This window comes from Shewanella violacea DSS12 (assembly GCF_000091325.1).
GTDB lineage: Bacteria > Pseudomonadota > Gammaproteobacteria > Enterobacterales > Shewanellaceae > Shewanella > Shewanella violacea.
The window spans coordinates 865073-1787818 of record NC_014012.1 but is presented as its reverse complement, the minus strand read 5'-3'; the positions used below and the strand labels follow the sequence as shown (position 1 = coordinate 1787818).

General features: G+C 44.2%; 744 protein-coding genes, 24 tRNA genes, 1 other RNA gene, 18 pseudogenes, 2 riboswitches and 1 other annotated feature (2 of these 790 only partly in view). Of the genes and pseudogenes, 315 read left to right on the top strand and 472 right to left on the bottom strand.

Features of this window, described 5'->3' with window-relative positions; genetic code table 11:
* The 3 genes from SVI_RS07315 to SVI_RS07305 form a co-directional block, all read left to right on the top strand.
* A protein-coding gene (locus SVI_RS07315) for a lipopolysaccharide biosynthesis protein (protein ID WP_041419771.1) crosses the window boundary here: on the top strand, window positions 1–373 show its 3' end. 1163 nt of this gene lie to the left of the window's left edge; 373 of the gene's 1536 nt are visible here — the last part of the coding sequence; its start codon lies beyond the left edge, outside the window; the stop codon is at window positions 371–373.
* Window positions 374–458: 85 nt separating this feature from the next.
* Window positions 459–1691: a glycosyltransferase family 4 protein gene (locus SVI_RS07310; RefSeq protein WP_013050830.1), complete on the top strand. Its 1233-nt coding sequence runs from the start codon at window positions 459–461 to the stop codon at window positions 1689–1691.
* A complete protein-coding gene (locus SVI_RS07305) occupies window positions 1688–2482 on the top strand; it encodes an OmpA family protein (protein ID WP_013050829.1) in 795 nt (264 codons plus the stop codon). Before SVI_RS07310 ends, SVI_RS07305 begins: the two co-directional genes overlap by 4 nt.
* A 21-nt stretch (window positions 2483–2503) precedes the next feature.
* Here the strand turns inward: SVI_RS07305 and sstT are convergent, their stop codons facing one another.
* The 8 genes and pseudogenes from sstT to SVI_RS07275 all read right to left on the bottom strand — a co-directional run bounded on the left by sstT (window position 2504) and on the right by SVI_RS07275 (window position 10214).
* A complete protein-coding gene (gene sstT / locus SVI_RS07300; protein ID WP_013050828.1) occupies window positions 2504–3736 on the bottom strand; it encodes a serine/threonine transporter SstT in 1233 nt (410 codons plus the stop codon).
* A 188-nt stretch (window positions 3737–3924) separates the two neighbouring features.
* On the bottom strand, window positions 3925–4821 hold the full coding sequence (locus SVI_RS07295) for a chemotaxis protein CheV (protein WP_041419770.1): 897 nt from the start codon (window positions 4819–4821) through the stop codon (window positions 3925–3927).
* A gap of 864 nt (window positions 4822–5685) precedes the next feature.
* A pseudogene (locus tag SVI_RS21880) lies at window positions 5686–5808 on the bottom strand (protein phosphatase); the annotation flags it as partial.
* Between the two features lie 25 nt (window positions 5809–5833).
* A pseudogene (locus SVI_RS21405) lies at window positions 5834–5956 on the bottom strand (protein phosphatase); the annotation flags it as partial.
* 131 nt (window positions 5957–6087) lie between these two features.
* The gene (locus SVI_RS07290; RefSeq protein ID WP_013050826.1) at window positions 6088–6558 is read right to left on the bottom strand and encodes a dual specificity protein phosphatase family protein; all 471 of its coding nucleotides are present in this window, start codon (window positions 6556–6558) and stop codon (window positions 6088–6090) included.
* Between the two features lie 113 nt (window positions 6559–6671).
* Window positions 6672–7967: a DEAD/DEAH box helicase gene (locus SVI_RS07285; RefSeq protein ID WP_013050825.1), complete on the bottom strand. Its 1296-nt coding sequence runs from the start codon at window positions 7965–7967 to the stop codon at window positions 6672–6674.
* Window positions 7968–8130: 163 nt separating this feature from the next.
* Window positions 8131–8688, bottom strand: coding sequence for a methylated-DNA--[protein]-cysteine S-methyltransferase (locus SVI_RS07280; RefSeq protein WP_408005166.1), 558 nt, complete (start codon window positions 8686–8688; stop codon window positions 8131–8133).
* Window positions 8685–10214: a DNA-3-methyladenine glycosylase 2 family protein gene (locus tag SVI_RS07275; protein ID WP_013050823.1), complete on the bottom strand. Its 1530-nt coding sequence runs from the start codon at window positions 10212–10214 to the stop codon at window positions 8685–8687. Before SVI_RS07275 ends, SVI_RS07280 begins: the two co-directional genes overlap by 4 nt.
* 168 nt (window positions 10215–10382) lie before the next feature.
* Here SVI_RS07275 and SVI_RS07270 point away from each other — a divergent pair, with 168 nt between their 5' ends.
* Entirely contained in the window at window positions 10383–12212 is a 1830-nt protein-coding gene (locus tag SVI_RS07270; protein ID WP_013050822.1) for an ABC transporter ATP-binding protein, read from the top strand.
* Window positions 12213–12666: 454 nt separating this feature from the next.
* Here SVI_RS07270 and SVI_RS07265 read toward each other — a convergent pair.
* The 11 genes from SVI_RS07265 to gltX all read right to left on the bottom strand — a co-directional run bounded on the left by SVI_RS07265 (window position 12667) and on the right by gltX (window position 16657).
* Window positions 12667–12742 (bottom strand) — tRNA-Ala (locus SVI_RS07265).
* Window positions 12743–12782: 40 nt separating this feature from the next.
* Window positions 12783–12858, bottom strand: a tRNA-Glu gene (locus tag SVI_RS07260).
* A gap of 152 nt (window positions 12859–13010) precedes the next feature.
* Window positions 13011–13086: transfer RNA gene (locus SVI_RS07255), tRNA-Glu, on the bottom strand.
* A 152-nt stretch (window positions 13087–13238) separates the two neighbouring features.
* A tRNA-Glu gene (locus SVI_RS07250) sits at window positions 13239–13314 on the bottom strand.
* A 142-nt stretch (window positions 13315–13456) separates the two neighbouring features.
* Window positions 13457–13532: transfer RNA gene (locus tag SVI_RS07245), tRNA-Glu, on the bottom strand.
* A gap of 304 nt (window positions 13533–13836) precedes the next feature.
* Window positions 13837–13912 (bottom strand) — tRNA-Glu (locus SVI_RS07240).
* Window positions 13913–14064: 152 nt separating this feature from the next.
* Window positions 14065–14140: transfer RNA gene (locus SVI_RS07235), tRNA-Glu, on the bottom strand.
* Window positions 14141–14443: 303 nt separating this feature from the next.
* Window positions 14444–14519 (bottom strand) — tRNA-Glu (locus SVI_RS07230).
* 153 nt (window positions 14520–14672) lie between these two features.
* A tRNA-Glu gene (locus SVI_RS07225) sits at window positions 14673–14748 on the bottom strand.
* A gap of 313 nt (window positions 14749–15061) precedes the next feature.
* Window positions 15062–15137, bottom strand: a tRNA-Ala gene (locus SVI_RS07220).
* 110 nt (window positions 15138–15247) lie between these two features.
* Window positions 15248–16657 carry a glutamate--tRNA ligase gene (gltX, locus tag SVI_RS07215; RefSeq protein WP_041419768.1) on the bottom strand — a complete coding sequence of 470 codons (1410 nt, stop codon included), beginning with the start codon at window positions 16655–16657 and terminating at the stop codon, window positions 15248–15250.
* Window positions 16658–17170: 513 nt separating this feature from the next.
* Between gltX and SVI_RS07210 the strand changes: the two genes are divergently transcribed.
* The 10 genes from SVI_RS07210 (at window position 17171) to SVI_RS07165 (ending at window position 20029) form a co-directional block, all read left to right on the top strand.
* Window positions 17171–17246: transfer RNA gene (locus SVI_RS07210), tRNA-Val, on the top strand.
* Window positions 17247–17291: 45 nt separating this feature from the next.
* Window positions 17292–17367, top strand: a tRNA-Val gene (locus tag SVI_RS07205).
* Between the two features lie 62 nt (window positions 17368–17429).
* Window positions 17430–17505 (top strand) — tRNA-Val (locus tag SVI_RS07200).
* 62 nt (window positions 17506–17567) lie between these two features.
* A tRNA-Val gene (locus tag SVI_RS07195) sits at window positions 17568–17643 on the top strand.
* A 63-nt stretch (window positions 17644–17706) separates the two neighbouring features.
* Window positions 17707–17782 (top strand) — tRNA-Val (locus tag SVI_RS07190).
* 63 nt (window positions 17783–17845) lie between these two features.
* A tRNA-Val gene (locus SVI_RS07185) sits at window positions 17846–17921 on the top strand.
* Window positions 17922–17984: 63 nt separating this feature from the next.
* A tRNA-Val gene (locus SVI_RS07180) sits at window positions 17985–18060 on the top strand.
* Window positions 18061–18123: 63 nt separating this feature from the next.
* Window positions 18124–18199 (top strand) — tRNA-Val (locus SVI_RS07175).
* A gap of 220 nt (window positions 18200–18419) precedes the next feature.
* Window positions 18420–18647: a hypothetical protein gene (locus SVI_RS07170; RefSeq protein ID WP_013050820.1), complete on the top strand. Its 228-nt coding sequence runs from the start codon at window positions 18420–18422 to the stop codon at window positions 18645–18647.
* Window positions 18648–18745: 98 nt separating this feature from the next.
* Window positions 18746–20029, top strand: coding sequence for an MFS transporter (locus SVI_RS07165; protein WP_013050819.1), 1284 nt, complete (start codon window positions 18746–18748; stop codon window positions 20027–20029).
* A 13-nt stretch (window positions 20030–20042) separates the two neighbouring features.
* On the opposite strand, the gene SVI_RS07160 is transcribed toward SVI_RS07165, so the two are convergent.
* Window positions 20043–21278: an MFS transporter gene (locus SVI_RS07160; protein WP_013050818.1), complete on the bottom strand. Its 1236-nt coding sequence runs from the start codon at window positions 21276–21278 to the stop codon at window positions 20043–20045.
* A 100-nt stretch (window positions 21279–21378) separates the two neighbouring features.
* Here SVI_RS07160 and SVI_RS07155 point away from each other — a divergent pair, with 100 nt between their 5' ends.
* Both SVI_RS07155 and SVI_RS07150 read left to right on the top strand, forming a co-directional pair.
* Complete coding sequence (locus SVI_RS07155; protein WP_041419767.1) at window positions 21379–22266, top strand: LysR family transcriptional regulator; 888 nt, start codon at window positions 21379–21381, stop codon at window positions 22264–22266.
* Between the two features lie 106 nt (window positions 22267–22372).
* Window positions 22373–22714 carry an FKBP-type peptidyl-prolyl cis-trans isomerase gene (locus SVI_RS07150; protein WP_013050816.1) on the top strand — a complete coding sequence of 114 codons (342 nt, stop codon included), beginning with the start codon at window positions 22373–22375 and terminating at the stop codon, window positions 22712–22714.
* Between the two features lie 99 nt (window positions 22715–22813).
* Here SVI_RS07150 and maiA read toward each other — a convergent pair whose 3' ends face one another.
* The 5 genes from maiA to phhA form a co-directional block, all read right to left on the bottom strand.
* Entirely contained in the window at window positions 22814–23467 is a 654-nt protein-coding gene (gene maiA, locus SVI_RS07145; protein WP_041420256.1) for a maleylacetoacetate isomerase, read from the bottom strand.
* 97 nt (window positions 23468–23564) lie between these two features.
* Window positions 23565–24551: a fumarylacetoacetate hydrolase family protein gene (locus tag SVI_RS07140; protein WP_013050814.1), complete on the bottom strand. Its 987-nt coding sequence runs from the start codon at window positions 24549–24551 to the stop codon at window positions 23565–23567.
* A 251-nt stretch (window positions 24552–24802) separates the two neighbouring features.
* A complete protein-coding gene (tyrR, locus tag SVI_RS07135; RefSeq protein WP_013050813.1) occupies window positions 24803–26341 on the bottom strand; it encodes a transcriptional regulator TyrR in 1539 nt (512 codons plus the stop codon).
* Window positions 26342–26570: 229 nt separating this feature from the next.
* Entirely contained in the window at window positions 26571–26909 is a 339-nt protein-coding gene (locus SVI_RS07130) for a 4a-hydroxytetrahydrobiopterin dehydratase (RefSeq protein WP_013050812.1), read from the bottom strand.
* Window positions 26910–26982: 73 nt separating this feature from the next.
* Window positions 26983–27780 carry a phenylalanine 4-monooxygenase gene (phhA, locus tag SVI_RS07125; RefSeq protein ID WP_013050811.1) on the bottom strand — a complete coding sequence of 266 codons (798 nt, stop codon included), beginning with the start codon at window positions 27778–27780 and terminating at the stop codon, window positions 26983–26985.
* A 363-nt stretch (window positions 27781–28143) separates the two neighbouring features.
* Here phhA and galU (SVI_RS07120) point away from each other — a divergent pair, with 363 nt between their 5' ends.
* The 4 genes from galU (SVI_RS07120) (at window position 28144) to SVI_RS07105 (ending at window position 31202) form a co-directional block, all read left to right on the top strand.
* Window positions 28144–29067 carry a UTP--glucose-1-phosphate uridylyltransferase GalU gene (galU, locus tag SVI_RS07120; RefSeq protein WP_013050810.1) on the top strand — a complete coding sequence of 308 codons (924 nt, stop codon included), beginning with the start codon at window positions 28144–28146 and terminating at the stop codon, window positions 29065–29067.
* Window positions 29064–30077 (top strand): UDP-glucose 4-epimerase GalE, encoded by a 1014-nt coding sequence (galE, locus tag SVI_RS07115; RefSeq protein ID WP_013050809.1) that lies wholly within the window; start codon window positions 29064–29066, stop codon window positions 30075–30077. The genes galU (SVI_RS07120) and galE overlap by 4 nt, the downstream gene beginning before the upstream one ends.
* A gap of 85 nt (window positions 30078–30162) precedes the next feature.
* Window positions 30163–30648, top strand: a complete 486-nt coding sequence (napF, locus tag SVI_RS07110; protein ID WP_013050808.1) for a ferredoxin-type protein NapF — start codon at window positions 30163–30165, stop codon at window positions 30646–30648.
* Between the two features lie 134 nt (window positions 30649–30782).
* A complete protein-coding gene (locus SVI_RS07105; protein WP_013050807.1) occupies window positions 30783–31202 on the top strand; it encodes a bactofilin family protein in 420 nt (139 codons plus the stop codon).
* 93 nt (window positions 31203–31295) lie between these two features.
* Here the strand turns inward: SVI_RS07105 and SVI_RS07100 are convergent, their stop codons facing one another.
* From SVI_RS07100 to fucP, 4 genes are all read right to left on the bottom strand, one after another.
* Entirely contained in the window at window positions 31296–31973 is a 678-nt protein-coding gene (locus tag SVI_RS07100; protein WP_013050806.1) for a DUF2982 domain-containing protein, read from the bottom strand.
* Window positions 31974–32111: 138 nt separating this feature from the next.
* On the bottom strand, window positions 32112–32855 hold the full coding sequence (locus SVI_RS07095) for a YdcF family protein (RefSeq protein ID WP_013050805.1): 744 nt from the start codon (window positions 32853–32855) through the stop codon (window positions 32112–32114).
* Between the two features lie 73 nt (window positions 32856–32928).
* Entirely contained in the window at window positions 32929–33825 is an 897-nt protein-coding gene (gene mak, locus SVI_RS07090; RefSeq protein ID WP_013050804.1) for a fructokinase, read from the bottom strand.
* Between the two features lie 651 nt (window positions 33826–34476).
* On the bottom strand, window positions 34477–35763 hold the full coding sequence (fucP, locus tag SVI_RS07085) for an L-fucose:H+ symporter permease (RefSeq protein ID WP_013050803.1): 1287 nt from the start codon (window positions 35761–35763) through the stop codon (window positions 34477–34479).
* 287 nt (window positions 35764–36050) lie between these two features.
* On the opposite strand from fucP, the gene SVI_RS07080 reads away from it, so the two are divergent.
* The 7 genes from SVI_RS07080 to SVI_RS07050 all read left to right on the top strand — a co-directional run bounded on the left by SVI_RS07080 (window position 36051) and on the right by SVI_RS07050 (window position 48465).
* Window positions 36051–37379 (top strand): GH1 family beta-glucosidase, encoded by a 1329-nt coding sequence (locus tag SVI_RS07080; protein WP_013050802.1) that lies wholly within the window; start codon window positions 36051–36053, stop codon window positions 37377–37379.
* 24 nt (window positions 37380–37403) lie between these two features.
* Complete coding sequence (locus SVI_RS07075) at window positions 37404–38939, top strand: MFS transporter (RefSeq protein WP_041419765.1); 1536 nt, start codon at window positions 37404–37406, stop codon at window positions 38937–38939.
* A gap of 156 nt (window positions 38940–39095) precedes the next feature.
* Window positions 39096–40094, top strand: a complete 999-nt coding sequence (locus SVI_RS07070; protein WP_013050800.1) for a LacI family DNA-binding transcriptional regulator — start codon at window positions 39096–39098, stop codon at window positions 40092–40094.
* A 464-nt stretch (window positions 40095–40558) separates the two neighbouring features.
* The gene (locus SVI_RS07065; RefSeq protein ID WP_041420254.1) at window positions 40559–43525 is read left to right on the top strand and encodes a TonB-dependent receptor; all 2967 of its coding nucleotides are present in this window, start codon (window positions 40559–40561) and stop codon (window positions 43523–43525) included.
* A gap of 151 nt (window positions 43526–43676) precedes the next feature.
* Window positions 43677–45218, top strand: a complete 1542-nt coding sequence (locus SVI_RS07060; RefSeq protein ID WP_013050798.1) for a tryptophan halogenase family protein — start codon at window positions 43677–43679, stop codon at window positions 45216–45218.
* Between the two features lie 27 nt (window positions 45219–45245).
* On the top strand, window positions 45246–46748 hold the full coding sequence (locus tag SVI_RS07055) for a tryptophan halogenase family protein (RefSeq protein ID WP_041420253.1): 1503 nt from the start codon (window positions 45246–45248) through the stop codon (window positions 46746–46748).
* 250 nt (window positions 46749–46998) lie between these two features.
* Window positions 46999–48465, top strand: a complete 1467-nt coding sequence (locus SVI_RS07050) for a capsule assembly Wzi family protein (protein ID WP_013050796.1) — start codon at window positions 46999–47001, stop codon at window positions 48463–48465.
* A 59-nt stretch (window positions 48466–48524) separates the two neighbouring features.
* Here the strand turns inward: SVI_RS07050 and SVI_RS07045 are convergent, their stop codons facing one another.
* From SVI_RS07045 to SVI_RS07035, 3 genes are all read right to left on the bottom strand, one after another.
* Window positions 48525–50084, bottom strand: a complete 1560-nt coding sequence (locus SVI_RS07045; RefSeq protein ID WP_013050795.1) for a sigma-54-dependent transcriptional regulator — start codon at window positions 50082–50084, stop codon at window positions 48525–48527.
* 134 nt (window positions 50085–50218) lie between these two features.
* Entirely contained in the window at window positions 50219–53842 is a 3624-nt protein-coding gene (locus SVI_RS07040) for a PAS domain S-box protein (RefSeq protein WP_041419764.1), read from the bottom strand.
* 48 nt (window positions 53843–53890) lie between these two features.
* Window positions 53891–54769: a phosphate/phosphite/phosphonate ABC transporter substrate-binding protein gene (locus tag SVI_RS07035; RefSeq protein ID WP_013050793.1), complete on the bottom strand. Its 879-nt coding sequence runs from the start codon at window positions 54767–54769 to the stop codon at window positions 53891–53893.
* Between the two features lie 314 nt (window positions 54770–55083).
* On the opposite strand from SVI_RS07035, the gene SVI_RS07030 reads away from it, so the two are divergent.
* The 9 genes from SVI_RS07030 (at window position 55084) to SVI_RS06985 (ending at window position 66386) form a co-directional block, all read left to right on the top strand.
* Window positions 55084–56394: a SpoIIE family protein phosphatase gene (locus SVI_RS07030; protein WP_231847778.1), complete on the top strand. Its 1311-nt coding sequence runs from the start codon at window positions 55084–55086 to the stop codon at window positions 56392–56394.
* Between the two features lie 120 nt (window positions 56395–56514).
* Window positions 56515–56907: an ATP-binding protein gene (locus SVI_RS07025; RefSeq protein ID WP_013050790.1), complete on the top strand. Its 393-nt coding sequence runs from the start codon at window positions 56515–56517 to the stop codon at window positions 56905–56907.
* Window positions 56908–57315: 408 nt separating this feature from the next.
* On the top strand, window positions 57316–57657 hold the full coding sequence (locus tag SVI_RS07020; protein WP_013050789.1) for an STAS domain-containing protein: 342 nt from the start codon (window positions 57316–57318) through the stop codon (window positions 57655–57657).
* Between the two features lie 87 nt (window positions 57658–57744).
* Complete coding sequence (locus SVI_RS07015; protein WP_013050788.1) at window positions 57745–57963, top strand: hypothetical protein; 219 nt, start codon at window positions 57745–57747, stop codon at window positions 57961–57963.
* A 381-nt stretch (window positions 57964–58344) separates the two neighbouring features.
* A complete protein-coding gene (locus SVI_RS20695) occupies window positions 58345–59937 on the top strand; it encodes an oligosaccharide flippase family protein (protein WP_013050787.1) in 1593 nt (530 codons plus the stop codon).
* Window positions 59927–60970, top strand: coding sequence for a glycosyltransferase family 2 protein (locus SVI_RS07000; protein ID WP_013050786.1), 1044 nt, complete (start codon window positions 59927–59929; stop codon window positions 60968–60970). The genes SVI_RS20695 and SVI_RS07000 overlap by 11 nt, the downstream gene beginning before the upstream one ends.
* Before the next feature lie 297 nt (window positions 60971–61267).
* A complete protein-coding gene (locus SVI_RS06995; RefSeq protein ID WP_041419763.1) occupies window positions 61268–63379 on the top strand; it encodes a WecB/TagA/CpsF family glycosyltransferase in 2112 nt (703 codons plus the stop codon).
* 142 nt (window positions 63380–63521) lie between these two features.
* Window positions 63522–64934, top strand: a complete 1413-nt coding sequence (locus tag SVI_RS06990) for a nucleotidyltransferase family protein (protein WP_013050784.1) — start codon at window positions 63522–63524, stop codon at window positions 64932–64934.
* A 66-nt stretch (window positions 64935–65000) separates the two neighbouring features.
* Window positions 65001–66386, top strand: coding sequence for a CDP-glycerol glycerophosphotransferase family protein (locus SVI_RS06985; RefSeq protein WP_013050783.1), 1386 nt, complete (start codon window positions 65001–65003; stop codon window positions 66384–66386).
* A 603-nt stretch (window positions 66387–66989) separates the two neighbouring features.
* Here the strand turns inward: SVI_RS06985 and SVI_RS06980 are convergent.
* The 32 genes and pseudogenes from SVI_RS06980 to SVI_RS06840 all read right to left on the bottom strand — a co-directional run bounded on the left by SVI_RS06980 (window position 66990) and on the right by SVI_RS06840 (window position 100243).
* Window positions 66990–67946, bottom strand: coding sequence for a DHHA1 domain-containing protein (locus SVI_RS06980; protein WP_013050782.1), 957 nt, complete (start codon window positions 67944–67946; stop codon window positions 66990–66992).
* Window positions 67947–68074: 128 nt separating this feature from the next.
* A complete protein-coding gene (gene cysC, locus SVI_RS06975; RefSeq protein WP_041419762.1) occupies window positions 68075–68716 on the bottom strand; it encodes an adenylyl-sulfate kinase in 642 nt (213 codons plus the stop codon).
* Between the two features lie 139 nt (window positions 68717–68855).
* Entirely contained in the window at window positions 68856–70583 is a 1728-nt protein-coding gene (locus tag SVI_RS06970; protein ID WP_013050780.1) for an SLC13 family permease, read from the bottom strand.
* Between the two features lie 142 nt (window positions 70584–70725).
* Complete coding sequence (gene cysN / locus SVI_RS06965; RefSeq protein ID WP_013050779.1) at window positions 70726–72144, bottom strand: sulfate adenylyltransferase subunit CysN; 1419 nt, start codon at window positions 72142–72144, stop codon at window positions 70726–70728.
* Window positions 72145–72255: 111 nt separating this feature from the next.
* On the bottom strand, window positions 72256–72594 hold the full coding sequence (locus tag SVI_RS06960; RefSeq protein WP_041419761.1) for a four helix bundle protein: 339 nt from the start codon (window positions 72592–72594) through the stop codon (window positions 72256–72258).
* A 114-nt stretch (window positions 72595–72708) separates the two neighbouring features.
* The gene (cysD, locus tag SVI_RS06955; RefSeq protein ID WP_041419760.1) at window positions 72709–73614 is read right to left on the bottom strand and encodes a sulfate adenylyltransferase subunit CysD; all 906 of its coding nucleotides are present in this window, start codon (window positions 73612–73614) and stop codon (window positions 72709–72711) included.
* Between the two features lie 572 nt (window positions 73615–74186).
* Entirely contained in the window at window positions 74187–75080 is an 894-nt protein-coding gene (galU, locus tag SVI_RS06950; RefSeq protein ID WP_013050776.1) for a UTP--glucose-1-phosphate uridylyltransferase GalU, read from the bottom strand.
* Window positions 75081–75159: 79 nt separating this feature from the next.
* Window positions 75160–77103 carry a nucleoside-diphosphate sugar epimerase/dehydratase gene (locus tag SVI_RS06945; RefSeq protein ID WP_041419759.1) on the bottom strand — a complete coding sequence of 648 codons (1944 nt, stop codon included), beginning with the start codon at window positions 77101–77103 and terminating at the stop codon, window positions 75160–75162.
* A gap of 494 nt (window positions 77104–77597) precedes the next feature.
* Window positions 77598–78764 (bottom strand): nucleotide sugar dehydrogenase, encoded by a 1167-nt coding sequence (locus tag SVI_RS06940; protein ID WP_013050774.1) that lies wholly within the window; start codon window positions 78762–78764, stop codon window positions 77598–77600.
* Window positions 78765–78773: 9 nt separating this feature from the next.
* Window positions 78774–79778: an NAD-dependent epimerase gene (locus SVI_RS06935; RefSeq protein WP_013050773.1), complete on the bottom strand. Its 1005-nt coding sequence runs from the start codon at window positions 79776–79778 to the stop codon at window positions 78774–78776.
* A gap of 156 nt (window positions 79779–79934) precedes the next feature.
* Entirely contained in the window at window positions 79935–80366 is a 432-nt protein-coding gene (locus tag SVI_RS21875) for a polysaccharide biosynthesis protein (RefSeq protein ID WP_331370563.1), read from the bottom strand.
* A gap of 62 nt (window positions 80367–80428) precedes the next feature.
* Window positions 80429–80610, bottom strand: a pseudogene (locus SVI_RS22065) (polysaccharide biosynthesis protein).
* A gap of 10 nt (window positions 80611–80620) precedes the next feature.
* On the bottom strand, window positions 80621–80746 hold the full coding sequence (locus SVI_RS21995; protein WP_269453342.1) for a polysaccharide biosynthesis protein: 126 nt from the start codon (window positions 80744–80746) through the stop codon (window positions 80621–80623).
* Between the two features lie 110 nt (window positions 80747–80856).
* The gene (locus SVI_RS21990) at window positions 80857–80970 is read right to left on the bottom strand and encodes a polysaccharide biosynthesis protein (RefSeq protein WP_013050771.1); all 114 of its coding nucleotides are present in this window, start codon (window positions 80968–80970) and stop codon (window positions 80857–80859) included.
* Between the two features lie 558 nt (window positions 80971–81528).
* Entirely contained in the window at window positions 81529–82089 is a 561-nt protein-coding gene (locus SVI_RS06925) for a sugar transferase (RefSeq protein ID WP_013050770.1), read from the bottom strand.
* 6 nt (window positions 82090–82095) lie between these two features.
* Window positions 82096–83013 carry an NAD-dependent epimerase/dehydratase family protein gene (locus tag SVI_RS06920; RefSeq protein WP_013050769.1) on the bottom strand — a complete coding sequence of 306 codons (918 nt, stop codon included), beginning with the start codon at window positions 83011–83013 and terminating at the stop codon, window positions 82096–82098.
* Window positions 83010–83777, bottom strand: coding sequence for a glycosyltransferase family 2 protein (locus SVI_RS06915; RefSeq protein ID WP_013050768.1), 768 nt, complete (start codon window positions 83775–83777; stop codon window positions 83010–83012). Before SVI_RS06915 ends, SVI_RS06920 begins: the two co-directional genes overlap by 4 nt.
* A 54-nt stretch (window positions 83778–83831) precedes the next feature.
* On the bottom strand, window positions 83832–84725 hold the full coding sequence (locus SVI_RS06910; RefSeq protein ID WP_013050767.1) for a glycosyltransferase: 894 nt from the start codon (window positions 84723–84725) through the stop codon (window positions 83832–83834).
* Window positions 84726–84796: 71 nt separating this feature from the next.
* Window positions 84797–86563: an acyltransferase family protein gene (locus SVI_RS20685; RefSeq protein ID WP_013050766.1), complete on the bottom strand. Its 1767-nt coding sequence runs from the start codon at window positions 86561–86563 to the stop codon at window positions 84797–84799.
* Between the two features lie 249 nt (window positions 86564–86812).
* A complete protein-coding gene (locus SVI_RS06900) occupies window positions 86813–88015 on the bottom strand; it encodes a hypothetical protein (protein ID WP_013050765.1) in 1203 nt (400 codons plus the stop codon).
* Window positions 88016–88120: 105 nt separating this feature from the next.
* On the bottom strand, window positions 88121–89299 hold the full coding sequence (locus SVI_RS06895) for a glycosyltransferase (protein WP_013050764.1): 1179 nt from the start codon (window positions 89297–89299) through the stop codon (window positions 88121–88123).
* A gap of 235 nt (window positions 89300–89534) precedes the next feature.
* Complete coding sequence (locus SVI_RS06890) at window positions 89535–90638, bottom strand: DegT/DnrJ/EryC1/StrS family aminotransferase (protein ID WP_013050763.1); 1104 nt, start codon at window positions 90636–90638, stop codon at window positions 89535–89537.
* Window positions 90635–91084, bottom strand: coding sequence for an acyltransferase (locus SVI_RS06885; RefSeq protein ID WP_013050762.1), 450 nt, complete (start codon window positions 91082–91084; stop codon window positions 90635–90637). Before SVI_RS06885 ends, SVI_RS06890 begins: the two co-directional genes overlap by 4 nt.
* Window positions 91074–91481 (bottom strand): sugar 3,4-ketoisomerase, encoded by a 408-nt coding sequence (locus SVI_RS06880; RefSeq protein ID WP_013050761.1) that lies wholly within the window; start codon window positions 91479–91481, stop codon window positions 91074–91076. Before SVI_RS06880 ends, SVI_RS06885 begins: the two co-directional genes overlap by 11 nt.
* A complete protein-coding gene (rfbA, locus tag SVI_RS06875) occupies window positions 91478–92350 on the bottom strand; it encodes a glucose-1-phosphate thymidylyltransferase RfbA (protein WP_013050760.1) in 873 nt (290 codons plus the stop codon). Before rfbA ends, SVI_RS06880 begins: the two co-directional genes overlap by 4 nt.
* Before the next feature lie 2 nt (window positions 92351–92352).
* Window positions 92353–93399, bottom strand: a complete 1047-nt coding sequence (gene rfbB, locus SVI_RS06870) for a dTDP-glucose 4,6-dehydratase (RefSeq protein WP_013050759.1) — start codon at window positions 93397–93399, stop codon at window positions 92353–92355.
* Between the two features lie 4 nt (window positions 93400–93403).
* Window positions 93404–94366 carry a GDP-L-fucose synthase gene (gene fcl / locus SVI_RS06865; protein WP_013050758.1) on the bottom strand — a complete coding sequence of 321 codons (963 nt, stop codon included), beginning with the start codon at window positions 94364–94366 and terminating at the stop codon, window positions 93404–93406.
* Window positions 94367–94368: 2 nt separating this feature from the next.
* Window positions 94369–95487 carry a GDP-mannose 4,6-dehydratase gene (gene gmd, locus SVI_RS06860; protein ID WP_013050757.1) on the bottom strand — a complete coding sequence of 373 codons (1119 nt, stop codon included), beginning with the start codon at window positions 95485–95487 and terminating at the stop codon, window positions 94369–94371.
* A 450-nt stretch (window positions 95488–95937) separates the two neighbouring features.
* Window positions 95938–96942: a GDP-mannose 4,6-dehydratase gene (locus SVI_RS06855; protein ID WP_013050756.1), complete on the bottom strand. Its 1005-nt coding sequence runs from the start codon at window positions 96940–96942 to the stop codon at window positions 95938–95940.
* Window positions 96935–98098: a glycosyltransferase gene (locus tag SVI_RS06850; RefSeq protein ID WP_041419758.1), complete on the bottom strand. Its 1164-nt coding sequence runs from the start codon at window positions 98096–98098 to the stop codon at window positions 96935–96937. Before SVI_RS06850 ends, SVI_RS06855 begins: the two co-directional genes overlap by 8 nt.
* A 99-nt stretch (window positions 98099–98197) precedes the next feature.
* Window positions 98198–98953 (bottom strand): glycosyltransferase family 2 protein, encoded by a 756-nt coding sequence (locus tag SVI_RS06845; protein ID WP_013050754.1) that lies wholly within the window; start codon window positions 98951–98953, stop codon window positions 98198–98200.
* 45 nt (window positions 98954–98998) lie between these two features.
* The gene (locus SVI_RS06840; protein WP_013050753.1) at window positions 98999–100243 is read right to left on the bottom strand and encodes an oligosaccharide flippase family protein; all 1245 of its coding nucleotides are present in this window, start codon (window positions 100241–100243) and stop codon (window positions 98999–99001) included.
* Window positions 100244–100590: 347 nt separating this feature from the next.
* Here SVI_RS06840 and SVI_RS21030 point away from each other — a divergent pair.
* Window positions 100591–101798: pseudogene (locus tag SVI_RS21030) on the top strand (DUF6444 domain-containing protein); the annotation flags it as partial.
* Between the two features lie 57 nt (window positions 101799–101855).
* Here the strand turns inward: SVI_RS21030 and gmd (SVI_RS06830) are convergent.
* From gmd (SVI_RS06830) to rfaH, 8 genes and pseudogenes are all read right to left on the bottom strand, one after another.
* Window positions 101856–102983: a GDP-mannose 4,6-dehydratase gene (gmd, locus tag SVI_RS06830; protein ID WP_013050750.1), complete on the bottom strand. Its 1128-nt coding sequence runs from the start codon at window positions 102981–102983 to the stop codon at window positions 101856–101858.
* 81 nt (window positions 102984–103064) lie between these two features.
* Window positions 103065–104489: a phosphomannomutase gene (locus tag SVI_RS06825; RefSeq protein WP_013050749.1), complete on the bottom strand. Its 1425-nt coding sequence runs from the start codon at window positions 104487–104489 to the stop codon at window positions 103065–103067.
* Between the two features lie 9 nt (window positions 104490–104498).
* On the bottom strand, window positions 104499–105899 hold the full coding sequence (locus SVI_RS06820) for a mannose-1-phosphate guanylyltransferase/mannose-6-phosphate isomerase (RefSeq protein ID WP_013050748.1): 1401 nt from the start codon (window positions 105897–105899) through the stop codon (window positions 104499–104501).
* 2 nt (window positions 105900–105901) lie between these two features.
* On the bottom strand, window positions 105902–106393 hold the full coding sequence (locus SVI_RS06815) for a GDP-mannose mannosyl hydrolase (RefSeq protein ID WP_013050747.1): 492 nt from the start codon (window positions 106391–106393) through the stop codon (window positions 105902–105904).
* Window positions 106394–106479: 86 nt separating this feature from the next.
* Window positions 106480–107439, bottom strand: coding sequence for a Wzz/FepE/Etk N-terminal domain-containing protein (locus SVI_RS06810; RefSeq protein ID WP_013050746.1), 960 nt, complete (start codon window positions 107437–107439; stop codon window positions 106480–106482).
* 90 nt (window positions 107440–107529) lie between these two features.
* Window positions 107530–107906: pseudogene (locus SVI_RS06805) on the bottom strand (four helix bundle protein).
* A gap of 170 nt (window positions 107907–108076) precedes the next feature.
* The gene (locus SVI_RS06800; protein ID WP_013050745.1) at window positions 108077–110836 is read right to left on the bottom strand and encodes an SLBB domain-containing protein; all 2760 of its coding nucleotides are present in this window, start codon (window positions 110834–110836) and stop codon (window positions 108077–108079) included.
* Window positions 110837–112023: 1187 nt separating this feature from the next.
* On the bottom strand, window positions 112024–112566 hold the full coding sequence (gene rfaH / locus SVI_RS06795; RefSeq protein WP_013050743.1) for a transcription/translation regulatory transformer protein RfaH: 543 nt from the start codon (window positions 112564–112566) through the stop codon (window positions 112024–112026).
* Between the two features lie 606 nt (window positions 112567–113172).
* Here rfaH and SVI_RS06790 point away from each other — a divergent pair.
* Window positions 113173–114681 (top strand): peptide MFS transporter, encoded by a 1509-nt coding sequence (locus SVI_RS06790; RefSeq protein WP_041419757.1) that lies wholly within the window; start codon window positions 113173–113175, stop codon window positions 114679–114681.
* Window positions 114682–115061: 380 nt separating this feature from the next.
* Here the strand turns inward: SVI_RS06790 and SVI_RS06785 are convergent, their stop codons facing one another.
* Together SVI_RS06785 and SVI_RS06780 are read right to left on the bottom strand one after the other, a co-directional pair.
* The gene (locus tag SVI_RS06785) at window positions 115062–116165 is read right to left on the bottom strand and encodes a response regulator (RefSeq protein ID WP_013050741.1); all 1104 of its coding nucleotides are present in this window, start codon (window positions 116163–116165) and stop codon (window positions 115062–115064) included.
* Window positions 116166–116221: 56 nt separating this feature from the next.
* Window positions 116222–117100, bottom strand: coding sequence for an MlaA family lipoprotein (locus SVI_RS06780; RefSeq protein WP_041419756.1), 879 nt, complete (start codon window positions 117098–117100; stop codon window positions 116222–116224).
* A 486-nt stretch (window positions 117101–117586) separates the two neighbouring features.
* Between SVI_RS06780 and SVI_RS06775 the strand changes: the two genes are divergently transcribed.
* Both SVI_RS06775 and SVI_RS06770 read left to right on the top strand, forming a co-directional pair.
* Window positions 117587–119707, top strand: a complete 2121-nt coding sequence (locus SVI_RS06775; RefSeq protein ID WP_041419755.1) for a hypothetical protein — start codon at window positions 117587–117589, stop codon at window positions 119705–119707.
* 34 nt (window positions 119708–119741) lie between these two features.
* Window positions 119742–120086, top strand: coding sequence for an EscU/YscU/HrcU family type III secretion system export apparatus switch protein (locus SVI_RS06770; protein WP_013050738.1), 345 nt, complete (start codon window positions 119742–119744; stop codon window positions 120084–120086).
* A 43-nt stretch (window positions 120087–120129) separates the two neighbouring features.
* Here the strand turns inward: SVI_RS06770 and SVI_RS06765 are convergent, their stop codons facing one another.
* From SVI_RS06765 to SVI_RS06515, 51 genes are all read right to left on the bottom strand, one after another.
* Window positions 120130–120534, bottom strand: a complete 405-nt coding sequence (locus SVI_RS06765; RefSeq protein WP_013050737.1) for a DUF2802 domain-containing protein — start codon at window positions 120532–120534, stop codon at window positions 120130–120132.
* A 70-nt stretch (window positions 120535–120604) separates the two neighbouring features.
* Entirely contained in the window at window positions 120605–121090 is a 486-nt protein-coding gene (locus SVI_RS06760; protein WP_041420245.1) for a chemotaxis protein CheW, read from the bottom strand.
* 7 nt (window positions 121091–121097) lie between these two features.
* Window positions 121098–122045, bottom strand: coding sequence for a chemotaxis protein CheW (locus tag SVI_RS06755; RefSeq protein ID WP_013050735.1), 948 nt, complete (start codon window positions 122043–122045; stop codon window positions 121098–121100).
* Window positions 122029–122820, bottom strand: coding sequence for a ParA family protein (locus tag SVI_RS06750; RefSeq protein ID WP_013050734.1), 792 nt, complete (start codon window positions 122818–122820; stop codon window positions 122029–122031). Before SVI_RS06750 ends, SVI_RS06755 begins: the two co-directional genes overlap by 17 nt.
* A 38-nt stretch (window positions 122821–122858) precedes the next feature.
* Window positions 122859–123440 (bottom strand): hypothetical protein, encoded by a 582-nt coding sequence (locus tag SVI_RS06745; protein WP_013050733.1) that lies wholly within the window; start codon window positions 123438–123440, stop codon window positions 122859–122861.
* A complete protein-coding gene (locus tag SVI_RS06740) occupies window positions 123433–124554 on the bottom strand; it encodes a protein-glutamate methylesterase/protein-glutamine glutaminase (protein ID WP_013050732.1) in 1122 nt (373 codons plus the stop codon). The genes SVI_RS06745 and SVI_RS06740 overlap by 8 nt, the downstream gene beginning before the upstream one ends.
* A gap of 26 nt (window positions 124555–124580) precedes the next feature.
* Window positions 124581–126740 carry a chemotaxis protein CheA gene (locus SVI_RS06735; protein WP_013050731.1) on the bottom strand — a complete coding sequence of 720 codons (2160 nt, stop codon included), beginning with the start codon at window positions 126738–126740 and terminating at the stop codon, window positions 124581–124583.
* A 15-nt stretch (window positions 126741–126755) separates the two neighbouring features.
* Entirely contained in the window at window positions 126756–127493 is a 738-nt protein-coding gene (locus SVI_RS06730) for a protein phosphatase CheZ (protein WP_041419754.1), read from the bottom strand.
* A gap of 13 nt (window positions 127494–127506) precedes the next feature.
* The gene (cheY, locus tag SVI_RS06725; protein ID WP_012324268.1) at window positions 127507–127890 is read right to left on the bottom strand and encodes a chemotaxis response regulator CheY; all 384 of its coding nucleotides are present in this window, start codon (window positions 127888–127890) and stop codon (window positions 127507–127509) included.
* 41 nt (window positions 127891–127931) lie between these two features.
* Window positions 127932–128651, bottom strand: a complete 720-nt coding sequence (locus tag SVI_RS06720) for an RNA polymerase sigma factor FliA (protein ID WP_013050729.1) — start codon at window positions 128649–128651, stop codon at window positions 127932–127934.
* Complete coding sequence (locus tag SVI_RS06715; protein ID WP_041420244.1) at window positions 128644–129525, bottom strand: MinD/ParA family protein; 882 nt, start codon at window positions 129523–129525, stop codon at window positions 128644–128646. The genes SVI_RS06720 and SVI_RS06715 overlap by 8 nt, the downstream gene beginning before the upstream one ends.
* A gap of 4 nt (window positions 129526–129529) precedes the next feature.
* Entirely contained in the window at window positions 129530–130924 is a 1395-nt protein-coding gene (gene flhF, locus SVI_RS06710) for a flagellar biosynthesis protein FlhF (protein WP_013050727.1), read from the bottom strand.
* A gap of 11 nt (window positions 130925–130935) precedes the next feature.
* The gene (gene flhA / locus SVI_RS06705) at window positions 130936–133035 is read right to left on the bottom strand and encodes a flagellar biosynthesis protein FlhA (protein WP_013050726.1); all 2100 of its coding nucleotides are present in this window, start codon (window positions 133033–133035) and stop codon (window positions 130936–130938) included.
* A 296-nt stretch (window positions 133036–133331) separates the two neighbouring features.
* Window positions 133332–134465 (bottom strand): flagellar biosynthesis protein FlhB, encoded by a 1134-nt coding sequence (gene flhB / locus SVI_RS06700; protein WP_013050725.1) that lies wholly within the window; start codon window positions 134463–134465, stop codon window positions 133332–133334.
* 48 nt (window positions 134466–134513) lie between these two features.
* On the bottom strand, window positions 134514–135311 hold the full coding sequence (gene fliR, locus SVI_RS06695) for a flagellar biosynthetic protein FliR (protein WP_013050724.1): 798 nt from the start codon (window positions 135309–135311) through the stop codon (window positions 134514–134516).
* 54 nt (window positions 135312–135365) lie between these two features.
* Window positions 135366–135635 carry a flagellar biosynthesis protein FliQ gene (gene fliQ, locus SVI_RS06690; RefSeq protein ID WP_005499500.1) on the bottom strand — a complete coding sequence of 90 codons (270 nt, stop codon included), beginning with the start codon at window positions 135633–135635 and terminating at the stop codon, window positions 135366–135368.
* 8 nt (window positions 135636–135643) lie between these two features.
* Window positions 135644–136390 carry a flagellar type III secretion system pore protein FliP gene (fliP, locus tag SVI_RS06685; protein WP_013050723.1) on the bottom strand — a complete coding sequence of 249 codons (747 nt, stop codon included), beginning with the start codon at window positions 136388–136390 and terminating at the stop codon, window positions 135644–135646.
* A 2-nt stretch (window positions 136391–136392) separates the two neighbouring features.
* Window positions 136393–136764 carry a flagellar biosynthetic protein FliO gene (gene fliO / locus SVI_RS06680; protein ID WP_013050722.1) on the bottom strand — a complete coding sequence of 124 codons (372 nt, stop codon included), beginning with the start codon at window positions 136762–136764 and terminating at the stop codon, window positions 136393–136395.
* A 7-nt stretch (window positions 136765–136771) separates the two neighbouring features.
* Window positions 136772–137155, bottom strand: a complete 384-nt coding sequence (gene fliN, locus SVI_RS06675) for a flagellar motor switch protein FliN (RefSeq protein WP_013050721.1) — start codon at window positions 137153–137155, stop codon at window positions 136772–136774.
* A gap of 68 nt (window positions 137156–137223) precedes the next feature.
* A complete protein-coding gene (fliM, locus tag SVI_RS06670) occupies window positions 137224–138255 on the bottom strand; it encodes a flagellar motor switch protein FliM (RefSeq protein WP_013050720.1) in 1032 nt (343 codons plus the stop codon).
* A 113-nt stretch (window positions 138256–138368) separates the two neighbouring features.
* Window positions 138369–138890, bottom strand: coding sequence for a flagellar basal body-associated protein FliL (gene fliL / locus SVI_RS06665; protein WP_013050719.1), 522 nt, complete (start codon window positions 138888–138890; stop codon window positions 138369–138371).
* 103 nt (window positions 138891–138993) lie between these two features.
* Complete coding sequence (locus tag SVI_RS06660; protein ID WP_157608662.1) at window positions 138994–140697, bottom strand: flagellar hook-length control protein FliK; 1704 nt, start codon at window positions 140695–140697, stop codon at window positions 138994–138996.
* A 202-nt stretch (window positions 140698–140899) separates the two neighbouring features.
* Window positions 140900–141349 carry a flagellar export protein FliJ gene (gene fliJ, locus SVI_RS06655; RefSeq protein ID WP_013050717.1) on the bottom strand — a complete coding sequence of 150 codons (450 nt, stop codon included), beginning with the start codon at window positions 141347–141349 and terminating at the stop codon, window positions 140900–140902.
* A gap of 65 nt (window positions 141350–141414) precedes the next feature.
* Window positions 141415–142755 (bottom strand): flagellar protein export ATPase FliI, encoded by a 1341-nt coding sequence (fliI, locus tag SVI_RS06650; protein ID WP_013050716.1) that lies wholly within the window; start codon window positions 142753–142755, stop codon window positions 141415–141417.
* Window positions 142724–143794 (bottom strand): flagellar assembly protein FliH, encoded by a 1071-nt coding sequence (gene fliH / locus SVI_RS06645; protein ID WP_013050715.1) that lies wholly within the window; start codon window positions 143792–143794, stop codon window positions 142724–142726. The genes fliI and fliH overlap by 32 nt, the downstream gene beginning before the upstream one ends.
* Window positions 143794–144831 carry a flagellar motor switch protein FliG gene (gene fliG, locus SVI_RS06640; RefSeq protein ID WP_013050714.1) on the bottom strand — a complete coding sequence of 346 codons (1038 nt, stop codon included), beginning with the start codon at window positions 144829–144831 and terminating at the stop codon, window positions 143794–143796. The genes fliH and fliG overlap by 1 nt, the downstream gene beginning before the upstream one ends.
* The gene (fliF, locus tag SVI_RS06635) at window positions 144821–146524 is read right to left on the bottom strand and encodes a flagellar basal-body MS-ring/collar protein FliF (RefSeq protein WP_041419753.1); all 1704 of its coding nucleotides are present in this window, start codon (window positions 146522–146524) and stop codon (window positions 144821–144823) included. The genes fliG and fliF overlap by 11 nt, the downstream gene beginning before the upstream one ends.
* A gap of 67 nt (window positions 146525–146591) precedes the next feature.
* Window positions 146592–146936: a flagellar hook-basal body complex protein FliE gene (gene fliE, locus SVI_RS06630; protein ID WP_013050712.1), complete on the bottom strand. Its 345-nt coding sequence runs from the start codon at window positions 146934–146936 to the stop codon at window positions 146592–146594.
* Between the two features lie 219 nt (window positions 146937–147155).
* Window positions 147156–148517, bottom strand: a complete 1362-nt coding sequence (locus SVI_RS06625) for a sigma-54-dependent transcriptional regulator (RefSeq protein WP_013050711.1) — start codon at window positions 148515–148517, stop codon at window positions 147156–147158.
* Between the two features lie 3 nt (window positions 148518–148520).
* Complete coding sequence (locus SVI_RS06620; protein WP_013050710.1) at window positions 148521–149630, bottom strand: sensor histidine kinase; 1110 nt, start codon at window positions 149628–149630, stop codon at window positions 148521–148523.
* Window positions 149631–149823: 193 nt separating this feature from the next.
* Window positions 149824–151257: a sigma-54 dependent transcriptional regulator gene (locus SVI_RS06615; protein WP_041419752.1), complete on the bottom strand. Its 1434-nt coding sequence runs from the start codon at window positions 151255–151257 to the stop codon at window positions 149824–149826.
* A 285-nt stretch (window positions 151258–151542) separates the two neighbouring features.
* Complete coding sequence (fliS, locus tag SVI_RS06610; protein ID WP_013050708.1) at window positions 151543–151953, bottom strand: flagellar export chaperone FliS; 411 nt, start codon at window positions 151951–151953, stop codon at window positions 151543–151545.
* Window positions 151954–151959: 6 nt separating this feature from the next.
* Window positions 151960–152280 (bottom strand): hypothetical protein, encoded by a 321-nt coding sequence (locus SVI_RS06605; protein WP_013050707.1) that lies wholly within the window; start codon window positions 152278–152280, stop codon window positions 151960–151962.
* Window positions 152281–152337: 57 nt separating this feature from the next.
* A complete protein-coding gene (gene fliD / locus SVI_RS06600; protein WP_013050706.1) occupies window positions 152338–153699 on the bottom strand; it encodes a flagellar filament capping protein FliD in 1362 nt (453 codons plus the stop codon).
* Between the two features lie 72 nt (window positions 153700–153771).
* A complete protein-coding gene (locus tag SVI_RS06595) occupies window positions 153772–154158 on the bottom strand; it encodes a flagellar protein FlaG (protein ID WP_013050705.1) in 387 nt (128 codons plus the stop codon).
* Between the two features lie 227 nt (window positions 154159–154385).
* Window positions 154386–155831, bottom strand: coding sequence for a flagellin (locus tag SVI_RS06590; RefSeq protein ID WP_013050704.1), 1446 nt, complete (start codon window positions 155829–155831; stop codon window positions 154386–154388).
* A gap of 393 nt (window positions 155832–156224) precedes the next feature.
* Complete coding sequence (locus SVI_RS06585; protein WP_013050703.1) at window positions 156225–157673, bottom strand: flagellin; 1449 nt, start codon at window positions 157671–157673, stop codon at window positions 156225–156227.
* A 136-nt stretch (window positions 157674–157809) separates the two neighbouring features.
* Window positions 157810–159024 (bottom strand): flagellar hook-associated protein FlgL, encoded by a 1215-nt coding sequence (gene flgL / locus SVI_RS06580; protein WP_013050702.1) that lies wholly within the window; start codon window positions 159022–159024, stop codon window positions 157810–157812.
* Between the two features lie 11 nt (window positions 159025–159035).
* Window positions 159036–160952 (bottom strand): flagellar hook-associated protein FlgK, encoded by a 1917-nt coding sequence (flgK, locus tag SVI_RS06575; protein ID WP_013050701.1) that lies wholly within the window; start codon window positions 160950–160952, stop codon window positions 159036–159038.
* A gap of 88 nt (window positions 160953–161040) precedes the next feature.
* Window positions 161041–162048, bottom strand: coding sequence for a flagellar assembly peptidoglycan hydrolase FlgJ (gene flgJ / locus SVI_RS06570; RefSeq protein WP_041419751.1), 1008 nt, complete (start codon window positions 162046–162048; stop codon window positions 161041–161043).
* A 210-nt stretch (window positions 162049–162258) separates the two neighbouring features.
* Window positions 162259–163350 carry a flagellar basal body P-ring protein FlgI gene (locus tag SVI_RS06565; protein ID WP_013050699.1) on the bottom strand — a complete coding sequence of 364 codons (1092 nt, stop codon included), beginning with the start codon at window positions 163348–163350 and terminating at the stop codon, window positions 162259–162261.
* 40 nt (window positions 163351–163390) lie between these two features.
* A complete protein-coding gene (gene flgH / locus SVI_RS06560; RefSeq protein WP_013050698.1) occupies window positions 163391–164077 on the bottom strand; it encodes a flagellar basal body L-ring protein FlgH in 687 nt (228 codons plus the stop codon).
* 10 nt (window positions 164078–164087) lie between these two features.
* The gene (gene flgG / locus SVI_RS06555) at window positions 164088–164876 is read right to left on the bottom strand and encodes a flagellar basal-body rod protein FlgG (protein ID WP_013050697.1); all 789 of its coding nucleotides are present in this window, start codon (window positions 164874–164876) and stop codon (window positions 164088–164090) included.
* A gap of 10 nt (window positions 164877–164886) precedes the next feature.
* Window positions 164887–165630 carry a flagellar basal-body rod protein FlgF gene (flgF, locus tag SVI_RS06550; protein ID WP_013050696.1) on the bottom strand — a complete coding sequence of 248 codons (744 nt, stop codon included), beginning with the start codon at window positions 165628–165630 and terminating at the stop codon, window positions 164887–164889.
* A gap of 185 nt (window positions 165631–165815) precedes the next feature.
* Window positions 165816–167177 (bottom strand): flagellar hook protein FlgE, encoded by a 1362-nt coding sequence (gene flgE / locus SVI_RS06545; RefSeq protein ID WP_013050695.1) that lies wholly within the window; start codon window positions 167175–167177, stop codon window positions 165816–165818.
* Between the two features lie 220 nt (window positions 167178–167397).
* Window positions 167398–168762 (bottom strand): flagellar hook protein FlgE, encoded by a 1365-nt coding sequence (gene flgE, locus SVI_RS06540; protein ID WP_013050694.1) that lies wholly within the window; start codon window positions 168760–168762, stop codon window positions 167398–167400.
* 316 nt (window positions 168763–169078) lie between these two features.
* Window positions 169079–169870 (bottom strand): flagellar hook assembly protein FlgD, encoded by a 792-nt coding sequence (flgD, locus tag SVI_RS06535; protein WP_041419750.1) that lies wholly within the window; start codon window positions 169868–169870, stop codon window positions 169079–169081.
* 13 nt (window positions 169871–169883) lie between these two features.
* Window positions 169884–170300, bottom strand: a complete 417-nt coding sequence (flgC, locus tag SVI_RS06530; protein WP_013050692.1) for a flagellar basal body rod protein FlgC — start codon at window positions 170298–170300, stop codon at window positions 169884–169886.
* A gap of 2 nt (window positions 170301–170302) precedes the next feature.
* A complete protein-coding gene (gene flgB, locus SVI_RS06525; RefSeq protein WP_013050691.1) occupies window positions 170303–170701 on the bottom strand; it encodes a flagellar basal body rod protein FlgB in 399 nt (132 codons plus the stop codon).
* A gap of 321 nt (window positions 170702–171022) precedes the next feature.
* A complete protein-coding gene (locus SVI_RS06520) occupies window positions 171023–171862 on the bottom strand; it encodes a CheR family methyltransferase (RefSeq protein ID WP_172634456.1) in 840 nt (279 codons plus the stop codon).
* A 134-nt stretch (window positions 171863–171996) separates the two neighbouring features.
* Window positions 171997–172917, bottom strand: coding sequence for a chemotaxis protein CheV (locus SVI_RS06515; protein WP_013050689.1), 921 nt, complete (start codon window positions 172915–172917; stop codon window positions 171997–171999).
* A gap of 222 nt (window positions 172918–173139) precedes the next feature.
* On the opposite strand from SVI_RS06515, the gene flgA reads away from it, so the two are divergent.
* The 3 genes from flgA to SVI_RS06500 all read left to right on the top strand — a co-directional run bounded on the left by flgA (window position 173140) and on the right by SVI_RS06500 (window position 174681).
* Entirely contained in the window at window positions 173140–173844 is a 705-nt protein-coding gene (gene flgA / locus SVI_RS06510; RefSeq protein WP_013050688.1) for a flagellar basal body P-ring formation chaperone FlgA, read from the top strand.
* A gap of 84 nt (window positions 173845–173928) precedes the next feature.
* Window positions 173929–174249: a flagellar biosynthesis anti-sigma factor FlgM gene (flgM, locus tag SVI_RS06505; RefSeq protein ID WP_041419749.1), complete on the top strand. Its 321-nt coding sequence runs from the start codon at window positions 173929–173931 to the stop codon at window positions 174247–174249.
* Window positions 174250–174255: 6 nt separating this feature from the next.
* Window positions 174256–174681: a flagella synthesis protein FlgN gene (locus tag SVI_RS06500; RefSeq protein ID WP_013050686.1), complete on the top strand. Its 426-nt coding sequence runs from the start codon at window positions 174256–174258 to the stop codon at window positions 174679–174681.
* Between the two features lie 595 nt (window positions 174682–175276).
* Here the strand turns inward: SVI_RS06500 and SVI_RS06495 are convergent.
* Together SVI_RS06495 and SVI_RS06490 are read right to left on the bottom strand one after the other, a co-directional pair.
* Complete coding sequence (locus tag SVI_RS06495; protein ID WP_013050685.1) at window positions 175277–175723, bottom strand: LPP20 family lipoprotein; 447 nt, start codon at window positions 175721–175723, stop codon at window positions 175277–175279.
* Window positions 175720–176349 (bottom strand): FlgO family outer membrane protein, encoded by a 630-nt coding sequence (locus tag SVI_RS06490; RefSeq protein WP_013050684.1) that lies wholly within the window; start codon window positions 176347–176349, stop codon window positions 175720–175722. Before SVI_RS06490 ends, SVI_RS06495 begins: the two co-directional genes overlap by 4 nt.
* 599 nt (window positions 176350–176948) lie before the next feature.
* Here SVI_RS06490 and SVI_RS06485 point away from each other — a divergent pair.
* The 3 genes from SVI_RS06485 to SVI_RS06475 all read left to right on the top strand — a co-directional run bounded on the left by SVI_RS06485 (window position 176949) and on the right by SVI_RS06475 (window position 179560).
* A complete protein-coding gene (locus tag SVI_RS06485; protein ID WP_013050682.1) occupies window positions 176949–178109 on the top strand; it encodes a flagellar assembly protein FlgT in 1161 nt (386 codons plus the stop codon).
* Window positions 178110–178218: 109 nt separating this feature from the next.
* Window positions 178219–178294, top strand: a tRNA-Arg gene (locus tag SVI_RS06480).
* Between the two features lie 435 nt (window positions 178295–178729).
* Window positions 178730–179560 carry a sterol desaturase family protein gene (locus SVI_RS06475; RefSeq protein WP_013050681.1) on the top strand — a complete coding sequence of 277 codons (831 nt, stop codon included), beginning with the start codon at window positions 178730–178732 and terminating at the stop codon, window positions 179558–179560.
* Window positions 179561–180747: 1187 nt separating this feature from the next.
* Here the strand turns inward: SVI_RS06475 and SVI_RS06465 are convergent.
* Both SVI_RS06465 and SVI_RS06460 read right to left on the bottom strand, forming a co-directional pair.
* On the bottom strand, window positions 180748–182880 hold the full coding sequence (locus SVI_RS06465) for a TonB-dependent siderophore receptor (RefSeq protein ID WP_013050678.1): 2133 nt from the start codon (window positions 182878–182880) through the stop codon (window positions 180748–180750).
* A gap of 734 nt (window positions 182881–183614) precedes the next feature.
* A complete protein-coding gene (locus SVI_RS06460) occupies window positions 183615–184436 on the bottom strand; it encodes an HNH endonuclease (RefSeq protein WP_013050677.1) in 822 nt (273 codons plus the stop codon).
* Window positions 184437–184924: 488 nt separating this feature from the next.
* Here SVI_RS06460 and SVI_RS06455 point away from each other — a divergent pair, with 488 nt between their 5' ends.
* Complete coding sequence (locus SVI_RS06455) at window positions 184925–185404, top strand: DUF2947 domain-containing protein (RefSeq protein WP_013050676.1); 480 nt, start codon at window positions 184925–184927, stop codon at window positions 185402–185404.
* 61 nt (window positions 185405–185465) lie between these two features.
* A complete protein-coding gene (locus tag SVI_RS06450; RefSeq protein ID WP_013050675.1) occupies window positions 185466–186059 on the top strand; it encodes a chalcone isomerase family protein in 594 nt (197 codons plus the stop codon).
* A gap of 61 nt (window positions 186060–186120) precedes the next feature.
* Here the strand turns inward: SVI_RS06450 and SVI_RS06445 are convergent, their stop codons facing one another.
* Complete coding sequence (locus tag SVI_RS06445) at window positions 186121–186744, bottom strand: TetR/AcrR family transcriptional regulator (protein ID WP_041419748.1); 624 nt, start codon at window positions 186742–186744, stop codon at window positions 186121–186123.
* Window positions 186745–186887: 143 nt separating this feature from the next.
* Here SVI_RS06445 and SVI_RS06440 point away from each other — a divergent pair, with 143 nt between their 5' ends.
* Both SVI_RS06440 and SVI_RS06435 read left to right on the top strand, forming a co-directional pair.
* Window positions 186888–188015 carry an efflux RND transporter periplasmic adaptor subunit gene (locus SVI_RS06440; protein WP_013050673.1) on the top strand — a complete coding sequence of 376 codons (1128 nt, stop codon included), beginning with the start codon at window positions 186888–186890 and terminating at the stop codon, window positions 188013–188015.
* Between the two features lie 5 nt (window positions 188016–188020).
* Complete coding sequence (locus SVI_RS06435) at window positions 188021–191110, top strand: efflux RND transporter permease subunit (RefSeq protein WP_013050672.1); 3090 nt, start codon at window positions 188021–188023, stop codon at window positions 191108–191110.
* A 201-nt stretch (window positions 191111–191311) separates the two neighbouring features.
* Here SVI_RS06435 and cydX read toward each other — a convergent pair whose 3' ends face one another.
* The 4 genes from cydX to purL all read right to left on the bottom strand — a co-directional run bounded on the left by cydX (window position 191312) and on the right by purL (window position 199268).
* On the bottom strand, window positions 191312–191428 hold the full coding sequence (cydX, locus tag SVI_RS20890; RefSeq protein WP_013050671.1) for a cytochrome bd-I oxidase subunit CydX: 117 nt from the start codon (window positions 191426–191428) through the stop codon (window positions 191312–191314).
* Window positions 191429–191443: 15 nt separating this feature from the next.
* On the bottom strand, window positions 191444–192583 hold the full coding sequence (gene cydB, locus SVI_RS06425; protein WP_013050670.1) for a cytochrome d ubiquinol oxidase subunit II: 1140 nt from the start codon (window positions 192581–192583) through the stop codon (window positions 191444–191446).
* Window positions 192584–192597: 14 nt separating this feature from the next.
* Entirely contained in the window at window positions 192598–194154 is a 1557-nt protein-coding gene (locus SVI_RS06420; protein WP_013050669.1) for a cytochrome ubiquinol oxidase subunit I, read from the bottom strand.
* A 1232-nt stretch (window positions 194155–195386) separates the two neighbouring features.
* Window positions 195387–199268, bottom strand: coding sequence for a phosphoribosylformylglycinamidine synthase (gene purL / locus SVI_RS06415; protein WP_013050668.1), 3882 nt, complete (start codon window positions 199266–199268; stop codon window positions 195387–195389).
* A 314-nt stretch (window positions 199269–199582) separates the two neighbouring features.
* Here purL and mltF point away from each other — a divergent pair, with 314 nt between their 5' ends.
* The gene (gene mltF / locus SVI_RS06410; protein WP_013050667.1) at window positions 199583–201025 is read left to right on the top strand and encodes a membrane-bound lytic murein transglycosylase MltF; all 1443 of its coding nucleotides are present in this window, start codon (window positions 199583–199585) and stop codon (window positions 201023–201025) included.
* Window positions 201026–201269: 244 nt separating this feature from the next.
* Here mltF and tadA read toward each other — a convergent pair whose 3' ends face one another.
* From tadA to guaB, 3 genes are all read right to left on the bottom strand, one after another.
* The gene (tadA, locus tag SVI_RS06405) at window positions 201270–201758 is read right to left on the bottom strand and encodes a tRNA adenosine(34) deaminase TadA (protein ID WP_041420242.1); all 489 of its coding nucleotides are present in this window, start codon (window positions 201756–201758) and stop codon (window positions 201270–201272) included.
* 164 nt (window positions 201759–201922) lie between these two features.
* Window positions 201923–203500, bottom strand: coding sequence for a glutamine-hydrolyzing GMP synthase (gene guaA / locus SVI_RS06400; RefSeq protein ID WP_013050665.1), 1578 nt, complete (start codon window positions 203498–203500; stop codon window positions 201923–201925).
* Between the two features lie 145 nt (window positions 203501–203645).
* A complete protein-coding gene (guaB, locus tag SVI_RS06395; protein ID WP_013050664.1) occupies window positions 203646–205118 on the bottom strand; it encodes an IMP dehydrogenase in 1473 nt (490 codons plus the stop codon).
* A gap of 118 nt (window positions 205119–205236) precedes the next feature.
* Here guaB and xseA point away from each other — a divergent pair, with 118 nt between their 5' ends.
* Complete coding sequence (gene xseA / locus SVI_RS21870) at window positions 205237–206196, top strand: exodeoxyribonuclease VII large subunit (protein ID WP_013050663.1); 960 nt, start codon at window positions 205237–205239, stop codon at window positions 206194–206196.
* Window positions 206120–206566, top strand: a complete 447-nt coding sequence (locus SVI_RS21865) for an exodeoxyribonuclease VII large subunit (protein WP_408005165.1) — start codon at window positions 206120–206122, stop codon at window positions 206564–206566. Before xseA ends, SVI_RS21865 begins: the two co-directional genes overlap by 77 nt.
* Window positions 206567–208429: 1863 nt before the next feature.
* Here the strand turns inward: SVI_RS21865 and der are convergent.
* From der to SVI_RS06350, 8 genes are all read right to left on the bottom strand, one after another.
* Window positions 208430–209902, bottom strand: coding sequence for a ribosome biogenesis GTPase Der (gene der, locus SVI_RS06385; RefSeq protein ID WP_013050660.1), 1473 nt, complete (start codon window positions 209900–209902; stop codon window positions 208430–208432).
* A 220-nt stretch (window positions 209903–210122) separates the two neighbouring features.
* Window positions 210123–211310: an outer membrane protein assembly factor BamB gene (gene bamB / locus SVI_RS06380; protein ID WP_013050659.1), complete on the bottom strand. Its 1188-nt coding sequence runs from the start codon at window positions 211308–211310 to the stop codon at window positions 210123–210125.
* Between the two features lie 10 nt (window positions 211311–211320).
* Window positions 211321–211941, bottom strand: a complete 621-nt coding sequence (locus SVI_RS06375) for a YfgM family protein (protein WP_013050658.1) — start codon at window positions 211939–211941, stop codon at window positions 211321–211323.
* A gap of 13 nt (window positions 211942–211954) precedes the next feature.
* Complete coding sequence (gene hisS / locus SVI_RS06370; RefSeq protein WP_013050657.1) at window positions 211955–213229, bottom strand: histidine--tRNA ligase; 1275 nt, start codon at window positions 213227–213229, stop codon at window positions 211955–211957.
* A gap of 430 nt (window positions 213230–213659) precedes the next feature.
* On the bottom strand, window positions 213660–214775 hold the full coding sequence (gene ispG / locus SVI_RS06365) for a flavodoxin-dependent (E)-4-hydroxy-3-methylbut-2-enyl-diphosphate synthase (protein WP_013050656.1): 1116 nt from the start codon (window positions 214773–214775) through the stop codon (window positions 213660–213662).
* 121 nt (window positions 214776–214896) lie between these two features.
* Complete coding sequence (locus SVI_RS06360; protein WP_013050655.1) at window positions 214897–215916, bottom strand: RodZ domain-containing protein; 1020 nt, start codon at window positions 215914–215916, stop codon at window positions 214897–214899.
* Entirely contained in the window at window positions 215916–216704 is a 789-nt protein-coding gene (gene pilW, locus SVI_RS06355) for a type IV pilus biogenesis/stability protein PilW (protein ID WP_041419747.1), read from the bottom strand. The genes SVI_RS06360 and pilW overlap by 1 nt, the downstream gene beginning before the upstream one ends.
* A 32-nt stretch (window positions 216705–216736) precedes the next feature.
* Window positions 216737–217858, bottom strand: coding sequence for a bifunctional tRNA (adenosine(37)-C2)-methyltransferase TrmG/ribosomal RNA large subunit methyltransferase RlmN (locus SVI_RS06350; protein WP_041419746.1), 1122 nt, complete (start codon window positions 217856–217858; stop codon window positions 216737–216739).
* Window positions 217859–218322: 464 nt separating this feature from the next.
* Here SVI_RS06350 and SVI_RS06345 point away from each other — a divergent pair, with 464 nt between their 5' ends.
* Together SVI_RS06345 and SVI_RS06340 are read left to right on the top strand one after the other, a co-directional pair.
* Window positions 218323–219420: a CNNM domain-containing protein gene (locus SVI_RS06345; protein WP_013050652.1), complete on the top strand. Its 1098-nt coding sequence runs from the start codon at window positions 218323–218325 to the stop codon at window positions 219418–219420.
* A 114-nt stretch (window positions 219421–219534) separates the two neighbouring features.
* Window positions 219535–221283 (top strand): bifunctional metallophosphatase/5'-nucleotidase, encoded by a 1749-nt coding sequence (locus SVI_RS06340; RefSeq protein ID WP_041419745.1) that lies wholly within the window; start codon window positions 219535–219537, stop codon window positions 221281–221283.
* 135 nt (window positions 221284–221418) lie between these two features.
* On the opposite strand, the gene SVI_RS06335 is transcribed toward SVI_RS06340, so the two are convergent.
* From SVI_RS06335 to SVI_RS06325, 3 genes are all read right to left on the bottom strand, one after another.
* Window positions 221419–221916 carry a GNAT family N-acetyltransferase gene (locus SVI_RS06335; RefSeq protein WP_013050650.1) on the bottom strand — a complete coding sequence of 166 codons (498 nt, stop codon included), beginning with the start codon at window positions 221914–221916 and terminating at the stop codon, window positions 221419–221421.
* Window positions 221917–222056: 140 nt separating this feature from the next.
* Window positions 222057–222359 carry a hypothetical protein gene (locus SVI_RS06330; protein WP_013050649.1) on the bottom strand — a complete coding sequence of 101 codons (303 nt, stop codon included), beginning with the start codon at window positions 222357–222359 and terminating at the stop codon, window positions 222057–222059.
* A gap of 150 nt (window positions 222360–222509) precedes the next feature.
* Window positions 222510–222731, bottom strand: a complete 222-nt coding sequence (locus tag SVI_RS06325; protein WP_013050648.1) for a DUF3820 family protein — start codon at window positions 222729–222731, stop codon at window positions 222510–222512.
* Window positions 222732–223347: 616 nt separating this feature from the next.
* On the opposite strand from SVI_RS06325, the gene SVI_RS06320 reads away from it, so the two are divergent.
* The 4 genes from SVI_RS06320 to SVI_RS06305 all read left to right on the top strand — a co-directional run bounded on the left by SVI_RS06320 (window position 223348) and on the right by SVI_RS06305 (window position 226306).
* The gene (locus tag SVI_RS06320; RefSeq protein WP_013050647.1) at window positions 223348–224100 is read left to right on the top strand and encodes an AAA family ATPase; all 753 of its coding nucleotides are present in this window, start codon (window positions 223348–223350) and stop codon (window positions 224098–224100) included.
* Window positions 224060–224551: a hypothetical protein gene (locus tag SVI_RS06315; RefSeq protein ID WP_013050646.1), complete on the top strand. Its 492-nt coding sequence runs from the start codon at window positions 224060–224062 to the stop codon at window positions 224549–224551. The genes SVI_RS06320 and SVI_RS06315 overlap by 41 nt, the downstream gene beginning before the upstream one ends.
* A 188-nt stretch (window positions 224552–224739) precedes the next feature.
* The gene (locus SVI_RS06310; protein WP_013050645.1) at window positions 224740–225564 is read left to right on the top strand and encodes a M90 family metallopeptidase; all 825 of its coding nucleotides are present in this window, start codon (window positions 224740–224742) and stop codon (window positions 225562–225564) included.
* Window positions 225565–225712: 148 nt separating this feature from the next.
* A complete protein-coding gene (locus SVI_RS06305) occupies window positions 225713–226306 on the top strand; it encodes a nuclear transport factor 2 family protein (RefSeq protein ID WP_013050644.1) in 594 nt (197 codons plus the stop codon).
* An 83-nt stretch (window positions 226307–226389) separates the two neighbouring features.
* Here SVI_RS06305 and SVI_RS06300 read toward each other — a convergent pair whose 3' ends face one another.
* From SVI_RS06300 to SVI_RS06285, 4 genes are all read right to left on the bottom strand, one after another.
* Window positions 226390–227793, bottom strand: a complete 1404-nt coding sequence (locus tag SVI_RS06300; protein ID WP_157608821.1) for an HDOD domain-containing protein — start codon at window positions 227791–227793, stop codon at window positions 226390–226392.
* A gap of 1468 nt (window positions 227794–229261) precedes the next feature.
* A complete protein-coding gene (locus tag SVI_RS20680) occupies window positions 229262–231142 on the bottom strand; it encodes a tetratricopeptide repeat-containing diguanylate cyclase (protein WP_231847777.1) in 1881 nt (626 codons plus the stop codon).
* 60 nt (window positions 231143–231202) lie between these two features.
* A complete protein-coding gene (locus SVI_RS06290; RefSeq protein WP_013050641.1) occupies window positions 231203–231412 on the bottom strand; it encodes a hypothetical protein in 210 nt (69 codons plus the stop codon).
* Window positions 231413–231533: 121 nt separating this feature from the next.
* Window positions 231534–232355 (bottom strand): SAM-dependent methyltransferase, encoded by an 822-nt coding sequence (locus SVI_RS06285; protein ID WP_013050640.1) that lies wholly within the window; start codon window positions 232353–232355, stop codon window positions 231534–231536.
* 479 nt (window positions 232356–232834) lie between these two features.
* On the opposite strand from SVI_RS06285, the gene SVI_RS06280 reads away from it, so the two are divergent.
* A complete protein-coding gene (locus SVI_RS06280) occupies window positions 232835–233350 on the top strand; it encodes an outer membrane protein assembly factor BamE (RefSeq protein ID WP_041420239.1) in 516 nt (171 codons plus the stop codon).
* Between the two features lie 72 nt (window positions 233351–233422).
* Here the strand turns inward: SVI_RS06280 and SVI_RS06275 are convergent, their stop codons facing one another.
* Both SVI_RS06275 and SVI_RS06270 read right to left on the bottom strand, forming a co-directional pair.
* Window positions 233423–233755 carry an RnfH family protein gene (locus SVI_RS06275; protein WP_013050637.1) on the bottom strand — a complete coding sequence of 111 codons (333 nt, stop codon included), beginning with the start codon at window positions 233753–233755 and terminating at the stop codon, window positions 233423–233425.
* A gap of 74 nt (window positions 233756–233829) precedes the next feature.
* Window positions 233830–234261, bottom strand: a complete 432-nt coding sequence (locus tag SVI_RS06270) for an SRPBCC family protein (protein WP_013050636.1) — start codon at window positions 234259–234261, stop codon at window positions 233830–233832.
* A gap of 299 nt (window positions 234262–234560) precedes the next feature.
* Between SVI_RS06270 and smpB the strand changes: the two genes are divergently transcribed.
* Together smpB and ssrA are read left to right on the top strand one after the other, a co-directional pair.
* Window positions 234561–235058 (top strand): SsrA-binding protein SmpB, encoded by a 498-nt coding sequence (gene smpB, locus SVI_RS06265; protein WP_013050634.1) that lies wholly within the window; start codon window positions 234561–234563, stop codon window positions 235056–235058.
* Between the two features lie 181 nt (window positions 235059–235239).
* Window positions 235240–235594, top strand: a transfer-messenger RNA (tmRNA) gene (gene ssrA, locus SVI_RS20885).
* 826 nt (window positions 235595–236420) lie between these two features.
* On the opposite strand, the gene SVI_RS06255 is transcribed toward ssrA, so the two are convergent.
* The 9 genes and pseudogenes from SVI_RS06255 to SVI_RS06215 form a co-directional block, all read right to left on the bottom strand.
* On the bottom strand, window positions 236421–237398 hold the full coding sequence (locus SVI_RS06255; RefSeq protein WP_013050632.1) for a transposase: 978 nt from the start codon (window positions 237396–237398) through the stop codon (window positions 236421–236423).
* A gap of 71 nt (window positions 237399–237469) precedes the next feature.
* Window positions 237470–237736: pseudogene (locus tag SVI_RS06250) on the bottom strand (hypothetical protein); the annotation flags it as partial.
* Window positions 237737–237807: 71 nt separating this feature from the next.
* Window positions 237808–238074 (bottom strand): annotated as a pseudogene (locus tag SVI_RS06245) (hypothetical protein); the annotation flags it as partial.
* Window positions 238075–238146: 72 nt separating this feature from the next.
* Window positions 238147–238554, bottom strand: coding sequence for a hypothetical protein (locus SVI_RS06240; RefSeq protein WP_013050630.1), 408 nt, complete (start codon window positions 238552–238554; stop codon window positions 238147–238149).
* On the bottom strand, window positions 238551–238745 hold the full coding sequence (mads1, locus tag SVI_RS06235; protein ID WP_013050629.1) for a methylation-associated defense system helix-turn-helix domain-containing protein MAD1: 195 nt from the start codon (window positions 238743–238745) through the stop codon (window positions 238551–238553). Before mads1 ends, SVI_RS06240 begins: the two co-directional genes overlap by 4 nt.
* A gap of 215 nt (window positions 238746–238960) precedes the next feature.
* Complete coding sequence (locus SVI_RS06230; protein ID WP_013050628.1) at window positions 238961–239494, bottom strand: HEPN domain-containing protein; 534 nt, start codon at window positions 239492–239494, stop codon at window positions 238961–238963.
* Between the two features lie 16 nt (window positions 239495–239510).
* Window positions 239511–241091: a VWA domain-containing protein gene (locus SVI_RS06225; RefSeq protein ID WP_041419743.1), complete on the bottom strand. Its 1581-nt coding sequence runs from the start codon at window positions 241089–241091 to the stop codon at window positions 239511–239513.
* A complete protein-coding gene (locus SVI_RS06220; protein WP_013050626.1) occupies window positions 241084–242613 on the bottom strand; it encodes an AAA family ATPase in 1530 nt (509 codons plus the stop codon). The genes SVI_RS06225 and SVI_RS06220 overlap by 8 nt, the downstream gene beginning before the upstream one ends.
* A gap of 90 nt (window positions 242614–242703) precedes the next feature.
* Window positions 242704–244179, bottom strand: a complete 1476-nt coding sequence (locus SVI_RS06215; protein ID WP_013050625.1) for a sigma-54 interaction domain-containing protein — start codon at window positions 244177–244179, stop codon at window positions 242704–242706.
* A 480-nt stretch (window positions 244180–244659) separates the two neighbouring features.
* Here SVI_RS06215 and SVI_RS06210 point away from each other — a divergent pair, with 480 nt between their 5' ends.
* Together SVI_RS06210 and ftsZ are read left to right on the top strand one after the other, a co-directional pair.
* Window positions 244660–245667: a helix-turn-helix transcriptional regulator gene (locus SVI_RS06210; RefSeq protein WP_013050624.1), complete on the top strand. Its 1008-nt coding sequence runs from the start codon at window positions 244660–244662 to the stop codon at window positions 245665–245667.
* Between the two features lie 53 nt (window positions 245668–245720).
* On the top strand, window positions 245721–246866 hold the full coding sequence (gene ftsZ, locus SVI_RS06205; RefSeq protein WP_013050623.1) for a cell division protein FtsZ: 1146 nt from the start codon (window positions 245721–245723) through the stop codon (window positions 246864–246866).
* Window positions 246867–247320: 454 nt separating this feature from the next.
* Here ftsZ and SVI_RS06200 read toward each other — a convergent pair whose 3' ends face one another.
* Complete coding sequence (locus SVI_RS06200; RefSeq protein ID WP_013050622.1) at window positions 247321–247509, bottom strand: AlpA family transcriptional regulator; 189 nt, start codon at window positions 247507–247509, stop codon at window positions 247321–247323.
* A 132-nt stretch (window positions 247510–247641) separates the two neighbouring features.
* Here SVI_RS06200 and radC point away from each other — a divergent pair, with 132 nt between their 5' ends.
* The 4 genes and pseudogenes from radC to SVI_RS06180 all read left to right on the top strand — a co-directional run bounded on the left by radC (window position 247642) and on the right by SVI_RS06180 (window position 250490).
* Window positions 247642–248118: a RadC family protein gene (gene radC, locus SVI_RS06195; protein ID WP_013050621.1), complete on the top strand. Its 477-nt coding sequence runs from the start codon at window positions 247642–247644 to the stop codon at window positions 248116–248118.
* Window positions 248119–248274: 156 nt separating this feature from the next.
* On the top strand, window positions 248275–248688 hold the full coding sequence (locus tag SVI_RS06190; protein ID WP_013050620.1) for a DUF2787 domain-containing protein: 414 nt from the start codon (window positions 248275–248277) through the stop codon (window positions 248686–248688).
* 149 nt (window positions 248689–248837) lie between these two features.
* A pseudogene (locus tag SVI_RS06185) lies at window positions 248838–249095 on the top strand (site-specific integrase); the annotation flags it as partial.
* An 834-nt stretch (window positions 249096–249929) separates the two neighbouring features.
* The gene (locus SVI_RS06180; protein ID WP_013050618.1) at window positions 249930–250490 is read left to right on the top strand and encodes a CBS domain-containing protein; all 561 of its coding nucleotides are present in this window, start codon (window positions 249930–249932) and stop codon (window positions 250488–250490) included.
* 128 nt (window positions 250491–250618) lie between these two features.
* On the opposite strand, the gene SVI_RS06175 is transcribed toward SVI_RS06180, so the two are convergent.
* On the bottom strand, window positions 250619–251005 hold the full coding sequence (locus SVI_RS06175) for a DoxX family protein (protein ID WP_013050617.1): 387 nt from the start codon (window positions 251003–251005) through the stop codon (window positions 250619–250621).
* Between the two features lie 132 nt (window positions 251006–251137).
* Complete coding sequence (locus tag SVI_RS06170; protein ID WP_013050616.1) at window positions 251138–251560, bottom strand: organic hydroperoxide resistance protein; 423 nt, start codon at window positions 251558–251560, stop codon at window positions 251138–251140.
* Between the two features lie 366 nt (window positions 251561–251926).
* On the opposite strand from SVI_RS06170, the gene SVI_RS06165 reads away from it, so the two are divergent.
* Both SVI_RS06165 and SVI_RS06160 read left to right on the top strand, forming a co-directional pair.
* Window positions 251927–252388: a hypothetical protein gene (locus tag SVI_RS06165; protein ID WP_013050615.1), complete on the top strand. Its 462-nt coding sequence runs from the start codon at window positions 251927–251929 to the stop codon at window positions 252386–252388.
* 235 nt (window positions 252389–252623) lie between these two features.
* A complete protein-coding gene (locus tag SVI_RS06160; RefSeq protein ID WP_013050614.1) occupies window positions 252624–253634 on the top strand; it encodes a lipid A deacylase LpxR family protein in 1011 nt (336 codons plus the stop codon).
* Window positions 253635–253707: 73 nt separating this feature from the next.
* On the opposite strand, the gene SVI_RS06155 is transcribed toward SVI_RS06160, so the two are convergent.
* From SVI_RS06155 to SVI_RS06140, 4 genes are read right to left on the bottom strand one after another with little or no spacing between them, the layout of a single operon-like run.
* Entirely contained in the window at window positions 253708–254862 is a 1155-nt protein-coding gene (locus SVI_RS06155; protein WP_041419742.1) for a response regulator, read from the bottom strand.
* A gap of 28 nt (window positions 254863–254890) precedes the next feature.
* Window positions 254891–255811: a diguanylate cyclase gene (locus SVI_RS06150; RefSeq protein ID WP_013050612.1), complete on the bottom strand. Its 921-nt coding sequence runs from the start codon at window positions 255809–255811 to the stop codon at window positions 254891–254893.
* The gene (locus SVI_RS06145) at window positions 255804–260252 is read right to left on the bottom strand and encodes a response regulator (protein WP_041419741.1); all 4449 of its coding nucleotides are present in this window, start codon (window positions 260250–260252) and stop codon (window positions 255804–255806) included. The genes SVI_RS06150 and SVI_RS06145 overlap by 8 nt, the downstream gene beginning before the upstream one ends.
* Window positions 260253–260265: 13 nt before the next feature.
* Entirely contained in the window at window positions 260266–261417 is a 1152-nt protein-coding gene (locus SVI_RS06140; protein WP_013050610.1) for an ABC transporter substrate-binding protein, read from the bottom strand.
* A 342-nt stretch (window positions 261418–261759) separates the two neighbouring features.
* Here SVI_RS06140 and SVI_RS06135 point away from each other — a divergent pair, with 342 nt between their 5' ends.
* The 3 genes and pseudogenes from SVI_RS06135 to SVI_RS06125 all read left to right on the top strand — a co-directional run bounded on the left by SVI_RS06135 (window position 261760) and on the right by SVI_RS06125 (window position 265882).
* The gene (locus SVI_RS06135) at window positions 261760–263901 is read left to right on the top strand and encodes an LruC domain-containing protein (RefSeq protein WP_013050609.1); all 2142 of its coding nucleotides are present in this window, start codon (window positions 261760–261762) and stop codon (window positions 263899–263901) included.
* Between the two features lie 44 nt (window positions 263902–263945).
* Window positions 263946–264434, top strand: coding sequence for a hypothetical protein (locus SVI_RS06130; protein ID WP_013050608.1), 489 nt, complete (start codon window positions 263946–263948; stop codon window positions 264432–264434).
* A 146-nt stretch (window positions 264435–264580) separates the two neighbouring features.
* Window positions 264581–265882: pseudogene (locus tag SVI_RS06125) on the top strand (IS4-like element ISShvi2 family transposase).
* A gap of 175 nt (window positions 265883–266057) precedes the next feature.
* On the opposite strand, the gene SVI_RS06120 reads toward SVI_RS06125, so the two are convergent.
* The 3 genes from SVI_RS06120 to SVI_RS06110 form a co-directional block, all read right to left on the bottom strand.
* Complete coding sequence (locus SVI_RS06120) at window positions 266058–267656, bottom strand: PepSY-associated TM helix domain-containing protein (RefSeq protein WP_013050604.1); 1599 nt, start codon at window positions 267654–267656, stop codon at window positions 266058–266060.
* Between the two features lie 65 nt (window positions 267657–267721).
* Entirely contained in the window at window positions 267722–267973 is a 252-nt protein-coding gene (locus tag SVI_RS06115; RefSeq protein WP_041419740.1) for a hypothetical protein, read from the bottom strand.
* Entirely contained in the window at window positions 267963–268286 is a 324-nt protein-coding gene (locus SVI_RS06110; protein ID WP_013050603.1) for a hypothetical protein, read from the bottom strand. Before SVI_RS06110 ends, SVI_RS06115 begins: the two co-directional genes overlap by 11 nt.
* A 242-nt stretch (window positions 268287–268528) precedes the next feature.
* On the opposite strand from SVI_RS06110, the gene SVI_RS06105 reads away from it, so the two are divergent.
* The 4 genes from SVI_RS06105 (at window position 268529) to SVI_RS06090 (ending at window position 274914) form a co-directional block, all read left to right on the top strand.
* Window positions 268529–270847 (top strand): TonB-dependent receptor, encoded by a 2319-nt coding sequence (locus tag SVI_RS06105; RefSeq protein ID WP_231847776.1) that lies wholly within the window; start codon window positions 268529–268531, stop codon window positions 270845–270847.
* 271 nt (window positions 270848–271118) lie between these two features.
* Window positions 271119–271841 carry a substrate-binding periplasmic protein gene (locus SVI_RS06100; protein WP_013050601.1) on the top strand — a complete coding sequence of 241 codons (723 nt, stop codon included), beginning with the start codon at window positions 271119–271121 and terminating at the stop codon, window positions 271839–271841.
* Window positions 271842–272089: 248 nt separating this feature from the next.
* The gene (locus tag SVI_RS06095; RefSeq protein WP_013050600.1) at window positions 272090–274327 is read left to right on the top strand and encodes an acyl-CoA dehydrogenase; all 2238 of its coding nucleotides are present in this window, start codon (window positions 272090–272092) and stop codon (window positions 274325–274327) included.
* Window positions 274328–274590: 263 nt separating this feature from the next.
* A complete protein-coding gene (locus tag SVI_RS06090; RefSeq protein ID WP_013050598.1) occupies window positions 274591–274914 on the top strand; it encodes a YecR-like lipofamily protein in 324 nt (107 codons plus the stop codon).
* Window positions 274915–274961: 47 nt separating this feature from the next.
* On the opposite strand, the gene SVI_RS06085 is transcribed toward SVI_RS06090, so the two are convergent.
* Together SVI_RS06085 and SVI_RS06080 are read right to left on the bottom strand one after the other, a co-directional pair.
* Window positions 274962–275969 (bottom strand): sensor domain-containing diguanylate cyclase, encoded by a 1008-nt coding sequence (locus tag SVI_RS06085; RefSeq protein WP_013050597.1) that lies wholly within the window; start codon window positions 275967–275969, stop codon window positions 274962–274964.
* 378 nt (window positions 275970–276347) lie between these two features.
* The gene (locus SVI_RS06080; protein ID WP_041419739.1) at window positions 276348–276698 is read right to left on the bottom strand and encodes a winged helix-turn-helix transcriptional regulator; all 351 of its coding nucleotides are present in this window, start codon (window positions 276696–276698) and stop codon (window positions 276348–276350) included.
* A 184-nt stretch (window positions 276699–276882) separates the two neighbouring features.
* On the opposite strand from SVI_RS06080, the gene SVI_RS06075 reads away from it, so the two are divergent.
* Together SVI_RS06075 and SVI_RS06070 are read left to right on the top strand one after the other, a co-directional pair.
* Window positions 276883–277650 carry an SDR family NAD(P)-dependent oxidoreductase gene (locus SVI_RS06075; RefSeq protein WP_041420237.1) on the top strand — a complete coding sequence of 256 codons (768 nt, stop codon included), beginning with the start codon at window positions 276883–276885 and terminating at the stop codon, window positions 277648–277650.
* A 61-nt stretch (window positions 277651–277711) separates the two neighbouring features.
* Window positions 277712–278383, top strand: a complete 672-nt coding sequence (locus SVI_RS06070; protein ID WP_041419738.1) for a cupin domain-containing protein — start codon at window positions 277712–277714, stop codon at window positions 278381–278383.
* A gap of 46 nt (window positions 278384–278429) precedes the next feature.
* Here the strand turns inward: SVI_RS06070 and rsmS are convergent, their stop codons facing one another.
* A complete protein-coding gene (gene rsmS / locus SVI_RS06065; RefSeq protein ID WP_013050593.1) occupies window positions 278430–278648 on the bottom strand; it encodes a pleiotropic regulatory protein RsmS in 219 nt (72 codons plus the stop codon).
* A gap of 316 nt (window positions 278649–278964) precedes the next feature.
* Here rsmS and SVI_RS06060 point away from each other — a divergent pair, with 316 nt between their 5' ends.
* From SVI_RS06060 to SVI_RS06050, 3 genes are all read left to right on the top strand, one after another.
* The gene (locus SVI_RS06060; protein ID WP_013050591.1) at window positions 278965–279216 is read left to right on the top strand and encodes a hypothetical protein; all 252 of its coding nucleotides are present in this window, start codon (window positions 278965–278967) and stop codon (window positions 279214–279216) included.
* Window positions 279217–279364: 148 nt separating this feature from the next.
* Window positions 279365–280075: a tRNA (adenine(22)-N(1))-methyltransferase gene (locus SVI_RS06055; protein WP_013050590.1), complete on the top strand. Its 711-nt coding sequence runs from the start codon at window positions 279365–279367 to the stop codon at window positions 280073–280075.
* 39 nt (window positions 280076–280114) lie between these two features.
* On the top strand, window positions 280115–280630 hold the full coding sequence (locus SVI_RS06050; RefSeq protein ID WP_013050589.1) for an NUDIX hydrolase: 516 nt from the start codon (window positions 280115–280117) through the stop codon (window positions 280628–280630).
* Window positions 280631–280699: 69 nt separating this feature from the next.
* Here SVI_RS06050 and SVI_RS21860 read toward each other — a convergent pair.
* The 4 genes and pseudogenes from SVI_RS21860 to SVI_RS06040 form a co-directional block, all read right to left on the bottom strand.
* Window positions 280700–281005 (bottom strand): annotated as a pseudogene (locus SVI_RS21860) (sodium/glutamate symporter).
* Between the two features lie 24 nt (window positions 281006–281029).
* Complete coding sequence (locus SVI_RS21855) at window positions 281030–281191, bottom strand: hypothetical protein (protein WP_231847775.1); 162 nt, start codon at window positions 281189–281191, stop codon at window positions 281030–281032.
* A gap of 68 nt (window positions 281192–281259) precedes the next feature.
* Window positions 281260–281669 (bottom strand): annotated as a pseudogene (locus SVI_RS21850) (sodium/glutamate symporter).
* 372 nt (window positions 281670–282041) lie between these two features.
* Window positions 282042–282476 carry a hypothetical protein gene (locus tag SVI_RS06040; RefSeq protein WP_013050582.1) on the bottom strand — a complete coding sequence of 145 codons (435 nt, stop codon included), beginning with the start codon at window positions 282474–282476 and terminating at the stop codon, window positions 282042–282044.
* A gap of 104 nt (window positions 282477–282580) precedes the next feature.
* Here SVI_RS06040 and SVI_RS21400 point away from each other — a divergent pair, with 104 nt between their 5' ends.
* On the top strand, window positions 282581–282820 hold the full coding sequence (locus tag SVI_RS21400; protein ID WP_157608661.1) for a hypothetical protein: 240 nt from the start codon (window positions 282581–282583) through the stop codon (window positions 282818–282820).
* A gap of 271 nt (window positions 282821–283091) precedes the next feature.
* On the opposite strand, the gene SVI_RS06035 is transcribed toward SVI_RS21400, so the two are convergent.
* The 5 genes from SVI_RS06035 to SVI_RS20880 all read right to left on the bottom strand — a co-directional run bounded on the left by SVI_RS06035 (window position 283092) and on the right by SVI_RS20880 (window position 287378).
* Window positions 283092–284384, bottom strand: coding sequence for a dicarboxylate/amino acid:cation symporter (locus SVI_RS06035; protein WP_013050579.1), 1293 nt, complete (start codon window positions 284382–284384; stop codon window positions 283092–283094).
* A 685-nt stretch (window positions 284385–285069) separates the two neighbouring features.
* On the bottom strand, window positions 285070–285525 hold the full coding sequence (locus SVI_RS06030; protein WP_013050577.1) for a YaiI/YqxD family protein: 456 nt from the start codon (window positions 285523–285525) through the stop codon (window positions 285070–285072).
* Window positions 285526–285764: 239 nt separating this feature from the next.
* Window positions 285765–286343, bottom strand: coding sequence for a PhnA domain-containing protein (locus SVI_RS06025; RefSeq protein WP_013050576.1), 579 nt, complete (start codon window positions 286341–286343; stop codon window positions 285765–285767).
* A 250-nt stretch (window positions 286344–286593) separates the two neighbouring features.
* Window positions 286594–286947 carry a group I truncated hemoglobin gene (locus SVI_RS06020; protein WP_013050575.1) on the bottom strand — a complete coding sequence of 118 codons (354 nt, stop codon included), beginning with the start codon at window positions 286945–286947 and terminating at the stop codon, window positions 286594–286596.
* Between the two features lie 254 nt (window positions 286948–287201).
* Window positions 287202–287378 (bottom strand): carbon storage regulator, encoded by a 177-nt coding sequence (locus tag SVI_RS20880; protein ID WP_013050574.1) that lies wholly within the window; start codon window positions 287376–287378, stop codon window positions 287202–287204.
* A 339-nt stretch (window positions 287379–287717) separates the two neighbouring features.
* Between SVI_RS20880 and SVI_RS06015 the strand changes: the two genes are divergently transcribed.
* A complete protein-coding gene (locus SVI_RS06015) occupies window positions 287718–288350 on the top strand; it encodes an NAD(P)H-dependent oxidoreductase (protein WP_013050573.1) in 633 nt (210 codons plus the stop codon).
* 21 nt (window positions 288351–288371) lie between these two features.
* Window positions 288372–290294, top strand: coding sequence for a monovalent cation:proton antiporter-2 (CPA2) family protein (locus SVI_RS06010; RefSeq protein WP_013050572.1), 1923 nt, complete (start codon window positions 288372–288374; stop codon window positions 290292–290294).
* A 152-nt stretch (window positions 290295–290446) separates the two neighbouring features.
* On the opposite strand, the gene SVI_RS06005 is transcribed toward SVI_RS06010, so the two are convergent.
* Window positions 290447–291355 (bottom strand): LysR family transcriptional regulator, encoded by a 909-nt coding sequence (locus SVI_RS06005; protein WP_013050571.1) that lies wholly within the window; start codon window positions 291353–291355, stop codon window positions 290447–290449.
* A 101-nt stretch (window positions 291356–291456) separates the two neighbouring features.
* Here SVI_RS06005 and SVI_RS06000 point away from each other — a divergent pair, with 101 nt between their 5' ends.
* A complete protein-coding gene (locus tag SVI_RS06000) occupies window positions 291457–292593 on the top strand; it encodes an alkene reductase (RefSeq protein ID WP_013050570.1) in 1137 nt (378 codons plus the stop codon).
* Between the two features lie 235 nt (window positions 292594–292828).
* Here the strand turns inward: SVI_RS06000 and SVI_RS05995 are convergent, their stop codons facing one another.
* Window positions 292829–294865 (bottom strand): oxidoreductase, encoded by a 2037-nt coding sequence (locus SVI_RS05995; RefSeq protein WP_041419735.1) that lies wholly within the window; start codon window positions 294863–294865, stop codon window positions 292829–292831.
* Between the two features lie 297 nt (window positions 294866–295162).
* Here SVI_RS05995 and SVI_RS05990 point away from each other — a divergent pair, with 297 nt between their 5' ends.
* The 12 genes from SVI_RS05990 to SVI_RS05935 all read left to right on the top strand — a co-directional run bounded on the left by SVI_RS05990 (window position 295163) and on the right by SVI_RS05935 (window position 305701).
* Window positions 295163–296206 carry a helix-turn-helix domain-containing protein gene (locus SVI_RS05990; protein ID WP_049791035.1) on the top strand — a complete coding sequence of 348 codons (1044 nt, stop codon included), beginning with the start codon at window positions 295163–295165 and terminating at the stop codon, window positions 296204–296206.
* Window positions 296207–296397: 191 nt separating this feature from the next.
* Complete coding sequence (locus SVI_RS05985) at window positions 296398–296796, top strand: MerR family transcriptional regulator (RefSeq protein ID WP_013050566.1); 399 nt, start codon at window positions 296398–296400, stop codon at window positions 296794–296796.
* A gap of 144 nt (window positions 296797–296940) precedes the next feature.
* Window positions 296941–298110, top strand: a complete 1170-nt coding sequence (locus tag SVI_RS05980; RefSeq protein WP_013050565.1) for an isovaleryl-CoA dehydrogenase — start codon at window positions 296941–296943, stop codon at window positions 298108–298110.
* Between the two features lie 79 nt (window positions 298111–298189).
* Complete coding sequence (locus SVI_RS05975; RefSeq protein WP_013050564.1) at window positions 298190–299797, top strand: carboxyl transferase domain-containing protein; 1608 nt, start codon at window positions 298190–298192, stop codon at window positions 299795–299797.
* 57 nt (window positions 299798–299854) lie between these two features.
* Entirely contained in the window at window positions 299855–300694 is an 840-nt protein-coding gene (locus SVI_RS05970; protein ID WP_013050563.1) for an enoyl-CoA hydratase-related protein, read from the top strand.
* Window positions 300694–302811, top strand: a complete 2118-nt coding sequence (locus SVI_RS05965) for an acetyl-CoA carboxylase biotin carboxylase subunit (RefSeq protein WP_013050562.1) — start codon at window positions 300694–300696, stop codon at window positions 302809–302811. Before SVI_RS05970 ends, SVI_RS05965 begins: the two co-directional genes overlap by 1 nt.
* A 2-nt stretch (window positions 302812–302813) precedes the next feature.
* Window positions 302814–302960 (top strand): 3-methylcrotonoyl-CoA carboxylase subunit alpha, encoded by a 147-nt coding sequence (locus tag SVI_RS05960; protein WP_013050561.1) that lies wholly within the window; start codon window positions 302814–302816, stop codon window positions 302958–302960.
* A 2-nt stretch (window positions 302961–302962) separates the two neighbouring features.
* Window positions 302963–303112, top strand: coding sequence for a 3-methylcrotonoyl-CoA carboxylase subunit alpha (locus tag SVI_RS05955; RefSeq protein WP_013050560.1), 150 nt, complete (start codon window positions 302963–302965; stop codon window positions 303110–303112).
* A 2-nt stretch (window positions 303113–303114) separates the two neighbouring features.
* Entirely contained in the window at window positions 303115–303273 is a 159-nt protein-coding gene (locus SVI_RS05950) for a 3-methylcrotonoyl-CoA carboxylase subunit alpha (protein ID WP_013050559.1), read from the top strand.
* Window position 303274: 1 nt separating this feature from the next.
* A complete protein-coding gene (locus tag SVI_RS05945) occupies window positions 303275–304165 on the top strand; it encodes a hydroxymethylglutaryl-CoA lyase (protein WP_013050558.1) in 891 nt (296 codons plus the stop codon).
* A gap of 148 nt (window positions 304166–304313) precedes the next feature.
* Window positions 304314–305027, top strand: coding sequence for a CoA transferase subunit A (locus tag SVI_RS05940; protein WP_013050557.1), 714 nt, complete (start codon window positions 304314–304316; stop codon window positions 305025–305027).
* Window positions 305028–305044: 17 nt separating this feature from the next.
* Window positions 305045–305701 carry a 3-oxoacid CoA-transferase subunit B gene (locus tag SVI_RS05935; RefSeq protein WP_013050556.1) on the top strand — a complete coding sequence of 219 codons (657 nt, stop codon included), beginning with the start codon at window positions 305045–305047 and terminating at the stop codon, window positions 305699–305701.
* Window positions 305702–305787: 86 nt separating this feature from the next.
* Here the strand turns inward: SVI_RS05935 and SVI_RS05930 are convergent, their stop codons facing one another.
* Entirely contained in the window at window positions 305788–306318 is a 531-nt protein-coding gene (locus SVI_RS05930) for a TlpA family protein disulfide reductase (protein WP_013050555.1), read from the bottom strand.
* 235 nt (window positions 306319–306553) lie between these two features.
* Here SVI_RS05930 and SVI_RS05925 point away from each other — a divergent pair, with 235 nt between their 5' ends.
* Entirely contained in the window at window positions 306554–306988 is a 435-nt protein-coding gene (locus SVI_RS05925) for a hypothetical protein (RefSeq protein WP_013050554.1), read from the top strand.
* A gap of 43 nt (window positions 306989–307031) precedes the next feature.
* Here SVI_RS05925 and SVI_RS05920 read toward each other — a convergent pair whose 3' ends face one another.
* The 4 genes from SVI_RS05920 to SVI_RS05905 all read right to left on the bottom strand — a co-directional run bounded on the left by SVI_RS05920 (window position 307032) and on the right by SVI_RS05905 (window position 311560).
* On the bottom strand, window positions 307032–307610 hold the full coding sequence (locus tag SVI_RS05920) for a thymidine kinase (RefSeq protein ID WP_013050553.1): 579 nt from the start codon (window positions 307608–307610) through the stop codon (window positions 307032–307034).
* Window positions 307611–307820: 210 nt separating this feature from the next.
* Window positions 307821–309389, bottom strand: coding sequence for a Na+/H+ antiporter NhaC family protein (locus SVI_RS05915; RefSeq protein WP_013050552.1), 1569 nt, complete (start codon window positions 309387–309389; stop codon window positions 307821–307823).
* A gap of 78 nt (window positions 309390–309467) precedes the next feature.
* Window positions 309468–309686, bottom strand: a riboswitch (Lysine riboswitch).
* 201 nt (window positions 309687–309887) lie between these two features.
* Window positions 309888–310811: an electron transfer flavoprotein subunit alpha/FixB family protein gene (locus SVI_RS05910; protein ID WP_013050551.1), complete on the bottom strand. Its 924-nt coding sequence runs from the start codon at window positions 310809–310811 to the stop codon at window positions 309888–309890.
* Window positions 310811–311560, bottom strand: coding sequence for an electron transfer flavoprotein subunit beta/FixA family protein (locus SVI_RS05905; RefSeq protein ID WP_013050550.1), 750 nt, complete (start codon window positions 311558–311560; stop codon window positions 310811–310813). Before SVI_RS05905 ends, SVI_RS05910 begins: the two co-directional genes overlap by 1 nt.
* A gap of 305 nt (window positions 311561–311865) precedes the next feature.
* Here SVI_RS05905 and SVI_RS05900 point away from each other — a divergent pair, with 305 nt between their 5' ends.
* A complete protein-coding gene (locus SVI_RS05900; RefSeq protein ID WP_013050549.1) occupies window positions 311866–312258 on the top strand; it encodes an H-NS histone family protein in 393 nt (130 codons plus the stop codon).
* A 1321-nt stretch (window positions 312259–313579) separates the two neighbouring features.
* Here the strand turns inward: SVI_RS05900 and SVI_RS21985 are convergent.
* Window positions 313580–313714, bottom strand: coding sequence for a hypothetical protein (locus SVI_RS21985; RefSeq protein ID WP_013050545.1), 135 nt, complete (start codon window positions 313712–313714; stop codon window positions 313580–313582).
* Window positions 313715–313809: 95 nt separating this feature from the next.
* Between SVI_RS21985 and rcsF the strand changes: the two genes are divergently transcribed.
* The 3 genes from rcsF to SVI_RS05885 are packed head-to-tail and all read left to right on the top strand — an operon-like array spanning window position 313810 to window position 315619.
* Window positions 313810–314196, top strand: a complete 387-nt coding sequence (gene rcsF, locus SVI_RS05895; protein WP_013050544.1) for an Rcs stress response system protein RcsF — start codon at window positions 313810–313812, stop codon at window positions 314194–314196.
* A gap of 40 nt (window positions 314197–314236) precedes the next feature.
* Window positions 314237–314989: a tRNA (N6-threonylcarbamoyladenosine(37)-N6)-methyltransferase TrmO gene (tsaA, locus tag SVI_RS05890; protein WP_013050543.1), complete on the top strand. Its 753-nt coding sequence runs from the start codon at window positions 314237–314239 to the stop codon at window positions 314987–314989.
* A 15-nt stretch (window positions 314990–315004) separates the two neighbouring features.
* A complete protein-coding gene (locus SVI_RS05885) occupies window positions 315005–315619 on the top strand; it encodes an acyltransferase (RefSeq protein ID WP_041419734.1) in 615 nt (204 codons plus the stop codon).
* 357 nt (window positions 315620–315976) lie between these two features.
* On the opposite strand, the gene SVI_RS05880 is transcribed toward SVI_RS05885, so the two are convergent.
* Entirely contained in the window at window positions 315977–317218 is a 1242-nt protein-coding gene (locus SVI_RS05880; protein WP_013050541.1) for an acyltransferase family protein, read from the bottom strand.
* Window positions 317219–317462: 244 nt separating this feature from the next.
* On the bottom strand, window positions 317463–317987 hold the full coding sequence (locus SVI_RS05875) for a GNAT family N-acetyltransferase (RefSeq protein ID WP_041419733.1): 525 nt from the start codon (window positions 317985–317987) through the stop codon (window positions 317463–317465).
* A gap of 1032 nt (window positions 317988–319019) precedes the next feature.
* Here SVI_RS05875 and SVI_RS05870 point away from each other — a divergent pair.
* Both SVI_RS05870 and SVI_RS05865 read left to right on the top strand, forming a co-directional pair.
* Window positions 319020–320729: a proline--tRNA ligase gene (locus tag SVI_RS05870; RefSeq protein ID WP_013050538.1), complete on the top strand. Its 1710-nt coding sequence runs from the start codon at window positions 319020–319022 to the stop codon at window positions 320727–320729.
* A gap of 172 nt (window positions 320730–320901) precedes the next feature.
* Window positions 320902–322041 (top strand): patatin-like phospholipase family protein, encoded by a 1140-nt coding sequence (locus tag SVI_RS05865; RefSeq protein ID WP_013050537.1) that lies wholly within the window; start codon window positions 320902–320904, stop codon window positions 322039–322041.
* Window positions 322042–322114: 73 nt separating this feature from the next.
* On the opposite strand, the gene SVI_RS05860 is transcribed toward SVI_RS05865, so the two are convergent.
* From SVI_RS05860 to SVI_RS05850, 3 genes are all read right to left on the bottom strand, one after another.
* Window positions 322115–322612 (bottom strand): C40 family peptidase, encoded by a 498-nt coding sequence (locus SVI_RS05860; protein ID WP_083779889.1) that lies wholly within the window; start codon window positions 322610–322612, stop codon window positions 322115–322117.
* 134 nt (window positions 322613–322746) lie between these two features.
* Complete coding sequence (locus SVI_RS05855) at window positions 322747–323451, bottom strand: SGNH/GDSL hydrolase family protein (protein WP_013050535.1); 705 nt, start codon at window positions 323449–323451, stop codon at window positions 322747–322749.
* An 82-nt stretch (window positions 323452–323533) separates the two neighbouring features.
* A complete protein-coding gene (locus tag SVI_RS05850) occupies window positions 323534–325483 on the bottom strand; it encodes a monovalent cation:proton antiporter family protein (protein ID WP_013050534.1) in 1950 nt (649 codons plus the stop codon).
* Between the two features lie 184 nt (window positions 325484–325667).
* On the opposite strand from SVI_RS05850, the gene dgcS reads away from it, so the two are divergent.
* Window positions 325668–326549, top strand: coding sequence for a diguanylate cyclase DgcS (gene dgcS / locus SVI_RS05845; protein ID WP_041420232.1), 882 nt, complete (start codon window positions 325668–325670; stop codon window positions 326547–326549).
* 660 nt (window positions 326550–327209) lie between these two features.
* Here the strand turns inward: dgcS and tilS are convergent.
* From tilS to rpsB, 17 genes and pseudogenes are all read right to left on the bottom strand, one after another.
* Window positions 327210–328613, bottom strand: coding sequence for a tRNA lysidine(34) synthetase TilS (gene tilS / locus SVI_RS05840; RefSeq protein WP_013050531.1), 1404 nt, complete (start codon window positions 328611–328613; stop codon window positions 327210–327212).
* Window positions 328614–332087 (bottom strand): DNA polymerase III subunit alpha, encoded by a 3474-nt coding sequence (gene dnaE / locus SVI_RS05835; RefSeq protein WP_013050530.1) that lies wholly within the window; start codon window positions 332085–332087, stop codon window positions 328614–328616.
* Between the two features lie 121 nt (window positions 332088–332208).
* Window positions 332209–332865 (bottom strand): ribonuclease HII, encoded by a 657-nt coding sequence (rnhB, locus tag SVI_RS05830; RefSeq protein WP_013050529.1) that lies wholly within the window; start codon window positions 332863–332865, stop codon window positions 332209–332211.
* Window positions 332866–332906: 41 nt separating this feature from the next.
* Window positions 332907–334052: a lipid-A-disaccharide synthase gene (lpxB, locus tag SVI_RS05825; protein WP_013050528.1), complete on the bottom strand. Its 1146-nt coding sequence runs from the start codon at window positions 334050–334052 to the stop codon at window positions 332907–332909.
* Window positions 334053–334126: 74 nt separating this feature from the next.
* A complete protein-coding gene (gene lpxA, locus SVI_RS05820; protein WP_013050527.1) occupies window positions 334127–334894 on the bottom strand; it encodes an acyl-ACP--UDP-N-acetylglucosamine O-acyltransferase in 768 nt (255 codons plus the stop codon).
* On the bottom strand, window positions 334891–335349 hold the full coding sequence (gene fabZ, locus SVI_RS05815; RefSeq protein ID WP_013050526.1) for a 3-hydroxyacyl-ACP dehydratase FabZ: 459 nt from the start codon (window positions 335347–335349) through the stop codon (window positions 334891–334893). Before fabZ ends, lpxA begins: the two co-directional genes overlap by 4 nt.
* A 28-nt stretch (window positions 335350–335377) precedes the next feature.
* Window positions 335378–336403, bottom strand: coding sequence for a UDP-3-O-(3-hydroxymyristoyl)glucosamine N-acyltransferase (gene lpxD, locus SVI_RS05810; protein ID WP_013050525.1), 1026 nt, complete (start codon window positions 336401–336403; stop codon window positions 335378–335380).
* Window positions 336404–336422: 19 nt separating this feature from the next.
* Complete coding sequence (locus SVI_RS05805) at window positions 336423–336917, bottom strand: OmpH family outer membrane protein (protein ID WP_041420231.1); 495 nt, start codon at window positions 336915–336917, stop codon at window positions 336423–336425.
* Between the two features lie 66 nt (window positions 336918–336983).
* Window positions 336984–339467, bottom strand: a complete 2484-nt coding sequence (gene bamA / locus SVI_RS05800) for an outer membrane protein assembly factor BamA (RefSeq protein ID WP_013050523.1) — start codon at window positions 339465–339467, stop codon at window positions 336984–336986.
* Between the two features lie 31 nt (window positions 339468–339498).
* Window positions 339499–340864 (bottom strand): annotated as a pseudogene (gene rseP / locus SVI_RS05795) (sigma E protease regulator RseP).
* An 18-nt stretch (window positions 340865–340882) separates the two neighbouring features.
* A complete protein-coding gene (gene ispC, locus SVI_RS05790) occupies window positions 340883–342070 on the bottom strand; it encodes a 1-deoxy-D-xylulose-5-phosphate reductoisomerase (protein WP_013050520.1) in 1188 nt (395 codons plus the stop codon).
* 4 nt (window positions 342071–342074) lie between these two features.
* A complete protein-coding gene (locus tag SVI_RS05785; protein ID WP_013050519.1) occupies window positions 342075–342932 on the bottom strand; it encodes a phosphatidate cytidylyltransferase in 858 nt (285 codons plus the stop codon).
* A gap of 19 nt (window positions 342933–342951) precedes the next feature.
* Window positions 342952–343746 carry an isoprenyl transferase gene (locus SVI_RS05780; protein WP_013050518.1) on the bottom strand — a complete coding sequence of 265 codons (795 nt, stop codon included), beginning with the start codon at window positions 343744–343746 and terminating at the stop codon, window positions 342952–342954.
* A 79-nt stretch (window positions 343747–343825) separates the two neighbouring features.
* Window positions 343826–344383: a ribosome recycling factor gene (gene frr, locus SVI_RS05775; protein WP_013050517.1), complete on the bottom strand. Its 558-nt coding sequence runs from the start codon at window positions 344381–344383 to the stop codon at window positions 343826–343828.
* Between the two features lie 98 nt (window positions 344384–344481).
* Complete coding sequence (pyrH, locus tag SVI_RS05770) at window positions 344482–345222, bottom strand: UMP kinase (protein ID WP_013050516.1); 741 nt, start codon at window positions 345220–345222, stop codon at window positions 344482–344484.
* Between the two features lie 88 nt (window positions 345223–345310).
* The gene (gene tsf / locus SVI_RS05765; RefSeq protein WP_013050515.1) at window positions 345311–346159 is read right to left on the bottom strand and encodes a translation elongation factor Ts; all 849 of its coding nucleotides are present in this window, start codon (window positions 346157–346159) and stop codon (window positions 345311–345313) included.
* 116 nt (window positions 346160–346275) lie between these two features.
* The gene (gene rpsB, locus SVI_RS05760; protein ID WP_013050514.1) at window positions 346276–347004 is read right to left on the bottom strand and encodes a 30S ribosomal protein S2; all 729 of its coding nucleotides are present in this window, start codon (window positions 347002–347004) and stop codon (window positions 346276–346278) included.
* A 338-nt stretch (window positions 347005–347342) separates the two neighbouring features.
* Between rpsB and map the strand changes: the two genes are divergently transcribed.
* The 5 genes from map to SVI_RS05735 all read left to right on the top strand — a co-directional run bounded on the left by map (window position 347343) and on the right by SVI_RS05735 (window position 353016).
* Window positions 347343–348140 (top strand): type I methionyl aminopeptidase, encoded by a 798-nt coding sequence (gene map, locus SVI_RS05755; protein WP_013050513.1) that lies wholly within the window; start codon window positions 347343–347345, stop codon window positions 348138–348140.
* Window positions 348141–348237: 97 nt separating this feature from the next.
* Window positions 348238–350811, top strand: coding sequence for a bifunctional uridylyltransferase/uridylyl-removing protein GlnD (glnD, locus tag SVI_RS05750; RefSeq protein WP_172634455.1), 2574 nt, complete (start codon window positions 348238–348240; stop codon window positions 350809–350811).
* A gap of 67 nt (window positions 350812–350878) precedes the next feature.
* Window positions 350879–351703, top strand: a complete 825-nt coding sequence (gene dapD / locus SVI_RS05745) for a 2,3,4,5-tetrahydropyridine-2,6-dicarboxylate N-succinyltransferase (protein ID WP_013050511.1) — start codon at window positions 350879–350881, stop codon at window positions 351701–351703.
* Between the two features lie 241 nt (window positions 351704–351944).
* The gene (locus SVI_RS05740; RefSeq protein ID WP_013050510.1) at window positions 351945–352289 is read left to right on the top strand and encodes a DUF3718 domain-containing protein; all 345 of its coding nucleotides are present in this window, start codon (window positions 351945–351947) and stop codon (window positions 352287–352289) included.
* A 382-nt stretch (window positions 352290–352671) separates the two neighbouring features.
* On the top strand, window positions 352672–353016 hold the full coding sequence (locus SVI_RS05735) for a DUF3718 domain-containing protein (protein ID WP_013050509.1): 345 nt from the start codon (window positions 352672–352674) through the stop codon (window positions 353014–353016).
* A gap of 70 nt (window positions 353017–353086) precedes the next feature.
* Here SVI_RS05735 and purU read toward each other — a convergent pair whose 3' ends face one another.
* Both purU and SVI_RS05725 read right to left on the bottom strand, forming a co-directional pair.
* Entirely contained in the window at window positions 353087–353920 is an 834-nt protein-coding gene (gene purU / locus SVI_RS05730) for a formyltetrahydrofolate deformylase (protein ID WP_013050508.1), read from the bottom strand.
* 192 nt (window positions 353921–354112) lie between these two features.
* Window positions 354113–354577 (bottom strand): flavodoxin, encoded by a 465-nt coding sequence (locus tag SVI_RS05725; RefSeq protein WP_013050507.1) that lies wholly within the window; start codon window positions 354575–354577, stop codon window positions 354113–354115.
* Between the two features lie 100 nt (window positions 354578–354677).
* Here SVI_RS05725 and SVI_RS05720 point away from each other — a divergent pair, with 100 nt between their 5' ends.
* Window positions 354678–354863: a hypothetical protein gene (locus SVI_RS05720; RefSeq protein ID WP_041419732.1), complete on the top strand. Its 186-nt coding sequence runs from the start codon at window positions 354678–354680 to the stop codon at window positions 354861–354863.
* Here SVI_RS05720 and truC read toward each other — a convergent pair.
* Both truC and SVI_RS05710 read right to left on the bottom strand, forming a co-directional pair.
* A complete protein-coding gene (gene truC, locus SVI_RS05715; protein ID WP_041420230.1) occupies window positions 354860–355678 on the bottom strand; it encodes a tRNA pseudouridine(65) synthase TruC in 819 nt (272 codons plus the stop codon). The two genes, SVI_RS05720 and truC, sit on opposite strands and share 4 nt — an antisense overlap.
* Window positions 355679–355700: 22 nt before the next feature.
* Entirely contained in the window at window positions 355701–356021 is a 321-nt protein-coding gene (locus SVI_RS05710) for a YqcC family protein (protein WP_041419731.1), read from the bottom strand.
* Between the two features lie 160 nt (window positions 356022–356181).
* Between SVI_RS05710 and SVI_RS05705 the strand changes: the two genes are divergently transcribed.
* The 3 genes from SVI_RS05705 (at window position 356182) to SVI_RS21395 (ending at window position 358620) form a co-directional block, all read left to right on the top strand.
* Window positions 356182–357195: a DUF3549 family protein gene (locus SVI_RS05705; protein WP_013050504.1), complete on the top strand. Its 1014-nt coding sequence runs from the start codon at window positions 356182–356184 to the stop codon at window positions 357193–357195.
* Window positions 357192–357581 (top strand): DUF3301 domain-containing protein, encoded by a 390-nt coding sequence (locus tag SVI_RS05700; RefSeq protein WP_041419730.1) that lies wholly within the window; start codon window positions 357192–357194, stop codon window positions 357579–357581. The genes SVI_RS05705 and SVI_RS05700 overlap by 4 nt, the downstream gene beginning before the upstream one ends.
* A gap of 178 nt (window positions 357582–357759) precedes the next feature.
* Window positions 357760–358620: a hypothetical protein gene (locus SVI_RS21395; protein ID WP_157608660.1), complete on the top strand. Its 861-nt coding sequence runs from the start codon at window positions 357760–357762 to the stop codon at window positions 358618–358620.
* Window positions 358621–360165: 1545 nt separating this feature from the next.
* Here the strand turns inward: SVI_RS21395 and SVI_RS05690 are convergent.
* The gene (locus tag SVI_RS05690; RefSeq protein WP_013050499.1) at window positions 360166–360810 is read right to left on the bottom strand and encodes a GNAT family N-acetyltransferase; all 645 of its coding nucleotides are present in this window, start codon (window positions 360808–360810) and stop codon (window positions 360166–360168) included.
* 163 nt (window positions 360811–360973) lie between these two features.
* Between SVI_RS05690 and SVI_RS05685 the strand changes: the two genes are divergently transcribed.
* On the top strand, window positions 360974–361201 hold the full coding sequence (locus tag SVI_RS05685; RefSeq protein ID WP_013050498.1) for a DUF2789 domain-containing protein: 228 nt from the start codon (window positions 360974–360976) through the stop codon (window positions 361199–361201).
* Window positions 361202–361207: 6 nt separating this feature from the next.
* Here SVI_RS05685 and SVI_RS05680 read toward each other — a convergent pair whose 3' ends face one another.
* Window positions 361208–361585: a DUF3192 domain-containing protein gene (locus tag SVI_RS05680; protein WP_049791158.1), complete on the bottom strand. Its 378-nt coding sequence runs from the start codon at window positions 361583–361585 to the stop codon at window positions 361208–361210.
* Between the two features lie 149 nt (window positions 361586–361734).
* On the opposite strand from SVI_RS05680, the gene SVI_RS05675 reads away from it, so the two are divergent.
* A complete protein-coding gene (locus SVI_RS05675; RefSeq protein WP_013050496.1) occupies window positions 361735–362064 on the top strand; it encodes a hypothetical protein in 330 nt (109 codons plus the stop codon).
* The gene (locus tag SVI_RS05670; protein WP_013050495.1) at window positions 362064–362837 is read left to right on the top strand and encodes a Zn-ribbon-containing protein; all 774 of its coding nucleotides are present in this window, start codon (window positions 362064–362066) and stop codon (window positions 362835–362837) included. The genes SVI_RS05675 and SVI_RS05670 overlap by 1 nt, the downstream gene beginning before the upstream one ends.
* 49 nt (window positions 362838–362886) lie before the next feature.
* Here SVI_RS05670 and syd read toward each other — a convergent pair whose 3' ends face one another.
* The gene (gene syd / locus SVI_RS05665) at window positions 362887–363552 is read right to left on the bottom strand and encodes a SecY-interacting protein (RefSeq protein WP_013050494.1); all 666 of its coding nucleotides are present in this window, start codon (window positions 363550–363552) and stop codon (window positions 362887–362889) included.
* 60 nt (window positions 363553–363612) lie between these two features.
* Here syd and queF point away from each other — a divergent pair, with 60 nt between their 5' ends.
* Window positions 363613–364470, top strand: a complete 858-nt coding sequence (gene queF, locus SVI_RS05660; RefSeq protein ID WP_013050493.1) for an NADPH-dependent 7-cyano-7-deazaguanine reductase QueF — start codon at window positions 363613–363615, stop codon at window positions 364468–364470.
* Between the two features lie 251 nt (window positions 364471–364721).
* Here queF and SVI_RS05655 read toward each other — a convergent pair whose 3' ends face one another.
* On the bottom strand, window positions 364722–365639 hold the full coding sequence (locus SVI_RS05655; protein WP_013050492.1) for a LysR family transcriptional regulator: 918 nt from the start codon (window positions 365637–365639) through the stop codon (window positions 364722–364724).
* A gap of 181 nt (window positions 365640–365820) precedes the next feature.
* On the opposite strand from SVI_RS05655, the gene SVI_RS05650 reads away from it, so the two are divergent.
* Complete coding sequence (locus SVI_RS05650; RefSeq protein WP_041419728.1) at window positions 365821–367857, top strand: alkyl/aryl-sulfatase; 2037 nt, start codon at window positions 365821–365823, stop codon at window positions 367855–367857.
* A 281-nt stretch (window positions 367858–368138) separates the two neighbouring features.
* Window positions 368139–369329: an alginate export family protein gene (locus SVI_RS05640; RefSeq protein WP_013050489.1), complete on the top strand. Its 1191-nt coding sequence runs from the start codon at window positions 368139–368141 to the stop codon at window positions 369327–369329.
* Window positions 369330–369394: 65 nt separating this feature from the next.
* Here the strand turns inward: SVI_RS05640 and SVI_RS05635 are convergent, their stop codons facing one another.
* From SVI_RS05635 to fusA, 3 genes are all read right to left on the bottom strand, one after another.
* On the bottom strand, window positions 369395–370294 hold the full coding sequence (locus tag SVI_RS05635) for a 4'-phosphopantetheinyl transferase family protein (RefSeq protein WP_013050488.1): 900 nt from the start codon (window positions 370292–370294) through the stop codon (window positions 369395–369397).
* 135 nt (window positions 370295–370429) lie between these two features.
* Entirely contained in the window at window positions 370430–370609 is a 180-nt protein-coding gene (locus SVI_RS05630) for a CCGSCS motif protein (RefSeq protein WP_013050487.1), read from the bottom strand.
* A 548-nt stretch (window positions 370610–371157) separates the two neighbouring features.
* Window positions 371158–373236 carry an elongation factor G gene (gene fusA / locus SVI_RS05625; protein ID WP_013050486.1) on the bottom strand — a complete coding sequence of 693 codons (2079 nt, stop codon included), beginning with the start codon at window positions 373234–373236 and terminating at the stop codon, window positions 371158–371160.
* A 388-nt stretch (window positions 373237–373624) separates the two neighbouring features.
* Here fusA and SVI_RS05620 point away from each other — a divergent pair, with 388 nt between their 5' ends.
* The 6 genes from SVI_RS05620 to SVI_RS05595 all read left to right on the top strand — a co-directional run bounded on the left by SVI_RS05620 (window position 373625) and on the right by SVI_RS05595 (window position 394189).
* Window positions 373625–374485 carry a transcriptional regulator gene (locus SVI_RS05620; protein WP_041419726.1) on the top strand — a complete coding sequence of 287 codons (861 nt, stop codon included), beginning with the start codon at window positions 373625–373627 and terminating at the stop codon, window positions 374483–374485.
* Complete coding sequence (locus SVI_RS05615; RefSeq protein ID WP_013050484.1) at window positions 374485–382710, top strand: type I polyketide synthase; 8226 nt, start codon at window positions 374485–374487, stop codon at window positions 382708–382710. The genes SVI_RS05620 and SVI_RS05615 overlap by 1 nt, the downstream gene beginning before the upstream one ends.
* Window positions 382710–384983 (top strand): PfaB family protein, encoded by a 2274-nt coding sequence (locus SVI_RS05610; protein WP_013050483.1) that lies wholly within the window; start codon window positions 382710–382712, stop codon window positions 384981–384983. The genes SVI_RS05615 and SVI_RS05610 overlap by 1 nt, the downstream gene beginning before the upstream one ends.
* Window positions 384983–390799: a hotdog fold thioesterase gene (locus tag SVI_RS05605; RefSeq protein ID WP_013050482.1), complete on the top strand. Its 5817-nt coding sequence runs from the start codon at window positions 384983–384985 to the stop codon at window positions 390797–390799. The genes SVI_RS05610 and SVI_RS05605 overlap by 1 nt, the downstream gene beginning before the upstream one ends.
* A 140-nt stretch (window positions 390800–390939) precedes the next feature.
* Window positions 390940–392568 (top strand): eicosapentaenoate synthase subunit PfaD, encoded by a 1629-nt coding sequence (gene pfaD / locus SVI_RS05600; RefSeq protein ID WP_041419725.1) that lies wholly within the window; start codon window positions 390940–390942, stop codon window positions 392566–392568.
* 529 nt (window positions 392569–393097) lie between these two features.
* Window positions 393098–394189, top strand: a complete 1092-nt coding sequence (locus tag SVI_RS05595) for a S1 family peptidase (protein WP_013050480.1) — start codon at window positions 393098–393100, stop codon at window positions 394187–394189.
* Between the two features lie 268 nt (window positions 394190–394457).
* Here SVI_RS05595 and SVI_RS05590 read toward each other — a convergent pair.
* From SVI_RS05590 to SVI_RS21975, 3 genes and pseudogenes are all read right to left on the bottom strand, one after another.
* Window positions 394458–395583: pseudogene (locus SVI_RS05590) on the bottom strand (IS91 family transposase).
* Window positions 395580–395975 carry a tyrosine-type recombinase/integrase gene (locus tag SVI_RS21980; protein WP_269453341.1) on the bottom strand — a complete coding sequence of 132 codons (396 nt, stop codon included), beginning with the start codon at window positions 395973–395975 and terminating at the stop codon, window positions 395580–395582. Before SVI_RS21980 ends, SVI_RS05590 begins: the two are co-directional and overlap by 4 nt.
* A 16-nt stretch (window positions 395976–395991) precedes the next feature.
* Window positions 395992–396519 (bottom strand): tyrosine-type recombinase/integrase, encoded by a 528-nt coding sequence (locus SVI_RS21975; protein WP_013050477.1) that lies wholly within the window; start codon window positions 396517–396519, stop codon window positions 395992–395994.
* Between the two features lie 376 nt (window positions 396520–396895).
* On the opposite strand from SVI_RS21975, the gene SVI_RS05580 reads away from it, so the two are divergent.
* On the top strand, window positions 396896–397249 hold the full coding sequence (locus tag SVI_RS05580; RefSeq protein WP_013050476.1) for a hypothetical protein: 354 nt from the start codon (window positions 396896–396898) through the stop codon (window positions 397247–397249).
* Between the two features lie 136 nt (window positions 397250–397385).
* Entirely contained in the window at window positions 397386–397958 is a 573-nt protein-coding gene (locus tag SVI_RS05575) for a hypothetical protein (protein ID WP_013050475.1), read from the top strand.
* Window positions 397959–398196: 238 nt separating this feature from the next.
* On the opposite strand, the gene SVI_RS05570 is transcribed toward SVI_RS05575, so the two are convergent.
* Window positions 398197–399177, bottom strand: coding sequence for a transposase (locus SVI_RS05570; protein ID WP_013050474.1), 981 nt, complete (start codon window positions 399175–399177; stop codon window positions 398197–398199).
* Between the two features lie 362 nt (window positions 399178–399539).
* A complete protein-coding gene (locus SVI_RS05565) occupies window positions 399540–399761 on the bottom strand; it encodes a cold shock domain-containing protein (protein ID WP_013050473.1) in 222 nt (73 codons plus the stop codon).
* A gap of 670 nt (window positions 399762–400431) precedes the next feature.
* Here SVI_RS05565 and SVI_RS05560 point away from each other — a divergent pair.
* Window positions 400432–400638, top strand: coding sequence for a cold-shock protein (locus SVI_RS05560; RefSeq protein WP_013050472.1), 207 nt, complete (start codon window positions 400432–400434; stop codon window positions 400636–400638).
* 358 nt (window positions 400639–400996) lie between these two features.
* On the opposite strand, the gene SVI_RS05550 is transcribed toward SVI_RS05560, so the two are convergent.
* From SVI_RS05550 to SVI_RS05535, 4 genes are all read right to left on the bottom strand, one after another.
* On the bottom strand, window positions 400997–401428 hold the full coding sequence (locus tag SVI_RS05550) for a GNAT family N-acetyltransferase (RefSeq protein WP_013050470.1): 432 nt from the start codon (window positions 401426–401428) through the stop codon (window positions 400997–400999).
* A 331-nt stretch (window positions 401429–401759) separates the two neighbouring features.
* Window positions 401760–402317, bottom strand: coding sequence for a hypothetical protein (locus tag SVI_RS05545; protein ID WP_013050469.1), 558 nt, complete (start codon window positions 402315–402317; stop codon window positions 401760–401762).
* A gap of 380 nt (window positions 402318–402697) precedes the next feature.
* Window positions 402698–405004 carry a penicillin acylase family protein gene (locus SVI_RS05540; RefSeq protein ID WP_041419724.1) on the bottom strand — a complete coding sequence of 769 codons (2307 nt, stop codon included), beginning with the start codon at window positions 405002–405004 and terminating at the stop codon, window positions 402698–402700.
* 142 nt (window positions 405005–405146) lie between these two features.
* On the bottom strand, window positions 405147–405413 hold the full coding sequence (locus SVI_RS05535) for a hypothetical protein (RefSeq protein WP_013050467.1): 267 nt from the start codon (window positions 405411–405413) through the stop codon (window positions 405147–405149).
* Between the two features lie 198 nt (window positions 405414–405611).
* Here SVI_RS05535 and SVI_RS21840 point away from each other — a divergent pair, with 198 nt between their 5' ends.
* Complete coding sequence (locus SVI_RS21840) at window positions 405612–405863, top strand: Zn-ribbon motif protein (protein WP_041419723.1); 252 nt, start codon at window positions 405612–405614, stop codon at window positions 405861–405863.
* Window positions 405864–405881: 18 nt separating this feature from the next.
* On the opposite strand, the gene SVI_RS20675 is transcribed toward SVI_RS21840, so the two are convergent.
* Both SVI_RS20675 and SVI_RS05520 read right to left on the bottom strand, forming a co-directional pair.
* Window positions 405882–407087: a tetratricopeptide repeat protein gene (locus SVI_RS20675; protein ID WP_013050465.1), complete on the bottom strand. Its 1206-nt coding sequence runs from the start codon at window positions 407085–407087 to the stop codon at window positions 405882–405884.
* Between the two features lie 122 nt (window positions 407088–407209).
* Complete coding sequence (locus tag SVI_RS05520; protein WP_013050464.1) at window positions 407210–408109, bottom strand: LysR family transcriptional regulator; 900 nt, start codon at window positions 408107–408109, stop codon at window positions 407210–407212.
* A gap of 145 nt (window positions 408110–408254) precedes the next feature.
* Here SVI_RS05520 and SVI_RS05515 point away from each other — a divergent pair, with 145 nt between their 5' ends.
* Complete coding sequence (locus SVI_RS05515) at window positions 408255–408689, top strand: carboxymuconolactone decarboxylase family protein (protein ID WP_013050463.1); 435 nt, start codon at window positions 408255–408257, stop codon at window positions 408687–408689.
* Here the strand turns inward: SVI_RS05515 and SVI_RS05510 are convergent.
* The 3 genes from SVI_RS05510 to SVI_RS20670 all read right to left on the bottom strand — a co-directional run bounded on the left by SVI_RS05510 (window position 408664) and on the right by SVI_RS20670 (window position 414123).
* Window positions 408664–410016 carry an amidohydrolase gene (locus SVI_RS05510; RefSeq protein WP_013050462.1) on the bottom strand — a complete coding sequence of 451 codons (1353 nt, stop codon included), beginning with the start codon at window positions 410014–410016 and terminating at the stop codon, window positions 408664–408666. The genes SVI_RS05515 and SVI_RS05510 overlap by 26 nt on opposite strands.
* 222 nt (window positions 410017–410238) lie before the next feature.
* Window positions 410239–412701 (bottom strand): TonB-dependent receptor, encoded by a 2463-nt coding sequence (locus SVI_RS05505; RefSeq protein ID WP_013050461.1) that lies wholly within the window; start codon window positions 412699–412701, stop codon window positions 410239–410241.
* A 372-nt stretch (window positions 412702–413073) separates the two neighbouring features.
* Window positions 413074–414123, bottom strand: a complete 1050-nt coding sequence (locus SVI_RS20670) for a choice-of-anchor H family protein (protein ID WP_013050459.1) — start codon at window positions 414121–414123, stop codon at window positions 413074–413076.
* 297 nt (window positions 414124–414420) lie between these two features.
* Here SVI_RS20670 and SVI_RS21835 point away from each other — a divergent pair, with 297 nt between their 5' ends.
* Genes SVI_RS21835 through SVI_RS05485 form a run of 3 tightly spaced genes read left to right on the top strand, consistent with a single transcriptional unit; the run spans window position 414421 to window position 416918 of the window.
* Entirely contained in the window at window positions 414421–414786 is a 366-nt protein-coding gene (locus SVI_RS21835; RefSeq protein ID WP_013050458.1) for a PepSY domain-containing protein, read from the top strand.
* A 46-nt stretch (window positions 414787–414832) separates the two neighbouring features.
* The gene (locus tag SVI_RS05490) at window positions 414833–415546 is read left to right on the top strand and encodes a response regulator transcription factor (RefSeq protein ID WP_013050457.1); all 714 of its coding nucleotides are present in this window, start codon (window positions 414833–414835) and stop codon (window positions 415544–415546) included.
* Window positions 415536–416918: an ATP-binding protein gene (locus SVI_RS05485; RefSeq protein ID WP_013050456.1), complete on the top strand. Its 1383-nt coding sequence runs from the start codon at window positions 415536–415538 to the stop codon at window positions 416916–416918. Before SVI_RS05490 ends, SVI_RS05485 begins: the two co-directional genes overlap by 11 nt.
* Before the next feature lie 91 nt (window positions 416919–417009).
* Here SVI_RS05485 and SVI_RS05480 read toward each other — a convergent pair whose 3' ends face one another.
* The 4 genes from SVI_RS05480 to SVI_RS05465 all read right to left on the bottom strand — a co-directional run bounded on the left by SVI_RS05480 (window position 417010) and on the right by SVI_RS05465 (window position 425583).
* The gene (locus SVI_RS05480; RefSeq protein WP_013050455.1) at window positions 417010–417324 is read right to left on the bottom strand and encodes a TapY2 family type IVa secretion system protein; all 315 of its coding nucleotides are present in this window, start codon (window positions 417322–417324) and stop codon (window positions 417010–417012) included.
* A 61-nt stretch (window positions 417325–417385) separates the two neighbouring features.
* Window positions 417386–421018 (bottom strand): pilus assembly protein, encoded by a 3633-nt coding sequence (locus tag SVI_RS05475; protein WP_041419722.1) that lies wholly within the window; start codon window positions 421016–421018, stop codon window positions 417386–417388.
* 354 nt (window positions 421019–421372) lie between these two features.
* A complete protein-coding gene (locus SVI_RS05470) occupies window positions 421373–424474 on the bottom strand; it encodes a multidrug efflux RND transporter permease subunit (protein WP_013050453.1) in 3102 nt (1033 codons plus the stop codon).
* Window positions 424474–425583 carry an efflux RND transporter periplasmic adaptor subunit gene (locus tag SVI_RS05465; protein WP_013050452.1) on the bottom strand — a complete coding sequence of 370 codons (1110 nt, stop codon included), beginning with the start codon at window positions 425581–425583 and terminating at the stop codon, window positions 424474–424476. The genes SVI_RS05470 and SVI_RS05465 overlap by 1 nt, the downstream gene beginning before the upstream one ends.
* 345 nt (window positions 425584–425928) lie before the next feature.
* On the opposite strand from SVI_RS05465, the gene SVI_RS05460 reads away from it, so the two are divergent.
* On the top strand, window positions 425929–426438 hold the full coding sequence (locus tag SVI_RS05460; RefSeq protein WP_041420225.1) for a GNAT family N-acetyltransferase: 510 nt from the start codon (window positions 425929–425931) through the stop codon (window positions 426436–426438).
* Between the two features lie 255 nt (window positions 426439–426693).
* Here SVI_RS05460 and SVI_RS05455 read toward each other — a convergent pair whose 3' ends face one another.
* From SVI_RS05455 to SVI_RS05450, 3 genes are read right to left on the bottom strand one after another with little or no spacing between them, the layout of a single operon-like run.
* Window positions 426694–427758, bottom strand: a complete 1065-nt coding sequence (locus SVI_RS05455; protein ID WP_013050449.1) for a DUF2955 domain-containing protein — start codon at window positions 427756–427758, stop codon at window positions 426694–426696.
* Window positions 427759–427781: 23 nt separating this feature from the next.
* Window positions 427782–427931, bottom strand: coding sequence for a hypothetical protein (locus SVI_RS21685; protein WP_013050448.1), 150 nt, complete (start codon window positions 427929–427931; stop codon window positions 427782–427784).
* A 43-nt stretch (window positions 427932–427974) separates the two neighbouring features.
* Complete coding sequence (locus SVI_RS05450; protein WP_013050447.1) at window positions 427975–429042, bottom strand: HlyD family secretion protein; 1068 nt, start codon at window positions 429040–429042, stop codon at window positions 427975–427977.
* Window positions 429043–429175: 133 nt separating this feature from the next.
* On the opposite strand from SVI_RS05450, the gene SVI_RS05445 reads away from it, so the two are divergent.
* Both SVI_RS05445 and SVI_RS05440 read left to right on the top strand, forming a co-directional pair.
* On the top strand, window positions 429176–430042 hold the full coding sequence (locus tag SVI_RS05445; RefSeq protein ID WP_013050446.1) for a LysR family transcriptional regulator: 867 nt from the start codon (window positions 429176–429178) through the stop codon (window positions 430040–430042).
* A gap of 101 nt (window positions 430043–430143) precedes the next feature.
* Window positions 430144–430623 carry a LabA-like NYN domain-containing protein gene (locus SVI_RS05440; protein WP_013050445.1) on the top strand — a complete coding sequence of 160 codons (480 nt, stop codon included), beginning with the start codon at window positions 430144–430146 and terminating at the stop codon, window positions 430621–430623.
* A 402-nt stretch (window positions 430624–431025) separates the two neighbouring features.
* Here SVI_RS05440 and SVI_RS05435 read toward each other — a convergent pair whose 3' ends face one another.
* Window positions 431026–432810 carry a M1 family metallopeptidase gene (locus SVI_RS05435; protein WP_013050444.1) on the bottom strand — a complete coding sequence of 595 codons (1785 nt, stop codon included), beginning with the start codon at window positions 432808–432810 and terminating at the stop codon, window positions 431026–431028.
* Between the two features lie 226 nt (window positions 432811–433036).
* Between SVI_RS05435 and SVI_RS05430 the strand changes: the two genes are divergently transcribed.
* The 3 genes from SVI_RS05430 (at window position 433037) to SVI_RS21380 (ending at window position 436087) form a co-directional block, all read left to right on the top strand.
* Window positions 433037–433927, top strand: a complete 891-nt coding sequence (locus tag SVI_RS05430) for a collagenase (protein WP_041419721.1) — start codon at window positions 433037–433039, stop codon at window positions 433925–433927.
* A gap of 1851 nt (window positions 433928–435778) precedes the next feature.
* Window positions 435779–435916 carry a hypothetical protein gene (locus SVI_RS21385; protein WP_013050439.1) on the top strand — a complete coding sequence of 46 codons (138 nt, stop codon included), beginning with the start codon at window positions 435779–435781 and terminating at the stop codon, window positions 435914–435916.
* Between the two features lie 21 nt (window positions 435917–435937).
* Window positions 435938–436087, top strand: coding sequence for a hypothetical protein (locus SVI_RS21380; protein WP_013050438.1), 150 nt, complete (start codon window positions 435938–435940; stop codon window positions 436085–436087).
* A gap of 137 nt (window positions 436088–436224) precedes the next feature.
* Here SVI_RS21380 and SVI_RS05415 read toward each other — a convergent pair whose 3' ends face one another.
* Window positions 436225–437508, bottom strand: coding sequence for an insecticidal delta-endotoxin Cry8Ea1 family protein (locus SVI_RS05415; RefSeq protein WP_013050437.1), 1284 nt, complete (start codon window positions 437506–437508; stop codon window positions 436225–436227).
* Window positions 437509–437565: 57 nt separating this feature from the next.
* The gene (locus SVI_RS05410) at window positions 437566–437910 is read right to left on the bottom strand and encodes a hypothetical protein (RefSeq protein WP_013050436.1); all 345 of its coding nucleotides are present in this window, start codon (window positions 437908–437910) and stop codon (window positions 437566–437568) included.
* 192 nt (window positions 437911–438102) lie between these two features.
* Here SVI_RS05410 and SVI_RS22055 point away from each other — a divergent pair.
* Window positions 438103–438203 (top strand): annotated as a pseudogene (locus SVI_RS22055) (IS6 family transposase); the annotation flags it as partial.
* A gap of 146 nt (window positions 438204–438349) precedes the next feature.
* Here the strand turns inward: SVI_RS22055 and SVI_RS05400 are convergent.
* The 5 genes from SVI_RS05400 to SVI_RS05380 all read right to left on the bottom strand — a co-directional run bounded on the left by SVI_RS05400 (window position 438350) and on the right by SVI_RS05380 (window position 444818).
* The gene (locus SVI_RS05400; protein WP_013050435.1) at window positions 438350–439810 is read right to left on the bottom strand and encodes a hypothetical protein; all 1461 of its coding nucleotides are present in this window, start codon (window positions 439808–439810) and stop codon (window positions 438350–438352) included.
* Window positions 439811–440107: 297 nt separating this feature from the next.
* Entirely contained in the window at window positions 440108–441079 is a 972-nt protein-coding gene (locus SVI_RS05395) for a PstS family phosphate ABC transporter substrate-binding protein (protein ID WP_013050434.1), read from the bottom strand.
* A 504-nt stretch (window positions 441080–441583) separates the two neighbouring features.
* A complete protein-coding gene (gene phoR, locus SVI_RS05390) occupies window positions 441584–442891 on the bottom strand; it encodes a phosphate regulon sensor histidine kinase PhoR (RefSeq protein ID WP_013050433.1) in 1308 nt (435 codons plus the stop codon).
* A gap of 82 nt (window positions 442892–442973) precedes the next feature.
* The gene (gene phoB / locus SVI_RS05385) at window positions 442974–443663 is read right to left on the bottom strand and encodes a phosphate regulon transcriptional regulator PhoB (protein ID WP_013050432.1); all 690 of its coding nucleotides are present in this window, start codon (window positions 443661–443663) and stop codon (window positions 442974–442976) included.
* Window positions 443664–443855: 192 nt separating this feature from the next.
* Window positions 443856–444818, bottom strand: a complete 963-nt coding sequence (locus tag SVI_RS05380) for a porin (RefSeq protein WP_041419719.1) — start codon at window positions 444816–444818, stop codon at window positions 443856–443858.
* Window positions 444819–445111: 293 nt separating this feature from the next.
* Here SVI_RS05380 and rdgC point away from each other — a divergent pair, with 293 nt between their 5' ends.
* Complete coding sequence (gene rdgC / locus SVI_RS05375) at window positions 445112–446023, top strand: recombination-associated protein RdgC (RefSeq protein WP_013050429.1); 912 nt, start codon at window positions 445112–445114, stop codon at window positions 446021–446023.
* Between the two features lie 75 nt (window positions 446024–446098).
* On the opposite strand, the gene SVI_RS05370 is transcribed toward rdgC, so the two are convergent.
* Complete coding sequence (locus tag SVI_RS05370; RefSeq protein WP_041419718.1) at window positions 446099–447904, bottom strand: M61 family metallopeptidase; 1806 nt, start codon at window positions 447902–447904, stop codon at window positions 446099–446101.
* 168 nt (window positions 447905–448072) lie between these two features.
* Here SVI_RS05370 and SVI_RS05365 point away from each other — a divergent pair, with 168 nt between their 5' ends.
* The 5 genes from SVI_RS05365 to SVI_RS05345 all read left to right on the top strand — a co-directional run bounded on the left by SVI_RS05365 (window position 448073) and on the right by SVI_RS05345 (window position 454811).
* Window positions 448073–450229 carry a tetratricopeptide repeat protein gene (locus tag SVI_RS05365; protein WP_013050427.1) on the top strand — a complete coding sequence of 719 codons (2157 nt, stop codon included), beginning with the start codon at window positions 448073–448075 and terminating at the stop codon, window positions 450227–450229.
* Window positions 450230–450376: 147 nt separating this feature from the next.
* Complete coding sequence (locus tag SVI_RS05360; protein WP_013050426.1) at window positions 450377–451933, top strand: GGDEF domain-containing protein; 1557 nt, start codon at window positions 450377–450379, stop codon at window positions 451931–451933.
* A 102-nt stretch (window positions 451934–452035) separates the two neighbouring features.
* Window positions 452036–453388: a nucleotide 5'-monophosphate nucleosidase PpnN gene (ppnN, locus tag SVI_RS05355; RefSeq protein ID WP_013050425.1), complete on the top strand. Its 1353-nt coding sequence runs from the start codon at window positions 452036–452038 to the stop codon at window positions 453386–453388.
* A gap of 103 nt (window positions 453389–453491) precedes the next feature.
* Window positions 453492–454250, top strand: coding sequence for a flap endonuclease Xni (gene xni, locus SVI_RS05350; RefSeq protein ID WP_013050424.1), 759 nt, complete (start codon window positions 453492–453494; stop codon window positions 454248–454250).
* A gap of 174 nt (window positions 454251–454424) precedes the next feature.
* The gene (locus SVI_RS05345) at window positions 454425–454811 is read left to right on the top strand and encodes a DUF3192 domain-containing protein (RefSeq protein ID WP_013050423.1); all 387 of its coding nucleotides are present in this window, start codon (window positions 454425–454427) and stop codon (window positions 454809–454811) included.
* 117 nt (window positions 454812–454928) lie between these two features.
* On the opposite strand, the gene SVI_RS05340 is transcribed toward SVI_RS05345, so the two are convergent.
* The 8 genes from SVI_RS05340 to SVI_RS05305 form a co-directional block, all read right to left on the bottom strand.
* On the bottom strand, window positions 454929–455162 hold the full coding sequence (locus SVI_RS05340; protein ID WP_013050422.1) for a hypothetical protein: 234 nt from the start codon (window positions 455160–455162) through the stop codon (window positions 454929–454931).
* Between the two features lie 177 nt (window positions 455163–455339).
* A complete protein-coding gene (rimJ, locus tag SVI_RS05335; RefSeq protein ID WP_013050421.1) occupies window positions 455340–455939 on the bottom strand; it encodes a ribosomal protein S5-alanine N-acetyltransferase in 600 nt (199 codons plus the stop codon).
* A 38-nt stretch (window positions 455940–455977) separates the two neighbouring features.
* Entirely contained in the window at window positions 455978–456724 is a 747-nt protein-coding gene (locus SVI_RS05330) for an SDR family oxidoreductase (RefSeq protein WP_013050420.1), read from the bottom strand.
* An 85-nt stretch (window positions 456725–456809) separates the two neighbouring features.
* Window positions 456810–457100 (bottom strand): antibiotic biosynthesis monooxygenase family protein, encoded by a 291-nt coding sequence (locus SVI_RS05325; RefSeq protein ID WP_013050419.1) that lies wholly within the window; start codon window positions 457098–457100, stop codon window positions 456810–456812.
* A 93-nt stretch (window positions 457101–457193) separates the two neighbouring features.
* A complete protein-coding gene (locus SVI_RS05320) occupies window positions 457194–457658 on the bottom strand; it encodes a methyltransferase family protein (protein ID WP_041419717.1) in 465 nt (154 codons plus the stop codon).
* A 97-nt stretch (window positions 457659–457755) separates the two neighbouring features.
* Entirely contained in the window at window positions 457756–458418 is a 663-nt protein-coding gene (locus tag SVI_RS05315; protein WP_013050417.1) for a MarC family protein, read from the bottom strand.
* Between the two features lie 77 nt (window positions 458419–458495).
* Window positions 458496–459164 carry a glutathione S-transferase family protein gene (locus tag SVI_RS05310; RefSeq protein ID WP_013050416.1) on the bottom strand — a complete coding sequence of 223 codons (669 nt, stop codon included), beginning with the start codon at window positions 459162–459164 and terminating at the stop codon, window positions 458496–458498.
* Between the two features lie 81 nt (window positions 459165–459245).
* Window positions 459246–462056 (bottom strand): S9 family peptidase, encoded by a 2811-nt coding sequence (locus SVI_RS05305; RefSeq protein WP_041419716.1) that lies wholly within the window; start codon window positions 462054–462056, stop codon window positions 459246–459248.
* A gap of 313 nt (window positions 462057–462369) precedes the next feature.
* On the opposite strand from SVI_RS05305, the gene SVI_RS05300 reads away from it, so the two are divergent.
* Complete coding sequence (locus SVI_RS05300) at window positions 462370–463377, top strand: isocitrate dehydrogenase (protein WP_041419715.1); 1008 nt, start codon at window positions 462370–462372, stop codon at window positions 463375–463377.
* A gap of 72 nt (window positions 463378–463449) precedes the next feature.
* Here SVI_RS05300 and rlmM read toward each other — a convergent pair whose 3' ends face one another.
* The 4 genes from rlmM to SVI_RS05280 form a co-directional block, all read right to left on the bottom strand.
* The gene (gene rlmM / locus SVI_RS05295; protein WP_013050413.1) at window positions 463450–464532 is read right to left on the bottom strand and encodes a 23S rRNA (cytidine(2498)-2'-O)-methyltransferase RlmM; all 1083 of its coding nucleotides are present in this window, start codon (window positions 464530–464532) and stop codon (window positions 463450–463452) included.
* A 194-nt stretch (window positions 464533–464726) separates the two neighbouring features.
* The gene (locus SVI_RS05290) at window positions 464727–465116 is read right to left on the bottom strand and encodes a DUF423 domain-containing protein (protein ID WP_013050412.1); all 390 of its coding nucleotides are present in this window, start codon (window positions 465114–465116) and stop codon (window positions 464727–464729) included.
* Complete coding sequence (locus SVI_RS05285) at window positions 465109–465834, bottom strand: alpha/beta fold hydrolase (protein WP_408005171.1); 726 nt, start codon at window positions 465832–465834, stop codon at window positions 465109–465111. The genes SVI_RS05290 and SVI_RS05285 overlap by 8 nt, the downstream gene beginning before the upstream one ends.
* A gap of 121 nt (window positions 465835–465955) precedes the next feature.
* Window positions 465956–466867 carry a transcriptional regulator GcvA gene (locus SVI_RS05280; RefSeq protein ID WP_013050410.1) on the bottom strand — a complete coding sequence of 304 codons (912 nt, stop codon included), beginning with the start codon at window positions 466865–466867 and terminating at the stop codon, window positions 465956–465958.
* 182 nt (window positions 466868–467049) lie between these two features.
* Here SVI_RS05280 and SVI_RS05275 point away from each other — a divergent pair, with 182 nt between their 5' ends.
* On the top strand, window positions 467050–467277 hold the full coding sequence (locus SVI_RS05275) for a hypothetical protein (RefSeq protein WP_013050409.1): 228 nt from the start codon (window positions 467050–467052) through the stop codon (window positions 467275–467277).
* 253 nt (window positions 467278–467530) lie between these two features.
* The gene (locus tag SVI_RS05270; RefSeq protein ID WP_172634429.1) at window positions 467531–468280 is read left to right on the top strand and encodes a GGDEF domain-containing protein; all 750 of its coding nucleotides are present in this window, start codon (window positions 467531–467533) and stop codon (window positions 468278–468280) included.
* Window positions 468281–468466: 186 nt separating this feature from the next.
* Here SVI_RS05270 and thiI read toward each other — a convergent pair whose 3' ends face one another.
* The 3 genes from thiI to pomA all read right to left on the bottom strand — a co-directional run bounded on the left by thiI (window position 468467) and on the right by pomA (window position 471971).
* The gene (thiI, locus tag SVI_RS05265) at window positions 468467–469921 is read right to left on the bottom strand and encodes a tRNA uracil 4-sulfurtransferase ThiI (RefSeq protein ID WP_013050407.1); all 1455 of its coding nucleotides are present in this window, start codon (window positions 469919–469921) and stop codon (window positions 468467–468469) included.
* Window positions 469922–470221: 300 nt separating this feature from the next.
* Window positions 470222–471199 carry a flagellar motor protein MotB gene (locus tag SVI_RS05260; protein ID WP_013050406.1) on the bottom strand — a complete coding sequence of 326 codons (978 nt, stop codon included), beginning with the start codon at window positions 471197–471199 and terminating at the stop codon, window positions 470222–470224.
* A gap of 4 nt (window positions 471200–471203) precedes the next feature.
* Complete coding sequence (gene pomA / locus SVI_RS05255; protein WP_013050405.1) at window positions 471204–471971, bottom strand: flagellar motor protein PomA; 768 nt, start codon at window positions 471969–471971, stop codon at window positions 471204–471206.
* A 342-nt stretch (window positions 471972–472313) separates the two neighbouring features.
* Here pomA and xseB point away from each other — a divergent pair, with 342 nt between their 5' ends.
* From xseB to dxs, 3 genes are read left to right on the top strand one after another with little or no spacing between them, the layout of a single operon-like run.
* Window positions 472314–472553 carry an exodeoxyribonuclease VII small subunit gene (gene xseB, locus SVI_RS05250; RefSeq protein ID WP_013050403.1) on the top strand — a complete coding sequence of 80 codons (240 nt, stop codon included), beginning with the start codon at window positions 472314–472316 and terminating at the stop codon, window positions 472551–472553.
* Window positions 472554–473435, top strand: coding sequence for a (2E,6E)-farnesyl diphosphate synthase (gene ispA / locus SVI_RS05245; RefSeq protein ID WP_013050402.1), 882 nt, complete (start codon window positions 472554–472556; stop codon window positions 473433–473435). It abuts the gene before it with no gap.
* 21 nt (window positions 473436–473456) lie between these two features.
* Window positions 473457–475322, top strand: coding sequence for a 1-deoxy-D-xylulose-5-phosphate synthase (gene dxs / locus SVI_RS05240; protein ID WP_013050401.1), 1866 nt, complete (start codon window positions 473457–473459; stop codon window positions 475320–475322).
* 151 nt (window positions 475323–475473) lie between these two features.
* Here the strand turns inward: dxs and grpE are convergent, their stop codons facing one another.
* Window positions 475474–476103, bottom strand: a complete 630-nt coding sequence (gene grpE, locus SVI_RS05235; protein ID WP_013050400.1) for a nucleotide exchange factor GrpE — start codon at window positions 476101–476103, stop codon at window positions 475474–475476.
* Window positions 476104–476245: 142 nt separating this feature from the next.
* Between grpE and nadK the strand changes: the two genes are divergently transcribed.
* Window positions 476246–477124 (top strand): NAD(+) kinase, encoded by an 879-nt coding sequence (gene nadK, locus SVI_RS05230; RefSeq protein ID WP_013050399.1) that lies wholly within the window; start codon window positions 476246–476248, stop codon window positions 477122–477124.
* A 250-nt stretch (window positions 477125–477374) separates the two neighbouring features.
* Here the strand turns inward: nadK and SVI_RS05225 are convergent, their stop codons facing one another.
* Window positions 477375–478106: a DUF599 domain-containing protein gene (locus SVI_RS05225; RefSeq protein ID WP_013050398.1), complete on the bottom strand. Its 732-nt coding sequence runs from the start codon at window positions 478104–478106 to the stop codon at window positions 477375–477377.
* A 221-nt stretch (window positions 478107–478327) separates the two neighbouring features.
* On the opposite strand from SVI_RS05225, the gene SVI_RS05220 reads away from it, so the two are divergent.
* Both SVI_RS05220 and SVI_RS05215 read left to right on the top strand, forming a co-directional pair.
* Window positions 478328–479926, top strand: coding sequence for a S41 family peptidase (locus tag SVI_RS05220; protein ID WP_013050397.1), 1599 nt, complete (start codon window positions 478328–478330; stop codon window positions 479924–479926).
* 91 nt (window positions 479927–480017) lie between these two features.
* Window positions 480018–480398: a hypothetical protein gene (locus SVI_RS05215; protein WP_013050396.1), complete on the top strand. Its 381-nt coding sequence runs from the start codon at window positions 480018–480020 to the stop codon at window positions 480396–480398.
* Between the two features lie 76 nt (window positions 480399–480474).
* Here SVI_RS05215 and SVI_RS05210 read toward each other — a convergent pair whose 3' ends face one another.
* The 18 genes from SVI_RS05210 to SVI_RS05125 all read right to left on the bottom strand — a co-directional run bounded on the left by SVI_RS05210 (window position 480475) and on the right by SVI_RS05125 (window position 499970).
* Window positions 480475–480882 carry a protein-disulfide reductase DsbD domain-containing protein gene (locus SVI_RS05210; protein WP_013050395.1) on the bottom strand — a complete coding sequence of 136 codons (408 nt, stop codon included), beginning with the start codon at window positions 480880–480882 and terminating at the stop codon, window positions 480475–480477.
* Window positions 480879–481760, bottom strand: coding sequence for an FAD:protein FMN transferase (locus SVI_RS05205; RefSeq protein WP_041419714.1), 882 nt, complete (start codon window positions 481758–481760; stop codon window positions 480879–480881). Before SVI_RS05205 ends, SVI_RS05210 begins: the two co-directional genes overlap by 4 nt.
* Window positions 481750–483000: a DUF3570 domain-containing protein gene (locus tag SVI_RS05200; RefSeq protein ID WP_013050393.1), complete on the bottom strand. Its 1251-nt coding sequence runs from the start codon at window positions 482998–483000 to the stop codon at window positions 481750–481752. Before SVI_RS05200 ends, SVI_RS05205 begins: the two co-directional genes overlap by 11 nt.
* Before the next feature lie 32 nt (window positions 483001–483032).
* Window positions 483033–483731, bottom strand: a complete 699-nt coding sequence (locus SVI_RS20660) for a DUF4266 domain-containing protein (protein ID WP_197532051.1) — start codon at window positions 483729–483731, stop codon at window positions 483033–483035.
* A gap of 320 nt (window positions 483732–484051) precedes the next feature.
* A complete protein-coding gene (locus SVI_RS05190; protein ID WP_013050391.1) occupies window positions 484052–484525 on the bottom strand; it encodes a TlpA family protein disulfide reductase in 474 nt (157 codons plus the stop codon).
* A 73-nt stretch (window positions 484526–484598) separates the two neighbouring features.
* Window positions 484599–485816, bottom strand: a complete 1218-nt coding sequence (locus SVI_RS05185) for a TadE/TadG family type IV pilus assembly protein (protein WP_013050390.1) — start codon at window positions 485814–485816, stop codon at window positions 484599–484601.
* The gene (gene tadF, locus SVI_RS05180; RefSeq protein WP_013050389.1) at window positions 485809–486387 is read right to left on the bottom strand and encodes a tight adherence pilus pseudopilin TadF; all 579 of its coding nucleotides are present in this window, start codon (window positions 486385–486387) and stop codon (window positions 485809–485811) included. Before tadF ends, SVI_RS05185 begins: the two co-directional genes overlap by 8 nt.
* Before the next feature lie 4 nt (window positions 486388–486391).
* Complete coding sequence (locus SVI_RS05175; protein WP_013050388.1) at window positions 486392–486829, bottom strand: TadE/TadG family type IV pilus assembly protein; 438 nt, start codon at window positions 486827–486829, stop codon at window positions 486392–486394.
* Window positions 486826–487584, bottom strand: coding sequence for a tetratricopeptide repeat protein (locus SVI_RS05170; RefSeq protein ID WP_013050387.1), 759 nt, complete (start codon window positions 487582–487584; stop codon window positions 486826–486828). The genes SVI_RS05175 and SVI_RS05170 overlap by 4 nt, the downstream gene beginning before the upstream one ends.
* Window positions 487585–487678: 94 nt before the next feature.
* Window positions 487679–488560 carry a type II secretion system F family protein gene (locus SVI_RS05165; protein ID WP_013050386.1) on the bottom strand — a complete coding sequence of 294 codons (882 nt, stop codon included), beginning with the start codon at window positions 488558–488560 and terminating at the stop codon, window positions 487679–487681.
* On the bottom strand, window positions 488557–489489 hold the full coding sequence (locus SVI_RS05160) for a type II secretion system F family protein (protein ID WP_041419711.1): 933 nt from the start codon (window positions 489487–489489) through the stop codon (window positions 488557–488559). Before SVI_RS05160 ends, SVI_RS05165 begins: the two co-directional genes overlap by 4 nt.
* Window positions 489489–490835 (bottom strand): CpaF family protein, encoded by a 1347-nt coding sequence (locus SVI_RS05155; RefSeq protein ID WP_041419710.1) that lies wholly within the window; start codon window positions 490833–490835, stop codon window positions 489489–489491. Before SVI_RS05155 ends, SVI_RS05160 begins: the two co-directional genes overlap by 1 nt.
* Window positions 490835–491689 carry an AAA family ATPase gene (locus SVI_RS05150; protein ID WP_013050383.1) on the bottom strand — a complete coding sequence of 285 codons (855 nt, stop codon included), beginning with the start codon at window positions 491687–491689 and terminating at the stop codon, window positions 490835–490837. The genes SVI_RS05155 and SVI_RS05150 overlap by 1 nt, the downstream gene beginning before the upstream one ends.
* Window positions 491690–491913: 224 nt before the next feature.
* Window positions 491914–492540: a CpaD family pilus assembly lipoprotein gene (locus SVI_RS05145; RefSeq protein WP_013050382.1), complete on the bottom strand. Its 627-nt coding sequence runs from the start codon at window positions 492538–492540 to the stop codon at window positions 491914–491916.
* 8 nt (window positions 492541–492548) lie between these two features.
* Window positions 492549–493949: a type II and III secretion system protein family protein gene (locus SVI_RS05140; protein WP_041419709.1), complete on the bottom strand. Its 1401-nt coding sequence runs from the start codon at window positions 493947–493949 to the stop codon at window positions 492549–492551.
* Entirely contained in the window at window positions 493942–494808 is an 867-nt protein-coding gene (gene cpaB / locus SVI_RS05135) for a Flp pilus assembly protein CpaB (RefSeq protein WP_013050380.1), read from the bottom strand. Before cpaB ends, SVI_RS05140 begins: the two co-directional genes overlap by 8 nt.
* A 56-nt stretch (window positions 494809–494864) precedes the next feature.
* Window positions 494865–495047: a Flp family type IVb pilin gene (locus SVI_RS05130; RefSeq protein ID WP_013050379.1), complete on the bottom strand. Its 183-nt coding sequence runs from the start codon at window positions 495045–495047 to the stop codon at window positions 494865–494867.
* Between the two features lie 54 nt (window positions 495048–495101).
* Window positions 495102–499970, bottom strand: a complete 4869-nt coding sequence (locus SVI_RS05125; RefSeq protein WP_013050378.1) for a hypothetical protein — start codon at window positions 499968–499970, stop codon at window positions 495102–495104.
* A gap of 197 nt (window positions 499971–500167) precedes the next feature.
* On the opposite strand from SVI_RS05125, the gene SVI_RS05120 reads away from it, so the two are divergent.
* From SVI_RS05120 to SVI_RS05110, 3 genes are all read left to right on the top strand, one after another.
* Window positions 500168–502225 carry a hypothetical protein gene (locus SVI_RS05120; protein WP_013050377.1) on the top strand — a complete coding sequence of 686 codons (2058 nt, stop codon included), beginning with the start codon at window positions 500168–500170 and terminating at the stop codon, window positions 502223–502225.
* 523 nt (window positions 502226–502748) lie between these two features.
* Window positions 502749–504995: a M43 family zinc metalloprotease gene (locus SVI_RS20655; protein ID WP_049791031.1), complete on the top strand. Its 2247-nt coding sequence runs from the start codon at window positions 502749–502751 to the stop codon at window positions 504993–504995.
* Between the two features lie 350 nt (window positions 504996–505345).
* The gene (locus tag SVI_RS05110; protein ID WP_013050375.1) at window positions 505346–508408 is read left to right on the top strand and encodes a PKD domain-containing protein; all 3063 of its coding nucleotides are present in this window, start codon (window positions 505346–505348) and stop codon (window positions 508406–508408) included.
* 120 nt (window positions 508409–508528) lie between these two features.
* Here the strand turns inward: SVI_RS05110 and SVI_RS05105 are convergent, their stop codons facing one another.
* From SVI_RS05105 to SVI_RS21015, 3 genes are all read right to left on the bottom strand, one after another.
* A complete protein-coding gene (locus SVI_RS05105; RefSeq protein ID WP_041419708.1) occupies window positions 508529–509932 on the bottom strand; it encodes a sugar MFS transporter in 1404 nt (467 codons plus the stop codon).
* 393 nt (window positions 509933–510325) lie between these two features.
* Window positions 510326–510643 carry a N(4)-acetylcytidine aminohydrolase gene (gene yqfB, locus SVI_RS05100; RefSeq protein WP_013050373.1) on the bottom strand — a complete coding sequence of 106 codons (318 nt, stop codon included), beginning with the start codon at window positions 510641–510643 and terminating at the stop codon, window positions 510326–510328.
* A 94-nt stretch (window positions 510644–510737) separates the two neighbouring features.
* A complete protein-coding gene (locus SVI_RS21015) occupies window positions 510738–510971 on the bottom strand; it encodes a DUF3955 domain-containing protein (protein ID WP_083779884.1) in 234 nt (77 codons plus the stop codon).
* A gap of 277 nt (window positions 510972–511248) precedes the next feature.
* Between SVI_RS21015 and SVI_RS05090 the strand changes: the two genes are divergently transcribed.
* The 3 genes from SVI_RS05090 (at window position 511249) to SVI_RS05085 (ending at window position 516531) form a co-directional block, all read left to right on the top strand.
* A complete protein-coding gene (locus SVI_RS05090; protein ID WP_013050371.1) occupies window positions 511249–512628 on the top strand; it encodes an RsmB/NOP family class I SAM-dependent RNA methyltransferase in 1380 nt (459 codons plus the stop codon).
* Between the two features lie 213 nt (window positions 512629–512841).
* Complete coding sequence (locus SVI_RS21680) at window positions 512842–513012, top strand: hypothetical protein (protein WP_013050370.1); 171 nt, start codon at window positions 512842–512844, stop codon at window positions 513010–513012.
* A gap of 366 nt (window positions 513013–513378) precedes the next feature.
* Window positions 513379–516531: an NAD(P)-binding protein gene (locus SVI_RS05085; protein ID WP_013050369.1), complete on the top strand. Its 3153-nt coding sequence runs from the start codon at window positions 513379–513381 to the stop codon at window positions 516529–516531.
* A 73-nt stretch (window positions 516532–516604) separates the two neighbouring features.
* On the opposite strand, the gene SVI_RS05080 is transcribed toward SVI_RS05085, so the two are convergent.
* The gene (locus SVI_RS05080; RefSeq protein ID WP_013050368.1) at window positions 516605–518272 is read right to left on the bottom strand and encodes a GGDEF domain-containing protein; all 1668 of its coding nucleotides are present in this window, start codon (window positions 518270–518272) and stop codon (window positions 516605–516607) included.
* 703 nt (window positions 518273–518975) lie between these two features.
* On the opposite strand from SVI_RS05080, the gene SVI_RS05075 reads away from it, so the two are divergent.
* Window positions 518976–519458 carry a glutathione peroxidase gene (locus tag SVI_RS05075; protein WP_013050366.1) on the top strand — a complete coding sequence of 161 codons (483 nt, stop codon included), beginning with the start codon at window positions 518976–518978 and terminating at the stop codon, window positions 519456–519458.
* A 2385-nt stretch (window positions 519459–521843) separates the two neighbouring features.
* Here the strand turns inward: SVI_RS05075 and SVI_RS05070 are convergent.
* A complete protein-coding gene (locus SVI_RS05070) occupies window positions 521844–526073 on the bottom strand; it encodes a collagenase (RefSeq protein ID WP_013050364.1) in 4230 nt (1409 codons plus the stop codon).
* Between the two features lie 497 nt (window positions 526074–526570).
* Here SVI_RS05070 and SVI_RS05065 point away from each other — a divergent pair, with 497 nt between their 5' ends.
* Entirely contained in the window at window positions 526571–527050 is a 480-nt protein-coding gene (locus SVI_RS05065) for an aminoacyl-tRNA deacylase (RefSeq protein WP_013050362.1), read from the top strand.
* A 61-nt stretch (window positions 527051–527111) separates the two neighbouring features.
* Here the strand turns inward: SVI_RS05065 and SVI_RS05060 are convergent, their stop codons facing one another.
* The 6 genes from SVI_RS05060 to malQ all read right to left on the bottom strand — a co-directional run bounded on the left by SVI_RS05060 (window position 527112) and on the right by malQ (window position 539891).
* Window positions 527112–528920: a glycogen synthase gene (locus SVI_RS05060; RefSeq protein WP_013050361.1), complete on the bottom strand. Its 1809-nt coding sequence runs from the start codon at window positions 528918–528920 to the stop codon at window positions 527112–527114.
* 51 nt (window positions 528921–528971) lie between these two features.
* Entirely contained in the window at window positions 528972–530240 is a 1269-nt protein-coding gene (gene glgC / locus SVI_RS05055) for a glucose-1-phosphate adenylyltransferase (RefSeq protein WP_013050360.1), read from the bottom strand.
* A gap of 184 nt (window positions 530241–530424) precedes the next feature.
* Window positions 530425–532926 (bottom strand): glycogen/starch/alpha-glucan phosphorylase, encoded by a 2502-nt coding sequence (locus SVI_RS05050; RefSeq protein WP_013050358.1) that lies wholly within the window; start codon window positions 532924–532926, stop codon window positions 530425–530427.
* Complete coding sequence (glgX, locus tag SVI_RS05045) at window positions 532916–535054, bottom strand: glycogen debranching protein GlgX (RefSeq protein WP_049791030.1); 2139 nt, start codon at window positions 535052–535054, stop codon at window positions 532916–532918. The genes SVI_RS05050 and glgX overlap by 11 nt, the downstream gene beginning before the upstream one ends.
* A complete protein-coding gene (gene glgB / locus SVI_RS05040; RefSeq protein WP_013050356.1) occupies window positions 535041–537374 on the bottom strand; it encodes a 1,4-alpha-glucan branching protein GlgB in 2334 nt (777 codons plus the stop codon). Before glgB ends, glgX begins: the two co-directional genes overlap by 14 nt.
* Before the next feature lie 123 nt (window positions 537375–537497).
* Entirely contained in the window at window positions 537498–539891 is a 2394-nt protein-coding gene (malQ, locus tag SVI_RS05035) for a 4-alpha-glucanotransferase (protein ID WP_013050355.1), read from the bottom strand.
* A gap of 1202 nt (window positions 539892–541093) precedes the next feature.
* Between malQ and yiaY the strand changes: the two genes are divergently transcribed.
* The gene (gene yiaY, locus SVI_RS05030) at window positions 541094–542242 is read left to right on the top strand and encodes an L-threonine dehydrogenase (RefSeq protein WP_013050353.1); all 1149 of its coding nucleotides are present in this window, start codon (window positions 541094–541096) and stop codon (window positions 542240–542242) included.
* A gap of 200 nt (window positions 542243–542442) precedes the next feature.
* On the opposite strand, the gene brnQ (SVI_RS05025) is transcribed toward yiaY, so the two are convergent.
* The 4 genes from brnQ (SVI_RS05025) to SVI_RS05010 form a co-directional block, all read right to left on the bottom strand.
* On the bottom strand, window positions 542443–543762 hold the full coding sequence (gene brnQ / locus SVI_RS05025; RefSeq protein ID WP_013050352.1) for a branched-chain amino acid transport system II carrier protein: 1320 nt from the start codon (window positions 543760–543762) through the stop codon (window positions 542443–542445).
* Window positions 543763–544330: 568 nt separating this feature from the next.
* Window positions 544331–546370: a cation:proton antiporter gene (locus SVI_RS05020; RefSeq protein ID WP_231847773.1), complete on the bottom strand. Its 2040-nt coding sequence runs from the start codon at window positions 546368–546370 to the stop codon at window positions 544331–544333.
* A gap of 155 nt (window positions 546371–546525) precedes the next feature.
* Window positions 546526–549648: an efflux RND transporter permease subunit gene (locus SVI_RS05015; protein ID WP_013050348.1), complete on the bottom strand. Its 3123-nt coding sequence runs from the start codon at window positions 549646–549648 to the stop codon at window positions 546526–546528.
* A gap of 9 nt (window positions 549649–549657) precedes the next feature.
* The gene (locus SVI_RS05010) at window positions 549658–550836 is read right to left on the bottom strand and encodes an efflux RND transporter periplasmic adaptor subunit (protein ID WP_013050347.1); all 1179 of its coding nucleotides are present in this window, start codon (window positions 550834–550836) and stop codon (window positions 549658–549660) included.
* Between the two features lie 507 nt (window positions 550837–551343).
* Here SVI_RS05010 and SVI_RS05005 point away from each other — a divergent pair.
* The 3 genes from SVI_RS05005 to SVI_RS04995 all read left to right on the top strand — a co-directional run bounded on the left by SVI_RS05005 (window position 551344) and on the right by SVI_RS04995 (window position 553001).
* Window positions 551344–551706, top strand: coding sequence for a hypothetical protein (locus SVI_RS05005; protein ID WP_013050346.1), 363 nt, complete (start codon window positions 551344–551346; stop codon window positions 551704–551706).
* Window positions 551707–551902: 196 nt separating this feature from the next.
* Window positions 551903–552121, top strand: a complete 219-nt coding sequence (locus tag SVI_RS05000) for a hypothetical protein (RefSeq protein ID WP_013050345.1) — start codon at window positions 551903–551905, stop codon at window positions 552119–552121.
* A gap of 73 nt (window positions 552122–552194) precedes the next feature.
* The gene (locus tag SVI_RS04995) at window positions 552195–553001 is read left to right on the top strand and encodes a phosphate/phosphite/phosphonate ABC transporter substrate-binding protein (RefSeq protein ID WP_013050344.1); all 807 of its coding nucleotides are present in this window, start codon (window positions 552195–552197) and stop codon (window positions 552999–553001) included.
* 321 nt (window positions 553002–553322) lie between these two features.
* On the opposite strand, the gene SVI_RS04990 is transcribed toward SVI_RS04995, so the two are convergent.
* Window positions 553323–554762, bottom strand: coding sequence for a BCCT family transporter (locus SVI_RS04990; protein WP_041419703.1), 1440 nt, complete (start codon window positions 554760–554762; stop codon window positions 553323–553325).
* A gap of 558 nt (window positions 554763–555320) precedes the next feature.
* Here SVI_RS04990 and SVI_RS04985 point away from each other — a divergent pair.
* The 3 genes from SVI_RS04985 to SVI_RS04975 all read left to right on the top strand — a co-directional run bounded on the left by SVI_RS04985 (window position 555321) and on the right by SVI_RS04975 (window position 559392).
* Complete coding sequence (locus tag SVI_RS04985) at window positions 555321–556826, top strand: alkaline phosphatase (RefSeq protein WP_041419702.1); 1506 nt, start codon at window positions 555321–555323, stop codon at window positions 556824–556826.
* A gap of 27 nt (window positions 556827–556853) precedes the next feature.
* A complete protein-coding gene (locus SVI_RS04980; protein WP_013050341.1) occupies window positions 556854–558485 on the top strand; it encodes an alkaline phosphatase in 1632 nt (543 codons plus the stop codon).
* A 79-nt stretch (window positions 558486–558564) separates the two neighbouring features.
* Window positions 558565–559392 (top strand): hypothetical protein, encoded by an 828-nt coding sequence (locus SVI_RS04975; protein WP_013050340.1) that lies wholly within the window; start codon window positions 558565–558567, stop codon window positions 559390–559392.
* A gap of 137 nt (window positions 559393–559529) precedes the next feature.
* Here the strand turns inward: SVI_RS04975 and ltaE are convergent, their stop codons facing one another.
* The gene (gene ltaE, locus SVI_RS04970; RefSeq protein ID WP_013050339.1) at window positions 559530–560540 is read right to left on the bottom strand and encodes a low-specificity L-threonine aldolase; all 1011 of its coding nucleotides are present in this window, start codon (window positions 560538–560540) and stop codon (window positions 559530–559532) included.
* A 370-nt stretch (window positions 560541–560910) separates the two neighbouring features.
* On the opposite strand from ltaE, the gene SVI_RS04965 reads away from it, so the two are divergent.
* Entirely contained in the window at window positions 560911–561543 is a 633-nt protein-coding gene (locus SVI_RS04965; protein WP_013050338.1) for a trimeric intracellular cation channel family protein, read from the top strand.
* Window positions 561544–561823: 280 nt separating this feature from the next.
* Here SVI_RS04965 and SVI_RS04960 read toward each other — a convergent pair whose 3' ends face one another.
* The 4 genes from SVI_RS04960 to SVI_RS04945 form a co-directional block, all read right to left on the bottom strand.
* Complete coding sequence (locus SVI_RS04960) at window positions 561824–562699, bottom strand: mechanosensitive ion channel family protein (RefSeq protein ID WP_041419700.1); 876 nt, start codon at window positions 562697–562699, stop codon at window positions 561824–561826.
* A 149-nt stretch (window positions 562700–562848) separates the two neighbouring features.
* Window positions 562849–563418, bottom strand: a complete 570-nt coding sequence (locus SVI_RS04955; RefSeq protein WP_041419699.1) for an OmpA family protein — start codon at window positions 563416–563418, stop codon at window positions 562849–562851.
* 761 nt (window positions 563419–564179) lie between these two features.
* A complete protein-coding gene (locus tag SVI_RS04950; protein ID WP_013050334.1) occupies window positions 564180–564635 on the bottom strand; it encodes a DUF924 family protein in 456 nt (151 codons plus the stop codon).
* Between the two features lie 225 nt (window positions 564636–564860).
* Window positions 564861–565421 (bottom strand): DUF4136 domain-containing protein, encoded by a 561-nt coding sequence (locus SVI_RS04945; protein ID WP_041419698.1) that lies wholly within the window; start codon window positions 565419–565421, stop codon window positions 564861–564863.
* A 192-nt stretch (window positions 565422–565613) separates the two neighbouring features.
* Between SVI_RS04945 and SVI_RS04940 the strand changes: the two genes are divergently transcribed.
* The 4 genes from SVI_RS04940 to ruvX all read left to right on the top strand — a co-directional run bounded on the left by SVI_RS04940 (window position 565614) and on the right by ruvX (window position 567550).
* Complete coding sequence (locus SVI_RS04940; protein ID WP_013050332.1) at window positions 565614–565931, top strand: hypothetical protein; 318 nt, start codon at window positions 565614–565616, stop codon at window positions 565929–565931.
* 178 nt (window positions 565932–566109) lie between these two features.
* A complete protein-coding gene (yciH, locus tag SVI_RS04935) occupies window positions 566110–566439 on the top strand; it encodes a stress response translation initiation inhibitor YciH (protein ID WP_013050331.1) in 330 nt (109 codons plus the stop codon).
* A gap of 81 nt (window positions 566440–566520) precedes the next feature.
* Window positions 566521–567081, top strand: coding sequence for a YqgE/AlgH family protein (locus SVI_RS04930; protein ID WP_013050330.1), 561 nt, complete (start codon window positions 566521–566523; stop codon window positions 567079–567081).
* A gap of 46 nt (window positions 567082–567127) precedes the next feature.
* Entirely contained in the window at window positions 567128–567550 is a 423-nt protein-coding gene (gene ruvX, locus SVI_RS04925; RefSeq protein ID WP_013050329.1) for a Holliday junction resolvase RuvX, read from the top strand.
* Window positions 567551–567947: 397 nt separating this feature from the next.
* On the opposite strand, the gene SVI_RS04920 is transcribed toward ruvX, so the two are convergent.
* From SVI_RS04920 to SVI_RS04910, 3 genes are all read right to left on the bottom strand, one after another.
* Window positions 567948–569024, bottom strand: a complete 1077-nt coding sequence (locus SVI_RS04920) for a porin (RefSeq protein ID WP_231847772.1) — start codon at window positions 569022–569024, stop codon at window positions 567948–567950.
* A gap of 203 nt (window positions 569025–569227) precedes the next feature.
* On the bottom strand, window positions 569228–570340 hold the full coding sequence (locus SVI_RS04915; protein ID WP_013050327.1) for a PilT/PilU family type 4a pilus ATPase: 1113 nt from the start codon (window positions 570338–570340) through the stop codon (window positions 569228–569230).
* Between the two features lie 23 nt (window positions 570341–570363).
* Window positions 570364–571401 carry a type IV pilus twitching motility protein PilT gene (locus SVI_RS04910; protein WP_013050326.1) on the bottom strand — a complete coding sequence of 346 codons (1038 nt, stop codon included), beginning with the start codon at window positions 571399–571401 and terminating at the stop codon, window positions 570364–570366.
* A 36-nt stretch (window positions 571402–571437) separates the two neighbouring features.
* On the opposite strand from SVI_RS04910, the gene SVI_RS04905 reads away from it, so the two are divergent.
* From SVI_RS04905 to SVI_RS04870, 8 genes are all read left to right on the top strand, one after another.
* Window positions 571438–572133, top strand: coding sequence for a YggS family pyridoxal phosphate-dependent enzyme (locus tag SVI_RS04905; protein WP_013050325.1), 696 nt, complete (start codon window positions 571438–571440; stop codon window positions 572131–572133).
* 139 nt (window positions 572134–572272) lie between these two features.
* Window positions 572273–573091: a pyrroline-5-carboxylate reductase gene (proC, locus tag SVI_RS04900; protein WP_013050324.1), complete on the top strand. Its 819-nt coding sequence runs from the start codon at window positions 572273–572275 to the stop codon at window positions 573089–573091.
* 75 nt (window positions 573092–573166) lie between these two features.
* Window positions 573167–573715 carry a YggT family protein gene (locus SVI_RS04895; RefSeq protein WP_013050323.1) on the top strand — a complete coding sequence of 183 codons (549 nt, stop codon included), beginning with the start codon at window positions 573167–573169 and terminating at the stop codon, window positions 573713–573715.
* A gap of 6 nt (window positions 573716–573721) precedes the next feature.
* Complete coding sequence (yggU, locus tag SVI_RS04890) at window positions 573722–574024, top strand: DUF167 family protein YggU (protein WP_013050322.1); 303 nt, start codon at window positions 573722–573724, stop codon at window positions 574022–574024.
* Window positions 574025–574174: 150 nt separating this feature from the next.
* Window positions 574175–574609 carry a DUF4426 domain-containing protein gene (locus tag SVI_RS04885; RefSeq protein WP_013050321.1) on the top strand — a complete coding sequence of 145 codons (435 nt, stop codon included), beginning with the start codon at window positions 574175–574177 and terminating at the stop codon, window positions 574607–574609.
* 150 nt (window positions 574610–574759) lie between these two features.
* Window positions 574760–575362, top strand: coding sequence for an RdgB/HAM1 family non-canonical purine NTP pyrophosphatase (gene rdgB / locus SVI_RS04880; RefSeq protein WP_013050320.1), 603 nt, complete (start codon window positions 574760–574762; stop codon window positions 575360–575362).
* Window positions 575362–576498 carry a radical SAM family heme chaperone HemW gene (hemW, locus tag SVI_RS04875; protein ID WP_013050319.1) on the top strand — a complete coding sequence of 379 codons (1137 nt, stop codon included), beginning with the start codon at window positions 575362–575364 and terminating at the stop codon, window positions 576496–576498. The genes rdgB and hemW overlap by 1 nt, the downstream gene beginning before the upstream one ends.
* A gap of 286 nt (window positions 576499–576784) precedes the next feature.
* Window positions 576785–578629, top strand: coding sequence for a DUF885 domain-containing protein (locus tag SVI_RS04870; RefSeq protein ID WP_013050318.1), 1845 nt, complete (start codon window positions 576785–576787; stop codon window positions 578627–578629).
* A gap of 623 nt (window positions 578630–579252) precedes the next feature.
* On the opposite strand, the gene SVI_RS04865 is transcribed toward SVI_RS04870, so the two are convergent.
* The 5 genes from SVI_RS04865 to trmB all read right to left on the bottom strand — a co-directional run bounded on the left by SVI_RS04865 (window position 579253) and on the right by trmB (window position 583753).
* Window positions 579253–580194 carry a LysR family transcriptional regulator gene (locus SVI_RS04865; RefSeq protein WP_013050317.1) on the bottom strand — a complete coding sequence of 314 codons (942 nt, stop codon included), beginning with the start codon at window positions 580192–580194 and terminating at the stop codon, window positions 579253–579255.
* Between the two features lie 402 nt (window positions 580195–580596).
* Window positions 580597–581430: a YggN family protein gene (locus tag SVI_RS04860; protein ID WP_041419697.1), complete on the bottom strand. Its 834-nt coding sequence runs from the start codon at window positions 581428–581430 to the stop codon at window positions 580597–580599.
* A gap of 279 nt (window positions 581431–581709) precedes the next feature.
* The gene (gene glsB, locus SVI_RS04855; RefSeq protein ID WP_041419696.1) at window positions 581710–582624 is read right to left on the bottom strand and encodes a glutaminase B; all 915 of its coding nucleotides are present in this window, start codon (window positions 582622–582624) and stop codon (window positions 581710–581712) included.
* Complete coding sequence (locus SVI_RS04850) at window positions 582624–582947, bottom strand: YggL family protein (protein WP_041419695.1); 324 nt, start codon at window positions 582945–582947, stop codon at window positions 582624–582626. Before SVI_RS04850 ends, glsB begins: the two co-directional genes overlap by 1 nt.
* Before the next feature lie 89 nt (window positions 582948–583036).
* Window positions 583037–583753 carry a tRNA (guanosine(46)-N7)-methyltransferase TrmB gene (trmB, locus tag SVI_RS04845; protein WP_013050313.1) on the bottom strand — a complete coding sequence of 239 codons (717 nt, stop codon included), beginning with the start codon at window positions 583751–583753 and terminating at the stop codon, window positions 583037–583039.
* Window positions 583754–584047: 294 nt separating this feature from the next.
* On the opposite strand from trmB, the gene mutY reads away from it, so the two are divergent.
* Both mutY and SVI_RS04835 read left to right on the top strand, forming a co-directional pair.
* The gene (gene mutY, locus SVI_RS04840; protein ID WP_013050312.1) at window positions 584048–585133 is read left to right on the top strand and encodes an A/G-specific adenine glycosylase; all 1086 of its coding nucleotides are present in this window, start codon (window positions 584048–584050) and stop codon (window positions 585131–585133) included.
* A gap of 2 nt (window positions 585134–585135) precedes the next feature.
* Window positions 585136–585414 (top strand): oxidative damage protection protein, encoded by a 279-nt coding sequence (locus tag SVI_RS04835; protein ID WP_013050311.1) that lies wholly within the window; start codon window positions 585136–585138, stop codon window positions 585412–585414.
* 61 nt (window positions 585415–585475) lie between these two features.
* On the opposite strand, the gene SVI_RS04830 is transcribed toward SVI_RS04835, so the two are convergent.
* Both SVI_RS04830 and SVI_RS04825 read right to left on the bottom strand, forming a co-directional pair.
* Window positions 585476–586066 (bottom strand): YceI family protein, encoded by a 591-nt coding sequence (locus SVI_RS04830; RefSeq protein ID WP_013050310.1) that lies wholly within the window; start codon window positions 586064–586066, stop codon window positions 585476–585478.
* Window positions 586067–586138: 72 nt separating this feature from the next.
* Window positions 586139–586687, bottom strand: a complete 549-nt coding sequence (locus SVI_RS04825) for a cytochrome b (protein ID WP_013050309.1) — start codon at window positions 586685–586687, stop codon at window positions 586139–586141.
* 448 nt (window positions 586688–587135) lie between these two features.
* On the opposite strand from SVI_RS04825, the gene SVI_RS04820 reads away from it, so the two are divergent.
* From SVI_RS04820 to SVI_RS04805, 4 genes are all read left to right on the top strand, one after another.
* Window positions 587136–587211 (top strand) — tRNA-Phe (locus tag SVI_RS04820).
* A gap of 85 nt (window positions 587212–587296) precedes the next feature.
* Window positions 587297–587372: transfer RNA gene (locus SVI_RS04815), tRNA-Thr, on the top strand.
* Window positions 587373–588174: 802 nt separating this feature from the next.
* Window positions 588175–588250: transfer RNA gene (locus tag SVI_RS04810), tRNA-Phe, on the top strand.
* 36 nt (window positions 588251–588286) lie between these two features.
* Window positions 588287–588362: transfer RNA gene (locus tag SVI_RS04805), tRNA-Thr, on the top strand.
* 680 nt (window positions 588363–589042) lie between these two features.
* Here the strand turns inward: SVI_RS04805 and nagX are convergent.
* From nagX to SVI_RS04785, 4 genes are all read right to left on the bottom strand, one after another.
* Window positions 589043–590179 carry a transmembrane glucosamine N-acetyltransferase NagX gene (nagX, locus tag SVI_RS04800; protein ID WP_013050307.1) on the bottom strand — a complete coding sequence of 379 codons (1137 nt, stop codon included), beginning with the start codon at window positions 590177–590179 and terminating at the stop codon, window positions 589043–589045.
* Window positions 590180–590288: 109 nt separating this feature from the next.
* The gene (nagA, locus tag SVI_RS04795) at window positions 590289–591422 is read right to left on the bottom strand and encodes an N-acetylglucosamine-6-phosphate deacetylase (RefSeq protein ID WP_013050306.1); all 1134 of its coding nucleotides are present in this window, start codon (window positions 591420–591422) and stop codon (window positions 590289–590291) included.
* The gene (nagK, locus tag SVI_RS04790) at window positions 591419–592321 is read right to left on the bottom strand and encodes an N-acetylglucosamine kinase (protein WP_041419694.1); all 903 of its coding nucleotides are present in this window, start codon (window positions 592319–592321) and stop codon (window positions 591419–591421) included. Before nagK ends, nagA begins: the two co-directional genes overlap by 4 nt.
* A 224-nt stretch (window positions 592322–592545) precedes the next feature.
* Window positions 592546–595212, bottom strand: coding sequence for a family 20 glycosylhydrolase (locus tag SVI_RS04785; RefSeq protein ID WP_041419693.1), 2667 nt, complete (start codon window positions 595210–595212; stop codon window positions 592546–592548).
* A 783-nt stretch (window positions 595213–595995) separates the two neighbouring features.
* On the opposite strand from SVI_RS04785, the gene SVI_RS04780 reads away from it, so the two are divergent.
* Window positions 595996–596706, top strand: a complete 711-nt coding sequence (locus SVI_RS04780; RefSeq protein ID WP_013050303.1) for a DUF6445 family protein — start codon at window positions 595996–595998, stop codon at window positions 596704–596706.
* A gap of 83 nt (window positions 596707–596789) precedes the next feature.
* A complete protein-coding gene (locus tag SVI_RS04775) occupies window positions 596790–597503 on the top strand; it encodes a SapC family protein (protein WP_013050302.1) in 714 nt (237 codons plus the stop codon).
* Window positions 597504–597606: 103 nt separating this feature from the next.
* Here the strand turns inward: SVI_RS04775 and SVI_RS04770 are convergent, their stop codons facing one another.
* Entirely contained in the window at window positions 597607–599139 is a 1533-nt protein-coding gene (locus SVI_RS04770) for a tryptophan halogenase family protein (protein WP_013050301.1), read from the bottom strand.
* Between the two features lie 131 nt (window positions 599140–599270).
* On the bottom strand, window positions 599271–601928 hold the full coding sequence (locus SVI_RS04765; RefSeq protein WP_013050300.1) for a TonB-dependent receptor: 2658 nt from the start codon (window positions 601926–601928) through the stop codon (window positions 599271–599273).
* Between the two features lie 430 nt (window positions 601929–602358).
* Here SVI_RS04765 and SVI_RS04760 point away from each other — a divergent pair, with 430 nt between their 5' ends.
* Entirely contained in the window at window positions 602359–603372 is a 1014-nt protein-coding gene (locus tag SVI_RS04760) for a LacI family DNA-binding transcriptional regulator (protein ID WP_013050297.1), read from the top strand.
* A 108-nt stretch (window positions 603373–603480) separates the two neighbouring features.
* On the opposite strand, the gene SVI_RS04755 is transcribed toward SVI_RS04760, so the two are convergent.
* Entirely contained in the window at window positions 603481–603819 is a 339-nt protein-coding gene (locus SVI_RS04755; protein ID WP_041419692.1) for a P-II family nitrogen regulator, read from the bottom strand.
* Between the two features lie 257 nt (window positions 603820–604076).
* Here SVI_RS04755 and SVI_RS04750 point away from each other — a divergent pair, with 257 nt between their 5' ends.
* Together SVI_RS04750 and SVI_RS04745 are read left to right on the top strand one after the other, a co-directional pair.
* Entirely contained in the window at window positions 604077–604586 is a 510-nt protein-coding gene (locus tag SVI_RS04750; RefSeq protein ID WP_013050295.1) for a GspH/FimT family pseudopilin, read from the top strand.
* A gap of 164 nt (window positions 604587–604750) precedes the next feature.
* Window positions 604751–605257, top strand: a complete 507-nt coding sequence (locus SVI_RS04745; protein ID WP_013050294.1) for a GspH/FimT family pseudopilin — start codon at window positions 604751–604753, stop codon at window positions 605255–605257.
* Window positions 605258–605358: 101 nt separating this feature from the next.
* Here the strand turns inward: SVI_RS04745 and SVI_RS04740 are convergent, their stop codons facing one another.
* From SVI_RS04740 to murJ, 12 genes are all read right to left on the bottom strand, one after another.
* Window positions 605359–605679: a TapY2 family type IVa secretion system protein gene (locus SVI_RS04740; RefSeq protein ID WP_013050293.1), complete on the bottom strand. Its 321-nt coding sequence runs from the start codon at window positions 605677–605679 to the stop codon at window positions 605359–605361.
* Window positions 605676–606083 (bottom strand): type IV pilin protein, encoded by a 408-nt coding sequence (locus SVI_RS04735; RefSeq protein WP_013050292.1) that lies wholly within the window; start codon window positions 606081–606083, stop codon window positions 605676–605678. The genes SVI_RS04740 and SVI_RS04735 overlap by 4 nt, the downstream gene beginning before the upstream one ends.
* A gap of 9 nt (window positions 606084–606092) precedes the next feature.
* On the bottom strand, window positions 606093–609680 hold the full coding sequence (locus tag SVI_RS04730; RefSeq protein ID WP_013050291.1) for a pilus assembly protein: 3588 nt from the start codon (window positions 609678–609680) through the stop codon (window positions 606093–606095).
* Between the two features lie 2 nt (window positions 609681–609682).
* A complete protein-coding gene (locus SVI_RS04725) occupies window positions 609683–610114 on the bottom strand; it encodes a pilus assembly PilX family protein (protein WP_013050290.1) in 432 nt (143 codons plus the stop codon).
* Between the two features lie 9 nt (window positions 610115–610123).
* Complete coding sequence (locus SVI_RS04720; protein WP_013050289.1) at window positions 610124–611107, bottom strand: PilW family protein; 984 nt, start codon at window positions 611105–611107, stop codon at window positions 610124–610126.
* A gap of 13 nt (window positions 611108–611120) precedes the next feature.
* On the bottom strand, window positions 611121–611687 hold the full coding sequence (gene pilV, locus SVI_RS04715; RefSeq protein WP_041419691.1) for a type IV pilus modification protein PilV: 567 nt from the start codon (window positions 611685–611687) through the stop codon (window positions 611121–611123).
* A gap of 242 nt (window positions 611688–611929) precedes the next feature.
* A complete protein-coding gene (ispH, locus tag SVI_RS04710) occupies window positions 611930–612859 on the bottom strand; it encodes a 4-hydroxy-3-methylbut-2-enyl diphosphate reductase (RefSeq protein ID WP_172634453.1) in 930 nt (309 codons plus the stop codon).
* Between the two features lie 21 nt (window positions 612860–612880).
* Window positions 612881–613303: an FKBP-type peptidyl-prolyl cis-trans isomerase gene (gene fkpB, locus SVI_RS04705; RefSeq protein ID WP_013050286.1), complete on the bottom strand. Its 423-nt coding sequence runs from the start codon at window positions 613301–613303 to the stop codon at window positions 612881–612883.
* Window positions 613304–613308: 5 nt separating this feature from the next.
* Window positions 613309–613839 carry a signal peptidase II gene (gene lspA / locus SVI_RS04700; RefSeq protein WP_041419690.1) on the bottom strand — a complete coding sequence of 177 codons (531 nt, stop codon included), beginning with the start codon at window positions 613837–613839 and terminating at the stop codon, window positions 613309–613311.
* Window positions 613840–613975: 136 nt separating this feature from the next.
* Window positions 613976–616798, bottom strand: coding sequence for an isoleucine--tRNA ligase (ileS, locus tag SVI_RS04695; RefSeq protein WP_013050284.1), 2823 nt, complete (start codon window positions 616796–616798; stop codon window positions 613976–613978).
* 31 nt (window positions 616799–616829) lie between these two features.
* Window positions 616830–617765 (bottom strand): bifunctional riboflavin kinase/FAD synthetase, encoded by a 936-nt coding sequence (ribF, locus tag SVI_RS04690; RefSeq protein WP_013050283.1) that lies wholly within the window; start codon window positions 617763–617765, stop codon window positions 616830–616832.
* Window positions 617766–618379: 614 nt separating this feature from the next.
* A complete protein-coding gene (murJ, locus tag SVI_RS04685) occupies window positions 618380–619939 on the bottom strand; it encodes a murein biosynthesis integral membrane protein MurJ (RefSeq protein ID WP_013050282.1) in 1560 nt (519 codons plus the stop codon).
* Between the two features lie 248 nt (window positions 619940–620187).
* On the opposite strand from murJ, the gene rpsT reads away from it, so the two are divergent.
* The gene (gene rpsT / locus SVI_RS04680) at window positions 620188–620454 is read left to right on the top strand and encodes a 30S ribosomal protein S20 (protein ID WP_013050281.1); all 267 of its coding nucleotides are present in this window, start codon (window positions 620188–620190) and stop codon (window positions 620452–620454) included.
* A gap of 131 nt (window positions 620455–620585) precedes the next feature.
* Here the strand turns inward: rpsT and SVI_RS04675 are convergent, their stop codons facing one another.
* On the bottom strand, window positions 620586–620882 hold the full coding sequence (locus SVI_RS04675) for an ArsR/SmtB family transcription factor (protein WP_013050280.1): 297 nt from the start codon (window positions 620880–620882) through the stop codon (window positions 620586–620588).
* Window positions 620883–621017: 135 nt separating this feature from the next.
* Between SVI_RS04675 and SVI_RS04670 the strand changes: the two genes are divergently transcribed.
* Together SVI_RS04670 and SVI_RS04665 are read left to right on the top strand one after the other, a co-directional pair.
* Window positions 621018–622421 (top strand): M20/M25/M40 family metallo-hydrolase, encoded by a 1404-nt coding sequence (locus SVI_RS04670; protein ID WP_013050279.1) that lies wholly within the window; start codon window positions 621018–621020, stop codon window positions 622419–622421.
* A 1007-nt stretch (window positions 622422–623428) separates the two neighbouring features.
* Window positions 623429–626299 carry an ankyrin repeat domain-containing protein gene (locus SVI_RS04665; RefSeq protein ID WP_041419689.1) on the top strand — a complete coding sequence of 957 codons (2871 nt, stop codon included), beginning with the start codon at window positions 623429–623431 and terminating at the stop codon, window positions 626297–626299.
* 1073 nt (window positions 626300–627372) lie between these two features.
* Here the strand turns inward: SVI_RS04665 and SVI_RS04660 are convergent.
* Window positions 627373–627987, bottom strand: coding sequence for a TerC family protein (locus tag SVI_RS04660; RefSeq protein WP_269453344.1), 615 nt, complete (start codon window positions 627985–627987; stop codon window positions 627373–627375).
* A gap of 118 nt (window positions 627988–628105) precedes the next feature.
* Between SVI_RS04660 and SVI_RS21825 the strand changes: the two are divergent.
* A pseudogene (locus SVI_RS21825) lies at window positions 628106–628253 on the top strand (transposase); the annotation flags it as partial.
* An 87-nt stretch (window positions 628254–628340) separates the two neighbouring features.
* Here SVI_RS21825 and SVI_RS04655 read toward each other — a convergent pair.
* Window positions 628341–628838, bottom strand: coding sequence for a VF530 family protein (locus SVI_RS04655; protein WP_013050275.1), 498 nt, complete (start codon window positions 628836–628838; stop codon window positions 628341–628343).
* A 143-nt stretch (window positions 628839–628981) separates the two neighbouring features.
* On the opposite strand from SVI_RS04655, the gene SVI_RS21740 reads away from it, so the two are divergent.
* A complete protein-coding gene (locus SVI_RS21740) occupies window positions 628982–629119 on the top strand; it encodes an ATP-binding protein (RefSeq protein ID WP_269453340.1) in 138 nt (45 codons plus the stop codon).
* Between the two features lie 638 nt (window positions 629120–629757).
* Here SVI_RS21740 and yaaA read toward each other — a convergent pair.
* Both yaaA and SVI_RS04645 read right to left on the bottom strand, forming a co-directional pair.
* Window positions 629758–630534: a peroxide stress protein YaaA gene (gene yaaA, locus SVI_RS04650; RefSeq protein ID WP_013050273.1), complete on the bottom strand. Its 777-nt coding sequence runs from the start codon at window positions 630532–630534 to the stop codon at window positions 629758–629760.
* Between the two features lie 123 nt (window positions 630535–630657).
* Entirely contained in the window at window positions 630658–632100 is a 1443-nt protein-coding gene (locus tag SVI_RS04645) for an alanine/glycine:cation symporter family protein (protein WP_013050272.1), read from the bottom strand.
* A 426-nt stretch (window positions 632101–632526) separates the two neighbouring features.
* Here SVI_RS04645 and SVI_RS04640 point away from each other — a divergent pair, with 426 nt between their 5' ends.
* The 5 genes from SVI_RS04640 to SVI_RS04620 all read left to right on the top strand — a co-directional run bounded on the left by SVI_RS04640 (window position 632527) and on the right by SVI_RS04620 (window position 639659).
* Window positions 632527–634893, top strand: coding sequence for a phosphoketolase family protein (locus SVI_RS04640; protein ID WP_041419688.1), 2367 nt, complete (start codon window positions 632527–632529; stop codon window positions 634891–634893).
* A 253-nt stretch (window positions 634894–635146) separates the two neighbouring features.
* Complete coding sequence (locus SVI_RS04635) at window positions 635147–636247, top strand: OmpA family protein (protein WP_041419687.1); 1101 nt, start codon at window positions 635147–635149, stop codon at window positions 636245–636247.
* Window positions 636248–636630: 383 nt separating this feature from the next.
* On the top strand, window positions 636631–637587 hold the full coding sequence (gene tal, locus SVI_RS04630; protein ID WP_013050268.1) for a transaldolase: 957 nt from the start codon (window positions 636631–636633) through the stop codon (window positions 637585–637587).
* A gap of 13 nt (window positions 637588–637600) precedes the next feature.
* Window positions 637601–639238: a glucose-6-phosphate isomerase gene (pgi, locus tag SVI_RS04625; RefSeq protein WP_013050267.1), complete on the top strand. Its 1638-nt coding sequence runs from the start codon at window positions 637601–637603 to the stop codon at window positions 639236–639238.
* A gap of 235 nt (window positions 639239–639473) precedes the next feature.
* Window positions 639474–639659, top strand: a complete 186-nt coding sequence (locus SVI_RS04620) for a DUF3545 family protein (protein ID WP_013050266.1) — start codon at window positions 639474–639476, stop codon at window positions 639657–639659.
* 418 nt (window positions 639660–640077) lie between these two features.
* On the opposite strand, the gene SVI_RS04615 is transcribed toward SVI_RS04620, so the two are convergent.
* From SVI_RS04615 to SVI_RS04605, 3 genes are all read right to left on the bottom strand, one after another.
* A complete protein-coding gene (locus SVI_RS04615; RefSeq protein ID WP_041419686.1) occupies window positions 640078–640614 on the bottom strand; it encodes a hemerythrin domain-containing protein in 537 nt (178 codons plus the stop codon).
* Window positions 640615–640771: 157 nt separating this feature from the next.
* The gene (locus SVI_RS04610; protein WP_013050264.1) at window positions 640772–641869 is read right to left on the bottom strand and encodes a response regulator transcription factor; all 1098 of its coding nucleotides are present in this window, start codon (window positions 641867–641869) and stop codon (window positions 640772–640774) included.
* 371 nt (window positions 641870–642240) lie between these two features.
* A complete protein-coding gene (locus tag SVI_RS04605; RefSeq protein ID WP_013050261.1) occupies window positions 642241–644277 on the bottom strand; it encodes a hybrid sensor histidine kinase/response regulator in 2037 nt (678 codons plus the stop codon).
* Between the two features lie 168 nt (window positions 644278–644445).
* On the opposite strand from SVI_RS04605, the gene nfo reads away from it, so the two are divergent.
* A complete protein-coding gene (nfo, locus tag SVI_RS04600; RefSeq protein ID WP_013050260.1) occupies window positions 644446–645303 on the top strand; it encodes a deoxyribonuclease IV in 858 nt (285 codons plus the stop codon).
* A 69-nt stretch (window positions 645304–645372) separates the two neighbouring features.
* On the opposite strand, the gene thrC is transcribed toward nfo, so the two are convergent.
* The 3 genes and pseudogenes from thrC to thrA all read right to left on the bottom strand — a co-directional run bounded on the left by thrC (window position 645373) and on the right by thrA (window position 650277).
* On the bottom strand, window positions 645373–646653 hold the full coding sequence (gene thrC, locus SVI_RS04595; RefSeq protein WP_013050259.1) for a threonine synthase: 1281 nt from the start codon (window positions 646651–646653) through the stop codon (window positions 645373–645375).
* 39 nt (window positions 646654–646692) lie between these two features.
* Window positions 646693–647720, bottom strand: a pseudogene (thrB, locus tag SVI_RS04590) (homoserine kinase).
* Between the two features lie 91 nt (window positions 647721–647811).
* Complete coding sequence (gene thrA / locus SVI_RS04585; protein ID WP_013050257.1) at window positions 647812–650277, bottom strand: bifunctional aspartate kinase/homoserine dehydrogenase I; 2466 nt, start codon at window positions 650275–650277, stop codon at window positions 647812–647814.
* Window positions 650278–650991: 714 nt separating this feature from the next.
* Here thrA and slyD point away from each other — a divergent pair.
* The gene (slyD, locus tag SVI_RS04580) at window positions 650992–651648 is read left to right on the top strand and encodes a peptidylprolyl isomerase (RefSeq protein ID WP_013050255.1); all 657 of its coding nucleotides are present in this window, start codon (window positions 650992–650994) and stop codon (window positions 651646–651648) included.
* 159 nt (window positions 651649–651807) lie between these two features.
* A complete protein-coding gene (locus SVI_RS04575) occupies window positions 651808–652194 on the top strand; it encodes a hypothetical protein (protein ID WP_013050254.1) in 387 nt (128 codons plus the stop codon).
* A 329-nt stretch (window positions 652195–652523) separates the two neighbouring features.
* Here SVI_RS04575 and trpR read toward each other — a convergent pair whose 3' ends face one another.
* Entirely contained in the window at window positions 652524–652802 is a 279-nt protein-coding gene (gene trpR / locus SVI_RS04570; RefSeq protein ID WP_041419685.1) for a trp operon repressor, read from the bottom strand.
* A gap of 230 nt (window positions 652803–653032) precedes the next feature.
* Between trpR and SVI_RS04565 the strand changes: the two genes are divergently transcribed.
* On the top strand, window positions 653033–653494 hold the full coding sequence (locus SVI_RS04565; RefSeq protein ID WP_041419684.1) for a c-type cytochrome: 462 nt from the start codon (window positions 653033–653035) through the stop codon (window positions 653492–653494).
* Window positions 653495–653604: 110 nt separating this feature from the next.
* On the opposite strand, the gene SVI_RS04560 is transcribed toward SVI_RS04565, so the two are convergent.
* Window positions 653605–654273 carry a cytochrome b/b6 domain-containing protein gene (locus SVI_RS04560; protein ID WP_013050251.1) on the bottom strand — a complete coding sequence of 223 codons (669 nt, stop codon included), beginning with the start codon at window positions 654271–654273 and terminating at the stop codon, window positions 653605–653607.
* Between the two features lie 302 nt (window positions 654274–654575).
* On the opposite strand from SVI_RS04560, the gene hpf reads away from it, so the two are divergent.
* Both hpf and SVI_RS04550 read left to right on the top strand, forming a co-directional pair.
* The gene (gene hpf, locus SVI_RS04555) at window positions 654576–654938 is read left to right on the top strand and encodes a ribosome hibernation-promoting factor, HPF/YfiA family (RefSeq protein ID WP_013050250.1); all 363 of its coding nucleotides are present in this window, start codon (window positions 654576–654578) and stop codon (window positions 654936–654938) included.
* A gap of 1099 nt (window positions 654939–656037) precedes the next feature.
* Window positions 656038–656153: a sequence feature (Phe leader region), on the top strand.
* 33 nt (window positions 656154–656186) lie between these two features.
* Window positions 656187–658169 carry a chorismate mutase gene (locus SVI_RS04550; protein WP_013050247.1) on the top strand — a complete coding sequence of 661 codons (1983 nt, stop codon included), beginning with the start codon at window positions 656187–656189 and terminating at the stop codon, window positions 658167–658169.
* Between the two features lie 70 nt (window positions 658170–658239).
* Here the strand turns inward: SVI_RS04550 and SVI_RS04545 are convergent, their stop codons facing one another.
* The 10 genes from SVI_RS04545 to ffh all read right to left on the bottom strand — a co-directional run bounded on the left by SVI_RS04545 (window position 658240) and on the right by ffh (window position 668592).
* Complete coding sequence (locus SVI_RS04545) at window positions 658240–658575, bottom strand: hypothetical protein (protein WP_013050246.1); 336 nt, start codon at window positions 658573–658575, stop codon at window positions 658240–658242.
* Window positions 658576–658727: 152 nt separating this feature from the next.
* On the bottom strand, window positions 658728–659831 hold the full coding sequence (locus tag SVI_RS04540; RefSeq protein ID WP_041419683.1) for a hybrid-cluster NAD(P)-dependent oxidoreductase: 1104 nt from the start codon (window positions 659829–659831) through the stop codon (window positions 658728–658730).
* Between the two features lie 74 nt (window positions 659832–659905).
* Entirely contained in the window at window positions 659906–661564 is a 1659-nt protein-coding gene (hcp, locus tag SVI_RS04535; RefSeq protein ID WP_013050244.1) for a hydroxylamine reductase, read from the bottom strand.
* A gap of 349 nt (window positions 661565–661913) precedes the next feature.
* Window positions 661914–663053, bottom strand: a complete 1140-nt coding sequence (tyrA, locus tag SVI_RS04530) for a bifunctional chorismate mutase/prephenate dehydrogenase (protein ID WP_013050243.1) — start codon at window positions 663051–663053, stop codon at window positions 661914–661916.
* 74 nt (window positions 663054–663127) lie between these two features.
* Window positions 663128–664219, bottom strand: a complete 1092-nt coding sequence (locus SVI_RS04525; RefSeq protein ID WP_013050242.1) for a 3-deoxy-7-phosphoheptulonate synthase — start codon at window positions 664217–664219, stop codon at window positions 663128–663130.
* Between the two features lie 747 nt (window positions 664220–664966).
* Window positions 664967–665320, bottom strand: coding sequence for a 50S ribosomal protein L19 (rplS, locus tag SVI_RS04520; protein ID WP_013050241.1), 354 nt, complete (start codon window positions 665318–665320; stop codon window positions 664967–664969).
* A gap of 35 nt (window positions 665321–665355) precedes the next feature.
* Complete coding sequence (gene trmD / locus SVI_RS04515; RefSeq protein ID WP_013050240.1) at window positions 665356–666102, bottom strand: tRNA (guanosine(37)-N1)-methyltransferase TrmD; 747 nt, start codon at window positions 666100–666102, stop codon at window positions 665356–665358.
* Window positions 666103–666117: 15 nt separating this feature from the next.
* Window positions 666118–666648: a ribosome maturation factor RimM gene (gene rimM, locus SVI_RS04510; RefSeq protein ID WP_041419682.1), complete on the bottom strand. Its 531-nt coding sequence runs from the start codon at window positions 666646–666648 to the stop codon at window positions 666118–666120.
* Between the two features lie 20 nt (window positions 666649–666668).
* Complete coding sequence (rpsP, locus tag SVI_RS04505; protein ID WP_013050238.1) at window positions 666669–666920, bottom strand: 30S ribosomal protein S16; 252 nt, start codon at window positions 666918–666920, stop codon at window positions 666669–666671.
* 298 nt (window positions 666921–667218) lie between these two features.
* Window positions 667219–668592: a signal recognition particle protein gene (gene ffh, locus SVI_RS04500; protein WP_013050237.1), complete on the bottom strand. Its 1374-nt coding sequence runs from the start codon at window positions 668590–668592 to the stop codon at window positions 667219–667221.
* A 305-nt stretch (window positions 668593–668897) separates the two neighbouring features.
* On the opposite strand from ffh, the gene SVI_RS04495 reads away from it, so the two are divergent.
* The 4 genes and pseudogenes from SVI_RS04495 (at window position 668898) to SVI_RS04485 (ending at window position 673172) form a co-directional block, all read left to right on the top strand.
* Window positions 668898–669686 carry a cytochrome C assembly family protein gene (locus tag SVI_RS04495; RefSeq protein WP_013050236.1) on the top strand — a complete coding sequence of 263 codons (789 nt, stop codon included), beginning with the start codon at window positions 668898–668900 and terminating at the stop codon, window positions 669684–669686.
* 214 nt (window positions 669687–669900) lie between these two features.
* Window positions 669901–671184 (top strand): HlyC/CorC family transporter, encoded by a 1284-nt coding sequence (locus tag SVI_RS04490; RefSeq protein WP_013050234.1) that lies wholly within the window; start codon window positions 669901–669903, stop codon window positions 671182–671184.
* 620 nt (window positions 671185–671804) lie between these two features.
* Window positions 671805–672135, top strand: a pseudogene (locus SVI_RS22050) (IS5/IS1182 family transposase); the annotation flags it as partial.
* Between the two features lie 158 nt (window positions 672136–672293).
* Window positions 672294–673172: a LysR substrate-binding domain-containing protein gene (locus SVI_RS04485; RefSeq protein WP_013050233.1), complete on the top strand. Its 879-nt coding sequence runs from the start codon at window positions 672294–672296 to the stop codon at window positions 673170–673172.
* Between the two features lie 37 nt (window positions 673173–673209).
* On the opposite strand, the gene SVI_RS04480 is transcribed toward SVI_RS04485, so the two are convergent.
* Window positions 673210–674832 (bottom strand): MFS transporter, encoded by a 1623-nt coding sequence (locus SVI_RS04480; protein WP_041419681.1) that lies wholly within the window; start codon window positions 674830–674832, stop codon window positions 673210–673212.
* Window positions 674833–674884: 52 nt separating this feature from the next.
* Window positions 674885–676597 carry an amidohydrolase gene (locus tag SVI_RS04475; protein WP_013050231.1) on the bottom strand — a complete coding sequence of 571 codons (1713 nt, stop codon included), beginning with the start codon at window positions 676595–676597 and terminating at the stop codon, window positions 674885–674887.
* A gap of 353 nt (window positions 676598–676950) precedes the next feature.
* Here SVI_RS04475 and SVI_RS04470 point away from each other — a divergent pair, with 353 nt between their 5' ends.
* Window positions 676951–677901, top strand: a complete 951-nt coding sequence (locus SVI_RS04470) for an MBL fold metallo-hydrolase (protein WP_041419680.1) — start codon at window positions 676951–676953, stop codon at window positions 677899–677901.
* A gap of 198 nt (window positions 677902–678099) precedes the next feature.
* Here SVI_RS04470 and SVI_RS04465 read toward each other — a convergent pair whose 3' ends face one another.
* The 4 genes from SVI_RS04465 to SVI_RS04450 form a co-directional block, all read right to left on the bottom strand.
* Window positions 678100–678645: an Mpo1 family 2-hydroxy fatty acid dioxygenase gene (locus SVI_RS04465; RefSeq protein ID WP_013050229.1), complete on the bottom strand. Its 546-nt coding sequence runs from the start codon at window positions 678643–678645 to the stop codon at window positions 678100–678102.
* Between the two features lie 677 nt (window positions 678646–679322).
* Window positions 679323–686126: a calcium-binding protein gene (locus tag SVI_RS21970; protein ID WP_013050228.1), complete on the bottom strand. Its 6804-nt coding sequence runs from the start codon at window positions 686124–686126 to the stop codon at window positions 679323–679325.
* Between the two features lie 39 nt (window positions 686127–686165).
* Window positions 686166–687575, bottom strand: coding sequence for an HlyD family type I secretion periplasmic adaptor subunit (locus tag SVI_RS04455; protein WP_013050227.1), 1410 nt, complete (start codon window positions 687573–687575; stop codon window positions 686166–686168).
* Window positions 687572–689881, bottom strand: coding sequence for a type I secretion system permease/ATPase (locus SVI_RS04450; protein WP_013050226.1), 2310 nt, complete (start codon window positions 689879–689881; stop codon window positions 687572–687574). Before SVI_RS04450 ends, SVI_RS04455 begins: the two co-directional genes overlap by 4 nt.
* A 963-nt stretch (window positions 689882–690844) precedes the next feature.
* Here SVI_RS04450 and SVI_RS04440 point away from each other — a divergent pair.
* Window positions 690845–692779 (top strand): B12-binding domain-containing radical SAM protein, encoded by a 1935-nt coding sequence (locus SVI_RS04440; RefSeq protein WP_041419678.1) that lies wholly within the window; start codon window positions 690845–690847, stop codon window positions 692777–692779.
* Window positions 692780–693726: 947 nt separating this feature from the next.
* Here SVI_RS04440 and acpS read toward each other — a convergent pair.
* The 11 genes from acpS to rpoE form a co-directional block, all read right to left on the bottom strand.
* Window positions 693727–694125: a holo-ACP synthase gene (gene acpS, locus SVI_RS04435; RefSeq protein WP_013050224.1), complete on the bottom strand. Its 399-nt coding sequence runs from the start codon at window positions 694123–694125 to the stop codon at window positions 693727–693729.
* 142 nt (window positions 694126–694267) lie between these two features.
* Entirely contained in the window at window positions 694268–695005 is a 738-nt protein-coding gene (gene pdxJ / locus SVI_RS04430) for a pyridoxine 5'-phosphate synthase (RefSeq protein ID WP_013050223.1), read from the bottom strand.
* Window positions 695006–695322: 317 nt separating this feature from the next.
* Window positions 695323–696015, bottom strand: a complete 693-nt coding sequence (recO, locus tag SVI_RS04425) for a DNA repair protein RecO (protein ID WP_013050222.1) — start codon at window positions 696013–696015, stop codon at window positions 695323–695325.
* 202 nt (window positions 696016–696217) lie between these two features.
* The gene (era, locus tag SVI_RS04420; RefSeq protein ID WP_013050221.1) at window positions 696218–697225 is read right to left on the bottom strand and encodes a GTPase Era; all 1008 of its coding nucleotides are present in this window, start codon (window positions 697223–697225) and stop codon (window positions 696218–696220) included.
* Window positions 697222–697899: a ribonuclease III gene (gene rnc, locus SVI_RS04415; RefSeq protein WP_013050220.1), complete on the bottom strand. Its 678-nt coding sequence runs from the start codon at window positions 697897–697899 to the stop codon at window positions 697222–697224. Before rnc ends, era begins: the two co-directional genes overlap by 4 nt.
* A complete protein-coding gene (gene lepB, locus SVI_RS04410; RefSeq protein WP_013050219.1) occupies window positions 697900–698817 on the bottom strand; it encodes a signal peptidase I in 918 nt (305 codons plus the stop codon).
* Window positions 698818–698972: 155 nt separating this feature from the next.
* Window positions 698973–700763 (bottom strand): translation elongation factor 4, encoded by a 1791-nt coding sequence (gene lepA, locus SVI_RS04405; protein ID WP_013050218.1) that lies wholly within the window; start codon window positions 700761–700763, stop codon window positions 698973–698975.
* 146 nt (window positions 700764–700909) lie between these two features.
* Window positions 700910–701365, bottom strand: a complete 456-nt coding sequence (locus tag SVI_RS04400; RefSeq protein ID WP_013050217.1) for a SoxR reducing system RseC family protein — start codon at window positions 701363–701365, stop codon at window positions 700910–700912.
* A 54-nt stretch (window positions 701366–701419) separates the two neighbouring features.
* The gene (locus SVI_RS04395; RefSeq protein WP_013050216.1) at window positions 701420–702352 is read right to left on the bottom strand and encodes a MucB/RseB C-terminal domain-containing protein; all 933 of its coding nucleotides are present in this window, start codon (window positions 702350–702352) and stop codon (window positions 701420–701422) included.
* A gap of 31 nt (window positions 702353–702383) precedes the next feature.
* Window positions 702384–702995, bottom strand: coding sequence for a sigma-E factor negative regulatory protein (locus SVI_RS04390; RefSeq protein WP_013050215.1), 612 nt, complete (start codon window positions 702993–702995; stop codon window positions 702384–702386).
* A gap of 51 nt (window positions 702996–703046) precedes the next feature.
* The gene (gene rpoE / locus SVI_RS04385) at window positions 703047–703625 is read right to left on the bottom strand and encodes an RNA polymerase sigma factor RpoE (protein ID WP_013050214.1); all 579 of its coding nucleotides are present in this window, start codon (window positions 703623–703625) and stop codon (window positions 703047–703049) included.
* A 200-nt stretch (window positions 703626–703825) separates the two neighbouring features.
* On the opposite strand from rpoE, the gene nadB reads away from it, so the two are divergent.
* Window positions 703826–705439, top strand: coding sequence for an L-aspartate oxidase (gene nadB, locus SVI_RS04380; RefSeq protein WP_013050213.1), 1614 nt, complete (start codon window positions 703826–703828; stop codon window positions 705437–705439).
* A 5-nt stretch (window positions 705440–705444) separates the two neighbouring features.
* On the opposite strand, the gene SVI_RS04375 is transcribed toward nadB, so the two are convergent.
* The 9 genes from SVI_RS04375 to rppH all read right to left on the bottom strand — a co-directional run bounded on the left by SVI_RS04375 (window position 705445) and on the right by rppH (window position 713864).
* Window positions 705445–705903: a protein YgfX gene (locus tag SVI_RS04375; RefSeq protein ID WP_041419677.1), complete on the bottom strand. Its 459-nt coding sequence runs from the start codon at window positions 705901–705903 to the stop codon at window positions 705445–705447.
* Complete coding sequence (locus SVI_RS04370; protein WP_041419676.1) at window positions 705884–706123, bottom strand: FAD assembly factor SdhE; 240 nt, start codon at window positions 706121–706123, stop codon at window positions 705884–705886. Before SVI_RS04370 ends, SVI_RS04375 begins: the two co-directional genes overlap by 20 nt.
* Before the next feature lie 161 nt (window positions 706124–706284).
* Window positions 706285–707196 (bottom strand): transcriptional activator NhaR, encoded by a 912-nt coding sequence (nhaR, locus tag SVI_RS04365; RefSeq protein ID WP_013050210.1) that lies wholly within the window; start codon window positions 707194–707196, stop codon window positions 706285–706287.
* 52 nt (window positions 707197–707248) lie between these two features.
* Window positions 707249–707632 carry a hypothetical protein gene (locus SVI_RS04360; RefSeq protein WP_013050209.1) on the bottom strand — a complete coding sequence of 128 codons (384 nt, stop codon included), beginning with the start codon at window positions 707630–707632 and terminating at the stop codon, window positions 707249–707251.
* Window positions 707633–707660: 28 nt separating this feature from the next.
* Window positions 707661–708842 (bottom strand): Na+/H+ antiporter NhaA, encoded by a 1182-nt coding sequence (nhaA, locus tag SVI_RS04355; RefSeq protein ID WP_013050208.1) that lies wholly within the window; start codon window positions 708840–708842, stop codon window positions 707661–707663.
* A gap of 320 nt (window positions 708843–709162) precedes the next feature.
* Window positions 709163–710014, bottom strand: a complete 852-nt coding sequence (locus SVI_RS04350) for a thymidylate synthase (protein ID WP_013050207.1) — start codon at window positions 710012–710014, stop codon at window positions 709163–709165.
* A 99-nt stretch (window positions 710015–710113) separates the two neighbouring features.
* Window positions 710114–710917, bottom strand: coding sequence for a sulfite exporter TauE/SafE family protein (locus SVI_RS04345; RefSeq protein ID WP_041419675.1), 804 nt, complete (start codon window positions 710915–710917; stop codon window positions 710114–710116).
* A gap of 116 nt (window positions 710918–711033) precedes the next feature.
* A complete protein-coding gene (gene ptsP / locus SVI_RS04340) occupies window positions 711034–713259 on the bottom strand; it encodes a phosphoenolpyruvate--protein phosphotransferase (protein ID WP_013050205.1) in 2226 nt (741 codons plus the stop codon).
* 68 nt (window positions 713260–713327) lie between these two features.
* Window positions 713328–713864 (bottom strand): RNA pyrophosphohydrolase, encoded by a 537-nt coding sequence (rppH, locus tag SVI_RS04335; protein ID WP_041419674.1) that lies wholly within the window; start codon window positions 713862–713864, stop codon window positions 713328–713330.
* 700 nt (window positions 713865–714564) lie between these two features.
* Here rppH and mutH point away from each other — a divergent pair.
* Both mutH and SVI_RS04325 read left to right on the top strand, forming a co-directional pair.
* Window positions 714565–715239: a DNA mismatch repair endonuclease MutH gene (gene mutH, locus SVI_RS04330; RefSeq protein ID WP_013050203.1), complete on the top strand. Its 675-nt coding sequence runs from the start codon at window positions 714565–714567 to the stop codon at window positions 715237–715239.
* Between the two features lie 120 nt (window positions 715240–715359).
* The gene (locus tag SVI_RS04325) at window positions 715360–716439 is read left to right on the top strand and encodes an adenylate/guanylate cyclase domain-containing protein (protein ID WP_041419673.1); all 1080 of its coding nucleotides are present in this window, start codon (window positions 715360–715362) and stop codon (window positions 716437–716439) included.
* Between the two features lie 133 nt (window positions 716440–716572).
* Here SVI_RS04325 and oxyR read toward each other — a convergent pair whose 3' ends face one another.
* The 3 genes from oxyR to SVI_RS04310 all read right to left on the bottom strand — a co-directional run bounded on the left by oxyR (window position 716573) and on the right by SVI_RS04310 (window position 719840).
* The gene (oxyR, locus tag SVI_RS04320) at window positions 716573–717490 is read right to left on the bottom strand and encodes a hydrogen peroxide-inducible genes transcriptional activator OxyR (protein ID WP_013050201.1); all 918 of its coding nucleotides are present in this window, start codon (window positions 717488–717490) and stop codon (window positions 716573–716575) included.
* Window positions 717491–718375: 885 nt separating this feature from the next.
* Window positions 718376–718741, bottom strand: coding sequence for an Hpt domain-containing protein (locus SVI_RS04315; protein WP_013050199.1), 366 nt, complete (start codon window positions 718739–718741; stop codon window positions 718376–718378).
* 148 nt (window positions 718742–718889) lie between these two features.
* Entirely contained in the window at window positions 718890–719840 is a 951-nt protein-coding gene (locus SVI_RS04310) for a TIGR01212 family radical SAM protein (protein WP_013050198.1), read from the bottom strand.
* Window positions 719841–720366: 526 nt separating this feature from the next.
* Between SVI_RS04310 and gltB the strand changes: the two genes are divergently transcribed.
* From gltB to SVI_RS04270, 8 genes are all read left to right on the top strand, one after another.
* Window positions 720367–724815, top strand: a complete 4449-nt coding sequence (gene gltB / locus SVI_RS04305) for a glutamate synthase large subunit (protein WP_041419672.1) — start codon at window positions 720367–720369, stop codon at window positions 724813–724815.
* A gap of 100 nt (window positions 724816–724915) precedes the next feature.
* Window positions 724916–726322 (top strand): FAD-dependent oxidoreductase, encoded by a 1407-nt coding sequence (locus tag SVI_RS04300; protein ID WP_013050196.1) that lies wholly within the window; start codon window positions 724916–724918, stop codon window positions 726320–726322.
* 445 nt (window positions 726323–726767) lie between these two features.
* Window positions 726768–727460 (top strand): 5'-methylthioadenosine/S-adenosylhomocysteine nucleosidase, encoded by a 693-nt coding sequence (gene mtnN, locus SVI_RS04295; protein ID WP_013050194.1) that lies wholly within the window; start codon window positions 726768–726770, stop codon window positions 727458–727460.
* A gap of 54 nt (window positions 727461–727514) precedes the next feature.
* Window positions 727515–728498, top strand: a complete 984-nt coding sequence (locus tag SVI_RS04290) for a cobalamin biosynthesis protein CobD/CbiB (RefSeq protein WP_041419671.1) — start codon at window positions 727515–727517, stop codon at window positions 728496–728498.
* 96 nt (window positions 728499–728594) lie between these two features.
* The gene (locus tag SVI_RS04285) at window positions 728595–728972 is read left to right on the top strand and encodes a DUF2721 domain-containing protein (protein ID WP_041420209.1); all 378 of its coding nucleotides are present in this window, start codon (window positions 728595–728597) and stop codon (window positions 728970–728972) included.
* Window positions 728969–729598 carry a trimeric intracellular cation channel family protein gene (locus SVI_RS04280; protein ID WP_013050191.1) on the top strand — a complete coding sequence of 210 codons (630 nt, stop codon included), beginning with the start codon at window positions 728969–728971 and terminating at the stop codon, window positions 729596–729598. Before SVI_RS04285 ends, SVI_RS04280 begins: the two co-directional genes overlap by 4 nt.
* A 2-nt stretch (window positions 729599–729600) precedes the next feature.
* Window positions 729601–730083: a nuclear transport factor 2 family protein gene (locus SVI_RS04275; RefSeq protein WP_013050190.1), complete on the top strand. Its 483-nt coding sequence runs from the start codon at window positions 729601–729603 to the stop codon at window positions 730081–730083.
* Between the two features lie 257 nt (window positions 730084–730340).
* On the top strand, window positions 730341–731975 hold the full coding sequence (locus SVI_RS04270) for a peptide MFS transporter (RefSeq protein WP_013050189.1): 1635 nt from the start codon (window positions 730341–730343) through the stop codon (window positions 731973–731975).
* Window positions 731976–732102: 127 nt separating this feature from the next.
* Here SVI_RS04270 and tyrS read toward each other — a convergent pair whose 3' ends face one another.
* On the bottom strand, window positions 732103–733299 hold the full coding sequence (tyrS, locus tag SVI_RS04265) for a tyrosine--tRNA ligase (protein ID WP_013050188.1): 1197 nt from the start codon (window positions 733297–733299) through the stop codon (window positions 732103–732105).
* 136 nt (window positions 733300–733435) lie between these two features.
* On the opposite strand from tyrS, the gene SVI_RS04260 reads away from it, so the two are divergent.
* The 5 genes from SVI_RS04260 (at window position 733436) to SVI_RS04240 (ending at window position 738200) form a co-directional block, all read left to right on the top strand.
* Entirely contained in the window at window positions 733436–734851 is a 1416-nt protein-coding gene (locus SVI_RS04260; protein ID WP_041419670.1) for a peptidoglycan DD-metalloendopeptidase family protein, read from the top strand.
* 101 nt (window positions 734852–734952) lie between these two features.
* Window positions 734953–736074 (top strand): anhydro-N-acetylmuramic acid kinase, encoded by a 1122-nt coding sequence (locus SVI_RS04255; RefSeq protein ID WP_013050186.1) that lies wholly within the window; start codon window positions 734953–734955, stop codon window positions 736072–736074.
* Between the two features lie 317 nt (window positions 736075–736391).
* Entirely contained in the window at window positions 736392–737090 is a 699-nt protein-coding gene (gene aqpZ, locus SVI_RS04250; RefSeq protein ID WP_041419669.1) for an aquaporin Z, read from the top strand.
* A gap of 172 nt (window positions 737091–737262) precedes the next feature.
* Window positions 737263–737634 (top strand): DUF2750 domain-containing protein, encoded by a 372-nt coding sequence (locus SVI_RS04245; protein ID WP_013050184.1) that lies wholly within the window; start codon window positions 737263–737265, stop codon window positions 737632–737634.
* A 131-nt stretch (window positions 737635–737765) separates the two neighbouring features.
* Window positions 737766–738200, top strand: a complete 435-nt coding sequence (locus SVI_RS04240) for a hypothetical protein (RefSeq protein ID WP_041420208.1) — start codon at window positions 737766–737768, stop codon at window positions 738198–738200.
* An 82-nt stretch (window positions 738201–738282) separates the two neighbouring features.
* Here the strand turns inward: SVI_RS04240 and erpA are convergent, their stop codons facing one another.
* Together erpA and SVI_RS04230 are read right to left on the bottom strand one after the other, a co-directional pair.
* The gene (gene erpA / locus SVI_RS04235; RefSeq protein ID WP_041419668.1) at window positions 738283–738654 is read right to left on the bottom strand and encodes an iron-sulfur cluster insertion protein ErpA; all 372 of its coding nucleotides are present in this window, start codon (window positions 738652–738654) and stop codon (window positions 738283–738285) included.
* Window positions 738655–738835: 181 nt separating this feature from the next.
* Window positions 738836–739498: a DUF6776 family protein gene (locus tag SVI_RS04230; RefSeq protein WP_013050181.1), complete on the bottom strand. Its 663-nt coding sequence runs from the start codon at window positions 739496–739498 to the stop codon at window positions 738836–738838.
* A gap of 87 nt (window positions 739499–739585) precedes the next feature.
* Between SVI_RS04230 and SVI_RS04225 the strand changes: the two genes are divergently transcribed.
* The 3 genes from SVI_RS04225 (at window position 739586) to hemL (ending at window position 743975) form a co-directional block, all read left to right on the top strand.
* Window positions 739586–741295, top strand: a complete 1710-nt coding sequence (locus SVI_RS04225) for a chloride channel protein (protein ID WP_013050180.1) — start codon at window positions 739586–739588, stop codon at window positions 741293–741295.
* Window positions 741296–741641: 346 nt separating this feature from the next.
* The gene (locus tag SVI_RS04220) at window positions 741642–742661 is read left to right on the top strand and encodes an aspartate carbamoyltransferase (RefSeq protein ID WP_013050178.1); all 1020 of its coding nucleotides are present in this window, start codon (window positions 741642–741644) and stop codon (window positions 742659–742661) included.
* A gap of 27 nt (window positions 742662–742688) precedes the next feature.
* On the top strand, window positions 742689–743975 hold the full coding sequence (hemL, locus tag SVI_RS04215) for a glutamate-1-semialdehyde 2,1-aminomutase (RefSeq protein ID WP_013050177.1): 1287 nt from the start codon (window positions 742689–742691) through the stop codon (window positions 743973–743975).
* Between the two features lie 416 nt (window positions 743976–744391).
* Here the strand turns inward: hemL and SVI_RS04210 are convergent, their stop codons facing one another.
* Entirely contained in the window at window positions 744392–744592 is a 201-nt protein-coding gene (locus SVI_RS04210) for a hypothetical protein (protein WP_041419667.1), read from the bottom strand.
* Between the two features lie 556 nt (window positions 744593–745148).
* On the opposite strand from SVI_RS04210, the gene nhaD reads away from it, so the two are divergent.
* Entirely contained in the window at window positions 745149–746396 is a 1248-nt protein-coding gene (gene nhaD / locus SVI_RS04205; RefSeq protein WP_013050175.1) for a sodium:proton antiporter NhaD, read from the top strand.
* Window positions 746397–746527: 131 nt separating this feature from the next.
* Here the strand turns inward: nhaD and SVI_RS04200 are convergent, their stop codons facing one another.
* Both SVI_RS04200 and SVI_RS04195 read right to left on the bottom strand, forming a co-directional pair.
* On the bottom strand, window positions 746528–747508 hold the full coding sequence (locus SVI_RS04200) for a general secretion pathway protein GspB (protein ID WP_013050174.1): 981 nt from the start codon (window positions 747506–747508) through the stop codon (window positions 746528–746530).
* On the bottom strand, window positions 747508–749103 hold the full coding sequence (locus SVI_RS04195) for an ExeA family protein (protein ID WP_013050173.1): 1596 nt from the start codon (window positions 749101–749103) through the stop codon (window positions 747508–747510). The genes SVI_RS04200 and SVI_RS04195 overlap by 1 nt, the downstream gene beginning before the upstream one ends.
* Before the next feature lie 229 nt (window positions 749104–749332).
* On the opposite strand from SVI_RS04195, the gene SVI_RS04190 reads away from it, so the two are divergent.
* Complete coding sequence (locus SVI_RS04190) at window positions 749333–750574, top strand: multifunctional CCA addition/repair protein (RefSeq protein WP_013050172.1); 1242 nt, start codon at window positions 749333–749335, stop codon at window positions 750572–750574.
* Window positions 750575–750795: 221 nt separating this feature from the next.
* Window positions 750796–751062 (top strand): Lpp/OprI family alanine-zipper lipoprotein, encoded by a 267-nt coding sequence (locus tag SVI_RS04185; protein ID WP_013050171.1) that lies wholly within the window; start codon window positions 750796–750798, stop codon window positions 751060–751062.
* A gap of 277 nt (window positions 751063–751339) precedes the next feature.
* On the opposite strand, the gene SVI_RS04180 is transcribed toward SVI_RS04185, so the two are convergent.
* The 5 genes from SVI_RS04180 to folB form a co-directional block, all read right to left on the bottom strand.
* Window positions 751340–752263 carry a L,D-transpeptidase family protein gene (locus tag SVI_RS04180; protein ID WP_013050170.1) on the bottom strand — a complete coding sequence of 308 codons (924 nt, stop codon included), beginning with the start codon at window positions 752261–752263 and terminating at the stop codon, window positions 751340–751342.
* 218 nt (window positions 752264–752481) lie between these two features.
* Window positions 752482–753438, bottom strand: a complete 957-nt coding sequence (locus SVI_RS04175; protein WP_013050169.1) for a putative RNA methyltransferase — start codon at window positions 753436–753438, stop codon at window positions 752482–752484.
* Between the two features lie 63 nt (window positions 753439–753501).
* Window positions 753502–754302 (bottom strand): undecaprenyl-diphosphate phosphatase, encoded by an 801-nt coding sequence (locus tag SVI_RS04170; protein WP_013050168.1) that lies wholly within the window; start codon window positions 754300–754302, stop codon window positions 753502–753504.
* 68 nt (window positions 754303–754370) lie between these two features.
* Window positions 754371–754901: a 2-amino-4-hydroxy-6-hydroxymethyldihydropteridine diphosphokinase gene (gene folK / locus SVI_RS04165; RefSeq protein ID WP_013050167.1), complete on the bottom strand. Its 531-nt coding sequence runs from the start codon at window positions 754899–754901 to the stop codon at window positions 754371–754373.
* Window positions 754902–755255 carry a dihydroneopterin aldolase gene (gene folB / locus SVI_RS04160; protein WP_013050166.1) on the bottom strand — a complete coding sequence of 118 codons (354 nt, stop codon included), beginning with the start codon at window positions 755253–755255 and terminating at the stop codon, window positions 754902–754904.
* Window positions 755256–755539: 284 nt separating this feature from the next.
* Here folB and plsY point away from each other — a divergent pair, with 284 nt between their 5' ends.
* A complete protein-coding gene (gene plsY / locus SVI_RS04155) occupies window positions 755540–756148 on the top strand; it encodes a glycerol-3-phosphate 1-O-acyltransferase PlsY (protein WP_013050165.1) in 609 nt (202 codons plus the stop codon).
* A 104-nt stretch (window positions 756149–756252) separates the two neighbouring features.
* Here plsY and tsaD read toward each other — a convergent pair whose 3' ends face one another.
* A complete protein-coding gene (tsaD, locus tag SVI_RS04150) occupies window positions 756253–757266 on the bottom strand; it encodes a tRNA (adenosine(37)-N6)-threonylcarbamoyltransferase complex transferase subunit TsaD (protein ID WP_013050164.1) in 1014 nt (337 codons plus the stop codon).
* A 318-nt stretch (window positions 757267–757584) separates the two neighbouring features.
* Here tsaD and rpsU point away from each other — a divergent pair, with 318 nt between their 5' ends.
* From rpsU to SVI_RS20875, 11 genes are all read left to right on the top strand, one after another.
* On the top strand, window positions 757585–757800 hold the full coding sequence (gene rpsU, locus SVI_RS04145; protein WP_013050163.1) for a 30S ribosomal protein S21: 216 nt from the start codon (window positions 757585–757587) through the stop codon (window positions 757798–757800).
* Between the two features lie 6 nt (window positions 757801–757806).
* Window positions 757807–758250, top strand: a complete 444-nt coding sequence (locus tag SVI_RS04140) for a GatB/YqeY domain-containing protein (RefSeq protein WP_013050162.1) — start codon at window positions 757807–757809, stop codon at window positions 758248–758250.
* A gap of 103 nt (window positions 758251–758353) precedes the next feature.
* On the top strand, window positions 758354–760081 hold the full coding sequence (dnaG, locus tag SVI_RS04135; protein ID WP_013050161.1) for a DNA primase: 1728 nt from the start codon (window positions 758354–758356) through the stop codon (window positions 760079–760081).
* Between the two features lie 128 nt (window positions 760082–760209).
* A complete protein-coding gene (gene rpoD / locus SVI_RS04130; RefSeq protein ID WP_013050160.1) occupies window positions 760210–762054 on the top strand; it encodes an RNA polymerase sigma factor RpoD in 1845 nt (614 codons plus the stop codon).
* Between the two features lie 509 nt (window positions 762055–762563).
* Window positions 762564–762640 (top strand) — tRNA-Ile (locus SVI_RS04125).
* Between the two features lie 1490 nt (window positions 762641–764130).
* Window positions 764131–766341, top strand: coding sequence for a glycoside hydrolase family 6 protein (locus tag SVI_RS04120; protein ID WP_013050158.1), 2211 nt, complete (start codon window positions 764131–764133; stop codon window positions 766339–766341).
* A gap of 158 nt (window positions 766342–766499) precedes the next feature.
* Window positions 766500–768620, top strand: coding sequence for a cellulase family glycosylhydrolase (locus tag SVI_RS04115; protein ID WP_013050157.1), 2121 nt, complete (start codon window positions 766500–766502; stop codon window positions 768618–768620).
* 184 nt (window positions 768621–768804) lie between these two features.
* Window positions 768805–772941 carry a cellulose binding domain-containing protein gene (locus SVI_RS04110; protein WP_013050156.1) on the top strand — a complete coding sequence of 1379 codons (4137 nt, stop codon included), beginning with the start codon at window positions 768805–768807 and terminating at the stop codon, window positions 772939–772941.
* A 205-nt stretch (window positions 772942–773146) separates the two neighbouring features.
* Entirely contained in the window at window positions 773147–774331 is a 1185-nt protein-coding gene (locus SVI_RS04105; protein WP_013050155.1) for a TolB family protein, read from the top strand.
* A gap of 63 nt (window positions 774332–774394) precedes the next feature.
* Window positions 774395–774907, top strand: a complete 513-nt coding sequence (locus SVI_RS04100; RefSeq protein ID WP_013050154.1) for a helix-turn-helix domain-containing protein — start codon at window positions 774395–774397, stop codon at window positions 774905–774907.
* 149 nt (window positions 774908–775056) lie between these two features.
* The gene (locus SVI_RS20875; protein ID WP_013050153.1) at window positions 775057–777537 is read left to right on the top strand and encodes a glycoside hydrolase family 6 protein; all 2481 of its coding nucleotides are present in this window, start codon (window positions 775057–775059) and stop codon (window positions 777535–777537) included.
* Between the two features lie 262 nt (window positions 777538–777799).
* Here the strand turns inward: SVI_RS20875 and SVI_RS04090 are convergent, their stop codons facing one another.
* Entirely contained in the window at window positions 777800–780469 is a 2670-nt protein-coding gene (locus SVI_RS04090; RefSeq protein ID WP_157608657.1) for a DUF5666 domain-containing protein, read from the bottom strand.
* A gap of 504 nt (window positions 780470–780973) precedes the next feature.
* A complete protein-coding gene (locus SVI_RS04085; protein ID WP_013050150.1) occupies window positions 780974–781159 on the bottom strand; it encodes a hypothetical protein in 186 nt (61 codons plus the stop codon).
* A 205-nt stretch (window positions 781160–781364) separates the two neighbouring features.
* Here SVI_RS04085 and SVI_RS04080 point away from each other — a divergent pair, with 205 nt between their 5' ends.
* On the top strand, window positions 781365–781712 hold the full coding sequence (locus SVI_RS04080) for a DUF3634 family protein (RefSeq protein ID WP_013050149.1): 348 nt from the start codon (window positions 781365–781367) through the stop codon (window positions 781710–781712).
* Window positions 781713–781766: 54 nt separating this feature from the next.
* Here SVI_RS04080 and SVI_RS04075 read toward each other — a convergent pair whose 3' ends face one another.
* Complete coding sequence (locus SVI_RS04075) at window positions 781767–781949, bottom strand: hypothetical protein (RefSeq protein ID WP_013050148.1); 183 nt, start codon at window positions 781947–781949, stop codon at window positions 781767–781769.
* Between the two features lie 4 nt (window positions 781950–781953).
* A complete protein-coding gene (locus SVI_RS04070; protein WP_013050147.1) occupies window positions 781954–782910 on the bottom strand; it encodes a DUF368 domain-containing protein in 957 nt (318 codons plus the stop codon).
* A gap of 295 nt (window positions 782911–783205) precedes the next feature.
* Between SVI_RS04070 and SVI_RS04065 the strand changes: the two genes are divergently transcribed.
* From SVI_RS04065 to SVI_RS04050, 4 genes are all read left to right on the top strand, one after another.
* Window positions 783206–783682 (top strand): hotdog fold domain-containing protein, encoded by a 477-nt coding sequence (locus SVI_RS04065; RefSeq protein ID WP_013050146.1) that lies wholly within the window; start codon window positions 783206–783208, stop codon window positions 783680–783682.
* Window positions 783683–783947: 265 nt separating this feature from the next.
* On the top strand, window positions 783948–784430 hold the full coding sequence (locus SVI_RS04060; protein WP_013050144.1) for a membrane protein: 483 nt from the start codon (window positions 783948–783950) through the stop codon (window positions 784428–784430).
* A gap of 148 nt (window positions 784431–784578) precedes the next feature.
* Window positions 784579–786045 carry a hypothetical protein gene (locus SVI_RS04055; RefSeq protein ID WP_013050143.1) on the top strand — a complete coding sequence of 489 codons (1467 nt, stop codon included), beginning with the start codon at window positions 784579–784581 and terminating at the stop codon, window positions 786043–786045.
* Between the two features lie 46 nt (window positions 786046–786091).
* Window positions 786092–786472 (top strand): DUF1294 domain-containing protein, encoded by a 381-nt coding sequence (locus SVI_RS04050; RefSeq protein WP_041419664.1) that lies wholly within the window; start codon window positions 786092–786094, stop codon window positions 786470–786472.
* A 58-nt stretch (window positions 786473–786530) separates the two neighbouring features.
* On the opposite strand, the gene SVI_RS04045 is transcribed toward SVI_RS04050, so the two are convergent.
* Window positions 786531–791525, bottom strand: coding sequence for an Ig-like domain-containing protein (locus SVI_RS04045; RefSeq protein ID WP_157608656.1), 4995 nt, complete (start codon window positions 791523–791525; stop codon window positions 786531–786533).
* A gap of 429 nt (window positions 791526–791954) precedes the next feature.
* Between SVI_RS04045 and SVI_RS04040 the strand changes: the two genes are divergently transcribed.
* The gene (locus tag SVI_RS04040) at window positions 791955–792425 is read left to right on the top strand and encodes an FKBP-type peptidyl-prolyl cis-trans isomerase (RefSeq protein WP_013050140.1); all 471 of its coding nucleotides are present in this window, start codon (window positions 791955–791957) and stop codon (window positions 792423–792425) included.
* 162 nt (window positions 792426–792587) lie between these two features.
* Here the strand turns inward: SVI_RS04040 and SVI_RS04035 are convergent, their stop codons facing one another.
* The 5 genes from SVI_RS04035 to SVI_RS04015 form a co-directional block, all read right to left on the bottom strand.
* Window positions 792588–794288: a glycoside hydrolase family 19 protein gene (locus tag SVI_RS04035; protein WP_013050139.1), complete on the bottom strand. Its 1701-nt coding sequence runs from the start codon at window positions 794286–794288 to the stop codon at window positions 792588–792590.
* Window positions 794289–794442: 154 nt separating this feature from the next.
* Entirely contained in the window at window positions 794443–797034 is a 2592-nt protein-coding gene (locus tag SVI_RS04030; protein WP_013050138.1) for a glycosyl hydrolase family 18 protein, read from the bottom strand.
* A 146-nt stretch (window positions 797035–797180) separates the two neighbouring features.
* A riboswitch (cyclic di-GMP riboswitch) is annotated at window positions 797181–797300 on the bottom strand.
* Window positions 797301–797622: 322 nt separating this feature from the next.
* Window positions 797623–798840: a M24 family metallopeptidase gene (locus SVI_RS04025; protein ID WP_013050136.1), complete on the bottom strand. Its 1218-nt coding sequence runs from the start codon at window positions 798838–798840 to the stop codon at window positions 797623–797625.
* Between the two features lie 474 nt (window positions 798841–799314).
* Complete coding sequence (locus SVI_RS04020) at window positions 799315–800091, bottom strand: ROK family protein (RefSeq protein WP_041419663.1); 777 nt, start codon at window positions 800089–800091, stop codon at window positions 799315–799317.
* An 83-nt stretch (window positions 800092–800174) separates the two neighbouring features.
* Entirely contained in the window at window positions 800175–801383 is a 1209-nt protein-coding gene (locus tag SVI_RS04015; protein WP_013050134.1) for an MFS transporter, read from the bottom strand.
* Between the two features lie 271 nt (window positions 801384–801654).
* Here SVI_RS04015 and SVI_RS04010 point away from each other — a divergent pair, with 271 nt between their 5' ends.
* A complete protein-coding gene (locus SVI_RS04010; protein WP_013050133.1) occupies window positions 801655–803442 on the top strand; it encodes an aminopeptidase P family protein in 1788 nt (595 codons plus the stop codon).
* A gap of 59 nt (window positions 803443–803501) precedes the next feature.
* On the opposite strand, the gene SVI_RS04005 is transcribed toward SVI_RS04010, so the two are convergent.
* Entirely contained in the window at window positions 803502–804788 is a 1287-nt protein-coding gene (locus tag SVI_RS04005; protein ID WP_157608655.1) for an EAL domain-containing response regulator, read from the bottom strand.
* Window positions 804789–805267: 479 nt separating this feature from the next.
* Here SVI_RS04005 and SVI_RS04000 point away from each other — a divergent pair, with 479 nt between their 5' ends.
* Both SVI_RS04000 and SVI_RS03995 read left to right on the top strand, forming a co-directional pair.
* The gene (locus SVI_RS04000) at window positions 805268–806575 is read left to right on the top strand and encodes a DEAD/DEAH box helicase (RefSeq protein ID WP_013050130.1); all 1308 of its coding nucleotides are present in this window, start codon (window positions 805268–805270) and stop codon (window positions 806573–806575) included.
* Window positions 806576–806596: 21 nt separating this feature from the next.
* A complete protein-coding gene (locus SVI_RS03995) occupies window positions 806597–807223 on the top strand; it encodes a DUF2913 family protein (protein WP_041419662.1) in 627 nt (208 codons plus the stop codon).
* A gap of 91 nt (window positions 807224–807314) precedes the next feature.
* On the opposite strand, the gene SVI_RS03990 is transcribed toward SVI_RS03995, so the two are convergent.
* The gene (locus SVI_RS03990; protein WP_013050128.1) at window positions 807315–807947 is read right to left on the bottom strand and encodes an OB-fold-containig protein; all 633 of its coding nucleotides are present in this window, start codon (window positions 807945–807947) and stop codon (window positions 807315–807317) included.
* 211 nt (window positions 807948–808158) lie between these two features.
* Here SVI_RS03990 and SVI_RS03985 point away from each other — a divergent pair, with 211 nt between their 5' ends.
* The 4 genes from SVI_RS03985 to SVI_RS03970 all read left to right on the top strand — a co-directional run bounded on the left by SVI_RS03985 (window position 808159) and on the right by SVI_RS03970 (window position 811083).
* The gene (locus SVI_RS03985) at window positions 808159–809649 is read left to right on the top strand and encodes a carboxypeptidase M32 (protein ID WP_013050126.1); all 1491 of its coding nucleotides are present in this window, start codon (window positions 808159–808161) and stop codon (window positions 809647–809649) included.
* Between the two features lie 40 nt (window positions 809650–809689).
* Window positions 809690–810169: a GNAT family N-acetyltransferase gene (locus SVI_RS03980; protein ID WP_041419660.1), complete on the top strand. Its 480-nt coding sequence runs from the start codon at window positions 809690–809692 to the stop codon at window positions 810167–810169.
* Between the two features lie 84 nt (window positions 810170–810253).
* Complete coding sequence (locus SVI_RS03975; RefSeq protein ID WP_013050124.1) at window positions 810254–810508, top strand: DUF2960 domain-containing protein; 255 nt, start codon at window positions 810254–810256, stop codon at window positions 810506–810508.
* Window positions 810509–810573: 65 nt separating this feature from the next.
* Window positions 810574–811083 (top strand): RDD family protein, encoded by a 510-nt coding sequence (locus tag SVI_RS03970; RefSeq protein WP_013050123.1) that lies wholly within the window; start codon window positions 810574–810576, stop codon window positions 811081–811083.
* Window positions 811084–811662: 579 nt separating this feature from the next.
* Here SVI_RS03970 and lptG read toward each other — a convergent pair.
* Complete coding sequence (gene lptG, locus SVI_RS03965; RefSeq protein ID WP_013050122.1) at window positions 811663–812721, bottom strand: LPS export ABC transporter permease LptG; 1059 nt, start codon at window positions 812719–812721, stop codon at window positions 811663–811665.
* Window positions 812718–813830 (bottom strand): LPS export ABC transporter permease LptF, encoded by a 1113-nt coding sequence (gene lptF / locus SVI_RS03960; RefSeq protein WP_013050121.1) that lies wholly within the window; start codon window positions 813828–813830, stop codon window positions 812718–812720. The genes lptG and lptF overlap by 4 nt, the downstream gene beginning before the upstream one ends.
* A gap of 233 nt (window positions 813831–814063) precedes the next feature.
* Here lptF and pepA point away from each other — a divergent pair, with 233 nt between their 5' ends.
* Both pepA and SVI_RS03950 read left to right on the top strand, forming a co-directional pair.
* On the top strand, window positions 814064–815572 hold the full coding sequence (pepA, locus tag SVI_RS03955; protein ID WP_013050120.1) for a leucyl aminopeptidase: 1509 nt from the start codon (window positions 814064–814066) through the stop codon (window positions 815570–815572).
* Window positions 815573–815726: 154 nt separating this feature from the next.
* Window positions 815727–816371 carry a LysE family translocator gene (locus SVI_RS03950; protein ID WP_013050119.1) on the top strand — a complete coding sequence of 215 codons (645 nt, stop codon included), beginning with the start codon at window positions 815727–815729 and terminating at the stop codon, window positions 816369–816371.
* Window positions 816372–816412: 41 nt separating this feature from the next.
* On the opposite strand, the gene SVI_RS03945 is transcribed toward SVI_RS03950, so the two are convergent.
* Both SVI_RS03945 and SVI_RS03940 read right to left on the bottom strand, forming a co-directional pair.
* Window positions 816413–816928: a VOC family protein gene (locus SVI_RS03945; protein ID WP_013050118.1), complete on the bottom strand. Its 516-nt coding sequence runs from the start codon at window positions 816926–816928 to the stop codon at window positions 816413–816415.
* A gap of 189 nt (window positions 816929–817117) precedes the next feature.
* Window positions 817118–817510, bottom strand: coding sequence for a DCC1-like thiol-disulfide oxidoreductase family protein (locus tag SVI_RS03940; protein WP_041419658.1), 393 nt, complete (start codon window positions 817508–817510; stop codon window positions 817118–817120).
* 685 nt (window positions 817511–818195) lie between these two features.
* On the opposite strand from SVI_RS03940, the gene SVI_RS03935 reads away from it, so the two are divergent.
* The 4 genes from SVI_RS03935 to SVI_RS03920 all read left to right on the top strand — a co-directional run bounded on the left by SVI_RS03935 (window position 818196) and on the right by SVI_RS03920 (window position 825882).
* Window positions 818196–821387, top strand: coding sequence for an FG-GAP repeat protein (locus SVI_RS03935; protein WP_013050115.1), 3192 nt, complete (start codon window positions 818196–818198; stop codon window positions 821385–821387).
* Window positions 821388–821852: 465 nt separating this feature from the next.
* Window positions 821853–822056, top strand: a complete 204-nt coding sequence (locus SVI_RS03930; RefSeq protein WP_013050114.1) for a hypothetical protein — start codon at window positions 821853–821855, stop codon at window positions 822054–822056.
* A gap of 424 nt (window positions 822057–822480) precedes the next feature.
* Window positions 822481–822951 carry a DNA polymerase III subunit chi gene (locus tag SVI_RS03925; protein ID WP_013050112.1) on the top strand — a complete coding sequence of 157 codons (471 nt, stop codon included), beginning with the start codon at window positions 822481–822483 and terminating at the stop codon, window positions 822949–822951.
* A gap of 15 nt (window positions 822952–822966) precedes the next feature.
* On the top strand, window positions 822967–825882 hold the full coding sequence (locus SVI_RS03920) for a valine--tRNA ligase (RefSeq protein WP_013050111.1): 2916 nt from the start codon (window positions 822967–822969) through the stop codon (window positions 825880–825882).
* Window positions 825883–826097: 215 nt separating this feature from the next.
* On the opposite strand, the gene amrS is transcribed toward SVI_RS03920, so the two are convergent.
* Window positions 826098–827210 carry an AmmeMemoRadiSam system radical SAM enzyme gene (gene amrS, locus SVI_RS03915; RefSeq protein WP_013050110.1) on the bottom strand — a complete coding sequence of 371 codons (1113 nt, stop codon included), beginning with the start codon at window positions 827208–827210 and terminating at the stop codon, window positions 826098–826100.
* A gap of 66 nt (window positions 827211–827276) precedes the next feature.
* On the opposite strand from amrS, the gene amrB reads away from it, so the two are divergent.
* The 3 genes from amrB (at window position 827277) to SVI_RS03900 (ending at window position 830617) form a co-directional block, all read left to right on the top strand.
* On the top strand, window positions 827277–828092 hold the full coding sequence (gene amrB / locus SVI_RS03910) for an AmmeMemoRadiSam system protein B (protein ID WP_013050109.1): 816 nt from the start codon (window positions 827277–827279) through the stop codon (window positions 828090–828092).
* Window positions 828070–828681, top strand: a complete 612-nt coding sequence (amrA, locus tag SVI_RS03905; RefSeq protein WP_013050108.1) for an AmmeMemoRadiSam system protein A — start codon at window positions 828070–828072, stop codon at window positions 828679–828681. The genes amrB and amrA overlap by 23 nt, the downstream gene beginning before the upstream one ends.
* A 403-nt stretch (window positions 828682–829084) precedes the next feature.
* Window positions 829085–830617: an MFS transporter gene (locus SVI_RS03900; RefSeq protein ID WP_013050106.1), complete on the top strand. Its 1533-nt coding sequence runs from the start codon at window positions 829085–829087 to the stop codon at window positions 830615–830617.
* Window positions 830618–830797: 180 nt separating this feature from the next.
* Here the strand turns inward: SVI_RS03900 and SVI_RS03895 are convergent, their stop codons facing one another.
* The 3 genes from SVI_RS03895 to SVI_RS03885 all read right to left on the bottom strand — a co-directional run bounded on the left by SVI_RS03895 (window position 830798) and on the right by SVI_RS03885 (window position 833272).
* Entirely contained in the window at window positions 830798–831367 is a 570-nt protein-coding gene (locus SVI_RS03895) for an acetate uptake transporter (RefSeq protein WP_013050105.1), read from the bottom strand.
* Between the two features lie 549 nt (window positions 831368–831916).
* The gene (locus tag SVI_RS03890) at window positions 831917–832627 is read right to left on the bottom strand and encodes a pseudouridine synthase (RefSeq protein ID WP_013050104.1); all 711 of its coding nucleotides are present in this window, start codon (window positions 832625–832627) and stop codon (window positions 831917–831919) included.
* Window positions 832628–833272 (bottom strand): helix-turn-helix transcriptional regulator, encoded by a 645-nt coding sequence (locus SVI_RS03885; RefSeq protein ID WP_013050103.1) that lies wholly within the window; start codon window positions 833270–833272, stop codon window positions 832628–832630. It lies immediately after the preceding gene.
* 142 nt (window positions 833273–833414) lie between these two features.
* Here SVI_RS03885 and SVI_RS03880 point away from each other — a divergent pair, with 142 nt between their 5' ends.
* Entirely contained in the window at window positions 833415–834035 is a 621-nt protein-coding gene (locus SVI_RS03880) for an NADPH-dependent FMN reductase (protein WP_013050102.1), read from the top strand.
* 338 nt (window positions 834036–834373) lie between these two features.
* Here the strand turns inward: SVI_RS03880 and SVI_RS03875 are convergent, their stop codons facing one another.
* The 3 genes from SVI_RS03875 to SVI_RS03865 all read right to left on the bottom strand — a co-directional run bounded on the left by SVI_RS03875 (window position 834374) and on the right by SVI_RS03865 (window position 835582).
* Entirely contained in the window at window positions 834374–834622 is a 249-nt protein-coding gene (locus SVI_RS03875; RefSeq protein ID WP_013050101.1) for a hypothetical protein, read from the bottom strand.
* A gap of 152 nt (window positions 834623–834774) precedes the next feature.
* Window positions 834775–835110, bottom strand: a complete 336-nt coding sequence (locus tag SVI_RS03870) for a DUF1971 domain-containing protein (protein WP_013050100.1) — start codon at window positions 835108–835110, stop codon at window positions 834775–834777.
* Between the two features lie 166 nt (window positions 835111–835276).
* On the bottom strand, window positions 835277–835582 hold the full coding sequence (locus SVI_RS03865) for a DUF1971 domain-containing protein (RefSeq protein ID WP_013050099.1): 306 nt from the start codon (window positions 835580–835582) through the stop codon (window positions 835277–835279).
* A gap of 129 nt (window positions 835583–835711) precedes the next feature.
* Between SVI_RS03865 and SVI_RS03860 the strand changes: the two genes are divergently transcribed.
* On the top strand, window positions 835712–836185 hold the full coding sequence (locus SVI_RS03860) for a hypothetical protein (RefSeq protein WP_013050098.1): 474 nt from the start codon (window positions 835712–835714) through the stop codon (window positions 836183–836185).
* Here SVI_RS03860 and SVI_RS03855 read toward each other — a convergent pair.
* From SVI_RS03855 to SVI_RS03840, 4 genes are all read right to left on the bottom strand, one after another.
* Complete coding sequence (locus SVI_RS03855; protein WP_013050097.1) at window positions 836180–836692, bottom strand: GNAT family N-acetyltransferase; 513 nt, start codon at window positions 836690–836692, stop codon at window positions 836180–836182. The genes SVI_RS03860 and SVI_RS03855 overlap by 6 nt on opposite strands.
* A gap of 116 nt (window positions 836693–836808) precedes the next feature.
* Window positions 836809–837915 (bottom strand): ACP S-malonyltransferase, encoded by a 1107-nt coding sequence (locus SVI_RS03850; protein WP_049791028.1) that lies wholly within the window; start codon window positions 837913–837915, stop codon window positions 836809–836811.
* Between the two features lies 1 nt (window position 837916).
* Window positions 837917–840166 (bottom strand): dehydrogenase E1 component subunit alpha/beta, encoded by a 2250-nt coding sequence (locus SVI_RS03845; protein WP_041419657.1) that lies wholly within the window; start codon window positions 840164–840166, stop codon window positions 837917–837919.
* A 61-nt stretch (window positions 840167–840227) separates the two neighbouring features.
* Window positions 840228–841403, bottom strand: a complete 1176-nt coding sequence (locus SVI_RS03840) for an acyl-CoA dehydrogenase (RefSeq protein ID WP_013050094.1) — start codon at window positions 841401–841403, stop codon at window positions 840228–840230.
* Window positions 841404–841566: 163 nt separating this feature from the next.
* Between SVI_RS03840 and SVI_RS03835 the strand changes: the two genes are divergently transcribed.
* The 5 genes from SVI_RS03835 (at window position 841567) to SVI_RS03815 (ending at window position 845945) form a co-directional block, all read left to right on the top strand.
* The gene (locus tag SVI_RS03835; RefSeq protein ID WP_013050093.1) at window positions 841567–842406 is read left to right on the top strand and encodes a LysR family transcriptional regulator; all 840 of its coding nucleotides are present in this window, start codon (window positions 841567–841569) and stop codon (window positions 842404–842406) included.
* Window positions 842407–842624: 218 nt separating this feature from the next.
* Window positions 842625–843506, top strand: a complete 882-nt coding sequence (locus SVI_RS03830) for a MipA/OmpV family protein (protein WP_013050092.1) — start codon at window positions 842625–842627, stop codon at window positions 843504–843506.
* 53 nt (window positions 843507–843559) lie between these two features.
* A complete protein-coding gene (locus tag SVI_RS03825) occupies window positions 843560–843937 on the top strand; it encodes a DUF3019 domain-containing protein (protein ID WP_041420203.1) in 378 nt (125 codons plus the stop codon).
* Window positions 843937–844650 (top strand): response regulator, encoded by a 714-nt coding sequence (locus SVI_RS03820; RefSeq protein ID WP_013050090.1) that lies wholly within the window; start codon window positions 843937–843939, stop codon window positions 844648–844650. The genes SVI_RS03825 and SVI_RS03820 overlap by 1 nt, the downstream gene beginning before the upstream one ends.
* A 17-nt stretch (window positions 844651–844667) precedes the next feature.
* Window positions 844668–845945: an ATP-binding protein gene (locus SVI_RS03815; protein WP_013050089.1), complete on the top strand. Its 1278-nt coding sequence runs from the start codon at window positions 844668–844670 to the stop codon at window positions 845943–845945.
* 13 nt (window positions 845946–845958) lie between these two features.
* On the opposite strand, the gene SVI_RS03810 is transcribed toward SVI_RS03815, so the two are convergent.
* A complete protein-coding gene (locus SVI_RS03810) occupies window positions 845959–846270 on the bottom strand; it encodes a DUF1289 domain-containing protein (protein WP_041419656.1) in 312 nt (103 codons plus the stop codon).
* A 261-nt stretch (window positions 846271–846531) separates the two neighbouring features.
* On the opposite strand from SVI_RS03810, the gene SVI_RS03805 reads away from it, so the two are divergent.
* On the top strand, window positions 846532–847101 hold the full coding sequence (locus tag SVI_RS03805) for a type II secretion system protein (RefSeq protein ID WP_013050087.1): 570 nt from the start codon (window positions 846532–846534) through the stop codon (window positions 847099–847101).
* A gap of 353 nt (window positions 847102–847454) precedes the next feature.
* On the opposite strand, the gene SVI_RS03800 is transcribed toward SVI_RS03805, so the two are convergent.
* The 4 genes from SVI_RS03800 to SVI_RS03785 form a co-directional block, all read right to left on the bottom strand.
* Entirely contained in the window at window positions 847455–848426 is a 972-nt protein-coding gene (locus tag SVI_RS03800) for a D-2-hydroxyacid dehydrogenase (RefSeq protein WP_041419655.1), read from the bottom strand.
* Between the two features lie 250 nt (window positions 848427–848676).
* Window positions 848677–849456, bottom strand: coding sequence for a co-chaperone DjlA (gene djlA, locus SVI_RS03795; RefSeq protein ID WP_013050085.1), 780 nt, complete (start codon window positions 849454–849456; stop codon window positions 848677–848679).
* 64 nt (window positions 849457–849520) lie between these two features.
* A complete protein-coding gene (gene murU, locus SVI_RS03790; protein ID WP_013050084.1) occupies window positions 849521–850207 on the bottom strand; it encodes an N-acetylmuramate alpha-1-phosphate uridylyltransferase MurU in 687 nt (228 codons plus the stop codon).
* Window positions 850204–851223, bottom strand: a complete 1020-nt coding sequence (locus SVI_RS03785; RefSeq protein ID WP_041419654.1) for an aminoglycoside phosphotransferase family protein — start codon at window positions 851221–851223, stop codon at window positions 850204–850206. Before SVI_RS03785 ends, murU begins: the two co-directional genes overlap by 4 nt.
* Window positions 851224–851376: 153 nt before the next feature.
* Here SVI_RS03785 and lptD point away from each other — a divergent pair, with 153 nt between their 5' ends.
* The 7 genes from lptD to SVI_RS03750 all read left to right on the top strand — a co-directional run bounded on the left by lptD (window position 851377) and on the right by SVI_RS03750 (window position 860450).
* Window positions 851377–853704: an LPS assembly protein LptD gene (gene lptD / locus SVI_RS03780; RefSeq protein WP_041419653.1), complete on the top strand. Its 2328-nt coding sequence runs from the start codon at window positions 851377–851379 to the stop codon at window positions 853702–853704.
* 124 nt (window positions 853705–853828) lie between these two features.
* Window positions 853829–855133, top strand: a complete 1305-nt coding sequence (gene surA / locus SVI_RS03775; protein ID WP_013050081.1) for a peptidylprolyl isomerase SurA — start codon at window positions 853829–853831, stop codon at window positions 855131–855133.
* Between the two features lie 5 nt (window positions 855134–855138).
* Window positions 855139–856125 carry a 4-hydroxythreonine-4-phosphate dehydrogenase PdxA gene (gene pdxA / locus SVI_RS03770; RefSeq protein WP_013050080.1) on the top strand — a complete coding sequence of 329 codons (987 nt, stop codon included), beginning with the start codon at window positions 855139–855141 and terminating at the stop codon, window positions 856123–856125.
* 11 nt (window positions 856126–856136) lie between these two features.
* Window positions 856137–856955, top strand: coding sequence for a 16S rRNA (adenine(1518)-N(6)/adenine(1519)-N(6))-dimethyltransferase RsmA (rsmA, locus tag SVI_RS03765; RefSeq protein ID WP_013050079.1), 819 nt, complete (start codon window positions 856137–856139; stop codon window positions 856953–856955).
* A gap of 98 nt (window positions 856956–857053) precedes the next feature.
* Window positions 857054–857434, top strand: coding sequence for a Co2+/Mg2+ efflux protein ApaG (gene apaG, locus SVI_RS03760; RefSeq protein WP_013050078.1), 381 nt, complete (start codon window positions 857054–857056; stop codon window positions 857432–857434).
* Window positions 857435–857453: 19 nt separating this feature from the next.
* A complete protein-coding gene (locus SVI_RS03755; RefSeq protein ID WP_013050077.1) occupies window positions 857454–858278 on the top strand; it encodes a symmetrical bis(5'-nucleosyl)-tetraphosphatase in 825 nt (274 codons plus the stop codon).
* Window positions 858279–858422: 144 nt separating this feature from the next.
* Window positions 858423–860450: a methyl-accepting chemotaxis protein gene (locus SVI_RS03750; protein WP_013050076.1), complete on the top strand. Its 2028-nt coding sequence runs from the start codon at window positions 858423–858425 to the stop codon at window positions 860448–860450.
* 596 nt (window positions 860451–861046) lie between these two features.
* On the opposite strand, the gene SVI_RS03745 is transcribed toward SVI_RS03750, so the two are convergent.
* The 7 genes from SVI_RS03745 to rplU all read right to left on the bottom strand — a co-directional run bounded on the left by SVI_RS03745 (window position 861047) and on the right by rplU (window position 865230).
* Entirely contained in the window at window positions 861047–861436 is a 390-nt protein-coding gene (locus SVI_RS03745; RefSeq protein WP_041419652.1) for a DUF3718 domain-containing protein, read from the bottom strand.
* Between the two features lie 92 nt (window positions 861437–861528).
* Window positions 861529–862011, bottom strand: a complete 483-nt coding sequence (folA, locus tag SVI_RS03740; protein WP_041419651.1) for a type 3 dihydrofolate reductase — start codon at window positions 862009–862011, stop codon at window positions 861529–861531.
* A 32-nt stretch (window positions 862012–862043) separates the two neighbouring features.
* Complete coding sequence (locus SVI_RS03735; RefSeq protein WP_041420202.1) at window positions 862044–862514, bottom strand: threonine/serine exporter family protein; 471 nt, start codon at window positions 862512–862514, stop codon at window positions 862044–862046.
* An 8-nt stretch (window positions 862515–862522) separates the two neighbouring features.
* A complete protein-coding gene (locus SVI_RS03730) occupies window positions 862523–863284 on the bottom strand; it encodes a threonine/serine exporter family protein (RefSeq protein WP_013050072.1) in 762 nt (253 codons plus the stop codon).
* A gap of 62 nt (window positions 863285–863346) precedes the next feature.
* Window positions 863347–864510 (bottom strand): Obg family GTPase CgtA, encoded by a 1164-nt coding sequence (gene cgtA, locus SVI_RS03725; protein WP_013050071.1) that lies wholly within the window; start codon window positions 864508–864510, stop codon window positions 863347–863349.
* Window positions 864511–864648: 138 nt separating this feature from the next.
* Window positions 864649–864903, bottom strand: coding sequence for a 50S ribosomal protein L27 (rpmA, locus tag SVI_RS03720; RefSeq protein WP_012141302.1), 255 nt, complete (start codon window positions 864901–864903; stop codon window positions 864649–864651).
* 15 nt (window positions 864904–864918) lie between these two features.
* Complete coding sequence (gene rplU, locus SVI_RS03715; protein WP_005497144.1) at window positions 864919–865230, bottom strand: 50S ribosomal protein L21; 312 nt, start codon at window positions 865228–865230, stop codon at window positions 864919–864921.
* 276 nt (window positions 865231–865506) lie between these two features.
* On the opposite strand from rplU, the gene ispB reads away from it, so the two are divergent.
* Complete coding sequence (ispB, locus tag SVI_RS03710) at window positions 865507–866478, top strand: octaprenyl diphosphate synthase (RefSeq protein ID WP_013050069.1); 972 nt, start codon at window positions 865507–865509, stop codon at window positions 866476–866478.
* 120 nt (window positions 866479–866598) lie between these two features.
* Here ispB and mdh read toward each other — a convergent pair whose 3' ends face one another.
* Window positions 866599–867534, bottom strand: coding sequence for a malate dehydrogenase (gene mdh / locus SVI_RS03705; RefSeq protein ID WP_013050068.1), 936 nt, complete (start codon window positions 867532–867534; stop codon window positions 866599–866601).
* Window positions 867535–867884: 350 nt separating this feature from the next.
* Between mdh and argR the strand changes: the two are divergent.
* Window positions 867885–868356: pseudogene (argR, locus tag SVI_RS03700) on the top strand (transcriptional regulator ArgR).
* Window positions 868357–868566: 210 nt separating this feature from the next.
* Complete coding sequence (locus tag SVI_RS03695) at window positions 868567–869034, top strand: cupin domain-containing protein (RefSeq protein WP_013050066.1); 468 nt, start codon at window positions 868567–868569, stop codon at window positions 869032–869034.
* 79 nt (window positions 869035–869113) lie between these two features.
* On the opposite strand, the gene SVI_RS03690 is transcribed toward SVI_RS03695, so the two are convergent.
* The 7 genes from SVI_RS03690 to SVI_RS03660 form a co-directional block, all read right to left on the bottom strand.
* On the bottom strand, window positions 869114–870052 hold the full coding sequence (locus SVI_RS03690) for a Dyp-type peroxidase (RefSeq protein ID WP_041419649.1): 939 nt from the start codon (window positions 870050–870052) through the stop codon (window positions 869114–869116).
* A gap of 132 nt (window positions 870053–870184) precedes the next feature.
* A complete protein-coding gene (locus tag SVI_RS03685; protein ID WP_013050064.1) occupies window positions 870185–871213 on the bottom strand; it encodes an ABC transporter ATP-binding protein in 1029 nt (342 codons plus the stop codon).
* Between the two features lie 65 nt (window positions 871214–871278).
* Window positions 871279–872910 (bottom strand): ABC transporter permease, encoded by a 1632-nt coding sequence (locus tag SVI_RS03680; RefSeq protein ID WP_013050063.1) that lies wholly within the window; start codon window positions 872908–872910, stop codon window positions 871279–871281.
* 151 nt (window positions 872911–873061) lie between these two features.
* A complete protein-coding gene (locus SVI_RS03675; RefSeq protein ID WP_013050062.1) occupies window positions 873062–874069 on the bottom strand; it encodes a Fe(3+) ABC transporter substrate-binding protein in 1008 nt (335 codons plus the stop codon).
* Between the two features lie 256 nt (window positions 874070–874325).
* Window positions 874326–874922 (bottom strand): glutathione S-transferase, encoded by a 597-nt coding sequence (locus SVI_RS03670; RefSeq protein ID WP_013050061.1) that lies wholly within the window; start codon window positions 874920–874922, stop codon window positions 874326–874328.
* Window positions 874923–874982: 60 nt separating this feature from the next.
* Complete coding sequence (locus SVI_RS03665) at window positions 874983–875732, bottom strand: ferredoxin--NADP reductase (RefSeq protein WP_013050060.1); 750 nt, start codon at window positions 875730–875732, stop codon at window positions 874983–874985.
* Window positions 875733–875859: 127 nt separating this feature from the next.
* The gene (locus SVI_RS03660) at window positions 875860–876495 is read right to left on the bottom strand and encodes a DUF5610 domain-containing protein (protein WP_013050059.1); all 636 of its coding nucleotides are present in this window, start codon (window positions 876493–876495) and stop codon (window positions 875860–875862) included.
* 624 nt (window positions 876496–877119) lie between these two features.
* Here SVI_RS03660 and SVI_RS03655 point away from each other — a divergent pair.
* Window positions 877120–877323 (top strand): hypothetical protein, encoded by a 204-nt coding sequence (locus tag SVI_RS03655; RefSeq protein WP_041419648.1) that lies wholly within the window; start codon window positions 877120–877122, stop codon window positions 877321–877323.
* A 113-nt stretch (window positions 877324–877436) separates the two neighbouring features.
* Here SVI_RS03655 and SVI_RS03650 read toward each other — a convergent pair whose 3' ends face one another.
* Together SVI_RS03650 and SVI_RS03645 are read right to left on the bottom strand one after the other, a co-directional pair.
* Entirely contained in the window at window positions 877437–877634 is a 198-nt protein-coding gene (locus SVI_RS03650) for a hypothetical protein (protein ID WP_013050055.1), read from the bottom strand.
* A 176-nt stretch (window positions 877635–877810) separates the two neighbouring features.
* Complete coding sequence (locus SVI_RS03645; protein ID WP_013050054.1) at window positions 877811–879580, bottom strand: ABCB family ABC transporter ATP-binding protein/permease; 1770 nt, start codon at window positions 879578–879580, stop codon at window positions 877811–877813.
* Between the two features lie 418 nt (window positions 879581–879998).
* Between SVI_RS03645 and SVI_RS21360 the strand changes: the two genes are divergently transcribed.
* Window positions 879999–880175: a hypothetical protein gene (locus SVI_RS21360; RefSeq protein ID WP_013050053.1), complete on the top strand. Its 177-nt coding sequence runs from the start codon at window positions 879999–880001 to the stop codon at window positions 880173–880175.
* Window positions 880176–880355: 180 nt separating this feature from the next.
* Here the strand turns inward: SVI_RS21360 and aroG are convergent, their stop codons facing one another.
* A complete protein-coding gene (gene aroG, locus SVI_RS03640) occupies window positions 880356–881411 on the bottom strand; it encodes a 3-deoxy-7-phosphoheptulonate synthase AroG (protein ID WP_013050052.1) in 1056 nt (351 codons plus the stop codon).
* A gap of 635 nt (window positions 881412–882046) precedes the next feature.
* On the opposite strand from aroG, the gene SVI_RS03635 reads away from it, so the two are divergent.
* Both SVI_RS03635 and SVI_RS03630 read left to right on the top strand, forming a co-directional pair.
* Window positions 882047–882919, top strand: a complete 873-nt coding sequence (locus SVI_RS03635) for a lipase family protein (RefSeq protein WP_013050051.1) — start codon at window positions 882047–882049, stop codon at window positions 882917–882919.
* Window positions 882920–882928: 9 nt separating this feature from the next.
* Window positions 882929–884221, top strand: a complete 1293-nt coding sequence (locus tag SVI_RS03630) for a DUF4785 domain-containing protein (RefSeq protein WP_013050050.1) — start codon at window positions 882929–882931, stop codon at window positions 884219–884221.
* Window positions 884222–884396: 175 nt separating this feature from the next.
* Here SVI_RS03630 and SVI_RS03625 read toward each other — a convergent pair whose 3' ends face one another.
* The 3 genes from SVI_RS03625 to SVI_RS03615 form a co-directional block, all read right to left on the bottom strand.
* Complete coding sequence (locus SVI_RS03625; RefSeq protein ID WP_013050049.1) at window positions 884397–884768, bottom strand: hypothetical protein; 372 nt, start codon at window positions 884766–884768, stop codon at window positions 884397–884399.
* 139 nt (window positions 884769–884907) lie between these two features.
* A complete protein-coding gene (locus SVI_RS03620) occupies window positions 884908–886158 on the bottom strand; it encodes an ammonium transporter (RefSeq protein ID WP_041419647.1) in 1251 nt (416 codons plus the stop codon).
* A gap of 12 nt (window positions 886159–886170) precedes the next feature.
* The gene (locus SVI_RS03615) at window positions 886171–886509 is read right to left on the bottom strand and encodes a P-II family nitrogen regulator (protein WP_041419646.1); all 339 of its coding nucleotides are present in this window, start codon (window positions 886507–886509) and stop codon (window positions 886171–886173) included.
* Window positions 886510–887098: 589 nt separating this feature from the next.
* On the opposite strand from SVI_RS03615, the gene narQ reads away from it, so the two are divergent.
* Together narQ and SVI_RS03600 are read left to right on the top strand one after the other, a co-directional pair.
* A complete protein-coding gene (narQ, locus tag SVI_RS03605) occupies window positions 887099–888802 on the top strand; it encodes a nitrate/nitrite two-component system sensor histidine kinase NarQ (protein ID WP_013050046.1) in 1704 nt (567 codons plus the stop codon).
* A 42-nt stretch (window positions 888803–888844) separates the two neighbouring features.
* Entirely contained in the window at window positions 888845–889474 is a 630-nt protein-coding gene (locus tag SVI_RS03600) for a response regulator (protein ID WP_013050045.1), read from the top strand.
* 89 nt (window positions 889475–889563) lie between these two features.
* On the opposite strand, the gene SVI_RS03595 is transcribed toward SVI_RS03600, so the two are convergent.
* Both SVI_RS03595 and fkpA read right to left on the bottom strand, forming a co-directional pair.
* Window positions 889564–889938 carry a YacL family protein gene (locus SVI_RS03595; protein ID WP_013050044.1) on the bottom strand — a complete coding sequence of 125 codons (375 nt, stop codon included), beginning with the start codon at window positions 889936–889938 and terminating at the stop codon, window positions 889564–889566.
* A gap of 151 nt (window positions 889939–890089) precedes the next feature.
* A complete protein-coding gene (gene fkpA / locus SVI_RS03590) occupies window positions 890090–890878 on the bottom strand; it encodes an FKBP-type peptidyl-prolyl cis-trans isomerase (protein ID WP_013050043.1) in 789 nt (262 codons plus the stop codon).
* Window positions 890879–891047: 169 nt separating this feature from the next.
* Here fkpA and SVI_RS03585 point away from each other — a divergent pair, with 169 nt between their 5' ends.
* From SVI_RS03585 to SVI_RS03560, 6 genes are all read left to right on the top strand, one after another.
* Window positions 891048–892019 carry a WD40 repeat domain-containing protein gene (locus SVI_RS03585; RefSeq protein ID WP_013050042.1) on the top strand — a complete coding sequence of 324 codons (972 nt, stop codon included), beginning with the start codon at window positions 891048–891050 and terminating at the stop codon, window positions 892017–892019.
* A gap of 8 nt (window positions 892020–892027) precedes the next feature.
* Window positions 892028–892237 carry a SlyX family protein gene (locus tag SVI_RS03580; protein ID WP_013050041.1) on the top strand — a complete coding sequence of 70 codons (210 nt, stop codon included), beginning with the start codon at window positions 892028–892030 and terminating at the stop codon, window positions 892235–892237.
* Window positions 892238–892373: 136 nt separating this feature from the next.
* A complete protein-coding gene (locus SVI_RS03575) occupies window positions 892374–893741 on the top strand; it encodes a COG3014 family protein (protein ID WP_013050040.1) in 1368 nt (455 codons plus the stop codon).
* 22 nt (window positions 893742–893763) lie between these two features.
* On the top strand, window positions 893764–894357 hold the full coding sequence (gene lpoB, locus SVI_RS03570) for a penicillin-binding protein activator LpoB (protein ID WP_013050039.1): 594 nt from the start codon (window positions 893764–893766) through the stop codon (window positions 894355–894357).
* Window positions 894358–894522: 165 nt separating this feature from the next.
* Window positions 894523–897147, top strand: a complete 2625-nt coding sequence (locus SVI_RS03565) for an ERAP1-like C-terminal domain-containing protein (RefSeq protein ID WP_013050038.1) — start codon at window positions 894523–894525, stop codon at window positions 897145–897147.
* Window positions 897148–897391: 244 nt separating this feature from the next.
* Entirely contained in the window at window positions 897392–897604 is a 213-nt protein-coding gene (locus tag SVI_RS03560; RefSeq protein ID WP_013050037.1) for a hypothetical protein, read from the top strand.
* A 109-nt stretch (window positions 897605–897713) separates the two neighbouring features.
* Here SVI_RS03560 and SVI_RS03555 read toward each other — a convergent pair whose 3' ends face one another.
* The 3 genes from SVI_RS03555 to SVI_RS03545 form a co-directional block, all read right to left on the bottom strand.
* Complete coding sequence (locus SVI_RS03555; protein WP_013050036.1) at window positions 897714–898280, bottom strand: phosphoribosyltransferase; 567 nt, start codon at window positions 898278–898280, stop codon at window positions 897714–897716.
* A gap of 320 nt (window positions 898281–898600) precedes the next feature.
* Window positions 898601–899308 (bottom strand): LrgB family protein, encoded by a 708-nt coding sequence (locus SVI_RS03550; protein ID WP_013050035.1) that lies wholly within the window; start codon window positions 899306–899308, stop codon window positions 898601–898603.
* A 3-nt stretch (window positions 899309–899311) separates the two neighbouring features.
* Window positions 899312–899713, bottom strand: a complete 402-nt coding sequence (locus SVI_RS03545) for a CidA/LrgA family protein (protein WP_013050034.1) — start codon at window positions 899711–899713, stop codon at window positions 899312–899314.
* Window positions 899714–899916: 203 nt separating this feature from the next.
* Between SVI_RS03545 and SVI_RS03540 the strand changes: the two genes are divergently transcribed.
* Window positions 899917–900804, top strand: coding sequence for a LysR substrate-binding domain-containing protein (locus SVI_RS03540; protein ID WP_013050033.1), 888 nt, complete (start codon window positions 899917–899919; stop codon window positions 900802–900804).
* A 263-nt stretch (window positions 900805–901067) separates the two neighbouring features.
* Here SVI_RS03540 and SVI_RS03535 read toward each other — a convergent pair whose 3' ends face one another.
* The gene (locus SVI_RS03535; protein ID WP_041419642.1) at window positions 901068–901694 is read right to left on the bottom strand and encodes a peptidylprolyl isomerase; all 627 of its coding nucleotides are present in this window, start codon (window positions 901692–901694) and stop codon (window positions 901068–901070) included.
* 179 nt (window positions 901695–901873) lie between these two features.
* The gene (locus SVI_RS03530; protein ID WP_013050030.1) at window positions 901874–902827 is read right to left on the bottom strand and encodes a DUF808 domain-containing protein; all 954 of its coding nucleotides are present in this window, start codon (window positions 902825–902827) and stop codon (window positions 901874–901876) included.
* A gap of 437 nt (window positions 902828–903264) precedes the next feature.
* Between SVI_RS03530 and rpiA the strand changes: the two genes are divergently transcribed.
* Entirely contained in the window at window positions 903265–903921 is a 657-nt protein-coding gene (rpiA, locus tag SVI_RS03525) for a ribose-5-phosphate isomerase RpiA (protein WP_013050029.1), read from the top strand.
* Window positions 903922–904908: 987 nt separating this feature from the next.
* Window positions 904909–905151, top strand: a complete 243-nt coding sequence (locus SVI_RS03520; protein ID WP_157608653.1) for a hypothetical protein — start codon at window positions 904909–904911, stop codon at window positions 905149–905151.
* Window positions 905152–905632: 481 nt separating this feature from the next.
* Here SVI_RS03520 and SVI_RS03515 read toward each other — a convergent pair whose 3' ends face one another.
* Entirely contained in the window at window positions 905633–905965 is a 333-nt protein-coding gene (locus SVI_RS03515) for a PBPRA1643 family SWIM/SEC-C metal-binding motif protein (protein ID WP_013050025.1), read from the bottom strand.
* Between the two features lie 344 nt (window positions 905966–906309).
* Between SVI_RS03515 and SVI_RS03510 the strand changes: the two genes are divergently transcribed.
* Entirely contained in the window at window positions 906310–906618 is a 309-nt protein-coding gene (locus SVI_RS03510) for a hypothetical protein (protein ID WP_231847771.1), read from the top strand.
* A 420-nt stretch (window positions 906619–907038) separates the two neighbouring features.
* Here the strand turns inward: SVI_RS03510 and SVI_RS03505 are convergent, their stop codons facing one another.
* Window positions 907039–909396, bottom strand: a complete 2358-nt coding sequence (locus SVI_RS03505; protein ID WP_041419641.1) for a winged helix-turn-helix domain-containing protein — start codon at window positions 909394–909396, stop codon at window positions 907039–907041.
* Window positions 909397–909636: 240 nt separating this feature from the next.
* Here SVI_RS03505 and SVI_RS03500 point away from each other — a divergent pair, with 240 nt between their 5' ends.
* From SVI_RS03500 to SVI_RS03490, 3 genes are read left to right on the top strand one after another with little or no spacing between them, the layout of a single operon-like run.
* A complete protein-coding gene (locus SVI_RS03500) occupies window positions 909637–910317 on the top strand; it encodes a cytochrome c biogenesis protein CcdA (RefSeq protein ID WP_157608652.1) in 681 nt (226 codons plus the stop codon).
* A gap of 22 nt (window positions 910318–910339) precedes the next feature.
* Window positions 910340–910900 (top strand): TlpA family protein disulfide reductase, encoded by a 561-nt coding sequence (locus tag SVI_RS20645; protein WP_013050021.1) that lies wholly within the window; start codon window positions 910340–910342, stop codon window positions 910898–910900.
* Window positions 910901–910912: 12 nt separating this feature from the next.
* Window positions 910913–911935, top strand: coding sequence for a peroxiredoxin family protein (locus SVI_RS03490; protein ID WP_041419640.1), 1023 nt, complete (start codon window positions 910913–910915; stop codon window positions 911933–911935).
* A gap of 637 nt (window positions 911936–912572) precedes the next feature.
* On the opposite strand, the gene SVI_RS03485 is transcribed toward SVI_RS03490, so the two are convergent.
* Window positions 912573–913550, bottom strand: a complete 978-nt coding sequence (locus SVI_RS03485; protein WP_013050019.1) for a transposase — start codon at window positions 913548–913550, stop codon at window positions 912573–912575.
* Window positions 913551–913708: 158 nt separating this feature from the next.
* Here SVI_RS03485 and SVI_RS03480 point away from each other — a divergent pair, with 158 nt between their 5' ends.
* Complete coding sequence (locus tag SVI_RS03480; protein WP_013050018.1) at window positions 913709–914077, top strand: hypothetical protein; 369 nt, start codon at window positions 913709–913711, stop codon at window positions 914075–914077.
* A 91-nt stretch (window positions 914078–914168) separates the two neighbouring features.
* Window positions 914169–914588: a hypothetical protein gene (locus tag SVI_RS03475; protein WP_041419639.1), complete on the top strand. Its 420-nt coding sequence runs from the start codon at window positions 914169–914171 to the stop codon at window positions 914586–914588.
* Window positions 914589–915173: 585 nt separating this feature from the next.
* Here the strand turns inward: SVI_RS03475 and recJ are convergent.
* From recJ to brnQ (SVI_RS03455), 4 genes are all read right to left on the bottom strand, one after another.
* Window positions 915174–916898, bottom strand: coding sequence for a single-stranded-DNA-specific exonuclease RecJ (gene recJ, locus SVI_RS03470; protein ID WP_013050016.1), 1725 nt, complete (start codon window positions 916896–916898; stop codon window positions 915174–915176).
* Between the two features lie 265 nt (window positions 916899–917163).
* Window positions 917164–917901, bottom strand: coding sequence for a bifunctional protein-disulfide isomerase/oxidoreductase DsbC (gene dsbC / locus SVI_RS03465; protein WP_041419638.1), 738 nt, complete (start codon window positions 917899–917901; stop codon window positions 917164–917166).
* 507 nt (window positions 917902–918408) lie between these two features.
* Window positions 918409–919326 (bottom strand): site-specific tyrosine recombinase XerD, encoded by a 918-nt coding sequence (xerD, locus tag SVI_RS03460; RefSeq protein WP_013050013.1) that lies wholly within the window; start codon window positions 919324–919326, stop codon window positions 918409–918411.
* A 176-nt stretch (window positions 919327–919502) separates the two neighbouring features.
* On the bottom strand, window positions 919503–920834 hold the full coding sequence (gene brnQ / locus SVI_RS03455) for a branched-chain amino acid transport system II carrier protein (protein WP_013050012.1): 1332 nt from the start codon (window positions 920832–920834) through the stop codon (window positions 919503–919505).
* Between the two features lie 484 nt (window positions 920835–921318).
* Between brnQ (SVI_RS03455) and SVI_RS03450 the strand changes: the two genes are divergently transcribed.
* Both SVI_RS03450 and srmB read left to right on the top strand, forming a co-directional pair.
* The gene (locus SVI_RS03450; protein ID WP_041419637.1) at window positions 921319–922050 is read left to right on the top strand and encodes a tRNA1(Val) (adenine(37)-N6)-methyltransferase; all 732 of its coding nucleotides are present in this window, start codon (window positions 921319–921321) and stop codon (window positions 922048–922050) included.
* Between the two features lie 116 nt (window positions 922051–922166).
* A protein-coding gene (gene srmB / locus SVI_RS03445) for an ATP-dependent RNA helicase SrmB (RefSeq protein WP_013050010.1) crosses the window boundary here: on the top strand, window positions 922167–922746 show its start. The gene runs 647 nt beyond the window's last position; the window shows 580 of its 1227 coding nt (coding positions 1–580); the start codon lies at window positions 922167–922169; the stop codon falls past the right edge of the window.

Sequence of the window (922746 nt, the reverse complement as noted above, 5' to 3'; positions counted from 1 at the left end):
ATTAAGCTGCCTCTTGATACAGACACTTGGCATCTTAGGGGTCGCTCTGGGTACCTTAATTCCCAATCTAGTGTTAGCCATCTTCGTCAGTATTCCCATGGCAAGTAAATTTACTCAAACATCCAAGTGGCAAGCCTACAAACCACTCCTAATCACAGGCCTTACTATTGGCCTACCATTCGCCTCTGGATTGCTATTGCTTGAGCAAGTGTCACAGGGATATAACTCACTGCTGCAGATCCTTGCTATTAGTGTGCTCAGCGTGATCCCGGCACTATTTTCAGCCTACCATTTTTATCTATCCGCCAGTGAGCGCCATCATTTAAAGCACCTTTTAAAGTCGATAAAACACAACAGGCAACTGAAACTGTAAAAAGAGCCATTAGATGACTAGTATTTAGTATCTAACAAGCTGTTAGATAAGTGATATTTAACATAGAGTTTTTGGGAGAAGGGATATGACTAAAGAGACCATTATCAATATACCCCGCAGATTTGTAAAAGATGAATGGGGCGGCACAGAAACTGTGATAACTGAAACCGCACATTGGCTCAAGGCTAGTGGCTATCAGCTTGAAAATGTAACCACTTTGGCATTATCCGACAATAAACAAGAATGTATTTTCGGCATTCCGGTCAAACGTTTTGACTATAGCTACACTCGTTTGGGGCTATCAAAGAAGCATCGACTCTTGCTCGACAAGCGTGGTGGAAACATGTTCTCACTCCCCTTGTTTTTTTACCTTCTCTTCAGTAAAAATATCCGCGTTATCCACCTACATACCATGGGCCGACTGGGAGCCTTGGCGCGCATAGCTGCACGGATAAAAGGTATCCCCTACGTCGTCAGCATTCATGGCGGATATTTAGCCCTGCCCAAAGAGCAACTTGACGATATGATGCAGCCCCTAAAAGGCAGTTTTAACTGGGGTAAACCCTTCGACCTCTTAGTACAAAGCACTAAGGTGATCGAAGGCGCAGATGCGGTTATTTGCGTTGGAGAAAATGAACGGGAAAAGATAGCGAAGAAATATCCCCAAAAAAAGGTGGTCTATCTGCCCAATGGCGTCGATCAGCAAAGATTTTCCTCCGGTGACGCATCCGCATTTATCAGCAAATACAATTTCATGGAAACCGACAAGATAATCTTGTGCGTCAGTAGCTTCACCCCGCAAAAAAACCAGATCACATTACTTAAGGCGTTCACCAAAGCACACCAGCACTCTCCCCAATTAAAACTGGTTTTCATTGGGGTTATCTATGATCGAGACTACTTTGAGCGTCTGCAGAGGTTAACCAAGGAGCAAGGGCTAGAGCAAGCAGTCAGCTTTATCACCAATGTTAAATTTGATGACCCTAGTTTAGCCAATGCCTATGCCGCCGCCGAACTGTTTGTATTACCTAGCCTCTATGAACCCTTCGGCATTGTGATACTAGAGGCTTGGGCATCTGGCACACCGGCCCTTTGTGGCAATGTAGGAGGCTTGCCTTCCTTCGTAAAAGATGGTGAAAACGGGCTGTTTTTTGACGTCGAGTCTGAGGACTGTCTTCACCAGAAAATGAACCAGATCTTACAAGACAAGGAACTCTATCACTACATCCAAAAACGTGCCCTAAAAGCGGTCAAAAACTATTCATGGCAAGCCATCACTAAGCGTCTAACTAGACTTTATGATGAAATAGCATCATGAAATATCAGCCAATACTCATGGTGATACTCATGCTAGTTACAGCCTGTGGCTCAATAGGTTCTAGAGAGGTTCCCAAAGGCAGCGAAAGCAAACTGCTCACCATAGAGACCAAACCAACCAAGGCAGCCATTTACAAAGATGGTCGTTATATTGGTAATTCCCCCCTACGAGTCTGGCTTTGGCACGGCGCCCCTACCAGCAATCAGATAATCGCGGTGCCATTGTACAAACATCAGTTCGTCCAGCTTCAGAGCCTACGCATCCCGACCATACCTACTAGGCTGACCTTCTATATGACTGAACCAAGTGCCCATGAATATGATTTTTCAGCTAAATCGACACAGAGCAAACCAGAGCTGCAGCCGAGTCCCTATTTAAAACGCTTACAGCTATTTTTCGACTTAGACCAAGATCAACTAAACATCAGTGAAACACAGCGCCTAACTGTTTGGTTAAGCCAGTTCAAGTCAAATCCTGACAGGATAGAGCTACACGCTTATGCCGATGAAACTGGCTCCCAGGAATACAATAAATCCTTGAGCCATCGCCGATCACAGGCCATTAGCCAATGTTTACAGCGCTTAGCTATCAAGCCTAAAGAATTACTGGTGATTTATCACGGCGAGCGGGTGTCTTTTAGTCAGGCACAACAATTACCTAGGCAAAGGGATCGCCTGGTTGAGCTACTGGTTTTCTATCAAGAGAATGATATTAACCATGCTAGCGAAAATAATACCGACGATAACAAAAAAGCTCCCGGGTTGGTGAACCCGGGAGCTTTCGATAATTAAACTTCAATCTGATTGAACAGATTATTCAGCCAATTTTTTCTGTTTCATGTCGGCAGCTTCACAAGCTGCAGCGGTGAAGATCACATCGGTAGAGCTATTCAAGCCCGTCTCTGCAGAATCCTGAATAACACCGATTATAAAGCCTACTGCAACGACCTGCATGGCCACATCATTGGAAATACCAAATAGGCTACACGCCAATGGAATAAGCAGTAAAGAGCCGCCAGCCACACCGGATGCCCCACAGGCTGAAACCGCTGCTACCACACTCAAAAGAATGGCAGTCAATATATCAACCTGAATACCCATGGTATGAACCGCTGCTAAGGTTAGTACTGTGATAGTAATAGCAGCGCCGCCCATGTTGATGGTGGCACCTAAGGGAATTGATACTGAGTAAGTATCTTCATGGAGCTTTAACTTCTCACACAGCGCCATGTTAACCGGAATGTTGGCCGCACTGGAACGGGTGAAAAAGGCGGTAACACCACTCTCTCGTAAGCAAGTCAGTACTAGCGGATATGGGTTACGACGGATCTTGATAAACACTATGATGGGGTTAACCACCAATGCGATAATCGCCATAGAGCCAAGTAATACTGCTAACAACTGGGCATAACCAGCCATCGCAGATAATCCTGTTTCAGCAAATGTCGCCGCTACCAGTCCAAAAATACCGATAGGAGCTAAGCGAATGATGAAACGTACCATCTCGGAGATACCATGGCTCACATCGGCAAAGACTTGCTTAGTCGAATCACTGGCGTGATGCAGTGCTAGGCCAAGACCTACGCCCCAGGCCAAGATACCGATGTAATTTCCTGTGATTAAAGCATTGACTGGGTTATCTACAACCTTAAACAGCAGAGTATGGATAACCTCACCAATACCTTCAGGTGGGGTCGCACCCTGAACACCCGCGGCCAACACAAGTGTCGTTGGAAAAGCGAAGCTCATAAATACGGCCGTAAGTGCAGCGGTAAACGTACCCAAAAGATACAAAACCACAATGGGTTTCATATTCGTTTTAGCATTTTTCTTCTGGTTGGCAATAGAAGCTGCCACTAAAATAAAGACTAAGATTGGTGCGATAGCTTTCAATGCACCGACGAAGAGACCACCTAAAAAGGCGACACTATGGGCGGCACTTTCTGAGAATGTCGCCACTAAAATACCGGCGATAATTCCAAATAAAATTTGCAGCACTAAGCTGCCGTTAACAATTCTAGCTAACAGAGAGCGATTTTCTTTCATTGGTAGACCTGTCTATTATTATATTTTATTGCTTATGCACAATCAGGGCGCATAGATTTAACAAACCTTAACCTTACCTGATTGCTCTTCCTTCCCGAGGGTTGTATCTAAACGGCCATCTCATGTCTAGTAATACAGTATAAACCGACGACTATATTACCCTATGGCAGCATAATAATAACAGAACACTATACATTAGCATTTTGTTGTTCAGCGCCTCGTAGCATGGCACTTATCAACTCATGGGCATCAAATTTTGTTAAGGCTTCGTTAGCACCAACTTGATGAGCTTGGCTCACACTAATTTCGCTGGACAATGAAGTGTGCAGTATGATGTAGGCTTGAGCTAAAGCTGGCGTATTTTTCACTTCAAATGCCAGCTCATATCCATCTAAACCAGGCATCTCAATATCACTCACTAACAGCTGTATTGGCTTACCATCATTCGCGGCCTGCTCCATGATAGCTAAGGCATCTCGCCCATCAGACGTTACCTGATAGGGAATATTGATACTGTCGAGTGCATCGGATAATTGTTTACGCGCAACATGAGAGTCATCAACCAACAAGATATTGAGAGGCTTAAGCTTCTCACGTTGAACATCGGTTAAAATGGCTCGAGTAGTTTCTGGGCTAGCAGGAAATACTTTAGAAAGCAGTAGCTCGACATCGAGTAATTGAACTAACTGATTGTCGAACTTAGTCACCCCAGTTAAATAAGCATTTTTGCCTAAGTTATTTGGAGGAGACTCGATATCTCGCCAATTACATTCAATGATCTTATCTATGCCGCGTACGAGAAAACCTATGACCATACGCTGACAGTCAGTGATAATAATATAACTTTTCGACAATTCCTCTTGGGTTATGGGGGCGTAACCAACAGCGGACGCCATATCGATAACCGGTATGGTATTTCCTCTGATAGTAGCAGCACCCATGATAGTTGGATGAGAGTGAGGAATTGCACTCAGGGGTGTATAGGGGACAAGTTCGCGGATTTTAAGTGTACCAAGCGCAAAAAGTTGTGTCTGTGATAGACGAAAAAGCAATAAGCCTTGTGATTGACTGGCTTTACTCTTCATTAGCATACCGAATTGAAAATAAATTTATGGATTAAGTCTAATCTATCATAGTGTAAAAGGGATGGCACCAAGCAAAATCCCCCCATAAAGCTGAGATTCGAAGGAAAACACTGTTATCAAGCCCCTATTTCGCAGAAAACACGTCATGGGTTCGCCGTGACGATAAGCTCCTCAGTCTCAATGGAGCCTTTTGGCTATTACACCGGATTGGCTAGCCTGAATAATATTCCAGATAACTACCATATAACTACCAGATAACTATCAGAGTCCGCATTACTCAAAATTCATTATGGTGATCGGTACTCCTATTGTCAGGCCTGATTAAGACTGACCTAGAAATATAGCCATCTAATTCGATAATCCGCTTGATAACGCCTGCTTGAAGGGCTTAGATTTGAAGGGCTTGTATAGGAGGTGTGACACATATTGAATGTGAAATCGTCTATAGAATAAGACTATAGAATTAAGACTATAATTTACTTTTTATCGACTAACTCTAGAGCGCAACGACTGACAGGCAACAAGCAGACAACAGAAAATAACACTGATACTAGCCTCAATAGGGTATATCTCAGACAATCCTAGTTCCTGTAGCTCTACTCACAGGTTTATTATTTAATCCTGTAATGCATAGAGCACATCCAAGATAAACTGAGCCCAATACCTCTGCACTAAAGGCGATATCTCTGATGACATGTAAGAGAGCTACGCCCTTCTGTCTTTTCCGGCTGATTTATTATTTAATCCTGTAATGCATAGAGCACATCCAAGATAAACTAAGTCCATACTTCTGCGCTAAAGGCGATATCTCTGATGACATGTAAGAGAGCTACGCCCTTCTGTCTTTTCCGGCTGATTTATTATTTAATCCTGTAATGCATAAAGCACATCAAAGGCAAATTGTTCCCATCCCTCTGCGCTAAAGGCGATATCTCTGACGGCAGCAACCTGACTCAGATTAACAACATGTAAGGGAGCGGCACAGTTCTGTCTTTTCCGGCTGATTTATTACTTAATCCTGTAATGCATAAAGCACATCAAAGGCAAATTGATCCCACCCCTCTGCGCTAAAGGCGATATCTCTGACGGCACCAACCTGACTCAGATTAACAACATGTAAGGGAGCGGCACCGTTTTACTTAATCCTGTAATGCATAGAGCACATCAAAGGCAAACTGATCCCATCCCTCTGCGCTCAAGGCGATATCTCTGACGGCACCAACCTGACTCAGATTAACAACATGTAAGGGAGCGGCACCCTTTTACTTAATCCTGTAATGCATAGAGCACATCGAAGGCAAATTGATCCCATCCCTCTGCGCTAAAGGCGATATCTCTGACGGCACGAACCTGACTGACGGCATGTAAGGGAGCTGCACCGTTTTCCATCAAGTAATAAGCCATAATCAACGCCGTTCTGTCTTTTCCAGAACGACAATGAATTAATACAGGGAGGTTTTTTTCTTCGCAGTCACGAATGAAGGTTAACGCCTTAGGTAGTTGCTCAACACACAGAGCCAAATCTTCTTCCTTTGGAGGGATGTTGCTTGAAAATGGAATACAAGCATAAGATAAGTCAGCGTCGATAAAAGCTTGGGGGTCACATTCTTCTCCGCCATTAACAGACAGGACAGCACCAATACCCGAACTCTTTATTTCCTTTAAATCCCAAGCTTCCTTGTTAGGCCCACTGCGTCCAGCAATTTTGTCTTCAATTAACCAAAATAGATGCTGCATAACCTTTATACCACTCTTATTTATATTGGAATAAACGGTACTTATGCTAAAAAAATCATAGCAGTAACCAGTACCGTCAAATATATAATTATATTAGCTAGCCATTAACACGGCTATTTCTTGGTCCAGAATTCGGTATTCGCTTTAGGCAACTTCTTACGTTTTTTCTTACCCATTCCCTCGGGAGCAGCCATAGATTTAATCTCTCTTGAAGGACAATCTAAGGGCGCCTCATCATCGGCTTCGAAACCTTCGACTTGTTCACGGTCTAACTTGATTTTATTTTTCTTCTCGATGAGCTTAAAATGCTGATATTCATCATGAGATATGAGTGACAAGGCCAAGCCTGCTTCACCTGCACGACCACTCCGGCCAATACGATGCATATAGTCAACTGGGCTTCTGGGCAGCTCATAGTTAATGACCACAGGTAATTTTTCGATATCTATGCCTCGAGCAGCGATATCGGTGGCGATTAACACATGAGTCTCACCATTTTTAAACGCCTCTAGTACCTTAGTTCTTGCACCCTGAGACTTATCACTGTGAAATATTTGCGCCGCAATCCCAGCCTTGGCCAACTTCTGCTCAAGACGATTACAGGTGTTTTTTGCACTGGCAAACACTAACACCTGACGCCAGTTATTCTCTTTAATCAGGTGGGCCAACAGGGCTGTCTTACGAGTACGATTAACCGTATAGACCTGTTGTTTAAGTGTAGATTGCTCTTCACTCTGAATTTGAATTTCGACCGGCGACGATAATAACTTATCGGTAAGGGTTTTAACCTCTTCGGGAAATGTAGCTGAAAACAGCAAGGTCTGCTTATGCTTAGGCAGCAAGGCAAGCACTTGATTTAACTCTTCGGTGAAACCTAGGCTCAACATGCGATCGGCTTCATCAAGCACTAATGTTTTCACATCATCAAGCTTAATGGCGTTACTCGAAATAAGATCGAGTAATCGACCAGGAGTCGCAACCAGAACATCAGCGCCCCCTCTCATGGCTAACATTTGGGTATTAGCCGACACGCCACCAAATACAGCCTCTATTTTCAATCTTGGCTTAATCAATTGTCCGTAGCTCTTAAAGCTATCAGCAACCTGTTGAGCAAGTTCTCGGGTCGGCACTAAAACAAGTCCACAGACTTGATTTCCTTTAGAAACCTTAGCGCTACTTTTCGCTAGTTTCTGCAGCATAGGCAAAGCAAAAGCTGCTGTTTTACCTGAGCCTGTAATAGCGCCAGCCAGTAGATCTCTACCCAATAAAACGGCTGGAATCGCTTTCCCTTGGACTAAAGTGGGATTGAGATACTCGAGTAAGGTTAAACGTTTTAGCAGTTCCGGGATTAACCCAAGTTGTTCGAAGGTCGTTTCAGGCTTAGCTTGTGAAGAGAGTTCTTGGGTCATAAGGATGGACAGATCCGTAAAAAGAGGACAATATTAAATATGGCCCATATTCTACGCTAGATCAGCAGGGAAAGCTTTTATTTTGATTTTAACCCTTGAGGTCTTTTACCCCTAAGACCTATGAGGCCATCCAGAGCAGAAGAAAACTCAAATAAACGGGTCATTAAACCAGCTTAAAGTCTGTACAGCGTTCCAATTTAAGCAGAGATTTTTTCATCTCGAGACCATAGGCATAACCGGTTAAACTGCCATCCTTTCCAATCACTCTATGGCATGGGATGATGATGGCAATAGAGTTAGCGCCATTCGCCGCCCCGACCGCTCTCACGGCCTTAGGCCTGTTTATCTGGTTAGCAATATCGGCATAACAACAAGTAGTACCGTAATCGAGTGCTAACAAGGCTTGCCACACGGCTTTTTGAAACTCGGTCCCCTTAGGTGCTAAAGGAACCGAAAAGTGCTGTCGCTGGCCGGCAAAGTACTCCTTTAGCTCACGTTCAGCCTGTATTAAATAAGTAGAAGCTTGTTGATTTAACTCTGTCGACTCACTCATCTCCAGCTTAGCTGCAACTAAACTTAAATGTGATAAACCAAATTGATTGGCCTTAATATAAATCTCCCCTAGCTGAGTCGTCACGGTTTTAGCCATAATGGTATCTGAGGTAATTGGCGAGCCTTTATCTATATCGACAAATCCTGCAACATCCGTTAATTGCTTCATGCTAGGTTCCATAATTGAAACGTTAAGTAACTTCCCCAGGGTGAAGCTTGCTCGGTGAGCATATCTGTTAGCTGACTATACTCTACTCGGGTTAACGTCTTTGTTTGCTTATCATGGGGAACGGGGTCTACGCCTTGTTGATACAGAGATAATACCTTTTTCTTAACCACTAGATCGGAACACAATAAGATATCAGGATCGCTTAGGCCGCGCATCTTGGCATAGGCTAACGTCCATGGACCTATGCCTTTAATAGATAGCCAGTCATCGACAGCACCGTCAGGATGCTCACTGACAAATAATCCCAGAGCTTTCAGTGCTGCTTTCCGCGCTCCCGGCATTTTAAGCTCATCCAGAGACGCTGCAGCAATGACTTCAGGCCTAGGGAAAAGTATCATTTTCTTACCGGAAATCGTGACATTTTCACCATAAGCTTTAACCAGTGTATTTAACAGTGCGCTAGCTTGAATGATGCTCACCTGCTGACCGAGAACGGCACGGCAGCCCGCTTCAAAAACAGACCAAGTGCCAGGTAACCTTAGGCCGCTAATCATACCTTGGGTCATGATGGCGGTCGCGCCTATAAGGTTTTCAATCTTATCAATATCAGCATCCAAATCTAGCAATCTACGGATTTGCATGGTGATATCTTTTAAACTGGCAAGATGGTCACTCGAAGCCAGATAAATATTGATCTTAAAGCCATTTTTGTCTACTAGATGGTTTACCTCGAAATATCCTTTCGCCTCACCCAACTGGAAGCTTCTTCCATAACCCTCACCACCGAGATCCCACTCCATTTTGTCAACCATACGCAGCCGATAAAAAGCCAACTGACGAGCCCAATTCAAAGGCGGCCTGTAGGAAAAAAACAGAGATAGCATCACACCTTGGGTTATCAGTTCAGGCTTATCAGTCCCCTTTCCAACTTGAGTCTTCTTCTGAGTCGTTTTTCTAAGGGCGGTAGGCGTGAGTCTTAACGTTTGTTTAAATGATTCATTGAATCGCCTGACACTGTTAAATCCTGATGCAAACGCAACTTGAGTGACGCTTAAATTTGTCTGATGTAGCAGCTGTTTAGCGAACATTAAATCACGAAATTGAGCATACTTTTTAGGAGACGTACCAAAATTGTCACTAAAGACCTGCCTGAGATAACGGCTAGAAATGCCCAACCTAGCCGATAGGGCCTCTATGTCTATAGCATCATTTCCAGAGAGCACACCAGCTTCTATCAAGGTAAGTGCTCGCTCTAACGTCGTGCGAGTACCTTTCCAGGCACTAGAGTTTGGGGCACTGTCAGGGCGACAACGAAGACACGGCCTTAGCCCTGCTAAGGATGCACTAACCGCTGAATCAAAATAACGAACATTCTCCTCCTTCGGAGCCACTGCAGGACAAATTGGTCGACAAAAAATACCGGTAGTAAGAACCCCGATAAAAAATTTGCCGTCGAATCGCGGATCCCGGGACAACCTGGCTTTTCTACAAGATTCATTGGATAACTTAGACATAAGCTTCGACATATTCGTGCTAACTATAAGAGTAAATCCTTATAAGCACTTTACTGAATATTTGGGCCGTGAACTAGCGGAAAACGGAACTGAATACAAAAAAGGCAAAGTGAAGTCAAAGTGATCGATTTGAGATATGCTAGCGACAGATATAAATAATTCATTATGGTTGAGTAACAGATGTTTAAACGATTCGAGTCATGGGTTGACCCTCTCCCCGCTGCGGAGCCCGAGCAGCCTCCTCAAGGGATATATGCATTTTGCCGTCATTACACCAAAGGATTTGAACGCCCGCTGATATTAATGTCCATCATTACTGCCATTCTAGCCATATTAGAGGTCTCATTATTCGGCTTCATGGGCCAGCTTGTCGACTTATTGATAGCCAATGACCCTGATACCTTGTTTGAAAATGAAGGCATCAAGCTGATCGGCATGACGGTATTAGTCTTAGTGGTGATCCCCTCGTTAGTCCTGTTACATGCACTCATTGTTTATCAAGGACTCCTGGGGAACTACCCCATGTCCATCAGATGGTTAGCCCATAGATATTTACTAAAACAGAGTGTTTCTTTCTATCAAAATGATTTTGCGGGTCGTATCGCCACTAAGGTGATGCAAACGTCTTTAGCAGTCAGAGAAACCGTGACTAAACTTTTGGATGTACTTGTGTACATCTTAGTTTATTTCACCTCTATGCTGGTTATGATAGCCAATGCAGATCTACGATTAATGCTACCTATGTTGATCTGGTTAGGCTTGTATATCGGCCTGCAGTTCCGATTTTTACCTCGATTGAAGCAAGTATCCACCGAACAGGCCGATGCTCGTTCAAATATGACTGGTCGCCTCGTCGACAGCTATACCAATATCACCACAGTGAAACTGTTTTCCCACACCCAGAAAGAAGCCGAATACGCCAAAGGCAGCATGCAGACGTTTCTGGATACCGTGTATAGACAGATGCGACTCGTTACAGGTATCAATGTCAGTGTGCAGATCATCAACTACCTGCTCGCATTTGCCATAGCAGCCGTGTCAATCTGGTTATGGACAACGAGTGCTATTACAGTAGGCGCTATTGCCATAGCCATTAGCCTAGCCTTAAGGTTGAATGGCATGTCCCAGTGGATCATGTGGGAAATAAGTTCCTTGTTCGAGAATATAGGCACAGTTACCGACGGTATGAACACCTTGTCACAGCCGACCGAGATTCAAGATTTAAAAGATGCACCAAAAATCAGTGTTGAAAAAGGCGCCATCGACTTCACCGAAGTCAGCTTTCACTATGGTGAGAATAGCGGTGTCATCGAAAAACTAAACTTAAAGATTAAAGCCGGTGAGAAAGTTGGGCTAGTGGGTCGCTCTGGCGCTGGAAAATCAACATTAGTCAACCTCTTGATGCGCTTCTACGATGTTGAAAAAGGCACTATCGAAATCGACAAACAGAATATTAAACATGTTCAACAAGACTCTCTGCGCGCCAACATAGGCATGGTCACCCAAGATACGTCATTGCTACACAGATCTATTCGAGAAAATATTCTCTATGGAAAGCCTGATGCCAGTGAAGAGGAACTAAAGAGTGCAATAAAAAGTGCACAAGCCTATGACTTCATCCAAAGCCTGACGGATGCAGAAGGGAATTTAGGCCTAGATGCTCAAGTGGGTGAACGAGGTGTCAAACTCTCAGGCGGACAGAGACAACGCATCGCCATCGCAAGAGTGCTTCTCAAGAATGCACCTATCTTGCTACTGGATGAGGCAACATCGGCACTAGACTCGGAAGTAGAAGCCGCGATACAAGAAAGCTTATACCAGCTTATGGAGGGAAAGACTGTGATAGCCATTGCCCATAGACTATCCACCATAGCTGCAATGGATAGATTAATTGTCTTAGATGAAGGTAATATTGTTGAGGAAGGCACCCATCAAGAACTGATAAACGCTGGCGGTATATATGCCCAACTATGGGCGCATCAGACTGGTGGCTTCTTAGGCCTAGATTAATTACTTTCCGTAATTAGAAGATGAAAGCCATCATTGAGATGGCTTTTTTTATGCTTTGGATTTCGTAGATTCAAGATGGGCTAATGCCTGGCGGCATATATCTCTGCACATTGAGCAGAATGTAAACTAGTGACATAGATACTATCGATTGCAACTATGATTGAAACTATGATTAAAACTAGATGATATTCTCGACTCAGGCACCCAGCCTACCCCACCTATACCGTTTGATATTAGGCGCCACCTAACTCATATAGCGAAAACATGAACCCTAGCTTTATCAATGCTTAGCTTGCTGCTTAATTCACTTGAAGGACGCTTGTACACAAAAGGAAATAGCAATCCCAGTAAGAAGCGCTTACACCGAATAAATCATGAAAATCAGATACAAAAAAACCACCTTTCGGTGGTTTAGATGTTTGTCCAATCTTACTCGATATGAACAAGGTAAATATGGTGGAGCCTAGCGGGATCGAACCGCTGACCTCAACACTGCCAGTGTTGCGCTCTCCCAGCTGAGCTAAGGCCCCATTTCATGCACTGGAATATAAGCATGAAACTTTGAAAAATTGGTATCCCCAAGGGGATTCGAACCCCTGTTACCGCCGTGAAAGGGCGGTGTCCTAGGCCTCTAGACGATGGGGACCCGGACTTTTATTGTTTAGACTCTATAAAATTAAAGAGCTTATAGGCTAGAACTCAAAGGCGTGAGTTAAAGCGGTACATTGCGATTTACTGGCTCGTTAGAGAGCGAATCTTTCACATTTAACCGAAATATTTATCAATTAAAAATAAATTTGGTATCCCCAAGGGGATTCGAACCCCTGTTACCGCCGTGAAAGGGCGGTGTCCTAGGCCTCTAGACGATGGGGACCCGGACTTTTATTGTTTAGACTCTATAAAATTAAAGAGCTTATAGGCTAGAACTCAAAGGCGTGAGTTAAAGCGGTACATTGCGACTCACTGGCTCGTTAGAGAGTGAATCTTTCACATTTAACCGAAATATTTATCAGTTAAAAATAAATTTGGTATCCCCAAGGGGATTCGAACCCCTGTTACCGCCGTGAAAGGGCGGTGTCCTAGGCCTCTAGACGATGGGGACCCTGGACTTTTATTGTTTAGACTCTATAAAATTAAAGAGCTTATAGGCTAGAACTCAAAGGCGTGAGTTAAAGCGGTACATTTAACCCAAACTGGGTTCTTTTCAAGAATTCGTGACAACAAGTCAAAAAAACAAGAAAAATTGGTATCCCCAAGGGGATTCGAACCCCTGTTACCGCCGTGAAAGGGCGGTGTCCTAGGCCTCTAGACGATGGGGACCCTGGACATTCATTCTTTAAACTCTACAAATAAAGAGTTGTCTATAAGTTCAATTCCGAAGGCTATGGATTCGAACCTCTGTTACCGCCGTACTTCCTATAAGAAACCACTGCGCGGTGTCCTAGTCTTACTCCCTCTAGACGATGGGGACCCTGGACTTTTATTGTTTAGACTCTATAAAATTAAAGAGCTTATAGGCTAGAACTCAAAGGCGAGAGTTAAAGCGGTACATTGCGACTCACTGGCTCGTTAGAGAGTGAATCTTTCACATTTAACCGAAATATTTATCAGTTAAAAATAAATTTGGTATCCCCAAGGGGATTCGAACCCCTGTTACCGCCGTGAAAGGGCGGTGTCCTAGGCCTCTAGACGATGGGGACCCTGGACTTTTATTGTTTAGACTCTATAAAACTAAAGAGCTTATAGGCTAGAACTCAAAGGCGTGAGTTAAAGCGGTACATTGCGACTCACTGGCTCGTTAGAGAGTGAATCTTTCACATTTAACCGAATAAACATCAGTTAAAAATAAATTTGGTATCCCCAAGGGGATTCGAACCCCTGTTACCGCCGTGAAAGGGCGGTGTCCTAGGCCTCTAGACGATGGGGACCCTGGACATTCATTCTTTAAACTCTACAAATAAAGAGTTGTCTATAAGTTCAATTCCGAAGGCTATGGATTCGAACCTCTGTTACCGCCGTACTTTCTATAAGAAACCACTGCGCGGTGTCCTAGTCTTACTCCCTCTAGACGATGGGGACCCGGACTTTTATTGTTTAGACTCTATAAAATTAAAGAGCTTATAGGCTAGAACTCAAAGGCGTGAGTTAAAGCGGTACATTGCGATTTACTGGCTCGTTAGAGAGTGAATCTTTCACATTTAACCGAAATATTTATCAGTTAAAAATAAATTTGGTATCCCCAAGGGGATTCGAACCCCTGTTACCGCCGTGAAAGGGCGGTGTCCTAGGCCTCTAGACGATGGGGACCCTGGACTTTTATTGTTTAGACTCTATAAAACTAAAGAGCTTATAGGCTAGAACTCAAAGGCGTGAGTTAAAGCGTTACATTGCGATTCACTGGCTCGTTAGAGAGTAAATCTTTCACATTTAACCGAAACATTTATCAGTTAAAAATAAATTTGGTATCCCCAAGGGGATTCGAACCCCTGTTACCGCCGTGAAAGGGCGGTGTCCTAGGCCTCTAGACGATGGGGACCCTGGACATTCATTCTTTATAAACTCTACAAATAAAGAGTTGTCTATTAGCTCAAATCCGAAGGCTATGGATTCGAACCCCACTCTCAATTAAGAGAGCGCCGTACTCTTTAACAAACAAGAACGCGGTGTCCTAGTCTTGTTCCCTCTAGACAATGGGGACCCGGACATTCATTGTTTAAACTCTACAAACAAAGAGTTGCCTATAAGTTTGAATCCAAAGGCTAAGGATACATACCTTACCTACTCACTCCCACTAGACTCTGGGGTAGGCTCTTATTGTTTAGACTCTATTAAGAAGAGTGTTCGTTAGATGGTGGAGCCTAGCGGGATCGAACCGCTGACCTCAACACTGCCAGTGTTGCGCTCTCCCAGCTGAGCTAAGGCCCCTCACTAACGTTTAACATTACACTTTTGAGTCGCTACTAAGCTTTTGCTTCATTGTGTCTCAAGTGCGTGGCGCATTCTATGCAGCGCACCCAAAAGTGTCAACTCGTTTTTTAGGAATTTATTCTATTTGCTACAAATTCAATCGCTTTGGAGATTCTTTGTTCGCAACGGGCCTTTCCAACTAAGAATAAGGTCAAATCAACAGCAGGTGACATGCCCGCTCCTGTAACCGCGACACGTAAAGGCATACCTACTTTGCCCATTCCTACCTCTAATTCACTAGCTGTATCTTCAATTGCTTGATGAATACCTTCTAAAGTCCACTCATTTAGCTCAGCCAACTTCTTTTGAACCAGTTGTAATGGCTCCATAGCAACACCTCTAAGGTGCTTCTTAGCTGCTGTCGCATCAAACTCGGCAAAATCTTCAAAGAAGTAACGACTCGATGCAGCCATCTCCTTCAATGTCTTGGCACGTTCAGACAAAGCCGTCACGACATCGGGTAAGGCAGGGCCATTACTGGTATCGATATTTTGATCTGTCATATGCCACTCTAATTGCTTGGCGACATCAACAGGATCAAGATTTTTGATGTAGTGTTGATTCAACCAAATCAATTTATCGGTATTAAATGCTGAAGCGGCTTTATTGATATCTTCTAACTTAAAGAGTTGCTTCATCTCTTCTATAGAGAAGATCTCTTGATCGCCATGTGACCAGCCTAAACGCACTAGATAGTTAAGCAGCGCTTCAGGCAAGAAGCCATCATCACGATACTGCATTACACCAACTGCACCATGGCGCTTAGAAAGCTTGGCACCATCATCACCTAGAATCATAGCAACGTGTGCATATTCAGGAATTGGAGCACCTAACGCTTTAAGAATATTGATTTGACGAGGAGTGTTATTAATATGGTCTTCACCTCGTACTACACAAGTGATCCCCATATCCCAATCATCTACTACGACACAGAAGTTATAAGTAGGCGTACCTTCTGTACGTGCAATGATAAGATCATCGAGCTCAGCATTGGCGATTTCAATTCGACCACGAACATGATCGTCAAAAACTACCGTTCCCTCTGTCGGGTTTTTAAATCGGATAACAAAAGGCTCATCCGTATTGCGAGGAGCAAGATCACGACAACAAGCATCATACTTTTGACTCAAGCCTTTCTCAGCCTGTTCTTCACGCATCTTCTCGATACGGTCACGTGAACAGTAACATTTGTAAGCACTGCCCTTTTCTAACATTTGAGCAATGATCTCATTATATCGATCAAAACGTTTTGTCTGGTAAAAAGGCCCCTGCTCCCAATTAAGCCCTAACCACTCCATTCCATCAAGAATTGCCTGGCATGCTTCCGGTGTAGAACGTTCAATATCGGTATCTTCAATACGAAGAACGAACTCACCACTATTGGCACGAGCATATAGCCATGAATAAAGAGCAGTACGAGCACCACCAACATGTAAAAAACCGGTAGGACTTGGAGCAAAACGCGTCTTAGTTGTCATAATGGACACTAACCTATATAGAAAAGCCTAAATTCTAGACTGTACCAATGAATGTGGCGCATATTCTAACAGCCTCGAGAAATTACCAACAGCTAAGAAGCTTATTACTTACCTAGATTATTTCGTTCACTTGCCTCTGGGTATTATTTTGTCCGAGTGTTTCATTACACTTCTAGGTTAGATGTCTATATAGGGGAATAGCTTTTATATTCTCCTATATAGAGATGAGAACACTCGACTCGATAAAAATTCAAATCATCATTATCTAGGCCAACATCCAAGCAGCGAGTTAATCTTGATCACATTCTACGGAATGAAGTATATGTATTTACTCCTTCCCTCCCAAACTAGCAAGAAGCTAACCGCTGGTTATTTGAATGATTTATCTACATAATAAGCTCGTCTTGGATAACAATGCATCAGGCCGTGCAAAATAACACCGCATAAGCGTTTTTATCTAAAAAACCGTTGACACTAAACCGTTCCCCCCTATAATACGGCCCCACACAGCGAGGTCGATTAGCTCAGCTGGGAGAGCACCTCCCTTACAAGGAGGGGGTCACTGGTTCGAGCCCAGTATCGACCACCATATTTCAATTTTAATTGAAATAACTGTGTAGTATAGAAAGTCCCAGGTCGATTAGCTCAGCTGGGAGAGCACCTCCCTTACAAGGAGGGGGTCACTGGTTCGAGCCCAGTATCGACCACCATTTTCTTATCGCTTATTTAGTAATAAGTTTTAAGAAAATAAACAGTAAAAATGAAAATCCCAGGTCGATTAGCTCAGCTGGGAGAGCACCTCCCTTACAAGGAGGGGGTCACTGGTTCGAGCCCAGTATCGACCACCATTTTCTTACCGCTTATTTAGTAATAAGCTTTAAGAAAATACACAGTAAAAATGAAAGTCCCAGGTCGATTAGCTCAGCTGGGAGAGCACCTCCCTTACAAGGAGGGGGTCACTGGTTCGAGCCCAGTATCGACCACCATTTTCTTACCGCTTATATTAGTAATAAGTTTTAAGAAAATAAACAGTAAAAATGAAAGTCCCAGGTCGATTAGCTCAGCTGGGAGAGCACCTCCCTTACAAGGAGGGGGTCACTGGTTCGAGCCCAGTATCGACCACCATTTTCTTACCGCTTATTTAGTAATAAGTTTTTAAGAAAATACACAGTAAAAATGAAAGTCCCAGGTCGATTAGCTCAGCTGGGAGAGCACCTCCCTTACAAGGAGGGGGTCACTGGTTCGAGCCCAGTATCGACCACCATTTTCTTACCGCTTATTTAGTAATAAGTTTTTAAGAAAATACACAGTAAAAATGAAAGTCCCAGGTCGATTAGCTCAGCTGGGAGAGCACCTCCCTTACAAGGAGGGGGTCACTGGTTCGAGCCCAGTATCGACCACCATTTTCTTACCGCTTATTTAGTAATAAGTTTTTAAGAAAATACACAGTAAAAATGAAAGTCCCAGGTCGATTAGCTCAGCTGGGAGAGCACCTCCCTTACAAGGAGGGGGTCACTGGTTCGAGCCCAGTATCGACCACCATTTCAGCCCTTCTCAACAATTATCCCCAAAATAGAACACGTAAAAACCAATCTAATTATTGCCTTTCCGACCCTCATAAGTTTCAACATATTTCAACGACCTCTATTTATCGAATAACACAGCGAGTTGCTATAACATTTACCAATATAAAAGCCTTTAAAGCTCCATTCAGCCTGACTTCAACTATTCTTCAGATATAACATAAATTGAGATCTATCCTATGGCAGATGTCAGTCAATCCGCCTCCCTGAGCAGCATAGCAGCTTACCTTAAGCTAACTCATAATTGTGATGAAGCCTCTGCATTAGTTGAAGCCAAGGAAGTCATGCATAATCTCGTAACCATGAGACAAAAGGGCTTCATTACCGGCTGGTATTTCGATGAGCATGGTCACCTTGAGCTACTCCCGAGTGATGCAATCTCGAAACAAATTAATCCACAAAAATAACTAATCCTGACAATCCCCCCCCAGTTAAGTAAAGCAACTGCTTTACTTAATCTTTTTTTGATGTAATAGTAAACAAAATCAGCAAGGCAGCTATCGAAATGAGTCAATTTACGGACAAGCAGACCCAGCATCAAGGGATTAATTCAGGCTCAAATAACGAGAAAGCAGGCGCAAATAGAATCCTCTCAGTTACTTTACTGGTGACATTGATCAGTGTTGCCGGCATAGCACTCCCCTATCCGATATTAGCTCCCCTGTTTGCAGCAGGGACCTCACCGCTAACTCAATTCTTAAATCTACCTTCAGAATTGCTGTTAGGCATAGTATTAGGGATTTACCCGCTGGGAATTATCATAGGTAGTAGCATTATTGGCGCAATATCTGATAATTACGGCCGTAAAAAAATCTTAAGTCTAACCCTGTTAGGCAGTGCCTTCGGCTATAGCTTAACGGCTTTTTCCGCCGCTTCTGAAAACTTTTTACTCTTCTGCATCTCGCGTTTACTGACTGGATTATGTGAAGGCAATATCTCAATCGCCCGTGCGATTGCAGCCGATCTTCATCCCATAATAGACAAGACGCGTAGCTTTTCTCTTATAAGCTCTATGGGGTATGGCGGGTATCTACTCGGTCCCTTAGCTGGGGGCTACCTGGTTATGGCTGGCATAGATATGGTTTTCTGGGTAGCAGCACTCGCGTGCCTTACCTGTGCGCTAATGAGTCATATCTTGCTACCTAAGAGCTTAAATAAACCCGACAAACATGCCGAGACAGGATCAAGTCTTTCTCTACTAGCTCAACCAGATCTGAGACGCTTCTTCCTGCTCTATCTGTTTTTGACCATGGGCGTCAATCTATACTATGAGTATTATCCCTTGCACTTGGTGAGAGAGTTTGGCTATCAGCCTATCGATATCAGTTGGGCAACCGTATTTCTAACTACATGTATGATCTTAACGAGTGTATTTATCAATCCCATCATACAAAGAAGACTAGATCATCCTCATGCAAGCCTATTAGGAATAATCCTTTTCGGCTCAGCTCTTGGCGCATTACCCTTCTTTATCGATCAAGGCTATTTGATCACATTTGCCTTAATGGGGGCCGGTATCGCCATTTACAACGGCTTTCTCCCCTCTTACCTTTCTCATTCCTACGAGAACCGGGCTCAAGGCAAGTTGATGGGCATGCTAGTGACCATTTTCTGCTTAGGTAACTTGCTGGCAGCCTTGATAGGCGGTCTGGTATCCATGTTTGATGTTAGATGGGCGCTATTTTTGGGTGCATCAATTAGCTTCACTGCCGCGATTATTTTCTACCATGGACACTTTAAGGCAAAAATTTGGCCCTTTGCAGGCAAGCAAGTTGAGCCATCACGATAACGAACTTGGCAAATCAGCTACTGCTAGCATGAGCTGGCACTGTCATAGATTCGTTGTTAGTTAATCTCAATAAAACCAGGCTCAAGAGCGCCATGATCAAACTTGAGCCTAGCACCACGCCTCCCCACCCCCAATGATGCCAAAATGGCATCAACAAGGGTCCGCCCAAGGCGGCTCCCAGGTAATAACTACATAAATACAACGATGTAGCCTTGGCTCTGTGACACTTTGCCCTGTGGGTTACCCAGGCATTACAGCCACTGTGGATAAGGAAAAATCCGAATGCAGTCACCAAGAAACCTAAACAGATAAACACGCCTGTATCGACCAAGGTCAACAAGGACCCCAAAAACATCAGCAACAGAGATAATCGAAACAGAGTCCTGCGTCCGAAACGCTTAATCAAATGACTGGAATGATAAGACGCCCAGGTACCGCTCAGATAACAGAGGAAAATAAGGGTCACCTCGAAACGGCCCAAACTAAACGGCGCCGACATAAGATGAAGTTGAATGAAACTGAATTGATTCACCATGACTAAAAAGGCCAGGCCGCCAACCAGATAAATTTGCCTGAGTTTGGCATCACGCAGATGGACCAGAAAGCCATTAAGATCTTTAGCTCTGAATACCCTTTGTCTCACTCTGGGCCTGTCTGGTTTTTTGAACTGAGTCCTAGGCAGCAGATAATGCACCATGACCACACCGACTATCGAGATAGCTAAAATAACCATAATCACCTGCTGCCAGTGCAAGTGTAATGACAGGGCGCCACCTATTAGACGTCCTGAGATCCCACCGATACTATTCGCTGCGATATAAACTCCCCCCGCCTTTAGCATTGACGCTTGACTCAGCTCGTCCTTAAAGTAGGCCATGGCAATAGCGGGAACGGCCGCTATCAAGACTCCCTGCAACAAACGTAAGCATACGAGAACTGAAAAGTCTGCCACAAAAATCATCAGAACATCGGTCAACAACAGCAGATATAAGCTAATCATTAATGGCGGCTTACGCCCGACCCTGTCGGATAACCAAGCATAAAATAGCAGTGAAAATGCCATGGCAAAGCTGGTGACCGAGAGTAATAAGGTCGAGTGACTGATATCGACATCGAACGTCTCGGCAATCAAGGGCAAGATACCTTGGACTAAATAAAGATTGATATAGACAACAACCGAGGCAATAGACAACCCCCAGATAAGCCTTATCTCTTTATTTTTATTATTGCTGTTATCAGTTAAACACATAGGCCATACCTGTCGATGATCGAACTCCATAGACATAGGTTAGCACCGAGGTTAACATGACAATAATATATTAAAACAATCAAAGTCATTGATTTTTATTATGGATATACGTCAACTTAAACACCTTGATGCCCTGGCTAAAACAGCCAGCTTCACTAAGGCGGCGCAGAGCCTGAATATGGCCCAGCCTGCCTTAAGCCAAAGTATCAAACGCCTTGAGAGCTCCTTAGGCGTCACTTTGGTGAACAGGGCAAGATCTGGAAAGGGAGGTAACAAACAGCTCAGTCTCACCGCAGAAGGTAAAGCACTGCACCAACATGCCCTATTGATCATCAAGCAGCTGAAACAAGCTGAGGCCCACATCAAATCAATGGCAAACTTGACTAAGGGAGAGGTCAGGATCGGCGTGCCAGGTATGCTTGGCTCCTTCTACCTCCCCTCCCGTCTGATGGCATTTCGCCATCAATATCCAGATTTAAAACTGTCTCTGTTCGAAGGTGGAACCCGGGACTCGCTCAAGATGCTTGCCCGTGAAGAGGTAGATATCGCCATCATCACAGCCCAAGATCTTAGCCCTGAATTTGAAAGCCACCTGTTGCTAAGGGAGCAGATGGTGGTCGCCATAGGGCCTGAGCATCCCCTGGCAGAACAGCAAAGTATCAGCTTAGAGGCCTTCTTCGAACATGATCTGGTGATGTTTAAACCTGGCTACTTTCACCGGGAATGGCTATTAGCCCAAGCTAAATCATTGGGAGCCAAAGCCAATATTGCCTTCGAAACTAACCTTATAAACCTCATTAAGCAGGTAGTCACACAAGGATTTGCTATCACCAGCGTGCTAGAGATGGTGATCAACGACAAGGATGACATTCTGGCGAAGCCCTTTCAGCCTCAGGTATTTCTCGATCTGCATATTGCCTGGAAGAAACAACGCCCTATTAGTCAGGCAGACAGAGCCTTCGTCGATTTCTTGATGAAAAACAGGTGATGCTTAGTCTAAATTTATAGGCGTGATAATACCTATTGGTATAAGCTCACCGTAACATAGCCAGGATGAAGTACTTATACCGATTGGTATTAACCGAGACGAACTGATGAATAGTGAATTACAAGTAACAGACATAAAAATTGGTGACGGAAAAGAGCTGGTCAAAGGCGCCTTGATCACCACCCAATATGAAGGTTTTTTGCAAGATGGGACTAAATTTGACTCATCCTACGACAAGGGTAAGGCATTTCAATGTGTGATAGGCACGGGCCGAGTGATCAAGGGCTGGGATATCGGCCTAATGGGGATGAAAGTCGGCGGTAAGCGTAAGCTCTTTGTCCCGGCTCATCTCGCCTATGGAGAGCGTCAGATTGGTTCAATGATCCCAGCTAATTCTGCTCTATCTTTCGAGATTGAACTATTAGAAGTACTCACTCGAGATGACTAGCGCTAATTAATAATTTTATTTAAGAGTCAGTTCCATCTGACTCTTAAATAAATTAGATTAAATAATTCATCATGTTACACACTAATAGGCTAGCCTAAGTTAGACGGCATCAAATTGATTCTCTGGCATGGCTTGGATAAATGCATCCAGTTGATTACAATTTTCAGTGATACGTAAAATATGAGGATAGCGGGCCAAATCCACCTTGAAGCGATGGGCGTTATATACCTGTGGAATTAAACAGAGATCCACAAACGTCACACTATCACCGAAGCAGAAACGTCCGGCATGCTTTTCGAGTTGTTGCTCCAATGCACCAAACCCCTCATGGATCCAGTGATGATACCAGCCAGATTTAGCTTCATCGGTCATACCAAGCTCGCCAGCCAAATACTGCAGCACCTTAAGATTGTTGAGCGGGTGAATTTCACAAGCAACAGATAATGCCAGAGAACGTACTTGTGCCTTAGATTGGCTGTCTTTAGGAAGCAGAGCACTCTGTGGATAACACTCTTCCAGATACTCGAGAATAGCCATTGATTGAGACAACACCAACTCATTGCCGCTGTCATCTATATCGACTAAGGTCGGCACTAACTCCTGGGGATTTAGCTTTGCATAGTCGGCCTTATGCTGCTCACCGCCATCTTTCACCAAGTGCACTGATAACAAGTCGGCATCGAGTCCTTTAAGGTTCAAGGCAATTCGGACTCTATATGCGGCGCTCGAACGCCAGTATCCGTATAGTTTCAACATCATACATCCTTAAAAATCAGGGCTTAAAATCTAGATTTAAAAAAATGGGGCTAATCCAATTGAATTAGCCCCCTTCTACCGCATATTTTTAAAATTAGCCTTTATACTCGACGACTTGCTGATCGATTGAGCCGAAAATAGTCTGCTCATTATCATCGAGCATCTCGATACGCACCCGATCGCCAAACTTCATAAAAGAGGTGGATGGTTTACCATGAGCAATGGTTTCTAGCATGCGCGTCTCGGCCAAACAGCTAGAACCTGCCGAGCGGTCATAGTTAGAGATGGTACCCGAACCTATAATGGCACCAGCGCCTAAAGGTCTGGTCATGGCAACATGTGACACCAACTGGCTGAAGTTGAATGTCATGTCGACGCCAGCATTAGGCCGACCGAACAGCTCATTGTTTAAATATGTGACCAGTGGCAGATGCACTTTCGAATCTTCCCAACGAGCACCAAGCTCATCTGGCGTTACCGCCACAGGAGAGAAACTACTCGATGGCTTGGCCTGAAAGAAACCGAAGCCCTTCGCCAGCTCGCCAGGGATCAAGTTACGCAGAGACACATCGTTGACTAACATCAGCAGCTTGATGTGCTTCTGAGCAGAATCAGCAGACACGCCCATGGGTACATCATCGGTAATAACGGCAATTTCGGACTCAAAATCTATGCCCCACTCTTCACTCGCCAATGGAATATCGGCTTTAGGCGCGATAAAGCAATCAGAGCCGCCTTGATAGACCAAAGGATTGGTCCAGAATGTCTCCGGCATCTCAGCGCCACGAGCCTTACGAACCAGCTCGACGTGATTAACATAAGCACTGCCATCGGCCCATTGAAAAGCACGGGGCAGAGGAGATAAGCACTGGGCTTCATCGAAAGCGACAGCATTATCGATCAGTCCATCGTTTAACGCTTCATATAGCTCTTGCAGTTGTGGTTGCAGCAGCTCCCAGGCATCAATTAGCTGCTGCATAGTGTGAGCAATGGCAGGCACTGCCACAGTTTTAGAAAGATCTTTACTCACTAACATCAACTGGCCATCACGACGACCATTGTTATAACTGGCTAACTTCATACCCGCTCCTATCCTAAATCTGTACCCAACCAAGTTCTTAACTCAGTTGAGTATCATGTCTATTGTAATAATGACTGTATAAGTACCTTAAGCATAGCCAGATAGGAATAGCGTGACCTAAATCACATGAGGCTCAACACGCCCCTATTCCGTAAAGATATCATTACAGTTTCTATTTCCAGCTAAAATAGGCACTTTCCCCCCCAATCATGATAAAAAACTTGTTACTGCTTGGTAATAAGCTTTTACCTCTATTTTTGCTTGCTGATCTTATACTCTCTGAGCTTATTGGCGATGGCAGTGTGTGAAACCCCTAGCTTCTTAGCCAGCTGACGCGTGCTTGGATAAGCCGGATAGAGTCGCCTTAGCAGACTGGATTCGAACTGTTTCATCGCCTGATCTAAGCTTCCCTCAAATTGATGGTCAAAATAGCCGAATCCTTCCGCATAGGAAGGTAATTTCAGATGATCCACCGATAATTCGGCTGAGCCATCCCACATAGACACGGCCCTGAAGATGGCATTCTTCAGCTGACGGACATTACCCGGCCACGCATAGTTGAGTAGGTGTTCCCGGCATTTGGCCGAAATACGTCTGATTGGAATGGACAGCTGTTGGCTATAGTGCTCGAGGAACATCTCGGTAAGTGGGATCACATCTATCTTGCGCTCACGCAATGATGGCATATGAAAACTCAACACATGGATCCGATAAAAGAGATCTTCTCGAAACTCACCGCTCTGACACAACTCAGCCAAATTCTTCTGAGTCGAGCAGATGATCCTAACATCGGCCCTCACCTCATTGTCGCCACCTAATCGTCTAAACGTTCCGTCTTGGAGTAGGCGCAACAACTTAACCTGCGCCGATTTAGACATCTCGGCAATCTCATCGAGAAAAACAGTGCCCCCCTTGCCCTCTTCGAAGAAGCCTCTCTTCACCACAATGCCGTTACTGACAAAACCAAACAACTCCTCTTCGGCAGCGCTGTCAGGGAGAGCTGCACAGTTGATGGCGATAAAGGGATGCTCTCTGCGCATACTGGCATCGTGACATGCTCTGGCCATCAGCTCTTTGCCCGTTCCCGTTTCCCCGGTGATCAACAAGGGCGCATCGAGTTGAGCCATACGACGAGCCTGAACCAGCACCTCTTTCATCTTGTCGCTGGTCACAAGCACATTTTCAAACCCCACTGTATGGCTCTGTAATGCGTTAAACTGTTTGCCCACCCGTGCAGGTGATTTTAACGAAACGACAGCACCAGCAAGAATACTCTTATCACTCTCATCAGGCAGATAGATGGGCAGCATCTCGGCTAGATATTCATGTTGCCCTATGTTGACTCGAGTCGCCTGAGCCAGCACTAAGCTCTCACTGAGCCAACGGCTAAAGTTAAACCCCTGAACCCAATGATTGAGCGGTTCATCTATGATCTCATGTTCAGCCATGCCCACTGTCATGAGTGCTGATTCATTAACTATCCGCACACGACCTTTCACATCGATTGAAAACACTGAGTCGGGCAATGTCTTAAGCAAGGTTTTTAAGGCGTAATGCTCCTGCTCCGATGGCATAAAAGACACGGTTCGGACATCATGAACCCCCTCCACTTTTCTGATCAGGGGCAATAGCTCACTGAGCACATCAAAATTGACTTCAGCGAACTGGAGGTAGAGGAAACCTTGGTTACTGGCATCTATCGCAATAAGATTGATACCGTATCCTTCTAAAATCATCAAAATGTCTTTGGCCAGACCGACCCGGTCCATGCAACATACTTCGAGGCGCATACTGTCAAGTTTCCCTTTTTTAGTAGTATTATTTTTGGGATGTTTTCGTGCACTAAGTGTAAAAAGCCCGAATATATTTAGCATTCCAACCAAGCTCAGTAACACTCAATCAAGCTCTTATACGTTAGAAGGTTATGATAAATGTGGCAAGTCTTGTTTACAGGCCTAGGGGCTAGGTTGAAAAGAACAGCAGGCTAGTAATCTAACCTGCTGATTATATGTGTTAAAGTTAACCTATCAAGTGGTCGGTTTTCGCCGCCATGATGAAATCATTCTTGTGCAGGCCCTTAACAGAATGAGACCACCAGGTCACAGTGACCTTGCCCCACTCGGTCAAAATCCCCGGATGATGAAACTCTTCCTCAGCCAATTCAGCAAGTTCATTGGTGAATACCATGGCAAGTTTAAAGTTTTTGAACTTGTAGACACGTTCTAACTGCATCACGCCATCGCGTACTTCAACTCCCCAATCGGGGATCATTCTTATCAGCTCAGCAAGTTCACTGTCTGAGACTTTAGGCGCATCGGCCTGACACGCTTCACACTTCATTTCCGATAACTTGGACATTATTCTTCCTTTTTATTTAATCATCTTAAGTTAAGTGACAAATGTGACACTTACTTAATGGAACTGCTATTACTTAGCCGGCTTTGGTTTTCAACTCATAAAGAGGGGCAAACATACCTAATCTTTTAGCTTCGGCTACCGCTCCCATGATATCCATCTCAACAATCTCATCGAGAAACGATAAGCCATCTACGGCGTAATAGACAGGTTGCATGATATCGATGCGATAAGGTGTTCTTAGCACATCGACTAGATTAAAAGGTCTAATTTGTGGCTCAGGTCCCATGGCATATAAGGTTTCTCCAGGAGAGCTCAATATGCCACCACCATAGATAGACAAGGAGTTATCTGGATTACGGATCAGGCCAAACTCGACGGTGAACCAGTACAAACGAGCCAGTAATACTCTATCTTCCTTGCTGGCCGACAGACCCAAGTTGCCGTAGGCATGGGAAAACTTGGCGAACGACTCATTAGTTAGCAGGGGACAATGACCAAAAACCTCATGAAAAATATCTGGTTCTCTTAAATAATCAAATTCATCTTTACTGCGGATAAAGGTTGCAACAGGAAACTCTCTATTAGCCAGCAGCTCAAAGAAGCGCTCAAAAGAGATCAATGCTGGTACGGCAGCCGTTTTCCACCCCGTCATAGCTAACAATACCTTATCGATATCCTTAAGCTGTGGAATAATATTGTCCGATAAACCCAGATCCTTCAGACCTTGCTGATACTCGCTGCAGGCATATTCAGATAAATTTCCTAGCTGTCTCGAATACAAGGCTTGCCAGATATCGTGTTCTGGTTGAGGGTAATCTATGTGGCCATCGGCATCCGGCGAGCGAGCCTTATACTGTGTATTTTTACTCATGTCATTTATATTACTCATTATGGTTTCATTATCCATAGTCGATCAATCGAGCTTTTTTGTTAACTCCCTCACACTTTATTCTTTGTCTAAATTAGCACCGAGTTTGTAATAATTTCGTTACAATCATAAGTTATGTTCAATAAGCAACTATAATTAAAGGAATTAAAACGTATAATTAACTTTACACACTGTCACGCGGAATCACTTTAACTTCTAAGTAGGCTATTAACATGGCTTTTCCTGGTCAGTTTATTAAAATAGATCAATGATACTGTAATTATCCGTCACGAAACTCGTGATAGGCGACTAAACTCAGTACTTTGAACTCGTTTAGCGACCGCATGGGGCAACTTAAGGAAAGAGATGAAACAAGCGCAAATACGTAAAGCTGTGATCCCGGTAGCGGGACTAGGAACAAGGATGCTTCCTGCGACTAAGGCCATTCCAAAAGAGATGCTACCCGTCGTCGATAAGCCGCTTATTCAATATGTTGTCAATGAAGCCATCGCCGCGGGTATCAATGAAATTGTCCTAGTTACCCATGCCAGTAAAGATCCCATCGAGAATCATTTCGATACCAGTTTCGAGCTCGAAGCTCAACTAGAGAAACGAGTAAAACGCCAACTATTAGCCGAGGTGCAATCTATCTGTCCCCCCGGTGTTACTGTGATCAGCGTAAGACAATCCCAGGCCAAAGGTTTAGGCCATGCCATTTTATGCGCGAAGCCTGTGGTGGGAGATGAGCCCTTTGCCGTGCTCTTGCCCGATGTTATCGTAGATGAAGCCAGCTGCGATCTGAGAAAAGATAATCTGGCAGAGATGGTTAACCTGTTCAACCAGAGCAATGTCGGCCAGATCATGGTTGAAGGCGTACCCTTCAACCAAGTCCATCAATACGGCATTGCCGACGTCAATGGCAATAAACTAAGACCCGGTGATTCAGCACCTTTAGCTCAGTTGGTAGAGAAACCAAGCATAGAAGAGGCTCCATCGAACCTAGCCATCGTTGGACGTTACATCTTACCCGCAGATATTTGGTCATTACTGGCCAAGACCCCTGCGGGAGCAGGTGATGAAATTCAGCTCACAGATGCCATCGCCATGATGATGGAAAAGCAGACGGTAAATGCTTATTATATGAAGGGAAAGAGCCACGATTGCGGCAACAAGCTGGGATATATGCAAGCCAACATAGAGCATGCCCTACGTCATAAAGAGATAGGTCAAGATTTCAAACAGTACCTAACAAAATTAGTCTCAGAATTCATCGAGGAAAAACAGTCATGACCATATTAGTCACAGGTGGCGCGGGTTATATCGGTAGCCATACAGTGGTAGAGCTGTTAAATGCAGGACAAGACGTGGTTATCGTCGACAACTTAGTTAACTCTAGTATCGAGGCCTTGCATAGAGTAGAAGAGATCACCGGAAAATCTGTCACATTTTATCAAGGTGATGTACTCAATAAAGCCTTCCTGCAGAAGGTGTTCAGCGATCACGAAATTCAATCAGTGATTCATTTCGCTGGGCTCAAAGCCGTTGGTGAATCTGTGGCCCAGCCATTACGCTACTATGAGAACAATGTCACAGGTACTTTAGTGCTTTGCGAAGTCATGGCGGCTAATAATGTCAAAAATCTAGTCTTTAGCTCTTCGGCCACGGTTTACGGTGATCCTGCCAGCTTACCTATCACCGAAGACTTCCCCACTGGGGCGACGAATCCTTATGGTCAATCTAAGTTGATGGTCGAACATATATTACAAGATCTATATCATTCAGACCCAAGCTGGAACATTGCCAGACTGCGCTATTTCAACCCAGTCGGTGCCCATAAGAGTGGTCGTATCGGTGAAGACCCTAATGATATCCCCAATAACCTGATGCCATTTATCGCTCAGGTGGCTGTAGGGAAACGTGAGAAGCTCAGCGTGTTCGGTGACGACTATGACACCCATGATGGCACTGGAGTTCGCGACTATATACATGTGGTCGACTTGGCCATAGGTCATCTGAAGGCGTTAGATAAACTCAACACACAGTCTGGACTGGTTACCTATAATTTAGGCACGGGAAAGGGTTACAGCGTCATCGACATGGTCAAAGCATTCGAAAAAGCTTGCGGTAAATCCATCAATTATCAAATTGTTCCACGCCGTCTAGGTGATATTGCTGCTTGTTATGCGGACCCGAAGAAGGCCCTGAGCGAATTAAACTGGCAAGCGACCCATAACTTGGAAGACATGGCCAGTAGCAGCTGGCACTGGCAATCGAGTAATCCTAACGGTTATGGTCAATAGACTCACTTAAGCCAATAGACTAGGTCCTAGCCTTATGTAAGCGAGTTCTAGGACCTTAGTATTTCACTTTATTAAGCAGTATCAAATGAGCAATATTAATCAGAGCAGACGTCGACTCTTTAGTCGTAAAAAATCCAGTGCTATTCGGCCACCATGGAGTAATACAGATATCGAATTTACCGATATCTGTACCCGCTGTGATAAATGTATCCAGGTTTGTGAGACACAGATTATTATCCGTGGTGATGGTGGCTTTCCTGAGATTAGCTTTGCCGATGACGAGTGTACCTTCTGTAAGAAGTGCGCCCAGGTTTGCCCCGAGCCAATATTTATCGATACCGAGCAAGCCCCCTGGGAATTAAAGGCTGTGGTACAGGAATCTTGCCTGGCGTATGAAGGAGTCTGGTGCCAAAGCTGTAAAGATGCCTGCGATGAGCGTGCCATTAGCTTTAAATTAGCAATCGGCCAAGCTCCAAAACCTGAAATAAACACAGACCTATGCACCGGCTGCGGTGCCTGCGCTGCTCCCTGCCCTACAAATGCCATCAAATTACAGTCTCCAAATCAATAAAGAGATCTATTACTTTATTTTATACAAATAAGCGACAGCCAAAAAAATGACTTCAGAGTGCCAAATATTAGTGGTTTGTTTACTGTTAATATAAGGTTAACATAAGCTTATTCATGACCTATTTGTAGAGCATTATGTTCGGAAATAAGAAAAATAACACAGGACTGACCTTCGTGGCTCAAGGTACTAAACTCTCAGGTGAGAGTCACTTTGCCGGAGAAGCACTCATAGGTGGTGAAGTGTATGGAAAAGTAAGCTCAACAGGAAAAATCACCATAGAAATTGATGGTTATCTTGACGGAGAAGTTAACTGCGAAGAGCTGAAAGTCGCAGGCAATTTCAAGGGTCAACTTAAGTGTAAAAAACTCAATATCACCAGTACAGGTACAGTTGAAGGTGAAATAGCCTGTGAGTCTATGGAAATATTTGAAGGGGGTCAGTTTATCGGTATGCGAGTAAGAGAGGATGTCGCCTTATTGAACACAGTCCCATTAGATCAAGAGTGTCACACTGAGCCTAAATCAGACCTGCAAGGTGAGCTGCAAGTTAATTGATAATAAGCAATAACGGGTATCTAGTTACTCATTCATATCTGTAATAAATATGGTTTCAGGCGCCTTACTATGGCGCCATCTCCAGCGACAAGTCTAGTCTAGACTCTGTCTTACCTTTAACAGGTATTCTCTGAGCAGTTTAACAAACTCGTCTGCGGATCTGTCTAGACAATCTATAGGAATATAGAGATGAAACCCCATGTTTTTACTTAACATTTCACATCTGTGTCCAAACATAGCCTGTACACCTTTATAGCGTTCATCATTGACCACTAATGGAGTAAACTCAGAGTTCATATAGGCTTCTAACTCAATTAAGTCTTCATCCAAGGTGACCGCAGACATCAAGAGTGGCCGCTGCTCGGTTAACAGGCCTGTGGCCAGTCGACCGGGTATAATATCCAAAACTGGGTTAATTTTTTTAAGCTTGATACCTATGTAAGGTAATTCAATCGACTCAAAACCATCGAGTCCACGGGGAATATCTATTCTCTGTATATTATCCCAATGAATGACAATACTGCCGCGTCTATGGTGATACTTAAGCCCTTGATGATTAAGCTCTAGACTAACTTCAGGCTCGAGAATTTTGGACACCCCAAGTACCAAAGATATCACCCCTAATGAGAAGCAGAGCATTCCAGGGGCAAACATGGCTGTAGAGGACAGAAACAAGCCTATACCTATTATCAGTATAATCGCGCCCACTAAGGTCAAGGTTCTGCTATTACGTTTAAAATTTGAGTTTATCTGTACGGCTTCAATATCCAAGAATCATCCTAAAAATCTCATTACTGCTGTGGGGATTGCCTTGCTTGTTTGGCACAAAAAGTACATCGAGACTATTTTGTTAGCTTATCTATTAGCTTTAATCTGGAGGCTCGGTGACCCAATAATTTATATTATTATCTAGTCACTTTTATATTTAAGCTTAAACCAGAGCCTACCTACATATTCATGAATGGCACGCTGAGATGAAAGTAAGTTATTTGCATCTAGCTGCCACCAATAACCTTGTCTGGTGATAAAGTCTGTAGGTGCCGCTTGCGGACGTAAACCTTGGCTATGAAAGATGGCCATAGATCTTGGCATATGGCTAGCTGAGGTGACGAGTCTAAATGGATAGTTACCCACATCCCATTTAAAATATTGGGCTTCTTCTATGGTGTCTTTAGCTAATGGGAAAGTGATAATACGTTCTTTAGGGATCCCAAACTGTAAGGCGGCCTCGGCCATGATTTTAGCATGGGGTGTTTTAGAGGCACTGCCCCCCCAGCCACTGACAATCAGTTTACAATCTTTGCCAAGTTTATATTGACGTACACCTTCGGTTAATCTAGCCAAAGCTGTAGTCGATAACTTGTGAACAGCCCCCCCGGGAACTGCATCATCATGACCACTTCCGAGTACCATGACTAAACAGTCGGCACTAATCGCCTTATTATTGACTTTATATTGATTTTCGAGAGAAGCGGTTAATAGATTGCTGCCCACAGAGCTACTCAGAAAAACCAGAATAACCATGGCAACTGCCAATACTGAGCGAACCAGTTTACGGTTTCTCAGCATCAGGATGCAAAATAGCAATAATAGAACAACCAAAGGGATTGGCATAAAGAGTTGAGAAATTACTTTTTTAAACCAAAACATCATGTTGCCAGCCCGATTAACCTAATTTCGGGCTAGTCTAACATAAGTTATCGGCTATTTTTATCAAAGCCTAGTATCACCATAACCAAGCGGCACCTCGCACTCCAGATGAACAACCATAAAGATTCTGCACCACAGGAGTTCGACACTCACCACCCACCACGTATTTGGCTAATATTTTGGGTAGTTTAGGATAGATGGCATCGATATTAGACATGCCGCCTCCTAACACAACCACATCAGGATCGAGTGTGTTAATCACATGAGCCAGAGATCTGGCCAATCTGTCGATGTAGCGCTCAAACGTTGCTAGGGCTCGAGCATCACCGGCATCGACCAACTCCATTATCTCTGAGCCTTTAGTCACCTTGCCTCCGGCCTGGTTATAGTCACGCACAAAGCCAGTACCAGAAATGAAGGTCTCGATGCAATCGTGATTACCACAGAAGCATGAAGTGGAATTAAACTCCTCTTGAGACATCCATGGCAGTGGATTATGACCCCACTCTCCACCTATCCCATTGCCACCACTGTGTACCCGACCATTGATGGCAATACCACCGCCACAGCCTGTGCCTATGATGACGCCAAAGACCACCCCTTTGCCGGCACCAGCACCAGCACCGTCAACGGCTTCTGAGACGGCGAAACAGTTAGCGTCATTAGCGACCCTGACTTCACGATTCAATCGCTGCCCCAGGTCAACGTCCAGAGGCTTGCCATTAATCCAGGTGGAATTTGCATTCTTGACTAGGCCAGAAAAAGGCGAGATAACCCCAGGGATCCCAACACCGACACTTCCCGTCATGCCTAAACTAGTTTCGGCTTCCTCCACTAGACTCACGATTGTATCTAGTGTGGCCTCATAAACGCGCGGAGTCGGCAAACGTTTACGAAATAGCTCTTTTCCATCAGCATCTAAAGCTACAATTTCAATTTTGGTTCCACCAAGGTCTACGCCCATTCGCAACATCTGTCTTACTCCACTATCAACTCATATTTAATATTGAATATTTAAACTTAACCGGCACCCGCACCTTTCTTTCAAATATAGTAACCATGCCAGTACACATTTAATAAACCTAGTAACATTTTTGTAATGGATTATCGGAAAAACGCTACTAAATCCACAACTTAAAGATAACCACTTTAGTGTACTACATTCATATGCACTATTGTCCAATCTTTAGCTATAGATTCCGATTTTCGGAAGCGATATCGAATAATACCCCCACAATTAGAAAAAAATTAGCACTTTTATCCCAAAGGATAAATCCATGTGCTCTCGCTCCAACCTCAAAAGCTGTTAATAAAAAATTCCTTTTTTTCAGCACAAGCAACTCAGTAAAAGTGAGTCTCTTCTATTTTAATGAAAATAATGCAGTCTATTCCCCCTCATCAATCTTCTGCGACCATTGCAACTATTGAACCAAAGACCCTATCGATAGCCGCAACCATAGTTGTCTCTGCCGTAATTGCAGCCACATGTTCGCTAGTAACTGGATTATTGACGGCTCCCAGTCCTCTATTGCGAACAAAAAACTAAGCATCTATGACATGGTTATGGCTATGGTTATGGTTCTAAGGCTGCCAACATGGTAGAAATACTCAGCCATCAAGTGAATCACCTACATAAACTTGCTACATTTTCCCGGCTAATTAACTGGCTCCCCACCAAGCCATAAAAAGCAATATATGCAAAACAGAGTACTGGTAATAAGAATGAAATCTGAATCCCAGCCAAATCGGCGATGACACCTTGTAAAACGGGGATAATTGCACCTCCTACGATAGCAAGACACAAGATGCCAGAACCTCGGCTGGTATGCTGTTTAAGGCCTCTGAGCGCTAAGGTAAATATACTAGGGAACATAATTGAATTGCATAATCCCACTAAGATGATGGCCCACAGCGCTATCATCCCAGATGAGAAAGTGGCGACGAGTACAAGTGCTCCAGCGCAGATGGCATTAAAACCTAAAACTTTACCCGCCGAGATTTTCTGCATGACTAAGGAGCCAATGAAGCGGCCAATCATGGCCCCTGCCCAGTAGTAAGTCACATATTTAGCCGCCTCAATCTCTTCGAGTCCGGCAATACTATCCATGGCAGCAAAATTTATCAGTAAACTGCCTATGCCAACTTCAGCCCCAACATAGACGAAGATAGCAATAGCACCTAATACCAAATTCCTGGACTGCCAGGGAGAACCTGGTGACTTGGTCCTCGTTTGCTCCTGGCCACTTTCGACCTTGGGCAGTTTTAATAAAGCAAAAATAAGCGCCATTAAAAACAGCGCTGTAGCCAATATAAGATAAGGTGTTTGTACCGCTAGAGCCTGATTTTGGCTATGTTGAACCACAGCTTCACTCTTGGACATCGAAGATAAGATGAGCCAACCACCAAAAATCGGAGCTAAGGTTGCCCCTAAAGAGTTGAATGCCTGAGTCATAGTCAATCTGGAAGAAGCCGTTTTGGACTCTCCCAGTACACTCACATAGGGATTAGCCGAGACCTGTAACAGGGTGATGCCCGCCGCTAAGACAAACAAAGCAGTTAAAAAAGCATAATAAGAACCCGTTGTGGCTATCGGATAAAATGCCAAAGCCCCGACTCCGGCAATAATCAATCCAAACACTATGCCTTTTTGATAGCCTATCTTGCTTACCAAAACCCCGGCAGGTATGGAAACGATAAAATAAGCGCCGAAGAAGCAAAATTGTATCAACATGGCTTGGGTATAACTGAGTTCGAACATCCCCTTAAGATAGGGGATTAAAATATCATTTAAGCTAGTGATCAAACCCCAGATAAAAAATAGCGAAGTCAAACAGGTCAACGAGAAATGATAATTTTTCCTCTCACCTATTATGCCCGTCTCTTTTTCCGATGTTGAAGGTATTGCAACCATACATATCCCCTGATTAATTTAGTCATTTACTGATAGGAGCATTGTGTCTTCAATATATTGTGGGCTTTACAGCACACAGGAATACAAGTGTTAACAGCATCAAACAAATATATTGATTTTTAACACTCAACCCTCTATGTTGATGTAAGCGCTTTCATTTATAACATACTTATAACGAATTGCAATTTTTTTGAACGATTACCTAAGCGATTTCAATCAAGGTTGCCAATACACGCGGCAGTACAAGTTACTGCCTTACTTAAATTTAATACATGTTGATTACTGTGATGAAAATACAATTACCTAAGAACTCTGCGATGTTATCGACCCAATTTACTTACGGTGTCGCAACCGCTTCATTCCAAATTGAGGGAAGTGCAGATTCCCGACTGACTAATATTTGGGACACTTTTTGTAAAAAAACAGGCACCATTATCGATCAATCGGATGGGTTAATCGCCTGTGACCATGTCAATCTATGGGAGCAAGATATTGATCTTATCAATAGTCTAAATGTCGACGCCTACCGATTATCGATATCTTGGGGCCGAGTGATGAATCGAGACGCCAGCCTGAATGAGCAAGGCGTAAATTTTTATATCAAGCTATTAGATAAATTAAACCAGCTTAATATCAAAGTTTTCGTCACCCTTTATCACTGGGATCTCCCTCAATACATAGAGGATAACGGCGGCTGGTTAAATCGTGAAACGGCCTATCTGTTTCGTGATTATGCCGACAAAATATCCACAGCTTTCGGTAACAGGGTCTACTCCTACGCCACGCTCAATGAGCCATTTTGTAGTGCTTATTTAGGTTATGAAGTGGGTGTTCATGCACCGGGTATTGCAAATGCAAAGGCCGGCAGAACCGCAGCCCACCATCTACTGTTAGCCCATGGCTTAGCGATGAAGGTGTTGCAGATAAATAGCCCCGACTCACTTAACGGAATCGTACTCAATTTCACCCCTTGCTATGCAAACAGCGAAGATGCGGCGGATCTTGCTGCCACCAAATACGCCGATGACTATATGAATCAATGGTATATAAAACCTATTCTGGATGGCGCTTATCCAGACCTACTGGAATCTCTCCCCATAGATGTCAGGCCTGATATCCATGATGGCGACTTAGACATCATCTCCCAGCCATTAGATTTCCTCGGTGTAAACTATTACACCCGTCTGATCTATAAGGCTAATGAACAAGACATATTCGAACAAGTGCCTAACGATACGGCCTTACATACAGACATAGGATGGGAGATCTACCCCAGAGGCTTAACGGAACTGCTTACCTCGTTAAATATGACCTACAAACTCCCGCCTGTGTATATCACAGAGAACGGCGCCGCCATGGCTGATAAGCTAACAGATGGAGAAGTAAGAGATAAAGACAGGATCAATTACTATCAAGACCATCTCAGAGCCGTTAATTTAGCCATAGAGCAAGGCGTCGACATTCGAGGATACTTTGCCTGGAGCTTGATGGACAATTTTGAATGGGCTGAGGGATATCTTAAGCGTTTCGGTATCGTCTATGTCGATTATGAAACTCAAAAACGAACAATTAAATCCAGCGGTTTAGCGTATAGAGATCTCATCAGCAACCGATAAAGATAATAATAAGTGGAGCCAGTAATGAGTAAACTCTTAATTAAAGAAAAATTGGGTTATGCCATGGGCGATGCTGCCGCCAACTTAGTTTGGCGAGGCGCCTTGGCTTATTTAGCCGTATTTTATACTGACACATTTGGTTTAACCGCAGCGGCTGCGGCCATGCTATTTTTAGTCGTGCGTTTATCCGATGGTGTCACCGACATAATTATGGGCATGGTTGCCGACCGTACATCTACCCGATGGGGCAAGTTCCGCCCCTGGATCTTATGGTCCACCCCTTTTCTGGCACTATTTATGGTCTTATGTTTCACGACCCCAGATTTGAATCCACAAAATAAATTGATCTATGCCTATGTCACTTATATAGGTTTAACCTTGGCTTATACCCTCAATAATGTCCCCTATTCCGCGTTAATGGGCGTAATGACAGCCAGCGACACCGAACGAACCAGTTTATCGGGGTTTCGTTTCGCCGGCGCATTCGGTGGTGGACTGTTAGTGATGGGCTTTCTACCTGATTTAGTCGCCTATTTTGGCGCTGGTGACGATGCTAAAGGTTACCAATACTCCATGTATCTGTTTGCTGGTCTATTGATCGTCTTAATGTTGATCACCTTTACCACCACCAAGGAGAGAGTGACCCCGGCGCTTGATACAAGCAATAATTTGGGCTCTGAGATTAAAGATCTGCTCAAGAACCTGCCATTTATCATCATGCCATTACTCGCGATGACCCTGTTTTTCTATTATAGGGATCTGCCTAGCGGAATATTTTTCGTGCTAGTAATGACTGGCATGTGGGCCTTAATCAAACGATTAATCAACAACACCTCGGATGATATCAGCCGAACCCAACGTGATATGATCGATCTGCTGACGAATAAGCCATGGTTAATCCTGTTAGGCATAGGTTTTTTAACTATGATGTTTAACGGTATTAAATACGGAGCTATCGCTTACTACTTTAAATATCAGATCGGTGATGAACTCATGGCCGGAAAATATTTTATCGCCCTGCTGCTGGTTTCAATCTTAGGCGCATTATCGACAGGCTATCTGTCTAAAAAATTAGGTAAACGTAATCTATTTATCACAGCATTATTACTCAGTGGCTCGTTAACGGCCGGATTTTACTGGGTACCTAAGGGCAATATAACCGCAATTTTCACTCTAGGTTGTGCCGCCGAATTCTTTGCAGCCATGATGCCAACCCTATTTTTTACCATGTTGGGAGACTCCGCCGACTATTCAGAATGGAAGAATGGTCGCCGTGCTACCGGACTCATCTACTCGGCGGGAACCTTCGTTCAAAAGACAGGAGGTGGATTTGCCGGAGCTCTGGTACTCGTGGTACTAGCCAGTTACGGATATAGCGGTATGGATAAAACCACCATAGAAGCATCTCTGCCCGCGATGCAACTACTCATGAGTTGGATCCCAGCCATATTTGCGTTTATCGGTGCGGCATTAATGGTGTTTTATCCCCTTAGCTGTAAACAAAATCAGGTTATAGGTGATGCACTCAATGACCGTAGACTGAACCAGTCCCTAGGGTAAAATGTAAATAAATAAACACAAGGCTAACTAACTTTTGAAGATTTGATAATTAATCCTCAATGATCGGGTATAAATATCTGCTAAAACTTTGGTAAATTAGCAAGGTAAAGAATAAGATAGCAACAAATAATCATGAAAGCACAACAAGGTAAAAATATGGCAACAATTTATGATGTCTCTGTGCTAGCTGGAGTGTCATTAGCCACTGTCTCCAGAGTAATGAATAAAAATACTAAGGTGAGCGAAAAAACCGAGAACAAGGTGCTCGATGCCATGAAGCAGCTCGATTACAGGCCGAACGCTATCGCACAATCTCTCGCCTCTAGTCGCTCTAATAGTATCGGAGTACTGGTTTCTGAACTCCACGGTCCCTTCTATGGTGCCATGATGAGTGGTATAGAAGCTGAGCTACGTACCGCAAAGAAACATGTCATCATTGCAGCTGGTCACAGCGATGAAGAGAGTGAAAAAGAGGGTATCGAATTTTTAATCGATCGCCGTTGTGATGCGCTCATATTACATGTAGAGGCGGTCTCAGATGAATATTTGATTGAGTTGAGTCAAGGCTCAACACCGATAGTACTCATTAACCGCTACATTGCAGAACTTAAAGACTCATGCATCTATTTAGATAACCAGTTAGGTGGCTACCTGGCAACCAAGGCCATGATTGAATCGGGCCACACGGCGCTGGCCTATATTTCAGGCCCCTTCTGGAAGGTCGATACCCAAGCTCGGTTAGCGGGTTACAAACAGGCATTAGCCGAATCAGGTTTAGAGTTTGATCCCTCTCTGGTTTATGAGGGAGATTACTTGGAAACAGGTGGCAGCCGAGGATTTCAAGCCTTGATGAAAGCAGAGCGATCATTTACCGCGCTTGTATGTGCTAACGATGAGATGGCCGCAGGAGCCATGGATGCCGCCAGACAGCTCAATGTAGAGATACCTTCCCAAGTCTCCATTGTGGGCTTCGATAATATAATTTTAGCCAATTATATCTATCCTAAACTCTCAACAATCAATTACCCGATAGCAGAGATGGGACATATGGCGGCTCGATGGGTTTTAAGAAATACCTATAAAAATAAATCGTTATCGATTAAAAATATGTTTAACCCTGCATTGATACTAAGAGATTCCATAAGCTCACTTTAATCGACTCCACAAGCGGTATTTTACATGCCGCGCTCCAATACTTACCAGCTCCTACAGCCTGACTTGCCTCCCCACCCGTGCTAACGTCCTTGACCCTTGTGAAAGACTCTTTTCTAGCATCAAGCTAGCTTGCTGAGCCAAATAGTTTACCTATAGCCAGTCATCTGTATCCCCACAAAACAACAATAAATCCAAGTCACATAATCTCAGCACCACCGAATCAAGGCAATAAAACAACAGACTCATAGATTAGGTATCCATATAAAACCACCACCTTGTTAAAATAAAGTAACACAAGTGTTGACTACTAACTTCGATTACCCTAGCCTTGTGTAAGCGCTTACAAATTTGAACTACGAACCACTCCTTCTTTTTTTAAGCCGTTTTGAAAGCGCTTACATTAACCTAATAAAACTAAATTAATAATCATAACTATGATTCAATAATTCCCGGGGAAGATGGATATGCAACATAAAAAATTTAAGAAAACAGCATTAGCTACTAGCCTATCACTTGCAATAAGTGCCACTGCACTCACGCCTGTATATGCAGCCGAAGAACAAGAAATTGAAGTCATCGCTGTAACAGGTATTCGTGGTAGTTTAGTCAAGTCTACTGACCTGAAAAGAAGTGCTAGCGGTGTTGTTGACGCCATTACCGCTGAAGATATTGGTAAGTTCCCAGATTCTAACTTAGCTGAATCTCTGCAACGCATCACAGGTGTGTCTATAGACCGCAATAACGGTGAAGGCAGTCAGGTCACGATTCGTGGTTTCGGCCCACAATACAACATGGTAACCCTAAACGGCCGTGCGATGCCTGGTGCCGGCGACGGTAGTAGCCGAGCATTTGACTTTGCAAACCTTGCATCTGAGAGTGTTAGCGCCGTTGAAGTATACAAAACAGGTAAGGCCAACATAGCGTCAGGTGGGATTGGCGGCACCATTAACATTATCACCAGAAAGCCATTAAGCGATCCGGGACTCAAAGTCAGTATAGGTGCTAAGGCATTATACGACACCACCAACCGTGTGGGTGATGATATAACACCCGAGCTGTCGGGTCTCCTCAGCTGGACTGATGATAGTGAGATGTTTGGTATCTCATTGACTGCCAGTCATCAGGTGCGTCACAACGCAGCAGTAGGAGCATTTGTTTCTGACTGGCGTACTTCAGCTTGGGATGGAACAGTACCTAATACCCCAACCACAGCTCAAGATGGCGATAAGATTGTACTCAACAATCCACCTGCAATGGGTCAGCTTCACGCCCTGCCCTCAGATATTCGCTACACAGTAGCTGATAGAGAACGCACCCGTGATAATGCGCAATTAACCCTGCAGTTTAGGCCTATTGATGCCTTTACTGCGACCTTAGATTACACTTACTCTCAGCTAGAAACCATAGAGCACAGGGCTGAGCAATCTATCTGGATGGATTCGTTTAAAACCGACTTCACTTTCGATAACGAGACAGTAAAAACGCCGATTATTCATAGTGAAGATAGACGTTGGCAGGACCCTAGAGATTTAGGCTTAGCACTGCAAGAAGGCAACACCCTTAATGAGAATAACTCTATCGGCTTGAATTTGAGCTATGACGTCTCCGATGACTTCAAGCTAAGCTTAGATGTCCATGACTCGAAAGCCAAGCGAAGCCCGAACGCTGCATATGGTAGCTGGATCAATGTGGGCCTTGGTGCCAACGTTGTTGCAGGTCAAACTGGTATTTTTAATGGTGGACTACCATTAATGCAGGTTGATTTTAATGACTCGACCCGCCCAGGCTTAAATACTAATGGTGTCCTGGATGCGGGAGATGTCGGTACATCTATGTTAGATAGAGATGAGTACTCACATGAGACCGATATCACCCAAATTCGTCTGGACGGTTCATACGAGTTTGATAATGGCGGCATCGATTTTGGTATCGAGTCACGTTCCATGTCGAGTCATACGGTCCAGAGAGATCTCATGACCGAGATGGGCGGTTGGGGTATTTCCAATCCTGGTGAGCTACCTGACGGTTACCTCTCTCCGATTGATTTTGCCAACGAATTTGATGACTACAGCACTGCAGGAGGCTGGACTCAGGGCTTTACCGGTAGCGCATCTGAAGTGGGCGCATGGGCAGCTGATAAATATGGCTTTGACTTTGGTAGCATAGATGCCATCTCCACCGATAGCTTGATTAAAGAAGATATCAATGCGGCTTATGTGCAGCTCGACCTGTCCGGTGACTTAGGTGATATGCCGTACAATGTCGTTATTGGTCTTCGTTATGAAAGAACCGACATCACTTCGACTTCTAATACGGCAATACCGACTGCCGTACATTGGGACAGTAACAACGACTTCTCAGTTCAACAAGGCGCTATCACAGACAGTAATCCCGTCTCAATTGATTCAAGTTACAGTCATTTATTACCTAACTTAGATTTTGATATCGAAGTCATTGACGATGTGGTTGCACGCTTTTCATATAGTAAAACAATTTCACGTCCATCATACAATGACTTAAGCGCGGCAGTTATAGGTCTAGGTGGACCTACGGCACCATCTATATTGGCAGGCTCTCTACCTGGTGGCGCGTCGAGTGGTAACCCTGCACTCGTTCCTTTCGAATCTGATAACTTTGATGTCTCAGCAGAATGGTATTTCGATGATGCAAGTTATGCCTCTATCGGATACTACGAGAAGCGTGTAAGCAACTTCATCGGTAATGAGCCTGAAGTCAAGAATCAGTACGGTTTAAGAGATCCCAGTAACGGCCCTCGAGCGGCTCAAGCTATTGCAGACTTAGAAGCATTAGGTGAGTCGGTAACCGATACCACACTGTTTTCTATGGTCGCGGCTAATGACTTAGGGGTCGCTTATGGCTCTCAGACTAACGAGTGGTTTGAAAACAACTACACGGCTATCGCCAACAATGATGATCCCTTGATGGATTTTGAAACCAGTGCACCAGTCAACAATCAAGAGGCCAAAATCAATGGTTTTGAGCTTGCTGTACAGCACTTCTTCGGCGATACAGGTTTTGGTGCTCAGGCGAACTACACTACTGTCAATGGCGATGTAGGTTATGATATTACGGCGGACCCAGGAGAAGCTCAATTTGCCCTGTTTGGCTTGAGTGATACGGCTAACTTGGTGTTAATGTATGAGAACTTTGGTTTTCAAACTCGTATAGCCTATAACTGGCGCGATGAGTTCTTGTCTGGCATTAATGGCCAAGATCCAGTATTTACAGAAGCACATCAACAGATTGACCTCACTATCTCTTATGAAGTATTTGAGAACTTCAACGTTTCACTCGATGGTATCAATATTACCGGTGAAGGCTTCCGTTCTCATGCCCGCAGTGGTGCTCAGCTATGGAACCTAGAGCAAGGTGGAGCACGTTACAGCTTAGGTGCTCGTTATACTTTCTAATTAATGTGTAAAAGAGCTTAAAAAGTGTCAACCGATGCCGCTGAGTCATTTGATTCGGCGGCATATTATCTCCCTGAGTTTGTCGAGTCTTTGTAAAAGCGTTTTCTTCGATAAAGCGTTTTTAGAAATACTCAAAAAGTAGGCTGAAATTATGATGCATGCCATAAAAGAAGTGACTATTGTTGGTGGTGGAGCAGCGGGCTGGTTAACTGCAGCAGTCATTGCCGCCGAGCATATTTCTCACCTTAGGGATTCTATTCATGTCACATTAATAGAATCCCCCGAAGTCAGCTCAATCGGCGTAGGTGAAGGTACTTGGCCTTCAATGCGATCGACTCTAGAAAAGATAGGCATCAGCGAATCTGAGTTTATGCTTTGTTGTGATGCCTCTTTTAAACAAGGATCCAAGTTTGTGGCTTGGAAAAACGGTCATCACACAGATAGCTATTACCATCCTTTCATGGCCCCCCAAGGCTATGGTCAAGCCAACTTGCATCACGCTTGGCAAGAATATCACCCCGATGACACATTTGCCCATATCACCTGTGTACAGGCGAGTATTTGCGATGCCGGACGAGCCCCGAAGCAGTTGGGAACGCCGCAATATGCCGCAGTAACAAATTACGGCTACCATCTGGATGCAGCTAAGTTTGCAAAACTATTGATGCAACACTGCACGGCAAAATTAGGTGTGAAGCATATTGTGGATCACATGACTGATATCATCTCCGCCGAGAATGGCGATATTGCCCAGATCTGTACCAGAAAATCTGGCAAAATCAGTGGTGACCTATTTATCGACTGTACTGGTATGTCGTCTTTATTGTTAGGCAAACATTTCAATATTCCCTTTATCGAAAAACGTCATATTCTGTTTAATGACACCGCCATGGCACTGCACGTCCCCTACGAAGATGACAATATACAGATTGCCTCGACAACACTATCTACGGCTCAAACTTGTGGCTGGATTTGGGATATAGGACTCCCCTCCAGACGAGGCGTTGGATATACCTACTCCAGTAGCCATACCTGTGACCAGCAGGTTCAAGACGATTTAATTACTTATATCGCTAAGTCCATAGGACAAAAACGAGCGGAGCAGTTGAGTCCAAGAAAAATCAGCTTTACCCCAGGTCATAGAGAAAAATTTTGGCATAGGAACTGTGTTGCGGTCGGAATGGCATCGGGCTTTATCGAACCATTAGAGGCCTCGGCACTGGCATTAATTGAATTGTCAGCCAGCATGATCAGTGAGCACTTGCCCGTAAACCGTGAGCAGATGGAGATCACAGCGAAGCGTTATAATGAACGCTTTCGATATCGCTGGTCACGAGTCATCGACTTTCTCAAACTCCACTATGTCATCAGCGAACGTCAAGATTCACAATATTGGCACGATAATCGAGATCAACAGACCATCACGGCATCTTTAAAAGAGCAGCTTGCACTGTGGAAATACCAGCCACCGAATCGTCATGATCTGATGCAAAATGAAGAGATTTTTCCATCTGCCAGCTACCAATACGTATTGTACGGCATGGGGTTTAACACACATATAAGCAAGGCGAAGATGTCCGACAAGGTAGAATTTGCCCGGCAGTGTTTCGGTGAAGTAAGCCAAAACAAAGCAAAATATATCGAAGGACTGCCCTCAAACCGTGACCTTATAAAAGCAATTAAACAGGGTTAACATATACAAGGAGCGATGATGAATAGCATGACTAACTCAAATAAAAAAGTGCAAAAAATCGTGATTGCCGGTGGCGGCTCAGCAGGCTGGATGACCGCGGCAGCGTTATCAAAACTACTGGGGAAAAATCTGGATATTTGTCTCATCGAGTCAGAAGAGATAGGCCGAATTGGAGTGGGTGAAGCCACCATTCCTCCCATCCGCGTATTTAACCAATTACTTGGTATCGATGAACAAGATTTTATGCGCAGTGTACAAGGCACATTTAAATTGGGCATAGAGTTTACCAACTGGGGTGCACTAGGTGATGACTATATACACTCTTTTGGCACAACAGGAAAAGAGTGCTGGGCAGCTGAGTTTCAACATTTTTGGCTTAAGGGAAAACAACAAGGATTAACCGCCGAGTTTGGTGATTACTGTGTCGAACTCCAAGCCGCTCGAGCAGGTAAATTCTTCAGTTCTAAAGACTCGTCTCTTAACTATGCTTACCATATAGATGCGGGGCTCTACGCCAAGTACTTACATGATTTATCGATTAAACATGGTGTACAACATATCGAAGGGATCATAGATGATGTCAGCATTGATGCCCAAAACGGTCACATTACCTCAGTCACACTCAAGGATGGCCAATTAATCAAAGGCGATCTCTTTATCGACTGCACCGGATTTAGTGCCAGATTGATTGAGGGAGCACTCAATACCGGATTTGAAAGCTATAGTCATCTGCTTCCCTGTGATGCAGCAGTCGCGGTACAGACAGAGAAATCCGCTGAGCCCAGACCTTACACACAATCCATGGCCAGAGACTCTGGCTGGCAATGGCGCATACCTCTGCAACATAGAGTGGGAAATGGTTTGGTCTATTGCAGCCGCTTCATATCCGATAAGGATGCCATAGCGAGTCTGATGAACAATCTGGAATCCCCAGCAATTACAGAGCCAAGAGTATTCAAATACAAAACTGGCAGACGCTTGAAAGGCTGGAACAAAAACTGTGTGGCCATTGGGCTTGCAAGCGGTTTTGTCGAGCCAGTAGAGTCAACGGCCCTACACATGATCATGTCTTCCATACTCAGATTGATGAAGCTGTTCCCACATGATGCAATAAGCCATGCCAATATCAACGAGTATAACAAACAGACCAAGGAGGAGATGGAGCGCATTCGGGATTTTATCATATTGCATTATAAAGCCACCAGCAGAGACGACACTGCTTTCTGGCGATACTGCCAAAATATGGAGATCCCCGCGACCTTATCTCACCGAATCGAGCTGTTTAAAGACACAGCCTGTGTCTGCCTGACTGAAACTGAGCTGTTTAGAATCGATTCCTGGACCCAGGTAATGCTAGGTCAAGGCATAATACCAAAGCACTATCATCAGATCGTCGATAATATGAGTGATACCGAGCTAAAACGATTTCTTGCGGGCCTTAAACAAATGGTTGATAAGCAGGTAACGCAGATGCCCTACCACCAGCAATTTATCGACCAATACAGTAAGTCAGTGCCAATAACAGAGTAAGCCCAAAACGCATTCCATGGCCCATGGCTTATTAAATCCAAATCAAAGTATGCCTGTTATGGGTGGCATACTTTAATTAATAAGATCTTACTCACAAGAGTAAAACAAGCTTAAATCACAAGTTACACTGAATATACAGATGTAAAAGCATTGCGATACAATCATTAAATTTTCCACTGATATTCTTCACTATACTGTCATGAAACACTTAAATCACTTAGAATCCCCGTCAATGACATAAGGGATCACCATGAAACTCAAAATATTATCTGGATTACTATTTCTTACATGTGCATCGGCACAAGCCGCCTGGTGGGTTGAACCCGATAATCTTGCCCTAAGAGCCGATATTCAATTGCTAGCCGATACCGGTATTATTCTGCAGCCTGTGACGACTTACCCCTTGATGTGGGCGGGATTGAAACAGGATATGGATAAGGCCGAAGTTAACAATTTATCGCCAATGCAAGCCAGTGCCTATGACCGTGTCATCGTCGCCTATAACAAAGATCATCAAACCTTTAATAGCGAAATTAAGCTAACCGCAGCCACAGATAATGCCCGTTTTTTAGGCTTCGGTAATGACTATCGAGATAAAGGTGAAACGACAATCAATGCCGAAGTCACCAAAGATTGGTTCAGCGGCCGAGTTTCTGCTAGTTATCATCACGATGCAATCGATGGTAACAGTGCTCGTTTAGATAATAGTTTCGTCGCCGTTATGTTAGGCAACTGGATAGTCAGCGCTGGCGCCCAGCAAAAGTACTGGGGACCGGGTTGGGATACGGGTCTTCTTCAAACAACCAATGCCAGACCTATGCCTGGGGTAACCTTCAGCCGCAATAACAGCCAAGCATTTGAAACACCTTGGCTAAACTGGATAGGCCCCTGGACCTTGACCACAGGCTTCAGCCAGATGGAGAGTGATCGTTATGTACCCGAAGCCAAACATTGGGGGGCTCGCGGTACACTCAGGCCAATTTCTAAACTGGAAGTCGGTTTTTCCTGGGCCATGCAGTGGGGCGGAGAAGGTTATGGTAACAGCCTAGGTGACTGGTGGGATGGCCTGTTTAACGGCGGTGAAAATGAAGCTGATCTTGAAAATGGTCAGGAAAATATGTTAGCTGGCTATGATTTTCGCTGGTCCGACACTGCCTTCGGTATCCCCTATGGCATCTACTACGAACGTACCCATGAAGATTATCATAACGGTAAACACAAGCTAATCAACGCCGCAAACATGGGTGGTATCGACTTTGTGTTAGCCGATATCAACACACGTATTTTTATCGAATATGCCGACACTAAGGTTTCTTGTGGCACCGACCCACAGATTTATAATTGTCTCTATGAGCATGGCTTCTATAAAGATGGTTACCGCTACTATGGCAAGAGTCTGGGCAGCACCTATGATAATGACTCTGAGACTCTGGTTATTGGCGGTATCACACAATTAGGCAGCGGCCAGAGTATCACCAATAAGTTACGTTGGTTAAGGCTCAACACTGACGGTAATGACACCCCTAATCCCGAAGGTGGCAACCCAGTATCGCCAGGTGAATATGAGCGCATGTATCAGTTCGATACCAGCTACCACAGACCCTTCTATGAAGGCACGCTAAAAGTCGGGGGCACCTTAGGCTATAGCGAATATGTCACCAGTGGTGGAAATGATTGGGACACGACTATTTACGCAGGCTGGGAAAGAAGCTTTTAAGTAATACCTTAAAGCGGCTAGACAATTTTTCTTACTGTCTAGCTGCTTAGTTTTAATGGTTAGGAACTCACTCCCTCTTTCTCTTTCTCCATCTCATCCCAACTCTGTCGCTTACGATAAATAGTCGAAGCACTGATATCTAACATAGCAGCCGCTTTGGGGACATTACCATTGCAGTGCTCAATGGCCGCTTCTATGGTTTGTTTCTCTGATAACCACAAGGGAATAATATCTTGGCTCTGAGTCAGTAATGTGTCTAACTCTTGGTTAGCTATACGCTCTCCCACATTGCTCTGACCATATTCATCACCAGAAAATGCATTAACATGAGTCGGCTTGGCAGACGATTCGTTTTGACGCCCAGATCCCTCTTGTCTACTAATATCTGCAGTTGGAATAAGGCTTATGGGTGTCACCGATTGAGTACTTGGCCTTTTAGATTCTAGCAATTGACGGGGTAACATATCGCAGTCAATTACATCCGATGAATTAAGTACAACCATCTGTCTGATAACATTTTGCAGTTGACGCACATTTCCCGGCCAATGATAAGCCTGTAATATTTTTTTCGCGTCACTAGTGAAACTTTTAAACAGCTTACCTTCCTCGGCGTTATATTCTTTTAAGAATTTTTGAGCCAGTAACATCACATCTTTTCCACGCACTCTTAACGCGGGCAGCTCAATGGGGATCACGTGTAATCGATAGAATAGATCTTCTCTAAATCTCCCCAATTTCACCTCATCCCAAGGGATCCGGTTAGTCGCACTGACAAAACGCACATCGACTTTCTCCTCCTTGGTACCACCAACTCTTTGAAAGATCCCCGTTTGAATAAAACGCAAAAACTTACTTTGGAGCTCAAGGTCCATCTCACATACTTCATCTAAAAAAAGTGTTCCTCCATGTGCACGGGTAGCTGCACCATCTCGGTTAGCTATGGCTCCGGTAAAAGCACCTTTGGTGTGACCAAAAATCTCACTCTCAATCAGATCTTTAGGAATTGAGGCACAGTTGAGTGCAATAAAAGGTTTATCACGGCGATTACCAGCATGATGAATAGCCTGAGCACAGACCTCTTTACCTGTGCCACTTTCTCCGATGATAAAAGCCGAAGCCTTGCTATTGGCGACACAATCTATGGTCTTATATACGGTCTGCATCGCAAGGGATTCACCGATAAATCCCATATAGTTGGCCTTAGGTAAACTGTTCTCATAATTGGCGACTAAATTCACAAGCTGCCTCTGTTTCAGTGCATTACGGACCGTGATAGAGAGACGCTTAGCATCGAATGGCTTAATAATAAAATCGAATGCACCAGACTTCATCGACTCGACCGCCAGATCTATGGTGCCATGTGCGGTGATCATGATAACCGTCGTATCAGGATATTGAGCTTGAACTTTTTGCAGTATATCCATGCCTGACATGTCGGGTAGTTTAATATCCAGCACCAGTAAATCAGGCTGCCAAGTCATCAATTCGGTTAACGCATCTTCCCCATGATTCACATGGGTGACTTTGGCACCTTCGGAGCGGAGATACTCGGTATACAGTGCCCCCAAAGACATGCTGTCTTCAACGAGTAAAACGGTAAATGAGTGCTTAATTTCCATATTTTCTTTACCTATTTATTTACCTAAAGTTTTACCCATGTTCCTATCGATAATCAGGACCCTAAGTAAGCAGCTATGCATCTAAATGAGACATCTAACATTAGACTTCAAAGATCGACTGTCTAGTTACCAAATTAAGCAGCGAAACGCTCCCTGAAGGCTTTTATGGTCTGCTCTCCAATCTCTTGCACTTCCAGCATGTAAGACTCAACCTCTTTTTGATCTTTATCCCGGGCACTTTTCTCCAGGCATTTAGCCACTTCATAAAGGGCTTGAGCGCCAAAACTACCAGAGCTACTTTTCAAGGTATGAGCCTGATCATCAATCTCGTTAAAGTTCATCGACAACTTTAATGATTCCAATGTTTTTAAACGATCATAGGTCTCTTGAAGATAAACATTAAACATGCCCTTCATAGACTCTTTTCCAAGGGCATCGACCAGATCAGACAGAACCAGTTCATCGAATAATCTGTCCCCTATGACCGCTTGTTTATCTATCTTTTGTGGATTATCAGTTTTCGCATTCATGATATCGTCTATCGTGGACTCTTTAATCAAGCTTAATTCCTGAACACCCACTTCACAAGATTTGTCAGTACTTATCTCTTTTAATACAGTCTCTTTTAATACAGTCTCTTTTAATACAGTCTCTTTTGACAGACTCTGTTTACTTTGCAGGTCAAGCTCTTCCAAGCAAGGCAGCCAATTATTGATAGCCTTCACTAGCTCAACCTGATTAACCGGTTTCGCCACAAAGTCTTTCATCCCGGCATTGAGGCAAGATTCAACATCCTCTTTCGACACATTGGCCGTCATGGCTAATATCACAGTATCGGGCTGAGCGAGTAATATTGCTCGGGTTGCCTCAACACCATCCATTTCAGGCATGCGCATATCCATCAATATCAAGCCATAGTCATGTTCGGCTGACATTTTAACCGCCTCTTTGCCGTTATGGGCGAATTCTACTTCGAATCCTGATTTAGCTAACATGGCCCCGGCTATGACGCGATTTGAAGGGCTGTCTTCGGCCAATAATAGACGCTTATTCCTCAGTGTCAGCTCAGGTAATAGAGTCTCGACCTCACTGATATCTAATTCATCTGGGCTAGCACCACTGAGTAGACCTAACAACATCTCACGACTCAAGGGCTTATTGATCACCTGCTCTAAGCCAATATCGGCCAAGACCACAGGCATTTCAGGACTCAAGCCCGACATCAGCGCGGCAATTAAGCCATCTTCAAAAAGGAAATCGCGCTTAAATTGATTCGATAAGTTTAAGCTGAGCTGAGATAAACTAGTGTCATCTATCAGTATAAGATTAAACCTGCCTTTCACATCTTCGATTTTAAAAATATCCGTCACCTGGCTTACATTGACGGTCTGCACCCCATATTGACTGTACTGTTTCCTAACCAAGTGAGAAAAGGTCTTATCGGGATGCACCAGTAAGACTCTGGCATGTGCTGGAATATGAGTAAGGCAAGTGCCTCTTTGCTCCTCTAGTTGTAAACGTACATTGAACCTGAAACAACTACCATGGCCCAGACGACTACTTAGCTCTATCTCCCCCCCCATCATGATGATTAACTCGGAACAAATGGCTAAGCCTAACCCGGTACCTTTATAGTTGGTATTATGTTGATCATGGACCTGACTAAACTCTTTAAACAGTTTCTTCTGCGCTGGCAGGCTGATGCCTATGCCTTCATCTGTGACTGCGCAGTGAAGTTGAACCTCTTGGTGATGGCTGTCCGGGATCCACATCTCTACAGAAACACAGCCACCGCTGGAGAATTTAATCGCATTATCCACAAGATTATGAAGTACCTGACGCAATCTCTGGGCATCCCCCTTGACCAGTTCTGGTACATTTCGATTAATAAATGTCGCTAAGTTGACGCCTTTTTCATTGGCTTTTGGCGCTAGAATTTGCATCACCTGAGCCACCATTTTGGCTGGGGAGAAACTCATGTTTTCCAATACCATCTGTCCCGCTTCTATCTTGGAAAAATCTAGAATATCGTTGATAGTGCTCAGTAGAGCTGTACCGGCTTCTTTGGCGGTATGCGCATAGATACGTTGATCTTTATTGAGTTTAGAGTCCAGCATTAGCTCTACTCCACCCAAGACGGCATTCAAGGGAGAACGGATTTCATGACTCATGGTGGCAAGGAATCTCGATTTAGCCTTACTGCCAAGTTCAGCCTGTTTCTTAGCCTGTTTTAACTCAGTCTCATACTGCATACGCTCTGAAACATCATGTAAAAAAGCGGTGAGTAAGATCTCATCGCCAAGTTGTACCGGGATCATCTTCATTTCAACCGGAAAGTTGGTCCCATCGGCCCTAATAGACATGAGTTCTACGCTCTTCTTTATGGCTGGACCACAACCGGTTTTCCTGAACGTTTCCAGCCCTTCCTTGAAGGCCTTCTTCTCGATATCGACAAATATCAGGTCCTCTAGAATCTCACCCAGAGCTTGCTCACGGCTATGGCCAAACAAATGACTCGCCGCTTCATTAAATTCTTGAATACGTCCGGTAATATCTATGGTAATCAGCGCATCTTGGCTTGCCTCGAGTGTCGCGAGCAGAATAGACTCGGTCCGTTTAGCCTCCGCCTCTTTACGTTTAATATCACTTAAGTCTTTCACTAAGCCCAGTAACATGATGTCGCCATCAATTAGCATCTTAGAGACTGACAGGTCGATAGGAAAAAGCTTACCATTCTTATGTTGTGCCACCAGCTCCCTGCCTCTTCCTTGTAGCACCCCTCTTTTTGAGTTAATAAAGCGCATCAGAAAATCATGCTGCATATGTCGCTCATGACTCGGCATAAAAATGGATACATTATGGCCAATCAAGTCATTGTTGTCATAACCAAAAAGTTGGCCCACGGCTGGGTTAACCTGCACTATGAGTCCTTGGGTATCTATGATGATAAACCCATCCACGGCGGCTTCTAAAATAGTACTGAGGCGAATGTTGGCACTTTCAAGCTCGTGAGTATTCATCTCAATTTTTTCAATCATACGATTGAATGCCCGGGTAGTTTGGCCTATTTCATCATCGGTATTCACAGGGATCTGAACCCCAGTTTCTCCCTTGAGTATTCTTTTAGATGCCCGTTTCAACTCACTCAAATTCTTGGTCAAGTAACTACCCAATAACCAAGAAAAAAGCGCCACTAACAACATCTCTAACCCAGCAATCGAGCTAAACCGTGTGGTAGCGCTGGCTAAGAATTGATCGAACTCATTAGTACTGATCCCCAGTTCGACACGACCGAACATAAAGCCTGACTCAATAATATCGGCCTGCACATCCAGCACACCATCCTCTATGCCGATAAAACTGGCCCCCGCCTTAGATAGCGCCTCTTTATGGGGGGATAATGAGTCTTGTTTATCTAGCACTCCCGATGCGAGCCCAGTTAACTTTTGAACACTGGCAGAGGTAAGCACTTGCTCACCCGCTCTCACGAGCAAGTCATTACGATCATAAATTTCCACATATAACACCTGAGTATTATCCAATAGCTCGTTGGATAACTCCTGCAAGGTGGAGACATCTGTGCTGATCACCGCATCTTTAGCCGCTGCAGCAAATAGCAGCACTATTGAACGTGCACGTTTTTCTATTTCTGCTTGATTGGAGCTCTTGAGATAATCGACACTGGTATAAACCAGTAGCATCAAAAGCACGCCTTCAATTAACGCTATGCCTAATACCGTTTTAAGTCTAAACGTCATTAGTAACCTCCCTCTTATCACTAAATAATAGCAATAAGGGACCCTTGATTATTCTTCATTGTTCTCTAGGGGCTTAGAAAAATCCCCTAGACCTAAGGCTCTCACATCATCCCAATCACGACTAGTGGCGGCTTCGAAAGGCTTAAATCCAAGTCCTTCCAGTAACGCAGCTCCTGCTTGAGTCGAAGAAAGTTGGGTGAATTTTTCGGTTAATTCTTCTTTGATAGCAAGAGAAACTCTAGGATGAATAGCCACTGCATGGGGTGTATATCCTGGGGTGACCCAGAGCACTCGCAGCTGGCTGGTAACCTCTTTATCCATGGTTTTAAAGGTTCTCTTGACCCCTCCTCCACCAGCCACTAACCCTTGGGCTACGGCTAGATAAACAGAATCATGTGAGCCAACATACTTAATTTGATTATCGATGCCTTTTATCTTCAAGTTAGCTCTGGGCAACACGCTGGCGGCGAACGCAGCACGAGCCGGAAAGGCCAGTAGTTCCCCATTAAGATCTGACAATGACTGGGCTGTCGATATTTTCTGAACAACAATAATCCCTTTTATTTTCTTACCTTTCTCTTTTACCAGAGCCTGATAACCGGGGGATTCGTTAAATACAGTAAAATGATAGGGATTCATATAAGCAATATCGTACTCCCCCTTGGCCAAGCGCTTCTCAAAGGTGGGAATATCGGGGGCTGTCGCAAAATGCAATTGATAATTTGCATTTTGCGACAAGGCTGCCAGTAAGGGAGACCATTTTCTTGCGAGCATACTGGCGGCTTGTTGCGGCACCACACCAAAAGTGAGAGTCGATAGCTCTGTCACTGTGTGTTTTGTATCAGCTGCTTGCGTCGTGAAACACCACAAAAAAAACAAGACTATAGGGTAGAACAGATACGTGTTGAGACATTGTGATATTTTCATTATGCATATCCTTACCAGCAACTACCTTAGATACTGGAGCAAAGCCTATGCCAAATTTCAACCGGATTAATCATAAGTGAATCAAAGTCCACATCAAAAAATTTGGCGACAACATCCTTTTCCACAATTAAAGCCGTTAATTAAATATGTATGACTCTTTTGCATTTTGCAATTTTTACCTTTGCAGATATTGAGCAATCATCATCTCAAATATTACTTTTTATATATTAACAACAGCATAGGATTATAAGCTTAGGCAATGGCACAAAGATTGCCTTTATTTTGGTACCATATATAAGCTAATGAGTCTGATTATGACTTCAAGTGCTACACATGGAATGTCCACAGCTGCAGTCCCGTTTCGATTAGACACACTTTCAGTCTTACTGGTTGAAGATACTAAGAGCGAGCGCGACTTTATTGTCAAGCTACTGCAGAACATGGGAATGGACGTTACTAGCTGTGCCAGCGGCGAGGAAGCAATCGAGTTATATCAAAGCCAGATGCCAGATATTGTGATCAGTGACTGGCGTATGCCAGGTTTAACGGGTCCCCAGTTATGCCAACGACTTAAAAAGACACAGATCCCGCCATATATCATTCTATTAACCGCCAACAATCAGGCAAAACACATGGTAGAAGGCATTGAATCTGGTGCCGATGACTTTCTCACCAAACCCTTTATACCTAGTATATTGAAGGTAAGGCTGCTAGCTGCGGCCCGCATAGTTAAGATGCAACAACACCTGACCGATAAGAACATAGCGCTCAACACCGCCCTATCCAAGGAGCAAGCTTACTTAGCACAGGTTCAAAAAGATTTAGATAGCGCCGCCAGACTACAGGGATCATTGCTACCGACATCGAGCAAGCTTATCAATCAATGGAGCCTAGCAGCCAGGTTTCAACCGGCACAAGATCTCGCAGGCGACATATTCCAATGCTTTAGTATCGACGACTCTCATTTAGGTTTCTATCTGCTCGATGTCACCGGACACGGCATTGCAGCCTCGATGCAAAGTTTTACATTAGCCCAGAGGCTCAGCTGTAAGAGTTGTCACTGGGACAGCTTAGATCCTGCATTAATTGTGACTGAGCTTAATGCAGACTTTGAGGATCCTGAAAATGCCGGCCGCTTCGCCACATTGATTCTGGGAATCGCCAATACTGACAGCGGCCAAGTAAGAATGACCATAGCGGGACACCCACAGCCAATCTTACTCGATAACGATAGCGCGACCATGATGAGTCTGGACTCAGGTTTGCCCCTGGGAATCGACAATCAATTTCAATATCAATACAACTCCTTCTTCTTAAGTAGTAACCAACACCTGATGCTGTATTCAGACGGTTTATATGAGTGCCAACACCCCAACTTTGGCCAATTTGGCCAACAGAGGCTAGTCAAGACCTGCTCAGATGCACACCAATTATCACCGGAGGATTTGTTGCACCATCTCAGTCACGCCCTCGAACTCTGGCAGCAAAATTCACCTCAGGATGATATATCAATGATGATAATTTCTACCGCAAACCTAGATACATCAGAAATGGACATAGCTCAGTATCCTGCTGAGAATGAAATGACTATCCAACCAATTTTTCAAGATTCTAGCCCAACATAATATAAGGATAAATTATCAATATAAATTAATCATGACTCAGCTGTATCTATAAAACCTTGAAATATGATCTCAATCCGAACATTTGATATGAAAAAGTTAGCCAGGCTAGTTGGAGGCAATATGAATAGCATGCAATTAAATCTATCTCAAAAAATCTGGAGCAGTAAGCTCTTATGTGCAGAGCTTGAGCTGTTTTTGCAGCAAAACAGCGTGCTTACCCAGCAGAGATTTAAAATCATAACCTGCATTCTTGAGGCATTATCCAACGTCTTAGAGCACACTGATAGCCGTCTGGAGGAGGTCGTGGTGATTCTGCATTGCAATCAAGAGGTCATCACCATAGATCTGCTCGATAATTCACCCTACACCCCCATAGACGATCAGGTAGATTGCCCCTCTCCCTTCTCTATCTCGGGAAGAGGCTTGTGGATCATACAGAACTGGATGGATCAGATGAAGTTTCAAGCATCAGTTGCAGGCACTCACCTCAGGTTGAGCCTATTGAGAAGCTAGTCTCTTCTCTTTTGTCGGAAGGCTTTAGCACTCTATGTTCAGCAAGCCTCCCGACTATAATCGAGCCCACAAAAAACACACTATCTGTTGGTGGCGCTTTAAGTGCAAGATTATCAGATAAGCATCTCGACTAGCATAGGCCCCATAATTTCAAGCCTTTCAAACAATCACCTTATCTATGGTCCCAAAATAAAATCAAACAGCCATCTCGCCCATAGAAAAGTAAAGGTATCCAGCTTTGCAAATTGCAAAGCAAATCATCTAAGAACAAGATATTTAGTTTTCTATCCTGACACAAAGATAACTTTTAAGTGAAAATTCAATTGGTTAATACTTGGCCCGACTTGTGCTTTATTAAGTTATTAAGTATCCATCATAAACAAGATGATTCTTTTAAAGGAGCTAGATATGAAATTCTCTCCCTTGGCACTGGAAAACGCATGCTTAGTCACCTTACCTAAAGAGATGATTATGGCTCAGACCCCCACACTCAGAGCCGCGATTTCACGTCAAATTGAAACCGGCAGTACCAAGCTGGTGATGGATCTGCATCAGGTGGAATATATTGACTCCAGCGGCCTGTCTATTCTGGTCTCGGCACACAAGCTCACCCAGAAACATTCAGGAGAAGTGATTTTACTATCACCTTCGGCTGGCGTACGCGCCCTGATAGAGCTCACACGATTACATCATGTGTTCACTATTTTTGAAGATAGAGAGGCGGCAATCGAACATATATGTAGCCAATAGCGATAGACAAAAATTAAACACAAGCAATGAGAGCAAATTAAATTAAGAGTTAACACTTAAGAATAATAGAATATCGAGGAGCTAATTATGGAAGAATTAGATGGCGATACACTCAAGAGACTCATTGTATTTCTCTTGCTGAACCTGGCAGCCGTCGTCAGTTTAGTCATGCTCGATAATGAAGATAGAAACCTGTGTACAAACAAAAACGACACAGTAATAAGTCAGCTAAGCTCCACCGAGTCAATGAATACTAGAACCTGTCTCTACTATGGTGGGCGTACCCTTCATGAGAGAAAAAGATAGGTCAATCCTGGAACATATATCATCAAACAAAGCCTCTCCTGGCTCTCCTGAGCAACATTTAACGGGAGTAAAAACAAGCCTCGACACATAAACTATTCAATCTCAGCAGATACGGCCCCTAATGTGCTTTGTGCTTTGTGCTTTGTGCTTTGTGCTTTGCATTTTGCAAAAGCAGCCAGCCCTGGTCCGCAAACGAGTAAATATTTGCAAACAGCGAAATATTATCGACTACAGACTGATAGGGGAGACAAACCAAAAGACAAAATAAAAGTTAAGTTTCAAACTCTTACGTGAACACCTTACAGCTGGCATTGATTATGTATAGATCTACATAGACAAACCTATTTAGATTTAGTTTATCTCTATATTGAGGATAACTCGATGCCTACACTTGACCATGCCCATCAGGAAAGCAGAAATGGCTTCAGTAAGAGTCTTTTCTCGTTTGGTTCGGCACAAGTGCTGGGACGGGTCATTAGGTTTGCATCTAGCATCATCTTAGCTCGTCTGCTTACACCTGAAGTCTTCGGTGAAGTTGCCATCATACTTACATGTTTCGAACTCATCAGTGCCCCGATCAGACGCGTCACTTCAGTTTCTCTGCTAAAAATGGATAATAAAACCTTTCATACAGCCCTGCCTATCGCGAATAAGATAAATTGGTTCACCGCGATTATTGCATTTGTTGCCATGAGCTTACTCAGCTGGCCTCTCGCATTATTCCTTCAGGATCAAACCTTGATCTTGCCTATGATACTCATGGCAACAAGCTATTTATTAACTCCCTTCGGCATGCTTCATGCGACTTCTAACCTAAGAAACAAATTGCCTGTAGTCAGTCGAGCCCTTCTGTGGCAAACCATAGCCAATGGTGTACTCACGGCCAGTTTAGCTTTGCTCGGTTTGGGGATCTGGGCCATTATCATACCTAAGGTAATAGTGATCCTTATATGGGTCGGGATCCACAGGTATCATACCCCCTTAGTTTATGGCTCAGACTCCCAGCGTCCTCCGGCCGAGCACTTTTATTTCCCAAATAGCGCTATCAATACACACTCAGGAATAGAAACCCTAAAAGTGTCACATCAGGTAGCCTGCCTGCCAATAATTGAAGACGAAACAGGGCAAGACGATATAAAAAACCTCGCTATAAGCATAAGACTCATCGCTAATTTGAGGGTTTCAGAAGAGATAAAAAAGATCACTCACAAACTCACCGAGCGCCGAGAACCAACAAATGAGATATTTAATTTTGGGACTCATATTAGTTTACATGATCTGAGTATTGCCCTAAGAAACAACCTAGATTACCTACTTGTGGGATTTTTTCTCGGACTAGAAGCACTAGGAGTTTACTTTTTTGCCGTTACAGCCAGCTTAGGGCTCTGTAGTGCTATTGTGCAGGGATATTCGAGTGATATTAAACCTGATGTCTACACTAATAAAGATGGCGATAGATACATAAGCACCAAAAGCGAAATTAAAAGTCGTTACTGGTACTCCCTTTCGCAGCTCCTCAAAATCACAGTTCCGATAATAGTGCTACAAGTTGTTTTTGCATCTGCCTACCTGCCTTTTGTCTATGGCGAGCATTGGATCCATGCCGGAGCATTTCCCATATTTATTATTTTTAGCTTATGCGCTCTTATTAAACCTTATAGTGAAGCCGCTAGTCAGTTATTGACCAATCTAGATATGCAAGGAGTTGACCTTAAATTCAATCTGGGTTTCGCCTTGTTATTAGTCCTCACTATTGGATTTTTCAGCCAATGGGGACTAAAAGAAGTGGCCTTAGGTGTCTTCCTCATTCAACTGATCACCACACTGACTGTCACTTACTACGCGCAGTCTTTCTTTTTAAAATCAAATATACACACCAACAAAAATTGCAGTAGTTCAAATAATAAAGAAACACTTGATACAAATAAAAATACCGCAAAAGAATTTGAACCGGAGCTTCCCCATGACGCCTAGAGTTTCGGTAATTATGCCTATCTACAATGTGCAGCATTTCGTCAAGAGTGCCATTAATTCTGTATTGATGCAGTCATTTACCAACTTCGAACTGATCCTAGTTAATGACGGCTCTACAGACAGAAGCTTAGAGATATGTCATTCAATACATGACCACAGAATTAGCATCATTAATCATACAGAGAATCAAGGTTTGGCCGCAGCAAGAAACACAGGTATTCGTCATGCCATAGGCAGATATATCGCCTTTCTCAATTCTGATGATATGTGGCATCCGGCTAAGCTCAAGATGCATGTGGAACACTTAACTCAATCACCTAAAGTTGGGATCAGCTTTTCTCGCTCCAGCTTTATGGATCATAGAGGCAGATTAATTCACTTTTATCAGATGCCGCAGCTGACAGGGATCACTGCGGCTAACTTACTGTGCCGCAATCCTGTAGGCAATGGCTCGGCTCCTGTTATCCGTCGTGAAGCACTCAACGACATTCGTTTTCAGGCACTAAACCATAACGAAAATTACACCTGTTACTTCGATGAGCGCTTCCGTCAATCTGAAGACATTGAATGTTGGCTCAGAATTGTAGCGACCACTGAATGGAAGATGGAGGGGATCCCCGCTCCTCTTACCTTTTACCGGCTCAACCAACAAGGCGTATCATCAAATATCATGCAACAGCTCTCCTCTTGGGAAATGATGATCGATAAAGCGAAACAATTCGCGCCAAAGCTATTAAGGCAACATGAGCAAGATGCAAGGGCTTACCAACTCAGGTATCTCGCGAGGCAAGCGATACGAAGTGGTCAAGGTAAGAATGCGATTAAGCTAATTCATCGCGCCTTGAGGATATCTCCATCGATATTAATGGATGAAACCAGTAGAACATGTGTCACCTTAACTGCGGCTTACCTGCTCTGGCTGCTACCTTCGGCTCTCTATAAAGTCTTTGAGAATATGGGCCAATATTTTATGGGCCATGTTCAAAAAAATCGAATAGGTAAAGATGGGGTTAAATCATCTTTAATCTCATAATTCATCTAGTAGATCACCAATTTCCAAAGCGCTTTGCGCATTGCAACCTCTCCACGCAAACTGCAAGGCGTCACTCCCCCACAAGAAGTAAATAAGACTAACCATATGTAATAAAATGAAAAAATACATTTTAAAACATGGCCTGAGCTATGCATTATTTAATAATGAATCAAGATAGATTAATAAATAGCCAAGTATTGATTGATAGTACTGCGCAATAAATGCTGAAGCAGGTAATGAAGACTCAAGTTCCGTTCATATCTAGTATTCTAAGCCATAAAGAATAAGGCAGATATCATGCTCTCAGAGACACAAGTTGAAGCCAAAAGTATCTATGACAACGCCATTAGGGCGGTCGATATATCAATGGCTTTATTACTCATTCTTGCTGCCGCTCCAGTGCTAATTCTAAAATATCTCTATCGCAGGTATCGATATGGCGCTGCCATTGAACGAGTTAGCATCTATGGTGCCAGCGGGCAAACGATAGGCTTATATCAATTTACAGGAGAAGGTATTTGCTGTCATTGGCCTCACTTATTTAACTTGCTGAAGGGAGAGCTCTCACTGGTAGGTAGCGAGTTTGAGTTTGATTTCAGATCGAATACCAGTATGACACTGGTAAATGAAACTCAGAAAATTCAAAAATATCAATCGCAATTTAAACCCGGAATACTCACCTTTAAACAGATGTACCTAAGAGTCGGCCTCAATTTCGAAAGCCAAGGGGCTGAAGTGTCCAAGGCACAGAAAAACCCTCAGAGTTATTTATTGGCAGCATTAAGGATCTTACTGACTAAAGTATTTATCACTAAAAAATCAGATACTTCCCTAGCTAAAATCCCCCTACTAGGCCTTAAACTAGATAATTTAACCATGAACGACATGCTGGAAAACATAGTTCAGCAGGCATTAACTCACCAACAAGCTAGACTCAATCCCCTCTCGGTAGATAAGCCCATAAACATGCTGCAATATGCGTTCGTAAATGCCGATTGTTTAAACATAAGTGCTAAAGACCCTAGCTATCTCAGATGTTTACGAGCGAGTTGCCATATGGTGTTTGCCGATGGTTCAGGAATACGCTTGGCGAGTCAATGGAAGGGCTACTCACCTAAAGATAACCTTAATGGCACTGACATGTTTCCTAGATTATGTGAACGGCTATCAAATGAAAGACTATCACTTTTTCTTCTCGGTGGTGAACCCGGTGTTGCCGATAAAACCGCCGAAAATATCCAGAGAAAATACCCTAATTTACAGATAGCAGGAACACACCATGGTTTCTTAACCACGCCTCAGCTTAATCAGGCTGTAATAAATCAAATAAACGACTCAGGAACCAGTGTATTACTGGTGGCCATGGGAGTTCCTCAACAGGAGATCTGGCTTGAGGCCCATCGAGATAAACTCAAAATTGGCGTCGGGATAGGAGTCGGTGGATTATTCGACTTTTACTCAGGAAACATCAAGCGAGCCCCCTTATGGGTGAGGCAACTAGGTATGGAGTGGATATGCCGACTCACAGAGGAACCCGCAAGAATGTGGAAGCGTTATATTTTAGGCAACCCACTCTTCTTGTATCGTGTTTTACTCGAAGTTTGTACGGATAAGCAGATAAGCGCTAATTCTATCAAAACACAGGGTGACCAAGCTTATTCAACCCGTGACTTTCAGAGGGAACCTGAGCTCAGAATAAAACCTGAGGAAACACAATTAAACGGCAAACTAGTTAACTTAACTAACCATCAAGTGCAGAACAAACTGGCAATAAGCCGCTGTAAGCGAAGGTTGGCGCAATTAAGACTTAACTCAAGATTGAAGCGGGGAGTCGATCTCTTCGGCGCAACCATACTTATTATCTTGTTACTACCTGTGTTTTTTACCATCTCGGTTCTCATACGCCTGGAATCTAAAGGGCCGGTTTTTTTTAGTCAGCAAAGAGCGGGAAAAAATAATGCCCTCTTCACCATGTGGAAGTTTCGCTCCATGTACCAAGATGCCGAAATGCGTCTCAGCAGACTGCAATCCACCAACGAGATGCCTGGAGGCGTCCTGTTTAAGATGAAAAAAGATCCCAGAATCACCTTAGTTGGTAGGCTGATCAGAAAGATGTCCATAGATGAACTCCCTCAACTTTGGAATGTCATCTGCGGAGACATGTCACTGGTGGGTCCAAGACCGGCACTGATATCTGAAGTGAAACAATATAGTCTCCACGACAGGAGACGATTAACTATTAAGCCAGGTATCACCTGTATCTGGCAAGTCAGTGGCCGCTCCGATATTCCCTTTGAGCAACAGGTTGAACTGGATGTTGACTATATATATCAACAATCTTTTATTACCGATATCTGGCTACTGATTAAAACCATACCCGCAGTCATTTTGGCCCGTGGAGCTTATTAATAACCGAAATGATTCATATGAGTAATAGTACTAAATCACATAAAGCACTGAGGTAATAAGGTCTACAACCCGAACCAAAATAGAGCACTAATATGGTAGTCAAGAAACTAATAACACAGACTTTTATCCGGGAGCCTAGCAGATGCAAGCCATTATTTTCGCAAATAGAACTGGCGATGAATTAGCCCCTCTAAATAGCCATTACTGCCCGGCCCTGCTTCCCATTGGGAATAAGGCTGTGATCGAATATACCTTAGAGGATATTGTCAAATCAGGTATTAGCCAAATAAAGCTAATCGTCTCCTCTCAAGCTAAAGAGATTGAACAGTATTTAGGTCGTGGTGAGAAATGGGGCCTGGAAATAGACTACTTCTTGAGTAAGCCACAGGAAGAGACAGGCCTAATTTTAAAACGCTTATCACTTGTAGATGATGAAAACTATCTACTGGTACGAGGCGATATTTTTCGTTCACCGTCTATTTCCCAGTTTATTGATTTCTCAATGGATTTTTCCGATGACTTTGTTCAAGCTAAGATGGCTAATCAAAATGCAGGCATGATGCTACTTCCCGCAGCACTGCCCTATATTGCCGATATAGACTGGCCTTTTTCTCCACACTTTGACAGCACCAGCGTAGTGACATTAGTCCTACATGGGCGCTGCTTTATGCTAGATAACTTTCGCTCTTACATGGACGCAAACTTAAGCCTAGCAACGAATGAGCTTCCATCACTCTCTCCTACAGATCGTAGTTATCTATCGGCAAACCCACAACAGGATTTTTATGTTGGTGCTAAAGCACATACCGGGCCCTTAAATCGACAAGATGGTTGGGGGATCATAGGTGAAAATAGTAGAATTGAAGATAATGTGCAGCTGAAGGAATGCATAGTGATCGGGAGTAACTGCCTGATTGATAAAGAGTCGATTCTAGAAAATAGCCTCATTCTCCCCAATACCTATGTGGGTGAGAAATTAGAAGTAAGAAATAGCATTCTATGTAAAAACTTACTGATCAACCTGCAGATATCTGGAGTTATTCAGATAAATGATCAAGCATTGATTGGTGCAAACGAGAGCCTAGCAAAACCTGGAGATAATAAAACAGGCTCTATAACCAAAGGCCTGCTATTCATTATACTGATATTGAGTTTACCCTTGTGGCCCTTCTTGTCGTTATATTCATCCATCAGAAATGCCTTTATTAAACAGGCTGAGCACTCGACTATCTCTGACACCTTTATCGATAATCTTGGGCTAACGTTTCAGGCTTGGAGATGGAATATTCCCGGAGCCATCATAGCCAGATTACCCCAGTTATATCATGTGTTAACCGGCAGGCTAGATCTTTTTGGTGACTCGCCGGAAGCAAGATATGCCACAGGAAAAGAGCTGCGTCGACTAGGAGTATTAGGACCGGTGCAGTTACTCCTTGACCGTACAGCTCCCGAGGAAGAAAGGCAATTGCTAGAGATCGAATTCGATGCAGATCCCAGAGCCACAAAATATCTACATCTGCTCTGGCGTGCTTTCGAGTACAAACACAAATTTTAAATCCTAACTCGTAGCTCGTAGCTCGTAGCTCGTAGCTCGTAGCTCAACAAGAATAGGAGAAGCCTGATGAAGTCCGTTATATTTTTACTATTAAGAAAAGCCATCTATTACATTTCGGGCCTATGTCCAAGATCCACTAAAGCCGTAATGGGAAGTTATCAGGGCAGGTTTTCCGATAATGCCAAATACCTCTACCTACACTGGCAAGAGACTGATTTTATTCGAGCCATATGGATAAGCGGTGACAACAAGCTAGTTAAGCAACTCAGACTTGATGGCTTTGAAGCCTATCATCGCAGAAGCATAGGAGGAATATTCCACTGCTTAACTGCCAAGTACTACTTATACAACTGCTACATAGGCGACATTAGCCAATACTTGGCCAAAGGTGCCGTCAAGGTTAACCTCTGGCATGGCTCGCCACTCAATAAAATACAATTCGATATCACCTCAGGTCCACTAGCAGTGACTTACCATGCAACAAGCTTAAAAACCAAGCTCTTCAATTCCTTAAAGTATCACCAAGCGTACATTAAACCCGATATCATGTTCAGTCCCAGCCCAGTGATGGATGCACTCTTCTCATCGGCGTTTAGACTGCCCATTTCTCAAATCCATCGAAGTGGAAATCCAAGGACCGACTACTACAGACGGTATCCTGAGAAAAAGCAGTCTATTGCGCAATTATTTAACCACCAATATAAGCAAGTGATCCTCTACCGCCCGACTTGGATAGCCCCCCCATTTAGCACCGAGATAACAGCTGAAAAAGAAACAGGGCTAAATACTGAGGAAAGCAAAGAAGCAAGTAAGAGTTCCATTGATATATTCGACTGGCAGTCTCTCTCTACTCAGCTACAAGAAAATAATCAGCTGTTTTTGATCCGCTTTCATCCTAATCAAGCCCATCTGGCTCAACAGCTTGATAGCTATGCCAATATCATAGATATTTCTCATTGGCAGGATATCTATAATATTTTTCATGAGGTTGATCTACTGATCACAGATAAGTCATCTTTGTGTATCGATTTCCTGCTCTATCAAACACCCACAGTTTTTTACACCTACTCTAATATTAGAGAAGACCAAGCCTCAGAAATAGTAGCCTCAACGAGAGCCTTAATAACAGAGACACAAGCCGGTCATATTAAAAGTGATAACTATAACCATGGCTATGACTATGTAGATAATTTACCCCTGTTTGGCATAGGGCAATCAAACACAATCGAGAAATTCGAAGACTTGCTCATTAAACTGAGAACCTATGATAGCTTCTATATCTCTGCCAACGAGAGCCGAGAATACAAGCAACTGACTCAATTATTCTGGCCGGAACAAGCCTGTGACGCCTTTGATACCATAGAGAAACGGATAGGGAATATATCGAATAAGATCCAGGTTAACCAGGAGGGATATAGACCTACTCCTTCACACCATAGACACACGCTTTAGCCGTGACACCTTATATGGCGGTTCTTCAATAGAGAGTGATTACCCACTTTTATCTAAGTGGGTAAGACAGGTAATAGGCAAATGCATAGGTGCTAGATTCAGTAGCACTGGATTAAGTAGCACTGGAGTTAGTCACTGACTCTGAGTCCATAACAGGGGTAACCTATCACTAAAGGTTATCAGCTAAAACTAAGGCACCACCTACGTGGAAAATCTTCAGCTATGATAAAGGCTTAGGCTTAGCTAAAGCCATAAGGCAGAGCTTAATGGCCATATTCAACAATATCTCCATTAAGCAGCGACTTACAACAAGACACGAACGACACGAACGACACGAAAAAATACCAGAATAGCCTTCTACTGATCAGTAAAATATCTGTTATTCCGGCTCGTATCAGGATAGATATTGAATAGAGTACAGGTTTATCATAAAAAACGAGTAAATACTTACTCACGTCAGGAGTCTTAATAAACAGCCTAGACCCTGGACTACCGACTAAAATAAAACCTTGTCATACTTAGCTTACATCTGAAAGTTAACATCAAATAGAAACTATAGCTTAACTTGATCTGTTTTCAGGTTAAGTCAGACCGAAAGGCAGCTTAAGTATAAAACTCTTCTACCGTTTTAATAAACCTAGCCAGTTCGGTCTTAGCTAATGCATTGATCCCTGCGGCAGCAGCCCTGCCACCGCCGGTATCGAATTGGCTACAAATGTCACCAGCTCCCAGCTTATTGTTTAATGGTGCTCGTAAAGATACTGTGTAGGTACCATCATTATTATCGGTTAACACCCCATGGGCAGAATCAGGCGCTTGGTTAGCCAGATAATTACCGTACACACCACTAATACGTCTCGCCCAAGCGCTATTGGGTAATTCAAAAACAGATAAAGGAACACTTCGATGGCTAGGCTCTATAACCAATGCCTTGTCCATATCTTGTCTATATGCGCTTTTAAGCTGATAGAAAGGTGAATCAGAATCGGCTATCACATCGAAAGGGTTAGGATACTTGAGCAAGGCTAGATACAAATTTGCGGGATGAAAATGAAGGTCTTGAGTTTTACTGCCGTAGCCATTGTAATTAATCAAGGTGCCCAGCTCATTCAACTGCTCAGCTTGGTCCTTAGACAAACCAGCTTTTTCAGCTAATTGTTCAGCTTTAGCAATAAGGTTATCACCGAAAGCTGCCGTGATAGCCCAAAGATGGAATTGCCCCTCTAAAAGCTGATCAATTATCAATGCAGTACAAGTATTGGCATCTAAATCTATATGGGCCTGCAAATGTTGATCTTGAGGTATATCACCGCATCTATGATGATCGGCGTAATACACACTTGCACCGACCTCGAGAGCATCTAACAGAGCGTATCGATTCTTCTCCATAGATATATCGAGTACAGTAAGTCTATCTCCAGACTTCACATTCACTTTCTCCAGTAACTGAATGTCACGTTTAACGCCTGTCACTAACTCACTCTCAATAGGGTTCGCCAATCTAAGCTGCAATAGAGAGATGATGCCATCTGCATCACCATTGAAGATATCGTAGTTCATTCACACCCTTTCGATTCTATTGTATTTCTCAGTAGGAGCGTGCTTTAGCCTAGATGAATTAAACATTCTCACGACGAAAGCCAGTCACACACTTTAACTGCAGATTAGTAATATTTATCAGCCTCTTCTTAGCTCGAAACTGCTTTTAAATAACCATAACTTTTAAGATAGTCTATCACTTGCTTCGCACATGCTTCGACAGACTGCTCAGCGGTCTTAATGTGTATCTCTGCACTCACAGGTAATTCATAGGCGGAATCAATGCCGGTGAAGTTCTTAATCTCCCCCGCGCGGGCTTTCTTATATAAACCTTTTGGGTCTCTTAGCTCACATATTGAAATCGGTGTATCGATAAAAATCTCAACAAACTCCCCAGCCTTTAATTGATTTCTAACCAGCTCTCTATCAGCCTGGAAAGGTGAAATAAAGGCGGTAGAAACTAGCTGGCCGGCATCAACAAATAGCTTAGACACCTCACCTATGCGGCGAATATTCTCGATCCTGTCTTGGTCTGAAAAACCAAGATCACCGTTTAATCCATGGCGAACATTATCACCATCGAGCAAGTAGGTTTTACAGCCTATATCATGGAGCATTTTGTCAACCGCATTGGCCAGGGTAGATTTTCCTGAGCCACTCAGGCCAGTAAACCACAGCACAGCTGGGCGGTGGCCATTACTCTCTACTCGCTCAATATGAGATACACTCGCCTGATGCCAAACGATGTCAGATGATTTTTCTTCAGTTTCAACTGTCTTATAAGGTGACATTAACAATCCTTGAATCTTTTATGCTAAGAGCTAAAAATATAAATTTCGTATTTAAACAATGACTTTCTATTGTTTATGTAATCTTGTACTCGCAACTCGAGACTTTCTTAGCTCTAGCCTTAACTCGCAACGGCTTTCATTAAAACGGGAAAAATACAGGTACGGCCATTAGCACTATGACGCCGTATGTCAGACTCACCGGCAATCCTACTTTTATAAAGTCGATTATTCGATAATTTCCTGCGTTATACACCATCAAGTTAGTCTGATAACCATAAGGACTGATGAAACTACCACTCGCCGCAAAAGCCACCGTCATAACAAAAGGTAATATGTCGACGCCAAAACCTAAAGCGATACTGTAGGCGATAGGAAACATTAACGCAGCAGCGGCATTATTGGTAATAAGCTCAGTCATCAACCAAGTCGCGACATAAACCAATATTAGAGCCAGATAGAGGTGATCTTTATCCGTTGTGCTATTCACCCAGTGAGCCACTAAATCAACGACGCCGGTATTAACTAATGCATGTGAAAGTAAGATGGCCGTAGAGACAATTAACCAAATATCGACGGGAAAACGCCTCACGACTTCATTCACATTGAGGCATTTACTAAAGATAAGTACCCCTAGGAGGAGAAGCATACCTTGCAGCATCTCTATTACACCTGTTGCGGCAAGTGCTATGGTAAATACAAAGCCGCCAATGGAAAGCCATGCCTTAGCACCATTGATGCGAACCTCTGGCTCAACACCACTAATAACAATAAAGTTTTTACTAATATTCCTGCGGCTTTTAAAGTCTTCACCTACGGCTAGGATTAAAAAATCTCCCGCCTTAATGACTACCTCACCCAGCTTGCCTGATATCTCTTCCCCGTCGCGGCGAATCGCCACAACTGCAGCATCGAACAATGCCCTAAAGCCTGAGCCTTTCAGTGTTTTATCTATTAATACACTTTCTTGCTTTATCACCACTTCTGTTAAATTTGAGTCCAGTAGGCCATTTTTCTCGGCAAACATCTCCAAACCCGAAAATTGACTCAACTGCATCATCTTAGTGATATCACCACTGAAGATGAGCCTGTCATTAAGCAGCAAGACTTCTGTCGGTGTGACTGGACTTATCAAGCGTCCGTCCCGCACGACTTCGACCAAAAATAGCGATTCAAGATGCCTAAGACCATTATCTTCAACCGAACGACCTATGAGTTCTGAGCCAGCGATAACTTTAGCATCGATAAAATAGCCCCTAGAACAGGTCTCTTTATGTTCTATATTGGGCAGCCAACGAGAAGCTAGTCTTAAAACCAGGCCGCAGCCTACTACCAACATAATACCTACGGCAGTAAACGAAAAGAAACTGAGTGACTTACTTGTGGCATCGATATAAAGGCTGTTGACTATCAAGTTGGTGGAAGTGCCAATAAGGGTGAGTGTTCCCCCTAAGATAGCGGCGTAGGAAAGAGGCAATAACAGTTTACTGGCAACATGATGTGGATTATTACGAATTGGCGATAATAAGGTCGCGACCACGGCCGTGTTATTAAGCATGGCCGAGCTTAATGCCGTAACTCCGAACAGTCTTATCCAGGTTGAATTGTAACTGCTCACTATCACCTTGGAAGCAATCACTCTGAGCAAGCGAGTTTTCTCTAAGGCGAAGGAGCATAAGATCAATAGGACCAGAGTCACCAAACCCGGATTGGACATACTCGACAGTAACTGCTCTCGAGAAACTAGATTAAGTCCGACCAAGACTAACAGAGCCACACCGAACACCACTGCTGGACGGCTCTGATAACGAATAAGCCCGGCAATAGTCGCGACAAATATTCCTATGGTTAAATATGCATCTAGAGACATAGATTCCTAATACTATGAACAACAAGCGGTAAGATATAAGCTGTAAGTTTTAAGCGATAAGTTGCTGGCAGTGAATCTAAAGTGAACAGTATTTAAGCTCTTTTTTACTTGTAACTTAAAACTGTTCACTTACCACTGATCTTTATCCCTTAGTAATATCCTTGGTTTCCCAATGTGGGAAATGCTTACGGACCAAGGCATTCATCTCTAATTCAAACTCTGAATAGCTATGCTTAGGCGATTGCTTAGATGAAAGTGCCTCGATAGGATTACGGATCATCCCAGCACCTACTGTCACATTTGTCAGGCGATCTATGATAATAAAAGCCCCCGTCGCCCGATTTACATCGTAGGCATCAAATTGAATAGGTGCAGTTACTGCAAAATTACAATTACCTATCTCATTTAATTCGAGTTGCTGTGCAGTTTTCTGCTCTAGTGTATTAACATCAACTCGATAATTAATAGCATCGGCATATCCATAGACAGATTTACTACCAACTTTAATGGCATATTCACGGTCCACACATAGAGGCGCTTCCGTCATCCAAACCACGTCAGCTTCGAAGTTACTGAGTGAATGTGGCTTATCGTGGGGACGGACTAACATGTCACCGCGGCTCACATCTATCTCATCTTCCAGAGTCAAGGTAACCGCTTCACCGGCGGACGCTTTATGCAACTCGCCATCAAAGGTCACGATTGACTTAATACGGGTCTCTTTATTAGATGGCAAAGCTACTATGGTATCACCCACTCGGACTTCACCCGAAGCAACAGTTCCGCAAAACCCTCTAAAATCTAGGTTGGGTCGGTTAACATATTGCACCTGAAAACGCAGAGAATCATTCTTATCTTGCTCGACAGAAACCGTATTAAGCAACTTGAGTAAAGTAGACCCTGGATACCAGGTCATATTCGCGCTTTCGTTAACCACGTTATCGCCCTTCAGCGCAGAGATAGGCACAAACCTAACATCTGAGAATGACAGGTTTTTAGCAAATTCACGGTATTCTTTCTTAATGTTCTGGTAAACGCCTTGATCGTAATCCACCGCATCCATCTTATTGATGGCGATGATGACATGCTTGATACCTAACTGAGAACAGATAAAGCTATGACGTCGAGTCTGCACTTGAACACCGTGACGAGCATCGATCAATATAATCGCTAAATCACAAGTGGAGGCCCCCGTAGCCATGTTACGCGTATACTGCTCATGACCCGGTGTATCGGCGATGATAAACTTACGCTGTTCAGTAGTGAAATAACGATAGGCCACATCTATGGTAATGCCCTGCTCTCGCTCAGACTGTAATCCATCGACTAGCAGTGCTAAGTCGAAAGACTCATCGGTAGTATTGAAGCGTTTTGAGTCTTTAACAATCGCAGCCATCTGATCTTCGAAGATCATCTTGCTATCAAACAGCAAACGACCGATTAAGGTAGACTTGCCATCATCGACACTGCCACAGGTTAACACTCGCAGCATATCTTTGTTTTCGTGGACTTTTAGATACTCTTCAATGTCTGAAGCAATTAAATTCGAACTTGTGGTCATACATACTCCATAGCAAAGACAAAGGAAATCTGATTAAGTTATAAGTGGTCAGTTTTAAGCCATAAGTAAAGAGGTTGACTAGAACTGACTCTGCTTATAAATTACTCTGCCTTAAATAATTTTGTTTTTTAAACTATTAATCATCGCCGATAACTCTCTAGTCTCAACAAGCCACTCATGGCCTTGTTGCTTGGGGAGATAACCAATATCGATGCCAATGTAAATTTGTGTCCTAGCTTCAGACAGCGAAGGTCTAGCTATATCTAAAAAACGTTTCTGTTCTTTAATGCTATCTCTGCTCATACCTTCGGCAATATTACTTGGCACCGAAAGTCCTGATCTAGTCAATTGGTCTCTAAAACCAAAATCTTTTAACGATGCTGTTGCTTTATAAATCTCAGCAGAAAGTCTCGCAGAGCGTTTCCATACATCTAAATTTTCAAAATTCATCATACATTCCTTGTATTTGACTTAAGACTCATATTTGGAATATTCAGACTTTCAGCTCTACACTTGTGCTTACAGCTTAAAACTTACGTCTTACAACTTATATCTAGCTTCCGGCTAGAAATACCCTTCCATCTTCTTCTTTTCCATGGAGCCGGAGGAGTCATTATCTATCACTCGGCCCTGACGCTCGGAGGTAGTACACAGCAACATCTCTTGAATGATCTCAGGTAAGCTAGTGGCTTCAGACTCCACAGCACCTGTTAGGGGGTAACAACCTAAGGTTCTGAATCTAACCATCTTCTCTTGAACCACTTCGCCTTCCTCGATAGGCATACGCTCATCGTCGACCATGATTAACGTACCGTCACGTTCAACAACTGGACGTGTTTTCGCTAGGTAAAGCGAGGGAATTTCGATGCCTTCAAGGTAGATGTACTGCCAAATATCCAGCTCAGTCCAATTCGACAGTGGGAAAACACGAATACTCTCGCCCTTGTCGACCTTACCGTTATAAATGTTCCATAACTCAGGACGCTGATTCTTAGGATCCCACCTGTGCTTACTGTCACGGAAGGAATAAACACGCTCTTTAGCGCGAGATTTTTCCTCATCACGGCGAGCACCACCAAAAGCGGCATCGAATCCATGCATGTCCAGCGCCTGCTTGAGGCCTTCAGTTTTCATAATATCAGTATGCTTGGCACTACCATGAGTAAACGGACCTACACCCATCTCGATACCTCTAGGGTTCTTATGGACAATCAGCTCGAAACCATGCTTCTTTGCCATCTTATCCCTAAACTCAATCATCTCCTTAAACTTCCAGTTCGTATCCACATGCATCAAAGGAAACGGGATCTTGCCAGGATAAAACGCTTTACGCGCCAGGTGCAGTAATACCGATGAGTCCTTACCGACTGAGTAAAGCATTACAGGATTATCAAACTCTGCGGCAACTTCACGCATAATTTGAATCGATTCAGCTTCAAGCTGTTTAAGATGAGTTAGATGTGTAGACATATCGACTTCCGCGTAAACCCTAATCAAACCCAGTTAACGACCACTATCTAAATAGTCTACCGATAACCAGAAGTATTTAACTTAAGAAGATAATAACAGCCCAGAAAAGGATTAGAAGTTATAAAAATCGTTTATCTATATCAAAATGAAATAAGAAGTGCAGAAACGATGTTTAATACAGGGTGGGAATAACTAAGATATTGAGGGAAGAGACGAGGGCTATCGTGGGCTATAGCAAGAGAGAGTAAGACAATACCAGGCTATTAGCTCTAAACGATGTGAAAGCTTGGGTGTAAACTGAGAACATTAATGTAGGGCTGTATAGCCAAGACAAGGATGAATCACCACATCAAAAGCTCAGTGCCAGTGCTCTACAACATCTTAAGTGACCTCCCCCATGAAATACATATGAATTATAGAAGCTGACCAGCTTAGAAGCAGCTTACTCGAAACTAAATATTGTGGCTGATAGTAAACTAACGGTGCTCTAAACCCTCAAAAACAAAAAGCCCGCTCTAAATAAATAGAAGCGGGCTTTAATTTATTTTTCAGTTAAAATTTATAGCTCAAAACTAAACTGAATCCTTAGCTAAGATTTTCTCCAACTGAACTCTAAACTCAGTGCCTAATTTTTCATTTCTTAGACCATACTTTACAAACGCAGTCATATAGCCAAGCTTATCACCACAATCATGGGCCTGACCTGTCATATGAAACGCTTCTACAGTATCGGATTCTATCAACATATCGATAGCATCCGTAAGTTGGATTTCATCCCCTGCACCCGCCGGAGTTCTTGCTAGTAGCTCCCAGATTTTTTCAGACAAGACATAACGACCTACAACGGCTAGGTTTGATGGTGTCTCATCTAGTGAAGGTTTCTCAACCATTTTAGAGATAGCCGTTGACTCACCAGCACAAAGCCTAGCACCATCACAATCGGCGATACCATACTTACTTACGTCTTCATCGGGAACGGGTGAAACCATGATCTGACTAGCCAAAGTAGCTTTGTAACGAGCAATCATGGCCGCTAGATTCTCACTGCTTTGGTTGGCTGTATATTCATCTAAAATAACATCGGGTAAAACCACAGCAAAAGGATTATTACCTATGCATGGTTTTGCACACAAGACGGCATGCCCTAACCCTTTAGCTTCACCTTGACGCACATGCATTATGGTTACGTCTTTTGGGCAGATAGCCTGTACTTCTTCCAGTAACTGGCGCTTGACTCGCTTCTCAAGCGTAGACTCGAGTTCATAAGAAGTATCAAAATGGTTCTCAATGGCATTTTTACTAGCATGGGTGACTAAAACTATCTCTTTAACCCCAGCCTTTACACATTCGTCGACAATATATTGAATTAAAGGCTTATCGACTAAAGGCAACATCTCTTTCGGAATGGCTTTGGTGGCGGGTAGCATACGAGTACCAAGCCCAGCGACAGGAATAACAACTTTCATAAAACCAAACCTTTTCAAACACATACTTAAAAAAAAGGCTCCTTATGATACAAAGGAGCCGTTAATATTGAATAATAGATTAAGAAACTAAAGAAATAACCTTGCCATTATTCACTTCTTGATTTTTCTGCTCGTTTTTAACTTTCCAAACTAGATCGCAAATACCATCAGTGGGATTGAAACCTGTTGGTGACTTGAGCAATATGTCACGAATCAACTCATGGTTAAACTCATGACATGCCATATCTAGTTTACTAAGAATGAGTTCCAACTCTTCCCAAGAAAGATAAGCTTCATTAGCAGTCATGATCCGCTCATGATCCGTACCAGTAACATCATCACCAATCAAGAGCTCTTCGTAGAGCTTCTCACCAGGCCTTAACCCTGTAAACACAATTTCGATATCCCCAGCCGGATTAATAGAATCTCTAACTTCAAAGCCACTTAAGCGGATCATCTTAGATGCTAAGTCAACAATCTTAACCGACTCGCCCATATCAAGGACAAATACGTCCCCACCTTTACCCATTGCACCAGCTTGAATCACTAGCTGAGAAGCTTCAGGGATAGTCATAAAGAAACGAGTTATTTCGGGATGAGTAACAGTCACTGGACCACCTGCGGCGATTTGTTTTCTGAACAATGGGACAACAGAGCCTGATGAGCCTAAAACATTACCAAAACGTACCATACAGAAGCGCGTAGAGTGATTCTCTTTCGACAAAGCCTGTAAAGACAGCTCTGCCATGCGTTTCGTTGTCCCCATGACATTTGTAGGTCTCACAGCCTTATCTGTAGAAATCAATACGAATGTTTCTACTTTGGCTGCAATAGCTGCTCTGGCAGTATACATGGTGCCAAATACGTTGTTACGAACTCCTTCTACAACATTATGCTCGACTAACGGCACGTGTTTATAGGCTGCGGCATGGTATACAGTTTGAACCTTGAAAGAGTCCATAACAGCAAATACACGATTTTCACGTTGTACAGAGCCAAGCATAGGTAAGATTTCTACCTCTAAGCCACTTTCCTTAGCACTAGCTGATAGCTCTTTTTCGATGGAATAGAGACCAAATTCAGATAACTCGAATAACACTAGCTTCTTAGGTTTCTGTTTTAAAATTTGACGACATAGCTCAGAGCCGATGGAACCACCCGCCCCAGTAACCATAACAACTTTGTCGAAGATATTGTCAGCAAGTAAATCTTGTCTAGGAGCTACAGCATCACGCCCAAGGAGATCATCAATTTCAACTTCTTTAATGTCGCTGTAGAGCTTATTCCCACTAACAAGATCCGCCATGGCAGGTAATGTTAGAACTTGAACAGCTAGAGGCTCTAAAGACAATAAAATTTCTTTCCTACGTAGACGTGAAGCACTGGGTATAGCCAACAGCACTTTAGTCGCTTGCTTTTGCTTAATCAATTTCCGTATTATCGAAGGTGAATGAACATGGACCCCCTGTATAACACTTCCATGAGTCGAGTCGTCATCATCGACAAATGCAAAAGGGTAGTATTCATGACTCTGCATAAGTGCGGTAACCAGTTGGCGACCACTTACACCCGCTCCATAAATAATGACGGGTTCACCTTCCTTCTTCATACCCGAGCCTACAACTGCGCGTATGATTCCTCTTGAGCCACCTATAAGCACGAGAGCAAATGCTGCGTATATAATAGGGACAGTTCTTGGTAGACCAAGATCTGCTAAGTAGGAGATAAACACTAAGCTGACTGTCGAAATCAAAACACCAATAAATATAGCAGTTAAAGCCTGTAAACTCAGATATCTAAGCACTGCTCGATACAGCCCTAATTTAGTAAAAGCCAAAATACTAATGGGGCTAACAAGTGCAATCAAAAACCAATATCCAGTATTAGTAATAGAATCAGTAGTATCGGTACGTACCATTACCGCTAGCCAAAACGAAAAAGCTAAACAGACAGCATCAATTCCAACACTGACAAGGCGTTTATAGGTGCGATCTAAAGAAAAGAAAACTTGCAAAAAATCCATTTTCCGCTCCGAACTAAAAAGGCTCAACATTTCAAATACAACTCAAGTTTTGATTTAATAGGGCATAGAGGAAGAATGATAGCACAAAATATTAAGCTCTCCTTAGATTCCAAGGATAATCGACACATAGAAACAGAACTGAGACATAACCCCCCCAGATAACCAACAACCAATGATTTATCAATACACTGAACCCACAGTTCAAAGGGGCATGGAGCCGAGTGTTGTCACGAATACCAAAGATATCGTTCACCCTTCTATGAAAAAATGATAACCATTTATAAGCAGTTAAATATTAAGGTGAGACTTACCAAACACTTACTAAGTTTGATAGATGATAGCTGCTTAAGTGTAAAACCGTAGTCAAAATAGTTAGCAGCTACGTAGCAACGCCTCCGATTACAACTAAGAATTAAACATTGCAAATTAACAGAATGAGTAACGCCAGAGGTAAGTTTAACCAGTCACGAATGAGGTTGCCAGAAAATTGACTACTAATCCGAACCAAACAAATCCCGTGTATATACTTTGTAGGCGACATCATTAATCTCATCCACCATACGGTTAGATACAATAACATCAGAGATAGACTTAAATTCACTCAGGTCAGATATGACCCTAGAGTGGAAGAACACAGCTTCATCCAGAACTGGCTCATACACAACGACTTCGATTCCCTTTGCTTTTATTCTTTTCATAATCCCTTGCACTGAAGAAGCACGGAAATTATCTGAGCCAGATTTCATTATGAGGCGATATATGCCAACAACTTTTGGGTTCTTGCTAATTATAGAGTCAGCGATAAAATCTTTACGGGTAGAGTTAGCATCAACAATCGCACTAATTAAACTGTTAGGCACATCCACATAGTTAGCTTTAAGTTGTTTAGTATCTTTAGGTAAACAATAACCCCCATATCCGAAAGATGGATTATTGTAATGGGAACCGATTCGCGGGTCTAAGCCCACTCCCTCAATAATTTGACGAGTATCTAGGCTGTGAGTCTCAGCATAAGTGTCTAACTCATTAAAATATGCTACTCGCATGGCAAGGTACGTATTTGAAAATAGCTTAATGGCTTCTGCTTCAGTTGAATCGGTAAATAATATATCAATATTTTCTTTTACTGCACCTTCAACTAATAAACCTGCAAATACTTTAGCTCGCTCACTTTGTTCACCTACAATAATGCGTGATGGATAAAGATTGTCGTGTAACGCACGACCTTCACGCAAAAATTCAGGTGAAAACAGTATATTGTCACAACCGAATTCTTCTCTGACCGACTTCGTAAAACCAACGGGTACCGTTGATTTTATAATCATCACAGCTAGTGGATTAATTTCCAACACGTCTTTAATCACTGCTTCAACAGAATCAGTATTAAAAAAATTTGTTTCGGGATCATAATCGGTAGGAGTTGCGATAATGACAAATTCAGCATTTTTATAAGCATCCACTTTATCAAGTGTAGCTTTTATATTTAACACCTTATTTGCAAGATAATCTTCTATTTCAACATCAACCACCGTTGATTTTTTAGCGTTAATTAACGCTACTTTGTCAGCAATAATATCAACTGCAACTACTTCATTGTGTTGCGCTAATAAAACAGCATTTGATAGGCCAACATAGCCCGTACCCGCAATTGCAATTTTCATTTACTCAGCCTATACCTTATAAAAATCTTTATACCAACTCACTAACTTAGCAACGCCTTCAGCCACACCAACTTTTGGTTTATAACCTGTTACTTCAAATAAATCTTGCGTGTCAGCATAAGTTTGATAAACATCACCAGCTTGCATACCACGGAAATTCTTTTTAGCCTCAATACCCAACTCAGTTTCAATCGCTTCAATAAATTTCATTAAATTGATTGGGCTACCATGACCAATATTATAAATACTATATGGAGCGGAACTTGAGGCAGGTGAACCATCTTCAACTTTCCAAGTATCATCTCGAGTAGGTATTACATCAACAATGCGAATTACACCTTCAACAATATCATCGATGTAAGTAAAGTCGCGCCACATATCACCATTATTATTAATATCGATAGTTTCACCTGATAATATCTTTTTAGTAAAGATATAAGGAGCCATATCCGGACGCCCCCATGGGCCATATACAGTAAAGAATCGCAAGCCAGTCGTTGGAATATCATACAAATGAGAATAAGAGTGAGCCATCAACTCATTAGACTTTTTAGTGGCCGCATATAGCGATATAGGGTGATCTACTGTATCAGATGTTGAGAATGGCACTTTACTATTAAGGCCATAAACCGAACTTGAAGAGGCGTAAACCAAGTGCTTAACTTTAGTATTTCGACAACCTTCTAAAATATTGAGGTGACCGATTAAATTAGAATCAGCATAAGCCATAGGGTTCTCTATCGAGTAGCGAACACCAGCTTGTGCAGCTAGATGGATAACACGATCAAACTGATGCTCAGTAAATAAAGTGGCCATAGCTGCTCTATCTGCTAAATCATTTTTTATAAATTTAAAGTTTTTATGCTCAGCACGTTTTAAACGAGAATTTTTTAAATTAGTATCATAATAATCATTAACATTATCGATCCCAATGACTTTATGTCCTTGCTCTGTCAGTCGTTCCACAACACATGATCCAATAAAACCGGCTACACCTGTTACAAGATACTTCATTTTATTCCTTAATACTTTTAAATACACATTTTACCATCTATGAACTATTGTAATGACGTAATACATTAACACCACAGAATAGATAGGAAAATTCAAGTTAATTACTCTTCGAACCTCACGGACACGGACAGATTTTCCGTTTATTAAAAACTTAACTCACCTATTGCTTAGCCTTCCAAACCAGATCACCAATGCCATCTGTTGGGTGAACCCTGCAGGTACAGATAAAAGTATTCCCCTGATTGCTTCATGATCAAACGAATGACAAGCAGCATCTAATTTATCTAAAATCAATTTATATTCGCTGTATGGTAAAAACCTCTCATTTACGCGCATAATACGCTCATGCTCACAGCCCTTCACATCATCACCAATTAATAACTCTTCAAACAACTTTCCGCCAGGGCGTAAAGCAGTAAACTTAGTTTTTATATCACCAAGAGGGTACTCTTGTGATTTAACCTCCAAACCAGAAATCTTGATTAAGTTTGCCGTTAAATCAACAATACAAACACATGGGAAGTCTTGCCCATATCTAACAAAAACATCCCCACCTTTGCCCATTGCCCCAGCCTGAATCACCAGAATGCAGCTTCCGGAATGGTCATTAAAAAACGAGTGATGTCAGTGTGAGTGATAGTAACATGATCTCACTGTGCAATTTGACGCTTAAAGAGTGGAAAAACCGAACAAAAAGAGCCTAATACATTACCAAAACGTACCATAAAAAACGGGTATTGTGTTTTTCTGTAGCTAAAAAATGTAACGAGAGTTCACCCATACGTTTAGTTGTGCCCATTACATTAGTTGGGCGTACTGCTGTGGAGATCAAAACAAATGCTCTACTTTCGCTTCGATTGCTGCAAGTGCAGTGTAATAGGTACCAAAAACATTGTTACGCTCCCCCCGCCCTCAACCTCATTATATTCAACAATAGGAACATGCTTATAGGCAGCCGCATGATACAACGTTTGTACTTTAAAGGTTTTAGCACCATTTCAAGAAGGTTTTGTCTTTGTACAGAGACATAATACTGGCAATATTTGTAAGTTTAATTACTAATTACTAAGCTCTTTCTCTATTTGATACAGGAAAATTCAGATAACTCAAATAGAATGAGAGAGCTAGGTTTTTTCACTAGAGTTTGTCGATATAACTCAGAACCAATAGAGCCTTCCACACCTGTAACCATTACCACTTTATCTTTAATATTTGGACCTAAATCTCAGATTTAGCAGGACGGGGGATCCCGCCCAAGCAGTTCTTCAATTGGAACATCACGCAACTGTTCAATCGTTGTACTGCAATTTTACAGCTCTTCAAAGTGCGCCATATAATACTTCAACAGTAAAGTCAGCCGATGAATAAATTATTTTCATAAACTGTTAAACCATTAACAACATTTGTAAAAATCTTATTATCATCATCAATAAAAGCAACAGTGTGCAATTAGTCTCCTTGGCACAACAGATTAAACAGTTGGCGACCAGACTCCCCAGTACCATAAATAAGCGCGCGCTCTTTATTACGACTTTTTCTCAGATACTGAAATACGTACCAATAACGTGCGCCACCAAAGAGCAACTGCAAATATGTAGTATAAATAATAGCTACAGAGATAAACACAAAATCAGCAAAAAACTAATAAACATGAGGGATAGATAAAAGAGTCATTTAAGTTTACAGTCCTTCAGCTAGAAAGAGAAAAGCCCTGCATAAATACAAGGCAATAATTAATAAAATCGGTGAATTAACTGACAGCATCACCAGAGCCACTACCCGTAGCTGTTTGGATTATATATTTAAAATAATTTTTAATTGTTAATGATTTAATCATTTTAAGATCTGTTTCTGCTAATAGCTTAGGGGTAGACATATCAATGTTATTCACTTGCGCCAACCCAGTAATCCCTGGTAATACTTCATAGACACCACGACTATCACGCTCTTGTATTAATTCTTCTTGATTAAACAAATTAGGTCTAGGACCAACAAAACTCATTTCACCTTTTAACACATTGATGAGTTGAGGCAATTCATCAACTTTTGTTTTACGAAGAAATCCCCCTAATTTAGTGATAGAAGCTGTATTTGCGAGATGACTGGCGACTGATTTTGTACCAACAGACATAGTCCTAAATTTAATCAGGTTAAATGGTTTTTTATTTTTACCTACCCGTTGCTGAATAAATATAGGCGAGCCCGTATCAAAATAACCGATGATGGTAACAACAAGTAGAATAGGAAAGGTAATGATTAAGCCAAAGAAAGCCATTAAAAAGTCGAGTGTGCGAATAAAAGTATGGTTCATAAATATTTATATTTTCCTAGTTAACCGACTAAGCGTGTCAGCCATAGTAAAAGGGGGTGTCCAATCAAGCAATGTTTTAGCCTTGTTTGTGTTAACCTGTAGGTCCCCAATTAATTGATCAATTTGAGCCTTTCTACTGGTAATTTTCCCTATCAAATTAAAGATATAATTTGGTATTGGAACTTGTAATAGACCGGTATGTAAACCTTTAGCAATTTCGTTAGTAAATTCTTTTATAGAAACATCAACACCATCTGAAATGCAAAAAACTTCATTTTTAGCTTTAGGGTGTTCTAGACAAACAGAAATAAAATCAGCTAAATTATCTACTGAAATAAAACTCCGCTTATTATCACATAAAGCAAAAGGCAATATAGGTACTTTATTTACTAAACTAGCAAGCTTATCGAAATTCCCTGGAGCACCTTTTCCATAAACTAATACAGGACGAATAATAATAACTTCAAGATCTGTTTCCTCAGCTATTTTCAGCAGTGCATTTTCAGCATCAAGCTTCGATTGTGCGTATTCCGAGTGTGGCAATACATTAGAATGCTCATCAAATGGTTTAGCATTATTTGTATCATTACCCAACACTCCGATTGAACTGATAAAAACAAAGCGCTTCACCCCCATCTTAACGGCCTGCTGGGCAAGATTAATGGTACCTTTAACATTCACTTCATTAATGTAGTCAGGATCATTTGATTTATTATGAGCTACAGCAGCAAGATGTACTATTGCGTTTACATTTTGTAAACATTGCTCCCAATTACTATTATTATTGATATTAACGCGACATAGGTTATCGGCAGACGCAATAACGCCTTGTCTACCGTGCCTTATAATCGAGTGTTTATGTTCGAGATATTGACTGAGAATATTGCCAATAAAACCACTTGAACCAGTGACTAATATTTTCATGATGGAGCCTTAACAAACCATCGTGTAGAAAGAGTTAGTAACTTATAGGGAAGCTTTAGCATTACGAAGAATATATTAGAATAAATGCCATTTTCTTTACAAGCCCTAACAATCTCAAAGTTTTGATGTACCCGCCATAACAAACCACTAGAGCTTATTCCTCCCTCTCGCATTTTCACAGAGATAATAGGTAATCTAATTGATTTAATTCCCTTACTCATAAACCTTGTTAATAGTTCAAAATCGGCAGCTACACGATAATTAGTTTTATACCCTCCAAATTCGTCATAACACCTTTTACGTACATAAAAAGTAGGGTGTGGTAGCATTAATCCAAATTTAATCATTCTTTTACTAAAAATTTTAGAGCTATACAATCTTGTTGGTTTATTTAAATCATATTCAGATACATAAATAAGATCAGAGTATACCGCGTCTATATTATCCCCATCAAAGCCGGCAACAATTTTATCTATTACATATTTATCGGCTAACACATCATCTGAATTTAAAATTCCAACTATATCTCCTGTCGCTAAAGAGATACCTTTGTTCATAGCATCATAAAGACCATTATCTTTTTCACTTAGATGGATAGCTACAGTATCACTATATTTACTGACTATTTGATTCGTCTTATCTTTAGATAAGCCATCAATGACGATATGTTCGATATTAGAATATATTTGTGACTTGATAGACTTTAATGTGTCTTCTATAGTTTTTTCTGAATTAAAACAAACAGTGATTATTGAAACTTTCATATGGTTTTCTCAATTTGATAAATAAATGCTAATGATCAATGGTTAATGTATTTATCAAATAATATTTAACAATCTAAGTAGTTTGGTAAAATAGTATCTTGAAGCTCTGTAAAGGCTAAGAATGATAAAACAAAAGTTATTACTTCCCAAAAGTTTAATTAAAAGCAAATCGAGCTTATGGCTCATCAGAAAAAACTTTTTAGCACCAGAGAATAAAGGTGCATTTTTAATATTGGACAATGCTACTTGCTTGCTTATCAACAAACGTTTTTTGATACCACTTCTACTGGCATTTCCAGAATGTACTCTGTACTTTGCAAGAGGTTGATTAATGAAGGTTAGATGACCTCCAGCTAACAGCCTAAGGTAAAAATCACGATCTTCAGTCAATAGTGTTTCATCGTATAAACCGACTGAGTTATATAATGATTTCTTGATTAACAAAACAGGCCCGGCAATTGCCCAATTATAAACACATTCATTCACAATATCATCTTGTAACTTATTGAGATTGCCTCGGTATAAATGAGAAATACTACTTGAGTCAGTTACCTTGGAATACTCATCTATCGTGAATGAATCAGAGATAACAGCACTTTCTCTTTTATTTGCCAAGAAATGATACCTAGCAGATAAACTATCACTCGTTAAAACATCATCACTAGCACACAGGCTTATATACTCGCCAGAAGTAAGCTGAATTAATTTATTTAATGTTCGGCATACTCCTTTATTTTCCTGTTCAAAAAAAGAAATATTGGCATCAGGATTATTTGAAACCCACTCTTTAATAACTTCTACAGAGTTATCACTAGAACCATCGTCACATATAATTATTTCAACATTAGGATAATCTTGATTTATTAAAGATTTCAAGCACTCTGCGATATAATTAGCATGGTTATACACGGGTACTATTACACTAATTAATGGGACTTCTTGATTCATTTATACTCTCTAATGTTTAATTTAAGCTTACTATTGTTTGATTGCGCCTTTTGAGTCAACAAGATAAAATATTATAATATAATATTTTTAAGTTTCGTTGTTTTTAAAATACGTTTCCCTAAAAACAAGGCGCCATCTTTAGTTATATGATCAGTATCAAAACTAATAAACCGATGATCATCAGTAAAAATTCGTGTTTTATTTTTTTCTCTAAATAATTCCAGCAGATTAATATAATTATCAGCGAATATATTGGACTCAATTTTATCGGCATAAATATTACTTTTATTTATCTCAACCATATAATTTTTTGAACTATCCCAATTAATTTGCTTTATGAAGTTATTGTTAAAACCAAAGTTCTTGGTTCCTACATAATAATAATTACCATTTGAGTATTTATCCATTTCGTTTTTACTTTCGATCGCACTAGCCTTTAAAGTAGAAGGGGCTATTATTTTATTAGCCATTCCTGAAGATGACACTAAAATTGTCACGTCGGCATGGCTTAATAGGTTTCTCGATAAACTTATATCGTTATTGTAATTAGCAAGGTAAATGACTTCATATCCATCTGTTGCATCATTCTCTTTTAGCGCATTATAAATATCTCTCGCAAAAGAGTTCCCTATAATTAACATCTTTTGACCATCAGATTCGAAATTGTGTTTAGCTAAAGAATATGGTCTATCTGCATAAGCTTGAGGGTTTACTCCGTATGAATACTTACTGAATACATAATATTGCTGCATTCCATAAGATTTATTGAGAAAAAGTCCTAGAGATATAAAAGACATAAAACAAAGTGCAATTAGACTATAAAACACTTTATTTGACACTACCTTTTTATTCCTGAACGGTGATTCTACGAATCGCCAAGATAAGTAACCTAATGGGATTGAAAGTAATGCCCACATCAATTGCTTATAAGATCCAACCTGTCCTTCAGTCGCTAACCTTATAAAGGATAATATAGGCTGGTGTAATAAATAAATACTATAGCTTGATAATCCAATAATAATTATTAATTTTGTACTAAGAATTTTGTAAATTATGCTATTAGGTTTAGTAAAAGCGATAACCATTAGCGTCCCTAAAACTGGTGCTAAATTAATAATGGCTGAGTTATTTGATAATATATATGGGTTGTAATACGAATATAAAATAAAAAACAAACCTATTATTGACATCGCATCGTTTTTAGTTGTCACTCGCTCTTTCATGTACATCGCGAGTAATGAACCCGCACAAAGCTCCCAAAATCTAGTGATGATCATTAAAAAATTAAATTCTTTATTTTCAATTAAATAGCTTGATAAAAAACTAATAATGAAAAATAGAATTACAGTAACTTTGAGACACTTTTGTTTTTTCAAAAGCAAGATAAAAATTATGGGAAGTATAAAATAGTATTGTTCTTCAACCGCTAAAGACCATGTGTGGTATAAAGGTTTGAATTCGCTAGCTAAGCTCCAATAACCTGATGTTAAATAGAGTAGTATATTATTTGCGGCAAATGAAGTTGAAACTAAAGATTGACCGAAATTTTTCAGATCGTAAGGAAGCATAAATACAAACGAAAAGACCGTTGTTATAAGTAGAGTGAGAATTAAAGGAGGTAAGATTCTTCTTGCCCGCTTATCATAAAAACTTAATAACGAAAAACTATCACTTTTTTGGCTTTTAATGATATTTGCCGTAATTAGAAAACCACTAATGACAAAAAAAACATCAACTCCTAAAAATCCACCGTTAAATCCAATAACCCCTGCATGAAAAAAAATAACAGGTAAGACCGCTATAGCCCTAAGACCGTTTATATCATTTCTAAATTTCATTCTAGCTCTTACTTTATGATTAAATGTTAGCTTTAGAGGGTACATAAACTCATGTATTAAAAACAACGCCCCCCAACAACCTAAATTTAAAAACTGTTATCAGCAGTTTTTAATCTAGTTTCTACAATGTTCTTCTGATCGTATATTCAACAGTCATACTTCAAGCAATAAAAAATTGAAGGTATGAAAATATGCCATTACCTTTATCCCCTACGAAAGCAACTCTAAAATATCTATATTAATAGAGATTTATAAAAGTAGATTTTTAACCTTTATTTTTGACAAGATATAAATCGGGAGCCAATAAAACATACAAATAAAACACAACATCCCCAAACTGCCGTATAACCCTTCTCTGATAATTAAACGGATAAAAATTATTAATAAGCAGACCATAACTAATTTTTCAACCATGCTGAGTTTGGCAACAAAGTGATAAAAAAATACCAATAACCCAGCAAATAAAGGAATCGTGATAAATAAATATTGATAGCCATAATATAAGATTGCTATTAAAAAATTAGACCCTAAACCATACCCTCGGCCAATATCTTTAGCCATATAGGAACCGCCATAAACATACCCCTCATTTATATAACTTCTAAACGGTTGCAATATTCCTTGAAAGAAAATAGCAGCTCTATTATCCCAACTTCCTACGCCTATGAAACTATCATTGCCAATATACAATGGCAATGTAAGATACGTTTCTCGGAACTCACCCAAGGCACTTATATACCAAGGAATATCTCCAACAGAAGTACCAGTAGGCATTCGAAGAACACCGAGCACTAACATTCCAGCTAGCAATAAAAAACCAGGGATTGCATATAGACGCTTACGGCTAATACAGAACGTTATGACAACGGGTAAAAGAACAATTAGTGCGATTGTCCTACTGCCGTTCATTAAATCTAGAGCCACAATAATTAAGTTTGGTAAAAACACCAGATAGTTTCGAGTACTTGCAAACATATATATCGACACAGGTATTAGCAGGTATGCGATACTTTTTAATTTATACGGGTCATCCTGCTCAAAATCATATATAAATGCATTCAATAACACCCCTGATTGAATAGATTTATATAGCGCAAAACAGGTATATATACATATTACAAACCAAAGAATTTTAATAAATACCCCCGTAGTCTGTTCAACATTATCTGTCTCTGAAGCGAGGCGATAAGAAGGGTAAAAATAATATAACGTACATAAAAACATAAAAAAGTTAAATACTAATAACTGCGCAAAAAAGATAGAATCTTTATCTATGCCCCAGCTGAAGTACAAATCAATTTCAAAGATAAAAAAAGCAGGGATAATTAAGTATAATATTGAACAAAAAACAGCCCAAAAAAATGGATTTAATAGCACGCGATAATTAGAAAGCCTGATATCTCTTAAAATAAGGACAATACCAACTAAAAATATAAACCAAGTTAGAAACACTTTTATTCCTTTGTATAAAATACATAGATAAAGAATATTTACGCACAAGAAGTAGTACTGATAACTAAATATAGATGAAAGCTATCCTCTCAGAGAATAGCTACTCTATCTATTATATTCACTGTAATCCGCTAACAATTTATTGATATGTGATTCAATATTTGTTTCAAATTTATCCAACGTATACCTTTCCCTAATAGCGGTATTAGCTGATATTGCCATCTGCTGTAATACGTCTTCTGGCATAGTATCAATACTTATCATGGTATCAATAACAGACTCTTTATTGAGCTTAATGTTAAAACCGAAATCTTCAATATCAAAGCCACATTCAGCAGTTACAATGGGAATCATTGCACCATTGCCGACAGCAGTAATAATTGCAGTTGCAGTGCCTTCAGAGCAAGAAGGAAGAATAACAAAACCACATTGCATAGCAATTTTTTTAAACGAATCAGATAAAACGTTTACAAAACCATGTATAATTACATTACTAGGAGGGTTGATCGTTCGAAGTATTTTCTCTTCAGCAGCAGTATAACCGCATACATGTAAAGTCCAATCGGGTTTAGCACGAAAAGCCTCTATTGCAATGTCAAGTCCTTTATGTAACAAACCATAACTGCCAAACCATAACGCATGTTTTTTAGCCTCATTCATATTTTTATTTTCAACAAAACACTCATTATCAGTTTCTTTAATAAATGTTGGATCCAACGGAAAAACAACTTTCGCGCCATTTTCTATGAATGTTTCCCGGGTGGTTTCATTACCAATACAAATAACATAGTCGGCCATAGTGGCGGCTAAGCCCCAACGGTAATCATTAATTCGTGCAGATCTTAGAGCTGAAACTTTATGAATTTTATAAAAATCAACAACTCTTGACAATGAAGAGTTACTACACTGCCACGGATGAGAGCCTGTACCATAATAAATAACGGTTGCATTCACATTACTTTCGACAGCCTGGTACATTGGAATGCCCTCGCCAAAAATAACTTCATATTCCTCTAGGCAAGCAGAATGTTTACGATCATTATTTATGATATCGACCTGATACCCCAAACGATCAAAAATAGTCGCAATTAACTTTGATTCTTGGTAATTGGAATGTGATGTATAATTACTCTTATTAAAATGGTACGTGCTATAAGAGAACAGCATCTTTTTTTTATAATTTGTGCCAAAGTAGTTATATATAGGCCGTTGAAAAGCCATTTCATAAATTTTCTTTATTAATTTAATTTTTTTTAGTTTTTGTTTGATCTTATTAAGGTTCATAGTTCGCCATCGTTAAGCTGAAAATCATGATAATAATTTATTTACATCTGAGTTTTTCGACAACCATCCATATTCACAAACAAACAAACAAACAAACAAACAAACAAAAGGATATTATCTATAAAAGGCTTATATTTCAGTTGACGTAGTTAAATTATTTATGGTGAGTTGGATATTATGAATAGCCCTAGATTAAATCCAGCGCTATATTATTATATTTAATTTCTGCTATTGATTATTCAAAGCCGTTGATAGTCTCAATGATATAATTAACATCATCAATACTCATTGTTGGGTCAATTGGTAATGATAAAACAGTATCGTGTAACTTTTCGGTCAAGGGCAATTCAGCATGCGATATTTTTCCGCTGTAAGCATCTTGATTATGAGGAGCTATAGGATAATGTATAATAGTCTCAATACCAGCATCTAATAAGTACCGAGATAACTCATTTCGTTTAAATGATTTTATTACAAACAAATGCCAGACATGCCCTTCTTGCTTTTCTACTTTTGGTAAAATAATCGCGGGGTTAGAGATACCATCAAGATAAGTATTTGCTATTTTTCTACGCGCGGTGATTTGCCCTGATAAATGCTTTAGTTTTACACTTAGCATAGCGGCTTGAATTTCATCTAAACGACTATTAACACCTTGATACGTATTCTCGTATCGTTTGTATGAACCATAATTACCTAACGCCCTTATAGTTTTCGCTAGTACCTCATTGCTTGTTGTTACTGCTCCAGCATCGCCAAGCGCCCCAAGATTCTTCCCGGGATAAAAACTAAAAGCTCCTGCATGGCCCCAACTTCCCGCTTTTTTTCCATCGATAATAGCACCATGTGCTTGTGCACAGTCCTCTAATACCAGTAAATTATACTCATCGGCGATCACCATGAGTTCAGCCATTGGCGAAAGCTGTCCATATAAATGAACGGGTAAAATCACTTTAGTTTTTCTCGTAATTGCTTTTCTTACAACCTCAGGGCATAAGTTAAATGTTAACTCATTGGCTTCAACTAATACGGGAATGAGATTATTCTCTGTAATCGCTAACACAGAGGCAATATAAGTATTTGCCTGTACTATAACTTCGTCACCATCGTTTAGTTTCCCAAGCTCTTTCCAAGCGCGTAACGTGAGGGTTAATGCATCAAGGCCATTAGCAACGCCGACAGAAAAGTCAGTGTCACAATAGTTTGCAAAATCATTTTCAAAAGTCTTTAGCTCCTGCCCCATAAGGTACCACCCTGAATCTATGACCCTTGAGCATGCTTCTTTTAAATCATCACTATACTGAGCATTAATTTTTTTCAAATTTAAAAATGGTATCATTTTATTATTTCTCTAGCTGGGTTACCAACAACAGTAGAATGTGGTTTTACATCTTTTATCACAACAGCGCCAGCACCAACCATAGAAAACTCACCAATTGTCACACCGGGAAGAATAGTTGCATTCGCTCCAATTGAAGCATTATTTTTAACAACAGTTGTTAGAAATTCATCAGGATATTGCTTTGATCGAGGTGATTTGTCATTAGTAAAAGTAACATTAGGACCAATGAATACATTGTCTTCTATGATTATACCATCCCATATCTGCACACCACTCTTAATAGTGACGTTATTACCAATAACTACGTTATTTTCAATTAAACAATGTGAGCAAACATTACAGTTATGACCAATAACAGCATTAGGTAATACCACGCAAAATTGCCAAATATTTGTGCCTTCACCAATACTTTTTGACTGTACATCAGATAAGTTATGAATCATAGCTAGCTATTTTTATAAATTCTTGATAATCACGTATATAGTCCGCTTCGTCATAAAAAGATGAAGCTAAAACCATCAAAACACAATCTTCACTAAAGTCATGCATTTCACGCCACTTCATCGAGTTTATATATAATCCTTTAAAAGGTGAATTAAGTATAACATCTTCTCTTATATTGCCATCGTCAAGAATAATTTTACAACTCCCCTTAACGCAAATGGCTACTTGCTGTAAATTTTTATGCGCATGAAAACCACGCGACACAGAAGATTCTGTACCAAAAATATAGTAAACACGTTTAATATCAAACGGAATGTCTTTATTTCCTTCAAGCGAAACAAGGTCACCTCGTTCATCACCTAACGATTTGAAATCAATTATTTTTATTAGACTCATTTGTTTTCATTCGCCAAAGCCATCAAATACTGGCCATAACTATTTTTCATCATAGGTTTCGCTAATTCACTTATTTTCTCAGAACTTAACCAACCATTGTTAAAAGCAATCTCTTCTAAACAGGCAATTTTGTATCCTTGTCTACGCTCAATAGTCTCCACAAACATAGCCGAGTCTAGTAGAGTTTCGTGTGTTCCTGTATCTAACCAAGCAAATCCTCGACCAAGTAACTCAACATTTAATAAACCCTTCTCCAAATAAACTTGATTAATACTAGTAATCTCAAGTTCACCTCGGACTGATGGTTTTACGTTTTTGGCTATATCAATAACACTATTACTGTAGAAGTAAAGCCCTGTAACAGCATAGTTTGACTTAGGTTTCAATGGTTTCTCTTCAATTGAAAGAGCCTTCATATTATCATCAAAATCAACAACACCAAAGCGTTCCGGATCTTGTACTTGATAGCCAAAAACTGTAGCGCCTTCGGTTAGTGAAGCAGCTTTTTGTAACATTGGAGAAAAGCCTTGCCCCCAAAAAAGGTTATCACCAAGTACTAAGCAAACCGAATCATCGCCAATAAACGCTTCTCCGATAATAAATGCTTGCGCTAAACCATCAGGGCTATGCTGTATTTCATAACTTAAATTAATACCAAAATCTCTGCCATTACCTAATAAACGAATAAATCCATCTTGATCTTCAGGTGTTGTAATAATTAAAATATCTCTAATACCTGCAAGCATTAATACCGATAATGGATAATAGATCATCGGTTTATCATATACAGGTAACAACTGCTTTGAGACACCTTTTGTAATCGGATACAAACGCGTACCTGAGCCACCCGCTAATACAATACCTTTCATTATTAAACTCCTAAACGCTCACGATTATAAGATCCGTCTTGAACATGTTGGCACCAAGTTTTATTTTCAAGATACCATTCGACTGTTTTTCTTAAACCTGTTTCAAAAGTTTCAATAGGGGTCCAATCCAGCTCTTTTTCAATTTTACTTGCATCAATGGCATAACGCATATCATGCCCTGGCCGGTCTTTTACAAAAGTTATTTGCTCTTTATAGTCCGTTTGTTGTGGCACTAACTCATTTAATATATCACAAATAGTTTCAACTACTTCAATATTCCGTTTTTCGTTATGACCGCCAACATTATAAGTTTCGCCAATGTTCCCTTCTGTTACCACTTTATATAATGCGCGAGCATGATCTTCCACATATAACCAGTCACGAATTTGCTCCCCTTTGCCATAAATAGGCAAAAGTTTTCCTTCTAATGCATTAAGAATAACTAATGGGATAAGCTTTTCAGGAAAATGATAAGGTCCATAATTGTTTGAACAATTGGTAATAATCGTCGGTAAGCCATATGTGCGCAACCAAGTTCGAACCAAATGGTCACTAGATGCTTTTGATGCAGAGTATGGACTACTTGGCTCATAAGAGGTGTTTTCAGTGAATAGATCTGTTGTACCTTCTAAATCACCATAAACTTCATCGGTAGATATGTGATGAAAACGGAAAGCTGATTTTTGTTGCTCATCTAATGTTAACCAATATTGGCGAGTTGCTTCTAATAATTGATAAGTACCAACAATATTGGTTTCGATAAAAGCAGCGGGGCCGTCAATAGAGCGGTCAACATGAGATTCCGCGGCCAAATGCATTAACGCATCAGGTTTATGTTCAGAAAAAACACGTTCTAATTCAGTTCTATTACAAATATCAACTTGTTCGAAAACATAACGTTCTGAATTTGATACTTCTAATAATGATTCTAAATTACCTGCGTAGGTTAGTTTATCAAGGTTGATAACTGAATCATTAGTATTTTTTATAATATGACGAATAACAGCAGAGCCAATAAAGCCAGCACCACCTGTAACTAAGATTTTCATTCAACTAACCTCTAAACTTATTTTGATTGTCAACGAACCACTGATAAGCTAAATTCAAACCTTTTTCTAACTCAACAGAATATTGCCAACCTAAAGATTTCAACCTATCTACGTTCATTAATTTTCTTGGTGCACCATCTGGCTTTGTTGAATCAAAACTAATGCTACCTTTAAACCCGACAACTTTAGCAACTGTCTCAACTAGCTCTCTAATTGTACAATCAACACCAGTGCCGACATTGATATGGCTAAGCATCGGCTCTGTATTTTCATCATACATACTTTTATCTAAATTCATCACATGAATAGATGCATCCGCCATATCATCAACATATAAAAACTCACGCATAGGTTTACCACTACCCCATGCTATTACTTCACTGTCATTGTTTAACGTTGCTTCGTGGAAACGACGTAATAAAGCAGGAATAACATGCGAATTTTCTGGGTGAAAGTTATCGTGCGGGCCATACAAGTTGGTTGGCATAACACTGCGATAGTTCCGACCGTATTGACGATTGTAAGATTCGCACAATTTAATACCTGCAATTTTGGCTACTGCATAGGGTTCATTGGTAGGTTCCAATGTACCGGTTAACAGCACCGATTCATCCATTGGCTGCTGAGCAAGTCTTGGGTAGATACAAGATGACCCAAGAAACAGTAAATCTTGTACGTTCGCATTGTGCGCGGCACTAATAACATTACTTTGAACCATCAGATTTTCATAAATAAAATCCGCAGGATAAGTATTATTTCCCATAATACCACCAACTTTCGCCGCGGCTAAATACACTTGGTCAATTGATTCAGTGTCAAAAAATGCATTCACAGCGGCTTGATTGGTTAAATCAAGTTCGCTGCGGGTTCTCAACACAAGCTCAACATCACCTTTCGCCTCAAGTTGGCGCACGATTGCTGAACCAACCATACCGCGATGACCTGCTACATAGATACGTTTAGTCATGATTAGCTTTCTTTTGTTACTGAAACAGAATAACCGTGCGCTTTCAGTAATGCGTGACGTTTTGCTTTTTCTAGGTCGTTTTCAACCATTTCAGCACACATTTCTTCAACGGTAATTTTTGGTACCCAGCCTAATTTTTCTTTTGCTTTTGATGGGTCACCAAGCAGTGTTTCTACTTCAGCAGGACGGAAATAACGTGTGTCGACTTTAACAATAACATCTCCTACTGATACACCTCTGGCTTTATCACCAGTTATTTCCACAACTGTTGCGATTTCATTCATTCCTGCGCCTGTAAATTCAAGTTCGATACCTACATTCTGCGCTGACATGCGTACAAATTCACGCACCGAGATTTGTTTACCTGTTGCAATAACGAAGTCATCCGCTACATCTTGTTGTAACATCATCCACTGCATGCGTACATAGTCTTTAGCGTGACCCCAGTCACGTAATGCATCCATGTTACCTAGGTATAAGCACTGCTCTAAGCCTTGTGAGATATTGGTAATTGCCCGGGTTATTTTCCGTGTAACAAACGTTTCCCCACGACGTGGCGATTCATGGTTAAATAGAATTCCGTTGCACGCATACATACCATAAGATTCACGATAGTTTACTACAATCCAGTATGCATACATCTTTGCTACTGCATACGGTGAGCGTGGGTGAAATGGCGTTGTTTCACGTTGTGGCGTTTCTTGTACTTCACCGTAAAGCTCAGATGTTGACGCTTGATAGAATTTAGTTTTTTTCTCAAGCCCTAAAAACCGAATCGCTTCAAGTAAACGTAATGTCCCCATTGCATCTACATCCGCTGTATATTCAGGGCATTCAAATGAAACTGCAACGTGGGACTGGGCACCTAAATTGTAGACTTCATCAGGCTGTACGTCTTTAAGGATACGTGTCAGGTTAGATGAATCCGTTAAATCGCCATAATGTAAGAAAAACTTTTGATTTATTTCATGGTTATCTTGATATATATGGTCAACACGTTCAGTGTTTAATGAAGATGCACGACGTTTAATGCCGTGGACTTCATAACCTTTTTCTAATAATAATTCTGCTAGATATGAGCCATCTTGACCCGTAATCCCCGTAATTAAAGCCTTTTTCATACGCTAACTACCTTTTAAAACTGAGTTCTGAAAAATACATATTAAACCGCTAAACTGAATAAATGATATTTTTTCAAAAAAAATAAATCACATTAAAAACAACAGTACTTATACTGTTTGAACTAAATATTAGAAAGTGTCAAAAAAGCAAACTTAAATTCAATGACTATAACTTTACAAATCGAAACAAAAGAAACTCAGCCAATTAATGAGAGCATGGTTAAGTCAATATTATACCTAAAAAAGGAACTTGAATTTAGCAGGGAATAAAGGTGGACTTTACATTTTCTACAGTTATCTACACACTTGATGTTAACCGTTTAGTTATCATTTTTAGCTTGTATATACATGGTAGAAAAGATACAGATTACTTATAAACGTTAGTCAACAATCTGCTTGTATCTTAATAAAAAACAGAATCCCCACTAGTATATATTCATCAGAACAACTCTATTTGAGGTCAAAATCAACCATCAACTTGCATAACTCTTGAAGGGTAACAGTGCTCTGCCAGCCTAGCTTATTTTTGGCTTTTGATGAATCACCAATAAGATTGGTTTTTTCTTTTTCTCGATAGAAGTCTTTATTGACTCGAACTAATAGCTTTTCATTTTCATCGACACCTACTTCATTTATCCCTTCACCTCTCCAATAAACCCTAACCCCTGTGCTACTAAATGATAGGGTAATAAAATCTCTCACGCTACTTTCAATGCCTGTAGAAAATATATATTCATCACTAATCTTATGTTGCATAGCAGACCAAATGCCAAACACATATTCTTCAGCAAAGCCCCAATCTCTCACAGAATCAAGATTACCAATTTCTAATATCGTTTCATTGCCTTTTGCTATTTCAGCAACCGTTGATGTTATCTTTCTTGTTACAAATCGGTTATCGCGTAATGGTGACTCATGATTATACAAAATCCCTGTTACTATAAACATAGAATGCAATGAACGATATGTATCTAGCATTTGATGAGCATAAGATTTTGCTAGTCCATAAGGGTTTCTTGGTTGTAAAAGTGTTTTTTCGGTTTGTGGGCTTTCATATGAATCACCAAAAATTTCCGAACTAGATGCTTGGAAAAACTTAGACTTAAGTCTTAAGCTTCTAATTGCCTCTGCAAAAAAGATAGGAGTAGATGCTGTAACCATATGTAACAATAAAGGATTATTATGAGAATCGGCAACAAAACTGTATGCGGCAAAATTATATATTTCATCGGGTTCAATTTCTGCTAACAACTGCCTTATAAGTTCATAGTGGCTGATATCACAACTTAAAAGCACTAAATTGGGATGTTCATGCACATTTAACAGCTTTAACCTCGATACACTTTTAGCATTTCCTTTACCAATGCCATAAACTTTGTACCCCTTGGATAAAAGCAACTTACACAGATAAGCACCGTCTTGCCCATTAATCCCAGTAATTAAAGCTTTAAGCATATTCGTCTCTTATTTCAAAAATATAATGCACTATATCATCCAGTTGCATCTGATTACTTCCCTTCAAATCTTCGACAACTTGAAATCCATTTTCAATGATTTTTTCTCTTAGGGATTGTTCATTGACCAAAGTTAGAATTCTAGTTTTTAACTCACTTATAGAAAGAGGGTTAAAATAAATTGCCGCATCCTTACAAACTTCATGGACACTCGTATTCGATGATGCGAGAACTGGAGTTCCGTATTCCATTGCCTTTATTGGTGGGTAGCCATAGCCTTCATTTAAAGTCGAATATATAAATGCGTAAGCATTTGAAAAATAATCATTCAACTTTGTCTCTTCTACATAACCTTCGAAAATAAACTTATCACGATTGACGACATGTTTAGAAAAATCTACCTCACCACAACCTAAAACAACTACGTTTTGTTCTAACTTTTGTTCACTAAATAGTTGATCTAAAGCAATAATACTTCTGTAGTTGTTTTTTATCCATCTATTAGCACTAACAAGTAAAAAATAATCACGAGACTTCAAGCTTTCTTTTATAGATGTTTTATCGAAGTTATATGGACATCTAAAAACGACTATATTTTCTGAATTAAGTTCAGGATAATGGGCTAACATACTATACTTTGAATGTATTGAGTCAGTAATAATCTCAAAATTACTCTTATACAACAACTTTGCAAAAGATTTTTTTGCATTTTCTTTTCTAGACGATCTACTTTTAACTAAATTTCCAACAAATGATCGTAATTGTGATTTCTTACTCAACTTATAGATATATTCAAATTTGTCGGTTGGGCACTCTACACTTCTTATTCCATGTACTGTTCCAACAAATCGCTTTCCATGAAGTTCTAAGCTGTCATATTCATATGGTAAAGCTGAATACAAAGTCTGAATGTCATCTCGTTCTAATAGTTCAGAAATATCTTTGTGAGATTCAATAGCGATTAGCTCTACGTTAGCACTAGTACATTTATGAAATATACTCTTATCTAGTTCTCTTTTTGCATCGTAAAAACACACTAATCTTTTAGAGAACTTTAACGCTGCATAAAAAACAAATTTAGCATACTCTCCACCACCGTGAACTGGTGACTCTGATGAGCTTTGTGTTGAGGTCAAATCAAAAAGGACCTTATTCATAATATTCAATACCCTAAACCTTTCAAAAATCAGTACATTAATCAATTAGTCTTTGATGTGATTATTGCCAGAAATTGCATTATGCAAAGTAATAATTTGCTACGTTTCAATAAACAAAATAAATCTTTTAAGAATTTTCTTGAAAAATGTTGAAACTAGTCCATCGTGTTTTCTAATAAAAAATAAATCATTATAGCCATTTTTCCTAATTGCATTAATTGCCAGTTCTTCTTGCTTACTAGCATTTAAGACTGAGATTGAATTTTCGTGTTTTTTCAAAAAATACAATTCATCTTCAGACCAATTCATACAGAAGCCAAGCTTTAACAATCTCAACCACAACTCATAATCTTGCCCAAACTTCCAATCTTCATCATATCTATTTTCTTTAAATATTAATGCTTTTCCGAAAACTGTACCATGAGTCAAGACATTACCGAAAATAAGTTGCCTTGCAGTGATTTTTTTATTAAGCATATGCCTTTTTGGCATTGCATTTAATCCATCGTAAGCTTGACAAAAAACCAGATCTGAACCTGTTACAGTCAAAAACTCCAATTGTGTCTCAATTCTATTTTTATAACTGTAGTCATCTGCATCTTGTCTACAAATGTATTCCCCTGTTGCAATATCAATAGCTTCATTCAAAGACTTTGTAAGGCCTTTATTTTCACGATTGATAAGAACCAATCGAGGGTCATTAAATTTATTTATTATGCTCAGAGTTCCATCTGTAGAACCATCATTTATAACAATCAACTCTAAGTTATTATAAGATTGTTCAAGAATAGATTTTATTGCTTTCTCAATAAAGTCTTCTGCATTATATGCAGATAATAGCACTGATACTTTCATTACTGTTTTGTTTCCAATTCAACATACTTAGTTAGAGATAATCCTCTAAAATATCCAATGTGATTTATCATGTTTTATACATATATATATTCTGTATAACAATTCAAATATTAGAGTGCCTACTAATACATAACTTAAATTATCGATATTAACCATTTCGAAAATAACTAGTGTACTTATTAATAACATATAAACTAAATTAGAGTACCAAAGATTTTTAGCATATTCCTTAGTTAACCCTGATGTTATTAAAACCCCTAGCCCTATCATATAGCAGGTAGACCTAATAAAAATAATTGGTAATACTATAAACGCGATATCTTTCATTGATGTAATAAATGCAAAATCAAATTGAGATAACCGTAAAAAACCGAAAATCTCTCCAGAATAAAACACTACAATATAGCCAAAAACTGTAACTATTAATGCGATAAGAGATAATCTAAACAAGGATGACTTGAACTCAGATACATTCATCCTCTGAGACATGTGAGGAAAAAAAGCCTGAGTGTAATTTGAAAAAAAACCTGATATTATATTAATAAGTTTAAGTACTAAATCGTATGCAGCTACTTCTGTATAGCCAATATATGATCCAATTAGAATAACATTAGATCTGTCTTTAATAACCGATGATAATGAAGCATAAAAGATGACTTGTGACTCAGAAACCTCTCTCCTTATTCTAGTCAAATTTGGTTTGACGTAATTTAATCCCTCCTTCCCATTAATTAATACTATAAATGATATAATGGAAAAAACTAAAGGGATAACCGATATAATCGCAGCATATAATATATAATCTTGCTCTTTTTGCACTAAAAAATAAATCAGAAAAAGCATGACCACTCGATTAACTGCCGTTAATGTAGTTATGATCCCCATAGTTTGTCGCCCATGGTAATACCACTGTGGTACAAAAACATCATACAAGGGTATTAATAAGACAAAAAACACTAACTTCAAATCATATTGATAATAATCAAATATTAGAAATAAAATGTTTACACAAATAAGATAAGTAGCAATTTTAAAGTGAAATATATCCCAAAATAAAATATTTGGTTTTCCCACTTCATTATTAGCAATTTTTTTTGTGCTCGTAATATTAAAACCAAAATTAACCACAACCGTAATGTAAAAAGCGAACGTTTGATAAAAAACAACTTTCCCCAGTAATTCACTTCCAATTCGAGAGACTACTAAAGGGTATATAAAGATTGGAAATCCAACCATCATAATATTAAATAAAGAAAGGTATGTGAAATTTTTTAGGACTACGTTTTTCATATTTACTCTGAGCGATGCTGTTTCTAGATCTTATTAAAAAGCAATATACTTTTGTTGATAAAAACTCAAGATCCGTCAAATAAACTAGATCTATTTTCATTTTAAAAAATCTAGTGCCGTCTGTTGATTCGTTAACCTTAAACTTTTAATCACAAAGAGAACTGAATAAGAAAACAAAGAGGATTAACTTTAAAAACCTCTTTATCACATATTCAATTTAAGCGAATTACCTCATTATGTATCTTTGTGTAACCATTCACCAACCCCTTACTGGCATGATCAATTGATGATCGATCAAGTTTGATTATATAGCTATTGAATGATCTTTTTGCCATGTAAAAGGCTTCATGAAAAAGAAAAATCAATTCGCAACAGAGCCGCCTACGGCTGCTGAACTTGTTGAAAACAAAGCAAACTGACTCATTCAAGAACTGTGGGAAAAAGTTACATGAATATGAAGACCGCCTAACATTGAGCTCTAGAAAATCATCCAAGTCACCATCCTCTGCCTCCCCTGTGGATAAGGCCGAGAGCAAAAAAACTCAAACGCCTTGTAGTGGAAATAAGGTTGGCGCTCAACCTGGACACTCGGGGCATAAAAGACCATTAGCGGAACTCAGCGCAACCGATGAGCAAGTCGCTTGCTTACCCGATTCATGTTGCTCTGATTGTGGTGGCGAGGTCATTGCCAACCCGGCTCCAAGCTATCGTCATCAGGTGTTTGAACGACCTAAACCTACACTTGATATCACCGAATACCAGTTATTTTACGGGCGTTGTCAGCAGTGCAACACAGTGAGCAAAGGAGCCTTACCTGTAGTGTCTCCCGAGGTCAGATGGGCCACGATTACTCAGTTACGTGGCTATGCTCAGTGGCTTGTATCACCTGAATGTACGTAAAATTCAACGTTTACTGCAAGTCATGTCTCTACCGGTCTGATTTCTGAAGCGCAAGGGCGAGTCAGTAGCATGCTGACGCCGACGCACCAAGTCTTGCATCAACACATAAAAAAAAGCGTCATTAGTTCATGTTAAAGAGACGATGCACTATCGTAATGGTGAAGAGCATACCCAACGATTGTCGTGAGTGACCAATGTCCCAGCTACAACTGGATTGATCCCGAACAGCATCAATTTTTCCTTGCCCATGTGCAACGTAATTTACAACAAATGGCCGATTATTCAGGGAGGGGGCATACCGCGAGTATCGGCAATCGACTGGTATTACTATTCAAGTCCGTATTTCGCACTCAACATAGATATGAAGCCGGTGAAGTTGACGAAATAATGTGGCGTCGGCGAATGCAACGACTAAAGCGCAGTATTAAGCGCTTCACCCAGGCACACCTTTGACCAATAACGAAGCTGAGCGTTGTTTGCGTAGCGCGTGATAATGCGCAAGATCTGCTATGGCACCAGCTCGGATAGAGGTGAAAAGTTTCGCTCCCGCATATTGTCAGTCGTTGAAACATGCAAGAAGCGCAAGTTATCCCCGATAACAGTGATCATCACTATCATCGCGGGCGTGATTGGTAAATGCGACTACCCAGATGTTGGGCAGTCAATCCCCCTCTGGTTAATGCTTACGTCTCTTTGTGATGGATGTTTTTTACTAACTTTCAACCGTCACAGTTATATTGTAACCGTGCTCTTTCAAAATCGCGTGTTGTTTAGCTTTATTTAAGTCATTTTCTACCATTTCGGCACACATTTCTTCAACAGTTATCTGTGGAACCCAACCAAGTTTTTCTTTTGCTTTTGTTGGATCACCTAATAGAGTTTCAACTTCTGCGGGACGGAAGTAACGTGGATCAACTTTAACAATCACATCACCTACTTTTAATGCTGGTGCATCATTCCCTGTAATGGCAGTTATCGTGGCAACTTCATCAAGTCCTTCACCTGTGAACTCAAGTTCAATACCTGCTTCTTTTGCTGATAATGTAACAAATTCGCGTACAGAAATTTGCTTGCCTGTTGCAATAACAAAATCATCAGCAGTTTCTTGTTGTAACATCATCCATTGCATACGCACATAATCTTTTGCATGACCCCAGTCACGCAGAGCATCCATATTACCTAGAAACAAACATTTCTCTAACCCTTGTGAAATATTTGCTATTGCACGGGTAATTTTACGTGTTACAAAGGTTTCACCACGTCGAGGCGACTCATGGTTAAATAAAATTCCATTACAGGCATACATACCATAAGACTCGCGATAATTTACTACTATCCAGTAGGCGTACATTTTAGCAACAGCATAAGGTGAGCGCGGGTGAAATGGTGTTGTTTCTTTTTGTGGAATCTCTTGTACTTCACCATATAGCTCTGAAGTAGATGCTTGGTAGAATTTTGTTTTCTTTTCTAGTCCTAAGAAGCGAATAGCTTCTAATAGACGAAGTGTGCCCATTGCATCAACATCCGCGGTATATTCAGGGCACTCAAAGGAAACTGCTACATGCGATTGCGCACCTAAGTTATAAACCTCATCAGGCTGCACTTCCTTTAAGATGCGGGTTAGGTTTGAACTATCTGTTAAATCACCATAATGCAAGAAAAACTTTTGATTTTCCTGATGACTATCTTGGTATATATGATCAACACGCTCGGTATTCAATGAAGATGCACGGCGTTTAATTCCATGAACCTCATATCCTTTTTCAAGTAAAAGCTCTGCAAGGTAAGAACCATCTTGACCAGTAACACCGGTAATTAACGCAACTTTATTTTTTGACATTTTTAAACCATACTTTAAATTCTATACAGTAAGTTATTAGTCATTAGAGACCACTAACTCTTCGTTATACTTCTAAAACTATTAAATGTTTATTATCGCGTTCTCAACACAAAGTTTGGCAGTCTGAAAACTATCAGCTTCTGCATAAAATCGCAGTTCAGGGGCATTCCCTGATGGCCTTAGATGAATAATACGTCCATCAGTAAACATAATCCTTAGACCATCAGTTCCATCTACATTTTTAATTTCTGCATAATCAAAACCAAGTCGCTGCAATAGCGCCTCAGGCGACCGATTGCCGTCAGCTATAATCGCTTGGCTTTTTTCTATTGCAAAATTCTGTATTCGGTCACTGTAGGTATAACGCTGTGGTAAAGCATTAACTAATTCGGATATAGTACAACTCTTAGCTGCAGCTAGTAACATTAACACTGGTAGTACTGCATCACGCGTAGGTAAAGCTTTTAACGGTTTACCATTAACTTGCACTTCACTAGCCAGTAAGAAGCCACCGTTAGCTTCAAAACCAGCAATCGACTTAAACTTGTTGGATAAACGTAAAAACTCTGCGATGACATAAGGAGAGCCTATTTTTGTACGTTCAACATGAATAAACTTACCACTAAGCTCAATCGCAGTATTACAACTAACAGGTACCACAAGGGCTTCTATATTAAGTGCTGCAGCAGTTAACAAACCGAGAATATCACCACGTAGCCAAATTCCATTTTCGTCAGCGACTAATGGTCGGTCACCATCACCATCGGTTGAAAAAATAGCATCGAGGTTATGTTTTTTGGACCAATTGACCGCTTTCTTATGATCTTCTTCGGATACAGCTTCGGTATCAATTGGCACAAATTGGTCACTACGCTCTAAGGCGATAACTTCTGCACCAAGTTGTTCAAAGATACGATAGTAAAGATCGCGACCGGCACTCGAATGTTCATAAATGCCAATACGTTTTCCTGCAAGCCAAGGAGTGTCAAATAAAGAGGTATAACGAATTATATACTCTTCTGAGGCTCGCTTATGTACAGCTAACTCAGCTAACTCGGCTAACTCGGTAAATTGAACCTTCTCATTTATGATGCCCTGTTCATCAGCTTTACTGATTTCACCATCCGGCCGGTAAAACTTAAGGCCGTTACGATCAAATGGGATATGGCTCCCAGTTACCATAATGGCAGGCATCACATCTTCTTGGGCTGCATAAGCCAAAGCTGGTGTTGGTACAACACCGTAATACACAACATCAATATTTATTTGATTTAACGCACCAGCACATGCTTGTGCCATCGCATAGCTGCTGGGACGGTTATCTATCGCAATTGCTACGGTTTTAAAATTAAAGTCACGTTTCATAGCGGTGATAAATGCAACTGTAAATGCTGCACATACGATAGGGGTAAATTGAGTGACTAACCCTCTCGCACCACTCGTGCCAAAGACTACTCCACTTTTAGCAATGATTTTTGAACTGATTAGCATTGATTTAGTTACCATAATTTGCACCTATGCTCGACCGTATCTGTCTTCAAAGCGTACAATGTCATCTTCACCAAGATAAGAACCTGACTGGACTTCAATCATTTCTAACGGTAATCTCCCAGGGTTTTCTAAAGCATGGATCACACCTATAGGTATATAGGTAGATTCATTCTCGGTCACTAAAAATGTTTTGTCACCATTAGTCACCTTAGCAGTGCCTGATACCACTATCCAATGCTCGGCTCTGTGATGGTGCATTTGGATCGAAAGTTTCTCACCAGGATTGACCGTTATACGTTTAACTTGATAACGGGTACCATTATCGATTGAATCATATTTCCCCCAAGGTCTATAAACCTCGCGGTGGATCTTAAACTCACTACGTCCTTGAACTTTCAATTGCTCAACGATTTTTTTAACTTCCTGCACTTTATCTTTTGTTGCAACTAACAATGCATCTTTGGTATCAACAATCACTATGTTATCTAAACCAACAGTTGCAATTAGTCGTTCTCCACCATGTATAAAGGTGTTTTTTGTATCATGTAAAATAGTATCACCTGAAACGGCATTACCATCTTTGCATTTGTCATTGACTTCCCATAAAGCAGACCAAGCGCCGATATCATTCCAGCCAGCATCTAAAGGAACAACAACAGCATCGGTTGTTTTTTCCATTACCGCGTAATCAACAGAGTCATCAGGACAAACCTCGAACTCTGCTGTATCTACACGTATAAAGTCATTATCCTCGGTGGGGTTTTTCAATGCTTTTTGGCATGCTAAAAATATATCAGGGCTAAATTTCTCTAATTCTTGTAAGTAACGGCTTGCTTTAATCAAAAACATGCCACTATTCCAGTAGAATTCCCCACTTTGTAAATATTGCTGTGCTGTTTCTAAATCTGGTTTTTCAACAAATTGTGCTACAGAGTAGCTTTCATTATCGCTAATAGCATCACCACGCTTGATGTAACCATAACCTGTATGTGCTTGTGTCGGCACAATACCAAAGGTAACTAATTTACCCTGCTCAGCTAAAGGTGTCGCTTGTTTAACTGCATCAATAAATGCTTTTTGATCCTCAATAACATGATCAGCTGCAAGCACAAGTAATAAAGGATTACTTTTTTCACTCACCATAGCAGCAAGTGCTATAGCTGGTGCCGTATTTCGGCCAAAAGGCTCTAAAATTATTGAGCCTGTCTCTTCAATTATACGCAACTGTTCAGCCACAATAAATCTGTGTTCTTCATTACAAATAACTAGGGGCGCTGTGACATCTAAGCCTGTTAAACGTGAAACAGTCTGTTGCAGCATCGTCTGCTCACCCGTTAAGGCTAAAAACTGTTTAGGATATAATGTGCGACTTAGGGGCCATAAGCGGGAACCTGAGCCACCTGCCATAATTACTGGAGTGATCATTTTTAGCTTTCCAATTTGTTAAATTTGTTCTGTAACTCGATTGCTTGCTTATGTTCTTGAAAGTACCATTTTGTATGAATATGAACCCTCTCATGCTTAAGTAATTCACCTAAGTTAAACCACTTATAATCAGCATGCTGCTCGTTAGGTAAGGTAGAAATAACACCTGAATATCTAATTTTATAAGCTAAAACGACATAATGGGTTGTACTGTCATCACCAGAAAAACTGTCTTCATAAAAGTGTTGGTATACACCTTTAAAATTAACTACTGTGTCAGTTAATCCTAACTCAATATCCAATAATCGGATAAAGGCCTCTTCAATAGATTCATCTTTTAGTACCCGACCACCAGGTACAAACCAGTAGTCTTTTGCAGGCCTGTTTATACGTTTACCCAGTAATATTTGCTCACAGTCATTCATGACCATGAAATCAATCGAAACTAATGGCGTTGATGACACAATAGTTTTAAATAACTCAAGTGGTAACATAGTATCTGCACAAGCTCATTTTATATTTACAACCTACTATTACCTAGATCTCAGCAATAATAGACATTAGCAACAGCGTGTAATATCTAAGCAGGCTTACGGATAAAGTAACGAATTAACACTAACATTACTGCTAACATACCACCTAGCAATGTGCCTAACACACATATTAGTGCTCGCTTAGGCCCAGCCTTTTCTTCTGGTACTAACGCTGGATCGATTGTCTTAAACACATATTCATCACGTACTTCAGCGAACATAATCGTTTTTGCTTGCTCTTCGATGAGTTTGTAAAGTATAGAACGAATATCGGCTACATTAGTAAGCGCAATCTGCTTATTTAAAAACTCACTACTTCTATTCGCTTCAACCACATCACGTTCTTTCATTACGCTATTAATGTCTTCAATCAACCAAGTCACCCACTGCTGGGCAACTGCAGGAGACAAATGCTCTACTGATACAGTTACCATGCCAGTATCTTTCGCTTTATTAACAGAGATAATCTTAATGAACTCTTTATAGGCTTCTTGCATAGATGGTTTTGGCTTAAACGGCGCTTTAACTTCACGCACCCAGGTATTAGAACTTAGGCTATATAAGTCTTGATTGTAGGTGATGCTATTATCGCTCATGTTCCATTTATCAGCAGCCATCAAGTCTGGAAGGATCTTGTGATTTTGAATAAACTGACTGGTAAACTGACGTGACTGCATCACTTCAATGGCCATTTTGGTCTTGTCGATCCCGCCACCACCCAGGTTAATCCCCGCCATGCTGGCAAGCCCACCAAACTGGCCAGCTAAGGCACTTAAACCGCCACTTTGCTTTTCTGTAATTGGCGCTAAAAGAGCCTCAGATTTATATATGTTAGGCTGATTAATGGCATAAATTACGGAGCCGAGAGCGAAAATAGCTGTGATGGCTATGATTAGCCATTTGTCTTGCCAGATGACAGCGAAGAGTTCGCGGAGATCGATTTCATCTTCGTTCGTTGTTTGAGCGAACTGTGCATCGGGATTATTCTGTTGTATTTGTTTGTTCATATAGTCTTCAGATTCTAGATTCTAGGACGCTTCGCGGCTAGATCGCTACGCTGCTATAAAGGCGGAAAGCAAAAGCCCCACCAACTTAAACTAATCAATGTTGTAATCAGCGTTATCTTCTCTTATCTGTGATTCCTTGTTTTTAATTAGAGAACCTAGGATTTTTGCGAGCTCTTTGGCTTCTTTTACCATTTCCATTGAGGAATTCTTTTCTAGATAGCCGATTTCAATTCCGATGTATAACTGGGTTACCAACTCACCTAGCGAGCCTTTGGCGTAATACAGGAAACGTATTTTTTCTTTAGCCGTTTCTCGCTCCTCGCCCTCAGCTATGTTTGAAGGTACCGAAAGGCCTGAGCGCGTGATTTGATCTTTGAAGCCCCAGTTTTGTACTTTTCTGTAACCTGATAAATCCTACAGGATAATCTTGAGGCTCTTTTCCAAACATCCAGTTGTTCGAATCTCATATGCTACTCCTTAGCTTTGAAGCAGAGCGGCCTTCGGCCTGCTAGTACAGCCTACGGCTGGCAAGAGCGCTGCGCTTCTAGATTCTATACAAGCTAAAAAGCAGGTCGTAACTTCGTCACGACTAGAGTAGCCTTCAGCCGTGAGCTTGCGAACGCCCTAGCCTTCTTTTTTAAAGATTAGCCACAGTAGCAAATGTAACTGCTGTGTTCGCTAGTATTTGAGTCACTTGAGTCCAGAGAGAGATATTATCTTTATACTCAGTATCAAGCGGTACGATGATGGTGTCCCCTGGTTGTAGGTCATCTTCATTACTGAACCACATTGAGTTACTTGGGATCATAACTGAACCATTTGCCTTGATAACGTAGGTTCTATCATCATCAGCACGTTCTCTTACACCACCAGACATCTCAAGATACTGATCAAGTGTTAAGCCTTTCTTATATCTGTGAGTCGCAGCATGTTGTACCTCTCCCATAACTGCAATGGTCTGCTTGGTAGAAGGAATATAAAGCACATCTGAATCTTCAAGCTGTAGGTCTGCTTGTTCGATACCGATTGAAATGGCAGACAGGTCTACAACCAGACGTCCAACAGCTTTGATCTTTTCTAAATCATTCAACATCAACTGAGCATCGCCATAATTAATCACATTGCCGTCTTTAGAGACACCACGAATCGCAATATCACGTCGAAGTTGATCTGCAAGCTTCTTAATTTCTAACTGCTCTTGTAAACGAACGGACTCGCGTACAAATACCGATGATGGTAGGTACGCATATTCGGTAAAGCCGCCTGCGCGTTTCAGCACTTCTTTAAGTGTTTCACCGCGACGTATGTTGTAAACCCCAGGGAAGCGAACTTCACCGCGAATCTCGACAGATTTATTCTCTTGCCACTCTGGCGTGGTCATAACAGTTAAGATGTCACGGCCCTTCAACATCACATTTGCAACGATATTTCCCTGTATTGCACTTTTCAGATCTATATTTACATGATTAATATTCGAACCAGCATTATTTATGACTGTACTGGTAAGTTCAGCCCTAGTGGTATAAGCACCTTCTTTCAGACCTCCACCGGCCTTAATCAGATCATTGACTCTGGCATTAACCGCTAAAGGGTATATCCCAGGATGACGCACTTTACCGTTCACAGCCACAACCATTACGCCTTTACCAGCACGGCCCTGACTACTCAGCTTAGTCACGACTGGATAGAGAAGCTCTCCTCTATTCATCACGCCACTTAACTTGATCAAGTCTTTGTCATCGAAGAGATTCATCAACATCTTGTTGACTTCACTTTTTATTGCGGCTGTTTCATCATCTTCATGTGTCTCTTTATCGATGACGACTCCACCTAATTCAGTACGAGGTTCCAATCCATGTCTTTGCAACTGTGAAAAACCGGCATTGAATATGTCATTACCAATCAGTGAATCACCCGTTAATTCTGTTACCTTGTCTACTCTCTCTTTTACGAGTTTATTCAATTCATAACGATTTTGAGCTTCATCACTAAAATTAAAGAAAATAACCTTATCTCGTGATTTTAAGAATAGATCTTCTGAAGGCGCTTTATCACTAATTGCAAGACCCGGCGCAAACTGATGAATTTCGACATCACCATAGTCATTAATTTCACGAACGATAATGGCGTAATCGAGATCTGCAGTGGCTTGTAAATCTCCCCATATTGAAGGCACGAGATCACTTATTTTTTGGCCTTGGTACCATTGATACTTACCAGGTCGAACTACGGCACCAATAACAGTAATGGCACTTTCGTACCGGTTCGATGCACTCTTGATTCTGACAACATCTCCGGATTGAGCTTTAGTTGCTTTTCCACTCTGAGTTGTTAAGTCTAAATTAGTGACCGTTTTTAAGCCTTTGCTATTGAAACGCTCAACACTGCTGCTTCTTGGATATGCCCCAGGCTTTAAACCTGCTGCCATAGAGATGATGTCACCTATGGTTTCATGCTTCTTCAGCTCATAGATAGCGGGTCGACGAACTTCACCAGTCACACTAACCAGTCCACCCACAGATGGGATAAACACCACATCACCAGAACGTAAACGCCTATCACCTGAAGCATCTCCCCTCATGAGTAAATCATAAAGGTCCATGGTAGCGATAAGTTTGCCATTGCGCTTTAACTTAATGTTACGCAGTGAACCGATCTCGTTTACACCACCGGAAACGAACAAAGCTTGTGTAATACTAGATAGACTCGAAACGGTATATGAACCAGGTTTGTAAGCATCACCAGCCACAAATATTCGAATTGAACGAAGCTCACCCATGGTGATATTAGACTCAATCCCGATCATCTGATGCTTAATTCTGGTCGTTAGCTGTTTTTTAAGTTCAGCAAAATTTAAACCTGCGACATTGATGGGACCAAGTTCAGGGAATTGAATGACACCTTCCCTATTGATAACTAAATCATACTCTTTGTTATCCTTACCATAGAGCTGAACTTTGATGTTATCTCCAGGCCCTACCATATATTCACTCGGTACAGGAACATCGGATACAGGTGCAAACGTAGTCGGTTCACCCCGAAAGAGATCATAACCAAAGCGCTTTAACTCTGTTTTAGCCTTATCTTCATCAAAATTGAGCTTAGCTTTTTTATCTTTATCACTTTCTTTAACTAAGATTGGTTTGCCATTTTCATCAAATTGTTGCCTTTCATTGACTAATTGTGGATTTTCAAGCTGATTCTGCTGATTAGCACTACCACTTATCATCGACGGATCTATGCCGTATTGCTTAGCGAGCCTTTGCTGCTCTGAAACTGGAAGTTGTTTGAACTGTTCCATCATCTGCGGAGACGGTATTACAGCTTGCGCCTGTGTGCTCAACAATACGAGTGCACTTATGCCCGCAATGATTATTTTTTTGGTTTTGTGTAACACCGGTGTTCTCCATGAAGATAATGTGGATTTAAGTAATGAGGTTCAAACACTTGGATAATTTTCAACTTCATTTAGTCAGCCCTAGGGCCAGCGGAAGTAGTTTGACATTGTTACAAAAGGTGGCCTTCTACACGAATATAGAATAGTGGCATAAGCCAGATAATGCGTTGAAAGGTCTTTGATATTGCTTTCATAGTGCGGTTTATTCGCACACACTTGCCTTTCAGATACGCTAACGGTCCTGATGGTCGCAGAGCTCTGTCTCTCTCGCTAAAAGGATGAAACATTTCATCACTTTGCCTTTTAGGCACGCTACCGCCCATGGATTGCGGCTTCCAAAGTGCCCTACGCCTTAGCGTAAATTCAAATTTTGTATTGAGCTGGAGCCGTTAAGAAACAAACTAGACCTAGCTATCACTTACCGGCCACTTACTTAGTCGCTCTCCCGCTCCATTGCTTAAAAGTGCTTAAAAGTGCTTAAAAGTGCTTAATCTACTGTGCTGCACTGACTGTTCAAAGCCGCTACAGATAAATAAAACTTCCAAGACTCTTTAATTGTGTTCCTGATTGAGACAAACAAGAATCAAATTAAGCGGCATATTGTACTCGATTTCCTACATCATTGCTGCTCATTATTACGGCATGCATGTACCGCTGAAGGATTTTACAATGGTAAGTCATTTAAATCACACCTAATCACCAAGCCGCCAACTAAAAGCAACAATTAACTCACACAAACAAGGACTCCAGCTTTACCAAGTTCGATGCTAACTTCAAAATTGACAAGATTGATTGCTATCTATGGCAGATCTCTTACACATAAAATGGGAAAAAACTATGGGAGAGCAAGAATCACGGCTTAGCCGGTGAAATCTAAAGCGAGGTTAAAGTGAGGATGGTTCATGCCTGGAAAACCCAAGACTCTAGTGATGAAGTCTGTAGCTTTGGTTTTAGTTTTAGTTTTAGAGCAGTAAGGGACTAAATTGTTGAGGCTAAAGCCCCTTTACAACCTTACTACAGACGATTATGCATAGGTGAGTATTATATGATAATTAACAGAATATCAGATTCATGGAATTGAATGATTTTCTGTTAATAGATGTCTAATGAAGTTTTCTCAGGTTTATAGGATAAGGTTAACGAATTGGAGCTAACGCCCCAATTGCATTTTCTTAAAGCCCTCCGGCTTAAATTGGTTTGATGATTCTTTTTGAAACGCTAACCCGCTTCTGTTGGCCCATGATGTCAAATAATACGTGGCAACGTTTATCACCATTTTTCTCTTCAAAGATGCCTTCTAATTCAGCGAATGGACCTTCTGTGAAACGTATTTTCTCACCTGGTGAAAACTCAACCTCTGTTGCTGGTAACTCTTGGGCATCTGCTCCTTCGAGCTTTAACTCAGGAAGAAGCTCGGATAGCAGTTTATGCTCACGCATCTTGATGCTGTGGATAATACTGTCATCAACCGTGGTCATTAATTCTTTACAACCAACGATACGCCCCACACCTCGGGTTGAATGAATACGTGCAACACTGGTTATTTGGGGATCGAAATAGATGAACAGGTAACCAGGGAATAAAGGTATACGTTTGACTATTATTTGTCCCTTCACTCTCTTCTCTTCACCGATTGTCGGTAAATACGTTTCTATTTCTTGAAGAGTTAGGTTATGTACGGCTCTAGCTTCACCGCGGGGTTTACAATAAAGGAGGTACCAAGCTTTCATTTTATTTCTTTACTCTACTCATATCCAGCGACACTAAGTTTCCAGACATAGATCCCATAAGGATAGAAAATGGTATCAAAATTATATCCTGAGTAAAAGCGAAAAAAGATAAGAAGTAGTCTATTTGAACAAGGATAACGATTCTGCTTAATAGACACTCACTATTAAAGTAAAGATAAGATGGTGCTAATAGAACTTAGATGCAGTGCTTAAGCAGAAAGGCTCAATGGCTCAAAGATTAACCACCATAGAAGTAATAATTCAAAAGAATCTATGCAGCCCACTCTTGTACATTTCAATAATGAACCTGCAATGTATTTTTACACTGTTTCTTGTTTAAATACTCGGCATTCAAGCCTGCAAAATTGACATAGGCAATAAGAAAAGGGTATATAAGGTAGGTTTCGTAGAATTTATAGTCCCAAATATTAAAATATAACAATAGCCTGTAACTTAATCGTTACCAATTGCGACCTGTAAGATACAACTTATCATGGACTTACCTTGATATTGCGGCGCGATGTTACAAGGCTGTAAAAAACAATAATAACTTTTCTGTGGTGACACTTGTCCCGCAGGCAATCACAAGCGAAGGTGGAAGACTTAATGAGCATAACAAAACCCCAAGGGACGATGTTCGGGCATCCGAAGGGATTGTTCCTGTTGTTTACAACAGAGTTATGGGAACGATTCAGTTATTACTCAATGCGTGCCATTTTGGTACTGTATTTGGTAGATAAGGTACAAAGTCAAGGTGGTCATGGTCTAGGTTGGACAAGTGCCGATGCTATCTCACTCTATGGTACTTTCACTGGTCTAGTTTATTTAACTCCTCTCATTGGCGGCTGGTTAGCCGACGCTTATCTAGGTCAACGTCGCTCCATCATGATTGGTGGCGCTTTGATGGCAATAGGTCAGTTTACTCTTGCGGCTCCACACAGTTGGATGCCAGGTTCTGAAACTTTAGTTTTCTATATTGGTCTAGGGACGCTAATCATAGGTAACGGCCTGTTTAAGCCAAACATCTCAACTATGGTAGGTGACCTTTACGAAGAAGGTGATCATCGTCGTGATGGTGCATTCACTATCTTCTACATGGGTATCAACGTAGGTGCAGCACTGGCAGGATTTGTTGTTGCTTGGGCTTACACTTCTTTCGGTCAGACCGTTATCTTTGAAGGCCAAGAAGTTTTTATCAATAACTGGCAAGCAGGTTTCTTCTGCGCCGGTGTTGGTATGATTTGTTCTCTAATCATACAATTCTTTTTCGCACAAAAACTATTGGGCGATATAGGTAAATACCCAGCAGCCCAGTTGGCAAAAGACAAAGCGGAAAAGACAGGTCAAGTAGCTAAACAGCCATTGACTAAAATCGAGCGTGATCGCATCAAGGTGATCATGGTTATGGGTCTTTTCACTATTATCTTCTGGGCGGGCTTCGAACAAGCCGGCGGTCTACTCAACCTGTTTACCAATGAATTTACTGACCGCAACATTGGCAGCTTCGAAGTACCTACGACCTGGTTCCAGTCTCTTAACGCCATGTTTATTGTTATCTTCGCGCCAGTTATCGCATCTATCTGGATTCGTTTAGGTAAGAATGAGCCTAACTCTCCGGTGAAATTTGCTCTGGGTCTTGTGCTACTTGGTATTGGTTTCCTATTCATGATAGGCGCAGTACTTGAGATGGGCGGTAATCCTGATGCTAAGTCAAGCATGTGGTGGTTAGTCGGTGCATACTTCTTCCATACCATGGGTGAACTTTGTTTATCGCCTATCGGTCTTTCCATGGTAACTAAGCTTGCTCCACTGCGTATCGCATCTCTTATGATGGGTGCATGGTTCCTATTCGTCGCCGCTGCAAACAAGATAGGCGGGTTTATAGGTTCATTCATCGGTCACGATGGACCGAAAGAAGAGCAACTTGCTAACGCTATGTCGATCTTCGCCGGAATCGCTATAACATCTGCAATTTCTGGTGTCATCCTCTACTTTATGGCAGATAAGCTAGTAAGCTGGATGCACGGCGCTGAAGGCTCCCATGTTCATACTGAAGAGGAAGCCCTCGAAGAAGAGATGGCTGTCACAGCAGATCATGAAGGCATAAAGCATTAATTAACCTTGTAGCTGATAACATGATTCATATAAACGCCCTTGAGAAATCAACGGGCGTTTTTTATTGGGAAAATAAATGGCGGCTAAAGCCTTGAAAAGATGCGATTAAGGGTAATACCTACTTTTAAAGTCGTTAGCCGGTTTATCCCTTACAAACCTAAGCAGAGATTCAAAGTTAAACTTTAGTGAGAAATGTGGCTGACAGGCTTGAGGTCATTGGCTAATATAGTTCTACTCCCAATATTAGCCATCCAGAACTTGTTCCGGGGCCTCCTCAGGATCACCTAATAGCTAAATTCTACAGCGGGTAAAGAATGACTAGGTCATTTGGCTCCAACAGCTAAAGCTATAAGCAAAATCTCAGCATTCTAGAACCTTCTTTAAAAAGACACCTGCATATATCCGCCTGTGGGGATTTCAGTATCGTAGGCCAAGCCGTGAAATTGATTATCTAACAACATACGTTTGTGTTCGGGCTTGCTTGAGGCGATACAGAGCTGCTCTCCAGGCATTAATGTACGGAATTGGGCACTAGGGTGTCCCCAATTAAGAATGCCTAACTGGAGGGAGTCTGGGAGGGCTAAAGGGGTTAATCCTTGTTGATTACGGATATAACAGCGCAGACCATTACCGGCTTGGGCTATAGATGCTCTATATTGAGTCAACTCGACAACTACGTAGACAATGTCGATACAGATATCTAACCCTGACTTAGTCATACGCTCATTAAGATAACTCAGCATATTGTAGGGTTGGATAATGGCTTGAGTCGTACCATTTCTATATAACTTTAATTTTTGATTAACGAAGCTCTTGAGTAAAACACTGGCAAATGCCGCCCGATTATCTTGAGGATGAAAGTGGGCCATATACATGACAAGGTGTTTATCGCCAACATTCACAGTATCGATAAAGTAAGCACTAACCTCGTCAGATTTATATAAGCTATAGTCAACTTTAGCGCTCACATAGTTGATCTGAGAGGGGGGGAATAGTTGCTGCTGAACATTCTTGGCAGCTTGTTCATTTTGCTCTAATAGGGCCAAATTATCCTGAAGTTCTTGGTAGGAGAGCTCTTCTAAATCTGCCAAATTTACTTCTTTAGAGTCACCAGATTCTAAGCATTGCTTAATGGCATTTTCAATCAAAAAAAGATCGGATACAGGCTTTACCAGATAATCACTGGCACCTAGGCGTAATGCTTCTACCACATCGGCTATCACTTGATTACCTGAGATCACGATTGAGGGGATGTCGGGGTTAAGCTCAGACATCATCTTCAGCATATCTAAGCCCCCCATGTTGGGCATACTCAGATCGGCAAGCACAATATCGAATGTAAACTGCTTGAATTTATCCAGTCCCTGTTCGCCATCATTCGCCTCGATGACCTTTGCCCCTTTACTCGTCAGGAAGCTGGCGACGATTCGACGAAAAACCGGATCGTCTTCCACAAGTAATATATCTAACTCATCTAACCCCATCTATGATCCTTTTAGAAGGCTCAGGCTACTGCATCGAGTAGTTGTTAGAGTCTTCTTTAATCTAACTCCTGCATATATTCATCAAGCAAGTCATCTTCATCTTGTTCCACAGGAACGTCACCATCATATACTTTATAATCCATATGTTGAAAATAAGCTTCTTTAACGAAAGTATATGGGTCCAATGCATTATCAACTAAGCGTTCTTGATCGATTGCAGCGGCTCTTTTATGCAGATTTTCAAGTCCCCATTTGACGAGGGATTGCCACATTGTAAGCTCTGATAATGGAAAGTATAGATCATCGACCCAGTCTGAGGCGAGTTCACGAGTCACATAAGGGCCGATAAAAGGGGCCATAAAATATGGACCGTTAGGAACCCCATAATAACCAAGCACTTCATTAAACTCATCTTGTTTACGTGGCAATCCCATCATATCAGCCACATCGATAATACCTAACAAGCCTAGTGTCGTATTGATAGTGAAACGACCACCGGCATTGGCAGCCCATACCCACTTTCCCTGTAAGGTGTTATTGACTAAGGCACTGGGTTCATCGAAATTTTGAACAAAGTTATTGATCCCAGTTTTTACCGGTCGTGGGATATAGTCGTTGTAACCATGGGCAACGGGTCGATAAAAGTACCGGTCCAGAAACAGATAGTTAAAGTCCCACATGGCTCGGTTAAAACCCTCAATCGGGTCTCTATCATCATCATAAAGGACAAGGACCTCAGCTTGTTGCTCCTGCTCCCCTCGCTTTTCTATAGCTTGAGCCAGATCTTGAACGGACTGAACTTGAGACGAGTCAACTAGCAATGTTTCATATTGCACACTCTTGGCTTGCTGCTCGGTGACTAATTCCGCCGCAAACACTGATCCAAGGTTCAAACCAAGTACTACAACGATTGATGTTATCCATTTAAACTTCATATTTCTCTCTTCGATAATGCAGCCGAATCCTTTTCAGCTATTACTCATACACTCTTTACACTTTTACTCATATTCTTTTGAAATCATAAGGTTTAGTATAAAAACTTTAGAAATTGTTACTATCAAAACTGTACACTCAAGCGCTTCTTATAGAGGCTATTCGTCTCAAACAAGGAGTCTTGGTACAAAGTTCAATAGTACTAGGCGGAGTTCTTGTCGCTTTCCTTTTCAATGAACTCTGTCACTTGACACTTTTTGAGCCACACTCATTATATAGCGTTAATATGCTCAGATTCGACATAAAGCTAAAGACACATCAATATATGTCGATAACCAGATGTGACCCGTAATATTATCTAGAACACTAACTAGACTAGTGAGTATGATTCTAGTTTACAAGAGCGCTAAGGATACTTAGCAATGAAAATAGATCCAACTTAAATTTTTTTAAAAATGTAAGTTTCAATGATAAGTTTGGGAGTTGTCATGTCAGACCCATTTAGTTCACTGCCTAAAGGAGGAGCAACGCAATCAAAGTCCCAAGTCGAAGCCCTACAAATTCAATCCAAACAAGATTCATCACTCCAGTCCTCCCACAGCCAAACACTGCGCCCACCTGAAGTGCAGACAGTAGCAACTCCGACTCAAACTTACATAAAACCAACTGCAACAGACATATTGAGTCTAGCGCTAAAACCAGCCTCCATACAATTTTCATCTAAGACTGATCACCTCTCTATAGAGGGTAATAGATTTATCGTATCCTTTTTATCCATAGCCAAAAGACAGCTAGCCGCTATCGCAACAAGTTACCAGCTAGTCGCCAACCAAGAAGTGCTAGATTTACAATCTATAGTGACAACAAGCAGTAAAGCGTCCAACACTATACCACTTGATTTAGAGGGATTCGGCACAAGTACTGCAACTAGCGGTTCATCGGATATCAATGCCAGACAAGCAGCAAGATCAGAAAGTAAGCTTACTCTGAATCAGATTAACAGCATATTATTCGCTTTGGGCAAGTCCACTAGTATCCTACTACCTAAAGCACTTAAGCTACGATTAAATCAACAAGGCTTAGATATCCAACAGATGAAAGTCTTGAGTAGCAGGTCACAGGGCTACCCATTACCTATGGCGCAGTTAAGTGATAACAAGCTTAGATTTTCAAATGGAACCAGTGTGCCGATTTCAAACATAACAGCAGCTGAGCTCGCTAATAACGGCCAATTAAGTCAAAACAAGCAAGGACAGTTAAACGTCATCCCAAGCATTCATTACCAAAACAATTACTGGTTACTGACATTAAAGCCCGTTATCGATGAACTAGAGGTAAAATTAACGCCTGAGGGCTCGAAACTGCCCATAACACCAATCAAGGGGGAGCAAGTTTTACTGGCTAAGCCTGAAATAGGTAACATCTATTCACAGCTTTTTAAAGTGTTAAGCCAGGTTTCTATGGACAGTGGGCAAGCTATAGGAAAATCGAATCCAACTCCTGAGCTGCAGGCTGGATTGAAGAGTAACCACTCACAGACATTCCCCCTTACTGACAGCAAAGAGCAAGTATCGGTAAAAAAAACCAACGAGCAAGTCAATAAAGCACTAGGTCAAGAGTTAAGTAAAAATCTAGGTAAAGAATCAGCTCAACTCCCAACAAGTAAAGAGAGCCTTAAGCCTATTGAGCTAAATACCAAGGCTTACTCCAATCACATAAAAATAGGTAAATCAGCACCAGATACTTTACAGCCTCCAACACCAAACACTATGCAGGAGTCACTTCAAAAAACCTACGGGAAAGTCAGCGGAGAAAAAGTTACCGCCGAACTTACAGCTAAGTCTGCAAACAGTCTCTTAGCTAAGTTAACCAAGTTACTGCCTCAGCTTCGGCCTTTATCCCTCAATGCCTTAGCTTTACCGAGTGCAGTCAAAGATGAGCTCTCAGGGATAGCGAGTCTTCACACTCAAATATTGCCTCAATCTATGACGAGTAGCAGCTTGTCGCATATGAGCTCAATAGGTCTTCTTTTCCAATTACTCCTAGGGGTTAAGTCTGGCAATGTAGGCGGCAACACAGACAAACTCAGCCAGCCGGCGCAAAAGTATTTACACAAGCTACAAGCTCAATTAGGGGGGAGTACAGCATTACTCAATTTGTTAGACAAGGTAGGAACAACGGAGTCACTAGGAAAACTATTCTCAAACTTGAGTCTTTATTCTCAGGCCAGTAGTGACACAAGTACTCAGGTCAATTGGTATTTCACACTGCCCTACTCACTCAATCAACATCAAGAAGAGTTAGAAGGACAATTTAGTAAACACAAAGATGATGATGACCCTAAGATGAATAACTGGCACCTCCAGCTTAAATTTAATCTAACTACTGGGCCACTACTAATACAGGCTCAGGTTAAAGACAACAAAATAAATATGACCTTCAATGGCAGTAATGACACTCTGTTAAAGAAGATAGATGCACTATTACCGCCGTTAATGAATAAGCTAGCCGATATTGGCTTCACGCCTAATAGAATTGAGACAAAGCTGACCAAAGTACCCGCGACCTTATTACCGGGTGAACATTTTTTAGTTAAGATCAAAGCCTAATTAACAATAATATCCAATAGGAGTCTAAGAAATAATGACTGGCGATAAGGAAAAACCAATAGAAGATGGCGCAGATACAACCAGAAATGAACGAGAAGCGGTAGCCTTAAGTTATGACGGCCAACAGGCTCCAATGATCACAGCCACAGGCAAGGGAGCTGTTGCCGATGAAATCATCGCACTAGCCAAAGAAGCCGGCGTACTTATACATAAAGATGCTCACCTAAGCGATTTTTTACAACGATTGGAAATCGGTGATGAGATCCCAAAAGAATTATATCTTTTAATCGCCGAGTTGATCGCGTTCGCGTATACATTGGATGGTAAGTTTCCCGAGCAATGGAACAACATGCATCAGAAAATTATAGAAGAGGCTTAAAAAGGTTCCTAATACCTAAACTCCAGATACTAGGAACGGATTATTAGCCTTTCCCATGTAAGCGAATGATGAGTTCAGCTTCGGCTTTGGGCAGCTCACACTCTTGAATCAATTCATCTATGCTGGCCCCTAGATCAACCATCTTCATCGCTCTCGAATAAAGTCGTGCCTGAGGGTCTTGTTGGTTCACTTCGTCAAGTCTAGCGTCTTGTTTAGATGTGCGCTTTTCAAGCTCCAGCATTCGGCGCCCAACACCGATTGTGCCACTTCTTAACTCTTGTAATTCACGCTTAACAGTTTCACGCTGACGATCGTTTTCTTTCATAAGTAAGGTTAATGCGTCAACTTTTACACGCAACTTGCTCGTTTGCTTCTGTTGATACAAGACAAGACCAAGACATGCAATCACGTATACTAAAGCTGCTATTAAAATTCCATCATTGATCATGAACGAGACTCTTAAATAAGGTAGGATTTTCCCAATTCCTAGGGGCTAGAAATTGGGAAAGTAATAGGCATTAAACTTGTGACACTTCCATCCACTCTTCATCTGATAAAAGTTTGTCAAGATCAACCAAAATAAGTAATTCATTATCTCGGTTACTGACACCTTGGATAAATTTAGCACTCTCTTCCGTGCCGACATTAGGAGCATTATCAATTTCAGAAGCGCGTAAATACACCACTTCGGCCACACTATCAACTAGAATGCCTATCACTTGCTTTTCGGCTTCTATGATAACAATTCTGGTTGAATCATCCACATCGTCCGAAGACAATCCAAAACGTGAACGAGTGTCGATCACTGTGACGACATTCCCCCTGAGATTGATGATACCAAGCACATAACTCGGCGCTCCGGGCACAGGTGCAATATCGGTATATCTTAATACTTCCTGAACCTGCATCACATTGATGCCGTATGTCTCGTTATCGAGTCTAAAGGTTACCCACTGCAACACTTCATCATCTTTATTTACTGCTACTTTATTTGCGTCTGACATATCTACCTCAACCAACAGGGTCTTGACTACTTAAACCTGAGTTTAATAATTCTATAAGCGCATGTACATGTAAAATGCCACACATCTGCTCTCTTACTACTCCAGCCAACCAAGGACGCTTACCTAGATTACTTCGCCAATTGACCGCTGATTTCTTAATTTTTACCGAATTGACCAGTGATTCACAAGTCAATCCCCAATTACTATCTTCTAATAATACGACATATTGATAATTAACAGTTTCAGCTAAATTACTATCATACTTTTCTGGCATGACCCAGGCACAAGTATCAACGACATTCAGCTGTGTTCCCCTGTGAGTTTGCACACCTTTATACCAATCGGGTCGCCCCATAATATGATTGAGCCGCTCTAACTTAACAATGCCACCTAAACTAACCAAGGGCACAGCTAAAGTTAATCCCGCTACCTTAAAGAATAGTACCTGAAACTCATCATCGAGGCTTTCAAGCAGATCTTTTGTAACTTTGGGCGGAGTCACTGCAACTTGCTGCTGAATCGCTATATCTTGGTTAACTTCAAGCTCATTTTCAACCACTATGGCTTGCTTACTCTTAATCTCGACAACAGGCTTAAGGTCTACCAGTTTCTCTTTCTGGCTCACCTTAACCTTAACCTGACTTTTAGTTTTTGGCTTAACTTTTTCCTTGAGTACTGGTGCAAGTAACTGCTCTAAGGCCTGCTTATCTAGCTGGGGCTCAATCTCTTTCAACTTAGGCTTAGTTAATGTTGAAGATCTAGTTCTTCGCTCTACAACCTTGGCTAATCTAGGAACAATGCCATCTTGACTAGAAGAAGCTGAGACAGTCTTTACATTAATCTCAATCGCCCCTAGTTTTGCAACACCTCCTTGCTCAGTCTCAGCTTGCTCTTCAACTTCTGTAAGTAAAATATTAAAATAATCGGATACAGCTTTATCAACTAAGCTTGTCATGAGATAACGCCTCAACAAGCAGATAATCTAGTAACCTTTCATATGCTTTCACCCCTCGACTATGGGCAGCATAATGTGATGCAGGAAGATGGGCCAAACTGGCATCCCTAAATTTAGTATCTATTGGAACAACATCCGGCCATAGGTGTTCACCATAATCTGCCCCTAAATGCTGAAGTGCTAAGGAGGAGGCTCTGGTACGCCTATCGTACATGGTCGGGACTACGGTAAAACTGTATTTTGTCTTCTTAGAACGTCCCATCAAGAGCATGGTTTTTATCATGCGATCCAGTCCCTTAATCGCAAGAAACTCAGTTTGTACTGGGACTATAATATGTTCACTGGCCGCGAGAGCATTGACCATTAATACCCCTAAGACAGGCGGACAATCTATCAAGGCTATATCATACTCATCTTCAACCTGAACTAAGGCCTTCTTTAAAATGAGTCCCATGCCTTCTTGATGGCCGAGGGAACGATCTAATGTAGCTAATGCCATGGTCGATGGAAGAAGATCTATCCCCTGTACAGCCGTAGAAATTATATGTTGTTTAACTCTCTGTGCATTTAACTCTTTGTAAGCTAAAAAAACATTATAGAGGGAGCCTGGTACTTCTTCAGAATCGATCCCTAAATAATATCCAAGTGAAGCATGGGGATCAGTATCAACCATAAGTACACGTTGGCCACGCTTGGCAAGAGAACCGGCCAGACTTGCAACCGTAGTTGTTTTTCCAACTCCGCCTTTTTGGTTTGCAATTGTCCAGATTTTCAAAAAAATCCCCTAACATTTACTGATATTGATATATGATTTTAATTATTATCGCGCGTTGTCACTCTAATTCCACCATGAGGTAGACTAATAATCTTAACGCCATCTTTATCGACTGAAAGTGTCGCTCCCTTAGCTACGGTTACGGCTATATTCGATAACGTCTCATCAGATTCATTTGTACTTAAATCATTGGCGATCGAATTAAGTCTTGGGCCAACTTGTTCATCAGGTATCTTGGCCAGAAATTTAGGCACCGACAATTGAGTGTTCCTCTCGATTTCTAACGCTAGAGGCGAGGCTTCTGAATGAAGCTCTTCCACCTTGGTAGAGCTAACTCCGGGACCAACTTCTAGTGTAACCTTCTCGCCTGGTTTGACCTGAGACAATAATGCTTGAGTCGCTTTTGGGTGCTGTGCCATCCAGGAAGCTACAGCTTGTGCTTGCTCATCGGGTACCATAAGGAGCACCTGACTCTGTTGCAAACGCGTAACTTCTAATTGTAAAAGCTTATTCTTATGACGAGTATCCAGATAAAGGGCACTTGAAACAAATACAGCAAGAATGAGCAGAAAAATAATCGGCAAAAGGAAAGTGCTTAGCTTTCTCTTTAAATTAGCCATTACCGGACTCACGAAGAATTGCATCCGCCATATCTTCTAGACCGATGGAATGAGTCGACAGACCAGCAGCAGCTACCGCTTGTGGCATGCCATAGACCACACAACTCGCCTCATCTTGAGCCCAGATAGTTGCTCCTGCGCTTTTGAGCATACGTGCACCTTCTCTGCCGTCTGCTCCCATACCTGTTAACACTACGGCTAAGGTGTCTCTTCCGGCAATTTTTGACGCTGAGGCAAAAGTGATATCGACGCTGGGCTTATAATTCATATCGGCACTACCAGCTAGCACTTTAATTCTACCGTGTACTCCACCTCTTTCTAACATCATCTGCTTTCCGCCTGGCGCGAGATAAGCAGTTCCTGGTTTTAATTGGTCGCCAGATTCGGCTTCTTTGACTTCAATTTTACATAATCCATTCAACCTACTGGCAAACGCAGGGGTAAATGCCGCAGGCATATGCTGAATGAGTAAAATAGGGTGAGGATAATTGGCAGGTAATTTAGTTAAAATTCTCTGCAAAGCCACAGGTCCGCCAGTCGAGGTACCAATCAGTAGCAATCTATACTTTTTACCAGTTGCACGAATTAGAGTAGTCGTTCTAAGGCTAGTAGCAGTTTCCCTACCTGTTCGAGAGGATGGGGATAAGCCACTAGTCAATTTAGCTTTTGCACTAGGAGCACTCGGTGCACTTGTTCGAGTTAGCGGTCTATATATACGCCGACGACCTAAGGCTTTTATGCGTTGCTGCAGCAACAAAACCGCATCTTCTTTATTGGTTGCGATATCTTCGAAACGTTTAGGCAAAAAGTCTAAAGCACCGGCTTCTAAGGCATCCAGAGTCGCTTTTGCACCATCATGAGTTAATGATGAAAACATAATAATTGGTGTTGGATTCTTGGCCATTATCTCACGCACAGCTGTGATGCCGTCCATGACAGGCATCTCGATATCCATGGTGATCACTTGAGGCTTAAGTTCCGCCACTAACTTAACTGCATCAGCTCCGTTTACAGCTGTGCCTACCACCTCTAAATCAGGATCTTTATTCACTATATCACTGACTCTTCGACGAAAAAAACTAGAGTCATCGACTACGAGAACTTTAATGGCCATTTAAATTCCTATACCGCTTATTTTATTTATTTTTTTGCATAATGCTTAAGTAAACCAGGTACATCTAAGATCAATGCAATACCACCATCTGATGTTATGGTAGCCCCGGCCATACCTGGTGTGCCATGTAACATGGTACCAAGAGGTTTGATCACGACTTCTTCCTGACCAATCAATGAATCCACAACGAAGCCAATTTGTTTGGTACCTAACTGAACAATAACTACGTGACCATAAGCCTTATCACCGTGCTTCAAACTCGATGGTACTCGACTCAACCAATGCTCAAGATAAAACAGCGGTACAGCCTTCTGTCTTACGATAACGGTAAGTTGACCATCGACGATATTGGTTTTAGTCAAATCGAGATGGAATATTTCACTGACACTCGATAGTGGTAATGCGAACACTTGAGTTGCTACTTCAACCATCAAGGTAGGCATGATAGCTAAGGTTAAGGGCACCTTAATCTCTAATATAGTCCCTTTACCTTTTAAAGAATCGATATGGATAGTCCCGTTGAGCTGAGCAATACGGGTTTTAACTACATCCATGCCGACACCACGGCCAGAAATATCAGAAATTTCAACTTTAGTGGAAAAACCAGGAGCGAAGATGAGGTTATAAGCCTCTTGATCAGACATTCTAGCAGCCGCTTCTTCGTCGAGCACACCACGAGTTATGGCGATCTCTTTCAATTTATCGGGATCCATGCCTGCACCATCATCCTCGATTTTAAGCAGGATATGATCGCCTTCCTGGCTCGCAGACAGTGTTATCGTACCCGTTCTGGATTTGCCACTGGCTTCACGGTCCGCCGGCATCTCGATACCATGATCGACTGAGTTCCGCACTAAGTGAACCAGAGGGTCGGCTAGTGCCTCAACTAAATTCTTATCTAGATCTGTTTCCTCACCAATCATGGTGAGAGTAATGTCTTTATTCAAACTACGAGCGAGATCTCTCACAACACGTGGGAAGCGACCAAAAACTTTCTTGATAGGTTGCATGCGGGTCTTCATCACCGCGCCCTGCAGATCTGCAGTTACTAAGTCAAGATTAGCTAATGCCTTGGACATCTCTTCATCATCTCGAGAGATACCTAAACTCAGTAAGCGGTTACGCACCAACACGAGTTCGCCAACCATGTTCATGATCTGATCGAGTCTAGCCGTATCGACACGTACTGTTGTTTCTGCCTGAGGCATGTTAGCTGGCGCTGATTTAGCGACCTTTTTCTTCTCTGGCACAACGGGTTTAACTACAGATTTAGTCGTTACGGGTGCAGCCGTTGGAGCCACTGACTTAGCCACAGGCACAACTTTTTGGGCCACTGGTGAAGGAGCTTCTGTGCCCCCACCAGGTCCGCCACCTGCCCCATGAAGTTCATCGAGCAGTTTTTCAAATTCGTCATCAGATATATCATTAGAATCTACAGCTGGGGAAACATCAGCAGCAATTGTGCTCGATGATTTTTCCTTAAAATTACCAGAACCGTGTAATTCATCGAGTAAAGATTCGAACTCATCGTCAGTGATATCATCGGATTGGCTCGAAGTCGGCGTGCTGATTGCAGCTTGCTTAGTTACAGATGGGCTATTACCGCCACCATGTAATGCATCTAACAGCGCTTCAAACTCATCATCGTTGATCTCGTCTATCCCGCCTTCACCGGCAATACTCGATATCTGCTGAGGAGCGGAATCAAACAATTCAATACCAGAGTCATCGGCAAGTGGGGTCTCATCAAATAGTTCGATTGAAGCCTCGCTTGGTGCAGCTGAACCAGGAAGTGGAGAACCTGAGCTCAGTAACTTCAAATTAGCCAACAGGGTAGCATCGGCAGGTTCTTGCTGCTGCCCAGCCTGAGTCTGAGCAAACATGGCGTTGATAGCATCAACTGCCTGTAAAATAATATCCATCAACTCGGCGGATACATCACGTTTGCCGGTTCGCAGCAGATCGAAGGTGTTTTCAGCTTCATGGCAAACATCTACCATTGGAGTCAAACTAAGAAATCCCGCACCACCTTTTACAGTGTGAAAACCTCGAAAAATTGCATTAAGCAACTCCGAATCATCAGGGTTATTTTCTAAAGTGACTAACTGTTCAGACAAAAGCTCTAAAATCTCACCAGCTTCGATCAAAAAGTCTTGCAGTATCTCTTCATCAACATCGAATGACATTAATATGACTCCTAATTAAAAACCCAAACTCGACAGCAGATCATCAACTTCATCTTGACCTGCGACGACATCGTCACGTTGTTCAGCGTTCATGATCGGCCCTTCGGCCTCAACACTACTATCGATGATTGTCGGATTTTCACTGACGGGTTGTTCACCAAATACCGTCAGCATCGAGACTAAATTATTTTCTACTTCACGAACGAGATCGATAACCCTTTTTATCATCTGCCCAGTCAAATCTTGAAAATCTTGGGCAAGTAATATTTGGTTTAACAGTTCTTTCAAACGGATAGAATCTAATTCACTTCGCTCGACAAATTGTTGAACCTTGTGACACAAGGGTTTAAATTCGCTGAGCTCAATTTCACGCCTCATGAGTCGATCCCATGCAGGCTTTACAGATTGAATATTAGCCGAAAGAGCATTGGCCAGGGGAAGACATTCTTCAACTGCGTCCATGGTTTTATTAGCAGCTTGCTCAGTCATATCTATGACATAAGTCAACCGCTCTTTGGCATCCGGAATCTCAGTACTCGTTAGCTCAACCAGGCGATCATCAATTTGAAAATCGACAATCGCACTATGAAGCTGACGAGTGAGTCTTCCGACCTCTTCAAAAAGGTCCTTTTGAATCGGTGCAGCTATGTCTCTAATTAAATCGTCAGCGAGTAATTGTTCGCCTTGAGTCAGCAAGTCTACCAATTTATTTGCCTGCTCTAACGAAATTAGCCCTGAAGTATTCACCTGCATATCACAACCTTGGTTAACCGAGTCGTTCGAAGATTTTGTCTAACTTCTCTTTCAATGTCGCTGCCGTGAAAGGTTTGACAACATAACCATTAACCCCGGCCTGAGCCGCGGCAATAATCTGTTCCCTCTTTGCCTCTGCAGTTACCATCAACACAGGGATATTTTTCAATTCATCATCGGCACGAATCGCTTTTAAAAGATCGATGCCTTGCATACCCGGCATATTCCAGTCGGTCACAACAAAGTCAAAATCTCCTTTCTGTAACATAGGTAGTGCTGTCGAACCGTCATCAGCTTCCTGGGTGTTGTTAAAACCCAAGTCTCTTAACAAGTTCTTGATGATACGTCTCATTGTCGAGAAATCGTCAACAACGAGAATCTTCATATTCTTGTCCAAAGTTTCCTCCGCGGAGCTCTTAATTATTGCTCATGTAATCGTTATTTTTTTGTCCAATGCTTAAGTTTAGCTTTTAGTCTAAGCATTGCCTGACTTAAAATCTGGCTAACCCGTGACTCACTAACCTCAAGAATGGCCCCTATTTCTTTTAAATTTAAAGCTTCATCGTAATAAAGCGACAAAACCAGTCCATCTCTTTCTGGCAATAACTTAATTGCTGCAACTAAGGCTAAATGAAACTCACCTTCTGCAATCGACTCAAATGTATCGTCATTAACCCCGTTATCGTGACTAATAACATCGACCGATACACCTAAATCTTCAATGCCAATTACTTTCCCTACCGAAACATCATTTAAAATATGATGATATTCATTTAAGGTCATGTCCAATCTTTGGGCTATCTCGGCATCTTTGGCATCTCTACCAAGCTCCTGCTCAAGCTCATCAATAACCTGGGCGACTCGTCTCTGGTTTCTATGGACAGATCTAGGTACCCAATCCCCACGACGAATCTCATCAAGCATAGATCCGCGAATTCTTATGCCCGCGAATGTTTCAAACTTAGCCCCTTTGTTACCATCAAATTTTGACGATGCTTCCAATAACCCCATCATACCAGCCTGTAGTAAATCATCGATTTGCACAGAGGCTGGTAAACGAGCGAGTAAATGGTGAGCTATTTTTTTCACAAGCGGTGCGTATTGTTCAACGATTAAAGCTTTATTATCTAAACAAGTATACGCAGAGGCTTTACTCACTCGCTCTATCCTCTTGATACTCAGTACGCTGTACTAAACGTTCAACAAAGAACTCTAGATGGCCTCCTGGTTGCTGTGGTATAGGCCAACTAATTACCTTGTTAGCCAAACCATGATAAGCAATTGTTGCCGGAGACTTTGGATACGCTTCAACTATTAATTTCTGCTTGCGTACCGACTTGCGTAAGTTTTCATCAAATGGAATGGTAGCAACTAATTCTAATGCAACATCCAAGAAACGATCGGTAACTTTACTAAGCTTAGCAAAGAGTTCCATCCCTTCCCGTAAACTTCGCACCATATTGGCAACTATTTTAAAACGAAAGACCCCATGTTGCCTACTCAGTATCTTAATTAATGCATAAGCATCGGTAATTGATGTAGGTTCGTCGCAAACCACCACTAATACATCTTGTGAGGCTCTCGAAAAACTCAATACCATATCTGAAATACCGGCAGCGGTATCGACAATGAGTATGTCGAACTGTGTTCGCATCTCGCTGAATGCCCTGATTAGCCCTGCATGTTGAGCCGCTGACAATTCAACCATAGCTTGGGTACCTGAAGTGGCAGGAATGATTCCAATCCCCTTAGGTCCACGCACTATGATATCGTCTAGCTCAGACTCGCCAGATAAGACATGGGATAAGTTGCGTTCTGCGCGTATGCCGAGCATGACATCCACGTTTGCCAGACCTAAGTCGGCATCCAGGACGAGTACACGTTTACCTTTTTCAGCTAACGCAACTGCGGTATTGATGGCAACACTGGTTTTACCCACGCCCCCCTTACCACCCGATACGGCGATTACTTTTACTTTTTCGTTATAAGGTTGATTCATCATACGTAAACCACTTGCTTGATCCCGATTCATTGCTTTATTCAAATGCATAGGCCCTTTCATCTGACCGTTCATTATTTCTGACTGCTGGTTTATTATCTAATACCGACAGAGCTTTGTTTGCTAGCTCGAATGTATCGGCCACTTTCATATCTTCTGGAACTCTTTGCCCATCAGTCACATAACTTAATGGTAACCCACTTTGTATCAAAACACTCAAAGCTGGGGCTAGGGAAACTGATTCATCTAATTTAGTGAGTATCGCACCTGATAAGGGGATACGACTAAATTGTGTCACCGCTTCTTCTAAAACTCTTCTCTGCCCTGTTGATGACAGTACCAGATAACTGCGAATAGGCAATCTGCTATTTGCTGCTAAATTATCAAGCTGCTGGAACAGGCGCATGTCTCTTTGGCCCATTCCTGCCGTATCTATCAATACTAGCTTGCGATTACGGAACTGATAAAGTATTTGTTCCAACTCATTAAGGTCATGAGCTTGCTTAACCGGGCATCCCATTATTTTTCCATAGGTGGCCAATTGCTCAAAGGCGCCGATGCGATAATGATCCGTTGTAATTAAAGCGACATGCTCAGCGCCGTGATGTGCTGCATATCTGGCGGCTAATTTAGCCAGTGTTGTTGTTTTTCCAACACCTGTCGGTCCGACAAACGCTACCACCCCACCCTGGCGAACGATATCATCACCTTGATTATCCAACATATTGGCTAGGCTGCGAGGCAATGCTCTGACCAAATCAGCAGGCGTATAATGCTCACTCAATTCGGAAAGTTTCTTTGACACAGCAGGTGAGAACTCTGCATCCAGTAACTTGCTCTCTAGCATGGCGCCAACGGGATCGACCCGACTTTTCTGCTCACTCATCAGAGCCGTAACTTGATGGGTTAACAAGCTTCTCAAAGATGCCAGCTCTTCACGCATCATCTCAAGTTCAGGGCTAGGTTTCCCCTTTGCCTCATGTGAGGGCTTATTTGAATAATGCTGCCTCTCCATAGGCGACGCTTTAGCCTGTGACGGAGGAGCCTGCAAACCTTTTGCCCATTCGGGCATATCCAATTCATCACTCGAATGCTCAGAGACTTGTCGTTCAACCCGACTCTGCTGTCTCTCTAGCAATGCCTGAAGTGAATCTGCCGCAGGTGCCGGCTTTACTTTAGCTTCTGCGCGAATAGGTCTCTTTAAACCCAGAGAAATTCTCTCTTCAGCCAAGTCCATAAAAGTGGCTGATGATGCAGGTCTTTCAGCCTGTAAGGCCTTAGGTTTCGGCTCATCATAATCCACGGCAGCGACGATCTCGATTCCACCTGTGACCTTTTTGTTCGACATTATCACGGCATCCGAGCCTAAGGTCTCTTTGACCTGAGCCAATGCCGTTCGCATATCTTTTGCTAAGAAACGTTTAATTTTCACTTATATGCCCTCTACTGACCTACAGCAGAAACAATTCGAATTTGCTTCTCATCGGGAACTTCCTGATAGGAAATAACCCTTAGGTTAGGAATCGTGTGCTTTACAAATCGAGAGAGAGTCGAACGTAACATACCCGATGTCAATAATATTGCTGGTTGCCCCACCATCTCTTGCCTTTGTGCTGCGTCTTCTAAAGACTTTTGCATCCGCTCAGCCAAGCTAGGTTCGATGTTGGGCCCTTCTCCTCCCGTCGCTTGCATTGACTGATGCAACATTTGTTCCAACTCTGGCGCCAAAGTAATGACGGGTATTTCCGTTTCAGGCCCGCTGATCTCCTGCACTATCATACGTTTCAGTGAAATGCGTACGGCAGCGGTCAAGACTTCCGTATCTGTACTCTTGGGACCATATTCAAGCAATGTCTGTACTATGGTCTTAAGATCGCGAATCGATACGCCTTCGTTAAGTAAGTTTTGCATGACTTTAACAACGGTTCCCAGGGACATAACATCGGGTATGAAGCCATCGACTAACTTAGGAGAATGTTTAGCCAACATATCCATAAGCTGCTGTACTTCTTCATAACCGAGCAGCTTAGCCGCATTATTGGTTAATAGCTGGCTCAAGTGAGTAGCCACTACCGTCGCAGCATCCACCACGGTATAACCTAAGGTTTGCGCATGCTCCCTCATTTCCGGGGCTATCCAAACTGCTTCTAAACCAAAAGCGGGATCTTTCGTCTCTATGCCATCGAGTTTGCCATATACCTGGCCTGGGTTGATGGCCAGTTCACAATCATGTCTTATTTCGGCTTCGCCAGACGCCACCCCCATCAAGGAGATACGATAGGTATTAGGAGAGAGATCTAAGTTATCTCGAATATGCACAGCAGGCACCAGAAATCCAAGTTCTTGAGATAACTTCTTACGTACCCCTTTAATCCTGCCAAGTAACTCTCCGCCCTGACCTTTATCGACCAGAGGAATAAGTCGAAATCCGACTTCTAACCCTATAGTATCAACATGCTGCACATCATCCCAACTGAGTTCTTTAGGTTTACCTGCAGCCTTATCTACAGCAGGCTTCTTCGCAAGTTCCAGGGATTCCTCATGCTCTTTCTCTCGTTTTTTATATAAGAAGTAGGCCACTGAACCGACAACCAATGCCAGAGAAATAAAGGCAAAATGTGGCATACCTGGCACTATACCCATGATAAACAAGACACCGGCAGCAATCGCTATTGACCTAGGGTTGTCAAGCATCTGAGACATCATCATCTGGCCCATATCGCCGGACTCGTTCTGACGTGTCACCATCAATGCTGCAGCAATTGAGAGTAAAAGGCCTGGGATCTGAGCTACCAAGCCATCACCTATGGTTAGCAGAGTATAGATCTCCACCGCAGTAGAGAAATCCAGACCATGCTGCACCATACCGATAACGAATCCTCCAAGGATATTGATCACCATGATCATGATCCCGGCAATCGCATCGCCTTTAACAAATTTAGATGCACCGTCCATTGCCCCGTAAAAATCGGCTTCCTTGGTCACTTCCGCGCGCCTTTCTCTTGCCTGCTCCTGGTTCAATACGCCGGCATTCAAATCGGCATCGATAGCCATCTGTTTACCAGGCATTGCGTCTAAGGTAAAGCGAGCACTAACTTCTGCTATCCGCCCAGCACCTTTGGTAACAACGGCGAAGTTAATGATGATAAGGATTAAGAATACTACTAAGCCAACGGCATAGTTTCCGCCTATCACAACCGATCCAAATGACTCAATCACTTTACCGGCAGCATCACCACCGTTGTGTCCTTCGAGTAAGACCACCCGAGTCGATGCCACATTGAGGGCAAGACGCAGTAGAGTCGCTATTAGTAATACACTGGGGAAAGCGGCAAAATCTAATGGTCTGTCAGTATAAATAGCGACCAGCAATACGACTAAAGCCAAGGCAATATTAAATGAGAACAGAATATCCAGCAGAAATGGTGGCATAGGCAAAATAATCATGCCTAACGCAGCGAGAACAAATAAAGGAGTCCCTATACCTTTGAAACTAGAAGGCTTTATTTGTTTAAGTTGACCAAGTTTTGCTTTAACATCCATTCAAAAAATCCAAACTTTTGACATCTAGCTCTAATCAAGCAATTTTAAAGCCAAGTTGTGCAAATTACTCCCATCACCAACAACTAAGTTATCAATGTGGTACTTAATATTATCAAGTTTGCACTATACCGTTATATTGCCGTTAAATGAATGACTTGTGATTTAACTGAGTGAATTTTCATCAAAAATAGTATATTAAGACGCACATTTACACTATTACATCGAAAAATACGCTTACACTATTAAAGGATAAGACTAAGGGCCGTCAAAATTTAGTGGAACATGACCGACTTAAACTAATATTTCAAATCATCCGGTATGGGCTGTTTTACTGGAATGGTGGTTGGTCTTCGGCCTCCATGTCGCTGATATTGGCGTAACTGAAACACATAAGCTAAAACCTGAGCCACGGCAGTAAATAATCCCTCAGGGATCTCTTGATCTATTTTAGTCGTATGATAAATAGCGCGAGCTAAAGGTGGGGCCGAAACAATAGCTATCTCGTGTTCACGGGCTATCTCTCTAATTTTAAAAGCAACCTCATCGACACCTTTGGCCAATACATAAGGAGCCGTCGACTTCATGGCATCATACTTTACCGCCACCGCATAGTGCTCTGGATTGACAACGATAACATCGGCATTTGGAACTTCTGACATCATACGTTTCTGCGCGATTTCCCTTTGCATCTGTCTTATCTTGCCTTTCACCTCAGGTTTACCTTCGGTGTCCTTATATTCGTCTTTGACTTCCTGCTTGGTCATCTTGAGTTGTTTATTGTGATTCCAGACCTGAAATGGCACATCGATAACCACGATGAGAATGGTTGAGGAGCACAGTAAGATAAACATCCACACCAGTAGATCCAGTGCATGGTAAACATTTCCGGGAAGATGGTCCCGAGATAAGGCTAAAATTTCATCAAAGAAAAAACTTAAAAGAAAGTATGCTGATAATGCGACAACCAAAAATTTAGCGATACCTTTGGTCAATTCCACTAAGGCCTGAACACCGAACATTCTTTTAAACCCCGCCATAGGATTCATTTTATCGGTTTTCGGCATAAAGGCTTTTGTTGAGAAGGTTATTCCGCCTAATACGATATTGCCGATGAAGGCCACCAAAGCGATGAGTAACATCAGGCTAGCCATAGGAAAGGCAAGCTCTCGTCCTATCATGCTCCAAATCAAAACCATCTGATTGGTGTCAAAAACTTGTTCCCTGTCCATGGTAAACAAGGTTGTCATTATGGTGACTAAACTCCCCGCAATACTGGGGCCTACCATGGCAAAACCTACTGCTGCCGACACTAACACCGCCGAGGTTCCTAGCTCTTTGGAGCGAGCAACCTGACCTTTCTCCCTTGCTTGTTCTAATCGCCTGGGGGTTGCCTCTTCGGTTTTCTCTTGGCTACTGTCATTTTCAGCCATGAACTAGCACTCCCTTAGATAGGCTCTGCAACCCGTTAAGTTGAAACATCAAAAAGCCCCATCGGTATTACACTGAAGTTTTAGTATATCGCAAAGCAGCAGTTGAGCTGAGGTCCACACTTCATTGAAGTGCTCCATTATCGGTGTCAAGGTTAACCACAAGATAACTAAACCACTCACCATGGTTACAGGGAAACCTATGGCGAAAATATTCAGTTGAGGAGAAGCTCGGGTCATGACTCCAAAGGACAGGTTGATCAGCAAAAGCGCAACGATAGGCGTGATCGACATGGTCAATGCCGCACCAAACATGTAGCCACCCCAATCTGCCAACATTCTATAACTTGTGATACTAAGCCCTTGATCTGATATGGGAATAGTCTCGAAACTCATGACTAGCATACGGATCATAACCAGGTGACCATCGACAGCGAGGAAGATCATGGTGGTTAGCAACAAAAATAAGTTACCTATCACGGGAGTTTGCTGACCGGAAGAAGGATCCACCATAGAAGCAAAACCTAAACTTGTCTGCATACCTATGATTTGACCCGTAAGCACGAAGGTTTGCATAACGAGTAAGGTTACAAACCCCATGGCTATGCCGATAAGTAGCTGTTGTAAGGTGATAAACATCGCAGACGCGGCAAATAGCTCTACATTTTCAACCGGAGGTAAAACTGGCACTATGGCGAAGGTAATTGCCATAGATAATAATGCTCTGACTCTGACAGGTGTGGTATTAGCCCCGAAAACGGCCATCACCATAAACATACTGGACACCCTAAACAATGGCCACATATATGAGGCTATCGTGTCCATTATGGTCGTCATTAGAATATCCATGCGGCTACCCCTGTTGAGTCGTCATGTTTGTCATGCTAATTACTTTTGCCCTCGTCATCCAATGACCTGGGGGATCATATTGACCATCTGTACGAAAAATTCCATCATGGTTTGAATTAAGGTATGACCCAGAAACATCAAAGCGAACAAGGTAGTTAACAAACGAGGCAGGAAACTTAAGGTTTGCTCGTTAATCGAGGTAGCTGCCTGAAATACCGCCACGACTAATCCGATAACAAGCCCAGGAACTATGATCAGTGACACGATTGTCACTATGACAGAGAGGGCCTCCCGGAAGATATCGACCAAAGATTCAGGATTCATAAACCCACCTAGATACCGAAGCTATTGGCAAGAGTTCCCATTACTAGGCTCCAGCCATCGACGAGCACAAACAACATGATCTTAAAGGGCAGTGAGACGATCATAGGAGATAACATCATCATACCCATTGCCATCAAGATACTGGCCACCACAAGATCTAACACCAGGAAAGGCACAAATAACATAAAACCTATCTGAAACGCAGTCTTTAACTCGCTGGTGATAAATGAGGGAATTAATACGCTCATAGGAACATCTTCGGGTGAATCTATATTCTGATATCCCGAAATTTCGATGAATGTGTCGAGATCTGTTAACCGGGTTTGGGCTAGCATAAAGGTTTTAATCGGTTCTTTGCCTATATTGAAAGCCTGCTCAATATCCATGGTTTCAGCAATATAAGGCTTAACGGCTTCATCATAAATTTTATCAAAAACTGGCGCCATGATGAAGAAGGTCATAAACATACTTATACCAATAAGCACTTGGTTCGACGGCGTTTGTTGTAAACCGATTGCTTGTCTTAGAATAGACAAGACCACTATGATGCGAGTGAATGAGGTCAGCATGATAATCATGGCTGGCAGAAAGCTCATTGCTGTCATTAACAGCAATATCTGCATAGTCACAGAGTACTGAGTGCCACCATCTGGAGTAGTGGTCACAGTCAAGGCTGGTAAGACTCCATCTAGGGCAAATGCGGCCGGAGAGATAAGCAATAAACTCAAGATAATTGAAAACGACAATCTCTTCATAATTATTTCATCTTTGCTTGGCGTAATCGTTCAGCAAAAGACTCGGTCTCTATACTGACAGGCACGTCTAATTTATCTATGACGTGTATTTGCTGGGAAGTTACCCCGAGTAAGTATTGCTGGCCGCCCACTTCGAGCAATACCACCTTCTCTTTCTGTCCCAATGGCATCACAGCCAATGTTTTTAACACACTATGACTAGACGGCGCTAAATTTAATCGCTTAACTATATAAGCCAGCACGAAGATGATGGCAAGCACGACGATTAGCCCGCCTAACATATTAGTCATGGTCGACATTGCAGAGCTCTTGTCCGCAGTTGAAGCGACTGTTGGAACGGCCGCTAGTCCACTTGCAAATAGTGAGTTAATCATATCAACCTTATTTCAACTTCTTAATGCGCTCGGTTTGACTAATAACGTCCGTCAGGCGAATACCAAATTTATCGTTCACCACCACCACCTCACCATGAGCAATCAAGGTGCCATTGACCATCACATCCAGAGGCTCACCGGCAACCCGGTCTAACTCAACCACCGAACCTTGGTTTAGTTGAAGTAAATTACGAATGCTGATGAAGCTACGGCCTACTTCCATGGATATGGTGACAGGGATATCCATAATGGTATCGAGTTTTACCGAATCTTCGGCATTTAAGGCCTGGCCTTCATCATTTAGCTCATCAAACTCGACAGCCTGGGCTTCCTCAATTGCTTGCTCGGCCATTGCATCAGCCCAATCGTCACCTGTATCTTCTGTACTCATTGTTATTACCTTAACTACTTAATTCAGCTTAATATCTTAACCAACTCGTTGCTTGGCTAAATTAGGATTTATAAATCAGAAATCTCTCTACCTTTACTCTTGCGCGTCACTAATTGCAGTTCAGACTTTACAGTTTCTGGTCGTGGTATTTTTTCAGTGATCCGCAAGGCTAAATTGTCTCTGGTCTTGCCTAACTTGCACCGATAAGTCGGTAGGTCTTCGACTCTTAAAACAATATGCTCAGGCAGTTCAACCGGAATAATGTCACCGGCTTTAAATTCCATCACATCTTTTAGCGTGATTTGTTGTTCCACTATGGTTGCATCTATACCCACATCAATATCCATGATCTCGTCCTTCAATGCCAGAGACCAGCGCATATCAGTATCTTGAGTATCACTCTGCACACCGGCATCGAGTAGTTCACGTATTGGCTCAATCATGGAATATGGCATGGTGATGTGAAAATCACCACCACCACCATCCACTTCGATATGGAAAGAGCTGACGACCACCACTTCTGTTGGGCTCACTATATTCGCCATGGCCGGATTAACTTCTGAATCAAGATACTCAAACTCGACATCCATTACGGGTGCCCAGGCATCTTTATAGTCTTCAAAAATGATTTTTAGCAATAATTGAACAATGCGTCTTTCTGTTGGTGTGAATTCTCGACCTTCAATTTTGGCATGAAAACGTCCATCTCCGCCAAAGAAGTTATCCACTAAAATGAAGACTAATCTTGCCTCCATAGTGATTAGCCCAGTTCCTTTAAGCGGACTAAACCTCACCATATTCAGGCTAGTAGGAACAAACAGTGTGTGAACATATTCACCAAATTTAAGCATCTGCACGCCATTGATAGAAACTTCAGCAGCTCGGCGCATCATATTAAACATACTGATGCGCAAATGTCTGGCAAACCTTTCATTGACGATCTCTAGGGTCGGCATTCTTCCGCGAACAATACGATCTTGAGAAGAAAAGTCATAGGAGCGGGCATCAATATCCCCCTCTTCAATATCATCATCATCATCGACGTCATCTACACCGTGCAGTAACGCATCAATTTCGTCTTGGCTTAATAGATCACTCACAATAACGCCTTTTTAAACAAAAATAGGGAAAGTCGCTAACTCATACAAGACTGACTTGATACCTAGCTAGCATAAAATCAACAGCTAAAAAATTTATGGGTTAGGTTCATGCACTACTGCATAACGAAACCGGTAAACAGGACTTTCTCCACAATTTTACGCCCAGTCACAGGTAGCAGCGTATTCTGAACATTGAGTAATGCCAATTGACGCATCTCGTCTTTGCCAGCAAGGGTACTTAGCTTTTGAACATCGGCACTGCTAAACGTCGTCAGTAGTGCGTCTTCAATCAAGGGAATGTGTTTCTTAATGAGTACATCATCGTCAGCACCACGTACCATCAACTGCACTTTTATCTCTACCAGTCTAGAGCGATTAGCCCCCGGAAGGTTAAACAGAAATGGTCTTGGCATGCCTACATAGAAGGCTTCCCCTGTATTCATAGGCTCTTGGATTTCTTCGGCGCCATCTAGATCTTCACTGTCTGTAGGGCTATCACTTGTCCCCATAAAAAACCACAAAGCCCCGGCTATAATAAGCACTAACACTAGGCCAATAACACCGAACACAATCAATTTACTCTTACTTTTCGGTTGTTCATTTTCTTCTAGTTCTAAGGATTCTTCTTCGGCCATTGGATTTCCCTTTAAGGCTTAAATCTGCTGCTATGTTTCTATAATAGACCAAAGGTTAATTCCTTTGCCCATCAAGGATCTAGTTTTGCTATAGATTACCTTCTTATGCGTAATAATCTATACCAGAACGATAACTAGATGCCTGATTTGAGCCTAAAAGTGACTCATCTGCAGATATTTCATCCAGTTCCGGATCATATGCCTCTTGTGAGTGGCCCGAATGCTCCGCTTCACCTTGATCTTTTCCCGAGTCACGCTGAGAAACTTGGCTATCTGTGAGTTCCAATCCCTGCTCGGCTAACATCTCTCTCAACCTGGGTAATGCTTGCTCAACTAAGTCTCTGGTCTGATGCTGGACGACATGAAACTGCACTTGAGTCTGATCCCCCTGAACCTGAATTCTAACCATTAATGACCCTAGCTCTGGTGGGTCCAATCTGATTTCTGCATGTTGGATACCTTGACTCACCATAGTCACAAGCTGCTGCTTCATCACTGGAGCGAAACGCTGGATCATCTCCTGCATCTGGCTCTGAGTGTCATTATTCTGTCTTAATACCAACTGAAACTGAGGAACCTCAGGTTTGCTCTGCGGTGTTGCGCCTATCTGCATCCCAGGTAAGGTTTTAATGTCTAGGCCTGGGGTGGATGTCGTGTCACTTTGAGTCGATGACAGCTCAACATTGGCCTTCAAGGGATTAAGCTGGACTGATAATTCAGCCCCTTTTAGTAGTTGCTCAGCTTTTGCGTTCGCTTCAACAGGCAGCTTAGTGCTCCCTTGTTGTTTAGCTGCCTCATCCACCTGAGAGTTTTCACCTAAAATGTGACTAAACTGCTTATCTTTATCTTGCTGTGTATGACTTTTCATGGAGGTTAACACATCAAGCCCTACACCTTGTTGGGACTGAGCCAGTTTACCTGCATCCTTAATTTCAGATGTCTTATCAGTGGCTTGAGCTTCGAACAATGGCGACATGCTCAGCGGCGGTGTCTGACCTAGATTGTGGCTTTCACGGCTCTCTTCGCTCTGCGCTCCAACGAGATCTACTGGGCGGTCTGGATTTGTCACTGTCGCGATAAGCTGAATGAGATTTTCAGGTGGTAAAAGTGTTAATTCAACCTCAGACAAACCAGATTCTTGCATCAGCTTATCTATAAGGTTTTTATCCAGAGGTAACTGGGTCTTAGGAACATTGAGCTGATTATCGGCTTCAATGCCTTGTGCGTAGGCATCAATAGCTTGAGCATCAGAGTCAATCACTAGAGTCTCTAAATTGATAACAGGTGTCGCCTGTGATCCTTCCAGACTCTGCTCTTCTGCATTAACAGCCTCAGGCGAGACTATTTCACCTGGGACACTTAGCGCTAATTTACTAGCCTCATCCGACACACTTAGCAAGTAATCATCTAATCTTGAATGCTCTATGGTTTTTTCATTGTCCTTTGACGGCAAGATATCGCCGCTAATATTGAAGCTATCACTGGCATCAAGCTCATTGGCCCAGTTTATCTGGGCCAAGACATGACTAACCTCAATAGCCTCTCCATCGACACTGGCCTCACTCTCGACTTTACCGATATCGATAGCTGTAGCAGAGCTTTCTTTAACCGACGTAACTTCAACATTGACATTTTTAGCACGATTTGACTCATTAACTTGAGTGCTAGCTTGTTCTAAAGCCACAGAAAAATCATTATTTTCAGATGATTGAGTACGACTCTTATCACCTTGTTTTATCCCCCCAACAGATAAGTTTTCGGAAGAGTGTTCTTTATTCCCTAAGGGTATATTCGTCATTTTCTGCATTAAGCCTCCAACAAGGCTGATGTTCAATCAAGATAAGCGCGATTTTTAAGAGTAATCAGTGACGTCAGAACTATCTCGTCAAAACGGCTTCGTCAAAATAGTGACTAAAAGAATGAAATGGCCACAAGTCATCACTAAACTAAGCAATAAATGCGCCAACATACAAGGCTCAAATAGAGACAAGCTTAAATCAAACCCCTTGTTACCTTTGACGCCTTTTTCGATAAAATTGTTGTGACGCAAACTCATCCGCCATCTTTTGTTCTAGCTTCAACTCTTCTTGCCTGGCCTTCTGGGCTTTATGTTCCAATAGCAATTCAACAGCCTTACGTTTTTGTTGTTTCTCTTGCCAATACTCTTGTCTATGAACTCTCTGAGTATCTGCGTCGGCGACCGAGGTTAGCTGCTTGGTAATAGCTTCGTCTACTTGGCGTACAAATTGATGAAATTGATGATAATAACTGGCACTGATAGTCTTACCATGATGGCTCTCCATCTGTTTCATATAGTCTAAGCGATAGTTGCGCAGCGCCTCGAGTTGGCTCTGGCACTTTTGAAATGCTAATTGAGCCGATTTCAACTGCAGTGCCGCCTGCTCTTCAGCTTCGCTAGTCAGTTTTAATACAGTAAGAAGAGGATCTTTCTTAGCCATTGATACTCCAGAAAAAAAGAAGGTCCTAGTTCCTAGAATCTAAGACCTAAAAACCTAGAAATTGATCACACCTTACACTGAGCACTTAACTGAGAAAGCATCAGGTGGCAAGAATCAAAACTGAGTGACTCCTTCATCTTTTGCCTTAAAAATGCATTCATCGCTGGTTGAAGCCGTATCGCATTATCAATTCTAGGGTCGCTGCCCTGAGTGTATGCCCCGATGGAGATAAGATCTTTGTTCTGTTGAAACAGAGAATATACTTGCTTAACACGTCGCATCGACTCCAAATGCTCTGTGCTGATCACCATAGGTGCGACACGGCTAATCGAGGCTTCGACATCAATTGCAGGATAATGGCCTGAATCGGCTAATGATCTCGACAAGACTATGTGTCCGTCAAGAATTGCTCTTGCCGCATCGGCAATGGGATCTTGAAGATCATCACCTTCGGTTAATACGGTATAAAACGCTGTAATAGAGCCCTGACCCGGACCACCATTACCTGCTCTTTCAACCAATTTAGGTAACTTAGCAAACACCGAAGGCGGATAGCCTTTCGTCGCGGGAGGCTCACCGACTGCCAGTGCTATTTCCCGTTGAGCCTGAGCATAACGAGTCAAGCTATCCATAAGCAGCAATACGTTATAGCCTAGGTCTCTAAAGTATTCTGCAATTCTTGTGGATGTTTCACAGGCCCGAAGACGCATAAGTGGAGAAGTATCGGCGGGGGCTGCCACCACCACAGAGCGAGCACGCCCCTCTTCCCCAAGGATCTCTTCGATAAACTCTTTAACTTCTCGGCCTCGCTCTCCCACTAAGCCCACAACTATTATGTCGGCGGTAGTGCCTCGCGTCATCATGCCAAGTAGCACGCTCTTACCCACGCCGGAACCAGCAAACAGCCCCATCCTCTGACCTTTGCCCACAGTTAACATGGCATTTATCGCCCTAACCCCTACATCTAAAGGTTCAGTGATCGCTCTTCGGGCTAAAGGGTTGATGGTAGGTGAATGTCTTGGCGCTTTTTGATCGGTTTGTAATCGGCCTAAATTATCTAGGGGTTGACCATTGCCATCGAGCACCCGGCCTAATAATGAAAGACCGACATTGAGTCCGGTTTGCTCACCTAGAGGGGTAACCTTGGCGCCGGGCAGTACGCCTCTGAGCTCTTCAATAGGCATTAAATAGAGGATATTATCATCGAAACCTATCACCTCGGCGACCAAGTCTCCGACCAAGGTTTCTATGCTACATAAGCTGCCGATCGGGGCCCGACAACCTGTGGCTTCGAGTGTTAACCCTACCACTCGGATCAACTGTCCACTGGCCTCAGCCAGAAATGGATGAACTTTATCATGTTGCTGTCTGATTTTATTCAGTAGCAGGCTTTGGCGATTGCTCATCTTGTTTTACGCCTTCTGAATCTTTAGATGCTGTAACGTGTGGTTCATTTTGCTTCAGTGTGTCTTCTTGTCCACTAGGCTCACTCTTTACGGTGCCAGCTGATGCCGCTTCCTCAGATTGTGGAGCCACTGAGCCATTATTTTCTTGATATGAATGCTGAGCCTCAGATTCTGTATCTGTTTCATCAGTCAAATTCTGCTTAACTTGTGGGCTTGTGTGAGACGGTAAGGCCTGCTGTTGCTGCTCTTGGGATTGATTGAGATGTTGAAGATGATGAGTCATCTCCTCTAAAACTGTAGTGATCCTATGTTCGAGTCGCATATCGACACTACTTCTCTGACTGTTTATCACACAATCACCAGGTGCCAGACTCGGATCAGACTCCAATTCCCATCGATTTTTTTCTAACTGACTTGCGCTATATAATTCTTGAACCAAATTATAATCATCGGGATGCAAGCGAATACTTATCCCTTGCTCCTTCAACGGCAGCGAATCTACCCCTAGCCTCAGTGCGGCTAATACATGCTCTGGATGAGTTTTCAAATCGTTACCTATGACGGCGCGGGCTAATTTCATCGTTAATGAGACTAATTCTTGCTCAATCTCGGTATCTAGCAAGGCTAAGGGTTTTTCAAATTGTTCCAACAAGGACTCAAATCGTGAAACTAAGACTTTGGCTTGCTCGAGTCCTTCACTAAGACCTTGCTCAATCCCCTGTTTCAGCCCCTCTTCATGGCCTTGTTTCAAGCCTTCTAACCGGCCACTTTCTACGCCAGTCTGAAAACCTTCCTCTTTTCCCTGAGCAAAACCTTCCTGCTCGGCTTGCTCACGTATCTCTTCAATTTCAATCAGTGTGGGGGGTAAAATGGATTGAGCTTCTTCCACATCAATTTTCTGCGCCGTTCTACGGCCGAACAAATTAGACACATCTTCGGCTGCTGCAACGGTAACATCTGGGATTTGCCAATGAGTGAACTCGGTCTCGGATGGACCAGACTCATTCTCTATGGGTTTACCTTCACTATCTGGTTTCATTATAAGAACTCTTCACCACCGCCACCGCCTAACATTATCTCACCGCTATCACTTAAACGCCTGGCAATAGACAAGATCTCTTTTTGAGCCACTTCGACTTCGCTGATCCTAATGGGTCCCATGGCTTCTAAGTCATCACTTAACAACTCAGCTGCGCGCTTAGACATATTACCCAAAATCTTATCTTTGAGTGCATCATCGGCCCCCTTAAGTGCCTTCATCAGCACGTCTTGCTGAATCTCGCGAAGCAGTACTTGAATGCCTATGTCATCTACATCACTCAAGTTTTCAAATACAAACATAAGATCTTGTATCTGTTGTGCCATCTCTTCATCTGACTCTCTCATGGTCTCCATGAGCTGACTCTCAACACCTGTATCAAGGTAGTTCATTATGTTAGCAGCCGCTTTCAAGCCACCCATTTTAGCCGCCTGAGCACCACCTTGTCCTGCGAACTGTTTCTCCATGATGTCGTTTAATTCCTGGAGTGCTGCTGGTTGAACCTCTTCTAAATTGGCGATACGCATCATAAGATCTAGGCGAGTATTCTCTGGGGCTTGGGCAAAAATTTCTGCAGCCTGATCGGGCTCAAGATAGGACAGTACAATAGTTTGGATCTGCGGATGCTCATTTTGTATTATGGTCGCCACTTGGCGTGGATCCATCCATTTAAGGGAATCTAGCCCCTTAGCACCACTGCCCATGATGATCTGTTCGATCAAATTACCTGCCTTGTCTTCACCTAAGGCAGCCGTTAAGGCCTTGCGAACAAACTCTTCACTGTTAAAGCCAATAGATGAGTACTTTTGAACTTCGTCAAGAAACAGCTTATGGACACCTATGACTTTCTCCTGACCAAAATCACTCATGGCAGCCATGGCCATGCCGACCTTCTGAACTTGCTTAGGCTCCAGATGTTTTAAAATTGACGCAGCATCCGCTTCACTAAGGCTTAGAAGTAATATTGCCGTTTTCTCAGTGCCGCTCAGCTCGTCAACATTGCCAGATTTGACGTCACTCTCTGAATTATTGCTCATCTTGTTGTAACCAACCTTTTATCACCTGGGTAGATAACTCAGGTTCATTTGCGACTAATGCTCTAATTGCTTTAATCATATCATCATCTTTATGAAGATCCGGTATCAAAATCGAACCGTCATCAGCATAGCTATACTCAGCTTCTGGACGATTGAGCATTCCCAAGGTATCCGATGCAAATTGATCTTCGATCTCAGCCAGTTCATCACCAAATTTAGGCTCATCGGGAATATTGGCGCTATCGGGATAGATAAGACGTTTGAGCATAGGCCTGACGATAAACAGAATTAATGCAAGAATAATCATCCCACCCACACCCAGTTTTAGTGCTCGCCAGAACCAAGGTTGCTCCCACAACTCTGGAGCAGGGGCTTCTTCCAGAAGCTGATCCATGAAGGGAACGGTCACCACTTCAAGCACATCACCACGTTGAGTACTAAAACCTACGGCGCCTTCTAACAAGCGGCGAATATTCGATAACTCGAGTTCGGTTCTTGGCACTCGATTAATTTGACCATCTTCTCCGGCTGCACCGCTTTTATAATCCACCGCAACAGAAACACTGACACGTCTTACCGTACCAACCTGCTGTCTGGTATGGCTGATGGTCGTATCGAGCTCAAAGTTTCTAGTGGCTTCTCTATGGGATGAGCCGCGACTTGCTGAACTTGTCTCTTCAGCATTTAACGCATCCTGTGGAATATCGCTCTCCATAGGCGGCTGATTAGATAAGGCTCCAGGGATCCCTGATGCACTACCGCCATCCGAGTTATTCTCCACGGTCATTTCACTTCTAAGGGCCGGAAGGTCTGGGTTGTAGCGCTTTGATGTTTGCTCTACTGCGGTAAAGTCCATGGTGACATCGACTTGAGAGGTAAAATTCTCAGGCCCTAGAATCGGCATTAGAATCGATTGAACCTTAGTCCTGTATTCCACCTCTTTTTGCTGTACTAATTCTAACTCTCGTCTTGCCCTTGCCGACACTGCATCTTGGCTACCTGAGTTTAATAACCGGCCATTTGAATCAGTGACAGTTACACGAGTGGGGATTAAGCCTTGAACGGCAGAAGCGACTATATCGACCACGGCATCGACTTCTTCTTGGCCCAGCCCGCCTCGACGAACATTGAGTACCACAGTTGCGCTGGGTTTAGCGCGATTTCTGGAGAAGACATTCTCTTTAGGGATAGCCAGAATAACCTTAGCTCGACTGATACTTCTGAGCTCTTCAATTGCCCTAGCCAAGTTCAACTCTTGGCTGTGTTTGAGTCTGGCCTGCTCCATTCTCTGGCTCACACCGAAACCACTGTCTTGACTCAAGTAATCATTTTGACTCGAAGCACTGTCGATACCTTCTCGGCTCAATAACAACTTAACAGCCTGGTACTGATCTTCAGGTACCTTGATAACATCTACATTTATCTGATAATTGATCTTATTTTTATCTAAGACGTCCAATACCTTGACCATCTCTTGGGTATCCATTTGTCCCAGAGGTCTGTATTCCGGCTCTTGAGCCCAAAGCATGATAAATACAGCTAAGGCCAAACAGATCGCTAGCGCGAGTATCATGGTGATCTGACGCAACATATCGACCCCGCCAAACATACCAGAGCCACCAGATTTATTTTCTTCCTGGACCCCACCCGCTAGCTGATCATTTGCCAACGTAGACTCAGAACCTACTACCATGTCTGTGCTCAAAATTGATACCCGTTTATTCTATTAATTATTGTAATGCTTAGCATGTGGGCCGTAACTAGACAGGCATGCTCATAATTTCTTTATAAGCTTCAACTAACTTATTTCTAACCTGCACAGTCGCTTCGAATGCAACACTGGCCTTTTCTCTGGCGATTACGGTATCAGAAAGTGTCACTCTGGTATCCCCCATGTCCAGACGGCTGGCCAATGAACCAGAATTTGCCTGAAGCTCACCGACGGTGCCTATAGCCTGGGACAGAAGCTGGCCAAAATCGCTGCCTGAAGTATTACTGACTTGCTGGGTGATCGGTGAACTGAAACCGGAATTGAATCCAGAAGGCTTTATTTCACCACTAAGAGACTGCATCTCTTGTAATAATGAGTTGGCTCCAATCTGCATATCTTTCTCCCCATCGTCCCACAGAATACCCTAAGTGACGAATAGTTGACGAAGTTAACTGTTAGTTAATGACATGCAAAAGTTCTGCCAAGTATTGATGAAAGCGGAGGGGGAGTAAGTCGTGAACACGATATCGAGTAATAAGCCATATCAGTTAAACAGACTTAAGATGGGGAAGTTCCTAGGACCTGTGATCTCGGACCTAGGAAGAGGTTTGTTCTATGCAGGTATCTCTATGCCCATGTCTCTCATTTTGGCCATCTTATATCTTAGGGTTCTGGCACTGATCCCTAGTTTTTCGGCAACGAGCTTTCTACTGCCCTGACACATATTCAGCGTTTCAAGAATAATCACATGCTCCTGCGCTTTAAGCTCATCACCTAATGCATCGAGTTCAGCCGGTTTATTTACTGATTGTAATTGCTGCTCTACAGGCTCATGACTAATAAGAGCCTCCTGAGTATCGAGAACAATATCAGAGCCGGTAATCTGCGCACCACAGGTCAAGATTAAGGCGCGCTGTATCACATTATCCAGCTCCCTCACATTGCCTGGCCATCTGTGAGTCAACAAGCGTCTACAGGCTGTCTCATCTAAGGTTGGGATCGGTATGAGTCCAGATTGAGCACCATGGCGCGCCAATAGATGACGTGCCAGAGGCAAAATATCTGCTGGTCTCTGGCTCAATGACGGCCAAACCAGTGGAAATACATTAATTCGATAATAGAGATCTTCGCGAAATTCCCCTGACGCGACCACAGCTTTCAGATCGCGATTGGATGTTGCCAAGATTCTAATGTCTAACTTTATGCTTTTACGCCCTCCAAGCCGCTCAACTTCCCTTTCCTGTAATACCCTCAACAATTTTGCTTGTAGGCTTAAATCCAATTCGGTGATTTCATCTAGTAATATAGTCCCTCCCTGTGCTTGCTCAAACTTACCCGGGCAAGCTTGATATGCACCAGTAAAGGCTCCCTTCTCGTAGCCAAAGAGGGTGGCTTCCAACATATTTTCAGGTATAGCGGCACAATTTATCGCGATAAAAGGGCCATTTTCACGAGCGCTATGTTGGTGAATATATCGAGCTAGTACCTCTTTACCTGAGCCACTCGGTCCCATGATCATCACTGATGCATCCGATGAAGCCACCTTTTTAGCCAGATTTAACAAGGCGAGGCTTTTTTCATCGGCGACGATTGGCATATTCTGCACAAGCTTAGGCTTCAGATAACGAGAGACCTGATTCAGCAATACCTCTGGAGCGAAGGGTTTAGCGAGATAATCTACCGCACCAAGTTTTATGGCATTAACGGCATTATCTATGGTTGCATAAGCTGTCATCAAAAGTACGGGGAGCTGAGCTTGATTCTGCTTAAGATAGTTAAGCAGACCTATGCCGCCTATCCCCTGCATCTGTACATCGCTTATGACAAGATCGAAAGATTCGGCTTTAAGTTTAATAATCGCATCTTCCGCCGAGCAAACATCGACACATTCATATTGCGCCAGCAGCAAGGTATCTACTAGCGCTTCCCTGAGTGGATGGTCATCTTCAACCAGCAATAATTTACCTTCAGACATGGTTTATCCCTCCGCTGCGGATACTGAATTAGTCATAGAAATTGTCGTTCCAGGCTGCACCGGCGAATTTTTTAATTTAGGAAAATATAAAGATGCCTTACACCCTTTGCCCTTTTCGCAACGCAATTGAATTTTGCCACCATGATTGGCTACAACAGATTGAACTACCGCAAGGCCAAGACCTGTACCTTGAGGCTTAGTGGTAAAGAAAGGCTCGAGTACTTTCTGTTGCATCTCTTTATCTAAACCTTTGCCGTTATCAGTGATATGTATCTGGATCTGACTCTCAGTTTCACTCCCTCTTAGCTCCACAAGTGTCGCACCGGCTTCTATGCTATTGATCACCAAATTATTAATCGCAGAACTTAAGGCTCCAGAATTAGCCAGAAAATCACTCATAGAATCATCAACTCTGACTAATTTACACAGGTGTTGCTCAGCAATGGGCTCACAATTGGCCATCACATTATCTAAAATATTTGTAACCCGCTGAGCCTCTCCTTGATCTTGCCCTCTGCCCTTAGCCATCAACAACATATCATTGACCTGATGTTCTAACTCATTGAGCCTATCCACTAGCTTAGTTTGAAAGCGAGCTCTCGATTGCGCCGATATTTTCGGGCTCGCCAAATTCGAAGCATAGAGTAGTGCAGCGGTTAACGGAGTTCTCACTTGATGTGCCAGTGTTGCAACCATTTTCCCCAACGCCGACAAGCGCTGTAGATGTGATATATTTTTCTGCAGCAAACGAGTTTCGGTAAGATCAGTGATCACAATTAACTGACCAGGCTCTGGGGTTAGAGGAGTAATGGCCAACTTTACCCGGCGACCATTCTTAAGCGAGACTTCGTGACCATCATCATCTTGAGGCGAGAAAGCACGATTGATTATCTGCAGCCATTTAAGCCCCTCTAAGGGTAAACCTAACAGCTCTACTGCTACCGGATTCGCTTCGGTAACCAGGCCATCTCCATTGATGATGATTATCCCCGATGGCATCGCCTGCAGAATATGCTCCATACGATTCGACATATTGGCAGCTGGCGCTGTATCCAGCCATTTAGGCGAACCTGGATTCAAACTATTAAGTTGTAATTGAGGACTTACGGACATATCGACTCCGTCAAAAAATTGCTGCTAACGGGGATAATGCACGAATTGGGCCAAATGATAAAAATGGGGCTAGTTACTAGGTGCGAGGACGTTCGCTGATCCACTAGAGGATAATAGACGCCAGCAAAGCTGGCAATTTGAAATAAGGGGGATGGCGCTAGTTCCTAGGGGCCTAGGAACTAGAAACTTCTAATTAATCTTTACCCATGCCGTATTTACGCATCTTCTCGACTAAGGTTGTACGCCTGATCCCCAACATTTCTGCTGCCCGGGCAACGACACTATCTTGCTGATCCAGTGCTTGTCTGATCATATCGATCTCAAGTTCAGCCAGAAGGTCTTTCAAGTTAACCCCTTCAGGAGGAAGTTCACTGGGAAAGCGAGTTTCAGGGATCTCTATTGACTCTTCATCACTGAAGATAGCAGCCAAGGCATCGCGTTCCTGTTCTTCCTCACTGATCTCGACACAGTATTCAGGCACATCAATATGGCGATACTTATGAGGCAAATCGTTAACGTCGACCAAGCCACCAGGATAAAGAATAGTGAGTCGCTCAACTAAATTGGAAAGCTCTCTGACATTCCCTGACCACTTGTGCTCTTTAAGAGACTCGATTGCTCGCTGGGTAAATCTAACCTTGCCACGGCCTTCATTGTAGACCCGGCTCACCAGCTCTTGTAAGAGCAAAGGAATATCATCTTTTCTTTCACATAGTGCAGGCATTTCGATGGGGAATACATTGAGTCGGTAGTAGAGATCTTCTCTAAACTTCCCATCAGAAATCATCAATTCCAAGTCTCTATGGGTCGCAGCGACGACACGAACGTCGGCCTTGATAGGCTTACTGCCACCGACGCGTTCGAACTCTCGCTCTTGAAGAACACGGAGTAGTTTGACCTGCATCTGCAATGGCATATCGCCAATTTCATCTAAGAAAAGGGTGCCCTTTTCGGCAAGTTCAAAGCGACCTTTTCTGGCACTGATAGCACCGGTAAAAGAGCCCTTCTCATGGCCAAATAATTCACTCTCTAATAGCTCGGCAGGAATAGCGCCACAGTTAATCGGAATGAAGGGACCGTCGCGCCTATCGGAAATATAATGAATATTTCTTGCAACGACCTCTTTGCCTGTACCAGATTGGCCCAGAACCAAGACGGTAGCCTCAGAAGGAGCAACCTGGCTAATCAAATGCCGAACTTGAGCTATCCCCTCACTTCGACCCACCATGCTTCTAAATAGCTTAGTTTGATTAATACTGGTAGGTGTTTCATGACGTCTCGCCTGGCCAAAGACCTGACAAAAATGCAGTAATTCTGTTAGTTGAGGATAATTTAGAGGTTCTTCAATGAAACCAAGGATATTGGAGGCATTGACGCCGTCATGCTCGCCCAGCAATAAAATTGGCTGCCAAGGCAATTTCCCAGCAAGAGATTGAAGTAACTCTTTAGACTGTGAGTCAGCAGCGATAACCAAGGCCCGGTATCGAGTCGTCTTGAGTCGTAGTTCGAGTTTATCAATTGCGACTAACTCAACTTGTTCACCCAAAAACTCAAATACACATGATAAGCGATTAATTCGCTCAGACTGGTTACCGACAAGTAGAATTCGTTGATCTGTTAGCATCATTCAAAAAGCCGTAAAGCGCTCGTTATTAGCATTAATTATTAGTGTTTGTTGCTTAAAAGCGATGTAGTGTTTCCATTACAAATTTTAACAAAATCACTACCATGAGGAATAGTGTATTATCAGCCAGCTATTAGCAAGTCTCTGAATGCATTTAATGCTTAACTGGATAGATATTCATTGAACTTGTATGATTCTAGCTGAAAAAATAAACGAAACCATAACGATTTGTCAATTAATTGACCAAAGCCAATTAATTGGGGCTACGCGCCCCAAATCAAAATAGAATTAAACAGCCTCGGTATGAGAGACGATATGATGTTGCTCAACGGGGATGGCGTCCCAGCCTTCTTTAATTGTTCGCAATATACTAGTAACATCATCTAACGCTTGCACATCATTATTTATATTAGCTTCAGAGAGGCGGCGCAGCATAAAATCATACAGAGCACTCACATTACCTATCATCTCTCCACCAGCATCCATATTAAGGCTGCTATTAAGACCATTAATGATACCTATGGCCTTACCTATATTGAGCCCTTTATTTGCAATATCAGTATTCTCTATCGCATAGCGACTCTGGGCTATTCTTTGCAGCGCACCTTCAAACATCATCTGAATAATTCTATGAGGTGAAGCTACCGCAATTTCGTTATCTAATGATACTTTACGGTATGACTGTAATGACCTTCTCATAAAAACCTACCTATTTGAATCTATAGTCTTATATACATTAATTTGACGTTGACTTTGTTTGCCACTGTGTAACAAATTTTGCCTATGTCGCATGACTTTACTTGCTTGTAACTTATATTTCTGTGTCAGAGTTAACTGCTGCTCAAGATACTCTCTATCATCAAATTCATTATCTGCAACTAAGAGTTCGAGCAATTTTTGACGCTGACCAAATAAACCTTGCAAGTCTGATACCAGTTCATCACCAGTCTCATCATTAACATCAATTTCATCGAGATGAAGTAAACTTGAAGATAATGCTTCGTTTACTCTATTGAGTTCTTTCATTGAGCCTTCTCTTCGATAATAAGCAAAAAATAATAAACAATTTAATGACTATACGCTCTATGTTTTCTTCACCACTCCAGGCAAAGAATCCAACCTTGATTGCAACATACTGCTCTGAGCATTTAGCTGTCCCACGATGGCATCCATGGCATTGAACTGTTTAAATAACCTATTTTCATAGGCCTTCATTTTCAAAGCTAATCGTTCTCTGTTTTCCTGTATTCTTTCTAACTGGTTATCTAAAGTTTCATCACGGCCATCTAAAATACCATCAGATTTAACATAACCATCGATTAAACTATCCAAACTCGAGGCCAGCCCTGTATTCTCTGCACTGAACATCTCTTTAATCTGGCCGAAGTTTGCCGTTAACGCTTCATCTAACTTATCACTATCAACTTCTAATAACCCTTCACGAGTCGTAGTTATCCCAATGGTGCCTAAGGTAATATCGCCATCACTCGTGCTGTATACCCCAGTCAAGGCTCCACGCAGTTGACTCTGTATGGTACGAATGATCGAGTCACCTTGAAGTATTCCTGCTTGCTTAGTATCAGGATCATAACTCGACATCTCCTTCACAGATGTCATCAGGTCATTATAGGAACTGACTAGCGCGTTAATCCCTGCTTTTACCGAACCCGTATTAAGCTCTATGGTGAGTTGAGTGGTTTTAGTCGGATCCGCTTCTTTAAGAGTGAGTGTGGCACCGGTTATTGCGTTTGAGATGGTATTGGAGCTGGAAGTTACCGTTAAGCCATCGAGTTTTATGATGGAATCCTTGGCCGTCTGAACCTCAGTCATAGTGAAAGTATCACTGAGTGGCGTGCCTGGACCTACATCCGTAGCTGCGACACTAATTTGATTGGCTATACCTGTACTGGTAGATGTGAGTACCAGCTTAGCCCCTTGGTCGTCATTAATGATCGTTGCCGAGACGCCAACATTATCTGCGGCGCTGTTTATCTTTTCGACTAAGGATGTTAAGGAGTCGGTGGCATCGGCTGCAATATCGAAGCTGTTACCGTCGACCGTAAAGGTTAGTGTCCCCTCACCGATGGCCGCGCTGGCATCAGCTGATGCTATGCTACTGACTTTCTGACTTTGAGCCAACTGCTCAACTACTAGACTATAGCTACCCGCTATCGCGGTCTCATCAACGGTGGCGGTTAAAAAATCGTTGTTAGATAGTTTTACCTTGTTACTGATAAAAGATTCAGGCTTTGAGAGAAAGTCTAGCTTAGACTGAAACTCAGACATGGCACTCTTGAGTGCCCCAATGGCAGAAATCTCGGCATTAATCTTGCCTTCATCGGCATTAAATTGAGCCTGTTTTGGCGTATTCTCGGCGCCGACTAGCGCCGACACTATGCCATTGATATCCATTCCTGAACCGATACCGACTGCAGTTAATCCCATGGGAACCTCTATCACTCATCCTGAAAGCCATAAGCTAAACAGTGTACAAAACACACTAACGTCAAAAAAACATCATGCTTCAGTTTTCATCAGCATTCCGGATACTTCAAACAATTTCTGTGCCAACTCTAATGCTTCTTCGGTAGGGATCTGACGAATCGTCTCCCCCGAGTCCATGTCCATCACATTGACCACTGACACCCCGGAACTATCATCGACTCTAAATGCTAAGCCTTTCTTCATCAACGACATGGTATCACTGAGTTCGGCAACCGCTTCCTGTAATTTCTCTGGGTTATCCTCCTTGGTCAACTCAGAAGATTCACTGCCCTCTTCAACGGCTTTCACCAAGGCTCTAGGCTCAACTTCTGTGGCCTCTGGAGTCGTCGCTTTCAGTGGGACTAGCACTTCACTCTTAACACTTGTGGCATTCGATGGATTCACTAAATTAATATTCATCGCCTATAACCTCCTCTGGTTTATAAATCCCTTTTTTAAACCTGCTCCAAACTTGATTTACAAACCTTATTTAGAAACTTTATTTACATACCTTAGTTTCACATTAACTATAAACAAAAGGGAAGATTCAATTTAGAATCTCCCCTCCTTGGTTACTCTAATGAGTTCCCGCTACAAACCTACTTGTATCTCTAACTATAGCGTTTACTCATACACTAAAGTAACGATTAAAGTAGAGATAAAGCTACTTGTGGTAACTGGTTAGCCTGAGCTAGCATGGCTGACGATGTCTGCGACAGAATCTGCTGCTTAGTCATCTCTGCCGTTTCTTTAGCGAAATCGACATCCTGAATACGACTACGAGCATCTGCCACGTTAGTCTGTACATTACTCAAGTTACTGATGGTAAAGCTCATACGGTTTTGTATCGCACCTAAGTCGGCACGATTCGAATCGATACCTGCAATTGCTGAATCGATAATAGCCAATGCGCTTTGCGCACCTGCGGCATCACTAATATCGACTGTTGATATCGCTGATAGTATTGAGCCTGTTCCACCTAACATCTCTGCAGCTGTGGCACCTGTAATGGTATGATTAGTCGCACTATTTGTTGTCACGTTACCAGAAACAATTACATCGGCGGTCGCCGTAACTGCTGCAGTTGTGGCCCCAGCTTCATCTTTACCGGCAATAGTAAACGCAGCCACTGCAGTACCTGACACAGCATAACCAGATACAGCGATGTTATCTCCATTTTCATTGACTAATGCAACATTAGCACCATCAAGTGTTGCACTAACACCAATACTGCTTGAACCAGCATTTATCTGGTCAACCATATCTTGAGCTGAAGTTGCATTCGTAATTGATAATGAACTTGTTCCAGCTGCCCCTCCAACATCTAAACTGAAACTGATCGAGTTTGTACCTGCAGCAGGAGTGAAGACTAATTCAGCTTCAGTGCGTGATGTTGCACTGACTCCCGTTCCCTCAGTACCATTAATCGCAGCAGCATATTCTGCTGCTGAAGAGTTAACACCAATAGTGGCTGTATCAGTTGCACCGTTACCCGTTACAGTAATAGTATCTGCAGTAATTGCATTCACAGTACCAGCAACGGCTAAACCTGACCCAGTACCTGAACCAGATATCTGGTTACTACCTATCGAGGTTGACGAGACGTTTTTAAGCGTTACTGCAATGGTTTGATTTGCATCGGAACCAACTTGAAAGTTTTGAGTACCGTAACTTCCATCAAGAAGATTCTGTCCACCAAATGAGGTCGTTTCAGCGATACGGGTCAATTCATTTTGTAGTGAAGCGATCTCTTTCTGCATAGAAGCACGATCATCTGATGAGTTTGAACCGTTAGCAGACTGTAGTGACAGGTCACGCATACGTTGAAGAATGTTGGTCGACTCGCCCATGGCGCCTTCTGCGGTTTGCGCAATAGAGATACCATCGTTAGCATTACGCATAGCAACATCGAGGCCGTTAATCTGACTGGTCATACGATTCGAAATCTGTAGACCCGCCGCATCATCCTTTGCACTGTTAATACGAAGACCTGAAGCTAATCGCTCCATCGAAGTACTTAAATTACTCTGGGCACCATTAAGGTTGCTCTGTGCCTTCATAGATGTGACGTTCGTGTTTACTGAAATAGCCATAATTTGTTCCTCTTTATACCTGACTTTTAGACTATGCCTGTCTGCGTTAAGCCAGGCGGATCTTTCGGTTACAATGTATTTAACGGCAGCACTATTTTTTACTTTAGAAAAATTTTAAAAAAATTTGCATAGTGTTAGAGAGGCATGAACAAAAAGTGGATGAAAGGAAGAGAGGAAAGCTGCTATAAGTTGTAAGTGACGAGCTAAAAACATGACAAAGAAGACAGCGAGTGTCGAGATAAGGCAAAAGGCAAAAGGATAATCTTAGAAGTGATATGTTTCTTCCTAGCTCGAGTCTAATTCAAAAACAAAAAACACTTAATCCTCATCGAGAATTAAGTGTTTTATAAATCTAAGCGCTAATCCTAGGGACATTACCCTAAGTTACGCCTCTTAACCTAGTAGCGATAATGCTACCTGAGGTAACTGGTTAGCCTGGGCTAACATGGCTGAGGAGGTTTGAGATAGGATCTGTTGTTTAGTCATCTCTGCAGTCTCCTTAGCGAAATCCACGTCCTGAATACGACTCCGAGCATCAGCTACGTTAGTCTGCACGTTTCCTAGGTTACTAATCGTAAAGCTCATACGATTTTGCACAGCACCTAAATCGGCACGGTTAGAATCAATCCCTGTAATAGCCGAATCGATAATAGCCAGTGCGCTTTGCGCACCTGCGGCATCACTAATATCAACCGTTGAAATAGCAGCCAAAATAGATCCGGTGCCACCTAACATTTCAGCTGAAGTAGCTCCTGTAACAGTATGATTTGTTGAACTATTGGTTGTGACATTACCAGTTACAATCACATCCGCAGTCGCCGTAACGGCTGCAGTTGCAGTACTAGTTTCATCTTTACCCGCAATAGTAAATGCTGTTACAGCTGTACCCGAAACAGAGTAACCTGACATGCCAATGTTATCACCGTTTTCATTGACTAAAGAAACATTACCGCCATCAAGTGTGGCTCTTACACCAATACTGCTAGAGCCAGCATTAATCTGGTCAACCATATCTTGAGCCGATGTAGCATTGGTAACCGCCAATGTACTTGTTCCTGCGGCTCCTCCAACATCTAAATTAAAACTGACAGAGTTTGTACCTGCAGCAGGCGTATAAACTAGTTCAGCCTCCGTACGTGCAGTTGCACTGACTCCCGTCCCCTCTGTACCATTAATCGCTGCAGCATATTCTCCTGCTGAAGAGTTAATACCGATAGTCGCTGTATCCGTTGCACCATTACCCGTTACAGTGACGGTATCAGCAGTCATTGCATTCACAGTACCAGCAACGGCTAAACCTGATTTAGTACCTGAACCGGATATTTGGTTACTACCAATCGCTGTGGCGGAAACGTTTTTAAGTGTTACTGCAATGGTTTGGTTTGCATCAGATCCAACTTGAAAGTTTTGAGTACCGTAACTACCATCAAGAAGATTCTGACCACCAAAAGAAGTCGTCTCAGCAATCCGAGTTAGCTCGACTTGTAAAGCCGATAGCTCCTTCTGCATAGCCGATCTGTCTGTATCTGAGTTCGAACCGTTAGCAGCCTGCAAAGACAAGTCACGCATCCGCTGTAAAATATTTGTCGACTCTCCCATTGCACCTTCAGCGGTCTGGGCAATCGAGATACCATCATTGGCATTACGCATAGCCACATCGAGTCCATTAATCTGACTAGTCATACGATTGGAGATAGCCAATCCTGCAGCATCATCTTTGGCACTGTTAATGCGTAAACCAGAAGATAAACGCTCCATGGACGTTTGTAGGTTACTGTTGGCACCATTAAGGTTGCCCTGTGCTTTCATGGATGTCACGTTGGTATTAACGGTAATAGCCATCTTGAGTTCCTCTTTATGTTTTACTGCCAAGGCTCAAGCCTGGCTATATGTTGTTAATCTTTAATTCTCATGTTTCGAACGTTCAGTCTTAGCCCCTTGATAGACCGTCGACTGTGGTTACTCGTGTTGATTACCTTTATATGTAATCAAATAATGTGGTCGACCCCACTCTGCTAAACAGAGTCGATACTGCATTTAACGCTAATTGCTGTTTTTCAAACTCTGTGATTGCTGAGGCATAATCTAAATCTTCCAACAATGACAGAGCTGAACTGTTGACTAACTTTTCATCTGCGTGGCTCGACTGATAACTCTCTACACGTTTTAAGTCGTTACCTGCGATACCCCTGTCAAAATCTATTTGTTTTGTACCACTAGCCATATTATCCAATAACTGTGCCAACTCAGCACTTCCCTGAGGCGTGTTAACCTTATTAGGGTCTTCGATGAGACTTATAGCCTGATTAATGGTGTCAAAAATACTGACTTCGGTTTGCGGTGACATGGTGAAAGAATCCCCTGGGACTGGGGTTCCATCGACTTTCACTTCGATACCATTAAAACTGACTGGGTTGGTTGGGTCGAAGTTAGCCACCACCACTTGTGATGTAGCAGCCGAATCAAAAACTTCTAAATTAACGCCACCGACGCCATTATCGGTAAAGGTAAAGGTATATCCTTCAGGAGCCACTGGTACATGGGCGCCTGGTGTGACTATCTTGGCACTTTCTACACTAAATTCACCTACTTGGGCTGGCAGATAATTGACACTAAAGTCACCTATGGCATTCGCTGCGTTCATAAAGACACTATCACCCGGCAAGTTTGTGCCGACTGTCACTCCGGATGCCACAACCGCTTGCCTCACGCCACTGTCACCGCTGTAAACTATGTTTCCTGCGGTGTCGAATGCGAAAGGCTGGGTAGATGTTTGATTACCCGAAAAGATATATTTTCCTGATTCATCTCTTGAATTCGCAATAGATAAAAGCTCTTCGAGACTCGACCTCATCTCATTGGCGATAGTCACTCGGTCGATATCGGTCAAGCTACCATTCACGCCCCTTAACACTTGATCCTTAATTGAACTGACCAGGCTTTCCGCGCTGCCAAGCTTACTTTCAGCGACGGCCAAGTGACCCGTTGCATAATCAATGTTTTTGATAAACTGATTAACCAAGGCGTTTTGCTGGTACAAATTATCTATACCTATGGCTGCAACAGGATCGTCTCCAGCCGTATTGACCCTTTTACCACTGGATAATTGATCCAAGACCTTACTGGTTGCTGATTGTTTATCCAGCACACTTGTGATGCTTTGATTGAACATTTGAGCAGTAGAAATTCTCATATCAGCCTCCTTTATCTAACCGCGTTAAATAGCGTTTCAAAGATTTCATTCGCCGTGGTCATTATTCGCGCAGAGGCCTGATAGGCCTGTTGAAAGCGCATCAGATTGGCGGCTTCTTCATCTAAATTAACTCCAGATTCACTCTGCACTCGGGTATAAGCCTGTTGATATACTGATTGGGCCGTTCCAACCGCTATCTCGGCTGCTTTAGCCTTACCACCCACCGAGAGTTTTGTGCCCTCATAAACATCTGCGAGGGTCGAACCACCAGCATTCATCAACTTGGCTTCACTCAATTTCGCCATGGTGACAGCATTGGTGTTATCACCAGGTCCAAATGAGAGATCGAACGTAAATCTATCTGTCGCCCCAGCAGTAGTTGCCACATCGAAGGTAAAACCATGTGCACTGATTAAAGGCGGGGTATATGCAGCGGGAGCACCAAGGGATGTGCCATTAACATCGAAGACTTCAAACATACTCGTCGTGGTATTAATCTCGAAAGTCAGTTCAGAACCTGTAACGGGGAAATTGATATCGGTGCGATCATCTATACTCACCATCTCTACTTGAGTGTTACCAGAGTTCGCAGCATCAGAGGTTATCTTAGGCGCCGCGGCAGCAATGCCCTTACCGTCGGTCATCATCACAGAAATACCTGCAGCGGCGCCGGATGATGGACGGATCTCAAACTTATCCCCATCGGCCAAAATGCCAGAATCTATATGTACGGTGAAACCATTAGCCCCATCAAGCTGAGTGCCATTTAAGGTTAGTGGGGTGATTGTGCCGGTTACTGTGTCTTTCAACTCATAAGTGGCCGGAGCGGTATACTTCAACTCAAAACTATTGCCCGACAGAAGACCTACATCATCAATATTGACTCTTAGGTTAGCCGAGCCAGCATTGGAACCGAATTCTCCGACTCGCCCAATGGTCATTGACGGATCGTTAATATCTTTAAATATGTTCTGGCCCATCTCACCATTAAGATCGAAACCTTGGGCATTGGCTTGATTGAATGCGTCTGCCACTCCTAAACTGAGTTGGCCCAATTCGAGTTCTGACGGAATAAGTGTTTCATCACGAAATGTAAATAGCGCCCCCAACTGACCGCCCATCTTTATCGGATCTATAACATGGCTCTGGACGCCAACATTAGCAACGACTCTCAATTCGCCCGGATGTGGGTCTCCCGCCGTAGTGTCCAGAGACATAGCAATCTCACCGGATACCAACATCACAGCGCCACCTAACATGATGCTTTTAGCCCCTGTGTCCAGTGGGATCACATTGACTTGAGCGTATTGGCTCAGTTCCTGAATCAATGCATCTTGCTTATCTAACAATTGAGAATCTTCACCCTGAGACTTCATCAACTCTTGGTTTACTAGACCCAGCTCTTTACTGATCTCGTTAATTCTGTCTGTGATACCGGCGATTTGATCATTGGTCTGTTTCATTTGGCCATCTAGGTGCTTCTGCATCTGATTCAGGCTATCCGCCAGTTGCCCTGCCGAACCTAGCACAGTGCCACGTATGCCCATATCATCAGGCAAATCAGCCAAACTGTTTAAACCGGCAAAAAAATCATTCAGGCCCTGCGGTATAGACTTACCAATTTGTGAAAACAATTGATCAAGTTCACTCATCTTAGTTTGAGTCGTCTGGGCTCCGCTGACCCCAGTTTGACCTATCCTAAGCTCGCGAGCGGCATATTCGTTATAGATACGTTTTACATCTGAAATATAAGTTCCAGCACCGTAAAAACTGTCACCAAAACGCTGAGATTCTAGGCTTGACTGTTCGGCAACTTGTCTGTGATATCCCTGGGTATTAGCGTTAGCGATATTATTACTGGTCACAGCAAGCTGGGACTGAGACGCCAAGACACCAGTGCGGGCAATATTCAAAAGGTCCATAGACATTACACTCTACTCCTATCTATTCGCGGCTCGCCTTGCTGCATATCTTGCTGCAAAAAGGAAACATCAGATGTCTTACCAATCAAGATCATTACCTTCCTCCCATAGATGGCAGACTAAGATTTGACTTGATAGATTCCATCACCTTAATCACTTTATCGGCATAGTTAGGATCCGTTGCATAACCGGCATCTTGTAAGGCCTGGATAAATTCGTTGGGGTTTGCGGCTTTCTTCATCGCTGCTTGATATCTAGGACCGTTTGAAATAAAGCTGACAAAGTCGTCAAAACTTTGCTTTATATCTTGGTAGACACGGAAATCGGATTTTTGCTGTACCGCAATGCCTTGTTCGAACTCGAGCGTACTCACTAGGGCCTTATCACCCTGCCAACGTTTATCAGCCTTGATGTTAAAAAGGTTGTTACTGGATTCGCCTCGAGCCCCTTTTATCATTTTCTGACCCCAGCCGGTTTCCAGAGCCGATTGTGCAATCAAAACTTCGGGCTTAGTGCCTAGAGCCTGTGCCGCTTTTTCTGCATATGGGTAGAGCTTAGCGACAAAGTCATCTTTATCTGTGAAGGTCATTTCCGCCGGTCTGATTTGAGATGGCAAACTCTTGCCTGTCAAAATACTGTCTAGAGGATTCTGGGGCTTAGCATCTGAGCTGGTCATTGTATTGCTTACTTCAACTGACCTTGTTGCCCGGTTCATCACATGTGATTTAATAGAGTCTTGAGATAAGTCAGACTGCATCCCCCCTCTTAGGACTGATGCTGGGGTGACCTTGCTGGTTTCCGGAGACAGTTGCTGCATCATCAGGTCGGCGAGACCCAACATGCCCTTTTCAGATAAGTTAACCGACATCTGCTGATCATGCATTTGCTCATAAAATTTGGTGTATTCGCTGTTCATCGGGCTATCGGATTCAAACACGGCATTGGCAGAGCGCATGCTTTTCATCAGCATCTGCACGAAAATCCCTTCGAATTGTTGTGCAACCTCCTTCAAAGCTGCCTTATCATCTTTCAGGGCCTTGGCTCTTAACGAGTCAAGTCCTCCGATGTCTAAAAAGTGTGATGAATTTGACAGCTTTTCCATAAAAGTTCCCGGTTGTGCCGACAATAAACAGACGGTATTTACTTTATGTAGCAAGGCACATGCCACATCACCTGATGATTGAGTTTTAATAGAGGGGATAAAATGAATTTATGGGGGAATAGTTAATAAAGAGAAAGTGTTAGGACCTATAAATAGGCCCTAACAGAACGACGTTACAGTGATTAAAGGCTAACAAAATCCAGCTGATGATTAGATGATGATAAGTTCACCGTGGAGTGCTCCGGCCACCTTTAAGGCTTCCAAAATAGCCAGCACATCTGAGGGAGCCGCGCCTACTAAGTTGACGGCCCGGACCAGTTCATCCAATGTGGTACCCGGACTAAACAAAAACATACGCCTGTCTGACTCATTAACATCAATTGTACTGTCTGTAGTCACCACAGTTTGACCACCAGCTAAGGCATTTGGCTGTGATACCTGAGTCGCTTCGGCGATTGTGACCGTTAAGCCACCATGGGTCACGGCCGCGGCTAATAGACGTACATTTTTGCCCACCACTATGGTCCCGGTACGTGAGTTAACGATGACTTTCGCTGATTCATCTGCAGGTTCAACTTGAATATTTTCTAATGTTGCCAGAAATGAGACTCGCTGAGACACATCTCTTGGCGCACTCACCTGTACAGAAGCCGCATCTAAGGGTCTCGCCATGCCAGGGCCCAGGAGCTCATTAATGGCATCTGCTAATCGTTTAGCCGTTGAAAAATCGGCGCGGCGAAGATTAAATGTAAGGTAATCGCCACTAGAAAAAGGGGTTGCTACAGCACGTTCTATGATAGCGCCATTTGGAATTCGGCCAACCGTAGGGGTATTTCGAATGACTTTTGAGCCATCTAAACCTTCTGCACTGAAACCACTAACCACCATACTGCCCTGGGCAATAGCATAGACATTGCCATCAACTCCCTTGAGGAAAGTCTGGATTAAGGTTCCCCCCCGTAGACTCTTGGCTTCACCTAGACTCGATACCGTAACATCGAGAGTTTGCCCAGGTTTAATAAAAGGCGGCATATCCGCATGAACCGCGACCACGGCGATATTCTTTATTTTGGGGCGAAAGTTATCGGGCAAATTAATGCCAAAGTTCTTCAGCATAGTCTTAAATGTCTGTTCGGTGTAACGCGTCTTCTCACCCGTGCCCGGCAAACCGACGACCATACCATAGCCTATCAGTTGGTTATGGCGCACACCTTGAACATTAGCAATGTCTTTTATTCTTTGTGCCTGGCTTGGGCCAGCGACAAAAAACAACAATAAAAGGTAGATAAATTTATATTTCATAACGTTAATTCCTTAATTACTACTAGGTTCCATGCCGGCCTTAGAAAGGCCACCAACTTCCCATAAAGAATGAACTTAGCCATCCAACCTTTTGCACATCGGCAAAAGTGCCTGTACCACTATATTGAATACGAGCGTTAGCGACTCGAGTCGAGTCTATGGTGTTGTCCGGACGTATATCTTGTGAGCGTACTAGCCCAGTCAAGCGCACGAATTCATCACCATTGTTGATGCTGATCCATTTCTCCCCTCGAATGACTAAGTTGCCATTATTGAGTACCTGCATCACGTTGGCTGAAATGCTGCCGCTTAAACTATTACTCTGATCCGCATCAGACTCACGCTTGGTATTCATGCTGTCTTTGTATCTTAGGTCTAGGGCTTGACCGCTTATGCTAATATTGCCGCTACCGACATAGATGGGATCCAGCGTTAAATCTGTCCCCTTCTTGATCTCATTACTGGCACTCTTCTTCGCTTGAGTCTGCTCCATCAGAATAACTGTGATGATGTCGCCGACTTTAAGTGCCTTAATATCTGAATAGAGACTAGATGCCTGACTGGCCTGATACATAGATCCTGTGGCGACGATTTTAGTCGCTGGTGCTTCAGGATATACAGGAGCGTAATAGGGATCATCAGGGATAGGCTTGTGAGCACTGGTCGAGTTACACCCGCTCAACAAGAAACCAAGTAATAATACGAATAATGAACCTTGATTACTCATAGCCTTGCCTCTACAGATTCTGATTGACGTAAGACAGCATCTGATCGACAGCCGAGATAACTTTTGAGTTCATCTCATAGATGCGTTGGCTCTCAATAAGATTCACCAATTCTTCGGTTACGTTAACATTCGAAGTCTCAAGTGCACCTTGTCGAATGGCGCCCATGCCATCGAGTGAAGCTGTTCCCTGAATAGGTGTGCCACTGGCACCCGTCTCCAGGTATAAATTCTGTCCCATAGGGTCTAATCCGCTTGGATTAATGAAATCAGACATACTCAACTGACCCACGACTTGGTTTTCTATGGTTCCAGGGGTCTTAACCGATACTTCACCTTCGGCAGACACGGTAATACTGGTAGCATTATCTGGGATAGTTATTGCTGGTTGCACCACATAGCCTGAGCCTGAAGTCACCATTTGCCCTGTGTCATCTAAGGTAAATTGACCATTGCGGGTATAGGCCGCTGTACCATCAGGAAGTTGTATCTCAAAAAATCCCGGACCTTCAATCATCATATCCAGGGAGTTATCGGTTGTTAGCATGTTCCCTTGGGTAAACACCTTCTGAGTAGCAACAACCTTAGTACCCGCACCTATGTTTAATCCATTGGGTAACTTGGTATTTGATGCACTGATGCCGCCGGCTTGGTTAACCGTTTGATAAAGGAGATCTTCAAAAACAGCACGGCTCTTCTTATAACCAATCGTGCTTGCGTTAGCCACGTTGTTCGAGATCACCGAGATATCTGTTTGCTGAGCATCTAAGCCTGTCTTACTAATCCATAACGCGGGATGCATAATATTACTCCTAGCTAATACGCATTAATGAAGAGGAGGCTTTATCCATCTCTTCTGCTGTTTTCATCATTTTGACCTGCATCTCAAATTGACGCTGTATATCAATAAGTGCCACCATCTCTGAGACGGCATTGACGTTACTGCCTTCCACAGCACCACTTTCTATTGTAATAAAAGCATCCGCAGGGGCATTGTCACCGGATATCAACCTGAACAAGCCGTCTTCCCCTCGCATCAAATTTTGATTACCTGGATTGACTAACTTGATACGGCCGACGACTTCAATCACTTCCGCCGTAGAGCCTAAAGGTCTGACAGAGATGATGCCATCTTGAGAGATTGATACCTTCTCGATAGGCAGTGGCAACACAATCGGGCCTGAATCACCCATGATGGGATTTCCGCGGTCGTTACGCAGTAGGCCGGTAGTGTCAAAACTTAAACTGCCGGAACGCGTGTATGCCTCACCACCATCGGCGCTCTGCACCGCAATCCAGCCATCACCTTTGACGGCAATATCGAGATCTCTTCCTGTGGTCTTGATTGGTCCCGCAGCAAAATCAGCTGATGGGCTTTCAGTCATAGCAAATACCCTTGTAGGCAATCCTTCACCAAAAGCTTGCATCGAGCGAGCTTGCTCCATATCCGCCTTGAAACCATCGGTATTGGCATTGGCTAAGTTATTTGCGCGCACAGCCAGGGAATTCATATTTTGCTTTGCGCCGCTCATGGCAACGTAGAGTAATTTATCCACTGGTGTTCTCCGTCAATCTTTTGCTAATTACTTTCTATATAAGATTAAAAGCAAACATCGTGCCAATGCAGAAACAACTTGTTGGCACTTAGGAAAAAGGGTAGTAAGTCGAAATGGAGAGAGAAACGGAAAGGCATTGCCGTGCGGCAATGCCTTTATTGCTTTAACTATGGATATCGCGCGAATTAGCGGATCTGTAATATGGTCTGCTGCAAAGTATTATTGACTTCCAGTGTTCTTGAGTTGGCCTGGAAATTACGTTGAGCTGAGATAAGATCCACCAGCTCTGTGGTCAAGTCTACATTTGACTGCTCTAAGGCAGATGAACGTATACTGCCGAATGTACCAGTATTAGCTTCACCAGCCAGTGCCAGTCCCGAGTCTTGGCTAGCCTTCCAGGAAGTGTTGCCTACCTGAGTCAGGCCTTGTTCATTGGCGAAACGCGCCAGTGCAACCCGAGCCAAAGCGACTGTCGTGCCATTACTGTAACTTGCATTGATCAAACCATCGGCGCCAACTTCGACATTGGTGAGACGGCCCACTGTGGTGCCATCCTGGTTTAACTCAGTAACTTCAAACGTCGAGGCGTATTGAGTCGGGTTATTAAAGTCTATGGTCAGGGTTTGCGTACCATCGGTACCAGGACCCAGCACCCCAGCGCCGCCTACCCCTAACGCTTGTGTTTTGATTGTGGCTGGATCACTAGTCGTGTATGAACCTATATCGTTAAACTTGATCACCGCGCCCTTCCAACCGCCGGCGGTTACAGCAGTACCTGTACCATCAGGGGCACCATCTGCATTGGTATCCGTTTGATAGCTGCCTGCCGCGCCATCTAGATCAACTTGTTTGCCATCAACCGCATAGAAGGCAACCCAGTTACTCTCACCGGTATAAGCCGCATTAGGTGGACGCACGAAATAGGTGGTCATAATATGCGGCTCACCCAAGGAGTCATACATGGTAACAGCGGTGGAATTGTTATAGGTATCGCGATCGTTAGGGTCGAACAAGGCTGGATCTAATGTAGAGTCAGCGGCATTAAGATTCATCTGAATGCCGATGTTTTCTGTCTTCTGCGGGCTACCTGCGGTATCTGGAATAGTAACTGGTTTAGTCGTAGTCAGACTCACAGATGTCGAGTTGCCATCTTTGTCTACGGGAAACGTTTGTAAAAAGTTTCCTTGAGAATCAACTAAATAATTACTTGAATCCACTTTAAACGCACCTGCACGGGTAAAAGATTGCTCCTTTCCACTGAGATCCGAAGAGGTCACAAAAAAACCACCACCATTAATGGCCATATCCAAAGCATTATTTGTAAACTGCATACTGCCTTGATGAAATTGCTGAGCCACTTGGCTGGTGGTAACTCCGCCGCCAACGGCAGTCTTACTGTTAGAAAAAATAGAATTTGCGTAGACATCGGAAAACTCAGCTCGAGACTCTTTAAAGCCTATACTGTTAACGTTTGCTATGTTATTTGCAGTGGTGTTTAGATCTTTTTGAGCAGCAGCAATTCCACTCAACGCGATATTAAATGACATGGTTTACCTATATTCAATCGATTACAGCAGGTGGAATGCTAAATACCACCAAAATTCAATTCATAACAACAGGCAATGGGAGTATCTCCCATCGGTATTCTAATTTTTACGTTTTTTGTCTAATGTTTTCCTGATTTAACCAGCGTACTGAGAGCCTGATTGCATAAAAGCATTGCCCTTCGGCAATGCTTTTATCTCCACAGAGAGGATATCTAGCTTATTAGCGGATCTGCAATATGGTCTGTTGCAAGGTATTATTGACTTCCAGTGTCCTTGAGTTGGCCTGGAAGTTACGTTGAGCTGAGATAAGGTCCACCAGTTCAGTGGTCAAATCTACATTCGATTGCTCAAGTGCAGACGAACGAATACTACCGAAGGTACCACTATTGGCTTCACCTGCCAGTGCCAATCCAGAATCCAGGCTCGCCCTCCAGGAAGTATTACCCACCTGAGTCAAACCTTGTTCATTGGCGAAACGCGCCAGGGCAACCCGAGCCAGAGCGACTGTCGAGCCATTACTGTAACTGGCATTGATCAAACCATCGGCGCCGACTTCGACATTAGTAAGACGGCCCACAGTGGTACCATCCTGATTTAACTCGGTCACCTCGAACGTCGAAGCATATTGAGTCGGATTATTAAAGTCTATGGTCAATGTTTGTGTGCCATCAGTACCTGGGCCCAAGACTCCGGCACCTGCAACCCCCAACTGCACAGTTAGGATAGGGTCAGGATCGGTAGTGGTATGTGCACCGGTATCATTAAACTTGATCACAGCGCCTTTCCAGCCGCCGGCATTAACCGCAGGTGTATTTAGCACATCTGCCACACCATCGCCGGTAGTATCTTGATCGAATACACCTGCAGGACCTGCTAAATCAACTTGTTGACCGTCTATGGCATAGAAGGCAGCCCAGTTACTCTCGCCGGTATAAGCCGCATTTGGTGGACGCACAAAATAGGTAGTCAAAATATGCGGCTCACCCAAGGAGTCATACATGGTCACAGCGGTGGAATTGTTATAAGTATCTCGATCGTTAGGATCGAACAAGGCTGGATCTAACGTGGCATCGGCGGCATTAAGATTCATCTGAATGTTAATATTTTCCGTCTTCTTTGGGCTACCCGCAGTATCAGGTATTCTAACTGGCTTAGTCGTAGTTAAACTGACAGATGTGGAGTTGCCATCCTTATCGACAGGAAATGTCTGCAGATAATTACCTTGGGAGTCAACCAGGTAGTCGGCAGAGTTGACTTTAAATGCCCCTGCTCGGGTGAAAGAGTGATCTTTAGCTTCGAGCTCTGATGACGTCACGAAGAATCCACCACCATTGATGGCCATATCCAGCGCATTATTAGTAAACTGTAAGCTACCTTGGTGAAATTGCTGAGCGACCTGACTGGTAGTAACACCGCCACCCACAGCCGTTTTACTGTTAGCAAAGATGGAGTTCGCGTACACATCGGCAAACTCAGCACGGGATTCTTTAAAGCCGATGCTATTAACGTTGGCTATATTATTTGCCGTGGTATTTAGATCTTTCTGCGCAGCTGCGATACCACTCAATGCAATGTTAAACGACATAATTCACCTCGATTCAATTCACTACTTCAGTCAATGTAGCCCACCACCGACACTTCAATTCATAATTGCAGGTAGGAGATATTCACCCAGTTAAAATTCATTATTTCAACCAATGTAACCCACCACAAACACTTCAATTTCAATTTATTACTTCAGTCAATGTAGCCTACCACCGACACTTAGATTCATAATTTCAGTCAATGTAACCAACCACAGACATTCAATTTTTCACTATGGACAAGAAGATATTTACCCGGCTCTAATTCATGATTGAAGCTCACAGGCTTATTTTCCCCCGCAAGCCCAGAGAGCAAGATCACACCTCAGAAACTGCCAAGACATCGCCGAGTTTAATGCCACCTATACCACGTAAATTCAAGATTGAACCGGTAGATGCAGTACCTAGAGAGACGCTGGTAACATGAGCATAAGTAGAAACGGCAAGTTCTTCACTCTGACCATCGACTCTGCCACTGGCTTTAATCGAATAATTTCCGCTTGGCATAGCATCGCCATTTTTGTCCAATCCATCCCAGGACACATCGACATTACCGCCTTGACTACCATCGACCTCAAAAGTCTTGATCAGTTGCCCTTTGTCATCTTCGATACGTACGACTATGATCTCGATAGCCTCAGGCGTACTCACCACTCCCTTAAGTACAGGGTCTTCCACCGAAAGATGGCCGGTATCCGATGGGATCAATACTTTCTGTCCCACAAGACCTGAAGCTTGCAAAGCCTGACTTGAAGTCATAACTGTATTAAGATTGATAATCTCGTCATTGAGATTACTAATACCGTCAACGGTAGAAAATGCTGCCATTTGCGCAATCATCTGATCGTTATCGACGGGTTTAAATGGGTCTTGCATCGACAACTGTTGACTCAAGAGAGAGAAGAAATCCTCTTGGCTCAGTCCTTGACTATTCGCCTCTGGTATCGATTTTTCTTCAGGCAAACGAATTGCGTCAAGAAACGGATTCCCCGTTGTCGATGTCTGCTCAGTTGCGGCCGATGTCACTTGTTTAGATGGCGCTGCTGACTGAGTCGACGTTTGAGACTGTCCACCAAGGGGTGCATTATTAAGTTGGTTAATGAGGCTCACTTCTTACCTCCTTTTATTTGCCAATTCTGAGTGTTTGCTGAAGCATAGACTTTGCCGCTTCAGCCACCTGAACATTCATTTGATAAGATCTGGATGCCGAAATCATATTCGCCATCTCCTCCATTACATTGACGTTAGGTTTATAGATGAAGCCATCGCCATCAGCCATTGGATGATTTGGAGAGTACTCTTTCAACAAGGGCGCATCGCTTTCTACGATACCTTTCACCTTAACTGAAGGTGATGATTGCTGCTGATAGCTGGCTTTGGCCATCTCGGCTTCAAAAATCGGATGACGAGCACGGTAGGTCTTATCAACACTACTCGAAACAGAATCGGCATTGGCAATATTACTCGCTGTGGTATTCAATCTTATCGATTGAGCCGACATTCCAGAACCTGCAACATTAAAGATATTAAATAAACTCATGATTAATCTCCTCTTATTGCTTTCTTCAGACCAGAAAACTTGCCATCAAGAAAGCCGAGTGACATCTGGTATTCGAGTGCATTTTGCATAAATTCTGATTGTTCTTTTTGCATATCAACCGTATTACCATCACCAGTATCAGGCTGATTTGGCACTCTATATCCATAGTTTTGTTGCGATAACGCTTCCAGATCAAAGTGTCGACTATCACTGCTACTCATAGCCAAACCACCTTGTCTACTGGATGCGGCTTGTAATGCCTTATCAAAGTTGACATCACGAGCCTTATAATGGGGAGTATCGGCATTGGCAATATTAGATGCGATAACTTCAGCACGTTGGGCTCTGATCCCGAGTGTGTATTGATGCACACCCAATGCATTATCAAAATTAATCGCCATAAAATTGCCTCCAAAACTCGATGTCATAAATAAAGCAATACTTGTGCCATAAAAAAAGGTGGCGGCGTATTCGACAAGATTACTTAGCAGTAAGCCACTGACAGTCTAATGAAAATGAACACTGAACAGGCAAGCTACCAATACTGACAAGTTCAACTATCTCGGCATGATAAAGTTTTCGCTTGGTTAGAAGTGGCCCTGCATAGCAATAAGAGCCAAGGCTTTGGCGTCTTAGTAGGCGAGTAGATAAACATATGAAGAGTGGTGCGGATAACGACATCATACTAGACTGCCTGCGATAAACGCAGGCAATCCAAAGAGTTAAGTTTTCTTCTGGTAATAGATACCTGGGTTACATCTGATCATATCAAATTCTTCGGTTAAGCCAGCAATCGACTCGGAAGCACCAAGAAAGAGTATGCCTTTGGGGTTCAAAGCGGCAGCAAATTGCCGCAATATCTTTGCCTTTGCCTCCGGCGCAAAGTAGATCAACACATTACGACAGAAAATGATGTCAAATTTCCCTAGTAATGTATAACTTTCAAGCAAGTTATGGGCTCTAAAGTTAATGAACTTTTTCACGTTATCTTTAATGACCATAGTCCCAGCATCCGTAGAATCAAAAAACTGACGCTTTCTCTGATCTGACAAGCCACGGCCTAAGGCTAGATTATCGTAATCGCCACCCTTACACTTATCTAGCATAGAGGGTGACAAGTCTGTGGCTAAAATTGATGCACTTCCAGGCAAGGTACCAGGGCGTTTCTGCTGATACTCTAAGATTGTCATAGCTAAAGAGTAAGGTTCTTGACCCGACGAACAAGCCGCCGACCAAATCTTAAGTGGACGTCCCAGCTTAGAGTACTCAGGTAAAAGCACATTCGATAGTAGCTCGAAAGGATAACGATCTCGGAACCACAAGGTTTCGTTGGTCGTCATGGCATCTATAACTGAAGCCCTAAGCTGACGCTCTGTGGGTTTCATTGAACGCCTAACGACTTCAGAAAGCGATGGCAGGTCATACTGGCCCATCAAAGGCGCCAACCTGCTGCGTACAAGATACTGCTTATTATCGCCCAGCACTATACCGCTGTGTTGCTCCAGGAATAATCTAAATTGTGTGTATTCGGTTTCAGCGAGTGATTTATTTGGCACCTTGATATCCTAATATCAAAAAAACAGCTATAGGGTTTAAACTAGACTCAGCATAACGAGATTCAATTTTAGCGCAGCTTATACATGAGCGAGTCATAATATACAAGATTAATATCCCCCCAAGGCTCTACTCATAATCATTATAGACTCAAATGCTTATTAACAGCTGCCGCAAGTTCATCTGGATTAAATTTGGCAATAAAATCATTTGCACCGACTTTCTCGACCATAGCTTGGTTAAATACCCCGCTTAAAGACGTATGCAGCACAACTTTAATGTTCTTCAACTTAGGGTTGTCTCTAATCTCTGCAGTTAAAGTGTAGCCGTCCATTTCTGGCATCTCAATGTCTGAGATAATAAGAGGGATCTCGGTCGATACATCGTCCATTTCGGCACCGATTGCTACTAGTTTTTCCAGTGCTTCTCTGCCATCTTTGGCGGTATCTATCTGCAAACCTAATGAAACTAATGCCCTAATGATCTGTTTACGGGCCACTGCTGAGTCATCAATAACCATAATATGGAAATGTTTTTCCCTGTCTAAGGTCAGCTGCTCATCGGCTTCTTTACTTATCTCAGTTTTAACCGGCGAAATCTCATCGAGGATCTTCTCCACATCGAGTATTTCAACCAACTCACCTTCAATCTCAGTCACTGCCGTGAGGTATGAGAACTTTCCAGCCCCCTTTGGCGGTGGTAAAATGGCTTCCCAATTCATATTAATGATCCGCTCAACCGAACAGACCAAGAAGCCTTGCACACTCCTGTTGTACTCAGAAATGATAATGAAACAATTCTCAGTGCTTTCAACCGGACGACCGCCAGTAGCCGCACTCAAATCGATTACCGAAATTGTTTTACCACGGATATGAGCAACCCCTTTCACATTGGGGTTCAACTTAGGCAGGCTGGTTAGAGGAGGACATTGAAGAACTTCTTTTACTTTAAAAACATTGATACCAAACCTTTGACGACCATTGAGTTTAAATAGCAATAACTCTAAACGGTTCTGACCGACTAACTGTGTTCGTTTGTTCACTGACTCAAGAATGCTTGACATAATGCGCTTGCCTTGTCGTCTTTTAAATGTCACCTAAAACTCATGGCTTTACGAGTACTAGGCATACTAATTGCTTACTTACTAACAAGTGTTAAATATCTCACAACTTGACCCTTTATCGTCAAGTTTATGGCGCCTTAAGTTTATTATAAGAAAAGGCGAAATTTTCGGTCACTAAGAAAGTATAGGTGTAATCTAGCTCATCAAGCTAGTCTATTCATTATGAAAGTAAAATATGTCCTCTTTTCTTTGATGTTTTTGTCAAATCACGCTTTAAGCACACAAGCTGCAATTGTGCCTACTCTATCGGCCATATCTCAATTAGCTATAGGGGTTGTCGAAGAAAAAATTGATGTTGCAGACCATGCAAGAGTAAACATTACCCCGCAAAGTCTAGATACACGGCTTAAGCCACCATTGTGCTTTCCACCAGTAAAAGCAGAATTGGCTAGTAATAGAGCGATTAAACGCAATAACACCATAAAAATAACCTGCAAAAGTCCACAACTTGATTACCCATGGCAGATTTTCATCTCAGTGAGAGTCGATATTCTCTATCCAGTTGTGGTCGCCAGACAGACATTGGGCCCAGGAGATTTAATCGCAAAAGGCGACATCGTCATCAAATATGTCGAGCAAACCCTTTTAAGAGGTCAGCAATTCAACAATCTTGCTGAGGTAGTTGGTACTAGGGTGAAAAGAAGAACGCCTGCTAACCAACCTATATTCAGTAATAATCTCTGCTTCGTTTGTAAAGGTGATTCAGTCTCAATTTTTGCACGCACAGATAACTTCGAAATAAAAACCGTTGGAGAAGCGCTGCAGGATGGGAATTTAGGTGATAGAATTCGTATTAAGAATACCTATTCCCATAAGACTGTCGATGCGAGAGTCATAGATGTTGGCAAGGTCGAAGTCAGAATGTAAGTTTTCTTGAATTTTATTAAAGCTCAGGGAAACACTGCCGATATACCATTATGTTCTTTTATTTTTTGATTGTTGGAGCCGAATATGGCTATTGATATTAAGCAAGTAAACACAGCAGTAAACACTCACATTGGCAAGTCCCCTGCACATAAGGGCAGTGAAAAAACCAATGATGACGCCGTCAACTCTCTGAGCACACCACCCAAGAGTGACTCAGTGTCTTTGACATCTCAGGCACAACAACTACAAAGCACTCAAGCCAAAATGAATGATATTCCAGAAATTAATGAACAGAAAGTTCAAGAAATAAAGCTGGCAATCGCAGAAGGCCGCTATAAGATTGATCCTGAAAAACTGGCGACTAACATAGCTCAGTTTGAAAATGACTTAAAGGGGATGAACTAGTAATTTATGAGTCAGATAAACGACATCGTCGAACTTCAGTTCGAGCTGCTTAACAAGCTAAAAGTAATCATCAAAGATGAGACAACTGCCTTGACCAATCAAGATGCAGATAGTCTACTTTCCTTGGCAAGCGCCAAAGCTGGATTACTCGATGAGCTAAAACGCAAAGATGAAGCTTTATCTCTCCATGCTGATAAGGCCTTACTCATCAGTGATGTACACTTGTCTGCTCGAGTCACATCGGCCAAAAACCTGCTGGATGAATGCAAACAATTGAACAGTGAAAACTCCAGCCTGATAGAACTGAATATCGCAAGCATGAATCGATTTTCCCAGGCCCTGCAAGTTAGCCGCAATGCCTCTAGTTTAACCTATAACGGCAAGGGTAAGACCTCGACGATATCTACCTTAGGCAATGATATACAAGCCTAACTGTCTCTTGGTGCCCCAGGCATAGCGCTCCCCCTTCCCTATAGTCTACAAAGGCTCAAAATTGCGCTGAGACTCTAAGCTCGAACCCCACCAGCTAAGTAAACATGTCATAACCCCATAATGACCAGGCGACTCCTAGACCGGACTCAGAGTGCTAAACTCCAAACACTGTCACTGCCATGTCTTAGACGTGTTCAAAAGATTCAAAGGGTTCAAATTAAGTTAAGCCTAATCCCCTTATATTGAAACGCTCATTAGCTAAACAGTGCATAAACTAGATAATCGAGAAGTACATTAGCTAGGCTGTTGATTAATTAGACCGCTCGTTAATTGGAAGCCTATAAATTGGAAGCCTATAAATTGGAAGCCTATTAATTAGAAGTTCATTAACTAGAGGTCCATTAGCCAGATTATGCCAAGAAGTCATCAAAGAAAGCCAGCCACTGGTTTATGGACCAAACTATAGAGTGAGCTAGGAGTGAGCTGCCAAAGAAAGCCATAAACAAAATCGGCTAAGGGTGAGAGAGGAATGTGGGATAGATAAGACAATCGAAGACAGAAAAACTGGTAATTTCCTGTCTCCAACTAAGAATACTTAAAAGTAAGTGATCTCTTTTATTTTTTGCGGTCTATTTTGCTGTTGATACAAGGCCCATACCAAGGAAAAATCTAACTCTAGTTCAGTCACATAATGATCCCCAGCAGGATAACTCTTTACCACCTTAGCACCACGTATCACTCCAGATACCGAAGCTTGAATGCTATCACTAGATAACATCCAGTCATTGACACTACTGCTTGCTGACAACTGCTGGCCAAACACCTGTTCGGCCAATTCTCTGTATGCAGCAATTTTAGAGGCTTGCATCGCCATTACCACTTTTTGTGCTTGAGACTGGGCAGGCTGAGTATCTAATGGTGCATAGCCTATTGCCGTTAATTTAGGAAAGCTATCAGGAGCCTGGGTTTCCCACTCTATATACCTGTCCTGTGACGCACAGCCTGAGATAAACATTAAGGTTAGGATTAGCCATTTTTTCATTGTGAACCACCTATGACTTGAACTTGCTGCAATCCTCTAACGGGATCTCTGTATAACAAACCATCTCGTGAGGTGATGGTCTCCGATGCTTTCAGGTAGCCAGGTAATTCACTGATATTAAATGCTCCCTGTGATGCCGAAACCACGCGATTATTGGTAATATTCACTATCCTGGAATTAACCACTATCCCTTTAGTATTCATACTCAGAGTCGACACCACAACATGCTCCACAGCGATTCCTGAAGGTAACTTCTTCCAATCTCGAGTCAGGAGAAAGTCTCCTTGGGGAGTCACCCTGATATTGTCACCCACATTGATATCCACCAAGTTAAACTGACGCCCATGTAAGGCGGCAATTAAACCTTGTTGTAGCTGTAATCCAAACGCATTTGTCTGATTAAATGAGTCTAACAAGACTGGGGTTGCAACCAGCAGAGGCTGATCACTCCTGAGTTCGTCATTTTGCTCAACCAGCTCTCTGACAATTTGCTCAGATAAATGATTCATGGCCGATGTGGACGGCAACTGATTGCCTCGTTCAAGGTTATCTGTTGACTGGTCTTCACCGCTATTTGCACACGCACTCAAGAGTAACGCGGCAATAAATACTAGTGTCTTACGCATACTTAATTCCCGGATGATCACGTAAACCTCAATTATCTGACTCATGCATCAGACTCGAGTCTTTAACTATTTTAAAAATGCCAATATCACCATTGTCTGCCGGACAATGTGTATCTAAGTGCCATTGACCAGCAGGATAGAATCTATGACTCAAGGTAAGATTCAAGCAAATATTACGCCATCATTATTCAAGTCAGAAATACACTAGAGATATGTTTTACCTAATAGAGGTTTATCGGCGTAATAATACAAAGCTAAAGCTGAGTTATTGCACACAGAGCAAGATATGATACACGCCGACTTAGGCACAAGCTTAGTACAGCCTCTAGCCCGGTTCTCAACCAGGTTGTGGCATATTAATTGCTTATTTAATTAATAACGCTTTAATCGTTATTAATTAGTGTTACCAGCAAGATAATGGGCAGATTGAGCTAACGAGTGTCAGAAATGCGACACTTACCATTTCAAATCATCTGTATTAACCCATTATTTAAACCCATGAGCTAAGCCCATAAGTTCAGCCCATGAGTTAAACCCGTTTTTTAAGTCGATAGTCTACTTGGAGAACGCCATCATAGATTTGGAAGTGGACACCTAACATGAAAATTATCCTCGCAATAATTTTGCTCAGTTTTATCACTTATTCTTCAAGTATCAGCGCTGCATGGATAGTGGTCAAAGGTCAGGCAAATATTGTCGACGGTAACATAAGCAAAGCCCGGGAAGATGCCATAGAGCAGGCATTAACCTATGCCACACTAAAAAATGGTGCCAACTTCACCAGCACTCAAAAAGTCCTCAATGGACAACTGGTGCAAGACAGTTTCTCTCTCACAAACCAGGCCCAAGCTAACAGAGTGGAGTTAGTCAACGAGCTCATAGAGGGCCAAAAACTGACCGTAATGCTCCGAGTCGATGTCATGGAATCAAAAGGCTTACAATGTGATAGCCAGCAACTAAAAGCCGCCATACTAGTGCCTCAGTTTTTAATTCAAGATAGGGCTCAATTACGCTACGGTAATATCGGTTTTTTTGAAAAAGACCTATCCCAGCGATTAGGTGATGCACTGCAAGCCCAGTCACTGACCAGCTTTGTACATATCCATGCCGACGAACGTTTAGATGTCGAACAAGCACTCGTGGATATACGAGGATACCGCCTACCAAGCTGGCTCAGCGAAATCACCGATAGCCAATATGTGCTTTTACCTGAGATTATCGATATATCGACCGATCCAGCCGAAAGCCAGATGTTAGGCCTATGGCACAGTGATCCCATTCGTCAATTTCACATCAGGCTATCCCTCTATCATGGGATCAGTGGCGAACAGATATGGAGCCAGTCATACATCACCTCCTCTCCTTGGGAATTTGAACGCCAAGAAACCGTCCTCTCGAATCATCACAGGTTTTGGGCTTCAGCCTATGGCAAGAGTATCGATAAGGTCTTAGCCAATGTGGTGGAAGATATAGATAGCAGCTTGAGCTGCCGCCCGGTATTAGGACAAATCATCGCTAAGCAGCATGACAGAGTCATTTTAAACTTAGGCCGACGCCACGGCATCCGAGTCGGCGATAAGTTTCAGTTAGTACTGCAACAAAACTTCACCGACCGTTTCGATAAAATGCGCGCAGTCGCGGGGAAAAGTCCTGCAGAAATTAGAATTGACCAAGTCACCGAAAAAACTGCCACGGCAATTCTAGTGGATAGAAATGCCTCTTATAACGTGCAAATTAATGACTTGGCGATAAAAATGTAGCCAAAAATATAAATTAATGACTTGAATCGCATGATAAACAAGCAATTGAACTCATTAGCTTTTCATCGCCTCTTTTCATTGAGGCGAAAATCAGTATAATCACAGGCGTCTCCTTATAGCTCAACAGGATAGAGCAGTCGCCTCCTAAGCGATCGATCGGGGTTCGAGTCCCTGTGGGGAGACCATAATTTATCAAGTGTCACTGACACTTGATCAGCAGTTCTTTTCTTGCCTATCTAGCTTTATTGTTCCCTATTCGTTTTCCTTAATTAGATTACTTCAGCTTTACCTATAGCCTGCGGCTCGCAAAATGTTCCCTCTTTATTTTTAGACTGTTCTTCGAGGCGTTATAAAGCCTTCTCTGACCGTTAGGAAAACATCCTGAATCTGATACCCTCAGCCGCATCTAATCTGGTTAATGTTTACTTTAGAGGTTGAATTTCGACTCTGTAGAAATCCCTTGATTAACAACGCGCCCCCCCTCCCTAATTTACAAGTGCTCATAGCAAACTGGCGCGTGGCAACTTAGCTTCAACATTCCCACAACCTTGTTAACGCCTCAGCTTATATGGTTAAATGGATGGATAGCTTCAAATTTAAAAAAAGGTTAGGAATGATCAATGACAGATGAGCTCTTCAGTATATTGGCCAGTATAGTCACCGCCCTTCAGAGCTTAAGTCTTCCTACAGTACTTTTTTGCTTGCTTGCCTACCTTGTAAAGGGAAAGTCTGCACTAACAGCCTTTCGTACATGTTTACCTAATAGTATTTTTAATATTAGTATCATGTGTTTTAACTTAGTTTTAATTTCATTCACTTTTACTAATCTTGGGTGGTTGTACTCAATAAACGTTGTTGAGGCCTTTTCACAATTTTGGGAGTCTCTTCCAGAATGGCTGGTTATACTCTCCGCTGTTTTTTGTGGTGACTTTATAGGTTATTGGCGACATAGACTTGAACACTCTCGTATGCTCTGGCCTTCACATGCTATGCATCATTCAGACACTAATATGAGTTGGCTTACCCTGCAAAGGTTCCATCCGTTTAACCGTGTGACGACCACTATAATTGATGCTGGTTTATTAATATCCCTAGGATTCCCCCCTTATTCTCTAGTAGCCAATAGTTTAGTACGCCACTATTACGGCTATTTTATTCATGCTGACCTGCCGTGGAATTATGGTGCATGGAATAAAGTATTTGTATCACCAGTAATGCACCAATGGCATCATGCTAATGAACCTGCGGCTTACAATACTAACTTTGCGACTGTATTTTCTGTCTTTGATCGTGCTTTTGGCACTTATAGAGTACCAAGTCTTTGTAATATACCTTTAGGAATTTCTTACAATGTTGGAGGTAATATTTTTGGTCAATTACTTTACCCATTAAAGCTAAGCTCTTACTTTAAAAAATTTAAAAAAACACAAACTAAATCAATCGATACTTAATGCAGAAAACAGCTCTCCTTCTCTGAAAGCTGATCTATCTCAGCTCTTTACACAAGCATTTACACTAGCAGTCACAGAATATTAGTAACCTATCGACCTCCGCTCCTTGAACATCAGTTGATAATACAAGAACAACTCAGCTGTGGTGATGCCAAGCTCTGCCCTACTCCTCTATCCGAGATGGCTCACCATCTAAGTGAGCATAGGTACTGGCGTTGATGATGGCTCTTGCTAACTCTTGTTTAGACCTCAGCTCTGCCTAACGACAGATGGCTATGACCTCATGGTTTACAGGTGGTTTGTATTCTGAAATAAAACCTTACCGCCACGCATCACACACCTACTGGCAATGGTTTGTCTCAAGTCATGGGCTATCAAGAGGGCTAGGAGAAATCAGCAGTGCTTAATCGTTCCCAACGGCAAGCTATTTTGATAGTGACAAAGCCAAATGTGAGGCAGTTTTAGAATTTTATAAATCGAAAGGGGATAGTGGGATGCAATGTTTAGATGAGCTCATTCCAGGTTCAAATATAATCATCAAAAACACATTCAACATGGGAAATAAGTACATCATTTAGATCTCGAAAAAAGAGGCTGTACTCGTTAACGTGCCATCTAATATCGAGTCTGGTTACGAAATCTGACTCATTAAGTTGTATAAAGGCGCAAGGCGATAGTGAGCTGGTAACTGAAAATCAAGGTGGCAAGTAATGGTCTTGCCGCCGTAACAGTGCCGATTAGTAAGCGTTTACTTTCGCTGCTTACTTCAGATTCTGATTGTCTGATTGTCTGATTGTCTGATTGTGGTTGTCTGGTTGTCTTTCTGGGCTTGTTTATTGGGCTGGGTTGTTGAGCTGTCTTAAGCACGCCACTGCACCCTGGCTGGTAGTGAGCGTTTACTTTCGCCGCTTGTATTAGATTACTAACGTCTTGTTAGGTCTGTGTCTTGTTAAGGTCGGCGTCTTGTTGGGCTCAGCAGATAGAGGCTAGGCATCAGCCAATATAAAATCCCTCACTAATAGTGAAATCCCCCTCTGAATGGCCTAAGCTCCTTGATTACCAAAGCTCCTTGATTGCCAGGCGCCTTGGTGAGGCAAAGCGCCTTGGCGGGGAAAATGCTAATTTAACTGGGTAGTTTAAAACAGAACAATCTCTGCCCTAGCCTACCCAGTGAGTTATCCCTTACATTAAAACTGATAGGTACCAGTTAATATGTAGTTCCTTCCACGACCAAATTCTTTACCGCTATAATCTCCACCCGTTACATAGTCTTCATCGAGTATATTATTAATTTTAAATTGTAATTTTACATCATGATCTTCACTTACATTCATGCGATATATGGCACCAAAATCTAATAGTGTATAAGCCTCATTTTTATCTTCTTCATTCTTATTATCACCATAACTGTCGCCGGTATAATAAACGCCAAGATTGAGATCTAATTTATTTGTCAGTGCATAATTGACCCAAGCATTTGCTTTGAAGTGAGGGATGTCTGTGGGGTGAACACCTATTTTTTCAGGTTGATCTTCATATTTTGCATCTATATAAGCAGCGCCTGCAGATAGGGTGACAAGTGGATGTATCCGCCCCGTTAAATTAATATCAATACCATTATGAATTTCTGAACCTTGTTGCTGTGTAATTCTATCAATACTTGAATCATCTGGATCGACATAAGGCTTAGTGGTTATAGATATGTTTTCTTTTTTAATTTGAAATATAGAAGTTGTTAACAAGGCCTCACTCATTTTATACTTAAAGCCAACTTCATATAATAAACCCATTTCAGGATCTCGTTCCATACCATCATTAGCATCTGTAATACTATCTACAGGATCCTTAGGTTGAAATGACTCCGAATAGGTAGTGTAAATCGTAGTGTTATCTGTAGGGTGATACATTATTGATAAGTTAGGCAATACATTTGTGTAGGTTCTGTCCTCTCCTTTGCCTAGTTCAGCATCTTCCTTAGACTTATGTTTTACGTAAATATCGTATCGGGCACCCACAAGAATTTCCCATTGATCATTAAACGTAATTAAGTCTTGAGTATAAATACCATACGTTTCACGGTCATATTGATTACTGCTTTCTGGTGATGGGTAATCTGTGGGTATTCCTGGAATGCCTGTATTTGGGTTTATGTTTGCTTCTACAATCGCACCATAACTACTTCTACGCTTATATGAATGATCAACTAAATTAGACCCTACCAATAAACGATGCTGTATATTTCCCGTTTCAAATTCTCCAGTAAGATCAAAACTGGCTGTGTTTACATTATAGCTATTATGACGATTACCAGCTGAAATCATATAACTGCCATCACTTTGAATTGATTCAGCTTTAGGCGATCCCGTTTGAGCATCATTTTTCATATCAAGATGATGAGCACTAGCAGAAAATTTCCAATCCGAATCAAAGAAGTGCACAAGTTTCAAGCCATAGCTAGTCTCGTCTTTATTGTTGACGCTCCATGGTTGGTCCCAAATTACGTCTTTATTGACCAGTAAATTGCCTTTCTCATCGAATATAGCTCCGGAATCGTTAAATCCATTCTGCTCTTTATCATCAAATCTAAGGGATATCATAGTATCATCGCTCAGATCAGCATCAATCATAACAGCGAACAGATTTCGTGTTGTCGTTGGGCTATTACCGTCTTTATAGTGCCTCCATGAATCTTGCGATTGTTTAGATGCTATTACACGGGCACGAATTTTATCTGTTAGAGGCCCAGTTACATCCAGCACAGAACGATAAAAATTATCAGCGCCTATATCTTGAGTCATAGATACATGATTTTGATACATGGGCTTTTTAGTTATCATATTAATTAAGCCCCCGGGTGCAGATTGACCATAAAGAAGACCGGCAGGACCGGTAAGGACTTCTACACTTTCGTACATCTCAACGGGTTCTTGAATTAATGAATACTTCTGTTCACCATCCCTTAAATAACCCTCGTTTGTAGATAGTTCAAAACCACGAATAGAAAATGCTTCATGTCCATCGGATTCCATTATGGATTGTGTACTTGATGCATTCTTTAATACTGTACTGAGAGACGTTGCTTGCTGATCTTCAATTAATTTCTTATCAATGGTAAGTATGGCTCGAGGAGTTTCTAACTGTGAAAGTGCCATTTTAGATGCTGAGGTCGTTTCTTCATTCTGGTAATTAGAACGATAAGCATGAACTTCGATAACTTCCATGGCAGCTGTATCGTTAACTTCTATTGAATCTGCTGCGTAAGATAGGTGAGGATATATTGCCGCAATGATAAGAGATAATTTAAAAGTCTTGTTTTCCATTTGTCGCTCATTAAGTATGGTTTTGAATCGAAATAGTAACGATTATCGTTATCGAATTATAATTGTAATAAAATTAAGGTTCAAGTAGATACAAATATAAGCACGCACTCTTTGAACTCGATCGATATTCATCACTTAAATCAAGATCAACATCTAAATTAACGTAAAAACACGACGCGCGTCACGCGCAATTATTAAAAGAAGATGCATTGTGATTATTAAGAAAACAAGGGGATAGCGTCCCCAAGCGGTAGATGCACTCGATATCTATGCAAACCAGCTTTTTAATAGAAAAACATACTTAATAGCCAGAAACTTGCTGGGGCCTCAAATAAAAAAGCATGATTTTTCGCTCTCAGAAACAAGTTACACAGCTTAGGGGAGAACATTTAGCTGTATCGGTACCGCTTTGATAACACAGTAATTGGGCGTTTGTGGTTAGTTTTAATATGAGTGGTTAGTTTAAAACATGAGGGACTACTGAAATCTTGCCCATTGTTCGCAAGAGTCATGGAAACAAGATATTGAAGAATAAATTAGGAATTAGCGATTAGCGATTAGCGATTAGCGATTAGCACCATGACGCCGACATATTAGGCTTATAGATTTAACACCAAGCAAGGATGAGAAATAACAAAGTCGCTGCCCACTGGGGGTTGAACAGAAAAATAGGACAGCACTTGGAAAAATGTCTGTCCTATAAATTTACTCTAAAAACGTGCTAAAAATTTAGCCTAAAGGGTATTTATTTCATTTAGTTGAGCAAATATTTTCTGGTGAAAAGACAGGTAATCCTCAAATTTTTCAAGGTCGGCTGACTTCATTTTGCTAGTCGCCAGTGCATCCCTTTCATTTATTCCCAATTGCGTCATCAAAGATTTATCCAACTGGCTACTAAATTTGACTCTGTATTCCATACCGACTTTATTGAAGGTGATCAGATGTCTGTCAAAAAGCTTATCTATATGCGCGCACAACAAAATGCCATTTGCACCATCCAGCCTTTCATTAGTGTCAATACAGTTGCGCCAGGATTTTATATGGGAAGCTATAAGCATCTCATTGACTGGGGTTAGCGTTAATGCACAAGAGTCACTGCCCCAAACTTGGATCACATTTTGTCGAAACTTACCTTGGCCTATGCGAGCATTTATCTCTTGTCGCTTCTCTGAATCAGACAGAGGAGAAGCGAGCACTTCAATGATATCTTCGGTTATATCGCCATCATTGATAACGGTATCTTTATCGATACAAAAAGCCATTAAATCTTCAAATGATGTGCTGGCTTTTCTATCTTTGTCTGAAACCGTTACTGAAATATGGTTATATTTTAATTTCTTGCCCATCGAATCACCAAGGCTGCAACTAGGGTTTCTTTTATCATGCTCAAAATGTGCCCTCTGGCCGTCTTTCCCTTGCTTCATTAACTTAATAGACCCATGGCATTCTGGGCATCGACGTACAACATTATTGTTTCCATGAAGCGATTCAACAAGTATTAAACGCCAATCACCACAAATAAGCGCTTCACATATAGAGTTTGTCAGCTTTAACATATCATTCCTTATCGTTTTAATTTTTACTTACACTTACATTAAGCCGCTCTCGTCTTTCCTCCCCTGAGAACTCTTCTATCTCTACTAGTTCTAAGGATCTGTAACTTACCTATCTTCGACTCTTGAGCGGCAGTGTCAAGTAACTAAACACTCGTCCTGGCAATCTAAGCCCTAATTCTATGTTTTAGTACAGTATCTTACTGCACATAGATACTGCAGTGATACTCCTGTGTTACTGGCTATTGTTAGCTCATACCCATAAGCTGCTGGCTATAACCTAACAGCTTATGGGTAACAACGGCCTAAAGTCCTAGACTTAAATCCTGTGACATCCCAGTAACGACTGACCCAACAAGCAAATATCAGACAATCAACACGCATAATTTTCCTTTGGTTCTTGGAAGCGATTTAATAATCCTGTCCAAGTCTGTATAATCGCGGAATTCAATTTAAATTAATTCTGACCATATATGGGTCTGGAGAGTCGTTTGGCACATACCTACATCCCCCTAGAGCAATACCAACGTAAATGGATCTTTAACCATAAAGATCTGCCTGTAACCGATGAAGATAAAGCGTTTATCAAGCCGCTGGATCAGAAAGGGGCGATGGAAGTTTGGAACAAGTGGATCAGTAACCGTAGCAGTTGTACGGAACAGTTCTCTAAAGGCGACTGGGCCGCTAAAGCCGATGCCTGGATAGAAACCGATGACTGGCAGAGTACTTGGGACAGTGAAGAAGCTGCACTACCTGAGATATTTGCCGCCCATTTCGATTGGACCGATAATACTCCCGTCTATTTCTGTTATGAGAAGTATCAGGTTATCGAGACTCGCTGGGATGTGTTTGTACGCAATTGGAAATGCTTTCTCTTCTTCGATGACGGGCCACTGCTAATCTCCACCAAACACAAGCAAGCGGCACTGTTCAACCAAGAGGGTCAATATCAGATTGGCCATAGAGGTTGATGAGCCGACTTTAAACCAGGCCCAGATCCCATAAGCAAATAACAACTAGATAAGAGATTATATGAAGTCCTTCAGTGATTCTTTAACTAAAGCCGCACTAGGCACACTTATGAGTGCCGTCATTGTCAGCGCTGCTTTGAGCAGTCAGGTCAATGCCCGTGAAATATCCGACATAAATGTCGCCGAACAAATTGTTATCAATGATAACCAGCTTCAGCTTAACGGTGCCGGTGTGCGCAGTAAGTTTTTTATCGATCTTTATGTGGGAAGTTTATACCTAACCTCACCTTCCCATGACTTGGCTAATGTCTTAGCCGCCGAGGAGTCTGCGGTTCGATTAAATATCACCTCGGGAATGATCACCTCAGAAAAAATGCATGATGCCATTATAGAAGGCTTCGATGATGCGACCGATGGTAATACCCAAGAAATCCAAGTACAAATAGACGCATTTATGGCCCTGTTTAGCGAGGAGATAATAAAGGGCGACCAGTTTACCTTAGTGACCAGTAAAAGCTCAGGCGTCACAGCCTATAAAAATGAAGTCCCACAGGACACGATTAAAGGCGAAGCATTTAGACAGGCCCTGTTGAAAATTTGGCTGGGTGACAGCCCTGCACAGAATAGCCTCAAAGAAGAGATGTTAGGCAAATAGTAATTGCTTACTAATACCAGGCTTAATTTTAGGGCTCAGGCCCTAGAATTAAGCGATTAGTCTAGGCTTTATAAGCCTTCAAAAACATTGTTATACAACCTGTTAAATAGCTAGCACGTCCCTCTATCAGATCATCTGCGTTTAAACCTAACTCTAGCTTTAATCTCATCTCACCATACATCATCAGACACAGACGAACCGCACAGCTGCGACAATCGTCAAATTGATAAACACCAATTTTTTGTACGTCTTCAAAATAATCGCTCAACAAGCTGAGCAAATGCTCTGGTCCTGCATCAAAAAATAGTGCCGATATACTCGGATGGGTTTCCGATTGAGCCACACAGGTAGTAAATACAGTCAGGGCTTCTGGACTGACAATCAAGTCACCAAAATACTCAGCAAAGGAAGTCAGGGCCACTTCAGGCTGACTGGGATCGATAAACACCTCCTCGGCCAAGCGATGAACCACACATTTTGACTCTATCGATGCGACAAATAATTCATCTTTACTGCCAAAGTGTGAATACACAGTCTGCTTCGACACTCCTGCCAACTTAGCCACCTCATCCATACTGGTGCAGGGGAATCCTTGACCACAAAAAAGTTCGATAGCCGCCTCGAGTATTTGCAAACGCTTTTGCTCGCTTCGGCTTAAATTTACATCTGGAGTAATCGATTCCATGGACAAGTCTCTTTTAACAAAGATTTATAATTTGGACACATTTAATCACAAAGTAGACTAGACAGTCTAGTTCCTTATAAATAGACTAGACAGTCTAGTTTAACGTTTTTGCAACTCGTGATTAACCAAGGAAGTGTGTCAGGATGAGTATTTTAACAGTTATCTCCAACTCGAGAGTTTCAATAAGCCTAGTGTTTACCGTTTTTCTTTCAGCCTGCCAGGGTGAGGTAACCCAGCATGCTGCCGAGCCCATAGTGCAAACTGTGACTAGCGCCACGCTTACCCTGTCCCCCTCTTATCATCATACTCAAGAATTTACCGGTACGATTAAAGCAGGCAACACCACAGGCATAGGATTTGAATTAGCAGGAAAAATTAAACATATTGCCGTGGACAGTGGCGACTCGGTTCATTTCGGCCAATTGCTGGCTCAATTAGACACTCGATTGCTCGAAGCCCAGCGAGATGAACTCAATGCTAGCGTGTTACAAAATAGCGCCGATCTGCAACTGGCAAAGAGCACCTTAAACAGAAGTCTGGAACTGAAGAAACAAGGATACACCTCAGAGCAAACCTTAGATGAACTCAAAGGCCAGCTCAACAGCCTTATTGCCGGCCAAAAAAGACTCAAGGCCGCCGTGTATGCCAATGGGTTAAGAATAGAAAAATCATCCCTGCTCGCGCCTTTCGATGGTGTGATCAGCAAAAGAAGCGTCAACTTAGGTGAAGTCATTGCCTTAGGAAAAGCCATCTTCACCTTAGTCGAGCACAATAATCCTCAAGCCATCATAGGGGTGCCGGTTAATGTGGCACTGCATCTGAGTCCGAAACAGAAGGTATCACTGCGGGTAGCCAATACCCATTATTGGGCCTTCATAGAAGGCATAGGCGCCGAGGTCAATTCAGTGACCCGAACCGTGCCTATACGCCTGTCTTTACCGAAAGATTCCAAGGTGATCAATGGTGAGATAGCCTATCTGTCCTATGAAAAAGAGATCAATCAAGCAGGTTTTTGGGTGCCGATTTCGGCGCTAACAGATGGCGTACGGGGTCTTTGGAATCTGTATGTACTGAGTTCAGAACTACACCAAGATAATCGTGAAACCTTCAACATAGAGCGAAGGGACATAGAGATCCTGTATACCAAGAATGAGATGGCCTTCATTCGAGGCGCGGTTCATGTGGATGAGGCTTATATCGATAAAGGCCTGCATAAGTTAGTCGCAGGCCAACGTGTTAAACCCACATCTACTGCTACGGCTGCGAGGTAAACAAGATGGTTAAAGCTTTAGTAGAGAATGGACGCTTAGCAAGCTTATTTATTGCCCTCTTGATTGTGGCCGGCTTAGGCGCGATATCTAGCTTACCCCGCATGGAAGACCCAGATATTACCAACCGCTTCGCCTCGGTCATCACTCAATATCCTGGAGCATCTGCCGAGCGAGTCGAGGCATTAGTCACCGAAGTGTTGGAAAATCGCCTGCGCAGGCTAGAAGAGCTTAAATTAATTCAATCCACATCCAGGCCGGGTATTTCGGTTATTCAACTCGAACTTAAAGACAGTGTCCAAGATACAGATCCTGTGTGGTCCAGGGCGCGAAATCTTATCGCCGATGCCAAACCTGTATTGCCTGGCGCCGCACAAAACCCACTACTAGACGATCAAATTGGCTATGCAAGTACCGCAATTTTAGGTCTGGTGTGGAAAGGCGGCGGTGAAATTCGTACCGACATGCTTAACCGCTACGCTAAAGAGTTGCAGAGTAAGCTCAGGCTGCTCAGCGGTACAGATTTCGTCAAGCTATATGGTGCCCCTACCGAAGAGGTATTGGTACAGCTCGATGGCAACAAGGTCAATCAGCTTAAACTCACCCCGGCATCCATAGCCCGTATTCTCAGTAACGCCGATACTAAGGTGTCTGCCGGTGAGATTAATAACAATAACTTCAGAGCCCTGATTGAAGTATCTGGAGAGCTCGACTCACTCTCGAGGATCCGCCGAGTGCCGTTAAAAGTGGATGAACAGGGTCAGATTATCCGCTTGGGCGATATCGCGACCATCAAGAAACAAGCTAAGACCCCAGCCAATTCCATCGCCCTTATAGAGCAAGAACAAGGTGTGATGGTGGCAGCCCGCATGCTCAATAATACCCGGGTAGATCTCTGGTTGGCTAAAGTCAGAGTCGAAGTTGAAGCGCTACAGGCATCGGTTCCGGCCAATATCGAGATACAATGGCTATTCGATCAGGAGAGTTATACCAGTGACAGACTCGGCGGTCTGGTGGGCAGTCTGCTGTTAGGTTTCGTTATTATTCTGCTGGTCTTGATGCTGACTTTAGGTTTGCGCAATGCGCTTATCGTGTCTCTGTCTCTGCCACTCACCGCGTTATTCACCTTAACTTGCATGAAGTACGTAGGCCTGCCTATCCATCAAATGTCAGTCACAGGATTGGTGGTAGCCCTGGGGATCATGGTGGATAATGCCATTGTCATCGTCGATGCCATCGCCCAGCGAAGACAACAGGGCTTATCAAGAGTCGAGGCGGTCAGTGCTACACTCAAACACCTTTGGTTACCTCTAGGCGGCTCAACCATCACCACCATGCTCGCCTTCGCCCCTATCGTGCTTATGCCTGGCGCTGCCGGAGAGTTTGTCGGTGGTATCGCCATCTCTGTCATGTTTGCCCTGCTTGGGTCATACATCATCTCCCACACCTTGATAGCCGGCTTAGCGGGCCGTTTTGGTGTCGATGGCACTCAAGATAAATGGTATCAAACAGGCATAAGCTTGCCACAAGTGAGCAAGCTGTTTAACGCTTCACTCACCATGGCACTCAAGCGGCCTTTGCTATCTGGCTTATTAATTGGGATCTTACCCATCACAGGCTTCATTGCTGCGGGTCAGATGACAGAACAATTTTTCCCGCCCTCGGACCGGGACATGTTCCAAATTGAAGTTTATCTCCCCCCCCATGCGAGCGTGGCGAGTACTCGTCGTCTGGTTGAACAAATGGATCAGCAGCTAAGAGAGACTCAGGGCGTGACCCGTATAGATTGGATCATAGGCGGCAATACGCCTTCTTTCTATTACAATCTACTTCAACGCCAACAAGGCGCCAGCAATTACGCTCAGGCCATGGTCAAAGTCGAAGACTTCGACACCGCCAACCGCCTCATACCTGAGTTGCAACAAGCCCTAGATCTCGCCAACCCAGAGGCGCAGATATTAGTCAGAAAGTTAGAGCAAGGTCCTCCCTTCAATGCCCCGGTTGAACTAAGAGTATTTGGCCCCAACCTAGATCAACTCAGGCTGATAGGTGATGAAGTCAGGCGTATCTTGAGCGATACCCCAGATGTGATACACACACGGGCCACCTTGAGCGCTGGAGCCCCAAAAATATGGTTCCAGATCAATGAAGATGCCAGCATGATGAGCGGCCTTAATTTGACTGAGATTGCCGAGCAAATCCAGATGGCCACAACCGGCATCAATGGCGGCAGCATCTTAGAGCAAACTGAATCGATACCCGTAAGAGTCAGGCTACAAGACAGTACCCGGGAGCAACAGACTAAGCTGTCTGAGATCAACCTGGTATCCTCTTCTGGCACAGGCATCCCCTTATCGGCCCTCGCCGAAAGCCAGATCCAAGTCAGTCGCGGCGCGATTCCTCGCCGTGATGGTCAGAGGGTCAATACCATAGAAGCCTATATTGTCAGCGGCGTGCTGCCTCAGCAGGTACTCGATGATGCCAAGGCGCGAATTGACGAGCTTAGCTTGCCAGCGGGCTATCATATTGAAGTCGGTGGTGAGAGTGCTAAACGAAATGAGGCCGTAGGCAACCTACTGTCTAATTTAGTCTTGGTCGTTACCTTACTGTTAGCAACTGTGGTGCTGTCATTTAACTCATTCAGGCTAACGGCCATTATTCTGTTTAGTGCGATGCAGTCGGCGGGGCTTGGTTTACTGGCAGTCTATCTGTTCGGTTACCCCTTTGGCTTCACCGTGATCATCGGATTATTGGGACTGATGGGACTAGCCATTAATGCGGCTATCGTCATCCTGGCGGAGCTTGAAGATCAGAGTGATGCCAGAGAAGGCAATATAGACACAATAGTCAGGGTGGTATCTGGTTGTGGTCGTCATATCGGCTCCACCACTATCACTACCATAGGTGGCTTCCTGCCCTTGATTATCGCCGGTGGCGGTTTCTGGCCCCCCTTCGCTATCGCAATTGCCGGAGGTACCTTACTCACCACCTTACTCTCGCTTATCTGGGTACCAACCATGTATAAGCTAGTGATGAAGCCTAGGCATAAAAAAGATAAAGTTGTGCAAGATAAAGAACTTATGGCCAGTCACAACTAGCATCAACATAGGGAGGAGCATAGAAATCTGCTCCTCCATTTGATTATTTTAACGCCTAGCCTCACCCTCAAACCTCCACTTCAATCCCCAACCCCTCAAACCCTCAAACCCTCAAACCCTCAAACCCTCAAAGCTAGATAATAAAAAGCCCCGCACCTTTCTCAAGGGCGGGGCTTTATTATCGACTAGAGCGATAAATAATTAATCTTTTTGCTCTGTATCTCTATCCATGTTCTCGGTGGTCTCAAGCCAAAGGCCGTTGACTATCGCGAATGAACACGCCAGCAATACTCCAAGCATCCAAGTTAAATACCACATAGAATAAGCTCCTTATTAGTAAAGTGACGTCTTGTTGTCTTCGATGAAACTGCGAGATAAACGTCCGAACATCTTATAGTAAGTAAAGATTGTGTAAGATAACACTATCGGAACAAAGATTATCGCAGCCCAAGTCATTACAGTTAGCGACTTCTCACTTGCAGTGGCATCCCACATGGTCAAACTCACGTTTGGATCCAAAGACGAAGGCATTACAAATGGGAACATAGCTGAGCCACAGGTCAAGATAATTGCGGCAACACCTATAGAACTGAAGAAGAAAGCAAAACCAGAACGATTCAAGCGACTTGATAATATCACTAGTAGCGGCATCAAGAGTCCCAGTACAGGGAACATCATAGTCACAGGATACTTATCATAGTTAGTCAACCAAGCGCCAGCTTCCACAGCAACCGTCTTAATGGTTGGATCTGAAACCCCATAAGTATCGAGAACAGAGGTGATCACATATCCGTCAATACCATTGACCAGCCAGATACCTGCTGCACCAAAAAAGATAAACAGTAGGAAGGCTAGCACCTGAGCTGCATTCGCGGCACGGGCTCTCAACTCACTCTCAGTCTTCATTTGTAGCCAAGTAGCGCCCTGCAACATAAACATGCTAACGCAGACAAGACCCGCCAAAATACCGAAAGGGTTCAACAAGCCGAAGAAGCCACCATGGTAAGTCGCACGTAGATACTCATCGAAGTTGAATGGTACACCTTGAAGCAAGTTACCAAATGCAACACCTATGATCAGCGGCGGTACGAAGCCACCGATAAACAGTGCCCAATCCCATGCTGAACGCCATCTTGGATCTTCAATTTTAGAACGATAATCGAAGCCAACTGGTCTAAGGTACAAGGCAAATAGCACCAACATCATGGCCACATAGAATCCCGAAAACGAGACGCCATATACCATAGGCCAAGCGGCAAACAGTGCACCACCTGCAGTGATTAGCCATACCTGGTTACCGTCCCAATGTGGGGCTATGGTATTAATCATGATACGACGTTCTGTGTCATCCTTACCTAAGATAGGCAAGAGTGCACCAACTCCCATATCGAAACCATCGGTAACGGCAAAACCGATCAAGAGGAAGCCTATCAGCGCCCACCAGATAAATCTTAACATTTCATAATCAAACATAATCAGATCTCCTTTCAGGCGTCCAGATTTTCAAAGTGATAACGGCCAGTCTTCAGGCTACTGGGTCCCATGCGAGCAAACTTAATCATCAAATAAGCTTCAATCACCAGTAACACAGTATAGAAGGTCAAAATCGAGATGATACTGAACCAAAGATCACCAACGCTCACACTCGATGCAGACATGAAGGTCGGCAGTACTTCCGAAATGGTCCAAGGTTGGCGACCATATTCTGACACAAACCAGCCACACTCGATGGCAATCCAAGGTAGAGGCAAGCTATACAGCGCTGCTTTCAGGACCCAAGGTTTCTCTTCGATACGATGACGTGTGCTCTGCCAAAACGCTGCAGCAAACACTAATAGCATAATCATTCCCGAGCCCACCATGATCCGGAAGGTCCAGAACATAGGTGCAACGTTTGGAATTGAGTCTTTAGCCGCTGCGACTATCTGCTCTTCTGTCGCATCGACTACCTTGTCGGTGTAACGTTTGAGCAAGAATCCGTAACCAAGATCAACTTTAGCTTCTTCGAAAGCTGCACGTAGTTCAGGAGTTTCATTGCCATGACGCAATTCGGTCAGCATGGCATAAGCCTTGATACCATTGCGAATACGTATCTCATGGTCAGCAATCAGATCATGTATACCTGTGACTTGTTCATCTAAAGAACGCGTGGCTATGATACCCATTGCAAACGGGATCTTAATCGCATAGTCCGTTTCCATGGTTTCCTGATTAGGGAAGCCAATCGCGGTAAATGAAGCCGGGGCTGGTTCTGTATGCCACTCCGCTTCGATTGCAGCCAGTTTAACTTTCTGCACTTCACCGACTTTATAGCCTGATTCATCACCAAGCACGATAACGGAGATAATAGATGCTAATCCGAAACTCGCCGCAATGGCGAATGAACGGCGAGCAAACGGCAGGTCGCGTTTTTTAAGGATATAGTAAGAACTGATAGCCAAGACGAACATGGCACCAGCAACATACCCAGATGCAACTGTATGAACAAACTTAACTTGAGCAACCGGGTTAAATAGTACATCTCCCCAACTGGTCATCTCCATACGCATGGTTTCGTAGTTAAAGACTGAGCCTACCGGATGCTGCATCCAGCCATTGGCAATCAAGATCCATAACGCCGACATATTAGAGCCAAAGGCAACTAACCAGGTGACCGCCAGATGCTGACGCTTACTGAACCTATCCCAGCCGAAGAAAAACATACCAACGAGAGTGGATTCAAGGAAGAAAGCCATCAAGCCTTCGATAGCCAAAGGTGCGCCGAAAATATCCCCAACATAATGAGAATAATAGGCCCAGTTGGTACCAAACTGGAACTCCATGGCAAGACCTGTAGTCACGCCTAAAGCAAAGTTAATACCGAACAACTTACCCCAAAACTTGGTCATATCTTTGTAGATCTGTTTACCAGTCATCACATAGAGTGACTCCATGATAGCCAGCAAGAAAGCGAGACCCAAAGTTAAGGGAACAAACAAGAAGTGATACATAGCTGTCATCGCAAACTGAAAGCGAGATAGCTCAACAACCTCTTCTAAAATCATTAGTGACTCCTTAGGTGGTGCATTCATCCGCCATGATTAGATCCCCATCAATCATAGTAGATGCCTATTTAGGAATTTTTATATTTACGCATTAACTCACACGCAAAAGCGGCTAAACATCATTTTATTATAAATTAGTCGAGTTAACGGACCCAAAGGCCGACTCAACCAAGTTCGAAGTGACGCGAATCACAACATGCTCTTTATCTGTGATACAAAGTGAAGCAAATGTACTATTAAAAAGTCACTAAATATTTATTATCAACAACTTAGTCATTGCCACATCTCTTTCCCACTTTTAATTTATACCATTCACAATTGATTCAAATCAATCAAACACTCAGCTTAACATGGGTTTTGTGGGTAAGGACACAGTTCGGCCTACACCAAGGTTGACGAGCCAGAAATACCATGTTAGGAGACTGTATATCCCTGAGATTAAAAACACATATTTCACTGATTTAATATAAAAGCGTTAACCATTACAAATAAACTACATAAAATAGAGTTTAGACATAAGTATCTCTACCTTTAAAAATCACTCACCACAATCACCCCAAGTGTAACTCATTGTTTTAAGGCGGAAAAAACAAGGTGGCAACTTAAATCACTCCAAACCCATAACATCAACCATTAGTTTAACTAATCCCAACAATAAATTTTTCTAGTTTGATACCTTAGTTATGTGAGTTTACTATAGCCCTGTGTTTAGGAGAAAGCAGACTAATCCGGTGAAGTAGCCCGGCGAAGCTGAAATCTACGCACATCAATTAAACTTACTGTGTAGAGATATGAATATGAAAAATTTTTTGAATCGTTTAGCAAAAAACTACAAGCGTGTTTTTGTTGAGCTTTATACTGCAAGAGAACTGTAAACTGGTTTTCTAAAACTGTTTTGCTTGAAGTTTTGTTAGCGCAAAACGGCCACTTAATTCATAGAGTTAAGTGGCTTTTTGCTATCTGCGGCTAGCATACTCATAGATATCGAACATGTCACACCTTAAATTAACAATAGCTTATATAAGGTACATCCCCCGCCCGTTCAGCTGCTAAACTATTGAGTCTATTCCCTGCTCTTTTAATCTTACAACTTGGTAAGATGACTAAACGCCAATGTTTACCTAATACTAATCTGTATAAAGGTGTGATTATTTACAAAAAAAAAGAGCACTGATAATTTCAGTACTCTTTCCATTCTATGGCCTGTTTAGTCTATGACTAAAGCTAGTTACTTAGCCTAATTTAACCCGCGCATTTCTGAACATTCTCATCCAAGGGCTATCTTCTCCCCATGCATCAGGATGCCAAGAGTTCGCTACGGTTCTAAACACACGCTCAGGATGAGGCATCATGATGGTCACACGACCATCTGTGCTACAGATCCCAGATAGAGCATTTGGCGAGCCGTTAGGATTCTGAGGGTACTTGGTGGCTATCTCACCTTGACCATTCACATATCTCAAGGCAATGGTGCCCGAGGTCTCGGCCAGTGCCATAGCTTCAGGCGTGGCAAACTCGGCGCGACCTTCACCATGTGATACTGCAATTGGCATACGAGAACCTTGCATGCCTTCGAAGAAGATAGATGGATTCTTCTGTATCTCTACTAAGCTGACACGTGCCTCGAAACGCTCGGAACGGTTACGTACAAAACGTGGCCAATGTTCGGTGCCTGGAATGATCTCTTTCAGTGTGGATAACATCTGACAACCATTACATACACCCAGAGAGAAACTGTCTTCACGCTGGAAGAACTGAGTAAACTGCTCACGAGCACGCTCATTAAACAAGATTGACTTAGCCCAGCCTTCGCCAGCACCCAGCACGTCACCATAAGAGAAGCCGCCACAAGCCGCTAGGCCCTGGAACTCATCTAAGGTTACGCGACCACTGAGAATGTCACTCATGTGAACATCACGACTCTCAAAACCTGCTCTGTCGAAGGCTGCTGCCATCTCCAGATGCGAGTTGACCCCTTGCTCTCGCAAGATAGCCATCTTAGGTGCAACGCCTTTCAAGATAAACGGCGCGGCAACATCTTGGCTTGGGTCAAATTTAAGATCCACTGTCAAACCAGGCTCGCTCGCATCATGCTTAAGCTTGAACTCTTCATCGGCACACTCAGGGTTATCCCTAAGTGACTGCATCTGATGCGTAGTCTCGGCCCAAATAGTCCTTAGCTCAGTACGTGACTCGACCAATATGGCTCTGTCACCATCATTGATAGTGATAGTATCGTCAGCCGTTAAGCTGCCAATAACATGACATGCAACACCCGCGGCATTGAACTTAGCAATGATGGCTTCGCTGTGTGCGCTGCTAACCTGAATGACACCACCAAGCTCTTCGTTAAAGAGTCGCTCAATATCTGTGCCGTCAACATCTGCAAGGTCGATATTCAGACCTGTGTTACCGGCGAACGCCATTTCAACTAAGGTAGTAAATAGACCACCATCGCTGCGGTCGTGATAGGCAATAACATCACGACTTGCAACTAGCGGCTGAATCACTTCGAAGAAACCACGCAGCAAACTCGAGTCTTTCAGATCCGGCGCACTATCGCCAAGCACACTATATACTTGCGCAAGACATGAACCACCGAGACGATTATTGCCAGCGCTCAAGTCAATCAATAACAGCTCAGTGTCACCTTTATCGGTGCGCAGCTCAGGCGTCACAGTGTTACGAATATCCTGTACGGCACCGAAAGCGGTGATCACCAGCGACATAGGAGAGGTCACCGACTTATCGACGCCTTGATCTTGCCATGCTGTCTTCATCGACATCGAGTCTTTACCGACTGGAATAGTCAAATCTAGCTCAGGACACAGCTCCTCACCTATGGCTTTAACAGCTTCATAGAGACCAGCATCTTCGCCCGGGTGACCCGCTGCAGACATCCAGTTGGCTGACAACTTGATACGCTTGAATGAGCCAATATCTGTACCGGCTATATTCATGATTGACTCGGCAACAGCCATACGTGCAGATGCACCAAAGTCCAGAAGTGCAAGCGGAGTACGCTCACCCAGAGACATGGCTTCACCGGTATATGAATCGTAACTCGCAGCTGTAACGGCACAATCGGCAACCGGTACCTGCCAAGGACCAACCATCTGGTCACGATTGACAAGACCTGTCACACTTCTATCACCGATAGTGATAAGGAAGGTCTTCTCGGCAACAGTTGGCAGTCTAAGGATACGACGAACGGCATCTTTAATTTCAATCTTACTCTGGTCTACAGCCGGAGACTCGGCTTTGGCACTGACCACATCGCGGCTCATCTTAGGTGCTTTACCTAATAAGACCTCTAATGGAAGATCGATAGGCTTATCACCGAAATGCTCATCACTCATTGATAGATGACGCTCTTCAGTTGCCACACCAACAACAGAGTAAGGCGCACGTTCACGTTTACAGATAGCGGTGAAGGTATCGAGATCCTCTGGCGCCACAGACATCACGTAACGCTCTTGAGATTCATTACACCAGATCTCAAGCGGGCTCATACCAGGCTCATCCGATGGCACATTCCTTAATTCGAATTTTCCACCACGCTCGCCATCGTTGACCAGCTCAGGGAAGGCATTTGATAGACCACCCGCGCCCACATCATGGATAAATTGAATCGGGTTTTTATCACCCATCTGCCAACAACGGTCGATAACTTCCTGACAACGACGCTCCATCTCTGGGTTTTCACGCTGAACCGAAGCAAAGTCGAGATCTTCGTTAGACTCACCGGATGTCATCGAAGAGGCTGCGCCGCCACCAAGACCGATATTCATCGCGGGACCACCAAGTACTATCAGCTTAGCGCCAACGGTGATCTCACCTTTCTGTACATGTTCACCACGAATATTGCCCAAACCACCGGCAAGCATGATCGGCTTATGATAACCGCGCACTTCGACGCCGTTATGGCTGCTAACTTCCTGCTCATAAGTACGGAAATAACCTAACAGAGCCGGACGACCAAATTCATTGTTAAATGCCGCACCGCCCAATGGGCCTTCGGTCATGATATCTAGAGCTGTCACGATACGATCAGGCTTACCGTAATCGGCTTCCCAAGGTTGAACGAAACCGGGGATCTTAAGGTTAGATACGCTAAAACCAGTCAAACCCGCTTTTGGCTTAGAACCTCGACCGGTCGCCCCTTCATCACGGATCTCACCACCAGAACCAGTAGCTGCACCTGGGTATGGGCTGATAGCCGTTGGATGGTTATGGGTTTCAACCTTTATCAGGATATGCATAGGCTCGGTGTGATAACTATAAACACCATCATCTTCTGGAAAGAAGCGACCCGCGGGATAACCTTCAAACACAGCTGCGTTATCTTTATAGGCAGAAAGCACACCATCTGGGGTAACAGCGAAGGTATTCTTAATCATCTTGAACAATGATTTTGGCTGTACTTCACCATCGATTGTCCAATCGGCATTGAAGATTTTATGACGACAGTGTTCTGAGTTTGCCTGGGCAAACATCATCAACTCTACATCATTTGGGTTACGGCCCAATTTAACGAAGTTTTCGACTAAGTAATCTATCTCATCGCTCGCTAAGGCCAAACCTAGCTGTGTGTTGGCAAGCTCAAGCGCACTACGACCTTCGCCTAATATATCAATGCTATTGACAACTGCAGGCTCAGTGCGCACAAAAAGTACTGTCGCCTGGTCGAATTCAGCAAGAATGACTTCAACCATACGGTCATGCAAGAGTGCAGTTAATGCCTGTTCCTGCTCGGTCGTTAGTGCGTCTGATTCTACGTAGTAAGCAATACCACGCTCTAAACGCTTAACTTTATTGAGACCACAGTTATGGGCAATGTCGGTAGCCTTAGAAGACCAAGGAGAAATTGTGCCAGGGCGTGGTGTGACAAAATGAAGTGTACCTTGTGGTGCATGGGCTTCGATAGCCGGACCATAGGTGAGGAGTTTTGCAAGTTGCTGGGTCTCACTCTCGTCGAGAGACTCAGTTAAATCTGCTAAATGTATGTACTCAGCATAGATGTCAGAAACAGGAAGCGAGGCAGTTTTGCATGCTTCCATTAACTTTTGAACTCTAAACGCTGATAAAGCTGGGGCTCCGCGGATGATCTCCATCACGTCATTTCACCTTATAAATTATAATTGCAGGGTCAGAACTGGCGCCATTATAGGGAAATATGACAGACAAATCACCCGTAGTATCTGGCGAAAACAGTGTTTCCTATAACGAAAAATAGCTCAGTATAAATCTTGTTCTCTGGGGACCTAGAAACGGGAAATAATCGACAATATCACCCATAATCTTAACTAATAACTCACCTTATCTTGATGCTTTTACATACAAAAAATACTGTTTTTATTCAGTTTGCGAGCTCTATGATATAATCACCGGCTATGCCCACGAAATCGACGATATAATTTAACGAGATATGAAAAGAATTCTGTTTGTTTTACTTACACTTACTCTACTGGCTGGCTGCCAGAAAGTAACTGTGGAACAAACAGAAGTGATGCCAAAGGCAGCTGTTAAAACAAGATTAAATGTCGGCACCCTCTATGGTTCACAAACCTTCGTCATCACAGGACAGGGAAAAGCAGGTTTTGATTTTGAAATGGCTTCGCGTTTCGCCGACTTTCTGCAACTCGATTTAGAGATGAAACCTTACCCCAACATAGCCGAACTTTATACTGCACTCAATAAAGGCGAAATCGACTTCATTGCGGCAGGCCTTGCAGACACACAGAACCGACGGGAGATGTTTCGTCTAGGCCCCCCACTCTACCGTGTCGATCAAGTTTTAGTTTATAAGCAAGGCACCAAGAAGCCAAAAGACATTGCTCATTTAAAAGGCAACATCAGAGTCGTCACAGATTCTTCTTTCGTTGAGACGTTATCGAAATTACAGAACCTCTATCCAGATCTTCTCTGGGATCAGGAAAAAGATAAAGACATCGAAGAATTGATGGCCATGATAGCCAGGGGCGACATAACCTATACCATAGCCAATTCAACTACATTAGATATCAACCGCAGATTTATGCCAGAGCTACGCGCCGGTCCTGTTTTAAAGAAGAAACAAGCCATAGTTTGGTTACTGCCCCCAAATAATAGCGACCAGTTGATGAGCGATCTCTTGTCCTTCTGGCATAAAGAGAAAAATACTGGCACCTTGGCACATCTTAACGAGAAGTATTTTGCTCATGTAAAGCGCTTCGATTATGTTGATACCCGCGCATTTCTGCGGGCCATTGATAACAAATTGCCGAAATACAAAGACAAATTCCAATTCTATGCCAATGGTATAGATTGGCGTAAGCTTGCAGCAACCGCTTATCAGGAGTCTCACTGGAACCCTAATGCACGCTCTCCTACCGGTGTCAGGGGACTGATGATGTTAACCTTGCCTACGGCAAAACAGGTAGGGATAGACAACAGACTAGATCCTGAACAGAGCATCCAGGGAGGCGCTAAATATCTCAATAATATTTTAAATCGCTTACCTGACTCTATTCCGGAAAATCAGCGTATGTGGTTTGCCTTAGCATCCTATAATATCGGCTATGGCCATGTGGAAGACGCACGTAAGCTAGCCCAATCTATGGGACTCAACCCCAGTGCATGGAGAGACCTTAAAGAAGTGCTTCCATTACTGCAGAAACGTAAATACTATGAGCAAACTCGATATGGTTATGCTCGTGGCAACGAAGCGGTTCATTATGTTGACAGCATTCGCCGCTACTATGACACTTTAGTATGGGTAGATAATCAGAATAAAATGATAGAAGATGAAAAAAATCGAACCAAAGGGACTCAAGTCGTCGAGCGCTCCAATGATGAAAATCCTGAAATATCAGGAGCACAACCTCAGTAAGTTAAGCAGGCTAAGTTAAGCATTGAGTTATAGACACTAGACGTAGGCAGCAATAAAGGATACCAGGGGAATATAATGAAAAAACAAAAATTGAGACTTAGCTCTACCAGACGCAGAACACAGCAGAAATCCAAACATCTACGTATCTTAAACCGCCATAAGATGTTCTTTTCGTTTATCCAGCCAGCGGAATAATGACCGTGTTTACCCTTGTCAGAATAGGTAAACACTTAAGCTTAATCGCCTATAATTTGCTTTTCTCTGCCTCAAGCCTTTTCTCTAGCTTCCTCTGCTCTTTCTTCTCTTTGCGGCGACGCCTGAAAAACTGACTCAACTGTTCACTGCATTCATCGGCTAACACCCCGTCGCTAACCTGCAGCTGATGATTAAAATCTGGGTGTCTCACCAGGTCGATCACGGTTCCTGCAGCCCCTGTTTTCTCATCTTTTGCACCAAAAACTAGGCGTGCAATACGAGAATGGACCATAGCGCCGGCGCACATGGCGCATGGCTCTAAGGTGACGTAGAGAGTGGTGTCTAGTAGACGATAATTTTCGGTCACCTTGCCAGCCTGACGCAAACACTGCATCTCGGCATGGGCCGAAGGATCATGTAACCCAATACAGTAATTAAAACCCGCACTGATGACCTGTCCATGTTTAACTAATACGGCCCCAACAGGCACCTCACCAACCGCTTCGGCTTTATGAGCCATCTCCATCGCCATTGACATAAAGTGTTGATCTAATGCCAACTGTGAATCGTCGCCATCAGGCTGCTCTTGCGTATCTTGTTTTTGCTCAGACAAGGGAAATTCCACCAGGTAATAAGTAACGTCCTTTTTCAAGGAACAAAAAAGGCGCCGAAGCGCCTTTCTATTTTACACCTAAGTGTAAATTATTCCCATTCGATAGTTGCAGGTGGCTTACCCGAAATATCGTAAACAACTCGTGAGATACCATCGATTTCATTGATGATACGGTTAGACACTAGGCCTAAAAAGTCATAAGGAAGATGAGCCCAATTGGCCGTCATGAAGTCAATGGTTTCCACTGCACGCAATGAAACCACCCAGTCATATTTACGGCCATCGCCCATCACCCCAACAGAGCGTACTGGTAGGAACACAGTAAATGCTTGGCTGACCTTGTTATAAAGGTCGGCTTTATGCAACTCTTCAATAAAGATAGCATCGGCAAGACGTAGCAGATCACAGAACTCTTTCTTTACTTCACCAAGTACGCGAACACCTAGACCCGGTCCAGGAAATGGATGACGGTAAAGCATGTCGTATGGCAGACCCAGTTCAAGACCTATCTTACGCACTTCATCTTTAAACAATTCACGCAGTGGCTCAACAAGGCCTAGATCCATATCATCAGGCAGTCCGCCTACGTTATGGTGTGACTTGATCACATGAGCTTTACCCGTGGCACTACCGGCAGACTCAATAACATCTGGATAAATGGTTCCTTGAGCAAGCCATTTAGCGTTAGCACATTTCTTAGACTCTTCATCGAATATCTCGACAAACACACGGCCAATAATCTTACGCTTGGCTTCTGGTTCAGCCTCACCTTTCATGGCATCGAGGAAACGGTTTTCAGCATTCACATGAATTATCTTCAATCCAAAGTGATCACCAAACATATCCATCACTTGCTCGGCTTCATTGAGACGCAGCAGACCGTTATCGACGAATACACAGGTTAGCTTGTCACCGATAGCGCGGTGCAGCAACATGGCAACAACCGATGAATCGACGCCGCCTGACAGACCTAAGATGACTTCATCATCACCAATCTGTTGCTTAAGACTAGCAATCGCATTCTCAATGATGGAAGCTGACTTCCAGTTTGCTTCACATTGACAAATATCTAATGCGAAGTGTTCAAGCATACGCTTGCCCTGACGGGTATGAGTCACTTCAGGGTGGAACTGCACACCGTAGAACTTTTTATCTTCATTTGCCATAGCAGCAAACGGACAAGTATCAGTCTTGGCAACGCTGACGAATCCTTCAGGGATTTCAGAAACCTTATCGCCGTGGCTCATCCACACATCTAGAAGTGGCTTGCCAGTTTCACTGACTGCGTCTTCTATGCTCTTAAACAGAGCCGAATTGGTTTGAACCTCTACCTGAGCGTAACCAAATTCACCTTCGCCAACACCTTGAATTACCTTGCCACCAAGCTGCTCAGACATGGTCTGCATACCGTAGCAGATCCCAAGTACTGGAACGCCTGCATTGAAGACGTATTCAGGTGCACGGGGGGAATCTTTCTCTGTAACACTCTCAGGGCCACCGGCCAGGATAATACCGTTTGGAGCAAAACCTTTAATCTGCTCTTCACTCACATCCCAAGCCCATAGCTCACAGTAAACGCCTATCTCACGAATACGACGGGCGATGAGTTGAGTGTACTGAGATCCAAAATCTAAGATCAGTATCTTATGCTCATGAATATTGCTCATGGGGAACCTTTATTTGTTTATCTAATTTTCGGTATCAATCTTAATTTAACACTAGTTAACTAAACTAAGATCGGCATAAATGGGGGCCTGGTATTAAAACTGGCGACTCTCGCCGCCCGTTTCTAAACCAAGGTACAAAACTAAGTTATGAACCTCGGCTGTAGTTAGGTGCTTCTTTGCTGATAGTCACATCATGTACATGGGACTCGCCCATGCCAGCAGAAGTGATCTTCACAAACTCGGCTTTTTCATTCAGCTCTTTAATCGTACCGCAACCTGTCAAACCCATACATGAACGTAGACCGCCCATATACTGGTGAATGATCTCTTTAAGTTTGCCCTTATAAGCAACGCGGCCTTCAATACCTTCTGGCACTAACTTATCGGCAGCATTGTCACTCTGGAAGTAACGGTCCGATGAACCTTGTGTTTGGTTCATGGCACCCAAAGAACCCATACCTCGGTATGACTTATAGGTACGGCCATTGTGTAGTTCAGTCTCGCCCGGCGCTTCATCGGTGCCGGCAAACATAGAACCTGCCATGATGCATGAAGCACCAGCGGCTAAGGCTTTAGCCAGATCACCTGAGAAACGGATACCGCCATCGGCAATGACAGGAATATCTAAATGCTTAATGGCTTCGGCTGCATCGGAAACGGCGGTGATCTGAGGAACACCCACACCGGTAACGATTCGAGTAGTACAGATAGATCCAGGACCGATACCCACCTTGACGGCGTTCACACCAGCTTCAACCAGTGCCAATGCACCTTCGGCTGTCGCCACGTTGCCACCAACAATCTGTAGATCAGGGTATTTAGCACGAGTGTCACGAATGCGCTGAAGTACGCCTTCTGAATGACCATGTGATGAATCAATTAGCAGAACGTCAACACCAGCAATAACCAGTGCATCGACACGCAGTTCGTTACCAGGGCCTGCACCAACTGCAGCGCCAACGCGAAGGCGGCCTAGCTCATCTTTACAGGCATTAGGTTTTTGTTCGGCTTTTTGGAAATCTTTTACTGTGATAAGACCCTTAAGCTTAAAGTTAGCATCGACAACCAGAACTTTCTCAACTCTATGAGAGTGCATCAATTTCTGTACTTCATCCAGCTTAGTGCCTTCAGCTACAGTAACCAAACGATCTTTAGGTGTCATAACCTGATCGACGGTACGGGTCCAGTCAGTGATAAAGCGTACATCACGGCCTGTGATGATACCGACAAGCTCATTGGCATCATTGACAACCGGATAACCGGCGAAGCCATTCTTCTTAGTCAGAATCTTAAGGTCGGCCAGTGTCGTAGTAGGTGTTACGGTCACAGGTTGTTGAACAATACCTGCTTCGTAAATCTTAACTTGACGGACTTCTTCGGCCTGTTGCTCAATGGTCATATTTTTATGAATAAAACCTAAACCACCTTCCTGTGCGATGGCAATAGCCAAACGAGCTTCAGTCACGGTATCCATGGCTGCAGACACAATAGGTGTGTTGAGTTCTATTTTATTAGTAAGACGAGTCTTGAGAACGGCGGTATTAGGGAGTACGGTCGAGTGTGCAGGAACAAGTAACACATCATCAAAAGTGAGCGCTTCTTTTTTTAAACGTAGCATGGCAACATCCCCAAAATAGAGTGAGTTTCTAGTGAAATATTGCGGCGAGATTATACCTTGCATATTGGCCTTGGTAAATGGAAAATAGTAAAAAAGTGCCCTTAGCTGCGAAATCTCTATGAAAACACCAAAAAATAATGTTTATACCGTTTCACGCCTCAACGGAGAAGTTCGTCAACTTCTGGAAGGCGAGCTGGGTAAAATATGGCTAAATGCCGAAATTTCAAACTTCGCAGCCCCAGGTTCCGGACATTGGTACCTGACCCTCAAAGATAACCAGGCACAAGTTCGCTGTGCCATGTTCAAGGGGCGCAACCGCTCTGTGACCTTCAAACCCATTAACGGTCAACAAGTACTGGTTAAAGGTTCCATCAGTGTCTATGAACCCAGAGGCGACTACCAACTCATCATAGAGTCCATGCTCCCAGCGGGAGACGGTCTGCTTGCTCAGCAATATGAAGCACTGAAGATGAAGCTGGCGGCTGAAGGCTTATTTGCAGCCGACACCAAACGCCCTATCCCATCCAATATTCAGAAGATAGGCGTCATCACCTCGGCCACGGGAGCAGCCCTTAAAGATGTACTCCATGTGTTAGCCAGACGTGACCCATCTATCGAAGTGGTGATCTACCCGACACAGGTACAGGGAGAACCTGCTGTTCAACAAATTTGTAACGCCATAGCTATGGCTAACGCCAGACAGGAAGTCGACGTACTCTTGCTGACCCGAGGCGGTGGTTCCCTCGAAGACCTCTGGTGTTTCAATAGTGAAGAGCTTGCCCATGAAATTTACAATAGTGCTCTGCCTATTATATCAGCTGTGGGCCACGAGATAGACACCACCATCAGTGATTATGTCGCCGATATGAGAGCCCCAACTCCTTCGGCTGGCGCCGAGCTGCTGTCTAAAGATGCCGAAAACAAGGGGGGAGAAACTCGAGTTATTTATCGCAAGGCTCAAACAGAGTTGGCAGCATTATCAGCTCAAAGCCAACAGCCGCATGAATACCTTAACCCATCGTTTGCAACGACAAGATCCCAACCGCCGTCTGCAGCAATATGGCCAGAGCTTCGATGAGATGCAATTTAGACTCGATGCCGCAATCGACAAGAAACTTACCAGCTTGGCACTTAAACAGCAGCAATTGAGCCATCGCTTAAATCAGCAATCGCCTGCAAATAAGCTCGAATTAGAGAGCCAAAGACTCAGCTATTTAACCTCGAGGCTAAAGGACTCTATCAAAGAGAAATTAGCCAGCAGCGAGAGCAGCCTAAGCGTCAGTGCTCATCAGCTACAGACCGTAAGCCCGTTAGCCACACTTAGCCGAGGTTACAGCATCACTCAAGACTCAAAGGGTAAGGTGTTACTGAAAGCCTCAGACGTTAGCGTCGGGGATATGCTAACGACTCGATTACTCGAGGGAGAGGTTCAATCAAAAGTGGTGTAATAACTTATCGGATAACAAGTTACTGAAATATCTGTTGTGGGTTCATTGGGCTGGCTTAGGTATTTTGGTGTCATCTGGTAAGCATAGCTTCATTGGTATCTATAGCTTGCAGCAGGCTTAAGTGAAAACGCTTCTGCGACACGGTGAGTGAAGCCTAGCTTCTAGCTAACGAACGAGAAGCAGGATGCTGAACTGGCTTTTAGATAGGACATCATTCAAGCACAATCCCTGTGGGTTCAGCGGTTTCCAACAACTTCCATGTTTAACGGCCAGTTCGATATCCCTATCTCTCGCTCAGAGAGTTTCACAATGTGATACTTCACCCTGATACCGAAGGTCACAGCCGCGTTCACACCAGCTATGGCTTCAAAAAAGGTGCTGCTTCGATTTGAGTTTATTGGCTAATAACTCACTTTGGGACATCCATTGGCTAGAGCACTCGCTCTAGCTCTACTCAAAAGGCATATTAAAAACGGAACAAAGCGATTCACCACGGAGCACACTGAGGGACACGAAGAAAGGCAATAACTAAATTCTTTGCAGATCGTCATCTTATCCCAGTGTTCTTCGTGGAAGAAAAGCGCTTCGTGGTGATAAAACATTTAGTTTAAAGATGTGCCTGTCCGATCTTTTCTATCTTTTGCTGTCCTATCTTTTGCTAACCCTTGAGGTTTTAATTAGCAAGGGGATGGCAATCAGGTTAGTGGTAACGCCCCAATAAGAGGCTTTAAATTGTTGGCTAATATGTAAAGTGAAGGGGAACTAAGCAAACTGTTACGAATACGTTTGATGGCCTTGTTATAGCCACAGTCTCCAAATTACACCAAGTGAGCAGAGACATACTCCCGATAAAGAAAGCCATTGTTGGACTCTTGGATTACCTACCGTAGGGATTCCTTCTGATTTTAAAATATCAGTTAAAGGTGAGAAGAACAATTTAGGTATTAAACCTGCACTTAACAGCATAAGAAATACTCCAATCGTCATCACTAGTTCTCTCATAATGAATTCGACAATCAGAAAGTCATAGATCCCAGTAACTAAAATTAAAGTCGCAAAACTAACACATAACACTAAAACTGTTTTTTCTTTAACAGGTAGGTGATTCAATACGAAACTCTCCATGTTGCATATAATATTTGTACACACGCATTACGCGTTTATCAAGTTAGACCAGCCAAGCTGCATACTTACAAGCATCTAATTTATGAACTCTTTCAATGATGAGTCCAAACACACCTTCTGGAAAAACGAGAATGCCAACTTTTTTGCCTCGTAGCTCTTACAGAACTAGCATACGATTTTTTAATCGCTTGAATCTACGCTGTTTTTCATTATCTCTCAATAGCAAATCGTGAACTGAATATGTAAATTCGGTAGATATACGCAAAAAGCCAATAATACAGTGTATAAACACAGGTTAACTAAAGAGTTGTCGCTAAACCTACAAAGGCATCGGAACGAATAAGGCCAAACTTTCTTGTGATTCGACTAGCCTACATGCGGCTGCAAGCGATAGATAACGAATGAAGGTACGACCTTCAATGACATATTCCAACAGTAAAGGTCACTGGATTCCGGCTAAAAATATCTGCCGGAATGACGAAAAGTAACGACCAAAACAAAATGAACCAAAGTAAAAATGTAATCAGCCTTCATTCGAAGGCACCAAAGTCCATATACAAATCCCCTCCTACTACATCCATATAGTCCGGGGATAAGTATATCCATATGCAAATCCCCTCCTTCACCATCCCTGGCGATCACGGATAAGCATCTCCATATGCAAAAGAAGCCAGTTAAAATGAATTAACTGGCTTCTTATCATTTAAATCCTAGGAACTATAAGCTAGTCCCTAAAACCTATTTCTTATCATTATCTCTGATGTGACTCATCATGCGCTTGCGACGGCGCTCCTGACTCACGGTAAGCCTCTTAGTGTGCAAGCCTTCAAACGGGTTAGCACCGTCTTGGAAGCGCACCTGAATAGGCGTACCCATAACTTTAAGCGAACGACGATAGTAGTTCATCATGTAACGCTTATAGGAATCCGGAAGTTTCTTAACCTGATTACCATGAACCACCACGATTGGTGGGTTGTAACCACCGGCATGGGCATATTTAAGCTTAACGCGGCGACCATTAACCAAAGGTGGCTGGTGATCGTCTTGCGCCATCTGCATGATGCGTGTCAGCATAGACGTACTTACGCGGCGCGTAGCACTGTCATAAGCTTCTTCTACCGACTCATAAAGATGACCAACACCAGTACCATGAAGTGCTGAGATAAAGTGAATGCGAGCAAAATCGATGAAGCCTAGGCGACGATCCAGTTCACTCTTAACTCTGTCTTTAATTTCTTGATTGATACCGTCCCACTTGTTGACGGCAATGACCAAAGCGCGACCAGCGTTAAGGGCGAAGCCCAACAAACCAAGATCTTGCTCTGCAATACCTTCACGGGCGTCGATGATCAATAGCACCACATTACAGTCTTCGATTGCTTTAAGTGTCTTAATGACAGAAAATTTCTCGACTGTCTCATGGACTTTACTGCGGCGACGAACACCAGCAGTATCGATAAGCACGTATTCACGCCCTTCTCGCTCCATAGGGATATAGATACTATCTCGAGTGGTTCCCGGCGAGTCATATACGACCACACGCTCTTCACCCAAGATACGGTTAATCAAGGTAGACTTACCAACGTTAGGCTTACCGATAATCGCAAGCTTTATCGGTAGATCCTGAAGACGCTTCTGCTCGGCTTCGGCTTCTTCTTCGCTGTACTCTCTTTCCTCAACCTCTATATCACCTTCATCATTACGATGCAGGCCGAGCGCCTCGGCATAAGGAGCCAGGGCATACTCAATCATGTTGGTTACGCCGCGTCCCTGTGATGCAGCCATTTGATAGACCTCACCCAGGCCTAAGGCCCAAAACTCGGCACAGGCAGAGTCGGCATCTATACCATCTACCTTGTTGGCAACTACAAAAGTAGTCTTATCACGTCGACGAAGATGATCGGCAATCGCATGGTCGGCAGCTGTTAAGCCCGCTCTGGCATCGGTGAGAAACAGAACCACATCCGCTTCTTCAATCGCGGCTAAGGACTGTTCGGCCATATGAACTTCTATGCCCTCTTCGGTGCCATCGATACCACCGGTATCGACTACGATAAACTCATAGCCTGATAGGGAAGCGCGACCATATTTACGATCCCGAGTTAGCCCTGGAAAGTCGGCAACCAAAGCATCTCTGGTGCGGGTAAGGCGATTAAATAGGGTCGACTTACCGACATTGGGTCGCCCAACAAGGGCCACAACTGGAATCATTTTTTTGCCTCTAATCTACTGTTTTCAAATCTATAAAATATCAATAAGTCGGATCTTGATCTATTTAAGACTAGATCAAGCCGATACTACATATTGCTTATTGTGTTTAATGTGAGGTTTTTATATAAAGTGTTTTCGACAAACTCTTTAATACTAATCACTTAAACACAAAAAGCCCCCAGAACAACTTCCGGGGGCTAAATATCAATTCAGATAAAGCTTACGGAAGCGTTATTCTAGCAACTTTTCCGCCGCGAGTCTGAACATAAATGCTATCACCGACAACCAAGGGCTGACTATATAAGCCAGAACTGTCCACTTCGACGCGGCCAACGACTTCTCCGGTCGACTTATCTATGAAGTGCAGGTAACCCTCAAAGTCACCAACAACAAGATAACCTTTAAAGACGGCTGGAGAGGTTAAATTACGATTAGTTAATTCAATATTGCTCCAAGTCTCTAAACCATTACGTTTGTCTACTGAATAGATACGGCTATGGTCATCTACTAGAAACAGGTTCACACCTGAATCAGCTAATTCATGGAAACTTGAATACTTACGCGACCAAACAATACGTCCGGTTCTAAGCTCCATTGAAACTAAATTACCGTTAAAGCTAACTGCATATAGGTTTTTACCAACGACCAAGGGCTGCATATCAACATCGGACATACGGGTAAACTCATTACCACCTTTTGGCGTGTAAATAGCTTGTTCCCAGGCAGCCTGACCATTGTTTTTGATCACTACGGCAATCTTGCCGTCGGCAGTACCTACGAAGAAACCACCGGCTTCGTAGTTAGCTGAACCTGTACCGCGAAGAGTCAAAGTCGGCAGCTTAGACTTATAAGTCCATAACTTTTCACCATCTTCGATTTTAAATGCTTCTAAACTTCCTGAGCTAGTATTGACCACTACTATGTCTTCAGCAACCGTTGGGGCTGAAAGTAGCTCACCACTGGCTAAGGCAGACCATACTTTTTCACCAGTTTCTGCATCTAAGGCACCGAGTAGACCACTTTCACCGCCGATAAAGACCATGTCTCTGGCGACTGTGACTCCAGCGGCTAGTTTAGCGCCTTTGTTCTTGGCCAAGATATTATCTTTAAATGCCGAGCTAAAATCTTTGCTCCAAACCTTAGCTCCAGTCTCTTCATCGAAGGCGACGACTTGACCATATCTATCAGCAACGTAAATCTTGTCATACCTGGCTGCCGGACGAAGGCGTGAATAATAATCACCGACACCGCTACCAACAGTCGCACTCCAGCTTACTTCAGGAAATACGCTTGCTTCGATACTAGGCAGTGGGCTTATTGGCTCTTCTTCAACATCGCTAGATGAACAGGCAGATAACAAACCTATGCTCAGACTACATGCGACTAGTGTTTTGCACCAAGACTTCATGGGCGTTTCCTTATGCCTTGTTCAAATTGTCTAATTTCATCTGTAGCGCAGGGCTTGCACTCGTGCCACCGTTTTTAACGGCGGCCTGATAAGCAGCTTTAGCTTGCTCGTCATCCCCTTTACGCACCAGAAAATCACCTTTAAGCTCGTCTCTCTGTGCCGTGAAGGCTGGATCTGAGACCTGGCTTAAGGTAGTTATAGCCGTTGCGATTTGGCCTTGCTCCGCTTGAACGCGTGCTAAGCGCATGGTCGCAACCATGACTAGACCCTTATCCGGTGCAGAGGCAACGACGCTTTTCAGTGTCGCTTCCGCTTTTTCTAGATCACCGGCTTCAACAGCCGCTTTGGCCACAATCAGCTCAAGCAGTGACTGATAACCTTTCTGGCTGTGATCTTTAGCAAAATTTTCTGCCGCGGTTAACATACCGTTATCAGAAATATTGCTGGCACTCACAGCCTGGAAGGCTTCAGATGCCAACTCGGCTTGTGTAATTTGGTGATCGGAATAATAGTTCCAGCCAAATAAACCACCTAGACCAACTACGGCACCTACAGCGATAGACGATCCATAATCTTTCCAAAACTGTTTGATAGCATCTACTTGTTGTTCTTCTGTGCTATAAATTTCCACGTAATCTTCCTCTTTAAATCAGTTCCGCGATATAAGTTGCTAATCCGTCACGAGCAACTAAAGCTTGTTCTTTCTTTTCACGCAGATATTTAACCGCGACTTGGTTACTGGCCAGTTCATCTTCACCGATAACTAAGGCGATGAGTGCACCACTCTTATCTGCGCGTTTCATCTGTTTCTTGAAGTTTCCACCACCACAATGGCTCATCACTCTCAAACCAGGTAACTCGGTGCGAAGTGCCTGGGCGATTTTAATCGCTTCAACTTTACTCGCATCGCCCATGGCGGTGACATATACATCGACAGTAGCAGGAATATCATCAGTCAGCTCCAGCGTCTCTAACATCAAGACTATGCGCTCTAGACCCATAGCAAAACCGACAGCTGGGGTGTTTTTACCGCCTAACTGTTCGACCAATCCGTCATAACGACCACCGGCAAGCACGGTACCCTGAGAGCCCAAACTTGTCGTTACCCACTCAAAAACGGTGCGATTATAATAATCTAAACCACGAACTAAACGTGGGTTAATGACGTATTTGATGCCAACCGCGTCTAAGAGTTCACATAAATGTGAAAAATGTGCACGAGTTTCTTCGCCAAGATAATCCATCAACTCAGGTGCATCAACTAGAAGTGCTTGTACCTCTGGGTTCTTTGTATCCAACACGCGCAGCGGATTGGTATACATACGGCGCTGACTTTCTTCATCAAGCTGCTCTTTAAACTGCTCAAGATAAGCAATTAGCGCTTCACGATATGTGGCACGCTCGGCAGGATCGCCTAAAGTGTTTAACTCTAGAGTCACATGGTCTGTGATCCCCAGCTTCTCCCACAGGCGAGCAGAAAGCATCAGAACTTCAGCATCTACATCCGCTGTTCCAATGCCATAAACTTCGACACCAAACTGATTAAATTGACGGTAACGCCCTTTCTGTGGTCGCTCATGCCTAAACATAGGACCCATATACCAAAGGCGTTGCTCTTGGTTATAAAGTAAACCGTGTTGATTACCCGCACGTACGGTTGAGGCTGTGCCTTCAGGACGTAGGGTTAAGCTGTCACCGTTTCTGTCATCAAAGGTATACATCTCTTTTTCGACAATATCGGTGACTTCACCAATCGAACGCTTAAAAAGGTCTGTACTCTCAACGATGGGAGTACGGATCTCACTATACCCGTAGGCACTCACAGTTTCACGGAGTACAGCTTCTAGTTTTTGCCATAGAGGGCTTTGGGTAGGCAGAATATCGTTCATTCCGCGAATCGCTTGGATCTGTTTTGCCACGATATAGACTCGTCCGATTTAGCTAAAAAAAATTAAAAATGCCCCGCAGTATATCTTGCAGGGCAGTATAATACCAATTCGATTAAATTTATGACCTATTCAGAGCTTTCTCAGGGCTTTAAATTCAAGGCACATTGTTGAAGAAATGGTTATTCCCTTTTGAGACAGTGCAACGCAGAAGTGGAAGCACTGAGAAGCTCACCTAGTGCGGGTTTAAAAACACTTTATGCTGCGCAAGTGGCTCTCGATATAGAATAACTATTAGCTTCAATCCCCTTACTTGCCTGCAGCGTTTTTAATTCCCGCTGAATGATCACTTATTTAAAAGAGTTGGTATTTTCAAACTCAAAACTGTTAATTTGCAAACAGTTCTCGACAAAGAAAGCAGACTTGGCTTTAAACCAAACGGATTATGCTTAAATTGCAGTACTTATTTGCTGAGATCTTTGGCTGGAATTCTGTCGTTAATCATAGAGGCTTTAGCTCGAATCTTGGCTTCCAAAGAGTCGACTATGTTGTCATTATCGAAACGCTCTTTCTGTCTCACACCAGCATTGAAATAACCACTCTTGCGATGACCGCCCGTCAGACCTATGTCTGATACCAGAGCTTCACCCGGGCCGTTTACCACACAACCTATGATAGACACATCCATGGGCGTGACGATATCTTCTAAACGTCGTTCAAGCTCATTCACTGTAGCGATAACATCGAACTCTTGACGCGAGCATGACGGGCACGCAATGAAGTTGATACCACGGGAACGAATACGCAATGATTTCAAGATGTCGAAACCGACCTTGATCTCTTCGATAGGATCGGCGGCCAAGGAGATACGTAAGGTATCACCTATGCCTTCGGCTAATAGCATGCCTAGGCCGACGGCAGATTTTACCGAACCGGCTCTGGCACCACCGGCTTCGGTGATCCCCAAGTGAAGAGGTTGTACGATTTGTTTAGCCAGTAAACGATAGGCTTCCACGGCTAAGAACACATCGGAAGCTTTGACACTGACTTTAAACTGATCGAAATTGAGTCTATCTAAGATATCCACATGACGCATAGCGGATTCTAGCAAGGCTGCCGGCGTCGGCTCCTTGTACTTATCCATCAAGTCTTTTTCTAACGAACCGCCATTGATACCTATGCGGATAGGAATATTCTTGTCCCGTGCACACTCGACAACACTGCGAATACGCTCTTCGTTGCCTATATTACCCGGATTAATACGCAGACAATCTACGCCATATTCTGCCACTTGAAGTGCGATACGATAATCGAAATGAATATCGGCAATCAAAGGGATATTAGTTTGCTGTTTAATCAACTTAAACGCTTCGGCGGCATCCATGGTAGGCACCGAAACACGCACTATATCGGCGCCGACATTTTCAAGAGCATTGATCTGAGCCACCGTAGCTGCAACATCAGTCGTTCGAGTATTGGTCATCGACTGAACAGCTATTGGCGCACCATCACCTATGGGAACATTTCCAACATAGATACGGGTAGAAGCACGTCTTATTATCGGGTTTTCGTTGTACATCTTATTTACTCTATATCCTGTTTATCGCATTCAGCGGCAAGTTTAACCCTAGTCATTAGATTAAATAACATCTGAGAAAAAGATGATTATTGAATCATTACGCCTAGGGTAAAAATACGATTCAGCCAGCTAAAGGAAGGGTTAATCGAGCCACTCGTCCACGAGGGAAAGTAGCCAAGCTTACGGTTTTACCGTTGAGCTTTATGCTCACAGCTTGTGGGGCACCTAAGGTTAATTTAAATGGCGTTTTGCCAGAAATATTAAGCAGTTCACCCGCTTTTTTAAGATCGTTAACTAGCACTTTACCCGTGGCATCTGTCACGTTGAGCCAGCAATCAGCGGAAAAACTCAAAATGAGTGCAGCTTGATTGGCTGACAGGGTAACAGGCTGAGTAACTGGTTTAGCTTGTGCCTCAGTCTCATCAATAATTAATGAACTTGGCTTAGGCGCGTCATTTAGCTCAGGTGTAGGTGTAGGTGTAGAAATGCTCTCACTAATCTCAGCAGCCTGTGTATCTATTGAGGACGTATTGCCACTTAAGGCATCATTTACATGTTCAATTAAGTCATCACTGATGTTTTCGATACCAGTAGCGGCATTACTAGTGCCAGCATCGAGAGAAATGTTGGCACTTAGGTTTGAATCAATTTGTGAGTCTGCTAGTTCTTCGACGCTAGGCTTAGAAATGTCGAGAGATGAGAGCGTATCTGACTTCTGCACCCACCATAACACTAGCAGTGCCAATAAAATGAAGGCGATCAAGTAAGTGGCAAACATGAGTCTGCCATCCAGTGTCTGTCGCGTCGTTTTACGGGAAAAACTTTGCATTTCAGGATCTGGATCTTGGTGAATTTGATTATTCAAGCAACGTAAAATAGCCTTTTCATCGGCTTGAACTATGCGGGCAAAGTTTTTTACATAACCTTTCACATAGGTGGGAGATGCAATCTGATCAAAATTATCTGCTTCGATATCTTTAACGATACAGGGTCTAAGTTTCAGTTGCCCGGCAATATCGGCAACACTGGCTCCCATGTTTTCACGGGATTGTCTTAACAGTGACCCTATCGTTTCGCTATCGAGTCTATCCTGGTGTGTATCTGCTTCATCCTTTAGCATATTGATTTGTTTATTAGTCATTATTGCATACTAGCTCGATACTGTTTGGCTTCGACCGATGCAGGAAATTTAGCTAAGAGTAAAATACCAAATTTCCTTGCTGCATTTAGATCATTTAAGCCTTGTTCAATTTTTATTCCCAACGTCAAACTCTCGGCTGACTCTGCAATAACTCTGTGATAGCTAAGGAGTTGAGTACGTGCTTTGAGGTAGTCACCCGTATCGACGTTGATCTCGGTTAATTCAATTAAAGACACTTGTCTTCTTGGATCATATTTAAGCGCCATTCTAAAATATTTCTGCGCTTTCTCAAGGTTTCCAGCCTTACGGCTACAGATACCTAGGTTTTCATAACTCGCTGAAGCACGGGTATATTTAGGCAGTTTTATCGCCTTAAGAAACACCTTCTCTGATTCTTCATACTTTTTCTGCTGACACAGAAACACACCGAAGTTGTTCATACCATCACCGGTCGCATCAGTACTTACGATAGCCTTTCGATAATAAGTCTCGGCAATATCCAGCTCACCTACGAACTGGTAATAATGCGCCATAGAGACATTGACGGCTTCGATGTTAGGCGCAAATTTCAGCGCCTTATTCAAGTTAAACTTAGCTTGGGCGCTATTGCCTCTCTGTAAATACGTGAGGCCGAGCTGCGCTCGCTGTTTGGCGGCCGCAACATTATCAAAAGTTCTCTCGGCAACAGGTATGTCAGTGCCTGTGTATACCCGCTCAGACACACAGCCAGTCAACAAGCTTGTAGACAAGATGAGTAACGGGGTAAGTCTTAGCAATCCTTGCATCATTAGCAAGCCTATCTACCTAAATATTCAGAGAGTTAGTTTATTGTGACTGATATTTGGTTCTCTTGCATGCGTTTTTTCGCTAAACGCTTGGTTCTATCTCGAATATCGCCCGCCAACTGTCCACAGGCAGCATCGATATCGTCTCCACGAGTCTTTCTCACTATGACTGTGAAGCCATATTCCATCAAGACTTTAGAGAAACGATCGATACGAGAATTAGAAGAACGACCGTATGGAGAACCAGGATATGGATTAAATGGAATTAGATTAATCTTACATGGGGTGTCTTTCATCAGTTTAGCCAGCTCATGGGCCTGATCTGTGCTGTCGTTAATGTGATCTAACATCACATACTCTACAGTGACACGACCTCGGTTAGCATTAGACTTAGCGATATAACGACGAATAGCGGCTAAGAACTCCTCAAGAGGATACTTCTTATTAACCGGCACTAAGACATCACGTAATTCATCATTGGCTGCATGAATACTCACAGCAAGAGCAACATCTATGGCATCACCAAGTATATCTAAGGCTGGAACAACACCCGAAGTAGACAAGGTCACGCGCCTTTTAGACAAGCTGAAACCAAAATCATCTAGCATGATATCCATAGCCGGAATCACGTTTTTAAGATTTAACAGAGGTTCGCCCATGCCCATCATCACCACATTAGTGATTGGGCGTTCGCCGGTGTCTTTGATGAAACCGATAAAATCGGCAACACGCCACACTTGACCGATAATTTCAGAGACAGTCAAATTACGGTTGAATCCTTGCTGAGCCGTCGAACAGAAGGTGCATTCCAGCGCACAACCAACTTGTGAAGACACACACAGAGTGGCTCTATCACCTTCGGGGATATACACGGTCTCAACTTCCTGACCATCACCTACATTGATGGCAAATTTAATCGTGCCGTCTTCTGACTTCTGATAACTGGATATTTGCGGCGCGGTAATTTCACAACGCGCGGCAAGTTTAGCCCTCAGTCCCTTATTGATATTAGTCATAAGTTCGAAGTCACTGACGCCAAAATGATAAATCCACTTCATCAGCTGATCCGCACGGAACGGCTTCTCACCCATATCGGTGAATAATGCTCTCAATCCTTTACGATCCAGATCCAATAAATTGATCTTCTTTTCACTCATTTTGACTAACCTCAACACTTAACGGGTCTAATACCTGCCACAGGGCGGCGAATTATACAGATTTGTGCGTATATTAGATAGAGCCTGTTGGCCTTTACTCTTTTTACTCATTGAGTAAACCAGAGCTTGTGCGGTCTTACTAACGACTGCGACTTAAGCCTTACCCACGCTCTAGTTTTCATCCAATCCTAGATAAACCATCTATAACACACTAACCAGATGTTAATTAAGGGCGGTGGATATTTAATCCCTAAAGATAAATATGTCCTAATGTCTCCCAAAGTTTTCAATTCAGGCATATCGCAAATGACCCCTTATCGACTCTAACTAGCCTAGCCTTAACTGGGTCGATGTCTAAATTTCACCCCCTGATCCCATCTAGCGCATGCATCAGCCTTGTAGTGATTGAGGGTTATGATAGAATTCATATGGGCTAATATCGGTCCGTCAATGTAATTCCCTAAATGATCACCCTCATTACTATTGTAGCTGTCGCTATTGGAGTCTCCTTCCTTTGTAGTGTTTTCGAAGCGGTTCTGCTTTCAGTCACGCCTAGCTATGTTGCATATTTATCTCAATCTAATCCGGAAGCCGCTAAAAGACTGGGACGTCAGAAAGAAAATGTAGAGTCGCCTCTGGTTTCAATCCTGACCCTAAACACCATAGCCCACACTGTAGGTGCGGCTGTTGCCGGTGCCCAGGCCGCTAAAGTATTTGGTGATGATATGCTCGGTGTATTTTCCGCTGTGCTTACCTTCTTAATCCTGTTCTTCTCAGAGATCATCCCTAAGACCCTAGGCGCAAATCATTGGCGTAAGCTAGCCCCTAGTGTTTCGGTCGCCCTATTGTGGATGGAACGTTTCACTAAGCCGCTTATTTGGATGTCCAGCCAGGTCACCCGCCTTCTGGGCAAAGGTGATAACGGTCAGTATATCCGTCAAGAGATGAGTGCAATGGCTAAGATAGGTCATGAATCTGGTGAACTGGACGAGCAAGAATCTAAAATTTTGACCCAGATGCTGTCGGTGAAAGAGATGCCAGTGACCGCGATCATGACCCCAAGAACCGTCATGTTTAGCTTGCCGACCTCGCTATCAAATAAAGAGTTTGCATTACGTCACAAGGCCACACCGTTTAGCCGAATCCCTATTTTTGATAAAGATCCCGATGATGTCATAGGTTTTATTAATCGAAACGATATCTTGCTGGAAGAACGTAATTCGCCTCAGGCGCCTATTGGTGACTTAAAGCATAATCTGGTTATCGTGCCTGAAACGGCTAAGGTTTTACCCTTGTTTCAGCTGTTAATTAAACGCAATAGCAAGATAGCCATGGTCGTCAACGAGTACGGTACAGGTGAAGGTATTGTGACTCTGGAAGATATCATTGAGTCCCTGTTAGGACTCGAGATCGTCGACAGTAATGACCCAGTCACCGACATGCAACAACTCGCCCGTAAATTATGGGAGAAACGCATGATAGATAAAGGCATACGCCTCTCCGATAACGGTGAGTTCGACTCTTATCTGCAGACGCCAAAGAATAGATCATCCAAGAATTAGTTTGAGTGATCACGCTCTGTTACAAAACCGAAAAAGGGAAACATAAGTTTCCCTTTTTGGTCTCATGGATTCGATGATAGTATCGTCCCCCGAATGAAATACAGAAATGATGCAATGCCCCAGACATACACGCTTAAACTTGCCCACATCAATGACACTCACTCTCACTTCGACCCCAGTCGTGTAAAATTTTCATTGACCAATGCCGGGAAAAAGTTCGATGTATACAGTCACACTGGTGGTTACGCGCGCATCCAGCACCAATTAAATCAAGCAAAAATCCAGGCACAGCAGGCTAATCAAGATTATATCTTCCTCCATGGCGGTGATAGTTTTCAGGGGACCCTGTATTTTCGCCAGTTCAAAGGCGTAGCCAATGCCCATCTGTTGAACCAGCTCAGACCCGATGCCATGGTACTGGGCAATCATGAAATAGATGCGGGTAACGCTCCGGTATTGGCCTTTCTCAACAACATCAACTTCCCACTGCTGGCCGGTAATATGGACTTGAGCCGAGAAGATGCTGCTAAGGAGAGCCCAATGAGTGGTCATCCTCGCCTGCTCGACTATGATAGCCAGACTGGCAGGGCCAAGGTGTTAATAAAGCAGCTTAGTGATAAGCCTCTGGCGATTGTCGGTATCACCTTAGATCAGATGGCAGATATTGCACGACCGGATCCTGACACCTATTTTGTCAATGCCATCGAGACCACAAAAAAAACCGTTGAACACCTTAAAGCTCAAGGTGTCGACCATATCATAGTCCTGAGTCATCTTGGGCTAGATCAAGATAGGTTACTTGCCGACGCTGTGGATGGGATTAGTCTTATCGTGGGCGGTCATAGCCATACTCTACAGGGGGATTTCAAACCCTTTGGCTTGAGTGCCATCTCTTATGGAGAACGAGTCAACAACACGCCGATACTGCATGCGGGTAAACATGCCGAAACCTTAGGTCTGGCGGACATTGAATTTAATTCTACAGGCCAAGTCACTCGCCTCGAAGGCCACAACTATTTCATGTTAGATGAGCAATTTATTCTCGAGTCAGCCCAAGGGGTAACCGCTGAAGATTTTATTGCCATCCGCGCTCAGCTTGAGCAGCATCCAGGGATTCTCTGGCACCAGCAAGACCCACAGATAGTCCAGATTATCGCATCTGAGTATCGGCCGGCCATAGCCGCAATGGACAAACAGGTGTTGGGCTTTATCCCCAGAGATCTCGTTCATACACGTTTACCCAGTAAAGCCCTGCCACACGGCAGTGAAATAGCACCTTGGGTCAGTAAAAGTATCTACCATGAGACGAAGCGCATACACCCAGATGTCGATTTTGCCCTGCATAATGCCGGCGGTGTGCGTCAATCTTTGAGTAAGGGAGAGCTGACCTTAGCCGATGTTGTTGGCCGCTTATTGCCCTTCGATCTGCCATTAGTTAAATATCGTATCTTAGGCCTATACCTGTTTGAAACCTTAGAATCGGCAATTAACTCGGCAACAAACAACAGCGTCACAGGCACAGGTGCAGGCAGTTTCCCCTACACCTATGGACTTAAATATTGTTACGACGGCAGAAAGCCACAAGGAAAACGTATCCTGACCCTTGAGATAATGTGCCCGAATAGCCCTCAAGAGAAGTGGCTAGTCATAGATAAAGAGCAACATTATGTCGGAGTATCTTCGGCCTATACGGCCTCGGGAAAGGAGGGATATCACCCTCTACTTAAAGCACAGTGGCAACGTCCTCTCGAGGAGCTAACTCTGCCCAACGCCTTTATCCGTTTCATGAAACGTGAGCGAAGTCTTGAGCAGACATTATCGCCTCATGTGAGTTATACCAGTCACAGAGAAGCGAAAAAATAACGACACGGATAGCGAGTTAAGCCAGTACGAATACCATAGAAAATCAGTCTGCATGCAGCACAACCTAAGCCTGGCACAGACGCTTAGGTCGGCTTATAAATAAGCCTGTTCATTTAGCATTGTTTTCCACTGAATCTATAGAGACTTGCTCATCAAGAAACCCATGATCACCTGGCCAAGTTTTTCCTGATAACTTCTATGTTTAACCTTAAAGCCATAGGATAGGAAGACTTCCTTAGACAAGATAGATGCATCCACACTCAACTCAGGGTAGCCTCGATCTTTAGCCCACAGCTCAAGTCCCTCATAGAGAGCCCGTGCTAATCCATTACCCTGATGCTCAGGATGCACATACAGACTATCTATATATCCCAGACTATAAAATCTCGTTTCTAGATTAATAAATCCACAACACTTAGGCCTCCCCGCTACGATTTGGCTCGTATCCACCACAATCCAGGCTCGTGAACGCGACAAACGTTTATGCCAATGATAGGAAGATCTCGGTTTAGCCGACCAGGCGGCCTTGTGTGCTGGGCTGTATTGCAGATCATCGATAGCGTGTATGGCCTCATGGAAGATTTGACTAACACTAAGGGCATAAGCAGCCTGATAGGGGATCACTGAGTACATTAGGCAAGGACTGATATTATAAGAGGAAGATAAGGGTATTTTGCATCAGGATTGGAATAAGATAAACATAAAAAATAGTGGCGATCACCAGAGTAATCGAGCCAACATTCTCAAAACGGTATTCGTTAGGCTAAGGCTATTTATTTCTTATCGATACGTCCTACGAACAGTAGCTCTTCGAAGGTGTGATCTAATGTCTTACAGGTAAAGTCATTCATCCACATCTGTTCTTGAACCACAACCTTATCACCTTTCTTAATGTCGACCTGAGGTCCCGCAGCCCAGATGGTCTTATCAGACTCTTGGATCTGGATATAAGTATAGCCGCCGCCATTCATGGTCTGTAACACTGTGCCTTGATGTACGATATCTGCTGCCCACGCATTGGAAATGCCAAGTCCGAGAGTGGCAGCTGCTGCCAATTTACATAATTTAGCTATCATTGCAGGTTCTTTTATTTCTACGTCTTGGCCTCATTAAAACATAGAGAAACTAATAAATCTCTACTGAAAATCACGAAACTCGTCGCCAAAATTCAAGTTTTAGAGCAAGATCTCACAATAGAACAATCTTGTGATTTTGAGGAAGTTTGCTTATCTGCGAGCTGTATCTAACAGAGGTTCTAGCATCTCTTCCAAGCCATTAAGTTTAATTTCATACATTAAGGCTAACTGCTCACCGAGCTTGCCTTGAGGAAAGCCTTTGGAGTGAAACCAAACCAGATATGGCTCAGGTAACTCGAGTAATTTTCTGCCGGTATACTTACCAAAGGGCATTTTCTGATTAATAGCATCGAGTAGCATCTGTTCATTCATCTTTTGGAGCCTGAGTCATCTTGGAAAAGAGCTTTGCAGGATAACGAACAGGTTGTAAATCGCAAGGGAATAACACACCTTCAGCATAAATGTGTCTATCAAAGACACTGAAACCATAATTATCACCCCCTAGAAGTATTAATCATTCATAACAAATTCGAATAAATAAATCATTATCAGTTGATAATGGGAATATACAGGCGCAGTAATACATGCATAAATATTCAGTCACAGAAGCATATTTCAAGTCTAACAGCACTAAAGCCTAGAAAAAAACCGTAACCAACTGATAACATTCCAATATACCTATCCATCGCCATGCCAGCAAATGCCACGTCAAAATCCAATCGGATTCACTGTTCTGTCAAATATATGTCGCAACCTATGTTTTTAATTAATAGCATAAAACGTCAAAAAATCATGATGTTGACGAGGTTTTAAATAGTCACTAGATTAATATTAACGCTAGCAGCAAGCAGTAAGATGAAGCGCTATCTACTCGTTCAACTTAAATACGAACTAAATATAAAAGCCAGCGTAAGACAGGCACTAAGTGACACTGTGTAACAAATTTTAGGCGACTAATTTTAGGTGACTAAAATATAAGGGGAAACAAATGATCATATTAGTCGGAGGCGAGAAAGGCGGTAGTGGCAAAAGCTGCTTAGCTCAAAATATCGCTGTATTTTTAACTGCCGAGTGTGGTGCATCCATCATAATGGTTGACTGTGATCCACAGCGCACCACATCTGATTGGATCCAGGCAAGAAACAATAACCCGGATCTCCCCAGCATCAACTGTGTGCAACTCTATGGCAAGATACGTAATGACTTACTTAGCCTGGAGCAACACTATGACTTCGTGATCGTCGACTGTGGTGGGCAAGATAACTTGGCCCTACGTGCCACCATGTCAGTGGCTTCACATGTGCTTATGCCACTTAGGCCCAAACGCCGGGATTTGAAAACGGTGAGCCATATGGATGACATAGTCGCGACCTGTATGATGATCAATCCCAAGATGCGTGCCTCCTTCGTGATCACTCAATGTCCTAGCCTGCCTAATCAGTCAAACCGTATCTTAGAAGCCAAAGAAGTGTGTCGAACATATGATATCAATGTACTAGATGCCATTACTTATAGCCGTAACATTTATGATGACAGCGAAGAATCAGGCTTATCTGTGATAGAGATAGAGCCTCAGGGTAAAGCAGCCAATGAGATGCGCGGCATCGCCTGCGAAATGCTGCAAGCCAAGAATGCCACCGAAATCAGAAACCGCATCGCGGCAAAACATTTGAACAAGATTAACTCCATGAGGGATGAGTATGGGTCTGGCCGATCTCAAGAAAAACTCTACGCAGTCTAACTCAGCGGGTAGCGATAAAAAGAGACCTATACAAATATCTCTCGATGCCCTGATTGATGACTTTATCGATGATGCCAGCTTGTATGCGGCGGGTCACAATACCAACGACCCAACCATGGAAGACATCATGGATCTAGCAGCTAGATTTACTGTTCCAGATTCGATTCCTATGCAATCAAAACCTGTACGTTCTGAAGCTAAAAAGTTCAAATCGGCACAGCCAAAGAAGCAAAGGAGTCCCAATAAAACAGCACTCAAATTAGATAAAGGCGATGAACCATACAGGAAAGCCACCTTTACCTTGAGTGAATCGGCTATCTCTCATCTTGCTGAAATAGCCAGTGGCTGTGATGTTGCTAAATCTAAACTCATACGTTTTCTCATTGAACATCACTATTCACTCAATGAGAGTGAACGTAAACAAAAGGAAGCTTATATTATAGCCGATTAGTGACCCTGTTTAACCGTTTCTCCCAACCTTAGCTGACAGCTTTCTTTTCCCAAAGAGTACTTTCCGGGCTGTCGGCATTTTTTCTTTGTTGTTTATCCCATCAATAAATTCAATCTATGATTGAAAATCGCACTATTCACCCCTATTTAATATATTAGATATCAGGAACAGATAAATATAAGGTAATTATGCTCGCCATATTTCTCGTTAGCTTAATCTCATTGGTCGCCATAGGCTGGATTGTCTCTCGCAACTGGCGTATAGCTCATAGTCGCCAGCGGATCACACAAGCGCCCTTTCCCAGAGCATGGCGAGAGATCCTCAAGAGACGTATGCCCTACTTTCGCTCTCTGCCCACAGATCTGCAATTACAGCTTAAGAAGCATATCCAGGTCTTCCTGTCTGAAAAAGAGTTTGTCGGTTGCGATGGCATCATTATCGATGATGAGGTGCGTGTCACCATAGCGGCACAGGCCTGCTTGCTACTACTGAATAGAACTACCGACTACTATCCGAAACTCAAACAGATCTTAGTCTACCCTTCGGTATTTTTTGTCAATAATCAGGAACACAGAAGTGGTGGTGTAGTGAGTGATCGCCAACGCCTACTATCCGGTGAGTCCTGGCAAAATGGCAAGGTCGTCTTATCTTGGCAGACGGCTCAAGCTGATGCTGCTAACCCGGTTGATGGTAGCAATGTGGTCATACATGAGTTTGCACATCAGCTGGATCAGGAAGATGGCAACGCCAACGGCGCTCCCATATTAGATAGAGTGAGTGATTACTCAGCCTGGTCTAAAATACTCAGCCAGGAATTTGAAACCCTGCAACGTAGCGCCGAGCAAGATATCCCTTCACTCTTTAGTTATTATGGAGCCACTAACCCAGCCGAGTTTTTTGCGGTGATCACCGAGGTGTTCTTCGAGCGACCCGATGACTTCTATCAATATCACCGAGAACTCTATCAAGAACTCAGCCTGTTTTTTAAATTAGATCCAGTGAATTGGCATTGAACCAAAGTTTTAAGTTTTAAGTTTGATATGACCCTCGTCTTTCCGGCATGCTTTTGGGCTGAATCCTGTTTAATCTGGTAAGACTAAAACAGAAGTCCGAATAATAATACTTGAATAATAAAGCTAAAATAATAACAAAGAGGTCACCATGGCAAGACTAGAAAATACACTCATTCAAGCTAAGAATGACAATAGATCCATTTCGGTATCGTCAGCTAACACATTATTTAAGGCATCGGTTATAGCATTAACCGTTATAGCCAGTGCTAGCTTAGTAACAGTCCAAGCCTATGCAGCTCAAGTAACGGCTCCTCAGTTAACAAAAGACAACACCAGTAAACCTTTCCCTAAAGCGGCTGCTGTATTAGACAAGCTACATCAAGCGGCCACACAAGCCGATTGGGACACCTATTTCAGTCTGTACTTGCCAGCAGCGATATTTATCGGCACCGATGCCACTGAGCATTGGAGCATGGCAGAATTTGAAGGCTACGCCCGCCCGACAAAAGGCTGGGAGTACACAGCTAAAAGCCGGATGTTTGTGTCGATTAAAACTCAAAACAATGACCCAGTATTGATGTTCGATGAGCTACTCGACAGTGCCTCCTACGGTATTGCTCGTGGAACTGGCACTCTCATCCAGACAGAAAGCGGCTGGAAAATTGCCCAGTATCACCTAAGTTTTCCCATCCCTAATGAGATAGCTAAAGAGATAACGGCAAGGATTAAGTCAGAGAAGTAGATAAAAGAAGGTTCGAGGGATGAGTTCCTAGGAACTAGTCCCTCGAACCTAGGAACTCGTACTGCGTAAATTGATGCTCGAGCCTAATGCCCCATAGATGCAGAGAGACAGACATTGGCAAGTTGCGCGAAGTGAGTGAAATTATCAAACTCTATCAGAGTCAATTTACGCTCAGAGGTCGCGCGGTCCGCATAGATCATACCTATCACTTTTTGATCTATCACCAAGGGAGCGATCATGAAGCCTGTTGCTGATGTTTTGCTTTTCAGATCTGGATCCATATACAGTCGCCATTTGGGGGAGCTTGGATCGTCGACAAACATGGCCTGCTTGTGTTCGATACTGTCACAGAATAGGCATTGAGGCTGTTCTAGCGTGATAATAAACTCTGTCTTCATCTGCTCAGCCCCTTCGCCTAATGCAATACGTGGCTGCAGCCGCTTACGATTAGGGGATAACAATAAGACACCACAACGGTCCACACCGACTCCATCTAACAGACCCTCTAACGTGGTGGTGATCACCTTATTAAAGTCAGATTTGTTTATGGCACAATCCGTCAGCTCACGTAACTTCTTCAACTGTAACATCATGTTCGGCATACGAACCAAGGGCTCATTTATTTCGGTAAGCAAATCTTTCTTAAGATGCATGGGATTAGGCAGATGCTCTATAAGCACCTTAGCGCCATAGGCCTCGGCTAATTTTTTCGTAGCCTTGCTACAGCGAACCATGCGAAGCTTTAGTTCATCAACCTCTATGTTCAACATTTTTGCAGCTTGCATTAGCCTAAGTTGTAAATCTTCAGGCGCCGGGTTTTCCTGGGCCAAGAGCTCACTGATTTGATTAGCCAGGTAAATACTGCGGATCTCTGGAGTACGCTCATCGGGATTACTAAGAGACTTAAGTAACACATCTCCCAGTCCCCAACTGCGTGCGATACCCAAAGACAGCTTATTGAAGGAAGTACCTAACATCTCACGAATGATGCCTTTCTCTTGTTTGATATCACCACACTGCAGTATCGCGGCATCAAGCTCAACCGCCTCATCACAGCCTGTACTCCAAAAAGCGCTTTCACCTAAGTGATACAGTAAGGATGCGATAAATACCTCCTCCTGCAACTCTTCATCATGATCTCTGAGCATCATCTTGGCTAACATTGCCGCCTGAAAAGCACGCGCCATCAACTTAATAAGTCTTTGATATACGGGCTCAGACAAGCCTTTTGATTCTAGTAAGCTACTGAGTAATTTAGCGGTAATACAGATATTACGTATGGTATCGAAACCTAACACTACGGTAGCACGACTCACGGTCGTCACCTGGTTCTGGCTTTTATTGTACGTGGCACTATTTGCCACTCTTAATATTCGAGAGGTCAATGCATTATCGTGCATCACGCTCTTCCCCAGTAATCCAAGGGAAGAGACGTCGTCTTTTGCCAACTTCTCCAGTGTTTTAACTGTAGAGCATAATGCCGGCATCTCCTGATCGCTTATGCGCTTAGTCCAGTAATCGACTCCTTTCGATTTAACCTGAATTTGACTCTGTGTTTGGGAATTCAAATCGCTCTCTTCTTATAAATTCTTATAAAGGATTGAAATAAGCTTTTACCTACTTCTAAAGTATAGGCACAAAAACTTATAACACAGTTAACACAAATAACATCAATAAACATAACCTATCTTGAGTAAAACACCGAAACTGTATAATTTACAATCGACTAGTCTCATTTATTGCCTATCCAATAACTACATCTTCTAGCTGTTGAGATTGGGGTAATACCATTCAAGACCAATCGGCATAAGAGATATAAATAGCTGATGGAAGAAACACATAGATGATGGCTAAATAACAGGTAAAAAAATGCGGCTCGATTGAGCCGCAAACACAAGCAAACACTGTCGTAGCAATGTTATTGTTTAAAGTATTAATCTTGCATAAAGTTGAATAAAAAACCCATGCACCACGTAGGAATACTGCACGGGGACAACCGCTGTAAAGCAGCAAACTGTAATAGTTAAATCCCCAGCTAAACTGGTTTTAAAATCCTATTCAAGTAAGTTTGAAAAATCACAAGGTCATCTGCTGTAGTGATATTCACCAACAAGGCAACCGCTTTATGCTAATGCCCTCACCGAATATAAAAGCATAATTCGTAATAAAACCTACTAACAAAAAAGGTCATTTGCAATGCTAAGCAAGTGCACACTCAAACCTCTGACTAAATAAAAGTGACTGCTAACAATCAACTAAACCATCCACCAATAAGACTTAAGTAGATGTAATTTATAGATATTAAAATCATAAAAAAGAAGACAGCTCGCAAAGTGATTAAGTGGTCTGAAAAATTGACCACAGACCCAACCCGGCAATAAATTACGTAATAATATTCCACTAAGTAACAATTCAGATACACCAACAACTAAGACTCTAAAAATACAAAAATCATCTCCTGTTTTAGATCAGCCAATAAGGAAAAAGTAGATCTATAATTATTTCAATACTTTATATTCATCTCCAAGAGACTATGAATTAAACGTTTGTTTTAATTTGACGTTTACGAAAACGTTAATACAACAAGCTGGCATCCGAGCAGCCGGTAGCAAGCGCTGACTTTTGTTTGTCGATCAACAAGGTAAAAAACATTGGTTAAATCGGAAAAAAACTTATAAAAACATTAAAAAATGCTCAAATTCTAGAGAACTAGAAGCTAGGAAGATGGAAGCGAGAAAGCTGGGAGACATTGAGGCTGTAAGGCTGTAAGGCTGTAAGGCTGTAAGGCTGTAAGGCTGTAAGGCTGTAAGGCTGTAAGGCTGTAAGGCTGTAAGGCTGTAAGGCAAAAGTGTCTCAATGCCCTATCGCCTTAAAAGCGCTTTCTATCAAATCCTATTTTATTGTGAAATTAAGCTGCAAACCCGAGCCGTTAATCCAAGCCATGAAGCTAAACCACTAACCGAATGCCATCTTACTCTTTTGATACCCTGAACGACTCAGCTCAATTTCGGGCCTATAAGCAGTGACACAGTTACGCCCTAGCTCTTTAGAGTGATACATGGCGATATCGGCTCTATGTAGCAAGGGATCTAAGCTCAAATCATCTTCACCACTGCTTGTGACACCAAAGCTTGCCGTTATTGCAAAGCTGTGACCTGAAAACTTGGTTTCTATGGACTCAATAATGCGACGATACTCCTCAGCCATGGCATTGGCTTTAGCTTCGTCAGTATCAGGCAGAAACAGGGCAAACTCCTCACCGCCGAAACGTGCAAAAATGTCATCGCTTCGACTGGCTTTATTGATCATATCCGCCACCTTCTTTAACACCCAATCTCCGGTGCCGTGACCATAGTTATCATTGATGCGCTTAAAGAAATCCAGGTCGAACATGATGACACTAAACATTTCTCTCTTCGAAGCAGCCTTGATAAAACTGTTCTCGGCAATATTCTGCGCCGTACCGCGATTGAAGATCCCCGTCAATGCATCGTGCTGAGCTAACATTTTATATTTACGCTTCTGCATGGCCATCACTGCAGCGAAAATGGCTAAGATAATTAGGCCACCGAAAATCAGCGTATTCATCATGCGCTCATTACTACGTTGTAATTCAGTCAAAGCAGCTTTAGCCGTATAGAGTTCACGGTCTTTGTTGAGATAACGAATTTGGCGTTCTTTCTCAAGATAATCGAGTTTACTTGTCTCGAAGGCAATAATTTTACTTTGGGTTTCGCCCAATATTTTTGAATAATGTTCTTGATAGAGCTTTAAGTACTCTAGTGCTTTATCATTTTGGCCTAGCTGTTCACTTAACTCTGCTAAGGGTTTATATATTTTAGATAGCAATTGACTATCATCAATCGTTAACCCTATATCCAAAGCTTTGTTGAGTAAGCCAACTCCAAGATGAAGCCGACTATCATGCACTTCGATTTTGGCAAGTAAAAGATATGCCTCAGCCATATCCAATGGATAAGGGATCGATGATGATAAATCTAATGCATATTTGATTAAGCTCTTAGCCTGAAAAAAAGACTCTCTATTAATTAAAATCTTTGCTTGGCCGAGAGTTGCGCCAGCCATAACCATTTTCTCATTAGCAGCTTCACAGAATACAAAGGCATTTTGATATAGAGTTTCGACCTCTGACCATCTATTTTGTGAGGAGCCATACACATCAGAAAAACTCTCTGCATAGTTGAAAGAAATAAAACATTTATCTCTTTCTATCAATACCTTATCGAATTCACTATAAATAATATTGGCATAATTCAGAGCTTCTCTCTTCATCTGTACTTCACCAAACAATTCAACTGCCAACCTATATCCGGATATTTCACTTTCAATATCATCAATGTCAGTTAATAGGGGGAGTAACTCTCGTAGTGTTTGAAAAGACTTGGAAAATTCATTATTAAAAGAGTATGTATTCGCAAGTAAACCAAGCATTCTTGTTCGATAAAAGCTTAACTTAGTGGAAGGAAAAGTTTTTAAGTTAAAAACTAATAAATCAATTGCCTTATCAACATTATCATTCATACCTAAAGAGTGTGCTTGAAGCAATATCGTTCGATACTTTTGCTCTTCACTCATGGTCTCTGATATCGAGTCTATTTCTTTAAGTGAATCTACAACAAATTGAGGGTCTTGAGTTCTCTTCCCCTCCATTATTGTCAAAAAATCATCCAATTCATCTAACTCTAAGCTCTGAACTGGTAACGGCAGTACTATAGAAAAAAATGATAATAGCAGGACTTTTCTAAAAAATAGGCTCAGCTTTATTAACAATTTTCTCAAGAGGTAACATCCTAATTGGAATATTAAAAAAACCACTTTTCATGCTATTTATGAAAAATAATTACATAATAATAAATACTAAACTAAGCTTGCTATTTATTTTTTGGAATTATAGATATACTTACTAAAAGCTCTCTTATCACCAGTTATATCAGTCAGGCTCTTCTCATCACCTGATCGCATAGCTGTTTTCTCTTTATCATTAAGCCCAGCCTCTTCCATCACCTGCTCAGGATTTTCAAGGTATTTAGCCTTTAACTTTGCATCTGAACTTAGGTTTTCTAACAGATCATTTAACTTTGACATTAACTCGGTCCTTTTAGGTGATTAGGGTACTGTTTGTTTATTATTTATAGCGATATTTCACCGCTACCTAACTTTTTTTGAACTTTTAACAAGTGATTACGACTGACTCTATAAAAATTTCTTATCCTAAATCTGCTTCGGTGATGCCTAACTTGGCCAAAATCTCATGATTGACCTCAAGCTTTCTAGACGGCGGAATAAGCAAGGTGGTAATAGCAGTCAAGCGAGCGAAAGGCAGATTTTTCAAAGGTAACTTATCAATTCTAGCTTGCTGTATCGGTAGATTGGGCGCTTCATAGAGGATGATTTCATGCTCGAGTGGATACCATTGATTAAGCTGTTCCACCAAGACTTGTAAACGATCCGATGAAGTATGGAACTCGGTCAAGGTATGCTCACCAGCTATACCTATCTGCCACAATAAAAGGTGTGTCGTTGGGTCCGGTGTGTGTTTGTAAAACATAAACTGACTGGCTTCGAAACTTTGATGACCAGAATTTCCAGGATCTATACCTAAGTCGGCCCACAAACAGGCCTCAGCCGAAATTCCCGGTTCCATCTTAGCGATGTAACCCTCTTCTCTAGCAATCTCTATGGCAAAGTGAGATACACAAGCAAATACCCCAGGGTGACCGTAGAGTGCACAAACTACTTTTTTGCCATCACGAACAGCATTTAGAATAGCTTGCACCATCTGGTCATAAGTATCACGACGGCTCTTAATTTCATCGCCCTGGGCATAGTAAGGCTGCAGACTGCGTACATCACTATTGAGGGTTTCCAGCCAACGCTGTGCAAACCCGTCTGGCACTAACGAAAACACCACATCGGCATTTTCTATATAACTCTTACTGAGGACACTGATCTGACCGGCGAGATTTAGGCCGGTACCGACACAAACCAGGCTACCTTGACGGCATATACTATTTTTCGGCGTCGGCATTACTTGATTCCCTTAAGATAGCGCACCCACTTGGACACATTCTCGTAACTTATTCGTTACTTTGCAAGTGCTTATTGCTAAGTGTTACAAAGTTAATTGAATTAATGTCTTGCAGGAAAACCAAGCCATTACAAAAACAAGCCAGGAAAAACGGTTAACATTAGCTAGCGTTTTAAACGCTAAAGCATCTTGGTTAGACGACGTTTCCTCCCTGACACAGAAAAAGATCACCCACAGAACCCCACATTTTATCTAGCCGAGTTTTGTACTATTTTCACAGCCGTTTTTTTATATAATAACGAGACTAAAAACGAATAATGTTAACTTTCGGAACCAATCACTAAGCTTATGGTCGAATCTGGTAGCCCTGCCAAGTGACGGGCTAACTTAAATTAACCGAATAATGTTCCATCAACTCTTGTCACAACAGGTTGTGCTTGGGTATGATGACCGATAGATTTTATGAAGTAGCGTATTCAATGACAATTAAAAAGAAGAGTCTTACCCTTTTGGGCGCCGCTGCGCTCACGTTATCTGTGACAGGATGTAGCGTATTTGACTGGTTGATCTATAAACCGGATATACCACAAGGTAACTACATGGAAACTCAACAGGTAGAGAAACTACGTATTGAGATGACCAAGGAACAAGTTGAATACATACTAGGTCGACCAGTATTACGTGACAGCTTTGCCAATAATACCTGGTATTACGTGTATCACTATAAGAGTGGACGTGATGCAAGCGTCATACACAAAGAGCTGATTATTCACTTTGAAAATGACATGCTGACTAAAGTTGTGGGTGATTACGATCTTGCGAAAGATTTTAATACCCCCTTAGATCAGAGCCGTCTGCCTGACGCCATTATGCTAGGCACTGATGCTAAAACGGATAACGCTGAAGAGCCTATGATCCCAGAGCAGCGTCCCGACGTTAAGCCATTAGTAGAAGAGAAAGATTCTGAGTCTCAAGCTGAGCAGAAATTTGAATAGCAGACGTTTAGTCGTCGATATTTAAATAGAGCAAATCCAGTTCCTAGAGCCTAGCTCTAGGAACTCGTTTATTTATATCTTGCCACCGGTGATCTTATTTATCCTGCCTTCATCTTTAGCTTTTTCAGCACGGCGTCTTCGCACATCTTTAGGATCGGCAATCAAGGGACGATAAATCTCTACTCTCTGGCCCGGCACTAAAACTTCGTCATGCTTTACTGCACGGCTAAAAATCCCCAGTTTGACCGCTTCAAGATCAATTTCAGGAAAATAAGTCTGCATGCCACTCAATTCGACCGCTTCAATGCAGCTTGTACCCGGCGTCACTTTTATCTGAATACGTTTTTGCTGTGTGGGTAAAGCATAAATAACCTCTACCACGAAATCTTCCTGCTCTATGTTCATCAATTTATCTCTTTCACAATACACATCAAGCTAAAATCCAGTGACTTATATCTGGAAACTCGCGACTGAAGCGACTATCGATAGATCACTTTCGCTCTACCGGTAAACGCCGTCACCATAGAAGACATCAAGTCTTTAAACACCTTGCCGAACGCCAACTCTACGATGGAATTTGAGAACTCAAAGTTTAACTCGAAATCTATCTTGCAGGCATCTTCGGTCAATTCGGTGAAGCGCCACTCGCCGAGCAAATGTTTGAAAGGGCCATTTTCTAAAGAAAGCTGAATACTCTTGCCCGGAATGACCTGATTACGGGTAGTGAAGGTTTTACTAATACCGGCTTTAGACACATCGACAGATGCAAGCATAGTCTCGCCATCAAACTCGAGTACCTTACCGCCAACACAACCGGGCAGAAACTCTTTATAGGATTCAACATCATTGACGATTTCATACATCTGCATGGCACTAAAGCGCACTAACACACTGCGGGATATTTTGGGCATTCTACTCTTTACCTGAAACAGTTTATCTCAACAACTTGATAAAACCAGTTACCGAAACCAATCACCCGAACCAAGTTATAGGTGATCACTAATGACAGGATTTTAACACGATCAGAGAAAAACGCATATTTAGCTGTTTCTAAAATTAGCCCCATCAAAGCACTGCGCCGCAAATTTTCCCTCTAAGCTGGCCTAACCTGTTCAAAAAACATGCAAACCCGCTTTATTCTGCAGAAAATATTGAATAATTCGTTAGCAGCAATTCCAAAAAACTTGTCCCTGCGTATAATAGCCAGCCTATGGCTAAGAAAAATGCAAAAAACTCAAAAAACTCCTCCGCATCGATTGCACGTAATAAACGCGCAACCTTCGACTATAAATTCGAAGAGAAGATGGAAGCAGGTCTGTCCCTTATGGGATGGGAAGTTAAGTCTATTCGTATGGGCAAGGTTAACTTGTCTGAAAGCTATGTATTTATGAGAGACGGCGAAGCCTTTCTCTTCGGTTGTACTATAGCGCCATTGAATACCGCATCAACCCATGTAGTCTGTGATCCTATGCGCTCGCGTAAACTTCTGCTCAAACGAAAAGAGCTAGATAAGTTACAAGGGCTAGTTGATCGTAAGGGCTACTCTATCGTACCAATCTCTATGTATTGGCAGAAAGGTGCCTGGGTAAAAATTGAGATAGGTCTAGGTAAAGGTAAGAAAGAACACGATAAGCGTGACGATACCAAAGATCGTGAATGGCAGATTGAAAAAGCTCGAACAATGAAAAAAGCCGTACGTGGTGAATAACTAACAAGCTGTAAGTGTTATTAGCGGCAAGTTATAGCTTACAAACTATGACTAAAGCATGAAAAACGTTCAATCAAACACTAAAACACAGCAAAACGTACGGATAACGAACAAACGATATAACGAGTTGCAAAACACGCTTGGTAATCTAGTGGCAACGCGTTACAATCAGATTGTACTTGGGGGCGATTCTGGATTCGACAAGATTCTCGAAACCCTGGGAGCATGCCGAGGGGAGGTTGGCCTCGTAAAAAGCCTCACTGTTATAGTTGCTAACGACTCTAACTACTCTCTAGCAGCTTAGGCTAGCTAGCCATCTTGCCGAAACTTCTCAAATGGGTTTGGTTTATAGATGGTCATCTTACATTTGATAGCGAGGGAACCACGTTCAGGGGTGAACCGCGAAATAGTACTGAACTCGCCAATTGCAATCCTGTCTTTCGGAGTGTACTTGGTTAATTAAAAGAGAGACTAAGCATGTAGCGCCTTGGATGTAGGCTTTTTGGACGCGGGTTCGAGCCCCGCCGCCTCCACCAAATACTAAGAAAGGCCAACCTTAACGGGTTGGCCTTTTTTTATGGGTTTAATTAAAGAGGTTCGATCCCACATCGACCCTTCACCAATTACTTAGCCTTTATTAGTGACTTTCCTATTTAATTTCAATCTATTACACACTCTCGATCAGCTTTGACGTTCTCCTTTAACTAATACTTTGTCACATTCCAAATGGTAGAAAATGGCAAAATAGCGGCAAAGTGGCGACAACGGAATTGATGGATAATCTTGAATTGGTCGTGCAATGGCCAAACCTGACATTCTTAACCGTGGGTTAGAGCCCATGCCTACCCTCCCCTAATTCAGACAATGCCCTAACGCACCTTCAACATATTTGGTGTAAACACGACTAAATTCTCTAAGTTGCCTGTGCGGCAGTGAACCACGATATTCAATCCCAACTCGATGCCATAGATTTCTAAGCTGCCTGTGCGGCAGTGAACATGTTCATTACTGGCATTGTTGAACCCTCTGATTTCTAAGCTGCCTGTGCGGCAGTGAACCTGATAGTGCACTGAACATAGCCTTTATCATTTTTCTAAGCTGCCTGTGCGGCAGTGAACATGATGATGCGCAAGATAAATCAGGCCACCCACAATAAATCAACAACATAACCGGGCTAAGACCAGCTCTCTACTCATCAGATAGAAAACTTAGCCATTACTGAAGAATGCCACCTTCAATCTACTTATAAATGTTAAACATGGGGGGATTCTAGCGAAAAACACGAATTTCTGGCAGGGGTTGTTAACCCAAGGTTTTGAAGGGCTTATGTTTAACGAACAGTAAGCTAGCTAAATCAGGCTATCAGCCATCTTCTAAATACCGACAACACTTAGCAAAATGACGGCGCCGTTTCTGTAGATGTTCGCAGTAATTTGTAAGCTCTTGAGTGGTGCCAACTGGCCCATGAAATATCTTACCAAACTCAGAGGTGAGTTTTATCCAATTACCCGTTGATATATTCAATGTTTTTAGAATCTTAGATGAACTGACGGAGATACTGCCACGTTTATCTTCACGAAGTATTCGACCCATTTCATCCACTAGTTGTAGATAATCTTGTAATGAAAAGTTAATCCCTTTTGGCTGGTTAAACCGTTCACCTCCAATAAAGGGAACCAAGGACTGAGGTTGCTCGCCAATAAGTGCTGCCTTTATACGGGCTTGGATACTGGTATAGTCTGATTTGTCTGGCGTTTGCGCCATCTTGGCTCGAATAGGATTCAAGTCAACGTAAGCCATACAGGTCAAAACCGCAGCTTCATCCAGCAGCGCTTGGGACTTAAACCGCCCCTCCCAGAACCGACCTGTGCACTTATCTTCTTTGTTGGCCATTCGAGCAATAGGCTCATTTAAGCACCTCATAAACCAGGATATATCACTTAATCGGCTTCTGTAATCGGCAATTGAATGTCTTAATTGTGATAGATTTAGTTCTTCAACCAGCTCACCTTTGGCAAATCTTTGTGTCAGCTCAGTCCCCTTAAACAGCTGATGCCACTGCTCGACGACCTCTCTATCAGTCCAGCTATTTGCTAACTCAATATCTATCCTCAGCACCAGGTGAAGATGGTTACTCATGACGACATAAGCCGCTATATCAATGGCAAAAATGTCAGCTAGCTTAAGCAACTGAGACTCAACCCAATCTCGTCGATGTTCGTAGGATTGCCCTGTATTGGGGTCGACTCCAGTCAACCAGGCTTTACGCACACATCTTGAGACTGTGTGGTACCACGGCGTATCTTCAATGCTAATTTGAGTTCTTCTGGGACGCGGCATGACATCTCCTACTTCAGTAATGCTTAAAGTTTAGTAAGAGGATGCAATGTTCGCAATTAACTGTGGGTGGCTCTATTTAACTGGCTATTTGCTAACTCAATATCTATCCTCAGCACCAGGTGAAGATGGTTACTCATGACGACATAAGCCGCTATATCAATGGCAAAAATGTCAGCTAGCTTAAGCAACTGAGACTCAACCCAATCTCGTCGATGTTCGTAGGATTGCCCTGTATTGGGGTCGACTCCAGTCAACCAGGCTTTACGCACACATCTTGAGACTGTGTGGTACCACGGCGTATCTTCAATGCTAATTTGAGTTCTTCTGGGACGCGGCATGACATCTCCTACTTCAGTAATGCTTAAAGTTTAGTAAGAGGATGCAATGTTCGCAATTAACTGTGGGTGGCTCTATTTAACTGGCTATTTGCTAACTCAATATCTATCCTCAGCACCAGGTGAAGATGGTTACTCATGACGACATAAGCCGCTATATCAATGGCAAAAATGTCAGCTAGCTTAAGCAACTGAGACTCAACCCAATCTCGTCGATGTTCGTAGGATTGCCCTGTATTGGGGTCGACTCCAGTCAACCAGGCTTTACGCACACATCTTGAGACTGTGTGGTACCACGGCGTATCTTCAATGCTAATTTGAGTTCTTCTGGGACGCGGCATGACATCTCCTACTTCAGTAATGCTTAAAGTTTAGTAAGAGGATGCAATGTTCGCAATTAACTGTGGGTGGCTCTATTTAACTGTCTGGCGACTTAAGTGTTCACCTGCTTCTAACCCCAAAATAACTGGTACAGACCCTCTAAGAATAGGATCGCGTGCTACTGCAAGCTGCAAGGCTAAGACCGGTTGTGCTTTTTCATCAAGCTCCCACCATTGTCTGAGTACATTAAACAGTGGCACATCTAAATCTAATGAATATAGATCAACTAAATGGCGGAAGGTGAGCTTGCGTGACTTCTCCGTTGGTTTATGGAGGATATTAAAATCAACAATATCTTTTTCAAAATCTACTTGAGTTGCATTCTCAGAGCAAGACAAAAACAGCAATGACAACTCTTCGATCATCATACTTCGCGCAGAATGTGCGCCATTTTTACCAAACTTAAAGCCCAGACTAACTAGGTTATCTTCACTAGTCATTTTGAAGACTCTCCGTTTACTTTAGTTTTGTTATCTTCAATCCACGCTTCTAAGTCTTCACGTTTAAAGCGCCAACTGCCACCGACTTTAAAGCCTGGAAGCTTGCCTTCACTGGCTAAGCGGTAAGCTGTTTTATCGGTCAGCTTCAAGTAAGCCGCCACTTCTTTTAGGGTCAGGATTTGATCTGTCATTTATGTCTAGATGCTCTGAACATTCTCTTAGTCGTTAAATGAGAGAATACGGGAAAATTAGGGAGTCTTCAATGACTCAATAAAAATCAGATTTGACTTTACAAGTCAACAACATAACCCTAATTAACCACGTTCTAACCAGGTCAACATTCATTCGGCAACAATGGGCTCATAACGAACTATAAATATTGATTTACAGTTCGTTTAGAGCGGTTCTAAACACCATCCAAAGCCGAATTGGTTGTTTCAACGAGCTTTTTAAAAAATGTCAGACACTTATTCATATCTTGGCGATTTACTAGATGAGCGGCTTGTTTATCACTTACCGAACGGTGAACGGCCTCACCTCTTTTCTTAATCCATTGGTTTAATTTCGATTTAACCTGTTCAGCATCGCCATCAATCCAAGTCCATGCTTCTGTAACATCCAGATGTAGATAGCGTTCAAACATCCCCTTGGTATTTTTCGAATTGGGAGTATGAAAATACCTCAGTTCCCTTTCTAAGGTAGATGTAATGAAACTTGCTACTTTTGAACCTTCCAGAGTCCGTAAATCAGCGGTTAGTCGCTCCTCAATAATATCTTCAACGTAGGTTTCCCAAGCCGTCAAAGTCATGATCAACGCTGCACGCTTGAGTTCTTCAGGCTCTCTTTCTCGACCTTCTATTTGATTTAGTTGGTCATAGGCCTGCAAAATACGTTCTGAGTCCTGAATTGCATTTTCAAAATTATCTTTAGCTTTCGACACTAGTACTCCTTTACCTTTAATGTTTGTTATTTTGAAGATATAACCAGCTTGAAAACTGATGCAAAGGTTCACAGATTTTGTCCATAGGTGACAAACTCCCTCCAATGACGACACCGTGAACGCTCATTGCCCGCTGCTCTTTCCGATGTTTAATTTTCCTTGAAAGACCTGACGACACTGAAAACTCGCCATCACTAACCAAAAGAATATCAGCCCGCAGCCATTGCTTCTCATCACTTCTTTCTAACGCCATATTGAGTGGACCTTCGACGTCAGTGCCTCCACCAAATGACATAGACAAAAATAGGATCATCTGCTCCAGTCCAGCTTTATCTGGTGTGAGCTCCATTTCTTTGACCTCCCCCTTGCTGCCGAACAAATAAACAAAGCATGCTCGTTTTTCTTTTTTTGCAACACTGATGCATTGCAGCACAAGTGCCTTAGCAACATTCTCCGGTGTTCCACTCATTGAGCCTGAAGTATCTAGACACACGATCATTGGGCCACGGTTTCTATTAAGCTTTTTACCAGCCTTGCTTTCTTTGAATTCTTGCTCTTGTTCGGTAACTTCAGTTATTAGCTCTGTACCTTCAACGGCATAACTCAGCAAAGCATGCTCTGCTCTTCGTACATGCCATAACTTTTTCAGTACTGGGTGGCCGAAAAAAGCAGCTTCTTGTGGCAACATGCGACTAATAGAATCTGATCTGGTAATTCCCTTAGTCTCCATCGGCACTAAGGGAGTGATAACTTCAACTTCATGCCTAAAGGTCACGCTCATGCGTGAAATAATTTCTTCAATGATTGGATCCCCTTCGGTATCTTTCATTCTCCCCAAGGTTTCAATTACTTCACGCAGCTGAGGTATTTGCTTAACTATCTTTTGTAACCTAACTAAATTCATCCAACCGTGGCTTTGAAATATTCCTTGAGAGAGGTCCCAACCAAGGCCTGTTACCAGCCCTAAATCAGTAAAAACACCTTCTAGCTCTTGCCATATTTCACGCCTTTGTGACCAAATGTCAGGAAGCTCAAATAGTTGTCCACCAGCACCAGTTGCTAGCTGTATCCAGGCATTGAGCTCAGCTTTAACTTTAATATCTAGACGTTGAGCATCATTGAGTGCTAAAAATTTTTTCTTTTTGGTAGAACTACGTTTCTTTTGAATTGCTTCTAGTTCTAGTCGTAATTGTTCTATGGCCTTGTTTTCCGCAATGATCGCCATCTGCTGCGATATTGCCAATGCCTGGAGTTGTGCTCCTTCAAGTTTAATCAGCAAATCAGTAAGCAAGGCATCAGTCACTATTGGGTTGTTTTTACAATAACGCGCAATTCCTGAAGCCTTTATTGAGGTGATTATCTGCTGTTGTATCACCTCTGGTAGCCATGGGCATGGAAGAGAAAGCTCTTCTGCAGTCAGCAGCTGCGTACGAAGCAATGCAATAGACTGACAACGACTAGTTAAGTCACCACCTGGTAAAGTGACTACCGCAGGCATAAGCTCTTTCGGCAATAAATCAATGGCAGAAAACTGCTGGTCAAACTGCGCCAACAAGCCGACTTTATGTTTCGCCATTGTTGGTTTAGGTTCACTCACAAAGCTCACCTTCTAAAGCTGTATCTTCAGCTACATCTGAATCGATATATATTGACTCATCTTCTTTCGGTAACGCAGTAAAACCAACTTCTAATTTATTTATCTTAGACAGCTGTTTTTGAGTGTGTGAACGTGCATTTTCAAGGCTGGCTGTGATCTGTGGTAGTAATGTCTTATCTAGCCAAATGTGGTCATTAAATGTTGCATTCGCAGAATCCAATTGATTATTCAAAGCATCAATATGTGATTGAGCTGTATTTTTTAACTCACCAACTTCCTGCAATCGACCTTGAATATGAGATTTAGAATAATGTACAGACTCTGTTGTTGCCTTAAATGATACTTCAATAATAACGGGATCATTGGACCCACTATATCCATTTGTTTTTTCAACAGTTTCTTTGTTGTAGTGTTTGTCTACATAAATCAAATTCCCACTGCTATCAGTCTTTTGTACTTCCCCCGAAGACTTAATCGTTTCATTGCCTTTATCATTGATAAATAGAGGTCGGCCTTTAGCGTCTTGTTTTTGCCTTTGTTGCGATTTATCAGCTTGTAATTTGTTATCCCAAATAGATACCAAGCTTGTTAAACGTTCATGAGAAAACTCACCATTTATAGCAACAGCTTGTTCGTAAACCTCTTTTAACCCTTGTAGTTCTTCTGGCTTATTCCAGAGGCAATGAGGCAAAATCCATGCATCATAATTACTGACCTCTGTCATTCCAGTTGTAAATGCTGACACTTTCATTAGCTTAATAACTTTTCGCCAGCGACGATCTGAAACATAGATATCTTCTCGCTGCAAATGCTCTCTAAACGCCTTACATAGCACAATGACTGAAGGATTTAGGAGCACCTTTTCAGAGAGTTGCTGAACTTCAGCTAGATCTTCTAACTTTAGGCGAACTTCAAGCTCTGGATCGCAAGTTGAACCCGACAACATCAACAAATCTTGAAAACTCTCGTTTGATACTGGTGCAACAAAACTACGCAGCATAAATCGATCATAAAGTGCGGAAAGCTCTTCCCCTTCAGGCAGTTCGTTACTAGCTGCCACGACTGAAATAAGCGGAACCTTGTATCTACGGTTACCATTATCAAACTCACGTTCATTCAATAATGTCAGTAGGCTATTTAAAATGGCACTATTGGCTTTAAATATTTCATCGATAAAAGCAACTGACGCTTCAGGCAAATAACCACTGGTTAACCGTTTGTATTTATCATCTTCAAGGGCCTGAATAGATAAAGGGCCATATAGCTCCTCTGGTACAGAGAAACGCGTTAACAAACGCTCAAAGTAGCTAGCCTCGACAAAAACACTTTTTAAACGCTTAGCCAATTCACTTTTTGCGGTACCTGGTGGCCCGATTAACAGAACATGCTCACCGGCTAGCGCAGCTAATAGCATTAGCTTTACTTGCTCATTTCGCTCAAGCAACCCCTTGTTCATTTCATCTATTAAGCGAACTATTTTTTCTTTACGTGATAAAAGGGCGATTGATGTTAGATTGTTCAAAATTATGTCCTTATTTTGAGTGACAGTCCCGATACAACTTCAGGAATGAACCAGTAATAGCTAGATTCATGCCAATGTATAGCGCACTGTTTATATCCCTAGTTTTTTCAGCCGATTACTCAATGTTTGGTGATTGTTGTAACCAAGTAATTTTGCTACTTTACTTTTGTTGCCATCAGCTTGTTCAAGTGCTTTGACAATATAATGGCTCTCAACCTCAGATAAAATATCATTTATATCAAAATCTTGTTGTATATCCCTATCTAAAAGAGATTCTTGTTTACCTTCCATAATAAACAAGGCTTGTCGCATTTCAGCCTCGTCAATACAATCGGAACTAGACCACAATGCTGCTCTTAATAGAGTCGCCTTTAATTCTCGAATATTGCCAGGCCATTTATGCTGTTTGATAATTTCTTTTGCGAGATGGGAAATATTTTTACCTTGTAGTACTGGGTGCTCTTTCACCACAGTCTGCATTAACGAGTCAACCAAAAAGTCTAAGTCACCTTGTCGTAATCTTAATGGGGGTAACTGTAATACGCCTATTGCAACCCGATAAAACAAGTCTTCACGAAACCGACCATGAGCAACTTCGGAAATCAAATTTTTATTGGTTGCTGTAATTAACCGAAAGTTACTGCTTTGCTCATCTGAATCTCCAAGACGAGTATATTTGCCATCCTGAAGCACTCTGAGCAACCTTACCTGCACTGCAGGTTCCAGCTCTCCAAACTCATCTAGAAATAAAGTCCCATTATGGGCCTGCTCAAATACACCTGCTTTGTCAGAAACGGCCCCAGTGAATGCCCCACGTTTATGACCAAATAGTATTGAGTCGATAAGCTCTGAGGGGAAAGCACCACAGTTTACAGCAATAAAAGGCTTGTCTTTGCGGACACTGGCATTGTGTATTGCTCTAGCAAACATCTCCTTACCAGTGCCACTTTCGCCACAAATCAGCACTGGCACTTCTTGTTGTGCCAAAATTTGTGCTTGGTACTTGAGTGTTTGAATATCTGTTCCATTGGTGATGATGTCATCAAAAGCTGAATCAATGGGAGCTTCTAGTTGGGCGAGATTATTTAGTTCGGACTGGTTTAGTTGAGTGACTGCAGGAACATATTCAGCATATAGTTTAAAAGGGATCTTAACGGCTTCAACTCCCTGCTCCTTTGAGGCTTGATAGAAAGTACAAGGGAAACGCGTTTTACCAAGCAAAACCCAAATGGCCTGCATCGCGGGGGTACCAGGACTTAACAAAATACTTAAATCTGATTCGGGATGTACAACATCTTTCAATAATTGCTCTGCAGCAATATAAATATCCTCGTAATCTATTGGGGAGGAAAGATTGGCTTTTCGAGTATTGATTTTGCATTTCACCCGTTCTGACAGAAGGGATACATACGGTCTTACTTCATCGTCGCTATAGTTATAGATGAGTTCAATACCATCAAATTTTGCTGATTTAATCGTTGCCCAAATAGGACCAGTCATCTGGCCTTCAGGCATATTTAGGTCATTTCCACCAATCCAACTGACTAATAATCTTTGTTTGTTCATCCCTAAACCTATTTTTATCTAACTATGACTATGACTGCGTCTAGTGTCATTTATATAGAACCACCGAATATCCAGGTTATCTACAACACAACAATCTTACTAAAATAAAGCATGCTCATTTAAAAAACAACATATGCATCAATATACTTACAACACATTATGAACTTGTTCAATTATGCATATCTTTCTATGTACGTAGAAACTGTTGAACGTACAAAGCCAGTGCACTCGATTACTTCTTTGATGTCTGATTAGTTCCCCTGGAACTTCCCACTTACATGTTTATAAAAAGCCATTTCATCGACATATCGGCAGCCTATTAGTCTCTTATGTCGATATCATCGACATAAGAGACTTAATAATGACAATCATCAATGCATCGATTAAACATCAGATTATTATAATGAAAGCTCCTTGTGCGTCAGATTTTGTCGCAGGTTAGTATTATGCTAATGGCATAGAGAATGGAGAGAGCCTTCAATGCAAATCAATATCCAGCGCCAAATTGCCATGCTTGAGCAAATACCCCGTCACCCAAGCCGTATTACTGCTAATGACGTTACTGATAGGCTACAAAATCGTGACTATGACGTAGGGCTAAGAACGGTTCAGAGAGAATTAAAAGCCATGCACGACATGGGACTTTTTGGACTGGTACTTGATGATAGAAGCAAACCTTTTGGATGGTCTATTGCCGCGTGTTGGCGTGGCCTTAACCTAACATTGATGGATAACCATATGGCATTGGCGTTTCACACGCTAAAGCACAGTGCTAGCGAGTTGCTCCCTCCTCAAAGCCTCAAGCAGCTAACACCCTATTTTGAACGTGCAGATCAAGTATTAGGAAGCGATCCTGATAACCCTTGGTTGTACTGGGCGTGCCGCGTAGCTCAGTTACCTAAGCCCTTTCCTTTTATCATTGCAGAGCAAGATCCACAGATATTTGAAACAGTTCAATATGCACTGCTTCACAAGCGCCAGATGGCCTGCCAAATAAAAAGGGTTATCAAAGGGGAAAGCTATTGGATTGATTACAGTCCTATAAACCCTGAAGGCATACAGATATCAGATGGTGTCGCGCTCCTAACGTTTACCATTGGCAAATTTGATTCAAAACTTTATGCCAAATCCATAGATTTATTACGTAACGTGCGTTTACTCGATACCCCATCAATCACTCGAAGTGATTTAGATATTGCTCGAAGTCAAAATAAAAGCGCATCGGAGTTAATTGACATTGAGTTACTGTTTTCTCCATCAGCAAACTTTATCATGCGAAATGCCAAGCTGAGTGAAAATCAAAGCGTCCAGCAATTGGAAGATGGCCGCTATCGCGTCAATGCCAGAGTTAGAGACTCCTCAGGATTAAGAACGTTTTTGTGGAATATGGCTGACAATGTAGAAGTAGTGGCACCACTCAAATTAAGAACCCATTTCATTCGGTTACTCAACAAGGTAAATGCTCGGTATCAAAATACTGCGACTTAGGTTGTCGCAACCATAGGTTACGCTTCGGACTATAACTTCAAGGAGATGAACCTATGTTTGATCTACTCACAGAAAATAACCAAACACCTCGCATAGCCGTTTTCGGCGTAGGGGGCTGTGGATGCAATACCATCAATCAGCTCAGTCAGTCTCCTTTAAATGACAACGCACAACTTATTGCCGTCAACACTGACGCACAGTCATTAGCAGCCTCCCAATGTAATACTCGCTTGCAGATCGGCTTAGAAGCTACGAAAGGCCTAGGAGCGGGTGCTAATCCCCAAAAAGGTCATGAAGCTGCACAAGAATCTGAAGCGCAGATCAAAGAGCTCATAGCCTTAGCCGACATCATATTTATCACCGGTGGCATGGGAGGTGGTACAGGCACTGGAGCCATTCCCTTTATAGCCTCTGTAGCTGCAGAATTGAATAAACCTTTAGTCGCAGTAGTCACCACCCCTTTCTGCTTTGAAGGGCATCAAAGAAATCAGCTGGCAAACACTGGCGTTGAACAATTAATGCAGCATGCTAATGCCGTGATAGTACTGCCCAACGATAAATTAGCTGAAACATTAGATAAAAAAATAACCCTGGTTAACGCCTTCTTTGAAAGTAACCGTATTCTACAAGATGTATTGCTCGGGCTGACAACGACCATCAGTCAATCAGGGCTTATTAATATAGACTTGAATGACTTCATCGCTGTTGTTAGTCATCAAGGTCGTGCGGCTATGGGAGTTGCGAAACAAGTGAAGGGGGAGGATTTACAACTTACCATCAACAATGCACTTAAAAACCCATTGCTAGAAGAGGTTGATCTTACTCATGCAAAAGGCGCGATTGTTAGTGTTATGGCAACTGAAGATATTGAACTCAGCCAATATAATAATATTGGTACAACCTTGAATCAGCAGTTAGACCCGAGCGCTTTGGTGATTATAGGGTTAACTATTGTGCCAGAGCTTGATTGCGATCTTGAGCTAATGATCATTGCAACGGGCATTCAAGCACCTGTAGTTAGTTCAGCAGTACAGGTGGACGCTGCCACATTACCGCCCCCCAAAGACCGATTCGCCTCATTAGACTTGTTGAATATACATGACTTATTAAATGAGAAGTCTGGTGACAGTCGTAATGATCTCCACTATCAATCCGAACTCGATATTCCCACTTATACTCGTCAAAAACAGCTTAACTAAAGGATGTTTTAGAAACCATCACAACTATCGTTTCATTTACAACATGAGTTGAGCGTGTAGAAATTTATGGCTGTCATCACCAATACAAATACGGTCCTAACTAATTTCAGATATATATCATCACTATGCTGTAACCCATTAACGGCACAGCAAAGCAGCTAGTGGACGCAATGCCACCAGCTGCTTTTTACTTTTATTGATTCATTAAGGAGGCATTCTGCCTATAGCGTTTATTGCTGGCTTCGCTGTTGGAGTTGGACTCTATCAAGCATTGAAGGAGTCAAACTATGTTTAGCTTTGTTAGGTACAGTCCTATCGCAGAGCTGTTCTTGTTAGGTGTCATCGCTGGATACCAATGGGCAGCAGAGACTGACTGTTAGCGTGCACTTGTACGAGTTCATGGAGGGCTTGTCGGTCCTCCATTTATGCCGCAACTACATTACGAACTAACTGACTAACTCTGCTCATCTCGCTCTTCAATCTTCGATAGTATCCACTCCTGCACTTCACTTTCTACCCAAGCCACGGCTCTAGCACCCAAAGACACAGACTTAGGGAAGCAACCTTCTTCAAGGTACTTATAGATTGTCGAACGCGCTAAGCCTGTGCTACTCATCACTTCATGTAATTTAATCAGTCTCATTGTGAATTCCTCATGTTTAATTCACAAGATGTGCAGCACTGGTAAAAATTTATTGAGTCGAGTCCAAACCAAACTTTTTCAGATATGTATCACTCCTGTGCATAAGCAACTAACTGATTAAAGGAGATCTTTATGCACAATAAATCTAATGCCAATAAAGCCTCACACTGGCCGACTACTGCCATTCAAATCCTTGAGAGCGCCGCTAACATCATTGCAGAGAAACTTAACCATCAAGACGTATACACCGACCCTCAGACCACTAAAGACTTTCTGACATACAAGCTAGGCGGTTATGAAAGGGAGGTATTTGGCGTGATGATGTTAAACAGCCAGCATCAACTGATTGAGTTTCGAGAGCTGTTCTTTGGCACGATTGACGCCGCAAGTGTTTACCCAAGAGAAGTAGTGAAAGCGGTTTTAGAGGTGAATGCTGCGGCAGTGATATTTTCTCACAACCATCCTTCAGGGGAATCTGAACCGTCACAGGCTGACAAACTGATTACGAAGAAGTTAACCGATGCATTGGGACTTATCGATGTGCGAGTCCTGGACCATATCGTTATCGGCGCAACACCGACATCGTTTGCAGAAAAAGGTTTGCTGTAAGTTCAAGCCCTAGTATCACACTCGCTAACCTCTGATCTCATTCGATCACTGCACTTACCTCTGTACAACCCACTATTAATCCCACCAGCAATGGCAAGGGAGTAAGAGCGCTAACTCTACTCCCTGCTTTGCATGGCCTTTAAAATGGAAAACACGATGAAAATTACACTGAAAAGACCTCAAACACCGGCAATGCCTAGTGAGCTATATACGCTAATTAACCAAGTTTTGATGACTGCTGAGCCTAAAAGCTCAAATGCAATAACCTTAAATTTCAGAGATCCTGAATATTCTGCTGAAGCTGGTGGGTTTCACCCAGTAGAGATCCGCCTAGAGAAACAAGATGCTCATTGGCGCATGGTGTATATGACTGACTTTGCCTTCCATGGTTATCCTATACCCGAGCTAATCAAGGACATTGATATCTGCTTCAATAGCAATCAAGTCTACAGCTCTCTGTGTGGCTGGATGTGCCCTCAAGAGTGTAAAGAGCTCATCAAACTGTTTATTGAAAACTTCATCAGTTACCACTCGATGGATGTGTATCAAGTGCGCGTGTCACATGATTAAAGCAGCTCTCAAACCCAAGTTCCCATATTGGTAAAACGGGAACCTGCAAACCCAGGCTACATGCGGTTCTACTATCCCCGGCTCTCTGAAGGTCTCAATTCAACGATATACATAAAAAAAAGGAATTTAGCATGACAGAAGCCCAATAAATCAATAAGTTAGACACAATCAATCTCATTAGTCATCTGCTTGAAATTCGATACAGTAAGCAGATGGCGGACATATGGAACATCGGATTAAACCTCGCTTTACGTATTTCAGATCTACTATCGATTAAGTTTAGCGATCTTCAGCAAGATAGGTTAATCATCCATGAAACTAAAACCGGCAAGTTAGCCAATATCAAACTGAACGCAAAAGCCATTGAGGCTATTTATAAGATCAAAGTCAGCCATCCAAACCGCATCGACCCTCCACCGATTACTAACAAAAGCCAACCACTTCTCATAACAAGAATGGTTGGCTTTTTTTTATGGCTATTCTTATTGCCTGATATTCATTTTGGGGAGTGTTTTACATCACAATAAAAAAGCCTGCTATCAAGCAGGCCCGTACACTAAGAGGATTAAAAAATTAGTGTAAAACAAGGTCGAAGTAGGTGAAAAGCGCGTCGGGGGCTAGCTATTACAGGGTTATGCTACATCCCTCGCTGACCGTACTGTAAGCCCAGAAACTAACACGGTTGCTACTCATAGATATGACATCAAAACTTACAAAACTAATCACTACCTATGATACGCCTTTCACTCTTGAGTATAGTCAAAAATTGGCCCCTATTGAGTTTAAGATAAAATAAATCTCAGTTATTCCTATGGGAATATGTATCTAAATACACAGGTCACCTTCCCTTACTTATATCTCTTTCTAAGCATCTATTTTTTCTGATTATTACTGATTCTTAAAAATGGATCAGCCATTGATGATTTCCTACTGTCACGCTAATGCTAACTTCAACTGCAAGAGTATTTGACCTCCGAATACCCCCTTACCTGAAGAGCTTAGATCAAACTCGCTACAAAATTAACATTTTACATCAATAGGTTACAAAAATTAATTGTTATTAATGTGATTGACCTACTTGCATTACTTAGATTAACTTGATAGGCAAGAGCTTACTTCTGAGACTCAATGCTAGAGGCCCTTTCATCTAATTGATGATCATCAGGCCTGGCACACATACAGAAGTTTGACCTCCCCAACAAAACTAAGCCTAAACCTTCGCAGTTTAAGGAGTCATAAATATGAGAAATTTAGACCTATTCAGTACCGCCGAAATCGATCACCTTCTCTGGTCATCTGATGAGGATATTACTAAGTTAAATTCACCAGCCCTATCTATCTTCACTGACTTCGATCATTTTCCGCCTATGGTCATAGATTCATCGGCCCATGCTCTCGAAGCTTTGAGCATCATGGATAAGACCCATGGATTTATGCGTCTTGTGGTAGATAAAAATAATAGCTTCTTAGGTATCATCACTAAGCACAGACTGCTTCACAGAAAGATGGTCAAGTTAGCCAACAAGTTTGGTTCTAGCTTGGATGAGCTCTTAGTTACCGATATGATGATCCCAAGAGATCAGTTAATGGCACTGGATTATGAGCAGATAGCCACCGCCAATGTCAGTGATGTGGTCAGGGCTTTACAGCAGAATGGTTTACATCATATTTTGGTCATTGACCATCAGCAGCATCACATTAGAGGCTTGATCTCTGCCAATGATGTAGCACGAAAGCTCAGAGTACCCATTGATATTGAGCAGCCACCATCGTTTATGCATATTTTCAAGACTGCTATTTAATACTGATCACTATCGATTGCTATAGGCTTACGCTTCTTTCAAGACCAGCACCTGTATCAATCGTTAGTCCCCTCGAACTGTTGCCCTGTCTGTAGCTTCTACCCAGTCTTAAAACAGTAAACCCAGCTTTACTCTGCCTTGGCTTCATGCTTCGATGAGTGGCCTGCTAACACCAATAAACCTGCCAGAATACCTAGATTTTTGATGAAGTTTTGCATCTCATGCGCTCCCTCTATACCGGTATAGTTCCAGAAATCGTGTAAGCTGAAATTGATAATAACCACGAGACCCGCAAGCATCAGAGACACATATACTGTGTATCTATTGGCTATTAATGCCAGAGCTGCGAGTATCTCAAATACCCCAGCTGTCGCCAGTAATAGAGGGATCATCTGCATATTATGCTCTGCCATCAGTGCCACATGCATATCCCAACTCACAAACTTCATTATCCCAGGTAATAAGAAGTAGAGGGCTAACAATACTCTGCCACTGGTGATTAATGCTAGATTCATAAGGATTTTCCTCTGCTGTTATTCATCGCGTTTACTCTGTTTATAAGGTTAGTCTAGTGCCTACTGGATAGTACTCGTATTAGTACTAAGCTAACTGTCCCTTGACAGATTAGCCTAGTCATTCACAAGCTGTTATAGCTTGTGATCATTGACCGTCAAGGCCACGTCTATGTTACCTCTGACTGCATTTGAGTAAGGGCACACCTGATGTGCACTCTTCACTAATTGCTCTGCTTGCTCTTGAGCTAGTTCAAGTGTCACAGATAATGCGACACTTAATCCAAATCCGCCCTCTTCTCGAACGCCAATAGCGACTGTAGCCGTAACAGGGGCTTGGCTTAATGTAAGTTTCGTTTCACGTGCGACATGCAAAATAGCATTAGAAAAACAGGCACTGTAACCAGCCGCAAACAGTTGCTCAGGATTGGTAGACTCTCCACTGCCACCCATCTCTTTTGGATAACTGAGTGATAGGTTTAACTTGCCATCGTCTGTTGCTACCTTGCCGTTACGACCTGCGCTTGCTGTTGCTTTAGTTTGATAAATTGCTTTCATGATTAGCCTCTGCTTTCTATTAATTCTTTGGTTGAGTGCTTTGCTAAGTACTTAAGTTTAGTGTTTAGGTTTTGCACTCAGGTATTAGTGCGCTTATATTGGTGCACTTATATTGGTGCGCTTGCATGAGTTATTGGATCACTATTTCAGTTGACCGACTCAATTAGGTTGCGCGCAACTCAAGTTAAAGCGACTCTATCAGATGACAATGCATAGCACAACTAGATTGCGCGCAACTTATATTATTTAAACCCTATCTTAGTTAAATATAACTAAGTCCTCTGCTATCAAGCAGTCAAATTCAGCAAGAATTAAGCTAGCTAACGTTAATATACTCATGAACTTAACTCATTTCTGGAGCGAGTCATGATTAAACCCATCTTAGGTTTAGCTTTATCGGTGTTATCTGCCAGTATCTTTGCCGGTGAGCTCGGCAGGAGTGAATGGACCCATCAGAAAAACTCTGACAATGCAGCTGTCATCGCCACCTATGGTTATCAAAAGATGAAAGTAATAGATGCAGGTTTAGGCAAGGCCACAATCATTTTTACCCATGTTAATGACCGCGAATACTGCGGTGGTCAAGACGCCCTTTTCAGTCCAATTAATGTCAACATCTATGTTGAGCTCGAGATGAATAGTCAAATGACTAGCTTGGCACTCCCAGGCTTAATTGGTTGCCATGATGGCGTGTCTTTCGCCCAGATAAAAGACTCAGAAAGCATGCCGTTCATCGCTATGATGTACGATGCACAGAGGGTACTTTTTCATAAGCAAAGCTACTCATTAAAGGGATTCGAACGCGCGGTGAAAAAGGTCATAGACTAAATTATTTTAATCACCATAGCGGCGACGAACACAAGATACACATTGGCTAATACAAAGCGTCACATTTATTTGTTTGTTGTATGTGACAACCTTTGTTTATGCTGTTCAATAACCTAGTTCACACCTGCCTAGTTTAGTATGTTCGGTGAGTGCAACACTGAACTAGACTCTACGGTCATGTGTCTTCTAAGGAGACCATTGACGAAGGTAAAAATCTTTCAGCTAGGAGCTGAATTTGTACTCTCGATTTTATCTAACCAGTATTTTCTCCTCTGGCTTAGCTGCTAGTTTAGTCCTGAGTACGCCAGTTACTCATGCAGGCCAATGGCATATCCAACTCGATAATGACATCATCTTTGGTGATGATGGAAACTATACTAATGCCATCATTATTGGTTGGGAGAGCATGGCTCAAAGCCAGCTTTCTTATGCTCCTATACCAGCTCAATGGCTTGGGGAATTCACCTTTTTACAAGCCGAGGCTGAATATGCTTGGGGCTGGAAAGTCACCCAACAGATGTGGACACCAGGCATGATTGAAGTCGAGGCAACACAAGCTGAAGATCGACCTTATGCTGGCTACCTAGCATTTGAAGCTCATACAGCAACCTATTCAGCTCGATTAACGCAAAAAAACTGGTTGTCATTTGGGGTTGTTGGTCCGGCATCGGCAAATGAGCAAGTTCAATCCTTTGTGCACAAGGTCACGGGCTCATCCAATCCTCAAGGCTGGCAATATCAAGTCGGGAATCAAGTGACAATACAAGTGGCTTACGAGGTAGATGCCCTTGTAAGTAGAGGCACAGCATTCAATAGCCGATTTTTAGGTGAAACCCAGTGGGATCTTAGTGGCTTTAGTCATACACAATTAGGTAACTTTCGCAGCCAAACTGATCTGGGATTAACCTTAAGATGGGGCAATGAACTGGCCAAGTCATTCGGACGCTTGAGTCAACATCAGGGTCAATATGGCAATCTATCCGCCACAACTAAAAGCAGTAGTTTAATGCTCTATAGTCGAGCCTACCTAGGTTATCGCTTTAACGATCTCACTCTCGATGGTTCTGTGCCCTATGATCCCCAAATCGAACTAGAAAGTAGACAGGCTGGCATCAATAGCGGCATTATCTGGGCTCATCCAGCTTGGTCTCTTGCCTGGACATTTAATGCCTATACCAAGGAATATCAAAGTGACACAGACAAATGGCATGGCTATGCTTCGTTAGTGGTCAGTTGGAATTTATAATGAATAGTCTCAATTAAAATATTAGCCTCAGAGAAGATTCAATAAGGCTCGCGACTTATATGTGGCAGGCTGATTAAGATAGATCGCCTTTTGACGGCTCGTTGAGTGTATTGAAGAAGTCATATAAGCTTTCGAGAATAGCACCTAGCTCACCACTCACCACTTGTGTCTGTCCCTGAGTCTCCTGCAATTGCAAGGATGTTTGATCTGCCAAGGCCATCAACTTTTTCTCTTGATCTTCCTCTAATCCCAGGCCAAACAACATGCCTTCTAACTCGGACACCATGCCATGCATTATTCCTTGGGAGTTTTTGTCATGTTCGAAAAGTCGAGTTGTAGTCTTCTTTATCTGTTGCTCAGCCACCGAGATGACTTGAGTAAAGATCTGCTGACGCTGCTCTAGCATCATATTACGGCTCTTGATATTAGCAAGTTGTGCATTGGCTATATCCATCAACACAGCTAGATGGTCCCTAAAACGACCACAACGATTCTCATCATCTAGGGGCATATCTTTGATTAACAGCACTATGTGTGGGTCTCGAATGACGGTACGAATGCCGACACTTAGAATCCGTTCATGATGTACCACGAATCGAGTCAAGACTTCCGCCTCTATACTTTCTTCATTACAGCCGATATAGGCCACAGAACCTGTATCGACTCGAGCCACCGAGTTAATGCCAAAACTTGAGAGGATATTGATAATGCCATGGCCCACTCCCTGTGCATCCTTAATTGATTGGACATCTTTAATAAATTGCACTACTTGCCCAAGTTCACTACTGACTGTCATCGCTTCCATGGCAACACTCATGGCCTCGGTCGCACTCGCCTTAGCTGCACTCATTATTTGACGCTGAGCTAAGCAATGAGCGACCTTGGCAAACAAGATCTCTGGCTCGACAGGCTTAACAATATAATCATCGGCGCCAGCTTCATATCCTGCGAGGCGCTCCTCAAAAGAGTCCAGAGCCGACACAAAAATAATCGGTAGACTCTCAGATTGATACATCTTCCTTAAATTGACACAGACCTCATAACCCGAAATACCTGGCATGTTGACATCGAGTAAGATGAGATCAGGTATAGCCTTAGCCACCTCGATGAGACACATATCACCACTCGCCACCTCAGTCACACAGTAGTCATCCTCAAGCATTGCCCTGAGCATCAAACGACAATCGGCAGTATCATCTACTACCAGTATATTTACATTATTTATCATGATTAATCCCATCGAGTAAATGAATGAATCAGACTGTTTTTTTATCTAAATGAAGCACGTTATACTCATCTTCAGCGGCAACAACTCGGTTACGACCCAAGTCTTTAGCCTGATAGACAGCGGCGTCGGCACGAGAGAGTAACTCGACAAATGTTTGCTCATGCTTCATTAACTGAGCCACACCAAAACTTGCTGTCACAGCTATCCCCATCGGCTCTAACGCTTCAATTTGTGCTCTTAAGGATTCGGCCTTCTCGACAGCAGACTTGAGTGAGCAATGTTCCAGCAACACCACAAACTCCTCACCGCCGAAACGGGCCACAACATCTTCCCTTCGATTACCTGTCTTGAGTATGTCGGCTATAGCCTTGAGGACCCGATCGCCAACATGATGGCCAAATTGATCATTGATATGCTTGAAAAAATCAATATCTATCATAAGCACAGAGAGGTCATTGCCATGTCTATCGACATAAGCCAACTTACTCGCCGCCGATTCGATTAAAAAGTGACGATTGTATAGTTTAGTCAGTTGGTCATGGAGCGCCATATTGCGAAGCTGATCACTTTGATGCTTAAGCTTTATCTGGGTGGAGACCCTAGCCGTCACTATCGCGGGACGAATGGGTTTAGCTATGTAGTCGACCGCACCAAGTTTCAAGCCAAACTCCTCATCTTCATCTGAGTCTCGCCCTGTGACAAAAATAATCGGAATATGTTTAGTATTGGGGTTTTCTTTAAGCTGACGGCAGACTTCATAGCCATCCATCTCAGGCATGATGACATCCAGTAAAATCAGATCCGGATAGGGTGAATGTTGCGCGAGTTCTAAGCAACGTTGACCATTCATGGCTATTTTTAATCGGTAATCATGCTTTAAACATCCAGCTAACAGCTGAATATTCGTCCGTGTATCATCCACCAGTAAAATCGTTGCCTGCTCAGCCATTGACTATCCCCTTAGATGGACTCGCGCCAATATCGACAAGATAGATGGAGAGTTCACTCAAACATGCACTGGCTTGCTCATGGTCAAAATCAGCTAACAGTTGCAATAAGTGATCAAACTTATATTGTAACTCGGGTCGTTCACTGGCTCTCTTAAGGTGGCCAAAGTCGTCTACGTCTATATAGCTACCTTCACTGAGTTTTTCTGAGATATCCGCTAAGCTTTCTGAAATTAACAGGTCACTTGCACGCTCCGGCGGGACATCTTCTCCCAAGGACTCATCATGCTGTTTGACCAATGAAATCAAGTCTTCATATCTAAGCTGTAACTCAGGGATCTCGGCTCGAATCTTATCTAGCTCACCCTCTTTTGCCGCTTGCTCTATCGTCGCCGCACAAGCCTGAAGTTTACTGCCACCAAGGTTTGCCGAGACACCTTTTATGGTGTGGGAGACGTGACGCAGTTGATCCATATCTCCGGCTTCATTGGCCTGCAACAGAGACTCGATACGCTTAGGCATATCCTCCAAAAAAAGATCCGCTATGGCATTAAACAGCGACTCTTTTCCCATGGAACGTTTTAATAATGCCCCCTTATCCCATATAGACTTATCGACCTTTATGGACTCTTCTGCTTGCTTATGATCCTTGGCACTGATATCGGACACAGGATCTGTATTAAGGTTTGATTTAATACTTGGTACAGGATCTGATGCCTCGCCTGATCCCTCTGGGTCTAAGTGCTTAGGCTCAAGGTCGTCAGACCCAGCTTGAGGAAGCCAATGCATTAGACTGGAGAATAACTTATCTGGATCTATGGGTTTTGGCAGATAATCATTCATCCCTGAATCTATGCACTTCTCTCTATCTCCCATCATGGCATTCGCCGTCATAGCGACTATGATGATGTCTTTATTCACTTCACCCGCGTTGCCGGCGCGGATTTCACGGGTGGCTTGATAACCATCCATTTCTGGCATCAAGCAATCCATCAAGACCAGATCGAAAGGATCACCGACTATGTTCTTCAGTTTATTCAGTGCCTGTAGCCCATTCTCGGCAACCACCACATCTAAGTCAAAATCTTCTAAAATCCCCACCGCCACTAATTGATTAACGTAGTTATCCTCGACTAAAAGAACACGGGCATCATGAGACCAGCTCGGCTTCTTGGGTTCGTCTTCTTGATGATGTAACGCCTGTAGATAATGGTGGGTCACCAGAGGGCGGGCCTTTTGCAGTGCCTCTCCGCCTTCGGCGACGACATTGAGCGCATCGAATAGATCTGAAGTTGTGGTTGGTTTAGGGAAATAGCCACTGAATCCGAGTTTAGCGAAGAAGCTAGCATCCCCCATCTGAGACATAGAAGTCATCATTACTAGCTTGATTGGCGAGAATCTGGCATCGGCTTTTAGTTTCTGCCCTAGCTCGGCGCCGTCCATCTCTGCCATCTGCATGTCTAAGAAGGCGACATCAAATTTAGGACTGCCAGGCTCACTCTCTCTTCTCGCGCATATATCCAGGGCTTCCTGGCCGCTGCAAGCCTCAACCACAGTCGCTCCCCATAGCTCTAGTTGCTCGCGGATCACTTCTCGATTAGTGGCATTGTCATCGACCACCAGCAAGGTTAACTGGTTAATATCGACCTTAGGGATCACTAAGGTCGACCTCTCACTTTTTCCCAGTAAGACCTTAATTTCGAAACAACTGCCTATCCCATAAACACTGCTCACTGAAACATCACCACCCATCAAGCGCGATATTTTCTTTACTATGGCAAGCCCCAGCCCAGTACCACCATATTTTCTGGTAGTCGATGCGTCCACCTGGCTAAATGATTTGAATAAACCATCAATTTTATCTGCAGGTATACCTATGCCCGTATCTGATACAGAACAGATTAGCCACCATTTACCCTCATGAGCTGGCTTAAGCTCGGCTCTAACAACCACCTCACCTTGCTTAGTAAACTTGATAGCATTACCAGTTAAGTTAGTGATCGCTTGTCGCAGCCTACCTGGGTCTCCGGTAACCATAGATTGTTCGACCCCTTTAAGGTCTAAAATCAGTTCTAGTTTTTTATTTTGAGCCTGATGAGCTATGCCTTCGGCAAAGTCGCCTAGCATTCCTCTCAAGTTGAAATCTATCTGTTCCAGCTCTAATTTACCGGCATCTATTTTCGAATAATCTAAGATATCGTTAATAAGCGAAAGTAAAGACTGGGCACTAGACTGAGCGATACTGACCCGACGGTTTTGATACTCGGTCAACTTAGAGTTAGACAAGAGACCCAACATACCTATGACACCATTCATTGGGGTGCGGATCTCATGGCTCATGCTGGCTAAAAACTCACTCTTTGCCTTAGTGGCTAACTCGGCTTCCTCTTTCGCCTGCAGCAAAGCATTTTGATTTTCGGTGCGTTCGGTAATGTCTCTAAAACTCCAGACTCGGCCAAAGTACTCACCATCGACTTCCATAGGGGATGATGCGCGCTCGAAGACTCGTCCATCTATCAAAGCTATGGTATCAAATGCCTCTAACTCCCGATCCTCATAGATCTCTTCCACACGTTTGAGGAAGGTCTCAGGCTTTTTCAGCAGAACCTTAATCTGTTTTAATATGACTCTATCGTTAACCCCTTTATCCAGTAACTCTTTAGCGACTCCCCAAAGATGTGAAAACTGGCAGTTAGTCCTTAATATCTCTCCGTCAATACTGGTCACCAAGATGCCATTATCGGTGGATTCCAGGGTGGCATTCATCAGAGACAATGCCTCTTTAACCGCTATTTCGGTTCGTTTCCTCTCGGTAATATCGGCTCGAATGGCGATATAACTTTTAGGTAAATTCCGAGTATCTTTTAGGGCCATAATGGTTGTATCGACCCAGTAGATCTCACCACGTTTATTGCGATTACAGATCTCGCCATGCCATACCTTGCCTTTAGATACTGTCCGATACATCTCAGAAAAAAATTCACTAGGATGAAAGCCTGAATTAAGGATACGGTGATTCTGGCCAATCAAGTCATCGACTTTATAACCGCTGATCTCAGAAAATTTATCATTAGCGTAAGTGATGGTTCCCTTCAAGTCAGTCACTGCAACAATCGCATGCTGATCTAAGGCAAACTTGTGCTCCTCCAGAGAATCCAGCGCCTCCATGACCTGGCTATTAGCCTCTAACAGTGCCTCCTCGTGGCGTGCTTTAGCGTCTAGCATGTGATTGAAGGCTCTGGCTAACTGGCTAATCTCATTTTTTCCTTTAACATCAACCCGAGTTAGTTTTTCTCCTGCGGCAACTTTACGGCTGGCCTGGGCAAGTTTAAACACTGGCCGGGTGATCTTACGTGCAATAAAGACCGAGGCGAGTAACACACCCATCGCGGTCAAAAGTACTAATAACAGGGTGACTTTTCCCAGCCAATTACTGGCTTGTAACGTCTCCTCACTGTCTATCTCGCTGATCAATAACCATTCTATGTTGGCCAGGTTAACCGTATGGTATAGCCCTATCACCTCTTTACCGGAAGGACCAATATATTCATAGGCTATGCTCTTTTTTCCATCGGTGCCATCGGTGCCATCATTAGCCCCTCTCCCCTGCCAGGCAATAAAGGGGCGAGTATTAATTTGTCTCTGTAATACCTGCTCCCAATTATCCTTTATTGGCGTTCTCAGAATGCCATCTTGACCTATGATGTAATGGGTTAATGAACTGGCGTCTGATATTGTCGAGTGCAGCATATTAAAAATATTATCGAACTTTAATTCGATGACATAGGCCCCGATAGGACCGCCAAATTCATCGAGAATAGGGGCAGAGATGAAACCTGTGATTTGACCTTGACTCAATGGGCTCCTCTCTAAACCAGAAAAGTTTGCCAAACCTGAGTCCATGGTCACTTTTAAACTTTGAGTAAACTGCGAGTCGATTAAATTAGCCGAGAAGACATTTTTACCTTTAGCATCATTACTAACCACTGAGTAAAGAATGTCGCCGTCGAGATCAATCAAGAATATATCGCTGATATAATCATATTGGCGGCTTAATACAATTAGGTCATTTTGCTGGCCATCGACTCGTTTAGTCCAATCGTAACTCGTCACATATTCACTAGCAGATTTACCACTGGACTCCTTGCCCTCAGAGAGCGAACTCAGAATTAATCCCGCATTGATTGACTCAGCTTCGACGTTAAGATCGACCATACGATAATTAAACCAGCTCTCGATAGACTGCACACTCAGCAGTGAAGACTGAGTTAACTCCTCTTCTGCGGCATCGACCAGACTCTGCTTGGCTTGCTGATAACTGAACCAGGCGACTATGGTTAATGGCAGCAAGGATAATATCAAAAACCACATAGTCAGGTTAAAGCTCAATGAACTTAACTTGTTTACCGTATTTATCGGCGCCTGTGTGAATTCATGTTCCATCGGTTCTCTCACTCTAGCGGGACAATTGGGCCTGACTCAGCCCATTAAAGCCATTGCGACTAAAACCTTCGTCAGCAAAGTCTTCGATATCGATAGCATTTTTGATGATGCCTCCCTCAACCGCCAGATCCATGATCAATTTCAACCCTGGTTTATCCACATCAAGATTTTGATAATTAATCACTCTTAGATCGGGATCCAGACTGGCAATAATGGCTTCTCGGGTATGGGCCGGTATATGCTTACGCACTATGTTAACTATCTGCTCTAGTGCTTCACCGCCTTGAGCACGAGCAACCTCTATGTCCTCTCCGGCCTTATGGATATAAGCCATCACTTCATTGACAGCTTTACGCTTATCTTTAATCGCAGCATCTGTCGCCAAGGCGATACATTCCACATGACCATGCTCCCAAGGCATGACATCTTTTGAATACCAGGCCACATGACCAAACCCTCCCGTCTCAACCACATCGGCCCAAGGTAATGACTGCTCAAATGCGGCAGCTTGTGCTCTATTACTCTTACTCTTAATAAAACTTGGTGATTTAGGCGGCGCAACAGCAATCGCTAACACCTGGGTACCTGAATTGGGTGTTAGACTCATGGTGACCCCATGCTCTTTAAGGTAGCGATACAAGACAACAGTATGAGTCGCCAACAGATGAGGCATGCCTATTTCAGTTGCACGACCCGTCGACTCGTATGCTTGTTTCAATGCCTTGGCGACCTTATCGTCCGGCTTTCTTTCATGCCTAACAGCAGCAAGCTTGACCTGCTCATTGAGCAGATCATTAATCGCCAGTGCGCTCCCATCTCTATGCATCAAGCCTATCCATCTGAAATGCGGTTTCTCGCTAAACATATCCATGGCCAATGGACTCATCACATAGGCCATATCGACTTCCCCGGACTGAAAATAGGCACGCAAAAGATCCCAGTTTTTCATCTGCTCTAGCTGATAATCGGCGAATTGCATCTCTTTACGATAACGCTCATAGGCCACCAAAGATGCATAATGGTCAGCAAGAGGAATATACAGTGCCTTAATCACTTTTTTATCGGCAGAATGAGCACTAGCTGACACGGCCAAGACAAAAAATAGGGTAATAACAAATGCTAAATAGGTAATTAATCGATGTGGCGAACGAACACTCGCTGACATGTGTCTCTCCTTGACTCGTGATGATACGCACTGCACAGCAGTACTCACAGAGCTTAGTAGAGCATCAGCAGCTTTTCACTAAGGAAGTGATAAAAAAATCAACTTGAAAAACATTCAACTAGTGAGTAGACAGTTTTTGGGCTTTCTGACCGTTAAACATCAAAATTCAACACTATGGGATAGGTAAATGTGAGTATAAAGCCCATTTCAACTTATGCAGTTTGAGTTGCACATTGCAAAACCGAATAAACAACAAATAATAACCAATTTAAAATCAATCAGTTAATCAATGGCACGGCTCATGCACTTCATAGTGAAACCAGTTTCATATAGGGACTAACTATGAAATTTCTCTCCCCTCTCTTTTTCGTCACCATTTTATCTATCTTTGCTTGGGATGGTATAACTGCTGAATTTGAGTCATGTCCGACTCAGGCTTTTATCATACAAACTCCCTCTTCTGTTCCCATTGCATACGGCGTCGAATTAGCAACAGGCAGCTATGTGATACTTTCAAACGACATGAAGCGACTCTCATCCTATAACGGTGTTGGCTTTAACTATCACGATAACTATATCTATGGCTGGGACTATGAAGCCAGCACCTTAGGTAAAACTGGTGATGATTATGTGATTACGCCTCTGAGCGTGACTAAAGATGTCGATGCGGCGGCGGCAGGCAACTTCTTTGTCGGCGATGTCGCCATCAATGAGAATGTCTGGTACGGATATAGAAAAAATAAGGGCCTGTTTAAAATCCCCTTAGATGACCCCAATAACTACACTATGACGCTCGTTGCCGGGAGTACGGTTAACGCAACCTATAACATTACCGACTTCGCCTTTCATCCCAGTGATGGTTACCTCTACGCCGTCACTAATGGATATAGTGCCAGCCTACTTCGCATCGACCCATTTGACGCCTCCGCCACCAATCTCGGTGTAGTCGTCGTCTCAACGGGCTCAAAATTTACCTTTGGTGCACAGTTCTTCGATCCCGACGGCGTGCTTTACCTGAGCAACAATAGCGACGGTAAGATCTATCGCCTCAATGTTAATGATTCAAACCCCTTAGCCGATATTTTTGCTTACGGCCCTTCCTCATCGAGTAATGATGGTGCCCGCTGCGCCTTGGCAGAAGTGCCAGTGGGAGAAAATGTAGATTTTGGTGATGCTCCTGATAGCTATGGCACTTATATGGCATCTAATGGCGCCAGACACTCCATCATAGATGACTTCTATCTAGGCTCCACTGTCGACGGGGAAGCGAGTGGTTACCCAGCCCCATTGTCAGACGATTACAGTGACGGCATGGATGATGAAGATGGCATCAGTTTCCCTACTGGTTTTGAAATAGGTGAATCCGCCGTCATTCTCGCCACCGCAACAGGCAGTGGCGGCTTTCTCAACGCTTGGTTTGACTGGAATAGAGATGGAGTTTTTGACAGTGACGAGCAGGCTATCATAGGCCAGGCCCTTTCACCCGGCAGTAACAGTGTCAATTTAGAGGTGCCTACATGGGGAAAAACTGGTCAAACATGGGCTAGATTTCGCTTCAGTAGTCTGGCCGATATTGGCCCAACAGGTGGAGCCGGAGATGGAGAGGTCGAAGACTATCAAGTCACCATGACTGAAAGCGGCGTCACCATTAACTACTACCCGTCATCTTCAACTTTTACCTCTATCATTTATGAAGATCTCTATCCAACTCAAGAAGATTACGACATGAATGATGTTATTTTCCACTTAAGACTCATTGAATACGTCAAATATGGTCGAGTCAGACGAGTTGAGTTTTTAGCAAAACTTGCCGCGGCGGGCGCCTTTTATCACAACGGTTTTGGTATCCAACTGCCAGGAATAGCCATGAGTAACATCAAGGAAAATACTATCGAATGGAGTATCGATGGTCTTGGACAGAGTGCTTCTCCCCTGGAAAGCGGTCAAACTTACGGGGTATTTATTCTTGCTCAGGACCTATGGGATTATATTACTCTGGCTACAGGCTGTGAGTTTCTTCGATCGGAAGCGGGCTGCGGAACTAGCTACCAAACCACTTGGAATATGGTTATTCCCTTCGTAAATGCGATACCTGAAGCACAAATGCCAGACTTTCCCTATGACCCTTTTATCTTTGCCACCCCAGGAACCGATCATGGCCAAGCGGCAAAAATGGTCCTTGGCGAGCATCCTGGACGTAAACTCGAGATCCACCTTAAAAATAAAGCGCCTACAGATAAATTTGCTACCGCCTATTTTGGTTCCAGAGAAGATACCTCAGATCCCAGTCAAGGTCTTTATTTCCTTAACAAATTTGGTATGAGTTGGGCACTAGAAGTACCTACCAGCTGGAAGCATCCACTAGAAAGGCAACGTTTAGACGCTTGCTATCCTGAGTTTATCGACTTCGCGGCGGATAATAGCGGTAACACTAACCCTAATTGGTATCTCAACCCTATTTCGACACTCATATTCCAAGATTAGTGCAACTTAAATGATAACAATAACCCAGACCATGGAAAGAGGAGATGAATATGATAAATGTAAAACGTTTTCTATTGCTGCTTATTTTCAGCATGCTATCTGCCTGTGGAGGCGGAGAAGATGACTCAGCAGTAACAGCAACAAACACACCGCCGACGGTAACGCCAGCAGTTACACCAGAGGTAACAGCCACTCCGGTGCCGACGTCATTAGATGATCTGAACATTGATCCTGATAATATCATGGAGAGCGTTTTTCAACTTGCCATAGATATCAATATCGACTCAAGCAAGCGAGCCTATTTCTCACTCTGCGATGAGTTTAGCGGCAGTAATACGAGTTACTCGGTAAACTTTGAGTCCTGCCAATTCCGAGGCCCCCTAGATAAAGGTAAGCTCACCACTAATATCAGGGTGGCTAATCACCAGGATAAATTGATAGGCGTTCTCTGGTTTTATGATGCCGTAGATCCACAATATCAAATTTGGCAGTATGACACTGAGCTTGAACAACAGGTGCTGAGCATAAATTAGCCCAGCCTCACGTTTTAAATGTGACCTAAAAACAAAAAACGCAGCCAGATGGCTGTAATGCCGATCATTTAGTGATTTATCGATCGGTTGACTGATTTTCTAGATGCTTCAGAATCCGAGTCCTATCTCTAGGCCTCGGATTTTTTATGCAAGTTTCTCAAGCTTTTGACATGATCAACCAACTCAAACCTCATCAAGTTGAAACTCTCGCAGATTTACTCCCTCTGGAACTGATAGAGGAAGCGTATTCATTGACTGAAACTGTCACGCTTAGAAAACGTAAATTAACCTTAGAGTCAATGGCTTGGCTTCTTATCGGTATGGCTATCTATAACGATAAGTCGATGGCTCATATCGTTAATATGCTAGACATCGTTGATAGGGAGGGCAAGCCATTTGTTGCTCCGAGCGCATTAACTCAACGACGCAAAGATTTGGGTGAAGCGGCAATGAAAGCACTGTTTGAGTGCACTCAAGTTCACTGGAATCGTGAAGCCCTGCACCCAAGTTGGAATGGACGATGTTACTCGGAGTCGATGGGGTAGTGTGGCGGACAGAAGATACTCCAGATAACGCAGAAGCCTTCTCTCGACAAAAAGATACTCAATATCCTCAAGTTCGTATGGTCTGCCAAATGGAATTAAGTAGTCATCTTATTACCGCTAGTGCTTTCGATGATTACGCCGTTAATGAGATGATTTTGGCCGAAAAGCTCATCGACTCGACACCGGATCATAGCCTAACACTGTTTGACCGAGGATTTTATTCACTGGGGCTACTTCATCAGTGGCAAACCACGGGTAACGAGCGACACTGGTTGATCCCTTTGAAAAAAAATGTCCAATATGAGGTGGTTCGTAGCTTGGGGCGCAACGATAAAATCGTCCAATTAAAAAGCAATCCACATGCCAGAAAACGATGGCCAAAGCTGCCTTATGAACTGGAAGTTAGGTTAATAAGTCGAAAGATTAATGGCAAGGAATACTCGGTTTTGACATCAATGATAGATCCCATGCGTTATCCAGTTACAGACATAGCTGACTTATACGTGCATCGATGGGAAATAGAATTAGGTTATCGAGAGCAGAAACAATACATGCTAGGTAATCGTTTAACGTTGAGAAGTCGACTGCCAGAGCTTGTAAAACAGGAGTTGTGGGGGGATCTTACTCACCTACAATCTAGTGCGTTATCAGATGGTGAAAATGTGTCATAAACTCAAAGGGGATTATCTCCCTTATCAATTGAGTTTTAATGGTTCTTTGGCTCATATTTTGAGGCTATTAGTGGGTTTGCCTTACTCGACACCAGGTGCTATTCCTCGTCAGCTTAAATACTTCTACGACATGGCAGAGAGCCTGATTTTAGAACCTCGACGAACTCGGTCTTACCCTAGGATGGTCAAGCGCAGACCACAGAAATATGCCAGAAATAAAAAATGCCAGTAAGCTTAACTTACCGGCATTAGCCAGATGGCTGCGCTTTTTATTAGGAAAAAGTATGACGAGGAACGTTTAAGCTTAATGAGATGAGCTTAACGAGATAAGCCTAATTAGATGAACCTAATTTCTTAGGTTATCAATTGGTTAATCCCTCATCAATTAGGCTCTTATTTGATGATGATTATAAACTTGAGTCAGAGGCGAGCTCAGCTTCAGTGCTTAGGTTTAAATCCGAACTAGGTAGATCTGACTTTCGCTTAGCAAATAAAGAATAAGCGACGCTAACAAACAAAATCACAGTGACAGCCAAGCCAATCTCTACCCCAGCAACAGCGAGGAAACCCGCTTTGAACACTGTCACTATCTGTTCATGGAAAAGCACCCAATCGGCCAATATGGTGATGACTAAGACACCAGCTGTGGCCATAAGCGAAATAAACAACATCCTGCGCTTATTTGACACCAAGCAGGCCAAGATAAAATAGAGTCCAAGACTGGTGACGAAACTGGCAATCATTAAGTCTTCCCGCCCAGCCAATCCCAGCGGCAACACGCGCTCGAACAAGAATGCGATTGCGGTGGCAAATATGACTCCCATGGTCGAGCCTAGCGTCATACTATTCACGATTGCGATACTCTTGGAGGAGGATTGTCTCTGCTGCATCCGCTTCTCAGCCCAGAGCAAGTTACCACTGACTATAAGCACACACACGCCCATGCCTAATAATAAATAGATAAGTCTAAGATCTGTGCCGGCATAGTCACCAAAATGCAGCGTCGTGAGTACAATTCGCCCGGTCGTCATAGTATTAGGCGATTCAGGTGTTGTTGAAAATAAGCTTTCACCGTCATCGAGGGCAAACACCTGCTCAACAGGGCTAACAAATTTCCCCGACTCACTGCCGAAAATGTGCAGCAGTGCACTCTTGTCGCCATAGTTATAGGCGCGTAAGACTCTGGGAGCCTGACCAAAAGATTCAACATACTGATCCACTAGCTTATCAACTTCTGCACTGGTATCCAGCGGCTTATCTAACCACTCTGGCATCTGCTGGGTATAACCGGCATCAATCAAGAGTGCCTGTTGATCACCTTTATATAAGACTAAGGCGAAGGCTATCTGATAGATGACAGCTAAGTTAAAGATCAAGCCTGTGATGGCATACATCAAGGTAAAAGGCAGTGTCATCACACCGACCACATTATGCATGGTCAGCAACTGATCTCGTTTTCCTTCCTGAGTTCGATAGAGGAAGAATTGCTTTATTAATTTGCGGGCATGGATAAAGATCCCCGACACCAGCGCGAATAAGAAAAATAGGGTCACGAAACCTATGATATAGCTGCCATAGGGAATATTAAGATTGTAATGCAGCTGGTAGATAAACTCGGCCAGATAAAAATCATCCACATTTGCCACGACCTCACCAGACACTGGGTCCATCAGGAGTGACACATAATCGATATCCGTCGTCGCATCTTCGGGTAAGACGATATCCACATAGACTTTGTAGAATGGCATCTCATCAGTGGGAGACACTAACGTCAAATGCTCCTTGGCATTGAAGGGACGATCTTTAATCGCCAACTTCATTATCTCACTGGGAGACAGTACCTCGCCTTGGGCTGGAGTATGGTGGGGCAACACAGACCAGAGGTATATTTCACTGCGAAATAAACTTATGGAACCCATAAAAAACACGATAAATAGCAAGCCAGAGATGATTAATCCCAGCCAACTGTGAGCCTCGGTTAAACGCTTTAAAAATTGTTTATTCATAATGATTTATATCTAATTAGTGATAATTATTTGCTTACTTTCAGTTGAACTTAGTTGAACTCAATTCAACTGAAGAAATACAGAGTGTTGAAGCCAACCGATACCAGTAGTAAACCACCGCAACGACGCCATGCGTGCCAGCCAGAATCACTGGCATAACACCAGATCATGGCACTAATCCAGAGTGGAAAAGCCATCAATAATCCGAGAAATAATCGAGTGTCTACGTCCAATGGCAGCAGATGGTTGAGATTGAGCATCACAGAAATAGAGATCAGACAGCCACCGAATATGGCGGCGAAGGTTTTAGGCCACATGTTGACCTCCTAACTGAACCAGAGCTAACCAAAAAACCAAGTTGAAACAGCTAAAGGGAGCTAACTTAGCCTTAACATGCCCAAGTTGTAGCACTAGGCTAAGCCAGATCAACATGGTCAAGGCTAATACCAAAAGAGCCGCAGAAATTGAGTTATAGGCCTCCATGAACAACCAAGTACTGGCCATTAAGCTAGAGACAAAAATAGAGATGGAAAAAACCTTCATCATAGGTTTATCCAGTAAATCTTGATGTTTACTGGATAGGAATGCCGTTAAACATCCACACCAGAGTACTACAATTGCTAGGCTCATTTTAATACATGCAAATAGTTATCATTCAGATAACCAGCAAGCCTACCACCTTTCATGGGGGTTTCAGCAAAATTTACATTAGCAAGCAGCCATCTGTTAGCTAGCACTCAATTTCAAAGATCTTAGAGATAGTTAGTGTAAATACTCTTACCAAGGATTTAACCCCGTGCTAACATCTGCCGCAATTTTTACAATAATGATTCTCATTCGTATAACTATATTTCGAAATGCAGACAGGACCCATGATGAAACAAAACGCAATAACACTCGCTATTCGCACTAGCATACTCTGCTCACTCATGCTTCCAGGCATGGCTAATGCCGATGACCAAGCCATAGAAAGAATCATGGTGACAGGTCAGAAAGTAGACAGGACACTACAAGAAACTACCGCCAGTGTCGCTGTGATCACCAGCAAGCAGATCGAAGATCAGAATATCAACGATCTTTATGATGCACTCGAGCGTACTCCAAACGTTAACGGTGACCTTCGCAATGGCTTTAGCATACGTGGCATAGATGCTTATAACGTTTCAGGTGGCGGCTCGAGCAACTTAGCCTCCCTGTATATTGATGGTGCCGTCATGCCCTTCGATATAATTCGTCAAGGCGGTTTCTCAACTTGGGATGTCAGCCAGATAGAAATTCTGCGTGGTCCTCAATCAACCCTTCAGGGACGTAACTCCTTGGCTGGCGCAATCATAATGCGTACGGTGGACCCAAGCTTCGAATGGGAAGGTAAGGCCAGACTCGGTGTGGGCGAATACGGCCAACGGGAATATGCGGCAGCCATAGGCGGTGAGGTTATCGAAGATGAAGTTGCCTTCAGAGCCAGCGCCGATAAAAATGATTTTGACGGATATATCGACAATACGTTCACTGGAGAGACGGCGGATCACAACGATAATGAAACCTACCGCTTAAAACTCAAGTATCAGCCATCTAGTTTTCAAGATTTTTATGCTCAAATAGGCTATACCAAGAATAAAACAAACTTAGGCATACGAGGTACCAGTACCTTAGCAGCAGATGGCAGCAAGTTAGCAGATCCTTTCGCTCACCGACAAGTATCTCTCGATCTAGCCAGTTTTACCTTCACCGATATGGATATATACACCTTAGAGCTCAACTATGACATCAACGACATCTGGACAGCTTCCGCCGTCAGCACTTACTCCACCGTCGAAGCTGGTTTTAGCTGGGACGATGATGCTACCTCTGAGCCAACGGCAGCTCGATTCTGGAATAATCAGGAAGATACTTTCAGTCAGGAAGTAAAATTTGTCTTCGATACCGAACAATTTTCCGGTGTAATTGGCGGCTTCTATGCAAATCAGGAGAATGAAATTACCTCCCATGGCCAGCGATATATCTCCTTCCAAAGACTAGGTGTACCAGCATTGCTAGTCACTTCTCCAGATGATGGAGGTTTAGGCCTGCCACAATCTCTTGCGGACATGGTATTAGGCCTATACGCCGATGTGGATCCTGTGCTTATCTATAATGAAGCATTAACCAAGCAAAGCGTGACTAACTTAGCCCTGTACGGCGACGCCGTTTATAAGATCAATGATAGTTGGGATATCTTTGCCGGTTTCCGTTTCGATCGTGAAAAACAGGAAAATGAATCCGATGGTGATGTGTCCATCAGCAACGCTTATCTGATGCCGGACCCAAGCAACCCAGCATTCGACCCTATGACCAGTGCGCTAGTTGCTGGCATCAATCAAAAACTGCTGGGTTTTGCCAGCAGTGCCTCGGGAGTTGAACCCTTACTTGATGCTTCATTCAATGCCTTCCTGCCAAAACTCGGTGCCAGTTATCATTGGAACAGCGATATCACCACCAGCTTTACGGTACAACAAGGCTATCGCTCTGGTGGCGTAGGGACTAACACAGCAAGAAATACCACACATACCTTCGAACCCGAATATACCTGGAACTATGAACTGGCATTTCGCTCGGTCTGGTTAGAGGGCAGCTTAAGTGCTAACGCCAACATCTTCTATGTCGACTGGCAAGATCAACAGGTAAATGTACAGTTCTCCTCTAACAGCTTTGACAGTGAAACCCGTAATGCCGGTAGCTCTACGGTGCAAGGTTTCGAAGCTGAGTTTTTCTACCAGATTGACAGTGATTGGAATGTCTATGGCGGTCTGGGTTATGCCAAAACTGAGTTTAATGAGTTTAAAATTGTACTGCCTACCGTCACTTATGATCTATCCGGTAACAGCTTCGAAGATGCTCCCGAATGGACAGCTAACTTAGGTTCCACCTATCGCAGTGATGCTGGTTTTTTCGCTAACTTAAACGTCAGCTATGCAGGTGAATCATCGGGTATCAATAATCCTGCAGCTGCTGGGCTTGATCATTTACCAATGAACGATGAAAGAATCTTAGTCAACGCCCGTGTCGGCTATGAATGGGATAGTTTCTCCATCTATGCCTTAGGCACTAACATCTTAGACAATGAATATATGTCATTAGTGGATGTTGGCTATAATTTTCAAACATTGAGTGCGCCAAGACAACTTACCCTGAGAGTCGAAGCTCAGTTCTAACCAGAATAAGTAAGCTAATGATTAAACTTATATAAATTAATGATTAAATTTAGATAAACTAAATGAGCAGCAAGGGCTGCTCATTTTTATTTCTGGGTCAGAACTTCATTCACGAGTGTACTCCCTAGTACTCATCTCTCCTCTTAGACAAGACCTTTAACCACGACTAAAGTTTACTTAGGGCTAGATTCGGCCACCTTAATAATTAAATGTCTCAATCAAGTCTTAGTGTTGCCAGACTTAACTCAAGATATATCAACCGAGTAATACAATGAGTTCATCTCGAGTCATTCCATTTCTATTGATGCTTATAGGTATAATCGCAAACTTCAGCGCAGCAACAGAATTACATTTCGTGTCCATCGAAAAACTAGTCGAACAAGAGGTTGGCAGAGTCATTATCCCCGAGATTTATAATAAACTGGGTATAAAAATCACCATAGCACCAATGCCGGGAAAGCGCGCTCAGCAGATGGCTAACTCAGGTGCCATAGATGGTGAGATTATGAGGATATACAGCTACGGCGACGAAACCCTCAATACCATACGCATACCCACCCCTTACTATTATTTAGAGACCATGGCTTTTATCAGACAAGGTAGTAACGTTGTCATCCATAGCAGTGAAGACTTAAAAAAATATCGACTTGCTAAAGTGAGAGGCGTTAAGCATACCAACAAGATAACCCTCAATATGATAAATGTTCATGACGTTGATAGCACTGAACAGATGATGCAATTTCTGAATTCGGGCCATGTAGACGTCGCACTCACTAATACCTTAGATGGGGTAAAAATTATAGAAAAGCTTGGTCTGAGTAATATCAGGCCTATCGATAAACCATTGGCAGTACTCGACCTTTACCATTACATTCACAAGAAACATGAACACTTGGTGCCCAAAGTAAATGTCATTATCATTCAGATGAAGCTAAATGGAGAGATGCGAAACTTAATCAAAGATGCTGAACTCTATGTCATTGAAAATCTGTGATATGGCTTACCGGTACATTAAAACCAAGCAAACCAATCCTTTTACTCATTCTGCTCAGTAAAAATTAGACCTACATAGAAATAATTTACATTCAGCGCACACATGTAAGCCAATGAAAAGTCGACTATAAATGTCATATCAATCGAGCAATTCAAACACACGTTTAAATTACTTGTTTTGAGTTATTGATCTAAGTCTGATTTTATGTAGTAATGTGATCTGAATTTCTGGTCGGATGAGAGAAGAAAATGAGTCTAAGAACCCAATTAAAAAAAATAATGCCGAGCATTTCTACCACAGAGCAAGAGGCACTCGATGCCGGCGATGTATGGTTAGAAGGATCGATCTTTCAAGGCAAACCTGACTTCTCTGCATTAAGAGATATTCCGGTTGCAAAATTAACCGCCGATGAACAAGCCTTCCTCGATGGTCCTGTGACTAGCCTGATAGAGATGATCGATGACTTTGCTATTCAGGGTGATAAACATATACCCGATCACATTCTTAGCTATCTGAAACAGAACAAATTCTTCTCACTGATCATTCCAAAATCCTACGGCGGACTCGAATTTAGCCCCTACGCTAACTCAACGATTGTCGCCACCATAGCGGGCAAGAGCTCAGCAGTTGCGGTAACCGTTATGGTGCCTAACTCTTTGGGTCCTGGTGAGCTATTGATGCATTATGGTACCAGTGATCAAAGAGACTATTGGCTACCACGTCTAGCCAAGGGGCTCGAAATTCCTTGTTTTGCCCTGACCAGCCCAGAAGCTGGTTCTGATGCCGGTGGTATTCCAGATGTCGGCATAGTGACCATGGGTGAGTTCGAAGGAAAGCAGGTACTTGGCCTCTCTATCACCTGGGATAAGCGCTATATCACCTTAGCCCCTATCGCCACAGTGCTTGGACTGGCCTTCAAGGTTCAAGATCCCAAGGGTCTGCTTGGTGGCAAGGAAAACCTTGGCATTACCTGTGCGCTGATCCCTAAGTCTCATCCTGGTGTGCAACTGGGCAACCGTCACGATCCTATGGGCGTTAACTTCTATAACGGCACCACACGTGGCGAAAACATATTTATCCCTATGGATTTCATCATAGGTGGCCAGGCTAATATAGGCCGAGGTTGGTCTATGCTAGTGGCCTGTCTTGGCGCGGGTCGCGGTATATCTTTACCAGCCCTTGGCGCAGCAGTAAGCCAATGCTCATTCAAGTCTTCCGCAGAATATGCCGCCGTACGTGAGCAATTTGGATTATCCATTGGCAAGTTTGAAGGTATTCAAGAGAAACTGGCAGACATTGCCGGTAAGACTTACCTGCAAGAATCCATGCGAGTACTCACCACAGAAGGCCTTGGCATCGGCCTTAAGCCTTCAGTGGTTACTGCAATCGCGAAATATCATATGACTGAACTTGGCCGAGACATACTCAACTCAGCCATGGACATTCAGGCCGGTAAAGCCATTCAGCGTGGTCCACAGAATACTTTAGCCTCGGCTTATTTTGCCCAGCCTATCGCAATCACAGTGGAAGGCGCCAACATTCTTACCCGTAACCTGATGATCTTCGGACAAGGCGTGATGCGCTGTCATCCACATATGCAGAGCATGGTTGAGGCGATTCATAGTGATCATAAGAATGCCGATAAGGTGTTTAACAGCATATTCCGTAAAACCTTAGGTTACAGCGTCAACAACAGTTTGCGTGCATTCCGTTTAGGCCTACTGCCATTTACGGCCTCTTCAAGCTCGAAACTACCTGAGGTCGCGACATACGAGAAAGCAGTCAACAAGCTGGCTTCTAAACTGGCTGTATATGCCGACTTCTCGCTACTGGTACTGGGCGGGAAACTCAAGCAAGCCGAGATGTTATCGGCACGCCTAGGCGATGTGATGAGCTATCTCTACGCCGCCATGGCATCGATTCGTTATTACGAGCAGAAACTGCCTAGTGAGCAAAGAGCACAAGCGGCTCCTTACTTTCACTATGCCACTCGCTGGTCATTGTGTAAGGCTGAAGAAGCATTGCTTGCCTTCTTGGAGAACTTCCCATCATCGGCAACACGTAAGTTGATGCGTGTATTGACTGTGACCTTCTCGGCTAAGATGCCCAAGGTGAATGATAACTTAGTCAGAGAGCTTGCCGAGCAGGCCCAGCTTAATACCGAGTTTAAGAAGAACCTGACTCACTTGATTAAGCCTGTTGTCGGTGATGGTAACTACATCAACGAGCAAGCCTATCTGGCTAAGCTGGATTGTCTCGAGTTACTGGCTAAGGTCAAAAAAGGGCTTAAGAGCCGTGAATTCAAATCAGGAATTCGCTTCCCTATCACACTGGATAATGCCCTTGCTGCTAAAGTTATCAACGCCACTGAGCACAAGCAATTACAGAGTTACAACCTCAAGCGTGAGCGCGCTATCCGCGTCGATGAGTTCGATTTTAATATGAACTTAATTAGTGAAAAAGCAGATCTTAAAATAGCTAACTAGGTCTAGTTCTCACCATATAACGAAAAAATGCAGCCACTTGGCTGCATTTTTTTTATTTAAAATTGAGCATTAAGGCGTTAAAGATGTTACCCACATGATAACTAAGATGGTGCGCCTTGTGGCTTTTGAACGATATTTAGACAAACACACTTCATTTACTATTTTCAATGTGATCTTAAGCAAGTCATTGACTATGATGCCTAAAGCTAGAAGGAAGAACAGACAAGTCAAAAAGCCAACTTAACGGTAGTAATCAATAACTTATGAACAAACAACTAAAGAAGACACTGGTAATTGCAATCATAGCCCTGACGATGTCGGCATGTACATCCATGAAAACCATGGAGGCAACAGGCGGTAGCCTAGCCGATGGCATCATAGAGCTCTCCTATACCTACAACCAATACGAAACATCTCAATTCGATGAACAAGATGCACTAAAAACGGCATCGAAAAGATGTAAAGCCTGGGGCTTCAAAAAAGCGGACCCATTCAGCGGTGAACGAATCAGCTGCCGAGATAAGATAGGCTCAAGATGTGATGTGTATTTAGTCACCAAGAAGTATCAATGCATTGGTAAAAGCTAAATAAGCAAGAAGTCTTAATCTATTGGTAAAGGCTAAATGAGCAAGAATTAACTAACCAGTTTGGTTAGTTCAAATGCGAGAGGGTCATTCTGTTGCCAAAAGGAATAATCATGTTTGCCCCTCTGCTTCACTCGATACATGGCCCTATCTGCATGCTCACAAATAGCAATAAAGGGCTCTGAACAATCGAATAAACTGATACCTATGCTTAAGCCTAATTTAACTTCACAGGAATCTATGTAAACGGGTCTGCGATAGTGATCCAAAATGCTTTTAGCCAAGTTCACCAACACCTCTTTATTAATGTCGGTATGTAATATCACGAACTCATCCCCCCCGAAGCGAGCGAGCTGAGCTAAGTCTCCCGCCTTATCCTTAAGTGTCTGTGCCACGTCCATTAACACCAGATCCCCGAGCCGGTGACCATATCTATCGTTAATTTGCTTAAAACCATCGAGATCGATGAAGAAAAGTGCACCGCCAATGCTTGGCTGACTAACTTGTTGAGCATAAAAAGCTTGCTCTAGCGCCTTGCGATTGAGCAGATGAGTGAGAGGGTCACAGTGAGCTAGCTGGGCTAAATCAAGTTCGTAGCATTTCTCTTGGGTAATATCGATATGAGTCCCCATAATGCGAACCGGCCTAGATTCAGCATCATATTCGACGATGCGTCCTCTGTCTGATACCCAACTAACGCTACCATCTTTATGGATCATCCGGTAGATAGCTTGATAAGACTCAGTCTTGCCCGATACATGATCTTCAAACGCGGCGAGTACCCAATCTCTGTCTTCTGGGTGAAGTTTTTCTTTCCAGCTATCTACATGAGCCGACAGCTCTTGCTCCGAATAACCCAGCATGTGCCCCCAGTCTCGATTAAAGATGGTCAGTTTCCCGCTGGGAATATGCTGCTGCCAGAGACATAAGCCTGTACCATCTAAAGCTGCGCTTAACTTCTCCTCGATGCTTATATTCTGCCTTGTCAGCTCGATATTTTCATCTTGCAGCGCCTTTATCTTATCCTGAAATTTGCTGATTTTATTGTCTGCACACATATCCCTTGCATCCCTGACTGACTATTTTTCTGAGGTCCTATCTATGAGCTTAACGGAATAGCATGCTGTAATAAAGAGAGACGAGTCACGCTTTATTCGTCGTGTAGAAACCTACTAACGATATAGCTAAAAGTCTTAGTCATAACTGGAATACCTATCACCAAATACAGGCTTGCCTATATAAAGCTGTACAGGAAAGTGAGCTCGTCAGCGTATTGGTTGCAGACTCATCCAAGGCGAATGAATCCGGGAATTCCACTCTACTGCTTAAGTTAACCACAGGTGAACTTAAGCGTATGGTGAAGGTTAAAATAGGCAATATAAGAGTGGCAGTGCTAAGTTCATCGATTTGAACTCAGCAGTTTAACGGTGCAAATATTATTGCGCCTCTATCTCTTGTTGAAGCTCCTTAAGCGCATCCAAAATTGTCATAAACTTATTTCCGAAAGTCGTTACGTGATACTCCACTCGCGGAGGGATCTCCGGATAGCTAATTTTCGCTAATATCCCGAATTCGACATTACGCTTTAGGCATTGATTGAGCACCTTAGTGGTTAACCCCTCAACGTGGCGTACCATCTCACCGGGACGATTGATATCTTGAGCCAAGAGTTGGAATACGGTCAGAGACCATTTACAGCCAACTATGGTTTCGACCATACGTGTGCTTTCACTGGGGCTAACGACTCGGGGCTGTAAATTTGAAATTTCTTTTTCTTTTAAAGTCATAAAGATGTACCAAAAAGTACCTAGCTAACCTAATTGTACTTACTTTTATAATCTATCGATGAGCCATAAGATTATCACATCAAACGGCTAAAAACGCCGACCAAATAAGTAATCAACGAATAATCGACAAGGATTTATTATGACTGGTATAAAGACTCATTCTTCAAACTCATTTTCTTCAAATCTGAATTTTTCACATTCTGGCATAGCGCTTATTATTGGCGGCTCCAGCGGCATGGGCTTTGAATCAGCCAAACAGCTACTAGCGGCTAATATTCAAGTGGTTATTGTGGGTAATAATGCGCCTAAGTTAGCAAACGCCGTTGGCGAGCTCAGTGAGTTTGGCAAGGTATCTAGCTTACAAGCAGATCTGTCTCAAACAGGCCAAGTGCAACGCATCATAGACTTTATTGAGTTAGCTTCAACTAACATAGGTTATCTGGTCAATGCCGCCGGCTATTTCAACCCCAAGCCATTCATTGAGCACAGCGAGAGCGATTATGAAATCTATATGGGTCTGAATAAAGCCACCTTTATGATATCTCAAGCCGCAGTTAAGAACATGATGAAAAATGACGGTGGCAACATAGTCAACATAGGATCCATGTGGGCAAAGCAAGCGGTAAAAGCGACGCCCTCTTCAGCCTATTCCATGGCCAAAGCAGGATTACATGCCTTGACGCAACATATGGCCATGGAGCTAGCTGACGCTAATATCAGGGTCAATGCCGTTTCTCCTGCCGTGGTCAAGACACCTATCTATCAGTCCTTTATTGCACCTGAGCAAATGGATGAAGCCTTAGCAGGTTTTAATGAATTCCATCCAATCGGCAGGATAGGCACACCAACAGATGTTGCCAATGCCATTAGTTTTTTACTTTCTGATGCATCCAGCTGGGTTACAGGTGCCATCTGGGATGTCGATGGTGGCGTGATGGCTGGCCGTAATTAATCGAGTTTAGAGTTTAGAGCAAACATTCATCAGCATTTCGGGATCAACAAGGGGCCTTATTATGAATCCTTTACTAAATATAAATCTGAATATGGATTTTTCACAGCGAGTCGTTATCGACAGCAATGATATGGACTGGATCCCCAGCCCCCTTGAAGGAGTTGCCCGTAAACCTCTGGCAAGAGAGAACCAAGAGAGCGGCCATGCCACCAGCATAGTTGTTTATCAGCCGGGTTCACATTTCAGTGCTCATAGTCACCCAATGGGTGAAGAGATATTGGTGTTGCAAGGCACCTTTTCAGATGAAAATGGCGACTACCCGGCCGGGACTTACATTCGTAATCCGCCAGGCAGCAGCCATAGCCCCTTTAGCACCGATGGATGCACAATTTTTGTCAAACTTAACCAATTTGATATTCAAGATACTCAACAAGTGCGCGTCGATACCAAGTCAAATCTATGGCATCAAGGTATTGGAGGGCTCGAGGTCATGTCGTTGCATGATTTTGAAGGACAGCACACGGCGCTGGTGAAATGGCCTGCTGGTGAGGTTTTTCAACCCCATAGTCACTTTGGCGGCGAAGAGATACTGGTATTATCGGGACAGTTTGAAGATGAGCACGGCACATATCCGGCAAATACCTGGATACGCAGTCCGCATCTGAGCGAACATTATCCCTTCGTGAAACAGGAAACGGTTATTTTAGTCAAGCTGGGACACCTGCTGGTTTAACTCTATCTTAGGAATATGACCTAACACACAAACCTAGGTCTGTGTGTTAACTTGCAGCTTTACCTAATTTAGACATAAGGTCGGCTTTGACTATCTCGATGGCCGATAGCGCGACTTCCGCTTCTATCTGATGACTTTCGAAGAGATAGATAAGATCCACGGCCAATTTAATGTCCTCAGCAGCGTTATCCAGAGAAGAAGGGCATTCTAGCTCTGTATCGTTTACTGAGACCTTCTCTGATCCGGGTTTATTTGGCTTAGACATCTTGTTATCTGGAGTTGGTCGAATATTGGTTGATATTGTAGATATTTCTTATGAGAGCCACAAGCTTACTTTGTATCCCGATTTTCAACTTCTAACAAACACTATCAGCAAGCCCCAAGCTGCTCACTGCCCCTTGAGACCCGTTATCCAGCCCTGTAAATCTTGCTCTCCCTACAACTTTTCGCCTCGTATTCACTTCACCCCATAAAAAAATAACAAGAGATGCCTTATCCCGACGATTAAGTCTTTAGTGTTTGCCCCAGCAAAGATATAATCGGCAATAGATAACAAAGAAGACTAACTTAGATGGCGAATAATGAGCGAAACTAGCCCAGGCAAGACACAGAAACTCGATTTCTCAGCAATTAATAAGACCACAGCCAAATCATTTAATGCACAGAAGAACATGATTAAACGTATCTTCAAAGGCAATACGGTCTTGTGTGAGACCTGTAATCAGCCTCTCAAGCTTATAGTGCCTACAGAGAAACAGCAGACAGGAACCTATGGTGTCTTCTGTAAGAAGGGTTGTACTGATATTGAGTTAGAGCTAAATATGGTGCTTTAAGGCAACAAATACTCTTGCTAAAGCCTTCTCTATGGAGGCTTTAACACTCCCAGCCCATGTATAACCCTGTCTAAGCTTCACGGATCATTTCTACAAAACGGTATTTGAAGCTAGAATCCCCCCGATTGAGTACCAACGAGAACCTTCTGTGAAATTAAGCCAACGCCTAAGCCTGATAGATAAGATGGTAGACGGAGAATATGATCACATCTGGGATTGCTGCTGCGATCATGGCTTATTAGGTACTCGCCTCTTGAAACGAGGGGCCGCCAAGACCATCCACTTTGTCGATGTGGTTGAAGACTTGATGTTAGCACTTGAGTCTAAGTTACAAAGATTTTCTCCGGCTAACATTCAACAAGCTAAGCCCAGATGGCAGGTTCACTATCTCGACGTCGCCAAGCTCCCCCTTGCACAATATGGCCATAGCCAGCGACACCTGATCATCATAGCCGGTATCGGCGGCGATCTGCTTATCGAGTTAGTCAGTAAAATTTTGACTGATTATCCCGACAAAAAACTGGAGTTTATCCTCTGCCCAGTACATCACAACTACAAGGTGAGAAGCCAAGTATCCAAGCTCAAACTCGGCTTAGTCCATGAGTGCTTAATCAAAGAGAACAAGCGGTTCTATGAAGTCATGCATCTATCGACTCTAAGCTCGACACCTGTCTCCCTTGTTGGCTCACAGATGTGGGACCTTTCCAGAGATGACGACAGATATTATCTGACTAAGACATTAGCCCACTATCGACGCATGCAGCAAAATGCACCAACAAACGATGCTGAGATTGAACAGATCATTTCACAATACCAAGCAGTGAATGAATTAAGCATACAGCACAAGCTCCACGGCTAAGCCCTTGCCAACAATACTAAGATCATCTAGAGAAAAATTATGCGCCATTTAACAAGCACCACTCACCCGAAACTGAGTTCTCTCGAAGGAAAAACCTTCCATAGAAAAGCCGCCCGCGGCATCATTCTCGACGGTGAAAACATTCTTATGCTTTATACGGAGCGCTATCATGATTACAGCATTCCAGGTGGGGGAATAGATGCAGGGGAAGCCATCGAAACGGGTCTACTCAGAGAACTCGAAGAAGAGACAGGCGCTCAACATATCGAAATTATCGGTGAATTTGGTATCTACGAAGAATTCAGACCTTGGTACAAAGAAGATTTTGACATAATACACATGGAGTCATATTGCTATGTATGCAATATTCACCCCGAACTCGGTGCCACGAAACTGGAAGAACACGAAATTCAAAATGGCATGACCCCTGTGTGGCTCAACATATTTGAGGCAATTAAACACAACGAGCACACCATAGCCAACAGTCCCAAAAAAGGCATGTCTATCGAACGAGAGACCTACCTACTCAAGCGCATTGTCGAAGAGCTGTTATAAGCATTAACAGATAGACACTTAAGCGACACACTCAAACAATAAAAAGGAGCCTAAGTTCCTTTTTTATTGTCAGTTAACTGCCGCCTCATAATCTTTGCCCATCAGCCTAAATACTATAAATACAGTGAATAGAATCGACAGCAATACCTGCAACGTCATCACTACAGAGATATAAGCCAGGCTACCTTAGAGCTCCCAGATTTTCAGGCTCATCAAGGCCATGGTTAAGAACATGCCTAGACAGATATCTTGAATGAGTGATAAGCCTCTGGAAGCATCCTCGACATAACTTCTATCTTTCTCTTTGTCACGGTTGAGATAAACTCTGCCTAGATTACCAATAATAATACCCGCTAACAGACAAGCAACGAACATAGGCAGCTTAAGCCCAGCCTCTTGTCATCCGATGTCGATAAAGTAACCCACAATCAAGGTCACGTTTAACCATAACCAGGCGCGTAACACCCCAAAATAATCGACTTTTATATGATTGCGGTTATTATGGCTAGCACCGATATCTAAGTTAGTATCCAGATTAGGCTTCACATTATGGCGATTCATCAAATAAGCGGCAATGGACCACCAATGACATAAGCGGCAATAAGGCCTAATGTATTGGATGCTATACCTCACTCACTGGCATTAGGTATGCCTAGCTCCTCCACGAAGGTGGGTGTCCAAACCATGGCCGTGCCAACGCCACCGATTAGGGAGACAGAGCGAGACATCAAACCCGCTTTAGGATCTAAACCAAACAGAGTCGCAACACTGACCCCATAAAGTTTTGCAAGAAGATAAAAATTCTCGAAAGCACTAACAAGATGAGCAGCGGTTTACCGCCTTTTAGCAAGGTCACAATATCGGCCTTAAGCCCTATACCAGCAAAGAAATAGAGCAGTAGGATATCTCGGACATCCAGGTTAAATTCAATCTGGATACCAAAAGCATAATAGAGCCCCCCCACAATAGTCGCACAAGCAAAGCCTCCAGCCACGGGTTCTGGAATACTGTATTTTCGTAACAACTCATAGCGAGAGATGATAGTTTTACCTATAAACAGTGCAATAATGGCTAAGATAAACGATACAAAACCTTTAATTTCAATAACTTGTAGTTAAACCTATTTCTCTTCCTCCAAAAAACAAACAGATTGCTTTACATTCCATCAACACCAAATAAAAAGTTCATCATGAATGGGAAAGATGAATATAGGGAAAGAAGGCTGAATAAAAGTGAAATCAAAAAGATAAAAGAATTAATGGCTCAGATTTTCAGCACCAGCAAATAATATTGTGGACCTAATAAATGCAGACTATGCATTATTTCAGGGTGTAAATCTGTAGAATGAAGGTCTTGTTATTACCACTAAGCCTTTAAAAACTGTAAGAGACATGAAGAATCAGCATCAGCATTATTGGCGGGTATAAATCTGCAGGATGGGTGACTTGTTATTGCCAAATAAGAGTGTCATTGAGATGCTTTCTCCTCGTTTAAATTTCTGCTTATAGGTATGGGGAGAGAGACGCCTGCCATCTCCCATGAGCGCCATAACCTGATCACTTTTAAAGATTCGGCTACCCGATGATTGATTTTCCAGCGTCACTACGGCGCGACGATCGCCTTTTTCATTACTCATCAACACGTAATTGACCACAATAAATTCACTAATTTTGGGCTGTATATCACCGTCATTGGTGAATTTAAGCTCAACATCATTAGAGACGATTCTGTCGACACTAAAAACATCACTAGCAGTCTCATCATGAGCTGTATCGTTGGCGGAAGCGCTATTAAAACCAACCAATGCAGTGAGCAATAATAGGCTTTTTGTTAATTGACCGGACAAGTTAATCTCCTGTTTAAATGAAATATAAAAATTTATGCTGAGTCTTAAAGATAAAGCCTTAAGTGCTTCCACAGATTTTTAAACCGACATATTGACGATAAGCCATGGGTCATCAAATGCCTGAATCCTGGTTGCATCACCACTTTAGTCTTATAGTCACCATACAAAACCAAGACTCGGCGAGTGTATTGATAGGCTCTAAGATGTCGACAAACTCATGCACCAAGGGAGACTCCATCTCGCCTCTCGCTCGATTTGTGCTAACTGCATCTTTTCGACATTGCATCTTCCATAATGCCCGCTTAAAAGATCTAAATTCATTGAGTTCACAGACTCTAGCGTAAATTACCGTCTCCTGAAATACATAAGCCAAATACAAGTGTAAGCAAGGGCATTAATTAACAAGCTAATTCAGCTAGCTCACGTTACACCTCAGAAAGAAAACAATCACACAGATCTGTTTACATTCTGCCTAAGTATAAGCTGCACTATCACTATCACTAAAAAGGTTAATCATTGTCAGGTTCGGTGACCTCGTGGTCTTGCTCAGGGGAAATTAATCGCCAAGTTTCTCTTAAACCTAGAATGACAACACTATCACTATCACTAAAAAGGTTAATCATTGTCAGGTTCGGTGACCTCGTGGTCTTGCTCAGGGGAGAGCACCCAAGACTCTCCCTCGGTTCGCGCAATGATCACAGTGCCGCAGGCGTCGCTATAGACATTCACAGCGGTTCGCATCATATCCAAGATCCTATCAGTAACTAAGAGCAGGCCAATCGCCTCGAGTGGCAGGCCTATGGCGGCTAAAATTACGGTAATAGCCACTAAGCTTGCCGCTGGGATCCCTGCGACTCCAATAGACGTTAATAACGCCACGAGAACTATGGTGAACTGGGTTACTAGTCCGAGCTCCAAACCATATGCCTGAGCGATAAACATGGCTGCGACGCACTCATACAAAGCCGTACCATCCATATTCACCGTAGCGCCTAAGGGCAACACGAAACTGGCAGTCTTATGTGATACTCCGGCGCGCTTTTTCACGCACTCCATAGTCAGAGGTAGAGTGGCAGATGATGAAGCGGTAGAGAATGCCATCAACATGGCTGGCGACATCACAGATAACTGCTTTAGCGGACTCACCCCCCCAACAAATTTAAGCAAGAGTGGTAAAGCCACGAATGCATGTAACGCTAATGCCGTTATCACAGTCAACAGAAAAACCAGCATAGGAGCGAAGGCATTGAAGCCTGTGGCACTCACGGTTTTAGCGATTAATGCAAAGATACCGATAGGGGCAAACTTGAGGACAAACTGAGTGATAAGCACCATGGTCTTAGACACTCCCTTCCAAAAGTCTCGCAGCACCTCTCCCCTGCGTCCTTCCACACGGCCCATAAAGAAGCCAAACAAGAGGCTAAAGAAGATAAGCCCCAACATCTGTCCCTCTGCCGCTGCGGCGACTATATTGGTGGGGATCATACGGATAAATATCTCAATCAAGTCTTTACTGCCTCTGCCTTCGACTTTCATCAGAGTCGACTCGAGTTCGGCGCTATCGGCGTGCAGGTTTAACAGTTCACCTGCAGGCGCACCATCGATAATGCCTGGGCTGGTGATATTAACGACCGTGAGTCCAATCAAGATGGCAATGAGACTCGTGGTGGCATAATAACCCAAGGTCTTAAGCCCCAAGCGACCCAGATTATCTCCCTGGTTGAGGCTAGCCATACTGGAGATAATCGATGCCATGATTAAGGGCACTATCACCATCTTAAGAGCATTAAGAAACAGGGTGCCGAAAAAGCCATAGACTTGATAAATTTGACTGCTGGGAGGGGTAAGCAAGCCAATAAAAATGGCTATAACAATCGCTATCATTATCTGCCAATGAAGTTTCATCATTACACCTCAACGAATAAGCATGGTAACTACCCTACAAATACTAGTAAAACCCAGAGGAATTATCTAAATAAGGCCATAAATTAGTATGGTTTCGATGACAATAGTCTTTGCAACAGACTGAGTGATATCCCTTAGGGGTAGAGGCTGCATGCCAATCAGGCATTAAAATAATACGCTATCACAGCCACAGGCTAATGATGCGATGCCAGATGGCATCTTAAAGACCAGAGACAATATTGAATCAGAAAAGGCATTGAACGAGGAATATATTGAACAAGTAGACGATATCGAATCAGGAAAGCATTGAACGAGGAATATATTGAACAAATAAATAGTGCGAATACGTGAATATGCTGGGACACAAAGCTGAGGCGAACCTATGAGGATAAGTTCACTCTAAGGCCTATTTCCATTCCGAAAATTGCGGCCACACCCACTGAAAACAGTTGAACAGGGGTTATGCTCGCTAATTGTGATAAGGATTACGGCGACTTGCCAGTGTAGTTTATGGCCTTACTTTATTTTGGCCCTATTTTATCATGGGCCTACTTTATCATGGGCCTTGCTTCATACTTCCTGTAAATGGCACCAAGCATTTGGGCTATATCTCGGCCGATATATTTAACCAGTTTCACCGTTTAGATAAGCCCATTAAAAGAACCAAGAGCAAGCCAGTCTCAATGATTTAATCAGGTTTATGATGTTTAGTGATAAATCTATCCAGCTGATTGGCAAATGCTTGGCGATCACTCTGGCCCAAGGCTGCGGGGCCGCCGGTTTGCACACCACTGGAACGCATGGTGTCCATGAAGTCTCGCATATTCAAAATAGCCTTAATATTTTGATCCGTATAAAGCTCACCACGAGGATTAAGCGCCACGCCGCCTTTATCTATCACTTCCGATGCCAAGGGGATATCAGCTGTGATCACCAGGTCTCCGGCATCGAGACGCTTAACTATCTCATCATCGGCTACATCGAAACCCGATGAGACGATCACCATCTTTATAAAACGTGACGGTGGAATACGCATAGAATGGTTAGCCACCAGAGTCACTTCCACTTTAGCTCTATCGGCCGCCCTAAACAGCGTCTCTTTTATCACGCCGGGACAAGCATCGGCATCAACCCAAATTTTCATATTGTTCCAATCGTTATTTATATTAGTAAGGTCAATTTAATTTTTGACCGCTAGCTATAGTGTGCAGCTGATTTCAATGATTCTAAACAAACATATCATCAGTTTCTAGCATAACGGCTTAAAGGTATCAGCTTCAAAGCTTAATCCTGTTAAAAAATATAAACCAAACAATAAAGCCAGGGCTATCTTATGGATAACCCTGGCTTCTAATCTTTAGCAATAAACTCTACTGCTGGAGTTTACTCTTCGCTTAGCGGCACTTTCTTAACATAACAAGTTAAAATAACGATACGAGTACCGTTAACACGCCCTTCGATGTGCTCAGGGTTATTTGTCAGTGAGATGCCACGAACCGTAGTACCACGCTTAGCGGTAAAGGTGGTGCCTTTCACGTTAAGATCTTTGATGATCACTACGTTATCACCGGCTTCGATAATGGCGCCGTTGCTGTCTCTATGAGGCACGAAATCTTCGTCAACCTCTTCGATGCCTGCATCGCCCCATGCCTGCATGTCATCATCCAGATAAAGCATATCCAGTAGATCACGTGCCCATGCTTCTTCGCTAATTTGCTTAAGCATACGGTAAGCCATCACCTGCACGGCAGGAACCTGACTCCACATGCTGTCATTAAGACAACGCCAGTGGTTCATGTCTATGGTGCTACGGTCTTGGATCTGACCAGTACAAGTATCACAGATCATGATACGCGCATCGCCGTATCCTTTTGAGTCTGGAAGCTCATAGGACGCTAATTTTGATTCGCTACTACACAGCTCACATTTGTTGTCACAGCGCTTTAATAGTTCTCTAGTCATCTCGATCTCTTAAATCAAACATCTACACAATAATGGCCGCACTATAGCACAGAGTCCTAAAGTGAAAAAGACAGTGAGGCTTAAGCTTAGAGGCAGCGCATGTTTCAGAGTGATCGCCCTCAGATTAAACGGGGTTTCTACTCGCTTAATCTAACCAAGTCACCGCAATAAATACCAAGCAATATAAGATCAAAAACGCAGCCAGTTGGCTGCGTAGATAAAAAGATGAACAAAGATTGTTAATCTAAGATTAGGCGCCGATAATCTCTCCCTTGAGCGAATAGGCTATCATCAAGAGCTCTTGCTTCTCTTGTGATCCCACCTCGTTCTTATCCAGTGCCACCATGATGTCATCAATTACGGCTAAGTATTCCACCTCGTTGATATTCATGCATCGATGAGCTTCCGGCATAGATTTACCCGTGTAGTCCTGTGGGCCGCCAGTACCGGCACACAAAAACTCGGTCACCATCTTGATCACTTGCTCTCTGTTACTGTCCTTATAACGACTAGCCACGGTTGGGTTTGTCGCATGGGTATCGAAAATATCTGCCGCAATCCGTGCGATTTTGTTCTCCCCTCCAAGACGATCATAAAGACTCATAACACACCTCGTATTGATTAAACTTAATGGCTCATTAAGTCTAGTAGAAAGGAGTGTGGATGGATAAAAACTCACGACATTTTATGGGGAGAAGATTTACAGTCATAAGTTAAACAGAGCTTAGTAAGCACCCAGCAAACTGGCCTAAGAGATGTGATCTCGTAAACTCAACTCAACTGAACTGATTCAACGCAACTAATTAAACGAAACTGGTCCAGCTTATTCAAAAAGAGGCTAGATACACAGAGGCTAACTCAATCACCTAACTCCAAGATCTCACTTCGATAGATATCAACCGAACCATCGGCAATGATGCCAATGCGGTTATCGGCATAAACATTGATCTCTATATCTTGAAGTTTGTGGCCGTTTTCATCATAGATATTGGTGATAGTGATCGATGAATTAGGCTTTCTGGTGAGAATAAGCATAAAACCTCCATGTTAAAATATAGCTCTCAGAGCAATATACCCACTAGGTTTAGCAATGAAGTTTAATTTTAGCAAATACCACATTGCCATGACGCAACATAGTGGCAATTTATTTCAATCAGATAATTGAAAATGATCACTGGGATGACTCACACCTGCAGTGCAAAATAAATCAACCAAAGTCTAGACTCAGCCTTTTAAAATAGCAGCCATGATAAGAGAGCGAGATGGGGCCTATAAGTACTGGCGATAACCAAGATAAGCTAACGAGTTATGTCAGCGTATTAACTTATGATAACTTAGCCAGCAGTACCTGTTATCCCTCCACAAGGACAAGTTATGCCAGAGGAAAGAAAGAAAATCTTAGTGCTATTCGCACATCCATCTCAGGAGCGTTCCGAGGTCAACAAGCTGCTATTTAAAGCCAGCCAAGAACACAGTGATGTCACTGCCATAGATCTTTATCGTGAGTACCCAACTTTTCACATCAATATCGACAGAGAGCAGCAACGCTTACTTGACCATCAGGTGATCATTTTCCTATTTCCTCTGCATTGGTACTCGACGCCAGCCATCCTGAAACAATGGCAAGATCTGGTGCTCGAATATGGCTTCGCCTATGGCGCAGATGGCGTAGCCTTAAAGGGCAAAACATTTTTTTGTGCAACCACAGCTGGCGGTAACGAAAAAGCCTATCAGGGTGATGGCTATAATCACTTCACCATTCGAGAGCTGCTATACCCCATAGAGCAAACCGCCAATTTAACCGGTATGCACTATCTGGCTCCCTTCGTGCTGTTTAGCAGCCGTAATGCCAGCGAAGAGGGAAGAATTCCCGGCCATATTGACGCATTTAATGCTTTGCTAACCTCCTTAGCGACAAACACTCTGGACCTCTCTCACGCAGCCTCCTTGCCCGTGCTTAATCAGGCACATGTGCACCAGAGTGAGCAAGCATCTCAAACACTTTAGCCTAAGGTAAGGTAACTTTTTATGACAGCGTATTTTATTCAAGCCTTTATCTACCTGTGCGCCGCCGTGATTGCCGTGCCCCTGGCCAAACGCTTTGGGCTAGGTTCGGTACTGGGTTATCTCATCGCCGGTGTGGTGATAGGCCCTATCGTTGGTCTGGTCGGTAGCGAAACCAACACACTGCAGCATTTCGCCGAATTTGGCGTAGTCATGATGCTTTTCTTAGTGGGCCTCGAACTCGAGCCGCGCATGCTGTGGGATATGCGCAATAAACTCATGGGACTTGGAGGGCTACAAATAGGATTAACCACGGCCGTTATCATGGCAGCTGGTATTCACTTCGGTCTGGGCTGGAGCGTCGCCTTCACGGTTGGTCTCATCTTCGCCCTGTCATCCACAGCTATCGTGTTACAAACATTCAGCGAGAAAAACCTCTCCAAGACTGAGGGCGGTAAGAATGCCTTCTCGGTGCTGCTATTTCAGGATATTGCCGTGATCCCCATGCTGGCACTCATCCCATTACTTGCCCTACCTGAATTGGTGGAAAAAGCCCAGACCTTAGTTAGCCTAGCGGCTGAGCACAATGAGGAGCTATCACTGGTGGCCGAACTACCAGGTTGGGCCTACGGCATCACAGTATTACTCGCCATTTCTTCAGTGGTCGTTGGCGGACATTATCTGAGTCGCCCACTGTTTCGCTATGTAGCCAGCTCAGGCCTGAGAGAGATATTCACCGCCACAGCACTCATGTTAGTCATAGGCATTGCAGCCCTGATGAGTCTGGTTGGCCTCTCTCCTGCCCTAGGCACCTTCTTAGCCGGTGTCGTACTGGCAAACAGCGAGTTCCGCCACCAACTAGAGTCCAATATTGAACCTTTCAAGGGACTCTTATTAGGGTTATTTTTTATCACGGTTGGCGCTGGGATCGATTTTGGCGTGCTGGCCAGCAACATTGGCCCGGTTCTGGGCATCACAGCCGGCGTCATGCTAGTCAAAGCGCTAATTTTATTAGTGCTTGCCTTCATCTTCCGCATAAAGAACAGTGACCGCTGGCTATTTGCTCTGAGTCTGGCTCAGGCCGGTGAGTTTGGCTTCGTGCTCCTTAGCTACACGGTACAGAATCATGTCATCCCAACAGATCTGGCTCAGATGCTCTCCCTCGTCGTCGCCCTGTCTATGTTCCTCACCCCAGGCTTGTTCATCTTCTTCGACAAGGTGATCTTACCCAGATACGAGGAGAGCGAAAACAAACCCGAGGCCGATGAAATAACCGAAAGAGGCACAGTGATCATAGCCGGAATTGGCCGCTTCGGTCAGATGGTCAACCGCTTTCTTGTCGCCAATAAAATCAAGACTGTGGTGCTGGATCAATCTGTCGATCAGGTGGCCAACCTAAGAAAAATCAATGTCAAAAGCTTCTATGGTGATGCCACCCAGCCTGACCTACTCCACACCGCAGGTATAGAAGATGCCAGCATGCTGGTCATTGCCATAGACAACAATGAGCGCGCCGTTGAGCTGACAAAATACATCAAGCGCACCTATCCTAAGGTGATGATTTTCGCTCGCGCCTTCGATAGAGGGCATCACTTCGAGCTCAAGCATGCGGGCGCCGACTTTATCGTCAGCGAAACCTATCACTCGGCACTGGAGCTAGGCAAAGAGGCACTGATAGCCCTTGGGGTTCACCCCTTTAAGGCCGAACAAAAGAAGGCCACCCTGCGTGAGCTCGAGTTATGCTACAAGGATTCACTCTATGAGATGTGGAAGGAAAACAGCGAAGACAGTAAGTACAGCACACACTACAGAAATCTGTTTATCGAGTTGGAAACTGCCATAGCAAAAGCCATGAAGAGTGAACACTTAGATGAACAAGCCAGAGTTGAGCGTGGCTGGACCCCGCCCCCCAAGGATTACCAAAAACATATGAACCAGAACAAATAAACCATATAGATTTTAAACTTGGCTGGACAAGCATCACAGCCAAAGATTACCAAAAACATATGAATGAGAATGAAGAATGAGATCCTAGGAACTAGGAACTTAACCCTTTTTTATTCCTGCCACCATGACTTCTTCACGCACAAGGTGACCGATTAGCCGGCCACCTTGAGTCGTTCCGTCAGGAAGTCGACGAATACCTTGACCCGATTCACCGCCTTACTCTCCTTGCTGTAAACCGCGAAGATACCGTTATCGAACGTAGTCGAGGTCACCTCAAAATCTGGCAGTAGCTGTATCAGGGCGCCGGACTCTATCTCAGCTTGTATGCCCCATACTGGCTGAATGATGATACCTGCGCCATCTAGGGCACACTGTTTCAGGATATCGGCATTATTGCTGGTCAACACGCTGTCTTTCAGTGGAATACGATAGGATTTGCCCTGTTTTCTCAAGGTCCAACTGTGATAGGGAGTAGAGAAGTTAAACGACAACATGGCATGCTCCCGTAAATCTTCGGGCTTAATCACTTCAGCATGTCTGGCCAGGTATTCGGGAGAGGCCGCCATGGCAAAACTGTGGGGACCCAGCCGCCTGGCGATAAGGTTAGAGTCTTTAAGACGACTCAGACGTACCGCCACATCGAATCCCTCCTCCACCAGCTTAGTCATGCCATCATCGCACTGCATCACCACCCTGAGATCCGGATACAAGGCCAGAAACTCAGGTAACAGAGGCGCCAGATGCAGCTGACTGAACCACCAGGGCACTGATACCTTCAATGTTCCATGGGGAGTGACATTCTCGGCACTTAGCTCGGCTGCCAGATTTTCCATCTCCATGATCAAACCACTGGCGCGTCCATAGAGTATCTCTCCCGCAGGTGAGAGTTGTACATGGCGTGTGGTACGAGTAAATAGGGACACATTGAGCTGGCTCTCTAGCTGAGCTATCTGGCGTGACACAGATGAGTTGGCCATATTGAGCTTTCGAGCCGCCTTAGCGAAGCTGTTGGCCTCGGCAACCGCCATAAAGCTTCTTAGATTAGGAAGTTTATCCAGCATATTATTTCGTTTATTCGAATAGTTATTTCGAAGTTTAGTTATTTTTCAGCATTAATAGAAGTCTTATATTAGCCGAAGAACAGAGTAATCAAGGCTAACTTATGAAATATCCCGCACTATTTGACACAGCAACACTGGGCTCACTGACCTTAGAAAATCGTATCGTGCTCCCCCCACTGACCCGCTCCCGCAGCAGTCAGCCAGGTAACATAGCCAACGAACTGATGGCTAAATACTATAGCCAAAGATCCGGTGCCGGTTTTATGATCACCGAAGGCACTCAAATAGAGCCCAGAGGTCAGGGCTATGCCTGGACTCCTGGCATTCACTCCCCCGAGCAAGTCGAGGGCTGGCGTAAGGTTACCCAAGCCATACATGATCAAGGTAAGGTGATTTTCGCTCAGCTCTGGCATGTAGGCCGAGTATCCCACACCAGTTTACAGCCGGGCAATGCCGCGCCAATAGCTCCCTCGGCGGGCAAGGCTGACACGGTCAGCGTGTTTATCGAGACAGGCCCTGGAGAAGGTGCATTAGCTGAGCCTTCACCGGCCCGAGCACTTTCTACCCAGGAGGTTAAGGAGCTGGTTCAGCTCTACAAACAAGCCGCAGTCAACGCTAAAGATGCGGGCTTTGACGGCATAGAGATACACAGTGCCAATGGTTATCTGGTAAACCAGTTTATCTCAGATAAGAGTAATTTCAGGCAAGATGAATACGGCGGATCATTAGAGAATAGACTGCGTTTCCTGAAGGAAATTGTCGAGGCTGTGACCCAGGTATTCAGTCCGGAAAGAGTCGGAGTACGTTTCGCGCCTATGTTCGAGACCACACAAGAAGACCGTATCTATCTTGGCCTATTAGAAGATGATCCCCACACCACCTATGTGACGGCAATCAAGATGCTGGAGCAGGCTAAACTAGGCTATCTGTCTCTTGCAGAAGCCGATTGGGACAATGCACCTGAACTGCCCGACAGTTTCAGACAGGCAGTGAGAGACAGCTTTTCTGGACTCATCATCTACGCCGGACGTTACACCCCAGAACGTGGCCAACGGCTATTGGAGAAGAACTTGGGTGACTTGATTGCCTTCGGTCGTCCCTTCATTGCCAACCCAGACCTGCCTGAGCGGATCCGTCATGATCTTCCCCTCAATGCTGTAGACCCTACGACCATGTATGGCGGCACTGACTTGGGTTACACGGATTATCCTACTGCAGACATGCCTCAGACAAACTAAGCCCATCTGAAATTAACAACAGACTCGGGGTCACCGGTAAAGACCAAGATGATATTTAGGCCATAGACTTGGTTCTCGATTTCAACTCATCACCCGATATCGGCTGCTGTTTCTCTTGGTTGTTTTAATACCAATCGGTATAAGCTGGTTTATCCCCAGACATGAAAAAGGCCTAGCCAATATGGCTAAGCCTTTTTTCCTGTCATCCTTACCTAACTAGGTAAGAAGAGAGAGCTTAGAGAGAGCGAGCGACTTCATAACCGTCCCAAATGGCGGTCATTATGGTACGAGCCTGCTGGCTATCACCTATGTTGAACACTTCATCTACATCCAACTCGTTGGCAAGTTCATCGAACAAGCCATGTTCCGCCTTATAGCCCATGGCCAAGACCACATGATCCGATTCAAGTTCCTGAAGCTCAGCCCCATCGGCAGCTTGTGCACTGTGCATCATGATGCCTGTATCTGTGATGAAATCTAGATAAGTCGAAGTCTTCACATCGACATTCTCGAATTCCAACAGCTCTTTGAGCATCTGGTAGTTAGCAAAACAGGTTTTATGTGGACCGCCAATGAGGTCGTCACTGGCTTCGATTAGGGTCACAGATTTGCCTCTCTGGGCCATCCATAATGCCGCTTCGGAGCCTACCAAACCGCCGCCGATGACGGTTAGCTTGTCGCCGGTGATAAGCTCAGGATTCATCAACATCTTCTCGGCTGTCATCACATGTGGCTTATCAGCCCCTTTCAACCAAGCAGGCTGAGTCGGACGAGAACCAGTAGCGAAGATGACCACATCTGCGTTTTCCGCTTCGATATTCTCTTTAGTGGCCAGAGTATTCATGCGAACCTCGACGGCCTTTCTTTCCATTTCACCACTGTACCAGACGACAAGCTGCTTATCGTCATGCTTAAACGGAGGCTGACCACCTGGGATCACATTGCCGCCAAGCTCAGAAGCCTTCTCCATCAAGATTACGCTATGACCACGCTCGGATGCGATACGCGCCGCTTCCATGCCGCCGACGCCGCCGCCGATCACGACAACTTTCTTTGGCTTGAACGCAGGGGTAAGTGCATACTCCTCCTCGCGACCACAACTTGGGTTTACCGCACAAGAGATATTACCCACTTCGGCCATACGGCCCAGACAACCTAAGTGACAAGAGAGACAAGGACGAACTTCTTCGAAGCGTCCGCGACGTATCTTGTTAACCACTTCAGGGTCTGCAAGTAGAGGACGTCCCATGGAGATGCCATCACAGATGCCATTTTCAACCGCATGTGAAGCCAAGTCTGGATTTTCCATGCGGCCAGCCATAAGCACTGGGATATCGACTACTTCCGATACTGCTTTACAGTAAGGCTTGTACATACCTGGCTGGAAATAGTTCGGTGGATGGTTCCAATACCAAGAATCATAGGTACCAGCATCGACATTAAGGGCATCATAACCCGCATCTTGCAGATACTTAGCCGCTTTAAGGCCTTCTTCCATATCGCGGCCCACTTCTTCAGCTTCTTCGCCTGGGAGTATCCCCTGGCCATAGGCTTTCATGTTGCCTTTAACTGAGTAGCGCAGCGATACAGGGAAATGCTTACCACATACAGCCTTAATCCCTTCGACTATCTCGACAGCGAAGCGATAACGGTTCTCGAAGCTGCCACCATATTCATCCGTGCGCTTATTGAAAAACTTCATGGTGAACTGATCTAACAGATAACCTTCGTGGACAGCGTGGATCTCAACCCCATCGAAGCCCGCTTTTTGAGCGATAGCTGCAGACTCGACAAACTTAGAGATAAAGTACTTAACTTCTTCCGTAGTCAGCTCCCTATGCTCAATGCTGGGATCGAAACGGTTAGGTGCAGCCGATGGTGCAATGCTCTTATCAAGAGGAGTAAAGCCTGGGATACAAGAGCGGCCCCAACCAGCAGTGAGCTGAGCGAAAATCTTAGTGCCATAGCTGTGAATGCGTTCGGTCATCTCACGGGCGCTGCGAACATAAGCCACGGGATTAACGGTAGGACAAGGCAGTGAAGGCATAGGGAACTGCTCTAGCTCATTCTCCACCATCTGAACCCCAGTGATGATGAGGCCAACGCCCCCTCTAGCACGAGCGATATAGTAATCCTGTCCGCGCTTATTATAAGCGCCATCACCGTCTACACACCCTAGAGTGCCCATGGGTGCCATAGAATAGCGGTTTTTAAGTTTTAGTTGACCAATTTGCATTGATTCAAAAAGTACTCTATGTTCTTGTTTCAACATAGTAAACTCCAAAAAGTTGTTGTGGCTTGACCAGAAAATCGATTAACTAACTGGTCTGTTCATCTGACTTAAGCCAACAAACGAGTTAATTAATTGTTTTGCTTAGGTCTATTAAAGCAAGCGAACTATTACATGATTTTACATTTCTGGCCAAAGGTCCGACCATTATGGCCAAGTCAGAAAACTATGACATAGATCCTGAATACACCCCCTAGTCACCAAATCTGGTAAATAGTATGCAACAAGTTGATATGGAACTGATATAGTGAAGCCTGCTAAAGTTGCCTAATAATACAGATGAAAATTGATCCGAATCGAGTGATACATAAAGGTTGGTTAACCTTATTTTTAGATAATTTAGATGAACTCGAACTGGGGGATATTACCGAGTTAGAGCGCTCCATGAGGGATACTCTGGCTCTGGCCGATGATAATCACTTCTACATAGAAACCAAGAAGATGAAACACTTCATCTATGAGATCTATGAGTCTTTAGGTTCCGGGCTATTTTTCACCCAGGTGGCCGACAATATCTCGCCCCTCACTTTTGGCAACTACTCCCTGGTGTTATGGACCTCCCCCACTGTGAGGGAGATGTTAGAAAACCTGTGTGAGTACTCCATCTTCTTGGGTTCAACCACCCGCATGAAGCTAATCGAGAACAGTCAAGGTGATCTCGAGATCCTCTTCATCACCAATGAGACGTTAAACATCCAGCCTCTCACCTACCTAGGTCAGGCTTATTTCGTCTCTCTTATCATTAAGTTACTGTTAAAGCTTTGCCCACAAATGGCTAACACCATTAAGTTAAAGGTCCATGACTTCCCCTTCGATAACAAGCAAGTATTTAACTTTGAGAAACAATTAAACTGTGTCCTCAGCCTAAATTCACCCATCATGAAGATCATCATCAGTCAGCACTTTTTGAATTTCCCCATCGCCACCAGCGACCCAGATATCTATCCCTCTCTGGTGCTAATACTAAAAAATTGGGTAGTTAAGATCCAATCTGAGGATATCTTGCTGCGTATCTACGATGTTTTTGAGCAGTTCCCTCGCCTATCGGATGCCAGCAATCAGAAAGTGGCCGATGGACTTATGATGAGTGTCAGGACACTAAACAGAAGATTATCGGAGATCAATACCAGCTACCGAAATGTGGTGGAGAAATACAAACTGGAAAAGGCCCTCTTCTTGCTGAAACAGCAAAGAGTCAATATGACAGAGATCGCCTTTCAGCTTGGCTTCGCCGATCTGAGTAGCTTCTCCCGAGCATTTAAACGTTGGACTGGGCTATCGCCGTCAAACGTACATTCCAAGCAAAGAAAGCCATTAGCCTGATAAGATAAACACAAGATATAAATAATGCTTCCCCAAAATAGCTAGTGCTATAACGTGCCAGATAATCTGACTGGCACATTTCCTTGACATGCTTTTACTGCTTTTATTCACCTGACAAAATGGCCATTACCTTTACCTTTACGTAAACTTCATATATCGTTCTGGAAAAGTTAAATATTATGGTGTTTTTTATGACTGAAAATCAGAGCCCCCAGACAAATTACTCTATTAGCGATCTCTCCAAAGAATTTGATATTACCACTCGTAGTATCCGTTTCTATGAAGATCAGGGCTTACTTAAGCCTAAGCGTCGTGGGCAAACTCGCATCTATGTCCTAAAAGATAGGGTGCGTCTCAAACTGATCCTCAGAGGCAAACGCCTGGGATTCTCCCTCGCCGAAACCCGCCGCCTATTCGAACTCTACGATGCAGATAAGAACAGCAGCTCACAACTTCAAACCATGTTAGATCTGGTCGAAGACAAGAAATCATCCCTGCAGCAACAGATGGATGACATCAAGGTTGTCTTGATGGAACTAAACTCCGCCGAACAGCAATGTAGATCCGCGCTGGCACTACAAGAAAAATAACTAGCAACAATGATAAACAAAAGCTGCCAACCAGATTTAAGCACTAACATTTCAAGCTAAAGTTACAAGATAAAGTGACTAATAAAAGATAAGCAATAATAAAAATCTACTCATTAAAGATTAAAAATTGACAGGACACTAGCAATGACTCAACTCTACTCATCTCTCAATTTTGGCCTAGGCGAAGATATCGACATGCTGCGTGATGCGGTGCAGAACTTTGCCGCCAATGAAATAGCCCCCATCGCAGCAAAGACAGATTCAGACAACGAATTCCCTAATGAACTCTGGCCGGTATTGGGAGATATGGGTCTGCTGGGTGTAACAGTATCTGAAGAATATGGCGGCGCTGACATGGGTTATCTGGCTCATGTGGTCGCCATGGAAGAGATTTCACGCGCATCAGCTTCCATTGGTCTAAGCTACGGCGCCCACTCTAATCTGTGTGTTAACCAAATTAACCGTAACGGTAATGCCGAGCAAAAAGCCAAATACCTGCCTAAATTGGTCACAGGTGAGCATGTTGGCGCCCTTGCCATGAGTGAGCCAAATGCAGGCTCGGATGTGGTATCCATGAAGCTGCACGCTCGTAAAGAGGGTGACAGATACATCTTAAACGGCAACAAGATGTGGATCACCAACGGTCCTGACGCTCAAACTTATGTCATCTACGCTAAGACAGATCTCGACAAGGGTGCCCACGGCATCACGGCTTTTATTGTCGACCGAGACTCTAAGGGCTTTAGCACGGCGCAGAAACTCGACAAATTAGGCATGCGAGGCTCTAACACCTGTGAGCTGGTTTTCCAGGATTGCGAAGTGCCGGCAGAAAACATACTCGGTGGCCTGAACAACGGTATAAAAGTATTGATGAGCGGCCTGGATTACGAACGTGTGGTGCTATCCGGTGGTCCCCTGGGAATAATGAACGCCTGTATGGATATCGTCATTCCTTATGTTCATGAGCGTGAGCAATTCGGCAAGTCCATCGGACAATTCCAGCTGGTACAGGGCAAGCTTGCCGACATGTATACCGGCATGAACGCGGCTAAGTCTTATATCTACAATGTGGCCAAATCTTGCGACCGAGGCGAAACCACACGTAAAGATGCCGCCGGTGCCATCCTCTACTCCGCCGAGCTCGCCACTAAGATGGCACTGGATGCGATTCAGCTGCTAGGCGGTAACGGTTACGTCAACGAATATGCTACGGGCCGACTCCTGCGTGATGCCAAGCTCTATGAAATTGGCGCCGGTACCTCGGAGATCCGCCGCATGTTAATCGGCCGCGAGCTGTTCAACGAATCTAAGTAGCTCAGCCCACACAGAGGCGATACCAGTATTCATCTGGCATCGTCATTTGACCTCAGTTTTGCTCAAAAGGATTGAAACCGTGACGCAACTTAGCAGTCGTATAAATTCCCGCAGCGATGAATTCAAGGCAAAACATGACGACATGCTAGCCCTGGTTCAAGATCTTAAACTCAAGCTGCAACAGATTGAACAGGGCGGCGGCGAAGTAGCCCGTCAGCGCCATCTCTCCCGGGGGAAGCTGTTACCCAGACAAAGGGTCGAGAAGCTACTAGATCCCGGCTCGCCGTTTCTTGAACTCTCCCAGTTCGCCGCCTATGAATTATATGAAGATGTCATTCCTGCTGCAGGCGTTATTGCCGGAATAGGCCGAGTCAGCGGTATCGAATGCATGATCATCGCCAACGATGCCACGGTAAAAGGCGGCACTTATTACCCTGTCACGGTTAAGAAACACTTGCGAGCCCAAGAGATTGCCAGTCGCTGTCATCTGCCTTGTATCTATCTGGTAGATTCAGGCGGCGCCTACCTGCCCCGCCAAGATGAAGTCTTCCCAGACAGAGACCATTTCGGTCGCATCTTCTACAACCAGGCACAAATGTCAGCCAAAGGCATTCCTCAAATTGCCGTGGTCATGGGCTTATGTACCGCAGGTGGCGCCTATGTGCCAGCTATGGCAGATGAGTCAATTATCGTCAAAGAGCAAGGCACCATCTTCCTCGCCGGACCACCTCTGGTAAAGGCGGCAACCGGTGAAGAGGTCACGGCTGAAGAGCTAGGCGGCGCCGAGGTACACACTAAGATCTCTGGGGTTGCCGATCACTTGGCGCAAAACGATGACCATGCATTAGAGCTGGCACGTAAAGCCGTGACTCGTTTGAATCACCAGAAGACAATTGCAGCCCAACTCAGCCCGGTAAAACCGCCTAAATTCGATATCAATGAGCTCTACGGCATAGTCGGCACAGATTTAAAAAAGCCATACGATGTCAGGGAAGTGATTGCCCGTGTGGTCGATGACTCAGATTTCGATGAGTTTAAAGCCAACTACGGTAACACCTTAGTCTGTGGCTTCGCCCGTATTCACGGTTATCCCATAGGTATCATTGCTAACAACGGCATACTCTTCTCTGAGTCCGCCCAGAAAGGCGCCCACTTTATAGAGCTTTGTTGTCAACGCAAGATCCCTCTCCTGTTCCTGCAAAATATTACTGGCTTTATGGTGGGGAAAAAGTACGAGCATGAAGGCATAGCCAAACACGGTGCCAAGATGGTTATGGCAGTGTCTTGTGCCAATGTGCCTAAATTTACCGTCATCATAGGTGGCAGTTATGGCGCGGGTAACTACGGCATGTGTGGCCGTGCATTCGAACCTACCATGATGTGGATGTGGCCCAACGCACGCATATCTGTGATGGGCGGCGAGCAGGCAGCAGGCGTGTTAGCCACGGTGAAACGTGATGGTTTAGCCCGTAAAGGGGTCCAATGGTCAGATGATGAAGAGCAAAAGTTCCGCGCGCCTATCGTCGAGCAATACGACAAAGAGGGTCACCCCTACCATGCCAGCGCCCGCTTGTGGGATGACGGCATTATCGACCCGGCACAAACCCGGGATGTGGTGGGTTTAGCTTTATCTGCCGCGCTCAATGCGCCGATAGAAGAGACCAAATTTGGTGTCTTTCGTATGTAATGGCCTTGGCCATCCTGACCGATAAAGCGGTATTGACTAAGCTGTGAGTGCTGAACCATGACGACACAATTGATAGAAAATTTTAAATACGTTTCATGCCAACTGAGTAATGGCGTGGGACAGATGGTCCTCAACCGAGCCGAAAAGCATAATGCCTTCGATGAGGTGATGATCGCTGAGATGATCCAGACCCTCGAGCATTTTGCTCACAATGACGAATGTCAGGTACTGGTACTGAAAGCCAATGGCAAAAACTTCAGTGCAGGCGCCGATCTCGATTGGATGCGTAAGCAGGCCAAGATGGATTTCGAGCAAAACTTGGCTGATGCCAATGAGCTTGCCAAGCTGATGTCGACCTTAGATAAATTTCCCAAACCCACCATTGCCTTAGTCCAGGGGGCTGCATTTGGTGGCGCATTAGGGCTTATCTGTTGTTGTGATATCGCCATCGCCAATGAGCGAGCCAGTTTTTGCTTAAGTGAAGTGAAACTCGGACTCATCCCGGCGGTTATCAGCCCTTATGTCGTACGCGCCATGGGTCAACGTGCCTCGCGTCGCTACATGTTAACAGCCGAGAGATTTACTGCCGAAAAGGCACGGGATCTACAAGTCATTCACGAGATTAATGACGATCTCGAGGCCGCCGCCAAGCCTATTATCCAAGCCTTGCTCGCTAACAGCCCGCAAGGCATGGCATGGGTAAAAACCTTGCTATCTCGCCTCGAAGATGGCGTTATCGATGACGCGACTCTAAGTTATACCAGTGAACGAATCGCCAAAATTCGGGTATCAAATGAAGGCCAGGAAGGCTTAAATGCCTTCTTCGACAAGCGCAAGCCAAACTGGATCAGCGCTCAAAACGATTCAAAAAATATCAGTGCGCAAGGAGCCAAATAATGTTTAGCCAATCCTTAATAAAAAAACTATTAATTGCTAACCGTGGTGAAATCGCCTGTCGTATCATCAAAACAGCCAAGGCTATGGGCGTTCGCACCGTGGCTTTATACAGCGACGCCGACGTTCATGCCCGCCATGTGGCATTAGCCGATGAGTCTTTTTACTTAGGTGGCAGCGCGCCGGCAGACTCTTATCTTAAAGCCGATCTCATCATAGACATCGCCAAGAAGTCTGGCGCACAAGCCATACACCCGGGATACGGTTTCCTGTCTGAGAATGCCGAGTTTGCCCGAAAATGTGAGCAAGCCGGCATCATATTCGTCGGCCCTACAGCCGATGCCATCGACTCCATGGGCAGCAAGAGCGCCGCAAAAGATATCATGGGGGCAGCAAACGTCCCCCTAGTGCCTGGTTATCATGGTGATGCCCAAGATGATGCTCTACTCGTCAAGGAAGCCAACAAGATGGGTTTCCCCTTACTGATTAAGGCTACCTATGGCGGTGGCGGTAAAGGCATGCGTATCGTCGAGAGTAGCGCTGAAGTATTGGAAAATATTCACTCAGCCAGACGTGAAGCCAGCTCCTCTTTCGGTAACGACAAGCTCCTGATGGAGCGTTATCTGCGCCAACCTCGTCATGTAGAAGTACAAGTCTTCGCCGACAACTATGGCAACTGCATCTATTTATCAGATCGCGACTGTTCAATTCAGCGTCGTCATCAGAAAGTCGTCGAAGAAGCGCCAGCCCCAGGCCTAAGTGACGAACTCAGAGCCGAGATGGGTGAAGCGGCTGTCGCGGCGGCCAAAGCCATCGATTATCGCGGCGCAGGCACCATAGAATTTCTACTGGATACCGATAACAGCTTCTATTTTATGGAGATGAATACTCGTCTACAGGTTGAGCATCCTGTGACTGAGATGGTTACAGGCCAAGACTTAGTAAAATGGCAGTTGATGATAGCCAGCGGTAGTCACTTACCCTTGAAACAAGATGAAGTGCGTATTCACGGCCACTCATTCGAAGTGCGTATCTACGCCGAAGATCCGCAAAATGATTTCCTACCCGCCAGTGGAAAACTTAACTTCCTCCGTGAACCTGAGCAGAGTAAGTTTGTAAGAATCGACTCGGGCATTCGTGAAAACGATGTGATCAGTAACTTCTACGATCCTATGATCTCTAAGCTTATCGTGTGGGATGAGACTCGCCCACGAGCATTGCAACGTATGGTCCACTCTCTGGAGTCATATCAAATCAGCGGCTTGAAACACAATATCGAGTTTTTGGCTAACATCACCGAGCATAAAGCCTTCAGAGATGCCAATTTCAGCACCGACTTTATCGAACGCTACGGCGATGAGCTTATCGGCCGTAGCCCCCTTCTGTCACAAGAGTCGGCGTCAAATCATGAGCAAAATGCCTTAGCCTTAGCGGCGCTATACCAACTCTGTGCCCGTAAAGTCGCCGCTAAAGAATCTGCGGTGAACAGTCATGATCCTTACTCGCCTTGGGGAACTGTGAGTGGATTTAGGCTCAATAGCAGCAGTACCCACCAGGTCTCACTGCTAGATGATAAGCATCAAGTTCACCATCTAGCAGTCAGTGAAGTGATGATTGCCGGTCAGTCTGTCTATCAAGTTCAAATCGATGACAAGGCTTATGTATTAAAGGGCGATCTCATCGATGAAATGCTTCACGCTGAGATTGCTGTTAAAGACGAGCATGACAAGACTTCAGCTATCAAGGCATCTGGTCATAAAGTGAAAGTGCCTGTCAGCCAGGTTGAACAAGACTTCACCCTCTTTATCAATGCCACCAGCTATCATTATCGCGCCATTCAGACTGAGCTTGTTGAAGAGCAAGAGTGTCTCGCAGATAAGCTCAAGGCGCCGATGAATGGCACCATCGTGACTCATCTGGTCACTAAAGGTGATGCCGTGACAGCGGGTCAAGGCCTGATGGTGATGGAAGCGATGAAGATGGAATATACAATTGAATCACCCTTTGATGGTCTAGTGTCAGCCTTCTTCTTCGAACCCGGCGAGCTAGTCACAGACGGCACTATATTAGTAGAAGTCGAGCCTGCTGCCTCAGAAGAAAAAGCTGAAGGGAAAGCATGAAGATGACTCATGTAATAGACGCCATAGAATCACCCTTTGATGGTCTAGTATCAGCCTTCTTCTTCGAACCCGGCGAGCTAGTCACAGACGGCACTATATTAGTAGAAGTCGAGCCCCTAGAGCCTACTGAGACTGAAGGGAAAGCATGAAGATGACTCATGTAATAAACGCCATAGAATCACCCTTTGATGGTCTAGTTAGTGCGTTCTTCTTCGAGCCAGGCGAGCTAGTCACAGATGGCACCATATTAGTAGAAGTCGAACCAGCTGCCTCAGAAGAAAAAGCTGAAGGGAAAGCATGAAGATGACTCATGTAATAGACGCCATAGAATCACCCTTTGATGGTCTAGTGTCAGCCTTCTTCTTCGAACCCGGCGAGCTAGTCACAGACGGCACTATATTAGTAGAAGTCGAGCCTGCTGCCTCAGAAGAAAAAGCTGAAGGAAACGAGGATAAGAAATAAGATGCTGCCAAAACAAGTCTCTATTTTTGAAGTCGGTGCCCGCGATGGCCTGCAAAACGAAAAGCCCGTATCGACTCAAGATAAAATTGTCTTGATACAAGACCTAGCCAAAGCAGGCATTAAACGTATCGAAGCGGCGAGTTTCGTGTCACCCAAGTGGGTGCCGCAGATGGCCGACTCTGGTGAAGTATTGCGCAATATCAAGCGTGCAGTGGATGTGACCTATAGTGCGCTGACTCCGAATATGAAAGGCCTGGAACTTGCACTTGACGCCAAAGCCGACGAAGTTGCCATCTTTGGCGCGGCGTCAGAAAGCTTCTCTCAACGGAATATTAACTGCTCAATCCAAGAGTCCATCGCTCGCTTTGAGCCACTGATGGAGCGAGCTAAGGCCGAAAATATTCGGGTTCGAGGCTATGTGTCCTGCGTCTTAGGTTGCCCCTATGAAGGTGAGATTGATGTGAGTGAAGTGGCTCGCGTGTCTGAAATTCTTTACAAAATGGGCTGCTATGAAATATCACTCGGTGACACCATAGGCGTTGGCACGCCAAATAATGCCCGTAAAATGGTGCAAGCAGTCAGCCAAGTCGTGCCGGTGGATAAACTCGCACTGCACTTTCATGATACCTATGGACAAGCACTGGCGAATATTCTGGCCTGCCTTGAGACCGGCGTCAGTGTCGTCGACTCATCGGTAGCCGGCTTAGGTGGATGTCCCTATGCTAAAGGTGCATCGGGTAACTTAGCCAGCGAAGATCTGGTCTATATGTTACATGGGCTCGGAATAGACACAGGCATAGATCTAAGCTTGCTTGCCCAGGCTGGTAACACCATAAGCCAGGCCCTTGGCAGACAGACGGGCTCTAAAGTTGCACAAGCCTTAACCAGTTAAGAGCCATCAGCGAATAAAAAGCCAAGATGTAAGAGATATAACCGATACTGCATCTTAACTATTAGCTTACTAGCCTGAACCTGCTAATAATCTAGGTTCTCGGTAAACAGAATTAACACTCGACCCTTCTACAAAGGAGATAAGAATAATGGCAGGACTGAATAAAGTCGTACATAGCTATGAAGAAGCCCTTAAGGGTCTTTCCAATGACATGACTGTGATGGTTGGCGGATTTGGCCTTTGCGGTATCCCCGAAGGCTTGATCTCACATATGGTCAAAACTGGTGTAACTGGATTGACGGCCATCTCTAATAACGCCGGAGTCGATGATTTCGGCTTAGGCTTACTGCTCAAGAGCCGCCAAATCGATACCATGATAGCCTCCTATGTCGGTGAAAATGCCACCTTCGAGAAGCAGATGTTATCCGGCGAACTCAATGTTATCTTGACCCCCCAGGGCACACTCGCCGAGAAAATTCGTGCCGGCGGCGCAGGCATCCCCGCCTTCTTCACCGCGACGGGTTACGGAACCCCCATTGCTGAAGGCAAGGAGACCCGTGAGATAGACGGTCGCCATTACGTACTCGAACCCTCACTCACGGCAGATTTTGCCTTAATTCGCGCCTGGAAAGCCGATACCATGGGTAATTTAGTGTTTCGCAAAACCGCCGCTAACTTCAACCCCATGATGGCTACAGCAGGTAAAATTACCGTGGTTGAAGCCGAATATATCGTTGAGCCCGGCGAATTAGACCCAGATCATATCCACACCCCAGGGATTTACGTTAATCGTGTCATCCAAGCCACATTCGAAAAACGCATCGAGCAGCGTACCGTAAAGCCATCGACAGCTGAAGCATAAGCAGGAGGGAGAAGATAATGGCATTAACAAGAGATCAACTCGCACAACGTGTAGCAGCAGAGCTAAAAGATGGTTATTACGTTAATTTAGGCATAGGTATTCCAACCTTAGTGGCTAACTATATCCCCAAGGGAATTGACGTGATGCTGCAGTCGGAAAATGGTCTGCTCGGCATGGGAGAGTTCCCTACAGAAGAGACCATAGATGCCGATCTTATCAACGCAGGTAAGCAAACTGTCACCGCCGTCGACGGTGCTTCATTCTTCTCATCGGCCGAAAGTTTTGCCATGATCCGTGGCGGTCATGTAGATCTTACCGTACTCGGCGCCTTCGAGGTTGATGAACAAGGCTCTATTGCCTCCTGGATGATCCCAGGCAAGCTCATCAAGGGCATGGGCGGCGCTATGGATTTAGTGGCTGGCGCCGATAATATTATCGTCACCATGATGCATGCCGACAAGCGCGGAAACTCTAAACTGCTGACTAAGTGTGAACTGCCGTTAACTGGCTTTGGCTGCATCAAGCGAGTACTCACTGATCTGGCCTTTATGGAGATTAAAGACGGTGCCTTCCACCTGCTAGAGCGTGCTCCGGGTGTCTCAGTCGAAGAGATAGTTGAGAAGACAGCGGGTAAGTTAGTTGTGCCTGAGCATGTACCTGAGATGAGCCTCTAAGCTACATAGATACTGTCTACTGAGCCCCATAATTATGGGGCTTTTTATTGCCTATCTCTGAATCAAAACACAAGCAAAAATAATGGCTAATCTTGCAGAATAAACTCAGTAGCATCTTTCAATTTTTGACTATTAGGATCTGAGATATTAGTCAGCCAGACAATTTCCCCGCGGCGATTGATAAAGACAGTCGTCGGGGTGCCGGCAACACCGTAAGCCTTAGCGGCACTTTCCCCTTGCACTAAGGTTGGGAACTGAATGCCCCGCTCCATTAACGTCAGGGCGGGATCCGCTCCCTCATCTTCATTAAAACTTATTCCTAAGATCTGCAAGTCGCTATCACTGTAGTCCACACGTAACTTATCCAGTCCTGGCTGTAGTTTCTTACAATAAGGGCACCAGGTTGCCCAGAAGTGGATGATAATCGGCTTACCCTTATATTCTGACCACTGATGAACCTTGCCCTGAGGATCGACTAATGCGAACTTAGGTGCCAGTTTCACATCCTCGCTGAACTCTAATGAATTTACTTCTGGGTTAATGAAAACAAAGGTGATTAAACCCAAAATAGTAAGAAGCACTGTCGCTAAACCAAAAGCCTTGATGCCAAATTTCATTTGAATATATTCTCCCTAAATAATATCAATCGGTATAAGCCTGTAAACCATCACCGAAGGAAAACCGGCTACTGGCTGTTCAAGTAATTAACTCACCAGCAGTTAATTCATAGCTATAGACCGACTACTTGGCTATTAACATTCAGTCAAAATGAAATATGTTCGGCAGATAAAATGAAATTATTATGGGCTGTGCACTATCTTTGTTTATGAGCTATACAATGAAATTAACAATATGCAGCCGACATTTCCGAAGAATAGAGAGCACATATTCCAAATCACCGCCGTCTTTAGCATGGTATTTGCGCTGGTGGGATTTAGCTACAACGTCTGGCGAATGGAGGTCAGCGAATACAACTCAACAATGCGCTCGGCAAGCTTTGAGCTCTTGCTACAATTATCTGAGCTGGAAGGGATCATCTATGCCGCCTATTACGATAATGATCCCCTTGCAGGTAATCCGCGAAAAGGTTGGATTAAAGTGAACCTAATTGCAGACTTAAGCATGATCACAGAAGCTCAATTGCAGCAAGCGACTCAACAACTAAAACAAGCATGGCAGTTACATTGGGATTCGATCGACGATGACGAAACGAGTGTCAACGAGGTGATAGCAAGAATTGATGATACGAGGGAGCAGGTAAGACTGTTACTATTAAAATTGGAATAATGACAGATCCTAGGCACTCGAACCTAAGATCTTCTAATCTAATTTAATCCCACAAAAACTCTCTGAAGTGCTTGCGGCAAACTGATTCATAGCTCTCATTGCCACCTATGGCGACCTGTTCCCCCTCACGCATGGGTTTGCCCTCATCGTCTAATCTCAGCACCATGTTCGCTTTACGGCCGCAATGACAAATGGTTTTGAGCTCGACCAGTTTATCTGACCAGGCCAGCAGATATTGGCTACCGGTAAATAGCTCTCCCTGGAAATCAGTTTTCAGACCATAACAGAGTACAGGAATATCCAATATGTCGACGACATAGGTCAGCTGCTTAACTTGCTGTTTACTCAAAAACTGAGATTCATCGATAAGAATACAATGCAGTTTCTGTTCTTCATGAGCCATAGCTATCATCTTGGCAATATCATTATTGCTACCAAATACCTGCGCATCGGTTTCGATACCAATTCGTGAAGACACTTTACCCACACCGTATCTGTCATCGATTGAAGCCGTCATCACTAAGGTGTTCATGCCTCGCTCGCGATAATTATATGAAGACTGCAAGAGAGAAGTAGACTTACCGGCATTCATCGCCGAATAATAAAAATAGAGCTGTGCCAAACTGATATTCCTTATACGTGAATTCGGCTACAGCTTAACAATTTTTATAGTGAAAATCATGTGCCAACGCCCCATTCAGGCCAATACAAACTCATTTTGATAACGAGCCACTCGATCACTGCTGATTTTCAGACAAAAAAATACCGCTCAATTGAGCGGTATTTCACTGGTTAGTCATCACTTAGGCTAGCAAAGACATAGCCCAAATTACTAGCCAGTGGCCTGGGTAGATTTAACCTTCAAGATTAAGACACTAATCAAGAATAAAATACTACAGGTAACCAGTCCAGCTGTCAGAGACTCGGTAAAGCCTAGTACGATATAGCCCCCAAGACTGATCCCAGCAACGATTAAGGCATAGGGCAGTTGAGTGATCACATGATCGATATGATGACAGTTGGCTCCCGTGGAGGAGAGGATTGTCGTATCGGATATAGGTGAACAATGATCACCAAATACCGCGCCGGCAAGCACAGCTGCAAGCATAGGTAGCATCATGTTGGTATGGGTTCCCATGGCCATATCAGCGGCAATGGGTAGCATGATACCGAAAGTACCCCAACTACTTCCTGTAGAGAAAGCCGTCACACCCGCCAGAACAAATAAGACTGCAGGTAATAAGGCAAAAGGAATATTGCCCGATGCCAGACTCGCCATGTACTTTCCTGTCTCTACTTGACCAATCACGCCGGCAATCGTCCAGGCGAATAGTAAGATATAGATGGCGGGCACCATAGAGCGTGCACCAGCAACTAGGCCTTTAATAAGGTATGACTTATCTAAGCCTTGCATCAAGACGAAGGCCAGAGTCGCAACAAAACCGACCAGGGCACCGAAGAACAGAGATGAGGCAACATCGGTATGTTCAAACGCACCAAGAATACTGAATGCTTTTCCGCTGGCCGCTAAAGCGTCCCCACCACTACTCACCATGAAATAGAAGGTCGCAAAGACCAGCACAATAATGGGCAGGAATAATCCAAGGATCTTACCGTTTTCAGCCTCAGGCAGATCTGAGTTAGCACCGGGTGGTAACCCTTTTGCCTCATCATATAAATTGCCTTTTTGTGCATTTAGCTCATGTTGGCGCATGGGACCGACATTGAGATCCATGAAAGCGACACAAAGCAGAAGTAACAGTGAAAATATGGCATAGAAATTCATTGGGATCATCTGAACAAAGATACTCAGATGCCCTGTATCTGCGAAACCATGGGCTGTTAAAATACCGCCGATCAAGGCGATGATATAGGCGCCCCAACTCGACACGGGAGAAATCACGCAGATTGGTGCTGCTGTCGAGTCTAGAATATAGGCTAACTTACTGCGGGAGATATAATATCTGTCTGTCAGAGGTCTGGCGACACTACCAACCACTAAGCTGTTGAAGTAATCGTCGATAAAGATCACGCAACCTAAGAACATGGTCAGTAATTTTGCATCTCGCTTACTCTTAATACGCGTTTTGGACCAATCGGCAAAGGCATTAGCCGCACCGCTCACGGTAATAAGGGCCGTGATCATCCCTAATAGCACCAAGAAGCCTAGAAGGTACATGTTCCACGTATTGAGGGCACCATCATCCCAGAATAGGCTGACAACTTGATCACCTAAATATTGACCCGTTCCCATGAATGAGAAATCATTTATCAATACAGCACCGAGTACTATTCCCAACCCCAAGGAGAGCAATACCCGACGAGTAACAATCGCCATCAGAATCGCAACCGCTGGAGGCAGCAATGAAAGCGCCGAATCGGCATAACTTAAAATCGTCATTTGATTATATTCTTAATTTTTAGTTCGAATGGAGGCTGCTGAACTGGTGGGATATTGGCGATATCTGAAAACACCTGTCCTATCAGTAGCGCTCCATAGTAATACCATTTATTAATAGGTATAAAATCTTCTTATCATCCGGATAAGAGACACTATGGCAGTGCTGTACCTATTCGATACAGCCCCAGTAGTAAACCGTGATATGCATTACTACTTCGGCATCAAACCCTTTCATGATAGATAAGCGGTATCACCCTGACTATCACTACTGATTTTTAATGCACCTCTACTTCTCAGGACGCTTATCATGTGTCGAATTCGAGTACAAAAGCTAGGTACTAGATTCAAGCCAGCATGAAAACGTAAAGTTAATATAAACATAAGCGGCTTTAAGGATTCTACCCCAAAGCCGCCCACCGTGACCAAGGTCACACTTATTTAGCCTGAATCAGAATAATTAACTCAGATTTTACACTTTAACAGCATCTCGTTAGCAATCTAGAGCAGATCCGTTAGCTCAGGAACCGCATCAAACAGATCCGCTTCCAAACCGTAATCGGCAATCTGGAAGATAGGCGCTTCGGGATCCTTGTTGATAGCAACAATCACTTTAGAATCTTTCATCCCAGCCAGATGCTGGATTGCACCGGAAATACCCACAGCGATATATAAGTCTGGCGCCACTATCTTCCCGGTTTGACCCACTTGCAGATCGTTAGATACGAAACCTGCATCAACTGCCGCTCGCGAAGCACCCAGTGCACCGCCTAGTTTATCTGCCAGCTTTTCTAAGATAGCGAAATTCTCACCATTCCCTAACCCACGACCACCCGAGACTACGACCGAAGCCGCACCGAGTTCGGGTCGCTCAGATTTTGATAGGCTCTGAGACACAAACTGAGTCACTGAATCGAATACTTTATCTATAATGACAACATCTGCCGCACCATCATTGCTTACGGCATCGAACGCACTTGTACGTACGGTTAGTACCTTCTTAGCATCATGGCTCTGAACCGTGGCTAATGCATTACCTGCATATATTGGACGAACGAAGGTATCAGAACTCACGACTTCAACCACTTCCGATAACTGAGCCACATCGAGCAGCGCCGATACCCGTGGCAATGTGTCTTTACCTTGGCTAGTGGCTGCAGCCAGGATGTGTTCATAATCATCGGCAAGATCCAGAATAAGCTGTGCCACATTATCGGCGAAGCCGTTGGCATATTGCGCCGACTGTGCAACTAAAACATGTCTGACTCCAGAAAGTAGCTTGGCGGCATCTACCACTGCAGCGCATTCATCACCGGCAATCAAGACATCGACATCTCCACCTATGGCTTGAGCACAAGCGACAACCTTGGCGGTGTCCAGCTTTAAGCTGGCATTATCATGTTCTGCTAATACTAAAATTGCCATTAGATCACCTTCGCTTCATTCTTTAACTTATCGGCCAGTTCTGCAACGCTCGCCACCATAACACCTGCCTTACGCTTAGCCGGTGGAGTCACTTTCAATACTGTTTGATGTTGCTTCAGGCTAACGCCGAGATCATCAATAGCAAGGGTCTCTAATGGCTTACGCTTCGCTTTCATTATATTAGGTAACTTGGCGTATCTAGGGACATTTAAACGCAAATCAACCGTCACTACCGCTGGTAATGGAATAGAAATACTCTGCAGGCCGCCGTCGACTTCACGTGTCACCGCAAGACAATCCCCTTCGACTTTAACTTCTGAAGCAAATGTCGCCTGAGGCATATTAGCCAATGCCGCCAACATCTGCCCAGTCTGATTATTATCACCATCGATAGTTTGCTTACCTAAAATGATAAGTTGTGCCTGTTCTTTTTCCTGAACTGCATTAAGCAGCTTAGCAATAGATAAAGGTACTAACGCCTCTTCAGTTTCGATATGAATACCACGGTCGGCTCCCAGAGCCATAGCCGTACGTAGCTGTTCTTGTGCCGCCTTAGGCCCCACTGTAACAACTACAATTTCAGACACCACGCCAGCTTCTTTTAAGCGCACGGCTTCTTCTACGGCAATCTCACAAAAAGGGTTAATCGCCATTTTCAAGTTAGCGGTATCGACATCGGTATTGTCAGCATTTACTCTGACTTTAACATTAGCATCGACAACGCGCTTAACAGGCACCAATACTTTCATAGGGCTTCCTTCTTACGTCTTATTAGAGGCTTGAGTATAGGTTAACACCTACACAAAGTGGAACCACTTTACGTGCTGTTAACATTAACGTCAACAGGGATTCAAACGACCGTTTGTATCTTTTTTGATACATCTATTTTTATGGTAATTTTTAACCTAAAAAAAATAAAAACAAATAGGATATAATATGAGTCCATATATAATTAACCAACAAATTTAAAATAACATTTGAAACTTGTTCTAATAATTCCTATTATAAGTCTGATGATTTAATCATGAACTTAATATAAATGGACCAAATAATTATGAGCGACTTTCTTGAAATACTAACTCATGGCCGCCGTTTTAAAGCCGCAGTTAAAGAACTATCAATTGAAGATTTACAAGAACTGGCAGTAAAACTTGATAAAGTTATCTCAGAAAGAAGCTCTCAAGTCGAAGCTGAAGCAGAAGCTACAGCAGAAAGAAATGCCAAGATAGATGAGATCCGTAAACAGATGGAAGCTGTAGGACTATCTATTGATGATCTAGGTGCATCTACGGTTAAGCCTGCACCTAAGAAGCGTGCTCCACGTCCAGCTAAATATACTATCGACGTGAATGGTGAAGCAGTCAACTGGACTGGCCAAGGCCGCATGCCAACAGTATTTAAAAGTCAGCTAGACCAGGGTCGTTCTATGGATGATTTCCTTATCTAAACCACTTCTATCAAACAGAAGTAGTATATTAGACCGGCTTATGCCGGTTTTTTTGTATTTAAAATTAACGTTTACCCTATGACCAATAACTATCGGCACTCGATAATTAATTTGCAATTAATATAAGCTATTCCATGTATCGCCATTCAATTGCTTATGTCTAAAGCCATCATAATATACATAATGACATTATTTCTATTAGAGAACTGTAAGCATGAGATAACAGGCAAGCTACTGATAAATCCAAATAATCGACAAGACAATAATCTAGTGTTCCATGATAATGCCCAGTAGTAATTGCCGGATCACGGATTAAAACAATATGATTTAGCAGTTGTTAAGAATAATTAAGTACCTATGATTTCACTCGATATTGATCTGAATCAATATGTTACCAGTCAGGCTTTATCATTCCTTTTACCTACTATAGCATCGGATTTAAAAATCAAAAAAATGAAGTGATACTTACTCTATATGAAGTAGAGCTTATAGGCTGAAACTCATTTAATGGATAATCCATTATGTAAATCTTGGTTCAATTAGCTATCTCAAAATAAATATGATGCTAATATTTGGACAAATAATGGGTTTTACAGTATTCAATCTTGTCATATAGACGGCATGTTTCATGAGCAATGGGCGATATTATGTACCCTGTTCAGGCAGGTGATTTCTTAACATTCGATAAAGGTTTCCCAAAACATCATCCAAGTTTATCCAAGTTATCAATGGAGATTATGCCTGTTATTAGACAAACATTCGCCGATGCCAATTGATATAAATAAAATGAAGGCCAGCCATGTAAAGAGCTGAACCCAGTTGTTTGAATCAAGTTGTTTGAATCAAGCAGTCCATTCACATCTATGGTCAAGATTGACAATGAATAGATTATTTTCGATACGAATCTTTATACCACAACCTGAGTCCTACGCTTATTAAATAAGCATGACACGGTACAACATTAACAAACACTTATATAGATTGAAGCCTTTTTGGCCTCTGTTGACCAAGATTGGGTCATATTTTAAAATAACCAGAAACGCCAGAACCCGATAGAGAAGCCTCCTCTCTAACTAAGCAATACTATTCAAACCAGTTATTATAGAAGTGGAATAGCCGTAATTATCCACAGGCCGCGGACACGGCCAGACTTATGGCCCCTCTAAACAGCAGCTCTGAGAGGTATTAGTCTTATGCCATATAGAGTATAGAGCCGAGCCCTAAGCTAAAAGGTTAATTTGCACAGTGTCTAAAGGCGATATTTTAGCCCCCTGGGAGACCAATAAAGCAAAATGCTATATCGATGACCTAGAGATATATCTCAATAATCGTCAACAACCGCTTTATCAAAAGAAGCTAAAGCGCTAGAATTCCTCTCGATACTTGGCTCATAAAAACAAACCTTTTTATAAGCCAAAGCTATTTCAATACTTAACTCTCTAGCTAAATGCTGCATACCTTACTCTATGTTGATTAAGTGCTGAGAAGTGAATCCCAATATAACAAATATGAGTACGTCATAAACAGTACTCTTAATAACAGGCCTGAATAATGAAGACCCTATTAATCTCTGCCCTAGTTTTACTGCTTAGCGCCTGTGCCGGCGAATATCAATTTAACAGTAACCTCAACGGAGAGGCCATCGACGATTATTTCAGGGCATCGGATGTCACCCTCTATGATAATGTTAAAGCACCTAAACTTCCTTATGAGATCATAGGCCTAGTCGAAGGCGGAACCTGTCAGGAACAAGCCAATGATGCACCGGCTTCTATAAGCGAAGCACGCACACTCGCCCGCAGAGCTGCCGCTGATAAAGGGGCTAACGGTTTGATTATCAAGAAGTGCCTAGTGCTAAAAGAGCAAGATCAAGGTTGTTTCAGTCACGCCATCTGTGTCGGCCAGGCAATAAAAACACCAGAAGCTAATAAGCAGTAATCTTGTTAAATATTTAACCTCCATTTTAAAGTAGTCATAAATGAGCTTTAGTAGTCAAATTCAAGCCGTGGCGTACTGCCGTACGCCCTATAAACAAAAATTTGGGATCCCCAGACAACCGGGACTCGTCAACGCTGCCCGCGGTTTTGTCGAGCTTCAGGCCCCCTACAATGATATCGATACAGTCAGAGGCTTGGAACAATACTCTCATCTTTGGTTGATATTTTGCTTCCATGAGAATCTCGCCCAGGGATGGAAAAACACGGTTCGCCCTCCCCGCTTAGGTGGCAACGAAAAAATGGGGGTGTTCGCGACTCGATCCACCTTCCGCCCCAACGGTTTAGGTCAGTCAGTGGTTAAACTACATAAAGTCCACCAGCGCAAAGGTTATCTGGCTTTAGAAATATCGGGAATGGATCTCCTCGATGGCACGCCCATCATAGATATCAAACCCTATATTCCCTTCTCCGATTCGGTTCCTGAAGCATTAGGCGGTATCGCCCACGAAGCACCAGAACTTGCCAAGGTAGAATTTAGTCAGAGTGCTAAGCAGCAACTAGCAAGCTATGAAGGACTCGAGCAATATCAGCACCTCGAAGAACTCATCATAGGTGTTCTTGCCCAAGATCCTCGCCCCGCCTATAAGAAAGCTAAGGCCGACCCTAAGATCTATCAAGTCGCTCTTTATGATTTAGATATTCTCTGGCGCGTTATCGAAGATTCTAATGAAAGTAATAGTGATAATGAAAACACCATTATTGTGCAAGAAATTAAGACAGGGATCAGTGTTTAACTGTTCACATCATTGATGACACAAGACGACTATCAAGCTCAGCATAAGAAACGCATGTCTTACATGCCCTGGCTCTATTTCAATCTCAAAGCCAAGTTACTGACTTGGGCCAAACCTTGGCAGCTGCAAGTACAAGCGAATTTGATAGCCTTAGAGACTGTCACCATAGGCGATAATTGCTTTATCGCCCCTGAGGCAAACCTGTTTGCCGAGCCAAACCGAGGCATCACTATCGGTGATCTATGCATGATAGCCGCCGACAGTTTCCTCCATGGCCCAATAATCATGGGCAATGAGGTAGCAATAAACCATGGCTGCTCTTTCGATGGTGGCAGTGCTGGCATCACTATCGGCTCTCAGACCCGCATCGCCAATAACGTCACCATCTATGCCTTCAACCATGGCATGGCTCCAGATACCCCTATCTATCAGCAAAACTCAGTGTCTAAAGGCGTGATCATAGGCAAGGATGTGTGGATAGGCGCTCAAGCCGCCATAGTCGATGGCGTTACCATAGGTGATTGTGCCGTGATCGGCATGAATGCCACCGTCACTAAAGATGTCCCCGCTTATGCCATCGTTGCCGGCAATCCAGCTAAGGTGATTGGAGATAGAAGAGACAAGGTATAGAGATACACAGATTTAACCTATTCATTGGCCATCTGTTCTGGCTCATTAAAATAGAGTTGTGAAAACCATAGCTAGATTTCAATCTACTGCCCGCCGCCGAGTTATATAAGAAAATACCAATGCCATGACCATATGGCCAATAATCTTACAAACAGCATTCTCTATAGTTCAAAGCGGATTTATACCCACAAGATAAACCAGAGCCTAACCCTAGTGACATTTATGAAGCCACGTTCTCTTCAGTGGCAGTTACCCACTAGTGAGTAAAAGTTAACAGCCTCAAGTCTATTGATGAAACAAAATCCAGTCATATATGGCTGGATTTTCTTTGGCAGTGTGTCACTGAATTATCTTTTATCAGAAGAGGCGCTTTAGTTTTAAGAAGTGGCGTTCATAACAATGGTAAGAGATCCAGGCCATAACGACTGAAATAGATGCCGTTAGCAACATTCTGACCGGGGCATCTATCAGCATTGACCCACCAATGGGATTAAATAACTCCCCATGGATAGGGCTTCCATCGGCCCTCAGCTCGGCATTTATCCATTTCTGCATTAAAAACCACACAAGCATGTGATACAAGTAGATGCCGTAAGAGTACTTGCCAAACCATCGAAAAATCGAGGACTGGATAAGCATTTTTAGCGGTGAGTCTTGATTTCGCAATACAGAAGCCAGTAACCCCGCAAAGCCCAGTGCAATTAAACTATATCCCAGCACTGAAAAAATGGAATTATGCCGGCCAGGAAATACCAGTTGAAATATGATCACTGCAGGCAAACACAGCCAAAGACCTGTGAATGCGAAACGGTCCCAAACCTCAGGTCTAAATGCTGTTGATCTAGCGTAGACCGCAAGCCCGGCTCCGATCATTAAACTATCAACCCGGCATATGGAAGCCATATAAGTCGCATCAACCCAGTTATCTAAGGTGCTCACCAGCAACAGCCTTAACAGCACAATACATAAGATAATGCCAATAATTGAGCCCTGTAATCTTTTCCAAAATACAAACACAACCAAGGGCCAAACCAGGTAAAATTGCTCCTCAACTGCCAGACTCCAGACTAGCCCCAAAAACTCCGGTGGTTTGTCTGCTAGCCTAAGTTCATCCATGCCAATAACATCGATAATAAGCGGTTCATTCAACATCCATATATAATTAGAACCGTAAAATATATACCAAAATATATCCTTACCAGCCTGATCCAGTGATACTTCTTTTAAGTTCATATCATTCAAGATGTAGGGAATAACAAGGAAACATATCAAGAGGAATAAATAGTAGAGCGGAAATATCCTCAGTGATCTCCTTATTATAAAATTACGAAAGTAATGCCTTCGATGGCGAGTCTCCAAAAGAATGCCCGTGATAAGAAAACCGCTTAACACAAAAAATAAATCGACCCCAATCCAACTTATATGACTTGTCCTGGTAATTATCGTTGTTAGTGAGGTACTCCATTCCCAAGGCCATAGGTGATGAAATAAAACTAACAGTATAGCAATACCTCTAAGGCCATCTAATGTAGGGTTATAGCCAAGGTAACTGATGTGATCATCGGCATTATCTGAGTTTAAATTTTGCCCAGCTTCCATACCAAAGATCTCCAGCCGAATAGTCTAAGTACTTAAAGATATGTTTTTCAGACACTCACTTCTAGTACAAAGCACTTTACGTGCCAGAGATTTAATTCAACATAATCAATGGATAATAGATATTAGCTAATATATCTGTTGATGCGTTCTCAATTTGAGATGCATTCTAGGGATAACTTATCTGGGTGCAGCTATCGCTATCCTGACACAGGCAGCATGCCTGATGGCACTGATAGCACTTATTTTATGGGCATTTGAGCTCATATGTCTCCACTTTAGACAGCAAGCCGTCTCGGCTCTCCCTATCGATACAAGCCAACAGCTTCATACCGTTTTTGGCCATGACTCTTCCAGAAGCTGGGTTACTTGCTAAATGCTCGGCATTGAGGAGAGTGATGCCTAGCTTACCAAAAGAAAAATCTATCAGCGCAGCAACAGCTTCTGAGCAGTAGCCGCTTCCCCAGAAAGGCACGCCAAACCAATAGCCGAGTTCGGCTTTTCTTCCGCTAATTTGCACCAGACTTACCGTGCCCAATAATCGACCAGTATCTTTCCCCGTGACGGCATAAATTAATCCAGAGCCTTCCAACCACCTTGGAGCATGGCTTGATATCCAGCCTCTAGCCATATCTAAGGTATAAGGATATGGAATATTCAGGGTTGGGCCTGAAACCTTAGGGTCTCCAGCCAAATGGGCAACTTGCTCGGCATCAGATGATTTAAACGGACGTAAGATGAGTCTCTCAGTTTCCAACACTATTTGTTCCATAACTAACCTCACTACTTAATCCTGATGATTTACCAATAGCGTAATAAACCTAATCGCCTGTAATACCAATCGGTATAAGCTAGCCTATGGCGAGAAAATATAAAATACTCATAGCAATTAAAGTCAAACTATCTTGTAGCCCAACGAGTGCAGATACGGCTGCGAGCTTCCAAAACAAGGCCAAAAATGTTCCATGCATTTTTCGGCAAAGCCCACAGGGTATCCTTACCTAAAAGCCAGTTCAGCATCCTGCTTCTCAAAATAAAGAGTGCACATCATCCCCAACAAAGCTAAATCGAAGAAGCTGATTTATAGGTATAAATGAGCACGAGGTCTTCGATTTCAGGGATGAAATCGCAGAGCGCCCAGGGAAGGGTTCACAGCGTGCCGAGAGATTATTTGCACATATGCTCACCGCAGGTGATAGATAACAATGAAGCTAAAAGTTATCACCACACAACCAAATACCAAACCAGCCAAATGAAACCACAACAAAAATGTCATCCAGCTTCATTCGAAGCCAGTTCACTTTGGGGCAGAAACGAGTTACAAACTAGAATTTAAGCGACTTACAAAACTCAAATCGAAGAGAAGATAAACGGCTGTGGCTGCGAGCTTCCAAAACAAGGCCAAAAATGTTCCATGCATTTTTCGGCTAAGCCCACAGGATATCCTTACCTAAAAGCCAGTTTAGCATCCTGCTTCTCAAAATAAAGAGTGCACATAATCCCCAACAAAGCTAAATCGAAGAATCTGATTTATAGGTGTAAATGAGCACGAGGTCTTCGATTTCAGGGATGAAATCGCAGAGCGCCCAGGGAGGGGTTCACAGCGTGCCGAGAGATTATTTGCACATAAGCTCACCGCAGGTGATAGATAACAATGAAGCTAAAAACTCCAAACACACATATCAATACCCACAATCCAAACGAAATGTAATAGCCCTTCATTAGAAGGGCCAATTACTTGGTAGACAGAAACCCCACAGATGATAAAATGTCGACCTATTTATTTCTGAACTGGATATCGGTAATGCGCGTAAGCAAGTACCTGCTTTCAACACAAAAAGAGACCCCTGCAGATGCAGAGGTGGTCAGTCATCAATTAATGTTACGTGCGGGCATGGTTCGCCGTAACGCTTCTGGGCTATACAGCTGGTTACCAACGGGACTTAGAGTTCTACGTAAGGTAGAGGCTATCGTCCGCGAAGAGATGAACAAGGCAGGTGCAGTAGAGATCTTAATGCCTATGGTTCAGCCGGCAGACCTTTGGATTGAGACGGGTCGTTGGGAAAAATTTGGCCCCGAGCTGCTGCGCTTCCAAGATCGTCACAACCGTGACTTCGTATTGGGCCCGACCCACGAAGAAGTCATCACCGACATCATACGTAAAGAGATCAACTCCTATAAGCAGCTACCTCTGACCCTATATCAGATCCAGACCAAGTTCCGTGATGAGGTTCGTCCTCGCTTCGGTGTGATGCGTTCTCGTGAATTCTTGATGAAAGATGCCTACTCTTTCCATCTTGATCAAGAGTCTATGGATGTCACTTACGATGCTATGTTCCAGGCTTATAACAACATATTCGAGCGTATGGGCCTGTCTTTCCGCCCAGTTTTAGCTGACACAGGCTCTATCGGTGGCAGCATGTCTCATGAGTTCCACGTCTTGGCCGATAGCGGTGAAGATTTGATTGCTTACTCTACCGAGAGCGATTACGCCGCGAATATCGAAAAAGCAGAAGCACCTATGCCTACGGATACTCGTGGAGCAGCGACCCAAGAGATGACTCTGGTCGATACGCCTAATGCTAAGACAATAGCTGAACTCGTCGAGCAACACGATATTGCCATCGAGAAGACAGTGAAGACCTTGATAGTTAAGGGCGCAACTGAAGAAGCACCTTTAGTAGCTATCGTGGTTCGTGGCGACCATGATCTCAACGAAGTTAAGGCTGAGAAGATTGAAGCCGTACTGGCTCCATTTGAATTTGCCGATGAAGCCGATATCCGCAAGGCGATTGGTACAGGACCTGGTTCTATTGGCCCTGTTGGCCTGAATATTCCTGTGTATATCGATCACAGCGTTAATGTGATGAGTGATTTTGGCGCCGGTGCTAACCAAGACAACAAGCATTATTTCGGTATCAACTGGGAGCGCGATCTGCCTCAGGCGGAAGCTGCCGATCTGCGTAACATCATCGAAGGTGAGCCAAGCCCTTGTGGCAAAGGCACTATCGCCCTGCTTCGCGGTATCGAAGTGGGTCATATCTTCCAGCTAGGGACTAACTACTCTGAATCTATGCATGCCAATGTACTGGATCAAAATGGTAAGTCTAAGACCCTTCTTATGGGTTGTTATGGTGTGGGTGTGAGCCGTATAGTGGCTGCAGCAATTGAGCAGAACCATGACGATCGCGGCATCATCTGGCCAAAAGCCATTGCGCCGTTCACCGTAGGTATCTTGCCGATGAACATGCATAAGTCTCATCGTGTTAAAGATATTGCCGAGAAGCTGTATCAAGATCTGAATGATGCGGGCATCGAAGTCTTGTTTGACGATCGTAAAGAGCGTCCAGGCGTGATGTTTGCCGACATGGAACTTGTGGGTCTGCCACATGTTGTCGTTATCGGCGATCGCAATATCGATAATGGCGTGTTCGAATATAAGAACCGCCGCACTGGAGAGAAGCAGGAGATCCCATTCGATCAACTGCTCGACTTCCTTAAATCTGCAGAGTAATAGCCAGCAATTAAACCGCTAGCTTGACTTATTATCGACACCAGACGCGCACTCCATCGGAGGGCGCGTTTTTTTATGGACGGTTCTTAGAAACCTGTCGAGTAATTATAATCCATTAATCTGCTTGATTTTATTCCACATTAGAGTCTTTAATTAAAGCAGTGACTCATTAATGGAGAATCATTTGCCAGAAAAAATAGCGATTGTGCTCGGCGGCGGCGGCGCGAGGGCGGCATATCAGGTAGGTGTGCTCAAGGCCATAGTACAATTTTACCCGCGTAATCACGGTATCCCCTTCAAGATAATCTGCGGCACCTCAGCCGGGGCCATCAATGGCACCTCTATCGCCACCCATGCATCATGCTTTCATCTGGGGGTGCGAAAACTCGAATGGGTATGGCGTAATTTCCGCACCGATAAAATATATAAGTCTTCGGCCAGGGGGATTCTGGGACACTTGTGTAAGATGCTTCTTATGAGCCTGCAAGATGACAGGATCAACACCAATGCGGGCAGCCTGTTTAACAGCGACCCTCTACGAGACATGCTCAATCAGCTTATTAATTTCGTTCGCATCGACAGAAATATAGCCAGCGGTGCCCTAAGCGCCTTGAGCATAGACGTCTCTTGTTATAACACATCTAGATCGGTCACCTTCTTCCAGGGGAGTCATGATATTGCAGACTGGCATAGGGACAGGCGTAGTGGCCAACGCACTCAGCTCAACACAGACCATCTGCTCGCCAGTTCGGCTATCCCACTTATCTTTCCATCGATTAAGCTCAACCAGGGCTATTACGGCGACGGTTCAGTGCATCAACTCGCGCCCTTGAGCAGCCCAATTCATCTTGGGGCCAAAAAAATCTTGGTGATAAACTTAGAGAGCCCCCACAAGCAGCAGCCCCAGGAGTTAGCCCATCATCCTAAGGCAGCGACGATTACCGGTCATCTGCTCGATACCATCTTCTCAGATACGTTAAATAGTGATTTAGAGCGTTTAGAGAGGATCAACGCCACACTCGAGTTGATCCCTAAGGAGAAGAGAGAGTCGCTGCCCCTGACCAAGATAGAAACTTTAGTCATCAAGCCGAGTGAAGACTTGAGCCAGCTGGCATCCTATTACTATAAGGAAATGCCCATGGCAGTAAAAGCTATGCTCAGGCCTATCGGCATAAAACAAGATACCGACTCGAGTATTGTCTCCTACCTACTATTCGAACAGTCCTACTGCAGCGCCCTTATTGACTTAGGTTATCAAGATGCCATGTGTCAGATAGATGAGCTTCGTGACTTTTTTGAGATAAGCCAATAAGGGTTATTCATTGCAACTAGAGGTATTTAAGACATATCTAAGAGATAGCTGTCATAGCGCTACCCAGCATAAATTAATTAAGGCCAGGCATACTAATCACAGCCAAGAATCGCTTTGGGTAACCACTTTTGTAGTAGTCAGTCTCTGTCACACCAAAATGTTTTTTCGAAGAGGAGCTATGTAAGAAGGTTAACGTGTGCTCACCCACCCCTGTGATGATCCCCGCATGGCCAGGTTTTTTTATCCTAGGGTTGGTACCGGTAAACACGATCAAGTCTCCCACCTTAGCCTGCTTGATGGAGACCTTATGACCAAATAGCTTTGGATACTGGCTGGTTGTTCGAGGGATAGCGATGGAATAATGATTATAAACATATTGTAGATAACCAGAACAATCGAATCCTTTCGGTGAAGCTCCGCCCCACTGATAAGTCACGCCTTTAAATTGCCTGGCAAACTCTATGATATCCGACTGCACTCGGCTGTTCTTTGCGGCATATACATTCGATATACCCGAGAACAATGTGAGTACTAATAAAGAGATACAAACCCATGATATTTTGAAACGCATGCTAGACCTTAGACTGGTGATAAAATGATGATGATCACGAAAGCCTGCATGATAAATAGTCTAATTAAAATTGCAATTTTTTAAGCCCAAATAGCGATACACCACACATATTAAGCATCTTTCATTTGCGCCTTTTATGGGGTGCGCCTATGGATAATATCGGCAGCCACATCTCCCCACAGCTTATATATCTTAGTCCCGGGATGAAAACCATCACAAGCCATATCAGATACACTTGGAGCCAAAGGTATATTGATAAGCTCACAGTGCGTGTCATCAGAGATAAGAGTGGCAAGTTTACGATTGAACTCCTTAGCCCTTTGACCCAAGAACCAACTCAGAGGTTGAGGAAATGCAGGGAAGGCCCCCATAGGAGGCACACTGGTAAGTAGAATATGTTTAACTAAAAATTTGGATTTCAATAATTTGACCAATTGTAATTGCTGCCCCTGCCATCCCCAAGAGCTTAATGGACTCAGCAGGTCATTGACGCCTAAGGAGATCAACACCACATCATATTCTGTTGCCGGTAGCGACTCGAGTATGGTGATCAAATCTAAAGTTTTATAACCTGACTTCGCCAAGAGGCTCCAGTCGAGCCGAAACCGTTTCGACAATATATTGGTTAAACGACCACAGAGCGCCTCATCTTGAGTCTCAACCCCAACCCCGGCAGCCGCCGAATCGCCAATAACCAGCAGCCTTAATGGTGTGCCGTCGCCGAGACAACCACTGCGCCCACCGGATGCTTCTGGCAGTACTTGAGTCACATTTCGTACATGGCGCCCCTGTATAAAGAACAAGGGAGCCAGCAGTACCAAGATGAAATAGTGAAACATGAAAGCTTCTCCGGTTTAATCACGCTTTAAGATGCAAGAGCACTTGGCCTGAGACACTAAAAGCTGCCACATTCTTTTCAATTTAGCCTTGCAGTAGATAAATTTCGGCTTTCTCGATCCGTCTGGGCTTACCCAGAAGAATCAAGGTATCCCCTGAGCGTATGCTCCAATCGAGTGCTGGACTCTCTACTTCAGCCCCGTTGCGCCTCACAGCCCTGAGTTCTACTCTGAGCTTCTCCCAAGGAATTTCAGCCAGAGTCATACCTATAGCATTGGCCCCCTTAGGCAGAGCCACTGCGTGAAGGTGCTCTAGGGTGAAGTCAGTCTCGGAGCCAGAGAAGAAGCCATGAAGATACTTGTAATGGTTACGACGCTCATACTCTAAACGCTTCAATATGCGAGTAAGCGGCACGCCGCACTGATATAAGACCTGAGAGACCAACATTAAGCTGCCCTCTAATGTTTCTGGGATAACCTGACTGGCCCCCGCTTTTTCGAGCTCTTCCATGCCAGAGTCGTCGCGGGTGCGCACTAAAATTTTAGCCTCGGGTGCCAGTTGACGACAAAGAGGCAACACCTCTTCCAGGATTCGGCTGCTGCTGAAGGTCAATACGATTAACTTAGCCTCCCTGATTTTGGCCTGTTTGAGTATGCTCCTTTTACACACATCGCCAAAATACACAGGTTCACCGGCCTTACGCGCTTCAGATACTCGAGTCGGATCTAAGTCGAGCACTAAGAAGGGCACAGCCTCTGTCTTCATAAAGCGGGCGATTGTCTGTCCAACTCGGCCATAACCTAAGATCAATACCAGATCATTTTGATGCTCAATTTTGGGTTCTATGGCTAAGCTTGTCTCTCCCTTAGACTTAATCCCCTGCAGCCTGCGAGCGATATCAAGACTATGGCGCACCAGCCAGGGGGCTATGGCCATAGATAATACCGCCACCATAACCAGTTTAGTACTGAGCTCAATATCAAGCAGTTCATAGTTCACTGCCAGTGCCAGAACCACAAAACTAAATTCACCCACCTGAGCCAGACTCAAAGCCGTAGCGACCGAGATCCTAAATGACTCTTTCGCCAGCCTGAGTAAGGCAAATACCACTAGGGCTTTACCCAGTATCACGGCGATCAAAATAATTAAAATTTGCCACCAGAACTGGAGTACCAAGGAGAAATCGATCAACATGCCGATAGAGATGAAGAACAAGCCCATCAAGAGGTCCCTAAAAGGACGAATATCAGCTTCTAACTGCCGCTTATATTGGCTTTCTCCTAACAACATACCCGCCATAAATGCGCCTAGGGCCATAGATAAGCCAAGCCATTGGGTTAATGCACCTGTCAGTAAGGCCACCACTAGCGTCGATAGCATAAACAGTTCATTTGATCGTGAGCGAGCCACCTCATCGAATAATCTGGGTAAGCCCCACTTACCGAACGCCATCAGGGCGATAAAGGCTAATACCCCTTCAGCCAGAGCATAACCTATCCCTTGTAGCGATAAGGTCTCACCGCCAGAAGCGAGTAGAGGCAGCAAGATTAACAAGGGAACAACTGCTAGGTCTTGAAATAACAGCACACTGACAGACAACTCACCATGGCGGCGCCTGAGCCAACCTTGCTCGTTGAGTAGCTTAAGCACTATGGCAGTCGACGAGAGCGCAATTGCCGAGCCCACAACCAATGACTCCACCAGGCTCAGGGAACTGAGTAAGGAAATACTGCCAGCCAACAAGGTAGTCACCACAACTTGAGCACTACCGAGTCCAAATACCGTACGTCTCATGGCCCAGAGTCTTGGCAGTGAGAACTCTAAGCCCAGACTAAACATCAGCAAGACGACACCTAGCTCCGCCACCGATTGCATCTGATGCTGGCTAAACCAATTGAAACCTGAAGGACCACTGATCACCCCAGTAACCAGATACGCCAAAATAGCGGGTAAGCCTACCCGCTTAAGTAAGGCTATTGAGATGATAGCGATGACAAGCATCGACAGAACCTGGATAAGAAAACTGTGTTCCATTCTAAATTCAAACTCCGAGTCAAAAAACTGGCATGGGTTTTATTTCACTAATACTGAAAGATTAACTGAATGACAAATAAAGACAAATTTAATTAACATTATTTTAGGCATGGTTTTTGCTAGTAATATTACATGAGCGAGGTGAATTAACCTCAGCAGTACAGGTATTGATGGAGCACTCATGATGAACTTAGGACTAGCGGCAGACTTTTATTCTGATGAAACAAGATATCTGCCTGAATTACTCGACTCTCAGAGTCGGGAGCCAGATCTGGTACAGATCATTCAGCAGCTACATGAAAGTTTAGATCCTAGGACAGTCTTTGCCTGTTTCGGCAAGATCATGGGTCAACACTTGCCTATCCTTGGTATAAAGTTGAGATATAACAAATACCAGTTTACTTGGGGCCGACACCAAGGGCTTTCCATCAAGCAGCAATTGGTACACCAAGGTAATACCGCGCAGCTCGAATACAGCTTAGCCGCTCCTTTGCTGCCTTCACAAGCAAAACAATTACAATTACTGCAAACCTTAGTGATATTACCCTTGTTTAATGCCACTCAATTTCAAGAAATGTCGCAACAGGCAATGTATGACTCACTCACTAGACTGGGCAATCGTCATTACTATATAGAGAGTCTTAAGAAAGCCATTGCAACATCGACGCGACACGATAATCCATTGTCGATTGTGATTTTAGATCTGGATAATTTTAAGATGCTAAATGATGTACACGGACATCATTTTGGCGACACTGTACTTTCAGAGTTTGGCCAGCTGCTCACTAAAGCCATCCGAAATACAGATCAGGCATTTCGTGTGGGTGGTGATGAATTTGTTGTCGTGGTTCGCGGCGATCTGGCAGCTGCCGAAATTTTATGTAGGCGAGTATTGCAAGCCATGTCTGGATTGCCACTGTTTGAGAAACATCAAGTGCAAGCCAGCCTAGGTTTCTCCCAATGGAAGAGTGATGAAACTGCCTGTTCATTGTATGAGAGAGCCGATAAAGCGCTATATAGAGCGAAAGCTGCCGGCCGAAGATGTTATAGAGCTGACTTGAGTTAATTCTGTAATGAAACAGATGTAGAACCCTTAACCAATAAATAACTGAACAGAGCGAAAGCCGCTGGCCGAAGATGTTATAGAGCTGACTTGAGTTAATGCTGTAATGAAACAGATGTAGAACCCTTAACCAATAAATAACTGAACAGAGCGAAAGCTGCCGGCCGAAGATGTTATAGAGCTGACTTGAGTTAATTCTGTAATGAAACAGATGTAGAACCCTTAACCAACAAATAACTGAACAGAGCTAAAGCTGCCGGCCGAAGATGTTATAGAGCTGACTTGAGTTAATTCGATAATGAAACAGATGTAGAACCCTTAGCCAATAAATAACTGCACAGAGCTAAAGCCGCTGGCCGAAGATGTTATAGAGCTGACTTGAGTTAATTCTGTAATGAAACAGACGTAGAACCCTTAGCCAATAAATAACTGAACAGAGCGAAAGCCGCCGGCCGAAGATGTTATAGAGCTGACTTGAGTTAATTCTGTAATGAAACAGATGTAGAACCCTTAGCCAATAAATAACTGAACAGAGCTAGAGCTAAAGCCACTGGCCCTAAATGTTATAGAGCCGACTTGAGTTAATTCGATAATGAAAAAGATGCGGAATGCTTAAGCCAATAATGAAGCTAGACTTAGCTAATACCATTGGTAATGTATGTATTAAACCTGATGTGAAGTGAACACGAGTCCAAGTTCATCTTGTTCACACAAGAATCTGGTTTCTATCCAATAACCCACGACGCACACCAGTTGCTCGTCGTAAAAAATACAGGGCACTCTTTCTCTTTCCCATGGGGGAATACCATACTCCTGCCATAATTTTTTCAGCTCTCTAGCTTTGGCCCTATTCACAGGATGACATCGGGTACTTCCCTTCACCGAAAAACGTATGCTAACAAGCTGGGTACTATCAGGAAGACGCACTCTATCTGAACTGTTCTGCTTAGTTATCGAAAGCCTTTTATGCTTTGATAGGGAGAGACTAACCTCTGCACCTTGATCTAATAAACTGCTGCCATCGACCTCAATACATTTGTGAAGCGGTAACTCACATTTTTCATCTATTACCGATCCAAGATAAGCACGCCCCTGATAGCGCCTAATCAACAAGTCTCCCAGTCTAAGTTCGACCTTGGCATCTTGTCTTGCCGTCAGTAATTGAGACAATGATTGGGCTAATTGAGTCTGGGATGGTGGAGCAAAACCAAGCTGCTCTATAAATCCTCTGAAGAGCAATGATTGCCAGTTGTCACTCTGCAACCCGAGAAGCCCTAAGTCGAGTGAATAACGCCCCTGACTGAATGAGATAAAAGCGGGTAAGCGTTCACTCACCTCATCATCGATAACTGCTTGCTGCTGAGCGCATAACAATGCACTACGACTCGCAGTGGTCGCTATGGCGCCCCAACGGGCTTTGAGTCTTGGGATGATCTCTAAGCGTAAAAAGTTTCGGTCATACTTGTCATCACTATTACTTTCATCGTTAATGTGAACAAGTCCAACAGCGCTGGCTTTCGCCTCAATCTGCTCACGACTAATAGATAAAAGAGGTCTAATTAGTTGCTTATCTTTGCCAAATACCTGAGAACTTCCCATAGCCGATAGCCCTTTGGGGCCTAGGCCTCGCTTTAATGCCAGTAGCACAGTTTCGAGCTGATCATCCAGGTGGTGTGCGGTCAATAAGGCATCTCCAGGTGCCATCTGAGATTTAATCGCATTATAACGTGCGTTTCTCGCTTCGGCCTCGACGCTCTTACGCGGACCTGTATCCACCACCACGCGTTTGATGCTGATAGGGAGTCCATAAACAGTGGCTCTAGACTCACAATGACCAACCCAAGCATCGGCATTATCACTCAAGCCATGATGAACGTGAACCAGCAAGTAACGGTACTCATGGTGCTGACGAGCAAACTCAGACAAGCCTAGTGCTAACAGCTCGGAATCAACGCCGCCACTGTAAGCTAGGACTAACTTAGCCCCGGGCTTAATCCCTGAGGACTCAACACTATCAGCAATTAAATTGGCGACATCTAAGTCGTTTTTTATCCTATCTAGGGACATTTAGAACAAGATCCTCACCTTGCCAGCTCCGGTTAAGGTTTCCAGCGCCAGCATGAGCTCATCTGTCGGATTCACTCTCCAGTTATCCCCTAGCTTAAGCTGCGCCTTAGCCTGTGGTTGGGCATAATTGACTATGATGGGTACTGAGCCCTTTTTCCACGGCTCCACCACTTGCTTGAAACTATCTAACCAAGTTTCATCAATTGAGTCACTGTCGATATCAACCTCTAGGGCACTGGCGAAATGATTACGCGCCTCTCCCATATCTATGATGTTTCGGGCAGTCATACGATTGCCACCGGAGAAATCATCGAAACTGACCTCACCTTCGATAATCAAGATGCGATCTTTTTCCAGTAGGTGGTTAAACTTCTCAAATGCCTCGGTAAATAGCATCACCTCCAGGCGAGCACTCTTATCGTCCAGAGTCACTAGCCCCATCTTAGACCCACGCTTGGTCATCATCACTCGCGTCGCAATAACCAGGCCGGCGGCTTTCATTGTCTTGCCACGCTCTGTTGGATGTACATCCTTGAGTCGACCCGATGTGTAATGCTTCAGCTCTTTGAGATACTGATTTATCGGGTGACCTGTGAGGTAAAGACCTAAGGTTTCACGCTCCCCCTCAAGCCAGATCTTATCGGGCCAAGGAGTACACTGCACAAATTGTTGCTTGATATCTTCGGTATCGCTATTGAGCAAACCAAACATATCATGCTGGCCGATGGCCTCAGCCTTGGCATTTTGATCCGCGGCGCGTACGGCTGCGGGTAAAGTCGCCATCATGGCGGCGCGATGAGGCCCTAAGCTATCCAAGGCTCCGGCGCAGATAAGTTTTTCCATGATGCGCTTATTTAACTTTTTAAGGTCTACCCGCGCACAGAAATCGAACAGATCTTTGAAAGGACCATCCTTACGCGCGGCCAGTATCGACTCAACTGGGCCATCACCCACTCCCTTGATGGCGCCGATACCGTAGACAATCTTGCCCTCTTCATCGACATTGAATTTTAGCAAACCCTTGTTAACATCCGGTGGCAACAGAGGTTGACCCATACGTTCACATTCATCCACCAAGATGACTATCTTATCGGTATTATCCATATCGGCAGACATTACCGCCGCCATAAACTCGGCCGGATAATGGGTCTTTAGCCAGAGTGTCTGATAGGAAACCAGTGCATAGGCTGCCGAGTGAGACTTGTTAAATCCGTAACCGGCAAATTTCTCCACCAGATCGAAAATTTTCATCGACAGTTCGCCGTCGATACCATTATTGATGGCGCCCTCTTCGAAGGTACCACGCTGCTTGGCCATCTCTTCGGGTTTCTTCTTACCCATGGCTCGACGCAGCATATCCGCGCCACCAAGTGAGTAGCCCGCGAGCACCTGGGCTATCTGCATCACCTGCTCTTGATAGAGAATAATGCCGTAGGTGGGTTCGAGTACCCACTTGAGAGACTCATGTTGATACTCGGCATCGGGAAAAGAGACTTCTTCTCGACCGTGCTTACGTTCAATAAAGTTATCTACCATGCCGGACTGAAGTGGACCCGGACGGAACAAGGCCACCAGAGCAATCATATCTTCGAAGCTATCCGGTTGCAGACGCTTGATCAAATCTTTCATACCACGAGATTCCAACTGGAATACCGCCGTAGTCTCGTAACGCTGTAGCAGCTTGAAACTCTTTTTATCATCCAGGGGTATCGACTCGATACGCACAGGCTCTTTACCCAACGCCTTACGTTTGGGATTGATCATCTGCAATGCCCAGTCGATGATGGTCAAGGTTCTCAGTCCCAAGAAGTCAAACTTGACCAGGCCCGCAGTCTCAACATCATTCTTATCGAATTGAGTAACCGGGTTTTTCCCTTCGGAGTCACAGTAGATGGGAGCAAAATCGGTAATTTTGGTCGGCGATATCACCACGCCCCCCGCATGCTTACCCGCGTTACGCGTGACACCTTCTAATATTCGACACATGTCGATAAGATCTTTTACTTCCTCATCACCATCGTAAGACTCCTGTAGAGCAGGCTCTACTTCGAAGGCTTTAGCCAGAGTCATACCAGGCTCGGCTGGCACCATCTTAGAGATACGGTCAACAAAGCCATAGGGATGGCCCAATACTCGGCCCACATCTCGTATAACGGCCTTAGCAGCCATGGTACCGAAGGTGATGATCTGAGAAACAGCATCACGGCCATAGAGCTCGGCTACATGGTCGATAACTTCATCTCGTCTGTCCATGCAGAAATCGATATCGAAATCCGGCATAGAAACACGTTCTGGGTTGAGGAAACGCTCGAACAGGAGTTCATATTCCAGCGGGTCGAGATCGGTGATCTTGAGGGCATAGGCCACTAAGGACCCTGCTCCAGATCCACGACCCGGACCGATTGGAATATCCTGATCTTTTCCCCACTGAATAAATTCCATCACGATGAGAAAGTAGCCAGGGAAGCCCATCTGGTTAATCACCTTAAGTTCTATATCCAGACGTTCATCGTATGCAGGACGCTTCTGTGCCCTGACCTCTGGATCGGGAAATAGAAATTCTAAGCGATTCTCCAAGCCATCTTCCGACACCTTCACCAGGAAATCTTCGATGCTTAGTTCACCCGTTGGGAAGTTAGGCAGAAAATACTCACCCAAACGCACTGTCACACTACAGCGCTTGGCTATCTCTACTGTGTTGGCAATGGCTTCGGGAATGTCTTCAAACAGCGCACACATCTCTTCGCTGCTCTTAAAATACTGTTGATCACTGTATTTCTTCGGACGACGTGGGTCGGCTAAAGTGAAACCGTCTGAAATAGCGACACGGATCTCATGGGCATCGAAGAATTCTGGACTATTAAACACCACCTGATTGGTTGCCACCACAGGCAAACCTTTCTCTTGTGCCAGCTCCACAGCCAGATGAAGATAAGTCTCCTCATCGGGTCGGCCAGTACGTAAAAGTTCCAGATAGTAACGATCGGGAAAATGAGTCTGATAAAATTCGACTAATGAATCGACTTGCGGCTTATTACCCTTTAACAGCGCCCTACCGACATCTCCATGACGTCCGCCCGAGAGTAGTAGTAATCCATTACTGTATTTAATCAGCCACTCTTGATCGATAACAGCCCTATCGTTTATATGACCCCTCAGGTAAGCGTCACTGATTAATAAAGTTAAATTCAAATATCCGTCATTATCCATGGCTATCACAGTGACCGAACATAAATCTTTATCGAACCCGGGAACTCTTACCCAAAAATCGGCACCTATGATGGGCTTAACACCCGCACCATGGCAGGCACCATAAAATTTAACTAGCCCACATAGGTTGGTCTGATCGGTTAACGCGACTGCTGGCATGCCAAGTTCTGTCACCTTAGCTAAGATAGGCTTCACTTTGGCCAGGCCATCAGACATGGAATAATCGCTGTGAACGCGTAGATGCACAAAACTGGGATCAGACATATTTTTGAGTACTTACATTAGTAAAAAAATTAGTAAAAAAGGGAAGGTGAAAGCCTGAGAAAGATTAACAGACTCAAACAAACCAAGCCAGAGTGATTGGTTAGAGCAGCAAAATGTGTTCCTAGATACTAGTTTCCAGTTCCTTTGCTAACCTTTCTCTCACTGGGCGGAAGCTTTTTCTATGTTCTGCTAGCACACCATGTTGCTCTAAGGCTTGAAAATGGGCCTTAGTTGGATAGCCTTTATGTTTGGCGAATCCATATTGAGGATGTTCCATATCGAGCAATTCCATCTCTCTGTCACGGATAACCTTAGCTATGATTGAGGCCGCACTGATACCAGCAATCAGACCATCGCCTTTCACTATTGCATGAGCCTCTATGGCAAGTTCTGTGTTGTCGCCATGATGAAAAATGGGGGTCCGGTTGCCATCGACTAACACTTTCACAGGTTTAATCTCTAACCCGGCAACAGCCCTTTGCATGGCTAACATGGTGGCATGCAAAATATTAAGCTCATCAATCTCTTCCGGCGAAGCATGACCCACACTAATAGACAAAGCCTTCTCATGGATCTCGGTGAACAGAGCCTCACGTTTCTTCTCGCTCAACTTCTTAGAATCATTAAGCCCTAGGATAGGATTGTTAGGATCCAAAATCACCGCAGCTGTCACTACATTGCCAACCAAGGGCCCACGACCAACCTCGTCGACACCGGCGTATAATCCCACAGCCAAACTGTCAATCTGCTCGGGAGTAATACCTTTAAATATTGCCATGCTTAATACCTGTTAACTGAGAGCTAAAACTGAAAAATACACTAATGAGAGATGAGCTTAACCACAGCTTCTGCGGCGCGAGCGCTGGCATTACACCTCAACTGTGTATGGAGTTCGAGAAATTTATTCTTAAGTGGAGTGAAATCCCCGTCCAATGTTTCAGACACCGCGGCTGCAATCAGCTCAGGAGTACAGTCTTCTTGAATGAGCTCAGTCACCAAATCCTCTCCGGCAAGCAGGTTAGGTAGAGAAAACTTGTCAATCAGCATCAAGGACTTGGCAATGCGATAAGTGATAGGGCTAACACGATAAGCGACAACCATGGGCCTTTTGACTAGCATGGCTTCCAGCGTTGCAGTCCCCGACGCCAACAAGATACAGTCACTGGCGGCCATCACCTCTCTCGAGTGTCCTTCCAGGATATGGATTTCAAGATCTGGGGCATATGTTTTAAGCGCCTCTTCAAACTGAGCTCGACGCTTAGCATTCACAACCGGTGTCACGAAACGAATGTCCGGATATTGCTGCTTGATTAGCTTAGCCGCACGAACGAAAGGCTCGGCTAACTGTTTAAGCTCGCCGCCACGAGAACCGGGTAAAACAGCCAGATACTCGGCATTAAGATCTAAGCCCAAGGCCCTGCGAGCCTCAAGTTTATCACTAATAAGTGGAATATCATCCGCTAAGGTGTGGCCCACGAATGTACACGGCACTTGATGTTTATCGTAAAACGCTTTTTCAAAAGGCAATAATGACAACACCATATCCGTCGCCTTGGCAATTTTGAAAATGCGTTTCGGTCGCCAAGCCCATACCGAAGGGCTGACATAATGCACCGTCTTTATGCCCCGCTGCTTTAGCTTAAGTTCGAGACCGATATTAAAATCTGGCGCATCTATGCCGATGAAACAATCGGGGCTAATAGCACAAATTTCATCAATCAAAGTTTTGCGAACTTTCAATAATCTAGGCAGACGAGACAGGACTTCAACTATGCCCATCACGGCAAGTTCTTCATAGGAGAACATAGATTCAAAGCCCAAGGCTTCCATACGAGGTCCACCAATACCGATAAATCGTGCATTGGGATAGCATTCTTGTAGCGCCTTGATTAAACCAGCACCTAAAATATCACCGGAGATCTCTCCAGCAACCATAGCAAATATCATCTGTTTGTTGTCGCTCATAGGATGGGGATCTTAAAATAGTAACGAATGGGGAATAGTGAGCCCGTAGTAATACGGGCTCTGGTCAGGCAGGTCTAGCGGATGATGCCACGATTGGAATTAGAGACAAAATCAATCATAAATTTAACTTGTTCATCATCAGACTCTGCCGATAACGCAGTGATAGCCTCATCGACTGTCAAACCTTTACGGTAGAGTGTCTTATAAGCCCGTCTAACCGCTATCTGGCTCTCTTTCGAGAAACCACGGCGTTTCATGCCTTCGCTGTTCAATCCACGAGGTATACCAGGTTGACCCGATGCCATCACGAAAGGTGGCACGTCTTGCAGGATCAATGAGTAACCTGCAGTAAACGCATGAGCACCAATGCGAACAAATTGATGAACACCTGTGAGGCCACCTAATATGGCCCAATCACCAACATGTACATGACCAGCAATAGAAGCGTTATTAGACATGATCACATTGTCACCGACTACACAATCGTGGGCAATATGCACATAAGCCATGAATAAGTTGTTTGACCCTATACGAGTCTCGCCCTTATCTTGAGTCGTGCCTCTATGTATGGTCACAGATTCACGAACGACGTTATTATCGCCCATGATGAGTCGCGTTGCTTCACCTGCATACTTCTTGTCTTGGCAATCTTCACCGACTGATGCAAATTGAAAGATCTTATTACCTTTGCCTATGACTGTTGGGCCTTTGACAACGACATGAGAGCTTAACCAACAATCATCACCAATTTCTACATCGGCACCGATATAGGTCCAGGGACCTATGGTGACATTATTACCAATTTTGGCATCAGGATGTACAAACGCTAATTTATCTATCACTTTTTAATCTCTCTACGAGCACACATGATTTGTGCCGAGCATACTAGCTCACCATCAACTCGAACTTCACCAGTAAACACCCCGATCCCGCGGCGTTCTTTAACTAACTTAACTTCAAAGTGTAGCTGATCACCAGGTTCAACCACACGCTTAAAACGCGCCTTATCTATGCCGGCGAAGTAATAAAGAGACTCCTCTGCCGCAGCTTCCATAGATTTATAAGCCAGCAGACCAGTTGCTTGGGCCATGGCTTCTAAGATCAAAACACCAGGCATCACAGGCTGAACCGGGAAGTGTCCCTGAAAGAAAGGTTCATTGATTGTGACGTTCTTTATCGCGTGGAGAGACTCACCAGGAGTATAGTCCAAAACCCGATCGATCAATAAGAATGGATATCTATGGGGAAGAGAATTCATTATCTCTTTGATATCCATGGTATTTAATTCATTTGACACACATTTTCCTTAGGCTGCCGCTCGGCAGTTAATTTTCTGTTTGACTCGATTTTTCAAGCTTTTTAACGCGTTGAAAAAGCTCATCTAACTGTCTAAATCTTACGGTATTCCTGCGCCATAACTTATTATTCATGGCAACAGTTGTGGATGTGTACACACCTGGCTCACGGATAATGCTGGTGACATTAGTGCCACCTGAGATATGAGTACCATCAACGATGCTGATATGACCCGCAACGGCACTATTTCCACCTATGATGCAGTACTTACCGATGTGTGTGCTGCCCGCAATCGTTGAGTTGCCAGCAATAGCCGTGTTTTCACCGATTATATCGTTATGGGCTATCTGTACCTGATTATCCAGTATCACACCGTCATGTATCTGAGTATGCTCGATAGCACCACGATCCACCGTAGTACTGGCACCGATCTCGACTCGATTGCCAATACGAACGCCGCCTGTTTGGGGGATCTTAATCCAGATTCCACGCTCATTGGCGTAACCGAAGCCATCGGCTCCAATGACAGCAGCCGAATGTATAATGCAATCTTGCCCAAGGTGTACATCATGATACAGGGTGACATTCGCCCAGAGGCGAGTGCCTGAACCTATGATACAGTCTTGACCAATGACACAACCTGGGCCGATTTGAACGTTTTCTGAAAGAATAACGTTTTCACCGATCACCACATTAGCGCCTATGGCAACTCCTTCGGCTAGCTTAGCCGAAGTAGGAATGACCGCAGAGTCATGTATGCCAATGGCTGCTTTGGGTGTGGTATCCAGCAGCTGTGCAACACGAGCAAAGCCTACATAGGGATCGGTTAAAACCAGAGCATTACCGGTAAAACCTTCGAGCTCTTGAGGAGAAATAAGCACGGCGCTAGCCTGAGTCTTCTCCAACTGAGCTCGATATTTAGCATTAGCTAAAAAAGTAAGCTGACCTTGGGCCGCATTCTCCAGGGTTGCGACACTGGATATCTCCAGTGCCTCATCGCCTTGAATCTCAGCGCCTAATATTAAAGCCAGCTGTTTAAGGGTATAGCTTTTCATTGATGATTAGCCTTTACCATTAACCTTTGCTAAGTGCTTTAACTACTTTTGCACTGATATCAGATGTTGGTTTAACATAGATAACTGCACCGCGCTGAAGCACTAGGTCATAGTTCTCTTTCAATGCAATAGCATTGATTGCCTTCTGAACTTTAGCCAATAATTTATTCTGCTCTTCACCTTGGCGACGACGCATATCTTCGTCTAAAGCCTTGCCCTTTAGCTGGAGTTTAGATTTGATCGACTCCATCTTACGTACCATTTCAGTTTTCTGAGACTTGCTCATCAAGGCACCATCACGTTGCTGCTTCTCAAGCATGCCACGAAGCTCTTCCTGCATTTTTTGCACGTTGGCAACACGATCACCAAATTCGGCCTTCAGAGTCTTACTAACTTGCTCTCGCTGAGGTAATTGTTGAAAAACTGACTGCATATCAACTACTGCAATCTTCTCAGCATGTGCCGCAATAGGTGCAGCAATAAGAACCAATACTGTCATTGCGCGATTAAAAATCTTTTTCACTATAAACTCCATTATCAGCAAAGCTTGCCGATTTATCTGTATATTAACTATTTTAAGTTAGAAAGTTTTACCAATGTTGAACGAGAAGATTTCAGTTTCGTCATCTTCGTATTCTTTAACAGGCCAAGCTAAACTAAATACCATAGGTCCCATGGGTGATAACCATTGCACACTCATGCCTGCCGAGGCGCGAATTCTGCTCGCGTCAGAATAATCCGCAAGTTTATCAAATTCATGGGCAGGAAGGTATTTATATGAATCATAATCAAACTCAGTATCCCACACGTTGCCCGCATCGAAGAAGAAGCTGGTACGCACTGAGTTAGAGTAAGCCTCATCCAAGAAAGGTGTCGGCACTATCACTTCAAAACTGGCTGTTGCAATCGCATTACCACCGATAGAGCGACCGTCATTGACCTGGACCTGATTTGGATCACCCGGTAAATAACAACCATCGCCAGTCGCATCCGGAGTACAAGGTTCTAGACCACGACTCAAGTAGAACGAGCGCGGACCGACCGAATTAGACTTGAAACCACGTAGCGAACTGCTTCCGCCTGAATAATAGTTTTCCCAAAAAGGTAAGATCTGGTCATTATCGTTAAATTGTCCATAACCATTACCATAGCCCAAACGAGCTTTAGTTAACACGACCCACTTGTGGTTACGACTAAGAGGGAAATAGAAACTAGTATCAAAATCTGCCTTGAAATATTGCAGATCAGAACCTGGTATCGTTACCTTAGTACTTAAACGCTGAGACGAGCCATCGGATGGGAATGTACCACGGTTCAATGTACTGCGAGACCAACCAAGATTGAGCTCGAAGTTATTAAAGGCCAGATCTGAATCTGGATGGTCCGCATCACGATAAATGTCATAAAACCTGAGCGCCTGCTCATAGGCCGAAATTTCCGAGATAGTATTATGTCGGAAACCTACTCCACCGTTAATACGGTTATATTCGTTAATCGGGAATCCCGAATTAAGTGCGATACCGTAAGAGCTGTTCTGATATCTCTCTAGGTTAGCTTCATGAGCATCGAACTCATTCCAGTAAATACTGCCGCCTAAGCTGACACCATCTTTAGTGAAATATGGATCGGTAAAGGACAAGTTCACATTCTTAGAATACTTGTTGGTATTTAGATTGATACCTGCCTGATTACCGGTTCCTAGGAAGTTGCTCTGCTGTACACCAAACTGCAGGCTCATACCAGACTCAGTACCATAACCCACACCGGCATTGAAAGAACCCGAAGGTTGTTCCTTCACCTTAAAATCAATATCGACCAAATCATCTGTGCCAGGAACCTGTAAAGTTTCCGTGTCCACAGTTTCAAAGAAACCAAGACGATTCAGACGTGCTTTCGACTGCTCTACTTGAGCCGAGTTAAGCCAAGCACCTTCCATCTGGCGCAGTTCGCGACGCAAAACTTCATCTTTAGTAACTTGGTTACCAGAAAAATTAATGTTACGCACATAGACACGTTTACCCGGCTGAATACTGACAGTGAGACTGACTTCTTTAGTCTCATCATTAATTTCAGGGTAAGTCTTAACTTCAGGGTAAGCGTAACCGAAACGACCTAAGTACTTGCCATACATCTCTTCGGCAAACGTAACATCGGCGCCATTATAAGTGTCACCAGCCTTGATAGGCAGAATCGCCTTCATCACTTTCTCGCGTCCCATGAGGTCGCCAGTTAGGTTAACGTCTTTAACTGTGTACTTTTCACCCTCGTCGACATTGATGGTGATATACAAGCCTTTACGATCCGGAGTCATGGCCACTTGGGTTGAAGTGACATCGAAACGAATATAACCGCGGTTATGATAAAAGGTCTTTACTGTCTCGAGATCCGCCTGAAGCTTCTGCTTCTGATAACGACGCTCACCAAACAGGTCCCACCAAGCGACATAATCTTTAAGTTCCAGCATGCCAATCAACTCGGCATCTGTGATAACTTTATTACCGACTACGTTAATCTGCTTGATTTCAGCGGCCAAACCTTCGGTAAAGTTGAATTTCAACTCGACACGATTACGAGGTAAATTGACGACTTCGGCTTCTACTTTAGCGCCGTATTTACCGACACCGTAATAGAAATCTTGTAGGCTTTTTTCGATACCGGCGAGCATGGTTCTATCTAGCGACTCACCTACCTTCACCCCAGAGCCGTCTAAGCTCTCTTGTAGCTGCTCATCCTTGATGTCCTTGTTACCTTCGAAGGTAACTGAACTGATCGTTGGACGCTCTTTGACGGTGACAACTAGAACACCGCCATCGCGACGGACTTCGATATGTTCGAAGTTTGTCGAGGCATACAAGCTTTTGATCGCTTGTTGAAGTTTAAGTTCATCGACAGTATCGCCTACCTTGACTGGAATAGTCAGTAAGGCAGCGCCAAGAGCTACGCGTTGTAGACCTTGAACTTGAATATCTGTGACTTCAAAAGGCTGGAATGTTTCTGCCCAACCGTTCCCTGATAAAGACGCACCGACTAATACCATCGAGGCAAAAAGTTTATTAAATCTCATAGAGCACTTCTAATTATGTGTGTGTCCCTGCTCAGAGTCGGGAGAAATCGTTAAAAAGCGCGATGCTCATCAACATAAGCAGCATAGCTGCCCCAAATCTGAATCCTATTTCCTGTACCTTTTCTGGTACAGGTCTTCCTGTGATCACTTCTATGAAGTAATACAACAAGTGTCCCCCATCAAGCACGGGCAAAGGCAGTAAATTAATAATACCTAAGTTAACGCTGATTAATGCGAGGAAACCTAAAAAGTAAACTAAACCATAGTTAGCACTGTTACCAGCACCTTGGGCTATGGAAATTGGTCCACTTAAATTCTTAACTGACAGATCGCCTGTGATCAGCTTACCCATCATCTTAAAGCTGACAGAGATAAGTTGCCACGTTTTATCTGCTGCCACGCCAAATGAATCGATGAAACCATATTCCAGCTGTAGTTTCATGTTTTCTGGCCAATCGGCTTGAGTCGGCGCAACACCGATAACACCTTCGATTTGACCTTGGGCCCCCTTACGTTCACTTGGGGTCACTTTTAATTGAAACTGTTCACCTGCCCGTCTGATCGTAATTGACAAGGTCTTGTTGGCCGATGCTTTAATCTTACTGACAAAATCGTTCCACTCACCATAGGGCGCACCATTAACGGCGACTAAGGTATCTCCTACCTCTAGGCCTGCAGCAGCGGCGGCGCCATCTGGGGTCACTAATCCTAAAACAGGGAGTATTCGGGTCTATAAAAATCGAGTCCCAATGAAGCGATAGGCGACTCTTTGTCCGGATCGAACTCCCAGGATTTAGTATCTAATGTATATTTTTACCAAGTGCTCCATCGGCACTCGTCTTTAGAGGAGCTAAGGTGATATCTATCTTTGACTCACCAATCTCACTAACCAAGGCATAAGTCACCTCTTCCCAGTTACGAACTCGATTACCTTCCACCGACGTTATCAACATAGGTTCATGAATTTGAATCTGCGCCGCAGGTGAGTCCATGCGTGTTGCGTCTATAACGGGCTTGAGTGCAGGTACGCCAATAAGGTACATGAAATAGAGCGCCACTATGGCAAAAATGAAGTTAGCGATTGGCCCTGCTGCAACGATGGCGATACGTTGCCAAACACTTTTACGATTAAATGCTTGATCCTTTAACTCTTCAGGCACCTCGTCCACGCGTTCATCAAGCATCTTGACATAGCCGCCTAGAGGGATCATGGCTAACACATATTCGGTGCCATCCTTACCGACTCTTCGCCATATCGCCTTACCGAAGCCGATTGAAAACCGCTCAACTTTAACCCCACAACGCCTAGCCACCCAAAAGTGACCATATTCATGTGCAGCAATTAATATGCCTAATGCAATAACGAAGGAACCTAAGTTCCATAGAAAGTCGATCATTTCCATCCTTTGAGCTAGTTAAATCTTTGCTATTAACTCTAAAGCAAATCTGCGTGTTTGTGTATCTAAGGCGATGATATCATCCAAACTTGTTAAAGAGGACATAGACACCTTGTTTAAACATGTTTCATTTATTTTAGCTATATCAGTAAACTTTAACTTATTTTCCAAAAAGGCAGCAACCGATATTTCATTTGCTGCATTTAACACTGTCGTCGCTTCCTGGCCTTGCTTACAAGCCTCAATGGCAAGAGAAAGACAGGGGAATCGTTCGAAATCAGGTTCAAGAAAGCTTAACTGTCCGACTTTGAAAAAGTCTAAAGGTTCAACTCCGGAGTTAATTCTTTCGGGATAAGACATGCAATGAGCGATAGGTGTGCGCATATCTGGGTTACCCAATTGAGCTAAAACTGAGCCATCTCGGTACTGAACCATAGAGTGGATAACGCTCTGGGGGTGTATGACAACCTTAAGCTGGTCTGGAGTGGTATTAAATAACCAACGGGCCTCAATATATTCAAGCCCCTTATTCATCATGGTGGCCGAATCGACGGATATCTTACGACCCATAGACCAATTAGGATGTTTACAAGCCTGCGCCGGTGTCATGGTACTAAGAGAATCCAGAGGAGAAGTGAGAAAAGGCCCCCCTGAACCTGTCAGTAAAATATGAGATACTCCTGCACCTTCTAGGTCGCAGTAACCAATATTTTTCTGTATTGATTCAGGCAAAGATTGAAATATCGCATTATGCTCGCTATCTACAGGCAGCACCTGCGACCCGGAGGCCTTCATAGCGTCGATAAACAAGCTGCCAGACATCACCAAGGACTCTTTATTCGCTAATAGCACTCGCTTCCCCGCTTTAACAGCGGCAAGTGTCGGCAGCAAACCCGCGGCGCCAACAATGGCAGCCATAACGGTATCAACACAGGCTGAACTGACCAGATCATCTAGTTCAGCTGCTCCCGTTGTGATTTCAACCCCAGAGTTTACTGGTAAACGCTGGCGCAATAGCATGGCAGCATCGGCATCTACCATATGAGCAATTGACGGCTTGTGCTCTATACACAGAGCCAACATCTTATCCACATTAGTATTTGCCACCAAGGCATATATGCAATACGCCTCAGGGTTGTTGCCAATGACACTCAAGGTGCTAGCACCTATGGATCCCGTTGCGCCGAGTATGACCATTTTTTGCATTAGGTTACATCCAAAATGCGATATAGATAAGGGTAAACACAGGTAATGCAGCTGTAAGACTGTCTATTCTGTCGAGTATACCGCCGTGTCCGGGTAAAATAGTACCCGAGTCTTTAATGTCGGCAACGCGCTTAAACATACTCTCAGACAAGTCACCCACCGCCGAAACTAGGGCGATAAATAAGGTCACTGCTATGACTAAGCCAAGCTCTTGTTCTGGTGAAACCAGCATGACTCCCATCACAATAACCATGCTAGTAATTAAACCACCGACCAGACCTTCGATAGTTTTAGCTGGGCTCACGTTAGGCATCAACTTAGTACGCCCTAAGGCTTTACCCGCAAAGTATGCTCCGGTATCGGTGGACCAAACCACAAGCATAACCAAGAAGACTAAGATCCCACCATAATAAGGGTCAGCTTCAGAACTGAGTCCCTTAAGTGAAATCAAGGCTGCAAAACAAGGAATGAGTGTAAGCTGTCCAAACATCGACTTAAACATATGGCTCTTTTGCCACAAAGCCGAACTCTTGGGAAAAGAGATCACTAATAAGAAAGAGATAGCCCACCATAAGGCACCAATCAAGATGATAGCCAGGTAGATAGGATGCAGATGACCTTTGAACCAAAGTTCGTCGCTAGGAACAAACAGGTTGAGTGCGATTAATAGCGCACCTATGGTGATGGTAAAACTCCACTGTGTTATTTGACAGCGCTTATCGATGATCTGTCCCCATTCCTTGGCTGCAATCAGAAATACCGGTACCAATGCCCAGGCAAAATATTCTGTGGGAAGCAAAAACACAGCTCCCAAAACCAAGGGAATTAACCAAATTGCCGTTATTATTCGTTGTTTTAGCAAAAAAAAACCCTCAAAAAAATTATGATTCGGACTGCATAGTCTCAACTTGGCAACCAGTGAGGCCGAATCTTCGTTGGCGAGATGCAAAAATAGCAACTGCCTGTTTAAATGCATTTTCATCAAAATCTGGCCATAGAGTGTCGGTAAAAACCAACTCAGCATAGGCTGCCTGCCAGAGGATGAAATTACTGATACGATAGTCTCCACCAGTGCGTATCATTAAATCAACTTCGGCTTGGTTTTGCATGCATAAATGCTGACTTAGGGCCTCTTCAGTGAACTGACTGCTGTTCATTTCACCTGTTTCGACCTTTTTAGCCAGAGCCTGCGCCGCTTGCATGATATCCCAACGCCCGCCATAGTTAGCCGCGACATTGAGTACTAAACCTGTATTGCCAGCCGTTTTCTCTTCAGCTGCTGAAATTTGTTTCTGTAGGCGTTCAGAAAAACGACTGATGTCACCGATAATATTGAGTCTGACTCCATTTTTATGCAGCAACTTTATTTCACGTTGCAACACAGTAAAGAAGAGCCCCATCAAGAAAGAGACCTCTTTATCGGGACGACGCCAGTTTTCACTGGAAAATGCAAATAAGGTTAACGACTCGATCCCGATCTCTCTGGCGGTACTCACAGCTCGCCTGACGGCTTTTACTCCCGCCTTGTGTCCCATAATTCTGGGTTTCCCCTGTGCCTGGGCCCAACGTCCGTTACCATCCATAATGATAGCGACGTGTTTAGGCTTAGACTGTTTAACAAGTTCTGTGATCTCTTCGGCAGAGAATTCAGAACCAGACTGGGAATCGATTGACATCTATTACAACCCTTAAAAAAGCAAACGCCGTGTAGTATACCGCTACACGGCGTCTGAACTCTAGTTTCTTAGTCCTAGATTAGACTTCCATCAACTCTGCTTCTTTTGCAGACAAAAGTTCATCAATCTGCTTAATATGAGCATCGGTGAATTTCTGTATTTCGTCTTCGGTGCGGTGTACATCATCTTCAGTACACTCTTTCTCTTTCTCTAAGGCTTTAATTTCAGAGTTAGCATCACGACGCACGTTACGAACAGAGATTCGGCTGTTTTCAGCTTCGGCGCGAACAACCTTAATAAGGTCTTTACGACGCTCTTCTGTCAATGAAGGAAGTGGAATGCGGATCACTGCACCGGCAGACATAGGATTTAGACCTAGATCTGAACTCATAATAGCTTTCTCTACCGCTTGGATCATAGTGGCATCGAACACAGAAACAGCCAGAGTACGTGAATCTTCGATAGTCACGTTACCCACTTGCTTAAGTGGTGTCATTGAACCGTAATAAGAAACTTTAATTGAATCTAAAAGGCTAGGATGTGCACGGCCTGTACGGACCTTAGCCATCTGAGTCTTAGTGGCTTCTATACATTTAGCCATACGTGTTTGAGCATCTGTTTTGATTTCGTTTATCACGTTATATATCCTTTAAATGAGGCACTAAATTCTTAGTAATAGGACTAGCCAGTCACACTAAGCCGGTAACTTTTTGCTGACTGGATATTACAATAATTTTAATTATTTGTTGTCATTGATTTGATCATTGTACCTTCCCGCTCACCCATAATCACTCGACGTAGGGCACCAGGCTTGTTCATGTTAAATACCAATATAGGCATGTTGTGATCTCTCGCCATAGTAAATGCAGCAAGATCCATCACTTTTAATTCTTTCTCCAGAATTTCATCGTAACCCATTTCTTCATACATTACTGCATCAGGGTTCTTCACTGGATCATCTGAGTAGACGCCATCTACCTTAGTGCCTTTGATCACAACTTCGGCTTCAATTTCAATACCGCGCAGACAAGCTGCCGAATCAGTTGTGCAGAAAGGGTTGCCTGTACCAGCGGCAAAAATGACCACTCGACCGGACTTTAGCAAACTAATGGCTTCGGCCCAATTATAATCATCGCAGACACCTTTAAGCGGGATAGCAGACATCAAACGAGCATTGACATAAGCACGATGTAGAGCATCACGCATCGCCAAACCATTCATTACAGTGGCTAGCATACCCATGTGATCGCCCACGACGCGGTTCATGCCCGCTTGTGCAAGCCCCTCACCACGGAATAAGTTACCACCACCGATAACGACACCTACCTGAAGGCCGAGCTCAACCAGTTCTTTAATCTCCTGAGCCATGCGATCTAAGACTTTAGGATCGATACCAAAGCCTTCTTCGCCCATTAAGGCTTCACCACTGAGTTTGAGAAGAATACGTCGAAATGCAGGTTTAGGATTCGTGCTCATTTTTATAGTCCCGATTGATGCCGATAGGTAAAATAATACAATAAGACCGCAGCAGTGCCGCGGTCTTAGGAGTGCTTACAACAGGAGATTAAGCCTTAGTAGCAGCTATGGTAGCAGCAACTTCAGCAGCAAAATCTTCTTCTTTCTTCGCGATACCTTCGCCAACTTCTAAACGAACGAAGCCTGAAACAGTAGCGCCTTTCTCTTTAAGAATTGCACCAACAGTTTTCTTAGGTTCCATGATGTAAGCTTGACCAGTAAGAGAGATCTCACCAGTGAACTTCTTCATTCTACCGAAAACCATTTTCTCTGCAATTTCTGCAGGCTTGCCTTCGTTCATAGCGATTTCGATCTGAAGTGCTTTTTCTTTTTCCACTAGCTCAGCTGGAACATCTTCAGGGTTAACGAATTCAGGCTTAGAAGCAGCAATGTGCATTGCTACGTGCTTTAGTGTTTCTTCATCAGCTTCACCGGCTACAACAACACCGATACGCTCACCGTGACGGTAAGAAGCAAGGTTTGCACCTTCAATGTACTCAACGCGACGAACATTGATGTTTTCACCGATTTTAGTCACTAGTGCAACACGAGTGTCTTCGAATTGTGCTTTCAACTCTTCGATAGATACTTTAGATGCAGCAGCAACGTCTAGTACTGAATTAGCAAATGCTAGGAAGCTTGCGTCTTTTGCAACGAAGTCTGTTTGACAGTTAACTTCTAAAAGCGCAGCGAAACCTTCGCCATTTTTAATCAGGATAGTACCTTCAGCAGCTATGTTACCTGCTTTTTTAGCAGCTTTAGCAGCACCGCTCTTACGCATGTTATCAATCGCTAGTTCGATGTCACCATCAGTTTCAACTAACGCTTTCTTACAATCCATCATGCCAGCGCCAGTGCGTTGACGAAGTTCTTTAACTTGGGCAGCAGTAATTGCCATTGTTAAATCCTCTACAGATAATTCTACAAATTCAATAGATAGAAAACAGGGGCCTTAAGGCCCCTGTTTACCTATCATGTATCTTGGTTAATAAGGGATGAAAATCATCGACCCTATTATTCGGCTTCTACGAAACCGTCTTGCTCAGCTTGAACAGCAAGATCTTGACCACGGCCAGATTTAGCGGCTGCAGCAACAGACTCAGTGTACAAACGAATAGAGCGCATTGCATCATCATTACCAGGAATGATGTAGTTGATACCGTCTGGTGAAGAGTTAGTATCAACAATAGCAACAACTGGGATACCCAGGTTGTTAGCTTCTTTAACAGCGATATGCTCGTGATCTGCACCTATGATGAAAAGAACGTCAGGCAAACCGCCCATGTTCTTAATACCACCAAGAGACTTGTCTAATTTCGCAAGCTCACGAGTACGCATCAAAGCTTCTTTCTTAGTAAGCTTGTCAAAAGTACCGTCTACAGACTGGCTTTCAAGGTCTTTAAGACGCTTGATTGATTGACGAACTGTTTTCCAGTTAGTCAACATGCCGCCTAACCAGCGGTGATCAACATAGTACTGGTCACAAGAAATCGCAGACTCTTTGATTGCTTCGCTTGCAGCACGCTTAGTACCAACAAAAAGAACCTTACCTTTCTTTGAAGCAACGTTGCTGATGAAAGCAAGCGCTTCATTGAACATAGGCACAGTGTGCTCTAGGTTGATGATGTGAACACCATTACGGGCACCGAAGATGAAAGGCTTCATCTTTGGGTTCCAGTAACGAGTCTGGTGACCGAAGTGAACACCGGCTTTAAGCATGTCGCGCATTGAAACTGTAGTCATTTTATTACCTTAAATTATTTGGGGGTTAGACCTCCACGCATCCCATATCTTCGACCTCTACAGGCACCCCGAAGAATGTGTCGATACGTGTGTGATTTAGTATTTAATTAATAGCCATGTATAATGGCCGCCAGCCTAACTCTACATCTTAGTTTTTTGCTAGAATCACTATTACATTGAATAGTGAGTATCTTCACACCACCAAAGATGAGATTAGAGTCAAACATAACGGCGCGCTTTATACCATATTAGGACCGAGAACACAAATTTTCCCAGTGTTTTCCTCTGATAAAATGCGTACCTAAACCCTCATATAATGAGACACGAGAGATAGCTAAATGAGTATAGTGATAAAGACTGCCGAAGAGATAGAAAAAATGCGTGCTGCTGGCAAGCTGGCTGCCGAAGTCTTAGAGATGGTGGGCCCCTTCATTAAAGCTGGCGTCACCACAAATGAGCTTGATGATATCTGTGCCAAATTTACCCAAGACAATGGTGCGATATCGGCCCCTCTCAATTATCATGGCTACCCCAAGTCTATCTGCACCTCTATCAATGAGGTGGTCTGCCATGGTATCCCCAGCGACCGAGCCTTGAAAGATGGTGACATCATCAATATCGACATTACCGTGATCAAAGACGGTTTCCATGGCGATACGTCTAAGATGTTTTTAATTGGTGAGGCCAACCCTAAAGATTTGCGTTTGTGCCGTATCGCTCAAGAAAGCTTATATGCCAGCATACGTAAGGTTCGCCCGGGTATGAAATTGGGTGAAATTGGCACTATAGTCGAGAAGTTTATCAAGACCAAGAAAAGCGGTCTGGTAAAATACACCATAGTTAAAGATTATTGTGGTCACGGCATAGGTGCTGGTTTTCACGAAGAGCCTCAGGTCATGCATTACAAAAATAACGATAAAACCGTATTGAGACCCGGCATGTGTTTCACTATTGAACCCATGATAAATGCCGGTCGTCATGCTTGTATCTTAGATAAGGATGACAACTGGACTGTCACCACTGCCGATGGTAAGAATTCTGCCCAATGGGAACATACCTTACTCATCACCAAGACTGGTGTTGAAGTCCTGACTCTGCGCTCAGAGGAAGATTTCCCAAGAATTATCAATCACTGATAACTATCAAGCTCTTCAGTAAAAGTACCAATTAAATTAATTGGTACTTTTTGTTTGCTCAAATAGCTAGTTTGGGGATTAAGGGAATTCTATGACCATTGAATCGGCTCAAATTGCCAAGGTGGCACTGTTCGATCAAAATGATGAACTACTGACTCGCTTCCGTAACAAAGACCCCATCAAACAACTCGTCGCTCAACGTAGTCAGTTTGTCGATTCGATACTGCAACAAGAGTGGCAGAGCCACGGTCTCGACAAATTCGCCATCGCACTCATTGCCGTTGGCGGATATGGACGAGCCGAGTTGCACCCTCATTCCGATGTTGACCTACTTTTTCTAATCGAATCAGATTTATGTCCCGAATCGGAAGCTGCTCTCAGTCAATATATCGCCTTTCTATGGGATGCTGGTCTAGAAGTAGGACATAGTGTACGAAGTGTGGCACAAACCTTAGAGCAAGGTCGCCATGATGTCACTGTGGTGACTAACTTGTTAGAAGCCAGATTATTATGCGGCCCTATGGCGCTATATCAATCTCTATACCTGAGTATTCGCCGAGATAATTTTTGGCCGGCCAGTGATTTTTTTATCGCCAAACGAGACGAGCAGATTGCCCGTCATGCTAGGGCTAGCGCATTCGATCTAGAACCTAACCTTAAGACTTGCCCTGGGGGACTTAGAGACATACATACTGTCGCTTGGGTGGCAATGAGGCACTTCGATGCAGCCAAGGCTGAAGACCTAGTCGAACACGGTTTTCTCGACAAAGATGAGCTGGAGGAGCTGCTGGAATGCCAGTATTTCCTGTGGGAACTCAGGTTTGCCCTGCATCTCATATCTGGCAGAGATGAAAACCGACTCTTATTCGACCTTCAACGCCAAGTCGCCGATCTTATGGGCTACGAAGACTCAACCCAGCTCGGTGTCGAGCAGATGATGAAACGCTACTATCGCACAGTCAGACGTGTGATGGAGCTTAACCAGATGCTATTACAACTGTTTAAGCGTGCCACGCTTGGCCATACCAAGGCTCTGGAAATAAAGAAGATAGATAGTGATTATCAACTACGCGGCACCTATATCGAATCCTTGACCTCAGATATTTTCACGCAGCCCGTAGAAATCATGAAGCTTTTTCTTCTTGTGGCAAAAAACTCTAACATCAAGGGAATATATGCACCGACATTGAGAAGCCTGCGCAGCTCCAGACGTCAGCAATCCCAACCCCTGATGAACCATGCCGATTGTAGAGAAGTTTTTTTAGAGATACTCAGACACCCCAGAGGCATTGCATCTCTGTCTTTGATGCATCGTCACGGTGTATTATCAGCCTACCTGCCAGCATGGCGAAATATCGAAGGGCAGATGCAGTTCGATCTCTTTCATGCCTATACGGTCGATGAACATACTCATAGGCTACTACAGAACATAGAACGCTTCTCTCACCCCCAGCAGAAAGAGGAGTTTCCTCTAGGTTCAGTGCTGATCAATCAACTCCCCAAGAAAGGCTTACTGGTTTTAGCCGCTATCTTTCACGATATTGCTAAAGGGAGAGGCGGCGATCACAGTAAATTAGGCGCCGTAGATGCGAGGGACTTCTGTAAATTTCACGGCCTCAATGATCACGATGGAAGACTCGTTTCCTGGCTGGTCGAAAACCATCTGGTGATGTCGATCACGGCTCAACGTCGTGATATTTCCGATCCCGATGTGGTAGCCGAATTTGCCGATAAAGTCCGTGATGCGGTTCACCTCAGCTATCTTTACTGCCTTACTGTGGCCGATATCTGTGCCACCAATGAGAAAACATGGAACAACTGGAAAGGCTCTTTGCTGCGGGATCTCTACTTTTCCACCCAGAGGGTGTTAGCCAGAGGCAAAGAAAAACCCGTCGACATTAGGGCTCGAGTTAGGGAACATCAAGCTAAAGCCAAGAAAGAGCTGCTCAGACGAGGCATTAAAGAGAAAAGTTTGGATGCCTTATGGCAAAGATTTAAAGCCGATTACTTTCTCCGTCATCAGCCAAATCAGATAGCTTGGCACTCAGAAGCGATCATTAAGCACAAACATGATGAACCCTTAGTCCTGCTCTCCAAGCACACTACCAGAGGCGGCACCGAGCTGTTTGTCTATGGGCAGGATAAACCTAAACTGTTTGCCACTGTGATGACCTTGCTCGACAATAAAAATATCAATGTACATGATGCTAGCATCATGACCTCAAAAGATAATTATGCGCTGGATTCTTTTGTCATTTTAGAGCAGGATGGGAGCCCTGTTGCGCAGATAGCTCGCATTCAAGGGATTAAAAAGGCACTGGTGAAAGCCCTTAGTGGTGACACACCTAAATTACCTAAATTTAAGAAGCTCCCTCGTAAAATGAAGCAATTTAAGGTTTGGACTCAGGTGAGTTTCTTGCCATCGCGCCGTCATGGAACCAGTATGATGGAGCTGATAACCTTAGATACTCCTGGTTTATTAGCCAAAGTCGGCGATATATTATATCGCTGTAACATTAAGCTGATGGCCGCGAAGATTACTACCATAGGCGAGCGTGCAGAGGACTTTTTCATGCTACAAAACGCCGATGGAGAACACTTGAGTCAGATCCAACAGGCGGAGCTAAGCGAAAACTTAACCCAAGCTCTCGACCGACCACAACAGAATTAACTCAAGAATATAAATATTCACTTTTATTAACACAATATTCACTTATTAACTTATTTTGGAGAAGTAAATGGAGGCTTTACGCCAACGCATAGAGGCGGCTTTTGAAGCTCGCGCAGAGATCAGCCCTAGCACAGTAGATGCAAGTATACGTGCAGATGTTGAACGTGTGATTAACATGCTTGATAAAGGTGAAGTCAGAGTCGCTGAGAAGATTGATGGCCAATGGCACGTACACCAGTGGTTGAAGAAAGCCGTATTGCTCTCATTTAGAATTTTCGATAACGCAGTTATCGATGGCGGAGAGACTAAGTACTTCGATAAAGTCCCAATGAAATTTGCCGATTATGACGAAGCTCGCTTCAAAGAAGAAGCTATCCGTGTCGTGCCACCTGCAACAGTACGTAAAGGCTCTTTCATCGGCAAGAATACCGTATTGATGCCTTCTTACGTCAACCTAGGCGCCTATGTTGGTGAAGGCACTATGGTCGATACCTGGGCCACAGTCGGTTCATGTGCTCAGATTGGCAAGAATGTCCACCTATCTGGCGGCGTGGGTATTGGAGGGGTATTAGAGCCATTACAAGCGGGTCCAACTATCATCGAAGATAACTGTTTCATCGGTGCACGCTCGGAAGTGGTTGAAGGCGTAATCGTCGAAGAAGGCAGCGTGATCTCTATGGGTGTCTACCTGGGTCAGAGCACACGTATCTATGATCGTGAAACTGGCGAGGTCCACTATGGACGGGTCCCAGCGGGTTCTGTTGTAGTATCGGGTACCTTACCTTCAAAATGTGGCAAATATAACCTATACGCAGCCATCATAGTTAAGAAAGTCGATGCCAAGACTCGCGGTAAAGTCGGTATCAATGAACTACTGAGAATTGTTGACTAGAACTAGCCCGTTTACTCTGCTAGTCACCTTTGCAGATAGATAAGATTACGATCCTAAAAATCCCACTTTTGGTGGGATTTTTTATGCCATATGCTCTCAAAACACAAATTGTTACTCAGGGAAACACTCTGTTTCCGAAACCACATTTTGATACATTTATCTGTATATACCTTACGGCAAACCTAGCAGAAACCAGCTTAAATCATAACAAGCCCAAAGAAAAAGACGCTAGGATTAATCCATGAAAAAACTACTCGTTATCGCAGTATTTGCACTGTCTCCAATGGCATTTTCTGTTTCGGCTGCCATGTCGACTCATATGGAAAACACTCTTGTGGCCGTATGTAAAGCCGGCGCCAGCAATAGCCTCTATAAATTTAGAGATACTATGAAGAGCTACCGAATTAACAAGCAAAGAATTTTTCCACGTTTAGTCTGTAATGGTGAAAGCTTCCATCAATTTGCTTTGAGCCATGGGGCAGATAAAACCGCAGGTAAGATCTCCCCCTATATTAGAGGCACAGTGACAATTAAAGATATTGCAATGACCTATAGTTCGGATGAAATAATGGCGGTTAACTATTAACGTTAATATTTTATATCAATTCTATTTTAAAGAGCCTTTACTGGCTCTTTTTATTACTCATTATAAATGAGTCTCACCTAAAAACTATTAATGCAATAACTTTATAAACCCAACTAACCAGAGTATTAAATCAAAAACAACTAATTGTGAAAATATCGTAACTGTCATATATAACAATATAGAATTACAAATAACCAAAAGTAATCATTGAGAATTATTTGTAACCTTATGAAACCTCCTGAATCACTATTTATATTTGGATACACTTAGATACAAATGCAATACAGATATATCCATAAATATCCGCTTTAATATACCAATCAAACATAACAAGTGAATTGTTCAAGTATTCCCCCTCCCCCCGTAACGCTAGGAGCGAAAGATGAAAAAAGTAATGACACTGACGGTATTGATATTTACTTCACTTGCATTCAATGCAACTGCCGCAATGGATCCAAATATAGAACAGACGCTTATAAAGGTCTGCAAGACAGCAATGTCAGATAATATATATAAATTCAATAAAACCATGATGGAAAATAAAATCAACAAACGCAGAATATTTCCAAGGTTAGTCTGCAATGGCGAAAGTTTTCATGAGTTTGCCATTTCCAATGGCGCTAATCGTATCGCAAAAAAAATAGCCCCTTTTGTTAAAGGAGAAACATCAATAACAGATTTAGTAATGAATAACACAAGCCCTAAAGTATTACCCGTGACTTTTTAAAACCCCATTTAATATTGGCTAATAATTTAAAGGCGCTGCTGCGCCTTTAAACTCTATGTGACAATGTAATTTAAAATACCACTGTTTTATTTCCATACACGATAACTTCTTCATGTAATACCAGCTGCAGTGCCTTACTCAATACACTCTTCTCTACATCGCGTCCGTTCTTAGCTAAGTCTTCGGCACTAAAACTATGATCAACAGGTATAACATCTTGTTTGATGATGGGGCCTTCATCTAAACAGTTATTCACAAAATGCGCCGTTGCACCAATGATTTTCACCCCTCTCTCCCAAGCTTGACGATAGGGTGAAGCACCAATAAACGCTGGCAGAAACGAATGATGAATATTGATGATGCGATTAGGATACCTCTCAACAAACTCCGGGGTTAAAATCCGCATAAACTTAGCCAGCACAACATAATCAGGAGCATATTTTTCAATCAGGTCATTGATAATAGCCTCATGATCTAGGCGGGTGATATCTTGATGGGGAATAAAATGAAATGGAATATTAAACTTATCGGCTAGAGGTTTGAGAGTCTCATAATTTCCAATTATCCCAGCTATTTCAACATCGAGCCCACCATAGTAAGCCTTCATTAAAATATCACCGAGACAATGGGCCTCTTTAGTCACCATGATCACAATACGCTTCTTACCTAAACTCACCAGTTTAACATGGCTCGAATGAGGCAGGACTTGATTCAAGTCAGATAAGATCAGTGAGTCATCAAACACGCCTTCAAGCTCAGTCCGCATAAAGAAGCGTCCCTGAGCATTGTCGACAAACTCACTATTTTTAACGATATTGAGTTGATGCTTAAAGCAAACCCCAGTTATCTTAGCAATGAGGCCCTGCGCATCGGCACAATCCGTTATCAAGACTTTTCTTTCCATCATTACCCCTTTAAATCCTAAGCTAATTTATAAATCTAAAGTCAATATTAAGTATTCTCATGGAGGTCGGTAGCGCTAACCTGAACTTATTGAGTTTGTCTGATTTATTTAGGCTGGGCCCTAATACGAATCAAACATACCTTCAAATCTAAGATGTTATCTTCACAGTTCAAAGGCATTGATTATGCTTTTTTAGGCAAGGATTTCCGTATCTATTAATGCGTTCCAACCTTGCAGCCATGCCTTGGCTTCAACTTCAGGTTCCATTGTTTCACATGCATCGATTTTCAACACTTCACCTATGCGTTTAGCGCCACATTCTGTAAGCAGTTCATCAAACTTAACCCCAGCGCCACAAAAAGTATCATAACTGGAATCGCCTAAGGCTATCACCCCATATTTCAATTCAGGCATATAGGGCGCTGTTGTTTTCAAATGTTCAAACCAGGGCTGTATATCTTCCGGCACGTCACCTTGACCCGTGGTGGAACAAATCACTAATAACAGCTCATCTTGTGGAGGAACAAAACTGTCTAGTTGATCATGCATCAAAAGCGACACTTGCCTCCCCTCTCCCTTAAGTACTCCAAAGAGGGTCTCGGCAACAAACTGCGCGTTTCCATAGACGGTCCCAAAAACCAAATTCACTTTTTTCATGTTTCAGATCGCCCTAGGTTTAAATTAGTTTTATACTTCAAACATACTTTATTGATAGCTTCATGCCAACTTATTAGCTTGAATCTTCAAGGGCCTTAAGATGCACCACTCCAGCAGACGTAAGCACATAAAGCATATTCACCGCTCTGCGCATATCAGGCGCATGCGTTATTTCACATCACAACAGACTACAAACGCCCTTCCTTATAGCCTTACTGAACATGTCCAAGAAGGCGATCTCACCACACCTGATGATCTAGTGCTCCCCGTGGATAAAACTGGCTAAGCTAACAAATATGAAGTGCCTGATCCCAAGGCCTCTTCGTCCCAACCTAAACCCTTGAATAGGTCGAACCATTGCTGCTCTAACTCAGTTTCAATAATCATACGCTCTCCCGTTCTGGGGTGATTGAAAGTGAGTTGCTTGGCAATAAGCCAAAGCCTGTTTACCGAAAAATGCTCCCTGAAAAACTTATTCTGCTTACCATCACCGTGTGTTGTATCACCTAGTATTGGGTGTCTAAGATGCGCCATATGACGTCTCAACTGATGCTTACGCCCAGTATGAGGACTTAGCTTTACCAGAGCATAACGACTGGAAGCATAACGACCCGAAGTAAAAGGGATCTCTGTATTTAGCAATGGTTGGTAACTGGTCACTGCATCTTGAGCCGGTTTATCCTGATTTACATCTTTATCACCCAAATCATCGAGCTCTACCTTCAATGGATAATCTAAGGTAGCCGCTTCGTGCATATTGCCCCGTACGATAGCGAGATAATGCTTTTCAATGGTCTTATCTGCAAATTGCACGCATAACGCATTTGCCATTTCACAGCTCTTAGCAAATAGCAATACTCCAGAGGTTGGCCTATCGAGTCGGTGAACTGGAAACACATGGCAACCGACTTTATCTCGGGTTAATTGCATCGCAAAAAAACGTTCTCTACGCGCCAAGTAGGACCTGTGAACGAGTAAGCCCGCAGGTTTATGAATCGCAACTATGTCATCATCTTCAAATAAAATTTCAATCTCAGGAGGCGTCTCTTCAATCGTCTCTTCGCCAACCAGATTATCGTCTGTGAGTTTACACTGAGTCATATCACTCACTTGTTTGTCTTCTTTATCTTGCTTCACTGAGGAGTTTATCCAATTCATCAAAAATGTTTATTAATGTGTGCCGCTCTTTTATATCATTCCATACATGATGTGCCATAGGCGCAACGGCGATATTGCTGGGTAACACTTGCCTATCGGCAATCAAAGCACGCATTTTAGGAAGAAAAATAAACTGCACCCAGTTTTCAAAAGCCATGGACTCACAGCTAAAAGGAGAGGTATCGGCCATGGCTTCTACTGAGGGTGCTTGTGGGCTCCATAAAGAACGGCGTTTTAATTCTGCTTCTAACTCTTCTAGCTTCTGGGTCGTTTTTAAATACAACACGTAATAACCTTACTCTTAGCAGTAAGTCGGCCTTAGGCCGAACAATGTCCGCTTCTCTATTTTGAGGCCTGTTTATTTAGCCGACAATAATACCATCTCAACCCACTTCACCCTATACTAGTCGCCATTAGATTATGGATCTCAATGTTACGGCAGAAAAATGACAGAAATCACCACCCTTAGCCAGTTTTTATCGACAGCAAATACTCAGTTTCAAGTCTATGATATGGGCAGAAGAGTGCAGAGCATAGATATGCTGGCATTTAACCAATTCGAGAACCTGGCATCTCCTTATCCCTACCCAATTCAGGGACATGCTCAGTTTGCAATCGTATTTTGGGATGCGAGCCAGCAACATTATATCTGGTTTCTAAAATTACCATTAGATGAACGCGGATTACTTTCCCCCGCACCCAGAACCCAATTCATCAAGATGATAGTAGAAGCTTTAGGCCGAGATCCAACTAAAGACTTAACCGAAGCTGAGCAACAGAAACTCGCCAATCATCCTTTCGCTTTTACACCATCGGCAGAAAAACTAGCAGTGTTTAATGCCCTAGTGAGAAAGCAGCTCAATGGTAAAGCCTCTGCTCAATACGAGTATGCGTATCAATATCTCTCCGGACAAGTCGCTGCCGATAAGTGGCAACAAGTCGGTCTACAAGGGATTGCCGATATCAGTGTGAGAGCTAACGAGCTCGATCATCAAGAGCAACTTATTAATAGCTTTGACCACAGCTCGATTGAAGTTCAAATTGCCTTATGCCAATGTTTAGAGCATCTCACTCTCAACAAGAGCCTTGCCGACAGAGTTTTTGAACAACTTCTAAATACCGATAAGCAGAATAAGCTCTATTTTTTACGTGCATTAGCATCGAATCAAGAATTAACCCAGCAAGCAATTTCACATATCCAGGAGCAAGGTATACTCGATGCAGAAGCCTTGATCACCATAGCGGCTAGAAATTGGACTGTACTCAAACATGATCACACCCGCACTATTTTCTTAGAAGCTCTGGCGGGTCAAGAGCAACATTTCTTCAATCAAATTTTTGCCGATATTGTTGCGATACCAAGTTTGCGAACACAGATCCTCGCTGAACTACGTAATCCAAATAGAAGCCCACGATTAGCATCGGCTATCGGTGGATTATTTAAGGTCATAAAATCATGATGACAGATTTTTTACTTATCGTTGCGCTCGTTGTCGTTGCTGCATTTTTTTGGCAATTAAGACAGATGGCGGAAATCAGTCGTCTATTTGCCCAAAGAGAATGCCATAAACAAAAAGTACAGCTACTTGCCATTGCTATGGAGTCGGCTAGGCCCAGTCTAGGTGGCAGTAGCGGACTCACATGGAAGGCTAAATATATCCTGGAGTTTAGTACCGATGGTATCAATCAGTACCAAGCTCAAATATGGATGCATGGTAAAAAGGTGCAGAAGGTTCAGTGGCCCATTTTCCCAGAACCTGAATGGCTCGATGCTCCAGAATCTCGTGGGTCGGTAGGCGGAAGCTGTGGCTCTCGAGGCAGCTGTAATACAGGTAAGTGTAAATAGCTGTAAGGCTGTAAGGCTGTAAGGCTGTAAGGCTGTAAGGTAAGCATCACACCAAAACCAATAAAAAGAAAAGCGCGACTTCTGCAAGCCGCGCTTCTTGTCTCTTTTGTTAAGCTATCCTGCTATTTATTGTGCTCCCTGCACCATCCATGCGTTCAATGTGCTCCTTGCATCATCCGTGAATTCCCTTTTTATTCCCTGTATCAGCGGATATAAATATCCACTGTTACTTCTCCATTTACTCGGTAATCCATTAACCGAGATAACTCATTCCTTGAGTGTGTCCTTAAAATCCATCCTTGTAGCTCCATCTTTATTCCATTTACCCGATAATCCATTAACCGGGCTGACTCAATCCATGAGCGTGTCCTTAAAATCCATCCTTGTAGTTCCATCTTTATTCCATTTACCCGATAATCCATTAACCGGGCTGACTCAATCCATGAGCGTGTCCTTTAAATCCATCCTTGTAGCTCCATCTTTATTCCATTTACCCGATAATCCATTAACCGGGCTGACTCATTCCTTGAGTGTGTCCTTTAAATCCATCCTTGTAGTTCCATCTTTATTCCATTTACCCGATAATCCATTAATCAGGCTGACTCATTCCATGAGCGTGTCCCTAAAATCCATCCTTGAAGATCCATCTTTATTCCATTTACCCGATAATCCATTAATCAGGCTGACTCATTCCTTGAGTGTGTCCTTAAAATCCATCCTTGTAGCTCCATCTTTATTCCATTTACCCGATAATCCATTAACCGGGCTGACTCATTCCTTGAGTGTGTCCTTTAAATCCATCCTTGTAGATCCATCTTTATTCCATTTACCCGATAATCCATTAACCGGGCTGACTCATTCCTTGAGTGTGTCCTTTAAATCCATCCTTGTAGATCCATCTTTATTCCATTTACCCGATAATCCATTAACCGGGCTGACTCATTCCATGAACGTGTCCTTAAAAGCCTTCCTTGTTGATTCCTTTCAGTACATTCCCTGTATGCAGTCCTCCAGACTACAAACTTTCCATCCTGGATAATTCTTCCTGTTGAATGGGATACTCAATCCTAGAGCGTCTCATCCATGATTGATTCCCTTCTGCGACCTTCCTCTGTCGCTATTGATCTTCCTGATCAGGATATCCATTCACTTTATACATTTCCTTGTACGAGTTAAATTTTAGGTGATCTTGATAATTGTAATGGTCAAATACTAAGCGCTAGGATTGAAAGCAACTAAGATTAATCACTCTCAAATAATATAACTCATTGTTTTAAAAGAGTTCACTAACGTTATCAGGGCATAATTAGGACGACATAATTCTCATGTCCTACGCTCTTGTGAGATATCTCTTACACAAACTGAAGCAAATAAAGATAAAGAGAAAAATGTTTGTGATGCCATATCTGTACATCATCTCAAATATCAACTTGACTCATGATCCACGCAAAAAATAAAGGGCACACCATTAGGCGTGCCCGATACTTAATACTATTTAGCAATCCTGCTAACTTAAATGCTCCCTGCATCATCCTTGATTGTCTAGCTTCCTTTCTCTTCCCTGGGTCCTTTCATTTCCCTGTCGCAATCCAAGTCATAGACTCAAGATCGCAACTAAATCCTTTTTCCTGAATATCCCTATATCAGAACCACCTAATCCTTAGGTTATCCAAATGCATCCAGCCACACCTAGTGTTAACTCAACATCCCTTTAGATCTTGCATCCCTTTATTTGGTCATCCATATACCAAATCAGACTCAATCCTTGAGTGTATCCTTCTCTCATTCCGAGAGTTATCCTTTAATCTATCCATGATATCGACATTCAAAACTAGACCAATTATTCACTTTGAAATGTGAGCGGTATAACCGCTATTCTGGCTATTAAATTGCTAATTAAATCCCTTAACAGCTATCTAATAACAGATTCGATTTCATCCTGAAATCTCTACATTCATTGTTATTAACTTAATAAGAATGATAATCGCAATAACAGTTATATACTCGAGCCATAATAAAAAATAATTCGCACTCATAAATACAACAAGCACAATCACTCCGTAACTGATTGATTTAAAACCTATAATCAACAACTCCTTTATAGAGAGTCTAATATGTACAACTTTATCCCACATAGATGTAAGAGATATCTCACAGAGGCCTTAGTCAAAATTCACTTCACATAATTAGATTATTTGTGAAGTAAACTGAGGACAGAGCGAAGGGGTAATGACTCAAGTAAGTAAAACCAGAAACTCTAGTGGTCAGTAAAAATAAGCCATTGAGAATTACTGCAGAAAGACCTAGACAGAGGATGAGTTCGAAGGATGAGTTCGAAGGATAAAATGATTCAAGCAAGTGAAACCAGAGGCTAGTTGTCAGTACAAAATAAACAATTTATGATTACTTCTAAAAAAACTCAAACAGAGAATAGGCAGCACCTAGGATGCTGCTTATATAATGTGAAATTCGATAAAATGGATCTTTACTCCGCAAGATAAAAATATAAGACTCTTGAAACGATCGGTATTCATTAGGCTCCGCCCCACTCTTAAGCTCCCTACAAACATTGTTCTACTTTAGCTTACTTATTATCTTGCCCACGATAAAACAGTAACTCCCCCTCAACTTTACCAATAAAGAGAGTCTCTAGAACAGAGAAACCATGTTGGCTGAATAAGTGAACATGTTTATGCTCACTGGCAAAAACACCAACACCATCCATTTCTGGCTGTTCATCACACCAACTCAAAACCGCTTGTACTAACTGACTACCCAAGCCTTTTTTCTGTTCTATGGGCGACACAGCAATAAATTGCAAAATGCCACAATTCGGACTAGGCAAGTGCTCTAATAAACAGGTTTCTTTTTTTATCAAGGCTTGTGTCGATTGCCAACCAGTACTGATAAGCATCTTTAGCCGCCAATGCCAATACCGTGACTCCCCAAGAGGCAGTAGCTGAGACACAATGCAGGCAACCCCAAGCATTCGCTCCCCCTCAAATAAGCCAATTAACGTCTGCTCTTGTTGCCATAATTCATTTAACTCCTCTCTGATAGCCCCTCTAAGCTTTTGCTCATACATGGCAAGATCACCAGAGTGGAACGATTCAATAAAAAAAGGGTCGTCGTGATACGCGTTGTAAAGAATCGAAGCCGCCACTCGAAGATCTTCAGCTGTCAGGTATACCGCTCGATAGCTTTCTAATATTTGATTATCTGTTGCCATAGCTTTAAGTTACCTCTTGAGCGAAATCAACTAGCCTCCAATGTAGCAAGCAAGTTAAAGCGTGTAAATATTAATAACAATTCACTATTTATCCATCAAAATCACCAAGTTTGATCCATACTAATATTTAAGCCACCAGTGCTATGCAATAGGAAGCCAATATATGGACACTACACCTCAAGATCTTAGTCATCTTTTTGATCAGCTAGGATTAGATAATAGCGAACAGAGTATCGCCACATTTATTGCGAACCATACGGTACCGGCAAACGTTCTGCTCTGTCAGGCTGATTTTTGGAATGATTCCCAGAAGAGTTTTTTAAAAGAATCAATTGAAGAGGATGCCCAATGGTCTGAGTTAATCGATCATTTAGACACCCAACTTAGGTAGTGAAGTTTAGAATGAGATATTTTTGTAGGCCATATTGCCCCAGCCTATAACGGCATTATTGCTAATAACCACAGGAGTACATTCATCTTTTGTGGTTTTTCCATCGCCCTTGATACGCTGTGTACGATAAAAAAGCACATGAACCTCTTTGTCTTTCTCAATATAAGCTTCATTAAAATCGGCTCTGCCCATCAAAACAGTCACTTGTTCTCTTGTCATACCCAGACTCAAACTAGCCAGACTCACACGGTTTAAATCTTGAGTTTCTTCCCAACCTTCTTGACCATGCCACCCAGATTCGCCGTCACCAATATTGAGTACGCAGCCAGATAAGCTTAAACTTGTGACTCCAATAAATGCCAAACCAATTAAATTTGTTTTCACTATGACTTCCAGTTTCTTTATTATAGATGCTTGTAGATAAAGCAAAGAGTAGGCCAACTTGAAATACACTTGTAGATCAATTGTATAAACAAATCGACAAACAAGTTAATTGGTCATATTTACTAAATAGCTGAGATAATTAACCAAGTATGAACCCACTAGAACAAGTATTGGCCGCGGCAAAATTACTAATGATTTCGGGAAAGAAACCTAGCCTGGCACTGATCAAAACAAAACTTGGCAACGGTATACCTATGCCAATACTGATCCAGGGGCTGCAGCAGTTTAAAGCAATGGACACCGACTCAGTAGAGAAAATCCCGAGTCTTAATGAATTGCACACAGCAGCAATTCTTGATGAAGATAATTCCGAATTTAACCAATTAAAAACAGAACTGGCTCAATTAAAACAGGCCTACCAAAATCTTAATACACGGTTAGAGAAACTTGAAAACGATAAATCTAAGGCGCAAAAATAATGCATGTGGTTGAATTAAGATTCGAATGTTTTGACAACACCACCATTACCGCAGCCGAAAAAACAATTAATGGTTTACTCGAAGCCTATAGGGCCAATGGTCAAGTTTTAGGCCGAGAATTCGCCGTGGCATTCAAGGATGGAGAGTTCAGAGTCAGGCTATTGATGCCAGAGAAAAGCAGTTTAGCGAAACGATTTAATAGCCCATGGGTTGAGCGTGCGCTCTGCGAGCTAACGGATGCTAAATTGTTAGCTCCTAGAGAGAAATACATAGGCCAAGATATCAATTCAGAAGTCAGCAGCTCTGAAACACCCAGCTGGCAACTGGTTTATACCAGCTATGTACACATGTGCTCTCCGGTACGAAACGGTGATACCTTACAGCCAATCCCACTCTATCAGCTGCCGGCAACCTACAATGGCGATCATAAACGCATCATTCGCTGGCAAACGGAATGGCAAGCCTGTGACGAATTGCAAATGGCAGCAGCAACTAAAGCCGAGTTTGCAGCATTAGAGGAGTTAACTTCTACGTCGAGTGATCTATTTCGCCGAGGCTGGGATCTAAGAGGTCGCATCGAATACTTAACCAAAATTCCAACCTACTATTACCTCTACCGCGTTGGCGGAGATAATCTAACCAGCGAGAAAGCTCGCCCCTGCCCTCGCTGCGGTAATAAAGATTGGCTACTGGATGAAGCATTATTAGACATGTTCCACTTCCGTTGTGACAAGTGCCGAATAGTGTCAAATATCTCTTGGGATCATCTTTAGAAAAAGCTACGAGTTCCTAGGGTCCTAGGAACTCGTCCATAATATCTTGTTACTTGCCACGCAGGTTGCGCCACATCAACTTAATTCGATTCCAGATCCCAGGATGATCCAACTCAGGCATAGACTCCTCGATATGAAGCTCTGGAGGCGCAACCCTGGGAGTGAGCTGGCTAATGAACTCATTTAGGCTGTCTGCTAATTTTTCAGATGGTGCCTCACCTGGGATCTCAATCCAGACGCTGCCATCGCTAATATCTACTGTCAGCATATTATCACCGTCACCTAACACGCCGATAAACCAGGTAGGTGCTTGCTTTAATTTCTTCTTCATCATCAAGTGGCCAATAATATTCTGCTGCAAATATTCGAAATCTGTCTGATTCCACACCTGTAGCAGCTCCCCTTGCCCCCATTCACAATTAAACAGTAGAGGTGCTGAGAAATATTCGCCAAAAAACGCATCTATGTCAGGGCCGAACTCAAGCTCCAAGGCAGTCTCAATATTAGAAAAAGATCCAGGTTCTGGCCTAGTTACCGGCTTCCAACATACAGAGACTTCCTCATCCGACTCATGGTAATTACTGGGTTCATACTCACCCTCAATACAAGTAGATCCTTCGCCTCTAGGGTAGTAACGTGGCAACTCACCTAGCTTTTCGAAATAGGCAAGCTGATATATTTTAAATAAATTATCTAAAGCAGGTAAAGAAGACACTTAGCAGAAGTCCAAATTTTGAGTATAATATGCGTCTATTTTGACATGGAATATCTATTGATGACACAAGTTCATGATCCCTATACGGATGCCGAAGCACTCCGCGACTTAACACTGGGTAAAGCGACGGGCTATCAGGCCGAGTATGACGCATCTTTACTTCAAGGGGTCCCGCGTAAACTGAATCGTGATGCAATCAAACTCAATGAAAGTTTACCTTTTCATGGCACAGATATTTGGACAGGTTATGAACTGTCTTGGCTCAATGCCAAGGGCAAGCCAGTCGTTGCTATAGCCGAGTTCCACCTTAGCTTCGATAGTGAGAACTTAATTGAATCTAAGTCATTCAAGCTCTATCTCAATAGTTTCAATCAAACCAAATTCGACAATATAGAGCAAGTAAAGACCACCTTGACCCAAGATTTGTCAAAGTGCGCAGTCGGTGAGATCAGCGTTAAAATATTTGAACCTAAACAGTTCGCTAGCCAACGAATAGTTGAACTTCCAGGAACCTGTATCGACGATCTTGATATAGAAGTTGATGACTACAATTTTAACCCTCTATATCTTGAAAACAGTACGGATGAGAAAGCGGTCGTTGCCGAAACGCTTAACTCTAACCTGCTTAAATCTAATTGCTTAATCACCTCTCAGCCCGATTGGGGCAGTGTGATGATCCGCTATCAGGGTCCCAAAATAGATAGAGAAAAGCTACTCAGGTATCTGATCTCATTCCGCCAGCACAATGAGTTTCATGAGCAGTGTATCGAGCGTATTTTTGTCGATCTGAAACGTTTCTGCAATTGCACAAAACTCACCGTATACGCCCGCTATACACGACGTGGCGGTTTAGATATCAACCCCTATCGTAGTGACTTTGAAAATCCCCCCGAGAGTCACCGTTTAGCCAGACAATAAACTGAGAATATTAAGATTCTAATAGTAAAAAGATGAGCCATTGCTCATCTTTTTATTTTCTAGCATCGATTAAAAACTTGGTAAGCAACGAACAAAACTAGAGATAATATGAAAGCGTTTAGTGGTATTTATCACTAAAAGTTAAGCAAAGCATGCTATTAAGCGGCTTATGCTGTGCCCATATTTATCCTCACCTTCAAGGCCACAATCTCACTTGAGATGACAAGGGCAATCATTATATTGAGTTAATTTCAATTGGATGCCATAGACTCAAACAAGGTTAATAAGGTATCTCTTAGCCAAATATTAGCTGGGTTGCGGGTTAATTTACTGCTCCACACCATATTATATATGACAGGGTTTACCTCAAAGGGCAGTGGCAGCACCTGCAGACCAAACATCTCAGCATACTGTTTTGCATAGGAGTTGGATGACAGAGTAATAGCATCGCTTTTTGAGGCTGTTGCCAGCATGGCGAGTAACGATGCTTGCTCCGAATACATATCCCTTACGGGTAGCACCTCGTCAGTAAGCAGATCAATCACACTCAAGTTAGCCCGCTTCATATTAAGAACAATATGTCTCTCAGCAAAGTATTGCTCACGGGTAATAGAACCAGATATTCTCGGATGCCCTTTTCTTATTACGCAGACAATTTTATCGGCCATCACCTCCTGACTCGTAAAAGATGCGAGAGCAGGCTTAATCATATCTATCGCTAAATCTACCCTTTCAAGTTGAAGATCCAGTTGTAATTGCTGCTCCTGCACAGGCGTCTCTCGAAATATCAGATTGATACCCGTTGATTTCAGCAGTTGTTCTGCAGCCCGATGTAATAAGCCAATCATGGTTTCATTAGCGTAGATATAAAACGTGCGTTGACTGGATTTTGGGTCAAATCTATCTAAGCCCAACAAAGTCTGTTCAATGTCTGCAAGGGGTCCTGCAAACTGCTCATACAGAGTTAATGCTGCCGAGGTAGGTTTAACACCGCGCCCGATACGAATAAATAGTTCCTCCCCCACAGTTCGTTTAAGGCGGGCAATAGCATTGCTCACCGATGACTGAGTCAAATCTAGCTCCTCAGCTGCACGGCTGAAAGAAGCAGTTCTACATACAGTAACAAATACGCGTAAGAGATTGAGATCGAACTGTTTTTGTTGTGGCATATCATTCCATTATAGGTCTATAAACTAAGCGGTAATATTTACAATATAAATATTAACTTCAAAGTTAACCCTAATTATTTATTGATTCAAGCTCTATAGACTAAGCCCATCAGTTAGAAACACTCCAGTTGCTGAGATAGATAAGGCAACTGACACCAGCTTACCTTGATAGGGGACACCTATGAAAACATCACTGCTCACTATATCAATCGTTACAGCACTGTCACTAAATGCCTTCCCAATGTATGTTCAGGCTGCGCAGCATGACCATGTTCATGGAGATCTCAATGTTAATGGCAAGGCAGCAACTAGAGCGACTCTTAATGCTAATAAAGCATTTTCAGCTACTCTGGATTGGGACAACAAGCAAGCATTTGAAAATAATCAGCGCGGCCTTATTGCACCTCTAGACAGGGCTTCTGCGGCAATCATGTTCGATGATTATGAGTTTATCGATCAACAGAGCGTCGCAGACACAGTGAACCCATCTCTGTATCGTCAAGCCCAGGTAAACATGACAGCAGCTGGCCTATATAAAGTTCGCGAAGGGATCTATCAGGTTCGAGGCACAGACCTATCAAACATCACCTTTATCCGCTCCGACAGCGGCTGGATTGTCTACGATGTATTGCTAACTAAAGAAGCTGCTAAGACCTCAACAGACTTCTTCTTTAGCAAGGTACCAGAAGGAAAGGAGCTACCCATTGTAGCCATGATCTACTCCCACTCCCATGCAGATCACTTCGGTGGTGCACGTGCAATCCAGGAGATGTTCCCCAAAGTGAAGGTCTATGGCGCAAAAGGGATCACAAAAGAGACTATCGATGAAAATGTACTTGCTGGTAATGCAATGTCTCGCCGTACTGCCTACCAATACGGGGCTACTTTAGGTGCAAACGATCACGGTATTGTCGATGCAGGCCTAGGTAAGGCGCTTTCTAAAGGTGAGATCACCTATGTTATTCCAGATTATGAACTAAACCATAAAGGCAAGTTTGAAACCATAAAGATTGATGGCCTAGAAATGGTGTTTATCGATACTGCCGGCACGGAAGCGCCAGCAGGCATGGCCACCTACATTCCAAGTATGAAAGCCCTATGGAGTGGGGAGATGATGTATCACGGCATGCATAATATCTATACCCTGCGCGGTGCTAAAGTACGTGACTCGCTTAAATGGTCAAAAGATATTAACGAAATGATCAACGCCTGGGGTGGTGAAATTACGACACTATTTGGTTCACACTCATCACCAATCTGGGGGAATGAGCAGATTAATGATTTTATGAAACTTCAACGCGATAATTATGGTTTCGTGCATAACCAGTCGCTACGCCTAGCGAATCAAGGCGTGGTGATGCAAGATATCGGTGATGAGATAGTAAAAGTACTGCCTGAGTCGATTCAACAAGCTTGGCACACCAATGGCTATCATGGCTCTTACAGCCACAATGCCCGTGCGGTTTACAACATGTATTTGGGTTACTTCGACATGAACCCTGCAAACCTAAACCCGCTGCAAACCAAGCCAGAATCGGTTAAATTTGTTGAATATATGGGCGGCGCAGACGCAGTTGTTAGCAAAGCACAAGTTGACTTTAAACAAGGTGAATATCGTTTTGTGGCAACTGTGCTAAATAAGCTTGTAATGGCTGAGCCTGATAACAAACAAGCGCGTACTCTACTTGCCGATACCTATGAGCAACTTGGCTATCAATCAGAAACCATGGGCTGGCGTAATACCTATCTAACGGGGGCACAAGAGTTGAGAGTCGGCAGCTTACCTGGTACACCTAAAAGTGCTTCTGACGATATCATTGCCGAGATGTCCATCACCAACCTGCTAGATTTTATGGCGGTAAAAGTGGACTCGAGTATTGCTCAGCATACGCCATTTACCATAAATATTGTCATATCAGATCTAAACGAAATTCACTTTGTGGAGATGTCCAACGGTAACCTTAACAATGGATTAGTTACTAAAGTTAAAGCTGCAGACGCCACTTTGACTGTGAATAAGTCTGATATAACACAGATACTACTGGGTAAAACAACACTTGCAGCCCTAACAAAGGCAGGGAAAGCTACAATCCAAGGTGATGTAAAGGTACTTGAGAAGCTCAAAGCGGCCTCGATTGAATTTGACACGAATTTTGAGATTGTGCCTCGTCCAGCCAAAGGCGATGAAGTTGATGCGCACTTTTACCAACAGCACTAAATAACTCAGGTATAGAAATCTGGTTCCTATACCTGTAAAAGGGGCTCTATGAGTCCCTTTTTCCTCTTAAGCAAGTTCACCTTCTCTCCTTCTCGATTTCAATAACCAAATCAAAATATTACTTTCAGGCTAGGTATTTTTAGGTATTCCAAGTTGATCTGCATCACACTTATTGCCCCTAGAACAAAAATCCTCGAATAACTTTGTTTTAGATCAAACAACTCATATAGATTCACATCTATAACAGTCACAAAGCAATAATAAAACATAAAGGCCACACAATGAAAATTCATGCACTTACCTTAGCCGTTTTAGCTTCTCTTTCAGCCTCTGCTGTTGCAGCCGACAGCATAGACCCCTTAAAGAAAGCTTTTATCGACGATTCAAAAATTAATCTAGAGTTCCGTTTACGCTACGAAGATGTCGATGTAGATACACTCGATGATCAGCATCAAACCACATTACGTACTCGTTTAACCTATCAAACTGGTGATATCTACAAGCTGTTTGCACTGACTGAAATCGATGATGTACGCTCTACCGATAATGAAACACTCATAGGCGATTATGAATACACTCAGATCAATCAGGCATTCATCGGCTATCGAGGCCCGGCTGAAACATTAGTCAAATATGGTCGTCAGCGGATATTACTGGATAATCAAAGATTCGTCGGTGGCGTAGGCTTCCGTCAGAATGAGCAAACTTATGACGCCTTCTCGGTCACCAATACCGCCATTGAAAATCTCACCGCTTACTATTCTTATATAAATAACGTAAACCGTATCTTCTCTGAAGACTCAGGCAAAGATGAGCATAAGAATGAAACCAACCTGCTTAACATAAACTATAAAGCCAGTGAGATGGCCAATATCACTGGCTATGTCTACCTGATTGATAACATAGACGTTGCCGCCTTCTCAAGCGACACTTACGGTATTCGAGCAACAGGAAAACTCAAACTTGATGCCATCAAGCTCAGCTATGAAGCAGAATATGCTCAGCAGTCTGAGGGCGGGGATAACCCCACAAGTTATAGCGCTAATTATTACAAGTTAGGTGCAGGAATTGGTTTCGAAGGCTTAGGTGCCAAAATAGGTTACGAAGTCTTAGGCTCAGATGACGGCAAGGCTGGTTTTATCACACCACTGGCAACACTGCATGCCTTCAATGGCTGGACAGATAAATTTCTCTTTGGCGGCATGGGAAACTGGGAGAAGGGTCTCGTAGATGCCCATGTGATACTCACAGCAAAAGTTGCTGGGCTAAAACTACTGGCCAAGTACCAAAAGTTTGATTCTGACTACGGTGATATCGATATGGGTAAAGAATGGGGCATAGCGGCAACCTATCCATTTGCTAAGCACTATGATGTCGGCGTGAAATATGCCAGTTTCAGTGGTGCAGACGAGGGTTACGGCTTCTCCAATGATACTGACAAGCTATGGTTAACATTGCAGGCTAAATACTAAGACAAATAACTAGATTAAGAGCAGAACTGACAATAGTCATTCTGCTCTTTTTATTTATCACAAACTTAAAAAGTACTTGATACCAGTTTAGCTAAATTGATTCTATGGGTCACTACACTTAGGCTATCAACTGGGCCTACACTCACGGCAAATCGATAATCTTGATTAAGGTTTCCAAACAAGACAGACCAGGAATCTAGAGATTTTATCGACTCACCACGCTGAAGATTAAGCCCTATCCCCTCAAACAAGTTCAAGATTTTAGCCGACTCACCTTCGATGTTAGCAGCTAACTCTTTTGCCTTCATCTTGGTAAAGTCGAAGCTAAAAGATTTTAGTGACAGGGCCAAACCCAATCCCTTTGCCTTAATATAAGATTCTTTGAGTGCCCACAGGTCGAAGAAGCGATCTCTGTGCTTGTCCTCGGGCAAACTAAGTAATGCATCTGACTCATTTTGAGTGAAGTAATTATTCAAAATAGGATAAATATTAGTACTTTGCCGATAACGCTCAATATCCACACCTAATTCTAATACAGGTTCACCCTGTGCTTGTTTAATCACGGCTACCAACATCCAACCGCCGCTATGGCTGATATTAAACTCGATGCCAGTCTTTGCTCTTTGCTCATCAATTAAACGAGGCTTACCTTTAGTACCGTACTCGAAACGCCATTCCCAGGGGCTAATATCTTCACTCTGGTTCTCACAATGCACATGACTATTGCTCGCTATGGAACCATTGGCAACTTGAGACAATATGCCTCTAAGGTAACCACGAACCATCAGACCTTTATCCCGATCCGAAAGCTGAATATAACGCGACACCTTAGTCAGCTCATCTTCGGGTAGCCAACGTCTAATCGAGTCAGCCTGTTCAAATGTTAAAAGTTCATGTTCGAGTGGACAGAAAAAAAGACTAAGTTTCCCTAGGCTTAACGCCTTGGGTGAAATGACTGGGCTCAAACTAGCTCCGAAACAGAGGAATAAACTTCAGCGATATTATCAAAGGAAAAGCGGGAGAGATACTAAAAAGCCTCGAGAAATCGAGGCTTTTTTTATGTTAATGTTTGTCTCGATGAACACTAATACCTCTCGGTATTATGAACATGAACCGCAGCACACGCCGGGTTCACCGTGTTTAGGCTTCTTGTCTGCCTCAATATCTGTATTCGCTTGCTCTGAGTCTTGCTGCAAACTTTGAATAGACTCAAGCTCAGTTTGGGGACTTTTTTCTGCCACATTTTTCTTTTTGAAAAAACTAACACCTGCTATAGCCATTGTGATCTCCTCTTTAAACATTCATATTTTATGCATGTTATTAGCTCCGACTATTGTAGCCAAATATATAACGCTGTTTGTGAGTAAGTTCTCAAATAATGAATAGTATTAGATTCCGGATTAACGCCAAGCGAGCTTTAGTAAAGTTAATGTCCTTAAAGCAGCCTTGAGCAATAACTTGAACAGTAAGCTTGAGCGATAAGATAGTCGCGAGAACAAGACCAAGCGAAGAGAGCTGTGAGTAAAACTCCTAGACTAAAATCCTCTCATGATGACAGCATGATTTTCACGCCTGACGGCGGTTACTTATAGCGCCTAGCTAAAAGCTTAACCCCATAACCAAATCTTACTACACACCACAGGTACATCAGGTTTTGCCATAGCATCTATCACATAAGGGCTGTCACCTCGATAACCAGCTCTTCAATAAGCTATAACAGCAGGAATAAGAGCAAGGTTAAAGCCAGTATGCACCGTATCACGCATAGGAGCCCTCAGAGGTATCCATAAGGAAAATAGACAACCCTGAACTAAGTAAATAAAATAAACTAAGCTATCGACTTAAGCTCACTGATGAGATTATTTTGGATATGTTCAGGAATAATTTCGTAACGAATAAAGGCCATGGAGAATTGACCATCACCGCCAGTCATAGACTTAAGCCGTGTTGAATAATCATCGACTGAGGCTAAAGGCGCCTCGACGCTCACCTCTATTTTCTGTTCACTTATTGCATTTGTGCCGCATACCATGCCACGACGTGCACTGATATCGCCGGTAATGTCCCCCACTTGCTCAGCCGCGACACATATTTGCATCTCGACTATGGGTTCTAGAATAACTGGAGCCGCCTGACTAACGGCATCGATAAAGGCTCTCTTACCCGCCATGACGAAGGCTATCTCTTTAGAGTCGACACTATGGTGCTTGCCATCGAGCAGACTCACCCTGATATCTTGCATGGGAAAGCCTGCTAACCCCCCACTTAACATGGCTTCTTTTATCCCCCTCTCTACCGCAGGAATATATTGACCCGGAACCGAGCCACCCACCACTTTACTGACAAACTCAAAACCTGTGCCTCGTGGTAAAGGTTCAACCAAGATCTCCACTTCGCCAAATTGACCCGAACCGCCAGATTGTTTCTTATGACGATAGCGTATCTTTGCACTGGTAGTGACTGTCTCTCGGTAAGCGACTGCAGGTTTTTCTGTATCCATATCCACATGAAATAGCTCATGGGCTTTTTCCATAGCGATTTGTAAATGAAGCTCACCTTGGCCCTGTAATACTGTCTGCCCCTCGGCATCCTTACTGCCTAAGCTAGAGTGACCTAAACTAAGACTGGGATCTTCTACCACCAACTTATGTAGTACCTCAGCAATCTTATGTTCATCGCCCCGACGCTTAGGGCTAACCGCCAAGCCAAAAATAGGTTGAGGAAATTTCATTTCAGGCAAGTGAAATTGGTCCTCATCGTGGCTATCGTGAAGCACGGCTCCAACCTCGAGTTCATCTATCTTAGCCAGTGCAATGATGTCTCCCGGCACAGCGCGTGGTACACCAAGATGTTTATCCCCTTGAAGTTTAAATAGATGAGTAATTTTAACTGGCTTGCGCCCCTCACCGATATAGAGCTTCATGCCGATATTGATGCTTCCTTGATGAATTTTTATCACGGCGATGCGGCCAAAAAAGGGATCGATAGAGACGCTAAATACATGGGCTAAAACATGACGATTCGCGCTCGGTGTCACATCTACAGGCTTCATAGCATCACCAAACCCACAGAAAAATTGAGGCGGATTGGCCTCTAATGGGTTGGGCATCAGCTTAGTAATCACCTCAAGCAGTGAATCTATGCCTACGTCCGTTTCTGCGCTGGTGAAACAGACTGGCACTAGGTGACCCATCCTCAACGCCGTTTCTAATGGTTCGTGAAGCTGCTCTGGGGTCAAGAGCTCCCCCTGCTCCAGATAAAGCTCCATTAGGGCTTCATCTTCCTCTAATACGGTATCAACAAGCTCATCACGCGCCGCAAGCGCCGAGTGAAACAGCGACTCAATGCCACTTTCACCCGCCTGCTCATTCCCGCAGCGTAAATAACAATCCACCACAGCATCTAAACTCGCTGTGGGCAAGTTAACTGGCAGACATCCAGTGCCAAACTTGGCTTGTATATCGGTAACTAGCTCAGGTAATTTTTCTTGGTTGCCATCGATATGATTGATGGCAATCAAGACCACTTTTCCTTGAGTTCTGGCCGCCTCGAATGCTCTATGGGTCAAGGTTTCTATACCAATTCCGGCATTAATGACTAAGAGAACCGACTCCACACCGGGCAGGGGTAATAAGGCTCTTCCAAACAGGTCAGGTAATCCTGGAGTATCGATAAGGTTGATATGATGGTGATTAAAATCCAGGTTTAAGAAGGAAGGTTCGAGACTGTGGCGGTGGGCTTGTTCTTGGGCTGTGAAATCAGCATGATTTGTGCCCTTATCCACCCTGCCCTTTTGGCTTATCGCCTTGGCCCGATAGAGTAAGGCCTCGATCAGAGTCGATTTTCCCGCCCCTGTGTGTCCAAGCACCGCAAGATTGCGGATCTGCTCGGTGATAAACTCCGCCATAACAAGCCCTCTTGAGCTGCCTTCAAACAAAGGTTAACCCAAAGTAAAATACGTGAACGTTAAAAATCAATCCTGCTTAATAGTTAATTGTAAGTATAAACCTTAGTTAATGCTGGTTATTTGACCTAGATCAGGTTTCGTTTTGAACATGACTTGTACTGTATATGTAAGAAAATATGAACGTATGGTACAGATGTACGCTCAAACTGGTCGGAAGAGACATTATTAAGTCCCAGGTGATTGTGTTGCCCCCTTAGGTCATGTAATCTGCTGCTCCATTAGCTACAAATTGCTTTAAAAAACGCGAAGACAGGGAACTCCTGCAGGGAACCTCAGTCTTAAAATCGCATTAGTCCCAATAGATTATTAACGGAAACCCGCTAATTTAATGGTAGAGCAAGCTCAAAAACATCTTCTTACTGAAGAAACAAATCCGCTTAAGCGTACGCGAAGTGCAACTGAAGCACGGCACCGTAATGCAACAACGACACCAGAGATGAGACGATTCATACAAGGATCAGACTTTTCTGTGACTCAACTTGCCAAAGTGTTGAACATCAGCGAAGCCACAGTGCGTAAATGGCGTAAACGCGATTCTGTCGAAAATACCCCTAACACTCCCCACCATCTCAACACCACACTCACTCCATTGCAGGAGTATGTCGTGGTTGGTCTCAGGTACCAACTAAAGACACCTTTGGACAAACTTCTCAAAGTAACGCAGAAGTTTATCAACCCCAATGTGTCACGTTCGGGATTAGCCCGTTGCCTGAAACGATATGGAGTCTCCAAGGTAGGTAGTATCGAGAGCCCTTTAGTACCCGAGCGTTACTTCAATCAGTTACCTGTTATTCAGGGAAGTAACATTGAAACCTACACTCTGCATTCGGATACCTTGGCCAAGACCATAGCCGATGATGATCAAACCTGCGTGGTTCAGGTTGTGTCACTAACCATACCGCCACAACTAACTAACGAGGAGCCCAGTTCGATACTGCTCGGCATAGACCCGAGTAGTGACTGGATATACTTAGATATTTACCAAGATGGCAATACCCACGCCACCAACCGATACATAGCCTATGTGTTAAAACACGGGCCGTTTCATCTGCGTAAGTTGCTTGTTCGCAACTACCATACCTTTTTACAGCGTTTTCCTGGTGCCAGACTCAGTCATGGGCATGTCACAAAAAACGTTGAGACTAACAACAAGACGCCTGATAATCAGGCACCCAGTGGAGACTCATAATGAGCCAGACCTCTAAACCTTCAAAGAAGCCTTTAGCGAGCGACAAAAAATCAGCACCTGAGTCAGTACAAGACTTGAAAGCCGATAAGCGCCTAAACAAACGTCTCAAAGATATGCCCATTGCCATAGTAGGCATGGCAAGCATCTTTGCTAACTCTCGCTACCTGAATAAATTCTGGGACTTGATCAGCGAAAAAATCGATGCCATTACAGATATGCCATCGACTCATTGGCAGCCAGAAGATTATTACGATGCAAACAAGAGCACGCCAGATAAGACTTATTGTAAGCGTGGTGGCTTCCTGCCTGATGTTGACTTCAACCCAATGGAATTTGGCCTGCCGCCAAATATCCTAGAGTTGACTGATACATCACAGCTGCTCTCTTTGATCGTTGCTAAAGAAGTGTTAGCCGATGCTAATCTTCCTGAAGGTTATGACAGAGATAAAATTGGTATCACACTGGGTGTGGGTGGCGGACAGAAGATCAGCCACAGCTTAACAGCCCGTCTTCAGTACCCTGTACTCAAGAAAGTATTCAAAAATAGTGGTATCAGCGACACAGATAGTGAGATGCTGATCAAGAAATTCCAAGACCAGTATATCCACTGGGAAGAAAACTCATTCCCAGGTTCTCTTGGTAATGTGATTTCCGGTCGTATCGCCAACCGTTTCGACTTAGGTGGCATGAACTGTGTCGTCGATGCAGCTTGTGCAGGCTCATTAGCCGCTATGCGTATGGCTGTCAGTGAATTGGTCGATGGCCGCTCAGATATGATGATCACAGGTGGCGTGTGTACCGATAACTCACCCTCTATGTACATGAGTTTCTCTAAGACACCAGCATTTACCACCAACGAAACCATTCAGCCATTCGACATTGACTCGAAAGGCATGATGATAGGTGAAGGCATCGGCATGATAGCCTTGAAGCGTTTGGAAGATGCCGAGCGTGACGGTGACCGAATCTACTCGGTGATTAAAGGCATTGGCTCATCATCAGATGGTAAGTTCAAGTCTATCTATGCACCTCGCCCTGAAGGTCAAGCAAAAGCCCTCAACCGCGCCTATGACGACGCAGGTTTTGCGCCTCACACTCTAGGCCTTATCGAAGCTCATGGTACAGGCACAGCTGCCGGTGACGCCGCTGAATTTGCAGGTCTTTGCTCGGTATTTAGCCAAGGTAACGACACTAAGCAGCATATCGCTCTTGGTTCGGTAAAATCTCAAATTGGTCACACTAAATCTACTGCAGGTACTGCTGGCTTAATCAAGGCATCACTTGCACTGCATCATAAAGTTCTGCCTGCCACAATCAACATCAGTGAGCCAAGTCCTAAACTGGATATCGAAAACTCACCATTTTACCTGAACACAGAGACTCGTCCTTGGCTACCACGCGCCGATGGCACACCGCGCCGCGCGGGTATCAGCTCATTTGGTTTCGGTGGTACTAACTTCCACTTCGTATTAGAAGAGTACACCAAAGAGCATCAGCGTAATGACAGCGAAAAATCTAAATATCGTCAACGTCAGGTGGCTCAAAGCTTCCTAGTCAGTGCAGCGTCAAAAGATGCCCTCATTAGCGAGCTAAACACCTTAGCAGCGGCTACGGCTAACGCCGATTTCATCCTTAATAAAGCAGCAGCTGATTATGCTCTGCGTAAACTAGACACAAACGCGCCTCGCCTTGGTCTGGTTGCTAATAGTAAGGAAGAGTTAGCCACACTGATTAAGCAAGCAGTCGCTAAACTCACTGAGAACAGTGATGACACTTGGCAACTACCTGGTGGCACCAGCTACCGCACCAAAGGTGTTGAAGGTAAAGTAGCCGCACTATTCGCAGGCCAAGGTTCACAATACCTCAATATGGGTCGCGACCTTGCCTGTTATTATCCTGAAATGCGTCAGCAATTTGTGACTGCCGATAAAGTCTTTGCCGCCAATAATAAGCAGCCACTTTCACAGACGCTTTATCCAAGGCCTGTGTTTAATAAAGACGATCTAAAGGCTCAAGAAGCGATACTGACCAACACCGCCAATGCACAAAGTGCCATCGGCGCCATCTCTATGGGTCAATATGAGCTATTCACCGCCGCTGGTTTCAGTGCCGATATGGTAGCAGGACATAGCTTCGGTGAACTAAGTGCACTATGTGCAGCCGGTGTTATCTCGAGCTATGATTACTACCAGCTCGCGTTTGCCCGTGGTGATGCCATGGCAACCAAAGCTGAGCCGAAAAAAGGTGAAACAGAAGCTGACACAGGCGCTATGTTCGCTATCATTACTAAGTCTGCAGCAGATCTTGAAGCCGTTGAAGCCACTATCGCCAAGTTCGATGGGGTTAAAGTCGCTAACTACAATGCACCGACTCAGTCTGTGATTGCAGGTCCAACTGTATCTACCGGCGAAGCGGCTAAGGCCCTTAGCGAACTTGGATATAAAGCGATTAATCTACCAGTATCAGGCGCTTTCCACACTGAACTTGTTGGTCACGCTCAAGCACCATTTGCTAACGCCATTGACGCAGCTAAGTTTAATAAGCCAAAGCGTGCACTCTACTCAAATGCAACCGGTGAGCTTTATGACACCAACGCAGGCAAGATTAAGGCTTCATTTAAGAAGCATATGCTGCAATCTGTACGCTTTACCGCTGAACTAGAAGCCATGTATGCCGCTGGTGCCCGTGTATTTGTTGAGTTCGGTCCAAAGAACATACTGCAGAAGCTGGTAGTCGGTACCCTTACCGATAAAGCGCTGGCGAATAAGAGTGAGCTTTGCACTATCTCTATCAATCCAAGCCCTAAGGGTGATAGCGACCTACAGCTTAAGCAAGCTGCAGTTCAGATGGCTGTTGCGGGTATCAAGCTTGATAATATCGATCCATATCAAGCCGATATAGCAGCGCCTGCTAAAGCATCTCCGATGAATATCACCCTAAATGCTGTCAACCATATCAGTAAGTCGACCCGCGCTAAGATGGCTAAGTCCTTAGAGACTGGCACTGTGACTAGCACGACGATTATTGAAGAAAAGATCGTAGAAAAAGTGGTTGAGAAGATAGTTGAAGTAGAAAAGGTCATTGAAAAAGTGATTGAAGTTGAAAAGATTGTTGAGCTTGTATCTCAGCAGCCTGGCAACGCACACCTAAATCATATCTCAGCCAATGCCGAACCAGTTCAAGAGAGTCGAGTAGTGTCTAAAAATTCCAAGCCATTAGTAGTCGTTAATAGCAGCGATGCCTTAACTCACTTCTTTGCCGCGCAGCAGCAAGCTGCCGAGCTTCATCAACAGTTCCTGGAGATCCCCCAGCAATACGGTGATACCTTCACGACCTTGATGACAGAGCAGACTAAGTTAGCCAGTGCCGGTATCGCGATTCCAGAGAGCCTACAACGCTCTATGGAACAGTTTCACCAGCTACAAGCACAGACATTACTCAGCCACACACAATTTCTTGAGATGCAAGCAGGAAGCAATACAGCAGCACTCAGCATGCTTAATGGTGCGCCGGCAGTTATTACAACTCAAGTCCCACTCCAGACGGCAACAGCCCTGAGCGCACCAGTTGCAGCTCAGCCGACTCCTGTCGTCGCACAAGTTACTGCACCAGTGCAAACACCGGCGCCTGTCGTCGCGGCACCTAAACCTGCGGCAATAGTTGCTCCAGTACAAGCGCCAAAGGCAACACCGACTATTAGTCATCAAGCCGCTCCAGTACAGGCAGCAGTTGTACCTGTTGCCCCCTCTGGATTAAGCGCAGCGAAAGTTCAAGCTACCATGCTCGAAGTGGTTGCCGAAAAGACTGGCTACCCAACTGAGATGCTAGAGCTTGAGATGGATATGGAAGCCGATTTAGGTATCGACTCTATTAAGCGTGTCGAAATCTTAGGTACGGTGCAAGATGAGCTACCAGGACTTCCTGAACTTAGCCCGGAAGACTTAGCCGAGTGTAGAACACTAGGTGAAATCGTTGCCTACATGAATAGTAAACTTCCTTCAGGAAGTTCAACGACTCAAGCAACAAGTGCCGCTGCTGCCCTTTCACAAACCGCTGAGGGCTCACTCTCTACAGGTCTTAGCGCGCAAGAAGTACAAGCCACTATGATGTCTGTTGTTGCTGATAAAACTGGCTACCCAACTGAGATGCTTGAACTTGAGATGGATATGGAGGCGGACCTAGGTATCGACTCTATCAAGCGTGTTGAAATTTTAGGAACAGTTCAAGACGAGCTTCCAGGTCTTCCTGAGCTAAATCCTGAAGACTTAGCCGAGTGTCGTACACTGGGCGAAATCGTTGCCTATATGAACTCTAAGCTACCTTCGACTAATACAAGTGCTGCTCCTCAAGTAAGTGCTTCTCCTGTAGCGAATGGTCTTTCATCAGAGAAAGTACAAGCCACTATGATGTCTGTTGTTGCTGAGAAGACAGGCTATCCAACTGAGATGCTTGAACTTGAGATGGATATGGAGGCGGACCTAGGTATCGACTCTATCAAGCGAGTTGAAATTTTAGGTACAGTTCAAGACGAGCTTCCAGGTCTTCCTGAGCTAAATCCTGAAGATCTTGCCGAGTGTCGTACACTGGGCGAAATCGTTGCCTATATGAACTCTAAGCTACCTTCGACTAATACAAGTGCCGCTCCTCAAGTAAGTGCTTCTCCTGTAGCGAATGGTCTTTCATCAGAGAAAGTACAGGCAACTATGATGTCAGTGGTTGCCGACAAGACTGGTTACCCAACTGAGATGCTTGAGCTAAGCATGGATATGGAAGCAGACCTAGGTATCGACTCTATTAAACGAGTTGAAATTCTTGGTACTGTTCAAGACGAGCTACCGGGTCTTCCTGAGCTAAATCCTGAAGATCTTGCCGAGTGTCGTACATTGGGCGAAATCGTTACATACATGAACTCTAAGTTGCCAGCAGCTAATAGCGCCGCGGCGGCTCCTCAAGCCGTAGCTGCTACAAGCGAACTCTCTGCTGAGACAGCCTTGAGCGCGCAAGAAGTTCAAGCAACTATGATGTCAGTGGTTGCCGACAAGACTGGCTACCCAACTGAGATGCTTGAGCTAAGCATGGATATGGAAGCTGACCTAGGTATCGACTCTATTAAACGAGTTGAAATTCTTGGTACTGTTCAAGATGAGCTACCGGGTCTTCCTGAGCTAAATCCTGAAGATCTTGCCGAGTGTCGTACACTGGGTGAAATCGTTGCCTACATGAACTCTCAACTGGCTGAAGGCTCCAAGCTTCCAGCTGAAGGCGCCGCTCCTCAAGCCGTAGTTGCTACAAGCGAACTCTCCGCTGAGACAGCCTTGAGCGCGCAAGTAGTTCAGTCTACTATGATGTCTGTGGTTGCCGACAAGACTGGTTACCCAACAGAGATGCTAGAACTCAGCATGGATATGGAAGCCGATCTAGGTATCGACTCTATCAAGCGTGTAGAAATTCTAGGTACGGTTCAAGATGAACTACCTAGCCTACCTGAGCTAAACCCTGAAGATCTTGCCGAATGTAAAACCTTAGGTGAAATCGTTGCATACATGAACTCAAAGCTGGCCAATACTGGAGCTGTATCAACAAAACCTGCACCAGTCTCAGCCCAGCCTACTGAAGAATTACCACCTCATAGCGAGGTAGCGCTAAAAAAGCTTAATGCGGCGGACACGATTAAAGACTGTTTCGCCGCAGACGCAAGCCTAGTGATCACAGATGATGGTCATAACGCCGGCGTGTTAGCAGAGAAACTGACTAAACAAGGTCTAAAAGTTGCTGTTATTCGTCTTGCAAAAGGCGGCGCTCAATCACCACTTAATAGCGATGTCGCAAGCTTCCAGGCCAAGAGTACTGATGAAGCGGGTATTCGCGCCGTTATTGGTCAAATTGAGCAGCAGCTAGGTAAAATTGGTGGCTTTATTCACCTACAACCAGAAGCCAATAGCAAGAACAAAACTGATGCCGTTAACCTGAACAGTGAAAGCTTTACTCATGTTAGCCAAGCATTCCTTTGGGCTAAGCTACTTCAGCCAACGCTTACGGCGTCAAGTGATAAGCGCCGCAGCTTTATCACAGTGAGCCGTATCGATGGCGGCTTCGGTTACTTAGACACACAAGCTCTGAAAGATGCCGAGCTAAACCAAGCGGCTCTGGCAGGCTTAACTAAGACACTCAGCCATGAGTGGCCTACTGTCTTCTGTCGTGCTCTGGATGTCGCCTCGAATCTAGATGCGACTCACCTTGCAGATGCCATTACCAACGAGCTATTCGATAGCGTGACTAACTTGGCAGAAGTTGGCTTGTCCCTGGACAAAAAAGGCAATGTGACTCGTGCTACCTTAGTTGCTGGTGATGCAGCCGATAAAACAGCAAAATGTGAACTAAACAGTGCAGATACCATACTGGTAACCGGTGGAGCTAAAGGCGTGACCTTCGAATGCGCCCTGGCCCTGGCTAAACGCACTCAGTCTCACTTTATTTTAGCGGGACGTAGTGAACTACAGGCTATCCCTCAGTGGGCAGAAAATAAGCAAATTAGTGAGCTAAAACCTGCAGCCATTGCTCACATCATCTCTACGGGACAGAAGCCAACACCTAAGCAGGTCGAATCCTTAGTGTGGACAGTTAAAAGCTCAATGGAGATAAACACAGCGCTTGAGGCTTTTGCCCAAGTAGGTGCGAGTGCCGAGTATGTCAGCATGGATGTCACTGATACGGCTGCTATCAACAAGGCCCTAACGGGAAAGGCTAACGCTATTACCGGTCTTATCCATGGTGCAGGTGTACTTGCCGACAAGCATATCGAAGACAAGACAATCGAAGAGCTAGGACGCGTCTATGGCACTAAGGTTAATGGTCTAAAAGCGGTATTGTCAGTACTGGATGCAAGCAAGATTAAATTGCTTGCCATGTTCTCGTCTGCAGCTGGCTTCTACGGCAACACAGGTCAAAGCGACTACGCCATGTCTAACGATATCCTCAACAAGGCGGCGCTGCAGTTCACTGGGCGTAACCCGCAAGCTAAAGTGATGAGCTTTAACTGGGGTCCTTGGGATGGCGGCATGGTTAATCCAGCACTGAAGAAGATGTTTACCGACCGTGGTGTGTACGTAATCCCACTCAAGGCTGGCGCCGAGTTATTTGCCACCCAACTGCTGAGTGAGACTGGCGTACAATTGCTGGTTGGCACTTCGATGCAGGGCGGCGGCGACTCTCAATCAAAAATCGCTGATGGCTCTGCTACAGAAGGTTCTTCTGTAAAAAAGCTTAATGCGGGTGAGGTGCAACTTGCACAACATCCGCAGCGCCTTGCGACCAAGGGTCCGCTAACGCCTCTGACGTTAACAAGAACCTTAAACCCTAATGCTATGGTCTTTATTCAAGACCACCGCATTAGCGGTAATCCAGTGCTCCCAACAGTGTGCGCTATTGCGTGGATGCGCGAAGCTGCAAGCGAAATGCTCGGGTCTCGCGTTAAAGTTCTCGATTATAAGCTGCTTAAAGGGATCATCTTCGACAACGATGATGTTCAAGAAATAAAACTTGAACTGACACCTATCGAAGCACTCAACCAAGAGCCTTCAACGGCACTTGGAAACAGTGAGCCTTCAGCGGCTCTTAAAATGAGCGCGATGATCACCTGTCAGGGACGTCCGCAATACAAGGCGACGCTCGTCAGTGATGAGTCCATCGAACTGCCACAAGCTAAGCGATTTACCGATACCGGTGAGTGTATCGCTACTGCGAGTGAGCTTTATAGCAACGGAACCTTGTTCCACGGGCCACGTTTGCAAGGTATCGAGAAGGTATTCCAGTTTGATGATTCAGGACTGTTAGCTAGCTGTCGACTGCCACATGTGAGTGATGAAGATTGCGGCCATTTTGTTGCCACGACTCATCTTGGCGGCAGCCAGCCTTTTGCCGAAGACTTACTTCTACAAGCCATGCTTGTTTGGGCAAGACTCAAGTACGGTGCGGCCAGTCTGCCATCTGCTATCGGTGAGTTTATCTCCAACAAACCTATGGCCTTCGGTGAGTCTGGGATTATCGAGCTTGAAGTGATTAAAACCAATTCTCGTTCACTACTGGCTAATGTTGCACTTTACCATGAAAATGGCGAGCTCAGCGCTATGATGAAGGGGGCAAAAGTCACCGTCAGTAAGAGCCTGAATAATGCCTTCTTGGCGGAGCCCTCTGCGGCTCTTGATAAAGAGAATGAGGCTAAATAGTGAACCAAACGCTTAATGCTGCACAGCAACAAGCGCCTCAAAAAGTAGCGATGCCACTGCGCATCGCGCTTTTAGTGCTGCCGTCGACAAAACTGTCTTACGATAGTCCGTCGGCTAATCCACTCGAGGTGCTACTGCCTGAGCTATATCAATCTGGACTGCTCTCTTCTAAAAAGGGGGCTTCTAAAGAGGGTACTTCGGAGCAGATTGTTAACATTGAAGTCGATGACTTCGAGGCTAACCTCAAGGCCACTATTCAAGCTATCGATGAGGGCAAGCTGGTTCAATTATCGACATCAAGCCAGTCCCTGTTGATGATGCCGTCACTCAAAGCGGCGCAGCTGAGAATACATCCCCATGCCCAGCTTGCTGCGATACAGCAAGGTAATACCGGTGTACAGCAGACAATGGCACTCGCACTGGCTCAGGCTAAGCGAGATAGTGCCACTGTCAGTAAGATAGAGAATTTACATGATCTGGACAGCCAGCAGAAATTTGCAGCGGTTCACCAGTTAATCACTGAGCTTGCTTCTCGAACCTCAATTCGTAATGAGGTCAATGAGGGGGTCGAACTCGGGCCTAAACAGGCCAAGAGTCACTACTGGTTTACCCCAAATCATCAAGCAAGAGTCACTGCGGTCAACTTCTCTCATTCGGTTAACAATATTGCAGCTGACAAACAAGCCAATACCAGCTTTATTATTACCCAAGGTACCGGCTTTATTGCACCAAAATCCATTGTCGACGATAAGCGCTTACAGTTTGTACTATCCGGTGATACTCAAACTCAGCTATTAACCGCGCTTCACGGTCTCAACCAAGCACTTCAGGCTAAACCAGGCTCTGTACTCTCTGTGATGAGAGATAATCTTATCGCATTCGAGCAGACCAACGCCTGTTACGCCATTACATTACAAGCAAGTTCAGTTGCGGCTATGCAACTTGAGCTCAGCGCCATGATTGAAGCATTGCCTAAGGTCATGAGTCAGGATGGTCAGAACAGCTCTCAATATAAGACACCAGCTGGCAGTTACTTCACTGCAAAGCCCTTGGGCAATGTTGAGACTGCGGGTCTTACCTTCGTTTATCCGGGTGTAGGTACCGTTTATGCTGATATGTTTAGCGAACTACACAGATACTTCCCATCACTCTATTCACGACTAGAACGTGAAGGCGATTTGAAGTCTATGTTGCAAGCCGATGACATCTATCACTTAGATGCTAAGGTTGCCCCAGCCATGCCCTTAGGCGATCTGGCTATTGCCGGTGTTGGCAGCAGCTATCTGCTCACTCAACTCTTGATGCAAGAGTTCAATATCACCCCAGATTTTGCCCTAGGTTATTCCATGGGAGAAGCTTCCATGTGGGCCAGCCTAGGTGTGTGGAATGACCCCCACGCCTTGATTGAGAAGACTCAACACGATCCACTATTTACCTCTGCGATTTCAGGCCAACTAACCGCCGTGCGTAAAGCGTGGCAGTTAAGCAATGACGACGCAGACATAGTCTGGAATAGCTTCGTTGTTCGCAGTCCCAGCGAGCCAATTGAGACCCTGCTTCCTGAATTCCCCCGCGCATATCTTGCCATTATTCAGGGAGATACCTGTGTGATAGCAGGTTGTGAAACTCAATGCCGTGAGCTACTGACCAAGATGAAGAAGCGTGGTATAGCCGCTAACCGAGTGACCGCCATGCACACGTCACCGGCAATGGAAGAGCACGGCAATGTGATTGAGTTTTATACTCAACCACTGCGTGAGGAATTACCACAAGATATCAAATTTATCAGTGCTGCTAGCCTACTAGCTGGTGACAGGCGCGATAAGGCCGTCAACGAGGCAGGCGTTATTGATAGCACTATGATTGCCAAGTCTATCGCAGATACCTTCTGTAATACCTTGAACTTTACCGCGCTGATCCATAGCGCTCAACGACAAGGCGCTAAGCTATTTGTCGAGCTGGGCGCCGACAGACAAAACAGCACCCTGATCGACAAGATAGCCAAGCTCGACAGAAGCTGCGGGGCAGAAGCCAGCAGCTACTCATGCTGCACAGTACCCGTTAACGCCAAAGGCGGTGATGACATCACTAGCCTACTAAAAGCACTGGGACAACTTATCAGTCATAGAGTGCCGTTATCACTACAGCCTCTCATCGATGGACTCAACCGAGAGATTGCGCTCCTTGAGCTGAACTCAAGGGGTCAAACGACTCTGGATGGCAGCATCTCCAGTGAGCCCGATGCAAACAAATTACTCAAAGGGGAAGTCTAATGTCTTTACAGGGCAAACCTTCAAGCAAGCAGAGAAAAATCGCCATAGTGGGTCTAGCCACCCTCTACCCCGATGCCAAGAGTCCACAGGAATTTTGGCAAAACTTGCTCGATAAGCGAGACTCTCGCAGCATATTAACCAATGAGAAGCTTGGCGCTAACACCCAAGATTATCAGGGTGTTCAAGGGCAATCAGACCGCTTCTATTGTAACAAGGGCGGCTATATTGAGAACTTCAGCTTCGATGCCACAGGTTATAAACTATCAAGCGAGAGTCTGACAGGCCTAGATAACAGCTTCCTTTGGGCGCTAGATACCAGCCGAAAAGCACTCTTGGATGCTGGGATAACCTTAAACAGTACCTCTTTAGCACGTACGGGTATCATCATGGGCGCCTTGTCATTCCCGACAACCCGCTCCAATGATCTGTTTTTGCCTATCTATCACAGTGCCGTTGAAAAGGCATTGCAAGATAAGCTAGGCAACAATGGCTTTAAGCTAAACCCAACCAATGCCCATACTGATAGAGCCCGCAGCGAAACCGTCATCGATAATGCCAATGGTGCTATCGCTCACAACACTTCAAAAATTGTTGCCGATGCCTTAGGTTTAGGCGGTGCGCAACTCAGCCTAGATGCGGCATGTGCCAGCTCAGTCTATTCTTTAAAACTCGCCTGTGATTATCTCACCGCGGGCAAAGCCGATGTGATGTTAGCCGGCGCTGTTTCTGGCGCCGATCCTTTCTTCATCAACATGGGCTTCTCCATCTTCCATGCCTACCCGGACCATGGCTTTTCAGTTCCCTTCGACAGTGACAGCAAAGGCTTGTTCGCCGGTGAAGGTGCTGGCGTCATGGTGCTCAAACGTTTAGATGATGCCGAGCGTGATGGTGATAAAATTTATGCCGTCGTCAGTGGCGTCGGCTTGTCCAACGACGGTAAAGGCCAGTTTGTACTCAGCCCTAACCCTAAGGGACAAGTTAAAGCCTTTGAGCGTGCCTATGCAGCCAGTGATATCGAGCCTAAAGATATCGAAGTGATCGAGTGTCACGCCACAGGCACACCACTGGGTGACAAGATTGAGCTCACGTCCATGGAGACCTTCTTCGAAGACAAGCTTGCTGGCACCAACGCGCCGCTAATTGGCTCGGCTAAGTCTAACTTGGCCCACCTGCTCACCGCCGCTGGCATGCCTGGGATCATGAAGATGATCTTCGCCATGAAAGAGGGCGCATTGCCACCGAGTATCAATATCAGCGATGCCATCGAATCACCTAAGGGTCTATTTGGCACCAAGACTTTACCTAACCAGGTGCAGCCTTGGCCGGTAAAATCAGGCAACAAACTGCGCCATGCTGGCGTATCTGTATTCGGTTTCGGTGGCTGTAATGCTCACCTGTTGCTGGAATCCTACTCATTTCAACAAGCAGCTTCAGGGATATCGGCTCCAATAGCAGCAGAACCTGAAGCGATGAAGATTATTGGTCTGGCTTCTCATTTCGGCCCACTGAGCAGTATTAATAAGCTCAGTGATGCAATTGCATCAGATACTAATGGTTTTATTTCTCTGCCGAAGCAGCGTTGGAAAGGCCTAGAGAAGCATCCAGAGATACTGGCAGAATTTGGTCTTAGTGCAGCGCCTAAGGGAGCCTATATCGACAGCTTCGAACTAGACTTTCTGCGCTTCAAACTGCCGCCAAACGAAGATGACCGTTTGATCTCACAACAGCTTATGCTGATGAAAGTGACCGATGAAGCAATCCGTGATGCCAAGCTAAAGCCGGGACAAAAAGTCGCCGTGTTAGTTGCCATGGAAACCGAGCTTGAACTGCACCAGTTCCGCGGCCGGGTAAACTTACACACTCAGCTGCAAGAGAGCCTAACAGCCATAGGTGTCACCCTTAGTGATGATGAATACTTAGCTCTTGAAGCTATCACCATGGATAGTGTGCTCGATGCGGCTAAGCTCAATCAGTACACCAGCTTTATCGGCAATATCATGGCCTCGCGTATCGCCTCACTTTGGGACTTCGATGGTCCGGCGTTTACCATCTCAGCCGCAGAGCAATCTGTCAGCCGCTGTATCGATGTGGCGCAAAATATGATGGCCAGTGAAGCACTAGATGCTGTGGTCATCGCCTCAGTGGACCTTTCCGGTAGTTTCGAGCAGGTGATACTGAAAAACAGTGTCGAACCAGTCTCCTTTGATCCGGTCACAAACACCGGCTGGAATGTGGGTGAAGGTGCCGGTGCACTGGTACTTGTCCCTGATACAGCTAACAGCAATGACAGCACTGCTTATGATCAAACTTATGGCCAGATTAGTGCCCTCGCCTTTGGCAAAGCAAACCAATCGAATCTTGTCACCGATAAGTTACTGACCCAAGCCGGCGCAGATATCAACACGATTAAGGTCGTTGAAACCAATATAGCACCAGGAAGTTCACCAGCAACATCTGTCGCTTCGCTAAGTGCATTTCCTAATGCCATTGGCACCAGCGCTGATAATCGCCTTGGACACTGCTTCGCCGCGGCGGGAATGGCAGGTCTGCTCCATGGCCTACTAAGCCTGTCCAAACAGAGCAATACTGGTAGCGCACTGGTAATAAACATCAATGAAGATCAACAATCTCAATTGCTACTGAGCCAAACGGCGAATGAAAATAGTGCGCTTAAATCACGCCTAAGCTCTGAGCTCAAGTCTGATGCCAAGCATCAACTGCTCAAGCAAGTGACCTTAGGTGGCCGCGATATCTATCAGCATATCGTCGATACACCACTAGCAAGCTTACCTTCGATTCAAAGTAAACTTGCCCAGGCCAAGGTTTCATCTGTGGTTAAGCTGCACAAATCATTGATAACGCGCTCCTCTCAAACAAGAGTGCAAACAGCATCCGCACAAGTTCAGTTACAAGCAGCGCCTGTGAGCCCTACTCCAGTATTAGGTACCCCTATGAAAACTAAAACGATTAACACTACCTTAGTTAACACTCAGGCACTAACAACGCCAAGTACACCAATTGATGTATCCCAAGGCGACTTAGCTGCATTCCAACATAACCAGCAGCTCACGCAGCAAGCTCATCAGGCTTTTTTAAAGAGCCGTTCTGTTGGCATGAAAGTGGCCGACGCATTACTCAAGCAGCAGCTTGCTCAGGCATCAGGTCAGCCAGTGACGGCGCCTTTGATGCAAGTTCAACAGCCGATATCTGCTTTAGCCCCTCTAGTTGAAGAACTAAAGCCGGATCACGCTAACGTAGCGCCATATATAGCGCCGACGCCTGAACTTAAGCCATGTATCTGGAACTATGCCGACTTGGTTGAATACGCCGAGGGTAATATCGCCAAGGTATTTGGTTCAGATTACGCCATCATAGACGGCTACTCCCGTCGTGTGCGCCTACCAACCACAGATTATCTGCTGGTATCTAGGGTGACTAAACTCGACGCGACCATGAATAAGTATAAGCCTTGCTCTATGACCACAGAGTATGACATTCCGCTTGATGCACCTTACTTAGTAGATGGTCAGATCCCTTGGGCCGTAGCGGTAGAATCAGGTCAGTGTGACTTGATGCTGATTAGCTATCTAGGTATCGATTTTGAGAACAAGGGCGAGCGTGTTTATCGTCTGCTAGATTGTACCCTCACCTTCCTGGGCGACTTGCCTCGTGGCGGCGACACCCTAAGATATGACATTAAGATCAATAACTATGCCCGTAACGGCGATACCTTGTTGTTCTTCTTCTCTTATGAGTGTTTCGTTGGCGATACCATGGTCCTTAAGATGGATGGTGGTTGTGCAGGCTTCTTCACCGATGAAGAGCTGGCCGACGGTAAGGGCGTGATTCACACCGAAGATGAAATAAAGGCTCGTAATCTAGCATTCTCTAACAGGGGAAGGCAGACCTTTAACCCATTGCTAGATTGCCCTAAAACCAGCTTCAGCTATGGCGATATCCACAAGCTACTCAATGCAGATATTGCCGCTTGTTTCGGACCTAGCCATGCAGGCGCATCTCAACCATCGCTTTGCTTCGCGTCAGAAAAATTCCTGATGATCGAACAGATCAGCAAGGTCGACCGCACTGGTGGCAGCTGGGGCCTAGGTCTTATCGAAGGCCATAAGCAACTAGAACCGAATCATTGGTACTTCCCGTGTCACTTCCAAGGTGACGAAGTGATGGCAGGTTCTCTAATGGCCGAAGGTTGTGGTCAATTATTGCAGTTCTACATGCTGCATCTTGGCATGCACACTCAAACCAAGAATGGCCGTTTCCAGCCACTGGCAGATGCCTCACAGCAGGTACGTTGTCGCGGTCAGGTATTGCCTCAATCTGGTGTGCTTACTTATCGTATGGAAATAACCGAAATCGGTTTCAGCCCTCGCCCTTACGCTAAAGCCAATATCGATATCATACTCAATGGTAAGACAGTGGTGGACTTCAAGAACCTAGGAGTCATGATTAAGGAAGAAGATGAGTGTGTTCGTTACCCTGAGCTGATTAGTGCAACGACATTAACTACCACACCAGCTTCTGGCAACACAGCTAAGATGGTTCGTCCTAACGCCCCCTTAATGGCGCAAATTCCGGATCTGACTAAGGCTCCTAACAAGGGCGTTATCCCTATTCAGCACGTCGAGGCACCTGTCACTCCAGATTATCCTAACCGTGTACCTGATACTGTGCCGTTTACCCCTTATCACATGTTTGAATTTGCTACCGGTAACATAGAAAACTGTTTCGGCCCCGAGTTCTCCATCTATCGCGGCATGATCCCACCACGCACGCCTTGTGGCGATCTGCAGGTGACGACTCGCGTGATTGAAGTTAATGGTAAGCGCGGCGAATTTAAGAAGCCTTCATCCTGTATCGCCGAATACGAAGTCCCAAGTGATGCCTGGTATTTTGATAAGAACAGCCATGAAGCCAGCATGCCGTACTCGATATTGATGGAAATATCTTTGCAGCCAAATGGTTTTATCTCGGGCTACATGGGCACCACACTTGGCTTCCCAGGCTTAGAGCTTTTCTTCCGTAACTTAGACGGTAACGGCAAGATGCTAAGAAATGTCGACCTACGCGGTAAGACAATTCGTAACGACTCTCGTCTGCTGTCTACCGTTATGGCTGGCACTAACATCATCCAGAGCTTCAGCTTCGAGCTGAGCACAGATGGCGTACCTTTCTACGAAGGTAAGGCGGTATTTGGTTACTTCAAGGGCGATGCCCTAAAAGACCAGCTTGGACTGGACAATGGCAAGGTTACTCAGCCCTGGCATGTCGCTAAAGGCATAGCGGCTGATTATACCGTCAACCTACTCGACAAGAGCAGCCGTCACTTTAATGCCCCAGAAGGTCAGCCACACTACCGCTTAGCCGGTGGACAGCTGAACTTTATCGACAAGGTTGAAATAGTCGATAATGGCGGCACTCAAGGTCTTGGTTATCTCTTTGCTGAGCGCACTATCGACCCGAGTGACTGGTTCTTCCAGTTCCACTTCCATCAAGATCCGGTTATGCCAGGTTCTCTTGGTGTTGAAGCCATCATAGAAACCATGCAGACTTACGCCATCACTAAAGATTTGGGCGCAGGATTTAAAAATCCTAAGTTTGGTCAGATTTTATCAGACATCAAGTGGAAGTATCGTGGACAGATCAACCCACTGAACAAGCAGATGTCTATGGATGTCAGCATTACCTCGATTAAAGATGTCGATGGTAAGAAAATCATCACAGGTGACGCAAGCCTGAGTAAAGATGGTCTGCGTATTTACCAAGTGTTTGATATCGCCATCTGTATAGAAGAAGCCTAAAAGCTAGGCTTTTTTGCTTGAGTTAATGGCTAGAGGGCGAGCTCTTTAGCCATTAAAATCTTACGAATTAGAGATGAGCAGCTATAAAAGCTGCTCGACATTGAATTAAAAAGATAAAATTAAAGGAATCTAGAAAAATAATGAATCCTATTACAACCAATGAAAAGCTTTCTCCTTGGCCTTGGTCGGTTACCGATGCCAACCTCAGTTTCGATGTCAATACCATGGAGCGACACCTGAAAGATTTCAGCCGTGGCTGTTATGTGGTTAACCACAGTGAGAAAGGTGTCGGTATCGCACAAGATGCGGCCTTAGCCTCAGAGCAAGGCGCAAATAGCAATGCACACCCAGTTAGCGCATTTGCACCAGCTTTAGGCACAGAAAGCTTAGGTGACAGTAACTTCCGCCGCGTACACGGAGTGAAATACGCTTACTATGCTGGCGCTATGGCCAACGGCATCTCATCTGAAGAGCTCGTCATTGCCTTGGGCAAAGCTGGTATCTTATGTTCATTTGGTGCAGCGGGTCTTATTCCAAGCCGCGTAGAAGCCGCTATTAATCGTATCCAGGCCGCCCTACCGAACGGCCCTTACATGTTTAATCTTATTCATAGCCCAAGTGAGCCAGCACTAGAGCGTGGCAGTGTCGAGCTATTTATCAAGTATAAGGTTCGTACCGTTGAAGCCTCAGCATTCTTGGGGCTAACACCTCAAATCGTCTACTACCGCGCAGCAGGCCTTAGCCGTGATAGCCATGGCAATATCGTTATCGCCAATAAGGTTATCGCGAAAGTCAGCCGCACTGAAGTCGCTGAGAAGTTCATGATGCCAGCCCCGACCAAGATGCTACAAAAATTGGTCGATGACGGCTCTATCACCCCAGAGCAGATGGAGCTAGCACAACTGGTTCCTATGAGCGATGACATCACAGCCGAAGCAGACTCAGGTGGACATACTGATAACCGTCCATTAGTGACACTCCTGCCGACAATTCTGGCATTGAAAGAAGAGATCCAAGCCAAGTACCAATACAACACGCCTCTTCGCGTCGGTTGTGGCGGCGGTGTAGGAACACCAGATGCGGCTCTCGCTACCTTCAACATGGGCGCAGCCTATATCGTTACAGGCTCAGTAAACCAAGCCTGTGTCGAAGCCGGTGCCAGTGAACACACTCGCAAGCTGCTGGCGAACACTGAAATGGCAGATGTAGCCATGGCACCCGCTGCCGATATGTTCGAAATGGGCGTCAAGCTACAAGTAGTTAAGCGTGGCACGCTTTTCCCTATGCGAGCCAACAAGCTCTACGAACTCTACACCCGTTATGACTCTATCGAGGCCATTCCGAAAGATGAGCGTGAGAAGTTAGAGAAGCAAGTGTTCCGTTCATCTCTTGATGAGATCTGGGCTGGCACAGTGGCACATTTTAATGAACGAGACCCTAAGCAGATCGAGCGCGCCGAGGGCAATCCTAAGCGTAAAATGGCACTCATCTTCCGCTGGTACTTGGGGCTTTCTAGCCGCTGGTCAAACTCAGGCGAAGTCGGCCGTGAGATGGATTATCAAATCTGGGCAGGTCCAGCACTTGGCGCCTTTAACCAGTGGGCTAAAGGCAGCTACTTAGATAACTACCAGGACCGTAATGCGGTCGATATAGCCAAACACCTGATGTATGGCGCAGCTTACCTTAACCGAGTAAACAACCTGACTTCACAAGGGGTTAAGTTACCGACTCAGTTACTACGCTGGAAGCCAACTCAGAGAATGGCTTAAAAGCAGCGACGAGCTGCGAGTAAAAAGTCAGCCTTGAGCGGCTCTTATAAATAGACAGCCTTGAGCGGCTTGTTTTAAGAGCCAGGAAAAATCAAAAGCCCCCAGCACTCTAGGTTCAATCTAGAGTGCTGGGGGCTTTTTTGTTTAGGGAGATTAATTGCCTATTACAAAGCATCTAATGGGCTAACGGTTCCCGCATAATGTTGACCTAATACATGAGTATAGATCTGGGTGGTATTAATATCACTATTCACGCTTTGCCATTGCTGCATGTAACGAAGTTGTGTAAATTCAGTAAGATAATCCTGTAAAAAAAGACTGTGCAGCCTTGAACAGCATAGATAACCGGAAAGCAAAGTGTGCAACAGAGTTTTATCCGAAGGTGTATTGGATACAACTTGCCACAAATCAAGATAATACTATGTTTACACTATGATTTTTCACACTTAATAACGCACACTTTCTCAAGAGGCATTGGCGAAACACGCTTGCCGTATATTAAAATGTTAGGCATTTAAAATAGGTATTTATGGCATTCGAAGATAAGAAAACAGATATACAAAAGCTTTATGCACAATATGCGGGAGCTGTTGCATACGTAACGGTCGAAGATGATGAACAGAATGAAGGTATTGGTTCTGCATTTCATATAGGTGATGGAATATTCGTAACAGCCAAGCATGTTATTGATAATAAAAAAATTCTTGAAGTTGCTACCACCAAAAGAATTGAATTAACCCAAGAAACTATTGATGAAGAAAAAGAGCCTGAGATCATAATTATTGAACCTAAAGTTCATAATATTATAGAAGGACCCTTTGTAAATGAGAATGAAGATATTTCAGTTTTCAAGGTTGATTTAGAGAACGACTTTTTTCCTAGTGTACAACTTGGTTCACATACATCACACGAAATTACAGACAGTCAGTTTGTTTTAGCTAATGTTTTAGTAATTGGTTATCCACCGATCCCTTTTACAAACACACCAAATCAGGTAGTTGCCAGTGGACAAGTTAACGCTGTTATTGATGTAAGGCATTCTGACTATGTACATTTTGTTCTTTCAACAATGGCGCGTGGTGGCTTTAGTGGAGGAGTCGTACTATCTGAGTCAGGGTTTGCATTAGGTCTTGTTACAGAAAGCTTGGGAACTGGCGAGTCTTTGGTTGAAACTGGATACATGAGCATATTATCCATTGACTCAGCTATTGAATTAGCAGTTAAACATTTCGATTTTAATCTACAAAAATACGGAATCTACAGAGACCAAGACTCTTTGATTGAAGTTAAAATGGTAAATGAATCATTGGGGCGCTTGAACTCACGACTTTTTAATGCATGTGTATATGTATACGATGATGATAGAGATGTCTTTATGGAATTTATATGTGACGATCAGGAGCTACTTCACCCTGCTTACGAAATATTTAATTCGGTCACACCAATACATATAGATGAATCAATGTCTAAAGATAACCTTTTGTTTACTCAGCCATCTGACAATCCACCTGCAACGTTATTGGTAACCGCTGCTGAAGCGGTGCGTGACTTTTTTATGAAATCCGACTATCACGAGCTATCAACAAAAAGAAATTCTTGGCAAATTCGAGACAAAGCCTAACGTATAAGGATAGGCCGCGCGCAGCCGCGTCCTTATCCCAAGTGTTGAACAAGCCCCAGCTTACTAGAAGCGATACCTTTATATAGTAAATAGTGGCGCGAGAGTTCACGCTGGTTTTGGTGGATTATCTTAAGTGACACTTTTAACTAGTCACAGCGATCCCTTAGCATTGCTAGCTAATTGAATTGCTCAATAATATTAATACCTTAACACCTCCTCATTTGTGACTTGCTCTGTACCTTAAGTCTTAACTTTATCTGCCTTCTGCTTAAACAGTGGCGTTAGGCTCCCTTGTTATCTGCATGATAAAACTTGTCGGTCGTGCATGCTTATTCCCATGACCCCCCATAAAGCACATCGGCTGATGGCAGCAGGGGCAAGTTCGTATCGCTACAGCTCGTTTTACCTTTGCTACTAACGGAAATACCGCGCCTGCAACAGCCAGCATGAGCTGGATCTGTTGTCTAAGTTGGCTGCAATTCTCTCTTAACAATCCACAATCTCTGACCCGTCGCAATCCTTTGGGTAACACGTGTTGCAGCACTAACCATAGAAACTTCACTGTGGGTAATGTGCGCACTTTATTTGTCTGAGTTTGACTGTCTAGATAGTCGAAGCTGATGTGGCCATCGATGTCGCTGATGATATTCTTGTCAAGTAATACGCCACGGTAGAGATAACGTGACAGCCTCTTATTACAAAAAGTCAGCGCAGGTAGCCCTTTGCCGACATGCAGACAGTCAACGACCCATTTGTTGGGAACTGATGCTGGTAGTTGGATATCCAGTTTATGTGTCAGGTGTTCTAGTAACCGTGCTCGCCACACTGTGGCAAGGTTGAAGGCGTTGAACAGGTACTTGCCTTTGCTCTTGCGCCACTGTTTTTTGTCTTTGTTAAAGCTGCCTGCAGGGATTATGAAGTGGATGTGGGGATGAAAATCACGCCGCCTGTTATGGGTATGCAATACGCCCGTAAAGCCAATGTCACCGCCCAGTTTATTTGAACGCGCCGCAAAGTCTTTAAGCACACTGGCTGCCACCGAGAACATGGCTTGGTACATCGACTCTGGTTGATGTTTTGCAATGATACGAAGCTCAAAAGGCAAAGTAAAAGTGACCATATAGTATTCAACAGGGAGTAGTTTAGCTTGCTGTTTAGCGAGCCAATCTTGCGTGGTGTAGTGCTGACATTGTGGGCAACTGCGATGGCCGCATGAAAGCGGAAAGTCTGCGGTATGAGTGCATATACTGGCAAGCCCACTGACTGGTTCGCTCAGTATTAGTGCGGCAACTGAGCATGGAGTTGATGGCTTGGCGCATCGTAGTAGTGAGCTGTGATTGATACGCTTGATTAAACGCATCAAGATGGTGACGTAAAATGTCGACGAGCTTCATGCGCCACACTCCCATTTCAACACCAAGCAATCTGCAAGTTGGTTAATCGCTTCGACGGTGTTTTTACGAGTAATTTGGGTCAGTCTGGTGTAACGAGCGGTAGTGTTAAGGCTGTTATGGCCAAGCAAACTCTGTACCGAACGCAAGTCTAATCCTTGTTCGAGCAGATGTGTGGCATAGCTATGACGCAGGTTGTGAGGGCTGATAGATTTGTGAATATTGCACTCGGCAATCACCCGCTTTAGCGCTTTTTGAATGCCGCCTTTGTCTATCAATGAGTCAGGCTTGCCATCTTTTCCAGGAAACAGATAACGAGGATGGTGATGGGGTTTCCAGTAATAACGTAAAGCCTGCAAGGTACGTTTTGGCAGAGGAACCAATCTTTTATTCACATGGATGTGATGTATGTCATTTTTGCAGGAGCAAAAAATGGCCTTTACCGCCTTTAGCATCACGAATATGGACTTGCATCATTTGTGAATCGATATCGCCAACACGCAATGAAATCGCTTCCCCAAGCCGCAACCCCATGCTGTACAAGGTCAAAAAGCAGACCTGATAATGCAGTTGGCGGGTGAGACTAATCACGATAGCGACTTCTGCTGGAGTCAGAATATCGGGCAAGCGCTGCACTTGGGGCGGCTTGACGATGTTGAGCCACTCCCAGCTGTGGTTAAGCACGTAACGATAAAAAAACTGTAAGCCATTACGGTCTAACTTCACGGTGCTCCAAGAGTGTGAATCGATTAAAGAAGCAAAATAGCGCTTCAAATCATCGGTTGTGAGATTATCGGGACAGCAGTCAAAGAATGCTGCAATACGCCTTACAGCACGACTGTATGCGTCGATGGTTGCGGGTCGCTTGCCTTGCAGGGTTAAGTTGGTAAGATGTTGTTCATAAAGAAAATCAAAGCGTTGTTGTTCGGATGTGTTCATGACAATACTCCTAGTATTAATGGCCTAACAAGACCTGCACTAGTAAGTATTTAGGATGAGAGGATAGAGATAGTTTTATCTTTCTGCCGCATAGCGGCTTCGTTCAACAAGCCAATTAAGCGGGACTAAAAACAGTTTGCTCGGTTCCGGTTCCGCTTTCGCTTCACATTTTAGCAAACTATTAACAGCCTCTTATTGGGGCGTTAGGTTAATTGACGCAGTTGGTCACCTCTGTTATATTTCTCCTGTCACTGCTCTGTGGTGGCACAGCTTTTCACGGCTGGAGGAGAATCCAACTCAAAGTGCTAACAACTCATTCAAATTTAATACATTTGTTTTGTCTGTTATAAAAGGGTTCACGGGCAAGGAGAAACATATGTATATTTTACAAAATAAATCCCAACTTAACTCTTTCGTTAATTCAATTCGTGACCAATCATTAGTATCGTTTAGGTTTTCACCCAAACCAACAAAGCTCAAAGAGCTAGTTTCACGTTGTTTAGGTTTTAACACTTATGCAGGGATAATTTCAAACCTACCTATAGATATGGAAGAGTTCGATTATACTTTTCCAAAGCTTTTATCTGATGTATTAATGGCACAGCCTTATGGTTTAAGAGTTGACTATAAGACTATGAAAATCATCTACGACAATGCCATTGAAAATTGTGCGTATTGGGACGATGAGCGAGCACTTATGTCACTTCATATGGCAACTTTTGGGATGTAATTAACCTAACAAGTTGCTTAAAAATAACAGTTGGCCATCGTTTCTCGATTATAGCCAACCATTATTTTCCGCTTGGCAAGGCGTTATAAGTATCATCGAAATTAGGCGTTAGAATCTAGAGTAAAGGATTATCAAATTGAACTACGAAAAACGAATTATATCTGCAATTGAAAAAACAAAAGAGTTAGGCCTTGAGTTAAGTTTTAGTCCTTATCCTTTCACAAAACCTTTAAGCCATGAAGAGAAGCGACAAGCGTTACAGCTTTGTGTAGATGTTCTATATTCTAAGGGCTACCGACAATCATCAGATCTTGCGAGTAATTGCACTCCCGTACATCTAGATATGCAACACTTTCTAAAAAGTGAACTCAATTTAGATAGCTACATTACGATAGGTGACAGGTATTGGGATGATTATGTTTACTGTGAAATGTCGTATGAAAATATTAAATGTGAATTAAATAGCCCTGATTTTAATAACCCAATCAAGGCTCATGTATGGTTAACACTCTCCGATGGAACTATTTTAGATTGCACGGCAGAAGCTCACGCAGATTTATTGTATAAGCGTGGTGAACATCCAATTGAAAAATGCCTAATGCTAGTAGAAGCTAGTAATATCGAGAATGCTAAATCAGGCTATCATCGTCCTTATTTAATTGGAGCCGACTTCTTACAAAAGGCTGGTGTTTGCGGAAAATTAACCTAGCGAAAATTAACCTCAATTAACCTAGAATTAACCTAGCCACCCATTCTTAATTTATCCAACTCGAAGCTATAAAATTCCAGCCTCACTCTCACTAACTCAACATGATTTACGTCTTAAGTAGCTCCAGCTGAGGTTTATGGCTCTAGATGCCTCAATATCAGTCCAAAATCCGAGAAACACGCAGCAAGAATGCCGAACTTAAGTTCGGTTTGCCATTTCCATTAAAATAGATGTGTAACTAGGCGCTATCTAGCCATCGATGACAGTTAGCCGCCCCTTGCCGGCGCTTTCTATCTAAGTGTTCGCAGTAGGCATCTAACTCTTGAAGGGTTCCTACTGGACCTTTAAATAGTCGGCTGAATTCAGTGGTGAGTTTTAGCCAATTCGCTTGAGGAATGTTGAGTCTATCGAGTATCAGTTGTGATGTCTGGCTAATGGCACCACGCTTGTCGTCTCTAATAATACGCCCAGTATCATCAACCAGTTGTAAGTAATCTTTAGCACTGAACATCAGTCCTTTTGGCATATCCTTGCGTTCATTACCCACAAATGGCAGTAGTGACTTAGGTTGCTCTCCATTACAAGCTGCAGTTATACGTCGCTGAATGCTGGTGAAGTCTGAGGTTTCAGGTGTTGCGGCCATCTTGGCGCGGATTGGATTGAGGTCTACATAAGCCATGCAGGCCAGAACAGCGGCCTCATCCAGTAAGGCTTGGGACTTGAACCTCCCCTCCCAAAATCTCCCTGTACAGTTATCTTCCTTGTTCGCCTGTCTCGCAATGGGTTCATTGAGGCAGCGCATAAACCAAGATATATCACTTAATCGACTTCGGTATTGAGCAATTGAATGCTTTAAGGGTTTAACTTCAAAGCTTTCAACTAACTCCCCCTTAGCAAACTTCTGCGTAATTTCAGTCCCTTTAAACAGCTGATGCCAATGCGCTACCACTTCTTTATCTGTCCAGCTATTAGCCTCAAAAATATCAACCCTAAGCACTAAATGCAGGTGGTTAGACATAACAGCATAAGCCGCCACATCTATCGCAAAAATTTGAGCTAGTTCAAGTATCCTAGACTCAACCCATTCACGCCGATGCTCGTATGACTTGCCTGAGTATCTATCGACTCCCGTAAGCCACGCCATGCGAATACATCTAGAAATACAGTGGTAGAAAGGCGTGTCTTCAATGCTCATCAATGTGCTTCTTGGTCTGGCCATAGCAACCTCAATCCTACAGAGAGAACTTAAGCTTAGTCAGAGCTGAATTATCCATCAATAATTATGGGTGGCCATGTTATTCGATTTTGAATAAAAAAATATGCATTTCATCAAAGTAAAGGAGAAGTATCAGTTTTAGAGAGATATGTACTACAGATTGTCTAATGCCGTTCTGGAGCCTTCACAGAAAAAATCTCGTTAAGGAGTGAACTTAACGAGAAAAATAGTTGATGATACTGTTTTAATGCTTGTAGTTTACAACAGAGATTCGAATTTATGATTAAAGCCAGCACTCGACTTTATAGCTCCTACCCTTGAATGCCTATTTATGGGTTTTACTGTTAAATCGTATCCATTTAAACCTAATTCACTGACATCTCATCAGCTGGTGTTATAGCCAATGCATGCATGCCTTTAGGACCAGCTTCTACCTTATATTCGACAGTTTGACCCGCCACCAGAGTCCGGTAACCTTCCATCTGTATAGCTGAATAGTGGGCAAATACATCCTCACCACCAGCACCTGGACAGATAAACCCAAAGCCTTTGGTGTTGTTAAACCACTTAACCGTTCCTTTCATCATGCTTAGAATCCTTCCATCTTAATTCGATGACCTTAATATAAAACTTGAATCGCTATCTAATCCATCCAGTTTTGTTGCCACAACGTCGAGAAATTAATAACGAACAAAGGTCATCGACTTGCTAAATCAATGGAATGATCATACGTGAACTACACGTATCACGGCACTGTTCAAAGGGGCAGTATCTCAACTATAAAAAATAAAATATCTGCTTTATATCGGTCCCATTAACTCCCTTACATAAGCTGATTTTATTCAGCTTATGTAAGGGGCAAACAACCAGGACATCCATTATTATTCTAAGCAAGATAGCCCATCTAGATACGATCCTCGATTTTTCAATCCGCACACTTACACACCAAACGATACTCAAACAGTCTGTTATGAGTGACAATCTAGGGTGTCTTGGTTGTTCTTAGTTGTTACTTGGTTGTTCTACTGGCTGTCTCGAAAAAAGAAGGCCTCAATCCTATAGAGAGAATTTAAGCTTAGTCAGCTCTAAAAATAATCAATAATTATGGGTGGCCATGTTATTTTGGAGGCTAGCACCTCAAAGGGAGTTATTTTGTCTATGTACGAGTCATCAAAACTCGTGTATTTCATGTTTGGCAGTTATACTACATAGGCAAAATATTGCGATCAATTAACATTTTTAACCAAAGAGAATTATATGAGTAAAGGTACAGTAAAGTGGTTCAATGCTGATAAAGGTTTCGGATTTATTACACCAGAAGATGGCAGCAAAGATCTTTTTGTTCACCATTCAGAGATTCAAAGTGGTGGCGATTACGCAACACTAAATGACGGTCAAGCAGTTGAATATGAAGTTGGTCAAGGTCAAAAAGGACCTTGCGCTAATAAAGTTGTCGCTGTTTAGTCATTAGCACACAATAAGTTATTCAATCGGATAATTTACAGTTGGCTTATTCGCTTCGCCGATTATAGCCAACTGAATATCGCCGTTTAATACGGCGTTTTCTGAGTCAGCTTCCGCTTCAACCTTTTCCATAAAAATCGATTCCGGCTGAAATACCGTTTTATCTTGCACCATACTAGGTAAGAGAGAAGCCAAACGCACAATAAAAAGCCAACAGTCAAGCCGATACAAACGTGAACCCTTTCAGCATCCATTTCCCCTGTAAACCTAGCACCTCATTAGAGGCTAAAAATAGTTGGTTAAAATAAGCGATGAAGCAGAATTCAGCAACTGCATTTAATCCCTGCTTAAGAAATTGCTATAACGCTGTTTGATAGATATTTGGCTTATAAATTTCCATGAATGCATCAGGTTTACTTAATGATGAAAAACCAAATTGATCATACAAACCATGAGCATTAGATGTAGCAAGAGTAAAACGCCTTACACTTTTAACACTCTCGTGATTTAAAACGGCTTCCATAAGTAGCTTTGAAACACCTTGCCCACGAAATTTTGGCCACACAATAACATCCACCAAATTAGCAAAAGTTGCATGGTCTGTGATGATGCGACTAAAACCAATTTGATTTTTATCTATATATGCACCAATACATATTGAGTTTTCAATAGATTTGCAGACAAGCTGGTAGCTTATATTTTTTGCCCAAGTGCTTTCATTACAAAGAAATAGATGGATTTTTCTAACATCAAGATAGGATTTATTATCACTTAACTCTATCGGTCTCACATGCCCTCCTTGAGCTTTATAACGCTTTATATGGCGCGCAGCTTGCCGCATTATAGCCAACTAGATTAACTAGACCACCCATAGTTAAATAGTGATTGAATCAAATATTATAGATATTGAAAGCAACTATCTTGAACAATAAATAATAATGCATGCTCACGTAAACTTACCATTTTAGTAACTTATCAGTATGGTTTCATTGAATCAACAAGCATGGTGGCAGGGACAAACGAGAATTTAGATATTGGGGTATTTTTCAGGTTAGATCCTAACCAGGAGAATCAACAGCTGACGGTTAGCCGTAGACGTTTGATAGCAATAAAAATTCGGCTCAACCCGCTAACTGGGAAGTATCTAGCTCATTGGCTGCAATGGCCCTGAAGTGGAGTCCTCCTTGCGCGACACCTATCACCATGTTGCAGCTTGCCGGGGATTGGTCTATTTTCTCACATCTATTAAGCTCTAACTGATAGTCTTGATTTCGAATCGCTTGAGCGAAATCGGGGCAATTCACAGGAGTTTCTTCAATTTCTTTGAAGCAGAGTTTTTGCCTATACTCTTCGCCCTTTTCACCTTCTTGGCCTGCTACAAGATATTCCCAATCGTCTCCCCAGGAGTCAATTTGAAAGGTGTATTCCACACCATGAATATTCACTTTTATTTTTGGTCCGACTTTAATGCCATAATCCAGATGGTTAACAGCATAGACCCTGAGATAACAAGCAGAGTCTTTCTTTTCAACTCCATTCATTCCGGCCACCTCTTTTACACTCGTTGCCGGTTTAGCTTTTACTTCTGTGACGGTATCTAATTGAAAGGTCACATCTTCCTGACATCCGTTCAAGAATATAGCAATCAAGGCTAGTCCTGTAACTCTGAAAAGTGTCATTAAAATGCCCCTTGTAATTATTTGTATCGCAGCATATCAGAGTTATAGGCAAAGACTTTAGATATTTCACTCGCTTACAAATAAGCACCTTCAACATATAACTCTAATTAAAGCCCAGTGCTCAGTGAATAAATCCGCAAAACAAATAATCAAGAGGTGCTAACTCCAAACAAACCTCAAGCTGAAGCGAAATAAGCCAAACCCACCCCACAAAAATAAACTACTACTTAATGAGTATTAAGACATCTAGCTAATAGTTTGTAAATGACCTGAAACAACAACAAACAAACTAGTAAAAGAAAAGACCAATCAATAGTGAAGTGCACACAGGCAGAAAACCAAGAGAGAGGCTCCTCTTGGTTTACGTACCTCTTTTACGTTTAATTGACTGCTTGAATAGTTATCTTATGCAAGATATTACCAGGCAGCAGAGGCGTTGACTCATGGTTAGCATATTCATCGAAGCCTGCACGATAATAATCGGATAAGGGATGACCTGACTGACCGCCAGGTATCACCATGATGGCTTGAGACTCGAGCCCAGGTTGCACGATGAAACGTTGAGATGCACCAAAAGAACTCCTTTGCACCGCAGGCATAAAGCTATCACCAAAGCCTGTCACTGTTGGCATGTCCAGCAAGGTGCTTAACAGCGGCATCTGTTTACTGAAGGGATGCTGTATTCTGAGGGCATTGACCTTGCCCCAGTTCAGGGAGTCTAGGGCGCCGTTATCACTGTGTTTATCTAATAACTCTTGAGTCGAGTCAGCATAGGCCTGAATGGCAAACTTATTCCAATTCAAAAACGGCTCGGGAAGCCAAGAGCTAGGCTCATCTTCCAGTAGCTGCCACATGGCAGGTTCCAAATAACGCTTAATAGGAGATAGAGAAACGTTTATCTGTTTTAAACCTGTCTCTATTGGGGCAAAACTGGCATCGAGTAACTTAGCCCTGAAACTACGAACTAAGGTATAGCCAACAGAATCAGCACAGGCACATGCCTGCCAATCCCTGATAAATTGAATATCTTTGGCAAACCGAACCGGCTCATCTGACAGCAGGTTAATCAGATAATCATGCCAAGGCGTTAGAAATTTAGCCTTGTTGTCTAACTGCAATCGATAAAAATCCTGCTCGGTAAACTGCTCAGATTCGAATAAACGGTCACGGATCTGCTGGCTTCTGGCACCTAGGGCATAGCCTCCATCGCCAAAGCGGCTGAATTCCTCTGCCGATATAACACGAGAGTTGGCTGACCACAGCCGTCCATGCTCAGGATTCAGTACTTGTGGTAGCTCTGTCTCATCTATGCCCCACAAGACACCTTGAAAGGAGTCAGGAGATTGCGCCACATTCGCTGGGTTAGTCCTGGAGGGTACAGCTCCGGCGGGCTTCCAGGCGGCGTTACCTTTACTGTCGACTAACATCAAGTTTTGTATCGGGATCCCAAATGACGTCGCCAGTGCTAATCCCTCTTGCACATTCGATATTGTCTCTAATCCCAGCAGTTCCATATCGACGGCATAATCTTGGTGTGCCACCCAAGCAAGCGCATAATCTTGTCCGTTAACACGCTTAACCGGGCCAAATTTAGATAATAGCAGCGGATATTTGATACTCGATAAAGACCCCGGGAGCTTGATTACTTCTATCTCTGTGGTTAACAGCTCGTTCTCATCGATTGCTATCCAGTCAGCTGTATCTATATAGGCATTGGTAAATCCCCAGGCGACCTTGTTATTTGTGCCCACAACAATGGCCGGAGCGCCGGGTAAGGAGACACCTGTCACTTGTATAGTCTCACCTGTAGCTGATGGATAATTCAATTGAGCACGGTACCAGATGATAGGTACCCCAAACGACAGATGCATATCGTCGGACAACATGGCTCGGCCACTCATGGTTAAGGCGCCAGTTACCGCCCAGTTATTGCTGCCGATATCAATAGGTTCCTCAATAGTGCTCATCAGAGCCGTCGCTAGCAATTGAGGTTCAAGCTCTGGCGTTAATATATCTTCTATGGGGAGAATACTTGAATCTAGCGCCGCCTGATAAGGGCTATTTTGTGTCACGAAAGCTAACATCTGCTCGCCATAAAGGCGTTTAATCTGAGTCAGAGCCATGTCTCGCTTTGGGGTGTTACCTTGCAGATCCAGGTACATGCTAAAGATAACCAGCAAGCTATCCGCGGGTTGCCACTTTTGAGGGCTGGTCCCAGTGAGCAGATACTCGAAAGAACTCAGGTTTTGCTCTGCTACCGCCGCGTTAACACCATTAGCATAGGTCTGTAATAGCAGCTTTTGTTTGGGGTCCATCTTAGCGACTGTCTTTTCGGCACGCTTTCTTAGTTGATGAAAGCGACGAGACTTATCTAACTTAAGCGCCTTTTTACCGAAGATCTCAGCGAGCTCTCCAGCCGAGTTACGTCTAAGTAAGTCCATCTGAAAAAATCTATCTTGTCCGTGTGCAAAACCCAGAGCATAAGCCACATCTTGACGATTTTGACCATGAATGATCACAGTCCCTAATCTGTCTCTTTCTATGGTAACGGATTCAAATAGATGGCCACTGCGAAACTGCCCAGATAACTTAGGTAAACTCAGATGCAGTCCAAAATAGGCTGTAGAGAGAAAAATGAAAATCAAAGAGAGGGTCGAAACTAGGAGTATTTTTATTATTTTAGTCATCAAGTATCGTCATAATATCCAATATCATGACGATAATTATAACCTAAGTTACACTAATGTTAACTAAAACAATCCAGTAATAGAATAATTGCACCAGCAATGTATAAACAAACATGAAGCAGCATTTAGCCTTGCATAAAGCTTACATGCATTGAGCCAGTGCCCCCTTCTTCGTCGCCGCCATCACACAGCCTCTTTCACTATCTGTCGCCGCCTTACAATCCGCCATCAAGCTCTTATAATCTGGCGCCATACTGCCAAGCACCTTCTTAGCGTGCTTAACCACCTCACTACACTTTCCAACCGGAACGGGATCATAGTTAGTACAGCCACTAAGCATAAGAAACAGCATAAGGGTAAAGAACAAGGCTACACGGTTAATTTTATCAAGAGTTGAGAACTTAGGCATAATGCTTCCTTAATCGCTAGATTTGAGTAGCTAGCCTTTTCTTATATAAAGTAAGAAAATATAACGAAAAACCTACTTAAAAAGGCACTTAGAAATAGTAGAAGAGAATTGTAAGTTTTGCACACTTTGTATTAGCGCTTTACTCGACTAGAATAGCCGCTTCTAACAATGAAATTATCAATAAACAAGTCTACAAACATGGCAAAACCCAATAAGAAAGGCCCCACTCGCACTGTCGATATCTTCTGTGCTAAATGTAAAACCCAGCTATTTAAGTATCGTAAGGGTGGCAAAGGCTCTTTAGTAAAGTGCTTCAAGGAACGAATCGTCGACGACTTAACTAAAATACCCTGCACCTGCCCAAATTGTGGACAAGAGTTCGCTAGGGATACTTTAGTTCGAGGCACGCCGGCGTTTAAGATGATAGGTGGCAAGGTAACCTTTAAATAGACGTTAATCTGGGTTTTGTCACCTTATTCTTTGCAGCTTATTCTCAAATTTAGACTGTAATTTTAACGTCTTACCGCGTAAGCCAGGAAGGTTTCTTTGAATGATTATGTCTAGTGACAATTTTGTTAGTCGGTAGGCTTTGGAGTAATTAAGGTCCAAAAACTCAAGCTCTGCCAAACTATTCTGACCTTGTACTTGGCCATATGGACATTTGATTTTTTGATGATAATAAATAGATTTTTTAAATTGATACCTAGCTGCAGCATATCGATTTAGCCTTTGGTTAACATGACCAGAAAGCTCAAAAATATAGGCTAAATAAAGCCAATCCTTTTCTTTTGCCGCATCCTGCTTTGCTATCGAAAGTAGGGGTAACGCACGCTCAACTTCATTTTTACCAACAAAGTTATTAGCTAAAGATAATCTCAACCTAGCTAATTCACCAATATTTCCCTGTGTCTTTGCTTGCTCAATAGCTAAAGTTAATAGCTCATGGGCTAAGATAAAATCTCGGTTCTCTGTTAATAGGTTTGCAAGGAGTCGCTTAGCAGTGACATTGTCAGGTTCAGCCATTGATGCTCGTTCCAGATAGGTTCTTGCGACATTTAGTTTTCCAGACTGTAACAAGTCCAGTGCCCTGACGATATCCGGGTTTACGAACCTTGAATCATTAACGGTATTTATACTTACTTGATTCGCACCTGTTTTGAGATTTATCAAATTTGAAAGCTGTAAAAACAATTCCTCAACATCCGTGCCTACTAAGTGACCACTATCCATAACCTGTTTTTGATGTAAACGATAGGCAAGCTGGCTCCGTGCAGAATCGACAAACACCTCTGCCTCTATGATGAGGGATGCACCTGAAACCTCAAAGATTGTCTGCATATCCTCAATAGTTAAATCATCCTTTGAAACTGAAGCTCGATTCATTATCTCAATAACATCTTCAGCTTGTAGCACAATATACCGCTCAGAAGATCCCAGTCGATGGATTAATTTGTCCATTTCACCATAAACACTCCATTGAGTATCTACAGATTCCACTGCTGTTTTCGCTGTAGCTTTCACCGGCAGAACCAAGATAGAGCCAGCCTCTAAAGATGATTTTTTGCTGTTCTGCATATATATATAAATAAATCCAATAACTAAAGTAAGGAATAAAGTGAATAAAACATAAAAATGCCGCTTGATTAACTTGGATAAACTTACATTGGCAACCATTAATATTCCTTTATCTAATCTTTGGCGATAAACAATAATCTATTAGTAATTGAAGCCATCGCAAACCATAGAATGAGAAACTGTCAGCTAATAAGATATACACATACAAGCCACTAGGTCAATTAACGCACCCTTGTTAATTTATTAACCATAAAGTCTAAAAATGCTCTGATATGCGGCTTAGGATATTGAGCATCTTTGTAAATAGCATAAATTTCACCACTACCATTCTCCCTATGATTTACCGTCCAATCAGGCAAAATGGCTACTAGGTCTTTACTCTCAAGGTAAGGTTTTACCATCCACTCAGATAACAGGAGTACACCGCAACCTTTGAGTGCCGCGATTAGCAAGGGGGAGCCTCCTTTAGATATCAAATTGCCCGTAACAGAGACCTTTCGCTTGCTTTTCCCCTTGTTGAAATACCAATGATTCCTCTGCCTCTCTTGGCTGATGAGTAAGCAGTTATGCTCACCTAGATCACTGGGCTGTGTGATCGTTTTATGCTGCTCTACATAGATAGGTGATGCCGTTAACAAGGTACGATTTTCCAGTAATTTCCTAGCCTTTAAACCACTATCTTGGGGAACACCGATACGAATGGCCAGATCCACATTATCGCTATGAAGATCCACCAGCTTATTGTCTAGGTCTAAATCAACTTGCACATCTGGGTACATCTGCAAAAACTCAGGAATAATCGGCGCCAGACATAGGTTGCCAAAGCTTTCGAACACAGAGATCCTTAACAAGCCTTGGGGAGTATCTTGGGCCCCCCGCATCTCAGCCAGCAAGATATCGGCATCTTCAACTAACTTGCCTGACTGTTTGTAAAAATAACTCCCCTCTTCGGTTAAGATTAGCTGACGAGTACTCCGCTTAAATAGTGTTGTTTTAAGCTGAGCTTCAAGACTATCGATATTGCGGGCGATTGAAGATGGTGCCATATGCAAGACCTGAGCAGCCTGAGAAAAACTTCCCGAATCCACAACCTGATGAAACACCTTAATCTGTTCTAACATTTCCTATGCCTCAGTATCTCCAAAATCAGCTTTGCGTTTTACGCAAAGCTGTTTAAGTTTATACGTGTATTCAGTTAATAGTTAGAATTATGCACAATTATGTCATCCCAATAAAGCCGATTTAAACCTCAATAAAGGACAAAAGATGACAAAACGTATCGATATAGCAAAAACACAGCCAGCCGCATTAACTGCCATGATGTCTGTCGAAAATTATCTAGCAGAAACTAAACTATCGTCAACACTAAAAGAGCTAATCAAGATCCGCGCATCCATGATTAATCAGTGCGCTTATTGCATTCAAATGCATACACAAGAGGCTTTGAAAGCTGGCATATCACCACAGAAGTTATTTGCTGTATCGGCCTGGAAAGAATCTCCCCTGTTTGATGCTACTGAGCGGGCGGTACTCGCCCTCACCGATGAACTCACCCACGTTTCACAAGCGGGTCTAACCGACAGCACGTATCAAGCCGGTCTCGAGTTATTAGGTGAAGATCAGATAGCTCAAGTGATAATGCAGGTCATAATGATCAACGCCTGGAACCGTTTTGCTATCGCGACCAAGATGAAGCATTAAACAGATCCATGGCACTTCGGCTCATGGCTCTTACGCCTGTGCTGATAGTCAAAGGGTAGTCGGGGGCAAACTTGCTTGAGTGAAGTGATGGCAAACGTTCCCCGGACACCTTACTGGCTTGATACAGTTTAGGCTCTACGGCGCCAAGCCAGAAGATGGTGATGGGACGCTTCTGGGGAGTGAGGCCATAGAGGCCAAAATCTTCACCTGCCATCACAGGCTCAGATTTAACCACATTAGCCTTACCTATTTCGCCCTCGATACTGGCTTGAACTGAGCTGGCTAATTGAGGGTTATTGTAAGTAGAAGGTATCGTCTCATCTTGATGAACATAGACCACAGGCATTAAACTATCGGGCAGGCCTGCACTCATGGCTATGCCTTTGGTCATGCGCTTAATGGCTGCAATCTGTTGCTGACGAACTTGCGGGTTATAAGATCTTAGGGTGAGCTGAAGTTTCACTTCATTGGATATAATGTTGTGCTTAGCGCCCCCATGAATAGAACCCACAGTGATCACATTTGGCTCAAGGGGTGAGATTTCTCGACTCGCTATGGTCTGCAGCGCCATCACAGTGCGGGCCGCAAGCACCACAGGGTCGATAGTCATATGGGGATAGGCGCCATGGCCTCCCTTGCCTTTAATGGTGATATCCACCGAGTCGACATTAGCCAAAGCATAACCCGGCGCTATGGCCACTTTCCCCGCAGGAAGCGATGCACTGACATGCAGACCGAGAACATAGTCAGGTGTTGGAAATTCAGTGAATAAACCTTGTGCTAACATGGCTTTGGCGCCGCCGCCTACCTCTTCTGCAGGTTGTGCCACCATCATCAAGGTACCCTGCCAATCACTCTTATGCTTCACCAGCTGCTCAGCAGTGCCGATTAAACTGGTCATATGAATATCATGGCCACAGCCATGCATGATGCCAACCGATTGATGCTCGGCATCTGTTGTGGTCACTATGGATGCATAAGGTTTTCCGGTCTGCTCTATGATTGGCAAGCCATCGATATCGGCACGGATCATCACAGTGGGGCCATCGCCATTTTTAAATATACCTACCACGCCATAACCGCCGTAATTATCCGTCACCTCAAAACCCAGCGCTAAAAGCTCCTTCGCCATCCTCTTCCCCGTCGCCTTCTCTTGATAAGAAAGCTCAGGATGTTGATGCAGATGCAAATAAAGCTTCTCGAGTTTAGGCAGGGCTTTGCTGACAGATAGTGCTAATGATGAGTCAAGGCTGTTTGCATGAACCGCTAGCGGGCTCGTCATCATAAATACCAAGGCCAGTGACAGGCATATTTTAGTGAGTTTCATCGGCTGCTTCTTTTTATTTATGGAAAATTTAACAATCAAGACACATAAGCTAGCACAAAAAAATTAATAATCTGCACTGAATCGAAACAGCTAGATTGAAATAGAAGAATTGAAACAATCTAAATGCCACTAGCAAAAAGCGCAGCCCCAAGGCTGCGCTTTCAAAACACTCTACAAACTGCTAGCTCGTAATTCGTAATTTCGTAATTCGAAGCTTACGCCTTACAACTGATAATTAAAGGTCAGCTTGGCATTACGCTCTTCACCAGGCATGCCACCGAGGAACATGGCCTTGCTGTAGTACGTCTCATTGAACAGGTTGTTGACGTTCAACTGTAGCTTCCAGTTATCGGCCTGATAGCTGATGGCCGAATCGAATACCGTATAACTTGGCACATGACCATCGGGAATACCAAATGAGCTTGAGTTCGTGCTGCGATCGTCGACGTATTTTGCACCTAAGCTGATATCAATCGGGCTAGAAAGTGAGAACATATCGGCACCATAGGTGACCCAAGCACTGGCTGTCACATAAGGCACGCCCTTTTGACGAGTATCATAGCTGCTGCGATTGGGATCTTTCTTATCACGTGCATCCTGATAAACACCGTTAACGTTGATCATCCACTGCTCATTGAGGTGAGCATTCATGTCTAACTCTACACCTGTGGTCTCTTCCTTACCGTCATAGAAGCTTTTCGGTACATTTGGTCCTGAAACACCTTCTTCATAATCAGGGTTTGAGTATTGCAGATTAGTGCGTGAACTCTTAAAGAACACCAAGGAGGTCAACATCTGATCATCAAATGCCTTAATACGCATGCCTAGGTCATCACTGATAGACTCAGAATCCAGTCTATCCGAACCATCACCTTCAACACCGCCTAACATGCTATAAGCCGTACGGCCTTTGGAATGATTGACGAAAAATGACAGGTCATCGGTCGGCATATAGGTAACACCTAAGTTATAGGTAATGCCATTATCTGTGGTATCCGCTTCAGGCGTTGGCTCGGCGGCGCTGGCACGATATCTTTTATCGACACCGAAGTGCTCATAGCTTTGTTTAATCTCGTTAAACGCAACACCGACTCGTGTGGTAAAGCCATAGCCGAAATAGCCGACATGCTGTAGGCCTACGCCCCAGGCACTCACCTTCTTGTTGTAGTTACTGGTCATCAGAGGGTCGTGATCTTCAAAAGAGCCTTCAGCCCAATTTGGATTACGAATATCGTAGATGTAAGGCAATTGCCCCTGATAGATGACATCACCGGCCTTGTTCTTTATGACCTTATCGGCATCGTAAATTGAGTACTGTTTGAAACGAATATCACGGTCTTCGAAGTTCGCATTAACTAACAGCTCGTTATCTATGCCTGCCAATTCGAAGTCATATCTCAAGTCGGCGAAATACTGCCAAGAAGTCTCATCGGCCGAGACCTGACGATACTCCTGACGGCGAGCCGCAAACGGGTAGAGTACACCGTCTTCAAGCAGTGGCGCACGAGGGTCAGCATTGATGGTGCCCCTGCGATCCCAATATACATAGTTATATGCGCCAGTTTGACGGGCAAAACCTGAGCTATAATCACGATATTGCAGCTGCTGGTTGAGAAATAGATTCTCATTGAGGTAGATATTATGAGTCAGCTTAAATCTCAGCTCGTCACCTTGGTTATCTTTGGCCATTGGCGAGATAATCCCGTTATGACCAAATTCATAGGGGGTTAAACCATCACTATCGGCCAAAGAGTCGGCTAGTTGCTTACGTTGCTCATCGGTAAGTTGAATACCTTTGCCTTCTGGGTCATTGATTAAATCTTCCCAACTGGCTTCTCCGGCAGTTTTCCCGCCGACAGACTCAGCATTATAGATTCGAATTGGATGACCAATGGAATCGACTGCGATGGCATCCTTGATATAAGAAGCCGACAACATCAAGTCCTGGCTGTCATCGAACACATATTTAATTGACGTATAGACTTCATCGCGATCGGTACCTATATCACGATAGCCGTCACTGCGAGCCGTTTTAGCAACAAGACGATAAGCTAGCTTGTCAGTCAAGCCGCCCGTGCTATCGATACTTAGCGCATAGGAATCCCATTGACCCAGCTCGACACCTATATCGTGGCGACTCTCAAATTCAGGCTTCTTCTCGATAAGGTTAATCACGCCACCAGCGCTACCCATACCATACAAACCTGTCGCAGGGCCTTTGAGCACTTCTACCGATTCAACATTAGTCAGAGAGCGTGTTGGATTGAAGGTGTTACCAAGTCCTGCGCCGCCATACATACCGTCATAGGTATAGTTAGCACCTAGTCCGCGGATCACTAAATTATCACCAATACCATAGTTGTTACCCGCCTGAGTCACGCCACTGATATTGCGCACCAGATCTTGCAAATTATTCACGCCTTGAGCATTGATCAGCTCTTCATCGACGATAACTACGGCCGCTGGTGTTTCCATTAACGACATATCTGACTTGGTCGCTAGACCCGAATTCATGACCACTTGGTTTTGTCTTCCATAGACAGTGATACGCTCTACATCCTTGTTTTCCAGCTCTTCTGCTTGCACTTTTTCTGGCACTTTAACCTGCTCATTAGCAGAAAGAAGTCCAGGAAAAAAACTAGATGCACAAGCGACAGCAAGTAGTGAAAAACGAAATTGTTGCATCGATATTATCTCCCATTAGTATTATGGGCGGAATGATAATGATTATTGATAGCATTACAACAAATACATCGCATACCCGTGCAAAAAAAGTGACATTGACACCCATTTACGCAAACATCTTAATAATTTTCACATAACGAGCACCGATAGCATTAACGATGTGCTTATAAATCACTCAACGGCTTATAGACTTATAGATAAGTTAGCTGGGATGGGGGTTGGGCCATGCATTATCTTCATCGAATAAATAGGCGGCAATAACACTTCCAACCTCAATAAATTCCTGACATAAAAGCTAGGCATTAAAAGGCCAAACTCAAATATCCATTTCACTTTGGCCTACTATTCACTAATGAACCCAACAGACACCAATCAATATTTACATTTTTTTCTTCTCAGACTGGCAATAATCCCCAATCCCAATAGAGATAACAGTGAAATAGCGCCGCCGCCATAACCTTCACTACTAGAATCTCCACCATCTATATACACCTCATCGCGATCACTACTCTCCAGGGGTAAGGCATAGAGATTGTCGGTATCGTTTGAGCTTATCGTGGCGACAATATCGTCGAAACCTACTTCATAGAGGTCGATAAGCACATCGTAATAATCGGTGTAATATCCATAATGCAGGCTAGTTAATACTTCATAATCATCATCGCTAGACTCACCCACGATAGAGAATACATCGGTGGAGTCATAATGCACCCAAGGGCCCCCATCTCGGCTCAAATAGATCTCTGCGTAGACATCGGCGACCTCGACCGCATCGAGTCCGTACACATCTGCATCAAAAGTCACACTAAAGGTTTGATAAAAACCGTCACCGTCATCATCGACGAATAAGCGACTGCTAGCTTCATAGATTGAAAATTCATGGTAAATGGGATTAGAAAAGGCCTTGGGCACAGTCGACTGAGCATCATCAGCTACTGTTTTCATCCCATTTTTTTGCAGAGAATACTTAGCAGAGATATCACCACTCTTATGCTCGCTAATCACCTGTTCGCGAGTCTTTATGTCCATAGGATTAAAACTGCTTGGCTTAAGCGTAATCATTTTTTTCTCTAGCCAAGCTAATCTTGGACTTGGTTGCGACGATAACAGAGCATTTTCATCTGCAATCATTCCAACTTGTGCATCTAACTCATTGTCACTCATAGCGCTTAGTGAAGGGGTTTGCCCACCGACAGAGAACACCCCTTGAGTAGAGCGAGTATCTGAGCTATTTATCGCTTCTTCGCTTGCATAGGCACTTAGGTTAAATGTGATACAAGCCCCTACAAGCAGAGTTAATAGGGATATTCGTTTGCTGCAGCTAAGCTTAGATTTACTCGCTGAACTTGCCCCAACTCCTGTCTCTATGATTAGGCCAGTTATCGCTTTAGCATGATTATTGTTCACATTATGATTCATCATCAGAACCTCTTTATTACCTTGGTTAAGGTCATTAAAGACGATTTAAGGTGAACATAAGCTGAACGTTAAAAATGCATAAGGTAAAATTTCGAGGTGATCGCCCTCAGGCTCTGTCATATCAAGCATTGTCATCTTGGGTTCATGTTAGCTGGGTTATAAGAGTAAGGTCACCTTTAGCCTCTGAACTGACGAGTTCATCTGTTTGTTTGCTTAGACTGACTGTTTAAAACTTGTGTCTTAAGAATGGGATATTTACACTGATAACGAATAAAGGCATTTTAACATCGGACATACTCAATGAAATTGGCTTCAAGCTTAACATTAGCTTTAATCACATCGGCTTGTTTACTGTTCCCACTGCAGGGCAGTGCCACGAGTGTGACTAATCTATCTAGGGTTTCAGCTTTAAGCTCTATCAATGCGGTTAGCTTAAGTTCGATGAGCATGGCTGCTCACGCTAAAAAGTCTCCTCAAAAGTTAAAAGTCACTAGCTCTCAACAAGCTATTCAATTAGTGAAACGTCAATATCCAGGCAAGGTACTCAAGGTGCAATCGATCAAAATCCAGGGCAGTCCAGCTTACCGGGTCAAGTTATTATCCAGCTCTGGCGCGGTATTTTATGTGTCCGTCGACGCCAGAACCGGCAGTGTGCGTAGAAACTAATTTCAACCTGAAAAGTGATCACTACAAATTTTACAGAGATAAGCCAATGCGAATATTGTTAGTTGAAGATGACTTAGAACTACAAAAAAACTTAAAGCAGCACCTGCTCGATGCTAACTTTACCTTGGATGTGGCCAGTGATGGCGAAGATGGTTTATTTCAGGGCTGTGAGCATAACTATGATGCCGGGATCATAGATGTGGGCTTACCTAAGCTTAACGGTATTGAACTTATCACCAGGCTCAGAGAGCAAGAGGTAGACTTTCCTATCTTGATCTTAACCGCCCGTGATAGCTGGCAAGATAAGGTAGCAGGCTTAGATGCTGGCGCCGATGATTACCTGACTAAGCCTTTCCACCCTCAAGAGCTGATAGCCCGCCTCAATGCCTTAATACGTCGCTCGGCAGGTAAAGCCAGCCCACTGGTCCACAATGGACCTTTCAGCATAAATACCAGTACCCTAGAGGTAAAAAAGTCCGGTCACTTGATGAGTTTAAGCAGCTCGGAATACAAGCTATTTGAATTTTTTATGCTGCACCTGGGGGAAGTTAAATCTAAGACTGTACTGATTGAGCATATATACGATCAAGACTTCGACTTAGACTCTAATGTGATAGAGGTGTTTATTCGCCGGTTGCGTAAGAAGCTAGATCCTGACAACCAGCTGGGCCTGATAGAAACATTGAGGGGACAAGGTTATCGTTTAATACCACTGGCTCGCTGCGAGCAAGGCACCGAAGATAAGCCAGATGCTAGATAAGCTGTCAAACCTAATGAATTCACTCAAGGCGCGCCTGATTATCAGCGCTCTCTTGTTGATCCTTGTCTTACTGCCCTTGATTGGTTTTACCCTGAACGATGCATTCAAGCAGCAGGTCTCGGCATCGGCAAAAAATGAATTGAAAGCCTATCTCTACTCAATTTTAGCCGTGACTGAAGTGGATAACGGCCAACTTATGATGCCCGAATCTTTAGCGGAGAATCAATTTAATGTGATTCAATCGGGTCTATTTGCACTCATTTCAACTGCAAATCCTGTTAATAAAAAAAACAGAGTCACTTGGCAATCCAACTCATTTCTAGGGCTAGATTTACCCGATAATTTGCCACAACCTGAGATAGGTAAAAGTGAGTTTAAGCAGCTAGAGATTGATGGTAAGCCCCATATTATCTATAGCTACAGCGCCAGTTTTCAGCGTAATCTCATATCTGCTGATGGCCAGAGTGTTGACAATGTCGCCTTCCCAATCACGGTACACATCATTAAAGATCAGCTCGATTACCAGAACCAGATAGATCTCTTCAGTAAACGTCTTTGGAGCTGGTTACTGATCTTGATGGTTTTCCTTGTTTTAGTTCAGCTAGCTTGGCTGCTTTGGACCCTCAAGCCCTTGGCTCAGTTTACGCGAGAACTTAATGAGATAGAGCAAGGCAAGGCCATGGAGCTCAAGGCAAAATATCCCAATGAGCTACAAGCTGTAGCGAAACAACTCAACACCTTGCTCAATACCGAGCAGCGCCAGCGAAAACGTTACCGCAATGCCCTGGCTGATCTGGCCCATAGTTTAAAAACTCCACTGGCGGTGATTCAAAGCCAGAAAGATCTCAGCCAGAGTTCCTTCGAGCAGACTAATATCATCAGCCGCATCATTAGCTATCAACTCAAACGAGCCCAGACTGCAGCGGGCGCCTCCTGGCACTTAGGCATTAATGTCGTATCCGTGTCTGATAAATTAGTCAGAACCTTGCCAAAAATATATCGCGAACCTCAGATAGAGATAAGCACAAGTGTCGATGAACTGTGTATTTTCAAGGGTGACGAGGCCGATTTAACCGAAATTTTAGGTAACTTACTCGACAATGCCTGCAAAGCTGCAAAGGCCCGAGTACACCTGAGCGTCTCCATGGAAGACGCCAAACTCTGCATTAACATAGAGGATGATGGCCCGGGAGTATCACAGGAACTGGAAAGTGAAATATTCGAACGTGGTATACGTGCCGACTCCTACCAACAGGGACACGGTATAGGACTGGCCATAGTGCGTGACTTGGTGGACAGTTATCAAGGCCAACTTTCTGTGTCCCGTTCAGATGCCTTGGGCGGCGCCAAATTTAGCCTGTGTTTCAGTTAATCTGGGCTAATCCCTGCAAGATAAAATAGCATCACTTGTCAGTAAAAACTGAGCAAGTCATTTCCAAACAAGTGATGCTATTACTGATTATTTAGCCCTGACCCACCATCTCTTCATCTATGACTCGTGCTTGGGAGGAATTAAATCTCTCGGAAAACCTGACACACTCGAGTACGTCTTTAACATACAGAGGTATCCCAGAATAAAATCCCAAATCAGCTAATTTAGTTCCCGGAAGTTGAGCCATATACTTATCGGCTCGACTCGGAAACCAAGAGAATCGTAACAAGCGATCTCCCTGGTTTGTCATCAGATGGCACTTATACTCTTCACGACTTTCCTGGGCCAAAGTAGCACTGGAGCACAACATCATGACTAATACGGCTATAATAATTTTACTATTCACGGTCAATTCCCACACTTAACAAGTTTCATAGATAACTAAGCTCATGCTTAAAATCAGTTAATTAATGCTGAAAGTAATATATTTTACTTGCTCTTAACCCACCACCAACGCAATTAAGATCTCCAGGCTCACAGCCAGCTTGTGTCTTTTCATTAGGTACCGCATTGCCAATACCTATCAGATAGATATTGCTTGGCGGATGATTTCCATCGACATCTGCATCTCTAGGAGGAATGATCATTTGCGGAGTATCGGGCACAGAATCGTTAATCTTTCGATATTCAAAATCACGCTGTCCCTTGTGTAGATCGAAATTGTATAAGTAGCCCTTACCGGAAATTAAGCATTGATCACTATTTACTAAGCTGCCAGGTACATAAGACGTGAAAAATACCCGTCCATTGATGATGGTCGCTGAGGATAAGTTTTTCTCTCCACGGCGACTAAAGTCATAATACCAACCACGGGTTTTTCCAAATGAAAGGTGTTCAGCTTTCGATTTAGGCTCTGCAGCGCTGACATCGTATAAGTTGGCCAAAGTTAATGGCTCAGGTATTTTGACCTTAGTATTACCCGACTTAAAAGACGTTAATGCGACATTTCTATCTTGCAGGGTAAAAAACATATCGGCACGAGACAGATCCGAAGGCATGGCTCTATGACCACTGCCCACAACTACAGCGTCATAGGGGATATTCTGATAGGTAATAGTGGTTTTGGTAGCGCCATTAACATTATATTCAACCTCAGAGATATTATTAAACATAGTCTGGGCCACTACGGGACCTGAGAAGAAGCGGCGATTTGACGATAATGAGCCCCCACCTAAGCTAGCAAATTTAAATGCCGACCAAGTCGATTTATCTGAGGTGGCCAGATCCATACGCCATACATTCCCTCCCGTATCTGTGGCATAGATACGATCGGTTTTACCATCATCATTAGCATCTAAGACAGCTACTGAACTTGGAATACTATCAATTATGCCTGGGATTTGAGTACCACTAGAAGTGCCTACGCCAAAGTGATGAATAAGCTCACCGTCTTGTGCATTAACAATAAACACGCCACGTCCCTTAGTATCCACACTGCCAATGCTGGCACTGTCTTTTCCTGCAGGGGAATATCCTGCACCAAAAATCAATACCGGCTGCTCACCACTTTCGCCTTGAATCGTTGTCACTACTGGCGTTGACCAAGACTGGCCTAACTCAGACATGCCTTCGGAATTTGAATCTATTTTCCACATAAATTCAGGTGAATCAGGATCACTGATATCTATGGCGTAATAACTGCCTCCGCCTCGACGCATGCCAAAGAATACCCAAGCCGTCTCAATCCCTGAATCATCCATTTTTGTATAAGCAACTGGGCTAGCGTCTATGCCATAAACTGAATGAACACCGGTAGGAACATTGGCCCTTAAGATTTTAAGATTAGGTAGTAGTTCATAAGGAATAAATGCCCAAGACTCTGATACTTCTGCGCCTGCATCTTTAAACATATGAAAGAAACCGTGGTTAGTCCCAACCATGACCCTAATATCTGGATTAGCCTTATCACCAAAGTTTAACGCTAAAGGTTTCGAATGCAGCGCATCCCCCATGATATCGGTACGCCAATTTGATTTAGGAGTCGAGATTTTTTTTTGATTTTTATCATTATCGACATCTAAGCCTCTAGTCCATGAAAACAATGACGCTAGCTGAGATTCTTCCACCCCCATGTAGCTAGCTAACGAGTCCCTACCTCCTGCAAAATCAGCGGCTTCACTCTTAGTTAATATTGTCATTTCCGAAGACAAATTACTGTAAAGGGTTCGAGAACGTGCATGCTGCATAGCTGAAAGCACGCCGCCTTTAATCACTTCATTACCATCTCCGCCTGCATCGCATACTGACTTAGGTGTCCAATATGAACAGGCTTCGGCCTTAATATTGCCATCACCACCTATGGCATTTTTTCCATTCTGGTCGATAATATCGCCACTTCCGGTCACCTTGAACTTCTTTATGTTACCTGTCCAACGTGGACCCTTATTAGGAAGAAACATCGAATAATATGCATACTCAAAAGACTGGGTTCGATTAAAGTTATTACTCGCCACCGCAGGTGAAGTAAAGCTGGCATTTTTTTCGAGGATTTTATTTACTGCTTGCTGCAAAGACCCTTGTAACAACTTGGCATTGGTGGCATCGAAGTAACTCCCCCCACCAACCGCTGCGGTTTTCTTTAACAATGAGGCAGCACTAGCTGCTCCTTCACTAAAACCTATGGTGAATGTTGATACATGTTGGACCCCAGGCTCTTTAGGGTTTACATCATGGTTATTCATCCAACTGGACATGGCACTTAGATAGCTAACTGGGTAAGCAGTATGCTTATCGACCCCACCAGTCAAAGATTGAATCGCATGATTAGCAGCGCTATCCACGGTCGGCTCACCATCTGTGATATAGACAATATAGGCTTTATCTTGACATTTTTTAAGTGGTGAACTGTATACACCAGCATCGAGGATATCTGGGTCTAGAGGCGAATTTCGATTTGATTTGTAAATTCCTCGGTACCTGCCCCAACGGTCATAAGAGATATAATCGCTATCGTCATCACCAAACAGTACCGATTGCCCAGAGAAGTATCGATAGGCTTCGTACAAGGTTTCACACAATGGCGTGTTTTGTGCGTAAGTAATACTTTGTACACTCGTCAGCAGATCTATTTTTCCTTTTGACGACATGTTCTTTATGCCAGAAATAATCCGTCCGCCATCGCGTTGATTATCCCCAGGCCCGTTCATATTGAAAATCGACAAACCAAAGTCGACGCCCGGTGTGGTCAAGATCACATTTTTAATCGCATCTTTGGCCAGTTCGAGTCGTGTCTTAGTGACCTTATTTTTGACCCCATGCTCCCAACGCAAATAATCTTCGGTGTAAACAGTAATGACTCGACCTGTACCAAATCCAGTTAACGCCGCTTTGTCTGTCGCATTTCGTTTAGTCTTAGAGTTTGAACTAGCACTTGCTACAGTATAATTAATAAGGGAAGAAGGAGTACCTAAACTATCGACGGGAAGTCCTGGGTCTGCACCCGCGGCATTGCGCCACTTACTATCCTGGATATCTTCAAAACAATCGATTGCCAAGGCATTGTTAGCATTGGATCCGGTGATTTCTTTCCATGTTCCATTAGAACCGGCGAAGCGGTACTCACGAAAGAAACCGGTAAATACACCGTATTTGTTGAGATATTGCCATGAACTTTGGCAGCCGTTTATGGCCCCTGAAAATTGGCGTTTTTCATCAGCATTATCCGGGTTAGGTAAATTAGCTTTATTGGTCGGACCTCGGCTGTAATACAACTTACCAGTCTTAGCGAAATTACCCACTTTTAGCCCTCCCGCTCCTTTCACATAAGGCGCATCGACATCATAGACTCTTGCCCCCATGCTGCCAGAATTATCAAAAATAATTAGCATCTGAGGACGCGCACCTGTACGTGCAGTAGACTCGAAGACATAGAGCTGAGTATCATCTGCAAAAGAGAAGAAAGGTGCAGCAGATATGGCCAAAACGATACCGAAAAATAGGCCGAAACTATGATTTTTTAGTGAGATAATTTTAGCTAAAGGCAAAACTTGCCCTTGAGATTTAACTGCATTAACAATGAATGCAAAACAGAAATTAATCATGGTTGTTGTTTTCTTAAATGTTGGTAACAGCAAATCGACTAATACAAACAAGTCAATTTATTCCCCTAGAACACGACCTATACTCAGCGGATAACGCCACTCAATAAGTCCTAAGTCGTACAAGAGGAGCATTTAACACTTAAGAAACAGTTATTACAATAGGTAACACCTGATAATAACTATATTTACATTATTTATGTTCAACAATATTAAATACATCAGCAGATAATACCAATCGGTATAAACCTTAGAACCGATAAATTAGACCTTAGTAAATAAAAAAGTCAGCAAGCTTACGCTTACTGACTTTGAATATAGAGCTAATACCAAACGGTATTAGCAGACTGCCAAAGCTTAATCCCTCACAGCTTGAGCCTTAATGGCTTGTTCTAGCTGGGCCTCTACAAAACCGGGTGAAGTGGTTTTCGCCGAAATTAATCGATACATGGCCGGAATAACCAAAAGAGTCACGAACGTGGCGAATGCCATCCCGAAGAAGACCACAGTCCCCACGGCAATACGGCTTTCAGAACCCGCTCCCGTTGACATGATCAAGGGAACGGCACCCACTAATGTTGTGAATGCCGTCATCAGGATAGGACGTAAACGGCGCGCCGAAGCATCGATAATCGCCTGCTCTATCTCAAGCCCCTTATCACGTAGTTGGTTGGCAAATTCTACGATCAAGATGCCATTCTTGGTCACCATGCCGATCAACATGATCATGCCTATCTGACTGTAGATGTTCAGCCCTTGCCCAGTTAGGTAAAGGCCTAGAAAACCACCGAAGACGCCCATAGGTACAGTAAACATCACCACCATAGGATTGATAAAGCTTTCAAACTGAGCGGCTAACACTAGGTAAGCCACTAACAGAGCCAGTCCAAATATCACAAGTACACTAGACTGGTTCTCTTTAAAGTCTTTCGACTCGCCTGTATAGTTCACCGAGATATCACTGGGTAAGAGCTCTATGGCTTTGGAGTCGAGAAAATCTAAGGCTTGGCCTAAGGTATAACCTTCACCTAAATTGGCCTTAAGAGTGATGGATTTCTGCTTATCCGTATGACTCAATTTTTGGGCCGAGGCTACCTCTTCGATATGGGTTATCGAATCCAGTGTGATCAAGTCACCTTTACTCGAACGCATGTAGATCTGACTCAAGTCCGCCATGCTATTGAAGCTATTCTCATCGCCTCTAAGATAAACATCATACTCTTCACCGCGATCGACAAATGTGGTCTCACTGCGCCCTCCAAGCATCACCTCTAAGGTTTCTGAAACCTCGGCTACACTGATCCCAAGCTCAGCGGCGCGCTGCCTATCGACGCTCACCACCAGCTCAGGGGTTGTCTCAGAATAATCGAGATCGGCCCCCTCCAGCATAGGGCTGTGAATGGCTTCTTCCTTAAGAATTTCGGCCCACTTGAACAGCTCCTTGTAATCAGAACCGCCGATCACAAACTGCACCGGCTCACTGGATTGCCCCCTGAAGCCTGGCAACATGGGGCGAACCATCACATCAGGGATCCCCTCCAGGCTTTTAGCGACAATTGCCAACGCTTGTTGAGCATTAATATCCCTATGTTCCCAGTCTTCGAGCTGCATGATGACGAAACCCGTCTGATCGCCGGCCCGGCCACCAAATGCAGGCGCCTGCACGCTGAAAGACTTGATCACCCCTTGACCTAAGAGCGGTATTAGCTTGCTTTCAACAATATCCATGTTAGCCGTCATGCGATTATAACTGGTGCCTTCAGCCCCCTTAACGAAGGCAAAGATCACCCCTCTATCTTCCTGGGGTGCCAGCTGAGATGGCACCACTTGCATCAGGGCGGCGCTGCCGACAATACACAAGATGATCACCACAGGCGCGGCAAACCTAAATTGAATAGCCTTGACCACTGTGAGTCGATAGGCACCTTCTAGCTTATTAAGCTTAGAATCGACCCAGACATTGAAACGATTGGGTTTAACATTCGCTTTAAGCATCTTGCTGGCGAGCACAGGCGTTAACGTTAGCGCCACGATAGATGAAAAGATAACTGACATAGCCAGCATAACGGAGAACTCGGTAAACAAGCGTCCAACCATGCCTTCCATGAAACAGATTGGCAGAAAAACCATCACCAGCACCGCCGTGGTAGCAACGACCGCAAACCCCACTTCCCGTGTGCCGTTATAAGCGGCCAACAGAGGAGGTTCACCTTTCTCGATATGATGGAAGATATTCTCCACCACAACGATGGCATCATCCACTACTAGGCCGATAGACAGAATCAAGGCCATCAGGGTAAGCAAGTTAATCGAGAAACCAAAGATATTAGCGGCAATAAATGCCGAGATAAGCGAAACCGGTACGGTAACGGCAGGGATAAGTGTTGCTCTCGCCTGACCGATAAAAATATACAGCACCAGGACAACCAGTCCACCTGTGAGCAATAGCGTGCTATAGACTTCACTAATTGAGCGGTCGATAAATACCGTGGAGTCGTAATCCACCACAAGCTGAGTCCCTTCGGGCAGAAACTGCTGAATGCGCTCGACCTCGATATGGGCAGCCTTTGCCACCTTTAATGGATTAGCATCGGACTGAGCTATGATGCCTAAACTTAAGTTTGGTACCCCATCACTCTTAAATGTAGAGTTTTCATTCTCGGCGCCAACGAAAACCGAGGCGACATCTTTAAGATAAATCGGCGTGCCATCACTGGCGGTTCGAACCACTAAGTAATCAAAATCTTCTGGATTATTGTAGAGCCTGGCCGTACGCACTGTCATCACAGTGGTGTCGTTTCTGACCTCACCGCCCGGTGTTTCGATATTTTCGGCCTTTAAGCTGGCAATGATATCTGCGGTAGTGACATTACGCCCTGCCATCAACTCTGGTTTGAGCTGCACATACATCACCTTGTAAAGCCCGCCGGAGATACTCACCGAGCTCACCCCAGTGATCAAACTAAACCTGTCTTCCAACACCCTCTTGGCATAGTCAGTCAGCTGGGTTCTATCCATCACAGACGAGCTAAGATTGATATAAATTGAAGGTTCACCTGAGCCATTGTCCTTGGAGACGATTGGATCATTTGCCTCGTCGGGCAAACGGCGCTGGGCACGTGCTACCGCATCACGAACATCACTCACCCCTTCGGTAAGATCCCAGTCGAGATCGAAGCTAATGGTGATCCGCGACATGCCGTTACGGGTAACGGAAGTTATTTCATCGATACCACTTATGCCTGTGAGTTCATCTTCCAGCGCTGTGGTGATCTGGCTCTCCATGATCGTCGCCGAAGCGCCATCATAGGTGGTCATCACAGTCACAACTGGACTTTCCACATCGGGCATTTCACGTATCGCCAACTTAGAGAAGGAAACGGCGCCAAATACACACAAAAGCAGGCTTAACACGATAGCAACGACTGGGCGTTTAACCGAGATATCAGAGATCAACATTAACTTCTGTCTCCCTGGGGCTCACCTAAGGTATGTCCTGCAGTGATAGACTCATCCTGGTTTGAAAGCTCATCTACTCTCAAGCCGTCACGCATATTGACTAAACCTTGGACTACGATGCGATCACCCACGCTGAGTCCATCTGTGATAATGACTTCATCTTGAATTCGCGCCCCTAGAGTCACTTGAATTCGTTTGGCTAACTGATCTTCACCAACCCCATACACAAATCGCTTGGTACCAGAATATTCAATGGCTTGTACCGGGATAACAGGTTCTGATACGGCAGGAAAACTCAGACTCGCCGACATCATCATGCCAGGCTTTAGTTTATGATCCGTATTATCGAATTTGACCCGTACCTTAAGATTAAGGGTCTCCTGATTAATACGAGAGTCGATAGCCATTACGTGACCGGTAAAGGCACTATCGGGCCAGGCTCTGCTGGTCGCTGTGACCGTCATACCGACACTCAACATAGAGAGATAATTTTCAGGTACTTGCAAGTCGACGCGCATAGATGAGAGGTCATCGAGGGAAAGCAGCTCACTTCCAGCCGTCACCATGGCTCCGAGGCTGAAATCCAGTAAGCCAGCTGTGCCTGAAAATGGCGCCTTAATATAGTTAAATTCCAGTTCGGCCTTAGCCGACCCGAGTCTGGCGGTTGCAATATCAACACTGGCTCTTTGTGCATCGATCTCAGTCTGGGTGATGGCGTTGCGATCAATAAGCTTGAGATATTCTTTTAGCTTACGTTGTTCATCCTTAAGGTAAGCCTTAGCCTCTGACACACTAGCCTGAGGCTTAGCATCTTCGAGTTGGATGAGCAGCTGACCGGCATGGACCTCTTGGTTCGCGGTCACATGAATCACTTTTATCTTACCCGCGACTTCAGGGGAAATATAAACTGATTTATCCGCCTGCAACTTGCCTACTAAGGAGATAGTTTGAGATAACTGATGCTGTTCGACAACACCAGTAACCACTGGTACTACACGCGGCGCACGAGCCGACTTATCATTAGGTTTGTGCGCCTGAGTCAAGCTACTGAACGAAGCGACAAGGGCTATCACGATAAGAATGGGGATCAACAGCAGACTTTTTTTCATTGATGATTTATCTTTTAATACCAAGGGTGGTGAATTGCCACTATTTTAAAGAAAAACTAGCCTTCATAGGGTAAAGCTTTGTAAAGCACCGCAAATTTCTAGTGTTTATTAGACAATATCTTGTAACAGGCCATGACTGGAAACGATTCTGTAACTAGGGGCAAACCAAAGCCACACAAGTAAACACCGCCAGACACAAGTTATCCCCATTAAACACATGACTAAATAATCAATGCAGCCAATCTAAACTCCCTTTATCTCTTGAGTGAAGGCTAATGGCAATTGGTATAAACTGCTTCGATAATCCACACCGCCAAGATGCTTGGCACCTATGAGACATACAAATTGCAATTAATTTGGCTAGACAATCAAAATCGCAGAGGCGTCTATGGCTTTTACCGCAGTTACATGCCCTACGCACGTATTAGTCGAAAAGAGCAGATAGCCTTATTGATAAATGATGTTGAAACTTTGTCTCCAGACTCTGGCATCAAAGCAAAACAGATAAATGATGATCAGCACACTTGTCACTATGACTCAGACATCAAAGCTAAGCAGATTATTGCAGCTATTAGGCTTAGGCCTATCGGAGAATTTAACTTACTGATAGGTATGCTGGTACATCCGGACCACAGAGGCAAAGGCATAGGTCATCAAGTCTTGAATGGAATAGCAGATAAACTGCTATCAAACGAAACCTATCTGTTTGCTCTGCCACACTTGGTGGGATTTTACCAAAATCATGGATTTAGCCAAGATATCCAAGCCCCAAATGATATCCAACAGCTTTTTGATAAATACACCAGCCAAGATAAAGACTTAGTAATGATGGGCTATATCCAGATAAACAATTAAATTCGATGATTTAATTGTTTATCTGGCAGTGTGCTGGCCTTGGTTAGCTAAACAAGCGAGTCGATTATTTAACTTTTCTCTTGCTCTAATACAGAAACAGCTTCTTGTCCCGGTTCTTGTCCTAATACAGGTACTGATACAGAACACAGCCAAGGCATCGCCTTGATCAACTTATAAGCCAACCAGATCATCACAGAAGTGGCGACAACAGCGACCAGAATTGGCTAGGTTTGGATAAATAATAGAGTCGATTATTTAACTTTTCTCTTGCTCTAATACAGAAACAGCTTCTTGTCCCGGTTCTTGTCCTAATACAGGTACTGATACCGAACACAACCAAGGCATCGCCTTGATCAACTTATAAGCCAACCAGATCATCACAGAAGTGGCGACAACAGCGACCAAAATAGAGCTAGTTCGATAAATGATGGCGAAGAAGGCGTCTTGCTGTCCAGGCACTAAAGTTTTAGTCAAAGGAATCGTCAGCGCCGAGATGGCTGAGAAACCTATTCCCGCCCATACAGCATCCTTAGCTAACCAGCGACAGAAGATCCCCGCGGCGATGGCATATGACAAAATATAGAGTACAGGGTTATCGGACATATTATAGAGCACTAGTTGAATGGCCATGCCAGCCATACAACCGGCCACTGTGCCTATGATGCGAATTTTTGCCGCCATTGCGGAGCCCACCAGCGTCATAGGAGCCAGTATGACCAAGATACTCGCCTGGGCCGATAGGGAGTCATTCAGGTTAGCCACCTGAAAAACGATAAACGCCGCCATAGCGACCAACCACCCCAAGGCAGTTTGTTCCAATATGGCTTGGGGATCTCTATCTTGTGCTTGTACGCTCATTGTGGGCTTATCAACTACCGGATCAGGGAAACAATAAAAAGCCAGACCACAGATAGGCACAGTCATTAGAGTGGCAATCCAGATCCCTACAATGAAGTTTTCTAAATCGAATGCTTGGTAGCTACCGAAATTGAGAAATATAGAACCTATCAACAGGCCTATGTAACCAAATAAGTAGGTCGACTTACTCCGCATAGCAAAGCACTTGAAGAGTAGCATTATACCAACGGCTATTAGCATCAGCACTGGGTAAGGCTGCAAAAATCCGATGATTAGGCTCACCTGAATACCCACCCATAATACACTCAATATAAACTGAACAAATAATCCGGTATTCCATCTATTCAGATTCACTAAGACAAACACAGGAAACAAGGCCATAAACATGGCATTTGACCACCCAAGGAGTGTACTTATGGTAACGCCCAACACACAGGCAAACCAGATCCTTAATGGTTTCATCTTACCTCCAAAAAATACTCAGTCTAAAACAGAAAATAAACCATAGTGATAGCGCGAATAAACAGGGCTTCAACAGGTTCAAAAACAGCAGCAAGCAGCAGAGTAACGCTGACTCCCTGGATCACACGGGTCGTAGTTTCTCTTTTAACTGGCTTACTTTTTGATGGTGACATCCTAGTTACCTTTTTACTCGTTCCAGTCTAAATTGATCCGTGATCAATACACATAATGGAATAGACTCACCATGCGTATAAGTAGTCCACCAAAGAAATTAAACACTATATTATCGGTTGGGTAAATAACAACCGTTGCACGAGAACCGACAAATAAATTATCTGGCAGTTGAGTGTCAGGCTTGAAGTTAACCCTGACTCTCTGGGCATCACGAACCCAACGATTACTGGTCACGACCGATGACAGCTGACCATTAGCAACTTGCTGAGCCGATGCCACACCAAAATCACGACTGGACACCTCTAAGGTCAAGATTTCCCCGGGAATGCCATCGAAGGTGACTTCAGCTTCCATGCCAGGTTTCAGCATGGAAGTGGCCTTCTCTCTGAAATCGGCGGTGATCCACAGAGAATCCGTAGGAATAAATGTGAGAAGAGGCTGGTTAGTGCTGGCAAAACTGCCTTTATGTAGTTGTAGATTAGTTACCACACCGTCACTGGGCGCTTTTATCAGAGTGTGTGAGAAATCTAACTTAGCTTGAGCTAAACTCGTCTCTGCCGAGTGTACTAGGCTACTGTCCCCCTCACCACCGCCAAGCTGAGTCTCGATGGCCTTGAGCTGGGCCTTAGCTGCAACTAGTTTCGCCGAGCTTTCATCTCTCAGTGTTCTGGTCGAATCAAGCTGAGACTCAGAAACTGCACCAGTAGTCGACAACTTAGATATTCTTTGATAATCCCTAAGGGCATTGTCAGCTGCTGCGGTACTTGTGGTTATGTTCGCTTTCGCCGCTGCGGCTTGAGCATAAAGTGACGACTCGCCCTCGATGGCCTGCTTTAAATTCAACTCAGCCATAGTAACTGCTAACTTAAACTTACGGTCATCTATGCTGAACAACTGGTCTCCAGACTTAACCAGCTGGTTATTGATGACATCCACTTGGGTTATATAGCCCGAAACTTCAGGGGCTAATTGCACGACAAAGCCCTGTACCCGACTCTCTGTCGTCATTGGAGCATAGCGATCGGCCATAACCAAATAGAGGAAAGTCACCACGAACATGATGATCAGCACCGTCATCCAACGTCTGAATTTTTTCTCTGCAAGCTCCATACTATCTCCTTTTCATCTTAGCAGACCATTATATACTACTAGTTTTGTTACAAATAGCCTGTATCATAGGCCATAAGCGTCCTAAAAGTAGGACGGTACATCACATAGCCAGCAATAGCTTATGGATTAACAGATGCCAAGCTTCGACGATATCAATTTATTTGTGCAAACAGTACGACATCAAGGGATAAGTTCAGCCGCAAAGGCCAATGGATTACAGCGATCCAAGGTTAGTAGGCGCTTACAAGAACTAGAAAAACAGCTAGGCTACCAGCTACTCATCCGCACGACCCGCAACATAGAACTGACTGAACGTGGACGATGGTTATTTGAACAAGTGGACGCTCCCCTCAACAAATTAAACGAAGCGATTAACTTGATGCAGACTGAGCGAATGGAACCTCAGGGAAAAATGCGCCTGGCCATCCCTCCCGCTCTCGGCATGACAGAAATATTTTCTAACGTTATCGAGGATTACGTCAATCAATATCCTGATGTAAGGCTAGAAGTAGAACATCAGAAACAAGCTATCGATTTGAGAAGAACCGATACGGATCTACAGATCCTGCCAAGTTACATAGGCACATTACACGATGACTATGTTCAACAGCACTTACTCTATTTGAGATTTTGCATGGTCGCATCCAAAAGTTATCTGAGTCAGTTTGGTACGCCTAAGCAGGTCTGTGACTTAGGGTCTCATCAACTATTGGCGAGTCGCTATAACAGAAGCCTACTACCGACAGATTTCGAGTATCACCTTTACAGCGATGACCTACTGCTGCTCATCAGGCTGGCAAAATTAGGCAAAGGAGTAGCGCTATTACCCAGGTTACTGGTGGAAAAAGATCTACAAGACGCTAGCTTGATTGAAATCTTAGACCAAAAGAGTTTTACCCAACTTAAACTCACCTTGATCTATCCATCTCAACCTTACTTGCCAGAGAAGACCCGAGCCATGGTTAAGCTATTGAGAGAGTCCTTAAAGCAAGATACATGATGTCTTAAAATAATTAGCGCAAAGGGTCCATGACTCACTTGTGCTGCCATAGATAAATGAGTAAGAATGTGGTCCACACATAATCCATAGCGAAGCTAAGTATGACCAACAAAAAAATAGCCATCTTCGTCGATGTACAGAATATTTACTACACCTGCCGTCAGGCCTATGGCCGCCAGTTTAATTACCGCAAGTTATGGCAGCACATTATCCACGAAGGCGATATTGTCTCGGCTACGGCCTATGCGATTCACAAAGGCGATGATGGTCAGCTTAAATTTCAAGATGCACTCAAACACATAGGCTTCGATATTAAGCTAAAACCGTTTATTCAACGCAGCGATGGGTCGGCAAAAGGCGATTGGGACGTGGGAATTGCCATCGATGTGATGGAAGCAGCTACGGAAGTTGATACTATCATCCTACTCTCGGGTGATGGTGATTTCGACTTACTCATGCTCAAGGTTTATCAAAAATATGGAGTCGACACCCAAGTTTATGGTGTGCCAGCACTCACAGCCAAGTCTCTTATCGATGCCAGCTGTAAATTTATTGAAATCGATGAGGCTTTACTGCTGTAACTCTTGGACGATTGGAAGTTGGAAGTTGGAAGTTGGAAGTTGGAAGTTGGAAGGTTTAAGAAAAACAGTAAAAAACAAAAACAAAACTTTAAATCTATAAAACAATGAGTTAACGATTAACATTAATGCTTGAGCATCATGAAATTTGAATAAATAGATTTATTTATGATCTCTGGTGAACTTTCCACGAGATAGTGACTCTGATTATAGGTAGCAAGCTAAAGTGTAATTTTTTTCATATTTTCATCATGGTTCATCACCTCCCTTTAGAGAACTCACTGAGCTCTCAACTGTAAGGTAAGTTCATCTGCTAGCGCTTAGTACTTACCATTGCAGAACTTATTCTATTAAGAATGTTTGGCACCTCCTTGAGGTGCCATTTTTTTTGCTTTCAATCACTCACTACAAACAAATACTCTTGTCTAACTGAACCACAATCGATGGATGATAGCCTAGTCTCGCCTGGCTATATATTTGCTTCACCTCTTGGTCATAGCCGGCAATTTGTAATTCTAAATAGAGCGGCCTGACAAACTTACCGCGACCAATACGAATAAGATACTCACTCAATGCGGGTAACACAGGGTCATAATGATTACGGATCGCGACCTTAAACCAATCACAGGCAATTTCGGCATTAGTCGATTGAGTCAGATTAAAGCATTCATCCAACTCCATCAGCTGCTCTTGACTCAGAGCCTCAGGCAATGAATTTAAGAAGTACTGCCAATGATGAACCCGCCAGCTATCTGTCTCTAACAAGCTTGCTTGTGTGCCATTTAGCCAAGAATCGATAGCAGCTTCGACTTTATCTAAACTGTTTGATACTGGTGGAGTAAACCAGTCAGGCATACCACAGCCATAGACCCACTCCAGCAGCTCAGCCTCGCTGAGCTTATCACCATGTTCTACAATCAGTGTCTGCTTGGCATATTCGATAAAGGTTTCCGTGGTTATCGCCTCGAATGCAAAGTGCTGCACATAGGTATAGAGAAACTTATCGAAAGCCTCACGACCCAAGCGACGCTCGAGATCATGGACAAACATCGACGCCTTATCATAAGTGAAACGATCGAAGGCCTCATTAGGATCTTGAGTCTGCACATTGGCCGGCAAGTTCTGCTTGGCAAGCTCTGTGCTTGCCAGCTCCTCTTTCAAGCGGCCATATTCTAATACCACTTCCAGTTCAGCTTGCTCTTTACCAAACACAGCCTCGACGATACGGTTAGTAAAATAAGTGGTAAACCCCTCATTAAGCCAGAGATCACGCCAGGTGGCATTGCTGACAAGGTTGCCAGTCCAAGAGTGAGCCAGTTCATGAGCCACGGTAGACACCAGACTCTTGTCTCCTGCGATCAGGGTCGGCGTAATAAATGCCAAGCGTGGGTTTTCCATGCCACCAAAGGGGAAACTAGGTGGTAAAACTATCATGTCATAACGCCCCCAAGGATAAGGCCCCAGCAGAGACTCGGCGATTTCTACCATTTTCTCGGTATCTTCAAACTCTTTGACCGCCGCGGCTAATATTTCGGGCTCGGCATAGACCCCAGTGCGTTGGCCTATGTTACCAAAAGCCAGATCACCCACAGCTATGGCCAAGAGATGAGTCGGCATAGGCTTCTCCATGGAGAAAAAGAACTCCCCGTCCAGACTCGCAGTTGCATCATTCATGGCGCTCATCACTGCTCGCATGCCAACGGGCACCTTAACATTCGCTTCGAAAGTAATGCGGGCCTTAGGGCTATCTTGCAAGGGGATCCAGCTTCTGGCATTAACCGGTTGAGATTGGCTAAATAGAAATGGCAAAGACTTACCACTTGTCTGCTCTGGCGTTAGCCATTGCAGACCTTGGGCATTGGGTGAGGTCTGATAATGCAACTTCACACTTGGCGTCTGGTTCACCAAAGAGATATTGAGCCTCTCACCTAAAATTGGATCTTGTTTATCTAGACAAAAATCCAAAGACTCACCCTTGTCATCTTCGACGCTAAGAATGGTGAGGTCTCGAAGATCTAACCACAAATGACGACAACGAGTATCGATATAATCCAGCGCTAATTCGGCAACACCCGCTAACCGCTTAGCTTCAAAATCGACATCGAGTTCTAATGTTAAATGCTTGACTCGAATTTCATCTACATTGGCAAATGAATGATAGTCACGATTGTTATCCCATTGGTTTGACACTAGATTTTCCTTTTTAGCAAATACGAATTAACTGCAATCTCAAATATAAACAGCCTGACACATGTAAATTACGTTCAACTGGCCTTGTCCTAGGTAACGAACACCATGAATTATAATGATTATCTTAACCACAGCCGCTTAACATGTCATTGCAATTGACTTCATTTAACTTAGATGAAACACTTGGGAATATTGTATACAAAAAGACATATTGAGGAAACACGCCGTGAAAACATTTAAGCTGTTGTCATTAACGGGCCTGCTCAGTCTGAGCGCCTGTCATTCATCGGTTCAAGAAGATCCAGAAAGTCTAGCCGCGGTCTTATCTCAAAATTATGCCTGTAGTGACACCATAGTCATACGCTCACAAGCCCTAACAGAAGAACAGATAGCCGATGCTTGTAAGCTCATGGGCAAACAAGAAGCTAGATTTCATCAGCTATTTGGCACTGAAGGTAAGCCTGTTGATAACGACAACAACATGAGTATGCGCGCCAACGTCTATCATTCTCGTGAAGATTACACTAAGTATGTAACTGCTCACTTCGATGTACCCAGCGATAATGGCGGCATGTTCCTCGAAGGCTTACCTGGTCAAGCAGGCAATCAGGCAGAATTTGTCGCCTACGAGAAGAAGGGACAGATTTGGAATTTAGCCCATGAATATGTGCATTATCTCGATGGCCACTTCAACTTATATGGTGATTTTTGTGCCTCACTGCACGACTCTCATAGTGCACCTGAATACTGCCCTAAGCCTGCCCCACTCCTACCTTACTTAATTTGGTGGAGCGAAGGATTAGGTGAATATATCGCTCAAGGAGATGATAACCAAGCCGCCATCGACTTAGCGGCAAAATCTCTATTAGACAATACCAGTTACCCCTTGAGTGAGCTGTTTAATACCGGCTACGAGAAAAATGGTGGCACCGACAGAGTCTATCGTTGGGGATATTTATCGGTTCGCTTCATGATGGAAAACCACAAGGATAAAATTGATACCATGCTCACCTTCACCCGCAAGGGAGACTATCCAAGGTATCAAGCTCTGGTAAATCAATGGGGCACGAGTATGGACGATGAATTCAAGGCCTGGTTGGTTAAACTCAGCAGTTAATCTTGTTGGTTTTAAAAGCTTAATCAAATTGGAATATTAGTTGAATAAACTTGGTTGAAGACACTTTATTGGAAATATTTTTTAGTTTTTCCAATAAAAAATGAACTATCCGGATAAATGGGACTCTGATTATATGAACCGAATTTTTGGCTTCTGTTTAAGCTTAAATTGAAGCTGTTTTCATTGTTCATCATAACTCCCTTTTAGATAGTTTCTAGCGCGACTGTCACCCTATTCCAAATTTGGAACATGTAGCGACCTGATTAGGTCGCTTTTTTTTGTTTAAATTTTAAATGAAACGCTAAAGAGTTAAGAAGCTTATCCTAGGAACTTGTATTAAAAACCAAGATCAAAAAAGGCCTCATCTGAGGCTTGCTGTAAGCTTGTAAGTTATTGATTTATATTGGCACCATAGTTTTGGCGTCCACGCATTGACCACACGTAACCGTTAGCAAAATAAAAAACCGCCTTAACTGGCGGTTTTTTTGCTTTATGACAGCATCATTTAAAACTGTTAGCAGCTCTTTCAAAATGTCAGTATCCATCTCAATACCAATAAACCGACGACCTAGCTTTAATACACCTTCCCCGTAGAGTCGCTTTCCATAAAGCAATCAAGCACCACCTCATTTCGCTGTAATTATATGCTCGAGCATCGGTGCTAGCTTCTGACATGGGGGTGTTCGCGCCCATTTCAGCGAAAAGTCCATAGTTAGCCTGTAGACCTTGATACAACTGGGCTACATAGCATCGGCACATATTAAATGGCTACCATCGGACACTATTCGTCCGTTAACTGGTCAGCTATTACACTTACGGGGTAAGTCGAGATACGTGTAAAAACAGGTCGTAAGCGTCTAAAATGTCGCTCTATCCCTTGCCTTCCTAGGTTTTAGGTCTTCTTGATTAAATTCAGAAAACCGTTACGTTCTATTGGTTGATGTATGGTACATGGGGCAATCTACACCTAACGATTACAGAGGGACCAATACCTTCCGAGTCACTAAGATGACCTCGCATAAACATAAGACACTAGGGCGATGGCTTGAACTCATAGAACTCATAAGCACAGTCACAACTCATTGCGAGTTTATGACCAGCGATGCAGAATATGCAGCGTTGTTGTTTTCGAAGAGAAGCATGATGAGTGACTTATTCATGAAGTGAACAGACTGTTCGCTTCATGTCGGTTTGTGGGCAAGCCTCGTTGCGAGAGACTGGTCCTACAGTTTCTCCTCACTCTAATCTGTCTCACTTTTGCTTTCTAGCAGAAGTGCCGGAGGTTGATCATTGAATACGCCAGTGTTTTCAACGCGTAGTGCAGATGACTTAGCCGTTCAAAACGAAGTAAGAGTCGCTTAAATTTGTCTTCCCAGGCGAAAACTCGCTCGGTTGTGGTGCCATCGCCATGGATAATACTGGTGTCTAGGAGGACTGATTTATGCAACTGTAACACTGTACCTTCAAAGATCCGGTCAAATAAATTATGAGCCTCCCAGAATCTAAAGCGCCGATATACTCTGGTGTAATGGATCTCTGGATCACCCATTTCATCCTTTTCAATCGGGAGCATTGATCACTGACAACCGGTGTGTAGGAATCGGAGGATGTAATTGAATATTTTGTAGTCACTCAGTTTAGTTGGAGGTCCGTATTTAGGTTGTTCGGGCAAGTGCTGTAAGATAAATAGAGTAAAGGATTCTAATGATAAAGAGGTCGGTATCGTCTGCCATTGCTGGTTTTTTCGATTTTTGGGCATTAGTAGCTTTGTCTTCAGACAAAACGAGAAGCTTACAGCAATCCCTTAATCCTTAAGGTTTCCAGAAAAATTAGATCAATTTATAATCCGCAATGAGTTGGACGTCAGCCTTGTTCTTCATTAAGTACAAGGCTGAATTGGAAGCGGGAGATGTGATTAAATGTTTAACTCTTTACGATGAAGATAATTATCAACGCCGAGCTAAGTTTGCTCAAGCGCGTGCTCGTTAGACTAAAACTTGAGCCTTTTTCATGAATAAAGCCCCTAAGTTGCAATTCCCTCCAGATATATCTGTAGAGCGACAAGGTAAAACTTATGTCATTTTTCGTGTTGGAGTCGGTGAGATCGGCGGCATTGTACTGAGTGAAACCGCACAAGGTGATACTCAACTTCAACCCTAGCTTAAAGTTGAGTTAGACAGCAAGTACATACGATGAAACGAACTATTGAATAAGTTTTTTACCGCTTTTGTACTTAGACCCACTTTGCGACAGAATCACATTTATTGCGGGAGAGCCCGTAGTACGCCTATTAAATACTATTCTTCTTCGTACTGCTTAGGAATGCATGAAACGCTAACACATGAAATTTTATCTGAAGAACCTTCATCAACAAAAATTGCAGCAATAGTATGATTATCAAAACCTAATAGTTGTGTATCACCGCTTTGTTCACCAACTGACATTGTGCGTCCATCAGTTAATGTGAATTTGATGTAATTAATTGCATATGTATCACCTTGAACGACTTTTACGGTATCTACAAATTCACCATCAAGTGAAATGCTAACAGGATTAGATGTTTTAACACCCATATCGTAAACATCACCATTTTCATAAGTGATTTTAAGGCAACCGACACGACGATAACTATTAATTTCTACACTATCCCAACCCTCAATTTTAACTATCTTGTTTCTATGTCCATCAACCATAACAGGTAACAAAGGCGGGCCAACTTCAACAGCTGTTGCCATCCTTGTCATGTTAGGCGTTAAAACACCGACCTCAACAGAATAAGATACAGATGTACTTATAATTGAAAAATCAAGTGATTTACGTGATTGTATTTCAGACCAGATTTCAATGTGTTCAAATCCATTTAAAGCACAAAAAGCACGAGATCCCATAACTTCATTATATATGTTTTCACTATTAGCATTACTGTAAGAGTCAGAATCAGACCACTTAGCATATTTTTCTATATATTTTTTAACATCTTTATAAATTTCATCTATGTTTCTACTACATTTATCTATATCAGCACTATCAAGTCCAAAGTTAGCTTTATTATCTAAACCAAATGCCAAATATGATAATTGCAAACCAACAGTAATAGATAACAGTGGCATTGTTGCATAAGCTATAAATTCAGAGCCTTCACTTTCAAATTTAAACTGTTCTTCCAATCCAATTATATAATTTGAAATTAAGTTTATATAATCATCTTTTGCAGCTGCAAACCCGTAATTTTCTATAGTTCTATTAATATCGGCTATTTTATCACCGAGTGAATTTACAATTCCGTTTAATATATCGTTTATAGTATGAAGTGTAGCTTCATCAATCATTGATTGAATTTCATTTCTTTCCATTTCCCATAAGTTTTGTAAAGATTCACCTGATGCTCCAGTAGGCCATAATATTTTAACAAGTGTAGATAAAATACTTCCAACATAAGGTATTTTTTTAAGTCCAATAGTCAAAGCGACTTTAAATGCATAAGCATGATCATGGTAAAAATCATCTAATGTATAACGACCACTACTTTTTAATTCTATGTTGTTTTTCTTTTCCATTGTTACGATATATTCATTATTCATTTTAGATTCCTATAAAAATAACGGGGAAATTCCCGTTATTAACTATCATTTAAAATTTTAGTATTCGCAATTCCCGAACGCTGTTGATTCTTTTTTGTTATAAGCAATGATTCGCTGATAATAAAAAGCATTTGACGGATGAGCAATATAAACAGGCTTACCATCAGGTGGGATTATTGTTGTAGATGCACATTGCCATCCACCAAATGGTGGAGCCCATTCATAGTGAACTTCCATTTCTTCACGACCTGTATTTATAACCGTAATATTCACACCAATTTCTGGAATGATTGGCGTATTTTTTTCATACATCACATATCCGTCGTTTGGTGCAACTTTAAAATTAGCTGTATAACGAACATCAGCAGGATTAACACCTATTTTTACTTCTAAATCACTCATAATTATAATTTCCATCTTTTTAAAGTGTGGGGAGCTCAAATGCTTACCTATCACTACATAACGGTGAATTTAGGGCTATGTTGCAATGGATAACACTTAGCCCGAAAGTGCCTTAGGTGATCGGGCAGGTTTATTGATAACGTGCTTTTCTCGACCTGTAACGTAAAAAAAAGTGATTTATGCTTAATTACAAAAAAGTTAATAGTCGCTACTGTGGTTTTAAAGTACACAATTGCGCCTGGTCAAGCATCCAAGGTTTTGAGTCATTACGAATGCTAAATAAAGAACAATGGCTTGAGCTCATAGAACTTCACAAGCAAAGCCAATTAACGATTGTTGATTTTTGGGCATGGTTCAAAAAAAGCGTGTTTTAGTGAACACTAGGCACTCGTCATCCTGCCAAGAACTGGCATAGAAATCATTAGATTGTTGAACCAGCTTAAGCGGCTAGAGCTAGCCGCTTAAAACGAGTGAAACCTAGCATCTCCAACCAATGTTGATGGCTTGAGCCACTCAAAACTTCAGCTGGCGTTTTACCTTGCATGTAGTCGTGCAGGCTTCTGAGAAACACCTGGTGATTCAGATAAAACCGGATGAGATCCAGACTCTCTGAGGTGATCTGCTTGCGAGCATCGAGATAGGGGCGGAGTCTGCTATTAAAATTCTCAATCATCGAGCTGCACCGTGGGGTTGCTGCGAGCACATTCAGCACCTCATCCTCGATCTGTTCGTACAGTTTTCCCAGGCGTGAGGCCAGTGCATCGGCTTTATTATGGTAACTGAGCGTCTGGATATCGTATCGGACCACGTAGCACACATCCCTAACATCTTGTTCGGAGATACTGTAGCGAGACGCGATTTGCTGAAACTCGCGGTTTAACACATGGCTTGCAGCAAGAAGTCCTACCTTCTGATGAATAAGAGAGCCTATAAATGCTTTTATCCGGGGTGAGAGAGCTGCAACAGTAGACAGCTCGGCCAGGACGAAATCAAACAGCATTTCCCTATCCATAGGGTTACAGCCGGCTAGCTGAAGAATATCGTACTGTAGCCAACAACCGAGAGTGGTGACATGACGATATAAATATTCAGCCTGAATCACCTCCCTGCTGCCACGGGCCAACTTAGCTGAGAAGGTATTCCCTTTACTTTTTAACTTCGCTCTCTCCATTTGCTCAAGCAATTTAATTTGGCGAGTGACGGCTGACTCCTTTTGGTTTTTTAGATACCTGATGAGCTCTTTACAGGATTTAATCAGATGGAAATGATCAAACCGAAGCTCAGTGTCTGGTAGCACATCCTTAAATGCCTTGATCATTCCAGTGCCGTGGTCACTGATGTTTACCATAGGCTGAAAGCCTTGTTCCATCAGGTCAAGAAGATGAATAGTCCAGGTGTCGGCATCACGACAATCCTCACGAGTCAAACTTGCACAGTAGCGGCTTCTCACATCAACAACGGCCAGATGGGGTTTGTTACGATGATAGATTTCATCAGAGGCACTGTGTTTGATTGAACTCAACGAATAGAGAGCATTGTTTGCTGCTGCGCTTCGGCAGGCCTGGTCGTGGATATTGAAGATGGTGCCAATGCTCATTTCAGTGTCAAACAGGTCCCGTAGAAACAGTTGCGCATCCCGATAGCTGCCCTTGCAGATAAGCAGAATTCCCAGAACAATCTGGTGAAGGAAAGCCTTATTGACTGGCAGGTAGAATAGAACGGTGTCTTCTTGTTCAGATATCATAAAGGCATCATCGAGCGCCGCCAGTGCCCGGAGTCTCTGGGCGTAGACCGTGTTCCTGCAGACGCGATGATGTTCCGCTATGTGAGAAATGTTATTTCCGGAGATGGCTTGCTGGCCGATTGACTTCTGACATTCTGGGGATAGGCGCTTTTGCATCTACTGCTCTTGAGCTGCTCAATAAAGGTGGTAGCTCAGAATTTTAGCTTGATGCTTGTAAGCAAACCACTCTGGATTTGCCTCATGCGAAGTCTAATTGAATGACAAAAGTGTTCACTTGATTTGAACCATGCCCACAATTTGACACGAAAGGACTGTTTAGAATTGGTTAGGATGCAACAGAAACACACCTAACCACTTGTTTTAAATGGTAACACGTTGTTTGTTAAAAGCTTTAAAAGGCCTCATCTGAGGCCTTTTGAACATTATTAGTCTAGCAATATCGAGTTTGTAGACTTACAGGCGAATGCCCGCTTTGGCTAAATCTTTGGCTGTCACACTGCGTGGTAGTGGCACATAACCATCTTTCTCAACAATTTGCTGACCTTGCTTAGACAGTGCAAACTTCAAGAATTCACGGTCCATTGGGGATAGGTCTTTGTTCGGATGCTTGTTCACATAAACATAAAGATAACGTGATAGTGGGTAAGTGCCGCTTGCCGCATTAGCCGCATTAGCTTCGATATACTTAGTGCCCTTCTTCGCAATGGCCACCGCTCTCACGCCTGCAGTCTTGTAGCCTATGCCTGAGTAACCTATGGCATTGAGTGACTGAGACACCGACTGTACTACAGACGCAGAACCTGGCTGCTCATTCACGTTCGCTTTAAAGTCACCTTTACACAGGGCTTTCTTCTTGAAGTAACCATAAGTACCCGATACTGAGTTACGACCATAAAGCTGCACATCACGAGCCGCCCAACTAGATTCCAGACCGAGATCCCCCCAACGCTTAACATCACTGCCGCCACACTTATGTGTCGCCGAGAAAATGTCATCAATCTGTTGGATGCTCAGACCTTTAATTGGGTTATCTTTATGAACAAATACCGCTAAGGCATCGATAGCGACACGAATTGCCGTAGGCTGATAGCCATAATGCTTCTCGAACGCTTCAATTTCATTCGGCTTCATCTTACGGCTCATAGGACCGAATTGAGAAGTCCCTTCAGTGAGCGCTGGAGGTGCAGTAGAAGAACCAGCCGCTTGAATTTGGATGTTCACGTTAGGATAAATTTCTTTAAACTCTTCGGCCCAAAGCGTCATCATGTTAGCCAGAGTATCTGAACCTACGGAAGATAGGTTACCCGATACGCCGCTTGTTTTTTCATAGTTAGGTAGTGACGGATCGATTGCAGCGATTGATGCTGCAGAAAATACACTAGCGGCTGTTAAACTAACCGCGCCTATAAGCTGTTTCAGTTTCATTCTTTGCTCCAGTGTTAAGCGTACTTGCTCATTAATTGAGTTAACATTAATACCAATCTCACTAAAATAGGTGCTCAGTTCAGAGCCACTCAGGCCTTTCAATTCAAGACGCATAGATAAAAAAATGGTTACTCCCTTTTAAATCAATGCAACGCAGAAGTGGAATGCCTGAGAGGCTCACATAGTGCGGGTTTCAAAGCCCTTTATGCTGTGTTAGATGCTTTCAATATAGAATAACTATTAGCTTCAAGCATCCGCCTTGCCTATAGCACTTTGAACTCCCGCTGAAAGAGCATATATTTAGTAGGATTGATATAAGTTGCTGCCAGTATCTGTTTCTCTGATGACAAGTCTATTACTCTGGCGTGACACTTAGATGACAATGTGCATTTTAAGTGAATTTTTAATGTCTATTTAAGCGATATATCTTAGTGGCCTTTTTACCCTGAGCAGAAATCAAAAAAGCAGACTCAAGGTCTGCTTTGATGTGAACCCATCATATCCTTAATCGGATTGATGAGTGCCTTCGATGAGATTAGTCGGAATAACGAAGCTAAATGTACTGCCCTTACCAAGTTCACTGTCAATCATTAACTCACTCTGATGGTTGCTCAAAGCATGTTTAGTGATGGCCAGGCCTAATCCCGTGCCCCCTCGTTGACGGGTTCTGGCACTGTCTACTCGATAGAAACGCTCGGTGAGCCGGCCAATATGCTGGGGCGCTATACCGTCACCACTGTCGGTGACGCTAAACAGGCCGCCTGTAGCGACTCGCTGCCAACATATGCTTATTTGACCACCCGGTTCTGTATATCGAATCGCATTAGAGATGAGGTTAGAGCAAGCACTCCTGAGTTCAATCTCATTGCCATAGAGATGATAGTTGGCCTCACAATCAAAAATCAGATTGTATTCACCCTGAGAAAGCGCATTTGCCTCCTCTTTTAATACCTCGATCATATGGTCCATATTAATAATATTGCTTAAATTCAATTCAACAGAATCTTCTATTCTAGATAAGACTAAGAGTTGTTCGACCATAGAGCGCATGCGATTGGTTTGTTGCTGCATCTGCTCCATGGCCTTAATATTTGGCGAACCAGGTTCGGCCATGGCCTGCATCATCTCCAGATAACCTTGCAGTACTGTGAGTGGAGTTTTAAGTTCGTGGGATACGTTAGCGACAAAATCTTTGCGCATTCCCTCAAGCTGCCTCACCCGGGTGATATCTCTGGCAATAAGCAGGAACTGCCCGGTGCCATATCCCATGATACGGATCTCCAGGATGTGCCCCTCTGAAAGTGGTGATGCCAACTCGAATGGCTCTTGATAGGCGGCTTTCTTGAGGTATTGAGCAAAGTCAGGGTGACGAATTAAGTTATCAATTCTTTGGCCATTATCCAGTGGCCAGACAAAACCCAATAACAGCTGGGCCAGCTTGTTACACCAGATGATGTTGTGCTCAGAATCTAACACCACGGCAGCATCCGGAAGCGCCTCAGCCCCTTGCCTGAAGCGGCCAAGCAGAAATGCTAACTGGGAGACACGTTTACGGTTTTTGCCCTGAAGGCGATAGATACCGTTGAAGACCCCTTCCCAACTACCACGACCATTGGGCGGTGTTAACCGTCGGTCACGCCATAACCAAAAATTGAGTCTCGAGAGTTGACGATAATGCCAGAACAGCAATGCCACAGTGCCGATCAGCAGAACCCAGACAACCTCGCCCAGGAGCAGACCAAGAATAAAACATAACACCAGATAAGTTACTAACCGTGATAGCAGTCGATAACCGGAATAAGAATCAAACATAGAAATCGCATCGAAACCATAGGTAAGAGACGGGCACAAGATAACCTAAATTAGATCTCGTGCCTAACGCTTTCAAGCTAAGTTAGAGTCTCGTTGAGAATCGGTAACCCGCACCGCGAACCGTCTGAATTAAACGATCGTGTTCAGATGGCTCAATCGCCTTACGTAAGCGCCTTATATGCACATCAACCGTTCTATCTTCTACATAGACATTGGTGCCCCAAACGTTATCGAGTAACTGCTCACGACTGTAGACTCGCTCAGGATGAGTCATAAAGAAGTGCAGTAACCTGAATTCTGTCGGCCCCATTTCCAATACCTGATCCCCGACGGTCACTCTGTGACTGACTGGATCCAACATAAGCCCCTGAACATCTATAGGCTCTTCTAGACTGGTCGGTGAACTGCGACGTAACACAGCCTTAATTCTAGCCACTAGCTCTTTTGGAGAGAATGGCTTAGTCATGTAGTCATCGGCGCCGACTTCTAGGCCACGAACCTTATCTTCCTCTTCACCACGCGCGGTAAGCATGATGATAGGGATCTGACGAGTAAACTCATCTTGGCGCAAGCGCTTAGCCAGCTGAATGCCACTGCCACCTGGAAACATCCAGTCTAATAAAATAAGATCGGGATAGGGCTCCGATATCATATTTATTGCCGAATCAAAATCTTCAGCTGATGTCGTGTTAAAACCATGTTGATCTAGAACAAATGCCAGCATCTCTCTGATAGCCGACTCGTCTTCAACAATTAATATCTTAGCTGTCATATACAATCTTCTGTTAGTGAATGTTCACGCATCATTATTGGTCATTTTTATTACAAAATTATGATCGGCTAAACTTATATTGTCATAAAGTGCAGATTATTGTCATAAAACCTATGGTACTGGGTTAAATGACAGCACAAAAAAAGGAGACTTAAGCCTCCTTCTTGTTACTTTGTTCTTTAATTAGAACAATTAGAACTTATGTTCGATACCTAGACCGAGAAATTTGTCATCGTTTTCAACTTTCTCGTAGGAACGGTTGGTATAGAATGCCATAAGCTTAGTCGGTTTACCTAGCTTGTAATCGGCACCAACACTCCATGAATCACCTTTATTTTCCATATCTTGATACTGAGTTTTCAATATCAAGGCATCGATAGTATAAGCCGCACTCAATAGGTAACCTGTGTAGCTGTCACCATCGAAAGAATTGACGACATCATTTTCTTTGTCGTAAACATAAACCTTTTCTTCCTGTTGATACATGGCACCAAGTTTAAATCCGGCTATCTTGCCCTGAACCGTTGCACGAGCGACTTCATAACCTTTAACGTCTGAGTCATAGGCGATAGAGGCATAGACAGGTGACTTTTTAAGACCCTTGTCGCCATACATGGCAGCCAAACTGTAACCGTCTTGCGTTAACTGGTCATCGTCACCACTTGCCGCATAAGTCACACCGAACTTAAACCCACTCATTGATGGTGTGATATACGTGGCGGTCTGTGCAATGCGGTTTTCACCCTTAAACAGTTTTTTGATATCGCCGGACAGGTCATTGAACAGGTCGACTTTACCTTGGGACTTTTTAAGCATGGTATCGTTACGGCCCACAGCGATTGAGCCGAAGCCGCCTCTGAGACCCACAAATTGATTACGAGCCTTGAAATTCTCTTTCACGTCATCGCCGGTATCAACTTCATACTCGATAGTATAAAAAGCTTCTAATGAACTACTGAGCTCGAACGCACCTTTCACACCAAAACGTGATGCATTACTTTGAATCGTAGTCTCAGTCTCACCATTAACATCATTAGACTGAGCCGTGATATTCAACTTACCGTAGACAGTGAGAGGATCTGCCGCATGTGCAGAAGCTAGAGTGGCAGTAGCGAGCGCAGAAGCGAGTAAAGTTTTACAAAAAACGTTCATCATTTTAATCCTTTCGACGTATCTGTTCGTCTTAGTTATTGGTTTGGACGGACGAAATACTGCAACGTTTCTGTTGCAGTTTTATTTCAATCTAGATCAGTTTTCATAAAAAACCAGAAATTGAGGAAAAAAATAAAAATAAATCCCATATACATCAAGGGATACAGAGCGACAAAAATGAATGTGACAATTTGATGAATTATGCTGGTTAGCGCCCTATTCATAAGTGTTTACAGGTTTACCCGGGACTGACAATGTCTTACACTGCGGCTTCATTTTTTGATTGAGCGCTTATTATGTGGTTTAAAAACCTGACTGTTTATCGTTTTAATAAACCTTTCTCTGTTGACACTGAAGCTCTTGAAAAGTCATTGGAAGACTTCACTTTCTCCCCATGCTCAAGTCAAGACATCAGCAAATTTGGTTTCTCTAATGCTCTGGGTAAAAAAGGCCAGACTCTGGTTCACAGTGCCAGCAATAGACACCTTATCTGTGCCACCAAAGAGGAAAAAATCCTTCCTTCACAAGTGGTAAAAGAAGCTTTAGAAGATAAAGTGGCTCAGATCGAAGCCGAAGAAGATCGCAAACTCGCTAAGAAAGAGAAAGACGCACTAAAAGATGAGATAGTCATCACCTTATTGCCACGCGCCTTCTCTAGACGTAGTCAAATTCGAGCCTTGATCATCCCAGAGATTGAGATGATCTTAGTCGATAGCTCGAGCGCGGCTAAGTCTGAAGAGTTTTTGGCTCTGTTACGTAAAGCCATGGGTTCACTGCCGATCATCCCTCTGAGTTTTAAGGCACCTATCGAGAGTCAATTAACCGATTGGGTTAAGACTAACTCGACCCCGGCACCTTTCGAGATGCAAGATGAAGCTGAATTTAAGTCAGACTCAGATGAAGGTGGTATCGTCCGCTTTAAACAACAAGATTTGACCGAAGCTGAAGTCTTGGCCCATATCGAAGTCGGTAAGCAAGTTCATAAGCTAGCGCTACATTTCGGCCAATCGATTGCTTTCTTATTGCAATCAGATGCTGGCATCAAGCGCCTCAAGTTCTCTGAAGAGTTTAGAGCCGGCAATGATGAAGTAGGTACCGAAGATCCTATGGCCAGACTCGATGCCGATTTTGCCTTGATGGGAAGCGAGCTTATCGCCTTGATGAACTCACTGGTAGAAGTATTAGGCGGACTGGAAGAGAGTATCTAACTCTCTTTCATTCTGATTTAAAAAAGCCCCTGGCAACAAAAATTGTCAGGGGCTTTTTTAATTGCCAATTAAAGTTTAACTATCCGATTTTAACTCGCCCTTATTATCGAAAGGCCAATCGATACCCAACCAGGCTTTAAAGAAGGCTTTCTGACCTCGGCTTGGTTTATCCACACTCAACACCTGCAACTTGTCAGTCTGTTGCTCACCCATTTTCAGCGTTACCTGTTTGAGACGATCATCACTGAATAAGCTCACCACAACTTGATCCCCCGCCTTAAAGTCTTTGATTCTAGACTCAAAACTTTTGCTGGATACTTTCAGGCCATCGATAGCAACGATTTCATCTCCAAGCACTATACCCGCATTCCAAGCTGGTCCATCACGCAGGACTTCAGAAAGTATCAGTGAGTCATCACTCAACTTCATACCTGTATAGGCAGTAGCTTTCGAATCATCCCCATAACCTGGCTTTAAACCCACATTTTCTAGTAAAGAGGTGAAATCCAGACTCATAGGTGAATTAACATGAGTCTGCCACCACTGCTGATAATCTTCGCCTGACAGGTCTTGTAAGATCTGTTTTACATCGGAAACGGAATAACCCACCGGGAGTTTATGCTGATTGTAGAGGGCCTTATGAACATCACGATAGGAGTGGTCGAGATCTGTGTCATTAAGCAATGAAAAATCCAGGGCCAGGGATGCGAAATAGCCTTCAGAATAAATATTGGCACTCTGGTTAACCGCATAATCCCCCCCCGTGCTCGCCCATTTGCTGACACTTGCCTCTTGTACTGATTGAACTTCACGTCCAGGCGTCTTCTCACTCCGAGCGATTCGTTTCGCTAGGTCTTCAAAAAACTCTTTAGGGGTGATAACTCCGGCTCTGAGTAACAACTGGCTTTGAAAATAACTCGTCGAACCTTCGGCAATCCATAACAGCTCAGACATGTTCTCTTTCTGATAGTCATAGGGCACTAAGCCTTGTGGCCTATATGCCTTCACGTTCCAGGTATGAATAAACTCGTGGGAAGCGGTTTTAATGAAACCTAAATAATCTTCTCTCTCACGATAACTGAAACGAGGACGCTGAATTATAGTCGAGTTAAGATGCTCAGTTGCACCTCGAGCACCACTGGTAGCATGCACCATGTAGACATAACGCTCAAACGGGTATCCATCCCAGATAGCCCCAACCTGACCACTGAGTTTCGAAAGGTCTGTCACTATCTGCTCTATGTCATAGTTCCCCTCTCCCCAAATGACCAATTCATAGTCCCTACCATCGGTGGAAAATGCTCTGTGGTGACTGATGCCGGTCTCAATTGGAGAGTCCACCAGCACATCATAATTGTTGGCCACAAACGAATGAGGTTTTCCTCCAGACTCCATACCTGAATAGCTTTGCCATTCATTTGGCACGGCCAATTCGACCTTGACCTTCTGGCCCTTAAACTCTGGGCTATATACCAAGCTACCACTGGCATCCAAGAAAGCATGAGTCCCGTCTATATGACCAACCCTTTGACCCAATTGATTAGCATATAGCTGATAAGTCACAGTGACGGACGTTGGCTGTTCAAGCTCAACCGTCCACTCTCCGCTCGCAGTCCGTGTATAGGGTAAGCTGTTACCCGCTTCATCTTTTACACTAAAATATCGAATACCATCGGCCAAAGGTAAGACTTGATACTTACCTGTACGCCACACAGGAAGGTTGATTTTTAGCTCTGTGGTTGCAGACTCGGGAAAATCAACCTCGACCTTGGCCAGATGATGCTGAGAGTCTGTGAGGTCGATGCGATAACTAACGTCTGCCAAAGCCCATGAAGAAATAAACGCACTTAAGGTTAAAATTGATAAAGGGACAGGTTTCACTCTTGATTCCTTCTGTTATGATTGTTATTTATTTTTATAATAAGATCGAGAGTATATCTCTATTTCGAAGACTAGGCATCACTAAAAATCATGCCTCTTCGGGTCTGTTTTGAAACATTACAACCACTGACATAATGTCTATTAAAAAAAGCAAGGTGTCTGTTTTATATGCGTATTATCTTTGTACTTGTGATATTCACTCTGGTTTTAGCCGCCCCTTCGACTTACGCTCAAGATCATATCGCCCTTGAAATTAAGTTCAAAGAATCACCCATTGAATTGTTACATGATTTACAGGCCTCCATCAGCTTACCCATAAAAGCCACTAGTCTCTCAGCTTTTGAACGAGTAGCCAGTGACCAAGGTTATAAACTCGATGAGTTAAAACAAAAGTTGCAACTGCTCACACGACTCTATCTCAGCAGCTATGTGAAAGAGCAAAATAAATACCGCAAAACTGAAGAGTTATTGTCACTCCTCAAGGTGATCAGTACCACAGCCTACGATGAAAGCTATCTGCAAGTATTAAGTGGAAGATACATAGCCAGGAGTCGACATGATTATCAGCAAGCACTGCCCTATTATGACCAAGCTCTGGCTCTGTTAGAGAGCGAGACAAATCTGCAGACTCAACTGTTAAAACAACTGATACATTTTCATATTGGCAGCCTACATCGTATCTTACATCAGGATAAGCCAGCCCTGATGCACCTGAAACTCTATAGAGAGTCGACCTATCAGCTGGGGAATGATTACTTAATTGCCCATGCCGAAGCCACTTTAGGCGCTTTCTATAATATGCGCGGGCAATTTTCTTTGGCCTTACAACATTACAGCGAAGCACTTAAACTCTCAAATCACCAGAAAAAACCTTTTTTCAAGGCCGATTTACAGCTACAACTGGCACGGGTATATCGAGACCTAGAGTCCTGGGATCAAGCCATCCAGTATGCACATGATGCAGATAAAGGCTTTAAGGCCCTCAATATGGATCGATTACGCGCTCATTGCATGACTGTAATCGCTATGGTTCATGCCAATCAAAGCGACTGGAATAAGGCTATTGATTACTATCTCAATGCCCAGCAGCTCATTTACAAAGATCAAAATATGCTTGCTCAGGCGTTAAACTATCATAATTTAGGCGAAGCCTATTTTCAAAACGGCAACACCAAAACCTCTTTTGAATTTCTGTTTAAATCCAATGCCATTTTTCTATCTAAAAAAAGTAACCATTATCTTGTGTTTAATGATCTCTTGATTGCCCAAGTTGCCACAGCGGATAAAAATTGGCGACTGGCAGTAAAGCATGGCAACTTAGCCTTAATGAATGCCCAGAAGCTCGAACTGAAAGGAGAGCAGATAGAGGCATTACAATATCTGTCTCAGGCATATAGAAACCTTAAACAGAATGATAAAGCCTTTGGGACACTGGATAAGCTTATTGCCCTAAACTTGTCCATGCCAGAAACACAAAATACTCCCAGCTATGACACCTCATCGGTACTTGCCGAACAAAAATTAAAACTTGAAGTCAATAAGATTCAGGGTGAGAAAGAGACACTCAGATCTCAGTTAGCACGCTCGAGACTGCTGTTGATTACCTCTATTATTTTGGTGTGCTTAATATCACTCATAGGGGTAAACCAATGGCGAAGAAAAAGCCTATTAGCAGTTAAGTTATCTGAGGCAGAAGATAACGGCATTATCGAGCCAGTGAGTGGTTTACCTGGTTATAAAGGCTTCATCGAAGAGCTTGAGTCTCCCTACAAGGACACACCTTGTACCCTTGCATTGATTTCTCTAACGGGCCAATTAAACGCGGATATCAAGCAAGGTTTTCAGTGCAATAACAACATGAACAAAATTCAGCTCCAAGCCTTAGATAGCGATTTTTCAGGCAGTGTTTACCTTGTCAGGCCAGGACTATTTATTCTGTGTTTAACTGAGGAGATCACCCCAGATGAATTATTGCAAAGGTGCCGTAACACCATAGATAAAGATTATGGAGACACTTGTATACATATGGGCATCCTGCCACTTCCTCTATTGATGGACCCGGACATTAGACTGTCGCCCCAGATTCACTTTGGCGCGGCACAGATGACCCTGGCGGCCGCCTTGAGCCTAGGGCAGGAAGCAGATTACTATGTTTCCATTAAGGCATTAAACTTTGCCCCATCGGCTATCTTCACAACGCCTCTATATTTACACTTGGAAAAAGGCATAATGCGCGGATTATTGAAGGTCAATACCAATGGCGACAAGAAAGACATTCTCTGGCCCAGATGGAAAAGCCATGAACATCTGGATGTAACAGAGTGAATCTAATCAAAATCATTAATATATCGCGTTATATTAAAATGAGATTTGCACTCCAAAGGGATTGCTATAACATTAGTACTACTAATTTACATTCAAAATACTATTTTTCATTTTTTGCCTTGAACTTGAAAAAGTAGGAAACGGTTAATGAAGGATTCGATGGCAAACACTTCTCAGCTCAGTTTATTAAAACAAAAACTTCATACTGCTAGAGTCGCACTCGATAGCATAAACGAAGATAGAAATGATAAGTTGAAAATACTACTGCAGTTTATTGGCCATCTGAGTCTTGCTTGTAAAGGGCAAAATCTTGAACTCGATAACAAACTTGCTAAATTAAGACATCATTTTACTAATTTCGAGACTGTCGAAGAATCACTGCCTGAATTAGTTGAAGTTGAACAACTTCTTAAACAACAATATAACCATGTCATGGTTCAACTCGAAGACAGTAGAGCCAGCTTATCTAGGGTCATCAGACAGATACAAAGAGTCCAATCTGTACCCGATAAGGTCAAGAAAGAGATTAATTACTTCAAAAAAGATCTCACTAAGCCTTTCCATACTTTCTGGGATTATATCCCCAAAATCGAGAAGCTAGTTGGCTTCTACGAAAGCATATTGGAAGAACAGCTGGCACAGGGTGATAAATTTGTCGTGCTACCTAAGCACCGTCAGTTGGCCCATGAACTTGCTCAAATGATCTCAGAAATTGAATTTCGAAAAGATCAGCGGGATCGAATATTCGCACTCAAAGAAGAACTCTCTAACGATATTGAAGTAGACAGCCTTATCGAAGCCTATCAGACTGTGCTTTCTCTGTTACTGGACAATATTGCCAGAGATAAATCTGCTTCCCAGGAGTTTCTCTTTGCCTTAAATGACGCCCTATCGGCAGTCAGAGAAGTGGTGAGCGACTCCTACAACGACAATCAACGCAGCTTTCAACTCAAGAAGCAGCTTAATCGTGAAATTAATACCTGTGTCGATAACGTCGGTGAGGCCATCATAGATATCGATGATATTCACAGTCTAAAGTCTCGAGTCACAGAACAGTTGGCCTCAATTAGAGCGGCTCTAGGACGTAAAGAAGCCTTAGAGGAACGTGAGCAGGCCCTGCTTCGCAAGTCTATGGAAGCCATGCGCAAAGAGCTTAGCAGCCTGAGTAAGGAAGCCAATACCTTTAAGGAACGACTATTTGAGCAGCAGAAACTCAACTTACTCGATACCTTGACCCAGCTGCCTAACCGAGCCGCACTCGAAGAGAGAATGGAGCTGGAATTTCGTAATTATCAGCGTCATAAACAACCACTCTGGGTCGCTGTGGCCGATATCGATCATTTTAAAACCATTAACGATAGTTTTGGCCACAGTACCGGGGATAAAACACTTCAAGTCATCGCCATGGCGCTGAAAAACTCACTGCGTGATACTGAATTTGTTGCCCGCTATGGTGGTGAAGAATTTGTGCTGATTATTCCTGATGTTAACGCCACAGATATTGCACAACTTTTGAACAGAGTAAGAGAGAAAGTAAAAAGTATTCCTTTTAAGTTTAAAAATCAGAGAATTACAGTTACAGTGTCTATAGGTGCAGCACAGATTATTAATAACGAGCTCATCAATGAAACCTTTGATAGAGCCGACGCAGCACTGTATCGAGCAAAACATGAAAGCAGAGACAGAGTGATCATTGACGTGTAGCCTACACCCGTAAGACTCTTAGATATTTTGATAGGCTGGCACCAAATTTAACGGTGTCATAAATACACATCATTGCACTCCCGTCACAGCTAAGGAGTTACTATGATTGTAAAAGTCAGCCCTAAAGGAAGCATGGATCAGCTTTCGCAAATGGAAGTCGATCGTCTAAAACAGAGTGCTAAAAGCGAACTCTATCAACTTTACCGCAACTGTTCATTGGCCGTGCTCGCATCAGGCCTACTGAGCGATAACGCCGAAAACCTTTTCGAGCAATTCAATGATTTCAACATTAATGTCCTACGCCGAGAGCGCGGTATTAAGATTGAATTGACCAACCCCCCCGAAGCCGCATTTGTCGATGGCAAGATAATCAGAGGTCTTCAGGAACACCTGTTTTCCGTGCTAAGAGATATCGTTTATATCAGCGATAAATACGAAAACCTTAAAGATATCAACCTGACCAATTCTAGCCATATCACCAACGTCGTCTTCGATATTTTACGTAATGGCCAGGTTATTCCATTGGAAGATCCCAATGTCGTCGTATGCTGGGGTGGTCACAGCATTAATGCCATCGAGTACCAGTACACTCGAGAAGTGGGCTATGAGCTTGGTTTAAGAGAGATGAACATATGTACCGGTTGTGGTCCCGGCGCCATGGAAGGTCCCATGAAAGGAGCGACCATAGGTCACGCAAAGCAACGCATATCACAAGCAAGATATGTGGGACTCACAGAACCTAGTATTATCGCCGCCGAACCCCCGAATCAAATCGTCAACGAGCTAGTGATCCTTCCCGATATAGAGAAGCGTTTAGAAGCCTTCGTCCGTTTAGGTCATGGCATAGTTATTTTCCCTGGGGGAGCCGGCACCGCCGAAGAGTTGCTCTATCTACTCGGGATTCTACTCAATAAAGATAACCAAGGCATGCCCTTCCCCTTGGTACTTACCGGCCCTAAAGAGAGCGCCGATTATTTTATCAAGATCGATGAGTTTATCGGAGCCACCTTAGGTGAGGAAGCTCAGAGTAAATACGAAATTGTCATCGATGACCCGGTGCGAGTCGCCAGAATTATGAGCCACGGTATGGATCTGGTCAAAGAGCACCGAAAAAATACCGGTGACTCCTACCAATATAATTGGTCACTGAAAATTGAACCCGAATTTCAGCTGCCTTTCAATCCCACTCATGAGATGATGAGCAATCTCAACCTGTATTTTCAGGATAACAAGGCGGAACTTGCCGCTAATCTGCGCAGGGCGTTTTCAGGCATAGTCGCGGGGAATGTGAAGATGGAGACCATCAAGAGTGTTAAGAAACATGGGCCCTTCGAAATAAAAGGCGACCCTAAGCTTATGGCTATGATGGATACTCTGCTGAGCGCATTCGTTAAACAACAGAGAATGAAATTGCCAGGTAGCGAATATGTCCCTTGCTACAAGATAGATAATTAAACAAGACCAAGCATACCAAGGTCTGAATTATGGCCAAGCAAGCTGTGAGTAATACCAGCTTGCTGAGCCAGCTTTACCTCACAACCAAGCGATAAAACAACAGATGAACACTTTTTTAATTATTGACGGCTTAAATCTGGTCCGTCGAATTCATGCAGCGCAACCCAATGAGAACGATACTAACGGACTCGATAACAGGGTAGCTTCGGCCTGTAATAAGTTACTCAAATACCACCAGCCTACCCATGTGGCAATAGTCTGGGACGGCAAGGAAATCTCATGGCGAAAGCAGCTGTTCGAAGATTATAAAAAAGGGCGAAAGCCCATGCCTGAGGCGCTATCTGAGTACTTACCAGGTTTAAAGCTGCATCTTGCTAAAATACATGTGAATTCTCTGGATGCTGCCTCCGAGGCCGACGATGTCATTGCCACCTTAGCCAGCAAACTCGCCACCAGTGGCGGTGAAGCCATCATAGTCTCGACGGATAAAGGCTTCACTCAGCTCAATCATCCTAAGATCAAAAGATGGGATCACTTCAACAAGGCCTATCTGACAGTAGAAGAACGCGAGCAGAAACTGGGGGTTCAACACTCACAGTTTATCGATTATCTGGCCTTAGCCGGAGACAGCGGTAATAAGATACCGGGTGTTCCGGGTATCGGTCCGAAATCAGCCGTAGAGTTATTAAAGATATTTCGCTCTCTAGCCAATATTTATTCTTCTATCGATGAAGTGGGAGCTAAACAGGCTAAGAAGCTCGAAGAGGGAAAACAGATGGCTAGGCTTAGTTACAAGCTGGTTCAGCTGCAACTTGATATGCCCTTAAAGGCTAATCTTAGCCAATTTAGATTGCCACAGTAAGCAGTAGTCGCGAAATCCACATAAGATATGATTAGACAGAAGGCACCAACTTGTAAACATTAAGTTACCATCTTGCTGTTTACCTTGTGAGATGAAGTGGGTATCTTATAGGGCTGCATAGGTATAATTTATCTGTGTTATCCCGTTATTATGTATCAAGGACCTAGCTCGCAGATGAAATCTAAAGTTCCAGTCATTATCGGCTCTATTTTTGCTGCCTACACCGCCTTTGTCGCTGTCGTGGTTCTCGTCTATGAACCGACACCCGATGAGATGCACTGGGAAGACAGGCAGGCTTACAACAATGCACAACTAGCCGATATCATCATAGGCCAGAGCTTGTCAGACATAAAGCAGCGAATGGGCAAGGCGGATTTTTCGGAAGCGAAAGTGACTGGTGATGATGCATTGCAGGTACTCTTTTATCGTACTCACCATGCTCAATCCGATGGGAAAACAACCAGAGACGAATGCACCCCGCTGTTATTTAAGAATCAACAACTGATCGCCTGGGGATCTGATACTTATGATCAATATCTTGCGGCAAGCATAGGTAGCTAAATTTACAATAGATCTGTTTCTTATACTGATTGCTATAAGAAACAGGCTAGCAATTAAATACCCCTTGGTATTCACCGATAACTAGCCTAGTTCGACTTACCCTGTGCCTAGAGAAGCTTAGTATGTCACTCGTGCCTCTTGACGCAAGACTTCTCGCTTGGCTTCAGCTTCACGGCGTAACACTTCAATCGTTTTCCTTGCATCCGTATTTGATGTTTGTAGGCGCTTTTCTTCTCCCTGATTAAAAGCTTCCCATTCAGCCTCTCCTTCTAATGGCACTACTGCGTATAAACCCGCCGAAAATGTAGCTAACAAAAATAGAACATGACTCTTCAAGATTAACTTTTTCATTTAAAGCTCCTTTTTAATGAAATGGCTTAATGCCAATCAATGTAGATGGTCCTATTTAAGAAAATACATTTGATAAAATGTAACAAACAGATATGACAGTAGCGAGTCCCCTGAGTCTTAATAAAGACTATGTATTAATAAAGACTATGCATTAATAAAGACTATGTATAAATTACCTCAGCTAAAATCTGCGGGGTTAAGCTTAGATGTCAAAATGTGATCTTGCCACTGTCCTGCTATCTGCAAATAAGATTTAGCCAGACCTTCGGTTTCAAAACCTAGGCTAGCTAAAAGCTTGCCACTGGGTTTATTTTCCGGGATGTAATTGGCCATGATCCTATGCAATCCATGCTCTTTAAACATGTAATCTATTGCGGCAGACAAAATTTCCCCCATCAAGCCCTGGCCTAGATACTTTTCGGCAATGGAATAGCCTAAGTTGCATGCCTGAAATGGGCCTCTGACGACATTAGAAAAATTACACACACCAATAATCTCTTTGCAAGCGGTCACATTCTCCTCACCATGCTCAGGCACAGATTCATCTCCCAAGAAAGCAACAAAATGAACCGCTCCGCCATTGGCAAACAGCTCATTACTGGCCTGTAAGCGTTTCCTTACGGAAAATTCGCTGAAGTATTCCTTGCCTCTAAGGGGCTCCCAAGGAGAGAGGTGCTCGCGATTGTCTCGATAATAATCCCGCAATACTTGGTGATCATAATGCTGCAGCAAGGTCAGCATACATCTGGCTGTTTTTATTCGAGGGACGATTATCATTAAATATAAATCCTCATTTTTACTCGGAATGCTATAACTTATCTGCCACCAGCAAGATCCATAAAGGTGCCGGTCACATAGGAAGCTTCGTCTGATAGCAACCAGGCTATTGCGGCAGCAACCTCTTCCGGCTCTCCACCTCTGCCCATTGGGATCATAGGCGCGAGGCGCTTCACTCTATCTGGCTCGCCCCCATCGGCATGCATACCAGTATTGATAAATCCAGGCCTGACACAATTAACTCGAATACTATCATTGGCCACCTCGACTGAGAGGCCTCTAGTCAAGGTATCGATAGCGCCTTTAGATGCCGCATAATCGACATATTCACCTGGAGCACCTATTCTGGATGCCGCCGAGGAGACATTCACGATCGCACCACCGTATCCTCCAGCGGAAATAGACATACGTCTCACCGCTTCTCGGCAACAGAGAAAATAGCTGGTGACATTATTACTCAGTATCTTATTAATCCGCTCAGCTGTCATATCAGCCACTTTCATCTGGGGCATCAAGATACCGGCATTATTAACTAGGGCCGTGATCCTACCCAGTTCACGATCTAAGGTGTTGAACAGCTCAACAACCTCAGCCTCAATGGAAACATCCGCCTGCAGTGCTAGAGCCTGACAACCTTTAGCTTGTAATTCAGATACCAGCTGCTGGGCAGCTGGCTTATTTTGTTTATAGTTAACCCCGATTGCATATCCATGATCCGCCAAATATCTCGCAGTCGCTGCGCCAATTCCGCGTCCACCACCTGTGATCAATGCTACTTTTTTCATGCTGCTCTCCTTGGTTAACCAAAAATTCGTGAAAGTTAAAATAAAAACTCAGGCTAACAAGTTAAACTGATAAGTCATTTATTACTTAAAATACCTTCTGATAATGTTCGACCTCAGGGAAAGGCTCATAGAAATGATGCAGTGAGGCGCACCACTCTCGGTATTCAGGCGAGCCCCTAAAATCATGGGTATGGTCTTCAAGAGCCTGCCAGTTAACCAAAAGAATATAACGAGTCTCTTTTTCCAGGCATTTTTGTAACTGATGAGAAATATAGCCTTTCATCCCTGCTATTATTTTTTGAGCCTGCTCAAAAGCGGCCTCGAAATCTTGGGTTAAATGAGGTTTTACATCTAGTATTGCCACTTCCAATATCATGGTTAATTCCTTTGCTAGCTAAGCTATAGACCGTTTTATAAACAGGTTTATTTTAAAATGCACTCTAATGACAAGAGATGATATCTAGAGCATCTATAGCCAACGCCTGACGCGACTTAGATATGCCAAGTATTCATCAGCAAACTTTTCAGTCAAATAAGCTTCCTCCGCTCGAATAGCCAGAAAATAGACAGCAATACATGACGGGAACACACTCAGCATCAACCAGACATGACTGAAAAATAGGCCTAAGCCCAAAGGAATTGTACAAAATGCCAGATAAATAGGATTACGTGAGTAGGCGTAGATGCCTGTGGTGATAATTGTAGAAGTGGATTTCCAGGGTTCTATATTGGTGTTAACCCGCTTAAACAGCATAGCTAAATACAATAAAGCCATGACTCCCAAAATGGTTATAGCCAGGCCTGAGTATGCTAATGCCAGTGGAAAGTGGATATCAAGGGGGCAGAGCCAGTCGAGTCCAAGAGCACATAAAATAAAGAAGATAAACACCAAGGGAGGCGGTATACGCACCCCAGCACCTCTAGAATCATCCATCTATGGCATCCTTATTTTAAGTTAAATTATCGACTTAGCTGAATGAAATCTAACTCAGGTAAACTGCCGAAGTTAAAGTTAATATCATCAAGGTATGTTAAATACCAAAGGCGCCTTTAATGCCCTCTATCGCCATCTGTGTTCCTATGACGGCGAGGATAAGGCCCATCATTCGGGTAATCGCCCCGAGGGCTGCGCTACCTAAATAACTCACCAATTTTCCACCCGAAATAAAGAAGCCATAGGTGATAAGGCACAGAACGCCAAAAGCCCCTATGGTGATCACCATCTCCCCTATGCCCCCTGTTGCCGAAAAACTCATGGCTGTGGCAATCGTTCCTGGTCCAGCAAGAATAGGCAGAGCCAATGGCGATACCGCTATGCTTAGAGCAGCCTCTCGAGCCTGAGCTTTATCGCTGGCATTTTCCTTGCTCTCACGTAATTGTTGGTGATCGGGATGATGCACACTGGAGTTATTTCCCTGCAGCATATGAAAACCTATCAAGAACACCAGTAAGCCCCCGGTGATCCTAAACGCAGATAGCGATATTCCAAATAGGGTGAAGATATACTGACCGGCGAGCGAGAAAAGTGTGATGATGACAAAAGCCAAAAACAGGGCTCTAAATGCGATGGCTTTGGTGGTTTTCTCATCTTCTTCAGAGGTTAAACTTAGAAAAATTGGCACATTAGCTATGGGATTCATTATGGCGAAAAAACCCATAAATACCGTGCCCATGTGTAACCAAACTCCGTCCATATTGTTATATCCTTAACCCAGAGATAAATGATAGACAGCAATGAATTTTGCTTGTCTAGATGCCTGATAAAACCTTCCTAAAAATTAGCTGCCGCCTTCGCGAGTAACTCTTGATACTGAGCCAAATTAAAACCTTCCACTTGGCATACTCTTTTCACTGCTTTTCGCTTTATCAACTGACTCAAGTATCGATTTAAATGAGTAAAATCTTGAGGGGGCTTAGAGATCTCGTCCCCCCATATTGATAGCATCAGTAGCAAGTAATCACAAACACTAAGGGTTTCACCCAGCAAATAATCTTTGCCTACTAATGCCTGGTCCAACACATTAAAAATGTCAGATATACGTACTTGTTGATTTTGCTTCAATGCCGATATAGCAGACTCACCATTCACATACTTTTCTGGATAAAAGTACACCATGAGTTCAGTCTGTAAGCTAGAACTTAGATACATTAAGTATTGATAAAACTTAGGATAGTCTTCACTCCTAGTGTCGGGAACTAGGTTAGAAGCAGGGCACTGGGCTGATATATGCAAACAAATAGCTGCGCTCTCATGTAGAACCAGCTCACCATCAATTAATGTTGGGATACGTCCTGTGGGATTTAATTGCAGATATGCTGGGGACTTTTGCTGATTACGTCGACGGTCGACCAATATAAGCTCATGGTCAAGTTCTAGCTCACATAAAACCAAGTGAGCAAGCATGCTGGCATTGAGTGGGTAGTAATATAGCTGGTACATAAACTTAAATCCTTATAAGCCTATGACAGAAAGCCGAGTCAATACTCGGCTTTCTGTCATTAATTACACATGAAGTTATAACTAGTCCGCTTGCTTATACTCGGTATAAGCCTCACCTTGAGTCAACCAACTCGGAGCCGGTTTACCCTTAAGGTAATGATCGAAATACTCCATCATACGCATACTATAATCTAACTTGTTAGGATACTTCTTAAGATGATGCGGCTCATCCTCATACTGCAGGAACACCACATCTTTACCGGCGCGGCGCATCGCCAGATAGAGCTCGATACCTTGCTCCCAAGGCACTGCATCGTCCCTATCCCCAAACATGATCATCATAGGCGTCTCGATACGCTCGGCGTAGAATACCGGTGAGTTTTCGATATACTTCTGCGGTGCACGAAACAGACTCTCACCGATACGGCTCTGGCCGGTTTCATACTGGAACTGACGCGCTAAGCCACTACCTAGACGTATACCGCTATAGGCACTGGTCATATTTGAAACCGGAGCACCTGAGACGGCAGCCTTAAAAATGTGAGTCTGAGTCACGGCAAATGCCGCTTGATAACCTCCCCATGAATGGCCCTGAATACCTATGGCATCGGGATCACCAATCCCCATCTCAATAATCTTCTGCACACCAGAGGTTAATGCCTGCACAGAGGTCGCTCCAGGATAGCCAACTTCGAATCTGATATCTGGCAGGAAGATGGCGTAACCATTATCGGCATACCAGGCAAAGTTAGGCCTATGATTGATCTTCATCTGCGGGAAGGCATGTAGTCTGTCACTCATAAAGCGATAGAAATACACCAGCACTGGATAACGCTGGCCTTCGACATAGTCAGTGGGCTTAATAAGCACACCGTCCAAAGGCTGACCATCACCATTAGTCCAATGGACTAACTCAGACTTGCTCCAGTTAAACTGACGTTTCTGCACATCTAAGTCTGTCTGCTTATTGGCCTTTTGCGGCGTTAAATGTTCACTAGTATAAAGGTCTGGAAACAGGTCATAGCGCTCTTTAGAGAAAACCATAGTTTCAGCATTTTTGCTCCGTGCTAGGGTCTTAAGTTTGTAATCCCCCTCCATCAAGGTTTTTACCCCCGCAACCCCTATGGTTGAAACATAATATCCGTCACCTTTGGTTCTGTCGTTATAACCATGAAGTAAGACTTGCTGATCTATGGCTAGCACATTGGGATGATTCTTATCGTCGATTAAACCTGTGACCCGATATTGAATACCTTGCTTGCGTCCCTTGCCGGCTGTGAGTTTAAATGCCTCTCGTGACTGAGTATTCACCTGCCAGATGTCATATTTATCGTACACTAGGAAGCCTGCATCGCCTTTCAGCCAAGGGCCGAAACCATATCCAGGTGCATTGGATGGATAGTCATGATCTTCATCGGCAAATGACACCTTCAAGTCTTTGGTCAGATTAGTACGTCTATCTGCCGAGATTTGATACAGGTAGACATTACCTTGTTGAAAGTAAGTCACATAACGCTGGTTCGGCGAAAGAATGGGATCTTCACCGCTCGGCTGCTGAGTTAATACTAGCGTTTTGCGACCGGTATTGAGATCGATCAGATAATAATCCCGATAGAAACCAGCCCAAGTGATCATCTTACGATAGGGAATGTCGGAGCTTGCCAACACGAAACGAGTCTGCTCTTCAAGCTCCACATCCGGCACTGTTTCATCGGCCAGCTGGACTAAGTTGTTGCTATTAAGGTGCAGTACCGCAAGATAAGTACGTTTCTGCTCCTTGTCATATTCTTTGACTTCGTTAGGCTTAATGCGCGCATCGTCACCGTGCCATATTCGTAGTTTTCGCTGCCCAGTGACAATTGACTCGTCAAACAAATCTTCTTGCTTGTCAATTTTAGCCAGCGCTAACTGCTGACTCACTTGAGGCACACGTCCGAAGAACAGACGCTGGCTATCTTCGGAAAATCTCAACTGAGTATAACGATTAAGTTTCCACAACTTCGATGTCGGCGTGGCTTTAACCTCTGAGGTTTGTATATTAAACAGTGACAAATTATAGGGACGCCCGTATGGCGCAACATCGGCGGCGCCATGAGTAAAACCTATATATTTACCATCGTCACTTAGGGATACATGACCAATTTGTTGATCGTTATATTGGCGCACTAGCTCTCTGGTATTATGACTAAGCTTAAACAGGATTAACTGATGAACCTTAGCCTCAGAGTTATTGCTAGCGACGACTAGGTGCTTGCCGCTCCTATCGAAATAATAATCGGTGACATGAGCCACTTTCTGAGTGGTACCATTTTTCAGTACCACAAGCTCAAATGGGGACCCCTTATCAAACTTATCGACTTTGACCTCTTCACCACTATCCGCGGCAGCCGGATCGCCTTGCTCTTTCTTGTCTGACTGTTCTTCTTTTTCTTCGAACCAAATAGCCAAATGACTAGCTGACTGGTTAAATTCAAACTTTTTCACCCGCTCAAAACGTGTCTCTTTACCCGTTTTAGTATCGAGTAACACCATGGCAGATTTAAGTTTTTTCTTTTCTTGCTTAGATGCTTTCTCAAATTCAAGCAGAGGTGTCTTCACACTAAAGGCCACAAAACGGCCATCGGCGCTAACCTTGGGCTTAGAACCGCCATCGACACTGAAGGTTTTATTCGACGTTAAACTTTTCACCAAACCATGACTGTCGCCACGATCGGGAGACACCTCTACGGCCAGGGTGGTCCCTGAATCCGAAACCACTGGCTTCTTCAGTGATTCGAAATGCATGATGTCATTGGGGCTTATTCCTGAATGAGCAGCCGCCATGGCATAATCACCAATGGTGAGTAAGCTCGTCGTTAGGAATAGCAAAGATGCAATTGGTAGTGACTTCAAAGTCTTCCTCATTTTTCTTATGGTGTTAACGATTTTTAAATTTTAATTGGTTTTTTTATTATATTTTTTTCTAGAAATACTAGACTAAAGTCGTCTTTTTTAACCTTTAACGATCAAACACAGTCGTCAGCTAGATATAATGCAAGCTACACTATATAAAAAAGCGTGATATTGCTCACTATTTTCTGTGAAAATTGTTTAAAAGTGTTTAAAATAAAGATGTAAACAATAAGAAATAATTCCAAGTCGTAACCCCTCCGTATAGAGAGGGGTCAGACAGTAGCAGTAACGACCAACCGTGGAAGGACTCTCCATGTCAAAAAGAATGATAACCGTGATCCCTGGTGATGGGATTGGACCTAGTATTATCGACGCAGCCATTAAGATCCTCGATAAAGCAGGTTGTGACTTCGAATACGAATTTACCGATGCGGGTTTAATTGCACTAGAAAAGCATGGGGAATTACTCCCTCAGCGCACTCTTGATATGATCGAGAAGAACAAGATCACCCTTAAAGGTCCGTTAACGACGCCTGTCGGTGAAGGTTTTACCTCAATCAATGTGACCTTGCGTAAGAAGTTTTCTCTTTACGCCAATATCCGCCCAGTCGTATCTTTTAAAGGTACTCAGGCGCGTTATGAGAACATAGATATCATCACGGTACGTGAAAATACCGAAGGTATGTATTCTGGTCTAGGCCAGACAGTTTCAGAAGATGGTTCAACAGCCGAAGCGACCAGCATCATCACTCGTAAGGGTGCAGAGCAGATCACAGTATTTGCTTACGAGCTTGCTCGTAAAGAAAATCGCAAGAAAGTGACCATAGTTCATAAAGCTAACATCATGAAGTCAACTTCGGGCCTATTCCTGAAAGTCGCTCGTGAAGTGAGCCTACGTTACCCCGATATCACCACAGAAGAGATGATAGTCGATGCAACGTGTATGAAGCTGGTTATGAACCCAGAAATCTTCGACGTTATTGTTACCACTAACTTATTTGGTGACATTCTGTCAGATCTTTGTGCTGGTCTGGTTGGCGGCCTAGGTATGGCTCCGGGTGCTAACATAGGTAAAGATGCGGCTATTTTTGAGGCTGTACATGGTAGTGCACCAGATATTGCTGGTAAGAACTTAGCTAACCCTACCTCGGTTATCTTGGCATCTATCCAGATGCTTGAATATCTGGGCATGGCAGACAAGGCTGAAAAAATTCGTGCAGCTGTCACTGCGGTTATCGCCGAAGGCGACCGCACCACACGTGATTTAGGTGGTACTCATGGTACGACTGATTTCACTCAAGCTGTGATAGACCGTCTGTAACTGAACTTAAGTTTAAGATACAAAAAAGCCCCAGGATTCACATCCTGGGGCTTTTTTATGATACTTATTCGATTAGAAACCTTTGGTAGGATTTAGCCACAAGTGAACTGTCACCTCATCACGATCGTGATAGAGATGCTTACAAGAAAGCTCAAAATCCTTGACGTCATTTTCCTTTAAGATCTCTGCCATGGTAGCCAGAATGATGGAAACATCTTTATACCTGCTCTTCATCGGCAGCTTAAGGTTGAAAATAGCTTCTTTAAACCAGCCATTGATCGCCCAAGCTTCGATAAGTTCAGCGACTCGTGAAGGCTTCTCAATCATGTCACACACCAACCAATAAATGTTCTTTCTCGGTGGTTCGAAACGGAAACCATCGGCTTGGTAATGTTTAACTTGGCCTGTATCCATTAACCCTTGATCCATTGCCCCGTTATCAACGGCCGCTACAAACATGCCGCGACGCACAAGTTGATAGGTCCAGCCACCAGGGCAAGCCCCCAAATCAACCGAATGCATGCCACTGGTTAAGCGAGTCTCATGTTCATCTTTAGGAATAAAGTGAATAAAGGCTTCATCAAGTTTCAACGTAGAGCGGCTAGGCGCTTCCGATGCCATCTTGAGCCTAGGGATGCCACAAGCGTAGGGCGAGCTATTATTACTCAAAGAAAATCCAACATAGGCCGTTCCAGGAGCCACGAAACAGACGTGGATAATAGGACGTTTAGGGTTTTCTTTTTCGAGTAAGGTGCCCGCTTTCTTCAATCTTTGTCTTAAGGGAACTGTAAACTTACGACAGAAAGTCGACAGCTCTTTCGCTTCGTTGGTATCTGGCGTCTCAACCCTCAACTCACCCGCATAATTGATTTTTGACAAGGCTTCGATGATGGGTGAGATTCTGTCTTGTTCCGGTAGATTCTTCAGCAACTCGGCAGCAGCAAACATCTGCCTGGCAAAGATCAAAGAGTTTAATTTGATCTTCTGCACCAAAATATCTGCGTCTCCAGCCTTGAAGCACTGAAAAATTACATAGGCATCATTTTTATTGGTTTTTACGAAACCACCAATATCGAGCTCTGCGGCGCGGTGTTGTATCTCTGCAGCACAATCTTTCTCATAGCCTGCACGACAAAACAAAAATAGGTTAATCATCTAGATTCCTGAAGCTAGCCAATACTGACTTTTCAATATTGATTTTTGCGAATATTAAGTCGACGCGAATATTAAATCGGCATGTTTAAACAAAAATGGCGACCATATTCATAATGGCCGCCATTCTACACTGTCTAAGTTATTCGGCCAACTCTGACGCTAGAGCATCAACAGCGGCCATATCTTAAAATGGTTTAATCGTTCAGTTCGACGACTCTGTTACGCCACACAGCCAAAGCAATGAATAACCAGCCCAAGAGCAGACAGAAACCACCGATAGGCGTGATCGGGGCGGTCCATTTAGCCCCCAGTATCGCATAGACATAGAGAGAGCCCGAGAACAAGACTATGCCACCGATAAACAGATAACCTGCCCAATCGATCAATCTAGAGGGTAGCCAATGTCCCGCAAAGGCCACAGCTATCAAGGCGAAGGTATGATAAAACTGGTATTCCACCCCTAAGTTAAAAATAGCAATCATCTCAGGCGTGGCGATCTGTTTTAAGCCATGTGCACCAAAGGCGCCGAAAGCCACCGACATGAAGCCGCTCAAAGCCGCCAATAATAGAAAACCTTTACGCATCTAGCCCCCTGATAAAATCGATACTATGAGAAATTGCAGCATTAAGGTTAGCCTCTTGAGTGGTACCAGAGGACTTCCTTGGTTTAAAACTATGATCGCCATCGGTTAACCAATGCAACCTAGTTTTCTCCATCACGGGCCAGAGTTCCACTTGCCCTTTACCACCAAACTTATCTCTCTCCCCTTGAATCACACACACAGGCGCCTGACACTCTTCGATAGGCGCGAGTCTTGGCTCGCCGCCTTTGAGTGGAATAAAGGGGTAACCTAAGCAGATCACACCATCAACTGGCGTATCGGCCGCAAGAATAGCCGCCATACGCCCACCCATGGATTTCCCCATCAAGATAATTCGTTTAGGCGAGTACTCTGCCCTGATAGCTTTGATGTGGATATTAAAATCTTTGAGTATCTTGGGGGCGCGATCCGGTGGACGACGTTTACCATCTAAGACATTGGCTCGCATATAGGGAAAATTGAATCTCAGTACACCTATGCCATGCTCGGCGCCTTTGTCCAAGAGTCCTTTCACCATATCTTGCATATAATCACTGTGCATATTAGCGCCAGCGCCATGGGTAAAAATAATTAAAGTGTCATGGGGAGACCCATCGAGGACACATTCACTCTCTAACAAGTCTGCAGTTTCTAAAGGCGACTGAATCAGAAAATATTGACTCTTTATTATCGCTTCATCTAGGGGTAATTTATTAACCACTTCATCTTGATTCGATTTATTAACCTGGGCACATTGACTCACTACGGGCACTTCATCTTGATTCGATTTATTAACCTGGGCACATTGACTCACTACGGGCACTTCATCTTGATTCGATTTATTAACCTGGGAGCAGTTCACTACGTGACTCCTCTTCAAACATATCTAACATCCACTCGCGAAATGCCGCTATCTTACCTACCTCGGCATGATTCTGCTGGCAAACCAAATAATATGCGTTTTTACTGACTAAAACTTCGGGGAAAGGACACACTAACCTGCCCGCCTTAATATCGGGACGAGCCAGTACGCTGTACCCTAAGGCCACACCTTGTCCATGAGCCGCTGCTTGCAATACCAAGGAAGAATGACTAAATATGGGCCCTTGGTTCACATTAATATCATTAATCCCGCATTGTCTAAACCAAGCTTGCCAATCATGGCGGTTCATATCGTGCAATAAGGTATGATGCTTAAGGTCACTTGGCTTATCTAAAGGCTTAGGACCATTCAACAACATAGGTGAGCAAACCGGGATCAACACCTCATTTTTGAGCTTATCGGCACGTAAACCGGCCCAATTCCCCTGACCATAATAGATAGCTACATCCACGTCATCTGCAAATGGACCGGCATCATTATCCACAGCCTTGATTCTGACATCGATATCAGGATTGTTCTCGCTGAATTTGGCTAATCTTGGCACTAACCATTGAATGGCAAAACTAGGAGACATGCTCACTGTGAGCGATCCTATGGCACTTCTTGCCAATAACCTATCGGTAGCATCGGCTAGTTGGACGAAGATGTCTTTAATGTCGAGAAAATAGCCTTGACCTTCTTCAGTTAACAGTAAAGAACGGTTCTTGCGGCGAAATAACTTTAAACTTAAAAACTCTTCTAAAGCCTTAATCTGATGACTCACTGCTGCTTGGGTCACAAACAATTCTTCGGCGGCGCGAGTAAAGCTGAGATGCCTAGCTGCGGCCTCAAATGCTTTCACCGCGTTAAGTGGAGGTAAGCGTCTTGACATAGTGATCAGGATCTCGTTTTTTGATTAGTTTTTCTAATCCGTATTGTTACATTTTATCGTTTGTAAAGAAACGCGTTTTTGGTTAAATTTTACGCCAACGAAAAGACAATAGTTAGACAGCCTCTACGACGTAATTAGGGTGTGTCTGACAACACTAATGACCCGCCCGGAGGCGTCTTATTATGATAAAGCTTAAAACTGTTCTTGTACTCGCCCTACTCACGATAGCGACTAGCGTCAGTGCTGATGAGCTAAACATAGACACAATAGATCTTCACGCCGCCATAGCCGCAGACCTTGCTGAAGGCATGGAGATGATGCAGCAGAACCTGAATGAAGACATAAACACTATGCTTATAGCCACAGAGCAGGCAACTGACACTACAGCCAATGTAACACATTCTGAGTAACCTTTTGAACTAAGCCAGTCGTAAACTGATTAGGCTCTAGGTGCTAGATTCCAGAAGCCGCATAGCTTGCTACACACCAGCTAATGCGGCTTTTTCGTCTTCGATTTTCGTCACAGAAACTCATCGATTGGCCTGGCTGCAACTTTAGTTCAATTTACAATATAATCCTTTTTATTCTTTAAAATCATTACCAATCCTAGGTTTAACAAGGCAAACTATTCTTTCCTATTCCTAAAAGTAGTAGGCAATGACCATGCCTCATCTCGAGTACTTCAATCGACCTTCACTGCTCAAAGATACCTTCGTCCTATTAATCGTTAACCTTTTTTTGCTGCTGTTATTCATTAATTTCGACGTCTTAGAGTGGGCCTATCAATTTTCCAGACAACACGAAGCCTGGGAGCTAGATGAAATAATCCCTTTGGGAGTGAGCCTGGCCATCAGCTTAGTCATTTTCAGCTATCGCCGTATTGTAGAGCTTGGGGAATTAACCCATACGTTCGAGCGACTCTCCATGAGAGATCCACTGACAAATTTACTCAATAGACGCGCCGGACAAGTCAAACTCATCTCCTACCAGCAGAAAGCCAAAGCTAATAACAATAATTATCTACTGATTCAAATGGATTTAGACCAGTTCAGTAAGGTTAACCGTCTCTATGGCACCAATATCGGTGATGAAATCCTTATCGCTACAGCCAGATTTTTAGAACAGAGCCTGCCCGAAACTAGCCTGATTATCCGTTGGCTCGATGATAAATTTCTGATCCTACTTCCCTATATTTCGGAAGAATCTTTTGAACTGCCCCATAAGCTCTGCACAAGGTTCGATGGGCAATTGCTAGGGCGCTCATACCCAGTAACCTGCAGCATAGGTATTAGTGTCTGGTCAGTGGGAGAAGATCTGGATGATGCACTCTATAATGTCGAGGAGGCATTAATTGGGGCTAAACAGGCGGGAGGTAATAGAGTAAATAGCATTAATACAGGCAAGACAGCTTGAAACTAGCTATTGATAGCTATCAATATAAAAATGTGACCGCCCTGTGGATATTTAATGACTCTAAAAAAAGAAAAACCGCAGCTTATTACAATCTGTATAAGATGCGGTTTCTAGTTTATTTGTCAGTGACAAAAATATGGACGACTAATATGGCCCTGTCACAGGATAATAATCCTGACTCTGGGCTTATGGACGATATACCTTTACGTTCTCATAGCCTTGCTCTTGAAGATAAAGCGCTTGCAGCTTACTCATGACGCCACGATCACAATAGAGCAGATAGGTCTTATCTTTAGCTAAATCGGCAAATTGTGTCGACAGTCTAAAGAAAGGAATAGTTTTAATTTCAACACCATCCACCTTGAGTGGAGCTCGCTCCTCCTCTTCCGGCGATCTGACGTCGATGATAACTTCACTGGAATCGACTGAGTTCACGGTTTTTGTTTGCGCTATCTGCTCATCAACACTCTTGGCTATCTCGCGTATGTCGATGATCACTGCAGCATCGATAACACGCTCGATAAGATCTTCAGAGAATTTAAGCTCTTCGGCTTCGATCTTGGCAAGGACAGCCTTCACCGTAGGTTTTTGTGAGATAACGCCACAGTACTCAGGAATAGATTTAGATAAATCTTCAGTGCCAATCACACGGCTGAGATTGATGATATCTTGCTTATCCATGGCAATTAAGGGACGAAGGATAAGTTGTTCGGTACAGCGGTCGATGACATTGAGGTTAGTCAAAGTTTGGCTAGACACTTGCCCCATAGCTTCACCAGTAACCAGGGCCTGAATCCCCATTTTATTGGCGATTTTAGTGGCCGCACGCATCATCATACGCTTGAGAATAACGCCCATCTGACCGTTATCAATTTTTTCCAGAATTTCAGTCACCACAGGATCGAACGGCACCGAGATAAACTTCACCTTGTGTGACTCACCATACTTCTGCCACAGATGATAAGCCACTTGCTTAACACCTATCTCATGTTGGTCGCCACCTAGGTTGAAGAAACAGTAATGGGTTCTGGAACCACGCTTGATGAACTGATAACTAGAGACACCGGAATCGAAACCACCAGAAATGAGTGAAAGCACATCTTCCTGAGTCGCCATAGGAAAGCCGCCCAGACCAGGAATACGCTTAACAACCAGATAAAGATTCTCTCTGTCGATCTCTAAGTTGATCGTCATATCGGGATTCTTGAGTTTAACGCCCTTAGCCTCGGTGAACTGATTTAAGCCGCCACCCACATAACGTTCAACTTCAATTGACTTGAAATCATGGTTACCCACACGTTTAGCACGAACACAGAATGTCTTACCCGCAAGATCGTCCTTATATAAGGCCAATGTCTGCTGGTAGATATCATCCATCGACTCGAACGTGCTCTCATTGACCTGCAGTATATGGGCAATACCCGGAATGCAGGATAAACGCTCCCCAAATGCATCAATCAGATCGGGTCTATCGCTTGGTACCATCACCATGATTTTATCCCATTCGCGCTTAACCTTGGCAGTCTCATCGACTTTCTTAAGTACGTTACGGATATTGGTTTCAAGCATTTTGGTAAAACGCATTCTTACCGGTTTGCTTTTCATCATGATTTCGGGGAACAATTTTACGATAAATTTCATCAGGATCTTCCGGGGGGGTAAAGCCATTAAATAATATTGGGCGGTATTATACCAGTTCCATTAAGTAAGTGCTCATTCAGCGATCATAAATTTAATGGAATTGGTATTACACCAAGAAGCGAGAGAGATTGCCTATGTTGAATTCACAGTGTTAGTAGACTGCCGAAGAGATAAAAGTAGAGGTAGAAAAGAAAGAGTTAAAGGATGGAATAAATACATGAAAGAAAAAAGGAAGTGCAGCAGCACTTCCTTTTGTTGAACTGCCCCCTTGTTGAACTAGGGCTTTAAATAATAAGTGACTTATTGCCCAACCAGTATCTCATCAGAATACTTAGGTTTTCCTTGCTCGATGGCAATCTCCACCCGACGGTTTCGAGACCGATTACTCGCCGAATCGTTGTCGACTAAAGGAGCTGAATTGGCCATGCCAACCACTTTCATCCTATTTTGTTCGAAGCCTTTCACCTTTATCAGTTCATGGGCGACGGCAACTGCACGCTTACTCGACAAATCCCAGTTAGAGCTATAAAGCTCGTTGCTGATATGCATGTCATCGGTATGACCCGACACTGTCACGATCCCCGGAATATCTCTGAGTAGTTCGCCAACCCGGCGGACCACAGGCTTAAACCTAGGCTGCAAGAAGCCAGAACCGGAAGAAAACGCACCCTTTTCGCGGATCCGAATGATTATCTGTTGCCCGAGAGACTCAATCTCAATCGCCCCATCGACAATCTCTTTATTGAGTTCCATAGCCATCTTTTTCACTTGATCATTGATATTTTCCTGAGCGGCGGCCTGAGCCTTAGACTCCTCCTCAGCCTTAGCCTTAGATTCTGACTCGGCTTTAGATTCAGCCTTAGCTTCGTCTTGCTCTTGCGCCGTCGCCGAGGCTTCACCGCCACGTTGCTCACCACGTTGCTGCTGCACACCACCAGCGCTGTCATCATCACCAGCCTGGTATTCCAGTATAGGTTCTGTCATCTCGTTGGTTTGCTGGTTAATTATTTCGATAGGTGTGGGCTCGGGACGCCCGGGTCTGAACTCAAGAGCAATGACCGAGGTTCCCTTGGGAATGTCTTTGACTTCGACTTTGTTTTGCACCCCGAAGGCATATTTCATCGAGCCTGCAATCTGCTTAAATTTCATCACATCCATCTCAGAGAATGAAAGCAGAAGGATGAAGAAACACATCAGCAGTGACATGAGGTCGGCGAAGGTTGCCAACCACAAAGGTGCTCCCGGTGGAGGACACTCACATTTAGCCTTCTTAGCCATCAGGCTATTCCCCGTCCGTCGTATCTATCTGTCGCTGCTTCTCTGAGAGGTAGTTCTTTAAGAATCCTTCTATCACTCTCGGATTTTGCCCATCCTGAATCGCGAGCACCGCATCCATGATCAGGTTACGATTAAGCATCTCCTCAGCCATGCGCAGTCCCAGCTTACCCGCAATTGGTATCGCAACCATGTTCGCTATCATCGCACCATAGAGGGTAGTTAACAGTGCAACCGCCATCGCTGGACCAATTGACTTAGGGTCATCCATATTCGACAACATACCCACTAGCCCAACCAAGGTGCCGATCATTCCCATGGCAGGGGCGACATCACCGATGGCCGTAAAAATACTAATCCCCATCTTATGACGCTCTTCTGTGAGTGCAATATCCTTCTCCAGCGCGTCTCGTACTACATCGCCGTCGTGTCCATCGACTAACATGTCGACCGCTTTTTGCATGAAGGTATTAGTGATCTCGGCTTCTTCTAAGGCTAGGAAGCCTCCTTTTCGAGCAGCATCGGCCATGGTCACTGATTGCTCGATGAGTTCATCAGGCTTATCAATCTTAAAGATAAATGCCTTAACGCCAATTTTCACTGAGCCCAAAAACTGTTTAAGGTTATATTTCATCATTACAACAAAAAACGTACCGCATATTACAATCAACACAGAAGCGGTATCGATAAAAATACCAACACCACCACTCGTGGCCATCGCCCCTATGATAAATCCAAATGCACCGATAAGTCCGATCAGGGTCGCTAAATCCACAACTGCTCCTCAAATGAAGCTGATTCCAGAGACAAAGCTCAGATCAGCATGAAATTGGTAATAAATGCTCAATATGCGCCAATTTACATCGGCACGATCACAGGTTGAAAATGATGCAATTAGAGTCTAATTGTAACGATTATCAATTGAGCCGTTACGGCAAAATAAAAATACCTTACCTTCCATTATCGGACAGCTTACACGCAAGTTTAGCTTCAAATTCAATTTTTTATAAAAAAACCTCCTGAAACCGCACTATTGCACAAAATTACGGCAGCAAGATTTGACCCTTGCAGCTGCCTGCGATACCTTGTCTCACGCTAATTTCTAGGAGTCCTTGTCGTGGCTAAAAAACCTGAAAATCTCACATTTGAAGAATCCCTTACCGAGCTGGAATCCATAGTTTCCGATCTTGAACAGGGAGATGTGTCACTCGACGATGCCCTAAAACAGTTTGAGCGAGGCATAAAGCTGGTTCGTAACAGTCAAGGGAAGTTGGAACAAGCCCAGCAAAAAGTATCTATATTGATGCAAGAGGATGAAAATGCCTCCCTAACTCCCTTTGCCTCAGAGGGAGAATAAGTGTTAATCGATACGATCACTCGATACCAGCAACGTGTCGATAGCCAGCTAGAAAAGATCATTGATGCTCAGACAATCACAGATCCTAAACTCCTTGCCGCGATTAAGCACGGTGCCTTGCTTGGTGGTAAACGCATACGACCATTCTTGGTTTACGCTATCGGCGATATGCTTAACATCCCACTGAAAAAGCTTGATTCATGTGCCGCAGCAATTGAATGTGTCCATGCATATTCTCTTATCCATGACGATCTTCCGGCCATGGATGATGATGCCCTTCGCCGCGGACAGCCTACGGTTCATGTCGCCTTCGATGAGGCCACGGCGATTTTAGCCGGAGATGCACTGCAAGCCCTAGGGTTTGAGATCATATGTGAGCCCATAGACGGAATAGAGCCTAGTCAAAATTTAGCCATGGTACGTGCCTTGGCCAAGGCTTCAGGCTATTCGGGCATGTGTGGCGGCCAAGCTATGGATTTGAACGCCACGGATAAACAAATAGACTTAGCCACCCTTACCAAACTGCACAAATTAAAAACCGGCGCCCTGATACGTTGCGCCGTCGAACTGCCTATGATTGCGGCGCAAGTTTCCCCTGAAGAACAGACACTTTTGCTGGAATTTGCCGATACCATAGGCTTAGCATTTCAGGTCCAAGACGATGTATTGGATATAATCTCCAGTACTGAGGAACTTGGGAAACCACAAGGTTCTGATTGCGAATCAAACAAAAGCACCTACCCTAGACTACTTGGATTAGCCGGCGCACAGGCCACAGCCAAGAGTTTGATTGAGGATGCTCTATCAGCGCTGACAAAATTGCCATACAATAGTCAGCTAATTGCCGAATTCGCCCGTTACATTATAGAGCGAAGAGTTTAATAAAAGAGACAATGTATCTCGATGAGTTTGGATATTTCCCAATACCCTGTGCTTGCACAGGCTAATACCCCAGATGAGCTAAGACAGCTCCCTCAAACCTTGTTGCCACAATTGGCTGACGAGTTAAGAAGCTTTCTGCTTAAATCTGTGGGTAGATCTAGTGGTCACTTCGCTTCCGGACTTGGTACTGTTGAGCTCACTGTGGCCCTTCATTACGTCTATAATACACCCTTCGATCGTCTGATCTGGGATGTAGGCCACCAGGCTTACCCTCACAAAATCTTGACCGGACGCCGTGACAAAATGCATACCATACGTCAAAAAGGAGGGATTCATCCTTTCCCATGGCGTGAAGAGAGTGAGTACGATACCTTCAGTGTCGGTCACTCGGGTACATCTATCAGTGCAGCACTGGCTATGGCCATTGCCGCAGAAAAAGAGCAAGCCGGACGAAAAGTGGTTTCTGTCATAGGTGATGGTGCCATGACAGGGGGAATGGTATTTGAAGCCATGAACCACGCCGGTGACCTTCACAATGACATGCTAGTTGTGCTTAACGATAACGAGATGTCAATCTCTGAGAATGTAGGCGCACTCAATAATCATTTGGCCCAACTGATGTCTGGCCGACTGTACACCACGATTAGAGAAGGCAGTAAGAAGGTTCTCAAGGGCATGCCTGTCATCAAAGAGATGGCAAAACGCACCGAAGAGCACCTCAAGGGCATGGTTGTTCCCGGCACCATGTTTGAAGAACTCGGCTTCAACTATATCGGCCCTATCGATGGCCACGATGTAGATGCCCTGGTCGAGACCATGCGCAATATGCGTAATCTATCCGGACCACAAATATTGCATATCATGACCAAGAAAGGTCGTGGTTATGAACCTGCAGAAAAAGATCCAATCGGCTGGCACGCCGTGCCTAAGTTCGATCCATCGACGTTCGAGAAGCCTACATCTAAACCCGCTAATCCAACCTTTTCACAGGTATTTGGTAAGTGGCTTTGTGATATATCGGAAAAAGATGACAAGGTACTCGGCATCACACCCGCTATGCGTGAAGGTTCAGGTATGGTGGAATTTTCTCAGCGATTCCCTAAGCAGTATTTCGATGCGGCTATCGCCGAACAACACGCTGTTACTCTCGCAGCAGGCTTTGCCTGTGAGGGACTCAAGCCTGTTGTCGCTATCTACTCGACGTTCCTCCAACGAGGTTACGATCAACTGATACACGATGTTGCATTGCAGAAACTCCCAGTGCTGTTTGCTATAGACCGTGGTGGCATAGTGGGTGCCGATGGCCCTACCCATCAGGGCGCCTTCGATTTGAGCTTTATGCGCGCCATACCAAACATGGTAATAATGGCACCATCCGATGAGAATGAGTGTCGTCAGATGCTCTACACTGGTTACTGCTACAAAGACGGTCCTACCGCAGTGCGTTACCCTAGAGGAAGCGCCACGGGTGAGCCACAAGTGGAAGAGATGACGGCCCTGCCAATCGGTAAAGGGTTAATCAAACGAGAAGGCGCTAAAATAGCCATACTCAACTTCGGTACACTCTTAGATTGTTGCTTGGTAGCCGCCGAATCTCTCGATGCCACAGTCGCCGATATGCGCTTCGTTAAACCTCTAGATATTGAGCTGGTCAAACGGCTTAGCGAAAGCCATGATCTATTGGTAACAGTAGAAGAAAACGCTATCATGGGCGGCGCTGGATCTGGAGTTTTAGAAGAACTACAACGATTGAAACGCCCTATGCCTGTGTTGCAAATAGGCTTACCGGATGAGTTTATTAAGCATGGCGAACAGAAAGAGATCTTAACCGAACTTAAGCTGGACAGTGCGGGAATTCTTGAGCAGATACAAGAATATCTTAAATAAGCTTGATTGATATCTTGAAATCAAAAAAGACTGCAATTGCAGTCTTTTTTGTATATGGATGTACTTATCCCCGGAGGCCATGGAAGGCCTAAGAGGGGATTTTATTTCTAGAGACTAGGAACTAGGGTCTAGTTCCTAGAAACTTCCAACCTTAAGCCTTGGTATCTACAGAACCAGCGCCTTGAGACACCATCACCATAGCAGGACGCAATAGACGGTCATTCAAGATGTAACCTTTCTGCATGACCATCATTACCGTATTCGCCGGAAAATCAGGGCTAGGCTGCATGCCGATAGCCTGGTGATGCTCTGGGTTGAATGTTTCACCCTGTGGATTGACGATCTTAAGACCAAACTTATCCACGGTAGAGATAAAACTCTTAAGTGTCAGCTCAACGCCTTCATAGATAACCTTAGTCTCTTCGGCTTCTGCATCAGTTCCATCAAGCGCACGCTCCATGTTATCGATCACAGGCAGTAGCTCATTGGCGAACTTCTCCAGAGCGAACTTACGTGCCTTCTCAACATCTTGAGCTGCACGGCGACGAATATTAGCTTCAGAAGCCGCGGCGCGAGTCACTGAGTCTAGCTGCTCTTTGATTTTAGCTTGAGACTCGGCGAGTGCCTGCTCTAACTCTTCAATGCGAAAATTGGCTTGGGTCAGCTCATCCACCAAACTGGCTTCATCAGTGCTTGTCACAGCTTCATCGGCAGTAAGGATTTCACCCTCTACTACAGTATCGACTTGTTCTTGTTCTGCTTTACTCGATTCGTTGCTCATTGTTACTCCAGCTAAAATGCTTTGTTTCTGCATGCTCTGGGCATATACTCAATTAACTTGAAAATGCTCGATTCCGCATACACAAGTTGTTTGAACATATTATGGGGATCAAATTACCGGATTCAAGGCCTAGCAGATAATTATGCCTAAAACATTTCAAACTATTGGCCTGATTGGCAAGCCTAATCATCACGGCACCAACCTAACCCTAAAACGCTTACACCATTGGCTGTCTATGCAAGGCTTTGATATTTTGGTGGAAGAAAGAGTAGCGGCAGAGATAGGCCCACATTGTGAATCAGTCGATCTACTGGAACTTGGTGAGCGATGCGATTTAGCCATAGTCGTTGGCGGCGATGGCAATATGTTAGGTGCCGCTCGCGTACTCGCCCGTTTCAATATTGGCGTTATCGGCGTCAACCGAGGTAACCTGGGATTTCTCACTGACCTTGCTCCCGATTCTTTCGAGAACGCCTTAAGCGAAGTGCTCGATGGCAGCTTCGAAACTGAGTTTCGTTTCTTGCTAGAAGCCGAGGTTCATCGCCATGGCCATATGAAGTCCAGTAATACTGCCGTTAACGAAGCGGTATTACATCCGGGTAAAGTGGCTCATATGATAGAGTTTGAGGTCTATATCGATGATGTCTTCATGTACAGTCAACGTGCCGATGGCATGATAGTGTCGACACCGACCGGATCCACAGCCTATTCACTTTCCGCTGGCGGCGCCATACTGACGCCCAACCTAGAAGCCTTAATATTAGTGCCCATGTTTCCCCATACGCTTTCTTGCCGCCCCATAGTGGTCGATGCTTGTAGCAAGATAAAGTTGGTTGTTTCACCGGACAATGGTGATAATTTAGAGGTGAGCTGTGATGGACATGTAACCTTACCAGTCCTTCCCGGTGATGAGATATTAATAAAACGCAGTCATGAGCGACTCAGGCTGATACACCCCAAGGGTCACAACTACTTCCATGTACTGAGAAGTAAATTGGGCTGGGGAAGTAAGCTGTTTTAATTATTCCAGCAAATAAATAGGCATACACGGATAACAAGGCTACTGCAGTGATAGTGAGATCTTATGATTAAATCATCATGCTCTAGACAAATTTAGCTACTGCCTATTTAGCTGCTGCCTATTTATATACTGCGAGGGCTGGGAATCACCAGCCCAACTTAAACTCTGCATTACCGTTCAGTTATTGATGTGCAAACACCCGATAACTATGCCTGTCTAAATTCATTTATCCATTTATCCAGCATAGATATTAGCCACCGGAAGATATCTGCCCTTGTTTATTTTCTTCATCCAATATGAGCATAGCAGTCGTTATAGCCTTCACGGCTCTGGAGTTAAACTCCCGAGCATACAAGGTATAAACCACAAATAAACTGGCGACTATAAATAACACAGGATGAAAGAACCAACACAAGACGGCCATGGAAAAATAGTAGGACCTTAGGCCATAATTATAGGTATGTGCGGCCTGATCTTGCACTATTGCCATCTGTTTAGCATAACTGCGCAGGTTTTTATTTTTACCTTGCAGATCTATGGGGGCCGCGCCCACCATCACATTGAGAAAACCATATTGTCGCATGGACCAGGTAAACTGAAAGAAGGCCATCACGAAGATGAAGGTCAATAAAACCAGTTTAATTTGAATTAACATGTGCACTGGATTGGCAGCATAAGGAATGGTTGCTATCACAGCCTCTAAACGCTCGACCTGGGCAAAAAGGGTCAATACACCGGCGAGTACCAGCATAGTGGTGCTGGCGAAAAAGGTGATGTTACGTTCGAGATTAGCCAGTAGTGCCACTTCACCGACGCGGATCTCACGAGAGATCAGCTCGTTCATCCAGTAGATCCTGTGTTGATGCAGACAGCGGGCAATGCAGTTCGTGCTCTTTGCCCTGACTTTGGCGAACCAGGTATAACCTATCCAGCAGGTGGAGAAGCAGACAAAAGCGAAGATATCGAGAAGATAGGCAGACATAGTAACCTTGTTCGTATATTAACCACCTAGCCTAGTGTTCGGCTAAATGACTGATTGGTTAATTACTTATTATGCATCAGAAAAGTACAATCTTCTAAACTTGTCGTACAAGAGTAATAAAAGTATCGTTTCGGTTTCGTTTTATCTCCTACAATTGCCCGCAAATAACAGATATGATACATAACAGCCACATATAGAAACAAAATAATAAAGGATTATTTATGTCGTTAGTCACGGGGAAAGCATTCCCACTTCTCTTAAGTCTAGGTCTTATCACTCTCGGCGCCTGCTCCGGTGGTGGTAGTATTGGTGCTAGCTCGAACACATCGGGTACCACTGGCGATACAGGTACAGGTACAGGTACAAATTCTAGCACTTGGGTGGCGGGAGACTTCGCCCCCTACGCCGATTTCGCTCAGCAATGCGTCGCCAATCAATCTGGATCTGAATTAACCGAGAAATTATGGCTACGTTCATGGAGCGACGATACCTACCTCTGGTATAACGAGATCTTAGATCAAGACCCGGCCCCTTTCACCGTAGCGGCATATTTTGCTCAGTTAAAGACCACACAGCTTTCGCCCACAGGCAATGACAAGGATAAGTTCCACTTCTCCATGCCTACATCTGAGTGGGAACAGCTAAACCAATCTGGTGCGGCCCTGGGATACGGAGCCAGTTTTCATATACAAGCTCAGGCGGCTAACGTCGACCGTAAGATCACTGTCGCCTATACAGAACCTAATTCACCAGCGACTGCAGCTAACCTGGCTAGGGGCGCCGTGGTATTAGAGATAGATGGCGTGAATGTCAAAGATGCTAGCGACGAAGCCAGTATCAAGGTGCTCAATGACGGTTTATTTCCTACGACTTCTGGTAAACAAACACGCTTCACCCTGCTGGATTTAGGCGCCAGTCAAAGCCGGGAAGTAACCCTGACCGCACAGACTCTAGTCTCGACACCGGTACAGAAGGTCAAAACAATACCGACAGCGACAGGTAAGGTTGGCTATCTGCAGTTTAATTCTCACATTGCCACCGCCGAGCGGGGACTTTTCGATGCGGTCAAGAACCTAGAGGAGCAAGGCATAAATGATCTGGTGCTCGACCTCAGATATAACGGCGGCGGCTTATTGGCTATGGCCAGTCAACTGGGATATATGATTGCCGGCCAACAAGCCACCAGCAACAAGATATTTGAAACCAGCACCTTCAATGATAAATATCCCAATACCGATCCGGTTACAGGACAGCCACTGACGCCACTGCCGTTTATCGATGAGACTATAGGTTTCAACACCTCTCTTCTCGGTGCCGGACAGGCTCTGCCCAGCCTAAATTTATCTCGCCTGTTTGTGCTCACCACAGCAAACACCTGCTCCGCCAGTGAGGCGCTAATGAATAGCCTCAAGGGCATAGATATAGAGGTGATACAGATAGGCTCCACCACCTGTGGCAAACCCTATGGTTTCTACCCCACTCCTAACTGTGGCACTACTTATTTCACCGTGCAGTTCAGGGGTGAAAATAACAAGGGATTCGGCGATTACTCAGACGGTTTCATGCCCAGCACTAGCCCAACTCTGGACAGCGAAATAACTGGCTGTAGCCTGAGTGATGATTTTGGCCACGCCCTTGGGGATACCGATGAACGCCTGCTCAGTGCGGCGCTCTATTATCGCGATAATGATATGTGTCCAGTCGTGGCGTCTGGAATGGCTAAAGTCAGAGCCGCTATCCCCTTCCTCGACACAGGCTTTATCATCCAGGACACCAGGAATCAAAATGTGTTATTCAATAACCGTATCCTGACTCGATAAATAAAGACTAGGACGCTGAAATAGCAATTTTATCATCAGCGTCCTCAAGCTATTTATGCAACCAAATGGATGAAGAGCAAGAGAGGAAAAGATGAAACTTAGATACCTAACTGCCGCTATTATTCTTGCCACAGGATGCTCCCTGCAAGCCGAGGATGAGATGGCTCTAGAGGCAAAGCCGGCTGTGATCACAGCTCCCTCACGGATAAGTAACCAGGAACTGCAACTCGCTATCGGCAAACTGCTTAACTCACCACGAGTGCGCATAGCCACAGACGCCTTCACCCGCAGCAGTCGATTATCGATTCAGAGGGCACCGCATATGGATCCAAAAGGTAACATGATCATGGGGCGAAGCCTCGAGATGCCAGTCATGATCCAGCTAATGATCTCGGCTAATACCTGTTATGTTCGCGATGAGAAAAGCGGCCTTAGCCTGCCACTGCCAGAGACTCAATGTCAGGCGGAATAGTACCGACAAATTTGTTAGTTCAGGTTAAAAAACGCGGCTCTAGGCCGCGTTTTCTATCTCTGGCTAAGCCTAAAAATCATAAGGTCTGTAAGGCTACAGACTTAGTTTGGGGCATATAACATAGCCCATCGTCGGCGCAGCCCTGAAAACGCACCTTGGCTTTGCCTGTGCCTTCGAAGGGAACCCGCACTGTCAGAGGTTTTCGAAACACCCCCACCTGACCAAAATAGGGGTCTTGCTTCTGCTGCGCCGTGACAGAGAATATAGGCTCACCTAAGGTCAATTCCGGCGACGCCGACTTGAACGTCAGCCGCTTCTGGTAGAGATAATACCCGGGAGCGGTATCGAAGCTTATGATCAACTCATTTCCGGCCACACTTTGGCTGTAAGGGAAAGCCTGCTGCACAGATAGAAACTCTTTTTGAGTTTGCGCCTGGGCGAACACGCTAACCATAAGGCAAGATATGATAAATAACAGTCTCATGATTGGATAAACTCCGCGTCTTGATGAAGGGTTAACTTGTCGTCGATAAAGGCAAAACCTATCGAGTCTGGTACATCTAGAGTCGGCTTTATGGTTAGTGCCGTACTGTATATTCCCGCCTCTAAAGCTGTGTCCGCGACCACAGTAGATGACAGCACCTGAGGATGCACCCCGCCCTTGGCTAATATATGTGACGTCTGGCCATCACTAAACTGGTAATGACGTTGATAATGAGCCGAGGTGGTGAGTGCCTGATTATTCAGGGGCAAGGAGAACAAAGGTTTTTGGCTGTCTTTAGGGTTGAGTACGGCCACAACAAACGGACTGCCATCAAGCTTTTGACCAAAGGTGCGAATGTCACCACCAAAATTAATCAAGGCCCCGGTGACGCCAGCGGCTTTCACTAAATCCACCGCCTGATCTATGCTGTATTCCTTGATAACCCCGCCTAAATCAAACCGAGTCAGGCAATGAGAAAAACACAGGTTCATTCCCTCAAGCGACCAGGCATTGAGCCCCATATAGGGCTCAATGCTAAGATATAACGCCTCCCGGCTCAGATCTGGCTGATTGGCCTCAAGGTATTTAAGGCTACCGATAGTGATATCGAAGATACCTTGGGTAGCCATGCTGTACTCACGTACCTGCCTTAGAATCGTCCATGTCTCATGGTCGAGTTCCACCTTGCTACTGCGACGAGTATTAACCTGCCGACTTAGCCAGGAGTCCTTGTCATGGAAGTTATATTTAGCTTCCAGTCGCCGGGTATTGTCCTCGATAGCCACAGCCAGAGGCTTAGCATCATCGGCGAACAAGATGATTTCACAGGGAACCGTCATGGCGGTGAAACGATGAACATAAGCAGGTTTAGAACTCATAGGTCGCCCCAACTACCCACCATTGACTCTCATAGCCATTATTCCTGTCATAGTAGGCTGCCAAAGCATTGAGACGCAGTCGTTTAGTCGCCTGTACACTGACTCCAAGCTCATAGGCATTGGCATCGAAATCCCCCAGACGCAGATCCGATGTGGCGTAACCCGTAGCCGCAAATGAAGGGTCAACGGAATCAGGATCGACGAAGAAGTCTGCCGCGGTCTGAGTGTACCAAAAATAGCCAGGGGTCAATGTCAGCCAATCAAGCAATTCGATACTCAGTTTACCGCCAATTTGATGGGAGGTGACGCCCCAATCATCGGTAAAATACTTGTAACGGGGGCGAATAACCACAGATGAGCCCAAGCTATAGAAGGCCTGAATATTGATCCCGCCGGATAGTCGTTTATCGGGCCGGGTATCTTGGCCCAGAAAGACCTCATCGTCTGCTATCGCGCCATTATTATCTATGTCTATCTCACGCAACACGGTCAAATAATGATTGCTCAAATACCCGGACTTATATCCGGAAAAAAGCGTAAATGTGGCATAAAAGTTTGCGGTAAAAATCTGAGAGAAGCCAAGTTCAATATCGCTGTTAAAGATATCTTGCCACTCTTGGGTGTTACCGAAGTCCTTATATTCCTCAAATGCTAAGGTCTTATCGAACAGTAAGGAGCCTCCTATGGTATAGGAGCGGTTCTTGCGACTGTCGGCATAGATGAGCACCTGACCATTGATGCCCATGCTTTCATAATCTTCCTCTTGGGAGTAATTAACTCCCAGGCTCCACTCATCACGCTTCTTGTCTCTGTAAGTCAAATTAGCGCTGCTAGAGTAGCGAATATCTTCGAGCTCATAGGCCTGCACCGCATAGGCATCCCGATAAGGGTCATAACCAGCACGGATCACCTCTGTGGTTTGATCTTGTGCCAACTGAGTTTTCTTGGCTCGATTGACTAGGTCCTGATTGCCCGATACTGGAGTTGTCGGCCCCCAGGCAGGAGATGCTCCTGAAACCGTGTCATAACCCAACTCGGCGGTCAGGGTCCAATCCAGACCGAAATTTTTCTCCATGGATAGGAGATTGTCGCCAGCCTTAATCTTATCGCCGTACTCCTCGAAGTTCATGTGATGAATCGAAATATGATCCGCCGCCTCTACCTGAGCAGGGAGGGATAATGCGCCTAAGCCAGAGGCTGCTACGCCGCTTAGGATTGTCAGTGCTAATTTTTTACTCATTGGTATTCTTATCTAAATTTAAGTCATTGATACTAGTTACAACCACAGCCGCCGCCACCGACGCCACTGCCACCCACAGAACCTTGCTTGTAGGAGAAAACCTTCTCCGAGAAGCGGTCAAACTCAGGCACCACACCGCCAGGCTTCATCGCCTTCTGCGCCAATGTGCCTTTCTCCCAGGGCTTTACCGGATCGATCCCCAGCCACTCATCGATAAATGACAACATGGACTCATCATCTTCCGCTTTGGCCACCTCAATCTCTGATACCTTCTCAGAGGAGAGAGTAGAAGAAAGAGTCGGAGACACTGACTGTGAAACAGTTGGCGAAATAGGCGGTGAAACAGTTGGCGAAACAGTCGCTGCTATATCAGGGCCGAACCAGATATCCTTCACTACTACTTCAGGGGCTGACAAGACTAGGCTTGGCCTCTTAGGAGTGACTAGCTCGACATTGCGTCGCAGGCCGGTGACAACGCCCTGGCTGGAATACACGGAAGAGGACACACTGCTGGACTCATGATAACGACCATTGGCGCTGACCCTCTCTGGTATCGAGCCTGGTATAGAGGCTTGCAGAGTCCCTGAGTCAATAGTGTGATTCAGTTTCTTAGTGTTAATCTCAGACGAATTGTCGCCCCCATCCAAGCCAGTCAAATCGATCTCAAATGTTGCCGACGCACCGAATGACACGCTCAAGAGAGCGGATATTAGGCTTAAGTTATATTTCATTTTTGTGTTCATTTTTCTCGTATATGTGCTCTTCATTACTTGCTTCATTCGGCTAAATCCAAAGACCTGATATCCTCGATGATCACTTGTCTGATGTTATTCATATTGCTCGTATCTCGACTTTTTATTCGAGCCTTCATTCGGCTAAATCCAAAGACCTGATATCCTCGATGATCACTTGTCTGATGTTATTCATATTGTTCGTATCTCGACTTTTTATTCGAGCCTTCATTCGGCTAAGTCCAAAGACCTGATATCCTCGATGATCACTTGTCTGATGTTATTCATATTGCTCGTATCTCGACTTTTTATTCGAGCCTTCATTCGGCTAAATCCAAAGACCTGATATCGTCAATGATCACTTGGCGAATGTTATTGATAGCCCCAAATCTCACCTTGAGAACCTTGCCTTGGTAGACGTAATATAGGGCGGGCATACCTGTAGGCTGAAAGTCTGTGACCAGCACTTGCTGCGGATCGGCTACCACTCGAAAAGTCAGGCCTAACTCCCGCTGGAATGCCAGTCCCACCTCGACTTCTTCATCGACATCGACGCCGACTATGCTTACTCCTCGCCCGGCTAACTGACGAGATAAGGTCTCAACCTCCGGCAGTTCTTCACGGCATGACACACACCACTGGGCAAAAAAATCAATTATGGTCAGTTCATTAGGATTGAGACCTAACTCCTGCTGAGCCTTAGATGAAAGCAGCTCTCCCTGCTGATAGCCGAACGCCGATGGTGAAAGCGTTGTAAACACTAAAGAAACGATCACGGCCCATTTTTTAAACATAAACACCTCTGATAAAACGAATTATTTTTATTCAAGCATCCACAGATGTGAATGCCATTCTAGCTTCTAGCTTCTAGGCTCCCAGCTCCTCCCGTAATACTAAACTTGCCTTAGTATCTGTCTGCAGCGCCTCACGAAAGAAGGCTTCAAGCTCCTGGGTATTTTGTGCGTCATACACCTTGCCTTTATCACCTGCGCACTCCCTGAATTGCTGCAGACGGCGATCGCTGACCCCAAAGCCGATAAAGCTCATCTCTATATGATGTTTATCCTGGATGACTCGGCACAGACCTTGTTCAATCAGATCATCCAGATGAAAGCCCTGATCAGCGCCATCGGTAAACAACACCAGACGCTGTATCAGTGCTGGCGACTCAACAGGGGGGATCTGCCACTCCTCTTGCCACTGAGGCAACAAGGTGCGCACGCCCCAGATTAAGCCTTGATAGGAGGAAGTTGTGCCACTGGTGACTAGGGCATCAACCCTCTGTTTCACTAGGTTGAGATCTTGGGTCAGGGGCAAGATAGTCGCATCCATGCTGCAGGCATCTAGCCATTGGCTGGCAAATACTGATTTGATGTTCAGGTTAGCGGCAGGCTCTGCGAGATCGTCCACAGTTCTGGCATAATCCACCGAGTGTTGACCATAACTCAGGCCATCGACGCAGGTGACCTTGGCCGCAGATTTTGGCATCCAGGGAGCATTGAGCACACCGACGCCAGTCTCGAAGGGCACCAGAGAGAATCTCACCCCACCGACTTCATTAGGATCTTGCTGCCTAATCTCTTCGAGAGCACCATTGATAATAAGTTTCAACTGAGGTAACTGAGCCGACATGGAACTAGATATATCCAATACCAGTGCGAGATCCATGGGTAAGGGCGTCGAGTTGATCACCAAGTGTGAAGTCGCACCAGTATCTGAGGAGAGGGATACATGTGTACGCGCCGATTCAGGAAGCAGCGCCATCATGGTCGGATTGAAGCGATAAGTCGCCTCGATACTGCAGCGATTTTTACCGTCGATGGATACCAGCGCCTCGCCGTCATGAACCACAAAGCCGGGACGATAATAATCTAAGATCCCCACAAGCAGGTCTTGATCGGCCCGCTGTGAATAACCGCAGGCGAGAGATGCCGCATCCGATGCCTGACCTGCCCGAGTCACAGTCAAGAGATACATGGCCAATAAGATACTGACGGCGATCATAGTCAAGATGAAAGGTAAACAGATCACAAACATCAGGGAGATATCCCCACGTTGGCGATACTGGTTTAATGATTTATTCATAGTGCCTCCCGATCAGCAAAGAAGAGCTCTTATAATAATCACGGGTGAAATCGTCAAAATTCACGATTCCCAGCACGCCATTGACAGATTTAACGTCTGTAAGACACACGGTCACCTGAAACAGCTCTGCGCGCTTGCCTAAATTGAATCCCTCCACACCGCCCTTAGGCGATAAGTCGGCCAGACCCGTTAACCTGGTATGACCCTGACATTCGCTGCCAGACTGAAAGCCATACCAGTGTTCGCTATTTTTCTCTCCCAGAAACTTAAGCTGCTCCAGCTCGATACCGACTTGGGAATCACCATCACTGCTGATGCCGTCTAAGTGGCGCTTAGCTAGTATCAGTAGATCATCGGCTAACTTCTGGGTGATCGCCTGCTTATCTGTCACCCATGGCTGCTTCAAGGGCTCGACACTGACCACAGTCACCAGTGAATAGGACAAGCGGTCCAACTTGGCCTTAGTCAGCAGAGCATGATTAACGCTAAACACAAATAGGACCAGAGCCGCCATCACTAAGACGATCACTGGCAAGGTGATAACACTGATCCCCTGCTGATATTTACCCATGAAATTAACGCCTCTCATGGGCCACCAACACGGTTCGCTCAAACTTATTGATGCCGCTGGCATCACCCATACCTTCAATAAATAACATCTGATAGTCATAAGTAAGCCGATATTCACCGTACATCTGCCCCCTATAATCTGAATCGTATTGGTTCAGGACTAAGGCCTCAAGATCCTCATAATAACGACCCTCAAGTTGCATTTTGCCATTGTTAAATAGTGGCCAATCCTGCTCGTCGATCTCTTGTCTCAACAACTGCAGAATATCTTGCTTAGCATTCATCCTGACCACCTGTCTGGCCGCCGTAGACAGGGCCGCATCGAGCAGATTTGCCGTCAACATGAAACGGCATAGCTCGACCACCAAGAGTAATAGGATGAAGAAAGGCAGCATGGTCAGGGTGAATTCCAAAGTTTGGCTCCCCTCTTGCTTCGACTTCACTGTCCCTTTCCTTGCCATTGACCATAGAAATCCAGATTACGCTCTAGCTCCGCCTTAGTCAGATCCTGTCTGGCTATGGCCTTGGCCGCCTCTAAATCGCCTTTCATCGCGAAGGCCAAGGCCAAATTTTGACGCACCTTGGCCGTGCTTTTACCCCGCAAATATGTAGGATAGATAACATCTATGCCCAGCTGTGGCTTGTCATCGAGTATCCAGGCCAGGGCTAAGTTATTGCGATATTCCAGACTGCTGGGGTCGATATTAAGCGCCGCCTGAAACGCGCCTCTAGCCTCTTGGTAATCCTGATGCAGGGCATAACACACACCCAAGCTGTTATGGGTCACAGCGTCACCGGGTAACAAAGAGCTTGCCAGCTCCAGGGAAATCAAAGCCTGGGGCGTATCACCTGAGGCAAGCTGAGCCCGGCCAATCTCTCGCTGGATCTCTCCCCGGCTAGCATAGCCAGCCTCGCGGTTGATTCGACTCGCCTTGTTAAGTTGATGCAATGCCACCTCATACTCACCGCTCAGGTTATAGGCACTTCCCAGCAGATAGAGCAGCTCTACATCTTGAGGAGCTTGCCCTAACAATGCTTGATAGATCTCTATGGCACTCCCGGGCCGGCCATTCGTCATTGCCACTTCGGCCAGCAGGCGATCATTGACCTTTAGCTGCTCGGCTGAGAGTGAAACTGAGCCAGAGGACCCACAGGCCATAAGCTGGCTTAGCAGGAATAAAAATATTAAACGCTTCATAGTTCACCTATCGAACAGGTATTAAGAGCTTCATTGACCTTGAACGGCTCAGTTGATGAGCCGTAGATAGCATGAGCAGTTAAAATTAAATATTTCATAGTTCACCTATGGATGTCATAAGTTCAATGATTGTCGGCGCCACGATAAGGACGACCACAGGTATCATGACCAATACCACGAGTGGCATGGACATCTTGGCGGGGATCTTGCCGACCTTTTCTTCCAACGCCAGATACTGGTGCTGGCGGCTATCCGAGGCGATAAGGCGCATGCTCTTAGCGATGGGACTGCCGTACTTTTCCGCCTGAGACAGGGCGATAACCATATTTTCAATCTCTATGATGCCAGTACGAAGGGCCAGATTTTTTAATGCCTGGGGACGGGAATCGAGCAGACGCAGTTCGGCTTCGGTGATCAACCACTCACGGGACAGCTCGGGAGAGAAGTTCACCATCTCTTGACCTACCCGGCCAAATACCGCCTCCAGAGTAAGGCCTGACTCGACACACACCACCATAAGATCCAGTGCATCTGGGGTCGCGCCGGCAATACGAGAAGAGACAAGCCGCGCCCTGAATTTGACCCAATGCTCCACTCCGATCCCGCCGATAACGGCAAAAACCACACCTTTTGCCAAGATAATCTTGTCGAGACTGAAGCCTGAATATGCCATCCAGCCAATGAAACAGCTTATCGCCACCAATAACTTGGCCACCACAAAGAGGCTGGCAGCATGGTCAGAATAGAATCCAGCTCTGAGCAACAAGGCCTTGATATCATCGCTGACCCTGATCTTAGATTTGAGCTGGTTATTGTTATTGTTCTGGGGCTTGGAAAACGCTATAGCCCCCCGTTCCACAAGCTGTAAACGCGCAACTACCCCATCCCTCTGCCGTGCCTTAACACTGCAGAGCAAGGCTAAGGTGCCCCCGGCGAGCAATAACATAAACGACACCCATAAGGATAAAGTCATCATGGGCGCACCTTAGTCAGCATATTGATGATGCCAAGTCCCAGGGCTATGCTGGACACCACATACACCAAAACATGGTGCCCAGTTTGCGTGTTTGTAAGCACGGCGAAGGAGGTAGGATTTTTGAAGAACATGATACTAATCAGAATTAAAGGTAAGCTGGCTAAGATCAGCGCCGTCATTCTTGGCTCTGCAGTCAGACTCTTAATTTTCATCTTGATCGCGCCATTATCGTGCAAGGTTCGGCCCAGGCTATGGAGCACTTCCCTCAGTTGACCACCGTTCTCCTGATTTAAGATGAGTGCCACGGTGAAGAAATGAAAACTGGCATAGGGCAAACGATAACAAGCCTGTTCCAAAGTCTGTTTTAGGCTTATGCCTATGGCTAACCTGTCACGGATAAGCTCAAATTCACGACCTAGGAAACCTTGCTGATACTCAGATACCTGGGCTATAGCCTGGGGCACTGAGATGCCGGCCGCCACGGCGCGGGAGATCTGACCCAGCACCTGTGGAAAGGCGTGATCGAACTGCTTCATCTGCATAGAACGCATCAACCAAAAGAAGCCTAAGAAGCCCATAGTCGGCACCAATAACACCAAAGTCAGGCGCACATAAGTAGGCAGGAAACCACTCATGAACCAGCTGGTGATAGCCGACGCCATCAGCCCCATATAAAGTAAGCTTTTCCCCTTGAGCCCGAATAGGTTATCGATACGAGACTCCAGCCTTCTGAGCCAACGCAGCCAAGGACTCACTTCCTGTTCCCAACCAAAGAGTGACTTAGACACAGATTTATCCTGTGTCTTAGCCTTAGTCACACTCAACAGACGCCTTCGAGTCTGACGACGCTGGCCAATGTAATACCAAGAGGAGACAGCACTGACCATCAGGCTCAATCCCAGGAGAAGAATGGCACACAGAGCAAACATCAATTCACTCCCATCACTTGCTTGAGCCTGGAATCTAGCTGGTAGTATCTGGCTTTCTCGATAAATTTAGGCACCTTGTGTGCACACAAGAATTGCCCCAATACATTGCCTTGACTGTCCTGTCCCTGATAATCGAAGCGAAACAGATCATGGGTAAGATATTGATCTCCTTCCAGGCCAACCAGTTCGGTGATATGGGTCACCCGGCGTCGACCATCCCGCATTCTTTCTATCTGCACTATGATATCTATGGTTGAGGCGACCTGACGACGCAGGGCCGCTGGAGGCAGGTTGACTTCCGCCATCAACAACATGTTTTCCAGACGGATCAGCGCATCGGACGGCGAGTTGGCGTGCAAGGTACACATGGAACCATCATGGCCAGTGTTCATCGCCTGCATCATGTCAAATGCTTCGGCGCCACGCACCTCACCGAGGATGATGCGATCCGGACGCATACGCAGGGCGTTCTTCAACAAACGACGCTGATCGACGGCCTCCAGACCTTCGGAACTGGCTGGGCGCGTCTCGATACGTATGACATGGGGCTGTGCCAGTTTTAATTCTGCCGCGTCTTCTATGGTAATGATCCGCTCCTCGGGGGAGAAACCAAACGACATGGCATTGAGCAAGGTAGTCTTACCCGCACCCGTGCCGCCGGAGATCAACACATTCACCCGGCAGCGGGCTATGATATCCAGCAAGGTCACCATATCCGCCGACATAGCCCCAAGTTCGGCTAGCTGACTCAAGCTGCGCTTGTTATGGCTGAATTTACGAATCGAAATACAGGTGCCATCCAGGGCCAGAGGGGGAATGAGCACGTTAACCCGGCTACCATCTGGCAAGCGGGCATCGACCATAGGGTTAGTCTCGTCAATCCTGCGACCGATGCGGCTCACGATACGCCGAGCCAGATTGAGCACATGCTCCTCATCACGAAAGCTTATCTCCGCCGATTTGAGCTTACCTTTATGCTCGATAAACACTTCCTTGTAGCCGTTGACCATAATATCGGTAATATCGGGATCATCGATCAACACCTGCAGGGGTCCTAGGCCTAACATCTCGTCCACCAGGCGCAGCATGATCTGCTTCTGCTCCTGGCCTCCCATGGGCAGTTGATGACGCTGGGCTATATCGCCCACCGCCTCGAAAGTTCGAGTCTCAAGCTCTTCACGGGAGAGTTGCACCACTACCGCAGGTTCGATGGCGAGCATCACCTCACTGTGGATCAATGTAAATCGACTCTGCTGGCGCTCCGAGTCTTTGACCGACTCACTCATAGCTACCGAACCAGTGCGAGGCGACAGGCTCTGATGAGCCGATGTTTTTCGTCCGAACATCAAGCTCTCCTGAACCAAAGTTTCAAGCGGCTAGTAGGAGCAAGCTGTTCACCTGTCACTCTGGCAGCGAGTTGCTTAAACACCCTACCGAGTCGGCCGTTATCATCGGCGACATGGCTTCCCAATGTCGCACTGGATAACATCTTCTCTGGGCTAAAAGGGATCACCAGATCGACACTCTGACCCAGAGCTTGATTAACATCGGCTAAGGAGATCAATGAGGCCTTCTCTGGCTTAGTATGATTGAGGATCAGAATCGTTTGTTGATCATGATCTGTCGCCAGCTGAGTCAATAATTGATTGGTATGACGGATTGAAGCCAAAGTCGGCTCTATGATGACGATGCGAATGTCTGCGCTACAAATAGCCTCGAAACCAACACTGTCACGCAGACAGAAAGACGGTATATCCCAGATCAGATAATCAGTCTGTTGCTGACAAAATTGTGACGTTGCTTCAAAGGCCGCCGAGTCGGGCCAAAACTCTTGGGCCAACTGCTGACTATAGCCAGTAAAAACATGCAGTTTCTCCGCGGCCTTCACTCCGCTACGCTCGAACACTATGGGTTCCAGACGCTCGGGATACTGCAACATCTCGGTGAGCCTATTATTGGCACTGATATTGAGATGTAGATCTAAGTCGCCACTGACAAAATCCAGATCGGCGCAGGCGACCCGCTTGTCGAGTTGCTGTGATAACACCCAGGCAAGATTCGCGGCGATACAGGTGCTACCCGCTCCGCCTTTGGCGCTGGCAACTAAGATACGTTTACCCAGCTCCCCCGATGCGACCCGATATTGTGAATAATCGGTCTGAGAGCCAGTTTCTTGAATTTTGTAAATACTTGAAGTCATCTAGAGTAGGCCTTTAAACTCATGTTGAGAGATAGCATAAATAGTTTCGTGAACACCGGATAAGACGCCGGAGATAATGAGCTCATGACTCCAGTGTTTTTAGTCGATATAGTCATAATTAGTTACCTGAATTAATTACCTGAACCGCCAGATAGCGCATCTGATGATAATGAGCTGAAGACTCCAGTGTTTTTAGTCGATATAGTCATAATTAGTTACCTGAATTAGTTACCTGAACCGCCAGATAGTGCACCTGAGATTGGTGAAGACTCTCTCAATGGGGCATTGGGTTGGGCATAATATGCATCCAGCGTCGACACAGCCTTGCGGCCCTCGGTCGCAGACAAGGTCTCGCCCACGACGAGATCGCGCGGATTGGCCACCATCTGAGCTAAGGCACTGGCATTGGCGCAGCCAAAGTTGGCCGAACGTTTAAAACTATTGAGAATAGTCTTAGGCTCTTTGCCCGCATCACAATGGCGAACTAAGGTGCGATATGACTCGACCACCAGAGTCAGATCTTCAGAGGTGCTAGCAGACTCCCTCTTAAGTGTCCGTATCTGCGAGGGATATATGTTTCTAAGGTGCATCAAGTCACGTACAGAAGTCAGCACCTTCTCTCCCCGTAAAGAATGCGTTTCGATACGAACCCTGAGGTTGGCAGGATCGCCCCTGCGCAGTAGAAACTCTTCCAATGCCGCCCTATCTTCGCCATCGAGTGTCTCTGCGAGTAACCGCAGAGAAAATACATGGGTCACCGCTTCGATAGCGATATTGGGCTGACGTTGTATGGGATCGCCGGAGCAAGCAAAAAGCAGACTGCTAAGCAGTAATAAAATAATTAAGCGCATGACTCACCTCAGTAATAAAATCCGTTGTCGCCAAGCAGACGCAGCTGACGATTATCGTTCGGGTTAACTTGCGTATCTGTCGAGGGGTTCACTCCACTACGGGGCCAAGCCAACAGACGCTCCACATCGCTCATAGGAATGAGCCCATCTGTCGGTAGAGGCAATGAATCTCCACGTGTGGGTTCGACCAGATAGACAGTGGCTATGATGATCAGCTCAGTCTCTTCACGCTTAAACTCATTGGAGCGGAATAAGGCTCCGAGAATGGGGATATCGCCAATCCAAGGCATCTTTTGCATCTGCTCAATGTCGGTGGATTGCAATAGGCCGCCGAGAGCGAAACTCTGGCCACTGGCCAGCTCTATGGTGGTCGATGCTTTACGAGTCATAAATACCGGAAATGATGAGTCTCCCATCACCACATTGGTGCTTTGAGATATGGTGCTGACCTCAGGCTCTATCTGCAGGCTGATGCGATTGGGACTCAAGACGGTAGGTTTAAAATCCAAACGCACACCGAAGGGCTTGTATTCTATGCTGACGGTATCGCCATAAATCAGGGGAATGGGCACCTCTCCACCCACCAAGAAGGAAGCCTTCTCACCACTTATAGCCGTCAGGTTTGGCTCGGCTAACACAGTTATCATGCCATTGGTCGCTAACGCGTCGACCATGACCGAAAGCTTGCTAAAACCAAGACCATCGCTGAAGGCGAACTTGCCGGTGCCAAATCCCTGGGAGCCCCACTTAATACCGAGTTTATTTGATACATTGCGTGATACCTCGGCGATCCTCACTCTCAGGTTGACCTGAGTCGACATGGTGATCTCCAGCTGATTGATCAGCTCACCTTTACTGCCTGTACCCGATTGAGACTCTTGCCCGCCGCCATTTTGACCTTGTTGCTTAGAGCCTTTTGCCTGACCCGATGATTTCCCGCCCTGCTGCTTGCCTTTCGAGGACTGAGGTTGGGAGACATAACCTTCAGACAGACGAACTATCTTCTCCGCCATGGTTGGTGTCGGCACCCGGCCCTTGAGAAAAAGTTTTCCTGCGATAGATTCGGCGCTGACTAAGGCGTCAGGGAACTCACTGCGGATCAAGCCGTTGAGCTCAGTGACGTTGTGACTGACCTTAACGCTTGCCGAATAGATGACATTCTCATCGGCATCGAGTACGTAAAGGGAGGTGGTGCCGGCACGCTTACCAAATACCATGATCTTGGTATTGGTCAATGCCTGATAATCGGCGATGGTATTACTGGATATAAAAATTGATTTGGCCGTTTTAGGCAGTTGCACCAATTCTGCTTTATTTAAGGTCACGGCTAAGGTCATATTTAATGAATCAGCTTGTGATGCCCCACAAAATAACAAGACACACACAAAGGAAATAATTACTTTAATCACTCTTGTCCCCAGTTTTATTTAGTACACGCTTTTCATCGGCTCTGAATTCAACTAAGCCGATATTAGGTTGGACACGTTTAATATCGGGAAATATATCGGCGATATTTATTTGGTCTTGGCTATTGGCTTCATCAACTGAGTCATTATTACTACGCAACACTAGCGTCAATATGCCTAACTGATTGGCTAAAATTATTCTGTTGGCCTGCTTTGGCAATACTTCTAATGTCACCGCACTGTCATCGGGAATAAAGCCTTTATACTCCTTCTGCGCCGCTATATATTGTTCGACTTTGACCGCATGATTGAAGGCAAGAACACGAACATTCCTCGCTATGGTTTTCACATACAAACTCTGAGTATCATTACCTCGGGTGCGAAGCTCCTGCTCCTGAGAGGCTAATAATAAGACATCGACAAAATCCCCTGGGCCCACTAAGCCTGAGTTTGCTGTCACCTGATCCACAGGCACAGAAACCGCTCGATATCCGGGACGAAGAGACACAGACAAGAAGCCGCCCTCCTCAGGCTTAAGAAAGTCCGACAGACTCATGATATGTCCCGCAGTAAACGAGCTCACAAGCACTGAGTCATTGAACTTGAGGATGTCGAACTTATCCCTATCTATGTAATCCACTAAGTTGGTCAGTTGATCTTCATTCAAAGCTTGCCATTCGAATAAAGAAGCACTGAATCGCTGGCCGGATTTAATTAGCTGCTTAGCCACGAGAATTTCGTGTCTTACATTCTCAGTTTTTATATTTATCTGCTTCTGGGGCGCAGAAATACTCAGGTATAGGCCTATAAGGCCAGCCAGAGATATAAAAACCGAGAAATACATTAAACGTTTTACTGTCATTATGAGTATTTCTATTTAGAGAAGATGGAGCTGTTCCATCTATTTAAAGATTAAACTTATGAATCATCCTGAATCGTTTCCAGCTTGGAAACTATGGTCTCGTAGGCTGCATCTATGGCCTTAGTCAACTTGCCATCTTGGCCCAAGAAACTAAACATAATAAGAGACATGGCTGCCGCCAATATTGCATATTCAATTGCGGCTGCGCCGCGCTGTTTTTTCTTCATAGTGTTCATCATATTTTTTATTCCTATGGTGTTAATGGGCTTGAATTAATATTCGATATACCCTAGTTATTTGCCGCGTAAGCGATACAGAGAGGAAATGGTGTTATAGCCCCCCTCATAGGTCACATATGTCTCGCTTCCATCTAGTTTTAGGCATCTCTTTCTTTTGCCGGAATAACCTAAACTTGATTCATCCGATGAAACATAACAGGCTAGTTTATTGTAATTAGCACTCACTTCATTATTGATAAATACTGATTTATCATATGGATAAAGAGTATTTACTTCAGCGAAGCTTGGTATTGCCCATGTGGTCAGACCGCACAGTGAAGCGGTATTAACCTCATCAAGAATCCCTGCAAGATCATTGAATTTTTTAAACCTTGCACCGCCTTTATCATCGAATAACTGCCAGTAATTGCCACTAGTCTTGTCTCGAGCGCACTTGGCATCAGCCAACACCAAGGTCACCGAGCCATTCATATCGATCAATTCATAGGGAGATATTTCACTGACAAAGCGGCTGATAAAAATCTTGCCATCGAGCTCAGCAACAGATTTGTCGAAAAAATCCTTGCTGGAGCCATAATTGTTAGCGGTTTTAAAGGTGAAAGCCTGCTGCTTGGCTCCGTCACTGGCATGGGCCTTACTTAGCCAATAAAAGAAACGTTTGCCGCCGCTGTACTTATCATATTCATCGGTTAAGGCCAGATGATGGGGAAACACACTGGTGTCTATGGTTCTAGAATAACTGCTACCTGAGGTGGCTAAGGTTTCTGTCTGGGTCAGGCCTGGTACCTGCCAATCGCTATGCCCGCAGTAGTTGGCATCATTGCGGCGTTGCAATAGTCCACTGGTGCCCATTACGTTCGACTCTGTATTAGTGCCATCATCGAATGGCAAGTTATCTAAGCCCCCTGGCAAACCATCACCCAGCAAGGTCCAGATCCTAGAATAATTAGCAAATCGATTGTCAGATACACAACGCCAGCCTTGGGCGAAGCTGGTATTGCTCGGCAAATAGTCACCGTTAATATCCAGCTTACTGAAATGGGTGCCGATCACGGCATCAGCCACGGGCACGGTATAACCCTCGCTCTTAGCGCGTGTTAAGGCCTGCATTGCTGTCGTTTGCGCCCATGTCACATCTGCGCCGGACTCGAGTGAATTTAAGCGTGCAAGCAAGATATTGAGCTCAGTATTGATGGCATCACTGAGCCCTCCAGAGTCAACCGCTTGGGTTAACTCCATATGGATCACATGGAAATCTTTCAGGCTCAGCTGTAACTGATGAATAGCTTGATACAGCTCAAGTGCCGCGCCGTGCAATACCTGACCATTGTCTCCGGCTATGGAGTTCACCTTGTCGGTCACATCGTGCAGATTGGTTGCCAAAACCAACAGATAATTAAGGGCATTAAGCGCCTTTATCGAAGCCTGAGTTCGGTTCAGTAGCAGGCTAGACGCCGTCTTCTGCGCCTGCAGTTCAGCCAAGTTAGATTGTAATTCTGCCAGGTTTGCACTCGTCGTAGTGGGACGATTTTTTATGATCAGATCCACATAGAGTCCATATGCCACATATGCTTCATCGAGCTCAGTTGTCAGTGCCATCGCCTCTACGTTCAAGGCTTGTATATCCAGCTGAATCTTCTCCACATCATTCAGCACAGGAGCAGCTTTAGCCATCTCGGTTAGCAAGCTGGCATTTAAGCTGATTTCTCTGGTCTCTAAGCTATTCACCCGAGTCACGGCATCACTGCTAATAACTAATAGTTGCGCCATCACCTCACTGGTCTGTGCCATTTTCCAATAAGGGTAATATTGTGAGCCCATGGTGCCTGGCGTCGTGATAGCACCAGAGTTATAAACCACATAATCTGAACCTGACTTAGCCCAGAAAGAGCCATTGCCTTTACTCATGTTCACAGGCTTACGACTGCCCGAACTGCTTATGCCTGTCGATGCCATCACCAGTGACTCAGGGGCGGCGTCCCATCCACTTAGGCCACAAACCGAATTAAGATTAATAGCGGCCAGTTCGTCCACAAGCTCTGCCCTGTCTATATAGCTTCTTAGATTTTCCCAATAGCTGGGCTCGCCCTCGCCATTGGCATCAAACTGTGCCCAGCACACTTGGTTGGTATCGAAACGATATTGATTACTGCCATTGTAAGACTCGGAAATCGTCACCACCTTCCCAACTGACAGCATGGGGACAAATTCCATGGCGACAAAATCTCCGCTGGCACCTGTGGCATCCATGGTTTTTCCTGGCGGATTAACTTCTCCGGTCTTGGCGTTGCCACGTACTCGGATCTGTAACTGATCTTTTGCATAGGCCTGTGGACCCATGTGTTGCGGGTTACTGCTTACACCAGTCCAGCTCAGACCAGCATCTTGGCTATATTCATAATGTGAGGCCTGGCTAAAGCCTGGAACCCAGTTCCACGAGAGGCCATTGGTGATTGTGCCACCGCTGACATTGACAATTTGAGGATTGCTAGGTGCTTCGGCTTGTACCCCAGCGATAAAATCTGCGGTACTGACAAGTGCCTTACCCGCAGGCATACCATTAAGCGCATTAGCTTTGACGCGAACCTGAACCTGGCCGGCAGCGAGACTGACATCCCCCAGCAGCAAGGGCTTCTCACTGACAAGCAACCAACTAGTGCCGCCATTGACAGAAAACTCATAGTCACTCGGGCGGGGGAATTCCATTACAGTCTGCCAATCGAAACTGTTAAGATTATCGTCCTGCAGTGGGTTTATCGGTGCATCTGGCTGAGATGGCTTGACCGTATAGCCCAAGACATTGACCAAGGGTAAACCGGGATCTCGGCCCGTTAAGGCATCTCCCTTCACCCGGACCTGAACTTCACCGGCCTGATAAACATTATCAAGCAACAACTGATAGGGATTAGCATTGGCTGTTTTCCAGTCCTGAGCCGGCGTCTTGATTTCATAGGCCGTGACTTGCTCAAACCCAGATGTCCATTGCCAACCTAAGGTATCGAGAGCATCATCGCTAACCGGTTGAGTAGGCGCGCTGGGAGTAACAGGTTTAAGTGTAAAGGCGGCCTCAGAGCAGAGTATTGATCCCGTTACATGATTGCCAACGGCATTGGCCATGACTCGTACACAAACCTGACCAATGGCAAACTCACCATCGTCGATCACCGCAGGTTTAGTATTGACCCCACCCCAGGTTTGCCCTGCATCGGTTGAGATCTCATAATGTGCCGCGGATTCAAAGCCCGGCACATAAGCCCAATCGAAGCTGTCTGCAATGTCATCTACGACACCATTAAGCGCCGCTACAGGCTTGCCTAACTCTTGGGTGAACCCTTGAGTTATCACAGCAGAAATACCTGCAGGCATACCATTGCTGGCATTCGCTGGCACACGTATTTTTATGGTGTTAGCTGGATATTCTCTATTACCGACGAACTCTGGATTACTGCTCGCCTGACGCCAAGAGGCGTCCAAATAAATCTCATAGTCAGCCACCAGGGGAAATGCCGCCAATGGCTGCCAACTAAAGCTGTCATGGTCATCATTGACTGTGAGAACAGTTGGCGCTGTGGGGCGAGCTGGAGTCACAGTGAACGGGCTCATCGAAGAGATGATATGACCGGCCGGACTATTGAGGCTGGCTCCCGCGATTAACCTTAGCTGCACAGCACCTGCGGCGATAGCGAGATCCTCAACCAGCTGAGGCTTAGCCGTTATCGGCTGCCAATTGACTCCCCTATTCAGTGAGTATTCATAGGAGGCATAATCTGTGTGCTCAGGAACCAACTGCCAGTCGAAACTATTAGTCGCATCATTGATTATCAGGCTAGCTGGCGCCGAGGGCGTAAGTACTCGAGTAAATACCTTGTCTGACAGCACAGGTAAGCCTGCCTGACGACCTAGATTTTCATCGGCGCGGATCCTAACTTGAATCTCGCCAACCCCATAGGCATCTAAGCCAACATAGAGGGGCATGGCACTAGCCGCTTGCCAAGTTTTACCGCTATCGAGTGAATATTCATAATCATTTATATGGGTGAAATGACCTACCCAGCTCCATGAAAACGTGTCGGATTCATCATTGACCACGCCAGACTTAGGCGCCTTAGGTATGATAACCACCCGATTATTTAAGATCTCATTTGGTGACAGCAGCACGTCCGCAACATGCTCACGAACAATTTCATCCATGGCCTGAGGGTTATTGGTTCCCACCAATTTATCTGTCCGACTTTTAAGCCCGGAGAGATCCAGCAAGACCATTTTGGCTCTGGTGCCCTGACGAGCTATGATTCTGCCAATCCCCTTCTCCACCGAGGCCTGCTCACCGGCCTGCATGATCTTGGTCAGGCCCTGAGCCAGCAGGTGTAATTCCTTATCTGTCCTTTCCTGACCAGCAAGATAATCTGACATCAAGATATCTGCATCTATAGCCAGCAATTGCGCCAGCACTTGCTTAGCCGTCTCAAAATTTGTGCCTCTCTGTTCGGCTATTGTGCTGATCAGGCTGGTAAATGGTGTCACCAGTGCGGCTTGAGTCGCCGGGGCTGACAGCACGAATGCCTTGTCGATTTTCTTATGGGGATGATCCATGTCTATGGTCTGATTAGGGATAGCCTCGACAATCACAGAGTAACGACTCAAGTTTATGTCGGTTACCGCCAAGGTATATTCACCGCTCGCTCCGGTCAGTACGCTTTCACCATCATGGCTGTCACAATACAAGTTGCGGTTGAGATCGATACACACCCGGGCATCTTTCAAATAGCCGTCCAGCGCCACACCCGTCAAAGTATTTTTCGGGATCACGGGATCCACCGTCGATACAAGTTTACTGTCTGGCTCCGAGCCGCCACAGGCGACTAAGAAAGACGTTAAAACGAATGTTATCGCCAAAGATGATGGCTGACTTCTGAACACCATTGAAATAGACCCTTACGCAGATTATTTTTCAACCAAATAACATTGGCTTTACATTTTCGGCGAATAATAATGTGAATGAGATCCATTATCAATATCATTTGGCGTTTTATTCTGTTAATTTACGCCACTTTGATTAGATCGACTGCTTTTTCGGCGCTTAACGATCTTTTATTTCGATATATGACGATGTTAATATTATGAGCGAATGTTTAAAAATATCTAAAATTGCTTTGTTGATTGCCAGTTGTACCTTGATGACGGCTTGCGGCGGCGAGGATGACGGTACAAGTACCCAAGGTGAAAATCATTATCTCTATGGAGAAATGCCCGTTTGCCAGGATGTGGATCTTAATGGGAAATGCGGCGTTCTTGAACAGAGCGTCACCAATCTTGAAAGCCTGACGGCGAGTGGGACTGGGCCATTTTTGATCGACTCGAATGGCTACTTTCTCACCGCCAATAGTGAGGCTAAACTCGTCAGTCCATTTACGACTCTGATCCAAAACGAGGTGCAATTTAACCCTATCGTTTCGGGAAACTCAGATCTGGCAAAAGTGTATTTACAGAAGATATTCGGGGATAAATATAATATTAATTTCGTCGACCTAGATGTTATTCACGGACCCGAACATGAAACTGCACAATTAATAGCTTCTTTCCGACATGCCATCTCATTATCCGGTGATTCAGACTATTTAAAAATAGCCGCAGCCGTGGATAAAATGGTGACAAATAGAACATTTGATATAAGGGCATTACTCAGCCAAACAGATCTTGATGCCAGCTTCGTGAATTTAAATAATCAGTATCTCTTGTCTGGCTCATATCCACTCAGTTCACTGGTATCGCCAAAATCGATCACCATGAATGAGAACACAGGTCTCTTGTTGGCACTAACTTCAGACGACAAGCTGCTACAGATCAATACCGGCACAGGCGCATATTCATCGTTTCCCGCCACCTCGACACTGGCTTCTCCTCAGAGAAGCGCTTTGCTCAAGGACTCAGATCATGATGATGACGATGACGATGACGACCATGATGATGACGATGATGATGATCATTGTGAATATGGTATCTGTACTGACCCGGGTAATACTCAAGTCACCTCCAGCCTTACGTTTGCCGCTCAGGGCCTGAGTAATAAACAAGCCTATTTAATTTATCAGCCAACCCCCTACGGCGATAATTCAATCAGCAATACTTGTAACGCCTCCGGGGATAACGGCATCTATCTGTCTGAGATAGGCAAGAGCACTAAATCCACCAGCCCCACAGGCATGAAGAAACAATTTGTTATCGACAGCTATAGCGGCGCATCGGGGACGGGTCCCATAGTGATCGAGAAGCCAGTTCTCCCGGTATCTGAAGCTGAATGTTTCAACAACCATATCAATTGGTTAACTCCTATTTACAGCAAGAAACGAGTGGTTGCAGTATTCACCAATGGTTCGGGATATACCTCAGAGCTGAAGTTGTTGGACAGCGAAACCTTAGTGGCAAGCAGTCAGGTCTATAACCTGAATACCGCCACGCCAGGCCTGGTACTCAGTAAACAGGAATCTGAGCTTTTGGTCACTCAAGGCAGCTATGGTCAAAGCATGATCTTAGATAGCGAGACTCTGGCCCCAAAGCACTATATCGATAATGCGGATATTTATGACGCCTGCTTCGTCAATGATGATCGCGAGCTCCTGATAAGCGATGGTACAACTCGTGTATCTTGGCTCGATACACGCTCCTCATATCAGCCTATCGCCAGCCTGGAACTCGACAGTAGAGTCAAGCGTCTAGTGTCAGATCCCGAAGGAAGATACAGTTCGGTACTGACGGCTAACCGTGTCTATCTACTCGATAATGCCGAGCGGAAAATCATCAAGTCGATGCCCTATGATAAGGCCAATCCATACGGCATGAGCATGCTCACAGACAAGATCATCATCTCTCGCTATGGGGCCATAGATTATATTCAATTCGCTAATCTTGTTGGCTCATCGATAAAGGTCGGCTATCAGATGCTCTCACGGGATCTGGTGACTCTCTGGCTAAATAATTCCCAAGCAGGCCTGCACTCCACGACCTTAGCGCATGTGTTAAGCACTAACGGCGAGAGCCAAGCTATTAGCCGTCAGTTTGAGGATATAGATATCGAGTGGTTACCAACCAATGCCACCACGGCGGCCCAGGTGCAACAGGTGAAACTAACCGGTTATTATCGCGGCGAGCGCATCAGTTTGTACAAGGTATTGAAATAAAGATCACCTGCAAGCCATAAAGACCTCAGCCCGAGTGCAGCAAAAGTGCGGCGCTCGGGCTGAATTTGCCAAGAGTTCTATATCTTTCCTTCCTGCCTTTTAAATTTGATCCAGCCACAGGTATCTGTATCGACTTAATCCAGATTCAGTTAGTAAGTGAATTCAGATATTTAAAAACATCATTAATTAAAATTTTCTATGGCTAGTTTTTGCAATTGTTTATATCGACAATGAATTAGTACCTATTGATCAATAGCATGAGCTTAGGTCGACCATGATTCCTAACATAATTTTACTTATCCCTAATACAAATCCCATGAACATATGTTAATTTTATATTGATTTTGAATTCAATATAAAATATAAAAACACCAGTTTCATTCAAATATTATAAATGCCGTTTCTATTGGTCAGTCGTATTTGTTTAATCGGTCGTGATAAGTAATTTGATCTTGCTGTAAGTATATTTTTTAATTTTGAGTGTTCTATTAACCCTGGTCCTAGATAAATAGGAAATATGAACATGTTAAAAAAACAACTAATAACAGTAATAGGTTTAACCGGCATGACAATCTGTATGTCATCGGTATATGCAACACCACAGGCTCCCGTCGGTTGTGGCACTGAATCCGCTATGGAGCGGCTCTATAAACTCAATCCCAGTTCACTACAGGAGGCTAAATCTCTTGAGCAAATGACCTTAGGGAATAATCATGCTATCCGCTCGACGGCGGCCAGCTCTCCCTCGGCTCAACTGGTTACCAGCCCAACCTATGTTATCCCCACGGTTTTCCATGTCTACGGCACCTCATTTAATGGCAAGTCGGTTGACGACTCCATCATCATAGATGCCCTGCTAAAAACCAATGAAGACTTTCAAGGCTTGACCTCGGATTTCAATGAGATAATTCCTGAGTTTTCCGGAGTTAAAGACACCCTGAATATCGAGTTCAGACTGGCTAAAATTGACCCCTATGGCAATGCCACTTCGGGTATTGTTTACCATGCCAATGCCTGTGGTGCGGGAAACTACAGTGATACCAATGTCGCCAATGATAATTGGGACAACTACAAGTACATGAATGTCTACATTCAAAATGATCTCTACTGTGATGGCACTACCAATAACTCAGGGGTCGCCTGGTATCCCGATACCTCTATGTCCAATGCGGGTATTGCTCGTGTCGCCTATAACGGTGCCTATCTTGGCCTGAATACCAGCGAGAACTTTCGCTCGGTATTAACCCATGAGTTTGGCCATTATCTAAACTTGATCCACACCTTCGAGGGAAGCTGTAGAAAACCGAATGAAAACAAATGCTCATCCACAGGTGATCAAGTGTGTGACACGCCTCAAGTGGACCACAGCAGCCTAGGTTCGGCAGCGAACTGCATGGGACAAGTTACAAACTGGCAAAACTTTATGAACTACTCCAGTCAGTATGCCAACTTCACCTACAACCAGGTGTCTCGCTCGACCAATGCCATCAATAGTGCGGCCCGAAACACCCTCTGGACTCAGGCCAACCTTGTCGCCACGGGTACAGATAATAGTGGCGGAGGCACTAACCAGAGTCCGATTTCCGTAGTCAATGGACCCTATTCGGGCCTAGCCAACTCAAGCATTACCTTCAACAGCGGTGGCTCATACGATCCCGATGGCAACATCAATAGTTACAGCTGGAATTTTGGAGATGGCAAGCAGAGCAATCTGGCAAATCCGAGCCATAGCTACACAGCCCCCGGAAACTATACCGTCACACTCACAGTGACCGACAATCAGGGCAGCTCGGCGAGCTCCTCGACTTCGGCTGATATTACCGGTGGCAGCACAGGGGGAAATGAACTCCTCAATGCCAGCCCAAGATATGGACTCAGTGCGAATACCGGTCAGTACCTGCACTACTTTATCGACCTGCCTGCAGGCGCGAGTAACTTACAGGTAAATATCAGCGGTGGTAGCGGCGATGCAGATCTGTACACACGTTTCAACGCAGAGCCCACAGATTCGAGCTATAACTGTCGTCCATACGCCAGTGGCAACAACGAGAGCTGCAGTGAGCCAAGCCCTTCTGCCGGACGCTGGTATGTCAGCATCAAGTCCTATAGCGCATTTGCCGATTTAACCTTAGAGGCCAGCTTCACTAGCGGTGGTGCTAACTCGGCGCCAGTTCCTGTGATCAATGGCCCCTATAACGGCACCACAGGCAATGGAGTAAACTTCAGCAGTGCAGGTTCTAATGATCCCGATGGCAACATCACGGCATACCAGTGGAGTTTCGGTGACGGTACAAGCAGTAGCCAAGCCAGCCCCAGTCACACTTACAGTGCTCAGGGCACCTATTCAGTCAGCCTCTCGGTGACTGATGATGCCGGTGCGACTGCCAGCTCGACAACCACGGCGACTATCTCGGGCGGCTCAGTCCCAGGAGGAATAACCGATGCCTGCGCCACTCAAAGTCCAATAGATTACATCAGCTTAGATAGCGGTGTTCCAGTTTGTGTCACATCCGGGACTGGCGGTGTACTCTACTTCTATTTTTATAATGAAGCGGCGACATCGGCCAAGATAACCACCGAGCACGGCTCTGGTGATGCCACTCTCTATTACCGTGCCAGCAATTGGCCAACGGCCTCACAATACGATGCCCTCTCGGCTAATCCAGATAACAGCGAGAGTATCTCCATCAACAATCTGGCTGTTGGCTGGAATTATATAATGATAAATGGCAGTCATTCTGGCATGAGCATACAAGTAGACACTCAGTAAAATTTAAGTAGGCCCATAAAAACGCAGCTTATGGCTGCGCTTTATTTAAGCAATATAATCAATACGTTACCTATCAACCGCTAGCAAAATCCAAGCTCTATTATTAACCTGCCAGCTCTTATATCTGCTTGCTTCACGACTCCCCAGGCTCTGACTCCTAGACTCAGGTTCCTAAATTCAGGTTCCTAGACTCAAGCCCCCCACCGAAGGTGTCTCTTTGGCTACCTGAGTTAACAAAAAATCCTGATTTAGTTCATAGAACATGTGTAGCTTGATTAATCTTATTACTGGCACTTTTCTCTGCCCTGCTACACTTAGTTTAACTATCGGTCGCTTAAAAAGGAACGGTAATGGACTACTCATATAGACTCGTTAGGCTTGCGCTATTAAGTTTTTCCTTATCCGCTATAGGGTTATCTGGGGTCGATGCTAACGCAGCCAACCCCGAGCTAAAATCGGCCAATCAAAGCATTGAATCCTCTGCTGGACATAGAACTTTTCCCTCAGTTCTACTGCCTGAGCCCGCTAACGGTGAACATGCCATAGGGCTATTAGGTTCAAAACTGCCCGATCTTGCCTCCTGGTATGGAATGAGTACCGCACAACTCGCCAAGATGATAAGAGAAGACACCAGTGTCTGGTTAGATAAGCGCGGCCGCATCTTCTACGTAGAAATGGAAGAACCTACAGAGCAAAGCATCACAGAGCCTTTGACTACACCGGAAACAGCCCTTAACCAAGAACAAACCTTCAAACTACACAGCAAGCCTGGAGCCCCAAGAAGCATACTGCTGGATTTTGACGGTCACACCACCATAGGAACGGCTTGGAACAATAGTTATGGCACCCCCATTGTTTCTCCCGCCTACAATACAGAAGGTGTTCCCGAAACTTTTACTCAAATCGAGCTAGATAGAATTTACCTGATGTGGCGACAGGTCGCCGAAGATTTTGCCCCCTTCAATGTCGATGTCACGACTGAAGACCTCACAAACCCAGCAGACCTTGCTATCGATCCCATTGCCCGTGACACCTTTGAAGACCTACTCTTTGGTACTCGAGTGGTGATAACCCAAAATACCTTCTCTAACTGTGGCTGTGGTGGTTTTGCCTATCTTAGGGTATTCGATGATTACGGAGCCAATACCAATTACTACAAGCCAGCCTTCGTGTTTAACTCCAGCGTAGTCGGCGCCGGCGAAGCCATTACTCACGAGGCGGGTCATAACCTGGGGCTTAACCATGACGGACAAACCAATGGAACTGGCTACTATACAGGCCATGGCTCAGGAGCAACCGGTTGGGCGCCAATTATGGGAGTGGGTTATTATCAGCAGTTGGTACAGTGGAGCATGAACACCTATCCTCTGGCTAATCAGCCTCAAAATGACATTCAGCTCATTCAAGACTATGGTGCTCCCTTGATGACTGATGATCATGTCGATGATATGAGTATTGTCAACGACGTGACGGCCATGACTATCACAAGCAATGGCGCCACAGACCAACTCAATGGCTTTGGTATTATTCATCTGGGATCAGATCAAGATATGTTCAAGTTCGATGCTAACCTTGGTAACTACAGCATCTCAGTTCAAACCGATGACGTCAGTCCCAACTTAGACATAGAGGCCAGTCTCTATGATAGTAATGGTGTTTTACTGCAAACAGACAACCTCTCAGAGGTTTTATCTGCATCACTTAATGGTAGCTTCGCCAGCGCAGGAACCTATTTCTTAAAAATCGATGGTGTAGGAAAGGGAGACCCTCTCGATAAAGGCTATCCGGATTACGGCAGCCTAGGCCAATACATAATATCCGCAACGGTTCAGAGCGTCTCAAACCTTCAAGGCCCAACGGCTCATATCGGCGCCCCGAGTTATTTGCCAGATTATGCCCCCGTATCAGTGTCATTTACGAGTACAGGCTCGGAAGATGATGGCACCATTGTGAGTTATGACTGGCTATTCGGTGACGGAACGGGAATGACAACCACAGATCCTGTCGATGATCCGGTTCATGAGTACCTGGCCCCAGGGGAATATACCGCCAGCTTAACCGTCACAGATAATACAGGCTTAAGTGACCAAGATTCGATTGCTGTGTCTGTGATAAATCGAGCGCCAATTGCGGTCATAGCAGGAGATCCACTTACGGGACAGGCACCACTGCAAGTTGCTTTCGACAGTACCGGGTCGCAAGATGATGATCCCCAAAGCAGTATCAGCTTCGATTGGGACTTTGGCGATGGAGCGAGTTCGACTCAGGCTACACCAAGCCACCTTTATAGTGCAGCTGGTAACTATACTGCGACACTTACTGTCATCGACAACTTAGGCGCAAGTGATTCAAAATATATAGATATTAACGTCGAGACACCTCCCTTTATCAACCAAATCGCTTATGGTGAAATATTTACCGCAGGTTCAGTGAATGGCAACTACCAAGATTCGGCCTTAGGTAGCGACGCAAGTCAGACAATTACGGAGCGTCAATCCGGTGGTAAGAAACAGAACCGATATAGTTACCTGACTCATACCTGGTTGTTCAGCATAGCATCGGGAAACTTAGTGGAGATACATCTGGATGCCAGCATGTCCAGTCCACCCGATTTACCCACCTTACCCGACGATCAAATAATACTGTCTTACTCGGTCGACAATGGAGCCTCTTTCTCCAATTTTGCCACACTCTCAAATAGTGATAATGGCCATTACAGCGCTACCTTGCCCCAAGATGTGAGCGGAGAAGTCAGAGTAAAAGCCGAAGATAGCGACCAGAGTGCCGGCAATAACACCTGGTTCGACAGCATTACTATCGCTAACCTCTATATTCGCTCGGAAACAGATTCTAGCCTAACTCCCCCCAGTGCTCCCACAGGACTGAGCACCAGCTCGGTCTCTTCAAGCCAGATAAATCTAACTTGGCTTGATAATTCAACCGATGAGTCCAGCTTCAATATTGAGCGCTCATTAAATGGGACTAGCTGGACACAGGTGCAGACACTAGCCGCCGAGACCACCAGCTATAACGACACAGGTCTATCTGCCGACACACTATTTTACTATCGAGTTTACGCATCTAACGGTGCAGGTAACTCATTAATGTCGAATATAGCTACTCATTCCACTCAGCCAGCCAGTGATTTCAACTTGTCGGCTTCAGGTTATAAGTACAAAGGAGTTAAACATATAGAGCTTTACTGGCAAGAATATCAAACTGTCGATATTGTTTTGGATGAAGTACTTAGCCAAGGCCTTACGGGTATATCAGGCGCTGACACCGCAGGAGAATACTACTATGACCTAAATACTGGGCTCAAAGGCGGTAGCAGTCATTCGGTACAAGTCTGTGAGAGCGGTACGAGTAATTGCTCTGATACCTTGAATATAGAAGCCTTCCCTTCACTGTAATGAGCCATGATTAAACCTCTATCATCGGCCCATAAAAAAACGCAGCTCATGGCTGCGTTTTTCATTAGAAGTAATGGTTTAGAGTCACCTCTTATTCACTGGCTTGTAACAGAGTTAATCTTAGCTGCTAGTCATAGAAAGCTGATCACCCTTGGCTTCACTCACCTTATTACTCTGGCCAGCCTTATAGCCTATAAAGGCAAAGAAAAGAATATAGACATAACAAAGTGCACAGAGAACAAAACTCCACTTGTAGCCGATAGAGTCAGCCAAATAGCCCTGGAGTGGTGGCAAGATACCGCCACCGACTATCATGGTGCACAGCAGGCCAGAAGCTTTAGGAGTGAACGCGCCTAAGTTAGCAATTGATAAGGGGAAAATCGCCGGCCACATGACCGAATGACACAAACCACACAGAATAAGGAACAGGGCGGCTAACGGCACTTCTATGGCTGCCATGTCGCTAAATAATACGGGAATGGCCACGGTATTTTCCAGTGCGAAGGGCATAAAGCTACACAGGATAAGTGCTAACGCCGCTACTGTGACTATCTGCAATAGATATTGTGTACGGATCTTCTGACACACCACGAAGCCAATCAAACGGCCAACCATGGTACTGCCCCAGTAATAAGCCAGCAGAGGCACTGCCTGTTCGTGTCCAAGGCCGCCCATCTCAGGTGTTGCCAGATACAACATCAAAATCGAGCCGATAGAGACTTCGACGCCCACATAACAGAAGATACCGCCGGCACCATACATCAAGTGCTTATGGTCGAAAAAGGATCCCTTTACCTGGCTACCGGTCGCGGATGTGCTGACCTTGTCTATTTTCGGCAGTCGGGTGAAATAGATAAGTACCGCGATACCTATAATAGCCACGGCTTGCACCAAATAAGGAATTTGAACCGCTGCAGCCTTGGCGATAATATATTCACCATGAGAGGCAAAGTCTATCTCTTGTACGCTGGATAAGATCACCGCGCCGCCAACAATCGGCCCAATAGTCGTCGCAAAGGAGTTGAAACTGCCACCTAAGTTCATCCTCGCAGATCCGGTCTGATCCGGTCCAACTTTGACGATAAGAGGATTAAGGGCAACTTGCAAGAATGCTACCCCGGTAGCCAAAACGAAGAGCGCAAACAAGACTGCCATGTATTCCATGTAGTGAGCGGCGGGAATAAACAATAGATAGCCGACGCCCATGATAGCTAATGCCAGGACTAGAGAGCGCTTGTAACCTATTTTCTCCATCACTAAGCCTGCGGGAATAGCCCAGATGGCGAATGCGATAAAGAAGGCCGACTGCACAAACATGGCTTCCATGTTTGACAGCTGATGAATCTCCCGCATCACAGGGATAAGAATATCGTTCAATACTGTGGTGAAACCAATTATGAAATAGAGCACAACCAGTAACACCATTGCTCCCTTATATTGAGAGGCGACAAACACACTGCCAACTCCAGACTTACTATCTTGTGACTGAGAGCCTGAGCTCGTCATAGGGGTTCCGCCAGCCATATTCTTATCCTTAGATTATTATTTTATTTTTCTGATATCCCCCTGATAAAACCGACACTAAGCCAGTTACACACAAGTAAACATCTCGCTAACAATTGGATATCAATCATACACCGTTTACACTAACGCCTAGTGACAGCGCTGTCAATTACCTAAATTAGGCTTATTAACCGGTATCTGTCAGGCAATAGGAACACATGATAATTGCCTAGACTTGCTCCTTTATTGCCCTGCTCAATACAAAGAAACACAAAAATAGTGCAAGAATAAGCTGGCCCAATAAGGAGATAGGCATAGTGACACCGGCGTTATCTGACTTGAGCTATGTGGAACTGGCCCAACAGATTAAAAATATGCTGACTGAATAAGCCATTTTTTGATTCTTTAGCCCAGTTAGACCAGCTTATAGGAGATGACGTAAAGTTGTTCTGTGTTTGGGTAAACCTTACTTATTATCTGCTTCAATTTTGGCAGTGGCAGATATTCTTGCTCAGCGTGGAACTCGTTGATCTCGCTAAATAGAATAGGCTCTACCGATTCAATTTCGATATCACAGACCTTAATATTGGTTTCTAAGGTAAACACCTCAACCTGAGTACCCGGCACATAATGACACTCAGACTCATCCCTAATGGTGATGGTCTTCTTTCCTGATGCGACAAAGGGGCTGAGCATTTCAAAGAAGCTGATGCTTGTTGGTACGTCTTTCATTAATCAATCCAAATTATCTATTTTGTTATTTCGACTAACTTTAGTCAGCAATTTTACTCATGACTTTTCCTTCACTAAAACGGTATTGCCCGCTTCAATGGTCACCACATTTTTTCTTAACCAAGAATCTACCAATAAAGACCAGCAAGATGATGATTAGTCCCAGACATACACTGAAAGACCCCAAGGGCATAAACAAGCTTTCATGCAGGAATCCTTTCTCATCAACATATTGATAGAAAGTATTTTCCAGCAAGAGAAAAACACATCCTAAAACTAACAATAGGACAGATACAATAATCGCCTTTTTTCCGAGTTTATGACTCACTTGAGCTCACTAAATGGATGTGAATTTACCCGCAATTCTAAAGCTGAGAAGAAAATGGAGCAAGCAATAGATGACAATACAGCTTCGACCTTCAAGCACACTACCAATACCAACAAGCGATTTAAAAAATCTAACCACCTTGATTCGAAGCAGGCACACATCTGTTATAATTCGCCCAGATAAATACCATCCTAGATAACTACCCATGGGCGACGCCTTGAACATAAGCCATTCTGAACCAACATCTGATTCGACATCTGATGAGCACCTCTCAATCGTGACATTTCTTAACGAGATCAAAGCGACCTCTTTTGAAGCCATGAACGCCGAGACTCCGGCGCAAAAGCGTGCACTTAGCTATGCCAATACCATACTTCAATTATTTACTCAGATAATGGCAAAGAAGCAGCCGGCGGATCGCATTGTGGGTGAGTACTTTAGAGTCAATAAGAAGCATGGCTCTAAAGATAGACGTGTCATTCGTGAGAGTTTGTTTGCCCTATTTCGTTGGTGGGGATGGTTAAACAAGTTTTCCACTAGTACTGGTACTAGCACAGCAAATACAGGCACCCAAGCTTGGTTCACCATGCTGACACTTAATGCCCGTCTGGAATCTCATTCATGGGAGCCGTTTATTGCCGCCTGGACAGGCTTTTCAGGCCAGGGGAAAAACCTCACTCTCGAAGCTGGATCTGCTCTAGAAAATGTATCGGAAAAATGTGATTGGCTCACTCGTCAGTTCCCGACTATCTCTTTCACCACAGATGACTTAGTACCCGCTTGGTTCTGGCAGACTTGTCCTATCCAAGATGCCGAGCAGCGCTTGGCTATGGTCCAGGCCCTCTCTTCTCGCCCACCTATCTGGGCCAGAGTGCAAAATATCGAAACTAATGAGGCTATAGAGAAGCTAGCAAAATTAGATATCACCACCACGGCCAGTGAGTATTTTAGTGATAGCATCAGCCTGGGCCACAAGAGCATCAATCTTAACGGCCTGTCACTATATCGCGAAGGCGAGCTTGAGATACAAGACTTAGGCTCACAAGTTGTCGGCCAAGTCTGTAACCCAAGTCCAAATGATAACTGGTGGGATACCTGCAGCGGTGCAGGCGGTAAGAGCCTACAATTGAGATCTTTGATGTTAGCCAAGGACAAACAAGCCACAGGCACTATCATCGCCTCAGATGTGCGTCGTAAGCCATTAGAAGAACTAGCCAAGCGCGCTAAACGTGCAGGTTTTAAAGGCATCACAGCTTCTCCCTGGAAGTCTGATGATCTGCCCGTGGCTCATAATCACTTCGATGGCGTGCTGGTCGATGCTCCCTGTAGTTGCACAGGTACCTGGCGTCGTAATCCGGATATGCGCTGGATAGATGCTATTGAAACGGTTCTGGATAAACCTGGCCTACAGCTGGATATTCTCAGCCGCTCCAGTCAGGCAGTTAAAGCCGGGGCCACCTTGGTATATGCCACCTGTTCACTGTCCCCCTTAGAGAATGAAGATGTGGTCAATGCCTTCTTGGCTAAGCACACGGATTTTTCTCTGGAAGTCACCACACATCCGTTTACCGGTATAGAGGCGAGTATGCATCTTATTTTGCCATATCAAGCCGATACCGATGGCATGTTCGTCGCTCGAATGAAAAGAAGCAGCTAACCCCCAAAAAGCACTAGCAAATCTAAGAATATAGAGACGACCTTATGGTCGTCTTTTTATTGCCCTAGGTTTATCGACTCCTGTATTTCAACATAGGTAACTATTTCAATATTTATAGTGAGGACTCGAAACCTTGTCATCTTCCTGTCATCTGCCTTTCCTAGAATCTGCTTTATACCAAGTGTATTAAACACAAATAATTCGGATATTAAGATGTCAAATTTCTACGATAGTGATGATCGACTCTGGGATAGCCAAATAGACAGTGATAGTGACAAGCAAGAAGGTCAAGGTAAGCATAAGAGCAAGCGAGATAAACACAGGCGCAGAGAGTTATTGGATCTAAAGCGTCAACAAGGTAATTCACAACCCGAGCATTACTAAGCTCAGAGCAAGCTGTAATACCGCTAAGTTTGAATAGCTGTAAGGCAGCCCTTACTTAAAAAACTCAAGTTGGATTCCGCCCAAAATCATACCGGAATAATACATATCTTGTGCCACTCCAGTCTTATGGTTTTGTTAACCTAATCTTGTGCTTTCCTGCCTTATGCTTCTCTTAAATCCTTAGCCAAGTTTGATGATTCGATTACTCCCTATTAATTATTTGTATAAATATTTGAATAATCCCCAAAATCTTCATAGTCTTATCGTTTACCTTTGCGCAAACACATGAAAACATCCTCAAGACAACCAAGTAACACCCATCACAAATGCGCTTCACGACTTCTATGCCACAAAAGGAAATAGGCCATGGAACAACTTCGACCTGACTTTATCTATCCCCCTGGCTCCATGTTGATGCACTCGCCACTCGTGCTCAACAGGGCCGACATGTATGGTTTCTTCATGAAAGGGAAAGAGCAAAACTTACAAAAATCCATCGATACTTGCCTTAATCAGGTGGCGGGTAGCAAGATGTACTTTAAGGTGCTTTCACCTTATATCTTAACCAGCTTCACCCGGATCGATAAGGCCTATTCAGCGAACCCTCAAGACAGGGAGAAAGGCTGGATTCAGGAAACGGATATTATCACTTGGGTCATGATTGGCAGGCAAGAAAGTGCCGACAGTGATGACATCAGTCATCTGTATTTTCATCCCTTATTCACCTTCGTCAATGATGCCATGGCCCTCATCAATGGCCGCGAGCTATTCGGTTACCCCAAATACATGTGTGAGTATGAGATGCCTAAGCCAGGTGAGGCCCTCACTAAACTCAGCCTCTCGGTAAAGAGCTTCAAAACCTTCTCTCCCGAGACGGAACTGGCATTTCATCCCTTATTAACGGTAGATTGTGAAGCACAAGAGGAAGACCAGCTCACCACATTCGAGGCCATCACTAAGACTTGGAAGCTGTTTAAAGATCAGACCGATTTTATTCCTGAACTCGACAAACTAGGTGAAGAACAGCTATTTAGCTTGCTGTTCAAACCCGCTATCGATCAAGTTTTTCTCAAGCAATTACCGGACTCAGCCGGAGAAAAGGCTGTGTATCAGGCGATAACAGCCTCACCCGCTAAGGTGAATAAAGTCCATTCGTTATCATTGCTGGAAAATGATCTATTAGCCACAGTGTACGACAATGCCAGCTTCCCATTGAAAGAGGCATTGGGCGTCGAATTGGGTGAGCAACATGTGCTGCTCCCCTATCACGTCAATTTTGACTTCGAAGTGCCAGAGGGAGAGGTATTAGTCGATAACTCGGTACTTAAGAAAGAGAAGATTGCCATACTCGGCGGCGGAGTAGCCGCTATGTCGGCGGCCATGTGCCTCACCGAGCAGCCAGGTTGGCAGAACAATTACGAGATAGATGTCTATCAACTAGGTTGGCGCATTGGCGGCAAAGGTGCCAGCGGGCGTAACGCCGAGCAAGGCCAGCGAATCGAAGAACACGGTCTGCATATCTGGTTTGGTTTTTATCAAAATGCCTTTAGCCTGATGCGCAAAGCCTATGAAGAACTCGACCGACCAGCCGATGCACCACTGGCGACCTTCTTAGATGCCTTCAAGCCCCATAGCTATATAGTGCTACAGGAAGATGTTGGCGGAGATTCAGATAGCTGGCCCATAGAGTTCCCACTCAGAGATGGACTCCCGGGAGACGGTACGGAGATCTTAACCCTGTGGAAAGTGGTCAAGGCAGCCTTTAGCTGGATAAGAGGCTGGCTCAAGGAGATGGATGACCTACTCGATGAAGCCGAGAAAGAGACGGCTAAACCCGTACATTGGTTTAGCGAAGACTGGTTTGAACGCCTTAAAGACAGGATAGAAGACTCCATTGAAGACACCATAGAGGACACAAAAGAGAGCTTGGCATCACTTGGCGACTCTATCGAATGTCATCTGAATCAGTTAATCGGTCGCGAATGTGATGAACACGTCCACAGCCCAGATGAGGAAGATGAAGGCTTTATCGAGTCCGCCGTCGACAGTTTTCGCGCGCGTTTAGAGGAGAGCTTTTCCGAGAAATTAGAGACTAATGATGAGCTTCGCAGGCTGTATATCGCCTCAGATCTTGGCCTAACCATACTCAAGGGCATGTTCGCCGATGGCGTGTTTAAGCATGGCTTCGATGTTATCAACGATTATGATTACCGTGAGTGGCTAACAAAACACGGTGCGAATCAGAAATTTACAGTGGATTCCGCGCCAGTAAGGAGCTTCTACGATCTGGTCTTCGCCTATGAGAAAGGCAATTTCGATAAACCTAATCTGGAGGCGGGCACCATCATACGATCCATGCTGCGGATAGCTCTGTGTTATCAAGGTGGCGTGATGTGGAAGATGCAGGCAGGCATGGGGGATGTGGTGTTTACCCCCTACTATGAAGTCCTCAAGCGCCGCGGGGTGAACTTCCACTACTTCAACCAAGTGGATAATCTGGTTTGTAATAACGGCACCATTGAAGCCATCGAAATAACCGAGCAGGTTAAACTCAAGCAGGGGCTGGAAAGCTATAACCCTCTAGTCGATGTCAAAGGATTGGATTGCTGGCCAAGTGCGCCACTTTATGAGCAGCTAGATACTGAGCAAGCTCAGCTACTCAAAGATAATAACATCAACCTGGAACACTTCTGGAGTAACTGGGGAGCGGTTTATCAAGACAAATTCGGTAAGCCATTACCGACAAAGAAATTGCTCAAAGGACAGGATTTTGACCGGGTCATATTCGGCTTATCCATAGGTTCGGTACCCCATGTCGCGGCTGAAGTCATGGCCCAGAGCGAGCCATTAACTAAGGCTGTCAACAAGGTCAAGACTGTGGCCACTCAAGCCTATCAAGTCTGGCTCAATGAAGATCTGGATGGCATGGGCTGGAAATACACACCAGAGAGTGGTGAGCAACCTGTACTATCAGGCTTCACCGAACCCTTTGATACTTGGGCCTCTATGGATCAGTTACTCGATAAGGAGGACTGGCAAGGGGTACAACCTAAAAATTCCAGCTACTTCTGTTCGGCGCTGCCGGTAGAGCATTACCCTCCTCGCTCAGATATTGAGTTTCCAGAACTTAAGGCAAACCAAGCCAAAGAGGGCGCTATAGGTCAGCTCAACAATCAGATCCACAAGCTGTGGACTAATGTGGGTGAGGAGTTCCCTTGGCAGTGGTTACACCTGGGCGATGAAGCTAGCGAAGCCACTCAGGGGCAAGCCAGGTTTGATAAGCAATATTGGCGCGTGAATATCGATCCCTCCGAGCAATATGTGATGTCGGTTAAGGGCAGCAGTAAATACCGTATAGATACCGACGGCACAGGCATAGATAACCTCTATGTGACTGGCGACTGGATAAACACAGGCATCAACGCCAGCTGTGTCGAAGCCGCAACCATGGCAGGCATGCACACCTCAAAAGCTATCTGCGGCTATCCTAAGGTGATTAAAGGAGAAAAGGACTTTTAGTCGTTACAATTCCAATGGGGTTAATACATAAAATCCTGGCAGTGAAAGCTGCCAGGATTTTTATCTCGAAAAATTAAATGAAGTCCAAGTTATTGGATTCATCCTCCATGACTTGCCTCAAATGTGCCTGTTTCTCACGGCGTTTATCTGTCTTAGCTTTATACATATTTCTATCTGCGGCTCTCAACCAGTCACTGGCATCCTTCACCGCTGTATTCAACGCATATCCATAACTTATACCTGTCTTTCGATAGCCTTCTTTCGCAAATTCATTGGAGACTTGCTCCAGTTGAACCAGAACAGACTGAGTCTGTTCTACCGAGAGTAAAATGACAAAATTATCTCCCCCGATCCTAAATAACTTAACTCTTTCATGAGCTTCACAGATAAGTTGAAGCTGTTTAGCGGCAAACTTGAGTAAACAATCTCCCTCATGATGACCTAAGGTATGGTTCACCTGAGTGATACCATCGATATCCAACAAGATGAGGTGTTCATCCCGCTTAACCTCAATGCCAAACGGCTGAGTTTGTAAGTATTCGTCGAAAGCGTGTCGATTTTGTAGCTGTGTCAGCCCATCTTGACGGGCTTTCTCCCAGGCAATGCCCAATGTCTTGATGTAGGTCTGCCTCTCCTCAGACAATAACTTGATCTTATTTGCCAGTGCTAAAGACAGTAAGAGTGCATCTGCGGTTCCCCCGATGAGGGTGGCGAGTTCTGCATATTCGATAAAATCCGGTGTCAGGCCTAAATTACCCGGAAGAATAATCACGGCTGGCAGTAATAAACAGGTAAAAGCAAAGATGAAATAACGGGCTGGAGCGAAACCTTTGATCAGGCAGACGTTACCACAAGTGATCGCTAAGCCAATCCACAACATGATTAACACTGAGGCTATGAGTGCGGTGTAGGAGACCAGGTAAATACTGGTAGGCAGTGCCAAAATACAGACCCACATCAAATACTTACTTAGACGCCACAGCTTAGGTGAATACTCAGGAAGCTGAAGAAAGTGTTTATAGAACAATATATTAAAAATTGGAAGACTAATAAAAAATAGATGGTGTATCTCTAGGTTATGGTAATTCCACATATGCGCAGGTATATGAAATGTCACAGCCCAACCAAAAAAGTATGCCAATACATAGAGGCCATAATAAAGAAAGGCACGATCCTTAATAGAAAAGAAAATCAGCAAGTTATAGCAGGCAATGAAGAAGAGTCCGCCTAGGCATAACATCACAGCCATGGCTTCAAAATCTGAACTTTTCTTGTGTTCTAACAGAGGTTTGAGCTCCACCTTAGGCACAGAAGAAAAGTAGCGACTCTCCAGTTTTACTATAAGCCAATATTCCACACCATAGTTAAGCTCAACTTCCCGGCCATAATCAAACAAAAACTCGTAAGGGGCATAGTAGCCACTGTGAGAGTGTTGTTTACTGCCATCGTCACCAATCACCCAATAATCCAAAGATTCAACGATAGAGTTTCTGACACTGATCACCCATTTAGTCTCTCTGTCGTACATCAATGTAGGCATCACCAGCCAGTAACTACCACCAGTCAAACTGATGCTGTCAGCTTTTTCCAGTGTCGCCATCCAAGGGAGTACATCGGCATGTTGAGAGGGTTGTTTTTGCTCAGCTTTAGCATGAAACAGAAAAGATTGGTCGATTGAGGTAACAGCTACAGCTGTTTGGCTAAACAAGATGAGTAGTAACAAGAGAGTTCTTTGGATCATAGCATTCAGCCTTTTATCTAATTATTCATTGACCTTAGGTCAACTACAAACTGCTAGCCTCTATCTGACTCCCCCCTGATCCTTGGAGGCAATCATGGCCACAAACTATTAACACAAGTTGCAATTTTATTTACACATCGGGCATTATTCAATATAAATCATAGAAAATATGAAGATAGTTCATTTCCCGTCGAATAATTAGCCAAATTTGGTACTTTTAAAGCAAGACACTGGTTATAACAGGATTTAATCTAAGGAGCTGACAGAGCCATGGGGGAATAAAGGTGAACCTGCCCTCCGATGGCTGCAGTGATCCTATACAAGTTCAAGCGTCACTAAAGATTAGTTTAGACTATTTTTACGGTAACAATGAGGTATCGAAGTAAACCCTAGTGGATGTGATAATAAGCAAAATAATAACAAGCCAAATAAAACATCAGTCTCAAGCATTTGTTATACCTAGGCTATTGCCCATATAAAAACGACTAAGAAACAGACTTAGCCACAGGGCAGAGAAACCAGAATAAAAGTCGAGAGATTCCAATTAGCATACTCAAGATGAATACTGGTGTTTGGAGATTGGATTTGAGCATGCTAGTAGCGACAACACACAAGCAGGACAACAAAATAATTGCGCGCAATCAACTTGCTCGAAATTTTAATTACTGCTAGATTAACTTAAACCTTCAGGAGAGTTTCAAACATGACATCTATCTATGACTTTTCGGTAAATGATATTCAAGGAAAACCGCTATCCCTATCCGAGTATAAAGATAAGGTGATATTAATAGTCAACACGGCGAGTGCATGTGGCTTTACCCCTCAATATAAAGGGCTACAGGCACTCTATGAAAAATACGGTCCAGATAATTTCGTCATCCTTGGGTTTCCCTGTAACCAATTCGGCGCTCAGGAAACTGGCAACGAGAGTGAAATATCTTCATTTTGTGAGCTGAACTTCGGCGTAAGCTTCCCCCTCTTTGAGAAGATAGAGGTCAATGGTCCAGAGGCTCATCCTCTCTATGAGTACCTAAAATCCGAGGCTAAAGGTATTTTGGGCAGTCAGGGGATCAAATGGAATTTCACCAAATTCTTAGTTGATAGCCAAGGAAAGGTGTTAACCAGATTCGGTTCTACCACTAAGCCTGAAGCGATAGATAAAGAGATAAATAGTTTACTCGACTAATCAACAAGATAGATTCGACTATAAATAAAAACACAAATAACTGTCCATTTTTTGAACTTATTCATTTTTAGGGTATCAAAGAACATGAACACGAAAAAAGTTTTCATGTTCATCATTCTCCCTGGGACTTCTAGCGCGGTCCCCTTGATCTTAAATGATCATCAGGCAGCCCCATCTTGATAAAAGACAGGTGTTGCCCTTTTTTTTGCTTTATTTTTATCCAGCCTTGTAAAAGGTGCTCCCTAGGGGAGAATAAAATGACTCTACGGCTTTAAAAGTTAACCTTTTCTAAATTAATCACTCATACCTAGTGAACCAATTTAATTTGATTTTGTGACTAAGCAATCCGGTCGAAATTCAATCAAATCTTTTTCAATGTACATCATCTCCTTTTAGATACTTCTTGCGTATCTAGCGGGAACATAGAAAGCAATTGCTAGTGCTAACGTTATCATGGTTTCTAATATGAGATAGTTATAGCTCTCCTAGCTTAATACGAGCTGGGATTGACATTTTTTATCTGGTTTTCGCTCAAGATAAAGCCATATTCCCGCTAACTCAGGATGAATAACAAAATAATCTGAATTTATTTTATTATTCGATGAACTAATCAGCCTTAGTGCACTCTTACTATATGTAGCGAGTGCTGCATGTTTTCATCATGGTTCATCACCTCCCCTTAGGACGCTCATTTGAGCCTCCAAATGAAGAGTTAAATTGTGTGCTAGCGCTAAACAGTTTAATTATTCACATACAGATTCTTTATAAGAACTCTTATGGCTCCCCTTATTTAAGGTGGGCCATTTTTTATCTGTTTTTCACTCAAGGTAAAGCCCACTCCCACTACCTAAGGGTAAATAATAAAATAATTTGAATTTATTTTGTTATTCGATGAACTAATCAGCCTTAGTGCACTCTTACTATATGTAGCGAGTGCTGCATGTTTTCATCATGGTTCATCACCTCCCCTTAGGACGCTCATTTGAGCCTCCAAATGAAGAGTTAAATTGTGTGCTAGCGCTAAACAGTTTAATTATTCACATACAGATTCTTTATAAGAACTCTTATGGCTCCCCTTATTTAAGGTGGGCCATTTTTTTATCTTGTTTTCGCTCAAGATAAAACCCACCCCCAATATCTCAGGGTAAATAACAAAATAATCTGAATTTATTTTGTTATTCGATGAACTAATCAGCCTTAGTGCACTCTTACTATATGTAGCGAGTGCTGCATGTTTTCATCATGGTTCATCACCTCCCCTTAGGACGCTCATTTGAGCCTCCAAATGAAGAGTTAAATTGTGTGCTAGCGCTAAACAGTTTAATTATTCACATACAGATTCTTTATAAGAACTCTTATGGCTCCCCTTATTTAAGGTGGGCCATTTTTTTATCTTGTTTTCGCTCAAGATAAAACCCACCCCCAATATCTCAGGGTAAATAACAAAATAATCTGAATTTATTTTGTTATTCGATGAACTAATCAGCCTTAGTGCACTCTTACTATATGTAGCGAGTGCTGCATGTTTTCATCATGGTTCATCACCTCCCCTTAGGACGCTCATTTGAGCCTCCAAATGAAGAGTTAAATTGTGTGCTAGCGCTAAACAGTTTAATTATTCACATACAGATTCTTTATAAGAACTCTTATGGCTCCCCTTATTTAAGGTGGGCCATTTTTTTATCTGTTTTTCACTCAAGGTAAAGCCCACTCCCACTACCTAAGGGTAAATAATAAAATAATTTGAATTTATTTTGTTATTCGATGAACTAATCAGCTTTAGTGCACTCTTACTATATGTAGCGAGTGCTGCATGTTTTCATCATGGTTCATCACCTCCCCTTAGGACGCTCATTTGAGCCTCCAAATGAAGAGTTAAATTGTGTGCTAGCGCTAAACAGTTTAATTATTCACATACAGATTCTTTATAAGAACTCTTATGGCTCCCCTTATTTAAGGTGGGCCATTTTTTATCTGTTTTTCACTCAAGGTAAAGCCCACTCCCACTACCTAAGGGTAAATAATAAAATAATTTGAATTTATTTTGTTATTCGATGAACTAATCAGCTTTAGTGCACTCTTACTATATGTAGCGAGTGCTGCATGTTTTCATCATGGTTCATCACCTCCCCTTAGGACGCTCATTTGAGCCTCCAAATGAAGAGTTAAATTGTGTGCTAGCGCTAAACAGTTTAATTATTCACATACAGATTCTTTATAAGAACTCTTATGGCTCCCCTTATTTAAGGTGGGCCATTTTTTTATCTGTTTTAATTAGCTTATCGTTTACCAAAAAGCAACACATATAAAAACGGGCCTTAGTTACCTAAGGCCCGTTTATTTTATTAGCAAACTAGATAAGTCCCCTACAATAGCGACTCAATGCTATTTAAGTGTGACCTTTAGCGTCACATCTTCGCTACTAGGCATACTTTGTACCGAAATATAGTACCAGCCCGTCTTAGGTTGATTCACTGTCACACTCTCTATGGTGCCAGGATTAGCTGATGCGCCAGTGTTACTGATCACATCAGGCCAGTTCTCACCAACATATAACTCCAACTCTCCAACGCCATGTCCGGTTTCAGCCGTTAAGCTCTGAGTGCCGGCAGGCACATCTATGTAGAAAGATGAACGACCATTTTTGACACAGATAGCGACACCGTCACTGATACTGCCATAATCTTGCACAGTTTGAGTGACACATGTATCGGCTAATGCACTAGGCAGCTCTGGTTCAACAGGAGGAAGCACAGGAGGCTCAACCGGCGTTGTACCTGGGTCAGTTAAACTCACCTTAACGGTAACACCTGAATAGCTAGTGCCTGTGTCTATTCCAATATAACGCCAGCCACTATTAGCCACTACATGTAGGCTCTCACTGTTACCGCTTAGCTCAGACTTAGATTGCGCATTAGTCGATGATGCCCAAGTATCTGCATTAAAGTAGATGTTTGCATCTCCCTCACCACCTTGTGTGGTGATGTAAAGGTCGGTGTTATCCGCATCCACATAAACATAGAAACTGCCTTTTCCGCCGCTGATACACTCTTCTTTTTCAAGGGTCAACTGGCCAGAGGTGATAGTGGCAACACCACAACTCTGCACAACACCATTGTTAGGATCGTTCGGATATGCATCGGCATTATTACCTATGCCATCACCGTCACTGTCCAGAGTTTCTGTGGCATCGAAAGGGAAGGCATCGGCGTTATCACCCACTCCATCTCCATCGCTGTCCAAAGTTTCCGTAGCATCGTTGGGGAAAGCATCGGCATTATTACCTACTCCATCACCGTCGCTGTCCAGAGTTTCCGTGGCATCGTTGGGGAAAGCATCGGCATTATCACCTACTCCATCACCGTCCGTATCAACAGATTCTGTTGGATCATTGGGGAAAGCATCTTGTGAATCTATGACGCCATCACCATCAGTGTCCACAGGTGAAGTTCCACCAGTAACAAGCTCCTCAGTGATTAGGTAATCGTTACTGACACCTTCTTCAGACATCACAGCTACGCCTAAACACTGGCCAGCTGTATTGGTAATTGCCGCACGGCGATTACCAAACCATTTCCATGTCGTAAGACTATCGTATGTTTCGCCAGTAGCTAGAGTAGTGAAGCCAAAGCTTTCACTCAGCTTGCCGGTTTCATTGTCTACGCGGTAGATTCGAACAGGTGTGCTGCTGTTATTGATAAAGGAGAAATCAGCTTCGAACGGACCCGTAAGATGCTTATTCATCAGATCACAACTGCCTATGGTATTGGCAGCAGGAATAGCTTCAGGCGCCGCCGCATTGACAATTGTGCTGGCGTCGATAATGAAATCGGCAGTGGCATTGTTTAGCACGCCCACACTTAAACAGTTCAAGCGTGCATCGGCTAGCATGATGCGACGATCGCCAAACCAGATATCAGATGTGTAGCTCTCACCTTTATTGAGGGTACCGTAACCAAAATCAAACCCAGTTGCCGCACTGGCATACTTAGGCTTGCCCGTCAGGTTGTCGACCCTGAACAGACGAACCGGATAATCTGTGGTGTTGGTGATGGTAAAGCTGTGTGACTCGGCCTTAATCATGTGAGGCCTAGCTAGCTCACAGCTACCCAGCATATTTGGCGCAGGAATGGCCTCAGGCACCACATCTTTTACTAGGCCTGCATCGATAGTGAAGCTGTTCTGAACCGGTTCCATCACGGCAACCCCTAAACAGTTCATGGCATTATCGGTCAGCATCAAGCGATCGCCTTCACTCCAGCTAGCGGCTGTGTAGCTTTCACCTAGGTTTAATGTCTTATAGTTCTTGGCAAAGTTTGCCGTGCCCTTGTTGTTATCTATCCAAAACAGAGACACTGGCGTATCTGTGGTATTGGTGACCGTATATTCTGTCTTACTCGCATCCACCTTACGCACATATTGCTGAGCTAAGGCGCAACTGCCTATTGTATCCGCAGCCGGAATCGCTGCAGTGGCAGGTGCCAGAGTTGCAGAGTTTGCTAACACGAAAGCTTCGAAACCAGCTTCTGTGCGAGAGGCTACACCTTTGAGCACTTCTATATAGGCGGCGTTATCACCGGCTTGCAATGCCGCTGTGATCGAGGCGATTTCATTGGGATGCTGTTCTCCCAGATAGCGCATAGCAAAATAGCCCCATTGATATAAGTCATCATACTCATAGGACATAAATAGCAGGTTATAAAGAGGCGGAATCGTTTCGCCCTTCAAGGCATTGAGAGTACGAGTATGCTCGGCGCCGTTAGCCATATACTCGGCCATCCCCTCAGACCAGGAAACGTTATAATCGAATGAACCATAAGATCCAGCCTTGATGTAGCGACCATCGAGATAGTGAACAAACTCATGTCTCAAGTTATAGATCTGATCGATATACTGACAAGATGTTCCCACCCAAGAATCCGGACACTGCATGGCGATAAAGCGCGCCTGGTTACCGACATTCTCCGGCGTACCTTCGAGGTACATACCACCGTTATCTGTGCTTATTCCGAAGAACTCAGGCGCATATTTCTCGTAATCTTCAGGACTGGCAAACGCCACCACTTCGATGACATCGTTCAGATCACCTGTGACAGGCACGCCGCCAGTATTGAAGAAGCTATGGAACTCAGTCTCTTGCAAGGCAATATCGGCACAAGACTGGGTTAAGGTTGCCTGACTAATACTTGCTTGGGCGCGAATAACCACTTTATCAGTACACTGATGGCGTACGGTTAAGATATCTTCCTCTTTCGGTGGCACAACACAGCTACCAAACAAGGGATCACTCACCTCACACAGACGACCAGCTGACTTTAAGTAGTTCTTAGTGACTATGGTCTCAGTGGTCTCAACCGAGATAACCTGAATCACCTTGCCGTGGACCTCTAAGATAGTGCTATCGAAACGCGCCTTGGCCTCTTCAGTGGCTATGCTGGATATTTTACCCAGAGCGATAAAGGTATGGGGTAAGATCCATTTTCTATCGGCTTCAGTGGACCATTTCATATCCAGTGAGGTTTCCCCCAGAAAGGCGAATGAGCGCAGCACTGAGAGTACGTCCAGCATATTGCTGTTATAAGCAGATTTTACCGGTGCATCACCATAGTAGGCAGCAGAGCCAATGGCCCCTAAGAGTGCCATTGTCGCATCACCGGCATTGGTGGCGCCAAATGGGTTTGTCTGAGTAGAATAATATTGAATTGTCGCTAACAGATGTGGCAGTTGGTTCTTAAAGTAAGTTGCACCAGCGCCGCGCTCAAAGTTATTCAGCGCCTTGGCATAACCTTCCTGAATAACGCCGCCATCTGTGCTCAAGAAGCCTGTCATACTCGCGACAGCTTGAAGTGCAATGCTCAGCTTAGCAGCCTCGGCATCAGACATAGCAGGCGCGTAATACTTATATGAGCCCAAGAAGTAGAGCAGTTGATTGAGATCTGGGTCACTCAGATCGTCAGTGCTTGCAAGGTAGTGAACCGCATCGCTCACATCATCAATAGGGTCATTTACGCCACTGGCAATGGCTTCAAAATCGCTGTAAGTCGCGGCCAAGATAGTAGCAATCACACTGGCGTATTGTGCTTTCGATGAAATAGATGACACAGGGAGGTCGACAACAATATTCGTGTCGAAAACAATATAGTCACCCATAGGAGGTGGAATATCGCCACCAGTCACAGTCACTTGCAGTGTCGTTTCTTGTATGTTGCCGTTAATCTTGAAATAACGTGCTCCGGCCCGGGACACGAAAGAGATTGACTCATTATTGGTGCCGGCTGTGGCACTGGTCAGCTCCGCATTGCCACTCCAGTCATTGCCATCATAAAGGACGATATCGGCATCACTGCCACTGAACGTTCCACCGGATGTGGTGATGGTGACATTACTATTTTCATAGGGCACATTCACATATAAATAGTGACCATAATCGGTAATACAGTGTATCTGATTAGCCGACACTTCACCTTGTCGCTCTAAGGTTTTGGTGCCACACATCTCTGCGGCTTGCACTGGGCTAGAGTAGAATGCACCTAAGTTGAGGGAGAGTAAAATAGCGCTAGCTATAATAGATTTTTTAGCAGATATATTCTTTTTTGGTTTTATTATATTGTTCATCAGGTTTACCTTATGTAACGGCGCCAGCTTATCGCTGGGCATACTAGTCATCTAAGTAAAAAGACACTTTAGATCTAAGATTCGACACATAAATATTCCTTCAACTGCACACATCAAGGTGGGCAGGTGTCCTTAATCGTCCATCTCTATTTTTTTTATTTTCTCTTCTGCCTTACCAAGCAGTCGCTTTGTTAATGAAATGTTTCATATCCTTTTTACTGTATATTGCATGCAAAAATCAAGGGCTAGGGAATATTAATAATGTCTAAACTTGAAGGTGGGGGGATTTTTTATGACGTCAATAAGAAAATAAAACATATGTATCAGATAGATAAGGCATACAGAAAATCACGCAAACAAGATTAATTAATTACGTAAAGACTCAATTTATATCTGATTGAGCAAGTTAATTTCATTCGAACTCAAGTTTAAATCTGCAATTTAGCCTCTGGACTATAATTACTACTAACGTCATATCGGCTTCAAGAGGCAACAAAATGGCTATTTCTACCCGATTAAATGAATATTTGCAGGATAATGAAGTGAACTATGATCTTGTCTCTCATCCCCATAGTTTTAATTCCTTGAGCTCGGCCATCGCGGCTCAGGTATCACCGGCTCAATTGGCAAAGGCGGTGATCTTAGAAGATCATGAAGGACGTAAGATGATGGCAGTGTTACCCGCTAACCATAAAATCAGCCTAGGGGCACTGGGGGATAAACTCAATCGGGACCTACACCTGATGAAGGAGCAGGCTGTCTATCAAATATTTAATGACTGTGAGAATGGGGCTATTCCCCCCTTAGGAGGCGCTTACAACTTAGAAGCGGTTTATGACGATCTCTTAGTGGAGGCTAAAGATGTCTATTTTGAGGCCGGAGACCATAGCAGCTTAGTCCATATGAGCCGAAAAGATTTCGTCAAACTGATCAAAGATGCTAAACACTTAAGGTTCAGTCATCAAAATATACATTAGATTTGGCAGGAGAAAAATTTAGCCAGTTAATTTAACTCGAAGAATTAACTGGCTAGTTGGATTAAGAAAAACCATAGAGGTCTTGCTTATACCTTAGCGCTGATCTTGCCCAGTCGAACCTCTGTTCACTGGCTAATACTTCCATATTTAGCCACTTGTCACTGTTATATTCCCCGAGAACATCGGCAAAACGCCCCAATAGATTCTCAGCTTTTCCAGCAAGACTATCACCAAAAAACAAATAACCGGTCTCATTGTCGGCCACAGTATCTCGCAAGCCCCCCACTCCATGAACCAGGCAAATTTGCCCCGCCTTCATCGCCAACATCTGACTTATTCCACAAGGCTCAAAAGAGCTTGGCATCATAAAGAGATCGCCATTTAGATACAGGGCATCGGATACAGCCTCATCATAGCCATTGAGGAATATGAAATTAGCGTACCTGGAAGCTATAGCACTAAAATCACTGGCTATTTTAGCGTCTCCGCTGCCTAACATGATGAATATCCCCTCTGGATGCTCCAAAGCTAGAGCCTGTAATATTGACTCTAACACTGAGACTCGCTGGCCATTAGCCAGCAAGACTCTCTGGCGCAAAATAAGCACCTTCTGATCCGTCAGCCTACCCACTGAAGTGACTAGCATGCTTGGCTCAGTCTGAGGATATGTTAACTGCTTGTCTACTGACTGCAGTCTTGATAAATGCACACCTTTTGACAGCCAGGCGCGCCTCAAGAGTCCTGAAATTCGCGTCAGGGCTATCAGATCACAACTGGCAACCCACTGCTTATCTCCCTGCCAGCCCATGAGCGCTGACTCCATCAGTTCCAACAGCCCGAGCCAGGTATCATTTTTCCCAAGCCTGTATTGATCTTGTTTATTGCCAGCCTCCTGAATGCTCGCTATCTTCTTAGCAGATGCACCACTAATCCCCTTATCTCTAAGCTTATCTCTGACACTGGCTTTATCGCTCTCCTTAACACCTGTAGCATCGGCAAGATCATCGTAGACACAGGCGTTTAATATCCCCACCAGGGCACCTGAGTCTTGTTTACGCAGCAAATCTGCCTCCAAGCCTTCACCGCCAAAGAAACCGGCATCATGATCTGAGGGTTTCAATACTTCATCGGCATAGGTAGGTGATACCAAATGTACCTTAGCGCACAGATTAATCCCCACTCTCATGGGATTGATGCACTGGGGATAGCGAGGATCTATCACAGTTTCTAGCTGCTCAGGGGATAACTTTTCCAGTAAATCCGGAAACCAGGCACTCAGGGAAGAGGAGTCATATCTGAGTGGGCGTATGCCCTGTATGGCCAGATTGTGTATGGTATAGACACAGGGAATGGCCGATAGTTTTTTAAAGTTTTCATCAAACTGACTCAAGAGAGCAAACATGGCGCTGTGCCAGTCATGGAGATGTATCAGCTCTGGCATAGGCAACAAGTTATCCTTGATCGCCGTTGCAACACTCAGACAAAACAGAGCAAACTTGTTGGCATCCTCGGCGAAGGGCCGCTCGTCACAACCTTGGCTATAGATCTCCTGGGTTTTCCCATTCGACTCTCCATTCGACTCTCCGCCCTGAGTCTCTATGAAGTAGATCACCGCGGCCTCGACTTCAGGGTGAGGAATGCTCAACAGAGAAACACTCTTGCAGCTACCGTTAAAACTGACATTAAATTCAGCCAGTTTAGTGGCGTTAACCGAGCCTGCGAGAAAACCATAACTTGGCATAATCACATCGGCAATCACATCTTGCTGAGCTAAAGCGGCGGGGAGGTCGCGAATAACATCCGCCACACCTCCCACTTTAGCTCTAGGTATAGAGCCATTTTCGGCGGCTAACATCAATACTCGTTTCAATGTTCTTTCCTCATTCCGTTCAAAGTAAAGTGCAGAATCAAGTAGGGAGATTCACTCATAACCTACGGGCAGGCCCAACATGTCTCTTGTCACTAACACCACACCCTTTTCCGAGACCCTAAAGCCTCTTTTTCTATCGTGATCATGGTCATAGCCAATTACAGTCCCCTCGGGAATGATGCAACCACGATCTAGGATGGCATTCTTAATCTTACAATGTCGCTGCACCACCACATCGGGCAGAATCACCGCGCCTTCGACCAGTGAATAAGAGCAGACTCGCACCTCATTAAACAATACACTGCGGCGCACCGTCGCCCCTGAGATGATGCAGCCACCAGACACGATAGAATCTAAGGTCATGCCTCGCCTATCATCATCATCGAAGACAAACTTTGCCGGCGGAAGTTGCTCCTGATAGGTCCAGATAGGCCACTTGGCATCGTATAGATTTAACGGCGGTGTCGGCGTCAACAGTTCCATATTGGCCTGCCAAAATGAATCCAGAGACCCTACATCACGCCAATAAGCTTTTTGGTCATTAAAATCACTGCAAAATGGATAGGCAAAAACATTATGCTCTTGAATAATCGCAGGGATAATATCTTTACCAAAATCTCGCTCAGAGCTTTCATTCTTGGCATCTTTTTTTAGCTGCTCAAACAGAAACTCAGTGTTAAAAACATAATTGCCCATGGAGGCTAAACAAGTTTCCGGATTATCGGGCAGATGTTTAGGCACTTCAGGCTTCTCTTCGAAGCCTAAAATGCGCTGGTTCTCATCGACCTGAACCACACCAAAGGCACCAGCGGCCTCGGCTACCGGCACCTCGAAACAGGAAACTGTCATGTCCGCCCCAGACTCGGCATGGGCGGCGAGTATTCCGGCATAATCCATACGATAGACATGATCCCCAGATAAAATCATCACGTATTTAGGCATCTCTTGACGAATAATATCCATATTTTGAAACACTGCATCGGCCGTGCCTTGATACCAGCTCTCCGAGAAGCGCTGAGATGCAGGTAAGATCTCCACCGACTCGCCAAGCTCCTTCTTAAAGTGTCCCCAGCCTCGCATGATATGACGAATCAGCGAATGAGATTTATATTGAGTCACCACGCCCACACGGCGGATCCCTGAGTTGATACAGTTTGATAGGGGAAAATCGATAATCCTAAACTTACCTCCGAAATAGAGCGAAGGTTTCGCGCGCCACGCTGTTAGCTCATGTAGACGGGAACCTCGGCCCCCGGCTAAGATAATTGCATAGGTATCACGGGTTATATTACTGATATAACGTGGACTCGAATTAGGCATCTGTACTCGCTCCTTGAGATTCATTGCTTAAAGTTAATTGGCTATCAAAGATCAACGTTGGCTGTATTAAGTTAATGTTTCCGACTTCAGGGTACATCATGATTAAGTCCTCCATATTTCATTAGGCTAACTTGAAGATATACTTGGTACTTAACTGGAAAACGGGGGGGCTTGTTGTTCATCATTAAGCTTTCCATATTTCATCCCGGTATGCTGCTATGGTTACATCACTCGAGAAACGGCCACTGCATGCTGTATTGCGAATACTCATTTTTGTCCAATTCTCGGGGTCTTGATAGGCGCTAGCGGCTCGCAGTTGAGCTTGTCGATAGGATTCAAAATCCGCCGCCGTCATCCAAGGATCTGATGGCGACTTGATACTTTCTATGATGGGGTCGAAAATACCGGGTTCCAGTAGATTAAAGTGGCCACTTTCCAGCAGTTTCATCACTTGTTTTAGCGCTGGAGAATCGTTAATAAATTGGCTTGCTTGGTAATCTTCTTGCAGTGAATGGACTTGGTTGGCATTTAAACCAAACAGGAAGAAGTTCTCCTCACCCACCTCTTCGAGCATCTCAATATTGGCACCGTCTAAGGTGCCGATAGTCAGTGCACCATTCATCATAAATTTCATATTGCCCGTACCCGACGCTTCTTTACCTGCTGTGGAGATTTGTTGAGACAAATCGGTTGCCGGACAGATTTTTTCCATTGCTGTGACATTGTAATTTGGTAAGAAGGCAAACCTGAGATAAGGCGTGATTTGAGGATCAGAATTGACCATATGGGCGACATTGCTGGCAAGCTTGATTAACAGTTTAGCCATGGAGTAACCCGGCGCAGCTTTACCACCAATCAAGACGCACCTGGGAACTAACCCATCTGTATTACCTTGGAGGATCTCATGGTATAGGTGGATGACATGGAGTATGTTGAGCAGCTGACGCTTATATTCATGAATGCGCTTAACCTGCACATCGAACATCATTTCAGGGTTAAATTCGACGCCGCATTCTTTGGCTATCATCAAGCTGAGTTCACGCTTATTAGCCAGCTTAACCTCACGCCACTCATTAATCAGCGCCTTATCTTCGGTGAAAGCACTCAGGGAATGTAAGTGCTGCAGGTCCCCAACCCACTGGTCTCCCAAGCGTTTTGTCAGTAGAGCCGCCAGTCTAGGGTTACAGTGTGCCAACCAACGTCTAGGGGTTACGCCATTGGTCTTGTTATTAAATTTTTCTGGCCAAAGCTCATAGAAGTCTTTAAATAAACCCGATGTCAGTAATTGAGTATGCAAACCTGCGACGCCATTGACCGAAAAGCTAGCAACAATGGCCAGATAGGCCATACGTACATGGGGTTCACTGCCCTCTTCGATGATCGACATCTTGGCCAACATGTCACCATCACCTGGCCAGTGGTGGGCCACATCTTCCAGATATCGCCCATTGATCTCATAGATGATCTCTAGCACTCTGGGGAGCATCTGCTCAAACATGCGCACAGGCCAACGCTCTAACGCCTCGGGTAACAAAGTATGATTGGTATAGGCCATGATGTTAGTGGTTATTTTCCAGGCTTGATCCCATTCCAGCGCGTAATGGTCCACCAGCAAACGCATCAACTCAGGTACAGCCACACTAGGATGAGTGTCATTAAGCTGCATAACATTGGCTTTAGCGAAATCGCTAAAATCGGTGCCATTTTGCTTTACCCAGTTATTAAGCAGGTCTTGCAGACTCGCCGAAGACAAGAAGTATTGCTGCCTTAGCCTAAGCTCCTTGCCGTTCTCACTGGCATCGTTGGGATAGAGCACCATAGTGATCTGTTCTGCCAGGTTTTTTCTGGCAACGGCTTCGGTATAGTCTCCCTGATTAAACTCAGTTAAATCAAAATCATCTGTGGCTTCAGACTTCCACAATCTCAGGGTATTAATACGGCCATTGCGGTAACCAGGTATCGGCATATCATAGGCAACCGCCTTTACATCTTGTGTATCCACCCAAGTGACGTGCCGTCTGCCCTGTTTATCGATATAGCTTTCTGTATGGCCAAAGAAGGGCACTGTGACATTATGATTGGGCACCCTGACCTCCCAAGGATTACCATCTTTAAGCCAGCGGTCTGGCCCCTCTACCTGATAGCCATCGACAATTCTCTGGGCAAACATGCCGTACTCATAACGGATCCCATAGCCTGTCACCGCGATATCTAAGCTGGCACAGCTATCGAGAAAACAGGCTGCGAGTCGCCCTAGGCCTCCATTTCCGAGGCCAGCATCCTGCTCTAAACTTTCCAGCGACTCTAAATCCACCGCATATTGACTCAAGGCTTCGCGACTCTCGTCGGTCAATTGCAGATTCAGCAAGGCATTGCCCAGTGCGCGTCCCATCAAGAACTCTAGGGACAGATAGGCGACCTGCTTAGTCTGATATTGGCAGTCTTTAGCTCGGGTCTGACGCCATTTATCCAGCATCAGCTCTTTCACGCTACTTGCTAGGGCATGAAATAGATCGTGCTGAGCATACTCTTCCTGGCCCAGACCATTATTCATATAACGACTCAAGGAAGCCGACAATGAATCACTAGGTTCGCAATTCTGCTGGAATTTAACGTCATCCTTAAGTGGCTTATCCGATGGCTTAGCTTTGGATACTCCTTGGCGCTTAGGGGTACTAACACTCATAAACAGGCTCCTTAAATTCGGCATAAAACAACATCAAACTTCTGTCTTGCAGGCGATATATCGGGTTTAAATCCTTAGAAAGTGACACAGACTCAGAATTTAATTCACTATCTTGAGTGTGTAATAGGCAGCGCCAGGGAGACAGGTTATCAAGCTCAGGCAAACAAAAATCCAGACTCTTCTCATCTGTGTTAAGCATCAAGAGGAGTGCCTGGCGACAGCCCTTTTTCGCCTCAAGTTCACCCGTTATCACCAGGCTCAGACTTCGAGTCTGGGCCTCGCTCCACTGAGACTTGGTCATCACTCCACCTTGGCGACAAAACCAATCTAGCCCGGGAGCATCCACATTGGCGCCCTCATGTATGTATTTATGATGACAAAGCAGAGGGAAACGTTTTCTGAGGTGAATTAACTTCTGGGTAAACTGCAGCTGTGTATTGCTGCCGATATCTTGTTGCCACTCACGCCAACTCAGGGGATTGTCCTGACAATAAGCATTATTATTGCCCAACAGTGAGTGACCGACTTCGTCTCCGGCCAGCAACATGGGCACGCCTTGGGACAGAAACAGAGTCGTGAGTATGTTGCGGCACTGCCTTGCTCTTAGCCTATTAATATCGGCATCATCCGTGACACCTTCGACACCATAATTATGACTGAAGTTTTCCTGGTGACCGTCGCGATTGTCTTCGCCATTGGCCTGGTTGTGTCTCAGGCTGTAACTAACAAGATCCATCAAGGAGAAGCCGTCGTGGCTGGTGACGAAGTTAATACTGGCGGCTGGCGGCCTGCCTGAATGTTCAAATAGATCACTGGAGCCATGAAAACGTCTGGCAAACTCAGGTAAGATCCCAGCATCCCCACGCCAGAAGCGGCGAATGGTATCGCGATACCTGTCGTTCCATTCGCTCCAGCCCATGGGGAATTGCCCCAACTGATAGCCACCTGGGCCTATGTCCCAAGGCTCGGCAATCAAACGTACCTGATTCAGCACAGGATCTTGAGCTAAGGCATCGAAGAAACCTGAACCTGTATCGAAGCCATGAATTTCACGGCCCATACAAGTGGCTAAATCGAAACGAAAACCATCGACCCCCATCACTTCGACCCAATAACGCAGCGAATCCATCACCAATTGGAGTACATTAGGATGGGCAATATTGAGGGTGTTACCGCAGCCGGTATCATTGATGTAATACCTAGGTTCACTGGGACTCAAACGGTAATAACTTAGATTGTCTATGCCCCTGAAACTGTAGGTCGGCCCGAGACGATTGCCCTCGGCGGTGTGGTTATAAACCACATCTAAGATCACTTCGATGCCTGCCTTATGAAATTCAGTCACCATATGACGAAATTCAAGCACATCATCACCACTCAAATAGCTCTGATGAGGGGCAAAAAAACCTATGCTGTTATAGCCCCAATAGTTACTCAGTAGCTTCTGTTGCAGGAAAGGCTCATGGAAGAAACTCTGCACCGGCATAAGCTCGACACTGGTGATGCCCAGATCGGTGAGATAAGTTATCGACTCAGGGCTACCAAGCCCGGCGAAGGTGCCTCTATGGTGTTTGACAATATCTGGGTGCAGTTGAGTAAAGCCTTTGACGTGCAGTTCATAGATGATGCTGCGCCTCAGAGACAGAGGCATCTCATCTTGGCTATCACTTTTTTTCACCGGGAGCACAGGTCCAAGCTGACGATGGTCGACCACACGACACTTTGGCATACTGGCTGCATTGTCAGTCGTGTCAAAGGAGAGATCTTGCTCGCTATCTTCGAGTATATAACTGTAATGGCATGGGTTATCACGGCACTCACCCACCAATTGCTTAGCATAGGGGTCGAGCAGGAGTTTATTGGCATTGAACCTATGCCCAGATAGCGGCTGAAATAAACCGTCGACGCGATAACCATATAACAGACCTTCTCTCGCCCCTTCAAGATATCCATGCCAGATATGTTGCGACTTTTTAGGCAAGATAAAACGTCCTATCTCGTCATTCCCATGCTCATCGAAGATACACAGAGTGACCTGAGTGGCATGGGCCGAGAATAGGGCAAAGTTGACCCCAAGATCATCGATACTCGCCCCTAATGGATAAGGCTTACCGTTAGTTAGCTTCATCTGACTCACCGAACAGCTCTAAGCCTATGGCTGAGTTACTGGCTAAGTGAGACGGCGATAAGACTAAACACCCCAGAGGCGGTACTGTGATCTGGCCACTATTAGTCATATTTTGATATGGAGTATCCTCGGCGAATATCACCCCGGCATTACCCTGCCCACTGCCACCATAATGCTCACTATCGCTGTTGAGTAGCTCTCGATACTCGCAGCCTTGTGGCAAGCCTATGCGAAAACCATGATGAACTTCAGGTGTCATATTGACGATAAATATCAAGTGTTCGCCTTCGGCCTCACCATAGCGGATAAAGCTAAACACACTCGCCTGGTGATTATCGCAATCGAGCCATTGAAACTTATCTGCCCGGGTATCTTGGCAATACAATGAGGGCTGACTTAGATACAGGTGATTAAGATCTTTCACCCAAGCCTGCAGCCCTTGATGGGGGGCATACTGCAGCAGATGCCAATCTAAACTGCGCTCATGACTCCACTCGTCTCTTTGGCCAAATTCATTGCCCATAAACAGGAGTTTCTTACCTGGATGTCCCCACATAAAGCCGAAATATGCCCGCAGACAGGCAAACTTCTGCCAATCATCGCCGGGCACCTTATGTAGCAATGACCCTTTACCGTGAACCACCTCATCGTGACTCAAAGACAGGATAAATTGCTCGCTGAAACAGTACATCAAGCTAAAGGTCAGCTCGTTGTGATGATGACTCCGGTGAATTGGATCTCGGCCCAGATAGCGCAAGCTATCGTTCATCCAGCCCATGTTCCACTTGAAGCCAAAACCTAAGCCAGATTCATCGACTCGCTTGGTCACCCCTGGCCAGGCGGTAGACTCTTCGGCAATCATGACGATTCCCGGAAATGCCTGATATAAACGTTGATTAAGACTCTGGAGGAAGCTAATAGCCTCCAGATTTTCTCGCCCCCCCTCTACATTGGGGAGCCACTGCCCCGGCTCACGGCTGTAATCTAGGTATAACATGGAGGAAACGGCATCGATACGCAGGCCATCGAAATGGAACTCATCGAGCCAATAGCAAGCATTACTCAGCAGATAGCTTTGCACTTCGCCGCGACCATAGTTATAGATCAAGGTATCCCAGTCAGGATGCTCGCCTCGTCTGGGATCTTGATGCTCATACAGGCTAGTGCCATCGAACTGAATTAGGCCATGGGGGTCTTTGGGAAAGTGCGCTGCAACCCAGTCCAGTACCACGGCCAATCCCGCCTTATGACAGGCATCGATAAATGCTTTTAACCCTGTGGCATCACCAAATCTATGGCTAGGCGCGTACAGGCCAACTGGCTGATAACCCCAAGAGCCATCGAAGGGATATTCACTGATGGGCATCAGCTGTAGATGGGTAAACCCCATCTCTTTCACATAAGGAATAAGCTGCTCGATGAGGTCTTGATAATTCAAAAACTGCTCGCCCTCATCCCCCTTACGTCGCCATGAAGCGAGATGAACTTCATAGGTAGAGATTGGCTGATGATGCCATTGCTGCGTTTTACGATACTCAAGCCACTGTTTATCTTTCCAATTATAATTGTTCTTAAGGGGAACCAAGGAAGCATTACCCGGCGCGGCTTGCATGGCTTTAGCGTAGGGATCCGATTTTTCTATACACTCCCCATGCTCAGATATCAGCTCAAATTTATAATGTGCTTGCTCATTAACATCGGGAATAAATATCTCCCATATGCCATTGGCTAAGTGTTGGCGCATCACATGCCGAGTCCCATCCCAATGGTTAAAGTCTCCTACAACAGACACGCGTCTGGCATTGGGGGCCCATACACAAAAATTCACCCCCTCGACTCCTTGGTTCTGCTGCCAATTAGCCCCCAACAGATGATAGGCCTGCTCTAAGCGTCCCTCAGCAAATAAGTAAGCATCGTCTTGATTTAACAAGCTTGGAAACTGATAAGGGTCGATGATCTCTTCGACGCTCAAGGGGTATTCGACCCGCAACTTATACAGGAAAGGTTTCACCCTTCGGCCAATCACCCCAGCAAACAGACCGGTTTCATTGACCCGTTCCAGGCTTGCAAGCTTGCGTCCATCACTCAGGCTGAGTACATCTACATTCAGGGCGCCTGGTAATAAACAGCGAACCAGCAACTGCTTCTTCACCTGAGTCACTTTAGTTTCGGCTTGCTTGCCTTTGGTGCTTTTTGTCGGCGTATCCTTTGGGCTTTCCTGTATATGCATGCCTAACAGAGAAAACACATCGAAATATTCACCATTAAGCAGCGCCATATCGTCGCCGTGATGAAAGTGGGGGGCATTTTGAGTCATCATTTATCTTCCATTAAAGTTAAAATTTGTCAGACTAATCTGCTGTGACGCCGTAAAATTACTGCAAATACATTCCGGCTCAGCCTTAGCCCGTGCAGACATAGAAGCTTAAGCTTCCTAGCCTGCTTATTTTCTCGCCGCCCTTATCCGCTCTAACAGGTTATTCACCTGGCTAGATTCTTTTATAGCCGAGAGGCTAATAGGCAAACGTCGCTGCCAATTGGGATACTCTTGCCAGGTTCCAGGAATATTCACACTGTGTATTTCGCCAATAAGATCGCTAAGCTGCACACTAAATAGGGCCGAATGACTCAGGGCTGATGCACTTATCCAGGCCTCAAGTAACGCCTCATACTCGAGACTGTCCACTGCGGATTTGTCGATACATTCAAGACTCACAAGCAAGCTGAGCAACTGTTGTTTCTCAAGTTCACGGCCGTTTAAGGCATCCCCCAAGGCTGCATCATTGTCGATAAGCTCCAGCTGACGTCTCAGGTGCAGATCACTGGCGGACCACCACGCGGCTAAGTTAGGCACATCGTGATTTGCCAGCATCATTAAACTGTCTTGTTTATGCTCACCTGGACTCATAAAACCTTTGCTGTGCTTACAAAAATAGAACAGCTGGTTAGAATAGATGCCCGAAGATCTCAGGCGCAGATCCATCTCGGGAGGAACCAGACCGAGATCTTCTCCTATGATGCAACACTGGGCTCGCCAGCTTTCAAGACATAGGATGGCGAAGAGGCTGTCTACTGGATAATACACATAGGCTCCCTGACCGAGATCCTCATCCAAGGGGCACCACCATATTCTCAGCAAAGACATCACGTGATCGATTCTCAATGCACCACAGTGGCGCATATTGCCCCTCACTATTGAAATAACATGTTGAAAATTATCTTTTTTCATTGAAATTGGGTCTAAGGGAGCCAGGCCCCAATTTTGTCCTTGAGGTGCAAATGGATCCGCTGGGGCGCCAATACTGGCATCGAGGCAAAATTGCGATGGGTTTTGCCTGACTTCGACTCCTCCTGGGCTAGCGCCCACAGCGAGATCCCGTATCAGGCCTAATGACATCCCGGCTTGTTTGGCATTAGTCTGACAGGCACAGATTTGCTCTTCGGCAACAAACTGTAAAAATCGATAGAAGTCGAGATTCTTGGGTAATTCATCCCCAGCTTTAGCCGACTCGGCCAGGACAAATTGAGTCAGTGCTTCCCCCTCCCTGAGCACAAAATCATCGAATTCCTGCCTCCTGACCGATGAACTCTTGGTATCTGACAGACTAAACACTTGATACAAAATGATAAAAGCTCGATATTTAATCAGAGTCAATTGGGGGAAATCCAACCAATTATCGATATTGATGGATCGCCTCAGAGCCTCAAATTCATCTGACTGCAACCTAAACTTTGCTTGGGCATACTCAGGAACAGCTTGGATATGAATATAGAGAGGATTAATTCTGCGCCTGTCACTGGGGCTATAGGGGCTCACCTGTTCTGGCTCAGCGATATCTAAGGCATGTAGTGGGTTGAGCTGAATAAAATCTCCCCCATGCTCGGCCACCCAGTCGATAATTTCAGTCAAGTTACCAAAATCTCCAATACCCCACTGATTATCACTGCGCAGGGAGTAGAGCTGAATACTGAGTCCCCAAGGCCGAGTATTAGTATTAGTATTAGTATTAGTCGTCGAGACACTGGTTTTATCTGAAGCTATCTCTGAATTTATGTCTGAACCTGTATCTGTATCTGAATTTATGTCTAAATCTACATCTGAACTTATGTCTAAATCTATATCTGAATTTATGTCTAAATCTGTATCTGAACTTATGTCTAAATCTGTATCTGAATTTATGTCTGAATCTGTATCTGAGTTTATGTCTGAGAGCCTAAATGCTTGTCTTGGGGCCATCATGACGATACCTGAATACCTGTATTTCCCCGCGATCAATTCGGCGCTGTGATAGCCTAGACCTAATCGCTGATTCTTTGCCTCAATCACATCAGAAGAATCAAGTTTCGACTCGACACACTCTGTAGCAGTATCAGTATCAGTATCAGTAGCCAGCTTGGCATCTTCTGAACCGGCTGGTATTAACTTCAGCAGAGATAAGCGATAGTGTAAATATTGAGTCTTGCCTATGTGGTAATCACCGACTATCTGCATATCGGCCGGAAGCAGCCTAAGACAGAATAAGCAGTCCGATTCACTCAAGATCCTCAGCGTCAATTCACCTTGATAATCATAGGGCAGATACAGACTAATCTCAGGATCGTCAAGATAGCTATGCTGAAAACCATGAAGCCCCACGGTCCATGGCTCGGCATCGAGTTCATGAATACGCCTATCCAGATACTTGGCATCGATTCCACCTCGAGTATCGGCTAATTTATCCAGCATGCACCGCAATACCCCCTCTCTGTCCTGAACTGGGATACGGATATTCTGGCCACTAAAATTGATAAACTCGGCACCGACGCCCTGCAGATACAGTAACTTCTCCAGCCCCATATTCGTCGTCCTTATACAAGATAAACATACCAATACTCAGTGGCATTCACGGCAACAGAAAATACCAGAGTGAGGTATATTCATGTCAAACAGATGACAAAGAGTGTTTAAAAATCCAAATTAAAATAAAGTAGATAACTTGAGGTTTGTATATAGTAAATAACTACTATTTAATAAAAAACATTATAAACCTTGGGAATCACAAACCCTGAAACCAGAAAACAACAAAATAACAAAATAACAAAACAACTTCGCAATAAAAATAAAGGTTAATTAAAACGACCAAATCATACAAGATGTTTTAATATCATTACTTAATCAAGTCAATGCAAACAGTAAAAAACCATATAGACAATATCTAACTTACACGTACCGCCATCTAATACAAATTCCAATAAACACCATGACCTAGACACGCAATGAGTTGAAAACAATAAATAAAATATCAATGGCATACATTAACAAAAAAACCACAACCAAAATAAAACCTATAGATTCAAAGGCATATACAGTTAATGAATAAGCTATAATTAAAATAGAATTAATCCCCTATCTGGTTATAACTAGAGAAACATTAAAGAATAAAATATATTATTCAGATTTAAACTGGAGTAATACCAAGCGCGCAAATTGTATTTTATATACGAATATCATTTAAACCCAGGTTATTGGATTCAGAATGCAAGTTAATCATGAATAATACTGGCTAAAAACTTTTAGTCTCAGGTAACACTAAAGAAATCAACAGTTAAATCAACAATGAAATTAACAAGCGGAATTCACATCCCTTAATCGATAATACATGTGTTTCATATTATTCATTAGTCGTAGTAATTAATAACCTAAATAAACCTGAATAAACCTGAATAAACCTGAATAAACCTAAATAAACCTAAATAAACCTGAATAAATCTGAATGAATCTGAATATTCCAATCATGATGAGTTAAATGAATCGACTACCACTGGTTCGAGGGCAAGATGGACCCTAAGACTTTTCTCCTCTTGCTGCTATGTATGTCTGACTAAATCCTACCTCTGTCATAAATTTACAGATTTAGTTACCGACCTCTAAGTTTCGGATAAACATTCTATTTCTGTGTAACGTTTTTAGAGCTGGCTCACACCTTTACCCAAACAAGATTGATAACTTGGTTATCAAGAAAAACAACAATTTTAACATTAGAGTGTAAAGGTGATTTTATGACTGCTAAATTTTTCATCCCATCTGTCAATGTATTAGGCAAGGGCGCCGTCGACGAAGCCATAGGTGATATCAAAACATTAGGGTTTCAGCGCGCACTACTTGTTACCGATAAACAGTTAGTAGAAATTGGTTTAGTCGGCCAAATTGCAGATAAATTAGCTACCGCTGGGATAGTGACGACCATCTTCGATGGCGTGCAGCCCAACCCAACTTCTGGCAATGTCGAAGCTGGCCTTAAACTACTCAAACGCGATAATTGCGACTTTGTCGTCTCTCTAGGTGGTGGCTCTCCACATGATTGTGCCAAAGGTATCGCTCTGGTCGCGACCAATGGCGGCAACATCAAGGACTATGAAGGCCTGGACATGTCAGCCAAGCCCCAGCTGCCACTGGTTGCCATCAATACCACAGCTGGCACGGCAAGCGAGATGACACGTTTCTGTATCATCACGGATGAGTCCCGCCATATTAAGATGGCAATCGTGGATAAACACACCACGCCTATTTTATCCGTCAATGACCCGGAATTGATGCTGGCGAAACCTGCAGGACTCACAGCTGCAACTGGTATGGATGCATTGACTCACGCCATCGAAGCCTATGTGTCTATTGCCGCAAACCCCATCACTGACGCCTGCGCCATCAAGGCCATAGAGCTGATAAAGGCTAACCTAATCGAAGCGGTCGACAACGGTCAAAATATCGATGCCCGTGACCAGATGGCTTATGCCCAGTTCTTGGCAGGCATGGCATTTAATAACGCCAGCCTAGGCTATGTCCATGCCATGGCTCACCAACTTGGCGGATTTTACGATCTTCCACACGGCGTATGTAATGCCATCTTGCTACCACATGTTCAGCAGTACAATGCGCAAGTCGCAGCGCCACAGCTCAAAGATGTGGCCAAGGCTATGGGCGTCGATGTCGCCAATATGAGTGATGAGCAAGGTGCTAGCGCCGCCATTGATGCAATCAAGGTTCTAGCTGCTGCGGTTAAAATTCCTGAAAATTTGACCAAGCTAGGTGTCAAAGCCCAAGATATTCCGACCTTAGCCGATAATGCTCTGAAAGATGCCTGTGGTTTCACCAACCCTAAGCAGGCAACTCATGCAGAGATTTGTCAGATCTTCACTAATGCGCTCTAGGGCTAGAGTATGACTCTCCTATAGCCAAGGCTATACACTTGTTATAAGTGCTGACGGTTAGCTTTCCCCTCCAAAAAACAGCAAATAAAAAGGCCCGCTTACTTAAGTAAGCGGGCCTTTTTATATCATGATAATGAGTTATCCCCATCCGCTAAGTCACACGTCCACAATGACTAGTTCACAGGGCTAATTCACAGAGACTAATCGACTGGTTCGACACATGCTCTCTGTTTCTGGCTCCATCTGAGTTTGGTACTCTGGGCCAGACTAATGATGATCACCAACAAACAAGGCAGAAACCAGCTCCCATGGGCATCATAAAGTGGAATATAATTCTGTAAGCTCTGCTGCAGCACCTCAGGCATTTTCCCTAGGATATTAATTCCATCCAAACTACCAAAAATCAGCGCAATCAAGAAAACAGAGACAAAGGTGAACGAGACTGACTGTTTATTTGGCAGTACCAGTGAGGCCATCACTAGAGCGATAGCTACAGGACAAAGAATCAAGATCACAGGTAAACTGACGGCTAAGATTTGCTCTAGACCAAAGTTGGCAATACATCCCGTTAGCACCACAACAATCACGGCAACCACAGGAAATGACACCCCAAAAGCCTGTTTATAATATTCTGCACTGGCATTGGTTAACCCTACGGTAGTAGTAAGACACGCCATTATAATGATGGCCGCAAGCAACCACTGGCCATACACCCCAAACTGGTTTTGGATATAATGAACCAATATCTCTCCGCCATTAGTGGCGCCAGCGGCTACGGTTGCAGAGGTGGCACCGACATAACCCATGGCAATATAGCAGGCCGACATCAGCACAGCATAAATACAAGCCACTTTAAACGCTACCTTAGCCACCTCATCCCGAGAGCCACAGCCTTTCGCCTCGATAGCACGTATGATGACCCAACCGAAACCAACGGCTGCGATGGCATCCATGGTCATATAGCCTTGAATCAGCCCATGGGTCACAGGCAAAGTAAGATAATCTGCAGTTGGAACCTGAGGTACCCCGGGAGGATAGACAAAGGCCACAAATGCCAGTATGAGTAACATCAAGATCAACACAGGAGTCATGACCTTACCGATATAGTCAACCAGACGACCTGGCTGAAACGCTAATACCAGAGTCAGAGCCGAGAACACCACAGAAAACAACATCAGATGATCGCCTGTAACGAAGGGTTTAACTCCCATTTCATAGGCAACGGTGACTGCTCTGGGCATGCCAAAAGCCGGACCGATAACGGTAAATAGCAATACCCAGAAAGCGCCGGCTAACCAACCAGGCAGAGGCCTAGTTAGATGTTGAGAACTGCCGATTTTACCTAATACGATTAAAGTGAAGGCAGGCAGCCCCACTGAGGTAAGTAAAAAACCGACCATAGCGGGCACAAGTTGAGTCCCAGCTTCCAGCCCTAGTAGTGGCGGAAAAATAAGATTTCCAGCCCCTAAAAATAAGGCGAACGTCATCAGGCCTATGGCGAGTATATCGAGTGTTTTCAATGGACATGTCCTGTATTTTTATAATAAAACGTCAGGTCAAGCTGTTGAATATGAGAAAGGAAATTTCACAGAATCCATCAGCCTGGCTGACGGAAATCCGCCAGCCTAGTTAATAATCACTAAGGTAATGGCGATAATGTTAGGAGTTGCACGCTCGAAATTGGCCGACTCTACCACATAAGCAGTAAGCTGTTGCTTAGTGTTAAAAGTCATCGCAAGCTCCAATTCAAATATAAACGGCAGGTTTTTACCTTAATATAAATTATCACACCTGTATACTGCATTCCCAAACTAGATAGATTTACGGTCCATTACAAATCTAAATAGATAAGTATAACCAACTGATTTAAAATAAATATTCGTACATAAACACAAGCTAAACTAGCTCATTAACTCCAGCTTAGCTATTGTCACACCCTACAACCGCAAGTTAAACCGAAAGCCGAGTGGTTAACCCCTAGTCAACAACAGAGTAAGCCATGGTTACACCTAAGTTAACAAGAAGACTATTAAACTGCAGTCAATACACGGTATACAAGATGACTCAGCAGACTCACTCATACACGAATCAACTGAGTCGTTTCTTGCTCTCATGCATCTTGAGCTCTACCTCTTCGATAAGCTTCTCGGCATCGACCTCGGAGATCATGCCCTCATGAGTCAACTCTTGAATCTTCTTCCGCTCGGTATTGAGCAATATTCTTAAGGCCAGATAAGACTCTACCCGCTCCACCAGATGAGGCGAGTCCTTACGAAAATCATTCAAGGTTTTATCGGCGAATTGGTTAACCAAACTGACCTGCTCCAAGGCTTTTTCCAACTGGCTAGCCTCTAAAGACAGACTAGGAGCAAGTTCAAGAATATAAGCACTCGCCTCAAACAAGCCTCTGGCACTCTCGAAAGTGATCACATGCTGCTTATAACTCGCCCCTCGAGCATAGACTCCTATGATGGGTATATTTGCACACTGACTCGCCCATTTAGGGATCTGCCAATGCTTGGCAATGAAGGGTCTGGGCCAAATTTGCGGCGTCCCATCTAGTGCCTTCTCTATTGCGCCGATTAAGATGTGGGTCGCATCTTGGCTTAATAGCCCTTTGGCAAATTGGTTCCAATAAAATTGCCGCTCAGATTCCAGCAGTTTCCTTTGGTACTCCACCTGAGTATCTATGCTTTCTTCCTCTTTATAGGGCGTAGCTATGGTGACTATATTACGATCTACCACCGTCCAATTAACCGCCTTCAAATGTTCATCCTGTTTAAGGTCCTCTCTTACCTTGGCAATTTCATCGGAGATCTTATGCTGCACCTTAGCAAAGGTCTTCTGCTTGGCCTTGGGCAACTTGTCCAGTCCAAGTTTTGCCATCACAAAACGCATACTCGAGCCGTTTACCACTATGGTGAGGACCACAATACCTGCGGTGAGAAACAGCACCTGATCACGCAGCTGAATGTCTAGGGATTCGGTAGTTGCCACGATTAAAGCCAATGCTAATGACACCGCCCCGCGCAAGCCCCCCCATATCAGGACGATTGATTTTTCCTTGGTCAAGCCTATGCCGATTCTGGCTAGTATCGGCATGAAACCGACGATCACCATGGTCCTAATGACCAAGATCCCAGCAAAAATCACCACTAAGTATTGCCAATTAGCGAGGTCGGTGAGTCCTAAGCGAGTCGATATAACTAGGCCTACTAAGATAAATATCAAAGTATTAAACAGATAAGACAAGGTGTGCCAGAAGTGGTGTAGATGCTCCATCACCTCGGGAGAGAAACGCGTTCGACCAGGTCCTGCATAGATGAGTGCCAGGGTGACCACACTCACCACTCCCGATGCATGAAACACATGCTCAGACAGATAAAAAACCAGATAGGGCAAGACTAAGGTCAGTGCAATTTCAATTAAGCTGTCATTAAACAAAGAGCCGATAAACATCAGGCTGATTGCCGCGACCACTGCACCGACAAGCACGCCTACTGAGACAACCCGAGTAAATTCGCCTACCACATGCATAAAACTAAGCTCAACCTGTGCCTGAGTTGCTAGCCCCAAAAATAAGGTAAACAAGACGATGGCAGTACCATCATTGAGTAATGACTCACCTTCGATCAGCGTTTGCAGCCGGGCTCGGGAGCACAGCTCTTTGAGCAAGGACACCACAGCTACCGGGTCCGTAGCACTGACAATTGCACCAAACATCAAGGCTGTACCCACCGACCAGTGCCAAGGTAAAACGCTGAGGCTTAACAAGGCGGTGATCCCTGTACAGAGCACCATGCCCGGGATGGCCAACAAGGCGATCTGAGAGAACATGCGCTTAAACAAATGAACTTCTAACGAGAAAGCCGACTCGAACACCAGAGCTGGCAAAAAAATAAACATGATAAGGTTGGCATCTAGCTGACTGGCAAGCAGAAAGGATGATTTAAGTTCATGGAGAAACGGGGTTTGAACTTCATAATCCAACACAGAGCCAATCAAGATCCCCAAGACTAGTAGGGCCACAGAATATGGGATTGCCGTATTTTTCAATAGCCTGCGTAACAAGATCCCTAATATTATCGCCACCACAAAAAATACTAACAGCTGTAAGGTCATTTGCATATGCATCACCTAGGCATTAGTACCGTCTATTAAAAGTAGCTCTATATCATCAATTAATCACCCTATTCACAAGAATAGACAAACCACAAAAAAGGCTCAGGATTTGAATCCTGAGCCCCTTGGCTTATCTAGTTTCAGTTTATAACTAGGCTGGCTTATTCGGCCTTTGCCGCCTTAGCTTTAAACTTCTCCCGCATCGTCTGCATCATCACATAGAAGACGGGAACTAACAGGGTTCCAACGATAGTGGCCGCCAACATACCGCCAAACACCGAGTAACCTAAGGCGCGTCGGCTTCCGGCACCAGCACCTGTGGCGATAATCAGAGGTAGGACCCCAAGTAAGAAGGAGAAGGCTGTCATCAATACCGCACGGAATCTCAATTTTGCAGCCGTCTCACCCGCCTCAAGAATACTCTTGCCCTCTTCGCGCAGCTGCTTGGCAAACTCCACGATCAAGATGGCGTTTTTACACGCCAGACCGATCAAGAGCACCAGACCTATCTGTGCATAGAGGTTTAGGTCTGAGCCCACCAACCAGATGTTGAGGAAAGCCCCCAATATCGCAATAGGCACCGCCAGAATAACCGCGAAGGGTATGGTCCAGCTTTCATATTGAGCCACCAAAAATAGATAGGTAAACACCAGCGCTAGGCCAAAAATCAAGGGCGCTAAGTTACCCGCCTTGATCTCTTGGTATGTCTGGCCGGTCCACTCGTAGCTATAACCCGCAGGCAGAGTCTCGTTAGCCGCACGTTCCATGGCTTTAATGGCATCACCTGAGCTGAAACCAGCTGCGGGGAAACCATTGATGGTGGTCGAGCTAAACATGTTGTATGAGGTCATCACATCAGGACCTAATATCGGCGTCACTGTCACCAGTGTGCTCAGAGGGATCATCTCCCCAGTGTTCGAGCGCACATAGAAACGCGAGATATCTTGCTCTGAATTACGGAACTCTCCCTCGGCCTGCAAGATCACTCTATATACTTTGCCATAACGGTTGAAATCGTTGACGTACATAGAGCCCAGCATGGTCTGCATGGTTGAGAAAATCTCGTTGAGAGAGATGCCTAATGCCTTAGCCTTATCTCTGTCTACATCCACATACATCTGCGGCACATCGGCACGAAAGTTACTGAACGACATGGCGATTTCAGGCTGTTCATTGGCTTTCATGATCAAGGCTCGCATCACAGATGCTAGCTCCTGGGGCGTTCGTCCTTGAGTATCCTGCAACACAAACTCGAAGCCACCGACACTGCCCACACCTGGGATAGGCGGCAATGAGAATGCCATGGCTTTCACCGAAGGATTAGCCGCATACTTAGCCTGTAACTTAGCCACTATCGCAGCCTCGACCATATCCGGTGTATCTCGTTCCTCCCAGCTAGACAGAGTCACGATCATCAAGCCACCATTAGAGGCAACAGAACCTGACAAAATACTAAAACCACTGGCATGGATCACATTCTCGACCCCAGGCTCGGCTAGTGTTAATTCGACCAGATCTTTCATCACAGCTTCGGTGCGGTTAAGTGAAGCACCGTCAGGCAGTTGAATATCCACCATGAAGGCCTTCTTATCTTCCATGGGCACGAACCCAGATGGCAAGATATTAGCGATACCTCCAGTTACGGCGAGCAGACAAACATACACAACTAAGACTAAGGAAAGCTTACGAGTCAGGGATGACACTAACTTCATGTACTTACCTGTCACTCGGGTAAAGTACTTATTGAAGGTGGCATGGAAACCGCTTGTATGCTCTTTAGGTCTTCTCAGTAATGAGGCACACAGAGCCGGACTCAAGGTTAATGCGTTTACCGATGAGATCAGCACCGAGATACATATGGTCACGGAGAACTGAGCGTACATCTGCCCTGTGATCCCTGGCATTACTGCCGTTGGTGCAAACACAGCGAGCAAGACTAATGTGGTGGCAATAATCGGTCCAGTCACCTCTTTCATCGCCTTAGAGGTCGCTTCTTTGGGTGATAAACCCTCATCTTGCATCAGGCGGGTGACGTTCTCCACCACCACAATCGCATCATCGACCACAATACCAATGGCCAAGATCAAAGCGAACAGAGATACCGTATTGATACTCATGCCAAAAACCAGCAAGAAGGCAAAGGTACCGATAAGTGACACAGGAATTGCAATAGCAGGGACCAGAGTCGAACGTACATCTTGCAAGAAGATAAACACCACGAAGACCACTAGGGCTATGGAGATAAACAGGGTTTGCACTACCTCCTTGATCGAAGTTTCGACAAACTCGGTGGTGTCATAGAGAACTTCATAATGCAGATCTTTGGGAAAATGCTTTGACAGTTTTTCCATCTCGGCCTTAACTGCCGCCCCAACCTCTAATGCATTAGCATCCGGTGATTGATAGACAGCAATAATGGCTGAAGGCTTATTGTTGAGTCGACCTTGTGCATCATAGGTCTGAGAGCCAAGTTCAACACGAGCCACATCGCCGACGATGACTTTAGAGCCATCATTATTGGCGCGGATCATCACTTCGCGAAATTCTTGGGGATCCTTCAAACGTCCTTTGGTTTGCAGCGTGTATTGAAACTGCTGCTCCGGATCCACTGGTGCAGCGCCGATACGACCCGCGGCGACCTGAATATTTTGCTCCTGTAATGAGGCGATGACATCAGATGCCGTGACCCCAAGGCTCGCCATCTTATCTGGGTCCAGCCAGATACGCATGGCGTAGTCCAGCGCACCAATCACCTGAACTTTAGACACACCATTTTGACGCGCTAAAGAGTCGGTGATATTCAGTCCAGCATAGTTAGTAATAAACAGGGAGTCGAAGCTATCATTGGGGGATACTAGGTTCACCACCATCAAGATATTCGGGCTCTGTTTCTCCACTTTTACGCCCTGGCGTTGTACTTCTATCGGTAGCCTTGGCATTGCCTGTTGCACACGATTTTGTACTTTCACCTGAGCCATGTCGGCATCTGTGCCCACATCGAAGGTCACACTCAAGGAGTAGCTACCATCGTTGGAACTTTTAGACTCCATGTAAAGCATGTCTTCGACGCCGTTCACTTCCGCTTCCAACGGCTGAGCTATGGTATCTCTGACGATATTGGCACTGGCACCGGCATAATTGGTCGACACATTGATTTGAGGTGGCGCTATCTCAGGAAATTCCGACACCGACAAGATAGGAATAGAGATTAGACCCACAAGTGTCAGTACCGTCGAAATTACGAAGGCAAATTTAGGCCTGTTGATAAAAAAATCACTGATCATGACATAGTCCTAGTTAACATCGTTATTAGCCGGAGCCGACTGAGAGTCTTGAAATGGCACTAGCTCTTGCTCCACAGCCTTAACCTTGATACCCGGACGAATCTTCTGTAAGCCATCAACTACGATACGCTCTCCATCTTCTAGACCGCTAAGCACGCGCCAATTGATACCGAATCGTTCGCCAAGTTTAACGATGCGTTTCTCTACTTCATCTTGCTCATTGAGCACCATAACGAAGCGTCCTTGTTGATCTTCCTGTACTGCGGCTTGAGGAATGAGTAAGGCTTGCTCTTTGATGGGAGATTCAATTATCAGAGTCACAAATAGGCCAGGAAGCATCAACTTAGCCTCATTCTTGAAGCTTGCTCTGATGGGCAAGGTTCCCGTCGCCGCATCGACCTTATTGTTGATGAAATCGATATAACCCGTCTCATTAAACATGGTGCCATTAGGCAGACGTAGGCTTATCACGATATCTGAGATCTCTACCTTACGTTTAGCGGCCTGTGAAAATTGCTGTTGAGCCGAGATGAGCTTCTTCTCTGCAACCTTAAAGTTAACCCACATAGGTTGTAGCTGAACTAGATTGGCCATCTCTGAATTTGGCGTGATGATATCACCGATACTGACCTTAGCATTACTGATGCGACCCGAAATAGGCGCATAAACCTGGGTATAGCTAAGCTGTAATTCGGCTCCTTGTACCGCGGCTTCGGCTTGTACCACACCGGCTGCAGTGGTGAGCTTACGAGAGGTCAACTCATCCATATCCTGCGCACTGATCATGCCATCTGGAAGCAGTTTTCTGCCACGTTTCCAATTCATGACAGCTACATCTCTCGATGCTAAAGCCTGCTTAAGCACAGCTTTTTGCTGAGCTAACTTGGAAATATAATTGGCAGGGTCAATCTCAAATAACAGGTCGCCGGCTTTGACGTCATCCCCCTCAATAAACGCACGCTTGAGTAATTGGCCCTGGATTTGAGACTTGATGGTGACATCTTCCGATGCCCTAGTACGGCCAACTATCACAGACTTAGACTGAATTTCTTTAGTCGTAGCCGTATTAACTATCACGCTGGGAAGCATTGGGGCTTGGGGCGCCGGAGCCTCCCCACAAGCCGAGAGTTGTGCAGCTATGATAAAAAGCGCACACCACTTTAAAATTGAAACGGTTTTGGCCAGCATTTAAGCCTCCGGTAGAGTAGAGATATTTAATTTTTATCGGGAAATTATAAGCAGGTAAGTGCAGCAATAATAGTTATTTACAACTTTTATTCATTTACGCTACATTTAGTTCATCACCAAGTGTTATCTCACCTGCCACTTTGCAAACTGAGTAACATTTAGCCGTACATATGTATCCACATATTCAGGATGCAGATACCTGTCACATTAAATACCTGCTCATCACCATGGAATGATGGCGCAGAAGCACACACGGATACTCGATTAGCTGTTGCTTTATTAACCGAAGACGAAGCAGGAGAGATAAATAGTTAAAAAATGAGATCTAGCACAAGGTTAACTGGGTTTGAGTCATGCTAAAAAAGAATAACAGCAAGTTTACTATTTTCATTAAGATGAGAAAGACTTGGGATAGTAAACTTATATGAGTAAAGACGAATAAATGTTGACCGATCAGAAAAGCAATGTCTATGATGGCATTAGTATTCGCAATCAAGTAGGTAATATATGACAGCTATCTCACATGTATACAACTATACCGTTCGATGCCCACACATTAAAGATCCTGCCCACCCTACAACCTGGGAAAACCATATTGAGTTTAATCAATCCTGCGAAATTGGATTAAGCCGAATCACAAAATGGCACGGCCGCTCAGGCAATCGTATCTTCGAGCTGGACGGATTCGTCGTTAGAGAAGCTGAGGCAGAGGGCGCCTATTTCTCGATGCAAAATAAACGAATGAAAGATGATGGCCATGTACTGGTGACCTTCAAAATCTTCATGGATGAGTTGACGAAAGACACCTCAGTACAAGAGATCATGCAGCACCTGATTGCAGATTTTGATAAAAAAGTAGCTAAACTCTAGTCTAAAGCCCCATATGTGAGCTCAAAACTGCCTCTTTTATGAGGCAGTGCACGTTTTACGACTTTAATACGTAATAATTCCCCTATTCCCCATAAAATACCTGTGCCTTGTGTCCATTATAAGCGACTTGCAATCTCTTTCAGTCAATGGCCTAAACCGCTAAAATAGTCTGAACCTTTAACTTTGAGTATTTAAAATGAAATTATCTCTAATAGCACTCGCCATTTTTATCGGACTTACTGGCTGTGCCGACCTAAAAGATGCGGGGCGTACCTTAGGTCAAACCACCAAAGATGTTACTACTCAGATAGGTCATGCAACAAGAGATACAACTAAAGCTATAGGTCATGCATCCCGTGATGCGGTTAAATCGGTAAAAGAAGACTTAAGTGATCAAGGTGAAAATAATCAATAAGCATTAAGCATTTCGCGTTGGGGCCTAGACCTCACATTTATCCCAGACTATAGCTCTCAGCCAGAATAGAAAAATGAACACATTGAAACTTACCTCCTGTATGGCCCCTAATACCGATAAATTTGTAAAATCTTTGGCTGAATATCTGGCTAATAGATTAAACATCCAGATAGAAGCTTGCCTGGATATTTCCTGGCAGGAGCGCGAGGAAGGCTTCGATGCCGGCGATATCGACATATGTTGGATCTGCGGACTTCCCTATATCTGGAAGGTCGACAAACCAATTTCTCAGGTTGAATTGCTGGCGACACCAGTATTAAAGGGCAAGCGTTACCGTAATACAGCTGTCTACTATTCTGATGTAGTAGTGCATATGGACAGCCCTATTCGCAACTTTGCCGATCTCGAAGGCAAGCGCTGGTCCTATAATGAACCTCTATCTCACTCTGGCACTTATGTGGTACGTGATCATTTAGCTAAAATGGGTAAAGATTATCGATATTTTGGCAAGGTTGTCGAATCAGGCGCCCATCAGAACTCGATTAAAATGATCTTAGACAAACAGATAGACGCCTCAGCCATCGATAGCTGGGTACTAGAATTAGAGCTTAAAAAACACCCAGAACTCGCGTCAAAGTTACGTATAATAGATACCCTTGGACCCAGCAGTTTTCCGCCCTGGATGATATCTAAACATGTCCCGGTAGAATTTCGCAGACGCATTAAACATCTCTTAGTAGAGATGCACCATGATCCTGTTGGCCGAAGTATATTGGACAAGGTGGAGATCTCACATTTCGCCGCTACCGAAGACAAGGACTATGATCCTATCCGGAAAATGGCCCAGAGCGCCGAGAAAATAGAGTGGGCCGAAATTTAAGCCAAGATACAGAGCCTATGTTTCATCAGCTCTTTCATCATGAAAGAGCTGATCAAGTAAGATTAGCGTAAAGGTGAATCTGGACAGCAAATATATCTCTAGCCCAGCCTAGTTACATCTAAGTCCTATGACTTATGACTTATGACTTTTAGCTTATGGCTTATGGCTTATGTTTGATCAGCTCTTTAATCATGATGCCCGCCTGAGCGAGTAAAATAAGTGTAAAGAGGAATTTGGACACCAAATATCTCTCTAGCCCAGTCTAGTTACATCTATGACTTATGACTTTTAGCTTATAGCCTATGACTTATGGCTTATGGCTTATGGCTTATGTTTAATCAACTCTTTCACCATGATGCCCGCCTGAGCCAGTAAAATAAGTGTAAAAGGCAGCGCGCCAAATATCGCGATCTGTTTATTCAGATCGATATTATTCTTTAATACCAGAGCCGTGGTGATCGACACTAGCACTAAGATCCACATCAATTTAGATTTCATAGTCTGACTTCCCGTCATCATGCTGGTGACATAGATAGCCGAATCTGCACTGGTTATCACAAATGTGATCAAGAGTAAGATGGCGCTATAGGTCAGAATTTGTCCAAAAGCCAAGTTATCGAAAAAGGTGAACAGGCCTAAGGTAAAATCTCTATCGGTTGCCTGTACAACATCAGGCAAGATACTCATGTCGAATACACTGCCGCCAAAGGTACTAAACCAGACAATGGAAGTCATGGTTGGTATGAGTATGGTGCACAGCAGATATTGACGTATGGTACGGCCACGACTGATTCGGGCGATAAAGGGACCGACAAAAGGTGCCCATGCAATCCACCAGACAAAATAGATGATGCTCCAACCTTCACTCCATTGGCGAGATGCCATATCGATAGAGAAAGAGACTGACGGTAATAGTTGCAGATAACTTAGCGTCGAAGTGACCACAGTCGTCGCAACTGATAGAGGGTCAACCAGAGCTATCACCGCCACCAGCATAACCACGACTAACAATAGGTTAAACAGACTCATCCTCTTAATCCCTTTATCCAACCCCATGGTCGATGACAGGGTGAAGGCTAAAGTGATGGCCACTAGCAGGCCTAGCCGAAAACTAACCCCGCCTATATCTGAGCCAATACTTTGCTCCACTCCACTCTGAACTAAGGCTATGGTGTTAGCTAGGGTCCCCGCTACTCCGAAGATCACCGCCACCACAGCCAGAAGATCAAACAGCTGATAGCGGCTGGACTCAGGCTTATCAGTGAAGCTGGCCGAAATGGTCATAGGTCTGGACTTATTAAAGGCAAACCACGCCATCACCAAGCCTGAGATAGCATATAGGCTCCATGCATGTAAGCCCCAATGGAAATAGGTTAAGGCCAGGGCGCTATCTTTACCAATATCAGCCACAGGCACAAATGCAGGTGGATGGGCATAGTGGACAATAGGCTCGGCCACGCCCCAAAAGATAAGCCCCGACCCCATACCTGCGGCAAATAACATGGATGTCCAGCTGACAAAGCCAAATTCGGGTTTGGCATCTTCACCTAGCTTAATTTTCCCCCAGGGACTCAGGGCGATAGCCAGAGATAAGATCACAAATAGAGAGGGAATGATGATGAAGGCTAATCCAAATTCATGGATGACGTAACCAGTAAGCCCTGCAACCCAAGATATTGCCGTTTCAGGAAATATGAGGAAGGCCGCGGCCGCGATACAACAGCTGATAAGGGCTACTGACTCCCGACTCAATTGACTCATTAGGTTTCGAATGGAATGGTTAAGTGTGTTCATAAGACTGACAGGGCTTTAGTATCCGGCGTATCAACAAATGCCGGAAGGCATGAATTAGCCCGCTAGCCTAACACACTCACGGATAAAATGGCTAAGCCTATACAAAGACCCTCATACTTTCAGTCTCTTAAGCATACTTGTCTCAGGCTGTATTGGCTCCTATGCCATAGGGAATTGGCAAGCCTTACTCCTTGACGTTACAAACATTCCTCTATCTATATAGACCAGAGAAAGCCAAGTCACCTTGCTCCTCACCTCACAAGCCAAGGTTATCGAGCTGAGTCTGCGCTGACTTCCTCCGACAAAAGTTAATACCGCGCATACAACCTCAACAACAACAACAACAACAACAACAACAACAACACCAACAACAACAGCAACAACAGCAAGCAACAGCAAGCAACAGCAATAACAACGGCGAGTAACAAAACCTACACATTACCTACCCATTTCTGTCATGGAAATCACAGACAATCATCGCGTCTAAAAAATGAAATCCCAACATATCTCAATAAAATAAGGGTGATGATAGTGATTAATATGAAAAATATAGCTGCACTCATGTCATGCAGTTTAGTGACTATGGCGGCCAACGCCGCGGTTTTACCTGCCACGCAAACTGACAGTCTATGGTTCAAAACCAGTGCACAAGTCGTCGGCGATAAAACCCAGCAAACCAACAAGAGCCAAGCCAAAAATGTCATTCTTTTTGTCGGTGACGGCATGGGGGTTTCGACACTCACGGCGGCACGTATCTATCAAGGTCAGCAGATCCAAGACAATGACGGCGGTGAAGAAAACTTTCTCAGTTTCGAGAAGTTTCCTTACACGGCCCTAGTTAAAACCTATAACACCAACCAGCAGACCCCAGACTCGGCCGGCACCATGACAGCCATGGCCACAGGAGTTAAGTCTAAAGCTGGGGTGTTATCAGTCTCAGATGCCAGCCTTCGCGGTAACTGCTTATCATCTAAGGGCAACGAGTTAATTACCCTGGTCGACTTAGCCAATGCCAAGGGATTATCTACTGGCGTTATTAGCACGGCTCGTATCACACATGCGACTCCGGCTGCGACCTATGCAGCAACACCTGAGCGAAACTGGGAAGCCGACAGCCAGCTGCCGGCTGAAGCGGTAGCAAACGAGTGTAAAGACATAGCCTATCAGCTAGTGATGCGCGACGAGGCTGACGCTTTGAGTGTGGCATTGGGGGGCGGACGCCGTAATTTCATTCCTGATACTCTGACCGACGGTGAGAATAAAACCGGTCGTCGCAGTGATGGCGTGGATCTCACTCAGGCCTGGACCGAAAACTTCACTAATGCCGCCTATGTGTGGGATAAAGCAGGTTTCGATGCCATAGATACCAGCACCACAGATCATCTGCTTGGCCTGTTTAATTCATCACATATGGAATATGAGGCTGATCGTTTAGGTGATACAGCAGGTGAGCCCTCACTCACAGAGATGACTACCAAGTCCATCGAGATCCTTAACAAGAATGAGCAAGGCTACTTGCTTATCGTCGAGTCGGGCCGAATCGATCACGCTCACCATGCGGGTAATGCCCATCGTGCCCTAGTGGACACTGTTGAGTTCTCCAATGCGGTAAAAGCTGCATTTGAAAATACCAATCCCGATGACACCTTAATCATGGTAACCGCAGATCACAGCCATGTATTCACCATTGCCGGTTACCCAGAGCGTGGTAATCCCATCTTAGGTCTGGTCCATAACGTAGGTGGTGACTTAGCCATAGCGGATGATGGCAAGCCATATACAACCTTAGGCTACACCAATGGCCCCGGCGCCGTTATCGGTCAGCGTGATGACCTTTCATCGGTCGATACACAGCAGAAAGATTTTATGCAGCAGTCATTAGTGCCATTAAACAGTGAAACCCATGCGGGTGAAGATATCAGCCTTCATGCCACCGGCCCCGGCTCTCATCTGGCTCAAGGTGTTATCGAGCAAAATGTGATCTTTCATATCATCAACCAGGCGCAATCGCTTGGCGGCACTAAATACTAATCAAACAGTACTCATCAGGAGCAAATCATGAATAACAAATTTCTCGTACTGTCGATGGCAGCAATTTTAGGTTTAGCAGCGTGTGGTAGCGATAGTGACAATGGTACCAACGGCGAAAGTGGTGCCCCAGGCAATGACGGTAGCCATGGTGAAAACGGTAAGGATTGGACTGCTGTCAACCAATGGTACATAGACGGCCAACGTCGTGTGACTCAAGCCAGTGAATTAGAAGTTAATAACCAGGTCGGCGCGGCTAAGAACATTATCCTTTTCGTCGGTGACGGTATGGGGGTTTCTACTGTGACAGCGGCTCGAATATTAGAGGGTCAACTTAAAGGTAAGACGGGTGAGGAAAACTCTCTTTCCTTCGAGACCTTGCCTTATCTTGGCCTGGCTAAGACCTACAATGTCGATGGTCAGACACCTGATTCGGCCGGCACCATGACAGCCATGGTCACGGGAGTTAAAACTGATGTCGGCGTGCTTTCACAGGCAGAGGGCGTGACTCGCGGAAATTGTGCCTCGACTCAGGGACAAAACCTGATGACCTCTATCGAGCTTGCTTCTATCGCTGGCATGTCCACCGGGGTCATATCTACCGCGCGTATCACCCATGCAACTCCTGCCGCGACCTATGCTCATTCACCGGAGCGCAACTGGGAAAGTGATGCAGATTTAACGGCTGAAGCCGTGACCAAGGGCTGTAAAGATATTGCGGCTCAACTGCTGGATTACAGCTATGGCTCAGGTATCAACGTGGTGATGGGCGGTGGTCGCCGCGCATTTATCCCTAATACTATGACAGATCCTGAAGGTAAGACGGGTAAACGACTCGATGGCCGTGACTTAACATCTGAGTGGACCGCTAAATATGCCAACTCAGCTTATGTTGCCGACAGAGACAGCTTCTTAGCATTGGACCCTGCAACCACAGACCATGCCCTTGGCCTGTTTAATTCATCTCATATGGAATACGACTACGACCGTACGACAGACGGCGCAACTGGCGAGCCATCCCTAGCCGAGATGACGGCCAAGTCTATCGACATTCTCAAGAAGAATGATAAAGGCTTCGTGCTTATCATAGAAGCTGGACGTATCGACCATGCCCACCATGCTGGCAATGCGGCAAGAGCGCTACATGACACCATAGCCTTGTCTGAAGCCGTGCGCGTCGCCATGGAAAAGACCTCCAGCAAGGATACTCTACTTGTGGTTACCGCAGATCACAGCCATGTATTCACCATTGCCGGTTACCCAACCCGAGGCAACCCTATTCTAGGCTTGGTGAAGGGCAATGATTCCAGCGGTATCTCAGCTGTCACCAATTCAACCGATGCTAATGGCATGCCTTACACCACAGTAGGCTACACCAATGGCCGCGGTTATGGAGCTTTGGAAACTGGCGGTGATGAGCGCTATGGCCTGCCAATTGCGACCGGTCGTTTCGACCTCAATTATGTGGATACTCAGAACGCAGGATTCCATCAAGAAGCCTTAGTACCATTACAGTCTGAGACCCATGCTGGTGAAGATGTGGGGATTTTTGCCAGCGGACCCGGCGCACACTTAGTGCAGGGGACTGTGGAGCAAAACCATATTTTCCATGTGATAAACCACGCCGCTAACTTAGTCGCTAAAGCCGAAGCGGCTCTATAAGTTTATCAGGCCGTCTAATCTTATCCCCATCAGTATGACTTAGACGGTCTTCACTAAAACAATTAAAAGCACAGGAGTTATGATGAAGTATGCTTTGCTTAGCGCAGCCCTAGTAGTCGGTTTTGTTCACACAGTATCGGCTCATTCAACAGCGAGTCATGCCACTGCAGCTAACCTATCTACAGCGAGTCAATCGACACAAGTTCAGCCAGCCTTGAGTGTCGAGCTAGCTAACAAGGCGCAGCGGGTTTGCGACGGCGTATCACCGAGCCAGCTCAGCGCAACTTATGTGATATTCAAGGGAGATGACTCGAGTAAGTTAAGTCATGAACTGCAACTGACACGCTACCAAGATACGGTTATCTACCAGAGGTCGCCGCAAACCTTCGAGGCGTGGCGGCGCAGCGGCGAATATGTTCGCTATTTCCCAATGGATAAACGCTCTGTGAGTTATCGCCCCGGCGATCTTTTATCCCTCAATATCAGCTACGATTTAGCACAAGTCTTTCATCTCGTCTCACCAGAAATACGCTCCAAGCTTAAGCAAACCGATGATATCCAGCACACTTGCCTGACAGTTGAGAGTTTTAGTGGTAAACAAGCAGGCCAAGAGGTGAACCTGCAGTGGGCTAGATCACTCGAGCTACCCTATCGCCTCACGATTGGTGAAAGTGAGCAAGTACTCACCTATCAACTTACCCAGGTAAAGCCTGTCACACCGGCAGATTTTAAGACCTTGACGACTGGGTTCAAAGATATCGATTTTGCCGATGTGGGTGACAATGAGTCAGATCCATTTATCGCCAAGATGATCACTCAAGGTTTCATTCAACACGGTAGCTCAGGGGTTTATACCAGTGACGGTCAACTGGTATCTGGCAATGGTCATAGCGGCCACTCTCACTAACGATACGTAATGAAGCGCTAACAATAGCAATACCTAGCCTTAATATGCTTGGTATTAAGTCAGTGAAAAACAAAAAAGTCTGCTTAAGCAGACTTTTTAATGAGCAGATTACACTCTAATGAGTCACTATCAGAGCATTAAGCCAGCAAGCCTTTTAGTTTAGCAATAAAGGTATCGATATCGGCTCGGCTGATATCGGCATGGGTCACTAGCCTCAAAGTTGAGCCTGGGCTGATTAATATCCCCTGAGACTTAAGCTCAGTCGCGATATGCTGAATGTCTAGGTCTTGCTTCACCTCAGCAAACAGCATATTGGTTTGCACCAGCTTAGGATCTATCTCAAATTCATCAAGCTCAGACAAACACTCGGCTAAGTAGCGCGCGTTATCATGGTCGATAGACAGACGTTCGACTTGATCTGTGATAGCAAGTTTGGCCGCCGCGGCTAAAATACCGGCTTGGCGCATACCACCGCCAAGCATCTTGCGCCAGCGTCTGGCTTTATGAATTAAGCGCTCATCACCTAAGAGCAAGGAGCCTACCGGAGCACACAAACCTTTAGAGAGACAAATAGAAACTGAATCAAAATATTGGGTAATGTCACTGATAGCAATATTTTGCGCAACGGCCGCATTAGCGACACGAGCACCATCTAAGTGAATTTTCAGCTTGTTGTCGAATGCCAAAGTTTGCGCTTGTGCCAAATAGGCCTGGGGCAAGACCTTACCACCTATGGTGTTCTCGAGACTGAGTAATTGAGTGTGGGCAAAATGGACATCATCAGGCTTAATTGCTGCCTGAATATCAGTGAGCAAGATACTGCCGTCTGCTTGGTTAGTCAGAGGTTGAGGCTGGATGCTGCCAAGTACCGCTGCGCCGCCTCCTTCAAACTTGTAGTTATGCGCCTGCTGACCACAAATATACTCATCACCACGTTCACAATGAGCCATCAAGGCCAATAAGTTTGCTTGAGTACCCGATGAGGTGAATAAGGCAGCATCGAAGCCATACATCTCGGCGGCCATGGCCTCTAAACTGTTTACCGTAGGATCATCACCATAAACATCATCCCCTACTTCGGCATTGGCTATCGCCTCGCGCATTGCTGTCGTTGGCTTGGTTACTGTATCACTGCGAAAATCGATCATCTTAGCCCCTGTTTATGATTTCGAGTCATGAATACTACTCCCTGAACATAATCAGTTCCAGTATTTACCCACCAAATATCAAACCATTATCCCCTTAAATAAAGTCTGCAATTACCCCTCATTTAATAGTCAGATAACCAATCAAAATGCATACAAGTCATTAACAATACATCTAAACTAGAGTAAATATGAAATTGAACAAATTAGGATTACTATTACTAAACCAAATTAACAGCAATAGAAGGAATAAAGGCGATAACATTAAAATTAACAATTAGAAAAACTAATCACTAAATACAATATTAATACCTACTAGTTATGCTTTTTGTCTGGCAGAATTCGCCTCCTTTTATTCAGTATGAATCTTATTATGCAAGAAGCTCAATTTATCAGCCTACTCTGGCTCATTGGTATCATTGCCGAGGCGATGACAGGTGCCCTCTGTGCAGGCAAGAAGCAGATGGATCTCTTCGGGGTTGTTATCATAGGCTGTGCCACGGCTATCGGTGGCGGTACCTTGCGAGACATGATGTTGGGGAACTACCCCTTGATCTGGGTGGAGAATGTTCATTACCTTATCGCCATCGCATTGGCTTCATTGCTCACCGTGGTTATCGCTCCTGTGATGCGCTATCTGTCTAAGCTATTCCTAGCCATAGATGCCTTAGGTTTGGCGGTATTTTCAATTATTGGTGCTAAGAAGACACTAGCGCTTGGATTTGGCCCGGAAGTTGCCGTTGTCATGGGTCTGGTAACTGGTGTTTTTGGTGGCGTTATTCGTGACATCTTGTGTAATCAAATGCCGCTGATCTTCAAGAAAGAACTCTATGCCTTGGTCGCCCTGCTCACTGCCGCACTCTATATTAGCCTCAAGTCATACGGAATCAGTGAATGGGCTAATTTAGCCATCTGCCTACCATTTGGTTTCGGCTTAAGAATGTTAGCGATAAGGTTTCAGTGGGGCATGCCAAAATTTGATTATCAATATGGTGAGGTACATTAGGCCCTAGATTCCTAGTTCCTAGTATCTGAGGGGCATAAATGTTCCTGACACAAACACCACACCTATCCATCCATGGGGTGTGGCATAAGTGTTCCAGACACAGCGAAGATTTATACCCGTCCCTGGTAAATATTCATAAGTGTTCCAGACACAGAAAAGGTCGGCAAATGCCGACCTTTTTAAACTTTTAACTATCTAACTTTTAGCTATCTAAAGCAGCAGTCTCACTCAGTGCGCTAGCATCTGAGCGAGACCTAGGCTATCACTACTGAGTGATAGCTTAAGCGGCTGCAGAAGATGCGGCTGCCACAGGAGTCTCTTTCAAGTAAAGATCCATCTGCGGGTATGGGATAGCGATATTAGCTTCATCCAGTGCAATTTTAATCTGCTCTAGAATTTCGAAATGTGCAGGCCAGTAATCGCTGCCCTTAACCCATGGACGAACCACGAAGTTAACCGATGAATCGGCAAGCTCAGACAATGCGATAGTGAAAGCAGGATCTTTCAGTACATATTGGTTATTCTCGAGAACGCGTGTAAGTACCTTCTTAGTTTCCAGAATATTTGCATCATAAGAGACACCAATAACTAAATCGATACGACGAGTATCCATCGCAGAATAGTTAATAATTGTACCGTCCATCATGGCTGAGTTTGGCGCAATGATAAGTTTATTATCAGGTGTAAGTAGTTTAGTTGAGAAAATAGTGATCTCATTAACTGTACCCGCAATACCGGCAGCTTCAACATAATCACCGACACGACATGGGCGGAACATTACCATCAAGACGCCTGAAGCGAAGTTAGACAGTGAACCTTGTAGCGCTAGGCCTACAGCTAGACCAGCCGCACCAATAACAGCAACTAATGATGCTGTCTGTATGCCAATTTGTCCAAGTGTTGCCACTATGGTAAACACAAGTACTACTGACCAAGCCATATTTCCGACAAACGAAACAATAGTTAGATCTACATTGCGTTTGGTCATCAATTTAGTAGACAATTTCTTAGCAAGATTGGCAAAATATCTACCAATAATAAATATGCCGATTGCAAAAACAAGCTTCATGCCGTAGGTTAAGATCAGCTCAGGTGCTTGCTTGATCCAAATCTCCAATTGAGGTGCTTGCTGCATTAAACCTTCCAAGTTTTCCATTAAATACTCCCTAAAAATTCTCAAACAAATGTTTGAGTTAACAAGATTCAAATCTAACATAGAAAAAAAACTCATATAAATATGAGTCCTTAATCTGAGGTTCTATTCAAATCCAAATTCTAAACGGCTACATTAAGCCTGCTATTTCGCTAGTGATTTAGCTCCACCAAAAAATTAACCCGTCGATTCAAGGTTCTACCTCCTGGTGTATCATTGGTACCGATTGGAGAGCGAGTTCCCATCCCTCTCACGATAAAGCGCCCCGGTTCGAAACCATAATCTTCGACTAGGATACGCATAACACTTTTAGCCCTAGCCTCGGATAACCTTTGGTTAGCCTCTAAGTTTCCAATGGAGTCAGTATGTCCAATGAGACATAAATCAACGTCATTTAGCTGTAAAAACTGTTTTATTTGAGCCAGGACCTGCCATTGTGAATAGCTCACCTCAGCCTTAGCAAACTCAAAATTTAAAGTTAAATCATCGGCCTCGATACAAGTATCTGGATAAATCTGCTTATCCGTCGTGGTTAAGCATATCGGCTTAAAGAGTCGACTTTTATCACAGCCTGAAGCATCAACGAGCACATCTTTAGATGTATTCGGACAGGCATCCTTGATATCCGGCACCCCATCTTGATCTCTGTCATTCCAAGCAAATGTTGCTGGACTGATAACTAACCCAGTAAAAAATAATAAAGTAAGCCAAAACCTATTCATCGTTTGTAACCTATAGAGGCATAAGTGCCATAGTTTGTATCTAAAGCTTATATAGCTCATCAAACCCAGATGTACAATGCTAAACGATTATCCTCTCGAACGCGGTATTTTATATCCTTCTACAAATTTCGCAAACACTTAGCGCTATAAACTTTAAGCGAGTCACGAAAATCCAGTATTTTATAAAGACCGATACAGGCAGTAATCCCCACAAATACGCTAATAGACATGATTAAAAACAAGGATGTAAAGCCTAAGATATCGATTTTAAATCCATAGGAAAGCTTGATTATGATCTATTGACTCCCTCAAGCAGCCATGAGCAATCTCCACCTCTAAACTGACTGATTGACTTAAAAAACATAGATGGCAGAGACTGAATACTAAGTAATTATGCTCTTAAGCTTCACCATATATCTGATATGCGGATAATTATTATGATTACTTGAATTGGCTAGGTCTGGATTTACTTGGGTCTTCTGTGACGTCATCATGCCAGGAGGTAATAGGTAATAGGTAATAGGTAATAGGTAATAGAATACCAATCGGTCTAAAGGTGTGGTCACTCAGCGAGAGTTTGAAGACTTAGGCTGGACGGCTAACCTAGATGTCATTCAGCACTCGGGTTCTAAAAGTGAAGTCGACACAGGACAAGAAAGGTGGTTAAAGCCGAGGTTAGCACTAGTCTCTAGTGATTAAGACTAAAGAAGCCGGCTCATATAAATTCACTTCAGCTTTTAAGCAGAATGATGAAAAGAGTCTCAAGAGGTAGAACTAATCGAAGCCTCTGCATACCAATTCGCCCAAGCCGGCCTGTGAATCGATTCGACTTGAGACTGCATGCCTTCGAGGAGACGCAATAGTAGTTGGCGATCTTGGCTATTACCTGAATAAAATAGCGGATCGTAGAAGCAGCGGCGCTGAATGGGTTCCAATTGAGTATCTAGGCCCAACTCGACGCCTTCAATGCACAGAAATCTAGCTTTAGGATGTAGGTCGATAGCCTCTTTATCATTTAAAAGGTGTGCTACAGGCCCCATGAGCAAGATGAGTGCCATTCGACCAGGAGGAGTACGCTGCCACTCTTCGAGTTCACCCAATTTTACTCTTTTCAACAGAACTGACCATTCAGACAGAGTCTTTTTACAAAGAGACTCAGTTTCAACACCTTGCCCCTTGGCGTATGCGTCAAACCATTCCTTTAAAAACTGCTCCACCTTGTGCTACTCGCTTAGTGTCTGCCAAATATAGAACCTGAGAGTACCACCCTATGTAAAATTGATAAGCTCGACTTTAGTCTAATCAAGCACAAGCTTAGTGACAAATTAAGCGAAAAAAAGCAAAAAAAAACGCTCCTGCCGGAACGCCTTTCATCTTGTGCTTTCTAATAGCAATTGGTATTAGAAGCTAGTTAGTATCTAATATTGGCCGTAGCAGGAATACTAGTTAGCTTCAGGCTTAGGCGGATAATTAACTAACATCTCAGATATTGCATGATTGACCACTTCGATACGCTCCTCAGGAGTATTATGATCGCGTATGGTGTCGGCAACAGAGCCACGCCAGATAAGCTTACCCGTTTCGCGATTCACCATGTCTAAGATCAAAGTACCGACTTCATATTCACGAACCGTAGTCTGAGTATTCATGCTGCCGCTGTATCCCCATCTTGAGCCGTAATATGGGTTATAACCATAGTTAGTGCTGAAGTTATCGACGTTGATTTTTTTATCAACCTTAGTCAGATAATTAACTAAGATATCGGCTGTGGCCGCATCGGTAAGGGAGATACCCTTCGCCGCAAGTTGAATATCAACGGCAGTGCGAACACGCTGGTCCATCAAACCATCCAGGTGATATGAGGTGTCTTTAGTCTTTTTCACGATCCAAGCGTAGGTCTTAACATCGCTAAAATTTGCTGCTGGATCATAATCCGAACTCGTTTTAAGGGTGCTACAGGCACTAAGTGCCAGTGCAACCAAACCAACTATAACCTTCTTCATTTTGACTCCATCAGATATACATCTTGTAAAATTCATTCTATGATTTCAGCTTACATAGCAATTTCATGATCTACAACTCAAATTTAGTCTAAATTAGCATATCGTTCAGCTTGACTTAAGATACCAGCTTAATGATAATGATTATCAATTAAGTCTATTCGCAATCTTTAATTCTGAGTAATGGAGTCTCTTATGTTTTGGTTTATCGGTGCCTTCCTCGTCGGGAGTGCTGTCTTTCTTTTCGCTCCCAAACAAGCATCTATACAATCGGAGCAAGCTTCAAGCAGAAAGAGCCCTGGACATATCAGCCTATTTATCTTGCCCGTTATTATTTTGGCCTGGTTACTCTTTACATTAATCGACGGGCATAACAGCAACTATGGAGCGGCGGCAATAAGCTTAGTGTTAACCTCTTGTGCCGTTGCTCATCCAAAATTTCATAAATTTATTATCCCTTGCGCCTCTGTCACCGCGGTTTCACTGCTTGCTGGCATCATTCTGGCTAGCTAGTCACTTGCATAAAAGCCATATCCCTCCCCCAAATATATGATAATGATTTAGCTAGCCTTCTTAGGCTCAGCCATGTCCAATTCTAGGTAAACCTCAAAGACTTAATAAGTTATAAAGCTGCCATAAAATTATTCAGTTTGTTAAACTCTAATTATCATCAGTTATTTAATAGTCGCCCATGAGAAAAGATCCAAACGTATCCCTGGTCTATAGCACAGATGTAGGCCGCATATCTCCCGAAGCTGAGATCAAAGACATCCCCACTGGAGATGGCATAGTTCGTATCCATAAAGACAGTAAAGGGCGCAAAGGCAAAGGGGTTTCTGTTATCAAGGGCTTGAGCTTAAATGAGAAAGACCTAAAAGCCTTGGCACAGAAAATAAAGAAACAGTGCGGCTGTGGTGGTACGGTGAAAGAATTCAATATTGAAGTCCAAACCGACAACAGAGAGCTGCTCAAGACATTACTGGAAAAGCTCAATTATACGGTTAAGCTAGCCGGCGGTTAGCAGACTATATAGTCCAGATATTATAGTCCAGATATACAAGGCTAGTTGTTTATCTCTATCCCTCTTCCGTGGAGCCTATGAATGGAAAGTTTACAAAACCACTTCTTAATTGCCATGCCATCACTCGAAGACACCTTTTTCGAGCGTGCGGTGATCTATGTTTGTGAGCATGATATGAAGGGCGCTATGGGGATCATGATCAATAGACCCTTGGGCATTGAAGTCGATGAGTTGCTGCAACAGATGGAACTCGATGATGACCCAGAACTCGTCTCCTCCCTTGCCGCCAAAGTCCTGATCGGCGGTCCAGTGAATCCCGAGCGAGGATTTGTCCTGCACACACCACAAGACATTTGGAACAATAGCCAATCGCTGACTGATGAGTTAATGCTAACGACCTCCAGAGATGTGTTATCGGCCCTAGGCAGTAAAGATGCTCCTAAACAATTTATCGTCGCTTTAGGCTATGCGGGCTGGAGCCGAGATCAACTGGAGCAAGAGCTAGCAGATAATATCTGGCTCTCAATCCCTGCAAGTACTGAGCTACTCTTCGATGTTGAGCATGAGGAGCGTTGGCAAAAAGCGACAGAATCTTTAGGCTTCGATATATGGCAACTGTCTAATCAATCAGGACATGCGTAGACTCATCTGAGTCTGAATTATTCACATAATAAATAAGAAATACTTCATGAGTTCAATTACTGTTTTAGGCTTTGATTACGGCACTAAAAGCATTGGCATCGCCATAGGTCAATCACTCACAGGCACAGCCAATCCTATTGGTTCAATAAAAGCTGTCGATGGTATCCCTAAATGGGAAGAGATTGGCATGCTTATCGAGGAGTGGCAGCCTGATATGGTCGTCGTTGGCCTACCTTTGAATATGGATGGCACCGAGCAAGAGATAACCCAGAGAGCGAAGAAGTTTGCCAATCGCATCAAGGGTAGATTCGGTGTAAAGATAGCGACCCAAGATGAGCGTCTAACGACCGCCGATGCCAAGGCTAGACTGTTTGAACTCGGTGGGTATAAGGCCTTAACTAAGGGACAGGTCGATGCCATGTCGGCAGTCTTGATCATAGAAAGCTATTTCGAAACTATGTACGACTAGCCTTTTATTGAGGCTCTATAAAGTCACAGAATCATAAAATAACGCCAGTCTTGATCATAGAAAGCTATTTCGAAACTATGTACGACTAGTCTTTTTATTCAGGCGCTATAAAGCCACAGAATAATAAAATAACGCCAGTCTTGATCATAGAAAGCTTTTTCGAAACTATGTACGACTAGTCTTTTTATTCAGGCGCTATAAAGCCACAGAATAATAAAATAACGGCCAGTGAAGTCATCTCCACTGGCCGTTATTTTTTCAAAGTTATAATTCAAAGTTATAGTTCAAAGCTATAGTTCAAAGTTATAGTTCAAAGTTATAGTTCAAAGTTATAGTTCAAAGTTATAGTTCAAAATTATGACTCAAGGCTATGATGCTAATCCTAGACGTTAGACATTTAGAAATAGAGGCCGATATTGATGTTCAGGCGTGAACTCCATTCAGTCTCCCCCTGGGAAATGCCAACACCAGGCCCATTGATAAACCACATGTTGTTACCGGCAATCCAATCCACATAAGAGTAAAACTTTCCAGCTGTGATGGCGCAACCGGTCACATTCTGAATCGAATCCTCTAAGCCTTTACCCGATGCGAACACCTGACTAAAATCGTTATAACAATTAAGATTGCTAATCGGTCCCCATTCCACATCTATGCTACGAGAGAAGTTCAAGGTAAGCACATCAGCCGATGAGGCTATCTCAAACGGATAGGCGAAGGCCGACAAGGCGATACGCTCCCTATCAGGCATATCGTACTCATAATACATGTACTGCAACTGCCCTTGCCATTTAGCCCAGTCGACTTGCCAGTGAAAAGATGCCGCATATCCATCTGTATCTTCACCCGCTACCTGAGAATTTACTGTGTGCAAATAATCTAACTTGGAATATTGTAAAGAAGCGCCAATCTTGTGTTTGATGTTATCCGTCGTTAAGTCTCGCTCGATACGAGCATTGAGCTGCCCCGACTCTTCATAGGGAGAATCTTGGGTATTAGCGACATCGAAGGAATATCTGTCGTATCTGGCGCCATCTGCATATTCATCATTGAAGAAATAAGCGAGATCTAAACGCCAAGTGTTATCGGCATATTTCCAGTGTATGCCCGCGTCATAGTCATCTTCGAAGCCGAGATAATAGTTAGCACTAAACCAAAATGAATGGGCACCGTAAGGAAGCAAGCCAAAAGGAACCTGAGTCACTCCAATCTGAATACTCTGCTCTTCATTGAACTTGTAGCCCGCATAGGCGTGATGAATGACGTCAATATCCTCGTACCAACGATACTGAGCCGAGGCAAAAAGACCATCATCCTTATAATTAACATCGACGCGAAACAGCTCAAACTCCAACTTGGAATCGTTGGCGTAATCCTTCCAGCCATAATTCACCCGTATGGCTCCACCGAGATCCAGCTCATCGGTCACTTTGACCGCATTCGCTGAAAATGCAACCAAGATGGATAAACACATTACTACTAATCCTTTAAGCACAATCATGACACTCCTATGTCTTTAGTATGAAAACTATTCTCCAAGTTTAATCAGAGAATGATAATTTCGCGAACCTGTATTCAATAAAATAAAAAAGGCCAGAGAATAAACGCTCTGACCTCCTTGAGAGTCCATTAAATGGACTCTCGTATAGATGACTGATTCAGCTAGATGATTAATCACTAATCTAAATCCAGTGTCACTCCTTCCATAAAGCCTGAACCCGATTGCTCTGAGCTCTGCAGCTTAATCATCAACCTTAAATCGTTTGGAGAATCCGCATGATGTAAGGCATCGGCATAACTAATCTCATTAGAAGTATATAGCGTCAACAAGGCCTGATCGAAGGTCTGCATCCCTTGCTCATTAGACTTAGCCATGGTCTCCTTGAGCGAATGCAGCTCATTTTTAGCGATCAAGCTACTAATACGAGGCGTATTAATCAGAATCTCAATGGCCGCACGTCGCCCTTTACCGTCCATGGTCGGCACTAACTGTTGAGCTACAATTCCCCTTAAGTTTAACGAAAGGTCGAATAGTAGCTGCTGATGCTTACTCTCCGGCACTAAGTTCATGATACGGTCCAACGCCTGGTTAGCATTGTTTGCGTGCAAGGTCGCCATACATAGGTGACCCGTTTCGGCAAACGCTAGGGCAAACTCCATGGTCTCTTGAGTTCGAATTTCACCGATTAAGATCACATCAGGCGCTTGGCGTAATGAACTTTTAAGCGCGGCATCGAATGACTCGGTATCTATGCCCACTTCTCGCTGGGTAATGATACATTTTCTGTGCTCGTGAACAAATTCAACCGGATCTTCGATAGTTAAAATATGGCCACGAGAGTTAGCATTTCGATAGCCCACCAGTGCAGCCAAGGATGTTGACTTACCCGTACCGGTTCCGCCTACCATGATGATGAGTCCACGTTTGCTCATCACCAGATCTTTGAGGATCACTGGCAATTTTAGATCATCGACATCGGGGATCTGAGTCTCGATACGACGCATGACACAACCCGATGCTTCTCTCTGCCAAAAGGCACTGACACGAAAACGTCCCAAATCCGGCAAGGCAAATGCAAAATTACACTCACGAGTCTGATGAAACTCCTTCTTCTGCTCATCGCTCATCAAGGACTCGACAAAATCCAGTGACTGAGCCGGAGAGAATGAGGTTTCACTCAATGGTGTGAGCTCACCATCTATTTTGGCACTCGGGGGGAAACCCGCAGTAATAAATAGATCCGAGGCCTTGCGGTCTATCATAGTTTTTAAGAAAGGACGAACATCCATAATAAAACCTTAGCGATTAACCATTAAAATTTTGTCTGCTTATTGGCACTCTTGTGCTGAGCATCTTCACGACTGATCTGACCCCGGTTGACCAAGGTCTGCAGGCATTGATCTAATGTCTGCATGCCATGAGACATACCTGTCTGAATCGCAGAATACATCTGCGCCACTTTATCCTCACGGATAAGGTTCCTGATCGCCGGTGTTCCCATCATGATCTCATGGGCCGCCACTCGCCCTCCTCCCACTTTTTTAATTAGGGTCTGCGATATTACCGCCTGTAACGATTCAGATAGCATGGTTCTAACCATGCCCTTCTCGCCTTCGGGGAAAACATCGACCACACGGTCAATTGTTTTTGCCGCTGAGGTGGTGTGTAGAGTACCGAAAACCAAGTGACCGGTCTCAGCTGCTGTCATCGCCAGCCTGATGGTTTCAAGATCTCGCATCTCACCCACCAAGATAACATCGGGATCTTCACGCAGCGCGCTTCGTAAAGCCGCATTAAAACTGTGAGTATGACGGTGAACCTCACGCTGGTTTATCAGACATTGCTTACTCTGATGCACAAATTCGATAGGGTCTTCGATGGTGAGAATGTGTTCGTGACGACTCTCGTTGATATAATCAACCATGGCCGCCAATGTGGTACTCTTTCCCGAGCCTGTAGGACCGGTTACCAAGACTAAGCCACGTGGGAAGCTGGATATTTTCTTGAAGATCTCCGGTGCGCCAAGCTGCTCTAAACTCAGAATATCACTGGGAATGGTACGAAATACCGCCGCGGCTCCTCGTGCCTGATTGAAAGCGTTGACTCGAAAACGCGCTAAATTTGGTACCTCGAAGGAAAAATCTATCTCTAAATGCTCTTCGTAATCTTTACGCTGCTTATCATTCATGATGTCATAGACGAGTCCATGCACCCCTTGATGATCTAAAGCGGGTAAATTGATCTTTCTGACTTCGCCATCAACACGTATCATAGGCGAAACGCCCGCTGAAAGGTGTAGATCTGACGCTTTGTGCTTTACACTAAAGGCAAGTAACTCTGTGATTTCCATAGTATGGGATATCCATTCAACCAAAAAACTTACATCATGACAACAATAGCAGACAGACTGGCTAACGCCCAGCATCGAATCGAACAAGCGGCGCAAATTTCTTCACGAAATGCCAATGAAATTCAATTACTAGCAGTAAGTAAAACTAAACCGAATTCGGATATCTTAGCCGCCTATACGGCAGGCCAAAGACGATTTGGTGAAAACTATGTACAGGAAGGTGAGTCTAAGGTTAACGCCCTGAAGGACTGCTGCCCCGAAATAGAATGGCACTTCATCGGCCCCTTACAATCAAATAAGACTAAAATCATCGCCAGCCACTTCCATTGGATGCACACGGTTTCTCGTGAAAAGATAGCATCTAGGCTTAACGAGCAACGTCCAAAAGAGATGCCACCACTGAACATCTGCATCCAAATCAATATCAGTGGCGAAGCCAGTAAATCCGGCGCAACACCGGAGGAACTTGAATCACTGGCGAGTAAAATCGAGCAGATGCCCAATTTAATCCTCCGGGGTTTGATGGCCATCCCCACCGCGACATCGGATAAACAGTTACAAACAGATGAGTTCCAACAGCTACAAACTTTATATCAAGAACTCAAATCACTTTATCCCCGAGTGGATACGCTTTCCATGGGGATGAGCAATGATTTAGAACAGGCCATTGCACAAGGTTCAACCATGGTTAGAATTGGTAGTGCAATTTTCGGTGAAAGAGACAAGCCCTAACCAATAGCCTTGTTTTAACAGTACTAAGCCCAAATGTTAGTCATAACTGACTAACAACGAATTCATGACAATATTTTTGTCATCTGAAATAACGGCCTCAACGGAAGAGGCACAAATATAGAAAATTATGAGAAGTATCATGGCTGAAAAAAAATTATGCTTTATCGGTGCGGGTAATATGACTCGCAGCATCGCTACCGGACTTGTCAACAACGGCTACCCAGCCTCATTGATACATGCCACTAACCCTAGTGCACCTAAGTTAGCTGGGTTACAAAAATCACTGAATATCGCCACATCTCATGATAATTTAGCCGCTGCGAAACAGGCTGATGTTATCGTACTCAGTGTCAAACCACACTTTATGCAAGAGGTTTGCGAGCAGTTAAGTACTTTAGACCTGAGCAAAAAACTCATCATCACCATAGCAGCGGGTATTCCAGCTAAACGTTATGGCGATTATTTTGGACAAGAGATAAAACTTATTCGTACTATGCCTAATACGCCGACTCAAATAGGGGTTGGCATGACAGGCTTATATGCAGGGGATGAAATATCATCTGAGCAAAAAGCCCTCTGTGAAAAATTGATGTTGAGCGGCGGCGAAGTCGTTTGGGTTGACAGTGAGTCCGAGCTCGATCAGGTTATCGCATTATCCGGTAGCTCGCCGGCCTATTTTTTCCTCTTCATGGAAGCTATGATCGACAATGCTAAAGCATCGGGAATGGATGAAGAGAAAGCAAGGCAACTGGTTCAGCAAGCGGCATTAGGCGCGGCGCAAATGGTCAAGCAAAATCCAGAATTGACCACGGCTCAACTGAGAGCCAATGTAACCTCCAAGGGTGGCACTACGGCTCAAGCTGTCGCCGCTCTCGAAGCCGGTAACTTAAGGGGCATAGTCAAACAAGCCATGGATGATTGTGTGGCCCGAGCTCAAGAGATGGCCAAGCAATATTAAAGCTCTTAAGCCAAGCAGTTAAAGCGACATTAAACCCTATATGAATTTTGATTCAATATAAAATAGAGAAAATACATGAATGCACTCAGTTTCTTAGTTAACACAGTTTTCGACCTGTATCTGATGATTGTGATTATTCGCATCTGGCTTCAGCTCGCTAAAGCAGACTTCTATAACCCCTTTAGTCAGTTTATCGTCAAGGCCACACACCCAATTGTAGCCCCTATGCGTCGTGTCTTACCTTCCATGGGAGGTTTAGATACAGCCTCACTAGTATTGGCTTTTATGGTTGTAGTGGCAAAATTTGTGGTTTTGAGCCTAATCGCTGGCGCCGCAATTAATTTACCTACAATCTTATTAATATCTTTGGTTTCAGTATTTAAGCAGGCAGGTGTCTTGCTGTTCTGGATGTTGATTATCCGTGCTGTCTTAAGCTGGGTTAGCCAAGGCCATAACCCAATAGAAATGGTTATGGGTCAATTAACTGAACCACTACTGTCACCAATTCGCCGCATGCTTCCCCAGATGGGTGGCTTAGATCTCTCTTTATTGGTGATGATGATCATTCTCAATTTTGTCAACATGCTCTTAGCTCAATATGTACCATTTTGGGCTAACGTCTAGGCCATGATGCTGCCTGTATCTATGCAGCAGGACTCCCTGCTGCTAAACCTTTATATCCAGCCTAAGGCCAGCCGAGATAAAATTATCGGCGTCCACGGTAATGAGCTTAAAATAGCCATAACAGCGCCGCCTGTAGATGGAAAAGCCAATGCTCACCTAACCAAGTTTCTCTCAAAGGCGTTTAAAGTCCCTAAGGGAGACATAATTATTCACAAAGGAGAGTTAGGTCGACATAAGCAAGTAGAAATATTAACGCCTAGAGTTATCCCAGAGCAAATAGCAGATCTACTCGATACTAGAAGCTGTTAAGCTGCCTAAGTGATAGAAAAATGCAGCCATTAAATTTTGTAAATGGATAAATAGAACGAAGCGAGCCATAGGCTAAACACCTATACTCAAATATATGATAACCATAACAGTTACCGCTAATAGTCAGTTCATTACCGCAGGAGCAGCCTCATGTTTAGAGCAATTTTATCTGTACTCATACTTACCTTAGTCTTCGTTGGCAACGTGTCAGCAGAGCAGAAACAGAAAGTTGGCAACTATGATATTCACTACGTGGCCCTAAGCAGTACATTTTTAACCCCTAGCATAGCTAAGTCCTATGGCATCAAGCGCAGTAGCTATATAGGCATAGTCAACATTTCGGTGCTAGACACTAGCCAAGAAGGCAATCCACCAGTATCTGTTGAGATTTCAGGAATTGCCAACAATCTACTCGACGCTCGAATAGACCTGAAATTTAGAGAGATCCGTGAAGGCAAGGCTATCTATTATATTGCCGAAGTCCCCTTTCGAGATGATCAGGAGATAAATTTCCTGGTCGCCATAAAATATGGCAAGAAACTTCATACCCAATTGAAGTTTAAACAAAAGTTTTATGTCGAGTGATCTTGAAGCTTTATCATAAATCTCGAGAACTAAAAGCAGCGGCTTTTAGTTCTTAACCCTCTGCTTAAATTGCATCAATATCTGCTATCGTTTCCCCTCCTCCTTAGTTATCATGGCGCCCAATCAACAAATCCCATATAAAGGTCTCTAATGGATAAGTTCGTTCTCGCCAGTGGCAATAAAGGTAAACTCAAAGAGTTTTCTGAAATCTTCTCAGCATTCGGCGTTGAGGTACTTCCTCAGAGTCAATTCAATGTAGAAGAGGTCCCTGAAACCGGAACAACTTTCGTTGAAAACTCCATCATAAAAGCGCGTCATGCCGCCGAGATTACCGGACTCGCATCAATTGCCGATGACTCGGGTCTTGAGGTTGACCTTCTTGATGGCGCTCCAGGGATCTACTCAGCCAGATACGGCGGAGATAATGCTGGGGAGAAAGATAACTACATTAAGTTATTAGACACTCTAAAAACCAATATGGAAGGCAGAACCGCCCGCTTTCAATGCGTCTTGGTCTATATGCGCCACGCAAAAGATCCGACGCCAATTATTGCTCAGGCATCATGGGAAGGAAAAATTGCCTTCGCAGCGACTGGGGATAACGGCCATGGTTACGACCCTATCTTTATACCTAATGAGCATAACTGCTCAGCGGCCGAGTTAGATAGCGAAGAGAAGAATCGCCTTAGCCACAGAGGAAAGGCGATGAAGCTATTGATCCATGCCATGAAGCAAAAAGGTATGATTATTTAATGTTAACTCTGCCGCCATTAAGCTTGTATATTCATATTCCTTGGTGTGTACAGAAGTGTCCCTATTGTGACTTCAATTCCCATGGTCAGAATGGTGAACTACCACAGCAAGAATATGTCGATGCCTTACTTGCCGATCTGAGAAACGATCTTCACTATGTGCAGGAACGTGAGATACACACCATATTTATCGGTGGCGGCACGCCTTCACTGTTCGATGCGGCTCAAATCGAAAGACTGCTCACGGGAGTCAATCAGATGATCCCCTTCAGTGAGCAGATAGAAATAACCATGGAAGCCAATCCTGGTACCTTAGAGCATGACGACTTCGAGGCATATTCTAATGCCGGTGTTACTCGTCTATCTATTGGTGTTCAAAGCTTCTCAACAGACAAGCTGAATCTATTAGGCCGTATACACGGTAAAGATGAGGCCGAAGTTGCGGCGAGAAAAGCCCAGAGCTCAGGTTATCGCAGTTTCAATTTGGATCTGATGCATGGCCTTCCCAACCAAAGTTTCGAAGAGGCTATGGCTGATATAGACACGGCAGCAGAACTGGCTCCCCCTCACCTGTCTTGGTATCAGCTAACCATAGAGCAAAATACCTTGTTTCACTCTAAGCCCCCTCAGTTACCCGATGATGAAGCCCTGTGGCACATCTATGAGCAAGGGCAGAAAAAATTAGCCGATCTAGGTTACGAGCAATATGAGATCTCGGCATACGCGAAACCCGGTTTTCAATGCCAACATAATATCAATTACTGGCAATTTGGCGATTACCTTGGCATTGGCTGTGGCGCTCATGGCAAGGTGACTCTCCTAGAACAGAACCAGATATTACGCACAGTAAAGATAAAACACCCAAAGGGCTATCTAGCAGCCGATGAGTACACTTTTGACACCGTAGAGGTGACTGAAGATGAACGTCCGCTGGAATACCTAATGAATCGTTTCCGTCTTATGTCGGCGATACCTAAGACTGAATTTGAGCAAAGAACTGGCTTATCTCATCGGGTGATTGCTCAAGGCATAGAGAAAGCCAAGCAAAAAACCTTATTAACTGAAAATGAGACTCATTGGGAATTAACCGCTAAAGGTAAGATGTTCGTAAACGAACTCTTATCCCAGTTTTGTTAACCGGCTCTAAGTTAACAAATTGCTTGTATCAGGCTTAGACTCACTAAGCCTGATACGTTAGCGTTATATACTCAGATTTGATTTGCTGGGGCTTGGTTTGCTGAGGCTTGTTTGCCGAGGGTATAGTCAAAATCGAGATACTCTTAAAAACTTGCTATTTTTAAGGGCTAACTGTTTGAATTAGCCGATCAGACACATTTACTAACACTTAGATCAAAACATTAACGATTAGCTTTATTAGGATTGAACCTTACGTTTTAACAATCCATAACAATAAGACTAATTCATGCCTATAAAAACTAAAACTAGCTTACTAGCCATAACATTAGCCAGCCTTATCGGCAGCAGCGCAATAGCAGCCCCATCTCAAGTTCCATTACTTAGCCCTAGCGAACCCTTAGCCTACAAGGCCCAGAGCGAGTCAGAAAAAGCCAATGCACTTTTTGAAGCCATATTTATGGAAAATGTGATGGCTAGCCCTATCTCCCAGACACATTTAGGCATTAAAACCGATTATGGTAAGTGGGACGAGCGCGGTGAAGAAGCCGATGCTCGAGGCTTGGCCCGTACACAGAAACACCTTATGCAACTGAGTGGATTAGATCAGAGTAAACTCGATAGCCAAACCAATCTTAGCTACATACTGCTAAAGCAAAAACTTGAGCAAGAAGTTAACGATTACCAATGGCGCTATCATAATTATCCAGTTAACCAGATGTATGGTGGCCACTCTATGGTCGCTTCCTTCTTGATTAACCAACATCAGATCACAGATATCTCCGACGCAAAGGCTTATATCAGTCGCCTCAATGGTGTACCTAAATATCTACAGCAGCTTGAAGATGCTTTAGATATTCGAGCTCAAAAAAGCATAATCGCGCCTAAGTTTGTTTTCCCTCACGTGCTGTCAGACAGTAAAAATATCATCACAGGTCGGCCGTTCGATTCTGGAGAAGATAGTGCCCTTTGGGCTGATTTCCAGCGTAAGCTAACCAGCTTAGATATAGATGACAATGACAGGGAGCAGCTGTTAAAAGATGCTAAGCAAGCATTACTAACCAAAGTCCAGCCTGCATATGTTCAATTAATTAGTTACATCACAGAGCTAGAGACCAAGGCCGATACACGCAACGGTGTGTGGAAGTTCCCTCAAGGCGAAGCCTACTACAATAATGCTCTTGCTCGCACAACTACCACAGATATGACAGCAAGTGAGATCCATGAACTTGGCATTAGCGAAGTTGCCCGAATCCATGGTGAGATGCGTAACATCATGAAGAAGGTTGGCTTTAAGGGCGACTTACAAGACTTCTTTAAGTTTATGCGCGAAGACAAGCAGTTTTATTATCCCCCTACAGATGATGGGCGCGAGGCTTACTTAAATGATGCGATTGCACTCATAGATACCATGTCTTCACGACTGGATGAGGTGTTTAACGTCAAACCTAAAGCACCTATGATAGTAAAACGTGTTGAGGCATTCAGAGAGAAATCTGCCGGTAAGGCTTTCTATAACCAGCCTTCACCGGATGGCACTAGACCCGGAACCTATTACGCTAACTTATACGATATGAAGGCCATGCCTAAATACCAGATGGAAGCCCTCGCATACCATGAAGGAACCCCGGGTCACCATATGCAGATAGCCATAGCCCAAGAACTTGAAGGGGTGCCTAAGTTCCGTAAGTTTGGCGGCTACACGGCCTACATAGAAGGCTGGGGCTTGTATAGTGAGTACTTCCCCAAAGAGATGGGACTCTATGCAGATCCTTACTCAGATTTTGGCCGACTCGCCATGGAGCTATGGCGCTCTTGCCGCCTAGTGGTAGACACAGGTATACACGCTAAGAAATGGACCCGTGAACAGTCTATAACTTACTATGTCGACAACACTCCCAATGCCAAATCAGATGTTGTCAAAATGGTTGAGCGCCATATCGTCATGCCATCTCAAGCAACGGCTTACAAGGTGGGTATGCTGAAGATTCTCGACTTGAGAGAGAAGGCGAAAAAATCTCTGGGCGATAAGTTCGATATCCGAGAGTTCCACACCTTAGTGCTGCAAAATGGTCCACTTCCTCTGGACATACTCGCAGATCAGGTTGATCTTTGGGTATCTCAGAAAAGCTAATCCTATTCCTATATGAAAGGGGCTGCTCAAACCAGCCCACTTTAAATATTGGCATATAGAAAGTGCTACTTTCTCACAGACAACAAAAAGCCACATTGATTAAATGTGGCTTTTTGTTGTCTCTATTCTGTACTTCTTACCCTAACTTATAATTAGTCAGTAGTAAGCTTGTAGGGTACAGAGAGACGAATCTCTTTCTAGTTGAAAAGTACCCCAGCAACTAGGCTGGGGTAAACCAAAACTAGGATGATGGTTTTAAGGCTGACATTGTTTTAGTTCTTAAAGCTCTGTCAGCATCGATTCGGAACTGCTGTAACGCTAATCTGTATAAGTTTAGTAAGAGGGGTCATTCTTAATAAACCTATAGAATTCAGATTATCCCGTATCAACTGCCTCCAATTGTATTGATTTGAGAACAAACCGCAAGAAGAATACGATGTAAGCATTAGCAAATGATCATCTACGAACTAGAAGTCTGACCAGATTAAAACCCAAAGCACTGATAATCAAAGAAAATATTCACCAGAGACAAAACCAGTGACCAAGAGTACCGAAATCAGAACAATGTTTCCTAAATACTTAGTAAATCCATTCAAGTTTTGAATGGATTATGGTCTCAAAAATCACTTTCTTTTGGCGTACAATTCAGTGTAAGGGGCATCCCAATATGGCGGTGAACCAATATGTCCCTTAATGAAATCGATAAAGGCACTGACCTTAGGTGCCAAGTGTTTCCTTCTTGGGTATACAGCTTGAAGAGGCAGATGATGAGTTAGCTGCCAATCTTGAAGCAAGGGCACTAAGGTTCCCTTCTCTACTTCATCCTCAAGCAGGTAACTGGCAAGATAAACCACACCTAGCCCGCTGATCGCAGCAGATTTCAAGGCCGGGGCATTGTCTACTCTAAAGTTACCCGAGACACCTATCTCACAGTAATCTTCACCCTGTTTAAACTGCCACACACTATGTTCGTGCCACTCGCCATGATAGACCAAACAATTATGATCAACTAACTGCTCTGGACGATCGGGCTGGCCGTGTTTCTCTATATATGATGGAGAAGCAGCAAGCAAGAACTGGCACTTCATAAGAGGTCTAGCAACCATACCTAAGGGCAGTTGCTCTGACATGGTCAACAGCAGATCAAGTCCTTCACTGACGACATCGACTTTATGATCTAACAAGCTAATTTGTAACTCTAACTCAGGATGAGTAGCCATAAAATCAGGTAAGGCAGGAATGATATGCATGGTACCGAATGACTGAGATATTCCAACCTTTAACACACCACGAGTGGCATCATTTAGATTATGAACACTCGCAATGGCTTGATCGGCATCCCTAAGTAACTCTTCACCTTGTGCGTACAGGAGTTGTCCTGCCTCAGTTAAACTTAGGCTCCGGGTGGTGCGCTGAATTAACTGCACACCTAATTTATGTTCAAGATCGGCTACTTGAGTACTTACTTTGGATTTAGAAATCCCCAACTTTCTTGCTGCGGAACTAAAGCTGCCAGCTCTGGCAACATGAGTAAATATTGCGATAGGTTCCAATAGTTCTAACATGTAAATCGCCTTAAGGTGTTTACGACACTAACGAATACTTACACTAAAGATTAGAGTCTGAATTTTTTGAAAATCTTAACAATCATTAAAAACAGTAACTTATAAAGTGGAAGTACACTAGAGTAGAGTCCAATATCTGAACCACTCAATAATTGAGGGCCAGTTTGTTATTATTTTTTGTAAGTATACCAAAGATTTGCGCCTTAACTCTAATACCTAATCGATAATGTTTATTCATAAAGGCTAAATTTGATTGAAATGCTAGCAAGTAAGGATTAATAACAAGAGGCTAAACAGAGAAAAACCCCTGTATTCAATTTAAATACAAGGGTGTTGCGAATATGGGAGGGGCAACAGGGTCCAAGGTTTCAAGCTATGGCTTCACAGCTCATAAAAACGATACTATTCGAGCAATTCCACTTTAGGCGCATCTATGAGTGGGTATTTTTCCAACTCAGGAACGGCGATTCTGAGTTGCTGCTCAAGAGCAATCAAGTTTTGAAATTTATCACACATTTTGTCAGCTCTAGACTCAAGTTCTTGTGCTTGAGCCTCCATCTGCAACTCTATATCTTGACCCACATTTTCCATTTTTTGGCCAAAGGATTGCATTTTCTGTTCAAATGAATCGCCATCACCGGAAAGCATCTCGCTGCCTAAATTCATCATCATGGTACCGATGGAGTTTTTGACTAATTGCTCAACTTCTTGCTCAAAATCTTCACCAAAAGTATCTTCCAAAGAAGATTCGGTAGAACCTAGATAGAACTTATCGCCATTTTGGTAGGCAAGTTTCTCGACTCTCTGCTGGAACCCATCCATCATCTCATCAAGTTTGGCACCTGCTGCGTCACCCAGTAGCGGGGTTAATGCCATACTCGCCGCAGTCGATGCGATACCAACCGCATCATGAACCAGAGCGATAACTTCCGGAACCTGAGTCGACACTTGGTCTGAATACTGACTCAAGAGTTTCTCTTGTCTGGCATTCAAGGGCACCTGCTCGCCTTGAACATATAGCTTACCCATCTCGATGCGATACACTTCTTTGCCTGCATCACTTATCGACAATAACTTAGGCTCAACTGTGATGTCATAGTTGAGTGCAACCTCACAATGGCTATTGTCACTGGAATATGAAGCCGATGAATGCTCTTCGTGAGCAGAAACTGAGGTGATTGTTCCGCTAACGAGTAAGACCGTACTGATCCCAATAGAAGTGGCTAATTTTCTCATCAAATTTATCCTTAATTTAAATGCTCTTTCGGCAATGGCTTAATATCAGTTGCGATACACTTACTGATATCGGCAATAACGCTTATGACATAGAACAAAGCACAAGCTGTGCCAACAATGTAATCAGTTGATAATATTATAAAATAATATATTTAAAGGAAAATGTATGAAGATGGGAATAGTGAATAAAACCAGTAGTTGGTTAATTCACTAAATTGAATTAACCATAAATAGCTTGGCGATAAGATAATAAATTTACACTAGAGCTGTGATCAGCACCTAGAAAATAGAACGACCCAGTCTTTGACACAGCTCTTCGAGCGCGGCAGTACCTGCCAGAGAATTACCATTAAGATCTAGCTCGGGAGACCAGACACACACGGCCATATCACCAGGGATAACGGCAATGATCCCGCCGCCGACACCACTCTTACCAGGCATACCGACTCGATAAGCAAATTCGCCGGCACCATCGTATAGTCCCGAGGTGGCTAATAATGCATTCATCTGCCGAGTTTGTACCGGAGAGAGTAACTGAGAACCATCTAAACATTTACCCTTATTAGCCAGGTACAAGATGGCTTTTGACAGATCGGCACAGTTCATTCGTATGGCACAATAATGAAAGTAGCTTTGCAGAACCGTATCAACATCGTTGTTAAAGTTGCCAAAAGACTTCATCAAGTAAGCAATAGCCGCATTTCTTGCGCTATGTTCGTACTCAGAAGCAGCCACGACTCTATCTGAAATGAGTTTTGGATTGGTACTCAGCTCACGAATGAGTTCGAGCATCCTATGCTTAGGTGCACCTAATCGAGCTTGTAGCAGGTCCGCAATGACGAGTGCGCCCGCATTAATAAAGGGATTTCTAGGGAGACCTTGCTCTAATTCAACCTGAACCAGTGAGTTAAAGGACTGCCCCGAAGGCTCCTTACCAACCCGAGACCAGATCTCTTGCTCTTCATAGAGAGTTAACGCTAATGTCAGGCTAAATACTTTGGAGATACTTTGAATTGAAAAAGGTTCCAGATAATCTCCGGCACCTATAGTTGTACCATCGATACTGGTGACTGCGATGCCAATTTTATTAGGATTAACCTTCGCCAATTCTGGGATATAGTCAGCCACTTTACCTTGGCCTAGCAGGGGCCGAACTTTATCGACCACCTGCTCGAGTAATGCCAATTCGGGCACTAACTCCACCAAATATCGTAAAGTTCGCTAACCACTACGTCTGATACCACTTGTCCCTTCCAAAAATCAGTAACGGCAGTACGATCATCTTCGCTGCACTTACCAATAGTTTGAGTGGCTATGATACCTTCCCACTGCTTATGACCACCGCCGTGGAAGCCTAAGTCGCGAGGCTCTATCACCTGATCGATAAACTGATCCACGATAGTATCAATCTGTTCCTCAGATACAGACTCATCGAAAGTCCAGTTAACGTCGAAACCTAACTCTTGAAATTCATCTACACGTAATTTTTTTCGTAAACGACGACTGCGTGTTGCCATGGTAATTTCCACCTTTATTTAAATAACTTATAAAAAATAATTTTCATTGAGAGTATTGATTGGACTCTACCGCTCAATACTCAGAAACATTAATCGATACGCTCGAACATAATATCCCAGACACCGTGGCCTAATCTGTGACCTCTGGCCTCAAACTTAGTCAATGGACGATGCTCTGGACGCTTAATAACGTCACCTGTAGTCGATTGGTTTTTATAACCTTCAGCAGCGTCCAAAACCTCGAGCATATGCTCGCTATAGTTTTCCCAATCTGTTGCTAGGTGAAAAACCCCACCAATTTTTAACGTACGACGGATCAGCTGCGCAAAATCAGGCTGAACGATACGACGTTTATGATGGCGCTTCTTATGCCAAGGATCTGGAAAGAAGAGCTGCACCCGAGCCAAGGAGCCGGCAACTATGCTGTTTTCTAATACTTCTACAGCGTCATGATGAAAAATCCGTAGATTCGTCACACCAGCTTCTGCAGCATCGGATAAACAGGCGCCAACACCAGGTTTATGAACTTCTATGCCGATAAAATTGAGTTCAGGTGAGGCTTTAGCCATCTCAACAAGAGAAGCCCCCATGCCAAAACCTATCTCAAGTACGGTATCAGCCTCACGGCCAAATACCTGAACCAGATCCAGAGGCTCTGGCGAGTAATCTAGCCCCATTGATGGCCATTGCTGTTCCATCGCGGTAGCCTGACCTTTAGTCAATCGGCCTTCTCTTAATACAAAGCTTCTTACTTTGCGAAGGTACTTACCTTCTTCATTAAATTCCGCGGTTGTCACGTCGCTCATTTTCGCCCTCTGTCTGGCTAGATTAATTAGAAAAGAAGGGCATTATCCAAAGATTCTAAGTCAGTGCAAGCCTTAGTTACCCTAATTGGCCTACTATAATTCGGCAAAGTATACCAAAATTATCAGAGGCTGCGAATTCCCAGCTCTTTCTCTTAGCTAGAAGACGAGATAAATCATAAATACACGACAAACTCGACTTGTTTAAATATGCCTTGATAGATAGACTGCCTCCATAAAAACTATGTTAATAACTTATCTTTCTTACTTCTGATTTGTAATAAAATAATGACCAATATGTCTTCTGTCGCCATCAGCAATACCAGCCACGCCTCTTTTTCTTCCCGTATCATTAATTGGTATGAACAATTTGGTCGTAAACACCTTCCATGGCAGCAAGACAAGACCCCCTACAAGGTCTGGGTGTCTGAAATCATGCTACAGCAGACCCAAGTCAGCACAGTTATTCCCTATTACCTTAAATTTATGGACCGCTTTCCCACCATAGACTCCCTAGCCGATGCACCTCAAGATGAGGTTTTGCACTACTGGACAGGACTCGGCTACTACGCACGGGCACGTAACTTACACAAGTCGGCTCAACTCATCCGTGATGAACATGATTCAACATTCCCCAGGGATTTTGAAGATGTATTGTCACTGCCAGGTATAGGTCGTTCTACTGCGGGGGCCGTGTTATCACTTGCACTTGCACAGCACCATGCCATCTTAGATGGGAATGTGAAGAGGGTATTAGCACGTCATGGAGCTATCGATGGCTGGCCAGGGAAGAAACCTGTCGAAAACAAGCTTTGGGATCTTACAGAGAAACTAACCCCGAACTTAGATGTTCAAAAATACAACCAAGCCATGATGGATATTGGTGCCTCAATCTGTTCTCGATCTAGGCCTATTTGTAGTGACTGCCCTGTCGCTATCGACTGCCAGGCTCAACTCAGTGGCCGCCAGTCAGAATACCCAGGCAAGAAGCCTAAAAAGGTAATACCGGAAAAAAATGCCTACATGTTGGTGCAAGTTAAAGGTGATGAAGTCATCTTAGAAAAAAGACCTCCAGCAGGGATCTGGGGAGGACTCTGGTGCTTCCCCCAATTTTCCACACGAGAAGAACTAGATGAGTATCTGATAACAAAAGGATTAGCAGTTTTTGAAGAGGAAATATTACCCGGATTTAGACATACCTTCAGTCATTTCCATCTAGATATCAGCCCTATACTGGTCTCTGTGGAAGGCTTTAGCGATAACCTGGTAATGGAAGATAAGCCCTCACTCTGGTATAACTTACCCCATCCACCAAAAGTTGGTTTAGCTGCGGCGACCGAACGCATTCTCGCCAGCTTAGGTTCTGTATTAATTAAGGAGTAATCATGGCTCGCACCGTTAACTGTGTCTATCTGAAGAAAGAATCAGAAGGCCTTGGATTTCAACTGTACCCAGGTGAGCTTGGAAAGCGTATTTTCGATAATGTCAGTAAAGAAGCTTGGGCATTGTGGCAATCTAAACAGACCATGTTGATCAATGAAAAGAAACTGAACATGATGAATGTTGATGACCGAAAGTTTCTTGAAGAGCAAATGATCAACTTCTTATTTGAAGGTAAAGACGTCGAAATTGAAGGCTTCGTACCGGAAAAAGACAACGACTAGATACCAAACACACTAAGCGCCGTAAGGCGCTTTTTTGTTTACTCACTTATATAAAGAAAGATTACTGCCTTATACCTTCAACGACTATTGCTAGCTGAACATGTGATGAGGCTGGCCCCAAGTCCATTTTTATATCGTAATCTTTCAAGGCAAACTCTGCGGTACCACTAAAGCCGGCACGATAGCCCCCCCAAGGGTCTTGCCCTTCACCAATAGTTTTTGCTTGTATCGTCATAGGTTTAGTCACACCATTAAGCGTAAAGTCCCCCTTAAGTAAAAAATTACCCTCGCCCTTATCTACAATCGAGCTCGAATTAAAACTCGCCTCTGGGAACTTAGAGGTATTTAAAAAATCAGGGCTGCGCAGATGCTTGTCTCGCTCTGCATGGTTGGAATCAAGACTGGCGGTCTTGATGGTTACATTCACATGACCATCTGCTAGTTTTTTGCTGTCGAAACTGAAATCTCCCTCAAAATGATTGAAGCGCCCCACCACGAAGCTATAACCTAGGTGACTCACCTTAAAGTCGATTGAAGCATGTGCCCCCTTAGTGTCGATGACGTAATCGGTGGCCGATACGGCACCACTCATAAGTAAAGCTCCTGCCAAAGCAGTCGTTAAAATCGCTTTTGATAATATTGTCTTCTTCATGAATTTATCTTCCTTTAAAGTTTTAAGCTTCTGTCTTTGAGCTTTTGTTTATAAAATTGTGTTTATCATTTTCTATTTGAAAACCGTGATCATGCGTACCAGTGTTGAATCTTTATCAAAAAAGTGGTGTTTTAATGCACCCAAGATATGGATGACAAGGAGTCCTATCAGACTGTAAGCGGCAAACTGATGAAATAAACCGGCTATATCGGCCTGATTATCGAACAAGTCACCGACTCCGGGAACTTCAAACAAATTGAACACACTTATCCCTCGCCCATCAGCCGTGGAGATCAGATATCCACTGCACATGATCAAAATCAGTAGCAAGTAGATAGCACTATGGGCAAGATGACCGGCGGTAACCTCCCAAGATTTGTGCTCACTCAGTGGTGCAGGCTTAGGATTAGTAAACTTCCAAGCAAGTCTTGAAATCGTTAAAACAAACAATAATATGCCAACACTTTTATGTAGATCAGGAGCCGTTTTATACCAGCTACTGTAATAGGTTAATTCAACCATCCATATCCCAGCGGCAAATAGACCTATGACAGCGATTGCCGATATCCAGTGAGCCAATATGGCTATGACCCCATAGGATTTTTCTGTGTTACGAAACATGACACACCTTATGATTAACTAATGACTCACAGCATACGTTCTATTTTTAAAACTAAAACCGCTAAAAGTAGGCTCTATAGTTCGATTTTTTAGAACCTTATATTCATTTTATTGTTTATTAAGTCATTTAAAGGCCGCTCAGACCAATTAATAATGGTAATCATTTGTAAATAGAACTATTCAAACAGCACAAAGGCACGTTTTTGTGAAATGGTGAGATGATGGGAATACTGCAGAGCAATAGATCGCGATAGTGGAGAAATAAAGACCGGCACTGCACACTAACTAACCGAACAGTAGCTTTATGACAAAATAGCACTTGCAGGCTGAAAGGCTGCGCTATAAGATACGCCCACTTCGAACGAACTAGGTATAACAACCTAATTTTAACTAAGTTTAAACTTAAGTTGAAATTCATTTGAAGTAGATAGCTAACACTTAGTTAGTTGCCCGAATAGCTCAGTCGGTAGAGCAGAGGATTGAAAATCCTCGTGTCCCTGGTTCGATTCCGGGTTCGGGCACCAACATTTAGCCGGCATAGCTCTTTATTAGAGTTGTGACTGGTAATCAAATAGATTGCTCCCGAGTTAATCTTTTGATAAAAAATACGCCGGCATAGCTCAGTTGGTAGAGCAACTGACTTGTAATCAGTAGGTCCCGAGTTCGACTCTTGGTGCCGGCACCATATACGACGAAGCCACTCTTTTGAGTGGCTTTTTTGTATCTGAAATTTATAGTTTTATTCAACCCAATGAATCAGTAGGTTACCTTCACCTGAGCTTCAACTCTTGATGTTGGCACTATACAGTTAAAAAGCCTCGACATTGTTCGGGGCTTTTTAATGCCTGAAATTTATAGTTATATTCAATCCAATGAATCAGTAGGTTACTTACACCGGAGCTTCGACTCTTGGTGCCGGCACCATATACGACGAAGCCACTCTTTTGAGTGGCTTTTTTGTATCTGAAATTTGTGAATAGATAAATTAAACAGCAAGCCAGCATAGCTTAGTTGGTAGAGCAAGTGACTTACTGGCTAAATTTCAGCCATATACCAACAGCAGCTCCTCTTGCTGCCAGCACCACCTGTGTATAATCAAAAGCAGCCAGCATAGTAGGCTATCAGTTACTTAAGCAGCTTAAGTAACTAACTTACTCAGTCTAAGAGCAGCTGATCTTGGTATTTTAAAAGGCCCCATTGGTTATATTCAATAACTAAAAGCAAGTCCCCCTTAATGAGTGAACTTAAAATAGTCTTTTTATTGCTCAACACGGGGATTAAGACAGCTTTTTAAGCCTAAAATACAGCCTCAACTAGATAGATTGTTCAGTTTTTGACAGCTTAAACTAGTTTGCCAAGAAACTGCTTGCACAGCTAATAACATCGCTATATTATACGCGCACTCCAAACGAGATAGGACTTCAAACTCCTTATTTGAACTTAGGTTTAAAATTCATTTGAAGTAGATGACTAACACTTAGTTAGTTGCCCGAATAGCTCAGTCGGTAGAGCAGAGGATTGAAAATCCTCGTGTCCCTGGTTCGATTCCGGGTTCGGGCACCAACATTATATTAATAGTCTAAGACTGTTAAAGCATAAGCCGGCATAGCTCAGTTGGTAGAGCAACTGACTTGTAATCAGTAGGTCCCGAGTTCGACTCTTGGTGCCGGCACCATACAATTAAAAAGCCTCGACATTGTTCGGGGCTTTTTAATGCCTGAAATTTATAGTTATATTCAATCCAATGAATCAGTAGGTTACATTCACCGTTGCTTCGACTCCTGGTGACGGCACCATCTTCACTCTTTAATATAAAGTGAAGAACAAGCAAGCCACTTTAATTAGTGGCTTTTTTGTATCTGAAATTTATAGTTTTATTCAACCCAATAAATCAGTAGGTTACCTTCACCTGAGCTTCAACTCTTGATGTTGGCACTATACAGTTAGAAAGCCTCGACATTGCTCGGGGCTTTTTTATATCTGGAATTTATGAATAGATAAATTAAACAGCAAGCCAGCATAGCTCAGTTGGTAGAACAAGTGACTTACTCACTAAACCTCAGCAATATACCAGCAGCAGTAGGCTCCCTTCGGCAGTATTGAGTAACAGAGAGCAAAGCCGACTCTTGGTGCTGGTACCATCTTCACTCTTTCATCAAAAGTGAAGCACAAAAAAAGCCACGTTAATTACGTGGCTTTTTATACCTAAAACTCTCAAGTTGAAACAAGTAACAGCTTAAGAGGCTATAGCTCAGTTAGTAGAGCTGCTGACATACTTATTCCAAGAGCCGCTGTGGCTCCTAAGTCTACCAAGTCACTGATTAGGAGTAGGATAGACTTTATTATGAAGTACCCTTAAACCTTGATAAAGATGTCTCGTTTATACATCCAATACAATACTAGCCACTGTACGAGCAGCAGAGCAATGACGCCGATTAAGGGCTGAGCCGCGACCGAGAAGTAATTAACCACACCGCCGAACAGGCTCTGGGCAGTATACTTCCAGTTAACTAAACTGGATGCCAAATAGATGATGATGGCATTACAACCGATAACCACAAATGGAAATGCTATCTTTTGCCATTTAAGCACATCTACCAGGGCATAAAAAATGGCTAGCAATATGATGCTCCATCCTGTGGTCACAAGTACGAAGGAACTGGTCCAGAGATCTTTATTCACAGGAATAATTAAATTAACCCACCAGCCTAAGGCCAGAATAAAAGCTCCACTAAGTAGCAAGCAAACCACTTTAGCCCACTCTCCTTGCTTGTGTTCCTTAACGATAAAATGACCAACAAACACTCCAGCCATGGCATTGGCAACAGCGGGAATCGTTGACAGGATGCCTTCAGGATCTAAAGGCCTATTCTGATAAGTGATCCCCGGCAGAAAATGTGTATCAACATAAGCGTTAATAGTCCCTTGCGGGGTAAACACACCTCCTACCCCACCTGGAAATGGCATAAATAACTGTAATAGCCCATAAGCTATCAATATCCCTAAAGTAACAAACACTTGGGTTCTAAAGCTGGTATGCCAGACTAACATGGCAGCAAAAAACCAGGCGAAAGCAATACGCCCCAGCACACTGGCATATCTCACTTCATCTATAGCAACTGGTGCACCTGTACCCCAGCCATGGTTATAGAGCACACCAAAGAAGAGTAGTAAGAAGAGTCGTTTCACTGAATGCTTATAGAGTGGCATTCTCTGGGCAATCGGAAGCTTGTCTAAACGTTTAGGAGATAGGCCTAGAGCGACACCTGAGAGGAAGATAAATAGAGGAAATATCAGGTCATAGAAAGTAAAGCCATGCCATTGGCTATGATGCATCTGAGCATCGGCCCATTGCCACCCTTGCCAACTGCTCCAGGCCAACAAACCGGCAAAGAGGGCTTCACCGCCTAGAATCCAGAACATATCGAAGCCCCTTAGAGCATCGAGGGACATCAACCTGCGTTTAGGTGCTTTAGTAAGACTCGCTTCCATTACGACTTCCCTATATTTATCGTTATTATTATTCTTATGCTGTTATCTTCATATCCTAGATAACATAAAGCCCCAGACAGATGACTAGGGCTTTATGTAAATTGCTATGTTAGACCTTAAAAACAGATCTACCACCTATAAATGTCTGCTGTACTTTAAGCTCATCGTTTAGCACTACTAGATCGGCTCGGCTACCAAGACTGATTTGTCCCTGGCTTTTATCTAAACCTAAATACTCAGCAGGATACAAGGACCCCATGCGGATTGCTTCACCCAAAGGTAAACCTAACATATTGACTGTATTTCTAACGGCGCCCGCCATGTCTAATACACAGCCGGCAAGCTCACCTGTCACGGCGTTTAATCTATCGCCTTGACGTATGACTTGAGTGCCAAAGAGTTCGAAACTCGCTTCCTCTTCAAGACCTACAGGTGGCATAGCATCTGTGACTAGCATCACCTTGCCTCTTGGCTTAGCGTAAATTGCTACCCTAGCCGCAGCTGAGTGTACATGATGACCATCGACGATGAGTCCACACCAGGCATCTCGACTCTCGATTGCAGCGCCTACCATACCCGGCTCACGGGAGCCAAAGCTGGACATGGCATTAAATAGGTGAGTAAAACCTGTGGCACCGGCATCTAATGCCGCGACTACAGTCTCATAATCTGCATTTGAATGGCCTAAACAGACTCTGACATCGGCAGCAACTAAGGCTTTAATCACATCCACCGAAACATTTTCAGGGGCTAAGGTGACCATTTTTAATCCCAGATCATCACGGCTGAATATCTCAAGTTCGGCATCAGATATACGACGAATATGACATTGAGGATGAACGCCTTTCTTAGGAATAGACAGATGTGGGCCTTCAAAATGCACCCCTAAAACCCCGGCACTGCCTTTAACCAATGAAGCGGCTACCGCATCCGCCGCTCGGCTCATGACATCTACATCGTCGGTAATTAATGTAGGTAAGAAGCCTGTAGTACCAAACTTGGCATGAGCACTGCCGATAGTTTCTATGCATTCGACTGAGGCGCCAGTATTAAATAGTGCACCACCACCGCCATTGACCTGAACATCGATAAATCCCGGAACCAAGGTTCCCTCTATTTTAAATTCTTTTGCACCAGCGACACTATCCAGAGCAAGAATATGGCCATCTTCTATAGTGATGGCCAGATCACGATGAAACTGTTCACCATCGAATACTCGCTCAGCGATTATTGTCTGCTTCATGTCTTATTGTTCCTAAACTTTTGACGCGCAAAATAGGTAGCCCCAAGCTCAGGAGGCGCTAAAGTTGGTGACAGCTTAGCGATGACATCTTTATCTAACCATGGAGCTAAGGGCTCAGCCAATCCACCTATCATAGAAAATCGCGGCGGGTTCACCTCGAAGAGTTTACGAGCCAGCTCACTGATATAGGCTGCTCCTTCCTTAACGATTTTTTTAGCCACATGATCTTGCTCATTTGCACATTCAAGCACGGTTCTAGCCAGCTTGGCATAAACACTGGAAGTTTGACCAGCCAAGCATTCAACTATTCCCATGGCGTTATGAGCTTTGAAATGATTGAGAATACGTTCGGTTAAAATAGTATGTTCCGCAAAACCATCGAGATGCAACAAGGCTTGCTCGGCCGCCTTTAATCCTAACCAGGCGCCACTGCCTTTGTCGCCGAGTGCAAAACCATGACCACCAAGGTACAGATGCTTGTCACCCACATGAGCATATCCGCAGGATCCTGTCCCCGTTATGATCACCGCACCTTCGCCACCGCGATGTGCGCCGATACAAGCGGTATGCAGATCCGTGGTGACAAACATATCGGCAAAGGGGTGATCCCAGCTAACAATATCTTGATAAAACTTGGGGATATTCACCCCGGCGAGACCAAGTCCGGCAACCAGTACCTTACTATCGCTTAAGCTCATACCTGCATCTTTTAACGCTAGCTCGGTGGACATCTGAATGGATTCAAATGTCTGTGATAAACCGTGAAGTGGATTTGCACGTCCAGCTACACCAGTACCAATTACACCGTCTTCGCTAGAGTAAATTGTTGCCCTGCATTTACTGCCGCCACCATCAATACCTATAAACAACGATTTCTCCTTCGTCTGGTTCACTTTCATACAGACCTCATTCACAGTTTTATCCAAGGCTTAGCGCTACTCGCAGATGCCTGCTCACTGACCAAGTTAACATCATGTTACAACACAAGTGACAGCGCTGTCATTAGTTTCATTTAGGCTAAGAGCAATAGTATTAACTAAAGCCAAGTTAAAGTACCAAAACGGTAAAAATAGACTGGCTGCATTTATTGGTCACATGCAGCCACAAATATCACCTCCCCCCTTTATCTTACGATTAAGGAACGGCCTTTCCTCTTACCATCGGCCGCTACGGCCCTGACTTCTACTTGACCAGAGATAGCGACAGGAGAATGATAAACAAGCCACTCACCCCCCTTAAGTCGATATTCAACGGTCAGACCCGGGTAGATAAGATTCGTTAGCAGCTTTCCATCATGTATATGAGCACCAACAGTGGGTACCCGATATTCGATGCCAGCCATATCGAGTTTAAGTAACTCTTTTTGCCCCAGAGTATTAGCTAATACAGCCCACTGGCTAGCCTGCTCATTGCGCATCTCTTGGGTAAAGTAGCCGCTAGTGTGATTATAAACAGCCCCTTTATATTGATAGGGCACTTCCCAGCTCGCCTTATGCCAGGCTTTCTCAGCCAAGATAAGTAGACGTGGAAAAGTCATATATTCAACCACGGAATCGCTTCTGAGTGTTTCACTCCAGATCTGCCCCTGAAGCCCGGAAAAAGACATCCCTTGCTTCATTGGGCCACTGACTAGCTTACCTGCTTCATCTCGTTTCTCAGTGTCGTCGGCTTCGAAGGGCTCACCTTGAATATCGGTCCACTGTTCGGCATTGGCCGGCAAGTTGTCAGGCATAAAACCATATAACTTACGCTCGTTGGTGTTACGACTCGCCCAGTAATATCCATGCTCTTTAGGATCAGCCTCATAGGGAAAATCAAAATAAAGCATCTCAGGCATACCCAATACTGCGTCCCAACCTAAATTGGCTTGCTGATGCGCGCGGCGAAACCCCTTGTGTGAGATAACATCCCATACATTGGTTTGGGAGGCTTTCGGCATGTTCTGTGGACGGGTATGGCTCATACCATCACTCCAACCCGCAGGCTCTATACCTTTATCATGCAAGGTATTCGATACACGCTCGATAAAATAGGCACCAAATTCATCGCTTGTGGTCACGCCTTGATTATTTTTGGCAAGAAACGCCTTACAAATTGGAGAGTCTAACCAGGCACCGGCAGTTTCATCGGCACCAATATGATAGACAGATAGAGGCTGACCCGCTTGTTGATGCAATTTAGCAATCTCGTCGATTACCTTATCGACGAAGTGAAAGGTCGACTCCATACACACGTTAAGGGTGTTATCGTCATAGTATTGGATCGATGAATAGACAGTGGTGTCTTTAGGGTCGACCAAACGATACTCATTAGCCCCTTTTATGTCACCGGTTGCAGCTAGCTTGCGATAACGCGCTTCCATGGACTTGATGGCCGCTCTTGAGTGTCCCGGCATATCCATTGAGGGAATGACCTGAATCTGTCTGGCGCCAGCATATTTTAATATCTCGATATAATCGGCTTTTGAGTAATAGCCATTGACCTTAGCAGCGGCAAACGGGCCACTACCAAGCTGAGGTAACAAGCACCTTGTTTCACTCAAGTCATGACATCGCTTGCTGCCGATATCTGTGAGTTCAGGTAAGCCGTCTATCTCCAGACGCCAACCCTCATCGTCGGCCATGTGCAGATGCAGCTTATTCAGTTTATAGGCCGCCATCTGATCTAACATATCCAACACCAGCTGCTTACTGTGAAAATTTCTCGACACATCTATGTGCATGCCGCGAAAATCATAACGGGGGGAATCTTCGACTCTCATGGTGTTAATAACCAAGTCATTACTATCGAGAAGACTGGTCAGTGAAGATAGGCCATAGGAGAAACCCGCATCATCCGCCGCAGAGATGGTGATTTTATCCTTGGCGATATCTAACAAATATGCGCCAGATGTAGACTTCATCTCCAGTGGTAAGAGACTAACGACTAGACCAGACGATGCCTCTTTGACACCGATGCGGCTCAGGCGAGCAAGTGCTGCATCTATGGCTTGGCGTTTAACATCATTAAGCTCAAGCTTAATGCCGCCTTTAAGGGACACAGGCTTATCGGTTGAGCTGACTTCAAGCCTCAAAGGAGTTGGGATTATCGTGTTGGTGACCAGCTCGGGCTGAAAGTCTATTCCCTGATTAGCCTGAAATAGTACCTCAGCTGTTGCCCACTTCACTTTATCGGTATCACTGCGCTTATACTGTTTATCCTCATCGGTGAATGACACCACATAGGGACGAAGCTCCATGCCAGTTTCACTGTCCAGCGTCACTGCCGTGCTCTTGATAAGTACCGGTTCTAACTCAGCTGATACCAGGTAATAGTTTGGCATAGCATCGGTTTCAGATAGTTGCCACAGCTCACCTTTAAACTCTATGGTCTTAGTGATGCCCTGCTTGAGTCCTGTAAACTCAGTAGTCGGCGCTATCTTATGTAGATCGCCTTTGACTCGAGTAATAGTAAACTCTTTGGAATTCACCGACTGCACTGGACGCATCTGACTGAAATAGATAGCCCAATCGTGACTGTCTAAGTCGACAGCTGAGGTCAGATCTATCTGCGCCGTGAAGCAACGGCCATCGACACCTGAAGTCGAACATCCTTGCGGGTAGTTAGTCACTACCCGATACTTAATCTCTAATGTATCGCCAAGTGTGTTTAGTTGTACTTGATCTAGGCTGTTAGCCTTAGCTTGACTGGAATGAGCTGACTCGGGGTTATTCGTTGCAATGTTTGTATCTGAGCAAGCGCTTGTTACTAACACAAGCGTGATTGCGGCAGTGATCAACTTCAATTTCATCCTATCCCTCTACTATGATTCGATGTTCTCTCATTTCGAGATGAAATGAGTCAGCTTACCCGCAAGCTACTCCTAGATATAACCCAAACTGGTAAGTCTATTTAACCTTTAACGCACTAATTTTCAACTAAATAGCCATGAAGGAGGTGATGTTTTAGCTAGGGATTTGAAGGAAATCATAAAACTGAGTGTTTGGATTTTTTCGCTTTCAAACTATAAAGCTATCCAAATGGTCAAAACCCACATAAAAAAAAGCTAAGTGATTCATCACAAAAATACTGACAAAACACTTAGCCAAGTCTAGTTTCTGGGGAGAGACTATTGAAATTTCAAACACAAACGTAATTCAGTTTAACCCTATTACATCTGCCAAAAACATGAAAAAGGAGACCTCTTCCTATTCATGCAGACCTTACAAGACAGCTCATCACACAAGCAGATGACAACGCTGTCATTCACGAACATACACAAGAGCGAACAGAAAATCTACATTTTTATGACATTAGGTTAAACATAGCTCTTTGTGATGGTTAGTTAACTGCTCAACACCAAGTAACACTTAACTCTAATACATTGTTAAAATTCACTTTTATAACATTAACCCATCTAGTCAATAAGATGCTTTCAACTATTTTAATCTGATATAAAGCGCTATAGTTAAATATGATTATTTGATGCAGCTCAGATTTTGACAGCGCTGTCAAAGGTGAGTATATTGATTTTGAGCTAGATCACATAATCTAAAGAATAACCACTTGATGTTATTATCTAGAATAGGGATATATGAAAGATATAAAACTAAATCCGGACTTAAGGATAAACAAGGTTAAAATTCCCGGCACTTCCTTATATGTTGTAATCGTAGATGAATTTCTGCTGGACACCAGCAGTGTGATGAACTTCGCTCATAATATCGCTTATTTCAATCCTATGTTTTCAGATAACTCTTTTTATCCCGGTATACGAGATAATATGCCTTTACCTTATATGCGTTTATTGAAGAGTTTTTTTGAAGACAGGATTATCACTAAGAATAATAGTCAAAACGATACAGTTTCAAGCTTCCATAAATGTTTACTATCCCTAACTACATGCCAACCATCACAATTGACTACAGAGCAAAAACTACCACATATTGATTCCTTTGACGAAAGAGATTATGCCTTTGTTCATTACTTATCTGGTGAAGAACTTGGTGGTACTAGCCTGTATAGATATAAGCCAGAAAATTTAATTCAATTTACCGAAGAGTATCAGCCTATATTAGCCAAAATGTTCACTGACATTAAAAACTCTCCCGAAGATCATGAGGGCTATATAACAAGCTCCACAAGTGTATTTGAACAGGTATTGAAGATTGATGCTAAGTTTAATCGCCTTGTCATTTACCAAGGAAACTTATTACACAGTGCCAATCTAATTTCGAAAGAAAGCTATAATAACGACCCAAAAACAGGAAGGTTATCAATAGCTTCTTTTGCAAGTATAAAATAGCTAGAACAATAAGAATAAGATTAATTTCCCTGTTCGCATACTGTAGTTTACAAGCTTATACCAATTTAAACGGAGCCCTAATCATGACGCAAATCACCCCATTAAATAATGAACAACACGCCAACTTAAAAATAATGAATAGTACTGATTTCAGAAGATATAAGGAACAGCATTTAATTCCGCTTATTGCTCATGACTTTATTCCTATGGCCTCAGAGTTTTCGGTTGTTTTTGTTAAAAATGAGGAAACCGGACAGTTTACTGCAGTTGCTATGATGGGCATTAAACCCGGTTTAAATCTCTATTGCCAAGACGATAAATGGGAGCCTTCAGTAATGCCATCAAGCTTCCTAAAGAGTCCCCTGTCACTTCACATACAAGATGAAAACTCTGATGACTGTTTTGTTGGCATTGATCTCGATAGCCCGCTTGTGACTACTGAGAACGGACAGGCACTATTTAATAGTGAAGGGGAACAAACTGATTATTTGAAAGCAAGGACTGAACATTTGCTCGATGTAACACAAAAATATGAACAAACTCAAAAAATAACACAACACTTAGCATCAAAAAGACTGCTAACACATAAAAAACTAAATATAAATTTAGGTAAAGATGAAAAGTACGCTATTGATGGTCTATACATCATCGATGAAAAAGCATTGAACGCTTTAAGCCAAGATGACTTTAACGATTTGCGAGATAAAGGATTATTACCGCTAATTTATGCCCACTTATCTTCAATGCACCAAATTGGACGTTTAGCAAAGAAACAAATCCAATTTGATACAAAGTAAAATATAAACCTAACCAGAAATAGCGTCTATTAACTTTATCCAAATATCCGAGATCCCCCGTGATCAGAGCGAAGCTAAGTCGCGGGGAAATTCACTTCTAAACTTATACAGACTGCAAGCCATACCTATTAATTTTATCCAATAACTCTCTATGCTTAGGCAACTTACTTTGTAGATAATTATTAACTTCTTCTCGCTTTCTTAAGCCTACTAAGGCACTTTCTCGCACTTCTGGGAGTAGAGCTAGCGGTTTAGTTTTGAACTTCATACCATAGAGAACAAAAAGAAAGTTTTCCAAATAAAACACTTCAAATTGGCTAAAGAAATCATCAGTAATAGGAACGGAGCTTTCCCATAACTTTAGCTTTTCTTGTAAGGAGTTTGGTATCGTACTCAGATCTCGATTCTCATTCCAAAAATGTGAATCATGACGATCCGATAAACAATAATGCAGTTTTACAAAGTCTATCACTCGCTCCCAAGCATACCCCATAGCATAATTAAACCGCTTTTCGAGTACCGCTAGTTCTGATTTTTTGACAGGGAAACGATTTGCAAGAAAGCTAGCAGAAAAGTCGGTTAATAATATGGATGTAGCCTCGAGAGGTTCTAAAAATCCTTGTGCTAATCCAAGAGCCACACAGTTTTTGTGCCAAAATTTTTCACGGTAACCAATCTTCATCGGCAATTTCTTATAAACAAGCTTAGGGTCCTTACCACCTAAATAATAATCTAATTTAGTTTCCGCTTCTTCATCTGTCATATGATTACTTGAATAGACAAAACCGACACCACGCCTGGTAGGAAGAGCGATATCCCAAATCCAACCGGCTTTATGGGCTGTGGCTAAGGTATAAGGAGGTATATCAGCACCCTCATAGGTAGGTACTTGCACCACAAGCGCCCTATTAACCAATAACTTATCAGATAAATCAATAAAGGGGACATTCATGGCTTTTGAAATAAGAAGAGATTCAAAACCTGAACAATCAATGTAGAAGTCAAATTCTAAGTCATCATCTTCACTGGTGACAAGTGAGCGTATTGAACCGTCATCAGCAAGGTTCACACGACTAACGTGAGTTAAATGATGTTTAACTCCATATTTGGTTTGGGCATTATCGGCAAGCAAATGAGCAAACTTTGCCGCATTAAGGTGATATGCGTATGCAAGTTCTCCTTGATACTCAGGGGTTGTAATTCCCTTCGGTGCCTTTCCCTGTTCACATACTTGATGTTGAGCCGATACTTGCTGCGCAAAAGGTGCATCACTATTTTCCGCTAGCCAGTGCGCGGTTAAAACCTCACTATCCTCACGGCTTGGTACATCAAATAGATGATGATAGAAGTTGCCCTTTCCATGAGTTTCTTTATCCATCCAATTAACAAATTTAATTGACTGTTTAAATGTCACATCACACTGACGGATAAAATCTGTTTCACTGATACCAAAGCTGGCAAGGGTTTTTTTGATATCTGGAACCGTCCCCTCGCCGACACCTATAGGCGGGATATCTGGCGATTCTATTAAGGTGATAGATACGCCAGCTTGTTTACATAGTACCTTTCCAAGATGATTAGCAGCTAACCAGCCAGCGGTTCCACCACCAATAATTGCAATTTTATTAATATTCATAAAACCTCATAAAGCTATCGTTTGAAGGTTTGCTTAAACAACTAATACCTATCGTTCTAATAAGTAACAATAAATAAAAAGCCCAGCGAGTGCTGGGCTTTTATTAATCATAGCTTTAACTCTATTATGTCTTAGAAGCGGAAAGCAAGACCTAGCTTATAACTTGCTTCACCTTCAAAGCTCCATGCAGGGAAACCAGCCTCTAGATCTGCTTGTGGTGCTGTGCCATCGGCATAAATACCAGTTTGTAGGCTATCTTCTTCTAAGATGTTCACAGCTTCCAGAGTCACATCCAGGTAATCTGTTGCAGACCAAGTCGCACTGAAATCTACTGTGCCGAAATCTTCATGTTTACGGTTCATGTACCAACCTGGAGCTTCGCGCATGATGTACTCAGAGCGCCAGTTATAAGCTAAGCGTGCTGAGAAGCTATCATTTTCATAGAAACCTACAGTGTTAACTGTGTGCTTCGATGAATCAGAGAAAACGCTATTGCCATCAGGATAGTTTTCACCAGGTGAGGTCGCATCGGCATAGGTATAGTTCACGCTATAACCGAAGCCATTGTCGAATGCATCTTGGATCTGTAATTCAACACCTTCGATAGAACCACCACTAACGTTAGTCGATTGGCTAACAGACCAACAGTCAGCTTGATCTTCGCCACAGGGGCTTAGTTCCGGTGATGTTTGGTAAAGTGGAATATCAAGACCAATTTGCTGGTTATTAGCATCACGAGTCGATATAAATGAGCTTACATCTTTCATAAAGTAAGCAACACTCATCATACCATCGTCACTAAAGTACCACTCTACGCCAATATCAGCCTGGAACGCTTTGAATGGTTGAAGTGCCACATTACCAGTGCTCGCAACCTGTGTATTGGGTTGAGTATTGTCAAAATTAGACAAGGATGTTGTAGAAAACATATCGGCATAGTTAGGGCGAGAGATAACCTGTGCCGCTGAAGTACGTAAAATCACATCCGGAGCTAAGTCCATTACTACGTTTAAGCTAGGCAGTAATTCATTATAACTCGCTGTATTGGTAGATATGGTATCGCTATATTCACCGTTAGAGTTAAATGCATAATAATCAGATGAAGCTTCAGTTGATATATAACGTAAACCTACGTTACCGCGTATACCATCAGTACTAAAATCAGCCATCAGGTATAAAGCGATATTTTCTTCATCTACTGTGCCATATGCATCTTTCTTCTCGGTGTAATGATCCGTTGCAGCCAGTGAATCCGACAAGATCAAATCACGATTAGCTTCAGGAATAGTAAAACCTGCACCTGATGAAACTGTGCCGGGGAAATATTCGCTGGCAGGTCTCATAGTCATTACATAATCATCAGCTAATTGACCTTTAAAGCCTTGCTTCTTGACTGAGTGGTCTGCATAACGGAAACCCGTTTTTAGTGCAGTAATCACACCAAAATCAACTGGCACGTCAAAATCTAAATTAACATAGGTTTCTTCATCTGAATTAGGCTTATCTTCCAAAGCCCAAGTCTGAATACCTATACTTCCTGGTAGAATGCTTGAATCATAGCTTTTATTCGCAATATCAAATTTAGCCTGATCGCCTGTCATATCCCAAGTACCAACAAGGTCACTGAAGTTATTGGTGTATTCGCCAACAAGTGCAGTTCTCGCTCCGCCTTCTGACTTAGTATTACCGACACGACCAGAGAAAGTGAACGAATCAGCTTCATAGCTCCAATCAAAATCTACAGTTTTTGAGTCCATTGAGGCTTCACGAGCCCATGTCTGGAAATACGCTGCACCAAATTCAGGGTAACCTGCGGCGTAGCTAACACCAGGGTTAGTCGCATTTCTTAAAACGCAATTACCATTACTTGGATTAGTTTGTACACATGAATCTTCACCAGGGAACATGATGATCTGGTTATTGGCATTATTAGCGCTTAAGTCTAAAGACATTACACTTAAACCAAATTCCAACGCATCTGTTGGACGATATTGTAGAGCAAGATTAAGTGCTGTGCGCTCTCGTTCTTGTTGGAATGTAGTTGGAGCCATACCACCGCTCCAGTTTCTTGAAGTCTCTACACCGTTACGTTGATAATCTGTTTGAGAAAAAGCACCTGAAACTAAAACGCCAAATGATTCAGCTTCATTTTTCCAACTGTATAGACCAGAAACTTCTGGGCTAGTTTCTTCAGAAACTGTTCCATAAGTACCTTTAACGCTACCAAATACAGAATTAGCGTCTAAATCTAGTGGTTTACGTGTTTTAACAATAACAGTACCACCGATACCACCTTCAACAAGGTCTGCTTGTGAAGATTTATATACTTCTATGCCTCCAACCATTTCTGATGGCAACATTGAGTAGTTAAAGCTACGGTCGATGGCTTGTTGATCATACCAGCCTGTTGAGGCTACCGAGTGGCCATTTAATAAAGTACGTGTTAACTGGGCCGACGCACCACGAATAGACACTTGTTGGCCTTGGCCAAATTGGCGTGAAACACTGACACCAGGAATACGTGCTAATGATTCACCCACATCACCGTCTGGGAACTTACCTATATCTTCTGCGGTTACAGCATCGACAACTGCATCCGAGAATCGTTTTGCATTAAGGTTAGCTTTATTTGAAGCTCGAATACCGCGCACTTCAATTTTTTCAATGTTGTCGTCAGCCGTTACAGCCGAATCTGCTTCTGCCGCTACTGCAGACATAGAGACTGCAGTTCCTAGCAAGAGCGCTATATTTGTAGCTAGAACACTTTTCTTAAAATTAGATGGTCGCATCTCGTTTCCCTTCCATAACTTTATTATATTTTTTTAGTATCCATAACCATCCCCTTAGGAATGACAACGCTGTCATGTCTAGTACAAACATTACACAATAATTCACATCGGCGCCACAACAAAATAACCAAACCAGAGAAAAACAAGTCTATTTGAACATTTTTATTACAAGCCTTAACAACAGCTCAAGATGTTAAACCTTTGTTGCGTGCGACCTTGGGAGGAAAAACTTGCTGTTATTAGTGATAAAAAAATATTTTTATCGGAAGGAAATTACATTTGAAGATTGCTAATTAAAGTAAAAGTTCGCACTATAGGCGCTAATAAATGAAATAAAGTTCTTTGTAAACCTGAATTTAAAAGATGTACACTCATCTTTACAAGCATCAGAACTTACCTGTAACACACTGATAAAAGAGTGTTTAGTTGTATGAAAGTCACAATAAATGATGTAGCAAAACATGCTGGCGTTTCGATTAAAACAGTTTCTCGAGTCACCAATAACGAGCCTTCTGTAAAACAAGCCACCATAGATAAAGTCAATAAATCCATTGCTGAGTTGGATTATCTACCTAATTTAGCGGCGAGAAATTTGGCTGGCACTAAGTCTTATGTCATAGGCTTTATCTATGACAATCCCAATGCCTATTATGTTATTGATATGCAAAACGGCATCTTATCCTCATGCAAAGAACTTGGATATGAGCTGCTAATTCATCCCTGCAATGCGAAATCTGATAACATTTGCCAAGAATTAACCACTATGGTGAAGCATGCGAGACTAGCAGGCTTAGTCCTGACTCCCCCACTATCGGAAGACCCAAAAATCCTCCAGGCTTTGGACAAGATTGACGCTAATTATGTGCGAATCATTGCCGGAGAGAAAATCGATAGCGACTCAGGTTTAGCCGTACTTGTGGATGATAAGCATGGAGCCGTATCAATCACACAGCACTTGATTGACTTAGGCCATAAGAACATAGGTTTCTTGAGTGGTGATCAGCACCATGAATCCACCAAGGCACGTTTATCTGGTTATACTCAAGCGCTACTGAATAATAACCTAGCGCTAGATCAACAAAATATTATTGAAGGCGAGTATTCTTTCGAGTCAGGTGTAGCGGGGGCAAAGACTCTGCTCAACAGGGTGAACAAACCTACAGCTATTGTAGCCTGTAACGATGAAATAGCCGCTGGTGCCTTGTTTGCAGCACGACTCGAAGGCTTGGATATTCCCAATGATATTTCTATCGTAGGCTTCGAAGATAGTCCATTTTCTAGACAGACTTGGCCCAAACTAACGACTGTACATCAACCTAATCAGAAGATAGCCCAAATGGCTACTGAACTCTTGATTGCGAATAGGCGGTCGCAGAAATCTGCACAATCTAAGATATTCATTCCTGAACCTGTGATCAGAGACTCATCTTCAAAAGCGACCTAGATATGAAAATCATCAATTAAAACAATAATCAAAATTTAAGATCAAAAACGGCGTTGAAGATCTTCAACGCCGTTTTTATAAATATCAATTCTGCTTATACAAGAAGCTTTATACGGCCTCTTCGTTCTCTTCACCGGTACGGATCCTGATCACGCGCTCAATCTCGGTGACAAAAATCTTACCATCACCAATCTTACCCGTACGCGCCGTATCCACTATGACTTCAATGGCTCTGTCTAGCAGCTCATCTTGGATCACTAGCTCAATTTTAACTTTAGGTAAAAAGTCCACCATGTACTCAGCACCGCGATACAGTTCAGTGTGCCCTTTCTGTCGACCGAAACCTTTGACTTCTAGAACGGTCATGCCGGTAATACCGATCTCAGCGAGAGATTCACGAACATCGTCCAACTTAAATGGCTTAATAATCGCCTCGACCTTTTTCATCAAACGCTCCTTTATAGGGTATAAATTACTTATCTGTATTATCACTCCAGCTTATCACGAGCTTGGGACTCACTAAAGTTAATATACCAATCATTGCCATGGAAGCAATTTCCTTGTCACTAAACAATGCAATTGCATTACTCTTTCTTCTAACATAACTATACTTATTTGATTGGCTAAATCTCTAATGTGATTGCAGGACGCAACACAGGTCAATTTAAATGCTGTCTCTGTTACTTATATTCAAAGGACTGAATATGAATAAAAATAATGGTTTTACTCTTATCGAACTCATGACCACCTTAGTCATATCTACAAGCTTGGTAAGTATTGTCGTTCCTAATTTTCACTCCCTCTATGAACACTACCGGGCTGATTCATCCATTAGAGTAATACAACAGACACTGCAACTGGCACGTAATACAGCTATCAATTACGGTGTTCGCGTTACAGTTTGCCCTGTAATAAAAAATAAGTGTAGCCATGACTGGAGCATTGGCATTACTGTTTTTATTGACTCAGGAGCTAGTAATATCATAGATAACCAAGATGAAATCCTGTTCAAAACTGCAAGCTTCTACCATGGTGACTTTGTCACCTATAACCGCACCGCTATCAGGTTTCAGGCCGATGGTTTAGCTTCTGGGACCAACGGTACCTTAAAGTATTGCCCATCCTCGATTTTAAGCGAATATTCAAAAGCTGTGATAATTAACCAATCAGGACGTATCCGCTTCTCAAAAGCGGATACAATAGAATGCAGTTAATAACGACACTGAAATACAGCTAGATTTGCTAGTATTAAAAATAGTCCAAATAGTCAAAATATCCTTTACAGCCAATATATTGGCTTCAAATAGTTATTTTATTCTGCTGTAAACAAACCTGTTCTCGCTTATACTTAGTGCAGTAATTGAGAGGGGAAAATGTCATGCAACCGAGACAAGATGGATTTACATTAATTGAACTTATGGTGACACTCGTGGTAGCTATGGTCTTAGTCGGTGTTGGTGCTCCCTCCTTGAAGTCCATGTATGAAGGTTATCGAACTGATAGCCAGATACGTAAGATTAATCAATCTTTGCAGTTCGCACGCAGCCACGCAGTTAGCTACGGCTCTAGAGTCACCATGTGCCCAATCGTATCAGGAATCTGTAACGCAGACTGGAGCAAAGGATTCAAGATATTCCTTGATAATGGTACCCCGAATCAAATTGATGGTAACGATGAAGTGCTGACCGTAGTCGGTGCTTTTAATTCTAGCGATTTCGTTTCATTTGCTCCCAACGCAATAAGCTTCACTACCGACGGACTAACCAGTGCTGGCTTGTTTATCTACTGCCCTGGGAGCAAAAGCAGTCCAGAGTCGATGGGATTACAGATAAAGGCTTCGGGAACCGCAAGGTTTAGCACAGCGGCAAACCTTAACTGTAATTAAGCTATTCGAATAATGAATATTTAACACGTTTTAAACGACTAAATAATATTTTACACCTTAACCTTCAAATCGCTTTCAAACCGTTTATATATTTAAAATCGTTACCTAAGGGTTTCCTGATCCAGTTGTTGTGCCCCACCTAAGGTAAACATAGCATCTAGTTCAACACACTCATCAACTTCTTTTATATAAGCCCGCTTACCGTCTCCTTTTGAAGGGGTTTTCTTTGATGGCAATTTTGCCATATTCAGCTTAACCCGCTTTTCTTGCCACTCATAGAAGGCTATTTGATGCCCAGAAGTCGTATCTAAGTAACATTTATAATCTTTTTTTATTGAATTTTTTGTGTTGTCACCAATGGCTATCCCAGAGATAGCCATACTCATCACAGCTAGGAAAACATACTGATTCTTGTAGTTCATTTCCAACACTCCGCAGGAGTTTTCTCTCCAATGTCATTTACTTGCATTGTTATACAAGCACTATCTCTCGATGCTTGTACTCCCAGAGCCGTTGCCACAGCAATGAAACCAGTGGCTCCGGTCGAGTCCACACTATAGAGGCCATTACTGGTAACGAAAGGATCTGCACCTAGTCCTAGCAAAGTCATATCGCTAGTATACTGCCTGTTGTCCAAGTAAAACTGCTCCTGCAAGTTAGCTACTCGCAGCAGAGATGCTAAACCATCGGCACGGGCACCTTTGGCAACATAATCTGTGTACGAGGGATAAACCACAGCGGCTAAGATCCCCATAATGGCCACGACAATCATCAGCTCAATTAAACTAAAACCTTTCACTATTTTCATCAAATTTACTCTCATCATTCGTAGCTCTTATTCATTTATATGGTAATAGATTCTATTGACACCTAAACCACCACCGACGCATCTTTCATCACCAGGAGGACAGCCATCACCATCTCCACCGCCACCTGCTTTTTCCATATCTTCCCCTGCAGCACCTATACCGATAAGGTACATATAGGATTCACCATTCCCATTAGGTGGGATCACCAGTTGAGGAGTATCAGGAACTCTCTCACCCATCTCAAGATATTCGTGGGTATAGGAACGCGTCCCCTTATGCAAATTGAAACCATATAGGCGGCCCACTCCGGCAATCAAACATTGATTACTCGATGATGTATCTCCCGGCACGTATGAAGTAAAGAATACTCGTCCCTCAATAATAGATGCGCCAGCCAGACTCTTCTCTCCGACTCCGCCAAATCCGTAATACCAGCCACGCTTGAGACCAAAATCAATATTCTCATCATCAGAAGCTGGAGCCGCCGTGGTGATATTATAAAGATTTGATAATGTCAAAGGAGCTGGAGCTTCATTACCCGGCTCCCCATTGAATGAACGTGATATAACATTACGGTCTTGAAGCATAAAAAACATGTCGGATCGGCTCTTATCCGATGGATGAGGTCTATGGCCTGTACCAACAACGACTGCATCATAAGCAACGTTCTGATATGTTTTGGTCTTAGTCGTAGTACCACCGACTGTGACATCGACTTCAGATAGGTTAGTAAATACCGTTTGTGCCACTGCGGGTTCAGCAAAGAAACGTCTATCAGAGGCTAATGTTCCGCCGCCTAAATCTGCAAATTTAAATACAGTCCAAGGATTCGTTGCATCTTTAGGCTTAGCACTTGGGAGATCCATACGCCACACATTGCCACCGGTATCAGTTGCATAGATTCTATCGGTCAACCTATCACCATTGGCATCTAATACAGCCACAGAGTTAGGAATACTATCAGTTATTCCTGGCATCTGGGTCACACTGCTGCCTGATGCGGGTCCAAAAGAATGAACTAATACACCAGTCTTAGCATCGACAATAAACACTCCCCTAGCCTCAGTATCATCGATTCCGACAGCGGCGGCATCCTTTGTCGATGGAGAGTATCCGGCGCCAAAAATAAGTACTGGAGATGCTAAGTCAGGATCTGTATTACCCACAGGCCAGCCAGGAATAAGTGTTACAACAGGCTCAGACCAAGTCTGACCTAGCTCACTCATTCCTTCACTATCGGAATCGATTTTCCACATAAAGCTGGGAGAATCTGGATTAGTGATATCGAGAGCATAATATGATTTGCCACCACGTCTCATCCCCGCAAAAATCCAAGCTTTCTCTATTCCTGATGGTCCTGTTTTTACATATGAAACTGGCGGACTATCCATGCCATAAATAGAGTGGACCCCCGTTGGCACATTGGCTCTGAGTACTGTGATGTTAGGCAACAATTCATAGGGCATAAATGCCCAAGATTCAGTGACACTGGCTCCGGTATCTTTAAACATATGCAGGAAACCATGATTTGTTCCCATGATGACCCTGATATCTGGAACCGATGAAGTGCCAAAATTAATTGCCAAGGGCTTAGAATGCAGCGGGTCACCAATAATATCCTCCCGCTTATCCACCACACTATTATTGCCATTATCATCATCGACATCGACACCCTTTGCCCAATCAAAAAGGTTAGCCAATTGATCGATATCTGTTTTCATATAGCTAGCTAATGCAACATCCCCACCTGCCAGGCTGGAAGCATTATTCTTAGTAAAGGCTTGGAGCCCGCCTCCACTTGCAAAATTACCGTATAATGTTCTATTTCCCCCAGTTCTCAAAACATGCGCTAATCCGCCAGTTCTAACATCATTACCGTCCCCACCATCACTGCTCGACGAGCAGACTGAGTTTGACGTCCAATATGAACAGGCTGATGATTTAAGGTTACCATCTGTTCCTATCGCCAGAGTACCATTCTTATCTACGATATCACCGCTGCCAGTCACTCTAAACTTCTTTAGATTCCCCATCCAACGCGGCCCTTTATTCGGTAGAAACATAGCATAGTAAACAGAATCGAAGGTTTGGGTTCTATCGAAGTTATTACTGGCAATAGAGGGAGACGTAAAGCTCGCATTGACCTCGAGAATTTGTGAGAAAACTTGTGATAGCGCAGCTTGTAGCTGTGTCGCACTTTTTGCCGAATAATACTCTCCACCACCCAATTCAGCGGTCCTAGTCAACAATGGAGCCGCATCATCGGCACCATCACTGAAGCCTATGGTAAAGGTAGTAACGTTTTGTTCTTCAGGAAAAGCCGCATTAGTATTCACATCGTTAGTGTTCATCCAGCCGGCTAACGCAGGCAAGTAGCTGGTGAAATTTGGACTAGAGTTAACAAATTTATCGCTGCTACTCACTCCAGGTAACGCCTTTACCTTGCTATTGGCAGATTGATCCACCGTAGGTACACCATCGGTAATATAGACAACGTAGGCACGATTTTGACACTCTTTAAACGGGGAAATATATTTACCATTATCTTCTATACTCGTGTCTCTAGGGGGTCTATTAGCTCGATACCAATTACTATAGTTACTGTCATCATTGCCATAATAAACACCTTTACCGGAAAAATAACGATAAGCTTCATACAAGGTTTCACACAGAGGCGTGTTGGTCGATGCGGGCAAATTTTCTATGGTCTCTAACAGGCTCACCTTATTAGCCTCTGTCATGTTTTTGATGCCAGACACAATTCGCCCACCATCTCTGTCTCCTTCATAACGATAATTTAAATTGAAAATAGCCAATCCGAAATCGACACTAGGCGTTGTTACTATGGTGTTTTTTATGACCTCTTTCGCCACTTCTAGCCTAGATTTAGGCACTAAGTCTTTATCACCATGAAACCAACGAAGATAATTATCTGTATAGAGAGTAATGGTTTGCCCAGTACCAAATGCCGTAAGTTGTGCTTTCTCAATTGCCGCATCAAAGTCAGAGCTTGATGAGCCATTATCCACTTCAGTGTACCGAACAGGATTTTTCTTGTTACCGGCACTGTCAACTGGGAAGCCGTTTGGCTGACCAGGGGCATTCTTCCATTTTCCCCCTTCAATATCATCGAAACAATCTATAATATTGATATTAGCGCCATTATTATCCGGTACCTCCTGCCAGGTCCCATTTTGACCTGCAAAGGAATACTCCCTGAAAAAACCAGTAAATACCCCGTATGTATTCAGGTAATCCCAAGATGTTTCACAACCATTGATTTCGTCCAGAAAACGCCTACTTTCAGAGGGGCTGTCGGGTACTGGCATAGCCGAGTTATCCACGCCACCTTTGGTAAAATAGACCATTCGCTCCTGAAGCGAGTTATCACTGCCAACTGCTGGATAGATAATGCTAGAGTCGTAAAATGCTTCAGCATCCTCGATCATGGTCCCCATGCTGCCCGAGTTATCGAAGATAATCAGAACCTGTGGTCTCGCCCCTGAGCGTGCCGAAGACTCAAATACATAGAGTTCAGTATCATCTCCATGAGTCACTCCCGATATCATGCCTAACCCCATGAGAACGGCACATAGAAAACGTTTGATCCACATAACTAACTCCCGGTTAATACTTCCTGTTCAACGCCAGCGACCACAGTCAATTGACCCATATTTTTCTTACCAAATGTTGCAAGACTTGAAATTTCAACTCTTCTACAGCTGATTAAATTTGCAGAACTGGCCTTGGTGCTTCTTTGGCAGTTCACATCTCCAGCAGCTAAGGGATTAAGAGTATTGGTAACCCCTAGCGCGGTATCGACAACTGTAATAGTGCCGACTATGTTAGCCATACTTGCCCCTTGATTATTTGCTACCGCCCTATCCTGAGCTCCTTGAGCAGCCGACAAGGCCTCAATACGTTCTGAGCCAGCACCCGCCATCTTCATCGATTGGCTAGAGTTAACAGCCAGTGCAATACCGATAACAGTCATAATCATCAGTACTATCAAGGAGAAAAAAAGTACCATACCTTCTTGTTTCTTCATGATTATCTCCTAGTTCCTTATCAGCACAGGGTTTTCGAGTACTATGGTGGCTGAAACTACTTTTCGTCTAAAATGATCACCTGTAGCTGGAATATTCTTATCACCAAGTTGATAACTCGATTGATTAGTAAAACTTCGATCTTCATTAACGGCTCTCACCAATAAAAAAATTCTCAAGGCGACCAAGCGTTGAAACAGCTCGTTATCCCACATCAGATTAGTGACATTTTGCACTGGCATAAAACTATCTGCGGTATCATCACCATCATTATCGAAGCCGTATAGCACTCGCATATTCTCGATGCCTTCTACCAATTGCTCGTAACTACCCGACGTTTTCATGCCGCCTCTTCTCAGTACACGGCGACGGAGTACCGGAACTCCATCGTCTTCCTGTATATAGTAAATATGATGCTGATATTCCCAGAAACGAGCATTGTCCATAACCGGTGTGACTTGATCGCCACTAAATATCACGGCTTCATTCGCTGTAGTTCCCATGTAATAGCGATTATTATCATTAGGTACAGCCACTGATGGACCGATTAGGCGTTTGACCTGCAGGACATCTGTCGAAGCAGAGACACCGGTTAAACAGGCGAATGACTCAGTTGAGACTCCTTGTTCATAGCCCCAAAGCCGACGAAAATGAGCTGGGTTATTATTTGGCAGACTCGCATTATTCACCCCAGCACCAATACAATCATCGCTGGCAGGGATGGCAACAGCATCAATCTGGGTATTGGTCCCTACAATAAAATCGGTGCCTGTCATATCCGCCATAAAACCAAGTTGACTAATGTCTCGCTCAATTAAAGCTAACGCAATGCGGCCATTTTCCTGTAATTGGTTAAACTGACTGGTCGTAACCACATTAGTGGCCGACATGGTAAACATTGAAAACAGGCCAGCACTTAAAAACAGTGAGATAACCATGGCTACCATCATCTCAACTAAAGTTAAGCCTTGCTGTACTTTAAATTTATTACTCATAAAATTAACCAAACTAGATAATTACAGTATTGATTGAATAGGCTCTTCTGCGCTTGTTTGCGGTGCCACAAGATTTCACAAAGGCATCGGCGTTGGAAGCACCATCTGAAACAGCACGAATTCCTCTCCAGGTCATCACGACTAATACATCACCAGAGCCCGATACTTGAATACAGGCGGTCGGTGTGTCTAAACCTCCAATAGAGCGGGTACCTTTGGTTTCACCGGCACCATTCATCGACTGCTCCCAGCCGTATAAATCCCATGCACGAGTCTCGACATTAGAACAAATAATGCCACCACTGCCCCCACCGACCATAAGAGCGACATCACAAGACTTACTAGGTTCTGGCAGAGTGCCAGCATAAGTCCCCGCATAACTAGCTAATTGGCTTCTATTAAGCTTCATCCGATTGATAATATCGATGGCGTAATAGGAAGCTAATGTCTGCTGGAAGGATTCGAAGCTACCTCTCTTGGCAACTAGGTGTAAATTAAAAATACCGATTAATCCAATAACCAGAATGACCAATGAGACTAAAACTTCAATAAGTGAGAATCCTTTAGTTTTATTGTTCATTAGCGTCAAACCCCCTTCATTCGCCACATATTTGACGCTTTAATTAGTAAAATACCTGTTATAAATCTGTAAGTTAGCATTATAAAACCATGATATAGGTTAATCATAGTTTAGTCGAATGTTGCCTGCTAGTAATATTAGAGTCTAAAGATTGAGTCCCTTAGAATTTTCGTGAATTTCAGCCATTAAAAAGGAGGCCTAAGCCTCCTTAATCTTTCAAATCATCTGTTTGTTAGCGCCTTCTACCTCAGCTCAGCTGGTACAGCAAAGACAGTATCCTCTTTGCGTCCCTCTACTTCGGTGATCACACTTGGAGCGAGTTCGGCAATAGCATCTATAACTTGCTTAACCAGTACCTCAGGAGCCGATGCTCCAGCAGTTACAGCCACTTTAGTCACATTAGTGAACCAGGAAGAGTCGATATCATCAGCATTGTCTACCAGATACGCCTCGGAGCCACACTTCGCAGCCAGTTCTCTTAAGCGATTCGAGTTAGAGCTATTTTTAGATCCTACGACAATAAACAGATCCACATCATCGGCAACATTACGTACTGCATCCTGCCTATTTTGAGTCGCGTAGCAGATATCATCTTTACGCGGTCCTTCGATAGCAGGGAAACGTTTCTGCAATGCCGCGATAATATCTGCGGTGTCATCCATAGACAGAGTAGTCTGAGTCACAAAACACAGGTTTTCTGGATTTTTGACCTCCATAGACTCCACATCTTCCGGAGACTCAACCAACAATACTCCCCCTTTAGGATTATCATATTGACCCATGGTACCTTCAACTTCTGGATGTCCAGCATGGCCAATAAGGATACACTCGATACCTTTTCGGCTGGCTCGAGTCACTTGAAGGTGCACCTTGGTTACCAGAGGACATGTTGCATCAAATACCTTAAGACCGCGACGTTTAGCCTCGGCCCTCACAGCTTGAGATACACCGTGTGCGCTGAAGATAACGATACTATCATCGGGAACCTGGTCTAGCTCTTCGACAAACACGGCGCCGCGATCTTTAAGGTTCTCGACCACATAACGGTTGTGCACCACTTCATGGCGAACATAGATAGGTGGAGAAAATAGCTCAAGGGCGCGCTCGACTATGCTGATGGCTCTATCGACACCGGCACAAAAGCCTCTGGGGTTGGCAAGTTTTATCTGCAGACTATTTGGTTTATTCATACACTAAAGTACCTGTATCACTTCCAGTTCAAACGTAAGCACTTGACCTGCTAAAGGATGATTGAGATCCACTGTCACCGAATCACCGGCAACTTCACGCACTATGCCAGGTATCTCACTGCCACCGGGTCCACCGAAACTGACGATAACACCAGGCTCGAGTTTCATATCTCCAGGAAACTTACTTCTATCCATATAATGAATCGCATCAGGATTTGATTCACCGAAGGCGTCAATGGCTTGAAGCGTGAAGCTATGAGTATCACCTTCTTCCAGTGAGTTTATTTGCGCCTCAAAAGCAGGACTTAAACTTTCGTCACCGATATTAAGCCTAGCGGGTTTACCCGAAGCCTTGGTGCTATCGGCCGTAGAGCCATCTTCAAGCACTATATTCATATGACATAAAATGGAACGTACATCAGTCAATTCAATTACTCCTTTGCAGCACTTTTTTCATCTTGCGCTTTTTTTTGTTTCTCGAGGCGATCTGAGATAAATGAGTCCAGAATAATGAGTACAGCTCCAACACAAATTGCTGAATCGGCGATATTAAACGCCGGGAAGTGACTCTTATCCCAATAGAAATCTAAGAAATCGACCACGTAGCCATGCTGCAGACGATCGATAAGGTTACCTAAGGCACCACCGATAACTAAAGTATAGGCAAGATTGAGTCGCCACATCTGTCTCGGCTGTTTTCTCAACCAGAACGTCAGCAAGGCACTAAAGCCCACTGCTATAAAGGTAAATAACCATTTCTGCCAACCACCTGCGTCACTGAGGAAGCTGAATGCAGCCCCATAGTTGCGCACATAGGTAAAACTAAAAATCGGCAATAACTTTACAGACTCATAAAGATCAAAGTTAGCTAAGACCCATTGCTTAGAGACTTGATCGGCGATAAATACCAGTACAACTACCCAGTACAAACGCAAACCGCTCTCTTTCCAATTAGTTGGCATAGGACTTCCTCTTAAAAAAAATGACGCATAGTAGCGTCACTTTCTATAGTTCAAATATCGATGGCAGCTAAAATGCTCAAGCCGCCGTCCATCAAAGTATCGAGCCTGAAATATATATCAGGCTCTAGCATGGAAGTTAGGCAAACTTACGTACTTCACCTTCGCCTTCGATGTTAGTGACACAACGGGTACACAGAGTCGGATGAGCTTCAATTTGAGCAACATCTTCTCTGTGATGCCAACAGCGTTCACATTTTGCAGACTCTGACTTCAACCAGCCAAGCTTAAGCGATGCAAGCTCAGTTTCAATCGCATCACTAGGTGCAGCTGATAAAGCAAGTACTTGGGTCTTAGATGTCAAGAGTACAAATCTGAGTTCATCGCCCAGACTGTTTAGTATCTTAGCTAAATCATCATCTGCGTAAAGAGTGATCTCGGCTTCCAGTGAACCGCCTATCTGCTTTTCACGTCTAGCTTGCTCGATAACCTTGTTAACTTCGCCACGTACGCTAACCAAATTATCCCAGAACTCATCGCTAAGGTCTGACTCTAAAGTTACAGACTCTAGCCCTTGGAACCACTCTTGAGTGAATACATAAGCATCTCGCTCACCAGGAAGTAGCTTCCAGATTTCATCAGCGGTGAAAGATAGAATTGGTGCTATCCAACGTACCATAGCCTCAGAAATCAAATAAAGTGCGCTTTGACAACTACGACGTGCATGACTGTCGCCTTTAGCCGTGTACTGTCTATCCTTGATAATATCAAGATAGAAGCTACCCAGCTCAACCGAACAGAACTGCATTAGCTTCTGAGTCACTGAGTGGAAATTATACTGGTCATAGGCTTCCAACAGCTCTTCTTGCAAAGCAGCTGCACGGCGTACAACCCAACGATCCAGAGCTACCATATCTTCAATGGCTACCGCGTCTGTTACCGGGTCGAAACCATTGATGTTAGCCAGTAAGAAGCGCGTTGTATTACGAATTCGACGATAGGAATCGGCGCTACGCTTGAGGATCTCATCAGAAACCGTCATTTCACCACTGTAATCAGTGCCAGCAACCCAGAGACGCAGAATATCTGCACCTAGCTTATTGGTGATGGTTTGCGGAGCAATCACATTGCCCACAGACTTAGACATCTTACGGCCTTTGCCGTCGACGGTGAATCCGTGAGTAAGCACTTGCTTATATGGTGCTTTACCATTCATTGCTGTCGATATCATCAAAGATGACATAAACCAGCCACGATGTTGATCGCTGCCTTCCAGATAAAGATCTATGCCGTGTCCCTGATATTCAGGGCGAGCAGCAACAACTGATGAGAATGAAGAACCTGAGTCAAACCAGACATCTAAGGTGTCGGTCACCTTACGGTATTGGTCGGCTTCATCACCCAAAAGTTCTGCGGTATCAAGATCCCACCAGGCTTGGATGCCCTTCTGTTCAATCTTATTAGCTACGCGCTCCATCAAGGAGATGCTATCAGGATGCAATTCTTCAGTTTCACGGTGGACAAACAAAGTAATAGGAACGCCCCAGGTACGCTGACGCGAAATACACCAGTCCGGACGATTCTCAACCATTTTCTCGATTCGGCTCTGACCCCAATCAGGGATCCATTTAGTCTTCTCGATCTCGCCCAAAGCTTGCTTTCTCAGGCCTTTGTTGTCCATAGAGATAAACCACTGAGGTGTCGCTCTAAAGATAATAGGAGTCTTGTGTCTCCAACAATGAGGATAGCTGTGAAGAATACTCTCGTGCTTGACTAAGGCGCCCTTCTCTTCTAGAAGAGTCACCACATTCGCATTGGCTTTAAATACGTGCTGTCCGGCAAAAATTTCAGTGTCAGACTTATAAACGCCATTATCGCCGACTGGATTAGCAACTTCTAAACCATATTTCAGGCCAATAATGAAATCGTCTTGACCGTGGCCCGGTGCGGTATGAACAATACCCGTACCTGAGTCGACAGTGACATGATCGCCCAAGATAACTGGCACATCGAAACCATAAAAAGGATGATCGAAGCGTAACAACTCAAGCTCCTGACCTTTCACCTGAGCTAGTACCTTATGAGAATCAACCCCATAACGCTCCATACAAGACTCAACGAGTGCCTCGGCTAAGATAACGACTCTAGTAGCGTCGTCCTTAACAAATTCAACCAGTGAGTAGTCTAGATCCGCCGCGATTGAAAGTGCGCGGTTTGCAGGTAAGGTCCAAGGAGTCGTGGTCCAGATAACCATAGAGACATCAGCTTCAATCTCAAGGGCACCAAACTTAGCCAGCAGTGCCGCCTTATCAGTTGCAACAAAGGCAACATCGATAGCCGGAGACTTCTTATCTTCATATTCGACTTCAGCTTCAGCCAGTGCCGAGCCACAATCGGTACACCAGTGCACAGGCTTAACACCTTTATGCAAGTGACCACTTTCGATAACTTTAGACAGTGAACGTACTATGTTGGCTTCGGTACCAAAATCCATGGTCAGGTAAGGTTTATACCAATCGGCAAAAACACCGAGACGGATAAAGCCATCGCGTTGACCATCGACTTGCTTAGCCGCATATTCACGACACTTCTCACGAAACTCAGCCGCAGTAACCTTATGACCTGGCTTGCCGACTTTCTGCTCAACCTTAAGTTCGATAGGTAGACCATGACAATCCCAACCTGGAATATAGGGAGCATCGAAACCAGACAGTGTCTTAGATTTTACAATAATATCTTTGAGGATCTTATTTACTGAGTGACCGATATGAATATCGCCGTTGGCATAAGGAGGACCATCATGCAAAATAAATGGTGTACGGCCAATACGGCTATCACGGATCTTTTGATACAGCCCGTCTTCAGTCCAGGCTTTCAACATTTCTGGCTCACGATTAGCCAGATTACCACGCATCGGAAACTCAGTTTCCGGCAAATTCAAAGTAGATTTATAGTCGCTCATTGATCCTATACCATTAATTTAGCCAAGCAGTTTAGCCTGCGTCATTGCCAAGCAGAGCCTTGGCTTTGTCAGCGTCATTGTTAATTTGTTTTTTCAGCGCATCCAACGATTTGAATGGCTGTTCATCTCGAATCTTAGCAACTAATTCGACTTCGACGGTACGACCATAAAGATCATCATCGAAATCAAACAGGTGTACTTCTAACTGACAGACCTGACCATTTACTGTCGGTCTAAAACCCACATTGGCCACGCCATCATAAATATCACTGTCATCCCAATACATCTTAACTGCAAATACCCCCCTAACAGGAGACACTTGTCGTTTAAGCGCTATATTGGCAGTAGGAAAGCCTAGAGTCCTGCCTATTTTCTCCCCGTGGGCAACTTTACCACACAAGGTGAAAGGATGACCGAGTAGACGTCTTGCTTGCTCTAAGTTGCCTTTAGCCAACTGATTTCTAATCTCAGTTGAACTGACTCGTTTATCACCTAAAACGAAACTTTGAGTACTCACAACGGCAAACTGATGCTTTTCACCTGCCAACTTAAGCATCTCAAAGTTACCTTTGCGCTGCTTACCAAAGCAAAAATCATCGCCGATTACCAGGTATTTAACCCCTAGGGACTCAACCAATAATTTGTCGATAAAGTCCTGCGCCGACAGATCAGCGAATTTAGCATTAAAGTTAATACAGACTAACCTGTCGATCCCCAGCTCTTCGAGTAAAATAATTTTATCTCTGAGAGTACTGAGCCTAGCTGGTGCACTATCACCGCTGAACATCTCTTGCGGCTGAGGCTCGAAGGTCATCAAGGTTGCAGGAACATTTAACTGTCTCGCCTTCTTGACTAACTTAGCGATGACTTCAGCATGGCCTCGATGCACTCCATCAAAATTGCCAATAGTGAGAACACAACCGTGATGTGCAGGTAAAATATTGTGTGTACCGCGGATTAGTTCCATTACATTACATAACTAGCAGGCCAGAGTGGGCGGATTATATACCAGCTGAAGAGGATAATCAGCAAGGATCTTTCCCCGAGATAATTGATATCGGTTTTAATAAACAATAAAACAGCCAAATGCCTGTTAAATTGAGCAGGCATTTAGCGGCTTGATGAACTTAAATCAGACAAGACTTTGTCAATTCACAAGGTTATAAACAAGACTTTAACTGACTCCAAATATCATCAAATTTGTTAGCTAGCCCCGACGCGGTTAGCATCAGCAGGGTTCTAGCTAACAAGACATTAATGCTTGATATGTCCTGAAGATATTTACAAGCTTACAAACCAGTCTTTATCTTCCAGGGTCTGACTGCAAATATCATCAAATTAGTCAGCTAGCCCGCCCAACGCGGTTAGCATCAGCAGGGTTCTAGCTAACAAGACTTTAATGTTTGATATGTCCTGATGATATTTACAGAGTTACAAAGTGGATCTTATCTTCCAGGGTCTTACTCCAAATATCATCAAATTAGTCAGCTAGCCCGCCCGACGCGGTTAGCATCAGCATGGCTCTAGCTAACAGGACTTTAATGCTTGATATGTCATGATGATATTTACAAGTTTACAGAGTTATAAGCCTGTTTTTATCTTCCAGGGTCTTACTCCAAATATCACCAAAGATATCAGGTAGCTAGCCCCGCCCATACCAATTAGCATCAGTAAGGTCATGGCTCGCTCATGGAACTCTTGTCCCAGCCAAGCCTCTTGAGATGGTAGGAAATGCACCAGTAAAGCCACCATGACACAGCAAGATAATAACGCCTTGAGAAAGAAAAATGCAGTTTGCCTACTCACTCTGTATACACCGGCCTTATGCAAACCTCGATAGAGTAATCCAGCATTGAGCAGAGCAGACATCGAAGTTGCCATGGCTAGACCGACATAGCCAAAGGGATAAGCAAGTATCAAGTTAAACACCATGTTGCAGACCATGGCTATGATGCCATAGCGAACCGGTGTTCTAGTGTCTTGTCTCGAATAGTAACCAGGTGCCAACACCTTAATCAGCATAAAGCTCAATAAGCCACATCCATAAGCCATTAAGCTATATGACGACATTTCAACATTATGCAGAGTAAACTCACCACGCATAAAGAGCACCATCAACATGGGTTTTGCCAGCACAATTAAACCGCACATTGCCGGCATTCCAAGTAATAGAATGGCTTTCACTCCCCAGTCCATGGTGGACTCAAAACCACTTCCTTCGGCATTGATATGCTTCTTTGACAGAGCCGGTAAGATAACCGTTGCGATTGCGATGCCAAACAAACCGAGAGGAAATTCCAGCAAGCGATCCGCATAATAGAGATAACTGATAGATCCCGTCATCAGAAAGCTGGCGATAAAGGTATCTAGTAACAGGTTAATCTGAGAAACAGACACACCAAAGAGTGCAGGCAACATCAAGGTACGAATTTTAGTCACACCTGGGTGATTCCAACCCCAGGCAGGTTTGACTAAGGCTTTCTCTTTCAATAGGAAAGGGATTTGAAACAAGAATTGAATTAAACCACCAAAGAAGACACCGATAGCCAGTCCAATTTCGGCCTGTTCCATATGAGGAGCCAAGAAAATGGCCGCTGTGATGATAGCAATATTTAAAAATACCGGTGTAAATGCCGACACGGCAAATCGCCCACGGCTATTTAAAATAGAGCCGGCAAGGGCGGTAAAGGTAATAAACCAAAGATAGGGAAAGGTGATCTTCAGCATCAAGGCTGCTAACTCAAATTTAGCTCCGTCAGGCTCACCATTGACCCATGCGAGAAACCAGCCGCCACCGAAGAGTGCCGTTAAGATGGGGGAAGCTATGACACCAATGAGCGTCACCACAGTAATGATAACGCCCAGGGTTCCCGCAACCTTAGACAGTAAATCTTTAATCTCTTCGGAAGTGTGTTTTTCTTGATATTCAGTTAAAACCGGAACAAAAGCCTGCGCAAAGGCACCTTCTGCGAAGAGACGTCTTAAAAAATTGGGAATTTTATTAGCAAAGAAAAAAACATCTGCGCCGCTACCGGCCCCCATGAGATTAGCGATAACCACATCCCTAACTAACCCCAACACCCGCGAAATCAACGTCATAGCACTAACAATCATGCCAGACTTAAATAAACTTTTACTCAAAACATACCCCGGAACTGAGCGATAGACGTCAGGTGAGTAGTCTCAAAAAGTGATTTACCCCCTGTCACTGACAAGCAATTGCTGCTAGAATTACGCACCATATTACACGAGTTAGGTTGAAGATAGCCAAGTCTGGTTGGATTAATTTATCTTTAAGATAAAGATTCAATCATTGTCATTGACAAAGTGACAAAAAACAGGCATATTCCCGACCTTTAAAATATCTAACCCTATTTAGGAGTTGCACCTTGGCTAATAGCAAGTCTGCAAAGAAGCGCGCGCTTCAATCTGAAAAACGTCGTCAGCATAACGCTAGCCGTCGTTCAATGTTACGTTCATACGTAAAGAAAGTTATCACAGCAATTAAAGCTGGCGATCACACAGCGGCTACTGAAGCATTTAATGCTGCACAACCAATTGTTGACCGTATGGCGACTAAAGGCATTATTCACAAGAATAAAGCTGCTCGTCAGAAGTCTCGCCTAAACACTAAGATCAAAGCACTTGCTGCTTAATCTTTAAGTTTATGCTTAAAAAAACCGGCCTTGGTCGGTTTTTTTATGCCTAAAATTTAGTGAACTTTGTAAATTTTAGGCATAAAAAAAGCAGAGCCTTAGGCCCTGCCAATTTGATTGTTTCACTGTTTTTAATGACAGTATATGTTATCAAGCAACTTGATAATTTCCGCGACTTCTTTACTCTTCAAAGAGTAAAATACCGTCTGAGCTTCTTTACGGGTCTCAACTAAATTATCTTTTCTCAGCCAGGCTAGATGCTGGGACAAAGCCGATTGACTCAAACCCAATTTCTTATTCATTTCACCGACACACATCTCTCCTTCACTAAGAAGGTAACACAAGATAAAGAGACGACGTTCGTTTGCCAAGGCCTTCAACATCACAACGGCGTGGTCTGCCCGCTGCTGCATTAATTCAATATTCATTACTAGCGATTTCTCCTAAAACAATCCCCGCTACTAATATAGCCTTGCCTTACAGATATAGTCGGGACATAAAGCACACTTTTTGCTAGATTGTTTTCAAAAGTGGGACATGAGTAATAAAAACAAAGGAAACTTATGAAAAACACACCTAGCACCTTGGTCATTGGACTCCTCTTTGGAAGCCTTTTGGGTTGTCAGCACACGCCAATAGAAAAATCTAATCTTCAAATACCTCAGCAGTTACAACAAAAAGCCTTGAACTCAAATTTAGCCTATGAGTTAGTCGAGTCCCTCACTGTAGAGGTAGGGCCAAGATTAGCGGGCAGTGAAAAAGACCTGATTGCGGTTCAATGGGCTGAGAATAAACTTAATAGTCTGGGATTCGACAGAGTCTATAAAGAAGCGGTTCAAGTCCCCGTCTGGTATCGAGGGGAAGCGAAAGCCAGCATCCTATCTCCTTACAGCCAGCCTATCGTGATAACCGCTCTGGGGGGCAGTATTGCCACGCCCAAAGCAGGAATACAGGCATCCATCGCCCGATTCGATAGTTTAGCGGCATTGAAACTGGCCTCTAAAGCGGAAGTCGAAGGCAAGATAGTCTTTATCGACCATGTCACCGAGCGCCATATCACAGGCAAAGGCTATGGCAAAACCGTCGGTGGCCGTTCTCGCGGTGCTATTACCGCAGCAGAGAAAGGCGCGTTAGCTATTGTGATCCGCTCTATAGGTACAGATCATGATCGTATGGCTCACACAGGCATGATGCGCTACAAGGAGGGAGTGACAAAAATACCTGCGGCAGCTATGTCTAATCCAGATGCCGACCTCATCAAGTTAATGTTAAAGCGGGACCCTAATGTAGTGCTGGACCTGTTCATGTCTTCCAAGCGCTTAGGCTACGCGACCTCATACAATGTCATCGCCGAAGTCACCGGCAGCAGTAAGCCTGATGAGATAGTACTCATAAGTGCTCATCTTGACTCATGGGATGAAGGTACTGGTGCCATAGATGATGGTGCTGGCGTGGCCATAGTCACATCGGCAGGCAAGCTCATTCAAGATCTGCCCATTAAGCCTGCACGAACTGTCAGGGTCGTACTCTATGCCGCCGAAGAAGTGGGTTTGGTCGGTGGTAAGACCTACGCTAAGGCACATCAAGATGAGCTAGCCAAACATTACATAGCTGCCGAGTCAGATTTCGGTGCCGGTCGTATCTATCAAATAGATTACAGGGTCAATGACAAGGCCTTCACGGCATTACAAACTCTCAGTGCACCCATGACCCATAATGGTGTGGTAATGGGCAATAATACGGCCTCAGGTGGCCCTGATGTGTCTATGCTACCCAAGCAAGGAGTACCAGTGGCATCATTAAGACAAGATGGCCGTGATTACTTCGATTATCACCACACACCAAACGACACCTTAGACAAGATAGATCCAGCCGCACTACAGCAAAACGTAGCAGCCTATGCTCAGTTTGCGTATCTAATGGCACAATCAGAAATTGAGCTGAGACCCATTGAAGTCGCTAAATAGCTGTTAGCATTTCAGCTGCTTTGGGCCTTGGCTCGATTCAGCCTTCAATTGCTAATCTACTAGGCCACTGTTTCTCGTAACAGTGGCCTTTTTGCTTCAAATGAAGCTCGATAAAATTTTCTCTTTGGCATAGCTGATATTGGATAAGTAGTTCGAAGACCGCCCCTTCATGGTTACCTATCGCCTGCAGCGGGTGCCGTGCAGGGATGCACCAATGTCGTGATCACATGGATGTGAGTGAACGACCTTATGTGCAGATACTTCTGCGGCACGCTGTGAATATATCCCTATACGCTCTGCGGTTTCATCCCTGAAACCGAAGTCCGCAGCCGCATCTACACCTAGCTGTTCTACAAGAATGGAGTCTCTTCGATTTAGCTTTATTACTAAGCTTCATAACTAACTTCTGCCTCAAAGCTTGCTAGCCTTCGGATGAAGTTTTAATGCATTTTTTTTGGGCGGGGCATTTGGCTATTTCGTTCTTGAGTAGTAGCTTGAAGGTCGCCCCTTCATTGTAACCTAACGCCTGTCCGGCGAGGATTGTGCTGATACTTCAGCGAGACGCCGCAAGCACATTCATGTGGGCTCTGCGATGGCATCCATGCCATCGAAGCTCGCAACCGCATCTACACTTGGGGATTTACAAGAAAGTTTGACCTTATTCGCTCCGACCCCTTTGTTGTTGTGCTACCTCTAATCAGGACTTTAAGGCAATTGAGCATAAAAGATAGACAGAACATGACTCAAGCTTTTATCGCCATTACGCTGCTAGCATGTGTATCTAGTTTCATCCAACAAGTTTTTCCAAAAGTTAACGAGTACAAATACACAGTTACTGTCAGTCGAATATAAATTTTCCATATAAAGCTTCTTAAAGCATCAAGTTATATGTAACTATTGTTATGCACTCGTTGTTATTCAATGCGTTGTCGTTAGAGCAGGTGGTTGGATAAACATTGATTGGCAAAAAGTAAGATGGATTTTATTGAAACCAATTAAGGTGTGTAATGAAGATTAATCGCTGTTATTTTATTCTATTAAGTTTGATGGTTTCTCTTTCAGCAGAAGCTGTAGATTTTTCAAAATCATGGTTTAAACCTGAGTTAATCGTGAACAATGCTCCTATTTGTAAAGATCTTCTTCTTCAAACGAAACAGATGTGGAGCGGAAGTATTTTTCAAATATATCCCTCATCAAAGATGCAGGTCCAACGAACCGAAGAAGTTCAAATAAATGGAAAAACAGTTCATTTATATTCTTACACTCACAGTGGTTGTGGTGGAGCATGCGAGCGATATCAACTGTTAGCTTCTAATGAACCATTTCCTGATAGAAGAGAAAATTACGAATATTACCGCTCCTTATTAGATGAGTCCCCTTCTGCAGGGAACTTCCACTTTCTATCTTCTGATAGTGGAAGCTACTATCTATTCTTATCAGGTAAGGACTTAAATCAACTGTATAAACTGACAGAGAATGCTAGCTGGCGCCATGAATGCTCGGTCAGTAAAGTGCCTTCTCCAGAGCAAATACTGAAGGTTAAGCGTGACTATAGTGAGGTGCAGGCCTCACTTTCAGTGCTACGTGGACTGGTTGGCGGCTTGCGAAGGGGAGCAGGAAGTAGTTGCGGCTCAATGAAGACTCACAGGCGTTGGTCAAGTAAAATTGATGATGAATTTGCAAAGCTACTATATGCACCTAAGCAAAAACCTAAGACAGAAAAGCGTTATGACGATTCTACTTATGAAATTGATCTTAAGAATTTAGAGCTTTGGTCACTGCAAGGGCTAAGTGAGTTTGATGCTTTAAATCAATATAAAAATAAACTTGTAACGGCAACAAATCATCTCAGCAACTTCTATCAAAAACACTTTCAATGGAATGAGGAAGAATCTGAAGAGGCTGCTGATTACGCTATTAAAAATGCTATTAGCTCTGGGATTAGGTTCTATAGTTATAGACCTTTTAAAACTTCGGAGGAAGCAGATTTAAGAAGGGCAATTTTACAGAAAAGACCACTTGCGGAGATTCGAAAAATTGACTTATCAGGTATCAATAAGTCTTTTGAAGAAAAAGGGTGGTTCAAGGTAAATGAAAGTATTCTAAATGTGGCCGTAAGGCACCCTAAAGCTATGTCATATTTGTTGGAATCAGGCTTCGGTCCAAACAGTCAAAACATCTTTGATAAAACACCGTTAATGTATGCTGCTCAATATGATGGTTTTGACTCTGCAAGGTTACTTATTGAAGCGGGAGCTGAGGTAAATACAGGTACGATCATACCAAACGATAACTGTGGCTATACCTTGAGAACCTCTAATATGTCACCGCTTCATTATGCTGTTAGGTATTCTAATAAAGAGTTAATTCAGTTGCTTATTGATAATGGGGCCTCTAAGTTTTTTGACGTCAGAAATGGGCATAATCGCCCGAGTACTATTGAATACCCGATAGATTGGCTTACACGGTTTGATAATGAGAACTTAACCGATGATGACAAAGCTGAAATTCATCAATCTTTAAAGCTACCAGGAAAAAGTGAACTTGCTAAGCTCACTGCCGAGCTAAACCTGCAAGGTGAGAAGCTCTATGCTGAGGGGAAGTTCAAAGCAGCTAATGACAAGTTCAAAGAGGCAATACAAGTTGATAGTGACAATATAAGAGCTATTAATAACTTTGCTCTAACTTCTTTGAAATTAAAGGATAAGCAGAGATCTATTCAGGCTTCAACTAGGGTTATAGAGTCAAAAGAGGCCTCTAAAAAACAGAAAGCTTCAGCGTATTTCAATATTGGTCTCGCTTGTGAAGGGGCTGGTCGCTATGGATTAAAGTTTGATGGAAGGTGGTACTGTCGTCAAAACTCTTTAGAGTACTTTGTTAAGTCCTACCAAACATACCCCACAACATCTCGGTCTAACGCTATTGTTGGACGATTTAATAAACGTGATAAAGCTGAATTTTCGTGTAAGTCAAATAGCACTGATTTTGAAGCTGTGTATAAAAGGGGTAAAGAATTCCATTTTTTACATAAGAAGCCTATGGAGCAAGTTATCTCAGATGTAGAAAGGTTATTTTCTACAAATGAATCCTTTGATATTGAAAGGAAAAAGTTCACTCTGACGCTTAAAGAGTTAACCGAGCTAGAAGATGGTTACTTCATATCTACATATAAAAGTAATTTCTCAATAGGTGAAGCCTTCGCCTTTGAAGAAAAGGTTTGTAGCTCTCTTAGTTCTAAGTTACTACCAGAAAGAGATAAGCTAGTTTACATTCAAGCGTCAAATAACAAAACAGAAATTGATATAGAGTTTGACTTGGATGAGTCTTATACGATCATATTATCTGGAAATGTAATGTGGAAAGTGTCGCAAGTAGGTACTAATAAAAGTCACTTTATTGTCAATAATGGAGCCGTTTCCGACAGTAGCAAGATTGATTTTACTGCTCTTACGAAAATTCACCGGGAATGGTATCCAAAGGCTTACGATAATCGATATATATCTTCAAACATTAGAAGCCTAATTGGTAAATCAATCTATACAAAATTTAAGATTGTTTCAAATTCGGTGGTCACAATAAGTGATGAGGATATAAATCGACCTAAGCTAATTGTTAACTCTTTCCCTACATTGGATTTCTATGGTTATGGCGATTATAAGGTTGCATTTACAGAACCCAATACTTCTTTTAACAATTTCATGAATCTTGAAAATATACAGTTGATATCGAGTGATCCAGCTCAATCAGGGCGTGATGATCAATTGTATGTACCTAATATCAATAAGTATGTCGATGAAAGTGAAGGCTTATACTTTAAAGTTGAAAAATGGAGAACAGGCATCGGGACTTACTTTGGTGATGGATATTTTAAGAAATGATTACCTCTAAGTTATTTCAAGTAAAATTGCTGAGGTTGAACAACCCGACACTATAACAAGTAACAAGTGGGGTCAGTGTAAACTTTATTCTCCGCCCTTAATCTGGCAGTCAGAAAGTCTCTCGCTTCCCCCAAACTTGCGCTGTTGCAGGCAGCGTTAGTACATATCAGGTCGCCATACTTTCCCTAATGGCAATCGTGATATTTAGAATGTTAGTTCAACTCATTCCTGTCCAGAAACGAGTTATTAGCCAATAAAGCTCAAATCGAAGAGATGGATAATCTGGTGTGAACGCGGCTGTGACCTTCGACATCAGGGATGATGTCGCAGAGCCCACAGGGATTGTGCTTGTGGCGTGTCGCAGAAGTGTTTGCACATTCGCCTGCTGCAAGCAATAAACACCAATAATGCCATGCTACTTAGCAAACCACCAAATACCAAACAAGCCCAATGAGCCCAATCTAAAAAGCTATTTTAAACTTGCTAGCTGGCAAGTATTCAATGCCTGTTGCAAGCAATAAACACCATTGAAGCCATGGTACTTAGCAAACGACCAAGTACCAAACCAGCCTAATGAACCCTATCTTAAAAGCTATTTGAAACTTGCTAGTAGGCAAGACAAAGGGGTCGTAGCTAATTAGCTATCACTCAAATCGAAGAGATGGATAATCCGGTGTGAACGCGGCTGTGACCTTCGACAAAATAAAATAGGACAGGCATATCTCTGTTCCACGCCTAATATCACCACTAAGCGCACTGAGATAAAGATGAAGACCACTACAGACTTTAGCCTTTGCCTTTCTTCGTGACCCTTCGAGTCCTCCGTGGTTAGGATAAAGGGGTCGTAGCGAATTACGGCCGTTGGATAACCCAAGATACTTTTTCTAATCAATATCACGTTAATTAGACTAAACAAATCTACCAAGCTTTTGTCCAAAAGTGAGCTACATCAATTATTGTTCGGTAAGAACTCTCTTACTTTATAGGTGCCATATATGGCACCTATAAAGCATGTCTTATTGATGCTGACCGTTGTAGGTATACCCACTATGTGAAGTTGGGTATATAGGGGTTTATGACGCCACTTTTTCCAATTGGCGTTGCTTCCAAATCGAAGCGCCAATACCGATTGCCAGCGAAGTTAGAATCACCCCTAGAGACACTGACGTTGCGATAGCAAACGGGGTGTCAATGAGCAGCATTTTGATACCGATAAAGCACAGCATAAATGCCAACGTATGGTGCAAGTAAGCAAATTTTGTCAGCATGCCGCCGAGCACAAAGTACAAGGATCGTAGACCCAATAAGGCAAAGACGTTTGCAGCAAGAACTAAGTAAGGTTCTTGTGTTACAGCAAAGATCGCAGGAATCGAATCCAAGGCGAACATCACATCCGTCATAGCAATGACCATGACAACCACCAACATTGGCCTTGCTAATATCCCAATAGCATCGCGAGTAAAGAGCTTGTTTCCATGATAATCAGGGCTGACACGCAGGAACTTTTTCACCAAACGGACGGCGAAACTGTCTGAAAACGATGTGCTCTCTTGACCATGCTGACGCCACATTTGGACGCCTGTCCAAATCAAGAAGAAACCAAACAGGTAAAGTACCATATGGAATTCTGCAATCAGCGGTGCGCCAACGGAAATCATGATGCCGCGCAATATTAACGCACCTACAATACCTAGAGTCTATGTGGACAGGCATAGTAAATTGAGTGAGTGAATTCTGCCCTCCTACTAATGTTTAGCTATAGGCAGAAAGTAGGAGTTAACTATACCTTAGCCCAGAAGAACTCAAATCAGTCTTGAAGACACGCCATATTACCATTCATGTAGTAGAACCGTCAGATGCGCATTTTTAGCGGGAGTATATGAGTAACCATTTACATCTGGTGTTGAGGATTGATATTGACTCGGCCAACAACTGGAGTGATAGAGAGGTTGTGTAAGGTAGCGAATCTAAATGGATAACGGTGCCTGTCACAACGAAGGGGCACCGTTAAATGGAGCTGGGATTGCTAAACAAGCCCCCGTTACTTACCCCATGGATTGTTAGGATCTTGGGATGGCTGGGACCTATTCCCACCGGAGCGGGTGTTCTGCGCATAGGAATCTTGGGCTCTTGGCTTATCTTTGCTAAACCTTGCCCTGTCCTTGTTCTGCTTCATCGCCTCGTAACCGGCGCTCGACTTGGCGCGCATCTCTTCGATAAGCTCAATAGTCAAAGCTTGGGGCTTACGCGGCACTATGCCATTGGCAAAGCCACGTTCTCTGGGCTTGAGCTCAAAATGCGCCGTATCGCCTTTAGGCATGCGTTTGAAGCGATACAGATAAAAGTTCTCTACTCGCTCCCTGGCCCACTCAATATTCTTTAGAAACTTTAGGCATGCCAACATATTAGGGTTTGTCTTGAAACACGCCAGACGCAGCGAGGCATACAGTATCTCCCAATCGTAAAAATCCACGAGCTCGGTGAGCATAGTCTCTAACTTTAAGCCGTGTAATGGGCTGTTCTCTTGCTGTTCAATCATGGGGAATATCCAACTAACGCTATTTAAGTGTCTATAAAATGTGAGTATCAGGCTCAGCCTGTACGATGGAGCCATAATACCAAAAAATGCCTCGACTCACCTCCCCCTATTCCTATAGAAACTAATATGGACAGGCATAGTTGATGGCTCTGTCGATAAAAGAGTGGTACCACATGATCAGCAACGCCACGATCGCCGATGTGTTATTAGATCGCTTAATCCACAACTACCACCGAATAGAGCTGGGTGGTGAATCGATGAGAAAACGGATAAAGGGGTAAAGGATAAAGGGGTCAGAGCGAATTAGGGCTTTTGAATAAACTAAGATACTTTTTCTTATCTGAACTAAGCGCATTAGTGCAAAGCCTGTAACTCGTTTCTGTCCAGAAACGAGTTACAGGCCAATAAAGCTCAAATCGAAGAGATGAATAATCTGGTGTGAACGCGGCTGTGACCTTCCGTGACAGGATGAGGTATCGCGAAGTGATACTCTCCGAACGAGAGGCTGGGTGAATATGGCATAGCCATGAGCTCATGAACGAGAAGCATGGATGCTGAACTGGCCTTTGTATATGGACATATTTTGCCGAACTGGCCGTTAAACATGGACGTTGTTTGAAACGGCAGAGGCTATAAGGGACCCATTTCTTTAATAGATAGGGCGGCGTGTCGCAGACACGTTTGCACTTAAGGTCGTTCTTAGGCATCCGTGCCTTCACGACATTCGTATATCCTTATACAGCACCCACGGCAGGTGATAGATGAAACTGAAGTAAAATGATTCAGTAAGCTAACCAAATACCAAACAAGCCCAATAAGCCCAATCTAAAAAGCTATTTTAAACTTGCTAGCTGACAAGTACCAAACCTGCTAAATGAAACCAAACAAAAATGTCATCAAGCTTCATTCGAAGTCTTGCCTAAAGCTGTTCTTCGCGAAGGAATACCGGTGCGATAGCTGACGATTCAGCTTCACAGTAATGGTAGCCGGCACTGTCAAACTTGATCAGCTCAGCAAGGGTACTCACCTTGTTATCGAGAATATAGCGCACCATCATGCCGCGGGCTTTCTTGGCGAAGAAACTGATCACCTTGTACTGACCGTTCTTTCGATCTTTAAATACTGGGGTAATGATACTGCCCTTCACGAGTTTGGGCTTAACAGCTTTGAAATATTCGTTTGAGGCCAGGTTGACCAGAATGTCGTCTCCCTGCTCTTCCAGGGCTAGATTAACCTCATCGGTAATGGTATTGCCCCAGAACTGATACAGGTTAGTGCCTTGCTTATTCGCTAAGCGAGTGCCCATCTCTAAACGATATGCCTGCATCAGGTCTAACGGACGAAGTAGCCCATAGAGTCCAGATAATATACGCAGGTGTTTCTGAGCGTCCTGTATTCCGCTTGGTGATAAGGTGTCGGCATCTAAGCCGGTATAGACATCACCGCGAAATGCATACAAGGCTTGTTTAGCATTTTCGGTAGTAAATTCTGGGCTCCAGGTCCCGAAACGAGCCGCATTCAAACCAGCGATTTTATCGCTTACCTTCATCAAGGATGCGATTTCTGCTGGCGTCAATTTACGACACTCCTCGATTAACTGAGCGCTGAAGTCAACAAGCTTAGGCAAGGTATATTCAGCCGTCCCTGCGGGGTTTTCATAGTCTAATGTTTTAGCTGGTGAAATTAAAACTAACATAGCTGATCCTTATTGAGCGCTTATGTTTGCCATCATACTGATGCACACATAAAAAAACCACGCTAATCAGCGTGGTTTTTTAGATTGTGCTAATTCAGTCTATCGAATCAGTTAGCTTCAAGGTTAGCCTTTCGACTTTGCGGCTTTCTCGCCACTCCACTCACTGGTTTCTATGCCATTAATTTCAGGAAATTGCTTGGCATCAAAGGTAGGGGTTTGGCCCGCTTTAAGCTGACGCTCATAATCCTTAATTACCGCAAAGGCGACTTTAGATAACATCACAATGGCTGCGATATTGACCAGAGCCATAAAGCCCATAGAGAGATCGGCAAAGTTCCATACGAGCTGTAACGAAGCAACTGAACCTGCCATCACCATACCCAACACAGCGCCACGGAAGATAAATAACACCTTCTTGCTCTTCGTCAAGAATAGGATGTTGCTTTCGGCATAACTGTAGTTTGCAATGATGGATGAGAAACAGAACAGCAAAATGGCAAAAGAGATGAAATACGCTGACCAGCCACCTAACTCATTAGTCAAAGCCAACTGCAACAGCCCAATGCCTTTCTGGTCTCCAGGATTATCTAACACACCGGATAGCAAGATAATCGCAGCAGATGCGGTACAGATAACGATAGTATCGACAAAAACACCTATCATCTGCACAAAGCCTTGAGAGGCCGGATGATTAGGATTCGGTGTAGCCGAAGCTGCAATATTCGCCGCGCTACCCATGCCCGCTTCGTTAGAGAACAGACCACGAGCGATACCCGCCATCATGGCGCCCATTGCGCCACCAGCTGCTTCTTCCCAGCCAAATGCGCTCTTAACTATCAAGCTCAATGCTGCTGGCACTTGGTCAATATTGAGTACCAGAACAACCAAGGCTATTCCTAGGTAAGCCACAGCCATCACAGGCACTATCAGCTCGGAAGCACGAGCCACCTTCTTCAAGCCACCACAGATGATATAGGCAGAAGCCAGTACGATAATGATTCCAACAATAGTCTTATCGAAACCGAAGGCATTATTGAGAGCATCAGTAATGGTATTGGCTTGAGCAGCATTGAAGGCGAAACCAAAAGCTATGATAAGCAGTATGGAGAAAAGCGTCCCCATCCAACGCTTACCTAAGCCCTTTTCCATGTAATAGGCTGGACCACCACGAAACTGGCCTTCACTGTCTTTAACTTTATAGACTTGGGCTAACGTTGACTCGACGAATGCCGTCGCCATGCCTAATAATGCAATTAACCACATCCAAAAAATAGCACCTGCACCACCTACTGTGATAGCAACCGCTACACCAGCCATATTTCCGGTACCGACACGAGCGGCCATGGAAGTACAGAAGACCTGGAATGATGAAATTCCATCGACCTTTTCACGCCCTTTCAACACCAACTTGGCACCATGGCCAAATAAACGGAACTGAATAAACCCAAGCCGGAATGTAAACAAGACACCCGCAGCGACCAGCACGTATATGAGTACGCTCCCCCATAACATGCCATTGATGGCATTCACTACAGATTCAATTGCACTAACTAATGATTCAAACATAGCTTATTACTCTATCCCCATGATAATCATCGAAGCTGATTCAATCGCCCCGAAACTAACGTGTTTAATTTTTCTTCCATCTATTCGATAAAAATTGGTGATTTTCTTTTAGAATTTTACTTTCGTGAATTTATGACATCACGGCCACCAATTTTCGCTGGGGCAAAATAGCATACCATTAAAAGCAACCCATGTGATCAAGGTCACAATTAATCATTTACATAACACGACCGTCACACAAGAAAACACTATAAAGTCAGGCTGGCAACTGATTACACAAGAATTTCACCTTGAAATCGCAACAAAATAGAAAGATTACGATTTAACAAAAATCAGATGTAGGACACATTCTTGTAATAAAATTACAAATATAGTGTTTAGCAAAGGATTTGATTAACTTATCGCTAACTATAAATGGGGTTTTTTATGTCAACACAACAAGAGATCGGCGCATTAAAGAAGTTTGTAAGAGCGACGAACTTTCTGGCAACGTCACAGATTTACTTGAAACAAAATGTACTGCATAAACGTGCACTCGCACATACAGATATTAAACCTAGGCTATTAGGTCACTGGGGAACTTGCCCTGGGATCAACTTCGTTTATGCCAATATCAACCGTCTTATCGTTAAGAATAATCGCTCATTCGTTTATTTAGTCGGCCCAGGACATGGTTTTCCAGCGGTACAAGCTAACTTGTTTATGGAAGGCTCTCTTAGCCACTTCTACCCGGAAACTATTCCCTACAATGAAGAAGGTATCTCAGATATCTGTCGGAAGTTTTCTGCCGCCTATGGTTACCCTTCTCACGCAAACCCTGAAGCGCCAGGACAAATCCTGGAAGGTGGCGAGCTCGGTTATTCGCTCTCAGTAGCCTGGGGATCCGTGCTGGATAATCCAGATTTGATTGCGGCCTGCCTTATTGGTGATGGCGAATCTGAAACCGGTCCCCTTGCCGCTTCCTGGTATGCCAACCGTTTAGTCGACCCAGCCACTAACGGCGCTGTACTACCAATCGTTCATATCAACGGTTATAAGATCTCCGGCCCGACTCGTATGGGTCGCATGAGCCATGAAGAGTTAGATCTCGAATTCCGTGGCCTAGGTTATCACCCAATCATAGTTGACGATCAACTCGAAGAAGATGTCTATGTGCAGATGCTCAATGCCATGGACACCTCTTATGACATGATCACCGAGATTCAGCAGCGCGCGCGCAGCGGTGAAGATGTAGTTAAACCTCGCTGGCCAGTGATCTTGATGCGTACCGCTAAAGGTTGGACTGGTACTGCACAGTACAACGGCAAGAAGCTTGAGGGTAACTGTGAATCTCATCAGGTTATCGTCAACAAGTGTGCCACCGATAAGGGTCATCTAGATGCGCTCGATACCTGGTTAGCCAGCTACAAGTTCCATGAACTTTATTCGATTAACGATAAAGGCGAGCTAATATTCGACCAAGAGATCCAGAGCCTACTTCCCCCTAAACAGCTAACTTGTGGTCAGCAACACTTAAGCTACGGTGGTGAGGTGGTTCGCGCACTGACTAACCCAGATCTATCTAAGCTAGCCTACGGCGCAGAAACCCCTAGAGGGCATCGTGGTCACTCCATGTATAAGATGGGAGAGTGGATGCGCGATGCGATGAAACTCAACCGAGATCAACGCAACTTACGTATCTTTAGTCCAGATGAAACTTACTCAAACCAGCTTCAGGCTGTGTTCGAAGAAACCAACCGTGCCTGGCAGTGGCCCATCGAAGAGTGGGATCAAGACATGGCCCGTGATGGTCGTGTCATAGAGCTACTATCAGAGAATCTACTCTTCGGTATGATGCATGGCTATACAGTGACGGGCCGTCACGCCATGTTCCCTACCTATGAGTCATTCTCTCAAGTCGTCTCCTCTATGGCTGACCAATATTGTAAATATGTCTATGCCAGTCAGGGCGTTCATTTCCGTAAACCTGTACCTGCGTGCAACGTGGTACTCTCCTCACTGCTGGAGCGCCAGGATCACAACGGTTATTCGCATCAGAACCCATCATTCTTAGGCGCTATGCTTGAGAAGCATCCGAAGATCATCTCAGCCTACCTGCCTGCCGACGGTAACAGCACTTTAGTCTACACGGAACGCGCCTATGCTGACCGTGATAAATTAAACATCATAGTTGCCGGCAAGAAAGATCTGCCACAATGGCTAACACTCGATGAAGCACGCCAGCAAGCGAAAGATGGTGTGATGATTTGGGATTTTGCCTCTGACGACAACCCTGATGTGGTTCTGGTTGGTTGTGGTGATTACGTCACCCAAGAAGCCATGGCAGCTCTGGTATTGATCAGAGAGATACTCCCTCGCGTTCGAATTCGTTTCGTCAGCGTCACCGAACTCACCAGTAGCGGTCTTGGTAGCTTAGATTTCCAAAGTAAACCTTGGTTAATGGATGAGGTGTTCACCTCAGACAAGGGGGTTATCTTCAATTACCACGGCTACCCAAATACCATCAAGAAGTTGGTATTTGATTATAAAGGTAATAGAAGATTCAGAATCAAGGGTTATGAAGAGGAAGGTTCAACCACTACCCCATTCGATATGGGTGTCAGAAACGGAACCTCACGCTACCATCTCGTTATCGATATGGCCTACAAGCTATTCCAGCAAGATGTCATCGATGAGACACAACATGTCACCATCACCACAGATATGCTGCAACGTCTGGTAGAACACAGAAATTATATCAAGGCCAACGGTGTCGATCCTATCAGTTTAGAAAACTGGATCTGGACCAGGTAATTAACCGCGAGCAAACGACCCCATAACAACAAGCCAACAAAATGAAGTGCATTCTTATCGAATGCACTTTACTTATGCAATAAAACTATGAAAGTGATGATTTAAATCATTATTACATTGGAAAAAGTTACAATTTACGTAGATAATAGCGCCAGCTAGCAATAAAACCAAAGGAATCCCCTCTAATATGCTTGCGGTGTTTCATCTCTAGATGAAATTGCATTGGGGAATAATAAATAACAAAGGAATTGAAATGATGAACAATACATTGAAAGCTATTCTGCTTACTTCAATGCTCCCATTCGCTGCTAACGCGGCACAAGAACTTACTCCTTGGTATGTAGGTGGCGGTCTTGGCGTAAACAATTACGAGCCAAACTGTGACATGAAGACCATGAAGAGCTGTGGCGAAGATGATCCATACGCATGGGACGTGTTTGGTGGTTACCTTTTCAACGACTACTTCGGAGTTGAGCTAGGTTACCGTGATCTTGGCCGTGCTGAGTGGGTCGATTACGCTAACAAAATGAATGACGTTGGCGCTAAAGGTATGAGCCTTGGAGTCGTAGGATTCTGGCCAATCGCTAACCGCTGGAGCCTATCGGCTGAAGCTGGTGCGATGAACTACCTAATATCGAACAACAAAGAATATGGCACTGAGTATTACAGTGACAGTGGTATTGCACCTTACTTTGGCGCTGGTATCGGTTATAACATCACCGAAAACCTGAAGCTTCAAGCTAAGTATCGTCGTTACGAAAACTTAGATGAAGACAAGTGGAACACACTTGCCATGGAAAGCAACTACTGGGGCCTAGAGCTTAGCTACCGTTTCGGTACTCCAGCTGCAGTTATTGCACCTATTGTTGCCGCAATTGTTGTCGATTCAGATAACGACGGCGTAGCTGACGATATGGATCAGTGTGCTGACACTTCTGCTAATCACCAGGTTGATGCGAACGGTTGTACTGTCTACACAGAAACTACCGAGCAACGCGACGTGGGTTCTATTCAGTTCGCAAATAACTCATCTGCAGTAAAGACTGAGTCTTTCGAGCGCATTGAGAAGCTAGCAACTTACATGAACACTAACCCTAAATCGACTGTGTTGATCTCGGGTCATGCTTCAAATGTAGGTAAAGCTGACTACAACATGATCTTATCAGACAAGCGTGCCAAGGCCGTTGCTAAGATACTTGTTGAGAAGTTTGGCATTAGCCAAGATCGCGTCGAAGCTAAAGGCTTCGGTGTCACACAACCTATTATCCAAGGTAGAAGCGTCGAAGCCAACAAGGCTAACCGTCGTATTGAAGCCCAGGTAACAGGCGTGAAAAGAGAAGCTTTGATCAAGTAATCAAACTCTCTTGCAAGTAACTATGAATCGCTGCCCTGTGCAGCGATTTTTTTATCCAACTCATTCTAGCCAGAATGACTCATCTTCTCTATTTTTAAACAAGACCTTCTTGTGTCACTCATTCTTATCCAAAGTTTAATCATGCTGTAATGATAGAGCTGGATATTATCTATACTAAAAACCATCTGGCACGCTATACTCGCCTCTACCTATTTTTGACTAATATTCAGGGTTAACTTGCTCAACAAAGGCGCTTTTACTGATATTTTACAACTTTCCTGTAATTTTTTTTCATTTACGGTTGGAAATATCATCAAAATCGCTTCTAATACCCACCTGCAATCACAAACCTTAAGCTGCTTCTTAAGAAGGATGTTATTTATATGGCTAATACACTCGAGCAATTGAAATCTTTTACCACCATAGTCGCCGATACAGGGGACATTGAGGCCATCAAGCGTTATCACCCACAAGACGCCACGACCAACCCGTCTCTCATTTTAAAAGCAGCCCAGATCCCAGATTATGGCCATCTAATCGATAACGCCATTACTTGGGCTAAATCACAAAGTGATGAAATTGAGCAACAACTCGAAGATGCCGGTGACAAGCTTGCTGTTAATATTGGTGTAGAGATCTTAAAGATAGTTCCAGGTCGTATCTCCACTGAAGTAGACGCAAGACTCTCTTTCGACCGTGCCGGTTCAATCGATAAAGCCCATAAGCTGATTAAACTGTATCAAGAAGCTGGCATAGATAAGTCACGAATTCTGATCAAACTAGCTTCAACATGGGAAGGCATATGTGCCGCTAAGCAGCTAGAGCAAGAAGGCATTAACTGTAATCTAACCTTGTTATTCTGTTTTGCCCAAGCCCGTGCTTGTGCAGAAGCTGGTGTTTACCTTATCTCTCCGTTTGTCGGCAGAATCTTAGATTGGTATAAGAAGGATACTGGTCTGGACTATAGTGCTAGTGAAGACCCAGGTGTTGTGTCTGTTACCGAAATCTACAACTATTACAAACGCCATGGCTTTAACACTGTGGTCATGGGTGCAAGTTTCCGCAACACAGGTGAAATCCTCGAGCTTGCGGGTTGTGATCGTTTAACTATTGGTCCAGCCTTACTCGAAGAGATGGCAAATTCACAGGCTCAAGTAGTTCGTAAACTTGTTCCTGTTGAGGCATCAGCTACTGCCGGTGAACCACTGAGCGAGGCACAATTCCGTTGGGAGTTTAACCAAGATCCTATGGCAGTTCAAAAACTGGCCGAAGGCATTAGAAACTTCGCCATCGACCAAGATAAGCTAGAAGTGATGCTGAAAGACAAACTGACCTCTTAAGGAGTAAGACAGGATGACTGAGCTAACCCAGAGTCAGACTTGGAATGAGCTAAAGGCTCATACCAAGGATTTACCACATATGAGAGTGCTTTTTGAGCAAGATAAACTCAGGTTCGACACTATGTCGACATCGGCTTGTGGCCTATTTTTAGATTACTCTAAAAATAGGGCGAACCAAGAGACCTTATCTCTGTTATTCAAGCTTGCAGAAGAGACCAAGCTAGCGTCTAAAATCAAGGCTATGTTCGACGGTGACGTGATCAATACCACCGAGAAACGTGCAGTGCTACATACCGCACTGCGAGCTAAGCCTGAGCAAAAGATCATTCTAGACGGTATAAATATCGTTGAAGAAGTTCAACAGACTCAAGCTAAGATGGCGACATTTGTCACAGCCATCACATCTGGAAGCTGGAAAGGCTACACAGGCAAGTCGATCACAGATATCGTCAGTATCGGTATCGGCGGTTCCTTCCTAGGCCCTAAGATAGTGTCTCAAGCTCTTAGACCCTACTGGAATAAAGACCTCAATTGCCACTTCGTGGGTAATGTTGATGGTACGTCCATCACCGAGAAGCTTAAGCCTCTCGATGCTGAAACGACTCTGTTTATCATGTCATCTAAGTCTTTCAGCACTCAAGAAACCTTGACCAACACCTTAAGCGCTAAAGACTGGTTTATTAGCAATGGTGCGAGTCAGGCAGATATCGCTCAGCATTTTGTTGCCGTCACCACCAATGTGGCTAAAGCGACTGAATTCGGTATCGATGCCGACAATATCTTCCCTATGTGGGATTGGGTTGGTGGTCGTTATTCACTCTGGTCAGCCATAGGTTTACCTATAGCATTGATGATAGGCATGGATAACTTCCGTGAACTACTCGATGGTGCCCATGAGATGGATAAGCATTTTGCCAACACGCCGCTGTCAGAAAATATGCCTGTGATTATGGGGCTATTTTCACTGCTGTACGGCAACTTCCATAATGCTCAATCCCATGTGGTATTGACCTATGATCATTATCTGAGAGGACTTCCCGCATACTTCCAGCAGCTAGATATGGAGAGTAACGGTAAGTCTGTCACCTTAGATGGCACTCGCGTCGATTTCAGCACTGGGCCGGTCATCTGGGGCGGTGAAGGCACTAACGGTCAACATGCCTATCACCAGCTGTTACATCAAGGCACGGCGCTCATTCCTGCCGACTTTATTATGCCTCTCAAGAGCCATAATCCCTTAGGAGAGCACCATATCCAACTTGCCTCAAACTGTTTTGGGCAAACTCAAGCTCTGATGCAAGGGCGATCTTATGAAGAAGCCTTAGTGGAACTTGAAGGCTGTGACCTCTCAATCGATGAAAAGAGCACCATAGCTAAACATAAAGAGATGCAAGGTAACAAGCCAAGCAATACCATCTTAATGGATAAGCTAACACCTGGAACTCTAGGTTCCCTTATCGCCCTTTATGAACACAGAACCTTCGTTCAAGGCGCTATTTGGGATATAAACTCATTCGATCAATGGGGCGTCGAGCTAGGTAAATCATTAGGCAATGATGTTTTGACCAGACTAGGAGCAGAGAAAGATGCCAGTGAATTGGACTGCTCGAGTAATGGACTTATCAATATGTTCAGGCAACAATCTATCTAGATCACTCTAAAAATAGTCTCATGATAAAAAAGCCAGTTTACACTGGCTTTTTTTTATTCTGTAGTTCATCTATCTAGATACTGCAAATATTCTTCCTACTTAACGTAAAACATTCGACTCTCACACAACAAAACCCTCACAAACAATTAACCAGTTTGAAACATTTATCTTGCACACTATTTTAAAAGTGTGGTATTTATTTGATTGAACAGGAATACAACAACAGGAGGTCACCATGAATCGACTCGATTATGGTAGTGCGCTAGATACTGTGGTAGAAAGACCAAGCCGTTCGAGAAGCTCCAATAAGAAACGCAAATGGCGTGAAATTGAGGCATTGCAAGAGAAGCATCGCTTACTCAGAGAGCTACAGGATATAGATAGTAGCTTCAGTGGTGAATTAGACAACCTCCTGATGTAAAATAATCACATAAGAAGAGCGCATCAGCGCTCTTTTTTGTGTCTGGAACACTTATGTACATTTCCCATGGATGGGTAGAAATTTACTTTGTGTCTGGACTTCACGCAATAAAGAGTTATGTCTCTCTTTATATTAATAATCCATGGGTCAAAGATGCTCCAGGCATCTAATGACATTCCCTCCATCCCTGGAGGTTATGGGTAGAAATTTACTTTGTGTCTGGACTTCACGCAATAAAGAGTTATGTCTCTCTTTATATTAATAATCCATGGGTCAAAGATGCTCCAGGCATCTAATGACATTCCCTCCATCCCTGGAGGTTATGGGTAGAAATTTACTTTGTGTCTGGCCTTCACCCAAGCCATAGCAAGAAGCAAAGAGTTATGTCTATTTCCCAGGAGCTAGGAGCTAGGAAAGTCTAGCCATCCTTAGTGATGTAATCCCTCAACTCCTCAAACAGAACATTATCATTATCACTAAAGAGCGGGTCATCGATAAGTTTCAGTGAACATAAAGCTTGTATCTCCTGCCAATCAGTTTGATCTATCACTTCCGCCCATCGAGGAAAAATGTCTGTTTCTTCGAACAACATATGCTCTTCTTGCAAGATAACATACGCTCTGAGGTCTAATACAAGCTGCTCTCTAGAGACGACGACATCACTTAATATAAGATTTAGTGAGGCCATTAAAGAAGCTGACTCATCAATTAAACCTTGATGTTGTTCAGCAAGTTGTTTAGTCCCCATGTGAGCCGTTTTCTTTAAATAGTAACTATAAATAATATCCTCTAAAGGATGATGGCTATGCTCGGCGTAAGTCTGCATATACTCAACAACATCTCTAATGAGGTTAAAGTTAACCGCTTCCCCTTGAGCTAATCTGTTGTGTTTTACCTTCAGAATATTGAGTAATATCGCCATATGCTTATGATCATGATTAAGCCTTGCCAGCATACTTGCCTCCAAAATCCGAATACCTGATATATACAATACTAGTAAAAAGATTAAATTTTACCCAGTATTTCTAAAGCAATTGTTAAGGCCCTCTGATTAAGCTCAAGCAAACTGGCACTGTTTAAAGTAATTAAATCAAGGGTTCGCTATGGTCACTCTAGGAAACAACACTGGACTCTACGACATTTTTTACCGTCTTTAACGAGCCCTGCAAACGATAGAAGGCGTCTCCGGCCGAGCTGGCTTCTTTTAAGTTTCGCTCCAGCAAGGAAGCAAAATAATGCTCCTGCTCTTCAGTCATATCTAGCACATGGAAGCTGCTACGGATCTCTGTTGTCATTCCAGTTAATGCTGCACTGAACTTCTCGTCATGCTCTAAGATGGCACCGTTGATCTTGCCAAGCAAAGCTTGGATCTCCACAAAAACGTGCTGCAGTGTCTGTTGACGACCAATATCCATCACCCTAGCCTCTAGCCCTTCAACAATAACGGCTATAATATCCCTTAATCGTCCATAGAGGACTTCATCATCTAGCGGCATATTCTTTATCAAGAAGGAGACATGCTTGTCATTACAGATAGTGCGACTACCAAAATCATATAAACGCCCATGCTTATCCAATAACTCCAGTATATTAGCCTCTATAGGGCTGATATCCGCATGCTGGGGGGCAAAATAGTGCACTTCACTATCTCTTATCTCCAGACAAGTATTAAGATTGAGTTGCTGCATCAAGTCGAAGAAGGCATCTGCCAGACTTTGGTAATCTTGGCACAAGAAACATTGCCTAAAAAACTGTAACACGGCGCCATATTGAGCCGACTCGGTCATAGACTGAAATGCCATATTTCTCGACATAGACTCAGCCTGAACGAGTGTATGTCGTTTAGACTGATAGGAAGCCACAGCCTGAACTTTTGCCAGTAACTCTTTTATCTCGAAAGGCTTAGCAATAAAATCCACGGCACTAACGTCATAGGCTCTCAGCCTCTCATCTAAGGTATTCATCCCTGAGACAAAGATCACCGCACAGTCTTTGCCAGATTCAGTGAGTTCTCGACAGAGTTCGATGCCACTCACATCGGGGAGATTGATGTCCATCAACACAAGATCTGGTGTGTTACGCGTTAAAGCTGAACGATATGTCCCCGCTTCATGGAATACCGCAACTTGATAATGTTCATTGAGTACTTCTTGAATGAGCTGACAATAATCTTCATCATCATCTACGACCCATACTAATATTTCCTCCATCACAGCCCCCCTATCAAATAGCTGTCAATCTGCATTGAGATAGCGTCAATACAGCTAACATAGCCTTTATTTATAACCAATTTGTTTATAGCAACTTCATTCATACCCATTACGTCCTTGTGTAGATCTAAATAGACTCTTACCATCGAGAGTAATCAATCACCAGCGAGTAAACTTTTTCTATCTTTGCTGAGAAAACTTGATGACAATCGGTTCTGCCGCAGCGCCTCGACTAAACCCTCGATAACGAAAGGTTTATGCAACACTTAACAAGCGCATTTCCTCGCTACTGGTTAATCCAATATCACCAATAAATCCTGAAATAGACTATTACCATCGAGAGTAATCAATCACCAGCGAGTAAGATTTTTCTATCTTTGCTGAGAAAACTTGATGCCTATCTGTTGCAGCGCCTCGACTAAACCCTCGATAACGAAAGGTTTATGCAGCACTTGATAGGGCATTTCCTCGCTACTGGTTAAGCCAATATCACCAATGAACCCTGAGATAAGCAGCACAGGAATATCCTCCTTAGCACAGAGTTCCTTGGCCAACTCATAGCCATTAATTCCACCAGGCATGAGCACATCGGTTATCAATAATTCAACGCCCTTTAGCCCCGCTTTATATTTTTCCCTCACGACTAAAGGATCGGAATACGCCTCGACCTCCATGCCTAAAATCTCACAATAATCTTTGAGGACACTCAGCAAGTCCACTTCATCATCGACAATCAAGACTTTTAACCTCTGAGATACTTTAGGGGCCTTGTGCCTTTCAACCACGCCCAGCACTGGCCGTCTCTTCTGCTTAGCAACAGGAAACCAGAGCCTGAATTCAGTACCTGAATTATCTGATTCTATGACGCTCATATAGCCATTTGAGCGCTTCACAAAACCATAAACCATGGAGAGCCCAAGCCCAGTGCCATTGCTCTTGTCTTTCGTTGTGAAGAAAGGCTCGAAGATTTTCTCTAATAGATGAGGAGCTATACCCGTTCCTGTATCTAACACTGACACTGTAATGTATTGACCCGCTTCCACCATAGGACGCCCCGTTAAGCCCGGCAGATAGCCTGCCAGAGACTCTCTGCCGCTACGTATGATTATCTGCCCTTCCCCTCCCATGGCATCCCGGGCATTTAAGACTAGGTTTAGTAATGCATCCTCCAGATCCCCACGATCGACCAGAATGTCCTCCAGTTGCTGCCCAGGCTCTAAGATGAGACTTACCTGGGTGGTTAAGGACTTACCTATCAGCTCCTCGATACCTTCGATAACATCATTGACTTGATACAAGTTGGCGCTAAATTGTTCCTGCCTGGAAAACTGCAATAAACGCCTAGTTAAGTCTGTTCCTCTCTGGCACGCCTTGAAGGCAGTAGTAAGATAACGTGCAATGGTCTCTTCACTCGTTTTAAGCTCCATTAGCTCCAGATTTCCCTTCAACACGCCGAGAATATTATTGAAATCATGAGCAATACCACCGACTAATTGCCCCATGGCCTGCATTTTTTGGGTTCGAGCCATGATCTGCTGCAGCTGCTTATGATCAGTAATGTCTCTGCCTACTAGTGCAAACAAGCTGCCATGTTCACTGTGTTCCTCCAAGGCAACCAGATGCATATGCAGCACAGCGGTGTCGTTATCGGCCTTACTACAGATGAGCTCGCCATCAAACTCTCTACGCATATTAATCGCTTGTAGCAGCTCGCTCTCCTGACCACCAGCTGCAGATTGATTCAGCTCATCTTGAAATAACAAGGTGATGGGTTTACCTATGAGTTGACTACGTGGGTAGTGGCTAATGCTGGTCGCCGCGGCGTTGGCGTACATGATGCTCGGCACCCCAAATGGTGAACGGCTGGCGACTAAAATCAGGTCTTCACTATTACTGACTATGGATTGGAACATCTCGCTATCGACACAATTAACGCCTCGGTCTCTCACTCGAGATTGCCACTCCTGAGTCTGCTGGACCAACATGCCCATGATAATATCTGACAAAAGCTCGTTTGAACTTAATAGAAATGCCAACCATTGGTCGCTGGATGAGTGAAAAAATATCTGAATATTGACTCGCTTGGCTGGCCAGATAACAAAAGACTGCCAACGATGCACCATAGGTTCCTGATTATAGAAGGGCCAATCTTTCGCCTCTTTCCATAGGGTCAGATAACGAACCGGATCTCGACACCAGCATGTTGCAGATGCGGGCATATCATCACAGTCCAGTGAGTCTTTAGGAATAATCATTACCGCCTGAGATTGGCTGACTTCCGCCAATATTCGGCACAGAGGCAAGAGTATGTCTTCGCCATTAATGAAGTTTGCTTGTAATTTTCCGAGCTCGGCCAATAGTCTTGGCCAAAAGGAATTTATATCGGTTTGAGAGAATTCTTTAAACACTGTAGAGTCCGTTCCCTATCATCCATGAAGTTATCGCTGCTTCATTTTATGAAAATAATCCAAATAACATAATTGAATTAAAGCATAGTAAAACTTGGATAATTCGCGACAAGATTAGTGACAAAGCTTGTAACTAATTCTTTCTGTTCAACGAAAAGGTTCTGGTTAATGACAGATTCAAGATGGATTGGTGCTCATGTGAGCGCTGCGGGGGGCATACAAAATGCGCCAATTAACGCCAATAAAATAGGTGCCAACGCGTTCGCACTATTCACTAAGAACCAACGAAGATGGCAGGCGGCTCCACTCACTCTAGATCAGATAGAAGGCTTCAAACACAATTGCATAGAAGCCAATATAGCCAGTGAAGGCATACTCCCTCACGACAGCTACTTAATTAATCTTGGTCATCCAGATGCAGAGCAACTGCAGAAATCCAGGTTGGCATTCTTTGAAGAGATGCAAAGATGTGAACAGATGGGACTAACGCTGCTGAACTTTCATCCCGGCAGCCATCTCAGAAAAATAGACATAGATGAATGTTTATCTCGTATCAGCGACTCTATCAATATGGCACTGGATAGAAGCAGCAAGGTCACTGCCGTGATTGAAAATACCGCAGGGCAAGGGTCAAACATAGGCCATAGTTTTGAGCAATTAGCGCAAATAATTGCAGAGGTTGAAGACAAGACACGGGTGGGGATCTGCCTAGATACCTGTCACATGTTCGCCGCCGGCTATGATTTGACCACAGAAGAGGCCTGCCAGCATAGCTTTAAGCTGTTCGATGATATTGTGGGTGATAAATACTTGAAGGCTATGCACTTAAATGACAGCAAGACACCGCTGAACAGCAGAGTCGACAGACATGAGTCTCTGGGATTAGGGCATATTGGCCAAGCCGCCTTTGGCTTTATCATGAACCACCCCGCGACTAAGAGAATCCCTATGGTCTTAGAGACGATTAACTCAGATATTTGGCCTCAGGAAATAAACTGGCTACGGAGCTTAACTAAGGCTGAGTAAACATCATGAGCACTAAAAAGAGGGCCTATGCCCTCTTTTATTTTCTATTTATGTTTTAGCGCGTCAGGTTTATAACACCTTAAACAGATGGGCCTTTAGTTCGGCAAAACTGTTATCTAAGGTGACTGACAAAATTGCTTTATCGGCGACAGCCGCGAGTTCTGGTGGTAAAGGTAAGTTCATACCCAGTTCACGATCGACAACATCTTTAAATTTAGCCGGGTGAGCAGTGCCGAGAAAGATGCCTTTCTCACCTGGTGTCATCGTCATATTCAAAGCCTGAGCGGCAATAGCTGCGTGGGGCTCCGACAGATAACCCGCATCATTTAACTGTTTCAATGCTGTGGAAGTATCAGCTTCTGACAGTGCCACACCTGAGATGTCCGCCAGTGACCAGTTCATCTTCTCTATGATGGCTTCGACTCTGGGCCAATTACTCGGCTCGGCAACATCCATGGCATTGGACATAGTGCCGACCGTCGCATTAGGTAACCAATCACCCTTTTCTAAGTAACGTGGCACGGTATCATTGCTGTTGGTTGCTGCAATAAAGCGTTTAACCGGTAAGCCCATGGCTTGAGCGAACAGACCTGCAGTTAAGTTACCGAAGTTACCACTAGGCACTGAGATAACCGGATCTTGATCATGTTGGCGCTTAAACTGAGCCACGGCTTCAAAGTAGTAACAAATTTGAGCCAGCAGACGACTGATATTGATGGAATTAGCCGAGTTAAGATGCAAACCATCACGGATATCACTATCTTCGAATGCTCGCTTTACCAACGCCTGACAGGCATCGAAATCCGACTCCACTGCGACAGTATGTATGTTGTCACCTAAGGTAGTGAACATTTTCTCCTGCAGCAGGCTTATCTTTCCCTTGGGGTAGAGAACAACTACCTTGATCTTGTCTAAACCAAAGAAGGCATCCGCAACCGCAGCGCCGGTATCACCAGAAGTAGCAGTCAGGATATTAATTTTATCGTCTGCTGCCAGCTCATTTAAGCATTGAGCCATAAACCTGGCACCAAAGTCTTTAAAGGCTAAGGTAGGTCCATGAAATAACTCTAAACAGTGTCTGTTATCATCAACTTTTGCCAACGAAAGCTCAAAATTAAATGCTTTTTCAACCAAACGGTCCACTGTATCTTGTCCCAGCTCAGAGGCTAGCCAGGCGCCCAATATTTTTTGACATCGTGCCACAAACGGCAGTGCCAGTAGCGAGTCGACATCATCCAATACTGGGATAGAGGTTGGAAAGAAGAGCCCTCTGTCTTTGCCTAAACCTTGCTTAAGCGCTTGGGTAAAACTCACCACCTGAGAAGGATGTTTTAAATTGTACAATTCCATAATAGATAACCTTAATCCTAAAACTTATAAATTGTTAAACTAGTCGGTTCTGCGAGTCCCTTGGACATCGATTTTACAGATATGAGAGAAGCCGCCCTGCTGGAGATAATTTTCCTCAAGCCAAGTTTGCGCCTTTTTCGCCGTCTGTAAATTATCTGTGATAGAGAAAAGTGTCGGACCACTGCCTGAAATCCCACTCGTCAGCATACCAATCTCAGCCAATGCAGCTCTGGATTCTTCATAACCAGGAATCGCCGCGGCGCGATAAGGTTCGGCCAACACATCTTTAAGCACAGAGATAGCTAACTTGGGATCTTGTTGATAGGAAGCATGGACGAAAGCACTTAAATATCGACCAAAATCGATAGCCACCGACTTATCATATTGCTTTGGCAAGAGGTCACGCATCTTAGCCGTCGAGAGTGAAATCCCAGGATAAGCCACCAGCCAATACCAGTCATCGAATGTAGGGATAGCGTCACAAAGCTTAGACTGAGTGCCCAACATCAACTGCATACCACCTAAATAACTGGGGGCAACATTATCATAATGAACTGAGCCACTTATTTTTCCCTCGAACTCCCCCATCAGACGCAGCAGCGCTTGCTCATCATAGGGATTATCGAAATATTCATTCAGTGCATAAATCGCTGCCACTACTGAGCTGGCACTGGAACCTAAACCGCTACCCACTGGCAGGTTCTTCTCTAACACTAGGGCCAGACCATCCTTTCTATTGAGTTGCTTGAGAAAGAAATCGGCGCATTGATAGACGATATTATCTTGCGGATTTTGGGGCAGCTTATCGGCCCAATGACCCGCAAGAGACAGATGTATGCCAGCATCAGCCGAACTGATCGATACTCGGTCCCCCAGCAGACTGCCGTCAATCGGTGCTAAAGCGGCACCGAGTAGGTCAAAGCCAACACCTACGTTCCCCATAGAAGCTGGCGCATATACAGTTAAACTCATGACATCACCTCAAGCACTTCAACTTGGTAAAATCCAAATCCAACCTCAACATGATTACCCATGCAAGCTTGTGCTATATATATATTCAGACTCATGACATCACCTCAAGCACTTCAATTCCATTGCGGTGAAATCCAACGCCAACATGATTCCCCATGCAAGCTTGTGCACTATTCATATTCAGACTCATGCACTCATCTCCCGAGTCCAGTTCAGAGTCCTGAGAAGATCGGCAAAGGCGCCGGCGGCGGTCACGTCAGTGCCCGCACCATAACCTCTGAGCACGAATGGAATGGGCTGATAATAACGACTATAGAAAGCCAGCGCATTCTCGCCACCTTTAACGCTATATAAGGGATCTTGAGCATCCACTTCGGCTATTTTAACCCGACAACCGTCATCATCTATCTGGCCTACATAGCGCAGTACCTTGTCTTCACTCTTGGCTTTTTCAACCCATTGGGCCATCTGCTGATCCAACTTAGGTAGATTCGCCATAAAGGTTTCCACATCGCCACTGGCATCGAATGATTCGGGTAAAATAGCTTCTATCTGGATATCTTCCAGCTCCAGATCTAGGCCGACTTCACGAGCCAGAATGAGTACTTTTCTGGCGACATCCATGCCACTAAGATCGTCACGAGGATCAGGCTCAGTGAAACATTTATCTCTGGCAATACCCGTTGCCTCAGACAGAGACATCCCCTCATCTAACATGCCGAAGATGTATGACAAAGAACCGGATAATATGCCATTAAACTTAAGCAACTTATCGCCGGCAAACAGGAGCTTCTTCAGGTTATCGATAACAGGTAGCCCGGCACCGACCGTTGTTTCATACAGAAACTGTCTACGCTGTTTGAGTGCCGTTTCACGCAGTGCACGGTAATAAGCGATATCTCGGGTATTAGCCTTCTTATTGGGTGTTACCACGTGCAGACCCGCATTCATCACATCGATATAACGGTCTGATACCTGCTCACTGGAAGTACAATCCACCAACACTGGGTTTAGTAGCTGCTCCTCTTTAGCCCATTTAAGCATCTGCTCCATATCCCATTGAGTCTGACTATCTGCGAGTCGTCCCTGCCACTCGTTGAGATTAACGCCTTTGGCATCGAGTACCATGTAACGAGAGTTAGCAATACCGCAAACCCTGATGCTGATATTCTCCTGCTTTAACATCTGTTTTTGCTGCTTAATCTGTTCCAGTAACCCGGCGCCTACGTTGCCACAACCAACGAGGAATACATCCAGGTAATGCTGAACATCGAAAAAACACTGATGACAGGCTGAGATCGCATGCTTAGTCTTACGCTGCTCGATGACGGTTGAAATTGAACGTTCAGAGGAGCCCTGGGCGATGGCAATGATATTCACTGTCGCCTGAGCAAGAGCCTGGAAGAATTTACCGGCCACGCCTTTATGGGTGCGCATGCCGTCACCGATGAGCGACACTATGGCTAAATCATGGCGCATCTCGATGGGCTCGAGAATGTCACTCTTAAGCTCAAGTTCAAACTCAAGCTCTAATGAATCTTTGGCTTTTTCTGCATCATGAGTACTGATACAAAAGCTGATGCTATATTCAGATGAGCTTTGGGTGATCAATGAAATGGAAATGCCGGCACGAGAGATAGCCCCTAAGGTGCGACTCGCCATGCCCACCATGCCTTTCATCCCAGGTCCTGAGATATCAAACATGGTTTGATCATCTAAATTAGAGATGGCTTTGACATTTAAACCACTCTTATCGGCTTCATTTGAAACTAAGGTTCCCGGCGCTTTAGGGTTAAAGCTATTACGGATATAACAGGGAATGTGGTACTGAGCGATAGGTGATATGGTCTTGGGATGCAGTACTTTAGCACCAAAATAGGATAACTCCATCGCCTCTTGATAACTCAGCTGAGAAAGTAATTTAGCATCGCTGACCACGCGGGGATCGGTATTATAGACACCATCCACATCAGTCCAGATCTCACAACATGATGCATCGATACAAGCTGACAATACCGCAGCAGAGTAATCTGAGCCATTACGGCCTAAGATCACAGTTCGTCCTTGCTTATCGCCGGCAGTAAAGCCTGGCATAACCCAGACTCGATATTCATCTAAATTAATCTTACTAAAACGCGCCTTACTCGACTCGATATCGACCAAGGACTCCAGCGGATCTCCGGTACCCAGAAGTAAGTCTTGAGGCACGAGTTGCTGTGAGCTAAGGCCCTTAGATTTCATCAGCTGTACCATAAGCGCGGCAGACAGCTTCTCACCGCCCACTAAAATCTCAGCTCTCACGAAGTCAGGACACTCTTTAAGCAAGCTAATACCTAATAGCTTGTTATCCCAAAAACTGAGTTGCTGTACCAGCTTCTCCATCAGAGACTCGAGTTGTGATCCTTGTAATACCCCAGAGGCTTCTTGATAGAGATGACTGAACACAGACTCCACATTTCCAAGCACGCCTTTATAGTCTCCACCACTCATGGCGACATCAACCATCTCCAGCAAAGCGTTAGTCACTGTGGCCGGAGCCGATAACACTAGGGCTACCGCTTCTTCTTTTGCTGTATCGGCGACTATGTCTGCTGCTGTGTTAAATCGTTGCCAATTGGCCAGCGAGGTACCACCAAATTTCATAACTTTCATATCTTCTCCTTGTACCACGCTACCTTAAGAAACAAAAAAGCCCGCTCCTTGGTGTGGGAGCGGGCTGTTGTTTACATTCTGTTAGAGTATGTTCAGCCTGCCCCCACGATAATTATCGTGGTGGTTGTAATAATGGTCGTTACAACTGAGTTCAGGCTTAGCATTATAAAAACGTACTCATCCAAAAAGTTTAAAATCTATGAATACAGAATTGCTTTTTTATTAGGTGTGTGTCAACCCTTGATTAGCAAATTAATCAAAAAACACTATTTAGATGCGTTTGTTAGCTAATACTCACTAGATTAACAGCCTCCTAGATGATTTCAGCCTTCATAAAGCCTAAAGCCTTAAACAAACAAAGTTTACGGCAACGTAAAGAAAGCTCTATTGCATTGTTAAATAAAGATTTAATAAAACATAAAATTTTTAATCATGAGTAAACTAGCTTAAATATGCCTTGAACAGGATGATATAGATATAGCGAGTAAAATGATGAGTTTCCTCTTACATCCTCACCTAGATGCACTATGAATTTTATCGCATAAAATATAACTAACTAATCATTTCTAGTACTTTGTCCCAGTAAAGCTCATATAAACCTAAACAAGACATGGCTTTTTTTAATCGTGAAGCTCATAGCATAAGCAGATTCAAATCATCGCTAACTCATAAGAACCACGCTAGAATGCGCGCATATTTTGAATTGGAGGCGATATGAAAATCACCCAACACAGCACTGTTAGCATCCACTACCGTTTAACTGATGAAAAAGGTGAGTTAATTGAAGACTCCTTCGATGGCGAACCTATGCTTTATCTTCATGGTGCCGAGCAAATGATCCCCGGCTTGGAAGCTGAACTTGAGGGTAAAGTTGCAGGTGACAAATTGGAAGTAACCATAGGTGCAGAAAATGGTTATGGCCCTTATCATGACGGACTACGTCAAGAAGTCCCCTTGAGTGCATTTGGTGATATAGAAGATATCGTTCCTGGCATGCGTTTCATCGCTGACACAGAAATGGGACAACGTCCTGTTCAAGTCAAAGAAGTTAAAGATGATGTTGTCGTTGTCGACGGTAACCACCCTTTAGCCGGCCAGTCACTGCATTTCAGCGTCGAAGTTCTGGAAGTTCGTGAAGCCACTGCCGAAGAGATCGCCCATGGTCATGAGAACTCTAGTGCTGAACATACTCATAGCCACGAAGGTGGATGTTGTGGTGGCGGTTCCGATCACAGCCATGAACACAGTAATAAACAATCTTGCTGTGGAGACTCAGCACATAGTCACCAAGGTGATTCTTGTAGCGAGAAAAAAGATGAGCCTGTAAAAGAGGGCTGTGATGGCAATGGCGGCTGCGGCTGTAAGAGCTAACCTCTGCCTTATCAGTTAAGCAGCGAGTTAATATCCTGCTTATAAATAATTGATATGAACCTGTTACATCTTAAAAGGTGTTGCAGGTTTTTTTTACTCTATACTATTCAATATTCAATTAGCGACGGATCCGCAACCATTTAAACAAAGGACTGTTTTATGTTAACCAAACCTATGTACGAAATCCTCCCAGTTAGCTATATGACCATAGGCGTAACTAGCTTGCTCATGTTTGATCAAGACTATGCAATAGCTTCAGCCTTAGTTATGTTCACCTTAGGGGCTAAAATTTACAATATGCGCTCACAGAACAGGCGCACAGATCCCCTGAAAAAACGTAAATCTGGCACACTTCCCAGCTCAATCTATGATGCGAGTCCCTTCATATATCTGCTACTCGCTACTCTTGTGTTCAAGATGTCCCCATCAGGAATTGGACCCGTTATAGGCATTTCGCTAATGACTTACTCTCTGTATATCTTAGTCCGACGTGCATCAAACAGGCGTCACCGTTTACACGCCTCTCAGGAGTTTAATCAATATTAATTGCGACTCGACTATTCAAGTATTGCTTCAAGATCACCCCATCAGGAATTGGACCCGTTATAGGCATTTAGCTAATGACTTACTCTCTATACATATTTGTCCGACGTGCGTCAAACAGGCGTCACCGTTTACACGCCTCTCAGGAGTTTAACCAATATTAATTGCGACTCGACTATTCAAGTATTGCTTCAAGATCACCCCATCAGGAATTGGACCCGTTATAGGCATTTCGCTAATGACTTACTCTCTGTACATATTTGTCCGACGTGCGTCAAACAGGCGTCACCGTTTACACGCCTCTCAGGAATTTAACCAATATTAATACTCGACTATTCAAGTATTAATAATTTAATTTTTTGTCTTTGATCTTCTGTCATACTTTTCAAATAGTTTGAGCAACGTGTAATGGTTGCTATGCTAATTTGAAATTCACTGGCGATCTGACGTTGACTCAAGTCGCCTTTGAGCAGAGCTTGAAACACCTTGAGTCGACTGGCAATGGCACTACGCTCATCTTCTGTGAGTAACAGCTCAAACAACTCCAGCAGCGCATTGTGATCGTGGTGAGTCACCACCTTCTCTAACACCAATCCCCATTCAGCTCTCATAAACCCTCTAACGTACTGGTCAACCATTACGTTAGTGTATCAACAAATACGCCTAAGCCAAACCATTCCAAGTAAATTACGCAGAGATTTACTCACAATTAAACATGAGTCATAAATTGTTGCATCTTTACATACAAACCCTTGAAATTTACCATGGTATATGGACATGAAAACAGCATACAATATCGAGTGAACATCACATAATCAGAATAATTCGTGAGAGCAATGCAATGAATAATAAATTAAAAATGACCGTTTTGGCATTGGTATCGAGTGCCATTTTGTCTACAGCAGTACAGGCTGGTAACTTTAAAGAAGCCGATGATGCGATACATTACCGCCAATCTGCCTTCAGCCTTATGGCGCATAACTTCGGTGACATGGGTGCCATGCTGAAAGGTAAGAAGCCATTTGACTCAGAAATTTTCACCATGCGCGCCGAGAATGTTGCCGCACTATCTAAACTTCCTCTGGAAGGTTTTATCCAAGGTTCAGATCTGGGAGACACCGAAGCCTTAGCAAAAATCTGGACTGATAAGTCTGACTTTGACGCTAAAATGGTAAGCCTGCAGGACAATGCTGCTGCGCTGCTTCTCGCTTCGGCATCTGACGATAAAAAATTGCTAAAGCAATCTTTTATGAAAGTAGCTAAGAGCTGTAAAGGTTGTCATGACGTCTACAAGAAAGATTAATCCATAAGCTTTCTTATACCGATTGGTATTATATCAATCCATAAAAAAGGCCAGAGTCTGATGAACTCTGGCCTTTTTTATGCCTGCTCGTTAGCAGGCATAGCTTGTCATCACAACATCTGTACAAGGGGTAAAATGAGATAGTTACCCACAACTCCAGCCAGAACAGCAAATACCAGTAAGGCTATAAAGAAAGATCTGAATACTAACCTTGCCTCTGATAGCTCGGCTACCTTCTTATAGCCAGTGATCATTGGCAAAATAAGCTTATCGCCTTTCAACGTATGTACCAGCACAGCCATGACATGTATCGAGGCTAACAATAAGATGAAATTGAATGTTTGTTTATGTAGCCAGGTCAACCACAAGGCTGTTTCATGTGAGACATACGTATAAAGTGGGCCTTCGGTAAAGATATCGTCAGTCGCAAACAGTCCACTTGATAGCTGAAGCGCCACAATACCGATTAAAGCCAACACCATATAACCACCTAACGGGTTATGGCCTATGCTTGGCGACACCCCATGATGCTTGATGTTAGTGATATATTGGAACACTGTTTTGGGATGCTTGATAAAATGACTGAATCTGGCTGTATCACTGCCAACTATTCCCCAGATGATTCGAAATACAATCAGTACTAGCATCGAATAAGCCATTACCTGATGCCATACCAACTCTCCAGCATCTGCCGACCACCATAATCCCCCTAACAGGCCTATCATTGCCCAATGGAATACTCTTGTTGGGATATCCCAAACTCTAACTTTATTATTCATTTTTTACCTAGTAAAAATCTAACGTGTAAACACCATAGTGGATGTTTAAAAGATACGCGGCAGATGATATTGGAAGAGGATTTGCTAGGCAAGTCTAAATAAGTCACTCGAGTTATCCATTCAAATATGAGCCTGTTTTAATCTGCTTTCAAGGATTTTCTAACAGATATTTACTAAAAATGTCTGACTGAGTAAATTAAAGGCTAACGAGCCAAAATCATCAAAAAACGTGATCTAGATCACGACTTTTACTCCTGAGCTTGCTAGTCTGAATTCAAGGAAACAACAAAAGGTTCTACATTATGACAAAGATCACAAGCAAACACCTTGAAGTTACTCCACTTATTCGTGAACGTATTCAAACACGTTTAGAGAAGCTCTCTAGGCATGATATACAGCTCATCAATCCCCATGTGATCATCGTTCAAGAGAAGCTGCAGTTTAAAATCGAAGCATCTGTAGGCATTCCAGGTCATAAGCTTTTCGCCCAAGCCAAACATGAAGATCTTTACTCTGCCATCAACGCCATGGGACAGAAGCTTGAGAAACAGCTAAACCGTCAGACCCATAAACCTGAGGCTCAGCGCTATACCTGCCTAAAAACAGATGATGAAACCTTAGCTTATGGCTTTAAAGGTGACTTCGAAGCAGATTATGCAGCCTGAATCCTCGATGATTCAGCTCATTTCAAACATACACTAGGTACTTTTTAAAACGGTCGATTGGCGTCCAAAAAAACCGACGAAAAATCGACCGCTATAAGCAGCGAAACCCTTACACCATGCTACTATTAAGGTATGGTGAAGATAAGTAAATGATCTAAACCAATTCGGAGGCTAAAACCATTTCACTTGCTAGATAGGCGTAAAATTGTCACCTAGGATGCTTAGTAATTAGCAATAAATGGTGACAGGCTCATGGGCTAACATTCGCCTAGTCATAAGAGGAACATCTCTATCAGAGATGTATATTGGACAAATAGTCTAACTTTCCACAACTTAGGTGGTGAAGTGTCACTAAGATCCATAATTAGAGAAAGGATAATTATCGAGTTTGGGAAACTTAGCAAGTTAGTTTGTACAAGGGAACGGGCATAGAAACGCCACTATGCAGCAATCGCTAATCACAATAGCTTCTGCAATGCATTAGGCCAATAAGCTAAAAACAGCTAACACGCCCGATTTTTGTAAAATACGCATCTCACTAAGGCTTTTGACTAGGTTAATGGCAGCAGTGAATAGAAACATGTACAAAGAGAGACCATTGACCGGGATGCGGTGAAATCAAGGCTCCACTTTCTATCATAAATGGTAAAGTGAAAGATGAGATTTCCATTATAAAATCAGAAGGTATATAGACAAATAAAACGTTATACGTGTAATGCTAAATATACATGGGTACGGGCAATATAAAGCGCCACTATGCGGCAAATGCTATGACAACAGCAACGCATTCGGCCATTGAGCTAAAAACAGCCATAAAGCCTGAACAGTTTATGATATCGGATCCATATTTTGTTAGAGATATCGAATGAAGCTAAGATCTCGCTTCCCTCTTCACGAGGATTAGAAGCGAAAGATTGAAGATTCAATCACAATTAGGAGGCATTCTCAGTTTGATTTTTTATTCATTTCATCCCAAAGCGCACCTCAGGTGCGCTTTTTTAATTCTAAGTTTATTGAGTCGTATAAAATCTTATCTTTAATTATGCATAAATTTTCATTGACACTAGAGTGTACGGGCTTTAATTTGTACAGATGAAAATATTCAGCAATCACTTTTTTACTTTCTTTTTTATTCCCCCCATCTAGGGAGGCGGAATTTCGGTGTAAAAACGAAAGTGAAAATTCCAGAGCCTCCCTTAGGGAGGCTTTTTTGTAACCAATTTTTGTAGAAGCGACATTGAGGGCAATATGAGCAAACCACAAGCTTTAAACCAGACCCGTGAACAGATCACAGCTTTAGATAAAGATCTATTGGCACTCTTGGCTAAACGTCGTAACTTAAGTCTGGATGTCGCTCGCAGTAAAGAGATAGATATTCGCCCCATCCGCGATACTCAAAGAGAAAAAGAGTTGCTGGCCAGATTGGTCAAAGAGGGACGTACCCAAGGGCTAGATGCACATTATGTCATCTCTCTCTACCAGAGTATTATCGAAGATTCAGTACTGAACCAACAAGCTTACCTACAAGGCAGAGCCAACCCAGACAGTCAAAAGCAGCAATATTGTATCGCTTACCTTGGCGCGAGAGGCTCATACTCCTATTTAGCGGCAAGCCGTTACTGCGACAGACGTCAAGTCGATATGCAAGACCTAGGCTGTAAGAGTTTCGACGAGATAATTCAATCGGTAGAATCCGGCCACGCCGATTATGGCTTCCTTCCTATCGAAAATACTTCATCGGGATCAATCAATGAAGTTTATGATGTGCTCCAGCACACCAGTCTTGCAATCGTTGGCGAGACCACCATAGAAGTCGGTCACTGCCTGCTAGCCAAGAGCGGCGGCACGAGCAAAGAGATAAAAACCGTCTATGCTCACCCACAGCCTATCAGCCAGTGCAGTCGTTATCTAAGTTTACACCCTGAATTTAAACTCGAATATTGCTCAAGCAGTGCCGAAGCCATGGATAAAGTGATGGAGAGCGATGATTCGAGTGTTGCCGCAATTGGCAGTGCTGAAGGGGGCGCCCTCTATCAGCTCGAATCGATACAAAATGATTTGGCTAACCAGAAAATTAACCAGAGTCGCTTCATCGTCGTTGCCCGAAAAGCAATTGCCGTACCTGAGCAACTTCCGGCTAAAACCACACTCATCATGGCTACCGGCCAGAAGCCTGGAGCCTTAGTTGAAGCCCTATTGGTACTCAAGGCCCATAACCTCAACATGAGCAAGCTTGAATCCCGCCCTATTCCTGGCACGCCTTGGGAAGAGATGTTTTACCTAGATCTCGATGCCAATCTATCCAGCTCAGAGATGCAATCAGCCCTCAAAGAGCTGGAGCGTATTACCCGTTTCATTAAAGTTTTAGGCTGTTACCCCTGTGAAACTGTTAACCCTACGCAACTTTCCAACAGTCAGCTTATGATTGAGCCAGATACCAGCAGAGCACAAAACGTCAATAATAACCGGGATAAGCAGGCTAGCCCTCAGCGCTTACGTTCGGCTAAGGAGCATAAACAAGATGCTTCGCAGATCACTTGTGGCCAGTTACAAATTGGTGGTGGCCAGTTCGGTGCATTAGCACTTATGTCATTACCCCAAGATAGTGAGCTATTTAGTCAAAAAGCCAAGTCACTGAAAGAAGCAGGCTTTCAAGCAGTCATCCTAGAAGGTCTTTCACGTCAACATGACGCAGGATACAATATTCTCGCCTTTAAGAAGTCTCTCTATCAGTTTGGCTTGGAGTGTATTATCTCGGTTGAACACGAAATAGAGCTAAAGTTAGCAGCCGAGCATGGCACCTTATTATTGATAACGGGTAAGCAGATGCATAACCACAGCCTGCTGAAACAAGTAGGCTGTCTGCATATGCCTGTGATTCTTGAGCGTAATACTATGGCAAGCGTTGAGGAATATATTGATGCTGCAGAAATGATCTTAAGCCGAGGGAATCAACAGCTAATATTGTGTGAATCAGGGATCAGAACCTTCAATGATTCGGTCAAACCCGCACTGGACTTAGCCGCATTAGTAGAGTTAAAGGGGCTATCTCACCTGCCGATCTTAGTGAATCCAAGTTATGCCTCTGCGCCAACGACACTGATGGCACACTCAATAGCTGCCAAGCAACTGGCTGCCGATGGCCTGGTACTCAACTTCTCAGCGAATAATGAAACCTTCGACACCGAGTTACAAATATGCGGTGAGGTCCTAAGAAAGCTGTATCAGTAAGCTATCCATAATAAGCAAAAAAGAGGACACTAATGTCCTCTTTTTTTCTCACATTATCCAGCTCTGAAAGCTACACGGCGGTACCATCGGCGAGATTCAACCAGCCTTTGACTATTCGATGACAAAACCAGAGTATCGCTATCGTGTAAACAATGGAGCTCAGCCATAGCTGAGTTAGGGATAAGCCTATTCCGCCCATCAGCATAAAACCAATAATGGAGTGCCTCTGCCAACGAAGGTGCGATGAGATCATCACACCTGAACATGAAGCCCTCTGACCAAAATTGATAAAGAGTCCGACTAAGGTTGGCAGAAAGAAGATAGGGAATGCTGACATCAAGGCGTAGAGAAAATGCGCTAAGCTTGGGTCATCTGCAGATACTCTCTGGGAGGTTGTCGATATCATAGATAGGCTCCACAAACACAAAAGTAAAAATAAAGCAGCGAGTTTCATCTTTAACAATACGTTGTCATAGGCTATAGCGCAAATCCAGCCTCATAAAAACTCACCATTTTTCACTTATCAGTCTAAGAAGAGTAAGTTAAGCTTATATTTAACTATAGCTGCAGTAAAACATCACTCTTTAACTTAGTAGAGCAAGCCAGTACATAACCTTGAGCTATCTCGTCCGGGGTCAAGGTCATCTCACTAGTCGACTCTGTTTCACCCTCTATAACCTTACACTTACAGGCACCACAAACACCCGCGCGGCAAGCAGCTATGATGGGCAAGCCTTGGGCTTCGATACCCTCTAGCAGAGTTTCACCCTGACCCATAACACGTGAATTTTCACCGATGCGCAGCATAAAGCCGCTTGCAGTATTATCTAGCTCAGTGATAACCCTTGCATCATTCTGGGATGGCTCAGTGCCGAAGCTCTCATAATGGTAACGGCTCATATCGAAATTCAATGATTCGAGTAGAGACTCGACTCCTTTCATAAATGGCTCAGGACCACAGACAAAAATGGTTCTGTGTTTATAATCTTCAACCAGTCTGGTGAGCTGCTGAGCATTGATGCGTCCCTCTCCATAACTAAGTCCTTGGGGAAGTCGCTCTGCACCGGACTCCAGAATATAACTGAGATTAAAGGCTGAATTATTAAAGCTGATTGTATCCAGCTCAGATCTAAAAATCATGTCCTCCGGACTCTTGGCGCAATTGAGGAAGGCTATATCGGCGCCCACCTGAGTATCGGTTAACCAACGAGACATGGAAAACATGGGCGTGATGCCACTACCGGCACTTAAGAACAGGTATTTATCGGCCTTGATATCGACCAGATTGAATACTCCATCGGGTCCGCTAGCGTAAATGGTGTCACCGACATTTAATGATTGTGCCAAGTGATTAGATACCCGTCCTCCCTCGATGCATTTGACCGTCACGACTATCGAATAGGGGCGAGACGGAGAAGAGGATATAGTATAACTGCGATATGTTTTCTTACCCTCGATCTCCATATTAAACGTAAGAAACTGCCCGGGCTTGAACTGAAACCTTACTGGCTCAATGCCTTGAAATCGATAACTGAATACATCCTGGGTCTCTTGCCACTTTTCGACACACTGGAGCTCGACTTGCCCATGTTGCCAGTCGTTGGATGTCAGTTGACGTTCTGTATTGTGAAGCGAGGGCTGGGAAATAGTGTCAATACTCATGTATAGCCTTAAGGATCTAAAGTAAAGGTAACTGACCGCCAATAAACCTGTCGGTCAGTTATTTCAGGAAGTGTTTAAGCGGCGTTCAAGATAGTTTTAAGATCTTCTTCGGCAGTTGTCGTGGTACGTAGACCAAATTTATCTTCTAGAATCTTAACCAGGTTATCACTCAGGAAGGCAGGTGGAGTCGGACCGGTGCGGATATTCTTAACGCCTAATGACAACAAGGTCAGCAAGACTACAATCGCTTTTTGCTCAAACCATGAAAGCACTATGCTCAAAGGCAGCTCATTGAGTTCGCACTCAAATGCCTCAGATAGCGCTAGCGCCAGTTGGATGGCAGAATAAGCATCGTTACACTGACCAATATCGAGCAGACGCGGGATTCCATTGATTTCACCAAACTCGAGTTTGTTGAACTTATACTTACCACAACCTAAGGTCATGATGATCGAATCTTTAGGAGCCTGAGTCGCTAAATCGGTAAAATAGCTACGCTCATTCTTATCGCCGTCACAGCCACCGATAAGGAAGAAATGCTTAATCGAGCCATTCTTCACATTCTCGACTACGCCAGGAGCCGCAGCCATCAATGCATTACGGGCGAAGCCTATGGTGATCATATGAGGAATTTCGTCATAGGCAAATCCTTCTAGCTCCAAGGCTTTGTCTATAACTAGGCTAAGATCGTCGCCAGTCAGATGGGTAACACCTGGCCAACCCACGATACTGCGGGTAAAGATACGGTCTGAATAATCACCAACATTGGGATCGATAATACAGTTAGAAGTCATTACCACGGCGCCGGGGAAGTTGGCGAATTCTTTCTGTTGATTCTGCCAAGCGCTGCCGTAGTTACCCACTAGATGGGGGTATTTCTTAAATTCAGGGTAAGCCAGAGCCGGTAACATCTCACCATGGGTAAAGACATTGATGCCCTTGCCCTCAGTCTGCTGCAGAATAAGCTCAAGATCGACCATATCATGGCCCGAAACTAAGATAGCCTTACCTTTCACCGCAACCGTATTGACTTGAGTCGGCTCAGGATGACCGAAGGCCATTGTTTCGCCTTTATCCAACATCTCCATGATGCGATAGTTTAACTGACCTATCTCCATCGCGGTGCCGAATAGCTTATCGCCATCCACCGAATCTTCACCCAAGAAAGCCATGATCTCATGGAACTCGCCGGCGATTTCATCATTGGTCTGGCTTAGCACGCGTGCATGCTCCATATAAGCCGCCGCACCTTTAAGCCCGTATAAGCACAATAGACGCAAACCAAGAATATCTTCGTGAACATCACCACGATTTGGCAGTGCAACCACGGCCTGAGCCAACATTTCAGGCTTAGATGCACCCAGGACTAGCTGAGCTGGCGCACTCAATTCGACAGGAGTCTGACCCGACGCCGCACATGCAGCTTCATAGGCCGTCTTTAAACGTGTACGCAATTCATTCGCATGCTCTACATAGCCAACAATTCGGTCATCATCGAAGTTAACATTGGTCAGGGTGGCGAAGAAAGCTTTAGGCACGAAGGTATCGACTTCGCTGTCTATGATATCGAATTCACGAGCTTTAACCGCATAGGCCGAGACACCCTGAAGTAGATAGATGAGTAGATCTTGAAGATCAGAAGTCTCGGCAAGCTTGCCACACATGCCCTGGGCATAACTACAGCCATTTCCGACTGGGGTTCTCATTGTTTGTTCACACTGAATACAAAACATTACTACTGCTCCTTTAATCATGCTTTTCATTTGCATGTTTTGGGCGAGTCTAAAGCCATAGTCCTGATAGAGGTAGGGGTTTCTATTTTAATGAAGATAACTATGCGCTAGATCAATTTAGCCTCTCTTCTATATAGATAGGAGAGCTTCTAGCAATATAACTGCAGTAGAAAACAAAAAAGGAGCCTAAGCTCCAATTTCTGATAATTAAACAAAATTGTTTAAAATTAAGTTACTTAGGTGAGTAAGATAATAGAAATACGAATGAAAACCTTTATCGCTCAGGTAAAGGCGCTCACTTGATTCAATACACTCCCAAGTAAAATGAGCCTAGCTATAAATCCAGGAATTAATCGGTTTTCATATCATTAACACTTTGTAGCATGGCACGACTCTCGCGTTGAAACTGAGGCGCGAAATCACCAAACCACTGGGCAACTTCTTTAAACTGAGCAACAAACGCATCCCGATCACCGGCTTGTAAAAGAGACAAGGCATGAGAATAGTTATCCAGGTAATCTCCAATCGCATCCATGCTCTCTTTCTGAGCGAAGATAATATCCGCATATAGCTCGGGACTCTGAGCAAATAAACGCCCCACCATGGCCAATTCCAATCGGTAAATTGGCGAGCTAAACTGTAACAAGGATCCTATATCTGCTTCCTCCTTGTATAGGTTTAGGCCATATACAAAGGATGAGAAATGACGCATGGCTTGAACCAACTGCATGGCTTTATCGTGTTTTTCAGGCTCAGCTTCCACCAGGCGTGCGCCCCAGATCTTGATCTGTTCCAGCAGCCACTGATATTTATCACTATCACGACCATGACAGACGACAACCACCTGCTTAGCTAAACTGCCGACATCAGGGCCAAACATGGGATGAAGTCCCACTACAGGACCACTATGAGCCTCGAGCATCGCCTTAACGGGTTCGGTTTTAACTGAGGTTAAATCGGCTAAGATGCAATGACTTGGCAGAGATGACAGCTTATCCCTAATCAACTCGCAGGTAATAGAGATAGGCACTGTGACTATGACCAGACCTGCACCTTCGAAGGTTTGTGCAGCACTGGCCCAGTCATTTTTATCTAATGTTTTTACCTGGTAGCCAGACAAAACAAGCATCTGAGAAAATAAACCACCTAACTTGCCCTCACCGCCCACTATCACAACATTGCCAAGATCTTGTTTTATCTGCTTAAAGCCGACATCTTTCTCATTAAGATAAGACTCACGCATCAGGCGACGTAGAATATCTTCAATCAGCTGAGGAGAGACGTCCATCTTCTTCGCCTCATCGCGCCGCTTGGCCAGCATAGCAGCCTCACGCTGGGGAGCATAAATAGGCAGCCCTGCCCCGTGTTTAACCGCTCCAACTTGGGCTACAAGGTCGAGACGCTTTCTTAAAAGGAGGAGCAATTGCTGATCCACTCCGTCGATCAGACCCCTGAGGTTCTCAAGATCCGATGTAGTTTTTTCATTCATCTATATTCTGTCCATCAAGAAAACGTAAAATTGATTGCTATCATTTGACTGTTATCAGCAGTTAACCGCTAAATTCAGGCATTGACGACTTTTAGCATATCAAATCGAGCAGGTAATACGTGAGCTAATAATGCCGAACCTTCACGTAAAATCTGCTCTGTAGTAGCCCAATCCATACAGGCATCTGTGACAGAGACCCCGTAGGCCAATTCACTTATGGGCTTATCACTGCTTTGTCGCCCTTCATTGAGGTGACTCTCGAGCATGACACCTATGATAGATTGATTCCCTTGGGCTACCTGGTTGAATACATCTTCACAGACACCTTGCTGTTTCCTATGATCTTTTAATGAGTTGCCGTGGCTGCAATCGACAATCAGACGAGCATTGAGGCTAGCAGCATGTAGTTGACGTTCACATTCAGCCACGCTCTGGGCATCATAATTAGGCGCCTTACCACCGCGTAAAATCACATGACCATCTGGGTTACCCGCCGTTTGCAACAACGCCACCTGACCCTGTTGGTTAATTCCCATAAACCTGTGACTACTCGCCGCAGATTCCAGCGCATTGATAGCGACACCAAGCTTACCGTCGGTACCATTCTTAAAACCTACTGGCATAGACAAGCCTGACGCCATCTCTCTGTGAGTCTGAGACTCTGTAGTACGCGCGCCGATAGCAGACCAGGTAATTAATTCGGACATGTATTGCGGGCTAATAGGGTCTAGAGCCTCGGTAGCGACCGGAAGACCCAGCTCAGCAAGCCAGATCATCAAGTTACGAGCTAGCCTAAGTCCCTTCTCAACATCAAATGACTCATCCATATCAGGATCGTTGATCATGCCTTTCCAACCCACTGTGGTTCTGGGCTTCTCGAAATAGACACGCATCAGGATGTAGAACTCATCACTCAATTCATCATGTAGCTTCTTAAGCCTGAGGGCATATTCTTTAGCCGACTCGATATCATGGATAGAACAAGGACCTGCCACGATCAAAACTCGACTATCGCGCTTATGTACGATATCGGAAACCGTCTTACGGGCATTCAATACGTAATGATATGCATCTTTTGATAGGGGTAATTCAAGCTTCAACTGCTCTGGTGTCACCAATACTTTCTCAGAGCTGATATGAACGTTGTTAATCGTATCTTGCTGCATGTTTACCCACCTCAGGTCTATCCGTTATTAATCGATTCAGTTATTAATCAAGAATGTCTTCAATGCTTTTGTAATGTATGTGGCAAACAAAGCTCGTATCGCTGTACTGCTACACCATTACATCGTGTACTTACTATGCCTATAGATTAAAATAAGATCAAGTAAGATCTGTAAACTCAAGAAAAAATCATCGGATTAGGGAAGTTCCTAGGAATCGAGGAATCGAGGAAGCTAGCAAACGAGGAAACTAGAAAGCTAGAAAGCTAGGAAAAGTGAAACTTGCTTACCTTATCTTGGTGCTGCTAGCTAAGAACTGGATTTTGGCCACAAACATGCCGGAACGACTAAAGGACCCATGAAAAGTTGAATGCTTGAGGGTGATCTCCAAGGTCTAAAGCGTTCCAGACACTTCAAAGACATTTGCCATATCCATATGGGTCAGAAGGAGGAAATGCAATAAATGTACGACTGAATAGAATCAGCTGGTACGAGATCAATGATGGCCTTGAATGCTTGAGCAAGATGAAGCCACTTCAATTCCCACCTTGCGAATCTTGTTTACTTTTATCTTTTGTTGTTTTTGATTTTCTTCGCGCCTCGCGACTTTCTCTGCCCTATCTTGAGCCTTCCAGCTTTCTTAGCCTTGTCTTGAGCTCAAAACTTTTCTTTCCCCCAAGATCACAAAAACCCGCCATAAGGCGGGCAATTGTGCGAACACTGCATCTTTTCTTACTGCGTACTACTAAATTACTTAGTAGTTAGCTTCTCACGGATACGTGCAGACTTGCCTGAACGATCACGTAGGTAGTAAAGTTTAGCACGACGAACACGGCCGCGACGCTTAACTTCGATGCTAGAGATGATTGGGCTGTGAATCTGGAACGCACGCTCAACACCTTCACCATTAGAGATCTTACGTACTGTGAATGCAGAGTGAACGCCACGGTTACGCTTAGCGATTACAACGCCTTCGAACGCCTGTAGACGCTCTTTACCGCCTTCTACAACACGTACTTTAACAACTACTGTGTCACCTGCACCAAACTCTGGTACATCTTGCTTCATTTGCTCTTCGTTGAGCATTTTAATGATGTTATTCATGAAATAAACTCCATACTAGATATAACTGATCATAACTATCCGCTGTGATTCGTTTGTTCAACAAACTCATTAAGCAGCTTCGTCTGTTCGTCAGTCAGAGCTAGATTTTCTAATAAATCTGGTCGTCGCAACAAAGTTCTACCGAGACTTTGTTGCAGACGCCAGCGTCTAATATGTTCGTGGTTGCCACTTAACAAGACTGCCGGTACATCTAAACTATCCAAGCTTTCAGGACGAGTATAGTGGGGACAATCCAATAATCCGTCAGAGAAGGAATCCTGCTTTGCCGAGGCTTTTTTTTCCAGAACACCAGGAACCAGCCGTGATACTGAATCAATCAAAGTCATTGCAGGAAGTTCACCGCCCGAAAGCACGTAATCTCCGATTGACCACTCTTCATCCACTTCAGTCTGAATAATGCGCTCATCAATACCTTCGTATCGACCACACACTAAAATCAAACTGTCCGATTTAACTAACTCTTCGACGCCTTGCTGTGTAAGCTTGCGTCCCTGAGGAGAAAGATAAATCACCTTCGCACTGTCACCAATAGCAGCTTTCGCTGCATGGATAGCGTCGCGTAATGGTTGCACCATCATCAACATACCAGGGCCACCACCGTAAGGGCGGTCATCCACAGTATTATGTTTATCATGGGTGAAATCACGAGGATTCCACGTTTGCAACTCCAGCAAGCCATTCTTAACGGCCCGACCCGTTACTCCAAAGTCTGTTACGGCGCGAAACATCTCAGGAAACAGGGTTACTACCCCTAACCGCATATGTTCTACCTCGACTTAAAAGTCCGGATCCCAATCCACAGTGATCTGTTTTTCCGTCAAGTTCACCTCGATGATGAACTGTTCGGTGACAAAGGGGATCATACGTTCCGCTTTGCCGAAGCCATCTTTCGCGTTGGCTTTAACTAAGAGCACGTCATTCGATCCTGTTTCCACGATCTCCTGTACCTTGCCCATGTTGTAGCCTTTGGTATTAACCACTTCACAACCGATAAGATCTCGCCAGTAGAATTCATCTTCCGGCAAGGTCTCCATCTGTTGCAGAGTAACCGCAATCTCACAGTTTGTGAGCATTTGCGCCTGGTCCCGAGTTTCTACACCTTCAAGAGAAGCGACAACCGCCTTTCCCTGAAAACGCCACTGCAGCACCTTAACCTCGCGCCATTCACCTTGCTCTTTAATCAACCAAGGAGAATAGTCAAAAATACCTTCAACAGAATCGGTATAGGTAGTGATCTTCAACCAACCCTTAATGCCATGACTGGATCCTAATTTCCCCAGTACGACAGGTTCTTGTTTACTACTCATCAATCTATACCTTAACGCTATTAAGCAGCTGCTTTACGCGCGTCTTTGATCAACTTAGCTACACGATCAGATGTAGTAGCACCAGTTGCAACCCAATGCTCAACGCGAGCTAGGTCTAAACGTAGAGTTTCTTCCTGGCCACGAGCCATTGGGTTGAAGAAACCAAGACGTTCGATGAAACGACCGTCACGAGCCTTACGGCTATCAGCAACTACGATGTTGTAAAATGGACGCTTTTTTGCGCCGCCACGAGCTAAACGAATGGTAACCATGCGTCTTTTATCCTCTAATGATTTGCTTCTCAAGAAGCAAAAATAAAAACTGGAACTCCGTGTTCGCGAAGAGCTCCAGATAGAAAGCCGCACGATTTTACCTTACTTACCGGCAAATGCAACCAAATATAGCTATTCTGATTAAATTCCGCCCTATAAAATCAGAATAGCTATCCATAGTTTTCACATCTAATTGTTACTATCATTCAAAGCATCTAGATTTGATACTAGGTAAATAAAAAGCCCACAGACAATAATTTTGCATCTGTGGGCTATTAAACTGATAAAAATCTGGTCTTTAACGACCCGGCATCTTCATTCCAGGTGGCAACATACCACTCATGCCACGCATCATCTTCTTCATTCCGCCTTTAGCAGACATCTTCTTCATCATCTTCTGCATCTGAGTGAATTGTTTAAGCAAGCGGTTCACATCTTGGATCTGCGTACCCGATCCCAAAGCGATTCTGCGTTTACGTGAACCTTTTATGATATCGGGACGCTTACGCTCACCCGGTGTCATAGAACTTATGATGGCTTCCATCTGGTTCGTCATTTTACCGCTTTGCACTTGAGCGAGTGCCTCAGGAGGCAGTTGGCCGACACCAGGCAGTTTTTCAATCATGCCCATCATGCCGCCCATATTTTTCATCTGCTGCAGCTGCTCACGGAAATCTTCGAGATCGAAGCTACCGCCTTTCTTTACTTTAGCAGCGAGCTTCATCGCCTTGTCTTTATCGACGCCACGCTCAACTTCTTCGATAAGTGACAGCACATCACCCATACCTAAGATACGTGACGCGATTCGATCTGGATGGAATGCCTCTAAGGCATCGGTTTTCTCACCCACACCCAAGAACTTGATAGGCTTGCCAGTGATATGACGAATAGACAGAGCCGCGCCGCCACGAGCATCACCATCAACCTTAGTCAGTACAATACCGGTTAAGGGTAGCGCTTCGTTGAAAGCTTTAGCCGTAATAGCCGCATCCTGACCCGTCATCGCATCGACAACAAATAAGGTTTCAACAGGATTGACCGCGGCATGAAGCGCCTTAATCTCATCCATCATGCTCTCGTCGACATGCAGACGACCCGCGGTATCGACTATGACTACATCGATAAACTTAAGCTTGGCATGAGCCAAGGCAGCATTAACGATATCGATTGGCTTCTGGCTGACATCAGATGGGAAGAACTGCACATCGACTTCGGTTGCCAAGGTTTCTAGCTGTTTAATCGCCGCCGGACGGTATACGTCGGCACTCACAACTAATACAGATTTCTTCTCACGCTCGCGGAGAAATTTACCCAGTTTTGCGACACTGGTAGTTTTACCCGCACCTTGAAGACCCGCCACCATGATCACTGCCGGCGGCAACGCCGAAAGATCTAGGCCTTCGTTGGCCTCGCCCATGGCGTTCTCAAGTTCGCTCTGGACTATCTTGATGAATGCTTGCCCAGGACTCAGACTCTTAGAAACTTCTTGACCAACAGCACGCTCTTTGACGTTATTGACGAAGGCACGTACAACTGGCAAGGCAACATCGGCCTCAAGCAGTGCCATACGCACTTCTCGTAGAGTTTCCTTAACATTATCTTCTGTTAAGCGACCACGTCCGCTGATATTTTTCAGTGTACGTGACAATCTGTCCGTTAGGTTCTCAAACATTATCGCGTTCTTACCATTTAGAATTCATATTAATGGGCAGTATTATAGCGACGCCCAGATAATATGCTACTGCTATGGTGCAAGATTAAACGCAAGCGCGTTCCTATATAGCTAGACTAAAGTGTATAACTTAGGCCTAACGCTCAGAAAGCACTATTTTTTGTACCTGTATCTAGTGCACAAGTCACCTTAGCTCGTGTTACTCTAGGCGTAAGATTAAAAACAAGGATTTGCTTACTTGTCGCCCTTCGAATTTGTGGTGAACTAAGCAGACCACAGCAAACAAAACGACAGGTTAATACTCAATGGTTTTATTTTCCGCTTCAGCCATGTTCTTTTACTCCATAGCCTTAGTATTAGTGGCCAGTCGTCTGTTTCATGCCGATGGACCTAATCGCCGTCTTGTCGCGGGCTTTGCCGCTATTGGAGTGGTACTACATGCCGCTGCATTATCTCAGGCTATCCTGACCACAGATGGACAAAATTTTAGCCTGACCAATGTCATCTCTATGGTGAATTGGATTATCGCCTTCAGCTTTACCATCTTACTGTCTAGACTCAAGATGATTGTCGTCGTACCCGTAGTGTACGCATGCTCCGTCATCTCGGTTGCAATGCTCTGGCTGGTACCACCGCAATACATCACTCATTTTGAGATCCACCCCGACATATTAGTCCATGTAGTTCTGTCTTTGATGGCCTATAGCGCCTTGATGATCGCCGCCCTCTATGCCATACAGCTGGCGATAATTCAAAATAGATTAAAGAGTAAGAAGATGATCATGAACCCAGCAACGCCACCTCTGATGACAGTTGAGAAACAACTTTATCATCTGGTAATTGTTGGCGTTATCTTATTGAGTCTCTCTCTCGCCACCGGCTTTATCTTCCTCGATGACATGTTCGAAGAGGGCAAGGGTCACAAGGCAACTCTATCTATCATGGCCTGGTTTACCTATATTGCCATGCTTGCTCAACAGTATTGGGTTGGCTGTAGAGTAAGAACCGCTGTGCTCTATACCCTCACGGGAGCCACCATGCTGTCACTAGCTTACTTTGGCGCCCGAATTGTTAAAGAACTAATCTTAACTTAATAATTTATTTTGTTAGCTGTCTGCATGGGATACATTTAATTCTGTGTATATGCTCGGTAAACTTGACACCATATTCAAAGACTTGTAATTACTAGCCTGTGAATAAATTCTAAAATACAGACACAAGCAATATTCAGATAAGCTAACAGATATAGCTATAACTAATATTGCCAATGTCATAGTCACAACTACAGCCAACTAATGGAGCTCCTTTTTGGACGCCATCTCTACCAGTTCACTGCTTATCATTCTCATCGTGTTACTCATCATTTCAGCCTATTTTTCTGGGTCTGAAACAGCCATGATGACACTGAACCGCTATCGACTTAAGCATTTAGCCTCTAGTGGTCATAAAGGCGCTCAACGCGCGATGAAATTACTGGACCGGCCCGACAAACTCATAGGCCTTATCCTCATCGGCAATAATCTGGTGAACATACTTGCATCGACCATAGCAGCTGTTATTGGTATACGTCTCTATGGTGATCTAGGCTTAGCTATAGCCCCTGTTGTTCTCACTCTAGTGGTATTGGTTTTCGCCGAAGTCACTCCGAAAACCATAGCTGCACTGCACCCTGAGCGTATCGCCTTCCCATCCAGTCTAGTGCTGAAATGGTTACTGGTTTTCTTATATCCTTTGGTAAAATCCGTCAATCTGATCACCTCAGGTTTTCTTCGTATTCTGGGGATCCGTTCGATAAATCCATCAGATGCATTGAGCAAAGAGGAGCTGAGAACTGTGGTTCACGAAGCCGGAGCCATAATCCCCAGGCGACACCAGGAGATGCTGCTGTCGATAATGGATCTCGAAAAAGTCACTGTGGAGGACATCATGATCCCCCGCTCAGATCTGTTCGCCATCAATATCAATGATGACTTCAAGAGCATCACTAAACAGATGATCCAGAGTCCCCATACCCGGGTCCTGCTGTTTAGAGATAATATTGATGATGCCGTAGGCTTCGTACATCTTCGCGATGCGCTGCGCCTGCAGTCTAAGAACCAGTTCAGTAAATCGTCTCTACTACGAGCGGTAAAAGAGCTCTATTTTATTCCCGAAGGCACACCTCTCAATGTGCAGCTAGGTAACTTCCAGCAGAACAAGGAGCGCATCGGCCTAGTAGTAGATGAATATGGTGATATTCAAGGTCTGGTGACACTGGAAGATATTCTTGAGGAGATAGTCGGTGACTTTACCACCTCCATGGAGTCCACCCCCAGCGAAGATATCAATAAGCAGCAAGACGGCAGCTTCCTCATCGAGGCGACCATCAACATACGTGAGCTCAACAAGGAAATGAAATGGGACTTCCCCACCAATGGTCCTAAGACGCTAAACGGACTGATTGTCGAGTATCTTGAAGAGATCCCTGCCACTAACACCAGCATGCGGATCTCTGGTTACCCCATAGAAGTAATTGAAGTCGGCGAAAATATGGTGAAGACAGTTCGCATCATGCCACAACACTATCAAGGGCCCGATAAGGAAAAAGACTAGAATAAACTGGCCTTCCCTACAGATGGAAATTAGTGGCTTATCAGATAGTAACTAGCGAGTATCATAATATATTTCTAGTTACTGCTTGATCTATTCATCAGATAACATTATCACTATCTAACCTATCTCCTGCGCAATCTCCCTAAAAAACCTCTAACTCAGTCTGTGGAACCTAGGCTTCAAATCCACCAAAGGCTTAGTGGGCAAACCTAAGCATAAAATCACCAATGGGTCGGAGTACACCTAAACATAGGTTAACCTAAGCTCGCTAACCTTCTGCATTAATGAGCAGGGATTAAGTCTGACGGTGTAATTTCTATCAAGGTGATAGTGATAGAGGATAGAGGATATATTTACTCTGTTCTGCCATTGAAACAGCCCCTTTGGTTAACGGTGTAATCAAGCTATTACTACCAGCACTCGGAGGCTTCAATAAGTCTGTTTGCCAACTAATACCTCTTACTCTGACTTCCCCACAATATACCTGTATCAGTCAACGATAAGACAGTCGGAATCGAACATCGTACATCTATGGTCCTGTAGCACATCTAGCTATTGATTAAACAAATCTAAGTGTACGGAGAAGGAGAATAGAAAAGCCTTAACCATGATAAAGAAAGCGACTATTCAGGCGTAAGACTTGTAAGCCAACGATTCCACCTAGAAGCAATACTAGATATTTACGACTAGGCCGTAAAGCACTCAAGAGTAAGCCATGCTCACAATGGAAACGGAAGAACGACTATCACCAGCGGTCACTATCTGAAACAGCATCTAGCGATATAAGCGACTGATTAGCTCAAACTTAGCCTTCAAGATCACAATACTCAAGTCGGTGAATCCTTAACCTTTGTTAAAGTCACAAACAAAGTCATAGTAATGCCAATAAGGAAACATGCTGCTTACTTAGCTGAAATGCTTGCTACAGCTAGATCTATAGCTCATTTCTGAACCATTTACGCCTAAAAAACAGCCAGCATTTAGGCCTAAAATGACAAAATTACTTTAATTAATTCAGTATAGTTTGTTTCAAATGCGAAATTATTTGAACGTTCCTATCAGAACGAGTATTAGAAAGTCCCCGAATCAGAACCGGTAAAGGTGAAAATATGATTTCAAACTGGGTAGGAGTGACGGAGTTTATTTGCTCCGTAGAAAACCAAAGTTTTACAAAAGCGGCCAAGCGATTAAATACCTCGACTGCGCAAATAAGCAGAAAAGTAAAACATTTGGAAGCAGAACTCTCGACACAACTTTTTTATCGTTCCACTCGATTACTGACATTGACTGAAGAAGGTAAGATCTATTACCAATACAGTAAAAAAGCCAACACTGAGCTATTGAATGCGCAAAGCATGCTTTCTCAATATCAAAGTTCTGCAGAAGGCAGCATAAGGATCACGGCTCCAACGACCTATGGAGATCAGATAATTGCGCCTATTGTTAATGATTTCCTGCTGAAATACGAACAAATAAAAATCGATTTAATACTGACTAATCAAAGAGTAAACCTTATTGAGGATGGTATTGATCTAGCTGTAAGGCTTGGTAACTTGGAAGATTCATCGCTTATTTGTAAAAAGCTTGGGACACGGAAAAAATCTGTGTGTGTGTCTCCGGAATATGCAAACAAATATGGTATACCTAAAGATTTGGAAGAACTTAAAAACTTCAACTGCATCAATGGACTAACTGACTACTGGAGCTTCAAAACAGGCAAGGTGAAAGTTTCAGGTCGCCTGCGTTGTAATAACTCGATGGCGGTATTAAAGGCGGGAGTACAGCATCTAGGTCTAATTCAGTTACCCGACTATCACCTAAAAGAGCACCTTAAAAATAACTCACTGATTCAGATATTAACTGAGTATGAAGCAGAAAAAGAGGGGGTTTGGGCTCTTTACCCTAATACCAGACAGCCATCATACAATGTGAAACTATTTTTAGATTGTTTAATTAAACGAATTCCAGGTTCTGTATTTTCTGTTTAATCCCCCTACACCTATTGATGCAGGGGGAAAATCAAATTTAAGGTTTAGCTAATGATAAGGAACGCTTTGGTATGCTTCGTGTCATACCGAGAGAGAAACCAAGGCAAATTAGCGCGAGTAGATACCAAGCTAAACGTACAGATGATTGACGTGCAGAACGGTTAATATCAACCAATATCTCTATGTCTTTCTGCTCCGTTATTTTATCTTGCCATAACTTCTCAAATCCACTATCGGACAAGAAAGGAACTGATGCAATCTGTTCAACTTGATATTTAGCCTCAACACTCAGTGTCAAACTCTCTTCGGCTTGAGATTTTACCGTACCAGTTAATGAAAACATCATGGTTGTGCCTAACAAGGCAATACCTACTGTTTGACCAATATTTCGTGACGTTGCCTGAACACCGCCAGATTGAGTTGCATCGCGATCATTAACGGCCTCAGTAACAATTAAAGAGGCTTGCGAAGCAATTAAACCGGTTCCTAAACCAATAAATAGCGCACAAGCATAAAAGAATTCATTAATATCTTGCAGCTCTGATCCTAGAGCACCAAATATAGCTGCCAGACCACACAAACCAATTCCTACATTACATAATGTTCGACATGATATTTTATTTAATTTAATCGGCGCAGCAATAGAGGTAAGTAGCATGCCTGTTGAGAAAATAATCATGACTTTCGCTGTATCGAAAGCAGAATACTCTGCGACTAATTGTAGGTAAGTAATACCTAACATGACGAAAGCACCAAACATTAAAAAGATGAAACCACACATGTAAAGACCATCTCTTAATTGAGGGGTTTTTACAAAAGATTCAGGCATCAAACAGGCACCATGTTTTTGTTCGAATTTCTTCTCCCATTTAAGAAAAGCAACTAATACAGTTAAACCCACAGCCACTAATGGCAAGGATGGACTGATCCCCATAAACGTCATTTCTGGATTGATTGGAGTAATTAATCCCCACTCTGTTATTTTTAATAAACCTATGAATAAAGCCAGTAAACCTGAACTTACCAGTACAGTACCGAATAAATCATATTTTATTTTTATCTTTGATTTTTCTACTTTATCTAAGAAGAATCCCAAGATTGTTAAAACAGCAAAGTAACCAGCAAGACCTGCAAAAGCGATACGATAATTAAATGCATCTATGATGTAGCCGAACAATAAGGGGGCGGCAGTGTTAGCAACACCAATAACGGCAGCAACAGCAGCGAAAGCTAAGGCACGATCTTTACCTTTATAGATCCCCGCAATAAGCCCAAGCACAGCAGGAACTAAGAAACTCGCACCAAGTCCTGATAAACCACGAGCAACAAATATAAACACTTGCATGTTGTCTGTGTAAGCGGCAACCGCTTCAGCCACAAACATAAGCACAGTGCCGAGTTGAAATAAACGGGTCCAACCAATAATTAAGCCAAGCATGCCACCTGCTATCATACAAGCACCGGCAATTAAGGGGTACATAGCATTAGCAAACGCGACATCGGCAACAGAAGCACCGAGATCATTGATTAACGAAGAGGTAGCAACTGATAAACCTGAATTATCGCTCATGGTTCCCAGTTGAGCTAATAATATAATGACTAGACTAAACCATTTAGCAATGCCCGTTTTAGCTAAAGGCATTTTTTGTATATTTTCCATATAATTCTCACAAAGAGGCACTCCAGCTTAGCTAGAGTGCCTTTAGTTATTATTAAAACTTAGAAAGTTGTACCTTGCCGCCTAATACCGTTCCTAAAACAGAGATGTCTTTAATTTTCATCACATCGACATCCATAGGACTGTGTTCAAGAATGGCAAAATCAGCCAGTTTTCCAGGTTCGATACTGCCTTTAAGATGATCTTCATCCGAAATATATGCAGCACCAAGAGTGACTGCTTCCAATGCCTCTTCAGCAGTTAACTTTTGATATTCTCCGTAGGTAATATTAGAAAAAATATTAGTACGATTGACTGCCGTCCACATATTAAATAATGGATTACATTCTGTTACTGAGTCATCTGAGTGAATAGAGAAACGAACACCATGATTTATTGAACTGCGACATGGTTCCATAGACTTTACAACTTGTGGTCCGACGGTTTCATTGGCATGAACGTCGCCCCAGATAGCCATGTGCATAGTAAATAAATTATGCACCACACCTAATTTCTTCATTCGTGCCAATTGCTCTTCCGTCACTAACTGATTGTGTTCCAAACAGTGACGAGCATTTTCACGAGGATACGCTTCTTGTAAACGCTCAATCATATCCAGTAAAACTTCGGTGGTACCATTACCATTACAGTGAAACGAGACATTAAAACCGGCTTTATGATAAGGAAGCACGGCATCATAAATCTGCTCTTGTGTACGTTGAATAACCCCATTGCCGTGATTATTATAATAGGTGGATTTCTCAGGCAGGTAAGCAGTAAAGCCTTGAATGGAGCCATCAGTAGTGACAAATTTCACCCGCTTAACTGACATCATAGGGGTGCTGTTTAAACGATACTGTAAGACATCTTCAAGTTTATTATTTTCAATTAAAGGATATGGATGATGACGAACTAGCATGTCTTCACGTTCAGACACTGCTTTATATAAAGGCATAGTATCGAATGGAAGTCCGGCACCGGCATCAATCATGGTTGTGACACCCATGGCTACTTGCTTCTCTGATAGCTTAATCATGAATGACTGCAGCTCTTCATCTGTGCCTTGTAGGTTTATGCCACCCTTATGGAAGATACGCATCCCCGCTTCCATTTCGGCAATATTCCCCGTGACATCACCTTCATCTGTACGCTCAATGAAATGTGCATCGTCATCGACAGAATAACCACATAACTCGATGCCTTTTGAATTGACTGAGAACAAATGCATACTTGCATGAACAATCGCCAAGGGATAGTTAGGACAAATTTCATCAAGAAGATATTTATTTAATTCAATACCATCTTGAATGAGTAAAGGATCAAACCCCCAACAATCAACCCATGGGCTTCGTTCTGCTTCAGGTTTAGATTCATAATCGGCAACAACTTCTTTTAAACGAGTAATAAACTCATCTCTTGTCACCGATGCTTTAACTAACTCACCTGATGTTGAAGATCTATCAACTTGCCCTACATAATAAATACGCGCCTGGAAAGCCGCTGTCATAAATGTATGCATGTGAGCTTCAATAAAGCCTGGTACTAATACTTTATCTTTAAATGAATTATTAATCTCGAATGCTATATTATTGCTAACAAGATAATTTTCAACCTGACAAAAATCACCCACAGCAACTATACGTTCATCAATGACAGCTACAGCTTCTGCACTAGGTTGATCTTTATTAACAGTAACAATGTTAGAAATAAATAAAGTGGCTTTCTTATTATTTAATAAGAATCCATCTGGTAGGCTGTTTAATTTCATAATACTAGTTCCAATAGTTATATTCGCTAATACACAAACATCACAAATCACAGTGACTTTTCTTAATGAATATATTTTACATGATACAAATACCATAAATAGATTAAGTTTTGTAATTGTAAAATACAAATTTGTAAGGCAATTAAATCGTCAAAATCCCGAACCAAAATTAACAACCACCCCTTAAGAATCAGCGACTTAAGCCGCCGACGCGCAAGCGCGCATCATTGGCACTCATATTAAAACCAATACATAACAATATGAGAAAGTGCTTTACCTGACTATTGTTTACTAACCTAGAACTTTTATTCAGAATACTAAACAAATGAGCAGTGAGCACAAAGGAAAAACAAATGAACATGTCGCAAATGATTGGTAAAGTTAGAATAACAAGAATACAAGAAATGTCAGGCGCAGGCTTTCCATTTGAATTAATGTACCCTAAGTATAGCCTTGAAGAAATTAATAAACATCGTAATTGGATGACGCCTAATTATATGACGGCAGATACTGATCAAATGTTCCAAAGTCAAAGCAGCTGGATTATTGAAACACCTGAAACAACTATTTTCGTCGATCCAGGAAATGGTAACGATAAAGTTCGCCCTGGAATGGATCGTTTTAGTAATCTACAAACTAATTATCTTGATAAGATTGCACGTGCAGGAATCAATCTAGAAGACATAGATATTGTCTTATGTACTCACTTCCATTCAGATCATTTTGGTTGGTGTACTCGCTTGGTTGACGGTAAATTTGTTCCTACCTTCCCCAATGCTAAATATCTATTTTCACAAACAGATTTTGATTGGTGTGAAAACATGGATCCAGCCACTGAAGGTAAAATTGTCGACGGTGGACGCAGAATTGAATGTGAAAAAGGCATGCTTCCGGGTATTACAGCTGCGACTAAGCCTGCAGTTGAAGATAGCCTTTTGCCTATTTTAGAAAGTGGACATTTGACGCTTATTCCTCAAGAAGACATGAAAATTGATAATTTTGTGACCCTAATAAATGCAGCTGGCCACACACCAGGCACATTCCGGGTAGATGTAGAATCAGAAGGTGAAACAGCCATTATTTCTGGCGATATCATGCATCATCCAATCCAAGTGTTTAATCCTGATTGGAACAGTATCTTTTGTGTTATTCCTGAAAAAGCAGAGCAAGCTCGCCGTCAATTGCTTAAAGATTGCATAGAAAAAAATGCATTACTTTTGCCTACACACTTTAATAACCCAACTTCTTGTCGTATTAAAGAAGTAGCTAAAGACAGCTACGACATTGTTTGGGATTGTCTTTAATTAAGGCATATCGAGCTAATTTTAAACGTCATCAGCTCGATAACCATATAAAAAATGATTATTTTATGCCAGAGCTCTAACTAGAGAATAAGCTAATAGATAAGATGCTTGTCACTGAGTGACAAGCATCTTTTTATCGATAGGGTTGCGATTCTGCTAGCTAAGCAGAATGCGACGTTTGCAGAATAAGCTGTTCGTTTAAGTACTCGTCTCCCGGCGTAGTGTCTCCAGATCACGGCGCTTTGCTATCGCCATAGCCGTTATCTGCTTATCCAACTCCTTCTCCAGTCCTAACATAAAGTAGAGCTCGGCCATGAGAAAGAATGGCCCTATCAATAGCTGATTAAGATCATCGATAAAGGCAGGTTTGGCCTTCTCATATTTATGGCCGATAAGCTGGAACACCCACCCCAGGACAAACACACCCACAGCAATCCAAACCCCGCCTTGCATCTGAGCAACCAAATGAGAGCTATAGAGTACAGGCAGAATAAACAGGGCTAAGCCTATGCCCAGACCGACATGTAGCTTGAAGTAATAGATCAGTACCCCAATAGCAAAGGCCGACGCGACATTGATGCTGATAGCGGGATCATCCCAGGCGAAAATATTAACTGGGATAAGGTGTAGCAGTAAGAATATAGACCAGATAATCAAGGGAACCCCAAGGAAGTGAGTCCTGATATTTTTCGGATTCAGGTGGACACTCTTATAAGTCGATAACTGCTCTTCGGCGGATTTCATCTGCTCTTCTCCTCAAGATAACCCGATTTAATGATAGTGATTAAACTTTTCATATATTTGACTAGATTCTAGGACCTAGGAGTTCATTGACTCTATATGCACGTTCGTCTCATTTAACCAAATGTTAACCTATAGGGTTTTTCCGTCTTTTAATAGAGTAAAAGATCAAAAAATTGCAGACTTGTCGGATAGCAAGTTTCTGAAATATCTATTGTGGGTTCATTAGACTGGTGCTGTTTTTGGCTAACCTTTTGGATAACGAAGCTTCAATGTAATCTACAGCCTGCGGCTCGCTATATGTGTAAACACTTCTGTGACACGGTGAATATGGCGTGGCCATGTGCCTATGAACGAGAAGCATGGAAGCTGAACTGGCCTTTAGATAGGATATCATTCAAGCACAATCCCTGTGGGCTCTGCGACATTAAACAACTTCCATGTTTAAAAGCCAGTTCGATATCCCTATCTCTCACTTGGGTAGTTTCACGTTGTGAAACCTCGCCCTGATGTCGAAGGTCACAGCTGCGTTCACACTTTATTCAAGTAGTACCTAACAATTTTTGGCTAACATCAGTTTATCAAAGGAGAAGATAATACATGATTCTAAATAAAAAAATGGCATCTTACTCAATGTAAGATGCCATTTAGCTATCAGGTGAAGCTAGAGAGTAAGTTAACTATAGCGTTTGCCAACTCTCGACCAAGATGGGCTGTAACTCATCTTTGGTTGCTTGTGTAACAACACTACCAGCATTACTTGGAACATCGAAACTTGCCATGGCTGAAACAAGTTGTTCAAGCTGATTATTCAATAAAACAGAACCCCCTACCTGAATTTGATCAAGTTGATAGTTAGTATCGTTATACCAGTTATTAACCTCTACCTGATCATCAGTTCCAATGATATTAATCTGCAAGTTATTACCATCACGACTAAACCAGAGATCTTCGATTGATACATCATCGAAGCGTGCAACATCAATACTGGATGAACTTGAATCATAATTGTTTATGATATCTTGCCCGCTACCAGAACCAAACTGATAAATATCACTGCCACCACCTGCATTTAAAGTGTCATTACCTGCACCACCCGACAACAGATCATCACCATAACCACCATCAAGCGTGTCATTACCCTCACCACCAAACAGTTGATCAACTCCATTGCCAGCTGTCAACTTGTCGTCGCCCGCTTCACCGTACAACTTATCATCACCATCCACACTGGATAACGTGTCATTACCCGCACCGCCATACATGGTATCCGTACCCGTATAGCCCGTCAGTGAATCATTGGCGTCCGTACCTTTTGACTCCACAGGCAATAAACTCAACATATCCTCTCGGCTGTACACTGTTCCGTCAGCAAATTCAAAACTCTCAAGCTGATAACGACTACTGACGAACCAATTCATAATAGATATCTGATCCGTACTGCCCGCAAGCTGGACAACAAGGCTATTACCCGATTTAACCAACGTTACATCCGCTATGCTGATATTGGCACCAAAGACTAAAGTATCTTTGTTCGTTGCACTGGTGTCATAATCTGAGAGTGTATCCTGACCATCACCATAACCAAATAAGAAACGGTCATTACCATAACCACCAGTCAGAACATCATTACCCGCACCACCCGACAACAAGTCATCACCATAACCACCATCAAGCGTGTCATTACCCTCACCACCAAACAGTTGATCAACTCCATTGCCAGCTGTCAACTTGTCGTCGCCCGCTTCACCGTACAACTTATCATCACCATCCACACTGGATAACGTGTCATTACCCGCACCGCCATACATGGTATCCGTACCCGTATAGCCCGTCAGTGAATCATTGGCGTCCGTACCTTTTGACTCCACAGGCAATAAACTCAACATATCCTCTCGGCTGTACACTGTTCCGTCAGCAAATTCAAAACTCTCAAGCTGATAACGACTACTGACGAACCAATTCATAATAGATATCTGATCCGTACTGCCCGCAAGCTGGACAACAAGGCTATTACCCGATTTAACCAACGTTACATCCGCTATGCTGATATTGGCACCAAAGACTAAAGTATCTTTGTTCGTTGCACTGGTGTCATAATCTGAGAGTGTATCCTGACCATCACCATAACCAAATAAGAAACGGTCATTACCATAACCACCAGTCAGAACATCATTACCCGCACCACCCGACAACAAGTCATCACCATAACCACCATCAAGCGTGTCATTACCCTCACCACCAAACAGTTGATCAACTCCATTGCCAGCTGTCAACTTGTCGTCGCCCGCTTCACCGTACAACTTATCATCACCATCCACACTGGATAACGTGTCATTACCCGCACCGCCATACATGGTATCCGTACCCGTATAGCCCGTCAGTGAATCATTGGCGTCCGTACCTTTTGACTCCACAGGCAATAAACTCAACATATCCTCTCGGCTGTACACTGTTCCGTCAGCAAATTCAAAACTCTCAAGCTGATAACGACTACTGACGAACCAATTCATAATAGATATCTGATCCGTACTGCCCGCAAGCTGGACAACAAGGCTATTACCCGATTTAACCAACGTTACATCCGCTATGCTGATATTGGCACCAAAGACTAAAGTATCTTTGTTCGTTGTACTGGTGTCATAATCTGAGAGTGTATCCTGACCATCACCATAACCAAATAAGAAACGGTCATTACCATAACCACCAGTCAGAACATCATTACCCGCACCACCCGACAACAAGTCATCACCATAACCACCATCAAGCGTGTCATTACCCTCACCACCAAACAGTTGATCAACTCCATTGCCAGCTGTCAACTTGTCGTCGCCCGCTTCACCGTACAACTTATCATCACCATCCACACTGGATAACGTGTCATTACCCGCACCGCCATACATGGTATCCGTACCCGTATAGCCCGTCAGTGAATCATTGGCGTCCGTACCTTTTGACTCCACAGGCAATAAACTCAACATATCCTCTCGGCTGTACACTGTTCCGTCAGCAAATTCAAAACTCTCAAGCTGATAACGACTACTGACGAACCAATTCATAATAGATATCTGATCCGTACTGCCCGCAAGCTGGACAACAAGGCTATTACCCGATTTAACCAACGTTACATCCGCTATGCTGATATTGGCACCAAAGACTAAAGTATCTTTGTTCGTTGTACTGGTGTCATAATCTGAGAGTGTATCCTGACCATCACCATAACCAAATAAGAAACGGTCATTACCATAACCACCAGTCAGAACATCATTACCCGCACCACCCGACAACAAGTCATCACCATAACCACCATCAAGCGTGTCATTACCCTCACCACCAAACAGTTGATCAACTCCATTGCCAGCTGTCAACTTGTCGTCGCCCGCTTCACCGTACAACTTATCATCACCATCCACACTGGATAACGTGTCATTACCCGCACCGCCATACATGGTATCCGTACCCGTATAGCCCGTCAGTGAATCATTGGCGTCCGTACCTTTTGACTCCACAGGCAATAAACTCAACATATCCTCTCGGCTGTACACTGTTCCGTCAGCAAATTCAAAACTCTCAAGCTGATAACGACTACTGACGAACCAATTCATAATAGATATCTGATCCGTACTGCCCGCAAGCTGGACAACAAGGCTATTACCCGATTTAACCAACGTTACATCCGCTATGCTGATATTGGCACCAAAGACTAAAGTATCTTTGTTCGTTGTACTGGTGTCATAATCTGAGAGTGTATCCTGACCATCACCATAACCAAATAAGAAACGGTCATTACCATAACCACCAGTCAGAACATCATTACCCGCACCACCCGACAACAAGTCATCACCATAACCACCATCAAGCGTGTCATTACCCTCACCACCAAACAGTTGATCAACTCCATTGCCAGCTGTCAACTTGTCGTCGCCCGCTTCACCGTACAACTTATCATCACCATCCACACTGGATAACGTGTCATTACCCGCACCGCCATACATGGTATCCGTACCCGTATAGCCCGTCAGTGAATCATTGGCGTCCGTACCTTTTGACTCCACAGGCAATAAACTCAACATATCCTCTCGGCTGTACACTGTTCCGTCAGCAAATTCAAAACTCTCAAGCTGATAACGACTACTGACGAACCAATTCATAATAGATATCTGATCCGTACTGCCCGCAAGCTGGACAACAAGGCTATTACCCGATTTAACCAACGTTACATCCGCGATGCTGATATTGGCACCAAAGACTAAAGTATCTTTGTTCGTTGTACTGGTGTCATAATCTGAGAGTGTATCCTGACCATCACCATAACCAAATAAGAAACGGTCATTACCATAACCACCAGTCAGAACATCATTACCCGCACCACCCGACAACAAGTCATCACCATAACCACCATCAAGCGTGTCATTACCCTCACCACCAAACAGTTGATCAACTCCATTGCCAGCTGTCAACTTGTCGTCGCCCGCTTCACCGTACAACTTATCATCACCATCCACACTGGATAACGTGTCATTACCCGCACCGCCATACATGGTATCCGTACCCGTATAGCCCGTCAGTGAATCATTGGCGTCCGTACCTTTTGACTCCACAGGCAATAAACTCAACATATCCTCTCGGCTGTACACTGTTCCGTCAGCAAATTCAAAACTCTCAAGCTGATAACGACTACTGACGAACCAATTCATAATAGATATCTGATCCGTACTGCCCGCAAGCTGGACAACAAGGCTATTACCCGATTTAACCAACGTTACATCCGCTATGCTGATATTAGCACCAAAGGCTAAAGTATCTTTGTTCGTTGTACTGGTGTCATAATCTGAGAGTGTATCCTGACCATCACCATAACCAAATAAGAAACGGTCATTACCATAACCACCAGTCAGAACATCATTACCCGCACCACCTGACAACACATCATCGCCGTTACCGCCATCGAGGATATCGTTACCCTCACCGCCAACCAGCTGGTCATGGCCATTACTACCATACAAATAGTCATCACCAGATCCACCATCTATATAATCATCGCCATTGGCACCAAATACACGGTCATTGCCATTATTAGCTAAGATAAACACACCAGAATTAGACCCTGATCTTGCTCTGATAGTGTCATCACCATCACTACCTGTAGCAGCTATCTTATTACCTTCGAGCTCGGTAGCTAATTGAGCTTCAGTGATTTCTTCAACATATGCACTTGGAAAAAAGCTAATTGGATCTGCATCAGGAGAGAGTTCTGGTAAAATCTCATTGAATAACTGAGACATAAATGCCCCCTGGCTCCAATCACTTTGACTTATATATGGCTCATAAAAGTCTAATGCACTCATAGCATCTGCCACGCCAGTTGCAGGATCGGCTTCTATCAACTTAATCAGCTCAGCTTCCCAAGCCGTCATATCATAAGACAGGCCATCGACATCAAATACGATTTCTATAGAGTCAGAAATATGCGCTAAGCGTGTAGAGAACATCAGTGAGTTAAAGATGTTAGATCTAAGGTTTTCATATGCATTAATCACAGGCCCAACAGCATCAAAATGCATAGCAAGAAAACCTCTTTGTCCATTAAGAACAAATTGGGTAGCAGAAATAGAGCGACCAGAGAACATTTCAAGGATATAGAGCATTTGTTCTATCTGCTCAGTAGGATGTGATGCCTCAAAGCTCCCGTTAACTATTGGCCCTGATGCTAACTCGGTAAATCCGTTGTTCAGTAAATACGCTGAGGATTTTGAAAAATAATTATCGCTGAATAGGTAACCACTCGGGGTTTCAGCAAATTTATAAAGTTGCTCATGATACTCTACTGGAATGTGATCATGGATATAAAAATCAGAATAAACCCACCTAGTCTTATCAGCTCCTTGAGTAACATCAGAAGTTTCACTTAAAGAGAAATTTAAAGTCGCCTGCTTTAATCTTTCAGCTAGTAACCCCTCTCCACTCGTATGACTGCTCATATTCCCCTTAGAAGTAACCCACTCAGCTAGCAGTTTATCTATCAAACTATCCTGTTCAGCCCTAGTTGTTGCCTGAGAAAACTGATTGTAAATGGCTAACAAGTCGGCATTTTGAGTGGCTGCTTCTCGGAGATCACGTACATAACCAGAGCCTTTAAAATCGACGATTCCCTGAGCTTCTTCACTTATTGCAATGGCATTAAATTCACGGTGAAACCCATTGACGGCAAAATCTAGGGTGCCAAAACTGTGAGCATTCCCCTCTGAATCTGTGTACTCAGAGGTAAAACTGATTAGGTTATCCTCTTGGATTTGATTGACGTACTCAGCATCATTTAGGTTAATAGAGGCTATATCTAGTTCAGAAAGTGTTTTCATTTCTGACGCTTGGCTTATGCCATCTTGGTTAGCGTCTTGCCAAATTTTTAATTGACTGTATACGGCATCATTACTGTCGATAATGCCATCGCCATTGCTGTCTAAATCTCGTAATGCAGCAAACCCATTACGCGCCTTTTCACCATTGGCTAAGTCGGTATTATCCCCAAAGAGCTCTTTACCGGAATCAATCGTACCATTGCCATTGATATCTAATACCAATAAACCATCATCGGCACCGACCCAACCTGTACCTTGCTTAATGCCATCACCATCATGATCGAAGATGATTCCGGCATCAGATGATACCGTCTCAATACCATCTCCATCGAGATCGAATACTAGGGGATCACGACGAACCATAGATTGTTCAATTGCATTAGCATCGAGCTGTAGATCGGAATCAATTTTGAGATCGGCCGCCGCATTTAACTGATCGAGCCATTCTTGGTGGGACATACCACCGGGAATACTGCCATTGTTCATTCCATCGAGATACAGACCTCGGCTCGCCAGTAGTTGATAGGCATTACCGAGTGAGGTATCACCAAATATTCCAGAATGTTCTAACCAAGCATTAGGATCTAGACTGCCTAAACCAACTTCACCTTCGGCTATAGGAATATCACCTAATGGTGTTTCTAAGACTAAGGAGGTAACACCTGTTAATTTCCCGTTTTCTCCAACAGAAATACCAGCGGTTAGTTTCGCATTTGCCACACCTACGCCTGCAGTTAAGCTAGCCGAAAAATCCATCCCTGTTACGCCAGTACTTGAATTTCCTTTTAGCTTGGCATCCATACCTGCACCAAGGAATTTACTTCCAGGTGTTTTTACTGACATGTCGAATGAATAATCACCAGTTTTAGAGTCATAGTTATACTGAATTCCCCCGGCTAGCGGGATTGAAACGCCATACTCGCCATCGTAATAGGAAATTTGACCATTGCCATAGTCAACAGCAACTGTACCAGCCTCGTCACCAACGAATGTTACAGTTGCTGTATTGCCTTTTGAGTCAGTGACTTTTATAGAACCGTCTGATGACGCTTCAATTTGCTCACCTTGTTCATTTTCCCAATGAACAGTATTATCATTCACAACTTCAGGGTATGGATAACTCATAAAACATCCTTATTATATTGCTAGGCATAAAGCCAAAATTTAACGTTCCCTAATACTCTCTTGCCTATACCTAAGTAACGGCGCCATAAAGAACTCGATAATTCGTCGCTTGCCCGTTTGTACTTCGGCGGTAACAGCCATACCGGGCATCAGCTTTATCTCTTTGCCATCAACCATGATGGTGCTCTGTTTCATTTTGAGGCGCATACCATAGATTAAGCCGCGCTGCTCATCGACGGTGGCGTCATCTGATATCGAGATCACTTCACCATCAATAATCCCGTATTTAGTAAAGGGGAAGGTATGAATTTTTATCTCGGCTAGCATCTGCTCGCGTACGAAACCAATGTCTTTATTCTCTAAGAACACTTCGACATCGAGTTGCACTTCATCAGGTACGATTAACATGAGCTGCTGCGCTTCGGTCACCACTCCACCTACGGTCCCTATGCTTAACTCTTGCACTTGGCCAGACACTGGCGCATATAAAACCTGTTTACTATTACGATCGACGGCCTTGGCCAACTCCTCTTTCAACGAGGCTATTTGTTGTTGGATCTGCGGTATTTTGGTCAACTCGGTGACCGAAGTCTGCGCCTTTAAAGTGTTAAGTTGCTGTCTGACTTCCGATTCTGATGCTTGTAATTGCTTAAGTCTCTGGCGCTCGGCGGCTAAGTCGTGAGTGTATTGAATGCGCTCTTGCTCGAGTGCTAAATAGTCGTTTTCCGAAGCATAATTTTGACTGTGCAAGCCCTTCATTGTGTTAGCACGCTTAGTGATAATAGGCAATATTTGTTCGAGCTTAGCTATCACCTCATTACTGGCAGCTTGCTCTGCTTGTTTTTGCAAAAGATTACTCTGCAGCATCTGCCATTGGGCGCGAAATTGCAGCCATTGCTGCCACAAAAGCCGCTTATGTAGATCGAGTTCGATTTGAGACGCATTAGGCACATTGGGGAAAGCCAGTGAAGCTAAAGCTATATTGGTGTCATTGGCATCTTGCGTTAGCATAACTAACAGCGCTTGACTACCCGCTAGGCTCAGACGAGCACTGTGCAGTTCACCACTTAGGCGCTTCTCATCGGCGGTTGTTAAGGTGCTGTCTAACTCAATTAGTAGCTGACCTTTGTGCACATATTGGCCTTCACGTACTAAGATGTTTTTCACTACCGATTTTTCTAAAGGCTGGATCAACTTCACTTTAGAACTTGGGATAATTTTACCTTCAGCCGAGGCGACAATATTGACCTCACCTAAACAGGCCCAAATAATTGCAATAACCAGAAGAACAAGCAAACTCCAGCCTAACTTACGCGCAAGCGGGTTTGGCGGTGTTTCTTGAATTTCAAGCGCTGCAGGTAGAAACGCGGCTAAGTCTCGACTAGTATTGCCATCGCCCAACTTGTCACGATTTTTCCATGCATCTTTTAGTATTCCCCAGGCACTCATATCTTCTCCTCAGTGCTATGCTTAGCAGCTGAAGGGCTCGATGTATTAACCCTGTTATTTTTAGCTGTAGTTCTTACCTGCTTAGCTTGGGAATAGTTAGCTTGATTAGATTCTACTGGATGTAGATTAGGCGTATGACTTTGATAGCTGTGCAACTTGGCGTAATAACCATTGTGAGCGATTAAGCGGTCATGATTTCCCTGCTCTACGATACGGCCCTTGTCCATCACAATAATACGATTACACTGACGAACAGTAGTCAGTCTGTGGGCAATAATAAACACGGTACGCCCCTTACAAATCCGCGCCATATTGTCTTGCACTAAGCGTTCTGACTCATAATCCAGTGCACTGGTCGCTTCATCAAAAATCAAAATACGAGGATTACCTATTAGTGCACGGGCAATAGCCAATCTTTGCCTCTGTCCCCCAGATAGATTACTGCCTTGCTCACCAACAATATTGTCATACCCTTCCGGTAGCTCGACAATAAACTCATGTGCACCTGCCATCTTGGCCGCAGCAACTACACGTTCCATAGAAATAGAAGGATCAGTTAAGGCAATATTTTCCCGTATCGTACGGTTAAACAGAAAATTCTCCTGTAATACCACACCAATCTGTTTACGAAGCCAGGCCGTGTCTATCATAGAAAGGTCTACACCATCCACGAGCACTCTCCCCGACTCGGGAATATAGAGTCGTTGCACCAGCTTAGTAATGGTGCTTTTTCCTGAACCGGAACGCCCGACAATACCTATCACCTCACCTGGTCGAGTCTGCAGATTTATCTCATTGAGAATAACCGGACCATCTGGTCGATAGCGGAAACGAACATGCTCAAAAGTAATCGCACCTTGCAACGAAGGTAGACGTGATCGGTTAGGGTTAAATCCAGGTTCCTTTGGTGTATTCAAGATATCTCCCAATCGCTCGATAGATATTCCCGCCTGCTGAAAGTCTTGCCAAAGCTGTACAAGTTTGAGAATGGGTCCACTGACACGCCCCGCAAGCATATTAAATGCAACCAGCTGACCTACGCTTATTTGGCCATCTATGACTAAATGCGCCCCCACCCAAATAATGCCTAAGGTGACCAATTTATTAATAAGTCCCGCTATTTGTCCAGCTATATTACCTAGGTTTTGGCTTCGAAAAGAAGCATGCACATAACTGGATAAGTGATCTTCTAATTTACGTCGCATCTGAGGTTCAACCGCCATCGACTTAACGGTACTAATTCCGGTAATAGCCTCGGTCAAAAAAGCGGTATTAGCCGCGCCATGCTTGAACTTCTCATCGAGACGACGTCGTAAAATAGGGGTTATAAACACAGATAACAGAATATAGAAGGGAATACTGCCCATCACTATCCAGGTAAGCGTCGGGCTGTAGTACCACATCACACCTAAGAAAACGAAAACGAACAGAAGGTCTATCACTAACGTTAGAGCCGTCCCCGTTATGAAGTTACGTATGGTATCAAGTTCTCTGACTCTAGCCACATTCTGACCGACCTGCCTGGACTCAAAATATGATAAAGGTAAATTCAATAGATGCTGAAAAAGGCGGGAACCTAGTTCAACATCGATCCGGTTAGTCGTATGACTAAAAGTGTAATTACGAATCCCTCCTAATATGGCTTCAAATACCACCACTACAAAAAAACCTACCGCAAGCACATCTAGAGTGGTGAAACCACGATGTACCAGAACTTTATCCATGACCACTTGAAAGAAGAGTGGAATGACTAGGGCAAAAATTTGCAAAAAGAAAGAAGCAATCAGCACCTCTCCGAACAATTTTCGGTATTTTACTAATGAAGGAATAAACCAAGAGATATCAAACTTTTGCTGCAGGCTCTCACCAAACCCTTGACGCCTGACCAGTGCAATCAGTTCGCCCGTCCAACGCTGTTTTAATTCATCAACAGATACAGTTCGAGGCGCGCCCTGAGTAAGATCATGGATCAAAATATTATCTTGTTTCGCCTTAGACTGGCTAACGTCTTGTTGTTCATCAATCGGATCAAAAGACTCTGAAAGATTATCTGATGACAATCTTGCGATTATAAAATAACCACCTTGCTTATCTTTAGCTATAGCAGGCAAGATACCGTTTTTAAGCTCTGAGATAGATAAAGTCAGCTGCTTAGCTTTTAGGGTCAGCGCTTTCGCCGCCAACAATATTTCAGTATCAGAAAATAAAGTGCCCGATATACCGAACTCATGAGACAGCTGCTCAGGCTCCGCTGGCAACTGATGAAAACGCGCTATAGCGACAAGAGAATGAAGACCAGAATCCATATTTTTACAACTTAATCGTTAAAATCATTTTGAAAAATGATTACTTATAGAAAATCATGGCCACCAAAAACCACCTTCCCAACAACAAGCAACAAAACAACCACACTTTTGTACTACATCAACACCACCTACGCAACACTTGGTTTCAAATGAACCTGTAAAGACTACAAATAATATTAGCCTAACAATTAATTGTAATGTGATACTGCTCTCAATCAATATGTTCCTCAAAACAAACCACTCGAATGGATAAAAAAATGACTAGTAATAAAGTACACCTCAGTATTGCTCTATGGACAAGTTATAGAGAACTAGAAAAATAAACTTATTGAATGAAGTTACCTTAATCTATAAAAGGTAAATCGAAGAGCACCCAAGGATGACTCTTATGAAATCAAGAGCCGGCGACTCACAGAAGTAGCTGCACATGAGCAAGCCGCAGGCTATAGGTAGAACTGAATGTCGGTCTTCACCTATCCGGCCAACACAAATGTAGCCAAAAAGGAATTACCAGAATCTTATTCTCAAGATTCCAGAATCACTGTTAGTAGTAGCCTTGTGCTTCTCATCGACAATAGAGATGTGCCCTCTCACACTCCAAACCACCAAGCCGTGTCACTAAGCAGCGCGAGTCTTTCTGCTGCGCCGCCGCTGAAACGAGACGCCGCCAGAGCCTAAATCTTTGCCTGCGCAACGCTTGGCCAAATAACCTTAGGTTTTGATGAGACGATAAAGATAGCCATTTCAATTCACTAAGCACGCGTTTAGCTAAACGGCACTGAGTCTGGGAATCAAGTACATTTTGAAGTAGAACGGACATAGCACATTTGCTAGAATACCCGCTAATTTTTATGGCAACAATCCTGACATAGGGGCTTGCTGCCACACTCTGTCTGCTACAACGGTTTCGTCACCGTTCATTTTCATACAGAGTATCCAAGTATTACTATTTAAAGGCAGGCTATGACCGTTCTTCTAATGACCCCACCTATGACCCAGCTGAATACGCCCTATCCGGCAACAGCGTATTTAACTGGTTTCTTACGCTCTAGAGGCTATGAGGCGGTTCAGCGAGATCCTGCTATTGAGCTTTTCCTCGAAATGATGACAGCGCCTGCACTGGAGATTATTCGTCAGCATGTGGAAGAAAACTTCGAGCACTTTGAAGACGATGAGCTGCCTGAGGTGATCTTTAGTTTCCTGGCTGACTTTGACCGTTATCATCAGACAGTTGAGCTTGCGATTCGCTTTTTGCAGGGCAAAGATCCCAGCCTTGCACTGCGTATTAACTCCCGTCGTTTTTTACCAGAAGGCCCAGCGTTTGACACTATTGCTCAAATGGAAGCCGTATCTGGCGATGTGATGCAAGCGGCCTTTGGCAATCTAGGCGTACAAGATAAAGCCAAATATCTAGCAACTCTGTTTATTAATGACCTGTCTCAGGTCATTACTCAGGGGGTTGATCCCTATTTTGAAGTGAGCCGTTATGGTGAGAAATTAGCAGCGGCCAACCCAAGCTTTGACAACCTCTACGATACCTTGATGGGTGAACCTAGTTTCAGCTCGGAAATTTTAGAACAATTGGTCGAGCAGTATTTGGAAGAAACTCAACCTAGCGTAGTCGCCTTAACCGTGCCTTTTCCCGGTAATATGCTGGGAGCCTTACGTATAGCGCAAACCTGTAAAGCCATCAATCCTGATATACCCATAGTGATGGGCGGTGGTTTTATCAATACCGAGCTGCGTGCGTTGAAGGACACGCGAGTTTTTGAGTTTGTCGATTTTATCTGTCTGGACGACGGCGAACGTCCTTTTATAACCTTGCTGGAATACTTTGCAGGACAACTTGAGATAGAGTCTCTGGTGCGAACCTATTTCCTCGCAGAGGATGAAAATGGCCAAGCATACGTACACTTCAATGAAAATGCTCAGCTCCATGATATTCCACAAAGCGAAGTCGGTGCACCAATATACGATGGCCTGCCATTGAGTGAATACCTGTCTTTGTGTGAAATGCTCAATCCCATGCACCGTATTTGGAGCGATGGACGCTGGAATAAACTGACCATAGCTCATGGCTGTTACTGGCGTAAATGCAGCTTTTGCGATGTCAGTCTGGACTATATCGACCGCTACGATACCGCTGGAGCCGATATTCTGGTGGATAGAATCGAGGAACTCATCGAAGAAACCGGACAGACAGGTTTCCATTTCGTCGATGAAGCCCTACCGCCAAAGACGTTATTTGCCCTAGCAAAACGGTTAATTGAGCGCAAGGTCGTGATCAGCTGGTGGGGCAATATCCGTTTTGAGAGAACGTTTAGCGAAGCGCGTTGCCAGTTGCTAGCGGATTCTGGTTGTATCGCTGTTAGCGGCGGTCTTGAAGTGGCGTCGGATCGTCTATTGAAACTGATGAAAAAAGGCGTGAGTGTTGAGCGGGTCGGCAACGTAACTAAGGCCTTCAGTAATGCAGGTATCTTGGTTCATGCCTATTTGATGTACGGTTTCCCCACACAAACCGAGCAAGAAACCATAGATTCGCTGGAGATGGTGCGTCAGATGATGGAGCAAGGTTGTTTCCAGTCCGCTTACTGGCACCGTTTTGTGGCCACGATTCACAGTCCTATTGGTATGAACCCTGAGAAGTTTGGCATCACGCTTGCTGAGCGCCCTGAGATCTTATTCGCAGAAAACGATGTGGACTTCACTGACCCAACTGGCGTGGATCATGAAATGCTTGGGGAAGGGCTGCGTAAGGCTATCTACAATTATATGCACGGTATTGGCTTTGATCAGCCGATGAGCTTCTGGTTTGATCAGCCTGTTACACGTACTAAAATGAAAAAAGACCTGATATCAAAAGCGGTTAACAATCTAATCGCCTGCAGTGAAGAATAATCAGCAGCTAAGAGTCCTGAATTGACGAAATGAAACAAAGGGGTTCTAGCCTGGCGAAGCCCCGCAAAAGATAAACAGAAACAATGAGATAGGACGTGGATCTTAAGCTATAAAGCTAAAATCGAAGAGAAGAATAACCCTGTGTAGATGCGGCTGCGAGCTTCGATTTCAGGGTGAGGTTTCATGAAATGAAACTCTTCGAACGAGAGACTGGATGTCGAACTGGCCGTTAAACATGGACCTTGTTTGATTTGGCAGAGCCCACATGGAAGACTCTCATGAAATCAAGAGCCGGCGTCTCGTAGAACCCTTTCAAAGTAAAGAGTGCCCATAAGGTCGTTGATTCACATCCATGTGATCACGACATTTGTGCATCCATGCACGGCACCCGCTGCAAGCGATAGATAACCATGAAGGTATGACTTTCAAACACACTCCCCAATACCCACCCAGCCAGAAACTAAATCAGAAAATGTAATCAGCCTTCATTCGAAGGCTAGCTTACTTTGGGGCATTTCCGTGTTACCGACTCAACCAATGAAACCTAAATCGAAGAAGTAAATAACTGAGTGTAGATACGGCTGCGAGCTTCGATTTCAGGGTGAGGTTTCATGAAATGAAACTCTTCGAACGAGAGACTGGATGTCGAACTGGCCGTTAAACATGGACGTTGTTTGATTTGGCAGAGCTCACATGGATGTGCTTGCAGCGACTTGCAGAAGTATCTGCACATCCCCCGCTGGGAAGCGTTAGATGAAATTGAAGCAACAAGCTTCAAACCCACGACCCAATATCAAAGAAATCCAGAGCCAGCGACTCGCAGAACCTTTTCAAAGTAAAGAGTGCACATGCTTCACCGGGCAGGCGCTAGATAAAATGAAGATACAAACTTAAGACACGCTAGCCAACACAAATGTAGCTAAAAAGGAATTACCAGAATCTTATTCTCAAGATTCCAGAATCACTGTTGCAGTAGCATAGTGCTTCTCATCGGCAATAGATATATGCCCTCTCACACCACCAAGCAGTGCCAGTCTTTCTGCCGCGCCGCCGCTGAAACTCACCAGTGGAGCGCCATTGGCGTCATTGCTTATCTCGATATGCTGAAATGAGACGCCCCGGCCTATGCCTGTGCCTAAAGCTTTGGCAGCTGCTTCCTTGGCGGCGAAGCGTTTGGCCAGATAACGTCCGGGTTTTGATGAGGCGATAAAAATCGCCATTTCAGTTCCGGTAAGCACGCGTTTGGCTAAACGGCACTGAGCCAAGCCGTCAAGGTCACCAGCAGCTGGTACTTTTTGCTCGATACGTTCAATCTCGGCGATATCTGTGCCTAGACCAACAATCATATATATCCTTAGCGCTGAGAAGCTGTAAGTTCCAAGCTCAATACAGAGCTAAGAAAGTCTTAAGTTAAAGCTAAGAAAGGGACGGGCAGCAAGCCAACTCGCAGCCCGTAACTTATCGCTTATAACTCATTTTCCCCAGGGCTTATTCGCCTCTGCGACCTTGGTTCATCAGTTGCTTCATGTCTCTTACCGCTTTATCTAAGCCATCGATGACGGCGCGGGCTATGATGGCGTGACCTATGTTTAGCTCATACAGCTCAGGGATAGCGGCGATTGGCTTAACGTTGTGATAGTGAAGTCCATGGCCTGCATTGACGATCAAGCCTTTAGAGTGGGCGTAGGTTGCCATCTCCTTGATGCGTGCAAGCTCCTTGGCCTCTTCTACTTCGTTTTCGGCATCGGCGTAACAGCCGGTGTGGATCTCAATCAGAGGGGCCTTCACGGCAACTGCAGCGTCGATCTGAGCTTTATCGGCATCGATAAATAGCGAGACTTTAACACCCACATCATCGAGACGTTGTATTGCAGCGGCAATCTTACCCATTTGGCCCGCAACATCGAGTCCGCCTTCGGTGGTGAGCTCTTCACGTTTCTCAGGAACTAAACACACGTAAGTCGGTTTGACTTCACAGGCTATGTCTAGCATCTCATCGGTAACCGCCATCTCAAAATTCATCCGAGTCTTGAGGGTTTTTGCCAACAGATAGATGTCTCTGTCTATGATATGACGTCTGTCTTCTCGCAGGTGCACGGTAATGCCTTCTGCGCCTGCATGCTCTGCTACTGCTGCGGCATGAACGGGATCGGGATATGAGGTCCCACGGGCCTGACGTAGAGTTGCAATGTGATCGATATTAACGCCAAGTAAGATGCGGCTCATTGAGTATCCTCAGAAAATAGGGTGAGTTTGCGGCGGCTTACGCGTCGTCAAACAGATTGCAGTATTGTACTCAGGTTACATGGAAAGGTGAAATGACAAAACACTTGCGGCAGTAGATAGCATGAAGAAATATCATCTTAGGATTAAAATCAGCTAGGATTTAGTTTTCACGACTTGAAATTTGATAGTTTAAGTTTGAATAGCTTAGATTTGAATGCTTAGCTTTGAATGGCTTAGATATGGATAGTCTAGATATTAATAGTGTAGAGGCTAAATTTCATCACCTGAATTTAATATGTCTGCTTCAGTGGCCCTAGCTACTTAGGTAAAGGAGATGCGGTTTTATATCTAAATAGTGCCCTAGATTTAAGCGGTTTATCCCCCAAACAAGGTGCTAACATCAAACGCATCAGGTATTTGGCTTGTTTTAGATGCCTAGCTTCTAATCTATGCTCATCCAATGCCAATAACATCTCGCCACTGTAATGAGATGTCTTGGGACCCAGGGCATTGACAAAGCCTTCGTCGGGCAGTAAACGATAATAGTAATCTGCCTCTATGGGATCTTGGCCAAGGTCGGTTCTGAGCGTCGGCATAAGTCCTAGCTCTTTAAGCAGGCTTAATTCAAAATAGCGTAACTGACTCTCACAGAAACCCGCAGCCATGGCCATCAAGGTCTTGTGGTAGGTAAAAAACAGCGATTCGGCGCCATGATCCACGGCGATGCAGCGAACCAATAGTTCATTGAGATAGAAGCCGGAAAAACTAATCTCACCCGAGAGCGGAATAGCTGGACTCCCCGCCTCTACACTGTTCATATTTCTCAGGGATGTGCGGCCGGACAGCTGAAAGATCAGCGGTTGGAAAGGTTGCAATATGCTTTTAATGGAGGTCTTACCGCTGCCGAGGCGAGCGACACAATCTACTCGTCCATGACCATCGACCAGCATATTGACTAGCACACTGGAGTCTTTGAAGGGACGCGTATGGAGTACGTAGCCGCGCTCCATTAATTCAGATCCAAAATCAGGCAGATCATACAATCAAGGGGGTTAACTGTGATCATCACTAGCACTCCAACATAAACGACACTCGTTTAACTGTGATAATCATTCAGAGATCGACTCATACTCGTTCGAGTATTAGCAGACTGCATAAACGGCAAAGCTGACACATTAGCCAGCTTCACCGAGTGCACACTAAGCTAATTGATTAATCTTCGCCATAGCCTAAGCTACGAAGTGCACGTTCATCATCGGCCCAACCAGACTTGACCTTGACCCACATCTCGAGAAAAACCTTGTTATCGAACATGACTTCCATATCCACACGAGCGGCAGAGCTGATCTTCTTGATGCGATCACCCTTGTTGCCGATGACCATGCGCTTCTGAGTTTCACGCTCAACTAGCACTAGGGCATTAATCTGATAGACACCATTTTCCATCATCTTAAACTGCTCGATTTCGACGGTACAATCGTATGGCAGCTCATCCCCTAAGAAACGCATCAGTTTCTCACGGACAATTTCTGACGCCATAAACTTCTGTGATCTGTCGGTGACATAGTCTTCTGGGAAGAAATGCGGCGATTCAGGCAGAGACTCGATAGACATGTCTAAGATGCGCTGCACGTTAGTGCCCTTTGTCGCCGAGATAGGTAAGATCTCATCGAAAGGAAACTTCTTCGATAACGCTTCAAGATAAGGGAATAACTCCTCTTTATTCTTGATGTTATCGACCTTGTTTACCGCAAGAACTGTTTTACGACCATCATCACGGCTCTGTAATTTACGTAAAACTAGGTCATCATCTTCGGTCCAGGTCATGCCATCGACGACGAAGACAACCAAACTGACTTCGGCTAATGAGCTCGCTGCTGCGCGGTTCATCAAACGGTTGATGGCGCGTTTCTCTTCCATATGCAGACCAGGCGTGTCGATAAAGACGACTTGACGCTCGGCTACAGTGTGGATCCCCATAATGCGATGACGGGTAGTTTGCGGCTTCTTCGAGGTAATACTGATCTTCTGACCCAGTAGCTTATTCAGCAGGGTCGATTTACCCACATTCGGGCGGCCAACAATGGCGACCATGCCACAATAGGTGACATCGTATTTTGCTCCTGATGAAGGGTTATTCATCTGGGCTAACAGGTCGTCTAAGCTAGGCTCGTTACTTGAGGCTGCTTCATTGGCTGCTGGCGCTTTTTTCTTACTCATTTTTTGATTAACTCCAAAACCTGTGCAGCGGCAATCTGCTCAGCTTTTCTTCGTGAACTTGCAACCCCAACAAGGGGTTTCTTCAACTCTTCGACGCTACACTCGACCGTGAAGGTCTGTGCATGTGCCTCACCTTTAATATCTGTCACTTTGTAAACTGGCAGAGGCTTCTTAAAACCTTGCAACAACTCTTGTAGCAAGGTCTTGGGATCTTTCTGATTAATAGGCTCTATGATTGCCAAGCGTGACTCATACCAGCTCAGAACTCGAGCTCGACAGGTCTCCAAATCGGCATCGAGATAGATAGCACCTATGATGGCCTCTACCCCATCGGCAATGATCGACTCACGCCTGAACCCACCACTTTTAAGTTCACCTGGGCCTAACTTAAGATAGTCTCCAAGTTTAAACTCAAACCCAATTTCCGCCAGCATCTTGCCGCAAACAAGTGTAGCTCGCATGCGGCTAAGGTCGCCTTCAGTCACCTTGGGAAATTGGTGATATAGCGCATCAGATATAATAATAGACAAGATCGAATCACCTAGAAACTCTAGACGTTCATTATGCTTGCTAGAGGCACTTCTATGAGTCAGTGCCTGATCTAAATGCGCTTGTTGGGTAAATTGATAGCCTAAAGTCCTGCATAGACGCGGGATATTTTTAATCGGTTCCATCTAAGTAATTCCACCTACGCGATTGAAACGGACACCCGTTGGGATCCAGCTTGGTAAGAAGTCAGCCTTAGATCTGTCAAACTCGAAGCTTATCCAGATGGCCACGGCCTTACCCACTAAATTCTCTTCTGGGACGAAGCCCCAGAAACGGCTGTCGGTACTGTTATCTCGGTTATCACCCATCATAAAGTAATGGCCTTGGGGCACGATAAACTCACCCACTGGCAGATTGCCTTCACGAAAGTAGTAAGAGGTAGGATCTGGACGTCTCGGATTGATCAAGATGTCATGGGTCACTTCACCTAGCTTTTCGGTATAACGAGTCAGTGGTACACCATCTTGTGAAAACTCGCCTTGATTAACACCGGCGTGAGTCACTTGCTTTAGTTCAGGACAAGGTGTTTCACCTTCTGCACAAGCTGGCTGAATGTACAGCTGCTTATTGCGATAGACGATTCTGTCTCCAGGCAAACCCACGACACGCTTAATATAGTCGATACGAGGATTTTCCGGATACTTGAATACGGTAATATCACCGCGCTCAGGTTTACCTGTTTCAACTAACTGACTGCGCCAAACTGGGTCTTTCAAACCATAGCTAAACTTTTCTACCAAGATAAAATCACCAACCAGTAAGGTTGGCATCATGGAACCCGATGGGATCTGAAAAGGCTCATAGATAAATGAGCGCAAAATAAGTACGAATGCGATCACCGGAAAGATAGAACGGGACGTTTCGACAAACGCCGACTCGCGGGTGATTTTTTCGGCAATTTCTTCACTAATATCCGCGTTGACTGCTTGGGCTAAAGCGAGTTTCTCTCGACGCTTAGGCGCGAGTAACAGAGCGTCAGCCATCCAAACCAGGCCACTACTCAAGGTTACCAGTACCAAAATGAGGGAAAAATAAGCTGCCATACTTTATGAACTCCTGCTTGCATACAAAAATACTATTTATCACTGTGAGTTTAGTTGACTCATATCAGTGATGGATAGGTCAGTTATACGTGAGTAACGAAAGCGCCGCAAACTGCGGCGCTAGATATTGCTCACTATTAACAATTCTTAACGATTTAGTCGTTGAGCTTGAGCACTGCGAGGAAGGCTTCCTGTGGCACTTCCACATTGCCTACTTGCTTCATGCGCTTCTTACCCTCTTTCTGCTTCTGCAGTAACTTCTTCTTACGGGACACATCGCCGCCATAACACTTAGCAGTCACATCTTTACGCATTGCCTTGATCGAAGATCGAGCGATGACTTGAGTACCCACTGCAGCCTGAATAGCGATGTCAAACATCTGTCTTGGAATAAGCTCTTTCATCTTATTCACCAGCGCCAGACCTTTTTGACGAATGAGACCCTTATGGATAATCATTGCCAAGGCATCGACTCTGTCACCATTGATGAGGATGTCGAGACGTACCATCTCGGCGGGCTCGAAGCGAGAGAAGTTATATTCAAGAGACGCATAGCCACGACTGGTAGATTTAAGACGATCGAAGAAGTCCATCACCACTTCAGCCATCGGCATGTCATAGGTGATAGCAACCTGATTGCCGTGATAGACCATATTAGTCTGCATGCCACGCTTCTCGACACACAAGGTGATCACGTTACCCAGGTACTCTTTCGGTACCAGAATATTGGTCTCAACTATGGGCTCTCGCATCTCGGTAATATTATTGATTGCCGGCAGATCCGATGGGTTATCCACATAGATGGTCTCACCATCTGTCTTGATGATTTCATACACTACGGTGGGTGCCGTGGTGATCAGATCTAAATTATATTCACGCTCCAGACGCTCCTGGATGATCTCCATGTGTAGCAAGCCTAAGAAGCCGATACGGAAACCGAAACCCAGTGCAGATGAGGTCTCTGGCTCGAAGAACAAGGAAGCATCGTTGAGGCTAAGCTTATTTAGCGCATCACGGAAACTCTCATAATCGTCGGTAGATATAGGGAATACACCGGCATAAACCTGAGGTTTAACCTTTTTGAAACCACTTAATGGTTCAGTCGCGCCATTTTTAGCATGGGTTAAGGTATCACCTACGGGCGCGCCGTGGATCTCCTTGATACCAGCAATAACATAGCCAACTTCACCGGTTCTCAGCTCTGCTGTGTCTGTCTGCTTAGGAGTAAAGATACCCAGTTTATCGACAGTGTGATTCACACCAGTAGACATGACCTTAAACTTGTCACCCTTTCTGAGCACACCATGCTTGATACGAACTAGGGAGACAACACCCAGATAGCTATCGAACCAGGAATCTATGATCAAGGCCTGCAATGGCCCCTCTTCATTTCCCTCTGGTGGTGGGACTTGTGCCACGATGACTTCGAGTACGTCCTCGATGCCTATACCAGTCTTTGCTGAACAGCGAACCGCATCGGTAGCTTCAATGCCGACTATGTCTTCAATTTCTTCGGCAACACGATCTGGATCGGCTTGAGGCAGATCTATCTTGTTCAGAACTGGAACTACTTCCATCTCCATCTCAAGCGCCGTGTAACAGTTAGCCAGAGTCTGAGCCTCTACGCCTTGTCCGGCATCTACGACCAGTAAAGCACCTTCACAGGCTGCAAGAGAGCGGGATACTTCATAGGAAAAATCCACGTGACCCGGCGTATCGATGAAGTTTAACTGATAGGTTTCACCGTCTTTGGCCGTATAATTTAACGTAACACTCTGAGCCTTGATGGTAATACCGCGCTCGCGCTCGATATCCATCGAGTCCAATACTTGGGACGCCATCTCACGATCGGTAAGACCACCGCAAAATTGAATTAAACGGTCTGAAAGTGTTGATTTGCCATGATCAATATGGGCAATAATTGAAAAATTTCTAATGTGCTTCATGATGCGAATGACTGACTCAAAGTTGGAATTATCTAAAAGTGCGGAATTGTACCCGATCGGCTCTCCAATACCAATCTAAACCGCTCTTCATCGTCATCAAGACAGCGAGAAGCGGGGAGAGTAAAGCGAATACCCATAAGAAAATATTAAAGCGTATGACCTAAATGAGAAAGGATTACAGGTTGACTGGTATGTTCCATCTTCTTGGCGGCTTTTCTGGCATATAGCCAAGCGAGGAAGGCACCTATGAGTGCAACAGGGATCACATGACGATCGCTGACTTCAACCTGAAATTGAGATAGGACAAGCGTCGCAACGCCAGCCCCCAGAAAGAGTCCAAGCAAGGGAAGTAGATAGATAAGGGCTGCCGCCTTAAGAATTACACTTTCTGGCAAACCTAGCCGGAGAAGTTGCCCTGGCTCATATTGATTTTCAGATGGAATAGAGAAAGTTTGCACCTTAGGGGAAAAGGCTGATGCCACGGCTGAGGTGCCACAAGATTCACTATTATCACAATGGCTACAGGCACTTTTGACTTGAACCTCAACGGTTACCCAGCCTTTATCGTCACATTGTATGACTTTCGCCATCTCTTCCATCATGGAAGAACCCTCCTATCACTATCAATATAAAACGAGTGGCAATTTATCCCGTCTCTATTGGAGACTTATGCCCTTAGCAACACGGATTAAGGTTTCTTTAGGTACCTTACCAACGGCCACGACTTCATAGTCACCGACAACTTCTGTGGCTAATGATAGACCATTGCGGGTCACTAGCTCTTCGGGCATCTGAGTATCCCCAAGGCGAGCAATATAAACAGAGATATTAGCCATGCCATCGCTGAGGGCGACATACTCTACCGCTTCGTGGCTGCCCATGAGTCTATGATTGTCTTTCACCAAAACTTTAAAGCCTTCAGGTAACCAGTTAAATTTCCAGTTATCATCGGCATCACGTTTAGACTGGGCGGCTACCGCTGGCCACTCCTGCTTATAAGCTTCAGTCAAAATGGCCGGTGGCTCGTTTAATACAAGTAGTTCCACCACTAATATCTGCTCGAGTAACTGCTTATCTTGAGTCAACATGTCATAGCGAAGGGGGAGATAAGACTCCATATCCAACCAGACTTGATAGCCATAACGAAAGTTATCGTTCGGAATGATACGCACCAACTGGCCCGGGCGCCCCGCTAAACGGGTTCGACCACCTAAGACGAATTGATAACCAGACTCCAGCTTAGAGATATCGCCGGCAAAAGCTGGGGGTAATACCCCAAGAATACGACTAGCCAGTACACTATAAGCGGGTTGATCATGCTCAATAAAAGTCACAGTGTTGCCGACTCTTACTGCGTTTTTAGGTGGGCCATTGAGATGTTCGAGAAAGGCGACTTCCTGATCTTCGACCTTGCCGTGAATATAGACTAAGGGCCGAATGTGGTCAGCTTGTAGCTGGATCAGAGACATCTTAAATTCTTTATCCTGCAAGGCATGGCTCATATTTTCAAGCCAAGCCTTAGGGGATAGATCTTCCTGTGCCATCACGGGAAGAGTAAAAACTAACAGGACCAAGAGGATAAGACGCAAGCTAACTCCTTAACGTATATAGCTTAGAAAACTATTGATCCGCAACATTCGAATCAAGTTTGCTATTGTCATCTATTTTAGCCCCATTATTCAATCTTTGTTGCAACATATGATCTTGAATATAAGCATTGATGCGTTGACGTTGCTCCATCACCTGAACATTAGTGAAGCTTTGACTCGCTTGTACCGGTCCTGTTTGTAGGCTCACAGGAGCCACACTGCCGACCAATGGACGCGTGTTAAGCACAGGTAACGGCGATGCATCTATGGCATTTAGCTGACTGTAGTTTTGTACCCCAACGACTGCCACTAAGGCGACACTAGCTGCGATGGCATATTGACCAAACTGCTTAAACATAGGGATCACATTAGATAATCCACCTAGGTTTTGTTCTGGCTTTTTGCTATCGACACGTCGCACCGATGCTATGATTGTTGGCTCTTTATCGATAGCATCTGCAATACTGGCACTGAGATCTAAGTTAATCGACTTAGGCAACTCACCACGTATCGCATCACCTATCATATGATAATCACGCCACTGTAGATGTGAACCCTCATCGGCTGCCAATTCAGCCAATGCCTGCTCGTCGCTTTCACCATCGACGGCAGCGGATACCCACTCCTGACCTAATTTATGCATTTATCACCTGTATTTAGTACTCACACGAGTACTTGTTTTAGTAAAAGGCTACTATTCTTCCAGCAAAGGCTGAAGTTTTTTATCGATCGCTTCCCGGGCTCTGAAGATACGAGATCTTACCGTGCCAACTGGACAATCCATAACGTTTGCTATCTCCTCGTAACTCATACCATCGAGTTCTCGTAATGAGATAGCCGTTTTTAACTCTTCTGGTAATGAGTCTAGTGCATCGAAAACAACTTTTTGAATATCATCGGCCATTAATAAACGTTCGGGAGAAGCAAACTCCTTTAACGCATCACTGCCATCATAATATTCGGCTTCCTCTACATCGACATCATTGGCAGGAGCACGTCGCCCCTGCGCAACCAGATGATTCTTAGCGGTGTTTACCGCAATTCGGTACAACCAGGTATAAAATGCACTCTCACCTCGAAAGTTTGGTAGTGCTCGATAGGCTTTAATAAAAGCTTCCTGAGCAACATCAGCAACGTCAGCCTGATTTCGCACATATCGTGCAATCAGATTCATGACCTTGTTCTGATACTTGAGTACCAAGAGATTAAATGCATTTTTATCCCCCTGCTGAACACGCTCAACTAGTTGTTGATCACTTATTTGTCCACTCATTCGAGCCGACTACTCCTAAATCTAAAATGCTGATTTCTCAGTCGCTCGAATCATATGCACATATGTAGACTAACGAATTTCGAAAAAGTTCTAAAAAAATCACATCGAAATGAATTTATTTTCTGTTAACGAACAATCTATCCAAAAAAGCTCGCTTGGTTTACCATAGCCAGACCCCACAGAACTTACCATGATACCTGATGAAACAAGTAGTTGAACACCAATCTGATGTTTTGGTTATCGGCAGCGGCGCTGCAGGTTTGACATTAGCACTGCATCTAGCTGAAAAACATGAAGTTATTTTGCTCTCAAAAGGGCCTCTGAGTGAAGGTTCTACCTATTATGCTCAGGGGGGTATCGCTTCTGTCTTCGATGCAGATGACACGATCGAGTCCCATGTTGCCGATACCTTGATCGCTGGGGCCGGACTTTGTGATGAGGCCGTGGTTAAATTTACCGCCGAAAATGCTAAGGGCATCATGGAGTGGTTAATCGAGTGCGGTGTGGCTTTCGATAAAGAAGAGACCAGTGACGGTGACACGGCTAATGCCCCCTATCATTTAACTCGTGAAGGCGGACATAGCCATAGGCGCATACTGCATGCTGCCGATGCCACGGGTAAAGAGGTTCAGGTCACGCTACAGGACAGAGCCAAGTCTCATCCCAACATCCGGGTTTTAGAGCGTTACAATGCCATAGATCTCATCACTTCCAATAAATTAAACTTATCCTGTAACCGAGTCCTAGGGGCTTATGTTTGGAATAGGGATAGTGAACAGGTTGAGACCATTAAGGCTAAATTTGTCGCCTTAGCAACTGGTGGTAGCTCTAAAGTCTATCAATATACTTCGAACCCAGATATTGCTTCCGGTGATGGTATTGCCATGGCCTGGCGCTCCGGTTGCAAAGTTGCCAACATGGAATTCAATCAATTCCACCCTACTTGTCTCTATCATGCCGATGCCAGAAACTTTCTTCTCACAGAAGCTTTACGCGGTGAAGGTGCCTATCTTAGACGCCCTGATGGCACACGCTTCATGCCAGAATTCGACGAACGTGCCGAGCTGGCACCAAGAGACATAGTCGCACGAGCCATAGATTTTGAGATGAAGAGGCTAGGTTCAGATTGTGTTTACTTAGACATCACTCATAAACCGGCAGAGTTTATCATTAAGCACTTTCCGACCATCCATAAGCGTTGCTTAGAATTTGGTATCGATATCACCACGGACCCAATCCCGGTGGTACCAGCAGCCCATTACACCTGTGGTGGTGTGATGACAGACCTGAACGGGCAGACAGATCTCAAAGGCTTATATGCCATCGGCGAAGTCGCCTACACAGGCCTACACGGTGCTAACCGTCTCGCCAGTAACTCCTTACTCGAGTGTCTCGTCTTCGCCAGGGCCGCCGGTGAAAATATTGGTGGGCAACTGCATAATATTCCTATGCCTGGAGTATTGCCTCCATGGGATGAGAGTAAGGTATCGAACTCAGATGAAGAAGTTGTCATCGCCCACAACTGGCATGAACTGCGCCTGTTCATGTGGGATTATGTAGGTATTGTTCGCTCAGATAAACGGCTTGAGAGGGCCCTTCGTCGCTGCGCCATGCTGCAACAAGAGATCCAAGAATATTACAGTAATTTCAGAGTGAGCAATAATCTACTGGAACTGAGAAATCTAGTGCAGGTGGCAGAGCTTATCATACGCTGCGCCATGGATAGAAAAGAGAGCATAGGTCTGCATTACAATATAGATCATCCAGAACCATCAGATAACCCCACTCCCACAATACTTAAACCTGATAGCTAATATATCTAATTAGCTAAAAGCAGACGACACAGGTGCCGATAACTTGTGTCTTCTAACATATCAGCCCAAATGATCACTAAACGCCTATGGCCGACCTCCATATCTTGGGTGCGGATATAGAAAAAAACCACTAATGGTGTGACGATTGGACCCGAGACTAACGTAAATTTAACCTTATCAGCTATAACTGGGGCAGCATCTTGCTCTCTATCTCTAAAAGCTATCAGACCTCCACCATCACGACTCAAGCTGAATCGGCAGTACCAATGCTTTAATTGCCAAAACTGATAACAGAAAAAAGCCAAAGTTAAGCCGGCTGTGCTGTAGTGAATGCTCAGGTAGATGAAGTTATCTAAAGAAGGCCAGGCGAGAAAGGAGCTTAAGCAAACACTCCCTAACACGACCAACGCGAGACGCTGGTCGAAGGATGAAGTCAGTCTAAAACTAAGGTGCGGGTCTGCCACGGACAAGTATGACCATCTCGGCCAATTCAGGATCTGGGCACTGTTCATGACCCATAAACCAAGCAAATAACTCTGGATCTTCCCCTTCGAGAAGTCTGACAAGAATGGCTTTGTTTTTTACCGATAACTGCTCGTAATAACGATCGACAAAAGGTTGGAAAATAACGTCCAATTCAAGCATACCCCGTCGGCATGCCCATCTCACTCTCGATATCTTCATTGGTTCAGACACGCATTTAACTCCTAAATCTTATTATGGAGCAAGTGTAACCTTAGTTGTGGCTTGAGTCGATGGTATCACCAGCAACTCGTCAGATATGAAGATTAATACCCATCTTCACCTTAGATAAGATAGCCTAAGTTAACCGTTTCAGCCTCAGGCTATGACAAGCTTTGAACCTGTAGATCTCGGCCTTCAAACAGATCAGTGAAATCTGTTTCTAACAGGCGTTTCACCGCAGGATGCTGGATCATGCGCTCGGCAAACATCACATGATAAACCTCTTTGATATCTGTGGTTTCACCTAACAGGTGCATATCATGGGACAAGATATCTTGTTTATAGATAGAGGGGGCCACGAAGATCCCCTGCTTGAAAAAACCAAAGGCCTTCATCATGGCCGCGTCATCAAACTCACCGAGTATATTGACATTGAGGCCATTTTCATCGAACCAATGATGCAGCTGCTGTCCAAGAGAGGTTCGTTTTCCGGGAATGAGTAGCTTACCTTGCTCTAAACACTCGGGAAACGGCTTGCTGTACTTCTCGGAGGAGAAGAAAGCCACCCCACACTCGCCTAATTTCTTAGATAAGATCTCAGGATATTTAAGGGACTCTCCGGCGCAATCAGATAGGATAATATCCAGTTTATGCTCCCTTAAGCGTGTCATCAGGCTTTCGTGTGTCGCCTCGAAGCAGGCAAGATGCATTGAGCCATCACTGGGGACAACGGAGAGTAACACTCTGCTTGCCAAGGCTTTAGACAGCGCATCCGCAATGCCAACCTCGAACAGAATATTCTCGTCCTTTTGATAGTTAAGGATATCTAACATCTCATAGCTGAGACTAAACATCTTATCCGCATAGCGAAATACCAGTTCTCCAAGCTCAGTAGGCTCCAAGGAGCGACCTACTCGTTTAAATAGGCTGCCCTTAAAACGCGTTTCAAGAACTCGAATCTGCCCCGTCACTGTTTGTGGTGTGAGGCATAAAGCCTCGGCAGCCTTAGCTACCGAGCCCTTTTTATGTACCATCCAAAAATAATAGAGGTGGTTATAGTTTAGATGTGACATATATTCTCTAACCCGCCCCCGATCTCTTTGATAATGGTAGACCCGAATATACTCACTTGAGTCTCTGACAATCCATCAAGCTTTGCATCACTGTCTTTAGCGACTCGACATTCTGAATCGTTCCAGCAGAGAAGGCTTCTGCTAGCCCCCTGACTAACATATGCCTATTCGGAATACGGTTCTCACAATAGGTGCGGTTAGCTTCTTGAAAACGTTTGCCACTTCGATACTTGAGTGCTCTGGACTCGAAGCTGTCAGTTTCAATACGCGCCCCTGCTGCATTGGGCTTATACATCATGGCGCCATCGACAACGCCTTCAAGATAATGCTGACATGCTACGCTTTCTATATCTTGGTTACAGGCCTGTAATTGTTCGGCCTGAACGGCCCCTGTGAAGCCAAGACTAAGTACTGATACTAGAAAGATGACTCTCATAATATTTTCTCCATAACGATTTATCTTATTATTTAGGCTTATTTGCGGCTTCTTTGGGTAGCACTTTATCCAACCAGAAATAACCTATGACAGCGGACAGCAGCGAGCCGACTAAGATGCCCAATCTAGCAAAATCACCATAGATGGCCCCTTCTCCCACAAATGCCAGAGATGAGATAAACATAGACATGGTAAAACCGATACCACACATCACGGCTACCGGAGCAATATGTCTCCACCCTATGCCTTCAGGAAGAACAGCCCATTTAAGTTTTACTGAGATATAGCTAAAAAGTAACACACCCAGTGGCTTACCCAGCAGCAAACCTAATGCAATGCCCACGGGCACAGGAGATACTAGCGCATCTAAGCTCATGCCACTGAGATCTACACCCGCATTCGCAAAGGCAAAGATAGGTAAGATGATAAAGGTGCTCCAAGGGTGCAGGCTATGCTCCAGACTCTCGGATGGCGAGCTGCCGTCTTTCGCCCTCAATGGGATACAAAAAGCGATGATCACACCGGCCAATGTCGCGTGGACACCAGATTTTAATACGGCTATCCATAGAATAAGACCCAGTACTCCGTAGGGACCTAAAGCTGTTACCCCTCGCCTGTTTAGACCGATTAAGCCTAATATGGCGATTGCGGCGACCACCAGACTGACCATAGATAAATCAGTGCTATAAAATATTGCAATAATAACCACAACACCCAGATCGTCGATAATGGCTAATGCCAATAGAAAAACCTTCAACGAAACCGGGACTCGACTGCCTAAGAGCGCCATGATCCCCAATGCAAAAGCAATATCTGTCGCGGCTGGAATAGCCCAACCAACTTGAGTAATAGGGTCACTATAGTTAAACAATAGATAAACGCCGGCCGGAAAGACCATGCCACCGATTGCAGCAAAGGTGGGCAGAGATGCTTGAGCCCTACTCGAGAGTGCCCCTTCCAGCAGCTCACGTTTAACTTCTAAACCAATCAGCATAAAGAAGATCGCCATCAAACCATCATTAATCCAATGGATAAGCGTCTTGTCGATATCTAGGCTACCGACTCGTATCTGCATCTCGGTATCTAAAAAACCTTGATATATACCTGACAGAGGCGAATTTGCCATCAACATGGCTAGCACAACCGCTACCATGAGCAGGATGCCACCTGCCGATTCTAGGCTTAAAAAATTATCTATCGCCTTTTTCATAATACACTCCAATAAATCTTAAGAATTTGAGTGTAACCGAATAAACCCATATTGAATATTCGATTCCCTCAGCTATATACATCGGGAATCCCGAGCTTTTAAGTGTAACCAGTGAATGACTAGTTATCAACTCCACGGTGAGTCACTATCGACAAATACACAATAAAAACAATAATGTGACTAGAATCACATCTAAAAACAAGAAGGGTATAATGATTTTTATGCAGGCAAAACGTATAACGAGTACAGGTTATAAACAAACCTATACTCGTTAAATCTAAAACTCACTGAATTAACAGCGAATTAAGTAAAGCGGTTTATTACACAGAGAAGGGATACTTGATGGCATCATGGTGTTGATAATTTGATACTTCGAAGTCATCCATGGTCACCCAGGTCTCAAGATCTTCGAGTGATTTTATATCTGGATTGATAGACAAAGAAGCTGGTCCGAAGGGCTCTCGTTTCAACTGAACATCACGCATCAGGTCCAATTGATCTTCATAAATATGAGCGTTAACAATCTTATGGTAAGCCTGCCCCGGCTTTTTACCGGTAATTTGCGCAATTAAAGCCAGCAGGGTAAATACTTGAACTTGATTAAAATTCAATCCTAGGGGCACATCGCAAGAACGCTGAAAACTATTCAGATATAAGGTATCGCCTAACAAGGAGAAGTTATGGGTGTGCATACACGGGCGTAAACAGCCCATATGGAATTCACCTGGATTGTAAAAACTGAGGATCTCTCCGCGATCATCGACCCCTTTCTTGAGGTTATCGACTATTTTCTTCAGCTGATCTATGGTGCCACCGTCGGGTTTACTCCACGCCCTTCCCTGAACGCCATATACCCGTCCCATATCATCCTGCCCTTTACGGTGAGGATTATTCAACCAGGCCAGATTATCATTAGCATTGGCATCCCAGGTCTTAGCACCCAGTTTACGGAAATCGGCTGCATTATCAAAGCCACGAATATATCCTAGCATCTCAGCGATGGCTGCTTTCCAAAAACTTTTACGGGTGGTAATTAAAGGGAACTCATTGTTCTCGACGTTATAGACAAGATCGGCATTGATAACAGTAAGACACCTTTTACCTGTTCGTTCATTCTCGATCCAGGTGCCTTCATCTATGATCCGATTACAGAGTTCTAAATATTGCTTCATTGTGATTGACCTTAATCTGGCACTTTAAAATTTTTATTATCGGTGTTAAATATCCCGATAAACTATCCACTTAACTCGCGAGCATCACTTAATGTAATCTCAAGCTAATGCGAGTTTCAATCCGACCACGATTAACAGGAGCGCAAAAATTCTCTTCAATATCTTAGTCGGCCAGATACTCGCCGCTTTCACTCCCAAGGGGGCCATCAAGACTGATGTGATAACGATACCTAAGAGGGCGGGTAAATATACATAACCTAAGGTCCACTCGGGCAAACCCGATACATTCCAGCCAGAAAGTACATAACTGGCACTACCAAAGAGTGCGATAAACACCCCGGATACGGAGGAAAAACCTATGGCATTTCTCATCTGTAAACCACACCAACTCAAGAAAGGGATCAGCAAGACTCCACCACCTATCCCCATTAATGCCGCGATAATAGCAATAACTGTCGATACCGCAAATAGTATCGGCGTAGAAGGCATCTGTTTGTCTGCCTCACTAAGCCTAAAGGGGAAAATCATCTGAGCCGCCATACAGATCACAAATACGGCGAAGCTTGTCTGCAGCAGATCTGCGCTAATGAATGTTGAAATAATACCTGCACTTAAAGAGCCCAAGATCAAGCCTGGCAGTATAGGCTTAAGCAGAGGCCAAGGAATATTACCTTGCTTGTGATGAGCGCGAGCCGAAGACAAAGAAGTTAAGATAATGGCAGCAAGAGAGGTCGCGATGGCTACATGGGGAAGCACTCCCACATCGAAACCAACCCATGGCAACAGATACAGGAGTACAGGTACGGCGATAATACCACCACCTATACCCAGTAGGCCTGCCATAAAACCTATGACTCCACCGAGAAGCAGGCAACTGAAGAAGAGCAAGAATAGACTATCCATTATTATTGAATACTCTCATGCCAAAGAAAACCCAGCCTATGGTCGAAATACTGATCATATTATCCGAAAGGGACCTGTAGTAAAAAGTGAGCCATAGTTTAAAGCAAAATCTTGGATTAGTTAAGAATGGCGCCAAGCTCTCTGGACTCGAAGTAATCTCTCACCAACTCCCTCACTTGCAGGCCACTGGTCAGCGTCAAAGCCATCTCCAGTAACTCACTAAGATCGGAATGAGACACACGGCGCAACAGATAATTAATCCGGGCTAAGCTGCCCTGATTCATACTCAGTTGATCATAACCCATAGCCACCAGTAATATCACTCCGATTGGCTCGCCCGCCAGCTCACCACAAACACTTACGGGAAGGTGATACTGCCAACAATCAAATCTGGCCCGCTTCAAGGCCCTGAGGATCCCCGGGTGGTAACAATCATAGAGTGTACTGACCCTAGGATTGTTTCTATCTACAGCCAACATATATTGGGTTAAATCGTTAGAACCAACAGAGACAAAATCGACCCTTCTGGCCACTTCTGCCAGTTGGTACAGTAAAGCCGGCACTTCGATCATTATGCCGATTTTAGGTCTGATAATATCCTTACCCAGATCACTTTTTAACTCAAAGTATGCCTGTTCCAGATAAGTAATAGCCTGGTCTATCTCATCTAAATTACTGACCATGGGCAAGAGGATATGTAACTGATCACTATCGGCTCCCGCTTGAATCATGGCTCTGAGCTGTACTAAGAATAGCTCGGGATGATCCAGAGATAATCTTATGCCACGCCAGCCCAGAAAAGGATTTTCTTCATTGATAGGGAAATAGGATAAGGGCTTATCTCCACCTACATCTAAGGTTCTCATCACAACAGGCTTACCCCCTGCGATTTCGAGCACCTGACGATATACTTTCACCTGCTCAGATTCGCTGGGGAACCTTTGCTGCAACATAAATGGAATTTCAGTTCGATATAAACCAACCCCATCGGACCCTTCTGCAATCTCAGACTCTAGACTGCTCAGTAGACCAGCATTAAGATAAAGTTGGATCCGTTTTCCGTCTATGGTTTCAGCCGGAAGGGTTAACTCTCGGGCGTATCTTTGCTGTAAGGCCTTTTCAGCCGAAATAAGGTTTCGGTATTCGGCAATAAGAGTGGGGGTTGGAGAAACGAGTAGCTGGCCCCGATTTGCATTGATGATCAACAGCTTCTTATCTATGCCTGCTGTGAGTACCCCTTCGACCCCTATGATGGCTGGTACGCCCAATGCACGAGCTAAAATCGCAGCATGGGAGTTAACCCCTCCCTGCTCCGTCACTATGCCTACTAACTTGTGGCGAGGGAACTCGGCTAAAATAGTCGCATCGGCTTCTTTGGTGACTAATATCACAGGTACATCAGGCTCGAAACCCATTCTTTCGGGTTCAATAAGCAGACGTAGCACCCGCAGACCAAGATCACGAATATCTCCGGCTCGCTCCTTAAGGTAGAGATCTTTCATCTGAGTAAACTCTTCGATATAACGCAAAGAGACACGACTCACTGCAGAAACAGCACTCCAGCCCTCTGTGACCTCCTTGATATATTCTCCACCTAGACTGGCGTTATCGAGCAGTAACTGCAAAGCAGAAAATATAGAGACTACTTCATGTTCTTCTTCTTGATCGAAGCGTTGAGACAATGAACAAAGCGTGTCTTTACACGCTTCGATGGCATGATTCAAACGAGTCTGTTCAGCCTTGATGTCGGTAACTTTTACGTCAGGCTGCTCTAACTCTATCTGACCACCTATGACAAGAGCATGGGCTATCGCAATACCATTTGCCGCTGAGATACCCTTAAAATGCAATAGATCCGGTGCTTCAGCTTTCTTGCGTAGATTTCTTATTGCCATAGCGAGTTGAGCCGCCAATGTCATTAAGAAGGCTTCTTCCCCCTCACTAAACAGGCGAGTATCGGCTTGCTGGACCACCAATACACCTAAAATTCGTTTCTGGTAGATGATAGGCGCTGCGAGAAATGCCCGAAAGCTTGCCTCCTCGGCTTCTTCGAACTGCTTAAACCTAGCATGTTGCTGAGCATCGGCTAAGTTTATCGGCTCTTCCCGCTCGGCAACGAGACCCACTAGGCCTTCTGAGAGTGACATTTTTACTCGGCCTACGGCGCTGCGTAACAAGCCATCCGTAGCAGAGAGCACCAACTGCTCTCCCTCTAATAGATAGATAGAACAACACTGAGTTTTCATCGCGATTTTGGTACGAGAAACTAGCATATCTAACGCTGAGTGGAGATCTTGTGCCGCTGCCACGGCTTGTGTGATATCTCTTAGCATCTTAAGCACTTATGTCACTCCCTGTTACACCACTCAATCATATCGATTCTATTTAGAAAATCATTTTCATCGGAAACTTAACGACGCCTATTTCTTCTTTTATTGCTGTGACTCGTCGTGTACTGAGAATCTCGCGATTGAAACGGCAACGCCGTCGGAGCAAACTCCTTCATCGCTTTCCTATATACATCCCGCTTAAAGGACACGACTTGCCTAACTGGGTACCAATAACTCACCCAACGCCAATCATCGAACTCGGGATGACCACAAGCATTGAGGTCGATTGCGCTCTCACTACTTTTTAATTGCAGTAAAAACCACTTTTGTTTCTGCCCAATACAGACAGGTTTACTATCTTGCCTAATCAAACGTTTTGGTAATCTGTAACGCAACCAAGAGCGAGTCGAAGTTAAAATCTGCACATGTTCAGGCTTTAACCCTACTTCTTCAAAAAGCTCTCTATACATCGCCTCTTCAGGAGTCTCGCCTTCATCAACTCCCCCTTGAGGAAACTGCCAGGAATGTTGACCAAACCTTCTGGCCCACATTACCTGTCCAAATCGATTACAGATAATGATGCCCACATTTGCGCGAAAGCCGTCACTATCAATCACATGGACTCCGTATTTCACAATTTCAATATCACGATTGTTTCACAAAGCCGAGGCTGCGGCAAATGACATGTAACAGATAAACTTTGGATAAAAAAGCCAAATGTTCACTTTTATCAACAGATAGCCCTAACCGTTAGCAATGATATCCACAAAATCTGTGGATATCTCTGTTCTTAACTTATATAAACGCCCTAAAAAGTTAGAAACCAGTAAGCTAAGATGTGTATTACCATTTGACCACCGACAGTAAAAGCCTTTATAAACATACAAATAGCAACAAAAGCAACTGACCAAGGTGTTACAAGTCATTTGAGTGAGCATTTTTCAACCACTTGAGGTTTTTGAATAACTCATAGGAAGATATTATTAGTTTATTCACAGGCTATGGCGAAACTTGGCTCGATATGGGATAAATAGATGCATTTATTGTTTAGGAAAGCGTATTTTTCACCTTAGAGTACTTTAAAATTGAGTTATCCAAGGATTCTGTGGATAAGTATGTTGGAAAAGTAAGGGCAAGATTAATCTAATCTTAAAATTGCTGACTGATATCACTAGATACGGATAAATAAATCAATTTTTTTAGTCACTTAAGCAAAGATAGTCCGCCATAGTTATACACAAACTCAACTTTGTATATTAAACAGCCAAATATTTAATCTAACTGGTATTATCTATTATCTTAGGTAAAATCCTTTAAATGAAAACAACGCCCCCCTCCCCCGAGACAATAGAAGAACTGATGCAACGAGCCAACAATATGGCTGGCCTGACTCTAGGCCAAGTTGCGGATTCACATGGATTCACGACTCCAGCCGATCTTAAAAGAGATAAAGGCTGGGTAGGTCAGTTAATCGAATACGAACTCGGTGCTCTGGCAGGTTCTAGACCTGAGCAAGATTTTCTTCATTTAGGTGTAGAGTTGAAGACGATCCCAGTCGATGACAAGGGAAAACCCATAGAGACCACTTATGTGACTGTTGCCCCCTTGGTCAATATACAAGGCCTGACTTGGGAAAAAAGTATTGTCTGTCATAAGTTACAGACAGTGCTCTGGATCCCGGTGCAAGGAAGCCGTGACATTCCGGTAGCCCAAAGACAAATAGGCACTCCTATTTTATGGTCTCCAACACCAGATGAGCTCGCCCTTCTAAAACAAGATTGGGAAGAGATAATGGAATTCATAGCCATGGGACAGGTACAACAACTCACCGCTAGACATGGTGAAGTACTGCAACTTAGGCCAAAGGGAGCAAATAGTCGCTCTGTTACCCAGAGTATCGGGCAAGATGGGTCAAAGATTTTAACTAATCCTAGGGGCTTTTATCTTAAAATCCCCTTTACACAATCGATACTTAAACGTTTTTTTAACTGAATCATAACTATATCATCTTCATTTGACCGAGATCACAAATACTACTGGAAATCATAGGGTCATTTTCTATAAACTAGCGCATCCTGAATTTAACAGCCGTATTAGGACAACTTCAATACCGTGAGAGCACGTATACAAGCAAAAAAACTTATTTTTGCGATTTCTGCCTGGGGAATAGCCATGGCGGCCTTTGTGTTTTTCAGGTATGCCCAAGCCCCGGATCTTCCACAGTGGGCGGTAGGAACTGCCGATCTAGCCACATTCGCTATTTATATGGGCTTCATATTAGGCAGCTTACATTGGATGTCGAATCTGATTGCCGACTTCAGTGCGATTAACAGGCTACCCTATCTATTCTCTGTTATTTTTAAAGGCCTCTTCTTACTGCTTGGTGCGACAACGCTTGCTTATATGACCCAATTTTTGAATATGTGGGCCATAGAGAACCATATGTCTACATTGAGGCAGATGTTGACCGCACACATTCTTTACAGTCCTTCTTTCCAGGCTTTGATCGTCTATCTAGTTGTTGTCAGAGTAGGTTTAGCTTTTATCGAGCAAATGGCGCTCTTAGTTGGCCCTAGAGTATTGCTCAATATTGGACTGGGTAAATACCATAAACCTAGATATGAACAGAGATTATTTCTTTATTTAGACATGGTTGCTTCGACGACTCATGCCGAGTCTTTGGGTGACTATCGTTTTAGTCGCTTAATTCAAGACTGTTTTAGCCTACTTTCTGACACAGTCGTCAACAATGAAGCCGAGATTTATCGATATATGGGCGATGCAGTACTAATCCATTGGCCCTTAGAATTCGGAATACAAAAAGACCGTAGCTTTAATATCTACTATGAATTCAGTCAGCAACTTAGCTGGCAACGACAATATTTTGAAGAGCAATATGGCTTTGTGCCTAAGTTTAAGTGTGCAGCTCATTGTGGCCAGGTAGTGGCAGCTGTGGTAGGCGTGCAGAAACAAGAAATAAGCTTCTTCAGTGACGTACTCAATACCTTGGCTAGACTACAAGATCAATGTAACCCCTTAGGCCAAAGAATGTTGATATCGGGCTCTCTTGCATCCCGAATAGATACTGATACCAGCCAATATGAGTTTAACTGCTTGGGGCCGATTAAGCTCAAGGGTAAACAGTATTCCACAGAGGTATTCAGCGTTGTGCCTAGATCCGATTCAGCTTAGATTAGAACAATAACTAAGCTCAAGGGTAAACAGTACTCTACTGAGAGTCAGCAGTGTGGTGCCGAAATCCGATCTAGCTCAAGGATAAACAAGAGTAACGCCATCAAGCTATCTCGCTAAATGACGATACCGGTTATTTAGCCAGATTGCTCTGTTCCAATATATTTTGAATCGCTAAGCCTAAGGTTCTGAAGGTTAATATTCGGCTCGATGTCTGACGCCACACCAGACCTATTTCTCGGTATGGGGCTTCACCCGGTGGCTGCATCACTCTCAACTCGGTATCATTTAAGATCCCTGCATCGATTGCCATCTGAGGTAAGAAAGTCGTCCCCAGCTTACTGTTCACCATCTGCACTAAAGTATGCAGACTCGTAGCAGCAAAAGGATTTACCTTAGCGCTATTAGCAAGCTGACAGGCAGTCACGGCATGGCCGGTGATACAGTGCTCAGCCTGTAACAGGAAGATACTTTGATCCGGCAGAGATTCATAATCCAGTGGTTCGTGTATGACATCAGTCAGCTCCTCGTGTACAACAAGCTTAAATGGGTCTTTCCCTACCTTCATACTATGAAAACCACTGGTATCCACAGGCAGTGCCAGCAGTAACAGGTCTAACTCCCCCTTTCCCAGCGCATCTAACAAACGCTCTGTAGTATCCTCTTTCAAAAATAGCGTCAAATCAGAGTAGGTACTCTGACAATGCCTAACAACCTTACTCAGCAAGAAGGGCGCTATCGTTGGAATACATCCGAGGCGAATATCTCCGGTCATAGGTTCGCCCTGATGCTTAACTAACTCTACTAGATCGTCGACATCAGTCAGTAATTTTCTCGACCGCTGGACGACTTCCTCTCCAACAGCGGTGAAGATAAATGACTTATGATCGCGCTCAATCAATTGATTACCGAGTTGTTCTTCTAAATTTTGAATACCACTGGAAAGCGTAGATTGGCTAACATGGCATATCTTAGCTGCCCTATTAAAATTCTGTTCTTGATGCAAGTTAACCAAATAGTAAAGGTTTTTTAGGCTGGGCAAGTGTTTCATAAAATCGATTACCTACAACAATGTTTATCCGAATATTCTATTGACCTTACCACATTGGCCAAGTAAAGCGACTAAGCTAAGCTTTCAAAATGTGAGCACAATCGAGTTAGACCATTAATCGCTGGTTATTATTTGAAGCCATCCTCCACTCATAACCGATATCGCTCATGCAGATGTCAAATTCTCAGAAAAAAGCAGGCTGCCAGTCTCAATACAATAGAGACCCGAGTGCCAATAAACATCAGAAATTCAAGCCCTAACCCGAGAGATAATAGCTCAGATGAGAAATGCTTGGGTAAAGGCAATAGAGACAAGAAATGAAACTGATTGGGATCCCAAATTGACCTTACTAGCTTGATTCAGGCAATAACCCAAATTAAGTGTGATCAGTGATGATGACTAAAGATCATCGACTCGGTTTTGTCTTATACATGGTATAGCTACAAGAAATCTGACGTTCTAGATTGATGGGGGGCTATTTGTTTATTGGTCTATTGGTCTATTGGTTGACTAGGAGAGCCCATCATTTGTAGTAAATAATGCAATCGACAATCTGACGGGATTAAAAATAACTAACTCTTAGATGAAAGATGCTATTAGTCACTAATCCTGAAGTACACGGGGAGACTCGCCGAACAGGCTAAGAAGAGATGAAGCTATTGAACCCAGCAGATGCATATATATTGGCTACCAGCTTAGCGAGTAATAGGTTTGAACCCGCTGTCGTAAAAGATTTGTTCATCAAGGAACAAGCCTAGCTAATTACCTATGAGATCAGGATTTATCCCCTAAAAATAAAAAGCCTCTATTGAGTCTATATTAATACTCAATAGAGGCTTTCTTCACCTTATGCTTTAGCAAGAGGTAGAAATTCTTATTTAATGATTACGCTTTAGACTCTAAATATTGCTTGAGCTCAGCTAAATCTTGGCTAGCGTTATCTACGATGGCTTGTAGCCAAACATCATGTTCAGTAGCCCAGGCAGCTTCTTCGCCGTGCTGGAGTAACTGTGCAAATTGCTGTATACGCTTTAGACCAACAGAGCCTGCTGCTCCTTTAAATTTATGAGCTTCAGAGCATAATGTATCTTTATCTTGCGCTTCTTTGGCATTAACTAGGTTGCCTACATATTCCGGCATTAGCTGTTCAAATAACACGACACTTTTCAGCAAGGTTCCTGCACCTATAGCGCTACAGTATTGCTCTAGTGTATTAAGATCCAAAATTGATTCTATTTCAGCTGTTGCCATCTTCAGGCACCTCTCAAAAATTTTGACTATATTAAAGACTGATTTACACATAATACCCGCTATAATTGCAGGTGCAACTAATTGAGGCTTATGTCAGTAAAAACCATCACATTTTAACCCTTCATTAACCATTTATTCATTAAACCTGCTATTTAACTGTCATATTTTCGGCTTTTAATGAATCCGCCGTCAAATTCAAATAGCTCCCTTGCCCCCCTTTGGCTTTCAAGTCATTTACTATCGCTACCAGCCCATCCCAGCGAAATGCACACCAGTCAGGAGCTAACAACATGGGCTTCTTGGCATATGCAGTAACACGGTGAAATATAATATCTTTTGGCGTATGACGAATTAATTCCCCCACACTTAGCGCATAGTCTTCTATGGTTAGCAGTGAGATACGATCATTTCTCCATGCCTTGGCCATAGTGCTACCTTCAACAATATGTAAGGGATGTAATTTAAGGCCATCGACGCCAGTATTGAGTATGGCATCGAGAGAAGATAAGTAGTCTTGATGGTTTTCTCCGGGCAGCCCTAGGATAAGGTGGGTGCAAACTTTAATCCCTTTTGCCCTTGCTCTTAGTACTGTATCTCGATAATCGTTAAATGTATGCCCTCTGTTGATCCGCTTAAGGGTCTTATCATTAGCCGACTGTAAACCCAGCTCAAGCCAGACTTCTATTCCTTGGTTTTGATAACCCAGGAGTAAGTCTATGACTTCATCAGACACACAGTCTGGTCGAGTCCCTACGCAAAGCCCCACTATATCTGGATCACTTATGGCTTCATCATACTTAGCTTTCAAGACTCGATACTCATCATATGTACTGGTATAAGCTTGAAAGTAAGCGATATATTTTGAAGTTTTGCCTCTAGCCCTCTCACGACCTAACTTGAGTTGCTCTCTTATAGAAAGTTCAGTGCCATGTTCAAAGCTGAAGGAAGCCACATTACAATAGGTACACCCGCCCTTGCCTAAGGTGCCATCTCGATTAGGGCAGGTAAATTTCGCATCTATGGTTAATTTTTTAAGCTTTTCGCCAAATTGCTTCTTGCAGGCAACACCGAAAGTATTGACGTAATGATCCAATCCCACTATTTGCTCTATTATCCAGATAAATAATCTCATTATTTTAATTCATCCTCTCGTCTCAAACACCGCGCTATATCAAACTCTTGGCAGTCAAAAGTTTTACTCTAAAGGAGTTCAATTCAATTAAAATTACCCAAATCAAATTCAGCACAGGCTAGTCAGCCTGACTTAAAGCATTCACCATGCATAAATACTCACACGTAAAATTCAAAAATAATTCACTGAACATGCAATAAAACTCACTTCCCATAAAATAAAATACAAACTTAATTTTGTTACCATTTAGTAACCAAACAAGAATCAAAAACTAAAATTCTTTTTATTCATAACGTTATACAGCGCATTCGCCAGTTAACGTTAACGTAAACGCATTATCAAACCTGTATCAAACAGGCGTGAGCCACCATATTTTATGCAATAATTTGGTTTGACCTTTGCACTATCAAGGGGTAATTTGAATGGTTCGGGTGCATATATATAACAAGAATTTCCCCGAGTAGTATTTTAGTTATAGTTTATGGAGTCGTGTATGAGCTTATATCACCCCAGTTTCGAGCGAGACAATTGTGGTTTTGGTCTAATAGCCCAAATGGACGGTGAACCCAGCCACCGAATAGTAAGAACTGCAATCCAGGGACTGGATCGTATGAAACACCGTGGTGGTATTGCATCCGACGGCCGCACAGGTGATGGTTGTGGGCTGCTCATGCAACTGCCCGTTAAATTTTTTGAAGCCGTTGCCGCAGAAAATGATTGGCATCTGAGCCGTAAATTTGCGGTAGGCGTGTTCTTCCTTAATCAGGATGACAAACTAGCTCAAGAAGCCATGAAGCTGCTTGAGTGCGAGCTGGAAAAAGAAACCTTAAGTGTTGCCGGTTGGAGAAAGGTTCCCGTCAATCCAGATGTATTAGGACCTATAGGTAAGGCGAGTCAGCCACAAATTTACCAGGCACTGATTAACTCCCCCATTGGCTGGCGGGAGAAGGATTTGGAACGTCGTCTTTATATGGCCAGACGCCGTTTAGAGCAGCAACTGACTCACGATAAAGAATTTTATGTTGCCAGTCTCTCTGGTCAGGTTATCGTCTATAAAGGCTTGATGATGCCTGTGGATCTACCCGAATTTTATCTCGATTTAGCGGATATCCGCCTACAAAGTTCTATCTGTCTCTTCCACCAAAGATTCTCAACCAATACTTCACCTAAATGGCCCTTGGCTCAGCCTTTTAGATATCTGGCCCATAATGGTGAAATCAACACCATAACCTGTAACCGTCAATGGGCAAAAGCACGAGCCTACAAGTTCAATGCGCCTCTCTTGCCTGATCTTCAGCAAGCCGCTCCCTTCGTCAATGAAACGGGATCTGACTCCTCTTCCCTAGATAACATGCTAGAGATGTTACTCGCCGGCGGTATGGACCTATATAGGGCAATGCGCCTATTGATTCCACCAGCATGGCAAAGTAATCCTGAAATGGATGAAGAGCTCAAGGCCTTCTACGACTTCAACTCCATGCATATGGAGCCTTGGGATGGTCCTGCGGGGATCGTAATGACAAATGGTAGACATGTAGCCTGTGCTGTAGACCGTAATGGCTTGCGCCCGTCACGCTATGTGATCACCAAAGATAGAATACTCACCTTGGCATCTGAGGTCGGTATATGGGACTACGCCCCCGACGAAGTTGTCGAAAAGGGGCGCGTCGGTCCTGGCGAGCTACTGGTTCTCGATACACTCAATGGCCAGCTGTATTCTTCATTTGAGATCGATAACGACCTTAAACGTCGCCACCCATACAAAGAATGGATGGCCAAAAACAGTCGAACCCTTACACCTGCCGAAGATCTGCCCAATGATGCTCAGGGAGTAAGTGAATTTAGCGATGATCAACTCCTTCAGTACCACAAGCAATTTGGCTATTCCCGTGAAGAGTTACAAGACGTCATCTGGGTACTTGCCCAAAAAGGAGAAGAAGCCACAGGTTCTATGGGTGACGATACGCCTATGGCCGTGTTGTCGAAGAAATCTCGTACTATATACGACTATTTTAGGCAGAAATTTGCCCAAGTAACCAACCCACCTATCGACCCATTGAGAGAGAAACACGTGATGTCTCTCACCACATGCGTCGGCAGAGAGCAGAACCTGTTTAACGAGACCACGGGACATGCCTATCGTGTCATGTTTAACTCACCGGTTTTACTTTACAGTGATTTCAATCAGCTCATGGCCTTGGACTCTATGTATTATCGTGCCAATACCATAGATCTCAACTACGACTTGAGTGAAGGATTAGAAAAAGCAATCACTCGAATTTGTGACGAATCCGAGAGGCTGGCTAGAACCGGAACCACATTGCTCATCTTATCCGACAGAGCCACCGACAAATCTAAACAGGTCATTCCTGCCGCTATGGCCGTGGGAGCCATACAGCATGTACTCGTCCACAAGAGTCTACGTTGTGACACCAATATCGTGGTAGAAACTGCGACGGCGCGAGATCCGCATCATTTTGCCGTACTACTGGGATTCGGTGCCACAGCCATCTACCCCTATCTGGCCTACGAATCTATCTGCGCCCTAGCGAAGAAGCGTGATATTACCGACACTCGCAGATTGATGCTCAATTTCCGTCAGGGTATCGATAAGGGTTTAAGAAAGATCATGTCGAAGATGGGGATCAGCACCATTGCCTCATACCGTTGTAGTCAACAATTTGAAGCCATAGGTCTAGCAAGCAATGTGGTTAACCTCTGTTTCAATGGCGTCATAAGCCGTATCGAAGGAGCGAATTTTGATCTACTGGAGCAAGATCAGATCAAACTTCATAAAATCGCTTTCCAGGCCCACCAGCCCTTAAGCCAAGGCGGCTTATTGAAGTACGTCGAAGGCGGCGAATATCACAGCTTTAATCCAGATGTCGTCAACACACTTCAAGCTTGCTTGAAAGACAGAGATTACCCTACATATAAGCGCTTCACCGAACTGGTAGACAAGCGTCCGGTGGCGACTCTGAGAGATCTCATTCAAGTTAAGGGTGAGCTGCCAGCAGTAGAGTTAGACAGTGTCGAGCCAGCCACTAATTTATATACCAGGTTTGACAGTGCGGCCATGAGTATCGGCGCCCTGAGCCCTGAAGCACATGAGGCGCTCGCCGTTGCTATGAATCGGCTAGGTGGCCGCTCTAATTCGGGAGAAGGTGGAGAAGATCCACGCAGATTCAACACCGAAGGTAACTCAAAAATCAAGCAGATAGCCTCGGGGCGCTTTGGCGTCACCGCCCATTATCTGGTTAATGCCGAAGTGTTACAGATCAAGATAGCTCAAGGGGCAAAACCCGGCGAAGGCGGTCAGCTGCCCGGTGATAAGGTCAGTGTCGAAATAGCAGGTCTGCGTAACGCTAAACCTGGGGTGACCTTGATATCGCCACCACCTCACCATGATATTTACTCGATTGAAGACCTGGCCCAGCTCATTTTCGATCTTAAACAGATAAATCCTAAGGCGCTGATCTCGGTTAAGTTGGTTTCAGAGCCTGGTGTGGGCACCATAGCCACAGGCGTGGCCAAGGCCTATGCCGATATGATCACCATCTCAGGTTACGATGGTGGTACAGGTGCCAGCCCTATTACCTCAGTCAAGTATGCGGGCAGCCCCTGGGAGTTAGGACTTGCCGAAGTACATCAATCTCTGGTGAAAAACGGATTGCGTCACAAGATCCGCCTTCAGGTCGATGGAGGCTTAAAGTCCGGCAGAGACGTTATCAAGGCGGCTTTATTAGGAGCGGAAAGCTTCGGTTTCGGCACTGTGCCCATGATAGCCCTAGGGTGTAAATACCTGCGTATTTGTCACCTCAACAACTGTGCCACTGGCATAGCGACCCAGAATAAACTACTCAGGAACGAGCATTATCATGGCCTTCCTGAACGTGTGATGACCTATTTCGAGTTCGTTGCCAGAGAAATTCGTGAAGAGATGGCAGCCCTAGGCGTCACCGAATTTGAGCAACTAGTTGGCCGCAGCGACTGGTTACATGCACTGGACGGCGACACTCCCAAGCAAAATGGCCTGGACCTAAGCGCCATCCTTTATACGCCGACAGTCCCAGAGGGCAGTGCTGTTACTTGGAAAGAACTTAATCCTACCGCTGACATAGGTAGGCTAAACCAAGAGATCTTAGCCAAATGCAGAGAGGCCGTTGAGCAAGGCACGCCAATATCCGCTCGCTTCCAGATAGGCAATATCGACCGCTCTGTTGGTGCCGCACTGTCTGGCTTTGTCGCCACAACGGTAGGTAAAGAGGGAGCTAAAGCCCCTATTAGCCTGCAGTTTAATGGCAGCGCAGGTCAAAGCTTCGGTGTTTGGAACAGTCCGGGCATAGAGTTAACTCTCTGTGGTGATGCCAACGACTACGTCGGTAAGGGCATGTCAGGCGGTAAGATCACTATACATCCCCCATTAGGTAGCAACTTCCTCAGCGAGCGCTCATCTATCATAGGTAACACTTGTCTCTATGGCGCTTCTGGCGGCAAATTATTTGCTTCCGGAATTGCGGGGGAACGTTTCGCTGTCAGAAACTCCGGAGCTCTAGCGGTTGTTGAAGGCCTGGGCGATAACGGCTGTGAATATATGACAGGCGGAATTGTTCTGGTACTGGGTAAGACAGGGGTTAACTTTGGCGCCGGCATGACAGGTGGTTTCGCCTATGTCTTCGACCGTTTTGGTCGCTTTAACCCCAGGGTAAATACCGAATCAGTCGATACTCAGAAACTCGACTCCCCCATACATCAGCAGCACCTCAAAGGGTTAATTGAAGAGCATCTTGCCGAAACAGGCAGTGAACACGCGAAAATGTTGTTGAATGATTTCGAAAATTGGCTCGACTGCTTCGTGTTAGTCAAACCTAAGAATGTTCCGGTCTCTGATCTATTGAGACTCGAACAGCAACAACCTGAACTTAAAGTGATCGCGGGATAAATAATAAGATGAAAAATAATTTTAAATTTATCGTGATCACACGTGATAACCCGATAAAGACACAAACAAAATTAGACGTTACAGCGGGGGGAATAAGCATATGAGCAATGATTTTCAATTTATCGAAGTCGATCGTATCGATCCGATAAAGCACCCTGTAAAGAAGCGCGCCACGCAATTTATTGAGATTTATCAGCCGTTCGCTCAAAGCCAGGTAAAAGAGCAATCTGACCGTTGTCTCGATTGTGGTAACCCCTATTGCGAATGGAAATGTCCACTGCACAATTATATCCCTAACTGGCTGAAACTGGCTAAAGAGGGACGCATAATGGAAGCGGCAGATCTAGTACATGAGACTAACACCTTGCCTGAGATTTGTGGCCGAGTCTGTCCACAGGACAGATTATGTGAAGGCGCTTGTACTCTCAATGAAGAGTTTGGCGCCGTGACTATCGGTAACGTAGAAAAGTACATCACAGATACCGCGATCGAACAGGGCTGGCGCCCCGACTTGAGTAAAGTTGTGGCCAGAAAAGAGCGAGTCGCCATAGTCGGTGCTGGACCTGCGGGACTTGGCTGCGCCGACATTCTGGCACGCAACGGTGTACAGGCTGTGGTATTCGACAAGAACCCTGAGATTGGCGGCCTACTTACCTACGGTATCCCGGCTTTTAAGCTTGATAAAGCTGTGATGGCGACTCGCCGCACAGTAATGCAAGGCATGGGGATCGAATTCAAGTTGGGTGTCACCATAGGTAAAGACCTGCCATTCGACGACTTAGTCAATGACTATGACGCAGTATTCATAGGCATGGGAACCTACACAGCCATGAAGGCAGGATTGCCCGGTGAAGATGCCCAAGGAGTCCATCAAGCACTGCCTTATCTGATCGGTAATACCCATCACATCATGGGGACTCAAGATTCGCAGTCTCCTTACCTGAGCCTGGAAGGCAAGAGAGTCGTAGTGCTCGGTGGTGGTGATACCGCCATGGATTGTGTCCGCACCGCGATTCGCCAAGGGGCTAAAGAGGTCACTTGTGCCTATCGCCGTGATGAAGCCAACATGCCAGGCTCTCGCCGCGAGGTGCAAAATGCAAAAGAGGAAGGCGTCAATTTCCTCTTCAACAGACAGCCTGTATCTATCGAGACCCAAGATGGAAAAGTAACCGGCATCACCTGCGCTGAAACCAAGATGGGCGCCGCCGATGCCAGTGGACGACGCCGCGCCGAAGCCATAGAGGACAGTGAAGCCTTACTCGAAGCGGATGCCATCATCATCGCCTTTGGTTTCCAACCCAGTCCAGCTAGCTGGCTCAAAGAGCATAATGTTGACCTAGACCAATGGGGACGTGTGGTGGCACCGAAAGATGCCGATAATCCATTCCAAACAACCAACCCTAAGGTGTTTGCCGGTGGTGATATGGTGCGCGGATCTGATTTAGTCGTGACAGCTATCGCCGAGGGGCGAGATGCCGCACTGGGAATTCTCAATACCTTCGAGTGATGACAAACAATATAGCTTATCAGTTGGTCTTATCTCCATGGAGATATACCAGTCGGTATAGACAAGGTTTTGCTTGTGATTTGCACATCGATTGATGTGCTTTTTTTTGCCTGTCAAAAAGCAATCTGCATAATTCTGCTTAACAAGTTATGTTATATTAGCCGCTATTAAATTCGGCTTAACACATTTACGGTTACTCAATGAAAATCGGTATTAGTTTGGCCACCATCGAATTTGGCTTAACACATTTACGGTTACTCAATGAAAATCGGTATTAGTTTAGCCGTCATCGAATTCGGCTTAACACATTTACTGTTACTCAATAAAATCGGTATTTATATTAGCCACCTTCAATTTGGCTAAACACATTTACGGTTACTTAATGAAAATCGGTATTAGTTTAGCCACCATCAAATTTTGCTTAATACATATTTAAGGTTACTCAATGAAAATTGGTATTATTGGCGCCATGGAGCCAGAGGTTGTTCATCTTATTGCTGCTATGTCATCGGCACAGTCACAGACGATTGCGGGCATCGAGTTTATCGCCGGCACGTTAGATGGCACCGAGGTGATAGTCACCCGCTCCGGCATAGGAAAAGTCGCCGCTAGTATCGCCACCACCTTACTTATCGAGAAATATGCTCCCGATGCCGTCATCAATACAGGCTCAGCCGGTGGTTTCGTCGATGAACTGGCTATCGGTGATATCGTTATCTCCACAGAAGTCAGACATCATGATGTCGATGTTACCGCATTTGGCTATGAGATTGGCCAGATGGCCAGCCAACCCGCCGCTTTCCTTGCCGATAAAAAATTAATCGACGCTGCTATGAAGGCGGTTGCGAGTCTTGATGACATCAAGGCCATCCAAGGTTTGATCTGTACCGGTGACAGCTTCATCTGCGATCCTGTGCGTACTAAGACCATGCTAAGCAATTTCCCAACTATGGCTGCTTGTGAAATGGAAGCTGCCGCCATAGCTCAAGTCTGCCATCAGTTTGAGCTGCCTTTTGTGGTCATTCGCTCACTATCAGATAATGCCAACAACGACTCTCCAGTAGATTTTGACTCTTACCTAGTTAAAGCGGGTCACCAGTCGGCCTTAATGGTGATGGCTTTACTTAAACATCTATAAATACACAATTTTATTAGAAATTAGTATTTACTAAAATCTAGCAAGGACATTATCATGGTTCCAGAGTTTGCCCAGCAGCTGCTCAACGAGAGTTCACTTTATCAAGGAATCATGATGCTTCTTGTCAGCTTATTACTGGCTCGCCTCGCCTCGCCACCTAGAGAGTTTCAACCCATAGTCTGGTTCGGCCTACTCGCTAAAGAGTTAGCAAAAAAAGTGGTTCACAGTAACCGCTCGCCTTCACAACAAATCATTGCCGGTGCTATGGCTGCAATATTATTGATATTGCCTTTCTGGGCCATCATCTACTTCCTATTACAACTCGCCGCTTTCCCCTGGTTTTTCGAATTCGTCATTCTCTATATTTGTTTACATGATGATAATTTTAAACTGGTCGCAGGTGAGGTTAAGCAGGCATTGAATAGAGAAGACAAAACTTGTGCCAGACACCTGCTATCCCTGTGGCTATATCGGGATACGAAACAACTAAGCAGTGTAGGCATATGCAAGGCGACCATAGAGAAATTGGTTACTACACCGGTTTACGGCACAGTATCGACGATATTATTTTTTAGTATCGGCGGCGCACCTTTGGTCCTCGCCGCTCGAATGATAAAAACGCTTGAGCTATGTTGGCCAGCGATTAACCCTAAATTTAAGCACTTTGGTCAACCGATTAACCTGCTCAGCGCCGCCCTATTTTTCATCCCTAGTTGGCTGTGGAATTTCACTCTGGCAATACAAGGTGGCCCTAAAAGTATCCTCTTGCTATTTAAGCCATTATCTAATGATGGCCCCCTCTATAATTGCATTAAAACCTGTGCAACAACCGCTTCGGTACTCAAGGTGGAGCTAGGAGGACCTATGAAGTTTAACAATCAGCGTGTGGAGGTCACTAAGCTAATTTATGGCCCTAAACCCGATAGCCGAGCAATCACAGCTGCAATAAAATTGGCCAGCACAGCGAGTACGATCTGGCTCAGCTTCCTTGTCCTGATCCCACTCATCTGGGCCGCATTGCGCTATTTACAGACTTAAGGGCCTCTTCAGTCTAGACATATGCTTATCCATAGGTATCATTCCCATCATCAGCTCAACACACTCAGACATAGGCTATACAATTTGTTCGACAATATTCATGTTTCTTTGACGACTCCCGCTTTGCTATTCCCAGCAATTTCCTTGCTGTTGCTAGCCTACACCAACCGTTTTTTTTCCCTAGCGGCCCTGATAAGAAGACTCAGCAGTGACGGCAAGCCTGTTCAAAGTGAGCAATTAAAAAATCTACGTCGGCGTATCAGTATCATCAGGCGCATGCAAGAAGCTGGGGTCATGAGTTTTGCTCTATGTGTACTCTGCATGATATTCATCTATATTGGACTCAATAAAACCGGTTCTTTTATCTTCGGCTCGAGTTTACTCTTACTGCTTTATTCACTGCTGCTGTCCGTGATTGAGATCCGCATCTCGGTCGATGCCCTTAATTTACACCTGCAAGAGATGGACCAATGATGGAGTGGATCTACTTCTTCGATCTCTGTGGCACCGCCGTTTTTGCCCTCTCAGGGGCGCTAGCGGCTGGGCGACATCGCATGGACCCTTTCGGAGTCATAGTACTCGCCTCGGTCACAGCTGTCGGTGGCGGTAGCATACGGGATGCACTTCTGGGAACGACACCTGTATTTTGGATCCGCGATCCCAACTATATTATCGTCATTTTGATCACTGTGTTATTGACCTTAATTCTGGTACGCAGACCTAAGAAGGTCCCACAACATACCCTCCCCATAGCCGATGCCCTGGGCTTGGCTTTATTTACCGTCATTGGCGCCGAGAAAGCACTGAACCTAGAGCTAGGAGGCATGATAGCCGTTGTAATGGGCTTAATAACTGGCGTGGGTGGAGGCATCATTCGAGACTTATTATGCCGTCAAGTCCCTATGATATTGAGAACCGAGATCTATGCTATCGCATCCATCTTAGGCGGGATCTGTTACAGTGTGAGTCTCTACTTAGGTGCCGATAATATGCATGCCATGCTAGTCTCCATGACAGTGGCGCTTTGCATCCGACTCGCTGCCATTAAATGGCACTTGTCCTTACCGGCATTCGATTTGAAGAAAAACTTAAAGAATTAACTATGATGATCTTACGCAATCTCTGTCTTGTACTTGCTTTCGCCTGCTTACCTTCGGTGGCCAACACAGGCAAGATGCCACTGGAACAGCAGTTGGCAGTAAAGTATATTCAGGCAGTCACAGAACACGATTATCAGGCGTTAAACGCCTTCTATGACAGAGATAGTGTCTTCAAAGATAGAACCGCAAGCAAAACCTATACTGGCCGCAGGCACATCATCAACTTTCTCAGACGCGCCCATCAGGGCGTACTCGAATATGCCTTTAACATAGAGCACATGTTCAACTCAGGCTCTCTGGTGGTGATGATCGGCAGCTATCACTACAGGGGACCTGGAGATCAATTTGGTAAACCCGGTAAAATTATCGACTTGGCAATACCTGGGGTCACAACAATCAACCTAGATATGACGAACCAAAGGGTCGAGCAACATGTAGACCTGATGGATTATCAAACCATGGCCGATCAATTGGCAGTGCAGTAGATTCCATTGTCATAAACCTAGAGTCATAAGCCTAGACGCTTAGCCCCGCCCACTCAGTTCTGCACAGCACAAACTAAAGCTTATCTTTACCACGTCCAGCACTCACCTTGATTGGGCTCGCTTTCATCCCTTCTCACTAGCTTCATTTGCGTAAAATTAAAATCCCCTCCATGTACTAGTATTTATACCAATACTCAAACTTGAAACTAATGGGCTTTAATACCAATCGGTATAACGCAAGCTTGTGAGGTAAGTTCATGGATCCAGCTCAAGATTCACCGGACAAGGAACAGATATTCAATGATGACTTCTTAGGTCACCCTAAGGGGCTATATGTCTGCTTCGCCACTGAGATGTGGGAGCGATTCTCCTTCTATGGCATGAAATACCTGCTACTGCTTTACCTGACTAAGTATCACCTGTTTTCCGACGGTGCCGGACTCGAAGTATTAGGCTCCTATGCAGGCTTGGTGTATTCGCTTCCTGTCATAGGTGGCCTATTAGCCGATAGATACTTAGGCATGCGCAAAGCGGTCATCTTTGGTGGTATTTTACTTTGTCTGGGACACTTCCTGATGGCAGTAGAAGGACACCAAGCGGTGCAGTATAACGCTGGGAGTCAACTTATAGCCGATATCACCCTCAATGACGGTAGCGTCATACTAGCAGGCACTGTGTTGTCCGAAACCGTCCAGATACGCGATCTGGCCGCCCTCAACATCTTTTATCTGGCCATGGCATTGATCGTCGTCGGCGTCGGTTTCCTCAAGCCAAATATCTCAACCTTAGTCGGCCAGCTCTATGACAAGGACGATCCCCGCCGTGAATCTGGCTTCACCATCTTCTACATGGGCATCAATATCGGCGCCTTCGCCGCAACAATTATTTGCGTCTATCTAGGGGAAACCTTCGGCTGGGGTTATGGCTTCGGCGCCGCCGGTGTCGGCATGCTGATAGGCTTGTTTACCTTCCTCAAGGGACAGAAGTACCTCAGAGGCCTAGCAGAGCCTGACGATCCTAAGCTGCTTAGTGAAAAAGTAATATGGGTCTTCAGCCGGGAGCACCTCATCTATCTGGCCGCATTGTTAAGCCTGTCGATGTTTTGGCTGATAATCCAACATGAGCCCGTGGTCTTCGCCGCGCAGCAGGTGCTATTACTGGTTTCAGGTGTTGGTCTAATTGCTTATGCAGTCTTGAAAGGCACCAAGGAGGAGATGCACCAGACGATAGTCTTAATGATACTCATCGCCTCCACCATAGTATTTTGGGCCTTGTTTGAACAGGCGGCGGGCTCAATGACTCTGTTCGCCGATCGCGTGGTTGATAGGAATCTGGGGGGCATAGAGATAGCTGCTGGGCAATTTGGCTCCCTCAATGCAGGATTTATCATGTTGCTGGCACTGCCCTTCGCCGCATTATGGGTCTGGCTGGATAAACATAAATTAAACCCCAATATTCCGGTCAAGTTCGGTCTGGGAATAATCCAGGCAGGCCTGGGATTTGGCGCCCTAGTTATTGGTGCCAGATATCCAAACGAGGCCGGACAAATAAGTCTCTGGTGGTTAGTACTCGCATACCTGCTACACACCACAGGTGAACTTTGCCTATCTCCGGTCGGTCTGTCAGCCGTGACTAAGCTGGCCATTCATCGAGTGGTGGGGGTTTCCATGGGAGTCTGGTTTCTGGCTACAGCCCTGTCTGAAACCTTAGCCATGCGTTTGGGGCAACTGGCCGCTATAGACATATCTGATCCTCAAAACCTAGACATAGCTCAGGCAGCCAGTACTTATACTCAGCTGTTCGAATTCTTGATGTGGACCGGCATAGGCTTCGGGGCATTTATGCTCATCATCTCTCCTATCTTGAAGAAATACATGCACGGCGTGCGTTAAGAGCCGGGATGAGGATAGAGGAAGTTGAACTAGGAGCGAGTCATTAACAATGACGAGGAAAACACAGGCAGGGTTTTAACCTCTAGAACCTAGGTCCTAGAGGTTAGCAAGCTTATACCGATTGGTATTAAACTAAGGTGACCTTGGCAAACTTACGTTTACCCATCTGAAAGATACCTGTGGTGCCAGCGGTTAGCTGTAGGCGTGTATCTTCAATCTTTACGCCATCTATCTTGGCCGCGCCCTGCTTGATCATACGCATGGCATCAGAAGTCGACTTAACGAAGCCTAATTCCTTGAGCAAGTTGGCGATAGCGATACCGTCACCCACGTTCAGTTCAACCTCTTCGATATCATCCGGGATAGCACCCTTTTGGAAACGGTTGATGAACTCTTGATGAGCAGCTTCGGCAGCGGCTTCATCATGGAAACGTGTGATGATCTCTTTCGCTAAGGCTATCTTGATATCGCGGGGATTTGCTCCGGCCTCGATGTCAGCCTTGAACTGCTCAATCTCTCCCAGAGGGCGGAATGATAGCAGCTCGAAGTAACGCCACATCAATACATCTGAGATAGACATGATCTTGCCAAACATCTCACCGGCAGGCTCACTGACACCGATATAGTTGTGTGCAGACTTAGACATCTTCTTCACGCCGTCTAGGCCTTCAAGCAATGGCATCATGATAACAGTCTGAGGTTTTTGACCTTCAGATTTCTGTAATTCGCGTCCCATCAGCAAGTTAAACTTCTGATCGGTACCGCCAAGTTCGACGTCGGCTTCCAAGGCTACCGAGTCATAACCCTGTAGCAAGGGGTACATAAATTCATGAATAGCTATCGACTGACCCGAAGTATAACGCTTCTTAAAGTCGTCACGCTCCATCATACGAGCAACCGTTTGCTTAGACGCTAGACGTATCATACCCGCAGCACCCAAAGGTTCCAGCCAGGTAGAGTTAAACTCGATGCGCGTCTTTGCTGGGTCTAAGATTTTATAGACCTGCTCTTTATAGGTTTCTGCGTTAGCGAGTACTTGCTCGCGAGTCAATGGAGGACGAGTGCTATTTTTACCACTAGGATCGCCAACCATACCGGTGAAATCACCAATCAGGAAGATCACTTCATGACCTAATTCCTGAAATGTACGCATCTTGTTTAAGATCACTGTGTGACCAAGATGAATATCTGGCGCGGTTGGATCGGCTCCAAGCTTAATACGTAAGGGACGTCCCTCTTTTAGTTTTTCCAGCAGATCCGCTTCGAGTAATATCTCATCGGTACCGCGTTTAATCTCTGCAAATGCTTGGTCTAAATCAGCCATCTCGCCAACTACTCCTAGGAGCTCATTCAAAATAAAGAGTCATGTTACTTGTTAGCCAGCACAATTGAAAGTGTGTACACTAAGGGGTTCACCATAAGCAAAAAAATTGCGACTGAGTTCAACGGGAAAATGTTCGATGGGAAAGGTTATAACGCTGTTAAAATTGCTGCCAAAAGCGCATCAAATACTCTTGTGTGTCTTAGTGTTAGTGACCTTAATCATAGTTATCCTACCTTCCGGCAACAGCCATGACTCAAAGGATGCTAACTCTCAACTTTCCGGCAGCATAGACCTGAGTAATGACGACGTCAGTGCCAAGTCAAATAAGAGTACTGCTAAGTTAGAACATCTGAAAACACCTCTTTCTATACGCACACCGACGCCAGCTGCGAATCATCAAGAAAATATTGCCGATACAAATTCGCCAAGCAAACCTGAGCCTGAGAGCTCCATCGACGAATTACACAGCCAACAAGCCCCAAAAACACACGTTAAACATTTTAAAGTAAAGAGCGGTGATACCTTAGCCGCCCTTTTTAATCGCGCTGGATTAAGCTCACGGGATGTCTACGAGATAACCCAGCTACCAAGAGCGAAGAAAAACTTACTCAAGATCATGCCTGGCGAAGAGATCATCATAGTGAAAGATGATAGCGGCAATTTTTTGCAGCTGAGTTATCACATCACCCCAATCTCAACCCTCGTCATAGATAAAAATGACAAGGGCTATGCCGAGCATATTTCAAATAAGGAAGTTGAGAGTCGTAATAAATTTGCCAACGCGACCATTAACAATAACTTCTGGAATGCCGGCGTGAACGCAGATTTAACCCCAAACCAGATCATGCAGCTAGCCACCATTTTTGGTTGGGATATCGATTTTGCCCTGGATATCAGGAAGGGAGATAACTTCTCCATCATCTTCGAAGAGGAATATGCCGACGGTAAGTTCCTCAGGAATGGTAATATCTTAGCCGCAGAATTTAGTAACCAGGGCGATCGCTACACTGCAGTACGTTATACCGATGGTAACTATTACTCGGAGGATGGGCGTAGTATGCGCAAAGCCTTCCTGCGCTCCCCCGTCGATTTCAAATATGTTAGCTCCAGCTTCAATCCAAAGCGCTTACATCCGGTCACAGGTCAAGTCAGAGCCCATAGAGGGGTTGATTATGTTGCCGCCGTGGGCACACCAATTAAGGCCGCGGGTAAAGGACGAGTGATAAAGTCAGCCTATAACCGATTCAATGGTAACTATGTTTTTATTAAACATAACGATACCTATACCACTAAATATTTGCACCTGAATAAGCGTAAGGTAAGGCAAGGAGAGACTGTCAAACAGGGACAGATCATCGGCACCCTAGGCTCTACCGGACGTGTCACAGGCGCACATCTGCACTATGAATTTATCGTCAATGGCACCCACAGAAACCCAAGAACTGTCAAACTGCCGAAATCATTGCCCATCGCCAAATCACAAAAATCTAAGTTTTTGGCTCTAAGTAAGCAGATCATGGCTAAACTTCAACAGAACAAGCAGATCAGCTAGCCTCGACACAATAAGCATAACGCGCTACTAAGCCCCCTAGCTTGGCCCGGGAATGACTGATATTCCCGGTTCCTTGTTCGATAGATAATGGAAAAATTGCAATGAGCAGAGACTACTATATTGGCCTAATGTCGGGAACTAGCATGGATGGCGTCGATGCAGTACTTGTCGATTTCAGCGAACAACACCCCAAGCTTATCGCCAAGCATAGTGAAGCGATCCCGACACATACCTTAAATGGTCTACAGCGCCTCTGCCTCCCGGGCAATGACGAAATAAATCTGCTGGGCCAACTAGATCGTAGTGTTGGGCAATTATTCGGTGTGGCCGTCAATGCCCTACTCGCCAAGGCTGGAGTTGCAAAAGAGCAAGTGATCGCTATTGGCAGCCATGGTCAAACCATCAGACACATGCCCAATCTAGATATGGGATTTACCCTACAAATAGGCGACCCTAACACCATAGCCGTAGTCACTGAAATCGATGTCATTGCCGATTTCAGACGTAAAGATATCGCCTTAGGCGGGCAAGGTGCTCCTCTGGTGCCGGCATTTCATCAGGAAATTTTCGCCACAACTGACACCCCAAGGATCATTCTCAACATAGGCGGCATCTCTAACATCACCTTCCTGCCCTCAAATACATCAGCAGATGATCGACAAGTCATAGGCTTCGATACTGGGCCAGGAAATACCTTGATAGATGCCTGGTGCCTACAGGCATTACAACAAGCCTACGATAAAGACGGTGCCTGGGCTGCCAGTGGAACCACAGATGTAAAGCTGCTCAATCATCTGCTATCTCACTCATACTTCTCTCAGGGCTTCCCCAAAAGCACCGGACGCGAGCTGTTCAATCAAGCCTGGCTCGAACAACAAACCGCGGCATTTGGTTACCTGAATGAGGCTGATATCCAGTCGACTCTGCTCGATGTCACTTGTCATAGCATAGCCAATGATACCTTATCATTATCTGAGAGCGGAGAGCTGTTTGTCTGCGGCGGTGGAGCGTTTAACAGTGAGATGATGCGACGTCTGGCTAAACTCTTGCCGAGTTATAAGATGAATACTACATCTGAGCTGGGAATTGACCCACAATGGGTCGAAGGCATTGCCTTCGCCTGGCTAGCCATGCGCCACCACCTTAGATTGCCAGGTAACTTACCCGCAGTAACAGGCGCTAGCAGAGAAGCCGTTTTAGGCTCTCTATTCCCAGCGGCTTAACACGCATTCTTCTACCCCTGATTTAATTAAATCAGGGGTAGAAGCCTATGGCTCTATAGCGAGCACAAGGACATACTATGTGCAGATTCAGAGTGCTGCACTAAACAAATCGTGATCTATCTGTATTGACGCTTCGATGCTTAACGTTTGACATCACATAAATTGTAAACATTAAAAAATTCTCTGTCTCATTCATTTAGCAAAGCGTAAAGTACCCTAAACCTCATTTTGCTCAGTTCAAGTTGACCATTTTTAGCTACTCGGTTATCAATTTCGGCTTGGGCGAATTTCGAGCAATAAAACAAAAGGAACTGTTAATGAACATGTCTCAAAAAATGGCGGCCGAGTTTATCGGTACACTTTGGCTTGTACTCGGTGGTTGTGGTAGTGCAGTTTTAGCTGCAGCCTTCCCCGATGTAGGCATAGGCCTATTAGGTGTTTCTTTCGCCTTCGGTCTTACTGTGTTAACCATGGCATTTGCCATAGGCCATATATCAGGCTGTCATCTTAACCCTGCCGTATCTTTCGGTCTCTGGGCAGGCGGTCGCTTTCCTGCAAAAGAGCTAGCCCCCTATATTGTCGCTCAAGTTGCTGGTGGTATTGCTGGTGCGGGAATTTTATACCTTATCGCATCAGGAAACGCCGACTTCAGTTTAGCCGATGGTTTCGCTTCAAATGGTTATGGCGAACATTCACCTGGTGGCTACAACATGACATCAGCCTTAGTAACTGAAGTGGTTATGACCCTCTTCTTCCTACTGATCATTCTTGGTGCTACAGATGTTAGAGCTCCTCAAGGCTTTGCACCTATCGCCATCGGATTGGCCTTAACCTTAGTCCACCTGATCAGTATTCCAGTTACAAACACCTCAGTAAACCCGGCACGTAGTACCGGTACTGCGCTATTTGTTGGTGACTGGGCAATATCACAACTTTGGTTGTTCTGGGTTGCCCCTATCGCAGGCGCAATCATAGCTGGCTTTATCTATAAGTTTTTCAACACAAAAGAAAGCTAACTAAGATTAATGGGTGCACCCTACTCGACTCATTCGAGTAGGTGCACTTTTTCATTTGCCATTCTTTTCTCCTCCAGATAAAAATCTACTCTATATCCTCCCTTCGAAATGATATGATCACCGCATAAATGCGTGCTACCACGTTGCGTAAACCCAAGAAATGAGAGATACCATGAGTAAAAGTGCCAAAGATGCAAGCCAAATGACTCCAGAAGCTCGCTATGACTACTTTGTTGAGCAAGTCAAGACTGAAGAGATACTATGGACCCTTCAAGATGATGATGGCTGCGTAATGCTAACCACGGAAGAGGAAGATTGTATTCCTATGTGGCCTAGCGAAGAAGCCGCTAAGTCTTGGGCTGTCGATGATTGGGAAAGCTGTATTCCTCTCGCTATCCCAGTATCTGAATGGTTGGAACGTTGGGTTCCAGGCATGCAAGATGATGATCTATTTGTTGCCGTATATCCGGTACAGGAAGACCTAGGTGTCGTTATCCCTCCCTATGAACTTGAGCAGCGTATCACGCCGAAGCAGCATCACTAAACGCTCACTCTGATAGGAGATAAAGCTTGGACACTCAAACTTTCGTCCCAGGTAAAGATAGCAATAACAGGCCAGAGGATTCAGAGACTAGCGAATGTCCTGAAACGACAGCAAGCACTGACGGTGTCCAAGTGGAAAAGTCAGTAGCTGAGTCACAAGTTGTGAAAGCACCTCTGCCTAAAAGGCTGGCTGCCCTGTGCGCTTTCTTTACTATCGCCTCAATTAGCGGACTCATAGCAAAGCAAGGTGAACTGTTTTGCATACTGACCATAATCATGGTGATTGCCATACTTGGGCGACAGCGAACGGCTATGTATTTCCTACAAGTTTATACGGTACTCCAGCTTGCTCTCGTCAGTATGCTGCCAATCTACTTGTATGATCCCGGTAACTTACTCGTCGGAAACCCATCGACATTTAAGCTCGGTGAGTTACAGGCTAAAGTGCCCGATTACGTCATCTTCGGCATCATAATTGCGTTAGCCATAGTTCAAGTCTGGATAGCTTTTACCCCTAAGGTAAGAGCCTATTTTAATACCAAGATAAACATGAATATCATGAGCTAAAGTGCTAAAAGAACTAAAAAAAAGCCAGTTGCAATGCAACTGGCTTTTTTTAAAATCATTTTCTATCAGCAAAGCTAAGTACTTATACTGAGAAGCTAGCTCCACAACCACAGGTTGTTGTCGCATTAGGGTTCTTCACGAAGAAACGTGAACCTTCCAGACCAGAGGTGTAATCGACTTCACCACCAACCAGATATTGTAGGCTCATAGGATCGACGACTAACTGTACTCCCTGCTTCTCGACGGTGAAATCACCCTCGTTAATCTTCTCATCGAAGGTGAAGCCGTACTGAAAACCAGAACATCCGCCACCCGTAACATAGACGCGTAGCTTCAATGCATCATTTTCTTCCTCATCCATAAGCGTTTTTACCTTTAAGGCAGCCGCATCGGTAAATCGGATAGGTAAAGCATCGTCAGCTTCTGTCACTTGTTCGGCAGTTTGTTCGGTCATGAGCACCTCTAAATCTAATTACTGTGCGGGATTATCTAATACCTGACCAATTTGTTCAAGTATTACCATCAATTCTATCGTTCATTGAACTGGTTTCACTATTTTTTCGGTCTCAGCATGATCTCCCTCGGGGAGCAGATCAAGGGCGGAAAACTCCATTTCAGTTTGAGACCCTTTAGCCCTACGGGCTCGATGGAACTATGACCTTAGCTATGATTCTTGACAGTTTAAAGCTTGGGGGTAAAGTAACTGCTGTCTCCAGCACTTGAAAATATCGAAACTTAAAACTCAAACTCTTATTATCTGTGAGTGCCCCTAAACTCAGTTCAACGACTTTTCCATCTTGAAGCCCAATAAAGGAAAATTCGGCTCTACCCTTGAGTGACAGCTTACGTTTTTGTAGCTGTGTCAGGATAAGCTTGAGTCGATATTGGTTCGGTAACAAACCTGGGGGAAACTCTAAACCATGAATGGCTACGCCATCGGCAATACTCTCCGGTGCCATGATACTGCGATAAAATGCCAGTTCCCTAAGCAAGTCTTTCTCTTTGCCATGCTGCTCTGCGAACAAGTCCTGCATCTTAGCATTAGTTTCTCTAGACAATGCCAGCTCCAGGTTTCTGGCTGCTAAGGTTTGAGCCTGAATATTCAGCTGCTCAGTCAATTTACCAAGCTGTTCTGTGTTATTCTCTTGCCTGGGTCGATTATAGTCAGACCATAAATTATAACTGATCCCTCCCAAGACAAAAGCAATCAATACCAGCAGCAGTAAGTAAACACTCGATGGCCGAATTTTTCGTTCGAGTACTTGAATACGATCCAGCCAACGATGATAATTTGCCATTAACTAACAACCTCTTAAATCATTACTGTGTAAAATAATCTCACCTTCCAGAATCATGGTAGGCAATGGAAAACCAGGAAGGCCCCGGTGCAAAACAGAATAAAAAACACCTATGCACGATGCCAGGTATACCTGAGAACAAATCTGCAAGACACGCTATCTCAAGCTAAGCTCAGTCTGCAATTGTGTATGTTAGCCCTGTTATTTGCCATCATAGCCTCCGGAGTCATCATTCTCTTTAGGTTATTGCTCCTCTGGCTAAACAACTATACCCAAACTAGCGAACTCAAGTTTACTGAGATCATAGACGACTGGCGAGTGCTTTTACCCCTCTTTGGTGCAATTTTAATCTGGTTAGTGGCTCGAATGGGCTCTAAACGCTATAAACGCATGGGTATCGCCTATGTGCTCCACAGAGTAAAACTGCATTATGGCAAGGTTCCGCTACAATCGGCCCCAGGCCAATTCTTTCAGGCGCTATTTGCACTTGCCACTAACTTTTCCGTCGGCCGTGAAGGTCCAGCCATACATCTGGGAGCCGTCAGTGCCAGTGTCTTGGCTGAGAAGTTTAACCTGCCCGACAATAGTGTCCGTATCATGTGTTCCGGTGGTATAGCCGCGGGTATAGCCGCCACCTTTAACGCGCCTCTTGCCGGTGTATTTTTCGTATTCGAGGTCATATTACGGGAATATAAACTGCATTACTTTTTCCCAATAATGATATCGGCTATCTGTGGCGCAGTATCCAGCCAACTGGTCTTCGGTAATATTCATGAGTATGACCAAATTGGAGTCATTAATATTCCACTGTCCCAATACCCTATTCTGGCCATCATAGGGCTCATTATTGGTTGTGTTGCCGCTCTGTTTAACTACTCACTGTTAAAGGTCACCGCCAAAGGACAAAACAAACCCTTAATCTATCGCTTGCTCTTAGCTGGTGTAGTCACCACTGTGGTGGGACTCTTCCTACCAGAAGCCTTAGGCAGTGGCGACCTTGCCATCGAGCGGGCGATAAGTGAACATCCTAGTTTACTCTTCCTCTTTGCTCTGCTCGTCGGAAAAATCATTGCTACCATTGCCGCCCTCGGTCTGGGTATTCCTGGTGGGATCATAGGTCCTCTATTTGGCATAGGCGCCCTACTCGGCGCCATACTGGCTAGCGTCAGTGCCGCAGCCTTTCCCTCTATCGCTCCCTATATCGGCCTCTACACCATAATAGGCATGACGGCCATGATGGGCGTTTGCCTCGGTGCACCACTGGCGGCACTGATCGCACTGCTGGAGTTAACCAACAATGCTTCGATGATTTTACCTGCCATGTTTGTTAGCATCCCGGCATTCCTGGTCGCGCATCAGGGGTTTAACTCCAAATCCCTGCTGTATAAACAGTTAGAGATCATGGGCCTAGGTTACAAGGTCTCTCCAGTCAAACAGGGACTGATGAAAACTGGTGTTCGCGCCTTGATGGATAGACGCTTGGTCATTGTCAGAGATAATGAGGAGTTATTGCTAGAGGTATTAAAGCGAGCTGAGGGTCGCTCAGTACTGGTCAGAAATACTCAAGGTGACATTCAGATGCTCCAGCTTGAGCTGCAGATCACCGATGATGCCAGCACCTTGACCAAGCACCCTATTCAGGGGGTAACCGACAGGGCAACGCTCAATGAAGTCTACCAAATTCTATCTCGGGAACGTCGTGGTGAAGTCTATATCTACCAAGATGACAAAGATAATGTCGTCGGTGTCATTAGCTGGGCACTACTTCAAAAAGAGATAAATTCGGGGCAGATTTAAGGGGGTATCATCTTGCCTATAAATATTTTTCTGAGACATTGCCTGGTGTTTTGATTTGGCTCTTAGCTTCTAGCTTGAGCCACTCGAGGATAATAAACAACACCATGAAAACACAAACAGGCATAAGCCGTGTAGCTTATTGCTTGCCAGCTTCATAGGGCAAGGCTCACGACCAAGGGGATATGCACTCTCCCCATTATTTAATCATGCCAGAATTACCTCTGCGATATTCCACAAGTAAGCTGTTTCTGGTATAGTTCTGCCTCAGCCACCCTACATAACTTTAGGGCTCTCGACTCTGTGTATATTTGTCGAACAGCCCCCCAGAAATTGGAAATAAAGGCTGATGACTCAGTTTCAAGGATCTCATATCCTCTCGGTAAACCAGCTAGATCTGGACGCCGTTCAACAGATATTCAATGTTGCTTCCCGTATGGCCCCTTACGCATTAAGACAGAAACGTACCTCTGTACTTGAAGGCGCTATCTTAGGTAACCTTTTTTTTGAACCCAGTACCCGTACCCGTATCAGCTTTGGTTGTGCATTTAATCTGCTCGGCGGCAAGGTCAATGAGACGGTGGGCATGGCCTCTTCGTCATTGTCTAAGGGTGAATCTCTATATGATACCGCCCGAGTGCTGTCGAGTTATTCAGATGTGATCGCTATGCGTCACCCTGAAGCCTTCTCGGTCAAAGAGTTTGCCCAAGGTAGCCGAGTGCCAGTCATCAACGGTGGCGATGGCTCCAATGAACACCCTACTCAGGCGTTACTGGATCTGTACACCATACAGAAAGAGTTAGCCGAAGGTGGTCGTAAGATTAGCGGCATGCATATCGCTATGGTTGGCGATCTTAAATTTGGCCGCACGGTTCACTCACTATCTCGCCTGTTATGCATGTATAAGAATGTCAGTTTCACTCTGGTCTCGCCAAAAGAGTTGGCTATGCCCGACTATGTGATCAATGACATTGTAAATGCAGGGCATAAAATCACCATAACGGATCAACTTGAAGGTAATTTAGATCAGGCTGATATACTCTATCTGACTCGAATTCAAGAAGAGCGTTTTCCTTCACAGGATGAAGCTAATAAGTATCGTGGTAAGTTCCGCCTTAATCACAATATTTACACACAACATTGTAAGTCAAACACTGTGATCATGCATCCGCTGCCTAGAGACTCACGTGAGCAGGCCAATGAATTAGACAATGACCTTAACAGTCATCCTAATCTGGCCATCTTTAGACAAGCCGATAATGGACTACTCATCCGCATGGCACTGTTTGCACTGACACTCGGCGTTGACTCGCAACTTGAAAAATATGAGTGTCCAGTAAATTGGTACTCACGAAAAGCCGAATTATAATCAGGCGACTGACTTTAAGGATTGATAATGACCCGTTCCGAAACGCTATTTGAACAGGCTAAAAAAACTATTCCCGGCGGTGTAAACTCGCCAGTGCGCGCCTTCAATGGCGTAGGTGGCTCGCCACTCTTCATCGACAAAGCCGATGGTGCATACATCTATGATGCCGACGGTAAGGCATATATCGATTATGTCGGTTCTTGGGGCCCGATGATCTTAGGTCATAATCACCCGAAAATTCGTCAAGCTGTATTAGACGCTGTTGAGAATGGCCTCTCATTCGGTGCACCAACTGAGCTAGAAGTAAAAATGGCTGAGAAAGTCATCGAGATGGTGCCTTCCATAGAACAGGTTCGCATGGTGAGCTCAGGTACTGAAGCGACCATGAGTGCTATTCGTCTTGCACGTGGTTTTACTAACCGTGACAAAATCTTGAAATTTGAAGGCTGTTACCACGGCCACGCCGACTGTTTACTGGTAAAAGCAGGATCTGGAGCTCTGACTCTGGGTCAGCCAAGCTCTCCGGGAGTCCCGGAAGATTTCGCCAAGCACACACTGACAGCTAGCTATAATGAGCTTGATTCAGTCAAGGTGTTGTTCGAGCAATATCCAGAAGAGATCTCTTGTATCATACTCGAGCCTGTTGCCGGTAACATGAACTGTATCCCGCCAATAAAGGGCTTCTTAGAAGGTCTGCGTGCTATCTGTGATCAGTACGGCGCCTTGCTTGTTATCGATGAAGTGATGACTGGTTTCCGTGTATCTAAGAGCGGCGCTCAAGGCCACTACGGCATCACACCGGATCTAACGACTCTTGGTAAAGTTATCGGTGGCGGTATGCCAGTTGGCGCATTCGGTGGCCGTAAAGACGTGATGCAATTTATCGCACCTACGGGCCCGGTATATCAAGCAGGCACTCTATCGGGTAACCCAATTGCCATGTCGGCAGGTCTTGCTCAATTAGACGCACTCTGTGAAGACGGCGTCTACGAAGAGCTAGCCGCTAAGACTAAGCGCATCGCAGAGGGCTTCAAGGCTGCTGCGAACAAGCACGGCATCCCTATGTCCATCAACTATGTGGGTGGCATGTTCGGTTTGTTCTTCACCGAAGAAGAAAAGGTCACAACATTCGCTCAAGTCACTCAGTGTGATGCAGACAAGTTCCCTATCTTCTATCACGGCATGTTAGATGAAGGGGTTTACTTAGCGCCAAGTGCTTATGAAGCAGGCTTCCTGTCGATGGCTCATGGTGAGAAAGAACTCGAAGCAACTTTAGCTGCAGCCGATCGCGTCTTTGCTAAGATGGCTAAGTAAGAGACTAGTCATAATTTCCTGTAAATAGACATAAATTGAGACATAGAAGGACACCTCGGTGTCCTTTTTTATTGCCAGCTCTAAGTAGCCAGAAGCCTGCTTCCACTATCTATAACACATGGTGAGAAAGAACTCGAAGCAACTTTAGCTGCAGCCGATCGCGTCTTTGCTAAGATGGCGAAGTAACTAAAATAAGTGAATTAGCTAACTAAGCTAGTACAGATAAGGACGCTTTTAGCGTCCTTTTTTATTACCTGATCTTTGTTGGCAGAAGCCTGCTTCCACTATCTATAACACACGGCGAGAAAGAGATAGAAGCGGCACTAGCAGCCGCCCATCGCGTCTTTGCTAAGATGGCGAAGTAACTAAGTAAGTAAATTAGCGAGTAGCTCAATCAAACTCCCTAAGGGCAAAGACTAGAAGCTGTCTCTGTTTCTCTTTGAGCCCCATGTAGAGCGCAAAATTAACAGGGCTATAGCACCTTGAATAAGCAGCTGAATATTATCCATCGCTATCGAAGGGTTTTGTACCACTCCTAGATTGAGTAACTCTTTAGTACAGATAATCAGCCAGACTAAAGAGCCTAGCAATAACACGGCTCGAAATAAAAACTTCATATGCACCCCAAAAAATAACACTTAATTTCAGCTCAAGATCTTATTTGGATTCAGGGATTAGAAGCTGAAACACTCGATCTTGTATTAATAATGAACACAAGATACTGGTTATTTATTGAGCTGTCAATTTTTTGACCCAGTCAGAAAGGTGACCTTAGTGATAAGGTCTATTCATTCAGTTGAAAATAAAATCCATAAACACGAGTCATTGCATTGACCATTTTTTGGTTACTAACTGAATCTTAAAATAAGAATATATGTCACACTTTTTCTAACTTTGCTTACTTCCCTCAACCAGCCGAATTAGATTAACAATGTTTAATAAAACTAATCAGGCTGAAAATTTGGCTTATCTAGCCCAATCCAAGGGTTAAAAGCCCAATATAGGATGATCTCAAGCTCAAAAACAGCTAAAAACGGATCCGGGTAACACTTGTGTTATTAACATCTGTGTGGCTTAATCCGCCCGATTATCACACTAATCTTAATTAAACCTTGATTCTGGACATTGTTTGCCCATACAAGGCAACAATAAATCTGCTGTAGGAACTGATGTATGCTCAACATATTCCTGATATCCCTCGCTGTTTTAGCCCTATTAAGTATTATTTTCGAAGAAGTCACCCACATCAACAAAACCAAGACCACCCTATTTTTCGGGTGTATCTCATGGATTGTACTATTTATCTCTGCCGGCGATATTGGCCATGAGAAAATAATCGAAGCCGAACTAAACCAAAACCTACTCGAGATTGCGAGTCTGTGGTTATTCCTCATGTCCACCATGACATTCGTGGCTTATCTCAACGCGAAAGGCATGATTCAAATACTGGTACAGAAGTTATTTCCCCAACGAGTATCAGTTCGCTTGCTCATGATACAAGTCGCTTTCTTCTCTCTGGTACTGTCCGCTATCTGTGACAACGTTACCGCGACTCTGGTCTCTCTGGGCTTGTTAACGACCTTTAAACTCGAAAGCCAGATGCGCCGCCGTATGGCTGTGTTAATCATCTTTGCCGTGAACTCTGGCGGGGTTTCCTTGATCACAGGTGATGTCACTACCTTGATGATCTTTCTCGATGGACATGTACAGATGTCCGAACTCATGATGCTCTTTATACCTGCATCCGTCAGTGTGATGCTCTTAGCCCTGCTCTTCTCTCTTAAGGCTGAAGGCCATGTGAGCACCACACCAATAAAGCGGGACTTCCAAAGAGTCGATGTGGTTATTGCCATCATCTTCTTCTCTACCATAGTGGCGACCATGGCATTGAATGTTCTGTTTGGCATTCCACCGGTACTGACCTTCTTAACTGGTTTATCGATCATGTTTTTGGTTGGTCACACCACTCGCAGTAATAAAGAGGAGCTACAAATCCTCGAATATATTCGCCAGGTTGAATATGACACCTTATTATTTTTCCTCGGTATTTTACTGCTAGTTGGCATGCTTAAGCAGATTGGCACCTTAGACCTACTCACTCAGGTCTACGCGCAATTTGATCCAAATATCTCTAACTTCGTCACAGGTATGGGTTCAGCATTACTGGATAACGTGCCGCTTACTGCCGCATTGTTAAAAGCCGATCCTCTGCTTAATACACCAGAGTGGCTTGGCCTGACCTATTCGGTCGGTGTGGGTGGTTCATTGCTGGTTATTGGCTCTGCATCTGGCATCATAGCCATGAGCAAGGTTAAAGAACTCACTTTCGTCAGCTATCTTAAGTACGTACCGGCACTGCTATTATGTTATAGCGTGGGCTACGCACTAACCTTATACCTATCATATAAGTTTTTTGGCTAAGCTGACTTAGCTGTTCAGACAAAAAAGAGGGCGCCAATTGGCGCCCTCTTTTTTGTTTGTATTATCTGAATCAGTCTAACTCCTAGTTTTCTAGTTTTCTAGCATCTAGGCTGTTAGCTCTAATGTACGACCTATATCGCCGGTACCTTAAACTTAGTGCCTTGTATCGATAACACTACATCTCTGGGCCTTATTTCAACGATATCTAACTTACCGCCTATGCTGTCACCTTCCTGTAACTCTACCCCATCCACATTGAGCCAACGATTATCAGGGTCGGTAGAATACACATGTGCCTTAATATTAAATTCAGGCACCTGTAACTGAAGACCCGCAGGTAGTTGACCATATTTGGGAATAGTATCTGACTTAGCTGTCGGTATCGGATCTAGACCTGGCTCAGTCATTGGCGCAGCGAGTGAGTTTTTAACTTCAACCGCTTTGAGTGCATCTTTAAACGCCGCATACATTTTATTGTCACTCTGATAATGTTTCGATGTATTGGCAGTGTTTTCCATACCCAAATCTTCGGCAGCTTCATTCACCTGAAACTTAAGCGCCGCAAGCATATCCTGACCCTTTTGATTGGCATTAGCGCCAAGGATAATCGGCTCAGAGACAGATTCAAGCTGATAACCGCTATCTCTGGGACTAGCCGCCTTTGGCTTTGCCGTCGCGACTAGAGTCGAAGCTGCGGGGGCTACTTGGATAACAAGAGGCTCAGGTTTAGGAAGGGTTTTAGCTAATGGCAATGCCACTTTTCCTGCCAGCCTAATACCTTTACTAGCCTTATCGCTGGCAAAGGTTTCATCCATACCAGTAAAATCCTGCCGATCCAATGAAGCATTAGCATTATTGCCCTGCTTAAGAGTCGGGGTAATTTCTGACTCTGACGACTCCAGCTTATTCTCACTCGCCATCAGATAATCGCTAGCCAACCATGCTATAACAGCTAACAAGCCTAAGATAAGAACACTTAAAAGTATCAGCAGATCCCTAGGGCCCTTAGCTGATAACTCCTTGTATTGTGCCCTTGGCGTCAACACAGGATCTAATCTATTGTCTAAGTCCTGCTGATTAGCACGAGTGACGGCGTCGAGTAATATAGACATCAATAATTCCTTTGACCTTCGACCAATCTGGGGCCTTGTGCACTCAGATAAAGATTAAGCTGCACCAGAGTCTGGCTACCTGCGATAGCATCTGCTCTCAAGCCGTGTTGCCGTTGAAAGTGTTTAAGCTTAGTTTCCAATTGACTATCAAAGTCGTTAAGCAATCGAGGAGTCCTGCTGTCTACCTGGGCTAGACTATTCTCTAGCCATTGGATCTGCGACTGAGCAGAGCCTTTATCTATCTCGCCTAGTTGGTCTGTCGGTGCCTGCCATAAAATCTCGAACGTACCGCTAAAGTGGCGGGTAAACCAATCTCTGTCTACCCAGAGCTGTTGCTCATTAAGTTGCAAGAGTAATTGTTCGCCCTGACGGGAAACTACGGTGCCGTAGAATGCCTCTTGTTGACCATCCACAAGGTACACGACCGCAGGAAAGTTTAATCGAACCAGAGAATTCCAGTTACCTTGTTGCTGAAAACAAGACAAGCCCTGCTGCTCAGCAGACTGACAGGCCGATAGCCCTATGTAAGGAACCTTATTCCATAAGCCTAAGATGCTGGCGTAGGCGGTATCTATATCCCTGCTTTGCTCTATGGCGGTATTAAGTACCTTCTGACTGGCATCCATATGATAAGGTTTTATCTGCGACTGAACCTGTATATCCTGACTTGCTAGCACAGCTCCAGCCGCTCGATGATTCGCATTATTAAATAACAACAAGGCCACTAAAGCACTAAGTGCAACGACAGCAACACCGGCTATGGGCAGCAGATAATTAGTTTGCTTGATATCCTCACCAAGCACTTCACCGGCCGCAGCCCTCACCATTTTCTTATCTATCGGCACTTTAGACTGACCATAAGCCGCCATCAGGGCTCGCTCGCATAACAGGTTAATCAATCTGGGGATGCCACCACTGTACTTATGTAAGGTCTTTATCGAGCTAGGATTAAACAGAGGTTCATGGCGTCCCGCCACTCGTAGCCTGTGCTGCACATAAAGACCCACCTCTTCGAGCGTAAGGGGAAGTAGATGATAACGAGCGGTAATTCTTTGGGCTAGCTGGCGAAGCTCTTGCCTTCTCAACAGCTGTTGTAATTCAGGTTGTCCAATTAAGATAACTTGCAGTAGTTTCTTCGTATCTGTTTCAAGATTAGTCAACAGACGTAACTGCTCTAACACTTCGGCCCTGAGATGCTGGGCTTCATCAATAATGAGGACTGTATTTCTGCCTTTCTCATGATTAGCCAGCAGGAACTGGCTCAGAAGATCCGTGAGCTGCTTCAGGCTAGGGTCTTTGTCATACTCAATACTCAGTTCATCACAAAGGGTGGCCAGCAACTCTTGCTGTGTCAGTGATGGATTTAAAATAAACGCGGTATCGGTATTTTCAGGAAGTTGATTAAGCAGGCAACGAGAAACCGTGGTTTTACCTGTCCCCACTTCGCCGGTTAATAATACAAAGCCACCAGTTTCACCCAGCCCGTAGGTCAAATGAGCCAATGCCTCGCGATGCCTATCACTAAGGAATAGATAATGTGGGTTAGGTGCGATAGAAAAAGGGTTATCGCTTAAACCAAAAAACGCCTTATACATACTGAAATCAATCCTCAACCTGTACTTATCGGTTATAAAATACAAAAAACAGTTCAAACTAAAGCTAACCGCTCACCTTGTCAAAAAATGCTTAACAAAATCGATAAAAAGACCGTAATTAAAGGCCCTAAGAGACATTGAGGCAGATAGCATCTTATAAGTAACTCCAAGCAAATGCGTGTTAAGATTTACTCCATCTGATCCATACATAAAAACTGTGATTTAAATTGTGAAAATTTACCTCGTTGGCGGCGCGGTCCGCGATAGCTTACTCAAGCTCCCTATCAAAGACAGGGATTATATGGTGGTCGGTGCCACACAAGAGCAGATGCTAGCCAAAGGCTTTCATCAGGTTGGCAAAGACTTCCCAGTTTTTTTACACCCAGATACCCAACAAGAATATGCCTTAGCCAGAACAGAAAGAAAGACAGGGTCAGGCTACGGAGGCTTCACCTGTCACGCCAGCGCTGATGTTACCCTAGAGCAAGACTTACTGCGCCGGGATCTCACCATCAATGCCATAGCCCAAGATGATGACGGAAATCTATATGATCCTTATGGCGGCGTTAACGACCTAAATAACAAGCTGCTAAGACATGTGTCCGATGCCTTTATTGAAGACCCGTTAAGAGTCCTCAGAGTCGCTAGATTCGCCGCAAGATTCCATGCCCAAGGTTTCACCATTGCCGATGAAACCCTCACCATGATGGCTAACATAAGTCGAAGCGGTGAATTAGAAGCTTTAACAGCCGAAAGAGTCTTTCTGGAACTGAACAAGGCCCTGAGTACTGACAACCCGCAGATATTTATCCATGTACTCAAGCAATGTGGCGCTCTAAAGGTTCTTTTCCCCGAGATACATGCCCTCTTCGGTGTGCCTCAACCAGCACAGTGGCACCCAGAGATAGATACTGGCATACATACCCTTATGGTACTCGAGCAAGCCGCTAAGCTCACCAAAGATAACTCGGTACGATTCGCTGCCCTAGTCCACGACCTAGGTAAAGCCCTGAGCCCGAAAGAAGACCTACCTAAGCATCATGGTCATGGACAGAAAGGCTTAGCGCCAATCAAGGCCCTATGTGCACGAATAAAAGTGCCCAATGAATATCGAGATTTGGCACTGCTAGTCAGTGACCTACACCAAAATATTCATAATATCGACCAGCTGCGTCCAGACACACTGATCAAGATGTTCAATAAGGCCGACTTGTGGCGTAAACCTCAACGTCTCGAACAGATAGCGCTAGCCTGTGAAGCCGATGCTAGGGGAAGGCTAGGGTTAGAAAGTGAAGCTTACCCCCAAGCTAGCTACTTTAAGCATGTCTTCGAAGCCGCTAACTCTGTTGCGGTAAAACCTATCATAGACGCCGGTTTTAAAGGGGCTGAGATAAAGCAACAATTACAAATAAAGCGTATCGAAATTGTCTCTGAAGTGAAAAATAACTTAAATAGGAATTCTTCAGAATAGCGCTCAGGCAAGTAGATTTTTATCACTAGATTATTATAACACCACATTGACCGCTCACAATTTAAGCGCCCAACTTGTGTTTAATAGTAAATTAGTTAAGGTATTCAGGCCTTAGAGTTAAAAATCATAGCAATATAAATTAGCTATGACATAATATCTTGGTTGCAGTTGTATGGTACAACTGCTTCATATCTATTCAACCTATTTAAAGGGATTCCCCAATGAACAAAAAAGTACTGATGATTGCTGGTGTAGCAATGACTGCCCTACTAGGTGGCTGTGCAAACACTACAGCTCTAGAAGAAAGCATTTCTAACCTAGGTAACAAGGTTGATCAACTGTCTTCTGAAGTTAGCTCTCTGAAGTCTGAGCAAGGTGCTCTTTCTGCAGACGTTAAAGATGCAAAAGCGGCTGCTATGGACGCACAAGCTGAAGCAATGCGTGCTAACAGTCGCATAGACAACGTTGCTTCTTCTTACAAGAAGTAATTTGTCTGTATCGGCAACACATATGTGTTGCCGATATGTTCTTCCCTCCCAAGTCTCAAGCTAACTCCCCCCCAAAAAAACAAATCCAAGCAGCTCTAAGCACCAGTAAAACTGAAAATCAGTAAGACGAAGTACATTCCAGTCCCTGTTAATTTATCACTTATCGCTTAACACTTTCATACCTCAAACTTCTATAAATTCCGCCCACAAAAAAGCGCCCTCTAGGGACGCTATCTTCATACTGGTCTATTACGGCAGACACAGTGCGATTAGTCAGTTACTCGCTTAGGCTGGGCTCTGGCAGCTCTATATTCACAGGTAAACCATTTTGTGCCAGCAGTGCATCATTAGCCTTAAAACTATCTATGCCTTCCTGGCTAATAAAGTTAACGATAGCCGCAGTCATAGTCACCGGTTTTTCTTGCTGTATATCTGAGTCAGACTTAGATAAAGCCGAATGCACCTCTATGATGTGACGTCCATCTGGCTCGGTAGAGATCTTAACCGTCTGATTGATCACCCGCACAGGATCGCCATACTTAGTCTGATTAAACAGCCACTCGATATCATCCGGATTGAGACGAACACAACCTGAGCTAACACGCATGCCGATACCAAAGTCTTTGTTCGTACCGTGGATCAAGTAACTACCATCACCATAAGAAAGCTGCATGGCATAGTTACCCAATGGGTTATCCGGTCCAGCCGCTACCACAGGAGGCAGGATTTCACCGCGTTCCAGATGCTCCTTGCGAATACTCGCCGGAGGCGTCCAACTTGGATTAGGAATTCTGGCCTTAATCTTAGTGACCATCTCGGGAGTTTCACGGCCTACACGGCCGATACCCACAGGAAATACATGGACTTGCTTACCATTTTTAGAAAAGTAGTAGAGTCTCAATTCCGGTAGATTGAGCACTATCCCTTTTCTTGGTACGTCGGGAAGCAACATCTGAGTCGGTATAATGAGTTTAGTGCCAGGAGTAGGTAAAAATGGGTCAACACCAGGATTTGATTCCATTAGCTCCAGAATACCAACATTGTACTGTTTGGAAATCGTCTGAAAATAATCCCCCTTCAGTACCAGGTGCTCCTGAAGTTCGCCGATGAGACTACTGCCTTTTTCCGGCAGATCGTAGACATTGGCCAAACTAATGCCTGGAATTACACTTAAGATGAACAACAGCAATATTCTCATCATAGGTATCTCTATTTCCTTTTCTTCTCTACTATCAAATCGAATGCATCGACGACTAATACCAATCCATATATCCAATCAATATATGACCAGTAGATAACTCAAATACCGACATCAAGCTCAAAGATTAACCTCAGTAGCCACTAAATCCTAGCCCTATCGAGCACAAAGCGAATTTAAAGCAAAAACTATTCAGCCAAGGTTAATCTCAAACGTTAAGCTTATATTTTCTTCGACAGGGTGACAATAAAGTCAATCTCTAAGCCTTCGAAGTTGCCAGAGGCAATCTTCTTACGAATTTTATCATTAGCCCGCCACGCATAAGGCGTCATTTCCAGCAGCGTCAAGGCTTGCTCGCCGTCAGCATCTAGCTTAAACGTTACTCTCTGAGTGTCTAATAACTCAAGGCCATTCACTTCGCTCGATTGCAGCTCTTTCTCTTTCATATCAGGATAGATATAGCCTTTTAACTGCCAGAGATGCCTAGGAGCGGGAGATACCTGCAAAAGGTAACCAGCTTGCTTGAGCACACGTAGCGGCTCTTTGCCCTTGAGCTGCTTATCAATAAGAGTGATCAGGTCGAAGCTGGCATCAGCGAAAGGAAGCGCCCTTAGGCTACTGACAATCAAGGTACTTTTTTCTTCAGCTTCTGTGTTAGCACTTGAGTCACTCGCAGATTCATTACTAGAGTCACTACTAGCGTCGCTGGCAGTTCCAGAATCTGAACCTGTAGCATTATCAGAGTCAGCTTCTGAGTCGATCTTAGCCGCCGAGAAGAGTGCATTCTCCGCTTCATTGATCCCATGCTGCTCTAGCTTAATCCCAGCTTGCTGTAGCGGTTCACTGAGGGCCGACTTTATCGCCCTAAGATAGTAACCTTCGCCACAATCATATTCCAGATGCGCAATTGCCTCATCTGATGCTATATGCGCTAGCTCAGGTTTGAGCATCTCGGCTAATGTGTCCACCAGGGGAGAGAATACACCGGACTCGAGTAAGAAACGCTTACCGCGCATCACCTGCCTTGAATCTAATTTAGGTTTCTTTGGCAAACTAAATACCCAGTAACCCTTATCACTCTTATCGAAATGATGCTTATTACTACAGTGTAACCCTTGAGATTCCTCATGGATCAACAGAGGCTGATTACACACGGGGCATAGATAAATACTTTTCATAATGTCTCTTTAACAATGAAGCTGTGACTTTCTACTGGTTGAGCAAGTCACACCTGAAAATAATTAAGCGAATATAAACACACACAAGAGTGCGCCCAGTGCCAGACGATAAACGACAAAGGGGGTCATTCCAATTCGGCTGACCAATTTTAAAAATACATGAATACAGGCATAAGCGGCGAGGAAAGAAACCACAATGCCCAGAGTCAGGGCCTGATAATCTATCACCTCACCACTGGATAGCAGATCTTTAGTCACCAGAATGGCTGCACCTAAACTGATGGGTACCGACATCAAAAATGAGAAGCGCGCCGCGGCCTCACGGCCAAGTCCCAGCATCAAAGCCGCCGTAATGGTCGCACCTGAACGGGATGTTCCAGGGATCAACGCCATGGCTTGAGCTACGCCTATGATCAACGCCTTCTTCCAACCCACTTGAAACTCTGTCAGTCCCTTGCTGGTCATTCTATCGGCCCACCACAGTAAGAGACCGAACACGATAGTTGTCGTCGCCACCACCTCAATATTTCGCAGATGAGTGGCTATAAAATCTTTAGCAGCAAAGCCGACGATCACAGCTGGAATAGTCGCCAGTATGATCCACCAGGCCAGCTTGCTCTCATCATTGTGCTCACCCTTGAAAATGCTGCCGCCCCAAGCCTTAAACATAGACCACAACTCACGCCTGAAATAGATGATAACGGCGCACAAAGAACCGGTATTGACCGCGACATCGAAAGACAAACCTTGATCTTCCCAGCCAAGAAGTTGCGCAGGCAAGATAAGATGCGCCGAGCTTGAGATGGGTAAAAATTCGGTCAAGCCCTGAATTAAGGCTAATACTATGACCTGAAATGTGTCCATGCATATTTCCTGTTTTATGAATCCCCCTTGCACTGAAATATCAGCTTAGGTGAGAGCCAAAATTGTACTTAGAGTGAGTTAATCATTGAGGCTTCATCTGCCTGGACCTGAGTCCAGCTAAATGGGATCGGCCAAAGTCTTTGCTGATTTTTATCATATTCATCCCACAGGGTTTGATAGCTAATATCTACCAAAGGATGAACTAAATCAGGTGCCAGCTCAGCCATAGGCCATAGCACGAAGGCATTGGTTAAGATTTCAGCTCTCGGCAGCTCGACAGGATCGAGTGTTGCCATGTCATCATAGAGTAAGAGATCCAGATCCAATGTCCTAGAAGCAAACTTTTTAGCCCCTACCAGACGGCCATTGTCTTGTTCTATCTGCTTAAACAAGGACACTAGCTCACTTATGCTCAAATCGGTATCGACGCCAACCACCATATTTAAAAAGTTACTGCCTTCAAATCCAACGGCTTCACTTTCATACACAGAGGAGAGCAGCAGCTGGCCAAAATGAGAACTAAGATCATTTAATCCAGACTTAAGGTAGCGCTCAGGCTCGATATTACTGCCTAAGCTGATATAGACACGCGATAACATCTAACAATAACCTCGCTCAATCTCAACACCAACAGCAGCCGCAGTAGGCACAGCGCCCGGCTTCATCACAGTCACCTTTACCCAAGGCACATTAAATTCATCCATTAAGCAGCTAGCGATCATCTCGGCTACGGTTTCGATGAGTTCAATTGGCTTTTCGGTTATCAAGGCGATTAGTCGATTCGATACCGTCTCATAACACAAGGCATACTGATAATCATCGGTATCCGCCGCTGGCTTATTATCCCAAGCCATATCCAAATCAATCAACAAGTTCTGATGGATCTTCTTTTCCCACTCATAGATCCCGATAACAGTTTCTATTTTTAACTGTCGTATTAATACTCTGTCCATGATTTCTCCAAAACCAGACTCGTTCCTCATCGATGAGGGCACATTTTCGCCAATCAGGCCATAAGGTCTGATAAGCGTTAACGGATAAAAAAGATATAATGCCAATCTTATCTATTATTTTGCTAGATGCCTCTTTCTAACGGTACAAATCCCAAGTAGGATAACGCCCTGTAGAAGGATTTTACCTCTCAGGCAAAGCAGATAAGATAGAAAGTTGCAATTAAGCTTTGGCACTGATAAATATTGTGGCGCGATGATACCTTAAGACGGATAAGGAAACCAATTTGACCATAACAGTACTCACTCTGGTAATGATGTTGACCGCCTATCTGGCTGGCTCAATTTCCAGTGCCGTGCTCGTTTGTCAAATGCGTGGACTGCCCGACCCTCGCACACAAGGCTCTGGTAATCCTGGGGCGACCAATGTCCTGCGCATTGGCGGAGCCAGCTCCGCTGCTATGGTGCTCTTGTTTGACATGCTCAAAGGCGCCATCCCCGCCTATCTCGCCTTCCGTATAGGTGTCGACCCAGTCTCACTGGGCCTTATTGCCGTCTCCGCCTGCGTTGGCCATATATTTCCTGTCTTCTTTAAATTCAAGGGTGGAAAAGGAGTCGCAACCGCATTCGGCGCCATGGCCCCTATCGGTAATGACTTCGCCCTTGCTTTGATAACCACCTGGATAGTCATGGTATTAATCAGCCGATACTCCTCACTCGCTGCGATTATCACTGCCATGCTGGCCCCCGCCTACACCTGGTACCTAGATGACAGATTTATCATCCCGGTTTCCATGCTCTCAGCATTAATAGTCATCAGGCACAAAGATAATATTCACCGACTATTAAAAGGCGAAGAATCTAAGGTGTCCCGCAAGAAGAAAGATAAAACCTAAGTTCTAAGTTCTAGCTATACCTCCAAACATAAAAAAACACCTGTTTGCATCAGCAAGTCAGGTGTTTTAGTGCTTATCACACTTACAGCTCCTAGCTTAAGAGCCTAGAGCGGAGGCAGCGAGTCTAGGGGCCAACGAGGCATACCTTTGACACCTAAGTCCTCTGTGTGACCGGCCTTCAATCTCTGCAAGCCTGCATAGGCGATCATGGCACCATTATCGGTACAGAACTCGCCTCTAGGATAGAAGACTTCCCCACCTAGATTTTTCATCATCTCGGCTAGCGAGGTGCGCAGGCGTGAATTTGCGCTCACTCCTCCGGCAATCACTAAACGAGTATAGTCAGTTTGTTTTAGCGCACGGCGACACTTGATAGAGAGTGTATCAACAACCGCTTCTTCGAAGGCTAAGGCGATATTAGCTCGGGTCTGTTCATCATCCGGCTCTTTGGCGATAGTATTAGCGGCAAAGGTCTTCAAACCAGAAAAACTGAAATTTAAGCCTGGCTTATCCGTCATAGGACGAGGGAAACGGTAGTGGCCAGTCTCACCTTTCTCAGCCAGCTTAGCTAACCTTGGCCCACCTGGGTAATCTAGCCCCATAAGTTTCGCAGTTTTATCGAATGCTTCACCTGCTGCATCGTCAACAGACTCGCCAAGCACTTCATATTGTCCAATACCTTCAACGGCCACCATCATGGTATGTCCGCCGGATACTAACAGCGCTAGAAAAGGATACTCAGGCACATTGTCCTCTAGCATAGGCGCTAAGAGGTGGCCTTCCATATGATGTACACCTACGGCAGGCTTGTCCCATGAATAGGCTAATGATCGACCCACACAGGCACCGACTAATAAGGCACCAACCAAGCCAGGACCTGTGGTATAAGCGACCCCGTCGATGTCATCCATTGTGCTGTTAGCATCGGCAAGTGCCTGCTTGATCAAGGGCACAACTTTTCTTACATGATCTCGAGATGCCAGCTCAGGCACAACCCCGCCGTAATCGGCATGTAACTTTACCTGGCTATATAGTGTGTGAGATAACAGGCCCAGCTCGTCATCATAAACGGCTATTCCTGTTTCATCGCAAGATGTTTCAATACCTAAAACCCGCATCGTATCCCGTCAAAGTGTCATAAAAGGCTGCTAATTCTACCTGCTGTGCTTTAATTATACCAATAGACTTGTCGCTGATTTTGGTCGTCCTGAGAATTTCATCAATTACGGCCAGCATTAGCGGGTACGCGTGGAATATCCCCAACATGATCTAACAGAGATCAAAGATAGGATCGAAATAGTGAAAAGATCTAGGATATGATCGCGGAATTTGCTTTACAAACAGACTCAAGTCGGTATAGAATTCCGCACCATTTTTAAATAAACTTGGGTCTAATTATTGACCCATTACAAACTACACCTAAGGGGTGATGGCGTATGCCAATAATTAAAGTACGCGAAAACGAACCATTTGACGTAGCTCTACGTCGTTTTAAGCGCTCTTGTGAAAAAGCTGGAATCTTAGCTGATGTGCGCGCTCGTGAGTATTACGAGAAGCCAACAACTGCACGTAAGCGTGCTAAAGCCGCTGCAGTTAAGCGTCTTGCAAAGAAGCTTTCTCGTGAAAACGCTCGTCGCGTACGTTTATACTAATCTATTATGAGCCTAGTTGATCAGCTAAAAAGCCAAATGATAGACGCCATGCGTGCCAAAGCTAAGGTACGCTTGATGACTATCCGTATGGCGCTAGCCGCCGTCAAACAGATTGAAGTGGACACCCGCGAAACTCTAACTGACGACCAAGCTATAGCTGTCTTAACCAAAATGGTTAAACAGCGTCGTGATTCGATTGCACAATATGCTGCAGCCGGACGTGACGAACTAGCAGCAATTGAAGCAGAAGAGATCAAGGTTCTTGAAGTCTTCCTGCCTCAGCCTCTTACTGAAGAGGAAATTGCCGTTTTAGTTGATGCAAGCATCCAAGAGATGGGCGCATCCTCCATGGCGGATATGGGCAAAGTAATGGGCGCATTAAAACCTAAAGTCTTAGGCAGAGCTGATATGGCGGCAATAGGCGCTATGATCAGAGCTAAACTTAAGTAATTTAAGGATAATGCGTAAATAAGCCGTGCTCTTGCACGGCTTGTTTGTTTTAGATTCTCTCTATTTTGATTTCACGTAGATAAAGGCGGCATTTACCAAGCTAATGGCGATACCTCGTGATTTTATCAATGAGCTAGTAGCTCGCATCGATATTGTCGACCAGATCGACGCTAAGGTGCCCCTAAAAAAGGCGGGTAAAAACCACTCTGCCTGTTGTCCGTTTCATAGTGAAAAATCACCTTCTTTTACCGTCAGTAGAGATAAGCAGTTCTACCATTGTTTCGGCTGTGGTGCCCATGGCAATGTCATCGACTTCGTTATGGAATACGACCGTCTCGATTTTATCGATGCTATAGAAGAACTAGCAGGACAGCTGGGTCTCGAAGTGCCACGGGAACAAGGTACAGGTAAGAAACGCGACGAGGGATTGAGCCGCGACTTGTATCAATTGATGGAAGAAGCAAGCCGACATTTTCAGAGCCAACTTAGACAAGATAAAGACAAACAAAAGGTGCTTGATTATCTGGAGCATCGTGGCTTATCCGAAAAAGTGATAGCAGACTTCAACATCGGATTCGCACCAGAGGGTTGGGATGGTTTACTCAGTCGCTACCGACAGAGTCAGGATTCCCAAGATAAGCTACTCACTGCGGGAATGGTGATAGAGAACGATAGCGGCAGACGTTACGATCGATTTCGCGACCGGTTAATGTTCCCTATTCGTGACAGACGAGGCCGAGTTATTGGTTTCGGTGGAAGAGTTTTAGGTGATGGTACTCCCAAATACTTGAATTCTCCGGAAACGCCCATATTTCATAAGGGCTATGAGTTATATGGACTCTATGAGCTTAAACAGCGCCACAGAGATCCCCAGCGAGTACTTATAGTCGAAGGCTATATGGACGTGGTCGCACTAGCACAGTTTGATGTTGACTACGCAGTAGCCTCTCTCGGTACTGCAACCACAGCAGAGCAATTTCAACTCTTATTGCGTAGCGCTAAAGAGGTCATCTGTTGTTACGACGGTGACAGAGCCGGAGTAGAAGCCGCATGGCGCGCATTAGAAACCGCATTGCCACTGCTAAAACCCGGCAACCAAGTTAAATTTATGTTCCTGCCTCAAGGTGAAGATCCAGATACCATGGTTCGTCAGGTAGGAAAAGAAGCATTCGAAAGTCAGATTGATGATGCCAAAGCACTCCCCGAGTTTCTTTTTGAGACTTTAGCCAAGCGCCATGGCGCCGATAAAGGGACATTAGCCAAGCAAGCCATTAGTTTGATTGAGAAAGTACAAGACACAGTTCTACAAAGTTTACTGCTGGAAAACCTAGCCTATAAACTTGGAATGAACGGTGCGGATGAATTAAGAAGAAAGTTGGGATTCTCCTCTAAAAAGCAGGGTCACACTCTTCAAAATAAAGCGTTAAAAGGACGAGGAACCCCATTACGATTAGCCATCGCATTGCTAGTACAACATCCTATGTTAGGTGAAGGACTGCCCGTGCAGCCAGCGCTGAAACACATCAAGATGGCCGGCGTAGATTTGCTGATCCACTTGCTAGACATTACTCGTGTACAAGTTAAAAACAGCGCACAACTACTTGAACAGTACAGGGATGCTCCGCAATTAAGCACCCTAAAAAAACTGACCCGCTGGGAACATCAAGTGGCGGATGAAAACTTGCAGCAAGAGTTTAGAAAAACCCTGATCTGGCTCAATAACCAATATATTGAGCAACGATATCAGGAATTGAGTCTAAAACAGAACCATACTAAAGAAGAAAGGATTCAGCTAAGCAAGCTGATCACAGTAATACAAGGGCTGAATTAAGACCTTTTATGTCTTAAAACTAAGTACTTGTACTAGCACACGGAAGCACACAAGGCTATAATCGACGATTTGCGTGGCGATAAATTATTGCCCGTCGTTTTAACCGTTACCCAACTTGGATGATATCTATGGAGCACACTCCTCAGTCGCAACTTAAATTGTTGCTAGCTAAAGGTAAAGAGCAAGGCTACTTAACCTATGCAGAAGTGAATGATCACTTGCCTGCTGATATGGTCGATGCAGACCAGATCGAAGATATTGTCCAGATGATTAATGACATGGGTATTCGCGTCTATGAACAGGCGCCGGATGCTGATGAAATCATGATGACAGAAGACAGCACAGATGATGATGCTGCAGAAGAAGCTGCCGCTGCACTTGCAACGGTAGAGGCCGAGCTTGGTCGTACAACAGATCCAGTCCGCATGTATATGCGTGAAATGGGTACTGTTGAACTTCTTACCCGTGAAGGCGAGATCGTTATCGCTAAACGTATCGAAGAAGGAATTTATACCGTTCAAGCATCGGTCGCTGAGTACCCTCCAGCGATTGCCTCGATCCTCGATCAGTTCGATCGCTATGAAGCCGAAGAAGTTCGTCTATCCGATATCATCTCAGGTTTTATCGACCCTAATGCCGCTGATATTGCCCCAACGGCTACTCACATTGGTTCAGATTTGTCACAAAGTGAGCGCGACAAAGATGACTCAAAGGATGACTCGAAGGATGATGATGAAGATGAAGAAGAGGAAGGTCCAAAAGGACCGGATCCTGAAGAATCTAAAGAGCGCTTCACTCAGCTAAGAGAAGTACATGAGAACACGCTGAAGATCATCGCAGACAAAGGTCGTGGCCATCCTGAAGCAACCGTTGCCCTGTTTGAGATTGGTGAATTATTTAAAGAATTCCGTCTCATGCCTAAGCAGTTCGACCGCTTAGTCAAGAACATGCGTGCCACCATGGATAAGGTCCGTGTTCAAGAACGTTTGATCATGAAGCTCTGTGTCGAACAAGCTAAGATGCCTAAGAAAAACTTCGTTAAGGGCTATACCGCCGACGAAAGCAGCATAGCCTGGTTTGACACCGAACTCGCCTCTAAGAAACCTTATGCTGAAGGTTTAAAGATGATCGAGCCTGACGTTCGTCGTTGTCGCTTCAAGCTCGATATTATCGAGAAAGAAACCGGACTCGCGATTGCGTCTATCAAAGACATCAACCGTCGTATGTCGATCGGTGAAGCTAAGGCTCGTCGCGCTAAGAAAGAGATGGTAGAAGCTAACTTACGTCTGGTTATCTCTATCGCTAAAAAGTACACCAACCGTGGTTTGCAGTTCCTGGATCTTATTCAGGAAGGTAACATCGGCTTGATGAAAGCGGTTGATAAGTTCGAATATCGTCGTGGTTATAAGTTCTCAACCTACGCTACTTGGTGGATCCGTCAGGCGATCACTCGCTCAATTGCCGATCAGGCAAGAACGATTCGTATCCCAGTGCATATGATTGAGACAATTAACAAGTTGAACCGTATTTCTCGTCAGATGCTACAGGAAATGGGCCGCGAGCCGACTCCTGAAGAGCTGGCTGAGCGTATGCTGATGCCTGAAGATAAGATCCGTAAGGTACTTAAGATTGCCAAAGAGCCTATCTCAATGGAAACACCTATCGGTGATGACGAAGATTCGCACTTAGGTGATTTCATCGAGGATACCACTCTCGAACTGCCTTTGGACTCAGCAACAGGCGAGAGCCTACGAAACGCAACTCACGAAGTATTAGCAGGTCTAACGGCCCGTGAAGCTAAGGTATTGCGTATGCGTTTCGGTATCGACATGAACACCGACCATACTCTCGAAGAGGTTGGTAAGCAGTTTGACGTAACCCGTGAGCGTATTCGTCAAATTGAAGCTAAGGCGCTGCGTAAACTACGTCACCCTTCTCGCTCAGAAATCCTCAAGTCTTTCCTTGATGAGTAAGAGCCGAGGTTAAGCATTAGCTAACTGAAAACTCGAAAGCCCTGCCATTTATGGTGGGGCTTTTTGTTTCCCTCATTACTTCCTCAATCCCCTCTCTCAAAAAACGCAGCCTCCCCTTACTAAATTAACTCCCATTAAATTAAATCGTCCAAGATTAAGGACATTCAAATTAAGTCATATTCAAATAAGCCCCCCTCATACTAAGAGCTAACTCAGAGGTTAAGTCCAAAAGTTTGAAGTTGAAGGTAAAATTAAAGAGTAAATTTAGAATTAAATCGACCGTTCCCCAAAAAATAAATGATGAAAAAGTGATCAAGGCACAATCACAACCCGTTCCCGACAAAATAACTGCTCATAATAATACCGAAAAACAGGTAAATTTCGCGCGAATCGATTAACAGATAAGCAGTTGGATTTAATTTAGCATTTCTCTTCAAAACACAGGTGACAAGCGCCTTCAAACTTCGTATACTTCTCGTCGCTTTAGGTAGTGACGACTTCCTTTAGTCGGCCCCTTAGCTCAGTTGGTTAGAGCATACGACTCATAATCGTCAGGTCCACAGTTCGAGTCTGTGAGGGGCCACCAATTTATGATAAGCCGCTTGAAGAAATTCAAGCGGCTTTTTCATGTCTAGTGTTTAATGCAAGTTCCCTCCCCCTCCTAAAACCAGCGGCATTATTTGAACATAAAGTTCAACTCTGGTCGGGGGCTGATAGAAGACACGATATTTAAACAAAGAAGCCTGCACATAGTGTGGGCTTTTTTGTGTCTGGAACACTTATGCCCACAGGCCAAGGATGGCAAACTGTGGACTTTGTGTCTGGAACACTTATGCCACACCCCAGGGATGGCTAGGTGTGGTAATTGTGTCGGTAATTTAGAAGCTAGCCATAATCGTCATCATATGCCATAACAGTTCGAGTCCAGGATGTGCCGCCACTCTTCTCGATTGATTGTTGAGCATAACGATTGCCAAGTTAAAGCCGCAAATCTATGGCTGTGAAAAATCAGACCTGGATAAGTGGTAACAAGATAGTGATATGCCCCTCCTGAAGCCGCTCCAAGGACATCTATGAATAATTAACAACAAAGTACCTCGGAGGCGAATACAGCCTCTAGTGCTTCTGATAGAGCCATAGTCATTAATGTTTTAGTGATCAGCTGCACTATAACAAGCGTAATATCAATTGTAGCTGTGGTGCTATCAAATGACACTGGGGTTGGAACGGCGTCAAATCACAGGGATCATGGGTCGATGGCGTTTATTCGCTAAGAATATACGCAAGATACAGGCTTAGGTATCCACCCTTGGCTAATATTACTAAACCACTAGATGTCCTATTTATACAATCTCCTCAATAGCAGCAAGTACTAGCAATCCCCCCGACATAATAGAGCTATTGATGTTTTATAATAAATAATCATTTAATTATATTAATTTATTATATACACAATATATATTGTTTACGCCGACACTATACATGCCAACCTCTACTTTAAAACTTGTACGGATGACAGAAAAAAAACAAGCGTAGCAATATTGACGCCAAGTAATTTAAATAAAAAATTACTTCTTAAAATAAGAAATCCCCCCTTCGACACCTTAGCCAATATGTATTCACCTCGCCTCCTAATAAAACACATAAAGATACAGCAAACAGTTGATAGTAATAATCTTATTTGAACAAAATAAATTTAAACCTATACATATTCATTAGATAAGTTCACTAATCACTCTCTATCGCCAAATAAATGCCATAACCAAATATTCGCGACCAAAAAATGTCGGCTGTACATATTTAAATAGCTAATAGAGAGGGTTAACCCGAGTAGAAATCACAATGATAATATTATTTTAATTATTACCATCTGAAAATAAGTTGTTGCATAAATGTGAATTGAGAGGTACAAAAATATAAGCAATCTAAACAAAGACTGGAATCAAGATTTTTTTGGAGTTTTTACGCTTACGAATGTAAGCGCTTACAAATAACGTGTGGTAATTAACTATCCGTGACGTTAAAGGCTGTAATTATTTTTCACATGATGATAATAACTTATTGAAGGATATTGATATGAGATCTGGCTTAATAAAGGGAGTGACGCTCACAAGCATGTTACTGGCTACGCTCCAAGCTAATGCAGCTGTTAAGTGTGATTATTCTATTGAAAATGAGTGGGAAACAGGTTTTGTTGGTGCAATACAGCTTAAAAACACCGGCGAAACTCTCATTGATGGCTGGCAAGTAAGCTGGCAATACCTAGATGGCTCCACAGTTTCATCAGCATGGAACTCAACCTTTTCCGGTAATAGCCCCTATTTGGCCAGTAACCTAGTGTGGAATAATCTAATCCAACCCGGAGAGACGATTACATTTGGCATTCAAGGTGAGAAAGGCATCCCCAACAAAGCTGCTTCAACGCCCAAAATATCTGGAGAAATTTGCACTAGAGAAGCTAATAACAGCGCGCCAATGACTAGTTTCACTATTATAGAATCGGGTTTGGATATCAGCTTCGATGCCTCTGCGACCCGTGATGCCGATGGTGACGAATTGACCTACAGCTGGGATTTTGGGGATGAAACCTTAGGTGAAGGTGTTAACACAGAGCATTCATTCTCAAGCCTTGGTAGTTACATCGTCACCTTAACTGTCAGTGATGGACTCGTCATTGACGAACATAGCATTGAATTAAATATTAAAAGCCTAGTGCCTAACCAAGCTCCTCTTGCTAGTTTCAACACCATTCATGACGGATTAGCCCTCTCCTTTAATGCCAGTAACTCAAGTGATCCAGAAGGTGATGCACTCAGTTATTTATGGTCCTTTGGTGATGGCACATCTCAATCGGGTATTAATACTTACCACCAATATGCAGCTCATGGTCTTTATACCGTAACCTTGAATGTTTCCGATGGTAGCAGCAATACCCAAATCAGAACTGAACTTCTAGTGACCTATGATGGCGCCACAGGTCAACACGTTGCCAACCCCTTCCTCGGAACCACCAGCTACATAAACCCTGATTATGCCAAGTTTGTCGATGCATCTATGGCATTAGAGTCCGCTCCTCATTTACAAGCCAAGATGGCTCAAGTTAAACAACAAGCGACTGCAGTTTGGTTAGACAGAATTGATGCTATCTATGGCGGAGAGATCAACAGTGGGCGTCTAAGTTTAGAGCAGCATTTCGACAATGCTTTGGCTCAGAAACGTGTCGGCGTACCTATTACAGTCTCAATTGTTGTTTATAACTTACCTGACAGAGATTGCGCCGCCCTAGCCTCAAATGGCACCTTAAACGCGGCCGAAGGCGGGCTTGAAATTTATAAACACGACTATATTGACACTATCGCTAATATCGCCGCCGCTCCCCGCTTCGAAGACCTACGTATCATCGCAGTGATTGAGCCTGATTCACTGCCCAACCTAGTGACTAATACCCGAGTGTTGAAATGTGGAATCGTCAACAGTAATGGTACTTATGTTGAGGGCGTGCAATATGCGTTATCGCGCTTTTCTCGGCTCGATAATGTCTATAGCTATTTAGATATAGCTCACTCGGGTTGGTTAGGTTGGGATACCAATATGCGCGGAGCAATCGACCTGTATACCAGTGTAGTTGCAGGTGTTGCAGATGGCGACATGTCCGTACTCGATGGATTTATCTCAAATGTAGCGAACTACACCCCGGCAGAAGAGATATTTTTACCCGACCCAGAGTTTGATTTTGATGGTGACTTCATGGGAATTAAATCCAGCAGTTACTACGAGTGGAATCCGGTATTTGATGAAAAAGATTTCGCTCAATCCCTACACGCAGAATTTGTCGCCAAAGGGTTTCCAACAAGCTTAGCCATGCTGATCGACACCTCACGTAATGGTTGGGGCGCATCCGATAGACCAACCTCCCCTAACGAAGATGCCAGCAATGAAGATCAATATGTCATGGATAGTAAGCTAGACCGCCGTGCCCATCGAGGTAATTGGTGCAACTCAAGCGGAGCAGGAATAGGGGCTAGACCTGAAACTCTCCCATTTGGTAGCACTAGTGTGATTCAGGCTTATGTGTGGATAAAGCCTCCAGGGGAGTCTGATGGTACCAGCGATGCATCTCAAACCACTCCCGACGAGGAAGGAAAAAGCTTCGATCCCATGTGCAGCCCAGAATTTACCACCTCCGGCGGCGTGTTAACCGGTGCCATGAATGGAGCACCATCTGCTGGTGCCTGGTTCCATGAGCAATTTAAAATGCTGGTAGAAAATGCTCATCCAGAGCTTTAGGCCATAGCGGCCACAGCTTCAATCCTGCAAGGGAATAAAGAGTAACAGTAAACCTGTGTACCACAGAATAAAGACCCGTTTTTTCTCAAACGAAAGAATGGTTCTAAGTTCAAATAAAAATAAAAATAAATAATAATAACTTAAGTTAGGAATAATTTATGAATTTTAAAATTAAAATGGTCGTTGCAGCTACAAGCTTAATAATGAGCAGTCACTTGCTTGCTAGCCCGCAAAATAATGATGACTGGCTACATGTTGAAGGCAATAAAGTTGTCGACATGCAAGGCCAACAAGTTTGGTTAACCGGGGCAAACTGGTTTGGTCTAAATGCCAGCGAAAGAGTGCTACATGGGCTCTGGTCAGTTAATTTAGGCGATACCTTAAAGACTATCTCTGAACGCGGTATCAATATCCTGCGTCTGCCTATCTCTACAGAACTCATGTATGAGTGGAGCCAAGGAAAAACAACGCTACCTAACGTTAATACCGCTTCAAACCCAGACCTTGTAGGTAAAACAGATCTGCAAATATTCGATATCCTGCTTGCTACCGCTAAAAAATATGGTATTAAAATCTTATTAGATGCCCACAGTGCCAAGGCGGATAACTCAGGCCATGTGGAAACTATGTGGTACAAGGGTGAGATAACATCCGAGATATTTTATTCGAGCTGGGAGTGGATCACTGCCCGCTATCAAGATGATGACACTATCCTCGCCATGGATATCGAAAATGAGCCTCACGGCACCCCTTATGGCGACACCAATTTTGCCAAGTGGGACGATTCAACCGATGAGAACAACTGGAAATATGCCTGCGAAACGGCATCGAACCGTATTCTGGCCATCAACCCGAATCTAATTGTCATGTGCGAAGGCATACAGTCTTACCCGATTGATGGCGAGAACTGGACCTCACAAGACAAGAATGATTATCACAATAACTGGTGGGGAGGCAATCTTCGTGGAGTGAGAGATCATCCTATCAATCTTGGCGCTAACCAAGACCAACTCATGTACTCCCCCCACGATTATGGCCCCTTAGTCTTCCTACAAGATTGGTTTTATGAAGGATTCAACAAGGACACCCTATATCAAGATGTATGGAAAGATAATTGGATGTTTATCCATGAAGAAAACATCGCGCCACTGCTTATCGGTGAGTGGGGCGGATTCATGGATGGTGGCGATAACGAGAAGTGGATGCTGGCGATTAGAGATTTAATCATAGAGCATGAGCTACATCATACATTCTGGTGTATCAATCCAAATTCAGGTGACACGGGGGGACTGTTAAAGAACGACTGGGTCACCTGGGATGAAGAAAAATACACCCTATTTGAACCTACACTCTGGAAGGATGATAAGGGCCAGTTTATCGGTCTAGATCATCAAGTTACCTTAGGTGGTGAAGGGCATGGTACTAACGTCGCAGAGTATTATGCATCGCTTTCTCCATCACTGTCGATCTCATCTCCAGCCACTAATGCCAATGTACTGACCAAGTCCGAAGTTGTGATTAATTACGACAAGAATAAACTTGATAGCGTCAATGCCTATATCGACGCACAGCTAGTGGCGACAAGTGAAACGGGTAGCATCACAGTCCAAGCTCCCACAACACCCAGTAGCTTTGTGGTGCAGCTAATCGGACTAGATAATGGCGAGCTCACCGAGGTAAGCGATACTATTAGCCTCAATGCTCTCGACGTCCTACCGGCAAGCATTGAAATTACCTCCCCCTCCAATGGTGAATCCTTCGAGCAAGGAAAAAACCTGATGGTATCGGCTAATTTCACCAATGCTGCAGGATTTAAAGCGCACTTTGCTGGCGAGACACAGATTATTTTAAATGGATCAGATGCCATTTTTGCAGTCGGAACTGAACTTGGCACACACAGTGTTACTGTCACTGCCATAGATAGTAACCAACAAGAACTGACTCTCGCCAGCTCGGTAGACATCTCGGTCATATCTCCAACGGTCAGCTGTAGCTTAGGCAGACAAAATATCTGGCCTGGTGGATTTGTGTTAGATGGAATTCTGATCGCTAACTCGGGGTCAGAAACGGTTTCAAATTGGTCGGCAGACTTGATCTTTGCCAACCAAGTTGTGCTTGGCAATGGTTGGAGTGCCAACTACACCCAGATAGACAATCACACAATACAAATCTCAGGCGCTAATCACACACAATCCATCGCGCCCGGACAAACTCACTCAATTGGCTTCCAAGGCTCATATCCAGCTAGCTTCGCTCTGCCTGAATGCGTGATCAAATAGCAATACACGGATGCTCAACCTGCTGCCATCACGGTACTAGGTTGAGCATCTCTTACACTTAATTTACATCCAATTTGTAAGCCGTATTAAGCCTATTTTTATAGACATATTCGCAATACAAGTAAATATTGCGCCGTCTGCTTATGCCTTTTTTTCACTAGAGGCAGAATGTCAGGAGTTAACCATGAAGACTAGAATCACTCGCATCGCAGCCATAATTCTTTTATCTGGCAGCATGTCACAAGCCCAAGCCGATTACGATGGCAGTAACGGACCCGGCGTACCAGACATTGGCTGGACTCAAGGACAATACTTGAGCCATATACCTTATGGTGGACGCATGGTGACCTTTCACCGAGGTTATTACTATATTATGGGCCAAGGCAGCACTAGCCTCTGGGATATCTCAGCTCCGGAAACTCCGGTTATGGTGGATGAGCATAGCTATGGCGACAATGGACATCGCTGGTATAAGCTCAACACCGACCTTTTTTGGCGTGAATATACGGTTCCGGAGCTACAAGGCTCGCCTTACCATTTCCTCGATATGTCAGACATGCTTAATCTGGTGCCATGGAGTGATGAAAATGTGCCAGTGCCTATCTTAAAATCAGGCCAGTTAGAGAAATGGCAAACCTTAGAAACCTTCCCCACAGGCACCAACGGCGGCAACGTTCATGATTTACGTTTTGACGATCCCAATCTAGATGCCGGTGCAATAACCTCGACCTTCTCCCTCGATAATGCAGGAGTGAACAGCAGTTTACGTTTCAGGATTGGCAACCTGATGTTCGTTACAGGCAACGGTCTATCTGTCTTCGATATAGGCGATCCACTGAACATCAAATTACTCGACTCCATAGTCGGCAGTTTCAATCAATACACAACCACTTATCACGTATGGCGTAACTATGTGGTGTATCTCAATGGCAATAACGCCAATGAAGAATCAAACAACATGGTGATGATCGACTTCTCAGATCCAAGCGATCTCAAATATGCAGGTGGCGTCCCTTTCGCAAAATCACCGGGCCGCTACATGTATTTCCAAGATAAATATGGCTTTGCCGGCAGTGATGATTATGGGGTGAAACTCAATATGGAGACCCTGGAAGTTGAGCAGGTGTTCGACGCTCCAGGTCAGTGGCCCGATACCTTCTTAGATTTTCAATGGATGCCACTGGGCCCTATCTTGTCTATCAGCGGCTCTAATGGCGGTAAAGGTAAAACCTTCTTCTATGCCCATCAAGATGGCCCGGATATCAAGGGACCTGAGATTGGATTTCATCACCCTTTTGCTAACAGTACCAATATGCCCGTCACTTCGGTGATTGGATTCGTGATTAATGAGATCTTAGAGGAGCGGTCCTTAAACTCTGACACCATAGTACTGCGTAAAGTAGGCAGTGGTCATGTCATTAAGGGAGACGTAGTTAGTACCAGCTATCAAACAGTCAACTTTGTCCCCAAGCAGCGTTTGGAGGAAAATTCGACCTACAAGGTCACACTGGTTGCTAATGGGATAAAAGATATTGCCGGTAATGGTGTCGATGAATATAGCTTCCTATTTTCAACCGGTAGCTTGATTGATGACGACCCGGCTCCGGTGATCCAACAGATTGATTACGGTAGCAAGGATCCGATCATCATAGAGCAAGCCGTGACCTTTACCGCCACTGCAATCGATGAAGATAATGATCCACTGCAGTATCGCTGGGATTTTGGTGAGGGTAACAATCAATGGAGCGGCTCGAACAGCATCACTCACACTTTTACTCAAGCAGGGCTCCATTCGGTGAGTCTACAAGTTCGTGATTCCGGCGAGAATATTGTCACCCGAGTGCAACAGCTTGTGGTTATAGAGTCAGCCTATGGCGACCTACCACGGCAATCAGCCCAGATGGCGCTCAATTCCGATAGACAACTATTGGCCGTGGTTAACCCCGACAATAATAGCCTGAGCATTATTGACACCAACACGGGAACTAAGCTGGCTGAAATTCCAGTGTGCCAAGATCCCGTGTCTGTTACTCAAGTTAATGATGAGTTTTGGCTGGCTTGTCGTGATGCTAACCAGATCACAATCCTTAGCGCACTAACCCATAGCGTCACAGATACCATAAAGCTTGAATATGGTGCCCTGCCAATCGCACTCGTGAGCGATCTCGAGCAAGAGCATGTTTATGCCGCATTAATGGGATCGGGAAATGTCATAAAAATCGCCAGCAGAGATCGCCAAATACTCGCCTCTAACCCCGTCGGCACGAGTCCAAGAGCACTGGCCCTCAGTGGAGATGGTGCCAGCTTACTGGTGACTCAGTTTATCTCAGATGCCGAAAAAGGTGAGGTCTGGCAGCTAAATTCAGGAGATCTGTCAATCAGTAACGTCATAGAGCTTCCACTGGATACCAGCTCCATGGACACCAGTTCCAGTGGCCGTGGCGTGCCCAATTATCTGGCCAGCATTGCCATCCACCCAAGCGATCGTAGCGCTACTGTGGTAGGTAAAAAAGATAATATCGTGCGCGGTTTGAGTCGTGACGGCATGCCACTAACCTTCGAAACTAGCTCCAGAAGCCTAGTGGCCAAACTGGATCTGCTCAGCTCCACAGAAGCCCAGCACAAGAGAGTCGATATTGACGATCACGCATTACCCGTTGCAGGAGTATATGACCAATACGGAAGCTATCTGTTCCTTGCCATGCAAGGCAACAATCGCATCATAGTCTTAAATGCCAACAGCGGCCAAGAGATCACCCGTTTAGATGTTGGATTAGCGCCTCAATCCTTACTGCTTGATCATCAGAGCAAGCGACTCTATGTGAAAAACTTTATGGATCGCTCTGTCTCTATTGTCGACGTGAGCCAACTCTTAGATCAGGTCAATACCAAGATCAGCTTACTGGACACCATAGATACCGTGAGTAGCGAAACATTGACTGCACAAGTGCTCAAGGGTAAGCAGATTTTTTACAATGCCGCCGATAAGCGCATGGGTAGTGATGGCTATATGGCATGTGCCAACTGTCATATGGACGGTGAACAAGACGGCCAGGTATGGGACTTTACCGACAGAGGAGAAGGACTGAGAAACACCATATCCTTAAAAGGCCGAGCAGGTACGGCCCATGGCAGAGTCCATTGGTCAGCCAATTTTGATGAAATTCATGACTTTGAACACGATATGCGCGGTCCATTTTCAGGAAGCGGATTTATCCCAGATAGCTTGTTTAATCAAGGCTTAGTTAATCAGGCATTAGGGGACAAAAAAGCCGGGATATCGACGGATTTAGATGCGCTTTCCGCTTATGTTAGCTCACTTAATCGCTTTAATCCTAGCCCATACCGCAACGCCGATGGCGAATTAACCCCACAGGCAGTACTCGGTGAAATTGTATTTAACCAAGCTAATTGTGCTTCATGTCACTCGGGAGAGGCCTTTACCGATAGTCCATTAGGCTTTAGCCATGATGTGGGCACCCTAACCGCTCTCAGTGGTCAACGTTTATCGGGAAAACTAGCAGGAATAGATACCCCAACCCTTAGAGATATCTTCTCCACAGCTCCCTATCTGCATGATGGCTCGGCCCTGAGTTTAGCCAGCCTATTTGGCAAGGATAACGCCCATGGAAATACAGCAGGATTAACGCCAGAAAAACTCGAGCAACTAGTGGCTTATCTCAAGCAAGTTGATGGTACCAATGGCCCAGCCCCTGTAAGTGAGTTATCACTATCACTAGCCGGACTTAGCGAAGGTAGCGTCATCGAAGCCAGTGAAATCCCCTTGGAACTGGAAACTAACTTAACAGGTGTCACTCGGGTCGAATATTACGCCGATGGCTTGCTTGTTGCCATCAGCCAAGATACTCCATTTAACTCTAGCTGGACCCCTGTGGAGCTTGGTCGCCATAGGCTGCAGGCTAAAGCCTTTTATAACCAAGGGCTGACCGCTTCATTAACCCCTGAAATCAACATAGAATTCGGGGCCAATGGCGGCTGCCACATAACTTATACACCGACACAGGAGTGGAGCACTGGCTTTCAGGTTGATCTGCTCATAGCCAATACCGGCGAAGCTGAGATCAATGGCTACCTACTGACCTTCACCTTAGGAGATGGCGAAGCGCTCACCAATGGTTGGAATGGTACATTTACAAGTTCAGAAAATATAATAGAGGTCACTAATGATGCCAGTTTATGGAATGGGAATATTCCCGTCGGCGGTAATATTGGCATAGGTTTTCAAGGTAATAAATCTAACTCACCACTCACTCTCCCAGATCATTTTAAATTAAACGGGAAAAAATGTACCAGTCAGTAATATAAAAACCTAACTTAATCTCTCCTGTAAATATTTATACTCAGGAGAGATTAAGTACCAACAAAGAAAACATCGAAAAACAAAAGTAAATTCAAACACGAAAAGTTAAAAATGAAAAACAAACAATCTAACAATACAAATTAAAAACCAGATTGAAATTATAACTAGCCGTAAAATTATAAAATTGCATAGGAGTGTATATTAGATGCATCATATAAAAACAAAACTAATATCTAAAACCCAAGCTAAATGGATATTCACGGCACTAGCATGTGCCTATTCACTTCTAAGTTTCCCCGTGTCTAGTGCGATCTACTTTAATGCAAAAGTCGGCGGGCCGGTGACTAATATCTATGCTATTGAACAACAAGGAAAACTCACTAAACTCACTCAAAACCGTGTCTGGAGAGATCTGCAACCTAGCGTCTCTAAGCTGGGTGAGCTGGTGTTTATGTCTAATAGACAAGCCGAGGTAAAAGTTGACCTAAATCAAACCAGTGAGGTATTTAATATCTACCACCTGGATCCCAAATCAAACCGCATAACACCCCTCACCAATAACATGAGTCAGGATGTAAACCCGCAATTTTCCCCCGACGGACATAAGCTGGCTTTTATCCGTTTTATAGACAAGAAAAAAGTGCTTTATATCATGGACCTTGAGTCAAATACTGAACTAGAAGTCCTCAGAGCCGAGGATATTTTTGGTTACAGCTGGGCAAACACCCAAGAGGTACTGGCGATTGCAATTAAGCAGGGAGATCACAGCCAACTCCTTAGCCTAAAACTCGACGGTTTGACGAAAAAGCCGCTACTACAGACTCGGCGTAGTGCCGACAAAGACGATATTTCTTCGACGGTTAATAACCTAAGCAACTTAAATAGCTACCGAGATCAGAGTGAAATCATGACGCCCGTATGGTCGACTGACGATAGTCAAATCGCCTTTATTTTTCACCCCACCAAGCGAGGTGAAATGCGGCAACTAGCCCTGTACCCCATAGACACTGGCGTTGTCAAACTAGTCTCTCCCGCTAACATCAGTGTGCAATCACCAGTTCAATGGTCAAAAGACAACCACAGCTTACTCTATTCAGGATTGCAAGATTATCGCTACTACTATGATGAACAAACTCAGCGTAAAACCTACCTAGGCAGTATGCAGATTTTTATGTCTAAATTAACCGGTTCAACGGTGCAGCTCACTCAAGGTGATCATTTACATCGCAACCCAGTCTTCTCACCGGATGGTCGTAATATTGCCTACCTCTATGCCGATGAGCTCGGCGGTGCTCGGCATCTGTCCCTCAGAACCATGGCACTCGATGGCTCCCACAGCAAGCAAATATTCGACCGTGTCGCTCGCCAGTCCAGTTTACTGTGGCGCTAGGAAAAATAGGCCAGCACAAGCTGGCAAGTTCAGTGATAACTGTTCAATTATTTAGGGGGCAATATGATATTTATTAATAAGTTAAATTATATCTCACCGAATGAAATGACTTCATTACAAGTTGAAAAAAATTTGTTTATTAGTCATATATTAGCGCATAAAATCAGGCCAGTTCAGCAAGATAATCAAGACTCATTATCTAAGATTGACCTATTACGCATCAAGAAACTCAAGCAGCTAATGGAAGTTGATAAATTGTACTTAGATTCAGAGTTAACCATAGAGAAACTTGCCTCTATGTTTGATATTTCACCGAGAACCTTATCCAGTTTGATCAATAACCATCTAGGAAAAAATTATAACGAATTTACTAACTGCTATAGGATTATGGCGGCTAAGAGTTTACTCGAGTCGAGTTTAAATAATGATCTGTCTGTTATAGAGATCATGTATCAATCAGGATTCAATAGCAAAGCCACTTTCTATAAATATTTCAAAAAGATGGTTAATAGCAGCCCAAGTTCATACAGGAAATATCACAAGCATAATAAAGTCAGGGGTGATAATAACAATTAAAAAATAAATACCAATATTAACTTAAACTTTTCCTTTTTTAAGACGACAAGATTAAAACTAAATTAGTAAACTAATTTTGAATATTAACAATCAATAATTACCAATGAAATAATATTCATTCTAATAAGACTAAAATAAAGGATAGCATTATGAAAAGAACTAAACTGTCGCAGGCAATGCGCGGTTTGTCCGTCGGAATAGGTTTAATGGGGTTGAACATGGCCTCGGGTTACGCAGCGGTATGCGAATACTCAATCGATAACGAATGGAACACCGGTTTTGTTGCAAAAGTCAGTATAACTAACGATGGTCCTGATGACATTCAAGCTTGGCAACTCACTTGGGATTATGCAGGAGCGAACCGCATCAGCAGCAGCTGGAACGTCAGCTTAACGGGTAATAATCCTTACAGTGCAGCAGGCAGTGGTTGGAATAACAATGTCCCAGCCGGAGGCAATGTTGAATTTGGCTTCCAAGGAACCAAAAATGGTGAAGATGCAGAGATCCCATTACTTCAAGGTGATATCTGTACCCCTGCAAATTCAGCCCCCCTTGCAGTCGCCACAGCAGATTTAACTCAAGGTGAAGCGCCTCTTATCGTGACCTTAGATGCCACTCAATCTACAGATGCTGATAACGACTATAATGAGTTAACATTCTCTTGGAGCTTCAGTGACGGCACTAGTGCCACGGGAGATATGGTATCTCACAGCTTTACTAGCGTTGGCAGCCATAGTGCCACAGTCACTGTCAGTGATGGCAATTCTAGTTCATCAAAAACCATAGCCATCGAAGTACTGGGAAATCATGCTCCGGTTGCTACAGCTACCGTCAGTACTCCTTCAGGTAAGGCACCTTTGGCCACTACTTTCGATGCTACCGCATCCAGTGATGTCGATAATGATGATCTCACCTATGAATGGGACTTTGGTGACGGCACAACATCAAGCTTGGCATCACCTGAGCACACCTTCGTCGCCAATGGCGATTATCAGGTCAACCTTACGGTATCAGACGGTGAACTGTCAGATACGACAGTGCTGAGCATACACGTGGGTGATGAAATTCTTCACGTCGAAAACCCATTTAGCGGCGTATCTCACTATGTCGATTCAGTTTGGGCAGCCAAAGCGGCGGCAGAGCCAGGCGGAGAAGCCATCGCTAACGTCAGCACAGCTGTGTGGATGGATAGAATTGGTGCAATCACAGATGGTATTGGCTTAAGAGGCCACCTAGACGAGGCATTGGCACAAAATGCTGGTATGTTTATGTTTGTCGTCTATGACCTGCCAAACCGAGATTGTGCAGCACTGGCTTCTAACGGTGAATTGCGCATTTCTGAAAATGGTATGCAAAGATACAAGGAAGAGTACATAGGTCCTATCGTCGATATAATTTCGGATCCTAAATACGCATCACTGCGCATTGTAACCATTATCGAAGTTGATTCATTGCCTAACCTAGTGACTAACCTTGGTATTGCCGATTGTGCAGAAGCCGACGGTCCAGATGGTTACCGCGATGGTATTCGCCATACCCTAAACGAGTTAGGCGGGATCCCTAATGTCTATACTTACCTAGATATCGCCCATTCAGGCTGGTTAGGTTGGTCGAGCAACTTCGGTACTGCGATTGATCTCGTTGCCGATGTGATCACCAGTACAGATGGCGGTTGGGATAACCTAGATGGCTTTATCTCAAATTCAGCCAACTATACTCCTGTGGTTGAGCCATACCTTCCCGATCCACAACTTTCGGTCGGTGGTATGCCAATCCGTTCTGCAGATTTCTTCGAATGGAACGATTACTTCGAAGAGAAATCTTATGTACAAGATTGGCGTGAGGCCATGATAGCCTTGGGCGCTCCTGAATCCTTGGGCATGTTGATCGACACTAGCCGTAACGGTTGGGGTGGAGCCGCTCGTCCTACAGAGGTAAGCCAAGCCGATGATATTGACGTGTATGTTGATGCATCACGTGTCGATAGACGTTTCCACCGTGGTAACTGGTGTAATCAGGCCGGTGGCGTTGGCTTCAAGCCTTGGGCTGATCCCTATGTAGGTATTGACGCCTTCGTCTGGGTCAAGCCTCCTGGAGAATCTGATGGCATCTCAGATCCCAACTTCACTCCAGATCCTAACGACCCGGCTAAAAGGCATGACGGTATGTGTGATCCTGAAGCCAATAGCCATTACAATGCGGCTTATAAGACAGGCTCTATGGCTAACGCGCCCCATGCTGGACGTTGGTTCCCTGAGCAATTTGCGGTCTTACTGGCTAACGCTTATCCGGATGTGAAGGATCCTGCTGGTCCACCGCCACCACCGCCACCACCGCGTGATGACTGTCCAGGGCTAGATGCTAGTAATCCCTTGGTTATCTCTGAAATGGGTACACGTAACTTGGTTGATTTAGGCTGTGAAGCACCTATTCATGTCCTGTTTTCTCAGCCAATCCCCCGCAATCTTTATGTGGAGAATACCGACGGACCATTTAATGTCGAGCTAACTTATGACGGCACTACGACTCCTGTCTCCGGGCATTTTAAAAGCCTGGGACTCGTCGGAGTCGAGAAAGTGACACTGATGCGAATCGATGGCGCCACAACGCTTGAATTACGTTTCGATTAATCTGAAACAGACTCAAATCAGGTCTTCATCGCAATATCAGGTTTGTGTCGAGTATGATGATTAGCACTAAATATGGCGGAGTCTTCTTCGCCATATTTTATATCACACCCGGAAATACTGAGTTAACCACATGATTGTATATGATGATATGTCCTCGCTGAGTAAGTGTGTACCTTTGGCGTTCTGATTAAAAATCATAGACTCTCTAATAAAAAAGGCCACGTTAGCAGCCTTTTGTTAGCTCATCTAAGATGCGATAAATTTACTCTACAGCACTGACTATAGTGGCAAGCAGGATATTGCCTTCCTGTAAATAACCTTCCACGTTCACCTTCAAACCCGCTGATAACGCGATTTTTATATCGCCGGTAAACTCGGTCGTCTCGTCCGTGAGTACCGCCTGACCATCGACACTAAACTCCAGTGTAGAGACAAAACTGTCTATGGCGCCGGACACCTGTAGCTGCTGACTATGGATAAACTCCAACTCCTCGGCCAAAATAACGCCGGACTCGTTGAGATATCCCTGGATCTTAACCTTTACCCCGGCCGCCAGATCACTCGCTCTCCCCTTATCATATTGAGTGAAGCTATCTGTGATGATGGCTTCGCCGGCTAAGGTAAACTCAGAGGCACTGACAAACTGCTCAATACTGCCCTCAAGCTCCCGCTCCTGTGGCCCCTGAAACTCGATTACCTGAGCCACAAGCAGACTAGTGCCTTCCAGCAGGCCTTCGACCTCGATACGCTTGCCATTAGCCAAGGAATCTTGAGTACCATTTTCAAATTGAGTAGCGGCAGTGGTGGTCACTTTAAGCCCATTGACGACAAAATCTGTCACCGAATTGAAGCCATCAACCGAGCCTTCAATCTCCAACTGACCCTCATCATCGAATTCGATATCCCGAGCCAGCAGTGAGCCATCCTCTTGTAACTGGGCTTCGACTATCAAGTATCGTCCCAGAGCCAGATCCGATGCTTGTCCGTACTCGAATTCAGTATCAAGATCGAAACTGATACTCAGGCCGCCAAGATCGAAATTCATCTCGCCTAAGCTTGCAATCACGCCCTGGAGATCAATCTCATGGTCATCGAGTTCACTGAACTCAATTTTATCAGCTAAAATGGTGCCATCATCAGCCTGACTCCCTTCAATCTCGACGACAACATCCAAGCTTAGGTTGGCCTCTATACCATCTTCAAAACGAGTATTACCATTGGTTATCACCTTATGACCATTGACAGTGAATGACTGAGCCGAATCCAGGCTATCTATCTTGCCCGAGAGTTCAACCGCATTATCATCTTCTGACTCCATCTCAACGTCCAGCGCCACCAGCTCGCCGTTAATGACTGTGCCCTCCACTTCGACTTGGTCCATAACCATTAAAGCCGCAAAAAATTCGTCCTGACCTATGACATTGCCCGACGCATCTTCAAACTGTGTTAAGGCACTGGTCCGTACTGTCAGGCCTTTCATTGAAAATGTCGGCGACTCGATAGCGTCTACAGCACCATCTAGCTCTACTATGTCGGCCTCGTTGGCATTTTCACGTTCGATTTCACGACAGACCAAGCCTGCTTCATTCTCGAATGCCTGGATCTCAAGTCGATCCCCCACGGTGATATCCGCCAGGGAGAATTTTCTGATGTCCAAGTCTGAATCATCCTCATAACGAGTAAACTCATCCACAAGAAACTCGATGCCAGCAAGCGTAAAACCTTCTGCATTCAGTGACTCGACTTGCCCTTGGATCTCCATCTCGTTAAGCAACTCGATTCTGATCTCCAATACAGGACTCGCACCCTCAATAATATCGGCTAACAGGCTAACTGCGACTCCGCTGTGTAGATCTTCTCTTTTCCCTTGGGTAAATTCTGTATCGCTGTTAAGGCTAAACAGGCGACCATCGACAGTAAACTCATTGCCATTGAGCTCACTGACAATGCCTTCTAGTGCCAATCTCGCGCCAGGGAGTTCCATCTCCTGAATCTCGATAGCGTCCGCAACTAAGCTATCGGCTTCCATACCTGTGGCTGAGCTTACCTCTACATGGGAGCCGTTCTTAAACTCACCATCGAGCTCAACCCCGGAGTAGTCGACAATAAGGGAACCTAAGTTAAATACTTTAGTATCAAGATTCAGATTAGTGACCACACCCAAGATCTGCCAACTTACTAAGGAGTCAGTTAGCTCCACATGGCTTGCCATATATTGACCTGACTCATCTCTGATGGCACTGATCTCGATGCCTTGGCCGACTGTTAGCTGGTCGAAGGTAAGATTTTCAAATTGAGTAAGCTCATTGATAAAATAGCTTTGGCCTAAGACCCGAATAACCCCCTTGGCCAAATCTATTGATTGAATCTCACCAATCACATCGGCCGAGTAGCTCACCCCTATGGCAATAGCATCCCCCCCTACTGGAACTAGGGCTTGAACCTTGACTATCTTACCGACACTCAATAGGGACTCAGAGCTATCTGCTGCGCCGTTATGGCTAAATTCAGTGTCATCTGTTGCATATCTAACACCATTGACATAAACGCTGCCAAAGCCGCTTATGGCACCAATACTGAGCTGAGGAGCCCCATAAATTAAGGTTTTCGCGGCGCTCTCTCCGGCGACCAGAGAGAATGAGCTAGATACTGAGGCGGTCCTGAAGGGTGAGCCTGCGACTATCACCTCTGCTGCGCTCACCTCATAGGTTCCGGGTACGAGATCCTTAAGGGTACTTGTAGCGGTTAGGCTGGTTCGGTAATTATTAGGCCCTGTGACCTCCACTTGAGCCAGGGCATTAACGGGGAGTCCGCTTATGGTTAAATTGAGTTGGCTGTTTGCCGTGGACTCGTTACTCGAGTCTGATCCACAAGCGGTTAAAAAGATGCTCGCCAGGGCGATGGTAGGGATAAACTTATTTTTATTATTCAAAATATACTCCAAATGTCTGCTCTTTCGGCAGGTGATATAAATTATGGTGGCCACAAAAATCATGGCCCCTTCACATCTAACATTTACTGCCCATCAACATTTAAGCGACCAGATGGGCAAGAGTGAGTCTAAGCAAGTCACAATCCATTAACAGAAAACAAAATGAACAATAAGTATAAAATATACACACAACTAATAAGTCTGTACTTGATAGATACTTAAACTAAATTACTTAACTAGAACAGGATATAAAAAACAACAAACGCAAACGATTCTGATAATAAATATCATTTTCATCTGATTGATGATTAACTTAAGTGGGGCTGAGGAAGGAGATTAGCAGTCTAAAATCAGACCTGTTTGGGGTCCAGATCTATACCGCTTGGTATTAGTCACGGTCATTGTCATGGTCTTTAGGCAAGACAACAAAAAACCGCCAATCAGGCGGTTTTTAGTCTATCAAAATAACTTATCTAATATAGATGTGGAGTCTAGAGAATTCACTTATTTGAGATTATCCAAAGTACCCAAGGATTCCCCCCTACTCACCTGTTCGCCTAAACGACGCCAGTTGATGCCTATATCACTGTGAAATTCTTTACGTTCGGGAAATGTACTGGAGAGATTCTCTATGATCTCGGCTTGACGCTCACAGATCTGAGCCCAGCGCTGTGCATTAGATAAAAACATATGACCATCCTTGATTGACTGCTGTCCTTAAGCGTTAATAATAGCCCATCAAGGTCACATGACAAGAGAATTTACCAAATACTCCAATTTGCGCTACATAAAAACAACAAGCTTATAAGAAGACTGCACTAGAGCACTTTTAAAACATCAGTCACAAGAGTATTGTTATTTAAAGTTATGCGACTAATTAGGACAGGATGACGAGATGACACCTACAATATTGAAAGTGCTATTTATAGCAATAGCGATTTTTCTCGCTTATAAGCTCATCTTTAGCGGCAAGAAAGGGCTGACTATCTTCGAGATGCACTTTAAAGATGGAAGACTTAAATCTCATAAGGGAAAAATCCCTGAGAAGTTTCAGAAAGACTGTCGAGCCTTAGCTAAATCCCAAAAGCTCACCTGTGCTGTCAGATGTGAAAAGCTATCTGGTGCAGTTAGACTACATATTTCGGCCAATGTGAACCAAGCTAACACACAAAAAATTAGAAACCTGTTCCCTTTCGAATACTATGATAAGAAACCGGTCGACAATAGCCGCCAAGCTGGTTAATAAGTCCTAGGACAGATCCTATTAGGATCTGTCTACCAGCTTCAAGTTTCTCGGCTAATCGCGCTCCATCCTGCCGTCTCTTCTGGCATCCTCAATCATATGTTGATTATTTTTGATCATAGGATCTTGCATAGCTTCCACAGTATCTTGCATTGCACTGTCATCGCTGTCGAAATCGATATTAGTTGCGCAAGCTGAAATGCCCAACAGAGCCGTGATAATAACTACTCGCTTCATTAGATTAGATCTCTTTATTAAGCTTGGGCTTATCTGTGTCAGAACCGACATTTCGCTTAGCAACTTTCTCCATTCCCCATACGAGTAATATACCTGCAATCAAGGCTGCTACAGCCCAAGAAATATGCGCCCCTTGTCCGGTTACTTGCTCAAAATGCATAGGTGAGAGGTTCTGCTCCAACAGAGGAACCTGTTCTCCGGCAGAATTTTCACGCCAGGTAAGCACCTCTTTCCAGGGCCAGATCTTGCCCAGAGTCCCCAACATCAAGCCCGTTAAGAAGATAAGGGTGGCATCGTGAAACTTGCGAAGCAGTGCAGACAGAAGATGACTAAATGTGAGTAGCCCGAAAATACATCCAGTGGCAAAGACAGCAAGCACGGCAATATCTAAGTTTTTAGCCGCGGCCAATACCGATGGATACAGGCCTAATAACAACAAGATGAAGCTGCCCGAGATCCCAGGAAGTAACATGGCACAGATGGCAATGCTGCCACCTATGAATATATTAAGGTAGCTCATCTCCAGCGAGATAGGGTTAAGCATGGTGATCCCCCAGGCAAATAGAATGCCTAAGGCGAATAGCGCTACTCGTATCACAGAGCAGCCTTTTACCTGCTTGAGCATGTGCACTACCGAGATCAAGATAAGGCCGAAGAAGAAGGACCACACAGGTATAGGATGAGCCACCAGAAGATAGGAGATCAACTTAGACAGGCTGAAGATGCTGGTTAATATTCCACCGAACACACACACAAGGAAAGGTCCGTTGACATGATTAAATGCACCTTTAACGCCTTGCTCCCGCACCACCTTAATTAAACTTGGATTGATACGGCGAATACTGTCTAGCAAGGTATCGAGAATACCTGTGATAAAAGCTATGGTTCCACCGGAAACGCCAGGAACCACATCGGCAGCGCCCATAGCCATGCCTTTTAAGTAGATAAGCAGGTATTTCAATTTTCAGCCTTAAATTTAGTTAAATAGTCTTGTTCTATATGTAATATCTATAGGTATAAGTTTTTCTGCCGAGGGATTATACGTTTCATGATCTGCTAAAGGGAAATGAACTTTGTTTTATTTAGGCTAAATTAATCGGCAGAAGAAATTTTATTCCCCTGAAGAGGCTGTTTTCCTTAGTTCAAGCCAACACTGACTAAAATCAGCTTGTTAATTTTTTGTTACCCATATAATCTAAACTCATCCGACCAGGGGTCAATACTCCAACTTTAAATAACTAAAAGGCCAGATAAAGATGACACAACAAAGACCCACTAAGGTGATGGCCCTCTACAACAAGGTCACCCGCTTTCCCTTCGGCAACAAGATATTCTCGGTCATGGTATCCCGTATGGCCCCCTACTTCGGTACCATCAAGCCTCTGATCACTAACCTCAGACCTCATTACTGTGAATGCCTCATCAAGAAACGTAATGCGGTACATAATCATATTAAGACGGTTCATGTCATCGCCATCTGTAATGGTCTAGAGATGGCCATGGGGGTGATGGCTGAAGCCTCTATCCCACATCACTTAAGATGGATACCTAAAGGAATGAGCTTAGACTACACGGCTAAGGCTGGTAGTGACATCCGCTGTGTCGCCGAAGTGAAATCTGAGCAATGGGTAGAGGGAGACCTACTGGTTCCAGTTACAGCCTATGATGAAAACGACATCATAGTCGTCCAGGGACACATTAAACTGTGGATTTCGGCTAAGCCACCGAGATAAGCAGATAAGGCCTCAGGTTTGATCAAACGAACCTCCATGACCTTATGATTGCCACCAGAGCTGGTTAATACTGGCTCTGGCGGCAATCATACACGACTCATCATGGGGGCTGATATTGTCGTAAAGATACCTTATCCCTTGATAAATAATCACACTGAGTTAATCAAAAAAAGCCGTAAATCTTGATTCACACCACAGAACCATAACTTGTTAACAAGTATTCTATATGCATATTAATGGCTTTATCTAGTGGGAAAGTCTCTTTATGGAAGAATATGATTATTTCGTTATCGCCCGTGCAGTCCATGTTTTAGGGGTTGTTTTATGGATAGGTGGGGTGGCATTTGTCACCACAATACTGATCCCAGCGGTGAAACAAATCGCATCACCTCAGGAGCGGCTCGAACTATTTGAGCAGTTAGAGAGCAAGTTTTCATTTCAGGCTAAGTTTGTCACTTTAGCCACCGGCATCTCAGGCTATGTGATGCTGGATATCATCAATGGCTGGGATCGCTATCTACACCCGCAGTTTTGGTGGATGCATCTGATGACGCTGGTCTGGCTTATGTTCACCTTAGTACTTTTTGTATTCGAGCCCCTATTCCTGCACAAATGGTTCCATGAGCAGGCAGTAATAGATAGTGAAAAGACCTTTAATCTAATACATAAGATGCATATTTTTCTCTTATCATTAAGCTTAATCGCCGTAGCTGGAGCAGTGGCAGGATCTCATGGCTATGCTTTTTAATAGCAAGTTGTTAACTTGCTCCACGAAATCATTAAAAGTTGAATCTTAAATACCTTAAGATACTGACAGCATATTTTATAGGCTATTGACTCAGTCACATATCTAGTCAAGACTGGTTTAATTCAATGGCCTCAAGGATGCTAAACCAGTGAACATATACAAGTCTTATCTCTTATCTTTAGCTACATTTACTTGCATTTCCAACCCCACATTTGCCCAAACAGAGAAACTGGCCAATATTCTAGATTATCAACCAAAATGTATAATCGAAACCTTAGAGCCCTTATCAATCCAAATTTCAGAACAGGATTATGTGGGTACAGGTGCTTTTGAGGAGCGCGAGGCTTTTAAACAAGCACTACAAACACTGAGAATTCAAGCCACTCAGCAAGGAGCCGATGCCATCAGCTTAACTGACGTCAATCATATAATGCACAGCACTAAGCAGCTCTCAGTTAATAATACGAACTTTAGAACCAAATATAAAAAAGCTAACACCAGACTGACTACAAATCTAAAAGCCGACCTTTATAAACTCTGCCTCCATGATAAGAGCCTTACCAAACAAAGAACTGCATTTAACTCCCAAGGCTACAAGATGCACAGTTTCGGTTATTCCTACACAATTTCTTTACCGGAAGATCGCTCACCGGCTGGCTTAGCCAAAAAAATACTTGTTCCCGCCCCCTATATCTCACTAGAAAGCGGTGCTTACGGTATAGAGTTAGGCATGATGACCACCCAAGTCAGAAATAGACTTGGCCCTCCTAGTATTGAAATTAATTTAGAGAGTAATAATACTGCATGGGGATATGGCAGAAGCCTTTGGTTTGTTTTTACAAACAACAGCTTAATTAAAATTAATAGCAGTACACCTCTCTTAACTGCTTATGGTAAAAACCTTATCGAACCTAGAGAAGGCTTCGATGATATTAGCTGGCGTGTTAATGGCGAGGTACCACAAAAAACAAATCTAAGTGATGCCATAATTCAGCTCCCTCAAGCTAAAGAATTAGCCGGTGGCAGCTTATTAAATATCTCGAACCAAACCACTCAGCTGCAATTATCTTTCGAGAAATTTCATCCCAAAAGAAAAGCAGAGCCTGTATATCTATTAACTGAATATCAGCTGTACCCAAGATCAAACAATGGGGTTAGCAAGAAAAATGATGTTACTCATATTCCAACAGCCTCACAGCTCAGCGCACTATTCTCACTCCTTAGTTTCCCCCAAGCCAACAACCCCACGTTAAGCCAGTTACAGAATATATATCCTCAAATGAGTCGATTGAATATTTCAGGTTCAGGAGTTTGGTGGTTGATAGGTGATCATCTTCAGGTTCAATATAAGAATAACCAACTAAGCAAAATAAGAGTGTCACCTTCAGTGTTTGCTGCAGTACAAAAGCAAGAGAATACACAAGCTCAATTTTTTCAATCTATAAAACAGCTAGGTTTGCCTACGGATAAACAATCACTACTCAAGCAGTACAAGGACGCCAGTGATAATTTCGATATGGTTGACCTTTATCGAGATGATTTTTTTCTACTGGCAAAATACGAGTCAGATGAGGAAAACTCAGAGATCTATGAACTGGAAATTGAGTATTTCTGATACACTCACTCTCTTTTTTAGACCCTTCCCCATGAGCAAGAGATCCATGACCCGAAAAACACAAACAGGCGCAGCTAAGATTATCGCCTTATCTTTCCTGGCGCTTGTTGCAGTTAGTGTCTTTTTTGAAAGGCTTCCGCTGGCCGTATTGTTTATCTATCTCGTCGTCAGTGTCATTACTTTTATCGCCTATGCCAGAGATAAGTCTGCCGCCCGAGAAGGACGATGGCGAACCAAGGAGAGTACATTACAACTACTGGCCCTTAGTTGCGGTTGGCCTGGGGCATTGATGGCACAGCAATACTTAAGGCACAAATCTCAGAAGTTAAGCTTTAGAGTCTGTCTCTGGGGTATGATCACGCTAAATAGTGCCGGATTATTCTGGATGATTTCCCCTCAAGGACAAGCATTCCTACCTATATTTTAGACATGAAAAAGGCGCTCTAGGCGCCTATTTTATATCATTTAAGATAAGTGACTTGAGACTAGTTCACCATGACATTGGCCGAGCTAGACTTACCTTCGTAAGTTGCAGTAACCACTGCACTACCTACAGCATGTCCATCTATTTCATTATGAAAACCAGTAGCCACACTCGGGTTACTACTCGCCCAACTCACGAAGTTGGCATAATCCGCTGATGTTCCATCGGCAAAATGGGCCAAGACTTCAACTTCCTGCCCCTTACCTACTGCTAGACTTATATCCGCAGGCTTAACCTCTAGAGCAAGGAGTGTGTTTGCTTTTACCGTTAATAAACGATCATCACTCTTACCTTCATACATCACACTAATGGTCGCTGATGCTCCATCTCCATACCCCACAACCTCACCAGCACGTTTATTTCCCGTTTGTATACTGATGCTACTTGGGGAGTCACTCTTCCAGTTAGCATCTAAGGTGACATCATGCTCAGTGTTATCGGAAAAGTAGGCTGTAGCCTTAAAATAAGCCGAAGTCTGCTGATAAATGACCTCTATTTCCGGGGTTATTTCGATCCTATCGAGGACTGCCGGTGTCACCATAGTAGTAACAGAATCGCTAGTGCCTTCATATTCAGCCTTGATACTGCTAGTACCAACCCCATTAGCCGTTCCCGTGCCGCCGTCTGAACCAGTCGTCACTAAATGGATAACATCGGGTTCGCTCGATGACCAAGTCGCATCATCGGTCACATCGAGTTCCGTAAAGTCAGCCATTTCAGCCATAGCTTTATAACGTCCCTTAGTACCTACTGGGATATCCAAGTTATCAGGAAACACTGTTAAGCTGACAACCTCATCGGCAATAACATGCATGCTACCTTCGCCTAGGACGCCCTGATAAGTGGCATAAACAGCAGAAACTCCCACTTTTAAGCCAGTTAGCAAGCCAGTTTCGGGATTAATAGACACTATGTCTCTCTTTTCCTGACGCCAAATACTCTGATCCGTGACATCCTTGTGGGTGATTGTGCCTATGCTATCTCTATAAGCTGCAAGCGCTTGCATTTGAACTTTATTATTAACAGCCACACGGCCATCGGCAGGCTCAACATCCACACCTAAATACTCGACATCAGTGACTACCACCTCCGCAGTATCTGTTTTACCTTTTACTGTCGCCGTGACACTAGTCACCCCGTGCGCAATCCCAGTTACCTGCCCCCCAGTTAGCCCATCAGTGACCACATGGGCTATAGTGTCATCGCCTATTGTCCAGACAGCACTGTTGGTGAGAACTGACACATAGCCATCACTATAAATTGCTGTGACAATATAATCTTGGATCTCATTGATGTTCACTTCAGACGTAGCCGGTGTCACCTGAATTTCCAGCAATTCAGATTCACCAACAATGAGGTTAGTTTCTGCAGTTAAGCCTTTATATGTAGCCTTAATAATCGTTTTACCACTAATGGTAGTTTGTGCCAGTCCATCCATGTCTATAGTGGCTGCATTCAGATTCGAGCTCTGCCAACTAGAATCTAAGGTCACCTCTTTACTGGTGCCATCGGAGAAACGAGCGAATGCTTGATAAGCTTGGCTCAAGCCTATGGCCACCGTCTTATTTTCAGGTGAAATTGTCAGTTCGAGTGCTTCAGCATCGGTAACTTCAACATTGGCCGTCGCTTTCATGCCGTTAAATTGCGCCTCAACTTGTGTGGTTCCAAGCAAGAGTGCACTAGCAAAACCGCCATTGGTAATACCGGTTTCTATATGGACAATATCATCATTTAAACTTGTCCAGCTGGCGACCTTAGTAATGTCTTCTGAGTGGCTGTCGGTATAAAGTGCCCAAGCTTCAAACTGCCCCTCTGTCCCGACTGGCACTTTGACATTAGCTGGTGTCACTTCAATTGAGCTTAACGCGGCACCGGTGACGGTTAGTGTTGCACTAGCACTAAAGCCAGTATATTTGGCCGTCACAGTCACTTCGCCTGGAATATAGCTAGTGGCAACGCCCATACTGTCTAACGTCGCAATGCTAGCCTCTGAACTCTGCCAATCAGACGTTGCGGTTAAATCTTTGCTCGTACCATCGGAGAAGATACCGCTAGCTTCGAAGTCTTTAGTTAAGCCAGCCGCTACTGTCGCTGTCACAGGGCTCACTACAAACTTCTCTAATATAGCCTCGGTGACTGACACATCGACGGTATTAGTTTGCGTCTCAAAGCTGGCTTGAATTTGGCTTGTACCCACCCCAATCGCCTCGGCAAAACCGCCTGTTTTCCCCGTTGCGATAATATTCACTATCGAGTCATCGGCGGCTAACCAGGTCGCCAATTGAGTGACATCACTGCTATGACCATCTGAGTAGAATGCCGTGGCCACATACTGGCCAGTCGTTCCTAATGGCACGGATTCATTGGCTGGGGTCACTTGGAGACTGGTAAGGCTTGCATCAGTCACATCTAGCGTCGCCGTTGCGCTAAAGCCTATGTAACTGGCCTTAATCTGAGTCGAGCCCTTAATATAAGTTTGTGCTTGTCCGAATCTGCCTACACTGGCCACAGAGCCTTCGCTCGATTGCCAGCTAGAAACCTTAGTCAGATTCTGGTTACTGCCATCGGAAAATATGCCAATAAATTGATATTCTTGGGTATTACCAGCCGCTACAGATGATGTAACAGGAGAAAGCGACACTGAGTCCAAAATAGCATCTGTGACCACGAACGTAGCGCTTGATTCCATAGCATCAAAATTCGCAGTGATCTTGGCATCGCCTACGCTCAAAGCATGAGCAGAGCCTGCATCTGTGCCTAGAGACACAACTTCAACGATACTCGAGTCATCAGATGACCAAGTCGCTAATGGAGTCACATCACTTGAGTGACCATCAGAGTAATAGGCAGTCGCTTTGAGTTGCTGCTTCTGACCATTAGGCAGTTTATTCTGCACCGGAGTCACTTGTAAGCTTTCAATCACGGCGTCAGTCACTATCAAGTCAGCTTTGACTTGAAGGCCAAGGTATAACGCCAGCACCTTAGTCGAGCCAGCAACAAGTCCTAGGGCATTACCATTAGCGTCAATATTGGCAATACTTGGGTTTTCGACTTGCCAATCAGCGAAGTCTGTAACCACTTTGCTACTGCCGTCAGAGAAGATTCCGGTTAAATTATATTCTTGGTTATGTCCAGCCGATATCGAAGCCGTTAAGGGAGAAATGATCAGTTTTTCAAGAACTGCATCAGTGACGGTCGCAGAAGTCGAGTCCGATGCAGAATCTAAGCTACCACTGGCTGCCACATTTTGATTTGAGGCAAGCACATTTCCAACTAGAGCCTTAAAACCGGCATAGCTTACTTGAATTTGCGTTGCACCTACTGAATTAGCAATCGCATAACCTGCGTCCGCTCCGGAAGTGATCACACTGACTATGCTTGGCTCGACAGAGATCCAGGTTGCAATTGAAGTAACATCTTGAGTATGGCCATCGGTATAATTTGCTATAGCTTGATATTGCCCCTGAGTTCCCTTCGGCTTTTTCAAGTTTTTAGGTGTCACTTGTAAACCAGACAGAGCAGCATCTGTCACGGTTAAACTGGTGGCCTGAGTCAGCCCCATATAGTTAATGCTTATTTCTGTAACACCTGGTGAGACAGTATCAGCGGCTCCATTAATGCCTATGTTAGCTATCGACTCTTCACTACTCTGCCAATAACCAAGCAAGGTTATGTCGTGGACACTAGCATCTGAAAATCTCGCCCTTGCTGTATAATTTACTTGTGATCCTGCAGGTGTCACAAAGTCTAGTGGCGATATCTCTATTGTTTCAATAACCGCATCTGTGACTACACCACTCCCAGTTCCTGACATGCCATTAAACTCGGCTTTTATCATTACATTGCCCGGAGAAAGTGCAGTAGCATGCCCGCCCATTTCACCAGACTCAACAATCACGGCAATGGTTTTATCATCTACCGACCAAATTGCATCATGAGTTACATCTGTGGTGCTACCATCTGAGTAGTAAGCCGTTGCAGTGTAATCACCTTGTGTACCAACGGGTTTAACTAGGCTATCAGGACTAACGACAAGCTGAGTGATAACACTGCCATTTAGTGTTGCAGATGTAGAATCCGACAAGTGCACGTCAGCAAAATTTAAACTGGCAGACACCTGAGTGACACCCATGTTCAATCCTGTTAAACGCGCATCAGCATTAATACTCGCCACGCTAGCATTACTGCTTTGCCATGTAGACTGAGAGGTAACATCTAAACTCAGCCCATTTTCAAAAATAAGATCTGCTCGATATTGCTCACTTGTTCCAACCGGAAAAGAGAGATCTTTAGGACTGATAATGAGTCTATCAACAGCAGAATCGAGCACGACTAGTGATGCTTCAGCATTCATTCCAGCATAAGTGCCAACAACTTGAGTCACTCCAGGAGCCATACCTGTCGCCACACCTAAACTAGCAGAGTCATTGCTAATAGAAGCTATCCCAGGCTCAGATATACTCCAATCGGTATAGCTGGTCACATCTTGTTTATGGGAATCTGCAAACAGGGCGACGGTCTTAAAGGCTTGAGTTAATCCAACTAAGGTCTCCGCTTGCCCAGGCTCTATGGTCAGTGACATCAAAGCAGCATCTGTCACATGAAGCGTACCTGTGTCACTAACTTCAGGCCCCTGCTGACTCGCCGGGATTGTCGCTAGGATGCTTGTCGTACCTGGAACGTTTGCATCTGCAAGTCCTCCGGCAGCGATTGTTGCTATATCCACAGCACTGCTCGACCAGATAACATCTGCGGTGACATCCGCTCGCGTACCATCACTGTACAGGGCGACCGCTGAGTATTGCTCATGGGTTGCCACAGCTAAGGTCGTCAGTTGCGGAGAAACGGTTAATTCAACCGCATAAGCTGGACAAGGGTCACCTTCACCACCACACCCGCCAGTAGGGAAACCGTCGTTGTCTCCGCCGCCGCAGGCCGATAGTAGAAGAAGTATGGAAAATAGTAGAAAGTGGTGCAGAGATTTGGCACTAGTCATGGTTATCAATTCCAATCTGAGCTTACGAGTACTTAACGTACATCCAGAAAAACAAGCGGAGTCATAAATAACTCACATGCTTGTTATGTTAAGCGAGGGTCACAATTCACAAACCCTCACCCTTTAAAATCAAGATCACTGTTAGTGATGTTATTAAAGCTATTGTAACAGCCAAGATGTTGCAACTAATTTACATCAAGCTACTACAGGCTTAATTGATATGATCATCCCAGTGAAACAGCCCCATAATAAGACGTGAGATTTAACATCTTATTATCTTAATTATTAACAGCTTAGAACGGAGTGTACCATAGCCGGAATCCCCATGCACAGTATAGCCAAAATCAAAATATATCTTGATTAAAAGTTTCTTTACCCAATAGCCGCCAATCAGTACCATTGGCTTAATTCAATCTAGAGACCATTTTAATGAAAATGCTATTAGCCATTGTCGTCATTGCCGGCGTGATTTTTTACTTCTTTACCTCGATGAACAATCAAAAAGTTGCCAAGGAAAACATTGAAATCGGCAATACTTTCCTTATGGAAAACAAGGACAAAGAAGGGGTTATCGAAACACTATCAGGCCTTCAATATAAAGTCTTGAATAAGGGAGACGGTGAGATTCATCCTAAAGCCAGCGATACAGTTACCGTCCATTATCACGGCACCTTGCTCGATGGCACAGTATTCGATAGCTCAGTGGAACGCGGTGAACCTATCGCCTTTCCCCTTAACCGCGTGATCAAAGGTTGGACCGAAGGCGTGCAACTGATGGTAACCGGAGAGAAGGTCCGCTTCTTTGTTCCAAGCACCTTGGCCTATGGCAATAGAAGCACAGGAAAAATAGCCGCAGGCTCGGTACTCATTTTCGATGTGGAACTTATTAGCATAGATTAAGTTGCTTGCTAACTCGGTACATCTACAGAAATAGACATGACTTAAATAGAAAGTACTGAAATAGATATCACTTAAGTAGAAAGTACTGAAATAATAAAAACGCGCTATTATCGGCGCGTTTTTCTTTTAAAAAATCTACATCAGACTCTGGATTAGATTAAGCTATCTCGCTATCCAGGCATCTTGCCAAGCCGCACCGACTCCCGGCTCATATGCCCATGCTGCACCCGCGCACCAAGCTGTATAAGGGAAAGGCTTACACTCATATAGACCACTAGCATTACTGACAATGTCTCCTGCAGCGTAAGCATGCCCAACCTGATAGGGACTTGCTCCATCGGGCGGAGTTTCGCCAGCCAGTTTAACTAAGACGCTATGGGTCTTGACCGAAGTCGCCCCCGCCTCATCGGTTACAGTGAGCATCACAAACACACTCTCACTGTTACTCGGTGTAGGTAAGCTCAAGTCGAGATTAACTTGATTAATGGCTGTCGCCGTCCCGCCCACAGGCAATTTCCATAGGTAGCTCAAAGCGCCCCCCTCGGGATCATTAGACTGGGCTGCTGAGAGCGAAATAACACTGCCGGCATCCCCCTCTGAAGGACCTTGGATCTGAGCCTTTGGCGGCTGATTGACCGGAACTGTGGGATCCGTCGGAGTGCCAGAATCATCAATCACAATCTCAGGGAAGAAATACTGTAGACAACGTACATAATCCCCATCCTTGAAAGCACTGTAGCGAGTCTGGTAACCCACCAGCTTACAGGCGTAACTCTTACCACCATTTGGATTGTCCGGAATATAGGACCAATCTTGCTCCCAGTAGATCTGCATGGCGCCGGCACCTTGCGTATCGAAAGGCTTCATATCTTTACAGCCCAGCTCCTCATTAGCCTCGATGGGCACCCCCATGTATTGGGCCAGCGCCTGATAATATTCGATACGATTGACGGACTGTGGCTTTTCGCTGCCACTGCCACACTCGATTCCACCATTAATGATATGAGTGGTGATACCAAATCCGGCTTTCAAACCATTTTCCCCATCTCTGGCATTTGGCTGCCAAGTACCATCGATAACATGCAGCATAGAGGCTTTAGGTGGTTGAGGGTAAGTGAAAAAGAACACAGCACTGGCCAAGTTTAACCAGGTATCGGCAACCTGTTCTGGGTTATTGAGCAAGGTATGAACATCACCAAACATGGCATCCGAAAATGGCCCATAGTTATAGTTATAGGAAAGCTGCTTAGCACCGCGGCCAAAATAACTCTTATAGCTGCCATCGGAAAATGTGCCACAGGGCCACTCCTGTCCTTGCCATGTGTCAGGGTTACATTCCATATTATAACCACCACGCTTAGTTTCATCCCAACCTACTTCCCGCACCCAATATAAACCTTGTCGCCATTGGGGCTCTGTCATCCACTTATCATGGGCCCCAGTCTCCTGGGCGAAATGAGCAAACATGGTCGCCAAAGATTTACGACAGATGCCAAGACTATCTCTGCCATCTGCGTATTCACCACATAAGGCAGGAAACTTAGCCGCGGATTGCAACAAGCCAAGATAAGTGTATTCGGGTGCCCGCACGGGAAACAGAAACTCAAACTGCGCTTCACTCAACACAGATTCGAGACGTCTTACATTATCCGGATTATTAGGATTAGCGACTGAGACAGCTTCAACAACTGAGTTATCTCGCGTCGCAATGGATGACTTTACGGCTCGCATCAGAGGAAAGTCGGTTAATTGCGCCTCTGTGGCATCAATCTCGGCTTGAGTGAAATGTACCGGCTCCATGGCTAGCAGGGGAAATGCCATAACGGAAGCCACAATAGAGATGGCTAATTGATGATGTTTCATTAGAAACTCTCTTAGCACCTAAATATAGACACAAGAGCAAGCTAACCAGCGCTAGGCTGAATATGGCTCTGTTTAATACTATTAAAGATGCTTAGGTATATTGAATAGGAAAAGTAGGGGGATCTCTCCCCCTCATGATGATAAGTACTGCAGATTAGTTGGCTGTTGCGCCCAGATCATTCCAGACATCGGCAACGCCGGGCTCTTCACCTTTAGTCCACCACTTAGCCTGCCAAGTGTGTCCATTGTGTGTGGTCTGCTCGCCGCCGTTATAAGCCACTCCTGCATTCCACCCCATCTCAACATTACTCTGCAGCGCCCATTGATCCGCCGTCACACTTGGCTCATTACCTTGAGTCCAATATTTAGCCTTCCAGACTAAACATTCATGGCTCACGACATTGCCGCCGTTATAGATAGTGCCAGTTTCCCATGCTGGATGATTAGCTGCATCTGGGTCTTGAGCATCACAGCCTCCACTGCTAGGCGCCTTAACCGTCAATATTGTCTGAGCCGAAGCGTCCAGTGCTCCATCTGATACCAAGACACTCACGGTATAAACTGTGTCTTGAGTCACTGCCGGCGCAGTCACAACTAAGGTATCACTCGACTGGCCTGTCGCAGTTAAGCCCGCTGGAACTGTCCAGCTGTAAGTTAAGCTGTCGCTGTCGCCGTCGCTAGCTGTTGCAGCAATACTAACCTGCTTATTTGAGTCAACCGATACAGCTGCATCCAGAGATACCTCAGGTGCTCGGTTAGCCTGAGGCGCCATATTGGTCACATTCGTTGTCGCCGTTGCCGATAAACCTTCAGGGTCAGTTACCGTGAGTGAGAAACCATAGACAAGCTCGGTATCGGTTGCGTTTAAGCTGAAACTCGCTTGCGCCATATCGGCATTAACTAAAGTTAAAGCTGGGCCTGATGTTTGGCTCCAGGCATAAGTGAGTGCTTGTCCTTCTGGGTCTCGTGATAAGCCGCCATCGAGCACTATGTCACTGGGACCTGTGACACTCTGGCCACTACCTGCATTGGCGATAGGCGCCTTGTTCGCTGGGGGAGTCGTCCCCTCACCATGGCCGAGTCCCTCATGCATAGCATTGAGGATGTCACCATTGTCTGAGTCTATCTCCCATGCAAACAGACCACCTAGCTGATTAGCCGTAACATACTGGCCCTTAGCCTTCACCGAGCGGGCATCATCGAAGGTGATCAAATCACCAGTCGAAGCGTTAAATACATAAGGCGCCTCGGCTACCTCATCATAGTGGTATTGCCACTCACCAGACATATACTCATTCGCAATTTGACGATAATCCACCACGCCATCTTCCCAAGTCCCCTTAACCTTGCCCGTTGCGGTTCCTGTGAACGGATTGCCACCTTGGTAGCCACTTACGCCAGTCCAACCTCGACCATACATGGCGGCACCGACGACTATCTTCTCAGGAGTTACCCCTTGGGCAAGCAGCGCATTCACGCCAATTTGAGTGGTGTTCTTGGTATCAGGCTTCCAGCTCGCGGCGTAAAGCGCGGCTTGATGATTAAGCTCTGTGTTTGACCAGGCACCATAGAAGTCATAACTCATCAAGAAGATGTTATCCATATACTGCTGAGCTTGGTGATAATCCACCAGGGCAATCTTCTCTGCGCCGGCACTAATCGCAGACGTGAGTTCATAGGTTCTGCCGGTTTCGACACTCAGCTCATCGAGCATGGCCCTAAGATCTTTCATCAAGAGCACATAGGTTTGACCATCGGTAGCCGGGTCCCCTAGGGTTGGATTTGCACCATTACCACCGGGAAATTCCCAATCAATATCCACGCCGTCGAAGAACTTCCAGGTCTGTAAAAACTCTTTCACCGAAGCCACGAAACGGTCACGCTTGACCTTGTCGCCGAAGAAGTAGAAAGGATCAGACAGGGTCCAACCGCCCACTGAGGGTAAGATCTTAAGATCCGGTTGAGCCTGCTTGAGTGCCATCAACTGACCAAAGTTCCCCTTATACGGGTCCGAGAATTCACTGACACCGGCTTGCGGCATCTGCACAGCAGCCCAAGGATCATGTATTGCTACCTTGAAGTCTTCACGACCACTACAAGCGCGTTGCAAGGCCTGGAAGCTGCCTTCTATCTCCTTCAAACTATCATTGATGCCATCCCCACCACAGATAGGGGTGAAGCCATACAAGATATGAGTCAGGTTTTGTGCCGGCATCTTATCGACGGAAAAGTTACGACCATACACGCCCCACTCGACAAAGTAGCTGCCCACCACCTTGCCTGACTTGTTGGCATAAGGTTTGTTATTTTCCCCAAGCTGAGTCTCTAGCGGTAATAGATGACTCCCATCGGTATCGGCGACTATGATCTCTTTGGCAGCACTGCGAGTACATCCTTCGGCATTACAAAGCTCAACCAACATCTGATAGCGCCCCCCATGGCTGACGCTAAATGTCGCGGCGCCCGACGCTGTAGATGGGCCCGACCAGACCTCTACCCCGTCAAATAACACCTTCGCCGAATCACCTAGCTCACCGGACCACAAATTCCAGTTCACGGACACTTGGGCGGCGTCTTTAACGGTAACGAGTTGATTGTATGCGGTGGCAGCTTGGTCTATTTCAATAATTGAAAAATTGGTTTCGCCCCAGCCGATAGTAGGCTTACCAGGGACAGAAGCGTATGCAGATGAGGCGAGTACGCTAGCCACGACGAGCGCGGCCGATGAGATTTTAGTGTTAAACATAGGGTGTCCTTATTGCTTTTTATTTTTAAAATAATCAATAAGGCAAACAAAGCGTGAACAGGATACCAACCTATCCTTACAACCATGGATGCTAGTGATATCGGCCAACCCCGGCTCCACATCAAACATCACACGAAGAGATTTCCTGAAGTATCCCCGCTATCTTAGGTACTGCGATAATACTGAGACAACGACCGCCTCAACACTATCCCCTTAGACCGGAGGCTTTGCGTCCCAATCTTTCGATTGGTTTGCCTTTTATTCAAATTAGCCAAAGTCAGATGACAACGCTGTCATCACTTGTTTAGCATAGGCTTAATTTGATCAAAAATACAACATAATTTTAAGCAAGAACGCAAAGCACTGATAATAGGAGAGTTGATTAGAAATTAATCATGGTGAGAATAATACATTATCAAAGAAAACTAACGGATAGCAAAAATCAGCCTAACTTAGCCTTCAGCTTAAATGAGAAGTTTTACGGGGATTTTGATTAAAAAATTTAACCTTAGACTTAGCGCTAGAATTAGTCAAAAAAAACGGGGTTAGTCGAAACTAAACCCGCTTATTTTAATATTTTGTTATGGTTCAGGCCTCATAACCGAACGGGTCATCGATGGAATGCATTGGCTTGGTAAACCATACCGCACCTTGCTCTGTCATGTAGAAATGATCTTCATGACGCACACCAAATTCGCCCGGTACGCATAACATGGGCTCGTTGCTAAAACACATACCAGCAGCCAGCGGGGTTTGATCGTTAAGGACCAAATAAGGCCACTCATGAATGTCTAAGCCGATACCGTGGCCGGTTCTATGTGGCAAACCAGGAACATTGTAACCTGGGCCAAAACCTGCAGTTTCAAGCACATCACGGGCCGCTCTATCGACACTGGCACAAGGGGCGCCTATCTTAGCCGCTTCAAATGCAGCAAGCTGAGCATCTTGCTCATGTTGCCAAATCTCACGTTGTCGCTCACTCGGCGTACCAAACACAAAGGTACGAGTGATATCAGAGTTATAGCCTTGCAGCTGACAACCTGTGTCGATAAGCACAATATCATTCAGATCTAGCGCCTTAGGCGACTTGACCCCATGGGGATAAGCACTGTCTTCACCGAATAAGACTATGCAGAAGTAAGAGCCTGCAGGTGCACCCACAGCTTTGTGAGCATCATTGATAAAGGCTTCAATTTCACCGACTGTGATACCTTCTCTCAGGATGCGAGCCGCCGCTTTATGTACCTCAAGGGTCATATCTTTAGCACGTTGTAACAAACTCAGTTCAATGTCTGATTTAATCATACGACAACCGGCGGTAACCGGTTTAGCGTTGACATAGTCATACTGGGAATGTGCCTGACGCACACCATCGAAGATGAAGAAGGCCGCAGACTCATCGATACCAACTTTTCCGCTATCAATATTCATCTGCTTGAGCACTTCACCAAACAAGGCATAAGGGCTCTCATCTTCTTGCCAAGTATTCACCTTACCTTCGATAACCATATAGCCTAATAGGGTATCGACTTCGAATCCCGGAGCAATATATTCCAATTCGCCAACGGCTGGAATGATGGCGCCAACCATACGCTCGCTGGCATACCAGCGAGTACCAGTATAGTAATACAGGTTAGTGCCCGCATTGATGTAGATGGCTTCTAGCCCCTGAGCCTTCATCAGCTCCTGAGCCTTCTTGATACGCGCACTATACTCACTCTTGGAGATAGGCTTAGTACCCTTGGTCATATCATTCAGTTTTGCCAACTCTTGCATTGCGGTCGAACCGCCCACACCTAAGGTCATAGGATTACCCTTTTATATTTTTATGTTTTTATCTAAGAGTCAAAGCCAGATGCCTTGCCAAAGATTATGTCTTGTTCGGCTCTGATGCTTACCTCTAAATGAGGCCATCAGCCGATACTTAAATTAGAGCTACTTTCTAGCATAAAATATACAAAGGGTCAGTAGAAATTTTTTCAGAATAAGAGAAAAGAGAATAACAACGAGGCATAAAAAGTAATATTGATTGTCTAAAGCAGGGAGATAAGCGCAATAAAACGATATCACGCTCACTGGAAATAAGGCCTCGATTTTACCTTCTGAAAAATGAAGTGCTGTGATGCCAGCTAAGCAATACTCATGAAGTCACTAAGCCTGCTGATCGAGCAATACTTTTAACCCACGACACACTAATGTTTCCATATCATCGACCCGGGCGATTTTAACCTCTGAAAAATGAAGTGCTGTAATACCAGCTAAGCAATACTCGTGGAGTCACTAAGCCTGCTGATCGAGCAATACTTTTAACCCACGACACACTAATGTTTCCATATCATCGACCCGGGCGATTTTAACCTCTGACAGCGGAGCTGTTAACGCCAAATCATTGAGAGAACTGATGCATCCCATATAGTAATCTGAACTGTTCATCATGCCACCAGCGAGCCAGATACGATTGGGGTTAAACAAGTTAATCGCCCAAGCGATCCCCATTCCCAAGTATCTACCAGCACGATTGAGATCTTTCTGGCTCTTGATCCCCCGGACTCTAATTGAGTCACCGCTGGCAAGCCGCTCTAAACTAAACTCTCCGGATTCGGTCATCACCCTACAATGACCCAACTCACCGGCAAAACCGCTAGCTCCGGAGAAGATTTTTCCGTTGATAGATATTGCCATCCCGATCCCAGTGCCACACATGATCAATAACTCACAATCATACTTAGGATTCAAAATTGCGTGCATACCTGCATCAGTATCGTTACTCAACAAGACTGTTTTAGCCCGAGAGTGTAAATTATCTAGGGTGAAATTATTCAAACAAGGCAGTGACTTACACGATACAAGTCGACCATTTTTTACTAGACCAGGTACTGCTATGGCGAGTCCATAATCCACTAGCCCATAGTCTGACTCCAGCTCAGATAAGTGTTTATTCAAGCTCTCAATACCGAAGCCGTCACCGGTAGGGATCTTATACTGCTCGACTCGGTCTCCCAGATGCATCTCAAATAATGCCTTAGTACCACCAATATCGACCGTAATCGTTTGCATCTTTTGCTCCACTGAAACTCGTATTGTTTGAATATTTTATATGAGCAAAATATTAGCATGTTTTCAGTTAAAATGAGACTAGCTTATTCACTCGACTGGGTAGCTAAGAGTTTGCTTTGGTTGATTTTCCAGCAAGAAATCAAGAATAACTGAACTCCGATAAATGGAATGCAGATAATAAGTAACACTTGCCAACCAAGTTGATTAATAACCCAGCCAGCACTGAGAGACGCTATGGCTTGGGAGCCAAAAACTAAGGTGTCATTGAATGCTTGGACCTTAAAGCGCTCATTGGGGCGATAACAAAGGGGCAGCAATACCGTCCCCCCCACAAATAACAAATTCCAACCTAGGCCAAGCAATACCAAAGCCGCCCAATAGTTAAGTACATCATTGCCCATTAAGGCTGTCACTATGGTAACCAAGTAAGCTAATAAACCTGTGAGCATTATTTTAGACACACCCAACTTTGCCACCAGATAACCGGTAAACAGAGACGGTAAATACATGGCGATGATATGGCTCTGAATCACCCATTTAGTATCGGCGATGGAGTGATGCTCTATATGATGCATATGCAGAGGTGTCGCTGTCATCACAAAACTCATCATGGCAAAACCTATCATGGCCCCGGCTATCGCGACCCAAATCTGTCCCTGATTCAATATGATCTTTAACGGCCTAATATCTCCCTGTTCCTCAGTGCTAACATGAGATGATGTAAGCCTATCTTCTCGATAGAAACTGAGTGTTACCCCTGCAAGCAGACTTACCATGGTGAGAAACAAGAAGGCCCCGACATAAGGAGTCTCTATTAAATCTCCTCCCAACACGGCAAGCTCAGGCCCCAAGAATGCGGCGACCAAGCCTCCGAGCAAGACTCTCGATGTCGCCTTAGCTCCCAACTCTGGCGCTACTGACTCCATCGCTGCGAAGCGGTATTGCTGGATAATTGCACCAGCCGATCCCAGAAGAATGCCGCTTAAACAAAAAAGTACAAAATTGTGCTCTTGAGTTGCATAGGCTGCAACTAATCCTGCAACTCCCGCAAGAACAGACCCGCCGATAAAGACTTTTTTCCGGCCTAAACTGCGCATCAGTTGAGTCACGGGCAAGATAGATATGGCGACACCAACCACCATAGACGCTATGGGCAGCGTCGCTAATGTGGGACTAGGAGCAAGCTCGACACCTATAATCCCACCCAGTAGCATCATCATAGGTGCAGCGCTCATGGCAAAGGCTTGGGCTAAGGTAAGCACCCAAACATTAAATGGCATTTTCGTTTCCATTATTAAACTAATTCCTTTAGGTACTTATCTGCTGCACCCAATCTAATTGATTTAACAACTGCTGTAACAAATATTGTGTTTCAAAGTTTACATCTCTTTCCTATTTGAGCTTTTTAGGCTTAACAATCCCTGCTGTTTCACTTCCCACATTCAACAGCAACTGCGATAATCGCTTCCAATATCGGCTTCCAGCCAAATAATCAATAAGAGTAATTCTGATAATACTTGCCTCTAATCAGAGATGCATGAGTCAGTAAACACCGGAGTATTTATGCCTCAATCTATTGCCGCACGACTCGATGCGGTTCGCAGTGAGATGGCCAAAGCCAACCTCGATGCCTTTATTATCCCCCGCGCCGATGAATACTTGGGCGAGTATGTTCCCCAGCGTAATGAGCGCATGCAGTGGATCAGTAACTTTACTGGCTCTGCCGGCATGATCATCATCCTCAAGGAAAGCGCGGCGATCTTTGTCGATGGTAGATACACAGTTCAGGTCAAGCTTCAGGTCGATGGCGAGTTATTTCAATATATGAGTCTGACCGATACACCACAGATCCAGTGGCTAACAACAAGCTTAGATGCCGATGCCCGTGTAGGTTACGATCCACGCCTGCATCCATTAAGCTGGCAAAAATCAGCTGATAGCCAGCTAAACAAGGCACAAATGGCCTTAGTTGCCGTCGACGAAAACCCTATCGATCTTCATTGGCAAGACCGCCCTTTGGCCTCTAGTGCTCCGGCGATCCTTTTCGATGAGAAACGTGCGGGTAAAACTAGTCAACAAAAACGTCAAGAGATAGGAGCTCTAGTAGCTAAGTCCGGCGCAGATATGGCCCTTATCACCTCACTGGATTCATTTTGCTGGTTACTCAATATCCGCGGTAATGACGTGCCTCGTCTGCCAGTCATTTTAGGCGCAGCCCTATTAACAGCCAATGGCGATATGACCCTGTTTACCGATATCCATAAACTGCCAAGCGGTACATCTGAGCATGTAGGCTCAGGAGTCAGTTTCAGAGCAGAGAGTGAACTTAAGCATGCACTTGGGGAGCTTTCTGGGGTTAAGTTACTTGCAGACCCTAATTCGAGTAACGCTTGGTCTCAGCTGGCTGCAGAGCAGGCAGGTGCGATTCTTATCCCAGGTTTCGATCCAGTGTCTCTGGCCAAAGCACAGAAAAATACCACCGAGCTTGCTGGCATGCGTGCCAGCCATATCCGTGACGGCGTGGCGGTTAGTCGTTTCTTAGCCTGGTTAGATAATGAAGTAGAGGCCGAGCACTTTCATGACGAAGGCGTACTGGCCGACAAGCTGGAGAGCTTTCGTTTAGAGGATGAGCTTTATAAAGAGCCTAGCTTCGATACCATCTCTGCCGTGGGTGCGAACGCCGCTATGTGTCATTACAATCACAACAATGGCATCCCGGCTACCATGACCAAAAACAGCATCTATCTGGTTGATTCTGGCGCTCAGTATCTAGATGGCACCACAGATGTCACCCGAACCATAGCCATTGGAGAAGTCACTAGCGAACACAAGAAGATGGTTACCTTAGTGCTTAAGGGACATATCGCACTGGATCAGGCCAAGTTTCCCCGCGGCACCACAGGCCAACAATTAGACGGTTTCGCGCGTCAATACTTGTGGCAACATGGGTTTGATTATGATCACGGCACGGGCCATGGTGTGGGTCACTTCCTCAATGTTCATGAAGGCCCCCAGCGCATAGCTAAAAACAGCAATGATGTCGCCCTGCTACCAGGAATGGTGGTATCCAATGAACCTGGCTATTATCGCGCCGAGGAGTTTGGTATTCGTCTGGAGAACCTTGTTGCCGTGCGCCCATGTGAAGCCCTGGCCAACGCAGAAAGAGAGATGTTTGAATTCGAAGCATTGACGCTAATCCCCATGGACTCACGCCTCATAGATAAGAGCCTGTTAACTGACATCGAGCTAAACTGGTTTAATGATTATCATCAATTGGTGTACAAGACACTGTCCCCCTTGATGCAAGGTCGTGAGCTCACCTGGCTAGAAAATGCCACTAAGGCCATTTAGCTGTTACGTTTATAACATCATAAAAAGCAGGCTAATCATGCCTGCTTTTTATTTGCCTGCTAAATACTATAGTGCGACATTCTATCCTTAGATACCTCGGCTGAGGTCAGACTTGCATTGGCTGTTTCTGCGGGCACTTTACTGACATCCAGCTTAGATTCACCGACTTTTTTATGGGCTTTAAGCCAACGCATCAAGTCATCGAATGGTTTAGGTCGACAAATCAAATACCCTTGTAAGAGTAAGTTATCAATTCTCTCGAGATAATTAAGGTCCTTAAGATCTTCGACTCCTTCGGCTACCAGTTTAATTCCGAGTTTACCGCTGATTTCCTGTAAAGATTTTAGAATAGTTTGTGCGAGAGGATCATGGTGGATGCCCCTTACAAAACTCATGTCCAACTTTAGTTCGCTAATAGGTAAGCAACACAGCTGGTTGAGGTTAGTATATCCGGTGCCAAAATCATCGATGGCTACGCCGAAATCGTGTAAGCGTAGGCGGCTAATATTCGAATACTGACTCTGCTCACTCAAGGCCTGATTCTCGGTGATCTCTATGGTGAGTTTAGAGGCTTGCATTTGATGGTCATGGCAATATTTTAGCAATCGATTAGGCCAGCTAGCCTGGTTCAATTGGCTTGGACTCAAATTAATGGAGAGACCACAATCAGTGCAGGAGTCATCTTGGCTTATCTTCTTCCACTGGGATAATGCCTTATTGATTAACTTTTCAGTCAAGTCGTCGAGCAAGTTATGCGACTCGGCTAACTCAAGAAAGCGGTTAGGTGAAATCAATTGCAATTGATTACCAAGCTGAATGCGACATAAGACTTCAAACCCAACAATCTTGCCCGTCCCTGCATCCATCTGAGCCTGAAAATAGGGAACAAGCTTATTTTCATTTAAGGCCTTATGTAGCTCATCGAGGGAGATTGAAGCGGGCTTAGGTACTAGGTCTGATTCCATCATATATAATCGCTCAAGACACAGCTTGAGCTGCTTAGTCGAAACAGGCTTAGTTAACGAGCCAAGAAGACGAAGCCTTGAATTAACGACAATTTGAGCAGCAGCTTCAATTATACGATTTTCCATCCCTGAAGCTATGATGATCCCCCCTCTATAACCAATCTCACTTAGATTCATCAAGAGTTCGATACCATCCATATTCGGCATGTGCAGATCGACTACAACGACTTGATAGTCTTTGTCATACTTGGTCAATATTTTAATCGCCGATACCGCATCGGTACAATATTCCACACGGTTAACATCTAGTTGCATCAGGTATTCGCTCAGGATACGGCAACAAGCTAAGGAATCATCGATGACGAGTACATTAATAGACATATTAATTCTCACTTTAGGTAGCGATGAGCAAAGAAATTCGGGGAGAAGGGACTGGGAAAAAAGGTAAAACCAGAAAAATACATGATAAGAAGTCATCGAATAAATGACGAATATTCCCTTTCAATGCACAAGTAAAAAGTGCCATATAGCCTCCATGCGTTATATCACGTCTACCCATAGCATTCAGTCCTGAATACAGATTTAATCGGATAGAGATGAATCCAATGAAGCCTAGTCCAAAGGGCTGAGCTGTCAAATCATTCGACTATATTCCTGTCTGTACTGGCTCAAATATATTGCAAAGAAAGCCAGCATGAGCCTGATATGGAGCAGAAAATGATATGCTGTTAAAACCGGGTGAAAATTGCTATACTCCGCCGCCGCGAATTATTCGTGGTTTAGGCGCTCACCGCCTGATGGATAAAGAAGATTACCTGCATATGGCTAGGTGACCGAACAAGTTAAATAGAGGCCCCAAGATGAGATTTGAATCTTTTAGTTTTGCTCCCGAGATTTTGCGCGCTATCTCTGAATGCGGTTATCAAAAAATGACGCCTGTTCAGCAAGAAGCCATACCTGCAATCCGCCGCGGCCAAGATGTCTTAGCCAGTGCACAAACTGGCACAGGAAAAACAGCTGCATTTGCACTGCCTATCCTGCAGAAGATATTCGATAACCCGATGGAGACCCAGAGATCGAATGCACGGGCACTTATCCTCACACCGACACGTGAACTCGCTTCTCAGATTGCCGAAAACATCAGTGATTACAGCAAGTATATGGATGTCTCGGTATTGACCATCTATGGTGGGGTTAAATTAGAGACTCAGGCACAGAAGCTTAAACGTGGCACTGACATCATAGTTGCCACACCGGGCCGCCTGCTGGAGCATCTTCAAGCCTGTAACTTAAACCTGTCTAATGTCGATTTCTTGGTGCTGGACGAGGCCGATCGTATGTTAGATATGGGCTTTATTAGCGATATCCAGAAGATAATGCAGGCCGTCAATAAGCAACGACAGAATTTACTCTTCTCGGCTACTTTCTCCAGTGCCGTGAAGAAGCTGGCCAATGACATGTTAGTCAAGCCTAAGCTTATCAATCTAAACAGCCAAAACAGCACAGCAGACACAGTTAGCCAGGTCATTTACCCAGTTGAACAACGCCGCAAGCGCGAGCTGCTCTCCGAGCTTATCGGTAAGAAAAACTGGCAACAGGTTCTGGTCTTTACCGCCACACGCGATGCCGCTGACAAACTAGTCAAAGAGCTTAATCTAGATGGCATCACATCATCTGTGGTCCATGGTGAAAAGGCTCAGGGTACTCGCCGCCGCGCCTTAAGAGAATTTAAAGAGGGTAAGGTTCGCGCCTTAGTCGCTACCGAAGTGGCTGCGCGCGGTCTAGATATTCAAGATCTAGAATACGTAGTTAACTATGACCTACCTTTCCTTGCTGAAGATTATGTTCACCGTATTGGTCGTACCGGTCGTGCGGGTAAGTCAGGAGTGGCCATCTCACTTGTGAGTCGTGAAGAAGAGCGCACCCTGTACGATATCGAAACCTTAATCGGTAAGAAGTTACCTCGTGTCACAATCCCAGGATATGAAGTTGGTAGCCGAGATATGCTGATCAAGCAACTCCATAAGCGTCGTAGCTTCGCCAAGAAACAGCAGCGTGACGATAATGCTGGTGCTCAGGTCGTCGCCGAGAGAAATATGCAAGATCGTCGAGTAAAAGTGAAAAACTCCTCTAACAGACCGGCCACCAAGGTCAAAAAAATTCGCTAAAGGCTTAAAGGAAGTAACTTGATGACTCGATATAATCAGGCTCTCATTGAAATAACTCAAGCAGGCCTTGCTGCACTCGAAGAGCGCAGCAAGAGCAATAATGTCGTTAAAACAGCGGCTGCCGAGAGTCATTTTTTGTGTAACTGGATGGCCCAAGCCCTGAAGGAGCGACGCTTCTCTAAGTTGATCGCTAAAGAGCTTACTAAATGGGTCAGTGATGCCCGCAGCATGGGCGCAGCGGCCCAACTTCCCGCTCTATTGCAACGCATAGAGAGCCAATATTTGGCAGCGGAAGGAAAACAGACATTGGGTGCGTCCCTGAACGCTATGCTAAGTGAGCTTAGAGAAAATGACTGGGTCGTTATCTTAGATTGTGAAGTGACCACTAAGCTAAAGCTAGATTGCAGTGGCCAAAATAGTCTGGTTATCTCGGATGAGCAATATGATGGACACATAGATGGCGATAAGCTAACTAAAACCATCACCCTCTATGTCCGTGCCAATGAGCAAGAATTTGCAAAAGTGGCTGCAAAACACGGTTTACTCTTGAGCCAAGGCAATAAGAAGTCCAGCCTGATTAAACATCACAAGGCTTATCTCATCTGCCCAGGAAATCAGCAGCCGGCCATGGCGCTACTTGTAGAATAAAACGAATAAAACGAATAAAACGAATAAAATAGGCTGGTAAATACCTATGAGTATTAACCAGCCTAAATTTCCTCAAAAACATCCTCAGCAATTAAGAATCAAATCTAGCAGCCAACCATACCGCTCCGTCCTTTCTAAGCAACACCACTTGAGTCCCTGGATTAAATACTATGCCAGGTAATTCCGGCTCAACCAGCACATAATGTTTCTGCTGATAAAGGTCTTTAACTAAGGCTTCACTGGGGTTGCCCTTAATCGCACAACCTATGGTCACAGTACCAACGCTACCTAGTAAGCCATCAGTCGTCACTTCATGGGAATCATTCTGAGGTAATATTTTGATGACGGCAGCACCAAGATAGCGGCAAGAGAAAGCGGTAAAAAAAACTGCGATAGGCAAGGTGGCGCTCTGGGGAAGCAGCTCATTGCTGATCACCAATGAGATGTAATTACTGCCATAACCAGAAATTGAAAAACTGATCAAGGCCAGTACAAACCAGATAAACAAGGGCAGTCGATCTAGACAAAGCCAGCCAACAATCCAGGTCAATCCACTCCCGCACGTCGGACGTTCCCCATCGAGATCACTTGGGGCCCAATCATCCAGCGCCCCTACAAGGCTGTAGCCAATGCACAGGGAGAACGCTTCGAACACGCCGAGTATAAGAACAAAAGAAAGAGAGAGAGTAAAAGGTAAATTAGCTTGAGTGAGAAAAAAGTCCACCAGGTGTCGCCTCCATGTGTATTACAGCATCCATTTTATTGAAACTAAACATGATTAGTGAACTCACCTTGTTCACTATCGCAATCTGTATAGTCTCTGAAATCATAGCAAAGCCAAAACAATATAGAAACTATATTAGGATTTAAGATTTTCAGCACTGATGAAGATTGAGTGATAACATTAAGCATGTAAAAAATTATGAAGAGCCGGCATGACACACTCACCCAATCCCCCTCATTATCAACGCTTAACCGAACACTTTCAGAAGATCGCCCACTTCGAACACCTTAGCGCCTTAGGCGACTGGGATCAGGCCACCATGATGCCTGTTGGCGGCAGCGAAGGTCGCGGTGCAGCAATGGCGGAACTGGCTCGTCATATTCATGAGCTAAAAACAGATTCATTTATCGAAACCAGTATCGAGGAAGCAGAAGAGGAGCTACTCGATAGTCACCAAATGTCTAACCTCAGAGAGATCCGTTATCAGTTTATGCAAGCCAATGTTGTACCAGCGGATCTTGTTCAGGCTAAAACACAGCTGGCCTACCGCTGCGAACACGCATGGCGTGACCAGAGAGCCAATAATGACTGGCAGGGATTTAAGCCTAATCTGCAAGCCCTAATGAAACTGGTAAAAGAGGAAGCTTTAATACGCGCACAGGCACAGGAGCTCACTCCCTACGATGCCCTGCTGAACAAGTTTGAACCTGGCATGACTACCGCACGCCTAGAGCATGTTTTTGGCGACCTAAAATCATGGCTACCTGGCTTGATTGAAACGGTTCAAGGGCAGCAAGCCGGTGACAATGAGATATCCTTAGCTAAATACTCGGCACAGAGCCAAGAGGCACTAGGCCGGGATGTGATGACATATCTGGGGTTTGATTTCAGCCAAGGTCGCTTAGATGTTAGTAGCCACCCTTTCTGTGGCGGCGTACCCGGTGATATACGTTTAACCACTCGTTATGACGAAGCGGATTTTACCAGTGGCTTGATGGGAATAGTCCACGAAACGGGACATGCCAGATATGAACAGGGACTGCCGAAGGAGTGGCGCGGTCAGCCTGGTGGCGGTCATCGTTCCATGGCAATACATGAGAGCCAGAGTCTATTCTGTGAAATGCAGCTGGGTCGCGGCAAGGGCTTCCTTTCACAAATCCAGCCCAAGATACGTAAACACCTAAACAGCAGGCTCACCATAGAAGAGCTAAATCACATCTATACTCGAGTCAAACCAGGCTTGATACGAGTCGATGCCGATGAAGTCACTTATCCGTGTCATATCCTATTGAGATTTGAAGCCGAAAAAGGCTTGATCGACGGTAGCTTAGAAGTGGCTGATTTACCCGAATTCTGGGCAGAGCAGATGAAGTCTCTACTCGGTATAGATACCCGTGACGATTATCGAAATGGTTGCATGCAAGATATTCACTGGGCCGTAGGTGAACTAGGTTACTTCCCAAGTTATACCTTAGGCGCCATGTATGCGGCGCAATTTAGATTCGCCATGGAAGCAAGTCTTGGGCCGGTCGATGAACTTCTGGCCCAAGGTAACATAGATCAGGTTTTCCATTGGCTCGACAAGAATATCTGGTCTCAGGGCAGTTTATTAACCACAGAAGAGCTGGTAAGACACGCCACAGGGGAGACCCTAAACCCCAAATTCTTTAGGCATCATCTAGAGCAAAGATACCTTAAATAACGTATCATACGGGGATAAATTAGCCTGCTAGAGTAAAATGATGCACCTGCGAAATATCGACTCCGGTGACTGGGCGAGTATCCTCTTGATTCAAGAGGAATGTTACCCGGAAATTGAGCCTGAGTCTTTGGGTGTATTGCAGAGCAAATGGCTATTATCCCCACAAAGCTGTTTTGTCGTAGAGACAGGCAAGCAAGTGGTCGGTTACTGTCTGGCGCATCCTTGGATACTCGGCTCACCTCCATCTCTGGAACAAGTAATAAGCCAGGTTGAAAAGGCCGATACCTTATATCTCCATGACATTGCCCTATCGGCTCATGCTCAAGGAAAAGGTGCCGGGCGCGCCGCTGTCGAAAAGCTGTTAACATTTGCTCGGCAGTGGGAATTTGACAGTATCTCCTTAGTCGCCGTCCAAGGCGCCAGTAGCTACTGGAAAAAACTAGGCTTTGTGCAAGAGCCTATCGATAAGAGCCTGAACACTTATACTGCAGATGCCTGCTATATGGTCTTCAAGGTATAGCTGATATGACGGCAGTTTAAGCCGCTTAAGAACTCGTATCAGAACAAATAAACAATTAGTACAAGAGAATCAATAGAGAGAATTATGGCAGTTAGAGTAACGTACCAATATAAGAAGCAGGCGAAAGAGATAAACTTTGCTTATGACAAGCACCATGATATCCATGAGGCCATTGCAGCAGCCGAAGGCATCGACCTTACTAGCTACCATATGATGGCACAGCAAGTGGCCATGACTTCGAAAGGTTCTGCCGCAGTCAGAGACTTCAGAGATAAAGAGTTCGCTCGAATGGGCTTTAGTGATATCTATTACATAAAAGATGACCCAAAAGCCAAATAGCCTGAAGCTTAGAACCTATTACCTTAGAAACAGCGAGAGTAAACATCAAAATGACCCAAAGCTCAATGCCAAACCGCGAACACGCTAACTTTCCTCGAGCGGGATTTTTTCGTCGCTGCGGCGCTGGCGTCTATGATCTTCTACTCGCTGTAGCCGTCTATATGATAGCCGGCGCCATAGGTTTTGGCGTGTTTACCCTCCTCACCTCTTCAGGCTTAATAGACATGGGCAGCTATGAGCATGTATCAGACCTGCTTAATGGCGACTCTCTTTATAAGGGCCTTTACCAGCTCTGGATAGCGCTCTGTGTGGGTCTATTTTACATCTCCTTTTGGAGTTACGGCGGTCAAACCTTAGGTATGCGAGCCTGGAGACTGAAAATCCAACATCCTAACGGCCAGAGCCTGAGTATGATCACAGCCTCGGCACGTCTGGTATGGTCCCTGCTGGGGATAGGCAATTTGTGGGTCTTGATCAACGGCGATAAGCTAGCCCTACAAGATATGATGACACGTTCGGAAGTCGTGGTTTTGTCGAAAGAAGCCAACCAGATGCGTAATTGGCGCGGCGTTTAAAGCTAGAATTAGCCATAGGCTATTAGCTGCAAGTGGTAAGTGGTAAGTGGTAAGTAAAGCCCTGAGGTTTCTCCTATGCCACTTACAGCTTAAAACTTACAAGTCTAAACCCAACTTGCTTTGGCACCGATTGACATGAGTTTACTCCAACTGGCACAAACTCACTTCAATTATGCAAGGTCACTCTTGCTCAACATGTTCAGCAAAATTCCTCCCCTATAACTTTCAGACTGAATTTCAATCAGCTGACATAAATCTGAATCCTTTTTAAGCCCTTTATGGCCCAGATCTAATGCCTCTACAATAGCCAGAATAACAGTCAGAATGAAACTTCCGCTTATGACTGATACCGATTGGTATTGAGTGTATTTGAAACTAAAGGTATTAATGGCCACACAGGAAAGTTTAAGCCGGTGTATTTAACATAGTCGGCATATGCTCAAAGAACATGGGCGCAGCAGTCCCAATTAAGAATGTTAGAGGCAGGCTTTCAAAAGCTGGTGTTTTCGAAACTTGTAGGAGTAATGAATGACTCAAGCCCTCAAGCATAAGCCTGAAGGGCTAGAATACTCAGCTTAGCTACTTTCTAATAAAATAGATGGCTATGGTACTAAATATCAGTGCAGGCATCACGGCGCCGAGGAAGGCCGGTAGCCCATAGACCAGAGTCAGAGGTCCGAATATTTCACTGCTGATATAGAAGGTGAAACCAGCAATAACCCCTAACAATACACGAGCCCCCATGGTCACGGTTCTCAAGGGACCAAACACAAATGACAGCGCCACCAACATCATCACAGCAACGGTGACGGGCTGCATGATTTTACGCCATAGCGCTAGCTCATAACGTCCAGAATCTTGGTTGTTCACCTTAAGATAGTCCAGATAACCCATCAAACCTTGAATGGAGAGTGATTCAGGCTTGACCGAAACAACACTCAACTTGTCAGGTGTCAGTGTCGAATCCCAGCGATATAGGGTTAGGTCTGTCAGTGTTACCTTGTCCTTGGTCAAATCTGTTTGCCTGACATCGATTAGACGCCAGTGATCGTTTGAGTATACACCGCGCTCAGCGTGAATGGTCTTCACTAAGGTCAAGGTGCTATCGAACTCATACAAGGTAATATTATGCAGTCGGTTAATATTTTCTACTTCACCAATATTGACGAACAGATCACCATCTTTTGCCCAGATCCCACGGCTTGATTTGATCAGGCTACCGCCGGATACCTTGAATGCTTGCAGTTCATTGGCACGCCTTTCCGCAGCTGGTGCGCCCCACTCACCCAAGACCATAATCATCAACATAAGTGGCACGGCAGTCTTCATCGCCGACAGAGTGATCTGAAAGCGAGACAAGCCGGCAGACTGCATCACCACCAGTTCCGATCCCGAAGCCAAGGTGCCCATGCCAATCAAGGCACCGAGCAATACCGCCATAGGGAAGAACATCTCGATATCCCTAGGGATAAGAAACAGCACATAAATGCCTGCATCTAGCATGGTATAACTACCACGACCTACGACACGAAGCTGATCAACCCATTTTATGATGCCTGACAAACCTGTGAGAATAAGCAAACACAAGGCCGAAGCACTGACTAAGGTTCTGGCAATATATAAGTCTAATATTTTCACGCACTGGCCCTCTTGCGCTTAAATATTCCGCTCAATTTAACACCGGAAGGACGCTCTTTACTTAAGAGAAGTATCCCTAAGAAGAGGGCGGATGCATGTATCCACCACATCCCTAGGTACTCAGGTACCACACCATCCTCCAGCGCTTTACGTCCGGCAATCATCAAACCAAAATAGCCAAGATAGAGCAAAATAGCCGGGAACATTTTAGCAAATTTTCCCTGTCGCACATTCACTCTGGCCATAGGCACTGCAATAAGTGTCATTAAGGGGATCGCTAAGGGGATAGCCAGACGCCAATGAAATTCAGCCGTAGCCGCAGGTCCATCTATATCCATCAAGTCATTGATTGGCATGGCGGAGAGTTTACGACGGCGCTCATCGACCGGCTGCTCCTTGATCTGCATCTGGTAACCACCGAATTCGATGATCTGAAAATCCACATGTTTAGGCCTTGCCTGATATTGCACACCATCACTCAACTGTAGACGCTGGCCACCGGTATCATCCTCGATGACCTTACCACCTTCGGCAACCACAATATTGCTCATACCGGATTCATCATCCGGATCGGGTAGTTGAGCCACGAACACTTTTTGCAGCTCGTTATTTCGACCAATACGTTCGACAAAAAGCACCGCTCTGCCATTAGGACTGGTTTGAAAGCGCCCCTGAGTAATGGCTGCCAAACCAGCTTCAGACTGAGCGTTCTCCAGTACCTGATTCTGCCTCTCTTCGGCCCAAGGTGTGACATAAACCGACAACATAGCGGTAAAAATCATATTGCCCACGGCCAATAATAGAGTGACTCGAGTGATATACCACTCACTCACCCCCACACCGTGAAGAATCACCATTTCACTGTCGGCATACATTCGGCCATGAGCCATTAAAATACCGAGAAATAAACTCAGAGGTATGACCAAAACCAACAGATAAGGTAAATTAAGACCCAACAGAGTCATGACTAACGAAGCTGGAAATTCTCCGTCAGAAGCATCTGCGAGTACGCGAACAAAATGTTGGCTTATAAAAATAGCTAAAAGTACTAAAAGAACGGCTATTTGTGCCTTTAAAACTTCTCGAATCAAATATCTAAATACAATCACAGGCAGGATCCGGTCCCTTAACTTATAATTATGCTGGTAACAGGTAAACTTTCATGTAGACTGTCTACTTTTGGTAGTTTTGTAACCAGCCATTAACTAAATATGGCATAAAAAACACCTAAAAAAATAAACTTCGATGTACCAAATTTAGGCCCATTTTTGGCCCTTTTGGGGCACAAGCGGACATTATCTAATAAATAATAAAATTTGTCTTTAAGAATCTAGGAGAGCTCATGGAGTTTAGCGTTAAGAGCGGTAGTCCGGAAAAACAGCGTTCGGCCTGCATAGTAGTTGGTGTATATGAACCAAGACGTTTATCGGGGATTGCTGAGCAACTTGATAAAATTAGTGAAGGCTATATCAGCAACCTACTTCGTCGTGGGGATCTCGAAGGCAAGCCAGGGCAGATGCTTCTTTTACATCATGTGCCTAACGTTCTCAGCGAACGCGTGCTTTTGGTTGGTTGTGGTAAAGAACGTGAGCTCGATGAACGTCAATACAAGCAGATCATCAACAAAACTATCACTACGCTTAACGAGACTGGTTCAATGGAAGCCGTTTGCTTCCTGACAGAATTGCACGTGAAGGGTCGTGATACTTACTGGAAAGTTCGTGAAGCCGTTGAAACAACACAGAACAGCCTTTACAGTTTCGATGCACTGAAAACTAACAAGGGTGAGACGCGCCGTCCGCTACGCAAGCTAGTATTCAATGTACCGACACGCCGTGAATTGACTGTAGGTGAGCGCGCAATCGAACATGGTATGGCCGTATCTGCTGGTATGCATCTTTGTCGCGACGTTGCCAACATGCCGCCTAACATCTGTAATCCTGCCTACCTGGCATCACAAGCTCGCCAAATGGGTGAGACCTGTGAAGAGCTAACTGTGACCACCTTAGGTGAAGAGCAGATGACCAAGCTGGGTATGAACTCATACGTTGCAGTAGGCCGTGGCAGTGCCAACGAATCTATCATGACAGTGATGGACTACAAGGGCGCAGTCGACAGCACTCAGAAGCCAATTGTCCTAATCGGTAAAGGTCTGACATTTGACTCAGGTGGTATCTCACTTAAGCCTGGCGAAGCCATGGATGAGATGAAATACGACATGGGCGGAGCCGCTGGTGTTATCGGTGTCATGAAAGCCCTTTGTAACCTCAATCTTAAAATCAACGTGATAGGTATTCTTGCTGGCTGTGAAAACATGCCATCGAGCAATGCTTACCGTCCGGGTGATATCCTCACCACTATGTCGGGCCAAACTGTCGAAGTGTTAAACACAGACGCAGAAGGTCGCCTGGTATTGTGTGATGTATTGACCTACGTCGAGCGTTTCGACCCTGAGTTAGTTGTCGATACAGCAACTCTGACAGGTGCCTGTGTTATCGCACTGGGTAAACACGCTTCGGGTCTATTCTCTGGTCATAACCCTCTAGCACACGAGCTATTAAATGCCGGTGAGCAGAGTGGAGATCGCGCATGGCGCTTGCCGCTGTGGGATGAGTATCAAGAGCATCTTGAAAGCCCATTTGCCGATATGACTAACCTTGGCGGTCGTCCCGCTGGTGCAATCACGGCAGCTTGCTTCCTGTCTCGCTTCACCAAGAAGTACAACTGGGCACACTTAGATGTGGCCGGTACTGCTTGGAACAGTGGCGCGAACAAGGGCTCTACCGGTCGTCCTGTACCGCTATTGACTCAGTTCCTGATCAACCGAGCGGGTGTTCCTCAAGGGGAATAATACATATCTTGCTTAGTTAGGCCGAAAGGGCGAAGAGTTATCTCTTCGCCCTTTTTCTTTGCTTCAAATTTGAAAAATATATACACGCATTAATAATACTGGTAAAAGATGCAAATCTAATGTGGGTTACGTTTAGGCAATTCAAGGAGTACATATGGAATTAAGCACAATCTTAATGTTTGTTATTGCATCTCTATCGATCAACCTGATCCCTGGGCCAGATGTGGTGTACATAGTCTCTAATACCATGAAGGGTAAATTAAAATCAGGTATAGCGGCTTCTCTGGGGCTAGGAGCTGGCTATCTGGTACATACTTTAGCCGCGGTATTTGGCTTATCGGCATTAATACTAAGCTCAGCCTTTCTGTTCAGTGTCGTTAAATACTTAGGCGCAGCCTACCTGTTATATTTGGGGATCACCTCTCTAATAAACTGTTACAAGGGACAATCAAAACTGGTTGCCAATACTGATGATACTGAGACTCAAATGACTAGTGTAAGGAATGTGTTTACACAAGGGGTCGTTGTGAGCGTGCTAAACCCCAAAGTTGCTATGTTTTATCTGGCTTTCTTACCACAATTCATCGATATATCTTCTCAGTCAGCGACTAAAGACCTAATGATTTTAGGTCTCTTATTCAGCGTTCTGGCAACAGGCTGCAATTTAGTCTATTCCTTCTTGGGCAGCATACTATTTAGTAGCCCAAAAGCGGCAAAGTATTCCAGAGGGATAGAGGGAGGTTCAGGCCTCATACTGGTGGGATTAAGTGCAAAAATTGCCTTGAGTGAAAGTCAGTAAATTTATGCACTAAATGTGGGAGTTGCCTCATGGAGCGGCTCTCACATGATGAGTTCTGGGGCTCCTGGCCCCAGTGGCTGACCATAGCTGAACTCAACAAAATTGCCATCGGGATCTTTGACGCCGCAATAATATCCCGCAGGGTATTTATCGTTCCGCACGCCCCAGACTAATATGCCCTCTTCCTCGGCACGCATTGCTACCTTATCTACGGCGGCTTTACTCTCTAGTGCAAAACCTAAGTGGGAAAAATCATTCATCTGCTGATGATGACCACACCCTCCGGGAAGTATCACAATGATAAATTGCGACTCCTGCCCCGGCTCACTTAGCCAGACAATACGCTTTTCTCCGCTTGGTCGTTCATGGCTGTTATCACTTGGTCGCTCATGGCTGTTATCACTTAGGCGCTCATGGCTGTTATCACCTTGCTGCTCATGGCTGTTACCGCTGGAGCGTTCATGAATAATATGCATGCCAGCATAGGAAGAATAAAAGTCGACGCAGGCTTCAACATCCATGACATGCAAAGCGATATGAGTCAGTGCTATCGCCATCTATTCCCCCCACCCTTCGTAATAATGTCTGTTTACGATAAATATCAAAGGTATACATGACACGCATAGCATATGAGTCAGTACCATCGCCATCTATAACCCTCTTCATAACCATGTAGTTTCAGCTTAAATATCAATAACACAAATAACATGCAGGCAAGCAGACATATGGGTCAGTGCCATCGTCAGCTATAATCTCCCTTCACATTTAAGCCGCCGATAAACAGCTTTACGATACCAATTCGATAAAACCGGACGAAGATATTTTAGCTCCATCAACCAGGTTAATGGCTTCAATATTGGCACTCTTAGCATCAGAACTATGTAGGCATCAAGCTCAGATACGACTCTAGGCTGGTTAACATTGTCACATTCGCCAATGATCACATGCAGCTGGGTCAACGCCTTAAACGGCAATATACCCCAAGCCTTCAACTTGTCGTCTTGACCTGTGATATCGAACCAGTTGACCCCTTGGGCATGACGTCCCGCAATACGTAAATAATTATCTCTATCCTTAATACATCTAGGACAGGCACCATCGTAGAGGACAAGGATCCGAGTAGTAGAAATAATCTTCATAGCTCAATTCTAGATGAATCTAGCATAATTGCAGAGTGCGATTAAATATTTAGAAATTGAGATTTTAATAAGGCTTAGAATGGCTATCAAGTAAACATGCCCCTTGCTAGCATTTGAATTAATCAAGTATAAGAGCAGGATTTTACTGTTTAAATCCTGCTCACCCTTACAGCTCTTTTCTTTAAGAAGATTTACATTGTAGAACCTCTACATATCCTCGAAGCCCACAGCCCTTTCAACATCCACCCGGTAAGAAACACATCTATTTTCTTTAATATTCTATACCCTCCCCCTCAAAATCATTTGGGTCAGCTAATAGTTAATTTTAAATTTAGTACAAAGAAAACTTATATCAACATATTGTATCCAAATGTGAAAAGACTTACATTTGACACACTTATACGCAACCACCTGCGGATTCTCAACTTTTGTATTACCGCAATCAGGGATATGAAGTAACAGGCTGCGATAAGTTTCTCGCAGAACAGAAAAATGCCCTAGAGCATAAATTATTTAGACTCACGGATGAGTAGTCCCCCCTCCCTCCTCCGTAATTACAATCATTTTCATGACTAACACTCTTTGTTAATTAAAAGTATTAGTTAGAAATCGTAGTCAATCTGGCTATTTGGAAGTATGTGCCGGGCTCACAAGAGTCCGCCTCAAGTAATTAAAGGAATATCAGATGTCAAAAAAAATAATTAAATGGAGCCCCCTGGCTCTGGCAATAACTTTATCAGCCTGTGGTGGCGGAGAATCGCAACCTTCAGATGAAAAAGCTATAGCAATTGATGTGCCTACCACCTCCCCTGTTAAACTTGAATTAACAGTACATCCTCTTTTTGCAGCCTTATATACACAAAAAATTGTCACTAATAATGCTACAACAACCACTGGATTAGGATTTACTAGCCAAGCTAAATTATTGGCTCAGTCAGCACCTGCATTGCAGAAAATACGTATTGAGCCTCTATCCATTCCAGATGGACTCATAGTCACCGAAGACACACGTTTCGATGGTCAGATGTTGGTAACCTCAATCTCAACAGGTGCAGAACAGACTTTAGATTGGCCCATTACGTTAAAAACTGACACGAGTGTGGTCTCACATAGAACCTTGAGCTTAGCCCCTGACACATATGACTTTGTAGTGATATTAGAAAAAGGAACACAACAATATATAGCTCAGTCTTTGGCCGTGGTTATTACCAATGACACCACCCCTGAAGTCAATCTGGTACTGCAACCTCATTTAGGGAATACCAGCGTCACTCTGGAAGATATTAACGAATTAGCAAAATTGAATTTTCAGTTCGATGTCACCGAACTGAAGCAGATGCTTAATCCTAAATTAGGTATTAGTCTCGATGGCGGCGATGAATTAGTGTATGCCCTAAATAAAGATTTTGGTATTACACAAATACTCTTGTCTGTAGGGGATGGTGATTATGAACTCGAACTTAAGCTATATGATGACAACCGACTAGTCGGTATGATGCGCAGTGAATCAGTCAATATTCTATTAGAAGAAGGTGTTACTACCAGTATCGATATTATTCCGTTAAGTGCCGATGTCGATTTCAGTTTTGATATGAGTAATAACGAAAGCACATTTAATATCGCAGTACCTGAAGTATTAATCGATCGAGTTGGCGGAGTAGATAAACTAGCCTTAGTCATGCGACTTAATGCCGGCTCAGGAGAAATAAACTCAAACAGTGAAACTATTCACGGCTTTAAACTCGAAGATGGCATCTATAAAATAGCCGATTCTAAACTGCCTCTGTTTGAAACTCTAGGCCAAGACACAGTGACGGCCTATTTAAGCTTCTATACCAAACGTGAAGATAATCAATACTCTGGTACACCGCTTGCCAGCTGTAGCTTCGAAGTTGAAGTCGAAATCGCACAGACTTTTGGCTGTGAGCTTAATATTGACGTCTCCCATCAAATCAGTGGCAGCTTATTATCGACTCTGATGCTGAGCGTGGTCAGTGGAACAGATCCAGAACTAGCCAAAGGTGCCAGCGTTTATCTGGATGAGACTCTAATCGGTCTCACCGGTAGCCAATTTAACACAGCCTCGCTAAAAACTTACTTAAGTCCTGGCGAGCACAGTATACGTGTTGAGAAAGGTCAGCTCACAGCCAGCTTTACCGAGACCTTCGCCCCCCTATCAGTCACTAACCGCTTGTTGTATCTCGCTGACGAAACCCCGCCAGAAATCACCTTTAATAATGTTCTTCCACTGGCTACGGGCGTTAAAACCTTCTTACTAAGCTGGCAAGATAATGAAAACTGGGCCAGTGAGTACCAAGTATGCCTATATAACGAAACCTTAGTCGATAGTGAATTCTGTAGCCCACTAGGTGACCCCGTCACCGACACCCAAGCCGAAGTCTATCTAGAAAGTGCACTATTGACCGATAACCCACAATTTATGATCCTGGCCCGTAACGGTAGTCAAAGCGTCGCCAGTGATCTGGTCACCCCAAGCAGAGCCCAACTGGATGCTGCCATTGGCTACTTTAAAGCATCGTATATTGGAGGAACGGTTTATTTTGGTCGTTCGGTAGCCTTAAGCGCCGACGGAAAAGTAATGGCTGTGGGAGCAAGAGCAGAAGCATCTGATGCTACAGGGCTAAATGGCGATCAAACCAATAGAAATGCGAGTGGTACAGGCGCGGTCTATCTGTTTAAGCGCGATGGTAAAATTTGGCAGCAAACTGATTATATTAAACCTTCCATAGCTAAAGGGCAGAGTTTTGGTTCAAGCCTTGATTTGAGTGCCAACGGCCAGACTCTGGTGGTTGGGGCTCGAAGTGATGGTTCGAATAGCGGAGGCATAAACGCTGACGAAAGTGATACAACCGCTGTAGCCAGTGGCGCCATATATGTGTTTCGTCAACATGGCGGCACATGGAGTCAAGAGGCTTATATCAAGCCGAACCAACCTGATGCTAATGATTATTTCGGCGCAGCGCTAGATCTGAGCGATGATGCTAACTACTTAGTTGTGGGCGCTAATGGCGAGGACTCCCGCGCAATAGGTGTCAATGATGAGAGCTATGGTGGAGAAGTAGATAATAACTCAAGCTATAGCGGCGCTGCTTATATATTTGCCTTCAATAGCGGTGTCTGGTCGCAGCAGGTCTACTTTAAGGCTAGCAATGCTGAGGCTGGTGATTTTTTTGGGTCATCGGTGGCCATTAACAGCGATGGCAGCACCCTGGTAGTTGGTGCTACTGGTGAACGTTCATCTGATATGGGCATAAATGGAGTTGAAAGTAATAATAGCGCGGTGAATCGAGGTGCAGCCTATGTATTCCAACGTCAAGGGGATAATTGGACCCAACAAGCATATGTTAAGCCTAATTCTAGTACCACACATTTTGGTAAGGGTGCAAGTTTAAGCTCCACCGGAGATACTCTGGCAATAGGTGGATCTAACAAGTCTTTTATTTACCAGAGAATTAATGGCCAATGGCAAGCACAAGCCTATCTAGATTATGTTTCAGGTATTAGCCTAGCTTCGCAGCTAAGACTCAGCGCTGATGGACAGCACCTTTTTATCGGGAATTCTACAGGTGATAATACCCGTATAGATTCCGATATAGGTACAAATGTAATTGATGGTGACTCTTTTGTGGGTATAGCCGTGCAATATAGTCTACTCGGTGACAGCTGGCAGAGAGTGAAAAACTTTCGCGGGGCAAACACCGGAAAAGGTGATCAATTTGGAACTTCGCTTGCCATTGATGCCACAGGCTCAACGTTAGCAATTGGCGCTATTGGAGAAAATTCTTCGGCAACTGGCGTTCAAGGTAACCAATCATTGAATGATATGAATGGAGCTGGGGCCGTTTACATTTATTAAAGAATGGTGAGTCACAGAAATAGGCCGTGACACGGATGTCACGGCCTAGGCTATCCAGGCTATCTCTGTAGAAGGAAAAGTGCACTCAAGGTTGAACGTGCCAAGTATCTAAGCACTCATGGTATTCATCATTTCTTAATCACCCTCAATTCCTTTTCATAACGATGCATCTCAAACGACTTAATTCAGTCCGAAGGCTAGTATTGGCCCACTTCTCAGTAAAAATACTTAGGGCGAAAGCCATCAGAGTGTCCTATCTTTAACTTCTGGCTTTATGAAGAATTTACTTAGAGCCTACTCAGTTTTAATTAAGGCCTATCAATATTGAACCTGCATCATTAATCCTTATGTTAAGCCTTCTCAAGGTTAAAGGGTTCATTGCTCCACTTCGATATCTTCAAGATTGTTATGCATTCATTTACAGTGACAAGACCCTTTATAAAAAGGGTGAAAAGGAGAAGTCTTATGGAAACACTTAGAAAAGGTCCATTGACCATAGAGTTAGGCGGCAAGAAATATCCAGAGTGGGTTGAAAATTCAGAGGGTTACTGGGACTTTCACCGGGCTTATAGCAACAACAGATATATTGAATCACCCAACAGCCAACTGAGACAAGACGAGTGCGTGCTATCAGAAGCCGGGATATATCGATTAAGGATAATCCACTAAATCCTTGTATCCAGTAAGGATCGTTAGCTTGGAATCAAGCTGATTACATTTTGGCTCATTTGGTATTGACTAGTACTTTGAAAGTTCTAGTGCTGGATTCAAGTAAACCTTATTTTAAAAGCATTATATTTAATTCAACCGACTAAAATCGAAGAGACAAATAAAACCTGGTGCAAGTGAGCTCGAGGACTTGGGTTTCAGGGATGAAACCGCAGAGCGCCCATGGAAGGGTTCACAGCGTACCGAGAGATTACTTGCACTAAAGCCCACGGCAGGCGATAGATAACAATACAGCTAAGAGCTTCTATGAACTCTCATGACACAAAACTAAGCTAACGCTGCACAAAAAGAGGCTGATAACTAACCTCCGTTTAGTGTAAAATCCCTCCCTTCGACAGTAAATTAAGTCTAACTGATCCCAACTATGCCAAACGCCCTATTTTATGTGATGCCGGATGAGGCTAATAGCCCCACAGAAGCCACAGAACAAGTACACAGGTTAGCTTGCGAGCTGGCACAGGATGCATATGTGAAGCAGCAGCTGGTTTATGTCCATACTCGAGATAAAGAGCAGGCTTATGCTGTCGATGAATTATTATGGCAATTTGAGCCTAATTCTTTTGTGCCCCATAACCTCAAAGGTGAAGGCCCGCTTACAGGTGCGCCTGTTGAAATCGGCTTCGATACCTTAGGGCCCAATAAAAATCGCCATCTTCTGATTAATCTTGCAGACCAAGTACCCTCATTTGCGGTAAACTTTGGCCAGATTATCGATTTCGTTGCCAATGATACTGGCCATAAGACGATCGCACGCGATCGTTACCGACAGTATAAGAGTCTTGGAGTGACTTTAAACACTCAAGACCTAGCGAAACAACCACTTAATTTTGTTTGAGAAATACTAGCTCCCATGGAAAAAACATATAACCCGCAGTCTATAGAACAGTCTCTTTACCAAAGCTGGGAAGAGAAAGGTTACTTCAAGCCACATGGCGACGAGTCCAAAGGCAACTATTGCATCATGATCCCGCCACCAAATGTGACCGGTAGTTTGCACATGGGTCACGCCTTCCAAGATACCATTATGGATACTCTGACTCGTTATCAGCGTATGAAGGGCAAAAACACCCTTTGGCAGGTAGGTACAGATCATGCTGGTATTGCGACTCAGATGTTGGTTGAGCGTAAATTAGAAGCCGAAGAAGGCAAGACTCGTCACGATCTTGGCCGCGATAAGTTTATTGATAAGATCTGGGACTGGAAAGAAGAATCCGGTGGCACCATCACTAAACAGCTACGTCGTCTTGGCGCTTCTGTGGATTGGGATCGCGAGCGTTTCACCATGGATGAAGGCATGTCTGAAGCGGTACAAGAGGTCTTTGTCCGTCTTTATGAAGATGACCTAATCTACCGTGGTAAACGTCTGGTTAACTGGGATCCAGCCCTTCACACTGCGATCTCAGATCTCGAAGTCGAAAACAAAGAGAAGCAAGGCAGCATGTGGCATTTCCGCTACCCGCTGGCCGATGGCGCATTGACTGCCGATGGCAAAGACTATTTAGAAGTTGCCACGACTCGTCCTGAAACCATGCTAGGTGATAGCGCAGTTGCGGTTCATCCCGATGATGAGCGTTATGCATCCTTGATCGGCAAGTTTATCCTACTGCCAATCGTTAACCGTCTTATTCCTATCGTTGCCGACGATTATGTCGACATGGATTTCGGTACAGGTTGTGTGAAGATAACTCCAGCTCACGACTTTAACGATTACGAAGTCGGTAAGCGTCACTCCCTGCCTATGTACAACATCTTAACCTTCGATGCGGCTATTCGTAGCTCAGCCGAAGTGGTTAACACAGATGGCACCAGCAATACTGTATTAGATAACAGCCTGCCTGAGCGTTATGCCGGTCTAGATAGGTTCAAGGCACGAACTGCAATCATCGCAGAATTCGACACCCTTGGTCTACTGGGTAAGATAGATCCACACGGATTAAAAGTACCTTATGGCGATCGCTCTGGCGTGGTTATCGAGCCACTACTTACTGATCAATGGTATGTATCTGTTGCCCCTATGGCGAAGACAGCCATGGAAGCGGTCGATAATGGCGACATCAAGTTCGTGCCCCAGCAGTACGAGAACATGTACAACTCTTGGATGCGTGATATTAATGATTGGTGTATCTCACGCCAACTTTGGTGGGGACACAGAATTCCGGCTTGGTATGACGAAGCAGGTAAAGTTTACGTAGGCCGCGACGAAGCAGAAGTACGTGCTAAGCATAAGCTTGACGACTCGGTAGTGTTACGCCAAGACAATGATGTACTCGATACCTGGTTTAGCTCGGCGCTTTGGACCTTCTCGACCCTTGGCTGGCCGAAGAACACCGAAGAGCTTAAAGCTTTCCACCCAACCGATGTGTTGGTGACTGGCTTTGACATCATCTTCTTCTGGGTTGCCCGCATGATCATGATGACCATGCACTTCATCAAAGATGAAAATGGCAAGCCTCAGGTTCCCTTTAAGACAGTTTACGTGACCGGACTCATCCGTGATGAAGTCGGTAATAAGATGTCTAAGTCTAAGGGCAACGTACTTGATCCGTTAGACATGATCGACGGTATCGACCTTGAGTCACTGGTTACCAAGCGTACCGGTAACATGATGCAGCCAAAACTTGCTGCAAAAATCGAGAAGAGTACACGTAAAGAATTTGCCGATGGCATTGAAGCCCATGGTACCGACGCCCTGCGTTTCACCTTAGCGTCTATGGCATCAACAGGCCGAGATATCAGCTGGGACATGAAGCGTCTCGACGGTTACCGCAGTTTCTGTAACAAGATCTGGAACGCCTCTCGCTATGTGTTGATGAACACAGAAGTGCAGTCAGAAGATCAAGACAGCAATGTTGCAGGCGAGCCATTAGATTGCGGTCAGATTCTAACTGACGGCAAGCCTGGTGAAATGGAGCTTTCTCTTGCAGATCGCTGGATCATAGGCCTGTTTAACCAGACAGTTAAAGCCTTTGACGAGCACATGGAGAGCTATCGTTTCGACCTAGCAGCAAATACCATCTATGAGTTCACTTGGAACCAATTCTGTGACTGGTACTTGGAGCTAACTAAACCTGTAATGCAAAGCGGCACCGAAGCTCAGAAGCGCGGTACCCGCCATACTCTAGTGACTGTACTAGAGCAGATGCAACGCTTAATGCATCCTATGATGCCTTATATCACAGAGACTATCTGGAAGCGCGTACAGCCCCTAGCTGGCGTGACCGGCGATACTCTAATGTTGGCACCTTTCCCTGAATACCAGGCTGATAAGGTCGATGACAGCGCGATGGAAGATCTCGAGTGGGTTAAGCAGGTCATCACTGCGGTACGTAACATTCGCGCCGAGCTTAACATTGCCCCATCTAAGCCGCTTAATGCCCTACTACGCGGCGTCAGCGAGCAAGACAAGGCTCGTCTGGAAGAGAACCAAACCTTCTTCAAGACCTTAGCTAAGCTTGAGTCTATGACTATCCTCAGCGACGACGAGACAGCGCCTATGTCTACCACTCAGTTGATTGGTAATATGGAGCTGCTTATCCCTATGGCAGGTCTTATCGATGTGGCTAAAGAAGTCGCCCGTATCGACAAGCTTCTCGAGAAGGCTGCTGGTGAGTTTAAGCGCATCGAAGGTAAGCTCTCTAACCAAGGTTTCGTGGCTAAAGCCCCGCCAGCCGTGATTGAAAAAGAACGTGCTAAGCAAGTGGGATATCAACGCGATATCGACAAGCTAACCGAGCAGAAAGCAGAGTTGGCTAAGCTGGAAGGTTAAAAGAAGTTATAAGTGACCTCTAGGGATGGAGGAAATGCCAATCAATGTCGGGAACATTTATGGCCTGCGAGCTGTAAGTGTTAAGCTTAAGACAGAGTAATAATAAGGTGGCCGTTTGGTCACCTTTTTTTATGCCTAAAGCTAACCATTACATAGCTTTTACTTACCACTTACCACTTACCACTTACAGCTTGCTCGTAACCCGTATCTTCTCGTTAACCTATCGAAATCGGAATTCTATTCCTGCCGAAATGCTCGCAGGGGCCATCGAAACGTCCCGGTATTTGGGTACCGCAATATTGGCACTTACCACTGTGATTGAGGTGATACTCACCTAATTCATACCAGTCTCGATTGATGACTAGTTTATGACATGACGGGCAGTAACTGCTGCCGCCATCAGTGTCATGAATATTGCCGGTATAGACATAGTTAAGCCCCTGATCCAGAGCTATTTCTCTGGCCCGCAACAGCGTCGAAACTGGGGTTCTGGGCTTATCCAACATATGGAAGTCGGGATGAAAGGCACTGAAATGCAGTGGCACATCATGGCCTAAGTTATCGGCTATCCATTTGGTTTCTTGCTCCAGTTCTTTGACTGAGTCGTTTTCATCTGGGATCAAGAGTGTGGTTATCTCGAACCATACCTGAGTCTCATGCTTAAGATAGAGCAAGGTATCCAGTACATCGCTGAGATTGCCGCTACAGATCTTGTGATAGAAGTCTTGAGTAAAACCTTTCAGATCCACATTGGCGGCGTCCATATAGCGATAAAACTCGACTCTGGGCTCGGGGCAGATATAACCAGCTGTCACCGCCACCGAGTTGATCCCCTGCTCATGACAAGCTTGGGCCACATCTATGGCATATTCGAGGAAGATAACAGGGTCGTTATAGGTGAAAGCTATGCTCCTGCAGCCCATGCGCTTAGCCGTGGCCGCCAAAGATTCCGGGCTGGCTGTCGAGCCTAAGGTATCGAATTCACGAGACTTACTTATGTCCCAATTTTGGCAAAATTTACAACAGAGGTTGCAGCCTGCGGTGCCAAATGACAGCACTGAACTGCCGGGATAGAAATGATTCAGAGGTTTCTTCTCGATTGGATCGATACAGAAACCGCTGGAGCGACCATAGCTGGTGAGCTTTATCTCATTATCTATGTTTTGCCGCACGAAACAGACCCCACGCTTACCCTCACGCAGCTGGCAATGTCTAGGGCATAAATCACACTGCACCCTAGCGTCGTCCAGCTTATGCCAGTACTTAGTGTCTACCGTACTCGCTTCTACCGCATTAGTTTCACCTGTTCCTGTACCTGATTTAGACATCATCAGCATGTGTCCACCTTGGCCTATACTTAAAGCCTAGTTTAAAAAGCTTGGGCTAGGTATCAGATGCTAAGTTCTATTCGCCCTCCCGCCGTTGCCGGCCTGTTTTATCCGGCAGACCCTATAACGCTATCCACTGAGCTAACCAGCTATATGGATCAGGCAGTGCAGGCGCAGCATCTCCAAGTGTCCAACAAGGCGCCTAAGGCGATTATCGTGCCCCATGCGGGCTATATTTATTCAGGGCTAGTGGCGGCTTATGGCTTCTTTCACATCCAGAGGTATAAACATAAGATTAAACGTGTGGTTTTACTGGGTCCCGCTCATACAGTTTACCTGCAAGGCTGCGCCTTACCCGAAAGTAGCCATTTCTGCACACCTCTAGGAGATTTGCCCATAGACAGGGCGGGCGCTGCAAAATTGGCTGCAGATGATGCCGTCACCATCTCCAACATTCCCCATAAAGAGGAGCACAGTCTGGAAGTCGAGCTGCCCTTCTTGCAGCATTGCCTGGATGAATTTGAGCTCCTCCCTATTCTAGTGGGCGAAATAGCCCCTGAACCTATGGCCAGTCTGCTAAATTTAGTCTGGGGTGGAGACGAAACCTTGATTGTCATCAGCTCAGATCTAAGCCATTTTCATCCCTACGATGAAGCTAAACGATTAGACCAAGACACTTGCCAGAAAATACTAGCCAATAACAGTGACATATCTTCCGAGCAAGCCTGCGGGTGTCGCTCACTCAATGCGCTTTCCCTCCAGCTAATACGCCATAATCTCGATATCACTCAGTTGAGTTATCGAAATTCGGGTGACTGCGCCGCTAGTTATGGGGCTGACAAAAAACGAGTGGTCGGCTATGCCAGCTTTACCGTCAGTTAATTTAACCCAGCCCGAGAAATGTCACTTGCTCGCTCTGGCTCGTAGCACCTTAGTTGACGCCTTCAACTCAGAACCGTCGACCAATCACCCCGACACTTTCCATCATAGGTCCGCCGATAAAGCCGTTATCGAATTGAAGCTGGGCTGTTTCGTTACCCTGACACTCGATGGTGAGCTCAAAGGCTGTATGGGATGCATCGAAGGTGAGCGCCCTCTGGCTAAAAGCATCCCAGATCTGGCCACCAGCAGCGCCTTCTACGATCGGCGCTTCTCACCTTTACTTGAGTCCCAGCTAGGTCGAATCTCGATAGAGATATCTCTGCTCTCGCCTCTTTCCCCCTTAAGCGTTAGAAGCCAGGCTCAGCTCGAAGAATACTTAGCGCGAGATCACTATGGCTTAGTGCTTAAAGAGGAGGGGTTAAAAGCCGTATTTCTTCCCCAGGTCTGGGAGCAGTTCTCTAACCCAAAATCCTTTATCGATGCCCTAAAAGTTAAGGGAGGCTGGCCCGAGGACTATTGGTCAGAGAAGATAGAGGTTGAGCTATTTAAGGTTATCCACTTCAGCGACGAGTCGGCTCAAAAAACCTAATGAAGCATTAATAACAAATTACAGTCTCAGACTCATATGACCCCAGATCTGCTTATCGATAACAAGCCAAAGTTAATAGCAAGCCATATTCCACCCAAATAACTGCACCCCACCTAAAATATTTGTTTGTCTTCTCACTCAGGTGAGAAAAAAATCAGTCGTATCAAAAAACTGCAGCTTGGGTTAACAAAAGGCCCCCCAGAGCAGGCCTGTTTTTTCGAAGTGAACTCGATTGGTTTTGGTGTTTTGCAGTAAATTAGGTAGAGTGTCCATTACTATCACAAGCGAACAACTTAAAAACAGTCAAGATGTGCGTTTAAAACATAAAAAACAACATAGACACATCATTAGTTGCAATCAGACTAAATAACAAACTAATAATTATAATATTTGAAGGAAGAAGATGAGCAATTCCAAAGATGCTTATGCAGACAATGATCTGCGGGAAGTGAAACAGCTGGGCATGTGGGCCTCCATCGCCAGCTTAAGTTATATTTTCTGGATAGTCGGCGGCATGGAGCTCGTTGAACGTATTGCCTATTATGGTGTTAAGGCCAGTGCGGGTCTTTATGCAAAAGCACCAGTCTCTGAAGGCGGCCTAGGGATCAGCCTCAGCGACTATGGTGTGATTATCGGAATTTGGGCCATGATGCAGACCTTTGTCCCGGTATTTACCGGCGGTATTTCAGACAGAGTCGGCTATAAGGAAACCATTTTTGCATCAACCATAGTCAAAATTTGCGGTTATTTAGTGATGGCCTTCTTCCCTAGTTTTTATGGTTTCCTCTTCGGTGCCATATTACTCGCCGCCGGTACTGGGATATTTAAGCCTGGGATCCAGGGGACCTTGGTCCTCTCAACTGGCCGGCAAAATACGTCTATGGCCTGGGGAATATTCTACCAGGTAGTCAATATTGGCGGCTTCTTAGGACCTCTGGTTGCCGTACATATGCGCCAACTATCTTGGGATAATGTGTTCTACGCCTGTGCAGCCATCATCTCCTTTAACTTTCTTTTTCTGCTGGCCTACAAAGAGCCGGGCAAAGAGGAGCGCTTAGAGCGTAACCGTAAGATTAAAGCCGGTGAGATACATCAAGAAGTGCTCTGGAAAGATGCCTGGCATGAGCTGAAAAAGCCAATCGTTATCTACTACATGCTAGTATTTGCAGCTTTCTGGTTCCTATTTAACTCACTGTTTGATGTGTTGCCAATCCATATTTCCGAGTGGGTCGATACTAGTGTTATCGTGACCTCATTATTTGGCCCGGAAGGGACATCAAACGGAACATTGCAATTCTGGCTTGGACTGGATAACACCGGGACTAGGGTCATGCCAGAAGGCATGCTCAACCTCAATGCGGGCATGATTATGACCTCATGTTTCCTAGTTGCAGCCCTTACGGCTAAATATCGTATCACCACGGCTATGCTGGCAGGTTGTTTGCTGAGTATCTTAGCTTTCGTATTTATCGGTGCCTCTAACGCAGCCTGGGTGATGGTGTTTGCCATCGCCATGTTCTCCTTTGGTGAGATGATGATTAGTCCCAAAAAAGGTGAGTTTATGGGTAATATCGCACCGGAAGGCAAGAAGGCTATGTATCTAGGTTTTGTCATGTTGCCCCAAGGCATAGGCTGGACACTGGAAGGTTTCTTTGGCCCTAAACTCTATGAGATGTATGCATCCAAAGAGATCTTCTCCTTAGACCTTCTCAAAGATCGTGGCATGAGCGCCAGTGATGTGAGTGCTATCCCACAGGGTGAAGCCTTTACCACACTAGTAGCCTACACAGGGGAGCCAGCTCAAGAGCTAACGACTCTACTCTACAATACCCATAATATCGGCATGGCTTGGTATATCATAGCTGCCATAGGAAGTATTTCCGCCGTGGGTATCTACCTGTATGGCAAGTGGTTATTGAAACTACAGAGAAGCTAATAAGTAGCTGAGAGGCTGAGAGGCTGAGAGGCTGAGAGGCTGAGAGGCTGAGCAGATTAACAATAAAAGGGGCTTAGGCCCCTTTTATTTTTTACTATGTACTTCTAAAAATACAATCTATAGAGGCTAGAGGGAACTCAAGGGGTTCCTCCTAGCTCTTAGTCAATACTAGGCGTCTACCTAGCTTTTCTTGACTTCACCTACTGGTAAAATAGTGCGGCCATACTCGGCATTAAGCAGCTGAGCCATAGCGAAATAGATAGCACTCGCACCACAGAAGATGCCTTCGAAGCCAGCGATAGTACCTATCAGAGCACTTCCGGTAAAATCTTTCGCTGCAAGTAAAACGAATAAGATGGTCAGAGAACCAAATACCACCTGCTTGGCTTTAGGATAACGCAGTGAACCAACAAACATAAAGGCAGTAAAGACACCCCAAAGTAATAGGTAACAGGCCATAAATTTGGCCGGTGTCGGAGCAGCTAGGCCCATCTTAGGTAAAATTAACAAGCCAACTAAAGATAACCAGAACATACCAAAAGAGGTAAACGAAGTTGTGCCGAAGCTATCACCACGTTTGAAACACATGATCCCAGCGATAACCTGAGCGATACCACCATAGAAAATCCCCATAGCCAAGATCATAGAATCTATTGGGAAGAAACCTGCATTATGGATATTTAGTAAGATGGTGGTCATACCAAAACCCATCAGGCCTAAAGGTGCTGGATTAGCTAGTTTTGTCGACATCGAGTTCCCCTACGGAGTGTTCCAACAATTACGACGCCAACAATTAGTTACCATCGTAAATGAAATTTAATTTGAATTTGAATTTAAGCGGCGCATTTTAGAGGATGGGCTAGTTCATATCAAACAAGGGAAATCTGTGTTCTAACTAATATCCACTTGAAAACGACTCGGCACAATTATTATGGCCGAGCAATATAACCTATGTTATTCATGAGGATAAGGTAAAACCGTAACAATAATATTCAAGAGTGAGTTTCATCAATGAAATGACTAACCCTATTGATTTCAATTCGATAGCACTTTTCAGCTAGATAAGTACCAGTCAACAAACGGCACCAGAAAGACCTAAATCACAAAAAGCCAGCAATAGCGATACACGTCACACTTATGACGCATTTAAGCTAATGATTAACTAACTTACCAGCTTACAAAACACCACTTAAGCGATCTATCGCCCAAATAAAAAAAGAGTGTGACCGGCAACCCAAAAGAAGTAATCGCTTTTTCTAGTGATAAAAAATATAGAAATATTTGAATTTAGCGTCAAGTCTAGCCAAATATATCGTTCACCTCTTCGACACTGAGCTCTCGACTGCCTCCCTCATCTAGGTCAGGATCTAATAATAGCTCCCCAACCGAGTAACGATGTAGCCCGATAACAGGATTGCGAAACCGGCCAAACATACGTTTTATCTGATGATATTTACCTTCGGTCAAGGTCACTTCAGCAATATGTTCACTGATAATCTCCAGCTTAGCCGCCTGAGTGGTAATATCTTCAAATTCAAAGTAGAAGCCCTTGGCGAAAGCATCAATATACTCTGTCGACAGTGGGTTTTGCAGTGTCACTCGATAACGTTTCTCGACTTTAGATTCGGGAGACATCAGCTTTCTGGACCAACGACCATCGTTGGTCAATAGCATGAGTCCTGAGGTGTTCAAATCGAGCCTACCTACAATATGTAGTTCAGATTTAGCTGGATGATCTAAAAGGTCGATCACTGTCTTGTGTTTATCATCCTTGGTCGCGCTAACCACACCCACAGGTTTATTGAGCATCACGTAACTAGGGCGATTATTCTTAAGCACTGCGTCATCGACAGACACGTGGGAAAACTCATCCACCAGCTGCTGTATGTCTTTGGCCACTATGCCATCGACTCTGACCCTATTCTGCGCGAGCATCAAGCGTATATCTTTACGCTTGATCTTAAGCTCACTGCTAAGGAACCTGTCTAGTCTGGCGCGTTTGGATTCCATTTACGATTGAGCCGAAGGCTGAGCAGCAGATAAAGGAGTCACCCTATAGGCGCAGCGCCTAGCGCCTTCGATAATATGTTCTTCACGGCTGACGCTAGCCTCTGGGCTTAAGATCGTTTGAAACAAGTTAAGTTCAGAGCGGCAGAAGTTAAGACACTTGCTGGCAGCTGCGCAAATTGGACAATGATTTTCCATTAACCAAAAACATGAGTCATCTTCGACTACGGTCGCCATATACCCTTCACGGCTTCTCAGATCGGCTAAGGTATTGAGCTTATCGATAAGACTGGTTTTACCTAACATACTCTGTTGATAAAATATCAGTGAAGTTTGTTCTCTGTGTTTAATTAACTTTTCTAATCCAGTATCGCCAAATACTGTGATAACAGAATCTATCAACTGAACCGAGAGCTCTTCATGACGATCAGAAAAGTGACTATTACTCTTAGACGTCAGGGACCAAAACCGAGTAGGCCGACCACGAGCCGCCTTTTTATCTTCAAAGATCACGTATCCATCATCCTCTAGACCTTGCATATGCTGACGCACACCCATGGTTGTCAGAGATAATTCACCGGCTAAAAATTTAGCCGTGAGGGGACCCTGAGCCTTGAGTAGATGAATGATTTTTTCGCTGGTTTTCATGATGCCTCTCTACACCTAAATTCACCTAGACATTATTACCGATCCAGACATTATGTAAATATTTTAATGTACTTTAGTCTTTACAAGACTATTTAAAGCATTTAAATTACCAAAAAACTTAATAAATTAAAAGATTTACTAAATGAATTTACTCATCGTCAGTAGCAGCCAGAGAACAGGCTCACAAAGTGTCAAAGTTGCCAATTACTTAGCTAAACATTCTTCAGAATTTAAAGAAGTGAATCATATAGAGCTTTGCCGTTACGACCTGCCTTTTTGGGATGGCGATCATAAAAGTAAATATGCCGAAGCCAGCCCCTGGACCATGATTGCTCACAAGATCAGAAAAGCTGATGCATTAATTTTAATCACTCCTGAATGGGGAGGAATGGCCTCACCACTACTCAAAAATTTCCTACTTATGTGTGATAACAAAGACACAGCCCATAAACCGGCACTGTTAGTCTCTGTAGTCAGTGGGATCAGCGGCGCCTACCCCATTGCAGAACTCAGAATGAATGCGATGAAAAATAACAAGTTAGTGGCTATACCCGATCACTTAATCATTCGAAATGTGACCCAAGTGCTCAATAGTGCTGATGAAGTGACACAAGAAGAAAGCCAGTTAGAAAGTGACCTTAAACAAAGAATTGATTACAGTTTGTATATGCTACATCAGTATAGCCAAGCCTTAGCGACAATCAGATTTAAACATGAAAATGAGCCATACCCAGAACAACAAGAATACAGCTTCGGCATGTAAATCTAGCCGATAGCAATCAGGACTAAGTTATCTTAGGTCTCGCACATAACTTAGTCCTGAATAATATCCCAAGGTTCACAAAATCTAGCGAGCAGCCTTTGCTACCCTTAAGTAGATGTTGGCGGAAAGGAGAAGTGGCGATCCCACGAATTGAACGGGAATTTTACTTATTGACCTCTAATATCCAGACTGTGATCGAACCTTGTTGAAGCTGACTTGTTGACTGACTGCTTGACTGACAAAGCGGGGGACAGAAGATGCATTTAAAAGAAACACCTTTTATCAGCAGCCTAACGGCTATAAAAGTAAAATTCACTCAGTTTATCAGTGATCTAGCATCACTTGACCCAGATCACTAATGCCAACAAAACCAAATAGAAGAAAAAACCTGAGATATAGGCCGAGAAAAAATCATTTCTCGCTAATCTTTTTTCATTGCTAAACACGCTTGGAGCGAAAAGAGGCTTCTGAATTCGCCCAAACGACACGACTCTTAATACCAGAGCACCTGTTGTGTATAAGGCAAAGGAAAGTAATAAATCCCAGAAAAACCAGAAGAAAAGTTCGGCTATGCTACCCATCAACATATCTTCTCCTTAATCCATTATCGATGAATTCCCAATGTACCCTCTATCAATGTAAATGTCATGTTAAGATTTGTTAACTGGAAGTTTCATCTGGATATCCCTCTCATTTGAGACTCACGACAGCAGGATTAATTCAGGGTCTGAATGTCATATTAAGCCCGTTCCGATTGTTTCTCTTTCACTATCGACGAGTCTTTTCTAGCAAAGAAATCGACTCTAAAAGAGGTCTCATCAGTAAGAAACTCCACCTTATGCCAATACTCAGGAGGAGACACTGCAATGCCTCCGGCGGGAATAACCAGAGTCTGCTCAACTTCACCTCGTCGCGATCTAAAGCCATAAAACATCAACTCGCCGCTAATAACCTTGATCTGTCCATACACGCCGGCTTTAGTATTATGTGAATGAAGGAACATTTTAGGAACATTCTCGAGGGTAAAGACTTGTGTTGATTTGTAATTAACAAAATCACTTGGAATTTGAGCCATAGAACACCTCTGTTTAAGCGTCATTAAAACTTGATGTTCACACAAGCTACATCAATTTCAAGTGGTTAACCATGAAGTGAACAGACAATAAATGTAAAGATACAATAAATGGCATATCTTAATTTTAGACTCGTTAGACCCATACAAGCTAACAATGGGCAGGAAGTTACAATAACTTGGGCTTAGCATAGAAGGTCACTTCAAATTGAGTATCATATGTCAGAGGTTCAATTTTATGCCAATAATTAGGATGAGATATCGCCGTTTCATCGGCTTTAATTAACACCTCTTTTTCTGCTTGCAAATGTTTACCTTGGTAACCATAAAACTTCACCTCCCCCTGTAACACATGGATCTGTTCGTAGATCCCAGCCTTAGTAAAATGTGGCTGGGCGAGTGCTTCGGGGATAGAAGCTATTGTATAAATGTCACTCGACTTGTAACTCTTATAACCTTTAGGAACACATGACATCTTTCACTCACCGAAAAGAGATTAATGACATTAAGTCTAGCCGCAGATATTAGTATCACCACAGATAGGCCAAGAGATTTACCTTGATATACGTTAAACTCTGGCTAAATTTGATAAAAGCTTACCCCCATGAACTCCGCTTTCAGCTACACGACTCAATATAGTTTAGATAAGGCCCATTTTAGTGAATGCTTCGACGAATCAGTCACTATAGACAGCTCATGGCGCGCCTACACCAAAGCCATAGGCTTCTTTTTCGTCGGCATAGCCTTACTGATCACAGTCATGAATACCTATGCATCCTTCTTCGTTATCGGGTTAGGAGTATTGGAATGGGCTAATGTGAAGTTTAAGAAGACATGGTGGTTATGGCGACAGATGATGAGTAAAGCGGCCGGAAATGAAGTGACCTTAACCTTAGATGAACTTGGGGTCAGCAGCCAGTCCTTCTACGTTAAGAGCCAGATATTGTGGAGTGATGTCTCAGAGATAGTTAACACAGATAGAGGCTTCCTCATTAAACATCCAGGTGGCACCAGCTATGTGTCTAAGCAAGTGCTAAACGAGACTGCACTCACCTTTATAAACAGTAAAGTATTATGACTCTTTAACGTTAGCCATGATAAACGCATCCACATATTCGCCATCTCTAAAAGCGTAATCTCTGGCTTCTCCCTCTATGATGAAGCCATTACGCTTATAAAGTACGATGGCAGCATGATTATCGGTATAGACTTCAAGCTCAATTCTTCTTATCGCAAGCCAATTATGCGCTAGATCTACCATGGCTTTAACCATAGTATCTCCGACTCCTAAGCCCTGAAACTTCTCATCTACCGCCATCCCTATGTTGGCGACATGTTTACGTCTTGGATTCGTCATCACTTCCATGCCGATCTGTCCCGCCACCACTCCATCTATGATAGCCACCAGACTGTGAAAGTTTTCCGGAAGCTCACTCAGCCGCTTCTGCCAACGCTGCAAAGAGGGAAAAGGATGCTGCAAGGTTCCGCTATAACACGAAGGCTGAGCATAAATATTCTTAATCGCTATGATGTCATCAGTGTCGCTATGACGAATCTCGATTACCTTAGCTGCTTGTATCTGCATGTACTCGCCTCATTAATTTACATACAAAACACTATGCCATCCTTTGTTCATTAACACTCTTAGTTTCTATCCCATCTTAAAATGATAGCGGATACTAAATCATGACGGTCTCTAGGCTAACGCTTAACTAATACTTGGCTACGTTGTTCCTCATTGCCCATGGCTAGCATCTTAGGTGATATTTGCTGAGCAGACGAAAACTCTGCTTTACTGGTCCAATCAAACCAGTTGATATCGATTAGCGCCTGGGCTGTGGGGCCGCCTAAGGTGTTACCAGGACCAAGCACGATAACCTTATCCGGGGCAAACTCTTTCACCGCCACCTGCACAGCCTTGGTAAAATCATAGGGCTTGGTGACTTGATCCCCTAAAGTGTATTGCCTCAATTTTGAACAATCAGTGCCATAGGGAGTCCAAATCCTGCCTTCTCCATCGATCAGGGGAATTTGGGGCTTAGAAAACAGAAACTCCCCCAGAGAGGCAAGGCCTTTCTCTGACACTTGCTCCAACAAGGGAGAATGAAACGCACCATGATTATATAAACGCATAGGATAACGTTCATCCACCTGGGGCAGCATCTCCTCGGCTCGTTTCAGTCCAGATTCATTTCCCGCAAGCACCCGATAGCCTCCAAGATAAATAGAGGTAAAGAGCTCACATCCCTCTTCATCACAGATGGTCTCGATTACCCTGTCGATAAGAGCGGATATGTCACTGTCCCGCCTCCACTGTGCATCTATCTCTGGATAAATGAGTTGCCCACCAATTAAGCCATCTTGCATCATGGAACCCATGGTATTGATAACATCGATGGCGGAATCGGCATCCAGGGCGCCTGCGCAGGCCATAGCAATATACCAGCCCATGGAATTGCCAGTTACTGCAACCACCTCATAGCGCTCGGTATCTATATCCATAAAGTCACATACTGAGCAGGCATAGATGAGGGCTGATGCGTTTTCTCCTGGCGTATGTTGTTTGAAAGAGTATTTAGCCGCGCCATCTATTTTAGCTATCCCCACCTGCTTTAATTCCTCTCGGTATTTATCTATACCCGCAATAAACCCCTGTTTATCGGAGTGAAAAGCTTGCAGATATCCCAGTTCATCCTTGTTATAGCAGCCTCGGCCAGGTGCAACCACAAGGACTCTTTCTCTAGGCTTATGAACCAGCTGTTCGCCGTGCTCATTTGCCGCCACTTGTTTTTCTATATTGATAGTCATGTTACAGGGCCTCTTTGAGCAACTGATGATTAAGCTCTCTACCAATCAAGGCCAGAGCCGCCTCGACTATGGTATCTGTGCTCGGTAGGGGTAAGGTTGCCGCATCGGCCAGTGGAATAAAGCAATCCTCGGCTGTCAATCTAGCCAGTGGTGGGCATTCATTGCCTAACGCCTCATGGAAACCTGAGATTAGCGCCTCACTGATGGAGCCGGTTTTTCTACATTCATCGACAATCAAGATATGGTGGCACTCTTTGGCACTGTCGATGATAGCCTCTAAATTCAGCGGCGCCAGCCAACGTATGTCCAGTACACGCACCTTAAGACCGTTTGCCGATAATAACTTCTCCGCCTGACGACTCAGGTAGTAACCATTGGCATAGCTGATAATGCACAGCTCTCTCCCCTCCCCATGCTGAGCTATTACCCCTAATGGGACTGGGTTAGCCTCTTGCTCCGGCAGATAATAACTGGACCAGAGGCCATCGCCTTTATCGTGCAGATCTTTGGTCATATACAGGGCTATGGGTTCGAGGAAGATCACTAGCCTCTGCTCTTCCCGGGCTAAGCGGACGCACTCCCTTAGCATCTCAACCGCATCGTGACCGTTTGACGGGCAGGCGATGATGAGTCCGGGTATATCCCGGAACACGGCGAAAGAGTTGTCGTTATGAAAATGGCCTCCGAAGCCTTTCTGATAGGCCAGGCCCGCAATACGGATCACCATAGGATTGGTAAATTGGCCATCGGAGAAGAAAGGTAAGGTCGCCGCCTCGCCTCTTATCTGGTCTTCGGCATTGTGCACATAGGCCAAAAATTGGATCTCAGGGATCGGCAAGATTCCGTTATGAGCTAAGCCGATGGCCAGACCCAAGATAGAGGTTTCATCCAACAAGGTATTGATCACTCGGTTAGGGCTGAAACGCTCAACCAGACGTGAAGTCACATGATACACGCCACCTTTCTTGCCCACATCCTCGCCGCACACCACGATATTCCTGTATCTGGCCATCAAGTCAGTCAACGCCAGATTGATCATCTTGCCCATGTGCAGAGGCTTGAGCAGAGATTGTTTATCCGCCTTCAACAAGACACTTCTGCGCTCCTCGTCCAAGTAAGGTACATCTTCTAGTCTAGAGTTAAGTTTAGGTGGAACAATCGCAGCCTTAGCCTGCGTCACATCTCTGAGTTTTGGCTTTGTCACCACGATACGCGAAATGGCCTGAATACGCGTCTTGAGGCTGAGATAAAGAGAGACTATCTGCTCGCTAGTCATCACTCCTGCTTCAATGAGTTGCTGCGCCGTGACCAACAAGGGATCTTGAGATTCATTATAAAAAATCTGCTGTTTCTTCATATAAGCTATCTCGGCATCACTGCCAGCATGGCCCATCAGGCGAACGGTGCGAACATGTAAAAATACAGGTTTTCGATGCATACGAGCAAAGTCGGCCGCCGCCTTACTGACCTTGTAACAATCGAGAATGTCTCTACCATCGCAATAGAAATACTTAAGTCCAGGTCTCTGGCTGAAATTAGCCGAGATCCAGCCCTTGGGAGTCGGTGTGGATATGCCAATACCATTATCTTCACAGATAAAGACCAGAGGCATGGGTACTTGTTGATACGCGGCCCAGCAAGCCGAGTTTATCGCACTCAGGGCACTGGCATGATTGGCCGAGGCATCGCCGAAGTTGCACAGAACGACACTGTCTGCCGGCATTTTTGCTGCTAATGACAGACGTTCGGTTAACGGAATACTCAAGGCTGCCCCAACGGATTTGGGAAGGTGAGAAGCTATGGTCGAGGTTTGCGGCGGAATGTTGAGACGCTTACTGCCAAGCACCTTATGGCGGCCGCCCGAAGTAGGATCGTCACTGGATGCTGCAAATGACAGCAAGATATCGTATAACAAGGTTTCACCCGGAACCTGTCGACCTCGCTCCAACATGAAGGCACAGCTGCGGTAATGCAGAAACGCCATATCAGTAGGTTTAAAAGCCAGTCCGTAGGCGGCGTTTCCCTCATGACCCGAACTGCCTATGGTATAGAACCCCTGATTACGGCCCTTCATTTGCCTGGATTCAAGATCCAATAAACGGCTTTTCAGCTGGGACTCGAACATGCCGATGAAATCGCTGTCGGTTAAACCTATGCTGGTATGATCCCAACCTTCTCCGATATCGCTAAATTCCTGCTTCTGTACTCGCTCGAGAAAACGGCGATCCAATACTAGGGCTCTATCTTCCATAATGCTTACCTATTTGATACCAGAGACAAAAAAGGAGCCTTAGGCTCCTTGTTACTGCTACTTATCCAAATGCCTGAATACCTGTCTGAGCTCGACCTAAGATAAGTGCATGTATGTCGTGAGTGCCCTCGTAGGTATTCACCGCCTCCAGATTCATGACGTGGCGAATGACATGAAACTCATCTGATATACCATTACCACCGTGCATATCTCGAGCCATACGGGCGATATCCAGCGCCTTGCCACAGGAGTTGCGCTTTATCAGAGAGATAGCTTCTACCGGTAGGGCATCTTGATCCATCAAACGCCCCGCCTGTAAGCAGGTAAATAAGCCTAAGGTGATCTCAGTCTGCATATCCGCCAGTTTCTTCTGAATTAACTGATTGGCCGCCAAGGGGCGATTAAACTGAATCCTATCTAAGGTATATTGACGGGCTGCATGCCAACAGAACTCAGCGGCACCCAGCGCTCCCCAAGCTATGCCGTAGCGCGCCTTGTTCAAGCAACCAAAGGGGCCCTTCAAGCCCTCAACATTAGGCAATAACGCAGACTCAGGCACTTCGACATTATCCATGACTATTTCGCCTGTGATGGAGGCTCTAAGGGAAAATTTGCCCTCTATTTTAGGCGCGCTCAAACCCTTCATGCCTTTTTCCAAGATGAAGCCTCGAATTTTTCCTTCCAGCTTACCCCAGACAATAAACACATCGGCAATGGGTGAATTCGTGATCCACATCTTGGCACCATTGAGGCGATAGCCGCCATCGATACGTTCGGCGCGGGTCCTCATGCCACCGGGATCGGATCCAACATCTGGCTCAGTCAAACCAAAACAACCAATCCATTCACCCTTTGCTAGTTTAGGTAAATACTTTAGCCTCTGCGCTTCAGTACCGTAGGCATAGATAGGATGCATGACTAATGAGGACTGCACACTCATGGCAGAACGATAACCACTGTCGACTCGCTCTATCTCACGAGCCACTAGGCCATAGCTAACATAATTGATATTGGAACAGGCATATTTTTCAGGCAAGGTGGCTCCCAGCAAACCCAGCTCACCTAACTCATTCATGATCTCCCGATCGAAATGCTCATTTCTGTTGGCCATCAATACCCTGGGCATGAGTTTGTCTTGAGCATAATCGTGAACACTGTCGCGGATCATGCGCTCCTCTTCCGAGAGTAAGGCGTTAAACTGCAGGGGATCGGTCCAATCGAAATGCACTCTTGCCATGATGTTGTCCTTTGGTTTGTTACTGAATAGCGAAAATGGGTATTAATGTCTACAAAATAACCATTCCCTAATTTTCCTAGCATAGGCATAATTAACCATTAGGAGAAATATTCTTTTTCTTTAGCATCTATAGGTAATGCCTATATCTGACCTAGAGGTTAACTTGAATCTAAGATCGCTCAGTTATTTTGTCGCCGTGGTAGAGAAAGCTAGCATCAGTGGTGCGGCTAAAAAATGTTTTGTCGCCCAGCCCTCTATCTCAGCCGCGATATCGCAATTAGAAGCCCGTTTAGATACCCAACTCTTCCATCGCCATGGCAAAGGAGTCAGCCCAACAGAGTCGGGACTTAGGCTTTATCCCCTGGCACAGAAACTGCTCAATGAATCTCAAGCCATCGAATCTCTGTTCAAACAAGCTCAAGAGCAGACCCCCTTTAGACTCGGATTAATACGCTCCTTAGGGGTCCATAGGATGAGCGGGCTGCTAAAAGACTTTACTAATGCCTGTGTCGATATGGAGTTAACACTTGTCGAAGCCAATGAAGATGCCGAGGCGAGGATCATTACCACCAGAGATCTAACCACCAAGGAAGATTTTTATCCTATCTGGCATGATGACTACCTGTTGGCCATCCCTTCTTCATTCAGTTTGAGTTTACAGACACAGATCCGCCTACAAGATTTAGATCAACAAGCCTTTATTCACCGTGCTCCCTGTGAGGCGCTGTCGAGTCTGCAGCAATTGATGGATTTAGAGGGCATTCAAGTACAGGTCAGAGCTAGAATTCAGACAGTTGAATACGCGGTTGGCTTAGTCGCCGCGGGTCTGGGGATCGCCTTAGTGCCGGCTCTTCCCGCTCTACTTGAACAGAGAAATATTACCTTTAGACGACTTCAGGATATTGAGCTTAAGAGAACTGTCGGATTAGCCTTGCCTAGAGATACCGGCTTAAATGAGCAACAAATTCAATTACTCCAGCTATGCAAACAGCCTAGGCACTAAGCTTAAAAATGAGAGAAAACACAAAGCAGAGACATAATTACAACACTTAAACACCGACCCGCCACCAAGATTAAACACAAGAGGCGAACAGAAGAAACAATAGCCCCCTGACTGTATCACTTTGCATCAAATGAAGTGAAAAACCTACCTAAAGCTATGACAGGTGATACTCTGTTACTCAATATGTTAATTCTGTGATGAGTATATAAACGAGCAAGATGAAAACCTTAAACGCATTCCTACTAACTTGTATTTTCTTTCCTGTTTCTTCATGGGCCGATACTGTCGACTCCTGCGAAAGCGAATACGAGTGTATCGAAACTGGTAGGTGGGATATAGGACTGGCACTCGGTTACGGCTCTCGCAGCAATCCTCTTAAAGATTATGATGACATACCTATTTACTTAGCACCGACTTTCGCTTATTACGGCGATGATTGGTACTTCGACAATGGTAATATCGACTATACATTAGTCGAAGATGAAAAATACACCATAAATCTAACCACGAGTTTCAGTACCGACAGCGCCTTCTTTCATCGCTGGGATCCCTCTAACATATTTCTTACACAGAACAACAAATTCGAGTCGAGTTCTTTCTCAACTATGGCTCAGCCAACTGTGATGGGGGAAGATCGAAGAGTCCCTGATATCGATGAACTCGCCACCCGCCAATTTACCTACCTTGGCGGAATCGAAGCCTATATATACACCCGAGCTGGGATACTCAACCTATCCCTGACTCACGATTTACTCAATGTTCATCAAGGTACTGAAGCCAAATTAAAATGGTTCTATAACCTTGCCATAGAGGAATGGAAATTTCAGTTTGCTTTAGTGTTTGATTGGAAGAGTAAAGAGGTCGTTGACTACTATTACGGTATCAGGCCCTCTGAGAGTGCGTACTGGAATGAACATTACAAGGCCAAATCGGCCATTAACACGGGCTTAGAATTTACCAGCCATTATGTATTAACCAAACATTGGGATCTGCTTTTTCTAGCAAGGTACACAAAAATCGCCGATGAAATAGTTGCCAGTCCCCTGCTTAATGAAGATTACAGCAGTACCTTTTTTGTCGGCACAGCCTATAGGTTTTAATGAGCGTGTTGAATCAGGTATTAGTAACATTATTTAGATTGTTCCCCTTTGGAATGCTCACACTCTCATTGATGAGTGGCTTTGTCGTTGCCGCAGAAGAAGATTTAGGTGCCGTACTCACAATTTCCCCTGAGTTTTGCATCACATCTGCAGATAAAGATGCATGTGAGCTCACCTTAGAGCTGAAGTGGGAAAATAAATTGTTAAGACCCATCTGTATTTTGTCTGACTACAAAGAGATGGCAAAGTGGTGCGCCGAGTCAGCGGATACTCACTCATTAACATTGGAAATCAGTGCTACTGACGATATTCAATTTGTGATGATTGATAAAGAAACACACCAAACACTAGCTGGAGTCAAACTCAAAGTCATACCGGCCGCTGAGCCAAAAGTGCGACGACGCTACCGCAACCCATGGAGTTTATTCTAATGACAGAGTCCCAATCTACCCATAGAGTATTACTAGTAGAGGATGATATTCGCCTTGCTAATTTAATTGTAGATTATTTGAAGTCGCATGGAATGCACGTTGAAATTGAACGCCGGGGAGATACAGTATTAACCCGATTGATCAACTACAAACCCGATATCATACTTCTGGATATCATGTTACCGGGTATGGATGGCCTAACCTTATGCGAGAAGCTACCCGATTACTTTGCCGGACCCATCTTGCTGATGAGTGCACTAGGCTCTAGCGAAGATCAGATCAAAGGCTTAGAGCTTGGTGCCGATGACTATGTGGTTAAGCCTGTGGACCCGGCTCTGCTCATCGCACGGATTAACAATCTATTGCGCCGCACCGCTAAGCCGCCAAAAGTTGAATCTCACTGCTTAAGCTTTGGTAAACTCAGTATAGACCCTCATTCCCAAGCTATCCGCTTAGGCGATATCGAGGTCGATTTGACTAGCCATGAATTCGAACTATTATGGCTGCTGGCTTCTCAAGCTGGCCAAGTATTGAGCCGTCAATACATCTATCAATATCTTCTCAACATAGATTTTGATGGTAAAGATAGGAAAATAGATGTCCGAATTTCACGCTTAAGAAAGAAATTAGGGGATAATATTGAGACTCCATTTAGGATCAAGACAGTTTGGGGTCAAGGCTACTTGTTTGCCCCAGAAGCTTGGACTGGCTAATTTTTCGGAACTAAAAATTGAAACGACTATTCATCAGCCTGTATCTACTTGTAAGCCTTAGTTTCTTAGGTATAGGCTGGACACTCGATAGTATTTGGCAGAAAAGTGTCGAAGACAGTGGTGCTATGGATGCACCACTGGTTGCATTGGCTCAGCTACTGGAAAAAATCCCCCAACAAGAGCGTGAAAAATACTTAGGTCAACTCAATCACAATCCCGACTATCCACTAAAGTTAGTCGACGCCAGTCAGATAGCGCTATCGCCTGAAAGCGAGTTAACTTCTGACAAGTTACTCATCGCATCTCAGGGTGATGACCACGAACTTCATTTCATCAAAGTTGGTCAACAAGTCCTAATCGCAGGCCCCATAGAGATCGATCCCAGAGCCAGGTTAAGAGGCTTATTTACCCTCTTCTTCTATCTGTCACTGGCCTTCGTTTCCCTGATATGGGTCTGGCCATTATCGAGAGATCTCAAGACCCTAAAGAGTGCCACCCAAGAATTTGGTCAAGCCAAATGGGACACACAGATAGAGCTTTCTAAACGTTCTCAGGTATTACCATTAGCCGTGACATTTAATGAGATGTCACAGCAGATAAGAACACTGATAGAAAATCACAAGCATCTATCCAATGCCGTTTCCCACGAGATCCGCACTCCACTGGCCAGATTAAAGTTCGCTCTGGCATTAATGCCGCAATATTGTCGACCCGATTCAGATCCAAAGCGCAGAGATGAATTTATTGATGAGATGCAGCAAGATGTCAAAGAGATGGAAAAACTGCTGCAAGAGCTATTAACCTATGCAAGTCTAGAGTCTAAACAGAACAATGTTCAATTTGAACATTGTGACCTTGAGGCCATAGCCAAGCACACTATCGAAAAACTCTCTTCTAGCATAAGTGCACCAATCACGTTCAAGCAATCGGTAAATCCAGTCTACATCTCGGGGGATCCCATGCTGATTGAGCGAGCGATACAGAACTTGATCACTAATGCTCAGCGTTTCGGTCGACAGTCTATAGAGGTTGCGGTTAAGCAGAACCAACAAGATATCTCCTTATCTATAACCGATGATGGCCAAGGTATTCCAATGGAAGATCAGAGCAAGATTTTTGAACCTTTCTATCGTAGTCAATCGGTTCAAAATGGCAACAAGGGCCACGGGTTAGGGTTAGCAATCATCAGACGCATCATGGATAGGCATAAGGGTAAGGTGACACTCGAGAGTAGAGATGGCTTTACTTGTTTTACCTTACATTGGCCGGTAATAACGTCATCAAAAACAAATTAATAGAGACGAGTTATCACTCTAGGGAAAAATCATCGAGGGATAAATTAGTTTCTATCTCTTCGCTGGCCTGAAAATCTAACAGCGGATTAATAGCCGCCCTATCCTGTAGCAGTTGAGCTTTTTTGGCCTTAAGAATGGTGAGTTTTCTGCGACGTATTCTCTGCCTACACAAACGGATCACATCCGTTTTCTTAGCATCAGAAAACTCGAGCCAATTAAATCGCTCGCCTCTGCTACGTAAACAGCCTTTGCAGTAACCTCTGGCATCGGTTTGACACACACCGATACAGGGGCTTGGGATCTCAAAAAACTCTAGTTGTTCCATCATTACGCTTGTCGGCGACTCATCTATTTTTAAGAGTGTTAGATTAAACATAACTTATTTACCCTGAACTGGCTAATTTACATACAGAAGATAAACAAGCAGCCGTGGTGAGATCACCTAAGGTAAATAGCAATGGACAAGACACCACAGACCATAAAATGTATAGACCTTAATGAAGCCAATAATTTACACAATTAATGATTTTTAAGTTAATTCAGTTGAGGTAAAATCCGCTTAAGTTGTAAACATGTTTAAGTTGTAATGAAAAATCAAAATAAAGAGCTAGGTTTTACCCTGATAGAATTGCTAGTAGTGATCATAGTCTTAGGTATTTTAGCCCTTGTTGCCAACGTTAAGTTTGTCGACTTTCGCAGAGATGGTGAAATTGCCAGCGTAAAAACTCTAGCCGCTTCTTTTAAGCAATCGTTAACCTTCGCACACACCAAATGGCAAATTACCGGTGGCAGTGGGGCTATGAACGATCTAGCGGGTTTTGCCGGCGGAGTGCTAGATATAAACAGCCAAGGTTATCCCATAGGTATAGACAAGAGAAACCCAATGGGAGCACCTAATAATATCGGTAGAGGAAAGCAGGGCTGCGTCTCACTGTGGAATACCCTACTCACAGACCCACCCAGTATTTCTCTCGCGGAGATCGACAACGGCAGTGATTTTCAAGCCTATCGACACAAGGCCGAGACTAATCCCGATGCTCAGAGCCAATGTACTTATGTACTCAGAACCTTAGGTGATACACAGGGATATCAAGACGCTGATATAGTCATTAATTACAACTCTGTCACCGGCAGAGTCAGAGCACTCATTAATTAACTCAGCTAATCCCCATAGACATAATTTAGCAACCCATTTTAGTGGCCTAATTAGAGAACTACAGATGGGTTCTTGTAGCTCAATTACGGCAATCCAGTCTATGGCATTATAAAACGTAGTAATTAAAAATTTTGCCAGCAGTTTATGGTATCCAAACTGACTGTGACTAGGCCATTAACAAGAAAGGTTTACCTTGTCAGAACATTTGCAAAATTTAACTAGGTCGTGATTCAGGTGTAGTCGAGTGAGAAGCCCGAAGAAAAGAGAGAAGAGAAAGGGCTCTGATGACTAGATAAAAGGTATTTATAAGCGATTAGGGCCTAGTGATTAGTGGCCCGTTAATGAGTCCTCATTTAATTTACCTGATTTTGGAATTTACCATCAAGCTTGTTGGTTTCGGATACAAAACATTCCAAATTTCGACTGGCTATATCGAGTAGATTTTGTCTCGCCTCGATAGTAGCCCATGAGTTATGGGGGCTGATACTGATATTCTTAGCACTGAGCAGTGGATTCGTTTTCTCGGGAGGCTCGGTCGATAGCACATCGACGCCAGCAGCCGCGATCTCACCATCGGCCAAGGCTTGCTTTAAAGCGGCTTCATCGATTAACCCACCTCGAGCAGTATTGATTAAGATGGCACTGGTACGCATCTGCTTAAGGGTTCTGCTGTTAATGATCTTATGGCTAGCTTCAGTTAACGGGCAGTGTAGCGAAAGAATATCCACAGTGGAGATCAGCGCTTCAAGTTCACTCCACTCAATACCGACGGGAAGTTCTGTTAACTGGCTGCGGGTGTTAACCATAACCTTCATACCGAAGGCCAGAGCTATATTGGCAACCCGCTGACCTATGGCGCCATAACCCATCAAGCCGATAGTCTTACCTTTTAGAGACTGCAATGGAGACAAGGTGAAACAAAAATCTTCACAGTCAGACCAGACGCCGTTCACCACAGCCTCATGATGAATAGCGATTCTTTGGCTATGATGCAAAATATGGGCGAAGACCATCTGAGCCACCGCATCCGGGCCATAAGCAGGCACATTAGTGACAACTATGCCTTGATTTGTTGCTGCATCCAGATCGACAACATTGGTTCCTGTGGCCAAAACGCCTATATACTTCAGCTTAGGTAATAGAGTCAGCGTGTTCTTATCTATGATGGTCTTGTTAGTAAACAAGACCTCTGCATCCTTTGCCCGGAAAAGCACTTGCTCGGGATCGCTTCTGTCATAACAGCTTAAGTCACCAAACTTCTCTATGGCCTGCCAGCTAAGATCACCTGGATTTAGGGTATAGGCATCCAGTACAACTATCTTCATCATCACTCCTTCGCGCTATTCTTGATAGAAAATGTCAGTTAGTAAAGTTAGTAAAGTTAGCTTACCCCAGCATTGACCTGTCCTTACCACATGATATAAACAGATATTCAATATGTTCTGACCGTCATTACAAAAGTGAGTTATCACTCAGATAAACATGCATAGGCAGCCGAAGTAGAAACTAAGCATATTTGTATCTCAGCTCACTGTCATTCTATCGCAGACAATACTCAGCAAACTCAGAGCAATACTAACGCATGCCTCGGTCTGATTTAACCCGATCGTAGGCAAGTTGTATATCTTGCGCCTTACGATTAGCCAGCTCCATCATCTCTTCAGGCAGGCCTTTCGCAACTAATTTGTCCGGGTGATGTTCGTTCATCAGCTTGCGATAGGCACGTTTTACCTCTTGGTCCGATGATGATTCGGCCATGCCTAAGAGATCATAAGCATCTTCGATACTCGTCTGACTGTCATTGCCTCCTTTATGGAAGTTAAACTCGGCCTGCCAGCGCTTAAGCAACTCGTCTAACTGAGTACGGCTATAACCTAGCTCCTGGGCTATAGTCAGTAAGATTGCGTGTTCTTTAGGATCAAGCTCGCCGTCGGACAGTGCCGTCTGGATCTGGATCTCAAGAAACATCTGCAATAATTCTTTGCGCCCCATGGAGATAATTCTAAAGGTTTTTAAACAGGCCTTGATATCAAAATCACTGGCCTTACCTTCGCTAAATGCCTTCTGAGCACCCTGTCTTGCCTCACCTTTGAGGTGCATCTGATCCATCAGCATGGTCGCAATGCGAATATCATTCTCAGTCACTTGGCCCGATGCTTTCGCTACATGGCCCATCACAGCAAATGTCGTATTCAAGAAAAGCGCCTGCCTATTGGCACCTTTGCCTATGATGCCACTCAACTGAGCACTTTTTTTATCCAATAGATGACCTAACCAGAGACCTATCAGGCCTCCAGGGAGTCGCCCAAACATATAACCTATGGTGAAACCAAAAAACTTACCCCAAATACGCATCCAAAAACCTTATATAGCGATATTAAATTATCAAAATTACAAATATAAAATACGAAAAATTACACTAGTTTGCTTGAAGCCGACGCTCCAGATCCTCGAGTCGTTCTATGGTTCCAACATCACACCAATAACCAGAGTAATGACTACCCGATACCAGATCCGATGACATTTTCTGCCGCAATAATGGCGCCAATGGAAACCCCGTCTCTGGGGTATCATCGAATAATGAAGGATGATATAGACCCATGCCAGAAAAAGTCAGTGCAGGCTTATCTTCAGCTCTGTTCGCAGCAACCAAGCCATGGTGTAGAGGGAAGTCACCATAAGGATGCTGACTCGGATTATCCACTAACCAGAGGTGAGCCAATTTCCCAGCACTGATTTGTGCCAAGCCAGCTGCAATATCTTGAGGAAGATCATCCATAAACACATCACCGTTTATCACCAGAAATGCGTCATCTCCCAGCAGAGGCAAGGCATGCTTGATACCTCCGCCAGTCTCTAACGCACTCTTCTCCGCGCTATAATGCAATTGAATGCCCCATCGGCTACCATCGCCAAGCTGCTGGACTAGCTTCTCGCCTAGCCAGGCATGATTGATCACTATCTCATCAATACCCGCTGCGGCGAGGCGCTCTATATGATAAACAATCAGAGGTTTACCAGAGACACACACTAAGGGCTTAGGAAGGGTATCAGTAAGCGGCCTTAGCCTCTCTCCTCGCCCAGCCGCAAGAATCATCGCCTTCATAGTTTGTCCTCGAATGCGGGCACTAAGGTATTGGTGACCCAAGCACTAAAGTCCTCAAGCTCAGGATAACCCGCGGAAATATCAGCTATGTAGGCGAGTGTCATGGGAATATCAGCCATATAGGCAGGCTTGCCATCTCTATAATTCAAGCGTGAGAAAATACCAGCCGCCTTGATATGGCGCTGTATACCCATCAGATCGAACCATCTTCGATACTTCTCTAAGGTTACCGAACTATCGATAAGACCCGCTTGTTTTTGATTAAGGTAATGTTTCTCCATCAAGCCCTCTACAAGAGTATCAGGCCAACGGATATAGCAATCCCTTAATAGCGACACGGCATCATATGTCACCGGGCCGATAACGGCATCCTGAAAATCAATCACGCTGAGCTGTTCAACACCAAACTCATCGGCTGTAAGCATAAGATTGCGGCTGTGATAATCTCTGTGCATACCTACTTTTGGTTGCTCTTCGGCATTCGCCACTAACAAAGCAAAGGCCTGCTCAAGCATCTTTCGGGTATCGGCATCGATAACTAAGTTAAGATGATGCTTTATCAACCAGTCGGTAAAAATATCTAATTCTCTGTGAACGAAGACCGAATCATACAAGGGTAAACCTAGCTCAGCATTTTCAGTGAAAGCAGCAAAGCGGTCTAAAAGCTTCAATGCTCTAGAGTAATATGCCTCGACACTGGTATCGTTTAGCCGTGAAATAAGCTGCACATCGCCGAGGTCACTCAAGAGTAAAAAACCGTCTTCAACATTTGATTCAATAACTTGCGGAACATTAATTCCTAGGTCACCATAAGCTTTAGCTAACTTTATAAATGGAGACACTGGGATCTGCTCTGGTGGCGAATCCATTACTATATAACTAGTCTCATCATGTAACACTCGAAAATAACGCCTAAAACTAGCGTCTCCAGAGATGAGTACTGGGTGTGATTGACTAGCAAAAACTTGGTTTAGCCAGGAATTTAACTGAAGAAATCTAAGATCTGACAAGGGCACCTCATGGCTCTTAGGTAAGAATTGCTTTATTATAAAACAAAATGGAATTAGCTAAAAATCTCATTATTGATATTTAGCTAAGTTGCCTGATAAAAGTGCAAGATTGCACACCTATATTTGTCCAGACTAAGAAATCATAATAAACGACTTAAGATGCATATCCGATATTTTTTGGCTTTAAGCCTACTTCCCCAATTAGTCTTGGCTGAAGAAATTACCTCAGTGCCAGATGCCAGCATACAATGCCAGGTAGAGCCTCCGGTGCCTAAAATGGCTCCCTTAGATCCCAACGCCCCTGAATTGAACCTTCAAGAGATACGTATAATCTCTGATCGCTCGGCAGCTCAGATGGGTAAACAAGCCACATTTAATGGCAACGTCTCTTTCAGCCAAGGCGCACGCCATATAGCGGCAGATGAAGCCATACTCGATCAAGAGAGTGAACAGCTAAATGCTAATGGAAACTTAGTTTTCCAAGATGAGATATTCACTATCACGGCTGACTCTCTTGTGGCTCACATGGGAGATAACAGTGCCAGCCTTACTGGTGCAAAATACTGGCTTCATGGCCAACAGATACACGGCGATGCGGAAAAGCTCGAAATAACCCCCGATAATAATTTGCATCTCACCAAGACAAATTTCACCACCTGTCCACCGGGTGATTCTTCTTGGTTGCTCGAAGCCGACAAAATTAAGATAGATAGTACAGAGGAATGGGGAGAGCTTTGGGATGCCAAGCTTAAAATTGCTGGTGTACCTGTCCTTTATATCCCTTACATGACGATCCCTGTATCGGATAAACGTAAATCAGGCTTCCTTTTTCCGGAATTTAGTACCAGCACCACCAATGGTGTAGAGATAGCTACGCCTTATTACTGGAATATAGCCCCAGAATACGATCTGACTTTTACGCCCCATTACATGTCGACTCGAGGCCTATTCCTCAAGACTGATTTCAGATATTTAGCCGGTGAATCACAGCAAGGTCAGCTCAACGTTGAATATTTGGGCAATGATAATATGCTGAGCAACAACTCAGATCGTTATCTATACCATTGGGAACATAAGGGAGCTATCGACGAAAACTGGCGAGTATTAGCCAATTTCACCCAAGTTTCCGATAACAACTATTTCAACGACATGAACTCGGATATTCAATCTGCAACGGATAATCAACTGTCGCGCATAGGTGAAATCAGCTATTTCGAAAGAAACTGGGATTTTAGCGCCAGAGTGCAGGATATCAAGGTATTGGGAGAAGAAGAGATCCCTTATCAGGTCATGCCGCAACTGAACTTCAACTATCGTGCACCATCGCTCTGGCATGGCTTAGATTTTGATTTTATGAGTGAAGTCACTAACTTTGAACATAGAGAAAATGAATTTGCCACCGCGACTCGCCTTCATATCGAACCGAGTATTTCCTTGCCGATACAAGGTCCAGCAGGCTCCATCACCAGTGAAGTAAAGCTGCTGCAGACCTATTATTGGCAAGATGATCAAGGCAATCCAAAAAATGAAGAGTTAGACGACCAAGTCAGTCGAACTCTGCCTCAGGTCCGTGTTCATGGCCAGGTTAACTTCGAGCGTTACACTGACTATTTCAATGAGAATTATCGCCAAACCTTAGAGCCTCAATTTCAATATCTCTATGTGGGTTATGAAGATCAATCTAATATCGGCATCTATGATACCGCTCAGCTCCAGGAAGATTATTATGGCCTGTTCAGGGAGAGGCGTTTCTCAGGACTCGATAGAATAGCCGATGCAAACCAGATGACCTTAGGCTTAACCACAAGACTTTATGACGAACATAATGTCGAGAAGTTTAAGTTTAGTTTAGGACAAATTTTCTACTTCCAAGATAGCCGTGTCGGCATCCATGAACCAGGAATGTCTACTCAGTCCTTCACCCAAGAAAATACTTCTAACTCTGTTTTAGCGGCAGAATTAAGCACTCAGTTCTACAAAGACTGGTATATGAGTGGTGCTATTCAGTATGATACTAAGCAAAGTGAGAACAAGAAGAGTGAAGTCAGCTTAGATTTCCGGCCTGGAGCGAACAAGTTACTCCAATTTAGCTACCGCTATGTGCCAGATCTGGTCAACACCAATACTAATGAGTCTGTCAATATATCTCAGACTGGTATGCGAGGTGCTTGGCCTGTAAGCGATGACCTATATCTTGTGGGTAACTGGTATTATGATCTTAACGAGAAGCGCAACGTAGAGACTTATGCTGGCTTCCAATATGAATCCTGTTGTTGGGCTCTACGTCTAAGCTATCATTATCGCATCAAGACAAATTATGATGACGATGATTTGAACATGATGATGGATGGCAGAGAGCAGTTTGAGAAAGGATTTTATCTTAATTTCGTGATCAAGGGACTCGGTGGTTCCGGCCCATTAGGTGTCACGGATATGCTCAATGACGGCTTGTTTAACTATAGAAAACCTTTATACCTTAAAAACTAGTTAAACAAATAAATGATATTGTTATGAACCATGAGAAGGACTTATAGTCCAATCATGAAATAGATTTTCCTATCAGCACTAATTTATGCTGCAGCTGATATTAATATGCCAAGGATTTTTGTGGATGAAACCCTGTAAACATTTGATTATTGCTTTTCTAACCTTGGCCTCGAGCCACATGGTTCAAGCTGAAAACACGCCATTAGACCGAGTATCTGTGCAGGTAAACGAAGGCATTGTGCTGGAGAGTGAGATCACCAATATGGTGACGACTGTTAAAACTAATGCTTCAGCCGCGGGTCAATCTCTGCCTTCGGACCAAGCGTTACGAACCCAAGTTATCGAACGTCTAATCGTGACGCGTCTGCAGATGCAGATGGCCGACAGAATTGGCCTTCATATCGGTGACCTACAGCTGGATCAGACCATAGGTAATATCGCCAAAGATCAAAAGCTCACTGTCGACCAGATGAAACACAAAATCGGCGGCGAAGGCATGAGTTGGAGCCATTATCGTGAGCAACTAAGGGAAGAGATGACCTTAGGTGAAATTCAGCGCATTCAAGTACAACGCCGTATTCAAGTATCACCACAAGAGATCAACAACCTAGTAAACATGATAGAAGAACAAGGTCTGAAACAGACTGAGTTCCAGATCGGTCATATCCTGATTGAGATCCCCAACGACCCTACCAGCGAGCAGCTGGAAAAGGCGAGTAACCGAGCCAATAAAGTATTGGAACGTGTTAAAGACGGTGGAGATTTTCGTCGTACGGCTATCGCAGCTTCTGCCGGTCCTAAAGCTCTCGAGGGAGGTATCTGGGATTACATGAACATCAACGAGATGCCGACTCTTTTCGCTGAAGTCTTATCCGATGCTAAGAAGGGCGATATTATTGGCCCTATCAGAAGTGGCGCCGGCTTCCATATTATCAAGGTAATAGACGCTCGCGGCCTACAGACCAAAGAGGTTAAGGAAGTTCGCTCTCGTCACATCCTCATCAAGCCTTCACCTATTCTTTCAGAAGAGAGGGCAAAGGCCATGCTGGATAAATTTGTCAAGCAGCTCCGCGCCGGCGATGCCGACTTCGCGGCACTGGCTCACAAGTATTCGGAAGACCCAGGTTCTGCAGCCAAAGGCGGTGAGCTAGGTTGGGCCGATCCAACTGTTTATGTACCGGCATTTTCTCAGACCCTAAAGGGACTGAATGTAAATGACATCAGTGAGCCCTTCCGCTCTACCCATGGCTGGCACATAGTCCAATTAGAAGAGCGTCGCACAACTGATGCGACGGCTAAATTTAATACCAATAAAGCACATCAACTTATCTATCGTCGTAAATTTAACGAAGAGTTACAGACTTGGTTAGACGAGATGAGAGCAGAAGCTTATATCGAAGTTTTTGATGCTGATTTCAATAGAGGTTAAACGTATTGACGACTAAACGTATTGCCATAACTGCGGGCGAGCCCGCAGGTATCGGTCCAGATTTAGTTATTCAACTAGCTCAGCAGGCTTGGCCTGCTGAGCTAGTTGTTTGTGCTGACCCTGATTTATTAACATCGAGAGCCAAAAATCTCGGTTTGCCGCTTCAACTCAAGCCATATCAGCCTAATCAAGCACCTAAGGCTCAGGAAGTCGGCACCTTGACCATAGCCCCTTTTTCACTGGCTGTTGCCAGCAAATGTGGCCAACTCGATGAACAAAATAGTGCTTATGTAATTGAAACATTGCGCTATGCTGGTGAAAAAAACATGAATGGCGAGTTCGATGCTGTGGTAACGGGTCCTGTACATAAAGGGATCATTAATCAGGCAGGGATCCCATTCAGCGGCCATACAGAATTTTTTGCTAATCAAGCCAATTGCCAAGATGTGGTCATGATGCTATCGGCTCCGGGATTACATGTGGCACTCGTTACCACCCATATTCCCTTGGCCTATGTATCTAAAGCAATCACCCGTGATCGCCTGCACCAGATAATAAAGATTTTACACCGAGATCTAATCGACAAGTTTGCAATAGAGCAACCCAAGATCTATGTATGTGGTCTTAATCCACATTCAGGAGAAGATGGTCATCTGGGCCGTGAAGAGCTTGATACCATAATTCCAGCACTTGAAGAGTTACGTGAGCTAGGAATTAGTATCGTAGGCCCTCTACCGGCAGACACCATTTTCCAACCTAAGTATCTCGAAGATGCAGATGTGATACTCGCCATGTATCACGATCAAGGCCTTCCAGTTCTTAAATCTCAGGGGTTTGGTAGCTCAGTCAACATTACCTTAGGACTCCCCTACATTCGTACCTCCGTCGACCATGGCACAGCGCTAGACCTCGCCGGAACCGGTACTGCAGACATAGGAAGCTTCGTCTGCGCACTAAATAAAGCCATAGATTTGGCAGTAAAAGCTGGATAATAGAATAGCAGATGAGTAATAAAGTACATTTAGGCCATACAGCCAAAAAACGTTTCGGACAGAACTTCCTGACAGATCATAACGTCATTAATCGTATTGTCGGCGCTATATCACCTGACAATGATCATGTCATGGTCGAAATCGGCCCGGGTCTCGGCGCGCTAACAGAGCCAGTTGCCGAATCCATAGATAAGTTGACTGTGGTTGAACTAGATAAAGATCTGGTTGCACGACTACATGAGCACCCGACCCTGAAACATAAGTTAGAAATCCATCAGGGTGATGCCCTAAATTTCGATTTCAGCCAACTGATAGAAGAAGGCAAGGAACTTAAAGTTTTTGGCAACTTGCCTTATAACATCTCTACTCCCTTGATGTTTCATCTGTTCGAATTTGCAGAACACATCAAGCACATGCATTTTATGCTACAAAAAGAGGTGGTATTAAGACTGTCTGCCACTCCTGGAACTAAGGCCTATGGTCGCTTGACTGTGATGGCTCAATATCATTGCCAGATCATGCCAGTACTGGAAGTACCGCCAGAATGTTTTACACCAGCACCTAAGGTTAACTCTGCAGTGGTACGATTAGTCCCTTACAAGCAGAAACCTTGGCCATGTAGTGATGTGGAATTTCTTAGACGTATGACAACTACGGCTTTCAGCATGCGTCGCAAGACCTTACGTAACAATTTAAAGCATATGATTACTGATGAAGAGTTCCTGGCTCTCAACATAGATTCATCATTGAGACCGGAACAGATCACTGTTGAGCAATACGTATCCATGGCTAACATGCTCTTGGATAAGAAGGCTGGTGAACGAGCTTAGTTCATTATCTCGGGACTCTCGATTGTGAATCAACACAAGAATACATAGAAATAGAATAGGAGGGCTTGCCCTCCTTTTTTTTGTCAAAAAGGTAACTTATGTCTGAGCTCGGGTCGACCATCAAGGTTGAAGTAAAAACTGAATATATTGAAGAGCAATCATCTGCCAAAGAGGAGAGATACCTTTTTAGATATACCATCACCATCATCAATCTGGGACAAGTAGCGGCCACATTGGAAAGCCGCCACTGGCGTATTACCGATGCAAATAACCATAAGAGTGAAGTCCAAGGTGCTGGTGTCGTCGGAGAGACTCCAAGAATAGAGCCAAACACCGCATACCAATATAGCAGTGGTACAGTGCTAGAAACCCCTCTTGGGGTCATGCAAGGCACATACACTATGGTGACCGATGATGGTGAACGATTCGAAGCGACAATTCATCCATTTAGGCTAGCCGTTCCAGGTTTACTCCACTAATTTAAAGGCGTGTATTTAGATGGCTAATTACTTTGTCGGGGATATTCAGGGTTGTTTTGAAGAGCTAGAACTAGTACTTGCTAAAGTTGACTTCAACCCTTCCACAGATGTGCTTTGGGCAGTCGGCGATCTCATTGCCAGAGGAGAAGGTTCACTTCCCACCCTAAGATACTTCAAGCAGCTTGATGGGTCGGCTAAGGTGGTATTAGGCAACCATGATCTTCACCTGATGGCAGTTGCCGCAAAAATTAAACGTGTAAATCCGAAAGACCAACTCGATGCACTCTTAGATGCGGCCGATTTAGGCTCATTAATTGGCTGGCTAAGATTACAACCTCTGGTACAGGAACTTCCCGAGCAGAATATCATTATGACTCATGCGGGCGTCCCTCCCCAATGGGATATTCAGACCTTAAGAGCTCAGGCTCAACTCGTCAGCAAGGCCTTAACCTCTCAAGATTATATTCCAGCCTTAATCGCCAAAATGTACACCAATAAAACTCATGTATGGGACGAAAATGCGTCAGAATTACAACGACAAATATATTGTATCAACGCCCTGACTCGCATGCGTTTCTTACGCCCCGACGGTGGACTGGATTTCGATTGTAAGCTCTCACCTGATGATTGTCAGGATCCCAGTCTAACCCCTTGGTTTAACGCTAATGGGTTAATCAAGGAGACACACACCTTGATCTTCGGTCATTGGGCAGCTGTGATGGGAAAAGTTGAGAATCCCAATATTTATGCTCTGGATACGGGCTGTTGTTGGGGTAATCATCTGACGTTATGGCATATGGAGTCAGATCAAAAAATTACCCAAAATAAGTTAAAAAAGAGTTAAACTAGCTGGTAAGTTGGCCGATATAATAAAATTGGAAGCGATTGTTTTCTGCCAACCCTTGAATTTAAACATCTTTACGACCAAGGGCAACGGCAACTTAATTGTTACGGGAAAACATAATAATAACAATAATCGGAGTACCCTATGAAAATGAATGTCGCCACCCGAGTCATTGGCGGGTTTAGTATCGTTACTTTACTGTTAGTAGGATTAGGCGCGGCCTCTCTACTGACAAATAGTAAGTTAAAAACCAGCACACAAGTACTACAAGAAATCAGTATTCCCGCATTAGAATCTACCGCCTACCTCTTACAGGGCATAGCTCGACAAGAGAAACAGATTCTGGTGGCATACCATACAAAAAAATCCCAAGATCTTCCTAAGATATCTAATAAATTTAATAAACTAGATAAAGACTTTAATTCCAAGCTAGCTCAGCTATCCAGAATTGTTGGCGAACAAGATCAAGCCGATTTCTCGGGTACTATTTCAAATTTACACCAGAGTTACCAAAACTTCATCGCTAATGGCGAGAAGATGATTAAAACCCGTGAGAACGAGTTAGTCACTCAGGAAAAGCTGGCAATAAAACTGGATATTCTAGAACTATCCGCCGATGACACGGCTTCATTACTACTGGATCTCATCGATCTCGAGATGAGTGACAATCCCACAGAACAAGAGATTGCCGCCACAGCAGGAAATATAGATAACAGCTTCAGCGGCATAGTCAGCACCAGCTATGATCTAATTAACAGTCAAACAAAAAAGCAATACCAAACCATCTCTAAAGAGCTGGATTACATCGTCAGTGAAGCCAGAAGTAAACTCGAATATGTCACCCGTCACTCACAAGGCGTTATCGATCAAACCCTATTAAACAACATCAACAAAGAAGCGAATAAAGTCTTCAACATGCTCCATGGCAGTGGCTCAATACAAGCTATGAAGGGACGTCAACTTAACTTCCATACGTCTGCATCTCAAATGCTGTCTCAAGTAGAAAAAGACGTACAAGCTGCCAATGACAGCATGAAAGACTTGACCAATAAAGTAGAATCAGTGTCTAGGACCGTAAGCCAAAGTGCGATTGAAGATATAGATGCAGCGAGTTTAAACACCCGTATTCTGATTATCATCGCCATCATACTGGCCATAATAATCAGTATCGCAGTGATCAGACCTTTAAAACGTTCACTGGATAAAGTTAATAATGCACTCAAGGTTTTAGCTTCCGGAGATCTGACCCACAAGTTAGATGATTCCGGCCACGATGAGTTTGCAGAACTATCACGCAACTGTAACCGTCTGGTGGATAGCCTAAGAGATCTTATCCAGGGTATCTTGGATCGCTCCAATCAACTTGCTGCCGCCGCAGAAGAAACCTCTGCAATAACGGCCCAAACTACAGTAGGTATTCAGGAGCAGAAGAGCCAGGTCGATCAAGTTGCCACGGCAACGGCTCAGTTGAGTTCCAGTGCCGAGCAGGTTACTAACAGTGCAGATGATGCCCTTATTCAAATCAAGCAAGCCGATGATGAAGCGCAACATATGCGCGCCATTGCCGATGAGAATAAACAGACAATCTTGGCCTTGGCCGATGAAGTTGCTAAAGCAGGCATAGTCATCAATAAATTACATTCAGATAGTGCCTCCATTGGTTCGATTCTCGATGTGATACGCGGCATCGCCGAGCAGACTAACCTATTAGCCCTCAATGCAGCCATCGAAGCTGCACGAGCCGGTGAGCAGGGACGCGGCTTTGCCGTCGTTGCCGATGAAGTACGTAGTCTGGCTTCGAGAACCCAGGACTCGACTCAAGAGATCCAACAGATGATTCAAGTTCTGCAAGAGGGTGCTCAACAGGCCGTTGCCGTCATGGAGCTAGGACGCACTCAAGCAAATACCTGTGTAGAGAAAACTGAGCAGGCTAATCTAGCATTAGAAAGTATCAGCGAAGCAGTGCACAAGGCACATGACTCGGGCACTCATATCGCCAATGCAGCACAAGAACAAAACATAGTGAGTCAGCAGGTGTCAGAGAAGCTTGAGCACATAGCCGCCATCTCAGAAGAGACCTCCACTGGCGCCGATCAAACAGCTCAGTCCAGTCATCAAGTGGCTAAACTTGCAGAAGAACTGCAAGCATCTGTTAGAGAGTTTAAGGTTTAGAATTTACGGTTTATAGGCTAGAACAGTCGGATCCCATAACTCAGTCATCAAGTGGCTAAACTTGCAGAAGAACTGCAAGCATCTGTTAGAGAGTTTAAGGTTTAGAATTTACGGTTTATAGGCCAGAACAGTCGGATCTCATAACTCAGTCATCAAGTGGCTAAACTTGCAGAAGAACTGCAAGCATCTGTTAGAGAGTTTAAGGTTTAGAATTTACGGTTTATAGGCTAGAACAGATGGGTCCCATAGCCAAGCTATCAAGTGGCTAAACTTGCAGAAGAACTGCAAGCATCTGTTAGGGAGTTTAAGGTTTAGAATTTACGGTTTATAGGCCAGAACAGTCGGATCCCATAACTCAGTCATCAAGTGGCTAAACTTGCAGAAGAACTGCAAGCATCTGTTAGAGAGTTTAAGGTTTAGAATTTACGGTTTATAGGCTAGAACAGATGGGTCCCATAGCCAAGCTATCAAGTGGCTAAACTTGCCGAGGAGCTACAGGCTTGAGTAAGAGAGTTTAAGGTTTCTAGGTTCTAAAACTAAAAAAATGCCGGATACTTATGTATCCGGCATTTTTATAAGTTCTACAATGTAAGTCTTTAACCGCCTGCCGTTCTGTCTTTTATGGCAGTCGTGATGGCACTAGCACCGTGACCATTGCCATTGGCCCAATCAAGGATAGTCTTACCATCTGTTTCTGTAGCTGTAAGCTCTGATACTGAAAGACGTTTGGCGATAAAGGTCCCCACCTTCTCTGAACCACTATTCATTGCAGTGCGCAATAAACTGTCTCCGTTGCACTTAACACCCGAATAGATGTTACGTAGCTTGACTCGATTTTCTTTTAGTTTTTTGCGCAAACGGTTCTTATCATCAGCTTGGACATAATTACAAATATTCGCGGCGAGTTGATCTGAATTGGCTTGTACAGGCATAGAAAATGCCGATGCCGCGATAATAGCAACTATGCTCGTAGGTAACAGACGCATCCGATATTCCTTCTTATTATTTATTTTTATACTGTAGAGCATCAATAATTAATTTTTATATGCCCCACCCGAAACATAACAACAAGCATAATTTAACATTTTTTAACCAAGTTGATAAAGCTATATTCCAATCCAGCACCATTTACCAACATTTCTTGACTAATCCGCTCCCAGGAACCATCGTCCCACTGAGGAAAAAACGTATCACCAGCAACATCTAAATTGATTTCAGTCAGATAAAGCTTGTCCGCTTTACTTAAAAGAGAGGCGTAAAGCTGTCCACCACCTATCACCACCAGTTCTTCACATTCTCCGGCCGCTTCCACAGCCATTTCGAATGAAGTGACACAGGTGACTCCCGGTATGCTTAGCCCTTCTTGACGGCTAATGACGATATTAAGCCGACCGGGTAGCGCGCGGCCAATGGAGTCATAAGTCTTACGACCCATGACAATAGGTTTACCTAGCGTCATGGCCTTAAAGTGTTTCAGGTCTTCAGGAAGATGCCAGGGCATCTGGTTATCCTTGCCAATGACACGATTATTAGCCATCGCAGCTATCATGGCGATTTTCATAGTTATCTCCGGGTGTCTGTGACCCACTAAATTTAAATGACTGGTCGACTTCTAAAATAAAGCAAACCAGGCATAGCTAAGCCTACCGATAAGGCACCAAGAATAAACACGGTTTTTAAACCATTACGAATAACCTGAGAAGTAAGCTCTGAACTGATCTCAGATTGTGTCGTCAGCTCAACCAAAGCGATAACGGTATTAAACGCATAGGTTCCTGGCACCATGGGGATAATAGCAGCGACCGCGTACATGAGAGGTGGCGCCATATGACGTTTGGCAAAACCTATAGTGATAAGACCCACAAGGCCCGCTGCCGCGAATGTCGCCCACTCGATGGGCAAACCCGTATGAAGTAATAAAGTTCTACTACTGTGGCCTATAGCTCCCGCTAACGCACAATAGGGAAGGAATCGTTTGGGGACATTAAATACCATGGCGAAACCGACTGCAGGTATTGCCGAAAACAGCGCATCATTGAGTAAGGAGCATAAAAGTTCAATCAATGGGTTCATCAAAGAAATAACCCACCGAGTTGCATCGCCATGGTAATACCTATAACCGACGCTACGGTCAATATAGTCGCATGTCCCCATCTTGAGATACCGACATTAAGATGCCCCTTCACCATATCAGAAATGGCATTTATCATGGGGAAGCCAGGGACTAACATAAGCACACTCGCAGCCATGGGTAATTTGGGGGTTTCGGTAAAGGAAATTTGATAGCCAAGCTGGGCTATTAAAGTAGTCACGAAAGCCGTTACGGCAAAGTTTAACAGTAAATTGAAATGATGCTTGGCAATAGAAATCCTGACAAACATGCCCACCGAAGACGCAAAAAAGGTCAATATTGATGCAGCAAGATCGCCACCGAACATGTGACAGAAGCTTGCGCATGATAAACCAATCATGGGTACTAGATAATGTGTCGGATAGGTTTTAGGTCGAATTCTGGAGACCCGCTTCCTTACTTCATAAAGGCCATATAAGCCTTTCTCTGTCAGTAAGCATATTCTCTGCAGTTCACAGATAACGGTCATGTTAATACCATGCTCACGGGTGCGCCGAGTAGTAGTGATACAGCGGCCATGAACTAGGCTAGTTAATACTAGGGAGTTTGATGAGATAGAAATTTCAACACTGGCGAGACCCAATGCATAACCTAAGCGCTGACTGATCTCTTCAACCAGTTCAGAATCAGCGCCATAGGCTAGTAGGAGTTGAGCGACCCGGACAACTTGCCGGGTGATCTCATTTTGAGTATCTGCGTACACATTAATCCCGAAGAATATAACTCAAAATGGTGCTCCTATTACAACAAAAGCAGTATAAATACTTATCTTTGATAGATCACTTTGACATCATAATCGTCGTCATCGAAATCATCATCTAAGTCATCACTAACGAAGTTTTCATTTAGCTCATCACTATCTTTATGATAGTTATCCCACTTAAATTCAACTTCTTGGTCTTTATCGACCGCCTCTTCTTCAGGAAGGGCGACAATGAAGTCCATAAGCTTGAGACTTAACTCATGTGTACCGTCACGGTTATAAGCTGAGATGGTGTAAACATCACCCTCCCACTTAAGCTCTTTAACTATGTGGTCGACACGCTCTTTAAGCTCATCTTCGAGTAGCAAATCTGTCTTATTGATCACCAACCATCTAGGCTTGCCTGCAAGCTGAGGGGAGTGTTTCTCGAGTTCGCCAACAATAGCACGCGCCGACTCGACAGGATCACTACCATCGATAGGTTCGATATCGATAAGATGAAGCAGCACACGACAGCGCTCCAAGTGCTTCAAGAAACGAACACCAAGTCCTGCACCATCGGCAGCACCTTCGATCAAGCCAGGAATATCAGCAATAACGAAGCTCTGACCATGTCTGGGATTAACAACCCCTAAGTTAGGTACAAGTGTGGTAAACGGATAATCGGCTACCTTAGGTGTCGCTCTGGAAACAGAACGAATAAAGGTCGACTTCCCCGCATTAGGCATGCCTAAAAGACCCACATCAGCCAACAGCATAAGCTCAAGTTTGAGACTACGCACTTCGCCAGGTGTACCCAAAGTTTTCTGTCTAGGTGCTCGGTTAGTACTACTCTTGAAGCGAGTATTACCTAGACCATGGAAGCCACCTTTTGCCACTAACATTTTTTGTCCGTTAGTAGTCAAGTCACCTAGAGACTCCTGAGTCTCTTCATCGATAGCTCGGGTTCCAACAGGCACTTTAAGCACCAAGTCATCGCCGCCATGACCAGTACAATCACGTCCACGACCATTTTTTCCGCGTTCGGCGCGATGAAAACGCTCAAACTGAAAATCGATTAATGTGTTGAAACTTTCATCTGCTTGCAGATAAACATCACCACCATCACCACCATCGCCGCCATCTGGGCCACCATCGGGTACATATTTTTCACGTCTGAAACTCACGCAACCACTACCGCCATCACCAGCTTCAACTCTGATCACAGCTTCATCGACAAACTTCATATCTACTCCAGGCACCACAGATTAAACGAATTATACCCGTTTCCGCCTGGGGTCGCCAAAACATTTCTTAAATATCTAAAACAATAAAGCCCCACCAAAGGCGGGGCTTTCACAAGCAATCTTAGCAAAAGCTAAAGATTAGCCTTCGATGCTAATGAACTTGCGGTTCTTAGGACCTTTAACTTCGAACTTAACTTTACCGTCAGTCAAAGCGAATAGAGTATGGTCACGACCAATACCTACGTTAACACCAGCGTGGAATTTAGTACCACGTTGACGAACGATGATGTTACCAGCAAGAACTGACTCACCACCGAAACGCTTTACACCAAGACGTTTGCTTTCTGAATCGCGGCCGTTACGAGTAGAACCGCCAGCTTTTTTATGTGCCATGAGTTAGACTCCTAATTAAGCGTTGATAGCTGTAATTTTAACTTCGGTGAACCACTGACGGTGGCCCATTTTTTTGTCGTGATGCTTACGACGACGGAACTTCACGATAGTAACTTTATCGTGACGGCCATGGCTGATAACTTCAGCAACAACCTTTCCACCTTCGACTAAAGGTGCACCAATGTGTACAGTCTCACCGTCAGCAACCAAAAGAACTTGGTCAAATTCAACAGTATCGCCTGTAGCGACTTCTAATTTTTCTAAACGTAATGTATGGCCTTCAGCAACACGATGCTGCTTACCACCACTTTGAAAAACAGCGTACATAGCTATTTTACTCCGGTATTCTAACACGCCGGCTCAATTTGTTGAGACAGGGGTGTTATAAAAGCTTTAATGACAATGGTGGCGGAGTTTACGCGAAGAAGCGTAAGCTGACAAGCCCTAATCGTTAAAGAATAAAAAAAGTTCAGAATTACTCGCTCTATTTACCTCAAGTGCTGTCTTACGGCGCTTTTTTAGGTAGAATCCCATAATTATAACATTAAGCATTAATTTTGGGCCGACAAATACTTTTCGGTCCCCACACACCAGAGCCTATTTATGGATTTGAACGCCATCCGTCAGTTAGCTGATAGCGACATGCAAGACGTCAACAAGCTTATATACTCTCAACTTGAATCTGATGTGGCCCTGATCAATCAGTTAGGCTTCTACATTATTAATGGTGGCGGCAAACGCATGCGCCCATTACTCACTATTTTGGCTGCTCGAGCAATCGACTACCAAGGAGAGGCTCATCTTAAGCTAGCCGCTATCATTGAGTTTATTCATACGGCATCGCTTCTCCATGATGATGTAGTAGACGAGTCCATGCTACGTAGAGGCAGAGAAACTGCCAATGCCTTGTTTGGTAATAGCGCCAGCGTACTAGTCGGCGACTTCCTTTACACTCGTTCATTCCAAATGATGACCGAATTAGGCAGCATGAAAGTATTAGAGATGCTTGCCGACGCAACCAACGTTCTTGCCGAAGGTGAAGTTCTGCAGTTAATGAACTGTAACGATCCCGACACCAGCGAAGAAAACTATATGCGTGTCATCTATTGTAAGACAGCCAAGCTGTTTGAAGCCGCGACTCGACTCGCAGGCGTGCTCGCAGATAGCCCCATAGAAATACAGACTGCACTGGCTGATTACGGTAAGTACTTAGGCACAGCCTTCCAGTTAACCGATGACCTACTAGACTATACGGCCAATACCGAAGAGTTAGGTAAGAACATAGGCGATGACTTGGCGGAAGGGAAACCCACGCTACCACTAATCTATGCGATAGCTAATGGTACCGAAAAAGAACAAGCATTGATTCGCAAGGCCATTGAGCTGGGTGATGGTACCCAATACATAGATGAGATCCTCACAGCACTAAACAAGTGTGGTGCATTGGAATATACCTTAAATAGAGCCTTAGAAGAGTCTGATAAGGCCATAGAAGCGTTATCATGCATTCCAGATAGCGATTACAAGCAAGCCCTTATATCTCTGGCTAAGATTGCTGTAGAGCGAAACCACTAGAAAGACTACCGAATCGTTTATCTTAGCGAAGCAGAATCTGAACCCCTAAGATAACGAGGGATCAAAAAAGGAGCCCTAGGGCTCCTTTTTTATTAGGCTTAACACCAGAATATATTAAGCTTACTTAACAAATTCTACGCCTAAGGTGATGTCTGCTTTTAATGTATCTAGCATAGCATCACGAGCATTAGCTTCAAACTCACTCACGTCACCGTAAGCCAGCACTTTCTCTACGCCATTCTTACCCAGTAGAACTGGCTGAGCGAAGAACTCTGCATGCTCACTGCCACCATCGACATAGGCACACTCAACAACATTCTTTTCACCTTGAAGACCACGAACCAAAGATAGGCCGAAGCGACATGCTGCCTGACCCATAGAAAGTGTCGCGCTGCCGCCACCGGCTTTAGCTTCAACAACTTCGGTACCCGCATTCTGGATACGAGTCGTCATTGTGGCAACTTCTTCATCTGTAAAGCTTACGCCTTCAACCTGAGACAGTAGTGGAAGAATCGTCACACCACTGTGGCCACCGATAACGCTAACGTTAACGTCGGCAACGTCTAATCCTTTCAATTCAGCAATAAAGGTCTCAGAGCGAATAACGTCCAATGTAGTTATACCGAATAAACGGTTCTTGTCATAAACGCCAGCAGCTTTCAGCACTTCAGCAGCGATAGCAACTGTGGTGTTAACTGGGTTAGTGATAATACCGATCAAGGCTTTTGGACAAGTTGCGGCACATTTTTCCATCAGGTTTTTAACGATACCTGCGTTGATATTAAATAGATCTGAACGATCCATTCCAGGCTTACGTGCAACACCAGCAGAAATAAGCACCACATCTGCGCCTTCTAGAGCGGCTGATGGATCTTGACCTGCAAAGCCTTTAACTTCGACTGCGGTCGGGATATGGCTTAGATCGACCGCAACACCAGGTGTTACAGGTGCAATATCATAAAGGGACAGTTTTGAACCGGCTGGCAATTGTGTTTTTAGTAATAAGGCAAGAGCCTGGCCAATACCACCAGCGGCACCAAGTACAGCAACTTTCATAGTTATCTCCGTCAATTCTAGGATATTTGTGATATAGATCTATTTTTCTTGATGGCGCAACATTACTGGAATAATGAATAAATTTCAATTACCCCTTAGTCATGATTAGATTTAATTTCTAATATCCATCAAAAAATCTTCTAAGCTGATGAGGCATATATGCATTTATCAGCTCAAAGCAGGACGACTTTAGCTTCCAGCTTAGTAGAAATTCAGCTATTTACCCGTGATAACAAATATTACCCCCGAGTAACTTGAATTTTTATTCAAGTTACTCGGGTATTTGTTGACATAAAAGCTTGAAATATTCAAAATGAAACGGATTTTTGAATAAAAAGAACACAGAAACTATGCAAGCAAATAAAAATCAAGACGAACTTGTTAAGACCTTTTAAGTCGATTTTGAAAGAGGAACGTTTCGGCTCTCAAAGCGAAATTGTTATCGCCCTTCAAGGCGAAGGCTACACCAACATCAACCAGTCGAAAGTCTCTAGAATGCTGAGCAAATTTGGTGCGGTTCGTACCCGAAATGCCAAGCAAGAGATGGTCTACTGCTTACCAGCCGAGCTGGGTGTTCCCACAGCGGGGAGTCCGCTAAAGAACCTGGTACTGGATGTGGACCATAACCAGACTATGATAGTCGTCAGGACAAGTCCGGGAGCGGCTCAGCTAATAGCACGTTTACTTGACTCTATAGGTAAGCCTGAGGGCATTCTAGGCACCATAGCAGGTGATGATACCATCTTCATTACCCCTGCAAATATCGACGAAATAAGTAGAACCTTAGATACGGTCAAATCTCTGTTTAACTACACTGATTAACTGACTAATGCAGCAATGAATGAGACTTCAGGCCTCGAAATCTCATCAGTTGTTCATAGAAGAAAGAGACGCATTAGGCGTCTCTTTTCATTTAAATCTTTCACTCCTAGGCGCTAATTAACATTAGATAGTATTCAATATATTGAATCACTCCCCAATTCATGAGAGGTTATTAGTACAAGAGCTGTAACTTCGGGCTAAGGATGTGTAATGACAACTACTAAAATAATTAAAGTCGACGATGTTTGCTGGGAATCTTGGCAGCACTCAGAACAATATACCAGCCAACAGAAACATATCGGTGATGCGGCAGGCTGTGAAAAGATAGGGGTAACCATGGAGCGACTGGCTCCGGGAAAATTCTCAACCGTTGCTCACTACCACACCAAGGAAGAAGAGCATCTATATGCCTTAGAAGGCCGAGCCACACTGCTCATCGATGGTGAGTCTCATCCCTTCGAAAAAGGCGATTACATTTGTTTCAAAGCAGATACAGCCATAGCGCACACTCTCAGGAATGACTCGGACAAAGAATTTGTATTTCTGGTCATAGGTAACCGGGATAAACACGATGTGGTGGTTTATCCGGAAAACAACAAGGTCTTGGTCAGGGCTATCGATGAGATTTATGCCAAGCGCCCAACCAATTACTGGGATGCCGATACCCAAGAGTCATAAGGTTAACCTCTAGCTCTAAACGTAAAAAACGCACCCTAAGGTGCGTTTCTTGTATCTAAGCAAGTCCAACCTATGACGGTTAAACTCCCGCCTTATTTAGCATAAAGTCTAATGATGGTGCAAAGAACGAAGAGCCTGTCAGTGCCTTAGTGAAATGCAGCAGATGATCATGATTACCATGACTATCACCATGAACCATGCTCTCTAACATCTTCTCAAAGTTATTCGAGTTACGACAGTTTGAGATAAACATCAAACCTTGCTCTTTAACCGACCCATAAGGCATGCTTTGCCTGAGGATCTCCATAGACTTACCATCACTGTCTTTTAGATTAACGCGCTTGATATGACTGGTGAGTGGCTTATCTGCTGATTCATATTCGATATTATCTTGTTTGGTTCTACCCATAATATCTTCCTGCTTTTTCTGTGGCAGACGATTCCATTTACTCAGGTTATGAGCAAACTTCTGTACATGAATATAGCTACCAGATTTGAAAGGCGCATCTTCATCACCGATCAGAGCGACTTCTTGGCGACTACGTCCCTTAGGGTTTTCAGTCCCATCCACAAAGCCAGTAAGATCTCGGCTGTCCATGAAGCGAAAACCACGTTCTTCATCCACCAAGTCGACTAAACCTTCGAGCATCTGAGTGATCTCATTTGCCACCAGATGCAAGATATCGAAACGATCACAGCGAATATGAACGAAGAGATCATACTCGAGAGCCGGTGCATCCCGGTTATCGGCATTCATGGCTGGGAACGGCTTGAGTTGCGCCGGACGGGCTGAAGGATACAGACTATCCCAATAATTAGCGCCCACAGCCAGAAAACCGTTGAATGCACTATCGGCATATTGATCGGTTAGCTCATAAATATATTGAGCCACATTAGCGATACAAGGACGTAGATCTGTCTCTACCCCCTCATTAGCATTAAACATCAAATATATACTGTGCAAATTTCCTTCTGCACACACACCTAACTGTTCACGAGGCATAACCTGGTTATCCATCTCTCAATTACCTTCTGCACTAGTTTAATTTCGGCATTATTATCCATAACTTTAGATAATAATGACATTAACTAACGCACACTTAATCACTTTGATCACAAATTACGTTAACACACTAGTCAGCTAGGAGCTTCAGAATACGACTAAAGAATGCACCTGGGCCTGAAGATGTACCTTCTGACCGGGCATAAATTGACTAAGCTGACTCTTCACCTCATAGAAATGCTGCGCCACCTGAACCTGATAATGACAAATATTACCCAGGAAGCGACGCTCTATGATCACCCCGAGACCTTGCTCATCGGCGGAGATCTCGAGCTGCTGAGGCCTGATAAGGATCTCACCTCGATAACTTACCGGATGGGATAGCCGCGTGGTACTTGTGAGTAAACCAATAGGTGTATCGACGACAAAATCGTCTTTAACCCATGCGGGAATATAATTACCTCGGCCTAAAAAGTCTGCGACATACCTGTCCTTGGGTGAGGTATACAAGTCTTCAGCAGTGCCATACTGGACGATATAGCCATCCTTGAATAGCGCTAGCTTATCGGCGAACACGAAGGCTTCGTCTTTACTGTGGGTCACAAACACGGCACTGACATTTCTTTGTTTGAGAATATTGCGGATCTCTAACATCATCTCGCCCCGTACTTTGGCGTCAATATTCGAGAACGGCTCATCTAGCAATAATAACTCAGGTTTGTAAGCTAAGGCTCTGGCGATAGATACTCTCTGTTGCTGACCACCAGAGAGCTCATGGGGATAACGCTTAGCCAATCCTTCGAGCTTGACCAGTTCTAACATCTCATCCAGCCTGGCTAATCGTTCAACCTTATCTAAACCTTTAACCCCGAACAGAATATTATCGGCGACGTCCAGATGTGGAAACAGGGCATAATCCTGAAAGATCATCCCCACGCCCCTCTGTTCACTCGGGGTAAACACCTGAGGTCCGGTCAAGGTCTCACCATTAATGCTAATTTCACCTTGGCTCACGGCTTGTAACCCAGCGATAGCCCTAAGCAAGGTCGTCTTACCACAACCACTGGGGCCCAGAAGCGCAACTATCTCACCTTTTTCTAAGTTTAAATCTAACCCTTTCAATACCTGCTGACCTTGATAGTCGCTGTGCACGCCTCGAATACTTAATGTGGACATCTTTTCTTTGCTCCAGCAGATAATAAACTCATCAATCCCAAAAGGAATAACGCTTAGAATAATCGTTAGTTTTCTTGCTCTAAAGAGCGATTTAAATAAATAAGTGGCACTAGACCAACCAGCACAATCACAATAGCAGCGAGTGCACCTTGCTCTAGTTGCTCGTCGGAGACGAACTGAAACACATAGGTCGCTAAGTTTTCAAAACCCACAGGACGGAGTAATAAAGCCGCGGGTAACTCCTTCATACACTCGATAAACACCAGCAATAACCCAGCGAAGATGCCCTTCCTCAGTAATGGCATATGTACTCGCCACAGCAAGGCTTTAGGCTTAAGCCCCATAGTGATAGCTGCCATATCCAGTGAAGGTGATATTCGCTTGTAGCTATTCTCAACACTGCCGATGGCGATGGCCGAGAAACGAATGCAGAAGGCAAAAATAATAATAAACACACTACCGGTAAATACTAATCCCGGCCCTGCTTGGCCAAAATATTCATAGAGGTCATTGACGGCGAAATCCAGCATGGTGAATGGCACTAAGATACCGATAGCCAGCACAGTACCGGGAAGTGCATAACCCGTAGAGGCGAGCCGAGAAGGCAAGATATCTGAGGCTCTAGGACTGATTCTTCGAATAAATATCAAGAGTACGCCGATAAATACCGCGATAACGCTGACAATTGCAGCGATATACAGACTATTGAAGCTGTACTGCCAAAATGCTGCATTCCAACTTTCATCGAAATAATCCCAGGAATATTGCAATAGAATAGCGAAGGGCAGCAGGAATGAGAATAATAATAACAGACTACAATAAGCCGTAGCCAAGCCAGCATTTATTCCCGTAAGCTTAGATACTGAACTTTCATTGGGGCCAGATTGCTTCTGAAATAACTGCTGCTTTCTGCGGGCAAATCGCTCGAAGCCTATCATGGAAAATACCACTAATAGCATGATAGCAGACAGCTTTGCCGCTGCCGATAAGCTGCCATAGCCAAGCCAGGTATCGTAAACCGCCGTCGTTAGCGTAGGCACGGCAAAATAACTCACAGTAGCAAAATCAGCCGCTGTCTCCATCGCCACCAAAGATGCACCCACCGCCAAGGCTGGCCTTGCCATAGGTAGACTCAGACGCCAAAAGCTCTGCCAGGGGCCACACCCCATGACTCTTGAAGCATGTTGCAGACTGGATGATTGCTCCATAAAGGCCGTTCTGGCGAGGAGATAAATATAGGGAAATAATACCAGGGCGAGCACCACTGAAGCGCCCCCTAAGCTTCTTACCTCGGGAAAGTAATAATCACCTGGGGCTTGCCAGTCAAACCAGAGACGCAGCATCTTTTGCACGGGTCCCGCATAATCCAATAAATCAGTATAGACATAGGCCACTACATAAGCTGGCATAGCTAAGGGCAGCAGCAATGCCCACTGAAACATTTTCCGCCCGGGGAATTGACACTTAGCCACCAGCCAAGCGGCAGGCGTAGCTATGAGCAAAGCAAAGATACAGACACCCAGCATAAGTAAAATGGTGTTGGCGATATAAGTAGGCAGAACCGTATTAAAAAGATGGCCAAACACATCCTCATCGGGAACGAAGGCCTGAGCTATGATAGCCAGCAGTGGCAGTATGATTATCGCCGCGATGAGATAGCCGGCGAGAGACCAAGTTCTGGATAAACCTAAAATCATTGATGAGTCCACTTAAATAGGGTTGGTATTATCCCCGACAAACCTAAATCTAAGCTTAAATGAGAGAGATTGGTATTACTAAAAATTGTAGCCATTCCTCAAAACAAAAATAGCCTTCAATTGAAGGCTATTTCATATTCGAGCTTATTTGTTATAGATCGAACTTAACTTCATCCAATAATCTAACTGCCGCATTGTGGTACTCGGCAAGCTTAAATATTGGCAGGTCATCGGCCTTAAACTCGCCCCATGAAGCCACTAAGTCAGACGGCTTAACATCGGCTTTCACCGGATACTCCATATTGATCTCGGCGTAGTCCTTCTGAGCCGCTGTACCCGACAGATACTCCATCAATTTGATCGCATTATCTTGATGCTTGGAATACTTAGCCAGCGCCATGCCAGAGACATTGATATGTGAACCGCGATTAGCTTGATTGGGGAAGTTAATCTCTACCGCTTCCGCCCAAGGCACCTGCTTAGGGTCCTGAAGCATCTTGCCTAGATAATAACTATTGCCTATGGCGATATCACACATGCCCTCTTTTACCGCTTTAACTTGACCACGGTCATTACCTTGAGGTTTACGTGCTAGATTTGCCTTCCATCCTTCGAGCCAAGTCTTAGTTTCTGCTTCACCATGGTGAGCAATCATAGAAGCCACAAGCGAGATATTGTAAGGGTGCTTACCACTACGAGTACAAATTTTTCCTTTGTACTTAGGATCGGCAAGATCTTCATAATCTATGTCTAACTTACCCATTCTATCTTTCGATGAGTAAATATTACGGACTCTCATGGTCAAGGCGTACCAAGTGTCTTCGGGAGAGCGATACTTAGCAGGAATGTTTGTCTTCAGCAGCTCACTATCCACTGGGATAACCAGATTTTTGTCCACTAGTTCCATCAAACGAGAGAAATCAGAAGTCAGCACGATATCGGCAGGAGATAAACGGCCTTCACGCATCATGCGTTCAGCGATCCCTTTCTTGGAGAAAACCACATCCACCTCGATGCCGGTTTCTTTGGTGAATTTAGCTAAGATAGGCTCAACCAGAAATGCCTGACGGTATGAGTATACGGTCAAATTCTCAGCCGCGTTCGCTACTGAAGCGAAACAAACCAAGCCTAAAATGGCCATACTTCTTGCTATTTTCATCTAAAAATCTCCCTCTGCTACACCTAAGTGCACAATAGTTTAATGATAATTATTATCAATTGCAGTGAGGATAATGAATCCTGCTGATTTCAGCAAGTCATATAGATGTTAATGTGTCTTAAATGAGATGTTTATCAATTTATTATGCTGTTATTAAAATCAACTTAAACCAAGATGAATGGTGACAGGGAAATACGATAAACCCAGAGAGTTCTGGGTTAAACCTGTGAGAAGTTGAAGGTTGGCCGCGAAAGTATTACTTAGGTCGAGTCGCCTGCATCGCCGGGAGACGGTCAAACTCTGATAACCAGAGGGCTAAAGCTGGCGCCACTTTTCTCCATTCGAGCTCACCATGTCTGAAATCTATATACTCTAATAAACATGCCAGACAGATCTGCTGAATGCTTAGATCTCGACTCATGGCTAAACCTGTCTGCTCAATATGTTGCAGGCCTCTAAGTAATGCTTGTTCGAAACGCCCAGTCCAAAATGGCGAGCGCTTGCCCTCCTCTTGCCTCATCTGCTCTTGTCTCAAGGCGTCGGCACTATCTAGCAGGCCTTTAATCAAGGAGAAATGACTCTCACCAATCCAGTTATGTTCTCGGATACCGAACAATTGGCCTTCGCCAAATTCACAGTCCAAATAACGTAAGATGACCTCGCTATCGAATAGAGAGGAACCATCGTTAAGCTGTAAACAAGGGACCTTTCCCAAAGGATTGACCTCGAGTAAGTCTTCGCCATTATCCAGTGGATTGGTGATGACTTCATCAATGCCTGTGATGCCTAAGTGTCGAATAACCAGCCTCACGCAACGAGAATAAGGTGAAGCGTCTGAATAGAAGAGTTTCATTCGGTATCCATTTTGATTATAGCCTTCGAAGATATCAATCAGGTGATGTGGACTGGCCTATCACCAATATTTCTCTACCGTTATCTGTCCAGGCGCACGTCGCAGATTTTTTGCCAAGCCCAGATGAAGCAAGATTTTATTGGTATCAGCTATCATCTCAGGATTACCGCAAAGCATGACTTGTGAATCCTGAGGTGTGATATCAATTCCGACTAATTCCTGTATCTCTCCAGTTTGAATCCCAGTGGAAATACGAGTCTGTATCGCATCGGGAAAGTCTTCCCGGGTAACAGAAAATACCAGTTTGAATTGAGTAGGATAAGCTTGCTCAAGGCGTAACAGCTGCTCTTTGTACGCCAGATCTTCCGCCAACCTTACTCCATAAACCAAGACAACAGTTTCAAACCTATTCCAAGGCTCATGGGTTTCCAGCATAGAGATGAAGGGACCCACAGCCGTACCGGTTGCTAATAACCACAAGTGCTTACCTGAAAAAGAGGCTTTAGGGATCTCCTCCAAGGTCATAAAACCTGAGGCTTTAGGGGAGACATCTAGCTTATCACCCACCTTGAGTTGCTGCAGATTAGGGGAAAGCTGGCCATCTTCCACCGATACAGCCAATACCTCAATGATGTCTCCACCTGGCGGGTTTACAATTGAATAGGCTCTGGCCACGCGCTTATCATCTATGACCTGGCTAAGTTTAATAAATTGACCTGGGATAAAAGGCTGAATATCAGCTTTTATCTGCAATGAAAATAGTTTGTCATTCCAATCGACGCGCCCTACTACTTCACCTTCAATCCACATGCATAGCTCCAGCTACAAATTCAACTAATCAATTGTTAGCATAAAGCTTAACGCTTATCTATAGATTAAACATAATACCAATCGGGTTAAATCATAGAGTGAATCCACCAAGCACAAACATTAGTGCTTAAGCGTCTTCAGTTTCATCATCAAGCTGATAAAAACTGTCTCTAAACTCCGCTAGTCCTTCTTGGACTAATGAATAGGTATTATCTACGCCATCGGCAATCCCCCCTTCAAGCACCTTAAGATTATCTAAGATCTCTCTGGCCTCACCAAATCCCTTATCGATAGCGCCACCTATGATCTCCATAAAGGAGTCGAGCTGCTCATCAAATTCCATATTAGAATTTTGTCCCTGATGTAGGCTGAAGAACTGAGTCGCAAAACTGACAATTCTTTCTGCCGTGGCTTCAGGTGAGGTATCGACACCAGAGTCATAAATTCTCTGGGTCGCATTGGGTCCCATACTAGGAGCCAACTCTTCATTTATGGCTTCGATAGCCGCTCGGAACAGTAATTTCATAGGTTCATCACTGGACCTAAGATTAACCTCCTGTTGAGCGGTAATAATGGCCATATTCATAAACTGTTTACTGGCCGCATATGCCGAGTTATTGCTGGCGACTCCAGATACAGGTTTACCTTGCTCCTCTGATTTATTGCTCGCAACGTCAGAGACGTTTTTACCATGATGTTCTGTCGGATCAGATTTATCGCGGGCGACTCGCGACACCTCTGTTCCATGGGGGTGGATTTCCATAACTGCCTCTCAAGATGATAACTCTACCTAACCATTATCGGCTAATTTTCAACCAGCTTTAGCATTAATCCATCCGATTACTGATTTATTGCTACAAACTTCGCTTATGCAACTGAAAAACATCAATAAACAACACCATGATAAGATTTACAATCGTCATTTCAGCCTAGAGATTGATCTTATCCAGGTCTCAATGCTGCCCCACTAGAAATGAGGCTGGACCACTAGCCTATAAACTGAAAGTTAACGACTCGGCCAATGACTCGCTAACTTAAGTCAAACTAACCTAGGTGCTCTGCTGACAATAAGTCAGTTCCTGAGTATTTCTATTAGTGTAATTGAGTGAAACTTGGGCTATAGGCAGATATAACTGCGACAGTTAATGCTATCGAGTCACTATGAGCTTGATCAATACAGTTTAAGAGAACTTAATTTATAGGAATGGAATAGAGTCGAAATTTGAAGGATTTCATGGAAATGCAGAGTATTTACAGGGATGTTATAAGTGTCATTACTCTATTTTACGATTAATATACTAATCTATGCTGGATATTTATCGGTTCTTATTGCAGAATCCCGCTTTGCTAAAATGTTCGGCAAGAGAAAACCACAGGGACAGTAAAGTTGAACTCAGGATATGTGAGCCAAAAACCATCAACCAAGAAACGTGCACTAAATTGCAATAACTGTGATCGTTTGACCATGATTGAAGGTGAGTCAGTATGTTTTCGTCAGGGAGAAATTATCAGTCTGAGTCTATTCGACCCATTAACCGAAGCCAATCAAAACCTACCTCATATCGCTTGCGATGGCTGGAAAGCGGGTTAAACAGTCACACTCCCCAACAATCAGAGTCCAAAATAAAAAACAAAATCAATTACTCTGTCTCACCACTCCCACATAATCATAGCTATACATTTTTTGTATAATAAACCATAAACTTAGGTGTTGGTGTTCAATTTCGCAAGACTCAGACCACGGGTCGTGACTCTCATTCCTGATGTAAGCTCAAGATAGAGACTCGCTAATTCATCTTGCTCCAGACCACGCTTCTTAAGCGTCGCCATTATCGCTAACCAATCGGTATCGACGAAACTGTCTTGACCTTCAATGTTTACCTGTAAAGGAATGTTTTTCATCGTTACCATCTCATTGCATTTGTTTCCAGCTTACATGATAAGCATATAAACTGGAATTGAATCAACGCATAACTATTAACTAAGCATGTGCATTAATATAGACTAATATTGAATATAATACAGCATTGTCCCGCCAGTCTGTAGACTTAATATAAACAATATCGATCCCCGTAAAATCAGTTTTGAATGTTCCATAACTTAGCATATAAGCCAGCATTGGCTAAAAGAGACTCATGGTTACCCGTTTCTACGATTTGTCCTTGGCTCAAGACTAAGATTTGATCCGCATCTACAACCGTAGAGAGTCTATGGGCAATCACTAAACTTGTGTGCCCTTTAGCCACCTCCTTCAGTGCATTTAATATGGCCTGTTCCGATTGGCTATCTAATGAAGATGTCGCTTCATCGAACACTAAGATAGGCGAGCCCTTGAGAATAGCCCTGGCAATAGCCACTCTCTGCTTCTCCCCTCCTGATAACTTCAATCCTCTCTCTCCCACTGGGGTATTCCAGCCTTCAGGTAAGGTCTCAATGAAATGGGATAGATGAGCCATATTGATGGCCTGGTGGATCTCCTCGTCGCTGGCATCGGGACGACCGTAACGGATATTCTCTAACAAGGAGTCATTAAACAGTACGGTATCTTGTGGGACTATAGCGATAGCTTGACGAAGTGCATCTTGAGTCAAGTTATTAATATTGACCCCATCTAAACTGATACTGCCTTTTTCGACATCATAGAAACGAAATAGTAACTTAACGATAGTAGACTTACCCGCGCCACTATCTCCTACGATAGCGACTTTCTGACCTGGTAAGATGGTAAAATTCACATCTTTCAGAATTTGACGCGTGTTATAGCTGAAGCTAACAGACTCAAACTTCAACTCACCCAAACCCAAACAAGCTCCTTTGGCGTCTTCTTTATCCTGAATGAGAGGAACCCGTTTCAGCAGGCCGAACATTCTCTCTATATTGGCTAAAGCACCACGAATTTCCCGATACACAAACCCCAAAAAATTAAGCGGAATAAAAAGCTGCATCATAAAGGCATTTACCAGCACGAAATCACCTATGGTCATCACGCCTTGCACCACATTGTAGGCGGCGAGTGCTAACATCATAGTCATCGCCACCGAGATAATGACCGCCTGGCCCACATTGAGGGCAAACAGTGACAAGCGATTTTTCCGTTTTGCCTGCTCCCACGCTTCTAATGCTTCATCGTAACGTCTCGCCTCATAGACTTCATTATTAAAATACTTCACCGTTTCATAATTCAGCAGGCTATCGATGGCACGGGTATTAGAGTGTGAATCAGCCTTGGCAGCCTCTCGTACATACTCGGTACGCCATTCAGTTGCGAGTATAGAAAACAGCCCATAGGCTAATACAGAGCCTAAGGTGATTGCCGCAAAAGCAACGCCATAATTATAAAAAAATATACCAACCACTAAGGCTATTTCTAATATCGTAGGCACTATATTGAAAATCATGAAGCGCATCAGAAAATTAATGCCACTGGTGCCTCTTTCAATATCCCGGGACAAGCCTCCGGTTCTGCGCTCAAGATGAAATTCTAAGTCAAGACGGTGAAGATGCTCAAAAACATGCAGCCCCAACCTTCTAATAGCCCGCTCGGTAACACGGCCAAACAAGGTATCTCTGACCTCTGAAATCAAAGTGTTAAGCAGCCTTAGTCCACCATAGGCAACCACTAGGGCGATAGGAACACTGAGTAATTGTTCAGGTGATGCCGCACTTAGGCCATCCACCAGAGACTTTAATATGAAGGGCAAGGATACGCTGGCAATTTTTGCAATGACCAAACATATCAAGGCCATAATCACCCTGCTTTTAAACTCTAAAAGGTAAGGCCAGATAAGCTTTAACACATGAAGATTTAATTTATCTATGGGTCCATCTGAATAGAGAGAGGGTCGCATTTATTATCAATCCTAATACAAGTTGAGAATCACAGGGGCGTTCAGGGCCATTGGAGCCAATAAGAGGCTACATACGTTTAAACCATGAAGATCGCTTTTTGAAGCACAAACAGCTAGATTTATGAGATTCCACATATGAACATCACTTATCTCTGGGGATTGTGATGTCTCATTTATGAGGTGTTCTGTGAACATGACCTTTAGTCAGCTGACATTTTGGCATCACCGAGTAGTACGTTAGACTTACAAACGCCAATTTTTGATGATACAAAGGAACTATTCAAGCCAATTATTTTTAAAAAATCGTTAAATGATAGCGTTTCTTGTTAAACAGAATAAAATAATTTGATATTCTTTTTTGACGCAGACCAAGTAAGGGAAACGACCAACCCTTATAAGCGATTTTAAGGAAGCATAGATGCTGAGTTCACCTAAAGTTCAATATCCGCCATTACCACTCATTCAGACCTGGATATGGATGATGACCCAATCCTCAGATGCAGACATTCAACAAAAAGGCCAAAATAATCTTATCGCCTCATTTGGAAGTCTAGCTAAAGCCAATGAGTATCTGCTCAACCATAACTTAGGTTAATCATACGCTATGTATCGTTTAGCTGATGAAGACATTTATCTTCTTAGCCAGCGAACAATAAAAAAGGAGACCTAGGCCTCCTTTTTAGTTTCTATCTAAGTTTCTATCTTAGTCTCTATCTTAGTCTCTATCTTAGTCTCTATCTTAGTCTCTATCTTAGTCTCTAATGACAATAGCTAATCACACCGAGCGACGGGTAATGATGCTCTGATTAAGTGTCGCTAAAATTGCTTCGGTGTCATCCCAGCCAATGCATGCATCGGTAATACTCTGGCCATAACAAAGGGCTTCACCTGCAACATAATCCTGACGACCTTCAATAAGGTTACTTTCGATCATGACACCAAATATCCCATAATTTCCTTTAGATACTTGAGCTGCCACATCTTCACCTACCAGCATTTGGCGCTTAAACTGCTTGGAGCTATTGGCATGACTGAAATCAATCATGATATTAATGTCTAATCCTGCCTTGTCGAGCTGCGCACTAATGGCAGTCACATGCTCCTGGCTATAATTGGGTTCCTTACCACCTCGTAGGATGATATGGCAGTCTAAATTACCCTTGGTCTCGACAATAGCTGAGTGACCGAACTTAGTCACAGATAAGAAGTGATGAGGCGCACTCGCCGCACCGATTGCATCAATGGCAACTTTAATCGTGCCATCTGTGCCGTTCTTAAAACCCACTGGAGAGGAGAGGCCCGAGGCCAGTTCACGATGCACTTGGGATTCAGTGGTTCTTGCGCCAATCGCTCCCCAGCACATAAGATCGGCAACATATTGTGGCGTGATCATATCGAGAAACTCACCAGCAGTAGGTATGCCAAGATCATTGAGATCTAACAATAATTTACGTGCAGTTCTCAGCCCATCATTTAGCCTGAAGCTATTGTCCATAAATGGATCGTTAATCAGTCCCTTCCAACCCACAGTGGTGCGGGGTTTTTCGAAATAGACTCGCATGACTATCTCTAACTGATCCTTGTATTGTTCACGCAGTTTCACTAAACGCTCACCATATTCCAGGGCAGCTTTAGGATCGTGGATTGAACATGGACCAATGACAACCAATAAGCGGTCATCATTTTTCCTCAAAATTTGGTGTATGTTTTTACGTGCGTTAAAAACGGTAGCCGATGCATTCTCAGTCGCCGGAAATCGCTCAAAAATTGCAATCGGTGGCAGTAATTCTTTGATCTTGTTAATTCGAACGTCATCATTTTTATAATACATGGTAATAAACTCACTCCGGCTATCGTTAAAACAGACTTCTCTCAATTGCGCTACTAAGTTCAATTTATCCAGTATTAGCCCGCAATGCAACAAGATATAGCTCTGAACAAGAAATAATAACCAACTCATTGTTATATATTGATAATAAGTTAATACACTTTCAGTTAAAGATAAGTATACTCGCTATAAATAGGCAGTTAATTCAATTAAACATATAGGTTTTGTTGCATTTAAGAATCATTCCGAGCCAAACAAATATATATCTTAACTAACTGGGTGAAAGCTAAGGTATAGGTAGAGATGTGATCCTGTAGAAAATAAATTTGGCAGACCATTCAATCATAGCTTCACTCAATATAAACAGATTTTGCTATAAGCCAAACTCGATCTCAGCATCTTAATTCGCTTTCTATTCAAACAATTTCAAATCCTAGTCAGGCTTTCCCCCTAGATAAACCGCTTAATAACTAAGCGCCAGAAAACGTTTAAAACAAAAATAACAAACAAAACAAACAGCTATATTAACTGGTACTAATGTACTGCCACTTTTCCTTGATCGATTAATTGTTAGCCATTAGATTAACCAAAGAGGTCAGAGGTCATACCTGGTATGCATACTAAAAAGAGATAAGCCAATGAAAAACGATTACAAGCAAATACTCTTGGGACTATTGATATTCAGTCCACTCGTGTTCAGCTCACTGTGCTATGGCGCCAGCGGCATAGTATTTATCCATGGAACAGGCAATCAGACCGATGCCGAAACTGATTATTGGACTCATGAATTTGTCGACTCTGTTAGACAAGGCATGCCTCAGCCCGATAACTACCAAGTGATCAACTGTAATTTCGATCAATATATGTGGAATGAAGCCGCCGCAGGGTGTTTAGCAAACCAGCTGCACACATTTATTAAGAATAAGAATATTGATGATCTACTTATGCTCACCCACTCCAATGGGGGCAATATTGTCAGGTGGATATTATCCAATCCCACCTGGGATGGCCGCTATATCGACATCATCAATGCCACCACCCGAGTCATAGCTCTGGCCCCCTCTAGTGGTGGTACCCCGCTAGCAGATGCCGTGAACCAAGGCAGCGTTTTTGAAACTAGCCTAGGATGGCTTTTAGGTTATGGCAGTGACGCAGTCAAGCAACAACAAGTCAGTTGGATGAGCTACTACAACAGTACCTGGCTTAACGGCACTCAAAACCGTCCGACCCTAGGTAAGCCATTCGAAGTGGTGGTGGGATCCGATGTAGATTCGGCGATCTGGGACGGTGACAGCTACTGTGCAGGCTACCAATATCAAGTCGCACTCGAAACCACACAGAACTGGCTGGATGATTGCTCCGACGGATTCTTAGAATGCAGTTCACAGAGTGCAGCAGGTACTGTCTGGTTTACCGATAAGCAAAAAACCGCAGGGGGAGAGCCCCTGAGTCACCAACAGAGCAGACGGGCTTGTTTCAATCTCGACAAATTGATCCGCGACCATATATAGGAGATAAACATGAAAAACTATCCATTGATGCTGGTGACACTAGCTATCTCCACCCTGCTAGCAGGCTGTCAGGATGAAACCACGACAAAGGCTCCAGATACTCAAGCTACAAGCGTCAAACAGGTATCGTTATCGGCGCCTCAGCTAGGTGACTTTAGTGTGACAGAAGTCACCGAGCCACAACTGCCGCCAATTAACAGCAGCAGGGAATCCCTGAGTTTTATCAGCGTGCCTACTAAGACATTCACCATAAGTCCACCATCTGACTCACATTCGAGCACCAGTGATGAATATTGGACCACAGTCACAGGTGCCGAGCTAAATCGAGGCATAAGCCTAGCCATCAGCCAAGCCTCTAGCATTATTCGTATCTCACCGAGGGCGGACCTAAGTTCAGGCTTCTTGATGCATAGCCAGGCCATCTCTCCCCATAAGATCCAACTGATTAATCTGGATGAAAAATCGGGTGCCAGCAAATCTTCGGCCAATATTCATTCTTTGGTAGATCCACAAGCCTTAGCCACGGCAGGCCTCACAGATGATTCCAGCGCCCTCACCATGCCTTCTAACGCTAAGCCAGGGAAATACCAACTCAAGGTCTCCGAGCCTTTAGGGGCTAAATCCAGTTACCTGGTGAATGTAAAAGAGAAACACTCACCCTATCAACTCAAGCTCACCAGTAAATTCAGGGTATCGAGTCAATCCCGCAGTTTGGATTTTAATATTTCACTGACTAATAGCGATCAACAACTCAGGCCCACGGCGAGTTTAAAGCACTCAGATGGGAGCTATCTGGCTCTCAAACTTGTGTCTGATAATGGCCAATGGCAGGCACAATTACCTGAAAGCTTAACTAGGCCAAGTAGCAATCTGGGATTGAGTGAGATTCAAATTAACATGCAGACTCGTGTTAACGGCATTCAGGTCATCAGAACCGTGAAAACCGCCTTCAAGCAATTTGTGCCTTCAGCCAAGATCCAGCAGCAAGTGAATACTCGCTGGCTAGAGGGTGTGCCTGTTAGTATCGATTTTACCTTAGATATCGCCGAGGAGGGTCGTTTCTCCCTCTCGGGTTACCTGACTGGAAGCGATGCTTCTGGCCAAGATCGGACAATTTTAAAGACAGAGTCGGCAAACTGGCTCACTTTAGATAATTCAAGCATTCAGCTTAAGCTAGACCCTAAATTAGTTAAGCAGTCCGGCCTGAGCGCTCCCTTCAAGTTAATGGGACTTGAGCTTAAAGATCAGGGACAGATGGCCAGGTTGAGTTATCAGCAAGAAGCCCTGATACTGGAACAATAGTAATAGGTAGCAGATTCCAGCTATATAAAAAAAGCACTCATATGAGTGCTTTTTTGTGTTTTAAATAAGAAATTAGTGGTTTCTCATCTCGGCTCAAGGCATGCGCTAAAGACTAGCATTAGAGGCGTGCACTAGGAGCCTAGAGCCAAAGCTGCGGGTTATTTTAATCCTTAGATCACTTAGTAACTTGCTCAGCCAAGTCACCTGCCCCATCCACCTGAATATAGACATGCCGATTCTGATACTGATAAGGCTTATAAAACAAGCCATGACATGAATAATAGGCATAGGGTCTGGAGAGTAAAATACAACCTGCGGGAAGGGCTTGTAGGATCTGGATATCTTGCTGCATTCTTAAAGCCTCTCGCCATTGATGATCCCGTAAAACTTGGTCTCTCACGGCAAAGGCATCGAAAGGCTCGCTGGATTTGCGGACCACGACTTGTCCGGCATAACTTGGCGCCGATAGACTAAGCACAAATAGGCATAGTGCGCCTAAGGTGAAGCAAGTTAAACTCGTCTTACTTAGCTTGTTAAAACATGTCATCAGCAGCTCTCCCTATTCACGTTCAAAGCACATCGGCCTTATACTCATGATACAAAAAAACAGGGCGAAATGCCCTGTTTGATTAATGAATAGCTAAGTCTTATAAGTCTAAGCCTTATCAGTATGAGTCTTGCCTAGCTTAACGAGCGCTCTTGACTGATACGAACTCAGGATAGGCATCTATGCCACAATCTGCAGCATCCATCCCCTTATACTCGTCCTCTTCGGTAACACGGATCCCCATGGTCAACTTAAGTAGATACCAGACCACAAAAGAGGCTGAGAATACCCAAGCAAAGATGACGCCTGCCCCATAGAGCTGACCCAAGACAGTCGCATCGGCATTAGACAGAGGCACTAGCATTAGACCGAAGAAACCTGCCACACCGTGAACCGAAATAGCTCCGACAGGATCATCAATTTTAAGCCTATCTAACGCCACAATTGAGAAGATGACCAGGCCACCTGCAATCAGGCCTATCACAGCCGCAAAGGCGATAGAAGGTGATAAAGGATCGGCAGTAATGGCCACTAACCCGGCCAATGCACCATTGAGTATCATGGTCAGATCCGCCTTTCCCCACACCAGCTTACATACGACAAGTGCCGACACAGCGCCAAACGCCGCGGCAGAATTGGTATTAAGGAAAATTTTAGCCACCGCGGTTGCGTTTTCAGCATCGGAAACCAGTAACTGTGATCCACCGTTAAAGCCAAACCAGCCCATCCACAGAATAAACATACCCAGAGTCGCCATAGGTAAGTTTGAACCTGGGATTGGGTTGATTTGGCCATTGGGACCATATTTTCCCTTACGGGCACCCAACAAAAGAACGCCGGCAATCGCTGCAGCCGCACCAGCCATATGAACGATACCACTACCGGCGAAATCGACAAATCCTGCCTCAGACAAGAAGCCACCACCCCAGGTCCAATACCCCTCAACTGGATAAATAAAGGCTGTCATTACCACAGAAAAGGCTAGGAAGGCCCACAGTTTCATGCGCTCGGCTACCGCACCGGAAACGATGGACATAGCCGTGGCAACAAACACCACCTGGAAAAAGAAATCAGACTCCAGCGCATGATCCGCATCACTGGCCTGACTGCCAATAAATGTACCTATAGAAGGTAACCAGCCACCTTCAGCATTATCGACATACATGATGTTATATCCTAGGATCAGATACATCACACAGGCAATCGAATACAGGCACACATTCTTGGTTAGAATTTCTGTGGTGTTTTTGGAGCGCACCAGTCCGGCCTCCAGCATGGCAAAACCAGCTGCCATCCACATGACTAAGGCACCAGAAATTAAGAAATAAAAGGTATCCAGAGCGAACCTTAATTCAGAAACCGTCACCCCTAATTTTGCTAAATCTTCCATCACGCTTCTCCCTTATAATGCTTCGCTATCGGTCTCGCCCGTACGGATACGGATAACCTGTTCTAGGTCGGTGACAAATATTTTGCCATCTCCAATCTTGCCAGTACGAGCAGCATTGGTAATAGATTCAATTAACAACTCAAGGTTTTCGGCCTTAGTCGCAATGTCTAATTTAACCTTAGGAAGAAAGTCCACCTGATACTCGGCGCCTCGATACAGCTCGGTATGGCCTTTCTGACGACCGAAACCTTTAACTTCAGTGACTGTCATCCCCTCTATACCCACTCCAGCGATGGCTTCGCGGACATCGTCCAATTTGAACGGTTTAATGATAGCGCTGACCAGTTTCATTCTGACCTCCAAGGTATTTTGGTTATTTATTTCTAATATTAACTATTCAATCATCAGGCCAAGTAAACAAGTCATTAACTTTTAATAACTTAGGGTAACCAACGGGAGTCAATCAGAATATAAATGCACCAAACAAGGGCAAGTATTCACACGCCGCACAAATATAGCGCACGTAAATCATTGGCTTGGTAATGGCTCTTGCCTGTGTGCAGCTGGAGTTGAATTGGTCCTAAGGCATAGAGAAAAATGCTATGTCATGGTCAGAATGTAGGGGGTCTCTCGTTCGAGCCACAAGATAAGATCGAAGCAGTAAGATTAAAACATTGTCACAACAGGCTTAATTTCAGTTTTATAGCGGCAGGCATACTGTTTAATGGGTTTATCTTTTATAAAGCGAGTCATCTCTCTGGTAAAAGTGAGTCCCTTGATACATACCCGCCCCCTAAGTCGGTATACTGATAAGAAGTTTACGATAGTTCGAAATGTAAACCTGTGGTTATTCACATTTCTACCTTCTGCTTAGCAGGATAAAGGAGGTGAAGACGGACATGGATAGACTAATCAAAGCAATTTAGCGAGTTTTAATCTAATGAAAAAAGGCAGTTTAACCTCGACTATTTTAGGTCTAATGTTAACTTTAATCTTAGTATCGAGCGGCTTGGCAACTTTCGCCATCATCAACTTATCCTACAGTCTTGGAGATGCCAGAGCCATCAACGCATCAGGCTCATTGCGGATGCAGAGCTATCGTTTGATGCTAAATCAAAACACGAATCGCGAAGATACCATGGAAAAAATAGAGGAATTTGAAAAGACGCTCTATTCTGATGACCTTAAACGTTCACTTGACTGGGAAACTCCTGCCAAGCTCGAAGCACAATATCTGCTGGTTATTCATAAGTGGAAGGTGATGAGATCTTATATCGAAGCAGAAAATCCCCCCCTCTATGCCGCCGCACTGAAAGACTTTGTCGATACTATCGATCTGCTGGTGCTGGAAACTGAGCACTACGCCGCATTTAAATTAAAATTGTTAGCCGTGAGCCAAATTATCGGCCTTAGCTTAATGTTGTTTATCGCTTTTCTAGCAGTTCGTTTCACCAAGCGAAGAGTCGTCGCCCCCCTCAAGCAGTTAATGGAATCGGCCAATACCATCTCCAAAGGAAACTTTGATGTTGAGATGCCTAAAACTGAGTATATTGAACTGAGTGCCTTAAGCAGTGCTTTCGAATCTACGGCGAAGGAAATATCAACCCTCTACCGAGACTTAGAGGGCCAGGTAAAGGACAAGACCTTAGCTCTGACCCGCAGCAATAATGAACTGACTCTGCTCTACGATAGCTTGGTCATGCTACATTCCCGTAAGCTCGAAATTAGCAGCTTGAAAGCCGCACTCAATCAGCTAAGAACTCATGAACCCGATACATTCCTTCGCCTGGTTATAGTCCAAGATAATGATGAAGAATTAGTCATAGAAGCCGATGGCGGCTGGCCCCAACAACACAATAGCCAGACACATTTCCCGCTTAAGTTTGAATCCTATGAGCTTGGTTACTTAGAGACAAAATCCAGCGAGGAGCCGAATTATCAGCTGTTTAAAAATTTTGCCATCATGCTGGCTAGATCCATCGTTATCTATAATGCCACAGAGCAGAGACAGCAACTGGCACTCATGGAGGAGCGTGGGGTCATAGCCAGAGAGCTCCATGATTCCCTAGGTCAAATCCTCTCCTTCTTAAAGATCCAAGTCAGCTTACTGTCAAAGGGCCTAGACAGTGCTTGTCGCAACCCACAAGTTGAACATCAGATATCGGAAATCAACGAAGGGGTAAACACCGCCTACGTGCAATTAAGAGAACTTCTATCGACCTTTAGACTGACCATCAAGGACCCAAACTTACACCATGCCATCGAAGCCATGTTGGAACAACTTAGAAGCCAATCCGATGCTAAGATCACCTTAGATTATAAGCTGCCAATGCAGCTGCTCGGCGCCCATCAACATATTCATGTATTACAATTAACCAGAGAAGCCACGGTTAACGCCATCAAGCATGCTCAGGCAGAACAGATTAACATTCGTTGTTTTAAAGACTCAGATAGCCATGTCTCCATCACCATAAGCGACAATGGCATAGGTGTAGATGAGGTGAGAAAACGTGCTCAGCATTTCGGCATTGGCATTATGCAAGAGCGCGCGAGTCGCTTATCGGGTATAGTAGACTTCAGTGGCAATCCCGGGGGAGGAACCAAGGTAACACTGACTTTCCCTCCTCAGCAGGAACCTGCCTAGATAAATAATAAGAATAAACCCTTGCAGGAGGCGCTTTTAAAAATGGGTAAACCTTACTCAGTACTCGTTGTCGATGATCACCCACTGTTACGCCGCGGTATTTGCCAATTAATCACTTCTGATTCAGATTTTACCCTCTTTGGTGAAGCAGGTAGTGGATTGGATGCCCTTTCGGCCATCGAGGAGAGTGAACCAGATATAGTGTTACTCGATCTCAACATGAAAGGGATGACAGGATTAGATACCTTAAACAGTCTGCGCCAAGAGGGAGTCACCTCTCGCATAGTTATCCTAACGGTTTCTGATGCCAAACAAGATGTTATTCGTCTGATCAGAGCCGGTGCCGACGGTTACCTATTGAAAGATACTGAGCCCGACCTCCTGTTAGAGAAACTAAAGAAAGCCATGCTGGGTCATAGAGTGATGAGCGAGTCGGTCGAGAACTACCTCTATGAACTCAAAGATGCAAGCGATGAGTTTGACTGGCTCGATAACCTGACTCCCAGAGAGTTGCAGATTTTACAACTCGTGGCTCAGGGCAAGAGTAATCGAACCCTCTCAGAACACTTGCATATCAGCGAAGGAACGGTAAAAGTTCACGTGAAAAATCTACTGAGAAAGGCCAATGCCAAATCGAGAACTGAGATGGCGGTTCGGTATCTGAAGCATTGATACCAATAGATATAATAAGTGATCACCCTAATGATAAAGGCAGCCTATGGCTGCCTTTATCATGAAATATTCTATTAAACAAAAAGCCTTTAACGGCTCTCGTCGAGAAACTCTCTCCAACTCAATAACGCCGATTGGAAATCTTCTAAACCACAAAATGCCTCAGATTCATCGTTATAGAGTGACATGGAATCTTCAAACTCATGGTCTAAATCATCTTCCAACTCGTTAGCAAACACTCTGACCTGCTCACTGTCCAGCTCCAGTGATAGTGCCTTACCCAGCCAGCGCCTTTCGTTCAGTGACCCCACTTGTAACTGTTCGATGATTTGACAGAGTTCATTGAACTTATCTTTACACTCACCTAACTCTTCGGCGAACCAGAAACCTAATACCTCGTGATCCATACTAAAATTAGCAATCACAGTGCCCGTCATGGTATTACGCCGAAATTCATATTCCATACTAAAACCTATTACTTATATTTCTTCCGCAATTTTACCCTAAAGCGAGCCTCTATGTGTAACTCCCTGGCATCCGCTAAATATCAGCCACAAAAAAGGACGCCTAAGCGTCCTTTTCATCAATCTTGACTAACTAAAAATAAGCGATAATTTAGTGAGCGTGACCATGATCTTCGCCAGCAACTTCGGCTGTCGGTGCACCTGCTTTCTCGATAGAGTGCAGCGTGATTTCAAATATCAAGGTTGAGTTAGCTGGGATAGTACCTGTATTGCGCTCGCCATAAGCTAAGTCAGCTGGGATAACGAACTTATACTTAGCACCCACAGACATAAGCTGAACACCTTCGGTCCAACCAGCGATAACACGGTTTAACGGGAACTTAGCAGGCTCGCCGCGGGCGATAGAGCTATCGAATTCAGTACCATCAAGCAAGGTACCAACATAATCCACTTCGACAGTATCTTCGGCGCTAGGCTTTTCACCTGTACCTGGAGTCAAGACTTCATACTGCAGGCCAGACTCAGTTGTTACTACACCCTCTTTAGCCTGGTTAGCCTTCAAGAATGCTGAGCTATCTGCCAAGGCTTTCTCAGCAAGAACAGTCTCTTGAGCTTCGCGTTTCTTATTTAACTTCTCGTCAAGCCCCTTAAGAACAGTCTGCATCTCCTCTTCGGTCAACTTAAGCTCGTCATTAAGACCACTACTGAAACCTGAAACAATAAGGCTACGGTCGACAGGCATACCTAGAGCTTCTTGCTCTTTGATATGACCAGACATATATTTACCAATAGATGCACCAACACTGTAAGCTTCTTTTTGCGCTTCTGTCTTCAACTCAACATTGGCAGCAGCGGCTTCAGTTGTGTTTGCTTCTTGATTACAAGCTGACAGACCAACGATGGCCAAAGCAACCAGTGAAAATTTATAAATAGATTTCATTAAAAATGCTTCCTCAGGATCTTCTAGTAGTGACTAGAACCTTATCTTATAAGGCGATCCACTTTATACTAGTTAAATAGGTTATTCCAATTTCATTACTTAAGTTTAATCATCGGATGTAAATGTAATATCACTTACAGCTAGAGACAATAGTATCGGGGACAAGTTCATGAAAAGTTTCTTTTCGGTTATTTTGTGCACTCTTGCTATTGCTGCTTGCCAGCCTACAGCCATAGACACACAAGCATTGATCACAGAGCCTAGCTATGATGCCAGCCTGTCCCTGAATGGACAATTTGTCATCGTCAGCACTGCCAATAGCGCAATACAGGTATGGGATCTCGAGACTCGGCAGCAGAAATATACCTGGATACATAGCGAGTCAAATAATGACGCCTTCGATGTCGCCATCTCACCCAATCAAGATTTTGCAGCTTCTTTAAGCAGAGACTCAGTCGCACTCTGGAGCATGTTAAACGGCTCATCTTTAGGCTGGTGGTCATTGCCCTCCACCGGACAAAGTGTGGCAGTATCTAACTCAGGGTCATTACTCATAGGTCTCACCGATGGCAGCGTCATGTCTCTGATGCCGTCGGCTTCTACCAAGACCCCTTCTTTGATAAAGTTTCTTGGCCATTCAGAAAAAGTTAACAGCGTAGCCCTTTCTGCCGATGGAAAACTCGCCCTTACAGGCTCAAACGATATGCAGGCCATACTGTGGCACTCCACTACAGGCCAGCCAATTCATCGTTGGCAGTTCGATAACCGAGTCATAAAGGTGGACTTAAATGGCTCAGGGAGTCTGTCATTTATTGGTGATAGCACAAAAATAGCCAAGATTATGGACAATACCACTGGCGAATTAGTCAGCCAATTAAATATCACTCGTAGAAAAATGAACTTTTCGGCGGTGCGCTTTTCAAACCGTGATACATTGCTTCTAACAGGCACCCCGGCGAGAGAAGTCCGAGTCTGGGATATCAAAACAGGTCAATCCTTGGCTAATTGGCAAGTTCAGCGTACCAAACATGCCCAAACCAAGGGCGCCGTTGTATACTCTGTCGCTAACTTGGATTCAAACCAGATCCGTACCATCAGCAGCAATGGCTTAGTCGAAACTTGGCCAATACCTGTCCATTAGAGGTAAAAATGGAACAATTAGAAAAGAGAGTCGAAGATCTTGAGATGAAACTGGCATTTCAGGATGAAACCCTAGAAGATCTCAATCAGCAAGTGATCAAATTAAATGACCTATTGTCGGACCAACAGCAAGCAATACGACAATTGTTGAGTAAGCAACAAACGGCTGAGCCGGGCAATATGGTGAGTCAGTTAGATGAGGCCCCACCTCACTATTGATACCACTAGCTCTCTAGTATGAGAACCCAGGGCAAATATATCCCTACGCGAATCGATAAATAACATAAATTTGAAGGACCGAGATGCCCAAAAGGAGCGCTATGCAAGCGATATATTGCCCAAGTGAGGCGGCACTATGAAACATTGGCTATTAATTCCCTTACTCACGTTAAGCTTATCGGGTTGTGCATTTAACAGCATCTTCGTCAACTACCCATCGCAAATAGCCCAGGTAAAGGCCCAACTCAATAGCAATGAACCCATGAAAGGGGTCCAAGATGTGGCATCGAATATATCCGGTGCCGATGGTCTGCTCTATGCCCAGGAGGCAGGACGAGTCGCTCAAATAAGCGGTGATTTCGCGGCGAGTAAAAATTACTACCAGCAAGCGGTTGCAGCCTATCTGAAGTTTGATGACAAGGCCACTGTGAGTGTTACAGATATAGGTGCCACCACCAGCAGTCTATTTATTAACGACAACGTGATCCCCTATCGCGGGCCGGGCTATGAGCGAGTGATGTTGCATCAATATCAGGCGCTAAACTACCTTTTCAGTGGCGATCGAGAGGGAGCCTTAATAGAAGTCAGACGCAGTAACCAGCTGCAAAGTTCAGAACAAGCCAAATATCAAAAATCTAAGAAGTCCGTTCAAGCCATGGCTAACGGCACCATAGATGCTGAAATAAATAAGCTAGGCAAGGCGGCTGGTACTGTCACTAGTTCCTTCTTAAATGCCTACAGCTACTACACCACAGGCCTGTTACATGAAATTTTAGGCGAGCCCAACGATGCCTATATCGATTATCGTAAGGCCGCACAAATTACGCCTAATAATCCCTATCTGCAGCAAGATCTTGTCCGTCTGGCTACCCAGCTCTCCATGCCTCAGCAGCAGGATTTTGAACGTCGTTGGGGAAAAGCCAAGCAGAAAAAGAAGGGAGAAGGACAAGTCATAGTCCTACTCGAACGTGGCTTTGTCCCTGAAAAACAAAGTATAACGGTTCCCTTCACTATTCATGGAAACTGGCAGACCGCCTCATTAGCCACCTATACTTCAAATTCTCGTGCAGTTTCAAATGGTAAGATACATGGCCTCGGCAAAACCTTAACCGCTGCGCCTATCGCCAACATAGACGCACTGGCGATCACGGCACTAAAGGAAGATCTCCCGGCCGCGTTAGTGAGACAAGCAGCCAGAGTCTATGCTAAATCTGAGATAGCCAGAAGGGTCGAGAGTGGCTCGAAGAGGAGAAGTAATGAGACAGATCTGGCTTCTATCGCTATCCAGATAATTAACGTCGTCACCGAGCAAGCCGACCGCCGCAGCTGGCTCACCTTGCCTAAGCAGGCACAAATTGCCAGAACTTACCTTAAAAATGGTAATTACTCACTCAAGCTAGATAATTCATCGAGCCAAGAGATAGAGGTACAGAGCGGTAGAACCACCTTAGTCTGGGTAATAGACACAGGTAAGCACACACGTTTTTATTCAATAATCATCTAATACACACTTAATGGAAGCCACTATGAAAAAATTTAAAGTCATTTTTATGCTAGCAGTCGCTGTCGGACTGGCTGGTTGCCAATCAAGAGTTGAATACGGTGACGCCACTGAGGTGGAAACAGTTAACGCAAACTTCGGTTCTACAGACCTTCAAGCCATCGCGGCTAAAATGGTCGACAGCATGCTGACTTTCCCACCCATTGTGGCAATGACAGTTAACGACCGTCCTATCATGTTCGTCGACAAGATCAAGAACAAGACCTCTGAGCATATAGATACAGAATCAGTAACCGACTCAATCAGCAACAAGTTACTGCGCTCGGGTAAGTTCCGCTTTATCGATATGACAAAAGTCGACGCAGTGCGCAAGCAACTGGACTACCAGAACAATGCCGGTATGGTTGACCCATCTACCGCCATCAACTTCGGTCGTCAGATCGGTGCCCAGTACATGCTGTACGGCAACCTGTCTAGTATTGTCAAGCAAGATGGCAGCACCAAAGATGTCTACTACAAGATGACCATGCGTCTAATGGACCTAGAAACAGGCCTGATCGAATGGTCTGATGAGAAAGAGATCCGCAAGCGCAAGTCTAAGTCATTCCTAGGAATGTAGCGCGAGCTAAGCTAAATAATAACAATGCCAGTCTAGATGACTGGCATTTTTTATGAACCCTATGCCTAGATAGCATAAAACCTAATACAAGCTGGCTTCTTATCGCACTCGGCCACAAAATCGGTTAGTGTTGCCGCTCATACCTCTTCTGCCGGAAACCAAGCTGTGAATTTACTGCGTGCCTGTCTGCTTTGCCTTACCTCACTGCTGCTTATCTCATGTAACAGCACCAGCCAGTCCAATGTAGGCGATGGCAATTCATTAGATTCATCTTCTGCCGATAAGCTAGCCTTAGCTAAGTCTCGCAGCGCTCGCATCTCAGAAATCAGTTATCAGCTAAGCTTAGATTTAACTCAGTCAGAGCACTTCAATGGTACTACACGCATTACATTTAAACTCTCAGATACCAGTACCCCACTCAGCTTAGATCTACTCAGGGCCAACATAAAATCTTTTGTGATTAATGGGCACAAAATATACCCAAGATATAACGGCAAGGCGGTTATCTTAAGCCCGAGTACCTTAGTATCGGGCAGTAACACTGTGGATATCAATTACTCACAGGCTTATGGAACACAGGGCATGGGCTTAGTCCGCTTCATGGACCCGAAAGATGGCAAGGTCTATCTTGAATCCAACTTCTGCGCCGATCATGCCAGCATGATGTTTCCCTTATTCAGTCAAGCCGATCTTAAGGCCAGCTATAGCCTGAATGTCACAGTGCCTAAAACCTGGCTGGTCATTAGCTCAGTCAAGGAGCAGAAGGTCATCGACTCATTGGAGTCAAACCTGTGGCAATTCCCCAGCAGCCCTAAATTAAGCCCGCATATGTTTTCCCTACACGCCGGCCCCTACCGGGTCTGGAAAGACGATACAGCTAAGTCAAAGTACCCGATTAGGTTATTTTCTAGGCAAGCTATCGCAGACGATATATCGCCACAGATCTGGTTTAAAGATATGGATAAGGGGATCCGCTTCATGGAAGAGTATTTAATCACTCCCTATCCGTTCAGCAAATTCGATATGGTTCTCAGCCCTATGATGGCCAATGATGACGCCATAGCCAGCGCAGCGGTAGCTAGCATAAGTGAGAATATGACTCACCATTTAGCCCCCTTGCAACAGCGACAAAAAACCATCATAAAAACCACCATGACAAACCTTACCGCCCAATGGTTTGGCGCCCTGGTTACCATGAACATCTGGGACGAAAGCAGGCTTAATATGAGTTTGCGCTCTTTGATAACCAAGAAGACCTTGGCTCATCTAGGGTATAAGAGTCTAGACTCGAAACACTTCTATGACCCTATAAAGGCCAAGGCTTATGTGGATGATCTGCTATTTACCTACCACAGTGATACCTCAATACTGCCTTCGGCCGGAGTCCATAAGAGTGAGGCTATTTTACAGGGCCTCGAGCAGCTGATTGCTGAGCCAGATTTCAGACTCGGCCTGCAACACTATCTGACAAAATTTGCCAATAAAAACGTCAGTGCTGCAGACTTTTTTGCTAGCCTAAGTCTAGATAACAAACACGACCTGACTCAATGGCAGCAAGATTGGTTTACCACTCCCGGTGTTAATACCATAAAGGCTGAGTTCACCTGTAAAAATAACCGCGTAAGTGAGTTTTCCCTTCTACAATCTTCAGCCAGCAAGCAACACCCTAGGCTCAGAGAACAGAAGATAACACTGGCACTATTTACTAAGGGCAGGAACGAGCTTCATAGGGTCCGCTCAATTAGCCTAGTGTACAAGGGCGAGAGGACACGAGTCAGGCAATTGAACGGTACTCGCTGCCCGGATCTCGTCTATCCTAACTATCTCGATTCTGGCTACGTGAAAGTGAGCCTAGATAAGCGTTCACTCAAGACGGTGAAACAGCACCTCAATATGGTCACAGAACCTCAGCTCCGCTCCATGTTATGGCAGAGCCTGTGGGAGAGCGTATCCGATGGGGAGCTAGCATTAAATAAATACCTAGACGTGGTCTTCATTAATCTCCCCAAAGAGAAAGAGCCTGTCATTCTTAAGCAGGTGCTAACCAATCTTAATCAGAGTAAAACCGACCTTGAGCTGATACTGAAAAATCACAGCAGTTACATTCATATGGCGCTGAAAGGTTTAGAGCAGATGAGCCTGAGAAAGGCCATGGTTAACGATGAAAATCCCAATATTCAACACCTCTGGTTTGATGCTTATATTCAGTTTTCACACACCCCGGATTCCTTAACCCACCTAGCTAAACTGTTGGCTGGCAGCTCCAGCATCAAGGGGCTGAAGATAGACCAAGAGATGCGCTGGAAAATAGTCACTCAACTCAATCGTTATGACTATCTAGGCAGCCGCTCTCTCATAAACAAAGAGCTAAATAGAGACCAAAGCCCGCGAGGCCGAGATGCCGCCATCGCGGCCCAGGTATCTAGGCCAGAGGCTGGTATTAAACGCTATTGGCTAACTCATATTCAACATGACACCAATATGCCGTTTTCGACACTCAGTATCGCCATGGCTCACCTGTATCCAAGAGAGCAGAAAATATTGAACTCAGCCAGTTCAGAGCAGAGACTCGAATCACTGGCTCAGCTAGATGCGAGTAAAAGTGATCGATTCATGAAATTGTATGGCCAATATTTACTCCCTACTCGCTGTGATCACAGGGGGCTAGCCCTGCTCAAAAGCACCATAGATAAACAGGCTGGACTCTCGGCCACGACGCAAAAGGCCTTATTACAAACACACCAGAGCGAGTTGAGATGTGTCGCCATTAAGGAGCATCTGCTACGCTAGCGAGTAAGCGAGTAAACTTGGTCAAGACTAGCTTGGTTTATATGATTAATGTTTAGTAAGAAGCACTAACACTTGATACTTTACTCCCATGAAAATACATTAAGCATTTGATAAGATAGGATGTTTATTCATGGCATAAAGATTGCTTTTACAATGCTTATATCATGATGAGCAATCAATCAACACCAACAATTAGAATCAGCTCGAGCAGAGTTGCAAAGAAAGCATAGAAGGAATTTGAAATATGGGACTATTTGAAGTCATCACAGTAGCCATCGTCGCCGTGTTCGGAGTGAAGGCATTTAAGGAATATAACCTGAGAAAAGCCGGTGTCGATACCAGCGAAGTCGATGTGCTTAAATCTGAACTCGTCAGACTACAAGAGCGTGTAGCTACCCTAGAGACCATAGTCACTGATAAGTCATATCAACTCGGTGAACAGATAGATAAGCTCTAGCTAGCACAGATGCTTGAATAGCTTCCAAGACAGCTCGATCCCCCAATAAAAAAACCAGTGCATATTAATATGCACTGGTTTCATATTTTAAGCTGAAGCCTGGCGTCTCTTAAACGAACAGCTCTTTAATATTAGCCAGATCGCCTTTACCTTGGAGGATCTCCTCAGGAGATAATCCAGATACTTCATGGGGAAAGACTAACCATTCTTCCGACTCATGAATGAAGTAATCAGGCTTTAACGGCACCGAAGTGTTCTTAGGCTTATAGTAAGGACAGGCTATACGCACATCTTTTGGCATATTCAGACGCATCAGCTCACTGAGTTTATCTTTTAGAGCTTGAACACTGCGGCCTGAATCGAACACATCATCGACAATCAAGAGACCATCATCGGCATTGGCATTTTCGACGATATAATGCAGCCCATGAACCTTGATGTTCTTACTCTGCTTGTCGGTGCCGATACCATAATAAGAAGAGGTACGAACCGCAATATGATCGGTTTCAACCTTTTTAAAATCAAAATATTCCTGCACCGCGATTCCTATCGGTGCACCACCACGCCAGATCCCAACGATAAATTGCGGACGAAAACCGCTTTCATAAACCTGCGCCGCTAGGCGAAATGAATCTTCAAGCAATTCCTGTGCTGTAATAAAGTGCTTATCTGACATTTGACCGTCCCCATATTGTTATTTAATTAGGTCAATTTGGTAGGAAACAACTCATTCCAAAGACGGAATGGACGCTATTTTATCCCCGTGAATATTTCACAGAGTAAAGTGTAGGCCCTACCAGATTTTGGGGCCAAATTTTATACTAAAATCAGATCTGATGCTTCAAAATAAATAGAAAATTAGCACCTAATCTCTATTTATTTTATTTATCACTTCAAAGTCATGGTTTTTTGAGGCCCTGGAGGCGCAATCCCCTGAAAATGAACTCGGCATAGCAGCTAATCGCCAGCTTGCATGGTCAGCATAAGTGCCTTTTTTTAAACAAGGAATAGGCTAAATAATGGCGCCATAATGACCATAGCAATACCAGTAAAGATCATAGTAAGGCTGGCAACCACTCCTTCCTCCTCGCCGATTTCTGACGCTTTGGCAGCGCCAACACCGTGAGCCGATGCTCCTAGCGCAGCGCCCTTTCCTAGAGATGTGTTAATCTTTGCCATCCTAAATATCGGCTCGCAAATTAACATGCCTAATACTCCGGTAAGCAAAACCAACATGGCTGTTAGCTCAGGTAAGCCGCCAAAACTCGATGTTGCCTCCATGGCGAAAGGGGTAGAAACGAAACGGACCAAGACACTTTGAGATAACTCAGGTGGTAGTGAGACTAACTTAGACAGGCCCCAAGACGAGAGCAAGCCGAGGAAGAGTCCGACTAACACACCTATAGAGAGTGTGAGTGGATATTTAGCAATTAAATGCCGCTCACGATAGATGGGCACAGCGAAGGCGATGACCGCAGGCGTCAACATCAAGGTCAACAGCTGACTAAATTGAAAATAGCTAGTCAGGGGAATATCCAGCAATAACACCAGAGAAACAATCCCAAGAGGTGCCAACATGATGGGCGACAACCACCAAAATTTATATTTATCATAGGCATATTTGGCGCCGAAATAACACGCTAGTGTCATGACTAAACTGAAAACGCCTACTAAGGCCGCACCTGTATCTTCGAAAATAGGCATCATTTAACCTTCCATCTCTCTTATCTGCTGGGCCTGAACACGCTGATGGTTCATTCTACGCTCGAAACGAAATACACGATCGACCACAAATCCTGTCCCTACCAACACAAATACCGTCCCTAGCACTAGCACGACTACCAGCTGTACACCGAAATTTTCAAATAAGCTTTGATATTTAATCACTGAGACTACTGGAGGGATAAAAAACAGCAGCAACTCGCCGATCAACCAGGCCGAACCTAAGCTAACCCCAGGTTCAGGAAGCGTCTTAGTGAGTAAGAGTACCAGGACGATAGCCAGACCTATGACACTGCCTGGGATAGGCAGATTAAAATATTGCTCGACTTGTACGCAGATAACCGCCAACAGACAAAACAGACTCACCTGTGCCAAGGTCTGTAGCATAACTCTGTGTTTGCCATTACTCTTGGTGGCTAAGGGAATATTAGCCCTAGTGAGATTGGAATTAGTATCACTCTGCTTGGTGACTCTAGAAACTGACATAGTTTGGATAAACTCATTTAAAAGCTGTAGAACAAGTTTAAACTTGCACTATGAATAAAAAAAATGAATATTAATTATAATATACATTCCCATAGGTTATACAAATGGATCTACGCGTCATTCGTTATCTAATTGAGATAGTCGACTCCGGCGGCTTCGCCAGAGCCTCAGAGAAGGTACACATTACTCAACCAGCACTATCAAAGGCTATTCAGCAATTAGAGCATGAACTAGATGTCACCCTACTCGAACGCGGTAAGCGAGGCACTAGGGTCAAGCTAACCTCAGCCGGTGAACTGGTATATCGCCATGGACAAACCTTACTGGCCAACAAACAAACCTTACTCAATGAGCTCTCGGCCCAACGTGGGCTAACCTTGGGGCAGTTAAAACTCGGTTTGGCTCCACTGGGCAGCGCCGAGCTCTTCGCTCCGGTGATCGCAAAATACCGAGATACATATCCTAAGATAGACATGGAGTTATTAGTCCGAGGTTCTGTTGAACTAAAAGAGGCCTTGATTAAAGGAGAGATAGAGCTAGCCACTGGCATAATAGCGCTGGACAAAGAGTTCGAAGGCATCTTGGTACGTGATGAGCCTATGGTCGTCATCTTGCCTAAGCATCACGTTTTAGCCAATGAGAAGTCCCTGAGACTCGAACAGATCTCCCTCGAGCCACAGATCATGTTCGAATCCGGCTTCTCGCTACATCGCATGGTGTTAGAAAGCTGTGAGCAAGCAGGTTTCACACCGAAAAATGTCACCAAAATTAGTCAGGCAGAATTTGGCATAGCCTTAGTCGCCGCAGGTGCGGGCAACTTGTTACTGCCTAAGATGATCGCCCAGCGTCACAGGGTAGCAGGGATTGTTTCAGTGCCACTTATCGGCTCAGACTTGAGGTGGAAGATGTCACTGTTTTGGCGCAAGGAACAAGTGCTCTCCTTTGCAGCGAAAGCCATGATTGAGATGATAAAACAAACAAGCCCAGCGTAAACTGGGCTTGATGGCTTGATGGAAAAAGTTTATGTCGCGGGGCAAGCCATCTCAGAAATACTATTAATCACAATATCTTGCAGAGGTTTACTGTTTATTGATATCGACAATATCAATTTAGTCGACAACAGCAAGTACTCACCTTTGCAGCGAAAGCCATACTTGAGACGCTAAAACAAACAAGCCCAGCGTAAACTGGGCTTGATAGCTTGGTGGCTTGGTGGCTTGATAACTTGATAACTTGATAACTTGATAAAAAAAGCTTATGTCGCGGGGCAAGCCATCTCAGAAATACTATTAATGAGGATATTTTCGACTGGAATACTGTTATTGGTATCGACAATATCAATCTGGTCGACGATATTCATTCCAGTAATCACCTTACCGAATACGGCATAACCCACACCATCAGAGGCGTGCTCTTGATCTAAATTAACATTGTCTACGGTATTGATATAAAACTGCGAAGTGGCCGAATTAGCGGCGCTACTTCTTGCCATGGCTAAGGTGCCGCGCAAGTTACTAATCCCCACACTCGCTTCATTCTGAATGGGACCTCTAGTCTCTTTCTGCACAAGATCCGGTGTAAAACCACCACCTTGCACGACAAACTGATGCACTACACGATGAAATATCAAGCCATCATAGAAACCAGAATCCACATACTGTTTAAAGTTCTCACCTGTAATAGGCGTATTCGTGGTGTCGATAGCTAAGCTTATCTCCCCCATGCTAGTGCTCATCAAATAACAATAATTTTGAACTAAGTCAGGGGCTGGCGCCGGAGGTGGCGTAGGAGTGCTGCCCGAGTCATCTGAACCACCGCCACATGCGGCTAACACGGAAACTAATACTAAACTTGAGGCTAAACCTACTGCTATTTTGTTCATCTATATCCCTATCTTCTTACCGACTCATTGGTATTTTAATTAGTTGGTCGGACTATGTTTGCTTAAGACAGGTTAAACCTTACAAATATTTAACCTGCCGCACAATAGATGATACAAACTAAAACATTTAAACAACTAAAACTTAAGGTCTAGCTTTAGCTTTAGGTTTAGTTTTGGGTTTAGGTCGTGGCCGACTTTAGCTTTTGCCCCCAAGACATCAGCAACAAGGCTAGCGCGCCGACAAAAATACCGAACACAGTATTTAACAGGCTAGGGGTCAACATTGATAATACCGGTCCGACAAGGCTGAGCTGCTCAGCCTGAGCCGCTAAGGTTTCAATCTGGCTACCGACCCAATGTAAGCCATGGGTCAGAATTCCGCCCCCCACCATAAACATAGCGATAGTGCCGACTATGGTCAGTCCACGCATTAAATAGGGAGCCGATTTCACCAAGTTAAGCCCAAACTTGCGCCCGAAACGGGTGAAGACACCCTCTCCTTGCCTTCGACTCAGATAGAGACCGACATCGTCTAATCTGACAATCCCGGCCACTAAACCATAAACACAAATAGTCAGCACAAAGGCGACGATAGAAAGGGTAACAACTTGAGTCATAAAGCTACTCTCGGCGACTACGCCTAAGGTGATAGCAATGATTTCAGCCCCAAGGACGAAGTCGGTACGTATGGCGCCTTTCACTTTCTTGGCTTCGAATTCTTTGACATCGACAACTTGCGCTGGCTCATCATCCACTTCTTGAGCAAGAGTAACCCCACCTTGGGCTTTATTCTTTCTTTTCTCGTAGGAGTGATGCAGCTTCTCGAAGCCTTCGAAACAGAGAAACAGCCCGCCAAACATCAGCAGAGGCGTTATCAACCAAGGAATAAAGGCACTGATCAATAGGGCCGCAGGCACCAAAATACATTTATTACGCAATGACCCCATGGCCACAGCCCAGACTACCGGCAACTCCCTATCGGCACTGACTCCAGATACTTGTTGGGCATTGAGGGCGAGATCATCACCCAAGACTCCCACCGTCTTCTTAGCGGCAACTTTAGTCATCAAGGCCACATCATCCAAGATGGCGGTAATATCGTCCAATAGCATTAACAGGCTAGCTCCAGCCATAAATTTCCCTTCTCATTCCTTAATCCTGCAAACCCGTTGCAGATTTCATACATGCTTGTTTAAGCAGCAATACGCAATGCTTAAACCAAACCTAAATTCCAAGGACGTAAAGTTACTCTTTGGCTGTGACTTTTACCACCAGCAAGAGATTAACTTGTCTAAATGTGTGAACCAAGAAGCTATAAGTCTCGAGACAAGCTTAGAAAGCTAGCAGGATATGAAGAAGCTTTAAAGTTGGAGGGCCTACAAACTTATGGTCTGTCATTTACAACTGATAACACTTGAAGTGGTCAACTATCATTTCAATAAAGTACCCGGTTCTTGCTTAAATCTATCCCTGAATCAGATAAAAATTCAAGCTTCAGCAAATCGAGCATTTTGACGTGGCTCGGGTATAATACCAGCAGATATTTTAAAACTCCTTACAGGAAACGACCATGACACAAGATGAGATGAAGAAAGCCGCTGGCTGGGCTGCACTAGAATACGTTGAAAAAGACAGTATTGTTGGTGTAGGCACTGGCTCTACCGTTAATCACTTTATCGATGCTCTCGCGACCATGAAGGCAGATATCGAAGGGGCAGTATCTAGCTCAGCAGCGTCTACCGAAAAGATGAAAGCTCTGGGTATTCCGGTCTACGATCTCAATTCAGTCAACGAGCTTTCTGTCTATGTCGATGGTGCCGATGAAATCAACGAGCGCATGGACATGATCAAGGGCGGCGGCGCCGCTCTGACCCGTGAGAAGATCATCGCAGCCGTAGCCGACAAGTTTATCTGTATCGTAGATAACACTAAGCAGGTGGATATTTTAGGCGACTTCCCACTGCCAGTAGAAGTGATCCCTATGGCTCGCTCATATGTGGCACGCCAACTGGTCAAGCTAGGCGGCGATCCGGTTTACCGCGAAGGCTGCCTCACAGACAACGGCAACATCATCTTAGATGTGTACAACATGAAGATCATGAAGCCAAAAGAGCTCGAAGAGCAGATCAATCAAATCGTCGGCGTAGTGACTAACGGTTTGTTTGCTAACCGCGGAGCGGATGTTTTGTTAGTTGGTACACCAGAAGGGGTTAAAACGGTTAAGTAGACCGTTTTATTGCTCTTTTTGCTGGTAGTTTAATTGGTAGTTTACTGCTAGTTTGCTAGGTTCTATATCCTAGGTTAAAAACTCTAGCCAGCTTGTACCATGAAGCCACTCTTTAACGGGTGGCTTTTTTGTGTCTTCATTTTGGGTAGTACTGTTTGTTACTTGGTCGATAGTTGAAAGTCGTATCTTCATTGTTATCTATCGCTTGCTGCGGGCTTATGTGCAGAGACTTCTGTGACACTGCGAGTACGTCCTTGTAAGTTCGGCCGTGACATCCATGTCACGGACGGTCACAGCCGCACCTACACTTTGTTGATCTACAAGAAAATTAACCTTATTCGCTCCGACCCTTTGTTCTACTTTTATTAGTACTGTTTGTTACTTGGTCGATAGTTGAAAGTCGTACCTTCATTGTTACCTATCGCCTTCCCGGCGAGGAATGTGCGCTCTTTATTTTAAGAAGGTTCTGCGAGACGCTGGCTCTTGATTTCATAAGAGTCATCCCTATACGCTCTGCGGTTTCAAATAACGTCCATGTTTAAATGCCAGTTCGATATCCCTATCTCTCGTTCGGAAAGTTTCACTAAGTGAAACCTCACCCTGAAATCTAAGTTCGCAGCGGCATCTACACTAGTTATTCAAAAGAAGGTTATTTATTTGACCTTACCTGTTCATTTTATTTTGGTCGTTACTTTCCGTCATTCCGGCAGATCTTTTGAGCCGGAATCCAGTGTCCTTTGCTGTTTGAATGTGTCATTGAAAGTCATAACTTCATTGTTATCTATCACCTGCGGTGGGTACCCTGCAGGAACAAAGATAGGACAGCCACATCTTTTGCTATGTCCAAGCGCAGCAGTAATAAATGTGAGCGGACTTCCCTACTCTTCTCTAGACAATAGCTACAGATAAGAACAAATTAGCTTAGTGTTGGTTAATTGGCACGGAGCCAAGAGCAGTTTAAACGCAAGACTCAGTTCGGTGGCTACCTTGGCCGATCCGATTAAACGGACTTATACGGTTGAATTTATCATCGAGCAGGTCACGAATGCATTGCCAGGAAAAGCGGTCAGCTTTAATAACATTAAGAATATGAGTTATTGCGTACCCTATGCGGCACTCATTGGCGAGGATGCTGATAAAAGTGTCTATGTCATAAAAGAGGGCATCGTCCTTGAAAAGGCGGTAACGCTTGAGTCGCTGTGCAGTAACAGCGTTTGCTTGAGTGGCTAACTGCACACGGGGGATGCCATTGTGACCGCAGGTGTGCATTACCTTAAGCCCTAGCAAATGGTTGCCAACACCTTAGTTAAAGCATTTAGCGATTAGGAGTTATGATGAATTTAGCTGAATTTGCGATTAAACAGCGTCTATTTGTGCTGTTCTTTAGTGTGGTTGTGACGCTTTACCCTGGAGCATCTGCGAAACAGAACGAGCAGCAGTGACCGATAAAATAGAGACCAAGTTGCAAGAGATGGGCTCTATGTGGAAGCTGCGTTCTTTGTCTCGGCCTGGTAGTTCGATGATTTTTATCGATCTCAAAGAATCGAGCAACTTTTAAATCCATTGACGATATCAAAGCACTGAGTATCCAAGGCGGGTTCGGTGGTAACAGTACGGGATGGCTTCGACTCGGTGATATTGCAGATGTCAGTTTAGGTTATCAAACGCCTGCGATGACATTAAGTCGATTCACGGAAAAAATAGCATCTTGTTAGCCGCAACATTTTTTATATTTTTTACCACTGCCACATAAACAAGGATCATTACGGTTCGGGGTTTTGTCGAACCTAGTGGTAGTTGGCTTGTTTATAACCGCGTTAAGATCATTGATATTTTCATCAATAGCAGTATCTACAGTAATCTCGGCAAATAATCCATTATCAGCAACTAACGCCGCTACCTCTTTTTTTCTCTCATCACTGTTAACCACTAGCGATAATGGCTGCTTTTCTGTACCAAGCTTAACAATACGCTTAGTATTATAACCACTTATTACATGATTTTCTCTGGTGTAGATACGCCCTTTGTAATACAGATCGTGCACGATGAACTCCGCTAATTAAATACTAGATTTTAGCGCGGAAGTATAACGTAAAACGTTAAATAGTCGACTGTTGAATTAAGAAGCCCAAATAGTGCCACCCATTGTTAATGGGTAACATACCGAGTCCCCTTGTTCAGAGTAGAAGTGCGTCACTCATTTTTAGTTATTGGTTTAAGGTGATTATACCCCGTCCCAGAAGAACACAAGTCAAAGCCGCGATTAACAACTAATGCATCACTTCCTCAACCAAGAGTGTTATTGACGCTGGAATACTACAGGGGTAAAATTATGGTCTTCTAATTTTGAGGTTAACCATGCGATTCAAGCAAATCATAAGCGTTGAAATGGCTAGTACCACCGATATATTGTCAGTATCATTTGGTAAGGAAATTGAAGTCGTCAGCAATGATGGTTCCAGAGTGGCTGACTACTGGCAGGAAGTCGCTTATCTAGTATTGCTCGATGGTAAAGCCGTGGATGATGGTCATACAAGATCTAATGCCAATGAAGTAGCGAAAAAATGGCAAATAGACGATGATTTGCGATTAACAGGACTTGGCACGCACTCAAATAAGCGTTACTGGCAATTACCTATTAAGCTGCAGCGACAGATTAGACAATTTGGCAGTGTGCCACCTTCACTCGCGCCTTAAGAAGGTTAAAGGATCGCACCTCAGTTTCTCTCAAGATACTCAAGAACATATAGTTGAAAGCCCAGATATCTCACGGTATTTGGGCTTTTTCGTTTGAGCCTAAATAGTGCCACCCATTGTTAAAGAAAGAAATAGAGCCACCCATTGTTAATCAATAAAATACCGAGTCTATAGCAGGTTATCAATGTTCTACTTGGCGATAACATCCCTCAAGCAGGGCTATGCATTATTCGAAGTTAACAAAGTGTTGGCAGTTTTAGAGTTCATAACGGTCATCTCGAGTTATATTGTGTGCAACTAAATAATGCCACATTGCGATGCAGAGACCCAGGGATCATCTCAGCAGCCATATATTTTGTCTTTTCTGCTATCCCCCTACTAGGCTTAAAAGTACCTCGGCGGCCCTATTTTTTAAAATATCTAGTGCGCCCAATCCGACTCACAATATACCAAGTGTGCTTTGGGCTCGATTTGCAGTTGTGTCAATAGACCTTGCTTCGAGTTTTGATAATCGAGCAATCGCTTTGTGTCTTCGCTCTGCCATAAACTGGGGTGTTGCTGTTTAAAACGGCTTAACGTGGCAATGGCTTGATCAACTTGATTGTTCTCAAAATAGGCGCGGGCTAAAAAGCTGGCTTGTAAGCGGGTGGTTCTCTTGTCATCACTCATGGCGATCACCGCTGAGTAGTCCTGGCGTTCTAAATGGATGCGCATAATGGAATAGCTGCTATAACCAAAACTGGTTTCCATATTGAGTTCTTTGTTTAATGCTTTTGCTTCGCTTAATACCTTCAGTGCTTGATCATAATTACCCAGATCAGTATGTGCCCAGCCGAGAAAAACTAGAGCGCTGGCGTGGTAGTAGGGAGTTGATTGGATTTTGATGAAGTCTTCTAGCAATACAATGGCTCGTTCCAGCTTGGTCGCTTGGGTTGGGTGGCCGCCAAGGGCCGTTTGATCTAGACCTTGGTCAAGCATAGCAAAAGCGATATAAAAGTCGCTCATATTGAGCAAGGGCTTGGAGCCTAGCGCAGTAGCAATTTGTTTCGCTTCATTAAAGTAGTTCAGGGCTTTCATCCCCTCGTGCAATTGCATTTGGTAAAAGCCTGTGTAGATTAAGGCTTGGGCCAATTCGAACGGTTGTTGCAGTTTTCGATAAAGGCTTAGGGCTTGCTTCAGTGCATTTGCGCGCGTGGGTAAGTCGAAGCTGTAGTTTTGCGCTATGGCGAGTTGGCTGGCCGCTATCAGAGGTTGGTTGTTGAGTTGCTGGTAAAAATTCAGGGCTTTTTGCAACCGCGCTTGGTTGAGTAATAAATCATTTTGAGGGTTTTTCTCTAGCCCTGCATTACTCGGGTTACCTAGATAAAACAGTTTGTCGGCTTCTATGCTTAGGTCGTGACTGACGGAAAACACTTGCTTGGCTTTTGTCATCCATTCCTTGTGTATTTCCCATTCCATCGCACTCCAGGCGATATTGGCTTGAAGTCGATAGTTTTGTGCCATTTGTTTTGGATCTATGGTTTGTTCGGCTTTTACGGTTGCCTCATCAACTAGCCCTTGTAGTTGCTCGTCACCACGTCGGTATGCCAGCTCGGCTAACCAGTAAGCTATGAAGGCATCTAGGCTGCTATCGGCTTGTCGTTGTGCAGAAGTGATTCCATCGAAGAGTTTTTCTGCTTGTTTCCACTGGCCTAATGCGTAACGGCTACGCGCTAACCATGCTTGGGTCCATGGGCTGTCTTCCTGAATAGTGAGAGAGGCCTGGAAGTATTTTTGCGCGCTAACTGCACCTTCTTCTTGCAGTGCTTGCATCCCTTGAGCGAGGGCTTGGGCAGCGATGGGGTCGTCAGCGGGTCTTGTTGTTTGGCGCACATGTCCCGGCCTTAATAAATATAACACTTGTTGGCTAATAGATTGTGCGGCGGCGGGCAGTGATGGATAGCTGATGCTGCCTTGTTGATTGCGACCGTCGGCGTGAATGAGTTTGAAATCTAAGACCTGTTGCTCATTGTGCAGGCGCACACTGGCAAATAGGGCGCTATCGATGTTTTGGTCGCGCAACAAACTGCGGATGTGTATGGGTAAGGTTGGCCATTCTAGCTCAGCGTTCAGTAGTAAAGTATTAGCGAGTGCTGGCGGGATTATCTTAAGTTGATTGCTGCGCTGTAGGTCTATGGAAAGCATGTCGGATAGGCCGAGTTCTAGCCAGGCCATCGTTGAGTCGTTGGTGGCGTTGATAAAGGGCAGTACTAATAAACTGTTTGAGCCCATGGCTTTATATGCATCTCTGCGTTTTTCTTCTGAGCCTGTATTCGACCATAGATTGCCTAGGCCTAACCAGCTGCCTAAACCGATAACGAGTATGAGGGCTATTAAAGGCATTGCGAATCGGCTGGCTGTGCTACTCATTATTTCTGCGGGTTTCTTTGCTACTGCTTTTTCTACGACTGAATCTTCTTGCTGCTCAACTTCCTTTAACGGGCAAATCCATTGGTAACCGCGTTGTGGGTAGGTCTTGATGTAGCTGGGTTGCTTGGCGCTATCGTTTAAGGCTAAGCGCAGTTCACGAATGCTTTGGGTCAGGGAATTTTCGCGGTAGTCGCCGTGTTGCCATAACGTTTCTAGCAGCTCCTCTTTACTAACAATCCTATCTCGATGCTCAATCAAATATTGCAGTAAGCCAGCCACCTTATGTCTCAAGGCTTGCTCTGGTTTTTCGCTATGAGTGAGCACGCCACTTTGGCTATCGAAAGAATGTTGATCGAACTGAAAGGACATGTATGGGCAATCCACTATTAAATAACCTAGTGATTTTACGTCTTGTAAGGGCTATAGGGCAAGTTGATTATTTTAATACTCATTATGCAAACTGTTGATATTTAAGGGTAAATAAATACATCACTTTTGTTTGATATCGATTTGATATCGATATCACTGCATTTTGATAAATGCTTTTGTGAAATTGGGTATAACTCAGTCATCAAGTTTCACCCAAGTACTAGGAGGCGGATGACGAATATGGAATCTTTTATACAGGCTTCTCTTTTTGAGCAGCAATTTTCACTTTGGGCTATCGCGGCGGTTTTTGCTGCGGGACTACTGACAAGTTTAACCCCCTGCGTTTACCCCATGTTGCCGATCACCGTTTCTGTCGTCGGTAGCCAAGCGAGTGGGCGAACTCAGAGCATTTTGTATTCCTTACTCTATGTTTTTGGCTTGGCTTTAGTCTATGCGGCGCTGGGTATTTTAGCGGCGAGTAGCGGTGTGCTGTTCGGCTCGGTGGCATCTCACCCTGTGACACTCTTGCTGGTTGCGGGTTTCTGTTTACTGATGGCGGCTTGGATGTTGGGTTGGCTGCGTTTGCCTGCGGGTTTGATGGCCCCTGAGTTTAAGTCTAAATCGGCGCCTTTTAATGTGTTCTTTGCAGGAGGCCTTTCTGGCTTGGTGATGGCGCCTTGCACATCACCGGTACTGGGCATGTTACTGATGTATGTGGCTGGAGAAGGGAATCGTCTTTGGGCTGCACTGCTGATGTTTGTTTTTGCCTTTGGTATGAGTGCTTTATTAATCGTCGCGGGGAGTTTTAGTAGTGCGTTATCTGCGTTGCCACGCTCAGGCCCTTGGCTGAATGCTATTAAATGGGTGTTCGCGGTCTTGATGGCTAGAGCGGCTGTTTATCTGATAATTCAAGTTTTTTAACGTTCAAAAGAAGAGGAATCTCATGATGAGAATATTGAATAAAACACCTATTGGAAGCGGTCGTAGATTGCGTCTGGCGGTGTCGTTTTTACTTTTAGGTGCTGCGATGCAGGTGGGAGCAGCCTCACTAACGGTGGGAGATAAAGCACCAAATTTTGAAGTGACCACCTTAGCGGGAGAGACCTTTAAACTCTCTGATTACAAGGGTAAAAAGCCAGTATATTTAAAGTTTTGGGCAACCTGGTGCAGTTACTGCAAAGTGGAGATGCCACACTTACAATCGATTTACAATAAATACGGCGATGATGTGGAAGTATTGGCGGTGAATGTGGGTATCAATGATTCGGTTGCGAATATCCAGCAGTTTTTTAATCGTGGTGGTTTTAACTTACCGACCGTAATTGATCGACAAGGTGATTTAACCAGCCGCTATGGCATTGTCGGTACGCCACATCATGTGCTGATTGATAAAGAGGGAGAGATTGCTTACCGCACGTTTTTGGCCACGGATACCTTAGATGAGATGGTTGAAGAGTGGGCAGAAGAGAAACAAATATTAAACAGACGTCCTTGGAAGCGATAGGTAGTGATGATAATGAAAAATCTGAGTATGAATAAAAGTGCGGCGCGTACTAAAGCCTATTTAGCATTAGCATTGATCTTGCTAGCGGTGTTTTTTCGTGCTGAGGCAGGAGAAAGCCCAGTACTACTCTTGGAGAATATAAAAACCTTTGATGGCCAATCATTGGTGTTGCAAGACAGTAAATTGACCCATTTAATCTTTCAGGATATCTGGAGCAGTTATGAAGGCCAGGGCGAAGAAGCGCGAATAGCAGCTTTACCTAAAGCCTTTGTGAAGAATAGCCAGCAAGTTTGGGTTCAGCCGGAAATTAATGTGACAGAATCTCAGTTAGCTGAATTTCAGCGCTATTATCCTCAAGTGAAGCCTTTAGTGCTGGATCGCGGTTATCGTTTGATGCGTTCTCAGGGGGGCTGGTCTCTACCCTTGCATGTGATTTTAAAAGATGGAAAGAAAGTGTTTTCTGGTAGCGGAGAGGAGTTCGACGCGCTCGCATCAAAGCATTTTTCGACTCAGGTAGCGTTGAACCAATGGCTGCAATTAAGGACAGATGATTTACCTTCTATGCTTGTTACTGGGGCAGAAAAATCAAAGTCCGTTTCGTTTACGATTAATGAGGCTGCTAAGCCAGGTTATCACAAACCGGAAAAAGGGGATCGGGCACCAGTATTTATCGCAAAAACTATGGCGGGCAATACCGTTAGTTTACTGGGGCTTTCCAACAATAAACCTTTGAGTTTGGTCTTTTTGGATTCACTTTGTCCTATGCCTCACTTTCCCGGCTGTGAAGCCCAGATTGAACAGTTGAGTCATCTAGTTACCAAGGATGATTCTCGCGAGTGGTTAGGCGTTGTGAGTTCTTTTTATGTCGATGAAAAAATTGTGCAGCAGTTTCGCGATAAGTTTCAGCTGAAGCTGCCTCTAATATTTGATACCGATAATCAGATTTACCAGTCTTATGGGGTGCATGCTTCGCCCTATCAGATAGATATTAGTCGTGATGGCAATATTCGTTCACGTGGTTCTGAGGTTCATTGAGTTATTACCGGCCTATTTAATGCTTCTATTGATTAGATGATAGAAGCATTAATTTGTTCAGTATCTGAGAAACTAAAATAGTAAAAAAAAATCAAAAATAGTGCCACCCATAAATAGAAATAGAGCCACCCATTGTTAATCAATAAAATACCAAGTCTATAGCAGGTTATCAATGTTCTACTTGGCGATAAAATCCCTCAAGCAAGCCGATACATGATTCGAAAATAGAAGTAGAAATAGTGCCACCCATTGTTAATCAAAAAATAGAAATAGAGCCACCCATTGTTAATCAATAAAATACCAAGTCTATAGCAGGTTATCAATGTTCTACTTGGCGATAAAATCCCTCAAGCAAGCCGATACATGATTCGAAAATAGAAGTAGAAATAGTGCCACCCATTGTTAATCAAAAAATAAGAAATAGAGCCACCCATAGGTAATCAATGACATACCGAGTCTATAGCAGGTTATCAATGTTCTACTTGGCGATAAAATCCCTCAAGCAAGCCGATACATGATTCGAAGCTAAGAAAGTATTGGGTATGGGTATTTAAGGGCGAAAATGATGAAATTCAAACAGCAGGTTTTGACTCGATTTATAATGAGCTTGCTTTAGCAGAAGGACAGATTGAAACGCTTAGCCAGCTTGAAAATACTGGCAGTCTTGAGAAAAGTGCCGTCGTTGTTTACCCAAATGTTCACAGTAACTCGTCAGCTCTTGTAATGTCCCCACAGGACCATGAAATAACTTACCAAAATCAGCAGTTATTCTTAACCAATTCTCACAAGGAATATTTAACCTTGCCAGAATTTTTTCAGCATTGGCTGATATGGCACCTCGCTTGTCATCTCGAATCATTCGGCCTGTTTCATCAACTAATTCAAGGTAGTCTTTCAGTGTGAAATTTATCCCTTTAGGTTGATTTAAGCGCTCATTACCAATAAAAGAGAGGAGTTTGGCAGGTTGCTTACCATTGAGTGCAGCTTGGATTCTAAGTTGAATACTGGTGTAATCTGATTGCTCTGGCTTATCAGCCATTTTTGCTCGGATAGGATTGAGGTCTACGTAAGTCATGCAGGCAAGTACAGCTGCTTCATCTAATAATGCTTGGCTTTTAAAGCGTCCCTCCCAAAAACGGCCCGTACACTTATCTTCTTTGTTTGCCATACGGGCAATGGGTTCATTAAGCGACCTCATAAACCAACTAATATCACTTAATCGACTTCGATATAGAGCAATAGAATGCTTTAATCTGTTAACTTCAAAGCTTTCTATCACTTCACCTTTAGCAAATTTTTGAGTGACTTCAGTTCCCAAAAATATTTGATGCCAGTGCTCAACGACTTCTTTGTCACTCCAACGATTAGACTCATAAATATCAACACTAAGAACTACATGTAGATGATTAGTCATCACTGCATAGGCTGCAACATCTATAGCAAAAACACCCGCCAATTTCAGTAATAGAGATTCAACCCAGCCACGCCTATAGTCATAGTTTTTACCAGTAAGTTCATCATCACCAAAAAGGAAGGCTCTTCTGGTTACCCTACTACAGCAATGGTACATTGGCGTGTCTTCAATACTGATTTGAGTTCTTCTTGGACGCGGCATAACAACCTCTCACTTAAGCTCTTCATTAAAGTTTAGTAAGAGGCATTAAGATATGCCATTAAATGTGGGTGGCACTGTTCAGAGTGCTAATCTCAATCTAATAGAGAGCTCAAATTAATAGATGATCTAATCCGTTAACTTTAAGGGAAGTTCTGGGAATGAATATATTGTTAGTGGTGGCAGGCACCTTGAGTGCACTTGCAGCCTTGGCGCATGTGGGCTGTATCTATTTTGGTGCCTCTTGGTATCGCTTCTTTGGTGCCGGCGAGCAGATGGCAGTATTGGCGGAGCAAGGCAGTCTGAAGCCGACAATTATCACCTCAGGAATTGTCATAGTCCAGTCTATCTGGTCACTCTATGGTTTTGCTGCAGCTGGGCTTATCCCTAAGCTGCCACTCATTCGCACGGCTCTAATTATTATCACATCAATTTATCTGCTCCGCGGTGTGGCTGGCTTCTTTTTCATCAGTCATCCAATTGGCCGCAGTCCTGAGTTTTGGTTCTGGAGCTCAGCCATCTGCCTGTGACTCGGCCTACTCCACCTCATCGGCCTAAAACAGCAATGGGCGAGTTTGTAAGGCGTAACTAGTAATATCTAAAGGGAATTAACTTAATAAAATGGCATTTAAAAGAATACAGAAACAGACTCATCAGGTTTTCGATGACAAGATTGAGGTGAGCTATGATCGCTTCACCACACGCTTTAAGATCACATCAAATGGAGAGCTAGCGTACTCAAAACTCCTGCTATTTTGGCCCATACATAAGGCAAAGCTGACACTTCCAGCTAATCAACAAAGCCAGGGGGTACAGCAAGCCCAGCAATACGACTTACGTATTTTCTGGTTCATTATCTGGTCCGCCAAACTCTCTTCACACCAAGCTTCATCAAAGCAAGATTCATCGAAAAAGTCAGATATTAGCAATCAAGTAGTCATCCCGGAATTACTCGAATTAAGACGTAGAAAAACCATAGGTGTTCTCATCTACTCCAGCTGCATGGGCCTACTCAGACTCATACTCAAACTAGCTTCTTAGTCACGAGGAAACGAGGCAGCGAGGAAACGAGGAAACGAGGCAGCGAGGAAACGAGGAAACGAGGCAGCGAGGAAACGAGGAAACGAGGCAGCGAGGCAGCGAGGAAACGAGGAAACGAGGCAGCGAGGAAACGAGGAAACGAGGCAGCGAGGAAACGAGGAAACGAGGCAGCGAGGAAACGAGGAAACGAGGAAACGAGGCAGCGAGGAAACGAGGAAACGAGGCAGCGAGGCAGCGAGGCAGCGAGGCAGCGAGCTTACACAGGCTTCTATATCCTTAGACAAATCCTATCACTGCCGCAGACTACAACTATTCCCCGTTGGAAGTTGCTGAAATATGCAGCTTGAAATTGCGTGAAACTCACATAGATGTGAGTTTAGCTTTCGGGGGGCTTGGATGCCCCATCGGAAGCGTTAGTGAATTTGAAGTGGAATATGAGGATCACAACTTCGCCGGGGCGTCATGGTGGATGTAAGGAGGATGAGGACGAACAGTCCTCCTTACCCGGGTGTGGGTTGGAAAGCCACGACATTAGTTGTTAGACGAAGTCTGACAATAAAAACCGTGTATCCCTACACCAGCAAACTACATTGGCTCTATCTGCTCTACCATCAGCTGCACCGTCTGATTACCTCTAAACTCGTTCACGTCGAGTTTATAAACCACTTGAGCATGCTCTATGGTGGCATCGGGCCAGGTCTTAAGATCGATATTAAAGGCGATGGCATCTAACATGGTTTGACCGCATTCGGTTTCCAGTACCAGTTTAAGGTGCTTCTCACCGACAATACGCTGTTGGATAACTTTAAAGTGCCCATCGAACAGAGGTTCAGGGAACTCTTGGCCCCAGGGACCGGCATTTCTAAGCTCAGAAGCGACAGTTAAGTTCATATCTGCAGCGGACAAGTCCCCGTCAGTCACGAACTCACCTGTAAGCTGCTCAGGCTTTAATAACTCGCGCACGGCGAGATCGAATGCCTGCTCGAAGGTCTCGAAGTCTTTGCCTCTCAAAGAGAGTCCCGCAGCCATGGCATGACCACCAAACTTGAGTATCATTCCAGGGTGACGGCTATTGATAAGTTCTAGAAGGTCGCGCATATGCAGGCCCTTTATCGAACGCGCCGAGCCCTTTATCTCACCTTCTCCCGCATCGGCAAATGCAATTACAGGCCTGTGATATCTGTCCTTGATTCTGGAAGCCAAAATACCGATAACCCCCTGATGCCAGTCTTCCTGAAAAAGGGCTATGCCCCAGGGTAGACTCGCTTCATTGAGCTCGACAGACTCCAGACTCTTCAGCGCTTCTTGCTGCATATCGGCTTCGAGATCCCGTCTTTCGGCATTTAAGCCATCGAGCTCGGCCGCCATGCGTCTGGCACTCATCATGTCATCACAAAGCAAGGTCTCGACCCCAAGGGCCATCTCATCGAGGCGTCCCGCAGCGTTGAGCCTTGGGCCTACTGCGAAACCGAAATCTGCAGCGACTATTTTAGCCGGATTACGTTTGGCGACTTCTAATAAGGCTGTGATCCCGGCGCGGCAACGACCTGCCCTCACCCTCTTTAATCCCGCTTCCACTAAAATTCTATTATTACCGTCGAGGGCCACCACATCAGCAACTGTGCCCAGGGCGACGATATCGAGGAGATGCGCTAAGTTAGGTTCGCTAATACCTTGCTCTTGATACCAATTGCGCTGTCTAAGCTCAGCTCGCAATGCCGACATCAGATAGAAAGCCACTCCGACACCAGCAATAGATTTACTGGCGAAGCCACAATCCACTTGATTGGGATTCACTATGGCGTCGGCATCTGGAATCGTCTTACCTGGCAAGTGATGATCGGTTATCACCACTTGCATGCCCAGCGCCTTAGCAGCGGCAACACCTTCGATTGAGGAGATGCCGTTATCTACCGTGATCAGCAGCTCTGCACCCTTACTATGAGCAACAGCGACAATCTCCGGGCTCAAGCCATAACCGAAATCGAAGCGATTAGGGATCAGGTAATCAATTTTGCTCGCGCCCATCATCTTGAGTGCCAACAAGCACACACAGGTCGAGGTCGCACCATCGGCATCGAAATCACCCATGATCAAAATTGAGCGATTATCTCGGATCCCATCGGCGATAATCTTCGAGGCTATATCCAAGCCTTTCATGGTATTAGGGCGTAGTAGGCGTGACAGAGTCAGATCGCATTCCTCGGCAGTAGTACCACGGCTGGCATAGATCTGCTTTAACAGAGGAGAGAAGGAATCTGGCAGATGAGTGTCATCAACCTTAGAACGTCGGACTATCTTATGGATCACGAATTACTGCCTTATAGCTTAAGTTGAACACCGAGAAATCAAACGACTGCTAGCATATCAAACCGCGGCTCAGATAACACTGCAAACAAATCGATTGAGACCATGGCAATAAACCGATTGAGCCATGAACTTAGGCTAGCGATCAAAGGTAAATTCACAAGGAAAGCCAAAGGAAGCTTCATTCTTATAAATATGCCATCAGGTATGCTAGGCATAAAAAAAGCCAGCGTTATTAGCTGGCTTTTAGATCTCTTAGGAAGAAGATTTAGTTAATGGCTTCTAGGGCGCGCAATAACTCTTTAGGTGGTTGATAACCAGGGATCATGCTGCCATCTTCAAGGATAATAGCCGGCGTACCATTGATTCCAAAGCTCTGGCCCAGATTATACTGCTCGGCAATTTTCGCGTCACACTGCTTATGTTTAACGCTCTTACCCGCCTTGGCTTCCGTCATAGCTTTCAGAGGATCTGCTGCACACCAAACCGCTTCCATCTCATCTGCGTTGGCAGAAGGTACGCCGCGACGTGGGAATGCCAGATAACGTATGGTTATGCCTAAATCGTTGTACTCGGCCATCTGGTTATGCAATTTACGACAGTAACCACAGCTGATATCGGTGAAGATGGTAACAACATGCTTCTCGTTCTTGGCCTTATACACCAACATATGGTCTTCAAGGGGTTTCATCATCTCGATACGAGGTCCAGCCATGGCGGCCTCGGTCAGATTTTTCATACCATTATCTAGATCGTACAAGCTACCATGGAGTAGTTTAGTGCCATCTTTAGAGATATATAGCACGCCACGATCCGTAAGAGCCTCATATAAACCTGGGATAGGTGACTGACTCAGTGAGTGAACTTCAACATTGAGTGCATCACTCAACTTCTGTTTCAGCTTAGCGCTGTTGGCTATAGTGTCGCTTGTGGTATTCGATGTGGCCATAGCGAAAGGCGCTAATACCATTGCAAGTACCAAAGAAAATATGCGGGTAAACTTCATTATATATCCTGTTCTTTGTCTGGGTCTGGTGCGGTTATCTAGAACTTCAGTTCAGTAGACCCTGTTTAGACCAGAAAAGTTACAGTTTCAACAGGATTAAAGCAAATAATAACTGTAACTAAATGGGTAATCTTCAAGATCTCTAGCTAGTGCACAGCTAGAGCACCTATTTAGTGCCTATTGAGTGAGGCTCACCATGTCACTGACGGAGTCTGGATTTATCCCCTCGCATGAAGCTCCTTGTGGATCTTTGGGGTCCAGTCTTTGGGTTCAGAGTAAGACTTGCTTCTGACAACTAACATCTAAGCCTGATACCCGTCCAAGGTCATGAAACAGAAGTCCTTCGCCCATCAATTTAACTCAAATCGAACAGAAGTGTTTGCACATTCAGCGAGCCGCAGGCTATAGCTATTATTGGGGCTATGGTTACCAGTAAACCAAGCAAACACCGAAGTAAGCCAAATGAACCCAAGTTAAAAAGATACTTCCCACTTGCTATCAGGCAAGCTAGCCCCTGGGGTGATGCTCACTGTGAAGTTGGCTGAGTCTAGCTTTCGCCACATGGGTATATATCTGTGTCGTGGAAAGATCGCTGTGCCCCAGTAATAACTGCACCACACGCAAATCGGCACCATGATTAAGCAAATGAGTCGCAAAGGCATGCCGCAGTGTATGAGGGGAAATATGAGTCACAATTCCGGCCCTTAATGCATAGAGCTTAATTCTATACCAGAAGGTCTGCCTAGCCATCATTTGGCCACGCTTAGAGGGAAATAACACATCACTCAGCTTGCCCTTGAGCAGCTCGGCTCTGGCTCCCTGAAGATAATTTTCTACTTCACTAACCGCAAGCTCACCCAGAGGCACTAGCCTCTCCTTGCCACCTTTACCCACTACTCTCACTAGGCCCTGCCTAAGACTGAGTTGCTCCATGGTCAGACTCACCAACTCAGTCACTCGCAGCCCAGTAGCATAGAGAAGCTCAAGCATGGCCCTGTCACGACACTCTATGGGGTCCTGGATATCCGGCTCGTTCAGCAAGATATCGACATCAGCCTCGCTAAGTGAATCTGGTAGTTTCCGGGCTAATTTAGGCGACTTTATTCGGGCGATGGGATCCGCTGTGATCATTTTCTTTAGCAATAAGAAACCAAAGAAACGCCTCAGGCTACTCATCATGCGAGCGCTACTGGTACGGGCAAAGCCTTTATCGAATCTCACATCCAGATAACCACGGATCAACTCCTGAGAAACCTGAACGAGTTCGGCTCCTAATTCCTGAATATAACGGTCAAAATGGCGTAGGTCGGTTCGATAGGCCGCAAGCGTATTATCACTCAGGCCTCGGTTCGACCAAAGGTCATCCAGAAAAATATCGATAAGCGGGTCGGCTTGATATGGTGTAGATTCAGCGGGATCAGCCAAGCTAATCACTCCTTTTAGGCATTAAAAAAGCGCGTTCTCATGGAGAGCGCGCTTAGTATTCTATGGCATACCTAAGAAATTAACAGAGTCATATATGTGAGTTATTCCACGATCGACTCTCAATTCAGGTAAATGTTAAGCTCAAACCTAAGTTTATTTCAATAGATATTCAGGGGTTATCCCAATATCGGCTCTGCTTTACTCTTCTTGATAAACAAACACACCATGATTGCCAGCCCAGTCGGCAGTAACCAGGCCATGCCTTCGTTATGCATCGGCATGAAATCAATAAAGCTCATATTGAAACCGGCAGCTTTAAGGCCATCGATAATACCAAACACTAACGCTACGCTTAGCACGATACGATGAGATAGCGCCGGCATGGCAAACTTATCCGTTAAGAAGGTCACAGCGACTAAAGCGATGGCGACAGGATAAATAGTGTAAAGCACAGGAACACTGATGCTGATCAGTTGAGACAGGCCAACGTTAGCCACAATGGCACTGGCCAGTGCCATGATGACCACGAACGTCTTGTAGGAGATACGTGGCAAGATCGAATTGAAGAACTCAGCACAGGCTGTCACCAGACCAATAACCGTGGTTAAACAAGCTAGTGTGACCACGGCCGCCAATAAAACCTGACCTAGGCTACCAAACTCATGGTTCACATACTTGGTTAATATTGTTCCGCCATTATCTGCGCCAATGGCGAATTCACCAGCCGAGGCGCCAAGGTAGAAGAGTGAGATATAGACAAATGCCAGGCCTGCCGCTGCGATCAAGGCAGCTCTTATTAGGTATTTAGTCTGATCTTTACTGTCACTCACTCCTTTACGACGAAGAATATCGATAATCAACATACCGAAGATGAGTGATGCCAAGGTATCCATGGTGTTATAACCTTCCAAAATACCTTTGGTCAGCGGATGAGTCTGATAGTCACCCATAGCCGGTCCGACATCAAATCCTGGCAGCATGATGACTGAGATAGCTAAACCCACCAGAAGAATAATCATGATAGGCGTAAGTATTTTACCAACGCTATCTAGTAATTTCCCTGGATAGAGAGACAGCAACATGGCCATACCGAAAAAGATCACGCTATAGATAAGCTGGGAAACATTCAGCGCTATACCTGCCAGCATAAAGGTCGCACTGCTATCGGCCAGAAAGGGTTTTAATCCCATCTCATATGCCACTAAACCGGCACGAGGGGCGGCAAATGCGGGGCCAATGACAAGATAAATAGCGATGGCAAAAATGGTTGCAGCCACAGGAGGAAGTAAACCCATGATTTTACCGTTTGCCTTGGCTACAGCAATCAGGGTGATCAAGGGTAAAGTTACCGCAGTGATCAGAAAGCCAATCATGGCCAATGTCATATTTTCACCGGAGAGGAAGCCCGCCAATGGTGGGAAAATAAGATTACCTGCGCCCAGAAAGAACGCGAAAGTCATAAAGCCTAATCCCAAGGTATCGGCCATGCTCATCTGTTTGTTTTGCACTTTTTTCACCATCATCTTCTATTGTTTTGTAACGATCTCAAGTTATTAGGCCAATTAAAGGCTCTAATAAGTGGAGATTATATTTATGTAAATTAATAATTACACGTGTCCGTGATAAATTCGGCTAACACTTGGCGAGTTTATGAGCAAAGTTGGCAGAGTCTGCCGCAACATGCCTAAAATCAGGCTAACCTCCGCCCAAAAAGCGCCTAAAACCCTATTTAGAGGCATACTATTATCAAATACCGTATAAATTGACAAGGAACTGGCTCAAATTAGGAATAAACAACACCAAGCTCGCAACAAGGCGTACACATGAAATCAAAATCAGATCCTTCCACAACAGCCAGCAACAAAAGTAACCATAGGGGCGTAAACCAGCAACAAGCTGGGGAGTGGGCCCAGCTAAAAAGCAATTAACCTATGCCTAGTGATAGAGTACAATCCGCCCACCTAAGTTTTAGTGAACAACAGATCAGACTCCATGGCATTTACCTTCAAACAATTTCATATAGATGACCATAACTGTGGCATGCCTGTGAGCACAGATGCAGTGATTCTCGGGGCCTGGGCCCCTCTGACTCGAGCCCAAAACGTTCTCGATATTGGCGCCGGAAGTGGACTGCTAAGCTTGATGGCCGCTCAACGAAGTGCAGCGACTATCACGGCAATCGAACTCGATGAAACAGCTGCGTCAGCTTGTGAGAGAAACTTTAAGGCCTCTAACTGGGGCGAGAGATTGGTAATAGAGGAATGTGCAATTCAGGACTTTGCTCAGCAGCGCCTGAACACTCAAATCAAATTTGATCATATCATCTGTAATCCGCCCTATTTCAAAGGCGGGACACAATCCAAAAACCAGCTTAGGGCAAAAGCCAGACATACCGACACCTTAGATTTTTCGTGTCTAATAAAAGCCATGACGCGTCTCTTGGCTGTCGATGGCACAGCTAGCCTTATCCTCCCCAGTCAAAGCATGCCATGTTTCCTTGAAGAGCTGACACAGTCAGAGCTCACTATGACCCGGGTCATGGATATCGCCGACTCCGCGGCTAAAAAGCCTCACAGACACGTATTTACGTTGGCTCACAGGCAATCTCTCCCTCATGAGCCGAGCAATAGAGTCGAGTCGAGTCACTTCTGTATCAAGGAAAGTGATGGCAGTTACAGCCAAGAGATGATTGGCCTAATCACAGGGTTTTATCTCAAGTACTAGCCTGTTCTCGGATAAGGTTTATCTCCATAACGGCTAATAATTTAGATGAAATTAAGAGCTAGTTTGGTATTTTTTGGTGTATAATGCGCGGCTATTATTTATTGAGACCGCTGCGCATGCTATTTGAAGACTTCCTGCTTGACCCTATTTTACTAGAGTCATTAAAAGCCATGGGCCATAATAAGCCTACCACGATACAGCAACAAACCATTCCATTGGCAATGGAGCAGAAAGACATACTAGCTCGGGCACCCACAGGTACAGGCAAAACCGCCAGTTTCCTACTGCCAGCGATCCAACATCTCATCGACTTCCCTCGACGCTTCGGCGGTCAGGCCCGAGTCCTGGTTTTGACACCTACTCGTGAACTTGCCAGCCAAATTCATCGTTATGCCTCGCATCTGTCGACGGATCTAGATCTCGATATCGCCATCATCACAGGCGGCATGCCCTACGGCCCACAAGAAGATGCCCTAAAGAATAATGTCGATATCTTAGTCGCCACTCCAGGGCGCTTGATGGAATATCTGGACAAGGGTAACTTCAATGCCGAAGAGGTTGAAGTGTTTGTTATCGATGAAGCCGACAGAATGCTGGATATGGGATTCTCCGCCGCGGTCGAGACCTTAGCCATCGAATCCGTTGGTCGCAAACAGACCATGCTATTCTCGGCAACGTTAGAGGGCAGTGATGTGG

What these genes read in the sequence shown, in the direction of transcription:
- SVI_RS07310 (WP_013050830.1), top strand. Translation starts at nt 459, where the DNA reads ATGACTAAAGAGACCATTATCAATATACCCCGCAGATTTGTAAAAGAT.
- SVI_RS07305 (WP_013050829.1), top strand. Translation starts at nt 1,688, where the DNA reads ATGAAATATCAGCCAATACTCATGGTGATACTCATGCTAGTTACAGCC.
- sstT (WP_013050828.1), bottom strand. Translation starts at nt 3,736, where the DNA reads ATGAAAGAAAATCGCTCTCTGTTAGCTAGAATTGTTAACGGCAGCTTA.
- SVI_RS07295 (WP_041419770.1), bottom strand. Translation starts at nt 4,821, where the DNA reads ATGAAGAGTAAAGCCAGTCAATCACAAGGCTTATTGCTTTTTCGTCTA.
- SVI_RS07290 (WP_013050826.1), bottom strand. Translation starts at nt 6,558, where the DNA reads ATGCAGCATCTATTTTGGTTAATTGAAGACAAAATTGCTGGACGCAGT.
- SVI_RS07285 (WP_013050825.1), bottom strand. Translation starts at nt 7,967, where the DNA reads ATGACCCAAGAACTCTCTTCACAAGCTAAGCCTGAAACGACCTTCGAA.
- SVI_RS07280 (WP_408005166.1), bottom strand. Translation starts at nt 8,688, where the DNA reads ATGAAGCAATTAACGGATGTTGCAGGATTTGTCGATATAGATAAAGGC.
- SVI_RS07275 (WP_013050823.1), bottom strand. Translation starts at nt 10,214, where the DNA reads ATGTCGAAGCTTATGTCTAAGTTATCCAATGAATCTTGTAGAAAAGCC.
- SVI_RS07270 (WP_013050822.1), top strand. Translation starts at nt 10,383, where the DNA reads ATGTTTAAACGATTCGAGTCATGGGTTGACCCTCTCCCCGCTGCGGAG.
- gltX (WP_041419768.1), bottom strand. Translation starts at nt 16,657, where the DNA reads ATGACAACTAAGACGCGTTTTGCTCCAAGTCCTACCGGTTTTTTACAT.
- SVI_RS07170 (WP_013050820.1), top strand. Translation starts at nt 18,420, where the DNA reads ATGGCAGATGTCAGTCAATCCGCCTCCCTGAGCAGCATAGCAGCTTAC.
- SVI_RS07165 (WP_013050819.1), top strand. Translation starts at nt 18,746, where the DNA reads ATGAGTCAATTTACGGACAAGCAGACCCAGCATCAAGGGATTAATTCA.
- SVI_RS07160 (WP_013050818.1), bottom strand. Translation starts at nt 21,278, where the DNA reads ATGTGTTTAACTGATAACAGCAATAATAAAAATAAAGAGATAAGGCTT.
- SVI_RS07155 (WP_041419767.1), top strand. Translation starts at nt 21,379, where the DNA reads ATGGATATACGTCAACTTAAACACCTTGATGCCCTGGCTAAAACAGCC.
- SVI_RS07150 (WP_013050816.1), top strand. Translation starts at nt 22,373, where the DNA reads ATGAATAGTGAATTACAAGTAACAGACATAAAAATTGGTGACGGAAAA.
- SVI_RS07140 (WP_013050814.1), bottom strand. Translation starts at nt 24,551, where the DNA reads ATGAAGTTAGCCAGTTATAACAATGGTCGTCGTGATGGCCAGTTGATG.
- tyrR (WP_013050813.1), bottom strand. Translation starts at nt 26,341, where the DNA reads ATGCGCCTCGAAGTATGTTGCATGGACCGGGTCGGTCTGGCCAAAGAC.
- SVI_RS07130 (WP_013050812.1), bottom strand. Translation starts at nt 26,909, where the DNA reads ATGTCCAAGTTATCGGAAATGAAGTGTGAAGCGTGTCAGGCCGATGCG.
- phhA (WP_013050811.1), bottom strand. Translation starts at nt 27,780, where the DNA reads ATGAGTAAAAATACACAGTATAAGGCTCGCTCGCCGGATGCCGATGGC.
- galU (WP_013050810.1), top strand. Translation starts at nt 28,144, where the DNA reads ATGAAACAAGCGCAAATACGTAAAGCTGTGATCCCGGTAGCGGGACTA.
- galE (WP_013050809.1), top strand. Translation starts at nt 29,064, where the DNA reads ATGACCATATTAGTCACAGGTGGCGCGGGTTATATCGGTAGCCATACA.
- napF (WP_013050808.1), top strand. Translation starts at nt 30,163, where the DNA reads ATGAGCAATATTAATCAGAGCAGACGTCGACTCTTTAGTCGTAAAAAA.
- SVI_RS07105 (WP_013050807.1), top strand. Translation starts at nt 30,783, where the DNA reads ATGTTCGGAAATAAGAAAAATAACACAGGACTGACCTTCGTGGCTCAA.
- SVI_RS07095 (WP_013050805.1), bottom strand. Translation starts at nt 32,855, where the DNA reads ATGATGTTTTGGTTTAAAAAAGTAATTTCTCAACTCTTTATGCCAATC.
- mak (WP_013050804.1), bottom strand. Translation starts at nt 33,825, where the DNA reads ATGTTGCGAATGGGCGTAGACCTTGGTGGAACCAAAATTGAAATTGTA.
- fucP (WP_013050803.1), bottom strand. Translation starts at nt 35,763, where the DNA reads ATGGTTGCAATACCTTCAACATCGGAAAAAGAGACGGGCATAATAGGT.
- SVI_RS07080 (WP_013050802.1), top strand. Translation starts at nt 36,051, where the DNA reads ATGAAAATACAATTACCTAAGAACTCTGCGATGTTATCGACCCAATTT.
- SVI_RS07075 (WP_041419765.1), top strand. Translation starts at nt 37,404, where the DNA reads ATGAGTAAACTCTTAATTAAAGAAAAATTGGGTTATGCCATGGGCGAT.
- SVI_RS07070 (WP_013050800.1), top strand. Translation starts at nt 39,096, where the DNA reads ATGGCAACAATTTATGATGTCTCTGTGCTAGCTGGAGTGTCATTAGCC.
- SVI_RS07065 (WP_041420254.1), top strand. Translation starts at nt 40,559, where the DNA reads ATGCAACATAAAAAATTTAAGAAAACAGCATTAGCTACTAGCCTATCA.
- SVI_RS07060 (WP_013050798.1), top strand. Translation starts at nt 43,677, where the DNA reads ATGATGCATGCCATAAAAGAAGTGACTATTGTTGGTGGTGGAGCAGCG.
- SVI_RS07055 (WP_041420253.1), top strand. Translation starts at nt 45,246, where the DNA reads ATGACTAACTCAAATAAAAAAGTGCAAAAAATCGTGATTGCCGGTGGC.
- SVI_RS07050 (WP_013050796.1), top strand. Translation starts at nt 46,999, where the DNA reads ATGAAACTCAAAATATTATCTGGATTACTATTTCTTACATGTGCATCG.
- SVI_RS07045 (WP_013050795.1), bottom strand. Translation starts at nt 50,084, where the DNA reads ATGGAAATTAAGCACTCATTTACCGTTTTACTCGTTGAAGACAGCATG.
- SVI_RS07040 (WP_041419764.1), bottom strand. Translation starts at nt 53,842, where the DNA reads ATGACGTTTAGACTTAAAACGGTATTAGGCATAGCGTTAATTGAAGGC.
- SVI_RS07035 (WP_013050793.1), bottom strand. Translation starts at nt 54,769, where the DNA reads ATGAAAATATCACAATGTCTCAACACGTATCTGTTCTACCCTATAGTC.
- SVI_RS07030 (WP_231847778.1), top strand. Translation starts at nt 55,084, where the DNA reads ATGACTTCAAGTGCTACACATGGAATGTCCACAGCTGCAGTCCCGTTT.
- SVI_RS07025 (WP_013050790.1), top strand. Translation starts at nt 56,515, where the DNA reads ATGAATAGCATGCAATTAAATCTATCTCAAAAAATCTGGAGCAGTAAG.
- SVI_RS07020 (WP_013050789.1), top strand. Translation starts at nt 57,316, where the DNA reads ATGAAATTCTCTCCCTTGGCACTGGAAAACGCATGCTTAGTCACCTTA.
- SVI_RS07015 (WP_013050788.1), top strand. Translation starts at nt 57,745, where the DNA reads ATGGAAGAATTAGATGGCGATACACTCAAGAGACTCATTGTATTTCTC.
- SVI_RS20695 (WP_013050787.1), top strand. Translation starts at nt 58,345, where the DNA reads ATGCCTACACTTGACCATGCCCATCAGGAAAGCAGAAATGGCTTCAGT.
- SVI_RS07000 (WP_013050786.1), top strand. Translation starts at nt 59,927, where the DNA reads ATGACGCCTAGAGTTTCGGTAATTATGCCTATCTACAATGTGCAGCAT.
- SVI_RS06995 (WP_041419763.1), top strand. Translation starts at nt 61,268, where the DNA reads ATGCTCTCAGAGACACAAGTTGAAGCCAAAAGTATCTATGACAACGCC.
- SVI_RS06990 (WP_013050784.1), top strand. Translation starts at nt 63,522, where the DNA reads ATGCAAGCCATTATTTTCGCAAATAGAACTGGCGATGAATTAGCCCCT.
- SVI_RS06985 (WP_013050783.1), top strand. Translation starts at nt 65,001, where the DNA reads ATGAAGTCCGTTATATTTTTACTATTAAGAAAAGCCATCTATTACATT.
- SVI_RS06980 (WP_013050782.1), bottom strand. Translation starts at nt 67,946, where the DNA reads ATGAACTACGATATCTTCAATGGTGATGCAGATGGCATCATCTCTCTA.
- cysC (WP_041419762.1), bottom strand. Translation starts at nt 68,716, where the DNA reads ATGTCACCTTATAAGACAGTTGAAACTGAAGAAAAATCATCTGACATC.
- SVI_RS06970 (WP_013050780.1), bottom strand. Translation starts at nt 70,583, where the DNA reads ATGTCTCTAGATGCATATTTAACCATAGGAATATTTGTCGCGACTATT.
- cysN (WP_013050779.1), bottom strand. Translation starts at nt 72,144, where the DNA reads ATGACCACAAGTTCGAATTTAATTGCTTCAGACATTGAAGAGTATCTA.
- SVI_RS06960 (WP_041419761.1), bottom strand. Translation starts at nt 72,594, where the DNA reads ATGAATTTTGAAAATTTAGATGTATGGAAACGCTCTGCGAGACTTTCT.
- cysD (WP_041419760.1), bottom strand. Translation starts at nt 73,614, where the DNA reads ATGTCTACACATCTAACTCATCTTAAACAGCTTGAAGCTGAATCGATT.
- galU (WP_013050776.1), bottom strand. Translation starts at nt 75,080, where the DNA reads ATGAAAGTTGTTATTCCTGTCGCTGGGCTTGGTACTCGTATGCTACCC.
- SVI_RS06945 (WP_041419759.1), bottom strand. Translation starts at nt 77,103, where the DNA reads ATGGATTTTTTGCAAGTTTTCTTTTCTTTAGATCGCACCTATAAACGC.
- SVI_RS06940 (WP_013050774.1), bottom strand. Translation starts at nt 78,764, where the DNA reads ATGAAAATTGCAATTGCGGGTACGGGCTATGTTGGCCTATCAAATGCT.
- SVI_RS06935 (WP_013050773.1), bottom strand. Translation starts at nt 79,778, where the DNA reads ATGAAGTATCTTGTAACAGGTGTAGCCGGTTTTATTGGATCATGTGTT.
- SVI_RS21990 (WP_013050771.1), bottom strand. Translation starts at nt 80,970, where the DNA reads ATGGTTACAGGTGTGGAAGGCTCTATTGGTTCTGAGTTATATCGACAA.
- SVI_RS06925 (WP_013050770.1), bottom strand. Translation starts at nt 82,089, where the DNA reads ATGAACCATACTTTTATTCGCACACTCGACTTTTTAATGGCTTTCTTT.
- SVI_RS06920 (WP_013050769.1), bottom strand. Translation starts at nt 83,013, where the DNA reads ATGAAAATATTAGTCACTGGTTCAAGTGGTTTTATTGGCAATATTCTC.
- SVI_RS06915 (WP_013050768.1), bottom strand. Translation starts at nt 83,777, where the DNA reads ATGAAAGTTTCAATAATCACTGTTTGTTTTAATTCAGAAAAAACTATA.
- SVI_RS06910 (WP_013050767.1), bottom strand. Translation starts at nt 84,725, where the DNA reads ATGAATCAAGAAGTCCCATTAATTAGTGTAATAGTACCCGTGTATAAC.
- SVI_RS20685 (WP_013050766.1), bottom strand. Translation starts at nt 86,563, where the DNA reads ATGAAATTTAGAAATGATATAAACGGTCTTAGGGCTATAGCGGTCTTA.
- SVI_RS06895 (WP_013050764.1), bottom strand. Translation starts at nt 89,299, where the DNA reads ATGAACCTTAATAAGATCAAACAAAAACTAAAAAAAATTAAATTAATA.
- SVI_RS06890 (WP_013050763.1), bottom strand. Translation starts at nt 90,638, where the DNA reads ATGATACCATTTTTAAATTTGAAAAAAATTAATGCTCAGTATAGTGAT.
- SVI_RS06885 (WP_013050762.1), bottom strand. Translation starts at nt 91,084, where the DNA reads ATGATTCATAACTTATCTGATGTACAGTCAAAAAGTATTGGTGAAGGC.
- SVI_RS06880 (WP_013050761.1), bottom strand. Translation starts at nt 91,481, where the DNA reads ATGAGTCTAATAAAAATAATTGATTTCAAATCGTTAGGTGATGAACGA.
- rfbA (WP_013050760.1), bottom strand. Translation starts at nt 92,350, where the DNA reads ATGAAAGGTATTGTATTAGCGGGTGGCTCAGGTACGCGTTTGTATCCG.
- rfbB (WP_013050759.1), bottom strand. Translation starts at nt 93,399, where the DNA reads ATGAAAATCTTAGTTACAGGTGGTGCTGGCTTTATTGGCTCTGCTGTT.
- fcl (WP_013050758.1), bottom strand. Translation starts at nt 94,366, where the DNA reads ATGACTAAACGTATCTATGTAGCAGGTCATCGCGGTATGGTTGGTTCA.
- gmd (WP_013050757.1), bottom strand. Translation starts at nt 95,487, where the DNA reads ATGAAAAAGGCTTTAATTACGGGGATTACGGGTCAAGATGGCTCATAT.
- SVI_RS06855 (WP_013050756.1), bottom strand. Translation starts at nt 96,942, where the DNA reads ATGCTTAAAGCTTTAATTACTGGGATTAATGGGCAAGACGGTGCTTAT.
- SVI_RS06850 (WP_041419758.1), bottom strand. Translation starts at nt 98,098, where the DNA reads ATGAATAAGGTCCTTTTTGATTTGACCTCAACACAAAGCTCATCAGAG.
- SVI_RS06845 (WP_013050754.1), bottom strand. Translation starts at nt 98,953, where the DNA reads ATGAAAGTATCAGTGCTATTATCTGCATATAATGCAGAAGACTTTATT.
- SVI_RS06840 (WP_013050753.1), bottom strand. Translation starts at nt 100,243, where the DNA reads ATGAAAAACGTAGTCCTAAAAAATTTCACATACCTTTCTTTATTTAAT.
- gmd (WP_013050750.1), bottom strand. Translation starts at nt 102,983, where the DNA reads ATGTCAAAAAATAAAGTTGCGTTAATTACCGGTGTTACTGGTCAAGAT.
- SVI_RS06825 (WP_013050749.1), bottom strand. Translation starts at nt 104,489, where the DNA reads ATGGTAACTAAATCAATGCTAATCAGTTCAAAAATCATTGCTAAAAGT.
- SVI_RS06820 (WP_013050748.1), bottom strand. Translation starts at nt 105,899, where the DNA reads ATGATCACTCCAGTAATTATGGCAGGTGGCTCAGGTTCCCGCTTATGG.
- SVI_RS06815 (WP_013050747.1), bottom strand. Translation starts at nt 106,393, where the DNA reads ATGTTACCACTTGAGTTATTTAAAACTATTGTGTCATCAACGCCATTA.
- SVI_RS06810 (WP_013050746.1), bottom strand. Translation starts at nt 107,439, where the DNA reads ATGAACAAACAAATACAACAGAATAATCCCGATGCACAGTTCGCTCAA.
- rfaH (WP_013050743.1), bottom strand. Translation starts at nt 112,566, where the DNA reads ATGAAAGCTTGGTACCTCCTTTATTGTAAACCCCGCGGTGAAGCTAGA.
- SVI_RS06790 (WP_041419757.1), top strand. Translation starts at nt 113,173, where the DNA reads ATGAGCATAACAAAACCCCAAGGGACGATGTTCGGGCATCCGAAGGGA.
- SVI_RS06785 (WP_013050741.1), bottom strand. Translation starts at nt 116,165, where the DNA reads ATGGGGTTAGATGAGTTAGATATATTACTTGTGGAAGACGATCCGGTT.
- SVI_RS06780 (WP_041419756.1), bottom strand. Translation starts at nt 117,100, where the DNA reads ATGAAGTTTAAATGGATAACATCAATCGTTGTAGTACTTGGTTTGAAC.
- SVI_RS06775 (WP_041419755.1), top strand. Translation starts at nt 117,587, where the DNA reads ATGTCAGACCCATTTAGTTCACTGCCTAAAGGAGGAGCAACGCAATCA.
- SVI_RS06770 (WP_013050738.1), top strand. Translation starts at nt 119,742, where the DNA reads ATGACTGGCGATAAGGAAAAACCAATAGAAGATGGCGCAGATACAACC.
- SVI_RS06765 (WP_013050737.1), bottom strand. Translation starts at nt 120,534, where the DNA reads ATGATCAATGATGGAATTTTAATAGCAGCTTTAGTATACGTGATTGCA.
- SVI_RS06760 (WP_041420245.1), bottom strand. Translation starts at nt 121,090, where the DNA reads ATGTCAGACGCAAATAAAGTAGCAGTAAATAAAGATGATGAAGTGTTG.
- SVI_RS06755 (WP_013050735.1), bottom strand. Translation starts at nt 122,045, where the DNA reads ATGACAAGCTTAGTTGATAAAGCTGTATCCGATTATTTTAATATTTTA.
- SVI_RS06745 (WP_013050733.1), bottom strand. Translation starts at nt 123,440, where the DNA reads ATGGCTAATTTAAAGAGAAAGCTAAGCACTTTCCTTTTGCCGATTATT.
- SVI_RS06740 (WP_013050732.1), bottom strand. Translation starts at nt 124,554, where the DNA reads ATGGCCATTAAAGTTCTCGTAGTCGATGACTCTAGTTTTTTTCGTCGA.
- SVI_RS06735 (WP_013050731.1), bottom strand. Translation starts at nt 126,740, where the DNA reads ATGTCATTCGATGTTGATGAAGAGATACTGCAAGACTTTTTGATCGAA.
- SVI_RS06730 (WP_041419754.1), bottom strand. Translation starts at nt 127,493, where the DNA reads ATGCAGGTGAATACTTCAGGGCTAATTTCGTTAGAGCAGGCAAATAAA.
- SVI_RS06715 (WP_041420244.1), bottom strand. Translation starts at nt 129,525, where the DNA reads ATGAATCGGGATCAAGCAAGTGGTTTACGTATGATGAATCAACCTTAT.
- flhA (WP_013050726.1), bottom strand. Translation starts at nt 133,035, where the DNA reads ATGGATGTTAAAGCAAAACTTGGTCAACTTAAACAAATAAAGCCTTCT.
- flhB (WP_013050725.1), bottom strand. Translation starts at nt 134,465, where the DNA reads ATGGCTGAAAATGACAGTAGCCAAGAGAAAACCGAAGAGGCAACCCCC.
- fliR (WP_013050724.1), bottom strand. Translation starts at nt 135,311, where the DNA reads ATGGATATTCTAATGACGACCATAATGGACACGATAGCCTCATATATG.
- fliQ (WP_005499500.1), bottom strand. Translation starts at nt 135,635, where the DNA reads ATGAATCCTGAATCTTTGGTCGATATCTTCCGGGAGGCCCTCTCTGTC.
- fliP (WP_013050723.1), bottom strand. Translation starts at nt 136,390, where the DNA reads ATGAAGAGATTGTCGTTTTCAATTATCTTGAGTTTATTGCTTATCTCT.
- fliO (WP_013050722.1), bottom strand. Translation starts at nt 136,764, where the DNA reads ATGATTAACTCACTATTTGCAAGTGGACTAGCGGCCGTTCCAACAGTC.
- fliN (WP_013050721.1), bottom strand. Translation starts at nt 137,155, where the DNA reads ATGAGTACAGAAGATACAGGTGACGATTGGGCTGATGCAATGGCCGAG.
- fliL (WP_013050719.1), bottom strand. Translation starts at nt 138,890, where the DNA reads ATGGCCGAAGAAGAATCCTTAGAACTAGAAGAAAATGAACAACCGAAA.
- SVI_RS06660 (WP_157608662.1), bottom strand. Translation starts at nt 140,697, where the DNA reads ATGCAGAAAATGACGAATATACCCTTAGGGAATAAAGAACACTCTTCC.
- fliJ (WP_013050717.1), bottom strand. Translation starts at nt 141,349, where the DNA reads ATGGCTAAGAAAGATCCTCTTCTTACTGTATTAAAACTGACTAGCGAA.
- fliI (WP_013050716.1), bottom strand. Translation starts at nt 142,755, where the DNA reads ATGAGCAATCGCCAAAGCCTGCTACTGAATAAAATCAGACAGCAACAT.
- fliH (WP_013050715.1), bottom strand. Translation starts at nt 143,794, where the DNA reads ATGAAACCAGATAGTGAAGGTAAACCCATAGAGAATGAGTCTGGTCCA.
- fliG (WP_013050714.1), bottom strand. Translation starts at nt 144,831, where the DNA reads ATGAGCAATAATTCAGAGAGTGACGTCAAATCTGGCAATGTTGACGAG.
- fliF (WP_041419753.1), bottom strand. Translation starts at nt 146,524, where the DNA reads ATGGTAGTAGGTTCTGAGTCTACGTTGGCAAATGATCAGCTAGCGGGT.
- fliE (WP_013050712.1), bottom strand. Translation starts at nt 146,936, where the DNA reads ATGCAGATTGGAGCCAACTCATTATTACAAGAGATGCAGTCTCTTAGT.
- SVI_RS06625 (WP_013050711.1), bottom strand. Translation starts at nt 148,517, where the DNA reads ATGTCTGAAGGTAAATTATTGCTGGTTGAAGATGACCATCCACTCAGG.
- SVI_RS06620 (WP_013050710.1), bottom strand. Translation starts at nt 149,630, where the DNA reads ATGTCCGTAAGTCCTCAATTACAACTTAATAGTTTGAATCCAGGTTCG.
- SVI_RS06615 (WP_041419752.1), bottom strand. Translation starts at nt 151,257, where the DNA reads ATGATGCTAACAGATCAACGAATTCTACTTGTCGGTAACCAGTCTGAG.
- fliS (WP_013050708.1), bottom strand. Translation starts at nt 151,953, where the DNA reads ATGAGAAGGTCATTACAGTCATACCGTAAAGTATCATTAGATAACGAA.
- SVI_RS06605 (WP_013050707.1), bottom strand. Translation starts at nt 152,280, where the DNA reads ATGAAAGAACTCAATAGAGTAAACGAAGCATTATCTTCAAGTTTACTT.
- fliD (WP_013050706.1), bottom strand. Translation starts at nt 153,699, where the DNA reads ATGGGATTAACTGCAGTCGGTATCGGTTCAGGAATGGATATCAATGGC.
- SVI_RS06595 (WP_013050705.1), bottom strand. Translation starts at nt 154,158, where the DNA reads ATGAATATTAATTTAGTGAATCCATCGAATGCCACAAGTGTTAAGAGT.
- SVI_RS06590 (WP_013050704.1), bottom strand. Translation starts at nt 155,831, where the DNA reads ATGGCTATTTCAGTAAACACGAACGTCACATCTATGAAGGCACAGAGC.
- SVI_RS06585 (WP_013050703.1), bottom strand. Translation starts at nt 157,673, where the DNA reads ATGGCTATTACCGTTAATACCAACGTGACATCCATGAAAGCACAGGGC.
- flgL (WP_013050702.1), bottom strand. Translation starts at nt 159,024, where the DNA reads ATGAGAATTTCTACTGCTCAAATGTTCAATCAAAGCATCACAAGTGTG.
- flgK (WP_013050701.1), bottom strand. Translation starts at nt 160,952, where the DNA reads ATGTCTATGGACCTTTTGAATATTGCCCGCACTGGTGTCTTGGCGTCT.
- flgJ (WP_041419751.1), bottom strand. Translation starts at nt 162,048, where the DNA reads ATGGAAAAGCTGTCAAATTCATCACACTTTTTAGACATCGGAGGACTT.
- SVI_RS06565 (WP_013050699.1), bottom strand. Translation starts at nt 163,350, where the DNA reads ATGAAATATAAATTTATCTACCTTTTATTGTTGTTTTTTGTCGCTGGC.
- flgH (WP_013050698.1), bottom strand. Translation starts at nt 164,077, where the DNA reads ATGAGTAATCAAGGTTCATTATTCGTATTATTACTTGGTTTCTTGTTG.
- flgG (WP_013050697.1), bottom strand. Translation starts at nt 164,876, where the DNA reads ATGCATCCCGCGTTATGGATTAGTAAGACAGGCTTAGATGCTCAGCAA.
- flgE (WP_013050695.1), bottom strand. Translation starts at nt 167,177, where the DNA reads ATGTCATTTAATATCGCGTTGAGTGGAATTGCTGCTGCTCAAAAAGAT.
- flgE (WP_013050694.1), bottom strand. Translation starts at nt 168,762, where the DNA reads ATGTCGTTTAACATTGCATTGAGTGGTATCGCAGCTGCGCAGAAAGAT.
- flgC (WP_013050692.1), bottom strand. Translation starts at nt 170,300, where the DNA reads ATGAGTTTATTTAATATCTTTAATGTTGCAGGTTCTGGAATGTCGGCT.
- flgB (WP_013050691.1), bottom strand. Translation starts at nt 170,701, where the DNA reads ATGGCGATTAATTTTGATAATGCATTGGGTGTGCATCAATACACACTC.
- SVI_RS06515 (WP_013050689.1), bottom strand. Translation starts at nt 172,917, where the DNA reads ATGTCAAGCATTCTTGAGTCAGTGAACAAACGAACACAGTTAGTCGGT.
- flgA (WP_013050688.1), top strand. Translation starts at nt 173,140, where the DNA reads ATGAAAGTAAAATATGTCCTCTTTTCTTTGATGTTTTTGTCAAATCAC.
- flgM (WP_041419749.1), top strand. Translation starts at nt 173,929, where the DNA reads ATGGCTATTGATATTAAGCAAGTAAACACAGCAGTAAACACTCACATT.
- SVI_RS06500 (WP_013050686.1), top strand. Translation starts at nt 174,256, where the DNA reads ATGAGTCAGATAAACGACATCGTCGAACTTCAGTTCGAGCTGCTTAAC.
- SVI_RS06495 (WP_013050685.1), bottom strand. Translation starts at nt 175,723, where the DNA reads ATGAAAAAATGGCTAATCCTAACCTTAATGTTTATCTCAGGCTGTGCG.
- SVI_RS06490 (WP_013050684.1), bottom strand. Translation starts at nt 176,349, where the DNA reads ATGCGTAAGACACTAGTATTTATTGCCGCGTTACTCTTGAGTGCGTGT.
- SVI_RS06485 (WP_013050682.1), top strand. Translation starts at nt 176,949, where the DNA reads ATGAAAATTATCCTCGCAATAATTTTGCTCAGTTTTATCACTTATTCT.
- SVI_RS06475 (WP_013050681.1), top strand. Translation starts at nt 178,730, where the DNA reads ATGACAGATGAGCTCTTCAGTATATTGGCCAGTATAGTCACCGCCCTT.
- SVI_RS06465 (WP_013050678.1), bottom strand. Translation starts at nt 182,880, where the DNA reads ATGGAAAACAAGACTTTTAAATTATCTCTTATCATTGCGGCAATATAT.
- SVI_RS06460 (WP_013050677.1), bottom strand. Translation starts at nt 184,436, where the DNA reads ATGTTAAAGCTGACAAACTCTATATGTGAAGCGCTTATTTGTGGTGAT.
- SVI_RS06450 (WP_013050675.1), top strand. Translation starts at nt 185,466, where the DNA reads ATGAAGTCCTTCAGTGATTCTTTAACTAAAGCCGCACTAGGCACACTT.
- SVI_RS06445 (WP_041419748.1), bottom strand. Translation starts at nt 186,744, where the DNA reads ATGGAATCGATTACTCCAGATGTAAATTTAAGCCGAAGCGAGCAAAAG.
- SVI_RS06440 (WP_013050673.1), top strand. Translation starts at nt 186,888, where the DNA reads ATGAGTATTTTAACAGTTATCTCCAACTCGAGAGTTTCAATAAGCCTA.
- SVI_RS06435 (WP_013050672.1), top strand. Translation starts at nt 188,021, where the DNA reads ATGGTTAAAGCTTTAGTAGAGAATGGACGCTTAGCAAGCTTATTTATT.
- cydX (WP_013050671.1), bottom strand. Translation starts at nt 191,428, where the DNA reads ATGTGGTATTTAACTTGGATGCTTGGAGTATTGCTGGCGTGTTCATTC.
- cydB (WP_013050670.1), bottom strand. Translation starts at nt 192,583, where the DNA reads ATGTTTGATTATGAAATGTTAAGATTTATCTGGTGGGCGCTGATAGGC.
- SVI_RS06420 (WP_013050669.1), bottom strand. Translation starts at nt 194,154, where the DNA reads ATGATTTTAGAAGAGGTTGTTGAGCTATCTCGCTTTCAGTTTGCGATG.
- purL (WP_013050668.1), bottom strand. Translation starts at nt 199,268, where the DNA reads ATGGAGATCATCCGCGGAGCCCCAGCTTTATCAGCGTTTAGAGTTCAA.
- mltF (WP_013050667.1), top strand. Translation starts at nt 199,583, where the DNA reads ATGAAAAGAATTCTGTTTGTTTTACTTACACTTACTCTACTGGCTGGC.
- tadA (WP_041420242.1), bottom strand. Translation starts at nt 201,758, where the DNA reads ATGTCAATGGCGATGGAGATGGCTCATAAAGCCGAAGCGGTTGGTGAG.
- guaA (WP_013050665.1), bottom strand. Translation starts at nt 203,500, where the DNA reads ATGAGCAATATTCATGAGCATAAGATACTGATCTTAGATTTTGGATCT.
- guaB (WP_013050664.1), bottom strand. Translation starts at nt 205,118, where the DNA reads ATGCTACGTTTAAAAAAAGAAGCGCTCACTTTTGATGATGTGTTACTT.
- xseA (WP_013050663.1), top strand. Translation starts at nt 205,237, where the DNA reads ATGAAAACACCAAAAAATAATGTTTATACCGTTTCACGCCTCAACGGA.
- SVI_RS21865 (WP_408005165.1), top strand. Translation starts at nt 206,120, where the DNA reads ATGAATACCTTAACCCATCGTTTGCAACGACAAGATCCCAACCGCCGT.
- der (WP_013050660.1), bottom strand. Translation starts at nt 209,902, where the DNA reads ATGATTCCAGTTGTGGCCCTTGTTGGGCGACCCAATGTCGGTAAGTCG.
- bamB (WP_013050659.1), bottom strand. Translation starts at nt 211,310, where the DNA reads ATGAAGTCTTGGTGCAAAACACTAGTCGCATGTAGTCTGAGCATAGGT.
- ispG (WP_013050656.1), bottom strand. Translation starts at nt 214,775, where the DNA reads ATGTACAACGAAAACCCGATAATAAGACGTGCTTCTACCCGTATCTAT.
- SVI_RS06360 (WP_013050655.1), bottom strand. Translation starts at nt 215,916, where the DNA reads ATGACTAATAAACAAATCAATATGCTAAAGGATGAAGCAGATACACAC.
- pilW (WP_041419747.1), bottom strand. Translation starts at nt 216,704, where the DNA reads ATGATGCAAGGATTGCTAAGACTTACCCCGTTACTCATCTTGTCTACA.
- SVI_RS06350 (WP_041419746.1), bottom strand. Translation starts at nt 217,858, where the DNA reads ATGAGTGAAAAGAAGATCAATTTATTGGATCTGGATCGTAAAGGATTG.
- SVI_RS06345 (WP_013050652.1), top strand. Translation starts at nt 218,323, where the DNA reads ATGATCACCCTCATTACTATTGTAGCTGTCGCTATTGGAGTCTCCTTC.
- SVI_RS06340 (WP_041419745.1), top strand. Translation starts at nt 219,535, where the DNA reads ATGCCCCAGACATACACGCTTAAACTTGCCCACATCAATGACACTCAC.
- SVI_RS06335 (WP_013050650.1), bottom strand. Translation starts at nt 221,916, where the DNA reads ATGTACTCAGTGATCCCCTATCAGGCTGCTTATGCCCTTAGTGTTAGT.
- SVI_RS06330 (WP_013050649.1), bottom strand. Translation starts at nt 222,359, where the DNA reads ATGATAGCTAAATTATGTAAATTGGCAGCAGCTGCCACTCTCGGACTT.
- SVI_RS06325 (WP_013050648.1), bottom strand. Translation starts at nt 222,731, where the DNA reads ATGAATGAACAGATGCTACTCGATGCTATTAATCAGAAAATGCCCTTT.
- SVI_RS06320 (WP_013050647.1), top strand. Translation starts at nt 223,348, where the DNA reads ATGATCATATTAGTCGGAGGCGAGAAAGGCGGTAGTGGCAAAAGCTGC.
- SVI_RS06315 (WP_013050646.1), top strand. Translation starts at nt 224,060, where the DNA reads ATGGGTCTGGCCGATCTCAAGAAAAACTCTACGCAGTCTAACTCAGCG.
- SVI_RS06310 (WP_013050645.1), top strand. Translation starts at nt 224,740, where the DNA reads ATGCTCGCCATATTTCTCGTTAGCTTAATCTCATTGGTCGCCATAGGC.
- SVI_RS06305 (WP_013050644.1), top strand. Translation starts at nt 225,713, where the DNA reads ATGGCAAGACTAGAAAATACACTCATTCAAGCTAAGAATGACAATAGA.
- SVI_RS06300 (WP_157608821.1), bottom strand. Translation starts at nt 227,793, where the DNA reads ATGCCGGCATTATGCTCTACAGTTAAAACACTGGAGAAGTTGGCAAAA.
- SVI_RS06290 (WP_013050641.1), bottom strand. Translation starts at nt 231,412, where the DNA reads ATGTCAAAGTTAAATGATCTGTTAGAAAACCTAAGTTCAGATGCAAAG.
- SVI_RS06285 (WP_013050640.1), bottom strand. Translation starts at nt 232,355, where the DNA reads ATGCCGACGCCGAAAAATAGTATATGCCGTCAAGGTAGCCTGGTTTGT.
- SVI_RS06280 (WP_041420239.1), top strand. Translation starts at nt 232,835, where the DNA reads ATGACAATTAAAAAGAAGAGTCTTACCCTTTTGGGCGCCGCTGCGCTC.
- SVI_RS06275 (WP_013050637.1), bottom strand. Translation starts at nt 233,755, where the DNA reads ATGAACATAGAGCAGGAAGATTTCGTGGTAGAGGTTATTTATGCTTTA.
- SVI_RS06270 (WP_013050636.1), bottom strand. Translation starts at nt 234,261, where the DNA reads ATGCCCAAAATATCCCGCAGTGTGTTAGTGCGCTTTAGTGCCATGCAG.
- smpB (WP_013050634.1), top strand. Translation starts at nt 234,561, where the DNA reads ATGGCTAAGAAAAATGCAAAAAACTCAAAAAACTCCTCCGCATCGATT.
- SVI_RS06255 (WP_013050632.1), bottom strand. Translation starts at nt 237,398, where the DNA reads ATGCCGCGTCCCAGAAGAACTCAAATTAGCATTGAAGATACGCCGTGG.
- SVI_RS06240 (WP_013050630.1), bottom strand. Translation starts at nt 238,554, where the DNA reads ATGACTAGTGAAGATAACCTAGTTAGTCTGGGCTTTAAGTTTGGTAAA.
- mads1 (WP_013050629.1), bottom strand. Translation starts at nt 238,745, where the DNA reads ATGACAGATCAAATCCTGACCCTAAAAGAAGTGGCGGCTTACTTGAAG.
- SVI_RS06215 (WP_013050625.1), bottom strand. Translation starts at nt 244,179, where the DNA reads ATGAACAAACAAAGATTATTAGTCAGTTGGATTGGTGGAAATGACCTA.
- SVI_RS06210 (WP_013050624.1), top strand. Translation starts at nt 244,660, where the DNA reads ATGCAAATCAATATCCAGCGCCAAATTGCCATGCTTGAGCAAATACCC.
- ftsZ (WP_013050623.1), top strand. Translation starts at nt 245,721, where the DNA reads ATGTTTGATCTACTCACAGAAAATAACCAAACACCTCGCATAGCCGTT.
- SVI_RS06200 (WP_013050622.1), bottom strand. Translation starts at nt 247,509, where the DNA reads ATGAGACTGATTAAATTACATGAAGTGATGAGTAGCACAGGCTTAGCG.
- radC (WP_013050621.1), top strand. Translation starts at nt 247,642, where the DNA reads ATGCACAATAAATCTAATGCCAATAAAGCCTCACACTGGCCGACTACT.
- SVI_RS06190 (WP_013050620.1), top strand. Translation starts at nt 248,275, where the DNA reads ATGAAAATTACACTGAAAAGACCTCAAACACCGGCAATGCCTAGTGAG.
- SVI_RS06180 (WP_013050618.1), top strand. Translation starts at nt 249,930, where the DNA reads ATGAGAAATTTAGACCTATTCAGTACCGCCGAAATCGATCACCTTCTC.
- SVI_RS06175 (WP_013050617.1), bottom strand. Translation starts at nt 251,005, where the DNA reads ATGAATCTAGCATTAATCACCAGTGGCAGAGTATTGTTAGCCCTCTAC.
- SVI_RS06170 (WP_013050616.1), bottom strand. Translation starts at nt 251,560, where the DNA reads ATGAAAGCAATTTATCAAACTAAAGCAACAGCAAGCGCAGGTCGTAAC.
- SVI_RS06165 (WP_013050615.1), top strand. Translation starts at nt 251,927, where the DNA reads ATGATTAAACCCATCTTAGGTTTAGCTTTATCGGTGTTATCTGCCAGT.
- SVI_RS06155 (WP_041419742.1), bottom strand. Translation starts at nt 254,862, where the DNA reads ATGATAAATAATGTAAATATACTGGTAGTAGATGATACTGCCGATTGT.
- SVI_RS06150 (WP_013050612.1), bottom strand. Translation starts at nt 255,811, where the DNA reads ATGGCTGAGCAGGCAACGATTTTACTGGTGGATGATACACGGACGAAT.
- SVI_RS06145 (WP_041419741.1), bottom strand. Translation starts at nt 260,252, where the DNA reads ATGGAACATGAATTCACACAGGCGCCGATAAATACGGTAAACAAGTTA.
- SVI_RS06140 (WP_013050610.1), bottom strand. Translation starts at nt 261,417, where the DNA reads ATGTCAGCGAGTGTTCGTTCGCCACATCGATTAATTACCTATTTAGCA.
- SVI_RS06135 (WP_013050609.1), top strand. Translation starts at nt 261,760, where the DNA reads ATGAAATTTCTCTCCCCTCTCTTTTTCGTCACCATTTTATCTATCTTT.
- SVI_RS06130 (WP_013050608.1), top strand. Translation starts at nt 263,946, where the DNA reads ATGAATATGATAAATGTAAAACGTTTTCTATTGCTGCTTATTTTCAGC.
- SVI_RS06120 (WP_013050604.1), bottom strand. Translation starts at nt 267,656, where the DNA reads ATGAATAAACAATTTTTAAAGCGTTTAACCGAGGCTCACAGTTGGCTG.
- SVI_RS06115 (WP_041419740.1), bottom strand. Translation starts at nt 267,973, where the DNA reads ATGTGGCCTAAAACCTTCGCCGCCATATTCGGTGGCTGTCTGATCTCT.
- SVI_RS06110 (WP_013050603.1), bottom strand. Translation starts at nt 268,286, where the DNA reads ATGAGCCTAGCAATTGTAGTACTCTGGTGTGGATGTTTAACGGCATTC.
- SVI_RS06105 (WP_231847776.1), top strand. Translation starts at nt 268,529, where the DNA reads ATGATGAAACAAAACGCAATAACACTCGCTATTCGCACTAGCATACTC.
- SVI_RS06100 (WP_013050601.1), top strand. Translation starts at nt 271,119, where the DNA reads ATGAGTTCATCTCGAGTCATTCCATTTCTATTGATGCTTATAGGTATA.
- SVI_RS06095 (WP_013050600.1), top strand. Translation starts at nt 272,090, where the DNA reads ATGAGTCTAAGAACCCAATTAAAAAAAATAATGCCGAGCATTTCTACC.
- SVI_RS06090 (WP_013050598.1), top strand. Translation starts at nt 274,591, where the DNA reads ATGAACAAACAACTAAAGAAGACACTGGTAATTGCAATCATAGCCCTG.
- SVI_RS06085 (WP_013050597.1), bottom strand. Translation starts at nt 275,969, where the DNA reads ATGTGTGCAGACAATAAAATCAGCAAATTTCAGGATAAGATAAAGGCG.
- SVI_RS06080 (WP_041419739.1), bottom strand. Translation starts at nt 276,698, where the DNA reads ATGACTTTAAAAGAAAAAGAAATTTCAAATTTACAGCCCCGAGTCGTT.
- SVI_RS06070 (WP_041419738.1), top strand. Translation starts at nt 277,712, where the DNA reads ATGAATCCTTTACTAAATATAAATCTGAATATGGATTTTTCACAGCGA.
- rsmS (WP_013050593.1), bottom strand. Translation starts at nt 278,648, where the DNA reads ATGTCTAAGCCAAATAAACCCGGATCAGAGAAGGTCTCAGTAAACGAT.
- SVI_RS06060 (WP_013050591.1), top strand. Translation starts at nt 278,965, where the DNA reads ATGAGCGAAACTAGCCCAGGCAAGACACAGAAACTCGATTTCTCAGCA.
- SVI_RS06050 (WP_013050589.1), top strand. Translation starts at nt 280,115, where the DNA reads ATGCGCCATTTAACAAGCACCACTCACCCGAAACTGAGTTCTCTCGAA.
- SVI_RS21855 (WP_231847775.1), bottom strand. Translation starts at nt 281,191, where the DNA reads ATGAATCGCCATAATGTGAAGCCTAATCTGGATACTAACTTAGATATC.
- SVI_RS21400 (WP_157608661.1), top strand. Translation starts at nt 282,581, where the DNA reads ATGGGTCATCAAATGCCTGAATCCTGGTTGCATCACCACTTTAGTCTT.
- SVI_RS06035 (WP_013050579.1), bottom strand. Translation starts at nt 284,384, where the DNA reads ATGATGAAACTTCATTGGCAGATAATGATAGCGATTGTTATAGCCATT.
- SVI_RS06030 (WP_013050577.1), bottom strand. Translation starts at nt 285,525, where the DNA reads ATGAAAATTTGGGTTGATGCCGATGCTTGTCCCGGCGTGATAAAAGAG.
- SVI_RS06025 (WP_013050576.1), bottom strand. Translation starts at nt 286,343, where the DNA reads ATGACTAGAGAACTATTAAAGCGCTGTGACAACAAATGTGAGCTGTGT.
- SVI_RS06020 (WP_013050575.1), bottom strand. Translation starts at nt 286,947, where the DNA reads ATGAGTCTTTATGATCGTCTTGGAGGGGAGAACAAAATCGCACGGATT.
- SVI_RS20880 (WP_013050574.1), bottom strand. Translation starts at nt 287,378, where the DNA reads ATGCTTATTCTCACCAGAAAGCCTAATTCATCGATCACTATCACCAAT.
- SVI_RS06015 (WP_013050573.1), top strand. Translation starts at nt 287,718, where the DNA reads ATGCCAGAGGAAAGAAAGAAAATCTTAGTGCTATTCGCACATCCATCT.
- SVI_RS06010 (WP_013050572.1), top strand. Translation starts at nt 288,372, where the DNA reads ATGACAGCGTATTTTATTCAAGCCTTTATCTACCTGTGCGCCGCCGTG.
- SVI_RS06005 (WP_013050571.1), bottom strand. Translation starts at nt 291,355, where the DNA reads ATGCTGGATAAACTTCCTAATCTAAGAAGCTTTATGGCGGTTGCCGAG.
- SVI_RS06000 (WP_013050570.1), top strand. Translation starts at nt 291,457, where the DNA reads ATGAAATATCCCGCACTATTTGACACAGCAACACTGGGCTCACTGACC.
- SVI_RS05995 (WP_041419735.1), bottom strand. Translation starts at nt 294,865, where the DNA reads ATGTTGAAACAAGAACATAGAGTACTTTTTGAATCAATGCAAATTGGT.
- SVI_RS05990 (WP_049791035.1), top strand. Translation starts at nt 295,163, where the DNA reads ATGAAAATTGATCCGAATCGAGTGATACATAAAGGTTGGTTAACCTTA.
- SVI_RS05985 (WP_013050566.1), top strand. Translation starts at nt 296,398, where the DNA reads ATGACTGAAAATCAGAGCCCCCAGACAAATTACTCTATTAGCGATCTC.
- SVI_RS05980 (WP_013050565.1), top strand. Translation starts at nt 296,941, where the DNA reads ATGACTCAACTCTACTCATCTCTCAATTTTGGCCTAGGCGAAGATATC.
- SVI_RS05970 (WP_013050563.1), top strand. Translation starts at nt 299,855, where the DNA reads ATGACGACACAATTGATAGAAAATTTTAAATACGTTTCATGCCAACTG.
- SVI_RS05965 (WP_013050562.1), top strand. Translation starts at nt 300,694, where the DNA reads ATGTTTAGCCAATCCTTAATAAAAAAACTATTAATTGCTAACCGTGGT.
- SVI_RS05960 (WP_013050561.1), top strand. Translation starts at nt 302,814, where the DNA reads ATGACTCATGTAATAGACGCCATAGAATCACCCTTTGATGGTCTAGTA.
- SVI_RS05955 (WP_013050560.1), top strand. Translation starts at nt 302,963, where the DNA reads ATGACTCATGTAATAAACGCCATAGAATCACCCTTTGATGGTCTAGTT.
- SVI_RS05950 (WP_013050559.1), top strand. Translation starts at nt 303,115, where the DNA reads ATGACTCATGTAATAGACGCCATAGAATCACCCTTTGATGGTCTAGTG.
- SVI_RS05945 (WP_013050558.1), top strand. Translation starts at nt 303,275, where the DNA reads ATGCTGCCAAAACAAGTCTCTATTTTTGAAGTCGGTGCCCGCGATGGC.
- SVI_RS05940 (WP_013050557.1), top strand. Translation starts at nt 304,314, where the DNA reads ATGGCAGGACTGAATAAAGTCGTACATAGCTATGAAGAAGCCCTTAAG.
- SVI_RS05935 (WP_013050556.1), top strand. Translation starts at nt 305,045, where the DNA reads ATGGCATTAACAAGAGATCAACTCGCACAACGTGTAGCAGCAGAGCTA.
- SVI_RS05930 (WP_013050555.1), bottom strand. Translation starts at nt 306,318, where the DNA reads ATGAAATTTGGCATCAAGGCTTTTGGTTTAGCGACAGTGCTTCTTACT.
- SVI_RS05925 (WP_013050554.1), top strand. Translation starts at nt 306,554, where the DNA reads ATGCAGCCGACATTTCCGAAGAATAGAGAGCACATATTCCAAATCACC.
- SVI_RS05915 (WP_013050552.1), bottom strand. Translation starts at nt 309,389, where the DNA reads ATGACGATTTTAAGTTATGCCGATTCGGCGCTTTCATTGCTGCCTCCA.
- SVI_RS05910 (WP_013050551.1), bottom strand. Translation starts at nt 310,811, where the DNA reads ATGGCAATTTTAGTATTAGCAGAACATGATAATGCCAGCTTAAAGCTG.
- SVI_RS05905 (WP_013050550.1), bottom strand. Translation starts at nt 311,560, where the DNA reads ATGAAAGTATTGGTGCCTGTTAAGCGCGTTGTCGATGCTAATGTTAAA.
- SVI_RS05900 (WP_013050549.1), top strand. Translation starts at nt 311,866, where the DNA reads ATGAGCGACTTTCTTGAAATACTAACTCATGGCCGCCGTTTTAAAGCC.
- SVI_RS21985 (WP_013050545.1), bottom strand. Translation starts at nt 313,714, where the DNA reads ATGCAGCATTTAGCTAGAGAGTTAAGTATTGAAATAGCTTTGGCTTAT.
- rcsF (WP_013050544.1), top strand. Translation starts at nt 313,810, where the DNA reads ATGAAGACCCTATTAATCTCTGCCCTAGTTTTACTGCTTAGCGCCTGT.
- tsaA (WP_013050543.1), top strand. Translation starts at nt 314,237, where the DNA reads ATGAGCTTTAGTAGTCAAATTCAAGCCGTGGCGTACTGCCGTACGCCC.
- SVI_RS05885 (WP_041419734.1), top strand. Translation starts at nt 315,005, where the DNA reads ATGACACAAGACGACTATCAAGCTCAGCATAAGAAACGCATGTCTTAC.
- SVI_RS05880 (WP_013050541.1), bottom strand. Translation starts at nt 317,218, where the DNA reads ATGGAAGCTGGGCAAAATTTAAACTCAGATAATGCCGATGATCACATC.
- SVI_RS05875 (WP_041419733.1), bottom strand. Translation starts at nt 317,987, where the DNA reads ATGGAACAAATAGTGTTGGAAACTGAGAGACTCATCTTACGTCCGTTT.
- SVI_RS05870 (WP_013050538.1), top strand. Translation starts at nt 319,020, where the DNA reads ATGCGCGTAAGCAAGTACCTGCTTTCAACACAAAAAGAGACCCCTGCA.
- SVI_RS05865 (WP_013050537.1), top strand. Translation starts at nt 320,902, where the DNA reads ATGGAGAATCATTTGCCAGAAAAAATAGCGATTGTGCTCGGCGGCGGC.
- SVI_RS05860 (WP_083779889.1), bottom strand. Translation starts at nt 322,612, where the DNA reads ATGCGTTTCAAAATATCATGGGTTTGTATCTCTTTATTAGTACTCACA.
- SVI_RS05855 (WP_013050535.1), bottom strand. Translation starts at nt 323,451, where the DNA reads ATGTTTCACTATTTCATCTTGGTACTGCTGGCTCCCTTGTTCTTTATA.
- SVI_RS05850 (WP_013050534.1), bottom strand. Translation starts at nt 325,483, where the DNA reads ATGGAACACAGTTTTCTTATCCAGGTTCTGTCGATGCTTGTCATCGCT.
- dgcS (WP_041420232.1), top strand. Translation starts at nt 325,668, where the DNA reads ATGAACTTAGGACTAGCGGCAGACTTTTATTCTGATGAAACAAGATAT.
- tilS (WP_013050531.1), bottom strand. Translation starts at nt 328,613, where the DNA reads ATGTCCCTAGATAGGATAAAAAACGACTTAGATGTCGCCAATTTAATT.
- dnaE (WP_013050530.1), bottom strand. Translation starts at nt 332,087, where the DNA reads ATGTCTGATCCCAGTTTTGTGCATCTACGCGTTCACAGCGATTATTCC.
- rnhB (WP_013050529.1), bottom strand. Translation starts at nt 332,865, where the DNA reads ATGGCAATATTTAAAGGTATTACTCCCGAGCAGATTGACAGTTTGGCT.
- lpxB (WP_013050528.1), bottom strand. Translation starts at nt 334,052, where the DNA reads ATGAGCGACAACAAACAGATGATATTTGCTATGGTTGCTGGAGAGATC.
- lpxD (WP_013050525.1), bottom strand. Translation starts at nt 336,403, where the DNA reads ATGAAAAGCTATACCCTTAAACAGCTGGCTTTAATATTAGGCGCTGAG.
- bamA (WP_013050523.1), bottom strand. Translation starts at nt 339,467, where the DNA reads ATGAGATTTAATAAACTTTTTGCCTCGATGGTATTAGTCGGTGCGTCT.
- ispC (WP_013050520.1), bottom strand. Translation starts at nt 342,070, where the DNA reads ATGCAAAAAATGGTCATACTCGGCGCAACGGGATCCATAGGTGCTAGC.
- SVI_RS05780 (WP_013050518.1), bottom strand. Translation starts at nt 343,746, where the DNA reads ATGTCAATCGATTCCCAGTCTGGTTCTGAATTCTCTGCCGAAGAGATC.
- pyrH (WP_013050516.1), bottom strand. Translation starts at nt 345,222, where the DNA reads ATGAGCACGAATCCTAAACCTGCATTTCGACGTATTCTTCTCAAACTC.
- tsf (WP_013050515.1), bottom strand. Translation starts at nt 346,159, where the DNA reads ATGGCAATTACTGCTGCCCAAGTTAAAGAACTTCGTCAACGCACTGGC.
- rpsB (WP_013050514.1), bottom strand. Translation starts at nt 347,004, where the DNA reads ATGACTACAGTTTCAATGCGCGACATGCTTAAAGCCGGTGTTCACTTC.
- map (WP_013050513.1), top strand. Translation starts at nt 347,343, where the DNA reads ATGAGTATAGTGATAAAGACTGCCGAAGAGATAGAAAAAATGCGTGCT.
- dapD (WP_013050511.1), top strand. Translation starts at nt 350,879, where the DNA reads ATGGAGGCTTTACGCCAACGCATAGAGGCGGCTTTTGAAGCTCGCGCA.
- SVI_RS05740 (WP_013050510.1), top strand. Translation starts at nt 351,945, where the DNA reads ATGAAAAAACTACTCGTTATCGCAGTATTTGCACTGTCTCCAATGGCA.
- SVI_RS05735 (WP_013050509.1), top strand. Translation starts at nt 352,672, where the DNA reads ATGAAAAAAGTAATGACACTGACGGTATTGATATTTACTTCACTTGCA.
- purU (WP_013050508.1), bottom strand. Translation starts at nt 353,920, where the DNA reads ATGGAAAGAAAAGTCTTGATAACGGATTGTGCCGATGCGCAGGGCCTC.
- SVI_RS05725 (WP_013050507.1), bottom strand. Translation starts at nt 354,577, where the DNA reads ATGAAAAAAGTGAATTTGGTTTTTGGGACCGTCTATGGAAACGCGCAG.
- SVI_RS05720 (WP_041419732.1), top strand. Translation starts at nt 354,678, where the DNA reads ATGCACCACTCCAGCAGACGTAAGCACATAAAGCATATTCACCGCTCT.
- truC (WP_041420230.1), bottom strand. Translation starts at nt 355,678, where the DNA reads ATGACTCAGTGTAAACTCACAGACGATAATCTGGTTGGCGAAGAGACG.
- SVI_RS05705 (WP_013050504.1), top strand. Translation starts at nt 356,182, where the DNA reads ATGACAGAAATCACCACCCTTAGCCAGTTTTTATCGACAGCAAATACT.
- SVI_RS05700 (WP_041419730.1), top strand. Translation starts at nt 357,192, where the DNA reads ATGATGACAGATTTTTTACTTATCGTTGCGCTCGTTGTCGTTGCTGCA.
- SVI_RS05690 (WP_013050499.1), bottom strand. Translation starts at nt 360,810, where the DNA reads ATGGCAACAGATAATCAAATATTAGAAAGCTATCGAGCGGTATACCTG.
- SVI_RS05685 (WP_013050498.1), top strand. Translation starts at nt 360,974, where the DNA reads ATGGACACTACACCTCAAGATCTTAGTCATCTTTTTGATCAGCTAGGA.
- SVI_RS05675 (WP_013050496.1), top strand. Translation starts at nt 361,735, where the DNA reads ATGAACCCACTAGAACAAGTATTGGCCGCGGCAAAATTACTAATGATT.
- SVI_RS05670 (WP_013050495.1), top strand. Translation starts at nt 362,064, where the DNA reads ATGCATGTGGTTGAATTAAGATTCGAATGTTTTGACAACACCACCATT.
- queF (WP_013050493.1), top strand. Translation starts at nt 363,613, where the DNA reads ATGACACAAGTTCATGATCCCTATACGGATGCCGAAGCACTCCGCGAC.
- SVI_RS05655 (WP_013050492.1), bottom strand. Translation starts at nt 365,639, where the DNA reads ATGCCACAACAAAAACAGTTCGATCTCAATCTCTTACGCGTATTTGTT.
- SVI_RS05650 (WP_041419728.1), top strand. Translation starts at nt 365,821, where the DNA reads ATGAAAACATCACTGCTCACTATATCAATCGTTACAGCACTGTCACTA.
- SVI_RS05640 (WP_013050489.1), top strand. Translation starts at nt 368,139, where the DNA reads ATGAAAATTCATGCACTTACCTTAGCCGTTTTAGCTTCTCTTTCAGCC.
- SVI_RS05630 (WP_013050487.1), bottom strand. Translation starts at nt 370,609, where the DNA reads ATGGCTATAGCAGGTGTTAGTTTTTTCAAAAAGAAAAATGTGGCAGAA.
- fusA (WP_013050486.1), bottom strand. Translation starts at nt 373,236, where the DNA reads ATGGCGGAGTTTATCACCGAGCAGATCCGCAATCTTGCGGTGCTTGGA.
- SVI_RS05620 (WP_041419726.1), top strand. Translation starts at nt 373,625, where the DNA reads ATGGTAGAGCAAGCTCAAAAACATCTTCTTACTGAAGAAACAAATCCG.
- SVI_RS05615 (WP_013050484.1), top strand. Translation starts at nt 374,485, where the DNA reads ATGAGCCAGACCTCTAAACCTTCAAAGAAGCCTTTAGCGAGCGACAAA.
- SVI_RS05605 (WP_013050482.1), top strand. Translation starts at nt 384,983, where the DNA reads ATGTCTTTACAGGGCAAACCTTCAAGCAAGCAGAGAAAAATCGCCATA.
- pfaD (WP_041419725.1), top strand. Translation starts at nt 390,940, where the DNA reads ATGAATCCTATTACAACCAATGAAAAGCTTTCTCCTTGGCCTTGGTCG.
- SVI_RS05595 (WP_013050480.1), top strand. Translation starts at nt 393,098, where the DNA reads ATGGCATTCGAAGATAAGAAAACAGATATACAAAAGCTTTATGCACAA.
- SVI_RS21975 (WP_013050477.1), bottom strand. Translation starts at nt 396,519, where the DNA reads ATGAACACATCCGAACAACAACGCTTTGATTTTCTTTATGAACAACAT.
- SVI_RS05580 (WP_013050476.1), top strand. Translation starts at nt 396,896, where the DNA reads ATGTATATTTTACAAAATAAATCCCAACTTAACTCTTTCGTTAATTCA.
- SVI_RS05570 (WP_013050474.1), bottom strand. Translation starts at nt 399,177, where the DNA reads ATGGCCAGACCAAGAAGCACATTGATGAGCATTGAAGACACGCCTTTC.
- SVI_RS05565 (WP_013050473.1), bottom strand. Translation starts at nt 399,761, where the DNA reads ATGATGAAAGGAACGGTTAAGTGGTTTAACAACACCAAAGGCTTTGGG.
- SVI_RS05560 (WP_013050472.1), top strand. Translation starts at nt 400,432, where the DNA reads ATGAGTAAAGGTACAGTAAAGTGGTTCAATGCTGATAAAGGTTTCGGA.
- SVI_RS05545 (WP_013050469.1), bottom strand. Translation starts at nt 402,317, where the DNA reads ATGACACTTTTCAGAGTTACAGGACTAGCCTTGATTGCTATATTCTTG.
- SVI_RS05540 (WP_041419724.1), bottom strand. Translation starts at nt 405,004, where the DNA reads ATGACTAAAATAATAAAAATACTCCTAGTTTCGACCCTCTCTTTGATT.
- SVI_RS05535 (WP_013050467.1), bottom strand. Translation starts at nt 405,413, where the DNA reads ATGCCTAAGTTCTCAACTCTTGATAAAATTAACCGTGTAGCCTTGTTC.
- SVI_RS21840 (WP_041419723.1), top strand. Translation starts at nt 405,612, where the DNA reads ATGGCAAAACCCAATAAGAAAGGCCCCACTCGCACTGTCGATATCTTC.
- SVI_RS20675 (WP_013050465.1), bottom strand. Translation starts at nt 407,087, where the DNA reads ATGGTTGCCAATGTAAGTTTATCCAAGTTAATCAAGCGGCATTTTTAT.
- SVI_RS05520 (WP_013050464.1), bottom strand. Translation starts at nt 408,109, where the DNA reads ATGTTAGAACAGATTAAGGTGTTTCATCAGGTTGTGGATTCGGGAAGT.
- SVI_RS05515 (WP_013050463.1), top strand. Translation starts at nt 408,255, where the DNA reads ATGACAAAACGTATCGATATAGCAAAAACACAGCCAGCCGCATTAACT.
- SVI_RS05510 (WP_013050462.1), bottom strand. Translation starts at nt 410,016, where the DNA reads ATGAAACTCACTAAAATATGCCTGTCACTGGCCTTGGTATTTATGATG.
- SVI_RS05505 (WP_013050461.1), bottom strand. Translation starts at nt 412,701, where the DNA reads ATGCAACAATTTCGTTTTTCACTACTTGCTGTCGCTTGTGCATCTAGT.
- SVI_RS20670 (WP_013050459.1), bottom strand. Translation starts at nt 414,123, where the DNA reads ATGATGAATCATAATGTGAACAATAATCATGCTAAAGCGATAACTGGC.
- SVI_RS21835 (WP_013050458.1), top strand. Translation starts at nt 414,421, where the DNA reads ATGAAATTGGCTTCAAGCTTAACATTAGCTTTAATCACATCGGCTTGT.
- SVI_RS05490 (WP_013050457.1), top strand. Translation starts at nt 414,833, where the DNA reads ATGCGAATATTGTTAGTTGAAGATGACTTAGAACTACAAAAAAACTTA.
- SVI_RS05485 (WP_013050456.1), top strand. Translation starts at nt 415,536, where the DNA reads ATGCTAGATAAGCTGTCAAACCTAATGAATTCACTCAAGGCGCGCCTG.
- SVI_RS05475 (WP_041419722.1), bottom strand. Translation starts at nt 421,018, where the DNA reads ATGATTAATTTCTGTTTTGCATTCATTGTTAATGCAGTTAAATCTCAA.
- SVI_RS05470 (WP_013050453.1), bottom strand. Translation starts at nt 424,474, where the DNA reads ATGTTGATCTCTGATATCTCGGTTAAACGCCCAGTCGTTGCTATCGTG.
- SVI_RS05465 (WP_013050452.1), bottom strand. Translation starts at nt 425,583, where the DNA reads ATGAAAAAAAGTCTGCTGTTGATCCCCATTCTTATCGTGATAGCCCTT.
- SVI_RS05455 (WP_013050449.1), bottom strand. Translation starts at nt 427,758, where the DNA reads ATGAAACCATTAAGGATCTGGTTTGCCTGTGTGTTGGGCGTTACCATA.
- SVI_RS21685 (WP_013050448.1), bottom strand. Translation starts at nt 427,931, where the DNA reads ATGTCACCATCAAAAAGTAAGCCAGTTAAAAGAGAAACTACGACCCGT.
- SVI_RS05450 (WP_013050447.1), bottom strand. Translation starts at nt 429,042, where the DNA reads ATGGAGCTTGCAGAGAAAAAATTCAGACGTTGGATGACGGTGCTGATC.
- SVI_RS05445 (WP_013050446.1), top strand. Translation starts at nt 429,176, where the DNA reads ATGCCAAGCTTCGACGATATCAATTTATTTGTGCAAACAGTACGACAT.
- SVI_RS05440 (WP_013050445.1), top strand. Translation starts at nt 430,144, where the DNA reads ATGACCAACAAAAAAATAGCCATCTTCGTCGATGTACAGAATATTTAC.
- SVI_RS21385 (WP_013050439.1), top strand. Translation starts at nt 435,779, where the DNA reads ATGAGTTGGACGTCAGCCTTGTTCTTCATTAAGTACAAGGCTGAATTG.
- SVI_RS21380 (WP_013050438.1), top strand. Translation starts at nt 435,938, where the DNA reads ATGAATAAAGCCCCTAAGTTGCAATTCCCTCCAGATATATCTGTAGAG.
- SVI_RS05415 (WP_013050437.1), bottom strand. Translation starts at nt 437,508, where the DNA reads ATGAATAATGAATATATCGTAACAATGGAAAAGAAAAACAACATAGAA.
- SVI_RS05410 (WP_013050436.1), bottom strand. Translation starts at nt 437,910, where the DNA reads ATGAGTGATTTAGAAGTAAAAATAGGTGTTAATCCTGCTGATGTTCGT.
- SVI_RS05400 (WP_013050435.1), bottom strand. Translation starts at nt 439,810, where the DNA reads ATGCAAAAGCGCCTATCCCCAGAATGTCAGAAGTCAATCGGCCAGCAA.
- SVI_RS05395 (WP_013050434.1), bottom strand. Translation starts at nt 441,079, where the DNA reads ATGAAACTGAAACAGCTTATAGGCGCGGTTAGTTTAACAGCCGCTAGT.
- phoR (WP_013050433.1), bottom strand. Translation starts at nt 442,891, where the DNA reads ATGTTTGATTCTTATTCCGGTTATCGACTGCTATCACGGTTAGTAACT.
- phoB (WP_013050432.1), bottom strand. Translation starts at nt 443,663, where the DNA reads ATGACAGCTAAGATATTAATTGTTGAAGACGAGTCGGCTATCAGAGAG.
- SVI_RS05380 (WP_041419719.1), bottom strand. Translation starts at nt 444,818, where the DNA reads ATGATGAACGTTTTTTGTAAAACTTTACTCGCTTCTGCGCTCGCTACT.
- rdgC (WP_013050429.1), top strand. Translation starts at nt 445,112, where the DNA reads ATGTGGTTTAAAAACCTGACTGTTTATCGTTTTAATAAACCTTTCTCT.
- SVI_RS05365 (WP_013050427.1), top strand. Translation starts at nt 448,073, where the DNA reads ATGCGTATTATCTTTGTACTTGTGATATTCACTCTGGTTTTAGCCGCC.
- SVI_RS05360 (WP_013050426.1), top strand. Translation starts at nt 450,377, where the DNA reads ATGAAGGATTCGATGGCAAACACTTCTCAGCTCAGTTTATTAAAACAA.
- ppnN (WP_013050425.1), top strand. Translation starts at nt 452,036, where the DNA reads ATGATTGTAAAAGTCAGCCCTAAAGGAAGCATGGATCAGCTTTCGCAA.
- xni (WP_013050424.1), top strand. Translation starts at nt 453,492, where the DNA reads ATGAACACTTTTTTAATTATTGACGGCTTAAATCTGGTCCGTCGAATT.
- SVI_RS05345 (WP_013050423.1), top strand. Translation starts at nt 454,425, where the DNA reads ATGAAATCTAAAGTTCCAGTCATTATCGGCTCTATTTTTGCTGCCTAC.
- SVI_RS05340 (WP_013050422.1), bottom strand. Translation starts at nt 455,162, where the DNA reads ATGAAAAAGTTAATCTTGAAGAGTCATGTTCTATTTTTGTTAGCTACA.
- rimJ (WP_013050421.1), bottom strand. Translation starts at nt 455,939, where the DNA reads ATGATAATCGTCCCTCGAATAAAAACAGCCAGATGTATGCTGACCTTG.
- SVI_RS05330 (WP_013050420.1), bottom strand. Translation starts at nt 456,724, where the DNA reads ATGAAAAAAGTAGCATTGATCACAGGTGGTGGACGCGGAATTGGCGCA.
- SVI_RS05325 (WP_013050419.1), bottom strand. Translation starts at nt 457,100, where the DNA reads ATGATATTGGAAGTGGCAATACTAGATGTAAAACCTCATTTAACCCAA.
- SVI_RS05320 (WP_041419717.1), bottom strand. Translation starts at nt 457,658, where the DNA reads ATGGATGATTCTAGAGGTGCTGGGGTGCGTATACCGCCTCCCTTGGTG.
- SVI_RS05315 (WP_013050417.1), bottom strand. Translation starts at nt 458,418, where the DNA reads ATGGACGGAGTTTGGTTACACATGGGCACGGTATTTATGGGTTTTTTC.
- SVI_RS05310 (WP_013050416.1), bottom strand. Translation starts at nt 459,164, where the DNA reads ATGTACCAGCTATATTACTACCCACTCAATGCCAGCATGCTTGCTCAC.
- SVI_RS05300 (WP_041419715.1), top strand. Translation starts at nt 462,370, where the DNA reads ATGTCAAAAAGAATGATAACCGTGATCCCTGGTGATGGGATTGGACCT.
- rlmM (WP_013050413.1), bottom strand. Translation starts at nt 464,532, where the DNA reads ATGATTAACCTATTTTTGTTTTGTCGTGCAGGCTATGAGAAAGATTGT.
- SVI_RS05290 (WP_013050412.1), bottom strand. Translation starts at nt 465,116, where the DNA reads ATGCGTAAAGGTTTTCTATTATTGGCGGCTTTGAGCGGCTTCATGTCG.
- SVI_RS05280 (WP_013050410.1), bottom strand. Translation starts at nt 466,867, where the DNA reads ATGTCAAGACGCTTACCTCCACTTAACGCGGTGAAAGCATTTGAGGCC.
- SVI_RS05275 (WP_013050409.1), top strand. Translation starts at nt 467,050, where the DNA reads ATGATAAAGCTTAAAACTGTTCTTGTACTCGCCCTACTCACGATAGCG.
- SVI_RS05270 (WP_172634429.1), top strand. Translation starts at nt 467,531, where the DNA reads ATGCCTCATCTCGAGTACTTCAATCGACCTTCACTGCTCAAAGATACC.
- thiI (WP_013050407.1), bottom strand. Translation starts at nt 469,921, where the DNA reads ATGAAATTTATCGTAAAATTGTTCCCCGAAATCATGATGAAAAGCAAA.
- SVI_RS05260 (WP_013050406.1), bottom strand. Translation starts at nt 471,199, where the DNA reads ATGGCTAAGAAGGCTAAATGTGAGTGTCCTCCACCGGGAGCACCTTTG.
- dxs (WP_013050401.1), top strand. Translation starts at nt 473,457, where the DNA reads ATGAGTTTGGATATTTCCCAATACCCTGTGCTTGCACAGGCTAATACC.
- grpE (WP_013050400.1), bottom strand. Translation starts at nt 476,103, where the DNA reads ATGAGCAACGAATCGAGTAAAGCAGAACAAGAACAAGTCGATACTGTA.
- nadK (WP_013050399.1), top strand. Translation starts at nt 476,246, where the DNA reads ATGCCTAAAACATTTCAAACTATTGGCCTGATTGGCAAGCCTAATCAT.
- SVI_RS05225 (WP_013050398.1), bottom strand. Translation starts at nt 478,106, where the DNA reads ATGTCTGCCTATCTTCTCGATATCTTCGCTTTTGTCTGCTTCTCCACC.
- SVI_RS05220 (WP_013050397.1), top strand. Translation starts at nt 478,328, where the DNA reads ATGTCGTTAGTCACGGGGAAAGCATTCCCACTTCTCTTAAGTCTAGGT.
- SVI_RS05215 (WP_013050396.1), top strand. Translation starts at nt 480,018, where the DNA reads ATGAAACTTAGATACCTAACTGCCGCTATTATTCTTGCCACAGGATGC.
- SVI_RS05210 (WP_013050395.1), bottom strand. Translation starts at nt 480,882, where the DNA reads ATGAGACTGTTATTTATCATATCTTGCCTTATGGTTAGCGTGTTCGCC.
- SVI_RS05205 (WP_041419714.1), bottom strand. Translation starts at nt 481,760, where the DNA reads ATGAGTTCTAAACCTGCTTATGTTCATCGTTTCACCGCCATGACGGTT.
- SVI_RS05200 (WP_013050393.1), bottom strand. Translation starts at nt 483,000, where the DNA reads ATGAGTAAAAAATTAGCACTGACAATCCTAAGCGGCGTAGCAGCCTCT.
- SVI_RS20660 (WP_197532051.1), bottom strand. Translation starts at nt 483,731, where the DNA reads ATGAAATATAACTTAAGCCTAATATCCGCTCTCTTGAGCGTGTCATTC.
- SVI_RS05190 (WP_013050391.1), bottom strand. Translation starts at nt 484,525, where the DNA reads ATGTTTAAAAAATGGGCCGTGATCGTTTCTTTAGTGTTTACAACGCTT.
- SVI_RS05185 (WP_013050390.1), bottom strand. Translation starts at nt 485,816, where the DNA reads ATGAATAAATCATTAAACCAGTATCGCCAACGTGGGGATATCTCCCTG.
- tadF (WP_013050389.1), bottom strand. Translation starts at nt 486,387, where the DNA reads ATGGGTAAATATCAGCAGGGGATCAGTGTTATCACCTTGCCAGTGATC.
- SVI_RS05170 (WP_013050387.1), bottom strand. Translation starts at nt 487,584, where the DNA reads ATGAAGCGTTTAATATTTTTATTCCTGCTAAGCCAGCTTATGGCCTGT.
- SVI_RS05165 (WP_013050386.1), bottom strand. Translation starts at nt 488,560, where the DNA reads ATGATGACTTTATCCTTATGGGTGTCGTTTATGTTATTGCTCGCCGGG.
- SVI_RS05160 (WP_041419711.1), bottom strand. Translation starts at nt 489,489, where the DNA reads ATGTTTGCTCTGTGTGCCATTCTTCTCCTGGGATTGAGCCTGATGGTC.
- SVI_RS05155 (WP_041419710.1), bottom strand. Translation starts at nt 490,835, where the DNA reads ATGTTCGGACGAAAAACATCGGCTCATCAGAGCCTGTCGCCTCGCACT.
- SVI_RS05150 (WP_013050383.1), bottom strand. Translation starts at nt 491,689, where the DNA reads ATGACTTCAAGTATTTACAAAATTCAAGAAACTGGCTCTCAGACCGAT.
- SVI_RS05145 (WP_013050382.1), bottom strand. Translation starts at nt 492,540, where the DNA reads ATGCGCTTAATTATTTTATTACTGCTTAGCAGTCTGCTTTTTGCTTGC.
- cpaB (WP_013050380.1), bottom strand. Translation starts at nt 494,808, where the DNA reads ATGACAGTAAAACGTTTAATGTATTTCTCGGTTTTTATATCTCTGGCT.
- SVI_RS05130 (WP_013050379.1), bottom strand. Translation starts at nt 495,047, where the DNA reads ATGATGAACACTATGAAGAAAAAACAGCGCGGCGCAGCCGCAATTGAA.
- SVI_RS05125 (WP_013050378.1), bottom strand. Translation starts at nt 499,970, where the DNA reads ATGGTGTTCAGAAGTCAGCCATCATCTTTGGCGATAACATTCGTTTTA.
- SVI_RS05120 (WP_013050377.1), top strand. Translation starts at nt 500,168, where the DNA reads ATGAGCGAATGTTTAAAAATATCTAAAATTGCTTTGTTGATTGCCAGT.
- SVI_RS20655 (WP_049791031.1), top strand. Translation starts at nt 502,749, where the DNA reads ATGTTAAAAAAACAACTAATAACAGTAATAGGTTTAACCGGCATGACA.
- SVI_RS05110 (WP_013050375.1), top strand. Translation starts at nt 505,346, where the DNA reads ATGGACTACTCATATAGACTCGTTAGGCTTGCGCTATTAAGTTTTTCC.
- SVI_RS05105 (WP_041419708.1), bottom strand. Translation starts at nt 509,932, where the DNA reads ATGGCTGGCGGAACCCCTATGACGAGCTCAGGCTCTCAGTCACAAGAT.
- yqfB (WP_013050373.1), bottom strand. Translation starts at nt 510,643, where the DNA reads ATGAAAGACGTACCAACAAGCATCAGCTTCTTTGAAATGCTCAGCCCC.
- SVI_RS21680 (WP_013050370.1), top strand. Translation starts at nt 512,842, where the DNA reads ATGTCAAATTTCTACGATAGTGATGATCGACTCTGGGATAGCCAAATA.
- SVI_RS05085 (WP_013050369.1), top strand. Translation starts at nt 513,379, where the DNA reads ATGGAACAACTTCGACCTGACTTTATCTATCCCCCTGGCTCCATGTTG.
- SVI_RS05080 (WP_013050368.1), bottom strand. Translation starts at nt 518,272, where the DNA reads ATGATCCAAAGAACTCTCTTGTTACTACTCATCTTGTTTAGCCAAACA.
- SVI_RS05075 (WP_013050366.1), top strand. Translation starts at nt 518,976, where the DNA reads ATGACATCTATCTATGACTTTTCGGTAAATGATATTCAAGGAAAACCG.
- SVI_RS05070 (WP_013050364.1), bottom strand. Translation starts at nt 526,073, where the DNA reads ATGAACAATATAATAAAACCAAAAAAGAATATATCTGCTAAAAAATCT.
- SVI_RS05065 (WP_013050362.1), top strand. Translation starts at nt 526,571, where the DNA reads ATGGCTATTTCTACCCGATTAAATGAATATTTGCAGGATAATGAAGTG.
- glgC (WP_013050360.1), bottom strand. Translation starts at nt 530,240, where the DNA reads ATGCCTAATTCGAGTCCACGTTATATCAGTAATATAACCCGTGATACC.
- SVI_RS05050 (WP_013050358.1), bottom strand. Translation starts at nt 532,926, where the DNA reads ATGAGTGTTAGTACCCCTAAGCGCCAAGGAGTATCCAAAGCTAAGCCA.
- glgX (WP_049791030.1), bottom strand. Translation starts at nt 535,054, where the DNA reads ATGAAGCTAACTAACGGTAAGCCTTATCCATTAGGGGCGAGTATCGAT.
- glgB (WP_013050356.1), bottom strand. Translation starts at nt 537,374, where the DNA reads ATGATGACTCAAAATGCCCCCCACTTTCATCACGGCGACGATATGGCG.
- malQ (WP_013050355.1), bottom strand. Translation starts at nt 539,891, where the DNA reads ATGGGGCTGGAGAAGTTACTGTATCTGCAGGGCGTCGGTGCCGAGTTT.
- yiaY (WP_013050353.1), top strand. Translation starts at nt 541,094, where the DNA reads ATGACTGCTAAATTTTTCATCCCATCTGTCAATGTATTAGGCAAGGGC.
- SVI_RS05020 (WP_231847773.1), bottom strand. Translation starts at nt 546,370, where the DNA reads ATGCAAATGACCTTACAGCTGTTAGTATTTTTTGTGGTGGCGATAATA.
- SVI_RS05015 (WP_013050348.1), bottom strand. Translation starts at nt 549,648, where the DNA reads ATGATCAGTGATTTTTTTATCAACAGGCCTAAATTTGCCTTCGTAATT.
- SVI_RS05010 (WP_013050347.1), bottom strand. Translation starts at nt 550,836, where the DNA reads ATGCTGGCCAAAACCGTTTCAATTTTAAAGTGGTGTGCGCTTTTTATC.
- SVI_RS05005 (WP_013050346.1), top strand. Translation starts at nt 551,344, where the DNA reads ATGACAGCTATCTCACATGTATACAACTATACCGTTCGATGCCCACAC.
- SVI_RS05000 (WP_013050345.1), top strand. Translation starts at nt 551,903, where the DNA reads ATGAAATTATCTCTAATAGCACTCGCCATTTTTATCGGACTTACTGGC.
- SVI_RS04995 (WP_013050344.1), top strand. Translation starts at nt 552,195, where the DNA reads ATGAACACATTGAAACTTACCTCCTGTATGGCCCCTAATACCGATAAA.
- SVI_RS04990 (WP_041419703.1), bottom strand. Translation starts at nt 554,762, where the DNA reads ATGAGTCAATTGAGTCGGGAGTCAGTAGCCCTTATCAGCTGTTGTATC.
- SVI_RS04985 (WP_041419702.1), top strand. Translation starts at nt 555,321, where the DNA reads ATGATAGTGATTAATATGAAAAATATAGCTGCACTCATGTCATGCAGT.
- SVI_RS04980 (WP_013050341.1), top strand. Translation starts at nt 556,854, where the DNA reads ATGAATAACAAATTTCTCGTACTGTCGATGGCAGCAATTTTAGGTTTA.
- SVI_RS04975 (WP_013050340.1), top strand. Translation starts at nt 558,565, where the DNA reads ATGATGAAGTATGCTTTGCTTAGCGCAGCCCTAGTAGTCGGTTTTGTT.
- ltaE (WP_013050339.1), bottom strand. Translation starts at nt 560,540, where the DNA reads ATGATCGATTTTCGCAGTGATACAGTAACCAAGCCAACGACAGCAATG.
- SVI_RS04965 (WP_013050338.1), top strand. Translation starts at nt 560,911, where the DNA reads ATGCAAGAAGCTCAATTTATCAGCCTACTCTGGCTCATTGGTATCATT.
- SVI_RS04960 (WP_041419700.1), bottom strand. Translation starts at nt 562,699, where the DNA reads ATGGAAAACTTGGAAGGTTTAATGCAGCAAGCACCTCAATTGGAGATT.
- SVI_RS04955 (WP_041419699.1), bottom strand. Translation starts at nt 563,418, where the DNA reads ATGAATAGGTTTTGGCTTACTTTATTATTTTTTACTGGGTTAGTTATC.
- SVI_RS04945 (WP_041419698.1), bottom strand. Translation starts at nt 565,421, where the DNA reads ATGAAGAAGGTTATAGTTGGTTTGGTTGCACTGGCACTTAGTGCCTGT.
- SVI_RS04940 (WP_013050332.1), top strand. Translation starts at nt 565,614, where the DNA reads ATGTTTTGGTTTATCGGTGCCTTCCTCGTCGGGAGTGCTGTCTTTCTT.
- yciH (WP_013050331.1), top strand. Translation starts at nt 566,110, where the DNA reads ATGAGAAAAGATCCAAACGTATCCCTGGTCTATAGCACAGATGTAGGC.
- SVI_RS04930 (WP_013050330.1), top strand. Translation starts at nt 566,521, where the DNA reads ATGGAAAGTTTACAAAACCACTTCTTAATTGCCATGCCATCACTCGAA.
- ruvX (WP_013050329.1), top strand. Translation starts at nt 567,128, where the DNA reads ATGAGTTCAATTACTGTTTTAGGCTTTGATTACGGCACTAAAAGCATT.
- SVI_RS04920 (WP_231847772.1), bottom strand. Translation starts at nt 569,024, where the DNA reads ATGTGTTTATCCATCTTGGTTGCATTTTCAGCGAATGCGGTCAAAGTG.
- SVI_RS04915 (WP_013050327.1), bottom strand. Translation starts at nt 570,340, where the DNA reads ATGGATGTTCGTCCTTTCTTAAAAACTATGATAGACCGCAAGGCCTCG.
- SVI_RS04910 (WP_013050326.1), bottom strand. Translation starts at nt 571,401, where the DNA reads ATGGAAATCACAGAGTTACTTGCCTTTAGTGTAAAGCACAAAGCGTCA.
- SVI_RS04905 (WP_013050325.1), top strand. Translation starts at nt 571,438, where the DNA reads ATGACAACAATAGCAGACAGACTGGCTAACGCCCAGCATCGAATCGAA.
- proC (WP_013050324.1), top strand. Translation starts at nt 572,273, where the DNA reads ATGGCTGAAAAAAAATTATGCTTTATCGGTGCGGGTAATATGACTCGC.
- SVI_RS04895 (WP_013050323.1), top strand. Translation starts at nt 573,167, where the DNA reads ATGAATGCACTCAGTTTCTTAGTTAACACAGTTTTCGACCTGTATCTG.
- yggU (WP_013050322.1), top strand. Translation starts at nt 573,722, where the DNA reads ATGCTGCCTGTATCTATGCAGCAGGACTCCCTGCTGCTAAACCTTTAT.
- SVI_RS04885 (WP_013050321.1), top strand. Translation starts at nt 574,175, where the DNA reads ATGTTTAGAGCAATTTTATCTGTACTCATACTTACCTTAGTCTTCGTT.
- rdgB (WP_013050320.1), top strand. Translation starts at nt 574,760, where the DNA reads ATGGATAAGTTCGTTCTCGCCAGTGGCAATAAAGGTAAACTCAAAGAG.
- hemW (WP_013050319.1), top strand. Translation starts at nt 575,362, where the DNA reads ATGTTAACTCTGCCGCCATTAAGCTTGTATATTCATATTCCTTGGTGT.
- SVI_RS04870 (WP_013050318.1), top strand. Translation starts at nt 576,785, where the DNA reads ATGCCTATAAAAACTAAAACTAGCTTACTAGCCATAACATTAGCCAGC.
- SVI_RS04865 (WP_013050317.1), bottom strand. Translation starts at nt 580,194, where the DNA reads ATGTTAGAACTATTGGAACCTATCGCAATATTTACTCATGTTGCCAGA.
- SVI_RS04860 (WP_041419697.1), bottom strand. Translation starts at nt 581,430, where the DNA reads ATGAGAAAATTAGCCACTTCTATTGGGATCAGTACGGTCTTACTCGTT.
- SVI_RS04850 (WP_041419695.1), bottom strand. Translation starts at nt 582,947, where the DNA reads ATGGCAACACGCAGTCGTCGTTTACGAAAAAAATTACGTGTAGATGAA.
- trmB (WP_013050313.1), bottom strand. Translation starts at nt 583,753, where the DNA reads ATGAGCGACGTGACAACCGCGGAATTTAATGAAGAAGGTAAGTACCTT.
- mutY (WP_013050312.1), top strand. Translation starts at nt 584,048, where the DNA reads ATGTCTTCTGTCGCCATCAGCAATACCAGCCACGCCTCTTTTTCTTCC.
- SVI_RS04835 (WP_013050311.1), top strand. Translation starts at nt 585,136, where the DNA reads ATGGCTCGCACCGTTAACTGTGTCTATCTGAAGAAAGAATCAGAAGGC.
- SVI_RS04830 (WP_013050310.1), bottom strand. Translation starts at nt 586,066, where the DNA reads ATGAAGAAGACAATATTATCAAAAGCGATTTTAACGACTGCTTTGGCA.
- SVI_RS04825 (WP_013050309.1), bottom strand. Translation starts at nt 586,687, where the DNA reads ATGTTTCGTAACACAGAAAAATCCTATGGGGTCATAGCCATATTGGCT.
- nagX (WP_013050307.1), bottom strand. Translation starts at nt 590,179, where the DNA reads ATGGAAGCGAGTCTTACTAAAGCACCTAAACGCAGGTTGATGTCCCTC.
- nagA (WP_013050306.1), bottom strand. Translation starts at nt 591,422, where the DNA reads ATGAAGCAGACAATAATCGCTGAGCGAGTATTCGATGGTGAACAGTTT.
- nagK (WP_041419694.1), bottom strand. Translation starts at nt 592,321, where the DNA reads ATGAAAGTGAACCAGACGAAGGAGAAATCGTTGTTTATAGGTATTGAT.
- SVI_RS04785 (WP_041419693.1), bottom strand. Translation starts at nt 595,212, where the DNA reads ATGAAATTGAAGTTGATCACTGCCGCAATCACGCTTGTGTTAGTAACA.
- SVI_RS04780 (WP_013050303.1), top strand. Translation starts at nt 595,996, where the DNA reads ATGAAAGATATAAAACTAAATCCGGACTTAAGGATAAACAAGGTTAAA.
- SVI_RS04775 (WP_013050302.1), top strand. Translation starts at nt 596,790, where the DNA reads ATGACGCAAATCACCCCATTAAATAATGAACAACACGCCAACTTAAAA.
- SVI_RS04770 (WP_013050301.1), bottom strand. Translation starts at nt 599,139, where the DNA reads ATGAATATTAATAAAATTGCAATTATTGGTGGTGGAACCGCTGGCTGG.
- SVI_RS04765 (WP_013050300.1), bottom strand. Translation starts at nt 601,928, where the DNA reads ATGCGACCATCTAATTTTAAGAAAAGTGTTCTAGCTACAAATATAGCG.
- SVI_RS04760 (WP_013050297.1), top strand. Translation starts at nt 602,359, where the DNA reads ATGAAAGTCACAATAAATGATGTAGCAAAACATGCTGGCGTTTCGATT.
- SVI_RS04755 (WP_041419692.1), bottom strand. Translation starts at nt 603,819, where the DNA reads ATGAAAAAGGTCGAGGCGATTATTAAGCCATTTAAGTTGGACGATGTT.
- SVI_RS04750 (WP_013050295.1), top strand. Translation starts at nt 604,077, where the DNA reads ATGAATAAAAATAATGGTTTTACTCTTATCGAACTCATGACCACCTTA.
- SVI_RS04745 (WP_013050294.1), top strand. Translation starts at nt 604,751, where the DNA reads ATGCAACCGAGACAAGATGGATTTACATTAATTGAACTTATGGTGACA.
- SVI_RS04740 (WP_013050293.1), bottom strand. Translation starts at nt 605,679, where the DNA reads ATGAACTACAAGAATCAGTATGTTTTCCTAGCTGTGATGAGTATGGCT.
- SVI_RS04735 (WP_013050292.1), bottom strand. Translation starts at nt 606,083, where the DNA reads ATGATGAGAGTAAATTTGATGAAAATAGTGAAAGGTTTTAGTTTAATT.
- SVI_RS04730 (WP_013050291.1), bottom strand. Translation starts at nt 609,680, where the DNA reads ATGTGGATCAAACGTTTTCTATGTGCCGTTCTCATGGGGTTAGGCATG.
- SVI_RS04725 (WP_013050290.1), bottom strand. Translation starts at nt 610,114, where the DNA reads ATGAAGAAACAAGAAGGTATGGTACTTTTTTTCTCCTTGATAGTACTG.
- SVI_RS04720 (WP_013050289.1), bottom strand. Translation starts at nt 611,107, where the DNA reads ATGAGTAATAAATTTAAAGTACAGCAAGGCTTAACTTTAGTTGAGATG.
- pilV (WP_041419691.1), bottom strand. Translation starts at nt 611,687, where the DNA reads ATGAACAATAAAACTAAAGGATTCTCACTTATTGAAGTTTTAGTCTCA.
- lspA (WP_041419690.1), bottom strand. Translation starts at nt 613,839, where the DNA reads ATGCCAACTAATTGGAAAGAGAGCGGTTTGCGTTTGTACTGGGTAGTT.
- ileS (WP_013050284.1), bottom strand. Translation starts at nt 616,798, where the DNA reads ATGAGCGACTATAAATCTACTTTGAATTTGCCGGAAACTGAGTTTCCG.
- ribF (WP_013050283.1), bottom strand. Translation starts at nt 617,765, where the DNA reads ATGGAACTAATCCGCGGTACACACAATATTTTACCTGCACATCACGGT.
- SVI_RS04675 (WP_013050280.1), bottom strand. Translation starts at nt 620,882, where the DNA reads ATGAATATTGAATTAATGCAGCAGCGGGCAGACCACGCCGTTGTGATG.
- SVI_RS04670 (WP_013050279.1), top strand. Translation starts at nt 621,018, where the DNA reads ATGAAAAACACACCTAGCACCTTGGTCATTGGACTCCTCTTTGGAAGC.
- SVI_RS04665 (WP_041419689.1), top strand. Translation starts at nt 623,429, where the DNA reads ATGAAGATTAATCGCTGTTATTTTATTCTATTAAGTTTGATGGTTTCT.
- SVI_RS04655 (WP_013050275.1), bottom strand. Translation starts at nt 628,838, where the DNA reads ATGATTGAACAGCAAGAGAACAGCCCATTACACGGCTTAAAGTTAGAG.
- SVI_RS21740 (WP_269453340.1), top strand. Translation starts at nt 628,982, where the DNA reads ATGGCTCTGTCGATAAAAGAGTGGTACCACATGATCAGCAACGCCACG.
- yaaA (WP_013050273.1), bottom strand. Translation starts at nt 630,534, where the DNA reads ATGTTAGTTTTAATTTCACCAGCTAAAACATTAGACTATGAAAACCCC.
- SVI_RS04645 (WP_013050272.1), bottom strand. Translation starts at nt 632,100, where the DNA reads ATGTTTGAATCATTAGTTAGTGCAATTGAATCTGTAGTGAATGCCATC.
- SVI_RS04640 (WP_041419688.1), top strand. Translation starts at nt 632,527, where the DNA reads ATGTCAACACAACAAGAGATCGGCGCATTAAAGAAGTTTGTAAGAGCG.
- SVI_RS04635 (WP_041419687.1), top strand. Translation starts at nt 635,147, where the DNA reads ATGATGAACAATACATTGAAAGCTATTCTGCTTACTTCAATGCTCCCA.
- tal (WP_013050268.1), top strand. Translation starts at nt 636,631, where the DNA reads ATGGCTAATACACTCGAGCAATTGAAATCTTTTACCACCATAGTCGCC.
- pgi (WP_013050267.1), top strand. Translation starts at nt 637,601, where the DNA reads ATGACTGAGCTAACCCAGAGTCAGACTTGGAATGAGCTAAAGGCTCAT.
- SVI_RS04620 (WP_013050266.1), top strand. Translation starts at nt 639,474, where the DNA reads ATGAATCGACTCGATTATGGTAGTGCGCTAGATACTGTGGTAGAAAGA.
- SVI_RS04615 (WP_041419686.1), bottom strand. Translation starts at nt 640,614, where the DNA reads ATGCTGGCAAGGCTTAATCATGATCATAAGCATATGGCGATATTACTC.
- SVI_RS04610 (WP_013050264.1), bottom strand. Translation starts at nt 641,869, where the DNA reads ATGGAGGAAATATTAGTATGGGTCGTAGATGATGATGAAGATTATTGT.
- nfo (WP_013050260.1), top strand. Translation starts at nt 644,446, where the DNA reads ATGACAGATTCAAGATGGATTGGTGCTCATGTGAGCGCTGCGGGGGGC.
- thrC (WP_013050259.1), bottom strand. Translation starts at nt 646,653, where the DNA reads ATGGAATTGTACAATTTAAAACATCCTTCTCAGGTGGTGAGTTTTACC.
- thrA (WP_013050257.1), bottom strand. Translation starts at nt 650,277, where the DNA reads ATGAAAGTTATGAAATTTGGTGGTACCTCGCTGGCCAATTGGCAACGA.
- slyD (WP_013050255.1), top strand. Translation starts at nt 650,992, where the DNA reads ATGAAAATCACCCAACACAGCACTGTTAGCATCCACTACCGTTTAACT.
- SVI_RS04575 (WP_013050254.1), top strand. Translation starts at nt 651,808, where the DNA reads ATGTTAACCAAACCTATGTACGAAATCCTCCCAGTTAGCTATATGACC.
- trpR (WP_041419685.1), bottom strand. Translation starts at nt 652,802, where the DNA reads ATGAGAGCTGAATGGGGATTGGTGTTAGAGAAGGTGGTGACTCACCAC.
- SVI_RS04565 (WP_041419684.1), top strand. Translation starts at nt 653,033, where the DNA reads ATGAATAATAAATTAAAAATGACCGTTTTGGCATTGGTATCGAGTGCC.
- SVI_RS04560 (WP_013050251.1), bottom strand. Translation starts at nt 654,273, where the DNA reads ATGAATAATAAAGTTAGAGTTTGGGATATCCCAACAAGAGTATTCCAT.
- hpf (WP_013050250.1), top strand. Translation starts at nt 654,576, where the DNA reads ATGACAAAGATCACAAGCAAACACCTTGAAGTTACTCCACTTATTCGT.
- SVI_RS04550 (WP_013050247.1), top strand. Translation starts at nt 656,187, where the DNA reads ATGAGCAAACCACAAGCTTTAAACCAGACCCGTGAACAGATCACAGCT.
- SVI_RS04545 (WP_013050246.1), bottom strand. Translation starts at nt 658,575, where the DNA reads ATGATATCGACAACCTCCCAGAGAGTATCTGCAGATGACCCAAGCTTA.
- SVI_RS04540 (WP_041419683.1), bottom strand. Translation starts at nt 659,831, where the DNA reads ATGAGTATTGACACTATTTCCCAGCCCTCGCTTCACAATACAGAACGT.
- hcp (WP_013050244.1), bottom strand. Translation starts at nt 661,564, where the DNA reads ATGTTTTGTATTCAGTGTGAACAAACAATGAGAACCCCAGTCGGAAAT.
- tyrA (WP_013050243.1), bottom strand. Translation starts at nt 663,053, where the DNA reads ATGAATGAAAAAACTACATCGGATCTTGAGAACCTCAGGGGTCTGATC.
- SVI_RS04525 (WP_013050242.1), bottom strand. Translation starts at nt 664,219, where the DNA reads ATGCAGCAAGATACGATTAACAACGTTCATATCAGCTCTGAGAAAGTA.
- rplS (WP_013050241.1), bottom strand. Translation starts at nt 665,320, where the DNA reads ATGAATAACATCATTAAAATGCTCAACGAAGAGCAAATGAAGCAAGAT.
- trmD (WP_013050240.1), bottom strand. Translation starts at nt 666,102, where the DNA reads ATGCGGTTAGGGGTAGTAACCCTGTTTCCTGAGATGTTTCGCGCCGTA.
- rimM (WP_041419682.1), bottom strand. Translation starts at nt 666,648, where the DNA reads ATGAGTAGTAAACAAGAACCTGTCGTACTGGGGAAATTAGGATCCAGT.
- rpsP (WP_013050238.1), bottom strand. Translation starts at nt 666,920, where the DNA reads ATGGTTACCATTCGTTTAGCTCGTGGCGGCGCAAAAAAGCGTCCATTT.
- ffh (WP_013050237.1), bottom strand. Translation starts at nt 668,592, where the DNA reads ATGTTTGAGAACCTAACGGACAGATTGTCACGTACACTGAAAAATATC.
- SVI_RS04495 (WP_013050236.1), top strand. Translation starts at nt 668,898, where the DNA reads ATGGTTTTATTTTCCGCTTCAGCCATGTTCTTTTACTCCATAGCCTTA.
- SVI_RS04485 (WP_013050233.1), top strand. Translation starts at nt 672,294, where the DNA reads ATGATTTCAAACTGGGTAGGAGTGACGGAGTTTATTTGCTCCGTAGAA.
- SVI_RS04480 (WP_041419681.1), bottom strand. Translation starts at nt 674,832, where the DNA reads ATGGAAAATATACAAAAAATGCCTTTAGCTAAAACGGGCATTGCTAAA.
- SVI_RS04475 (WP_013050231.1), bottom strand. Translation starts at nt 676,597, where the DNA reads ATGAAATTAAACAGCCTACCAGATGGATTCTTATTAAATAATAAGAAA.
- SVI_RS04470 (WP_041419680.1), top strand. Translation starts at nt 676,951, where the DNA reads ATGAACATGTCGCAAATGATTGGTAAAGTTAGAATAACAAGAATACAA.
- SVI_RS04465 (WP_013050229.1), bottom strand. Translation starts at nt 678,645, where the DNA reads ATGAAATCCGCCGAAGAGCAGTTATCGACTTATAAGAGTGTCCACCTG.
- SVI_RS21970 (WP_013050228.1), bottom strand. Translation starts at nt 686,126, where the DNA reads ATGAGTTATCCATACCCTGAAGTTGTGAATGATAATACTGTTCATTGG.
- SVI_RS04455 (WP_013050227.1), bottom strand. Translation starts at nt 687,575, where the DNA reads ATGAGTGCCTGGGGAATACTAAAAGATGCATGGAAAAATCGTGACAAG.
- SVI_RS04450 (WP_013050226.1), bottom strand. Translation starts at nt 689,881, where the DNA reads ATGGATTCTGGTCTTCATTCTCTTGTCGCTATAGCGCGTTTTCATCAG.
- SVI_RS04440 (WP_041419678.1), top strand. Translation starts at nt 690,845, where the DNA reads ATGACCGTTCTTCTAATGACCCCACCTATGACCCAGCTGAATACGCCC.
- acpS (WP_013050224.1), bottom strand. Translation starts at nt 694,125, where the DNA reads ATGATTGTTGGTCTAGGCACAGATATCGCCGAGATTGAACGTATCGAG.
- pdxJ (WP_013050223.1), bottom strand. Translation starts at nt 695,005, where the DNA reads ATGAGCCGCATCTTACTTGGCGTTAATATCGATCACATTGCAACTCTA.
- recO (WP_013050222.1), bottom strand. Translation starts at nt 696,015, where the DNA reads ATGGAGCGCGGCTACGTACTCCATACGCGTCCCTTCAAAGACTCCAGT.
- era (WP_013050221.1), bottom strand. Translation starts at nt 697,225, where the DNA reads ATGAGTAAGAAAAAAGCGCCAGCAGCCAATGAAGCAGCCTCAAGTAAC.
- rnc (WP_013050220.1), bottom strand. Translation starts at nt 697,899, where the DNA reads ATGGAACCGATTAAAAATATCCCGCGTCTATGCAGGACTTTAGGCTAT.
- lepB (WP_013050219.1), bottom strand. Translation starts at nt 698,817, where the DNA reads ATGGCAGCTTATTTTTCCCTCATTTTGGTACTGGTAACCTTGAGTAGT.
- lepA (WP_013050218.1), bottom strand. Translation starts at nt 700,763, where the DNA reads ATGAAGCACATTAGAAATTTTTCAATTATTGCCCATATTGATCATGGC.
- SVI_RS04400 (WP_013050217.1), bottom strand. Translation starts at nt 701,365, where the DNA reads ATGATGGAAGAGATGGCGAAAGTCATACAATGTGACGATAAAGGCTGG.
- SVI_RS04390 (WP_013050215.1), bottom strand. Translation starts at nt 702,995, where the DNA reads ATGCATAAATTAGGTCAGGAGTGGGTATCCGCTGCCGTCGATGGTGAA.
- rpoE (WP_013050214.1), bottom strand. Translation starts at nt 703,625, where the DNA reads ATGAGTGGACAAATAAGTGATCAACAACTAGTTGAGCGTGTTCAGCAG.
- nadB (WP_013050213.1), top strand. Translation starts at nt 703,826, where the DNA reads ATGAAACAAGTAGTTGAACACCAATCTGATGTTTTGGTTATCGGCAGC.
- SVI_RS04370 (WP_041419676.1), bottom strand. Translation starts at nt 706,123, where the DNA reads ATGAAGATATCGAGAGTGAGATGGGCATGCCGACGGGGTATGCTTGAA.
- nhaR (WP_013050210.1), bottom strand. Translation starts at nt 707,196, where the DNA reads ATGTCACATCTAAACTATAACCACCTCTATTATTTTTGGATGGTACAT.
- SVI_RS04360 (WP_013050209.1), bottom strand. Translation starts at nt 707,632, where the DNA reads ATGAGAGTCATCTTTCTAGTATCAGTACTTAGTCTTGGCTTCACAGGG.
- nhaA (WP_013050208.1), bottom strand. Translation starts at nt 708,842, where the DNA reads ATGAAAAAGGCGATAGATAATTTTTTAAGCCTAGAATCGGCAGGTGGC.
- SVI_RS04350 (WP_013050207.1), bottom strand. Translation starts at nt 710,014, where the DNA reads ATGAAGCAATATTTAGAACTCTGTAATCGGATCATAGATGAAGGCACC.
- SVI_RS04345 (WP_041419675.1), bottom strand. Translation starts at nt 710,917, where the DNA reads ATGGATAGTCTATTCTTGCTCTTCTTCAGTTGCCTGCTTCTCGGTGGA.
- mutH (WP_013050203.1), top strand. Translation starts at nt 714,565, where the DNA reads ATGAAAACAACGCCCCCCTCCCCCGAGACAATAGAAGAACTGATGCAA.
- oxyR (WP_013050201.1), bottom strand. Translation starts at nt 717,490, where the DNA reads ATGAAACACTTGCCCAGCCTAAAAAACCTTTACTATTTGGTTAACTTG.
- SVI_RS04315 (WP_013050199.1), bottom strand. Translation starts at nt 718,741, where the DNA reads ATGGCAACAGCTGAAATAGAATCAATTTTGGATCTTAATACACTAGAG.
- gltB (WP_041419672.1), top strand. Translation starts at nt 720,367, where the DNA reads ATGAGCTTATATCACCCCAGTTTCGAGCGAGACAATTGTGGTTTTGGT.
- SVI_RS04300 (WP_013050196.1), top strand. Translation starts at nt 724,916, where the DNA reads ATGAGCAATGATTTTCAATTTATCGAAGTCGATCGTATCGATCCGATA.
- mtnN (WP_013050194.1), top strand. Translation starts at nt 726,768, where the DNA reads ATGAAAATTGGTATTATTGGCGCCATGGAGCCAGAGGTTGTTCATCTT.
- SVI_RS04290 (WP_041419671.1), top strand. Translation starts at nt 727,515, where the DNA reads ATGGTTCCAGAGTTTGCCCAGCAGCTGCTCAACGAGAGTTCACTTTAT.
- SVI_RS04280 (WP_013050191.1), top strand. Translation starts at nt 728,969, where the DNA reads ATGATGGAGTGGATCTACTTCTTCGATCTCTGTGGCACCGCCGTTTTT.
- SVI_RS04275 (WP_013050190.1), top strand. Translation starts at nt 729,601, where the DNA reads ATGATGATCTTACGCAATCTCTGTCTTGTACTTGCTTTCGCCTGCTTA.
- SVI_RS04270 (WP_013050189.1), top strand. Translation starts at nt 730,341, where the DNA reads ATGGATCCAGCTCAAGATTCACCGGACAAGGAACAGATATTCAATGAT.
- tyrS (WP_013050188.1), bottom strand. Translation starts at nt 733,299, where the DNA reads ATGGCTGATTTAGACCAAGCATTTGCAGAGATTAAACGCGGTACCGAT.
- SVI_RS04260 (WP_041419670.1), top strand. Translation starts at nt 733,436, where the DNA reads ATGGGAAAGGTTATAACGCTGTTAAAATTGCTGCCAAAAGCGCATCAA.
- SVI_RS04255 (WP_013050186.1), top strand. Translation starts at nt 734,953, where the DNA reads ATGAGCAGAGACTACTATATTGGCCTAATGTCGGGAACTAGCATGGAT.
- aqpZ (WP_041419669.1), top strand. Translation starts at nt 736,392, where the DNA reads ATGAACATGTCTCAAAAAATGGCGGCCGAGTTTATCGGTACACTTTGG.
- SVI_RS04245 (WP_013050184.1), top strand. Translation starts at nt 737,263, where the DNA reads ATGAGTAAAAGTGCCAAAGATGCAAGCCAAATGACTCCAGAAGCTCGC.
- erpA (WP_041419668.1), bottom strand. Translation starts at nt 738,654, where the DNA reads ATGACCGAACAAACTGCCGAACAAGTGACAGAAGCTGACGATGCTTTA.
- SVI_RS04230 (WP_013050181.1), bottom strand. Translation starts at nt 739,498, where the DNA reads ATGGCAAATTATCATCGTTGGCTGGATCGTATTCAAGTACTCGAACGA.
- SVI_RS04220 (WP_013050178.1), top strand. Translation starts at nt 741,642, where the DNA reads ATGACTCAGTTTCAAGGATCTCATATCCTCTCGGTAAACCAGCTAGAT.
- hemL (WP_013050177.1), top strand. Translation starts at nt 742,689, where the DNA reads ATGACCCGTTCCGAAACGCTATTTGAACAGGCTAAAAAAACTATTCCC.
- SVI_RS04210 (WP_041419667.1), bottom strand. Translation starts at nt 744,592, where the DNA reads ATGAAGTTTTTATTTCGAGCCGTGTTATTGCTAGGCTCTTTAGTCTGG.
- nhaD (WP_013050175.1), top strand. Translation starts at nt 745,149, where the DNA reads ATGCTCAACATATTCCTGATATCCCTCGCTGTTTTAGCCCTATTAAGT.
- SVI_RS04200 (WP_013050174.1), bottom strand. Translation starts at nt 747,508, where the DNA reads ATGTCTATATTACTCGACGCCGTCACTCGTGCTAATCAGCAGGACTTA.
- SVI_RS04195 (WP_013050173.1), bottom strand. Translation starts at nt 749,103, where the DNA reads ATGTATAAGGCGTTTTTTGGTTTAAGCGATAACCCTTTTTCTATCGCA.
- SVI_RS04185 (WP_013050171.1), top strand. Translation starts at nt 750,796, where the DNA reads ATGAACAAAAAAGTACTGATGATTGCTGGTGTAGCAATGACTGCCCTA.
- SVI_RS04180 (WP_013050170.1), bottom strand. Translation starts at nt 752,263, where the DNA reads ATGATGAGAATATTGCTGTTGTTCATCTTAAGTGTAATTCCAGGCATT.
- SVI_RS04175 (WP_013050169.1), bottom strand. Translation starts at nt 753,438, where the DNA reads ATGAAAAGTATTTATCTATGCCCCGTGTGTAATCAGCCTCTGTTGATC.
- SVI_RS04170 (WP_013050168.1), bottom strand. Translation starts at nt 754,302, where the DNA reads ATGGACACATTTCAGGTCATAGTATTAGCCTTAATTCAGGGCTTGACC.
- folK (WP_013050167.1), bottom strand. Translation starts at nt 754,901, where the DNA reads ATGTTATCGCGTGTCTATATCAGCTTAGGCAGTAATATCGAGCCTGAG.
- folB (WP_013050166.1), bottom strand. Translation starts at nt 755,255, where the DNA reads ATGGACAGAGTATTAATACGACAGTTAAAAATAGAAACTGTTATCGGG.
- tsaD (WP_013050164.1), bottom strand. Translation starts at nt 757,266, where the DNA reads ATGCGGGTTTTAGGTATTGAAACATCTTGCGATGAAACAGGAATAGCC.
- rpsU (WP_013050163.1), top strand. Translation starts at nt 757,585, where the DNA reads ATGCCAATAATTAAAGTACGCGAAAACGAACCATTTGACGTAGCTCTA.
- SVI_RS04140 (WP_013050162.1), top strand. Translation starts at nt 757,807, where the DNA reads ATGAGCCTAGTTGATCAGCTAAAAAGCCAAATGATAGACGCCATGCGT.
- dnaG (WP_013050161.1), top strand. Translation starts at nt 758,354, where the DNA reads ATGGCGATACCTCGTGATTTTATCAATGAGCTAGTAGCTCGCATCGAT.
- rpoD (WP_013050160.1), top strand. Translation starts at nt 760,210, where the DNA reads ATGGAGCACACTCCTCAGTCGCAACTTAAATTGTTGCTAGCTAAAGGT.
- SVI_RS04120 (WP_013050158.1), top strand. Translation starts at nt 764,131, where the DNA reads ATGAGATCTGGCTTAATAAAGGGAGTGACGCTCACAAGCATGTTACTG.
- SVI_RS04115 (WP_013050157.1), top strand. Translation starts at nt 766,500, where the DNA reads ATGAATTTTAAAATTAAAATGGTCGTTGCAGCTACAAGCTTAATAATG.
- SVI_RS04110 (WP_013050156.1), top strand. Translation starts at nt 768,805, where the DNA reads ATGAAGACTAGAATCACTCGCATCGCAGCCATAATTCTTTTATCTGGC.
- SVI_RS04105 (WP_013050155.1), top strand. Translation starts at nt 773,147, where the DNA reads ATGCATCATATAAAAACAAAACTAATATCTAAAACCCAAGCTAAATGG.
- SVI_RS04100 (WP_013050154.1), top strand. Translation starts at nt 774,395, where the DNA reads ATGATATTTATTAATAAGTTAAATTATATCTCACCGAATGAAATGACT.
- SVI_RS20875 (WP_013050153.1), top strand. Translation starts at nt 775,057, where the DNA reads ATGAAAAGAACTAAACTGTCGCAGGCAATGCGCGGTTTGTCCGTCGGA.
- SVI_RS04085 (WP_013050150.1), bottom strand. Translation starts at nt 781,159, where the DNA reads ATGTTTTTATCTAATGCACAGCGCTGGGCTCAGATCTGTGAGCGTCAA.
- SVI_RS04080 (WP_013050149.1), top strand. Translation starts at nt 781,365, where the DNA reads ATGACACCTACAATATTGAAAGTGCTATTTATAGCAATAGCGATTTTT.
- SVI_RS04075 (WP_013050148.1), bottom strand. Translation starts at nt 781,949, where the DNA reads ATGAAGCGAGTAGTTATTATCACGGCTCTGTTGGGCATTTCAGCTTGC.
- SVI_RS04065 (WP_013050146.1), top strand. Translation starts at nt 783,206, where the DNA reads ATGACACAACAAAGACCCACTAAGGTGATGGCCCTCTACAACAAGGTC.
- SVI_RS04060 (WP_013050144.1), top strand. Translation starts at nt 783,948, where the DNA reads ATGGAAGAATATGATTATTTCGTTATCGCCCGTGCAGTCCATGTTTTA.
- SVI_RS04050 (WP_041419664.1), top strand. Translation starts at nt 786,092, where the DNA reads ATGACCCGAAAAACACAAACAGGCGCAGCTAAGATTATCGCCTTATCT.
- SVI_RS04045 (WP_157608656.1), bottom strand. Translation starts at nt 791,525, where the DNA reads ATGACTAGTGCCAAATCTCTGCACCACTTTCTACTATTTTCCATACTT.
- SVI_RS04040 (WP_013050140.1), top strand. Translation starts at nt 791,955, where the DNA reads ATGAAAATGCTATTAGCCATTGTCGTCATTGCCGGCGTGATTTTTTAC.
- SVI_RS04035 (WP_013050139.1), bottom strand. Translation starts at nt 794,288, where the DNA reads ATGAAACATCATCAATTAGCCATCTCTATTGTGGCTTCCGTTATGGCA.
- SVI_RS04030 (WP_013050138.1), bottom strand. Translation starts at nt 797,034, where the DNA reads ATGTTTAACACTAAAATCTCATCGGCCGCGCTCGTCGTGGCTAGCGTA.
- SVI_RS04025 (WP_013050136.1), bottom strand. Translation starts at nt 798,840, where the DNA reads ATGACCTTAGGTGTGGGCGGTTCGACCGCAATGCAAGAGTTGGCAAAA.
- SVI_RS04020 (WP_041419663.1), bottom strand. Translation starts at nt 800,091, where the DNA reads ATGCAAACGATTACGGTCGATATTGGTGGTACTAAGGCATTATTTGAG.
- SVI_RS04015 (WP_013050134.1), bottom strand. Translation starts at nt 801,383, where the DNA reads ATGGAAACGAAAATGCCATTTAATGTTTGGGTGCTTACCTTAGCCCAA.
- SVI_RS04010 (WP_013050133.1), top strand. Translation starts at nt 801,655, where the DNA reads ATGCCTCAATCTATTGCCGCACGACTCGATGCGGTTCGCAGTGAGATG.
- SVI_RS04005 (WP_157608655.1), bottom strand. Translation starts at nt 804,788, where the DNA reads ATGTCTATTAATGTACTCGTCATCGATGATTCCTTAGCTTGTTGCCGT.
- SVI_RS04000 (WP_013050130.1), top strand. Translation starts at nt 805,268, where the DNA reads ATGAGATTTGAATCTTTTAGTTTTGCTCCCGAGATTTTGCGCGCTATC.
- SVI_RS03995 (WP_041419662.1), top strand. Translation starts at nt 806,597, where the DNA reads ATGACTCGATATAATCAGGCTCTCATTGAAATAACTCAAGCAGGCCTT.
- SVI_RS03985 (WP_013050126.1), top strand. Translation starts at nt 808,159, where the DNA reads ATGACACACTCACCCAATCCCCCTCATTATCAACGCTTAACCGAACAC.
- SVI_RS03980 (WP_041419660.1), top strand. Translation starts at nt 809,690, where the DNA reads ATGCACCTGCGAAATATCGACTCCGGTGACTGGGCGAGTATCCTCTTG.
- SVI_RS03975 (WP_013050124.1), top strand. Translation starts at nt 810,254, where the DNA reads ATGGCAGTTAGAGTAACGTACCAATATAAGAAGCAGGCGAAAGAGATA.
- SVI_RS03970 (WP_013050123.1), top strand. Translation starts at nt 810,574, where the DNA reads ATGCCAAACCGCGAACACGCTAACTTTCCTCGAGCGGGATTTTTTCGT.
- pepA (WP_013050120.1), top strand. Translation starts at nt 814,064, where the DNA reads ATGGAGTTTAGCGTTAAGAGCGGTAGTCCGGAAAAACAGCGTTCGGCC.
- SVI_RS03950 (WP_013050119.1), top strand. Translation starts at nt 815,727, where the DNA reads ATGGAATTAAGCACAATCTTAATGTTTGTTATTGCATCTCTATCGATC.
- SVI_RS03945 (WP_013050118.1), bottom strand. Translation starts at nt 816,928, where the DNA reads ATGGCGATAGCACTGACTCATATCGCTTTGCATGTCATGGATGTTGAA.
- SVI_RS03940 (WP_041419658.1), bottom strand. Translation starts at nt 817,510, where the DNA reads ATGAAGATTATTTCTACTACTCGGATCCTTGTCCTCTACGATGGTGCC.
- SVI_RS03935 (WP_013050115.1), top strand. Translation starts at nt 818,196, where the DNA reads ATGTCAAAAAAAATAATTAAATGGAGCCCCCTGGCTCTGGCAATAACT.
- SVI_RS03930 (WP_013050114.1), top strand. Translation starts at nt 821,853, where the DNA reads ATGGAAACACTTAGAAAAGGTCCATTGACCATAGAGTTAGGCGGCAAG.
- SVI_RS03925 (WP_013050112.1), top strand. Translation starts at nt 822,481, where the DNA reads ATGCCAAACGCCCTATTTTATGTGATGCCGGATGAGGCTAATAGCCCC.
- SVI_RS03920 (WP_013050111.1), top strand. Translation starts at nt 822,967, where the DNA reads ATGGAAAAAACATATAACCCGCAGTCTATAGAACAGTCTCTTTACCAA.
- amrS (WP_013050110.1), bottom strand. Translation starts at nt 827,210, where the DNA reads ATGTCTAAATCAGGTACAGGAACAGGTGAAACTAATGCGGTAGAAGCG.
- amrB (WP_013050109.1), top strand. Translation starts at nt 827,277, where the DNA reads ATGCTAAGTTCTATTCGCCCTCCCGCCGTTGCCGGCCTGTTTTATCCG.
- amrA (WP_013050108.1), top strand. Translation starts at nt 828,070, where the DNA reads ATGCCAGCTTTACCGTCAGTTAATTTAACCCAGCCCGAGAAATGTCAC.
- SVI_RS03900 (WP_013050106.1), top strand. Translation starts at nt 829,085, where the DNA reads ATGAGCAATTCCAAAGATGCTTATGCAGACAATGATCTGCGGGAAGTG.
- SVI_RS03895 (WP_013050105.1), bottom strand. Translation starts at nt 831,367, where the DNA reads ATGTCGACAAAACTAGCTAATCCAGCACCTTTAGGCCTGATGGGTTTT.
- SVI_RS03890 (WP_013050104.1), bottom strand. Translation starts at nt 832,627, where the DNA reads ATGGAATCCAAACGCGCCAGACTAGACAGGTTCCTTAGCAGTGAGCTT.
- SVI_RS03885 (WP_013050103.1), bottom strand. Translation starts at nt 833,272, where the DNA reads ATGAAAACCAGCGAAAAAATCATTCATCTACTCAAGGCTCAGGGTCCC.
- SVI_RS03880 (WP_013050102.1), top strand. Translation starts at nt 833,415, where the DNA reads ATGAATTTACTCATCGTCAGTAGCAGCCAGAGAACAGGCTCACAAAGT.
- SVI_RS03875 (WP_013050101.1), bottom strand. Translation starts at nt 834,622, where the DNA reads ATGTTGATGGGTAGCATAGCCGAACTTTTCTTCTGGTTTTTCTGGGAT.
- SVI_RS03870 (WP_013050100.1), bottom strand. Translation starts at nt 835,110, where the DNA reads ATGGCTCAAATTCCAAGTGATTTTGTTAATTACAAATCAACACAAGTC.
- SVI_RS03865 (WP_013050099.1), bottom strand. Translation starts at nt 835,582, where the DNA reads ATGTCATGTGTTCCTAAAGGTTATAAGAGTTACAAGTCGAGTGACATT.
- SVI_RS03860 (WP_013050098.1), top strand. Translation starts at nt 835,712, where the DNA reads ATGAACTCCGCTTTCAGCTACACGACTCAATATAGTTTAGATAAGGCC.
- SVI_RS03855 (WP_013050097.1), bottom strand. Translation starts at nt 836,692, where the DNA reads ATGCAGATACAAGCAGCTAAGGTAATCGAGATTCGTCATAGCGACACT.
- SVI_RS03850 (WP_049791028.1), bottom strand. Translation starts at nt 837,915, where the DNA reads ATGACTATCAATATAGAAAAACAAGTGGCGGCAAATGAGCACGGCGAA.
- SVI_RS03845 (WP_041419657.1), bottom strand. Translation starts at nt 840,166, where the DNA reads ATGGAAGATAGAGCCCTAGTATTGGATCGCCGTTTTCTCGAGCGAGTA.
- SVI_RS03840 (WP_013050094.1), bottom strand. Translation starts at nt 841,403, where the DNA reads ATGGCAAGAGTGCATTTCGATTGGACCGATCCCCTGCAGTTTAACGCC.
- SVI_RS03830 (WP_013050092.1), top strand. Translation starts at nt 842,625, where the DNA reads ATGAAAACCTTAAACGCATTCCTACTAACTTGTATTTTCTTTCCTGTT.
- SVI_RS03825 (WP_041420203.1), top strand. Translation starts at nt 843,560, where the DNA reads ATGCTCACACTCTCATTGATGAGTGGCTTTGTCGTTGCCGCAGAAGAA.
- SVI_RS03820 (WP_013050090.1), top strand. Translation starts at nt 843,937, where the DNA reads ATGACAGAGTCCCAATCTACCCATAGAGTATTACTAGTAGAGGATGAT.
- SVI_RS03810 (WP_041419656.1), bottom strand. Translation starts at nt 846,270, where the DNA reads ATGGAACAACTAGAGTTTTTTGAGATCCCAAGCCCCTGTATCGGTGTG.
- SVI_RS03805 (WP_013050087.1), top strand. Translation starts at nt 846,532, where the DNA reads ATGAAAAATCAAAATAAAGAGCTAGGTTTTACCCTGATAGAATTGCTA.
- SVI_RS03800 (WP_041419655.1), bottom strand. Translation starts at nt 848,426, where the DNA reads ATGAAGATAGTTGTACTGGATGCCTATACCCTAAATCCAGGTGATCTT.
- djlA (WP_013050085.1), bottom strand. Translation starts at nt 849,456, where the DNA reads ATGCGTATTTGGGGTAAGTTTTTTGGTTTCACCATAGGTTATATGTTT.
- murU (WP_013050084.1), bottom strand. Translation starts at nt 850,207, where the DNA reads ATGAAGGCGATGATTCTTGCGGCTGGGCGAGGAGAGAGGCTAAGGCCG.
- lptD (WP_041419653.1), top strand. Translation starts at nt 851,377, where the DNA reads ATGCATATCCGATATTTTTTGGCTTTAAGCCTACTTCCCCAATTAGTC.
- surA (WP_013050081.1), top strand. Translation starts at nt 853,829, where the DNA reads ATGAAACCCTGTAAACATTTGATTATTGCTTTTCTAACCTTGGCCTCG.
- rsmA (WP_013050079.1), top strand. Translation starts at nt 856,137, where the DNA reads ATGAGTAATAAAGTACATTTAGGCCATACAGCCAAAAAACGTTTCGGA.
- apaG (WP_013050078.1), top strand. Translation starts at nt 857,054, where the DNA reads ATGTCTGAGCTCGGGTCGACCATCAAGGTTGAAGTAAAAACTGAATAT.
- SVI_RS03755 (WP_013050077.1), top strand. Translation starts at nt 857,454, where the DNA reads ATGGCTAATTACTTTGTCGGGGATATTCAGGGTTGTTTTGAAGAGCTA.
- SVI_RS03750 (WP_013050076.1), top strand. Translation starts at nt 858,423, where the DNA reads ATGAAAATGAATGTCGCCACCCGAGTCATTGGCGGGTTTAGTATCGTT.
- SVI_RS03745 (WP_041419652.1), bottom strand. Translation starts at nt 861,436, where the DNA reads ATGCGTCTGTTACCTACGAGCATAGTTGCTATTATCGCGGCATCGGCA.
- folA (WP_041419651.1), bottom strand. Translation starts at nt 862,011, where the DNA reads ATGAAAATCGCCATGATAGCTGCGATGGCTAATAATCGTGTCATTGGC.
- cgtA (WP_013050071.1), bottom strand. Translation starts at nt 864,510, where the DNA reads ATGAAGTTTGTCGATGAAGCTGTGATCAGAGTTGAAGCTGGTGATGGC.
- rpmA (WP_012141302.1), bottom strand. Translation starts at nt 864,903, where the DNA reads ATGGCACATAAAAAAGCTGGCGGTTCTACTCGTAACGGCCGCGATTCA.
- rplU (WP_005497144.1), bottom strand. Translation starts at nt 865,230, where the DNA reads ATGTACGCTGTTTTTCAAAGTGGTGGTAAGCAGCATCGTGTTGCTGAA.
- ispB (WP_013050069.1), top strand. Translation starts at nt 865,507, where the DNA reads ATGGATTTGAACGCCATCCGTCAGTTAGCTGATAGCGACATGCAAGAC.
- mdh (WP_013050068.1), bottom strand. Translation starts at nt 867,534, where the DNA reads ATGAAAGTTGCTGTACTTGGTGCCGCTGGTGGTATTGGCCAGGCTCTT.
- SVI_RS03695 (WP_013050066.1), top strand. Translation starts at nt 868,567, where the DNA reads ATGACAACTACTAAAATAATTAAAGTCGACGATGTTTGCTGGGAATCT.
- SVI_RS03690 (WP_041419649.1), bottom strand. Translation starts at nt 870,052, where the DNA reads ATGGATAACCAGGTTATGCCTCGTGAACAGTTAGGTGTGTGTGCAGAA.
- SVI_RS03685 (WP_013050064.1), bottom strand. Translation starts at nt 871,213, where the DNA reads ATGTCCACATTAAGTATTCGAGGCGTGCACAGCGACTATCAAGGTCAG.
- SVI_RS03680 (WP_013050063.1), bottom strand. Translation starts at nt 872,910, where the DNA reads ATGATTTTAGGTTTATCCAGAACTTGGTCTCTCGCCGGCTATCTCATC.
- SVI_RS03675 (WP_013050062.1), bottom strand. Translation starts at nt 874,069, where the DNA reads ATGAAAATAGCAAGAAGTATGGCCATTTTAGGCTTGGTTTGTTTCGCT.
- SVI_RS03670 (WP_013050061.1), bottom strand. Translation starts at nt 874,922, where the DNA reads ATGAAACTCTTCTATTCAGACGCTTCACCTTATTCTCGTTGCGTGAGG.
- SVI_RS03665 (WP_013050060.1), bottom strand. Translation starts at nt 875,732, where the DNA reads ATGTGGATTGAAGGTGAAGTAGTAGGGCGCGTCGATTGGAATGACAAA.
- SVI_RS03660 (WP_013050059.1), bottom strand. Translation starts at nt 876,495, where the DNA reads ATGGAAATCCACCCCCATGGAACAGAGGTGTCGCGAGTCGCCCGCGAT.
- SVI_RS03650 (WP_013050055.1), bottom strand. Translation starts at nt 877,634, where the DNA reads ATGAAAAACATTCCTTTACAGGTAAACATTGAAGGTCAAGACAGTTTC.
- SVI_RS03645 (WP_013050054.1), bottom strand. Translation starts at nt 879,580, where the DNA reads ATGCGACCCTCTCTCTATTCAGATGGACCCATAGATAAATTAAATCTT.
- SVI_RS21360 (WP_013050053.1), top strand. Translation starts at nt 879,999, where the DNA reads ATGCTGAGTTCACCTAAAGTTCAATATCCGCCATTACCACTCATTCAG.
- aroG (WP_013050052.1), bottom strand. Translation starts at nt 881,411, where the DNA reads ATGTATTATAAAAATGATGACGTTCGAATTAACAAGATCAAAGAATTA.
- SVI_RS03635 (WP_013050051.1), top strand. Translation starts at nt 882,047, where the DNA reads ATGAAAAACGATTACAAGCAAATACTCTTGGGACTATTGATATTCAGT.
- SVI_RS03630 (WP_013050050.1), top strand. Translation starts at nt 882,929, where the DNA reads ATGAAAAACTATCCATTGATGCTGGTGACACTAGCTATCTCCACCCTG.
- SVI_RS03625 (WP_013050049.1), bottom strand. Translation starts at nt 884,768, where the DNA reads ATGACATGTTTTAACAAGCTAAGTAAGACGAGTTTAACTTGCTTCACC.
- SVI_RS03620 (WP_041419647.1), bottom strand. Translation starts at nt 886,158, where the DNA reads ATGGAAGATTTAGCAAAATTAGGGGTGACGGTTTCTGAATTAAGGTTC.
- SVI_RS03615 (WP_041419646.1), bottom strand. Translation starts at nt 886,509, where the DNA reads ATGAAACTGGTCAGCGCTATCATTAAACCGTTCAAATTGGACGATGTC.
- narQ (WP_013050046.1), top strand. Translation starts at nt 887,099, where the DNA reads ATGAAAAAAGGCAGTTTAACCTCGACTATTTTAGGTCTAATGTTAACT.
- SVI_RS03600 (WP_013050045.1), top strand. Translation starts at nt 888,845, where the DNA reads ATGGGTAAACCTTACTCAGTACTCGTTGTCGATGATCACCCACTGTTA.
- SVI_RS03595 (WP_013050044.1), bottom strand. Translation starts at nt 889,938, where the DNA reads ATGGAATATGAATTTCGGCGTAATACCATGACGGGCACTGTGATTGCT.
- fkpA (WP_013050043.1), bottom strand. Translation starts at nt 890,878, where the DNA reads ATGAAATCTATTTATAAATTTTCACTGGTTGCTTTGGCCATCGTTGGT.
- SVI_RS03585 (WP_013050042.1), top strand. Translation starts at nt 891,048, where the DNA reads ATGAAAAGTTTCTTTTCGGTTATTTTGTGCACTCTTGCTATTGCTGCT.
- SVI_RS03580 (WP_013050041.1), top strand. Translation starts at nt 892,028, where the DNA reads ATGGAACAATTAGAAAAGAGAGTCGAAGATCTTGAGATGAAACTGGCA.
- SVI_RS03575 (WP_013050040.1), top strand. Translation starts at nt 892,374, where the DNA reads ATGAAACATTGGCTATTAATTCCCTTACTCACGTTAAGCTTATCGGGT.
- lpoB (WP_013050039.1), top strand. Translation starts at nt 893,764, where the DNA reads ATGAAAAAATTTAAAGTCATTTTTATGCTAGCAGTCGCTGTCGGACTG.
- SVI_RS03560 (WP_013050037.1), top strand. Translation starts at nt 897,392, where the DNA reads ATGGGACTATTTGAAGTCATCACAGTAGCCATCGTCGCCGTGTTCGGA.
- SVI_RS03555 (WP_013050036.1), bottom strand. Translation starts at nt 898,280, where the DNA reads ATGTCAGATAAGCACTTTATTACAGCACAGGAATTGCTTGAAGATTCA.
- SVI_RS03550 (WP_013050035.1), bottom strand. Translation starts at nt 899,308, where the DNA reads ATGCCTATTTTCGAAGATACAGGTGCGGCCTTAGTAGGCGTTTTCAGT.
- SVI_RS03545 (WP_013050034.1), bottom strand. Translation starts at nt 899,713, where the DNA reads ATGCTACAGACCTTGGCACAGGTGAGTCTGTTTTGTCTGTTGGCGGTT.
- SVI_RS03540 (WP_013050033.1), top strand. Translation starts at nt 899,917, where the DNA reads ATGGATCTACGCGTCATTCGTTATCTAATTGAGATAGTCGACTCCGGC.
- SVI_RS03535 (WP_041419642.1), bottom strand. Translation starts at nt 901,694, where the DNA reads ATGAACAAAATAGCAGTAGGTTTAGCCTCAAGTTTAGTATTAGTTTCC.
- SVI_RS03530 (WP_013050030.1), bottom strand. Translation starts at nt 902,827, where the DNA reads ATGGCTGGAGCTAGCCTGTTAATGCTATTGGACGATATTACCGCCATC.
- rpiA (WP_013050029.1), top strand. Translation starts at nt 903,265, where the DNA reads ATGACACAAGATGAGATGAAGAAAGCCGCTGGCTGGGCTGCACTAGAA.
- SVI_RS03510 (WP_231847771.1), top strand. Translation starts at nt 906,310, where the DNA reads ATGGCTAGTACCACCGATATATTGTCAGTATCATTTGGTAAGGAAATT.
- SVI_RS03505 (WP_041419641.1), bottom strand. Translation starts at nt 909,396, where the DNA reads ATGTCCTTTCAGTTCGATCAACATTCTTTCGATAGCCAAAGTGGCGTG.
- SVI_RS03500 (WP_157608652.1), top strand. Translation starts at nt 909,637, where the DNA reads ATGGAATCTTTTATACAGGCTTCTCTTTTTGAGCAGCAATTTTCACTT.
- SVI_RS20645 (WP_013050021.1), top strand. Translation starts at nt 910,340, where the DNA reads ATGATGAGAATATTGAATAAAACACCTATTGGAAGCGGTCGTAGATTG.
- SVI_RS03490 (WP_041419640.1), top strand. Translation starts at nt 910,913, where the DNA reads ATGAAAAATCTGAGTATGAATAAAAGTGCGGCGCGTACTAAAGCCTAT.
- SVI_RS03485 (WP_013050019.1), bottom strand. Translation starts at nt 913,550, where the DNA reads ATGCCGCGTCCAAGAAGAACTCAAATCAGTATTGAAGACACGCCAATG.
- SVI_RS03480 (WP_013050018.1), top strand. Translation starts at nt 913,709, where the DNA reads ATGAATATATTGTTAGTGGTGGCAGGCACCTTGAGTGCACTTGCAGCC.
- SVI_RS03475 (WP_041419639.1), top strand. Translation starts at nt 914,169, where the DNA reads ATGGCATTTAAAAGAATACAGAAACAGACTCATCAGGTTTTCGATGAC.
- dsbC (WP_041419638.1), bottom strand. Translation starts at nt 917,901, where the DNA reads ATGAAGTTTACCCGCATATTTTCTTTGGTACTTGCAATGGTATTAGCG.
- SVI_RS03450 (WP_041419637.1), top strand. Translation starts at nt 921,319, where the DNA reads ATGGCATTTACCTTCAAACAATTTCATATAGATGACCATAACTGTGGC.